Origin of the sequence: Serratia sp. CY83965 (assembly GCF_052166375.1) — a bacterium.
Classification (GTDB): Bacteria; Pseudomonadota; Gammaproteobacteria; order Enterobacterales; family Enterobacteriaceae; genus Serratia; species Serratia marcescens.
This window is the reverse complement of record NZ_JBJNOV010000001.1, coordinates 166,088-1,075,497: the sequence shown is the minus strand read 5'-3', so window position 1 is coordinate 1,075,497 and position 909,410 is coordinate 166,088. Positions and strand designations below refer to the sequence as shown.

General features: G+C 59.6%; 871 protein-coding genes, 19 tRNA genes, 3 other RNA genes, 4 pseudogenes, 2 riboswitches and 2 other annotated features (2 of these 901 running past the window's edge). Of the genes and pseudogenes, 427 read left to right on the top strand and 470 right to left on the bottom strand.

Translation table 11 applies throughout. The features are described from left to right. The 9 genes from pabC to yceD all read right to left on the bottom strand — a co-directional run. Window positions 1–430: the 5' portion of an aminodeoxychorismate lyase gene (gene pabC / locus ACJ8PL_RS05350; RefSeq protein ID WP_197784514.1), read on the bottom strand. Its footprint begins 368 nt before the window's first position; only the first 430 of its 798 coding nucleotides appear in the window; it begins with the start codon at window positions 428–430; its stop codon lies beyond the left edge, outside the window. A 145-nt stretch (window positions 431–575) separates the two neighbouring features. Beyond that, a complete protein-coding gene (fabF, locus tag ACJ8PL_RS05345; protein WP_004928734.1) occupies window positions 576–1,817 on the bottom strand; it encodes a beta-ketoacyl-ACP synthase II in 1,242 nt (413 codons plus the stop codon). Between the two features lie 82 nt (window positions 1,818–1,899). Then, window positions 1,900–2,136 carry an acyl carrier protein gene (gene acpP / locus ACJ8PL_RS05340; protein ID WP_004719003.1) on the bottom strand — a complete coding sequence of 79 codons (237 nt, stop codon included), beginning with the start codon at window positions 2,134–2,136 and terminating at the stop codon, window positions 1,900–1,902. A 154-nt stretch (window positions 2,137–2,290) separates the two neighbouring features. Further along, complete coding sequence (fabG, locus tag ACJ8PL_RS05335; RefSeq protein WP_016928193.1) at window positions 2,291–3,025, bottom strand: 3-oxoacyl-ACP reductase FabG; 735 nt, start codon at window positions 3,023–3,025, stop codon at window positions 2,291–2,293. Window positions 3,026–3,036: 11 nt separating this feature from the next. Continuing rightward, window positions 3,037–3,966 carry an ACP S-malonyltransferase gene (gene fabD / locus ACJ8PL_RS05330; protein ID WP_015377451.1) on the bottom strand — a complete coding sequence of 310 codons (930 nt, stop codon included), beginning with the start codon at window positions 3,964–3,966 and terminating at the stop codon, window positions 3,037–3,039. Window positions 3,967–3,984: 18 nt separating this feature from the next. Next, window positions 3,985–4,938 carry a beta-ketoacyl-ACP synthase III gene (locus ACJ8PL_RS05325; protein WP_028128023.1) on the bottom strand — a complete coding sequence of 318 codons (954 nt, stop codon included), beginning with the start codon at window positions 4,936–4,938 and terminating at the stop codon, window positions 3,985–3,987. Window positions 4,939–4,944: 6 nt separating this feature from the next. Next, window positions 4,945–5,979, bottom strand: coding sequence for a phosphate acyltransferase PlsX (gene plsX / locus ACJ8PL_RS05320; protein WP_004928717.1), 1,035 nt, complete (start codon window positions 5,977–5,979; stop codon window positions 4,945–4,947). Window positions 5,980–5,990: 11 nt separating this feature from the next. Further along, on the bottom strand, window positions 5,991–6,158 hold the full coding sequence (rpmF, locus tag ACJ8PL_RS05315) for a 50S ribosomal protein L32 (protein ID WP_004927778.1): 168 nt from the start codon (window positions 6,156–6,158) through the stop codon (window positions 5,991–5,993). A gap of 16 nt (window positions 6,159–6,174) precedes the next feature. Then, window positions 6,175–6,696 carry a 23S rRNA accumulation protein YceD gene (gene yceD, locus ACJ8PL_RS05310; RefSeq protein ID WP_442530885.1) on the bottom strand — a complete coding sequence of 174 codons (522 nt, stop codon included), beginning with the start codon at window positions 6,694–6,696 and terminating at the stop codon, window positions 6,175–6,177. Window positions 6,697–6,837: 141 nt separating this feature from the next. Here yceD and ACJ8PL_RS05305 point away from each other — a divergent pair, with 141 nt between their 5' ends. Continuing rightward, on the top strand, window positions 6,838–7,419 hold the full coding sequence (locus ACJ8PL_RS05305) for a Maf family protein (RefSeq protein WP_442530884.1): 582 nt from the start codon (window positions 6,838–6,840) through the stop codon (window positions 7,417–7,419). Window positions 7,420–7,425: 6 nt separating this feature from the next. Here ACJ8PL_RS05305 and rluC read toward each other — a convergent pair whose 3' ends face one another. Then, window positions 7,426–8,385 (bottom strand): 23S rRNA pseudouridine(955/2504/2580) synthase RluC, encoded by a 960-nt coding sequence (rluC, locus tag ACJ8PL_RS05300; RefSeq protein WP_015377448.1) that lies wholly within the window; start codon window positions 8,383–8,385, stop codon window positions 7,426–7,428. 552 nt (window positions 8,386–8,937) lie between these two features. On the opposite strand from rluC, the gene rne reads away from it, so the two are divergent. Then, a complete protein-coding gene (gene rne, locus ACJ8PL_RS05295; protein WP_079451365.1) occupies window positions 8,938–12,309 on the top strand; it encodes a ribonuclease E in 3,372 nt (1,123 codons plus the stop codon). Between the two features lie 60 nt (window positions 12,310–12,369). Here rne and ACJ8PL_RS05290 read toward each other — a convergent pair whose 3' ends face one another. Continuing rightward, entirely contained in the window at window positions 12,370–12,657 is a 288-nt protein-coding gene (locus ACJ8PL_RS05290; RefSeq protein WP_015377446.1) for a putative quinol monooxygenase, read from the bottom strand. Between the two features lie 213 nt (window positions 12,658–12,870). On the opposite strand from ACJ8PL_RS05290, the gene pyrC reads away from it, so the two are divergent. The 8 genes from pyrC to ACJ8PL_RS05250 all read left to right on the top strand — a co-directional run bounded on the left by pyrC (window position 12,871) and on the right by ACJ8PL_RS05250 (window position 18,442). Then, window positions 12,871–13,917 (top strand): dihydroorotase, encoded by a 1,047-nt coding sequence (gene pyrC, locus ACJ8PL_RS05285; protein WP_033640751.1) that lies wholly within the window; start codon window positions 12,871–12,873, stop codon window positions 13,915–13,917. Between the two features lie 75 nt (window positions 13,918–13,992). Beyond that, entirely contained in the window at window positions 13,993–14,232 is a 240-nt protein-coding gene (dinI, locus tag ACJ8PL_RS05280) for a DNA damage-inducible protein I (RefSeq protein ID WP_015377444.1), read from the top strand. Window positions 14,233–14,362: 130 nt separating this feature from the next. After that, window positions 14,363–14,641, top strand: a complete 279-nt coding sequence (locus tag ACJ8PL_RS05275) for a hypothetical protein (RefSeq protein WP_004927809.1) — start codon at window positions 14,363–14,365, stop codon at window positions 14,639–14,641. A 201-nt stretch (window positions 14,642–14,842) separates the two neighbouring features. Continuing rightward, the gene (gene bssS / locus ACJ8PL_RS05270) at window positions 14,843–15,097 is read left to right on the top strand and encodes a biofilm formation regulator BssS (RefSeq protein ID WP_004927812.1); all 255 of its coding nucleotides are present in this window, start codon (window positions 14,843–14,845) and stop codon (window positions 15,095–15,097) included. 139 nt (window positions 15,098–15,236) lie between these two features. Further along, the gene (gene solA / locus ACJ8PL_RS05265; RefSeq protein ID WP_028128020.1) at window positions 15,237–16,352 is read left to right on the top strand and encodes an N-methyl-L-tryptophan oxidase; all 1,116 of its coding nucleotides are present in this window, start codon (window positions 15,237–15,239) and stop codon (window positions 16,350–16,352) included. Window positions 16,353–16,568: 216 nt separating this feature from the next. After that, on the top strand, window positions 16,569–17,195 hold the full coding sequence (locus ACJ8PL_RS05260; protein ID WP_028128019.1) for a LuxR C-terminal-related transcriptional regulator: 627 nt from the start codon (window positions 16,569–16,571) through the stop codon (window positions 17,193–17,195). 122 nt (window positions 17,196–17,317) lie between these two features. Beyond that, on the top strand, window positions 17,318–17,434 hold the full coding sequence (locus ACJ8PL_RS05255; protein WP_004927822.1) for a DUF2770 family protein: 117 nt from the start codon (window positions 17,318–17,320) through the stop codon (window positions 17,432–17,434). A gap of 3 nt (window positions 17,435–17,437) precedes the next feature. Beyond that, the gene (locus tag ACJ8PL_RS05250) at window positions 17,438–18,442 is read left to right on the top strand and encodes a zinc-dependent alcohol dehydrogenase family protein (protein WP_442530883.1); all 1,005 of its coding nucleotides are present in this window, start codon (window positions 17,438–17,440) and stop codon (window positions 18,440–18,442) included. On the opposite strand, the gene ACJ8PL_RS05245 is transcribed toward ACJ8PL_RS05250, so the two are convergent. Beyond that, the gene (locus ACJ8PL_RS05245) at window positions 18,390–19,448 is read right to left on the bottom strand and encodes an AI-2E family transporter (protein WP_089191506.1); all 1,059 of its coding nucleotides are present in this window, start codon (window positions 19,446–19,448) and stop codon (window positions 18,390–18,392) included. The two genes, ACJ8PL_RS05250 and ACJ8PL_RS05245, sit on opposite strands and share 53 nt — an antisense overlap. Before the next feature lie 442 nt (window positions 19,449–19,890). Here ACJ8PL_RS05245 and ACJ8PL_RS05240 point away from each other — a divergent pair, with 442 nt between their 5' ends. Both ACJ8PL_RS05240 and ACJ8PL_RS05235 read left to right on the top strand, forming a co-directional pair. Further along, window positions 19,891–20,445, top strand: a complete 555-nt coding sequence (locus ACJ8PL_RS05240) for a cytochrome b (RefSeq protein WP_016928207.1) — start codon at window positions 19,891–19,893, stop codon at window positions 20,443–20,445. A 23-nt stretch (window positions 20,446–20,468) separates the two neighbouring features. Then, the gene (locus ACJ8PL_RS05235) at window positions 20,469–21,047 is read left to right on the top strand and encodes a YceI family protein (RefSeq protein ID WP_016928208.1); all 579 of its coding nucleotides are present in this window, start codon (window positions 20,469–20,471) and stop codon (window positions 21,045–21,047) included. Between the two features lie 43 nt (window positions 21,048–21,090). Here the strand turns inward: ACJ8PL_RS05235 and trhO are convergent, their stop codons facing one another. Both trhO and ACJ8PL_RS05225 read right to left on the bottom strand, forming a co-directional pair. Next, window positions 21,091–22,158: an oxygen-dependent tRNA uridine(34) hydroxylase TrhO gene (gene trhO / locus ACJ8PL_RS05230; RefSeq protein WP_016928209.1), complete on the bottom strand. Its 1,068-nt coding sequence runs from the start codon at window positions 22,156–22,158 to the stop codon at window positions 21,091–21,093. 119 nt (window positions 22,159–22,277) lie between these two features. After that, a complete protein-coding gene (locus tag ACJ8PL_RS05225) occupies window positions 22,278–22,436 on the bottom strand; it encodes a histidine kinase (RefSeq protein WP_261105402.1) in 159 nt (52 codons plus the stop codon). A 261-nt stretch (window positions 22,437–22,697) separates the two neighbouring features. Here ACJ8PL_RS05225 and ACJ8PL_RS05220 point away from each other — a divergent pair, with 261 nt between their 5' ends. The 4 genes from ACJ8PL_RS05220 to ACJ8PL_RS05205 all read left to right on the top strand — a co-directional run bounded on the left by ACJ8PL_RS05220 (window position 22,698) and on the right by ACJ8PL_RS05205 (window position 27,474). Next, window positions 22,698–23,618, top strand: coding sequence for a Kdo(2)-lipid IV(A) acyltransferase (locus ACJ8PL_RS05220; protein WP_015377426.1), 921 nt, complete (start codon window positions 22,698–22,700; stop codon window positions 23,616–23,618). A gap of 102 nt (window positions 23,619–23,720) precedes the next feature. After that, on the top strand, window positions 23,721–24,005 hold the full coding sequence (locus ACJ8PL_RS05215) for a YciI family protein (protein ID WP_016928212.1): 285 nt from the start codon (window positions 23,721–23,723) through the stop codon (window positions 24,003–24,005). A gap of 201 nt (window positions 24,006–24,206) precedes the next feature. Then, a complete protein-coding gene (gene mdtG / locus ACJ8PL_RS05210; protein ID WP_049300566.1) occupies window positions 24,207–25,445 on the top strand; it encodes a multidrug efflux MFS transporter MdtG in 1,239 nt (412 codons plus the stop codon). A 475-nt stretch (window positions 25,446–25,920) separates the two neighbouring features. Next, window positions 25,921–27,474: a peptide MFS transporter gene (locus ACJ8PL_RS05205; RefSeq protein ID WP_097102367.1), complete on the top strand. Its 1,554-nt coding sequence runs from the start codon at window positions 25,921–25,923 to the stop codon at window positions 27,472–27,474. A gap of 50 nt (window positions 27,475–27,524) precedes the next feature. Here the strand turns inward: ACJ8PL_RS05205 and ACJ8PL_RS05200 are convergent, their stop codons facing one another. The 4 genes from ACJ8PL_RS05200 to ACJ8PL_RS05185 are packed head-to-tail and all read right to left on the bottom strand — an operon-like array spanning window position 27,525 to window position 29,086. Next, on the bottom strand, window positions 27,525–27,923 hold the full coding sequence (locus ACJ8PL_RS05200; protein WP_016928215.1) for a VOC family protein: 399 nt from the start codon (window positions 27,921–27,923) through the stop codon (window positions 27,525–27,527). Continuing rightward, window positions 27,914–28,342 carry a DUF6691 family protein gene (locus ACJ8PL_RS05195; protein WP_079451369.1) on the bottom strand — a complete coding sequence of 143 codons (429 nt, stop codon included), beginning with the start codon at window positions 28,340–28,342 and terminating at the stop codon, window positions 27,914–27,916. Before ACJ8PL_RS05195 ends, ACJ8PL_RS05200 begins: the two co-directional genes overlap by 10 nt. A 2-nt stretch (window positions 28,343–28,344) precedes the next feature. Then, window positions 28,345–28,779, bottom strand: a complete 435-nt coding sequence (locus ACJ8PL_RS05190; RefSeq protein WP_261459527.1) for a YeeE/YedE family protein — start codon at window positions 28,777–28,779, stop codon at window positions 28,345–28,347. After that, a complete protein-coding gene (locus tag ACJ8PL_RS05185; RefSeq protein WP_197788407.1) occupies window positions 28,769–29,086 on the bottom strand; it encodes an ArsR/SmtB family transcription factor in 318 nt (105 codons plus the stop codon). Before ACJ8PL_RS05185 ends, ACJ8PL_RS05190 begins: the two co-directional genes overlap by 11 nt. 135 nt (window positions 29,087–29,221) lie before the next feature. On the opposite strand from ACJ8PL_RS05185, the gene ACJ8PL_RS05180 reads away from it, so the two are divergent. After that, complete coding sequence (locus ACJ8PL_RS05180; RefSeq protein ID WP_016928219.1) at window positions 29,222–30,022, top strand: AraC family transcriptional regulator; 801 nt, start codon at window positions 29,222–29,224, stop codon at window positions 30,020–30,022. Here ACJ8PL_RS05180 and leuA read toward each other — a convergent pair. Next, window positions 29,973–31,661, bottom strand: coding sequence for a 2-isopropylmalate synthase (leuA, locus tag ACJ8PL_RS05175; RefSeq protein ID WP_197754706.1), 1,689 nt, complete (start codon window positions 31,659–31,661; stop codon window positions 29,973–29,975). The two genes, ACJ8PL_RS05180 and leuA, sit on opposite strands and share 50 nt — an antisense overlap. A gap of 208 nt (window positions 31,662–31,869) precedes the next feature. Here leuA and ACJ8PL_RS05170 point away from each other — a divergent pair, with 208 nt between their 5' ends. Together ACJ8PL_RS05170 and ACJ8PL_RS05165 are read left to right on the top strand one after the other, a co-directional pair. Next, entirely contained in the window at window positions 31,870–32,247 is a 378-nt protein-coding gene (locus ACJ8PL_RS05170) for a MysB family protein (RefSeq protein WP_004927872.1), read from the top strand. Window positions 32,248–32,280: 33 nt separating this feature from the next. Further along, complete coding sequence (locus tag ACJ8PL_RS05165) at window positions 32,281–32,826, top strand: GNAT family N-acetyltransferase (RefSeq protein ID WP_079451372.1); 546 nt, start codon at window positions 32,281–32,283, stop codon at window positions 32,824–32,826. 6 nt (window positions 32,827–32,832) lie between these two features. Here ACJ8PL_RS05165 and ACJ8PL_RS05160 read toward each other — a convergent pair whose 3' ends face one another. The 3 genes from ACJ8PL_RS05160 to mdoG form a co-directional block, all read right to left on the bottom strand. Further along, window positions 32,833–33,078 (bottom strand): YceK/YidQ family lipoprotein, encoded by a 246-nt coding sequence (locus tag ACJ8PL_RS05160; protein ID WP_015377417.1) that lies wholly within the window; start codon window positions 33,076–33,078, stop codon window positions 32,833–32,835. Window positions 33,079–33,241: 163 nt separating this feature from the next. Next, entirely contained in the window at window positions 33,242–35,800 is a 2,559-nt protein-coding gene (gene mdoH, locus ACJ8PL_RS05155) for a glucans biosynthesis glucosyltransferase MdoH (protein WP_016928223.1), read from the bottom strand. Continuing rightward, complete coding sequence (gene mdoG / locus ACJ8PL_RS05150) at window positions 35,793–37,361, bottom strand: glucans biosynthesis protein MdoG (RefSeq protein ID WP_025302384.1); 1,569 nt, start codon at window positions 37,359–37,361, stop codon at window positions 35,793–35,795. The genes mdoH and mdoG overlap by 8 nt, the downstream gene beginning before the upstream one ends. A 259-nt stretch (window positions 37,362–37,620) precedes the next feature. On the opposite strand from mdoG, the gene mdoC reads away from it, so the two are divergent. The 5 genes from mdoC to ACJ8PL_RS05125 all read left to right on the top strand — a co-directional run bounded on the left by mdoC (window position 37,621) and on the right by ACJ8PL_RS05125 (window position 42,892). Next, on the top strand, window positions 37,621–38,751 hold the full coding sequence (mdoC, locus tag ACJ8PL_RS05145) for a glucans biosynthesis protein MdoC (protein ID WP_016928225.1): 1,131 nt from the start codon (window positions 37,621–37,623) through the stop codon (window positions 38,749–38,751). A 216-nt stretch (window positions 38,752–38,967) separates the two neighbouring features. Then, window positions 38,968–39,984 carry an acyltransferase family protein gene (locus ACJ8PL_RS05140; RefSeq protein ID WP_442530881.1) on the top strand — a complete coding sequence of 339 codons (1,017 nt, stop codon included), beginning with the start codon at window positions 38,968–38,970 and terminating at the stop codon, window positions 39,982–39,984. A 304-nt stretch (window positions 39,985–40,288) separates the two neighbouring features. Beyond that, window positions 40,289–40,513 carry a hypothetical protein gene (locus ACJ8PL_RS05135; RefSeq protein WP_016928227.1) on the top strand — a complete coding sequence of 75 codons (225 nt, stop codon included), beginning with the start codon at window positions 40,289–40,291 and terminating at the stop codon, window positions 40,511–40,513. A gap of 282 nt (window positions 40,514–40,795) precedes the next feature. After that, on the top strand, window positions 40,796–42,517 hold the full coding sequence (locus ACJ8PL_RS05130) for a potassium/proton antiporter (protein ID WP_015377414.1): 1,722 nt from the start codon (window positions 40,796–40,798) through the stop codon (window positions 42,515–42,517). A gap of 246 nt (window positions 42,518–42,763) precedes the next feature. After that, complete coding sequence (locus ACJ8PL_RS05125) at window positions 42,764–42,892, top strand: hypothetical protein (RefSeq protein ID WP_016928228.1); 129 nt, start codon at window positions 42,764–42,766, stop codon at window positions 42,890–42,892. Window positions 42,893–42,957: 65 nt separating this feature from the next. On the opposite strand, the gene ACJ8PL_RS05120 is transcribed toward ACJ8PL_RS05125, so the two are convergent. The 5 genes from ACJ8PL_RS05120 to cho form a co-directional block, all read right to left on the bottom strand. Further along, window positions 42,958–43,089 (bottom strand): hypothetical protein, encoded by a 132-nt coding sequence (locus ACJ8PL_RS05120; protein ID WP_015377413.1) that lies wholly within the window; start codon window positions 43,087–43,089, stop codon window positions 42,958–42,960. Between the two features lie 69 nt (window positions 43,090–43,158). After that, window positions 43,159–43,662, bottom strand: coding sequence for a YlaC family protein (locus tag ACJ8PL_RS05115; RefSeq protein ID WP_016928229.1), 504 nt, complete (start codon window positions 43,660–43,662; stop codon window positions 43,159–43,161). 123 nt (window positions 43,663–43,785) lie between these two features. Then, window positions 43,786–44,085 carry a sigma-S stabilization anti-adapter protein IraP gene (locus ACJ8PL_RS05110; RefSeq protein WP_016928230.1) on the bottom strand — a complete coding sequence of 100 codons (300 nt, stop codon included), beginning with the start codon at window positions 44,083–44,085 and terminating at the stop codon, window positions 43,786–43,788. Between the two features lie 185 nt (window positions 44,086–44,270). Continuing rightward, window positions 44,271–44,367, bottom strand: a tRNA-OTHER gene (locus ACJ8PL_RS05105). A 112-nt stretch (window positions 44,368–44,479) separates the two neighbouring features. Continuing rightward, entirely contained in the window at window positions 44,480–45,328 is an 849-nt protein-coding gene (gene cho / locus ACJ8PL_RS05100; protein WP_442530879.1) for an excinuclease Cho, read from the bottom strand. 240 nt (window positions 45,329–45,568) lie between these two features. On the opposite strand from cho, the gene ACJ8PL_RS05095 reads away from it, so the two are divergent. The 6 genes from ACJ8PL_RS05095 (at window position 45,569) to ACJ8PL_RS05070 (ending at window position 52,618) form a co-directional block, all read left to right on the top strand. Then, window positions 45,569–46,750, top strand: coding sequence for an efflux RND transporter periplasmic adaptor subunit (locus tag ACJ8PL_RS05095; protein ID WP_442531039.1), 1,182 nt, complete (start codon window positions 45,569–45,571; stop codon window positions 46,748–46,750). Beyond that, the gene (locus tag ACJ8PL_RS05090; RefSeq protein ID WP_442530878.1) at window positions 46,747–48,684 is read left to right on the top strand and encodes a MacB family efflux pump subunit; all 1,938 of its coding nucleotides are present in this window, start codon (window positions 46,747–46,749) and stop codon (window positions 48,682–48,684) included. Before ACJ8PL_RS05095 ends, ACJ8PL_RS05090 begins: the two co-directional genes overlap by 4 nt. A gap of 3 nt (window positions 48,685–48,687) precedes the next feature. Next, on the top strand, window positions 48,688–50,055 hold the full coding sequence (locus tag ACJ8PL_RS05085) for a TolC family protein (RefSeq protein WP_442530877.1): 1,368 nt from the start codon (window positions 48,688–48,690) through the stop codon (window positions 50,053–50,055). Between the two features lie 414 nt (window positions 50,056–50,469). Then, a complete protein-coding gene (proP, locus tag ACJ8PL_RS05080) occupies window positions 50,470–51,972 on the top strand; it encodes a glycine betaine/L-proline transporter ProP (RefSeq protein ID WP_004927916.1) in 1,503 nt (500 codons plus the stop codon). Window positions 51,973–52,114: 142 nt separating this feature from the next. Then, window positions 52,115–52,252, top strand: a complete 138-nt coding sequence (locus ACJ8PL_RS05075; protein ID WP_162531381.1) for a hypothetical protein — start codon at window positions 52,115–52,117, stop codon at window positions 52,250–52,252. Between the two features lie 96 nt (window positions 52,253–52,348). Further along, window positions 52,349–52,618 carry a hypothetical protein gene (locus ACJ8PL_RS05070; RefSeq protein ID WP_016928237.1) on the top strand — a complete coding sequence of 90 codons (270 nt, stop codon included), beginning with the start codon at window positions 52,349–52,351 and terminating at the stop codon, window positions 52,616–52,618. A gap of 57 nt (window positions 52,619–52,675) precedes the next feature. Here ACJ8PL_RS05070 and ACJ8PL_RS05065 read toward each other — a convergent pair whose 3' ends face one another. The 3 genes from ACJ8PL_RS05065 to ACJ8PL_RS05055 all read right to left on the bottom strand — a co-directional run bounded on the left by ACJ8PL_RS05065 (window position 52,676) and on the right by ACJ8PL_RS05055 (window position 54,185). Next, window positions 52,676–53,227, bottom strand: coding sequence for a hypothetical protein (locus ACJ8PL_RS05065; RefSeq protein WP_004927924.1), 552 nt, complete (start codon window positions 53,225–53,227; stop codon window positions 52,676–52,678). After that, complete coding sequence (locus tag ACJ8PL_RS05060) at window positions 53,193–53,474, bottom strand: hypothetical protein (RefSeq protein ID WP_016928239.1); 282 nt, start codon at window positions 53,472–53,474, stop codon at window positions 53,193–53,195. Before ACJ8PL_RS05060 ends, ACJ8PL_RS05065 begins: the two co-directional genes overlap by 35 nt. A gap of 141 nt (window positions 53,475–53,615) precedes the next feature. After that, the gene (locus tag ACJ8PL_RS05055; protein WP_232036920.1) at window positions 53,616–54,185 is read right to left on the bottom strand and encodes a PaaI family thioesterase; all 570 of its coding nucleotides are present in this window, start codon (window positions 54,183–54,185) and stop codon (window positions 53,616–53,618) included. 119 nt (window positions 54,186–54,304) lie between these two features. Here ACJ8PL_RS05055 and ACJ8PL_RS05050 point away from each other — a divergent pair, with 119 nt between their 5' ends. Continuing rightward, window positions 54,305–55,645 (top strand): anaerobic C4-dicarboxylate transporter, encoded by a 1,341-nt coding sequence (locus tag ACJ8PL_RS05050; RefSeq protein ID WP_004927934.1) that lies wholly within the window; start codon window positions 54,305–54,307, stop codon window positions 55,643–55,645. Between the two features lie 447 nt (window positions 55,646–56,092). Here the strand turns inward: ACJ8PL_RS05050 and ACJ8PL_RS05045 are convergent, their stop codons facing one another. From ACJ8PL_RS05045 to ACJ8PL_RS05010, 8 genes are all read right to left on the bottom strand, one after another. Continuing rightward, window positions 56,093–56,491, bottom strand: a complete 399-nt coding sequence (locus tag ACJ8PL_RS05045) for a HumD family translesion DNA polymerase (protein WP_350428542.1) — start codon at window positions 56,489–56,491, stop codon at window positions 56,093–56,095. A gap of 117 nt (window positions 56,492–56,608) precedes the next feature. Next, window positions 56,609–56,866 carry a hypothetical protein gene (locus tag ACJ8PL_RS05040; RefSeq protein ID WP_079451962.1) on the bottom strand — a complete coding sequence of 86 codons (258 nt, stop codon included), beginning with the start codon at window positions 56,864–56,866 and terminating at the stop codon, window positions 56,609–56,611. Beyond that, window positions 56,863–57,237, bottom strand: a complete 375-nt coding sequence (locus ACJ8PL_RS05035; RefSeq protein ID WP_442530876.1) for a hypothetical protein — start codon at window positions 57,235–57,237, stop codon at window positions 56,863–56,865. Before ACJ8PL_RS05035 ends, ACJ8PL_RS05040 begins: the two co-directional genes overlap by 4 nt. Next, the gene (locus ACJ8PL_RS05030) at window positions 57,222–57,728 is read right to left on the bottom strand and encodes a lysozyme (RefSeq protein WP_442531038.1); all 507 of its coding nucleotides are present in this window, start codon (window positions 57,726–57,728) and stop codon (window positions 57,222–57,224) included. Before ACJ8PL_RS05030 ends, ACJ8PL_RS05035 begins: the two co-directional genes overlap by 16 nt. Before the next feature lie 5 nt (window positions 57,729–57,733). Next, complete coding sequence (locus tag ACJ8PL_RS05025; protein WP_442530874.1) at window positions 57,734–58,042, bottom strand: hypothetical protein; 309 nt, start codon at window positions 58,040–58,042, stop codon at window positions 57,734–57,736. Window positions 58,043–58,073: 31 nt separating this feature from the next. Continuing rightward, window positions 58,074–60,650, bottom strand: a complete 2,577-nt coding sequence (locus tag ACJ8PL_RS05020; protein ID WP_442530872.1) for a phage tail fiber domain-containing protein — start codon at window positions 60,648–60,650, stop codon at window positions 58,074–58,076. A gap of 13 nt (window positions 60,651–60,663) precedes the next feature. Continuing rightward, a complete protein-coding gene (gene terL, locus ACJ8PL_RS05015) occupies window positions 60,664–62,274 on the bottom strand; it encodes a phage terminase large subunit (protein WP_274985349.1) in 1,611 nt (536 codons plus the stop codon). Continuing rightward, window positions 62,271–62,612, bottom strand: a complete 342-nt coding sequence (locus ACJ8PL_RS05010; protein ID WP_041034540.1) for a hypothetical protein — start codon at window positions 62,610–62,612, stop codon at window positions 62,271–62,273. Before ACJ8PL_RS05010 ends, terL begins: the two co-directional genes overlap by 4 nt. Window positions 62,613–62,740: 128 nt before the next feature. Here ACJ8PL_RS05010 and ACJ8PL_RS05005 point away from each other — a divergent pair, with 128 nt between their 5' ends. Beyond that, entirely contained in the window at window positions 62,741–63,394 is a 654-nt protein-coding gene (locus ACJ8PL_RS05005) for a hypothetical protein (protein WP_060431595.1), read from the top strand. 217 nt (window positions 63,395–63,611) lie between these two features. On the opposite strand, the gene ACJ8PL_RS05000 is transcribed toward ACJ8PL_RS05005, so the two are convergent. From ACJ8PL_RS05000 to ACJ8PL_RS04965, 8 genes and pseudogenes are all read right to left on the bottom strand, one after another. Then, window positions 63,612–66,086, bottom strand: a complete 2,475-nt coding sequence (locus ACJ8PL_RS05000) for a hypothetical protein (RefSeq protein ID WP_274985348.1) — start codon at window positions 66,084–66,086, stop codon at window positions 63,612–63,614. A 4-nt stretch (window positions 66,087–66,090) separates the two neighbouring features. After that, window positions 66,091–67,560, bottom strand: coding sequence for a hypothetical protein (locus ACJ8PL_RS04995; protein WP_442530871.1), 1,470 nt, complete (start codon window positions 67,558–67,560; stop codon window positions 66,091–66,093). Next, on the bottom strand, window positions 67,557–70,394 hold the full coding sequence (locus ACJ8PL_RS04990; RefSeq protein ID WP_442530870.1) for a hypothetical protein: 2,838 nt from the start codon (window positions 70,392–70,394) through the stop codon (window positions 67,557–67,559). Before ACJ8PL_RS04990 ends, ACJ8PL_RS04995 begins: the two co-directional genes overlap by 4 nt. Beyond that, on the bottom strand, window positions 70,394–70,921 hold the full coding sequence (locus tag ACJ8PL_RS04985) for a hypothetical protein (RefSeq protein WP_274985345.1): 528 nt from the start codon (window positions 70,919–70,921) through the stop codon (window positions 70,394–70,396). The genes ACJ8PL_RS04990 and ACJ8PL_RS04985 overlap by 1 nt, the downstream gene beginning before the upstream one ends. Window positions 70,922–70,923: 2 nt before the next feature. After that, window positions 70,924–71,373 (bottom strand): GNAT family N-acetyltransferase, encoded by a 450-nt coding sequence (locus ACJ8PL_RS04980; protein WP_442530869.1) that lies wholly within the window; start codon window positions 71,371–71,373, stop codon window positions 70,924–70,926. 2 nt (window positions 71,374–71,375) lie between these two features. Further along, window positions 71,376–73,363 (bottom strand): annotated as a pseudogene (locus ACJ8PL_RS04975) (hypothetical protein). Window positions 73,364–73,365: 2 nt separating this feature from the next. Beyond that, entirely contained in the window at window positions 73,366–73,935 is a 570-nt protein-coding gene (locus tag ACJ8PL_RS04970) for a hypothetical protein (RefSeq protein WP_060426428.1), read from the bottom strand. A 54-nt stretch (window positions 73,936–73,989) separates the two neighbouring features. Then, the gene (locus ACJ8PL_RS04965) at window positions 73,990–74,901 is read right to left on the bottom strand and encodes a phage capsid protein (protein ID WP_428949657.1); all 912 of its coding nucleotides are present in this window, start codon (window positions 74,899–74,901) and stop codon (window positions 73,990–73,992) included. 211 nt (window positions 74,902–75,112) lie between these two features. On the opposite strand from ACJ8PL_RS04965, the gene ACJ8PL_RS04960 reads away from it, so the two are divergent. After that, a complete protein-coding gene (locus tag ACJ8PL_RS04960; RefSeq protein WP_274985340.1) occupies window positions 75,113–75,403 on the top strand; it encodes a hypothetical protein in 291 nt (96 codons plus the stop codon). Between the two features lie 22 nt (window positions 75,404–75,425). Here the strand turns inward: ACJ8PL_RS04960 and ACJ8PL_RS04955 are convergent, their stop codons facing one another. The 19 genes and pseudogenes from ACJ8PL_RS04955 to ACJ8PL_RS04865 form a co-directional block, all read right to left on the bottom strand. Then, window positions 75,426–76,250 (bottom strand): hypothetical protein, encoded by an 825-nt coding sequence (locus ACJ8PL_RS04955; protein ID WP_442530867.1) that lies wholly within the window; start codon window positions 76,248–76,250, stop codon window positions 75,426–75,428. Then, a complete protein-coding gene (locus tag ACJ8PL_RS04950) occupies window positions 76,237–76,470 on the bottom strand; it encodes a Bbp19 family protein (protein ID WP_342157456.1) in 234 nt (77 codons plus the stop codon). Before ACJ8PL_RS04950 ends, ACJ8PL_RS04955 begins: the two co-directional genes overlap by 14 nt. Then, window positions 76,470–78,092, bottom strand: a complete 1,623-nt coding sequence (locus ACJ8PL_RS04945; RefSeq protein ID WP_442530866.1) for a portal protein — start codon at window positions 78,090–78,092, stop codon at window positions 76,470–76,472. Before ACJ8PL_RS04945 ends, ACJ8PL_RS04950 begins: the two co-directional genes overlap by 1 nt. Window positions 78,093–78,095: 3 nt before the next feature. After that, window positions 78,096–78,314, bottom strand: a complete 219-nt coding sequence (locus tag ACJ8PL_RS04940; RefSeq protein WP_060426441.1) for a hypothetical protein — start codon at window positions 78,312–78,314, stop codon at window positions 78,096–78,098. Between the two features lie 10 nt (window positions 78,315–78,324). Next, window positions 78,325–78,804 (bottom strand): hypothetical protein, encoded by a 480-nt coding sequence (locus ACJ8PL_RS04935; protein ID WP_442530865.1) that lies wholly within the window; start codon window positions 78,802–78,804, stop codon window positions 78,325–78,327. A 28-nt stretch (window positions 78,805–78,832) separates the two neighbouring features. Further along, the gene (locus tag ACJ8PL_RS04930; protein WP_041034508.1) at window positions 78,833–79,129 is read right to left on the bottom strand and encodes a hypothetical protein; all 297 of its coding nucleotides are present in this window, start codon (window positions 79,127–79,129) and stop codon (window positions 78,833–78,835) included. 154 nt (window positions 79,130–79,283) lie between these two features. After that, window positions 79,284–79,589 (bottom strand): Ref family recombination enhancement nuclease, encoded by a 306-nt coding sequence (locus ACJ8PL_RS04925; RefSeq protein WP_072269391.1) that lies wholly within the window; start codon window positions 79,587–79,589, stop codon window positions 79,284–79,286. Window positions 79,590–79,597: 8 nt separating this feature from the next. Then, the gene (locus ACJ8PL_RS04920; protein WP_070559388.1) at window positions 79,598–80,194 is read right to left on the bottom strand and encodes a DUF1367 family protein; all 597 of its coding nucleotides are present in this window, start codon (window positions 80,192–80,194) and stop codon (window positions 79,598–79,600) included. Between the two features lie 441 nt (window positions 80,195–80,635). Further along, entirely contained in the window at window positions 80,636–81,190 is a 555-nt protein-coding gene (locus tag ACJ8PL_RS04915; RefSeq protein WP_154618217.1) for a hypothetical protein, read from the bottom strand. Between the two features lie 79 nt (window positions 81,191–81,269). Next, a pseudogene (locus tag ACJ8PL_RS04910) lies at window positions 81,270–81,473 on the bottom strand (DNA cytosine methyltransferase); the annotation flags it as partial. Next, a complete protein-coding gene (locus ACJ8PL_RS04905) occupies window positions 81,467–82,369 on the bottom strand; it encodes a hypothetical protein (RefSeq protein ID WP_442530864.1) in 903 nt (300 codons plus the stop codon). The gene ACJ8PL_RS04905 and the pseudogene ACJ8PL_RS04910, both read right to left, overlap by 7 nt. Before the next feature lie 255 nt (window positions 82,370–82,624). Then, window positions 82,625–82,909, bottom strand: coding sequence for a DNA adenine methylase (locus ACJ8PL_RS04900; protein ID WP_442530862.1), 285 nt, complete (start codon window positions 82,907–82,909; stop codon window positions 82,625–82,627). 109 nt (window positions 82,910–83,018) lie between these two features. Next, window positions 83,019–83,261, bottom strand: coding sequence for a hypothetical protein (locus tag ACJ8PL_RS04895; RefSeq protein WP_060431580.1), 243 nt, complete (start codon window positions 83,259–83,261; stop codon window positions 83,019–83,021). Window positions 83,262–83,264: 3 nt separating this feature from the next. Then, window positions 83,265–83,687: a hypothetical protein gene (locus tag ACJ8PL_RS04890; RefSeq protein ID WP_243811154.1), complete on the bottom strand. Its 423-nt coding sequence runs from the start codon at window positions 83,685–83,687 to the stop codon at window positions 83,265–83,267. A 44-nt stretch (window positions 83,688–83,731) separates the two neighbouring features. Continuing rightward, entirely contained in the window at window positions 83,732–85,147 is a 1,416-nt protein-coding gene (locus ACJ8PL_RS04885) for a DnaB-like helicase C-terminal domain-containing protein (RefSeq protein ID WP_442530860.1), read from the bottom strand. After that, window positions 85,137–85,940, bottom strand: coding sequence for a replication protein (locus ACJ8PL_RS04880; protein ID WP_442530858.1), 804 nt, complete (start codon window positions 85,938–85,940; stop codon window positions 85,137–85,139). The genes ACJ8PL_RS04885 and ACJ8PL_RS04880 overlap by 11 nt, the downstream gene beginning before the upstream one ends. Before the next feature lie 2 nt (window positions 85,941–85,942). Next, a complete protein-coding gene (locus tag ACJ8PL_RS04875) occupies window positions 85,943–86,167 on the bottom strand; it encodes a hypothetical protein (protein WP_079451884.1) in 225 nt (74 codons plus the stop codon). A gap of 24 nt (window positions 86,168–86,191) precedes the next feature. Further along, on the bottom strand, window positions 86,192–86,644 hold the full coding sequence (locus ACJ8PL_RS04870) for a toxin YdaT family protein (protein ID WP_442530857.1): 453 nt from the start codon (window positions 86,642–86,644) through the stop codon (window positions 86,192–86,194). Window positions 86,645–86,705: 61 nt separating this feature from the next. Continuing rightward, window positions 86,706–86,906 (bottom strand): Cro/CI family transcriptional regulator, encoded by a 201-nt coding sequence (locus ACJ8PL_RS04865; RefSeq protein ID WP_072269387.1) that lies wholly within the window; start codon window positions 86,904–86,906, stop codon window positions 86,706–86,708. Window positions 86,907–86,984: 78 nt separating this feature from the next. On the opposite strand from ACJ8PL_RS04865, the gene ACJ8PL_RS04860 reads away from it, so the two are divergent. Beyond that, complete coding sequence (locus tag ACJ8PL_RS04860; RefSeq protein ID WP_079451881.1) at window positions 86,985–87,386, top strand: helix-turn-helix domain-containing protein; 402 nt, start codon at window positions 86,985–86,987, stop codon at window positions 87,384–87,386. Between the two features lie 16 nt (window positions 87,387–87,402). On the opposite strand, the gene ACJ8PL_RS04855 is transcribed toward ACJ8PL_RS04860, so the two are convergent. After that, on the bottom strand, window positions 87,403–87,726 hold the full coding sequence (locus ACJ8PL_RS04855; RefSeq protein WP_442530856.1) for a hypothetical protein: 324 nt from the start codon (window positions 87,724–87,726) through the stop codon (window positions 87,403–87,405). A gap of 148 nt (window positions 87,727–87,874) precedes the next feature. Here ACJ8PL_RS04855 and ACJ8PL_RS04850 point away from each other — a divergent pair, with 148 nt between their 5' ends. The 8 genes from ACJ8PL_RS04850 to ACJ8PL_RS04815 are packed head-to-tail and all read left to right on the top strand — an operon-like array spanning window position 87,875 to window position 92,891. Further along, window positions 87,875–88,189, top strand: coding sequence for a hypothetical protein (locus ACJ8PL_RS04850; protein WP_060426478.1), 315 nt, complete (start codon window positions 87,875–87,877; stop codon window positions 88,187–88,189). Between the two features lie 10 nt (window positions 88,190–88,199). Beyond that, window positions 88,200–88,478 carry a hypothetical protein gene (locus ACJ8PL_RS04845; RefSeq protein ID WP_164050539.1) on the top strand — a complete coding sequence of 93 codons (279 nt, stop codon included), beginning with the start codon at window positions 88,200–88,202 and terminating at the stop codon, window positions 88,476–88,478. Window positions 88,479–88,528: 50 nt separating this feature from the next. Beyond that, window positions 88,529–90,718 (top strand): hypothetical protein, encoded by a 2,190-nt coding sequence (locus ACJ8PL_RS04840; RefSeq protein WP_442530854.1) that lies wholly within the window; start codon window positions 88,529–88,531, stop codon window positions 90,716–90,718. After that, window positions 90,715–91,215, top strand: a complete 501-nt coding sequence (locus ACJ8PL_RS04835) for a siphovirus Gp157 family protein (protein WP_060426487.1) — start codon at window positions 90,715–90,717, stop codon at window positions 91,213–91,215. Before ACJ8PL_RS04840 ends, ACJ8PL_RS04835 begins: the two co-directional genes overlap by 4 nt. Before the next feature lie 41 nt (window positions 91,216–91,256). Continuing rightward, a complete protein-coding gene (locus tag ACJ8PL_RS04830; protein WP_168166355.1) occupies window positions 91,257–91,433 on the top strand; it encodes a hypothetical protein in 177 nt (58 codons plus the stop codon). 50 nt (window positions 91,434–91,483) lie between these two features. Then, window positions 91,484–91,693, top strand: coding sequence for a hypothetical protein (locus ACJ8PL_RS04825; protein ID WP_072269386.1), 210 nt, complete (start codon window positions 91,484–91,486; stop codon window positions 91,691–91,693). Beyond that, the gene (locus tag ACJ8PL_RS04820) at window positions 91,650–91,874 is read left to right on the top strand and encodes a DUF4224 domain-containing protein (protein ID WP_060424873.1); all 225 of its coding nucleotides are present in this window, start codon (window positions 91,650–91,652) and stop codon (window positions 91,872–91,874) included. The genes ACJ8PL_RS04825 and ACJ8PL_RS04820 overlap by 44 nt, the downstream gene beginning before the upstream one ends. Then, a complete protein-coding gene (locus ACJ8PL_RS04815) occupies window positions 91,875–92,891 on the top strand; it encodes a tyrosine-type recombinase/integrase (RefSeq protein ID WP_274985326.1) in 1,017 nt (338 codons plus the stop codon). It begins immediately after the preceding gene. Between the two features lie 144 nt (window positions 92,892–93,035). Here the strand turns inward: ACJ8PL_RS04815 and ACJ8PL_RS04810 are convergent. The 6 genes from ACJ8PL_RS04810 to uvrY all read right to left on the bottom strand — a co-directional run bounded on the left by ACJ8PL_RS04810 (window position 93,036) and on the right by uvrY (window position 97,230). Further along, window positions 93,036–93,121 (bottom strand) — tRNA-Leu (locus ACJ8PL_RS04810). A gap of 10 nt (window positions 93,122–93,131) precedes the next feature. Beyond that, a tRNA-Cys gene (locus ACJ8PL_RS04805) sits at window positions 93,132–93,205 on the bottom strand. A gap of 716 nt (window positions 93,206–93,921) precedes the next feature. Continuing rightward, window positions 93,922–93,997 (bottom strand) — tRNA-Gly (locus ACJ8PL_RS04800). A 144-nt stretch (window positions 93,998–94,141) separates the two neighbouring features. Beyond that, entirely contained in the window at window positions 94,142–94,690 is a 549-nt protein-coding gene (gene pgsA, locus ACJ8PL_RS04795; protein WP_004927937.1) for a CDP-diacylglycerol--glycerol-3-phosphate 3-phosphatidyltransferase, read from the bottom strand. A 58-nt stretch (window positions 94,691–94,748) separates the two neighbouring features. Next, on the bottom strand, window positions 94,749–96,581 hold the full coding sequence (uvrC, locus tag ACJ8PL_RS04790) for an excinuclease ABC subunit UvrC (protein WP_004927940.1): 1,833 nt from the start codon (window positions 96,579–96,581) through the stop codon (window positions 94,749–94,751). Further along, window positions 96,574–97,230, bottom strand: a complete 657-nt coding sequence (gene uvrY, locus ACJ8PL_RS04785; protein WP_004927947.1) for a UvrY/SirA/GacA family response regulator transcription factor — start codon at window positions 97,228–97,230, stop codon at window positions 96,574–96,576. Before uvrY ends, uvrC begins: the two co-directional genes overlap by 8 nt. Window positions 97,231–97,934: 704 nt before the next feature. Between uvrY and ACJ8PL_RS04780 the strand changes: the two genes are divergently transcribed. Together ACJ8PL_RS04780 and ACJ8PL_RS04775 are read left to right on the top strand one after the other, a co-directional pair. Further along, window positions 97,935–98,159, top strand: coding sequence for a DUF2594 family protein (locus ACJ8PL_RS04780; protein ID WP_004927950.1), 225 nt, complete (start codon window positions 97,935–97,937; stop codon window positions 98,157–98,159). 123 nt (window positions 98,160–98,282) lie between these two features. Further along, window positions 98,283–98,624 (top strand): GlpM family protein, encoded by a 342-nt coding sequence (locus ACJ8PL_RS04775; protein WP_016928244.1) that lies wholly within the window; start codon window positions 98,283–98,285, stop codon window positions 98,622–98,624. 17 nt (window positions 98,625–98,641) lie between these two features. On the opposite strand, the gene ACJ8PL_RS04770 is transcribed toward ACJ8PL_RS04775, so the two are convergent. After that, window positions 98,642–99,073, bottom strand: a complete 432-nt coding sequence (locus ACJ8PL_RS04770; RefSeq protein WP_028128013.1) for a hypothetical protein — start codon at window positions 99,071–99,073, stop codon at window positions 98,642–98,644. 171 nt (window positions 99,074–99,244) lie between these two features. Then, entirely contained in the window at window positions 99,245–99,559 is a 315-nt protein-coding gene (locus ACJ8PL_RS04765; RefSeq protein ID WP_033633390.1) for a hypothetical protein, read from the bottom strand. A 544-nt stretch (window positions 99,560–100,103) separates the two neighbouring features. On the opposite strand from ACJ8PL_RS04765, the gene ACJ8PL_RS04760 reads away from it, so the two are divergent. Then, window positions 100,104–100,463 (top strand): hypothetical protein, encoded by a 360-nt coding sequence (locus ACJ8PL_RS04760; RefSeq protein WP_004927961.1) that lies wholly within the window; start codon window positions 100,104–100,106, stop codon window positions 100,461–100,463. Window positions 100,464–100,504: 41 nt separating this feature from the next. Here ACJ8PL_RS04760 and ACJ8PL_RS04755 read toward each other — a convergent pair whose 3' ends face one another. Genes ACJ8PL_RS04755 through ACJ8PL_RS04740 form a run of 4 tightly spaced genes read right to left on the bottom strand, consistent with a single transcriptional unit; the run spans window position 100,505 to window position 104,094 of the window. Next, on the bottom strand, window positions 100,505–101,773 hold the full coding sequence (locus tag ACJ8PL_RS04755) for an FAD-dependent oxidoreductase (protein WP_016928247.1): 1,269 nt from the start codon (window positions 101,771–101,773) through the stop codon (window positions 100,505–100,507). Continuing rightward, window positions 101,766–102,026, bottom strand: a complete 261-nt coding sequence (locus ACJ8PL_RS04750; RefSeq protein WP_071525942.1) for a (2Fe-2S)-binding protein — start codon at window positions 102,024–102,026, stop codon at window positions 101,766–101,768. Before ACJ8PL_RS04750 ends, ACJ8PL_RS04755 begins: the two co-directional genes overlap by 8 nt. Beyond that, window positions 102,023–103,147, bottom strand: a complete 1,125-nt coding sequence (locus ACJ8PL_RS04745) for an NAD(P)/FAD-dependent oxidoreductase (RefSeq protein ID WP_097102379.1) — start codon at window positions 103,145–103,147, stop codon at window positions 102,023–102,025. The genes ACJ8PL_RS04750 and ACJ8PL_RS04745 overlap by 4 nt, the downstream gene beginning before the upstream one ends. After that, window positions 103,147–104,094 (bottom strand): 4-hydroxyproline epimerase, encoded by a 948-nt coding sequence (locus tag ACJ8PL_RS04740; RefSeq protein WP_442530851.1) that lies wholly within the window; start codon window positions 104,092–104,094, stop codon window positions 103,147–103,149. Before ACJ8PL_RS04740 ends, ACJ8PL_RS04745 begins: the two co-directional genes overlap by 1 nt. Window positions 104,095–104,483: 389 nt before the next feature. Between ACJ8PL_RS04740 and ACJ8PL_RS04735 the strand changes: the two genes are divergently transcribed. Next, the gene (locus tag ACJ8PL_RS04735; RefSeq protein ID WP_031300114.1) at window positions 104,484–105,338 is read left to right on the top strand and encodes an AraC family transcriptional regulator; all 855 of its coding nucleotides are present in this window, start codon (window positions 104,484–104,486) and stop codon (window positions 105,336–105,338) included. 31 nt (window positions 105,339–105,369) lie between these two features. On the opposite strand, the gene ACJ8PL_RS04730 is transcribed toward ACJ8PL_RS04735, so the two are convergent. After that, window positions 105,370–105,516 carry a hypothetical protein gene (locus ACJ8PL_RS04730; RefSeq protein WP_153303148.1) on the bottom strand — a complete coding sequence of 49 codons (147 nt, stop codon included), beginning with the start codon at window positions 105,514–105,516 and terminating at the stop codon, window positions 105,370–105,372. 28 nt (window positions 105,517–105,544) lie between these two features. Here ACJ8PL_RS04730 and ACJ8PL_RS04725 point away from each other — a divergent pair, with 28 nt between their 5' ends. Genes ACJ8PL_RS04725 through ACJ8PL_RS04710 form a run of 4 tightly spaced genes read left to right on the top strand, consistent with a single transcriptional unit; the run spans window position 105,545 to window position 110,779 of the window. After that, the gene (locus ACJ8PL_RS04725) at window positions 105,545–106,465 is read left to right on the top strand and encodes a dihydrodipicolinate synthase family protein (protein ID WP_016928251.1); all 921 of its coding nucleotides are present in this window, start codon (window positions 105,545–105,547) and stop codon (window positions 106,463–106,465) included. Between the two features lie 54 nt (window positions 106,466–106,519). Beyond that, window positions 106,520–108,136, top strand: coding sequence for an aldehyde dehydrogenase (NADP(+)) (locus ACJ8PL_RS04720; RefSeq protein ID WP_079452457.1), 1,617 nt, complete (start codon window positions 106,520–106,522; stop codon window positions 108,134–108,136). A 44-nt stretch (window positions 108,137–108,180) separates the two neighbouring features. Further along, complete coding sequence (locus ACJ8PL_RS04715; RefSeq protein WP_079449421.1) at window positions 108,181–109,746, top strand: APC family permease; 1,566 nt, start codon at window positions 108,181–108,183, stop codon at window positions 109,744–109,746. 19 nt (window positions 109,747–109,765) lie between these two features. After that, a complete protein-coding gene (locus tag ACJ8PL_RS04710) occupies window positions 109,766–110,779 on the top strand; it encodes an Ldh family oxidoreductase (RefSeq protein WP_079452458.1) in 1,014 nt (337 codons plus the stop codon). 45 nt (window positions 110,780–110,824) lie between these two features. On the opposite strand, the gene ACJ8PL_RS04705 is transcribed toward ACJ8PL_RS04710, so the two are convergent. The 3 genes from ACJ8PL_RS04705 to ACJ8PL_RS04695 form a co-directional block, all read right to left on the bottom strand. Next, a complete protein-coding gene (locus tag ACJ8PL_RS04705) occupies window positions 110,825–111,505 on the bottom strand; it encodes a hypothetical protein (protein ID WP_079452459.1) in 681 nt (226 codons plus the stop codon). Window positions 111,506–111,682: 177 nt separating this feature from the next. Next, window positions 111,683–112,111: a universal stress protein gene (locus ACJ8PL_RS04700; protein WP_004927993.1), complete on the bottom strand. Its 429-nt coding sequence runs from the start codon at window positions 112,109–112,111 to the stop codon at window positions 111,683–111,685. Between the two features lie 180 nt (window positions 112,112–112,291). After that, window positions 112,292–113,008, bottom strand: a complete 717-nt coding sequence (locus ACJ8PL_RS04695) for a LuxR family transcriptional regulator (RefSeq protein ID WP_028128010.1) — start codon at window positions 113,006–113,008, stop codon at window positions 112,292–112,294. Window positions 113,009–113,343: 335 nt separating this feature from the next. Between ACJ8PL_RS04695 and ACJ8PL_RS04690 the strand changes: the two genes are divergently transcribed. The 7 genes from ACJ8PL_RS04690 to ACJ8PL_RS04660 all read left to right on the top strand — a co-directional run bounded on the left by ACJ8PL_RS04690 (window position 113,344) and on the right by ACJ8PL_RS04660 (window position 120,436). Beyond that, window positions 113,344–114,873 carry a 3-hydroxyacyl-CoA dehydrogenase NAD-binding domain-containing protein gene (locus tag ACJ8PL_RS04690; protein WP_028128009.1) on the top strand — a complete coding sequence of 510 codons (1,530 nt, stop codon included), beginning with the start codon at window positions 113,344–113,346 and terminating at the stop codon, window positions 114,871–114,873. 9 nt (window positions 114,874–114,882) lie between these two features. Further along, complete coding sequence (locus tag ACJ8PL_RS04685; protein WP_016928258.1) at window positions 114,883–116,094, top strand: acetyl-CoA C-acyltransferase; 1,212 nt, start codon at window positions 114,883–114,885, stop codon at window positions 116,092–116,094. 15 nt (window positions 116,095–116,109) lie between these two features. After that, on the top strand, window positions 116,110–117,321 hold the full coding sequence (gene hemA, locus ACJ8PL_RS04680; protein ID WP_015377390.1) for a 5-aminolevulinate synthase: 1,212 nt from the start codon (window positions 116,110–116,112) through the stop codon (window positions 117,319–117,321). After that, window positions 117,318–118,490 carry an MFS transporter gene (locus ACJ8PL_RS04675; RefSeq protein ID WP_015377389.1) on the top strand — a complete coding sequence of 391 codons (1,173 nt, stop codon included), beginning with the start codon at window positions 117,318–117,320 and terminating at the stop codon, window positions 118,488–118,490. The genes hemA and ACJ8PL_RS04675 overlap by 4 nt, the downstream gene beginning before the upstream one ends. Beyond that, window positions 118,483–119,202: an enoyl-CoA hydratase-related protein gene (locus ACJ8PL_RS04670; protein ID WP_442530849.1), complete on the top strand. Its 720-nt coding sequence runs from the start codon at window positions 118,483–118,485 to the stop codon at window positions 119,200–119,202. The genes ACJ8PL_RS04675 and ACJ8PL_RS04670 overlap by 8 nt, the downstream gene beginning before the upstream one ends. 123 nt (window positions 119,203–119,325) lie before the next feature. After that, window positions 119,326–119,892, top strand: coding sequence for a GNAT family N-acetyltransferase (locus tag ACJ8PL_RS04665; RefSeq protein ID WP_016928260.1), 567 nt, complete (start codon window positions 119,326–119,328; stop codon window positions 119,890–119,892). After that, window positions 119,876–120,436, top strand: coding sequence for a hypothetical protein (locus ACJ8PL_RS04660; protein WP_028128008.1), 561 nt, complete (start codon window positions 119,876–119,878; stop codon window positions 120,434–120,436). The genes ACJ8PL_RS04665 and ACJ8PL_RS04660 overlap by 17 nt, the downstream gene beginning before the upstream one ends. Before the next feature lie 117 nt (window positions 120,437–120,553). On the opposite strand, the gene ACJ8PL_RS04655 is transcribed toward ACJ8PL_RS04660, so the two are convergent. Further along, window positions 120,554–120,856 (bottom strand): putative quinol monooxygenase, encoded by a 303-nt coding sequence (locus ACJ8PL_RS04655; protein WP_028128007.1) that lies wholly within the window; start codon window positions 120,854–120,856, stop codon window positions 120,554–120,556. A gap of 451 nt (window positions 120,857–121,307) precedes the next feature. Between ACJ8PL_RS04655 and ACJ8PL_RS04650 the strand changes: the two genes are divergently transcribed. Both ACJ8PL_RS04650 and ACJ8PL_RS04645 read left to right on the top strand, forming a co-directional pair. After that, window positions 121,308–122,546, top strand: coding sequence for an MFS transporter (locus ACJ8PL_RS04650; protein ID WP_250648469.1), 1,239 nt, complete (start codon window positions 121,308–121,310; stop codon window positions 122,544–122,546). Window positions 122,547–122,620: 74 nt separating this feature from the next. Continuing rightward, window positions 122,621–123,130 (top strand): DedA family protein, encoded by a 510-nt coding sequence (locus tag ACJ8PL_RS04645; RefSeq protein ID WP_016928264.1) that lies wholly within the window; start codon window positions 122,621–122,623, stop codon window positions 123,128–123,130. 215 nt (window positions 123,131–123,345) lie between these two features. On the opposite strand, the gene ACJ8PL_RS04640 is transcribed toward ACJ8PL_RS04645, so the two are convergent. Next, window positions 123,346–123,421, bottom strand: a tRNA-Lys gene (locus ACJ8PL_RS04640). A 349-nt stretch (window positions 123,422–123,770) separates the two neighbouring features. Between ACJ8PL_RS04640 and cycA the strand changes: the two genes are divergently transcribed. Continuing rightward, the gene (gene cycA, locus ACJ8PL_RS04635; RefSeq protein WP_028128006.1) at window positions 123,771–125,171 is read left to right on the top strand and encodes a D-serine/D-alanine/glycine transporter; all 1,401 of its coding nucleotides are present in this window, start codon (window positions 123,771–123,773) and stop codon (window positions 125,169–125,171) included. A 48-nt stretch (window positions 125,172–125,219) separates the two neighbouring features. On the opposite strand, the gene ACJ8PL_RS04630 is transcribed toward cycA, so the two are convergent. Next, on the bottom strand, window positions 125,220–126,143 hold the full coding sequence (locus tag ACJ8PL_RS04630) for a DMT family transporter (RefSeq protein ID WP_016928266.1): 924 nt from the start codon (window positions 126,141–126,143) through the stop codon (window positions 125,220–125,222). A 67-nt stretch (window positions 126,144–126,210) separates the two neighbouring features. Here ACJ8PL_RS04630 and ACJ8PL_RS04625 point away from each other — a divergent pair, with 67 nt between their 5' ends. Together ACJ8PL_RS04625 and ACJ8PL_RS04620 are read left to right on the top strand one after the other, a co-directional pair. After that, window positions 126,211–126,786 carry a helix-turn-helix domain-containing protein gene (locus tag ACJ8PL_RS04625; protein WP_049300489.1) on the top strand — a complete coding sequence of 192 codons (576 nt, stop codon included), beginning with the start codon at window positions 126,211–126,213 and terminating at the stop codon, window positions 126,784–126,786. A gap of 117 nt (window positions 126,787–126,903) precedes the next feature. Further along, window positions 126,904–127,374, top strand: coding sequence for a helix-turn-helix domain-containing protein (locus ACJ8PL_RS04620; protein WP_016928267.1), 471 nt, complete (start codon window positions 126,904–126,906; stop codon window positions 127,372–127,374). On the opposite strand, the gene ACJ8PL_RS04615 is transcribed toward ACJ8PL_RS04620, so the two are convergent. Then, on the bottom strand, window positions 127,358–128,281 hold the full coding sequence (locus ACJ8PL_RS04615; RefSeq protein ID WP_110146860.1) for a LysR family transcriptional regulator: 924 nt from the start codon (window positions 128,279–128,281) through the stop codon (window positions 127,358–127,360). The two genes, ACJ8PL_RS04620 and ACJ8PL_RS04615, sit on opposite strands and share 17 nt — an antisense overlap. A 68-nt stretch (window positions 128,282–128,349) precedes the next feature. On the opposite strand from ACJ8PL_RS04615, the gene ACJ8PL_RS04610 reads away from it, so the two are divergent. The 4 genes from ACJ8PL_RS04610 (at window position 128,350) to ACJ8PL_RS04595 (ending at window position 131,185) form a co-directional block, all read left to right on the top strand. After that, window positions 128,350–128,967 (top strand): LysE family translocator, encoded by a 618-nt coding sequence (locus ACJ8PL_RS04610; protein ID WP_016928269.1) that lies wholly within the window; start codon window positions 128,350–128,352, stop codon window positions 128,965–128,967. 78 nt (window positions 128,968–129,045) lie between these two features. Then, on the top strand, window positions 129,046–129,645 hold the full coding sequence (gene wrbA / locus ACJ8PL_RS04605) for an NAD(P)H:quinone oxidoreductase (protein ID WP_004928045.1): 600 nt from the start codon (window positions 129,046–129,048) through the stop codon (window positions 129,643–129,645). Between the two features lie 235 nt (window positions 129,646–129,880). Further along, a complete protein-coding gene (locus tag ACJ8PL_RS04600; RefSeq protein WP_016928271.1) occupies window positions 129,881–130,195 on the top strand; it encodes a hypothetical protein in 315 nt (104 codons plus the stop codon). Window positions 130,196–130,384: 189 nt separating this feature from the next. Then, complete coding sequence (locus ACJ8PL_RS04595) at window positions 130,385–131,185, top strand: DNA/RNA non-specific endonuclease (RefSeq protein WP_060387549.1); 801 nt, start codon at window positions 130,385–130,387, stop codon at window positions 131,183–131,185. Window positions 131,186–131,234: 49 nt separating this feature from the next. Here ACJ8PL_RS04595 and ACJ8PL_RS04590 read toward each other — a convergent pair whose 3' ends face one another. Beyond that, window positions 131,235–134,315 (bottom strand): MexW/MexI family multidrug efflux RND transporter permease subunit, encoded by a 3,081-nt coding sequence (locus tag ACJ8PL_RS04590; protein ID WP_049300490.1) that lies wholly within the window; start codon window positions 134,313–134,315, stop codon window positions 131,235–131,237. Between the two features lie 10 nt (window positions 134,316–134,325). Further along, window positions 134,326–135,411: an efflux RND transporter periplasmic adaptor subunit gene (locus ACJ8PL_RS04585; RefSeq protein WP_049300491.1), complete on the bottom strand. Its 1,086-nt coding sequence runs from the start codon at window positions 135,409–135,411 to the stop codon at window positions 134,326–134,328. A gap of 145 nt (window positions 135,412–135,556) precedes the next feature. Here ACJ8PL_RS04585 and soxR point away from each other — a divergent pair, with 145 nt between their 5' ends. Next, window positions 135,557–136,030 carry a redox-sensitive transcriptional activator SoxR gene (soxR, locus tag ACJ8PL_RS04580; RefSeq protein ID WP_016928275.1) on the top strand — a complete coding sequence of 158 codons (474 nt, stop codon included), beginning with the start codon at window positions 135,557–135,559 and terminating at the stop codon, window positions 136,028–136,030. Between the two features lie 35 nt (window positions 136,031–136,065). Here soxR and ACJ8PL_RS04575 read toward each other — a convergent pair whose 3' ends face one another. The 5 genes from ACJ8PL_RS04575 to ACJ8PL_RS04555 form a co-directional block, all read right to left on the bottom strand. Next, complete coding sequence (locus ACJ8PL_RS04575) at window positions 136,066–137,136, bottom strand: fimbrial protein (protein ID WP_048795979.1); 1,071 nt, start codon at window positions 137,134–137,136, stop codon at window positions 136,066–136,068. A gap of 18 nt (window positions 137,137–137,154) precedes the next feature. Then, complete coding sequence (locus ACJ8PL_RS04570) at window positions 137,155–139,647, bottom strand: fimbria/pilus outer membrane usher protein (RefSeq protein ID WP_442530846.1); 2,493 nt, start codon at window positions 139,645–139,647, stop codon at window positions 137,155–137,157. 15 nt (window positions 139,648–139,662) lie between these two features. Beyond that, window positions 139,663–140,358 (bottom strand): fimbrial biogenesis chaperone, encoded by a 696-nt coding sequence (locus ACJ8PL_RS04565; protein WP_116403763.1) that lies wholly within the window; start codon window positions 140,356–140,358, stop codon window positions 139,663–139,665. Window positions 140,359–140,406: 48 nt separating this feature from the next. Next, complete coding sequence (locus ACJ8PL_RS04560) at window positions 140,407–140,991, bottom strand: fimbrial protein (RefSeq protein ID WP_080286924.1); 585 nt, start codon at window positions 140,989–140,991, stop codon at window positions 140,407–140,409. Between the two features lie 182 nt (window positions 140,992–141,173). After that, the gene (locus tag ACJ8PL_RS04555) at window positions 141,174–141,785 is read right to left on the bottom strand and encodes a response regulator transcription factor (RefSeq protein ID WP_033640788.1); all 612 of its coding nucleotides are present in this window, start codon (window positions 141,783–141,785) and stop codon (window positions 141,174–141,176) included. A gap of 619 nt (window positions 141,786–142,404) precedes the next feature. Here ACJ8PL_RS04555 and ACJ8PL_RS04550 point away from each other — a divergent pair. Both ACJ8PL_RS04550 and ACJ8PL_RS04545 read left to right on the top strand, forming a co-directional pair. Further along, a complete protein-coding gene (locus tag ACJ8PL_RS04550) occupies window positions 142,405–142,986 on the top strand; it encodes a hypothetical protein (protein ID WP_442530843.1) in 582 nt (193 codons plus the stop codon). Continuing rightward, the gene (locus tag ACJ8PL_RS04545; protein WP_033640789.1) at window positions 142,987–143,469 is read left to right on the top strand and encodes a hypothetical protein; all 483 of its coding nucleotides are present in this window, start codon (window positions 142,987–142,989) and stop codon (window positions 143,467–143,469) included. Between the two features lie 96 nt (window positions 143,470–143,565). On the opposite strand, the gene ACJ8PL_RS04540 is transcribed toward ACJ8PL_RS04545, so the two are convergent. The 3 genes from ACJ8PL_RS04540 to ACJ8PL_RS04530 form a co-directional block, all read right to left on the bottom strand. Next, on the bottom strand, window positions 143,566–143,781 hold the full coding sequence (locus ACJ8PL_RS04540; RefSeq protein WP_016928277.1) for a hypothetical protein: 216 nt from the start codon (window positions 143,779–143,781) through the stop codon (window positions 143,566–143,568). 228 nt (window positions 143,782–144,009) lie between these two features. Next, window positions 144,010–144,097 (bottom strand) — tRNA-Ser (locus ACJ8PL_RS04535). A gap of 53 nt (window positions 144,098–144,150) precedes the next feature. Beyond that, window positions 144,151–144,324 (bottom strand): hypothetical protein, encoded by a 174-nt coding sequence (locus ACJ8PL_RS04530; RefSeq protein ID WP_154213934.1) that lies wholly within the window; start codon window positions 144,322–144,324, stop codon window positions 144,151–144,153. 1 nt (window position 144,325) lies between these two features. On the opposite strand from ACJ8PL_RS04530, the gene yccA reads away from it, so the two are divergent. Both yccA and tusE read left to right on the top strand, forming a co-directional pair. Continuing rightward, window positions 144,326–144,985, top strand: a complete 660-nt coding sequence (yccA, locus tag ACJ8PL_RS04525; protein ID WP_004928091.1) for an FtsH protease modulator YccA — start codon at window positions 144,326–144,328, stop codon at window positions 144,983–144,985. Window positions 144,986–145,096: 111 nt separating this feature from the next. Continuing rightward, window positions 145,097–145,426, top strand: a complete 330-nt coding sequence (tusE, locus tag ACJ8PL_RS04520; protein WP_004928095.1) for a sulfurtransferase TusE — start codon at window positions 145,097–145,099, stop codon at window positions 145,424–145,426. Window positions 145,427–145,460: 34 nt separating this feature from the next. Here the strand turns inward: tusE and yccX are convergent, their stop codons facing one another. The 3 genes from yccX to ACJ8PL_RS04505 form a co-directional block, all read right to left on the bottom strand. Continuing rightward, window positions 145,461–145,739, bottom strand: coding sequence for an acylphosphatase (yccX, locus tag ACJ8PL_RS04515; RefSeq protein WP_028128004.1), 279 nt, complete (start codon window positions 145,737–145,739; stop codon window positions 145,461–145,463). 157 nt (window positions 145,740–145,896) lie between these two features. After that, window positions 145,897–146,859 carry an acyltransferase family protein gene (locus tag ACJ8PL_RS04510; protein ID WP_234214120.1) on the bottom strand — a complete coding sequence of 321 codons (963 nt, stop codon included), beginning with the start codon at window positions 146,857–146,859 and terminating at the stop codon, window positions 145,897–145,899. A gap of 378 nt (window positions 146,860–147,237) precedes the next feature. After that, window positions 147,238–147,615, bottom strand: coding sequence for a hypothetical protein (locus ACJ8PL_RS04505; protein WP_028128003.1), 378 nt, complete (start codon window positions 147,613–147,615; stop codon window positions 147,238–147,240). Between the two features lie 379 nt (window positions 147,616–147,994). Here ACJ8PL_RS04505 and rlmI point away from each other — a divergent pair, with 379 nt between their 5' ends. Together rlmI and hspQ are read left to right on the top strand one after the other, a co-directional pair. Further along, window positions 147,995–149,179 (top strand): 23S rRNA (cytosine(1962)-C(5))-methyltransferase RlmI, encoded by a 1,185-nt coding sequence (gene rlmI, locus ACJ8PL_RS04500; RefSeq protein WP_028128002.1) that lies wholly within the window; start codon window positions 147,995–147,997, stop codon window positions 149,177–149,179. Between the two features lie 60 nt (window positions 149,180–149,239). Beyond that, on the top strand, window positions 149,240–149,557 hold the full coding sequence (gene hspQ / locus ACJ8PL_RS04495) for a heat shock protein HspQ (RefSeq protein WP_004928104.1): 318 nt from the start codon (window positions 149,240–149,242) through the stop codon (window positions 149,555–149,557). A 59-nt stretch (window positions 149,558–149,616) separates the two neighbouring features. Here the strand turns inward: hspQ and ACJ8PL_RS04490 are convergent, their stop codons facing one another. Then, window positions 149,617–150,030, bottom strand: a complete 414-nt coding sequence (locus ACJ8PL_RS04490; protein ID WP_033640793.1) for a CoA-binding protein — start codon at window positions 150,028–150,030, stop codon at window positions 149,617–149,619. A 255-nt stretch (window positions 150,031–150,285) separates the two neighbouring features. On the opposite strand from ACJ8PL_RS04490, the gene ACJ8PL_RS04485 reads away from it, so the two are divergent. Beyond that, a complete protein-coding gene (locus ACJ8PL_RS04485) occupies window positions 150,286–150,951 on the top strand; it encodes a DUF2057 family protein (protein WP_016928283.1) in 666 nt (221 codons plus the stop codon). Between the two features lie 123 nt (window positions 150,952–151,074). Further along, complete coding sequence (locus ACJ8PL_RS04480) at window positions 151,075–151,533, top strand: methylglyoxal synthase (protein WP_016928284.1); 459 nt, start codon at window positions 151,075–151,077, stop codon at window positions 151,531–151,533. Between the two features lie 32 nt (window positions 151,534–151,565). Here ACJ8PL_RS04480 and helD read toward each other — a convergent pair whose 3' ends face one another. Then, window positions 151,566–153,620, bottom strand: a complete 2,055-nt coding sequence (gene helD / locus ACJ8PL_RS04475) for a DNA helicase IV (protein ID WP_016928285.1) — start codon at window positions 153,618–153,620, stop codon at window positions 151,566–151,568. Between the two features lie 166 nt (window positions 153,621–153,786). On the opposite strand from helD, the gene ACJ8PL_RS04470 reads away from it, so the two are divergent. Together ACJ8PL_RS04470 and yccS are read left to right on the top strand one after the other, a co-directional pair. Next, the gene (locus ACJ8PL_RS04470; RefSeq protein ID WP_004928120.1) at window positions 153,787–154,239 is read left to right on the top strand and encodes a YccF domain-containing protein; all 453 of its coding nucleotides are present in this window, start codon (window positions 153,787–153,789) and stop codon (window positions 154,237–154,239) included. Between the two features lie 26 nt (window positions 154,240–154,265). Beyond that, window positions 154,266–156,401, top strand: coding sequence for a YccS family putative transporter (gene yccS / locus ACJ8PL_RS04465; protein WP_079449429.1), 2,136 nt, complete (start codon window positions 154,266–154,268; stop codon window positions 156,399–156,401). Window positions 156,402–156,405: 4 nt separating this feature from the next. Here the strand turns inward: yccS and ACJ8PL_RS04460 are convergent, their stop codons facing one another. Continuing rightward, window positions 156,406–157,062 (bottom strand): TfoX/Sxy family DNA transformation protein, encoded by a 657-nt coding sequence (locus ACJ8PL_RS04460; RefSeq protein ID WP_028128001.1) that lies wholly within the window; start codon window positions 157,060–157,062, stop codon window positions 156,406–156,408. Window positions 157,063–157,291: 229 nt separating this feature from the next. Between ACJ8PL_RS04460 and sulA the strand changes: the two genes are divergently transcribed. Together sulA and ompA are read left to right on the top strand one after the other, a co-directional pair. Then, window positions 157,292–157,798: an SOS-induced cell division inhibitor SulA gene (sulA, locus tag ACJ8PL_RS04455; RefSeq protein WP_015377359.1), complete on the top strand. Its 507-nt coding sequence runs from the start codon at window positions 157,292–157,294 to the stop codon at window positions 157,796–157,798. 356 nt (window positions 157,799–158,154) lie between these two features. Then, complete coding sequence (gene ompA / locus ACJ8PL_RS04450; protein WP_004928134.1) at window positions 158,155–159,234, top strand: porin OmpA; 1,080 nt, start codon at window positions 158,155–158,157, stop codon at window positions 159,232–159,234. Window positions 159,235–159,336: 102 nt separating this feature from the next. On the opposite strand, the gene matP is transcribed toward ompA, so the two are convergent. Continuing rightward, on the bottom strand, window positions 159,337–159,795 hold the full coding sequence (gene matP / locus ACJ8PL_RS04445) for a macrodomain Ter protein MatP (RefSeq protein WP_004928138.1): 459 nt from the start codon (window positions 159,793–159,795) through the stop codon (window positions 159,337–159,339). A 210-nt stretch (window positions 159,796–160,005) separates the two neighbouring features. Here matP and ACJ8PL_RS04440 point away from each other — a divergent pair, with 210 nt between their 5' ends. From ACJ8PL_RS04440 to fabF (ACJ8PL_RS04425), 4 genes are all read left to right on the top strand, one after another. After that, on the top strand, window positions 160,006–161,754 hold the full coding sequence (locus ACJ8PL_RS04440; protein ID WP_442530842.1) for an AAA family ATPase: 1,749 nt from the start codon (window positions 160,006–160,008) through the stop codon (window positions 161,752–161,754). Window positions 161,755–161,822: 68 nt separating this feature from the next. Further along, complete coding sequence (gene fabA, locus ACJ8PL_RS04435) at window positions 161,823–162,341, top strand: bifunctional 3-hydroxydecanoyl-ACP dehydratase/trans-2-decenoyl-ACP isomerase (protein WP_004928144.1); 519 nt, start codon at window positions 161,823–161,825, stop codon at window positions 162,339–162,341. 316 nt (window positions 162,342–162,657) lie between these two features. Continuing rightward, window positions 162,658–163,185 carry a winged helix-turn-helix transcriptional regulator gene (locus tag ACJ8PL_RS04430; protein ID WP_028127999.1) on the top strand — a complete coding sequence of 176 codons (528 nt, stop codon included), beginning with the start codon at window positions 162,658–162,660 and terminating at the stop codon, window positions 163,183–163,185. Beyond that, window positions 163,182–164,459 carry a beta-ketoacyl-ACP synthase II gene (gene fabF / locus ACJ8PL_RS04425; protein WP_097102396.1) on the top strand — a complete coding sequence of 426 codons (1,278 nt, stop codon included), beginning with the start codon at window positions 163,182–163,184 and terminating at the stop codon, window positions 164,457–164,459. The genes ACJ8PL_RS04430 and fabF (ACJ8PL_RS04425) overlap by 4 nt, the downstream gene beginning before the upstream one ends. 64 nt (window positions 164,460–164,523) lie before the next feature. Here the strand turns inward: fabF (ACJ8PL_RS04425) and rmf are convergent, their stop codons facing one another. The 6 genes from rmf to rlmKL all read right to left on the bottom strand — a co-directional run bounded on the left by rmf (window position 164,524) and on the right by rlmKL (window position 172,581). Next, window positions 164,524–164,694 (bottom strand): ribosome modulation factor, encoded by a 171-nt coding sequence (rmf, locus tag ACJ8PL_RS04420; RefSeq protein WP_004928150.1) that lies wholly within the window; start codon window positions 164,692–164,694, stop codon window positions 164,524–164,526. A gap of 270 nt (window positions 164,695–164,964) precedes the next feature. Then, window positions 164,965–165,525, bottom strand: coding sequence for a membrane integrity-associated transporter subunit PqiC (pqiC, locus tag ACJ8PL_RS04415; RefSeq protein WP_016928294.1), 561 nt, complete (start codon window positions 165,523–165,525; stop codon window positions 164,965–164,967). Continuing rightward, entirely contained in the window at window positions 165,522–167,168 is a 1,647-nt protein-coding gene (pqiB, locus tag ACJ8PL_RS04410; RefSeq protein WP_016928295.1) for an intermembrane transport protein PqiB, read from the bottom strand. The genes pqiC and pqiB overlap by 4 nt, the downstream gene beginning before the upstream one ends. Next, window positions 167,155–168,468 (bottom strand): membrane integrity-associated transporter subunit PqiA, encoded by a 1,314-nt coding sequence (gene pqiA / locus ACJ8PL_RS04405; RefSeq protein ID WP_369825817.1) that lies wholly within the window; start codon window positions 168,466–168,468, stop codon window positions 167,155–167,157. The genes pqiB and pqiA overlap by 14 nt, the downstream gene beginning before the upstream one ends. Before the next feature lie 76 nt (window positions 168,469–168,544). Further along, entirely contained in the window at window positions 168,545–170,449 is a 1,905-nt protein-coding gene (locus ACJ8PL_RS04400) for an ABC transporter ATP-binding protein (protein ID WP_015377351.1), read from the bottom strand. Between the two features lie 5 nt (window positions 170,450–170,454). Then, window positions 170,455–172,581 (bottom strand): bifunctional 23S rRNA (guanine(2069)-N(7))-methyltransferase RlmK/23S rRNA (guanine(2445)-N(2))-methyltransferase RlmL, encoded by a 2,127-nt coding sequence (rlmKL, locus tag ACJ8PL_RS04395; RefSeq protein WP_028127997.1) that lies wholly within the window; start codon window positions 172,579–172,581, stop codon window positions 170,455–170,457. 103 nt (window positions 172,582–172,684) lie between these two features. Here rlmKL and ACJ8PL_RS04390 point away from each other — a divergent pair, with 103 nt between their 5' ends. Continuing rightward, a complete protein-coding gene (locus ACJ8PL_RS04390) occupies window positions 172,685–173,788 on the top strand; it encodes a YcbX family protein (protein ID WP_016928298.1) in 1,104 nt (367 codons plus the stop codon). 6 nt (window positions 173,789–173,794) lie between these two features. Here the strand turns inward: ACJ8PL_RS04390 and ACJ8PL_RS04385 are convergent, their stop codons facing one another. Beyond that, a complete protein-coding gene (locus tag ACJ8PL_RS04385; RefSeq protein ID WP_004928171.1) occupies window positions 173,795–174,343 on the bottom strand; it encodes a cell division protein ZapC in 549 nt (182 codons plus the stop codon). Window positions 174,344–174,519: 176 nt separating this feature from the next. Then, window positions 174,520–175,530: a quinone-dependent dihydroorotate dehydrogenase gene (pyrD, locus tag ACJ8PL_RS04380; RefSeq protein WP_015377348.1), complete on the bottom strand. Its 1,011-nt coding sequence runs from the start codon at window positions 175,528–175,530 to the stop codon at window positions 174,520–174,522. A 258-nt stretch (window positions 175,531–175,788) separates the two neighbouring features. Between pyrD and ssuE the strand changes: the two genes are divergently transcribed. The 5 genes from ssuE to ssuB are packed head-to-tail and all read left to right on the top strand — an operon-like array spanning window position 175,789 to window position 180,100. Then, a complete protein-coding gene (ssuE, locus tag ACJ8PL_RS04375) occupies window positions 175,789–176,367 on the top strand; it encodes an NADPH-dependent FMN reductase (protein WP_016928300.1) in 579 nt (192 codons plus the stop codon). A gap of 24 nt (window positions 176,368–176,391) precedes the next feature. After that, window positions 176,392–177,357: a sulfonate ABC transporter substrate-binding protein gene (locus ACJ8PL_RS04370; RefSeq protein WP_015377347.1), complete on the top strand. Its 966-nt coding sequence runs from the start codon at window positions 176,392–176,394 to the stop codon at window positions 177,355–177,357. Window positions 177,358–177,375: 18 nt separating this feature from the next. Further along, a complete protein-coding gene (ssuD, locus tag ACJ8PL_RS04365) occupies window positions 177,376–178,524 on the top strand; it encodes an FMNH2-dependent alkanesulfonate monooxygenase (protein WP_016928301.1) in 1,149 nt (382 codons plus the stop codon). Between the two features lie 11 nt (window positions 178,525–178,535). Beyond that, window positions 178,536–179,330, top strand: coding sequence for an aliphatic sulfonate ABC transporter permease SsuC (ssuC, locus tag ACJ8PL_RS04360; protein ID WP_033640803.1), 795 nt, complete (start codon window positions 178,536–178,538; stop codon window positions 179,328–179,330). Continuing rightward, window positions 179,327–180,100: an aliphatic sulfonates ABC transporter ATP-binding protein gene (gene ssuB, locus ACJ8PL_RS04355; RefSeq protein WP_016928303.1), complete on the top strand. Its 774-nt coding sequence runs from the start codon at window positions 179,327–179,329 to the stop codon at window positions 180,098–180,100. The genes ssuC and ssuB overlap by 4 nt, the downstream gene beginning before the upstream one ends. A gap of 57 nt (window positions 180,101–180,157) precedes the next feature. On the opposite strand, the gene pepN is transcribed toward ssuB, so the two are convergent. Further along, complete coding sequence (gene pepN / locus ACJ8PL_RS04350; protein ID WP_116403757.1) at window positions 180,158–182,776, bottom strand: aminopeptidase N; 2,619 nt, start codon at window positions 182,774–182,776, stop codon at window positions 180,158–180,160. 337 nt (window positions 182,777–183,113) lie between these two features. Here pepN and ACJ8PL_RS04345 point away from each other — a divergent pair, with 337 nt between their 5' ends. The 5 genes from ACJ8PL_RS04345 to ACJ8PL_RS04325 all read left to right on the top strand — a co-directional run bounded on the left by ACJ8PL_RS04345 (window position 183,114) and on the right by ACJ8PL_RS04325 (window position 190,755). After that, complete coding sequence (locus ACJ8PL_RS04345) at window positions 183,114–184,814, top strand: GGDEF domain-containing protein (RefSeq protein ID WP_033640805.1); 1,701 nt, start codon at window positions 183,114–183,116, stop codon at window positions 184,812–184,814. A 255-nt stretch (window positions 184,815–185,069) separates the two neighbouring features. Continuing rightward, window positions 185,070–186,275 (top strand): nicotinate phosphoribosyltransferase, encoded by a 1,206-nt coding sequence (pncB, locus tag ACJ8PL_RS04340; RefSeq protein ID WP_028127363.1) that lies wholly within the window; start codon window positions 185,070–185,072, stop codon window positions 186,273–186,275. A 214-nt stretch (window positions 186,276–186,489) separates the two neighbouring features. After that, window positions 186,490–187,890 (top strand): asparagine--tRNA ligase, encoded by a 1,401-nt coding sequence (asnS, locus tag ACJ8PL_RS04335; RefSeq protein ID WP_004928205.1) that lies wholly within the window; start codon window positions 186,490–186,492, stop codon window positions 187,888–187,890. A gap of 301 nt (window positions 187,891–188,191) precedes the next feature. Beyond that, on the top strand, window positions 188,192–189,319 hold the full coding sequence (gene ompC / locus ACJ8PL_RS04330) for a porin OmpC (protein WP_015377340.1): 1,128 nt from the start codon (window positions 188,192–188,194) through the stop codon (window positions 189,317–189,319). 245 nt (window positions 189,320–189,564) lie between these two features. Next, entirely contained in the window at window positions 189,565–190,755 is a 1,191-nt protein-coding gene (locus ACJ8PL_RS04325) for an amino acid aminotransferase (RefSeq protein ID WP_033640808.1), read from the top strand. 77 nt (window positions 190,756–190,832) lie between these two features. On the opposite strand, the gene ACJ8PL_RS04320 is transcribed toward ACJ8PL_RS04325, so the two are convergent. From ACJ8PL_RS04320 to cmoM, 7 genes are all read right to left on the bottom strand, one after another. After that, a complete protein-coding gene (locus ACJ8PL_RS04320) occupies window positions 190,833–191,480 on the bottom strand; it encodes an MBL fold metallo-hydrolase (RefSeq protein ID WP_048796528.1) in 648 nt (215 codons plus the stop codon). 64 nt (window positions 191,481–191,544) lie between these two features. After that, window positions 191,545–192,093: a YcbK family protein gene (locus ACJ8PL_RS04315; RefSeq protein ID WP_004928217.1), complete on the bottom strand. Its 549-nt coding sequence runs from the start codon at window positions 192,091–192,093 to the stop codon at window positions 191,545–191,547. A gap of 180 nt (window positions 192,094–192,273) precedes the next feature. Further along, complete coding sequence (gene ldtD / locus ACJ8PL_RS04310) at window positions 192,274–194,082, bottom strand: L,D-transpeptidase (RefSeq protein WP_028127364.1); 1,809 nt, start codon at window positions 194,080–194,082, stop codon at window positions 192,274–192,276. A gap of 221 nt (window positions 194,083–194,303) precedes the next feature. After that, window positions 194,304–198,752: a chromosome partition protein MukB gene (gene mukB / locus ACJ8PL_RS04305; RefSeq protein ID WP_016928310.1), complete on the bottom strand. Its 4,449-nt coding sequence runs from the start codon at window positions 198,750–198,752 to the stop codon at window positions 194,304–194,306. Continuing rightward, window positions 198,749–199,477: a chromosome partition protein MukE gene (mukE, locus tag ACJ8PL_RS04300; RefSeq protein ID WP_004928226.1), complete on the bottom strand. Its 729-nt coding sequence runs from the start codon at window positions 199,475–199,477 to the stop codon at window positions 198,749–198,751. Before mukE ends, mukB begins: the two co-directional genes overlap by 4 nt. Further along, window positions 199,458–200,780, bottom strand: coding sequence for a chromosome partition protein MukF (mukF, locus tag ACJ8PL_RS04295; protein ID WP_004928228.1), 1,323 nt, complete (start codon window positions 200,778–200,780; stop codon window positions 199,458–199,460). Before mukF ends, mukE begins: the two co-directional genes overlap by 20 nt. Continuing rightward, entirely contained in the window at window positions 200,777–201,562 is a 786-nt protein-coding gene (gene cmoM, locus ACJ8PL_RS04290) for a tRNA uridine 5-oxyacetic acid(34) methyltransferase CmoM (protein ID WP_016928312.1), read from the bottom strand. The genes mukF and cmoM overlap by 4 nt, the downstream gene beginning before the upstream one ends. A 152-nt stretch (window positions 201,563–201,714) precedes the next feature. Between cmoM and elyC the strand changes: the two genes are divergently transcribed. Further along, window positions 201,715–202,488, top strand: coding sequence for an envelope biogenesis factor ElyC (elyC, locus tag ACJ8PL_RS04285; RefSeq protein ID WP_015377333.1), 774 nt, complete (start codon window positions 201,715–201,717; stop codon window positions 202,486–202,488). A gap of 7 nt (window positions 202,489–202,495) precedes the next feature. Here elyC and ACJ8PL_RS04280 read toward each other — a convergent pair whose 3' ends face one another. The 6 genes from ACJ8PL_RS04280 to cspE (ACJ8PL_RS04255) form a co-directional block, all read right to left on the bottom strand. Next, window positions 202,496–203,392, bottom strand: a complete 897-nt coding sequence (locus tag ACJ8PL_RS04280; protein WP_016928313.1) for a YcbJ family phosphotransferase — start codon at window positions 203,390–203,392, stop codon at window positions 202,496–202,498. A gap of 150 nt (window positions 203,393–203,542) precedes the next feature. Next, the gene (gene kdsB, locus ACJ8PL_RS04275) at window positions 203,543–204,292 is read right to left on the bottom strand and encodes a 3-deoxy-manno-octulosonate cytidylyltransferase (protein WP_004928235.1); all 750 of its coding nucleotides are present in this window, start codon (window positions 204,290–204,292) and stop codon (window positions 203,543–203,545) included. Then, window positions 204,289–204,471, bottom strand: coding sequence for a Trm112 family protein (locus tag ACJ8PL_RS04270; protein WP_004928237.1), 183 nt, complete (start codon window positions 204,469–204,471; stop codon window positions 204,289–204,291). The genes kdsB and ACJ8PL_RS04270 overlap by 4 nt, the downstream gene beginning before the upstream one ends. A gap of 298 nt (window positions 204,472–204,769) precedes the next feature. Continuing rightward, window positions 204,770–205,996 carry a winged helix-turn-helix domain-containing protein gene (locus tag ACJ8PL_RS04265; protein WP_049300510.1) on the bottom strand — a complete coding sequence of 409 codons (1,227 nt, stop codon included), beginning with the start codon at window positions 205,994–205,996 and terminating at the stop codon, window positions 204,770–204,772. Window positions 205,997–206,109: 113 nt separating this feature from the next. Then, entirely contained in the window at window positions 206,110–206,331 is a 222-nt protein-coding gene (locus ACJ8PL_RS04260; protein WP_004928241.1) for a cold-shock protein, read from the bottom strand. A 223-nt stretch (window positions 206,332–206,554) separates the two neighbouring features. Further along, window positions 206,555–206,764, bottom strand: coding sequence for a transcription antiterminator/RNA stability regulator CspE (cspE, locus tag ACJ8PL_RS04255; protein ID WP_004928244.1), 210 nt, complete (start codon window positions 206,762–206,764; stop codon window positions 206,555–206,557). A gap of 525 nt (window positions 206,765–207,289) precedes the next feature. On the opposite strand from cspE (ACJ8PL_RS04255), the gene hglS reads away from it, so the two are divergent. Then, the gene (hglS, locus tag ACJ8PL_RS04250; RefSeq protein WP_442530840.1) at window positions 207,290–208,696 is read left to right on the top strand and encodes a 2-oxoadipate dioxygenase/decarboxylase HglS; all 1,407 of its coding nucleotides are present in this window, start codon (window positions 207,290–207,292) and stop codon (window positions 208,694–208,696) included. 2 nt (window positions 208,697–208,698) lie between these two features. Here the strand turns inward: hglS and lpxK are convergent, their stop codons facing one another. The 9 genes from lpxK to ansB all read right to left on the bottom strand — a co-directional run bounded on the left by lpxK (window position 208,699) and on the right by ansB (window position 221,001). After that, window positions 208,699–209,679, bottom strand: coding sequence for a tetraacyldisaccharide 4'-kinase (gene lpxK, locus ACJ8PL_RS04245; protein ID WP_116403752.1), 981 nt, complete (start codon window positions 209,677–209,679; stop codon window positions 208,699–208,701). Then, complete coding sequence (gene msbA / locus ACJ8PL_RS04240; protein WP_110146850.1) at window positions 209,679–211,427, bottom strand: lipid A ABC transporter ATP-binding protein/permease MsbA; 1,749 nt, start codon at window positions 211,425–211,427, stop codon at window positions 209,679–209,681. Before msbA ends, lpxK begins: the two co-directional genes overlap by 1 nt. 35 nt (window positions 211,428–211,462) lie before the next feature. Then, window positions 211,463–213,694 (bottom strand): ComEC family protein, encoded by a 2,232-nt coding sequence (locus ACJ8PL_RS04235; protein ID WP_423827189.1) that lies wholly within the window; start codon window positions 213,692–213,694, stop codon window positions 211,463–211,465. A 315-nt stretch (window positions 213,695–214,009) separates the two neighbouring features. Next, window positions 214,010–214,294: an integration host factor subunit beta gene (ihfB, locus tag ACJ8PL_RS04230; RefSeq protein ID WP_004928264.1), complete on the bottom strand. Its 285-nt coding sequence runs from the start codon at window positions 214,292–214,294 to the stop codon at window positions 214,010–214,012. 62 nt (window positions 214,295–214,356) lie between these two features. After that, a complete protein-coding gene (gene rpsA / locus ACJ8PL_RS04225; protein WP_004928267.1) occupies window positions 214,357–216,030 on the bottom strand; it encodes a 30S ribosomal protein S1 in 1,674 nt (557 codons plus the stop codon). Between the two features lie 184 nt (window positions 216,031–216,214). Further along, complete coding sequence (gene cmk / locus ACJ8PL_RS04220; RefSeq protein ID WP_028127992.1) at window positions 216,215–216,904, bottom strand: (d)CMP kinase; 690 nt, start codon at window positions 216,902–216,904, stop codon at window positions 216,215–216,217. A gap of 262 nt (window positions 216,905–217,166) precedes the next feature. Further along, entirely contained in the window at window positions 217,167–218,453 is a 1,287-nt protein-coding gene (aroA, locus tag ACJ8PL_RS04215; RefSeq protein WP_016928320.1) for a 3-phosphoshikimate 1-carboxyvinyltransferase, read from the bottom strand. 113 nt (window positions 218,454–218,566) lie between these two features. Then, on the bottom strand, window positions 218,567–219,652 hold the full coding sequence (gene serC / locus ACJ8PL_RS04210; protein ID WP_442530839.1) for a 3-phosphoserine/phosphohydroxythreonine transaminase: 1,086 nt from the start codon (window positions 219,650–219,652) through the stop codon (window positions 218,567–218,569). A 302-nt stretch (window positions 219,653–219,954) separates the two neighbouring features. Further along, entirely contained in the window at window positions 219,955–221,001 is a 1,047-nt protein-coding gene (gene ansB / locus ACJ8PL_RS04205) for an L-asparaginase 2 (RefSeq protein WP_143778795.1), read from the bottom strand. A 148-nt stretch (window positions 221,002–221,149) separates the two neighbouring features. On the opposite strand from ansB, the gene ycaO reads away from it, so the two are divergent. The 4 genes from ycaO to pflA all read left to right on the top strand — a co-directional run bounded on the left by ycaO (window position 221,150) and on the right by pflA (window position 227,594). Then, the gene (gene ycaO, locus ACJ8PL_RS04200) at window positions 221,150–222,913 is read left to right on the top strand and encodes a 30S ribosomal protein S12 methylthiotransferase accessory factor YcaO (protein WP_033640817.1); all 1,764 of its coding nucleotides are present in this window, start codon (window positions 221,150–221,152) and stop codon (window positions 222,911–222,913) included. A gap of 461 nt (window positions 222,914–223,374) precedes the next feature. Then, window positions 223,375–224,235: a formate transporter FocA gene (gene focA / locus ACJ8PL_RS04195; protein ID WP_004928284.1), complete on the top strand. Its 861-nt coding sequence runs from the start codon at window positions 223,375–223,377 to the stop codon at window positions 224,233–224,235. Between the two features lie 54 nt (window positions 224,236–224,289). Next, complete coding sequence (pflB, locus tag ACJ8PL_RS04190) at window positions 224,290–226,572, top strand: formate C-acetyltransferase (protein WP_016928324.1); 2,283 nt, start codon at window positions 224,290–224,292, stop codon at window positions 226,570–226,572. 281 nt (window positions 226,573–226,853) lie between these two features. Continuing rightward, window positions 226,854–227,594: a pyruvate formate lyase 1-activating protein gene (gene pflA, locus ACJ8PL_RS04185; protein ID WP_016928325.1), complete on the top strand. Its 741-nt coding sequence runs from the start codon at window positions 226,854–226,856 to the stop codon at window positions 227,592–227,594. A gap of 48 nt (window positions 227,595–227,642) precedes the next feature. Here the strand turns inward: pflA and ACJ8PL_RS04180 are convergent, their stop codons facing one another. Continuing rightward, window positions 227,643–228,794 carry an MFS transporter gene (locus ACJ8PL_RS04180; RefSeq protein ID WP_028127990.1) on the bottom strand — a complete coding sequence of 384 codons (1,152 nt, stop codon included), beginning with the start codon at window positions 228,792–228,794 and terminating at the stop codon, window positions 227,643–227,645. 163 nt (window positions 228,795–228,957) lie between these two features. Here ACJ8PL_RS04180 and ACJ8PL_RS04175 point away from each other — a divergent pair, with 163 nt between their 5' ends. Next, window positions 228,958–229,323, top strand: a complete 366-nt coding sequence (locus ACJ8PL_RS04175; protein WP_033640818.1) for a DUF1801 domain-containing protein — start codon at window positions 228,958–228,960, stop codon at window positions 229,321–229,323. A 53-nt stretch (window positions 229,324–229,376) separates the two neighbouring features. On the opposite strand, the gene serS is transcribed toward ACJ8PL_RS04175, so the two are convergent. From serS to lrp, 5 genes are all read right to left on the bottom strand, one after another. Further along, window positions 229,377–230,669: a serine--tRNA ligase gene (gene serS, locus ACJ8PL_RS04170; protein ID WP_016928328.1), complete on the bottom strand. Its 1,293-nt coding sequence runs from the start codon at window positions 230,667–230,669 to the stop codon at window positions 229,377–229,379. A gap of 109 nt (window positions 230,670–230,778) precedes the next feature. After that, on the bottom strand, window positions 230,779–232,065 hold the full coding sequence (locus tag ACJ8PL_RS04165) for a replication-associated recombination protein A (protein ID WP_167796704.1): 1,287 nt from the start codon (window positions 232,063–232,065) through the stop codon (window positions 230,779–230,781). A gap of 67 nt (window positions 232,066–232,132) precedes the next feature. Next, window positions 232,133–232,744, bottom strand: a complete 612-nt coding sequence (gene lolA, locus ACJ8PL_RS04160) for an outer membrane lipoprotein chaperone LolA (protein ID WP_015377319.1) — start codon at window positions 232,742–232,744, stop codon at window positions 232,133–232,135. Window positions 232,745–232,942: 198 nt separating this feature from the next. Then, window positions 232,943–236,692, bottom strand: a complete 3,750-nt coding sequence (locus ACJ8PL_RS04155) for a DNA translocase FtsK 4TM domain-containing protein (protein WP_442530838.1) — start codon at window positions 236,690–236,692, stop codon at window positions 232,943–232,945. 120 nt (window positions 236,693–236,812) lie between these two features. After that, entirely contained in the window at window positions 236,813–237,307 is a 495-nt protein-coding gene (lrp, locus tag ACJ8PL_RS04150) for a leucine-responsive transcriptional regulator Lrp (protein ID WP_004928318.1), read from the bottom strand. Window positions 237,308–237,961: 654 nt separating this feature from the next. Here lrp and trxB point away from each other — a divergent pair. The 5 genes from trxB to infA all read left to right on the top strand — a co-directional run bounded on the left by trxB (window position 237,962) and on the right by infA (window position 243,759). Beyond that, on the top strand, window positions 237,962–238,933 hold the full coding sequence (gene trxB, locus ACJ8PL_RS04145; protein ID WP_016928331.1) for a thioredoxin-disulfide reductase: 972 nt from the start codon (window positions 237,962–237,964) through the stop codon (window positions 238,931–238,933). Between the two features lie 238 nt (window positions 238,934–239,171). Continuing rightward, window positions 239,172–240,938, top strand: coding sequence for a heme ABC transporter permease/ATP-binding protein CydD (cydD, locus tag ACJ8PL_RS04140; protein WP_442530837.1), 1,767 nt, complete (start codon window positions 239,172–239,174; stop codon window positions 240,936–240,938). A gap of 2 nt (window positions 240,939–240,940) precedes the next feature. Further along, the gene (gene cydC / locus ACJ8PL_RS04135) at window positions 240,941–242,680 is read left to right on the top strand and encodes a heme ABC transporter ATP-binding protein/permease CydC (RefSeq protein ID WP_116403747.1); all 1,740 of its coding nucleotides are present in this window, start codon (window positions 240,941–240,943) and stop codon (window positions 242,678–242,680) included. A gap of 29 nt (window positions 242,681–242,709) precedes the next feature. Then, window positions 242,710–243,435 carry a leucyl/phenylalanyl-tRNA--protein transferase gene (gene aat / locus ACJ8PL_RS04130; RefSeq protein WP_079449447.1) on the top strand — a complete coding sequence of 242 codons (726 nt, stop codon included), beginning with the start codon at window positions 242,710–242,712 and terminating at the stop codon, window positions 243,433–243,435. Window positions 243,436–243,540: 105 nt separating this feature from the next. Continuing rightward, window positions 243,541–243,759 carry a translation initiation factor IF-1 gene (infA, locus tag ACJ8PL_RS04125; RefSeq protein WP_002211347.1) on the top strand — a complete coding sequence of 73 codons (219 nt, stop codon included), beginning with the start codon at window positions 243,541–243,543 and terminating at the stop codon, window positions 243,757–243,759. Between the two features lie 206 nt (window positions 243,760–243,965). On the opposite strand, the gene clpA is transcribed toward infA, so the two are convergent. Then, window positions 243,966–246,245: an ATP-dependent Clp protease ATP-binding subunit ClpA gene (gene clpA / locus ACJ8PL_RS04120; protein ID WP_004928343.1), complete on the bottom strand. Its 2,280-nt coding sequence runs from the start codon at window positions 246,243–246,245 to the stop codon at window positions 243,966–243,968. Between the two features lie 27 nt (window positions 246,246–246,272). Next, on the bottom strand, window positions 246,273–246,593 hold the full coding sequence (gene clpS, locus ACJ8PL_RS04115) for an ATP-dependent Clp protease adapter ClpS (RefSeq protein ID WP_004928347.1): 321 nt from the start codon (window positions 246,591–246,593) through the stop codon (window positions 246,273–246,275). A gap of 355 nt (window positions 246,594–246,948) precedes the next feature. Between clpS and cspD the strand changes: the two genes are divergently transcribed. After that, complete coding sequence (cspD, locus tag ACJ8PL_RS04110; RefSeq protein WP_004928349.1) at window positions 246,949–247,170, top strand: cold shock-like protein CspD; 222 nt, start codon at window positions 246,949–246,951, stop codon at window positions 247,168–247,170. Between the two features lie 87 nt (window positions 247,171–247,257). Here the strand turns inward: cspD and macB are convergent, their stop codons facing one another. Together macB and macA are read right to left on the bottom strand one after the other, a co-directional pair. Then, window positions 247,258–249,204 carry a macrolide ABC transporter ATP-binding protein/permease MacB gene (gene macB / locus ACJ8PL_RS04105; protein WP_079449448.1) on the bottom strand — a complete coding sequence of 649 codons (1,947 nt, stop codon included), beginning with the start codon at window positions 249,202–249,204 and terminating at the stop codon, window positions 247,258–247,260. Continuing rightward, window positions 249,204–250,319, bottom strand: coding sequence for a macrolide transporter subunit MacA (gene macA / locus ACJ8PL_RS04100; protein WP_028127988.1), 1,116 nt, complete (start codon window positions 250,317–250,319; stop codon window positions 249,204–249,206). The genes macB and macA overlap by 1 nt, the downstream gene beginning before the upstream one ends. Before the next feature lie 194 nt (window positions 250,320–250,513). On the opposite strand from macA, the gene ACJ8PL_RS04095 reads away from it, so the two are divergent. Further along, complete coding sequence (locus ACJ8PL_RS04095; protein ID WP_016928337.1) at window positions 250,514–251,467, top strand: VirK/YbjX family protein; 954 nt, start codon at window positions 250,514–250,516, stop codon at window positions 251,465–251,467. A 14-nt stretch (window positions 251,468–251,481) separates the two neighbouring features. Here the strand turns inward: ACJ8PL_RS04095 and ACJ8PL_RS04090 are convergent, their stop codons facing one another. Further along, window positions 251,482–253,140, bottom strand: a complete 1,659-nt coding sequence (locus ACJ8PL_RS04090) for an ATP-dependent endonuclease (RefSeq protein ID WP_016928338.1) — start codon at window positions 253,138–253,140, stop codon at window positions 251,482–251,484. Window positions 253,141–253,327: 187 nt separating this feature from the next. Here ACJ8PL_RS04090 and ACJ8PL_RS04085 point away from each other — a divergent pair, with 187 nt between their 5' ends. From ACJ8PL_RS04085 to ltaE, 5 genes are all read left to right on the top strand, one after another. Further along, on the top strand, window positions 253,328–254,224 hold the full coding sequence (locus ACJ8PL_RS04085; RefSeq protein WP_004928363.1) for a lysine exporter LysO family protein: 897 nt from the start codon (window positions 253,328–253,330) through the stop codon (window positions 254,222–254,224). A gap of 178 nt (window positions 254,225–254,402) precedes the next feature. Then, window positions 254,403–256,052, top strand: a complete 1,650-nt coding sequence (gene hcp, locus ACJ8PL_RS04080; RefSeq protein WP_079449449.1) for a hydroxylamine reductase — start codon at window positions 254,403–254,405, stop codon at window positions 256,050–256,052. A 56-nt stretch (window positions 256,053–256,108) separates the two neighbouring features. Further along, complete coding sequence (hcr, locus tag ACJ8PL_RS04075) at window positions 256,109–257,110, top strand: NADH oxidoreductase (RefSeq protein ID WP_079449450.1); 1,002 nt, start codon at window positions 256,109–256,111, stop codon at window positions 257,108–257,110. A 201-nt stretch (window positions 257,111–257,311) separates the two neighbouring features. Further along, entirely contained in the window at window positions 257,312–259,033 is a 1,722-nt protein-coding gene (gene poxB / locus ACJ8PL_RS04070) for a ubiquinone-dependent pyruvate dehydrogenase (protein ID WP_016928342.1), read from the top strand. 75 nt (window positions 259,034–259,108) lie between these two features. Continuing rightward, a complete protein-coding gene (gene ltaE, locus ACJ8PL_RS04065) occupies window positions 259,109–260,125 on the top strand; it encodes a low-specificity L-threonine aldolase (RefSeq protein ID WP_016928343.1) in 1,017 nt (338 codons plus the stop codon). Window positions 260,126–260,154: 29 nt separating this feature from the next. Here ltaE and ACJ8PL_RS04060 read toward each other — a convergent pair whose 3' ends face one another. Together ACJ8PL_RS04060 and ACJ8PL_RS04055 are read right to left on the bottom strand one after the other, a co-directional pair. Continuing rightward, window positions 260,155–260,850, bottom strand: a complete 696-nt coding sequence (locus tag ACJ8PL_RS04060) for an N-acetylmannosamine-6-phosphate 2-epimerase (RefSeq protein ID WP_116403741.1) — start codon at window positions 260,848–260,850, stop codon at window positions 260,155–260,157. Then, the gene (locus tag ACJ8PL_RS04055; protein ID WP_442530835.1) at window positions 260,847–262,403 is read right to left on the bottom strand and encodes a PTS transporter subunit EIIC; all 1,557 of its coding nucleotides are present in this window, start codon (window positions 262,401–262,403) and stop codon (window positions 260,847–260,849) included. The genes ACJ8PL_RS04060 and ACJ8PL_RS04055 overlap by 4 nt, the downstream gene beginning before the upstream one ends. Before the next feature lie 167 nt (window positions 262,404–262,570). On the opposite strand from ACJ8PL_RS04055, the gene ACJ8PL_RS04050 reads away from it, so the two are divergent. Then, window positions 262,571–263,398 (top strand): MurR/RpiR family transcriptional regulator, encoded by an 828-nt coding sequence (locus tag ACJ8PL_RS04050; RefSeq protein WP_028127982.1) that lies wholly within the window; start codon window positions 262,571–262,573, stop codon window positions 263,396–263,398. Here ACJ8PL_RS04050 and ACJ8PL_RS04045 read toward each other — a convergent pair whose 3' ends face one another. Further along, complete coding sequence (locus ACJ8PL_RS04045; protein WP_028127981.1) at window positions 263,399–263,746, bottom strand: DUF1294 domain-containing protein; 348 nt, start codon at window positions 263,744–263,746, stop codon at window positions 263,399–263,401. A 150-nt stretch (window positions 263,747–263,896) separates the two neighbouring features. Between ACJ8PL_RS04045 and ACJ8PL_RS04040 the strand changes: the two genes are divergently transcribed. Together ACJ8PL_RS04040 and ACJ8PL_RS04035 are read left to right on the top strand one after the other, a co-directional pair. Continuing rightward, on the top strand, window positions 263,897–265,336 hold the full coding sequence (locus tag ACJ8PL_RS04040) for a DUF2867 domain-containing protein (RefSeq protein WP_079449452.1): 1,440 nt from the start codon (window positions 263,897–263,899) through the stop codon (window positions 265,334–265,336). A gap of 158 nt (window positions 265,337–265,494) precedes the next feature. Further along, a complete protein-coding gene (locus tag ACJ8PL_RS04035) occupies window positions 265,495–266,505 on the top strand; it encodes an NAD-dependent epimerase/dehydratase family protein (RefSeq protein ID WP_004928393.1) in 1,011 nt (336 codons plus the stop codon). On the opposite strand, the gene ACJ8PL_RS04030 is transcribed toward ACJ8PL_RS04035, so the two are convergent. Further along, window positions 266,506–267,342: an N-acetylmuramoyl-L-alanine amidase gene (locus tag ACJ8PL_RS04030; RefSeq protein ID WP_016928349.1), complete on the bottom strand. Its 837-nt coding sequence runs from the start codon at window positions 267,340–267,342 to the stop codon at window positions 266,506–266,508. It abuts the gene before it with no gap. 187 nt (window positions 267,343–267,529) lie between these two features. On the opposite strand from ACJ8PL_RS04030, the gene ACJ8PL_RS04025 reads away from it, so the two are divergent. Next, window positions 267,530–269,011 (top strand): DUF3300 domain-containing protein, encoded by a 1,482-nt coding sequence (locus ACJ8PL_RS04025; protein WP_442530834.1) that lies wholly within the window; start codon window positions 267,530–267,532, stop codon window positions 269,009–269,011. Window positions 269,012–269,060: 49 nt separating this feature from the next. Here ACJ8PL_RS04025 and ACJ8PL_RS04020 read toward each other — a convergent pair whose 3' ends face one another. Then, window positions 269,061–269,384, bottom strand: coding sequence for a heavy metal-binding domain-containing protein (locus ACJ8PL_RS04020; RefSeq protein WP_004928400.1), 324 nt, complete (start codon window positions 269,382–269,384; stop codon window positions 269,061–269,063). A 159-nt stretch (window positions 269,385–269,543) separates the two neighbouring features. Between ACJ8PL_RS04020 and ACJ8PL_RS04015 the strand changes: the two genes are divergently transcribed. The 8 genes from ACJ8PL_RS04015 (at window position 269,544) to ACJ8PL_RS03980 (ending at window position 274,797) form a co-directional block, all read left to right on the top strand. Beyond that, window positions 269,544–270,086 carry a lipoprotein gene (locus tag ACJ8PL_RS04015; protein ID WP_028127978.1) on the top strand — a complete coding sequence of 181 codons (543 nt, stop codon included), beginning with the start codon at window positions 269,544–269,546 and terminating at the stop codon, window positions 270,084–270,086. Between the two features lie 263 nt (window positions 270,087–270,349). Next, window positions 270,350–271,078 carry an arginine ABC transporter ATP-binding protein ArtP gene (gene artP, locus ACJ8PL_RS04010; protein ID WP_110147567.1) on the top strand — a complete coding sequence of 243 codons (729 nt, stop codon included), beginning with the start codon at window positions 270,350–270,352 and terminating at the stop codon, window positions 271,076–271,078. A gap of 32 nt (window positions 271,079–271,110) precedes the next feature. Continuing rightward, complete coding sequence (gene artJ / locus ACJ8PL_RS04005) at window positions 271,111–271,842, top strand: arginine ABC transporter substrate-binding protein (RefSeq protein ID WP_004928409.1); 732 nt, start codon at window positions 271,111–271,113, stop codon at window positions 271,840–271,842. Between the two features lie 9 nt (window positions 271,843–271,851). Next, window positions 271,852–272,568 carry an arginine ABC transporter permease ArtQ gene (gene artQ / locus ACJ8PL_RS04000; RefSeq protein WP_442530832.1) on the top strand — a complete coding sequence of 239 codons (717 nt, stop codon included), beginning with the start codon at window positions 271,852–271,854 and terminating at the stop codon, window positions 272,566–272,568. Continuing rightward, window positions 272,568–273,236, top strand: coding sequence for an arginine ABC transporter permease ArtM (artM, locus tag ACJ8PL_RS03995; protein ID WP_442530831.1), 669 nt, complete (start codon window positions 272,568–272,570; stop codon window positions 273,234–273,236). Before artQ ends, artM begins: the two co-directional genes overlap by 1 nt. Window positions 273,237–273,435: 199 nt before the next feature. Continuing rightward, on the top strand, window positions 273,436–274,170 hold the full coding sequence (gene artJ / locus ACJ8PL_RS03990; protein WP_016928355.1) for an arginine ABC transporter substrate-binding protein: 735 nt from the start codon (window positions 273,436–273,438) through the stop codon (window positions 274,168–274,170). A 101-nt stretch (window positions 274,171–274,271) separates the two neighbouring features. Beyond that, window positions 274,272–274,523, top strand: a complete 252-nt coding sequence (locus ACJ8PL_RS03985; protein ID WP_016928356.1) for a type II toxin-antitoxin system Phd/YefM family antitoxin — start codon at window positions 274,272–274,274, stop codon at window positions 274,521–274,523. After that, complete coding sequence (locus ACJ8PL_RS03980) at window positions 274,513–274,797, top strand: type II toxin-antitoxin system RelE family toxin (RefSeq protein WP_016928357.1); 285 nt, start codon at window positions 274,513–274,515, stop codon at window positions 274,795–274,797. The genes ACJ8PL_RS03985 and ACJ8PL_RS03980 overlap by 11 nt, the downstream gene beginning before the upstream one ends. Here the strand turns inward: ACJ8PL_RS03980 and rlmC are convergent. From rlmC to ACJ8PL_RS03935, 9 genes are all read right to left on the bottom strand, one after another. Continuing rightward, entirely contained in the window at window positions 274,794–275,921 is a 1,128-nt protein-coding gene (rlmC, locus tag ACJ8PL_RS03975) for a 23S rRNA (uracil(747)-C(5))-methyltransferase RlmC (RefSeq protein WP_261419759.1), read from the bottom strand. The genes ACJ8PL_RS03980 and rlmC overlap by 4 nt on opposite strands. Before the next feature lie 69 nt (window positions 275,922–275,990). Further along, window positions 275,991–276,470, bottom strand: coding sequence for a YbjO family protein (locus ACJ8PL_RS03970; protein ID WP_028127974.1), 480 nt, complete (start codon window positions 276,468–276,470; stop codon window positions 275,991–275,993). Window positions 276,471–276,574: 104 nt separating this feature from the next. Continuing rightward, window positions 276,575–277,420 (bottom strand): putrescine ABC transporter permease PotI, encoded by an 846-nt coding sequence (potI, locus tag ACJ8PL_RS03965; RefSeq protein ID WP_016928360.1) that lies wholly within the window; start codon window positions 277,418–277,420, stop codon window positions 276,575–276,577. Then, window positions 277,417–278,379, bottom strand: coding sequence for a putrescine ABC transporter permease PotH (gene potH, locus ACJ8PL_RS03960; RefSeq protein WP_016928361.1), 963 nt, complete (start codon window positions 278,377–278,379; stop codon window positions 277,417–277,419). The genes potI and potH overlap by 4 nt, the downstream gene beginning before the upstream one ends. Before the next feature lie 24 nt (window positions 278,380–278,403). Further along, window positions 278,404–279,537, bottom strand: a complete 1,134-nt coding sequence (gene potG, locus ACJ8PL_RS03955; RefSeq protein ID WP_033640832.1) for a putrescine ABC transporter ATP-binding subunit PotG — start codon at window positions 279,535–279,537, stop codon at window positions 278,404–278,406. Between the two features lie 122 nt (window positions 279,538–279,659). After that, window positions 279,660–280,769, bottom strand: a complete 1,110-nt coding sequence (gene potF, locus ACJ8PL_RS03950) for a spermidine/putrescine ABC transporter substrate-binding protein PotF (protein ID WP_015377292.1) — start codon at window positions 280,767–280,769, stop codon at window positions 279,660–279,662. A 404-nt stretch (window positions 280,770–281,173) separates the two neighbouring features. Beyond that, the gene (locus ACJ8PL_RS03945) at window positions 281,174–281,653 is read right to left on the bottom strand and encodes a YbjN domain-containing protein (RefSeq protein WP_004938666.1); all 480 of its coding nucleotides are present in this window, start codon (window positions 281,651–281,653) and stop codon (window positions 281,174–281,176) included. A 136-nt stretch (window positions 281,654–281,789) separates the two neighbouring features. Next, the gene (gene rimK / locus ACJ8PL_RS03940; protein WP_016928363.1) at window positions 281,790–282,692 is read right to left on the bottom strand and encodes a 30S ribosomal protein S6--L-glutamate ligase; all 903 of its coding nucleotides are present in this window, start codon (window positions 282,690–282,692) and stop codon (window positions 281,790–281,792) included. Between the two features lie 54 nt (window positions 282,693–282,746). After that, complete coding sequence (locus ACJ8PL_RS03935; RefSeq protein WP_016928364.1) at window positions 282,747–283,061, bottom strand: YbjC family protein; 315 nt, start codon at window positions 283,059–283,061, stop codon at window positions 282,747–282,749. A 230-nt stretch (window positions 283,062–283,291) separates the two neighbouring features. Here ACJ8PL_RS03935 and ACJ8PL_RS03930 point away from each other — a divergent pair, with 230 nt between their 5' ends. Then, entirely contained in the window at window positions 283,292–283,555 is a 264-nt protein-coding gene (locus tag ACJ8PL_RS03930) for a GrxA family glutaredoxin (protein WP_004938676.1), read from the top strand. A gap of 39 nt (window positions 283,556–283,594) precedes the next feature. Here ACJ8PL_RS03930 and ACJ8PL_RS03925 read toward each other — a convergent pair whose 3' ends face one another. Next, window positions 283,595–283,984 (bottom strand): inner membrane protein YbjM, encoded by a 390-nt coding sequence (locus ACJ8PL_RS03925; RefSeq protein WP_004938679.1) that lies wholly within the window; start codon window positions 283,982–283,984, stop codon window positions 283,595–283,597. Between the two features lie 294 nt (window positions 283,985–284,278). Here ACJ8PL_RS03925 and ACJ8PL_RS03920 point away from each other — a divergent pair, with 294 nt between their 5' ends. Then, complete coding sequence (locus tag ACJ8PL_RS03920) at window positions 284,279–285,967, top strand: aspartate:alanine antiporter (protein ID WP_004938680.1); 1,689 nt, start codon at window positions 284,279–284,281, stop codon at window positions 285,965–285,967. A 477-nt stretch (window positions 285,968–286,444) separates the two neighbouring features. Here ACJ8PL_RS03920 and ACJ8PL_RS03915 read toward each other — a convergent pair whose 3' ends face one another. From ACJ8PL_RS03915 to eco, 3 genes are all read right to left on the bottom strand, one after another. Next, window positions 286,445–287,188 carry an ankyrin repeat domain-containing protein gene (locus ACJ8PL_RS03915; protein ID WP_097102455.1) on the bottom strand — a complete coding sequence of 248 codons (744 nt, stop codon included), beginning with the start codon at window positions 287,186–287,188 and terminating at the stop codon, window positions 286,445–286,447. After that, window positions 287,185–288,660, bottom strand: a complete 1,476-nt coding sequence (locus ACJ8PL_RS03910) for a phospholipase (RefSeq protein ID WP_097102457.1) — start codon at window positions 288,658–288,660, stop codon at window positions 287,185–287,187. Before ACJ8PL_RS03910 ends, ACJ8PL_RS03915 begins: the two co-directional genes overlap by 4 nt. Window positions 288,661–289,075: 415 nt before the next feature. After that, window positions 289,076–289,588, bottom strand: coding sequence for a serine protease inhibitor ecotin (gene eco, locus ACJ8PL_RS03905; RefSeq protein ID WP_048796780.1), 513 nt, complete (start codon window positions 289,586–289,588; stop codon window positions 289,076–289,078). Window positions 289,589–289,880: 292 nt separating this feature from the next. On the opposite strand from eco, the gene ACJ8PL_RS03900 reads away from it, so the two are divergent. Next, window positions 289,881–290,615 carry a phosphatase PAP2 family protein gene (locus tag ACJ8PL_RS03900; protein ID WP_033634209.1) on the top strand — a complete coding sequence of 245 codons (735 nt, stop codon included), beginning with the start codon at window positions 289,881–289,883 and terminating at the stop codon, window positions 290,613–290,615. 5 nt (window positions 290,616–290,620) lie between these two features. After that, window positions 290,621–291,226, top strand: coding sequence for an undecaprenyl-diphosphate phosphatase (gene ybjG, locus ACJ8PL_RS03895; RefSeq protein ID WP_028127970.1), 606 nt, complete (start codon window positions 290,621–290,623; stop codon window positions 291,224–291,226). 36 nt (window positions 291,227–291,262) lie between these two features. Here ybjG and ACJ8PL_RS03890 read toward each other — a convergent pair whose 3' ends face one another. Then, complete coding sequence (locus ACJ8PL_RS03890) at window positions 291,263–292,096, bottom strand: hypothetical protein (protein WP_442530829.1); 834 nt, start codon at window positions 292,094–292,096, stop codon at window positions 291,263–291,265. A 219-nt stretch (window positions 292,097–292,315) separates the two neighbouring features. On the opposite strand from ACJ8PL_RS03890, the gene deoC reads away from it, so the two are divergent. The 4 genes from deoC (at window position 292,316) to ACJ8PL_RS03870 (ending at window position 297,651) form a co-directional block, all read left to right on the top strand. Next, entirely contained in the window at window positions 292,316–292,996 is a 681-nt protein-coding gene (gene deoC / locus ACJ8PL_RS03885) for a deoxyribose-phosphate aldolase (protein ID WP_016928371.1), read from the top strand. Between the two features lie 151 nt (window positions 292,997–293,147). Next, window positions 293,148–293,912 carry a DNA-binding transcriptional repressor DeoR gene (gene deoR / locus ACJ8PL_RS03880; protein ID WP_016928372.1) on the top strand — a complete coding sequence of 255 codons (765 nt, stop codon included), beginning with the start codon at window positions 293,148–293,150 and terminating at the stop codon, window positions 293,910–293,912. A 979-nt stretch (window positions 293,913–294,891) separates the two neighbouring features. Next, a complete protein-coding gene (locus ACJ8PL_RS03875) occupies window positions 294,892–296,190 on the top strand; it encodes an HAAAP family serine/threonine permease (protein WP_004938697.1) in 1,299 nt (432 codons plus the stop codon). A gap of 93 nt (window positions 296,191–296,283) precedes the next feature. Further along, complete coding sequence (locus tag ACJ8PL_RS03870; RefSeq protein WP_442530828.1) at window positions 296,284–297,651, top strand: L-serine ammonia-lyase; 1,368 nt, start codon at window positions 296,284–296,286, stop codon at window positions 297,649–297,651. A 17-nt stretch (window positions 297,652–297,668) separates the two neighbouring features. Here ACJ8PL_RS03870 and ACJ8PL_RS03865 read toward each other — a convergent pair whose 3' ends face one another. The 9 genes from ACJ8PL_RS03865 to ACJ8PL_RS03825 form a co-directional block, all read right to left on the bottom strand. Beyond that, entirely contained in the window at window positions 297,669–298,370 is a 702-nt protein-coding gene (locus ACJ8PL_RS03865; RefSeq protein ID WP_110146835.1) for a helix-turn-helix domain-containing protein, read from the bottom strand. Further along, window positions 298,367–299,755: an FKBP-type peptidyl-prolyl cis-trans isomerase N-terminal domain-containing protein gene (locus tag ACJ8PL_RS03860; RefSeq protein ID WP_274870646.1), complete on the bottom strand. Its 1,389-nt coding sequence runs from the start codon at window positions 299,753–299,755 to the stop codon at window positions 298,367–298,369. The genes ACJ8PL_RS03865 and ACJ8PL_RS03860 overlap by 4 nt, the downstream gene beginning before the upstream one ends. Further along, window positions 299,752–300,174 carry a hypothetical protein gene (locus ACJ8PL_RS03855; RefSeq protein WP_016928377.1) on the bottom strand — a complete coding sequence of 141 codons (423 nt, stop codon included), beginning with the start codon at window positions 300,172–300,174 and terminating at the stop codon, window positions 299,752–299,754. The genes ACJ8PL_RS03860 and ACJ8PL_RS03855 overlap by 4 nt, the downstream gene beginning before the upstream one ends. 24 nt (window positions 300,175–300,198) lie before the next feature. Continuing rightward, window positions 300,199–300,753 carry a fimbrial protein gene (locus ACJ8PL_RS03850; protein ID WP_110146833.1) on the bottom strand — a complete coding sequence of 185 codons (555 nt, stop codon included), beginning with the start codon at window positions 300,751–300,753 and terminating at the stop codon, window positions 300,199–300,201. A 50-nt stretch (window positions 300,754–300,803) separates the two neighbouring features. After that, window positions 300,804–301,442: a fimbrial protein gene (locus tag ACJ8PL_RS03845; RefSeq protein WP_442531037.1), complete on the bottom strand. Its 639-nt coding sequence runs from the start codon at window positions 301,440–301,442 to the stop codon at window positions 300,804–300,806. A gap of 71 nt (window positions 301,443–301,513) precedes the next feature. After that, window positions 301,514–302,278 (bottom strand): fimbria/pilus periplasmic chaperone, encoded by a 765-nt coding sequence (locus ACJ8PL_RS03840; protein WP_016928380.1) that lies wholly within the window; start codon window positions 302,276–302,278, stop codon window positions 301,514–301,516. 81 nt (window positions 302,279–302,359) lie between these two features. Further along, on the bottom strand, window positions 302,360–304,894 hold the full coding sequence (locus ACJ8PL_RS03835; RefSeq protein ID WP_117286968.1) for an outer membrane usher protein: 2,535 nt from the start codon (window positions 304,892–304,894) through the stop codon (window positions 302,360–302,362). A 46-nt stretch (window positions 304,895–304,940) separates the two neighbouring features. Then, window positions 304,941–305,477 carry a fimbrial protein gene (locus ACJ8PL_RS03830; protein ID WP_016928382.1) on the bottom strand — a complete coding sequence of 179 codons (537 nt, stop codon included), beginning with the start codon at window positions 305,475–305,477 and terminating at the stop codon, window positions 304,941–304,943. 78 nt (window positions 305,478–305,555) lie between these two features. Beyond that, the gene (locus ACJ8PL_RS03825) at window positions 305,556–306,077 is read right to left on the bottom strand and encodes a fimbrial protein (RefSeq protein WP_004938731.1); all 522 of its coding nucleotides are present in this window, start codon (window positions 306,075–306,077) and stop codon (window positions 305,556–305,558) included. Window positions 306,078–306,741: 664 nt separating this feature from the next. Between ACJ8PL_RS03825 and ACJ8PL_RS03820 the strand changes: the two genes are divergently transcribed. From ACJ8PL_RS03820 to ACJ8PL_RS03810, 3 genes are all read left to right on the top strand, one after another. Beyond that, complete coding sequence (locus ACJ8PL_RS03820; RefSeq protein WP_016928383.1) at window positions 306,742–307,071, top strand: hypothetical protein; 330 nt, start codon at window positions 306,742–306,744, stop codon at window positions 307,069–307,071. 78 nt (window positions 307,072–307,149) lie between these two features. Further along, window positions 307,150–308,121 (top strand): fimbrial protein, encoded by a 972-nt coding sequence (locus ACJ8PL_RS03815; RefSeq protein ID WP_228009661.1) that lies wholly within the window; start codon window positions 307,150–307,152, stop codon window positions 308,119–308,121. 19 nt (window positions 308,122–308,140) lie between these two features. Continuing rightward, a complete protein-coding gene (locus ACJ8PL_RS03810) occupies window positions 308,141–308,632 on the top strand; it encodes a fimbrial protein (protein WP_228009660.1) in 492 nt (163 codons plus the stop codon). A 94-nt stretch (window positions 308,633–308,726) separates the two neighbouring features. On the opposite strand, the gene ACJ8PL_RS03805 is transcribed toward ACJ8PL_RS03810, so the two are convergent. After that, window positions 308,727–309,932 carry a serine hydrolase gene (locus ACJ8PL_RS03805; protein ID WP_015377270.1) on the bottom strand — a complete coding sequence of 402 codons (1,206 nt, stop codon included), beginning with the start codon at window positions 309,930–309,932 and terminating at the stop codon, window positions 308,727–308,729. 467 nt (window positions 309,933–310,399) lie between these two features. Here ACJ8PL_RS03805 and ACJ8PL_RS03800 point away from each other — a divergent pair, with 467 nt between their 5' ends. Together ACJ8PL_RS03800 and ACJ8PL_RS03795 are read left to right on the top strand one after the other, a co-directional pair. Next, window positions 310,400–311,767: a pyridoxal-phosphate dependent enzyme gene (locus ACJ8PL_RS03800; RefSeq protein WP_033640842.1), complete on the top strand. Its 1,368-nt coding sequence runs from the start codon at window positions 310,400–310,402 to the stop codon at window positions 311,765–311,767. Window positions 311,768–311,779: 12 nt separating this feature from the next. Then, on the top strand, window positions 311,780–312,925 hold the full coding sequence (locus ACJ8PL_RS03795) for a trans-sulfuration enzyme family protein (RefSeq protein ID WP_016928387.1): 1,146 nt from the start codon (window positions 311,780–311,782) through the stop codon (window positions 312,923–312,925). Between the two features lie 59 nt (window positions 312,926–312,984). On the opposite strand, the gene ACJ8PL_RS03790 is transcribed toward ACJ8PL_RS03795, so the two are convergent. Continuing rightward, window positions 312,985–314,007 carry an isopenicillin N synthase family dioxygenase gene (locus tag ACJ8PL_RS03790; RefSeq protein ID WP_240294079.1) on the bottom strand — a complete coding sequence of 341 codons (1,023 nt, stop codon included), beginning with the start codon at window positions 314,005–314,007 and terminating at the stop codon, window positions 312,985–312,987. Next, a complete protein-coding gene (locus ACJ8PL_RS03785; protein WP_100225598.1) occupies window positions 313,952–314,188 on the bottom strand; it encodes a hypothetical protein in 237 nt (78 codons plus the stop codon). The genes ACJ8PL_RS03790 and ACJ8PL_RS03785 overlap by 56 nt, the downstream gene beginning before the upstream one ends. Before the next feature lie 107 nt (window positions 314,189–314,295). Here ACJ8PL_RS03785 and ACJ8PL_RS03780 point away from each other — a divergent pair, with 107 nt between their 5' ends. Together ACJ8PL_RS03780 and ACJ8PL_RS03775 are read left to right on the top strand one after the other, a co-directional pair. After that, on the top strand, window positions 314,296–314,952 hold the full coding sequence (locus ACJ8PL_RS03780; protein WP_016928389.1) for an HAD family hydrolase: 657 nt from the start codon (window positions 314,296–314,298) through the stop codon (window positions 314,950–314,952). Between the two features lie 89 nt (window positions 314,953–315,041). Continuing rightward, a complete protein-coding gene (locus ACJ8PL_RS03775) occupies window positions 315,042–315,662 on the top strand; it encodes a glutathione S-transferase family protein (RefSeq protein WP_016928390.1) in 621 nt (206 codons plus the stop codon). Window positions 315,663–315,675: 13 nt separating this feature from the next. Here the strand turns inward: ACJ8PL_RS03775 and ACJ8PL_RS03770 are convergent, their stop codons facing one another. Next, window positions 315,676–316,776: a PQQ-dependent sugar dehydrogenase gene (locus tag ACJ8PL_RS03770; RefSeq protein ID WP_016928391.1), complete on the bottom strand. Its 1,101-nt coding sequence runs from the start codon at window positions 316,774–316,776 to the stop codon at window positions 315,676–315,678. A gap of 131 nt (window positions 316,777–316,907) precedes the next feature. Here ACJ8PL_RS03770 and ACJ8PL_RS03765 point away from each other — a divergent pair, with 131 nt between their 5' ends. Further along, entirely contained in the window at window positions 316,908–317,327 is a 420-nt protein-coding gene (locus tag ACJ8PL_RS03765; protein WP_016928392.1) for a GNAT family N-acetyltransferase, read from the top strand. Between the two features lie 11 nt (window positions 317,328–317,338). Further along, complete coding sequence (locus ACJ8PL_RS03760; RefSeq protein ID WP_015377262.1) at window positions 317,339–318,322, top strand: magnesium and cobalt transport protein CorA; 984 nt, start codon at window positions 317,339–317,341, stop codon at window positions 318,320–318,322. A gap of 74 nt (window positions 318,323–318,396) precedes the next feature. Here ACJ8PL_RS03760 and ACJ8PL_RS03755 read toward each other — a convergent pair whose 3' ends face one another. From ACJ8PL_RS03755 to speB, 4 genes are all read right to left on the bottom strand, one after another. After that, on the bottom strand, window positions 318,397–319,209 hold the full coding sequence (locus tag ACJ8PL_RS03755) for a nitrilase-related carbon-nitrogen hydrolase (protein ID WP_016928394.1): 813 nt from the start codon (window positions 319,207–319,209) through the stop codon (window positions 318,397–318,399). Beyond that, window positions 319,206–320,633, bottom strand: a complete 1,428-nt coding sequence (locus ACJ8PL_RS03750; RefSeq protein ID WP_240293971.1) for a purine-cytosine permease family protein — start codon at window positions 320,631–320,633, stop codon at window positions 319,206–319,208. Before ACJ8PL_RS03750 ends, ACJ8PL_RS03755 begins: the two co-directional genes overlap by 4 nt. Before the next feature lie 16 nt (window positions 320,634–320,649). Continuing rightward, entirely contained in the window at window positions 320,650–322,035 is a 1,386-nt protein-coding gene (locus tag ACJ8PL_RS03745; RefSeq protein WP_442530826.1) for a sodium:solute symporter, read from the bottom strand. Window positions 322,036–322,112: 77 nt separating this feature from the next. Continuing rightward, window positions 322,113–323,045, bottom strand: a complete 933-nt coding sequence (speB, locus tag ACJ8PL_RS03740; protein ID WP_197829205.1) for an agmatinase — start codon at window positions 323,043–323,045, stop codon at window positions 322,113–322,115. 249 nt (window positions 323,046–323,294) lie between these two features. On the opposite strand from speB, the gene ACJ8PL_RS03735 reads away from it, so the two are divergent. Next, on the top strand, window positions 323,295–324,200 hold the full coding sequence (locus ACJ8PL_RS03735; RefSeq protein ID WP_016928398.1) for a LysR family transcriptional regulator: 906 nt from the start codon (window positions 323,295–323,297) through the stop codon (window positions 324,198–324,200). Here ACJ8PL_RS03735 and ACJ8PL_RS03730 read toward each other — a convergent pair. Next, on the bottom strand, window positions 324,191–325,381 hold the full coding sequence (locus tag ACJ8PL_RS03730; RefSeq protein WP_028127964.1) for an MFS transporter: 1,191 nt from the start codon (window positions 325,379–325,381) through the stop codon (window positions 324,191–324,193). The two genes, ACJ8PL_RS03735 and ACJ8PL_RS03730, sit on opposite strands and share 10 nt — an antisense overlap. 137 nt (window positions 325,382–325,518) lie before the next feature. Between ACJ8PL_RS03730 and ACJ8PL_RS03725 the strand changes: the two genes are divergently transcribed. Beyond that, on the top strand, window positions 325,519–326,403 hold the full coding sequence (locus tag ACJ8PL_RS03725; protein ID WP_016928400.1) for a LysR family transcriptional regulator: 885 nt from the start codon (window positions 325,519–325,521) through the stop codon (window positions 326,401–326,403). Window positions 326,404–326,418: 15 nt separating this feature from the next. Here the strand turns inward: ACJ8PL_RS03725 and ACJ8PL_RS03720 are convergent, their stop codons facing one another. Then, window positions 326,419–327,243 (bottom strand): SDR family oxidoreductase, encoded by an 825-nt coding sequence (locus tag ACJ8PL_RS03720; RefSeq protein WP_016928401.1) that lies wholly within the window; start codon window positions 327,241–327,243, stop codon window positions 326,419–326,421. 229 nt (window positions 327,244–327,472) lie between these two features. Between ACJ8PL_RS03720 and hisL the strand changes: the two genes are divergently transcribed. From hisL to hisIE, 9 genes are all read left to right on the top strand, one after another. Beyond that, the gene (gene hisL, locus ACJ8PL_RS03715) at window positions 327,473–327,520 is read left to right on the top strand and encodes a his operon leader peptide (RefSeq protein WP_100396937.1); all 48 of its coding nucleotides are present in this window, start codon (window positions 327,473–327,475) and stop codon (window positions 327,518–327,520) included. Then, window positions 327,496–327,622 (top strand) — a sequence feature (His leader region). Its footprint overlaps the gene before it by 25 nt. Before the next feature lie 71 nt (window positions 327,623–327,693). Continuing rightward, a complete protein-coding gene (hisG, locus tag ACJ8PL_RS03710) occupies window positions 327,694–328,593 on the top strand; it encodes an ATP phosphoribosyltransferase (RefSeq protein WP_004938793.1) in 900 nt (299 codons plus the stop codon). A 4-nt stretch (window positions 328,594–328,597) separates the two neighbouring features. Next, window positions 328,598–329,905, top strand: a complete 1,308-nt coding sequence (gene hisD, locus ACJ8PL_RS03705) for a histidinol dehydrogenase (RefSeq protein ID WP_033640853.1) — start codon at window positions 328,598–328,600, stop codon at window positions 329,903–329,905. Next, on the top strand, window positions 329,902–330,990 hold the full coding sequence (hisC, locus tag ACJ8PL_RS03700) for a histidinol-phosphate transaminase (RefSeq protein WP_033640854.1): 1,089 nt from the start codon (window positions 329,902–329,904) through the stop codon (window positions 330,988–330,990). Before hisD ends, hisC begins: the two co-directional genes overlap by 4 nt. Next, on the top strand, window positions 330,987–332,054 hold the full coding sequence (gene hisB / locus ACJ8PL_RS03695) for a bifunctional histidinol-phosphatase/imidazoleglycerol-phosphate dehydratase HisB (RefSeq protein ID WP_016928404.1): 1,068 nt from the start codon (window positions 330,987–330,989) through the stop codon (window positions 332,052–332,054). Before hisC ends, hisB begins: the two co-directional genes overlap by 4 nt. After that, on the top strand, window positions 332,054–332,644 hold the full coding sequence (hisH, locus tag ACJ8PL_RS03690; RefSeq protein ID WP_004938803.1) for an imidazole glycerol phosphate synthase subunit HisH: 591 nt from the start codon (window positions 332,054–332,056) through the stop codon (window positions 332,642–332,644). The genes hisB and hisH overlap by 1 nt, the downstream gene beginning before the upstream one ends. A 5-nt stretch (window positions 332,645–332,649) precedes the next feature. Further along, a complete protein-coding gene (gene hisA / locus ACJ8PL_RS03685) occupies window positions 332,650–333,387 on the top strand; it encodes a 1-(5-phosphoribosyl)-5-[(5-phosphoribosylamino)methylideneamino]imidazole-4-carboxamide isomerase (RefSeq protein ID WP_016928405.1) in 738 nt (245 codons plus the stop codon). Then, window positions 333,369–334,145 (top strand): imidazole glycerol phosphate synthase subunit HisF, encoded by a 777-nt coding sequence (hisF, locus tag ACJ8PL_RS03680; protein WP_016928406.1) that lies wholly within the window; start codon window positions 333,369–333,371, stop codon window positions 334,143–334,145. The genes hisA and hisF overlap by 19 nt, the downstream gene beginning before the upstream one ends. After that, window positions 334,139–334,759 carry a bifunctional phosphoribosyl-AMP cyclohydrolase/phosphoribosyl-ATP diphosphatase HisIE gene (gene hisIE / locus ACJ8PL_RS03675; protein WP_397609462.1) on the top strand — a complete coding sequence of 207 codons (621 nt, stop codon included), beginning with the start codon at window positions 334,139–334,141 and terminating at the stop codon, window positions 334,757–334,759. Before hisF ends, hisIE begins: the two co-directional genes overlap by 7 nt. Before the next feature lie 74 nt (window positions 334,760–334,833). Here hisIE and gndA read toward each other — a convergent pair whose 3' ends face one another. Then, window positions 334,834–336,240: an NADP-dependent phosphogluconate dehydrogenase gene (gndA, locus tag ACJ8PL_RS03670; protein WP_004938815.1), complete on the bottom strand. Its 1,407-nt coding sequence runs from the start codon at window positions 336,238–336,240 to the stop codon at window positions 334,834–334,836. Window positions 336,241–336,506: 266 nt separating this feature from the next. Here gndA and ACJ8PL_RS03665 point away from each other — a divergent pair, with 266 nt between their 5' ends. The 5 genes from ACJ8PL_RS03665 to ACJ8PL_RS03645 are packed head-to-tail and all read left to right on the top strand — an operon-like array spanning window position 336,507 to window position 342,285. After that, complete coding sequence (locus ACJ8PL_RS03665) at window positions 336,507–337,823, top strand: hypothetical protein (RefSeq protein WP_232036918.1); 1,317 nt, start codon at window positions 336,507–336,509, stop codon at window positions 337,821–337,823. Next, window positions 337,804–339,075 (top strand): oligosaccharide flippase family protein, encoded by a 1,272-nt coding sequence (locus ACJ8PL_RS03660; protein WP_016928410.1) that lies wholly within the window; start codon window positions 337,804–337,806, stop codon window positions 339,073–339,075. Before ACJ8PL_RS03665 ends, ACJ8PL_RS03660 begins: the two co-directional genes overlap by 20 nt. Before the next feature lie 50 nt (window positions 339,076–339,125). Then, the gene (locus ACJ8PL_RS03655) at window positions 339,126–340,019 is read left to right on the top strand and encodes a glycosyltransferase family 2 protein (protein ID WP_161801398.1); all 894 of its coding nucleotides are present in this window, start codon (window positions 339,126–339,128) and stop codon (window positions 340,017–340,019) included. Between the two features lie 7 nt (window positions 340,020–340,026). Next, window positions 340,027–341,115, top strand: a complete 1,089-nt coding sequence (locus tag ACJ8PL_RS03650; protein WP_049299813.1) for a glycosyltransferase — start codon at window positions 340,027–340,029, stop codon at window positions 341,113–341,115. A gap of 30 nt (window positions 341,116–341,145) precedes the next feature. Next, window positions 341,146–342,285: a glycosyltransferase family 4 protein gene (locus tag ACJ8PL_RS03645; protein ID WP_028127962.1), complete on the top strand. Its 1,140-nt coding sequence runs from the start codon at window positions 341,146–341,148 to the stop codon at window positions 342,283–342,285. A 60-nt stretch (window positions 342,286–342,345) separates the two neighbouring features. Here the strand turns inward: ACJ8PL_RS03645 and galE are convergent, their stop codons facing one another. From galE to ACJ8PL_RS03625, 4 genes are all read right to left on the bottom strand, one after another. Further along, window positions 342,346–343,362, bottom strand: a complete 1,017-nt coding sequence (galE, locus tag ACJ8PL_RS03640; protein ID WP_028127961.1) for a UDP-glucose 4-epimerase GalE — start codon at window positions 343,360–343,362, stop codon at window positions 342,346–342,348. Between the two features lie 457 nt (window positions 343,363–343,819). Then, window positions 343,820–345,196 carry a TolC family outer membrane protein gene (locus ACJ8PL_RS03635; protein ID WP_016928415.1) on the bottom strand — a complete coding sequence of 459 codons (1,377 nt, stop codon included), beginning with the start codon at window positions 345,194–345,196 and terminating at the stop codon, window positions 343,820–343,822. A gap of 2 nt (window positions 345,197–345,198) precedes the next feature. Next, a complete protein-coding gene (locus ACJ8PL_RS03630; RefSeq protein ID WP_016928416.1) occupies window positions 345,199–346,530 on the bottom strand; it encodes an HlyD family type I secretion periplasmic adaptor subunit in 1,332 nt (443 codons plus the stop codon). Window positions 346,531–346,582: 52 nt separating this feature from the next. Continuing rightward, on the bottom strand, window positions 346,583–348,355 hold the full coding sequence (locus tag ACJ8PL_RS03625; protein WP_028127960.1) for a type I secretion system permease/ATPase: 1,773 nt from the start codon (window positions 348,353–348,355) through the stop codon (window positions 346,583–346,585). A gap of 641 nt (window positions 348,356–348,996) precedes the next feature. Here ACJ8PL_RS03625 and ACJ8PL_RS03620 point away from each other — a divergent pair. After that, on the top strand, window positions 348,997–351,987 hold the full coding sequence (locus ACJ8PL_RS03620) for a beta strand repeat-containing protein (protein WP_079449471.1): 2,991 nt from the start codon (window positions 348,997–348,999) through the stop codon (window positions 351,985–351,987). Window positions 351,988–352,206: 219 nt separating this feature from the next. Here the strand turns inward: ACJ8PL_RS03620 and ACJ8PL_RS03615 are convergent, their stop codons facing one another. The 18 genes from ACJ8PL_RS03615 to galU (ACJ8PL_RS03530) form a co-directional block, all read right to left on the bottom strand. After that, complete coding sequence (locus ACJ8PL_RS03615) at window positions 352,207–353,532, bottom strand: cellulase family glycosylhydrolase (protein WP_050487525.1); 1,326 nt, start codon at window positions 353,530–353,532, stop codon at window positions 352,207–352,209. Between the two features lie 92 nt (window positions 353,533–353,624). Further along, complete coding sequence (wcaJ, locus tag ACJ8PL_RS03610; protein ID WP_049299854.1) at window positions 353,625–355,019, bottom strand: undecaprenyl-phosphate glucose phosphotransferase; 1,395 nt, start codon at window positions 355,017–355,019, stop codon at window positions 353,625–353,627. A 128-nt stretch (window positions 355,020–355,147) separates the two neighbouring features. Next, window positions 355,148–356,521 (bottom strand): phosphomannomutase CpsG, encoded by a 1,374-nt coding sequence (gene cpsG / locus ACJ8PL_RS03605; protein ID WP_028127956.1) that lies wholly within the window; start codon window positions 356,519–356,521, stop codon window positions 355,148–355,150. Between the two features lie 63 nt (window positions 356,522–356,584). Next, on the bottom strand, window positions 356,585–358,000 hold the full coding sequence (locus tag ACJ8PL_RS03600; protein ID WP_028127955.1) for a mannose-1-phosphate guanylyltransferase/mannose-6-phosphate isomerase: 1,416 nt from the start codon (window positions 357,998–358,000) through the stop codon (window positions 356,585–356,587). 70 nt (window positions 358,001–358,070) lie between these two features. Beyond that, window positions 358,071–359,135: a glycosyltransferase family 4 protein gene (locus ACJ8PL_RS03595; RefSeq protein ID WP_016928422.1), complete on the bottom strand. Its 1,065-nt coding sequence runs from the start codon at window positions 359,133–359,135 to the stop codon at window positions 358,071–358,073. Next, the gene (locus ACJ8PL_RS03590) at window positions 359,135–360,193 is read right to left on the bottom strand and encodes a glycosyltransferase family 4 protein (RefSeq protein ID WP_240293965.1); all 1,059 of its coding nucleotides are present in this window, start codon (window positions 360,191–360,193) and stop codon (window positions 359,135–359,137) included. Before ACJ8PL_RS03590 ends, ACJ8PL_RS03595 begins: the two co-directional genes overlap by 1 nt. A gap of 31 nt (window positions 360,194–360,224) precedes the next feature. Beyond that, window positions 360,225–361,559: an O-antigen ligase family protein gene (locus ACJ8PL_RS03585; RefSeq protein ID WP_442530824.1), complete on the bottom strand. Its 1,335-nt coding sequence runs from the start codon at window positions 361,557–361,559 to the stop codon at window positions 360,225–360,227. Then, window positions 361,559–362,698 carry a glycosyltransferase family 4 protein gene (locus ACJ8PL_RS03580; protein ID WP_049299856.1) on the bottom strand — a complete coding sequence of 380 codons (1,140 nt, stop codon included), beginning with the start codon at window positions 362,696–362,698 and terminating at the stop codon, window positions 361,559–361,561. The genes ACJ8PL_RS03585 and ACJ8PL_RS03580 overlap by 1 nt, the downstream gene beginning before the upstream one ends. A 28-nt stretch (window positions 362,699–362,726) precedes the next feature. Next, the gene (locus tag ACJ8PL_RS03575; RefSeq protein ID WP_016928427.1) at window positions 362,727–363,743 is read right to left on the bottom strand and encodes a hypothetical protein; all 1,017 of its coding nucleotides are present in this window, start codon (window positions 363,741–363,743) and stop codon (window positions 362,727–362,729) included. Window positions 363,744–363,790: 47 nt separating this feature from the next. After that, entirely contained in the window at window positions 363,791–364,297 is a 507-nt protein-coding gene (locus ACJ8PL_RS03570; RefSeq protein WP_071525944.1) for an acyltransferase, read from the bottom strand. Next, entirely contained in the window at window positions 364,291–365,532 is a 1,242-nt protein-coding gene (locus ACJ8PL_RS03565; RefSeq protein ID WP_016928429.1) for an oligosaccharide flippase family protein, read from the bottom strand. The genes ACJ8PL_RS03570 and ACJ8PL_RS03565 overlap by 7 nt, the downstream gene beginning before the upstream one ends. Next, a complete protein-coding gene (locus ACJ8PL_RS03560; RefSeq protein ID WP_240293963.1) occupies window positions 365,533–367,773 on the bottom strand; it encodes an N-acetylneuraminate synthase family protein in 2,241 nt (746 codons plus the stop codon). 3 nt (window positions 367,774–367,776) lie between these two features. Beyond that, entirely contained in the window at window positions 367,777–368,466 is a 690-nt protein-coding gene (locus tag ACJ8PL_RS03555) for an acylneuraminate cytidylyltransferase family protein (RefSeq protein WP_016928431.1), read from the bottom strand. Between the two features lie 87 nt (window positions 368,467–368,553). Further along, entirely contained in the window at window positions 368,554–370,701 is a 2,148-nt protein-coding gene (gene wzc / locus ACJ8PL_RS03550) for a tyrosine-protein kinase Wzc (RefSeq protein WP_028127952.1), read from the bottom strand. Window positions 370,702–370,713: 12 nt separating this feature from the next. Beyond that, window positions 370,714–371,148, bottom strand: coding sequence for an arsenate reductase/protein-tyrosine-phosphatase family protein (locus ACJ8PL_RS03545; RefSeq protein ID WP_016928433.1), 435 nt, complete (start codon window positions 371,146–371,148; stop codon window positions 370,714–370,716). Window positions 371,149–371,162: 14 nt separating this feature from the next. Further along, on the bottom strand, window positions 371,163–372,299 hold the full coding sequence (locus tag ACJ8PL_RS03540; RefSeq protein WP_016928434.1) for a polysaccharide export protein: 1,137 nt from the start codon (window positions 372,297–372,299) through the stop codon (window positions 371,163–371,165). Between the two features lie 448 nt (window positions 372,300–372,747). Further along, the gene (galU, locus tag ACJ8PL_RS03535; protein ID WP_016928435.1) at window positions 372,748–373,641 is read right to left on the bottom strand and encodes a UTP--glucose-1-phosphate uridylyltransferase GalU; all 894 of its coding nucleotides are present in this window, start codon (window positions 373,639–373,641) and stop codon (window positions 372,748–372,750) included. A 53-nt stretch (window positions 373,642–373,694) separates the two neighbouring features. Continuing rightward, the gene (gene galU, locus ACJ8PL_RS03530) at window positions 373,695–374,591 is read right to left on the bottom strand and encodes a UTP--glucose-1-phosphate uridylyltransferase GalU (protein ID WP_028127951.1); all 897 of its coding nucleotides are present in this window, start codon (window positions 374,589–374,591) and stop codon (window positions 373,695–373,697) included. A 611-nt stretch (window positions 374,592–375,202) separates the two neighbouring features. Here galU (ACJ8PL_RS03530) and ACJ8PL_RS03525 point away from each other — a divergent pair. Then, the gene (locus ACJ8PL_RS03525; protein WP_016928437.1) at window positions 375,203–376,786 is read left to right on the top strand and encodes a TerC family protein; all 1,584 of its coding nucleotides are present in this window, start codon (window positions 375,203–375,205) and stop codon (window positions 376,784–376,786) included. 31 nt (window positions 376,787–376,817) lie between these two features. Here ACJ8PL_RS03525 and dcuC read toward each other — a convergent pair whose 3' ends face one another. The 4 genes from dcuC to udk all read right to left on the bottom strand — a co-directional run bounded on the left by dcuC (window position 376,818) and on the right by udk (window position 381,571). Further along, window positions 376,818–378,170 carry an anaerobic C4-dicarboxylate transporter DcuC gene (gene dcuC, locus ACJ8PL_RS03520; RefSeq protein WP_015377222.1) on the bottom strand — a complete coding sequence of 451 codons (1,353 nt, stop codon included), beginning with the start codon at window positions 378,168–378,170 and terminating at the stop codon, window positions 376,818–376,820. Between the two features lie 175 nt (window positions 378,171–378,345). After that, window positions 378,346–380,178 carry an outer membrane assembly protein AsmA gene (gene asmA / locus ACJ8PL_RS03515; protein ID WP_079449473.1) on the bottom strand — a complete coding sequence of 611 codons (1,833 nt, stop codon included), beginning with the start codon at window positions 380,176–380,178 and terminating at the stop codon, window positions 378,346–378,348. A gap of 44 nt (window positions 380,179–380,222) precedes the next feature. Next, the gene (dcd, locus tag ACJ8PL_RS03510; protein WP_004938917.1) at window positions 380,223–380,804 is read right to left on the bottom strand and encodes a dCTP deaminase; all 582 of its coding nucleotides are present in this window, start codon (window positions 380,802–380,804) and stop codon (window positions 380,223–380,225) included. A gap of 125 nt (window positions 380,805–380,929) precedes the next feature. Beyond that, window positions 380,930–381,571 carry a uridine kinase gene (udk, locus tag ACJ8PL_RS03505; RefSeq protein ID WP_004938922.1) on the bottom strand — a complete coding sequence of 214 codons (642 nt, stop codon included), beginning with the start codon at window positions 381,569–381,571 and terminating at the stop codon, window positions 380,930–380,932. Window positions 381,572–381,799: 228 nt separating this feature from the next. On the opposite strand from udk, the gene ACJ8PL_RS03500 reads away from it, so the two are divergent. Continuing rightward, entirely contained in the window at window positions 381,800–382,429 is a 630-nt protein-coding gene (locus ACJ8PL_RS03500) for a phosphatase PAP2 family protein (RefSeq protein WP_016928440.1), read from the top strand. A gap of 44 nt (window positions 382,430–382,473) precedes the next feature. Here ACJ8PL_RS03500 and apbC read toward each other — a convergent pair whose 3' ends face one another. Then, on the bottom strand, window positions 382,474–383,586 hold the full coding sequence (gene apbC / locus ACJ8PL_RS03495) for an iron-sulfur cluster carrier protein ApbC (RefSeq protein WP_016928441.1): 1,113 nt from the start codon (window positions 383,584–383,586) through the stop codon (window positions 382,474–382,476). A 159-nt stretch (window positions 383,587–383,745) separates the two neighbouring features. Here apbC and metG point away from each other — a divergent pair, with 159 nt between their 5' ends. The 8 genes from metG (at window position 383,746) to sanA (ending at window position 393,502) form a co-directional block, all read left to right on the top strand. Continuing rightward, window positions 383,746–385,773, top strand: coding sequence for a methionine--tRNA ligase (gene metG, locus ACJ8PL_RS03490; protein WP_028127949.1), 2,028 nt, complete (start codon window positions 383,746–383,748; stop codon window positions 385,771–385,773). A 223-nt stretch (window positions 385,774–385,996) separates the two neighbouring features. After that, complete coding sequence (locus tag ACJ8PL_RS03485; protein ID WP_016928443.1) at window positions 385,997–387,064, top strand: sugar ABC transporter substrate-binding protein; 1,068 nt, start codon at window positions 385,997–385,999, stop codon at window positions 387,062–387,064. Between the two features lie 131 nt (window positions 387,065–387,195). Continuing rightward, the gene (locus ACJ8PL_RS03480) at window positions 387,196–388,410 is read left to right on the top strand and encodes an MFS transporter (protein ID WP_234214024.1); all 1,215 of its coding nucleotides are present in this window, start codon (window positions 387,196–387,198) and stop codon (window positions 388,408–388,410) included. A gap of 138 nt (window positions 388,411–388,548) precedes the next feature. Then, window positions 388,549–388,956 carry a CidA/LrgA family protein gene (locus ACJ8PL_RS03475; protein ID WP_442530821.1) on the top strand — a complete coding sequence of 136 codons (408 nt, stop codon included), beginning with the start codon at window positions 388,549–388,551 and terminating at the stop codon, window positions 388,954–388,956. Next, on the top strand, window positions 388,953–389,648 hold the full coding sequence (locus ACJ8PL_RS03470) for a CidB/LrgB family autolysis modulator (protein ID WP_442530819.1): 696 nt from the start codon (window positions 388,953–388,955) through the stop codon (window positions 389,646–389,648). The genes ACJ8PL_RS03475 and ACJ8PL_RS03470 overlap by 4 nt, the downstream gene beginning before the upstream one ends. 137 nt (window positions 389,649–389,785) lie before the next feature. Next, window positions 389,786–390,670 (top strand): cytidine deaminase, encoded by an 885-nt coding sequence (gene cdd / locus ACJ8PL_RS03465; protein WP_016928447.1) that lies wholly within the window; start codon window positions 389,786–389,788, stop codon window positions 390,668–390,670. Between the two features lie 221 nt (window positions 390,671–390,891). Continuing rightward, complete coding sequence (locus ACJ8PL_RS03460) at window positions 390,892–392,589, top strand: NAD-dependent malic enzyme (RefSeq protein WP_004938945.1); 1,698 nt, start codon at window positions 390,892–390,894, stop codon at window positions 392,587–392,589. A gap of 169 nt (window positions 392,590–392,758) precedes the next feature. Then, the gene (gene sanA / locus ACJ8PL_RS03455; protein WP_016928448.1) at window positions 392,759–393,502 is read left to right on the top strand and encodes an outer membrane permeability protein SanA; all 744 of its coding nucleotides are present in this window, start codon (window positions 392,759–392,761) and stop codon (window positions 393,500–393,502) included. A 126-nt stretch (window positions 393,503–393,628) separates the two neighbouring features. On the opposite strand, the gene ACJ8PL_RS03450 is transcribed toward sanA, so the two are convergent. From ACJ8PL_RS03450 to ACJ8PL_RS03415, 8 genes are all read right to left on the bottom strand, one after another. After that, entirely contained in the window at window positions 393,629–394,021 is a 393-nt protein-coding gene (locus ACJ8PL_RS03450; RefSeq protein WP_240293961.1) for a tautomerase family protein, read from the bottom strand. 231 nt (window positions 394,022–394,252) lie between these two features. Further along, window positions 394,253–395,263, bottom strand: a complete 1,011-nt coding sequence (gene mglC, locus ACJ8PL_RS03445) for a galactose/methyl galactoside ABC transporter permease MglC (protein ID WP_004938953.1) — start codon at window positions 395,261–395,263, stop codon at window positions 394,253–394,255. An 11-nt stretch (window positions 395,264–395,274) separates the two neighbouring features. Further along, window positions 395,275–396,783, bottom strand: a complete 1,509-nt coding sequence (mglA, locus tag ACJ8PL_RS03440; protein WP_004938959.1) for a galactose/methyl galactoside ABC transporter ATP-binding protein MglA — start codon at window positions 396,781–396,783, stop codon at window positions 395,275–395,277. 99 nt (window positions 396,784–396,882) lie between these two features. Further along, on the bottom strand, window positions 396,883–397,875 hold the full coding sequence (gene mglB / locus ACJ8PL_RS03435; RefSeq protein WP_004938962.1) for a galactose/glucose ABC transporter substrate-binding protein MglB: 993 nt from the start codon (window positions 397,873–397,875) through the stop codon (window positions 396,883–396,885). 264 nt (window positions 397,876–398,139) lie between these two features. Then, window positions 398,140–399,177, bottom strand: coding sequence for an HTH-type transcriptional regulator GalS (galS, locus tag ACJ8PL_RS03430; RefSeq protein WP_016928450.1), 1,038 nt, complete (start codon window positions 399,175–399,177; stop codon window positions 398,140–398,142). A 127-nt stretch (window positions 399,178–399,304) separates the two neighbouring features. Then, window positions 399,305–400,477 (bottom strand): DUF418 domain-containing protein YeiB, encoded by a 1,173-nt coding sequence (gene yeiB, locus ACJ8PL_RS03425; RefSeq protein ID WP_016928451.1) that lies wholly within the window; start codon window positions 400,475–400,477, stop codon window positions 399,305–399,307. Window positions 400,478–400,556: 79 nt separating this feature from the next. Then, window positions 400,557–401,222 carry a GTP cyclohydrolase I FolE gene (folE, locus tag ACJ8PL_RS03420; RefSeq protein WP_004938969.1) on the bottom strand — a complete coding sequence of 222 codons (666 nt, stop codon included), beginning with the start codon at window positions 401,220–401,222 and terminating at the stop codon, window positions 400,557–400,559. A 244-nt stretch (window positions 401,223–401,466) separates the two neighbouring features. Then, a complete protein-coding gene (locus ACJ8PL_RS03415; protein ID WP_151254874.1) occupies window positions 401,467–402,624 on the bottom strand; it encodes a YbfB/YjiJ family MFS transporter in 1,158 nt (385 codons plus the stop codon). A gap of 105 nt (window positions 402,625–402,729) precedes the next feature. Between ACJ8PL_RS03415 and ptrR the strand changes: the two genes are divergently transcribed. The 3 genes from ptrR to fghA are packed head-to-tail and all read left to right on the top strand — an operon-like array spanning window position 402,730 to window position 405,661. Then, window positions 402,730–403,650, top strand: a complete 921-nt coding sequence (gene ptrR, locus ACJ8PL_RS03410) for a putrescine utilization regulator PtrR (RefSeq protein ID WP_442530818.1) — start codon at window positions 402,730–402,732, stop codon at window positions 403,648–403,650. Between the two features lie 29 nt (window positions 403,651–403,679). Next, on the top strand, window positions 403,680–404,804 hold the full coding sequence (locus tag ACJ8PL_RS03405) for an S-(hydroxymethyl)glutathione dehydrogenase/class III alcohol dehydrogenase (RefSeq protein WP_016928454.1): 1,125 nt from the start codon (window positions 403,680–403,682) through the stop codon (window positions 404,802–404,804). 14 nt (window positions 404,805–404,818) lie between these two features. Then, window positions 404,819–405,661, top strand: coding sequence for an S-formylglutathione hydrolase (gene fghA / locus ACJ8PL_RS03400; protein ID WP_015377214.1), 843 nt, complete (start codon window positions 404,819–404,821; stop codon window positions 405,659–405,661). A 35-nt stretch (window positions 405,662–405,696) separates the two neighbouring features. Here fghA and ACJ8PL_RS03395 read toward each other — a convergent pair whose 3' ends face one another. The 8 genes from ACJ8PL_RS03395 to ACJ8PL_RS03360 all read right to left on the bottom strand — a co-directional run bounded on the left by ACJ8PL_RS03395 (window position 405,697) and on the right by ACJ8PL_RS03360 (window position 413,526). Next, on the bottom strand, window positions 405,697–405,999 hold the full coding sequence (locus ACJ8PL_RS03395) for a CcdB family protein (protein WP_028127948.1): 303 nt from the start codon (window positions 405,997–405,999) through the stop codon (window positions 405,697–405,699). Between the two features lie 9 nt (window positions 406,000–406,008). Next, entirely contained in the window at window positions 406,009–406,251 is a 243-nt protein-coding gene (locus ACJ8PL_RS03390; RefSeq protein ID WP_079449478.1) for a type II toxin-antitoxin system CcdA family antitoxin, read from the bottom strand. Window positions 406,252–406,331: 80 nt separating this feature from the next. Next, window positions 406,332–407,240, bottom strand: coding sequence for a glutathione ABC transporter permease GsiD (gene gsiD / locus ACJ8PL_RS03385; protein WP_016928457.1), 909 nt, complete (start codon window positions 407,238–407,240; stop codon window positions 406,332–406,334). A 9-nt stretch (window positions 407,241–407,249) separates the two neighbouring features. Then, a complete protein-coding gene (gene gsiC / locus ACJ8PL_RS03380) occupies window positions 407,250–408,170 on the bottom strand; it encodes a glutathione ABC transporter permease GsiC (RefSeq protein WP_016928458.1) in 921 nt (306 codons plus the stop codon). A gap of 52 nt (window positions 408,171–408,222) precedes the next feature. Beyond that, entirely contained in the window at window positions 408,223–409,758 is a 1,536-nt protein-coding gene (gene gsiB, locus ACJ8PL_RS03375; RefSeq protein WP_016928459.1) for a glutathione ABC transporter substrate-binding protein GsiB, read from the bottom strand. Window positions 409,759–409,781: 23 nt separating this feature from the next. Next, the gene (locus tag ACJ8PL_RS03370; protein WP_016928460.1) at window positions 409,782–411,656 is read right to left on the bottom strand and encodes a dipeptide ABC transporter ATP-binding protein; all 1,875 of its coding nucleotides are present in this window, start codon (window positions 411,654–411,656) and stop codon (window positions 409,782–409,784) included. A 19-nt stretch (window positions 411,657–411,675) separates the two neighbouring features. Next, a complete protein-coding gene (locus ACJ8PL_RS03365; protein WP_016928461.1) occupies window positions 411,676–412,632 on the bottom strand; it encodes an isoaspartyl peptidase/L-asparaginase family protein in 957 nt (318 codons plus the stop codon). Window positions 412,633–412,989: 357 nt separating this feature from the next. Beyond that, window positions 412,990–413,526: a DUF924 family protein gene (locus ACJ8PL_RS03360; RefSeq protein WP_038629078.1), complete on the bottom strand. Its 537-nt coding sequence runs from the start codon at window positions 413,524–413,526 to the stop codon at window positions 412,990–412,992. 157 nt (window positions 413,527–413,683) lie between these two features. Here ACJ8PL_RS03360 and moeA point away from each other — a divergent pair, with 157 nt between their 5' ends. Both moeA and moeB read left to right on the top strand, forming a co-directional pair. After that, window positions 413,684–414,922 carry a molybdopterin molybdotransferase MoeA gene (moeA, locus tag ACJ8PL_RS03355; RefSeq protein ID WP_239441729.1) on the top strand — a complete coding sequence of 413 codons (1,239 nt, stop codon included), beginning with the start codon at window positions 413,684–413,686 and terminating at the stop codon, window positions 414,920–414,922. 2 nt (window positions 414,923–414,924) lie between these two features. Continuing rightward, complete coding sequence (moeB, locus tag ACJ8PL_RS03350; RefSeq protein WP_089184386.1) at window positions 414,925–415,680, top strand: molybdopterin-synthase adenylyltransferase MoeB; 756 nt, start codon at window positions 414,925–414,927, stop codon at window positions 415,678–415,680. Between the two features lie 51 nt (window positions 415,681–415,731). Here the strand turns inward: moeB and ACJ8PL_RS03345 are convergent, their stop codons facing one another. Together ACJ8PL_RS03345 and ACJ8PL_RS03340 are read right to left on the bottom strand one after the other, a co-directional pair. Beyond that, window positions 415,732–417,324 carry an ABC-F family ATPase gene (locus ACJ8PL_RS03345; RefSeq protein ID WP_028127944.1) on the bottom strand — a complete coding sequence of 531 codons (1,593 nt, stop codon included), beginning with the start codon at window positions 417,322–417,324 and terminating at the stop codon, window positions 415,732–415,734. Window positions 417,325–417,460: 136 nt separating this feature from the next. Further along, a complete protein-coding gene (locus ACJ8PL_RS03340) occupies window positions 417,461–417,688 on the bottom strand; it encodes a tautomerase family protein (protein ID WP_016928466.1) in 228 nt (75 codons plus the stop codon). Window positions 417,689–417,751: 63 nt separating this feature from the next. Here ACJ8PL_RS03340 and ACJ8PL_RS03335 point away from each other — a divergent pair, with 63 nt between their 5' ends. Together ACJ8PL_RS03335 and ACJ8PL_RS03330 are read left to right on the top strand one after the other, a co-directional pair. After that, the gene (locus ACJ8PL_RS03335; protein WP_049299832.1) at window positions 417,752–418,219 is read left to right on the top strand and encodes a winged helix-turn-helix transcriptional regulator; all 468 of its coding nucleotides are present in this window, start codon (window positions 417,752–417,754) and stop codon (window positions 418,217–418,219) included. 58 nt (window positions 418,220–418,277) lie between these two features. Then, window positions 418,278–418,709 (top strand): hypothetical protein, encoded by a 432-nt coding sequence (locus ACJ8PL_RS03330; RefSeq protein WP_049299833.1) that lies wholly within the window; start codon window positions 418,278–418,280, stop codon window positions 418,707–418,709. On the opposite strand, the gene cynR is transcribed toward ACJ8PL_RS03330, so the two are convergent. Beyond that, window positions 418,633–419,583, bottom strand: a complete 951-nt coding sequence (cynR, locus tag ACJ8PL_RS03325) for a transcriptional regulator CynR (RefSeq protein ID WP_240293958.1) — start codon at window positions 419,581–419,583, stop codon at window positions 418,633–418,635. The two genes, ACJ8PL_RS03330 and cynR, sit on opposite strands and share 77 nt — an antisense overlap. 114 nt (window positions 419,584–419,697) lie before the next feature. On the opposite strand from cynR, the gene ACJ8PL_RS03320 reads away from it, so the two are divergent. The 4 genes from ACJ8PL_RS03320 to ACJ8PL_RS03305 all read left to right on the top strand — a co-directional run bounded on the left by ACJ8PL_RS03320 (window position 419,698) and on the right by ACJ8PL_RS03305 (window position 421,901). Continuing rightward, the gene (locus ACJ8PL_RS03320; protein ID WP_016928470.1) at window positions 419,698–420,351 is read left to right on the top strand and encodes a carbonic anhydrase; all 654 of its coding nucleotides are present in this window, start codon (window positions 419,698–419,700) and stop codon (window positions 420,349–420,351) included. Between the two features lie 20 nt (window positions 420,352–420,371). Then, the gene (gene cynS / locus ACJ8PL_RS03315) at window positions 420,372–420,842 is read left to right on the top strand and encodes a cyanase (protein WP_004939029.1); all 471 of its coding nucleotides are present in this window, start codon (window positions 420,372–420,374) and stop codon (window positions 420,840–420,842) included. A 233-nt stretch (window positions 420,843–421,075) separates the two neighbouring features. Next, on the top strand, window positions 421,076–421,333 hold the full coding sequence (locus ACJ8PL_RS03310; protein WP_004939031.1) for a YjhX family toxin: 258 nt from the start codon (window positions 421,076–421,078) through the stop codon (window positions 421,331–421,333). Between the two features lie 61 nt (window positions 421,334–421,394). Then, a complete protein-coding gene (locus ACJ8PL_RS03305) occupies window positions 421,395–421,901 on the top strand; it encodes a GNAT family N-acetyltransferase (RefSeq protein ID WP_079449483.1) in 507 nt (168 codons plus the stop codon). 32 nt (window positions 421,902–421,933) lie between these two features. On the opposite strand, the gene ACJ8PL_RS03300 is transcribed toward ACJ8PL_RS03305, so the two are convergent. Both ACJ8PL_RS03300 and ACJ8PL_RS03295 read right to left on the bottom strand, forming a co-directional pair. Then, the gene (locus tag ACJ8PL_RS03300; protein ID WP_079449484.1) at window positions 421,934–422,431 is read right to left on the bottom strand and encodes an AAA family ATPase; all 498 of its coding nucleotides are present in this window, start codon (window positions 422,429–422,431) and stop codon (window positions 421,934–421,936) included. Between the two features lie 170 nt (window positions 422,432–422,601). Next, window positions 422,602–423,498: a LysR family transcriptional regulator gene (locus ACJ8PL_RS03295; RefSeq protein ID WP_239441728.1), complete on the bottom strand. Its 897-nt coding sequence runs from the start codon at window positions 423,496–423,498 to the stop codon at window positions 422,602–422,604. A gap of 132 nt (window positions 423,499–423,630) precedes the next feature. Between ACJ8PL_RS03295 and ACJ8PL_RS03290 the strand changes: the two genes are divergently transcribed. After that, complete coding sequence (locus ACJ8PL_RS03290; protein ID WP_048796067.1) at window positions 423,631–424,362, top strand: isochorismatase family protein; 732 nt, start codon at window positions 423,631–423,633, stop codon at window positions 424,360–424,362. 31 nt (window positions 424,363–424,393) lie between these two features. Here the strand turns inward: ACJ8PL_RS03290 and ACJ8PL_RS03285 are convergent, their stop codons facing one another. After that, complete coding sequence (locus tag ACJ8PL_RS03285) at window positions 424,394–424,741, bottom strand: antibiotic biosynthesis monooxygenase family protein (protein ID WP_110146814.1); 348 nt, start codon at window positions 424,739–424,741, stop codon at window positions 424,394–424,396. 175 nt (window positions 424,742–424,916) lie between these two features. Here ACJ8PL_RS03285 and ACJ8PL_RS03280 point away from each other — a divergent pair, with 175 nt between their 5' ends. From ACJ8PL_RS03280 to ACJ8PL_RS03260, 5 genes are all read left to right on the top strand, one after another. After that, entirely contained in the window at window positions 424,917–425,600 is a 684-nt protein-coding gene (locus tag ACJ8PL_RS03280; protein WP_049299839.1) for an ArsR/SmtB family transcription factor, read from the top strand. Window positions 425,601–425,674: 74 nt separating this feature from the next. Next, window positions 425,675–426,382, top strand: coding sequence for a glutathione S-transferase N-terminal domain-containing protein (locus tag ACJ8PL_RS03275; RefSeq protein ID WP_016928477.1), 708 nt, complete (start codon window positions 425,675–425,677; stop codon window positions 426,380–426,382). Between the two features lie 132 nt (window positions 426,383–426,514). Next, entirely contained in the window at window positions 426,515–427,942 is a 1,428-nt protein-coding gene (phoA, locus tag ACJ8PL_RS03270) for an alkaline phosphatase (protein WP_097102492.1), read from the top strand. Window positions 427,943–428,403: 461 nt separating this feature from the next. Further along, window positions 428,404–429,984 (top strand): malate dehydrogenase (quinone), encoded by a 1,581-nt coding sequence (mqo, locus tag ACJ8PL_RS03265; RefSeq protein ID WP_442530816.1) that lies wholly within the window; start codon window positions 428,404–428,406, stop codon window positions 429,982–429,984. 205 nt (window positions 429,985–430,189) lie between these two features. Continuing rightward, window positions 430,190–430,648: a helix-turn-helix domain-containing protein gene (locus ACJ8PL_RS03260; protein ID WP_004939075.1), complete on the top strand. Its 459-nt coding sequence runs from the start codon at window positions 430,190–430,192 to the stop codon at window positions 430,646–430,648. 76 nt (window positions 430,649–430,724) lie between these two features. Here the strand turns inward: ACJ8PL_RS03260 and ACJ8PL_RS03255 are convergent, their stop codons facing one another. The 4 genes from ACJ8PL_RS03255 to ACJ8PL_RS03240 form a co-directional block, all read right to left on the bottom strand. After that, window positions 430,725–431,765: a fimbrial protein gene (locus ACJ8PL_RS03255; protein ID WP_016928480.1), complete on the bottom strand. Its 1,041-nt coding sequence runs from the start codon at window positions 431,763–431,765 to the stop codon at window positions 430,725–430,727. An 11-nt stretch (window positions 431,766–431,776) separates the two neighbouring features. Continuing rightward, the gene (locus ACJ8PL_RS03250; RefSeq protein ID WP_028127938.1) at window positions 431,777–434,392 is read right to left on the bottom strand and encodes a fimbria/pilus outer membrane usher protein; all 2,616 of its coding nucleotides are present in this window, start codon (window positions 434,390–434,392) and stop codon (window positions 431,777–431,779) included. A gap of 27 nt (window positions 434,393–434,419) precedes the next feature. Beyond that, the gene (locus tag ACJ8PL_RS03245; RefSeq protein ID WP_016928482.1) at window positions 434,420–435,103 is read right to left on the bottom strand and encodes a fimbrial biogenesis chaperone; all 684 of its coding nucleotides are present in this window, start codon (window positions 435,101–435,103) and stop codon (window positions 434,420–434,422) included. A 66-nt stretch (window positions 435,104–435,169) separates the two neighbouring features. Then, window positions 435,170–435,697 carry a fimbrial protein gene (locus ACJ8PL_RS03240; protein WP_004939088.1) on the bottom strand — a complete coding sequence of 176 codons (528 nt, stop codon included), beginning with the start codon at window positions 435,695–435,697 and terminating at the stop codon, window positions 435,170–435,172. Window positions 435,698–436,211: 514 nt separating this feature from the next. On the opposite strand from ACJ8PL_RS03240, the gene ACJ8PL_RS03235 reads away from it, so the two are divergent. The 3 genes from ACJ8PL_RS03235 to ACJ8PL_RS03225 all read left to right on the top strand — a co-directional run bounded on the left by ACJ8PL_RS03235 (window position 436,212) and on the right by ACJ8PL_RS03225 (window position 439,346). Further along, on the top strand, window positions 436,212–436,928 hold the full coding sequence (locus ACJ8PL_RS03235; protein ID WP_016928483.1) for an EAL domain-containing protein: 717 nt from the start codon (window positions 436,212–436,214) through the stop codon (window positions 436,926–436,928). 21 nt (window positions 436,929–436,949) lie between these two features. Then, window positions 436,950–437,540 (top strand): LuxR family transcriptional regulator, encoded by a 591-nt coding sequence (locus ACJ8PL_RS03230; protein WP_004939094.1) that lies wholly within the window; start codon window positions 436,950–436,952, stop codon window positions 437,538–437,540. A 180-nt stretch (window positions 437,541–437,720) separates the two neighbouring features. Beyond that, a complete protein-coding gene (locus tag ACJ8PL_RS03225) occupies window positions 437,721–439,346 on the top strand; it encodes an FMN-binding glutamate synthase family protein (RefSeq protein ID WP_015377182.1) in 1,626 nt (541 codons plus the stop codon). A gap of 108 nt (window positions 439,347–439,454) precedes the next feature. Here ACJ8PL_RS03225 and betA read toward each other — a convergent pair whose 3' ends face one another. The 3 genes from betA to betI all read right to left on the bottom strand — a co-directional run bounded on the left by betA (window position 439,455) and on the right by betI (window position 443,437). After that, window positions 439,455–441,122 (bottom strand): choline dehydrogenase, encoded by a 1,668-nt coding sequence (betA, locus tag ACJ8PL_RS03220; protein WP_016928485.1) that lies wholly within the window; start codon window positions 441,120–441,122, stop codon window positions 439,455–439,457. Between the two features lie 225 nt (window positions 441,123–441,347). After that, entirely contained in the window at window positions 441,348–442,820 is a 1,473-nt protein-coding gene (gene betB / locus ACJ8PL_RS03215; protein WP_342097267.1) for a betaine-aldehyde dehydrogenase, read from the bottom strand. Window positions 442,821–442,834: 14 nt separating this feature from the next. Continuing rightward, complete coding sequence (gene betI, locus ACJ8PL_RS03210; protein ID WP_004939107.1) at window positions 442,835–443,437, bottom strand: transcriptional regulator BetI; 603 nt, start codon at window positions 443,435–443,437, stop codon at window positions 442,835–442,837. Between the two features lie 400 nt (window positions 443,438–443,837). Between betI and ACJ8PL_RS03205 the strand changes: the two genes are divergently transcribed. Next, on the top strand, window positions 443,838–445,877 hold the full coding sequence (locus tag ACJ8PL_RS03205; RefSeq protein ID WP_004939112.1) for a choline transporter: 2,040 nt from the start codon (window positions 443,838–443,840) through the stop codon (window positions 445,875–445,877). A 44-nt stretch (window positions 445,878–445,921) separates the two neighbouring features. On the opposite strand, the gene ACJ8PL_RS03200 is transcribed toward ACJ8PL_RS03205, so the two are convergent. From ACJ8PL_RS03200 to ACJ8PL_RS03185, 4 genes are all read right to left on the bottom strand, one after another. Beyond that, window positions 445,922–446,389, bottom strand: a complete 468-nt coding sequence (locus ACJ8PL_RS03200) for a YkgB family protein (protein ID WP_016928490.1) — start codon at window positions 446,387–446,389, stop codon at window positions 445,922–445,924. Between the two features lie 67 nt (window positions 446,390–446,456). Then, complete coding sequence (locus ACJ8PL_RS03195) at window positions 446,457–446,747, bottom strand: pentapeptide MXKDX repeat protein (protein WP_016928491.1); 291 nt, start codon at window positions 446,745–446,747, stop codon at window positions 446,457–446,459. 59 nt (window positions 446,748–446,806) lie between these two features. After that, window positions 446,807–447,583 (bottom strand): molybdopterin-dependent oxidoreductase, encoded by a 777-nt coding sequence (locus tag ACJ8PL_RS03190; protein ID WP_049299842.1) that lies wholly within the window; start codon window positions 447,581–447,583, stop codon window positions 446,807–446,809. A 10-nt stretch (window positions 447,584–447,593) separates the two neighbouring features. Further along, the gene (locus ACJ8PL_RS03185; protein ID WP_317006525.1) at window positions 447,594–448,205 is read right to left on the bottom strand and encodes a cytochrome b/b6 domain-containing protein; all 612 of its coding nucleotides are present in this window, start codon (window positions 448,203–448,205) and stop codon (window positions 447,594–447,596) included. A 150-nt stretch (window positions 448,206–448,355) separates the two neighbouring features. On the opposite strand from ACJ8PL_RS03185, the gene ACJ8PL_RS03180 reads away from it, so the two are divergent. Both ACJ8PL_RS03180 and ACJ8PL_RS03175 read left to right on the top strand, forming a co-directional pair. Next, complete coding sequence (locus ACJ8PL_RS03180; RefSeq protein WP_016928494.1) at window positions 448,356–449,069, top strand: response regulator transcription factor; 714 nt, start codon at window positions 448,356–448,358, stop codon at window positions 449,067–449,069. A gap of 3 nt (window positions 449,070–449,072) precedes the next feature. After that, a complete protein-coding gene (locus ACJ8PL_RS03175; RefSeq protein ID WP_079450974.1) occupies window positions 449,073–450,581 on the top strand; it encodes a sensor histidine kinase in 1,509 nt (502 codons plus the stop codon). On the opposite strand, the gene ACJ8PL_RS03170 is transcribed toward ACJ8PL_RS03175, so the two are convergent. Both ACJ8PL_RS03170 and ACJ8PL_RS03165 read right to left on the bottom strand, forming a co-directional pair. Then, window positions 450,553–451,971: a heavy metal sensor histidine kinase gene (locus tag ACJ8PL_RS03170; RefSeq protein WP_442530813.1), complete on the bottom strand. Its 1,419-nt coding sequence runs from the start codon at window positions 451,969–451,971 to the stop codon at window positions 450,553–450,555. The two genes, ACJ8PL_RS03175 and ACJ8PL_RS03170, sit on opposite strands and share 29 nt — an antisense overlap. After that, window positions 451,968–452,639 carry a heavy metal response regulator transcription factor gene (locus ACJ8PL_RS03165; protein WP_021504273.1) on the bottom strand — a complete coding sequence of 224 codons (672 nt, stop codon included), beginning with the start codon at window positions 452,637–452,639 and terminating at the stop codon, window positions 451,968–451,970. Before ACJ8PL_RS03165 ends, ACJ8PL_RS03170 begins: the two co-directional genes overlap by 4 nt. A 140-nt stretch (window positions 452,640–452,779) precedes the next feature. On the opposite strand from ACJ8PL_RS03165, the gene ACJ8PL_RS03160 reads away from it, so the two are divergent. From ACJ8PL_RS03160 to ACJ8PL_RS03145, 4 genes are all read left to right on the top strand, one after another. After that, window positions 452,780–453,406, top strand: a complete 627-nt coding sequence (locus ACJ8PL_RS03160) for a hypothetical protein (RefSeq protein WP_079450973.1) — start codon at window positions 452,780–452,782, stop codon at window positions 453,404–453,406. A 13-nt stretch (window positions 453,407–453,419) separates the two neighbouring features. Then, the gene (locus ACJ8PL_RS03155) at window positions 453,420–454,025 is read left to right on the top strand and encodes a cytochrome b/b6 domain-containing protein (RefSeq protein WP_048795952.1); all 606 of its coding nucleotides are present in this window, start codon (window positions 453,420–453,422) and stop codon (window positions 454,023–454,025) included. Then, window positions 454,018–454,785 carry a molybdopterin-dependent oxidoreductase gene (locus ACJ8PL_RS03150; RefSeq protein ID WP_033640918.1) on the top strand — a complete coding sequence of 256 codons (768 nt, stop codon included), beginning with the start codon at window positions 454,018–454,020 and terminating at the stop codon, window positions 454,783–454,785. The genes ACJ8PL_RS03155 and ACJ8PL_RS03150 overlap by 8 nt, the downstream gene beginning before the upstream one ends. Before the next feature lie 122 nt (window positions 454,786–454,907). Further along, a complete protein-coding gene (locus tag ACJ8PL_RS03145) occupies window positions 454,908–455,483 on the top strand; it encodes a hypothetical protein (protein WP_016928501.1) in 576 nt (191 codons plus the stop codon). A 101-nt stretch (window positions 455,484–455,584) separates the two neighbouring features. On the opposite strand, the gene ygbI is transcribed toward ACJ8PL_RS03145, so the two are convergent. Continuing rightward, the gene (gene ygbI, locus ACJ8PL_RS03140; protein WP_016928502.1) at window positions 455,585–456,355 is read right to left on the bottom strand and encodes a DNA-binding transcriptional repressor YgbI; all 771 of its coding nucleotides are present in this window, start codon (window positions 456,353–456,355) and stop codon (window positions 455,585–455,587) included. A gap of 283 nt (window positions 456,356–456,638) precedes the next feature. Between ygbI and ltnD the strand changes: the two genes are divergently transcribed. The 6 genes from ltnD (at window position 456,639) to ACJ8PL_RS03110 (ending at window position 462,292) form a co-directional block, all read left to right on the top strand. Continuing rightward, window positions 456,639–457,553, top strand: coding sequence for an L-threonate dehydrogenase (gene ltnD / locus ACJ8PL_RS03135; protein ID WP_028127935.1), 915 nt, complete (start codon window positions 456,639–456,641; stop codon window positions 457,551–457,553). Continuing rightward, window positions 457,553–458,812, top strand: coding sequence for a 3-oxo-tetronate kinase (gene otnK, locus ACJ8PL_RS03130; RefSeq protein WP_016928504.1), 1,260 nt, complete (start codon window positions 457,553–457,555; stop codon window positions 458,810–458,812). Before ltnD ends, otnK begins: the two co-directional genes overlap by 1 nt. Continuing rightward, complete coding sequence (gene otnC, locus ACJ8PL_RS03125; protein ID WP_016928505.1) at window positions 458,809–459,441, top strand: 3-oxo-tetronate 4-phosphate decarboxylase; 633 nt, start codon at window positions 458,809–458,811, stop codon at window positions 459,439–459,441. The genes otnK and otnC overlap by 4 nt, the downstream gene beginning before the upstream one ends. A gap of 3 nt (window positions 459,442–459,444) precedes the next feature. Next, complete coding sequence (otnI, locus tag ACJ8PL_RS03120) at window positions 459,445–460,221, top strand: 2-oxo-tetronate isomerase (RefSeq protein WP_442530811.1); 777 nt, start codon at window positions 459,445–459,447, stop codon at window positions 460,219–460,221. Between the two features lie 106 nt (window positions 460,222–460,327). Next, complete coding sequence (locus tag ACJ8PL_RS03115) at window positions 460,328–461,698, top strand: GntP family transporter (RefSeq protein WP_016928507.1); 1,371 nt, start codon at window positions 460,328–460,330, stop codon at window positions 461,696–461,698. Between the two features lie 63 nt (window positions 461,699–461,761). Beyond that, window positions 461,762–462,292, top strand: coding sequence for a GNAT family N-acetyltransferase (locus tag ACJ8PL_RS03110; protein ID WP_016928508.1), 531 nt, complete (start codon window positions 461,762–461,764; stop codon window positions 462,290–462,292). A gap of 4 nt (window positions 462,293–462,296) precedes the next feature. On the opposite strand, the gene ACJ8PL_RS03105 is transcribed toward ACJ8PL_RS03110, so the two are convergent. Beyond that, window positions 462,297–463,169: a LysR family transcriptional regulator gene (locus tag ACJ8PL_RS03105; protein WP_016928509.1), complete on the bottom strand. Its 873-nt coding sequence runs from the start codon at window positions 463,167–463,169 to the stop codon at window positions 462,297–462,299. A gap of 91 nt (window positions 463,170–463,260) precedes the next feature. Here ACJ8PL_RS03105 and ACJ8PL_RS03100 point away from each other — a divergent pair, with 91 nt between their 5' ends. After that, the gene (locus ACJ8PL_RS03100; protein WP_016928510.1) at window positions 463,261–464,241 is read left to right on the top strand and encodes a nitrilase family protein; all 981 of its coding nucleotides are present in this window, start codon (window positions 463,261–463,263) and stop codon (window positions 464,239–464,241) included. A 91-nt stretch (window positions 464,242–464,332) separates the two neighbouring features. Here ACJ8PL_RS03100 and ompX read toward each other — a convergent pair whose 3' ends face one another. Further along, on the bottom strand, window positions 464,333–464,851 hold the full coding sequence (gene ompX / locus ACJ8PL_RS03095; protein WP_004939201.1) for an outer membrane protein OmpX: 519 nt from the start codon (window positions 464,849–464,851) through the stop codon (window positions 464,333–464,335). A gap of 400 nt (window positions 464,852–465,251) precedes the next feature. Here ompX and rhtA point away from each other — a divergent pair, with 400 nt between their 5' ends. Both rhtA and nanQ read left to right on the top strand, forming a co-directional pair. Beyond that, window positions 465,252–466,139 carry a threonine/homoserine exporter RhtA gene (gene rhtA, locus ACJ8PL_RS03090; RefSeq protein ID WP_004939202.1) on the top strand — a complete coding sequence of 296 codons (888 nt, stop codon included), beginning with the start codon at window positions 465,252–465,254 and terminating at the stop codon, window positions 466,137–466,139. A gap of 132 nt (window positions 466,140–466,271) precedes the next feature. Further along, window positions 466,272–466,739, top strand: coding sequence for an N-acetylneuraminate anomerase (gene nanQ / locus ACJ8PL_RS03085; protein ID WP_016928512.1), 468 nt, complete (start codon window positions 466,272–466,274; stop codon window positions 466,737–466,739). On the opposite strand, the gene ACJ8PL_RS03080 is transcribed toward nanQ, so the two are convergent. After that, window positions 466,721–467,272 carry a shikimate kinase gene (locus ACJ8PL_RS03080; RefSeq protein WP_016928513.1) on the bottom strand — a complete coding sequence of 184 codons (552 nt, stop codon included), beginning with the start codon at window positions 467,270–467,272 and terminating at the stop codon, window positions 466,721–466,723. The two genes, nanQ and ACJ8PL_RS03080, sit on opposite strands and share 19 nt — an antisense overlap. Before the next feature lie 357 nt (window positions 467,273–467,629). Between ACJ8PL_RS03080 and dps the strand changes: the two genes are divergently transcribed. The 7 genes from dps (at window position 467,630) to ybiO (ending at window position 473,479) form a co-directional block, all read left to right on the top strand. Next, window positions 467,630–468,133: a DNA starvation/stationary phase protection protein Dps gene (gene dps / locus ACJ8PL_RS03075; protein WP_016928514.1), complete on the top strand. Its 504-nt coding sequence runs from the start codon at window positions 467,630–467,632 to the stop codon at window positions 468,131–468,133. Window positions 468,134–468,275: 142 nt separating this feature from the next. Then, entirely contained in the window at window positions 468,276–468,542 is a 267-nt protein-coding gene (locus ACJ8PL_RS03070) for a DksA/TraR family C4-type zinc finger protein (protein ID WP_016928515.1), read from the top strand. Window positions 468,543–468,881: 339 nt separating this feature from the next. Beyond that, window positions 468,882–469,625 carry a glutamine ABC transporter substrate-binding protein GlnH gene (gene glnH / locus ACJ8PL_RS03065; RefSeq protein WP_019454486.1) on the top strand — a complete coding sequence of 248 codons (744 nt, stop codon included), beginning with the start codon at window positions 468,882–468,884 and terminating at the stop codon, window positions 469,623–469,625. 102 nt (window positions 469,626–469,727) lie between these two features. Further along, window positions 469,728–470,387, top strand: a complete 660-nt coding sequence (glnP, locus tag ACJ8PL_RS03060; RefSeq protein ID WP_004939229.1) for a glutamine ABC transporter permease GlnP — start codon at window positions 469,728–469,730, stop codon at window positions 470,385–470,387. Further along, window positions 470,384–471,106, top strand: coding sequence for a glutamine ABC transporter ATP-binding protein GlnQ (gene glnQ / locus ACJ8PL_RS03055; protein WP_004939230.1), 723 nt, complete (start codon window positions 470,384–470,386; stop codon window positions 471,104–471,106). Before glnP ends, glnQ begins: the two co-directional genes overlap by 4 nt. Window positions 471,107–471,260: 154 nt before the next feature. Further along, window positions 471,261–471,692, top strand: coding sequence for a hypothetical protein (locus ACJ8PL_RS03050; RefSeq protein WP_442530808.1), 432 nt, complete (start codon window positions 471,261–471,263; stop codon window positions 471,690–471,692). Window positions 471,693–471,694: 2 nt separating this feature from the next. After that, window positions 471,695–473,479: a mechanosensitive channel protein gene (ybiO, locus tag ACJ8PL_RS03045; protein ID WP_442530806.1), complete on the top strand. Its 1,785-nt coding sequence runs from the start codon at window positions 471,695–471,697 to the stop codon at window positions 473,477–473,479. 2 nt (window positions 473,480–473,481) lie between these two features. On the opposite strand, the gene ACJ8PL_RS03040 is transcribed toward ybiO, so the two are convergent. The 6 genes from ACJ8PL_RS03040 to rlmF all read right to left on the bottom strand — a co-directional run bounded on the left by ACJ8PL_RS03040 (window position 473,482) and on the right by rlmF (window position 481,662). Next, window positions 473,482–474,492: an alpha/beta hydrolase family protein gene (locus tag ACJ8PL_RS03040; RefSeq protein WP_016928518.1), complete on the bottom strand. Its 1,011-nt coding sequence runs from the start codon at window positions 474,490–474,492 to the stop codon at window positions 473,482–473,484. Then, entirely contained in the window at window positions 474,480–475,118 is a 639-nt protein-coding gene (locus ACJ8PL_RS03035) for a GNAT family N-acetyltransferase (protein WP_442530805.1), read from the bottom strand. Before ACJ8PL_RS03035 ends, ACJ8PL_RS03040 begins: the two co-directional genes overlap by 13 nt. Window positions 475,119–475,129: 11 nt before the next feature. Next, complete coding sequence (locus tag ACJ8PL_RS03030) at window positions 475,130–475,699, bottom strand: TetR/AcrR family transcriptional regulator (RefSeq protein WP_049299523.1); 570 nt, start codon at window positions 475,697–475,699, stop codon at window positions 475,130–475,132. 174 nt (window positions 475,700–475,873) lie between these two features. After that, window positions 475,874–477,178, bottom strand: coding sequence for a methyl-accepting chemotaxis protein (locus tag ACJ8PL_RS03025; protein WP_048794719.1), 1,305 nt, complete (start codon window positions 477,176–477,178; stop codon window positions 475,874–475,876). Between the two features lie 308 nt (window positions 477,179–477,486). Further along, window positions 477,487–480,486, bottom strand: a complete 3,000-nt coding sequence (locus ACJ8PL_RS03020; protein WP_442530804.1) for a DUF4214 domain-containing protein — start codon at window positions 480,484–480,486, stop codon at window positions 477,487–477,489. Between the two features lie 210 nt (window positions 480,487–480,696). Further along, the gene (gene rlmF / locus ACJ8PL_RS03015) at window positions 480,697–481,662 is read right to left on the bottom strand and encodes a 23S rRNA (adenine(1618)-N(6))-methyltransferase RlmF (RefSeq protein ID WP_170913119.1); all 966 of its coding nucleotides are present in this window, start codon (window positions 481,660–481,662) and stop codon (window positions 480,697–480,699) included. 118 nt (window positions 481,663–481,780) lie between these two features. On the opposite strand from rlmF, the gene ACJ8PL_RS03010 reads away from it, so the two are divergent. Continuing rightward, a complete protein-coding gene (locus tag ACJ8PL_RS03010) occupies window positions 481,781–482,410 on the top strand; it encodes a flavin reductase family protein (RefSeq protein WP_016928524.1) in 630 nt (209 codons plus the stop codon). Between the two features lie 168 nt (window positions 482,411–482,578). Next, window positions 482,579–482,839: a multiple stress resistance protein BhsA gene (bhsA, locus tag ACJ8PL_RS03005; protein WP_004939265.1), complete on the top strand. Its 261-nt coding sequence runs from the start codon at window positions 482,579–482,581 to the stop codon at window positions 482,837–482,839. Window positions 482,840–482,907: 68 nt separating this feature from the next. On the opposite strand, the gene ACJ8PL_RS03000 is transcribed toward bhsA (ACJ8PL_RS03005), so the two are convergent. Then, complete coding sequence (locus tag ACJ8PL_RS03000; protein ID WP_048795879.1) at window positions 482,908–483,324, bottom strand: putative T6SS immunity periplasmic lipoprotein; 417 nt, start codon at window positions 483,322–483,324, stop codon at window positions 482,908–482,910. Between the two features lie 275 nt (window positions 483,325–483,599). Between ACJ8PL_RS03000 and ACJ8PL_RS02995 the strand changes: the two genes are divergently transcribed. Beyond that, window positions 483,600–484,235 carry a carbonic anhydrase gene (locus ACJ8PL_RS02995; protein WP_004939270.1) on the top strand — a complete coding sequence of 212 codons (636 nt, stop codon included), beginning with the start codon at window positions 483,600–483,602 and terminating at the stop codon, window positions 484,233–484,235. Window positions 484,236–484,298: 63 nt separating this feature from the next. Here the strand turns inward: ACJ8PL_RS02995 and ACJ8PL_RS02990 are convergent, their stop codons facing one another. From ACJ8PL_RS02990 to ACJ8PL_RS02975, 4 genes are read right to left on the bottom strand one after another with little or no spacing between them, the layout of a single operon-like run. Continuing rightward, on the bottom strand, window positions 484,299–486,155 hold the full coding sequence (locus ACJ8PL_RS02990; protein ID WP_282676618.1) for a M3 family metallopeptidase: 1,857 nt from the start codon (window positions 486,153–486,155) through the stop codon (window positions 484,299–484,301). A 46-nt stretch (window positions 486,156–486,201) separates the two neighbouring features. Next, window positions 486,202–487,161, bottom strand: coding sequence for a DNA-binding protein YbiB (gene ybiB, locus ACJ8PL_RS02985; RefSeq protein WP_016928528.1), 960 nt, complete (start codon window positions 487,159–487,161; stop codon window positions 486,202–486,204). Between the two features lie 38 nt (window positions 487,162–487,199). Then, a complete protein-coding gene (locus ACJ8PL_RS02980) occupies window positions 487,200–487,829 on the bottom strand; it encodes an FMN-binding negative transcriptional regulator (RefSeq protein ID WP_016928529.1) in 630 nt (209 codons plus the stop codon). Window positions 487,830–487,886: 57 nt separating this feature from the next. Next, window positions 487,887–489,311, bottom strand: coding sequence for an MFS transporter (locus tag ACJ8PL_RS02975; RefSeq protein WP_016928530.1), 1,425 nt, complete (start codon window positions 489,309–489,311; stop codon window positions 487,887–487,889). A gap of 99 nt (window positions 489,312–489,410) precedes the next feature. Between ACJ8PL_RS02975 and ACJ8PL_RS02970 the strand changes: the two genes are divergently transcribed. Further along, window positions 489,411–490,250 (top strand): helix-turn-helix transcriptional regulator, encoded by an 840-nt coding sequence (locus ACJ8PL_RS02970; protein ID WP_016928531.1) that lies wholly within the window; start codon window positions 489,411–489,413, stop codon window positions 490,248–490,250. On the opposite strand, the gene ACJ8PL_RS02965 is transcribed toward ACJ8PL_RS02970, so the two are convergent. The 4 genes from ACJ8PL_RS02965 to prpB all read right to left on the bottom strand — a co-directional run bounded on the left by ACJ8PL_RS02965 (window position 490,247) and on the right by prpB (window position 494,545). Continuing rightward, window positions 490,247–490,876 carry a LysE family translocator gene (locus ACJ8PL_RS02965; protein WP_046896927.1) on the bottom strand — a complete coding sequence of 210 codons (630 nt, stop codon included), beginning with the start codon at window positions 490,874–490,876 and terminating at the stop codon, window positions 490,247–490,249. The genes ACJ8PL_RS02970 and ACJ8PL_RS02965 overlap by 4 nt on opposite strands. 79 nt (window positions 490,877–490,955) lie before the next feature. Further along, window positions 490,956–492,407, bottom strand: a complete 1,452-nt coding sequence (locus ACJ8PL_RS02960; protein WP_110147565.1) for a bifunctional 2-methylcitrate dehydratase/aconitate hydratase — start codon at window positions 492,405–492,407, stop codon at window positions 490,956–490,958. Between the two features lie 50 nt (window positions 492,408–492,457). After that, a complete protein-coding gene (gene prpC, locus ACJ8PL_RS02955; RefSeq protein WP_016928534.1) occupies window positions 492,458–493,621 on the bottom strand; it encodes a bifunctional 2-methylcitrate synthase/citrate synthase in 1,164 nt (387 codons plus the stop codon). Between the two features lie 33 nt (window positions 493,622–493,654). After that, the gene (gene prpB / locus ACJ8PL_RS02950; protein WP_016928535.1) at window positions 493,655–494,545 is read right to left on the bottom strand and encodes a methylisocitrate lyase; all 891 of its coding nucleotides are present in this window, start codon (window positions 494,543–494,545) and stop codon (window positions 493,655–493,657) included. Window positions 494,546–494,789: 244 nt separating this feature from the next. On the opposite strand from prpB, the gene prpR reads away from it, so the two are divergent. After that, the gene (prpR, locus tag ACJ8PL_RS02945) at window positions 494,790–496,376 is read left to right on the top strand and encodes a propionate catabolism operon regulatory protein PrpR (RefSeq protein WP_079449505.1); all 1,587 of its coding nucleotides are present in this window, start codon (window positions 494,790–494,792) and stop codon (window positions 496,374–496,376) included. Between the two features lie 3 nt (window positions 496,377–496,379). Here prpR and ACJ8PL_RS02940 read toward each other — a convergent pair whose 3' ends face one another. Beyond that, window positions 496,380–497,288, bottom strand: a complete 909-nt coding sequence (locus ACJ8PL_RS02940; protein WP_442530802.1) for a DMT family transporter — start codon at window positions 497,286–497,288, stop codon at window positions 496,380–496,382. Window positions 497,289–497,424: 136 nt separating this feature from the next. Here ACJ8PL_RS02940 and ACJ8PL_RS02935 point away from each other — a divergent pair, with 136 nt between their 5' ends. Next, window positions 497,425–497,859, top strand: coding sequence for an Lrp/AsnC family transcriptional regulator (locus ACJ8PL_RS02935; protein WP_016928538.1), 435 nt, complete (start codon window positions 497,425–497,427; stop codon window positions 497,857–497,859). Here ACJ8PL_RS02935 and dinG read toward each other — a convergent pair whose 3' ends face one another. The 4 genes from dinG to ACJ8PL_RS02915 all read right to left on the bottom strand — a co-directional run bounded on the left by dinG (window position 497,860) and on the right by ACJ8PL_RS02915 (window position 501,620). Further along, window positions 497,860–500,058 carry an ATP-dependent DNA helicase DinG gene (dinG, locus tag ACJ8PL_RS02930; protein WP_015377137.1) on the bottom strand — a complete coding sequence of 733 codons (2,199 nt, stop codon included), beginning with the start codon at window positions 500,056–500,058 and terminating at the stop codon, window positions 497,860–497,862. A 66-nt stretch (window positions 500,059–500,124) separates the two neighbouring features. After that, complete coding sequence (locus ACJ8PL_RS02925; protein ID WP_016928540.1) at window positions 500,125–500,517, bottom strand: tautomerase family protein; 393 nt, start codon at window positions 500,515–500,517, stop codon at window positions 500,125–500,127. Next, window positions 500,507–500,839 carry a carboxymuconolactone decarboxylase family protein gene (locus ACJ8PL_RS02920; protein ID WP_033640942.1) on the bottom strand — a complete coding sequence of 111 codons (333 nt, stop codon included), beginning with the start codon at window positions 500,837–500,839 and terminating at the stop codon, window positions 500,507–500,509. Before ACJ8PL_RS02920 ends, ACJ8PL_RS02925 begins: the two co-directional genes overlap by 11 nt. A gap of 124 nt (window positions 500,840–500,963) precedes the next feature. Beyond that, window positions 500,964–501,620 (bottom strand): glutathione S-transferase family protein, encoded by a 657-nt coding sequence (locus ACJ8PL_RS02915; RefSeq protein ID WP_033640943.1) that lies wholly within the window; start codon window positions 501,618–501,620, stop codon window positions 500,964–500,966. Window positions 501,621–501,861: 241 nt separating this feature from the next. Between ACJ8PL_RS02915 and ompC (ACJ8PL_RS02910) the strand changes: the two genes are divergently transcribed. The 3 genes from ompC (ACJ8PL_RS02910) (at window position 501,862) to ACJ8PL_RS02900 (ending at window position 504,838) form a co-directional block, all read left to right on the top strand. Further along, window positions 501,862–502,959, top strand: a complete 1,098-nt coding sequence (gene ompC / locus ACJ8PL_RS02910; protein WP_004939326.1) for a porin OmpC — start codon at window positions 501,862–501,864, stop codon at window positions 502,957–502,959. Between the two features lie 179 nt (window positions 502,960–503,138). Further along, window positions 503,139–503,990, top strand: coding sequence for a GNAT family N-acetyltransferase (locus ACJ8PL_RS02905; RefSeq protein WP_097102526.1), 852 nt, complete (start codon window positions 503,139–503,141; stop codon window positions 503,988–503,990). Between the two features lie 17 nt (window positions 503,991–504,007). After that, entirely contained in the window at window positions 504,008–504,838 is an 831-nt protein-coding gene (locus tag ACJ8PL_RS02900) for a 5'-nucleotidase, lipoprotein e(P4) family (RefSeq protein WP_016928544.1), read from the top strand. A 3-nt stretch (window positions 504,839–504,841) separates the two neighbouring features. Here the strand turns inward: ACJ8PL_RS02900 and ACJ8PL_RS02895 are convergent, their stop codons facing one another. From ACJ8PL_RS02895 to ACJ8PL_RS02885, 3 genes are all read right to left on the bottom strand, one after another. After that, window positions 504,842–505,360: a GNAT family N-acetyltransferase gene (locus tag ACJ8PL_RS02895; RefSeq protein ID WP_016928545.1), complete on the bottom strand. Its 519-nt coding sequence runs from the start codon at window positions 505,358–505,360 to the stop codon at window positions 504,842–504,844. Between the two features lie 2 nt (window positions 505,361–505,362). Continuing rightward, window positions 505,363–505,932, bottom strand: a complete 570-nt coding sequence (locus ACJ8PL_RS02890; protein WP_016928546.1) for a helix-turn-helix domain-containing protein — start codon at window positions 505,930–505,932, stop codon at window positions 505,363–505,365. A 133-nt stretch (window positions 505,933–506,065) separates the two neighbouring features. Further along, window positions 506,066–507,520, bottom strand: coding sequence for an MFS transporter (locus ACJ8PL_RS02885; protein WP_079449509.1), 1,455 nt, complete (start codon window positions 507,518–507,520; stop codon window positions 506,066–506,068). 103 nt (window positions 507,521–507,623) lie between these two features. Between ACJ8PL_RS02885 and ACJ8PL_RS02880 the strand changes: the two genes are divergently transcribed. The 4 genes from ACJ8PL_RS02880 (at window position 507,624) to ACJ8PL_RS02865 (ending at window position 510,259) form a co-directional block, all read left to right on the top strand. Then, window positions 507,624–508,277, top strand: a complete 654-nt coding sequence (locus tag ACJ8PL_RS02880) for a helix-turn-helix transcriptional regulator (protein ID WP_049299510.1) — start codon at window positions 507,624–507,626, stop codon at window positions 508,275–508,277. Between the two features lie 175 nt (window positions 508,278–508,452). Next, window positions 508,453–508,947, top strand: coding sequence for a DUF2878 domain-containing protein (locus tag ACJ8PL_RS02875; RefSeq protein ID WP_015377128.1), 495 nt, complete (start codon window positions 508,453–508,455; stop codon window positions 508,945–508,947). Window positions 508,948–509,055: 108 nt separating this feature from the next. Beyond that, window positions 509,056–509,979, top strand: a complete 924-nt coding sequence (gene yedA / locus ACJ8PL_RS02870) for a drug/metabolite exporter YedA (RefSeq protein ID WP_028127923.1) — start codon at window positions 509,056–509,058, stop codon at window positions 509,977–509,979. Between the two features lie 103 nt (window positions 509,980–510,082). Next, window positions 510,083–510,259 (top strand): hypothetical protein, encoded by a 177-nt coding sequence (locus tag ACJ8PL_RS02865; protein WP_016928550.1) that lies wholly within the window; start codon window positions 510,083–510,085, stop codon window positions 510,257–510,259. Here the strand turns inward: ACJ8PL_RS02865 and ACJ8PL_RS02860 are convergent. Then, on the bottom strand, window positions 510,247–511,158 hold the full coding sequence (locus ACJ8PL_RS02860; RefSeq protein ID WP_049299508.1) for a LysR family transcriptional regulator: 912 nt from the start codon (window positions 511,156–511,158) through the stop codon (window positions 510,247–510,249). The two genes, ACJ8PL_RS02865 and ACJ8PL_RS02860, sit on opposite strands and share 13 nt — an antisense overlap. A 134-nt stretch (window positions 511,159–511,292) precedes the next feature. On the opposite strand from ACJ8PL_RS02860, the gene ACJ8PL_RS02855 reads away from it, so the two are divergent. Then, the gene (locus tag ACJ8PL_RS02855) at window positions 511,293–512,012 is read left to right on the top strand and encodes an SDR family oxidoreductase (protein WP_016928553.1); all 720 of its coding nucleotides are present in this window, start codon (window positions 511,293–511,295) and stop codon (window positions 512,010–512,012) included. Window positions 512,013–512,018: 6 nt separating this feature from the next. On the opposite strand, the gene ACJ8PL_RS02850 is transcribed toward ACJ8PL_RS02855, so the two are convergent. The 9 genes from ACJ8PL_RS02850 to ACJ8PL_RS02810 form a co-directional block, all read right to left on the bottom strand. Continuing rightward, complete coding sequence (locus ACJ8PL_RS02850) at window positions 512,019–512,780, bottom strand: phosphate/phosphite/phosphonate ABC transporter substrate-binding protein (protein WP_016928554.1); 762 nt, start codon at window positions 512,778–512,780, stop codon at window positions 512,019–512,021. 28 nt (window positions 512,781–512,808) lie between these two features. Next, window positions 512,809–513,582: an ABC transporter permease gene (locus ACJ8PL_RS02845; RefSeq protein WP_016928555.1), complete on the bottom strand. Its 774-nt coding sequence runs from the start codon at window positions 513,580–513,582 to the stop codon at window positions 512,809–512,811. Next, window positions 513,579–514,514: an ABC transporter ATP-binding protein gene (locus tag ACJ8PL_RS02840; protein ID WP_016928556.1), complete on the bottom strand. Its 936-nt coding sequence runs from the start codon at window positions 514,512–514,514 to the stop codon at window positions 513,579–513,581. Before ACJ8PL_RS02840 ends, ACJ8PL_RS02845 begins: the two co-directional genes overlap by 4 nt. Beyond that, on the bottom strand, window positions 514,511–515,671 hold the full coding sequence (locus ACJ8PL_RS02835) for an ABC transporter permease (RefSeq protein ID WP_016928557.1): 1,161 nt from the start codon (window positions 515,669–515,671) through the stop codon (window positions 514,511–514,513). Before ACJ8PL_RS02835 ends, ACJ8PL_RS02840 begins: the two co-directional genes overlap by 4 nt. A 61-nt stretch (window positions 515,672–515,732) precedes the next feature. Beyond that, window positions 515,733–516,662, bottom strand: a complete 930-nt coding sequence (osmF, locus tag ACJ8PL_RS02830) for a glycine betaine ABC transporter substrate-binding protein OsmF (RefSeq protein WP_016928558.1) — start codon at window positions 516,660–516,662, stop codon at window positions 515,733–515,735. A gap of 13 nt (window positions 516,663–516,675) precedes the next feature. Continuing rightward, a complete protein-coding gene (locus ACJ8PL_RS02825) occupies window positions 516,676–517,734 on the bottom strand; it encodes a fatty acid desaturase (protein WP_016928559.1) in 1,059 nt (352 codons plus the stop codon). A 90-nt stretch (window positions 517,735–517,824) separates the two neighbouring features. Beyond that, window positions 517,825–518,301 (bottom strand): OsmC family protein, encoded by a 477-nt coding sequence (locus ACJ8PL_RS02820; protein ID WP_016928560.1) that lies wholly within the window; start codon window positions 518,299–518,301, stop codon window positions 517,825–517,827. Between the two features lie 140 nt (window positions 518,302–518,441). Continuing rightward, window positions 518,442–518,810 (bottom strand): cell envelope integrity TolA C-terminal domain-containing protein, encoded by a 369-nt coding sequence (locus tag ACJ8PL_RS02815; RefSeq protein ID WP_016928561.1) that lies wholly within the window; start codon window positions 518,808–518,810, stop codon window positions 518,442–518,444. Between the two features lie 43 nt (window positions 518,811–518,853). After that, a complete protein-coding gene (locus ACJ8PL_RS02810) occupies window positions 518,854–519,765 on the bottom strand; it encodes a LysR substrate-binding domain-containing protein (RefSeq protein WP_079449514.1) in 912 nt (303 codons plus the stop codon). Window positions 519,766–519,905: 140 nt separating this feature from the next. Here ACJ8PL_RS02810 and ACJ8PL_RS02805 point away from each other — a divergent pair, with 140 nt between their 5' ends. The 3 genes from ACJ8PL_RS02805 to ACJ8PL_RS02795 are packed head-to-tail and all read left to right on the top strand — an operon-like array spanning window position 519,906 to window position 523,036. After that, window positions 519,906–520,550, top strand: coding sequence for a hydrolase (locus ACJ8PL_RS02805; protein ID WP_004939390.1), 645 nt, complete (start codon window positions 519,906–519,908; stop codon window positions 520,548–520,550). Window positions 520,551–520,597: 47 nt separating this feature from the next. Then, on the top strand, window positions 520,598–521,143 hold the full coding sequence (locus tag ACJ8PL_RS02800) for an antibiotic biosynthesis monooxygenase (RefSeq protein WP_033640957.1): 546 nt from the start codon (window positions 520,598–520,600) through the stop codon (window positions 521,141–521,143). A gap of 21 nt (window positions 521,144–521,164) precedes the next feature. Continuing rightward, window positions 521,165–523,036, top strand: coding sequence for an amidohydrolase (locus ACJ8PL_RS02795; protein ID WP_442530799.1), 1,872 nt, complete (start codon window positions 521,165–521,167; stop codon window positions 523,034–523,036). Window positions 523,037–523,138: 102 nt separating this feature from the next. Here ACJ8PL_RS02795 and ACJ8PL_RS02790 read toward each other — a convergent pair whose 3' ends face one another. The 3 genes from ACJ8PL_RS02790 to ACJ8PL_RS02780 all read right to left on the bottom strand — a co-directional run bounded on the left by ACJ8PL_RS02790 (window position 523,139) and on the right by ACJ8PL_RS02780 (window position 525,319). After that, the gene (locus tag ACJ8PL_RS02790; protein WP_016928565.1) at window positions 523,139–524,269 is read right to left on the bottom strand and encodes a Gfo/Idh/MocA family protein; all 1,131 of its coding nucleotides are present in this window, start codon (window positions 524,267–524,269) and stop codon (window positions 523,139–523,141) included. 228 nt (window positions 524,270–524,497) lie between these two features. Continuing rightward, window positions 524,498–525,121, bottom strand: a complete 624-nt coding sequence (locus tag ACJ8PL_RS02785; RefSeq protein WP_234213966.1) for a glutathione S-transferase family protein — start codon at window positions 525,119–525,121, stop codon at window positions 524,498–524,500. A 15-nt stretch (window positions 525,122–525,136) separates the two neighbouring features. Beyond that, window positions 525,137–525,319: a DUF1127 domain-containing protein gene (locus tag ACJ8PL_RS02780; protein WP_016928567.1), complete on the bottom strand. Its 183-nt coding sequence runs from the start codon at window positions 525,317–525,319 to the stop codon at window positions 525,137–525,139. Window positions 525,320–525,499: 180 nt separating this feature from the next. Between ACJ8PL_RS02780 and ACJ8PL_RS02775 the strand changes: the two genes are divergently transcribed. From ACJ8PL_RS02775 to ACJ8PL_RS02765, 3 genes are all read left to right on the top strand, one after another. Further along, window positions 525,500–526,936 (top strand): aminotransferase-like domain-containing protein, encoded by a 1,437-nt coding sequence (locus tag ACJ8PL_RS02775; RefSeq protein WP_442530798.1) that lies wholly within the window; start codon window positions 525,500–525,502, stop codon window positions 526,934–526,936. Window positions 526,937–527,017: 81 nt separating this feature from the next. Further along, the gene (locus ACJ8PL_RS02770; RefSeq protein WP_016928569.1) at window positions 527,018–528,043 is read left to right on the top strand and encodes an AraC family transcriptional regulator; all 1,026 of its coding nucleotides are present in this window, start codon (window positions 527,018–527,020) and stop codon (window positions 528,041–528,043) included. Beyond that, window positions 528,040–528,705, top strand: a complete 666-nt coding sequence (locus ACJ8PL_RS02765) for an epimerase (RefSeq protein WP_049299499.1) — start codon at window positions 528,040–528,042, stop codon at window positions 528,703–528,705. The genes ACJ8PL_RS02770 and ACJ8PL_RS02765 overlap by 4 nt, the downstream gene beginning before the upstream one ends. A gap of 7 nt (window positions 528,706–528,712) precedes the next feature. Here ACJ8PL_RS02765 and ACJ8PL_RS02760 read toward each other — a convergent pair whose 3' ends face one another. After that, window positions 528,713–529,138 (bottom strand): NUDIX hydrolase, encoded by a 426-nt coding sequence (locus ACJ8PL_RS02760; RefSeq protein ID WP_049299531.1) that lies wholly within the window; start codon window positions 529,136–529,138, stop codon window positions 528,713–528,715. 106 nt (window positions 529,139–529,244) lie between these two features. Between ACJ8PL_RS02760 and sseA the strand changes: the two genes are divergently transcribed. Next, window positions 529,245–530,090, top strand: a complete 846-nt coding sequence (sseA, locus tag ACJ8PL_RS02755) for a 3-mercaptopyruvate sulfurtransferase (RefSeq protein WP_033640962.1) — start codon at window positions 529,245–529,247, stop codon at window positions 530,088–530,090. Here the strand turns inward: sseA and ACJ8PL_RS02750 are convergent. Next, on the bottom strand, window positions 530,087–530,956 hold the full coding sequence (locus tag ACJ8PL_RS02750) for a LysR substrate-binding domain-containing protein (RefSeq protein ID WP_442530796.1): 870 nt from the start codon (window positions 530,954–530,956) through the stop codon (window positions 530,087–530,089). The genes sseA and ACJ8PL_RS02750 overlap by 4 nt on opposite strands. A 105-nt stretch (window positions 530,957–531,061) precedes the next feature. Here ACJ8PL_RS02750 and ACJ8PL_RS02745 point away from each other — a divergent pair, with 105 nt between their 5' ends. The 5 genes from ACJ8PL_RS02745 to ACJ8PL_RS02725 all read left to right on the top strand — a co-directional run bounded on the left by ACJ8PL_RS02745 (window position 531,062) and on the right by ACJ8PL_RS02725 (window position 534,116). Continuing rightward, window positions 531,062–531,631 (top strand): DUF4865 family protein, encoded by a 570-nt coding sequence (locus ACJ8PL_RS02745; RefSeq protein WP_016928574.1) that lies wholly within the window; start codon window positions 531,062–531,064, stop codon window positions 531,629–531,631. 76 nt (window positions 531,632–531,707) lie between these two features. Further along, complete coding sequence (locus ACJ8PL_RS02740) at window positions 531,708–532,943, top strand: FAD-dependent oxidoreductase (RefSeq protein WP_049208920.1); 1,236 nt, start codon at window positions 531,708–531,710, stop codon at window positions 532,941–532,943. Between the two features lie 68 nt (window positions 532,944–533,011). Then, window positions 533,012–533,272 (top strand): type II toxin-antitoxin system Phd/YefM family antitoxin, encoded by a 261-nt coding sequence (locus ACJ8PL_RS02735; protein WP_016928576.1) that lies wholly within the window; start codon window positions 533,012–533,014, stop codon window positions 533,270–533,272. Window position 533,273: 1 nt separating this feature from the next. Continuing rightward, window positions 533,274–533,579 carry a type II toxin-antitoxin system RelE/ParE family toxin gene (locus tag ACJ8PL_RS02730; protein ID WP_234213958.1) on the top strand — a complete coding sequence of 102 codons (306 nt, stop codon included), beginning with the start codon at window positions 533,274–533,276 and terminating at the stop codon, window positions 533,577–533,579. A 24-nt stretch (window positions 533,580–533,603) separates the two neighbouring features. Continuing rightward, window positions 533,604–534,116, top strand: a complete 513-nt coding sequence (locus ACJ8PL_RS02725) for a GNAT family N-acetyltransferase (RefSeq protein WP_016928578.1) — start codon at window positions 533,604–533,606, stop codon at window positions 534,114–534,116. Window positions 534,117–534,138: 22 nt separating this feature from the next. Here ACJ8PL_RS02725 and ACJ8PL_RS02720 read toward each other — a convergent pair whose 3' ends face one another. Beyond that, the gene (locus ACJ8PL_RS02720; protein WP_016928579.1) at window positions 534,139–534,651 is read right to left on the bottom strand and encodes a DUF2165 family protein; all 513 of its coding nucleotides are present in this window, start codon (window positions 534,649–534,651) and stop codon (window positions 534,139–534,141) included. A 134-nt stretch (window positions 534,652–534,785) separates the two neighbouring features. On the opposite strand from ACJ8PL_RS02720, the gene ACJ8PL_RS02715 reads away from it, so the two are divergent. Further along, window positions 534,786–535,049 (top strand): type II toxin-antitoxin system ParD family antitoxin, encoded by a 264-nt coding sequence (locus ACJ8PL_RS02715; protein ID WP_004939442.1) that lies wholly within the window; start codon window positions 534,786–534,788, stop codon window positions 535,047–535,049. Then, window positions 535,034–535,333, top strand: coding sequence for a type II toxin-antitoxin system RelE/ParE family toxin (locus tag ACJ8PL_RS02710; RefSeq protein ID WP_042783942.1), 300 nt, complete (start codon window positions 535,034–535,036; stop codon window positions 535,331–535,333). Before ACJ8PL_RS02715 ends, ACJ8PL_RS02710 begins: the two co-directional genes overlap by 16 nt. Before the next feature lie 7 nt (window positions 535,334–535,340). Here the strand turns inward: ACJ8PL_RS02710 and urtE are convergent, their stop codons facing one another. From urtE to trpS, 15 genes are all read right to left on the bottom strand, one after another. Next, window positions 535,341–536,039, bottom strand: a complete 699-nt coding sequence (gene urtE, locus ACJ8PL_RS02705) for an urea ABC transporter ATP-binding subunit UrtE (RefSeq protein ID WP_079449519.1) — start codon at window positions 536,037–536,039, stop codon at window positions 535,341–535,343. 12 nt (window positions 536,040–536,051) lie between these two features. Further along, entirely contained in the window at window positions 536,052–536,858 is an 807-nt protein-coding gene (urtD, locus tag ACJ8PL_RS02700; RefSeq protein ID WP_015377102.1) for an urea ABC transporter ATP-binding protein UrtD, read from the bottom strand. Then, entirely contained in the window at window positions 536,855–537,931 is a 1,077-nt protein-coding gene (gene urtC / locus ACJ8PL_RS02695; RefSeq protein ID WP_025302022.1) for an urea ABC transporter permease subunit UrtC, read from the bottom strand. Before urtC ends, urtD begins: the two co-directional genes overlap by 4 nt. Beyond that, the gene (gene urtB / locus ACJ8PL_RS02690) at window positions 537,931–539,511 is read right to left on the bottom strand and encodes an urea ABC transporter permease subunit UrtB (protein WP_016928583.1); all 1,581 of its coding nucleotides are present in this window, start codon (window positions 539,509–539,511) and stop codon (window positions 537,931–537,933) included. The genes urtC and urtB overlap by 1 nt, the downstream gene beginning before the upstream one ends. Window positions 539,512–539,567: 56 nt before the next feature. Further along, complete coding sequence (gene urtA / locus ACJ8PL_RS02685) at window positions 539,568–540,836, bottom strand: urea ABC transporter substrate-binding protein (protein WP_033640971.1); 1,269 nt, start codon at window positions 540,834–540,836, stop codon at window positions 539,568–539,570. A 26-nt stretch (window positions 540,837–540,862) separates the two neighbouring features. Continuing rightward, window positions 540,863–541,582 carry a GntR family transcriptional regulator gene (locus tag ACJ8PL_RS02680; protein WP_028128266.1) on the bottom strand — a complete coding sequence of 240 codons (720 nt, stop codon included), beginning with the start codon at window positions 541,580–541,582 and terminating at the stop codon, window positions 540,863–540,865. A 14-nt stretch (window positions 541,583–541,596) separates the two neighbouring features. Then, entirely contained in the window at window positions 541,597–545,217 is a 3,621-nt protein-coding gene (gene uca / locus ACJ8PL_RS02675) for an urea carboxylase (protein ID WP_442530794.1), read from the bottom strand. 2 nt (window positions 545,218–545,219) lie between these two features. After that, window positions 545,220–547,049: an allophanate hydrolase gene (gene atzF / locus ACJ8PL_RS02670; RefSeq protein WP_442530793.1), complete on the bottom strand. Its 1,830-nt coding sequence runs from the start codon at window positions 547,047–547,049 to the stop codon at window positions 545,220–545,222. Between the two features lie 221 nt (window positions 547,050–547,270). After that, a complete protein-coding gene (locus ACJ8PL_RS02665) occupies window positions 547,271–549,838 on the bottom strand; it encodes a putative mucin/carbohydrate-binding domain-containing protein (RefSeq protein WP_442530792.1) in 2,568 nt (855 codons plus the stop codon). 177 nt (window positions 549,839–550,015) lie between these two features. Next, entirely contained in the window at window positions 550,016–550,480 is a 465-nt protein-coding gene (locus tag ACJ8PL_RS02660; protein ID WP_016928588.1) for a DUF1456 family protein, read from the bottom strand. 229 nt (window positions 550,481–550,709) lie between these two features. After that, window positions 550,710–551,609 carry a phosphonate ABC transporter, permease protein PhnE gene (phnE, locus tag ACJ8PL_RS02655; RefSeq protein WP_025302015.1) on the bottom strand — a complete coding sequence of 300 codons (900 nt, stop codon included), beginning with the start codon at window positions 551,607–551,609 and terminating at the stop codon, window positions 550,710–550,712. Further along, the gene (gene phnE / locus ACJ8PL_RS02650; protein WP_442530791.1) at window positions 551,606–552,469 is read right to left on the bottom strand and encodes a phosphonate ABC transporter, permease protein PhnE; all 864 of its coding nucleotides are present in this window, start codon (window positions 552,467–552,469) and stop codon (window positions 551,606–551,608) included. The genes phnE (ACJ8PL_RS02655) and phnE (ACJ8PL_RS02650) overlap by 4 nt, the downstream gene beginning before the upstream one ends. A gap of 78 nt (window positions 552,470–552,547) precedes the next feature. Continuing rightward, on the bottom strand, window positions 552,548–553,480 hold the full coding sequence (phnD, locus tag ACJ8PL_RS02645; protein WP_004939482.1) for a phosphonate ABC transporter substrate-binding protein: 933 nt from the start codon (window positions 553,478–553,480) through the stop codon (window positions 552,548–552,550). Window positions 553,481–553,521: 41 nt separating this feature from the next. Then, window positions 553,522–554,355, bottom strand: coding sequence for a phosphonate ABC transporter ATP-binding protein (gene phnC / locus ACJ8PL_RS02640; protein ID WP_004939485.1), 834 nt, complete (start codon window positions 554,353–554,355; stop codon window positions 553,522–553,524). Between the two features lie 117 nt (window positions 554,356–554,472). Beyond that, entirely contained in the window at window positions 554,473–555,480 is a 1,008-nt protein-coding gene (gene trpS / locus ACJ8PL_RS02635) for a tryptophan--tRNA ligase (protein ID WP_239441702.1), read from the bottom strand. Window positions 555,481–555,770: 290 nt separating this feature from the next. On the opposite strand from trpS, the gene ACJ8PL_RS02630 reads away from it, so the two are divergent. Further along, a complete protein-coding gene (locus tag ACJ8PL_RS02630; RefSeq protein WP_079449524.1) occupies window positions 555,771–556,646 on the top strand; it encodes an NAD(P)-dependent oxidoreductase in 876 nt (291 codons plus the stop codon). Between the two features lie 32 nt (window positions 556,647–556,678). Here the strand turns inward: ACJ8PL_RS02630 and ACJ8PL_RS02625 are convergent, their stop codons facing one another. The 3 genes from ACJ8PL_RS02625 to ACJ8PL_RS02615 all read right to left on the bottom strand — a co-directional run bounded on the left by ACJ8PL_RS02625 (window position 556,679) and on the right by ACJ8PL_RS02615 (window position 559,374). Then, a complete protein-coding gene (locus tag ACJ8PL_RS02625) occupies window positions 556,679–557,206 on the bottom strand; it encodes a cysteine hydrolase family protein (protein ID WP_079449525.1) in 528 nt (175 codons plus the stop codon). Between the two features lie 29 nt (window positions 557,207–557,235). Beyond that, window positions 557,236–558,339, bottom strand: coding sequence for a suppressor of fused domain protein (locus ACJ8PL_RS02620; RefSeq protein WP_016928594.1), 1,104 nt, complete (start codon window positions 558,337–558,339; stop codon window positions 557,236–557,238). 162 nt (window positions 558,340–558,501) lie between these two features. After that, on the bottom strand, window positions 558,502–559,374 hold the full coding sequence (locus ACJ8PL_RS02615; protein WP_016928595.1) for an oxygenase MpaB family protein: 873 nt from the start codon (window positions 559,372–559,374) through the stop codon (window positions 558,502–558,504). Window positions 559,375–559,616: 242 nt separating this feature from the next. Here ACJ8PL_RS02615 and ACJ8PL_RS02610 point away from each other — a divergent pair, with 242 nt between their 5' ends. The 4 genes from ACJ8PL_RS02610 to ACJ8PL_RS02595 all read left to right on the top strand — a co-directional run bounded on the left by ACJ8PL_RS02610 (window position 559,617) and on the right by ACJ8PL_RS02595 (window position 562,821). After that, entirely contained in the window at window positions 559,617–560,060 is a 444-nt protein-coding gene (locus tag ACJ8PL_RS02610; RefSeq protein WP_016928596.1) for an acetyltransferase, read from the top strand. A 236-nt stretch (window positions 560,061–560,296) separates the two neighbouring features. Continuing rightward, on the top strand, window positions 560,297–561,322 hold the full coding sequence (locus ACJ8PL_RS02605; RefSeq protein ID WP_421085743.1) for a methionine ABC transporter ATP-binding protein: 1,026 nt from the start codon (window positions 560,297–560,299) through the stop codon (window positions 561,320–561,322). Next, a complete protein-coding gene (locus ACJ8PL_RS02600; protein ID WP_004939505.1) occupies window positions 561,315–561,983 on the top strand; it encodes a methionine ABC transporter permease in 669 nt (222 codons plus the stop codon). Before ACJ8PL_RS02605 ends, ACJ8PL_RS02600 begins: the two co-directional genes overlap by 8 nt. Before the next feature lie 19 nt (window positions 561,984–562,002). Then, a complete protein-coding gene (locus ACJ8PL_RS02595; RefSeq protein ID WP_016928598.1) occupies window positions 562,003–562,821 on the top strand; it encodes a MetQ/NlpA family ABC transporter substrate-binding protein in 819 nt (272 codons plus the stop codon). A 35-nt stretch (window positions 562,822–562,856) separates the two neighbouring features. On the opposite strand, the gene ACJ8PL_RS02590 is transcribed toward ACJ8PL_RS02595, so the two are convergent. Next, window positions 562,857–563,501 (bottom strand): TetR/AcrR family transcriptional regulator, encoded by a 645-nt coding sequence (locus ACJ8PL_RS02590; RefSeq protein ID WP_016928599.1) that lies wholly within the window; start codon window positions 563,499–563,501, stop codon window positions 562,857–562,859. Between the two features lie 176 nt (window positions 563,502–563,677). Here ACJ8PL_RS02590 and bhsA (ACJ8PL_RS02585) point away from each other — a divergent pair, with 176 nt between their 5' ends. The 3 genes from bhsA (ACJ8PL_RS02585) (at window position 563,678) to dapF (ending at window position 565,374) form a co-directional block, all read left to right on the top strand. Continuing rightward, entirely contained in the window at window positions 563,678–563,935 is a 258-nt protein-coding gene (gene bhsA / locus ACJ8PL_RS02585) for a multiple stress resistance protein BhsA (RefSeq protein ID WP_213928305.1), read from the top strand. Between the two features lie 192 nt (window positions 563,936–564,127). Then, a complete protein-coding gene (bhsA, locus tag ACJ8PL_RS02580) occupies window positions 564,128–564,385 on the top strand; it encodes a multiple stress resistance protein BhsA (protein ID WP_016928601.1) in 258 nt (85 codons plus the stop codon). 113 nt (window positions 564,386–564,498) lie between these two features. Beyond that, on the top strand, window positions 564,499–565,374 hold the full coding sequence (gene dapF / locus ACJ8PL_RS02575; RefSeq protein WP_016928602.1) for a diaminopimelate epimerase: 876 nt from the start codon (window positions 564,499–564,501) through the stop codon (window positions 565,372–565,374). Here dapF and ACJ8PL_RS02570 read toward each other — a convergent pair. Both ACJ8PL_RS02570 and ACJ8PL_RS02565 read right to left on the bottom strand, forming a co-directional pair. Beyond that, window positions 565,349–566,647: an SLC13 family permease gene (locus tag ACJ8PL_RS02570; protein WP_016928603.1), complete on the bottom strand. Its 1,299-nt coding sequence runs from the start codon at window positions 566,645–566,647 to the stop codon at window positions 565,349–565,351. The genes dapF and ACJ8PL_RS02570 overlap by 26 nt on opposite strands. A gap of 84 nt (window positions 566,648–566,731) precedes the next feature. Next, window positions 566,732–567,637: a bifunctional helix-turn-helix transcriptional regulator/GNAT family N-acetyltransferase gene (locus tag ACJ8PL_RS02565; protein WP_442531035.1), complete on the bottom strand. Its 906-nt coding sequence runs from the start codon at window positions 567,635–567,637 to the stop codon at window positions 566,732–566,734. Window positions 567,638–568,118: 481 nt separating this feature from the next. On the opposite strand from ACJ8PL_RS02565, the gene ACJ8PL_RS02560 reads away from it, so the two are divergent. The 5 genes from ACJ8PL_RS02560 (at window position 568,119) to ACJ8PL_RS02540 (ending at window position 572,391) form a co-directional block, all read left to right on the top strand. Next, a complete protein-coding gene (locus tag ACJ8PL_RS02560) occupies window positions 568,119–568,790 on the top strand; it encodes a CsgG/HfaB family protein (RefSeq protein WP_016928605.1) in 672 nt (223 codons plus the stop codon). Between the two features lie 20 nt (window positions 568,791–568,810). Beyond that, window positions 568,811–569,167, top strand: a complete 357-nt coding sequence (locus ACJ8PL_RS02555; protein WP_016928606.1) for a DUF4810 domain-containing protein — start codon at window positions 568,811–568,813, stop codon at window positions 569,165–569,167. Then, window positions 569,164–569,820, top strand: coding sequence for a DUF799 domain-containing protein (locus ACJ8PL_RS02550; protein ID WP_016928607.1), 657 nt, complete (start codon window positions 569,164–569,166; stop codon window positions 569,818–569,820). Before ACJ8PL_RS02555 ends, ACJ8PL_RS02550 begins: the two co-directional genes overlap by 4 nt. Window positions 569,821–569,931: 111 nt before the next feature. Continuing rightward, the gene (gene amyA, locus ACJ8PL_RS02545; protein WP_016928608.1) at window positions 569,932–571,422 is read left to right on the top strand and encodes an alpha-amylase; all 1,491 of its coding nucleotides are present in this window, start codon (window positions 569,932–569,934) and stop codon (window positions 571,420–571,422) included. Window positions 571,423–571,542: 120 nt separating this feature from the next. After that, a complete protein-coding gene (locus ACJ8PL_RS02540; RefSeq protein ID WP_016928609.1) occupies window positions 571,543–572,391 on the top strand; it encodes a PA4780 family RIO1-like protein kinase in 849 nt (282 codons plus the stop codon). A 9-nt stretch (window positions 572,392–572,400) separates the two neighbouring features. Here the strand turns inward: ACJ8PL_RS02540 and ACJ8PL_RS02535 are convergent, their stop codons facing one another. Beyond that, window positions 572,401–572,619, bottom strand: coding sequence for a DUF7661 family protein (locus ACJ8PL_RS02535; RefSeq protein WP_016928610.1), 219 nt, complete (start codon window positions 572,617–572,619; stop codon window positions 572,401–572,403). Between the two features lie 69 nt (window positions 572,620–572,688). On the opposite strand from ACJ8PL_RS02535, the gene ACJ8PL_RS02530 reads away from it, so the two are divergent. Further along, window positions 572,689–573,516, top strand: a complete 828-nt coding sequence (locus ACJ8PL_RS02530) for a helix-turn-helix transcriptional regulator (RefSeq protein ID WP_016928611.1) — start codon at window positions 572,689–572,691, stop codon at window positions 573,514–573,516. Here ACJ8PL_RS02530 and ACJ8PL_RS02525 read toward each other — a convergent pair. The 3 genes from ACJ8PL_RS02525 to lsrG form a co-directional block, all read right to left on the bottom strand. Further along, window positions 573,492–574,082, bottom strand: a complete 591-nt coding sequence (locus ACJ8PL_RS02525) for a LysE family translocator (protein WP_442530790.1) — start codon at window positions 574,080–574,082, stop codon at window positions 573,492–573,494. The two genes, ACJ8PL_RS02530 and ACJ8PL_RS02525, sit on opposite strands and share 25 nt — an antisense overlap. An 83-nt stretch (window positions 574,083–574,165) precedes the next feature. Beyond that, window positions 574,166–575,071, bottom strand: coding sequence for an O-acetylserine/cysteine exporter (locus ACJ8PL_RS02520; protein ID WP_004939557.1), 906 nt, complete (start codon window positions 575,069–575,071; stop codon window positions 574,166–574,168). Between the two features lie 87 nt (window positions 575,072–575,158). After that, entirely contained in the window at window positions 575,159–575,452 is a 294-nt protein-coding gene (gene lsrG / locus ACJ8PL_RS02515) for a (4S)-4-hydroxy-5-phosphonooxypentane-2,3-dione isomerase (protein WP_033640998.1), read from the bottom strand. Between the two features lie 193 nt (window positions 575,453–575,645). Between lsrG and lsrK the strand changes: the two genes are divergently transcribed. The 6 genes from lsrK to ACJ8PL_RS02485 all read left to right on the top strand — a co-directional run bounded on the left by lsrK (window position 575,646) and on the right by ACJ8PL_RS02485 (window position 581,201). Then, on the top strand, window positions 575,646–577,211 hold the full coding sequence (gene lsrK, locus ACJ8PL_RS02510; protein ID WP_016928615.1) for an autoinducer-2 kinase: 1,566 nt from the start codon (window positions 575,646–575,648) through the stop codon (window positions 577,209–577,211). 226 nt (window positions 577,212–577,437) lie between these two features. Next, complete coding sequence (locus ACJ8PL_RS02505) at window positions 577,438–578,622, top strand: MFS transporter (protein ID WP_016928616.1); 1,185 nt, start codon at window positions 577,438–577,440, stop codon at window positions 578,620–578,622. A gap of 59 nt (window positions 578,623–578,681) precedes the next feature. Further along, window positions 578,682–579,575, top strand: a complete 894-nt coding sequence (locus ACJ8PL_RS02500; protein WP_033641001.1) for a LysR family transcriptional regulator — start codon at window positions 578,682–578,684, stop codon at window positions 579,573–579,575. 79 nt (window positions 579,576–579,654) lie between these two features. Then, window positions 579,655–579,996 carry an HNH nuclease YajD gene (gene yajD / locus ACJ8PL_RS02495; protein ID WP_016928619.1) on the top strand — a complete coding sequence of 114 codons (342 nt, stop codon included), beginning with the start codon at window positions 579,655–579,657 and terminating at the stop codon, window positions 579,994–579,996. 270 nt (window positions 579,997–580,266) lie between these two features. Next, window positions 580,267–580,902, top strand: a complete 636-nt coding sequence (locus ACJ8PL_RS02490) for an AAA family ATPase (protein ID WP_033641002.1) — start codon at window positions 580,267–580,269, stop codon at window positions 580,900–580,902. Continuing rightward, window positions 580,899–581,201 (top strand): hypothetical protein, encoded by a 303-nt coding sequence (locus ACJ8PL_RS02485; protein ID WP_033641003.1) that lies wholly within the window; start codon window positions 580,899–580,901, stop codon window positions 581,199–581,201. Before ACJ8PL_RS02490 ends, ACJ8PL_RS02485 begins: the two co-directional genes overlap by 4 nt. Before the next feature lie 41 nt (window positions 581,202–581,242). On the opposite strand, the gene ACJ8PL_RS02480 is transcribed toward ACJ8PL_RS02485, so the two are convergent. Continuing rightward, window positions 581,243–582,004: a CDP-diacylglycerol diphosphatase gene (locus tag ACJ8PL_RS02480; RefSeq protein ID WP_442530789.1), complete on the bottom strand. Its 762-nt coding sequence runs from the start codon at window positions 582,002–582,004 to the stop codon at window positions 581,243–581,245. A gap of 237 nt (window positions 582,005–582,241) precedes the next feature. On the opposite strand from ACJ8PL_RS02480, the gene ACJ8PL_RS02475 reads away from it, so the two are divergent. Beyond that, window positions 582,242–583,042 (top strand): alpha/beta fold hydrolase, encoded by an 801-nt coding sequence (locus ACJ8PL_RS02475; protein WP_442531034.1) that lies wholly within the window; start codon window positions 582,242–582,244, stop codon window positions 583,040–583,042. Window positions 583,043–583,114: 72 nt separating this feature from the next. Here the strand turns inward: ACJ8PL_RS02475 and ACJ8PL_RS02470 are convergent, their stop codons facing one another. Beyond that, window positions 583,115–583,507, bottom strand: coding sequence for a hypothetical protein (locus tag ACJ8PL_RS02470; protein WP_016928624.1), 393 nt, complete (start codon window positions 583,505–583,507; stop codon window positions 583,115–583,117). A 353-nt stretch (window positions 583,508–583,860) separates the two neighbouring features. Between ACJ8PL_RS02470 and ACJ8PL_RS02465 the strand changes: the two genes are divergently transcribed. Next, complete coding sequence (locus tag ACJ8PL_RS02465) at window positions 583,861–584,889, top strand: methyltransferase (protein WP_016928625.1); 1,029 nt, start codon at window positions 583,861–583,863, stop codon at window positions 584,887–584,889. On the opposite strand, the gene ACJ8PL_RS02460 is transcribed toward ACJ8PL_RS02465, so the two are convergent. The 3 genes from ACJ8PL_RS02460 to ACJ8PL_RS02450 form a co-directional block, all read right to left on the bottom strand. Next, on the bottom strand, window positions 584,886–585,809 hold the full coding sequence (locus ACJ8PL_RS02460; protein WP_048795758.1) for a DUF7916 family protein: 924 nt from the start codon (window positions 585,807–585,809) through the stop codon (window positions 584,886–584,888). The genes ACJ8PL_RS02465 and ACJ8PL_RS02460 overlap by 4 nt on opposite strands. A gap of 73 nt (window positions 585,810–585,882) precedes the next feature. Further along, entirely contained in the window at window positions 585,883–588,180 is a 2,298-nt protein-coding gene (gene bglX / locus ACJ8PL_RS02455; protein ID WP_028127648.1) for a beta-glucosidase BglX, read from the bottom strand. 112 nt (window positions 588,181–588,292) lie between these two features. Beyond that, window positions 588,293–589,213, bottom strand: coding sequence for a LysR substrate-binding domain-containing protein (locus tag ACJ8PL_RS02450; protein ID WP_079449532.1), 921 nt, complete (start codon window positions 589,211–589,213; stop codon window positions 588,293–588,295). A 118-nt stretch (window positions 589,214–589,331) separates the two neighbouring features. Between ACJ8PL_RS02450 and ACJ8PL_RS02445 the strand changes: the two genes are divergently transcribed. Continuing rightward, entirely contained in the window at window positions 589,332–590,486 is a 1,155-nt protein-coding gene (locus ACJ8PL_RS02445; protein ID WP_021503974.1) for a methionine aminotransferase, read from the top strand. Between the two features lie 34 nt (window positions 590,487–590,520). Next, on the top strand, window positions 590,521–591,300 hold the full coding sequence (locus ACJ8PL_RS02440) for an ABC transporter substrate-binding protein (RefSeq protein ID WP_033641010.1): 780 nt from the start codon (window positions 590,521–590,523) through the stop codon (window positions 591,298–591,300). A 34-nt stretch (window positions 591,301–591,334) separates the two neighbouring features. On the opposite strand, the gene ddlA is transcribed toward ACJ8PL_RS02440, so the two are convergent. After that, window positions 591,335–592,438: a D-alanine--D-alanine ligase gene (ddlA, locus tag ACJ8PL_RS02435; protein WP_015377061.1), complete on the bottom strand. Its 1,104-nt coding sequence runs from the start codon at window positions 592,436–592,438 to the stop codon at window positions 591,335–591,337. 168 nt (window positions 592,439–592,606) lie between these two features. Between ddlA and ACJ8PL_RS02430 the strand changes: the two genes are divergently transcribed. The 3 genes from ACJ8PL_RS02430 (at window position 592,607) to dld (ending at window position 595,434) form a co-directional block, all read left to right on the top strand. After that, window positions 592,607–592,810 carry a ParD-like family protein gene (locus ACJ8PL_RS02430; protein WP_006324220.1) on the top strand — a complete coding sequence of 68 codons (204 nt, stop codon included), beginning with the start codon at window positions 592,607–592,609 and terminating at the stop codon, window positions 592,808–592,810. Further along, entirely contained in the window at window positions 592,807–593,601 is a 795-nt protein-coding gene (gene map, locus ACJ8PL_RS02425) for a type I methionyl aminopeptidase (RefSeq protein ID WP_016928632.1), read from the top strand. Before ACJ8PL_RS02430 ends, map begins: the two co-directional genes overlap by 4 nt. Window positions 593,602–593,727: 126 nt before the next feature. Further along, window positions 593,728–595,434 (top strand): D-lactate dehydrogenase, encoded by a 1,707-nt coding sequence (gene dld, locus ACJ8PL_RS02420; protein WP_442530786.1) that lies wholly within the window; start codon window positions 593,728–593,730, stop codon window positions 595,432–595,434. A gap of 63 nt (window positions 595,435–595,497) precedes the next feature. On the opposite strand, the gene ACJ8PL_RS02415 is transcribed toward dld, so the two are convergent. The 3 genes from ACJ8PL_RS02415 to ACJ8PL_RS02405 are packed head-to-tail and all read right to left on the bottom strand — an operon-like array spanning window position 595,498 to window position 598,191. After that, window positions 595,498–596,505 (bottom strand): FecCD family ABC transporter permease, encoded by a 1,008-nt coding sequence (locus ACJ8PL_RS02415; protein ID WP_442530785.1) that lies wholly within the window; start codon window positions 596,503–596,505, stop codon window positions 595,498–595,500. Beyond that, a complete protein-coding gene (locus ACJ8PL_RS02410; protein ID WP_442530784.1) occupies window positions 596,502–597,458 on the bottom strand; it encodes an ABC transporter substrate-binding protein in 957 nt (318 codons plus the stop codon). Before ACJ8PL_RS02410 ends, ACJ8PL_RS02415 begins: the two co-directional genes overlap by 4 nt. Window positions 597,459–597,474: 16 nt before the next feature. Next, window positions 597,475–598,191, bottom strand: a complete 717-nt coding sequence (locus ACJ8PL_RS02405) for an ABC transporter ATP-binding protein (RefSeq protein WP_239441835.1) — start codon at window positions 598,189–598,191, stop codon at window positions 597,475–597,477. A 600-nt stretch (window positions 598,192–598,791) separates the two neighbouring features. Here ACJ8PL_RS02405 and ACJ8PL_RS02400 point away from each other — a divergent pair. Then, a complete protein-coding gene (locus tag ACJ8PL_RS02400; protein ID WP_016928637.1) occupies window positions 598,792–599,643 on the top strand; it encodes a DMT family transporter in 852 nt (283 codons plus the stop codon). A 53-nt stretch (window positions 599,644–599,696) separates the two neighbouring features. On the opposite strand, the gene ACJ8PL_RS02395 is transcribed toward ACJ8PL_RS02400, so the two are convergent. Beyond that, the gene (locus tag ACJ8PL_RS02395) at window positions 599,697–600,287 is read right to left on the bottom strand and encodes a Yip1 family protein (protein WP_025301967.1); all 591 of its coding nucleotides are present in this window, start codon (window positions 600,285–600,287) and stop codon (window positions 599,697–599,699) included. A gap of 204 nt (window positions 600,288–600,491) precedes the next feature. On the opposite strand from ACJ8PL_RS02395, the gene ACJ8PL_RS02390 reads away from it, so the two are divergent. From ACJ8PL_RS02390 to ACJ8PL_RS02365, 6 genes are all read left to right on the top strand, one after another. After that, window positions 600,492–600,959 (top strand): acyltransferase, encoded by a 468-nt coding sequence (locus tag ACJ8PL_RS02390; RefSeq protein ID WP_117287021.1) that lies wholly within the window; start codon window positions 600,492–600,494, stop codon window positions 600,957–600,959. Then, complete coding sequence (locus tag ACJ8PL_RS02385; RefSeq protein ID WP_033641018.1) at window positions 600,959–601,501, top strand: GNAT family N-acetyltransferase; 543 nt, start codon at window positions 600,959–600,961, stop codon at window positions 601,499–601,501. The genes ACJ8PL_RS02390 and ACJ8PL_RS02385 overlap by 1 nt, the downstream gene beginning before the upstream one ends. A gap of 104 nt (window positions 601,502–601,605) precedes the next feature. Beyond that, window positions 601,606–602,457 carry a DUF1460 domain-containing protein gene (locus ACJ8PL_RS02380; protein WP_079449536.1) on the top strand — a complete coding sequence of 284 codons (852 nt, stop codon included), beginning with the start codon at window positions 601,606–601,608 and terminating at the stop codon, window positions 602,455–602,457. 130 nt (window positions 602,458–602,587) lie between these two features. Further along, window positions 602,588–603,400, top strand: coding sequence for a MetQ/NlpA family lipoprotein (locus ACJ8PL_RS02375; protein WP_442530783.1), 813 nt, complete (start codon window positions 602,588–602,590; stop codon window positions 603,398–603,400). 131 nt (window positions 603,401–603,531) lie between these two features. Next, window positions 603,532–604,074: a GNAT family N-acetyltransferase gene (locus ACJ8PL_RS02370; RefSeq protein ID WP_207516375.1), complete on the top strand. Its 543-nt coding sequence runs from the start codon at window positions 603,532–603,534 to the stop codon at window positions 604,072–604,074. Between the two features lie 103 nt (window positions 604,075–604,177). Then, on the top strand, window positions 604,178–604,261 hold the full coding sequence (locus tag ACJ8PL_RS02365; protein WP_016928643.1) for a membrane protein: 84 nt from the start codon (window positions 604,178–604,180) through the stop codon (window positions 604,259–604,261). Window positions 604,262–604,303: 42 nt separating this feature from the next. Here the strand turns inward: ACJ8PL_RS02365 and ACJ8PL_RS02360 are convergent, their stop codons facing one another. From ACJ8PL_RS02360 to ACJ8PL_RS02350, 3 genes are all read right to left on the bottom strand, one after another. Further along, window positions 604,304–605,224: a DUF808 domain-containing protein gene (locus ACJ8PL_RS02360; protein ID WP_028127651.1), complete on the bottom strand. Its 921-nt coding sequence runs from the start codon at window positions 605,222–605,224 to the stop codon at window positions 604,304–604,306. 102 nt (window positions 605,225–605,326) lie between these two features. After that, window positions 605,327–606,256, bottom strand: a complete 930-nt coding sequence (locus ACJ8PL_RS02355) for an alpha/beta fold hydrolase (protein WP_442530782.1) — start codon at window positions 606,254–606,256, stop codon at window positions 605,327–605,329. Between the two features lie 120 nt (window positions 606,257–606,376). Continuing rightward, a complete protein-coding gene (locus ACJ8PL_RS02350; RefSeq protein WP_016928646.1) occupies window positions 606,377–606,781 on the bottom strand; it encodes a VOC family protein in 405 nt (134 codons plus the stop codon). Between the two features lie 76 nt (window positions 606,782–606,857). Between ACJ8PL_RS02350 and ACJ8PL_RS02345 the strand changes: the two genes are divergently transcribed. Beyond that, on the top strand, window positions 606,858–607,313 hold the full coding sequence (locus ACJ8PL_RS02345; RefSeq protein WP_016928647.1) for a GNAT family N-acetyltransferase: 456 nt from the start codon (window positions 606,858–606,860) through the stop codon (window positions 607,311–607,313). A gap of 34 nt (window positions 607,314–607,347) precedes the next feature. On the opposite strand, the gene pbpG is transcribed toward ACJ8PL_RS02345, so the two are convergent. From pbpG to ACJ8PL_RS02330, 3 genes are all read right to left on the bottom strand, one after another. Further along, complete coding sequence (gene pbpG / locus ACJ8PL_RS02340) at window positions 607,348–608,277, bottom strand: D-alanyl-D-alanine endopeptidase (protein ID WP_028127653.1); 930 nt, start codon at window positions 608,275–608,277, stop codon at window positions 607,348–607,350. 151 nt (window positions 608,278–608,428) lie between these two features. Beyond that, complete coding sequence (locus ACJ8PL_RS02335; RefSeq protein WP_016928649.1) at window positions 608,429–609,532, bottom strand: adenosylhomocysteinase; 1,104 nt, start codon at window positions 609,530–609,532, stop codon at window positions 608,429–608,431. A gap of 44 nt (window positions 609,533–609,576) precedes the next feature. Then, complete coding sequence (locus ACJ8PL_RS02330) at window positions 609,577–610,521, bottom strand: GlxA family transcriptional regulator (RefSeq protein WP_016928650.1); 945 nt, start codon at window positions 610,519–610,521, stop codon at window positions 609,577–609,579. A gap of 91 nt (window positions 610,522–610,612) precedes the next feature. Between ACJ8PL_RS02330 and ACJ8PL_RS02325 the strand changes: the two genes are divergently transcribed. Continuing rightward, complete coding sequence (locus ACJ8PL_RS02325) at window positions 610,613–611,290, top strand: DJ-1/PfpI family protein (RefSeq protein WP_197758163.1); 678 nt, start codon at window positions 610,613–610,615, stop codon at window positions 611,288–611,290. A gap of 50 nt (window positions 611,291–611,340) precedes the next feature. Beyond that, window positions 611,341–611,904, top strand: coding sequence for a DedA family protein (locus ACJ8PL_RS02320; protein WP_442530781.1), 564 nt, complete (start codon window positions 611,341–611,343; stop codon window positions 611,902–611,904). A gap of 16 nt (window positions 611,905–611,920) precedes the next feature. On the opposite strand, the gene ACJ8PL_RS02315 is transcribed toward ACJ8PL_RS02320, so the two are convergent. After that, window positions 611,921–612,814, bottom strand: coding sequence for a LysR family transcriptional regulator (locus ACJ8PL_RS02315; protein WP_016928653.1), 894 nt, complete (start codon window positions 612,812–612,814; stop codon window positions 611,921–611,923). A 112-nt stretch (window positions 612,815–612,926) separates the two neighbouring features. Here ACJ8PL_RS02315 and ACJ8PL_RS02310 point away from each other — a divergent pair, with 112 nt between their 5' ends. Together ACJ8PL_RS02310 and ansP are read left to right on the top strand one after the other, a co-directional pair. After that, complete coding sequence (locus ACJ8PL_RS02310) at window positions 612,927–613,364, top strand: PACE efflux transporter (RefSeq protein WP_016928654.1); 438 nt, start codon at window positions 612,927–612,929, stop codon at window positions 613,362–613,364. Window positions 613,365–613,796: 432 nt separating this feature from the next. Next, window positions 613,797–615,263, top strand: a complete 1,467-nt coding sequence (gene ansP, locus ACJ8PL_RS02305) for an L-asparagine permease (protein WP_028127655.1) — start codon at window positions 613,797–613,799, stop codon at window positions 615,261–615,263. A gap of 37 nt (window positions 615,264–615,300) precedes the next feature. Here ansP and ACJ8PL_RS02300 read toward each other — a convergent pair whose 3' ends face one another. Then, window positions 615,301–616,080, bottom strand: a complete 780-nt coding sequence (locus ACJ8PL_RS02300; protein ID WP_049299458.1) for a HalD/BesD family halogenase — start codon at window positions 616,078–616,080, stop codon at window positions 615,301–615,303. 117 nt (window positions 616,081–616,197) lie between these two features. On the opposite strand from ACJ8PL_RS02300, the gene ACJ8PL_RS02295 reads away from it, so the two are divergent. Next, a complete protein-coding gene (locus tag ACJ8PL_RS02295; RefSeq protein WP_397609431.1) occupies window positions 616,198–617,094 on the top strand; it encodes a LysR substrate-binding domain-containing protein in 897 nt (298 codons plus the stop codon). Here ACJ8PL_RS02295 and ACJ8PL_RS02290 read toward each other — a convergent pair. Beyond that, the gene (locus tag ACJ8PL_RS02290; RefSeq protein ID WP_110146769.1) at window positions 617,079–617,831 is read right to left on the bottom strand and encodes an SDR family NAD(P)-dependent oxidoreductase; all 753 of its coding nucleotides are present in this window, start codon (window positions 617,829–617,831) and stop codon (window positions 617,079–617,081) included. The two genes, ACJ8PL_RS02295 and ACJ8PL_RS02290, sit on opposite strands and share 16 nt — an antisense overlap. A 304-nt stretch (window positions 617,832–618,135) precedes the next feature. Here ACJ8PL_RS02290 and pyk point away from each other — a divergent pair, with 304 nt between their 5' ends. From pyk to ACJ8PL_RS02275, 3 genes are read left to right on the top strand one after another with little or no spacing between them, the layout of a single operon-like run. Continuing rightward, on the top strand, window positions 618,136–619,569 hold the full coding sequence (pyk, locus tag ACJ8PL_RS02285) for a pyruvate kinase (protein WP_079449544.1): 1,434 nt from the start codon (window positions 618,136–618,138) through the stop codon (window positions 619,567–619,569). Next, window positions 619,569–620,303, top strand: a complete 735-nt coding sequence (locus tag ACJ8PL_RS02280; RefSeq protein WP_240293934.1) for a TSUP family transporter — start codon at window positions 619,569–619,571, stop codon at window positions 620,301–620,303. Before pyk ends, ACJ8PL_RS02280 begins: the two co-directional genes overlap by 1 nt. 7 nt (window positions 620,304–620,310) lie before the next feature. Beyond that, complete coding sequence (locus tag ACJ8PL_RS02275; RefSeq protein WP_240293933.1) at window positions 620,311–621,243, top strand: AEC family transporter; 933 nt, start codon at window positions 620,311–620,313, stop codon at window positions 621,241–621,243. Here ACJ8PL_RS02275 and ACJ8PL_RS02270 read toward each other — a convergent pair. Next, on the bottom strand, window positions 621,203–621,823 hold the full coding sequence (locus ACJ8PL_RS02270; protein ID WP_016928662.1) for an HD domain-containing protein: 621 nt from the start codon (window positions 621,821–621,823) through the stop codon (window positions 621,203–621,205). The two genes, ACJ8PL_RS02275 and ACJ8PL_RS02270, sit on opposite strands and share 41 nt — an antisense overlap. Window positions 621,824–621,981: 158 nt before the next feature. Between ACJ8PL_RS02270 and ACJ8PL_RS02265 the strand changes: the two genes are divergently transcribed. From ACJ8PL_RS02265 to ACJ8PL_RS02230, 8 genes are all read left to right on the top strand, one after another. Continuing rightward, a complete protein-coding gene (locus ACJ8PL_RS02265; RefSeq protein ID WP_240293932.1) occupies window positions 621,982–622,746 on the top strand; it encodes an arylamine N-acetyltransferase family protein in 765 nt (254 codons plus the stop codon). Between the two features lie 371 nt (window positions 622,747–623,117). Continuing rightward, the gene (locus tag ACJ8PL_RS02260; RefSeq protein ID WP_049299527.1) at window positions 623,118–623,747 is read left to right on the top strand and encodes a response regulator transcription factor; all 630 of its coding nucleotides are present in this window, start codon (window positions 623,118–623,120) and stop codon (window positions 623,745–623,747) included. Further along, entirely contained in the window at window positions 623,747–625,288 is a 1,542-nt protein-coding gene (locus ACJ8PL_RS02255; RefSeq protein WP_016928665.1) for an MASE1 domain-containing sensor histidine kinase, read from the top strand. Before ACJ8PL_RS02260 ends, ACJ8PL_RS02255 begins: the two co-directional genes overlap by 1 nt. A 60-nt stretch (window positions 625,289–625,348) precedes the next feature. Next, a complete protein-coding gene (uhpC, locus tag ACJ8PL_RS02250) occupies window positions 625,349–626,677 on the top strand; it encodes an MFS transporter family glucose-6-phosphate receptor UhpC (RefSeq protein ID WP_265182660.1) in 1,329 nt (442 codons plus the stop codon). After that, on the top strand, window positions 626,674–627,705 hold the full coding sequence (locus ACJ8PL_RS02245; RefSeq protein ID WP_016928667.1) for an ABC transporter substrate-binding protein: 1,032 nt from the start codon (window positions 626,674–626,676) through the stop codon (window positions 627,703–627,705). The genes uhpC and ACJ8PL_RS02245 overlap by 4 nt, the downstream gene beginning before the upstream one ends. Window positions 627,706–627,772: 67 nt before the next feature. Continuing rightward, window positions 627,773–629,851, top strand: coding sequence for an ABC transporter permease (locus ACJ8PL_RS02240; RefSeq protein ID WP_079450924.1), 2,079 nt, complete (start codon window positions 627,773–627,775; stop codon window positions 629,849–629,851). An 11-nt stretch (window positions 629,852–629,862) separates the two neighbouring features. Beyond that, entirely contained in the window at window positions 629,863–630,909 is a 1,047-nt protein-coding gene (gene fbpC, locus ACJ8PL_RS02235) for a ferric ABC transporter ATP-binding protein (RefSeq protein ID WP_079450923.1), read from the top strand. A gap of 246 nt (window positions 630,910–631,155) precedes the next feature. After that, window positions 631,156–631,422 (top strand): hypothetical protein, encoded by a 267-nt coding sequence (locus tag ACJ8PL_RS02230; RefSeq protein ID WP_004939738.1) that lies wholly within the window; start codon window positions 631,156–631,158, stop codon window positions 631,420–631,422. A gap of 41 nt (window positions 631,423–631,463) precedes the next feature. Here the strand turns inward: ACJ8PL_RS02230 and dusC are convergent, their stop codons facing one another. The 3 genes from dusC to rhlE form a co-directional block, all read right to left on the bottom strand. After that, window positions 631,464–632,396, bottom strand: coding sequence for a tRNA dihydrouridine(16) synthase DusC (dusC, locus tag ACJ8PL_RS02225; protein ID WP_028127658.1), 933 nt, complete (start codon window positions 632,394–632,396; stop codon window positions 631,464–631,466). 84 nt (window positions 632,397–632,480) lie between these two features. Continuing rightward, the gene (locus tag ACJ8PL_RS02220) at window positions 632,481–633,440 is read right to left on the bottom strand and encodes a D-2-hydroxyacid dehydrogenase family protein (protein WP_079449547.1); all 960 of its coding nucleotides are present in this window, start codon (window positions 633,438–633,440) and stop codon (window positions 632,481–632,483) included. A 113-nt stretch (window positions 633,441–633,553) separates the two neighbouring features. Next, window positions 633,554–634,933 (bottom strand): ATP-dependent RNA helicase RhlE, encoded by a 1,380-nt coding sequence (gene rhlE, locus ACJ8PL_RS02215; RefSeq protein ID WP_016928672.1) that lies wholly within the window; start codon window positions 634,931–634,933, stop codon window positions 633,554–633,556. Between the two features lie 297 nt (window positions 634,934–635,230). Between rhlE and cecR the strand changes: the two genes are divergently transcribed. From cecR to ACJ8PL_RS02190, 5 genes are read left to right on the top strand one after another with little or no spacing between them, the layout of a single operon-like run. Continuing rightward, entirely contained in the window at window positions 635,231–635,929 is a 699-nt protein-coding gene (cecR, locus tag ACJ8PL_RS02210) for a transcriptional regulator CecR (RefSeq protein ID WP_016928673.1), read from the top strand. An 18-nt stretch (window positions 635,930–635,947) separates the two neighbouring features. Next, the gene (hlyD, locus tag ACJ8PL_RS02205) at window positions 635,948–636,934 is read left to right on the top strand and encodes a secretion protein HlyD (protein WP_240293930.1); all 987 of its coding nucleotides are present in this window, start codon (window positions 635,948–635,950) and stop codon (window positions 636,932–636,934) included. A gap of 8 nt (window positions 636,935–636,942) precedes the next feature. After that, complete coding sequence (locus ACJ8PL_RS02200) at window positions 636,943–638,679, top strand: ATP-binding cassette domain-containing protein (protein WP_016928675.1); 1,737 nt, start codon at window positions 636,943–636,945, stop codon at window positions 638,677–638,679. Further along, entirely contained in the window at window positions 638,676–639,830 is a 1,155-nt protein-coding gene (locus ACJ8PL_RS02195) for an ABC transporter permease (RefSeq protein WP_442530778.1), read from the top strand. Before ACJ8PL_RS02200 ends, ACJ8PL_RS02195 begins: the two co-directional genes overlap by 4 nt. A 12-nt stretch (window positions 639,831–639,842) precedes the next feature. Then, window positions 639,843–640,949: an ABC transporter permease gene (locus tag ACJ8PL_RS02190; RefSeq protein ID WP_033641042.1), complete on the top strand. Its 1,107-nt coding sequence runs from the start codon at window positions 639,843–639,845 to the stop codon at window positions 640,947–640,949. Between the two features lie 75 nt (window positions 640,950–641,024). On the opposite strand, the gene ACJ8PL_RS02185 is transcribed toward ACJ8PL_RS02190, so the two are convergent. The 6 genes from ACJ8PL_RS02185 to moaA all read right to left on the bottom strand — a co-directional run bounded on the left by ACJ8PL_RS02185 (window position 641,025) and on the right by moaA (window position 644,587). Continuing rightward, window positions 641,025–641,735: a Bax inhibitor-1/YccA family protein gene (locus tag ACJ8PL_RS02185; RefSeq protein WP_004939761.1), complete on the bottom strand. Its 711-nt coding sequence runs from the start codon at window positions 641,733–641,735 to the stop codon at window positions 641,025–641,027. A gap of 130 nt (window positions 641,736–641,865) precedes the next feature. Then, window positions 641,866–642,333 (bottom strand): molybdopterin synthase catalytic subunit MoaE, encoded by a 468-nt coding sequence (gene moaE / locus ACJ8PL_RS02180; RefSeq protein WP_033642239.1) that lies wholly within the window; start codon window positions 642,331–642,333, stop codon window positions 641,866–641,868. Window positions 642,334–642,335: 2 nt separating this feature from the next. Then, window positions 642,336–642,581 carry a molybdopterin synthase sulfur carrier subunit gene (gene moaD / locus ACJ8PL_RS02175; RefSeq protein ID WP_274985273.1) on the bottom strand — a complete coding sequence of 82 codons (246 nt, stop codon included), beginning with the start codon at window positions 642,579–642,581 and terminating at the stop codon, window positions 642,336–642,338. After that, window positions 642,578–643,057: a cyclic pyranopterin monophosphate synthase MoaC gene (moaC, locus tag ACJ8PL_RS02170; protein WP_048794855.1), complete on the bottom strand. Its 480-nt coding sequence runs from the start codon at window positions 643,055–643,057 to the stop codon at window positions 642,578–642,580. The genes moaD and moaC overlap by 4 nt, the downstream gene beginning before the upstream one ends. A gap of 3 nt (window positions 643,058–643,060) precedes the next feature. Then, window positions 643,061–643,576 (bottom strand): molybdenum cofactor biosynthesis protein B, encoded by a 516-nt coding sequence (moaB, locus tag ACJ8PL_RS02165; protein ID WP_033633872.1) that lies wholly within the window; start codon window positions 643,574–643,576, stop codon window positions 643,061–643,063. A 24-nt stretch (window positions 643,577–643,600) separates the two neighbouring features. Further along, the gene (moaA, locus tag ACJ8PL_RS02160) at window positions 643,601–644,587 is read right to left on the bottom strand and encodes a GTP 3',8-cyclase MoaA (RefSeq protein ID WP_016928681.1); all 987 of its coding nucleotides are present in this window, start codon (window positions 644,585–644,587) and stop codon (window positions 643,601–643,603) included. Continuing rightward, window positions 644,574–644,718, bottom strand: a riboswitch (molybdenum cofactor riboswitch). Its footprint overlaps the gene before it by 14 nt. Window positions 644,719–644,978: 260 nt before the next feature. Here moaA and ACJ8PL_RS02155 point away from each other — a divergent pair. Then, window positions 644,979–645,896, top strand: a complete 918-nt coding sequence (locus tag ACJ8PL_RS02155) for a gluconeogenesis factor YvcK family protein (protein ID WP_049203797.1) — start codon at window positions 644,979–644,981, stop codon at window positions 645,894–645,896. Between the two features lie 6 nt (window positions 645,897–645,902). Here ACJ8PL_RS02155 and ACJ8PL_RS02150 read toward each other — a convergent pair whose 3' ends face one another. From ACJ8PL_RS02150 to ACJ8PL_RS02140, 3 genes are all read right to left on the bottom strand, one after another. Continuing rightward, window positions 645,903–646,169, bottom strand: a complete 267-nt coding sequence (locus ACJ8PL_RS02150; protein ID WP_004939783.1) for a VF530 family DNA-binding protein — start codon at window positions 646,167–646,169, stop codon at window positions 645,903–645,905. Window positions 646,170–646,269: 100 nt separating this feature from the next. After that, window positions 646,270–648,282: an excinuclease ABC subunit UvrB gene (uvrB, locus tag ACJ8PL_RS02145; RefSeq protein WP_016928683.1), complete on the bottom strand. Its 2,013-nt coding sequence runs from the start codon at window positions 648,280–648,282 to the stop codon at window positions 646,270–646,272. A 531-nt stretch (window positions 648,283–648,813) separates the two neighbouring features. Then, window positions 648,814–649,020 carry a hypothetical protein gene (locus ACJ8PL_RS02140; RefSeq protein WP_126186656.1) on the bottom strand — a complete coding sequence of 69 codons (207 nt, stop codon included), beginning with the start codon at window positions 649,018–649,020 and terminating at the stop codon, window positions 648,814–648,816. 369 nt (window positions 649,021–649,389) lie between these two features. On the opposite strand from ACJ8PL_RS02140, the gene ACJ8PL_RS02135 reads away from it, so the two are divergent. Further along, window positions 649,390–650,112 (top strand): ATP-binding cassette domain-containing protein, encoded by a 723-nt coding sequence (locus tag ACJ8PL_RS02135; protein WP_016928685.1) that lies wholly within the window; start codon window positions 649,390–649,392, stop codon window positions 650,110–650,112. A gap of 28 nt (window positions 650,113–650,140) precedes the next feature. Here ACJ8PL_RS02135 and bioD read toward each other — a convergent pair whose 3' ends face one another. From bioD to bioB, 4 genes are read right to left on the bottom strand one after another with little or no spacing between them, the layout of a single operon-like run. Next, entirely contained in the window at window positions 650,141–650,815 is a 675-nt protein-coding gene (gene bioD, locus ACJ8PL_RS02130; protein WP_033641046.1) for a dethiobiotin synthase, read from the bottom strand. After that, a complete protein-coding gene (bioC, locus tag ACJ8PL_RS02125) occupies window positions 650,808–651,575 on the bottom strand; it encodes a malonyl-ACP O-methyltransferase BioC (protein WP_028128263.1) in 768 nt (255 codons plus the stop codon). The genes bioD and bioC overlap by 8 nt, the downstream gene beginning before the upstream one ends. After that, the gene (gene bioF, locus ACJ8PL_RS02120) at window positions 651,559–652,710 is read right to left on the bottom strand and encodes an 8-amino-7-oxononanoate synthase (protein WP_442530776.1); all 1,152 of its coding nucleotides are present in this window, start codon (window positions 652,708–652,710) and stop codon (window positions 651,559–651,561) included. Before bioF ends, bioC begins: the two co-directional genes overlap by 17 nt. After that, on the bottom strand, window positions 652,710–653,747 hold the full coding sequence (gene bioB, locus ACJ8PL_RS02115; protein WP_028127661.1) for a biotin synthase BioB: 1,038 nt from the start codon (window positions 653,745–653,747) through the stop codon (window positions 652,710–652,712). The genes bioF and bioB overlap by 1 nt, the downstream gene beginning before the upstream one ends. A gap of 88 nt (window positions 653,748–653,835) precedes the next feature. On the opposite strand from bioB, the gene bioA reads away from it, so the two are divergent. Further along, entirely contained in the window at window positions 653,836–655,110 is a 1,275-nt protein-coding gene (bioA, locus tag ACJ8PL_RS02110) for an adenosylmethionine--8-amino-7-oxononanoate transaminase (RefSeq protein WP_016928690.1), read from the top strand. A 4-nt stretch (window positions 655,111–655,114) separates the two neighbouring features. Here bioA and ACJ8PL_RS02105 read toward each other — a convergent pair whose 3' ends face one another. Both ACJ8PL_RS02105 and ACJ8PL_RS02100 read right to left on the bottom strand, forming a co-directional pair. Further along, window positions 655,115–655,516 (bottom strand): YkvA family protein, encoded by a 402-nt coding sequence (locus tag ACJ8PL_RS02105; RefSeq protein ID WP_016928691.1) that lies wholly within the window; start codon window positions 655,514–655,516, stop codon window positions 655,115–655,117. Window positions 655,517–655,518: 2 nt separating this feature from the next. Then, window positions 655,519–655,794: a metal/formaldehyde-sensitive transcriptional repressor gene (locus ACJ8PL_RS02100; protein ID WP_004939805.1), complete on the bottom strand. Its 276-nt coding sequence runs from the start codon at window positions 655,792–655,794 to the stop codon at window positions 655,519–655,521. Window positions 655,795–655,872: 78 nt separating this feature from the next. Here ACJ8PL_RS02100 and dmeF point away from each other — a divergent pair, with 78 nt between their 5' ends. Beyond that, entirely contained in the window at window positions 655,873–656,841 is a 969-nt protein-coding gene (dmeF, locus tag ACJ8PL_RS02095) for a CDF family Co(II)/Ni(II) efflux transporter DmeF (RefSeq protein ID WP_284065152.1), read from the top strand. 32 nt (window positions 656,842–656,873) lie between these two features. Continuing rightward, complete coding sequence (locus tag ACJ8PL_RS02090) at window positions 656,874–657,356, top strand: kinase inhibitor (RefSeq protein ID WP_110146765.1); 483 nt, start codon at window positions 656,874–656,876, stop codon at window positions 657,354–657,356. 67 nt (window positions 657,357–657,423) lie between these two features. Here ACJ8PL_RS02090 and pgl read toward each other — a convergent pair whose 3' ends face one another. Then, window positions 657,424–658,419, bottom strand: a complete 996-nt coding sequence (gene pgl, locus ACJ8PL_RS02085; protein ID WP_016928695.1) for a 6-phosphogluconolactonase — start codon at window positions 658,417–658,419, stop codon at window positions 657,424–657,426. A gap of 178 nt (window positions 658,420–658,597) precedes the next feature. Here pgl and ACJ8PL_RS02080 point away from each other — a divergent pair, with 178 nt between their 5' ends. Continuing rightward, window positions 658,598–659,416 carry a pyridoxal phosphatase gene (locus ACJ8PL_RS02080; protein ID WP_197783528.1) on the top strand — a complete coding sequence of 273 codons (819 nt, stop codon included), beginning with the start codon at window positions 658,598–658,600 and terminating at the stop codon, window positions 659,414–659,416. A gap of 31 nt (window positions 659,417–659,447) precedes the next feature. On the opposite strand, the gene modC is transcribed toward ACJ8PL_RS02080, so the two are convergent. The 9 genes from modC to ACJ8PL_RS02035 all read right to left on the bottom strand — a co-directional run bounded on the left by modC (window position 659,448) and on the right by ACJ8PL_RS02035 (window position 668,158). Then, window positions 659,448–660,515: a molybdenum ABC transporter ATP-binding protein ModC gene (gene modC, locus ACJ8PL_RS02075; RefSeq protein WP_016928697.1), complete on the bottom strand. Its 1,068-nt coding sequence runs from the start codon at window positions 660,513–660,515 to the stop codon at window positions 659,448–659,450. Then, on the bottom strand, window positions 660,516–661,205 hold the full coding sequence (gene modB / locus ACJ8PL_RS02070; protein ID WP_016928698.1) for a molybdate ABC transporter permease subunit: 690 nt from the start codon (window positions 661,203–661,205) through the stop codon (window positions 660,516–660,518). Next, window positions 661,202–661,975: a molybdate ABC transporter substrate-binding protein gene (modA, locus tag ACJ8PL_RS02065; protein WP_097102587.1), complete on the bottom strand. Its 774-nt coding sequence runs from the start codon at window positions 661,973–661,975 to the stop codon at window positions 661,202–661,204. Before modA ends, modB begins: the two co-directional genes overlap by 4 nt. 158 nt (window positions 661,976–662,133) lie before the next feature. Then, window positions 662,134–662,283, bottom strand: a complete 150-nt coding sequence (locus ACJ8PL_RS02060) for an AcrZ family multidrug efflux pump-associated protein (protein ID WP_004939813.1) — start codon at window positions 662,281–662,283, stop codon at window positions 662,134–662,136. 146 nt (window positions 662,284–662,429) lie between these two features. Then, the gene (locus tag ACJ8PL_RS02055) at window positions 662,430–663,218 is read right to left on the bottom strand and encodes an ABC transporter ATP-binding protein (RefSeq protein WP_016928700.1); all 789 of its coding nucleotides are present in this window, start codon (window positions 663,216–663,218) and stop codon (window positions 662,430–662,432) included. Further along, window positions 663,215–664,240, bottom strand: a complete 1,026-nt coding sequence (locus ACJ8PL_RS02050; RefSeq protein WP_028130655.1) for a FecCD family ABC transporter permease — start codon at window positions 664,238–664,240, stop codon at window positions 663,215–663,217. Before ACJ8PL_RS02050 ends, ACJ8PL_RS02055 begins: the two co-directional genes overlap by 4 nt. A gap of 1 nt (window position 664,241) precedes the next feature. Beyond that, window positions 664,242–664,997: a class I SAM-dependent methyltransferase gene (locus ACJ8PL_RS02045; protein WP_442530775.1), complete on the bottom strand. Its 756-nt coding sequence runs from the start codon at window positions 664,995–664,997 to the stop codon at window positions 664,242–664,244. 1 nt (window position 664,998) lies between these two features. Continuing rightward, window positions 664,999–665,994 (bottom strand): ABC transporter substrate-binding protein, encoded by a 996-nt coding sequence (locus ACJ8PL_RS02040; protein WP_442530774.1) that lies wholly within the window; start codon window positions 665,992–665,994, stop codon window positions 664,999–665,001. Window positions 665,995–665,998: 4 nt separating this feature from the next. After that, window positions 665,999–668,158 carry a TonB-dependent receptor gene (locus ACJ8PL_RS02035; protein ID WP_442530773.1) on the bottom strand — a complete coding sequence of 720 codons (2,160 nt, stop codon included), beginning with the start codon at window positions 668,156–668,158 and terminating at the stop codon, window positions 665,999–666,001. Between the two features lie 188 nt (window positions 668,159–668,346). Here ACJ8PL_RS02035 and modE point away from each other — a divergent pair, with 188 nt between their 5' ends. The 9 genes from modE to gpmA all read left to right on the top strand — a co-directional run bounded on the left by modE (window position 668,347) and on the right by gpmA (window position 677,405). Continuing rightward, a complete protein-coding gene (gene modE / locus ACJ8PL_RS02030; RefSeq protein WP_305179207.1) occupies window positions 668,347–669,138 on the top strand; it encodes a molybdenum-dependent transcriptional regulator in 792 nt (263 codons plus the stop codon). Between the two features lie 90 nt (window positions 669,139–669,228). Further along, entirely contained in the window at window positions 669,229–670,716 is a 1,488-nt protein-coding gene (gene modF, locus ACJ8PL_RS02025; RefSeq protein WP_442530771.1) for a molybdate ABC transporter ATP-binding protein ModF, read from the top strand. Between the two features lie 94 nt (window positions 670,717–670,810). After that, on the top strand, window positions 670,811–671,383 hold the full coding sequence (locus tag ACJ8PL_RS02020) for a cysteine hydrolase family protein (RefSeq protein WP_442530770.1): 573 nt from the start codon (window positions 670,811–670,813) through the stop codon (window positions 671,381–671,383). 166 nt (window positions 671,384–671,549) lie between these two features. Further along, the gene (locus ACJ8PL_RS02015; RefSeq protein ID WP_110146762.1) at window positions 671,550–672,368 is read left to right on the top strand and encodes a CPBP family intramembrane glutamic endopeptidase; all 819 of its coding nucleotides are present in this window, start codon (window positions 671,550–671,552) and stop codon (window positions 672,366–672,368) included. A 285-nt stretch (window positions 672,369–672,653) separates the two neighbouring features. Next, the gene (gene galT / locus ACJ8PL_RS02010) at window positions 672,654–673,706 is read left to right on the top strand and encodes a galactose-1-phosphate uridylyltransferase (RefSeq protein ID WP_117287039.1); all 1,053 of its coding nucleotides are present in this window, start codon (window positions 672,654–672,656) and stop codon (window positions 673,704–673,706) included. Beyond that, window positions 673,703–674,854, top strand: a complete 1,152-nt coding sequence (gene galK / locus ACJ8PL_RS02005) for a galactokinase (RefSeq protein ID WP_079449565.1) — start codon at window positions 673,703–673,705, stop codon at window positions 674,852–674,854. Before galT ends, galK begins: the two co-directional genes overlap by 4 nt. Further along, window positions 674,848–675,891, top strand: a complete 1,044-nt coding sequence (gene galM / locus ACJ8PL_RS02000; protein ID WP_097102593.1) for a galactose-1-epimerase — start codon at window positions 674,848–674,850, stop codon at window positions 675,889–675,891. Before galK ends, galM begins: the two co-directional genes overlap by 7 nt. A gap of 197 nt (window positions 675,892–676,088) precedes the next feature. Then, window positions 676,089–676,436: a PsiF family protein gene (locus ACJ8PL_RS01995; RefSeq protein ID WP_033633898.1), complete on the top strand. Its 348-nt coding sequence runs from the start codon at window positions 676,089–676,091 to the stop codon at window positions 676,434–676,436. Between the two features lie 216 nt (window positions 676,437–676,652). Further along, entirely contained in the window at window positions 676,653–677,405 is a 753-nt protein-coding gene (gpmA, locus tag ACJ8PL_RS01990; RefSeq protein WP_016928714.1) for a 2,3-diphosphoglycerate-dependent phosphoglycerate mutase, read from the top strand. Between the two features lie 46 nt (window positions 677,406–677,451). On the opposite strand, the gene ACJ8PL_RS01985 is transcribed toward gpmA, so the two are convergent. The 3 genes from ACJ8PL_RS01985 to aroG all read right to left on the bottom strand — a co-directional run bounded on the left by ACJ8PL_RS01985 (window position 677,452) and on the right by aroG (window position 681,007). Then, the gene (locus ACJ8PL_RS01985; RefSeq protein ID WP_116403656.1) at window positions 677,452–678,489 is read right to left on the bottom strand and encodes a M48 family metallopeptidase; all 1,038 of its coding nucleotides are present in this window, start codon (window positions 678,487–678,489) and stop codon (window positions 677,452–677,454) included. 7 nt (window positions 678,490–678,496) lie between these two features. Further along, a complete protein-coding gene (locus ACJ8PL_RS01980; RefSeq protein ID WP_033633900.1) occupies window positions 678,497–679,687 on the bottom strand; it encodes a YjgN family protein in 1,191 nt (396 codons plus the stop codon). 267 nt (window positions 679,688–679,954) lie between these two features. Then, on the bottom strand, window positions 679,955–681,007 hold the full coding sequence (aroG, locus tag ACJ8PL_RS01975; protein WP_016928717.1) for a 3-deoxy-7-phosphoheptulonate synthase AroG: 1,053 nt from the start codon (window positions 681,005–681,007) through the stop codon (window positions 679,955–679,957). A 212-nt stretch (window positions 681,008–681,219) separates the two neighbouring features. Between aroG and ACJ8PL_RS01970 the strand changes: the two genes are divergently transcribed. Genes ACJ8PL_RS01970 through zitB form a run of 3 tightly spaced genes read left to right on the top strand, consistent with a single transcriptional unit; the run spans window position 681,220 to window position 685,984 of the window. After that, window positions 681,220–681,825, top strand: coding sequence for a response regulator (locus ACJ8PL_RS01970; RefSeq protein WP_028127666.1), 606 nt, complete (start codon window positions 681,220–681,222; stop codon window positions 681,823–681,825). Then, complete coding sequence (locus ACJ8PL_RS01965) at window positions 681,822–685,022, top strand: ATP-binding protein (RefSeq protein ID WP_442530769.1); 3,201 nt, start codon at window positions 681,822–681,824, stop codon at window positions 685,020–685,022. Before ACJ8PL_RS01970 ends, ACJ8PL_RS01965 begins: the two co-directional genes overlap by 4 nt. Next, a complete protein-coding gene (gene zitB, locus ACJ8PL_RS01960) occupies window positions 685,022–685,984 on the top strand; it encodes a CDF family zinc transporter ZitB (protein WP_261419991.1) in 963 nt (320 codons plus the stop codon). The genes ACJ8PL_RS01965 and zitB overlap by 1 nt, the downstream gene beginning before the upstream one ends. A 35-nt stretch (window positions 685,985–686,019) precedes the next feature. Here zitB and pnuC read toward each other — a convergent pair whose 3' ends face one another. From pnuC to cydA, 21 genes are all read right to left on the bottom strand, one after another. Then, on the bottom strand, window positions 686,020–686,745 hold the full coding sequence (gene pnuC / locus ACJ8PL_RS01955) for a nicotinamide riboside transporter PnuC (RefSeq protein WP_016928721.1): 726 nt from the start codon (window positions 686,743–686,745) through the stop codon (window positions 686,020–686,022). 20 nt (window positions 686,746–686,765) lie between these two features. Continuing rightward, window positions 686,766–687,827, bottom strand: coding sequence for a quinolinate synthase NadA (gene nadA, locus ACJ8PL_RS01950; RefSeq protein ID WP_015376982.1), 1,062 nt, complete (start codon window positions 687,825–687,827; stop codon window positions 686,766–686,768). 313 nt (window positions 687,828–688,140) lie between these two features. Beyond that, a non-coding RNA gene (locus ACJ8PL_RS01945) (RtT sRNA) lies at window positions 688,141–688,254 on the bottom strand. A gap of 74 nt (window positions 688,255–688,328) precedes the next feature. Continuing rightward, window positions 688,329–688,404, bottom strand: a tRNA-Lys gene (locus ACJ8PL_RS01940). A gap of 6 nt (window positions 688,405–688,410) precedes the next feature. Next, window positions 688,411–688,486, bottom strand: a tRNA-Val gene (locus ACJ8PL_RS01935). Window positions 688,487–688,525: 39 nt separating this feature from the next. Beyond that, window positions 688,526–688,648, bottom strand: a non-coding RNA gene (locus ACJ8PL_RS01930) — RtT sRNA. A 13-nt stretch (window positions 688,649–688,661) separates the two neighbouring features. Further along, window positions 688,662–688,737, bottom strand: a tRNA-Lys gene (locus ACJ8PL_RS01925). Between the two features lie 152 nt (window positions 688,738–688,889). Further along, window positions 688,890–688,965, bottom strand: a tRNA-Lys gene (locus ACJ8PL_RS01920). A 7-nt stretch (window positions 688,966–688,972) separates the two neighbouring features. After that, a tRNA-Val gene (locus ACJ8PL_RS01915) sits at window positions 688,973–689,048 on the bottom strand. Between the two features lie 131 nt (window positions 689,049–689,179). Then, window positions 689,180–689,255: transfer RNA gene (locus ACJ8PL_RS01910), tRNA-Lys, on the bottom strand. Between the two features lie 178 nt (window positions 689,256–689,433). Further along, the gene (cpoB, locus tag ACJ8PL_RS01905; RefSeq protein ID WP_004939852.1) at window positions 689,434–690,228 is read right to left on the bottom strand and encodes a cell division protein CpoB; all 795 of its coding nucleotides are present in this window, start codon (window positions 690,226–690,228) and stop codon (window positions 689,434–689,436) included. 9 nt (window positions 690,229–690,237) lie between these two features. Further along, window positions 690,238–690,753 (bottom strand): peptidoglycan-associated lipoprotein Pal, encoded by a 516-nt coding sequence (gene pal, locus ACJ8PL_RS01900; RefSeq protein ID WP_004939853.1) that lies wholly within the window; start codon window positions 690,751–690,753, stop codon window positions 690,238–690,240. A gap of 44 nt (window positions 690,754–690,797) precedes the next feature. Beyond that, on the bottom strand, window positions 690,798–692,090 hold the full coding sequence (gene tolB, locus ACJ8PL_RS01895) for a Tol-Pal system beta propeller repeat protein TolB (protein WP_004939856.1): 1,293 nt from the start codon (window positions 692,088–692,090) through the stop codon (window positions 690,798–690,800). A 133-nt stretch (window positions 692,091–692,223) separates the two neighbouring features. Then, window positions 692,224–693,447 carry a cell envelope integrity protein TolA gene (gene tolA / locus ACJ8PL_RS01890; protein ID WP_442530766.1) on the bottom strand — a complete coding sequence of 408 codons (1,224 nt, stop codon included), beginning with the start codon at window positions 693,445–693,447 and terminating at the stop codon, window positions 692,224–692,226. Window positions 693,448–693,528: 81 nt separating this feature from the next. Beyond that, window positions 693,529–693,957, bottom strand: coding sequence for a colicin uptake protein TolR (gene tolR, locus ACJ8PL_RS01885; RefSeq protein ID WP_004939859.1), 429 nt, complete (start codon window positions 693,955–693,957; stop codon window positions 693,529–693,531). A 12-nt stretch (window positions 693,958–693,969) separates the two neighbouring features. Then, window positions 693,970–694,653, bottom strand: a complete 684-nt coding sequence (gene tolQ, locus ACJ8PL_RS01880) for a Tol-Pal system protein TolQ (RefSeq protein WP_004939862.1) — start codon at window positions 694,651–694,653, stop codon at window positions 693,970–693,972. Then, complete coding sequence (ybgC, locus tag ACJ8PL_RS01875) at window positions 694,650–695,054, bottom strand: tol-pal system-associated acyl-CoA thioesterase (RefSeq protein WP_004939863.1); 405 nt, start codon at window positions 695,052–695,054, stop codon at window positions 694,650–694,652. The genes tolQ and ybgC overlap by 4 nt, the downstream gene beginning before the upstream one ends. A 130-nt stretch (window positions 695,055–695,184) precedes the next feature. Then, window positions 695,185–695,481, bottom strand: a complete 297-nt coding sequence (gene ybgE, locus ACJ8PL_RS01870; RefSeq protein ID WP_004939866.1) for a cyd operon protein YbgE — start codon at window positions 695,479–695,481, stop codon at window positions 695,185–695,187. Further along, entirely contained in the window at window positions 695,481–695,594 is a 114-nt protein-coding gene (gene cydX, locus ACJ8PL_RS01865; RefSeq protein ID WP_004939868.1) for a cytochrome bd-I oxidase subunit CydX, read from the bottom strand. The genes ybgE and cydX overlap by 1 nt, the downstream gene beginning before the upstream one ends. Window positions 695,595–695,611: 17 nt before the next feature. Next, the gene (gene cydB, locus ACJ8PL_RS01860) at window positions 695,612–696,751 is read right to left on the bottom strand and encodes a cytochrome d ubiquinol oxidase subunit II (RefSeq protein ID WP_016928727.1); all 1,140 of its coding nucleotides are present in this window, start codon (window positions 696,749–696,751) and stop codon (window positions 695,612–695,614) included. A gap of 14 nt (window positions 696,752–696,765) precedes the next feature. Further along, window positions 696,766–698,334, bottom strand: a complete 1,569-nt coding sequence (gene cydA, locus ACJ8PL_RS01855; RefSeq protein ID WP_049300326.1) for a cytochrome ubiquinol oxidase subunit I — start codon at window positions 698,332–698,334, stop codon at window positions 696,766–696,768. 682 nt (window positions 698,335–699,016) lie between these two features. On the opposite strand from cydA, the gene ACJ8PL_RS01850 reads away from it, so the two are divergent. Further along, window positions 699,017–700,915 (top strand): bifunctional metallophosphatase/5'-nucleotidase, encoded by a 1,899-nt coding sequence (locus ACJ8PL_RS01850; protein ID WP_416170441.1) that lies wholly within the window; start codon window positions 699,017–699,019, stop codon window positions 700,913–700,915. A 72-nt stretch (window positions 700,916–700,987) separates the two neighbouring features. Here ACJ8PL_RS01850 and sucD read toward each other — a convergent pair whose 3' ends face one another. The 8 genes from sucD to sdhC form a co-directional block, all read right to left on the bottom strand. Next, window positions 700,988–701,860: a succinate--CoA ligase subunit alpha gene (gene sucD / locus ACJ8PL_RS01845; RefSeq protein WP_004939878.1), complete on the bottom strand. Its 873-nt coding sequence runs from the start codon at window positions 701,858–701,860 to the stop codon at window positions 700,988–700,990. Then, window positions 701,860–703,026 (bottom strand): ADP-forming succinate--CoA ligase subunit beta, encoded by a 1,167-nt coding sequence (gene sucC / locus ACJ8PL_RS01840; RefSeq protein ID WP_015376978.1) that lies wholly within the window; start codon window positions 703,024–703,026, stop codon window positions 701,860–701,862. Before sucC ends, sucD begins: the two co-directional genes overlap by 1 nt. Window positions 703,027–703,148: 122 nt before the next feature. Further along, the gene (gene odhB / locus ACJ8PL_RS01835; protein ID WP_015376977.1) at window positions 703,149–704,366 is read right to left on the bottom strand and encodes a 2-oxoglutarate dehydrogenase complex dihydrolipoyllysine-residue succinyltransferase; all 1,218 of its coding nucleotides are present in this window, start codon (window positions 704,364–704,366) and stop codon (window positions 703,149–703,151) included. Window positions 704,367–704,430: 64 nt separating this feature from the next. Further along, window positions 704,431–707,238: a 2-oxoglutarate dehydrogenase E1 component gene (gene sucA, locus ACJ8PL_RS01830; RefSeq protein ID WP_025301881.1), complete on the bottom strand. Its 2,808-nt coding sequence runs from the start codon at window positions 707,236–707,238 to the stop codon at window positions 704,431–704,433. A 275-nt stretch (window positions 707,239–707,513) separates the two neighbouring features. Further along, window positions 707,514–708,230, bottom strand: a complete 717-nt coding sequence (locus ACJ8PL_RS01825; RefSeq protein WP_015376975.1) for a succinate dehydrogenase iron-sulfur subunit — start codon at window positions 708,228–708,230, stop codon at window positions 707,514–707,516. A gap of 16 nt (window positions 708,231–708,246) precedes the next feature. Further along, complete coding sequence (sdhA, locus tag ACJ8PL_RS01820) at window positions 708,247–710,013, bottom strand: succinate dehydrogenase flavoprotein subunit (RefSeq protein ID WP_015376974.1); 1,767 nt, start codon at window positions 710,011–710,013, stop codon at window positions 708,247–708,249. Next, on the bottom strand, window positions 710,014–710,361 hold the full coding sequence (sdhD, locus tag ACJ8PL_RS01815) for a succinate dehydrogenase membrane anchor subunit (protein ID WP_004939891.1): 348 nt from the start codon (window positions 710,359–710,361) through the stop codon (window positions 710,014–710,016). It lies immediately after the preceding gene. After that, complete coding sequence (gene sdhC / locus ACJ8PL_RS01810) at window positions 710,355–710,744, bottom strand: succinate dehydrogenase cytochrome b556 subunit (RefSeq protein WP_004939893.1); 390 nt, start codon at window positions 710,742–710,744, stop codon at window positions 710,355–710,357. Before sdhC ends, sdhD begins: the two co-directional genes overlap by 7 nt. Window positions 710,745–711,473: 729 nt before the next feature. Here sdhC and ACJ8PL_RS01805 point away from each other — a divergent pair. Continuing rightward, a complete protein-coding gene (locus ACJ8PL_RS01805) occupies window positions 711,474–712,766 on the top strand; it encodes a citrate synthase (RefSeq protein WP_016928730.1) in 1,293 nt (430 codons plus the stop codon). A 58-nt stretch (window positions 712,767–712,824) separates the two neighbouring features. Here ACJ8PL_RS01805 and nei read toward each other — a convergent pair whose 3' ends face one another. From nei to ACJ8PL_RS01745, 12 genes are all read right to left on the bottom strand, one after another. Continuing rightward, window positions 712,825–713,616: an endonuclease VIII gene (gene nei, locus ACJ8PL_RS01800; RefSeq protein WP_049300328.1), complete on the bottom strand. Its 792-nt coding sequence runs from the start codon at window positions 713,614–713,616 to the stop codon at window positions 712,825–712,827. A gap of 54 nt (window positions 713,617–713,670) precedes the next feature. Next, window positions 713,671–714,315, bottom strand: a complete 645-nt coding sequence (pcp, locus tag ACJ8PL_RS01795; RefSeq protein WP_442530764.1) for a pyroglutamyl-peptidase I — start codon at window positions 714,313–714,315, stop codon at window positions 713,671–713,673. A gap of 8 nt (window positions 714,316–714,323) precedes the next feature. Beyond that, window positions 714,324–715,343: a DUF979 domain-containing protein gene (locus ACJ8PL_RS01790; RefSeq protein ID WP_016928733.1), complete on the bottom strand. Its 1,020-nt coding sequence runs from the start codon at window positions 715,341–715,343 to the stop codon at window positions 714,324–714,326. Then, complete coding sequence (locus tag ACJ8PL_RS01785; protein WP_016928734.1) at window positions 715,340–716,071, bottom strand: DUF969 domain-containing protein; 732 nt, start codon at window positions 716,069–716,071, stop codon at window positions 715,340–715,342. The genes ACJ8PL_RS01790 and ACJ8PL_RS01785 overlap by 4 nt, the downstream gene beginning before the upstream one ends. Window positions 716,072–716,125: 54 nt before the next feature. Further along, window positions 716,126–716,866 carry a 5-oxoprolinase subunit PxpA gene (pxpA, locus tag ACJ8PL_RS01780; protein WP_016928735.1) on the bottom strand — a complete coding sequence of 247 codons (741 nt, stop codon included), beginning with the start codon at window positions 716,864–716,866 and terminating at the stop codon, window positions 716,126–716,128. Continuing rightward, window positions 716,856–717,788 carry a 5-oxoprolinase subunit PxpC gene (gene pxpC, locus ACJ8PL_RS01775; protein ID WP_079449572.1) on the bottom strand — a complete coding sequence of 311 codons (933 nt, stop codon included), beginning with the start codon at window positions 717,786–717,788 and terminating at the stop codon, window positions 716,856–716,858. The genes pxpA and pxpC overlap by 11 nt, the downstream gene beginning before the upstream one ends. Continuing rightward, window positions 717,782–718,438, bottom strand: a complete 657-nt coding sequence (pxpB, locus tag ACJ8PL_RS01770) for a 5-oxoprolinase subunit PxpB (protein WP_016928737.1) — start codon at window positions 718,436–718,438, stop codon at window positions 717,782–717,784. Before pxpB ends, pxpC begins: the two co-directional genes overlap by 7 nt. Before the next feature lie 159 nt (window positions 718,439–718,597). Then, the gene (locus ACJ8PL_RS01765) at window positions 718,598–719,341 is read right to left on the bottom strand and encodes a type 2 GTP cyclohydrolase I (protein ID WP_016928738.1); all 744 of its coding nucleotides are present in this window, start codon (window positions 719,339–719,341) and stop codon (window positions 718,598–718,600) included. 18 nt (window positions 719,342–719,359) lie between these two features. Beyond that, window positions 719,360–720,340 (bottom strand): MBL fold metallo-hydrolase, encoded by a 981-nt coding sequence (locus tag ACJ8PL_RS01760; RefSeq protein ID WP_016928739.1) that lies wholly within the window; start codon window positions 720,338–720,340, stop codon window positions 719,360–719,362. 22 nt (window positions 720,341–720,362) lie between these two features. After that, window positions 720,363–721,793 (bottom strand): deoxyribodipyrimidine photo-lyase, encoded by a 1,431-nt coding sequence (phrB, locus tag ACJ8PL_RS01755; protein ID WP_206195237.1) that lies wholly within the window; start codon window positions 721,791–721,793, stop codon window positions 720,363–720,365. 15 nt (window positions 721,794–721,808) lie between these two features. After that, window positions 721,809–722,765: a YbgA family protein gene (locus ACJ8PL_RS01750; protein WP_016928741.1), complete on the bottom strand. Its 957-nt coding sequence runs from the start codon at window positions 722,763–722,765 to the stop codon at window positions 721,809–721,811. 142 nt (window positions 722,766–722,907) lie between these two features. Continuing rightward, window positions 722,908–723,117, bottom strand: a complete 210-nt coding sequence (locus tag ACJ8PL_RS01745; RefSeq protein WP_004939916.1) for a YbfA family protein — start codon at window positions 723,115–723,117, stop codon at window positions 722,908–722,910. Window positions 723,118–723,558: 441 nt separating this feature from the next. Here ACJ8PL_RS01745 and ACJ8PL_RS01740 point away from each other — a divergent pair, with 441 nt between their 5' ends. The 6 genes from ACJ8PL_RS01740 (at window position 723,559) to kdpE (ending at window position 731,496) form a co-directional block, all read left to right on the top strand. Continuing rightward, the gene (locus tag ACJ8PL_RS01740) at window positions 723,559–723,648 is read left to right on the top strand and encodes a K(+)-transporting ATPase subunit F (protein ID WP_016928742.1); all 90 of its coding nucleotides are present in this window, start codon (window positions 723,559–723,561) and stop codon (window positions 723,646–723,648) included. Then, a complete protein-coding gene (kdpA, locus tag ACJ8PL_RS01735; protein WP_049300332.1) occupies window positions 723,648–725,336 on the top strand; it encodes a potassium-transporting ATPase subunit KdpA in 1,689 nt (562 codons plus the stop codon). Before ACJ8PL_RS01740 ends, kdpA begins: the two co-directional genes overlap by 1 nt. Before the next feature lie 26 nt (window positions 725,337–725,362). After that, window positions 725,363–727,432, top strand: coding sequence for a potassium-transporting ATPase subunit KdpB (gene kdpB / locus ACJ8PL_RS01730; RefSeq protein WP_161544482.1), 2,070 nt, complete (start codon window positions 725,363–725,365; stop codon window positions 727,430–727,432). Window positions 727,433–727,450: 18 nt separating this feature from the next. Further along, entirely contained in the window at window positions 727,451–728,020 is a 570-nt protein-coding gene (kdpC, locus tag ACJ8PL_RS01725) for a potassium-transporting ATPase subunit KdpC (protein WP_049300339.1), read from the top strand. Window positions 728,021–728,093: 73 nt separating this feature from the next. Continuing rightward, window positions 728,094–730,790 (top strand): two-component system sensor histidine kinase KdpD, encoded by a 2,697-nt coding sequence (gene kdpD, locus ACJ8PL_RS01720; protein ID WP_049300333.1) that lies wholly within the window; start codon window positions 728,094–728,096, stop codon window positions 730,788–730,790. Between the two features lie 16 nt (window positions 730,791–730,806). Further along, window positions 730,807–731,496, top strand: a complete 690-nt coding sequence (gene kdpE, locus ACJ8PL_RS01715; protein WP_016928747.1) for a two-component system response regulator KdpE — start codon at window positions 730,807–730,809, stop codon at window positions 731,494–731,496. Between the two features lie 27 nt (window positions 731,497–731,523). Here the strand turns inward: kdpE and ACJ8PL_RS01710 are convergent, their stop codons facing one another. The 4 genes from ACJ8PL_RS01710 to seqA form a co-directional block, all read right to left on the bottom strand. Next, on the bottom strand, window positions 731,524–731,823 hold the full coding sequence (locus ACJ8PL_RS01710) for a DUF3861 domain-containing protein (protein WP_004939927.1): 300 nt from the start codon (window positions 731,821–731,823) through the stop codon (window positions 731,524–731,526). Then, on the bottom strand, window positions 731,823–732,464 hold the full coding sequence (locus ACJ8PL_RS01705) for a PadR family transcriptional regulator (RefSeq protein ID WP_097102610.1): 642 nt from the start codon (window positions 732,462–732,464) through the stop codon (window positions 731,823–731,825). The genes ACJ8PL_RS01710 and ACJ8PL_RS01705 overlap by 1 nt, the downstream gene beginning before the upstream one ends. A gap of 191 nt (window positions 732,465–732,655) precedes the next feature. Continuing rightward, window positions 732,656–734,299 carry a phosphoglucomutase (alpha-D-glucose-1,6-bisphosphate-dependent) gene (gene pgm / locus ACJ8PL_RS01700; RefSeq protein WP_016928750.1) on the bottom strand — a complete coding sequence of 548 codons (1,644 nt, stop codon included), beginning with the start codon at window positions 734,297–734,299 and terminating at the stop codon, window positions 732,656–732,658. Between the two features lie 77 nt (window positions 734,300–734,376). Beyond that, window positions 734,377–734,919, bottom strand: coding sequence for a replication initiation negative regulator SeqA (seqA, locus tag ACJ8PL_RS01695; RefSeq protein WP_442530762.1), 543 nt, complete (start codon window positions 734,917–734,919; stop codon window positions 734,377–734,379). A gap of 224 nt (window positions 734,920–735,143) precedes the next feature. Between seqA and ybfF the strand changes: the two genes are divergently transcribed. The 4 genes from ybfF (at window position 735,144) to fur (ending at window position 738,032) form a co-directional block, all read left to right on the top strand. Continuing rightward, window positions 735,144–735,917, top strand: a complete 774-nt coding sequence (gene ybfF, locus ACJ8PL_RS01690) for an esterase (RefSeq protein WP_016928752.1) — start codon at window positions 735,144–735,146, stop codon at window positions 735,915–735,917. Between the two features lie 256 nt (window positions 735,918–736,173). Beyond that, entirely contained in the window at window positions 736,174–736,461 is a 288-nt protein-coding gene (ybfE, locus tag ACJ8PL_RS01685) for a LexA regulated protein (RefSeq protein ID WP_004939936.1), read from the top strand. A gap of 255 nt (window positions 736,462–736,716) precedes the next feature. Next, a complete protein-coding gene (gene fldA, locus ACJ8PL_RS01680) occupies window positions 736,717–737,256 on the top strand; it encodes a flavodoxin FldA (protein WP_004939938.1) in 540 nt (179 codons plus the stop codon). A gap of 329 nt (window positions 737,257–737,585) precedes the next feature. Beyond that, entirely contained in the window at window positions 737,586–738,032 is a 447-nt protein-coding gene (fur, locus tag ACJ8PL_RS01675; protein WP_004939939.1) for a ferric iron uptake transcriptional regulator, read from the top strand. Window positions 738,033–738,283: 251 nt separating this feature from the next. Here fur and ACJ8PL_RS01670 read toward each other — a convergent pair whose 3' ends face one another. The 5 genes from ACJ8PL_RS01670 to nagE form a co-directional block, all read right to left on the bottom strand. Further along, window positions 738,284–740,941: a beta-N-acetylhexosaminidase gene (locus tag ACJ8PL_RS01670; protein ID WP_115435698.1), complete on the bottom strand. Its 2,658-nt coding sequence runs from the start codon at window positions 740,939–740,941 to the stop codon at window positions 738,284–738,286. A gap of 13 nt (window positions 740,942–740,954) precedes the next feature. Continuing rightward, window positions 740,955–741,281, bottom strand: a complete 327-nt coding sequence (gene chiQ / locus ACJ8PL_RS01665; protein ID WP_016928754.1) for a ChiQ/YbfN family lipoprotein — start codon at window positions 741,279–741,281, stop codon at window positions 740,955–740,957. Window positions 741,282–741,327: 46 nt separating this feature from the next. After that, window positions 741,328–742,731, bottom strand: coding sequence for a chitoporin ChiP (gene chiP, locus ACJ8PL_RS01660; RefSeq protein WP_033641082.1), 1,404 nt, complete (start codon window positions 742,729–742,731; stop codon window positions 741,328–741,330). Window positions 742,732–743,309: 578 nt separating this feature from the next. Continuing rightward, window positions 743,310–744,974, bottom strand: coding sequence for a glutamine--tRNA ligase (gene glnS / locus ACJ8PL_RS01655; protein WP_033641083.1), 1,665 nt, complete (start codon window positions 744,972–744,974; stop codon window positions 743,310–743,312). A gap of 240 nt (window positions 744,975–745,214) precedes the next feature. After that, window positions 745,215–747,251, bottom strand: a complete 2,037-nt coding sequence (gene nagE, locus ACJ8PL_RS01650; RefSeq protein ID WP_115116089.1) for an N-acetylglucosamine-specific PTS transporter subunit IIBC — start codon at window positions 747,249–747,251, stop codon at window positions 745,215–745,217. Between the two features lie 334 nt (window positions 747,252–747,585). On the opposite strand from nagE, the gene nagB reads away from it, so the two are divergent. The 12 genes from nagB (at window position 747,586) to ACJ8PL_RS01590 (ending at window position 756,011) form a co-directional block, all read left to right on the top strand. Beyond that, window positions 747,586–748,386 carry a glucosamine-6-phosphate deaminase gene (gene nagB / locus ACJ8PL_RS01645; protein ID WP_016928758.1) on the top strand — a complete coding sequence of 267 codons (801 nt, stop codon included), beginning with the start codon at window positions 747,586–747,588 and terminating at the stop codon, window positions 748,384–748,386. Window positions 748,387–748,404: 18 nt separating this feature from the next. Further along, window positions 748,405–749,544, top strand: coding sequence for an N-acetylglucosamine-6-phosphate deacetylase (nagA, locus tag ACJ8PL_RS01640; RefSeq protein ID WP_442530760.1), 1,140 nt, complete (start codon window positions 748,405–748,407; stop codon window positions 749,542–749,544). Window positions 749,545–749,571: 27 nt separating this feature from the next. Beyond that, entirely contained in the window at window positions 749,572–750,792 is a 1,221-nt protein-coding gene (gene nagC / locus ACJ8PL_RS01635) for a DNA-binding transcriptional regulator NagC (protein ID WP_016928760.1), read from the top strand. A 67-nt stretch (window positions 750,793–750,859) separates the two neighbouring features. After that, on the top strand, window positions 750,860–751,612 hold the full coding sequence (locus ACJ8PL_RS01630) for an HAD-IIA family hydrolase (RefSeq protein WP_004939957.1): 753 nt from the start codon (window positions 750,860–750,862) through the stop codon (window positions 751,610–751,612). A 189-nt stretch (window positions 751,613–751,801) separates the two neighbouring features. Next, a complete protein-coding gene (locus ACJ8PL_RS01625; protein ID WP_079449577.1) occupies window positions 751,802–753,244 on the top strand; it encodes a carbohydrate-binding protein in 1,443 nt (480 codons plus the stop codon). Window positions 753,245–753,528: 284 nt separating this feature from the next. After that, complete coding sequence (asnB, locus tag ACJ8PL_RS01620) at window positions 753,529–755,193, top strand: asparagine synthase B (protein WP_048795479.1); 1,665 nt, start codon at window positions 753,529–753,531, stop codon at window positions 755,191–755,193. A gap of 219 nt (window positions 755,194–755,412) precedes the next feature. Beyond that, window positions 755,413–755,489 (top strand) — tRNA-Met (locus ACJ8PL_RS01615). 16 nt (window positions 755,490–755,505) lie between these two features. Then, window positions 755,506–755,590: transfer RNA gene (locus ACJ8PL_RS01610), tRNA-Leu, on the top strand. Window positions 755,591–755,620: 30 nt separating this feature from the next. After that, window positions 755,621–755,695, top strand: a tRNA-Gln gene (locus tag ACJ8PL_RS01605). A gap of 44 nt (window positions 755,696–755,739) precedes the next feature. Then, window positions 755,740–755,814 (top strand) — tRNA-Gln (locus ACJ8PL_RS01600). 41 nt (window positions 755,815–755,855) lie between these two features. Then, window positions 755,856–755,932 (top strand) — tRNA-Met (locus tag ACJ8PL_RS01595). Between the two features lie 4 nt (window positions 755,933–755,936). Next, window positions 755,937–756,011, top strand: a tRNA-Gln gene (locus tag ACJ8PL_RS01590). Between the two features lie 87 nt (window positions 756,012–756,098). On the opposite strand, the gene ubiF is transcribed toward ACJ8PL_RS01590, so the two are convergent. Next, entirely contained in the window at window positions 756,099–757,280 is a 1,182-nt protein-coding gene (gene ubiF / locus ACJ8PL_RS01585; protein ID WP_079449579.1) for a 3-demethoxyubiquinol 3-hydroxylase, read from the bottom strand. Between the two features lie 197 nt (window positions 757,281–757,477). Between ubiF and miaB the strand changes: the two genes are divergently transcribed. From miaB to ACJ8PL_RS01525, 12 genes are all read left to right on the top strand, one after another. Next, entirely contained in the window at window positions 757,478–758,902 is a 1,425-nt protein-coding gene (gene miaB, locus ACJ8PL_RS01580) for a tRNA (N6-isopentenyl adenosine(37)-C2)-methylthiotransferase MiaB (protein WP_004939964.1), read from the top strand. Window positions 758,903–759,021: 119 nt separating this feature from the next. Next, complete coding sequence (locus ACJ8PL_RS01575) at window positions 759,022–759,357, top strand: zinc ribbon domain-containing protein YjdM (RefSeq protein WP_016928764.1); 336 nt, start codon at window positions 759,022–759,024, stop codon at window positions 759,355–759,357. 234 nt (window positions 759,358–759,591) lie between these two features. After that, on the top strand, window positions 759,592–760,647 hold the full coding sequence (locus tag ACJ8PL_RS01570; protein ID WP_025301852.1) for a PhoH family protein: 1,056 nt from the start codon (window positions 759,592–759,594) through the stop codon (window positions 760,645–760,647). Then, window positions 760,644–761,117, top strand: a complete 474-nt coding sequence (gene ybeY, locus ACJ8PL_RS01565) for an rRNA maturation RNase YbeY (RefSeq protein WP_016928766.1) — start codon at window positions 760,644–760,646, stop codon at window positions 761,115–761,117. Before ACJ8PL_RS01570 ends, ybeY begins: the two co-directional genes overlap by 4 nt. 85 nt (window positions 761,118–761,202) lie before the next feature. Then, window positions 761,203–762,081: a CNNM family magnesium/cobalt transport protein CorC gene (gene corC / locus ACJ8PL_RS01560; protein WP_004939973.1), complete on the top strand. Its 879-nt coding sequence runs from the start codon at window positions 761,203–761,205 to the stop codon at window positions 762,079–762,081. A 7-nt stretch (window positions 762,082–762,088) separates the two neighbouring features. Beyond that, window positions 762,089–763,618 carry an apolipoprotein N-acyltransferase gene (lnt, locus tag ACJ8PL_RS01555; protein WP_016928767.1) on the top strand — a complete coding sequence of 510 codons (1,530 nt, stop codon included), beginning with the start codon at window positions 762,089–762,091 and terminating at the stop codon, window positions 763,616–763,618. Window positions 763,619–764,012: 394 nt separating this feature from the next. Beyond that, the gene (locus ACJ8PL_RS01550; RefSeq protein ID WP_004939976.1) at window positions 764,013–764,909 is read left to right on the top strand and encodes an amino acid ABC transporter substrate-binding protein; all 897 of its coding nucleotides are present in this window, start codon (window positions 764,013–764,015) and stop codon (window positions 764,907–764,909) included. A 213-nt stretch (window positions 764,910–765,122) separates the two neighbouring features. After that, window positions 765,123–765,863 (top strand): amino acid ABC transporter permease, encoded by a 741-nt coding sequence (locus tag ACJ8PL_RS01545; protein WP_004939979.1) that lies wholly within the window; start codon window positions 765,123–765,125, stop codon window positions 765,861–765,863. Further along, window positions 765,863–766,537 carry a glutamate/aspartate ABC transporter permease GltK gene (gene gltK, locus ACJ8PL_RS01540; RefSeq protein WP_015376945.1) on the top strand — a complete coding sequence of 225 codons (675 nt, stop codon included), beginning with the start codon at window positions 765,863–765,865 and terminating at the stop codon, window positions 766,535–766,537. Before ACJ8PL_RS01545 ends, gltK begins: the two co-directional genes overlap by 1 nt. Continuing rightward, a complete protein-coding gene (locus ACJ8PL_RS01535; RefSeq protein WP_004939983.1) occupies window positions 766,537–767,262 on the top strand; it encodes an amino acid ABC transporter ATP-binding protein in 726 nt (241 codons plus the stop codon). The genes gltK and ACJ8PL_RS01535 overlap by 1 nt, the downstream gene beginning before the upstream one ends. A gap of 113 nt (window positions 767,263–767,375) precedes the next feature. Next, window positions 767,376–768,308, top strand: coding sequence for a pyrimidine-specific ribonucleoside hydrolase RihA (gene rihA / locus ACJ8PL_RS01530; protein ID WP_442530759.1), 933 nt, complete (start codon window positions 767,376–767,378; stop codon window positions 768,306–768,308). Between the two features lie 148 nt (window positions 768,309–768,456). Beyond that, entirely contained in the window at window positions 768,457–769,161 is a 705-nt protein-coding gene (locus ACJ8PL_RS01525) for an FMN-dependent NADH-azoreductase (RefSeq protein WP_016928769.1), read from the top strand. Between the two features lie 40 nt (window positions 769,162–769,201). Here ACJ8PL_RS01525 and ACJ8PL_RS01520 read toward each other — a convergent pair whose 3' ends face one another. Beyond that, window positions 769,202–769,684 (bottom strand): zinc ribbon-containing protein, encoded by a 483-nt coding sequence (locus ACJ8PL_RS01520; protein ID WP_004939988.1) that lies wholly within the window; start codon window positions 769,682–769,684, stop codon window positions 769,202–769,204. 286 nt (window positions 769,685–769,970) lie between these two features. Here ACJ8PL_RS01520 and leuS point away from each other — a divergent pair, with 286 nt between their 5' ends. The 13 genes from leuS (at window position 769,971) to lipA (ending at window position 783,472) form a co-directional block, all read left to right on the top strand. After that, the gene (leuS, locus tag ACJ8PL_RS01515; RefSeq protein WP_079449580.1) at window positions 769,971–772,553 is read left to right on the top strand and encodes a leucine--tRNA ligase; all 2,583 of its coding nucleotides are present in this window, start codon (window positions 769,971–769,973) and stop codon (window positions 772,551–772,553) included. Window positions 772,554–772,567: 14 nt separating this feature from the next. Continuing rightward, window positions 772,568–773,128 carry an LPS assembly lipoprotein LptE gene (gene lptE, locus ACJ8PL_RS01510; RefSeq protein WP_016928771.1) on the top strand — a complete coding sequence of 187 codons (561 nt, stop codon included), beginning with the start codon at window positions 772,568–772,570 and terminating at the stop codon, window positions 773,126–773,128. Further along, window positions 773,125–774,159, top strand: coding sequence for a DNA polymerase III subunit delta (gene holA / locus ACJ8PL_RS01505; protein WP_016928772.1), 1,035 nt, complete (start codon window positions 773,125–773,127; stop codon window positions 774,157–774,159). The genes lptE and holA overlap by 4 nt, the downstream gene beginning before the upstream one ends. Then, window positions 774,149–774,811: a nicotinate-nucleotide adenylyltransferase gene (gene nadD / locus ACJ8PL_RS01500; RefSeq protein ID WP_015376938.1), complete on the top strand. Its 663-nt coding sequence runs from the start codon at window positions 774,149–774,151 to the stop codon at window positions 774,809–774,811. The genes holA and nadD overlap by 11 nt, the downstream gene beginning before the upstream one ends. A 194-nt stretch (window positions 774,812–775,005) precedes the next feature. Then, window positions 775,006–775,323, top strand: coding sequence for a ribosome silencing factor (gene rsfS, locus ACJ8PL_RS01495; protein ID WP_016928774.1), 318 nt, complete (start codon window positions 775,006–775,008; stop codon window positions 775,321–775,323). 3 nt (window positions 775,324–775,326) lie between these two features. Further along, on the top strand, window positions 775,327–775,797 hold the full coding sequence (gene rlmH / locus ACJ8PL_RS01490) for a 23S rRNA (pseudouridine(1915)-N(3))-methyltransferase RlmH (protein WP_004940002.1): 471 nt from the start codon (window positions 775,327–775,329) through the stop codon (window positions 775,795–775,797). Window positions 775,798–775,835: 38 nt separating this feature from the next. Continuing rightward, window positions 775,836–777,731: a peptidoglycan DD-transpeptidase MrdA gene (mrdA, locus tag ACJ8PL_RS01485; RefSeq protein WP_016928775.1), complete on the top strand. Its 1,896-nt coding sequence runs from the start codon at window positions 775,836–775,838 to the stop codon at window positions 777,729–777,731. 8 nt (window positions 777,732–777,739) lie between these two features. Next, complete coding sequence (gene mrdB, locus ACJ8PL_RS01480; RefSeq protein ID WP_004940006.1) at window positions 777,740–778,852, top strand: peptidoglycan glycosyltransferase MrdB; 1,113 nt, start codon at window positions 777,740–777,742, stop codon at window positions 778,850–778,852. Between the two features lie 10 nt (window positions 778,853–778,862). Continuing rightward, the gene (gene rlpA, locus ACJ8PL_RS01475; RefSeq protein ID WP_016928776.1) at window positions 778,863–779,948 is read left to right on the top strand and encodes an endolytic peptidoglycan transglycosylase RlpA; all 1,086 of its coding nucleotides are present in this window, start codon (window positions 778,863–778,865) and stop codon (window positions 779,946–779,948) included. 180 nt (window positions 779,949–780,128) lie between these two features. After that, the gene (dacA, locus tag ACJ8PL_RS01470; RefSeq protein ID WP_004940010.1) at window positions 780,129–781,340 is read left to right on the top strand and encodes a D-alanyl-D-alanine carboxypeptidase DacA; all 1,212 of its coding nucleotides are present in this window, start codon (window positions 780,129–780,131) and stop codon (window positions 781,338–781,340) included. Window positions 781,341–781,444: 104 nt separating this feature from the next. Further along, window positions 781,445–781,711 (top strand): DUF493 family protein YbeD, encoded by a 267-nt coding sequence (gene ybeD / locus ACJ8PL_RS01465; RefSeq protein ID WP_004940012.1) that lies wholly within the window; start codon window positions 781,445–781,447, stop codon window positions 781,709–781,711. Between the two features lie 134 nt (window positions 781,712–781,845). Beyond that, a complete protein-coding gene (gene lipB / locus ACJ8PL_RS01460; protein WP_015376934.1) occupies window positions 781,846–782,514 on the top strand; it encodes a lipoyl(octanoyl) transferase LipB in 669 nt (222 codons plus the stop codon). Further along, complete coding sequence (gene lipA / locus ACJ8PL_RS01455) at window positions 782,507–783,472, top strand: lipoyl synthase (RefSeq protein WP_004940018.1); 966 nt, start codon at window positions 782,507–782,509, stop codon at window positions 783,470–783,472. Before lipB ends, lipA begins: the two co-directional genes overlap by 8 nt. A 93-nt stretch (window positions 783,473–783,565) precedes the next feature. Here the strand turns inward: lipA and tatA are convergent, their stop codons facing one another. Continuing rightward, complete coding sequence (gene tatA, locus ACJ8PL_RS01450) at window positions 783,566–783,781, bottom strand: Sec-independent protein translocase subunit TatA (RefSeq protein ID WP_016928779.1); 216 nt, start codon at window positions 783,779–783,781, stop codon at window positions 783,566–783,568. A gap of 218 nt (window positions 783,782–783,999) precedes the next feature. On the opposite strand from tatA, the gene ACJ8PL_RS01445 reads away from it, so the two are divergent. After that, complete coding sequence (locus tag ACJ8PL_RS01445; protein WP_049299645.1) at window positions 784,000–785,067, top strand: diguanylate cyclase; 1,068 nt, start codon at window positions 784,000–784,002, stop codon at window positions 785,065–785,067. 1 nt (window position 785,068) lies between these two features. Here the strand turns inward: ACJ8PL_RS01445 and ACJ8PL_RS01440 are convergent, their stop codons facing one another. After that, on the bottom strand, window positions 785,069–785,497 hold the full coding sequence (locus tag ACJ8PL_RS01440; RefSeq protein ID WP_079449585.1) for a GNAT family N-acetyltransferase: 429 nt from the start codon (window positions 785,495–785,497) through the stop codon (window positions 785,069–785,071). Window positions 785,498–785,580: 83 nt separating this feature from the next. After that, window positions 785,581–785,643: riboswitch (Fluoride riboswitch) on the top strand. Window positions 785,644–785,722: 79 nt separating this feature from the next. Here ACJ8PL_RS01440 and crcB point away from each other — a divergent pair. From crcB to ACJ8PL_RS01425, 3 genes are all read left to right on the top strand, one after another. Continuing rightward, window positions 785,723–786,106 carry a fluoride efflux transporter CrcB gene (crcB, locus tag ACJ8PL_RS01435; RefSeq protein WP_016928782.1) on the top strand — a complete coding sequence of 128 codons (384 nt, stop codon included), beginning with the start codon at window positions 785,723–785,725 and terminating at the stop codon, window positions 786,104–786,106. A 289-nt stretch (window positions 786,107–786,395) separates the two neighbouring features. Beyond that, window positions 786,396–786,992, top strand: coding sequence for a TetR/AcrR family transcriptional regulator (locus ACJ8PL_RS01430; protein ID WP_016928784.1), 597 nt, complete (start codon window positions 786,396–786,398; stop codon window positions 786,990–786,992). A 6-nt stretch (window positions 786,993–786,998) separates the two neighbouring features. Continuing rightward, a complete protein-coding gene (locus ACJ8PL_RS01425) occupies window positions 786,999–788,189 on the top strand; it encodes a multidrug effflux MFS transporter (protein ID WP_016928785.1) in 1,191 nt (396 codons plus the stop codon). A 57-nt stretch (window positions 788,190–788,246) separates the two neighbouring features. On the opposite strand, the gene cspE (ACJ8PL_RS01420) is transcribed toward ACJ8PL_RS01425, so the two are convergent. Next, window positions 788,247–788,456, bottom strand: a complete 210-nt coding sequence (cspE, locus tag ACJ8PL_RS01420; RefSeq protein WP_004940030.1) for a transcription antiterminator/RNA stability regulator CspE — start codon at window positions 788,454–788,456, stop codon at window positions 788,247–788,249. A 346-nt stretch (window positions 788,457–788,802) separates the two neighbouring features. Here cspE (ACJ8PL_RS01420) and ACJ8PL_RS01415 point away from each other — a divergent pair, with 346 nt between their 5' ends. From ACJ8PL_RS01415 to ACJ8PL_RS01390, 6 genes and pseudogenes are all read left to right on the top strand, one after another. After that, on the top strand, window positions 788,803–789,966 hold the full coding sequence (locus ACJ8PL_RS01415; RefSeq protein WP_033641098.1) for a M20 peptidase aminoacylase family protein: 1,164 nt from the start codon (window positions 788,803–788,805) through the stop codon (window positions 789,964–789,966). A gap of 189 nt (window positions 789,967–790,155) precedes the next feature. Beyond that, a pseudogene (locus ACJ8PL_RS01410) lies at window positions 790,156–791,523 on the top strand (LLM class flavin-dependent oxidoreductase); the annotation flags it as partial. Continuing rightward, window positions 791,508–792,428, top strand: a complete 921-nt coding sequence (locus ACJ8PL_RS01405) for an ABC transporter substrate-binding protein (RefSeq protein ID WP_016928788.1) — start codon at window positions 791,508–791,510, stop codon at window positions 792,426–792,428. The pseudogene ACJ8PL_RS01410 and the gene ACJ8PL_RS01405, both read left to right, overlap by 16 nt. A gap of 9 nt (window positions 792,429–792,437) precedes the next feature. Then, on the top strand, window positions 792,438–792,965 hold the full coding sequence (locus ACJ8PL_RS01400; RefSeq protein ID WP_016928789.1) for a GNAT family N-acetyltransferase: 528 nt from the start codon (window positions 792,438–792,440) through the stop codon (window positions 792,963–792,965). A 31-nt stretch (window positions 792,966–792,996) separates the two neighbouring features. Further along, window positions 792,997–793,884, top strand: a complete 888-nt coding sequence (locus ACJ8PL_RS01395; RefSeq protein ID WP_004940038.1) for an amino acid ABC transporter permease — start codon at window positions 792,997–792,999, stop codon at window positions 793,882–793,884. A 9-nt stretch (window positions 793,885–793,893) separates the two neighbouring features. Continuing rightward, complete coding sequence (locus ACJ8PL_RS01390; protein ID WP_015376924.1) at window positions 793,894–794,721, top strand: amino acid ABC transporter ATP-binding protein; 828 nt, start codon at window positions 793,894–793,896, stop codon at window positions 794,719–794,721. A gap of 36 nt (window positions 794,722–794,757) precedes the next feature. Here the strand turns inward: ACJ8PL_RS01390 and ACJ8PL_RS01385 are convergent, their stop codons facing one another. Then, complete coding sequence (locus ACJ8PL_RS01385) at window positions 794,758–795,267, bottom strand: VOC family protein (RefSeq protein ID WP_016928790.1); 510 nt, start codon at window positions 795,265–795,267, stop codon at window positions 794,758–794,760. 166 nt (window positions 795,268–795,433) lie between these two features. Here ACJ8PL_RS01385 and ACJ8PL_RS01380 point away from each other — a divergent pair, with 166 nt between their 5' ends. Then, entirely contained in the window at window positions 795,434–795,913 is a 480-nt protein-coding gene (locus ACJ8PL_RS01380; RefSeq protein ID WP_016928791.1) for a cold-shock protein, read from the top strand. Window positions 795,914–795,937: 24 nt separating this feature from the next. On the opposite strand, the gene ACJ8PL_RS01375 is transcribed toward ACJ8PL_RS01380, so the two are convergent. From ACJ8PL_RS01375 to ACJ8PL_RS01360, 4 genes are all read right to left on the bottom strand, one after another. Beyond that, window positions 795,938–797,386 carry a sensor domain-containing diguanylate cyclase gene (locus ACJ8PL_RS01375; RefSeq protein WP_033634293.1) on the bottom strand — a complete coding sequence of 483 codons (1,449 nt, stop codon included), beginning with the start codon at window positions 797,384–797,386 and terminating at the stop codon, window positions 795,938–795,940. Window positions 797,387–798,016: 630 nt separating this feature from the next. Next, on the bottom strand, window positions 798,017–798,568 hold the full coding sequence (locus ACJ8PL_RS01370) for a flavodoxin family protein (RefSeq protein ID WP_004940045.1): 552 nt from the start codon (window positions 798,566–798,568) through the stop codon (window positions 798,017–798,019). A gap of 324 nt (window positions 798,569–798,892) precedes the next feature. Next, on the bottom strand, window positions 798,893–800,425 hold the full coding sequence (locus ACJ8PL_RS01365; protein WP_197758195.1) for a glycosyltransferase family 39 protein: 1,533 nt from the start codon (window positions 800,423–800,425) through the stop codon (window positions 798,893–798,895). A gap of 125 nt (window positions 800,426–800,550) precedes the next feature. Then, window positions 800,551–800,694: a hypothetical protein gene (locus tag ACJ8PL_RS01360; protein ID WP_016928795.1), complete on the bottom strand. Its 144-nt coding sequence runs from the start codon at window positions 800,692–800,694 to the stop codon at window positions 800,551–800,553. A gap of 356 nt (window positions 800,695–801,050) precedes the next feature. Here ACJ8PL_RS01360 and ACJ8PL_RS01355 point away from each other — a divergent pair, with 356 nt between their 5' ends. Both ACJ8PL_RS01355 and ACJ8PL_RS01350 read left to right on the top strand, forming a co-directional pair. After that, window positions 801,051–801,362 carry a MoaF-related domain-containing protein gene (locus ACJ8PL_RS01355; RefSeq protein ID WP_033641103.1) on the top strand — a complete coding sequence of 104 codons (312 nt, stop codon included), beginning with the start codon at window positions 801,051–801,053 and terminating at the stop codon, window positions 801,360–801,362. 120 nt (window positions 801,363–801,482) lie between these two features. After that, window positions 801,483–801,678, top strand: a pseudogene (locus tag ACJ8PL_RS01350) (tyrosine-type recombinase/integrase); the annotation flags it as partial. A gap of 24 nt (window positions 801,679–801,702) precedes the next feature. Here ACJ8PL_RS01350 and ACJ8PL_RS01345 read toward each other — a convergent pair. Both ACJ8PL_RS01345 and ACJ8PL_RS01340 read right to left on the bottom strand, forming a co-directional pair. Then, a tRNA-Arg gene (locus ACJ8PL_RS01345) sits at window positions 801,703–801,779 on the bottom strand. Window positions 801,780–802,191: 412 nt separating this feature from the next. Beyond that, window positions 802,192–802,401, bottom strand: a complete 210-nt coding sequence (locus ACJ8PL_RS01340; RefSeq protein WP_028128232.1) for a hypothetical protein — start codon at window positions 802,399–802,401, stop codon at window positions 802,192–802,194. A gap of 205 nt (window positions 802,402–802,606) precedes the next feature. Here ACJ8PL_RS01340 and folD point away from each other — a divergent pair, with 205 nt between their 5' ends. Beyond that, window positions 802,607–803,473, top strand: a complete 867-nt coding sequence (gene folD / locus ACJ8PL_RS01335) for a bifunctional methylenetetrahydrofolate dehydrogenase/methenyltetrahydrofolate cyclohydrolase FolD (protein ID WP_016928798.1) — start codon at window positions 802,607–802,609, stop codon at window positions 803,471–803,473. Between the two features lie 10 nt (window positions 803,474–803,483). After that, complete coding sequence (gene ybcJ / locus ACJ8PL_RS01330) at window positions 803,484–803,696, top strand: ribosome-associated protein YbcJ (protein ID WP_015376914.1); 213 nt, start codon at window positions 803,484–803,486, stop codon at window positions 803,694–803,696. 58 nt (window positions 803,697–803,754) lie between these two features. On the opposite strand, the gene cysS is transcribed toward ybcJ, so the two are convergent. Further along, window positions 803,755–805,140 carry a cysteine--tRNA ligase gene (cysS, locus tag ACJ8PL_RS01325; protein WP_016928799.1) on the bottom strand — a complete coding sequence of 462 codons (1,386 nt, stop codon included), beginning with the start codon at window positions 805,138–805,140 and terminating at the stop codon, window positions 803,755–803,757. 309 nt (window positions 805,141–805,449) lie between these two features. On the opposite strand from cysS, the gene ppiB reads away from it, so the two are divergent. The 4 genes from ppiB (at window position 805,450) to purK (ending at window position 808,415) form a co-directional block, all read left to right on the top strand. Next, on the top strand, window positions 805,450–805,944 hold the full coding sequence (gene ppiB, locus ACJ8PL_RS01320) for a peptidylprolyl isomerase B (RefSeq protein WP_016928800.1): 495 nt from the start codon (window positions 805,450–805,452) through the stop codon (window positions 805,942–805,944). A 10-nt stretch (window positions 805,945–805,954) separates the two neighbouring features. After that, window positions 805,955–806,677 (top strand): UDP-2,3-diacylglucosamine diphosphatase, encoded by a 723-nt coding sequence (locus tag ACJ8PL_RS01315; protein WP_306376643.1) that lies wholly within the window; start codon window positions 805,955–805,957, stop codon window positions 806,675–806,677. Window positions 806,678–806,826: 149 nt separating this feature from the next. Then, a complete protein-coding gene (gene purE / locus ACJ8PL_RS01310) occupies window positions 806,827–807,351 on the top strand; it encodes a 5-(carboxyamino)imidazole ribonucleotide mutase (RefSeq protein ID WP_016928802.1) in 525 nt (174 codons plus the stop codon). Continuing rightward, window positions 807,348–808,415 (top strand): 5-(carboxyamino)imidazole ribonucleotide synthase, encoded by a 1,068-nt coding sequence (gene purK, locus ACJ8PL_RS01305; protein WP_016928803.1) that lies wholly within the window; start codon window positions 807,348–807,350, stop codon window positions 808,413–808,415. Before purE ends, purK begins: the two co-directional genes overlap by 4 nt. A 78-nt stretch (window positions 808,416–808,493) precedes the next feature. On the opposite strand, the gene ACJ8PL_RS01300 is transcribed toward purK, so the two are convergent. The 3 genes from ACJ8PL_RS01300 to ybbA all read right to left on the bottom strand — a co-directional run bounded on the left by ACJ8PL_RS01300 (window position 808,494) and on the right by ybbA (window position 812,038). Beyond that, window positions 808,494–808,793: a hypothetical protein gene (locus ACJ8PL_RS01300; RefSeq protein ID WP_016928804.1), complete on the bottom strand. Its 300-nt coding sequence runs from the start codon at window positions 808,791–808,793 to the stop codon at window positions 808,494–808,496. A gap of 129 nt (window positions 808,794–808,922) precedes the next feature. Continuing rightward, on the bottom strand, window positions 808,923–811,355 hold the full coding sequence (gene ybbP, locus ACJ8PL_RS01295; RefSeq protein WP_097102628.1) for a putative ABC transporter permease subunit YbbP: 2,433 nt from the start codon (window positions 811,353–811,355) through the stop codon (window positions 808,923–808,925). Further along, window positions 811,352–812,038 carry a putative ABC transporter ATP-binding protein YbbA gene (ybbA, locus tag ACJ8PL_RS01290; RefSeq protein ID WP_004940192.1) on the bottom strand — a complete coding sequence of 229 codons (687 nt, stop codon included), beginning with the start codon at window positions 812,036–812,038 and terminating at the stop codon, window positions 811,352–811,354. The genes ybbP and ybbA overlap by 4 nt, the downstream gene beginning before the upstream one ends. Between ybbA and tesA the strand changes: the two genes are divergently transcribed. The 3 genes from tesA to ACJ8PL_RS01275 all read left to right on the top strand — a co-directional run bounded on the left by tesA (window position 812,009) and on the right by ACJ8PL_RS01275 (window position 814,382). Beyond that, entirely contained in the window at window positions 812,009–812,647 is a 639-nt protein-coding gene (tesA, locus tag ACJ8PL_RS01285; RefSeq protein WP_161545168.1) for a multifunctional acyl-CoA thioesterase I/protease I/lysophospholipase L1, read from the top strand. The genes ybbA and tesA overlap by 30 nt on opposite strands. A gap of 26 nt (window positions 812,648–812,673) precedes the next feature. Next, entirely contained in the window at window positions 812,674–813,450 is a 777-nt protein-coding gene (locus tag ACJ8PL_RS01280) for an SDR family oxidoreductase (protein WP_016928808.1), read from the top strand. A 77-nt stretch (window positions 813,451–813,527) separates the two neighbouring features. Next, window positions 813,528–814,382 (top strand): co-chaperone YbbN, encoded by an 855-nt coding sequence (locus ACJ8PL_RS01275; protein WP_442530757.1) that lies wholly within the window; start codon window positions 813,528–813,530, stop codon window positions 814,380–814,382. 114 nt (window positions 814,383–814,496) lie between these two features. On the opposite strand, the gene cfa is transcribed toward ACJ8PL_RS01275, so the two are convergent. Then, entirely contained in the window at window positions 814,497–815,648 is a 1,152-nt protein-coding gene (gene cfa / locus ACJ8PL_RS01270) for a cyclopropane fatty acyl phospholipid synthase (RefSeq protein ID WP_442530756.1), read from the bottom strand. Between the two features lie 325 nt (window positions 815,649–815,973). Here cfa and ACJ8PL_RS01265 point away from each other — a divergent pair, with 325 nt between their 5' ends. Continuing rightward, window positions 815,974–816,879 (top strand): SPFH domain-containing protein, encoded by a 906-nt coding sequence (locus ACJ8PL_RS01265; RefSeq protein WP_004940203.1) that lies wholly within the window; start codon window positions 815,974–815,976, stop codon window positions 816,877–816,879. 2 nt (window positions 816,880–816,881) lie between these two features. Next, the gene (locus ACJ8PL_RS01260; protein ID WP_016928811.1) at window positions 816,882–817,343 is read left to right on the top strand and encodes an NfeD family protein; all 462 of its coding nucleotides are present in this window, start codon (window positions 816,882–816,884) and stop codon (window positions 817,341–817,343) included. Here ACJ8PL_RS01260 and cueR read toward each other — a convergent pair. Beyond that, window positions 817,340–817,741 (bottom strand): Cu(I)-responsive transcriptional regulator, encoded by a 402-nt coding sequence (gene cueR / locus ACJ8PL_RS01255; protein WP_015376888.1) that lies wholly within the window; start codon window positions 817,739–817,741, stop codon window positions 817,340–817,342. The genes ACJ8PL_RS01260 and cueR overlap by 4 nt on opposite strands. Before the next feature lie 391 nt (window positions 817,742–818,132). Here cueR and ACJ8PL_RS01250 point away from each other — a divergent pair, with 391 nt between their 5' ends. The 17 genes from ACJ8PL_RS01250 to ybaK all read left to right on the top strand — a co-directional run bounded on the left by ACJ8PL_RS01250 (window position 818,133) and on the right by ybaK (window position 843,661). Further along, window positions 818,133–819,305 carry an acyl-CoA dehydrogenase family protein gene (locus tag ACJ8PL_RS01250; protein WP_228988481.1) on the top strand — a complete coding sequence of 391 codons (1,173 nt, stop codon included), beginning with the start codon at window positions 818,133–818,135 and terminating at the stop codon, window positions 819,303–819,305. After that, window positions 819,302–821,317, top strand: a complete 2,016-nt coding sequence (locus ACJ8PL_RS01245) for a DUF6041 domain-containing protein (protein WP_239441676.1) — start codon at window positions 819,302–819,304, stop codon at window positions 821,315–821,317. Before ACJ8PL_RS01250 ends, ACJ8PL_RS01245 begins: the two co-directional genes overlap by 4 nt. Beyond that, a complete protein-coding gene (locus ACJ8PL_RS01240; protein ID WP_016928814.1) occupies window positions 821,314–823,980 on the top strand; it encodes a PEP/pyruvate-binding domain-containing protein in 2,667 nt (888 codons plus the stop codon). The genes ACJ8PL_RS01245 and ACJ8PL_RS01240 overlap by 4 nt, the downstream gene beginning before the upstream one ends. A gap of 170 nt (window positions 823,981–824,150) precedes the next feature. Next, window positions 824,151–826,754 (top strand): biosynthesis protein PigD, encoded by a 2,604-nt coding sequence (locus ACJ8PL_RS01235; protein WP_079450882.1) that lies wholly within the window; start codon window positions 824,151–824,153, stop codon window positions 826,752–826,754. Further along, window positions 826,751–829,312, top strand: coding sequence for an aminotransferase class III-fold pyridoxal phosphate-dependent enzyme (locus ACJ8PL_RS01230; RefSeq protein WP_016928816.1), 2,562 nt, complete (start codon window positions 826,751–826,753; stop codon window positions 829,310–829,312). The genes ACJ8PL_RS01235 and ACJ8PL_RS01230 overlap by 4 nt, the downstream gene beginning before the upstream one ends. 10 nt (window positions 829,313–829,322) lie before the next feature. Further along, window positions 829,323–830,339, top strand: coding sequence for a methyltransferase (locus ACJ8PL_RS01225; RefSeq protein WP_004940222.1), 1,017 nt, complete (start codon window positions 829,323–829,325; stop codon window positions 830,337–830,339). Window positions 830,340–830,362: 23 nt separating this feature from the next. Then, entirely contained in the window at window positions 830,363–830,626 is a 264-nt protein-coding gene (locus ACJ8PL_RS01220) for an acyl carrier protein (protein ID WP_004940224.1), read from the top strand. Continuing rightward, complete coding sequence (locus tag ACJ8PL_RS01215) at window positions 830,623–832,569, top strand: aminotransferase class I/II-fold pyridoxal phosphate-dependent enzyme (protein ID WP_143778562.1); 1,947 nt, start codon at window positions 830,623–830,625, stop codon at window positions 832,567–832,569. The genes ACJ8PL_RS01220 and ACJ8PL_RS01215 overlap by 4 nt, the downstream gene beginning before the upstream one ends. Window positions 832,570–832,573: 4 nt before the next feature. Further along, a complete protein-coding gene (gene pigI / locus ACJ8PL_RS01210) occupies window positions 832,574–834,049 on the top strand; it encodes an L-proline--[L-prolyl-carrier protein] ligase PigI (RefSeq protein WP_028128229.1) in 1,476 nt (491 codons plus the stop codon). After that, window positions 834,046–836,334, top strand: coding sequence for a polyketide synthase (locus tag ACJ8PL_RS01205; protein WP_442530755.1), 2,289 nt, complete (start codon window positions 834,046–834,048; stop codon window positions 836,332–836,334). The genes pigI and ACJ8PL_RS01205 overlap by 4 nt, the downstream gene beginning before the upstream one ends. A 13-nt stretch (window positions 836,335–836,347) precedes the next feature. Continuing rightward, entirely contained in the window at window positions 836,348–836,662 is a 315-nt protein-coding gene (locus tag ACJ8PL_RS01200; protein WP_004940233.1) for a RedY-like protein, read from the top strand. After that, window positions 836,646–837,293 carry a 4'-phosphopantetheinyl transferase family protein gene (locus tag ACJ8PL_RS01195; protein ID WP_117287060.1) on the top strand — a complete coding sequence of 216 codons (648 nt, stop codon included), beginning with the start codon at window positions 836,646–836,648 and terminating at the stop codon, window positions 837,291–837,293. The genes ACJ8PL_RS01200 and ACJ8PL_RS01195 overlap by 17 nt, the downstream gene beginning before the upstream one ends. Continuing rightward, window positions 837,290–838,348, top strand: coding sequence for a prodigiosin biosynthesis protein PigM (locus ACJ8PL_RS01190; RefSeq protein ID WP_110146734.1), 1,059 nt, complete (start codon window positions 837,290–837,292; stop codon window positions 838,346–838,348). Before ACJ8PL_RS01195 ends, ACJ8PL_RS01190 begins: the two co-directional genes overlap by 4 nt. 18 nt (window positions 838,349–838,366) lie before the next feature. Next, window positions 838,367–839,095, top strand: a complete 729-nt coding sequence (locus tag ACJ8PL_RS01185) for a DUF1295 domain-containing protein (protein WP_016928822.1) — start codon at window positions 838,367–838,369, stop codon at window positions 839,093–839,095. A 206-nt stretch (window positions 839,096–839,301) separates the two neighbouring features. Further along, the gene (copA, locus tag ACJ8PL_RS01180) at window positions 839,302–842,013 is read left to right on the top strand and encodes a copper-exporting P-type ATPase CopA (RefSeq protein WP_442530754.1); all 2,712 of its coding nucleotides are present in this window, start codon (window positions 839,302–839,304) and stop codon (window positions 842,011–842,013) included. A 133-nt stretch (window positions 842,014–842,146) separates the two neighbouring features. Beyond that, window positions 842,147–842,953 (top strand): TraB/GumN family protein, encoded by an 807-nt coding sequence (locus ACJ8PL_RS01175; protein ID WP_240293912.1) that lies wholly within the window; start codon window positions 842,147–842,149, stop codon window positions 842,951–842,953. Between the two features lie 228 nt (window positions 842,954–843,181). After that, window positions 843,182–843,661 carry a Cys-tRNA(Pro)/Cys-tRNA(Cys) deacylase YbaK gene (gene ybaK, locus ACJ8PL_RS01170; RefSeq protein ID WP_016928825.1) on the top strand — a complete coding sequence of 160 codons (480 nt, stop codon included), beginning with the start codon at window positions 843,182–843,184 and terminating at the stop codon, window positions 843,659–843,661. A 10-nt stretch (window positions 843,662–843,671) separates the two neighbouring features. On the opposite strand, the gene dacB is transcribed toward ybaK, so the two are convergent. Next, a complete protein-coding gene (dacB, locus tag ACJ8PL_RS01165) occupies window positions 843,672–845,138 on the bottom strand; it encodes a D-alanyl-D-alanine carboxypeptidase/D-alanyl-D-alanine endopeptidase (RefSeq protein ID WP_097102644.1) in 1,467 nt (488 codons plus the stop codon). 149 nt (window positions 845,139–845,287) lie between these two features. Beyond that, entirely contained in the window at window positions 845,288–846,940 is a 1,653-nt protein-coding gene (gene ushA / locus ACJ8PL_RS01160) for a bifunctional UDP-sugar hydrolase/5'-nucleotidase UshA (protein WP_033641128.1), read from the bottom strand. A 178-nt stretch (window positions 846,941–847,118) separates the two neighbouring features. On the opposite strand from ushA, the gene ACJ8PL_RS01155 reads away from it, so the two are divergent. Beyond that, window positions 847,119–848,339 carry an MFS transporter gene (locus ACJ8PL_RS01155; protein ID WP_110146732.1) on the top strand — a complete coding sequence of 407 codons (1,221 nt, stop codon included), beginning with the start codon at window positions 847,119–847,121 and terminating at the stop codon, window positions 848,337–848,339. Between the two features lie 245 nt (window positions 848,340–848,584). Continuing rightward, window positions 848,585–850,276, top strand: coding sequence for a YbaL family putative K(+) efflux transporter (gene ybaL / locus ACJ8PL_RS01150; RefSeq protein WP_004940247.1), 1,692 nt, complete (start codon window positions 848,585–848,587; stop codon window positions 850,274–850,276). A 54-nt stretch (window positions 850,277–850,330) separates the two neighbouring features. Here ybaL and ACJ8PL_RS01145 read toward each other — a convergent pair whose 3' ends face one another. From ACJ8PL_RS01145 to ACJ8PL_RS01090, 12 genes are all read right to left on the bottom strand, one after another. Continuing rightward, on the bottom strand, window positions 850,331–851,635 hold the full coding sequence (locus ACJ8PL_RS01145) for an inosine/guanosine kinase (protein WP_004940249.1): 1,305 nt from the start codon (window positions 851,633–851,635) through the stop codon (window positions 850,331–850,333). Window positions 851,636–851,725: 90 nt separating this feature from the next. Then, window positions 851,726–852,688 (bottom strand): ferrochelatase, encoded by a 963-nt coding sequence (hemH, locus tag ACJ8PL_RS01140; protein WP_004940253.1) that lies wholly within the window; start codon window positions 852,686–852,688, stop codon window positions 851,726–851,728. Window positions 852,689–852,807: 119 nt separating this feature from the next. Then, the gene (locus ACJ8PL_RS01135; protein ID WP_016928830.1) at window positions 852,808–853,971 is read right to left on the bottom strand and encodes a glycerate kinase; all 1,164 of its coding nucleotides are present in this window, start codon (window positions 853,969–853,971) and stop codon (window positions 852,808–852,810) included. A 9-nt stretch (window positions 853,972–853,980) separates the two neighbouring features. Continuing rightward, window positions 853,981–855,246, bottom strand: coding sequence for a GntP family permease (locus ACJ8PL_RS01130; RefSeq protein ID WP_033641131.1), 1,266 nt, complete (start codon window positions 855,244–855,246; stop codon window positions 853,981–853,983). 119 nt (window positions 855,247–855,365) lie between these two features. Continuing rightward, the gene (locus ACJ8PL_RS01125) at window positions 855,366–856,499 is read right to left on the bottom strand and encodes a sugar diacid recognition domain-containing protein (RefSeq protein WP_442530753.1); all 1,134 of its coding nucleotides are present in this window, start codon (window positions 856,497–856,499) and stop codon (window positions 855,366–855,368) included. A gap of 165 nt (window positions 856,500–856,664) precedes the next feature. Then, window positions 856,665–857,309 (bottom strand): adenylate kinase, encoded by a 645-nt coding sequence (gene adk, locus ACJ8PL_RS01120; RefSeq protein WP_004940261.1) that lies wholly within the window; start codon window positions 857,307–857,309, stop codon window positions 856,665–856,667. Between the two features lie 202 nt (window positions 857,310–857,511). Next, window positions 857,512–859,377, bottom strand: coding sequence for a molecular chaperone HtpG (gene htpG, locus ACJ8PL_RS01115; protein WP_442530752.1), 1,866 nt, complete (start codon window positions 859,375–859,377; stop codon window positions 857,512–857,514). A 143-nt stretch (window positions 859,378–859,520) separates the two neighbouring features. Continuing rightward, window positions 859,521–860,126: a recombination mediator RecR gene (gene recR / locus ACJ8PL_RS01110; protein ID WP_004940263.1), complete on the bottom strand. Its 606-nt coding sequence runs from the start codon at window positions 860,124–860,126 to the stop codon at window positions 859,521–859,523. Continuing rightward, a complete protein-coding gene (locus ACJ8PL_RS01105; RefSeq protein WP_004940264.1) occupies window positions 860,126–860,455 on the bottom strand; it encodes a YbaB/EbfC family nucleoid-associated protein in 330 nt (109 codons plus the stop codon). Before ACJ8PL_RS01105 ends, recR begins: the two co-directional genes overlap by 1 nt. Window positions 860,456–860,496: 41 nt before the next feature. Then, the gene (gene dnaX / locus ACJ8PL_RS01100) at window positions 860,497–862,455 is read right to left on the bottom strand and encodes a DNA polymerase III subunit gamma/tau (RefSeq protein WP_016928834.1); all 1,959 of its coding nucleotides are present in this window, start codon (window positions 862,453–862,455) and stop codon (window positions 860,497–860,499) included. Beyond that, window positions 861,100–861,164, bottom strand: a sequence feature (DnaX frameshifting element). It overlaps the preceding gene by 65 nt. 92 nt (window positions 862,456–862,547) lie before the next feature. Continuing rightward, window positions 862,548–863,099 (bottom strand): adenine phosphoribosyltransferase, encoded by a 552-nt coding sequence (gene apt, locus ACJ8PL_RS01095; protein WP_015376864.1) that lies wholly within the window; start codon window positions 863,097–863,099, stop codon window positions 862,548–862,550. Between the two features lie 153 nt (window positions 863,100–863,252). Continuing rightward, window positions 863,253–863,633 carry a DUF454 family protein gene (locus ACJ8PL_RS01090; protein WP_004940275.1) on the bottom strand — a complete coding sequence of 127 codons (381 nt, stop codon included), beginning with the start codon at window positions 863,631–863,633 and terminating at the stop codon, window positions 863,253–863,255. Between the two features lie 134 nt (window positions 863,634–863,767). Here ACJ8PL_RS01090 and priC point away from each other — a divergent pair, with 134 nt between their 5' ends. Then, a complete protein-coding gene (priC, locus tag ACJ8PL_RS01085; RefSeq protein ID WP_033641136.1) occupies window positions 863,768–864,304 on the top strand; it encodes a primosomal replication protein PriC in 537 nt (178 codons plus the stop codon). Between the two features lie 106 nt (window positions 864,305–864,410). Next, entirely contained in the window at window positions 864,411–864,590 is a 180-nt protein-coding gene (gene rsmS, locus ACJ8PL_RS01080) for a pleiotropic regulatory protein RsmS (protein ID WP_016928837.1), read from the top strand. Between the two features lie 31 nt (window positions 864,591–864,621). Here the strand turns inward: rsmS and mscK are convergent, their stop codons facing one another. The 3 genes from mscK to acrR form a co-directional block, all read right to left on the bottom strand. Beyond that, the gene (mscK, locus tag ACJ8PL_RS01075; protein WP_442528588.1) at window positions 864,622–868,014 is read right to left on the bottom strand and encodes a mechanosensitive channel MscK; all 3,393 of its coding nucleotides are present in this window, start codon (window positions 868,012–868,014) and stop codon (window positions 864,622–864,624) included. A gap of 100 nt (window positions 868,015–868,114) precedes the next feature. Beyond that, window positions 868,115–868,468, bottom strand: a complete 354-nt coding sequence (locus tag ACJ8PL_RS01070; protein ID WP_016928839.1) for a DsrE/DsrF/TusD sulfur relay family protein — start codon at window positions 868,466–868,468, stop codon at window positions 868,115–868,117. A gap of 11 nt (window positions 868,469–868,479) precedes the next feature. Continuing rightward, a complete protein-coding gene (acrR, locus tag ACJ8PL_RS01065) occupies window positions 868,480–869,163 on the bottom strand; it encodes a multidrug efflux transporter transcriptional repressor AcrR (RefSeq protein ID WP_042705619.1) in 684 nt (227 codons plus the stop codon). Window positions 869,164–869,305: 142 nt separating this feature from the next. Here acrR and sdeX point away from each other — a divergent pair, with 142 nt between their 5' ends. The 4 genes from sdeX to ykgO all read left to right on the top strand — a co-directional run bounded on the left by sdeX (window position 869,306) and on the right by ykgO (window position 874,251). Beyond that, a complete protein-coding gene (gene sdeX, locus ACJ8PL_RS01060) occupies window positions 869,306–870,493 on the top strand; it encodes a multidrug efflux RND transporter periplasmic adaptor subunit SdeX (protein ID WP_004940290.1) in 1,188 nt (395 codons plus the stop codon). Window positions 870,494–870,510: 17 nt separating this feature from the next. Beyond that, a complete protein-coding gene (sdeY, locus tag ACJ8PL_RS01055) occupies window positions 870,511–873,657 on the top strand; it encodes a multidrug efflux RND transporter permease subunit SdeY (protein WP_016928842.1) in 3,147 nt (1,048 codons plus the stop codon). Between the two features lie 186 nt (window positions 873,658–873,843). Continuing rightward, complete coding sequence (locus tag ACJ8PL_RS01050) at window positions 873,844–874,098, top strand: type B 50S ribosomal protein L31 (RefSeq protein WP_004940303.1); 255 nt, start codon at window positions 873,844–873,846, stop codon at window positions 874,096–874,098. Between the two features lie 12 nt (window positions 874,099–874,110). Then, window positions 874,111–874,251 carry a type B 50S ribosomal protein L36 gene (gene ykgO, locus ACJ8PL_RS01045; RefSeq protein WP_004940304.1) on the top strand — a complete coding sequence of 47 codons (141 nt, stop codon included), beginning with the start codon at window positions 874,111–874,113 and terminating at the stop codon, window positions 874,249–874,251. 107 nt (window positions 874,252–874,358) lie between these two features. Here the strand turns inward: ykgO and ACJ8PL_RS01040 are convergent, their stop codons facing one another. Genes ACJ8PL_RS01040 through ACJ8PL_RS01030 form a run of 3 tightly spaced genes read right to left on the bottom strand, consistent with a single transcriptional unit; the run spans window position 874,359 to window position 876,830 of the window. Then, window positions 874,359–875,237, bottom strand: coding sequence for a metal ABC transporter substrate-binding protein (locus ACJ8PL_RS01040; protein WP_016928843.1), 879 nt, complete (start codon window positions 875,235–875,237; stop codon window positions 874,359–874,361). A 25-nt stretch (window positions 875,238–875,262) separates the two neighbouring features. Further along, window positions 875,263–876,120 carry a metal ABC transporter permease gene (locus ACJ8PL_RS01035; protein WP_004940309.1) on the bottom strand — a complete coding sequence of 286 codons (858 nt, stop codon included), beginning with the start codon at window positions 876,118–876,120 and terminating at the stop codon, window positions 875,263–875,265. Then, window positions 876,117–876,830 carry a metal ABC transporter ATP-binding protein gene (locus ACJ8PL_RS01030; RefSeq protein WP_049299731.1) on the bottom strand — a complete coding sequence of 238 codons (714 nt, stop codon included), beginning with the start codon at window positions 876,828–876,830 and terminating at the stop codon, window positions 876,117–876,119. Before ACJ8PL_RS01030 ends, ACJ8PL_RS01035 begins: the two co-directional genes overlap by 4 nt. Before the next feature lie 404 nt (window positions 876,831–877,234). On the opposite strand from ACJ8PL_RS01030, the gene ACJ8PL_RS01025 reads away from it, so the two are divergent. The 3 genes from ACJ8PL_RS01025 (at window position 877,235) to ACJ8PL_RS01015 (ending at window position 878,368) form a co-directional block, all read left to right on the top strand. Next, window positions 877,235–877,588 (top strand): hypothetical protein, encoded by a 354-nt coding sequence (locus ACJ8PL_RS01025; RefSeq protein WP_016928845.1) that lies wholly within the window; start codon window positions 877,235–877,237, stop codon window positions 877,586–877,588. Window positions 877,589–877,746: 158 nt separating this feature from the next. Further along, window positions 877,747–878,115, top strand: coding sequence for an Hha toxicity modulator TomB (tomB, locus tag ACJ8PL_RS01020; protein ID WP_004940312.1), 369 nt, complete (start codon window positions 877,747–877,749; stop codon window positions 878,113–878,115). A gap of 49 nt (window positions 878,116–878,164) precedes the next feature. Further along, window positions 878,165–878,368 (top strand): HHA domain-containing protein, encoded by a 204-nt coding sequence (locus ACJ8PL_RS01015; protein WP_004940313.1) that lies wholly within the window; start codon window positions 878,165–878,167, stop codon window positions 878,366–878,368. 329 nt (window positions 878,369–878,697) lie between these two features. On the opposite strand, the gene ffs is transcribed toward ACJ8PL_RS01015, so the two are convergent. Then, window positions 878,698–878,794, bottom strand: an RNA gene (gene ffs, locus ACJ8PL_RS01010) — signal recognition particle sRNA small type. A gap of 156 nt (window positions 878,795–878,950) precedes the next feature. Here ffs and ACJ8PL_RS01005 point away from each other — a divergent pair. Then, window positions 878,951–879,265, top strand: coding sequence for an MGMT family protein (locus ACJ8PL_RS01005; protein WP_004940317.1), 315 nt, complete (start codon window positions 878,951–878,953; stop codon window positions 879,263–879,265). A gap of 64 nt (window positions 879,266–879,329) precedes the next feature. Here the strand turns inward: ACJ8PL_RS01005 and ACJ8PL_RS01000 are convergent, their stop codons facing one another. After that, the gene (locus ACJ8PL_RS01000; protein ID WP_016928846.1) at window positions 879,330–879,821 is read right to left on the bottom strand and encodes a YbaY family lipoprotein; all 492 of its coding nucleotides are present in this window, start codon (window positions 879,819–879,821) and stop codon (window positions 879,330–879,332) included. A gap of 230 nt (window positions 879,822–880,051) precedes the next feature. Here ACJ8PL_RS01000 and tesB point away from each other — a divergent pair, with 230 nt between their 5' ends. Further along, window positions 880,052–880,915 carry an acyl-CoA thioesterase II gene (tesB, locus tag ACJ8PL_RS00995; RefSeq protein WP_016928847.1) on the top strand — a complete coding sequence of 288 codons (864 nt, stop codon included), beginning with the start codon at window positions 880,052–880,054 and terminating at the stop codon, window positions 880,913–880,915. 90 nt (window positions 880,916–881,005) lie between these two features. On the opposite strand, the gene amtB is transcribed toward tesB, so the two are convergent. The 5 genes from amtB to ACJ8PL_RS00970 all read right to left on the bottom strand — a co-directional run bounded on the left by amtB (window position 881,006) and on the right by ACJ8PL_RS00970 (window position 887,045). Beyond that, a complete protein-coding gene (gene amtB / locus ACJ8PL_RS00990) occupies window positions 881,006–882,292 on the bottom strand; it encodes an ammonium transporter AmtB (RefSeq protein ID WP_442530751.1) in 1,287 nt (428 codons plus the stop codon). Between the two features lie 35 nt (window positions 882,293–882,327). Further along, a complete protein-coding gene (glnK, locus tag ACJ8PL_RS00985; RefSeq protein WP_004940327.1) occupies window positions 882,328–882,666 on the bottom strand; it encodes a P-II family nitrogen regulator in 339 nt (112 codons plus the stop codon). A 278-nt stretch (window positions 882,667–882,944) separates the two neighbouring features. Next, window positions 882,945–884,723, bottom strand: a complete 1,779-nt coding sequence (gene smdB, locus ACJ8PL_RS00980; protein WP_197833085.1) for a multidrug efflux ABC transporter permease/ATP-binding subunit SmdB — start codon at window positions 884,721–884,723, stop codon at window positions 882,945–882,947. Beyond that, window positions 884,716–886,491 (bottom strand): multidrug efflux ABC transporter permease/ATP-binding subunit SmdA, encoded by a 1,776-nt coding sequence (gene smdA / locus ACJ8PL_RS00975; RefSeq protein ID WP_230490074.1) that lies wholly within the window; start codon window positions 886,489–886,491, stop codon window positions 884,716–884,718. The genes smdB and smdA overlap by 8 nt, the downstream gene beginning before the upstream one ends. A 92-nt stretch (window positions 886,492–886,583) precedes the next feature. Further along, window positions 886,584–887,045 carry an Lrp/AsnC family transcriptional regulator gene (locus ACJ8PL_RS00970; RefSeq protein ID WP_141970646.1) on the bottom strand — a complete coding sequence of 154 codons (462 nt, stop codon included), beginning with the start codon at window positions 887,043–887,045 and terminating at the stop codon, window positions 886,584–886,586. 122 nt (window positions 887,046–887,167) lie between these two features. Here ACJ8PL_RS00970 and ACJ8PL_RS00965 point away from each other — a divergent pair, with 122 nt between their 5' ends. Continuing rightward, complete coding sequence (locus ACJ8PL_RS00965) at window positions 887,168–888,208, top strand: PLP-dependent cysteine synthase family protein (RefSeq protein ID WP_442530750.1); 1,041 nt, start codon at window positions 887,168–887,170, stop codon at window positions 888,206–888,208. Between the two features lie 60 nt (window positions 888,209–888,268). Here ACJ8PL_RS00965 and cof read toward each other — a convergent pair whose 3' ends face one another. Then, window positions 888,269–889,093, bottom strand: a complete 825-nt coding sequence (cof, locus tag ACJ8PL_RS00960; protein WP_442530748.1) for an HMP-PP phosphatase — start codon at window positions 889,091–889,093, stop codon at window positions 888,269–888,271. A 104-nt stretch (window positions 889,094–889,197) separates the two neighbouring features. On the opposite strand from cof, the gene ACJ8PL_RS00955 reads away from it, so the two are divergent. Together ACJ8PL_RS00955 and queC are read left to right on the top strand one after the other, a co-directional pair. Continuing rightward, a complete protein-coding gene (locus tag ACJ8PL_RS00955) occupies window positions 889,198–890,913 on the top strand; it encodes an SgrR family transcriptional regulator (RefSeq protein WP_097102652.1) in 1,716 nt (571 codons plus the stop codon). Between the two features lie 115 nt (window positions 890,914–891,028). Further along, on the top strand, window positions 891,029–891,727 hold the full coding sequence (queC, locus tag ACJ8PL_RS00950) for a 7-cyano-7-deazaguanine synthase QueC (RefSeq protein WP_016928855.1): 699 nt from the start codon (window positions 891,029–891,031) through the stop codon (window positions 891,725–891,727). 36 nt (window positions 891,728–891,763) lie between these two features. Here the strand turns inward: queC and ACJ8PL_RS00945 are convergent, their stop codons facing one another. The 9 genes from ACJ8PL_RS00945 to bolA form a co-directional block, all read right to left on the bottom strand. After that, window positions 891,764–892,177, bottom strand: a complete 414-nt coding sequence (locus ACJ8PL_RS00945; RefSeq protein WP_004940344.1) for an acyl-CoA thioesterase — start codon at window positions 892,175–892,177, stop codon at window positions 891,764–891,766. A gap of 154 nt (window positions 892,178–892,331) precedes the next feature. Beyond that, a complete protein-coding gene (locus tag ACJ8PL_RS00940; protein ID WP_016928856.1) occupies window positions 892,332–892,706 on the bottom strand; it encodes a ComEA family DNA-binding protein in 375 nt (124 codons plus the stop codon). A gap of 138 nt (window positions 892,707–892,844) precedes the next feature. After that, on the bottom strand, window positions 892,845–894,728 hold the full coding sequence (ppiD, locus tag ACJ8PL_RS00935; protein ID WP_016928857.1) for a peptidylprolyl isomerase: 1,884 nt from the start codon (window positions 894,726–894,728) through the stop codon (window positions 892,845–892,847). A gap of 178 nt (window positions 894,729–894,906) precedes the next feature. Continuing rightward, complete coding sequence (gene hupB / locus ACJ8PL_RS00930) at window positions 894,907–895,179, bottom strand: nucleoid-associated protein HU-beta (protein WP_004940351.1); 273 nt, start codon at window positions 895,177–895,179, stop codon at window positions 894,907–894,909. A gap of 216 nt (window positions 895,180–895,395) precedes the next feature. Beyond that, complete coding sequence (gene lon, locus ACJ8PL_RS00925; protein ID WP_004940352.1) at window positions 895,396–897,750, bottom strand: endopeptidase La; 2,355 nt, start codon at window positions 897,748–897,750, stop codon at window positions 895,396–895,398. 194 nt (window positions 897,751–897,944) lie between these two features. After that, window positions 897,945–899,216 (bottom strand): ATP-dependent protease ATP-binding subunit ClpX, encoded by a 1,272-nt coding sequence (gene clpX, locus ACJ8PL_RS00920; RefSeq protein ID WP_004940354.1) that lies wholly within the window; start codon window positions 899,214–899,216, stop codon window positions 897,945–897,947. A 143-nt stretch (window positions 899,217–899,359) separates the two neighbouring features. Then, entirely contained in the window at window positions 899,360–899,983 is a 624-nt protein-coding gene (gene clpP, locus ACJ8PL_RS00915; protein ID WP_016928858.1) for an ATP-dependent Clp endopeptidase proteolytic subunit ClpP, read from the bottom strand. Between the two features lie 438 nt (window positions 899,984–900,421). Beyond that, window positions 900,422–901,726 (bottom strand): trigger factor, encoded by a 1,305-nt coding sequence (gene tig / locus ACJ8PL_RS00910; RefSeq protein ID WP_004940358.1) that lies wholly within the window; start codon window positions 901,724–901,726, stop codon window positions 900,422–900,424. Window positions 901,727–902,093: 367 nt separating this feature from the next. Then, window positions 902,094–902,408 carry a transcriptional regulator BolA gene (bolA, locus tag ACJ8PL_RS00905; RefSeq protein ID WP_004940361.1) on the bottom strand — a complete coding sequence of 105 codons (315 nt, stop codon included), beginning with the start codon at window positions 902,406–902,408 and terminating at the stop codon, window positions 902,094–902,096. 314 nt (window positions 902,409–902,722) lie between these two features. On the opposite strand from bolA, the gene ACJ8PL_RS00900 reads away from it, so the two are divergent. From ACJ8PL_RS00900 to cyoE, 7 genes are all read left to right on the top strand, one after another. Continuing rightward, window positions 902,723–903,301, top strand: a complete 579-nt coding sequence (locus tag ACJ8PL_RS00900; RefSeq protein ID WP_004940363.1) for a lipoprotein — start codon at window positions 902,723–902,725, stop codon at window positions 903,299–903,301. Window positions 903,302–903,352: 51 nt separating this feature from the next. Beyond that, window positions 903,353–904,831, top strand: a complete 1,479-nt coding sequence (gene ampG, locus ACJ8PL_RS00895; protein WP_048795897.1) for a muropeptide MFS transporter AmpG — start codon at window positions 903,353–903,355, stop codon at window positions 904,829–904,831. A gap of 440 nt (window positions 904,832–905,271) precedes the next feature. Beyond that, complete coding sequence (cyoA, locus tag ACJ8PL_RS00890) at window positions 905,272–906,222, top strand: cytochrome o ubiquinol oxidase subunit II (protein WP_004940365.1); 951 nt, start codon at window positions 905,272–905,274, stop codon at window positions 906,220–906,222. 3 nt (window positions 906,223–906,225) lie between these two features. Next, entirely contained in the window at window positions 906,226–908,217 is a 1,992-nt protein-coding gene (cyoB, locus tag ACJ8PL_RS00885) for a cytochrome o ubiquinol oxidase subunit I (RefSeq protein ID WP_004940366.1), read from the top strand. Further along, window positions 908,207–908,821, top strand: coding sequence for a cytochrome o ubiquinol oxidase subunit III (locus ACJ8PL_RS00880; RefSeq protein WP_004940367.1), 615 nt, complete (start codon window positions 908,207–908,209; stop codon window positions 908,819–908,821). The genes cyoB and ACJ8PL_RS00880 overlap by 11 nt, the downstream gene beginning before the upstream one ends. Further along, window positions 908,821–909,159 carry a cytochrome o ubiquinol oxidase subunit IV gene (locus ACJ8PL_RS00875; RefSeq protein WP_016928864.1) on the top strand — a complete coding sequence of 113 codons (339 nt, stop codon included), beginning with the start codon at window positions 908,821–908,823 and terminating at the stop codon, window positions 909,157–909,159. Before ACJ8PL_RS00880 ends, ACJ8PL_RS00875 begins: the two co-directional genes overlap by 1 nt. A 17-nt stretch (window positions 909,160–909,176) precedes the next feature. After that, window positions 909,177–909,410, top strand: partial view of a heme o synthase gene (cyoE, locus tag ACJ8PL_RS00870; RefSeq protein ID WP_015376842.1) — the start only. The gene runs 657 nt beyond the window's last position; only the first 234 of its 891 coding nucleotides appear in the window; it begins with the start codon at window positions 909,177–909,179; its stop codon lies off the right edge, out of view.

Genomic DNA, 909,410 nt, shown 5'->3' with positions numbered 1-909,410 from the left:
GGTTCAAATGCTTCAACCCCGCCAGCAGCGGATTGCGCGCCAGCGCCACCGGGCTGAGCGCAAGCGTAATGCCCTGCTCGCGCCACTGCAAATAGTGCGCAGGGTAGCTGCTGCGGGCCACGATGCGCGTCGGGTTTTCGCACCCGGTCGGGCTGTAACCCCGCCCGCCGCTGCCGCGCGTCAGTATCGCTTTGACCACGCCGAGCGGAATTGATTCGGCCGCCTGCGCCATCTCGCGCTCGAAAGCCGGCCAATCGGTGGCGGGCAGCATCAGCCGCTGCGCCGCTTGCTGCAGCCGCTCCAGATGCCAGGGCAGCAGCTCGATTTTACCGTCGATAACCCGGGCAGTCGTAAAACAGCCATCGCCGAACTGCAGGCCGCGATCGCTCGGCGCCAGCGCATCGTGGCGTTGTCCGTTAATCCAGTACATGCTTCCTCCTGTTGCCGGGTGATATCATTACGCTCGCAGAATAGCAGGCGGCGAGGCAATACGCAGCCCTGCTGACGGCCGGACGCCAGGCGTAAAAAAGCCCGGTTAAAAAACCGGGCTTTTCATCAGCGAACAATCGCGCGAGTTACACTCGGCGGAAGATCAGCGAGCCATTGGTGCCGCCGAAGCCGAAGGAGTTACACAGGGTGTACTCCATATCGCTGACCTGGCGCGCTTCGTGGGGCACGAAGTCCAGATCGCAACCTTCATCCGGGTTATCCAGGTTGATGGTTGGCGGTACCGCCTGATCGCGCAGCGCCAGCACGGTGAAGATGGACTCGATCGCGCCCGCCGCGCCCAACAGGTGGCCGGTCATCGATTTGGTCGAGCTCACCAGCACGCGCTCTGCATCGGCGCCGAACACGGATTTCACCGCCTGCGCTTCCGCCTGATCGCCCGCCGGCGTAGAGGTGCCGTGTGCGTTGATGTAACCGATTTGTGACGGGGTCACACCGGCGTCAAGCAGGGCATTTTCCATCGCCAACGCAGCGCCAGCGCCGTTTTCCGGTGGTGACGTCATGTGATAAGCGTCGCTGCTCATCCCAAAGCCAACCACTTCGGCGTAGATTTTCGCGCCGCGTTTTTTCGCGTGTTCGTACTCTTCCAGCACCATCATGCCGGCGCCGTCGCCCAGCACGAAGCCGTCGCGGTCTTTATCCCACGGACGGCTCGCCGCCTGCGGGTTGTCATTACGGGTGGACAGGGCGCGCGCTGCGCCAAAGCCGCCGACGCCCAATGGGGTGCTGGCTTTCTCTGCCCCACCGGCCAGCATCACGTCCGCATCATTGTAGGCAATGATACGCGCCGCATGGCCGATGTTGTGCACACCTGAAGTACAGGCGGTGGCGATGGAAATGCTTGGACCACGCATGCCGTACATGATTGTCAGGTGGCCTGCAATCATATTCACGATGGTGGATGGCACGAAGAACGGACTGATTTTCCGTGGGCCACCGTTAACCAGTGAACTGTGGTTTTCTTCGATCAAACCCAGGCCGCCGATGCCGGAACCGATCGCGGCTCCAATGCGGGTGGCGTTAGCCTCGGTGATGTCCAGGCCAGCATCCTGCATGGCTTGCATGCCGGCAGCGATACCGTACTGGATAAAGGCGTCCATCTTGCGCGCATCTTTGCGAGAGATGAAATCCTCAGAATTAAAATTCTTTACCAGGCCAGCAAACTTGGTCGCATAGGCAGTGGTATCGAAATGGTCGATCAGGCTGATGCCACTCTGACCGGCAAGAAGAGCGTTCCACGTGGACTCTACCGTATTGCCGACAGGAGACAACATGCCCAGTCCGGTCACAACTACTCGACGCTTAGACACGTTTGTCCTCCAGGGAGGGAAAAATATGACACTAGGGATAGAAAAAACTTAGGCGGTCGAACGACCGCCTAGATATGTTCTCTTACTGCTGGCTAGCGTTGATGAAATCAATAGCTGCCTGAACAGTAGTGATCTTCTCAGCTTCTTCGTCTGGAATCTCGGTGTCGAATTCTTCTTCCAGTGCCATTACCAGCTCAACGGTGTCAAGAGAATCAGCGCCCAGATCTTCAACGAAAGAAGCGTTGTTCAAAACTTCTTCCTGTTTAACACCCAGTTGCTCAACAATGATTTTCTTAACGCGTTCTTCGATAGTGCTCATACTCTTAAATTTCCTATCAAAACTCGCTTTCGCGATGGTTTTCGTAGTGTATAAAATGCTGAAAAAGATGCAACTAAATCCCGGCTGGTCAAACCACGATTTTACGCTATTTTGCGGTTTTTGCCTCAAATAACGCAAATGGTTTTCACATTTTTTAAATCATGTACATGCCGCCATTGACATGTAACGTTTCACCGGTGATATAGCCGGCCTCATCAGAGGCCAAAAATGCAACAGCGCTGGCGATTTCTTTAGCATCGCCCAGCCGGTTGGCTGGAACTGATGACAAAATGCCTGCGCGTTGATCATCTGTCAACGCCCGTGTCATGTCCGTCTCAATAAAGCCAGGTGCCACGACGTTGACCGTAATGCCACGCGAAGCAACTTCACGTGCCAAAGATTTGCTAAAACCAATCAGACCGGCTTTAGCCGCCGCGTAGTTCGCCTGCCCTGCGTTCCCCATGGTGCCGACAACGGAACCGATGGTGATGATACGGCCAAACCGCTTTTTCATCATAGCGCGCATTACCGCTTTTGACAGGCGGAATACGGAAGTCAGGTTAGTGTCGAGGATATCCTCCCACTCATCATCCTTCATACGCATCAGCAGGTTATCACGCGTGATGCCGGCATTATTCACTAAAATGTCGATTTCGCCAAATTCGGCGCGAATCGATGCCAGCACGCTGTCGATAGATTGCGCATCAACAACGTTCAACATAAACCCTTTGCCGTTTGCGCCCAGGTAGCTGCTGATCGCTTCAGCGCCGCTCTCGCTGGTTGCGGTGCCGATCACTTTGGCGCCGCGTGCCACAAACGTTTCTGCAATGGCTCGGCCAATACCGCGGCTCGCGCCGGTGACCAGAACGATTTTACCTTCGAAGCTCATCATTTTCCTCTTTATTGTTCAAGCGCCGCCGACAGGCTGGCGGTGTCGTTCACCGCCGCAGCCGTCAGGGTGTCAACAATACGTTTAGTGAGACCGGTCAGCACTTTGCCCGGCCCCACTTCCAGCAGCGACGTCACTCCCTGTGCTGCGATAAATTCTACGCTCTCGGTCCAACGCACCGGGCTGTACAGCTGACGCACCAGCGCACTGCGGATCGCTTCAGGATCGTTTTCGGTGCGCACGTCGACGTTGTTCACCACCGGCACCTGCGGCGCGTTGAAGGTGATGTCCTGCAGCGCCACGGCCAACTTGTCGGCGGCCGGCTTCATCAGCGCGCAGTGCGAAGGCACGCTCACCGGCAGCGGCAGTGCACGTTTGGCGCCCGCCGCTTTACAGGCGGCGCCTGCACGTTCAACCGCTTCTTTGTTGCCGGCGATGACCACCTGGCCCGGCGAGTTGAAGTTGACCGGAGAAACCACCTGCCCCTGTGCGGACTCTTCACACGCCTTGGCGATCGCGTCGTTGTCCAGACCGATGATGGCATACATCGCGCCGGTGCCTTCCGGCACCGCTTCCTGCATCAGCTTGCCGCGCAGCTCGACCAGACGAATCGCCGCCTTGAAGTCCAGCACGCCGGCGCAGACCAGCGCCGAGTACTCGCCCAGGCTGTGGCCAGCCATCAGCGCAGGCGCTTTACCGCCCTGCTGCTGCCACACGCGGAAAATCGCCACCGAAGCGGCCAACAGAGCCGGTTGTGTCTGCCAGGTTTTGTTCAGTTCTTCCGCCGGACCTTGCTGCACCAGCTGCCACAGGTCGTAACCCAGGGCGGAAGAAGCCTCGCCGAAGGTTTCTTCGACGATCGGGAACTGTGCGGCCAACTCGGCCAGCATGCCAACGGTCTGCGACCCCTGGCCCGGGAAAACAAAAGCAAATTGCGTCATTTTTTCTTCCTGTCCAAATCAGAAACGAACCAGCGCCGAGCCCCAGGTAAAGCCGCCGCCGAAGGCTTCCAACAGCACCAGTTGACCACGCTGAATTCGCCCGTCGCGCACGGCTTCGTCCAGTGCGGAAGGCACCGAGGCGGCAGAGGTGTTGCCGTGACGATCGAGCGTCACCACCACTTTGTCCATCCCCATGCCCAGTTTTTTCGCCGTTGCGCTGATGATGCGCAGGTTGGCCTGGTGCGGCACCAGCCAATCCAGCTCGCTGCGGTCCATGTTGTTGGCCTGCAACGTCTCGTCGACGATGCGCGCCAGTTCGGTGACCGCAACCTTGAAGACTTCGTTGCCCGCCATGGTGACATAGGCCGGCTTGTCTTGATTCTGGCGATCCTTGTACGGCAGCGTCAGCAGGTTGCCGTAGCTGCCGTCGGCATGCAGATGGGTAGACAGAATGCCCGGCTCTTCAGACGCCCCAAGCACCACCGCACCCGCGCCATCGCCAAACAGGATGATGGTGCCGCGATCTTCAGGATCGAGCGTGCGCGACAAGACGTCCGCGCCGATAACCAGCGCATGTTTGACCGCGCCGTTTTTCACGTACTGATCGGCCACGCTGAGCGCATAAGTAAAGCCGGCGCAGGCCGCAGCCAGATCGAACGCCGCGCAGTCTTTGATGCCCAGCATTTGCTGCACCAGGCACGCCGCGCTCGGGAACGCGTGAGTGGTCGTGGTAGTCGCCACGATGATAAGCCCAATGTCTTCTTTAGCCACACCTGCCATTTCCAGCGCGTTCTCAGCGGCCTGGAAGCTCATCGTCGCAACGGTTTCATCCGCAGCGGCGATGCGACGTTCGCGGATACCGGTACGCGTGACGATCCATTCGTCAGAGGTATCCACCATTTTTTCCAAATCAGCATTGGTGCGCACTTGTACGGGCAAATAACTCCCCGTACCGAGAATCTTTGTATACATGTACGATCAGTCACTCTTAGGTAATACAGCCTCAAGGCGCGCAGCAATCCTTTCCGGGACTTGCCGCTGCACCGCCTGCACAGCCTGTTCGATTGCGACTGCAAACGCGTGAGGGTTCGCAGCGCCGTGGCTCTTGACTACGGTGCTGCGCAATCCTAACAGACATGCGCCATTATACTGGTCGGGGTTCAGGTGGCCGAACCGCTTAACCACCCGTTTTTGCAACCAACGGCCCAACAATTTCAACCACCACGCTCGCTTGTTTCCGTCGCCGGACGATTTCAACAGCGATAAGAACACCCTGACCACCCCTTCCATGGTTTTCAGGGTGACGTTGCCCACGAAGCCATCGCAAACCAACACGTCGGTCTTGCCGGTGAGCAGTTCGTTTCCTTCCAGGTAACCAATATAGTTGATTGCCGGAGTATTTTTTAGCACAGCGGCCGCTTCGCGGATATTATCCAGGCCTTTGGTCTCTTCTTCGCCAATATTCAGCAGCGCCACCCGCGGTTGCGCAATGCCGATCACCTCTTCCGCCATCACCGCCCCCATCACGGCAAACTGCACCAGCATGGTGCTGTCGCACTCGACGTTGGCGCCGAGATCCAGCACCACGGTTTTGCTGCGTTGCTGATTCGGGATCGCCGTCATCAGCGCCGGGCGCTCGATGCCTTCCAGCGGCTTGACCAACAGCTTCGCCAATCCCATCAGCGCACCGGTATTGCCGGCGCTGACGCACCCCTGCGCGTTTCCGCTGCTGAGCTGCTCGAGCGCAATGCGCATCGACGTGCCGCGGCTGGCGCGTATCGCTTGTGAAGGTTTGGCGTCGCCGGCGATCACGGACTCGGCGGGCACGACTTGCAGACGCTCCAGAAGAACCGGATCGGCGTGGGCAAGCAAGGGAGAGATGACGTCGGGATTGCCGACCAGCAGGAGATGAAGCTGTAAATTAGAGGCCAGTGCCTGCAACGAAGCAGGCACTGTGACGCAGGGACCGAAGTCCCCGCCCATTGCATCTAACGCCAGGGTTAGACGAGTCAAGGTATCGCTACTTAGCCGATAACCTTGCGACCGCGGTAGAAACCGTCGGCAGTGATGTGGTGACGACGGTGAGTTTCACCGGATACTTTGTCTACAGACAGAGTAGTCGTGGTCAGAGCATCGTGAGAACGACGCATGCCACGCTTGGAACGGGTTGGTTTATTCTGTTGTACGGCCATGGACCTTACTCCTCAATTACTTACGCTTTAAACTGGCTAATACGGCAAACGGATTCGGTTTCTCCGCCTCAGGAGGCAGTTGGCCAAATACCATGTCCGCTTCGGACACTTCACAGTGTTCAGATTCATGTACCGGAACGACAGGCAGTGAAAGAATAATTTCGTCTTCAATCATTGCCAACAGATCGACTTCGCCAAACTCGTCAACTTCGATCGGTTCGTACGCTTCCGGTAATGCCTCAGCCTGCTCATCATTGACGACCGGGCTAAAACAATATGTTGTGTGAACCTGATGTTCGAACGGGACTCCACAGCGTTGGCACATCAACGTTACCGTGACGTCCGCATGCCCTGTTATCACCGCGAGGCGTTGATTGTCGATATTAAACGACAACGACACCTCGACATCACCGTCCACACTGACCACGGAGTCGGCAACACGAGTAACCTGCTCAGGCGCATAGACACCAGCATAGTCCAGGCGTTTCTGAGCGGTACGTACCGCATCAATGGTCAAGGGTAATTTTACCTTTTGCATAGGGCGCGCATATTAACTTTGTAACGACATAGAGTCAAAGAAAAAGGCCGTAAAACGGCTCCTTTCACCAATATTCGCTTCCACAGCGGCCGACAGTTTAAAATGCCGTACCCATTTACGCTACGGTTTGCGAAAAAAATTATGCAGAGATTGCTTTTAGCCTCCACCTCCCCCTATCGAAAAATACTGCTGGAGAAGCTGCAGCTGCCGTTCGACTGCGCCGCGCCGGAGGTGGATGAAACCCCCTTGCCCGGCGAAAGCGCGGAAGCGCTGGTGCTGCGCCTGGCGGCGGCGAAGGCTCAGGCGTTGGCCCTCGCCTATCCCGAGCATCTGATCATCGGTTCCGATCAGGTCTGCGTGATCGATGGCAGCATCACCGGCAAGCCCCATACCGAGGAAAACGCCCGGGAGCAGCTGCGCCAGGCCAGTGGCCAAGCCGTGACTTTCTATACCGGCCTGGCGCTGTACAACGGCCGCAGCAAGCAGCTGCAAGCTTTGTGCGAGCCGTTTCACGTGCATTTTCGCGCGCTGAGCGAAGCGGAGATCGCCGCCTATGTACGTCTGGAGCAACCGCTGAACTGCGCAGGCAGTTTCAAGAGCGAGGGATTGGGGATCGCGCTGTTCGACAGGCTGGAAGGCCGGGATCCGAACGCCCTGATCGGCCTGCCGTTGATCGCGCTGTTGGAGATGTTGCGGGCTGAAGGCATCAACCCGCTGGGGTGACGCAGATTACTTGGCCGCCTGCCGGCGCAGCACCTGCAGACAGTGGCGCAGCTCTTCGTCCATCGGCGCTTCGATGCGCATCGTTTCGCCGGTGGCCGGATGCTCGAAGCGCAGCGCAGCGGCGTGCAGGAATAGCCGCTTCAGGCCGGTACCCGCCAGTTGGCGATCGAACTCGCGGTCGCCATAGCGGTCGTCAAAGGCGATCGGGTGCCCGGCATGCAGAGTGTGCACGCGGATCTGGTGGGTACGCCCGGTGATTGGGCTAGCCTTCACCAGGGTGGCGAATTCGTAACGCTCTTCCACCTTGAAGCGGGTTTCCGAAGGCTTGCCTTCGCTGTTGACGCGCACGATGCGTTCACCGCTTTGCAAAATATTTTTCAGCAGCGGCGCCTGTACGGCCTTGCAGTGCGATTGCCATTGGCCGCGCACCAGCGCCAGATAATCTTTCTGCATGCCTTTCAGCCGCAGTTGCTCATGCAGCGAACGCAGCGCGGAACGCTTCTTGGCCACCAACAGCACGCCGGAGGTATCGCGATCGAGCCGGTGCACCAGTTCAAGGAAACGAGCCTCCGGGCGCAGCGCGCGCAGCCCTTCGATCACGCCGAAGCTCAGGCCGCTGCCGCCGTGCACTGCGGTGCCGGAAGGCTTGTTGAGGATCAGCAGGTGGTCGTCTTCATACAAAATACAGTCGGCCAGCGCGGCCACCTTATCCAGCTTGGCCGACACCGGCGTCTCTTCGCGCTCGGCCACCCGCACCGGCGGCACGCGCACCACGTCGCCAGCCGCCAATTTGTATTCAACCTTGATGCGCCCTTTATTGACCCGCACCTCGCCTTTACGCACGATGCGATAAATCATGCTCTTCGGCACGCCTTTCAGGCGAGCGAGCAGAAAGTTGTCGATTCTCTGACCGGCTTCGTCGTCGGAAATCGTGATGAATTGTACTGCTGGATTGTTCGTTTTCATGGTGCGGGATTCTAAATAGAGCGCGTGAATAGCGCCACATCTTTTTCTGTGCTTAACTGTCTCTCTGACGGCGGGCGAAACCCCAGCGGACAATAAGGCAGCAAGCCGATTTGAACGTTTGCGATTTCTTCCGCAGTTAAGGAAAAGTCACCTTGCTATAACGGCATCAGCAGTGGAATAATGCAGTCACTTTCCGCGTTGATTCTCGTTAAACAGGGAAAACGGTGGAATTATAAAATTTGTCTGATCGCGCAAAAACGCAGCAATGGCGTAAGACGTAATGCGAAATCAAACAATTAGCGGGCTGCGGGTTGCAGCTTGGCCGGCAAATGGAATCAGATCTGTCGACGTAAATCAGAGGCTATTCCCCTAGTAAAAGTGCTGTCTTTCACAAAGAAAAGCAGGCTTACCGAGATAATGCGCCCCTATGCAGGCGACAACCGTGAGGTTGACGACTTTGCGAGAAGACACGGGGCTTTCGGTTTAACTCCGGCCATGAGGTTATTTTGCCCGCAGCTTTGTCGATAATGTAAAAATAACGAGTAAGTTAAGATGAAAAGAATGTTGATTAACGCAACTCAGCAGGAAGAGTTGCGTGTTGCCCTCGTAGATGGACAGCGGCTGTATGATTTGGATATTGAAAGTCCGGGTCATGAGCAGAAAAAAGCGAATATTTACAAAGGCAAAATCACCCGCATTGAACCAAGTCTTGAAGCAGCGTTCGTGGACTACGGCGCAGAACGACATGGTTTCCTCCCCCTTAAAGAAATCGCCCGCGAATACTTCCCTAGCAATTACTCTTCCCATGGTCGCCCGAACATCAAAGATGTGCTGCGCGAAGGCCAGGAAGTCATCGTTCAGGTAGACAAAGAAGAACGTGGCAACAAAGGCGCCGCCTTGACCACCTTCATCAGTCTGGCGGGCAGTTATCTGGTGCTGATGCCGAACAACCCGCGCGCCGGCGGTATTTCTCGCCGCATCGAGGGCGACGATCGCACCGAGCTGAAAGAAGCGCTCTCTTCGCTGCAACTGCCGGACGGCATGGGCCTGATCGTTCGCACCGCGGGCGTAGGCAAATCCGCCGACGCGCTGCAGTGGGATCTCTCCTTCCGCCTGAAGCACTGGGAAGCGATTAAAAAAGCCGCCGAAGGCCGCTCTGCGCCGTTCCTGATCCACCAGGAAAGCAACGTTATCGTGCGCGCCTTCCGCGATTACCTGCGCCCGGACATCGGCGAAATCCTGATCGACAACCCGAAAATTCTCGATCTGGCCAAAGAGCACATCGCTGCGCTGGGCCGCCCGGATTTCAGCAGCAAAATCAAACTGTACAGCGGTGAAATTCCTCTGTTCAGCCACTATCAGATCGAATCGCAGATCGAATCCGCCTTCCAGCGCGAAGTGCGCCTGCCGTCCGGCGGCTCGATCGTCATCGACAGCACCGAAGCGCTGACCGCCATCGACATCAACTCCGCGCGTGCAACCCGCGGCGGCGACATCGAAGAGACGGCGTTCAACACCAACCTGGAAGCGGCGGACGAGATCGCTCGCCAGCTGCGCCTGCGCGACCTCGGCGGCCTGATCGTCATCGACTTCATCGACATGACGCCGGTTCGCCATCAGCGCGAAGTGGAAAACCGCCTGCGTGACGCCGTGCGCCAAGACCGCGCGCGCATCCAAATCGGCCGCATCTCCCGCTTCGGCCTGCTGGAAATGTCGCGTCAGCGCCTCAGCCCGTCGCTGGGCGAGTCCAGCCATCACGTGTGCCCACGCTGTAACGGCACCGGCACCATTCGCGACAACGAATCGCTGGCGCTGTCCATTCTGCGCCTGATCGAAGAAGAAGCGCTGAAGGAAAACACCAAAGAAGTTCACGCTATCGTGCCGGTTCAGGTCGCTTCGTACCTGTTGAACGAAAAGCGCGAATCGGTCAGCGCGATCGAAAAACGTCAGGGTGGCGTGAAAGCCGTCATCGTGCCGAACGATGAAATGCAAACCCCGCACTACTCGGTGCTGCGCGTGCGCAAGGGCGAGGAAACCTCTACCCTCAGCTACCTGCTGCCGAAGCTGCACGAAGAAGACATGGAGCGCCCGCTGGAAGACGCGCCGATGGAGCGCAAGCGTCCGGAGCAACCGGCCCTGGCTTCCTTCTCGCTGTCCGCCGATGCGCCGCCGCCGGCTGAAGAACCCGTCGCCGTGGCCAAGCCTGCCGCTGCAGCCGCCAAGGCGAAAGCCGCAGCGCCGGCCGCCGCCAAGCCGGGCTTCCTGGGTCGCCTGTTCGGTGGTCTGAAGAACTTGTTCGCCGGTGAAGAGCAACCTGCCGTCGAAGAAGCCAAACCAGCCGAAGCGCCGAAGGCGGAAAGCAACGGTGAAAACCGTCGTCAGGATCGTCGCGGTCAGCGCCGTCAAGGCACCGGCCGTAAAGAGCGCGGTGAGCGTAGCGACCGTGGCGATCGTCCGGAACGCGGCGAGCGTAAAGAGCGCGGTGAAGGCCGTGACAATCGCGAGCGCGACAACCGTGAACCGCGTGAGAACCGTGAAGGCCGTGAATCGCGTGAGTCCCGCGATGAGCAGCGCCGTAACCGCCGCAACCAGCAGCAGAACGCGCCGGTAGCGGAGGAAACCGCTTCAGAAGAAGGCGCTAAAGCGCCGCGCGAAGATCAGCAGCAACGCCGTGAGCAGCGCGCTGAACGCCAGCGTCGCCGTCAGGAAGAGAAACGTCAGGCTCAGCAGGAAGTGAAAGCGCTGGAAAGCGTTGAAGCGGTCGAGAGCACCGACGAAGAACAGGAAGAACGCCAGCAGCAGAACATGCAGCGCCGTCAGCGCCGCACGCTGACGCAGAAAGTGCGTATCCTGTCTGCCGAAGAAGAGCTGCAGCGCGCAGCGGAAGAGCTGTTGGCGCCGAAAGCGCCGGTAGCGAAAGCCGAAGACGCGCAGCCGACCGCCGACGACAGCGTCAAGCTGCTGCCGGAAACCGTTGCCGCACAGCCGGAAGACGATGCCCAGGGCGAAAGCCGCGGCAACGGCGAAGGCATGCCGCGCCGTTCCCGCCGTTCACCGCGCCACCTGCGCGTCAGTGGCCAGCGCCGCCGTCGTTACCGCGATGAACGTTACCCGCTGCAATCTCCAATGCCGCTGGCGGGCGCGTTCGCTTCGCCGGAAATGGCATCGGGCAAAGTCTGGGTAAGCTACCCGGTCGCTCAGGTTGAAGAAGCCGAAGTGCAGACCGAAGCCGTAGAACAGGCTGCGGCACCGGTTGTCGCTGCCGCGGTTGAACAGCACAACGTTGCCGTGGAAGAAACCCAGGTGGCGGCCAGCATCAACCCGCCTGCGCCAGAAGCCGCCGTTGAAACTGCTGCCGTTACCGTAACGGAAGAAGCTGCAGCCGTAGCGCCTGTCGTGGCTATCCCGGCCGAGGAAATCCCGGCGCCGGTGGAAACCGCCCCGGCAACTGTTGCAGTTGAACAGCCGAAAGCGGAAGAGACTGCCCCTGCAGTGGAAGCCGAGCCGGTAGCTGAAACCGTAGCTGTAGAGCCAGTGGTTGAACCTGCGCTAGCGGAAGACGAACCTGTGGTCGAAACTGCACCGGTGGTAGAAGCCACGCCAGCGGAAGAAACGCCAATGGTAGAAGTAGAAGCCGCACCTGCGGCGGCAGCCGTGGAAGCCGCTCCGGTGGAAAAAGCCCCTGCGCCAGTGGTTGCTCAGCAGCCGGCGCCGGTGAAAGCCGTGCAGGACGCGCTGTACAAACACATCGCCACTGCGCCGATGACCAAAGCGCCTGCGCCGGCCTATGTGCCGGAAGAACGCAAGCACAGCGACTGGCAGCGCCCTTCCTTCAACTTTGAAGGCAAAGGCTCCGCAGGCGGCCATTCGGCGGTGAGCCAGGCGACCGCGCCGGCCACCAAACCGCAGCCGGTTAACGAATAAGTTAATCTGCAACCTTAAAAAAACCCGCCATCGGCGGGTTTTTTCTTGCCTGTAACGTCCTCAGGCGATCTTCTTCAGTTTTTTGATGTCCAGAACATCCAACTTGCCGTCAAGCCGGCTGACGAACTGCTGAAAATGCGCCGTCTCATTATGCTTATCCAGCGCTTCGCTGCTGGCCCAACGCTCAAAGAACACGAAAACGCCCGGTTTTTCCAGATCGCGATGCAAGTCATATTGCAGGTTGCCCAACTCCTGGCGGCTCGGCTCGATAATGTCGTGCACCGCTTCGCTGACGGCGGCTTCAAATCCCGCTTTCGCTTGCAGGGTGGCGATAACGCGTACTTCCATTGCTTTCTCCCTTTCCACTTGATGAAGGTCGACGGTATTGGCGTCGGCATCGTTGAAATCCCGGTTACTATGCGCCCGCCGCGCTATTGATTTCAACTTGTCGCCAACAAACAGATGCATCTGCGGCACTTTCCGCTTATCCTTACACCCCGGCGTGAATAAACCCATTATTCGCTTTTCATTAGACGTATTTGACCGCCGGAGCCTAGCTAGATGACCGCACAACCTCAAGTTCTGAAAATCCGCCGCCCAGACGATTGGCATATCCACCTGCGTGACGATGAAATGCTGAAAACGGTGGTGCCCTATACCAGCCAGGTATTTGGCCGGGCGATCGTGATGCCGAACCTGGTTCCGCCCGTAACGACCGTGGCCGCCGCGCGCGCCTACCGCGATCGCATTCTGGCGGCGGTTCCGCAGGGTCACAATTTCACTCCGCTGATGACCTGCTACCTGACCAACTCCCTGGCGGCCAGTGAACTGGTCAACGGCTTCGAACAAGGGGTGTTTACTGCCGCCAAGCTGTATCCGGCCAACGCCACCACCAACTCCAGCCACGGCGTCAGCGACGTGACCGGTATTTACCCGCTGTTCGAGCAGATGCAAAAAATCGGCATGCCATTGCTGATCCACGGCGAAGTGACCGATCCTTCCGTCGATATCTTCGACCGCGAGGCGCGCTTTATCGAGCAGGTGATGGAACCGATTCGCCAACAGTTCCCTGAGCTGAAGATCGTCTTCGAGCACATCACCACCAAAGAAGCGGCGCAATACGTGCAGGCAGGCAATCGTTTCCTCGGCGCCACCATCACGCCGCAGCACCTGATGTTCAACCGCAACCACATGCTGGTCGGCGGCATTCGCCCGCACCTGTTCTGCCTGCCGATCCTCAAGCGCAATGTCCACCAGGAAGCGCTGCGTCAGGCGGTCGCCAGCGGCTCGGATCGCTTCTTCCTTGGCACCGACTCCGCGCCGCACCTCAAGCATCGCAAAGAGTCCAGCTGCGGTTGCGCCGGCTGTTTCAACGCGCCGAATGCCATCCCGGCTTACGCAGCGGTCTTCGAACAGCTAGGCGCACTGGAGCACTTCGAAGCCTTCTGCTCGCTCAACGGCCCGCGCTTCTATGGCCTGCCGCTCAACGAAGACTTCATCGAACTGCAGCGCGTGCCAACCACCCAGCCGGAAGAGATTACCCTCGGCAATGAATCCGTGATCCCCTTCCTGGCGGGTGAAACCCTGAACTGGTCGCTGAAAGACTGATATTTTTGCTTCGCCCTCTTGCCCCCGCACTCGGTTAACTGTATAAATAAACAGTAAATCGCTTCGGGGGCAATTATGCGTGTTGAAGTCACTATAGATAAAACCCGGCCGCTGCCGGCGGGCGCCATTGAGGCGCTGACCGGTGAACTGGGCAAGCGGGTCAACCGCCAGTTTCCAGACGCCGTCGTGCACGTACGTTATGCCGGCGCCAACGGGCTCTCCGTGCTGGGGGGCGCCAAAACCGACCGGGATCTGATCGAGGAAATCCTTCAGGAAACCTGGGAAAGCGCAGACGAATGGTTTAGCGCAGAATAACACTGCAATGCTGTTTTTGCCGGGGGTCGCTCTCCGGCTTTTTTGTTTCTGGCGCCCTGCCCATTCATCGCTTACCCTTACTCTGAAACAAAATCTGCCTCAGCGCTGTATTTAACGCAAAGGAGTAAGCATGGCCCCGGACAAGGTGAAATCCGAAGACGCAATGACGTTTGGCGAACTGCTGGCGCTGATTGCCGATCAGAAAAGGCGCTTGAACGTACTGGAAGTGGCTTTCTCTTATCTGGCCTTCAGCCTGGATGACAAAGCCAACCAACGGCTGATCCACAGCCTGAAGCTGGAATCGCACAGCCAGAATCGTGATGCCGAAACGCAAAAGCATTTCGCCCATTTGGCCGAAGAGCTGGAAAAATGTCTGCACGGCGCATCGCCACCTGCCGACGCGGAATAACGCGCTGCGCTTGACTCATCCACTGCTGCACATACAAATTTGTAGAATAATTGTTCAAATAAATATTTATTTTGCAAATTTCGGTGACAACCCCCTCCACCGATGAAAGCGGATGCGTATACTGTAATTGCTCTCATGATGATGAGCCGCATTGATCCTCGTTAGTCACTCACGGTAGTTACTACTCAATAAGGGGTCTTTATGGACAGAAATGATGAAGTAATTCAGACGCACCCGCTTGTCGGTTGGGATATCAGTACTGTCGACGTTTACGACGCCATGATGATACGCCTTCATTACCTGTCTTCACTAGACCAAACGCCCGAAGAAGCCCAAGTAGACCGAACGCTTTGGCTCACTACAGATGTCGCCCGTCAATTAATCAATATCTTAGAGGCCGGCATCGCCAAGATTGAAGCTACGGATTACCAGGATCTTGATCGCAGAAAACATTGATACATCGTCCCCTAACCCCTAAGGCGCCGTGATCGATCCCGGCGCCTTTTCTTCGCCTTTCGCCGTTCAATCAGTGCATTGCGCTCGCCAACCTTTTATCATGGGGCGATAAGAAATCGCTATCAGAGAGGGTGGGCACGTGGAATATGATTTGATTGTGGTGGGCAGCGGTTCAGTCGGCGCGGCGGCAGGGTATTACGCTACCCGGGCCGGCTTGAAAGCGCTGATGATCGACAGCGCCATTCCTCCACACCGCAACGGCAGCCATCACGGCGATACCCGCATCATTCGTCACGCTTACGGCGAAGGTGAAAAGTACGTGCCGCTGGTGCTGCGCGCACAGGCGCTGTGGAATGCGCTGATTCAACAATCCGGTGAAGAACTGTTCCAGTCGTGCGGCGTGCTCAACCTGGGGCCGCAGCACTCCGAATTCATTCGCAATGCTCAGCAGAGCGCGCAAAAGTTTCGCCTTAATGCGCAAACCCTCAGCGCCGAACAGATCGCTCAACGCTGGCCGGAATTCCGCGCGCCGGAAGGTTATGTCGGTGTCTTCGAGCCGGACGCCGGCTTCCTGCGCTCCGAACTGGCGGTTGCCAGCCTGATCAAACTGGCGAAAGAGGCCGGCTGCAGCCAGCTGTTCAACTGCCCGGTCAGCGCGGTGAACCCCATTGATGGCGGCGTTGAGGTCGTCACCGACGAAGGGCGTTTCACGGCGCGAAAAGCGGTGGTCACCGCAGGCACCTGGGTGAAGGCGCTGTTGCCGCAGCTGCCGATCGCGCCATTGCGCAAGGTATTCTCCTGGCATCAGGCGGACGGCCGCTACAGCGTGAACAATCGCTTCCCGGCCTTTACCGTCGAAGCGCAGGACGGCACGCACTATTACGGTTTCCCGGCGGATAACGATGGCCTGAAAGTGGGCAAACACGACGGCGGCCAGCCGATGGATGCCCCCGAGCAGCGCAAGCCCTTCGGCAGCTACGCCAGCGACGGCACGGAAGTTTTCTCCTTCCTGCGGCAATTTTTGCCGGGTGTAGGCGTATGTTTACACGGCGAAGCCTGCAGTTATGATATGAGCCCTGACGAAGACTTTATTATCGATACGCTGCCGGATTGCGATCGCCTGATGGTCATCAGCGGATTGAGCGGCCACGGCTTCAAGTTCGCCAGCGCTCTGGGCGAGATCGCCGCGCTGTTCGCGCAGGACAAAGCGCCGCCGGTTGACCTCTCCAGCTTTGGTCTGAAGCGATTTAGCTGAGCGGAGGATTTCGCTGTCCACGTTCCCGTCGAGCCCTGGACAGCGAAATCTGGCGGTTACAATTTCTTAACCTGCTAACTCTTTTAAATACCAAGTAAAAATTCTGATAACGGAAATTTCTTGCATTCAGCATTTGAATTTCCGAATTGAACACTTGCAGTGTAAGTCCTATTTTACAGAAGATATGCTCCATCGGCTTTCAACAAGGACGTCACCATGAAACTACTTGTCGTGGACGAATGCTGCTTCACCCGGGTCGGTATAGCCAGCTACTTTGCTGATAGTGGGATTACGACGATCAAGTGCTGCCACAGCATTGAGTACGCTACGCCACTGTTGTCCAGTTTTCAGCCAAGCCACATTCTGGTGAACCTCAGCAACCAATGCCGCTATAACGAAGCGGACGCACAGCTGCTGGCATTTATGGAAGCCAGCCAGTCTGCCTTGCTGTTTATCTATCTCGATACGCCTTACCCTTACAGCGAAGCGCCAATGCGCATCGCCGATAATGCCTTTCTGTTCAATAAAAGCATTCTGCCGCTCACCTTACGCACGCTGCGCGAAAATCCGCTGGCGCTGGCCGATGACGGCGAAGAGCGTTCCCTGTTCAGCCCGCAGGAACTGACGGTAATGAAATATTGGATGGCGGAGATGCCCAACTACCGCATCGCGAAAAAGCTGCAGATCAGCTCGCATACGGTGTACGTGCACAAGCGTCACATCACGGAGAAGATCAACGCGCGCAACCGGCTGGAGTTCTACTCGCTGTATAACGTGCTGCGCTATTTCTACCCGCCGAGCACGCCAACAAATTCGACGCCGCTGGCGCTGCTGGCGGTATAACATCAAGCCTGCGATAACGCAGGCTTTTTTATCGCCGCTCTTCCAGCGCACACGCGCGGCGCGCTGTAAAAGACGTCGAGAAAAGGACTATAATCAAGGATCCTTCTCTTCAGGCGGCTGAAATGTTAAACCGAATACTGGCGGCTATCGTCAACAATGTGCGTGAGCACCTGGTGCTTTACCTTTGCCTGTGGCTGGTGCTGCTGGCGTTGGATGTCTATTTCTTCTTCGTCATGTAATCCATGCCGCCGTTATTTCCCCGATTGAGCTTCAGCCGCTTCGGCGATCCCGCCCAGGTGCTGGAATTGCAGCAGATGAGCAGACCGCTGCTGCGCCCCGGACAGCAGTTATTGCAGATGCGCTATGCCCCGATCAACCCTTCCGATCTGATCCCGATCCACGGCCAATACGCGCACCGCATCGCCCTGCCGCAGGTGCCGGGATATGAAGGCGTGGGCGTCATCGTCAATCCGCAGAATGGGCATTCAACGGACCGACGCGCGCTGGCGGTAGCGGGTGACGGCAGTTGGCAAACCTTCGTCACGCTGCCTGAGGCTCGGGTGGTCTGGGTGCCGGATGACATTGACGACGCCTGCGCAGCGCAAATCTATATCAACCCGCTCACCTGCTGGGTGCTGTTGACGCAATGGCTGCCGCTCAACGCCGGCGACGTACTGCTGATCAACGGCGGCGGCTCCGCTGTCAGCCTGCTGCTGGCGCAGCTGACGGCGCTGCGCGGCATTCGTCTGGCGGTCGTGGTGCGCAACGCCGCTCATCGCCAGGCGTTACTGGCCGCCGGCGCCTGGCGCGTTATCGAAGCACCTCAGCTGGTGGAAATGACGAATTTTGGCGCCCGTGCGGCCATCGACTGCATCGGTGGGGAAGACGGATTGCAATTGGCGCGGGCGGTGCGCTCCGGCGGCGATTTTGTGGCGCTGGGCCTGCTGAGCGGCCGCCAGGTAGACTGGCGGCGCGTGGTGGACGAGTTAAAGCTGCGCGCTTCGCTGTTCCACCTGCGCAAATGGAACGCACAGGCGGCGCCGGCGCAGTGGCAGATGGCGTTTTATCAGCTATTCCAGCTGCTGCGGCGCGGCCAGCTGGCTTTGCGCCCACCCGCCGCGATTTATCCTTTGCATCAGTACGCAACGGCGCTGCAGCACGCCACGCAGCCCGGTGTGAACGGCAAGATCTTCCTCACTCCGGCGCCGCCGGAGGCTGACGCGGCGGGCGGCCGTCCCCCAGGATAACCGCCAGCCGATAGCCGCCCTCGGTAGTCTCCAGCGCGATGCGCGCCACGATCGTCAGCGGCACCGACAGCAACATGCCCACCGGGCCGAGCAGCCAGCCCCAAAAGATCAGCGACAGGAACACCACCAGCGTCGACAGCCCCAGCCCGCGCCCCATCACCCGTGGTTCGAGGATATTACCGATCACCATGTTGACAGCGATAAAACCGCCCGCCACCACCAGAGCATCGCCCAGCCCGTTGAACAACAGCGCCTGAATCAGCGGCGGAATGGCGGCCAATACCGAGCCAATGTTGGGAATGTAGTTGAGCAGAAACGCCAGCAGCCCCCAGATAAAAGCGAAGCGCACGCCGACCGCCGCCAGGAAGATCCAGACGATCACCCCGGTGGCCAGGCTGATGATGGTTTTAATCACCAGATAGCGCGTCACGCCGTCCAACGCCCGCCGCATCGCGGCGAGCCCCTCGTTCGGCTTATCCAGCGCCTGCTGCAGCTTATACGGCAGCAGCTGCACTTCAAACAGCATAAACACCACGGTCATCAGCAGCAGGAAGACGTTGGTCATGGCGCCAGACAGGTGCCCCAGCATGCGGGTGACCAAATTCATCGCCGCGCTCGGATCGACATACTGCAGCATCGCTTCGCTGGAGAGGCTGATATTGAAGCGATCGGCGTAATGCTGCAGCTCGCGCAACTTCTCGATCATCATGCCGCGGTACTGCGGCAGCGAGCGGGCGAACTCATTGAGCGAAGCGCCCAGCATGCCGATAAACAGCATCACGACCACGATCACCGCCGTCACCAGCAGCGTCACCCCGACGATACGCGGCACCCGCTTGCGTTCCAGCATCGCCACCAGCGGGTTCAACACCATGGCGAGAAATACCGCCAGCAAAAACGGCACCACGATGTCAGCGGCGGCTTTCACCCCGGCCAAAATGATCACCAACATCGCCAGCAGGACGGCCAGACGCAGGCTGCTGTCGGTCACGCGGGTTCGGCCCATGACGTTTCCTTGTTATTTCACTGGGTTAACCGGCCACCAAGAGCCGACTCTTGGCGCTAATGGTAGCAAAATCCACCGTCACGCCGCAGAGGATTTCGCCTAACCGTTCGAAAAAATTAATCTTTCCGCCCTGCTCTTTGCCGCAAGAAATAGGCATAACGTTTGCCAACAAATAATTCCACCGAGCAACTCATGGACGATTTACGTAAAATGACAAAAGCTGACATTAATAAATAATAAGCCTAATTTTCAACAACTAGCACAACCGCCCCGTGAGGGAAATAATATCATCTTCAACGATTTATCTGATGAATCCCGAACATCTCAAACAAATTCACTGACTAATATTTCTAAGAAGTAACATAGTTAAATTTATTATTGATTTTATGTTTCCTAAAGTTTAATTATTGCAGCCAGCCAATCGGTAATCGAAGGAAACAGGATGCTCTGGAAAAATACCGCCGATCGTTTCGGCCATGTGTCAGTGTTGATCCACTGGCTGGTGGCGCTGACGGTGTACGGCATGTTCGCACTTGGCCTGTGGATGGTCACGCTGGGCTATTACGACGTCTGGTACCATCAGGCGCCGGAGATCCACAAAAGCATCGGCACGCTGCTGTTCATCGTGATGGTGATCCGCGTGGTCTGGCGCTTTGTCTCGCCGCCGCCCAAACCTCTGGCCAGCTATGGCCGCCTCACTCGCGTCAGCGCTATTCTCGCGCATCTGGCGCTGTATGCCGTGCTGTTCGGCATTCTGATCAGCGGCTATCTGATCTCCACCGCCGACGGCCAACCGATCAGCGTATTCGGCTGGTTCGACGTGCCCGCCACCGTCACCGGCATGGCGGAACAGGCCGACACCGCCGGCGCCATACACCTTTACCTGGCCTGGGCCGTGGTAGTGCTTTCGGTACTGCACGGGCTGGCCGCGCTTAAACATCACTTTATCGATCGTGATGTCACTTTGAAACGGATGCTGGGTAGCAGCGCCGATTAACCTTTGGATTTATGGAGATTGCTATGTTGAAAAAGACCGTATTGGGCCTGACCGCAGGCGCCCTGCTGCTGAGCGCCGGTTCCGCACTGGCGGCGGACTACAAGATCGACAAACAGGGCCAGCACGCCTTTATCGAGTTCCGCATCCAGCACCTGGGCTACAGCTGGCTGTACGGCAGCTTTAAAGACTTCGACGGCGGCTTCACCTTCGACGAGAAAGATCCGTCCAAGGACAAGGTTAACGTGACCATCAATACCGCCAGCGTCGACACCAACCACGCCGAGCGCGACAAGCACCTGCGCAGCGCCGAGTTCCTCAACGTGGAGAAGAACAAACAGGCCAAGTTTGAATCCACAGAAGTGAAGAAAAGCGGCGACGGTTATGCGGTGGTCGGCAACCTGACGCTGAACGGCGTGACCAAGCCCGTCACGCTGGACGCCAAACTGATTGGCCAGGGCAACGATCCGTGGGGCGGCTACCGCGCCGGCTTTGAAGCCAACGGCAAGATCAAGCTGAAAGATTTCGGCATTACCACCGATCTGGGCCCGGCGTCGCAAGACGTTGAGCTGATCATCTCCGTAGAAGGCGTGCGCGAGAAATAAAAAAAAGCCCGGCTTGGCGGCCGGGCTTCTCATTTCCTCAGGCTCAGCGGGCTGGGCCTTCTTCTTCCGGTGCCGGAATGTGCATCGTGGTCTGCAGCAAGCCTTTCGACTTATTGAAGATCTTGACGCCATTTTCGCGGCCTGCACGGCGCGCGCGCTGCTCTTCGCGCGGCAGCTTCAGCTCTTCGCGGCAAATCTCGCTGCAGCATCCTTCAAACTTGGCGGCGCAGCTCGGGCACTGAATGAACAGCAGATGGCAGCCGTCGTTCTTGCAGTTGGTATGGGTATCGCACGGCGCGCCGCACTGGTGGCAGTTGGCGATCACATCGTCAGAGATGCGCTCGCCCATGCGCTCATCGAACACGAAGTTTTTGCCGATAAACTTCAGCGGCAACCCCTGTTCTTTCGCTTTGCGGGTGTACTCGATAATCCCGCCTTCCACGTGGTAGATGTTTTTAAAGCCGTTGTGCAGCATATAGGCGCTGGCTTTTTCACAGCGAATGCCGCCGGTGCAGTACATGACGATATTCTTGTCTTTGCTGTCCTGCAGCATCTCCACCGCCATCGGCAGCTGATCGCGGAAGGTATCCGACGGCACCTCGATGGCATTTTCGAAGTGGCCGACTTCGTACTCATAGTGGTTGCGCATATCGACAAATACCGTATTCGGATCGTCGATCATCTGATTGACGCGCTCGGCCTGCAGATACTCGCCGACGTTGCTCGGATCGAAGCTCTCGTCATCGATGCCGTCGGCCACGATGCGCTCACGCACCTTGAGGCGCAGCACCCAGAAGGATTTGCCGTCGTCTTCCAGCGCGATATTCAGGCGGACCTGATCCAACGCCGGGTGCGAGGCGAACAGCGCGGCTTTGAACGCGTCGAAGTGATGCTGCGGCACGCTGATCTGCGCGTTGATGCCCTCTTTCGCCACGTAGATGCGGCCGAACACCTTCAGTTTTTCGAACTGAATGTACAGGCTGTCGCGAAACGCCTTGGGATCGTCGATGGAGAAGTATTTGTAAAAAGAAACTGTGGTGCGCGGCTCGGTTTCCGCCAGCATGCGCGCCTTCAGTTCCTCATTAGAAATTCGGTTATGTAACACTGGCATGGTGTACTTTCCTGTCTTTCGGGAGGTGACTGATTACCGCGCGCAGCCAGCAGGCCCGCGCGCGGCGCACATCATACCCGAAAAACCGCCGCCGCGCAGCCCTGGCGCAAGCGCCCCGTTCAGCGTCCGCCGCCTTCGGTAAACGCGGAAGCCACCATACCGAGCGCCATCATCACGCCGGCAAGCGCCAATATCGCGTTCATCTGCAAATGTACGCCGACGCTGCCGACCGCCGCGCCCAACACCAGCAGCCCCGCACTGATCCATGGTGCCAACATATTTACCCTCTGAATAATTACCGACAATAATATCGCCATTATCTTTGGCAGGAAAGATTGTGGAAAAATTCGGCATTCGATGCATATTTAACGCCCCAAAAGGGATTTTAATGCGTTGTGTTTTCCCGGATCGCCAGAAAAATGCCACAATAGTCGCAAACAAACGGCAGAAACGAACCTTGCCGCCGAGTTCACCCGGCTGCCAGACCGTGCGATGACGCTGTCATTACACTTAAACAACCGTATTCAAACAGAGAACCCATGACTCAAGTTCCTACTTTCAATCGCTCCTTATTGCACCCGCGCTACTGGCTGACCTGGGTCGGCATCGGCTTGCTGTATCTGCTGGTGTTGCTGCCTTACCCCGTCATCTACTGGCTCGGCACCTCGATTGGGCGATTTTCCATGCGCTTTCTCAAGCGGCGCGTCGCTATCGCCCAGCGCAACCTCGAGCTCTGTTTTCCCGACATGCCGCAGGCCGAACGCGATGCGCTGGTGGTAAAGAATTTCGAATCGGTCGGCATGGGGCTGTTTGAAACCGGCATGGCGTGGTTCTGGCCCAACTGGCGCATCGAGCGCTGGTTCAAGGTCAGCGGCCTGGAGCATATCCAAAAAGCGCGCGACAACCAGCAGGGCGTGCTGCTGATTGGCCTGCACTTTTTGACGCTGGAGCTGGGCGCCCGCATCTTCGGCATTCACAACCCGGGCATCGGCGTTTACCGCCCGCACGACAACAAGCTGATGGACTGGCTGCAAACCTGGGGGCGCATGCGTTCCAACAAGTCGATGCTGGATCGCAAGGACGTCAAAGGCATGATCCGCGCCCTGAAACAGGGCGATATCATCTGGTATGCGCCGGATCACGACTACGGCCCGCGCAGCAGCGTTTTCGTGCCGCTGTTCGCAGTGGACAAAGCCGCCACCACCACCGGCAGCTATGTGCTGGTGCGAATGGGTAAACCGGCGATCATTCCGTTCACCCCGCGCCGCCTGCCGGACGGCAAAGGGTATGAGCTGATCATGCAGCCGGCGGTGGAAAACTTCCCGCTGGATAATGAACTCGACGCCGCCGCCTTCATGAACAAAGTGGTGGAAAAAGAGATCCTGATGGCGCCGGATCAATACATGTGGCTGCATCGCCGCTTCAAGACCCGCCCGGAAGGCGAACCTTCGCTTTACTGATAAAACCAACCCGCCGCCGGCGGGTTTTTTATTGCGTGCCTCTTGAGAATCGCCGGCGAGGGTGGGATGGTAATGCCTTTGCCGCCACCCCCTGGAGCCGCTATGTACATTGTCAGCCTGACCTACCATCGCCCGATCGCCGACGTCGACAGCCACCTTGACGGGCACATCGCCTGGCTTAAGAAATATTTTCAGGACGGCACCTTCGTCGCTTCCGGCCGCAAGAATCCCCGCACCGGCGGCGTGATCCTGGCCAAAGGCATTGAGCGTGCGCAACTGGACGCCATCCTGGCCGAAGATCCGTTCAACGCCGTGGCCCACTACGAGGTCACCGACTTTAGCGCCACCACCACCGCTGCCGGTTTCGAGGCGCTGGCCGGCTTATAAAACGCTGTAAATTCCGCGCGCCAAGCGCGGAATAAGGTTTAAACGTCATTTTTAAAACTTTATTTCATTTTTCGCCCAATCTTTGTCCCCTCATTTGCCGTCGCCGCGCTTGCGGCGCATACTTACCAGGCTAACTTTTCACGTTTTGCCCCTTCATCTTTGCCACCGGCAAAACGCGTCACCTTTCGGCAATGGACATTTATGGCTTCGGCAGCAGAACCCGTTAACTGGAAACGCAACCTTTTCGTCGCCTGGCTGGGATGCTTTCTCACCGGCGCCGCCTTCAGCCTGGTGATGCCGTTTCTGCCGCTGTACGTAGAGACGCTGGGCGTAACCGGCCATCAGGCGCTCAACATGTGGTCCGGTCTGCTGTTCAGCATTACCTTCCTGTTTTCCGCTATCGCCGCGCCGTTCTGGGGCGCCCTGGCCGACCGACGCGGCCGCAAACTGATGCTGCTGCGTTCGGCGCTCGGTATGGCGATCGTCATGGCGCTGATGGGCATGGCGCAAACGGTCTGGCAGTTTCTCGCGCTGCGTGCGGTGCTGGGGCTGCTCGGCGGGTTCATTCCCAACGCCAACGCGCTGATCGCCACCCAGGTGCCGCGCAACCGCAGCGGCTGGGCGCTCGGCACCCTGTCTACCGGCGGCGTCGGCGGCGCGCTGGTCGGCCCGCTGATCGGGGGGCTGCTGGCCGATTTATACGGCCTGCGCCCGGTGTTTTATATCACCGCCGCGGTGCTGTTCGTCTGCTTCGTGCTGACGTTGCTGTATGTCAAAGAACAATTCACCCCGGTGCAAAAGCGCGACATGTTGCATGCAAAACAGGTGTTCGCTTCGCTGAAAAACCCGAAGCTGGTGCTCAGCCTGTTCGTCACCACCATGATCATCCAGATCGCCACCGGCTCGATCGCGCCGATCCTGACGCTGTATGTGCGCGATTTGGCCGGCGCCACCCACAATCTGGCGTTTATCAGCGGGCTTATCGCCTCGGTGCCCGGCGTCGCGGCGTTGATGAGCGCCCCACGGCTGGGCAAGCTGGGCGATCGCATCGGCCCGGAACGCATACTGGTATTCATGCTGATCGTCTCGGTGCTATTGCTGATCCCGATGGCGTTCGTGCAAACGCCGTGGCAGCTCGGGGTGCTGCGTTTTCTGCTGGGGGCGGCCGACGGCGCGTTGCTGCCGGCGGTACAGACGTTGTTAATTTATAACTGCACCAATCAGGTGGCCGGCCGTATTTTCAGCTATAACCAGTCGTTCCGCGACGTCGGCAACGTCAGCGGTCCGCTGCTCGGCGCCGCAGTCTCCGCCGGTTACGGTTTTCGCGCGGTCTTCGCCGTCACCGCTTTAGTGGTGCTGTTCAACGCGGGGTATTCCTGGTGGTGTCTGCGGCGGCGGCCGGGCTATTTGCGGGAAGACACGCTGCAGGAAGAACAATAGCTGCATTTATCGCCAGCTTCCTCCGTTGGCCGGATCAACGGCGCATTTCCCCCACTTTTAATAATGCCTCCTTCGGGCCGGCGAATTTTCGTCCCACCCAGAACTTTCTTATCTCAACATTTTGTTTATCAACAAAAAAATAACTTTCAGCACATAAAACCCGCTGTCAATCATATTCCTGTCATAACCAACAGAAAAACCAGAAAAGGAGATGCTTGTCGACTTTTCGTCTAAAAAATGGGATACAGGTACTAGACAAAACCAACGACCAGTTATCAAATGGTTAAATAATATCACGCCAGATGTGAAACATCGGCCAAGTGAAGAAAAGGTCAGCACGCTTTCCACGGTTTATCAGCGTTGCAGCCGCGGTGTTTGTCGGGTAATCCGCATTGGGCGGATCGCCTTCATTAAATACACATACATACCACAGTACGGGCTGCAGCCTTGCAGCGCCTTTTATTGGGAAATCGTTATGCAATCCTCTGTCAATAAGTCAGAAAGCCGGACCTTCTTCGGCCATCCCTATCCGCTGGGTTCTCTGTTCTTCACCGAAATGTGGGAGCGTTTCTCGTTCTACGGCATCCGTCCGCTGCTGATCCTGTTTATGGCCGCCACCGTGTACGATGGCGGTCTGGGTCTCGCGCGCGAGAACGCGTCGGCGATCGTCGGCATCTTCGCCGGTAGCATGTACCTGGCGGCACTGCCGGGCGGCTGGTTGGCGGACAACTGGCTCGGCCAACGCAAGGCCGTCTGGTACGGTTCGATCCTGATCGCGCTCGGCCACCTGTCGATCGCCCTGTCCGCGGTGATGGGCACCAACCTGTTCTTCATCGGCCTGATGTTCATCGTGCTCGGTTCCGGCCTGTTCAAAACCTGTATCTCGGTGATGGTCGGTACGCTGTACAAAAAAGGCGATGCGCGTCGTGACGGCGGTTTCTCGCTGTTCTACATGGGCATCAACATCGGCTCGTTCATTGCCCCGCTGATCTCCGGCTGGTTGATCAAGTCACACGGCTGGCACTGGGGCTTCGGCATCGGCGGTATCGGGATGCTGGTGGCGCTGGTGATCTTCCGGGTATTCGCCGTACCGGCGATGAAACGTTATGACCACGAAGTGGGCCTGGACTCCACCTGGAACAGCCCGGTCGCGAAGAAAGAAGGCGTCGGCGTCTGGTTGCTGGCGCTGGCGGCCATCCTGGTGGCGGTCATCGTGCTGATCGCTCAGGGCACCATCGTCATCAATCCGGTCGAGGTGGCCAGCGTGCTGGTATACGTCATCGCCGCGTCGGTCACCCTGTACTTCATCTATCTGTTCGCCTTTGCCGGCCTGAGCCGCAAAGAGCGTGCGCGCCTGCTGGTGTGCTTCATCCTGCTGATCTCCGCTGCGTTCTTCTGGTCGGCGTTTGAACAGAAACCGACCTCGTTCAACCTGTTCGCCAACGATTACACCAATCGCATGATCGGCGACTTCGAGATCCCGGCGGTGTGGTTCCAGTCGATCAACGCCCTGTTCATCATCCTGCTGGCGCCAGTGTTCAGCTGGGCCTGGCCTGCGCTGGCACGCAATAACGTGCGTCCGAGCAGCATCACCAAGTTCGTGATCGGTATCCTGTGCGCCGCCGGCGGTTTCGGCCTGATGATGTTGGCCGCGCAGAATGTGCTGAGCAACGGCGGCGCCGGCGTATCGCCGATGTGGCTGGTGGGCAGTATCCTGATGCTGACGCTGGGTGAGCTGTGCCTGAGCCCGATCGGGCTGGCCACCATGACGCTGCTGGCGCCGGAGAGAATGCGCGGCCAAATGATGGGGCTGTGGTTCTGCGCCAGTGCGCTGGGCAACCTGGCGGCCGGTCTGATCGGCGGCCACGTCAAGGCCGACCAACTGGATATGCTGCCGAATCTGTTCGCTCGCTGTTCAGTCGCGTTGCTGATCTGCGCCGCCGTGCTTATCGTGCTGATCGTGCCGATTCGCCGCATGCTGGAAAATACCCAGTCCAAGAGCGCGCAAAAACCGGCGACCAACGTCTGACGGATAACCCGTTTTTCTCTCGCAAACCGGCGCTCGATGCGCCGGTTTTTTTATGCTTGCCAGGCCTGATGTTGTAAGACCACCCGGTAGCCGTCAGGATCTTCAAAGGTTTGCCCCGCGCGATCCCAATAGGGATTATAGGCGGCGACCGCCAAGAACCCCGCCGCCCGCATCCGCTCACACGCGGCCCGCCATTCGTTCTCATCCGGCAGATAAAATACCAGCAGATGATCCTGCGTCGGCGCCTGCCCGACCCGTACCCCGCGGTGCTGCGTGAACTCCAGATGGTAGGCATGCTGCGGATGCCCAATCATCATGCCATCGAACCCCTGATGATCGACAAACTCGCCCAGTTTTTCGAAACCCAGCCCGCGGCAATACAACGCGGCAATTTCCTGCAACCGATCGGTGGGGCGCCCGATGCGCAACACCGCTTTGGCTATCGACATGTACGCCTCCGTCTCATGATAATGTCATACAGCGCCATGCCCGCCAGCATCGCCAGCAGGAACGGCCATACCCGGCCTATCGCCACCCCGGCCAACACCCAGGCCGGGCCGGGGCAAATGCCTGCGATACCCCAGCCGATGCCGAACAGCGCGCTGCCGGCCAGCAAACGGCGATCCACACGCCCGGCGGCCGGGATCTGCAGCGGCTCGCCCAACAGGCTCCGCTCGCGTCGCCGCGCCCACAGGAAGGCCGGCGCTGCCACCGCGATCGCCCCTGCCATCACCAACGCCAGCGAGGGATCCCACATGCCGGTAACGTCGAGAAACGCCAACACCTTGGCCGGATTGGCCATGCCGGCGATAATTAACCCCAGACCGAAAATCACGCCGCTCAGCAGCGCCAACAGCGTTTTAAGCATTTTCAACCTCCCAACGTGTGGCGCATCAGCCACACGGTCATAAAGCCCAGCAGCATAAACACCGCCGTGGCGGCCAGTGAACGCGGCGCCAACCGCGCGACGCCGCACACACCGTGCCCGCTGGTGCAACCGCTGCCCAATCGAGTGCCCAAGCCCACCAACAGCCCTGCGGCCGCCAGCCAGCCGTTGCCAACCGAGATCTCACCGGGCGGCAACGCCGCAGCGGCAGCATACAGCCAGGGAGAGAGCAGCAACCCGCCAATAAATGCGGCGCGCCAGCCCCCCTCCCGGCCGCCCGCGCTCAATAAACCGCCGGTAATGCCGCTGATACCGGCGATCCGGCCATTGAACAGCAGCAGCAGCGCTACCGCGCCGCCGATAATGGCCCCGCCCGCCAACGCGGAATACGGCGTGAAGTGCTGCCAGTCAATGGTCATCGCGGTTCTCCGGCTGTGGGCAATACAGTTGATACAGGGTCGTGAGCAGCGCCAGCACTTTGGCATCGGCCACCGCATAGTAAATCTGCTTGCCGGCTCGCCGGGTGGAGACCAACCCCTCCTCGCGCAGCACGCCAAGCTGTTGGGACAGCGTCGGCTGGCGGATATCCAGCGCCTGCGCCAGCTCGCTCACCGCCATCTCGCCCTGACTGAGCCTGCACAGTAACAGCAGCCGATCTTCGTTGCCCAAGGTACGCAGCATCGCACCGGCCTGCGCCGCCGCCTTGCGCATCGCATCAATATCCATTGCCTCTCCATCAGTTTATAAAATTATATAATATAATTTTATAAACCATTTTACCGTGCCGCGCCACAGACTGGTGTGAAACAACGCCGCATGGCATGCTGTCTTCCCCCTTTTGCCGCGCGGAGCCTGCTTACGATGCTGTTGTTTCACGACGTTCTGCCGCCCGATCGGCCTGTACGGCCATTAGCCAGAGATTATCGCCACGGCGACAGCGAGCCGGACCACTACCATAACTGCGCGCAGCTGATTCACAGCCTGAGCGGCGTGGTGCAGGTCACGACCCGGCTCGGCAGTTGGGTGGTGCCGCCCGGCCGCGGCGTCTGGGTGCCGGCGAAAGTGGTGCACAGCCTGCGTATCACCGGCCAGGTGGCCGCCAGGACGTTGTTCGTCGATCCGTTGGCGCGCGCCGATCTGCCGGCCCAATGCCAGGTAGTGCAGGTTTCCCCGCTGCTGCGCGAGTTGATTATCTGTGCGATGGAAATTGCGCCCGGCTATCCAAGCGGCGGGCGCGATGAGCGCGTGATGGAACTGATTCTGGATGAGTTGCGAATGCTGCCGATTCTGCCGCTGCACCTGCCGGAACCTCGCGAAGCCTCGCTGCTCGCCCTGTGCCGCCATATCCAGGCCACGCTGGCGCAACCCTGGACGCTGGAACAGGCTGCCGCTCATCTCAGCGTCAGCGGACGCACTCTGTCGCGGCGCTTCCAGCGAGAAACCGGGCTGCATTTTAGCGATTGGGTGCGACGCGCCCGTTTGCTGGCGGCATTAAACGCGCTGGCGACCGGCCGCTCGGTGTTGGAAGTGGCGCTGGATCTCGGCTATGACAGCCCCAGCGCGTTCAGCGCCATGTTCCGCCGGCTGCTGGGAGTAGCGCCCAGCGACTATTTCAGCCGGACTGCGCCGACGTTGGCGCCAGATAGCGCCCGGCGACGTTGAACAGCGCCTGCAGCGAGGCGCTGGCGGAGTCGGCGTCGATGCCAACGCCGTAAGTCGCCTCACCTTGCGGCAGCGTACAGCGAATATAGGCCACCGCTCGGCTATCGCTCTGATGTCCCAACGTATGCTCGTGATAATCCTCGATCGCCAGCGACAAGCCGAAGCGCTGACGCAGCGCATCCACCGCGCTGGAAAGCAGACCGTTGCCGGCCCCCTGCAGGCGCAGTGGCTCTCCCTCGCAGGCAACTCGCGCGTTGAAGCTGTAGGCCTCTACCCCATGGCTTTCCGTTTGGTAGCTTAACAGCTGCAAACGCGGCTGCTCCACCAGCCCGTAAGTATCGCGGAATAAACGCCACAGCTGCGCGCCGCTCATTTCTTTGCCGCTGCCGTCGGTCGCGCGCTGCACCACTTGGCTGAAATCAATCTGCAAACCGCGCGGCAACGCCAACCCATGATTCTGTTCCAACAACCAGGCGGCGCCGCTTTTGCCGGACTGGCTGTTGACCCGGATCACCGCTTCATAGCTGCAACCGACATCGGCGGGATCGAGCGGCAGGTATGGCACCTGCCAGCGGTCATCTTGCCGCTGCCGTTGCGCGGCGAAACCTTTCTTGATCGCATCCTGATGCGAACCGGAAAAGGCGGTAAACACCAACTCGCCGGCATAAGGATGGCGAGGATGCACCGGCAGCTGATTGCACTGCTCCACCACCTCCACCACCTGCTTCAGGCGGCTGAAGTCCAGACCCGGCGCCACGCCCTGGGTATAGAGATTCAACGCCAGCGTGACCAGATCGACGTTGCCGGTGCGCTCTCCGTTGCCGAACAGGCAGCCTTCGACCCGATCGGCGCCGGCCAGCAAGGCCAGCTCCGCACAGGCCACGCCGGTGCCGCGATCGTTATGCGGATGCACGCTGATCGCCACATCGGCGCGACGGCTGAAGTGCCGGCAAAACCATTCGATCTGATCGGCATACACGTTGGGCGTGCTCACTTCCACCGTCGCCGGCAGGTTGATGATCATCGGCCGCTGCGGCCCCGGCTGCCAAACCTCCGCCACCGCTTCGCAGATCTCCAGCGCGAACTCTAACTCAGTAAAACAGAAGGTTTCCGGCGAATACTCGAAGCACCAGGCGGTATCGGGCTGTGCCTCGCACTGCCGGCGGATGCGCCGCGCGCCGTTCACCGCCAGCGCCACGGTGGCGGCCTTATCCTGGCGGAACACGATATCGCGAAACATCGGCGCCGTGGCGTTATACAGATGCACGATAGCCCGCGGCGCCCCCTGCAGCGCCTCGAAGGTGCGATCGATCAGATCGTCGCGCGACTGCGTCAGCACCTGGATCGTGACGTCGTCCGGGATCAGCCGCTCGTCGATCAGCGCGCGTACAAAGTCGAAATCCGTTTGCGACGCCGAAGGGAAAGCCACCTCGATCTCCTTGAAACCGCACTGCAACAACAATTGATAGAATTCGCGCTTGCGCGCGTTATCCATCGGCTCCGCCAGCGCCTGGTTGCCGTCGCGCAGATCGCTGGAGCACCAGCGCGGCGCCTGCCTCAGCGTACGCGCAGGCCATTGGCGGTCCGGCAACGCCACCGGCGGGAACGGTCGGTATTTGCTTGAAGGGTCGATTAACATGGGCTTCTCCTGACGCCAGAGTGAACGATGCGTCATTATTTCCCGCCATCGCCTCCTCTTCTCCCGCTTTGAGGACAACCATCGTCGCAAAGCGGACAACAAAAAAATTTGCATCCTGCGCCAGTGAGACAACAATTAGTTTTGACGTTTCCCCCACCGCACCGGCAGTGCGCCGGACGCTTTACTCTCATTGTCAACGGAGGCGAACATGAGCCTGTATGCAACCCTGGAAGAAGCCATCGAGGCCGCACGCGAAGAGTTTATCGACACCGCCGAAGGCGGCAGCGGTGACGAGCCGCCGGTGCCCCAGCAGTTCAATCTGCAAAAGTACGTGATGCAGGATGGCGACACGATGTGGCAGGCGGAGTTCTTCGAAGAAGAAGGAGAGGCGGTGGAATGCCTGACGCTGCGCAGCGGTGCGGCGGCGCAGGCGATCTTCGACGGTGACTACGACGAGGTGGAAATTACCGCCGAGTGGATAGATGAAAACACCCTGTACGAATGGGAAGAAGGCGACTTTCAGCTCGAACCGCCGCTGGATACCGAAGAAGGCCAGGCCGCAGCCGATGAGTGGGATGAACGTTAACCCGCGCCGCGCTTTCATCGCCAAGGAGGCCGCATGATTATTCGCCGGGCCCGCCCTACCGACTACCCCGCCATTTTGCAGCTACAGGGGGAAAACGTGCCGGAAGCGCTCGACGAGAGCCAAAAACGGCAGGGATTTATCGTATCGCGCATGAATGAGGCGCAGCTGGCGACGATCAACCGCGGCATCGGCATATGGGTGGCCGAACAGGAGAACCAACTGGCGGGGTTTGTTTGCCTGATGCCCGCCGACGCGCAACCGCGGCCGCCGGTGGTGGATGCGATGCTGGCGACGCTCGCCACGCAGTCCTTCGCCGGACGGCCGCTGAGTGAGCAGCGGGTGTTTCTCTACGGCCCCGTTTGCCTCGCCGCCGCCTGGCGCGGCAAAGGCGTGCTGAAGCGCCTCTACGCCGCGGTCAAAGCGCACACCCGCGATGATTACGACGTGGGCGCGTTGTTTATCGACGACGACAATCCGCATTCGTTGGCCGCTCACGTGCAAGGGCTGGGGATGACGGCGCTGGCGCCTTTCCATTGCGGGCAGAAAGGCTATCAGCTGGTGGTGTTCGCCACCCGCTGAACGAAATTACTCGTAGGGGCCATGCTGCGCATCAAACGGCAGCATAAAGGTGTCCACCACCATCGACAGCGGCACGTCTATCACCGTGACATAGCGCCAGGGCGTATCGCGCAGATCCCACTGCACGCCGGGATAATACTGGTGACCATGCCCGGCGCCGGGCACGGTGCGGCTGATAATGCTGCCGCAGCCGGTGAGTGCCATCACACCGGCCGCCACGCAGGCCAGCCGAAGGTAGGAAGAGAGCTTCACGACATTGACTCTGAGCAAGGGGTTGTTTCGCGAGTGAACAACGCATCGGCCGCAGTCTATCACAGTTCCCGTTCTCCACCGGCGTCGGCGCACGTAAGCAAAAGGTAAAAAAAACGGGGAATGCGCCATGCGCATTCCCCATCTGAGCGTTGCCGTTAAGCGATTAACGCCGGCCCGTAGGGTGCGCCAGCGGGTTGTGCGGCAACTGCTGATAGTGCTCACGCCAGGCGGCGCCTTCCGGCAACAGCCAGACGCGCTGATGCAAACGAGCCAGCGTGACCGGATCGCTCAGCAGCTCCAGACGTTTGCCCTTCACCAGCTTCTCAGGTCCCAACTGCAGCGCTTCGTTCACCCGCTCCTCACGGTTGCGATCGAGCGTCGCGCGCAGATGGTGACGCGCCGTCGCCAACGCCGTCGCCAGCGCGTTGAAGGATGGGTTGACCACCGCATGCATAAAGCCGTTGGTCAGCGCGCGGTTACGGTTGAGATGCAGATATTCTTCCGTCGCCAGCAGCTCACGCGGCGGATTGTACTCTTCCGGGATCAGGAACAGCTTGGCGCGTTTGCTTTTCATGCCCAGCGTTGCGCGGCTCGACAGCACCGACACGAACGGCGACAGGATCAACGAAAACACGATCGGCGCCAACCACCACAGGAAGCGCAGATCCAGCCACGCCATGCCGCCGGCCCACACCAGGCCCAGCAACATCTGCGAGCCATGGCGGCGGAACGCTTCGCCCCACGGCGTATCGTCATCGTCACGCTGCGGCGAATTCCACACCACTTCCCAACCGAGGAAGGCGCTCACCACGAATACGGTATGGAACAGCATGCGCACCGGCGCCAGCAGCACCGAGAACAGCATTTCCATCAGCATCGAAATGAACAGACGGAACGCCCCGCCGTACTCTTTCGCGCCCTTGGCCCAGATCAGCACAATACTGAGCAACTTCGGCAGGAACAGCAGCACCAGCGTGGTGGAGAACAGCGCTATCGCCAGCTCGGGCCGCCACTGCGGCCAGACCGGGAACAGCTGCCGTGGCTGCAGGAAGTATTGCGGCTCCATCAGCGTATGCACCACCTGCAATGCGGTGGAGAGCGCCAGGAACATAAACCACAGTGGCGCCGACAGGTAGGACATGACACCGGTCAGGAACACCGCGCGGTGCACCGGGTGCATGCCTTTCACCAGGAACAGGCGGAAGTTCATCAGGTTGCCGTGACACCAGCGACGGTCGCGCTTCAGCTCGTCCAGCAGGTTTGGCGGCAGCTCTTCATAACTGCCCGGCAGATCGTAAGCGATCCACACGCCCCAGCCGGCGCGGCGCATCAGCGCCGCTTCAACGAAGTCGTGCGACAGGATAGACCCGGCGAAAGAGCCCTCGCCCGGCAGCGGCGCCAGCGCACAGTGCTCGATAAACGGCTTCACGCGGATGATAGCGTTGTGCCCCCAGTAGTGCGACTCGCCCAGCTGCCAGAAATGCAGGCCGGCGGTGAACAACGGCCCGTAAACGCGGGTGGCGAACTGCTGCACGCGCGCATACAGGGTATCCATACCGGACGCCTTCGGCGCCGACTGGATGATGCCGGCGTTCGGGTTGGCTTCCATCAGACGCACCAGCCCGGTGAGGCATTCGCCGCTCATCACGCTGTCGGCATCCAGGATCACCATGTAGCTGTACTCACCGCCCCAGCGACGGCAGAAGTCGTCGATGTTGCCGCTCTTGCGTTTTACGCGGCGACGGCGGCGGCGATAGAAAATGCGGCCGTGGCCATCGACATCGCGGCACAGCTCCATCCACGCCTTTTGCTCGGCCACGCAGATGTCCGGATCGTAGCTGTCGCTCAGCACGTAGATATCGAAGTGTTCCAACTGACCGGTCGCGGCGACGGACTCATAGGTCGCACGCAGGCCGGCGAACACGCGTTCGACGTCTTCGTTGCAGATCGGCATGATCAGCGCAGTGCGGTGCGCCGGGTTGATCGGCTCATCGCCCTTGATGGTGGAGGAAATGCTGTATTTGTCCTTGCCGATCAGCAGCTGCAGGAAGCCCATCAGCGCGGTCCAAAAACCGGCCGAGACCCAGCAGAACAGCACGGCGAACAGGATCAGAATGCCGGTTTGCAGCACATACGGCAGCAGCTGCAGCACCGACTGCATCAGATCCTGATCCAGCATGGCGATAGGATCGATCAGCGCCCAGCCCTGATAAGGCAAGATGGTTTTCATATACCAGGTAGCGATGCCGGTTTGCACCAGCATCAGCACCAGCAGCACATAGCGGCGCATGGAGCCGACGGTACGCCAGCGGTTTTCAGCCTCGGCCTCCTCTTTGGTGGCGTGCCGATTGTGCGGCGAACGCCCCAGCAGAGAATCCCAGAAGCGCGCCACCGGGTTGGTGCGCCAGGCTTCCGGGAACATGGTGGTCCGTTTGATCGGCGGCGTCGCCTTCAGAATGGCGCGCCCTTCGGCGTCGGTGTCGAAGTCGTCATCGCTGACCGCATCCGGCCAGGCGTTTTCAATACGCGGTTTGACCGAGGCCAACGCCACGTCATCCGCCGACAGGCTATTGACGTTGGCGTCAGCGGCGCCCATCTGCCGATGGAGCGCCTCCAGTGCCTGAGCGTCATCCGCCGTTTGAGGGTTGAGCGCCTCCGACCGCTCGGCGGTCAGAGGCAGCGCCGCAAGATAATCCTGGGCGGGTTGAGTAGGCTTATTCATTGGCAGGTAGCTGATAGCTCCAGGTTTCCGACAGAGTCTTATCGCCATTGACCAGTGCCGCACGCATTTCTACCGGCTTCTTGTCGTCTTTCACTTTCAGACGCACCGTCAGGCGCCAGCCTTTGGTCACTGGGTTATAGCGGACGTTGTTTTCTACCATCTCACCGTTGTCGCCGATGCTGATCTGAGAGGCGACCGGAGTATTGGCATCCAGCCCTTTCAGCACCGGGCCAACGAAGTCGACCAGGAAGGCCACGCTGCCGTCTGGCTCGCGAATCAGGTTGGACTGCTTCACGTCGCCGGTCGAGCGCATGGTACGAGCCACATAGGCGATATCTTGCGAATGCAGTTTGTCTTCATCGCGGGTGAAGTTCAAACGGTAGCTCAGCGTCAGCGGCTTTTTGGCCTCCGGCAAGGTATCCGGCGTCCAGAACGCGACGATGTTGTCGTTGGTTTCATCCGCCGTCGGGATCTCCACCAGCTCGACCTTGCCTTTGCCCCAGTCGCCCTTCGGTTCGATCCAGGCGCTCGGACGCAGATCGTAACGATCGTCCAGATCTTCATATTCTTTGAAGTTGCGACCGCGCTGCAGCAGACCGAAGCCTTTCGGATTCTCGACGGTATAGGTGCTGACGGACAGGTGTTTAGGATTGTTCAGCGGACGCCAGATCCACTCGCCGTTGCCGGCATGGATAGACAGACCGTTGGAATCGTGCAACGCCGGGCGGTAGTTCAGCGTCGGCGACGGCTGGTTCGGCCCGAACAGGTACATGCTGGTCAACGGCGCCAAGCCCAGTTTGCCCACCTTGTCGCGCAGGAACACTTTGGACTCGACGTCCACGGTGGTGTCGCGGCCCGGGATCACCGTAAAACGGTAAGCGCCGGTGGCGCGCGGGGAATCCAGCAGCGCATAGATCACCAGGTGCTTGTCGCCCTGCTTCGGACGTTCAACCCAGAATTCGCGGAAACGCGGGAACTCTTCGCCGGACGGCAAAGCGGTATCGATAGCCAGGCCGCGAGCGGAAAGCCCGTAAACCTGCCCTTTACCCACCACGCGGAAATAGCTCGCGCCCAGCAGGCTCATGATCTCATCGTTTTTGTCGGCGCTGTTGATCGGGTAGAGCACCTTGAAGCCGGCAAAACCGAGATTTTTCACCGATTCAGGGTCGTGTTTGACCGAACCGAAGTTGAAGTAATCCGGGCTGTACTTGATCTGTTTTACGCTGGTGGAGGTGACTTCGTTGATTTTCACCGGCGTGTCGAAGTACATCCCCTGATGATAAAACTCAAGCTTGAAAGGGGTTTTCAGCTTGCTCCAATAGGCTTTATCGTGATTGAACTGAATCTGCTGATAGTCTGCGAACTTCATCTCGCGGAACTGAGAAGGAAGGTTGCTCTTCGGGGCTTCGAAACCTTTCGCCGCCAGATCCTGCGCCTGCTTGGCGACATCATCAATAGAAAAGGCCCAAGCCGGCGAACTGAACAGCGTGAACAATACGGTCGCACCTAACCAACGAACGCTCGCGGCGCGTGGTTGTCCGGATAATATATTAACTAGCACATCCCCCCCTATTCGTGTGCTCAAATCATTTAAATCCATATTAATGGATTACTCAGCTTTCCGACAACATGATAAATGGATGGTTCATGTTTACGGCTCATTGTTTAAGCAGCTGATGGAACACCAGCGTAGCAAGCCGCGCAACAAGACGCTATGGAAAAATGCGGGGGGCTATAGTAGGGTTCCGGATAACAATTTAACGTTTGACGACTTATTAAGCGTGTTAATGAACTCTCGATTAAATCACCAGCGGTAATCTATGACTAAAGGCAGCAAACAGCGCGAGTTTTTCCTCGACTCCATCAGAGCCTATTTGATGTTGCTCGGCATTCCGTTTCACCTCTCCCTGATTTATTCCAGCCACGCCTGGGCGGTGAACAGCGCGTCGCCCTCCTTCTCGCTCACGGTGCTGAACGACTTTATCCACGCCTTCCGCATGCAGGTGTTCTTCGTGATATCCGGCTACTTCTCCTACATGCTTTATGAGCGCTACGAGCGCCACCAGTGGCTGAAGGTCAGGCTGGAGCGGGTGGCGATCCCGCTGTTGAGCTCCATCCCGCTGATCACGGTGCCGCAGTTTTTCATGCTGAAATATTTCACCGATAAATTAAACGGCTGGGATGAATTTTCTCTCTATCAGAAAATAAATGTAACAGTTTGGGAATTGGTTTCTCATCTGTGGTTCTTATTGACGCTGTCATTGTTAACCTGCGCCTGTTTTTATCTGTTCCGTAAAATCAAGCGTCAACCCCGTGAACATATTCCAACTTTAATAAACAGAATGCGCGGATTAGGAAACATCTCACTGTATTTCTTTATTTATGCGGTATGCTATTCGGCCGCGCACCGTATTATTTTAATTTTCGCCCCGCAGCTATTATCCAACGGCCTGTTCAATTTCGTGGTGATGGAGACGATGTTCTACCTGCCGTTCTTCCTCCTCGGCGCCTATGCGTTTAAGTACGTGTGGCTTAAGGAGATTTTTCTGCGCCGCTCGCCGCTGGCGCTGCTCGGTTCGCTGCTGCTGTTTATCGCATATATGCTGAACCAAAAGATGTTGGCGCACAGCAGCTATATGTTCGAGCTAGAAGTGGTGATCAAAACCCTAATGGGGATCCTGATGACCAACGTAGTGTTCTCTTTCGGGCATAACCTGCTGAATTATCACTCGCCGCGCATCACCTATCTGGTCAACGCCTCGCTGTTTATATATCTGGTGCACCATCCGTTGACCCTGATATATGGCGCTTTCGTGACGCCGTATATCGGCAACAACCTGTTGGGATTCTTGCTGGGCCTGCTGTTTGTGTTCTCTCTGGCCTTCGCGCTATATGAACTGCACAAGCGCATTCCGGTGCTGCGCTTCCTGTTCTCCGGCAAGCCGCAATAGGCTTCCCACCCCATTTCTGGGTGATGATTTATCATCCAGAAATTAACCTCACCAATGATAAAGCGCCTCACTACCTCGGCGCAGCGATAGCTGCCCTGAGCATTTTCCTAATATTAATCCTAATCCCCGGGATACATTGCAAAACGGCAACTGCCTGTTACGCTCATTATTCATACTTATAAATCAGTTGCGTTACTTTCTGGGCTAGGTACACATATGAGAGAAGCATGGGTCGATTATGCCAAGGGAATCGGCATCATTCTCGTGGTTTTTGGCCACGTCAATCGGGGTCTATACAGCGCGGGCATTCAGCTTTCCGGTTCATCCTATCTACTGACAGACAGCATCCTCTACAGTTTTCATATGCCACTGTTTTTCTTCCTTTCCGGCCTGTTTTTTACGCAGTCCTTGGATAAAAAGGGAAAAACACGCTTTGTGATCAGCAAGATAGACACCATCGTTTATCCCTATGTCATCTGGTCGCTGCTGCAAGGCATGGTGGAAGTGCTGTTGTCGCGCTATACCAATAACCCTGCCAGCCTGGGCGATATCCTGTCGCTGTTTTCGCATCCGCGCGCGCAGTTTTGGTTCCTGTATGCCTTGTTCATGGTCTTTATTTTGGCCACCTTGCTGTATAGAAAAGAAACATACCGCTATCTCCTGCCGGTATTGATCGTTATCAGCGCGGGGCTGTATGTCTACCAAGACAGCCTCACCAAAGCCTTCCATTTTGATTACATTACCCGATTCTTGATCTTCTTCCTGCTGGGCGTTTTTGCCATTCGCTACGCTTCGCTCATCGCCCATCTGGGTTTCGGTTCGCTGCTGGCCTCCCTGATCGCGTTTATCGCGTTGCAGTGGGGATTCCACGGCTATTCAGGCTTGCTGTATACCGATACCGGAAGTTTCTCCCTATTACTGGCGATTGAAGCCATCTTCTTGATCGTCAACCTGTCGGTTCTGTTGGCCAAAACAAATCTTTCCTGGCTGCGCCGACTCGGCGAATTGAGCATGGTCATCTATTTGATGCATATCCTCGCGGCCAGCGGCTTACGCATCGTACTGACCAAGTTTATGCATATCAGCCATTGGCCAACACAAGCGATCGCCGGCACGCTGTTCGGGCTAATCGCCCCTGTTGTCGCCTATGCGCTGATACAACGCCTGCATCTTACTTTTCTGTTGGAGCGTCCTCGTTTCAATAGCCGTCTGCGAAAAGAAAAAATCTCCTGAAGGTGGTTCAACCGCCTTCACGTTTTCTCCCCGTCGCTATACTTGATGGCGCAACCTATCGGTTGCGTCATCTCTCTCTTGCCATGCAGAGCACACATTGCTCAGCCTGGCGTCGCCCGTTAGGGCAAAGTGATACGGCTGCATAGATAACCTAACCGTTATAACTGCAATGCATAAGTAGAAATCCGGATCCCTGCCTTACGGTAGTGATTGGGCTCAACACCCCCGAAGGGCTGCGCGATCGTTTAATTTATTCGATGGCGTTAGCTGCATCTCCCTTCCGTCACGACAGAGAGGATTTTGAATGACCGATAAGACCCCCCCGGCTCAAGAAGCCATAGCGGAAAACGCCACCCTGCTGAAGATCCTCGGCAGGTTGCTGTCCGCGCTGGACGCTTCGATCAGCGGCAAAGAACGCAGCGTTTTGGTCGCTGAGCTTTCCAACTTCAATCTCGACGGTATTTCTGAGGCGGAAAGCAAGCTGGCCACCGAACTGATCAAACGGGCGCTGGAATCGCTCGATCATTAATCCTACCGCGCCTGCAAACCATTAAGCCTGCCTGCGCGGGCTTAATGGTTTTTCCTCCGCCGAATGGGACATTATTGTCGAAACAGAAACACAGCAGCCTGATAATGTTAGATAAAAGGCAGAATTTCCCCTCTTCTCCTCACTTTCGTAGTTCAAACGTGCCAACAGGCAATAATTGATCGGTTGTTTTCACAATCAGCCTTGGCGTTTTACCCACTAAACACGTTATCATCGGCACACGCGCAGTGCCCCCCCTATTCCCAGCCTCAGGAGAGCAATATTTTGGATGCCAGCACCATTAACAGTTTGTTCGTCATCGGTGCCGTGCTGGTGGGGGCAAGCATTCTGCTCAGCTCATTTTCTTCCCGGCTCGGCATTCCGATCCTGGTGATCTTCCTGGCGATCGGCATGCTGGCCGGCGTCGATGGCCCCGGCGGCATCGTCTTCAGCAATTACCCGGTCGCTTATCTGGTCAGCAACCTCGCGTTGGCAGTGATCCTGCTCGACGGCGGCATGCGTACCCGGGTCAGCTCTTTCCGCGTCGCCCTGTGGCCGGCACTCTCTCTCGCCACCGTCGGTGTAGTGATCACCGCCGGTCTGACCGGCATGGCCGCCGCCTGGCTGTTCAATCTCGATCTGCTGCAGGGGCTGCTGATCGGCGCCATCATCGGTTCCACCGACGCCGCCGCGGTCTTCTCCCTTTTGGGGGGCAAAGGTTTGAACGAACGCGTCAGCGCCACGCTGGAGATCGAATCCGGCAGCAACGATCCGATGGCGGTGTTTCTCACCATCACGCTGATTGCGATGATCGCCGCCGGGGAAACCGCACTGAGTTGGACCTTCCCGCTGCATCTGATGCAGCAGTTCGGCATGGGCATCGTCTTCGGTCTGGGCGGCGGCTGGCTGCTGCTGACGCTGATCAACCACATCAAACTGGCGGACGGCCTCTATCCGCTGCTGGCGGTAAGCGGCGGTATTCTTATTTTCGCACTGACCACCGCGCTGGACGGCAGTGGCATTCTGGCGGTGTATTTGTGCGGCCTGCTGCTGGGCAACCGGCCGATCCGCAACCGTCACGGCATCGTACAAACCTTCGATGGCCTGGCCTGGCTCAGCCAGATCGGCATGTTCCTGGTGCTCGGGCTGCTGCTCAACCCGCACGAGCTGCTGCCGATCGCCATCCCTGCTCTGCTGCTGTCGCTGTGGATGATCCTGTTCGCCCGCCCGCTGTCGGTGTTTATCGGCCTGCTGCCGTTCCGCAGCTTTACCCTGCGCGAGCGCGGCTTTATTTCCTGGGTCGGCCTGCGCGGCGCGGTGCCGGTGATTCTGGCAGTGTTCCCGATGATGGCCGGGCTGCCCAACGCCCAGCTGTTCTTCAACGTGGCGTTCTTCGTGGTGCTGGTCTCCCTGCTGCTGCAGGGCACCACACTGTCGTTCGCCGCTAAAAAAGCCAAGGTGATCGTGCCGCCGGCGCTGACGCCGATCTCCCGCGTTGGGCTGGATGTACACCCGGAAAACCAGTGGGAACAGTTCGTGTATCAGCTTTCGGCGGAAAACTGGTGCGTCGGCGCGGCGCTGCGTGAGCTGAAAATGCCGCCCAATACCCGCATCGCCGCCCTGTTCCGCGGCAAAGAGCTGCTGCATCCTAGCGGCAGTACCCGGCTGCGGGAGAACGATATTCTGTGCGTCATCGGCCATGAGCACGATCTGCCGATCCTCGGCAAGCTGTTCAGCCAGGCGCCGGCCGTGACGCTCGACGAACGCTTCTTCGGCGACTTTATCCTGCAATCCGACGCCCGTTTAAGCGACATCTCGCAGGTTTATGGCCTCAATCTGCAAGACGACGTCGACGAGCAGCAGACGCTGGGGCAGTTCGTCATTCAGCTGATCGGCGGTGAACCGGTGATCGGCGACCAGGTGGAATGGGACGGCCTGACCTGGACCATAGCCGAAATGGACGGCAATCAAGTTAGTAAGATAGGCGTCCGAATCGTAACCGACTGACGCTACCGCGGGCGGCGTTACCCGATGAGGGAACTTCTGGCCTTAAGAACGTTCTTAATCACTATCATGATGCATGAAATAGAGCGTCGCTGAATGATATCCCTTTGATATAAAAACTAACAGCGGCGTCCACAGGGATTAAGGATGTGAACGGCAAGACTCGATTTCTTTCGGTGATGATGCTCATGGCGCTGGGCGTAGCGGCAGCCGATCTCAGCATCGCCGGTTTGGTCCATAGACTTTTAATTGGATAATTTCAACGTGACGCAGCAGGAACAAGAAAAAGACATTCTGGGGAAAATACTGGTGACGGTGTCCGCGCTTTGCCTGATTCTGGTGGCGGCGTTCCTGATCTGGGGATTCGTGCTGGATTGATAATACCCAGCGACGCTCAGACATAAAAAAAACCGCCGCGGCGGTTTTTTTTATGGGGCAGGCGATCAGATCTTGCAACCTTCGCAGTCCGCTTCGTCTTCGAGGAACTCGGGGACCTCTTTTACCTTCTGCGCCGCTTTTTCTTCGGCTTTCGCCAGTTCGGCATCGATATCAAAATCGAAAATATCATCACTCATCGCTTGGTCCTCATTCTGCTTCGCGTTCAAACGCTGAGTATAATCGACAAGCCGCCGGCCGGAAACCTTTCAGTTTGCCGCCGCCAACTGAGGTGTCTCATCCTGCGGCTTTTTTCCGTAGGCCATGTCGTACACGTCGTAGAAGTCGATTTCGCCCTTGTTGCCGATGATCACGCGCATCTTCTGTTTCAGCGCGGCGCCGATAGATGGCTCATCCAGCAGCTGCTGCACCGCATAAGGCGACAGCGCGCGGGTGAAGTACCACTCGCCGTTGTAGCAAACTCGCAGATCCAGCACCCCGATGTCCTCGAAGCGGTACACCGGCCGGATCTCGATCAGCAGCATGGCGAACATGAACAGCACGAAAGCGGTGAAGCCCAGGAAGGCATATATCCCCATGTACGGCACCTGATACATCACGGCGATCACCGCGAAATAACCGGCGAACATGGCAAGGCACAGATAGCGGTGAGTGCGGGCGAATTCGCTGTTGAAGCGCGGCTTGCCGTCCCGCCCTTCACGCCGATTGATCTGTTCAATCTCTTTAACCAAGATGCTTTTAATCGCGTCCATCGTTACAACCTTATGCTGGAAACAGCATTGCCATCAAATCTCACCGCTAAAAGTAACACAAGTACAGTTTCGCCGGGTAGATCAGTTAGCCAACTTAATGGCGGCAACTGTTATAGTTCGGCTTCAGCGCGGCTGGGCGGCCTTGCCCTGTGCAAACATGAACATACGCTGGGCCACATCGTCGGCCTGTTTGATCTTCTGCTTTTGCGGTTCGTTGCTGCGTTGAATGGCGCGGGCGTAAGCGATTTCATGAGCCTGATCGATCATCGCGATGATCCGGTCACGTTCGGTCTTCTCCATATTGCCCAACATGGTGGTGATAATCGCCTGATAAGCGTTGGACGCGGCGCTCAGCGCTTTCTCTCTCGCCTCGAGGGCGGCGACGCGTTGCAAGAGTTCCTGCAGTTGCTCGGAGTGAGACATATCGACCTCCTGTTGCCGGGCAGCAAGCCTGCCTGATTACAGTTTAGCAAAGGATCGAAAGAGAAAGAGGAAGGAAAGCCAGCGGTTACGGTAAAGCACACCCGAAAATCCCAACGAGGAGCCGATAGTGCAAATCAACCCGGGTGCGCTTTACGATAAGCGCGGTGAGATGAAGGAAAGAAAGCTGGCGCGCTATGCAGGACTCGAACCCGCGTCTATCAATTTTCAAGCCAAAACAAGCCATTATAAAACCAATCACTCTGCCAACTGAGTTAATAGCGCATTCCTTCGCTTCGGGGCGCCATTATCCATAACAACATTATGGACTCAAGCTTTTTTAGCATAATGCCCTGACTTTACGGATAAGTCTTAGGTTATCGATAGCGTTATGGCATTACGGCAGCTCAATAATCCGATAATCGCCGGCCATGAGTGGCTTGCACAAAATCTTGTAGCCATCGCTATCAAAATGGCTGGCCGCACTCTGGAGCCGCTGCGCCTGCGCCAGGCTGTTGACCGACCCCAGATAAAACCAATTGTGAATCACATGGTACTGACGCAGCGTCTCGCCCTGTTCTTCCAACGCCATTCGCCCGGCGAACGGCCAACAGGCGATGCTCAGCTGTTCAAGCGCCGCGCCGAGCCGCAGCGCATGCTCCTGCGCCGACTCAACGCCACAGCAGGCGCCCGCGCACTTGCGCAGGCTGTAGCGGAAACAGGCTCGCCCCGCCGGCAGCTTGTCGATCCCCAGCTTGCCGTAACATAAACGATGCTCGTCGGCGATGGCGCGCAGCTTTTCCAGCGCGGCGTGGCGATTGGCGAACAGCCCGTAGAGATGGGGCGTAACGGCGAAATCGATCTCTTTGGCGTGAGCAATCGTCACCGTGTCTGCCTGCACGCGCAGCGCGCACAGCTGCTTCGAGCGCCGCAGGCGCTTGTTGAACAGCGGCTGTTGTTGTTTGATCAATTGCGCCTCCAGCAGCAGTGCCCCCAACTCGCCGGCGGTCTCGATAAAGCTGATGCGTCGGGTTTGCCGCAGCATTTTAGCCTCGTCCTGCGCGCGGAAATGCGCCATCACCCGGCTGCGTATATTGACGCTTTTACCGATGTAAAGCGGCAGGCTCTCGCTTTGACCGTGAAACATATACACACCCGGCCCTTTGGGCAACGGCGCCAGGCAGGCGCGCAGGTGCTCCGGGTATTGATAAATGTCGAGTTCCGGCTCGAGGCGGTTTGGCATCATGGCGGCGGTGTTGTCCTGCTGATGAATGAATACTGGTTTTTTAGCCAGTATAACGCGCCCTGCAGCCGGTTGCACACCCGAAAGATAATAACTCGCCGTGATCTTTAGCGGGAAAGCCTTTACCATCCCCTTTCCAGCGGGAAAGCGCCTCACGTTTAGCGCCAGTTCAAGCTGGCGCTGCCATGATGGCAGACTGGAACCGCCGCTTTTATCGTTATGGAAAACCTGGGTATGTCATCACTGAAACTCCCCTCCCGCCGTCTGGCGTTGCTCGCCGCCATCGTTTTCATCGCCGTCGCCGTCGCGCTGGCCATCTACTGGCAACGCCCGCCGCAGCAGGATTACGTTACCGCGCCGGCCCGCCTGGGCGATATCGAAAACGCCGTGCTTGCCACCGGGCGGCTGGATGCCATCGAACGCGTCAACGTCGGCGCCCGCGTCTCCGGCGAAGTCAAATCGCTGAAGGTCAAGCTGGGCGATCGCGTCACCAAAGGGCAGCCGATCGCCGACATCGACGATCTGCAACAGCGCAACGATCTGCGCAACGCCGAAGCGGCGCTGAACGTAGTCAAAGCCAATATGTTAGCCAAACAGGCCTTGCTGAAACAGGCGGAGTCGCGTTTCAAACGCCAGCGCCGCATGCTGAACGACGAAGCCAGTTCGCGGGAAGACTTCGAGACCGCCGAAGCCTCGCTCGCCACCACTCGCGCCGATCTGCAGGCGCTCAATGCGCAGTTGGTGCAATCGCAGATCGAAGTCGAGAAGAAAAAAATCGATCTGGGCTATACCCGCGTGGTTGCGCCGATGGACGGCATTGTTATCGCCGTGGTCACGCAGCAGGGACAAACGGTCAACTCCAGCCAAAGTGCGCCGACCATCGTCAAGCTGGCGCGGCTGGATATGATGACCATCAAGGCGCAGATCTCCGAAGCCGACATCACCCGCATTTCGCCGGGACAAAAGGCTTACTTCACTATTTTCTCCGATCCGGATAAGCGCTACGACGCCACGCTGCGCACCATCGAGCTGGCACCGGAATCGGTGATGAAAGACGACTCGCTCGCCGGCACCAGCTCCGCTTCCGGCTCCGGCACCTCGAACGCCTCGGTCTATTACAACGCGCTGCTGGACGTGCCAAACCCGGAAAACCGCCTGCGCATCGCCATGACCGCGCAGGTGTCCTTGCTGCTCGGCGACGCGAAGAACACCCTGCTGGTGCCGATCCAGGCGGTGCATAAAACCGAAGGAAAAGTGCAGCAGGTGCAGGTGCTGACTCAGGATCAGCGGCTGGAAACGCGCGAAGTGACCACAGGCATCACCAACAACGTCGATATTCAGATCCTCAGCGGCCTGAAAGCCGGTGAAACCGTGGTGCTGTCGCAGCCCGCCGCCAAGTCGGCTGAGGATGGCATTTTCCTGTGAACGCGATCATCGAGCTAAAAGGCATCAGTCGAACCTACACCAACGGCGGTCAGACGCTGACGGTGTTGAAAGACATCGATTTGACCATCGCCGCCGGCGAGCTGGTGGCGATCATCGGCGCCTCCGGTTCCGGCAAATCGATGCTGATGAACATCATGGGCTGCCTCGACGTGCCGGATCGCGGCGACTACTACATCAGCGGCCAGAACGCCGCCCACCTGTCGCCGGACGAACTGGCCCGCCTGCGCCGCGAGCATATCGGCTTTATCTTCCAGCGTTACCACCTGATGCCCGATCTCAGCGCGCTGGGCAACGTCGAAATTCCGGCTATCTACGCCAACGCCCGGCGCGATCAGCGGCGGCGGCGAGCGGCGCAACTGCTGGCGCGGTTGGGCCTTGAGGGACGCGAAGACCACAAGCCCGGCCAGCTTTCCGGCGGCCAGCAGCAGCGCGTCAGCATCGCCCGCTCGCTGATCAACGGCGGCGAAATTATCCTGGCGGACGAACCGACCGGCGCACTGGACACCCAATCCGGCCAGGAAGTGCTGGCGATCCTGAGCGAATTGAATCAGCGCGGCCACACCGTGGTGATCGTGACCCACGATATGAACGTGGCGCAGCATGCGCACCGCGTCATCGAGCTGCGAGACGGCGAGATCATCGCTGACAGCGGCCGCAAGTCGGCGTCCGGCCCATCGCTGCCGCCGCCGAACCGCAGTCGGCAAAGCGGCTGGCAAAGCCTGATTGACCGCACCCGCGAATCGCTACATATGGCGCTGAAAGCAATGAACGCCCATCGCCTGCGCACCGCGCTGACCATGACCGGCATTATCTTCGGCATCGCCGCCGTGGTGACGGTGGTGGCGCTGGGCGAAGGCGCCAAGCAGCGCACGCTGGAGAATATCAAGGGGCTCGGCACCAACGTGGTGAGCATCTATCCGGGGCGCGACTTCTTCGACGACGCCATCGACAGCATCCGCACCCTGGTGCCGGCCGACGCCGACGCGCTGGCGCAGCAAAGCTTCGTCGACAGCGTCAGCCCGGAGGTCAGCGCGTCCGACAGCATCCGTTTTCGCAGCAAATCCGCCACCGCCTCGATCACCGGCGTCGGGCGCGACTATTTCCGCGTCAACGGCATCACGCTGGTGCAAGGCGCCACCTTCCGCGACGATCGCAACGCGCTGCAGGAAGTGATCATCGACGATAACGCGCGCCAGGCGCTGTTCGGCGATTTTGGCGTCGAGCCGCTCGGCCAGATCGTATTTCTCGGCTCGGTGCCGGCGCGGGTAGTCGGCGTCGCCAAAAGCGAACGCAACTATGCGCCTAACCGCATCAGCGTCTGGATGCCCTACAGCACGGTGATGTACCGTATGGTCGGCAAGACCACGCTCAGCGGCATCACCGTGCGCCTGAAGGACGACGTCGCCAGCGAAGCCGCCGTCAGCGCCATCACGCAGTTGCTGACCCAACGCCATGGCGTCAAGGATTTCATGACGTTCAACCGCGATCAGTTCCGTAAATCGATCGAACGCACCTCGATGACGCTCAGCCTGCTGATCCTGATGGTGGCCTCGATCTCGCTGGTGATCGGCAGCCTGGGCGTGATGAACATCATGCTGGTGTCGGTCACCGAGCGCACCCACGAGATCGGCGTGCGCATGGCGGTCGGCGCACGGCGCGGCGATATCATGCAACAGTTCATGATCGAGGCGGTGCTGGTCTGTCTGATCGGCGGCATTTTGGGCATTGCGCTGTCGTTCGCCGCCGGTTCGCTATTCACCTCGCTGGCGGGCGGCATGCTCACCGCCATCTATTCCTGGCAAGCCGCCGCGACGGCGTTTTTCTGTTCAACCTTAATCGGCATGATCTTCGGTTATCTCCCCGCCCGTAAAGCGGCAAGGATGGATCCGGTCGTTTCATTGGCCAGCGAGTAACCCATGAAAATTCTCTCGCCCCTGGCGTTAAGCCTCGCCGCTCTGCTCACCGCCGGCTGCGGCAACGCCCTGAAAAGCGACTACCGGGCGCCGCAGGTCAACTATCCTACGGGGTGGCAATACGCCGCCGAAAACGCCGCGCCGACGCCGTTCGACTGGCGTGATTTCCACGATCCTGAGCTCGATCGCTGGCTGCAACAGGTGATGGCGAGCAACAACGATCTGGCCGTCGCCGTGCTGCGCGTCTACCGCGCGCGGCTCGAGGCGGAACGCGTCGGCATCAGCACAGCGCCTGACGTCAGCGCCTCGTTAAGCAGCGGCATCAATCGCCCGTTGTCCGAGTCCTCCGCCTGGAATAAAACCAGCGGCGCGACTCTCTCTACGAGCTATGAAGTCGATCTGTGGGGCAAACTGGCGCGCCAGCGCGACGCCGCCGAGTGGGCCAGCCAGGCTTCCGAGCAGGATCTGCGAACGGCGCGGCTGACGCTGCTGGCCGACGCCGCCACCAACTACTGGCGCATCGGTTTTCTCAATCAGCAGATCGGCGTCAGCCAGGCGAGCATCGCGTATGCCAAAACGACGCTGCGGCTGGCCAACGCCCGTTATCAGGCCGGCAGCATCTCAGCGCTGGACGTGGTGAACGCGGAACAAAACCTATTGACGCAGGAAAGCCGGCTGTTGACGCTGCAACACGATCGTCAACAGGCGCTGAATGAACAGGCGGTGCTGCGGGGCGCGCCATCAGGCCAGGCCACTATCGCGCCCGCGCGTCTGCCGACGACGGCGATGCCGCAGATCAACACCGGCATTCCCGCCAGCGTCTTGAGCCGTCGTCCGGATCTCAACGCTAAAGAACTGCGGTTGCGCGCCGCCCTGGCCAACGTCGACGAGAAACGTCTGCAATACTATCCCGCGTTCAGCCTGACTGGCTCGCTGGGCGCCAGCAGCAGCGCGCTGCTGGAATTCCTGCGCAACCCGACGGGCAGCCTCGGCGCCGGCCTGACGATGCCGTTCCTGCAATGGCGACAAATGGGCGTGGAGATCAAGATCGCCCGCAACGACTATGAACAGCTGGAGCTGGAGTTCAGGCAGGCGCTGTACAAGGCGATGGGCGATGTGAACAACGCCCTGTCGCTGCGCGCGCAACTGCTGGCGCAAGAGACACAGCTGCAGGCCTCGCTGGCGCTGGCGCGCAAATCGGAACGGCTGAACGAAGTGCGTTACCGGCAGGGCGCCGTCACCATAACCGACTGGTTAAACGCGCAGGAGCAACGCCGTCAGGCGGAACTGGCAGTGGACGAAAACCGCTTCGCGCAGTACCAGAATCTGGCGAAAATCTATCTGGAGTTCGGCGGTTCGTCGGCGCCCTAATCCAAACTGCCTGGCCAGTGGGTCAGGCGTTTTTTTAGCGGCGAACACATCAATTTTTCCGGTTTTATCTCCCGCACTCTCTATACTTGAAACATCACCAATTAGACGAAAAATCGTCAAATCGCACATTTATTAGACCATTCTCGCACCAAATCGGTGCAAATACTTAAGTTAAACTGCTGGATTTGATCGCCGCAAGATATAACGTTAAGCTATAGATGCAAAATAATTAGTCACCTAAATGACATAACCTTGGCATAAATGACGGTATTTTGTGATCCACATCCCAACTTAAATGTGGATAATGAATCGTCTTGAACCGCGATTCGATTAGCCTATTTGATAACTCGAAAACAACAGTGAACGGAGATTACGCTTTCACGAACAACGAATAATTCATTAAGGGATGATTATATGAAGTTAAGAAAAAAACGACATAAACCGATGCACATTAACGACATCACCATCATCGATGACAGCAAACTCAAGAAGGCGATCACCGCAGCGGCCCTGGGCAATGCGATGGAGTGGTTCGACTTCGGCGTATACGGCTTTGTCGCCTACGCACTTGGCCAGGTCTTCTTCCCCGGCGCCTCGCCCGGCGTACAAATGATCGCCGCGCTGGCGACCTTCTCCGTGCCCTTCCTGGTGCGTCCGCTCGGCGGCCTGTTCTTCGGCGCCATGGGCGACAAGTTCGGCCGGCAAAAAGTCCTCTCGGTCACCATTATCATCATGGCGGTCAGCACCTTCTGTATCGGCCTGATCCCGTCCTATGCGTCGATCGGCATCTGGGCCCCGATCCTGCTGCTGCTGGCCAAACTGGCGCAGGGCTTCTCCGTCGGCGGTGAATATTCCGGCGCGGCGATCTTCGTCGCCGAATACTCGCCGGACCGCAAACGCGGCTTTATGGGGAGCTGGCTGGATTTCGGCTCCATTGCCGGCTTTGTGATGGGTGCAGGCGTTGTGGTGCTGATCTCCAGCATCGTCGGCGAAGCTAACTTCCTCGACTGGGGCTGGCGCATTCCGTTCTTCATCGCCGCACCGCTGGGCCTGATCGGTCTCTATTTGCGCCATGCGCTGGAAGAAACCCCGGCGTTCCAGCAGCACGTGGATAAGATGGAGAAAGAGGATCGCAACGCCATCGAAAATCCGCCGAAAACCTCGTTCAAAGAGATCGCGGCCAAACACTGGAAAAGTTTGCTGGTGTGCGTCGGTATCGTGATTTCCACCAACGTGACCTATTACATGCTGTTGACCTACATGCCGAGTTACCTGTCGCATAACCTGCACTACTCGGAGGATCACGGCGTTCTGATCATCATCGCCATCATGATCGGCATGCTGTTCGTGCAGCCGGTGATCGGCCTGACCAGCGACCGTATCGGCCGTAAGCCGTTCATCATCGGCGGCAGCATCGGCCTGTTGGCGCTGGCGATCCCGTGCTTCATTTTGATCAACAGCAACGTCATCGGCCTGATCTTCGTCGGTCTGCTGGTGCTGGCGGTGCTGCTCAACTCCTTCACCGGGGTGATGGCCTCGATTCTGCCGGCAATGTTCCCGACGCACATTCGCTACAGCGCGCTGGCGATTTCGTTCAACATTTCGGTACTGATCGCCGGTGCAACACCGACCGCCGCTGCCTGGCTGGTCGAAGCGACCGGCAACCTGTACATGCCGGCCTACTACCTGATGGTTGTGGCGGTGATCGGTCTTATCACCGGTCTGTACATGAAAGAGACCGCCAACAAGCCGCTGCGCGGAGCGACGCCGGCCGCTTCTGACCGTACCGAAGCGAAAGAACTGCTGCAGGAGACCTACGACAATATCGAACAGAAAGTCGAGGACATCAACGCGCAGATCGCCGAGCTGGAAAAGAAAAAGCAGATCCTGATAGACCAGCACCCCAAGCTGGACTGATCGCCGCTGAAAGACAAAAGCCACCCGTTTGGGTGGCTTTTTTACTTTGATTTCAAAAGAAATAATGCGCAGCGCATTTTTATGACAATCAGGATTGGTGGTACGCTTTGCCGCACACTCTTTATTGATGAAGAACATAATCATGAGCAAAATGGACCTTCCCATCATCATCGGCATCCTGGTGATGCTGACCCTGTGGCTCGGCGCGCTCTTCAACATTGGCGATATCACCTGCAGCATTTCACGTCTGTTTCACTGGATTGAAAGCCAACGCGGCTAACCCGACGCCGCCGCAGGCGGTGGAAAACTTCGGCTATGATTGATAGACGTTACGCTATTTTCCGAGACTGTCGCTCGCGATAAAGAGGACGGCATCATGACCGACTATGAGTTCTACAATCAGATCCTGACCCGGCTGGCCGCCAATCACCCCGGCACGCTGGATGAAAAAACCTACGAACTGTGGAAGCAGGACGCCACCAGCCCGCACGCCTTCGCCGATCCCTTCGCCTATCTCAAAACCAAGGGGCTGATACAAGCCTACGTGATGAGCGACATCGACGAGAACAACTATGATATCGATCCGCATCAAACGCGGATCACCACCGCCGGTCTTGAGTTCATGCGCAACGGCGGGTTTAAGTAAGCAAAAAAAACCGCCGGACGGCGGTTTTTTATCCTAAAAAGCCTGCGGACCGGTGGTTCAGGCGGGGAAAGGCCGATAAAAAATGCGCAGCACTTCGTTGTCGCCTTGGCGTAAAAAACCGCCTTCCGGCTGCCAGCGCAGATCGCGCGCCAGATTGAGATTTTCCCAACCGACCGCGCCCCCCACGCCGATGCAAAGATTTTTATTGCCCGCGGCAAATCCCGCGCCGGTGCCGATCATGGCATGCAGCAAACGGGGCGCCGCCGCGTCGCGCATGGAAAATATACCGATAAAACATCCCTGCGGCGCGCGCAGCATATCCGCCATGGTGCGGATCTCGGTATCATCAGGGCTGACGAAATGTTTGTATTGCTTATCGAACACCGTCAGCCACAGCTGCTTGTATTTCGCCTTGCTGAGCGCGCCTGAACGATGAGCGCAAAGCACCACCGCATCCCAGCACATCTCCCCGCTCAACGAAAGGTACTCTTCCGTATCGGCTTGCGGCTTGTCAGCGTAATGCCGCGCAAACTCAGCCGCATTCAAATGCGGCGGCACAGCCTGTTTGGCAACGTCACTCTTGTAGCGCTTGAAATTCAACCAATGCATGGGAAGTATCCTCTTCACCCGCGAGATTAATGAATCTGAAGCCGTGGATGAGACGAGCCATCAAATCCAGGGCGTCGTCGGCGATGGCGGTTTCGTCATCATCCAGCCCCTGCTCCACCGACCGCTCAATCGCGTTCATCACCGCCGGAGCGCTGGTTTCTTCCCCCTGCGCCACCACGTCTAATACGGCTTTGCCGATCGCCAGACAAAGCTCATGATCAAACTCAACCTCTTTATACGGCTGCATAATCACCCCGATAAATTTTCACCCAAGAATACTAGACCACAATGGCGTATCGCGCCTGCCATCGTAGCGCAGCAAGGTATGCAGCCAAAGATAAATGCATCAGGCTCCGGGTTGATAGCCCGAAGCCCGATAAAGAGCAGGTTATTGCGGTGCTTGTTCGGCGGGGCGAATAATAAAACAAGTGGCGGTTGCTGAAGCCAGCAGCTTCCCTTCCGCCGTTTTGAGCGTGCCTTCAGCGAAAGCGACGTTCTTCGCCGCATAGACCAGACGCCCCTCGGCGATCAGATCAGTTTCCTTAGGCACAGGGCGCAACATTTTAACCTGCAGATCGACGGTGCCATAGCCAATCCCCGCGCCCAGCGTACTGTGCACCGCGCAACCGGTCACCGAGTCCAAAACCGTGGCGGCGAAACCGCCATGTACGCCCCCCAGTGGATTCAGATGGCGCCCGTCGGCCCGCGCCGCGATGCGGATATACCCCTCTTCCACCGCGACCGGTTTCATGGGCACGGTTTCAGCGATCGAGGCCGGCGGGATCTTGCCAGCCATCGCAGCCTGTAATAACGCCAGCCCGGTCATTTTTGTCGGATCCATTGCTCTCTCCTCTGGTGGCAAACCGGTTATATAGGAGAGGTCTGACCTCTTGGCTTGTTTTTTCGTGCTGATGTCGTCAGCCGCCTGCTCTTCAGATTCTCTGAACGTGACCATCATCACTCTTTAGAGTCAATAACCACAATTTTTAAGAGCCTTTAGATTTAAAACAACTTTCTACTGTAAACACCGCCGGAAACTGAACGCAGTTAAGTTCAACATTTTAAGGCGTATCTATCATGGATTTCTTTCTGCAATTAGCGGTTATATTGGCATGCCTGCTGTATGGGGCGCGTAAGGGCGGCATTGCGCTGGGGTTACTGGGCGGCATCGGTTTGATGATCCTGGTGTTTGGCTTTCACCTGCAGCCCGGCAAACCGCCGGTAGACGTGATGCTGGTGATCATCGCGGTGGTGGCGGCCTCCGCCACCCTGCAGGCTTCAGGCGGGTTGGACGTCATGCTGCAGATCGCCGAGCGGATGCTGCGGCGCAACCCGCGTTATGTCTCGATCATCGCCCCCTTCGTCACCTGCATTCTCACTATCCTGTGCGGCACCGGCCATGTGGTGTACACCATCTTGCCGATCATCTATGACGTGGCGATCAAAAACAATATCCGCCCGGAACGGCCGATGGCGGCCAGTTCGATCGGCGCGCAGATGGGCATTATCGCCAGCCCGGTGTCGGTGGCGGTGGTGTCACTGGTGGCGATGCTCAGCAGCTACACCTTCAATGGCCGCCATCTGGAATTCCTCGATCTGCTGTCTATCACCATCCCTTCGACGCTGTGCGGCATTCTGGCGATCGGCATCTTCAGCTGGTTCCGCGGCAAAGACCTGGACAAAGACCCGGAGTTCCAGAAGTTCATCTCGGTGCCGGAAAACCATCGCTACGTCTACGGCGACGCCGCTACCCTGCTGGACCGGGTATTGCCGCGCAGCAACTGGATCGCCATGTGGATTTTCCTCGCCACCATCGCCCTGGTGGCGGTGCTGGGAGCCTTTTCCGGCCTGCGGCCCAGCTTCGGCGGCAAGCCACTTTCCATGGTTCTGGTGATCCAGATGTGCATGCTGATGGCCGGGGCGTTGATCGTTATCATCACCCGCACCAACCCGGCGTCTATCTCTAAAAACGAGGTATTCCGTTCCGGCATGATCGCCATCGTGGCGGTGTATGGTGTTGCCTGGATGGCGGAAACCATGTTCGGCGCGCACCTGGCGCAGATCGAGGCCACACTGGGTGTGTTGGTGAAAGAGTACCCTTGGGCCTATGCGCTGATCCTGCTGCTGGTGTCGAAATTCGTCAACTCGCAGGCCGCCGCACTGGCGGCGCTGGTGCCGGTGGCGCTGGCGATCGGGGTTAACCCTGCCTATATCGTCGCTTCGGCGCCGGCCTGTTACGGTTATTACATTCTGCCAACCTACCCCAGCGATCTGGCGGCAATCCAGTTCGATCGCTCCGGCACCACCCGCATCGGCCGCTTCGTGATCAACCACAGCTTTATTCTGCCCGGCCTGATCGGCGTCAGCGTCTCCTGCGTCTTCGGCTGGATCCTCGCTGCGGCGTTCGGTTTCTTATGAGTTGTACTTTGGAGCCCTGCGGGGCTCCCTGCAAGCAGGATGACAATCCATGGGTATAAGGCATGACAAGACAGGGAGGAATGCAGGTGTGATGCGAATGACAGAAACAAAAAAACCGCCTCTCGGCGGTCTACGACATTACTACTTATTGCTTTGATTATTCGGTATTTTCGTTCCCTGGTACCCGGGGCGGGACTTGAACCCGCACAGCCATAAGCCGAGGGATTTTAAATTCAGCGTTAACATTCTTAAAAACAATGGGTTATTTAAAAATTCGGAACATGGATTAATAACTGTGCATTTAGAAATCATCTAGTTAGAGCATGACAAAACCCCATCTTCCGAACAATTACATGCATAACCGGCGGACGCCAAGTTACCTTTAATCCCTTATTGAATACACCCTTCATGCTGCAATACACCCCAAGATGAAAAAGTGACCATTCATCAAATAACCGGCAGATCATCCCACTCGCACGACCGCATATCATTCACGCAGTACATCACCACGCCGAACACCTCGATCCCTTCTTCCGAATCCTCGTTGCCGAGTTCAGTTTCGCGGCCAGATCCATCGAGAAACTCGAGCGCGCGATACGGATAGAGGCGCAGGCGCCGCAGCACATGCACACCCTCCTCAGCAGCAACGATAATGCTACCGTGCACCGGCGTCGCCGACGAATCGACAACCAGCAGCGCGTCAGCATGAATACCGACCGCCAGCGCCTGGCCGGCGGCGCGTAGCAGATAAGTGGCACTCGGTTTTGAAATGCAGATCTCATCAAGGCTCAAGCGGCGCTCAACGTAGTCTGCTGCCGGGCTGGCAAATTTTGGCATCATTCCCATGGTGTTTACCTCACAACAAAATACTGTATACACATACAGTGTAATCATTCATGGGAGAGATAGAAAAGCGCCGAGTCGTATACTGGCGCTATGGCTATGATGTCGCAGGAAAGAAAATTATTTGCAGGCTTCGTTCGCCGCCAGCAGTTCAAGCTCATAGCCGATGCGCTGATGGCGTTCAGCACGCAATGCCCGCATCTGCATGTCGATAGGTGCACCAATCGGCAACTGGTCAACAGCGAACGCCGGGCGCGCAACGTCTGCGGTTTTGCACGGCACCGAGATCGGAACTTTAACCTCGACATATGATGGCGCCGGCGGAGTTCTTGAGCAGCTTGCCAGTGCCAGAACAGAAACTACGATCAGCTTTTTCATTTGGCACGCTCCCGGCGCAGCTCTGCGTCAAACGCAGCAGACGCCGCCGCGCACACATCGCCTGTGGTTCGCTCTGCCATAACCTCGTTTGCTCTCTCATAGTCTCCCTGCGCCTCACTGCGGGCTTTTTCCTGCGCTACCTTTGCCTTGGCTTCTCGCTCAATATCAGCGCGTCGCTGCGCCTCAATGCCAGCGTTCTGGCTGGCGATCGTAGATGTCTGTTGCCTGCCGGTATCGCGGCATTGCGTCAGCGCCTCGTTGAGGCGGTCAATCGTTGGTTGGTAGTGCCGCGCGGCCAGCCAGGCGCCAGCGCCGACAACAGCCGCCAGCGCCAGCAGGATCACCACCGTAGATGTTATTTTGCCAGACATAGCGCGCGCTCCTTGTCACGGCGGACCACCAGGCCGTTGAGCTTTACGCCGCCGGCATACACCCAACGAGGGAATTGATCGCAAGCGGCCACAGTTTCCCCCTGGCGGAACAGCCTGAACATCGTCGATTTCTGCATCGTCGCGCAACCGGCATTAAACGTGATGCTCACCGCCGCATCGAAGGTACCCTGCTGCAGCTTGTCGCCGGCGGCATAGTTGGTAACGCACCGCTCAGCCGCCAGGATGTTCTTTTGCCAGTCGGCGGCGATCTGCTGATCTGTCTTGCGCACGCCTTGTTTAACGCCGTGCGTATTGCCTATGCCATCAGTCCACACATCAGCGGGGCATTTGTACGGGTCGCGGCTGCAGCCCTCGGCGTTGCCGATCAGCTCCAGTCCGGCGCGGCTGGTTTTTACCTCACCGTTCGATAGCACCAGGCCGATGATTACCACGACAGAACAGATTGCACCGGCGGCGCCTCCCTTTTTGATTGCACTCACATTTCACTCTCCCCGCCCGGCAAAGGCGTGTACTGATCCGCCTCATCTATAGACACCCCAGCTCTTCCGCTGCGACGCTCCAAATACCCTTCATAGAGCGCTGTTCTGCGCTCCTCCTGTTTGCGTTTAGCCCTTGCGTCTATGCGCCCCAGCACGAAGGACAGCACGGATACCAGTACACCGATTGCACCAAACGCGATGTAGATTAGGTCTTGTGTCGTTATCCCGGCTGCGGACGCAATCGCGGCCAACCAGGCAAAGAATTGCGTCACGATGTTTACGGGTTGTTGGTCGTTCATTTTCATGCTCCACCTCCGCCGCTGTCGGCGGCGTTGATTAAGCCGCTACGATCGAGTTGTCGTAATACACGCGCCAAACTGAACCGTCCCAATAAACGGGAACGCCGGTCCCAGCTCCGCCAGACTCACCAACCTTGCGGCCATTCGTAGCGTATGCATAGCGAGCGGTATCAGTACCTGTTCCTAACCCCGCAACAGTGGTTGTTTTATTCGGTACCAAAAACTCACCATCGTTATCTGAAGTCGGCGGCGTCATGCTGTGCTTCATGATGTTGTTTGTGCCGGAAACCCAGAGATAAATTTTCCCGCCGGACCCGCCGTCGAGCACCATCGGGTGCTGCCAGTTGCATGAAAGTGCGATGTAGCCTTCGGGTGTTAGACCGAAACCGCCGACGTTATTGGGGTTGCTGACGGTGACCGCTTTCGTATCTCGGTCGAGTTGAATAGAAGCGTAACCCTCCGGACCGCGACCGGCGCGCAGCCGTGCGTATCCCGAGTAGGCTGAAATGCTCACGTTAGTGCTGCTTGCCGCGACATCGATGTATGCCGGTGCCTGTCCGTTATTGAACACGTGCGATTTACTGCCGCCGGCAACAGTTGAGCCAAATCTCACTGCATCCGTTAGATCTTGAACAATGACCTGTCCATTCATTCGCAGTGTCGCGGAGGTATTGCCTAGGCTGACGATATTTACGCTGCCAAACCGATAGTTAGATGGGTAGTCAGTAGCTCGAGGCTTTTTAAATTCCCCCTCGCTGAGGAAGAATTTGTTTTGCCTAGGGGCACCTAGATCAATAGACACCGCGCAAACATCCGATTGGTCAACGTTGCTTCCAATATTTACCGAAAGGCAGACAACCAACTTGCTGCCGCGCACGCAAACATCCTGAACACCAGTGGCTGATGCGCCAACATCGTTGTAAATGCTCGGTACTGCTGCAATGGGGATTTCAACGAAGTTTTCCCAGAGCAGATTTAGCGCATCGTCATCATTGCCGACACGCATCGTCAACACCGGGCTATTTGTTAAGGCATTGCTTGAGTTCCCATCGCGATATCTGCCGCAGTAGAAAACATAGGTCTTGCCGTTATATGACGTAATCGACACCGGAGATTGGTTTGGCACGCCGTCGATCTCACGAATCTGAAACGTCTGGCAACTGTCATCGCTGTACCACATGACGGCCGGGCGTGTTGCATTGCTTTGGGTTCGCAGAAACCCAACAACTCGCGAACCGTAAACCTGCATAGTTGGCTCAACAAGCATTGGCGTGTTGTTCATTTCCTCGGCGGTGAAAATGACGGACTTTGTCATTTCGGCTAGGTTGTTGGGATTAAACTGAACGATCCCTACTTCGCCATCGTAGAAATGGTATCCGAACGCAATATTCCCGTTGGGAAGCAAGGCAAAAGAGTGCATGAGAACGGGTGCTTTACCGGTGGAATCATACAGAGGTACCGGGTCAAGAACCGGCGTATAGACCGAGCCATCATTGGCGCTTTTGTAAATTACGCACTTGCTTTGTGATTCGTCTGAAACGCGTCGGAAGCGAGCGGCCATCCAAATATTTACGCCGTCAGATCCGGCCCCCCATGCCGATACACCCTGCGGCCAAGTCGTTGCGTCAGAGTTCGAGAGCCTCGGCGCCGGCCGCGACCACTCGGTGCCGTTTTCAGAAATTTGCTGGTAGACGCTCAACGAGGCGTTGCTGTGGGTATCACCGACGTTATAGAGGCAGTACGCCTTGTTTTTGTGGCTGAATACCTTCCCCTGGGGCCAGGCACAGTACATCCCCGCGTCAGTGATAGGCTCAACGGTAACCGACGAAATCAGATTGAGGATCTCGGCAAGCGTTGTGCCCTTGTGCCCTATCATACCGGCGCCACCTGGATTGCCGCGTGAAGCAAGATCGGCGGCCAAGTCGGTGCGCGTCGCGTCGTCAAGATCGACCAGCTTTACCAACCCCTGCGAGTCAGTAACGAAAACCTTGTTTGCCGTATCTCCAGTCAAGATTGGCTGCGCGTACGGGAACCTGACAGTTTTCCCTAAAGCGACACCGGTTTCAGTACGGATGTCGATATCAGAAGCGATACGCTCGGCGCGTTCACGCGCCAAGGCATCCGCCCCGGCGGCGTCTGACTCAGCAATTTTTACCAGCACATAATTTTTTGTCGCAGCGTCTTGCTGATTTACAGGATCGGCTAAATTCTCGATGCGATAGCCGTGGGCATTGAATGGGCCACCGAGCAGCGGGCGCTGCAGGCACAAACCGAGATACAGGTAGGATTGCTGGATTGCCAGCCACAACCGATCAAAATCGTTGTTGACGGTGGCCGCGAGCAGATCACCGTTGTTCTGATAGTTTTGCAGACGCGTAGCCGGAATTTCGCGAAGATTCATCACTGTTACGCCAGCAGCTGGCGGCGTCAGGAAAATCACATCGCCGCCGTTCGTTGTGCCAACGCCGGTAATGCTAAAGCCCGAAGTAACGGGCTCGCCATTTATGGAAACTGTTAAATCACCTGCATCCAGAATTAAAAACTCATACGGGAATACCGTAGTTACGCCGTTGGCGGTGTAGATGTTGTAAGGGGTTTGGATTGGAACCGCCATCGGGGGAAGCCTCTTAGTAGTCCACGGCGACCTCGTGATCGCCATCTGATGGCTGCCAATCTTCCCGCCCCTGAGCGGTCGGTTTCCCGACCAATTTTCCGATGCGCACCGGCGTCTCGCTGATAGCACCCGCCCCAGAATCGATAAAGTCGTCCGGCTGGTTGGTTACCGCCGGGTTGAAATCTCGCATTTGATCGTAGGCCGGCCCGTCTAGCACGTCGCTATGCGCCCACAGGAAACGGGACGACAGAGGCGCCTCAAACGCATCGAGGATGCGTTTTTGCTTGTTGGTTATGGTGAACTCCTCACGGACGCCGCAGCCGGTACCTTTCAGCGCCTGGCGGAGCAGCTTGCCGGCGAAGCTACCGGGCCCGTTTACTTCAACCACAACCTGCGGTATCTGGTACCGGATCACCAGCTCGCGGATCTGTACCACCTGGCCGCCGGTAATTTTGTCGCGCTCGTCGAACTCGGCCAGATCGCCGATCAGCTCCTGGCACACATGCCAGTACAGGTGCCCGCGTGCGTCGGTCAGCACCAGCGAAAAGGCGCTGGCGTCCGATTTCGCTTTGCCGGTGGCCACGTCCCACCAGGCGACAGCGCCGACAATCTGCTGGCTGCCAAGCCACATCGACGCGGTACGGTTCGCGTACCGGATTTCCGGCTGCACGTTGTACTCGCGGATGCGTTCAGGGTCGAGGCGGGATTCGCCGATCGGTTTGCTGTGCAACTGGTACTGGCTATCCCATTCGTTTACCGTGCGCGTTTCCTGCCGGCGCTTCTCCATCTCGGCCGGCGTAAACCGTTCTGGCCATGCACATTCGGCGTAGCAGTCGACCGTCGTTCCCGGTGGCTCAGCGAAGGTGATCCCGGCAGTTGTCAGCTGATAGTCGACGCCCTCGGCGAGCAGGCGCGCGCCGATATGGATGCCGACAAAGACGTATTCCGGCCGGAACGGCAGCGCGTAGCTTCGCGCCGTCGCCTGTTTTTCATCGATACGGTGCTCTTTCTCGAAAAGCTTGATCGTCAGGCAGTCGGCGCCCATGGCTTCGACCTCATCGTATAGGCTGTCGTGGGTGTGCGGCGTACCGATGAACAACTTGCGGCCGCCGGGCACAAGGATGTGAGTTTGTTCGCCGAGCCGGTAGCGCAGTTTCTCGCGCGCCTCCGGCGTCTGGATGTTTCGTGGGACTTCGACGTCATCGTTTTGGCACTCGTCGGCGCGGGCCGAGGTGACGTTCGACAGGATGCCTTTTGCGTACATGCTGCCATTACGCATATCCAGCGATCCGTTAACCCACCATTGCTCAACGGTTCCCTGCCCGTCCGGCAGCATGCCGCGCGTCAGCGGGTGATTGCGCAGCACGTTCTGCGTGTCGCGGCTGGTCTTGTACGCCGTGCCGTCGGCCTCTGATTGGTGCAGGATCCGGTACTGGCGATTCTGGTAATAACGCCAGGCGTTATACACCGCCAGAATGGTGGATTTACCGAAGCCACGGAAACAGCGAAGCACCGCCAGATCGCCGCGGTGCTCGAGCCAGTGACAGGCGCGGTAATGGCAGTCGGGAACATCCCACCCCATCCGCTCAGCCCACATGATGAAAAAGGCGACGAACGAGATCATTTTTTCCGCTGCTGTAGGCGTTCAATAACTTCCTGCGCCGCGCGCTCAGCGGCGGATACCTGCTGCCCAAGGCGAAACGCCTCGTCGTCCGGCTCGTCGCCGTCTTTCGGTGTTCCGCCGCGCGTGTGCATGCCGATCAGCGAATGTACCTTCACCAGAAGCGTGAGCGACGCCGCCGCGTTCTTCTTGCACCAGTAGCGATCGCCGCGCTCCTGCTTCGTGTGTTTGTCGAGTGGTTTGTCGGCGCCCGGCCAGGTATCCGGATCGGCTTCCTCCAGCACGACGTCGGTTAACTTGTCGCTCAGCGCGGTCAGGCGGGTTCTGTAATCGTTGTGCATAAAAAAGCCCCATGGTTGTCATGGGGCTATGATGTGGCGAGTGGTTGGTCGGTTTCCTGACTATTGATTGATTGCCTAGTCAAGAACAATTACATTTATAAGAACGACTAAACTAGCTAGGAAGCAGTATGGAAATTTTTTTTATCGTGGTTGGCGTCGTGGCAGTAATAATTTTTATTATCAGCCAGAACCGCACCAAAGTCTCAGACAGAACCGTTGTCACCCACAACAGAACAATAAAAACCGACGATGGGGAGATCCGCGTACAGCGCACACAGGTTATGGATAGTACTTCCACTCAGTACCACAAGCCTGGGGCTGCAAGTGTAACCGACAAAACAGAATATGACCTGCAAGCTATTAATGATTACTACAAGCAGAAGGCCAGCATAGAAACACAGAAAAAAATTGTCGCAGATGAAAAACCCGTGATTGAGGTTCAACCAGTACTGGTCAATAAGCCAAAAGAAATTCCCAGTAATACTGATAGGTTTACGACAGAACGAGGCAAAGCTTCCAGCATTTCCGAAGATAAGAAGCAGTGTACAAGATGTAGAATAAACTTACCGTATAATAAATTCAGCAAATCTAGCAAACATCCCGACGGTTTAACAATATGGTGCACAGATTGTCTTAAGGGCGAAAAGAACACCAAGCACATGAAATGGTGCCCTATGTGTAAGGTTCGTCGGAAAAGAACTAGTTTCTACCCAAATAACTCAAATGCAGATGGTTTAATGGCGTGGTGTAAAACTTGTTGGGATAAGCATAAGGGAAGATAAAAATTAGCCCGCACGCAGCGGGCTATGATATTAGTCAGGAGAAAAATACATCAGTTTTCCAGTCGCAATGCTCCCGACTAGCAATATCGCGTGTATTATGAACACAAACCAACACAACGCTTTGGCCTGATCGTTCAGTATGTATTTAAAGCGATCCACAGCAAGTAGAACGCCAGATACAGCGAATATAACAATCAGCGTAATCAAGGTACCCCCATTACTGAGGCAGCCTATCCTGAGGTCGCCACCAGTAGGTTTGATTGAACTCTTTGCGTGAGCGTTTCTCCATCCTGCGCAAATAGCCAGGAGAGAAATACTCTTGCATTTGGTTGAATATCATATGATCCAAAACGGCTTTTGTGTACCACAGGTTTTGTCCAGGGATTAGACCTTTCACAAACTTCACGGTATCACCACCTGTCTGCTCTGGCTTTCCTTCGACGGCATTTAGCGGCACGCCCTGCGCCAACTTGATCGCATCATCAACCAATCCAGCCACCGGACCGAGCATGGAGGCCAGCGCACCGGATCCATATCGCGTGTGGTCAGATAGCAGAAAATCCCCATACAGCCCCAAACCACCACCTTTAAGCAGCGCGTTAAACCAAAATTGTGGTGCCTTTTCGCCAAAAGCTTCGCGGGGATTTTTACCTGCGATCATATCGCTGATTTGCTGAGACATTGCACCCAAGATCGTTGTGCTGGCCAGAAACGTCGCGAGGTATGCAGCCCGGCCGCCGGCTGATGGCATTCCCATCGCGCGCGACCAATGCCGCATCATCACCGAGATTGGGAATGATTTGAACAAGAAAAAGCTTCTCACCAATTCTCCTTTCCACTCCCCTCTTTGCATACCAGCGCCAGCGATCATTCGGTCACGCGCGCCGGGCGAGATCACCGCCATATCAACCTCTTCGGAAACGGCGGCTAGCAGTTTGCGCATCGCCTCAAACTTCACGCGCTCCGGGTTACCAAATGCCTCGAGTTTTTCATTCGGAATACGCATGATGCTTTCCGGGGTGAGCATGGTTGTATTACCGTTCCCCCAATCCTCTTGTTCGGCCAGGCGCCAAATGCTCCAGTCGTGTTCTGTAATCCCTTTGCTTTTGAGGATCCGGCCATCATCAGCAGCAATTTTCCCAAGGCTTCCATGCTGACGCACCAGATTACCCACGCCGCCCATCATGGTGACGCCATAGGCGCGTTTATGGGCATCCGACCAGGCAGACAAGCCGCTAGCGCGCATAACCGCGTTGGCCGTCCAGCGTGACGCCGACGGGCCCATGTTGTCGGTCGCCCAGCGGTTCACGCTGCCGATCAGCGTTTCCATCGATAGGCCGGCGCCGCGCGCAAGCCGTAGCTCTTCTTTGTTCGCCGGATTCATGGCTGCCAACTGGTTACGCAACAGCTGCGCCATGGGCAGATTGTTCACTTTGGCGGTAAGGTACATCGTGCCATTATCCGAAAGTGAAGAGATCAGCGCCGAACCGAGCCGTGTTGCAACAAGCCAGTTTCGGACGTTATCCGACCAGCGCGCAATATGTGGGTTCGCGATGGGTTGCGTTTTTCCGGCAACAAAATTGTAAAGGCTCTCGGTACTGTTACGCAGGCGATTAATACGCCCTGACCGCTGCGGGTTTGCCTTTGCTGTCTCGCTGGTCAGTTGATCCAACAGAGACCGGAATACGTGATCAGGGTTAGGCCCGTAGGTTTCCACCAGCGCGATATCCTTGCTCACGCCATCAATGTGATTTACCAAAATGTCCCACATCGATTTTTCGCCAAAGTGCTGCTGGTATTCGAGGTAGGTTTCGGCATCACGAAAATGAATCTGCCGTTCAGCACTCCCGCGATTTGCCCGGGCGCCGGAAACCCGCAGCCCGCTGTCGCCCAGCTTGTTCATGCCTCCAGTAGCGATAGTTTTGTAGGCGTTGCCCAGGAACGCGGCAAGTTCCGCATCATTCATCATCTCGCCGTTTTCTTTCACATATTTGTTGCGGTCGAGTTTCCCAACGACAAAGCCCACCCATTCATCCTGTGATGCTTTTCCCACCTTCTCCATGGAATGATGCTGCGGCAGCCCCCAATCCTCCAGGAACCCTACATCGCCGCCGGCATCGTTGAAGCGCTGGCGCAGCAGTTCTGCGACGCGGCGCCACGCTTCGGCGCCTTTTTTCGCCCGCTGATTTCCAGTTTCCTGCCCACGCATCTCGTAGACCAGATCGCGCACACCTTGATTGTCCTCAAACAGCTGGAAGAAGCGCGGATCGATAGCTTCGAAAAGCTCCTCCAACTGGCTCAGAGCATAATCGCGGGTCGCCTTGGTTCTCGACTCAACGGAAAGAAAATTAGCCTTGCCGTCCGCATGAAAAGCTATAGTGCGGTTTAGCGCCTCTAGCTTTCCATCCTTGCCCTGGTAGCTGTTGATGTAGTTATCAAGGCGCTGGCGCGCGGCAATGGTTAAGGCTACACGCCGCTTTTTCAGTGAGGCCTCTCGCTGCAATTCTTCGGCCGCCATCTGCCCGGCGCGCTGCATGCGTTCCGCTTCGCTAAGACTGCGCCATGAGGCTGGATCGTTACGCGCGAGGTTGCGCATATTTTTCACGATGCGATCTTCAATCCCTTTTATTTCTGCGGCGGTGAGTGGTCGCTGTGATGCAGAAGTGATCGCCTGAATGCACTCGTCTCTCATGAAATTATCTCCTCAGGAAGCAGCTCACGGCCACATCAAATAAATTTGCATCATGTTGGGCATTGGCCACATCGCGATCGGCCTCAGCCATCAGATCGGCTGCCCTTACCATCGTTGTGCTGTCATCTGGGTTTACGACGTGAACCTGCAGATCCGGGTTGTCGGAAATGGCGCGCTGCGCCTCCAGTGTGTCGGCCTCCGCTGCGCGGGAATCATCCCCGCGAATGGCGCGCTCAGCGCCCGCAACTTCATCTTGCTGGATCTGCTCTCGCGTTCTGGGTTTCGGTGTGGCGAGGTAATTGGCGCCGGCCACATCGTCGAAACGAACCGCGTCAGTATCGCGAATTACGGCATCAGGTAATCCCATCGCCTTACGCACCTCTTGCGATGCCAGATCGACACGCGGGCGGCGCTGAATAAACTCGGCTCCATCCATCAATGAACCGACGTCTACCGGGTGCCCAGCGAGCGCATCAGTCATGGCTTTATCCATGGCGCGGGCATGCGCATTGCGTGATAGGACGCTTACAGGAACACCAGGCGATGCCGTAACCTCATAGTTGAGGTGAGAGCTTGAAGTCAGCGCCGCGTCGATCTCTGCCGGCTCTGCGCTGCGTACCGCCACGCTTTCGCCCCGGCTATTGATAAATCGACCAAGCCCGCCGAAAGCTATGCCGAGCACGGCGTCGACCGCCAACGCCTGGTTATCGAAAACATCGTACTGGCGGGCCATATCCTCATAGCCACCGCGTCGTAGGATCTCCGCTGATAAACCCCTCTGTGCCATGCCCATCGCGACGTTGGTACCTGCGGAATAAAGCAGGTCAGGTACCGCCCGCGCAGCAGTACCGGCAGCAGCGCCTACAGCTGTACCGCCGGAAGTTAGAGCGGCGCCAACACCTTCAGCTACTGCACCACCGGCACGAAGGCCGAGAGACATAGGAAGAACTGCGCCAAGCGCCGCTGTCCCTCCAGTTACCAGCGCTTTTTCTACAGCGGTGCCATAATCCACACCGTCAGCGCGAGACTTCTCGTAATCTGAAAAGCCCTGCAGGCCGCCAACTGTTGCCGCGGCGCCAGGCAACCCACCCAACAACGTGCCAGCCGCCGCCTGCCCACCCACCTCCGCCAGAGAGAAAAGCACCTGCCCGGCGGTACCGGTGGTTCCGGCATCAGGCGTTAACGCCCGCACCTGCTGTTCCGCCAGCTTTCGCTGATTCTTGATGAAACTTTCAGAAGTGTCGTTTACCCCAAATGTGTCATTGACTGCCCGGGAGATCGGCGAAACAAAAGCATCCACGCCTGCCCAGGCAACTTGATCGGCCTGTGTAACCCCGGCGTAAAGCCCCTTGAAAGGGGCAGTGAATGCGCCTTCAAAAAAATCAGCATCAGAGCGGGCGGAGCCGATTGGGTTTTCTGCTGCCGCCGCCAGTTCCCTGTTTTGCTGCGCCTGGTTAAATCCGAAATAACTCACTGCGGTATCCCTCCGTTTCCGAGGCGAACGCGCTCAGCGTTGATGCGGAGCACGACCGGATTACCGTCCTTACCTAGCAGGTAGCCGGCGCCCAGCTTTATCAGGTATTGGCTGTCGCCAAAGCTTTGCAGCCCATATTGCCCAGGCGGCGCCTTGATGCCGGCATCAACGATCTGGGATTGCCACGCGGTGTCTACGGCAGAATCAAATTGCCCCTCTGACATTCCCCACGGTAGCAAAACCTCTCCCTGCCCGTTGTAATCGTAAACGCCACCCGTCGCGACGTTGATTGCCTGAGTCCATGCGTCACGGTCATATTCGCCAGAAACATCGCCCTTCTTGGCCATCAGCCCAGCGTAGTAGTCCTTGGCCACCTCATAGGCCTGTGACGCGCCGGCCGCATCTCCGGCAAAGGCATTCCCGACTGCATCAACGAAATCCGGGCGCAGATCGGAATCTTTCGGTATCTCGATTCCTTTCGTTTTGTTCTCCACCCCATTCACTTTGGTGGTGATCCCAGCCCGAGCATTCGCCCCTTCGATGATTGTTTTTGCCGCATCATCGGGGTTTACCATGGAGTCTGAGATCCATCCGGACTTACCGATCACATTACCGCTCTTACCCATAATCGCGCCCGCAACAGCAGCGGATGGGGCGTAACTGCTAACCTGCTGCAGCGCTGATGAATACTGCGCGCCTGTCCCTAACCCCTGGCGCATCGCATCCAGGTAGGCAACTGACTGCGACGCCGGCGCTGTACGCAGCATCTCGCCAATCTGCGATGCTTCTGCCTTTGAAAATACGGTTAACGGCGTTCCGTAGTGCCGGGCGATCTCTGGGGTGGCGCTGGCGCGGTTTGTCAGGCTGCTGCCGAACGCCTCAGGGGATTGCATATCCAGCGGGTTAACCTGCTGCTGGCCGGCGGCATAAAGGATGGGATCGGCTTCACGTACCTTGTTCACGTACGCCACGGCTTTTTGCAAGGTTTCGTATCGCTTAGACGATTCGGCGAACCCTTCGCCGGGTACCGGCTCGCGTGCGTTAAGCAGCGCCTGCTGACCGCCCGGAGATAGCTGTTGTACAACCGAAATGTCGCGGCTAAGTTGGCGCGTATCGAGGTAGCTGGCGTACTCTTTTTGTCCGGCGTCATATCCATAAGCGCGGACAAACTCGCCCTCGCTAAACTCGCGTGGATAGCTCTTGCCCTGGTAGGCTACGGCGTTGAAGTCTTTCAGCTCACTTTCCAGCCCGGCACGATATTCACGCTGCTGTTGGCTTAACTGCCCTTGCGCCATGCTACGCAGTTGCGCCAGCTGTACCGGGTCGAGCTGAGTAACCGCTGTTGCTGCGCCAGCCGCACGCAAATTTCCACCTTCTGGCTGGGGCAAGGCGGTCATACCCAACGCAGCCATAGCGCCGGTGGTGATCTGCTCTTGCGAATAGGGATTGCTGCCATTTTCGTGTTGGGTGATGCTGGCGCACAGCGCAGTAAGCGTGTTGATATCGGTCAAATCAAGACGTTTGTCAGCCGGTACGCCGAGCGCCTTGGATACCGCCGCCGTGTAGGCTGCAGTGTCGTTTTCGTTGGGTGGCGCCCACCGCCCGATAATTTGCTCAACCGTGGTGTAACCGCGTTTGTTGTAGGCCAGCAGATTTTTACATAGCGCGCGCAGCCCGTGTTCCGGTGTGGCGAACGACGCAAAACGACCATCGCCTTTTACTTCCCCGTCCCAGGTATTGGCAGTTTTAACCAGGTTACCGGGGTTGTTATTGCGAATGCCAAGTGGCTGCGAGCTGTTAGGTTTTACATAAAGCTTTTCCTGATCAGAATGCAGCCGCTCCGCGTATTTCGTTGCATCATCTGGATTGTCGAAGATGCCAAGGTGTTTACCTGTTTTTTCATAAACGGCAATCGCCTCATCATCGGAAAGAATTTTTCCATCATCACTAACCGTTGGGATAAGCACTTCGCCTTCATCGGTACCGATCGAAATCGTGCGAACGGTGCTGATCGTGCCATCTGAATTTTTAACCGTCGGTCGATGCAAGAGATCAATATTTCCCGACGCTACCATGCCCTGAGTATCATTTGGGGTTCCGCCAAATTGCTTCGTACCGCTGTAGCGTATTGCGCCGCCGGCATCAGATGGCTCTCCCATCAGGCGAACAGCAGTTGCCGCATCCGACGCAACCAAATTTTCCATGGTTTTATATGCGGTTGTTTTAACGTAATTATTTTGTTGTTCGGTTACTTGTTCCGGCGTCCAGCCGTGAGCCTTACCATACTCAGCGATCTGCTGCTGCGCGCTACCAACCTCTAACTGATAATTAACGTTGTCACCCCAATAGCTCTGGGCACGCGTGGAGCTGTTCGCTATGGTCGACTCAAAATTACCCTGCTCCACCTGGCGGCGCTGGCTCATCTCATGGGTTAACCCCGTGCGCTCGAGCTGAATGCGCTTTGCGATGGCCATTTGCTGGAACTGTGGACGCACTTCCTCTGGCAACCCTGCGACCAGCTTGTTAGCAAAATCCTCGTACTGGCTAGTGTAATTTTTGGTAGCACCTTCCGCATTTGTTCCCTGCTGTGCCAGTAAGCCATGGTCAGGATCGTTAACCAGCCCGTTGCTGAAATCATCAAGCTGTAGAGCCGATGCCTGCAGTTGGCTCTGGTTATCCTGGGCAATTCGTCGCTGCTGATCTTCGGCAACACCGATCCCGACAGTCGCTAGGTGCTGCAATGCATTTGCAGGAGCACCAACGTTCCCAACGTCAATGCGCGTACGCTGGGCCTCCGGCACCACATTGCCAAAATTTCCGGTAGGTATCCGCATCAGCGTACCCCCATATTCGAGAACATGTTATTCGACGCCGCGGTGCCGGTATTCGTCGTGGTTGTTGGATTGGCCTTTTTCCAGCCCGAATAACCGGCGCCGGCAGCAGACAGCAGCGAGCTGCCCGCGTTGATATATCCGGACGTCGCCGCATTGCGGCCGCTGAGTCGGTCGGCCTGCGCCTGTGCGTTGTACCGCGCGCCGGTGTTCATGCCGTTCAGGATCGTCGTGTAGGCGTCCTGCTCTGCGTCGCCAGTGATGCCTGAAGTGATACGCAGCGCCGTACCCTCGCCAGTTTCTACGCCAGACGCCGCCAGCGCCGCGTTTGCCTGTGCGGCCTGCTCACGCCCTGCCTTGCGTATCCTGTCGGCTTGTACGCGCGCTGATGCGCGTGCGGACTCAGCGTCGGCGTTTGCCTGGTCTGCCTGGTAGTTCGCCATTTTCTGCTGCTGAATACCGCTTGCAGCAGCGCCGCCGGCAGCCAGCACCGATGATGCGACAAGGGCTATTTCCACACCTGTGCACATAATCAAATCTCCCTCGAATACAACAGGCCAGTGCGCGACAGGCCAAAACGTTCATACATCGCCCCGGTGCGTTCTTCATGCACGCCGGTGGTGATGCCCATATTGATAACGGCGGCGCCATGGTCAGCGGCCCACGCAATAAAGGTTTTAGCCAGGCGCGGGCCAGCAGATCCGCCGCGGTGCTCCGGCGCTATAAACAGCCCGTACTCGAACGCCGCCAGTTTGCGCGAAAACCACTGCTCGGCGATGCCGCCTGCCAGCCAGCCGATCACCTGGCCATCGCGCTCGGCAACCAGCACGCACCCGCCATGAGCGGCGATCAGGTGCTGCGCCAGTTCGGCGCACTTCTGCTCGTCGAATGGGGAGTTTTCCGCGTAGCGCGATTCAAGGTACATGCGGGCGCCAAGTTCAATCAGTGCCGGGATATCCCCGGCGGTTGCGTTGCGGATCATTGTCAGCCCCCGTTGCTGGTGAAAGTGGTGATAATGGACAGGAGGTGGAACGGCAGCGGCTGGCGCTGCTGGATAAGCAACGTGTCCTCGCCTTTCTCCCAGCCCAATTTTCCAAAGTAGTGATCGCCGGTGAACAAAGGCGCTGGCTTATCGAGAATCGCGGGGCCGAAGGTGCGGAACGGGATGATCGTCCCGTTGCACTCGGCGCCCGTGGTTTCAAGAAATCGCATCGTCACTTCGCTGGTGCGCTTCTTGGCGCTCTGCGTGGTGCCCTCGGTGGTTCCCACCTCTGGCGTGAGCGTTTGAATCGTTGACTCGAAGTGCAGACCGATTTCCACGCGGTAGGCTTTTCTTGTCAGCGTGATCTGACCGCTGGAAACCACCTGTACAGGCATCACTGAGCCGTCAGCAACAATATCGACGGTCTGCCCCTCGAGATGATTTAACCCTGACCACGTCGTTGCGCCGGCCTCGCTGCTGCCGGTTACGGCGGCGTCGGTATACAGCGTGGAGTCGAACACCTCGACGTAACGAACCTGCTGGCCGCCGATCTCCCGACGCACCAGCGCGTAGACCACATCGTTACGGTCTGACGGAATAGATGCCACCGATTCAAAGCCGCCGGCGGTGATCTGCCGTGACCAGGCGATAACCTCCTGCGCCCGGTCGATTGCCATCGTCACCATCACGCCATCGGTGCGCACCAGCCAGATAAAGGCATCAGGTTGCTGCTGGTACGCCATATCGATCACCCCGCCAGCGGTGATGTGTTCCGCCAGCACCGTCATATCGTTGGCCGAATACGAAACAAAGCTGTCCGGGTCATAGGCCACGGCGTAAGTTTTCGGCCAGCGCGCTGCACGAACATGATTTCGGTACCCACGCGCACCGGGCAGATCCCGTTGCAGCCGTATGGGCTGGGGTTTTTCACCGAGATATTCGTCGGGGTGATCGCCGCATCGTTGCCGGCGGTGATCGTGAATTCTCCGCCGTACGTCAGAGCGATCAGCGTGTTCATCTGTGCCAGGTGCACAATAGGGTTGAGTTGGTCAGACGACAGCGTAAAGCTGATCGCCTTGTCGTCGTCAGTACCCAGCTCAAACGACAAATAAACGCTGGTTTCGCTGAACCAGATGGTTTGCGGGTACCGTATCGATCCGGCCAGAACGAGGCGCTGTTGGTACAGCGTCACGGCGCCGGGGTAACCAAATTCGTCCGTCCATACCGTATCCTCGCGCGTCCATGCACCCGGCGACGCTGCCTGTGTGGCGGTGAGGTCTGTGCGGATAACGCCCACGGCTTTTTGCGCGCTGGTCACGCTTTTAATCAGCACCAGCCCGCTGTTAATGCGGACGTATGAGCCGACATCCTCCGCCACCCAGCCATCGCCAGTAAGATCGCCGTCTCCATCCTCTGGCGGCTCGTCGTCGCTCAGTGTTAGCGTGATTTCTGAACCAACGAACTCTTTTACCGACGGCTTGCACCACTTTTCCGGCGTGTCGCGGATTTCGTCGAACGGCTCAACGATGAACGGGCATGGCTCGAGCACCCAATCAAGTTGCCCGCGTCGCTGCAGTCGGTGCGGTTTAACGCCCTGGTGCACCAGAAACATGGTGTCAGCCCCCTGAACGTAATTCACGGCCGGCAGCATGGCGGAGCTGTACGGGCTGGCGATTTCATACGGAGTGTTGTCGTCGTTTACCAGCTGCGCGCCATTCTGGAAAATCCGCATGTAGCCGTCGCCAAACTCCAGCACGTACGCCTGAGAGCGGTTGAAAACGTAAGGGATCAGCCGTGCGTTACGGTCGCCATATTTGGCCGCTGCTGCAAAGCGAGTGCCAGGGCGACGCATAACCCCACCCTGCACCACGCAAACCGCGTTTTCGATCTGCTTGGCGCCGTTGGCGTACCGCGAAATATCAACGCGGCCCATCAGGCGCGGTGAAATCTCGCCTGCCGTGAAATTGGTTTTTATCAGGTTAGCGCGCACGGTCAGAACCTCGATTCGTATGTGGGATAGCCGCCCAGCTCTTCCGGCGGATCTTCCTGGCCATCAATGGCTTTGGCCTGGCGCAGCAAATACGCCGCCTCTTGCGTCAGGCTGTCGCGCAGGCTGGCCGAGGCCGTGACAGCGTAGGCAAGCTTTGCCGCCATAGTGGCTTCGGCAAGGTTCACCAGCGCGGCGTCCCAGGTTGATTCATCCTCGTTGCGGAAGATGTAACGCAGCCGGATCACGCTCTGGTTTGCCAGCAGCTTCTTACCCTCGATTCGATACGGGATATCGTCCCAGGCTTCACCCACCGAAAGAATACGCAGCAGGTCACCCGGTAACGGGAACTGAAACGAAAATCCGAACGCCGGTGCGGTGCTGCTCGGTGAGAGCACAACGCGCTTTACTGCGCAATTCCACGGATGTTTTCGCAGCAGGTCGTTACGAACGGTGGGATAAATATTTGAGCAAAGGCGGGCGTGCTCGTTGTTCTCGTCAAAACTGTTGATTGGGTGCGCACCGAGGGCAAGCAGTGCATTTGAACAGATGCTGATCGCGAAGTTGTTAGCCATAGATCACCTGATAAAAAAGGCCGGGGTGTTACCCCCGGCAAGGGAGCGCTGGCATTAAGCGGTGAAGTCGATCGCGACAACCTTGTTTTCGGCTGCGCGGCCGGCGCCATAGGACGCATCGACAGAAATCTGAATGGTGTTGTTCTTGTCGCGGCGCGGGCCGATATCGGTGTTGTACTCTGCACCGGTACCGAAATGCACCGCGGACTTGCACCAGGCGGCGGCGGTCTTGGTGGTGACAGCCGGATCGCCAGCGCTGGCCGAGTCCAGTTTTTCGTATGCCAACCACTTGAAGCCCAACCAGTTACCAGACACCGCACCTTCCTGCAGCATTTTCACCGCCATAAAGTCGGCGCTGGTCAGGGTGGTGTCGCTCAGGATCTGCGTCAACATGTCGGCGTTGTACGTGATGAACAGCTCTTCGCCGTTCTGCTCGTCACACTCGTTGCGGCGAAACATGGCCTTGGCGGCGATCAGCTTGGCCTTGGTCATGCCGGTACCGCCGGCCACAATCTTCTGAGACGCCGGCAGCGCCACAGGAGCATAGGCGCCAGTGTTCGAGGTTTTGCGCAGGACGGTATCCAGCAACGCGCGATAAATCACGTCGTCCTTTTTGCGGTTCGCGGCCGCCAGGGTCAGCTGCAGATATGGCCCCTGCGGGTCGGCGATCAGTTTGCGCAGGTCGCGTTTCTCCACCGGCACGAACACGCCGTAATCCGCCATCAGTGCGTTACGGGTACCCGCTTCAGGAAGATCCCACACCGTATCGCCGAAGCGCTCGGTGATTGGGTTCATTTCGATGGTGCCCATATCGTTGATGGTGAACGACGCGCCGGTAATCATCCCGCGATCGTTTACGGCAGCCTGCAGGCGCGAGTCCTTCTGCTGCGATGCGATTTCGAAAGAATCATGGAACTGCTGCACAAAGGCGGCGGTGATCATGTTCTTGTTCGGATCAAAAGCCATTTTTATCACTCCAAAGATTATCGCCTGCGGGTTATCGGGTTACCGGCCCTGAATACACCAGGCGAGTGGCGCGTACGCCTGGCGGGAGATACCAGTTATCCGGCTACCACGCCGGGCTGTTGGAGTGATAATGTGTGAGGTGGGCGGTCGGAATCCCGACCAAATGGGTGGGGCACATCCTACTTGAGCCAATTTTCTTTTGGAGGAAGCAATGTTAAGCAATTCATCCAATTTGGCCATGATTAACATGGTTTGCTTTGGTTTTCCTCCCGGGAAGTATTTCGTGATTAATGGAGATAGACCTGGCGACGCCGTAGATCCGGAAGGTCGCGTGATTTTGATTGATGAGGGAGGAAATCGTTATGCTTGGTTTACTAAAACGCTACGTTGGAATTCTTTCAAAGATTACCCTGTAAAGAGTGTGATTAAAGCAAGCCAGTACACTCATAAATTGAGAGTCGGAATTGACCCGCCTTATGTGGGAATGTTGGAAAATGAATAGCCGGCTTTGAGCCGGCTTTTGTTTATGCAATAGCCTGGTCGCCGTAGGTTTTCTGGTAGAACGCGCGCACCTGGGCAGACACACGTTCGTGATCGGCGTGTTTCGGGTTGCTGTAAGCCTCGGACTTCATCAGGTCGCGGATGCTCTGTTGCTCTTCGAGATTGATTTGTCCATTTCCTACGGGGGTATCCTCGCCCATCTCCGCGCCGATTTTCGCCAGCATGCGGATCACCATCGGGTTGTTGCCGATTTCGTCCATCTTGCCTTGGTCGGCAGGGTCAGCCAGCGACATAAATGCGCGGTGCGCTAGCCCGATATTTTTCTGAAATTCCGCATCGGTTTTCCACGTACCGCGCAGCTCGGTAGCCGCCGCCTCTTGATCCAGTTCTGCAGCACCGCCCACCAGCGCCGGAGCACGGTTCATGTACTCACCAAGGATAAAGCCCATCTGATCGTTGGTGATGCCCTTGGCGTGAGCCGCCTTGAGGAATCCCTGCATCTCAGGGTCGGCCTTGAACTCGTCCCACTTGAAGCCCTCAACCTCAACAGTAGGCGCATACTCGTCTGCGGTTTTTGGTGCCGCACTGGTGCCGCGCTGCTTTTCCAGGTGCGTGTAGGACTCGGCCAGCTTACGCGCGGATCCTTCGATATTGAGTTTCCCGTCATCGCCCATGACGCGGAATTTCTCAGGCACCCAATCATCGCCACCTGGCTGATTCTGTGCGCCGGTGCTCAGCAAGGAAGTGCTGCCGCCATCGCCGGTACCTGGGTTGCCGCCGTCACCAGTACCGCCACCTTCCCCACCTTCGCCGGCTGCATTCATCAATAAGTGTTTAAGCTTCCACATCGTCGTTTACTCCGTCTGCCAGATTAAGCTGGCGCAAAATGAAATCGAGCACGTCACGTTGCCCGGCCTTAAAACAGGTTTGGCGGTCACCCTCTGGGCCGCCCTTCACAAAAATTGATCCACCGAATCGCCGGGTTAATTCGTCCAGCACCTCGGTGCCGCCGGCCGTCTCTTCAAACAGCCGTTTGTAATCCAGTGGTGAAACTTGCTTGATGCCCATCAGCCCCCCGCCAGTTGTTGGCCAATTGCTTCACCAGCGCTCTGTCCCGCAGCGCCTGCCGCCTGCTGGCCGGCCTGCATCAGCAGAGCCTGTTGCTGTTGTTGTTGCTGCGCCTTGGCGCGCTGGTCGCGCAGCGTGGACACGTCCGCCGACGAGCGAATAACCTTGGCCGGCACACCCAGCGCCTCGCCGACAACGCGGCTTGCTTCGTCGCTGTCCATGTTGTCGATAATGTCCGGGTAAACCTGCACCAGCTGCATAACGTTCTGGGCGTAACGCTCAATCGCCGTGACGTCCTCCAGCTTCTGTGCGCGCGCCAGCGGAGAGATATAACGCACGTTGAAGTTGGCGGCGTTCATGCTTTCCGGCGGCTCAGGGAACACGCCAGCGCGGAACGCGATACCGAAACAGCGCTCAACCAGCGGCTGCAGGTATTCCGCCTGGAATCGTCCGTATACCGGCCCCAGCAGCTGGCGGATCAGCGCGACGCGCACATGCACCTCGGTGGCTGTCATGGCCGGGCCGTCCTGCGGCTGCAGCTGGTCGGCCATCATGATCTTGCGGATTGACGCCTGCAGACGCTCCTCAGCGGTGAATGCGACGTTGAAGTCTGAGCCGGTCAGCAGCGGCTTCATGCTGTCTACGCTGTTGGCCACGATGATGCGACGCGGCCCCACTTTCACCGTGCGAGGGTTAAGCACGCCGTCATCCTCGGCGATCCACATGCCGGAAATCGCCAAGTCCTGCGCGGCTTTCTCCATGCGTTTGGTTTCGTTCAGCTCCTTGCAGTCCGGCAGCGCGTCATAAACCGGGCCGATGCCGTACGAACCGCCGGGGATTTTCATCCAGCGCGGCACGCAGCAGGGGAATTCGTGGTAGCCGGATTCGCGCACCACTTTTTTTGCGGTCACATCGATGTTGTACGACGCGAAGCGCAGGTTTTTAGCCAGGCGCGCGTTAACCATGTAATTCGTGCGCGGGAAAATCGCGTGCAGAAAATCAAATTTGTCGTCTGGCTTTTTCTTGGCGGCGTCGCGGATCTTCTCGCTTACAGCATCTTGGCCAAACTCGGCGATCGCCTGCTCGGCGGTCAGCTGATAGCAGCGGAAAATCGTATCGACAATGCCATCCTTGCGGGTCGATGCAACGTAGCACTGCGCCAGTGGCCACTGCTGGAATGAATAGCCGCCCTCGTCCCGGTCTTCATCGACGTACAGCACAAACCAACCAGCGCACACCACATCGAGATTTGCCTCGTAGCCCTCGGCGTCGAAGTTGGCAGCGTGGATGTTTTCCCACACCAGCGTTGCGCAGGTAGAAAGCCACGCCTTGGCATCGTCCGGCAGGGATTCGCTGTCGAGGTTCAGCCATTGCGCATTTGCCGGCGTCATGCCGGACATGAGAGCGGACGCCAGCATGCGCGAGCTATCGGTCGCCGTGCCGTCCAACAGCTTGGCCACCTTGTGCTTAGCGCTCTGAGCGTCCAGCACCTCAGACGAAAAGCCAGCGCCGCGCAGCGGGTACGTGTAGTCGTAGCACTCCCGCCAGACGCTTTCATGCATCTGCCGGGTGGCTTTGAGCGTGTTCACGCGTTTAATCAGCCTTGCGGCGGTGTCGTCCATCAATCACGCTCCCAGCGTTGGTTTGCCCTGCGCACCGCTTGCGAGCAGCGAGTCGCCGGAATCGGCCGCGCCCTGTGCGCCACTGGCCAGCAATGACGAGCCCTTTTTGCGCTTCTTACGGCTTGCCGCGTCGGCGTTTGAGGCTTTAGCCGCAGCGTCGGCTGCCGCGTCTGCCTCGGCCTGCGGGTCGCTCTGAACAACTTTCGGTGTCGATCCACACATCACGATTTCCTTAGCCTGGTACGTGCCAGCCGTGTTCGGTTAAAACAGGTTTGCCCGGTGCCGGCTGCTTCTTGCCCTCTTCGTTCGTCACCATCGGGCCAGCGCCGCCGGTAGCCACATCGGTGGCCTTCTTCACCAGAGTGATGAATTCAAGGTTGTCGGTCAGGCTGCGATCGTCAGCGTCAAGGAACTCCAGCGCCTCAAATCGAGCGATAACGGCGGCGCCCTGCTCGTTTAGCCCGGACAGAATCGTGTTGCGCTCTTCCAGTGCTGCGCCGTCGAGCAGTTTTGCGACGCGCTGCTGCACAATCGCCGATTTGTCATCGCCTGCGGTAATCACCGTGGCGCCAGCGGTGGCGTCGTTCAGCTGTTCAGGCGTGTTTGCTGGTTGTTGCACGACAGAATTCAACAGCACCGCGTCAGTGGCGTTTTCTTTCGGCTGTTGGTTTTCCTGTCCAGGCACCTCGAGATTTTTACGTGGTCGAGCCATTGCATTTACTCCTTGGGTTGTTGAGCGGTCATTGTCTGCCCTGCTTGCGGTCGGATTCCCGACCAATTACCGGGCGCTTAAACGTCCACCATTGCCGGTAAAGCACGGTCGGCAAGTTGCTACGGTCTGAGCCCGTAGCCTGGCACCAGAGAGCGATCAGCGCCTCCCCGTCGCCGTGACGCGGTTCAGATCCCGACTTCCAGCCGAGAACGGCAGATTTCGACACGCCCAATTCCTCGGCGATGCTCTGCGTTGCCATGCGTGTGCGGTTGATATCGGTAATCACGCGAAACCAGTCGGTGCGGAATGTTGCGACGAGAGGCATGATCAGCCCCCTAAACGCGCGCGTGCGCGAGCATAGAGAGAGACGAACACGCCGCCGGCCATTGCGAGAAGATGGACCAAACAGGATTTTGTTCTTTTCCACCGCTTGGCGCTCTGTGACTTTTCGCTATTTCCTGCTGGTCTTAGGGATAGGATTAAATTCTGCATTCGCGCAATTCCTCCACTTCCCGATTAACCTGATCGAGCAATTCCAGCTCAGTGCCGTAATTTTTCTCCCATGTTTTCCTTCCTGCGTGTACGGCTACACCGTGGCCGCCAGTGCGGTGATGCGGTGGGCATAATGGGAGGGTTTGCTTATGAGTGGCGCGCTGTGCTGTTCCCTGTCCTGTGCGGATATGGTGTATTTCTGCAGGGGATGATCCGTAACCCAGATTGCGGCAGACGACGCAGCCAAGATCTGCCACGTCGGATAACCATTGCTTTTCGTCTTTGGTCGCCATGGCTCCCCCTATGCCGTGTAGCTGAGCAGTTGGGAGGCGGCGTTTTCTGCAGCCTGCTGATTGGGGAACGAGCGGAACAGGATGAAATTCCAGAGCACGTCGATTGTGGCTTTGTAGAGCTGGGCGAACTCAATATCGTCCATCTTTGCGAACGATACGCTGCGGGGTTCTTTGCGCTCGCTGCCATCCGGCATCTGATATGCGGTGTAATGGCCAGATTGGATCGTTACCCAGGCGCGGAATGCCTCGAACGATTTTGCGGCAGAGATATTCCCGGCGCGCTTTTCTGCCACGTCTTGCAGATACTCGTCGGCGGCTGCCTGCAGCGTGCTTTCGTTCCCAGCGTAATACGCGAGGAATTTCACGTAACCTGTGATCAGCTCTTTGTCGGTCGGCGATATGGCGCCGCCTGTCGGTTCCCAATACTGGAAGCCGAGATTCAGCAGGGAGAAATATTTGCGGTGAAATGCCGGGTTGCGAGCCTGGCTAAAATCGGCATACAGGACGGCGCCGATCTTCACTTTGGTTTTCAGGAATTCGATCGCGTCCGGGGTGGCCGGCACTAACAAATTTCCTGCGGATTTTACAAACGAATACTGCGCCATTGGGTGCTCTCCAGTAGCGCAGCAGTTGTTCAGATTTATGGTGTGCTGGGTGTTCAGTCCAGCACACTAATTATAGCGCAATACCGTCAGGTGAAACAACCGAATAACCAGACCGTTTAGCTATATCAATCAACGCGTTAAGTGATGCTACATGCTCATTATCTCGAAGTTTTCGCGCGCTCGTTACTCGACCGCCCTCGCACCTCAGCAGCACGCGGCCGTCGTATGGTAAATTGTTTATAATGTCTTGTTCTATAATCACTCTTTGCTTACTCCCCGGCACAACAAATCTCACGGGAGGATTATGGCACAAAAAACACTGTTTATACGCACAGTGCTTTTGTGTGACGTGTGAGCAAAATCCACCACATCCAACAGTGGGTTCTAGAATGTGAAAAAACCACCGTATGAGGTGGTTTCTGGAGGAGGAAAAATCTCGTTTTATTGGGAAGCTTTCAAGTAGTTTTCTTCAATTTTATTCATGAGCGACTTACTTATCTCGAAGGTAAAACTTTCACCAGTTGTAACGCTCACCTCGCATCTAAAATCTTTGGTTTTTCCTCCCTGCTCTTTTAATCCTTTGGCTATTTTTTCTATCCATTCAGAATTGCCATCTAAATCTATCCAGAAAACTGCCTGCTCTCCGTAATCCAGTTTCTGTGGCAGTTGCATAGATCTAGGGGAGTTAAATGGCTGGAAAAACGAAATATCTTTTTTAAAGACCCAATTTATGGATGTAATTTTTACTGTATTCAAAGCTAGATTAGTAATAACAATAGATACGCCCTTCGTTTGATACGGACCAGTAAAAGTTACTGACTCTCCAACTCTACAACTGATGCGAGCTTTTGGTTTCTTTAATCCCAGATGAAGTGACACACACACGGCCAAAAATGTTGCCACCCCAGAAAACCAGGTTCCAATCATTGACAGAAAGGCCCAATCAGCTGTTTCTCTAGCGGCAACCAATGATTGATATGAAAGATACGAATCCACATTATCTCCTGTTATTTGTGTTGGCACGATATTACTTGAGTACACATCCTGTGGCACTCAGTAAGTACCACCGATGATATTAGGCTGCCATTTCCCTAACACAATATTTCGGTATATTCACCCTCGCTAGCGCCTCCGCGAACGGCGGCGGTACAGAGTTACCACAACGCGCAACCTGCTACAATTTAGGCCAGCGGGTGCCGTCAATATCCTGACCGATGATGTAGCTACGCGGGAAGTCATTTGCGTTATACAGCTCGCGCGGTTCAAGCTCGCTTATGCAAAATATTGAGCCACTTCCATTCGCATGTTTTCTAATAACTTCTTATTTTGAGGGCGATTGTAGAACACAGTAGCCGAATCACCATTAATCTTATCCGCGCCAATAAACCCCATTGCGTGTGCACGATCAAACCTTTCAATTATATTAACGAACTCATCAAATCTATTTCCAAGATTAGGCTCTCTGAACTGATAGAAGTATTTAGTGGTTGGTTTAAATTCGCGCTCACTTATAATTGATCCAAGGGAAGAATTATTCTTTACATACCCGATATTATTATCATTTTTAATAGCACTATTTAAAACCCTTTTTATCTCTTTAAGTTCCTCCAGGAAAATCTCGTTAACCCCCACCTCTTTTTCATCTAACTTCGCAACCTTGAATGTTCCAAAGTGTTTTAAGAATGTGGTGTATTCAGGATCGGTCGTAGCCCTTTTGTGGGTTTCTTGTATTTTCCCGGCTAGTTTTTCCTTAAAGTCATTTATAGCTTGATATCGTAAATCACTCGGATACTCGAGATGCTCTATAGATGAAATATCAAAGGAATACGGTGTTTTCTCATCTTTGACTATTACGGTAGGTTTATCAAATGCTAGTCTCATACCAAGTTCAAACATCACATTGGCATTGCGAGCGCTTATATCGCACACAACTATTGGATTATTATAAATATTTTGAACTATTCGCTTTTGAATTACACTTACATCATCATCAAAACTTACCATATTTGGTTCAAAACCAGCGCTACTAGCTGCTTCACTTAAAATATTATACACATCTGTCCAATGTCCTTTAGGATACGTCGGAGTATCCGCTATCGGCATAATTATCCCACAAACATTATTTTTGCTATCATCTTGTTCTGTGTTATCTATTTTCTTTGCCTTTGAACTCATAATGCCTCCATAGCGTTCGCATACAAATCATGATGCTGTAGATGCCCTCGAATTAATAAACCAACTAATAATTCACAAAGAAATTAATCCAAAAAATATCACGCTGAGTTTGGACTAATCCACAAGCATTCGGTTCTAGTTTTAGTACCTCTTCCAGCACTTATTCTCGCTGTTTTTTTTACCTTACGCCACCCTCTTAACAAGTCGTTATAAAGCTCGGAGTCGTAGCCAGAAATCAAAACCATTCCATTAATCTTAAGCGGCGTTGAACTCATCTCTGCTATAAGGGGTCAATGCGCAAAGTGCGTGTAAGCGAGCATTGTTGGCAGGATCGCGTAACACTTTGAATAAGTTCACCACATCCCCATCAATATCGTTGTAAACCTCTGAGTAACTGCGTTTTTTCCTCAGCAATACGCCAGCTGCGCCACCAAATGGTTCAACGTAACAGGTGTGGTCTGGCAAGTGCTCAATAATCCATGGTGCCAGGCGGAATTTAGCGCCATGATAACGCAACGCTGGTGATTTGATTTCCGTCATACCAGCACCACCAGCACGACCGTCGCCGCAACAACAACCCAGAAAATCGCGCATGCATAGAACAGCGCCGCCCACGGGTTGTTGATCGCCCAACCTTTAAAATGTGTCATTATCCCTTCCCCTCTCTGCGATCACGCCAGTAATTCAGGCGTGCTCTGAAATGTTCCCGGTATTGCTCCGGCGCCTCTTCAATCGCCACCAGCACCTTGGTGCGGGTGATCTTCCTCGCGAATAAGTCGCGTACCAGGCCACAGGCGCGCAGGTCGAACTGCTCTAAATCGCGTTGTTCCTGCGTCCAGGCGCCTCGATTGAATGGCAGGCCGGGCGGTAGATAGTCCGATTGCCCGGCCATGGTTTATGCCCTCGATTCGGCCGCCAGACGGCGCATGACGTCTTTTTCACGTGGGGGTAACCCACTTGCCACGCTTTTCTGTATTTCGCGGCGTACGGCCGTTAGAGGCTTCAGGATGTGCAGCACCTTATCGAGCGGCATGCGGAGCATCAGCGCGATACTTTCGGGGGAGCGTCCTAGGCGCTGCAGCTCATAGATGCCGGTCATCACCCGGCGGCCGTAGCTGATGCGATCGCCAATTTTGACGATCGGGCCGGATTCGGCTGCCGGCCGGGCGACGCGCTGGGGTTTCGGAGGTGGGCAGTACGGCGCGCGGGAACGGGCGCGGGCTGCCTGGTTGATGCGGTCGAGAATCGCCGGCGCGTGGTCGCAGCCGTCATCCATCACAAACCGCTTATCGCGGATCATTTCGTTGATAGTGCTCATGGTCTTTCCTCGTTTTGGTCGTTCAAGCGCTGGTCAGGCGCCGGTTAAAAACTCTTTGTCGCTTCGTTCTTGTCGGCGTAACGCCGCTCTCTCGTTTGCCCGGTTTGCGCCCGGCGCGCGGCCTCCTCGTCAGTTATGTCTCGGATATATCCGTTTTCCAGCAGCGCATACGCGGTGCCAGTAGCGCCCTCGCGGTTCAGGCGCAAAATCACTTCCATCAGCTGCGGGTCGGCGCCTTTGGTGTATACGGCGTCGCGGTACAGGCCGATCCACACGTCGCAATCCTGCTCGATCTGGCCGGTGTCCTTACTGTCGCTCGGCACCGGGCGCTTGTCGGCGCGGTCTTCGAGTTTGCGGTTCAGCTGGGTCAGCAGCAGCACCGGGCAATCCAATTCTTTGGCCAGATTTTTCAGGCCGGTGGTTATATCGCCATACGCAATATCGCGGCGCTCGGCTTCCTCGGCTTTCATCAGGGTCAGGTAGTCGATCGCCACCAGCCCCACCGTGCCGCGCTGGCGCTTCACTTTGCGGCACTCCGCCACGATGTGCGCCAGCGTTACGCCCGGCGTACTATCGATCATCAGATTTGACTCGGCCAGCTCGGTGGCCTTGGCCATGGCGCGCGCCATATCGCTGTCGTCGTGGGCGCCAACGTAGAAAATCTCCGATTTCACGCGGGCTTCCTGTGCGACCATTCGCTCGATGATCCCCCGGTCGGTCATTTCCAGGCTGAAAACGAGCGTCGGCAGTCGGTGGTTCAACGCAAAGTGCGCGCTGATTTTGTTGTACAGCGCGGTTTTGCCCATCTTCGGGCGGGCGCCCACCACAACCAGCGCGCCGCGCAGCACCTGTTTTGGGTACATCAGCCGGTCGAGGCTCTCGATCCCCAGCGTCAGGCCGGCGGCGCTGTCCGGGTCTTGGAATCGGCGATCCATCTCGTCCACCCATTCGCCGATCACGTCGCCCGCTGCGCGCAGGCCTCCGCGTTTGCCGGTCTTCGCGTGGTCGGATACGGCGGTGATCATCTGCTGCACGCTGGCCAGCTTGTTCGCCGCGTCCATGCCATTGTTGGCACCCACCAGCTCAACGCAGGCGTAAAGCTTCTCCAGCGCGAAGCGAAGAACGGCTTTCTCTCGCACGGCATGCGCATAACTGACCATCGCGGGAACGCTGGTATTCCTGCCGGTTTCAGCCAGGTACGCGAACCCACCTACCTGCTCCAGTACGCCCTTGTTCTCGAGCGAATCGCTCAGGGTGATCAGGTCAGTCGGTCGGCTGGCGTTCACCAGCGCGCGCAGCTCGGTGAAAATTATCCGGTGCGCCGCCAGGTAGAACGATTCCGGTTTCAACAGGCCGAACACTGCCGCCGCCCTGTCGTGCTCAGTGTTGTGCATCAGGCTGCCGAGAATGGCCTGCTCAAGGTCGATGTTGTACGGCGCGGCCGGCAGGTTATCGATCATCGGCGCGGCCCTCTTTCACGGCGACATAGCAGCGCTCGGTGATCAGGTAGTCGAAGTTTTTACGGCGCCACTGGCCACCACGGCCGTTCGGCCGGTCTTCCAGCATCCACCGGCAGTTCTCTGCGATAAACTGCAGGTATGCCTGCCAGCGGGTTTCGTTGAACTTGAATTTCTTCCAGAAGTTACGCAGCGTGCGCTTACGGGTATCCGTCAGGATCTGCACCGTCGCCATTTCCGGCAGCGTAGCGTGATAGGCATCGAGGATTTTTTGATAATCCATCCGATCGGCCTGCGGCTGTTCAGGGTGATCAGCGCCAGCTGATCCACCATCAGTAATCTCTGTAGTATTCTCTGTTGTATTCTCTTGTAACATTTGGTCATTTTGACCAGATGAAAACTGGTCATTCTGACCACATGCCATTTGGTCATTTTGACCATATGCATTTACGCAACTTAGCTTTTCCAATTGGTCATAATTTATCGTGTACCACTTGGTGCGGGTGTACGGATCATTCAGCAATTCGCGATGCAGTTTCGCCGACAAAATAAGCCCTGCAGATTCCAGACTGGCCAGCGTGCGCTTGATGGTGCTGTCAGACCAAAAGACTAATTCTTCTGACCACTCAGCCGCTGTTCTGTAAAACCAGACGCGTCCGCCGTGCCGGTGTTCAGAACGGCTTAACCAGTAGTGGATCTGCTGCAGCAAGATAGCTTCATTCAACCCAATCTTGGCCGCTAGCGACGGCATAACCAGCAGCGGCGGCTCGTTTATCAGAAGCTTGGAAGTGTTCATCGTCAGATCCCCAGCGCGTCCGCTATCTGTCGGCACGCGTCCTGGTACTGCTCCGGCGATAAATTGAGTTGGCGCAGCGCGGCCTTGCTCTGCTCGTATTGTTCCCAGACCGACAGCGCAGCAGCGCGCCGACCTTCAAAAATTGGCTCGATCTCTTCCCGGTGCGCTGGCGCGCCGTTCAGCTTGTAGCCGTTCCGCCAGGTGATGCGGTCGATTGAATTGAGCATTGGTCTTTCCTCGGTACAAAGTTTTTACGCGGCGCTGGTCAGGCGCTGGGTTTCCTGCAAGGCGATTAACGCCCCTGCTATTCGCTGCGGGGTGTCACAGGCGCCGAGCAGGATTGCGATAATCGCGGCGGCAAATTCACGGATGGCCACCGACAGCAAATACTGCTGAGTCGGGCCGGCCAGTCGGGCGCGACGTTCCGCCGGCAGAGCGGCGAGCATAGCGTCGGCCAGCTCCTGCACCTTCTCACGCGCGGCTTTCGACTCGCTGCGCATGTGGCGAAATATCGCCTGCCGGTTGGTGTTGATCGCTCGCCAGTCGGCGGCGCCGGTTTCATCCTCGATCGGATACAGACGAACCCGGCCACCGTCGGCGCCGAGCAGGAACCATGCGCGCGTGATCTCGATGGCAACGTGTTCCTGCCCCTGCTCCGCCGCCCAGCTCACGATCTCGTTTTTCAGTTTCTCGATGTTTTCCACTTCGCGTCTCCTGTCGCTCGAAAACCAATTTTGCTTAATCGGATTTCGGTGGGGTTGGTTGTTAAGCTGCATCCGTTGATTTCGGGTGCTGGTATGCCGCGGGGTCGTAAGACAGCTCACCATCAGTTAAGCGATCTAAACGAGCAGCGCGTCGTTCGGGAATTTGCTTCCCCCAACGCGATACTGAAGCCTGCGAAACACCCGCGGCTTCAGCGAGTTTGGTTTTATTTCCGAAGAATTTAACTGCGTCTTCAGTAAGCATTCTTGCCTCCCGTGATTAACATTTGTTTGAAAATTACAACTTAACAAAAGCTAAGTCAAATTAATTTATAGTAACTGGATGAAAATGACCTCATTAAGCGACCGCATGAAAATGCGCAGGACAGAACTGGACATTTCACAGCAGCGACTAGCTGACGCTGTGAAGGTTTCTCACGTCACAGTTTTTAAATGGGAGAACGGAGACACTGAACCGAAAGGCAAAAACCTTTTTCTGTTGTCTAAGGCTCTACGCTGTACTCCTACCTGGTTGCTTTACGGTGATGAAGATCAAACCCCACTCCCTGCCGATCAGCTGCCTGTAGAGCTTGACGAGCGACAAACAAAGCTCATCGAACTATTTGATTCTCTTCCTGAATCAGAGAAAGATCGTCACTTGGCTGATCTTGAGGCCAAGGTCAACGACTTCAATGCTCTTTTTGAAGAGCTTTTGACTGCAAGAAAAAACTCAAAGAAAAAATAATATAAATATCAGCCAGTTACTCCATGCGATGCAGAGACTTAACTTTTTGCAAGTAATTTTCATTGACCAACAACTTACCTTTAGTTAAGCCAAGTCCCATCAACAGCGCACTAACCCTGCAGCGGTTGTTCAGAAATGTTCCGCCAGCCGGGCGATACGCGGCAAAGGATTTAAACGTGGTGGTCGTAACCTCGGGGCGTTGTTCTCGGCCACCACAACCCGAAAGACATTGCTGTGTGTAGTCTTTAGCCCCGCGCGCCGGGGCAATTTTTTCACCCAGCAAATTGAGGAAAGACCAGCGGCCTGACCAGCCTGACAGCCGGGAAAGACCGGCAACCACCAGACGTAAAAAAACCCGCCGAAGCGGGTTCTTTTACCCCGGTGCCGACCAAAGCAACCGGGAATGATACAGGGGACCAACCCTGTATCGAGGAAAGACCAATAACCCATGGAGCTACTGATCAGCTCCGATTATATCAGGAGTCGCTATGAAAGCACTACAGATACCCGTCACGCTGTTTATCCATGCCACAACCTTCCCACTGACCGAAGGATTTGCGGTTAGCACCGCTGATATGACTTCATTCCGTGGTTATGTTCTGCTGGAAACCCGCCAAATCCACATCGACGTTAACCAGCCTGAGCCGATCGACATCATCGGGAAACAGGTTGAAGCGTTGCAGCTGGAAAAAGCCCGTCTGGCCGACGCCACTTACAAACGCATTGCCGAGATCGACGATCAGGTTCAGCAGCTGCTTTGCATTGAGCACTGCCCTATCGAAGCCGACGAACTCCCGTACTGAGGGCGCGGCCATGGATATCGAAATGGATAACCTGAAATCAGAGCTGGTGCTGTGGTATGGAGTCGATCCAGCAAGCCAGCGCGATCAGTTCGAAGCCGCGGCGACTCACGGCTATTCCGACGAGGCGATCGAGGTTTTCACCCACATCGACGGAAACGCCGCCGACACCCGTGACCGCCTGCTGATGGCCGTAATGATGGCGACGCCTGACACCCTGCAGCAGCGCCAGCGTGAGCTTTACAGCTGGTATTGCGACAACGTGAAAGCCGTAGCGCGCGAGAAGTTTTAACCCACCCCGGCGCCTGACCAGCGCCGTTTTTAACAGAGGAAAGACCAAAAATGCCTATCTACATTTCACTTTTTGAGCCTAAGAAAAAGGCTCAGGTTAACGGCGCCGTGCCGCTGGTGATCGCGTTGGAAGCGCCAAACAAGCGCGCGGCCGAAAGCATCGCCACCGGCAAACTGTATGAAGCCTACCCGGAGGGCGGCGACAACTTCTTCAATCCGAAAACTGTCGAAGACCAAACCGGCCACCCTCGCCCGGCTGTCGGTCAGTTCGATGAAAAGTTTGCTGCTGAGAACGTGTTCGACGGCAACGCGTGGACGCCAAAAGAGCCAGAGCCGGAATTGCCGGCCGGGCCTATCGACCTGATGGCGCAACCTGCCAACGTTCGGATCGCCGCCGTTGTGATGTACGGTGATGCTGAGATCGATAATAGCCAGTTATCGCTGGTTGTGGATTTGCTCAATGACGAGGAAACGCCAGATGATACCGGCATGCGCGCGGTGATCGACGGGCTAGTATCGGTTCCCGCTGTCGGCGCCATGTACCCCGCATCCGTCTATAAATTGGTTTCAGCGCTGTTCCAAAATACTACTGCCATGCCGACCGAAGAAGCCACCACCGCATTCGCGCAGGCCTGGGTCGACAAGCCTGACGATCGCGAAAACCTCACGCAGAACAGCACCAGCACCAGCACCAGCACCAGCACCAGCACCAGCACCAGCACCAGCACCAGCACCGACAATGCCGGCGGCGCGGCCGACTACAACACCCTGAGCATGCACACAGCGTTATCGATCATGGGCGTTAATCCTGCAGAGGCAAAAGCGGCCGACGTGAAGAACGCCAAAGAGATTATCGCCAACCGCGATAACGGTTGGCGCACGTGGGACAAAACGCTGCGGGTGATCGTCGGCATTCTCAACGTCGAAACAGACGTGCGCCACGGCATCATTTCTGACGGTCTGAAAAACCTCAAGCTGATCAGCGACGACGCCGAACGCCTGCACTTTGTGAAATCCCGTCTTGCTGGTCACCCTGCATGCGCCGAGCTGGCGGACTATGGCAAGGACGACGAGAAGCCGGTCGAGGTGGCCAACCTTGGCGGCGGCCGCTTTTCAATCGACGGCCTGATCGGCAGCGGTGAGCAGCAGCATGCGGAGCCAGACACAGCGCAATCTGCCGCCTCAAATCAAGGTGAAAAAACGGAAGTGGCGCAGCAGCAAGTTACCGACGCAGCGGCGGCGCAGGCCAAGCAGCAACTGGATCAGATGGGTTATGGCGTTTACGCCAACGCACCAGCGGAGAAATCCCCGCAACTGCAGCAGGCGGAAGAAAACGCCGAGCGTGCCGAAGCGCTGGCGCAGCAGCTTAAAGCCGATGATTTCCAGCAGCGCGCCGCGCAGGTTGCGCAGGTGATCGCCGAGCAGCCAGCGGAGGCGCAGCAGAATCTCGATATCTGGAAGCGCGTTATGCGCACAGATCCTCGATATACGAAGCCGATCGAGGGGGCTGGCTATGTAGGTACAAGCATCAACAGCGAATACATGTTTATGCGCGCAACCGAAATTTTTGGCCCTATCGGTACGGGCTGGGGCTTTGACATTGTAGAGGAGAAGATGATCGCCGGCGCACCAATGAGCGAGGCCGTATTCGAGGGCGGGAAAATTATTGGTAACCGCATTCTTCGCGATGCCGACGGCTCTATCTTGTTCGAGCAGAACCACAGCCTGCTGATCGAGTTTTGGTATGTCCTGAACGGTACCAAAGGCCGCGTTACAGCATATGGCGCCACGCCGTACATGTACAAAACGAAGCGCGGTTTTATGGCTGACGGTGAGGTGATGAAAAAGAGCCTCACCGATGCGATCAAAAAGTCGCTGTCCATGCTGGGCTTCTCCGCCGACGTGTTCCTGGGTTGGCACGACCTGCCGGAATATCGGGAAGAAAACGCCACTGAGTTTGCGATCAGAAATGCCAGTGACAAGGCCGAAGACGTAACGCGCCTGCGTGAAGAACTGGACGAGAAGCTGGCAAAAGTCGCCGACACCATCACATCTGCCGTAACGGTCAACGAGGCCAGCAAGGTTCACGCCTCCATCGCTCGCGAGGTAGAAACGCATCGCAAGGCCGCTGAGGAAAAAGGCGATGCCGATCATGCCAAGTACCTGGCCGGCCGCCTGCGCCGCCTCACCGCTCTGAAAGATGAACGCATCGCAGCATTGACCGAGGAGAAAGCATCATGAGCATTAACGCCATTGCATTAGCAGCTGATTACGCCAAGTTTCAGGAGCTGATCGAAACCTCCGACGATCTGACGCCGGAGATGATCGCCGACACGCTGGAGGGTATCGAGGGGGCGCTCGGCGACAAACTGGACGCAGCTTTTATCCACGTTCGTAATATCGAGGGGCAAGCCGACACGCTGGCGGCGGAAATCAAACGCCTGACCGACCGAAAAAAATCATTCGAGAACCGCTCCAAGTCGATCCGCAAATATGTGCTGGCGTGCCTGCTGGCCAGCGGCCAGGGCTCCATTAAAACCACTGCAAATACGTTCACGGCGCGCAAAGGCTCTGCCAACGTGGTGGTCGACAATGCCGACCTGCTACCGGATGAACTGGTGACTGTGCAAACGGTGGTAGCGCCGGACAAGAAAGCCATCAAAGAGGCGATCGAAAACGGCGTGGAGGTCAAAGGCGCGCATATCGAAATCGGCGAACCAACGCTGCAGGTACGGTAATCACCCGGCCCCGGCGACGGGGCCACTACTGAGGATTTCCCATGCTGAGAATGTACCTGGCCAAAGGCGATGCGGTGCACGTGACCTTCCCCGACGGCACCACCGGAATCATTGAGGCCGAGAGCCGCGGTGAGCTGGCTTTCCATTTCCCGCAGTCTGTACGCCTGACGCGCGAGAAAGAGGCCTTTAAAAAACCGATTACGCCAAATCAGAAATAGCCACTGCCGCCATGTTTGCATTGTTGGAAACCACACAACGGGGAACAGCAATGCAACCATGGCAATCAGGCGCCCGCCTACTCTCTGATTTCGATATCAAGATCGGCCGGCTGTCTGCCAGCGTCAGAAAAGCGACGCTGAGCGATGACGATATCACCCGGGCATGTCGTGTGACCGACGACGCAATAGCCTGGATGATTGAACCGAGGAAAGACCATGCGAAACGACCACGACATAATTACGAAAGAAGAGATGATTGAGTTGACCGGCCACCATTATAAGTCGAAACAATGTGACGCTCTCCGCCGGGCCGGGATATTTTTTATTGAACGCCCTGACGGTCACCCAAAAACAACATGGGGACATTTCCTTAACCCCGTAAAATACCGTAATGAACCGCCAAAACCTGTGGCGGAAGAACCAGATTTCGAGGCGATGTAAATGGCCGGCAAGCGCAAAAACCCCGCGGATAACTGGATGCCGTCTAGAGTATCACGCGGCCGATCCGCCTATGAATTCAAGCACCCGGATGGCAGAACTATAAGGCTCTGCCCTCTTGATGCGACACAGTCCACCGTCTGGGTGGCATACGAAGAATTTACCAGTCAAAAAGAGGATAAGGTAACGTTCAAAACTTTGGCTGATAGGTTCCTAAGCTCTGCTGAATTTACCGATTTAGCCTTCGACTCCCAGAAGGATTATCAGAAATATGCAAAAAAGGTGATGCCTGTGTTTGGGAATATGGATCCGAACAACATAAAGCCGGAGCACATAAGAAAATACATGGATAAGCGAGGGCTTAAAAGTAAGACCCAGGCTAACCGCGAAAAAACCTTCATGTCGCGGGTATTCGGTTGGAGCTACGAGCGCGGATATGTGAAAGGAAATCCCTGTAAAGGGGTGAGGCAATTTAAGGAGAAGTCTCGCGAGCGCTATATCACCGACGCTGAATACGATGCAGTCTATGTGGTCGCCCCTGATACTTTGAAAGTTGCAATGGAGATCGCCTATCTGTGCTGCGCCCGGCAGGCTGACGTACTTTCGTTAAGTCGTTCGCAGATCCTAGATCCTGGGATTTTTATCTGCCAGGGCAAGACCGGTGCCAAGCAGATCAAAGCCTGGTCAGACCGACTACGTGCTGCGGTAACGTTGGCCGACACGTTGCCAATCAAAGACGGAATTTCCAGCGTGTACGTGATCCACCAACGTAACGGCAACCGTTACACGCGCGATGGATTTAATAGCCAGTGGCGCAATGCAAAGCTGGCGGCAATTGCCGCAAATCCCGATATGGATTTCGACTTCACGTACCACGACCTAAAGGCGAAAGGTATTTCTGATCTGGACGGTTCTCTGACAGATAAGCAGGCGATATCAGGCCACAAAAACGCGAGCCAGACGGCAATTTACGATCGCAAAGTGAAGATAGTGCCAGTGGTTGGCAATCAGAAAGGATGAATAAGTATGCTGCTTTCGGGATTTATCTTCTGAAAGCATCTTCTGAAGATGTTCTGAATGGTGATTTAAAGCACAAAAAGACCGCCTCTCGGCGGTCTACGACATTACTACTTATTGCTTTGATTATTCGGTATTTTCGTTCCCTGGTACCCGGGGCGGGACTTGAACCCGCACAGCCATAAGCCGAGGGATTTTAAATCCCTTGTGTCTACCGATTTCACCACCCGGGCTCGGGAAAGTTGGAGGCGCGTTCCGGAGTCGAACCGGACTGGACGGATTTGCAATCCGCTACATAACCGCTTTGTTAACGCGCCTTTATTCTGTTTGCCTTTTCAGGCCAAAGCCGGTGATTCACCCACTTCGTTTTGTTCTTTTTAACCGCGATGTTGAAATCGCATATCTTAATCATCTGATTCTTAAGTAATTTATTTCGTTACCGCCGAATCGATGGACTGCATTATGGACTAAACCCCCCACCTTGGCAACCCCCCGAAATAGCAAAAAGTTCTCTAACGCTTTCAACTGCTTATTTTGTGGGCGCACTGTTCACAATGCCAACGGAAAGGCAAGCGGAATGTTGATTTTATATGCATCGGCTCGGGGATTCACGGGCAAATCGGATCTTTTTTCTCGACATGAATCGCTTACGCACCTCTCTCCGGCTTTTCACCTGCTTATGATGATGGGATATCATGCAAAACATCATCATGGGAGACATCGCGCAATCTCCGCCGCCCTGAACGGCCAACGTAACTGCAAAGCTGGAGACTGACGTCAGGTTTTCCAGCGCACGATGGGTCGGCATCAATCCCCCCACAAAGCACCGGCACGATGCCCAATCAAATGTGCCTGTTTTCGCCGTTCAACGGGGCATCCTACGGCAGGAAAACGACAGGAGAGATAGGGACAATAGTCGATGCAGGAAGATGCAGACAGGTTTCGCCGGACGGCAAAGGAATAAAAAACGAAAAAGGGGCCGAAGCCCCTTTCTCTTACCTGCCGAATCGCGGGGATTCAACAGGCCAATATTTGGAGCGGGAAACGAGGCTCGAACTCGCGACCTCAACCTTGGCAAGGTTGCGCTCTACCAACTGAGCTATTCCCGCATTACCAGAACTGACTGATTTCTTTGCCATCTTTCGGCAATTCATCGTTGTCGTCTGATGCGATGCATTCTACTTACCTGACGTGATGAGTCAATAAAATTGTTGGCTCACCACGATCGTTTGCCGATTTTTGCAGCGTATCGATCACGGTTCCAGCAGATCGTTGCGTGCCGCGTTCAAATATTGGAACATCGACCAGAAAGTCAGCACCGCTGCGATATACAATAAGCCAATCGCCACATACTCCACGGAGCGATCCGGCCGCCACAGCAAGCCCACCAGTGACATCATCTGCGCCATGGTTTTCACTTTGCCTATCCAGGACACCGCCACGCTGCTGCGTTTGCCAATTTCTGCCATCCACTCGCGCAGCGACGAAATGATGATTTCACGGGCGATCATGGTGGCCGCCGGCAGCGTGATCCACCAGCTGTGGTAATGTTCCGCCACCAGCACCAGCGCCACCGCCACCATCACTTTATCCGCGACCGGATCCAAAAACGCTCCGAAGCGCGTCGTTTGTTTCCAGCGACGTGCCAGGAAGCCGTCAAACCAGTCGGTGACGGCGGCAAACACAAAGATAACGGCGCAAACCATCGGAGCCCAGTTGAACGGCAGATAAAACGCCAGCACAAAGAATGGGATCAGAACTACGCGAAACAGGGTAAGCCAAGTCGGTATATTCAATTGCATAATGCTACGGTAACTATCTGGCTAGAGTGGAAATTAAGAGTATGTTGCTACATTGCCCTCAGTGTTTCAATGCATTGTAGATCTTTTCTGCCAATGCTTGTGAAATACCCGGCACTTTTGCAATTTCCTCCACGCTGGCGTTCAACAAAGGTTGCAGTCCGCCCATATACTTCAACAGCACCTGGCGCCGTTTCGGCCCTACGCCTTCAATCAGCTCCAATGCGCTGGTATTTCTGACTTTCGCCCTTCTCTGCCGGTGACCGGTAATGGCATGATTGTGCGAATCGTCGCGGATGTGTTGGATCACATGCAGCGCCGGCGAATCCGGCGGCAGAGAAATCCCTTCACCTTCCGGGACGAAGAACAACGTTTCCAACCCTGCCTTGCGGTCGGCACCTTTGGCGATGCCGATCAGCAGCGGCTTATTCTTGTCCCAGGTAACATTCAGCGATTTGAATACGTCGATCGCCATGCCGAGCTGCCCTTTACCGCCGTCGATAAAGATGACATCCGGGATCTTTTTCTCTTCCAGCGCTTTGCCGTAACGGCGCTTCAGCACCTGCGTCATCGCCGCGTAGTCATCGCCAGGAGTGATGCCGCTGATATTGTAACGCCGATACTCCGCTCGCACGGGGCCGTTTCCGTCGAACACCACGCACGAAGCCACGGTCTGCTCACCCATGGTATGGCTGATATCGAAGCACTCCATACGGTTGATTTCCGTCAGGTTCAGCACTTTGGCCAACTCCGCCAGCCGCTGATGGATCGTCGACTGTTGCGAAAGCTTGGTGGTCAACGCCGTTGCCGCGTTGGTGCGCGCCAGTTTCAGATAACGGGCACGATCGCCGCGCGGTTTGCTTTGGATTTGGATCTTGCGCCCCGCCAACTCGGAAAGCGATTCCGCAAGCAGGTCTTTTTCCGGCAGGCTGAAATCCAGCAGGATCTCGCCGGGCAGCGTACGCGCCTGGCTGCCTTGCAGATAGAACTGGCCGACAAAGGTCTGCACCACCTCGCCCATATCCGTGCCGCCCGGCACTTTAGGGAAATAGCTGCGGCTGCCCAGCACCTTGCCCTGACGGATGAACAGCACGTGCAGGCACGCCATACCGGCATCGAACGCCACGCCGATCACGTCCAGATCGTCGCTGTCGCCCGACACGAACTGCCGTTCGGTGACGCGGCGCACGGCCTGAATTTGATCGCGAATGCGCGCCGCCTCTTCGAAATTAAGCAGTTTGCTGGCTTCTTCCATACGCTCAATCAGCTGGTGCAATACCTGCTGATCTTTGCCAGAAAGAAACAGCCGCACGTAGTCCACCTGCTGCCGGTACTCTTCTTCGCTCACCAGGCCGGCAACACAAGGCCCCAGACAGCGGCCGATCTGATACTGCAGGCAAGGACGCGAACGGTTGCGATACACGCTGTTTTCGCACTGGCGGATTGGGAACAGCTTCTGCAGCAGCGCCAGCGTTTCGCGCACGGCGTAAGAGTTGGGGAAAGGCCCGAAGTATTCGCCTTTGGCGTGTTTGGCGCCGCGATGCACCGCCAAACGGGGATGGGTATCCGCACTGAGAAAAATCAGCGGATAAGATTTATCGTCTCGCAAAAGAACATTATATCGCGGTTGGTACAATTTAATGTAGTTATGTTCCAACAACAGCGCTTCTGTCTCAGTATGGGTAACCGTTACGTCTATTTGCGCGATATTTTTAACCAGCGTCTCGGTTTTACGGCTGCTGACCTGCTGCCGAAAATAGCTGGCGAGACGCTTTTTCAGGTCTTTGGCTTTACCGACGTAGATCACCGTACCCGTGGCGTCGTACATACGGTAGACGCCGGGCTGGCTGGTGACGGTACTCAGGAAGGCTTTGGCATCAAAACGGTCATTCACTGCTTAACAACGTCTCCGCATTGAACAATCCATGTCGGATGGCCAGGTGAGTCAATTCAACGTCGCCGCTGATATTCAGTTTGCTGAACATGCGGTAACGGTAGCTGTTCACCGTTTTCGGGCTGAGACTCAGTTGCTCCGAGATCTCATTCACTTTTTTGCCTTTGGTGATCATCAACATGATCTGTAACTCGCGTTCAGACAAGCAGCTGAACGGCGTTTCAGCCTGCGGTTCCAACTGACTCAGGGCCATCTGCTGGGCGATATCAGACGCGATATAGCGCTGCCCGGCATGCACGGAACGCAAGGCGTTAATCACTTCCTGCGGCGCGGCGCCCTTGCTCAGGTAACCGGCGGCACCCGCCTGCATCACCTTCGCGGGCAAAGGATTTTCAGTATGGATGGTCAACATGATGACTTTGACGTCGGGTGCATAACGCACAATCTTGCGCGTGGCTTCCAGCCCGCCAATGCCCGGCATATTCATGTCCATCAGCACGATATCGACAGCGTTGCCACGGCACCATTTTACGGCGTCTTCACCGCACTGAGCCTCACCGACAACTTTTATACCTTTGATATCTTCAAGAATGCGTCGTATCCCTGCGCGCACCAGTTCGTGGTCATCAACAAGAAGAACGCTAATCAAGGAAAAATCTCCAAAAAAAGGGAGTAACGCAATCGGCCTCTGTTTTCGCCAGAGATATTACTTGTTTTTCAGACAAGAATGAACACAGATTAATACATACTTCCGAATAACTTTGCGGAGCAGAGCTGATTTTTCAATTTTAGCCGTCTATGCCGCCGATAAATCGTCACGTCGGAAAAGATCGGGCGACGAAAATAATTTCGTCGCGCTGCGTCTGACACAGGATAGCGCGACAATCATGCCGCGAGGGAGAAATCTGTGTAAGCAATCACGACATGAATAATATTAACACGGCTGTTGGCTGTTTGTAATCATTTGATATTTAAAGGCGTAACAAAATCCGCGGCTGACGCGGGTCTGGCAACCCACGGTCGAAACTATTATTCCCGGCAAACGTCGGTAAAATCGGCGCCTCCGCCCCCAATAATTATAATAACCCCGATTGTTCAACAATAACGTACCGGAAAAATACTTGTTAACCACCTCGAAATAACTTGCCGAGAGTAGATGATTCAGACAGGCAATGAGCGAACGTTGCCCACCTGCGTGACCTGAGCAAGCCCGGTGCAGATGGCAGACTCATGCTATGCTATACTCCGCGCCCAGTTAAATTCGCCGCCGCGCCAGGGGCTAATTTTTAGCCCGCGCGCGGTGCGCCAAAGCAGCTTGTATCAGGCTACGGCCTCAGAAAATCAGGAGAGAAAATGAGCAACGTTGATTTCACTACGTCTGCAAACCCGGAAATCTTGGCGACCGAAGTTGCCTGCCTCAAAGCTACGCTGACGCTGATCTTGAAGTCGATCGGCCAGGCCGACGCCGGGAAAGTCATCATCAACATGGAACGTTTCATCGCGCAGATTGAAGATCCGACCCAGGCAGAAATCTTCAAGAACAGCATTCAGCAAATCAAGCACGCTTACCGTCAGTAAGCGTTGCGCCCCAGACCCGCACTTCTTGTGGGTCTGCTTTTCACCACGCTACGCCACACCCCATTGATCTTGCACGTGCTTTCGGGCAGTGTGTTGACTTTCTCCCCCACACCCGAGACCGTTATGGGCATCCTTGTCAAAGCGCTGATCGGCGCGCTGGTCGTGGTTCTGATCGGCCTGTTAGCCAAAACGCGCAACTATTATATCGCCGGTTTAGTCCCGCTCTTTCCCACTTTCGCCCTGATTGCGCATTACATTGTCGGCAGCGAACGTTCAATTGCGGCACTGAAAACGACGCTGATTTTCGGCATGTGGGCGGTATTGCCCTACCTGGTGTATTTGATTTCGCTGTATTTCCTGATTAACAGTCTGCGGCTGTCGTTAGCGCTGGGTGCGGCGGTACTGTGCTGGATTGCGGCGGCGTGGCTATTAATTACGCTGTGGGGATGGTGGCAAGGGCATTAACGCCCTTGCCTGAGCTGTTACGGCCGCCCTGCCTGCAACACGAAGCCTCGCTGCCGATCGCCGGCGATGCGCAGATAGCGGCTTTCACCGGCGCGCAGCGTCATCGGCACGCTGCCGCTGGTTTCACGCCAAATACATAGAGAGTTCTCGATCATATCTTGCCCGATACTGACCGAAATATTGCCTGGCGGCACGCGAAACTCTGCTTTTTCTTTCGCCTCGAGTGAAGCGGCAAACTCCCCATTCACATAGACGCCGGTACGGCAGCTGCCCGCCAGCATGCCGCTGTCGCGCACCACGACCACCGTAGCGTAAGGCGTATCCGGGATATTCTGATAGAGCATCAGACGGCTTGGGGGGGGCAACTCAGCCTGTTGCGGCGGTACGGCTTGAGTCGCACACCCCGTCAGCAGTGCAGAGGCAAATAACAACGCGGCGTAATGCTTCATCCTTGGCTCCTGAAGAAAATAATGCTTATCGTAACAAGAGAATAGCTGTCTCCAGTAGCATTCATACCGCAGAGACGAAAAAATCGGATAACTTCCCACTCCTCTCACGAACCTGCAGGGATAAGAAGATTCTGCATTAAAGCCATTGAAATAAAGGCGATTCTTGCAGATTTAAAACTTGATCATGCCACGTTGGATATCTGCCGCAAAAGCACCACTGACGTAACTGAAACCATCCTGCGTGACATAAACCCGGGTATGACCGGTCTCTGATAACACCGCCACCATATATCCCAGGCTGATCATTTCATGGGACGGAACGTTCATCGGGGTTAGAAAACCGCGCCCACGGCACCACTGATAAAAGCGGGTTCGCCCATATCCCAACACGGCGCCAACATCGGAGAGGTGCTTAAAAGTATCATAATCCTCTGATGGTGAAGGTAAACCGTCATGACTTTCAGGCGTTTTCTTTATCCCAGACAAAATAAACTCCTTTTTTGACTCTGTCGCCTACGGTTATCCTTCCTCTAAAATTAATTTAAAAAATCCAAATTTAAAATGCAAATGAATTCCCTGTAACTAAAAAGCCTTCCCCAGAAAAAACCTGAAAACAAAACCCCAATAAAAAAACAGAAATAAAAAAATAAGGTATTAATACCGAGAATTAAATCCTTGGCATGGGTAAATATCCTAAATAAAAATAATATTCATACCAGATAAGAAAATGCTTAGCTTGCATATTATTTCCCTCATCAAAACGATGCAGTTGCGGTCGGATCATTGCGGCATAAAGAGAATGAATAAAATCAATGCCACATCGTCCAGCCCTCGCCGTGATGTCGCGGATCCTTACAGACTGCCCTCAATGCGCCACATCCTCTCTCAACGCGGCACTTCCTCAATCATACCTAAACAATAACCATTATCATTTCCAATTGTTCCGCCAGTTTATTACACTTTCCTACCTCGTCAGTTAGGAACATTCCTAGGCTGCGAGCCTCAGGATAGAGAAAGAGTTAGGGACACCATGAAGAATTGCCGTTGTTTGATTGTTTTGCCGTTATTGATGTTGACCGCCTGCACCCAATGGGAGAGGCCTGGCGCGGTTGAGAGTACCCGGAACGCCGAATATGCCGAATGCCGCAGCCGCGGATACGATCGCTTCCCCCCGGACGTGGTGCGGGACGTGGAGTTCAGCTACGAAAACAAATACATTCCTTGCGAGAAGAATAAGAAAGACTGTCCATCGGGATACCGCTACGACAAGGAACCGTCGATTAAAACAGTGCAGACCGATCGCAATCAGTCCGCCCGAGACGCCACCATCGAAGCCTGTATGTACGGCAAAGGCTGGCGGGAGAAAACCTACTATTGGCCGCAATGGTGATGTGGCGGCGTTTGCCTGAGGCGAAATGCCCGCAAACCCATTCAACCGTCGTCATCACATCGGCTCAGCCCCAGCGCAACCAGCGTTTCCGTCCTGACCGGCGTTAAAGGCACACGCGGCGACGGTAAAGGCCAGCTCAAAAGCTGCCTCGCCGCCGTTGCGCAGACTTTACCCTGGCATGCCCCCATGCCACAGCGGCTGCTCATCTTTGCCGTGTTCCAATCCGGCTGATGGCGTACCTGTTCCAACGTAACGTCTTCGCAGCGGCACAGTAACGTTTGCGGATTGGCCAGCGAATTCAAGCGCTCATCGAGCGCAAAAGCGGCCGCTGTCGCCGTGGCGAAACGCCGCCACCGCCGCCGCTGCGCCGCCAGGCGCTCTGCCTTTTCCCGCTGCCCGGTGGCGGCATAACCGGCAATGGCGCCTTCGGTGAGCGCCAATTCACTGCCGCCGACGCCGGTACACTCCCCGGCGGCATAAATTTGCGCTTGGCAGGTTTGCTGCCAATGATTCACCGCCACGGCGTCATGTTCTATCCGACACCCCAGCAGCATCGCCAACTCAATGTTCGCCACCAGACCAAAACCGCAGGCCAACCTGTCGCAGGCGATCGTTCTTTCCCGCCCGCCGTTATTGACACGCACCGAGGTTAAACGGTCTTGCCCCAACGCCGCCAGCACCCTGCTGCCGGCACGATAACGATGCGGCATCAAAGAAAACGCCTGACGCAGTTTGGCCGGCCAGCGCCACAAGCCGCCGGCAAACGCCGCCAACCGCCAAAGCGGCGCCTGCTCCGCCAACATGACCACCTCTCCGCCGGCCTGTTTCACGCTGTCGGCCACCGCCAACAGCAGCGGACCACTGCCGGCTATCACCACTCGCTCGCCGCGGATCGCCAATCCCTGCTTGATTTGCGCCTGTAGCCCACCGGCACCGGTCACCCCCGGCAGCGTCCAGCCGGGAAACGGCAACAACAGTTCACGCGCGCCATTGCATAAAATCAGCTTTTGATAGCGAATCACGCCACAGCCTTCAGCGTCTTCATATGCCAATCGGTTAGCGCCACACTGCGCCACCAGCTTGCAGCCGGACTGCCGTGCAATATTTTCCCGCGCCGCCACCGCCTGCCGATAGCGGTTCGCCGTTTCAGGCAACGCCGCCTGCGGTCCATCGCGCCAGATTTGCCCGCCGGGATGCGGATTATCATCAATCATTCGCACCTGGCCACCACTTTCCGCAGCGGCCAGCGCCGCCGCCATGCCGGCCGGCCCAGCGCCGACGATCAGCACCTCACAGTCGAAGTTACTCATCATCGCTCCTCTCTATGCGCATGCCGGCTTGGCACAGCGTTTGGCACGCCAGGCGACGCAGACCGTTAATGGTCACCCGGCACTCCTGACAAACGCCCATGCCGCAAAAGGGAGCGCGCGGTTGGTGTGAAACAGATAACCGACAACGATCGTCGCCGCACAGGCTGAGCGCCGCAGCAACGCTGAGACCAACCGGCACCTGTCGGTGTTCTCCATCGATGCTCAACGCGATCGTATTTTGTCTTTCATTCATACAGGCAACTCCTCGGCGGCAAACGCCCGCGCAGCCAAATACGGGGAATCGTCAATCTCCGGCGTTTGCCGGCCAATCTGCGCAGTAATCAGCGCAGCGCTGCCGAGTGCAGTCGTGACGCCCAATCCCTCATGCCCCAGAGCCAGCCACAACCAGGAATGCCGCGGATGCACGCCCAACAGCGGCAGCCCGTCGGCAGAGGCGGCGCGCAACCCTGTCCAGCAGCGAATGATGTTCATCTGCGCCAGTGCAGGCAAGAAATGCTGCGCACGCGTAAGCATTGCCGCCAACAGCGGCATGTCCAACGCCGAATCGACGGCGTCGAACTGGCGGGAAGAGCCGATCAGCCATTGTCCGGTGGGCCGCGCCTGCACATTGAAAGCCACCGACGTGCCGTTGCTGGCATGCGCGCTGGCGCCATACCCCAGCTCCACCAGTTGATGCCGCACCCGCGGCGGGTAGCGATCGGTGATCGCCAGTTGGCCCTTCTTGGCGTGAAGCAAAGTCTGTGGCAATAGGTTATTGGCCCTAAGGCCGCAGGCCAGGACCACCACCGGCGCGACCAGACGTCTGCCGTCCGTCAGCCGCACGGCTTCCTCCTCCAACGCTGTCGCTTCACCATGCACCACGTCAATTGCCGCACCACCGTCGGCCAACAGCCAGCGAGCCGCGAGCGGCGCATACACAATGCCGTCGCCCGGCACCCGCAGTCCGCCGGCCAGGCCATGCCGCAGCATCGGCTCCATGACGGCGATCTGCTCCGCCGCCAGCAGTTCCGCGGCTACGCCCTGCTCCGCCAGCCGCGCCCGCTTTTGCTCGGCGATGGCCATTTCATCCGCTTGATCCGCCAACCACAGCGTACCGCAACCGCGCCAGGCGCAGGCTTCCGGCATGCGCCCCGTCACTTCGCGCCACAACCGCAGCGAATAAGCGCTTAACGCCAGCTCGGCAGGATTATCGTCCATGCAAACCAGGTGCCCCATACCGGCTGCGGTGGCGCCGGCGCGGCGGTCGTCCACCACCGAGACACGATACCCTTCCCGCGCCAGCCGCCAGGCGCAAGCGGCGCCGATGATACCGGCGCCGACCACGATGACATCGGCTCCCCGCTCGGCGCCCATCAGCGTATTCCCCAGACGAAGGGATCGCGTTCGTCGAGCAACAGTTGGCTATCGGCGCACACATAGGCCTGCCCGCGAATAAAGGGGGCAATGCGATCGCCGTTCCAACGATAATAGGCCTGGAATTCGCTGCCGATCACGCTGGCCTGCCGCCACTGCGTGTCCGGCGGCAGTTTGCCGTCCGCCGCCAGACACGCCAGTTTGGCGCTGGTGCCGGTACCGCACGGGGAACGGTCATAGGCTTTGCCGGGACACAGCACGAAGCTGCGGCTGTCGGCCTGCGGATCGTCACCGAACAGTTCGATATGGTCTATAACGCCGCCGTCTTCACCGCGGATGCCCGCCTGTTCCAACGTCTGCCGCACCGCCCAGGTGAACGCGGTCAACGCCTCCAGATTGTGTTTATCAATGAGCAACGGTGACTCGCCGATCAGGAAGAACCAGTTGCCCCCCCAGGCGATGTCGCCCGTCACCGGCCCGTGACCGGCAACCTCAATCCGCACCTGGCGGCGGTAACGATAAGCCGCCACATTCTCCACCGTGACGCTGCCGTCATCATGCAGCGTGGCGCTTACCGGGCCGACCGGGGTCTCGATCAGATGGCGCCCGGCGTGGATGCGCCCCAGATGAGCCAGCGAAGCGACCAGCCCGATGGTGCCGTGCCCGCACATGCCCAGATAGCCGCTGTTGTTAAAGAAGATCACCCCGGCGGTGGCCTGTGGCGAGCAGGGGCGGCACAGCAACGCCCCCACCAGCACGTCATTGCCACGCGGTTCGAGCATCACCGCGCAGCGCCAATCGTCATAATGTTGTGCGAAACGCGCCCGCCGTTCCGCCATGCTACCCTCGCCAAGATCGGGAAAACCTTCCACGATCAGGCGGGTCGGCTCTCCGCCGGTATGAGAATCGATCGCCCGCAAAGCGGTGATATGCGCAGAAAGTGCCATCGGCGTCTCCTGGGTTAATGAGATGTTACCAATAGCATTAGCCTGAACGAATGTGAGCATGACGGCTTGATGCGTTTCGGCGCAGCGAATGAAGAAATCAGCACAGTGACAAAAGTCGGGACTGACGCGCCGCGGGTATGAACTTAACGATTGTCATAATAATAACTTATTTATCATATTGTTATTTCCATGCTAAACCCTTGCCTAGCGAGAAACGCCGCAGTTTTCAAGCAACCGCCAAACACCGTCCGGCAAAAGTATGCGGCAATCCGCATATTTGGCAGCCCGCCGGAAATAGCGCTTGCTTCGTTACAAAAAAGTTAATATTGATGCGAAAGCGCCAACCTGGCCCGCCTGTTTTTCCGGCTAACGACCGAAAAGGGACTGCTATGCGATCCACTTCAGACTACCCGCCTCCGGTTTCTCTCTCGCCGCCTTCGCTTGTGGGGCTGCCGGAGCAGGAGGACGTTTTTGCCGTCGAACATCTGTCGCGCCTGTGCGACGGACTGGCGCAGCAGCGCCCGAACAATCTGCGCGATCTGCTGAATACGCTGGCGCTGATCGCGCCGTTGCTGAACGCGATTCCCAACGTCGTGTTCTTTATCAAAGACGCCCAGGCTCGCTACCTGCTGGCCAACCTGACGCTGGCCAGGCGCTGCGGTTTCAAAACCGTCACGCCGCTGCTGGGTAAAACCTCCGCCGACGTTTTTCCCGCTCAGCTCGGATCCGGCTATACCGAGCAGGATCTGCGGGTATTGCGCCACGGCGTGCTGATCCAGGATCAGCTGGAAATGCACCTGTACAACGGCCGAGAAACCGGCTGGTGTCTGACGCAAAAGCTGGCGCTGTATGACGCGCAGGGAAAAATCATCGGTATGGCGGGTATTTCTCACGATCTGCAGGAGGCCAGAGCCAATCACCCGGCCTACCAGCGGCTGGCGGCGATCGACGTGCATATCCGCCGCCACTACGCCCGACCGATCGCGCTTGAAGAGCTGACGGCGCTGACCGGGTTATCGGTGGCGCAGATCGAACGCTACTGCAAACGTATCTTCCACCTCACCCCGCGCCAGATGATCCACAAAGTGCGGCTGGAAAAGGCCACGGAACTCCTGGCCGGCGATCTGCCGATCACGGACATCGCGCTGCAGTGCGGCTATACCGATCACAGCGCCTTCAGCCGTCAGTTCAAAGCGATGACCGGCTCCACGCCACGCGATTTTCGCCTGACGCTTTCCGCTTAACGCGCTGATTTACCCCGTTAACCTTCTCTTCTCACGGCGTACCGACGCCCGATTTTTCACGCCCGTTTTCCGCCGCTATTGTGCCAATTTCGTCGCGGCAATCGGCGAAAAGCGTCAAGCCTCCCTGCGCAATACCGGTCAATCTGTCGGTGAGCCTTACCAAAGATTCACTTTTCATTAACACTTTCGGACGACAGGACAACACGATGAGCCATAAAACCATAAGCTGGAGCGGCGTATTCCCGGCGGTGACGACCCAATTTCGCAACGATTTCTCTCTGGATCTCGACGCCACCCATACGGTGATCAAAAACCTGGTGCGCGACGGCGTCTCCGGCCTGGTGGTGTGCGGCACCGTCGGTGAAAATACTTCGATGACGGTGCAGGAAAAACTGGCGGTGATCGAAGTGGCGAAAGACGCCGCCGACGGTAAAGTGCCGGTGATCGCCGGCATCGCCGAGTTCACCACCGCCTTCGCGCAGAACATGGCGCGTGAAGCGCAAAAGGCTGGCGTCGACGGGATTATGGTGATGCCGGCGCTGGTCTACTCCGCCAAACCGCACGAAACCGCCGCGCACTTCCGCAGCGTCGCTGGCGCGACCGATCTGCCGATAATGGTCTACAACAACCCTCCCATTTACAAAAATGACGTCACGCCCGACATTCTGACCTCGCTGGTCGACTGCGAGAACATCGTGTGCTTCAAAGACTCGTCGGGCGATACCCGCCGCTTTATCGACCTGCGCAATGAAGTCGGCGATCGCTTCGTGCTGTTCGCCGGGTTGGACGATGTGGTGCTGGAAAGCATCGCCGTCGGCGCGCAAGGCTGGATCTCCGGCATGTCCAATGCCTTCCCGCGCGAAGGGGAAACCCTGTTCCGGCTAGCGAAGGAAAAACGCTATGAGGAAGCGTTGGCGCTATACAGCTGGTTTATGCCGCTACTGCACCTCGATGCCCGCCCCGATCTGGTGCAGTGCATCAAACTCTGCGAACAGCGGGTCGGCCGCGGCAGCGCTGTCACTCGCCCTCCACGCCTGGCGCTGCAGGGAGAAACGCTCACCGAGATCAACGCCGTGATCGATAAAGCGCTGGCCACCCGCCCTGCGCTGCCGAACGTCGGCCTGTGACGCCTTCATCGCCCGGCCATGCCGGGCGTCATGCTTTATCTACCGGGGGAAACGATGCCCAACGATCGCTACGCCGCCATCAGCGGCCAACAATTTATCGGCGGCCAGCGCCGCGCCGAAGGGGAAGCGTCGCTGTTTAGCCTGCGCGCCGACGACGGTCAGCCAACCGGCTACCGCTTCCACCAGGCCACGGCGGCAGAAACCGCCGCCGCCGCAGAAGCCGCCGCCGCGGCCTTTGCGCCCTATTCGCAACTCAGTGCAGAACAACGCGCGAACTTTCTCGACGCCATCGCCGAAGAGTTAGACGCATTGGATGATGTTTTCTTCGCCTTCGCCATGCAGGAAACGGCTTTGCCGCCTGCGCGGTTGAGCGGCGAACGCGCCAGAACCAGCGGCCAGATGCGGCTGTTCGCCACGCTGCTGCGGCGCGGCGACGTCGAGGGGGTGCGCATCGACTGCGCGCTGCCGCAGCGTTCCCCCCTGCCGCGCCCCGATCTGCGTCAATACCGCACGGCGCTCGGCCCGGTGGCGGTATTCGGCGCCAGCAACTTCCCGCTGGCGTTTTCCACCGCGGGCGGTGATACCGCCGCCGCGCTCGCCGCCGGCTGCCCGGTCGTGTTCAAGGCGCACAGCGGCCATATGATCACCGCCGAGCTGACCGCTCAGGCGATCGAGCGCGCTCGGGAACGCACAAGGATGCCCGCCGGCGTCTTCAACATGATCTTCGGCAACCGCGTGGGGGCTGATTTGGTACAACATCCGGCGATTCAGGCAGTGGGATTCACCGGCTCGCTGCAAGGCGGCCGAGCGCTGTTCGATCTGGCAATGCAACGCCCTCAACCTATCCCGGTCTTTGCAGAAATGTCGAGCATCAATCCGGTAGTGATCCTGCCCAAGGCGTTGGCGCGGCGCGGACAGCACATTGCGCAGGAGCTGGTCTCTTCCTTCACACTCGGCTGCGGTCAGTTCTGCACCAAGCCCGGCGTGATCGTCGCGCTGCGCGGCGCCGCCTTGGATCGGTTAACCGAAACGATGAGTGCCCTGGTCAACGCCGCCGAGCCGCAGCCGATGCTGAATGCCGGCACCCTGGAGCACTACCGTCACGGGCTGGCGGCCCTTGATGCCCACCCGGGTATGCGGCGGCTGGCAGGCCGAAGCGAAACGCCCGCTCTTCGGGCGGCGGCGCAGCTTTATCAGGCGGAGGAGGCGCTGTTGCTGCAGGCTGACCCGCTGCTGCAACAGGAGGTCTTCGGCCCGGTCAGCATCCTGGTGGCGGTGGATAATGAAATGCAGCTGCATGCGGCGCTAACGGCATTGCAAGGCCAGTTGACCGCCACGCTGCTGGCGGACGACGACGATCTCGATGTGGCCGCCGGTTTGACGACACTGTTGGCGCGCAAAGCCGGTCGGGTGCTGTTCAACGGGTATCCGACCGGGGTGGAAGTGTGCGACGCCATGGTGCACGGCGGCCCTTACCCGGCGACCAGCGACGCACGCGGCACCTCGGTAGGCACTCTGGCCATCGAGCGTTTCCTGCGGCCGGTCTGTTTGCAAAACACCCCTGCGGCGCTGTTGCCGCCGGCGCTGCAGGACGCCAATCCGCTCAACCTGCTGCGACTGGTTAACGGCGTTTACACCCGAGATCCCCTGGTTTCACCTGCCCAACATTAGCTCGGCCGCATCTGCCTGCCACTCAATAACAAAAGGGTAATACCATGACAACCCAAGGCAAATTCAAGAAGCAGCTTACGCTCACCGATCTGACGTTCATCGGTCTGGGCGCCATCTTCGGCTCCGGTTGGCTGTTCGCCGCCAGCCATGTCTCCTCCATCGCCGGCCCGGCCGGTATTTATTCCTGGCTGATCGGCGGCCTGGCGGTGCTGCTGCTCGGCATCGTCTACTGCGAGCTGGGCGCCGCCCTGCCACGCGCCGGCGGCATCATTCGCTATCCGGTATTCTCGCACGGCGAACTGATGGGTTATCTGCTGGGGTTTATCACGCTGATCGCCTTCTCCAGCCTGATCGCCATCGAAGTCGTCGCCGCCCGGCAGTACGCCGCCGCCTGGTTCCCGTTCCTCAGCCAGCCGGGTTCCGGCGATCCAACAGCGATCGGCTGGCTGGTGCAGCTGGCGCTGCTGTGCTTTTTCTTCGCGCTCAACTATTACAGCGTCAAAACCTTCGCCAAATCCAATAACCTGATCAGCGTGCTGAAGTTTCTGGTGCCGCTGTTGGTGATCGTGGTGTTGTTCAGCTTTTTCAAACCGGAAAACCTGCACAGCCAGGGCTTTGCTCCCTTCGGTTCCGCCGGCGTTGAGGCCGCCATTTCCGCCGGCGGCATCATCTTCGCCTACCTCGGCTTGACACCGATCATTTCGGTCGCCAGCGAGGTGCAACGGCCGCAGCGCACCATTCCCATCGCGCTGATCCTGTCAGTAGTGCTGTCCACCATCATCTATGTGCTGCTGCAGATAGCGTTTCTCGGCAGTATCCCCAGCGAGATGCTGAGCGGCGGCTGGGCCGGCATCAGCCAACAGTTCTCCCTGCCGTTCCGCGACATCGCCATCACGCTGGGTATGGGGTGGCTGGCGTTTCTGGTGGTCAGCGACGCGATCGTTTCGCCGAGCGGCACCGGCAATATCTATATGAACGCCACGCCTCGCGTGATCTACGGCTGGGCGCGCGCCGGCACCTTCTTCAAACTGTTCACCCGGGTGGATGGCGAGTCCGGTATTCCCCGCCCGGCGCTGTGGCTGACCTTCGCTCTCTCGGTATTCTGGACGCTGCCGTTCCCATCCTGGGAAAAACTGATCGGCGTGGTATCCGCCGCACTGGTGCTGAGCTACGCCATCGCCCCGGTGACCGCCGCCGGGCTGCGGCGCAATGCGCCCGATATGCCGCGTCCGTTCCGGGTCCGCGGTTTCTGCGTGCTCGGCCCGCTGTCGTTTATCATTTCGGCGCTGATCGTCTTCTGGTCCGGCTGGGATACCGTCTCCTGGCTGCTCGGCTTGCAGATCTTGATGTTCTTCATCTATATCCTGTTCAAGAATCAGGTGCCAACCCACGCCGTTAGCCTCCGACAGCAAATTTGGTCCTCGCTGTGGCTGATCGTCTTCTATGCGCTGGTGATCGGGCTTTCCTACCTCAGCAGCTTCGGCGGCATCGGCGCTATTGCTCATCCATGGGACACCCTCACCATGTCGGTGATTGCGCTGGCGATTTACTACTGGGGCGCCTATACCTGTTTACCCCAGGCCAATTTTATCGGCGATGAAGAAGAATGACCCCAGGGAGGACATCGAAATGACATCCATGCATGTGCTGTCGCTGGAACAGGCTTATCAACTGGCGTTGCATACGCTGCGCAACAACGGTTTCAATCAGGCGCATGCCGAAGCGGTGGCGCAAAATGTCACTCAGGGCGAACGCGACGGCTGCGCTTCTCACGGGCTGTACCGGCTGTTGGGCTGCGTGCGATCGCTGCGGGCAGGCAAGGTTTCTGCCGATGCGATGCCCAGGTTGCTCGACCAGGCGCCAGCCATCTTGCGCGCCGACGCCGGCGGCGCGTTCTCCCTGCTGGCCTACCGCACCGCCCTGCCGGCCTTTATCGAGAAAGTGCGCGCCAACGGCCTCGCCGCGCTGGCGATCAACCGCTGCGTGCATTTCTCCGCGCTGTGGGCCGATATCGAACCGCTGACCGAGCAGGGGTTGGTGGCCTTGGCCTGCACGCCCAGCCACGCCTGGGTGACGCCGGCCGGCGGTTCGCGACCGCTCTTCGGCACCAACCCCATCGCCTTCGGCTGGCCGCGTCCGGATCGGCCGCCATTTTTGTTCGACATGGCCACCAGCGCGGCGGCGCGCGGCGAAATCGAATTACACCGCCGCGCTGGCACCCCGCTGCCTGAAGGCTGGGGCATTGATAAGGCAGGCAATCCGTCCACCGATGCCGCCAGCGTGTTGGAGGGCGCGATGCTGACCTTCGGCGGGCATAAGGGCTCGGCGCTGGCGGCGATGGTTGAATTGCTGGCAGGGCCGCTGATCGGCGATATGACCAGCAAGGAATCGCTGGCCTATGACGATGGCACCGGTTCGTCGCCTTACGGCGGTGAGCTGATCATCGCGTTGGATCCCGAGCGTTTTCTCGGTGCGGATAAGGCGAAATATTTCGCCGGAGCGGAGGCGATGTTTGCCGATATGCAGGCGCAAGGCGCCCGCATCCCCGGCGAACGCCGTTATCGGCAACGGCGCCAGAGCGAGCAATACGGCGTGGAAATCCCCAAGGCGTTGTACGACGACATAGTGGCGCTGTGCGATTAACGCTGGATTAATGCCCCGCGCCGGCAACCCGGCGCGGGGAGAGGCTTATCCAGCCTGAGCCAGGTCGCTGTGCAGGCGTTTGCGCCACACCGGTTTGGTGTCCCAGCGGGCGAAGTGTTTCGCCTCTTTACCCGGCTGCACCTGATGCCACATGTCTTCTTGCCACCGGATCGGTTCCTTTCCTCGCAACGTTGGGCGGGTCTGTTTAATCGTCCGTTGCAAGACATCTGCTTCTTCCGCAGTAATGGGCGGCGCCTGTCTGGCGGCGTCCAGCGCACGGCTTCCCAGCGGCGCCATCACCTGATACAACACGTTGACCTGCTGCAGCGTCGCTTGCTGATTAGTGCTCATGCCCTTACCCGACCAACCGTCGAAGTTTTCACCGGGATCGTCCCCCTGCGCGCGATACTCATTACCTGGCCCCTCGACGATATTCCATCCTTGCCAGGTCACCAGAGTGTGTAATCCATCGCGATCCTGCAGATTCTTATTTTGGATCTGTTTGAGCACCGCCGCGCGGTTTGGCACACCGATCAGGTTCATAAACTCGTCCAGCGCGTTCCAATGCTGCCCCGCCACCAGACCATTCCAGACATTACGCAAACAGTTCCAGGGAATGGTGTGATGCCAGGTCAGCGTGATAAGCGGTTTGGTTGACGCATGTTGCCAACGGCTCGGTTCACTGCCCCGATCGCCTCTGATAATCCCATCGACATCTAATGGCATAGCTGCCCCTCTTCTGGCTGAAATGAAAAATATGCGCAAGGCCGGTGGCCCGGTTGGCATAAAAACGTCAGCTAAAATCGTAGCAGTTCAGACTGGGATGGCAATAAAACGCAAAGCACGCTCTGCAGCCGGCCGGTAACCGCAGAACGTGCCCGAAAATGGTGAGTTTAAGATGGATTATCTGACCACCATCACCGAAATATTGGCATGGCGAACGATAGCGGCGGCGTTGGACCCCAGTAGATAGGTTTTCACGCTCGGGCGACGCGAACCGATGATGATCAGATCGGCGTCGATCTCTTCCGCCAGTTCCAACACCTGATCGCGTGCAGAACCGAAACTAACGGTGTAATTGAGGCGATCCAGCGGCAGATCGATTTCCGACATGATTTTCTTCAGTCTATCCACCGCCTTCACCTCCGCCTGATTCTCAAACTCCTTGAGACCGAACGAATAGGCAGTAACAAACGCCGAGGCATCCGGCAGCGCATGGAAGAAATGCACTTTAGCGCCGGACATCTTCGCCAAATATTCCACATGCTTCAGCGCATGCTCGGTCAACAGGTCCTCTTCAATATCGATCGGCACTAAAATAGTCTTGTACATATCACGTCCTTTCTATGTAAACCGGGTGCCAACAGAATACTGCCGCGCACGGGCGCGGTGAATCGCTTTATCACGCTTTTGTGATCGGGGGGTAAATACTGATAAGGATAGTTTTTAATTTAACAAAATATAAACATTACACCGATAACGGATAGGCGCTTAATTATTTATTACTCGAGATTAAATCAGCTGTAAATAAACCGCTTTGGCGGTAGCGGCGGTCTTATTGGCGACAGAAAGTTTTTTAATCGAGTTGCCGATGTGGAAATTGACCGTGCGCTCGCTCACCCCCATCAACAACGCGATCTCTTCCGCCGTTTTTCCTTCGCTGCACCAGCGTAAAATGTCTTTTTCGCGCAGCGTCAGCACATCTTTTATCGCGTCATCATTCACCGATATCAAGGCCTCCCGCAGCGTTTTATGGGCGGTTTGCGCCAGCCAAAGGAAAAAAGTTTCATTTGCCGCACGTACTTGCGGCGTTTGCTCGGGTAGCGCTTTACCGGCAAACGTCAGGATCCCCAACCTGCCATAGCAATCCTTGACCGACTGCGACCAACCGGCGCACAGGCCGAATTGCGCCATACGCCGCCAAAGCGTCGGCCGCTCATGATAAAAGCTTTCGTCCCACTGGAACTGCAGCGTGGAATGGTGAGCACGCTCAATAACCGGATCCTGCAAATACACCCGCTGCCGCCGATAATCTTCGAGATAGTTCGTTGAAATATTCCCTTCGATCAGCATCTTGGGGCTGCTGGCCGGATAACAGGAAAACACGATGTAAGAGAAATAATCAAACCCCAACGCCTCGGCGCAGGGTCCCAGCTGCGTCAGAAAGCATTCGCGATCGGCCAGGCTGCCAATCACCTCCGCCATGAGCCGTTGAGTGCGGGTATCCATAACGCAGGTTCTCCAGATAGCGATGTCGATTTATCGATAGGTCAGGTTCACTATAGAATATCGCCGCCCAGCGCCAGTAGCCGTTTCATATAATAAAAAATACCAACGCTATAACGAAAACAGCTATTCCCCTTAAAATAAGCCTTTTTATTGCGCCGAACAGGAAAACTACGCGAATAGCATACTCTCCTCGGCACGTAAACCTGTCATTTCTACCGTTAGACAGCCAGGACACCACCAATTACTTTCCAGACAGGCACCCAGTGCCGCCGTAAATCCAAAGAGATAATAAGCATTTGCGAATTTCGCATGGCATACAGTGACGGGGATTTTCTATGGCAGAAAGTAATGCGGCAATTCAATCGGCTGCGATTATCGGCGCGGGAACGATGGGCAGAGGCATCGCTTATCTTTTCGCGCAAAAAGGCATTCGCACGGTGCTTTATAATCGCAACGGCAATACCCTCAATCAGGCTCGCGAATATATCGCGCAAGACCTGAACAAGAAAGTCGAACAGGGCAAGATCGCGCTGCAGGATAAAGGCGCGGTGCTGGCTAATCTAATGTTCACTTCAGTATTTGAGGCCATCGCCGACAGCGAGCTGGTGATAGAAACCATCGCCGAGCAAGAACAAACCAAACTTGAGGTGCTGGCGGCCATCGCCGCGGTGGTCAAGCCCGACACGCTGATCGCCACCAATACCTCCTCACTGTCGCTTAACAAGCTGGCTACTGCGGTGACGCACAGCGAACGCTTTATCGGTTTGCATTTTTTCAACCCCGCGCCGCTGATGAAGCTGATTGAAATCATTCCGGCCTACTTTACCGCGCACGCCACCACCGAACGCTGCCGCCAACTGGTGGCGGCGTTGGGGAAACACGATGTCGTCTGCCAGGCCACGCCGGGGTTCATCGTCAATCGCATGGCCCGCCCCTACTACCTGGAAGGGTTCCGCCTGTTGGAAGAACACGTGGCGCGCGCGGCGCAGATCGACCGCGCCCTCAAGGCCGGCGGGCGCTTCCGCATGGGGCCGCTCGAGCTGACCGATTTTATCGGCCAAGACATCAACTATCAGGTCAGTCGGCAAATCTGGCAGGACATGCAATACGACCCGCGCTATACCCCCGGTCATCTGCAGCGTTCACTGGTCGATGCCGGTCTGTTGGGGAAAAAGAACGGCCGCTCCTATTTTGCCGCCGAAGAAACCGCCCCGCCGGTGACGGCCGCCAGCAATGCAGACGTCGAGACGCTGCGCGTTTACGGCGAGCACCCTTTTTTTACCCTGTTACAGCAGCGAGCCGCGCTTCAGTGGCCGCAGCTGCGCGTGGAACAACGGCCGGCATTACCGGGGCTGGGGTCGGCCGTCCAGATCAATGACGCTTTCACCGTCAGCATCACCGATGGCCGCACGGCGAGCCAACTGGCCGAGCAGACGGCAGCGGATGCCTTTGTGGTCGATGTCGCCCTGAACTACGCCGACACGACGTATCTGGCGGCGGCGCACAGCCGCCACGCCTCTGCGGCCAATAAGGCGCTGTTTTTACGCCTGCTGCACACGGCAATCCCGCAGGTTGAATTTATCAAGGACTCTCCGGCGCTTATCGTCGCCCGCGTCCTCAGCAGCCTGATCAATGAGTCGGTGATCATGGTGGAAAGCGGCGTCTGCAGCCGGGAAGACATCGATGTCGCCGCCGTCGCGGGCGTTAACTACGCCGGCGGCATTTTCGACTGGCTCGGCAAACTGGGGGAGAAAAACGTCAGGACAACGCTGAGCAATCTGGCTCAGCTGCTGCACGCGGCGCGCTATGCGCCGCATTACACCCTTCTGCACGCCGCGCAACCGGCGCTGACGACTACGCCTTAAGGATCCATGATGAGCATTAACGATGATGGCGTTTATCTGATCGACGGCACGCGCACGGCGATCGGCGCCTATGGCGGCAGCCTGGCGCATACCCGTCCCGACGACATGGCGGCGACGATCATTCGCGGCCTGCTGCAGCGCCATCCCGCGGCGGAAGCAGATCTGGACGAAGTGGTTCTGGGCTGCGCCAACCAGTCCGGCGAAGACAACCGCAACGTCGCCCGCATGGCGACGCTGCTTTCCGGGTTGGATCCGTCGGTGCCGGCCATCACCCTCAACCGCCTTTGCGCCTCCGGGTTGGATGCGGTGATCTACGCCGCGGCGAAAATCCGCAGCGGCCTCAGCGAACTGATTCTGGCCGGCGGTGTGGAAAGCATGAGCCGCGCGCCCTATGTGCTGAGCAAAGGCGAAACGCCGTTCGACAAGGGGGTAAAGCTGTACGACACCACGTTGGGGTGGCGCTTTGTTAACCCGCGGCTGGCGCAGCGCTACGGCAGCGATCCGCTGGGCATCACGGCGGAAAACGTGGCCCAACAGCAGGGTATCTCACGCGAGGAACAGGATCTGTTCGCGCTGGGCTCGCAGCAAAAAGCCCGCCGGGCGATCGACAGCGGCCGGCTGGCGCGGGAAATCACGCCCGTGGACGTGCCGGCGGATCGTAAAACTACCCGCACATTCGCGCAGGACGAATTCCCCCGGCTCAGCACGCTGCAACAGCTGCAGGCGCTGAAACCGGCGTTCTCCGTCGGCGGTTCGGTCACCGCAGGCAACGCTTCCGGCATCAACGACGGCGCCGCCGCGCTGCTATTAGCCTCCGGCCGCTACGTGAAACGCCAGGGGTGGCAACCGCTGGCGGAGATCGGCGACAGCGCGGCCGCCGGCGTTGAACCGGCGCTGATGGGGCTGGGGCCGATCGCCTCCACCGAGCGCTTGCTGCAGCGCGGCGGCTTCACCTTGAACGACTTCGACATCATCGAGATTAACGAAGCGTTCGCCTCACAGGTTCTGGCGGCGCTGAAACACTGGCGTATCGGCGCCAACGACGCGCGGGTCAACCCGAACGGCGGCGCCATCGCACTCGGTCATCCGCTGGGGATGTCCGGCGCGCGCCTGGTGCTGTCGGCGGCGCTGGAATTACGCGACCAACAGGCGAACAACGCATTGGTGACGATGTGCGTCGGCGTCGGTCAGGGGCTGTCATTAAACCTTAAAGCCGTTTAACACAAGGAACATACGATGAGCGTACTGAACATTCTTGAAGAAAAGCTGGCGGAAACCAAAAAACAGGGGCGTTTTCGCGAGTTCCTCAACCTTGAACGCGGCGTGCAGGACAAACCCTGGGCCACCAGCCACGGCCATCACGGTGAGCGCCGTCTCAACGTCTGGTGCTCGAACGACTATCTGGCGATGAGCCACCACCCCAAAGTGCTGCTGGCCACCACCGACGCGGTTAACCGGGTCGGGCTGGGCACCTGCGGCGCCCGCAGCATTTCCGGCACCTCGGTCTACCACAGCGAGCTGGAAACGCTGCTGGCCAGCGCCTACGGCAAAGAGTCGGCGCTGCTGTTCACCACCGGTTTCGGCGCTAACGACGCCACCTTGTCCACCCTGTGCGACGCCATTCCCGATCTGATCGTGTTCTCCGACGAGCTGAATCACGCCTCGATGATTTACGGGATACGCTACAGCAAGGCGGAGAAAAAAATCTTCCGCCATAACGACGTGGCGCACCTCGCCGAGCTGCTGCAGGCCGCCGATCCGGCGCGGCCAAAGCTGATCGCTTTCGAGTCGCTGTATTCCATGGACGGTGACTTCGCCCCCCTGGCGCAGATCGTGGCGCTGGCGGAGCAGTATCAGGCGCTGACCTATCTCGACGAGATCCACTCCGCCGGCGTCTATGGCGAACGGGGGCTGGGCTACGCCGAACAACTGGGCCTGCTGGATAAAATCACCATTATTCAGGGCGGGTTCGGCAAATCTTACGGTGCGGCGGGCGGCTATATCGCCGCGCCCCGCTCGGTGGTGGAGGCCGTGCGCAGTTGGGCCCCGGCATTCGTCTTCAGCACCTCGTCGCCGGCGCCGGTGGTGGCCGCCGCGCTGGCCAGTTTTAAATACAACCTCGAGCATGACACCCAACGCAAACACCTGCTGGCGATCGTCGATCACCTGAAAACCGGCCTGCGCGCCGCCGGCATCCCGCTGGTGTCGGCAGACAGCCATATCCTGCCGCTGCTGGTCGGCGATCCGCACCGCAACAAACACATCAGTAAAGTGCTGCTCGATGAGCACGATATTTACGTGCAACCGGTCAATGCCCCGACGGTGCCCGCAGGCAGCGAGCGGCTGCGGGTGACGCCGACCTCGGCGCACTCCCATGCCGACGTGGAGACCTTCCTGGCGGCGCTGGGGCGAGTCTGGGCGGCGAACGATCTGCGGAGGGCGGGATGAAGTTAGCGGATTATAACGGCCATCTGATCACGCTCTGTCTGATGGCGACCGGTACCTTCGCCATCGGCACCGACGCCTTTATCGTCGCCGGCGTGCTCAGCGACATTTCCGATACCTTTGCCGTCAGCCCCGCGCAAGCGGGGCAATTGATATCGGTATTCGCGCTGGCTTATATGCTGTTCGCCCCCCTCACCGCCTGGCTGCTGGGCAACGTCAACCGCAAGCATATCCTGCAGTTGGCGCTGGTGCTGTTCATCGCCGGCAACCTGGCCTGCGCCTGGGCCACCAGCTACCTGCAGATCTCGTTCGGCAGAGTGCTGGCGGCATTGGGGGCGGCCTGTTACACGCCGCAGGCCGCCGCCGCCGCGGTGGGGCTGGTGGCGGAAAAACGCCGCGGCCTGGCCATTTCCATCGTCTATGGGGGCATGACGTTGGCTATTGCGCTCGGTATTCCGTTCGGCACCTTTCTCGCCAAACTGATCGGCTGGCGTGAAATCTTCCTGTTCATCGCCCTGCTGGGGGCGATTGCGCTGCTGGGCCTGTCGCTGGCGCTGCGGGCCATTGCGCCTCCGGGCAAGCATTCGCTGAAAGAGCGGCTCGCCCCGCTGAGACAAAAGGCGGTGCTGACAACGCTGCTGATCACCTTTTTTGCCGTTTGCTCGGAACACATCGTCTATAGCTACGTCAGCGTGTTGCTGAAAAACACCCAGTTCGGCCCGCAGGCGATCCTGCCCCTCGCGCTGCTGGTGTTCGGCATTGGCGCGGTGATCGGCAATTTTGCCTCCGGCGCGTTAACCGATGCCCTCGGCAGCAAGTTCGTGCTGCTGTTTTCCGTGGCGATCCAGACGCTGTCCCTGTTTCTGCTGGCCTTCTATGTCACTTCCCCCTGGTGGGTGCTGGCCATCTTTCTGGTCTGGGGCATCACCGGCTGGATGTATCTGGTGCCGATCCAGCATCACCTGTTGTCGCTATCGAAACGCTTTGGCGCGCTGACCGTATCGCTCAACAGCTCGGTACTGTACGCCGGCATCGCGGCGGGCGGCATGCTGGGCGGCCTGGCGCTCTACGCGCTGCCGGCCTATTACCTGCCGCTGTTTTCGCTGCCGCTCGGCGCCATCGCCCTGCTGCTGACGCTGATCTTTTTCCGCGGGGAGGCCAGCGATGAGTGAATCACCGCCGGTGCTTTACGAACGTTATGGCGCGCAGGTTGCGGTCATCACCCTCAATCGGCCGGAGAAAAAAAACGCCATCAACCTGCAGATGGCCGAGCTGATCCGCACTTACCTGCGGCAGGCGGATAACGATGACTCGGTGCGAGCGATCGTCCTGGCTGGTCAACCGGCGGTATTTTCCGCCGGCATGGATATCAACGCCTTTCATCAGGGTGAACTGCCCATCGTCACGCCGGAGGGGTTTGGCGGGCTGATCCATGCACAGATCGCCAAGGTGATCATCGCCGCCGTTGACGGCATCGCGTTCGGGGGCGGATTTGAGCTGGCGCTGGCGTGCGATCTGATCGTCGCCGGCCAGAACGCGCGCTTCAGCTTCCCCGAAACCGGGCTCGGGTTAGTCGCCGCACAAGGCGGGTGCGCGCGCTTGCCGGCGCGTATTTCTCCCTATGCCGCGCTCGACTGGCTGCTGACAGGCAGAACCGTCGGCGCACAGGAGGCGTTGTCACACGGCGCCATTTCTCGCATCAGCGAGGGGGCGGCCCGGGAAGAGGCGCTGCGCATCGCCGAACAGATCGCCGGAAAAGATCTTGCCGCCAGCCAGGCGGTTAAGGCCATTGTGCGCCAGGGGCTGGCACGGCAAGAAGCCCCCTCATTCGATTTTCAACAAGGCCCGGTCGAGCGCCTGCGTCAGGCCGCCGCCCGCCGATAATGCCCCTGCCGGTTCGCCTGAACCGGCATTTCCCGTTTGTCCTCCACCGCTCATTTTACGCAGCCCGCCTCTCGGCGCTGGGCTACACTGCCGGTAGCCCTAATGCGCTGATAAGGAAAAACAATGCGCCACTTGCCTCTGCTGACCCCCAGACTGATCCTGCGCCCGTTCACCGCCGACGATCTGCCCCACTTTACCGCCTACCGCAGCCACCCTGACGTGGCGCGCTATCAAAGCTGGAGCGACTACAGCGTCGCCGAGGCACAGGCCTTTTTCGCACAGCAACGGCGGCTCGAATTCAACCGTGACGACAGCTGGTTTCAACTGGCGGTCGAACGCCGCGAGGACGGCGCGTTGCTCGGCGATATCGCGGTGCATTTCTTCGATGAGGGGCGCCAGGCTGAACTGGGCGTGACCTTCGCGCCCAGCCACCAGCGTCAAGGGCTGGCGCGCGAGGCGCTGAACGCCGTCATCGCTCTGCTGTTCGGGCCGCTGGCGAAGCACCGGATTACTGCGGTGGTGGACGCGCGTAATCTTGCCGCCGCCACGCTGTTCGGCAAACTGGGTTTTCGGCGCGAGGCCTATTGGCGGCAAAACGTGTTTTTCAAAGGCGCATGGGGCGACGAATTCGGTTTCGCCCTGCTGCAAAGTGAATGGCGGGAGAATGCAAGGCATGACGTTGCTGAATAAATACCTTGGGCAATACCAGTTCTCGGAACGGCATGCGATCGCCATCGCCGCGCCGCAGGCGCGGATCCTGACGGCCGTGGCCGCCTACGATCCCAAGCACGATCGTTTCTTCCGCAGCATGATAGCGCTGCGCGAATTGCCTGCGCGGCTGATGCCGCGCCGAACGCCCACCCCGCCGCCGTTTGGCCTGCATAACTTTTGCCTGCTTGAGCAGGATGACAGCGCGTTGGTCTATGGCCTGATCGGCCGCTTTTGGCAGGCTGAATACGGTCTGGAGCAGGTCGCTGACGGGGCGGGCTTTCTGGCCTTCGCTCAGCCCGGCGTCGCCAAACTGGCGCTGGGTTATGTTGTGAGTCCCCCCGAGGGCGGGCGTTGTCGTCTGGTGACGGAAACGCGCATCTTCTGCCCCGACGACGCCAGCCGGCGGCGGTTTACCCCCTATTGGTATGCTATTCGCCTGGTGAGCGGGTTGATACGGCGCCGTATGTTGCGCGCCATTAAAACCGCCAGCGAAAAGCAGGCGGTGAATCATTCACCAGATTGATTAATTTAAGAGCATTCTTAGAGAATGAAAATCATTATCAGCCTATTTTTTAATCACAACAAGATCAAGATAGTGTTGAGAAGCCATTAACCCCGCCCCCTGCGGGGATTTTTTCGCCTATTTATCACCTGTTTCAGGAAATGCCTCCATAAACAGGAAGGTGCAAGGCTTGCGTTGATACTGATTGATCTGCGGCACCAGCCGGGTGAAATGCTCGGTCTGACAATGCACGTCCAGGGCGGCGCGATCCGGCCAGCTTTCGATAAAAATAAAATGCCCGGGATCCTGCTGGTCGATGCACAGTTCATAACTGATGTTCAGCGGCTCTTGACGGGTTTTCTCCACCAGCTCGCGATACCACGGCATAACGGTGTCAATGTGTTCCGGGTGGATAAAATCTTCAGCGATGACCTTCAGCATGTTGCGCTCCTGCATTCTGTTTTGCCGTGCCTCACCTTATCGTCCTCACTCCCGAGATGAAAGCGCCATACTCCAGGTCTATCGCCGGGTTGCCAATTCGGTGATAGCGCACACAGATCTCGATCAAAGCGCTTGAACGCGCCCTGGCCCTGTGTGAACGTCTGATTAACAAAAAAGCAACACGCCATTCACCATGGTGATGTCTGCATCAACCTGCCGACCCGATATGCGGCATTTTTTTCACCCCTAAAGGCCTGACCATTAGACCTTTAAGGCTCGCGAAGAAAGTCCGCTGTTACCGTCGTGTTGAGGGCAACGGCGCCAGGACGGTCCTTATGACCGACGCTTGTCATTCTCAGAAGAGAGGTTACCGCCAGTGAATCACGCCACCTATGCCGTTCCTGCGCTCAACGCCGCCATTCGCAAAACCTGGCGCAGACTGGTGCCCTTGATGTTCGCCATGTACTTCATCGCGTTTATCGATAGGGTTAACGTCGGCTTTGCCAAGGACGCGATGGCCATCGATATCGCGCTGTCGCAATCCGCCTTTGCACTGGGCGCCGGAATATTTTTTGCCGCCTATGCGCTGTTTGGCATCCCGGCCAACCTGCTGATGAACCGCTGGGGAGCCAAACGCTGGCTCAGCGCCACCACCGCGCTGTGGGGGGCGCTGTCGGCCTGCACCGGGCTGGTGACCAATGAACAGCAATTTATCGTTCTGCGGTTTCTGCTGGGGATCGCCGAAGCCGGCTTTTACCCCGGCATCCTGCTGCTGGCGTCGATCTATTTTCCCAATAAGGTGCGCGCCTCGGTTATTGGCATTTTCGTGCTTGGCGTGCCGGCGGCCCTGACGCTCGGCTCACCGCTGTCGGGGGCATTGCTGGAGATGCACGGCGTGTTGGGTAAACCCGGTTGGTTCTGGATGTTCGTGCTGGAAGGGCTGCCGGCCGTCGCACTCGGCGTCTTCGCCTTTTTCTATCTCGACGATAACCCACGGCAGGCCCGCTTTCTGACCGAGGAAGAACGCACGGCGCTGGTGGCACAATTGGCCGATGAACAGCAGCAGACCGAAACCAGCAGCGTCAAAGCGGCGATGAGCAGCGGCACCGTTTGGCATCTGGCGTTGATCTACGGCACCCTGCAGATTGGCGTATACGGCCTGATGTTTTTCCTGCCGTCGCAGGTCGCTTCGCTGATGGGCACCCATCTCGGCTTCAAGGCCTCGCTGGTGGCCGCCATCCCCTGGGCGTTCTCCGCGCTGGGCGTCTATTTCCTGCCGCGCTATGCCGACAGAAACACCGCCAGAAGATTACCGATCGCCGTCGGGTGCATGGTCGCCGCAGCGCTGGGGTTGGTGGTGTCTTCCTATGCCGGCCCTCTGCTCGCCATCGTCGCCCTGAGCTGCTGCGCAGTCAGTTTCCTGGCGGTGCAGCCGATTTTCTGGACATTTCCCGCGCAGGTGCTCACCGGCCCGGCGCTGGCGGCCGGCATCGGTTTTTGCACCACGCTCGGCGCCGCATTCAGCTTTTTAGCCCCGCTGATCCGCACGGAGGCGGAACAGCGTTTTCACAGCCCGCATGCCGGGCCATTGGTGCTGGCCGCCTTTTCGCTGCTGTGCGCCACGCTGTTGTGGGCGCTCAGAAACCGGCGCGCCGACGTGAGCAAGCAAGACGCGGAGATTGCCGGATAGCGGCGCGTTATTTAACCCTTATTGAACCTGCGGATGGGACACTGGCACTCAGCCCTCTCGCCCGCAGGTATTAAATGGATAAATTGACGCACATTATCGCCAAATACAGTCCGGAACCGGGGATGTTGCTGCTGCTGATTTTCCTGTTCGCGCTGGGAAAATCCGTGATCGTGGTGTCTTCCACCCTGCCGCCCGCCTCGGTGACGCTGCTGATGGGCATCGTTGCAGGCAAGCACGCGCTGCCCTTCGGCGCGGTTTGGGCGGCCATCGCCCTCGGCGCCGCGTTGGGCTCGATCCTGTCTTTCCACTGTGGCGCACGGCTGCACGGCCGCGATCTTGGCCGCCGACTGCCGGCACGCTTTCACGCCCCGCTGCGCAAAGCGCAACGTTCCTTGCAAAAGCGCGGACTACCGCTGCTGTTCGCCTCGCGTTTTCTGGCGGTGATGCGTTACACCGTGCCGCTGATGGCCGGCATGCTGCAACTGCCGGCGCGGCGCGTCTATGCCACCGCCGCGCTCTCGGCCGGCGTCTGGGCACTGCTTTTGATGTCGGCGGCGCATTTATTCCCCCGCTTCTTGACCTGAAAGATTCTTGGGCAAATGGCTCGCCCCTGCGCCGACATTGCGCCAGCGCACAGCCTCTCTTGCCGTATAAACTGCAGTGCGACACCGCAGTTTGCGCCAGATCACCTTTCTGAACATCAGTCGAAAAATGCGAATTTTTTTGCAAAAAGCGCGCTTAAAACGGCGCAACGAGGGAACAAGCAGAGAAAAGCCTGAGCGTAACACGCTGATTTGGTTGGTGGGTGGTACAGGGTTCGAACCTGTGCCCCATTGATTAAGCGTCAACTGCTCTACCGACTGAGCTAACGACCCAACGCGGTAAGTTGCCCTCCTCGTCAGTGCTGCTGTCAAACGCTTCCACTCATTACTTTTTCTCATGCGAATTTTACAACCCTTTGTTTAATCAACGAGATAAGCCGCATAAGGTCTGTTAATCCCATCTTTTGAAGAGTAATCTTCCGCTCCCTGAACGTCCGATTTGCCTCCTCCGTGTAAAGATTGATCGACTTTTATCCCACGTATAAATGTTGTAAACATGTTGCACAAAGGTGGCGTTATTGCACTACCTTACTAAAGCCGGATCAACCGGATAAATGTATAAAAAAGAGCCACTTCAGAGCTCACGACTTCACTAATGACAGGTAAAACAGGACATCATCAGATGGTAGATCACTCTAAAATAGCGACTGACGCGACGCCCGCTTCAGAAGATCATCTACGGCGAAACCTCACTAACCGACATATTCAACTGATCGCCATCGGCGGCGCCATCGGCACCGGTCTGTTTATGGGCTCCGGTAAAACCATCAGCCTGGCCGGCCCTTCGATCATCTTCGTGTACATGATCATCGGCTTTATGCTGTTCTTCGTGATGCGCGCCATGGGCGAGCTGCTGCTGTCCAATCTGGAATACAAATCGTTCAGCGATTTCGCCGCGGATCTGCTCGGCCCGTGGGCCGGTTTCTTCACCGGCTGGACCTACTGGTTCTGCTGGGTGGTCACCGGCATCGCCGACGTCGTGGCGATCACCGCCTACGCCCAGTTCTGGTTCCCCGAGCTGTCGCAGTGGATCGCTTCACTGCTGTGCGTGCTGTTGCTGCTCGGCCTTAATCTGGCGACGGTGAAAATGTTCGGCGAAATGGAGTTTTGGTTTGCGATGATTAAAATCGTCGCCATCGTCGGGCTGATTGTCGCCGGGCTGGTGATGATCGCCATGCAGTTCCAGTCGCCGACCGGCACCGTGGCCTCATTCACCCATCTGTGGAATGACGGCGGCATGTTCCCGAAAGGCATCAGCGGCTTCTTCGCCGGCTTCCAGATCGCGGTATTCGCCTTCGTCGGCATTGAGCTGGTGGGCACCACCGCCGCGGAAACCAAGGATCCGGAGAAGTCGCTGCCGCGCGCCATCAACTCGATTCCGATCCGCATCATCATGTTCTACGTGTTCGCCCTGATCGTCATCATGTCGGTAACCCCGTGGAACTCCGTGGTGCCTGACAAGAGCCCGTTCGTTGAGCTGTTCGTGCTGATCGGCCTGCCGGCCGCGGCCAGCGTAATCAACTTCGTGGTGCTGACCTCCGCCGCCTCTTCCGCCAACAGCGGCGTGTTCTCCACCAGCCGCATGCTGTTCGGGCTGGCGCAGGAAGGCGACGCGCCGAAATCGTTCGCTAACCTGTCCAAGCGCGCGGTGCCGGCCAACGGCCTCACCTTCTCCTGCATCTGCCTGCTGGGTGGCGTGGTGTTGATTTACCTGATCCCGAACGTGATGACGGTCTTCACTCTGGTGACCACCGTATCGGCGATTCTGTTCATGTTCGTCTGGACCATCATCCTGTGCTCGTACCTGGTCTACCGTAAACGGCGCCCGGCGCTGCACCAGAAATCGATCTACAAGATGCCTGCCGGCAAACTGATGTGCTGGGTGTGCATGGCGTTCTTCGTGTTCGTGCTGGTGCTGCTGTCGCTGCGCGAAGACACCCGCCAGGCGTTGATCGTCACCCCGCTGTGGTTCATCGTGCTCGGCCTCTCTTACGTGTTCCTGCGCAAGAAGAAAACCGCGTGATGCAAAAAGGGGCGGATCTCTCCGCCCCTTTCTTTTTACGCCTCTGCGCTAATCCGCTTCCGTCGCCACCGCCGCTTTATCCTTGCGCCGCACGCGCAGCTCGCTGACCACCACCCCAATCACGATCAACGCGCCCCCCAATAACGCCACGCCCGGTAAACGCTCACCGGCGAGCCGCCCGACGATGCCCGCCCAGACCGGTTCACCGGCGTAGATCACCGTAGCGCGCGTGGGTGAAACGCTGCGCTGCGCCCAGTTCATGGTCAGTTGAATCAACGCGCTGGCCAGCCCCAGCCCTATGGCGCTGTACAGCAGGTAATCCGAATACGGCGGCGGCGACTCGCCGGTCGGCACCATCATCAAAAACGAGGCCAGCGAGGCGGTCGCCAGCTGTACTATGGTCACGCGGCGGATATTCACCTTGCCGGCGAAAGCGCCGATGAGGATGATCTCTGCCGCCATGCCCAGCGTGCCGGCCAGCGTCAGCATTTCGCCGAGGCTCAGCGTCATGTCGGTGCTGCTCGGCGCCGCCAGCAGCATCAGGCCGGTAAAGGCCAGCAGAATGCCGATCCACGACATGATGCCGGGGAAGCGCCCCAGCACCAGCCATTGCAACAGCGGCACGATCGGCACGTACATGGCGGTGATGAACGCCGATTGGCTGCTGCTAATCGTCTGCAGACCGACGGTTTGCATGCTGTAGCCGAACATGATCGCCAGCCCGATCAGGACGCCCGCCTTCAGTTCATACAGGGTCAGGCCGCGCAGCACGCGCAGCGAAAACAACGTCAACGCCAGCGTGGCGGTGGCGAAACGCAGGCCGACAAAAAAGAACGGCCCGCTGACTTGCATCGCGTGATGCACCGCCAAAAAGGTGCCGCCCCAGATCATCGTGATGAAAATCAACACCGCTTCCGGCAGCCTGATCTGCGGAACCACGGCGGAAATAAAGGATTTTTTTGCTGCTGACACCGGCTTGCCCTTCCTGCTGAGTGCAATATAATGCACAGATCCTGCCAGTATGAGATAAAGTCCGGCGATGAGCAATACGGCGCATAACGCGAAAACCGATCCCCCCAAAGTGCTGCAGTACCTGAGCAGCAATCTGCGCGGCTACCGCCAACAGGCGGGCCTGAGCCAGATGGCGCTGGCCGAGCTTTCCGGCGTCAGCCGCCGCATGCTGGCGGGCATCGAGGCCGGCGATCGCAACGTCAGCCTGGCGGTACTCGACAAGATCGCCGCCGCCCTGGCGATTTCCTTTACCGATCTGATTCAGGCACCGGAGGCTCGCGGCAACCATCTGGTGGGCGAGTTGGCCTGGCAAGGCGCACAGCCAGGCAGCCAGGCGCTGTTCGCCGCCAGCGTGCCGGCGCGCCAACGGGCCGAGCTGTGGGAATGGACGCTGATGCCGGGTGAGCGCTATGACTCGGCGCCGGACGCCGAAGGCTGGAGTGAAATGATCTACGTGATTGCCGGCACCCTGACATTGGAACTGGAACAAGGCACGCTGACGCTCAGCGCCGGCGCCGCGCAAACCTTCAACAGCGATCAACGTTACGCTTACGCCAACCACGGCGACCTCCCGCTGCGCTTTATCCGCAACGTCGCCTTCTGACTGCCCGCCGGCCCGCGCCGGCGGCGGATGTCGTGTCGCTGTCGTGCCGCTGTCGTGGCGCCGCCACCCCGCGCCTCCTACACTGGATGACAGTGACAGCGAACTCGGGAGTGCATCATGCAAAAGTACCGCATCAGGCCGTTACGTCTGGAGAAAGGCTGGTCGCAGGAACAGTTGGCGACCATCGCCGGCCTCAGCACCCGCACCGTACAGCGGATTGAAAACGGCGAACAGGCCAGCCTGGAAACCTTGACCGCGATCGCCGCCGCGCTGGGCGTGCAGGTCCGCGATCTCAACGCACAGCCGCAACAGACAATAGAGGAGGAGGCGCCTGACGAACAGCGCCTTCGTCGCCAGGTCGCGGCAGAAGGCAAACTGCTGAGCATGGCGGTGCGTTTCGCCGTGATTGGCGTGATGTTGTTCGCCATCAATTGGTTTACCCATCCGCACTATCTCTGGTCGCTGTGGGCGATCGGCGGCATGAGCCTCGCGCTGGTCATGCGGGCGGTGCGCACTCTGCTGCTGCGCAACGTCTTCAGCCGCTGGCAGGAACAGCGGCTGGCGCAAAAACTCAGGCGTCTGCCGTGAGCGTTAGCCACTCGGCCAGCCGGGCCAAGGCGCTGCCCGGCACGATCGCCTGCGGCGACAGCAGGTAATAGCCGCTGCCGTCGGGCGTAAAACCGAACGGCGCACTCAACAAACCGGCGGCCAGATCGTCTCGCACTTGCAACCACGGGCCGATCGCGATACCAAGACCGGCGACCGCCGCCTGCAGGCTGAAATAGAAATGATCAAAGCGCTGCTCCGAATGCCCTGCCAACGTCATCCCCTGCTGCTGCGCCCAGTGCCGCCAGGCATCCGGCCGGGTGGCAGAATGCAGCAGTTTAGTGCCGGGCCGCAAACTCCGCAGGCTGCCCTCGGCGCTCGTCATCCTTGCCAATGCCTCGGGTTGGCACACCGGCCCAACCTTTTCACTGAACAGCGCCAGGCTATGCACCTGCTTTCCCCAATCGAAGTCATTGCGCCTGATCGCCGCCGTAATGCCGTCATGGAACGAAAACGGCCCGCCACCGGCCACCAGTTGTAAGTTGATATCCGGGTGCGCCTGCTGAAAAGCCGGCAGACGCGGGATCAGCCAACGCATCAATAAGGTCGGTTCGCAGGACAAGACCAGCGGCGCGTCGAGCGCCTGCTGACGCAGTTCCAGCGCGGTATGATCCAGAATGCCGAAGGCCTGCTGCGTCGCCTGAAACAGCTTGCGGCCCGCCGCCGTGAGCAGTACCCGCCGGTGGCGGCGCTCAAACAACGCCACGCCCAGTTCCTCTTCCAGCGCCCGCACCGCCCGGCTGACGGCGCCATGCGTCAAATTCAGCCCCTGCGCCGCCTGCGTAAAACTTTCCAATCGCGCGGCGGCCTCGAAGCAGCGCAGCCCGCCCAACGGCAACGGCCTGCCGGTTTTGCGTGAGTTTTTCTCACCGATACTGTCACTATTCATCGTTTGTCACCGAGAAAAATTACTCTTATAAATCAGTCACTCTATTGATAAACACCGCAAGGATAACTATGACTGAACTCATCGCTGTCGTCACCATTACTTTACTCGCCGTGATAAGCCCGGGGCCAGACTTCGCCATGGTCTCGCGCAATAGCCTGTTGCTTTCGCGCCGCGCCGGCGTCTTGACCGCCTGCGGCATCGGCGCCGGGGTGCTGGTCCATGTCAGCTATACGCTGATTGGCGTCGGCGTGTTGATTCAACAGTCGCCCTGGTTGTTTAACCTGCTTAAAGCCATCGGCGCCGCCTACCTGATCTACCTCGGCGTTACGCTGCTGCGCAACGCGGCGCATCATGACGCAGTCCCCAGCACAGCGCCGGCCGCCATCAGCGATTTCGCCGCCTTGAAAACCGGTTTTTTCACCAACGCGTTAAACCCGAAAACCACCATCTTCATCGTCAGCCTGTTCATGCAGGTGGTTTCTCCGCACACCCCGCTCGGCGTGCAAATCGGCTATGGTCTTTTTATCGCCGCCGTCCATATCTTCTGGTTTGCCGCCGTCGCGCTGCTATTTTCCGCACCGGGCGTCAATGCGCGCTTTTTGCGTTTGCGCCGCGGCATCGACCGCACCTTTGGCGGGCTGCTGATCGCCTTTGGCGCCCTGCTGGCGATCGCCGGCATCAAGTAACGCCGTAACGCCAAGTTCGCCATTCGCTTCTATGCTTATCAGGGGTTTTTGTTAATCATCTGAGCGGGAGTACGGAACATGACGAAACTGTTGGTGCTTTATTACTCAATGTACGGCCACATCGAACGCCTGGCGCAGGCGGTGGCCGAAGGGGCGAATCGGGTCGATAACGTGGACGTGACGATTAAACGCGTGCCGGAAACCATGACGCCGGAGGCCTTCGCCAAGGCCGGGGGCAAACAACATCAACAGGCGCCGGTCGCCACCCCGCAAGAGCTGGCGGACTATGACGGCATCATCTTCGGTACGCCGACCCGCTTCGGCAATATGGCCGGGCAAATGCGCACCTTCCTCGATCAGACCGGCGGCCTGTGGGCTTCCGGCGCGCTGTACGGCAAGGTAGGCAGCGTCTTCTCCTCCACCGGCACCGGCGGTGGCCAGGAACAGACCATCAGTTCGACCTGGACCACGCTGGCGCACCACGGTTTCATCATCGTGCCGATCGGCTATGCGACGCAGGAGCTGTTTGACGTTTCACAGGTGCGCGGCGGCACCCCGTATGGCGCCACCACCATCGCCGGCGCCGACGGCTCGCGGCAGCCGAGCAACGAAGAGCTGACCATTGCCCGTTATCAGGGCGAACACGTGGCCAAAATCACCGCCAAGCTGAAAAGTTAAGCGCCCTCCAGCCTCGTGATCCAAAGGGCCGCGCATTCGCACGGCCCCATCTTGTTGCCGACCCGCCGCAAGGTTAGAATGCCCCTCCCCCGGCCATTCAGCGTCTGAAGGCCAGGCCCGAATTCGTTCTGCCCGTCGCTCATCCGCTTTCAGCCTGAGGACGGGCGTTCTGTTTTTTGCGCACAGCGAAGGGAATAAGTCAGTGTCTAAAGATTTTGATGAACTAATAAGAGACATGGATCTTATTATTGAAAATGTAGACAGCTTCAAGGCTCTGGCTCCGCGCGCGCCCGAGCCGGCTCCGGCCCCGCCGCCGCCGGTTCATCACTACGACTCGTTCTGCGAAAACATCGCGCTGAAAGTCGTCTTGAAGGTGCTGCTGTCTTCGGTGGACAAGATAGTCAAAGTGCAGATCGCCAACAAGGTCGAGCAGGAAATCGCCCAGATCGAACAGCAGGTGGTGCGCGCCGGCGGCGGCCCGGTATCACCGGACGATCTGGCGCAGATGACGCATTACGTTCGCCGCACGGTCAACGACCTGCTGGAATAATCCCCCCTTTGAAACGGCGTCTGTTGGACGCCGTTTTTATTTCCGCCGCATTTCACGTGCGGCGTGGCTGTACCATGACTGACACATTCACAACATGAATATGTTGCATTGTTGTATTCGTTTCACTGCGATAAGTTTAATTTACTGTAAATATATACAGTACTTTTTTAACTTATTGAGGATATGAATATGCGCTTTAACAACAAGATGTTGGCCCTGGTCGCCCTGCTGTTCGCCGCACAGGCGTCGGCCGACACGCTCGAATCCATCGACAACTGCGCGGTCGGCTGCCCGACCGGCGGCAGCAGCAACGTGTCTATCGTGCGTCATGCTTATACGTTGAACAACAACAGCACCACCAAGTTCGCCAACTGGGTGGCTTATCACATCACCAAAGACACACCGGCCAGCGGCAAGACGCGCAACTGGAAAACCGATCCGGCGCTCAACCCGGCGGACACGTTGGCGCCCGCCGATTACACTGGCGCCAACGCGGCGCTAAAGGTCGATCGCGGTCATCAGGCGCCGCTGGCCTCGCTGGCGGGCGTCTCCGACTGGGAATCGCTGAATTACCTGTCCAACATCACGCCGCAAAAGTCCGATCTTAACCAGGGCGCCTGGGCGCGGCTGGAAGATCAGGAACGCAAGCTGATCGATCGCGCCGATATCTCCTCGGTCTATACCGTGACCGGGCCGCTGTATGAACGCGATATGGGCAAACTGCCGGGCACCCAGAAAGCGCACACCATCCCCAGCGCCTACTGGAAGGTGATTTTCATCAACAACAGCCCGGCGGTGAACCACTATGCCGCTTTCCTGTTCGATCAGAACACGCCGAAGGGCGCCGATTTCTGCCAATTCCGCGTGACGGTGGACGAGATCGAGAAACGCACCGGCCTGATCATCTGGGCCGGTCTGCCGGACGACGTGCAGGCTTCGCTGAAGAGCAAACCCGGCGTCCTGCCGGAGTTGATGGGCTGCAAAAACTGACAAAAAAACCCGCCGAAGCGGGTTTATTTTTCACGCGGGCGCCGGCGGATTATTCCGTCAGCGCCTTTTGCGCGGCGGCCAACTCACGCTGACGGGGTGAGGCTACCGCGTGATCGCGCGCCAACAGCGTATACACCGTCGGCAACACAAACAGGGTAAACAGCGTGCCCACCAGCATGCCGGAGACGATCACCAGCCCCAGGCCGAAGCGGCTGGCAGCCCCGGCGCCGCTGGCGAACAGCAGCGGGATCAAACCGAACACCATCGCCCCGGTGGTCATCAGCACCGGCCGCAGACGAATTTGCGCCGCCTGCAAAATCGCGCCGCGCCGCGTCAGCCCCTGATGCATCTGCAGCTCATTGGCGAACTCCACCATCAGAATGCCGTGCTTGCTGATGAGCCCGATCAGGGTCACCAGCCCGACCTGGGTGTAGATATTCATCGTGGCGTAACCCAGCGCCAGCGGCAGCAAGGCGCCGCAGATCGACAGCGGCACGGTGATGAGGATAATCAGCGGATCTTTCAGGCTCTCGTACTGCGCCGCCAGCACCAGGTAAATGATCACCAAGGCCGCCAGGAACGCGAACGCCAGCGCGCTGCCCTCTTGGGTGTATTGGCGCGAATCCCCCTGCCAGTCGTGGCTAAATTCGGCCGGCAGCGCATTGGCCTGCCGTTCGAGGAAAGCCACCGCTTCGCCCATCGAAACGCCGGGCGCGGGAATGGCCTGCAGGGTGGCGGCGTTCTGCTGGTTGAACTGGGTCAGCTTGTTCGGTTCGACCTTAACGGCCACCGATACCACGGTGGAGAGCGGCACCAGCGTATTGTCCTGGGTGCGGACATATTGCCGCGCCAGCGCCTGCGGCGTCAGCCGTTGTTCGCGCAGGCTTTGCGGGATGACGTCATAAGCGCGCCCGTCCATGCCGAAGCGGTTGAGGTAGTTCTCTCCCACCAGCACCGCCAACGATTCACCGATGTCGCTCATGCGTATCCCCAGACTGTTGGCCTTGGCGCGATCGATGCGCACCTCCGCCAGCGGGTTGTTGTAGTCCAAATCGCTGTCCACCACCATAAACAGGCCGCTGTTTCTGGCGTTCTGCTTCACCTCCTCCAGGGTGCGGTACAGCTGCGGGTAGTCCTGCGGCGTACGCAGCACCATTTGCACCGGCAGCCCCCCGGTGGAGCCTGGCAAGGCGGGCAGTTGGAAGGCGAAAATGCTGGTGCCTTCAACATCGTTCACCGCCCGTTGCAGATCGGCCTGCACCGCCGACGCCGAGCGCTGGCGCGCCTGCCACAGCGTCAGGTTGATGCCGCCGATGCCGGACGCCGTGCCGTCGCTGCCGTTGATGATCCAGCGGCTTTCGGTTTCCGGCATGCGGTTGTAAACCTCATCCAGCTTGTAGGCAAAGCGTTCGACATAGTTCAGGTTAGCGTGCTGCGGCGCCTTGATGGCGGTCAGTACAATGGCCTGATCCTCGGTCGGCGCCAGCTCACGCTGCGGCATCAGGTACAATAGCGGCAGACTGATCATCACCAGCAACGCCAGCGTGCCGGTCACCCAACGGTGGTGCAGCGAGAAATCCAGCGCGCGCGCATAGCGCCGCGTCAGGCCGCCGAAGAACCACTCGGCGGCGTGCGCCACGCGCCCTTCGCTCTGTTTGGCCGGCAGCAGGAGCGAGCTCATCACCGGCGACAGCGTCAGCGCCACCACGCCGGACACCACTACCGCCCCGGCCAGCGTCAGTGCGAATTCGCGAAACAGCGCGCCGGTCAGCCCGCCCATCAGGCCGATCGGCGCATAGACCGCGGCCAGCGTCAGAGTCATGGCGATCACTGGCCCGGCCACCTCGCGTGCGCCGATCATCGCCGCCGCCAGCGGCGTTTTCCCCTCTTCGATATGGCGATGCACGTTCTCCACCACCACGATGGCGTCGTCCACCACCAAACCGATCGCCAGGACCATCGCCAGCAGCGTCAGCAAATTGACGCTGAAGCCAAAGGCCAACATCAGCCCGGCAGCGCCAAGTATCGACAGCGGAATGGTCACCACCGGGATCAACACGGTGCGCAGCGACCCCAGACACAGGTAGATCACCGCCACAACGATCGCCAGCGCTTCGAGCAGGGTATGCACCACTTCATCGATCGAGGCCTGAATAAAGCGCGCAGTTTCGAACGCCAGCGCCATCTTCACGCCCGGCGGCTGCATCTTGTCGATCGCCGGCATCAGGTGGCGAATGCCGTCAACGATCACCAGCGGGTTGCCGGTCGGCGTAGGGAAGACGCCGAGGAACACCGCCGGTTCGCCATCCATCAAGGCGCTGGTTTCCGTGGCTGCGGCGCCCAGCTCCACGGTGCCGACGTCTTTCAGGCGCACCAGACCGTTGCCGTCGTTGCGCACCACCAGATTGCGAAACTCCTCTACGCTGGTGAGATCGGTATTCACCCGCACGTTGGCAACCACATACTGCCCTTTCACCTTGCCCGGCGCCGCCTGGTAGTTGTTGCGCCGCACCGCATCGGCCACATCGGCAGCGGTCAGACCGCGGCCGGCCAGCCGATCGCTGTCCAGCCACAGGCGCATCGCCATTTTTTGCCCGCCGAACACTTCAACCTTGGCGACGCCGTCGATGGTGGTGAACATCGGTTCCACCACCCGCGTCAGGTATTCGCTCAGCGCCGGCGTGGACAGCGTTTTACTGGAAAAACCGACATAGGCCACAGCGGTGGCTTCACCGGCTGAGCGCTCAATCACCGGATCGTAAGCCTGTTCCGGCAGCTTATAGCGCACCTGGTTGACCTTGGCCATCACTTCGGTCAGCGCCTGGGTGGAGTCGCGGTTCAGCGCCATGCGCACCGTCACCACGCTGCGCCCCTGCACCGAGGAGGAAGAAAGGTAGTCAACGCCCTCGACGGAGGACACTGCCTGGGCGATCGGCTGCGTAACAAAGCCCTGCATCAGCTCGGACGACGCGCCGGGATAGTCGGTGCTGATGGTGATGGTAGAGTTTTCCAGCAGCGGGTATTGGCGGATCGGCAGTTTGCTGAGCGCCAGCGCGCCGAACAGCAGAATCAGGGTGCTGACCACCAGCGCCAGCACCGGCCGGCGCACGAACAGATCGGTAAATGTCATCAGCCTCTCCTCAGGAACCGGCCTGGGCGGCGTTCAGAGTATCCTGCGCCACCGGCTCGGCCGCCGTGCCGTCGCTCAGCTTGAGCTGGCCCGAAGTCACCACCCGGTCGCCTTCCTGCAGACCGCTGACGATCTCGACGCGCCCGTCGTTGCGCTCACCCACGGTGACTGAGACGCGCTTGACCGTCATGCCCTTTTCACCCTGCTGGGCCAGAAACACGGTATCGCCGTACGCCGTATAGGTCAGCGCCGTTTCCGGCACCGTCAGCACCGCCACGCGCTGCTGCTGCGTGACGCGAATGCCCGCGTACATACCGGCTTTCAGCAATCCTTGACGGTTGGCCAACGTCGCCTGCACCTGCACGGTGCGGGATTTGCCGATCATCGGGTCGATAGCGGTAATGGCGGCGGGGAAAGCGCGCTCGGGATAGGCCCCGACCTGCACCGACACCGCCTGCCCCAACGCCAGCCCGGCGCTGCTTTGTTCGTCCAGCGAGAAGTTGACGCGCAGCGTATCGGCGTCCACCAGGTTCGCCACCGCCTCGGCGGCGTTGAGGTATTGCCCTTCATGCACGCGACGAATGCCGATGGTGCCGGAGAACGGCGCGCGGATCGCCTTTTGTGCGATTTTGGCCTGCGTTTCCTGCACCGCCCCGAACGCCATATCCCGTTCGGCCAGCGCATCGTCCAGCTGTTGTCGCGCGGTGGCGTTGAGGTTCATCAGCTTGCGCATGCGCGCCAACAGCAGATCGGCATTGCGCAATTGTGCCTGCAGGCGCACCAGCTCAGCCTGCTCGACCGCATCGTTGAGCTGCACCAGCAGTTGCCCCTGCCGCACCGTTTGGCCGGATTCGAACAGGATGCGCGTGATGCGGCCGCTGGTCTCTGCCGCCACTTCCACCTGGCTGGCCGCCTCCAGCTCGCCCACGCCGGCGTAACTGCGCGCCGCCTGTTCACGCAGTGCGGGCGCCAGCGCCACTTTCACCGGCGGATAGGCCGGCGCGCCTTCGCTTTGCCGCGCGGTGGATCGCATCGCGACCGCAGCGACGGCGAGCGCCGCCAGCAGCGCGGCAATAATGAGGTATCGTTTCATCATGTAACGGTTTCTTCCTGATTTTACAGCCAAAGCCATCCTTCCCCCGACGCAGCGCAGGCAGGTGACGAGAGATGCCGGTTGCCAAGCCCGGCTGGCTGCACTATAAAACCTCAGGTTAACTTGAGGTCAAGCTGAGGAACGTGGAATGGCAAGAAATGAACCGATTAACACCTATCGGCTATTGACCGTTGGAGAAGTGGCGAAGCGCAGCGGCGTGGCGGTATCCGCGTTGCACTTTTACGAAAGCAAGGGGCTGATTCAGGCAACGCGCAACGCCGGTAACCAGCGCCGCTACACGCCGGTGGTGTTGCGCTACATCGCGGTGATCAAGATCGCGCAAAGCGCGGGCATTCCACTGGAGGAGATCCGCGCCACGCTGGGCCGCTTTCCCAGCGGCAGCAAACTGACCTCAGAACAATGGGGGCTTTTGTCCTCCGCCTGGCGCAAAACGCTGGATGAACGTATTCAACGGCTAACGGTGCTGCGCGACCATCTCGACAGCTGCATCGGCTGCGGCTGCCTGTCGCTCGCCGACTGCCCGCTGCGCAACCCAAACGATATTTTGGGCCAACAGGGCGCCGGCGCGCATATTTTCGAACACCCGACGGAACACCGGTGAGCGAAACAGGTTGCGCACCGGTTCTCCCGGGCCTCTCAAGGATAGATGATGTTCAACGTGGCCGAGGTGTTGATTTCCCCCTGCGTCACGCCATCGCGCTGATAAGGGTAATAATAAGCGCCCATGCCGATGATGAAGTGACTGTTCAGGCTGCCGCCGGCGGCGACATGAAACAGTGAAGTGGCGCTGCCGCGATCGACGTTGGAAGGCGACAATACCACCGGCGAGCTCGGCATGTCGCGCTTGACCAGGCGCAGCCCCACTCCTTGCGCGCCGCCCGCATTGGCATTGGTCAACACGCTGGCGTCGGAGGCCAGCAGGTTATTGCTGGACAGGAACATCTCAACGGCGCGATCGGCGATGCCTTCCTGCTGCATGTTCTGGCAGCTGATGTTCAGCGAGAACGGCGTGTAGCCGGGTTGATTGTTATTCAGCACCTGCGCCATGCCCATTTTGGGCAACCTGACCGTCAGGCCGGCGTTGTCGAAACGACAGGTGGTGGTTTTCGGCGCGTATTTGATGTTCATCGGCTGGCCGTACATGTCGCGATCGTCATAAGGCCAGTTGCCGGTAAGCAACCAGGTGAGCAATTTCCCCACTTGCTCCAACAGCCAGAACGGCAATTCCAGAATGCCAATGCCGGTCACATCGCTCACCAGTAAAACGTCATCGAGCATCAAGGTATCGCCCGGCACCACCCGCCCATCCTTGGGTTTTTGCACCAGCGAATAACGAATGGTCATCGGCGAGTTTAACTCTGACGCGGAGTGTTCCCCACGCCCCCTCAAAGTTCTGTCGCTTATCTTGTTGGTGATTTCCGCCCGGATCCACTGTTGACCGTTGTTAAAACCGAAAATCGCGGCCTGCGAATCTTTCGGCGAAAGCTTGATGGTGTAGGAAAAGTTGCTTTTGGACTTGCTGCAGTTAAATGTGCCGGTGTACTGGGTATTATATTGCGCCTCCCAGACCGGCATATTGGCGCTCAGCTTATCGGAGAGATCAACAAAAATCGGGGGCGCAAACTCCGCTCCTTTGCCATAGCAGGAAGCATGGCTATAGCCGCTGAACAGCCCGGACAGCAGCAGCAAAAAAATCAGCCTGATCATAGATTCGGTTATCCTGTATTAGCGGCAAACGCCGGGCGACGCATCCAGCGCCAGAGTCGGTTTGGCGATGCGGCAACTGCCGTCGCGCAATTGCACCGTCAACGCCGTTGGCGGCTGTTCAGCGCGCAGGTACAACACGCTGGCCTGGCCGACAAAACCTACCGGCCGAGCGTTTTCATCCATCACTTCGGCGCCGAACGGCAGCGGTGCACCATCGGCGCGCTGCGCCCGCAGCTGGAATGGCCGGCGTTGGTCGGTCTCGAATTTCAGGTAGCTGACCGCGCCGTAATAAGGCACATGGTTGGCGACGTTGCCGCTGATTTCCGCCCCGCTGCTGTGGCCGGTATCCGATAGCGTGACCGAGTTTTGCCGGTACGGCGTGGCGTAAGGCACCAGCGCCAACCCCTGCGCATTGGTCACGATGCTTTCGTCGCCGTTGACCATCAGCCCTTCGGCCTGCGGCGCCTCGACCACCGTCATGGTGTTGCCGATCTCGTTCGACGCCAGCAGATGCCAGGGGATCGCCACCAGGCTGCCGCGCGCGCTGAGGCCGCTCTGACGATAATCATCGCCTTCGCTGTAGGAGACGCCCAGCGTCGAGGCGCGCGCGCGATAGACCGCATTGACGCTGGCCATATTGTCGCCGCCGCTGCGATTGCTGCCGCTCAGCGAGTAGCTCAGGCGGTTGGATTCCAGCGCATTGCCGCTCAGGCTGACCGTGCTTTGCTGATAGTGAGAGTCCGTCGCAGACAGACCGGTGCTGAGGTAGGCGTTGTTATCGAACACCGACAGCGGCAGGCTGAACGACAGGTAATAGCGCGTCTCTTCCTCACGCTGGCTGTTGCGCACCCGGCTGGCGGAAACGGAGTAGCTGACGCGCCCCAGATTGTTGGAGTACCCCAGTTGGTATTCGCGGCTTTTCGCATTGGCCGTCCAGTAATCACGCTGGGAGCCGGAGAAGAACAGCGTGCCCCACCCTTCGTTAAGACGCTGGTTCAGGTTGAGCGTAAAGGTATTTTTCGGCCGAGCCGAACGCAGCGCATCCCAGGTGTTCATATCCAGTTCGGACACGCCCTCCTCGTCGCGCCAGCGATCAACCTGACGCTCCAGCTGGCGATAGCCGTCATTGGAGTAAATGGCGTCGGTAAAGCTGTAGTAACCGCGGGTGGAGTAGCGATAGGCAGCCAGCGTGAAGTTGGTCGCGGTGACATCGAGAAATTTACTGTAGGCGATACGGAAGCTCTGCCCGCTTTCACGGCGGTTTTTCAGGCGAGTATCGGCATGCGTCAGGTCAATGGACACTGCCCCTATCGGCAGGTTCCAGCCGCTGCCGAGCAGCCAGGCCTGATAATCGTCGCTTAAAATGCTGCCGGCATAACCCGTTACCAGATTGTTGAAACCGTACTGCAGGGTGCCCTGTACAAAGCCGGGGTCGTAATCGGTATTGTTTTCGTTTACCTTGCCGGCCAGTACGCTGTATTGGCTGACACCCTGTTTCAACATGTTGGGTACGGCTGAAAACGGCACGCTGAACGACTGCTCGCGCCCGTCAGCCTCTTTGACCGTCACCCACAGATCGCCCGCCGAACCGGTCGGCTGAATGCTGTCGAGGGTAAAGGCGCCCGGCGGCACGTTTTCCTGGTAGATCACGTTGCCGTTCTGCACCACTTTCACCAAGGCGTTGGATTGCGCCACGCCACGCACGATCGGTGAAAAACCCTGCTGCGAGTTGGGCCGCATGCTGATATCCGACGCCAGCGCCACCCCGCGAATGCGTACCGAGTCGAACAGCTCCCCCGGCGAATAAAAATCACCGGCGGTCAGGTTGGATTTGATGTCGGCGAAGCCGCGCTGCAGATAACGCGTGTTGTTTTGCCAATGGCTCCCCCGCCCGCTGCCGTGGCGAAAGCTGCTGCTGTCGCGAAATTGCCAGCCGGCCAGATTGATCCCGGATTCCAGCCCGGTATAAAAATCGTCATTGTTGCTGCGATTGCCTTCGCCGCGCGCCTCGGCGTGGTAGTAGGTCGCGTTGTAGGCCAGCGTCAACGCGGAGATGCCACGATTCCAGAAAGCCGGATCCACGTATCCTGCTTCCGATCGGTTGATCCGCGCCTGCGGTACCGTCAACCGCAGGCTCAGCGCGCCGACGTCCATATCGAACCGCCCGCCCTGTACCAGCGAGGCGATCGACAGCGTCGTCTGGGGCGCCTGAGGTGTCGGCAATTGACTCAGATCGATGCCCAACCGCTGCGCATCCTGGTAGCCAATTTGAATATCGTCGCGTTGCGTGCCAAACAGCAGCGCGTAGCGCCCTTTCCAGTCATGATTGACATACACATCGATCTCCTGCCGGCCGGCAGGCATGTCATTGTTGAGGTAAAAACGCGAAAGATCGGAATCGCGCGATTCGCCGGCCAACAGCGAAGTATCGAACGTCACCGCCCAGGCCGTATCCGGCAACAAGAATGAAGAGGCGGTCAGCAGCGAGAGGACTTTTTTATTCAGCTTCATTGTTGTTCTTTCAGGTTAGTGTGTGGTGATGGCTTTAGACTTGTAAGCCCCCAGATCGTCGATATACATCAGGTCATAACGCGCGTTCTTACTGACCGATCGTTTGCTGGCAGCAAACTGGGTGGAAAACGGCGCAACCATCAGCGAATCAACCAGCAGATGCTTGTCCTCACCCTGGCCGATATTCGCTACCGTGATGAAATACGGGCTGTTGTTGATGACGTTGAATCCCTTGCCATTGGCTTGCAGCGTCAGTGTTTCCAACGCGTTTTCTACGCCGCGGGTTAAGGCCTGCGGGCGGTAGAACAGCTTGATGCGCGATTTGATCGCCAACTGCAGCGTATTGGTACCCTGCAGGTTTTCCGGCGTCGGCGGGATATCCAGCACGTTGAGATAGAACACCGATTCGCGATCCGCCGCCAACGCGGCGCCGATTTTCTGAATGCGCAGCTGCTGCCCGCTGTTGCCGTTCACTTTCACCACCGGTGGCGATAGCAAAAACGGTACGTTGGCGGTTTCCGGGGTGGAATTGATGTCGCCGTCGTCGATCCAGGCCTGAACCAGTGAGGGATCGGCACCGTTATTTAGCAGCTGGACAATCACATCCTTGTTGTTTGCCGGGTAGATCACCCGCGTACCGTTAACCACCACATTGGCCTGCGCGCCAACGGAACCGAGCAACAGCGCCGCTATCATCATATATTTTTTCATCGTTCCCCCGGGTGGCCAGGCCCATCAAGGGCCTGGCTTTCAGCGCGATTACAGGTAAGAAATGGTGTAAGTCACGTTGGAGCTCAGAGCGCCCACTTTTGCCGCTTCGGCGTTGGTTTTGTAGTAGTACGCGTCCAGCGTCAGGGTTTCTGAATCCGGTGCCGCTTTATCGCCCATGATGTCGGTGACATAAGGCACGTTCAGCTGGATCGGGGTGGAAGAACCGGTTTCAGCCAGAGAGAAGCCCACGTTCTTCGCGACGGAAGCGTCGTTCTCGTTGACCGAGTTGTTCAGCAAATATTTGCCGTCGGTGGAGATGTTATCCGCGGAGGAGAAGTAGATTTTCAGCGGGGTGCCTGCAGTGCCGGCCGCCGGAGAACAGCCGGAGAAGGTCAGCGAGAAGGACTTCTTGTTCTTGGTGATTGGTCCAACGGTGTTACCCGCGTCGGTCACCGAGATCGGGCTCAGCGCAACGGTGAAATCCGCGCTTTTTCCGCCGTTAATCGTACAGGTGGTGTCGGTAATGGCGCCGGTAAAGTTAATGATGCCACCGGCGGAATTGTCTTCAGCAAAAGCCGTAGGGGCAGCGACCGCAGCCGCCATGATTGCAACAGAAAACATCTTCTTCATCATGAGATAAAACTCCATAACAGTTTGGTATAAGAGAATAAATAAAAATCAGCCGCTGCCGGCGGGATAAAACAATCCCTCCCCGTAATACAGAGGCAAAAAGATGAACACATTCCTGTTTTTATAAAATCAAGCAATGACGTTATTAATCACCCGACAATAGAAACGATGAAAATAACGAATATCTAGGAAACCTCCGAGAAACCGGATGATATTTCCAGTAAGTTGTGCACCCGATTCTTCAATCCCATTTTGCGTAATGCACTGCATTTCTGCGTACTGACCGTTTTTACGCTTTTATCAAGAATCTTGGAAACCTGAGTCACCGTATAGCCGAAGGAAAGCAAATGGAGTGTTTCCACTTCACTTTCCGTCAGACAACTTTTCGTATGGCGGCCCACTCCTCTCTCAACGCTTCCATTCAATGCAGGATGCTGCGAGATATTATCCATCAGAAAAGACAACTCTTTACTGATGCCGGGGACACTGCCTTTTTTATCGAGCACGACGATATCATGCGAGACAGAGCGAAATAACAGACGGCGCTTCTCTTCCGTCGTCAGAAAAATCTTTACACCATGAATAGCAGCCAATAACGCCACAGCCATACTGAAACGCAACATGCTTTTTACCGCATCATCGACGATCAGAATATCGTGACAATTTCGCCCCATAGCCAAAGGCAGATCGTCATAGTAGGCAATAACGTGATCTTTATGAAAAATCCTTGGCATCAATATTCTTTTTATCGCCTCTCTGAAGAAAATGTTTTCAGATACGATACCGATACTGAGCATACTTCCTCCATCCATGGTCAAAGACAACGTCGATACCTTGCACTAAATACCTGTCTTTTTCTTGGAAAACTCACATTGCCGTTCGGGAGCAAACAATAAGCGATTGGCACATAAACAAGCGCCGTAAACACTAAGATAATTCTGCATCAAATCATTAACGGCAGGAACATTATTTTTATTAACCTAAACTTTAATTATTATAATCTATGAAAGCTAGCTTTTTTAGAATTTAACACCAAAAATGACATAAAAAACGGCAACGAACTGCGTTTTCCGTTCGCCGACAAAATAAAAAAAAGCCCTTAATTATTTATGTTTCCCGCCCAGAACCTTGACCTACCCGAAGTTTCACTAAATACTAGCCGTGAACTGGAAGCCTATATCATTATAAAAACCTGAACACATGAAATATATTATCGACCTCTGCGTCATCTATGACGCAAACGCGTGTCGTCTCCAACTCATTGATAATGATGAGTCATCGATACGGATATCCAACCCGGCTTCGCGCCTGCTAATTGAAATGCTGACTCATCCCAATATCCCATTGAAACGCGAGATGTTGATAAAAAAGGTATGAGAAGAGTATGGTTTTTCAGGCTCATCGATCAGTCTAAATGTGGCCGTCAGTGAAATAAGGAAAGCATTCAAACTTCTGGGCAGAGAAACCTCCCCAATAAAGACCCTGGCAAAAGTCGGTTTTTGTTTCACCGCTATGATTGAAATTTATCCGCCACCGCAGGTAACCGTCAGCGAAACGCCGCCTTCTTATGCTTCAGAGCCACTTTCGCCTCTGGCTCCTGTTGCCGAACCACACAACGTGCCGCCGCAGAAAAAGGTAAAGGTTAGCGCTGTTGCCACTGTCTGCTGCGTATTTATTCCTCTATTGATCGCAGCGACGCTTTATCCTATCGAACCGGCTGATCAACCTCGGGAGAATTTAGTTGCGTTAGGAAAAAAAGAAAATTGCACCCTATATTCTCTGGATGCAGATAAACATATTGATGACGAACTGGAAAAACGCATGGTCAACCAGGCATTAGAAGGCAGCGGTGTGGATTGTCTAGCCAATAAGGCGGATATCTATTTTTCCTCCGAAAAACATACGTTGATTTATAACACCTTCCTCGGAGTGTGTTATCTCGGCTCGCAAGATCGATACACCCAGTGTGTTACCTACAAAATTCTCAATGGAAAATAAATGGCCGCATTGCGCAACCCAAAAACACTGATTATCGGATTTTTGGCAGTGATTCTCTTCATTGTCCTGCTTCGCGTTTTAACACCCGCCGCACCTGTACATATGAATTGCCAAGCCGATACGATCACAAAAAAACGATTAGCTTCAGGCGATGACCTGGAACTAAAAGTGACGGGCAGTTTATTCATCTATGACGAGCATCGCGCCATGATCGTTCAACGTGGGGACATTAGCGTGGGAGGAAAAACCTACAGCCTGGATAGGAAAATAAACTTTGATATAAAGAGGTTGGATCACGGATTTTACATGACCACCCACCGAGAAATCAGCAAAGCCCCCGACGATAACGCGCCGGATGAGTTGACCAAAGAAATCCCCATGATCTCTCTCGGCATTAAGAACGGCGTTTTTTCGATGCGTAAAGTTCGACAGGATGCGTACATCGTTCATGGCGTGCTTTTCCCGGTCACGTTATGCCGTTAACGTGGAAGCAGAATGCCATAAAGCGACAGCGAAGAAACACAAGGGGGCGTGCTCTTGGCAAACACGCCCCAGATAGCGGTTGGGGAGGCGGGAGGATTATTTTACCGACATATCCGTGCGGACGATGCCATGGTTTTTCATCACCTCTTCCATGGTGAGGTTCTCATCGTACGGCGTATCATCCACCACGACGTCTTGCGGGCGGACATAAGGTTTGGTCGCGCGTTTGAACATCCACCACCATACGAACACCAGAAAAGCGCCGGACTTCAAAAAGATCATCGTCCATAAGGCGACTTGATACCAGTTCATCTCTGTCTCCATAAGAGCATTAAGCGAAATTGATAAGGCGGCGTTGCTTGTCGCACCGGTAACGCCTGGCAACAGCAGGCATCCGAGCGGCCGACCTTGATGGGTGCATAATCTCACCGACGCATGGCCCTTATCAATAGCCGATCGCGTTTCCTGCAGAAGCGCCCCAGTTTATCCGCACGCAAAAGCAAAAAACCCCGTGCTCAGAGAGCACGGGGTCAGAATGTATGGCGGAGGAGCAGAGATTCGAACTCTGGAACGGTTTCCCGTCGACGGTTTTCAAGACCGTTGCCTTCAGCCACTCGGCCACCCCTCCGCAACGACGCGCACTATAAACAGACCTTATTCGCTTGTAAAGCCCAAACGCGTTCAACCGCGCGAAAAATCGCCGCAGGCAAAGCAAGCGGCGATCAAACGAACACCTTCCCCGTTGTTGCCATAATGATAACTAAGGGTAAAGATTGGTAAACAAACTTTAATCAAGCGCTTGCGCTGCCTATCATCGGGATTATTTTGTGATGGCCTGATAAGAGAGAGCATCATTATGGACCGCATTGTCGTCTCATCTTCTTCGCGCGACTCGCTGCTCAGCACGCATAAAGTCCTGCGCAACACCTATTTCCTGTTATCCCTGACCCTGGCTTTCTCAGCCCTGACCGCGACCGCCAGTACGATGTTGGGTCTGCCTGCGCCAGGCTTGCTGCTGATGCTGGTCGGTTTCTACGGCCTGATGTTCCTGACCCATAAACTGGCCAACAGCCCGGCGGGCATTCTGGCGGCTTTCGCGCTGACCGGTTTCATGGGATACGCCCTCGGCCCGATCCTCAGTTCGTTCCTGAACGCCGGCGCGGGCGATCTGATCATGCTGGCGCTGGGCGGCACCGCCGCGGTGTTCTTCTGCTGCTCGGCGTATGTGCTGACCACCCGTAAAGACATGTCGTTCCTGTCCGGCATGATGATGGCCGGTTTTGTGGTGCTGCTGGTGGCGGTGATCGCCAACCTGTTCCTGCAGATCCCTGCTCTGCACCTGGCTATCAGCGCGCTGTTCATCCTGTTCTCCGCCGGCGCGATCCTGTGGGAAACCAGCAACATCATTCACGGCGGCGAGACCAACTACATTCGCGCCACCGTTAGCCTGTACGTGTCGCTCTACAACATGTTCATCAGCCTGTTGAGCATTCTGGGCTTCGCCCGCAGCAACTGATCGCGCGTTACGCATGCCTTCCAGGCCCCGCTCCGGCGGGGCTTTGTTTTTTGCGGCCGAAAAAATTTGCTAAACTGGCGGCCGTTCCGAATTATCCGTTATCGAGGCAGTATGTTGGAGTTTGAAGGTCAGGTTATCGACACTGACGCGCAGGGCTATCTGAAAAACAGCGCCGACTGGCATGAAGGCCTGGCGCCGCTGCTGGCCGCGCAGGAAGAGATCGTGCTCACCGAAGCACACTGGGAAGTGGTGCGCTTCGTGCGCGACTTCTATCAGGAATTCAATACTTCGCCGGCTATTCGCATGCTGGTCAAAGCCATGGCGCAGAAATACGGCGAAGAAAAAGGCAACAGCCGCTATCTGTATCGCCTGTTTCCGAAAGGGCCGGCCAAACAAGCCACCAAAATCGCCGGCTTGCCGAAACCGGTGAAATGCATCTGACCGCTCAGCACGCAGCGCCGCTGCAGGCGAGCATTCAGTAGCGAATGCCAAACCCGGCGTAATCGGCCCCCCCCTGCGGCTCCACCAGCACGCGTTCGACGCGCGCGCTGCGCGGGCCGCCCTGTTTCAACCACTCCACCAGGTTATCCACCTGCGCCTGTGTGCCGCAGGCCACCACCTGAACGCTGCCGTCATCGAGATTGCGCGCATAGCCGGTCACCCCCAACGCCTCGGCCTGCCGCTGAGTGGAATAGCGGAACCCTACCCCCTGCACCACGCCATACACATACGCAGCAACGCAAACTTGTGACATAATCGCCCCCTGTTGTCTTGTCTAAAGAATAAGGATGTATTGAGTATAGAAACTCAATCAAAAGATAAAGAGACAGGGAGCCATAGGACAACAATTTGTCTAATGGAGGCTTACGTAAAAAGTAGACGGCCGAGTCCCCTCGGCCGGGACAGACGTTCTATTTTTCGGCGGGTAGCCAGTTGGCCCTTTCCCCGTAAAAGAAAGAATCGATAAATCTGCTTTTGCCACGCAAGCGGATAAATATGATGACCAGGGCGAAAATAATGGCCGTTACGCTGAGATAAAAACCTGACGAATCCTTATCGACCATTGCTCCGACAAGCAAAATGGGTAACACATGCCAAAGATAAATAGGCAGAGATACCTGCCCCATTTTGACCACTAAGCCCTCAATTCTTAGCTTCAGGCGCTTACACAAACTCAGCATCAACAACAACAGCGCAGCATTAAATGCAAACCATGAGGCGGCATCCAGCAGTGCCCCGCTCGGTTCATAATACCCTAATATACCTACGGCCAACGCGATAGCGAACAATGCCAGCGGATTACCGTAAAAATTCTTATCCCCCACCAGGAAGCCTAATAAAAAGAAGGAGTAGTAATAATAGAAACGCTTATCACCAATGAATTTCAGCCAGGCATATTGGTTTTCCAGCGTGTCGGCGTAACAGTACCAGACAATAGACAATATGGCGGAAGTGAACAGAAAGAAACCGAGTAAGAAATTACTCTTGTAAATGACCATAGTATATAGCACAAATATGATCACTGCTGGGATATACCAAAGATGATAGTAGGGGTAGAGAAATAGACCGATGAGTTGCTTTAAGCCTACTTCTTCTGAGAAGTAAAGAGAATAAACACTGTAAACAACGAACGCCAACACATAAGGAATTATCATTCGCCACTGATACTTTTTCAGCACGCTAATCACGCCGCCATCAAGAAAATAGCGCCGAACAAAGTAGCCCGTCACCCCTAGAAAAAGCGGCATATGGAAATAATATATTGCCCCACGCAAACCAACATCAGCACTGCCAGGCAATACATGTCCCACAATGACGAGCAAGATAAGCAACCCTTTCAAAAAATCAAACGATAAGCTTCTTTCTTTAGTCATTTAAGAAAAATCCCAACATCTAAATAATAAATATCAGGTGCTCAATAACAGATTAAGTTAAGATTTTTGTCAATGCGAAAAAACCTAAAAATCACAAAAAACTTACAAAGAACTTACAAACCGTCGCCCGGAGGATAGGCTTTCCTCCGTGAGGCAAACGACAGTCTGAAGTCAATTACTACGACAACAAAACGATAATAATCAATTAATTAACAAATTAATCGCCACCCCCCATTGAATGATAGGCTCTGCTTGCTCACAAGAAAGCGCACCGTCGACACGCCGTCGTTGTTACACTTACCGTCGGACAACCAAGCGGCAGCGCTATTCCTATTTCGAGTAAAGCCATCTGCTCCATTGACGATTATGTGAGAGGCGTCAATGATTTTTTTTCAAGTTATCGAGGGATGATGTAATATCAGAGAAATCAACCAACTTGCGAACGACTTTCGTTTTAAAACGATCATCATATTCAACCTGAGCATTTTTTACCTTTAATAACCTATCAATCATTCTGTCCGCTTGCTCGCCGTCGAATCCAAAATAACGGTTGCCGTAAAATCGCTCGCCGTTAATCAACACAGCACCTGAGTTTGGGTTCGCAGTGGGTGGAAATGAAATTTTATAATGCCCAGCCTGAACCGAAATCTTTAATACTCCATCACTTATAGTGTTTTCATCACCATGAAAAACCCACTCGTTAGCTAATACTGTGTTAGTCGTCATAAAAAAAATTAAAAACAAAAACATCCTCACTGGTGCACTCCCTTCAATTCATATCTTAAAAACAATCAGCAACACTCTTAATTAAAATAAAACATTACTATTCAGCCTTATTTCCTATGAAGCATAATGCCCCAGACGAATATCGGCGCCTACAGGTAACGAGGCGCCTTCACACGCTGATCGACGTGCGTTCATCTCTACCTCGCTATAATACACCTATTTAAGCTGTCATTTCTTCAGTTTGAAGGCTGCACTTTCTCTCTCTTCGGTGTGACGTCAGCAGAGATAACGCGATACAATCCGAGCCAACGCGGTAGTGAACACCGTAAGATTCAGCTATGATGACGAACTTATTTTGGCAATTCTTCAAAACCGCCAATTAACCCATTGAATAAAAAGTAGTTTAACCATGCGCTTACATCTCGCCAAAGGACGTGAAAAGTCCTTACTCCGTCGCCACCCTTGGGTGTTCTCCGGCGCCGTTCAACGCGTTGAGGGTAAAGCCCTCTCCGGTGAAACCATCGATATCCTCGACAGCCAGGGCAAGTGGCTGGCGCGCGGCGCCTATTCGCCCGAGTCGCAGATCCGCGCACGCGTCTGGACTTTCCAACAGGATGAAGAGATTAACATCGATTTCTTCATTCGCCGCCTGCAGCAAGCGCAAAGCTGGCGTGATTGGGTCGCGCAGCGTGACGGTCTGGACGGATACCGCCTGATCGCCGGCGAGTCCGACGGCCTGCCGGGCATCACTATCGATCGCTTCCAGAATTTCCTGGTGCTGCAGTTGCTGTCCGCCGGTGCCGAATACCAGCGCCCGGCCCTGCTTTCCGCCCTGCAGCATTGCTACCCGGAATGTTCGATTTACGATCGCTCCGACGTTGCGGTGCGTAAAAAAGAAGGCCTGCCGCTGGCGCAGGGCCCGGTGCTGGGCGATCTGCCGCCGGAACTGCTGCCTATTACCGAGCACGGCATGAAGCTGCTGGTGGACATTCAGCAAGGGCACAAGACCGGTTTCTACCTCGACCAGCGCGACAGTCGCCTGGCGGCGCGGAACTACTCTGCCGGCCGCCGGGTGCTGAACTGCTTCTCCTACACCGGCGCCTTCGCCGTTTCCGCTCTGATGGGCGGCTGCGAGCAAGTGATCAGCGTGGATACCTCACAGGCGGCGCTGGACATCGCAAAACAGAATGTCGAGCTCAACAAGCTGGACCTGAGCAAGGCGGAGTTCGTTCGCGATGACGTGTTCCAACTGCTGCGCAACTACCGCGCTCAAGGCGAAAAATTCGATCTGATCATCATGGATCCGCCTAAGTTCGTCGAGAACAAGAATCAGTTGGCCAGCGCCTGCCGCGGCTACAAAGACATCAACATGCTGGCGCTGCAGTTGCTGAATCCAGGCGGCATTCTGCTCAGCTTCTCCTGCTCCGGCCTGATGCCGACCGACCTGTTCCAGAAAATTTTGGCCGATGCCGCTGTAGATGCCGGACGTGATGTACAATTTATAGAGCAGTTCCGCCAGGCTGCCGATCACCCGGTGATCGCCACGTATCCTGAGGGGCTGTATCTGAAAGGCTTCGCTTGTCGGGTGATGTAACTTGAAATGCGCTGCCTTGCCCCCATATATGAGCAAGGCATTGTTTCTCAGGAGGTCATCATGATTGCCAGCAAATTCGGTATCGGACAACAGGTTAGGCATAAACTGCTGGGGTATTTGGGCGTCGTGATCGATATCGACCCGGAATACTCTTTAGAACAACCCAAAGCTGACGAGATAGCGGCGAACGACGAACTGCGTTCCGCCCCTTGGTACCACGTGGTGATGGAAGACGAGGAAGGCCAACCGGTGCACACCTATCTGGCGGAAGCGCAGCTGGATGGCGAGCCCCAGGAAGCGCACCCCGAGCAACCATCGCTGGATGAACTGGCGGAATCCATCCGTCACCAGTTACAGGCGCCACGTTTGCGCAATTGACCGCGCCCAGACCTGAGAAACCCCGAGAGGGCCCGGCATCGCGCCAGGCCCTTTTTTATTTAGCGCTCCAGCCCTAAACGCGGTATTTCTATTTTCGGGCAGCGATCCATCACCACGCGCAGCCCAGCCTGTTGCGCCAGCGCCGCCGCCTGATCGTTAATCACCCCTATCTGCAGCCACAGCGCCCTGGCGCCGATCGCTATCGCCTCTTGCGCCACGCCGTAAGCCGCCTCTGAATTGCGAAACACGTCAACCATATCCACCGGCTGTGGGATAGCGGCCAGCGTAGGGTAAACCGGCTGCCCCAGCAGCGTCTGCCCCGCCAGTTTTGGGCTGACCGGTATCACCTGATACCCTTGTGCCAACAGATACGCCATCACCCCATAGCTGGGCCGCGACGGGTTATCGCTGGCGCCGACCAGCGCGATAGTTTTCACTTGCTGCAACAGCTCAACAATCTCTTGATCTTGCATCTTCAACTCCCGTTTATCACTGCGTCACTTTCCATTTCGAGTGTAACCGATCGGCATTCGCTCGGTTAAACGCAACGCGAGGGAAACTTCACCGCAATCTTATGGTCAGAGGCTGTCGCGGTTCAGCTGCGCACGGTCGTGTCTAATCGCGATAAAATATGTAAAAATGTAAACAAAATGCCCGATTGAAAAATTTTGACACAACCTATGCCGTGTTCAACACTTAGAGCTACGTCACTTTATAAGGAGATAATGATGAAATTTGGTCTGGTGGTTGCGGCGTTGCTCAGCATCAGTATGCCTGCCGCGGCTACGACCCTGAAACTCTCCCCGGACATCGACCTGCTGGTGGTCGACGGCAAGAAAATGACAGGTTCGTTGTTAAAAGGTGCCGACAGCCTTGAACTGGACGGCGGGCAGCACCAGTTGCTGTTCAAAGTGACCAAAACCGTACGCTCCGGCCAGCATACACAGGCCTATACGTCCCTGCCGCTGGTTGCCACCTTCAATACGCAAAAGATCAGCCAAGTGGCGATCGAACTGCCGCGCATCGAGAACGATCGTGATGCGCAACGCTTTGACAGAACGTTAAATTATCTGGTGGTCGATAAAGACGGCAACGCCTTGCCATTCCGGCATGATGCGCTGCATCCCGACAGCGTCACCTTCAATACCGATTTGGAAAAGGTGATGACCGATTACAACCGCCAGAACCGCCCGGCCTCCGTTCCGGCCTTTGTGCAGGCGAACGCAGGCAATCCCTCAACCCTCGCGTTGGCCGGCGCGCCGCTGAATGCCCCGACGGTGACGTTGAAAGGTGAGAACGTGTCGGAACAGATGTTGCAATACTGGTTCCAACAGGCCGACAAGGAAACACAGAAGCGCTTTCTGCGCTGGGCCAATAAACAACCGATTCGCTGATCCCTCCCGGCGTCTTTCCCCGCAAAGGCGCCTTTTCTTCGCATTTTCAGGCGCAAACGCTAGGCAGTGAAAAACAGTTTCAGTAATCTGTCGCACATCCCCTGATTAGCGAAGGACACCGAGATGGAATTGACTACCCGCACTATCGCCGCGCGCAAACATATTGCGCTGGTGGCACACGATCACCGCAAACAGGCCCTGTTGGAGTGGGTAGAAAGCCACAAGACCATTCTTGCGCAGCATCAGCTTTACGCCACCGGCACGACCGGTAATCTGATCCAGCGCGCCAGCGGCATTCCCGTCACCAGCATGCTGAGTGGCCCGATGGGCGGCGATCAGCAGGTTGGCGCACTGATTGCGGAAGGCAAGATAGACATGCTGATCTTCTTCTGGGATCCGCTGAACGCGGTGCCGCACGATCCGGACGTGAAGGCGCTGCTACGGCTGGCGACCGTATGGAATATTCCGGTGGCCACCAACCGCTCGACCGCAGACTTTCTGATCGACTCTCCGCTGTTCAAAAACGAGGTGGAGATCGCTATTCCCGACTATCAGCGTTACCTGCAAGACCGCCTGAAATAGTCCTCACGGCCTGGCTGCCGCCAGGCCCGAGCTTACGGTTTTTTCTGCACCGGTACGCCAAGATCCTGCAGATGTTCAACGAATACCGAAGGGCGTTCACGATCCTGCAACAGCCATACCTGATGTTTAGCTCGAGTTAACGCGACATACAGCAGACGGCGTTCTTCGGCATCCGGGAAATCCTCCGGCTGCGGCAGTAGCACCTCTTCCAACACCGACTCGCGCGCCACGGCGGGGAAGCCGTCACGCCCCTCATGCAAACCGGCAATGATGACGTATTCCGCCTGCTGCCCCTTGCTGGCATGGATGGTCATAAACTCCAGATTCAGTTTAGGCCAACGGGTGGCCGCTTTCGCCAACGCTTCCGGTTTCAGATGGTGATAACGCGCCAGCACCAGGATGCGCTCATCCGGCTTGGCATAGCCGCTCAGTTTATCCAGCAAGGGCTCCAGTTGTTCGTGCGGCAGGATCGCCACCGACTTTTTATTGCCCTTGCTCAGGCTGTTGAGCGGTTTTTTCAGCTGGTGCGGGTTTTGCTGCACGAACCGGTTGGCCACCTCGCCGATACGTTCATTGAAGCGATAGGTGGTATCCAGCGCGCACTGCGCGCCTTCGCCAAAGTTCGTGGCGAAGGCCGTGGTTAACGTCAATTCTGCGCCGCTGAAGCGATAAATCGCCTGCCAGTCATCCCCCACCGCAAACAGGCAGGTCTGCTTGTTCTGTCGGCGCAATGCCGCCAGCAACAGTGCACGCTGCGGTGAGATATCCTGAAACTCGTCGACCAGAATATGTTTCCACGGGCTGACGAAGCGCCCCTTGTCGAGAATGTTGACTGCCTGATGGATCAGGCCGGAGAAGTCCACCGCCCCTTCCTCTTTCAAGGCGCTTTTCCAGGCTTTCAGCAGCGGCGCCATCAGCCGGATGCGTTTTGAAAACAGATCGCGGATTTCTTCATCCGCCTGCTCAATCATTTCCGCCTGGCTGCCGCCGTGCATGCGCATCAGCCCCAACCAGCGTTCCAACCGGCTTGCCAGGCGATCCGCCAGGCGCTTATCCTGCCAGAAGTCGCCTTCCGGCACTTCCCACTCCAGCTCTTCGGTCAACCATTGACGCCACCCCTTGGCCTGCGCTTTCTTCTCTGCGCACTGTTGGCGCCAATGGGTAATCAGCAGCTCTTTGCGCGCTTTGGCATCGGTTTCCAACCGGCTGATGGCCGGCGCTTTGCGGCTGCCTTGTTGAATGATTTGCAGCGCCAAGGCATGGAAGGTCTTGGCCTGAATGCCGACATCGCCCAAACGTTCTTTGATGCGGTCGTTCATCTCGCCGGCAGCCTGACGGCCGAACGCCAACAGCAAGATTTGCCCCGGTTCCGCCTCCTGACGGCGCAGCAGCCAGCCGGCGCGCGCCACCAGCACCGACGTTTTGCCGCTGCCGGCGCCGGCCAACACCAGCACGGAATCCTCGCCGTTGACCACCGCGCGGCTCTGGGCGTCGTTGAGCGGTGAGCTTTCGACGGTCTGGAAGAAGTCGTGATGTTGCTCCAGCATGCGATCGGTCCACTGCCGGTTGCGTTGTTCAACGCTGCGTTGCCCCTGCTGCAGCCATTGCAGACACAGATGGTAATCGGCCCGGCAGTTATCGAATTCATCCAGGCGCGCTACCGGCATCGGCAGCGCGGAGAAAGCCTCACGGATTTGCTGTTGCAGCTTGCCCAGCTCAGACTTTTTGAACCATTTATCTTGCTGTTCTATGCGCTGAATCTGTGCCACCTGCTGTTGCAACACGCCGGCGCTGACCTCACTCATTTCGGCGCTCCACTGCTGCCACGCCTGCTGCAGATAGTGATAAAAACGCTGCGTTTCCTGCCATTCGGTGCCGTGCAGCCGCACCACTTTTTCGTCCGGCAATTCAAATTCCAGCTCGCCCCAGACGATGCCGCGCTTGCACCTGACCTGAATCAGTTGATTGAAGGGGATCAGGTATTCATGTTTTTCCCCGCTCACCTCAACGCCGGCGTGCAGCAACCGCACGCGGTTATAAGGGTGCTGAGCCAGGTGTTTCCCCAGCGATGTCGCTTTAAGTTCCATATCGTCGCGCCATGACTATGTTGAGAGTAAATAACGGATATCTGCCAGTTTACCTGCGATAAGCAGTGGCACTCTAGCGCTAAAAAAAGGGTAGAATAGATTTTGCGTTTTTATCGTGAATACGCCCGCATCGCGGTTTGGCTATCATTAGAGCAGAATGACGTCTATGCGTACTGTACTGAATATTCTTAATTTTGTGTTGGGCGGTTTCTTCACCACGCTAGGCTGGCTTATTGCTACGGTGTTCAGCGTGCTGCTGGTCATCACACTGCCGCTTACCCGCTCCTGTTGGGAAATCACCAAGCTGTCGCTGGTGCCGTTCGGCAACGAAGCGATACACGTCGATGAACTGTATCCGGAAAAAAGCAATGCGCTGCTCTCCGCCGGCGGCTCGCTGCTCAACATTATTTGGCTGGTGCTGTTCGGCTGGTGGCTGTGCCTGTCGCACATCGCCGCCGGTATCGTGCAATGCGTTTCAATCATCGGCATTCCGGTCGGTATCGCCAATTTCAAAATAGCCGCCATCGCGCTGTGGCCGGTGGGGCGCCGCGTCGTCTCGGTCGAAATGGCTCAGCAAGCGCGTATTGAGAATGCTCGCCGCCACTATCATCAGCGTTAATTTTTTCTCCGTTTGAGGAGTTTTTCGTGCGCTCTTTTGCACCCGCAGTACGTCGTTATACCTACAACAGCAATCTGCTGTATCACCTGCGCATTCTTATTGCGCTGATCGGCACCACCGCCGTTCCCTGGTGGCTGGGCATTCCCAAGCTGACTATCCCGCTGACGCTGGGCGTGGTGGCAGCGGCACTGACCGATTTGGACGACCGCCTGGCCGGCAGGTTACGCAACCTGCTGATCACGCTGGTGTGCTTCTTTGTTGCCTCCGCGTCGATCGAGCTGCTGTTCCCTTATCCCTGGTTGTTCGCCCTCGGCTTAACCACGTCGACCTGCGGTTTTATCTTGCTGGGCGCCTTGGGGCAGCGTTACGCCACCATCGCCTTCGGCGCACTGCTGATCGCGGTTTACACCATGCTCGGCACCTCGATGTACGATGCCTGGTATCAGCAACCGCTGCTGCTGGTGATCGGCGCGCTGTGGTACAACTTGCTGACGCTGGCGGGCCACCTGCTGTTCCCTATCCGGCCGCTGCAAGAGAACCTGGCGCGCTGTTACGATCAACTGGCCAACTATCTGGATGCCAAGGCCAATCTGTTCGATCCCGACGCCGAACGCGCCGCCGACCTGCCATGGATGGATGTCGCGATGGCCAACAGCGCGTTGGTCGCGTTGCTGAACCAGACCAAAGCCTCGCTGCTGACGCGCCTGAAAGGCGACCGCGGCCAGCGCGGCACCCGCCGCACCTTGCACTACTATTTTGTCGCGCAGGATATCCACGAGCGCGCCAGCTCTTCCCACGTTCAGTACCACGCGCTCAGCCGGCAATTCCGTCACAGCGATATTTTATTCCGCTTCCAGCGTTTGCTGAGCATGCAGGCGCGCGCCTGCCGCCAGTTGGCACAATCGATCCTGCTGCGGCAAAAATACCAGCACAACCCGCGTTTTGAGCCAGCCTTCAGCCGCATTCAGGAGGCCTTGGCGCGCATAGCCGAAACCCAGGGCAATTCAGAGCAAACCAAAGCGCTGGCGCACCTGCTGAAAAACCTGCATGCGATCGATGCGCAGCTGGCCAATATCGAGTCAGAGCAGACGCTGGCCAGCGGGCAGGCGGAAGAGAACAGCCTGGCCGACGATCGCTTAACCGGCTGGAGCGACATCCGACTGCGCATCAGCCGCCATTTGACGCCGCAGTCGGCCCTGTTCCGCCATGCGATCCGCATGTCGGTAGTGCTGTGCGTGGGTTACGCCTTCATCCAGCTCACCGGCATGCAGCACGGTTACTGGATCCTGTTGACCAGCCTGTTTGTCTGCCAACCGAACTACAACGCGACCCGCCGGCGCCTGGCGCTGCGCATCATCGGCACCCTGGCCGGTATCCTGATCGGCCTGCCAATCCTCTATTTCGTGCCTTCAGTGGAAGGACAACTGGTGTTGATCGTCATCACCGGTGTCTTGTTCTTCGCTTTTCGCACCGTACAGTATGCCCATGCAACGATGTTCATCACGCTGCTTGTGTTGCTGTGCTTTAACCTGTTGGGTGAAGGTTTCGAAGTAGCAGCCCCGCGCGTTTACGATACCTTATTGGGTTGCGCCATCGCCTGGGCGGCGGTCAGCTTTATCTGGCCGGACTGGAAGTTCCGCCAACTGCCGGCGGTGGTGGATAAAACGCTGAATGCCAACTGTCGCTATCTGGACGCCATTCTGGTGCAATATCATCAGGGTAAGGATAACGGGCTCGCTTACCGCATCGCGCGGCGAGATGCCCACAACAGCGATGCCGAACTGGCTTCGGTCATCTCCAACATGTCCGCCGATCCCAAGGCCGACAAGGCGTTGCAGGAAGCCGCCTTCCGTCTGCTCTGCCTGAACCATACTCTCCTGAGTTATATCTCGGCGTTGGGGGCGCACCGCGAGCGGTTGAATACCCCTGCCACACTCGATCTGCTCAATGATGCCGTGTGTTACGTGGACGGCGCCTTGCATCAGGAAGAACGGAACAGCCAGCGCATTGCGCAAGCGCTGGAACAGCTGGCGGAGCGTATTCGCAAAGCCGTTCCAGAACCTGAAAGCAAAGAACAGTTGGTCTTGCAGCAGGTGGGGCTAATGCTCGAGCTGCTGCCGGAACTCACCGCACTCCATACCCAAATCAATAAGGCAACCTAATTATTCAGGGCCCGCTTGATGGGCCCTGAACTACTGGCTCATGGCCATGACGACGCATAGCCATCGTATGATCGAACCAGCGCACCAGTTCGTTGCGCAATTCGGTCGGCAACGCCGCCTGATGATAACCGGCTATCGCGCCGCCCAGCGACAGCAGCACGCGCAGACCCAGATTGGTCTGCTGTTGCAGCAGGCGAAGATAGCTACGTTTAGCGCCATGCAGCCGCAGGTCATAGGCATTGCGAATACCCGCTCGCCATAGCAAGCGCTCCATGTTGACATCTATATTTGGCAACGCCTTCAATCTGCCGTGATCGCCGGCCTTGAGCCGCTGTTCTCGGCGCGCTTCCCTGATAGCCTGCCAGGCCAGCCCTACCAGCTCATTGCGTTCCCGCCACAGCGACTCGTCAACCCAGTAATAGCGCAAGGTGATGGGCACACCGCGCTTGGAATAGACCATATTGACCATGCCCCGGGCGCGAAAGGCCGGTTCCATGCTCGCCGTAGCCCGCAAGTACAATTCACCTTCTGCTACCACTGCAAACATTACCCCTTCAGCCAGCAGCCCATAGCCGCCAAACTGTGATCGTGTGGTGATGGCGCCCAGCGCCGCAAAGCAATTTTTAGCCTGCGCGATTCTTCTCGTCGACATCCTTTTCATAGCGTTCCTCCTTTTTAGGTTCTGGCCGTATTATTTCTCTCATCAATGAAAAAAGTAACGTGAACAACTAATTAGGAAAATACGCACTATCCGCCCGCCTGCCAATCACAAAAATCGTCGGTACAAAAAATGATCGCAATTATGCGAGCCGCTACGAAAATTTGGGTTGATCTTATCCTAAATCAGGGATACTGTATAAACATACAGTAACACGACGGGCGGGAACTTTATGCGTACTCAATCACTCTACCAACCTCATTTCGGCCATGGCTCTTATACAACGCGCAATGTTGCGAAGAACACGGATATCGGCAAAGAGAATGGCTTGATCAGTGAACTTGTTTACAACGAGCGCCAGCCCGCAGTGGCTCAATTACTGTTGCCCCTGCTGCTGCAATTGGGCAAGCAGTCTCGCTGGCTTCTGTGGCTAACGCCGCAGCAAAAATTAAGCAAGCAATGGCTGCAGCAATCCGGCCTGCCTGTAGATAAAATGGTGCAATTGAGCCAGATCAGCCCGGTGAATACGGTTGAGGCGATGGAAAAAGCGCTGCAAACGGGAAATTACAGCGTGGTTCTCGGCTGGTTGCCCGAGCTAACGGAGGAGGATCGTCTAAAATTAAGACGTGCGGCAGAATTGGGTAATGCCTATGGGTTTATCATGCGCCCTCAACGTGACATTAGCCCGACTCACGGACACTGTTCCACCCTAAAAATTCACTCTTCTTTGTATCATTAAGTAAATTTAGGATTTTTCCCATCATTTTCGCACCCCCTAAGCGGAACCTTTGCGGGGGAAGGCAAAAAGCTAGTCCGGCTGCGGTTTGGCAGGCAAAAACGCGCGATGAATCGCCGTTTTTTTAGGCTAAGAATGTTAGCAAATATGTACGATTCCGCGTTTTTTTTTAGAGCCTTATCACATCACACTTGTAACTTTCGCGCCACGTTGTAGACTTTACATCGCCAAGGTTGCTCTATAACGTCAGAAAAACTGGCGAGTAACAAACGAGGGCTTAAACCTTGGCGAAGGAATTTAACCAAGGGCTTAAACAGCTTTAAAGCTCATTGCCTATTTGGATGATAACGAGGCGCAAAATGAAAAAGACAGCTATCGCATTAGCAGTGGCACTGGCAGGTTTCGCTACCGTAGCGCAAGCCGCTCCAAAAGATAACACCTGGTACACCGGTGCTAAACTGGGCTGGTCCCAGTACCATGACGTTGGCTTCTACGGCAACGGTTACCAGAACGGTATCGGCAACGGCCCAACCCATAAAGATCAGCTGGGTGCCGGCGCGTTCCTGGGCTACCAGGCAAACCAATACCTGGGCTTCGAGCTGGGCTATGACTGGCTCGGCCGCATGCCTTACAAAGGCAGCGTGAACAACGGTGCTTTCAAAGCGCAGGGCGTTCAACTGGCTGCTAAACTGAGCTACCCAATTGCTGACGATCTGGACATCTACACTCGTCTGGGTGGTATGGTATGGCGTGCAGACTCCAAAGCTAACTACGGCCGTACTGGTCAGCGTCTGAGCGACCACGACACCGGCGTTTCTCCGCTGGCTGCTGTTGGTGTTGAATACGCACTGACCAAAAACTGGGCTACCCGTCTGGATTACCAGTTCGTAAGCAACATCGGTGACGCAGGTACCGTTGGCGCACGTCCAGACAACACCATGCTGAGCCTGGGCGTTTCTTACCGCTTCGGTCAGGATGACGTAGTTGCTCCAGCACCAGCTCCGGCTCCAGCTCCAGTTGTTGAAACCAAGCGTTTCACTCTGAAGTCTGACGTGCTGTTCAACTTCAACAAATCTACTCTGAAAGCAGAAGGCCAGCAGGCTCTGGATCAGCTGTACACCCAGCTGAGCTCCATGGATCCTAAAGACGGCTCCGTAGTTGTTCTGGGTTACACCGACGCCGTTGGTTCTGACCAGTACAACCAGAAACTGTCTGAACAACGCGCACAGAGCGTTGTTGACTACCTGGTCTCCAAAGGCATCCCGTCAGACAAAATCTCTGCACGTGGTATGGGTGAAGCAGATGCAGTTACAGGCAACACCTGTGGCTACAAATCTGGCCGCGCTACCAAAGCTCAGATCGCTTGCCTGGCACCAGATCGTCGCGTAGAGATCGAAGTTAAAGGTATCAAAGACGTTGTAACTCAGCCTCAGGGCTAAGTTTACTCGCCTAATAAAAAACCCCGCCAATGCGGGGTTTTTTTTCGTCCTCTTGTTGCCAGAACATTCAATGCCTGGCGCCATAGAGGCGTTCTCACGCGCTTACTTGGGATCTTTGCCCAGAATCGCCTTCAAGTCTTCTTTCAACGACGACATCTGGTTCGCATACTTTTCTTTGCGTTCAGCGTCTTCGATAAGCTGCACGACGGTTTCCGACAGCGTAACGCCACGGCGGCGCGCCAGGGCAGCCAATCGTTGCCAAACCAAAAACTCCAGATCGATAGATTTTTTACGCGTATGCTGATGTTCTGCGTTAAAATGACGTTTGCGGCGGGCGCGGATCGTTTGTTTCATCCGGTTATCCAGTTCCGGATTCATATGAGCGGCAATCCATGCAAGTACCTTGACCGGCTCATTTTCCAGCTTCAGCAGCTCGTTAACCGCCTCTTGAGCAGCGCTGTTTTCAATGTAGCGGGTAATGAGTTCCCCTTCCCGGTGCTTCTTCACCAGGTACTTCCATTTCCAACCGCTCTCCAGATTTTCCAGTTGCTGATATTTCATCTTGAGCTCTTCAGTGACCGCGTAACTTCAAATAAGCATAACAGCTTTGCGCCGAATTTCCCCGGCAATTAAACCGTCTTTTAGACTGTTTTTTGCACAGTCACCGCGCGATGTCAAACTCCCTGATGCCAACTGGCACTCCGCATGTATCAAGCCGCCGTTATTCTTGTATAATCGCCCTTTCCCTTTTTAACGATTGCATCTAACACTTTGACCAATAACCGACTTGAATGGCAATCTTTATTGCCGGACGTAACGCCTTATCAGGCGATATTTGATACCGCCGCTCAGTTGGCACCCGTGCCCTTTTCCGCCATTCAGCCTCGGCTGGAAAATGCCCTGACGCTATTTTGCCACCCCCAATCGCCACCGCGTTTCATGCTGTTGAAAGCGCAAGAAACGCGTGAGTATCTGGAACTGATCGCTCACGCCGTCAAACCACTGCTGCCGAAAAATACGGCATGCCGCGGCAGCCACTATGTCATTCAGGATGGCAATGTCAGCGTCGAACCTGCCAGCCGTGGCGATGAACCTTTTGCCGCCGGCGGCGCTTGTCTGTTCCAGGAGTGGATTGAGCCGGAACAGCTGTTTGGCTGCGTACGGATCCACAATGGCGACATTACCCTGCAACCGGGTCTGGTGCACCAGGCCAACGGCGGCATTCTGATTCTGTCGGCGCGGGCGCTGCTTGCTCAGCCGTTGCTGTGGCTGCGGCTGAAACAGATGATCGGCCAGCGTCAGTTCCACTGGGTATCGCCAGACGAAACCCGCCCGCTGCCGGTAGCCATTCCACCGATGCCGCTGGATCTGCGGCTGATTGTAGTCGGCGACCGTCACGGCCTGGCCGATTTTCACGATATCGAGCCGGAACTGAGCGAACAAGCGATCTACGGTGAATTCGAAGACGATCTGCAGCTGACTGAAGTTGATGATATGGCGCAGTGGTGCGGTTACGTCAACGGCGTGATTGCCGACCAGCAGTTGCCGATGCTGGCGACTGACGCCTGGCCGCCGCTGATCGTCCAGGCTGTGCGTTACAGTGGCGATCAGGGCATTCTGCCACTCTCGCCGGTTTGGATTGGCCAGCAGCTATCCGAAGCCGCACTGTATGCCGAAGAAGATCGCATTACGGCCAAAGCGTTCGAGGCGGCGTTAAATGCCCGAGAATGGCGTGAAAGCTATCTGGCCGAGCGTATGCAGGATGAGATTGAGTTGGGTCAGATCCTGATTGAGACCGAGGGTGAAGTGGTCGGACAGATCAACGGTCTGTCAGTCCTGGATTATCCCGGTCATCCACGCAGCTTTGGCGAACCGTCGCGCATCAGTTGCGTTGTGCATCTCGGCGACGGCGAGTTCACCGACGTCGAGCGCAAAGCCGAACTGGGCGGCAACCTGCATGCTAAAGGCATGATGATCATGCAGGCGTTCCTGATCGCCGAACTGGATCTTGATCAGCAACTGCCCTTCTCCGCTTCCATCGTCTTTGAGCAATCTTACGGTGAAGTGGACGGTGACAGCGCCTCGCTGGCTGAGCTGTGCGCATTGATCAGCGCCCTGTCACAGCAACCGATCACCCAGCAGATCGCCGTCACCGGCTCCGTCGACCAATTCGGCAACGTACAGCCGATAGGTGGCGTTAACGAAAAGATCGAAGGTTTCTTCGAGGTTTGTGTACGCCGCGGTCTGACGGGCAAACAGGGCGTCATATTGCCCGCGACCAACGTGCGCCACCTGTGCCTGCGCCAGGATATCGTCGACGCGGTACGCGAAGGGCAATTCCATCTGTGGGCGGTAGAGAGCGCGGCGGAAGCCTTGCCTTTGCTCACAGGTTGCCTCTACTCTGACGAACAACAGCCGAATTTGTTGGCGGCCATTCAGGAACGGATTGCGCAGGTGAGCCTGCAGGAACGCCGTCGTCCGTGGCCGCTGCGCTGGCTCAACTGGTTCAACCACGGCTGATCGGACTTGTTCAGCGTACACGTGTTAGCTAACCTGCGTCCTTCATTAAAATAAGGCTTACTGAGAACATGGTAGATAAACGCGATTCCTATACGAAAGAAGACCTCGAAGCATCCGGCCGTGGCGAGCTGTTCGGCGCCGGTGGCCCACCGTTGCCGGCAGGTAACATGTTGATGATGGACCGCGTGGTCAAGATGACCGAAGACGGCGGGACTCACAACAAAGGTTATGTGGAAGCGGAGCTGGATATTAATCCGGACCTATGGTTCTTCGGTTGCCACTTTATCGGCGATCCGGTCATGCCAGGCTGTCTGGGCCTGGATGCGATGTGGCAGTTGGTCGGTTTCTACCTCGGTTGGCTGGGTGGCGAAGGCAAAGGCCGCGCGCTGGGCGTTGGTGAAGTCAAGTTTACCGGCCAGGTGCTGCCAACCGCGAAAAAAGTGACCTACCGTATTAACTTCAAACGCGTCATCACCCGTAAGCTGATCATGGGCGTCGCCGATGGCGAAGTGCTGGTTGACGGTGAAGTGATCTATACCGCCACCGATCTGAAAGTGGGTCTGTTCAAGGATACCACAGCCTTCTAATCACGCAGAAAAGAGGGCGGCCATCGTCTTCTTTGCTAATGCTCTTCGCATGCATGCCATCACGCCCAGCGTGATGGCATTTCTTTCTCTTACCGTTTAAAGACTACCCACCTCCTTTAATCGCCCGCTACCGAACCGGTTTATCCCGCATGTCTCTACCGAAACGGTCAAAGCCACAGGCCGGTTGAGCGCCCCCTCCCCACAGCCAGCTATCGACACGATAGCGGTTTTTGCGTCCGGTTATTTTCTTGCCCCTTAAAATCACCTAGTATAACCATCCACGTAACTACAATAAATGTACCGACAAAGAGCCGATATGCAAAAAACCCGCTTTAGCGATGCACCTTGCCCCGTCGCACGTTCATTAGATCGTGTCGGAGAATGGTGGAGCATCCTGATCCTGCGTGATGCCTTTCAGGGGTTGTCCAAGTTCGACGAATTCCAACAAAGCCTGGGGATGTCACCGACTCTCCTGGCCCGACGCCTGAAGGATTTGGTGGCCCACGGCATTCTGCATAAGCAACGTTATCAAACGCGGCCGGTCCGCTATCAGTATCTGCTCACCGAACGCGGCAACGATTTTCTCCCCGTGCTGGCAGCTCTCTCAGAATGGGGCAATCGCCATTTGATCGACGGTGACATTAGCGCCTTGTTAGTCGACAGCCGCACCGATCGGCCGATCCAGGTCCAGTTGGTCAATATCGATAGCCAACAACCGGTGCCGCCGCAGTTTATTACGCTGGCGCCAGGGCCTGCGGCAAATGAAGGCATACATCAACGCGCCGCACTAATGCGGCAACGGCGCCTCGCCGATTTATCCGAACTTACCAAGGAGTCGTCATGAGCAATCGTCGTATCGTTATTACCGGCATGGGTGCCGTTTCACCGTTAGGGTGCGGCGTGGAGACCATCTGGCAACGTTTGTTAAAAGGAGAGTCAGGCATTCGGGCTTTGCCTGACGAGATCGTTGCAGATTTACCGATCAAGGTCGGAGGTCAGGTTCCGGCGCTGGCGCAGGATGCTGAAGCGGGCTTCAACCCCGATGCTTCCGTCGCTCCCAAAGACCAAAAGAAAATGGATCGCTTTATCCTGTTTGCCATGGCGGCGGCGGATGAAGCCGTTCGTCAGGCCGGCTGGATAGCCGATACGGAGGAAAAACAAGAGCGCACCGCCACCGTCATCGCCTCGGGCATTGGCGGCTTTCCGGCGATTGCCCAGGCGGTGCGCACCACCGACAACCGCGGCGCCAAGCGCCTGTCGCCCTTCACCATCCCCTCTTTCCTGGTCAATCTGGCGGCCGGCCATGTTTCCATCAAGCATCGCTTCAAAGGCCCGATTGGCGCACCGGTCACCGCCTGTGCGGCCGGCGTGCAAGCCATTGGCGACGCCGTGCGTCTGATCCGCAATGATGAGGCCGATATCGCTCTGTGCGGCGGTACCGAAGCCGCTATCGACACCGTCAGCCTGGGCGGCTTCGCCGCCGCGCGCGCTATGTCCACCGCACCGGCCGAGTTGGCAAGGCAGGCTTCTCGGCCTTTTGACAGCGCGCGAGACGGATTTGTCATGGGGGAAGGTGCCGGCATGCTGGTGATTGAAACGCTGGAACACGCGCGGGCGCGCGGCGCCACACCGCTCGCGGAAATCGTCGGTTATGGCACCAGCGCCGACGCCTACCACATGACCTCCGGTGCCGAAGACGGCAACGGTGCTTATCGGGCGATGAAAACCGCGTTGAAGCAGGCGAACGTCGCCCCAGAAGAGGTTCAGCATTTAAACGCACACGCGACCTCAACGCCCGTGGGCGATCTGGGTGAAATCAATGCCATCAAACACCTGTTTGGCACGACAGGGAGCGTCGCGGTAACCTCGACAAAATCCGCCACCGGGCACCTGCTCGGCGCCGCCGGCGGGCTGGAAACCATCTTTACCGCCTTGGCTCTGCGCGACCAGATCGCCCCGGCGACGCTGAATCTGGACAATCCCGATCCGGCGGCGGCAGGTTTGCACCTGGTCGCGAAACGGGCTGAATCGATGAGCATAACCTACGCCTTATCGAACGGCTTCGGCTTTGGCGGCGTGAATGCGAGTATTCTACTGAAACGCTGGCAGGACGAATAAACGGCACAAACAAAAACCTCCGCCAAAGGGCGGAGGTTATTCCTTTTATTTGACAGGGAGCCGCTTAAGCGGTCACAGCCCTGTCTTCCATGGCTTCTCGCCAACCTCCCAGCCATTGAGACCGGGCGTCCACTGATGATTGGTAGGGACAATGTTCCCTGGAACGCCCTAAAATACCTGCCTGATACCCTCTCGAATGCGCCCTTTCCAGACGATCGCGTTTCTGTCTCTTCATGCCTCGTTTCCCTCATTTTGGTCTGGTGGAAAGAAAACAATGGCTGCTTTTTGCGCAGCCACGAGTAATCAATAGCGCTAAAAGAAGAGAAGATCAATGCGCAAAATTCACGCCAATGTCATATTTGTGAGCTACGCCCGAGGAAAATGCTAAGTGGCTGATCTGCCGGGAAAGGGTTTAACTGTTTGAAATGAAATATAAATCCCCGCCAGCGAGAAAAAACGGATTTTCACGCCGACAGGGATTAGACGATTTTAGACCAAATTATGACTAAATGCCGCCCATCTGTGCTGCGATAGCCTGAGCTTCCTGCTGCCATCCCTGCGCCAGGGTGCGCACCAGGGCATCATAGCCGTCTTCACCCTGTTTCAATTCCAGGCTGAAAGGCCGTTTGATCAGGCGCCCCTGGCGATTCAGCACCCACTCGCCGCGAATGATCGCCTTGCCGTCAAAACGGCCGTGGAAGCCGCTGATGGTCACGTTCAGTACATCCTGATCGCTGCTCATCGGCTGCGAAGAGACCACCCAGCCCGGCAGCGCGCTGCTCAGGTTGGTGACCAGCGTTTGCTGCAGCTGCTGGTCGAGCGGGCTGGCCCACAGGTTGTTCTGGGCTATCACATACTGTACGTCGTTGGTCTGATACACCACGCCGTTCTGCGCCAGATAATCCGCCACGCTCACGTGTTCCAGCCACAGCTGGCGCGTGGAAGCGCCGCTGCTGCTGGCTGCAGCAGGCGCACCCAGCGCCGGCAACTGATAGTAAGTCTTCTGTGGCGAACTGCTGCAGGCGCTGAGTAACAGCGCCAGGGCTACCGGGATCCATTTCATCATTTCGTGGCCTTCTTCGGCTGAGGGTCAGTGCTGCCGGCGGCTTCAAACACCAGCGCGTTGCTCTTCTCATTCAAGGTGCGCAGCACCGGTTGCAGCTCACGCAATACCTGATCGAGGCGCTGCATGTCGCCCACCATCTTGTTGTAAGCCGGTGAACCAGGCTGGAGCCCTTTCATGCTGCGGTTCAGCTCCAGCAGCGTTTTCTGCATGTCCTGCGGCAGCGCCTGCATCTCTTTGCTGGCGATGATGTCGTTCAGCGACTTCATGGTCTGCTGCGTCGACTTCATGGTTTTCTGACTTTCCGCCAGCGTCTTGGTCGCTTCGTTGATCATCGGATTGATCGGCATCGAATTAATCTTATCCAACGTCTGCATCAGTTTCTGCTGGATCTGCGCCAGACCGCCGCTGGTGGTCGGCATCAGCGGATAACCGAACAGCTCGCGCGGCCCTTTCCACGGTTTTTCCTGCGGATAGAAGTCAAGATCGATGTACAGCGAACCGGTCAGCAGGTTGGCGGACTTCATCGAGGCGCGCATGCCGCGAGACTCCGCATCTTTCAGGTGCCCTTCAATATCGAAGTTGCCGCCCAGCTGTTTCTGGAAGCGATCCGGCTCGATGCGGATCAGCACCGGAATGCGGTAATCGTTATCCAGACGCTGCGCCATGCCGTCTTTATAGAACGGCACCTGCGCCACCGTACCCAGACGGATGCCGCGGAACTCGACCGGCGCGCCCGGCTGCAGGCCGCGTACCGAGTCGGAGAAGAACAGCAGGTAATCCTTATGCACGGTATACAGTGAATCCTGCGTGCTGCGCTGGTTGTCGAACAGCTGGTACTCCGCCTTCTCTTTCGCCTGTTCGCCGCGATCCCAGCCGTCCGGCACGTCAAAACTGACCCCGCCGCTGAACAGCGTGGTCAACGAGCCCATCTCCACCCGCATGCCCTGCGCCGACATGTCAAACGCCACGCCGCTGTCTTTCCAGAAACGCACGTTGGTGGTGACCAACTGATCGTAAGGCGCGGTGATGAACAGCTGATAGCGCATAGCGCGTTCTTTAGGATCGAAGTAGCTGGTTTCCACCGACCCGACGCGATAACCGCGGAACAGCACCGGATCGCCGGCGTTGAGCTGGCCTGACTTCTCGCTGTCCAGCACGATGCGCAACCCTTTGGCATCCGGGGAGGCCAGCGGCGGCGCATCGAGCAGCTGATAGTTGTCTTTACCGTCTTTGCCTTTGTTGCCCGGCTGCAGTTCGATATAGGCGCCGGAGAGCAGCGTGCCCAGCCCGGAGACGCCTTCACGACCGATCTGCGGCTTCACCACCCAGAAAGCGGAATCCTGGCGCAGCAATTTTTCCATGCCGGAATTGAGGCGAGCCTGCACCATCACCTTGCTCAGGTCATCGCTCAACGTGACGGTTTCCACCACGCCGACGTCAACGCTGCGGCTTTTGATTTTGGTTTTACCCGCTTCCAGCCCTTCCGCCGTCGAGGTCACCAGCGTCACCACCGGCCCCTGATGGCTGAAGTGGTAAAACAGGATCCAGGCGCCGATCAGCGCGGTCACGATGGGAATGATCCACACCGGCGACCAGCGTTTGATCTTCTCGACGTCCGCGACGCTATGATTATTTTCCGTCACCTTGCGGCTCCTTGTTGATTGTTTCACTTGCGCGATCCCAGGTCAGCCGGGGATCAAATGTCATGGCGGCGAACATGGTGAGGATCACCACCAGCGCGAACAGCACGGCGCCCGTCGCGGGATAAATGCTCATCAACTGCCCCATTCGCACCAGCGCCGACAACACGGCGATCACAAACACGTCGATCATTGACCAACGGCCAACGAATTCGACCACTTCATAAATCAGATGCATACGCTCGCTGTCGGCGCGCGGTTTCTTCCTGCCGTTCGCATCCCAGCACAGCCAGCCGATCGCCAACATTTTCAGCGACGGCACCATGATACTGGCGATGAAAATCACCATCGCCACCGGATAAGAGCCGTCCCCCCACAGCAGGATCACCCCCGCCATGATGGTGGAGTTCATCTTGTTGCCCAACGCCTCGGTCACCATGATCGGCATCAGGTTGGCCGGAATATACAGCATGACAGAGGTCACCAGCAGCGCCAGCGTCCACTGCAGGCTGTGACGACGTCGCACGTAGCCCTTGGTGTGGCAGCGCGGACAGCGCACCTGATCGGCCGGCAAGATCGCCGTGCAGCACGCGCAAGAGCGCACGCCCTGGCGCATGCCGGTGCGCCCCACCGTCAGCGGGCGATTAAGTCGCGGTGCCGGTTCGATATCCTGCCACAACCAGCGCCGATCCACGCACTGGAAGGCGCGCACCTGCAGCAGGCAGAACAGGCAGTAAGGCACGAAGCTGCTGCCGATGCCGATATCGCCGTAGGCCATCAGCTTGACGAAGCTGACCAGCACCCCGGCGAGGAAAATCTCCACCATGCACCAGGTCTTGAACTGGAACAGCACCCGGGCCATCCATTCTTTGAGGCCCAGTGGCAAACGCACTCTGGCGCACAGCAGGATGATCGCCACCATGCAAAACGCCGGGATCAGCTGCACGAACACCATAAACAAGGTGGCCATGCTGGCGTAGTCTTCCGCCACCATGACTTCCGGGATTTGGATCAGCCGGATTTCGTTGCCGAGGCCGGCGACGCGCATGTTGATAAACGGGAAAATGTTGGCCAGCACCAGCATGAACAAGGCGCTGAGCGCGTAACCGATCGGCCGCTTGCGCGGCTCGTCCCAGCGGGCGCTGAGCGTGGTTTTGCAGCGCGGGCATACCGCTTTGCTGCCATAGGCCAGCGGCGGCAGCGCCACCAGCATGTCGCACTGCGGACACAGCATCAGGTTATCCTGTTGCGCCGCCGAGGGTGCGGAATGACTATGCTGCTGATGATTGTTGTGGGAACACACCATATTCCTCCTAAATAACGTTGCTCACCGGCACGTCGATGCCGCCCGCAGCAGCGCGCGGGCGGCATCGCAACGGTCAGCCGTTTTTCATCGCTTCCAGCTCTTCCCAACGGGCGAAAGCCTGTTCCAGCGCTTGCTCGGCATCAGCCAGCGCCGTCAGCACTTCTTGCGTTTCGCTGTGCGGCCGCGTGAAGAAATCCGCGTCACTCATCTGCGCCTGCAGCGCTTCGATTTCCGCTTCCAGCTGTTCGAGCCGCTGCGGCAACTGTTCCAGCTCACGCAGCAGGTTGTAACTCAGCTTGGCCGCCGTTTTCTTCGGCTGTTCGGCCTTTTTCTCCGCCGCCGGTTTGCTCGCGCTCGGCGCCGCCTGACGAATCGGTTTCGCCGTCGCGCGCTGGTGATGCGCATCGTAGTAACCGCCAACGAAGGCATTGATCACGCCGTTGCCTTCGAAGATCCAGCACTCGGTCACCGAGTTGTCGACGAACTGACGATCGTGGCTGACCAGCAGTACGGTGCCCTGATAGCCGTCGATCAGCTCTTCCAGCAACTCCAGCGTTTCGACGTCGAGATCGTTGGTTGGTTCATCGAGGATCAGCAGATTGCTCGGTTTAAGAAACAGCTTAGCCAACAGCAAGCGGTTACGCTCACCGCCCGACAGCGCCTTCACCGGCGTCATCGCGCGTTTCGGGTGGAACAGGAAGTCCTGCAGATAGCCCAATACGTGGCGAGGACGGCCGTTGACCATCACTTCCTGCTTGCCTTCCGCCAGATTGTCCATCACCGTGCGTTCCGGATCGAGATCGGCGCGGTGCTGGTCGAAATAGGCCACTTCCAGCTTGGTGCCGCAGTGCACACGGCCGCTGTCGGCTTTCAGCTGACCGAGCATCAGTTTCAGCAGCGTGGTTTTGCCGCAGCCGTTCGGCCCCACCAGCGCAATCTTGTCGCCGCGCTGCACCTGGGCGGAGAAACCGCGCACCAGCACTTTTTCGCCAACCTGATAATTGACGTCTTCCAGCTCGAATACGATTTTGCCGGAGCGGGTCGCCTCTTCCACTTGCATCTTGGCGGTGCCCATCACTTCGCGGCGCTGCGAGCGCTCGACGCGCAGCGCCTTCAGCGCGCGCACGCGGCCCTCATTGCGGGTGCGGCGCGCCTTGATGCCCTGACGGATCCAGACCTCTTCCTGCGCCAGCTTGCGGTCGAACTCGGCGTTTTGCAGCTCTTCCACCCGCAGCGCTTCTTCTTTGCTCTGCAGATACAGATCGTAGTTGCCCGGCCAGGAAACCAGCTTGCCGCGATCCAGATCGACGATGCGCGTCGCCATGTTGCGGATAAACGAACGGTCGTGCGAGATGAAGACGATGCTGCCGTCGAACTCTTTCAGGAAGCCCTCGAGCCAATCGATGGTTTCAATGTCCAGGTGGTTGGTCGGTTCGTCGAGCAACAACACGCGCGGTGAGCTCACCAGCGCGCGGCCCAGCGCCGCTTTACGCAGCCAACCGCCGGACAGTGAGGAAAGCTCGGCGTCGCCGTTCAGCCCCAGCTGCAGCAGCACTTCGCTGATGCGGCTGTCGAGCTGCCACAGCCCCTGGTGATCGAGGATCTCCATGATTTGCGCCATGCGCGCCAGGTTTTTCTCGCTTGGATCGCTTTCCACCAGGTGAGAGATCGCGTGATAGGCCTTCAGGTGTTCCGCCTGCTCCGCAACGCCTTCCGCTACGAAGTCGAATACGCTGCCACCGATATTGCGCGGCGGATCCTGTTGCAGACGTGCCACGATCAGATCTTGTTCGTAGATCACCCGGCCATCGTCCAGCGGGATCTCTTTGCCGAGGATCTTCAGCAGCGTGGATTTACCGGCGCCGTTGCGCCCGACCAGACACACGCGCTCGTTGTCTTCAATATGAATTTCGGTGTTGTCTAACAGTGGCGCATCGCTGAAAGAGAGCCAGGCGCCGGACATGCTGATTAACGACATAGTAATTATTTTCCTTCGCCGGCGTGAGTCACCAGCCAGCAGTTGTGGATCTGACGGTTACGGGCAAAATCCTGCGACAGCGTCTTGGCGGTGATCTCTTTCGCCTCCAGACCCAACGCGCTCAGCCCTGCCATATCCATTTGGAAACCGCGCTTGTTGTTCGAGAACATGATGGTCCCGTTGCGGCGCAGCAACCGTTTCAAATCTTTCATCAGCGCCAGATGATCGCGCTGCACGTCAAAGGTGTTCTCCATCCGCTTGGAGTTGGAGAACGTCGGCGGATCGATGAAAATCACGTCGAACTGTTCATTGGCGTTGCTCAGCCACGACAGGCAGTCGGCCTGGATCAGCCGATGCTGGCGGCCGGTCAGGCCGTTGGCGCGCAGGTTCTTCTCCGCCCATTCCAGGTAAGTACGCGACATGTCCACCGTGGTGGTGCTGCGCGCGCCGCCCAGCCCGGCGTGCACGCTGGCGGTGCCGGTGTAGGCGAACAGGTTGAGGAAATCCTTGCCGCCGCTCATCTCACCCAGCATACGGCGCGCGATGCGGTGATCAAGGAACAGACCGGTATCGAGATAGTCGGTCAGGTTGACCCACAGTTTGGCGTTATACTCTTCCACCAACAGGAACTCGCCCTTCTGCGCCAGTTTCTCGTACTGGTTTTTGCCCTTCTGCCGCTCGCGGGTTTTCAGGATCAGCTGATTCGACGGCAGCTCCAGCACCGCCAGCGTCGCGTTGATCACATCGAACAGACGCTGACGTGCTTTCTGCGCATCGACGGTTTTCGGTGGCGCATATTCCTGCACCACCACCTTGCTGCCGTAGCGATCCACCGCAACGTTGTATTCTGGCAGATCGGCATCGTACAGGCGGTAGCATTCAATGCCCTGCTGTTTCGCCCACTTGTCGAGCTTCTTCAAATTCTTGCGCAGACGGTTGGCGAAATCTTCCGCCACCTGCACGCCGCCGGTGGCGCTACCGGCCGGGCTTGCCGCCAGCTGATAATTTTTCTGCACGCACTCCAGCGGGCCGTTCTTCGCCTTGAACTGGCGCTCGGCGCGCAGCTGCAGGCAGCTCAACAGCTCCGGCGAGGCGCTGAACAGCGACAGTTGCCAACCGCCGAAGGCGCTTTTCATCACGCGGCCCAGCATGTTGTGCAGCGCGATCAGCGCCGGTTCGCTTTCCAGGCGTTCGCCGTACGGCGGGTTGCTGATCACCGTGCCTTGCGGACCTTCCGGCAGCGGGTTGGTCAAGCGCGCGACGTCGCCGACGTTGAAGGTGATCAGCTCGGCGACGCCGGCGCGGCGGGCGTTGCCGCGCGCCATTTCAATCACCCGGCGATCGATATCGGAACCGAAGAAGCGAGAGGCGGTTTCCTGCAGGCCGCGGCGCGCGCGCACCTGCGCTTCGGTGGTGACTTCACGCCACAGTTCGGCGTTGTGGCCATTCCAGGCGCTGAAGCCCCAGTGTTGACGGTGCAGGCCTGGCGCGCGATCGGCAGCGATCATCGCCGCTTCGATCAACAGCGTGCCGGAGCCGCACATCGGATCAAGCATCGGCGTGCCCGGCTGCCAGCCGGAACGCAGCACGATGGCGGCCGCCAGGTTTTCCTTCAGCGGCGCCTGGCCGGTGAGATCGCGGTAGCCGCGCTGATGCAGACCTTCGCCGCTCAGATCGAGCGCCACGCTGGCCATATCGCGCTGCAGGAAGACGTTAACGCGAATGTCCGGCTGCTGTTTGGCGACCGTCGGGCGTTGGTCGAGTTTGCGGGTGAAGCTGTCGACGATGGCGTCTTTCACCTTCAGCGCGCCATATTGGCTGTTGCGGATCTCTTCGTTCACGCCGCTGAAATGCACGGCAAAGGTTTTATCCACGCCAAAAATGCTCGGCCAGTCGATCGCCTGCACCCCGAGGTACAGATCCAGATCGCTGTGCACGCGGAATTCGTTCAGCGGCAACAGAATGCGCGAAGCCAGGCGGCTCCACAGCAAGCTTTGGTACAGAAGACGATCGTCACCCTGAAAATGTACCCCGCCCTGCACCACTTTGCAGTCGTGAGCGCCAAGCGCTTCCAGCTCGCTTTTTAACAGTTCTTCCAATCCACGCGCCGTGCTGGCAAACAGAGAGTTCATATCGTACTTATCACCAAAAAGAAAATTGTTGCGCATTATAGCTAATCCGCACCGCTTGTCATAAAGTTGCTCCCTTCTATTTAATCATCGCACGGAGATAAGGGTGATCACGCTTTCCAAACTCTACGTCCATCCGGTTAAATCACTGCGCGGCCTGCAGCTTTCTTACGCCCAGGTCGGCAGCAGCGGTCTGGCCTTCGACCGCAACTTTATGATCACCGAGCCGGACGGCACCTTTATTACCGCGCGCCAATATCCGCAGATGGTGCTGTTCACGCCGGCGCTGCTGCCGGACGGGCTGTTCCTGACCGCGCCGGACGGCGAAAGCGCCGCCATTCGCTTCAGCGACTTCGCGGCCGCGCCGCAGCCGACCGAGGTGTGGGGCAACCATTTCACCGCGCTGACTGCGCCGGATGAGATCAACCGCTGGCTGAGCGGCTACTTCCAGCGCGACGTGCAGCTGCGCTGGCTGGGGCCGGAGCTGACCCGCCGGGTCAAGAAACACCCTGAAATCCCGCTGACGTTTGCCGACGGCTACCCTTATCTGCTGATTAACCAGGCTTCGTTCAACGATCTGCAGCAGCGTTGCCCCGGCAGCATCAAGCTGGAACAGTTCCGCCCCAATCTGGTGGTGAGCGGCGCTACCGCCTGGGCTGAAGACGGCTGGCAGGTGATCCGCGTCGGCGACGTCATGTTCGATCTGGTGAAACCCTGCAGCCGCTGCGTGCTCACCACCGTCAGCACCGAGCGTGGCCGCAAGCACCCGAGCGGCGAACCGCTCAGCACGCTGCAAAAATTCCGCTCCGCCGACAACGGCGATATCGATTTCGGCCAGAATATGATCGCGCGCAACAGCGGCATCATCCGCGTGGGCGATACGGTGGAAGTGCTGTCGACCAAGCCGCCGCGCCCTTATGGCGCAGGCAAAGTGGTGGAGAGCGTGCAAGCGCCGCAAGACAGCGCGCACAGCGTCACGATCGAATATGAAGGAAAGGTGTTTACCGGCAACAACCAGCAGATTTTGCTCGAACAGCTGGAGCAGCAAGGCATCCGCGTGCCTTACTCGTGCCGCGCCGGGATTTGCGGCAGTTGCCGCATTACGTTGCTGAGCGGTGAAGTCGCGCCCCTGAAGAAAAGCGCGCTGGGCGACAACGGCACCATCCTGTGCTGCAGCTGCATCCCGAAAAGTGATTTGACCCTGGCGTAATCCGCCTTATACCGCCCTGTCGTAAGCCGGGGCGGCGCTTTCATCCTGCGCGCAGGGTTTCAGCCGATCGTGCATCACCTTGATGGCGTCGCCCAATACCATGGTACGGCCAGCGACCGTCAGCTGATTTTGCGCCAGCAGGCACAGGCTGGCGTTATCCCCGGCCTCCACCACCAGCAAGCGCGCTTCCGCGCCGCTCTCCATCACTTTCACCGCCGCCAGCTCGCCGTTTTTCGGCTGCAGCGGGTAGTGCTGCTGCGAGAAATGCCAGCTCTTCGGCATCAGCGGTTTCAGGAAGCGGTAGGCGACCAGCGCATTCAACACCAGCTCGGCGCGCTGTTCATGGCTCAGCTTGACCTGCTTGCACTGTTCTTCATAGGTGAAATAAAGGGCGGCGTCATCTACGCAAAAAGCGCATTCATCGAAGGCGTCCGGCGTTAACATTTTGGCCGGGAAACGTGAACGAAAGATCATACCATTAGCTAAATCCAGCATTAGCCGATCGTGTTCGGCATCAAAATACCAACGCCAATTATCGTCAGGTTTTATCTTCATTTCGTATCCTTCTCGCTGCCTATGCCAACGCCGCACTCACCCTAAAAGGCGATTTTATCACCGATAAAATAGCTTAAACATCGGATAATTCCGCGAACGATATTTATGCTAACGAACAAAATATAGACGAGCCGGGGGCAGAAATAAACCCCCGGAATAAAATGAGAGGAAAAATATTAGATATGGGTAACGATATCTTTAATCAAACGCGGGCCGTGATAGATAAATCCGGAATAAATTTGCAGCAGGCTCGCGCCGGCCTCCATTTTTTCGCGCGCCGCCGTCAGCGAATCGATGCCGCCTACGCCGATAATCGGCAGGCGCCCCTGCAGTTCGGTGGAGAGACGACGGATCACTTCGGTGCTGCGTGATTGCAACGGACGCCCGCTTAACCCGCCCGCTTGTTCGCAATAATTCAACCCCTGGATCAATTTTCGATCCAACGTGGTATTGGTGGCGATCACGCCATCGATATTATGCCGCACCAGGCTATCGGCAATTTGGATCAATTCTTCTTCTGAAAGATCCGGCGCGATCTTTACCGCCACCGGCACATATTTGTGATGACGCGCATGTAATTCCTGCTGCTTATTTTTAATCGCAGCCAAAAGATCGTCCAGCGCTTCGCCATACTGTAAGGATCGTAACCCCGGCGTATTCGGTGAAGAGATGTTAATCGCGATATATCCGGCATACGGATAAACTTTATCCATGCAGATCAAATAATCGTCTTTGCCCTGCTCGACCGGCGTGTCTTTATTCTTGCCGATATTGATCCCAAGAATGCCGCCGAAATGGGATTTCTTAACGTTTTCAACCAGATTGTCCACGCCATGGTTATTGAACCCCATGCGGTTAATCAGGCCTTCCGCCTCAACCACGCGGAACAAGCGCGGCTTGTCATTGCCCGGTTGCGGACGCGGCGTCACGGTGCCGACCTCCACATGGCCGAAGCCCATCGCGCCGAACGCATCGATGCATTCGCCGTTTTTATCCAGACCGGCGGCCAATCCCAGCGGGTTTTTAAACGACAGCCCCATGCAGTTGACCGGTTTGGTCGGCACGGACTGACGGACAAGAAACGCTAATGGGGTGCCGGTAATACGGCTGAGCTGACGAAAGGTCACTTCGTGCGCGCGCTCCGGATCGAGCTGGAACAACGCTTTCCTGATGAGGGGGTAGTACATGGACTCTCCTGATTTCCCGGTTGCAAACCGGGGGCGTATTATCCGGTATCCCCCGCCTAATTGGAATTGATTAAAGGCAAAAAAAGCCGTTTTTACGCAATCGTTTTCCCTCTTCGCCGCCAAATCGCTGCCAATCCGCTTTTGCGCATATCCAAATCAAAAAATGAGATTTAAAAAACGCGCCCGGTTGCTGGTAGGTTTAAAACACTTCCCATTGATTTTCTAATTAAACCTAACTTTTAGTTATAAGGAGTGGCAATGCGCGTTATATCACTGGCCGGTAGCCCACGCATCCCATCACGTTCCGCCGCGCTGCTCTCGCTGAGTCAGAACTGGCTGCGGCAGCAAGGGGTGGAAGTGACGGCCTATACCCTGCACGACTTTGACGCCGAAGATCTGCTGTACGCCAACTTCAACAGTCCGGCGATCAAGGCGTTTGCCGAGCAGCTGGCGCAGGCCGACGGCCTGCTGATTTCCACGCCGGTTTATAAAGCGTCGTTCTCCGGCGCGCTGAAAACCCTGCTGGATCTGCTGCCGGAACGCGCTCTGGATCATAAGGTGGTGTTGCCGCTGGCGACCGGGGGATCTGTCGGCCACATGCTGGCGGTGGACTATGCGTTGAAACCGGTGCTGGCGGCGCTGAAAGCGCAAGAGGTGCTGCACGGCGTGTTCGCCGACGACAGCCAGATCCAGTTGACCGAAGAAAGCGCCACGCTCACCGACGCCGTGGCCGCCCGGCTGGAAGAGGCACTGGCCAGTTTCTATCTGGCGCTTGGCCGCCGCAAACCGCCTGCGCTGCGCGTCGCCTCGCCACTGGCGGCGCGTCAAACCGCCTGAAACGCCTGGAAAAGGAGAGCCTGAATGAAACAACGCATCGCTTTGCGGCGTTGGCTGAGCGCCGCCGCCTTCACCGGCCTGCTGTCGCTGGTTTGGGCCAACGCCGCCGTCGCTCAGGATCCGGCGCAATTCCGCATCGGCTACCAAAAAGGATCGGTCAGTCTGGTGCTGGCGAAGAGCCACCGGCTGCTGGAGGAACGTTTCCCCGCCACCCGCATCAGTTGGATCGAGTTTCCCGCCGGCCCGCAGATGCTGGAGGCCTTGAACGTCGGCAGCATCGATCTGGGCAGCACCGGCGATATTCCGCCGATCTTCGCGCAGGCCGCCGGGGCGGATCTGCTGTATGTCGGCGTTGAGCCGCCCAAACCGAAGGCGGAAGTGATCCTGGTGCCGGAAAACAGCCCGATCAAAACCGTCGCCGATCTGAAAGGCCATAAGGTCGCGTTCCAGAAAGGATCCAGCTCACATAACCTGCTGCTGCGATCGCTGCAAAAAGCCGGACTGAAATTTACGGATATCCAGCCCGCCTATTTAACGCCCGCCGATGCGCGCGCTGCATTCCAGCAGGGCAACGTCGATGCCTGGGCGATCTGGGATCCTTATTATTCCGCCGCGCTGCTGCAGGGCGGCGTGCGGGTGCTTGGCGACGGCACCGATCTGAATCAGACCGGTTCCTTCTATCTGGCGGCGCGCCCCTATGTCGAAGCCAACGGTGCCTTTATCAGCCAGGTCTTGACGGTGCTGACCCAGGCCGATGCGCTCACCCGCAGCGACCGGGCGCAAAGCGTGACCCTGCTGGCCAACGCCATGGGGCTGCCGGAACCGGTGATCGCCAGCTATCTGGATCACCGCCCTCCGACCGCCATCACACCGCTCGATGCGCATACGATCGCCGCGCAGCAGCAAACCGCCGACCTGTTTTACGCCAACCGGTTGGTGCCGGTGAAGGTCGACATCTCGCAACGCATCTGGCGCCCAAGCGCGCAATAAATACGGGGAACATTGACGATGAGCCTGAACGTTTTCTGGTTTTTACCCACCCATGGCGACGGCCACTATCTTGGCAGCGCGCAGGGCGCTCGCAGCGTCGATCACGGTTACTTGCAGCAGATCGCCCAGGCGGCGGATCGGCTGGGATTCGGCGGTGTGCTGATCCCCACCGGTCGCTCTTGCGAAGACTCCTGGCTGGTGGCCGCCTCGCTGATCCCGGTCACCCAGCGGCTGAAATTTTTGGTCGCGTTGCGGCCGGGTATCATCTCCCCTACGCTGGCGGCACGTCAGGCGGCGACGCTGGATCGCCTGTCCAACGGGCGCGCGCTGTTCAATCTGGTCACCGGCGGCGATCCGGAAGAGCTGGCGGCGGAGGGGTTACATCTCAGTCATGAAGAGCGTTACGAGGCCTCGACCGAGTTCACTCATATCTGGCGCCGGGTGCTGGAAGGGGAAACCGTCGATTTCCACGGCAAGCATATTCAGGTGAAAGGTGCCAAGCTGCTGTTCCCGCCGGTGCAGCAGCCGCGCCCGCCGCTCTATTTCGGCGGATCCTCCGCCGCCGCGCAGGATCTGGCCGCCGAACAGGTAGAAATGTACCTCACCTGGGGAGAGCCGCCGGCGCAGGTCAAAGAGAAGATCGAGGAAGTACGCGCCAAAGCGGCGGCGAAGGGCCGACAGGTGCGTTTCGGCATCCGCCTGCACGTCATCGTGCGGGAAACCACCGAAGAGGCCTGGCGCGCCGCCGATCGGCTGATCGCGCACCTCGATGAGGAAACCATCGCCAACGCGCAGCAGGCCTTTGCGCGCTTCGACTCCGTCGGCCAACGGCGCATGGCGGCGCTGCACGGCGGCAAAAAGGATAACCTGGAGATCAGCCCGAACCTGTGGGCCGGCATCGGCCTGGTGCGCGGCGGCGCCGGCACCGCGCTGGTGGGCGATGGTCCGACGGTCGCGGCGCGCATGCAGGAATATGCCGATCTGGGCATCGACACCTTTATTCTCTCCGGCTATCCGCATCTGGAAGAGGCCTACCGCGTCGGCGAACTGCTGTTCCCACACCTCGATCTGGCGCAGGAGGAAACGCCCGCTCGCCTTCAACCGGTGCGCCCGCAGGGCGAAGTGGTGGCCAACATCTATGTTCCGCAAAAAGTATCGCAGAGCTGAGGAGCGCCCCGATGGCAAATAACGTACAACGCATCCTGTATCGGCTGGCTCCCTGGGCGCTGCCGTTGGCGCTGGTGATCATCTGGCAGATCGCCGTCGAAACCGGCTGGCTGTCCAACCGCATTTTGCCGGCGCCGAGTGCGGTGCTGGCCGCCTTCTGGCGCCTGAGCCAAAGCGGCGAACTGTGGCAGCACCTGAGCATCAGCAGCCAGCGCGCGTTGATCGGCTTTGGCATCGGCGGCAGCATCGGACTGATACTCGGCTTTATTACCGGGCTGTCACGCTGGGGTGAACGCCTGCTGGACAGCTCGGTGCAAATGATCCGCAACGTGCCTCATCTGGCGCTGATCCCGTTGGTGATCCTGTGGTTCGGCATCGATGAATCCGCCAAGATCTTTCTGGTGGCGCTCGGTACGCTGTTCCCGATTTATCTCAACACCTATCACGGCATCAAAAACATCGATCGCGGCCTGTTGGAGATGGCCCGCAGCTACGGCCTGAGCGGTTTCCGCCTGTTTACACAGGTGGTGCTGCCGGGCGCGCTGCCGTCGATTATGGTCGGCGTGCGTTTCGCTCTCGGCTTCATGTGGCTGACGCTGATCGTCGCCGAAACCATCTCGGCCAATTCGGGCATCGGCTACCTGGCGATGAACGCGCGTGAATTTCTGCAAACCGACGTGGTGGTGGTGGCGATCGTGCTGTACGCCCTGCTCGGCAAGCTGGCGGACGTGGGCGCGCAGCTGTTGGAGCGCGTCTGGTTGCGCTGGCATCCGGCCTATCAACTGAAACAGGGAGAAGCGCTATGACCCTTCCCGCTCGCCTTGCGCAAGGCACGCCGGTGACGCTGGAGTCCATCGGCAAACGTTACGGCAACCGCACGGTGCTGGACAATATTCAGCTGCGCATTTCCGCCGGGCAGTTCGTGGCGGTGGTCGGCCGCAGCGGCTGCGGCAAGAGCACCCTGCTGCGCCTGTTGGCCGGCCTGGAACAGGCCAGCAGCGGCGCGCTGCTCAGTGGCAACGCGCCGCTTGCCGCCGCTAAAGAGGATACCCGGTTGATGTTTCAGGATGCGCGCCTGTTGCCGTGGAAAACGGTGATCGACAACGTAGGTCTGGGGCTACGCGGCCAGTGGCGCGACGCGGCGCTGCAGGCGCTGGACGCGGTCGGTTTGGCGGATCGCGCCCACGATTGGCCGGCGGCGCTGTCCGGTGGACAAAAACAGCGGGTCGCCCTGGCGCGCGCGCTGATCCACCGCCCCCGCCTGCTGCTGCTGGACGAACCGCTCGGAGCGCTGGATGCCCTGACGCGCATCGAGATGCAAGGGCTGATAGAAACGCTGTGGCAACAACACGGTTTTACCGTACTGCTGGTCACACATGACGTCAGCGAAGCCATCGCGCTGGCGGATCGGGTGATCCTGATCGAAGAGGGGCATATCGGGCTGGATCTGGCCATCGATCTGCCGCGGCCGCGCCGCAAAGGCTCGGCCAGGCTGGCGGAACTGGAGGCCGAAGTGCTGGAACGGGTGTTATCGCCGCCGGCCGCAGCGGACAGTACCCGCCGGGCGGTGAACTGAACGGATAAAAAAAGGGACGGCGCAGGCCGTCCCCCTTATCTATTCAGCGCGAAAAGATCAGGCGTCGAGCGCCTTGCTGATCTTCTCGTACAGATCGCCGGACAGGTTTTCCAACCCTTTCAGCTGTTCCAACGCCTTGCGCATCAGCGCCTGACGGCCCGCGTCGTAACGCTTCAGGCGAATCAGCGGTTCAATCAGGCGCGCGGCGATCTGCGGGTTGCGCTGGTTGAGATCGCTGAGGATCTCCGCCAGGAACTGATAGCCGCTGCCGTCCGCGGCATGGAACGCCGCCGGGTTGCCGGAAGCGAAGCCGCCGATCAGCGAACGGGTGCGGTTCGGGTTGCTCAGGCTGAACGAACGGTGATGCAACAGTGCGCGCACCTTGCTCAACACATCTGCCGCCGGGCTGCTGCCCTGCAGCACGAACCACTTGTCCATCACCAGGCCATCCTGATACCAGCGCTCGTCGAACGCCGCCAGCAGCGCATCGCGGCACGGCAGCTGGGCCGCGACCGCAGCAGACAGCGCCGCCAGCGAGTCGGTCATGTTGTCCGCCTGGCGATACTGTTCGCTCACCAGCTGGTCCGCCAGCGCCACATCTTCGCCGAACGCCAGATAGCCCAGGCACACATTACGCAAGGCGCGCTTGGCGATCTCGGCATGCTCCACGCGGTAGCCGTCGGTCTTGTTGGCGTGATACACCGCCAGCCACTCATCGGCCAACTCCCGCGCCAGACAGCGTACGATCGCTTCGTGCACCGCGGCGATCGCTTCCGGATCGATAGTGGCGAACAGCTCGGCGATTTCGTTCTCCGACGGCAGCGTCAGGATCTGCGCCGCCAGCGCCGGATCCAGTTTTTCGTCCAGCAGCACCGCGCGGAACGCATCGGCCACGTGCAGCGGCAGCGACAGCGGCTGCTTCTGCTGGTGCCGCGCCACGTTCAGCTTGATATAGGTCGCCAGCAGGCTCTGTGCCGCATCCCAACGCGCAAATTCATTGCGTGCGTGCTGCATCAAGAAGGTCAGTTGCTGATCGCTGTACGGATAGTCCAGCTTCACCGGCGCGGAGAATTCGCGCAGCAGCGACGGCACCGGCTTGTGCGCCACGCCGTCGAACACGAAAGTTTGCTCCGCTTCGGTGACGTTCAGCACGTTGTTGACCGGCAGGCCGCCTTTTTGCAATGGAATGACATTGCCTTCGCTGTCGTACAGTTCGATATCCAGCGGAATATGCAGCGGCAACTTCTCCGGCTGATCGGCGGTCGGCGCGGTCTTCTGGCTGACATGCAGGCGATACTGTTGGGTTTCCGCGTCGTACTCGTCGCGCACCGTCAACAGCGGCGTGCCGGACTGGCTATACCAACGGCGGAAGCGCGACAGATCGACGTTAGACGCATCCTCCATCGCCTGAACGAAATCGTCGCAGGTAGCGGCGCTGCCGTCGTGGCGTTCGAAATAGAGCTGCATCCCTTTCTGGAAGTTCTCCTCCCCCAACAGGGTATGCATCATGCGGATCACCTCGGAACCCTTTTCATACACCGTAAGGGTGTAGAAGTTGTTCATCTCGATGACTTTGTCCGGGCGGATGGCGTGCGCCATCGGGCTGGCGTCTTCGGCAAATTGCGCGCCGCGCATCACGCGCACATTGTCGATGCGGTTGACTGAACGCGATCCCAGATCGGAACTGAATTCCTGATCGCGGAACACCGTCAGCCCCTCTTTCAGACTGAGCTGGAACCAGTCGCGGCAGGTCACGCGGTTACCGGTCCAATTGTGGAAGTATTCGTGGCCGATCACCGCTTCGATGTTCAGGTAATCCTTGTCGGTAGCGGTTTCCGCCTTCGCCAGCACATATTTGGAGTTAAAGATATTTAACCCTTTGTTCTCCATCGCGCCCATATTGAAGAAATCGACCGCCACAATCATATAAATGTCGAGATCGTATTCCAGGCCGAAGCGAGTCTCGTCCCACTTCATCGAGTTCTTCAGCGAAGTCATCGCCCAGTCGGCGCGATCCAGGTTGCCGCGATCGACGAACAGCTCCAGTGCGACCTTACGGCCGGAACGGGTGGTGAAGCTGTCGCGCAGCACGTCGAAGTCCCCCGCCACCAGCGCGAACAGGTAGCAAGGTTTCGGGAACGGATCCTGCCATTGCACCCAGTGGCGGCCATCAGCCAATTCGCCCTGGCCGATGCGGTTGCCGTTCGACAGCAGGAACGGATAGCGCGTCTTGTCGGCCACGATGCGGGTGGTAAAGCGCGCCAGCACGTCCGGGCGATCCTGGTAATAGGTAATGTGGTGGAAGCCTTCGGCTTCGCATTGCGTGCACAGCGCATCGCCGGACAGGTACAGCCCTTCCAGCGCGGTGTTCTTCGCCGGGTGAATATCGTTGACAATGGTAAGAGTGAATTGTGCCGGCAACTCTTCGATGATCAGCTGGTTATCCTGCTGACGGTAGGCGCTCCACGGTTGGCCGTCGACCTGAATGCTCACCAGCGTCAAATCTTCGCCATCCAGCACCAGCGGTGCACCGGCCGCCCCCTGACGTTTGATTTTACTGACGGCGGTCACGCGCGTGGTTTCCGCATCCAGACTGAAGTCCAAATCGATATCGGTCGTGGTGTAATCGGGCGCGCGATAATCGTGGCGGTATTTTGCCTGTGGCTGTTGTGTCATAAAAACCCTTAAACGTCTCAGTGAGTTATAGGTGCCAGGCTGCGCTTCTCCTTCGTACCGCAGCCGGTATGTTCCCCTGCGGCGCGCGGTGAGCCTGAATTGTGAATAAACTGTATCACAGCTGGCCGAAAAGCCCAGAGCCGCAGGGCGACCAAGAGAGAGAAATCAGAGGCAAATCATAAATCGGCCGGCAGGCGGCAGTGCGGGTGACCAATGGCTAAATAAAAATCAGCATTTAATGCTAAAAAGCCGCCATCGCGGCGCGCCGGCATAGTTGAGGCGACACAGGCGGCATGGTGGTATAATTGCGGCATCAGGCTCAGGGATGACTCGCACTATGAAAATTAAATACGCAATCTATTTTTTTACCCTGTGCCTGATGACTTCCTTCTCTCTGTTCATCGTCGATGAGCTGCTCGAAGCCCATACCGACTACCGCGACAACCAGCTGAACCTGTACAAAATCGATCGCGCCAAAGAAATTTCCGAAGCCTTTCAGGCTGCGCTGCTGGCTCATCGCCTCAAACGATTGAGCCTGATCGATCCGCAAATCACCCGTGCGCAATGTTTGGCCGCCGATCGGGTGGCACGCGAGAGAATCACCCGGATCCGCGAACATCTGGACGATGAGGTCGCCAGACAGCTCGGGGTTCGGCAAAAAATCGCCGCGCTGTCGATGATCGCGTTGATGGAGCAGCTGCTGGATAATGACAACCTGCAGCTTTCGCAGGTCAATAACACCAACGCCAATCTGTTCAACATCAACAGCGCCTATTACATCTCGCAAACCAGCAAGAGTTATTACCGTTACACCTACGATACCCGGATGGTGGATACCGACTCCTTTATGTTTCTCGAGGCCATCCGTCTCAATAACCGGTTAAATATGTCATTGACGGAATTGAGCGATCAGATTATCGACGTCAACGTCAGCCAGCTCGTTCGCAAAGACGCCTATCTAAAGTCCATTCAGCTTACCGGCGTGCTGAACGCACTGAGCACCCGATTGATCTTCATGAAGATCAACTACGACGATGGACAAATCACCAACATCGTCAATGCGTTGCTCGCCCAGGTGTCCGCTGAGCGCCTCCAGCAGATTACCAATGGGCTGTATACCGCTATCGATACCCATAAGCCCTACCCCACAGCGCTTATTTCTCGCTATGTCGACGATGTGAGCGGGCTTTCGCAGGCGCTGTATCAACGCAGTTTCGAATTGGAAACCCTCGCCTCGCGCCACAAGATTTACGACAGCCAGACGACCATTTACGGCATGATCGCACTCGCCGGCCTGGTGGTTTTGCTGTTCATTTTGCCGGCGTTGGTGTTCTGCACCAGCATCAACCGCTGGTTGACCAAGACCCACAACAATATCGTGCGGCTGTCGCGCGGTGAGATGAATATCGATCGTAACGATGCCTTCTACAGCCAGGAATTGATCGCCATCAGCGACGCCATTCAGCAGCTCAGGCAATACCAGCTGGACAAGGTCTCGCTGGAGAGCGAGAAACAACTGCTGATTAAAGAGCTCGAGGCCTCTTCCTTCCTCGATCCGCTCACCAATATCTACAACCGCCGTAAATTCTTCCTTGAATGTCAACTGCTGGGCAACGCCAGCTACCCGCAGGCCTTTTGCCTGATCGACATCGACAATTTCAAACAACTCAACGACAGCTACGGCCACGACGTGGGTGACCGGGCGCTGGTGGCATTCGGCCACCTGCTGCAACGCGCGTTCCGCGCCAGCGACATCTTCTGCCGCTATGGCGGCGAAGAGTTCGCGGTGCTGCTGGGCAACTGTTCGTTGGACAACGCGCGGGACATCATGGAGCAATTGCGCGCACGTACTCATCGCCTGACGCTAAATCTGGCCGACGGACGGCAAGTGCGTTTCACCACCAGCTGCGGCATCGCGCCGGTCAGCGCGTTCGCCGCGCTGCAGGCGGCGATTAAACAGGCGGACGAAGCGCTCTATTTTTGCAAAAAGAACGGCAAGGATCGGGTCAGCGTGCATACCCAGGCCGGCTTTATCTGATTCGTTGTTTAAAATAATTAACATTATAATTTTTATGACTAATTAGGCTAAGTCATTCACCTTACAGGCATATCTGGCTTTTTTTCCTCCCCGCCGCTATCCGGCTGCCATAAAGGCACGTTTAATCCTCGACCCGCTTCGGTGATTTATGGTGTGATGCAGCTTCAATAACAGGATAATCCGGGTATACTCCACCCCCACTTTTATGATTATCCGGATTTGGACACGCGCCTGACGAGGATGCTGTAACGCGCTATGACTCAATACGCTTCCCCGATTTTGACATCACTGCTTGATACCGATGCTTATAAGCTTCATATGCAGCAAGCAGTGTTCCATCGCTATCCCGCGATCAGCGTGGCGGCGGAATTCCGCTGCCGCGGCGACGAACTGCTGGGCGAATATGCCGACGAGATCCGCGCGCAGGTGGCGCTGATGAGCCGGCTGGCGCTAACCGACGCCGAATTCGCTTATCTTTCGGGCCTGCCCTTCTTCCGTCAAGATTACCTGAACTGGCTGCGCACGTTCCGCTACGATCCGCAGCAGGTCACCATCGACAACCGCGACGGCAAGCTGCACATCCGCATCGCCGGCCCCTGGCGTGAAGTGATCATGTGGGAAGTGCCGTTGCTGGCGGTGATCAGCGAAGTAGTGCACCGCCGGCGCTCGCCGCTGGCGACGCCGGAACAGGCGGTGGCGCATCTGCAAACCAAGCTGGCGCAGTTCAAGACGTTGGCGGGCGATCTGGATCTTTCACGCTTCAAGTTGATGGACTTCGGCACCCGCCGCCGTTTCTCTCAGGGCGTGCAACAGGCCATCGTCAGCACATTGCAGGCCGAATTCCCGTACCTGTCGGGCACCAGCAATTACGATCTGGCGCACCAGCTGGGTCTGGCGCCGGTCGGCACGCAGGCGCATGAGTGGTTCCAGGCGCATCAGCAGATAAGCCCGGTGCTGGCCAACAGCCAGCGCGCCGCATTGCAGGCCTGGCTGGATGAATATCCGGACCAGCTTGGCATAGCGCTCACCGACTGCATCACCATGGATGCCTTCCTGCGCGACTTCGGCCCGCAGTTCGCCGAGCGTTATCAGGGGCTTCGCCACGATTCGGGCGATCCCGTCGAGTGGGGTGAAAAGGCCATTGCCCACTATCAGAAACTGGGCATCGACCCACTGAGCAAAACGCTGGTGTTCTCGGACAACCTGGATCTGGAAAAAGCGCTGGCGCTCTATCGCCATTTCTACCAGCGCATTAATCTCGGCTTCGGCATCGGCACGCGCCTGACCTGCGATATTCCCGGCGTTAAGCCGTTAAATATCGTGATCAAGCTGGTCGAGTGCAAAGGCAAGCCGGTGGCCAAGCTCTCCGACAGCCCCGGCAAGACCATCTGCCAGGACCAGGCGTTCGTCAGGGCTCTGCGCAAGGCCTTCGATCTGCCGCTGGTGAAGAAAGCCAGCTGAGCCTTCTTTATATAAAGAGAGAAAGCCGGCCCGGTTCTCGCGCCGGCTTTTTGTTTTTATCCCGAACGCCCTCTTTTCAGTCAGCCGCGATAAATGTTGCGCCAATCCGATGATTTCTGCTTGTGCTCTGCACCGCGGCAAGTAACATAGCCATTACCCCCATATTCTTGGGTTGTAAGCTATTTCTAAACCAAATTATTAAAGAGAGAAATCTATGAGCGTAGTGCCTGTAGTCGACGTACTGCAAGGTCGTGCTGCGGTTGACAGTGAAGTCACCGTACGCGGCTGGGTACGTACCCGGAGAGATTCAAAAGCTGGTATCTCCTTCCTGGCCGTCTATGACGGTTCCTGCTTTGATCCGTTACAGGCCGTCGTTAATAATTCTCTGCCGAATTATCAAGATGAAGTGCTGCACCTGACCACCGGCTGTTCGGTCGAAGTTACCGGCAAGGTCGTCGCTTCACCGGGCGAAGGCCAGAGCTTCGAGCTGCAGGCCACCGCGATCAAAGTGGTCGGCTGGGTCGACGATCCGGACACTTACCCGATGGCGGCCAAACGTCACAGCATCGAATACCTGCGCGAAGTGGCCCACCTGCGCCCGCGCACCAACCTGATCGGCGCCGTGGCGCGCGTGCGTCATACGCTAGCGCAGGCGATCCACCGCTTCTTCCATGAAAATGGCTATTTCTGGGTGTCCACCCCGCTGATCACCGCCTCAGACACCGAAGGCGCCGGCGAGATGTTTCGCGTGTCCACGCTGGACCTGGAAAACCTGCCGCGCACCGACAAGGGCGCTGTCGACTTCAGCGAAGACTTCTTCGGTAAGGAAGCCTTCCTTACCGTTTCCGGCCAGCTGAACGGCGAAACCTACGCCTGCGCGCTGTCGAAGGTTTACACCTTCGGCCCAACCTTCCGCGCCGAAAACTCCAACACCAGCCGCCACCTGGCGGAATTCTGGATGATCGAGCCGGAAGTGGCCTTCGCGACGCTGGACGATGTCGCCGGCCTGGCCGAAAGCATGCTGAAGTATGTGTTCCAGGCGGTGCTGGATGAACGTGCAGACGATCTGAAATTCTTCGCCGAGCGCGTGGATAAAGACGCTATCGCGCGTCTGGAGCGCTTCGTCTCTTCCGATTTCGCCCAGGTAGACTACACCGACGCCATTGAGATCCTGCTGGCCTCGGGCCAAACCTTCGAAAACCCGGTCTCCTGGGGTATCGATCTCTCTTCCGAACATGAGCGTTATCTGGCGGAGAAACACTTCCAGGCGCCGGTGGTGGTGAAAAACTACCCGAAAGACATCAAGGCGTTCTACATGCGCATGAACGAAGACGGCAAAACCGTCGCGGCCATGGACGTGCTGGCGCCGGGCATCGGTGAAATCATCGGTGGTTCTCAGCGTGAAGAACGCCTCGACGTGCTCGATCAGCGTCTGGAAGAGATGGGCCTGAATAAGGAAGACTACTGGTGGTATCGCGATCTGCGTCGTTACGGCACCGTGCCGCATTCCGGTTTCGGCCTGGGCTTTGAACGTTTAATCGCCTATGTCACCGGCGTGCAAAACGTGCGCGATGTGATCCCGTTCCCACGCACACCACGTAACGCAAGCTTCTAATTCATACGATCACACGTTTTTTAAACGATTTCGTTACAAAACAAAGGCCAGCCTCGCTGGCCTTTCGCATTTTTTAATATTGACGCACGTCACAAAGTTCCCGAAAAATTACATTTAGTTACACATACTTTCCTTTTGCAACCTCATTGCGACATTGGTATCATTTTCGTCCTAGATTAACCCGCCTGTGAATGGAACACTGCGTTCAGACACAGGACGACACCAATCTATCTACAATAGTTCCCAAGGAATTATTGGCGGCAGTGGCAAAGGTGTCCGAATAACACCAATGAGGGTAATAATGATGAAGCGCAACATTCTTGCAGTGGTTATCCCGGCTCTGTTGGCTGCTGGTGCAGCAAACGCAGCTGAAATCTACAACAAAGACGGCAACAAGCTGGATCTGTACGGCAAAGTTGACGGTCTGCACTACTTCTCCGACGACAAAGGTAACGACGGCGATCAGACCTATGTTCGTTTCGGCTTCAAAGGTGAAACTCAGATTACTGACCAACTGACCGGTTACGGCCAGTGGGAATACAACGTCCAGGCTAACCACTCCGAATCTCAGGGCACCGAAGGCACCAAAACCCGTCTGGGCTTCGCGGGTCTGAAATTCGCTGACTACGGCTCCTTCGACTACGGCCGTAACTACGGCGTACTGTACGACGTGGAAGGCTGGACCGATATGCTGCCAGAGTTCGGTGGCGATACTTACACCTACACCGACAACTTCATGACCGGCCGTACCAACGGCGTTGCGACCTATCGTAACAACAACTTCTTCGGTCTGGTTGACGGTCTGAACTTCGCCGTTCAGTACCAGGGCAAAAACCAGAACGACGGCCGTAACGTCAAGAAACAAAACGGCGACGGCTGGGGCATCTCCTCTACTTATGACATCGGCGAAGGCGTAAGCTTCGGCGCTGCATACGCGTCTTCTAACCGTACCGACGACCAGAAACTGCGTTCCAACGAGCGTGGCGACAAGGCTGACGCATGGACCGTAGGTGCGAAATACGACGCCAACAACGTTTACCTGGCGGCGATGTACGCAGAAACCCGTAACATGACCCCGTTCGGCGGCGGTAACTTCGGTGCAGGCTGTGCAGCTACCGATGACAAGTGCGGCGGCTTCGCGAGCAAAACTCAGAACTTCGAAGTGACTGCTCAGTACCAGTTCGACTTCGGTCTGCGTCCAGAAGTATCTTACCTGCAATCTAAAGGTAAAAACCTGAACGTTCCTGGCGTGGGTTCTGACCAGGATCTGGTTAAATATGTTTCTGTTGGTACCACTTACTACTTCAACAAGAACATGTCCACCTACGTTGATTACAAAATCAACCTGCTGGATGACAACGAGTTCACCAAAGCAACCGGCACCGCTACCGACGATATCGTAGCTGTTGGTCTGGTATACCAGTTCTAAGTTGTCTCGCTTAACGGCGGTTCACCGTCGGCTAAGTTAAAAAAACAGGGCTTCGGCCCTGTTTTTATTTGTGTCTTCCGGTAACGTTTTATCCTGCAGATTTCCCCTTCCCCCTCATTTTTTCTGTCGAATCCTTCCCGTTCACAAGATCGCGGTGTTTTTATCGCAAACGGTTGGCAAAGCCGATAACTGGCGCTACCCTGATGCTTCTGTCTGCTTAACTCCGAGATTTGGAAGCACCTGACATGTTTGAAAAAATCACCGCCGCACCCGCCGACCCGATCCTGGGCCTGACCGACATTTTCCGCGCCGACGCCCGCCCGAATAAAATCAATTTAGGCATTGGCGTTTATAAAGACGAAACCGGCAAAACCCCGGTGCTGACCAGCGTAAAAAAAGCTGAACAGTATCTGCTGGAAAACGAGACCACCAAAAACTATCTCGGCATTGAAGGCATCCCGGCGTTTGCCAGCTGCACGCAAGAGCTGCTGTTCGGTAAAGAGAGCCCGATCGTCACCAATCGTCGCGCGCGCACCGCGCAGACGCCAGGCGGCACCGGCGGCCTGCGCGTGGCGGCAGACTTTATCGCCAACCAGACCAGCGCCAAGCGCATCTGGATCAGCAACCCAAGCTGGCCGAACCACAAGAACGTCTTTAGCGCCGTTGGCCTGGAAGTGCTGGAGTACGCCTACTACGACGCTGCCAACCACGCGCTGGATTTTGACGGCCTGCTGAACAGTCTGAAACAGGCTCAGGCCGGGGATGTCGTGTTGTTCCACGGCTGCTGCCATAACCCGACCGGTATCGATCCAACGGCGGAACAGTGGGCACAACTGGCTGAGCTTTCCGTCGCCAATGGCTGGCTGCCGCTGTTCGACTTCGCCTACCAGGGCTTCGCCAACGGTCTGGAAGAGGATGCGCAGGGTCTGCGTATTTTCGCCGCCAAACATCAAGAGCTGATCGTCGCCAGCTCCTACTCGAAAAACTTCGGCCTGTACAATGAGCGCGTCGGCGCTTGCACCATTGTAGCTGCCGATGCCGAAACCGCCGATCGCGCCTTCAGCCAAGTGAAGGCGGCCATTCGTGCCAACTACTCCAACCCGCCGTCACACGGCGCGGCCGTTGTCGCCACCATTCTGGGCAACGACGCCCTGCGCGCGATGTGGGAGCAGGAGCTGACCGACATGCGCCAGCGCATTCACCGCATGCGTCAGCTGTTCGTGAACACCCTGCAGGAGAAAGGCGCACAACAGGACTTCAGCTTCATCATCCAGCAGAACGGCATGTTCTCATTCAGCGGCCTGACCAAAGAACAGGTGCTGCGTCTGCGTGAAGAGTTCGGCGTATACGCCGTGAACTCGGGCCGGGTGAACGTGGCCGGCATGACCCCGGACAACATGGCGCCGCTGTGTGAAGCCATCGTCGCCGTGCTCTAAAAGCATCGACGCAGGTCATAAATCATAAAAAAAGGGCGCTCTATGCGCCCTTGATTATTTCGGCCGGGAAATAATCGTTACCACACCGCCGGCTCTTCGCGCAGGAACGGGTTGGTCTGGCGCTCGTGGCCAAAGGTCGACATCGGGCCGTGGCCGGGAATAAAGCGCATATCGTCGCCCAATGGCAGCAGCTTGGTGCGAATAGAGGCGATCAACGCCTGATGATCACCGCGCGGGAAGTCGCTGCGCCCCACGCCGCCGTTAAACAGCACGTCGCCGACCAGCGCCAAACGCGCCTGCTCATTGATAAAGACAATGTGGCCTGGTGTGTGCCCGGGGCAGTGCAGCACCTTGAGCGTCATTTCGCCCACCTGCATCTCATCGCCTTCCGACAGCCAACGAGTCGGGGTCAGCGGCGCACACTCCTCCAGCCCGAACATCCGGCTCTGCGCCGGCAAACCATCCAGCCAAAAAGCGTCCTCTTTATCCGGGCCGTAAATCGGCACCTGATAATGGTCCGCCAGCTCCGCCGCCGCGCCGACGTGATCCAAATGGCCGTGCGTCAGCAAAATCTGCGTGATTGTCACACCCTGCTTCGCCACTTCCGCTTTGATTTTTTCCGCTTCGCCGCCGGGATCAACCAACGCCGCCTGCTGTGTGTTTTCACACCAGATCAGGCTGCAGTTCTGGCTAAAGGCGGTAACGGGAATAAGATGGTATTTCATAAGGCTCCAACGACAATAACGCCGCCTCTGCAAGGAGCAGCGTTATTCACTGAGGGCACCGCGATTACCAGCTCCGAACCGGGCCGGTATCGATGTGCACGAAGTTGCTACGTGGGTAATATCCTACACCACCGGCGCGCATTTTTAACGCCGCTTTACGGATATTACTCAATTGGATACCTTCAATGTGGAAATCCATCGCCTGGCCCTTGGTATGGTAGCTGTGCTTGGCCACGCCGCGGCTGTGTGCGCGCAATTCGTTGTTGGTATCTACGGAGCGGTAACCGGAGATCAGCTGCACCGGCTTGCTGGTGCCCAGCAGCCCCTGCAGGCGATAGAGGTGATCAAACAAGCTGGGATCGATCGATTTAACCTTGTTGGCGCGATAATCGCGGAACAGATGATTTAGCCGAACCAACTCTTCTTTATTGTAGCCTTTGCCGTCAAAGAACTCGGCTTTAATAGATTCACCGGTATTCAGGTTATTCAGCACTAAAATACGCGGTCGAGCGGTGGAAAGACTGGCAAATGCCTGCCCTGGAAGCAGCGCTATGCCCATAGCGGCGCCACCTAGCGCCAGCCATTTACGGCGATGATGATCAATTTTGTCCATGACTCTGTTAAACCCGGCAAGAATGTCAAAATAAATGCACAAAGCAGCGCACTGTCCGAACCATAACCGCCTGCGTATGCTGAGTCAACCCGCGATACGCCTAGGTTTACAGGCCCCCGCCTACGAGGGCCTGCGGTATAGCCAAACATTCTGACCGTTATTTATTTATAATTACTGCATTTACTGCATTAATTTTTTGGCCTGAGCCAAAATTTGTGCGCCCGATCTCACCGTATTATCATAATTGTAAATATCTGTACGGAATTGCGGTTGGCCATCATCCGAAACCCAGGCGGTCAGATAATACAGTTTTACGGGAATACGCTGGCGAATATTCACATAAGTGGTATTGCCTTCTTTCAGCGTGGAGGAAACGCGGCTATTGTTCCAGCCGGCATCCTGCAGCAGCATATTCGCCAAATCGGAAGCCTTGTTCACCCGCACGCAGCCGGAGCTGAGCGCGCGGATGTCTTTCTGGAACAGGCTGTGGTTCGGGGTATCGTGCAGGTAAATGGCATCCGAGCTCGGCATATTGAACTTGAAACGCCCCAGCGAGTTGGTGGCGCCCGGCGCCTGGCGCACGCGATACGGGAAGTTGCGCGCAGAAACCATGCTCCAGTCGATCATCGCCGGGTTGATCACTTCCGCATCGTTGCTCCAGCCTGACAGCACGGTATAGCCGTGTTTCTGGAAATAGTTACCGTCGCGCATCGCCTTCGGCACGATATCCTCACGCACCAGCGTGGTCGGCACGTTCCAAGGCGGGTTGACCACCACGTTATTCAATGCGCTGCTCATCAACGGCGTCTTGCGGCTTGGCCGCCCGACGATAACGCGGGAGGACAACACTTCGTTGCCGTTCTGATAGTAGGTCAGCGAGTAGTTGGGAATGTTCACCATAATGCCGGTGCCGACATGCCCCGGCAAGATGCGCAAGCGCTGGATATTCAGCGCCAACAGCGCGGCGCGGGTTTTCGGTGACACGTTGAGCCACTCGCGGGTGCGCACGCCGATCACGCCGTCCGCCGTCAACCCCTGCCATTTCTGGAAACGCTTGACGCCCTCCACCAGCTCGTTGGTATAGAGGTTGTCGCTCACCACGCTGCCGATCTGCGGCGGCGTCTGTTCCGCGGTCAACTCCGTCACCGGCGCCGCCGATGGGCTGACCGTCACACGGCTTTTCTCTTCGTCTACCGTCAGCCCGCCGTCGTCGGGTTCATTGCTCTTCGCCGAAACCACCGCCGGTTCCGGCTCCGCTTCCGGCGCCGAGGCGGCCAGCATGCCGGTGCGCGTCAGGATCTCACGCAGCGCCGGGATATCGTTGCTCATTTGGCCAGGGCGCAGGCTCGGGCCACTGCCCACCTGCGGCCAGGGGCGGTTGTCCGCCAGCATGTCACGCAGCGCCTGATGCATCTTGGCATATTGCGGATGCTGCGGCGCGAGCGAATTTACGTAGCTCAGGGTTCGCGCCTGGCGCACCGCCAGCTGCCATTGATTGATCACCGCCGTGGGCGGCAAACCAAGCTTGTAGGGAATATTGCTGTACAGCCAGTTGTTGCCGTTGGCGCCGATGGCGGATACAAACTGCAAATAACCCAGCATCGCATCGGACAGCACCGCATCGCGGCCCGCTTCACTGAGCGCCGGATCGGTCAACATCTTCACCCACTGGGTGAACTGCGGCTGCACGCCGGACATCGCCAGTTCGGCCAGCTGCTGTTGAAACTGCTGAACGGCCTCGCGATCCTGCCACATCGGCTGCATATGATTCGCCGCATACAGCGGCGCCAGCGTGGAAAGGTAGTGCAGATCCATACCGCGCGGCAACGCGGCCAGCAGTTCAGAACGACTCTGCGCAACGGACATGCCTGCTGTTGCCACCGGTAACGCCGTTACGGTGGCCAAGGCGGAAAACGACGACACAAGACTACAGGCGATAGCGCCACTCAGCGCCAAACGTCGTAGAGAGTTTCCCTTTTTAAGCAACATCCCTTGCCCCCTGTATGCTCACAAAAAAAAACGTCAAAAATTGCATATAGTTTCAGTATACAAACAGAAAGGCCGTTTCGCCCTACGGGCGTCGAATAACTGTTTATCTGATTAAACTAACCGCTTTTCAACGGATAAAAAAGCAGGACTATCATCCACGCGCACAAAAAAATAGCCACCCTGCGGCGGCTATTTTCGGATTTTTAGGGCGTTTTTCTGCGTTATGGCGTTTCAACCGGCGCAGTGCCCAGCGCCGGCGGCTCGCCGGCGAAACCGCGCAGCCCCACCACGTGCACATGCTCGTGGTTCTGGAACACCTTACGCACCAGTTTATAGGTGGTGCCCTTCTCCGGACTGATGTTTTCCGGCGCCGCGATGATCAGCTGCATCTCCAGACGATCGCACAGTTCGAACAGCGTGGCGATCGACTTGGCATCCAGACGCGCCGCTTCATCGAGGAACAGCAGGCGACACGGCGAGATATCTTTACCGCGCAGGCGGCGGGATTCTTCTTCCCAGCTCTGCACCACCATCACCAGGATTGACATCCCGGTACCGATGGCTTCACCGGTAGACAACGCGCCGCTTTCCGCACGCAGCCAGCCGTCGGAACCACGGTACACCTCAACTTCCATTTCCAGGTAGTTGCGGTAGTCCAGCAACTCCTCGCCGATGGTCTGCGGCGTGCGCTGCCCCATGTCGATCTGCGGATTCAGGCGCTGATACAGCTTGGCCAGCGCTTCGGAGAAGGTCAGGCGGTTGCTGTTGAACAGATCCTGATGCTGTTCCTGCTGCTCGGAGAGCACATCCAGCAGAGTGGCATGCGCTTCGCGCACATTGACGTTCAGACGGACGCTCTTCACCTGGCCGAAGGCAACGGCCTGCAGCCCCTGGTTCAGCATGCGAATGCGGTTCTGTTCGCGCTGAATGGTTTTGCGAATGATGTTAGCCACGCTTTTCGAACTGATCGCCAGCTTCTGCTCGCGCGCTGTCAGCTCTTCGGTCAGACGGCCCAGCTCGATTTCCATCTGCTCGATGGCCTCGACCGGATCGTCGGTGCGGATGATGTCCTGACGGATACGCTCGCGCAGGTGTTGGTACACCGCGATATAGAACTGAATCTTACGCTCCGGCCGCTTCGGATCTTCCGACAGGCGCAGCACGTCGCGCAGGTGTTCGTTATCCGCCACCGCCAGACGCAGCGCGCCGAGCGCCTTATCCGACATCGAGCGCAGCTCGTCGCCATCCATATACGCCAGCTCGCGGCGGTGCAGGCGGCGTTCCACGCCGTTGTCTTTCACCAGGCGCATCACCGCGCACCACCCCGCCTTGGCGGTCACCACCTGCTCGCGCAGCTGATGATAGTCGCGTTCCAGCTTCCGCAGTTTCTTCTGCAGGCCGTCCATTTCGGCTTCGCAGAAGGTCAGCTGTTTCTCCAACTGATTGCGGCGAGCGCGGTTGTTGCTCAACGCCGCATGCAGCTCGTCGCGACGCGCGCGCGCGCGCGCTTCAGCGTTGGCGTCGGCCTGCACGCCGATATCCACCAGCTCCTGGCTCAGCTCTTTCAGCATGTCGCGCTTGGCGTCATACGAGCTTTTCAGCGAGGCCAGCACCTGGCTGTATTGGGTGAACTGGGTTTGATACTGACGCAGCTGCTCACGGGCGCGGGCGCGTTCGGCTTCCGCCTGCTCCAGACGCTGACGCAGCTTGTCGTTGAGATCGTTGTTGGCATTCTGCATGCCGGCGGAGTCGGTATAGCTGAAGTGCGCGCGACGCTGCACCACTTCTGTCAACGCGAACGCCTGCTGTTTAGCCTGACGCTGCACGCTTTGCGCCTGCGCATAGTCCTGCTGCAGCTGTTCATGCTGCTGCGGATCGCTCTGCAGCACTGACAGCAGCGGCTCCAGTTTGGTCAGTGACACCCCGTGCTGTTGAATGTGGCGCGCGGCGTCCTGCGCTTCTTCCAGCTCTTCGCGGATCTCATCGACGCGATCCTGCAGCGTTTCATCGTTCAGCAACGACACCAGCGGCATCAGGCGGTTGAGCGCGGAAATGCCCTCTTTGGCCTGGTCGTACTGCTGACGCTGCTGCTGATTCTGCGCTTCGTGATTGTTCAGCGCACGCTCGATCTCGCCACGACGGGCGTTCAGACCGCGGATCTCCGCTTCCGGATCGGCGTCGAACGCCACCGCCAGATGGGTGCCGATAAAGCGGCTGAAAGCCTGGTGCGAGCGCTGAGTTTTCTGCACGTCGAACGACAGCGTGGCGTAACGCTCCGCCAGCGTTTCACGCTCGGCATGCAGCACCTCCAGCCGGTTTTCGCGCGCCGCACGGCCGAACAACGGCACTTCCGGGTAGCGGGAATAACGCCACTGGCGATCGGCGATCTTCACCACCACCGCTTTGTCCTGTTCTTCGACGGCAAATACGCTGTCATCGAACGACTGCGGATCCCCTTCGATCAGGTAAAGATCTTCCGGGCAATCTTCCAGTCCTTCCAGCATCTCGCGCACCAGCGACAGATCCGGCACCACGATGGCGTGGCGCGAAGGGCCATACAGCGCCGAGAAGTAAGGTGCGTCATCAATAGTGACGTCATCGTAAATTTCCGACAGCAGCACGCCGCCGAAACGTTCGGCCAAGGTGACCAGGCGTTGATCTTCCGCGCCGCCCGGCTGGCTGAGGCGCTCGATCTGCGCTTCCACTTCGCGCTTGCGGGCCGCCACTTCGTCGCGCTCGACGGTAGTTTCACGCTCGCGCTCCAGCAGTTGCTGCATGTATTCGGTCACCTGCTGGCTGTTTTCCAGCGGCTCCCCGCTCTGATCGCTGAGCTGGCTCAGGGCATCCTGCGCCGCCAGCCACACTGGGGCGCGCGCCGTCAGCTCACGGATGCGCTGCTGGATCTGTTCCAGCTCCTGGCGCATCTCCATGCGGCGTTCGCCGGCTTCGCTGACGTTCTGCGACAGCGCTTCCAGGCGCTCTTCCAGCTCCTGCTGCAGCATGTCGAGATCGTCCGGCTGGTACTCTTGGCCATGGCGTTTGCAAAACTCTTGCAGCAGGCGCTCGGCGTCCTGCTGCGAGCGCAAGCGCTGCTCCAGTTCGCTCAGGCGCAGGCGCAGCGGCTGAACGCGCTCGGCTAAGTGCTGCTGCGAAGGCCAGTCGCGCAGCAATTCGCGCGCGCACTGCCAGGCTTCGCTGCGGCTGACCTGACCGGCGATTTTACCCACCAGCTGATAGGCCTGTTCGAACTGGCCGTGCGCGGCGTCGGCCACGCTCAGCTTCTGTTCCAGCATCAGCAGCGCTTCGGTCGCCTCCTGCTCGCGGGCCTGGAAGGTATCCAACCACTGTTCGGCATTATCGGCAGTCAGGTCCGGCAGTTGGCACAGCGCGCGCGCGCGCTCCAGTGCCTGCAGCGCCTGCTGGTACTGAATGGCGCGGGTCTGCTGCACATCGAGCGCCTGCTGGTAGTCGGCCAACTGGCTCTTCAGCTCATCCACTTCCAGCTCGGCCGCTTCGGCGCGCGCTTCGTTTTCGGCCTGTTGCTCGCTCGCCTCGGCTACCACTTCGTTCTGCTCTTCCAGACGGTAGGTCAGCTCTTCCAGATCGGCTTCATAGCGTTCGATCTTCTCCTGCTGACGCATGGCCGTCTGCACCAGATTCAAGTGGTCGCTGGCGGCCTGGTAATCGGTTTCCAGATCGGATTCAGCGCCGCTCTGTTCGCTCAGCTCGCGCGCCATTTCCACATGGCGATACTGTTCGGCGGCCAGCTGCTTGCGGCTGCCCAACAGATCGCTGCGCAGCGCCAGCGCGCCGTCCAGATGGATTCGGCGTTCGTTGGCATGACGCATATAGTCCGCCGCCACATAGGAGGTGGCCTCGGAGATCAGATGCTTGAACAGGTCGCGATCCGACTGGGTGACGCGGATCGCTTCCAGCGTCATGCGGTTTTCGCGCAGCGCCGCTTCCATGTCTTGGAACGCCTTGCGCACGCCGCTGTTTTCCGGCAGCAGGTAATCGCGCAGCGAGCGGGTGATGGCGCTGGAAATACCGCCGTACAGCGACGCCTCAATCAGACGGTAGAACTTGCTGCGATCGGCGGACGAACGCAGGCGTTTCGGGATCACGCCCAGATCGAACATCAGCGAGTGGTAATCGGTGATGGAGTTGAACTGCTTGAACTGCACGCCCTCCATCTCTTCCACGCGCTCTTTCAACTCTTGCAGCGACAGCACGCGCGCCTGGCGCTCACCCACGGTCTGGGTCAGCAATTCAGTCGGCTGTACCGCGGTCGGCAACCCCTGAATGGTGAACGGTTTGATATCGACCTTGCGATCGCGCCCCGCCACCTGCTGCAGACGCACGCCAACCACCACGCGCTGGTGGCGTGAGTTGACGACGTCAAGGGTGGAGTAACACACGCCGGCGCGCAGCTTGCCGTGCAGGCCTTTGTCGCGTGAGCCGCTGGTGGCGCCCGCTTCGGTGGTGTTACGGAAGTGCAGCAGCGTCAGGTCGGGGATCAGTGCGGTGACGAAGGCCGCCATGGTGGTGGATTTCCCCGCCCCGTTACCGCCGGACAGCGTGGTCACCAGCTCATCCAGATCAAAGGTGCGGGCGAAGAAGCCGTTCCAGTTAACCAGCGTCAACGAGCGAAATTTACCGCGTTCAATCATTCCTGTTCATCCTCTGCACCGTCAGGAGCGTTATCAACCTGCTGATCCTCAGCGTCATTCTCATCGTTCAGCGACAGGCTGGTTTCAACCGGCATCGCCTCGCCGTCGCGAATCATGCGCAGCTGCGCTTCACGCGGATCGTCGCCGCTGCGCACGTCGGCGCCGAAGCGGAACACCGCCTCGGTAATGCGGAACTTGCTGCTGTCATTGCCCATGAAATAGACCATGCCGAGGCGGCGCAGGCGGTTCAGGGAAGTGCGCACCTTTTCGTGCAGCTTCTGCCGATCGAGATCCGAACCGGTGGAGCGCTGGTTGACGAACTTCAGCAGCTTGTTCTCATCGGCCAGGCTCAGCAACTCGTCGTACAGCTCCTGATGACTGAAAATGCCTTCGTGCGCTAGGCGCTCGGGGCTGAGATACAGGTAGCACAAGATCTTACCCACCATCATATCCAGCTCGGACAGCACCGAACGCGGGATCAGCGTGGTGGAGCGCGGGCGCAAATAGAAGAAGCCTTCCGGCGCCCGAATCAGCTCGACGCTGTAACGGTTGTAAAATTCTTCCAGCTCATCCTGGAAATCCATTAAAAAGGCGTGGTTGTCCAGCTCATCGATACCGATGTGACGACCCGCGCGCAGTTGGCTGTCCAACGCCGGAAACAGCGAGTTGGACAGCGCCTTGGCCAGCTTGACTGGCATTACTTGTTCAATATTTGTCGATGACATGGGCCTGGACCTTGGCTCCGTAATCATTGATTGCCTGCCATTCCGCCGGCAACCCTGAGAAATCTGCTTCAGCCACACCGAGGCGAACAGCCTGGTCGACCACTAAACGTGCCACGTCGAAATGACGCGCACGCGGATATTGCGCCAGGTAATCGCGCATCACCGCCGCAAGGTTGAGCGGCATCTGCTGTTCCTGGTACACCTTCAGCGCCTCTTCGATCATCGCCGCCAGCTGTTCGCGAATCTCGCTGAACTCTTCGAATTCCAGATCCGGCGGCAGTTCCCCGGTCACTTCCTCGCTGCGCAGCGCCAGTTCTTCGTCGCGCATGTCCAGCAGACGATCGGCATTGGCATGGGTCAGCGCCCACGGGTGGTCGAAATAGGTTTGCACCGACTGACGCAGGCGCTGGGCGAACACGCGGTTTTTGTCCATATCGATAGCGGTACGGATAAATTTATGCACGTGGCGATCGTAGCCGATCCACAGGTCGATCGCCTGCTGGCCCCAGCTGATGATGCGATCCAGCTTGCTTTGCAGATCGAACACCAGCTTGTCGACGAAACCCAGCTCCACGTTGCCGAGGGTTGCGTCCTGGATGCGCAGCAGGTTGGCCTGCAGCTTATCGCCCGCCGCATCCAGCGTATCCTGCAGCTCGCGCAGGGTACCCGAGGTTTCCGACAACAGCATCTCGCAGCTGGAGATCGCCGCCCGCCAATCCTTGCTCAGCAGCGCCGCGATGTCGTTCTTCACGCTCTGCTGCTGCTCATCCATCACGCGTTGGGTCATGTCGATGCTGTCGAAGATTTCCGCCACCGAATATTTCAACGGCGCGAACACGTTGCGATGCCAATGGAAATCGTCGCCGCCCTCGTCGGCGGCATCAGCGGCGCGTTTGAGTTCCTGCGCCACGATCGACAGCTGCATCGACAAACGCAGCGTGGAGAATTCGCGTTGGCGAATATAGTAATCGGTAATGCCGATACCCAGCGGCGTCAGGCGGTAAATCGCGTTGCCGTCCGCCAGCTCGCTGGTAAAACGGTTCAACAGGCGCTGGCGCACCATGTCGTTAATCGCATTGTTGGCGCGCATCGCCACCGTTTCATGCGTCTGTTCAAAACCCTTGCTGACATGGCGAAATGCATCAACCAGCTCACCTTCGCTCATCTCGCCATCCAGTCGTTCGCCGTTCAGGGTGGCGATGGCGAGCAGAAATGCGAGACGCTCCGTAGGGAGCGAAATAGAGAAATCATTTTTCCGTGCCCAGGCGACCAGTTCGGGTACTGTCTGGGAAAATTCACTCATAGTTCGTCCTTCAGGTTTGGTTTATGCGCCATGACGTGAATATAGCGCCCCAAACTCACGTACGGCTCCTGCCGGCAATAGTGCTGTTCAAGCGCCAGTAACTCTTCAAATTTTTGTGTTTGCAGCTGTCTGCTCTGCAGATAGTCGTGGAACACCCGCACGCCGGTTTTGCCGCCGATGCGCATGCCCAGCAGTTCCAACCAACCGTAGACCAATAGCGGATCGTGCGGATATTGCGGCGACAGCGAACGCTTGCGGCGCCGTCTGACCTCGGGATCCACCAGTTGGAAATTACCCAACACCACGTTGCGCATCAAGAGGCCGTTGGCGTTGAAGAACATCAGCGACAGCGCGCCGCCCGGCGTCAGGCAGTCATACAACGCCTGCAGCGCCGCTTCGGGCTCGGCGATCCATTCAAGCACTGCATGAAACAATATCAGATCAACCGGCTGTTCCAAATGTTGAGCGATATCCTGCGCAGAACTTTGTACGAATTGCATGTTCTGGCTCACACCTTTCTGCTCCGCCAGCTGCGCGGCGCGCTGGATCATCTCACCAGAAAGATCGCACAACAACACCTGATGTCCTAATTCTGCCAGTTGGCAGGCCATATGGCCTTCACCGCCCCCGGCGTCGAGAATGCGCAGCGGCCGCTGCGGCAACTGCGCCAGCAGCCCGGTCAGATCCTGCCAAACCACCGCCTGGCGGATTTTTCCTTTCGTGGTGCCGTAAATATTACGCGCAAATTTTTCAGCAATATCGTCAAAATTACGATCCTGCATGGACAACGGCTCCGCTGATCTCAGTCTTGTCGGCGGCAAAGCGCACGCCCATTCAAACCTGCTATTTTGGCACAGACTGGCTTAGAATGTATCTTCTTGCGGCCTGTTTATACCTGGATGCCGATTTTTCACCCAAAAGGATCTGATTTTCGATGCTGTTCAACCTGAAAAAGTTCTTTGGCGCCCTGCTGATGCCACTGCCGCTGTTGATGCTGCTGATGGGGCTGGCGCTGCTGCTGCTGTGGTTCACCCGCTGGCAAAAAAGCGGTAAGACGATTTTCACGCTGAGCTGGCTGTTTTTACTGCTTTTCAGCCTGCAACCGGTGGCCGACCGGCTGCTGCGGCCGATCGAAGCCGAATACCAGACTTATCGCGGTAACGATCCGGTCAGCTACATCGTCGTGTTGGGCGGGGGCTATACCTACAATCCCGATTGGGCGCCCAGTTCAAACCTGCTCGGCAACAGTCTGCCGCGCGTCACGGAAGGCGTTCGGCTCTACCTTGCACATCCCGGCGCCAGGATGGTGTTCACCGGCGCGTCCGCCGGCCCCATGCAAAGCAACGCCGCCACTGCGGCGCTGGTGGCCGAAAGCCTGGGCGTGCCGCGCAGTGATATGGTGATCTTGGGGGAACCGCGCGATACCGAGCAAGAGGCCGCTCAGGTCGCCAAGTTGGTCGGCGAGCAGCCGTTCATTCTGGTGACCTCCGCCAACCATCTGCCGCGCGCCATGCGTTTCTTCAAGGCTAAGGGGCTGCATCCGATCCCGGCGCCGGCCAATCAGTTGGCTATCGACTCGCCGCTGAATATCTGGGATCGCGCCACACCGTCGTCAATGTTCCTCGGCCATACCGAGCGCGCCTGGTATGAAACGCTGGGTAGCCTGTGGCAATGGCTGAAGGGCGCAGATAGCGCCGGCGCAGAGTAAAGCCCGTTCAACCGGCCAGCCAGGGCAGCAGCTGTTGCGACGCATAGTCGAACGGCCGCCGCTCCAGCTTGCCGGTATGGATCAAACGCCCTACCGCTTCCCATACCGCATATAGCCAGCGCCGCGCCAGGAAAGCGTCGGCGACCGGCGCCCGCTGCAGATAGTTGAACAACAGCTGGCTGGGCATGCCCGCCTCGCAGAGGCGGAAAAGATCGTATTCGCGCGGCGCCCACAGCACTACGCCGGGGTTGAGCATCGCCAGCAGTTGATCGGTTTTGGGATCTTTCAACATGCTGCGCAGCGATAAGTTACCGTGCACCAGAACACAGGGATCATCGAAGCCGACGAAGAAATGGGTCAGCGTTTCACGCGTGCGGTACAGCAAACGCCGATCCGCCATGGTCAACTGCGGGGTGGTGAGATTGACCACCGTCGCCCACAACACTTCGACCCGCTGTTGATACCAGCAAAACCAGTCATTCTCCTGCGTGCTGTCAACGCTGCCGACGCTGCCGTGGCTGTCGATGCGGTGCCAGGCCAATATCCCGTCAACGATCTGCTCCATCAGCATATTCCAGCGATCCGGCGAGCGCGTCGGCGCCTCAGCCGACACGCCGCGCAGGCGCTCGAACAGCAGGATTTCCGTATACGGCGCCTGGTGGGTGCACACCACGCCATACACCGTAGGCAGGCGAATATCCCCGTCGCGCGCCAGCATCGACAGCTTGTACGCCTCCTGCTGGGCGATGCCCCGACAGATAAAGCTTTTCGCCATCAACGGGATCGCGTTGCCCTGCCGATCGTACAGTGAATACATATGCGCATAAGGCTGTTCGCTCACCCGCTCCAGCCGGCTGATGGACTCACCCAGCACAATGCTCAGTTCGGCGCGTAACTGCTCCATAAGGCATTCACCTCAGGCTAATTAGGGGGGATACGTAACATCATCAAACGGCGAGCGGAAAAATTCTTCAACGCAGATCAACAAAACGGGGATCAATAATGGGGGTGTTGCATCGTCGGCGCGTTGCGCGGCGCGCCGACGAAATCAGGCTCAAGGTTGAATGCTGTCGCGCACGCGCTGGAGGTCTTCCGGCGTATCGACCCCCACGCTCGGGATCGCTTTCGCGACCGCCACGTGGATCTTTTCACCGTACCACAGCACGCGCAGCTGTTCCAACAGCTCGATCTGCTCCAGCTGGCTCGGCGCCCAGCTGACGTAGCGGCGCACGAAGCCCGCGCGGTACGCGTAGATGCCGATATGACGCAGCAGGCTGTCGCCGATGCTCTCTTTCGACGCGGCGAAACGCTCGCGATCCCACGGAATCGTGGCGCGTGAGAAATAGAGCGCGTAGCCCTGCGCGTCCATCACAACCTTCACCGCGTTGGGGTTGAAAGCCTCTTCGGCGCTCTCGATCGGCACCGCCAGCGTCGCCATGCCGGCCTGGCTGCCCGCCAGGTTCTCCGCCACCTGCCGCACGATCACCGGTGGGATCAGCGGTTCGTCGCCCTGCACGTTAACGATGATCTGATCGTCGGCAAAGCCGTAGTGCGCGATCACTTCCGCCAGACGCTCGGTGCCGGAATGGTGATCCGGGCTGGTCATGCACACTTCGCCGCCGGCGGCTTCCACCGCTTTGGCGACTTCAGGATGATCGGTCGCCACGATGACGCGGCTGGCGCCGGACTCACGGGCACGCTCCATCACGTGCACCACCATCGGCTTGCCGTGAATATCGGCCAGCGGTTTGCCCGGCAAACGGGTTGAGGCGTAGCGGGCGGGAATAATGGCGATAAAACTCATGCGTGCTTCTCATCCAGCGACAGCGCACGCGCTTCATTTTCCAACAGTACCGGAATGCCGTCACGCAGCGGGTAAGCCAACCCGTCCGCTTTGCACACCAGCTCCTGGTTTTCTTTATTGAAATAGAGTTTGCCGTTGCATACCGGGCAGGCAACGATTTCGAGTAAACGGTGGTCCATGCATCCTCCGCTAGGGGATAGGTCATCTGGGAAAGGCAGTGAGGATAGCATAATGCCCGGCCTCAGGTTAATCATCGGCAGCGCCAACCCGCCGATATTTCCTCACTGCGTCAGCGTGACAGCTTGAACTGCGGCGCATCCCGGCGTAGAATTTTGTGATGAAAATCACAAAAGAAAGCAGTGATACATGATCAAACGTCTGCATAAAATCATCGCTCTGTTCGCTAACTTTAGCCACTGAGCCCCTTTGTAACGAGCGACGCTTCACTTCGTTTTACCCCACCGACGGCGTCGCTCGTTATCCCACTTCCCAGCCGGCGCCCCATTCAGCGGCTAACGCGGCCGGAATGTCGCCCAGCGCGACGCGTTGCGCACCGTGCCATTTGGCCGTGCGCGCGATGGCCTGCCGGATATCCTGCGTTCGCTGTTTGCCGAAGCGCACCTGCGGCTCCGCATGGAAACTGATGATCTCGAAGATGCCCTGGCGACGGTGCGCCTTGGCGTCAATCCGCCCCACCAGCTCGCCCCGATGCAGCACCGGCAACGTGAAGTAACCGTAGCGGCGTTTTTCTTTCGGCGTGTAACACTCCAGCCGATAGTCAAAGTTGAACAGTTCGAGCGCCCGGCGGCGATCCCACACCACCGGATCAAAAGGCGACAGCAGGCTGGTGACCGTCGATTTCAATTTGCCCTGCTCCGCCAGCGGCAGCAGTTCCGCCAGTGATTCATGCACATAGAACTGCCCTTCCAGCCCCTCTACCTGCACCGGCGAAATTTCCCCCTGCGCCTGCAGCTCTGCCAGCAAGGCTTTTGGCGCCACGCGTTTCAGCCGATAATAATCCGCCAACCATTCGGCGCGAAAAATGCCCAGATAGCGGCAGGTGCGATGCAGCATCTGCCGGCGCGCCCGCTCCGCAGGCAGCGCATGACGCGCATCGTCCCAGGCCGGCAGCAGCCTTTCGGTCAGATCGTAAACCCGGTGGAAGTTGCGACGCTCGGCCACCATCAGCTTGCCGGCGGTAAACAGGATCTCCAGGTGCCGTTTCTCCGGTTTCCAGTCCCACCACCCGCTGTTGCCTTTCTTCTCGGCGCTGAAATCGGCGGAACGCACCGGCCCCTGTTGTTCGATGTGCCGCAGCAGGTTGTCCATCGCGGCCTGGTGCTGCTGCACCCAGTCGGCCGAGTATTTCCAGCCCATATCATGCGGCGCCAGCATGCGGTGGCGCAGCAGACCAAAATCTTCGATCGGCAGGAAACAGGCCTCGTGCGCCCAATACTCGAACAGCTTGCGGCCGGCGAGCGCCTGCTCAAGCCACTCCGGCTGATAGGTTCCCAAACGGCTGAACAGCACCAGATACGGGCTGCGAGCGACGACGCTAATGGTATCGATTTGTAACAGCCCCATGCGCTGGATCGCGCTCACGACGTCATCGGGCCGAGCCTGGCGTTTAAGCGGAGAAAGCAGCCCCTGGGCGGCAAGGTGCAACGCGCGAGCGGCGGTAAGGGAAATGGTCGGGGTGGTCATCCTGATATCCGTGGCGAGTAGGCAATGGCCTGATAATAGTGGATATCGCGGGATTTATCTTCGCCAGTGCTTGCGGGTGGCGACACCGGCACTGGCGAGGAAGGAGGATGCGATCAGAACGCGATAACGTCTGCCGCGGACAGCCCATGCGAGCTGCGATAGATCGAGAACTCAACGTTCTGACCTTCGTTCAACGACTTATTTTTGGTGTTGGCGATAGCGTTGCGGTTGACATAGATTTCGTCGCTGCCATCTACCGGTGAAATAAAACCATAGCCTTCGGCCTGATTAAACCATTTCACACGACCCATTTTTAACACAGTATTTTTAAACATAACTTATATCCTTTTACTTGAGCATCCTTGACAACGTCATTTTTTATATTGTCTGGACGCTACCAGCCCATCCTAAAGTTTTTCGTAACAAACCTCTCGTGAGCAAAAAAATAAAAAACCCGCACTAAGGCGGGCTTGTTGAACTTAATATCTTCCGCATGACTCAGCGCTGAAGCGTCACCATGGTTGTATTAAGATCTCTTTATACGCGTTCCCTGTCTTCTTACAGAGCAACTACGTTGGCGGCAGCCGGCCCGCGCGGGCTGTCCTGGATGGTGTACTCGACACGCTGGCCTTCAGCCAGGGTCTTGAAACCGTCGGTCATGATTGCGGAGAAGTGTACAAATACATCTTTGCCGCCGTCGTGCTGCTCAATGAAACCAAAACCTTTGCTTTCGTTGAACCACTTAACTTGACCAGTCTTCTTAGACATTACTTTTACCTTTAAATATATTTACAAAACCTGCCATAAGAGGCAATTGCGGCCATTTCAGAAACATTACTTATGGGAGGTACTTAGAAGGTTCGTCTTTGAAGCGGAATCGGATGATAACGTTTTTGGAGGAACTGCTTAACTCTAAACTCGAACATAAATAGGTCTGGATTACAGGCCGACTTGCATTTACTCATAAAAATGGTGAATGCACAAGAGGTTTATTGCAATAAATTCATCATTACGCCGAATTTATTTTTATCCCTCTGAATATACATGACTTAATTTAACGCTCGCCGCGGCCGATCCACCGCGTTCCTCTCCTCACCGGAGCATCATTTGCCCGTCTGAGCGCTGCAAATGAGAGCTAACGCATAAAACTCTAATATGCTTGACGCTGCTATAACAAATCCCAAATCAGATGGCTAAACTTGAGGGGAAAACAAGGCAGACGGCTTTTTCGCCAGCACTTTTGCCGCTAAAAACACGATTTTTCAGATTATGCTGAATCAAGGAGCTATGCGCATGACCGCCCAGCAGTTCGTTTCACCTAATGAAATCCGCGCCAGATTCTCTCACGCGATGTCGGACATGTATCAAAAAGAGGTACCGCTGTACGGCGATCTGCTGGAGCTGGTGGCGGAAACCAACCGACAGGTTCTGCGCGAAGATGCCGCACTGGCTCATCAACTGCAAATCACCGGCGAGATCGAACGCCTGGCCATGGAGCGCCACGGCGCGATCCGGGTCGGTACGGCGGACGAACTGGCCATCCTGCGCCGCCTGTTCCGGGTGATGGGCATGGCGCCGGTCGGTTACTATGATCTATCGGTGGCGGGCGTTCCGGTGCACTCCACCGCTTTTCGCGCCATACACGAAGACGCGCTGCAGATCAGTCCTTTCCGCGTGTTCACCTCCCTGCTGCGCCTGGAACTGATAGAAGATCCCGCGCTGCGTGCGCTGGCCGAGCGCTTGCTGGCGCGCCGCCGTATCTTTACCGATCGCGCGCTGGAGCTGATCGCGCTGCAGGAAGCGCAAGGCGGGCTGAATGAAGTGCAGGCGCAAGAATTTGTCGAACAAGCGCTGGAAACCTTCCGCTGGCACAACCAGGCGACGGTCAGCGCCGAAGAATACCGGCAGCTGCACGATCAGCATCGCCTGATCGCCGACGTGGTGGCGTTTAAAGGGCCGCATATCAACCACCTGACACCACGCACGCTGGATATCGATCGCGTTCAGCAAGCGATGCCCGGCCGCGGTATTACGCCCAAAGCGGTCATCGAGGGCCCGCCGCGCCGCCGCCGCGCGATCCTGCTCCGCCAAACCAGCTTCAAAGCGCTGGAAGAAAGCGTCGATTTCGTTGAGCACGACGGGCACGCCGTCGCCGGTCACCATACCGCGCGCTTCGGCGAGATCGAACAACGCGGCGTGGCGCTAACGCCTAAAGGACGCGAACTTTACGACCGTTTGCTGCAGGCGACCAACGATGCGTTGCAGGCGCCGCCGAGCGAGAAGAATGCCGAGCGCTACTATCAACTGCTGGAGGAAAACTTCCGGGCGTTTCCGGATGATTACGCCACGCTGCGTGAGCAACAGCTGGCCTGGTTCCGCTATTTCCCGACCGAATGCGGCCTGGCGGCCAAAGAGTCGCTGGATAAGCACAGCACCCTGGAACAACTGATCGAGAAAGAACACGTTCGCTTCCAGCCTCTGGTGTATGAAGATTTTCTGCCGGTCAGCGCGGCGGGGATTTTCCAGTCAAACCTGGGCGACAGCCGCCACACGCAGTACAACGCCGCTTCCAGCCGGGCAGCGTTTGAACAAGCGTTGGGCAGTGAGGTGATCGACGAGCTGGCGCTGTATCAGCAAACCCAGCAGCGTTCGCTGGAAGCCTGCGCGCAAGCCTTGGGACTTGCCACGCTGGCATCCTGAGATTACTTAGTCAGCAGAGATTCGATATCCTGCAGCAATTGCTCAGCCTGAGCGGAAGGTAGCACCGCATCAACCGGCAAATACCACCAATTAGGCTGGGCAAAGGCGCGACACTTCACCGCGTCCTTCTCCGTCATCAACAGCGTTTGATCGGCTGCAACCAGCGCCGCCAGCTGTTCCTGCTGATATTCCTGATGATCGGCAAACGCCACTTCCTGTACGACTTCGACGTTCAACTTTTCCAACGTCGCGAAGAAACGCGGCGGATGGCCGATGCCGGCCATCGCCACCACGCGCGGCAGCTCAGCCGCCGGGCGACGTTCACCGCTCAGCAGGTTCACCGCATCACGCGCCTGCAGGCGCATGGCAATTTCCCCGGCCTGCGCCACGCCGCCATTGGCGACGCGCGCATCGACGCTGCCAAGCCGCGCGGCACGCTCGCGCATCGGCCCGGCCGGCAACCACCAGCCGTTGCCGAAACGACGCACGCCGTCGATGACCACGAGCTCGAAGTCACGCTGTAAAGCGTAGTGCTGCAAACCGTCGTCGGTGATGATCACATCCAGCTGCTGTTGTTGCAGCAGGGCCTGCACCGCCTCAGCTCGCTTGGGCGCGATCGCCACAGGCGCACCGGTACGTTGATAAATCAGCACCGGCTCATCGCCCGCCTCACGGGTCGATGTATTCTGACCGAGCACCAGCGGATAAACCGCCGATTTGCCGCCGTAGCCGCGTGACACCACGCCAACGCGATAGCCCCGCTGTTGCAGGTGTTCCACCAGCCAAATCACCATCGGCGTTTTGCCGTTGCCGCCGGCGGTGAGGTTACCCACCACCACTACCGGCACCGGCGAACGCCAACTTTTACGCAGGCCGCAGCGGTAACTGAGACGGATCAGCCAACTGAACAAACCATAGAGCCACGAGAGCGGCAATAGCGCCAGATAAAGCAACGAACCGCCGGACCAGATACGCTCAATCATTATTGACCAAACTGCATGCGGTGCAGCTGCGCATAGGCGCCTTGGCGCTCAAGCAACTCGGCGTGTTCACCGCGTTCGACGATGCGGCCGTCCTCCACCACCAAGATCTCGTCCGCCTTCTCAATGGTCGACAGACGGTGCGCGATCACCAGCGAAGTGCGGTCTTTCTGCAGCTCGTCCAGCGCGGCCTGAATGGCACGCTCGGACTCGGTATCCAGCGCAGACGTCGCCTCATCCAGGATCAGGATCGGGCAATCGCGCAGCAAAGCACGCGCGATGGCAATGCGCTGGCGCTGGCCGCCGGACAGCATCACGCCATTTTCACCGATCACCGTATCCAGGCCGTTTTCCATCTTGTTGATGAAGTCCATCGCGTACGCCATTTCCGCCGCTTTCTCAATCTGCTCGCGGCTGTATTCGCTCTCGCGCGCATAGGCGATGTTGTTGGCGATAGTGTCGTTGAACAGGTGCACGTTTTGCGAGACCAAGGCCACCTGATTGCGCAGCGAGGCCAGGGTATATTCACGCAGATCGTGACCATCCATCAGGATTTCACCTTCCTGAATATCGTAGAAGCGCGTCAACAGGTTGGCGATGGTGGATTTACCCGAACCGGAACGGCCCACCAGCGCGACGGTCTTGCCTTCAGCGATTTTCAGGTTGATATCACGCAGCGCCGGCGTGTCTTTGGCCGGGTAGTAGAAGGTGACGTTACGGAATTCGATGTCGCCTTTCGCACGCTTCACTTCGCGGGTGCCGGTGTCTTTTTCCTGTTCCATATCCAAAATGGAGAACAGCGTCTGACAGGCCGCCATCCCTCGCTGGAACTGGGCATTGACGTTGGTCAGCGACTTCAGCGGACGCATCAGCGCGATCATCGACGAGAACACCACGGTAATGGTACCGGCGGTCAGGGTTTCCATCACGCTTGGGAAGCTGGCGGCAAACAGCACGAACGCCAGGGCCAGCGAAGCAATCAGTTGAATGATCGGATCGGAAATGGAAGACGCGGAAACCAGTTTCATGCCCTGTTGGCGCATGCGGTTGCTCACCGAGTTAAAACGCTCGGTTTCTACCTGCTGGCCACCGAAAATCAGCACTTCTTTATGGCCTTTCAGCATCTGTTCGGCACTGGTGGTCACCTGCCCCATGGTGTTCTGCATGTTCTTGCTGATGTTGCGGAAACGCTTGGACACCAGGCGAATGGCGATGGAGACGATCGGTGCCAGCACGATCAGGATCACCGACAGCTGCCAGCTGTAATAGAACATCATGATGAACAGGCCAATGATCGAAGCCCCTTCGCGCACCACGGTCACCAGCGCGCTGGAAGAGGAGGAAGCCACCTGTTCGGAATCATAGGTAATGCGCGACAACAGGGTCCCGGTGGACTGTTGATCGAAGAAAGCCACCGGCATTCTCATCATATGGCCAAACAGGCGGCGGCGCATTTGCATCACCACCATGCCGGAAACCCAGGAAATGCAGTAGCTTGAAACAAAGCTGGTCACGCCGCGCATCAGCATCAGCGCAATCACCGCCAGCGGCATCCACACCAGCACGCTGCTGTCGGTTTTTCCAAACCCATCGTCCAATAACGGTTTAAGCAGAGACAGCATCAGCGTGTCCCCCGCTGCGTTCATAATCAACGCAATGGCGGCCACAATCAGCCCGGTCTTAAAAGGAGTGATCATCGGCCAGAGTCGACGGAACGTCTGCCAGGTCGAGAGATCTTTATCATTCATCATGCAAATACCAGCATCGGAAGAAATAGCGGCCTATTTTACTCATTATCACCCTCTACGCCAAACCGCTGATGGTACCAACGGGGCATTAATTGTTCGCGAAAGCCTTTAATTTGCCAATCGTTGTCGAAAAAAAGTACCGATAACTGACCGGAGCGCGTCGTATCGCGCCATTGAATGTCATTTGCCCGGTATCTGGCGACCACTTTCCGCGCCGGCAATCGCCATTTGTTGTAACGCGATGCGGACGCCAGCGCCGCTTCGGGATTGACCGCGCGCAGAAACGGCGGCGTAGAAGACGTCTTGCTGCCGTGATGCCCCACCTGCAACACCGTGGCAGCCAAACGATCGCGCCGCAACCGTAACAGCTGCTCCTCCGCCTTCTTTTCCGCATCACCGGTGAGCAGCAAACTGTATTGCCCATCGTCGATGCGGATCACGCAGGAGTCCTCATTGACCGGCCTTTTGCGCGTTTTCGGTGGCCACAGCACCTCGAATTGCAGCGATTGCCAGCGCCAACGCTCACCGGCGACGCAGGGCAAGTGTCCTTCCCCGCGTATCGGGCTGCGCACCGTCGCCTGAGGAAATGCCCGCCGCATCACCGGCAGCCCGCCGATATGATCGAGGTGAATATGGCTGATAATGATCTGCTCCAGTTCAATATTCCGCCAGTTCAGCATCGGTAAGATATGCCGTTCGGCGGCGCTGCCCGCGGGCCAACGATCGCCGGTATCGTACAGTATCCCCTTGCCGTTTTGCTCGATAACCACCGCCAACCCGTGCCCGACATCAAGCATATCGACGCGCCAGCGATAGTCCGGCGCTTTGCCACGCCACAGCACACAGCATATCGCTATCGTCGCCAGCCCCGGTGCATAACGCCACCACCAATGAAAGCGCCAACAGACGACGATGAGCCACCCAGCCGCGCTGGCCAGCAGCGAGGCAGCCCCCAGATCCACCCAACCGCGTTGCAGGTAATGCAGCGGCACAAACACCCAGTACAGCGTGAAGTCCGCCAGCCACCATAGCCCGTAGCTTAACGGGGGAAAGAAGCCAAATATCACCGCCAGCAAAATCAGCGGCACCGTCACCAATGAGACAATAGGTACCGCCCACAGATTGGCGGGTAGCGAGGTCAACGTCAGGCCCAGAAACAGCGCGGCCTGCATCGGCACCAGCAGCAGCGTCATGCCGAGCTGAATATGCAGCCAGCGCGCCGGCGCCCAATACCAGGCCGACCGGAATCGCTCACCGAGCGGCGCCCATTCAAACCAAAAAATCAAACACCCCACCGCCAGCACCGACAGCCAGAAACTGTCTGACAATACCGCCAGCGGATCGCACAGCAAAATCAGCCCGATACACCATAGCCACACCTGCCAGGAAGAACAATGAACGCCGCGCAAGCGCAGCAGCATCCACAGCGTCATCGCCAACGCGGTACGCACCGCCGGCGGCTGGGCGCCCACCAACCAAACATAGATCAGCGTCGCCACCCAGCCTGCGACCAATGGAAAGCGATAGCCAATCAAATGGGCGGGCAGGAAAAACTGCAGCGCGCGCAACGCGGCCCAGAACAAAATGGCGACCATCGCCACATGCAACCCTGAAATGGCCATCAGGTGAGCGATGCCGGTCTTCAGCATCAGCGTGCGCAAAGCCTGCTCCAGCGCGGTTCGTTCCCCAAACGCCAGCGCCAGCAATACCGCCTTGTAACGCAATTCACCGATGTTGGTTTCCGCATGGCTGATGATGCGCTGGCGCAGCCCGCAATCGCCATCCAGCAAACGAGCCTGCCTGACCCGCCCCGTCAACGGCTGACGCTGGGCGACCGCCCAACGTTGGCTGTCAAATCCGCCTTGATTGAGCTTGCCATGTACCGGCCGCAGGCGCAGTTTCAATTGCCAACGCTGCCCGGCGCATAGCCGCTGCTGTTCGGGAGCCCACGTCGTGGTAAACGCCAGCGCAGGCGCCAACCAATGACCGTCGACCCGCTCGATGCGCATCAGCGTCTGTTTACTGGCGGCGGGTTCCAGCGCGACGCTGCTCACCTGCACCACCGCCGTCACGTCCGGCATGCGAGTTAAGCGATCCATTTGCCCGATCAGGCTGCCGGCGTTGAAAACCGCCCATATGAATCCCAATCCCAGGCAGGCCAAATAGCGGCAGAATGGCCTGCGCGTGCGCAGCAGTAAACAGACAACAAGCACGAGTGGCCACAGCTGCCATTGCTCAGGCAACTGCGGTAAAACCAACAGCGGCAGGATGCCGCAGATAACGGCGAGTATCGCCAGATCCAGCGAAATTTTGATCGCTCTTCTCCCATCGGCTCCGCCATGAGCAAAAGCGCATCACGGCAAGCAAGCAGGATCATTCAGGCGACATGTCACCGCCAGCGGGCTTTAACGAAGATGCGGTGAACATGGCAGGATAAGAGAGATCTATGCAGGAGCCACATCGTAAATGCGGCGTAGTACGCAACTCGCGAGCATATCGCGGAGAATTGCAGGCGAAAAAAAACGGCGCCTTACAGGCACCGTTTTATATTCTTTTCAAGCAACAACGCTATGATCAGTCAGCGACTAGCCATAGATATTGGCGCGGTCACGCAACTCTTTGCCTGGCTTGAAGTGAGGAACGTATTTACCGTCCAGCTCTACTTTGTCACCGGTTTTCGGGTTGCGGCCTACACGCGGGGCACGGTAGTGAAGAGAAAAACTGCCGAATCCGCGGATCTCAATGCGTTCGCCCTCGGCCAGCGTTGCGGCCATGTGCTCAAGCATCTCTTTCACTGCATCCTCAACGGCCTTCGCCGGAATATGAGATTGCTGGCCAGCAAGTCTTTCAATAAGTTCAGACTTGGTCATAGTACCTCCAAGCTTTGCAGCTAAACTACCGTATCGGGGCGGTCAGCGACCGCCCCCCGTCATTACTCGCCTTTAGCCGCTTTGAAAGCTTCAGCCATTGCGTTAGAGAAGTTGCCTTCTTCCTGTTTGTTGTTAACAGTTGCGATGGCGTCTTTCTCGTCAGCTTCGTCCTTAGCACGTACGGACAGGCTTACAACGCGGTTCTTACGGTCAACGCCGGTGAATTTAGCTTCAACTTCGTCACCTACGTTCAGAACCAGAGTTGCATCTTCAATGCGGTCGCGAGAGGCTTCAGATGCACGCAGGTAACCTTCTACGCCGCCTGCCAATTCAACTGTAGCACCTTTGGCGTCAACTGCAGTGACTTTACCAGTAACAATAGCACCTTTCTTGTTCATAGACAGGTAGTTATTGAACGGGTCTTCAGCCAGTTGCTTCACGCCCAGGGAGATACGCTCGCGCTCTGCGTCAACTTGCAGAACAACCGCAGCGATTTCGTCGCCTTTCTTGTATTCACGTACTGCTTCTTCGCCTGCAACGTTCCAGGAGATGTCAGACAGGTGAACCAGGCCGTCGATGCCGCCGTCCAGGCCGATGAAGATACCGAAGTCAGTGATAGACTTGATTTTACCTTCAACGCGGTCGCCCTTGTTGTGGGTTTCTGCGAACTGCTGCCATGGGTTGGATTTGCACTGCTTCAGGCCCAGGGAGATACGACGACGTTCTTCATCGATGTCCAGAACCATCACTTCCACTACGTCGCCCACGTTAACAACTTTGGACGGATGGATGTTTTTGTTGGTCCAATCCATTTCAGAAACGTGTACCAGACCTTCAACGCCTTCTTCGATTTCTACGAAGCAGCCGTAATCAGTCAGGTTGGTTACACGGCCAGTCAGCTTGGTGCCTTCTGGGTAACGTTTCGCGATAGCAACCCATGGATCTTCGCCCAGCTGTTTCAGGCCCAGGGATACACGAGTACGCTCGCGGTCGAACTTCAGCACTTTAACAGTGATTTCATCGCCAACATTGACGATTTCGCTTGGGTGCTTAACGCGTTTCCAAGCCATGTCAGTGATGTGCAGCAGGCCGTCTACGCCGCCCAGATCAACGAATGCACCGTAGTCAGTGAGGTTCTTAACGATACCTTTAACTTCCATGCCTTCCTGCAGGTTTTCCAGCAGTTGATCGCGCTCAGCGCTGTTTTCGGATTCGATAACCGCACGGCGAGAAACGACAACGTTGTTGCGCTTCTGATCCAGCTTGATGACTTTGAACTCAAGCTCTTTGCCTTCCAGGTGCAGAGTGTCACGTACCGGACGCACGTCAACCAGGGAACCTGGCAGGAACGCGCGGATGCCGTTCAGCTCGACGGTGAAGCCACCCTTCACTTTGCCGTTGATAACACCGGTTACAGTCTCAGCTTCTTCGTAGGCTTTTTCCAGCGTGATCCAAGCTTCGTGACGCTTAGCTTTCTCACGGGACAGCAGGGTTTCACCGAAGCCGTCTTCAACAGCATCCAGAGCAACGTCAACTTCGTCACCAACCTGGATTTCCAGCTCGCCCTGGGCGTTTTTGAATTGCTCAGCCGGGATGGCAGACTCAGATTTCAGACCGGCGTCAACCAGTACAATATCTTTGTCGATAGCAACAACGACGCCACGAACGATGGAACCCGGGCGGGTTTCGATTTCTTTTAAGGATTCTTCAAAGAGTTGAGCGAAAGATTCAGTCATGTTGTTAATCTTCAGGGTTCTTTAGTTTAACGTCCATTTAGCATCCCGCCGAATGGGGTTGTTTCACATACCCCGCCATTGGCTCCATGCCGACAGGGTTTAAGGTTACAGGGGTAAAATTTTACCCGATATATTGCGATACCGCTATGACAAATATGACAAAAAGCCAATAGCGCCGCCGCGCTTATTGCTGCGGCAACGCCAACACTTTCTGTGCATACGTCAACGCCTGCTGGATCACTTCCTCTATCGACATGCTGGTAGAATCCAGCACGAGGGCGTCAGAAGCGGGCACCAGAGGCGCGATAGGCCGATTACGGTCACGGTCGTCCCGTTCCTTTATCTCGGCTAAAAGACGTTCAAAGTTAACATTAAAGCCCTTCTCCTGCAACTGCAGCATGCGGCGGTGCGCGCGCTCCTCCGAGCTGGCGTCGAGGAAAATCTTGACCGGCGCGTCCGGGAACACCACCGTGCCCATGTCGCGGCCATCGGCAATCAGGCCGGGCGCCTCGCGAAACGCGCGCTGGCGGCGCAGCAACGCCTCGCGCACGCGCGGAAACGCCGCCGCTTGCGACGCGGTGTTGCCGACGGTTTCGGTGCGGATCTCATTGCTGACGTCCTCACCTTCCAAAATCACCTGCAGCTTGCCGTCCTGGGCAACGAAGCGAACATCGAGATGTGCGGCCAGCGGAACCAGCGCTTCCTCAGAAGTGATATCCACCTGATGATGCAACGCCGCCAGCGCCAGCACGCGGTAGATCGCGCCAGAATCCAGCAAACGCCAACCAAGGGACTCGGCCAACGCTTTACACAGCGTGCCTTTGCCTGCGCCACTTGGTCCATCAACGGTTATCACCGGGGCTGTAGCCGTCATTTCTCTCTCCTTCAGGTAGAAAACCTCACAGAGACACGGCGCGCTTCGACTCGAAGCCCGTGCGCTCTGCCACCTGCCCAATCAGGGGCAAATACGGTGGCGTATTATACGCTGCCCTACGGCAATCTGTTACCCTGGAACTGTCCGGTTGTTGAAAATAAGCGCACAACCGCGAAAAAGTATAGAAGAAACGCCGGTCGCCGAAGGTTAAAAACGATAAAGGCCCACAAAGGGGCCTTAAAAGAAACGATTTGACGGGTTACTACGCCGGCTGGCTGATGCGCGCCAACTGCTCGAAATAATCCGGGAAGGTTTTCGCGGTGCATTTCGGATCGAGAATGGTGACCGGGGTATCCGACAGCGCCACCAGCGAGAAGCACATCGCCATGCGGTGATCGTTGTAGGTACCGATCTCGGCGAACTGCAGTTTGGCCGGCGGCACGACGTGAATGTAGTCTTCGCCTTCGTCCACTTCCGCCCCCACTTTACGCAACTCGGTGGCCATCGCCGCCAGACGGTCGGTCTCCTTCACCCGCCAGTTGTAGATATTGCGGATGGTGGTCGGCCCCTCGGCGAACAACGCCGCGGTGGCGATGGTCATCGCCGCGTCCGGAATGTGGTTCATGTCCATGTCGATGCCGCGCAGTTCACCGCGGCTGCACTCGATGAAATCGTCGCCCCAGGTGATGCGCGCGCCCATTTTCTCCAGCACGTCGGCGAACTTGGTGTCGCCCTGCACGCTTTTGCGGCCGATGCCGGTCACGCGCACGGTGCCGCCCTTGATCGCCGCCGCCGCCAGGAAGTAAGAGGCGGAAGAAGCGTCGCCCTCAACCAGGTAGTCGCCCGGCGCGATATACGTCTGGCGCCCCTGGATATGGAATACCCGGTAGTTGTCGTGGCTCACCGATACGCCGAAGGTGCGCATCAGATGCAGCGTGATGTCGATGTAGGGCTTGGAAACCAGCTCGCCCTTGATGTGGATCTGCGTATCCTGCGGCGCCAGGGGCGCGGTCATCAGCAACGCGGTCAGGAACTGGCTGGAGACGCTGCCGTCAACGGTGACGTCGCCGCCCTGGAAACCGCCGCGCAGGCGAATCGGCGGGTAATCGGTCTGCTCGAGGTAATCAATCTGCGCCCCGCCCTGGCGCAACGCGTCCACCAGATGACCGATCGGGCGTTCTTTCATGCGGGGTTCCCCGGTCAGCACCACATCACCTTCACCAAGGCACAGCGCCGCCGCCAGTGGGCGCATCGCGGTGCCGGCATTGCCGAGAAACAGTTCCAGCGGTTGGTTGGCCACCAACGGCCCGGCCACGCCGGTCACTTCACACACGGTGCGGTCGGCGGAAAGCCGGTAGTTCACGCCCAACGCCTGCAGCGCATTCAGCATATGACGCACATCGTCGCTGTCCAGCAGGTTGGTCAGCCGGGTCGTTCCCTCCGCCAGCGCCGCCAGCAGCAGAGCGCGGTTAGAAACGCTCTTCGAGCCGGGTAAGTTGACGGTGCCATTGACCAGGGCGACCGGTTGTAACGTCAGGGAATCCACCATGTGAACAAAACTCTCCAATTCTGATAAACGAAACGGCTCCGGAATAATGCCGGAGCCGCTTTAATGCAAAAGGACAACAGCCTGAGCAGCCCGCGCCTGGCGGGCTGACGGAATCAACCGTGACGACGTTCGAAGTCGGTCATGAAGTCGGTCAGCGCCTGCACGCCGGCCAGCGGCATGGCATTGTAAATAGAAGCACGCATGCCGCCAACTACCCGGTGGCCTTTCAGCGCCTGCAGGCCGATGGCCTCGGCTTCGCTGAGGAATACCTTGTCCAGCGCCGCATCGGCCAGCTGGAACGGCACGTTCATCCAGGAACGGTTGGCGATCGCCACCTGGCTGCGGTAGAAGTCGGATTTATCGATGGTCGCGTACAGCAGCTCGGCCTTGGCCTGATTGCGTTTTTGCATCTCCACCAGGCCGCCCTGCTCTTTCAGCCATTTGAACACCAGCCCGGACAAGTACCAGGCGAAGGTTGGCGGGGTGTTGAACATCGAGTCGTTCTCGGCCAGCACGGTGTAATCGAGGATAGACGGCACTTCTTTGCGCGCCTTGCCCAGCAGATCGTCGCGCACGATCACCAGCGTCAGGCCGGCCGGGCCGATATTTTTCTGCGCGCCGGCGTAAATCACGCCGAAGCGGCTGACGTCGAGCGGGCGGGACAGAATGGTCGAGGAGTAATCGCCGATCACCACTTTGTCGCCGAAGTCCGGCGTTTCATCGATGGCCACGCCGTCGATGGTTTCATTCGGGCAATAATGCACGTAAGCAGCGTCGTTGCTCAGTTGCCACTCTTTCACCGGCTTGATGCCGCTCAGGCCGTCGATGCGGGTTTTCACGTCGATGACGTTCGGGGTGCAATACTTTTCCGCTTCCTTGATGGCGCTGTGCGCCCAATAACCACCGTCGATATAGTCGGCGGTGGCCTTGTCGCCCAGCAGGTTCAGCGGCAGCGCGGCGAATTGTGCGCGGGCGCCGCCGTGGCAAAACAGCACTTTATAGTTGGAGGGGACTTTCAGCAGATCGCGCAGATCCTGTTCCGCCTGCTCGGCAACGGCGATGAATTCTTTGCTGCGGTGACTGATCTCCATCACTGACGTGCCCAGGCCGTGCCAATTGCACAGTTCCTGTTCCGCACGACGCAACACTTCCACCGGCAGCATCGCCGGGCCAGAGCTAAAATTATAAACCTGAGTCATTTCCCCTCACCACATTCACTGTTCGCCGCAGAAAAGCGACCTGTCGAAAAGATGCCCGAAGCTAACGCTCGCGTTAACCAACCCATCGGTTTTATCACTCACGCCCCATGGCTGCAACGCTTATTCGCCCGTCGGCGGCAAACGGTCGCGCCGGGTGATGACAGGCTCTGCGGCCGTCGCGATTGTTTGGACGATAAAACCCTGCGACATGGGGAAATTCAGCGGGTTAACGCGGTGTTTTATGCTGTATTCAGCCGAGATGGCTGCGGGAGCCCGGACGGCCCCCGCAGGAGAGAAAACGATCAGTACTGATTGAACATCTGCTGGATCTGCTTCGCGTCTTTGGTTTGCGTCAGCGCCAGCTGCAGCAGAATGCGCGCTTTTTGCGGATTCAGCGTGCCGGCGGCCACGAAGCCGTATTTGGCGTCGTCCACTTCCGCATCCTCGGTGGTCGCGCCGGTTGGCACGCGCGAAGAACGCACCACCGCCACGCCGTTGTGCGCCGCCGTCGCCAAGGTGTCGAACACGGTTTTATACAGGTTACCGTTGCCGACCCCGGCGCTGACGATGCCCTGATATCCTTCGGCGATCAGCGCCTTGGCCGGCGCATCGGAGGCGTTGGCGTAGTTGTAGATGATGCCGACCTTCGGCAGCTCGTTCAGCTTGCTGACGTCGAACGGCGTCTCCCGGGTATGCTTGCGCTGCGGCGAACGCTGGTAATCGATCTTGCCGTTGTGGATGTACCCCAGCGGGCCGAAGTTCGGCGACTGGAAGGTCTGCACGGCGGTGGTATTGGTCTTGGTGACGTCGCGCGCGTCCAGCACGGTGTCGTTCATCGCCACCAGCACCCCGCGGTTGGCCGATTGCGGATCCGCCGCCGTCACCACCGCGTTATACAGGTTGAACGGGCCGTCGGCGCTCATCGCCGTCGCCGGCCGCATCGCCCCGACCAGCACCACCGGCTTGTCGCACTTCACCGTCAGATCGAGGAAATAGGCCGTCTCTTCCAGCGTATCGGTACCGTGGGTGATGACGAAGCCGTCGGTTTTGCCGCAGTCGGCGTCAATTTTCTTCGCCAGCGTCAGCCAGACCTGATCGTTCATGTCCTGCGAGCCGATGTTCACCACCTGCTCCCCCCGCACGTTGGCGATGTTTTTCAGCGCCGGCACCGCATCGACCAGCGCCTCGACGCCCAGCTTGCCCGCGGTATAGTTGGATTTCGTCGCCGAATCGCCGCCGCCGGCGATGGTGCCGCCGGTCGCCAGCAGGGTGATGTTGGGCAGCGCCAGCGCCGAAGCGCTGACGCCGGTCAACAAGAGGGTTAACACGCTGAGTTTCACTGATTTCATTAGATTTCTCCGTGACAGATAACTCGCTGAATTATGGCCTTTATCCTTAAAAAAACTGTGACTTTGCCACCGCTTTAGGAATACGTGGAGCTCCAGCGTAAAACCCCGTATCATTGCGCGTTTTTAGTACGCGCAAAAAGTGAAGACAATGACGCAAACTTTTATCCCCGGTAAAGACGCCGCCCTGGAAGACTCCATCGCCCGTTTCCAGCAGAAACTGAGCGACCTCGGTTTCAACATCGAAGAAGCCTCCTGGCTGAACCCGGTGCCGCACGTGTGGTCGGTGCACATTCGCGATCGCGATTGCCCGCTGTGCTTCACCAACGGCAAAGGCGCCAGCAAAAAAGCCGCGCTGGCCTCCGCGCTGGGTGAATATTTCGAGCGCCTGTCCACCAACTACTTCTTTGCCGATTTCTATCTGGGCCGGCAGATCGCCGAAGGCGACTTCGTGCACTACCCGAATGAGAAATGGTTCCCGATCCCTGAAGACGACGCGCTGCCGGCCGGCATCCTCGACGAACGCCTGCACGCCTTCTACGATCCGCAGCAAGAGCTGAGCGCCAGCGATCTGGTCGATCTGCAATCCGGCAACGCCGATCGCGGCGTGTGCGCGCTGCCGTTTACCCGTCAGTCCGACCAGCAAACCGTGTACATCCCGATGAATATCATCGGCAACCTGTATGTTTCCAACGGTATGTCCGCCGGCAACACCGCCAACGAAGCGCGCGTGCAGGGTCTGTCGGAAGTGTTCGAGCGTTATGTGAAAAACCGCATCATCGCCGAATCCATCAGCCTGCCGGCGATCCCGGACGAAGTGCTGAACCGCTACCCGGGCGTGGTGGAAGCCATCGCCAAGTTGGAAGAGGAAGGTTTCCCGATCCTCTCCTATGACGCCTCGCTGGGCGGCAACTACCCGGTGATCTGCGTGGTGCTGTTCAACCCGACCAACGGCACCTGCTTCGCTTCATTCGGCGCGCATCCGGACTTCGGCGTGGCGCTGGAGCGCACGGTAACCGAACTGCTGCAGGGCCGCAGCCTGAAAGATCTCGACGTGTTCACCGCGCCGACCTTCGATGACGAAGAAGTGGCGGAACACACCAACCTGGAAACGCACTTCATCGACTCCAGCGGCCTGATCTCCTGGGATCTGTTCAAACAGGATGCCGATTACCCGTTCGTTGACTGGAACTTCAGCGGCAGCACGCAGGAAGAGTTCGCCACCCTGATGAGCATCTTCGACAAGGAAGACGCGGAAGTGTACATCGCCGACTACGAGCACCTGGGCGTCTACGCTTGCCGCATCATCGTGCCGGGCATGTCCGATATCTACCCGGCGGAAGACCTGCTGCTGGCCAACAACAGCATGGGCGCGCACCTGCGCGATACGCTGCTGGCGCTGCCGGGCAGCGAGTGGGAGCCGGAAGAATACCTGGCGCTGATCGAGCAACTGGACGACGAAGGGCTGGACGATTTCACCCGCGTACGCGAACTGCTGGGCATTGCCAGCGGCAAAGACAACGCCTGGCATACCCTGCGCGTGGGCGAGCTGAAGTCGATGCTGGCGCTGGCGGGCGGCGATCTGGATCAGGCGCTGATCTGGACCGAATGGACGCAGGACTTCAACGCCTCGGTGCTGAGCCCGGCGCGCAGCAACTACTACCGCTGCCTGCAAACGCTGCTGCTGCTGGCGCAGGAGCCTGAACGCGAAGCGGCGCAATACTATACCGCGTTCGTGAAAATGTACGGCCAGGAAGCGGTCGACGCCGCCTCCGCCGCCATCAGCGGTGAAGAGCGCTTCAACGGGCTGTTCGCCGTCGATGCCGATCTGAAGGCGCTGCCGGCGCATCAGGCGCTGCTGGCGGCTTACGAGAAGCTGCAGGCGGCCAAACGCCGCCACTGGGCCAAGGCCTAAGCATCATCAGGGGGTGCCACCACTTTGGGAGTACCCCTGTTGCCAAACGCCGCACTCCGTTGCGGCGTTTTCATTTTTGCGGTTTATTTCAACGCATTTGGTTTTATTTTTTCGCCGGGAAATAGGCGGTTAAACGGCCATAAAAATAAATAAACCGTCAATTGTTGCCGGACGGTGAAATAATAATTAACCGATAATTAAACTTTCAGCGCCGCACGGCGACAAAACGCCTAAAAATTTAACTTTACTCTACGCCGACCATTCGGTGTATTCAAAAAAATTTGCAAACATTAAAAAAATGTTTTTCATTAAAAATCAATAAATTAAACATAAAAACCACACAAAAAACACGCCATTTCGCCGCTCTACTTCCCCGCCTTATGATCCAAATCAAATTTTCCCCTATACTGCTTTGCTAGTATCTCATTGCGTTGTTTTAACCCTTAAGAGCGAGAGTTAGTTTGAAAACTGACAGCCCCTTCGATCTGATTTTACCTGCAGCAACGGCGAAAATCGCTGAAGATGCCGGCGTGTATAAAGCCACCAAACATCCGCTGAAAACGTTTTATTTGGCGATCACCGCCGGTGTCTTCATTTCCATCGCCTTCGTCTTCTACATCACGGCGACCACCGGCACCGCCGGCGTGCCTTTCGGGCTGGCGAAACTGGTCGGCGGCATCTGCTTCTCTCTCGGGTTAATGCTGGTGGTGGTGTCGGGCGCCGACCTGTTCACTTCTACCGTACTTATCGTCATCGCCAAGGCCAGCGGCCGCATCAGTTGGGGCCAGCTGGGCGCCAACTGGCTGAACGTTTATCTCGGCAACCTGGTCGGCGCGCTGTTCTTCGTGGCGCTGATCTGGTTCTCCGGCGAGTATATGGTCGCCAACGGCCAGTGGGGCCTGAATGTTCTGCAAACCGCGGACCACAAGCTGCATCACACCTTTATCGAAGCCGTCTGCCTCGGCATTCTGGCTAACCTGATGGTCTGCCTGGCGGTCTGGATGAGCTACTCCGGCCGTACCCTGACCGACAAGATGCTCGCCATGGTGCTGCCGGTCGGTATGTTTGTCGCCAGCGGCTTCGAACACAGCATCGCCAACATGTTTATGATCCCTATGGGCATCGTGGTCAAACACTTCGCCACGCCGGAATTCTGGCAAGCCGTAGGGGCGGTACCTGAGCAATTCGCTCATCTGACAGTAAGCAACTTCATCATCGACAACCTGATTCCGGTCACCCTCGGTAACATCATCGGCGGCGGTCTGCTGGTTGGGTTGACTTACTGGGTAATTTATCTGCGCGGGGGCCGCGAACAGCACTAAGCTGTGAGTTACCGCGCGCAGAGTTAGAAATCCACAATCAAAGGTAGGTGTACAATGACCGAACTTAACGAGAAATTAGCCAACGCTTGGGAAGGTTTCAGCAAGGGTGACTGGCAGAATGAAGTCAACGTTCGTGACTTCATCCAGAAAAACTACACGCCTTATGAAGGTGACGAATCCTTCCTGGCTGGCGCAACTCAAGCCACCACCACCTTGTGGGACAAGGTTATGGAAGGGATCAAACTGGAAAACCGCACTCATGCGCCGGTTGATTTCGACACCAACGTTGCTTCAACCATCATTTCTCACGACGCGGGTTACATCGCCAAAGAGCTGGAAACCATCGTGGGTCTGCAGACCGACGCCCCTCTGAAACGCGCGCTGATCCCGTTCGGCGGCATCAAAATGGTCGAAGGTTCGTGCAAAGTGTACGGCCGCGAGCTGGATCCGCAGCTGAAAAAAGTGTTCACCGAATACCGTAAAACCCACAACCAGGGCGTATTCGACGTTTACACCAAAGACATCCTGAACTGCCGTAAATCCGGCGTGCTGACCGGTCTGCCAGACGCCTACGGCCGCGGCCGCATCATCGGCGACTACCGCCGCGTGGCGCTGTACGGCATCGACTTCCTGATGGCCGACAAACTGAACCAGTTCAAATCGCTGCAGGAAAAACTGGAAAACGGCGAAGACCTGGAAATGACCATCCAGCTGCGCGAAGAGATCGCTGAACAGCACCGCGCTCTGGCTCAGATCAAAGAGATGGCCGCCAAATACGGCTACGACATCTCCGGCCCGGCCACCAGCGCGCAAGAAGCGGTGCAGTGGACCTACTTCGGCTACCTGGCCGCGGTGAAATCCCAGAACGGCGCCGCCATGTCCTTCGGCCGCGTGTCCACCTTCCTCGACGTGTTCATCGAACGCGACATCAAGGCGGGCAAACTGACCGAAGAACAAGCGCAGGAACTGATCGACCACCTGGTGATGAAACTGCGTATGGTGCGCTTCCTGCGTACCCCTGAGTACGATGAGCTGTTCTCCGGCGACCCAATCTGGGCGACTGAGTCCCTGGCCGGTATGGGCGTCGACGGCCGTACCCTGGTCACCAAAAACAGCTTCCGCTTCCTGAACACCCTGTACACCATGGGGCCGTCGCCGGAGCCGAACATGACCATCCTGTGGTCTGAGAAGCTGCCGCTGAACTTCAAGAAATTCGCGGCGAAAGTGTCCATCGACACCTCTTCCGTTCAGTACGAAAACGACGACCTGATGCGTCCTGACTTCAACAACGATGACTATGCCATCGCTTGCTGCGTCAGCCCGATGATCGTCGGCAAACAAATGCAGTTCTTCGGCGCCCGCGCCAACCTGGCGAAAACCATGCTGTACGCCATCAACGGCGGCGTTGACGAAAAACTGAAAATGCAGGTCGGCCCGAAAGAAGCGCCGATGATGGACGAAGTGCTGGACTATGACAAAGTCATGGCGCGCATGGACCACTTTATGGATTGGCTGGCCAAGCAGTACGTGACCGCGCTGAACATCATTCACTACATGCACGACAAGTACAGCTACGAAGCTGCGCTGATGGCGCTGCATGACCGTGACGTTTATCGCACCATGGCTTGCGGCATCGCCGGTCTGTCCGTTGCGGCCGACTCCCTGTCCGCCATCAAGTACGCGAAAGTCACCACCATTCGCGACGAAGACGGCCTGGCTATCGACTTCAAAGTGGAAGGCGAGTATCCGCAGTTCGGTAACAACGACGCCCGCGTCGATGACATCGCCTGCGACCTGGTGGAACGTTTCATGAAGAAAATTCAGAAACTGCGCACCTACCGCAACGCGGTACCGACTCAGTCCGTACTGACCATCACCTCCAACGTGGTGTACGGCAAGAAAACCGGTAACACCCCGGATGGCCGCCGCGCCGGCGCACCGTTCGGCCCAGGCGCCAACCCGATGCACGGCCGCGACCAGAAAGGCGCAGTAGCCTCCCTGACCTCGGTAGCCAAACTGCCGTTTGCCTACGCGAAAGACGGGATCTCCTACACCTTCTCCATCGTGCCTAACGCGCTGGGTAAAGACGACGACGTGCGTAAAGCCAACCTGGCGGGCCTGATGGATGGTTACTTCCACCATGAAGCCTCCATCGAAGGCGGCCAGCACCTGAACGTCAACGTAATGAACCGCGAAATGCTGCTGGACGCGATGGAAAACCCTGAGAAATACCCTCAGCTGACCATCCGCGTCTCCGGTTACGCCGTGCGCTTCAACTCGCTGACCAAAGAGCAACAGCAGGACGTCATTACTCGTACCTTCACTCAAACGATGTAATAACGCCGACCGGGCGGGAAACCGCCCGGTGCCAACGTCAGGGCCGGTTCTGCCGGCCCTTTTCTCCCACCGCTCTCCCCTGACTCTGTACGAGTCTGTTTTGCCGGACATCTATACTTAAATGGATAGCCGGCAAAACAGTTATCCGGCAACTGACCGGCCGACAGGCATCATTACCCCCGGTGGCGGATCCCCCGCCGCTGCATCGCAGATACCTGGCCGGCGGCCACGCGCCTATTTTTAGACTGCGTTTGACAGTCCATATTGGAGAAAACCCCGCAATGTCAGTAACTGGTCGCATCCACTCCTTCGAATCCTGCGGCACCGTCGATGGGCCCGGGATCCGCTTTATCGTCTTCTTCCAGGGCTGCCTGATGCGCTGCCTCTATTGCCATAACCGTGACACCTGGGACACCCACGGCGGCAAAGAAGTGACCGTCGAAGAGCTGATGAAAGACGCGGTGGCCTACCGCCACTTCATGAACGCTTCCGGCGGTGGCGTGACCGCGTCCGGCGGCGAGGCGATCCTGCAGGCTGAATTCGTGCGCGACTGGTTCCGCGCCTGCCATGCCGAAGGCATCAACACCTGCCTGGACACCAATGGCTTCGTGCGCCGCTACGATCCGGTGATCGACGAATTGCTGGACACCACCGATCTGGTGATGCTGGATCTGAAACAGATGAACGACGATATCCACCAGAATCTGGTCGGCGTCTCCAACCACCGCACGTTGGAATTCGCCCGCTATCTGGCGAAACGCAACCAGCGCACCTGGATCCGTTACGTGGTGGTGCCGGGCTGGTCAGACGACGATAAATCGGCGCACCTGCTGGGCGAGTTCACCAAAGACATGACCAACATCGAGAAAATCGAGCTGCTGCCTTACCACGAGCTGGGCAAGCACAAATGGATAGCGATGGGGGAAGAGTACAAACTGGACGGCGTACATCCGCCGAAGGCCGAGACCATGGATCGCGTCAAAGGCATCCTGGAAAGCTACGGCCACAAAGTGATTTACTGATTGGCGCACGCCAAAAGAAAAACCGGCTCATGGCCGGTTTTTTTATGCTCAGGCGGCGGCGAACGGCGTGTGATGGCGATCCGGCTTCTGCTTTTTCAGCAGCATCAGCAGGTAAACCAGCGCCACGGCGGCGATCATCACAAACAGCACGCGATCGGAATAGTTCTGCATCAGCAGCGCCGTCATCGATGGGCCCAGCAGGCTGCCGATGGTGTAACTCATCAGCAGCGCCTGGTTCATCGCCACCAGTTCGTGCGGCATTGCCTTCTCACAGGCCCAGGACATCGCCACCGGATACAGGGTAAAGCCGGCGCAGCCGAGGATGAACAGCGAAGGCGCCATGGCGTAGTTGCCGAGCATCGCCACGCTGGCGAGGATCACCACGAACACCTGAATGCGCAGCACCAGCAGGCGCCCGTAACGATCGGCCAGGCGCCCGACCGGCCATTGCCCGACGATGCCGGAGCTGACCAGCAGCGCCATCCAGTAACCCACGTTGGCGTCACTCATGCCCTGATGGGAGAGATACAGCGGCATCAGGCCATACAGCGAACCGAGCACGATGCCGGAGATGATGCAGCCGTTGATGCCGAGGCGCGCGCTGCGGCGTCTCAACATTGTCCATACTGCCGCCTGCTGCGGCTCGTCTTCATGGCGGTTGACCCGCGCGAACAGCATTGGCAACATCGCGCTGATCACAATGGCGGTCACCCACGGCACCACGTGCAGCAATTCGGTCGAGGTCATGCTCAACAGCAATTGGCCGGTCACCGTACCGAGGTAATAGACAATCATATAGGCCGCCAGCAGCTGGCCACGGTTGCTCAGGTTACCGCTGCGCAACAGCGCGCTCTCCACGATCACCCAGATCCAGGCGCAACCGACGCCGGCGAAGAAGCGCCAGCCCAGCCAGCTCCAGAAATCGATCGACAGCACCATGCCGGCGGTCGCCGCGGCGAACACCAGACAAGAAAGATGATAGCTGCGGGTAAAGCCGACGCGCTGGATCAGTCTGCCCGCCACCAACGTGCCCAACAGGTTGCCGCTGAAATAAGAGGAGCTGACCATGCCTACCTGCCAGGTTGACAGCTGGGCATGGGTTAACCAAAGCGGCACTAACGTATTCAAAACGGCAATGGATACCGTGAGCAGCAAAAGGCCGCAGAGCAATAGGAGCACTGGGCGGGAGTATGCGGACATAGTGAAATTGTGACCGAACGCGCAATGAGAGTGCGCGCATCATGCCACTGGCGATAAAAAAGTCAATCGCCTCTTATCATTCCAGCGCACGATTTGTTTCCGGCTAAGCGGCTGAAAAAGCGCTATGCTCAGCGCAGAGCGGATTTAACGACGGAGAAGCGAGATGAGTCAGGCAAATAATGCGGCGGTCGAGACCTTGCTGGCGGACATCGGCAGCACGCACGGCGAGCTGCTGGAGATCGTACAACAGGTGCGCCGGGTCGCCACGGCGAGCGGCAGTGGCGTCACCGAATCGGTCAAATACGGCGGCATCATGTTCTCGCATACTCAATTTTTCTGCGGCGTTTTCGCCTACCGCAGTCACGTCACGGTGGAATTCGGCCAAGGGCACCGACTGGAAGATCGCTATCAGCAACTTGAAGGCAACGGCCAATATCGGCGGCACATCAAGCTCCACTCGCTCGCCGAGGTGAAAAGCAAGCATCTGGCGGACTACATTAAACAGGCCTACGCGCTGGCGACAGACTGAATTCTCGACATAAAAAAAGCGCCCGCAGGCGCTTTTTTCTCGTAGCTTGCCGTTTAGCCGATGTATTCCAGGCCGCCCATATAAGGACGCAGCACTTCAGGCACCTGAATGCGACCGTCGGCCTGCTGGTAGTTTTCCAGCACCGCCACCAGCGTACGGCCGACCGCCAGGCCGGAGCCGTTCAGCGTGTGAACCAGACGCGGCTTCTTGTCGGCCTTGCTGCGGCAACGCGCCTGCATGCGACGCGCCTGGAAGTCCCACATGTTGGAGCAGGACGAGATCTCGCGGTAGGTGTTCTGCGCCGGCAGCCACACTTCCAGATCGTAGGTCTTGCATGCGCCGAAGCCCATATCGCCGGTGCACAGCAGCACCTTGCGGTAAGGCAGGTTCAGCAGCTGCAGCACTTTTTCCGCGTGGCCGGTCAGCTCTTCCAGGGCATCCATCGAATCTTCCGGACGGACGATCTGCACCATCTCGACCTTGTCGAACTGGTGCATGCGGATCAAACCGCGGGTATCGCGACCGTAAGAACCGGCTTCCGCACGGAAGCATGGCGTGTGCGCGGTCATCTTCAGCGGCAGAGTTTCCTCTTCCACGATCTCGTCGCGCACCAGGTTGGTCAGCGGCACTTCCGCCGTTGGGATCAGCGCGTAGTTGCTGCTGTCGGCTTCTTCTTCCAGCGGGCGGGTATGGAACAGATCTTCGCCGAACTTCGGCAGTTGGCCGGTGCCATACAGCGTGGCGTGGTTGACCAGATAAGGTACGTAGGCCTCCAGGTAGCCGTGCTGCTCGGTGTGCAGATCCAGCATGAACTGGGACAGCGCGCGGTGCATGCGGGCGATTTGCCCTTTCATGACCACGAAACGCGAACCGGTCAGCTTAACCGCGGCGGCAAAATCCAGCCCGCCGGCCATTTCGCCCAGATCGACGTGATCGCGCACCGCGAAGTCGTACTGGCGCGGTTCGCCCCAGCGGGTGACTTCCAGGTTTTCGCTGTCGTCTTTACCATCCGGCACCGCGTCGTCCGGCAGGTTAGGCAGCGTCAGAGCGTAATCGCGGATCTCGCTTTGCAGCGCATCCAGCGCCGCCTTGGCGGCATCCAGCTTGTCACCCAGCTCGTTCACTTCGCGACGCAGCGGCTCGATGTCTTCCCCACGCGCTTTGGCCGCGCCGATGGATTTCGATCGGGAGTTGCGTTCCGCTTGCAGCGTTTCAGTTTCTACCTGCAGAACTTTGCGGCGTTCTTCCTGCGAACGCAGCAGATCCAGATCGAGTTTAAAGCCTCGGCGAGCCAGTTTGACGGCGACTGCGTCTAGCTCATTACGCAGCAGATTGGGATCGAGCATGCTAATCCTGTGCTTGTTGTTATTGAAAGAAGTGTTGTTGTTCTATGCGGCTGATTTATAGCCGCATAAAAGAAGAGTGATACCCGCTAACCTTACCGCAACGGCCACGCTAGCGGTAGCGTTTTGTCGGGCTATTTTGATCCTGCTCAGCCAGCCATGCCAACTTTTCGCCGATTTTCCCTTCCAGCCCGCGCGAGGTCGGTTGATAGTAGCGCGTATGGGCCATTTCGGGCGGGAAATAGTTCTCACCAGCGGCGTAGGCGTTGGGTTCGTCGTGGGCGTAACGGTATTCCGCCCCCAGCCCCATCTCCTTCATCAGCTTGGTCGGCGCGTTGCGCAGGTGCTCCGGCACGTCATAATCGGCCTGCTCTTTGGCATCGCGCATGGCGGCCTTGAACGCGGTGTAAACCGCATTGCTTTTCGGCGCGCAGGCCAGGTAAACAATCGCCTGCGCGATGGCGCGTTCGCCCTCGGCCGGCCCCACGCGGGTGAAGCAATCCCAGGCGGCGATCGCCACCTGCATGCCGCGCGGATCGGCGTTGCCCACATCTTCAGAGGCAATCGCCAACAGACGGCGCGCCACATAGAGCGGATCGCCGCCGGCGGTAATGATGCGCGCATACCAGTACAGCGCGGCGTCCGGCGCCGAACCGCGCACTGATTTATGCAGCGCGGAAATCAGGTCGTAATAACGATCGCCCTTGTTGTCGAAGCGCGCGCTGCGCTCGCCCGACACCTCTTTCAGCAACTCCGGCGTCAGCACCCGCACGCCTTTGGCATCGATCTCCGCCATGTCCGCCATCATTTCCAGGCTGTTCAGCGCCCGGCGCGCATCGCCGCCCACCAACTCCGACAGCAGGCGGCGCGTTTCCGCGGGCAGCTCGATGTTCTGATTGCCAAAGCCGCGCGCCTTGTCGCTCATCGCCTGATCCAGCACCTGGCCGATATCTTCGGCGGTCAGCGCCTTCAGCAGGTAAACGCGGGCGCGGGACAACAGCGCCGAGTTCAGTTCGAACGACGGGTTTTCGGTGGTGGCGCCGATAAAGGTGATGGTGCCGTCTTCGATATGCGGCAGGAAAGCGTCCTGCTGGCTTTTGTTAAAGCGGTGCACTTCGTCGACGAACAGGATGGTGCGGCGGCCGGCATCGCGGTTTTGCCGCGCCCGCTCAATCGCCTCGCGGATCTCCTTGATGCCGGAGGTCACGGCAGAGATCCGTTCGACATCCGCCTGGCCATAACGGCCGATCAGCTCTGCCAACGTCGTCTTCCCTGTGCCCGGCGGCCCCCATAAAATCATCGAGTGCAGTTGCCCGGCCTCAATGGCGCGCGGCAGCGGCTTGCCGGCGGCCAGCAGGTGTTGCTGGCCGATATACTGCGCCAGCGTGGTCGGCCGCATGCGCGCGGCCAACGGCTGGAACTCGTTCTGGGAAAAATCGAGCGACAGATTATTACTCACTTGCACCTCACTGGCGCTGGTCGTCCAGCGTCACCCCCTTCGGCGGGGTAAATTTGAATTTGGCCGGATCGGCGGCGACGTTCTGCTGGCTTTTCAGCGTATAAGCACTACGCTGGCCATCCTGCTCCACCGCGGCGAAGCTGCGGATGGTGCCGCTGTTGGTCACGCTGATGGCGAATTGCTTCAGGTTGCCGCTGGCGGATTTCGGCGTTAACTCAAAATCATCGCCCTTTTGCTTCACGTTGTACTGTTTCCAGTCGCTGGCATTATTGCGGGTAATCAGCATAAACGGCGTATTGCCGGTGGCGTTCTTCAACCAGGTCGCCGTCACCTGCTCGACGAACGGGTTGTAAAACCACAGGGTTTGACCATCGGAGACCAGCACGCTCTCATCGGGTGACGTCATGTGCCAGTTGAACAGGTTCGGCCGCTTCACCCACAGCTCGCCTTCACCCTGTTGCACCGCGGCGCCTTCGGCGCTGGTCACGGTTTGCGAGAAGCTGGCGTGGAAACTGTTCACCTTCGCCAGGCGACTTTGCAGATCCTGTGCGGCGTCGGCCAGCACGGAGGTAGAAGCGAATCCCGAAAGCAGACAGCAGGCAACTAACAGTTTTTTCATTATTCCAGATACCTTATGAAATGCGTTAACCGCAGGGCGACGCCGTGCGGGTCAATCAACCCTTTACTCCCGTTACTTTACCTGAAGCCGGCGATCGGCCGGTAGGCCAATGTTCCGAGAAGAAACGGGTTTACGCTTCTTTGCACAAGGGCCGCTTAAGCGGCCCTTTCTTATTAAATTGCAATGGCTAAGCGACCATCAATCGTGCCGCGGCGGCGCCAGCACCTCGCGGTTGCCGTTATGCCCCTGCTCGCTGACGATGCCCTGCGCCTCCATCTGTTCGATGATGCGCGCCGCGCGGTTATAGCCGATGCGGAACTGGCGCTGTACGCCGGAGATGGAGGCGCGGCGTTTATCCACCACGAAATCCACCGCCTGGTCAAACAACGGATCCAGCTCTTCGTCGCCGTCCATCCCGCCACCGGCACCGCCCTCGCCGTCTTCGCCGCCGCTGAGAATGCCCTCTTTATATTGGGGCCGCTCGCGCGCTTTCCAATCCTTGACCACCGCGTGCACTTCCTGATCGCGCACGAATGCGCCATGCACGCGCACCGGGATCGAGGAGTTCGGCGCCAGATAGAGCATGTCACCCATGCCCAGCAAGGACTCGGCGCCCCCCTGATCGAGGATGGTGCGGGAGTCGATCTTGCTCGACACGGTAAAGGCGATGCGCGTCGGAATGTTGGCTTTGATCAGGCCGGTGATCACATCCACCGACGGGCGCTGGGTCGCCAGCACCAGATGGATGCCCGCCGCACGCGCTTTCTGCGCCAGGCGAGCGATCAGCTCTTCGACCTTCTTGCCGACCGTCATGATCAGATCGGCGAATTCGTCGACCATCACCACGATGTACGGCTCTTTCTCCAACACTGGCGGCGTGATGTCCATGCTGTCGGTCGGCTTCCAGAATGGATCCGGGATCGGACGCCCCATCGCTTCGGCCTGATCGACGCGCTCGTTGTAGCCGGCCAGGTTACGCACGCCCAGGGCAGACATCAGCTTGTAGCGGCGTTCCATTTCACCCACGCACCAGCGCAGCGCGTTGGCGGCGTCTTTCATGTCGGTGACCACGTCGGTCAACAGGTGTGGAATGCCTTCGTAAACCGACAGTTCCAGCATTTTCGGGTCAATCATGATAAAGCGCACTTCTTTCGGCGTGGCCTTATACAAGATGCTCAGGATCATGGCGTTGACCCCGACCGACTTACCGGAACCGGTGGTACCGGCGACCAGCAAGTGCGGCATTTTGCCCAGATCGGCCACGACCGGTTCGCCGGAGATGTCTTTACCCAATACGATGGACAGCGGCGACGGATTGTCACGGAAAGCCGGGCAATCCAGCACTTCACGCAGATACACCGTTTGCCGTTTGGCGTTCGGCAGCTCCAGACCGACATAAGGCTTGCCGGGGATCACTTCCACCACGCGCACCGCCGAAGTCGACAGCGAGCGCGCCAGATCGCGCGACAGGTTGGAAATGCGCGCCGCTTTAACGCCCGGCGCCAGATCCAGCTCGAAGCGGGTGATGACCGGCCCCGGCAAGATGTCCACCACGTCGGCTTTCACGCGGTAATCGGCCAGGCTGGCCTCCACCAGGCGCGCCTTCTGTTCCAGCGCGAAGGAATCGACCGGCTCCACCTCTTTCGGCGCCTCGGTCAACAGATCCAGCGTCGGCAGCGGCGTGGTCGGCTTCTGCAGCGGCTGATCGTTGCGCATCAGGAACGGGTGAATCAGACTGTCCATCGCAGGATGTTGCTCTGCCTGAGCTTGCTGAGGCTGCTGCTGCGCCGGTTGCTGTGGCTGCTGATATTGCTGCTGCGACGGCTGTTGATACTGCTGTTGCTGCGGCTGCTGGTATTGCTGCTGCGACGGCTGTTGATACTGCTGTTGCTGCGGCTGCTGGTATTGCTGCTGCGACGGCTGTTGATGCTGCTGTTGCTGCGGCTGCTGGTATTGTTGAGGCTGCGGGTGCGATTGCTGAGGTTGGGCAGCCGGCGCCGCCGGCTCAAACTGACCGAACGGCACATCGTCCTCTTGCTCGCTTTGCTGTTCAATGCGCTCTTCAAGCTGCGGGGACAGCGTGAACATCGGCTCGCTCGGGCCATCGTCCACCAGATCCGCCATCGGCGAGAAGCTGAAAGCATTGCGGGTATCGATCGGGCTGGCGGCCGGCGCCTGCGGAGCAGATGCTTGCTGGCCGTAGCGCGCCTGCTGCTGCTCGGCAAACGCCTGGCGCAGCGCGGCCTCTTGCTGCGCCTCTTCGTCGTCCTGTTGATAGCCTTCGCCGTAGCGTTGGTGCTGCTGCTCGGCAAACGCCTTGCTCAGCACGGCTTCCTGCAATGCGCTCTCGTCATCTTGTTGCTCAGGCGCGTAGCTTTCGCCATAGCGCTGGCTTTGCTGCTCGGCAAACGCCTGACGCAGCGCGGCTTCCTGTAGCGCCTCTTCGTCCTGCGGGTTCACCGCCGCCGGCTGCTGAGGCTCCGCCTCTGTCTGGCGCTGTTCCTGTTCGGCCGCACGCTGTGAAGGCAGCTTGATGCCGTAGGAAGCCAGTTCGCGACGGGTCGGGATGCGCACCGGATTCGGCCGCGGCAGCTCAGGGCCGATGCCCTGCTTAACCTGCGGATTGCCGTCACTGGTCGCCGTGAAGGCCGGCATAAAGGTCGCCGCTGCGACGCCCGCAGCAGCGGCTGCCGCCGTATCCGGCTGCGGTTTGGCGCCGGTGGCGCTGAAACCGCTCGAACTGCCGATGTCGACGCTGTCACGCTGTGCGGCGGTAAAATCAAAGGGAGAACGCGCCGGCGGCTGCGGCGCGGCCGGCTCTTGCCAGTTGCCGAGGCGCGGCTCATCGTCATCCTGATAAGGATCGACAGGACGCGTCGCCTTAGGCGCAGGCGTTTCTTCCGGGATCTCGAAGGAATACAGCGGCGGCGTAGCGTCTTGCGCCGGGGCGCTCACCGGGTGCTGATTGACCGAGGCCGGCGCGGCCGGCGCCACCGTTACCGACGGCGCCTGAGCGGCGATCGGCGCAGCAACGGGCTCGTGGATCTCTGCCTTCACCGCCGGTGCAGGCGAAGCCGCCGGCGCGATCGGTGCGGCTTCTGCTTCAAGCTCGTCATCGTCGGCGCGCAGGCCGCTGAGCAACGGATCGGCGGCGTCTTCCGCCGCCGCTTTGGCGCTTTCGGTGACCGAAGGCGCGGAGAACAGCACGTCGTCATCGGCGGCCGCGGCTCCGGCGGCGGTCGCGGCAACCGCTGCGGCGGCGCCCTTCCCTGACTGCTCAGGCTCGTCGTCAACGTAACGCTCGTCATCCTCAAAATAGCGCTCTTCACGACGTGAGCGATTGGTCATCACCGTCGCGACGCCCAGCACCGCACCGCCGATCTTCTCGGCGATCACCAGCCAGGACCAGCCGGTAAACAGCGTCAACCCCGCCGCCCATACGCACAACAGCGCCAGCGTAGCGCCGATGCCGTTGAACCACGGCAACATGGCGTTGCTCAGCAGGCTGCCGATCACGCCGCCGGAAGCGAAGTAATAGAGATCGTCGACGTTCAGCGCCGCCAGCCCGCAGGAGGTGAGCACTAACGCCAGGGTGCCGATCAGGCGCAGGGAAAGCGCGAAATAGTCGATGTAGTCTCTGTTGCTGCGTTGGCGATAAGCCGCCCAGCACAAGACCAGCATGATCGGCGGTATCGCGTAGGCGAGCACCCCGAAGGTGAAGAACAGCGTATCGGCCAACCAGGCCCCGACACCGCCGCCCAGATTGTGAATCGGCTCATGCCACGCGGTCTGCGACCAGCTTGGGTCAGACGGGTTGAAACTGACCAGCGCAGCCATGAGGTAAACGGCAAAAATCGCTACCACGATAAGCACAGCTTCCAGCAAACGCCGGCCACTGCTGAGTCTTTTCAGGGTAACTTCTTTATCTTCTGTATATTCCTGGCTCAAGAAAGGCTCTCCAGGTTCCTGTTAGCTGACATAGCAACAGCGCCGAGAAACTGCCCCGGCGCCGAAACTGTATGAATAAACAGGAGTGTAACCAATTTAATCAGGTTTTGCACCTGCACCTTACCGTGTTTTGATAACCAGACGGTTACTCTGTTTCACTTCTTCCATCACTACGTAGGTACGGGTGTCGTTAACCCCCGGCAAACGCAGCAAGGTTTCGCCCAGCAATTTGCGGTAAGCCGACATGTCCGGTACGCGGGTTTTCAACAGGTAGTCGAAATCGCCGGAAACCAGATGACACTCCTGAATCTCTTCAAGCTTCTGCACTGCCGAGTTGAATTGCTCAAACACATCCGGCGCGCCGCGGTTCAGCGTGATCTCCACGAAAACCAGCAGGGACGCATCCAGATAATGCGGGTTAAGCAATGCGGTATAGCCATGAATGAAACCCTGGCGCTCAAGACGGCGCACGCGTTCCAAACATGGTGTCGGGGATAACCCCACGCGCTTCGAAAGCTCGACGTTCGAAATACGCCCATCCTTCTGCAGCTCATTCAGGATGTTGCGGTCGATACGGTCAAGATCTTTACCCGGGCGTTTCTTGTTGTCTGCCATTATTATTGTCTCTCTTATTTTCTTCCGTGCACTTGCCACACCCTAGCCAACGTCAATGTGTAAGGGTTCGTTCCAAGCGAAGACCCGATGCCTGTCATATGCTTCTTCACTACCATCATTCCACGCCGCGCAGCCTGTCTGTCCAACCCCGCGCGACGCAGGTAACGACGTTTAGGTCGAGAAAAAATCAGCAAACGCTTGCGCGCTCTGCTCCGCCCACCCATCGCGCATTGCCGCCTCGCGGCGCAAATACGTACGATTTGCTGGTGTTACGGGGATAATTTCTTCTTCCTATGATGTTTTCGCAAATGCGCAGCGGATTGTCAAAGTAAAAGAAGCAAAATCAGAACAACGTACCGTCACGAAAAGTCTGCATCCCATTTTTGGTTATGAATCGCTGGCAGATAAACCCCGGCGGGGAGCGGCTGAAGCCGCAGAATGCGCCGTTTTTGCGCGGTTGGCGATTCGGCGGCCGAATGCGGCTTTGATAAGGTAAATTTCTGCGTTCGGCGTACGATTTGCCGACAGCGGGTGCATTAATAGGCGACAACTATCATACAAATCGTTAACAACGTCGCCCGGCGCTTTTTTTACTGCGCCATTTTCCCTACAATCGGCTTCATTGTCCGCCATTGTGGAATAAAGAGGTTATTCATGGGCACGGCTAAACATAGCAAATTACTGATTCTGGGCTCCGGCCCGGCCGGTTACACCGCCGCCGTCTACGCGGCGCGCGCCAACCTGAATCCGGTGCTGATCACCGGTCTGGAGCAAGGCGGCCAGCTGACCACCACCACCGAAGTGGAAAACTGGCCGGGCGACGCCGACGGCCTGACCGGTCCGGCGCTGATGGAGCGCATGCGCGAGCACGCGGAGAAGTTCCAAACTGAAATCGTCTTCGATCATATCAACAGCGTCGATCTGCAGCAGCGTCCGTTCCGCCTGTTCGGCGACAGCGGCGAATACAGCTGCGACGCGCTGATCATCGCGACCGGCGCCTCCGCCCGCTACCTTGGCCTGCCTTCCGAAGACGCCTTCAAGGGCAAAGGCGTTTCCGCCTGCGCGACCTGCGACGGTTTCTTCTACCGCAACCAGAAAGTCGCGGTGGTCGGCGGCGGCAACACCGCCGTTGAAGAAGCGCTGTACCTGTCCAACATCGCCGCCGAGGTTCACCTGATCCACCGTCGCGACAGCTTCCGCTCAGAGAAGATACTGATCGACCGGCTGATGGAAAAAGTGAAAAGCGGCAACATCGTGTTGCACACCGACCATACGCTGGACGAAGTGCTGGGCGATGAAATGGGCGTGACCGGCGTGCGCATCCGCAGCACCAAAGCGGAAAACGAAACCCGTGAACTGGAACTGGCCGGCGTGTTCATCGCTATCGGCCACAGCCCGAACACCGGCATCTTCGGCGGCCAGCTGGAGCTGGAAAACGGCTACATCAAGGTACAGTCCGGCATTCACGGCAATGCGACCCAGACCACTATCCCCGGCGTCTTCGCCGCAGGCGACGTGATGGATCACGTCTACCGCCAGGCGATCACTTCCGCCGGCACCGGCTGTATGGCGGCGCTGGACGCAGAACGTTACCTGGACGGCATCGCCGGCGCAGAAGTCTGCTAAGACGTTTTCATCATCGGCAAAAAGCGGCTCTCGAGCCGCTTTTTTTGTTTCCCCCCTCCGCCCCCCTTCTCGCGTCTGTTATAGCCACATTTGGCCGCTTTATTATTTTCAGTCTGCCGGGTGACGAGGTAACATGGGACCTCGCTTGTTTGTCGCCGATTGCGCCAAACACTATTATTTAACAGTACGTTAACCCAGCCCGTAACAAACGGGCGCCGGCGACGCAGACGCATATCTGATGAAAAAAACCAGACAGCAACAGTTAACCCGTTGGCTTAAAACCCAGAGTTCGTTGGCGCAGCGTTGGCTGCGCCTTTCCATGCTGTTGGGGCTGTTCAGCGGCCTGCTGATCGTGGCGCAGGCGTGGCTGCTGGCCAGCCTGCTGCACGCCCTGATCATCGAACATACCCCACGCGAACAGCTGCTCCCTTCGTTTATCTGGTTGGCCGCCGCGTTCGCATTGCGGGCGCTGTTGAGCTGGCTGCGGGAGCGGGTCGGTTTCCTGTGTGGCCAAGTGATCCGTCAGCGCATGCGCCAGCAGGTGCTGGATAAGCTGCAGCAGCTCGGCCCGGCCTGGATCCAGGGCAAACCGGCGGGCAGTTGGGCCAGCATCATCGTCGAGCAGATCGAGGATATGCAGGACTATTACTCGCGCTATCTGCCGCAGATGTATCTGGCGGTCTTCATCCCGCTGCTGATCCTGATCGCCGTCTTCCCGATCAATTGGGCCGCCGGTTTGATTCTGTTGGCTACCGCGCCGCTGATCCCGCTGTTCATGGCGCTGGTCGGTATGGGGGCCGCCGACGCCAACCGCCGCAACTTCGTGGCGCTGGCGCGATTGAGCGGCAACTTCCTCGACCGCCTGCGCGGCCTGGACACCCTGCGGCTGTTCGACCGCGCGCAGGCCGAAACCGCGCAGATCGCCAAATCCTCCGAAGACTTCCGCAGCCGCACCATGGAAGTGCTGCGCATGGCCTTCCTCTCTTCCGGCGTGCTGGAATTCTTCGCTTCGATTTCCATCGCCGTGGTGGCGGTGTACTTTGGCTTTTCTTACCTCGGCGAACTCAATTTCGGCAGCTACGGCCTCGGCGTAACGCTGTTTTCCGGTTTTCTGGTGCTGATTCTGGCGCCGGAGTTTTTCCAACCGCTGCGCGATCTCGGCACCTTCTACCATGCCAAAGCGCAGGCGGTCGGCGCGGCGGAAGCGCTGGAAACCTTCCTCAGCGCCGAAGGCGAGCAGATGGGCAACGGCACGCGGCAGCTGCCCGCCGATCAACCGCTGACGCTACAGGCGAACGAATTGGAAATTCTGTCGCCGAACGGCGTGTTGCTGGCCGGGCCGCTGAGTTTCACCCTGCAACCGCAGCAGCGCGTGGCGCTGGTCGGGCTGAGCGGCGCCGGCAAAAGTTCGCTGCTCAATCTGCTGCTCGGCTTCCTGCCCTACCGTGGATCGTTGACCGTCAACGGCATCGAACTGCGTGACCTGTCCGCAGAGAACTGGAGGCAGAAGCTGAGCTGGGTCGGGCAAAACCCGCACCTGCCGGCGCAAACCTTGCGCGCCAATATCCTGCTGGGCTGCCCGCAGGCCGATGAAACGCAGCTGCAGCAGGCGGTGGAACACGCCTACGTCAGCGAGCTGTTGCCGTATCTGCCGCAGGGGCTCGACACCGAAGTGGGCGATAACGCCGCCCGCCTGTCGGTCGGCCAGGCGCAGCGCGTGGCGGTCGCCCGGGCGCTGATCGGCCCGCGCCGCTTGCTGCTGCTGGATGAACCGGCCGCCAGCCTCGATGCCCATAGCGAACAACGGGTGATGCAGGCGTTGAATGCCGCTTCGCATCAGCAAACCACCCTGCTGGTGACGCACCAGTTGGAAGATACCGAAGACTACGATCAGATTTGGGTGATGGATAACGGGCGCATCGTGCAACAGGGCGATTACGCCACCCTCAGCGCCCAGCCGGGCCTGTTCGCCACTCTGATCGCCCACCGCCGCGGGGAGCTTTAATCATGCGCGTGTTGCTGCCGTTTTTGGCGTTGTATCGCCGCCATAGCCTGCTGATTAGCCTGGGCATCCTTTTGGCGATCGTCACTCTGCTGGCCAGCATCGGCCTGCTGGCGCTCTCCGGCTGGTTCCTGGCCGCCTCTTCGCTGGCCGGATTGGCGGGTCTGCTGACCTTCAACTACATGCTGCCCGCCGCCGGCGTGCGCGGCGCGGCGATCTTCCGCACCGCCGGGCGCTACGCCGAGCGCGTGGTCAGCCACGACGCCACCTTCCGCGTGCTGTCGCACCTGCGGGTGTTCACCTTCAGCAAGATCCTGCCGCTGACGCCGGGCGGCATCGCCCGTTTCCGCCAGGCCGACCTGCTCAACCGCCTGGTGGCGGACGTGGACACGCTGGATCATCTTTATCTGCGGGTGATCTCGCCGCTGATCAGCGCGGCGGTGGTGATCCTGGTCGTCACCTACGGTCTGAGCTGGCTGGATCCTGCGCTCGCCCTGACGCTGGGCGGCATTCTGTTGCTGCTGTTGCTGCTGGTGCCGCCGGTGTTCTATCGCGCCGGCAAACCGATCGGCGGGCAACTCACCGCCCTGCGCGGCCAATACCGCACCGACCTGACCGCCTGGCTGCAGGGGCAGGCGGAGCTGGTGGTGTTCGGCGCCGTCAACGACTTCCGCCAGACGCTGAATGCCACCGAACAGCTGTGGCAACGCCGCCAGTGGCAGCAAGCCTCGCTGAGCGGCAAGGCGCAGGCGCTGATGATCCTCGCCAGCGGGCTGACGGTGACGCTGCTGCTGTGGCTGACCGCCGCCGGCATCGGCGGCGATACCCAACCCGGCGCGCTGATCGCGCTGTTTGTCTTCGCCGCGCTGGCGTCGTTCGAAGCGCTGATGCCGGTGGCCGGCGCCTTCCAGCACCTCGGCCAGGTGATCGCCTCCGCCACGCGGGTCAAACAGATCATCGATCGCCAGCCGGAAGTCACCTTCCCCGCCGCCGGTCCGGCCGCCGCCGACCGAGCGCAGCTCAGCCTGCGGCAGCTGAGTTTCACCTACCCCGATCAGCCGCAGCCGGTGCTGCGCGACGTCACGCTCGAAGTCGCGGCCGGCGAACACATCGCCTTGCTCGGCCGCACCGGCTGCGGCAAGTCCACCCTGCTGCAGCTGCTGACCCGCGCCTGGCGCACCGACGGCGGAAAAATTCTGCTCAACGGCGAACCGCTGGAAGATTATGATGAAACCACACTGCGTCGAATGACCACGGTCGTCAGCCAGCGAGTGCATATCTTCAGCGATACGCTGCGGGAAAACCTGCGGCTGGCCGCACCGGATGCCGACGACGCTCATTTGAGTGACGTCCTGCAGCAGGTGGGGCTCGGCAAATTGCTGGCCGGCGACGGCGGGCTGAACGCCTGGCTCGGCGAAGGCGGCCGGCAGCTGTCCGGCGGCGAACAGCGCCGGCTGGGCATCGCCCGCGCGCTGCTGCATCCGGCCCCGCTGCTGTTGCTTGACGAACCGACCGAAGGGCTGGACGCCGAGACCGAGCAGCAGATCCTGGCGCTGCTGCGCCGGCATTGTCAGGGCAAGACGCTGATCCTGGTGACGCACCGCCTGTACGGCCTGGAGCATCTCGATCGCATTTGCGTAATGGATGACGGCCAAATTGTCGAACAGGGCGATCACGCCGCCCTAATGCGCCAGCAGGGCCGCTATGCCCGCTTTCGCAACCGTATCAGCAACCTGGCGCCGTAATCGGCCCGTAGAGGACGCAGAAACCCTGTATGCGCATCGTTAAGCTTTCCCCCCAGTCGCTGGCGTTTCCCTCGCCTGAGGGCGCTCTGCGCGATCCCAACGGCCTGCTGGCGATCGGCGGCGACCTGACGGCGCCGCGGCTGCTGGCAGCCTACGAGCGCGGCATCTTCCCCTGGTATTCGCCGGGAGAGGCCATACTGTGGTGGTCGCCCGACCCGCGTGCGGTGCTGTTCCCGGCCGAGTTTCATCTTAACCGCAGCCTGAAACGCTTTCTGCGCCACGATCCGTTTCGCATCACGCTTAATCACGACTTCGCCGCGGTGATCGCCGCCTGCGCCCACCGGCCGAATGAAGGCACCTGGATCGGCCCGGAGGTGCAGCGCGCCTATCAACATCTGCATCGCCTCGGCTACGCGCACTCTGTGGAGGTATGGCAGGATGATCAACTGGTCGGCGGCATGTACGGTGTGGCGCAGGGCGCGTTGTTCTGCGGCGAATCGATGTTCAGCCGCGTCACCAACGCCTCAAAATGCGCATTGATGGCCTTTTGCCGCCATTTTGCCGCTTATGGCGGGGAATTGATTGACTGCCAGGTGCTGAACGCTCACACTGCCCGCCTTGGCGCGCGTGAAATTCCGCGCCGTCAATTTTTGCAGCAGCTCAGCACCCTTCAACGGCGGCCTTTGGCACCGGCGTGCTGGGCGTCGCAAGTCATATCCCCACAGCCGGTTGAACCACCCTCCCCAGCAAACTAATTGGTGGAAACGGTGCAATGTTCACCGACACATCTTTACATAATGGGGGTTTTTCGGCATTATCTTGCCGGTTAAAAACTAAGGTAGTTAGACCTAGAGGATTCGATGGCCAAAGAAGACAATATTGAAATGCAGGGCACCGTTCTTGATACGCTGCCGAACACCATGTTCCGCGTTGAATTGGAAAACGGGCACGTGGTAACCGCACACATCTCCGGTAAAATGCGTAAAAACTATATCCGCATCCTGACGGGCGACAAAGTCACTGTAGAGCTGACCCCGTACGACCTGAGCAAAGGCCGCATTGTCTTCCGTAGCCGTTAATCGGCTCACCGCGCGCCACACGCTGGCGGCATCGAGGATGTAATCCCTCGGGAGCCCTTTCCGTTTACCCCCGCAGCGACGTTACACAACGGGTTGCAGGTGCGCAGGTAAACTGAGAGGGCTCACTCGTTTCTGTTGTACGGTGAATCTCACCCATAAAAAAAGCGATGCCGAAGCATCGCTTTTTTCTTTGCCTGAAGGCGGCCTTAGTGCACCGCGCCCTCGTCCGCTTTGCGCTTGGCGGCGCTGAGGAAGTGATAGGTCAGCTGTTTCTTGTCCTTGTCCAGCTCGACCTTCACGGAACCGCCGTCCACCAGCGAACCGAACAGCAACTCGTTGGCCAACGGTTTCTTCAGGTTTTCCTGCATGACGCGCGCCATCGGACGAGCGCCCATCGCACGGTCGTAACCCTTCACCGACAGCCAATCGCGCGCTTCGTCGCTCACTTCCAGCGAGACACCCTTCGCATCCAGCTGCGCCTGCAGTTCGACGATAAACTTGTCGACCACCTGCTGGATCACCTCGGTAGACAGATGGTTGAACCAGATGATGTTGTCCAGACGGTTGCGGAATTCCGGCGTAAACACCTTCTTGATCTCTTCCATCGCGTCGGTGCTGTTGTCCTGCTGCACCAGACCAATCGACTTGCGTTCGGTTTCCCGCACCCCGGCGTTGGTGGTCATCACCAGGATCACATTGCGGAAGTCCGCCTTGCGGCCGTTGTTGTCGGTCAGCGTACCGTTATCCATCACCTGCAACAGCAGGTTGAACACGTCCGGGTGCGCCTTCTCGATCTCATCGAGCAGCACCACCGCATGCGGATGCTTGATCACCGCATCGGTCAGCAGCCCGCCCTGATCGTAACCGACGTAGCCCGGAGGCGCGCCGATCAGGCGGCTGACGGTATGCCGCTCCATGTACTCGGACATGTCGAAACGCAGCAGCTCGATATCCATCGCCTTGGCCAACTGAACGGTGACCTCGGTTTTCCCGACCCCGGTCGGCCCGGCGAACAGGAAGGAACCGACCGGCTTGCGCTCGTGGCCCAGACCGGCGCGGCTCATCTTGATCGCTTCGGTCAGCGCTTCGATCGCCTGATCCTGGCCGAATACCAGCATCTTCAAGCGATCGCCCAGGTTTCTCAGCACGTCGCGATCGCTGGCCGACACGGTTTTCTCTGGAATGCGCGCGATACGCGCCACCACGGATTCGATATCGGCCACGTTAACGGTTTTCTTGCGCTTGCTGGCCGGCATCAACCGGCTGCGGGCGCCCGCCTCGTCAATCACGTCGATCGCCTTGTCCGGCAGATGGCGATCGTTAATGTATTTCACCGACAGCTCCACCGCGGCGCGGATCGCCTTGGCGGTATAACGCACGTCGTGGTGCGCTTCATACTTGGCCTTCAGGCCGTTGATGATCTGAACGGTCTCTTCCGCCGTCGGTTCGGTGATATCGATCTTCTGGAAGCGGCGCGCCAAAGCGCGATCCTTTTCGAAGATGTTGCTGAACTCCTGGTAGGTGGTCGAGCCGATCACCCGGATCTTGCCGCTCGACAGCAGCGGTTTGATCAGGTTGGCGGCATCCACTTGCCCACCGGAAGCCGCACCGGCGCCGATGATGGTATGAATTTCATCGATGAACAGGATGCTGTTCTGATCCTGCTCCAGCTGCTTGAGCAGCGCCTTGAAGCGTTTCTCGAAGTCGCCGCGGTATTTGGTGCCGGCCAGCAGTGAACCGATATCCAGCGAATACAGCGTGCAGTCCGCCATCACTTCCGGCACGTCGCCCTGCACGATACGCCAGGCCAGACCTTCGGCGATGGCGGTCTTGCCCACGCCGGATTCGCCGACCAGCAACGGGTTGTTTTTACGACGGCGGCACAGCACCTGAATCGCGCGCTCCAGCTCACGATCGCGGCCGATCAGCGGATCGATGCCGCCCACACGGGCCAACTGATTGAGGTTGGTGGTGAAGTTTTCCATACGGTCTTCCCCTCCGGACTGCTCTTCGTTCACCGGGTTTTCCGCATTCGGCGCTTGGCCCGGCTCGTCTTTACGCGTGCCATGTGAAATGAAGTTCACCACGTCGAGACGGCTGACGTCGTGCTTGCGCAGCAGATAAGCCGCCTGCGACTCCTGCTCGCTGAAGATGGCCACCAACACGTTGGCGCCGGACACTTCGCTGCGGCCGGAAGATTGCACATGGAAGACCGCGCGCTGCAACACGCGCTGGAAGCTGAGCGTCGGCTGAGTGTCGCGCTCCTCTTCGCCGGCGGGCAGCGTCGGTGTGGTTTGTTCGATGAAGGCTTCCAGCTCCTGGCGCAACGCGGCCAGATCCACCGTACATGCCTCGAGCGCTTCTCGCGCGGCAGGGTTGCTCAGCAACGCCAGCAACAGGTGCTCCACGGTCATAAACTCGTGTCTGTGCTCACGCGCCCTGGCGAAAGCCATGTTGAGACTGAGTTCCAGTTCTTGATTGAGCATAAGCACCTCCCCAATAGATTGCCTTATTCAGGCTTTTTCCAGCGTACAAAGCAACGGATGCTCGTTCTCCCTTGCGTACCGGTTCACATGGACGACTTTGGTTTCCGCCACCTCGGCGGTAAAAACACCACAGATCGCCTTGCCTTGATAGTGGACCGTGAGCATCAGTTGCGTTGCGCGTTCAATATCATAAGAAAAGAACTTTTGCAGAACGTCAATCACAAATTCCATCGGTGTGTAATCGTCGTTGTTAAGTATAACTTTATACATAGACGGCGGTTTTACCGCATCGATTTGTTTTTCTTCGGCCAAGTGTTCAAAGTTTAGCCAGTCGTTGTTATTGCCCATCGCTGCTCATCTTCTCTGCTCTGCCCTCTGATATGGGGGCAGGTTTCGGTTATTCAAAGTGGGGATAGTTACTATTTTATCATCTTCGGCATCGTCCCGCCGCACTGTAACGTGCGCAAAAAAACGGGCCAATTGTGACTGAATCGTGGCAATAGCGTTACCTGCTTCAAACTTTGGTGAACTGCTCCCCGCCGACAAAAGCCGATCCCTTGACGCCCCGATCATTTGCTCTAGAGTGTAAATTCGTGGCTGGTGGTCTTTTAACCACCCCTTGTCCACCCTGCTACCCGCCCACGGCGGGTGCGAATTCAGTTATTCATCTCACTTAAAATAGCGTTGCGAGGGATGTAAAAGCATGGAGACGGGTACTGTTAAATGGTTTAACAACGCCAAAGGCTTTGGCTTCATCTGCCCAGCCGGCGGCGGCGAAGATATTTTCGCGCATTATTCCACCATCAAGATGGATGGTTACAGAACGTTGAAGGCGGGCCAGCAGGTCAGCTTCGACGTGCATCAAGGGCCGAAAGGGAACCATGCCAGTCTTATTGTGCCGGTGGAAAGCGAGGCGCTGTCCTGAACGCTTCCGGCAGCGTCGCGCTGCCTTGCCCCTGACTGCGATAAAAATGCCAGCCGCCGTGTGACTGGCATTTTTTATGCCCTTTACTTACTCGCGCGCCAGCGCATCGATCGGATTCAGCCGCGCGGCATTGCGCGCCGGCAGATAGCCGAACACCACGCCGATGCCGGTAGAACAGAGAAACGCGCTCAGCAACGCCGCCGGCGGGAAACTGATCTGCCAACCCGGCAACACCAACTGCACCGCCAGGCCGATGGCGAACGACAGCGTAATCCCCAGCGCGCCCCCCACCAGGCAGACCAATACCGCCTCGATCAGGAACTGCTGCAACACGTCGCCGGAACGCGCGCCCACCGCCATGCGGATGCCGATCTCGCGCGTGCGCTCGGTTACCGACACCAGCATGATGTTCATCACGCCGATGCCGCCGACCACCAGTGAGATCACCGCCACCAGCGTCAGGAACAGCTGCAGCGTGCGGGTGGTTTTCTCCGCGGTTTGCACCAGGCTGTCCATGTTATAGGTGAAGAAATCCTTTTTACCGTGGCGCAGCGTCAACAGGCGCGACAGCTGTTGTTCCGCTTCCTTGCTGTCGTAACCGTCACGGATGCGCACGGTGATCGAGTCGAAATAGCTGTTGCCCATCAGCCGGTTGGCCATGGTGCTGTACGGCACCCACACGTTCAGCGTCTTGCTGCTGCCGAACATCGACTGCTTCTCCTTGGCCACGCCAACCACCGTCGCCGGCATGTTGCCCACCAGGATAACTTCCCCCACCACGTTCTTCTGGTGCGGGAACAGCCGCCGTTGGGTATTGGCGTCGATCACCACCGTTTGCGCCTGCGACTGCACCTGCATCGGATCGATGCCGACGCCCTGGGTAAAGCTCATGCCGTACACGCGGAAGAACTGCTCGCTGACGCCGTTGACGTTGGCCGCCGCATCGACGTTGCCCAAGCGCAGCCGCATGCTGCTGCTGATGCTCGGCGACAGCGCGCTGATGTACGGCTGTTCGCGCAGCGCGTCGAGATCGCCGTATTTCAACGATTGCCGATAGGTCGGATCGTCGTCGCCGAAATCCTTGCCGGGATAAATATCGACAGTATTGGTGCCGATGGATTTGATGTCCGCCAGCACCATCTGCTTGGCGGCGTCGCCGATCACCAGGATCGACACCACCGAGGCGATGCCGATAATGATGCCGAGCATGGTCAGCGCGGTGCGCATCTTGTTGGCCGCCATCGCGCGCCAGGCCATGATCAGCGCCTCGCGGAAACGGCCGCCCATCTGCCGCCAGGAAGGCGCCGTTGCGGCCAGCGCCAGCGGATTGGCCTGCACACTCTCCGGCGGCGCCGGGCGCGAGTCGGCGATGATCTCGCCGTCGCGGATCTCGATGATTCGCTCCGCCTGGCGCGCCACCGCCGGATCGTGAGTCACCAGGATCACCGTGTGCCCCTGGGCGCACAGCTGTTTGAGGATCGCCATCACCTCTTCGCCGGAGTGGCTGTCCAGCGCGCCGGTCGGCTCATCCGCCAGGATCACCTGCCCGCCGTTCATCAACGCGCGGGCGATACTGACGCGCTGCTGCTGGCCGCCGGAAAGCTGGCTCGGCCGATAGTTGACGCGCTCCCCCAGCCCCAACCGCCGCAACAGCGCCTCCGCCCGTTCGCGCCGCGCCGCTTTGCCCAGCCCGGCGTACACCGCCGGCACCTCGACGTTGTGCGCCGCGCTCAGGTGCGGCAGCAGATGGTAGCGTTGAAAGATAAAGCCGAAATGCTCGCGCCGCAGCTGCGCCAACGCATCGTCGCTCAGCGTCGCCACATCTTGCCCGGCCACCCGATACACGCCGGCGCTCGGCTTGTCCAGACAGCCGAGAATGTTCATCAGCGTCGATTTGCCGGAGCCGGAAGCCCCCATGATCGCCACCATTTCACCGGCGTCGATGCTCAGACTGATCCCCTTCAGCACCTCGACCGTCTGCTCGCCGGAACGGTAGCTGCGGCGAATGCCGCTCAGCTGCAACAGCGCCGCCATCAGCCGGCCTCCACGCCGCCGCGGCTGACGATCACCTCATCGCCCGCCTCAAGCCCGCGGAGGATCTGCACGTCGATATTGTTGCGCAGGCCGATGGCCACCTCGCGCTTCTCTTCCTTGCCCTGTTTCAACACCGAGACGTGGTAGCGATTGTCGGCGATCTGATCGCCCAGCGCCGCCAGCGGGATCACCAGCGCCTGCTGGACGCCGGCCAGCTGAATATGCACCTGCGCCGTCATTTGCAAGCGCAGCAGCCTTTCCGGGTTGGGCACTTCGAAACGCGCATAATAGAAGATGGCGTTGTTGACCTTTTCCGGCGTCGGCTGAATGTCTTTCAGCACGCCGTCGAAGCGCCGGGTCGGATCGCCCAGCACCGTGAACCAGGCCTTCTGACCTGGCTTGAGGTTAATGACGTCGGCCTCCGACACCTGCGCCTTCACCAGCATGGTGCCGAGATCCGCCAGCGTCAGAATGTTCGGCGCCTGCTGCGCCGCGATCACCGTCTGGCCCTGCAGCGTGGTGATCTGCACCACGTCGCCATCCATCGGCGCTTCGATGCGGGTGTAGGCCAGGTTGATCTTGGCGGTGTCCAGGCTGGCCTGATTCCGCGCGATCTGCGCATTGATGGTGCCCACCTGCGCCTTCTTCACCGCCAACTGCGTCGCCGCCTGATCCAGATCCTGACGCGACACCGCCTGCAGCCTGGCCAGCGCCTGGTTGCGCTGCAGCGTGACCGCCGCCAGTTGCTGTTCGGCCTGCGCCTGCAGCAGTTGCGCATGCAGTTCGCGCAGCGTCGCCTCGCCTTCGCGAATGCTGTTCTGCGCCTGTTGCGGATCGATAACCCCCAGCAACTGGCCTTTTTTCACCTTGTCGCCGATCTCGACATACAGTTTTTCCAACTGCCCGCTGACCTGCGCGCCGACGTCAACCTTGCGCACCGCGTCCAGCTGGCCGGTCGCCAACACGTTCTGCTGCAGATCGCGTTTTGTGACCTTCACCGTTTTGAAATCGGTCGGCGCCGGATGGCGGAAGTGCCAAACGGCCGCCGCGGCAATCGCCGCAATCACCGCCAGAACGAGTATCCAGCGGCGTTTATGTCCTTTAAACCCTGTCAAAATGGACCTGCCTGTGCTTGTGAATATCAACCGCCCATTGCGGCGGCGGAGCTAAATTAGCATGCAACGTAGGGAATAACTAAACCTTAGCTCAACACAATGTGGAGACACGCCTGGTTACAGTTCAGCATTGAACTCCCGTTTAGTGAAACCTTGATGAAATAACGCCATTCAACACAGCCAAGGATTTCATCATGTCACAGCTCAGCTACCCACTCGCCTCCGCCCGGCCGCTTAACGGCTGGCAACTGATGACGGCGCTGATCAATGGCGAAAAGGCACCGAGCAACGCCTGGAAAAAAACCTCGTTTCGCCTGAAGTTTCTCGGCCGTTCGCTGCTCAACTGGCGCACCACCAGCGGCCTGCTCAGCACCCTGGCCAGCAACCCGCTGCGGGAGGAGATCCTGAGCGCGCAGCCGAACCTGCCGTGCAAGCTGCATCGCCCCTACCTGGCGGCCAACATGAGCAAGATCGAATGCCTGTTCGCCCTGCGCGATCATTACGATCTCATCGTGCAGCGCATGCCGCTGAAGATGCGTCTCGGCCACCTCGGCCCACAGCCTTTCGTGCTGGCCCGCGCGATGGGCAAAAACGAAGCGCCGATCGCGCTGGAACTGGCGGCGATCGACAAACTGAATAAGGAAGGGGAAGCCACGCTGCTGCTGCGCAACGCCAACGGCGTGATGCTGGCGGAAATCACCTTTGCGCTGATGCATTATCAGCAGCAGCCGACGCTGTTCATCGGCGGCCTGCAGGGCGCGAACCATGAGGTGCCGCACGCCGAGATCCAGCACACCACCAAGGAGTGTCACGGTCTGTTCCCTAAACGGCTGGTGCTGGAAGGCATTTGCACGCTGGCGCGGCATCTCGGCATCCGCCAGATTGTAGCCGTCGGCAATGCCACCCATATCTATCAAAACTGGCGTTACCAGAGTAAGAAGAAGGGCCAACTGCACGCCGATTACGATCAGTTCTGGCTGTCGATGGGCGCCAAACCGCTCGACAGCGGCTATTTCCTGCTGCCCGAGCGCATCGCCCGCAAACCTATCGAAGAGATTGCCAGCAAGAAGCGCGCCGAGTATCGCCGTCGCTATCAGCTGCTGGACGCGCTGGAACAGGAATTGGCGGCGCATTTCTGCGCCCGATGACGCCCGGCGGGCTGTCAGTCCGCCCGGCCGCGCGCCAGCCAGATTACCCGTGAGAACATTTTCTTCAGCAGCGGCGGCACCGAGTCCGTGCCCCATTCGCCGGCCTGCATCGCGACCTCAATCGCCAGATCCGGTTTCGACGAATGGTGAACCGCTTTCAGGATCACCTTGCGCACCGGCATCTGCGCGTTGAGCGGCACCGACGCCATTCGGTGATAAACCGGGCCGAACCCTTCGCGGAACATGAAGTGCTCCATGTCCGGCGCCGGCAGCGCGGTCAGCCGATCGCGTTCGTTGTCTTCATGATTGTCCAGCAGGCTGCGCACGGTATTGGCGTACTTTTTGCCTGCCTCGTCGCCGTCCACCAGCGCATGCCACTCGATGCCCATGCGGCGGGCGAAGCGCAGCAGCGGCTTCAGGCCGCACTGGGCGAATTCGATGACCCTCACCCCTTCCGCCTCGAAATGATAGCCGCACTGGCGCGCCAGCTCGTTCAGCAGCCACACTTCGGTCTCGCCTTCCACCAGCAGCCAGCAGCGGGCGAACAGCGACGACGGCCGGTTGAAACGGATGTGAAACGCGATGCGCCGCCCGTCTTCGGCGCTCAGCCCGCGCGGCCCGAGACGGTAGGTCGCAACCCGCCCCGACTCGCGCACTAGCCGGCAGACGTGCTCCACCGGCACCAGCGACACCAGTTCGCTGGAGTTGGTGGTGGTGATGCGCTGCAGCGGCAGCTGATTGAGCAGCCCCCAGGCCACCGACAGCATGATCGGGTGCAGGCGAGTTTCCGGGTCCTCCACCAGCAACAGCGGCCGGGCATGGGGATCCAGCTTGACGTCGCCCTTGGCCTGCAGCAGGGTGGAAAACATCCCCAGCAGGATCAGGCGCATGCTGCGGCTGTTCGGCTCGGCCACCATGCGGTTGATGCCGTCCAGCGCGCGCCAGGCGTCCTGCTCCGGTTCACCGCCGCGGCGGCGCGGCCGCGTCACCTGCGAACTCTGCTCGGCGAAATAGTGCTCCAGCAGTTGCTGCATCGCCGCCAGCCCCTGGCGCAGCTCACCGTTGGTCAGCTTCTGCGGATTGCGCACCAGCTCGCGCGTCAGTTGATCCAACTGCTGCGCCAGCGCCTGGGTATCGGGTTTGCGTTCATCGCCGAGGCTGCTGGGGCGCAGACGACGAATAAAGCGCGCGTCGCGCAGGCGCAATACCGGATGGATCCGGATAATGGCGTGGGCCAGTTGTTCGATATGGTGCAGTTGAAAGGCGTTGCCGTCGGCGTCGAGAAAACCGCGCCAGGTGCACACCGTGCCGTCGTCGGCCAGCTCGCCCTCGCAGCGGTAATGAATGCGGCTCAGGCCATCTTCGCCCTTGACCCACAGCGGCGTCAGGTGGCGATAGCGCGGCAGGTGCGCATGGCCGATGTCTTTTTCGCAGAAGGTGAACACCACCTGCAGGTGGCGCTCTTTGGCTGACTCTTCACCGGGGGGGAAATGGAAATCGTGCGCCTCAAACCGATACAGCTTCTGCTCCGGCGCCAGCAGCAGCGTCAGCGCATCCAGCAGGCTGGATTTACCCCAGGCGTTTTCGCCGAGCAACAGCGTGTTGTCGTCCAGCATCAGCGACAGCCGATTAATGCCGCGAAAACCTACAATTTCGATACGCTCCAAGAACATCCGCCGCCTCCCGTGCGCGCCGTCGCCTCTTCAATGAGGCGACCTTCACAGAGCATGGTCAAAAAACCCCTTGCAGGTCAAGCGGACAGCGTCAAATCTGCAGCTTTACTCCGGCCGGGCTTTTGGTTAGCGTGTGCTCCTCGCCGCCGTTCGGCGCGCCTCAAAACTCAAGGACACAAGCTGCACCATGTACTCAGGACTGTTGATTATTCTGTTACCGCTGATTGTCGGTTACCTCATTCCCTTACGCCATCGCCCGCTGCTGGTGCTGATCAACCGGCTGCTCAGTTGGATGGTGTACGTGATCCTGTTTTTCATGGGCATCAGCCTGGCGTTTATGGAAGATCTCAGCAGCAACCTGGTGCTGATCTTCCAGTACAGCGCGGTGTTCTTCTTCTGCATTCTCTGCGCCAATCTGCTGTTGCTGGCGCTGCTGGAGCGGCGCATGCCGTGGCGCAGCAGCCATAAACAGGAAAAGCTGCCTTCGCGCGTGCACATGGCGCTGGAGTCGCTCAAGCTGTGCGGCGTGGTGCTCGGCGGCTTCCTGCTCGGCCTGACGCAGTGGCAATGGCTGCAGTTCGCCCATAAAGGCAGCGAATATGCGCTGATCTTCCTGCTGTTGCTGGTCGGCATTCAGCTGCGCAACAGCGGCATGACGCTGCGCCAGATCGTGCTCAACCGCCGCGGCACGCTGGTGGCGTTGGTGGTGACCGTCGCGTCGCTGGCCGGCGGCGCGCTGGCGGCGCAGCTGCTGGGGCTGCCGGTCAAGGCCGGGCTGGCGATGGCCTCCGGCTTCGGCTGGTACTCGCTGTCCGGCATTCTGATCACCGACGCCTATGGCCCGGTGATGGGCAGCGCCGCGTTCTTCAACGATCTGGCGCGCGAGCTGGTGGCGATCATGCTGATCCCGACGCTGGTGCGCCGCAGCCGCTCCACCGCCCTCGGCCTGTGCGGCGCCACCTCGATGGACTTCACCTTGCCGGTGCTGCAGCGCAGCGGCGGACTGGACATGGTGCCCCCCGCCATCGTCCACGGCTTCCTGCTGAGCCTGCTGGCGCCGGTGCTGATCGCCCTGTTCTCCTGATCCTTTCCCTTGGGGGCCCCCGGCCCCCAAAGCGTAATAATTCCCATCCGCACGGCAAAATTGCGCTAAATCAAACTTGCCCGCAGTAGTCGCACAAAAGCCTTTTGCAACCCCGATCGCCGATCTATGCTTTTAAATAAGCATTACAAATGCAACTTTAAAATAAAAGGAAGCGACTATGTTCTGTGTGCAATGTGAACAAACCATCCGTACCCCGGCAGGCAACGGCTGCGCGTATGCTCAGGGCATGTGCGGCAAAACGGCGGAAACCTCCGACCTGCAGGATCTGCTGGTGGCGGCGCTGCAGGGCCTCTCCGCCTGGGCGTTGCAGGCGCGTTCGCTGGGCATCGTCGACCACGAGATCGACAGCTTCGCCCCGCGCGCCTTCTTCTCCACCCTGACCAACGTCAACTTCGATTCCCAGCGCATCATCGGCTACGCGCGGGAAACTCTGCTGCTGCGCGACTCGCTGGCCGCCCGTTGCCGGTTGCTGGATGCCGGCGTGCGCGTCGATCACCCGATGGCGGCGCTGCAGTTGGCCGGCGACGATATGCCTGCGCTGCTGCAACAGGCGGCGCAGTTTGCCCTCGACAGCGACAAGGCCGAGGTCGGCGACGACGTACACGGTTTGCGCCTGCTGTGCCTGTATGGCCTGAAAGGCGCGGCGGCCTATATGGAACACGCACACGTGCTCGGCCAGTTCGACGAGCAACTCTATGCCGACTACCACGCCTTTATGGCCTGGCTCGGCACCCGGCCGCGCGACGTCGACACCCTGCTGAACAACGCCATGGGCATCGGCAAGATGAACTTCAACGTGATGGCGATCCTCGATCGCGGTGAAACCCAGGCCTACGGCGATCCGCAGCCCAGCGCGGTCAACGTGCGCCCGGTGGCCGGGAAAGCCATCCTGATTTCCGGGCACGATCTGAAAGATCTGCGCATGCTGCTCGAGCAAACCGAAGGACAAAACGTCAACGTCTACACCCACGGTGAAATGCTGCCGGCGCACGGCTATCCGGAACTGAAAAAATTCAAGCATCTGGTGGGCAACTACGGCAGCGGCTGGCAGAACCAGCAGACGGAATTCGCCAAATTCCCCGGCCCGATCGTGATGACCTCCAACTGCATCATCGATCCTAACGTCGGCAACTACGGCGATCGCATCTGGACCCGCAGCATCGTCGGCTGGCCGGGTGTCAATCATCTGGAAGGCGACGACTTCGGCGCCGTGATCCGCCAGGCCCAGGGCATGAACGGTTTCCCTTATACCGAGATCGAGCACCTGATCACCGTCGGCTTCGGCCGCCAGACGCTGCTGAACGCCGCCGATACGGTGATCGATCTGGTGTCGCAGAAAAAACTGCGCCACGTCTTCCTGGTCGGCGGCTGCGACGGCAGCCGCGACGAGCGCAGCTACTTCACCGACTTCGCCCGCACCGTGCCGCAAGACTGCCTGATCATGACGCTGGCCTGCGGCAAGTACCGTTTCAACAAGCTGGACTTCGGCACGCTGGAGGGGTTGCCGCGCCTGCTGGACGTCGGCCAGTGCAACGACGCCTACTCCGCCATCATGCTGGCGGTCAAGCTGGCGGACACGCTCGGCTGCAGCGTCAACGAGCTGCCGCTGAGTCTGGTGCTGTCGTGGTTTGAACAGAAGGCGATCGTCATTCTGCTGACGCTGCTGTCGCTGGGGGTGAAAAACATCGTCACCGGCCCGACCGCGCCGGGCTTCCTGACCGACAATCTGATGGCGATCCTCAACGAGAAATTCGGCCTGCGTCCGATCACCACCGTCGAGCAGGATATCGCAGCGCTGCTCGCCTGATGCCGTTACGTTATGGGGCCGCCTGCGCCGGCCCCTTTGTTTTTTGAGGTGCCCCGATGACTCAACCCACTCCGCTTTGCCCGAACCGCATGCAGGTGCATTCCATCCAGCGTGAAACCGCCGACGTCTGGACGCTGAACCTGATCTGCGACGTTTTCTATCCTTACCAGGCCGGCCAGTTCGCGCTGGTCAGCATCCGCAACAGCGAGGAGACGCTGCGCGCCTATACGCTCTCCTCCTCGCCCGGCCAGAGCCGCTTTCTCAGCATCAGCGTGCGCTGCCTGCCGGACGGCGTCGGATCGCGCTGGCTGACGCAAGAGGTCAAGCCCGGCAACACGCTGTGGCTGTCCGACGCGCAGGGCGAATTCAGCTGCGAGCGCCACCCGGCCGATCGTTATCTGATGCTGGCCGCCGGCTGCGGCGTGACGCCGATCGTCTCGATGTGCCGCTGGCTGACCGCCAACCGCCCGGCCTGCGATATCGCCGCGATCGTTAACGTGCGCACCCCCGCCGACACGATTTTCGCCGCTCAATGGCGCGCGCTGTGCGCCGCCCATCCGCAGCTGCGCCTGACGCTGATGGCCGAGCAGGATCTGCAACCCGGCTACCTCAGCGGCCGCATCAATGAGCAGACGCTGCGGCAGGCGGCGCCGGATATCGCCGAACGCACGGTGATGACCTGCGGCCCCGCGCCCTACATGGATCAGGTGGAGCTGCTTTGCCGCCGGCTCGGCGTGCCGGCCGAGCGTTTCCATAAAGAGCTGTTCCACACGCCGACGGCGCAGGCCAACGCCACCGAAGGGCTGACGCTGCGCGCCGCCCGCCCGCTGCGCGAATTCCGCGTGCCGGTCGGCAGCACGCTGCTGGCGGCGATGGAGGCCCATGCCCTGCCGGTCAACGCCGCCTGCCGCGCCGGGGTGTGCGGCTCGTGCAAAACCCGCATCCTCGAGGGCGACTACACCACCACCAGCACCATGACGCTGAGCGCGGAAGAAATCGCGCAGGGCTACGTGCTGGCCTGCAGTTGCCGGCTGCAGGGCGACGTCACATTGGCGTGATCCCCTATAGCCCCATCACCGCGATGGGGCATTTATCGGCAAGCTCCCCGCGGCCGGCCCGGTTACACTTTTCCCCGTCCTACGCTCTTTACCCTTCCTGACCGCATCTCGTCCACCGCCGGTAAGCTATGCTTGCAGTTGTTCTGCTGCCACTCACCGGATCGAGTACACATCGTTTTTCAAACCTTGTTTGGGGGAACCATGAAGCAAACCGTAGCCACACTGATCGCCAAAACGCTGGATCAAGCCGGCGTAAAACGCATTTGGGGCGTGACCGGCGATTCGCTCAACGGCCTGAGCGACAGCCTGCACCGCATGGGCACCATCGAATGGCTGGGCACCCGCCATGAAGAGGTGGCCGCCTTCGCCGCCGGCGCCGAAGCCCAGCTTACCGGCCAGTTGGCGGTGTGCGCCGGTTCCTGCGGCCCCGGCAACCTGCACCTGATCAACGGCCTGTTCGACTGCCACCGCAACCATGTGCCGGTGCTGGCGATCGCCGCGCATATCCCTTCCAGCGAAATCGGCAGCGGCTACTTCCAGGAAACCCATCCGCAGGAGCTGTTCCGCGAATGCAGCCACTATTGCGAACTGGTTTCCAACCCGGAACAGCTGCCGCGCGTGCTGGAGATCGCCATGCGCAAGGCGATCCTCAATCGCGGCGTCTCGGTGGTGGTCTTGCCGGGCGACGTGGCGCTGCGCATGGCGCCGGAAGACGCGACCCTGACCTGGCATACCCCGGCGCTGCCGCTGGTGCAACCGCCGATGAGCGAGCTGAACAAGCTGGCGGAAACGCTGAACAAGGCGAAGAACATCACCCTGATGTGCGGCAGCGGCTGCGCCGGCGCGCACGATGAAGTGGTCAAGCTGGCCGAGCTGCTGCAGGCGCCGGTGGTGCACGCGCTGCGCGGTAAAGAGCATATCGAATGGGACAACCCCTACAGCGTCGGCATGACCGGGCTGATCGGTTTCTCTTCCGGCTACCACGCGATGATGAACGCCGACACGCTGGTGCTGCTCGGCACCCAGTTCCCCTATCGCGCGTTCTACCCCACCAACGCCAACATCATTCAGATCGACATCAACCCCGGCAGCATCGGCGCGCACTGCCCGGTCAATATGGCGCTGGTGGGCGATATCCACACCACCCTCACCGCCCTGCTGCCGCAGCTGGAACCGAAGCGTGACCGGGCGTTCCTCGACAAGGCGCTGGAGCATTACCGCAACGCGCGCAAGGATCTCGACGGGCTGGCGACCGCCAACGACGACCAGCCGATCCACCCGCAATATCTGGCGCAGCAGCTCAGCCACTATGCCAGCGACGACGCCATCTTCACCTGCGACGTCGGCACGCCGACGGTGTGGGCCGCCCGCTACGTGAAAATGAACGGCAAGCGCCGCCTGCTCGGTTCGTTCAACCACGGTTCGATGGCCAACGCCATGCCGCAGGCGATCGGCGCTCAGGCCACCGCGCCGGATAAACAGGTGATCGCCATGTGCGGCGACGGCGGCTTCACCATGCTGATGGGGGATTTCCTGTCGCTGGCGCAGCTCAAATTGCCGGTGAAAATCGTGGTGTTCAACAACAGCGTGCTGGGGTTCGTGGCGATGGAGATGAAGGCCGGCGGCTACCTGACCGACGGCACCGATCTGCATAATCCGGACTTCGCGGCGATCGCCAACGCCGCCGGCATCAAGGGCATCCGCGTGGAAAAAGCCTCCGATCTGGACGGCGCGCTGCAGGAGATGTTGGCGCACCCCGGCCCGGCGCTGCTGGACGTGGTCACCGCCAAGCAAGAGCTGGCGATGCCGCCGCAGATCAAGTTCGAACAGGCGAAAGGCTTCAGCCTGTACATGCTGCGCGCCATCATCAACGGCCGCGGCGACGAAGTGGTCGAACTGGCGAAAACCAACTGGCTGCGCTAAGCAAGCTGCCCCGGTGAAATAAAGGGTATATGATGCCATGTACCCTTTTCCTCTCCCTTATATTCCAGGAACCCTATGCTTATCGATCTACGCAGCGACACCGTTACCCGCCCCAGCGCCGCCATGCGCCAGGCGATGGCTCAGGCAGAGGTCGGCGACGACGTCTACGGCGATGACCCGACGGTCAACGCGCTGGAGGCCGAGGCGGTGCGCCTGTCAGGCAAAGAAGCGGCATTGTTTCTGCCCAGCGGCACCCAGGCCAACCTGGTGGCGCTGCTGAGCCACTGCCAGCGCGGCGATGAATACCTGGTCGGCCAGCAGGCGCACAACTACAAATACGAAGCCGGCGGCGCAGCGGTGCTGGGCAGCATTCAGCCGCAGCCGATCGAGGCCGACGCCGACGGCACGCTGCCGCTGGACAAGCTCGCCGCCGCCATCAAACCCGACGATATCCACTTCGCCCGCACCCGGCTGCTGAGCCTGGAAAACACCATCAGCGGCCGAGTCCTGCCGCAGGCCTACCTGCAGCAGGCGTGGCAGTTTACCCGCGAGCGGCAGCTGGCGCTGCATATCGACGGCGCGCGCATCTTCAACGCCGCCGTGGCGCTGAACCTGCCGCTGAAAGAGATCGTGCAATACTGCGACACCTTCACCATTTGCCTGTCGAAAGGGTTGGGCGCGCCGGTCGGATCGCTGCTGTGCGGCAGCGAGGCCTTCATTCAGCGCGCGCTGCGCTGGCGCAAGATGACCGGCGGCGGGCTGCGTCAGGCCGGCATCCTGGCGGCGGCCGGCCTCTACGCGCTGGAGCATAACGTTGCGCGGCTGCGCGAAGACCATGACAACGCGGTCTGGCTGGAGCAACAGCTGCGGCAGATCGGCGTGGAGATCGCCGCTCCCGGCGCGCAGACCAACGTGCTGTACCTGCGCCAACCGCCGGCGCTGGCGGCCAAATTCGGTCCGTGGATGCGCGAACGCGGCGTGCTGATCAGCAGTGGCCCGCTGACGCGCATTCTGACCCACCTCGACGTCAGCCGTCAGGATCTGCAGCGGGTGGTCGAACTGTGGCGGGAGTTTCTTCAGCAGCACGCCTGATTTCCCCTCCCGGTGCGCCGGGAAGTCTCTTATCGCCCGCCGATGGCGTCGACAAAGCGGCGGGTGATCTGTTGCGGGCGGGTAATGGCGCCCCCTACCACCACCGCATGCGCCCCCAGCGACAGACAGCGCGCGGCCATCGCCGGCGTTTCGACATTGCCTTCAGCGATGACCGGCACCGATACCGCCGCCAGTACCGCACGCAGAAAGCCGAAATCGTTATCCGCCAGTCGGGCGCCCCGGCTTTCAGCGGTATAGCCGTACAGCGTGGTGCCCACACAGTCGAAGCCCAGCCTGGCGGCCTCTTGCGCCTCCTCCAGGGTGGCGATGTCCGCCATCAGCAACAGCCGGGGATACCTGGCGCGGATCGCGGCGACCAACGCGGCCAGCTGCAACTCCCCCGGCCGCGGGTGGCCGGTGGCGTCCAGCGCGATCATCTGCGGCGCCGCCGCCATCAACGCATCGATTTCGCGCAGGGTCGGCGTGATATACACGTCGCTGCCCGCATAATCGCGCTTTATGATGCCGATGACCGGCAGCGCCACCGTGCGCATGATAGCTTTAACGTCTTCGACGCCGTTGGCGCGGATCGCCGCCGCGCCGCCTTGCTCGGCCGCCAGCGCCATGCGCGACATGATAAAATCGCTGTGCAGCGGCTCGTCGTCCAGCGCCTGGCAAGACACCACCAGGCGCCCCTCAATCTGCTGTAAAATGGAAAGCGTCATAAATCCAACAACTCCTCGACTTCGTTTCTAATGATGGTGACTTGCGGGCCGTAGATCACCTGAACACCGTTGCCGCGAACGATAACCGCCCGTGCGCCGCTGGCTTTCAGCCCGCTTTCGTCCAGCAGCCGGCTCTGTTTCACCGTCACGCGCAATCGCGTGGCGCAACAATCCAGTTCGACGATATTCTCTTTGCCGCCCAGCGCTGCCAGCACCTGTTGCGAGCGTTCGGTGCCCGTCATCACCGCTTCCGGCGCAGCTTCCGCCTCGCGCCCCGGCGTTTTAAAGTTGAAGCGCAGGATCAGGAAACGGAACGTGAAGTAGTACAGTAAGAACCAAGGCACACCGACCAGCGGGACGTACATCCAGTGGGTTTTCGCTTCGCCCTGCAGCACGCCGAACAGCATGAAATCGATAAAGCCGCCGGAGAACGTCTGGCCGATGGTGATATGCAGGATGTGAGCGATCATGAACGCCAGGCCGTCGAACAGCGCGTGCACCACGTACAGCGCCGGTGCGACAAACAGGAACGAGAATTCGATAGGTTCGGTGATGCCGGTCAGAAACGAAGTCAGCGCAGCCGACAGCAACAGTCCGCCGACGCGTTTGCGGTTCTCGGGACGCGCACTCTGGTACATCGCCAGGCAGGCACCGACCAGGCCGAACATCATGGTGATAAAACGGCCGGACATGAAACGCGCCGTGCCAATGTAGAACTGCTGTGTATTCGGGTCGGCCAACTGGGCGAAAAAAATGCGCTGTGTGCCTTCCACCAGCTGTCCGTTGATCACTTCGCTGCCGCCAAGCGCGGTGGTCCAAAACGGTAGATAGAAGATGTGATGCAGGCCGAACGGCCCGAGCATGCGCAATACGAAGCCGTAGATAAAGGTACCGAGATAGCCGCTGGCGTCTACCAGCCCGCCCATGCCGAAGATCAACTGTTGGAAATGCGGCCACACCACCGTCATCAGGGCACCGACCGCCATCGCCGCCAGTGAGCTGACGATCGGCACAAAGCGCGAGCCGCCAAAAAAACCCAGGAACGGTGGCAGCGCTATCTTGTTATAGCGGCCGTGCAGATACCAGGTCACCAAACCGATGACCACCCCGCCGAACACCCCAGTCTCCAGCGTCTGGATCCCGAGAATCGTTCCCTGCCCCACCGCGCCCGCGTTCTGCGTGGCCAGCGTGCCGTTGATTTTCAACAGCGCATTGATGGTGGCGTTCATTACCAGATAGGCGATCAGCGAGGCCAGCCCCGCCGTGCCCTTGTCGCTTTTGGCCAGCCCCACCGCCACGCCGACCGCGAACAAGACCGCCAGGTTGGCGAACACAATAGCACCGGCACTGGCCATCACGGTAAATATGCTTTGCAACCAGCCGACATCGAGGAAGGGATACGCCTCGACGGTATTGGGATCGGATAGCGCACCGCCGATCCCCAACAGCAGACCAGCCGCCGGCAGCACGGCGATCGGCAGCATGAACGATTTGCCGAACAGCTGGGCTTTTTCGAACCAGCCGCCGGAGCGCGGCAATTCTGGTGTTGACATAAATTTTCCCCCGATATCATTTTTATGATGAAAATTTTTACCACAAAATAATATTTTTAATGAAAAATTTATTCATAACGATGATCGGCTTCACAATCCGTCGATTTCACTGGCGAGCCGCGGCGTCTTTCCGCCACAATAGAAACGGGAATACTCAGAAAGGTAACGTGATGAATACAGGCAACTTGTTATTGCGGCTGCGGCAGGATTTGGCAGGGTACAGCCCCACGCTGCAAAAGCTCGGCAACTATCTTCTTGCGGAGCCCTCCCGCGCCGTTTACCTGACCATCACCGAACTGGCGCGTGAAAGCGCCACCAGCGAAGCCAGCGTCACGCGGCTGTGCCGCCATCTCGGCTGCAAAGGCTATACCGAATTTAAAATGGCGCTGGCCCTCAGCTTGCAACAAAGCCAGCCGGAAGCGGCGACGCGCCAAAGCGCGGCGGAAAATTTGGTGGAAGAGAGCGTACAGGCGCTGCGGGATACCGGCGCGCTGTTGGATCCGCAGGCGCTGCAACAGGCGGCGGACAGCTTGCAACGTTGCGCTTCGGTGCAGATTTACGGCGTCGCCGCCAGCGCCATCATCGGCGACTTCCTGCACTACAAGCTGTTGCGCCTCGGCAAACCGGCGCAGCTGTTCAGCGACATGCACCGGGCGGCGATGAATGCAGCCTCGCTGAGTGAGCGGGATCTGCTGATCGTCATCTCCAGCTCCGGCTCAACCAAAGACGTGCTGCATGCGGTGACGTTGGCCAAAGGGCGCGGCGCACGCGTGATCGCCGTCAGCAATACCCAACGCAGCCCGCTGGCCAAGATGGCGGATACGCTGCTGGTGGCGGCCAAACCGGAAGGGCCGCTGACCGCTGGCGCCCTGCCGGCCAAGGTCGGCGCCATGCTGCTGGTGGAGTTGATGATCGCCGAACTGACTCAGCGCGATCCCGCCTACGCTCAGGCGATGCAGACCACCGCCAGCGCGACTCTGCCGCTGCTGCTGTAATCAGAAGATCCAGCGGCCGTAAACCCAGTACCACAGCCCCAGCACCGCCGCCAGATTGAGCGCCACGCTGAGGATGAACCAGGTTTTAAACGGCTGTTTCTGGGTTTTGTGGCGAAACAGCTGCTGCGCCAGCAGCGCGCCCAACCACCCGCCCAGCGCGCCGAACAGCAACAGCGTCGCCTCCGGCACTCGTCGCCATCCCTTGCGCGCCGCCAGCTTATCGCCGCCGTAGATCAGAAACGTCAGCAGGTTCGCCAGCAGCAACCCCATCCACACCGGATGCGGCGAGAAAAAACTGGCGATCAGCGCCAGGCCCAGCAGGGCGTAACAAATCACATTGAGCTTCATGGCATTCGTTTTTTCGTGCGATAAGGGGCGCGTAGTGTGAACCTGCGCCGCGGCGGATGCAACCGGCTTATACCCATACAAAATGTGCATTTAAACCCTGAATTTGGCATCCTGTCGTTCTGCGATTCTTTCACCGCACAAGGCGGCCCGATGACACCCCAACGCGTACTGGTTCTTGGAGCCAGCGGCTATATAGGCCAGAACCTGATCCCGCACCTGATCGAACAGGGGCACCAGATTACCGCCGCCGCGCGGCGCATCGAGTGGCTGCAGGCGCAGAACTGGCCGCAGGTCAACTGCCTGTATGTCGATCTGCACCGCCCGGACACCCTGAGCGCGGCGCTGTGGGAGATAGATACGCTGTACTATCTGGTGCACGCGATGGGCGACGGCGACGACTTTATCGAGAAGGAGCGCCAGGCGGCGGAAAATCTGCGCGACGCGCTGCGCAATGCCGGCGTCAAGCAGGTGATCTTTCTCGGCGCGCTGCAGCCGAACGACGACAGTTCGCCGCACCTGGAGGCCCGCCGCCTGACCGGCGAGATCTTGCGCCAGAGCGGCGTGCCGGTGACCGAGCTGCGCGCCGGCATCATCGTCGGCCCCGGCTCGGCGGCGTTCGAAGTGATGCGCGACATGGTCTATAACCTGCCGGTGCTGACGCCGCCGCGCTGGGTGCGCTCGAAGTCGTCGCCGGTGGCGCTGGAGAACCTGCTGGTTTACCTGGCCGATCTGCTGGCGCACCCGGCGGAGGAACACCGCATCTTCGACGTCGCCGGGCCGGAATACCTCAGCTATCAGGACATGTTCCAACGCTTTATCGCCATCAGCGGCAAACGGCGCTGGCTGATCCCGATCCCCTTGCCGACGCGGCTGATTTCGGTGTGGTTCATCAGCCTGATCACCTCGGTGCCAACGCCGATCGCCCGCGCGCTGATCCAGGGGCTGAAGCACGATCTGCCCGCCGACGGCCGGCCGCTGCAAGCCTTGATCCCGCAGCGTCTGCACACTTTTGATCAGGCGGTCACCGCCACGCTGCAGCGCGAACTGGAGGTGGTCGATTCCGCCGACTGGGGCTACGATCCGGCGGCGCGGGCCCGCTGGCGCCCCGGCTACGGCTACTACCCGAAACAGGCCGGTTGCGCGCTGAATACCGCCGCCAGCAGCCAGGCGCTGTGGCAAACGGTGCAGCAACTGGGAGGTGAAGAAGGCTATTTCTACGCCAATATCCTGTGGCGGATCCGCGCCCGCATGGACGACATGATCGGCAACGGCGTGGTCTATGGCCGCCCGGCGCGCGCGACCCTGGCGCTGGGTGACGAAATCGACGGCTGGAAAGTCATCACGCTGAAACCGCTGCGGCAACTGGCGCTGCTGTTCGGCATGAAGGCGCCAGGGCTGGGGCGGTTGAGCTTCACCATTACCGATCGCGGCGATCGCCGCACGCTGGACGTGCGCGCCTGGTGGCATCCGGCCGGCTTCAGCGGGCTGCTGTATTGGTTCGCCATGATGCCCGCGCATCTGTTCATTTTCCGCGGCATGGCGAAGCGCATCGCCGAGCTTGCCGAGAACCTGGACCGCCAACAGCGCTGAACGCCGTTCATTTGTCGATCAACCGCACAGTTTGCCGCTGTGCTTCGGGGCTTTCCGATTGCATAGCGCACGAAATCACGGAAGAATGGCATCTTATTTGCTGGGAGCGCCGCAAGCGCCCGCCGGTATTCCGATTTTGGGTGAGAATAGAGTCCGTTATGAAGGTATTGGTCACCGGTGCCACCAGTGGGTTAGGCCGTAACGCCGTTGAATATCTGCGCCGTCAGGGCATCAAAGTGCGCGCCACCGGCCGCAACCAGGCGATGGGCGGCCTGCTGGAAAAAATGGGCGCGGAGTTCATTCATGCCGATCTCACCAACCTGATCTCTTCGCAGGCCAAGGCGATGCTGGCGGACGTCGACGTGCTGTGGCACTGTTCCAGCTTTACCTCGCCCTGGGGCACCGAAGAAGCCTTCGAACTGGCCAACGTCCGCGCCACCCGCCGCCTCGGCGAATGGGCGGCGGCCTATGGCGTGGCGCAGTTCATTCACATCTCTTCCCCGGCGATCTATTTCGATTACCACCATCACCGCAACGTAACCGAAGACTTCCGCCCGCAGCGCTACGCCAATGAGTTCGCGCGCAGCAAGGCCGCCGGCGAGCAGGTGATCCAGCAGTTGGCGCTGTCCAATCCGCAGACCCATTTCACCATTCTGCGCCCGCAGGGATTGTTCGGGCCGCACGACAAGGTGATGCTGCCGCGGCTGCTGCAAATGATCAAACGCTACGGCAACCTGCTGCTGCCGCGCGGCGGCGCGGCGATGGTGGACATGACTTACCTGGAGAACGCGGTGCACGCCATGTGGCTGGCGACGCTAAAAGAAGACACGCCGTCCGGCCGCGCCTACAACATCACCAACCAGCAGCCGCGTCCGCTTCGCACCGTGGTGCAGCAGCTGATCGACGATTTGGGCATGAAGTGTCGCATCCGCTCCGTCCCCTACCCGATGCTCGACATGATGGCGCGCGGCATGGAGCGCCTGGGCAGCAAAAGCGAAAAGGAGCCGGTGTTGACCCACTACGGCGTCGCCAAACTCAACTTCGACCTCACGCTCGATACCACTCGCGCGCAGCAAGAGCTGGGCTATCAGCCGATCGTCTCGCTGGAAGAAGGCATCGCGCGCACCGCCCGCTGGCTGAAAGATCACGGCAAACTGCACGGCCTGTAATCAACGCCACGCGCCGTACTTCACCAGCAGCGCATCGATAATCGCCTCACTCTCTGCATCCGGCTCACCGCGCACATCGTCGGGCCGGAAATGCATCTGAAACGCCGCCAGCACATTGCGCTGCTGCCGCGCATCCCATGACGCATCAACCGCGTAGCCGTAACGCGCCAGCTTATCGAGCAGCGGCGTCATCGGCACCGGCGCATGGCGATCGCGCCCCGCCAGCAAACGCTGCACGTCTCGTTCGTCCGGCCAGGCGCCGATGCCGGCCTGCGCCAGCTGCCGCCAGGGGAACAGCGGGCCGGGATCCTGTTTGCGCTGCGGCGCGATGTCGCTGTGCCCCACCACGTCCTGCGGCTGGATGCCATAGCGTTGGATGATGTCACGGCTCAGCGGGATCAGCACGGCGATCTGCTCCGCCGTATAAGGCTGCCAATGGGTGAACAGCATGCTGCGGGTGAACCCCTTGTTGACGATTTCGATGCCGATCGAGGTGTCGTTGAGGTTGCTGCGGCCGCGCCAGGCGCTGGCGCCGGCATGCCAGGCGCGCATCGCTTCCGGCACCAACCGGTACACCGTCGGTTTGCCGTGTTCGCGCTGCGGATGAGCCGGCAACAGGTAGTGCGCGCTGACGTGTTCATCGGTCAGCGTTTTCAGTGATGAATGAAAGTCTTCCGCCGTATAGTGCATCACCAAAAAGCGAATGCGCCGATCGGCGCCCTGCGCCTGGTGCAGCGTCTCGAGCTGGTAAGCGCCGCGATCGACGAGCGTGTCCTGCTGCGGATTTTGGCACCCCGCCAACAGCGCGGCGGCGATGATCCCTGGCCAAATTTTCACTTATCCTCCTGATTGGCGTCCGTGAGAGATGTAACGCGACGCGATTGACCTGTATCCAATCATCACGTTCGTCGAGAAATAATGACAGACAACGCCGATGTGCAAGCGAGTGTTGCTCCCGACTGGCGGCCTTTCCCGCCCATGATAGTCTCAAAGTATCATCTGCGCCGAAAGAGCGGAGTCGAACATGTTCACGCCACGCTATCTGTCCTGGTTGCTCTGTGCCGCCATGCTGCCGCTCAGCGGCTGCGATCGGCAAAAAGTCGCCGATGCGATGGGCGGGAGCGCGCCGCCCTCGGCTGCATCCGCCGCCAATGTGAGCGCGCCGGCCTATACGCCGCTGACCGCCGACCAGCTGTACCAGTTGGTCAGCCCGGTGGCGCTGTTCCCCGACAAGCTGCTGGCGCAGGTGTTGGCCGGCGCGGGTTATCCTGACCAAATCAGCGCCGCGGATGCCTGGCTGGCGCAAAACCGCGGGTTGCAACCGGCGGCGCTCAGCTCCGCGGCCGACGCTCAGCCTTGGGATCCCAGCGTGCGCGGCCTGGTGCAATTCCCCGACGTGCTCGATCAAATGGCGAAAAACATCCCCTGGACCACCGCCCTGGGCAGCGCCTACCTGAACGATCCCACCGACGTGATGAACGCCATTCAGGTGATGCGTCAACGGGCGGCCAGCCAAGGCACGCTGAAAAACACCCCGCAGCAGCGCATCGTCGTGGCCCCCACCACCCGTTACGTTGAGCAGCAGCCCTATCGCCAGCGCGTGGTGGCGGCGCCGGGCGAAACCATCGTCATCGAACCCAGCCAGCCGGATACGGTTTACGTCCCGCATTACGATCCCTGGGTGGCCTACGGCACGCCGATCCCAGCTTATCCGAGCTATCGGTATCAACCTTCAGGCTACAGCGGCGGCGACATGTTGGCGGCCGGCATGATCAGCTTCGGTGTCGGCATTGCGGTCGCCTCATTGTTCAATCAGCACAACAGCGGCTGGCACAGCTGGGATATGCGCTGGGACGATCGACGCCAACCGGTGGTCTACCGCGATGCGCCCTACGTATCGCATTCCACCACCGTGGTGAATCGCGTCACCAACATCAACCAATATAACAACGTGAACAATGTGAATCGCAGCATCCATACAGTGAATAACTACAACAATACGACCGCCGCACCGACGCCGCATTTCAACCCGCCGACGCCTAACGCGCAGCCGCGTGTCGCGCCTGCGGCCCATGCGCCGATGACCCTGCCGACCTTTGCGCACACCCAGCCGGTAGCGGCCGCGCCGCACGTGCAACAGTCGGTCAACGCGCCCCATGTGCAACAACCGAGGAGCATGCCGACGTTCACGCATACCGCGCCGGCGGCGCCCCACGCGCAGGAGCCGATGGCCGTGCATGCTGCGCCGCTGCATCCATCCGCCGTGCCCCCCCAGGTTCAGATAGTGCCGCACGTCGTTCAGCCGGGGGCGCTCGAACCGGCCGCAACGCTGCATCCGGCGTTAGTGCGCCCGGCACCGGTGCCGCAAGCGCGCATCATGCCGCATCCTGCCCCGGCGCCGCAGATCCACCAGCCGTCCGTTCAGCCAATGCCGCATCGCCAAGCGCCGGCGCCGGTGAAACCGCAGGAACACCGCCCGATCGCCGAGCAGCACAAGGTGGGATGAACCTACAGGATGTCGCCCCGGCGAAACGGCCGGGGCGCGGGGAATGGCGTTAGCGGCTGACTTTCACCGCGGTGCCGCTGACGGTCACCATCAGCATGCTGCCGTCTTTGCCAACGGTTTCATAATCGATATCAATGCCGACCACCGCGTTGGCGCCCAGCTCTTTCGCCTGATCTTCCAATTCTTCGAACGCGATCAAGCGCGCCTTGCGCAGCTCTTTCTCATAAGCGCCCGAGCGGCCGCCGACGATATCGCGCACGCCGGCGAAGAAATCACGAAAAATGTTGGCGCCGAGGATCGCTTCGCCGGTGACGACGCCGCAGTATTCGGTGATGGTGAACCCTTCCAGGGTCGGGGTAGTTGAAAGCTGCATCAGAATTCCTTGTTTGATTAATTCAACGTATCTATGACCAGAAGATTGGCGTTATGTTCGCTTAATCAATGGCACGCAGTACGAATGCAAGGCAAAAAAACGCATTTATACTGTAAGCTATCGGTCTTCATGGTAGAGACTTTCACATAAGGTAATAAGATGAAAACAAAAACGATTGCGGCTGTTTTACCCTTAGCGCTGTTGCTGAGTGCCTGTACCACGGTGGAACCGGCATACAAGGATATCGGCACCCGCAGCGGCAGCTGTGTGGAAGGCGGCCCGGATACGGTCGCGCAAAAGTTCTATGACCTGCGCATCCAGCAGGGCGCCGGCCTGCCGGACAGCAACCGCCTGGCGCAGCTGCAGCCCTATCTGAGCAAAGTGCTGTATCAGGATCTGGTCAGCGCCGCTCAAAACCCGGGCAAGCACCGGATAACCGGCGATCTGTTCTCCGGCAATGCGCAAGGGCCAAGCAACGCCTCCGTCGCCAGCGCCTCGACCATTCCTAACACCGATGCGAAGAACATCCCGCTGCGCGTTGATCTGAGCTACCAGAAAGACGCCAACAGCACCGTGAACTGGCAAGACGAAGTGCTGATGGTGCGCGAAGGCACCTGCTGGGTGGTTGATGATATTCGCTACCTGAATGTTCCAGCGCACGCCACCAACGGCAGCGTGCGCCAGGTGCTGGAAAACCAGTAACCCGCCTTCCCCGGCCGACGCGGGCTTGCCGCGTCGGTCATCCCCGCCGCCCGCTAGTTGCTCAAATTTCATCCAATAGAAAAAATTTCGCTACCGATATCACAGCCTGCGCCACAAATCCCCTCCCTCGGCTTGAGTCGCGGTATCTTGTGCTAATCTTTTACTGTCCCGCCGCACACTCATAAATTTTAACGCACAAAGATTGCATAAGTATTCTGCGGAAGTTAACATTTGCGGCATCAATGTCTATTCAATTCTGGCGCATGAGTATTCAACTTAACGGTATCAATTGCTATTACGGCGCTCACCAGGCGCTGTTTGACATCACGCTGGATTGTCCAGCCGGGGAAACCCTGGTGCTGCTTGGCCCAAGCGGCGCCGGGAAAAGCTCATTGCTGCGGGTGCTGAACCTGCTGGAAATGCCGCGTTCGGGCCAACTGCAGATCGCCGGCAACCAATTCGACTTCAAACAGGCGCCGGGCGAGAAAGCCATTCGCGAACTGCGTCAAAACGTCGGCATGGTCTTCCAGCAATACAACCTGTGGCCTCACCTCACCGTGGTTCAGAACCTCATCGAGGCGCCTTGCCGCGTGCTAGGTCTGACCAAGGCTCAGGCGATGGCGCGCGCCGACAAGCTGCTCAAGCGTCTGCGCCTGACCGACTTCGCCGATCGCTTCCCGCTGCACCTTTCCGGCGGCCAGCAGCAGCGCGTGGCGATCGCCCGCGCCCTGATGATGGAACCCCAGGTGCTGCTGTTCGATGAACCGACCGCGGCGCTGGATCCGGAAATCACCGCTCAGATCGTCAGCATCATTCGCGAACTGGCCGGCACCGGCATCACGCAGGTGATCGTCACCCACGAAGTGGAAGTGGCGCGCAAGACCGCCAGCCGCGTGGTGTACATGGAAAACGGCCACGTGGTGGAGCAAGGCGACAGCAGCCACTTTGCGCAGCCACGGACCACCGAGTTTGCCAACTACTTATCACACTAACAATTAACTTGCTGTAATTTGGGGATTTTGCGATGAAAAAACTAATAATCGCCGCCGTTCTGGCCGGCATCAGCGTTTCCGCCTCCGCAGCCGAAACCATCCGTTTCGCTACCGAAGCCTCCTATCCTCCATTTGAATTTATTGACGCCGGCAACAAAATTCAGGGTTTTGATGTCGATCTGGCCAACGCGCTGTGCAAAGAGATGCAGGCCGAGTGCACCTTCACCAACCAGGCGTTCGACAGCCTGATCCCGAGCCTGAAGTTCAAGCGTTTCGATGCGGTGATGGCCGGCATGGACATTACGCCGGAGCGTGAGAAGCAGGTGCTGTTCACCAAGCCTTACTACGATAACTCGGCGCTGTTCATCGCGCAGAAAGGAAAAATCGCCGACGTGGCGGCGCTGAAAGGCAAGAAAGTGGGCGTGCAAAACGGCACCACCCACCAAAAATACCTGACCGACAAGCACCCGGAAATCACCACCGTGCCTTACGACAGCTACCAGAACGCCATTTTGGATCTGAAGAACGGCCGCGTTGATGCTGTGTTCGGCGATACCGCGGTGGTCAACGAGTGGCTGAAGCAGAATGACGCGCTGGCGGCAGTGGGCGCCAAAGTGACCGACAAAGACTACTTCGGCACCGGCCTCGGCATCGCGGTGCGCCAGAAGAATACCGATCTGCAGGGCAAGTTCAACGCCGCTCTGGACAAGATCAAGCAGGATGGGACCTATGAAACCATCTACAAAAAATGGTTCCAGCAGTAATACGCCCAAATGAATGAATTACAATCTTTAGCAAGCGCCGCCGGCATGACCGTCGGCCTTGCCGTTTGCGCCCTGATCCTCGGGCTGATTCTGGCGATGCTGTTCGCCGTATGGGAATCGTCCCGCTGGAAAGCGGTCAGCTGGCTCGGCACCGCTTGGGTGACCGTGTTGCGCGGCCTGCCGGAAATCCTGGTGGTGCTGTTTATCTATTTCGGCTCGTCGCAGCTGCTGCTGATGCTCTCCGACGGCTTTACCCTCAACCTCGGTCTGTTCCAGCTGCCGATTCAGCTGGCGATCGACAATTTCGAAGTCAGCCCGTTCCTGTGCGGGGTGATCGCCCTGGCCTTGCTCTATTCCGCCTACGCCTCGCAGACGCTGCGCGGCGCGCTCAAAGCGGTGCCGCAGGGGCAGTGGGAATCCGGTCAAGCGCTTGGACTGAGTAAGGCGGCGATCTTCTTTCGCCTGATCATGCCGCAGATGTGGCGCCACGCCCTGCCCGGCCTCGGCAATCAGTGGCTGGTGTTGTTGAAAGACACCGCGCTGGTGTCGCTGATCAGCGTGAACGATCTGATGTTGCAAACCAAGAGCATCGCCACCCGCACCCAGGAGCCTTTTACCTGGTATGTGATCGCGGCGGCCATCTACCTGCTGGTGACGCTGTTCAGCCAATACGTCATCAAACGCATTGAGCTGCGCGCCACGCGCTTTGAGCGGGGGCCGGTCTGATGATTGAGTATTTGCCGGAAATCCTCAAAGGGCTGCATACCAGCCTGACGCTGACCGTCGCCGCGCTGATCGTCGCGCTGGTGCTGTCGCTGCTGCTGACGGTGATCCTGACGCTGAAAACGCCAATCCTGACGCCGCTGGTCAAGATCTACGTGACGCTGTTCACCGGCACGCCGCTGCTGGTGCAGATCTTCCTGATCTACTACGGCCCCGGTCAGTTTCCGGCGATCCGCGACTATCCGTGGCTGTGGAACCTGCTGTCGCAGCCCTGGCTGTGCGCGATGATAGCGCTGGCGCTGAACAGCGCGGCCTACACCACGCAGCTGTTCTACGGCGCGGTGCGCGCCATTCCCGCCGGGCAATGGCAGTCGTGCGAAGCGCTGGGTATGTCGCGCCGGCAGACGCTGCTCATCCTGCTGCCGTTCGCCTTCAAACGCGCGCTGTCGTCTTATTCCAACGAAGTGGTGCTGGTGTTCAAAAGCACCTCGCTGGCCTATACCATCACGCTGATGGAAGTGATGGGCTACAGCCAGCTGATGTATGGCCGCACCTACGACGTGATGGTGTTCGGCGCCGCCGGCCTGGTGTACCTGTGCGTCAATGGCCTGCTGACGCTGCTGATGCGACTGGTGGAGCGCCGCGCGCTGGCGTTTGAGCGCCGCAACTGAGGCCGCTGCCCCCATGAGCCCCGCCATTGTGCGGGGCTTTTTTTACCCCTCAAAGCAATACTTAATCATTTATATTGCATTTTAATTCACTCAGTGGCAGGGTTAACAACAGGCATTCGCACAAAAACCTCTGGCGATTACCAGTAAAAACAAACGATAGCGAATAATCACTTTCAGGATCCAGACAGGAGCTCTACGCATGAAAAAACTGCTGCTTGCCGCGACGATGTTGGCCGGGATGACCTTTAACGCCGCCGCGGCCGAGACTATCCGCTTCGCCGCCTCCGCCACCTACCCGCCGTTCGAATCGCTCGACGCCAACAACCAGATCGTCGGTTTCGATATCGATCTGGCCAACGCGCTGTGCAAGCAGATGCAGGCGCAGTGCACCTTCACCAACCAGGCGTTCGACAGCCTGATCGCCGCGCTGAAATTCAAAAAATACGATGCGGTGATTTCCGGGATGGATATCACGCCGGAGCGCAGCAAACAGGTCGCCTTCACCCAACCTTACTACGCCAACTCGGCGATTGTGATCGCGCAAAAAGGCAAGTTCAGCTCGCTGGCGGATCTGAAAGGCAAAAAGCTCGGCATGGAAAACGGCACCACCCACCAGAAATACATGCAGGACAAGCACCCGGAGATTAACACCGTTTCTTACGACAGCTACCAGAACGCCATTCTGGAGCTGAAAAACGGCCGTATCGACGGCGTGTTCGGCGACACCGCCGTGGTGAACGAGTGGCTGAAAACCAACCCGCAGCTGGCGCCGGTCGGCGAGCACATCACCGATGCGCAATACTTCGGCACCGGTCTCGGCATCGCGGTGCGCCCGGATAACCAGGCGCTGCTGGCCAAGCTGAACGCCGCGCTGGACGCCATCAAGGCCGACGGCACCTACAAAGCCATCAACGACAAGTGGTTCCCGCAGTAAGTCCGCATGTGGAGTCGCCCTCCTTCGGCGGCTCCATCGGATTGCTACCGCATCCGGTTAGTGCTAAATTTGATACTGAATTTAGCATCAAGGATAACATCATGACGGTTCAACCCATTCTCGCCGACTCCGCAGTCAGCATCAGCGATTTTAAAAAATCGCCCAACGCCGCCCTTAAAGAGGCACAAGGGCAACCAGTCGCCGTCCTGACCAACGGTAAGATTTCGGGATATTACGTCTCTCCGGAAACCTGGGAGGCGATCGCGGAGTACCTGGAAGATCTCGAACTCGCTGAAATCGTTCGTTCACGGATGAACGGCAAACGCATTAAGGTCAATTTGGATGACTTATAAGCTTGAATTCGAAGAACACGCACTGAAGGAATTTAAAAAACTGTCCCCGGCGATCCGGGAACAGTTCAAAAAAAAGCTGGCATCCGTGTTGGTTAATCCCCACGTCCCCGCCAACAAACTCGCCGGTTTGCCTGATTGCTACAAAATCAAACTCAGAGCCTCAGGCTTTCGTTTGGTGTATCGCATCATGGAGACGGAGATCGTGGTTCTGGTCCTTTCTGTGGGCAAACGCGAACGTTCAGCGGCTTACACGGCTGCCAAAAAGCGCCTTTAATGCCGCACCAACAGCGTCAACACTTCGTAGTGCGCGGTATGCGGGAACATGTCGAACAGCTGCACCCGTTCGATGCGGTATCCCGGCAACATCTCGATATCTTTCGCCATGCTCTCGGCGTTGCAGCTGGAATACAGAATGTAATCCGGCGCCATCCGGCTCAAATAATCGCACAGCGCCTGGCCGATGCCGCGCCGCGGCGGATTGACCAGCACCAGCTGCGGCACCTGGCCTTCGGCGGTGGCGAAGCGGGTGGAGTCGAGCGCCTGAAAATCGACCTGCAACAACCCTAACCGCTGCGCTGACTGGCGCGCGCAGGCGATCGCTTCCGCGCTGATTTCGATGCCGGTCAACCGCGTTTGCGGCTGCGCGCAGTGCAGGCCGAAACCGCCGACGCCGCAGAACAGATCCCACATGCTGTCGATACCCAGCGCGCGCACCCAGTCGCGGGCGGTGGCATACAGTTCGGCGGCCACCTGCGGGTTGGTCTGGAAGAAGCTTTGCGGGCGGATGAACAGCGGCACCTGATTGAACTGTTCCTCCAGCGCCTGCTGTTCGGTCAGCGCGATCTCGCGCTCCCCTTCCATGATCGCCATATGCACCGGCTGAATATTGGCGGAGATCACCTTGAGCTGCGGCAGCTGCTGCTGCAGCCACGGCAGCGCGGCGCGCAGCTGCGCCAGCTTGGTTTCCGAGCGCAGCACGAAGCGCAGCATCACGCCGCCGTCGAGCGTGCTTTCGGTCAGCAGCAGGTATTTCAGCTCGCCGCGTTTGCGCGCCACGTTATACGGCGTCAGGCCGGCGCGGGCGATGAAGCTTTTCAGCACCGCAAACATCGGCGAAAAGCCGGCGGGATACAGCGGGCAATCGCTCAGGTCGACCGGCGTGCCGTCGCGGTGCAGCATGCCGAGCAGCGGGCGCTCCACGCTGCCGCTGACCACCATCTTGGCTTTATTGCGAAATGCGCTCAGTTCCCCCGCCGCCGGCTGCAGCCACTGCGCGACGTCGCGCCCGGCCAACAGCGAGTGCAGGTGATGCTGTTTGTCGGCCAGTTGCTGCGGATAGGGCTTTTCCAGCCACTGACAGGAACGGCAGGTGCCCGCCGTATACAAAGCGCAATGCATGAAGATTACCGTGAAGTTCAGGATGACGAATTAAGGGCGCAGAGTTTACCACTCCGCGCGCCTAAAATCTCACTTGCGCGCGGTGAAGAAGCGGCGGCTGGCGGCAGGAACGAACAGCAACGCCAGGATCACCGCGTCGGGGATCTTTTGCAGGATCAGAACGTGCAGGATTTGGCCGCTGGTTTCCCCCTCCACGGTGAACACCTCGGGGAAGACGCTGCCGATGGTGGCCAACAGCAGGTAAAGCACCACGATGCACTGGCAGGCCACATAGCCCCAGCGCCCCCAATTGCGGCCGCGCATCACCGCAAAGCCGCAGCTGATTTGCAGGCACAGCAGCATCAGGCCAGCCAGAAAGATAAAGGTGGAATCCCACGCCTGCGCGCTGGTGTTGACGAATTCCTGCGCGCCGTCGACGCCCAGCTCGCCCAGCAGCAGCACCACGCTGATACACTTGATCGCCACCATGGCGGTGCCCGCCACCATCACCGGCACCGGCGCATCCGAAGTCGATCCCATTCCCTGCCCGCTTTTCAGCATGTCTGACATATCCGTGTTCCGCTACGACGCGCCACCTATACAGGTGGCGCATGTAAAGTCAGGTAGTTAGTTGCAATACTTATTGATTGCAAAAATAGCAGGTTTGTTACGATTCAGCTACGGGCCGCCCGCTGCAATTCACGCGATCGTTGTTTTTCCGAGCGCGCCATAAACCACCAGGCGATCAGGCCGAGGATGCCCACCACCAGCAGGATCAGACTGGCCAGCGCATTGATTTCCGGATTCACCCCCATGCGCACGCTGGAGAACACCAGCATCGGCAACGTGGTGGCGCCCGGGCCGGAGACGAAACTGGCGATCACCAGATCGTCCAGCGACAGGGTAAACGCCAGCATCCAGCCGGAGATCAGCGCCGGCGCAATCATCGGCAAGGTGATGACGAAGAACACCTTCAGCGGCGGCGCCCCCAGATCCATTGCCGCCTCTTCAATCGAGCGATCCACCTCGCGCAGACGTGAGCTGATGACCACCGCCACATAAGCGGTACAGAAGGTGACATGCGCCAGCCAGATGGTAAACATGCCGCGCTCCGACGGCCAGCCGAAGGCATGCCCCATCGCCACGAACAACAGCAGCAGCGACAGGCCGGTGATCACGTCCGGCATCACCAGCGGCGCGGTCAGCATAAACGCGAAGCCGGTCGAACCGCGAAAGCGGCCGAATCGCACCATCACCACGGCGGCGATGGCCCCCAGTACCACCGCGGCGGTGGCGGAGGCGGCAGCGATGGTCAGGCTGAGCCCCACCGCGCTGATCATCGCCGAATCGTGGAACAGTTCGGTATACCAGCGCGTGGACCAACCGGCCCACACCGTCACCAGCTTGGAGCTGTTGAAGGAGTAGATCACCAGCATCAGCATCGGCGCATACAGGAAGGTAAAACCGATCGTCAGGATGGCGATGCGCCACGGTGAACGCACTACCGGCAAGTTGTTCATTCCTGCCCCCCTATTTCCTTGTTCTGGTGTTTGTGGAACCACAAAATTGGCACGATCAGCAACAGCAGCATGATGGTGGCGACCGCCGAGGCCACCGGCCAGTCGCGGTTATTGAAGAACTCCTGCCACAGCACGCGGCCGATCATGATGCTGTCCGGCCCACCGAGCAGTTCCGGGATCACGAACTCCCCCACCGCCGGAATGAATACCAGCATCGAACCGGCGATGATGCCGCCGCGCGTCAACGGCACGATCACGCTGAAGAAGGTTTTCAGCGGCCGCGCCCCCAGATCCAGCGACGCCTCCACCAGCGAGTAATCCAGCCGGATCAGCGCCGTGTAAATCGGCAACACCATAAACGGCAGATAGGAATAAACGATGCCGATATACACCGCCAGGTTGGTGTGCAGGATCACCAGCGGTTGGTCGATCACCCCTAGCCACATCAGAAAGTTATTCAGCGTGCCGTTGTTTTTCAGGATCCCCATCCAGGCGTAAACGCGGATCAGGAACGAAGTCCAGGAAGGCAGGATCACCAGCAACAGCAGAATGTTGCGGGTCGACGCTTTGCTGTGCGCCACCGCCCAGGCCAGCGGATAGCCGATGATCAGGCAGCACAGCGTCGAGACCGCCGCCACGCGCAGCGACTGCAGGTAGGCATCGATATACAACGGATCGTCGGTCAGCTGCAGATAGTTGGCGAAGTTGAGCGCAATGTTCAGCTTACCGTCCACCCAGCTCATCAGCTCGGTGTAAGGCGGCACCGCCAACGCCAGCTCCGCCAGGCTGATCTTGAACACGATCAGGAACGGCAGCATAAACAGCAGCGTCAGCCATAAATACGGCAATGCGATTACCAGCTTGCGGCCGTGAGCCATCAGCAGGCGATGGAACAAGGCCTTGAGGGTGGCCGGCGTTTTGGCCGGCGGTTCCGGCGTGCGTTCAGAAAGCAGGGACATACGGGTTACTCCTCACCAGCTCCACTACACCGTCAACACGACACAGCTGTCGGTTTCCCAACATAGACGCACTTCATCGCCCCAGGTGGGCATCCCCTTGCGGAAACGATGGCCGTTTTGCAGCTGGGCGCTGATGATCTGCCCGCTGTGCAGCTTCACGTGGTAGATGGACAGATCGCCCAGATAGGAAATGTGCGCCACTTCCCCCACCGCGAAGTTGCAGCCGTCTTCCGGCACTTGTTCGCACAGCAGGATCTTTTCCGGCCGCAGCGCGACCTGGATCGGCACGCCGTCCACCACCGAGGCGTCCGGATCCACCTTGATCGCATGGCGCAGCCCCGGGCTTTGCAGGATCAGCGCATCGTCGTGGCGCTCTTGCAGCACGCAGTCGAAGACGTTGACCGAACCGATAAATTCGGCGCTGAAGCGGCTATTCGGATGCTCGTAGATCTCTTCCGGCTCGCCGATCTGCACGAACTTGCCGCGGTTCATGATGGCGATGCGCCCCGCCATGGTCATCGCCTCCTCCTGATCGTGCGTCACCATCACGCAGGTCACGCCGACGCGCTCGAGAATGTCGGTCACTTCCAGCTGCATGCGATCGCGCAGCTTCTTGTCCAGCGCGCCCATCGGTTCATCCAGCAGCAACAGCTTCGGCCGCTTGGCCAGGCTGCGCGCCAGCGCCACCCGCTGCCGCTGGCCGCCGGAAAGCTGGTGCGGTTTGCGTTTGGCGAACTCCTGCATGTGCACCAGCGCCAGCATTTCCGCCACCCGTTCGGCGATCTCCGCCCGCGGCATTTTGTCCTGCTTCAGGCCGAACGCGATGTTTTGCTCCACGGTCATGTGCGGGAACAGCGCGTACGACTGAAACATCATGTTGATCGGCCGCTGGTACGGCGGCACATGCGACATATCCTGCCCGTCGAGCACGATCTGCCCTTCCGTCGGCTGTTCAAAGCCGGCCAGCATGCGCAGCAAGGTGGACTTGCCGCAGCCGGACGGGCCAAGCAGCGCAAAGATCTCGCCCTTGTAGATGGTGAGGCTGACGTCTTCGACCGCATTCTGCCCGTCGAAGGTTTTGGTGAGGTTACGGATTTCCAGCAGAGGGGTGAAGACCTTCTGCGACTTGGCTTGAGGACGAGGGATGGCGTCGTTCAATCGGGGTGCTCTCCGGCGTAAAGCGGCACAAAACCACGGCGAGCGCCGTGGCCCAAAACGGCAATGCAGGCGGGGAGCGCCCGCCTGCCGGTTTACCGACGATGGGGGTATCCCCCCCATCATCACTTCCCGCTTTTAACTTTAGTCCATGCGCGGGTAATGACACGGTCCAGCTTCGGCGACTGCACGTTGAGCGTGAACAGCTTGGCGCGCAGATCGGCCGGCGGATAGACATTCGGGTTCTCGCGCACTTCGGCGTTCACCAGCGGCGTGGAATCTTTCACCGCATTGGCGTAATAGACATAGTTGCTGATGCCCGCCATCACGTCAGGTTTCATCAGGAAGTTCAGGAACTGGTACGCGGCGTCTTTGTTCTTGGCGTCCGCCGGCATGGCGAACATGTCAAAGTAGGTCAGCGCCCCCTCTTTCGGGATCGCGTAGGCCACGTTCACGCCGTTCTTCGCCTCTTTGGCGCGGTTGGCCGCCTGCATCACGTCGCCGGACCAGCCGATCGCCACGCAGATATCACCGTTAGCCAGATCGTTGATGTACTGAGAAGAGTGGAAGTAACGAATGTTCGGCCGCAGTTTCAGCAGCAGATCGTTAGCCGCGCCGGTGTAGTCCGCCGCATTGGTGCTGTTGGGATCCTTGCCCAGGTAGTGCAGCACGGTGGCGTAAACCTCGCTCGGCGCATCGAGGAAGGAGACACCGCAGCTTTTCAGCTTCTCGAGGTTTTCCGGCTTGAGGATCAGATCCCAACTGTCGACAGGCGCGTCTTTGCCCAATGCCGCCTTCACCTTGTCGACGTTATAGCCGATGCCGGTGGTCACCATCAGGTATGGGATGCCGTATTTGTTGTCTTTGTCATTGTGTGCAACCAGCTTCAGCATCTCGGGATCGAGATTCTTGTAGTTGGGCATTTTGCTCTTGTCGAGCGGTTCGAAGATGCCGGCCTGAGACTGGCGCTCGAGGAAGTTGGATGAAGGAACCACCAGATCATAACCGGTGCTGCCCGCCATCAGTTTGCCTTCCAACACTTCGTTGGAGTCAAAGACGTCGTACACCACTTTGATGCCGGTTTCTTTCTGGAAATTAGCCAAAGTGTCCGGCGCGATATAATCGGACCAGTTATACACGTGCAGCGTTTTCTCTTCGGCTGACGCATTGACGGACGCGGCCATCAACAGGCCGGCAACCACACCCGATAACCACTTTTTACGTTGGGTGACCATCCGTAACTTCCTCCAAAACAGGGTGAATCATAGAATTGAACTTGTATCTGCAGCGATACAAAACCTTTCCTGATTGAGCGCAATCGTTGCAACCGCGAACTGAATGGCTATGCATATGATTGCATGCGCCTTTTTCACTGCCCTGCTCGCGTGGTCACAAGGGGAATCGCAAGCCCTTTGCAGAATCAGCAGCATAGCCGCTGCCATCGCAACCCGCCAGCCCCCAGGGTAAAAAACGCCTTTTATCGATTTTTTATGCAGTTTTCTCTATGTGATACGCCATTAACGGCGCAAAAGGCGAGAAAGATCGGGCGGCAAAGGCCAAAGTGCAGAATATTTTATTGCGGAGAGGCGTCACGGCAGCATGCCGCCGGAGCGACGGCATGCTTAAGGTATGGCGAGGATCAGTGCAGCATCGGTTGACGCACGGCGCCAGCGGGGATCTCTTCTTCGTCACCCATAAACAGCAGATCGTTCGCCCGCGCCTCAAGGATCACCATCGAGACCTGCTCTTCGCCCTGCTGCATGAAGTGGGTGAACTGCTCGTAGGTGATGCCGACCGCCACGCTCAGCGACTGGCAGACGATCAGCTTCGGCAGGTTGTCGTCCTGAATATCGACAAACGCCTTGATGGTCAGCGAGCTGGCGTTGATCTGGCTCAGGTCCGCCACCAGCGGGATCAGCGCGGTCGGCTTCACTTCGGCCAGCGCGGAGAACAGAATGACGTTGTCCACCAGATCTATCTTGGCGTCGAACACGCCGTCGAAGTTCTGCATGTGCGGCAGGTGCAGCGCCTGGCAGGAATCGCACTCAAAGAAAGAAATGCCCGACTGATCCAGCCAGCGCCGCAACAGCGCCAAATCGGGGACAATGAGTGAATCCATAATAACCAGCCTCACAATATTCAATACGCGAAAAGGCGCATAGCTTACGGAATATTCACCCGATACGCCACGATCAATGCGGCTTAATTCACTAATTCAGATATTGCACGGCGGGAAATGCGCTCAGCCCACTCCGTTAACCGCCGGACTTCAGGCGGAAGCCCGGCCGGCCGCGCTGCTCAATGTATTCGATCATCATGCCGGCGATGTCCAGCCCGGTGGTGGTTTCCACCCCTTCCAGCCCCGGCGACGCGTTGACCTCCATCACCAGCGGGCCGCGCTCGGCGCGCAGGATATCCACCCCGGCGACGTCCAGCCCCAGCGTGCTCGCCGCTTTCACCGCGATCGCCCGCTCCCTGGCGGTGATGGTCACTTTGCGGGCGGTGCCGCCACGGTGCAGGTTGGAACGAAACTCGCCGGGCTTGGCCTGCCGCTCGATGGCGGCCACCACCCGGCCGCCCACCACCAGGCAGCGCACGTCGCGGCCCTGCGCTTCGCGCACGTACTCCTGCACCAGAATATGGGCGTTCAGGCCGCGAAAGGCGTCGATCACGCTTTCCGCCGCCTGGCGAGTTTCCGCCAGTACCACCCCGATGCCCTGCGTGCCTTCCACCAGCTTGACCACCAGCGGCGCGCCGCCGACCAGTTCGATCAGATCGCCAGTGTCGTCCGGTGAATGGGCGAAACCGGTGATCGGCAGATCGATACCCTGCCGGGCCAGCAGTTGCAGCGAACGCAGCTTGTCGCGGGCGCGGGTAATGGCCACGGATTCGTTTAGCGGGTAGCTGCCGAGCAGCTCGAACTGGCGTAGCACCGCCGTGCCGTAAAAGGTGATGGCGGAGCCGATGCGCGGGATCACCGCATCGTAACGTTCCAACTGACGGCCGCGATAATGAATGGTCGGCGCCGCCGGATTGATGTTCATATAGCAGGAGAGCGGATCGATGATATCGATGCTGTGCCCGCGATCTTCCGCCGCTTCACGCAGCCGCTTACATGAATAGAGCGATCCGTCGCGAGAAAGAATGGCAATTTTCACTCGTCACCCCAAAAGCCAACGCCTGCCCGGCAGGCGGGTTAGCGGCCGCGGCGCTCAGGCGCGCGGATCGCGATCCTGATTATCTTTCGATGCGTCTGCATCTTGCGGTTTGCGGCGATCGTTTTCCGGCGGCAACCCGCCGCGCATCAGCGGCCCGAAGCCCTGCACCACGCGCCATACCAGAAACGCCGCCGCCGGCACCATCAGCGCCACGCCGAGGAAAATCATGCCGACCGCCGCCTGCTGCGACGCCAGCCAACCCGGCAGTTGCAGGTGGCCGTGAATGCTGAGGTAGGCCAGCACCAGCATCACGATGCCCACCCCTTCCAACACCAGCACCGGGCGCGGTAAGTCACCGAATGAACGCATATTTTTCCTCTCCAGAAGGTCTGCCCCCAGTGTAGTGAATTCCCGTCGACGGCGACAGCCCCGGCTGACTAATTGGTTACATGAATCAGATTAACAGGTAATTCCTGCTTTTTTTTCACCGCCTCAACGGGCATAGTAGGCGCCATCTGACGCAGGTAATGACTTTTTCGGTGACGGGATGTCGTTGCAATCGCGAATAATTTATCGAAAATCCAATTAAGGAGCGTTGCATGTTTGCAGTAATCTTCGGGCGTCCTGGCTGTCCTTATTGTGTCCGCGCTAAAGAACTGGCGGAAAAACTGACTGAAGAACGCGACGATTTCAACTTCCGTTACGTTGACATCCACGCGGAAGGCATCACCAAGGCCGATCTGGAAAAAACCGTCGGTAAACCGGTTGAAACCGTGCCGCAGATCTTCCTGGACGAGAAGCACATCGGCGGTTGCACCGATTTCGAAGCTTACGCTAAAGAACACCTGAACCTGTTCCAGTAAGTTTTTGAACGACAAAAAAGGCGCTTAACGCGCCTTTTTTTATTGCCGCTGCCGCCGGTGCAGCTGCTGCAGCGTGTGCAACAGACCGAGGGCGAACAGCATCAGCATCGCGCCGAACACGCACCAAAACACCGCGCTGGTGGCGTAAGCCAATTCCTGCCAAAACGAATAGGACGGCGTCAGCCAGAAGTGGCGGATCAGCAGGCACAGCGGCAATGCATACAGCGCGCCAAGCAACGGGCAAAGCAGCCGCTTGCGGCTCGACAAATAGCTGGCGATTGCGCCGGGGATCACAAACAGCAGCAGGCCGGTTTCACCGTGGTGCTCATGATCCGTGCTGCCGAACAGGCCGGTTTGCTGGCCGAGAAACACCAGGCTGAACAACAGAAAACAGCTGAGAATGCCCAGCCAATATCGATAACTCGTCATGCGAATTCTCCCCCGCCCAATTACCGCATCAATAGAAATCGGCCCGGTCACCCGTGCGGTGACGCTGAACCGAATTTTTTCCTTGGTCAAAAGAGAGTTAAATGCGCCCGGCGGCGCAGGAAATCAGCTTTCTGTGCTGGCTGTCATCGGTCATAGCGTCTAGAATGAACGCCGCCGAACGATGGTTCGCTTCGCTTTCTGCTGGTGGTGATTTATGACGTCGTTTTAAGGCTGAATTTATCTCTTATAGTTATCTATATCAAGCACTTACTGGTAAACAATAAGTTATCCTCCGTGAACATAAACGTCGCTAGTTTGTTAAACGGTAACTACATTCTGTTACTGTTCGTGGTACTCGCGCTGGGGCTGTGCCTCGGTAAACTCCGTCTGGGCTCCGTCCAACTCGGTAATTCCATTGGCGTTTTAGTGGTTTCTCTGCTGCTCGGCCAGCAACACTTCGCCATTAACACCGAGGCGCTGAATCTTGGCTTCATGCTGTTTATTTTCTGCGTCGGGGTGGAAGCCGGGCCTAACTTTTTCTCGATTTTCTTCCGCGACGGCAAGAATTACCTGATGCTGGCGCTGGTGATGGTCGGTTCGGCAATGGTGATCGCCATCGGCCTCGGCAAGCTGTTCCACTGGGACATCGGCCTGACCGCCGGCATGCTGGCCGGCTCGATGACCTCGACGCCGGTGCTGGTGGGCGCCGGCGATACGCTGCGCAACACCATCGTCAACGGCCCGGCGCTGCTGGCGGCGCAGGATCATCTGAGCCTCGGCTACGCCCTCACCTACCTGATCGGCTTGGTCAGCCTGATTTTCGGCGCGCGCTACCTGCCGAAGCTGCAGCACCAGGATCTGTCCACCTCCGCCCAGCAGATCGCCCGCGAACGCGGCCTGGACACCGACAGCCAGCGCAAGGTCTACCTGCCGGTGATCCGCGCCTATCGCGTCGGCCCCGAGCTGGTGGCCTGGGCCGACGGCAAGAACCTGCGCGAGCTGGGCATCTATCGCCAGACCGGCTGCTACATTGAACGCATCCGCCGCAACGGCATTCTGGCCAACCCGGACGGTGACGCGGTGCTGCAGGTGGGCGACGAGATCTCGCTGGTCGGTTATCCGGACGCCCACGCGCGGCTGGATCCGAGCTTCCGCAACGGTAAGGAAGTGTTCGACCGCGATCTGCTCGACATGCGCATCGTGACCGAAGAGATCGTGGTGAAGAACAGCAACGCGGTGAACAAACGCCTGAGCCAGCTGAAGCTGACCGACCACGGTTGCTTCCTCAACCGCGTGATCCGCAGCCAGATCGAAATGCCAATCGACGACAGCATCGTGCTCAACAAGGGCGACGTGCTGCAGGTGAGCGGCGACGCGCGCCGGGTGAAAAGCGTGGCGGAGAAGATTGGCTTTATCTCGATCCACAGCCAGGTGACCGATCTGCTGGCGTTCTGCGCCTTCTTCATCATCGGCCTGCTGATCGGCCAGATCACCATTCAGTTCAGCAACTTCTCGTTCGGCATCGGCAACGCCGCCGGCCTGTTGATGTCCGGCATCATGCTCGGCTTCCTGCGCGCCAACCACCCGACCTTCGGTTATATTCCGCAGGGCGCGCTGAACATGGTGAAAGAATTCGGCCTGATGGTGTTTATGGCGGGCGTGGGCCTGAGCGCCGGCGCCGGCATCGGCCACAGCCTGGGCGCGGTCGGCGGCCAGATGCTGATCGCCGGGCTTATCGTCAGCCTGGTGCCGGTGATTATCTGCTTCCTGTTCGGCGCCTACGTGCTGCGCATGAACCGCGCCCTGCTGTTCGGCGCCATCATGGGCGCCCGCACCTGCGCGCCGGCGATGGAGATCATCAGCGACACCGCGCGCAGCAACATCCCGGCGCTGGGCTACGCCGGCACCTACGCCATCGCTAACGTGCTGTTAACGCTGGCGGGTTCTCTCATCGTGGTGCTATGGCCGGGCATACTCGGCTGATCGATTAGCGGGAGAGATGGATCGGCGATAAAAATATTTTGATTTTTTTGTCGCCGGCCAGAACTTTCGTTGGGGGCCGCAGTCTGAATTAGTGCCACTGCTTTTCTTTGATGTCCCCATTTTGTGGAGCCCGATAATCCCGCCTTTTAGGTTCAAGATTATCGGGTTTTTTGTTGCCTGAAGCAGCCCGCAACACCCGCTGTCGCGGCCTCGTCGTCAGGCATAAAGCATCCTATCTCTGAGCGTCGCTTACGCCAGCATCCCTATCAATGTGCAGGTTTCAACATAGAAACGCTACTTGTGGATTCGCCGCTTTTCAAAGAGATGGCGTCACAAACGGGACTTAACAACAGCACTCTCGTCGCCGTCGGCTGGGTGCTCTTTGGTGGCTCATTCCTTCATCTTCCTGTATATCATAACGTCATGTTACCGCACTGGAAGAAGACCAGCATTGTCCCCCATGATAGTCGAGACTATCTAATTCACCTGTTTTATTTTTTCTTTAATTTTAATTAGCTTTTTTATATACGCATTGCTCTTATCCCCTTGAGCTATTTCCGCAGAAATCAGCGAGAGGAAGCTGTCATTAAAATCATCTTTGGCTAATGGGTTAGCCCCATGAGCCAAAAGAACCTCAATGTGTTCTGGGCAACTGTTATACAGCGCATTAATTAATGGCGTTCTGTTCATAGCCCCTTTGATATTAACATCAACTTTATAGTCAATAAGTACCTTCAATGTCTCGGTATTCTTCGCTTCAAAACTTTCAAATATAATAGGTTGATTATGAACCTTATCCCTAGCATTTGGAGAGAGTCCGCCCTCTAACATAGCCTGTATCCAGATGCCTTTATCCGCTTTCATAACAAATTCAGCGGGACTACCCGGCGTGTTAGGTTGAGGCTGTAAAGGGTCTGCACCGGCTTTTACCAAGTCAGTGATAATTTTCAGCCTTTCAGGTGTGGTTTTATCATAGATGGCATTGTTTATTGCCCAGAACAATAAGGTCATTTTTTCCTTAGCTGGACGATTTAAGATCTCTTTGTTTACTGATGACAACAGTTTATCCAACTGCGATCTATCACCATCATAAATGGCTTTGGCAATGTCCAATTGCTGACCGTCAAAATAATCCTGTGGTTGTAAATCCATACCTTGTTTGCACCCCTGCATGATGAGCATAGACACTAGCATCGTGATAATGAGTATGATTTTTTTCATATTCGTCCCTTGATTGTGGCAATGTCATCGTCTTTTTCATTTTCAATGCATTGTATCGCCTGGTCTATACCGTGCTTATCCAGTAGTGAACCTGTTCCACCGAGAAGCGTGTGCTTTACTCCCACGGCGTCAGGCGCCAACATGGACAGCCGCTCTTTCGCCATCACCGCCGGGGGATAAAATTTAAGGTCTTTGGCATCCTCCCACAAATCAACCTCCTGCAGCTTGGTCAACAGCTCCCCTTTTACGCGATATGCCTGAATATTATCGGCTCTGCCTATTATCGAGCCACTGTATTTTTCGACGGTTCCCGCGTTCAGGCCTGCTGCATTAAACGTCCAAGCCGGTTTGCCACTGGCCATGGAGGCCGCAGATGCCATGCCCCCACCCAGCGAATGGCCAGATATCCCAACATCGCCTTTAATTGCTTTACCTATATTAACCGCTCTTTTGTAGTATTCAGAATTAAGCCCTATTCCCTGAGCACCATTATTTGTCCAATCGCTCAGGTTTTTAATCCCTGACAAATCGCCGTTCAATAACGCTTTCTGAGCAGCCTTGCTTATTCCCTCCGGGAACTCGGGCGCACGCGATCCGCGGAACACCACCGTCGGACTCATCGCTTTACCAAAGACACTCTCGTCTGGCTGATAAACTCGGGCTAAAAAATCAGGATTCATTGGTTTGTCATAAAGCATTTTACTATCCAGACCAAGCCTATTTAAAGCTCGCTCGTCATTACTGATATCTTTCCAGCCCTCTGGTACTCCAGGTAGTTCGCCAAGTGAATCGGTGGTCTTGTAAACATTCTCAGCCAACTTCGCCTTTTCGACCGCGACGTTGTTCTCCGCCAGGCGCTGTGCCGCCATGCGCGCATCTGGGTAAATGCTGCGGTTGCCTCGCCCTATCAGGTACTGGCGTTCTTGCCAGCGTTCTGCCTTGGTCAGTGGACGGATGGCCTGCACCGTGGCGGCAACGGTTGCCACTGCGGTCGCGATGGCTTGTTGCAGAGGGGGATTCCGGGTCGTATTCTGCCTCGCCGGCAGCACCGTCGGTTTTGCCCGGTGGCCATAGCGGCTGACCATTTCTTCATAGCGGGCGATCACGCGCCCGGTAGGATAAAAGGCGGGAAGAGAGCTGCCTGGGTAGCGCTGTAATCGGCCTTCCGCGTCGATGTAAAAGGCATATTTCGTCGGCGTCCAGGTGCCCATTCCCTGTTCAATCGCCAGCAAGCCGCCCCGGTTGATCTCATCGAGTACGCTGCGCTTCATAGCCACGTCCTCACGATAACCGGTGACGCCAATCCCGGATTGAGTATTGCGGGTGATCGGATACCGGCTGCTTATCGATATGCCGGCTGCGCCGCCGAACAAATAATGCCGTTCCAGCTCATGCCGCGCTGCTGTCGGGTTGAGTATCCTGGAAAAGCTTTCCGGCGCCGTGTGTTCAGAGGAGAAATGAATCAGTTTCATACGGTGCCTGCCCACTCGCAGGGTTCCGTGGTCGGCACAGGCGCACCATCATCAAGCAACTCGCCAGGTGTGCGGCTGTTACGGGGCTCGTCGAGCGTTAGCGAACGATAACGCATTGGATATCCTTATCTTCTGTGTCATTCCATTAATAGGGCATGCGCAAAATTATCACACTTCAGTAAAGATTTCTTTGCTCTATTTCTATGCGCACGCATCCTCTTCCATCCATGCAGCTGCGAGCTTCCTGTGCACTTGTGAAGAGGTATTGACTTGCGTATTTCGTTGCCATGTCGCGCCTAAAAGCCACGTCCGAAAGCAATCAGTCGAGTGTCAAAGATGCGGGAATGATAAGGAGACAGGAAGGAGAAAGGCTCCGCCAACCGGGAATGGCCAGCGGAGCGGCGTCAGGCGGCGGTTATTTCTGCTCAGCCTGGCTTACGGTATCTTCGGCTTTCCAGATGCGGTATTTCACTTCCGCGTCTTTCGGCGCATACACCACGATCGGCAGGCGGCTGTTGTAACGCTGCATCGCGGCGTCGCCCAGGTTGGCGGCGATGAATTGCTTGGTCTTGGTGTTGTCCGGGCAGGCCATCATGGTCGAGGCCGGTTCAGACAGCTTCTCCAGCACCAGGTAGTCGTAACCCCAGCCGGACAGGGTTTTGGTCTCCAGCGTGCCGCCGATCATATGGCGGTTGCAGTCCACTTCCAGCGTCTTGCCGATCAGCAGCTCTACCTTGTAGTTCTCTTCGTGTTCTTGCTTCGGCAGGTAGATCACCTGGCGATTCATGCCCTTCTCGGCTTTCGGGTAAGGCGCGACTTTTTCCAGCGGCTGTTTGCTCATGTCTGCGTCATCGCCAGAGGTCGCCGCCATAGCGCCGGCGGAAACGGCCATCAGCAGGCCGGAAAATACAACGGATGCCTTGTTCATGTTTTATCCCTACACTTTTTGTCAAATAATCCGCTTATAAACTAATACACTACCGCCACGCTCGCCACAAGTTTAATCTTCTTTACAATAGGAGATAAATAGTGACAATCGCCTAATACCACCCATTAACCGGAGCAATACCCCAAAAAACCGCCGGTTAATACGAGAAAAACACGCACTGACCGGCGCCCAAGCGGGTGCATCAGATAGGGTTCTCTTGCCGCAGGACTAAGGTTTTCTTAAGACAGAATTATTACAGTGGCGCTATTCAATCCTGTCACCGAGCCTGCGCGTGAATCCAGAATCGTCATTAAATCAATCCTCAACGGCACAGCAAATTAAGACAACCGCCCTTTACTCCCTGCCGACATCCTTTTACCGTTGGCAAGTTTTTGGCCTGCTGATCAGCGGTTTGGTATTCCTGTGGCTCTCCCGCAACGAACAGCTGGACTGGGCGATCAGCAATTATTGGTACGATGCCGCCAGCGGGCATTTCCCGTGGCAAAACAATTATTGGCTGGATCTGATCAATCACCGTCTGTTGAAGCAGATAGTGATCGTGGGAGCGGTGCTCACGCTGTTTTGGGGCATCTATCGCCGCAGCGCGCGCCTGATTGTCAGCATGCTGCTTCTCGGCATCGGCCCGCTGGTGGTGGGCATTCTCAAGGCCACCAGCGCGCACTCCTGTCCGTGGGATCTGATCGAGTACGGCGGCAAGGCGATGTCCTTCCCTTTATTCGGCGCGGTACCGGCGCTGCCGGGCCCCGGTCGCTGTTTCCCCGGCGGGCACGCCTCGAGCGGTTTCGCGGTCATGGCGTTGTTTTTCCTGTTTTATCCGCAGCGCCCGCGCCTGGCCTGGTGCTGCTGGTGTGGCGGCATTGCGCTCGGCATGTTGATGGGCTTTGGTCAGATCATGCGCGGCGCACATTTTCTTACCCATAACCTGTGGGCGGGTTGGTGGGTTTGGTTAAGCCAGTTGGCTATTTATTGGATGATTAGCGGCTATTGGCGCCGCAAGATGAGGTAACGGTTATGGAGCAGTTAAACCATGTTCTTTTCGCCTGGATCAATGCGACCCCGGCATCTCCCGAATGGATGATCGATTTCGCCACCTTTTTGGCGCGCGATCTTATCATTATCGTGCCGCTACTGATCGTCGGCCTGTGGCTGTGGGGGCCGCGAAGCCAGCTGGTTTCACAGCGCGAAGTGGTGGCGAAAACCACGATCGCGCTGCTGTTCGCCATGCTTGCCGCCTCCGCTATCGGCGCGCTGCTGCCGCATGAGCGTCCGTTCGTCGCCGGCGTGGGTTATACCTTCCTGGCGCACGCGCCGGACAGCTCGTTCCCCAGCGATCACGGCACCGCCATCTTTACCTTTGCACTGGCGTTCCTGTTCTGGCACCGGGTCTGGTCCGGCGCGCTGCTGATGATTGTCGCCGTCGGCATCGCCTGGTCACGCGTTTACCTCGGCGTGCACTGGCCGCTGGATATGGTCGGCGGTTTCCTGCTCGGCCTGGTCGGCTGCCTGTTCGCTCAGCTGGTATGGAATCTGTTCGGTGATGTCCTCGCCGACAAGCTGTCGCGTCTGTATCGCTTCCTGTTTGCCTTCGCCATTCGCCGCGGCTGGGTGAAAGAATAACCGCATAACATGACAGGGGCGTTACCGCCCCTGCTTTCACACCACGCCGGTGGTCACGCAAAACGCCCGCGTTTTTCCCGCTCCCAGCATCACCCCCTCACCCTCTGGCGCATTCGGGCGGCAGTTTGCCGGCTGGATAAAAGCAAGCAGCCGCCTGTGGCCCTGGACAGCGATGCGCCGCAGGCCATAGTTGAATTGCCCGGTGGCAAAACGCGTCACATAGCGCCGGCCTTGCGGCGCCAGCATAAAGAACTCGGCCTGATCCACGTAGCGCGTCAGATCGTCGGAGCACAGCAGTTCCTGCCCGATCGTATCCCCTGACAAAGCCGGCGTCGGCAGGTTCTGGCGGAATACCGCGTCGGGAATGCAATCATAGTTGAGGCGGCAAACATAGCGCAGCGGCTGCGGCCGCTCGCCCAGGTTGGTAATCTTCATCTCTATGGCGAACTGCGCGCTCTGGGCCGCCAGACGCAGCGCCGGGCCGACGCGCCAACGCTCGCCCAACCGCTCGCCTTCACCGTGCAACGTCAGCTCATCGCCCGCCAGCTGCAGCCACACGCGTTGCATCTGGATCGGCGCGCCGTCGTGACCCGGCCAGGCGGGACAGAACGCGGCGTCGTCAGCACGCTTTCTTCCGGCGCCCCGCGCGCTGCGGCGGCCCGATTTCAGCGAATGACCGTCAAACTCAGCGTCCCAGATCGCGAGGCCCTGATACGGTAAAACCCTCAGCGCGCCACGGCAATTCGCCAGCGTCAGCATCAGCCCGCGTTCTGCGCAGCGATGCGCGCTCACCGCGAAATCCGCGTTGCGGAACAGTTCCTGCCGATGCGTCCCGAAAGCTTCAGGAGCCAGATCGATGTTGATCTCCATCTTTTTTCCCCTCGACGTTTCGCCCGTGCAGGCCGCGAGCAGCCACTGAAAATGTTATTAAAATAACAAATAATCCTCCCCTAAGTTATACAGATAACAGTGAAGTAACTATGATCTCGTCGACATTTTTCAAATCCCGCTAGGTTTATCGATGTTGAAATGTTATTATTTTCACATTACCTATCCATGCTATTTTCTCAACTTCACTAAGGAACCGCGATGACCACCGAAAGCATCGATTACGCCAGCTATGTTGACCACACCCTGCTGGCCATGGACGCCACCGAAATGCAGATCGCCAAACTGTGCGAAGAAGCGCAGCAGCACAACTTCTATGCGGTATGTGTCAACTCCGGCTATGTGCCGCTGGCGGCCCAGCTGCTGCAGGAAAGCACCGTGAAAGTCTGCTCGGTGATCGGTTTCCCGCTGGGCGCCGGCCTGACCGTCGCCAAAGCCTTTGAAGCCAAAGCGGCGATCGCCGCCGGCGCGCAAGAGATCGACATGGTGATCAACGTCGGCTGGTTGAAAAGCGGCCTGCTGGACGAAGTGAAAGCCGACATCGCCGCCGTGCGCGAGGTTTGCGCGGCGATCCCGTTGAAGGTAATATTGGAAACCTGCCTGCTCAGCGATGCGCAGATCGTCCAGGTTTGTGAAATGTGTCGCGAACTCGATGTCGCCTTCGTGAAAACCTCCACCGGCTTCAGCACCGGCGGCGCTCGGGAAGAGCACGTCAAACTGATGCGCGAGACCGTGGGCAGCGAAATGGGCGTGAAAGCTTCCGGCGCCGTGCGCGATCGCGCCACCGCCGAGAAGATGATTAAAGCCGGCGCCACGCGTATCGGCACCAGCTCCGGCGTCGCCATCGTCTCCGGTGCCCAGCCGGCGGCGGGCAGTTACTGATCGTCGGCTTGCCCTGACGGGCATGGCCATACACTCCGATGCGGGACAATACGGGCGGTTGATGCGGCCCGATATTGCCCCGCATCGTTGTGTTTAGCGTCGGAAATGCCGGCTCGCCTTTTATCTCTATTACCTGTGGGAAGACGGATCTATGGAAACGCGGCGCGAAGAACGTATCAACCGGTTAGTTCAGGCGTTAAAACGCGCTGACAAGATCCACCTGAAAGAAGCCGCCGCGCTGCTGGGGGTCTCGGAGATGACCATTCGCCGCGATCTGAGCGCCGAACCGGCGGCCGTGGTGTTGCTCGGCGGCTACGTGGTGACCGATCCGCGCAGCAACGGCGTGACCAACTACTTCGTTTCCGATCAAAAAGCCAAACAGGTCACGGAGAAACGGCGCATCGGACTGCTGGCAGCGCCGCTGATCAATGAAAACGACACGGTGTTTTTTGACTGCGGCACCACCACCCCGGCGATCATCGACGCCATCGCCGACGAGCTGGCTTTCACCGCCGTGTGTCATTCGCTGAACACCTTCCTGGCGCTGCAGGACAAACCGAACTGCAAGGTGGTTCTGTGCGGCGGCGAGTTCAAGCCGAACAACTACATCTTTTCCAGCGTCGGCGGCCGCAACGAGCTCGATCACATCTGCCCGAACATCGCCTTTATCTCCGCCGCCGGCCTCAGCCTGCAGCACGGCGCCACCTGCTTCAACTTCGACGAGCTGGAGATGAAGCATCGCGCCATGGCGATGGCGCAGCAAAAGATCCTGGTGGCAGACCACAGCAAGTTCGGCAAAACCAAGCCGGCCTGCATCGGCCCGCTGACGCAGTTCGATCGGGTGATCACCGATCGCCAGCCGGGCGCCGACTTCCTGGCGTTCTTCAACGACAACGCCATCGCTATCCGCTATTAATCCGCCTTCAGCGCCGTCATAACCGACGGCGCACCGCGTCGATATCCCTCTTTCCCCGCCGAAAAATGAACAAATAATGCGCAATAAATTCACGTTTTTCGCTTATCCGCACGCAACATCAGGTTAATAAAATGCAACAGCTCACCCGAGTGATTATTTTTTCGCAGGCTAAACACGCGGTCGGCTGGGTGAATTAACGGCTATTTATGGCTTTTATATGATAAATCGTGCCAAAGGCCAGGAAGTTTAAATAAACGGCGGTTTACGCGATTGCAGCAAATCTCACCAATACCTGTTAGGTATCTGTTATTTATATGATGAATGGTTACGCATTTTTATCCGCTAACCACGTAAGTAATTTCCCTTCGTTACTAGCGGTGAATTTTAAATAAAAACGATTAAAAACAAAAATATAAACTCAATTTACCTTAAAAACACAATGTGATCCACATCACTAAAACTGCTTAATCCGGGTTTTTAGCTAGATCCAAAACCACGCATAAAATATATTGCTCGGCTTGCTGCTGAGCACAGCGCTTTATCCGGCTAATTATTGTACAAGCCACATAATCGCAGAAATTTTTATGAGAGCGTTCTCAGCACAAAATCTTACACAAATGTGCAACAAATGCGCGAAAAATCGATGAAAAAGCAGATAACTGCACATATTACGCATTTGAGAGCAGGATCACGGTTGTTTCTACTGTAAATCGTTATCTTGCCGCCAACAAAAATCGACAGGCAATGACCTGTCGGCAGCGGTAACAACTTTTATCACCCGTGAAGGTGAAAAGTCTTTAGTGAATTACCCGGCGCTGTGCCTTGGTAATGAACGCAATAAACAACCAGGGGGACGCCAAAACATCCCCGCAAGCAACACCTGATTCTTACCGCAAGCGTTGCCTGAATAGGACGTTTGACGGTTTAACCTTAAGTTTTGCCTTTTAATTTTAAATTCGTGTTCACTTCGGAGATATTTATGGACACTACACAGACCGGCACAATTGCCTCTGCGGCCTCGGGCTCCAGCAGTACCTGGCGTAAAACGGATACCATGTGGATGTTGGGCCTGTACGGCACCGCCATCGGCGCAGGCGTCCTGTTCTTGCCCATCAACGCCGGCATCGGCGGTTTGATTCCTCTGATCATCATGGCCATCATCGCTTTCCCGATGACCTTCTTTGCCCACCGCGGACTGTGCCGTTTCGTTCTGTCCGGCAAAAATCCCGGTGAAGACATCACCGCCGTGGTGGAAGAGCACTTCGGCATCACCGCCGGCAAACTGATCACTCTGCTGTACTTCTTCGCCATCTACCCGATTCTGTTGGTTTACAGCGTGGCGATCACCAACACCGTCGACAGCTTCATTACCCACCAGTTGGGCATGACGTCGCCGCCGCGCGCCATCCTGTCGCTGATCCTGATCGTCGGCCTGATGACCATCGTGCGCTTCGGTGAGCAGGCCATCGTGAAAACCATGAGCATCCTGGTCTTCCCGTTCGTGGCGGTGCTGATGCTGCTGGCGGTATACCTGATCCCTAACTGGACCGGCGCCATCTTCGAAAACGTGTCGCTGTCCGGCAGCGGTACCGGCATGGGTCACGGCCTGATCATGACCCTGTGGCTGGCAATCCCGGTGATGGTGTTCTCCTTCAACCACTCGCCGATCATCTCCGCCTTCGCCGTCGCCAAACGCGAAGAGTACGGCGCGGACGCCGAGAAGAAATGCTCCCGCATTCTGGCTTACGCACACATCATGATGGTGCTGACCGTGATGTTCTTCGTGTTCAGCTGCGTGCTGAGCCTGACGCCGGAAAACCTGGCGGAAGCCAAGGCGCAGAACATCTCGATTCTGTCTTACCTGGCCAACCACTTTAACAACCCGATGATCGAGTACATCGCGCCGGTTATCGCCTTCGTCGCCATCACCAAATCGTTCCTGGGCCACTACCTGGGCGCCCGTGAAGGCTTCAACGGCCTGGTTGCCAAGTCGATGAAGAGCCGCGGCAAAACCGTCAGCACCGCCAAGCTGAACCGCATGACCGCTATCTTCATGCTGGTGACCACCTGGATCGTCGCCACCCTGAACCCGAGCATCCTGGGCATGATCGAAACCCTGGGTGGCCCAATCATCGCCATGCTGCTGTTCCTGATGCCGATGTACGCCATCCGTAAAGTGCCTGCCATGCGCAAGTACAGCGGCCACATCAGCAACGTATTTGTGGTTGTGATGGGTCTGATCGCCATCTCTGCTATCGTGTTCAGCCTGCTCGGCTAATCACGTCCGGCCGGCGCCGCTGCGCGCCGGCCCTCCCGCACTGCCCCCATTTCCCGTATTCACCGCCTGAAACCTGAAGAAGGAGGCGAGACCATGGTCAGCGTTTTCGATATTTTCAAAATTGGCATTGGCCCATCCAGTTCTCACACCGTTGGTCCGATGAAAGCCGGCAAACAGTTCATTGACGATCTGATCGCCCACCAGCAGTTGCAGGACACCACCCGGGTGGTGGTCGACGTGTACGGTTCGCTGTCGTTGACCGGTAAAGGCCACCATACCGATATCGCCATCATCATGGGCCTGGCAGGCAGCCTGCCGCACGACGTGGACATCGACAGCATTCCGGGCTTTATCCGCGACGTCGAACAGCGCGGCCGCCTGCCGCTGGCCAACGGCCACCACGAGGTGGATTTCCCGCAGCATGGCGGCATGAATTTCCACGGCGATAACCTGCCGCTGCACGAAAACGGCATGCGCATCCGCGCCTTCGCCGGTGAACGCTTGCTGCACAGCAAAACCTATTACTCGATCGGCGGCGGTTTCATCGTCGACGAAGAGCACTTCCGCCAGTCCGCCGAGGGCACCACGCCGGTGCCCTATCCGTTCAAATCGGCGCACGATCTGCAGCAGCATTGCAAAGAGACCGGGCTGTCGTTGTCCGGCCTGGTGATGCAGAACGAGCTGGCGCTGCGCAGCAAAGCGGATATCGACGCGCACTTCGCCGACGTCTGGCAGGTGATGAGCGCCGGTATTGAGCGCGGCATCAACACCGAAGGCCTGCTGCCCGGCCCGATGAAGGTGCCGCGCCGCGCCGCCGCGCTGCGCCGCATTCTGGTGACCGGAGACAAGAACAATATCGACCCGATGAACGTGGTCGATTGGATCAACATGTTCGCGCTAGCGGTCAACGAAGAGAACGCCGCCGGTGGCCGCGTGGTGACCGCCCCGACCAACGGCGCCTGCGGCATCATCCCTGCGGTGCTGGCCTACTACGACAAGTTCATCCGCCCGGTGAACGCCAATTCCTACACCCGCTACTTCCTGGCGTCCGGCGTGATTGGCGCGCTGTACAAGATGAACGCCTCGATCTCCGGCGCCGAAGTGGGTTGCCAGGGGGAAGTGGGCGTCGCCTGCTCGATGGCGGCGGCCGGGTTGACCGAGCTGCTGGGCGGCAGCCCGGCGCAGGTGTGCATCGCGGCGGAGATCGCCATGGAGCACCATTTGGGACTGACCTGCGATCCGCTCGCCGGCCAGGTTCAGGTGCCTTGCATCGAACGCAACGCCATTTCCGCCGTCAAGGCAGTCAATGCCGCGCGCATGGCGATGCGCCGCACCAGCGAACCGCGGGTTTGTCTGGATAAGGTAATCGAAACCATGTACGAAACCGGCAAAGACATGAACGCCAAATACCGCGAAACCTCACAGGGCGGGCTGGCGATCAAGGTCGTGGCCTGCAACTGATCGCCACGGCAAGGCACTTAAGGCGCCGGCCGGTCCGATTTGGCCGGCGCCGTCTCAATGCCGTTCCTTCCCTGCCGCAACGCCCGGCTGAATGCCGGTTCGAGCCCCATGGCGCCGGGACGGGCGCTGTGTCGCAGCCACCCATAAAGCTCGGCATTACGCCGGAATCCCATCTTGCGCATAACGCTCATCTTGTGGTTGCTGACGGTTTTCACGCTGATGTCCAGCATCCGTGCGATTTGCGTCACCCCCATCTCCCGCGTCATACAGCGCATGATCTCCTGTTCACGCAGCGTCAGGCCGCGGTGCTGGCATATGCAGTTCCTGCCACAACCCGGCCTGCCCGGCCATTTGCTGCGCCGCTCCAGCTCGGCGCTCACCTGATACAGCGCCGAGACCAACGGCGTATCGTGGTAGATAACACCGGCCTCCAGCGCGCAACGGTTCCCAACGGTGCGCTTATGCCGCCCCTCCGGCGTTCGCAACGAGAAATACAGCGTTTTGCGCCCCGCGGTCTGCGTCTCAAAGAAGTGACAAAAACAGCTTTGCACGCCGGGAGGAAAATAGCAGAACACCAGATCGGCTTCGTGAACCTGCGGCGCATCTAGTAACAGCGTGCGCTTGCCGTAAGTGCTGAAGTGCAGCGCCAGAGCCTCCTGCCAGCCGGCGCTGAAGTAACGGTTTTCATCAAATAGCGCGATTTTTATCATCGTGTTCATCCCTGCCCTCCCGCCGTTCCGGCTTCCCGTTTAACCGCCTGGGCGCCCTTTGCCGGCGCCTGACTGTTGTCGATGCGTAATTCATAAATCATGGTGGCGTTAGGTGGCACTTTCGGCGGATAGCCGGTTTCGCCGTAGGCCAGCGCCGGCGGCACGACCATCGTCAGCGAACCGTGGTTGTGCAGATGGCTTATCGCCTCCCTGAACAGCGGCGGATACTCGGACAGCGGTTGCGACAGCACCTTGCCGCTCAGTTCCATATCCTGGATCACCGTACCGTCGGTCAACTTCTCCTTCACGACCACATCGACCACCGCCGTTGGCGCCAGCGCGCCCTCCCCGGCGTAATCCACCCGATACCAAAAGCCCATCGCCGACTGCTTTACGCCCTTTTGTTGACTGAATCGCGCCAGGTAATCTTCATCACGCCGCCGCTGTTCGTTAACGCGTTTCTCACGCGCGGCCACGGCGGCGGCATCCGCCTGCGCCGTCAGCGCATCCAGTTCATCCGGCGGCAGCCGCAAACGCCCCGAGACGCTATCGATGACGCCCGCCAACAGGCTGTCGCGGTCAACCGGTACGCCCCAGCTTTGACGCGCCGCCACTACCCCCTGAATGTCCCGCCCCAGCGCACTGCCCGCCGCATAGGACAAACGCTTGCGTTCATCCTTCAACTGCTCCGGCGTCACTTCCCATTGCAGCCGCTTATGCAGCGCCAATAGCGCTTCGCGCGTCTGCTGGGTCACTTTCTGCTCACCGGCCCGCTTCTGCTCGCTCTCTTCCAACGCGGCGCGCAGAGCGTGCAACGCCTCCTGGTGCTCGCGTTGACGTAGTGCAAGCGTCTGTGCCGATGCCTGCGCGGCAGATTCCAGCTCGGTAACGCGCCGTTCGGCCTGCGCCGCCGCCGCTCTGCTTTTGGCGGTTTCCTGCGTCGCCTGACGCAACAGCGCCTCGGCGCGCTGCGCATCGGGCGAACCGCGCCAGGCGGCGCCCAGCCCGGCGATCCACTGCTGAAGCGTTGACGAGTCCGGCAACGTCGCGACGGGTGGCGTCGCTTTCTCCGCCCGCAACGCGGCGAGTTCCTGGCGCAACATCGTCAGTTCCATTCGCTGACGCGCCAGCTGTTGGTCACGCGCCAATAATTCCTGGGTCAGCGTAAAAGCTTTGGCCGATGAAGCAGGCTGGTTGGCGCCCGACGTGCGCTTTGCCGGCTCAGGCCTTTTTTGTCCCGCCCCGCGGTCGGCTGGCGCCGCTTTTTCGTTCGTCGGCACGGTGTTTTGCCGTTGATACTGCTCGGCAAACTGCAGCAGCGCCGGCACGCCGTCGTCCGCCAGCGCGACGCCGGAGAACAGCAGAGCGACGCAGCCCAGCAGGCGCAGCCTCATTTAATCTGCTCCCCGCGATCCGCCAAGCCGGTCAACACCGCCTGATTCACCCCGGCGCACAGATAGTTGACCTTATAGCGATACAGCGCATCCACCGTCGCCTGCGTGTCGCCGTTTACCCTGGCGCGCAGGCTGGCGTACTGCGAAGCGCCGCTCATCAGGCTGTCGAAGGCCTGCTTATAGCGCTGATACTGTTTCTCGTCGATCGCGCGCAATGCCCCCAGTTGCTGCTGGCACTGCTGCAGTTGCTCGGCCTCACGCTGCTTGCGCAAAGCCTCTTCTGACGGAGGTTGCACAACCTGATTTTTAGTGTTCACGGCGGGCTTGCCCGACTTTTGGCTTTGGCAAGCGGCGGCGCTCAACGCCAACAGGCACAGCAGCCCCATGCGCAGGGCGTGATTGACGTGCTTTCTCATCATTGCGTTTCTTGTCCTTGTAGACGCTTATTCGTATTCCAACGTAAAAGTGGCCACCGCGCTGAAGGTGCCGCGGCCGATGGACTTCGTCTGGATAGCCTCCGGCTCCCCTTGCACATAGGCCTGCAGCGTAAGCGTGGTGTTGCCGGCATTCAGGCGGAATTTATCGCTGGCGCGATTGAGCGGCAGCGCCTTGCCGCTGCTGTCCTCCAGCCCGATGCCGATCCCCGACGCCAGGCTACCGGCATCTAACGCCAACAGGCCGGGCAGTTTGGCGTTCTCGGTGCCGGTAAACGTGATAGCCACCGTATTGCCCAGGCTGAGATCGCACTCGGTCAGGTGCAACGCGAAGGTTTGGCTGTGGGAGCGGGTGTTCAGATACAGGTATTTGTCGACGATGGTGCCGAAATCCAGCGGAATGTCCTCATCCCCTGGCTGAATGACGCACGGCTCGGCCACCAGCGCGCCGTGAAAGCGCATGTTTTCCGCCGCAGTCGCCGACTGCGCCATTATGCCGGCCGCCATGACCATGCCAGCCCCCAACAGCGCGCTCCGGCGCCGGTTCGTCTCTGTCGCGCGCATGACGCCACTCCCTTTGGTTGCGCTTGCGCCGACCGGGCGCAAGCGGCGTATTAGTCGTAGTAAAGCCGGAAATCGATCGCCGCACGGTAAGCGCCGGCGCTCAGCGTCGCCGGGGTGCGCACCGGCGTCACCGTGTACATCAGGGTGTTTTGTCCCGGCGTCAGCAATACCGGTTTGTTACGCGCGCCGAGGCGCACAGGCAGGCCGGTGGCATCTGCCAACTGCAACCCCAATCCGGTAACGCCGGCGACCCTGACCAACCCCGGCGCGTCGTCATCCGTCGGCGCGGCAAACGCCACGGACACCGCAGGCTGGCTGCCGCTCCAGGCCAGCACTCCGGTCCAGGCGTCGCGGTTGCTCGCCGGCGCCCGCAGACAGTCTTTCAGCGTCAGCTCGAACGCCACCGGCGTGCCGCGATCGCCCGGGCGCTGGAAGTGCGCCGTTCCCGTCTCACCCAACCACACTTCCTGACGAGCGGTGGTCATTTCCAGGCTGCAGGCGCTTTCCGTCAACGCGCCGTAGACGTGGAGCGTGCCGTTCGCGCCCTCCACGTCCCAATTGTCTACCGCGAGGGCCGGCGGCATCAGCATCAGCATCGCGCCCGCCGTCAGCGGCACCATCAGCGCGGCCAATACCGTCAGGCCGATAGTGCGTCGCTGATGGCGCTCATAGGCCTTTCCCAACAGCATGGGGATCTTTCGTTGCATGATTCGTTCACTCCGCTGTGTTCACTCTGTCTTTCCTGCCTGCGCGCGGCTCGTCATTTGGCGGCCGGCACGGCCTGGCAGGCATTGCCGGCGCAGCGGAAGTTCAACTGCGGCCGCCCGCCGTAATCGTTGATGTACGCCAGCGACGGCGCGTTGCCGAGGCTCGCGGCGGAGACGTTCAGCGGGGCATTGGCCTTCGGCGCCACCATCAACGGTTCAAAGCCCGCCGCCCCTTTCCCGCCCTTGCCGGCGCTCGCCTCAACGATCGTCACGTAATACGGGGTCGGGTTGTTCACCACGTACGTGTCACCCTGCCGGGTCAGGGTCAGCTGCTCCTGCCACGGCGCCGCGTTCTTCTTCGGGGCGAGCGCCGCCGGGCGATAAAACATTTTGATGCGCGTCTGCAACGCTATCTGCAGCGTATTCGGCTTGTTGCTGCGCGGCGGGATTTCACGCAGGTTGAAGTAATACAGCGTCTCCCTGTCCTGCGGCAGCTGACGCGCGGCCGGCAGCGACTGGATCTTCACCTGGCTCGGTTTGCCCGGCTCCACCCGCTGCACCGGCGGTAACACGGTGAAAGGGCTTTGGATTTTGTTGCCGCGATCGTCTTCGATCCACCCCTGCGCCAGATACGGCAACTGTTTGTTCTGGTTACTGATGTTGAGACTGACCGTTTTCAGGTCGCCGTCGAAAATCACGCGCGTGCGATCCAGCGCGATAGCCGCATGAGCGGGCAGGCCAACCGCGCCGAGCGTCAATGCGGCGGCGAGCGGGCCCACAAGGGAAACGGTCTTTCTGGTCATAGTCAGATTCATCATGTCTTCACGGTTCCAGTCGGCCGAAGGCGGGCAATCCCGCCCCGGCGGTTTAGCGGCGGAGCGCACTCCGCCGGGTGTAAGTCAGCTGGCGTCAGCCGCCGGCTTGTTGCCGGCAAGAGGACGGCAAGGCAGCAGCAGCGTGTTCATCAGCATTTCGGCCGGCAACGGCGCCGGCAGCTGGATTTCACACTGCGCCGCGCCGTTCCAATGCACGCTCATGCGCTCGCCGGGGTTGAGGCCGGACAGGTAAACGCTGCCGCCGTCATTGATGATGCCGGTCTCCTGTTTACGGGCATTCAACACCGTGGCGCCGAATGGAGGCTCGCTGCCGTCCGCCAGTTTGACGATCGCCATCGCCTTCTCGCCGGCAATCACCTCAAACTTGCGGTAGCCGATGGCTCCCTCGGTCAACGTGGCCTGCACCACGGAACGCGTCGCCTCGACGTTGTCGCTCAGGCTGTTGAGATCAATGCTGGCCTTATTGCGGTAGTAGCTGTTTACATCCGCCACCACCGCTTTGCCGTAACGGTTGGTCAGCACCGTACTGCCGTAGCCGCGTACCGGCACGCCGGCGACGCCTTCGGTATCGAGCAGCAAGCGTGTGCCGCCCGGCGTATTGACACGGTGCAGCACCGCCCCTTCCGCCGCCATCGTCAGGCCGCCCTGCGCGCCGATGCCGACGGCGCTATAGCGGCCGGCCTGGTAGCTGGCGTTGGCGTTGATCTGCGCCATATCGCCCTGATGGCTGTAATAGCCGCTGGCCGTCGCCCCGCTGCGTGCGGCGCCGGCGCTGATCTGATAGTTGTTGTGTTCATCGACCCGGTTGTAGTAACCGACCCGGTGGGCGTTCTCTTCGCGATCGAGCGTCATGTTGTAACTGAGCGTGCCCGCGCTGCCCCAGGGCAGCGACAGCGACAGATACATCCCGTCGTCATTGCGTTCGTTATAGCGGTTGCGGTAGGCCGACAGCGACACGCTGACGCTTTTGAAATCGCCGATATCGAAGTAGCGCGATACCATCAGGTTGTAACGATCGTTCGGCGCCCGATCCCAGTAGGTTTGGTGGCTGTAGTTGAGATAGGTGCTCAACCCCAGATCGCGGAACTGTTTGTTGAAGGTGATGGTGTACATTTCCTTGCTCTTGCCGCTGCGTCCTCCTTCGTAACGCGCATCGAGGTAGTCCCCCATGCTCATGAAGTCCTCCTGGGAGAAGCGGTAGCCGGCGAAGGTGATCTGGCTGTCGTACTGGTCGAAGTTCTTCGAATAGCTCAACCGGTACGAACCGCCGGTCAGAGCGCCCTCCTGCGGCAAGCGCGCACGCGACTGCGTGGCATCGAACGACAACGCCCCCAGCGCCATCAGATCGCGCCCGATCCCCAGCGACAGCGCGTTGTAATCGCCGCCGGCGATGCCCCCGCCGTACAGCGACCAGCCGTTGCTGATGCCCCAGGAGAACTCACCGGTGCCGAACATCGGCCCGCGCAGGTGATGCCCCCATTCCGACGGCTTGCCCGTCGCCAGCTTGTAACGCACCGTACCCGGCCGCGTCAGATAAGGGATGTTGGCGGTGTTCATCTTGAACTCCTGCACGCTGCCGTCTTGCTCTTCGACGCGTACGTCCAGCTCGCCGGAAACCGCGTCGTTGATGTCCTGAATGCGGAATGGCCCCGCCGCCACCTGCGTCTCATACAGCACGCGCCCCTGTTGGCTGACCACCACCTTGGCGTTGGTTTTCGCCACGCCCGTCACTTCCGGCGCATAGCCGCGCAGGTTGGGCGGCAACATGCTGTCGTCGGATCGCAGACTGACGCCGGTAAAACGCAGGCTGTCGAAAATGTCGGAGTTCAGATAATCCTCCCCCATCGTCAGCCGCGAGCGCAGCGCCGGAATAGCCCGATAGGCGTAATAGCGGCTCCAGTCGAACTGTTTGTCGGTCGACTGAGAAGAACCGGTCTGATGGTTGAGATTAGCCTGCCAATCGGCGCGTAGACGCCAGGCGCCCAGATTGGCGCCGCCGGTGCCGTTGCCGCTCAGGCTGTAACTGCTGCCGCCTTTCTGATGTTTTTGCGTTTGAGCATTGACGTTATAGTCAAACAGCAGCCCGGGAATACCGTCATCCCAGCGCGAAGGCGGATCCCAGTTTTCCGAGCTGTATTCCAGATAGGCCTGAGGAATATTGAGGTACAGCGAGGAGCTGGCAAGATCGCCGCGGGCTTCCATCCCAGCCAGGCTGGAGGCGTTAAGGCAACGGCCGCCGTGCGTCCAGTTCAACGTGCTCAACAGTTTTTCTTTCAGCCCCAGTTGGTTGACCAACTCCGGCGAAAGACAGGCTTCGCTGCCTTTAGGATCGTTCTCGGGCGCCATAAACGTCACCGGCTGTTCCGGCAGGTCGTTCTTATTGACGTGCACCACCATGGTATAAACACCCGGCATGATGTAGCCGCTGCGCGTAAACTGGCTCAGATCGATATTTTTACGATCGTTGATGTCCAAGACGTCAGTATTGAATTGAATAACGTCGGCGGCATAAACCAACGCGATCGGATTTCCCAGAGAAAGGGCGACACAGAGCCCCAAGGCCTGAAGACGAAATAACTTCCCTGCCGGTGAAAGCATAATAAAGTCCTTTCAATAACGAATTAACCGTCAGTACGAGAAAAAATCAAAAATAATCCAGCTTAAAACGCACTGTGGAAAAATACGCTCCCACCTTCAACGGCTGGTGATTCGGCATTAACGTCATGGAATAATTCAGCACTCGGCTCCCCGGTATTATTCCCTCCATCGGCAACGGCTCCCCTGGAATAACCGGCCTGCCGCGGCTGTCTTTTATCTTCAATGCGATGCCGCGCGCATCGCCCTGTACGCCAAACAAAACGCCTTCCGCCAAACCGTCAAACGTGACCTGAAAGAATTTCCAATCAGGCTTGTTTTCCGGACGTTCCAAAATGCAATTAACCAATTCAATACTGAAAGGTTTAGTCATCCCCTGGCCGTCACGAATGATCTGTCCGATAGGAAGAGTGTCCATATCGATAGTCTGATCGCGGCTGCCGGCGGCAATGGCGCAGGCAGTGTCGATAATGGCGCCGTGCATACTGACTTTGCCCCACCCCTGTGCGGCGGAAATTGCACTGCCGGGCGCAAACGCCAACGACGCCAAAAGAACGGCACCCGCTCGATTCCTTGAAAAAAACATCGCGACATTCCTTTGACACAGAGAGTCACCAGGCATGCGGCGTACCCCATGCCTGGTTGATTAAGCCTGCTGTCTCACTTACTGATAAGCCAGAGTGAAGTCGGCTACGGCGGTGAAATCGCCCGGAACGATGGCTGCGGAAGCGCCTTCACCCTGCAGGTAAGCGGCGAAGTTCAGGCTGTTGTTGCCAGTATTCAGCGTCTGTGCCGCAGTCGCCTGACCCAGTTTGATCGGCTGGCCGCCATAAGTGATTGCTACGCCGGCGCCGCTGGCGGTCCCCGCGATACCCAACAGATCCTTGTTGGTTGACGATGCAATGCCGCTGAAGGTGGTTTTAACGGTTTTCAGCGTAGTGGTATCACACTGCTCCAGTTTGATTTCAAACGGACGCGGGTTGGATTTGCCGCCGTTTTTCAACGCCACGTTAGAAACCTGGCCCAGATCTACGGTCTGATCGATAGACTCGGGTGCAATAGAGCATGGCGCATCAATAATAGAACCCGTGAAGGTCACTTTACCGTGTCCCTGATCGGCTGCCTGTGCAAAAGAACTTGCGCCAAATGCAATCACTGCAGCCATCATGATTTTGTTAAGTTTCATAGAACCTATATTCCTTATAAGAAAAAATGCATATTCCAATCAAGAAAAAGAGCAACAGGAAATCTGCTCGCGCTTATATATGCGCAGCCCTGATTCTTTAGCATCTTGCTGGTTGGTTAACTGCCAAAACCCAAAAATACCGACAATAAACACGTCGATAACGGCAAGTCTGCAGCGGCCTGCCCATTAATGAACTCGTCATATAAAAATAAACGAAATCACAACAAGCAGAGACCAATACTTTCTAACCCGCCCTTCTTGTCTGGCGATGAATATTCTGGCAAATGCCCACCAGCAAAAAAAGTCTTTTTTTGATCAAGACGAACATTCGCAATTTATTTCCTAATTAAAGTTAATTTAGTGTTATTTTTAGGCTCATAGATCGTAAAAAATACTTTTATAGTGCAATATCCTGTTTTTCTCTGTTTCACAATTAATCAGATCGCAAAGCAGCTCTTTGTGAATATAATAAACCAAAACTTTAGGTTTCTGCGTGACACTCCCCCAGCCTGCAAACAGGTAAGAACGGAGTGGGAAACCCCTTTTTTTCAATCCTGATAAATAGATAGGATTTTTCTTGATTCGCGATTTACCTCGTTATTGGTAGGCAGTGAAACTTTGTTTTTTCTTAGGAATACAGCAATCGAAATACAGAGGAAGTGCTATGGAAGCGTTATCTCCAAAACAAAAGGAAATACGGCAATTGCAGCACGATCTGCTGCAAACATTATTCGCGCAGTCGCCCCGTCAATGTCCCGACACCGGACTGCCACCTCAGCATCTGTGGTTGTCTACCCGGCAACTGGCCAACGCCGTCAACGTCGGTGTTTACCGCGCCCGGCTACTGCTGTTGGAGCTCGTCGCCAAACAAGAAGTGCTCGTAACGGACGGCTCCATCAACAACTCGTTGAGGTGGTACCCCACTGCCCTACTGCCAGCTGGCAACAAGGAAATACCAGGAATAGATGCGCCTTATTCTCGTTTAACGGAATAACGCCGGCACAGTCAGCCTAATTAGCCCTATTTCATGGCGGCACCTAACCAAATGACACTATATAATCGGGATATTATTGTGAGAAAAACAACCATCCTATTTTTACAACACTGCCTGGCATTATCTTTCTTCGTACTCATTGGTAACGCCAATGCATTTACCTGTAAAACCTCCGACGGCGGGAGCATTGGTCAGGGTGGTTCAATGACGCCGGTCGACGTCAGGGTAAAGATAGGCCCTGAATTGTCCATCGGGAAAAATGAAATCGTCAACGTCAGTCAGGTGACCTGTAAAAACGACGTCGCCAGCTGGAAAGATATTTTACTCACCGGCAGCCCGGCGTTGTCGATGAACACCGCCATTTTCGGTACGCTTGCCAACGGCATGACAATCAACGGCACCGACTACTTATCCCCGATCCAATCAGGTATCCAGGTGATGACGATTACCGGCCTAAACAGTGCCAGCATTTCCATCAGGGTTTACATCGTGCTCAACCGTTCGCCGACGCAGGATATCAAGGTGAACAAGGGCGACGTCATCGGCCAAATCAACTTTGAACAAAAAAATGACCAGTCAGGTTGCCCAAAGTGTGGGCCTTACCGGTGGCGCCTGATCGCCGACAACGACGCCTACTTCGTCACCACCAGTTGCACTATCAACAACGGCCAGCAGATTAACGTCGACTTTGGGCAGATCCGTCAGGACTTCCTCACGCAGAGCGCCAGCGACGCCCAACTCAAACAGGACAAGGCGCTCAGCTACCGGTGTGACGATCAGAGCGCGACACAAGACATTTTGGTTCGCATGGTCAGCGATGCCAGCGGCTTCTCCAGCGATTTCATCAAGACCTCCAATCCTAATGTCGGCGTAGCCATGGTGCACAATGGCGCGGTGGTGAAACCCAACAATACGTTCAGAACGCGCATCGTCAACGGGCTGGGCAACGACACCGTCACCTTTGTGCCAGTGAAGAACAATGTGCCTTACACCAGTATTGCCACCGGTCCGATGTCAGGCTCGGCCACGCTGATCTTCAGCGCACCTTGAGACGGGAACCCAAATGAACATGATGAGGAAAACGCGCTGCGCTCTGCTGTTTACGCTGGGTGTGATCAGCGCCGCCCCCCAGGCCGCCGACCAGGGCACCAAGGTCAGTATCACCGCCACCGTGGTGGCGCCTCCGCCTTGCGTGATCAACGACGGGCGTACCATCGATATCGACTTCGGCAAGGTCGGCATCAAACGTATCGACGGTAATCGCTATATGCAACGCATCGATTACAGCATCAAGTGTGAGTTTCTGGATAACAGCCGCCAGTTGAAAATGAAGATCATGGGCAGCGCGGCGGCCTTTGACAGCAGCGTGTTGAACAGCAGCGTCAATGGGCTGGGCATCAAACTGCTGGCCAACGGCAAGGCTTTCGCCATCAATACGCCGCTGAACATCGACTACGCCAATCCGCCGACGCTTGATGCGGTGCCGGTGAAAAACAGCGCCGTCACCCTGGCGGAAGGTGACTTCTCCAGCGGAGCCACCATGCTGGTGGACTATTTCTGAAACGCCATGGATGCTGAAAATGAAAAAGCCGCAACGGAAGGTTGCGGCTTTTTCAGGAACCGCACGCGACGATGCGGCAGCGGTGTCAGGGCATTCAGCCGAAGATCCCGCCGAACCACTGGCTCAGCTTCATCATCACCATATCCCAGATGCGGCTGAAGAAGTTGCCCTCTTTCACCTCTTGCATCGCCACCAGCGGGTGCTGCTCGATGGTCTTGCCGTCCAGCTGGAAATCGATGGTGCCGACCACCTGGTTTTTCGCCAGCGGTGCCTCCAGCGTCGGTTGGGTCAGCTTGTAGCTGGCCTTCAGATTTTTCATCTGCCCTTTCGGAATGGTGACCGAAGCGTCTTTCGCCACGCCGAGCGGCACTTCGCTGACGTCGCCGAACCACACTTTCTGGGTGACGAACGGCTTATCGGCCTTGATCGGCGTCGCGGTTTCATAGAAGCGGAAGCCCCAGGTCAGCAGCTTTTCGCTCTCGCTAAAGCGCACGCGATCGCTCGGCGCGCCTAAAACTACCGAGATCAGACGCATCGGGCCGTCGGTGGCGGACGCCACCAGGTTGTGGCCGGCGCCGCTGGTGTAACCGGTCTTGATGCCGTCGACGTTCAGGTTGCTGCTCCACAGCAGACGGTTGCGGTTAATCTGGCGGATCTTGTTAAAGGTGAACTCTTTCTCTTTATGCAGCGCGTATTCGTCCGGCACGTCGCGGATCAGCGCCTGACTCAACAGCGCCATGTCGCGCGCGGTGCTGTACTGCCCTTCCGCATCCAGACCATGCACCGTCAGGAAGTGGGTATTCTGCAGCCCCAGAGATTTGGCGTAGTTGTTCATCAGGCCGACGAACGAATCCTGGCTGCCCGCCACGTAGTCCGCCAGCGCGATGCTGGCGTCGTTGCCAGACTGGATCACGATGCCTTTATTCAGTTCCAGCACCGGCACCTGATCGCCGGGCTTGATAAACATCAGCGAAGAACCGCGCAGCGCCGGGTTACCCGGCGCCCAGGCATCTTTGCCGACGGTGACCATGTCTTCCGGCTTGATCTTGCCGGCCTTGATCGCCTGGCCGATCACGTAGCTGGACATGATCTTGGTCAGGCTGGCGGGATCGAGACGGGTGTCGGCATTGCCTTCGGTCAGCACCTTGCCGCTGTTGTAGTCCATCAGAATGAAGGCCTTGGCGTCTACCTGCGGCGGCGCCGGCGGCTCAGCCGCGTGCACGGCCGGGGCGGCCAGCAACAGGATGCCTACGCTGAAGGTCAGTTTTTTCAGGGAAGTGGATAAGTTTTTTTTCATCATGACGTCGCCAGAGTGTCCATTCAAAACCATTGAAATAGCGTTAACTTTCAAACATGTTCACGTTTTAAGCCAACCAGCGAGAGTGGCCCGGTGCGCGCGTGCCGGCCGCAACCCCTTGCGGCGCCCGTAGCGGGTAACACAACGCACCGAAAATGCCCTTGCTGTGAGTTTATGTGATTTATCTTATTTTTGCAGGGTTTAGCGTGAATTTTCAGCATTTTTACATAACTGTACGCAGCCCCCCGCTTATCGTTCAAAAAAGCATCGCGACGCGCATTTTTGCATCCGCCCACGGCTACACGGCCAAGCATCTGCACCGCTAAACATCTGCGCATCCATACGTCTAAAAAAGATTAATATATTCCATAATGGCATATAGAACCGTTATTTGTTCTTTTTAAAGCGCTTATCCTCAGCGCTATCATCCGCACAAAGACTTTTATACCGAATAATCCTGGAGATGAGTCATGGCAATCCCCCATTCCGTCATCGAGATGATTGGCAATACCCCGATGCTGGAACTGACCCAGTTCGATACCGGCCCATGCCGGCTGTTCGTCAAGCTGGAGAACCAGAATCCCGGCGGTTCGATCAAAGACCGCGTGGCGCTGTCGATGATCGAACAGGCCGAGCGCGACGGCAAACTGCAGCCGGGCGGCACCATCATCGAAGCCACCGCCGGCAATACCGGCCTGGGGTTGGCGCTGGTGGCGGCGCTGAAAGGCTATAAGCTGCTGCTGGTGGTGCCAGACAAGATGAGCCGCGAGAAGATCTTCCACCTGCGCGCGCTGGGCGTGGAAGTGCTGCTGACCCGCTCGGACGTCGGCAAAGGGCATCCGGCTTACTATCAGGATTACGCCAAACGTCTGGCCGGGGAGATCCCCGGCGCCTTTTATATCGATCAGTTCAACAACCCGGCCAATCCGGCGGCCCATACCACCACCACCGCGCCCGAACTGTGGCGGCAAATGGAGCATGACGTGGACGCCATCGTGGTCGGCGTCGGCTCCGGCGGCACGCTGGGCGGGCTGAGCCACTATTTCGCCGAGGTTTCGCCGCAGACGGAATTCGTGCTGGCCGACCCTGCGGGTTCAATACTGGCGGACTATCTCGACAACGGCCACATCGGCGAAGCGGGCAGCTGGCTGGTGGAAGGCATCGGCGAAGACTTCGTCCCGCCGCTCAGCGACTTTGACCAGGTCCGCAATGCTTACCGCATCGGCGACGCCGAAGCCTTCACCACCGCGCGCGAGCTGCTGCGTAAGGAAGGCGTGCTAGCGGGCTCCTCCACCGGCACCCTGCTGGCCGCCGCCCTGCGTTATTGCCGCGCGCAAACCGAACCCAAGCGGGTGGTGACCTTCGTCTGCGACAGCGGCAACAAATACCTGTCTAAAATGTATAACGACCACTGGATGCTGGAACAGGGTCTGCTGAGCAAACCGCAGCACGGCGATCTGCGCGATCTGATCGCCTACCGCCACGACGAAGGCGCCGCCGTTTCCGCCGCGCCGGACGATACGTTGGCGATCGTGCACGCCCGCATGCGGCTGTACGACATCTCTCAGCTGCCGGTGCTGGAAGGCGATCGGGTGGTCGGTCTGATCGATGAGTGGGATCTGCTGAACGCCGTCCAGGCCGACGCCACCCACTTCAGCCTGACGGCCGGCAGCGCGATGACCAAACAGGTCCATACGCTGCAAAAGGAAGCCGGCTACGAGGAATTACAGGCCACCTTCAACCATGGCCACGTCGCGGTGGTGCTCGACGGCGAGCGCTTCCTCGGCCTGATTACCCGCACAGACGTGCTTAACGCCTGGCGCCAAAAATTACGTTAATAAGGACCCATTATGGCCAAGTTTGATACGTTGACCGTTCACGCCGGTTACACCCCGGACGCGACCGGCGCAGTGATGCCGGCGATTTACGCCACCTCCACCTACGCCCAACCGGCGCCGGGCGAACATACCGGCTATGAATATTCCCGCAGCGCCAACCCGACGCGCACCGCGCTGGAAAGCGCCATCGCCGAACTGGAAGGCGGCAGCCGCGGTTACGCCTTCGCCTCCGGCCTGGCGGCCTGCTCCACGGTGCTGGAACTGCTCGATAAAGACAGCCACCTGATCGCGGTGGACGACCTGTACGGCGGCACCTATCGCCTGCTGGAAAAAGTGCGCAGCCGCACCGCCGGCCTGCGCGTCACCTACGTGGCGCCGGCGGATCTCGCCCGATTGGAACAGGCGATCGAACCGGATACCAAAATGATCTGGGTGGAAACCCCGACCAACCCCTTGCTGAAACTGGCGGATCTGAGCGCCATCGCCGCGATCGCTAAAAAGCATCAGCTTATCAGCGTGGCGGACAATACCTTCGCTTCGCCGTATCTGCAGCGTCCGCTGGATCTGGGCTTTGACGTGGTGGTGCACTCCGCCACCAAATACCTCAACGGCCACTCCGACGTGGTGGCCGGCGTCGCGGCGGTGGGGGATAACCCGGCGCTGGCGGAACAGCTCGGTTTCCTGCAAAACGCCGTCGGCGGCATTCTCGATCCGTTCAGCAGCTTCCTGACGCTGCGCGGCATTCGCACTCTGGCCCTGCGCATGCAGCGCCACAGCGACAGCGCGCTGCGCATCGCCCAGTGGCTGGAGAGCCAGCCGCAGGTGGAAAACGTCTACTACCCCGGCCTGCCGAGCCATCCGCAGCATGCGCTGGCGGCACGCCAGATGACGCGCTTCGGCGGCATGATCTCGGTACGGTTGAAAGGCGACGACGCCTATGCGCGCCGGGTCATCCAGCGTTCGCGCCTGTTCACCCTGGCGGAAAGCCTGGGCGGCGTGGAAAGCCTGATCAGCCAGCCGTTCAGCATGACGCACGCCTCCATTCCGCTGGAACAGCGCCTGGCAACCGGCATCACGCCGCAGCTGGTGCGCCTGTCGGTGGGGATAGAGGATGTGGAAGATCTGATCGCCGATCTGCAGCAGGCGCTGGCGGAATAATCGCCGCATCAGCGCACGATCAGCCCGGCCGACGCGCCGGGCTTTTTTACGCCCGTCGTTCAGACGCCGATGACGTCCTGATAAAAACGGTGCGCCACATCGGGATGGGAGCGGATGCGGCCTTTCAGGTAGTTATACCCCACGTCGCGCAGCAACGGGTTGAGCGGATCGCTGGCCGGGCCGCGCGCCTGCGCCGCCAACTGCGGCGGCAATTGATACAGCGGCACCACCGCATCCAGCCGTGCGCCGAGGAAGAACGCGATCGACAGCCTGTCGCACCCCGCCGGCGGCGTTTCCACCCGGTGCACCGTGGCGCGCAGATAGCCGTTGGTCGCCAGTTCCAGCAGCTCGCCGATGTTCACCACGAAAGTGTCTTCACGCGGTTGGGCGTCGATCCACCGCCCTTCACTCACCTCCACCTGCAGCCCTTTTTGCGCGTCCTGCAGCAGGAAGCTGAGAAACCCGGAGTCCTTGTGCGCGCCGACACCCTGTGCGCTGCCGGTGGCGTCCCGCCCCGGATAGCGGATCAGTTTGATGTGCTCGTTGGGCTTCTCGCCGTACAAGCGATCGAACGCCTGCTCCGGCAGCGACAGCGCCAAAGCGAAAGCGCGCAGCAGCCGCAGCGACATGGCGGTCATCGCCTGTTGCCACTCCAGCAGCAGCGGTTTCAGCGCCGGCAGCGCCGCCGGCCACTGATTTGGCCCCTGCAGACGCGCCCAGCGCGGCGTGTCATCAGACAGCGTCAGCGCCGGGCGTTCGGCGCCGATATCGAACTGTTCGCGCCAGTCAGGCTGCCCGCGCGTGAGCTCCGCCGCCGCCCGGTTGTAACCGCGAAAGTGCGGCGAATGCACCATCTGCACCGCCAGCTTGTCGGCTTCCGGCAGGGCGAAAAATTGCCGCGCGGCGTGCTGCAGTCGCGCATTCAACGCGCCGTCCACGCCGTGCCCGCGCAGATAGAAAAAACCGACGTCGCGGGCCGCCGCGCGCAAATCGTCGAGAAAGGCGCGCCGCTGGCGCGCATCGCCGTCAAGCTGCGAAAGATCCAGCAGCGGCAACGTCTTCAGCGTCGTCAGGTGCGTCATCATGCGGTTCCTCTTCTTCCCCGATCACGATCGGGCTGCCGTACAGGCGAATAATCAACATTGTCACTCCCTGGCGGGTAGCTGCATTTGCCCCATAGTTACCATCGCGCTCGCCGGGACGGCCAATATTGTTGCGTTCTAAGTTATGCAAACGTTCAACAAACTGTCGCAAAACCGTCATCAATGTTTCTTATGCTCTGCGCAATTTCGCCGACGCCGCTGGCTGGCGACGTGCGCTATCCGCTATCCTGTAAACGACCTCATACCCTGCCTGCCGGAGAAATACTGATGGATTTAGCCTTATTCGACCTGGATGAAACCCTGATTGACGATGACAGCGCCAGCCTGTGGATCCGCTGGCTGGTCGGCCAGGGCTTCGCGCCGGCGGAGCTGGAACTGCAGGAGCAGCAGCTGATGCAGCTCTATTATCAGGGCAAGCTGTCGATGGAGGACTACATGCAGGCCACGCTGGCGCCGCTGACCGGCCTGAGCGTGCAAACCGTGGCCGGCTGGGTGCAACGCTACATCCGGCGCGACATCCTGCCGCGCGTCTATCCCGCCGCCCGTGAACGCCTGCAGTGGCACCGCGAACGCGGCGACTGCATCCTGGTGATCTCCGCCACCGGCGAACACCTGGTGGCGCCGATCGCCGAACAGCTCGGCGCCGACGATGCGCTGGCGATCGGCGTGGAAATCAGCGACGGCCGCTTCACCGGCCACACCTACGGCACCATGACCTACCAACAGGGCAAGGTGATCCGCCTGCAGCACTGGCTGGCGCAGCATCCGCACCTGAAGTTCGAGCACAGCCACGGCTACAGCGACTCCCTCAACGACAAGGCGATGCTGCAATTCGTCGACAGCGCCACGGTGATCAACCCCGACAGCGAGTTGAGCGCGCTGGCGGCGGAGCGCGGCTGGGAAGTGTGCCGCTGGGAGCGTTGATCGGCAGACAAAAAATGCCCTGCGGTGTGACAAAAAGCGCATTGTGGCGTAGGTATTAAGGGTCTTTAATCCGCTAACGGAGTTATCCCATGCTGACCATTTGGGGTCGTGAGAATTCGAACAACGTCAGGAAGGTGCTGTGGTGCGCCGCCGAACTGGGGCTGAGCTATACCCACATCAACGCCGGCGGCGCGTTCGGCAAGGTCAACGAAGAGAGTTACCGCGCGTTGAACCCGAACGGCCTGGTGCCGCTGCTGCAGGACGATGACTTCGTGCTGTGGGAGTCCAACACCATCGTGCGCTACCTGGCGGCGAAATTCGGCGACGCGGCGTTCTATCCGCAAGATCTGCAGGTGCGCGCCGCCGCCGAGAAATGGATGGACTGGACCACCTCGACCATCGTTCCGGCCTTCACCATCGTCTTTTGGGGCCTGATCCGCACCGCGCCGGAGCAACGCGACATGGCGAAAATCGAAGCGGCGATCGCCACGCTGGAAAAACACTTCGACGTCATTGAACAGACGCTGGCGCACCAGCCTTACCTCTCCGGCGACGCATTCGGCTTCGGCGATATCCCGCTCGGCAGCTTCGCCTACGGCTGGTTCGAGATGCCGATCGCCCGCCGCCCGCGGCCGAACATGGAGCGCTGGTATCAGCAGCTGCGCGCTCGCCCGGCCTATCAGCGCGGCGTGATGAGCGAGCTCACCTGACGCGTTCGGGGCGTTACGACGCCCCGACCTTCAGCAGCTTGCCGTCCCGTTCGTCCGTCAGCAGATACAAATAGCCATCCGGCCCGCTGCGCACCTCGCGGATGCGTTCGCCGCGATCGCCCAGCAGCCGCTCTTCCGCCACCACTTTGTCACCCTCCAGCGTCAGGCGAATCAGTGCCTTTTGCGCCAGCGCGCCGATGAACAGCGAGTGACGCCAGGCGGGGAAACGCTGCCCGTCATAGAACGCCATGCCGCTGAGGCCGGGCGAGACTCGCCAATAGTGCAGCGGTTGTTCGGTGCCGGGCACCCGTTCTCCTTTGGCCTCCGGGATCGGCTGGCCGGAATAGTTGATGCCGTAGGTGGCCAGCGGCCAGCCGTAGTTTTTACCCGGCAGCGGGATATTGAGCTCATCGCCGCCGCGCGGGCCGTGCTCGTGTTCCCAGATCGCGCCGCTCCACGGGTTCAACGCCAGCCCTTGCGGATTGCGGTGGCCGTAAGACCAGACCTCCGGGCGTTTACCTGCCTGGCCGACCCAGGGATTATCCGGTGGTATCGCGCCCTCGGCGGTCAGCCGCACCAGCTTGCCCTGCAGCTTGTCGGTCTCCTGCGCCGTCGGCCGCTGGTTGTTTTCGCCCAGCGCGATAAACAGGTAGCCCTGCCGATCGAACGCCAGCTTGCCGCCAAAGTGATTGCCGACCGACAGCTTGGGCTGCTGACGGAAGATCACCTTAAAGTTTTCCAGCCGCGCGCCGTCGTCACTCAGGCGGCCATAGCCGACCGCCGTGCCGGCTTTGCCGCCCTCGCCCGATTCGGCGAAGCTCAGGTACACCCGGCGGCTGGCAGCGAAGTCGGGCGCCGGCAACACCTCCAGCAGGCCGCCCTGTCCTTCGGCGTAGACCTGCGGCACGCCGGCGATCGGCGGCGACAGGCCTTTGCCTTGCTGCCACAGCCGCAGCCGGCCGGGCCGTTCGGTGATAAGCAGGCCTTGTTCCGCCGGCAAGAAGGCCAGCGACCACGGGTGTTCCAGGCCGTCCTGCAATTGGCTGACCGTCGGCGCGGCGTGCAGCAGGCCGCTGCACAGCAGCAAACCGGCCAGCAGAGTCAATCGGGGCATGGCGTCCTCCTGAAGATGAAATGACCCGTTTAGTGTAGTCCAGCCCATCGGAATGGGTGTTTACATTACATTTCAACGGGTTGCCTTTTAGCCGCAGTGTGCTTAAGTTAATCCATAACCCAGGAGGAAAAATGGACATTACCGTTACCGACGCGATTGACGAACATACCCTCGATGCGATCAGGCAAGGCCTGCGCGCTTACAACCTGCCGCATATCGACGCCAGCCACCGCAAGCCGCTCAGCGTCTATGCGCGCGACGAAGCCGGCACGGTGATCGGCGGCCTGACCGCCGAAACCTGGGGCAACTGGCTGAGCGTCGAGTGGCTGTGGGTGGCGGATACCCAGCGCGGCAGCGGCCTCGGTGGCCGGCTGATGCGCGCCGCCGAGCACGAGGCGCAGGCGCGCGGCTGCCGCTACGCCCGTCTCGACACCTTCAGCTTCCAGGCGCGGCCGTTCTACGAAAAGCTCGGCTATCAGCTGCAAATGACGCTGAAAGAGTATCCGGTGGAACACGAGTGCTATTTTCTTACCAAAACCCTGACTGATTGATGGATGGACAGATGGACAGCAAAAGCATGGTGGTGAACTGTGTGGCGTACAAAGCCGGCCAACGGCTGGGCGAAGTGACCATCGACGATATCAGCGAGGTGGTCAAACAGCCGGACACCTTCGTCTGGCTGGGGTTGCGGCAGCCGGAGCCGGCGTTTATGCGCAAGGTGCAGGAGGAGTTCGGACTGCACGATTTGGCGATCGAAGACGCGCTGTGCGCGCACCAGCGGCCGAAGCTGGAGACCTACGGCGACTCGCTGTTCATCGTGGTGAAAACCGCGCAGTGGGGCGAGCACGACGAAATCGAATACGGCGAAACCCACTTCTTCGTCGGCAAAAACTTTCTGGTGACGGTGCGCCACGGCGCCTCGCCCAGTTACGCGCCGATCCGCGCCAAAGCGGAAGAGAACCACAAGCAGATGTGCCGCGGGCCGGGCTTCGCCCTCTATTCGGTGTTGGACTTCGTGGTGGATAACTACCGCAGCGTGGTGACGCGCTTCGAGAGCACCATCGAGAACATCGAAGCCAACATGTTCCAGTCGGAGTTCGATCAGGCGGCGATCGAGAACGTCTATACCCTGCGCCGCCACCTGCTGGCGCTGCGCAACGCCGCGCTGCCGATGGATGAAATCTGCAACCAGCTGATTCGCCTGCACGAAGAGGTGATCCCGAAAGAGCTGCGCGCCTACGTGCGCGACGTGCAGGATCACGCGCATCAGGTGGTCAGCAACATCGACGACATGCGCGAAATGCTGACCAACGCCATGCACGTCAATCTGGCGCTGGTGACGGTCAAACAAAACGAAGTGGTGAAACGGCTGGCGGGTTGGGGGGCGATTTTGGCTATCCCGACGGTGATCTTCAGCCTGTACGGCATGAACTTCGCCGACATGCCGGAGTTGAAATTCCCGTGGGCCTATCACGCCACGCTGGGGGCGACCGCCGTCGGCTGTATTTTCCTGTATCAGAAGCTGAAGAAGTCAGGCTGGCTGTAAGCGCCAAAACGGCGGATTTTCCCGCCGGAGAAACGATCGGCGGGGCAGCCGGATCCGCCGACCGCCCCGCCGCTTCAATACAGCATCGGCCGCCGATCGCGATGCACATGATTGTGGCGGCCGATGTGTTTGTCATCGGCCGCGCCGATATCCATCGATGCCAGCACCATGCCTTCGCCTGTCAGGCTCTGCGTCAACGGATAGCCATCGGCGTCGACGATCACCGATCCGCCGATCCACGCAACGCCGCGTTCCGTTTCGCAACGATCGCACACCGCGATGAACAGCCGATTGACGGCGGCGTTGGCCTGCGCCTTCACCATCTCCGCCGGCCGTTCGCCCTGCGGGCGCGGCGCCAGCGGCCAGTTGACCGGTGCGCACAGCAGCTGAGCGCCGGCCAGCGCCGGCAGCCGCACCCATTCGGGGAATTCAAGATCGTAGCAGATCATCACCGCCAACCGGCCAAAGCGCGTCTCGACGACCGGCGGCGGCCGATCGCCGGGGGTAAAGATCGTGCTCTCCTCATGCCACAGGTGGGCCTTGCGGTAAATCGCCCTCACGCCCTGCGCATCGATCAACGCCGCGCTGTTGGCCACCCCGCCATCGGGCAGCCGCTCGCAGAAACCGGCGACGATCGCCACATCCAACTCGCGCGCCAGGGTCCCCCACAGGCTGAGGCTAGGCCCGTCCTCGGCTTCGGCCAACGCCAGCGCCTCCGCCTTATCGCGCAGCACGTAGCCGCTGTTCACCAACTCCGGCAACACGATGACGTTGGCGCCGCGCTGCGCCGCCCGGCGGATAGCCTGGGCGGACAGCGCCCGATTGTGATCCGCTTCCCCTACCCGCAACGCTAACTGGCAGCATGCGACGCTGATTTTTTCCTTCACTCCTGTTCTCCTTCCAATAACCCCTCGCAGCGCAACGCCACCCGCCGTTCGGCTTCGAGATCGAGCTTCCGGCACATTACGACATAAACGCTCCCGGCCACCAGCAGGCCGATCAGAAAAGCGATATCCGCGCCGCCCAGTAAAACAGCAAAGGGGCCAGTGTAAAAGCCCAACGTCATGAACGGCACCATCGCCAGCAGGCCGATCGCGTAGGCCGTCAGACCGGAGCCGCCCCATCGGCCGTAGATCCCCGCCGGGTTGAAGATTTCACCAATCGCGTAATGCCCGCCGCGCACCACGTAAAAGTCCATCAGGTTCACCGCCGTCCAGGGCACCAGGAAATACAGCATCAGCAGCACGAAGGTATTGAAGCTGGCGAGATAGCTCGCCGGGATGGCCAACGCCACCGCAAACACCGTCAGAGCGACGACGCCAATGCCGGTCATGCGTAATTTCAACGTCGGCGTCACTTTACGGAACGCGTCAATCGCGCTGAGGCTGGTCAGCATCGCGCCATAACAGTTGACCGCCATGATACCGACCAGCGAGGGCACGGCGATCAACACGGCCAACGTGCCAAACCCAGGATAGACGGCATTCCCCACCGCCTGTACGCTGCCGATCGCATCGGGGGCCGGTAAGGCTGAAGCCAGAAACGCCCCCAGCGACATCAGCCAAAGCGCCGATCCGGCCGCCCCCAGATAAGTCCAAAAGATCACGTTGGCAGACGGCGTTTCATGCGGCAAATAGCGCGAATAGTCGGAGACGTACACCGCGTAGCTGATTTGATAGCCGGCGGCCGCCGACAGCTGAATCAAAAAGGCCGCCCACGAAAAATGCCCGGCGCCGACGACGGCGTCCATCCGCAGCGACAGCACGGCACCGACCGCCAGCACGCCGAACACCGCCATCATCACATAGGTCAGCCAGCGCTGCACCGCATGCAGCATATCGTGGCCGACGATCGCCAACAGCACGGCCACCGCGATCAGCAACGCATACCAAGGCAGACGGTGACCCGGCAATACCGTGTTGATCGCATCAGTCGCGAGAATAACGTTGAACACGTTGAAACCGATGTAAACAAACACCACGGCGGCAAAGGGAACGATGGCGCCACGCAGGCCGAATTGGGCCCGCGACTGGATCATCTGTGGCAGCCCCATGCGCGGCCCCTGATTGGCATGACACGCCATGAAGAACGTGCCGAACCCCACGCCGACGACAATGGCCAGCATCGAATAAAGCGCGCCCAACCCCAACGCCGGGCCGGTGAAACCGACCACCATCGTCGTCAAAACGAAATTACCGGTGAACCAAAACGGCGCTTGATGCCAAACCTTGCCATGCCGCTCGTGACGGGGCACATAGTCTATCGAGCGCACTTCAATTTTTGGGCGTGGCGCCACATTGCGGTTGTTCATGTCCCACCTCATCGTTTCAACGCTCGGTTTGGGTCTGCAACTGCGGCGCCGGGCGGCTCAGCAGGCTGCCCAACACGAAGGCGACGCCGCCGCCCAGCAGACCGCCGTAGATCGGGCTGTTGGCGTCGATGCCGTGCCAGATCATCAGCCCCACCACGCACAGGCTGCCGGTCAGCATACTGGCGATGGCCCCAACGCTGGTGGCGCGCGGCCAGAAGATCGCCCCCACCAGCGGGATCAGCATGCCGCCCACCAACAGGTTGTAAGCCAGCGTCAGCGCCGCCAGTACGTCGCGCACCACAAACGCCAGCCCCAGCATGACCGCGCCCATGAAAAGCGTGGTGAAGCGCCCGGCGGCCAGCCCGCCGGAAGGTTTACGGCGGATGGCCGGCAGCACGTCCTCCAGCGCGATGGTCGAAGACGCCAACAGGCAGGCGCTGGCGGTGGACATCAGCGCCGCCAAGGCCGCGGCGGCCACCAGCCCGCTGACGCCAACCGGCAACACCGCTTGCGCGATGGCGGCGAAGGCGCCGTCGGTGTTGTTGAGCGACGGCAGCACGATCTTGCCGGCCATGCCGATCAGCGCGCCGGTCACGCCGTACAGCACGCAATAGACGCCCGCCCCCAGCCCGGCGAAGCGCGCCACATTGGCGCTACGGGCGGTGAACACCCGCTGCCAGATGTCCTGGCCGATCAGAATGCCGAAGAAGTAAATCAGGAAGAACACCAGAATGGTGTCCAGCCCGATCGACGACAGTTGGTAGTAACCGGCGGGCAGCAGGCTGGTGAACGCCTCCCAGCCGCCGGCCTTGACGATGCTCATCGGCATCAGCACCAGCATCATGCCGACGGTCATGATGATGCACTGAATGATGTCGGTCAGCGTCAGCGACCACATGCCGCCCAGCGTCGAATACAGCACTACCAGCCCGCCGCCGAGCAGGATGGATGCGCTGAACGACAGGCCGAACATCACCTGCATCACGCTGCCGATGGCGATGATCGAGGTCACCGCCACCATCAGGTCATACGCCAGCATGATCGCGCCGCTGGTGACCCGCGCCGCCGGGTGATAGCGCCGCGACAGCACCTGGCTGACGGTATACAGCTTCAGTTTGAGCAGCGGTTTGGCCAGCACCAGACTCAGCACCACAATGCCCAGCCCGAGCGCGCCGCACAGCCAGACGCCGGAGATGCCGTAGGTGTAGCCGAGCTTGACACTGCCGATGGTCGACGCGCCGCCGAGCACCACCGCCGACAGCGTGCCCAGATACAGCCCCGGCCCCAGGTTGCGCCCGGCCACCAGATACGCCTCTTTGGAGTTGGCGCGGCGAATGCCCATCCACCCCACCGCGCCTATCACCAGAAAGTAAAACACCACGACCAGCAGATCGAGATTCATGGGTACCTCCACTCCGTAGTTATTGTTATCAGGGGCCCCGACGCAACCGCTCCGCCGGTAGAGTCAGTGCGCCGGCCTCAACGGGCCGGCAGCACGCACAACATTTCAAACAACAGGTTGGCGGCCAGCAGCGCGGTGTTGCCGGAGCGATCGTAAGGCGGCGACACTTCCACCACGTCGCCGCCGACCAGGTTCAACCCACGGCAGCCGCGCACGATCTCCAGACCTTGCCAAACCGACAGCCCGCCGACCTCCGGCGTGCCGGTGCCCGGTGCGAAGGCCGGATCCAGCCCGTCGATATCGAAACTGAGATAAACCGGCGCTTCGCCCATCTGCTCGCGGATCTCCGCCATCAGCGGCGTCAGCGACCGGTGCCAGCAGGCCTCTGCCGGCACCACGCGGAAGCCCTGGCGGCGTGACCAGTCGAAGTCGTCCGCCGCATAGCCACTGCCGCGCAGGCCAATCTGCACCACCTTTTCCGGCGCCAGCAGCCCCTCCTCGAACGCGCGGCGGAAAGTGGTGCCGTGCGCCAGTTGTTCGCCGAACATCTCCTCGTTGGTATCGGAATGCGCATCGACGTGGATCAGCCCGACCGGACCATGACGACGGGCGACGGCGCGCAGCACCGGCAGCGTCAGGGTGTGATCGCCGCCGAGCGTCAACGGCGTGCAACCGTGCGCCAGGATCTCGCGGTAAGCCGCCTCGATGCGCTGCACGCTGTCCGCCAGGCTGTAGGGGTTGATGGCGACATCCCCCAGATCGGCCACCTGCAGCCGTTCGAACGGCGCAGAGCCGGTACCCATGTTGTAGGGGCGGATCATCACCGATTCCTGGCGGATCTGGCGCGGGCCATAGCGAGTGCCGCTGCGGTTGGAGGTGCCGATATCGAGCGGAACGCCGACGAAGGCGGCATCCAGACCGCGCGCCTGTTCGGCCGCGGGCAGGCGCATCATGGTGGGGAGGCCGGCAAAGCGCGGCATATCGTTACCGCTTTGGGGTTGGTTCAGCATGGCGTTTCCTTGTCTTTATCTGCGATGGATTGAAACATTTGAGCAACATTCGCAGGCTACCCCGTTGGCCACCTCGGCTACCATTCCCGCTTTTGCATGTAAACATCGAAAAACGCGATGCAACTAACTTATTGAAGTATTGATTTTTATTTAAAATTCATGCCATAAGGAAGGCCATATCTTCAGCGCCGCACCTATTTCTTCGATGTTAAAAATGGGTTAACCGGCCGACGTTCTGCGGAGGGGGCGATGCTCACCAACCTAAGCGATATCGATCTGAAACTGCTGCGGGTGTTCGTCGCAGTGGCGGAAGCCCAGGGTGTCAGCGCCGCGCAGGAAGCGCTGCTGATGAACCAATCCACCATCAGCACCCATCTGGCCTCGTTGGAAACCCGGCTGGGTTTTCGCCTGTGTCAGCGCGGGCGCTCCGGCTTCCGGCTGACGCCCAAGGGCGAACGCATGCTGATCGCCTGCCGCTCGCTGTTCAACGCCGCCCGCGACTTCACCCGGGTCAGCCAGTCGCTGAACGGCCTGCTGACCGGCGATCTGCAAATCGGTCTGGTGGATAACCTGGTTTCGCTGCCGGGCAATCCGTTCAGCCAGGCCATCAAACACTTCCAGCGCCGACATCAGGACGTGCAATTGCAGTGCCGCATCTGTTCGCCGAACGAGATTGAGCAAGGGCTGCTGCACCGGCAGCTCGATCTGGGCATCGGCTACTTCGGCCAACAGCTGGAAGCGTTGCGTTATCAGCCGTGGCTGGAGGAGACGCAGGCGATCTATTGCAGTGAGGATCACCCGCTGTTCGCGGTGGAAGAACCGGAGCGCGAGCAGATTGAAAACGCGCGCTGGGTCAAGCGCGGCTACCTGCTGGCGCAGCAGCTGTGCCCGATCGCGCCGCCACATCTGGCGGCGGTGGCTCACCATATGGAAAGCGTCGCCCATCTGGTGCTGAGCGGCACCTGTCTTGGCTATCTGCCCACCCACTACGCGGCGCGCTGGGTGGAACAGGGGCTGCTGCGGCAGTTGGGCGGCGCAGCGCTCTCTTACCGCGCCACGCTCAGCCTGGTCAGCCGCCCCGTCCAGCCCGACGAGGCGTTGAACGCGCTGCTGGAGGATTTGGCGCGCGCCGCACGCCCATCACCTCATCGCTGAGAGGCCAGCGCCCGATTCATGGCAAACAGCGTGCCGGTTAAAGACAGGACGAGGAACCCGATGATGGCCCAGGCGAAAGAGGCCGTCCCGCCCCTGTCGAGCACCATGCCGCCGACCGCGCCACCGGCGGCCACAGCGGTATTCCAGCCCGTCGTATACATGGACTGCGCCACGTCGGCCGCGCGGCCGGAAAGCCGTGACAATGCCGTCTGCGTGAGGGTGGCGAAACCGCCGAAAGCCACGCCCCACAATGCGACGGAGAGATAGACAATCGGGGCCGCCCGTCCCCCACTCCCCAGCAGCACGGCGGCGAAGGAAAAGATAACGATACTCGTCACCGTAAGAGATTGGACTCGCCGATCGACCAGCATCCCGGCAATGCCTAATCCGGCAATCGCGCCCAGCCCGAAGATAAACAGAACGATATCGACCCGCTCGGATAACCCCGACGGCTTGAGGAAAGGCTCCAGGTAGATATACAGAATGTTGTGGGCAACGATGAAGGTGAACACCACGAACAGCACGGCGCGGATCCCGCACTGCAAGAAGACGCCGCTCAGAGACGGGCGATGCGCCTTAGCCTGGCCGGGGAAATCCGGCACAATGGCGATGATCCACGCCACGAGCGCGAGCGCCATCAACGTCATCAGGCCAAAGGCGCCCTGCCAACCGATGGCTCGACCAAGCAACGTGCCAAGCGGTACGCCGAGCACCAACGCCAGAGTGGCGCCGGCGCCGGAGATCGCAATAGCGCGGCCGCCAAGATGAGCCGGTGACATGCGCACGGCGTAACCGGCCAGCAAAGACCAAACGATGCCGCCGAAAACGCCGGCGAAGAAACGCGTCGCCAATGAGACATGGTAATCATGCGACAGCGCCGTGACGAGGTTGACGATGGCAAAACCGCAGATCGCGCTCAACAGCAAGGGGCGGCGCCGCATGCCTTGCGTTAATGCGGTCAGCGGAATGGCGGCGACCAACGCGCCCACCGCATAGGCGGTGATGAATTGCCCCGCCAGGCTTTCAGACACGTTCAAATCGCCCGCGATCGAAGAAAGCACGCCCGCCGGCATGATCTCGGTCAGCAGCGTGATGAAAGCGGCCATCGCCAATGCCAGTAAGCCCCCCAGCGGCAACCGCTCGATGCTCCCGGCAGGCGCAGATATCGTCGTTTGATTCATCAATCACTCCCCATTCAAAGATGTTTCCGCCCATCGCGGATGACGGTTGCATCATGCTGCCCACTCGCCGATAAAAGAAAAATAGGCTAAAGTGAACAACACTCATGACTAATAAGTCATCAATAGAATGGAAGCCTATGGAAAGCTTGGGTTCTCTCGACGTTTTCGTCCGGGTCAGTGAAAGCCGCAGTTTCACGGCGGCCGGGCAACAGCTGGGGATCTCCGCCTCGGCGGTCAGCAAAACCATCGCCCGGCTGGAGGAACGGCTCAGCGTGCGCCTGTTTCACCGTTCCACCCGCACGGTCAACCTGACGCCGGAAGGGGCCTTGTTCCTGGAAAGGTGTCGGCGCATTTTGAGTGAGGTGAAAGAGGCGGAAGCCGAGCTGTTGCAAACGCGGGGAACGCCTCAGGGCAAGCTGCGCATCAGCCTCCCGTCGCTGGGCACGCTCTTCATGCCAAAACTGGGAGACTTCAAGCGCCGCTATCCTGAGATCGAGCTGGATATTGATTATTCGGATCGGCTGGTTGACGTGATTGAGGAAGGTTTCGATGCCGTTATCCGCAGCGGAACCCCGAGTGACTCACGGCTGGTTGCCCGCCGGCTGGGTACCTGCCGCAAGGTTTTCGTTGGCGCGCCGGGTTATTTCAGCAAAGCGGGTATGCCGCGCAAGCCAGAGGATCTGACAAGCCATGCCCGTTTGCATTATCGCTTTCCCAGCACCGGCAAACTGGATATCTGGCCGCTGGGGGACAAGACGGAGATGCTCCCCGAACGGCCAGCCAGCATGGTGACAAATACCCTCGATCCGCAGGTGTGCTTCGCGGAACAAGGGCTGGGCATTGCTTATTTGCCGGAGATCGCCGTGCGCAGACAGCTGGAACAGGGCAGCCTGGTGACGGTTTTGGATGAATACCACCGCGAGAACATGGTCTTTCATGTCCTCTGGCCGTCGGGCCGCCACCTGTCAGTCAAAATCAGGCTGTTCGTCGACTTTGTGACGAGCCATCTGTTCCCGCTTTAAACGACATATACCGTCTTAACTGACCGGCATGCGCGCCGGATCGGGATGCTGGTACTCGAAACCCAGCTCGTTGCAGATGCGGTTGCCGTCCACCAGTCGCTCATCCTGCTCCGCCTCGTCGGCGAACTGCGGCGGCTCCAGGTGCAACTGCTCGGCCAGCGCCGGATAAAATTCGCGTTTGGCCGGATGACGCGGCGCGCACAGGTTGTACACGTGGCCCCCCTTCGGCAGCTTCAGCAACAGTTGGATGGCGGCGATGACGTCGTCCTGGTGCACCAGATTTACCCCCTGCGAACCGCCCTTCACGTCGAGTTTTCCCGCCAGGAAGCGGCCGGGGTGACGATCGGCGCCCACCAGCCCCGCCAGGCGCAGAATGTCCACCGAGGTATTCGGCAATTCATGCAGCCAACGTTCGAGCTCGGCCAACACCCGGCCCGACGGCGAGACCGGCCGCAGCGGCGACTCTTCGCGCAGCGTGCCGGCGGTTTCGCCGTACACCGAGGTGGAACTGGTGAAGATCACCCGCGGCACGCCAAAGGCCATCGCGCTGTCCACCAGCATGCGCACCGCATTGAAATAGTTTTCGCTGCCTTCGACGGTGCGGCGAGCGGGCAGTGTCACCACCAGCGCATCCACGCGCAGCAGCGATTCCAGATCGTCCGGATCGCACACCAGCTCCGGCGTCAGCTCCAGTTGGTAACATTCGATGCCGCTCATGCGCGCGGCCTCGACGCCGTCCGGCGTGGTTTTGCTGCCGACCACGTCATACCCGCGCCCCATCAGCGACAGCGCCAACGGCATGCCCAGCCAACCCAAACCAATAATGGCTACCTTTTTCATCCTCTTCCTCTCCTGAAGATCGCAGCGCCCTACCCCTAAGGCTACGCCACTGCGCACGGCGATACAATCTGCCCGGCTTAAGGTCAGGTAAAGCCGTCTGTGGCTAATAACCTAACCTGTTTCAATAAATTAAATTTATGACGTTAAAAAAGGGTTGCGCGGTGGACAGCGGATAGTTTAGCTTAATTGGCATACGGTTTTTACCGGCTTTTGATTAGAGAAAAACACCATGACACGCGTTCAGTTCAACCACCATCATCACCATCACCCTGACTAGTCTTTCAGGCGATGAGTGCTGGAAGACGGTTTGTTAATCTTCCAGTGGCGCGCAGAACGCAAGAGAGAGCCCTCGGAAGATTTCTTCCGAGGGTTTTTTTTTGGCTCCGGACAGACAGAAAAGAATAGTTTTTACAATAAATTCATAAAATTACAGATTAAACAGAGGTTACCATGCTGGACAAGACACGTTTACGGATCGCAATGCAGAAGTCGGGCCGCCTGAGCGATGAATCCCAGGAACTGCTGGCGCGCTGCGGCATCAAGATCAACCTGCAGCAACAGCGTCTGATCGCCTTCGCGGAAAACATGCCGATCGATATCCTGCGCGTGCGCGACGACGATATTCCGGGCCTGGTGATGGACGGCGTGGTCGATCTCGGCATCATCGGCGAAAACGTGCTGGAAGAAGAGCTGCTCAGCCGCCGCGCCCAGGGCGAAGACCCGCGTTACTTCACCCTGCGCCGCCTCGATTTCGGCGGCTGCCGCCTGTCGCTGGCCACCCCGCTCGACGCCGAATACACCGGCCCGCAAAGCCTGCAGGACGCCCGCATCGCCACCTCTTACCCGCACCTGCTGAAGCAATACCTCGACAAGCAGGGCGTGCGCTTCAAATCTTGCCTGCTGAACGGCTCGGTGGAAGTGGCGCCGCGCGCCGGCCTGGCCGACGCCATCTGCGATCTGGTCTCTACCGGCGCCACGCTGGAGGCCAACGGCCTGCGCGAAGTGGAGGTGATCTACCGCTCCAAGGCCTGCCTGATCCAGCGCGACGGCGAAATGCCGGAAGCCAAACAGCAGCTGATCGATCGCCTGATGACCCGCATTCAGGGCGTGATCCAGGCGCGTGAATCCAAATACATCATGCTGCACGCGCCGAGCGAGAAACTGGACGAGATCGTCGCGCTGCTGCCGGGCGCCGAGCGCCCGACCATTCTGCCGCTGGCCGGCGCGCAGAACCGCGTGGCGATGCACATGGTGAGCAGCGAAACCCTGTTCTGGGAAACCATGGAAAAACTGAAAGCGCTCGGCGCCAGCTCGATTCTGGTGCTGCCGATTGAAAAGATGATGGAGTAACGCCATGTCGACCTTCAACACGCCGATCGATTGGGCGACCAGCAGCGCCGAACGCCAGACCGAGCTGCTGATGCGCCCGGCAATCGCCGCCTCCGACAGCATCACCCGCACGGTGAGCGAAATCCTCGACAACGTGAAGGCCAACGGCGATCGGGCGCTGCGCGACTACAGCGCCCGTTTCGACAAGGCGGAAGTCTCGGCGCTGCGCGTCAGCGCCGAGCAGATCGCCGCCGCCGCCGCGCGGTTGGGCGACGACATCAAACAGGCGATGGCGGTGGCCGTCGCCAACGTGGAAACCTTCCACAACGCGCAGCGACTGCCGCCGGTGGACGTCGAAACGCAACCGGGCGTGCGCTGCCAACAGGTGACCCGCCCTATCGACTCGGTGGGTCTGTATATTCCCGGCGGATCGGCGCCGCTGTTCTCCACCGTGCTGATGCTGGCGACGCCGGCGCGCATCGCCGGCTGCCGCCGGGTGGTGCTGTGCTCGCCGCCGCCGATCGCCGATGAGATCCTGTATGCGGCGCAGCTGTGCGGCGTGCAGGAAGTGTTTCAGGTCGGGGGCGCGCAGGCGATCGCCGCCCTGGCGTTCGGCACCGAGAGCGTGCCGCGCGTGGCGAAGATCTTCGGGCCGGGCAACGCCTTCGTGACCGAAGCCAAGCGGCAGGTCAGCCAGCGCCTCGACGGCGCGGCCATCGACATGCCTGCCGGCCCTTCGGAGGTGCTGGTGATCGCCGACGCCGGCGCCACCCCGGCATTCGTCGCTTCCGATCTGCTGTCGCAGGCCGAACACGGCCCGGATTCGCAGGTGATCCTGCTGACGCCGGACGCGGCGATGGCGCAGGCGGTGGCCGACGCGGTGGAAAGCCAGCTGGCCGAGCTGCCGCGTGCCGAGACCGCCCGTCAGGCGCTGGCGAGCAGCCGCCTGATCGTAGCGCGCGATCTGTCCGAGTGCGTGGCGATCAGCAACCGCTACGGCCCGGAGCACCTGATTATTCAGACCCGCAATGCGCGTGAACTGGTGGACGGCATCACCAGCGCCGGTTCGGTGTTCCTCGGCGACTGGTCGCCGGAGTCCGCCGGCGATTACGCCTCCGGCACCAACCACGTGCTGCCGACCTACGGCTACACCGCCACCTGCTCCAGCCTGGGGCTGGCCGATTTTCAAAAACGCATGACGGTGCAGGAACTGACGCCGCAGGGCTTCAGCAACCTGGCCGCCACCATCGAGACGCTGGCTGCCGCCGAGCAGTTGATCGCCCACAAGAATGCCGTGACCCTGCGCGTCGCCGCCCTGAAGGAGCAAGCATGAGCATCGAAAAACTGGCGCGCGCCAACGTTCGCGAGCTGACCCCTTATCAATCGGCGCGCCGCCTCGGCGGCAAGGGCGACGTATGGCTGAACGCCAACGAATACCCGATCGCCCCGGAATTCCAGCTGACCGCGCAAACCTTCAACCGCTATCCGGAGTGCCAGCCGGCGCAGGTGATCGAACGCTACGCCGCCTATGCCGGGGTGAAGAAAGAGCAGGTGCTGGTCAGCCGCGGCGCCGATGAAGGCATCGAGCTGCTGATCCGCGCCTTCTGCGAGCCGGGCAAAGACGCCATTCTGTTCTGCCCGCCGACCTACGGCATGTACGCCGTCAGCGCCGAAACCTTCGGCGTGGAGCGCCGCACCGTGGCCGCCAAAGAAGACTGGCAGCTGGATCTGCCGGCCATCGCGGACAGCCTGGACAACGTAAAGCTGATCTACGTCTGCAGCCCGAACAACCCAACCGGCAACCTGATCGATCCGGACGATCTACGCAGCCTGCTGGAGCTGGCCAAAGGCAAGGCGATCGTTGCGGTGGACGAAGCCTATATCGAGTTTTGCCCGCAGGCTTCGGTGGCCGGCTGGCTGAGTGACTATCCGCACCTGGCTATTCTGCGCACGCTGTCGAAGGCCTTTGCGCTGGCCGGCCTGCGCTGCGGCTTTACGCTCGCCAATGAAGATCTGATTGCCCTGCTGCTGAAGGTGATCGCGCCTTACCCGCTCTCGACGCCGGTGGCGGATATCGCCGCGCAGGCGCTGAGCGAGGAAGGTATCCGCACCATGCGCCAGCGCGTCACCGACATCGCAGCCACCCGCAGCTGGCTGCAGCAACAGCTGGAGAAATGCGCCTGCGTCGAGCAGGTTTTCGCCAGCGACAGCAATTACCTGCTGGCTCGCTTCACCGCCTCAAGTAATGTGTTTAAAAGCTTGTGGGATCAGGGCATTATCTTACGAGACCAAAACAAACAGCCCGGGTTGTCCGGCTGCCTGCGCATCACCATAGGCACCCGCGACGAATGTCAACGCGTGGTGGACGCCTTGTCCGCCCTGCCCGGCGCCAACCAGACTCGCCAGGAGCCAATGTGAGCCAAAAAATCCTCTTTATCGATCGTGACGGCACGCTGATCGCCGAGCCACCGGAAGATTTCCAGGTTGACCGCCTGGACAAGCTGGCGCTCGAGCCAGACGTGATCCCTTCCCTGCTGGCGCTGCAACAGGCGGGGTATCAGCTGGTGATGATCACCAATCAGGATGGGCTCGGCACCGCCAGTTTCCCGCAGGAGACCTTCGATCCGCCGCACAACCTGATGATGCAGATCCTCAGCTCCCAGGGCATTCAGTTCACCGATGTGCTGATCTGCCCGCACCTGCCGGCGGACAACTGCGACTGCCGCAAGCCGAAAACCGCGCTGGTGAAGGGCTACCTGGAACCCGGCGTGCTCGATACCGCACACAGCTACGTGATCGGCGATCGGCCGACCGATGTGCAGCTGGCGGAAAATATGGGCATCCAGGGGCTGCGTTACCAGCGCGGCGTGCTGGGTTGGAAAGAGATCGTGCGCCAGCTGACCCTGCGTGACCGTCACGCGCGGGTTAACCGCGTGACCAAAGAGACGCAGATCGACGTCAACGTGTGGCTGGATCGCGAAGGCGGCAGCAAAATCAAAACCGGCGTCGGCTTCTTCGACCACATGCTGGATCAGATCGCCACCCACGGCGGCTTCCGCATGGAGATCGACGTCAAAGGCGACCTGTATATCGACGATCACCACACGGTGGAAGACACCGGCCTGGCGCTGGGTGAAGCGCTGAACAAGGCATTGGGCGACAAGCGCGGCATCGCCCGCTTCGGCTTCGTGTTACCGATGGACGAATGCCTGGCTCGCTGCGCGCTGGATATCTCCGGCCGCCCGCACCTGGAGTACAAAGCCGAGTTCAACTATCAGCGCGTCGGCGATCTCAGCACCGAAATGGTCGAGCACTTCTTCCGTTCGCTCTCTTACACCATGGGCTGCACGCTTCACCTGAAGACCAAGGGCAAAAACGACCACCACCGGGTCGAGAGCCTGTTCAAAGTGTTTGGCCGCACGCTGCGCCAGGCGATCCGCGTCGAGGGCAATACCCTGCCGAGTTCGAAAGGAGTGCTGTGATGAACGTGGTGATTTTGGATACCGGCTGCGCCAACCTGGCCTCCGTCACCTACGCGGTGCGGCGCCTGGGCTATCAGCCGGAGGTGAGCCGCGATCCGGAGATCGTGCTGCGCGCCGACAAGCTGTTCCTGCCGGGCGTCGGCACCGCGCAGGCGGCGATGGATCAGCTGCGCGAGCGCGATTTGATCGAACTGATCAGGGCCTGCACGCAGCCGGTGCTGGGCATTTGCCTCGGCATGCAGCTGCTGGCGGCCAGCAGCGAAGAGAACGGCGGTGTGACCACGCTCGGCCTCATCGATACGCCGGTGAAGCAGATGACCGACTTCGGCCTGCCGCTGCCGCACATGGGCTGGAACCAGGTGTCCGCGCAGGCGGGCCACCATCTGTTCCGCGGCATCGATGACGGCGCCTACTTCTATTTCGTACACAGCTATGCGATGCCGATATGCCCCAGCACCATCGCCCAGGCGAACTACGGCGAGCCCTTCACCGCCGCCGTGCAAAAAGACAATTTCTTCGGCGTGCAGTTTCATCCAGAACGATCTGGAGCGGCCGGCGCGCAACTGTTGAAAAACTTTCTGGAGATGTAGGCAGCATGATTATTCCGGCTTTGGATTTGATCGACGGCAACGTGGTGCGTTTGCATCAGGGCGATTACGGCCAGCAGCGCGACTACGGCAACGATCCGCTGCTGCGTCTGCAGGACTATCAACAACAGGGCGCGCAGGTGCTGCATCTGGTCGATCTGACCGGCGCCAAGGATCCGGCGGCGCGCCAGATCCCGCTGCTGCGCAAGCTGCTGGCGGGGGTTGACGTGCCGGTGCAGGTCGGCGGCGGCATCCGCAACGAACAAGACGTCAGCGCCCTGCTGGAGGCCGGCGCCACGCGCGTGGTGATCGGCTCCACCGCGGTGAAACAGCCGCAGTTGGTGCAGAGCTGGTTCGAGCGCTACGGCGCCGACGCGCTGGTGCTGGCGCTGGACGTGCGCATCGACGCACAGGGCGTAAAACGCGTGGCCATCAGCGGCTGGCAGGAAGATTCCGACGCCACGCTGGAACAGGTGGTGGAGCAGTTCCTGCCCTACGGGCTCAAGCACGTGCTGTGCACCGATATTTCGCGCGACGGCACGCTGGCCGGTTCCAACGTGGCGCTGTATCAGGCGATCAGCCGCCGTTATCCGCAGGTGGCCTTCCAGGCCTCGGGCGGCATCGGCAATCTGGACGACATCGCCCAGCTGCGCGGCAGCGGCGTTGCCGGCGTGATCGTGGGGCGCGCCCTGCTGGAAGGTAAATTTAGCGTTGAGGAGGCGATCGCATGCTGGCAAAACGGATAATCCCGTGCCTGGATGTTAAAGACGGGCAAGTGGTGAAAGGCGTGCAGTTCCGCAACCACGAAATCATCGGCGACATCGTGCCGCTGGCGCAGCGCTATGCGCAAGAAGGCGCGGACGAGCTGGTGTTTTACGATATCACCGCCTCGAGCGATGGCCGGGTGGTGGACAAAAGCTGGGTGTCGCGCGTGGCGGAGGTGATTGATATTCCGTTCTGCGTCGCCGGCGGCATTAAAAGCGCCGAGGACGCCAGCCAGATCCTGTCTTTCGGCGCCGACAAGATTTCGATCAACTCGCCGGCGCTGGCCGATCCTGAGCTGATTAGCCGCCTGGCTGAACGCTTTGGCGTGCAGTGCATCGTGGTGGGCATCGACACCTGGTTCGACAGTGAAACCGGCAAGTATCATGTCAACCAATATACCGGCGACGAGAGCCGCACCCGAATCACCCAGTGGGAAACCCTCGACTGGGTGCAGGAAGTGCAGCGCCGCGGCGCCGGTGAGATCGTGCTGAACATGATGAACCAGGACGGCGTGCGCAACGGTTACGATCTGCAGCAGCTGCGCCGGGTGCGCGAGGCCTGCAAGGTGCCGCTGATCGCCTCCGGCGGCGCGGGCACCATGGCGCACTTCCTGGAAGCGTTCCGCGATGCGGACGTCGACGGCGCGCTGGCGGCATCGGTGTTCCACAAACAAATCATCAATATCGGCGAACTGAAAAGGTTCCTGGTCGAACAAGGCGTGGAGATTCGCGTGTGCTGACAGAACAACAGAGAAACCAGCTGGACTGGGAAAAAACCGACGGCCTGATGCCGGCCATCGTTCAGCACGCCGTTTCCGGCGAAGTGCTGATGCTGGGTTACATGACGCCGGAAGCGCTGGCGACCACCGAGCAAAGCGGCAACGTCACCTTCTTCTCGCGCACCAAGCAGCGCCTGTGGACCAAGGGTGAAAGCTCCGGCCACTTCCTCAAGGTGGCCAGCATCACGCCGGACTGCGATAACGACACGCTGCTGATATTGGCCACCCCGATCGGCCCGACCTGCCACCTCGGCAACAGCAGCTGCTTCCACCCGGCCGCCAGCGACTGGACGTTCCTCTATCAGTTGGAACAGCTGTTGGCGGAGCGCAAGCACGCCAGCCCGGACAGCTCGTACACCGCCAGCCTGTACGCCAGCGGCACCAAGCGCATCGCGCAGAAGGTCGGGGAGGAAGGCGTGGAAACCGCGCTGGCCGCCACGGTCAACGATCGCGAAGAGCTGACCAACGAAGCTTCGGACCTGATCTATCACCTGCTGGTGCTGCTGCAGGACCAGGATTTGGATATGAGCGCGGTGATCGGCCGGCTGCGCGAAAGGCATCAGAAAAAAGCGTGACGTTAAATCACGCGCAATAAAAAAGCCGCCGGGCGTTAACCTCGGCGGCTTTTTTTATCGCTCAACGGGCGGGATTATTCCATCCATTCGGTATGGAACACGCCTTCCTTGTCGATACGTTTATAGGTGTGCGCACCAAAGTAGTCGCGCTGCGCCTGAATCAGGTTCGCCGGCAGCACCGCAGAACGGTAGCTGTCGTAGTAGGCGATCGCGGCGGAGAAGGTTGGCGTAGGAATGCCGTTCTGCACGGCGTAAGCCACCACGTCACGCAGCGCCTGCTGGTACTCGTCGGCGATTTGCTTGAAGTATGGCGCCAGCAGCAGGTTGGCGATATCGGCGTCCGCCGCGTAAGCGTCGGTGATCTTCTGCAGGAACTGGGCGCGGATGATGCAGCCGGCGCGGAAGATCTTGGCGATTTCGCCGTAGTGCAGATCCCAGTTGTTTTCTTTAGACGCGGCTTTCAGCTGAGAGAAGCCCTGCGCGTAGGACACGATCTTGCCCAGATACAGCGCGCGACGCACTTTCTCGATGAATTCAGCTTTGTCGCCGGTGAACGGCGCCACTTTCGGGCCGGTCAGCACTTTAGACGCGGCAACGCGCTGATCTTTCAGCGAGGACAGGTAGCGCGCGAACACCGATTCGGTGATCAGCGACAGCGGTTCGCCCAGATCCAGCGAGCTCTGGCTGGTCCACTTGCCGGTGCCTTTGTTGGCAGCTTCGTCCAGGATCACATCGACCAGGTATTTACCCTCTTCGTCTTTCTTGGTGAAGATGTCTTTGGTGATGTCGATCAGGTAGCTGTTCAGTTCGCCCTTGTTCCACTCGGCGAAGGTTTCGGCCAGCTGCTCGTTGCTCAGATTCAGCGCCTGTTTCAGCAGAGAATAGGCTTCGGCAATCAGCTGCATGTCGCCGTATTCGATGCCGTTGTGCACCATCTTCACATAGTGGCCGGCACCGTCTGCGCCAATGTAGGTCACGCAAGGCTCGCCTTCCGCAACCGCAGCGATTTTCTCCAGGATCGGCGCCACCAGCTCGTAAGCTTCTTTCTGGCCGCCAGGCATGATGGAAGGCCCTTTCAGCGCGCCCTCTTCACCGCCGGAAACGCCGGTACCGATGAAATTGAAGCCCTGGTCGGACAGTTCGCGGTTACGGCGGATGGTGTCCTGATAGTAGGTGTTGCCGCCGTCGATCAAGATATCGCCCTTGTCCAGGTGCGGAGTCAGCGAGGCAATGGTTTTATCCGTTGCTTCGCCCGCTTTCACCATCAGCAGGATGCGGCGCGGTTTTTCCAGCGATTCGACAAACTCTTCAACGGTGTAATACGGCGCCAGGTTTTTGCCCGGGTTCTCAGCGATCACTTCGTCAGTTTTGTCGCCAGAACGGTTGAAAATGGAAACGGTGTAACCACGGCTCTCGATGTTCAGCGCGAGGTTGCGGCCCATTACCGCCATGCCGACAACGCCGATTTGTTGCTTGGACATTTAGGAACTCCTGTCTGAGGATGACCCTGCAGGCAACGTCGGCCAGCAGGTTTTGTGATGTGGCACACATGTTAACTCAGGATTGCCTCGTGTGGGTAGTGATTGGTGCGATAGACGGTTGACAAAGAATGCTGCTAAAACAGTCAAGCACAGCGACTGAAGTCACTAAAAAAATGCAGGAAGATTGCGTGTTAAAGGTGAAGGTTTATTGATGACGAGCACGGATCCTGTACAATCTCGCAGTTAAATCACAGTTGGGGTCAAAAGTGCGCGTACTTTCCTGCATTTTCTCTATTATTTTCATCGTGTTCTCAATGTTGGGAACGATTAAGATTTATATTGGCGGCAATTTTAATTGGCTCATCCAGTTGATGTTGCTGTCCGCTGCGGCTGCCACCTCATTGATGGCCTCACCTCTTTCGCCGGCGCAAACGGTTCGCGCACGACTGCGCAACCTGCGCAACTACAAGCCCATGATGATAGGCTGGCTGCTGTTTATGGCAGGCATAGCTATAGCGGCGGTGATGAATCACGGCACAGGGCTGTATACGTTGGCGAAATACGTCGCTTTCATGTTTGCACTTCTCTGCCTGTTGCTAATTTCCCCGCTCTCATCCGCTTTGCTTGAAAAAGCGCTTAGCATCACACTCGTCATTTCATTGGTGCCGCTGATACTTTTGGCGCTCTTCCGCCAACTTGACGCGATGGTGATTTTAGGCGATGGACGCATGGGGTGGCTCGCCAGTTGGCCCGGTGTCATTTGGAAAATCGGCGCCTTTGTATGGCCTTTTGCTGTTTGGCGCTGCTTAAAAAAAACCAATTTTATCAATGTGCTGTTAGCATTCGGCGCAGTGCTGGTCATGGCGCTTGACGGTAGCCGTACCTCTATGCTGTGGCTGGCGTTAGTATGGGGAGCCTTGGCAATCATTGCCTTCTTTGCTCGCGTGCAAACCCAGCCTGTGCGCGGTCATTTTAGCCTGATAGTCGTGACCTTGCTGTCGTTCTCACTTATTCAGCCCGTACTCTTGGGCTGGGTTTCAGGAGATTATGACAAACTGCTTGTTCAATTGATGGAGAAGCGCACGAGCAATCATGCCGATACGGCCAACCTCAGTATTAGTCATACTCTCGAAGAAACTTTGGCCGCGCCAAAAGAAACGACGGCAGACCGTTTGGTCAAAGGCGACAACAGTATACGTTTGCAAATGCTGCACACCGGGTGGCAGCAAACCGTAGATAAATTCCCTTGGGGAGGCGGTTTTGGCAGCACTCGGGTCGATGATTTTGGCGCCGACAGCGTGATTCACATGACCTATCTTCAGTTATTGGCTGATGAGGGCGTTTTATCGTTCATCGGCTACCTGCTGTTTATTTTGACTCCTCTCTATTACGGTCTGAAATTCGTCTTCGAAAAGCGGGAGCTTTTTGTCGAACGCTTCGAGTCTATGTTGAGTCCCTTATCGGTGCTGGCTCTGTTCTTGTTCATGGGATGTTTCCACCCCCTCAGCAATGAGTTAACCGAATGGGCCATCGTTTTAACCGCAATTTCTATTGTGATATGCCATGTCCCGCGTCGCGACTAATACCTTTTGGTTAATGCTGGCACAAATAGGCGGGTTGTTCATTCCGCTTATCGAATTGCCCGTACTGGCTCGCGCTCTAGGCCAACAAAACTACGGGCAAGTGCTTTATGCGCTAGGCATCGCTCTGACAGCCTCGGTATTTGTTGAATTCGGCTTCAATTTCAGCGCCGCACGTGCCGTTGTCAAGATCAGAGAAAACAAGCAACAGCTGGCTCAGTTGGTAAGCAATGTGTTGTTTGCCAAACTGCTGCTCAGTATGGCCGTTGGTGTCGCCGTAGCCGTCCTGATCCTGACAGGCTCCGGTGCCACGACGATCCCTCATCATTGGTTCGTGTGGATATCGCTATTCATTCTGGCGTTCGGTTTTACACCACTATGGTACTACGTCGGGATCGAAAAACTGGTTTTGCCGGCATTACTGGATTTAGGCTTACGCAGCACGGGGCTTTTATTTACCATTTTGCTGGTGTCCTCACCACAACACGCTCAACGTGTACTCATGATTCAAGCCACTGTGGGCATCATTAATACCCTACTTCCAACCTTGCTGATGATGCGCTCCACTGGTTTAGGTCGCATCAGCTTTCGCGGTGCCGTTACCGTTCTGCGTGAAAGCTGGGAACTCTTTTTATACAAAGGGGCTCAAAGCATCATGGGGTCGATCGCGTCTACACTACTGGGATTATTGGGCGGAGCTCGTACGGTTGGCGCCTTTGTGCCCGCCGAAAAACTGGTTCGAGCTGCGAGCGGTTTAGCTGCCCCCGTTCTGAATGCTGCGTTTCCCCATCTGGTCAGACTGCAATCCGACTCGACGCATACCGCAAAACGGGTTGTTACCCTCGCGCTGGGAGCGTTGTTCACCGTAACGATCGCCTTCGCTCTGCTGACCGTTTGGCTAGCCGGTTGGCTGGTGAATACCATCTTCGGCCCCGGCTATCAGGATGCCATTGAGCTATTAAGCATTTTGGTATGGGTTGTCCCTTTACGCATTTGCAGCATGGCGTTGGCCATATTGTGGTTTATTCCTGGCGGTAAAGAGCAAGTTGCCAGCCGGGTCATGATGATCAATATAGCGATAATCTGCCTGCTTGCCTTCCTCCTGGTTCCCACATTAGGCGGATTAGGCATGACTATCGCCTTCTTGGTTGCAGAGATAACCATGTTTTCCTTATTGCTTTTTTTATTCTGTCGAAAACCGTCAGGTGTCGCGCCACAAACACCTACACTTGCCCGATTGCGGCACCGACAGTAACAGGATAGTCATGAGTCATTGCTTTATTCTCGATTGTGAAGGAAGCCAGTTTGAGTAACTTTGCCCTAAGCGTGGTTATAACTACCTATAACCGCCCAGATCTGCTCGCGCGCGCAGTGGATTCCGTTGTGACCGAAAGGAGTAGGCACAACAAGATACAAATCATAGTGGTTGACGACGCGTCCACGACAGCGCAGCCGGAACTTGCTATAGACGACCTGATCTTTCATCGCATGCCCGTCAACGGCGGCCCTGGTCCCGCTCGCATGCAAGGCTTAGCGTTGGCTAGCTCCCCCTGGGTCTTGATGCTTGACGATGACGATACGCTCGAACCCGGTACAGCTGAGTATTTGGCCGCACGTCTACCCGAACCTGAAACGTCGATGTATCCGGTGTATCAATTTGCCGTCAGCAAGAAAAATCAGAAAGAAGAATTTCGTCTGATCACTTTCGATGACTACGTGAACAAAACCATTACCGGCGATTTCACGCCCGTTTTTGATCGTGAACAATTTTTAGGCACCGGCTTACGCTATCCTGAAAATCGCGCCGGTGGCGAACACCTGCTGTGGTGGAAAGTTGCGGAGAAATTCGGTATTCCTTCGTATGATCGGCCGTTGGTGCGGGTTTCCAACGATGCCACAGTGCGCTTGACGCATTTTTCATCGCAAATCAGCAAGGCCGCCTACCACCAGCAACTGGCTGAAATGGCGCTGGCCGATTTCGGCGAGCGGCTGCAGCGCGATCATCCCGAGGAGTTTCGCCGGATACGTTTGGCGCATATTACCTATAGCTTGCTTAACCGACAGTGTGCGACGGCACGCCAATCGTTAAAAAATGCTCCGCTCGGCGACAAGTTAAAAATGGCTTTATGGACGATCAGTTGGTTACCGCATTCTCTGATCAAGAAGTTATTCATTTCTTATCGTCAGCGCCAAGGGTAAAACAGCGATGCGTATAGACTACGTGATCACCGGTCTTGAGATCGGCGGCGCCGAATATCAAGTTGTCACGCTGCTCGAGAAATTGGCCGAGCGCGGCCATCAAGTGCGCCTGATCTCATTGATACCACCGACATCTGCAGTATTTGTCGATCGATTGGCCACCGCCGGCGTCCCACTCCACGATCTGGGCATGCGTTCAGGTAAAGACTTGCCGCTCGCACTGCTCCGCTTGCGCAAGGAACTGTTGCGCAATCGGCCGGATGTCGTACACAGCCATATGGTGCACGCGAACCTGTTGGCTCGCCTGGTGCGGTTGTTCACGCCTTCTTTGAAATTAGTTTGCACGGCGCACAACACTCATGAAGGCGGAAAAATTCGCGATTGGGCATATCGCCTGACCAACCCGCTCAGCCAGTTGAACACAACGATCAGCGAAGCGGCCACACGCCGGTTTATTGGCGAACGCGTTTTCAAGGCACGCAATACTCGTACCATTCCCAATGGAATTGATACTGCCAAGTTCAGCCCAGGGAAAGAACACAGCGCCTCTTTAGAGCGCCCTTTCCGCTGGTTGGCCGTCGGGCGTCTGGTCGAACAGAAAGATTACCCGACGCTGATTGCGGCCTTTGGCAAACTCTCAGACAGCCAACTACTGATCGCCGGCCAAGGCCCATTGTTTGAAACTTTACAACGACAGGTTGAGCAGGCTGGATTGGAAAAACGCATTGAATTTCTTGGCGTTCGTAATGATATTGAGCAACTGTATCGCCAGGTCGATGGTTTTGTCTTGTCATCGGAATGGGAAGGATATGGCTTGGTCGTCGCTGAAGCGATGGCTTCTGAACTTCCTGTCGTCGTCACCAATAGCGGCGGCCCCGGAGAAATCATCGGCAATACGGGCGAGAATGGTTTGCTGGTTCCGATCAAAGACCCTGAAGCGCTCGCCAATGCCATGGCTTCGATAGAAAGGATGTCCTTGCAAGATAGACGACATTTAGGTCAGCATGCTCGACGTCGTGTCAAAGAAAAATACGCTTTAGATGAAATAGTTACACAGTGGGAATGTATTTATACAGAGCTAAAAAACAATAATTAATGGCTTTGGCGGTATATTGATAAGGTTTTTATGAAAATAGCACTAATAGGTACAGCAGCAAATTGTGTGGTTGGCTTTAGAGCCGATCTGATAAAGTCATTGCACCAGCAGGGGCATACGGTTTACGCCCTGGCTCTGGATTATGATGACAACACCCGCATGCAGGTTACAAATCTGGGAGCGATACCGGTTGACTATAAATTCAGCCGGACAGGCCTCAATCCGCTAAAAGATTTCCTGGATACCTATGCGCTTAGCAAACAGTTAAAGCGTTTAGCTCCCGACCTGGTTTTTTCCTACTTTTCTAAACCCAGCATCTTTGGCACTTTGGCGGCAGTCATGGCGGGCGTTAAAAAACGTTACGCGATGCTGGAAGGCTTGGGCTACCTATTTACTGAACAGCCGCAAGGTGTGAGCAGGAAAGTAAGGCTTTTAAAAAAGATTCAGGTCATGCTCTACCGTTGTATCTTCCCAAGCCTTGATGCGCTCATTCTTCTGAATCCTGACGATCGTCATGATCTGCTGGTTAACTGCAAAATCAACGTCAAGCAGGCACATGTCTTAGGCGGTATCGGTTTGAATCTGGCTGACTATCCTTTCACGCCCCCTCCGACGTCCCCCGTTTCCTTCATCTTTATCGCCCGTTTGTTGGCCGAAAAAGGGGTTCACGAATACGTCGCCGCCGCAAAAATAGTTAAAGCTAAATACCCAGAAACTCGCTTCTATATGTTAGGCGCGATAGATACGCAAAACCCAGGTAGCTTAACAGTAAAATGCCTGAATAATTTAATTGAAGACGATATCATCATCGCTCCAGGCCATGTTTCAAACGTGGCGGAATGGATTGCGAAGTCCAGCGTTTTCGTTTTACCTTCCTACTATCGCGAAGGGATCCCGCGTAGTACTCAGGAAGCAATGGCCATGGGACGTGCCGTTTTAAGCACGGATGTGCCGGGTTGTCGGGAAACAGTAGTTCAAGGCGTTAACGGTTATTTAGTCAAACGCTGGTCACATGCTGAGCTAGCGGAAAAGATGTGCGAATTGATCGAAAACCCACAAAAGATAACGGATATGGGACTTGCCAGTTATCAATTGGCCCAAGAAAGATTTGACGCAGACAAAGTCAATAATCGCCTATTGGAATTGCTGGAGATTCCTCAAACTCGGTGATGTCAAGCCAAACCTGAATGATGCCGGTCGGCATCATTCAGGTCGTGATACCGAAGACAATCAGTCACGGTACCCTTTAGGGTTTTTCTTCTGCCAGTTCCAGGTATCGCGCATCATGTCATCGATACCCCGACTCACTTTCCACCCCAGCTCCTGATAAGCCAGATCGGCGTTCGCCCAGAAGGCAGGCAGATCGCCTTCGCGACGCGGTAATATTTGGTAAGGGATCGTGACCCCCGACGCTTTTTCGAATGCCTGCACCATCGCCAGTACCGAGTGCCCTACACCAGCCCCAAGGTTATAGGCCTTAAATCCGCGGAGCTTCGGCAGATGATCCATCGCTTTCAGGTGGCCTTCGGCCAGATCCATGACATGGATGTAGTCGCGCTCTCCCGTCCCATCGGTCGTCGGATAATCCCCGCCGAAAATACCCAGCTTTTCCAGTTTGCCGATGGCCACCTGCGAGATGTAGGGCAACAGGTTATTGGGAATACCGTTAGGATCCTCACCGATCAACCCCGACTCATGGGCGCCTACCGGATTAAAGTAGCGCAAGGCAATAATCGAAAATTGCGGCTCAGCCTTGGCGACATCTTGCAGGATCTGCTCCACCATCAGCTTCGACGTGCCATAAGGGCTTGTCGTGCCGCCGATCGGTGTCGTCTCGACATAAGGCACCGGTGAATGGGCACCATAAACGGTAGCGGACGAACTAAAGATAAACGCATACACGCCGGCGCGACGCATAGCCTCCAGTAACACCAACGTTCCGGTGACATTATTCTGGTAGTATTCCAGCGGCTTACGCGTAGATTCCCCTACTGCCTTAAGACCGGCGAAGTGGATCACGCCGGTAATCGAGTGCGCTTCAAAGATGCGATGCAAGCATTCCGCATCCTGAACATCACCTTGGTAAAACACGGCGGCTTTTCCCGTCAGTTTCTCTACGCGGTGTAAAGACTCCGCTGACGAGTTCGACAGATTATCCAATACCACCACCTCTTCACCGCGCTCCAACAGCATCAAAACTGTATGTGAACCGATGTAGCCGGCTCCGCCAGTAACTAAAACCGCCATACAAACCCCTCACTCGCGCCCAACGCGCTCAAGAAAAACAGCCGTCTAAAGCCATAGGCTTATTTTAAATAAAACGTAGAATCACGCATCCTTTTCGATCATCAAAGGTTTACGGCTCATCGACCGTAAAGCACCATAAACGGCAACGGTCGCTCTCTCTCGTCGCGTCATGACTCTGGCACCTGAGAGCCGTTCAGGCCGAACTCAGCCATCACTGCGTGCTGAAAAACACGGATTAAAACCGCTAGCACGCCGCGCTCTCTGCGTTATCACACAGCTTAACTGCGCCGGAGGCAGCGATTGAATACAACCGGTTGATACAGTGCCATCGCCCCTCTGGCAAACGAACGAAAATCAGGCCTGCGGCCACCGACCGATAACATAACGCAACAAAACAAAAAGAGCAGCTTAACGCTGCTCCCTTTCAGATAAATACTCGCCTCATCGCAAAACCGGACTAGCGACTGCGGGCAAAATACTGCGCGACCCGCATAACATCTTTTTCATCCAACGTACCGGAATCGCTCAGCAAGGTGATCCATGATTTGATGTAGGCGTACTTGGCGGAAGCCAGATCGCGCTGGGCGCTATAGAGCTGCTGTTCGGCGTTGAGCACATCGACGTTGACGCGTTGCCCGGCCAGTACGCTCTGCCGAGTCGCCGTCACCTGTGTCGTAGCCGATTGTACCGCCAACTCATAGGCCGCCACCTTGGCGCGGCTGCTGATGCACAAATTGTATTGCTTGCGCAGATCGTTGAGCGTGGTGCCCGTCTGTGCATCCATTTCATACATCGCCTGGCCATAGCGCGCCGCCGCCTGCCGGGTCGACGCCGAAACGCCGCCGCCGGAATAAATAGGCATGCTGACCTGCACGCCGATGCTGTCGGTACGGTATTTCTGGTTAACCGTATTATCGCTGCTGGAGTCGTTTTCCGAATGCGAAGCATACAGCTGAACCTGAGGCATAAAGCCCGCACGATTCCTTTCGACATCATACTTGGCGGCGTCCACGCCATGACGCGACGCGGCCAACACCGGGTTGTTCTCCAGCGCGATCTTTTGCCACTCTTCGAACTTGGACGGGATCAGCGGCGCCACCTTAAACTTGCCCGGACGCAAAACCTGCAATTCATCCAGTTGGTTCAGCGGCATGCCGATAATCACTTCCAATTCGCGCTGGGCGGCGTCCAGCGCATCGCGCGCTTCGATTACCTGCGCTTCGGCCAGGCTGTAGCGCGCCTGGGTTTCCGATACGTCGGTAATGGTGCCTTCACCGGCGCTCATCAGGCGATCGTTCAAGGTCAACTGTTCCTTGTAAGCCGCCTTTTGCGCTTCGGCCAACGCGATTTGATCCTTGGAATAGGCCACTTCGACATAGGCATTAATCACCCTAACCGCAAGATCCAGCAATTTGCCGCGATAGCGCTCGTCCGACATCATCGTCTGCGCCACGCCGGCTTTGTAGCGCGCGTACGCTTCATAGTCGAACAGCGGCTGCGTCAGCGTGATCGAACTGGAATAACTGCGATATTGCTGCCGCCGGGTGACCTCCGAAACATTGCCGAAAAAGTCGCTCTGCGGATATTTTTGCGTCTGCCAATTGCGCGGTGAATTCTGATAGTTCAACGACACCTTCGGCAGCAGCCCCGCCCTACCGATGTTTTCGTTCTCATCTCCCGCTTCTTTCTCTTTTATAGCCGCCCGGAAGGTCGGGTCCTTTTCTAATGCCAGCGAATATGCGTCTAAAATCCCTATCGAATAAACCGGCGCAGATATCGCAAACAAAAGGGTGCCGATAACCAGACCGGCAGCCTGTCGTTTTGATTGAATCAAAATTATTCCTCGGTTAATGAAGTATGAGCGCGATCCAAAATAGGTTTAAACAGATAGCTCAGCAGCGAGCGCGAGCCCGTTTTCACGAACACCTCGACCGGCATCCCCGGCTTGATGTCCTCGCCACTGAGCATCTTCATGCCCTCCGGCGAGACCGTGACCTGCATCTGGTAGTAAGGTTCTCCATTGGATTTGTCGACCAGGCGGTCGGCGGAAACCAACGTGACCGTCCCCGGAATTTTCGGGGTTTTGTTTTGGTTGAAGGCGGTAAACATCAGATCCACCGGCAACCCGTTGTACACCTTGTCGATCAAATCGACTTTCAGGCGAGAATCCACCACCAGCGTCGCCTGGCTGGGCACAACGTCCATCAGGTGGTCACCCGCTCCCACGACGCCCCCCTGAGTGAAAATATTCAATCCGACCACGGTGCCATCCACCGGTGAGATGATGGCGGTATTGCCCAGATCGAAGTCGGCCATTTGCAGTTTGTTGCGGAACTCGCTGGCGTCCATTTGGGTTTGCGCCAGTTGCGTCCTGACCTCGCGCTGATAGTCGGCGAAGCGTTGATCGATGCGCTGCTGAGATTCCTGCAGCTGTTTTTGCAATTGACCAATCCGCCCGATGGTTTCATCGATGCTGCTGTTCACCTCAGCGAACTGGCGCTGGACTTCCAGATAACGATTGCGCGGCAAATAACCGTCCGCCGCCAGTTGCTTCATGCTGTTCATCTGCTCACGCAGGCTGGAAAGTTGGATCTGCTTGTTGGCGCGCGAATCCTGCAGGCCTTTCAACTGGAAGCGGATCCCATCCATCGACTGCTTATAACCATCAATTTCACTTTGCAGCCCCTGGCGGCGAGAGGCGAACAGCTGCGTTTGCAACGCGATGATTTCGGCCACGCGCGGCTGATCCTTAACCTGGGTGAAAACAGGGGAAAAAGTGACCTTGCTCAGACCATCGCGTTCAGCCAGTAAACGCCCTTCGGTGGCCAGCGTGGTGTAGTACTGATCGCGCAGCGAATCAACCTGAGCCTGCGCCTGCACCTGGCTCAATTGCACCAGAACCTCACCGGCTTTCACCTTGTCGCCATCTTTCACCGCGATATTCTTGATGATGCCGCTGGCCGGGGCCTGCACCGTTTTGCGGTTGCCGGAAACGGTTACCGATCCCGGTGATGCCACCCCTTTATCCAGAGGCGCGAACGCTGCCCAGGCCAAAAATCCGAACAGACCAATTCCCACTACCAGCCAGCCCATCCGGGTAAACCGCCGTTCATCCTGCGGGATCTCTTCAATATACGAGTCTTGCGGCTCGCCAATATGCGTCGACATACCAACTCCTTTACACTGCGGACGGCAATGAAGCCATCAGGCAATTCACGGCTTAATTAATTTGCGTTTTTGGGATGTTGCCTTCATCCGGCTCAGAATTTACCGCCCTCACCGCTTGCTGAGGCTGTTGCGTCTGCGCTTTTTGCGCATTGGCCAACGCCTGAAGCACTTGTTGAGTCGGGCCGAACGCGTTGACGTTGCCATTCACCAACAGCAACAACTTGCTGGTCATCGACAGCAAATTGGTGCGATGGGTAATCAGAACCACCGTTTTATTACGTTGCTTGAGGAACATAATGGCCTGGTTCAACGCTTTCTCGCCCGCATCATCCAGATTGGAGTTAGGCTCATCCAATACCACCAGCGAAGGGTCGCCGTACAATGCGCGCGCCAGGCCGATACGCTGTTTCTGTCCACCGGACAACCCAGCGCCACCGTTGCCGAGCACCGAATCGTAGCCGTTAGGGAAACGCAGGATCAGTTCGTGCACACCGGCCAGCTTAGCGGCTTCAATGACTTTCTCTGAATCGATATCGTTAAAGCGAGCGATATTCTCGGCGATAGTCCCGGCAAACAGCTCAATGTCCTGCGGCAGATAGCCGATATACGGCCCCAATTCATCCTTGTTCCACTGATAGATGTCGGCATTATCCAACCGAACAATCCCTTCACTGACCGGCCAAATGCCGACCAGCAAACGCGCCAGCGTCGATTTCCCCGACGCGCTCGGGCCAATGATCCCCAGCACGTCACCGGGCTGGATGGCAAAAGTCACGTTATGCAATACCGCATCGCCTTTGGAGCCCGGCGGCGTGGCGGTGACGCCTTCTACTGCGAGTACCCCTTCCGGACGCGGCAAGGACATACCGGTGCCACGTTGCGGGTGCGTTTCCAGCAGCTTGACCAACCGGCCATAAGAAAGCTTTGCCGCGCTGTAGCTCTTCCAGACGTTAATAACCTGCTCAATCGGAGCCAGCGTTCGCCCCATCAGAATGGAGCCGGCGATCATCATACCGGGCGTGATGTGCCCATCGATCGCCAGCCAGCCCCCCAGCCCCAGCACCAGCGATTGCAGCGACATGCGTACAAACTTGGTGATCGATGTGACCCGCGATGCGCGTTCGCTGGCGATGCGCTGACTGTTCAAAAACCGCTGGTGCAGACCGAACCACCGGCGTTTCAGGTTAGGCAACATCCCCAAAGCCTCGATCACTTCGGCATTTCGCAGATTGGTGCTGGCCAGCGTACCGGACATAATCGACAGCTTGCTGGCCTCCGCCAGCGGCTTTTTCGACACCATTTCGTTGATCACCGCCAATGCGATCAGCAACAGCGCACCGACCAGGGCGAAAAGCCCCAACCAAGGATTAAACAGGAATATCACCAACAGATAGATCGGAAACCACGGCGCATCAAAGAAGGCGAACAGCGCGCTGCCGGTGAGGAATTGGCGCAGATTGGTCAAGTCGCTCAGCATCTGGCCGGCGTCGGAAGAACCGTTTTTCAGATTCGCTTCGTAGGCCGCAGTGTAGACTCGCGTGTTGAGACGCATATCCAGCTGACTGCCGATACGGATCACCACCATGCTGCGCACGTATTCCAACAGCGACATCATGCCGAACATGCCCAACATGATCAGCGTCAGCATCAACAGCGTGATTTCATTACGCGAAGGAAGCACCCGGTCGTAAACCTGGAGCATATAGATAGAAGGAACTAGCATTAATAAATTAATAAATGCGGTAAATATGCCAACGGTCCAAAAAACCTTACTGCGAGTCCGTATAACATCCGCAATTTCATTGCGCGGTATAAATTGATTCACTTTCTGCCCTTACATCATGTGCACTGTCAGTCCAATCCGCATTGATATTTATGAGATTAACCTCACAAAAAAAGCCCCAAACATGCTCAAGACTGCAGATGCTTTTTCATTAACTATAGATACATATATGGAATTCCAGCAAGGCTGGCAGATGAAAAAAACATGTGCCAAAAAGAACAAAAAAAAACAACACAAAGCAAAAAGTTAGCAAAGGCTAAACGAATATGGCATCACATCGCATCCGCCGTGCATCAACGAGGCCATTCCCGATGCCACGCCAGTTAAATCATTAGAAATCTAATAATCCCCAATGTTAAAAAGCCAAAGGTGATTATCTTAGACATAAAAACATTAATTTTACACAGCAAACCCACAGGATTAATTGAGATCACAATTGGTTATAGAAAAGCAAAAATCAAAAAAATAAAAAAAATCCTATAACCTTGACAAAAATCTCATCAGCTCCTTTGATTAAATCGTGAAAGCAACAATTGGCATTAGTGTGTCATTTTTATATGCCGTTGTTTTTACAAGATTTAATACTAAAAAATCTGACCAAACCTCTTCCTGGCACGGCTATGGGGGGCCGGTCACATCTTTCTTATGTCCGTAGAAAATGGGTACATCCAAAGGGGTAACGTATGGCCACATTAGTAGCACAGCAAAAAGCGGCTGCTTTTTTCCTTGCAATCTCTGGAAAGAATATTGACACCGCGGCGTTAGATTACTACTCGCAGAAAATTGAAACTTCTGCACTTTCTCTGGAACAAGTTGCGCAAAAATTCATTGCAGGCACCGCAAGCCTGAACGGTCTGACGGCTTCTCAGATCGTAACCAAAATATACACCGCAGTGAACGGCAGCGCCCCTAGCAGCAGCGTGCTCGCCGATCTTTTAGCGGGCAACCCCACCACGGCGTCCGTCGTCGCCAAGGTGATTAACGACGTACTCAGCTACAGCGGTTTTGATTCAACGCTGCTGACAGCACAGAGCAATTTCGAAGCCCAAGTCGAAAAAACCCTGTTCCCAGTCGCAACCGCCGCATCGTCGGCCGGCGCAGCTGACGTCCAGGGTGTTTTCCATGTCGTGGGCTTAACGCAAACTCAGGACGGCATTACCTACTGGGGAACCGTATTGGCGCAGGGCGGCAAAACGCTGGCGGCAGTCGCACAAACCTTCGTGAACAACAGCCCGCTGAAAACGTTAAGCGATAGCGATTTCATCAATGCCATCTTCCAAAATAGCTATGAACGCGCACCGACCTCGGCCGAAAGCAGCAGCTATCTTGCCTTGCTGAGTGGCGGTTCGACTCGCGGCGATGTCGTCGCTCAAGTGATCGCAGCACTGAAAGGCACCGTTGCCGCCGGCGATACCACGGCCCAACAACACTTCCAGGCGGCGACGCACGTGTGGCAACCGGGTGAACTGCCGGCCCTGAACTATCAAGAACAAGTCGCAGCCGCCTTCCTGGCAATACCGGGCCGTGGCGTCGATGCCAGCGGGCTGGACACCTGGAGCAAAGAACTGTTTGCCGGTAAGACTTATGCACAAGTCATCACTACCCTGATCAATTCCGCAGAGTCGCAAAAGAAAGGCGCTCAATTGACTGGCGATGATTTTGTTCAGCATATCTTTACCCTGGTGCATGGCACCGCCGCCACCGCTGCGCAATTAGCCAGCTATGGTGCGCTGGGGAGCAAAACGACCATCACGCAGGCCATTATCAACGACCTGCGCAACTCCATCGCCACTGACAGTGCCACCGTCACTCAGCAGCATGGCTTCGAATACGATATCGGTACCAGCCTGCTGTACAAAACCGCTGCGTCTCTGACGGCAACGGCCGCCGGCGGCAACGCGACGGGCACCGTCAACACCGGCGCATCTCACCAAATTAGCAATGCCGAAACGGCAGTGTTGACGGATGTGCAACTGAACGCCAATGCCGCCAGCATCGTGAACCTGAAGTTCGCCGACCATCTGGCGAATCTGACCATTAACGGCACCAGCGCAGCAACGGTCAACCTGTCTGACAACGGCGTTAATCCAGGCGTAGATATCACCGTCAATAACGGCAACGTCATCCTGAATGCCAGTTCGGGTGCGGATGACGTAGTCGTCACATCGGCGGCAAACATTGCGGCCGGCACGGCGCAGTTTAACCTTGGCGCCGGCAACGACAGCCTGCACTGGGCTGGGAACGGGGTTTCGGGCGGTGCGAACAGCGTGGCCAACACGGTTAAGGCTGACGGCGGCGCGGGTACGGACTCCATCTCCGCCAACTTCATTACCAAAACCGTGGTGACCAACCAGAACGCCCTGGGCGTTCGCACCAGCACAGTGACCAGCAACGCCAATAACTTCTCGAATTTCGAGAAGATCGACCTGACCGGCTACATCGGCAAGTCCGTTGGTACGCTGATTACGACACCGCTGATTGGTTCACCGACCACCACCAGCGTGACTACGCCAACCAACACCTTTGACTTTGGGCTGACCAACGGTACATCTACGGTTGAAGGCACTACCGGCGGCACGATTACGCAGAACGCGGCGGCCACTAATCTGGGCACGCAAGGATTTGTGATCTCCGGTCTGGCTAACGTCAACGTCATCAACGCCGCCGGCGGCAACGCCGCGCAGCTGGAAGTGAAAGGGGACGCGACCTCCGCCAGTACGCTGAATTTCACCTTCGTGCAGAACGCCACCGATCACTTCAACATCAACTTCGATGCTGTGAGCTCTGCCAACGTGAATGCCGGCGCCATCACCCTCAACAGCAGCAGCAGCGCCCTGTTAGGTACCGCGCTGAGCACGGTGAACGTGGCCTCAGGTGGTACCGGTAACTTCGATAACATTCTGTCCTTGGCCGGCACCAATGCGCAGGTTCAGACCATCAACGTGACCGGTGACCACGCGCTGGATCTGACGCTGGGCAGCGGTTTCAGCAACGTGCGTGATATCAATGCGTCCACCAACACCGCGGGTCTGAATCTCGACTCCAGCCATGGCGGTACCGGTGACGGTATCATCATTCAGTTGCTGAACATTCTGCCGCTGAGCGTCATTACCACCAACCTGTTGGCGCCGGTGTTGACGGCGTTGGGCCTGAACGGTTACCAAATGACCGTGGAAGGTTCCAGTGCTGCCGATACCCTGGGCGTGATTGGCAACACCACGCTGACCGGTGGCGCAGGTGCCAACACCTATGACATCAAGGCGAGTAACACCCAGGCGGGTGTGACCATCAAGGACTTTAGCAGCCTCAAAGACAAGATTGTCGATGTTAACCATGGCGGCCTGACTATCTCCAATGACGCCACCGGCACGGCGGTCGCGGACTACGGCACACGTTCCGCAGACACACTGGATGCGCTGTTGGGGACTCTGGTGGGCGGTTTGACCAACGGCGTTATCGGCCTGCTGGGCGGCATTCTCGGTCTGGACAGCAGCAACTCGCTGACGTCGAAAGTGGGTGTGGCATCCGTAGTATTCAGCGGTGGCGGTAATACTGCCAGCTCTTATGTGATTATCGACAACAACGATAACCATACGCTGGATCTCAACGATACCGTGGTATACCTGACCGGGCAGAACCACCAGCAATTGGTGGATACGCTGCACTACGCGTAAGCGTAGCGCCATCACCGAGCGAGCTGATTTTTATTCAGCGCCGCGAGGGGAAATGCAATACGTGTACTGATGCCAGCCGGCTATGCCGGCTGGCTTTTTATTGGCGTCAATGTCGGCGAGTGATGAAGAAGCGCGTCGCTTAATCCTGGATAAAAAAAAACCGCAAGCTTATTAAGCTTGCGGTTTTTTATTCACGGCGCGTACGGCGCTCTCGATAGCCTACCAAGGCGATGCTATAGGGGCACTGGAGCGCATCATTACCGGTACATCACCATCGGGTGCGGCCGTATTCCCCTGAACCTCTTTGAGCGGTGTGGCACTTTGGTTTTGCGGAGCTTCAGCAGACATAAAACTGCGCAGGCTTGAAGAAATGCCGCTTGCAGGTTGGCTCACCGGTTTTTCCTGCCAGAAAAGCATCGCATGCTGATTATTGCCTTTCAGGGCTATGGAGATTTTCCCGCCCGGCAGCACTTGATATTTTTCGACGGAATAGGATCGCGCAACATCTGCCACCTGACTTAAAGCCAGCATCGACGGCTTCGGTTGGCCGTTCCGCGTCAGCAACCCAAATCGATGTTCGTTGATTTTCGGGTTGTCGCCATCATCGAGCAAATCGTACCACCATACCCCCTTAATAAAGGGACGCGATTTGGCCAGGAAGGTATATTTCACCACATATTGCGCGGCCACATCTTTTGATAACCCGCCTTTACCGTCATAGGTTGGCACGCCAATTTCCGTGATATAAATCGGCACCGTCTTACCTGCTGCCTTTGCAAGCCGGGCCTCAAATTTATCCACGACGCCGAGGTTCCCCTCAGGGGCCCGTATAGCGTAATTATCGTTGCCATACGAGTAAGGGTGGATAGAGAAGCCATCAACGTAATTCAACACGCCGAGTTTAACGATGTTATCAACCCAGGAAGGATCGCGAGTGCCTGTTGGGTTAGCCGTTCCCGTAATGACAATTGCGTTGGGATCGGCTTTTCTCACCGCAGCCGCCGTTGCTTTCACCAGCGCGACGAAAACTTCCGGCGGCGGAGGCGTCCGCGGCTTTGGCTTAATTGCAGTGGCATTCGTCCATTCGTTCCAGATCTCGTAATACTTGATCTTGCCCTTGTATTTAGACGCTGTCCAATACGCATAATTGGCGAATGCCTGAATGGCCTCAGGGGTGGTTGGATAACCCGATGGATCGTAAAGCTTGTTACCGTACGCCAATACTAATAACCCATTCAGACCGAATTTCGCCTGAGCATCGTTAAACGCTTGGTCAGCCTTTTGCATATTGCCGGTTATGACATACTGCCCTTTTTGCTGTTCCAACCCGCTCCAGGGAAAATCCGCACGATACGACGTGAAACCGTATCGCTTGATCAGCTCCAAATATTTATCCGGATCGTTGGGATACCAGCGAAAATGCGCATGCACCCCGACTTCGAAAGCCAACGCATTCGCACTGATGAACATCAGCGGCAATGCGAGAGCCAGCGATGCGGCGGGTCCCTGGCGACGCATCCGTTTACGGCTTGATTTAGTCAACATCTGACCTCCAGTTTTAAAAGAAAAATGAATCGTCTCAATACCCCAGAGATCAGGAAATCCGCATTTCCCGGGCGCGACGCTCGGAGAAAACCTCAGTACGCCGCTTTATTAATGAATCCTTTGAAAATGGTCAGGAAGACGATTTTAATGTCCAACCAAACGCTCCAGTTACGGATATAGTCCAAATCGAACTCAACGCGCTTTTGCATTTTTTCCAACGTATCCGTCTCGCCACGCCAACCATTGATTTGGGCCCATCCCGTAATGCCTGGCTTCATTTTATGGCGCAGCATATAGCCGTTGATCAACTTTCTATACTGCTCATTATGTGCCACGGCATGCGGCCTTGGACCTACGATCGACATGTCGCCTTTCAATACATTGACAAACTGCGGCAGTTCATCCAGCGAGGTGCGTCGCAAGAAAGCGCCGACCGGTGTTAAACGCGAGTCCCCTTTTTTCGCTTGAACGACTTTATCGCCATCTTCCATCACGGTCATCGAACGGAACTTCCATACCTCGATAGCCTTACCATCCATGCCATAACGCCTTTGTTTGAAGATGATCGGGCCGGTAGAGGTAAACTTAACCATACCGGCGATCAGCAACAGAACCGGAGATATGAACAGCAGAATAAATATTGACAGAATGATGTCTTCAATACGCTTAATCACCTGATTAATCCCGCTCATCGGGGTATCAAACAATGAAACGACAGGGACGCCATTAATTTCTTCAGAACGCGACTGTAATATATTGAACGTAAAGATATCAGGAATCAGCATCACTGAGCAGGTCGTATCAGAAAGATCCGCAATCGTATCTTTGATCAATTTTTCCTGCTCCATCGACATTGCGATATATACCCGATCAATACGCCCACATTTTGCATCGCTGACGAGTTGAGACAAGTCGCCACAGCGCTCAATCTTGCTGTTCAATGGAGAATTATCATTGTCGTAAATGCCCAACACTTTAAATCCCATCCAGTGAGCATCACGCAAAGACTCTGCCAGGCGAATGCCGACGGGCATCGCCCCCATGATGGCCACATTACGGGTATTGAAACCAATATTGCGCATGTATCCCAAGAGCAGCCGGATCACGCTGCGCGTAATGATCAAACCGCAGCACACCAACAGATACCATTGGATATAAATGGAATATTCGTTGTTGAACACATTTATCAGCGCCACCGTGCCCGACGTCAACAGCAGGCTCAACGACCAGTTTTGCAAAATGAGCTGGATTTCCAGACCCGCACGCACACCACGCCATGATCGATAAAAATCAGTAATACCACCAATCATTTGGAAGATGACGATCGAAATTAATACCATAATCCAGTGCTGCATGCTGAATGCGGCACCGGAGATTAAGCAGGATAAGTACAATCCGCTAAAGATAACGAAAATATCAGAGAAGCGCTGAAGCATTGAAGTAAGAGACGCATTAGTATGCAACACACCCCGACGGAAACCGTTCATAGATAACTGCCTATTAACTATCATAGTATAGATGCCTTTTGTTAGTTTTCTCTGGTACCTATATCACTTCGCAATGCTGGGCCGTATACCGCCCGCCCAGCATTAGAATATAGCTTTAAAACCAGAGATCAGCTTCGAAGCAAGGCCAGTATTTCCTCTGTTTTCTTCTGCATCAGTGCAGGATTGGCTCGCGACTCGACGTTCAAACGCACCACCGGCTCAGTATTCGAGCTGCGTAAATTAAATCGCCAATCTGCAAATTCCAGACTAATGCCATCGGTCGTGTCAAATTCCAGCGCCGTAGGCCGATAGCGATTTAATACTCTTTCGATCGCGGCTTTTGGATTTTGCAGTTTGCTATTAATTTCACCCGATGCTGGATACGCGATCATACGATCCCCGACCAACTCCCCGAGCGTCTTGTTTTTAATGCACAGCAACTCCGCAACCAACAGCCATGGGATCATGCCGCTATCGCAATATGAAAAGTCGCGGAAGTAATGGTGGGCACTCATCTCGCCGCCGTATACGGCGTCTTCCAGGCGCATACGTTCTTTAATGAATGCATGGCCAGTTTTCGACATCACCGGCACTCCGCCCGCCTGCTTGACCACATCAATGGTGTTCCAGCTCAAGCGTGGGTCATGGATGATTTTCGCCCCGCCGTCTTTCTCCAGAAACGCCTCGGCCAGCAGGCCAACGATATAGTAACCTTCAATGAATCCACCGTTCTCATCGAACAAGAAGCAGCGATCGAAATCACCGTCAAACGCGATCCCCATATCCGCCTTATACTGGCGCACGGCTTGCGCCGTATCTTCCCGACATTCCGGCAGCAACGGGTTAGGGATCCCGTTGGGGAAATTGCCGTCAGGCTGGTGATGAACCTTGATAAACTCAACCGGCACCTGAAGCTGCTTGAAACGCGATTCGATAGCATCGATGACGTGACCGGCCGCGCCGTTACCGGAGTTGACCACCAGCTTCAACGGTTTGAAGTTAGCCGTATTCACATAGCCCAGCAGATGATCCACATACTCTTTTTCAATCGATATTTTTTCGTAGCTACCGCGCTTGGCCGGATCAACCGCAGCGAAGCTGTTATTTTCCGCCAGGCGCTGAATATCGCGCAAACCGGTATCACCGCTGATCGGCTTGGCTTGGCTGCGCACCAGCTTCATTCCATTGTAATTCATAGGATTATGGCTGGCCGTCACTTCGATGCCACCATCGAGACCTAAGTGGAAAGTGGCAAAATAGATTTCTTCAGTCCCACTGACGCCAATATCCAGAACATTAACCCCAGCATCGCGTAGCCCCTCAGCCAACGCGAGTTTTAGTTCCTCGCTGGTCAAACGAATGTCTCCCCCGACGACAACGCTTTGAGGTTGCAAAAACTCTCCATAGGCACGGCCGACACGATAGGCGATATCGCTGTTCAGTTCTTCACCTAGTTGCCCGCGAATGTCGTATGCTTTGAAACAAGTCAATGATTGAGACATATTGAGATCCTTACCAAATGTAAATACAGCGATGCGGCTCAAATATCCGCCGCACCAAAATTCTTAATTATGCTGAGCGGAATCGCCGATTCGCACGATATCGTCCTCGCCCAAATAGGCACCCGATTGAATCTCAATCAAATCCAACGGGATTTTTCCCGGGTTTTCGAGAGAATGTTCAACCCCAAGAGGGATATAAATGGATTCGTTTTCACTGATGAGTTGCATTTTTCCATTGGTATGCACTTTGGCGGTGCCTGACACCACTACCCAGTGTTCCGAGCGATGATGATGCATCTGCAAGGACAATTTCTCACCAGGCTTCACGGTAATGCGGCGAACCTGGAAGCGATCGCCTTGCGCAATCGCATCATGTTTGCCCCATGGACGATAAACCTCACGGTGCTGTTTGCTTTCGGAGCGCTTTTGCCGTTTCAGCTGATTGACGATTTCCTTCACGTCTTGCACTTTATCTTTATCGGCAATCAACACGGCGTCTTTGGTTTCAACCACAACCAGATTGTTCACCCCAACAGCGGCCACCAATTTATGCTCCGCGCGAATGTAGTTATTTGAACAGTTATGCTCAAGAACATCACCGAAAGTAGAGTTCCCTTTTGTGTCTTTTTCGCTGATTTCCCACAACGCAGACCATGATCCGACGTCATTCCACCCCGCGTCCAGAGGCACGACGACAGCATCTGCAGTCTGTTCCATCACGGCATAATCGACAGACTCATCCGGGCAGGCGATGAAAGCGTTTCGATCAACGCGGATAAAGTCCATATCAGGGGTCAGATGCGCGAGCGACAGCTTACACGCGTCCAAAATATCTGGGCGGAAGCGCCCCAATTCTTCCAGGTAACGGCTGGCTTTGAACAAGAACATACCGCTATTCCAGAGATATTCACCGCTGGTCAGATACTGCTGCGCAGTATCAAGATCAGGCTTTTCAACGAACCGCGAAACGCCGCAAATACTGGAACCGTCGATGCTGGTACCTTTTTGAATATACCCATAGCCCGTTTCCGGGCCCGTCGGTACTATGCCGAAAGTAGCCAGTTTACCCGCTTCAGCATAAGGAATAGCCTGATTCACCGCGTCGCGGAAAATCTCTTCGTCCTGAATGACGTGATCCGCGGCCAATACCAACATCAGCGGATCGTCACCGCTGGAAACGGCCTGCAAAGCGGCGAGCGCAATCGCCGGCGCGGTATTACGCCCTACCGGCTCCAGAATAATATTATGTGACAAACGCGTTATTTGTCGTAGCTGTTCAGCCACGATAAAACGATGCTCTTCGTTACATATAACAAGAGGATCAATAATGTCTAACCCTTTAAGCCGCATGACCGTTGTTTGCAACATGGAAAACTCGTTGCACAGTGCTAAAAACTGTTTGGGAAATAATTCACGAGAAAGCGGCCACAGGCGACTTCCTGTTCCCCCAGCCATAATAACAGGATAAAGGTTACTCATTTTTACTCTCACCGATTAAATATAATAGGAAAAAAATTTATTTTCATTCCAAAAAACGTGGATGTATCGATTATCTGTAAAGACGGTAGGTATTGGATACCATTTTTTCTGAAGTGAAATTAGCATTGTAGAAATCGACACAGTCTGCTTTCATTGCACCCCAATCGCGCTTGTCGCGAGTACTCAGTATTTCAGCGGCCTCATCAGCTGCATTGGTCGTAAACAGATAGCCCGTAACACCTTCATTCACCACCTCCGGCAATGAACTGCAGCGGCTGGCGACCACAGGCAACCCATAGCTCTCTGCCTCAACGGCGACAAGGCCGAACGATTCCCAGCGGCTTGGCATCAACAACACATCCGCATAAGTGAAATAAGGAGCCATCGCTGAAGGCGTCAACCAGCCTTTAAAGTCCATTCGGACATGAGGCGCGGGTTGTTCTTTCGCATGCACATTGCCGCCGACGATCGTGATTAAAAATCTGTCATCCAGTTTATCGGCAATCTGCTGAACCAAATCAAATCCTTTTTGGTAATCAAAGCGGCCAACAAACAATATATTAATTTTATCTTGATGATAAGGGTTAGTCTCATCGGGCAACGCGACAGGAGGCTCTACGCCGTTATAAACCACGGTCAAATTACCCGGATCCATTCCGGCCATCAGTGCCGTTCTTTTCTCATATTCGCTGGTACAGATGATCACATCGGTATTCTTTTGCAGTACTTTCTCTATCTTGGCATAGACCTTTTTTTTCTTTTCTGAAGTGTCCATCAGGAAAGAAAAAGCATGTGGGCAATAAATAATTTTGGGTTTGCACGTCATTCTTACCAATGGCGTTAACAACCGGCAAACAACCCCTGCAAAAGTACTGTGGACGTGAATGACATCCGGTTTTTCTTTACGCACTAACTGGATATAGTTAATAGCCAAAGAGATAAATGAAGGGATATTTCTCCCGGTGCGCGAAAATACCTTCATTTTTTCATCAGGGAAAGCCCCGATCTCGCGGTATTGGCTATCGGGCAACACACAGTAAAAATCAAATTCATCATTTTGCTGTACAAGTTGTCTAATTACCGTAGCGACGCCACCTTTCACTGTTTCGGCAACATGCAGCACTTTTTTTTTCATTACATAGCTCTCGTCATTATCTCGCTCAACGCTGCAGCCGAACGCATCCAATCGAAACGTTTGACATTCTCAAAACCCTCAGCGATTAAAGTTTGGCGCAACGCTTCATCCTGTATAATCCGCTCCAGTGCCTGTTGCATTTCCGGGATATTCTCTGGCTCAAAGTACAATGCACTCTGCAACAACACCTCGGGCAAAGAAGCGCGATTGGACGATACTACCGCGCAGCCACAGGCCTGTGCTTCTAACGGAGGAATGCCAAACCCTTCATATAAAGAAGGAAACACAAAGGCACGAGCATGAGAATAGAGTTCGACAAGCTGTTGATCGCTCACCCGCCCCAAAAACTGTATGTTATCGTTCGCCGCACCTTCTTTTGTCGAAAACCCCACATCCGCGAAGTTCTTATTGGCGGCTCCAATGATTTTCAGTGTTACATCCTGGCTGTTTGCCATTTTAGAGAAAGCGGCAATCAGACCATGAAAGTTTTTGTGATAATTTGGAGACGAAACAGCCAATAAATAGGGGCGCTCTGTATCGGATACTGGCGCAGCGGGTTTAAACTGCTCAGAGACCGCATTATAGATTACGTAAATATTGTTTAATGGGTAGTCAAACGCTTGGCTAATTTCTTTTTTAGAAAACTCACTAACCGTGATCAACGCCTTACTGTGACGTAGCATCAGAGGGACTAGATTATTATAAACAAAACGAAATTTTGCAGAGTAACTTTGCGGATAGCGTTTATATATAATGTCGTGATGAGTAACAATTTTATTACGATAAAAGATCGGTGCCGTATTACAAAGGTTAATGAGAAGCGGACTTTTCTTTTTCCTTAAAAAAGCAGGAAGCTCCAACTGCTCCCAAAAGTGGCCACTTTTCTTACCCACTACCTGAACATTCAATTGCGACGCGATATCGTGATGAATAATATTAGGTGGCGATACAAAAATGACATCATGCCTAATTTTACTCAGCGCAAGACATATTTCTTGAGCAAACCGCTGAACACCTGTCAAATCCTGCGTTAAAAATCGCGCATTGACATAGATCATTAATTACCTCGTAACTTTAAATAATATCGCGTCAATGTAGCGATTGAATATAGCCTACATTCTTCTTTGACCGACTCACGGCTCCCGTCTCGGGCGTTCTAATCGACAATAACAAGATTGAGATAACAATTGGGAATATGTAGCCTGGATAGTTTGTCAACGGATTATTATAAACAAAGTTCATCGATAGCGAGATCATCCAATATAGGTAAATACTGGGGTTAAGGCCAAGACGAGTACGTTGATAAAGAATGCCAAGAATAACCGACGCAACGATAACAAGAATAATAATGCCGACATTCCCGTAATTCGACAACATGTAGATATACATACTGTCAAGCGGGATTGAGTTCGTATTGTCATCACCAATCACTGCGTTGCCATTCACAGCATACCCAGCACCGATAAATGGCGAATATTCACTGTCAGCTCGCACGGCCTCTATATTGACTGTACGAAGTAAAATGCTGTTCTCCGCGTAAGCATTCTCCTTCGGAAATATCATCTCATAAATACTGTAATTGGTTGTCGTAATATAAAAGAACAGTGACAAGACCATCGTTACCATGGTAACTGAGTTCAGGCTAAAACGTTGAGAGAAAAAGCGTCTCAACATCAGGAACATGATATAAAGCAGCGCCATAATGATCGCCGTTTTCGATGTTGAAAATGCGATCCCTACCATAGTGAGAAGAATATACTTTTTGCGATGTTTTACGCTTACATAAGGCGATAACACCAGTGCAAAGAACAGATATTCACTGAGGCTGAATGGCCCGGTGAGCAAACCAAAAGCACGTAATTGACCTTGGATAGTGCGCAGCAGAAGACCATATTCTTTACCAAACTGTGTCAACTGCGGGCCTGGGTCAAAACCGATTAGCGCATAAAGCAGGCCTGCCAAGCTGGATTCGGCGACTGCAAAAAGCGCATTCAATACGGCAAAGAAAATATAGTACTTGATGATTTTATTAACAATTTCGACACGTTCATTATATTCAAAAAGAAGTAAAACGGCCGCGAAGAAAAAAGAACCGAATGTAAGCAACTCTAAGCGAAACTGAACTATAGAACGGAAGAAATCAAATCTTCCGGCAATCATACTAAAAAGAATATAAACTAACGAGAAGACTACCATTGACAAGAAAAAGACCAATACGCTTCTACACTGTTTTGACACGGTAGGATTACGCGCAAAAAGTAGTATTAGTACGAAAACTGGAACTGCCATGGCAAAAAAGTCTTTATATAACAAAAGTGCCCTGGTCGACATATACGCAGCGACGGTCACGACGCCGTTCAATGAGAGCAATGCCATGTACGTCAGCAAAAGAAAAACAACCAGCGACTTTGTCGATACTCTCATTATGACCCTCTATACACACTCTCATAGGCATCGGTTATTTTTTCCAGTTCAAAAAACGAACGACGCGATTTATTGTTATTTTCTCTAACGACGCTTACCACACTAGCGACAGAAAAATCTTTTAGCTCGAAAATGTTGTCGTAAAAAGCGGCGATTTCAGCCACTCCACCATTGAAAGACGTATACACAACCTTACCAGAGATGGCTGATTCCGCAACTGTCCGCCCAAAGGGTTCATTCCACCGCGTCGGTAGAACAACGGCGTCAATCTGCGCCATAAACTCTTCAATCTTGATAAAGCCAAGCAAATGAATGCCTGCTTCCAACGCCAACCCCTTCAACTTCTCGCCAGAAGCGTCACCGTTGAATCTGCCGGCGGCGTAGAATGCAACCTGGGGATCGCCGCTGGCCTGTTTTGCCAGAGCACAAAACTCATCGAACCCTTTGTCTTCGGTGAGACGACCGACAAAACCGATCCTGACCTTTTCGCTGACGGTCGGTACGTAGTCTATCGCCGCGACAGGGTTGTAGATATGCGTATGCACCGCGTTGCGAGCAAATCCATTTCCCTGATGCAAGGCGGAAATATATTTACTTATACCAACAAAAGCATCCACGCGCTGACTGGCTTTTTTCTTTAGATAAGAGGTGATGCGCACTGCAGGCGACTGTACATCCATATTTTGGCCATGTTTAAACAACGTGCCATTGGGGTGGAATAGATAATAATCGCGAGTCGTATGCACCACGCGCGCCCCCAACTTCTTGGCCACTCGCCACGCAGCAACGGAAAACCCGCTGAGGTTGTTGGTATGCACCACATCCGGAGAAAACTTGCGTAGCTCGTTGCGCATGGCTCGAGCCATAAATGGATTATAAGAATCGAGTAGGTGCCACACCGCTTTTTTTAATTTGCTTGCAGCTGATGCCTTGAACGGCCAGTACACATTCTTGAGAGGTAAATAGGCAATATGCACGCCATTAAGAGTGTCATACTTTACCTCATCAAGTTCATGAAGACAAAATACACCAACCTCATGCCCGGCCCGTTGCAAACTTTCAGCCAATAGTTGGACTGATACCTCAGCACCACCTATTTTATAAGGAGCATAAAGCGTGTTAATTAAAGCAATCTTCATTCCCATCACCAAAATATAATTTATAAGATTAAAGTTTGTTTTTAATCAGCGTAATGTCCGCGTTTTCATAACTCTCATAGTTTTTATAAATTGCGCCGACGAATCCGACCCACTCTGGCGACAAAACTTTCTCATCGAGAACATAAGCGGTTATTTTTATTTTTTCATCGTATATCTTTACAAGATTATCATACAATGATGAATAAAAACCGGCTATAGACCTGACGTTCTCCCCAGCCACAATCGGATAAACCTCAAAGGGAAAGTCCAAGCGACGAACCTCTACATGCTTTCTGATTTCCTCTATTTTCTCTTCACGTTCGCGGCGATGAGGAATATAAACCAGTTCGGCATCAGTCTGGTTTGACTTTAAATCGCTTATCATTTTAAGCGTCAAATCAATATCATCAACAGACGTTACCCCCGCCTCAAAAAGCGGCGTGCCTATAATGAAGACTCTGTTCTTGCCATCAGGAAGGCTGGCCAGTTTAGCCTTAAAGTTTTGGTAACTGTGTTTAATGACCACATCGCGTTTTGAAACATTGCCTTCAATGTCATACACAGAGAAAAAGGTTATTTTTTCGCGCTCATTATTGGTCATGCCAAGTGACTTAAGGAAAACCGACTTTACGATGCTCCGAGTAGTGACATTATTGTAACGTTTAATTCTGAGCGTTGCCGTACCGTCATCCAGTAGAACTACATCCCTTTTTGGGTACTTATGCGCCAAAATCCAAAAAACTCTGGCGCGGTACTCACCGGCGATCAAAGTGACAGTTTCCTTCGCACTCACTACTGAAGTCGCGCTCTTCAATTGCCGCTTAATGTCAAAAGCATTGCCCAAATTCCCCTCAGCATCAATGGTTTTCAAGGAGCGATGCTTAATCATCTTCAGCAGATACACGATCTGCCCATGATTCAACGCGGAATTGGCCGAGCGCTTATTGACAATCAGCAGATCGAGCATGATGTCATTCGCATCAAGATATTCAATGAGATTAAAAGCCTGAAGCGGTGACTCGATATACGCAATGTACTTACTCATATTTCTAATATCCGATTAAGCTACGGGCATGAATGTTTAGTTGCCGTTCAATGGAATTTGCCTTCAGCTTTAAGCTGCAGATAATGAGCAACATCACGTTGCGAAAAGGGTTTGGCAGGATGGCCACCGGCTATAGCGTAAGGCTCTATATTTTTAACCACCACGCTGCCGGCTTGGATAATCGCCCCCTCACCAATGCTGACGCCAGGAAGAACAATGACATTGATTCCTAACCACACATTATCTCCTATGTGCGTGTCCTTCAGCACATAAGTATTATCGTAGGGAATAGCGTTTCCATGATGATTATGATTTTCTGTAATTAGCACGCAGCCAAAACCACAATGGAAATTATCACCAATAACAACCCTGCCCTTGCCGACCACCGTCAAGCCATTAGAGTTGAAGTTGTTGCCAAGCCGGGTTTTGTTATTAACCACAGTTAAAAAATTGACTTTCGGATCGCGGCCGCAGCTTTCAGCCACTCTGATAACTTTTGAGCGATAACGCTGCTTACGTAAGTTTCGCAACCATCGTTTAAGACTTGCTAGCATCTTTTCCTCTCAATGCCGATCTGTCGCTTGCCACAATAAAAAGTCACTGCACATGCATAAAAACTGGAAATTGCATAAACCAGGCAGAAATACTCAACTTTTATTTCCGTCATGGTGATGACAAAGATACCAATCAAATGCGTAATCATCGAGCCCATAGTAATAATCGATATTAATTTATTTTTACGATAGTAAAACAGTGAGTGCGTAAAAATATAATAAATCGATAAAAATGCAGTTCCAGGCAAAAGTATGTTGAAGTAATAAATTGCGCTATTGAATTCAGCATTAAATAAATATGGAAAAGCAAACGGCAGAATGAAGAAATAAATAACACATGAGACAATAACCAGAGCCGTGTATCCATATTGAATAAGCTCCACGCCTCGAAAATCGTTCGCTTTAAGTTTGCGGTAAATAAATGGCTGGAACGCCTGATTGATTACACCAAAAAAAAGCATAACGATGGAGGTTAGCTGGAATGCCAAGCCATAAACCCCCACAACAGCAGTGCTCATGTAATGAGCGATAAAGAAACGATCTACCGATGACTTAATCCAATAACTACCGTGATGCGGTAATAAGGATACTCCATAGCTAATGATTTCCTTATAACGTTTACGCGACGGCTCGAGCTCGCTGCGTTTAACCGCTCTCTTCCGGTAGACAAAGAACTCATAGGCTAACTGAATGCTGAAAAATGATGCCGCGATCGCTATCAAACGTTGTCCTGGCGTCGCCGCTATCATTTCAAAAAGGGCGATCGTGAACAAAACATTGAATGCGGAAAGCAAAAATTGACCGATAGCCGCAACTTTATAGGTCTGACTAATGCGCAAATGCGATAAATTGATAAAGTTCAGCGCTTGTGCCAGAGACGCTAAAACAACCAGAAAACCATCACTGAAAGAAACTGAGATCTTGGTGACCAGTGTGACTATGTAGAATATAGCCACCAATAGCACGCTCGACGCGACAGCCAAGGTGATGTTATCTCTGCGGAACACCAGGGAGCTCCCTTCCCCCTCCTGCATATATTTGACCGGCAACAGACCTTGACCACTGAACGAAATGAAAATGATCAAGATCTGAATAACGGACAAATACAGAGTCAGCGCGCCGTACCCCGACGCGCCAAGGTGTGCTGTCAAATAAGGCAATATGATGAAGCCGATGACTTTGCCGAGAATATCCCCTATCGACAAAGCCGCAGCCCCCATAATGGCTTTACTCATTTACAGATACTTTTCCAGGAAGTTAAGCGCATGCCAGAACCCTTCCCCTTGGTTTTTGTGCCCCTGCCACACTTCCGGAATAAATTGCGCGCCCGGCGCATAGCGGCGTAGATCATCCGCCAGCTCGTCAAAGTTCACATCACCTTTACCGATCTGAACCCCTTCACCATCCACACCCAGTGCATCAACAATATGCATGTGCGCGGTATAAGGGCCGACTTTCTGGGTGAAGTCATGAAGATCCCATTGGTAATAATTGCAAGCCATCATGGAGTGCGACGTATCATAGCAAATACGATAGCCGTATTTTTCACAGAACGCTTTAATCTCGTCCGGATCGACAAAGAGGTTGTGGTAGCTCTGGCCACCAAAGTGCCATGGGAATGGAGGCATCGTTTGGATGATAATTTCAACGCCTTCTTGATCGATCTCCCCCAAAGCGGCACCAATACGTTCGTACATCGCCTGACGCGACTCTTTCGGCAAGAAACCGGTGGTATTGAAACCACCCGCATTCACCACGATGACCGGACGCTCAGTTTTCGGGAAATACTGCTTTAATGCGCGAGTCACATCACAGACACGCTGCAACTGTTTGATCGAATGGGCAAGATAAGCAGGATCATCCGTTGCCAAGTCCAAAATATGATCGTTGGCGAACAACTCTGGGCTATGTACCGCAAAACCGATATCTTCAGCGCCGGAGAAGAATTCGGTCAAATCCAGCTCCATGTCCTGATAGCTCAGGTGGAATTCGACGAAATCCAGGTTGGATTTATTCTTCAACTTGCCGTAATCGTGATAGCGCACAGGAATGCCGAACGGACGATTGAAGTCATAGTCCTTAGCCTCTATCGCTACATCATTCAGATCTGACTCGTAGAAGTAACCGCCTTTTTCGTGGTCACGATTGGCTTTCTTGCCGACCAATTGCTCCAGATACAGAGGCTGCAGACCCTGGCCCGGGCTCTTCACCTCTACCATCTCGCGGGTAATGATTTCGCCTTTTTTCAGATCGCGATTGATAATCAAACTCTTCGCCAGAGTTTCGCGATTGATCATTTCCCCTTGGGTGATAGTACGCTCGCCGGCATTGCCCATGGACTCTTCAACTTCGCGGATGCGCACAACCATCTCTTTGAACTCAGGTGGTAAAAGAGACACTTTATGGTCATTGCCTTCCATAGATTTGTCGATGGTGAAGTGTTTCTCGATCACGCGTGCGCCCAAGGCAGTAACGGCGATCGGCACGGAAATACCGCGCTCATGGCCGGAATAGCCCACCAGGCAACCCGTTACCTGCTGCAGACGCTTGATATAGGCCAGGTTGACGTCTTTAAACGGCGTCGGATACGTTGAGTTGCAATGCAGAATCACAAACTCGGCGCCTTTGGATTTCAAAAAATCAACCGAGCTTTTGATTTCCGCTTCGCTGCACATGCCGGTAGAACAAATCAGCGGTTTGCCTGTAGCAGCCAGCGCGGCCAACATTTCGTGGTTGGTGAAGTCGGCAGAAGCGACCTTATAACCTTCCATACCGTAGTTTTCCAGTATTTCAAGGCTCTTCAGATCCCAAGGGGTACAGAGCGGGGTCAACCCCTTCTCCTTGCAGTAATCGAACACTTCGATCAGTTCTTCATTGCTCAACTGGAATTTTCTTAGCAAATCCAGCGTGTACTGCGCGCCAAGATCGGCTGATTTGTCTTTATCGTTGCCGCCCTTATATAGCGAGCTCAGGTCACGCATTTGGAATTTAACGCAATCGGCCCCCGCGTCAACCGCCAGGTCAACCAGATGCTTAGCCAACTTGATGTCGCCATTATGGTTGTTGCCAATTTCAGCAATAATGTAAGTCGGCGAAGTTTCAGTGATGGTGTGCTTGCCGATCGTCAGGCCTTTTTCGCTTTGCAGCGCCACAGCGACCAGACGCCGATAGTCATCAACCAGCGGCAATACGTCAACGCCATTCGTAAACAGTGAGTCAATCTCGTTACGTGGCGCGTCCACTTTTTTATAGCGAACGTTCTGGTTCATCACTTCTGACATTTCGCGACTCAGATCGAAATCACCATTAGTGATCCAGCGGCGGAAATCACCGTCAGAAAAAGAGCCGCACAGCTTGCCGTCTTCAGTGACAACAAAAATGATTCGCTTTTTGTTCGAATTGATTTTTTCTAATGCTTTAATGATTGATTCTGTTTCAAACACTAAAAAATCAGATATCTTTTTCTGGATTAACATGAATTATCTCCCACTCCAATTTTTCAAAATTACTTCAACAACCGCCCAATCCAGCAGGGTGTCAATTTCAAAGCTTTCCTCTTCAGACATCTTATGCGCAATGACTTTACCGCCAAGACGATTACCGGTGCTGAGGAGAATGTCACTTCTCGTAACGTAAATAGAACCGTTTTCTTTGAGTTTGATATTTTCAGGCTTAATATCTTGCCGACGCGGACGGTTTAAATAATCGTAATAAGCTTTCGGATTGTCTTCGTTTTCCCACAGGAAATGCCAAAACTCACATACACTCAGTAATGAATCGGCTTTTTTTTCGATAATCTTTTTGATTGCAGAATCAATCGCATCATCTTTACGTACAGGAGAGGTTGCCTGCAGCAAGACGGTATAGTCTGGATGGTAATTCTCATGTTCAGCCAACCATTCCAGGGTATGCAAAAGTGCAGGTTCCGTCGCGGCGGTATCGTTCGCGAGATGAGCTGGGCGCATGAACGGCACTTCTGCGCCATATTCCCTGGCTACAGCAGCAATATCCTCACAATCTGTTGAAACAATAACGCGCTCAATACTCGAAGAATTTAGTGCCTGCTCTATGCTCCAGGCAATTAATGGTTTACCTGCAATTTCTTTAATATTTTTCTTGGGAATACCCTTAGACCCACCCCTTGCCGGAATAATTGCAAGATTACTCATTTATTCTCTCCGAAATTGGATTTTACTAATTACTTTGAATGAATCAGAAAGCTCCTCATTACGAGGAGCTTTTTCTTAGAAGGGGATTTATTTATACTCGTAAGCGTAGTAGCCGTAGGCGCTACCCGATTTATTTTCTACGGCGTTAAGGATAATACCTTTAATTTCCATGCCGTTTTGCTCGAAGCGACGAATACTCACTTCGATCTCTTTCAGCGAGTTCACGCCATAACGCGCGACCAACAAGGTAGTGCCTACATTGCGTGCGACAATCGCGGCATCCGTCACCGCCAGGATCGGCGGGGTATCGACCAGAACGATGTCATACTCTTTGCCCGCCCATTCCAGGAATTCCGTCAGGCGGTTGTGCATCAACAGCTCTGACGGGTTCGGTGGGATCTTGCCACGCGAGATAAAGCTAAGATTCTCAATCGAGGTCTTTTTGACTGCTTGCTGCGCTGTCGCTTGTCCTGACAATACATCAGACAGCCCTACGCCCAATTCACAGTTTAACAGTGAGTGGGCGTAGCCTTTACGCATATCGGCGTCCACGACCAGAATACGTTGCCCCGCCTGAGCGATAACGGCTGCCAAGTTGATACTGACAAACGTTTTACCGATGCTTGGGCTGGCGCCCGAAATCATTAGAACGTTATTTTTGGCCTCCAAGGAGGCAAAATGCAGGCTGGTACGCAGGCTTCTAACGGCTTCGATCGCCAGATCGGCCGGATTGCCCACGGCAAGCAGGGTGTAACTCCTGTTGCTATTGCGCTTGCCGGACAGCATGGTTTCGCGGTCGCTTTTTTGCTGCCATTCAGACAGCGGAATACTGGCGTAAACGTTGATCCCTTGCTGTTCCAGCTGTTCCGGGCTTTCGATGCCGCGATGCAGCATGGTTTTAAGCAACACAAAACCCGTCGAGAACAAGCCACCAAGCAACGTGACTATCAGTACGATAATGGTTTTTTGCGGTTTAACCGGACGAGGCTGCGTAACGGCAGGATCCACGATTCGCACGTTACCAACCGTGCTCGCTTTAGTAATCCCCAGCTCTTGCTGTTTATTCAGCAACTGCATGTAAATCTCTTGCCCGGCCTGCACATCACGGGTCAAGCGCAAAATTTCCTGCTGGGTTTTCGGCATGACGCTGACACGCTTGTTCAGCTTGTCTTTTTCTTGCTGCAGCGTAGCGCGTTTTTCCATCAGTGCACGATAAGCGGGGTGTTCTTTGGTATAAAGTTTGGAGATTTCCGCTTCTTTAAACGTTAGCTCATTCAGTTGAGCCTCAACCCCCACGATCGTATCAAGAACAGACTTCGCTTCAAGTGACAGATCGACAGAATCATTCGCCTGACGGAAACGGTTGAGCTTATCTTCGGCGCTATCCAGCGAGCTGCGAACTTCCGGCAGTTGTTCTTTCAAGAAATCCAGGCTTTTAGCGGCCTCTTCCGATTTACGCTCGACGTTCTGCAACAGATAATTTTTGCTGATGCTGTCAAGAATGTTTCGCACTAATATCGGATCGTCACCGGTCAAGCTCAACGCCAAAACGCCGGTATCTTTGCCTTTGTCTTCAACGGTCAATGCATCCAACAGATTATTGGTCGCAACCAGTCGCGCCAACTTGGCGACTTCAAATACGGTGCCAGGCTCCGCTGAAATATCGCTTACCAGCAAGGAAACCCCATGGCCGCTTTCCAGCGCACCGACTTTCCCTTTGATAATCTCGGTGCCGTTATTGCTCAACACATAGTTCTTTGCATCGATCACCGTCAATTCCAGCTCAAGATCGTCTGAGTTGGCTGGCACATTGAGGCGGGACAACGCAATTTTGGCAGGTTCGGTTCCCGTCAAGCGGGCCCAGCCGCGACCAAATACCGGGAAGTATTTTTGCTGCACCACCGTTTCAAGGTTCAGATCATCGACAGTCTTGCCCGTCACCATGCGTGACTTTATCAGCTCGATCTCCGTGGAAGAGCCCGGTTGACTGTTCGGCAGCATTTGGGATAGGTCGTTGACCAACGAGTTACCGACGTTTTGTTCAACCTGAACCATCGCGTCAGCTTGATATATCGGAGTCGCGAACAGTGAATAAATGATCCCGGCAACAGAGAATAACGCAGTAATCCCGATGATGAGCCAGCGGTGATCAATTAAAGTTCCCAACAAGCGACTTAGATCAATCTCATCATGATTATTGGCTGTTGATAAGCCTGGTTTCGTATTATCAGTCATTGTAATCTCTGGTTAACGATTTAATGCCTGGGCCCATTTTTGGGCTGCATCATCAAGAAGGCGGTAAACAAACTCAAACGCTTCAGCGCTCTTTCTGTAGGGATCGGGAATTTCTTTCTGTCCCAACCAATGGGCGAAAAGCATGGTTTTGCCTCTGACCTCCGGAGCCAAACGGCAAACGGCATCGATATGCCCTTTCTCCATAACCAGAATCAATGAATATTCCCGGCACATTTCTTTCGTCAACTGTCTGGCTTCATGGCCCTCTAACGACAGCTGATGTTTTTCCGCAATGGAAATAGCGCTCTTGTCCGCAGTTTTGCCAACCAAGGCGCCGATGCCTGCGGAAGCGATCTCTTTTTCCGGCAGATGCCGCTTCAAGAGACGCTCCCCCGTGGGGGAGCGGCAAATATTACCTACGCAGACAACCAAGATAGAATCAAACATGGCTAACCCCCCTACTACGGCCAGTTGCGGATACGCAGTGAGCCTTCCGTGAGATTGTTGAAGCTATCGATGGTTGGTGCCAACTGAACGATCAGACGGTTCCAACGCGCGATTGGCGCTGCCGTCACGTAAACAATGTCATACGGTTGCAGATGGAATTCAGCCCCCATCACCAATGCTGTCGCATCGGACATATTGAGCTGATAAATATTAGCCAGCTTGTCGCCCTGCGTTCCGTGCAATGGCCGGATAACGAACACGCCGGTCGCATCGGCCGCAGCTTGGCTTATCCCTTGAGAATTCCCCAACGCTTCCGTCAACGTCATGCCGCTGCGATCCATTTTAAGCGTCGCAGGGGTCTTAACTTCACCCATAACAAACACTTTAAGATCGTCGTTGCGCGGAATATACAGAATATCCCCAGGATAAAGCAGGCGGTTTTGGGTCAGATCGCCATTCTGCATCAGCTTTTGCAACGACAGACTCTGCTCTTTTCCATTGTGCGTGAGAACGATGTTGCGCCAGTCGGCATTTTCAGTCAGACCGCCAGCGGCGTTAATCGCATCCATCACAGTTAGAGGTACGTTGGTGATCGGCTGCTGTCCGGATTTGGTAACTTCGCCCGTCACGTAAGCTTTTTGCGAGCGGAAAGCGGCAATATTGACGTCAACCTGCGGGCTTTCGATGTACTGAGCCAAACGGGAGGCGATTTGATCGCGGATTTGGGTAACGGTTTTACCCACCACGTTTACCTTACCGATATAAGGATAGAAGATCGTGCCGTCGGAGTGTACCCAGTTGCCTGTGTCGCTGGCGCTGCGGTATTGCCCCGCAGGCGTGGTCAGCTCAGGGTGATCCCAGACGGTAACGTTAAGGACGTCGCCGATCCCGATCCGGTACTCATACGTACGCAACGATGCATCCAGCTGCGCATTCGACTGAGCAACCACCTGTGTCGGACGCATTGAGTCCAACAGCTTCGGTGTCATAGGGTAAATGTTGACCAGTTTATCGATATCGAAGTCAGCATCTTCTTGTTTTACGACGTCTTTTCCGCTGGTCGATAAATGGGTTCCAGGAAAAACAGTGCATCCACTGATTACGCTAATCGATATCAATAGTGATATCGCTTTCAATTGTCGTTTTGCCATCAAATTATCATCACTTTCAAGTAAATGTATCTGCAAAGCTACTATGCGCGCCAACCGTGGCAGCGTCTCTGTAACCTTATCAAACTGTCTGTCGCTTGCTGCGCCGTCTCAAAACATGGGCTCTGTTTGCAATTATCGAGAACGTTTATCTGCCGTTGATAAGAGCAAAGCTATTATGAGCAGGATAAATAAACTGTGATGCCCAGCACCGGTAAAAATCAGTGCGGAGGCGAGTTTAAACTTTAATTTTTTATTAATAACAGCGACTTGTCATAAGCACATGGCCATACCGCATAAAACTCTCTCGCCATAGCAACTCGGATAATCGCAGTAAAATGTATACTAATATAAAAAATGGGACAGTGAAATTCCCCAAAATTCAACAACTATTCTAGCTTCTCCCGCCATGATGGCAACGGCCCTCATCGAGAGAAGCGAGAAGTTTTACTCAAAGCGACAGCTGTTCAGCCCATTCACGGAAAGCTTTGCCTTGGGTTGGGTGACGCAACCCATAAGTGACAAAAGCGCGAAGGTAACCCAGTTTTTCACCGCAGTTGAACGATTCCCCCACCAGCTCCGTCGCCTCTACCGGTTTGTGTTTCAACAATTCTGCAATCGCATCGGTCAGTTGAATACGCCCCCAGGCTCCCGGTTCCGTGGTCTCCAGCAGCGGCCAAATATCGGCGGACAAGACATAGCGCCCTACCGCAGAGTAGTTGGATTCCAACTTGGTTTCCGGCGCCGGTTTTTCAATAATCGATGTGATACGAGCACTTTCACCCGGTTTCAGGTTGCTGGCCTCACACTCAACCACGGAATAATCATGCAGTACGTGTTCGTCTGCCTTTTGCACCAAAACCTGGCTCAGGCCGCTCTGCTCAAAGCGCGCAATCATGTGTGACAGGTTGTCTTTCTTCAAATCGGCTTTTGCGTCATCCAGCAAGATGTCCGGCAACAGAACGACAAATGGAGAATCACCGACTAACGGTTTAGCGCAGAGAACGGCATGTCCCAGTCCTTTTGGCTGCCCCTGGCGAATGTGCATCAGCGTCACGCCTTTTGGCGTTATCGACTGCACCTCATCCAGCAGTTGCCGTTTCACGCGTGCCTCCAGCATCGCCTCCAGCTCGAATGAGGTATCGAAATGGTTTTCAATGGCGTTCTTGGAAGAATGCGTCACCAGGATGATCTCTTTAATCCCCGCCGCGACGCATTCGTTGACAATGTATTGAATCAACGGTTTATCAACGATTGGCAACATCTCTTTCGGAATCGCTTTGGTCGCCGGCAGCATACGCATGCCCAATCCGGCAACGGGAATAACCGCTTTCAACTTCGTCATGGTAGACCTCATTCAATCTCGTGATCGCTTTCAGCCGCAGTGGCGACAGCCTGTTACTTTCCCAACGTCTGCTTCAGCCAGCGGCTGAAATTTTCACCTTCCGAACCGTGACGCAGACCGTACTGCACAAACGCCTTCATATAGCCAAACTTGTCGCCACAATCATGGGACTTACCGCTCATATGGAATGCTTCAACCGTTTGTTCATCCATCAGCATCGCAATCGCATCGGTCAGTTGAATCTCATCACCCGCGCCGGGAGGGGTTTTCTCAAGTAGCGGCCAAATATCGGCGGCAAGCACATACCGGCCGACGACGGCCAGATTGGAAGGGGCATCCTCGCGGGCCGGCTTCTCAACCACCGCCGTCATCGGTGCGCTTTCTCCCGCGGCGATCGTCGCGCCTGCGCAATCTACCACACCGTATTTGGACACATCTTGTTCCGGCACAGGTTCAACCATGATTTGGCTGTAACCCGTATCACCAAAACGTTGGATCATTTTAGCCAGATTTTCTTTGCGCAAATCCGCCGTAGAATCATCCAATAAAACATCGGGCAACAGCACAACGAAAGGAGCATCACCCACCATTGGTTTGGCGCACAGCACCGCATGCCCCAACCCTTTCGCCTGTCCTTGACGCACCTGCATCACGGTCACATCCGGGGGACAAATGCTTTGCACTTCACTCAGGAGTTGGCGCTTCACGCGCGCTTCGAGCATGGCCTCCAGCTCAAACGAAGTGTCAAAATGGTTTTCAATCGCGTTTTTCGATGAATGCGTGACCAATACGATATCTTTAATCCCCGCCGCCACGCATTCAGCAACAATGTACTGAATTAAGGGCTTATCGACCACGGGCAACATTTCTTTAGGGATAGCCTTGGTCGCCGGCAACATACGGGTTCCCAAGCCCGCAACGGGGATCACTGCCTTAAGTCTTGTTTGCATTTTCATTCCAATTCATCGTAGCGCTGCATTCATCTGTGCAGCGTGAACAAGGGGATCCAATCGGGCACGCTACCGCCCTTGGCTTGCAGCTACCAAAGTACTGTTAATGACGCATCCCCCCACGTCATTGCATGAGCCAGGCAATTTTTATGCAAAGCGGCACTCATTCTTCGTTTGAACTGTCATGCTGTTCACAAAAAAATAAAAAAACCGGTGCCTTTATAACCAAACAATGTTAGTTACTGCCGTTATATGACTAAGATTCTTATACTAATGTCTAAGTGATACAAGCCTTAGATCCCCCCAGTTAGCCGTTTTCAGAATAAGACTACTCGTGCCGCATACCGATAAGAATCATAGCCAAAGAAAATTGTTTTAATGTTTTGATTTAAATAAATTTAATAAGGCGTTTCTTTTCTGAGCGCATGGCATCACGGTAGATATTTGCTCCCCAGGCCCTTGATTCCTTTGGCCGCTCGGCGCCGATCGATGTTTACGGCAATCCTCCTGTTCTGAACCACATCCTCCCGATTAAAGTTGAATTTTGCCGCCTCAACGCCCATCATTCCCGTGCGGCATAAGCCGTAGAACTTACAGGTGAAATTGGGCGTATGGAATGGATCGCTGATCCAACAATTTGGGCCGGCCTGGCCACTTTGGTCGTGCTGGAAATCGTGCTGGGTATAGACAACCTTGTCTTCATCGCCATTCTGGCGGACAAATTACCAAAACAACAAAGAGATAAGGCCCGTGTCGTCGGTTTGTTGCTGGCGCTGGTCATGCGTCTGGCGCTGCTCGCCTCCATCTCGTGGCTGGCGACGCTGACCAAACCGATGTTCATCGTCGCGGAGCACCCCTTCAGCGGCCGCGATCTGATCATGCTGGTCGGCGGGATATTCCTGCTGTTCAAAGCCACCATGGAGCTCAATGAGCGGCTGGAAGGCAAGGACGAAGAGCAGCACGGCGCGCGCAAAGGCGCACGTTTCTGGCCGGTAGTGGCGCAGATCGTGGTGCTGGACGCCGTTTTCTCGCTCGACTCGGTGATCACCGCGGTGGGGATGGTCGATCACCTGGCGGTGATGATGATCGCGGTCTGTATCGCCATCGGCCTGATGCTGCTGGCCAGCAAACCGCTGACGCGCTTCGTCAACGCTCACCCGACTATCGTCATTCTGTGCCTGAGCTTCCTGCTGATGATCGGTTTTAGCCTGGTGGCGGAGGGCTTTGGCTATCACATTCCTAAAGGCTACCTCTACGCGGCGATCGGCTTCTCGGTCATGATCGAGGCGCTGAATCAGCTGGCGCAGTTCAACCGCCGTCGCTTCCTGTCGAAGGTACGGCCGCTGCGTGAACGCACCGCCGAAGCGGTGCTACGCATGCTGAGCGGCAAACATGAAGAAGCGGAAGTCGACAGCCATTCCGCCAACCTGCTGGCGGACAGCGACAGCGAAAACGGCGAGATCTTCAATCAGCAAGAGCGGCGCATGATCGAACGCGTACTCGGCATGGCGCAGCGCACGGTCAGTAGCATCATGACCTCGCGTCACGACGTCGAATACCTTGAGCTGAACGATCCGCAGGAAAAGCTGACGCAGTTGCTGGAACGTAATCAGCACACGCGCATCGTGGTGGTGGAAAGCAGCGCCAGCGACGAACCGCTGGGCGTGATCCACACCATCGACGTCCTCAAACAGCAACTGGCGCAGGCGCCGCTGGATCTGCGAGCGCTGATACGCCAACCGTTGATCTTCCCGGAGCAGCTCACGCTGTTAAGCGCCCTGGAGCAATTCCGCCAGGCGCAGACGCATTTTGCCTTTGTGGTCGATGAGTTCGGCTCCGTCGAAGGCGTCGTCACCCTGACGGACGTGATGGAAACCATCGCCGGCAACCTGCCGGAGGCCGGCGAAGAGGTGGACGCACGCCACGACATTCAGCAAAACGAGGACGGCAGCTGGACCGCCAACGGCTATATGCCGCTGGAAGATCTGGTGTTGTATCTGCCGATGCCGCTGGAAGAAAAGCGCGAATACCACACGCTGGCGGGGCTGTTGATGGAACACAGCCAGCGCGTGCCGCAAGAAGGAGAACAAATCAAGATCGGTGACTACCTGTTCGAACCATTGGAGGTCAACAGCCACCGCATCCTGAAAGTGAAGATCACCCCGCCGCCTCCACCGGAGGAGTACGAGGTTTAACATCGAGGCCGGGCATCGCCCGGCCTTCCTTTTACTGGGGAACCAGCAGCTCCGTCGCCACGATCACCACCACCAACCCGACAATTACCGGCACTGAAGTACGCTTCACCACATCAAACGGCGAGATTTTCGCCATGCCGGAGACCGCCACCACCACGCCGGAAACCGGCGACAGCGTACGGCCGAGATTAGAGGCCTGCAGCATCGGGATCACCAGATAGGCAGGATTCACGCCCATCTGTGCCGCCAGTTTCGGGATCAGTTCGACAAACGCATAGAACGGCGCATTGCCGGAGCCGGTGGTCATGGCCGCCAGCATGGTGATCACCACCAACACCAGCATCATGATCAAACCGCCGGTACCGAACGACTGCGCCAACCCGATCAACCCGCTGATAAAACCGACGGTGCTCAACCCTTGCGCGAAGACACCCGCGGCCACCAACAGCATCACCACGCTGGCGAATGCATCCGCCATACCGCGATACGCCACTTCCAGGCCGCTGAATACCTGTTTGGCGCTGAAGCTGCGCACGAACTCGATCGCAGCCGCCAACAGTATGCACCCTACCAACACGGTAATAATGTGCAGCTCCGGTCCCCATTTGCCGTCGAAGATCAGCACGCCGAGGATCGGCGTAAACGGCAATATCGCGTAGAACCCCGGCGCATGCGTTTTTATTTCACTGACGTCCATGATGTGGTGCTGTTCATCACTCTTCTTATCGAGATAACGCTGCCAGAAAAAGTGCGCCACGGCCATGCAGACGATGGCCGCAATCGAGATAGGCAGCGTGGTTTTGAACGCGAAGTCCACCAGCGGCATTTCCGCCGCCTTGGCTGCCAGCACCACGTCGCCGGAAGTCGGCGCCAGGATAATCGCCGCCGGCGAAGCGCAAATGGCCGCCGCGGCGCCGCGGCTAATGCCAACGTTCACCATCAATGGGAACAGCGTCGCCATCAGCAATACGCCGAGTCCAGTCGCGGAAGAAACCGCCAATGACATCAGGCAAGCGACAAAATAGGCCGCCACCATCAGCAGATAAGGCGAATTGATCATCTGCAATGGGCGCGAGGCCAGCTTGACGACCACGTCGTTGGCGCCGATATGCGTCATATAGGCAGCGAAACCGCACAGCATCATGATCATCATGCCCAGATCGCCGCCGCGGCTCATCAGCAAGATCTTGACGTACTCGATCATATCGGTCGCGCGCCAGCCGGTAGATGCGGCGCCGGACGGCAACAGCGTTTTCCCCATCAGGGCGCTGATGCCAAGCAGCAGCAGCCCTCCCACCATCAAGACGCCCGTGGCGGAATACCCTTTGATGATATAACGGCCCACGCCCGCCGCCACCGCCGCGCCAATAAGAAGCTCTATCATGTTTCCTCAACTCGTCATTTTTTCGCGCTCAGGCGCATAGTCATAGCAGAATGCGCCCTTACTCTGCACAAATTGATCGCGGGTCTTCATGACCTTCATCAAGGTAACGGAGGGAAATTATCGCGGGAAACGTCGATACTGACGCGGGCCGCAAAACGGCCCGCGTCAGGAGGGATTACAGCTTGTCGAGCAGCTTTTTCAAATCCTGACCCTCGCGCGAACCTTTGTTCTTTTCAGCCCACTTGTTCAGCGCATCCTTGGCCCGATCCTGCAGCGTTTTACGCAGCACCTGATCGACCTGCAGTTGATAATTCAGCTGTTGCCACGGCCCGTAGACCCGCAGCGGGATCGGCGTTTTTTGCAGCTGTTCGATCAGCTCGCCGCGCCCTTGCCAACCGCCGGTGACGCGCACGTTAAGCGCCATATCACACTGTTTGCCCGGCATATCGATGCTGCCGGCGCCGGTCAGCGCCAGCAAAGGCGAATCCGCCGTCAGGCCGCTGAGTTTGACCGTGCCCTGGTTCAGGGTAGCTTGCGCCGAAACATTTTTGACTTCGGTATAGCGCTGATAGCTGTCTTGACCGCGCACGCTGTTGTCATTGCGCGCCACGGCCTGTTGGATCAGTTGCTGGATGTTCAAACCGTGCAGTTGCGCATCCTGCATCGCCAGCTGCGCCGTACCGCGCCAGCGGTGCTCAAATGACTGTGAAGAGAGGCGATCGCCGGTCAGATCCCCTTTCATGCTGAACTTGCCGGTCAGCATCTGCGGCATGTCGAAAGCTTTGAGCACCGTGCCCAGCTCAATTTGGTTCAGCGTCGGTTGCACGCTGATGACCGGTTTATTGCCGCGTGCGTCGAGCGATCCCGGCAAGGAGAAATCACCGCCGGCCAAGTGCCCGGCAAGCTTATGCAGCGTCAGCAGGCCGCGTTGATTGTCCGCGGCAACGGCCAATTGGGTGACGTTCATACCGCGATAGGTCAACTGAGCCGCTTGCAGGTTCAACTGCGCATTGAAATCGCGCAGCGCTTCCAGGTTCTGCTGCCGATCGTCGACCTGGCTGGCGATCACCGGCGCGGCGGTCACGGCGGGCTGTTCGGCGGTATTGGTGCTGGATTGCCAGCCGGAAAGCGCGTCGAGATCGAGGTTAGCCGAATTGAGATTCACCACATAGCCCGGCACCGCCCCCAGCGTGGCGCTGATATCGCCGGCCAACTGGCTGTTGTTGGCGCTGACGTTCAGTTGGCTGACGGCAATCTGCGCCGGCGTCTGTTGATAGACTACCTGGGCATTGCCCTCGCCCTGAATGCCGCCGTTAAGAATGTCCGCCCCGGCCAGTTGATAATTGAACTGGGTCACTTTGGCGCCGATCTGGTGCGGGAACTGCTGCAAATCGATATCGGCCGTCATGCTGAAGGCCAGGTCGCGCTGATCGCGGTTGACCCGGCTGGACAGTTCAAGCTGCGCCTGCCGTTTCTCCGTTTGCTGCAGGGTAAGATTGATGTCCCGAACATTGATTTGCGCGTTGTCGGCACGCTGCCAAATCAGCAGGCTGTCCACGACGCGCAAGTTATCGATGTCGAACTTCCAGGCCGTGTCTGCCGCATCAGCGCCGCTGCCGGCCGGCGCAATCGGGGCGTCCACTTGCGAGTGCTCTTCACTGTCGGGCGTGAGACGAATGACGGCATTTTTCAACATCACCTGTTTCACAAACAGCTGATGTGACAGCAGCGGCAACAGTTTGACGTCAAGGCGCATGTTTTCCGCGCTCACCACCGGCGCCTTGGCGCCCGGCGCGGTCAGCGTCATGCGCCCGGCCAAAATACTGAGCTGCGGCCAGATATGCCAACGCAGGTCGCCTTCAAGCGTTAGCTGGTAGCCGCTCTTCTGCTCGACCTTTTTGACCATGTAACCGCGAAAATCATTCGGATTGACCAGCAGTACCAGCGCGGACATTCCCGCCACCACGACCACCAGTAAAATCGCCAATGTCGTCAGTAATCTTCTCATGCCACCCTCTTGTCAGCGCCACACCGACGGTGCATCCCGCGCCGTTAGTCCTTGTCGATTCGACTGGCTACTGCGCCCTGCTGATCGCGATATTTTGCGTCCTGCCGGCTGTTATATGGCCGGGCCGCCGGGCCGGACAACGGCTCAAAGCTCAAGGCGCCAATCAGCATCCCCGGCCGCAGCGCCAGCGGCAGCTTGCCGGAGTTGTAAAACTCCAGCACGATGCGCCCGTGCCAGCCCGGATCGATACGGTGCGCGGTCACGTGCACCATCAGCCCCAGACGCGCCAGAGAAGAACGGCCGTCGAGCCAACCCACGAGATCGTTCGGCAGCGTCACGGATTCGAACGTCACCGCCAGAGCCAGTTCGCCGGGATGAAGGAAGAACGCCTCGCCTTCCGGCAGGACAATCTCGTCGCTCATCACGCGATCCAGCGCGGCGCTGACTTCATCTTTCGGCCCGCTGAGATCGATAAACGGCGCGGTATGGCCGCGGAACACGCGGAACTGATTGCCCAAACGGACATCTACTGTGGCCCCGTTGATGCGTTCGAGCGGCGGGCGCGGCGAAATCACCAGTTTCTCGCTATCCAGCCAGGCTTCTATATCGCGGTCGCACAGTCTCATGTCTTTCTTCTCCATCAAAACGCGTAACTAAACAAAAATTGCCACACAACGGGCGAAAGGTCTACGCCGGGGTGCAAATAGTTGGCCGTCGGCCGGAAATGCGCATTTCCGGCCATTAAGCGGCATTATTCAAAGAATTGGCTGATTTTGGCTTTCAGAATATCGATCGCGATGCGGTTTTTGCCGCCGCGCGGAACGATGATATCGGCGTATTGTTTGGAAGGTTCGATAAACTGCAGGAACATCGGGCGCACGGTCTTCTGGTATTGCGCCATCACCGAATCCATCGAGCGACCGCGCTCGTTGACGTCGCGCTTCATACGGCGCATCAGGCAGATATCCAGCGGCGTGTCGACGAAGATCGAGAAGTTCATCTCCTGGCGCAAACGGATATCCGTCAGCAGCAAGATCCCTTCCAGAATGATCACTTTTTTAGGTTCCAGGTGGACGGTTTCTTTCTTGCGCGTGTGTTCGGTGTAGCTATACAGCGGCAGCTCGATCGCCTTACCGGCCTTCAACATCTGCAGATGCTGGAACAGCAGGTTATGATCCATGGCGCTCGGGTGGTCATAGTTGGTTTTGACCCGTTCTTCCATGGTCAGGTGAGTCTGGTCTTTATAGTAACTGTCTTCTGGAATAACGCCGATGTGCTCATCACCGACTTGCTCGCGGAGTTCGCGGTACAACGTGCTGGCGATAAGGCTTTTTCCGGAGGCAGATGCGCCAGCTATACCAATAATGACGCACTGATGCGGATTGTCAGTCATAAAATTAAAGACCTGATTTCATAGTGTGAAGGGGGGAACTAAAACGCGACAATTATAGGGAGTCGCCGGGGATTGCGCCACTGTATATTGCGCGGCGGCGGGTGAATTCGGGCTGCCACGCCACGGGCACGCGGCATTTTAAGAATCTCACGGCTAGGGCAATGCCCCGCAACAGGTTACACTCCTGCGCTGACTTAGGGACCCCGTAGTCTTTCATCGGAGAATGATGTGCTGGATTGGTATTTTTTGACTTTTTTCGGCGACAGCATGCTGCTGCTGCCCTGCGCGCTGATTCTGTTTTTATTGCTGCTCGCATCGCCCGCCACACGCGTTGCAGGTTGGCAATGGGCGCTGATTTTCGGTTTCACCGGCGGACTGGTCTGCCTGTCCAAGTTGGCCTTTATGGGCTGGGGCATTGGTAGCGCAAGTTATGATTTCACCGGATTCAGCGGCCATTCGGCCCTCGCGGCCAGCATCTGGCCGCCGCTGCTTTGGGCTTTAACCGGTCGATTTTCCCACCCGGTGCGCAGCATCGCGCTGGTGACCGGATGGATATTGCCTTTCACCATCGGCGTGTCGCGCCTGGAAATCCGCGTGCATTCGGTATCCGAGGTCATCAGCGGGCTGATGTTAGGCTACCTGGCCAGCGCGCTGTTTCTATGGCTGCAGCGAGGGAAAGCGCGACCACAGCTTGCCTGGTCGCATTTGGCCATCGCGCTGGCCTTGCCGTTGGCGCTGATGGGACAGCGGCAGCCGGCCCCCACCCAGGGATTGCTGGAACATATCGCCAAAACGCTGGCGCAGATCGAACGCCCTTATACCCGGGCAGATTTGCACAACCCTACCCGCATCCCATAAAAAAACCCGGCGCTTAAGCCGGGTTTTTCATCGCCATAGGCAGATTACAGCGCGCGGAAGGCAATCTCCGTCGGGATCGCTTCACCCTGCCAATACATCTGCGCGGCCACGCGGCCGGCCAGTTGACGATACATGTCGGCGAATTCGCTCTCCGGGCGGCTGATCACCGTCGGCGTACCGCGATCCAGATCTTCGCGCAGCGAGATGTGCAGCGGCATCTGCCCCAGCAGACGGCTGTTATATTTCTGCACCAGCTTCTCGGCGCCGCCGGTGCCAAAGATCGGCTCATGGTGGCCGCAGTGGCTGCAGATGTGCACGCTCATGTTTTCGACGATGCCCAGCACCGGCACATGCACTTTCTCGAACATCACGATGCCCTTGGCGGCATCCAGCAGGGCGATATCCTGCGGCGTGGTGACCACCAGCGCGCCGGTCACCGGAATGTTCTGCGACAGCGTCAGCTGAATGTCGCCGGTGCCCGGCGGCATGTCCAGCACCAGATAATCCAGATCCGGCCATAGCGTATCCTGCAGCAGCTGCATCAGCGCCTTGCTGGCCATCGGGCCGCGCCACACCATGGCGTTGTCGTCGGTCACCAGATAACCGATGGAGTTGGTCGCCAGGCCGTGCGCCATGATCGGCGCCATGTGCTGCCCGTCCGGCGAAGTCGGCCGCTCATGTTCGGTGCCCAGCATATTGGGGATCGACGGGCCGTAAATGTCGGCGTCCAGAATGCCGACCTTGGCGCCTTCGGCGGCCAGCGCCAGCGCCAGGTTGACGGCGGTGCTGGATTTCCCCACCCCGCCTTTGCCGGAGCTGACGGCGATGATGTTGCGCACGCCTTTGATCCCGGCTTGGCCGTTGGCGCGTTTCAGCGTCGTGATATCGTGTTTCAGCTTCCAGTCGATGGCGGCGGCGCCGGTCACGCGCAACAGCTCAGGGCCGACGCTCGCCTGCAGCGCTTCAAAACCGCTCTGCCAGGCAAACGGCATCGTCAGTTCGATATGCAGTACGTCGTCCAATAATGCGCAGTGATGAATAGCCTTCAGCGCGGTCAGGTTGTTTTTCAACGTCGGGTGTTCAAAGGCGGCCAGTACACCGGTCACCAGGGCGCGCAGAACTTCGGGGTTGGTCTGCTCAGGGGATTTTGCGTTCATCCCGGCTCCTTGATTTTGAATGAGTCGCTTCCGGCTAAGCATATCAGAACTGCCCGGTAGCTGGCGCGTATAACCTGTAAGAAACCGCCCTAGCAGCGAAGGGCGCGATCGGTTAACATCGAAGGCCCTTTTATTCATTACAGAAAGCAAGTTCTCACTATGGCTCAAGTCGCGAAAAAATTATTGGTGACGTGCGCGCTACCGTACGCAAATGGTTCCATCCATCTCGGCCACATGCTCGAGCACATCCAGGCGGATATCTGGGTGCGTTACCAACGAATGCGCGGCCACGAAGTGCATTTCATCTGCGCGGACGACGCGCACGGCACGCCGATCATGCTGAAAGCGCAGCAACTGGGTGTGAAACCGGAAGAAATGATCGCGGAGATGAGCCAGGAGCACCAACAGGATTTCGCCGGCTTTGGCATCAGCTATGACAACTACCATTCGACCCATAGCGATGAAAACCGTGAGCTGTCCACCCTGATTTACAGCCGCCTGAAAGAAAACGGTTTTATCAAGAACCGCACCATTTCTCAGCTGTACGATCCGGAGAAAGGCATGTTCCTGCCGGACCGTTTCGTGAAGGGCACCTGCCCTAAATGCAAATCGCCGGATCAGTACGGCGACAACTGCGAAGTGTGCGGCGCCACCTACAGCCCGACGGAACTGATCGATCCGAAGTCCGTAGTTTCCGGCGCGACGCCGGTGATGCGCGACTCGGAGCACTTCTTCTTCGATCTGCCGGCCTTCAGCGAAATGCTGCAGGCGTGGACGCGCTCCGGCGCGCTGCAAGAGCAGGTGGCGAACAAGATGCAGGAGTGGTTCGAATCCGGTCTGCAGCAGTGGGACATCTCCCGCGATGCGCCTTACTTCGGCTTCGAAATCCCGGATGCGCCGGGCAAATACTTCTACGTCTGGCTGGACGCGCCGATCGGCTACATGGGTTCCTTCAAGAACCTGTGCGACAAGCGCGGCGATCTGGACTTCGACGAGTTCTGGCGCAAAGACTCCACCACCGAGCTGTATCACTTTATCGGCAAGGACATCGTCTACTTCCACAGCCTGTTCTGGCCGGCGATGCTGGAAGGCAGCAATTTCCGCAAACCGACCAACCTGTTCGTGCACGGCTACGTGACGGTGAACGGCGCCAAGATGTCCAAATCGCGCGGCACCTTCATCAAGGCCGGCACCTACCTGCAGCATCTGGACGCCGACTGCCTGCGTTATTACTACGCCGCCAAGCTCTCTTCACGCATTGATGACATCGATCTCAATCTGGAAGACTTCGTGCAGCGCGTGAACGCCGACATCGTCAACAAGGTGGTGAACCTGGCGTCACGCAACGCCGGCTTTATCAACAAGCGCTTCGGCGGCAAGCTGGCCGACAGCCTGGCCGATCCGGCGCTGTACCAGACCTTCGTCGACGCGGCGCAGAGCATCGCCGAAGCCTACGCCGGCCGCGAGTTCAACCGCGCGATCCGCGAAATCATGGCGCTGGCCGATCTGGCCAACCGTTACGTGGATGAGCAGGCGCCGTGGGTGGTGGCGAAGGAAGAAGGCCGCGATGCCGATCTGCAGGCCATCTGCTCGATGGGCATTAACCTGTTCCGCGTGCTGATGACTTACCTGAAGCCGGTGCTGCCTTCGCTGACCGAACGCGCCGAAGCGTTCCTCAACGCCGAGCTCAGCTGGGACGCGATCCCGCAACCGCTGCTGGGCCATCAGGTGAACGCGTTCAAAGCGCTGTTCAACCGCATCGATCTGGACAAGGTCAGCGAAATGGTCAACGCCTCGAAGGAAGACATGGCCGCCGCCAAACCGGTGACCGGTCCATTGGCCGATGATCCCATTCAGGAAACCATCACCTTCGACGACTTCGCCAAGGTGGACATGCGCATCGCCCTGATCAAGAGCGCCGACTTTGTCGAAGGCTCCGACAAACTGCTGAAACTGCAGTTGGACCTGGGCGGTGAATCGCGCCAGATCTTCTCCGGCATCCGCTCCGCTTACCCGGATCCGAAAGCGCTGGAAGGCCGCCTGACCATCATGGTCGCCAACCTGGCACCGCGCAAAATGCGCTTCGGCATTTCAGAAGGCATGGTGATGGCGGCAGGCCCCGGTGGGAAAGAGATCTTCCTGCTGAGCCCGGACAGCGGCGCGCAGCCTGGCATGCAGGTCAAGTAACCGCGCCAGCGCGTAACATCGAGGGTCGAGCTTGCTCGGCCCTTTTTTATTGATCCGTCGCCAACGTTATAAACAGTAAGAAAAAGTCATAACCGCCCTGATTCCCTCGCACGCTGCATCCGGCTATGATGCTTCCACACAACGAATAGACGTCCAGACAGAAAGATTGCTATAACCACTCTTCACCGGGGTCGTTTCCCCTGCTTTTTTGGAGCCTATAATAATGAAAAACCTCACGACTTCGCTGCTCGCCCTCAGCCTGCTGGCCGCCCTGCCGCTGCAGGCGGCGGAAAACGCCGCCGTGCCGGCCGCCATCGCTCAACATCAAGGGCCGGTGCGCATCGCGGTGATCCGCAACCTCGGATCCGACGACAACACCACGCAATTTTTGGCGGGCGCCATTCAGGAAGGGCGCAAGCTGGGCTTCAAGGTGGACACCTTCCTCAGCAACGGCGACGATGCGCGCTTCCAGGACTTCGTCAACCAGGCTATCAGCCAGAAATATGACGGTATTATTCTCTCGCAGGGGCGAGCCCCCTATTCCACCGACCTGGTTAAACGCATCGCGGCGGCCGGCATCGCCGTCGCGGCGTTCGATACCGACGTCGGCGGCCACGTTCCCGGCGTCACCGTCTCGCAGCAGGACGACGCTTCGCTGGCTAACGCCTCGTTCGGCCAGTTGGTGAAGGATTTCAACGGCCAGGCCAACATCATCAAACTCTGGGTAGCAGGCTTCCCGCCGATGGAGCGCCGCCAGGCCGCCTATCAGCAGTTGCTGAAACAGCATCCGGGCATTCACGAGCTGGAATCGATTGGCGCGGTTTCATCCGACGTGCAGGGCGATACCGCCAATAAAGTGGGTGCGGTGCTGGCGAAATACCCGAAAGGCAAGATTGACGCCATCTGGGGCACCTGGGACGCTTTCACCCAGGGCGCTTACAAGGCGCTGAAAGAGAACGGCCGCACCGAAATCAAACTGTACAGCATCGATATCTCCAACCAGGACTTGCAGCTAATGCGCGAAGCCGGCAGCCCATGGCAGGTCAGCGTGGCGGTGGATCCGAAGCTGATCGGCGCGGTCAACCTGCGCCTGGTGGCTAACAAGATCGCCGGGGAAAGCACGCCGGACAGCTATCAATTCAAAGCGGCGGTCATTCCGCAGGCGTTGCTGCTGGCGCAGCCGGGGCCGGTCAACGTCGCCGGGCTGGCGAAGATCATCCCCGGCTGGGGCACCAGCAGCGATTTCGTTCAGCCGTGGTTCGCCACGCTGCAGGCCGAACACGGTAAATAATGCTGTTTTTGATGAGGCTGCCGACGCAGCCTCTGTTTTTAAACTAATTATCGGCTTTCCCCTTCCGTCCTCGCCAAAATACGCTATGTTATCTGCATCGCCCAATAACTGTATGCATAAACAGGCCTCAAATGAAGGGATTCCCCTCGCTGATCAACGTACTGCTGGCCAGTTCGCTGGTGTTGACCATCGGCCGCGGCGTTACGCTGCCGTTCATCACCATCTACCTCACCGAACATTTCCATCTGCTGCCGAAGAGCGTGGGCGTGATTCTGGGCGTCAGCCTCACCCTCGGCATCCTTGCCAGCCTGTACGGCGGCTATCTGGTGGACAAATTCAGCAAAAACCGCCTGATCCTGCTGTCGATTGTATTGTTTGCGCTGAGCTTTTTCGCCATTCCCTGGATCCCGCGCCCCGGCGGCGTGATCGTGGTGCTGGCCATCTTGCATACCTGTTATTCGGTGCTAAGCATCACCATTAAGGCCTGTTTCGCCGACGGGTTGCCGGTCGAGCAGCGCATCAAGGCTTTTTCCATCAACTACACGCTGGTCAACGTCGGCTGGGCGATCGGCTCTGCGCTCGGCGTCCTGGTGGCCGGGCTTAGCCCGTTGCTGCCGTTTTATCTGTCGGGCGGATTGGCGCTGGCGACGGTGGCGGCACTGAGCCTGCGCTTGCGCGGCCGGGAACAGCGCGCAACGCCTGCTGCCGCTGTACCGGCCGCGCTCCCCAACTTCCGTCAGACGCTGACCATCTTGCGAAGCGATCGGCGGCTTATCTACTTCACCCTCGGCAGCACCCTGGGCGCCGTGGTGTTCGGTCAGTTCACCGGCTATCTGTCGCAGTACCTGATCACCGTCTCCAGCGCCGAGTTCGCCTACAAAATCATTGGGTTGGTGATGATCGTCAACGCCAGCATCGTCATCGCCCTGCAATACCTGCTCAGCCGCGGCATGCGCCAGGAAAACATGCTGCGCTGGCTGGTGCTGGGCACGCTGTTTTTCATCGTCGGGCTGCTCGGTTTCATGGCGGCCGGCCAGGCGGTCTGGCTATGGCTGGCGGCGATGGCGGTGTTTACCCTCGGCGAAATCATCGTTATCCCGGTGGAATACATGTTTATCGACTTTATCGCGCCGCCGCACCTGAAAGGCAGCTACTATGGCGTACAGAACCTCAGCGCATTGGGCGGCGCCATCAACCCGGTGCTGTGCGGGGTCATGCTCAGCTACGCCGCGCCGCCGCTGATGTTCGTGATGCTGATCGTCGCCGCGCTGCTCAGCCTGCTGTTTTTCTTCCTCGGCCATCGTTTGGCGGAACGTTCTGCGGCAACGGCCGAAGACGCGCGCTGACCCTGCCTGCAACTCTCAAAGCAGGATGTCAACCCGCCGATCGCGCATGGCAGGCATAGCGAGAATTCATAGTGCGATCTGTGGCGTGGCTCACAGTTTAATTGTATGATGAATACGTCAGTTAAACGGGAAAAGACAATGGCCAACGAGCTCACACTGTGCTGGAAATACCTCAGGGCCCTGCTCCTCATCTACCTGTGTCTGTTCGTCGGCAACGCAGTGGCGGCGCTGCTGCCTTTCGCCATTCCCGGCAGCATCATCGGCATGCTCTTGCTGTTCGCGCTGCTCTCCACCCAGATCCTGCCGGCCAAATGGGTTAAACCCGGCTGTCATTTGCTGATCCGCTACATGGTGCTGCTGTTCGTGCCGATCGGCGTCGGCGTGATGAAATATTACGACCAGATCGTTGCGCATCTGGGCCCGCTGGTCATTTCTTGCCTGATCAGCACGCTGATGGTGCTGGTGGTAGTCGGCTATACCTCACACTATTTTCATCGCGAGCGGCGCATTGCCGGCAAGCCCGACGACACGGAGGGCAACTCATGATCCATGAAATCTGGTGGTCGCTGCCGCTGACGCTGGCGGTCTATTTTGGCGCGCGCTGGCTGGCGCGCAAGCTGAATATGCCGCTGCTCAACCCGCTGCTGGTGTCCATGGCGGTGATCATCCCGCTGCTGCTGCTCACCGGCATTCCCTATGAGCGCTACTTTCAGGGCAGCAAAATCCTCAACGATCTGCTGCAGCCGGCGGTCGTCGCGCTGGCCTTCCCGCTCTATGAGCAGCTGCACCAAATCCGCGCACGCTGGAAGTCGATTATCACGGTGTGCTTCATCGGCAGCCTGACCGCCATGATCAGCGGCGGCGCCATTGCCCTGTGGTTGGGCGCCACGCCGGAAATCGCCGCCTCTATCTTGCCGAAATCGGTCACTACGCCGATCGCGATGGCCGTCGCGGACTCGCTCGGCGGCATTCCGGCGATCAGCGCGGTTTGCGTCATTTTCGTCGGCATCCTCGGCGCCGTGTTCGGCCACGCGCTGTTCAACCTGTTGAAAATCACCACCCCCTCGGCGCGTGGCCTGGCGATGGGCACGGCTTCCCACGCGCTGGGCACCGCGCGCTGCGCGGAGATGGACTATCAGGAGGGCGCCTTCGGCTCGCTGGCGTTGGTCATCTGCGGCATCATCACCTCGCTGCTGGCGCCGTTTGTGTTTCCGGTGCTGCTGCATCTGTTCGGTTGATCAGGGTGAAACTTGCGATACATCTCGCATTTATGTATTCCATTGCATTAATTTCATTAATTAAGAGACATTAATCACACTTTAATGTCTCTGGCCTGCCTAGAATGTTATCCCGTTAACCTGTAGAGAGACTTTCTATGCATCCGCGTTTTCACACCGCTTTCAGCGCACTGCCCGCGACACTGCAATCCGCCCTGCAGCCCTATCTGGACGCGTCCGACTTTCCGGCGATGTTCACGGCCGAGCAAGCGGCGGCGATCCGCTCAGGCTGCGGGTTGGACGATGACGCGCTGGCATTCGCGCTGCTGCCGCTGGCGGCGGCCTGCTCGTTAACCCCGATATCGCATTTCCACGTCGGCGCCATCGCGCGCGGGCAAAGCGGCAACCTCTATTTCGGCGCCAATATGGAATTCAGCGGCGCCCCGCTGCAGCAAACCGTGCATGCGGAACAGTGCGCGGTTACCCATGCCTGGTTGCGCGGTGAGCCAGCGCTGGCCTCGATCACCGTCAACTACACGCCGTGCGGCCATTGCCGCCAGTTTATGAATGAACTGAACAGCGGCGGCGAACTGCAGATCCGTCTGCCGGGCCGCGCACCGGCCACGCTGGCGGACTATCTGCCGGACGCCTTCGGCCCGAAAGATCTGGATATCGCTTCGCTGCTGATGGACAAGGTCGATCACGGCCACCGACTGGCGCTGGACGATGCGCTGACGCAGGCGGCGCTGGCGGCGGCCAATCAGAGCCATGCTCCGTACAGCAACGCCCACAGCGGCGTAGCGCTGGAAACGGAGGACGGCAGCCTTTACGCCGGCCGCTATGCGGAAAACGCCGCTTTTAACCCGAGCCTGCCGCCGCTGCAGGCCGCGCTGATCCTGCTGAACCTCTCCGGCGGCGACTGCCTGAACATCCGCCGCGCCGTACTGGTCGAGCCGCAGGAGGCGATCCTCAGCCAATGGGACGCCACCCGCGCCACCCTGGCGGCGCTGGGTTGCCAAAACGTCAGCCGCGCCGCCTTCTAAGCGCACAACGGCGGGGCCATCCGGTTCCGCCGCTAACAGCCCCGCCCGCCAAATACAATGCCCCGACGCCGCCAGAGAGACTTTCTTTAGTTAAAAAATCATTTGATTGTCGATAATTACGCCAACCTGGTTCATCATCGGGCAACAAATGCTGTACATCTTCTCTTTATCTTTTAGGATCGTCGGCAATACAGTTATCTGATACGTGAAGAGTAAAACTGATGGAACTAGAATACGAAAGCAAACGCCCGCTCTACATCCCTTACGCCGGCCCGATTCTGCTGGAATTTCCGCTGCTGAACAAAGGCAGCGCTTTCACCGAGGAAGAACGTAGCCACTTCAACCTGCACGGCCTGCTGCCGGAAGCGGTGGAGACCATCGAAGAACAGGTGGAACGCGCCTACCGTCAGTATCAGGATTTCAAGAACGATAACGATAAGCACATCTACCTGCGCAACATCCAGGACACCAACGAAACCCTGTTCTACCGTCTGCTGGACTCGCACCTGAGTGAGATGATGCCGATCATCTACACCCCGACCGTCGGCGAGGCCTGCGAACACTTCTCCGATATCTATCGCCGTGCGCGCGGGTTGTTCATCTCCTACCCGAACCGCGATCGCATCGATGACATGCTGCAAAACGCCACCAAGCAGAACGTTAAGGTGATCGTGGTCACCGACGGCGAGCGTATTCTCGGCCTGGGCGATCAGGGCATCGGCGGCATGGGCATCCCAATCGGCAAGCTGTCGCTTTACACCGCCTGCGGCGGCATCAGCCCGGCCTACACGCTGCCGGTGGTGCTGGACGTCGGCACCAACAACCCGCAGCGCCTCAACGATCCACTGTACATGGGCTGGCGCCATCCTCGCATCTCCGGCGAGGAGTACCACGCCTTCGTCGAAGAGTTTATTCAAGCGGTCAAACGCCGCTGGCCGAACGTCCTGCTGCAGTTCGAAGACTTCGCGCAGAACAACGCCACCCCGTTGTTGAACCGCTACCGCGACGAGATTTGCTGCTTCAACGACGACATTCAGGGCACCGCCGCGGTCACCCTCGGCAGCCTGATCGCCGCCAGCCGCGCCGCCGGCAGCCAGCTGCGCGATCAGACCGTCACCTTCCTCGGCGCCGGTTCCGCCGGCTGCGGCATCGCCGAGCAGATCATCGCGCAGATGAAGTCCGAAGGGTTGAGCGAAGACGAAGCGCGCGCCCGCGTGTTCATGGTTGACCGTTTCGGCCTGCTGACCGACAAACTGCCGAACCTGCTCGACTTCCAGAGCAAGCTGGTGCAGAAGAGCGACAATCTGGCCGGTTGGGAAACCGCCAGCGACGCCATCTCGCTGCTGGACGTAGTGCGCAACGCCAAGCCGACCATTCTGATCGGCGTGTCCGGCCAGCCGGGGCTGTTTACCGAAGAGCTGATCCGCGAGATGCACAAGCACTGCGAACGCCCTATCGTGATGCCGCTGTCCAACCCGACCTCGCGCGTGGAAGCCCGTCCGGAAGACATCATCAACTGGACCGACGGCGCCGCCCTGGTGGCGACCGGCAGCCCGTTCGCGCCGGTAAGCTATAAAGAGCAGCTGTACCCGATCGCCCAGTGCAATAACTCCTACATCTTCCCGGGAATTGGTCTGGGCGTGCTGGCCTCCGGCGCCACTCGCGTCACCGACGCCATGCTGATGGCCGCCAGCCGCGCGTTGGCGGACTGTTCGCCGCTGGCCACCGACGGCCACGGCGCGCTGCTGCCGAATATCGACGATATTCAGGGCGTGTCGAAGTGCATCGCCATGGAAGTGGGTAAAGCCGCCCAGCTGCAGGGCGTGGCGATCGTCACCTCCGAAGATGCGCTGTCGAAAGCCATCGAGCACAACTTCTGGCGGCCGCAGTACCGCAGCTACAAGCGCACCTCGTTCTGAATGGTGAGCTGAAATGACCCAGCCCGGCTCCGCCGGGCTTTTTTGTGCGGCAAAACCGCCGAAAAATGCGGCGGCGCGCGTGCTTCAGGCGGTTCGCGTCTTGCGTCGGTCGGTCAGGTAAAGTAGCCTTGATCCATCTTTTTCAGCCCGGCGCGCGTAAGGCAACAACATGTGGAAACGCCTGATCATCAGCCTGTTCATCATCATTGCGGTGTTGATGGGTTCGGCTATTGCGCTCGATCGCTGGATCAGTTGGAAAACCGCGCCTTACGTCTACGACGAACTGCAGGAATTGCCGCACCGCCAGGTCGGCGTGGTGCTCGGCACCGCCAAGTATTACCGCACCGGCGTGATCAACCAGTACTACCGTTACCGCATTCAGGGGGCGATCAACGCCTATAACAGCGGCAAGGTGAAATACCTGCTGCTGAGCGGCGACAACGCCCAGCAAAGCTATAACGAACCGATGACCATGCGGCGCGATCTGATCGCCGCCGGCGTGGCGCCGAGCGATATCGTGCTGGACTACGCCGGTTTCCGCACCCTGGACTCCATCGTGCGCACCCGCAAGGTGTTCGACACCAACGATTTCATCATCATCACCCAGCGCTTCCACTGCGAGCGCGCGCTATTCATCGCCCTGCACATGGGCATTCAGGCGCAGTGTTACGCGGTGCCGTCGCCGAAAGACATGATGACGGTGCGCGCCCGCGAGATCTTCGCTCGCTTGGGCGCGCTGACCGATCTGTACATCCTCAAGCGCGAACCGCGCTTCCTCGGCCCGCTGATCCCAATCTCCGCCATGCACACCGTGCCGGAAGACGCCCAGGGCTATCCCGCCGTGTCACCGGAACAGTTGGTTGAGCTGGAGCACAAGCTGAAAGAAGAGAAGCAGAGAGCCAAACAGCCTTAATCATCCGGCAGAGGGTTTGACACGCGCCTCGGCAATACGCTAAAAGGGCGTATTATCCGAGAGAAAACAAAGTGTTAACGAATACCGGATGATTTGCGTAAAGCGCTCTCTACGTACGCTGACAGCTTATTGCGGCATTAAAAGCGGGGATGCCCTTTTGCCACCGCCGAATGAACTATTCAAACGGTCCAATTCAATGAAGAGGACCATCAGATCATTGCTGTCCAGTCCAATCAGGGTGAGTTCCTGTACCAGTGATTGCAAGAGCAATTGTTTGCGGGCGTCAGGGGAACCAGAGGAAAGCATGGCTTCAATCAACACGAAGTTGGCGCTGCGGGGGGAATCCAGGTCAGGATAAGTGGGATCCACATATAAATCGTCTTCCTCAAGACGGATAAAGCGCTGGAATTGATCGTTCGCAGGATAGCCGGTTTTTACTACCGCCGCGTGAATAGCTGATGAAATTCTTTTCTTATCAAGCGTATTACGACTTTTCAGCGTAATGGTAAATACAGGCATAGTTTGCTCCCCGAAAACGGTAGGTGAAACAAGTTTACTGACTTCATACCGCGTTGGTAGCCCGAAAACTGTGTCACGCTGTAACCAATCCAGCCTAAGATCAGGCGATATCCCGAGATACCTCGCCAGCCATTGCCAAATAATGCCTTATTATTTTGCCTGGCACCGTACAGCGCCCCAACGTAACAAGGCCGGCAATAGGCCGGCCTTGTTGTCTGTACTGCGGTAAACCTACTTCTTCTTGGCGTATTTCAACGAGTCCAGCGCCACGGCGAAGATGATGATGCTGCCCTTGATGATGTACTGCCAGTACGGATTGATGCCGATATAGGTCAGGCCATAGTTGATGACGGTAAAGATGATCACCCCGGTCACCACGCCCCACACCGTACCCACCCCGCCGGCGAAGGAGACGCCCCCCACCACGCAGGCGGCGATGGCGTCCAGCTCATACATAAAGCCGAGGTTATTGGTGGCGCTGCCGATGCGTCCCGCTTCAAGCAAGCCGCCGAAGGCGTAGAACACGCCGGACAGCGCATAGATCATGATCAGGTTCAACGGCACGTTGACCCCGGACACCTTGGCCGCTTCCGGGTTGCCGCCGATGGCGAAGATGTTCTTGCCGAAACGGGTCTTGGTCCAAAGGATCCAGACGAATATGATGGCGATCAGCGCGTAAAAGGTGATGTAGGACAGCTTAAAGTCGCCGAAGCGCAAGAAGCCCTGGGCAAAGGTGGAAAACTTCGGATCAAAGCCCGCGACCGGCGACGCGCCGACCGAATCGTAATACAGCGAGTTGATGCCGTAGACGATGATCATGGTGCCCAAGGTGGTGATGAACGGCGTCACGTTGAGATAGGCGATAATCAGGCCGTTAACCAGGCCGATCACCGCGCCGACCGCGCACACCAGCAGGATGACCAGGGGAATCGACCAGGTTTCCATGTGCGGGAACACCTTGTTGACGTTATCCATCGATTGCAGCAGCGTGGCCGCCACCACCGCCGCCAACCCCACCTGCCGCCCGGCGGACAGGTCGGTGCCCTGGGTCACGATCAGCCCCGCCACGCCCAGCGCGATGATGATGCGCACCGAAGACTGCGTCAGGATGTTGCTCAGGTTCATCAGGCTGAGGAAGGTAGGATCCTGAATGATGATGATGGCCAACAACACCAGCAACACCACGTAAATGCCGCCTTCCTTGAAATAGGTAAATAAGGTTTTTTTATTTAGCGCGTTCATAATTCCGATCCTTAAAGGTGCAGGGAGGCGAGACGTAAGATTTCATTTTGCGAGGTCTGTTTGGTGTTAACGATGCCCGCAACCTGACCATTGCTCATCACCAAAATACGGTCGGTGATCCCCAAAAGCTCCGGCATTTCGGACGAGACGATAATGATCCCCTTGCCCTTCTTCGCCAGTTCGGTCATCAGCTGATAAATCTCGAACTTGGCGCCCACGTCGATGCCGCGCGTCGGTTCATCCAGCATCAGGATCTCCGGCTGCGTCAGCAGCCAGCGGCCGATGATCACCTTCTGCTGGTTGCCGCCGGACAGCGAGCCGATATGGGTGTGATGCCCCGGCGTTTTCACCCGCATGGCGTCGATCACCCACTGGGTGTCGCTCTTCATCCGCGCGTTATCCAGCAGGCCGAGCTTGTTTTTATAATTGCGAATGTTGGAGATCAGCGAGTTGAAGCCCACATCGAGGTAAGCGTAAATCCCGGTGGATCGGCGCTCTTCGGTCACCAGCGCAAAACCGTGGTTAATCGCTTCATTGGCGCTGTGGTTATCGATCGCTTTCCCGTGCAGCTTGATGGTGCCCGCCACCTTTTCGCGAATGCCGAACAGGGTCTCGACGATATCGGTGCGTTTGGCGCCCACCAGCCCGGCGATGCCGAGGATCTCCCCTTGATGCAGATCGAAGGACACATCGCGGATCGAAGGCTGGCGCAGCGACGTCAGGTTTTTCACCTCGAGGATCACCTCACCCGGCGTGTTTTGCCTGTCGGGGAAGCGCTGGCTCAGCGAGCGGCCGACCATCATGGCGATGATCTTGTCCATATCCAGCCCTTCCAGCGGCTGGGTGGCGATCCACTGGCCGTCGCGCAGCACCGTTATCTCGTCGCACAGCTGGAAGATCTCCTCCATCTTGTGCGAGATATAGACGATGCCGCAGCCGCGTTCTTTCAGCTTGCGGATGATGGTGAACAGGTGATTGACCTCTTTCTCCGTCAGCGAAGAGGTCGGTTCATCCATGATGACGATCTTGGCGTCGTAGGAAAACGCCTTGGCAATCTCGATCATCTGCATCTGCGACACCGACAGGTTGCCCACCTTTTCGCGCGGGTTGATGTCGATATCCAGCTCGTCGAAGATCGCCTGGGTGTCTTTGAACATCTTGTCCTGATCGACGAACAGGCCTTTGGTCGGGTAGCGTCCCAACCACATGTTGTCCATCACGGTGCGTTGCAGCACCAGGTTCAGCTCCTGATGCACCATCGAAACGCCGTGTTCCAGCGCTTCCTTCGAGCTCTTGAAATCGATTTCCCGGCCCTGAAATACAATGCTGCCGCTGTCTTTTTTGTAAATGCCGAACAGGCATTTCAACAACGTCGATTTCCCCGCGCCGTTCTCCCCCATCAGGGCGTGAATCGAGTGCGGACGGACGCGTAAATTGACATTGTCCAAGGCTTTGACGCCGGGAAATGACTTACAGATATCCGTCATTTCCAGCAAAAATTCGCGTGAGCTATCGGCCATAAATACACCTGGCTTAACGATCTTGCAGTCGTAAACATCCCCGCCGGCGGTATCCCTGGTGTTGGCGCCGCAGGCGGGGTCTTAGCGGGATCTCAATTCTTATTTAACAAACTGAGACAGGTTGTCTTTATCTACGCCGACGTAAGGAATACGCACGACTTTATTTTCGATTTTATATTGGGTGCCTTCGGTGGCCGGCTTGCCCGCCGCCAGGTTTTTCGCCAGCTCGAAGGTGGCCTTCGCCTGGTTGTCGGCGTCGTTCAGCACCGTGCCCGCCATCGCGCCGGATTTCACCAGCGCCAGCGCTTCAGGCAGCGCATCGACGCCGAACACCGGAATACTGGTCTTGTTGTGCGCTTTCAGCGCTTCCACCGCGCCCATCGCCATGGCGTCGTTGTTGGCGATCACCACTTCGATCTTGTTGGCGTTAGGGCCGGAGAGCCAGGCATCCATCTTGTCTTTCGCCTGCGCGGTATCCCACATCGCGGTATCCATCTGCAGCTGCTGGGTCTTGATGCCTTTTTCGTTCAGCGTTTTCACCACGTAGGTGGTGCGCGCTTCGGCATCCGGGTGGCCCGGCTCGCCTTTCAGCAACACGAACTGGATCTGGCCGTCTTTGTTCAGATCCCAGGCCGGGTTGGCTTGCCAGTGTTTGGCGATCAGTTCGCCCTGGATCACGCCGGACTCTTTGGAGTCGGTGCCGACGTAATATGCCTTGTCATAGCTGTCCAACGCCTTGCGGGAAGGTTCTTTGTTGTAGAACACCACCGGGATATCGTTTGCGCGCGCCTTATCGATAACCACCGGCGCCGCGGCCGGGTCGACCAGGTTGATCGCCAGCGCTTTCACGCCTTTGGCCAGCAGCACATCGATCTGATCGTTCTGCTTGGACTGGTCGTTCTGCGAGTCATTCATCAACAGGGTAACGTCCGGTGAAGCCTTGGCGTCTTTCTCGATCGCCTTGCGCACCACCGACATGAAGTTGTCGTCGTATTTGTAAATCGTGACGCCAATACGGGTGTCAGCATGGGCTGCGGCGCCAAACATCATGGCTGCGGCCATGGCGGCCAGGGTGAAAACCTTCTTATTCATTGTCAGTCTCCGGTTCTGTGTAGGGTATTACTCGTCTTTGAGCCAATGGTCACCGGCAGTGCGCACACCCCAGGCCTGGCGATTTCCACTCAACACCTGTCGTCCGTGGATCTTGTTATTTCCGAGAAATGCTGTGTCAGCGCGAGATAAAGGTTGCAGCGGCAAGGGCCTTTGCGCCGGAAAACGCCTAGAGCATAGACGGCGCGATGTTAATATTCTGTGAATTTTCTCACAGATTGAAAACGGTTACACAAGATTAAATCGTCAGAGAGTGACCGTCGCCTCACTTTGCCAGGGGGCGACAGAATGGCGCCGCACCAGCGTCGGCATGAACAGATGACCGGCCTGCGGCTCCGCCAGGCCTGCTGCGCCCTGCAATGCCAGCTCGGTGGCCAGCGTGGCCATCGAGACGATCGGGTAGCGCACCGTGGTGAGTTTGGGGCTGGTGTAACGCGCGATGGGGATGTCGTCGAAGCCGATCAGCGAGAAATGCTGCGGCACCGTGATACCGTTTTCTTTCAACACCGCCATAGCGCCGGCGGCCATGGCGTCGTTGTAGGCGAACACTGCGCTCAGCTGTAAGTTGCGCCCCAGCAGCTCCACCATCGCCGCCTCGCCGCCCTGCAGATCCGGCGAACCATAGGCACGCCAGTTGTCGGGCGTGGCCAGTCCGGCCGCGGCCATCGCCTGCGCATAGCCCTGCTGGCGCAGCGGCCCGTCTTCGATCGGGTGATTGGAGCCCAGATAGCCGATGCGCCGATGGCCCTGCGACAGCAAAAGACGCATCGCCATTTCTGCGCCGCAGACGTTATCCAGCCCGACGCAGCGCGGCTCATAGCCGGGGATAATCCGGTTGATCAGCACCATGCCCGGCACCTGCTCCAGAAAACCGATCAGCTCGGCGTCGCTCAGGGCTTTGGCGTGAACAATCAGGGCGTTACAGCGTTGGCGGATCAGCACTTCGATCGCGTGGCGCTCTTTGTCCGCCTGATGATAGCTGTTGCCGATCAGCAGATACTTGTGGTGTTTCTGCGCCACCGTGTCTACCGCTTTCACCAGCGCGCCGAAGAACGGATCGGAGACGTCCATCACCACCACGCCCAGGGTATCGCTGCTTTGGGTCGCCAACGCCTGCGCGTTGGCGTTGGGTCGATAGCCCAGATCCGCCACCGCCTGCAGCACCTGCTCGCGCGTCTCTTTGCTGGTCAGCGCGCTGTGGTTCAGCACGCGGGAGACGGTCGCCACGGAGACCCCGGCGCGTTTCGCCACGTCGCGAATGGTGATCGGATGAACTGGAGGCATGCGTGATCCTGAAATCGGGGTTGTGGCCGGTGGCGCTATCCTACCCCGATTGGCCCGCTGCTCTGCGTGAATTACGTCACAGGAAAGAAAACGTTTACATACATTTTTTTAACCTGCCGACGGGCGCTCACTTCAGCGTCCTGGGTTCCGCTGCGCCGGCGGCCAGCTGAGTCAGCTTGCGCCACAGCCATTCCATCGGCCCCTGCTCGAAGTAACGCAGCCACAGTGCGGAAAACGCCAGGTTGGTCAGCCAGACCAGCGGCACGAACGCCAACAGCTGCAGCCGGTCAAACTGCTCATAGAGGCCGAAACGATAAAATAGCGTGGTGCAGATCAGCGTTTGCAGCAGGTAGTTGCTCAACGCCATACGCCCCACCAGGGTCAGCCAGCGGGCGATGCGCAGGCGCGACAGTGCGGGCCAAAAACCGTAACACAGCGCCAGATAGCCCATCGCCTGCAGCGGTGCGCCCAGCTCACGCGGAACCTGCAGCAGGAAACCGCTCCAGCGATAGTCCCACTGCACCTGCCATTGCAGCGCCACCGCCGGCAGCTGGATCAGCACCGAAAGCGGCAGCAGCCACGCCGCCTGCCGCAGGTAATAGCCGGATGAGTAGCTGCCGCGCAGCCAGCCGCTGCGCATCAGCCCGGCGCCGAACAGCATCAGCCCCGCCAGCTCCCAGCCATACTGCGCGCCGATGGCCAGCAGGCTGGAGGAGAGCAAATCGGCGCGGCTGCGCCAGGCTTCGAAACCGCCCTGCAGCTTCCAGAACTTCTCGTACTGCAACTCCGCCACGCCCGGCTGCCAGAAGCTGCCCGGCTCACCGTGCGAGACGAAGCCGAGCAGCAGCAGCACCGCCACGCCAATCAAGTACAGCACCACGCCGGTTTTCAGCAGTTGGACGGTTTCTTTGGCTTCGCGGATCATGCGCCAGCACACCAGGCCGATCAGCCCGTAGGCCAGCAGAATGTCGCCGTCCCACAGGAAGATCGCGTGTGCGAGGCCGAACAGCACCAACCACGACAAGCGCGCGCGGATCCAGCTTTTGCCGCGCCGCAGCAGCATTTGCAGCCCGGCGCCGAACAGCAGCGCGAACATCGCCAGGAACTTGGCCTGGGCGAAGAGATCGAGCAGCGCCCAGGTCCAGGCGTCGCGCGATGACGGCATCCCCAAATAGGCCGGGTTGAGGTAGGCGGCCTTCGGCAAGCCGAAAGCGCTGATGTTCAGCAATAAAATGCCGAGGATGGCGATGCCGCGCACGCAGTCCAGCGTGGCGATGCGCGGCAGAGGATGACTGTTCATTTTTTATCGCTGTCTTCCGCTCATGAAAAAGGCGCCCGCAGGCGCCTGTTGTCGTCTTGCGGGTCGCCCCGCAACGCCATCACCCCTGGTGATGACGCACCGCACGCAGGAACTCCTGGCGGGTATTCTGGCTGGACTTGAACAGCCCCCCCAGCGAAGTGGTGGTGGTGGCGCTGGTCGCGTCACGAATGCCGCGCGCCTTGACACAATAATGGACCGCATCGATCGATACCGCCACGTTATTGGTGCCGAGCAGAGTCTGCAGCGCGACCAGGATCTGCTGGGTCAGGCGCTCTTGCACCTGCGGACGCTGGGAGAAGAACTGCACGATGCGGTTGATCTTCGACAGGCCGATCACCGAGTCTTTAGGGATATAGGCCACGGTAGCCTTACCGTCGATGGTCACGAAGTGGTGTTCACAGGTGCTGGTCAGCGTGATATCACGCACCGTCACCATCTCATCCACCTTCATCTTGTTCTCGATGACGGTGATTTTCGGGAAGTTGGCGTAGTCCAGCCCGGAGAAGATCTCGTCGACATACATTTTGGCGATGCGATGCGGCGTTTCCGCCAGGCTGTCATCGGACAGATCGAGATTCAGCAGCTGCATGATTTCGGTCATGTGCTCTTTGATGCGACGCTTGCGCGTTTCGCGATCCAGCACTTCCCCGCGCAGCGGCGTCTCCAGACCACGCTCTTCCAGTGCCGCATGCACCAGCGCGGCTTCTTTACTTAATGATGTCATGTATTTGTTCTCCTGCGGACGGAACCCGCCGGCGGCCTGGTAGGGCGTGCGGCCGGCGAATTGCTTGCTCTCGTGACGGCAGAGTTTTCGTGGTGGATAACGTGAACCCGGTCAAGATTTTGCCCCCACTGTAGATGAGAGCGCGGCGATTATCCAGCGATAGTACTTCATCCGCAGGTGAAATATTCGCATTTAGCACAATCGGGCCGGCTGCGGGTTTCCATGTTTTTTGTATGGATTTTAATCACCGAGTCGCCGTTTTTTGCGCCAACCGCCGCGCCGGGGTATTCACCACCAGCCCCCCGGCCGCCAACAGCGCCGCCACCGCCACATACAGCGCCGGCTCCAGTCGATGGGTCATGGCGGTCGACAGCGCCGACAACATCGGCCCGACCAGTTGGCCGATCGCATAACCGGTGGTCAACAGTCCGGCCATGTAACGCGCATGACGCGGCGCCAGCTCACGCCCGTGCTGAAGAGCAAGTTGCACCACGCAGAGGAAACCGCCGCCGGTCAGCAGCGCCCCGAGCGCCAGGCCGGCCACGCCCGGCACCACTTCGGCGCTCAGCACGCCCACCGCCTGTATCCACAGCGTGATCGCCAACCGGGTCTGGGTGGTCAGCCGATGGCGGGTCAGAATGCCGATGACAATCCCCAGCACCGCCGCACCGCCGAACACCGGCCAGACGAACTGCGCGAACAGGCTGGCGGGAAAGCGCGCCGCCGCCATCTGCGACAAAAAGGTCGCCGGCAGGATGTAGCCGAAGCCGGCCAGACTGTAGCTCCACACCAGGCGTTTGAGCGCCGGCGTCAGCAGCAGCGGCTCCGGGGCCACGTCCGGGCGATGCAGCTCGCCGCTGCGCGGCAGAAAGGCGCTAATCCCCCCGACCAGCACCAGCGCCAGCCCGCCATACACCAGCCAGGCCTGCGCCGCCGTCAGCCCCAGCGCGTTGATGCCCACCGCCAGCATGCCGCTGAGGAAGATGCCGGCGCCCGGCCCGGCGAATACCGCCGCGCTCAGCGCCGGCCGGCCGTAGTGCGCCAACCGCTCGTTGGTCCAGGCCGCCACCAGTACCATCGCCCAGCCGCTGGCCCAGCCGATGACGAAGCGCAGCGCGCCGTGCGTCCATTCATCCTGCGCCAGCGCCGACAGCAGCGTCAGCGCCATCGCGCCCCATACGCCCAGCCACAGGCGCCGCTCGACGTGGCGCGTGGTGCGCATCGCGTCGTAGGCGCCGCACAAGTAGCCCAAATAGTTGATCGCCGCCACCAGCCCGGCGCCGGTCAGGCTGAACTGATGTTCCGCGATCATCAGCGGCACCTGCGGGGTGAAAGCGAAGCGGCCAATGCCCATCGCAACGATCAGCGCGGCAAACCCGCTCAAGGCAATACGTAAAGCCATATCGGCATCCAAAAGGTTAAAAGAAAGTTGCCAGTATCATGCCGCAGTATTAAACTCACAAAAACTGAATAATACTAATCAAGTTCATCACAAAACGAGAATATTATGGATCTGACCCAGCTTCGCATGTTCTGCTGCGTAGCGGAAACCGGCTCGGTCGCCCGCGCCGCCGAGCAGCTGCACCGCGTGCCGTCGAATCTGACCACCCGGCTGCGCCAGCTCGAGCAGGAGCTGGGCGCCGATCTGTTTATCCGCGAAAAACAGCGCCTGCGCCTGTCGCCGATGGGCCATAACTTTCTGTGCTACGCCAATCGCATCCTGGCGCTGAGCGACGAGGCGATGAGCATCACCCACGCCGGCGAACCGGCGGGCAACTTCGCCCTCGGTTCGATGGAAAGCACCGCCGCCACCCGCCTGCCCTCGCTGTTGGCGGCTTACCACCAGCGCTTCTCGCAGGTTTCACTGTCGCTGACCACCGGCACCTCCGGCGAAATCGCCGATCGGGTGCGCGCCGGCACGTTGGCGGCCGCCCTGGTCGACGGGCCGGTGCCTTATGACGAGTTGAACGGCTGTATCGCCTATCCTGAACATATGGTGGTGATCTCCTGTCTCGATCACTCGCCGATCCACAGCGCCAAAGACGCCAACGGCGAAACGCTGTTCGCCTTTCGCGCCAGCTGCTCCTACCGCCTGCGGCTGGAAGCCTGGTTCAAGCGCGAAGGCGCGCGGCCGGGGCAGATCATGGAGATCCAGTCCTATCACGCCATGCTGGCCTGCGTCGCCAGCGGCGCCGGGCTGGCGATGATCCCGCATTCGGTGCTCAGCCTGCTGCCGGGCCATGAGCGGGTCCGGGTTCACGCCCTGCCGCCGGACGTGGCCGACACCGCCACCTGGCTGCTGTGGCGCCGCGACGCGTTCGGGCCGAACGTGCGCGCGCTGAAAGAATTGATTATTGAACAGACGGAAACCGCCGCTGTTGATGAAAGCACCCCCAACAATCTAACAGACGTTAGCGATATCGCCTGATTTAAAAGAAAACCACTGAGGAGACTATGATGGAGATGATCAAAACCCGCGCCGCCGTTGCCTGGGGCCCGAACCAGCCGCTGAAGATCGAAGAAGTCGAGCTGATGCCACCGCAAAAAGGCGAAGTGCTGGTGCGGATCGTCGCCACCGGCGTTTGTCACACCGACGCCTACACCCTGTCCGGCAAAGATCCGGAAGGCGTGTTCCCGGCGATCCTCGGCCACGAGGGCGGCGGCGTGGTGGAAGCGGTCGGTGAAGGCGTCACCAGCGTGGCGGTCGGCGATCACGTGATCCCGCTCTACACCCCGGAGTGCGGCGAGTGCAAATTCTGTAAATCCGGCAAGACCAACCTGTGCCAGGCGATCCGCGCCACCCAGGGCAAAGGGCTGATGCCGGACGGCACCACCCGCTTCTTCAAGGACGGCAAGCCGATCTTCCACTACATGGGCACCTCCACCTTCTCCGAATACACCGTGGTGCCGGAGATTTCACTGGCGAAAATCAACAAGGAAGCGCCGCTGGAAGAAGTGTGCCTGCTGGGCTGTGGCGTCACCACCGGCATGGGTGCGGTGATGAACACCGCCAAAGTGCAGCCGGGCGACACCGTGGCGATCTTCGGTCTGGGTGGCATCGGCCTGTCGGCGATCATCGGCGCGCAGATGGCCGGCGCGGGCCGCATCATCGGCATCGACATCAACACCAGCAAGTTCGATCTGGCGCGCAAGCTGGGCGCTACCGATCTGATCAACCCGAAAGACTATGACAAACCGATTCAGGAAGTGATCGTCGAGCTAACCGACGGCGGCGTCGACTTCTCCTTCGAGTGCATCGGCAACGTCAACGTGATGCGTTCCGCGCTGGAGTGCTGCCACAAGGGCTGGGGTGAATCGGTGATCATCGGCGTCGCGGGCGCCGGCGAAGAGATCTCGACCCGGCCGTTCCAGCTGGTCACCGGCCGCGTCTGGCGCGGTTCGGCATTCGGCGGCGTCAAGGGCCGTTCGCAGCTGCCGGGCATCGTCGAGCGCTATCTGGACGGCGAATTCGCGCTGAACGACTTTATCACCCACACCATGGGGCTGGAGCAGATCAACGAAGCGTTCGATTTGATGCACGAAGGCAAATCGATCCGTTCCGTCATCCACTTCGACAAATAAGCCAGGAGGCAGAGATGACGTTGTCATTGGAACTTCTCGAAGAGCACCGCATGTTCGGCGGCTGGCAACAGCGTTACCGCCACGCGGCGCAGAGCCTGAATTGCAACATGACATTCAGCATCTACCTGCCGCCGCCGCGCGATGACAACCCGCCGCCGGTGTTGTACTGGCTGTCGGGGCTGACCTGCAACGACGAGAACTTCACGTTGAAAGCCGGCGCGCAGCGCATCGCCGCCGAGCTGGGCCTGGTGCTGGTGATGCCGGACACCAGCCCGCGCGGCGACGAGGTGCCGAACGACGAAGGCTACGATCTGGGCCAGGGCGCCGGGTTCTACCTGAACGCCACCCAGGCACCGTGGGATCGTCACTTCCGCATGTACGACTACATCAGCGCCGAACTGCCGGCGCTGATCGAACAGCACTTCAGCGTCAGCGATCGTCAGTCGATCTTCGGCCACTCGATGGGCGGCCACGGCGCGCTGATGATGGCGTTTCGCAATCCGCAGCGCTTCCGCTCGGTATCGGCCTTCGCGCCGATCGTTAACCCGTGCCAGGTGCCGTGGGGCCGCAAGGCATTCACCGCATATCTGGGCAGCGACGAGAGCCAGTGGCTGCAGTACGACAGCTGCCATCTGCTGGCCAGCGGCGCGGAAAAAATGCCGGTCCTTATCGATCAGGGCGACGACGACCAGTTCCTGGCCGATCAGCTGCAGCCGGCGCGGCTGGCCGAGCTGGCGCGCCAGCGCGACTGGCCGCTGACGCTGCGCATTCAGCCGGGGTACGATCACAGCTACTTCACCATCGCCACCTTCGTGGAAGATCACCTGCGCTTCCACGCCGAGCACCTGTTCCGCTGATAAAAAATCCGGGCGGTTTAACCGCCCGGATTTCTTCAAAAGCCATCAATCAGAAAATCGATAGCGGCTTTAATTTGATTCCTGTGCTCATTGACATTACCAACGGCCTTCCCAATCTGCGAAATACGTACGGCAGCCATCTCATGCGTCATAACAAGAAACTTTTCGCCGTTGACCTCAATCTCCGGGCATAAACGTGCAGAAATTTTAACCCTGACGTTATCCAAAGCATAAAGAGGGATCATTAACCGGGTCGAGAGGACATCAATAAGATCGCTTTGAACGTCCAGTAAGTAGGGATAGGCTGATGCCGGATACGTATTGTCATATACGGTAATATTGCATGTTCAAAATGTCCGATATTCATCAGACAACAAACCATTTTCTTCAGTGATACGATTAAGTTCTTCTAACGCCGCGCGATTTTGCTCGCGCCACTGTTGAATCTCAATATCCCTGACGCGGACGCTCAATGCGTCTGTCAATACGGATGACACATTGACGCCCAGGGATTTTGCGCGCTGGAAAAGATCGCGATCGATGGTTACGTTGACTGTCTTTTTCGTCACATTGCTATTTGCCATATCCATACCTCATCCCTGTAATATACACGGGTCAAATTTTCATCAGTTATACTCGTAAACAGGGGTATGCCAATTCAGCGATGCCCTCACCCCTTCAATTTCGGATCGAGCGCGTCGCGCAATCCGTCGCCCAACAGGTTGAACGCCAGCACGGTGATGAATATCGCCAGGCTGGGGAAGATCGCCACGTGCGGCGCGATCACCATATCGGCGCGCGCTTCATTGAGCATCGCCCCCCACTCCGGCGTCGGCGGCTGGGCGCCCAGGCCCAAAAACGACAGGCTGGCGGCGGTGATGATCGAGGTGCCGATGCGCAGGGTGAAATAGACCACGATCGAAGACAGGGTGCCCGGCAGGATGTGCCGCAGGATGATGGTCCCGTCCGAGGCGCCGATGCTGCGCGCCGACTCGATATAGGTCAGGTGCTTCAGCACCAGCGTATTGCCACGCACCAGGCGGGCGAAGGCCGGAATGCTGAAGATCGCCACCGCGACGATCACGTTGGCCATGCCGCTGCCCATGATCGCCACCACGCCAATCGCCAGCAAAATGCCGGGAAACGCGAACAGCACGTCGCAGACGCGCATGGTGAGGCGATCCCACCAGCCCTCATAGTAGCCGGCCAGCAGCCCCAGCAGGGTGCCGATCGCCCCGCCCGCCAGCACCGAGAACACCCCGGCCGCCAGCGAAATGCGCGTGCCCATCAGGATGCGGCTGAAGATATCGCGCCCGAGGGAATCTACGCCCAGCCAGTGCACCAGCGAAGGCCCCTCATTCAGCCGGTCGTAATCGAAGTAATTTTCCGCATCGAACGGCGCCAGATAAGGCGCCAGCAGCGCCGCCGCAATCAGCAGCAGCACCAACAGGCCGGCGACCAGCGCCGCCCGCTGACGGCGAAAACGCCGCCAAAACTCACCCCACGGCGTGCGTACCGCGTTAGGGTCGATAAGCGGCATCGCCTTCAGTGCGGCGTTGCGCCGCCAATGCTTAATCATGCCGCATCCTCATTGGTAACGAATCGCCGGGTTGATCGCCGCGTACAGCATATCCACCAGCAGGTTGATCAGGATGAACTCCAGCGAGAACAGCAGCACCTCGGCCTGGATCACCGGGTAATCGCGCATCTCCACCGAATCCACCAGCAAGCGCCCCAACCCCGGCCAGTTGAATACCTTCTCCACCACGATCGAACCGCCGAGCAGGAAGCCGAACTGCAGCCCCATCATGGTCACTACCGGTATCATCGCGTTGCGCAGGCCATGCTTCATCACCACCACGCTTTCCCGCACGCCCTTGGCGCGCGCGGTGCGCATGTAGTCCTCCTGCAACACCTCGACGAACGAAGCGCGGGTGAAGCGCGCCATCACCGCCGCCACCGCCGCCCCCAGGGTGATCGAAGGCAGAATGTAGTGCCGCCAGCTGTCGGCGCCCACCGTCGGCAGCCACCCCAGCTCGACCGAGAACACCTGCATCAGCAGCATGCCGAGCGCAAAGGCCGGGAACGAGATCCCCGACACCGCCAGCGTCATGCCGAGGCGATCCGGCCAGCGGTTGCGCCACACCGCCGACACCACGCCAATCGCCAGACCGAACGCCACCGCCCACAGCATGCTGGCGACGGTCAGCCAGAAGGTCGGCATAAAGCGCGAGGCGATCTCTTCGCTCACCGGGCGCTTGGACACCATCGAGATGCCGAAGTCGCCCCGCAGCGCGTTGCCGAAGAAGTGCGCGAACTGCTGCGGCAGCGGCTTATCCAGCCCCAAATCCTTGCGCACCAGCTGCACCACCGCCTCGTCGGCCTCCGGCCCCGCCGCCAGCCGCGCCGGATCGCCCGGCAGCAGGTGGACGAACAGGAACACCAGCACCGCCACAATCAGCAGCGTCGGGATCAGACCCAGCAATCGTTTCAGAAAATAATTGAGCATCTCATTCCTTCCCCCGCCCGCCGCCGTCTGGCCGCAGGCGGGGATGGGCGCCTTATTTCAGATCGGCGTTATCAAAGTTGAACGAGGTATCCGGCATCACGTAAAAGCCGCTCAGCTGTTTGCTGTTGGCCGACAACAGACGTTCGGTCGCCAGGAAGATCCAGGGCGCGTCGGCCCAGATGCGATCCTGCGCGTCCTGATACAGTTTCTGCTTCTCGGCGCGATCGGTGGTCGCCAGCGCGTCGGTCAGATCCTTGTCCACCTGCGGATTGCTGTAGAACGCGGTGTTGAACTGCTTCGGCGGCGCCGCCTGGGTAGAGAACAGCGGCGACAGCGCCCAGTCCGCTTCCCCGGTCGAGGCCGACCAGCCGGTGTAGAACAGCCGCACGCCGGTGTCTTTCACCCCGACGCTCTCCACCTGCGCCGCGCGCTGCCCGGCGTCCATCGCCGTCACCGTCACTTTCACCCCCACCTGCGCCAGCTGCTGCTGGGTGAACTGCAGCACCTTCTGCGCGGTGCTGTGGTTGTGGGAAGACCACAGCGTGGTGGTGAAGCCGTTCGGGTAGCCGGCCTCTTTCAGCAGCTCGCGCGCCTTGGCCGGATCGTACGGCCACGGCTTATAGCGGGCGGCGAAATCGATCGCCGGCGGCACCGGTCCTTCCGCCGGCACCGCGTAGCCGGCGAACGCCACCTTGATCAGCGCATCCTTATTGATGGCGTAGTTCAGCGCCTGGCGCACCTTCGGGTTATCGAACGGCTTTTGGGTGACATTCATGCTGATGTAACGCTGCAGGATCGATGGCGCGGCCACCACGTCCAGCTTGGCGTTGCCTTCCAGCACCTTGGCCTGCTCGTAAGGGATCGGGAAGGCGAAGGTCGCCTCGCCGGTCTGCAGCATCGCCGCGCGGGTGTTGTTATCCACCACCGGGCGCCAGGTGATGCTGTCGAGCTTCGGCAGCCCCGGCTGCCAGTAGCCGTCGAACTTCTTCACCTTGACGAAATCGGTCTGGTTCCAGGTCACGAACTGATACGGCCCGGTGCCCACCGGGTGGAAACCGATTTCCTTGCCGTATTGCTTCAGCGCCGCCGGGGAGATGATCGCCGCCGCCGGGTGCGCCAGGTTGTTGACGAACGCCGAGAACGGCGCCTTCAGCACGATCTTCACCGTATTGGCGTCCACCGCTTCGGTTTTGTCGATCATCTTGAACAGGTTGTAGCGCTTGAGGTGGCTGTCCGGGTTGCTGGCGCGATCGAGGTTGATCTTCACCGCTTCGGCGTTGAACGCGGTGCCGTCGTGGAATTTGATGCCCTGGCGCAGTTTGACGGTGTAGGTCAGGCCGTCTTTGCTGACCTCATAGCTGTCCGCCAGCACGTTTACCAGCTTCATGTCCTTGTCGAAGCCGAACAGCCCCTGATAGAAAGACTTGGCCACCGCCTGCGACAGCGTGTCGTTGGCGTCGTAAGGATCGAGGGTGGTGAAGTTGGAGGCCACGGCGATCACCGCGTCCTTCGCCGCCCAGACCGGGCCGGTTCCCGCCGCCAGCAGTACGGCGGCCAACAGCGCATTGCGTTTGAATGTGTGCTTCATGTCGCTTGTCTCTCCTGAGGTCTTTAAAAAGCACCGGCGATCGGGTGGCGGGCGACAAAGTGCCCGGCGCCAACCTGCACCAGCGGTGCGGTAACGGGTTCATCGCCCAGTGCGCGCACCGGGCTGGGGATCTCATCGGCCGGCAGCGGCTGCCGTTTGTGAGCATGTGCGGGATCGGCCACCGGCACCGCCGCCATCAGCTTGCGGGTATAGGGGTGCTGCGGATTGTCGAACACTGCCTGCCGCGGGCCGATCTCGACGATCTGCCCGAGGTACATCACCGCCACCCGGTGGCTGATGCGCTCCACCACCGCCATGTCGTGTGAAATGAACAGAAAAGCGATGCCGAACTCGCGCTGCAGATCGAGCAGCAGATTGACGATCTGCGCCTGAATCGATACGTCCAGCGCCGAGACCGCCTCGTCGGCGATCACCACTTTCGGGTTCAGCGCCAACGCGCGCGCGATGCAGATGCGCTGACGCTGACCGCCGGAAAACTCGTGCGGATAGCGGCGCGCATGTTCCGGCAACAGGCCGACGCGTTCCAGCAGCCAGGCCACCCGCCGTTCCGCCTCGCGGCCGCGCATCACGTTATGCACCAACAGCGGCTCCATGATGGAAAAACCGACCGTCAGGCGCGGATCGAGCGAGGCGTAAGGATCTTGAAAGATGAACTGAATATCGCGCCGCAGGTGCTGCAGCGCCGATCCCTTCAACCGATCGATTCGCCGCCCGGCGAAGGTAATGGTGCCGCTTTGGCTGTCCACCAGCTTCAGCAAAGAGCGCCCGGTGGTGGACTTGCCGCAGCCGGACTCGCCCACCAGCCCCAGCGTCTCGCCGGGGTAAAGATCGAAACTGACGTTTTCCACCGCGTGCACCCGGCGAGTGACCCGATTGAACAGCCCGCCGCGCAGATCAAAACGCGTGACCAAATGCTCCACCCGCAGGATCGGCGCAGCGTCTGGCGGCACGGTATCCTGCGGCGCGGCATCGCCCTCGCCATCCGGCAGCGGAAACTTCGCCGGCAGCGGCCGATCGGCCATCGCCCCCAGCTTCGGCACCGCCGCCAGCAGCGCCCGGGTATAGGCCTGTTGCGGCGCGGCGAACAGCTCGCGCACCCGATTTTGCTCCACCTGCTCACCGCGGCGCATCACCAGCACCCGATCGGCGATCTCCGCCACCACGCCCATGTCGTGAGTGATGAAGATCACCCCCATCTGCATCTCCTGTTGCAGCACGCGGATCAGCTGCAGGATCTGCGCCTGAATGGTGACGTCGAGGGCGGTGGTGGGTTCATCGGCGATCAGCAACGCCGGCTTGCAGGAGAGCGCCATGGCGATCATCACCCGCTGGCGCATGCCGCCGGAAAGCTGATGCGGGTAGCGCCCCAGCACCTCTTTAGCCTCCGGAATGCGCACCAGGTCGAGCATGCGCAGCGCCTCCTGGCGCGCGCTGCGGTGGTCCATGCCCTGATGCAAACGCAGCGATTCGGCGATCTGCTCGCCGACCGGAAACACCGGGTTGAGCGAGGTCATCGGCTCCTGGAAGATCATCGCCATATCGGCGCCGCGCACCGTGCGCAGCGTGCGCTGCGAGGCGCGCGCCAGATCGAGCAACCCGCCGTCGCGCCGGCGCAGCGTCATAGCGCCGCCGACGATGCGCCCGCCACCCTGCTCCACAAGACGCATCAGCCCCAGTGAAGTCACCGATTTGCCGGAGCCGGACTCACCGACGATCGCCAGCGTCTCGCCGCGATCGAGATCGAACGACAGGTTGCGCACCGCGTCTACGGCGCCGTCCGCTTGAGGAAAGCTGATGCTCAGATCGCGCACCGTCAGCACCCGCTGCGGCGGCAATGACAGCCCGTCGCCGGCGGGCCGGAATGAAACGTCGGTCATACCCCCTCCCGGTGAACGCTTAGCGATAAATCCCGACGGACGGCGCATCGCCGACATAGCCAAAACCGCGGTACATCCCCTCGCTGTTGAACGGCAGCGCGATATTGCCGTGGCGATCGACGGCGATCATGCCGCCGCTGCCGCCCAGCGCCGGCAGCTTCTCCATCACCACCCGATCGCTGGCCTCTTGCAGGCTGAGCCCGCCGTATTCGATCAGGGCGGAGACGTCATAGGCCGCCACGCCGCGCATGAAGATTTCGCCGGTGCCGGTGCTGGAGACCGCCACGGTGGCGTTGTTGGCATAGCAACCGGCGCCGATGATCGGCGTGTCGCCCACCCGCCCGGCCTGCTTGTTGGTCATGCCGCCGGTGGAAGTGGCGGCGGCGAGGTTGCCCAGCGCATCCAGCGCCACCGCGCCGACGGTGCCGAATTTGCGATCGGGATCGAGCGGATCCCCGGCCTGCGCCGCGCCGTCGTGATCGAGCAAGACCCGCCCCTGCTCCGCCTGGGCGCGGTGCAGCTGATCAAAACGTTCCTGAGTAAAGAAGAAGTCGGGGGCGACCATTTCCAGGCCGTGGGCGGCGGCAAACTTCTCGGCGCCTTCGGCGGCAAACAGCACGTGTTCGCTGTTTTCCAGCACCGCGCGCGCCGCCAGCACCGGGTTGCGGATATGGCTGACGCCGGCGACAGCGCCGGCGTCGCAGGTGCGGCCGTCCATCACGCAGGCGTCCAGTTCGTGGGTGCCCTGATGGGTAAACACCGAGCCTTTGCCGGCGTTGAACAGCGGGCATTCCTCCAGCAGCCGCACCGCTTCGGTCACCGCGTCCAGCGCGCTGCCGCCCTGCGCCAATACCGCCTGCCCAGCGGCCACGATCTCGGACAGCGCCTGGATATACTGCCGTTCTTTTTCCGCACTCAGCGCCGCCCGGGTAATTGCGCCCGCGCCGCCATGAATGGCAATCACTGGTTTGCTCATTTGCCTGACACCCTGTGTTAATCCCGCCGTTGCGCAGCGAATAAGCTGAACGCGGTATCATTATTATTCAGTCTTTTTCGACTCTATTTAGTCCTACAGTGGAAGTACAGCATAACGTCCACGCCCCGCTTTTAGCGTAGCGCGCTTAGACCATTTCGCACCTTGAAATAGCTTATTGGAATAAAAACAGCAGGTTATAAAAAGCGGTAAACCGCTGACAGTGCGGCTGGGATTATTGGTAACTTCGCGAGAGGAAATAGCGGTAGAGCGTAATGAAATAAACGTTCGCGCTGAGTCACGCTTATTGCGGCGCCCGGCCTGCTGTTTTTGCCCGGCCGGGCGCAGATGATCCGACGATTAAAAACCCGATCCTGGCTGCTGTAAAAAGGCCTCTTCTTCCGGCGTGCTGGTGCGCCCCAATATCGCATTGCGATGCGGGTAGCGGCCGAAACGATCGATGATTGCCTTATGCCGCAGCTCGAACTCCAGCTGGTCGCCGTTATTGAGCTCGGTATATAACACCAGCGCCTGCTGGTGGATCAGCGGCGATTCCGAATGCATGAACGGCAGATAAAGGAAGCCGCGCTGCTCGCGGCTCAGCCGTTCGCACTCCCCGCTGCGGATCGCCTCCTGCGCCAGGACCAGCGCCATGCCGTCGCAGGCGAATGACTGCGGTGTGCCGCGAAACAGGTTGCGGCTGAACTGATCGAGCACGATCACCTCCGCCAGGCGCCCTTCGATGGTGTCGCGCCAGTGCGCCAGCTCCCCCGCCGCCGCCGCCCGCCAGATTTCGCCGAAACGGCTGTGCAGCAGACGATCGAAATCATCGTCCTTTTTGAACCACATCACCGGTTCGATCTCGTCGAACCAGAACTCGATAACCTGTTTATGCATCATGATCCTCCTCTGTTTTTCGCAGTTTATACCCGATCGCCCTGACGCCGCAGTGCGAAAGATGGCGGGCATAACCCGTTCTCCCCCCCGGCGTTCTCTGCCATAATACCCGCACTTTGTCGCTATCATTGCGCACCCTGATTACGGAGTTCCCCTTATGGATCATTGCCATACTTCCGATCTCATTTCCCTGGAGCAAGCGCTGGAAAAAATGCTCGGGCAGATCGCCCCGCTGCAACAGGCCGAATCCGTCGCGCTGACCGCCGCCGCCGGCCGCATCACCGCCGCGCCGGTGGTCTCGCCGCTCGACGTGCCGCCGTTCGCCAACTCGGCGATGGACGGCTATGCGGTGCGCCTCACCGATCTGGCGGCCAATGCGCCGCTGCCGGTCGCCGGGAAAGCCTTCGCCGGCGCGCCGTTCGACGGTGAATGGCCGGCCAACAGCTGCGTGCGCATCATGACCGGCGCGCCGATCCCGGCCGGGGCGGACGCGGTGATCATGCAGGAGCAGGCAGAAGTGAGCGAGCAGGGCGTGCGTTTTACCGCGCCGGCAGAAGCCGGCCAGAATATCCGTCTGGCGGGTGAAGACATTCGTCGAGGCGCCAGCGTGTTGCCGGCCGGCGTGAAGCTGGGTGCCGCGCAGTTGCCGCTGCTGGCTTCGCTCGGCGTCGCCGAAGTGCAGGTGATGCGTAAGCTGAAGGTCGCGGTGTTCTCCACCGGCGACGAGCTGCAGCCGGTCGGCCAGCCGCTGCAGGCGGGCCAGATCTACGACACTAACCGCTTCGCGGTGCGCCTGATGCTGGAGCAGATGGGCTGTGAAGTGCTCGATCTCGGCATTATCCGCGACGATCGCGATGCGCTGCGCGACGCCTTCACACAGGCGGACAGCCAAGCCGATGTGGTGATCAGCAGCGGCGGCGTCTCGGTCGGCGAAGCCGACTACACCAAACAGATGCTCGATGAACTGGGCCAGGTCAGCTTCTGGAAGCTGGCGATCAAACCCGGCAAACCGTTCGCCTTCGGCAAACTGGGCCACGCCTGGTTCTGCGGCCTGCCTGGCAACCCGGTTTCCGCCGCCCTGACCTTCTACCAACTGGTGCAACCGCTGCTGGCGAAGCTGGCCGGCCACAGCGATTGGCGCCTGCCGCCGCGCCTGCGCGCCCGCGCGCTGACGCCACTGAAGAAATCGCCGGGCCGCCTCGATTTTCAGCGCGGCGTGTTCAGCAGCAACGCCGCGGGCGAACTGGAGGTGAGCACCACCGGCCACCAGGGCTCGCACGTCTTCAGCTCCTACAGCCAGGGCAACTGTTTCATCGTGCTGGAGCGCGAACGCGGTTCGGTGGCGGCGGGTGAAACGGTGGAGATCGAGCCGTTCAACGCCCTGCTGAGGAGCTGAACATGTTGCCGGAATTGACCGACGCCGAAGCGCTGCGCTACAACCGCCAGATCGTGCTGCGCGGCTTTGACTTCGACGGCCAGGAGAAGCTGAAGGCCGCCCGCGTGCTGATCGCCGGGCTGGGCGGGCTGGGCTGCGCCGCCGCGCCATATCTGGCGGCGGCCGGGGTCGGCCATCTGGTGCTGGTGGATTTCGACACCGTCTCGCTCTCCAATCTGCAGCGCCAGATCCTGCACCGCGACGATCGCATCGGCCAGAGCAAAGTCGCCTCCGCCAGGCAGGAACTGAGCGCCATCAATCCGCATATCCGCATCGACGCCATCGACGGCCGTCTGGAAGATGACGCGGTCGCGGCAGAGATCGCCGCCTGCGATCTGGTGCTGGACTGCACCGACAACGTGGCGGCGCGCGACGCGCTGAACCGCCTGTGCCACGCGCAGCGCAAACCGCTGGTTTCCGGCGCGGCGATCCGCATGGAAGGCCAGCTCAGCGTGTTCACCTATCAGCCGGGCGAACCCTGCTACCGCTGCCTGAGCCGGCTGTTCGGCGACAGCGCCCTCACCTGCGTCGAAGCGGGCGTGATGGCGCCGCTGGTCGGCACCATCGGCACCCTGCAGGCGATGGAAGCCATCAAGCTGCTGGCCGACTATGGTCAGCCGCTGCGCGGCAAGTTGTTAATGTTCGATGCGATGAGCATGCAGTTCCGCGAAATGAAACTGCCGAAGGATCCGCACTGCGAAGTGTGCGGCCGGGAATGACGGATAAAAAAAGGGCGGGATAATTCCCGCCCTGATGCGTTGCCGCGAGGGTTATACGATGCCCTGGCTGCGCAGATAGTCTTCGTAGTTGCCGGTAAAGTCGATCACCTTGTTCGGGGTGATTTCCAGAATCCGCGTCGCCAGCGAGCTGACGAACTCACGGTCGTGGGAGACGAAGATCAGCGTGCCTTCGTACATCTCCAGCGCCATGTTCAGCGATTCGATGGATTCCATATCCAGGTGGTTGGTCGGTTCGTCCATCACCAGAATATTCGGGCGCTGCATCATCAGCTTGCCGAACAGCATGCGGCCCTTCTCGCCACCGGACAGCACCTTCACTTTCTTCTTGATGTCGTCCTGGCTGAACAGCAGACGGCCCAACACGCTGCGCACCGCTTGCTCGTCGTCTTTTTCCTGCTTCCACTGGCTCATCCAGTCGAACACGCTCAGGGTGTCGTCGAACTCGTATTCGTGATCCTGCGCGTAGTAACCGATACGGGCGTTTTCTGACCATTTCACGGTGCCACTGTCCGGCTGCGCGTCGCCCACCAGCGTTTTCAGCAGGGTGGTTTTACCGATGCCGTTGGCGCCCAGCACCGCGACCTTCTCGCCCACTTCCACCATCAGGTTCAGCTTGCTGAACAGCGGGCCATCATCGAAGCCCTTGGTGAGCGCTTCCACTTCCAGCGCATTACGGAACAGCTTCTTGTCCTGCTCGAAGCGGATGAACGGGTTCTGGCGGCTGGAGGCTTTCACCTCTTCCAGTTGGATCTTGTCGATCTGACGAGCGCGCGAGGTGGCCTGCTTGGATTTGGAGGCGTTGGCGCTGAAGCGGCTGACGAACGATTGCAGCTCATTGATCTGCGCCTTCTTCTTGGCGTTGTCCGCCAGCAGACGCTCACGCGCCTGGGTGGCGGCGGTCATGTATTCGTCGTAGTTGCCCGGATAAACGCGCAGTTCGCCATAGTCCAGATCCGCCATGTGGGTGCAGACCATGTTCAGGAAGTGACGGTCGTGCGAGATGATGATCATGGTGCTGTTGCGCTCGTTGAGCACGTTTTCCAGCCAGCGAATGGTGTCGATGTCCAGGTTGTTGGTCGGTTCGTCGAGCAGCAGGATTTCCGGATCGGAGAACAGCGCCTGCGCCAGCAACACGCGCAGCTTCCAGCCCGGCGCGATTTCGCTCATCGGGCCGTAGTGCTGCTCCACCGGAATGCCCACGCCGAGCAACAGTTCGCCGGCGCGCGCTTCGGCGCTGTAGCCGTCCATTTCGCCGTAGGCCACTTCCAGATCGGCCACTTTATAGCCGTCTTCTTCGCTCATCTCCGCCAATGCGTAGATGCGGTCGCGTTCTTCCTTCACCGCCCACAGTTCGGTGTGGCCCATGATCACGGTATCCAGCACGCTGTACTGCTCAAAGGCGAACTGATCCTGACGCAGTTTACCCAGGCGCTCGTTCGGATCGAGGAACACGTTGCCGCCGCTCGGCGCCAGATCGCCGCCGAGGATTTTCATAAAGGTGGACTTGCCGCAGCCGTTGGCGCCGATCAGGCCGTAACGGTTGCCGCCGCCGAATTTGACAGAGATGTTTTCAAACAACGGCTTGCTGCCGAACTGCATGGTGATGTTGTTAGTGCTTAACACAGCGCTCGCTCTTTATACATAGGGAATGTGATTTGGCGCGCATTATGCCACAACGGGGTGCAGAGATCGCGGGAAGTTTCGGTGACATTTTGAGCATCTGCGGCATCCGATCCTTTTCACAGGCAGCATGGCTGAATTAACGCGGCGGGAACTTCGCGGCAATCATCGCCGCCGTCGGCTGCACGCCGCCCAGGCTCCATTGTTCGGGCGCATGTTCATCGATTCGGACCCAAACCGACTGCCTGAACGCCGGATCGCCTCGCCCTTCTATCTCTACCAGCAGTTCGGTAATGCGGGACAGCAATTCGCTTTTTTGCCGTTCATCCAGCATGCCTTTCACCGTTTGCACATTAATAAATGGCATTATACTCTCCTTGAATATATATAAGTCTAAAAACAAGACTTAGACTAGCGAAGGAAAATGCCCATGTCAAAATCTCCCGATCTCCCTACCGTTTCTCTTGCCCTGTGCGGGCTGGCGCAGGCCGCGGATCTGCTTGGCGATCGCTGGACGTTGCTGATCCTGCGCGAATCATTCTACGGCGTTCGCCGTTTTGAAGAGCTGCGCGAGAATATCGGCGCTTCGCGCCAGGCGTTGAGCAACCGTCTGAATGTCATGGTAGAACAAGAACTGTTGGCCAAACGCGCTTACCGGGAGCCGGGCGAGCGTGAGCGACATGAATATGTCTTGACGGACAAGGGACGCAGCCTGGGACCCATCCTGGTTGCGCTGATGGCGTGGGGCCACCGGCATATTCTGCATGACACCCCCCACGTTCAACTGGTGGATAAACGCAGCGGGCTGCCGGTGCAGCTGGCATTTATCGATGCGCAGACCCGCGTGGTGCCTGAAGACGCGCTGCAAATGTCGGCCGTTGAGCGCCCCCCGGCCTGACTTACTCATTCTGGTCTACGCTTGATACCAGACTGATTTAGGACAAGGAAGCTGAACCATGCCACACCTCTATAACACCGCGCTGCTGATCGGCGCCGCGCTGAGCGCCATCGCCGCCCTGCTGCATATTTGGGTGATCGCCACCGGGCCGCGCGGCTATCGGCTGTGCGGCGCCGGCGATCGCTTCATTAAGGCGGCGGAAGCGGGTAAAAAGTTCCCGGCCGTCGTCACCGCCGGTATCGCGCTGGTGCTGTTTATTTGGGCGCTGTATGCGCTATCCGGCGCGGGCCTGATCGCGCCGCTGCCGCTGCTGCGGCCCGCGCTGTTTATCATCACCTTTATCTATCTGCTGCGCGGTGTCGCCGGCCCCTTCGCCCTGCGCGATACCGGCCGCAGCCAGCGTTTTATCGTCGTCAGCTCGCTGATTTGCCTCGGCTTCGGACTGGTGCATCTGCTGGGGATGACGCAGCGCTGGAGTGCGTTGGCGTAACGCCCTGTTGCAGCAGGACGGCGATAAACGCCTGCGCGGCGGCGCTGCGGTAAGCGTCTTTACGCTGCAGCAACACCGCCTGCCGAGCCGGCATGGCGTTGGCCAGCGCCACCTTTTTCAACTGCCGGTTCTCGCGCGCAATCGCGGCCGGCAGCAGCGTGGCGAGCTGCCCGCGCCGCACGATCTCGACAATGGCGCCCAGCGCATTGGCCTCCACCGCCACCTGCGGCCGAAATCCCAGCTGTGTGCAGTAGCGATCGATAAACTGCCGCGTGGCGAAGTCGCCGCTCAGCAAGGCCAGCGGCAGATGTTGCCACTCCGCCAGCGTCAGCGGCCGACGCCGCGCCGCCAGGGGATGATCGGCGCCGACCATCAGTTCCAGCGTCTCACTGAACAACGGCATGGCTTCTACCTCCGCCGACTGCGCCATCTCGAAGGCAATCCCCAGATCCAACCTATCCTGCGCCAGCAGCGCCTCGATCCGCTCCTGCGTCATCTCCTCAATGCTCAGCGTAATCCCCGGATAGCGGCGGTAGAACGCATCGATCGCCGGCCCCACCAGATAGGCGGTGAACGTCGGGGTCATCGCCAGCCGCAAATGGCCGCGCGCCAACGTCGCTACGTCATGGATCGCCCGCGCGCCGGCGTCCAGATCCTGCAGCGCCAGCCGCGCATAGCGCATCCAGGCCTCACCGGCGTCGGTCAGGCGCACGGCTCTGCCGCTGCGATCGAACAACGGCGCTCCCAGCGTATTCTCCAACTGTTTGATCTGTTGGGAGAGCGTCGGTTGCGAGACGTGCAGCGCTTCGGCGGCGCGGGTGAAGTTGCCCTGTTCGGCAACGGCCAGAAAATAACGGATGTGTCGCAGCAGCATAGCGCCCCAGCTATTAGTAAAACCTATAGCCGACATTATAAATGGGTCTTAGACCCTATAGCCAGAAGCGTTCATCATGCCGCCATTGCATAACGACACCCAATGGAGAAACGGATGAAAGAGGTGATTGAAGGCTTCCTGAAGTTCCAGCGCGAAGCCTTTGTTGAACGCACGGCGCTGTTTCAGCGGCTGGCGACCCGCCAAAACCCGCGCACCCTGTTTATCTCGTGTTCCGACAGCCGCCTGGTGCCGGAGCTGGTCACCCAGCGCGAGCCGGGCGATCTGTTTGTGATCCGCAACGCCGGTAACATCGTGCCTTCTTTCGGCCCCGAACCCGGCGGGGTGACCGCCTCGGTCGAGTACGCCGTCGCCGCACTGGGCGTGGAAGATATCGTGATCTGCGGCCACTCCGACTGCGGCGCGATGACCGCCATCGCCACCTGCCAGTGCCTGGATCACCTGCCGACGGTGGCCGGCTGGCTGCGTTACGCCGATTCCGCCAAGGCGGTCAATCAGGCTTATCCGCATGCCTCCGACGAGGCGCGGGTCGCGTCGATGGTGCGCGAGAACGTCATCGCCCAGCTCAACAACATCAAAACGCACCCTTCCGTCGCCCTGGCGCTGGATCAGGGCCGCCTGGCGCTGCACGGCTGGGTCTATGACATCGCCAGCGGCGCTATCGAGGCGCTGGACGGCGAAACCCGCCGCTTCGTGCCGCTCGCTACCCATCCCGAGGTGACCGCCACCCCGGCGATCGCCCGTTTTTAAGCCTACAATAAGGAGCTAACATGACACACTCTCTGCACAACGCCGCCCCGCGCGAAGCGCTCACCGACACCATCATGGCCGCCAAGATCCGCCATAACCTGACGTTCGAAGCGCTGGCCGAGGGCACCGGCCTCAGCCTGGCGTTTGTCACCGCCGCCCTGCTGGGGCAGCACGCGCTGCCGGAACCGGCGGCGCGCACGGTGGCGGCCAAGCTGGGGCTGGACGAAGAGGCGGTGCAGCTGCTGCAAACCATCCCGCTGCGCGGCAGCATTCCCGGCGGCGTGCCGACCGATCCGACCATTTATCGCTTCTATGAAATGCTGCAGGTCTACGGCTCCACGCTGAAAGCGCTGGTGCACGAGCAGTTTGGCGACGGCATCATCAGCGCCATCAACTTCAAGCTGGATATCAAGAAGGTCGCCGATCCGGACGGCGGCGAACGCGCAGTGATCACCCTGGACGGCAAATACCTGCCGACCAAGCCTTTCTGATTGGCCTTGCGCCGGCGGCCCGCGTCGCCGGCAAATTGACAGCCAACCGGCCATTGGCTACATTAACTGCGCTGAAACGCCGCCCTGGCGTTTTTCACTGCCCGAGGCCTGTATGTTGGAGATTGTAACCACCCGATAGTCGCTTCCTTGCCGTATGGCGAGGGACTCTGACGTATCCGACGCGCGTTTGCGCGGGGATGCGCGTATCTGGGGTTATTACAGGATCTCCCAACATGAACATTTCCAAAGCGGAACAACGCGTGCTGCACGTGTTGGCCAAAGGCGGCTATATCGCCTTCACCCGCAACGACGCCGGTCGCGTCACCCACGTCGAATGCTACACCCGCGAAGGGCTCGGCCTGGCCGACTGCTCGCTGGCCGTTTTCACCAAGCTCAAAACCAAACGCCTGATCCTCTCTCGCCAGGGGCGCCCTTATCGCGTCACCTTCGCCGGGCTCAAGGCCGTGCGGGCGCAGCTGGACAACCGTTAATCATCGATACCGGCCGGGCAGGCAGTCCGGTCGGTTCAGCGTTTTTAATCAGGATACAACCATGAACATCACGTTACGCCACGAAACGCCGGCCGACGTCGGCGCCATCACCACCCTGACCGCCGCCGCGTTCCTGCACGCCGAACACAGCAGCCACACCGAACAGTTTATCGTCAATGCGCTGCGCGCGGCGGGAGCCCTCACTCTGTCGCTGGTCGCCGAGCAAAATGGCACACCGATCGGGCACGCGTCCGTCTCGCCGGTCGTGCTCAGCAACGGCGCCGCCGGGTGGTACGGGCTGGCGCCGGTGTCGGTGCTGCCGGCCTGTCAGAACTTGGGGATCGGCAGCCGGCTGATCCGCCAGCTATTGGCCGAACTGCAAGAACGGCATGCCGCAGGCTGCGTGGTGCTGGGCGATCCGAACTATTACGGCCGTTTCGGCTTCCAGGCGCAAAGCGCGCTGACCCTGCCGGGCGTGCCGCAAGACTACTTCCGCGCCATCGCCTTCCAGGGCGCGCTGCCGTGCGCGGAGGTCGCCTTCCACAACGCGTTTAACGCCGAAGCCTAACCCTGTTGCCGGCGCCGTCATGGCGCCGGTTTTCAGTCCCGTTCGCCATAACGCAAGACGGTCATTCCTTCCTCTTCCGCCGGGGGAACAAAGTACTGCGCCAGGCGCTCAAACTCCGCTTCGCTCAGTGTAAACGGGTGCTCGCCGCGCGCGTTTCTCAGCGTTATCCGGCTCAGGCACTGCGCATGGCTGGCGTCGAGAAAGTGCAGGCAGTGCGCGACGCCGGCCTCCTCCGCCAAGGCTTTGGCCCAGCGCCGCCTGTCCGGCGTATTCATCGGGAAATCGAGCGCCACGGACCAACCGCCGCGCAGCAGCTGAACGAGGTGCCCGCCCAGCGCCCGCCGTAACCGTTCGGAACAGCGCACGTAGTCTTGCAGGCTGGCCATCTCCTGTTCATATAGCGTCGCCAGCCACGCATCTTCGCTCAGCAACAGCGTTTGCGGTTGCTGCGCCAAACGCTGCGCCAGCGTCGATTTGCCTGCGCCGGCCTTGCCGCACATCAGGTGTAAAACTGCAGGGTAGGTTTTCATGCCGTTCTCCGGTCATTGCCGGAAGGGGATAAAAAAACCCGCCTTGCCGGCGGGTTTTTTATTGGCGACACACGCGCTATCCCACCACACGAAGCATGGTGATAATAATTTGCGCGAATGGGCGATAGGATCTTTTCATAACTAAGGAATATGACAACCGTGCGCCGTTGTCAATTCGCCGTCATCAATCCCTGTTCTCGCACAAACTCGGTGAATAAACTCACTTTCTGCTGCAGATGCCGGCGCGTCGGGTAAACCGCGAAGACCTGATGCACGTCGGCAATCTGTTCAGGGAACAGCCGCACCAGTCTGCCGGCGGCGATTTCGGGATCCGCCACGAACGACGGCAGCGAACCGATGCCCAGTCCCGCCATCAGCATATCCCGCAGCATCAGGCTGTTGTTGGCGATCAGCCGGGGAGTGAACGTCACGCTCAGGCTCTCCTCGCCGGCGGTGAACTGCCACTGCCCCGGCTTTTCCGCCAGGGAATAGGCCAGACAGCTGTGTCGCGGCAATTCATTGGGCGTTTGCGGCACGCCGTGCTGCGCCAAATAGCCGGGCGCGGCGCAAATTCGCTGGTGCACGTCACCCAGCGCCCGGGCGCTGAGGGAAGAATCCGGCAGTCGGCGGCGAATGCGCAAGGAAATATCGAAACCGGCCGCCACCACGTCCAATACCCTGTCGTCCAGCGTCAGTTCCACCTGCAGCTGCGGGTAACGTTGCATAAACGGCGGCAGCAGCGGCGACAGCACCGTCAGGCCGAACGAGAGCGGCGCATTGACCCGCAGCGTGCCGGAGACCTGCTGCGCGCTGGCGGCAACCGTCTGCTCCAGCGCGTCGAACTCGCCAAGCAACCGGCAGGCTTCCTGATAATAGAGCTGCCCGGCTTCGGTCAGGCTCATGCTGCGGGTGGTGCGCACCAGCAATAGCGTCCCCAACCGACTTTCCAACTGCTTAATCTGCTTGCTCAACGCCGCCGGCGTGATCGCCAGATCCTCCGCCGCCTTATAGAAACTGTTGCGCTCAACCACGCGGCGAAAGGCGCGCATCGTCAGTAGCACGTCCATATTATGTCCTATAGGTTAATTATTAATTCAATAAAACACAGATTATTAACCTCAACAACCTCAGTAGACTTCATTCAACCGCTTCCCTGAGTGGGAAGTGAATTTAATCTAGTGATAATCATGGAGTTAATAATGAAAAAGACCCTGTTCGCCCTGATGCTCGGCCTGAGCGCCGCCACCGCCCCCGTCGCCGCGCTGGCGCAATCCCCCGCCGCCGACAGCCGCCAGGCGGGTTATGTGCAACCGCTGACCGCCGACAACAGCCTGTTGCTGCTGGTCGATCTGCAGGACATGTTCGGCATGACCATTTCCTCTATCGATCAAACCAATCTGGTGAATAACGCCGCCGGCATCGCCAAGGCCGCCAAGGTGTTCAACGTGCCGACCATTCTGGCCTCGGCCAACGCCAAAAGCTTCGCCGGGCCGGTATTCCAGCAGGTGACGCAGGCACGCCCGGACCTGCAGGTGTACGATCGCACCGCCATCAACGTCTGGCAGGATCGGCGCGTGGTCGATCTGATCAAACAATCCGGCCGCAAGAAAATCATCATCGGCGGATTGTGGACCGCCAGCTGCGTGATGCTGCCGGCGCTGTCTGCTCTGGGCGAGGGGTATGAGGTTTATATCCTGTCGGACGTCACCGGCGACATTACGCCAGACAGCCAAAACAACGCCATGCAGCGCCTGATACAGGCGGGCGCCACGCCCATCAACTGGGTGGCGTTGATGCTGGAATGGCAGCAGGACTGGAGCCGCAAAGCCACGGCGGGAGGCGTATTGCAGATCGCCCGCGACCACGGCGCCGCCTGGGGGATGGGCGCCAGCTACGCCGGGGCGATGAAGGTGGGCAGCGAAGCGAAATAACGGACGAAGAAAGCCCGCCGGCGGGCTTTTTTCAGGTGCGGTGATAGCCACGGCTATCCTGCGGCGCCTGTTCGCGGCTCTCCAGCCCGTAGTCCCGCACCACCTCCGCCACCCGCAGCCGGTACTGCGCCAGCACCTCGCCACGGCCGCGCGCCTGCGCCGCCCGGTGCTGTTCGAGATTGCGCCACTGCTGCACCGCCGCCTCGTCGCGCCAGAAGGAGAGCGACAGCAGGCGCGCGGGATCGGCCAGGCTTTGAAAACGCTCGATGGAAATGAATCCGTCGATCTGCGCCAGCAGCGGCTTCAGCGCCGCCGCCAACTCCAGGTAAGTCTCCCGCTGCCCGTCGGCGGCCTGCAGTTCAAAAATCACGGCGATCATCCTCGTCTCCTCTCAACGGTAAAATTCCGGCACGCGCGCATTGAACGAACGGCGCCACTGCACCGATTTCAACGCCCGCTCATCAATATCCAGCGAACGCAGACACACAGCTCCAGAATGCGATAGCCACAGGCTAGCGATGGACGCGCCGTCATACTTCGTCTAACCTCGAAGTATGCATAACATCGAGATAGAAGCTCGTTTAGCGGCGCTGAGCGCTGCCATCGCTGACCGCACCCGGGCGCGCATGCTGTGCCTGTTGATGGACGGGCGCGCCTACACCGCCACCGAGCTCAGCGCGGCGGTCGAGGTCGCCCCGTCTACCGCCAGCGCACACCTGGCGAAACTGCTGGAGCAGCGGCTGATTGCCTGCGTCAAACAGGGGCGCTACCGCTATTTCCGGCTGGCCGGGCAACCGGTGGCCGCAGCGCTGGAAGGCCTGATGGCGCTGGCGGGCGTGCCGCGCCCGTCGGTGAAGAGCAGCACGCCTACCTCGCTGCAGTATGCTCGCACCTGCTACGACCATATGGCGGGCGAGGTGGCGGTGAAGCTGCACGATCGGCTGCATGCGCTGAACTGGCTGACCGGCGAAGAAGACTACCGGTTAAGCGACGCCGGTCAGGCCGCGCTGACGCGGCTGGGCGTCGATTGCTCGCCCGCCCCCACCCGCCGCCGCTTCGCCTGCGGGTGCCTGGACTGGAGCGAACGCCGATCTCACCTCGGCGGCGCGCTGGGCGCAGCGCTGTTGGCCGTCTTTATCCAACGCGGCTGGATCCTTCGCCGGCTCGACAGCCGTGAGCTGCAGCTGACCCCCGCCGGTAAAAAAGCGCTGGCCGCACATTTTGACCTCACGGTGTAACCCGGCGACAGGGTAGTTTTACTGCAATACTCTAGGGGTACGCTTAAGCGACCCCGCCAACCCGAGGAGTTTCCATGCTCGATTCCACCCAATTCCCGATCGTCAAACGCTGGCCGGCTCAACATCCGGAACGGCTGCAGCTCTACTCTCTGCCGACGCCGAACGGCGTCAAAGTGTCCATCATGCTGGAAGAGATCGGCCTGCCTTATGAAGCGCACCTGATCGACATCGGCAACAACGAGACCTGGACGCCGGAATTCCTGGCGCTGAACCCGAACGGCAAGATCCCGGCGATCATCGATCCCGACGGCCCCGGCGGCCGGCCGCTGCCGCTGTTCGAATCCGGCGCCATTCTGCTCTACCTGGCGGAAAAGAGCGGCCGTTTCCTGCCGCAGGATCCGGCGCAGCGTTACGAAACCATTCAGTGGGTGTTCTTCCAGATGGCCGCCGTCGGCCCGATGTTCGGCCAGCTCGGTTTCTTCCATAAATTCGCCGGGCGCGAATATGAAGACAAGCGGCCGCTGGAGCGCTACAAAAACGAATCGAAACGCCTGCTCGGCGTGCTGGAAACGCGCCTGGAGGGCCGCGACTGGATCATGGGCGCGGAGTACACCATCGCCGATATCTCGCTGCTGGGCTGGGTGCGCAACCTGATCGGCTTCTATGAGGCGCGCGAACTGGTGGCGTTCGACAGTTTCCCCCGCGTCGCACAGTGGTTGGAGCGCGGTCTGGCGCGGCCGGCGGTGCAGCGCGGGCTGGCTATTCCGGCGCGCACGGCCTGAGACGCCAAACGGGGTGGCCGCCGGGCCATCCCGCCTTTCGCTGTCATAAAATTGTCATCCCTCTGCTCTACTCTTCTTACGTAACAATTTGATGTTATTTATATTGTTGTATTACGACAAGGAGCTTACCCCATGCAACCTGCTGTATCCCTGCTCGCCGGCGCCGTGCTGTCCGCCCTGCTCTGTTCCTCCGCCATCGCGGCGGAAACCTCGCCCAATGCTGATGGCCTGACCGAGCGCGCCGCGCGCGGCAACCTCGCCGAACCGGGCGGCGCCCGTCGTCTGGCCGGCGATCAGACCGCCGCGCTGAAGGCGTCACTGTCGGACAAAACGGCGAAAAACGTGATACTGCTGATCGGCGACGGCATGGGGGATTCCGAGATCACCGCCGCGCGCAACTACGCTGAAGGCGCAGGCGGTTACTTCAAGGGCATCGACGCCCTGCCGCTGACCGGGCAATACACCCACTACTCGCTGGACAAGAAAACCCACAAGCCGGATTACGTGACCGATTCCGCCGCCTCCGCCACCGCCTGGACCACCGGGGGGAAAACCTATAACGGCGCGCTCGGCGTGGACGTGAACGGCAAAGATCAGCCGACGCTGCTGGAGATCGCCAAGGCGGCCGGCAAGGCCACCGGCAACGTCTCCACCGCCGAGTTGCAAGACGCTACGCCGGCGGCGCTGGTGTCGCACGTCACCTCGCGCAAATGCTACGGCCCGGAGGAAACCAGCGAGAAATGCGCCACTAACGCACTGGAAAACGGCGGCCGCGGCTCCATTACCGAGCAGTTGCTGAAGACCCGCGCCGACGTCACGCTGGGCGGCGGCGCGAAGTCCTTCAACCAGCTGGCGAAAAGCGGCGAATGGCAAGGAAAATCGCTAAAAGATCAGGCGGCGGCGCAGGGTTACCAATGGGTGAGCAACGCGGATGAGCTGCAGGCCGTTACGTTGGCCAACCAGCAAAAACCGCTGCTGGGCCTGTTCGCCGACGGCAACATGCCGGTGCGCTGGTTGGGGCCGAAAGCCAGCTATCACGGCAACCTCGACAAGCCGGCGGTAACCTGCGAAAACAACCCGGCGCGCACCGCGGCCACGCCAACGCTGGCGGCGATGACCGAAAAAGCGATCGCGCTGTTGAAAGATAACCCGAACGGCTTCTTCCTGCAGGTCGAGGGCGCGTCGATAGATAAGCAGGATCACGCCGCCAACCCGTGCGGGCAGATTGGTGAAACCGTCGATCTGGACGAAGCGGTGCAAAAAGCGCTGGCCTTCGCCCGCGCCGACGGCAACACGTTGGTGATCGTCACCGCCGACCATGCGCACTCCAGCCAGATCGTCGCCGCCGGCGCCAAAGCGCCGGGCCTGACCCAGCTGCTGACCACCAAAGACGGCGCGCCGATGACCCTCAGCTACGGCAACTCGGAAGAAGAATCGCAGGGGCACACCGGCACCCAATTGCGCGTCGCGGCCTACGGTCCGCACGCCGCCAACGTGGTGGGATTGACCGATCAGACCGATCTATTCTTCACCATGCGCGATGCGATGGGCATCCAGTAACCGCCTTCCGCACGATGGCCGCCCGCAACGGCGGCCATTTATTATTGGTTACCGATAGGTATTTGCAATTTAACCGCAATTATTGTGTGATAACGAAATAACGTTTAATTGCGCGACAATTAACCCCCTAAAATAACGCGGTTATACGGCCTCTCCCCCCTCTTTGTTTATTACTGCGACAGCAACCGGCCTATTTTTGCTTATATTCATTTTTTTTAGTTACAAAAGTAGTTTTTAACATTCTCGCAAACAATAATACCCCGCCAGTAACGTGAACCGATCAATTTGCATCCGGACGGCCTGCAATAGTTCACTTTTCGTTAAATACCCTATTAACAAAAAGGCATTATCGCTGCCTATCGGCTCACGCCGGGCGGTCGGCTTCATTATTTTCCAGGGTAACTCCCGCTAAATTCTTTCACCTGCAATGAGTAGAATTTACACACAAGAGATTTAATTCAATGAGAAAATTACTCGTCCTGATTTTCAGTCTCAGCCTGTTTGGCGTTACGCAGCAGGCGGCGGCTGAAGAGAAGAATAAAACCGTCGACGTGGTGTTGATCGGCGGCGGCATCATGAGCGCCACCTTGGGTACCTATCTGCATGAGCTGGAGCCGACCTGGACCATCGACATGTATGAGCGCATGAACGGCGTGGCGGAAGAGAGCTCCAACGGCTGGAACAACGCCGGTACCGGCCACTCCGCCTTCAGCGAAATGAACTACACGCCGGAAAAAGCCGATGGCACCATCGACATCAGCAAGGCGGTGAAGGTCAACGAGTCTTTCGAAATCTCCCGTCAGTTCTGGTCTTATCAGGTGAAAAACAATGTCCTGAAAGATCCGAAATCCTTTATTAACAGCGTGCCGCACATGAGCTTCGTGTGGGGCGACGACAACGTCAACTTCCTGCGTAAACGCTACGCGGCGCTGCAGCACAGCACCCTGTTCCGCGGCATGGAATATTCCGAAGACCCTGAGCAAATCAAACAGTGGGCGCCACTGGTGATGAACGGCCGCGATCCGGCGCAGAAAATCGCCGCGACCCGCATGCCGCTGGGTACCGACGTTAACTTCGGCGTGATCACCCACCAGCTGGTTGACGCGCTGAGCGCCAGCGACAAGTTCAAGCTGAACCTGAGCCACGAAGTGCGCGACATCAAGCGCAACGCCGATCAGACCTGGAGCGTGACCGTTGCCGATCTGAACCGCGACGGCAAAGAAACCACCGTTAACGCCAAGTTCGTGTTCATCGGCGCAGGCGGCGCGTCCCTGACCCTGCTGCAGAAATCCGGCATCCCTGAAGCCGACGGCTACGGCGGCTTCCCGGTCGGCGGCCAGTTCCTGGTCACCACCAACCCGGCGATCGCCAACCAGCACCTGGCCAAAGTGTATGGCCTGGCCAGCGTAGGTTCGCCGCCGATGTCCGTGCCGCACCTGGATACCCGCATGCTGGACGGCAAGCGCGTGCTGCTGTTCGGGCCGTTCGCCACCTTCTCCAGCAAGTTCCTGAAGAACGGTTCGCTGTTCGATCTGATGCACTCGCTGAGCACCTCGAACCTGATGCCGATGACCCACGTCGGTCTGGATAACTTCGATCTGGTGAAATACCTGGTCGGCCAGCTGATGATGAACGACGACGATCGCTTCGCCGCGCTGAAAGAGTACTTCCCGGACGCCAAGCAGGCAGACTGGAAGCTGTGGACCGCAGGCCAGCGCGTACAGATCATCAAGAAAGACGCGGATAAAGGCGGCGTGCTGCAGTTCGGCACCGAAGTCGTCAGCTCTGAAGACGGCAGCATCGCCGCTCTGCTGGGCGCTTCGCCGGGCGCTTCCACCGCTGCGCCAATCATGCTGCACCTGATGGAAACCGTGTTCAAAGACAAAGTGGCAACGCCGGAATGGCAGAGCAAGCTGAAAGAGATCATCCCGTCCTACGGCCACACGCTGAACGGCGATATCGAGATGACCAACAAGATCCGCGGTTACACCAGCAGCGTACTGGGTCTGAACTACATTGAAGTGAAACCAGAAACTAACTGATTTTCCGTCACTTCCTACTGAAAAGGCCGCTTTATGCGGCCTTTCTTTTATCTCCCTGCCATTCAAAGAGCATTTTTGGCCACCTTTTTACCCCCGGTTTACCCTTGCGTAACGGCGCACTCACGCCTATTATCAAAGAATATACTTGGATAATTAAGCTAAGTCACTGTGACCTGAATGTCGTTTTTGCGGGAGAACTAAAACCATGGATCGCGTCAATATCATTCACGATTTACTAGACTGGATTGAAACTCATCTGGATCAGCCGCTGCTGCTGGATAACGTCGCCGCCAAGTCGGGCTACTCCAAATGGCACCTGCAGCGCATGTTCCGCAGCACCACCGGCCACGCGCTCGGCAGCTATATCCGCGAGCGGCGCCTGTCGCAGGCGGCGCAGGCGCTGCGCTCCACCCCACGCCCGATCCTGGATATCGCCCTGCAATACCATTTCGACTCTCAGCCTTCGTTCTCGCGCGCCTTCAAGAAACAGTTCGGCAAAACCCCAGCAGTGTATCGCCGCACCACCCGCTGGGACGTCGCAGAATGGCCGGCGCAGCCGATAGAAATGCAGGCCGAACCGCGCCATGATGCCCCTACGCTGCCCCGTTGGTACGCCGGCAAACCGCCGGAAGGCGTTTGCACCAGCTGGATGGGGCTGCGTTAATCAGCGCGGTATAAGGCACAAAAAAGGGTTCAGTTCGCGAGAACTGAACCCTTTCTTTTATTGACCAGGCACCGAATTATTTGAAGGTGACGTCAATATTCGCCGATGCGCTGAACGGCCCCACTTTCGGGTTGGTGCTCAACCATTTCAGGCTGGCCATAAAGTTCTTTTCAACGATGGTACCGTTGACCAGGCCCAGATCGACCGGGCTGTTCATCATGATCGGCGTATTTGGCGTCGCCGCCTGCGAGATCAAAATACCGAAGCCGCTGTCGCTGGTCGGCAGGATCACGCTGTTATCCTGCAGCGGATAAGTGCTGCTGAAGCTGGCCTGCAGCGTCTCCCCCTGGCAGTCCTGTCCGGTCGTCGGATCGGACATATTGGCGGCCACCGAGAACGGCACCTGCTTCTCGATTTTGCCCACCACCGCATTCTGACGCGGGATAGTGCCGAAGTTCACCGTCGAACCGTTGTTGGCCACCACGGTGATTTTCGGGTTGCAGGAAATAAACTGAATGTTGCCCAGCCCGGAAATGTAGGCGTTAAAGTTGCTGTTCGGCGTGCCGTTCAAGCCGCCGACGCCATCAACCTGAAATACCGAGTACGAGTTGTTGTCGTTGATCTTGCCGCCGGCCGGCGGTGCCTTGCCGGTTGCTTTAATATAGATGGCGTAAGACACGGTTACCGTCAGCGATCTGGCCGGAGACAAACAACGGCTGCCCGAACGGCGGCATTCCGTGCCGGGACCGACGTCCTGACGTGCGCCTTTAGTCGGTTTGACATCGATCCCCTGATAAGTGACACCCACTTCGATCGAATTATGGATCTGACTCATCCGGGACTGCGGATCCCAGTACAGGTAGGCATTTTCCCCTTTCGGGTTGTTCCAGTCATCCGTACATTGGAAGGTCGAGGTAAAAGTCTGCGAACGCCACAGCAACGCGCCCGGCGCGGTATTGGCGGTCGACACCTTGATGGCTTTATCCAGCACGATATCCTGGCGAATGCTGCCGTTCTGCTTACACGACAGCGCATAGCTGCTCTGCGAAAACGCGCCCAGCGTGACCAGCAGCCCAGCCGCCAACCCGAGATTCTTGTGCTTTAACAAAGAAGACATATCCTTTCCTTTTACGGTTTTCCGCAGGTCAGCGAAAGTTCCTGATAACCCATCAGCTGTTCGGTCGCCGCTTTCAATTCCGGCACCACCAGTGAGCAGCTTTCGCCCGCGTCGTTGCCCCATTTCACCAGCAGGCGATCCCCTGCGGAAGCCCCTGAAATATAAATATCGCCGTTGGTACCGACAGTACCGTTGTTCTTGCCGTCCGCACTGAAGACGTTGGCGCCAATCGGCGGTACGCTGCCGTCGGCCATCTTGCTGTGTACCAACAGGCTTTGGCCCGTGTGCGTTTCAAACTTCACGCGGGTGATTGCGCCGTAAGTCGGCACCACGTCTCTCGCCGCCATCGGGATATCCAGGCCGTTGCCGATATCTTCGGTGCGCAGCGCCACGCGGTTATGGCGGTATGGCGACGCAGAGGTCATCACCGCGTAACCGAAGCGGTCGATGGCGACACCCGGTTGGTTTTCGATACGAACGCCCTTGGCGTCTTTGGCTTCCACCAGCACAAACGTATTCTGCAGCGGCTGGGTCAACGTCACGCCGCCGGAGTGTGCGACGATGCCGCCCGCCACGCCCAACGAAGACTGCTGATAATCTTTGCTGTAGCTATAACCAGCATTGATGGTCCCCATGCTGCCCTGATAACCGACGTTGGCCGAGCTGGTTTGGCCCGAATAACGATCATGACCGCTTTGCACCGCATAGTTCAAGCGGTTGTCATCCAGCGCGGTGCCGCTCAGGCCGGCGCTGTAGGTATTGCCGCTCTGCTTGCTGTGGCCGGCGTTGAAGCTGGCGGTCATGTCCGACGAATCCTTGCTGAAGAAGCTGAACGGAATCGATACGGTCAGGTTGACGCTGCGGTCTTTATAGCCGTAGTTGCTGCGGCTGTCCTGATAGAAGACGCCATAGCTGATATTTTTATAGCTGCTGTTGAAACCGGTTTGTACGGTGCGGTCTTCGCCGGATCCGCCCCAGTAAGACTGGTTGCTGACGTTGGCGTACAGCGTCGAATTACCGGCGATGCGCTGGTTGACAGACAGCTCAACACGTTGGCGTTTGTTGTTGAAACGGCTGGTGTAATAGCTGCGACGGCGAGATTCCGCCCAGTCCGGCACGCCCAGGTTGCGATCGTTTTGATCGTAGTAATCGTTACGGTAATAACCGTTCTCATAGCGTTCGCGCTCGGCAACCGCATCGGAGAAATCATAATAGCCGGAGGTCGAGTAACGGTAACCGGCAATGCGGAATTCCGTCCCCCAATCGTTGAGCGACTTGGAATACAGGAAACGGAAACTCTCCCCCTGCTTGTCATCGCCGTTCACCAGGTTGGTGTCGGAATAGGACATATCAAAAGAGACAGCCCCCCAGTTCCCCAGGTTTTTACCGAGGCCCACGACCGCTGAACGGTAGTTTTCCGCCACCAGCACGCCACCGTAAGGCGTGATGTCATACGCCATACCGTGCGACAAGGTGCCTTGGACAAACTTGGGCTGATAGCGGCTGGTGCCATCGTGGTATTTACCGGCGGTCAGCTGATAGTTCCAAATCCCTTCGCGCAGCATGTTCGGCACCGAGGAGAACGGCACGACGAAAGAGGTTCTCGAACCGTTGGCTTCGATAACCGTCACGTCCAGGTTACCGCTCAGGGTGCTTGGGAAAATGTCCGTCAGCGCAAACGGCCCTGGCGGCACGTTGGTGCTGTAAATGGTATAGCCGTTCTGACGCACTTCAACGCGCGCGTTGGTCGTCGCCACACCGCGCACCACCGGCGCATAGCCGCGCTGGCTTTCCGGCAGCATGTCGTCGGCGCTGGACATCTGCACACCGCGGAACTGAATGCTGTCGAAAACATTGTTATTAGTGTTGGTCTGGCCGATCACCAGACGGCTGCGCAGAGAAACGATGTCCGTTTCCGCCCAGCTGGAAATGTTCTTCCAATGCGTACCGGCGCCCGACTGTTGGTTCAACGTCGAGTTGTTGCGCAGGCGCCAATCGCCAATATTGAGGCCATTATTAAGGCTCAGGAAGTAATAGTCGGAAGTCTTGTCGTTCTGGTTGTTGCCGTAGCGGTTATGAGTGCCGCTAAAGTTATAGTTAACAAAGCCGGCATTGATGCCGCGATCGTAAACTTTCGGCGAAATGGCGCCTTGCGGGCGCGGGATCAGAAACACCTGCGGCACTTCCAGATCCATACGCTGTACGGCGGCGTCATAGCTCAGCTTGGCGCCGGAGATCTGTTGTGGCAATGCGTAGCATTGCGCGGCACCGGCGGTGGTCAGATCGCCGGGCAGCTTTACGCCGTAATCCTGGTAGTCCACCGCCGTCAGGCACGGCGCTACCGGAGAGTCTTTGGATTCTTTCTTGAACTCGATTTCGCGGTGATCGATACGCTGCCCGTTGAGATAGATATCAAACGGATATTTACCCGGCAGAATATCATCCCCGCTGGCCAACGACGCCACCTGGGCGATATTGTCATCGCCATGGATGAAGGAGGTGTTGAACTGCTCCTCCGCCATGGCCATCTGTGAGAATGAAAAAGGCACAGCAGAAAAATAAATTACACCATTAATCAGCTTCACCAAACGTTTTGGCGCGAGGGTTGTTATTCTTTTGTGTGCCATTTCTTTCATTCCTTGAAGTGCTTCAAATCAATTCAGTGCGACGTTTTTAATCTCGGTGTGACCGCCATAGTCGTTGATATAGGTAAACGACATAGTGTTGGCTGATTGCGCCCCCTGAGGCAGGGAGATGCGCAGGCTGTCGTGTGGCTTGACCATGTCGGCGTTCACTTTCCAGCTCTTGCCGCCGCTCTTCAGGTTCAGCACGCCCAGCGTGACGAACAGCGGGCCATCGTTAGTCACGACTAAATTGCCGCCCTGGCGCTTCCACTTCAGCGCTTCCGCCTGCTGTTGCAGGTTGGTTTTCAACGAATCCGGGCGATAGAACAGTTTGATACGGGTACGGATCGCCACCTGCAGCACGTTATCTTGCTTAGGCGTTGGCGGAATTTCCTGTACGTTGACCCAGAGCAGAGATTCTCTGTCCTGCGGCAAACCGCTGCCGGAATAGATAAAACGCAAAATGGCGTCTTTCTTGGCAGCCAGCTTCAAAATGGGTGGCGTCACCACGATCGGCAAATTCTTAGGCATCTGGCTTGCATCGCCAGTATCCAGCCAGGTTTGCACCATGTAGGTATCGTCGCTGTCATTGCTGATTGAGAGCGATGCGGATTTACTTGCACTGTTATAGATGACACGCGTCGCATCAACCTGAATGCCGGCAAAGGCATTAACAGAGAATGCGAATAAAATACCAGTCAGAATTTTTTTCATCGGAATGTCTCAACTCTCAAAATTTAGCCATCCTTGGCCAATAACTCTATCTATCCTGCCAGCGAATTATTTGTATTCGATGGTGAAGGTAGCGTTAGAGTTTGCCTGACCGGCAGTTACCAGATCCTGGAAGGATTTGTAACGAGCGCGCAGGTTGAAAGTCGCAGCGCCTGGGTTATCGCCATCAGCAGCAACGGTTACGGTAGCTGGGGTAGCCACTTCCTGAGAGATTGGCAGAGTAGAACCGTTGTTATCCAGAATTTCAACGCCAACGCCAGTCGCGCCGCCAGTTACAGCCAACAGCTCTGGGTGGCCGGCTGGGGTGTTACCGTCGAAACGCAGGGTGTAGTTACCCGCTTCACATTTCTCCAGGCTGATATCGAAAGCTTTAGCACCGCTGGTAGAACCGGCAGTTGGGAAAGCGGTGGTAGGATATTTACCCAGGTAAACTTCTTTATTCTGGTCTTTATCAACAACTTTACAGGTGGACTGTACAATTTCACCGGTGAATTTAACGTTGCCGTTTGCTGCCATTGCGTTGGAAGCAGTTGCAGACAATACCAGGGCAGCCAAAGGCAATAATACTTTTTTCATTTCCAGCTCCATAGAACAATAAAATAATCGATTCAGTGGCGGGCTTATATATATATTGCCGCCACTGAGCATACACTCAGCGATAGCACTCCCTTGCTGAAAAGGAGCGTTGCCTCGATGAACTCATTGCCGGACGAAATATAGACTAAGCATATTCTTAATGTTAAATCGTTTAAAACATTCATAAGCCCCCTCTTGATAGGAATAAACTATCGGCGGATACCTATCGATCGATGTTGACGATTCATATGAATAGGAATAATCTGTGTTTGGGAAAGCTGCAGAGTTCAAGATTTTGCGTTAAGGCCTGAAAATCAGAATATTATCCCGAATATTTACACTTAGTAACATATTGCGACGTTTGGACTTTGGCACGAATTACGCGTTTAATGGTCTGTCGACACGTTTCGGCCATCCTGACGCTTTAAATAAGAAATTTACCAATAAACCTGGAGTAACTTTCTTTTTAACCATTAAAAATCAACAAGTTAAATATCAATCCAAGGATTGGGAAATGAGCGGTTCTTTCAGAGAGAAAAATAACGGCATTAATTATGTTTTTCAGCCAATGTTCGCGAAATCGGGACAATTGCTGGCCGTTGAATGTCTGTCTCGCTTTACGTTTAATAGCGAATACGCCCATTTTTCTCCTGAACAGTTCTTTCGTCACGCCGACAGCGCAACCCGGATTGAGATTTTGATGGATCAGATCAATCTGATCGATAAATACAAACACTGGTTTCATGAAAACCAAGTGATAGCCACTTTGAATGTTGACGATTATTCCCTGCAATCGCTGGCGAATACTCACTTTGCCGAAAGAATTAATGCCCTGCGCTGTATTCATTTTGAGATCAGCGAGAATTCAACCCGGCTGGTGAAAGATCGCGTGCACGGCGATCCGTCATTGAATAGTTATTCATTTTGGCTCGATGATTTTGGTTCTGGCTATGCGGGTTTTTCCGCGTTGTACAACAGCCAGTTCCGCTTCGTTAAGCTCGACCGTTTTTTGCTTTGGGACTTTATGAAAAAGTCCGGCGGCGAGGGCTTGATGCGCGCGTTACTGCGCTTCTTTTACCTTAATCATTACAAGGTAATTATCGAAGGAGTTGAAACTCCCGAACACAAGAAATGGCTGGATGAAATGCCATATTACGCACTGCAGGGAAAGCTGTGGAAGGAATCCAGCATCAAGGATTTGAACTCGCTTCTTACAGCTGAATACTTTTAACTCGGTATTGGTGTTTGCCCTATGTCTAAAAACAACGTTCTTGTGATTAGTGAGTGTAAGTACAGCTATGTTGGCCTGTCGGTGCTGCTGAAGAAACACTACGGCGCGTACGATATCCGCCTGTTTTCCGATTTCATGCATGGCGGCGCCAAAGCGGAGAAGATCACCAAGCACGATATCGCGCTGATTTTCACCTCGCAAAACCTGGAACAGAGCGTCAACGTGATAGAAAGCCTGGTGTCCCTGCATCAGCAATACAACAGCAAGACGCGCCTGCTGGTGTTCTATGACGACGAGCGCGTAGTGAAACTGCTGTCGATCCTGGGGATTTCCGTTGAGTTGGTTTCTACCCGCATTCCGCTTTATTCGCTGCAGGAAAAAATCCAGCGGCTGCTGGAAAGCAAGGAACCGGGCGGCATCCGGGTGCAGAAAACCCGCGAGCTCAGCCCGGCGGAAAGCGACGTGATCTTCAATCTGCTGCGCGGCGACAGCCTGCTGCACATTGCGGAAAAACGCGGCACGCACCCGAAAACCATCTTCTCGCAAAAATACAGCGCGATGAAAAAGCTGCGGCTGCGCAGCATGAGCACCATCTTCGTCGCCGGAAAATAAATATCTTGGCTTGTTGCGCGGCACGCCGCGCGGCAACCCCCTTCCGCCAGGTTAAATTAATGTAACAACCGGCGACAAAGCAGCAACAGACACACAACATCCTCTCCTGTTGGTTACGATTTGCACACGGATTATCCGTGAGTCATGTCGTGTGGATTAAAATAAACATCAGGAGATGTTATGAAGTCGTCCTTATTCAGCCGCTATACCTGCTTTGTGCTGAGCATCTTGCTCACCCTGGTTTTCTTGATCATGATGCACAACCATCCGTGGTTCTGGCTGCCGGCCCTGGCCTGCGGTTGCCTGATGGTGCTGGGTATCTACGATCTCACGCAGCAGCGCCACGCCATCTGCCGCAACTACCCGATCATCGGCCGCCTGCGCTTCTTCTTCGAGTTCATCCGCCCGGAACTGCGCCAGTATTTCCTCGAGCAGGATAATGAAGAGATCCCGTTTTCGCGCACCCAGCGCACGCTGGTGTATCGCCGTGCGAAAAATGAGATGGGTGACAAACCGTTCGGCACCCTGCTGGACGTCTACCAAACCGGCTATGAGTGCATCGGCCACTCCATGCGGCCGGTGGAAGCCGCCGACCCAACCAGTTTCCGCATCACCATCGGCGGCGCCGATTGCCGCCAGCCCTACTCCGCGTCGATCTTCAACATTTCGGCCATGAGCTTCGGCGCGCTCTCCGCCAACGCCATCCGCGCGCTCAACCTCGGCGCGGCCAAGGGCAACTTCTACCACGACACCGGTGAGGGCAGCATCAGCCGCTATCACCGCGAAAACAACGGCGATCTGGTGTGGGAGCTGGGCAGCGGCTATTTCGGCTGCCGCACCGCCGACGGCCATTTCGATCCGCGCCGCTTTGCCGAACAAGCGCAAAGCCCGCAGGTGAAAATGATTGAAATCAAGCTCAGCCAGGGCGCTAAACCCGGCCACGGCGGCATTCTGCCGGCGAAGAAGGTGGATGCGGAAATCGCTGCCACCCGCGGCGTGCCGGAAGGCGTGGATTGCATCTCGCCGGCTTCGCACAGCGCCTTCACCACCCCGCTGGAAATGATGCAGTTCATCCAACAGCTGCGCGAGCTGTCAGGCGGCAAGCCGGTCGGTTTCAAGCTGTGCATCGGCCACCCGTGGGAGTTCGTCGCCATCGTCAAGGCGATGCTGCACACCCGCATCCTGCCGGACTTCATCGTGGTGGACGGCAAGGAAGGCGGCACCGGCGCCGCGCCGCTCGAACTCTCCAACTATATGGGCATGCCGCTGCGCGAAGGGCTGCTGTTCGTGCATAACACGCTGGTGGGCTGCGGCCTACGCGACCAAATCAAGATTGGCGCCAGCGGCAAGATCATCAGCGCCTTTGACATCGCCAGCGTGCTGGTGCTCGGCGCCGACTGGGTGAACTCGGCGCGCGGCTTTATGTTCGCCGTCGGCTGCATCCAGTCGCAAAGCTGCCACACCAACCACTGCCCGACCGGCGTCGCGACGCAAGATCCGCTGCGGCAAAAGGCGCTGGTGGTGCCGAACAAGGCGGAACGCGTCTACCACTTCCATCAAAATACGGTGAAAGCGCTGGCGGACATGCTGGCGGCGGCCGGCGTCAGCCGCCCGGAGCAGCTGACCTCGCACCATATGCTGCGCCGCATCACGCCGACCGAGATCAAGGTGTACGCCGATATCTATTACTACCTGGAGCCCGGCGCGCTGCTGCAGCCGGAGATCAAAAGCGAGTTCTACGCCCGCATGTGGCGCATGGCGACGCCCACCAGTTTCGATCAGGCGATCTCGCTGCCGGCGGCATGATGGGATAAGGGATAAAAGAGAGTTGCCCCCTCGCCTTGGGGAAGAGCATATGGAGAGGGGTTGCTTGCTACGGCGGCCCTCCCCCTCAACGGCGAGAGGGCGTGTCGGTTACTGCTTGCGCACCGGCGCATCGCCGGCGACGTAGTAGTCGGCGGTGCTGCGCGGCAGCGGCGTGCGCTGGCGAATGCGATCGGCGATCTTCTCGGCGATCATGATGGTGGTGGCGTTCAGGTTGCCGGTGATGATCAGCGGCATGATTGACGCATCCACCACCCGCAATCCTTCCATGCCGTGCACCCGGCCCTGGCCGTCGACCACCGCCATTTCGTCTTCGCCCATCTTGCACGAGCAGGACGGGTGGAAGGCGGTTTCGGCGTGCTCGCGCACGAAGGCGTCCAACTGCTCGTCGGTCTGCACCTCCGGCCCTGGGCTAATCTCGCGGCCGCGGTATTCGTCCAAGGCCGGCTGCGCCATGATTTCGCGCGTGATGCGGATAGCGTCGCGGAACTCCTGCCAATCCTGTTCGGTCGCCATGTAGTTGAACAGAATGCTCGGATGCTGGCGCGGATCTTTCGATTTCACCTGCACCCGGCCGCGGCTCGGCGAACGCATCGAACCGACGTGCGCCTGGAAACCGTGCTCTTTCACCGCGTTGCTACCGTTGTAGTTAATCGCCACCGGCAGGAAGTGATACTGAATGTTCGGCCAGGCGAACTCTGCGCGGCTGCGAATGAAACCGCCGGCCTCGAACTGGTTGCTGGCGCCGATGCCGGTGCCGTTGAACAGCCACTCCGCACCGATCTTCGGCTGGTTAAACCATTGCAACGCCGGGTACAGCGACACCGGTTTCTTGCAGGCGTACTGCAGGTACATCTCCAGGTGATCCTGCAGGTTTTCCCCTACCCCCGGCAGATCGTGCACCACGTTGATGTCCAGACTTTTCAGCAGCGCCGCCGGGCCGACACCCGAACGCTGCAGAATTTGCGGCGAGGCGATGGCGCCGGCGCACAGCAGCACTTCGCGGCGCGCTTTGGCATGGGTCAGCTGATTGCTGTCGCCCTGCAGATAGTTGACGCCCACTGCGCGCTTGCCCTCGAACACGATATGGTCGGTCAGCGCATGGGTGACGATCTTCAGGTTCGGCCGTGAACGCGCCTGATCAAGATAACCGCGGGCGGTGCTGGCGCGGCGCCCTTTCGGCGTCACGGTGCGGTCCATCGGGCCGAATCCTTCCTGCTGGTAACCGTTCAGATCGTCGGTGCGCGGATAGCCCGCCTGTACGCCGGCTTCCACCATGGCGTGGAACAGTTCGTTGTTGCCGGCCTTCGGCGTGGTGACGCTCACCGGGCCATCACCGCCGTGGTAATCGTTCGGGCCGATATCGCGCGTTTCCGCCTTGCGGAAATACGGCAGACAGTCCAGATAGGTCCAGTCTTCCAGACCCGGCGCCTTGGCCCAGTTGTCGAAGTCCATCGCGTTGCCGCGAATGTAACACATGCCGTTGATCAGGGATGAACCGCCCAGCCCTTTGCCGCGGCCGCATTCCATCCGGCGGTTGTTCATGTGCGGCTCAGGATCGGTTTCATACGCCCAGTTATAGCGGCGGCCCTGCAGCGGAAACGCCAGCGCGGCCGGCATCTGGGTACGGAAATCCATCCGGTAATCCGGGCCGCCGGCTTCCAGCAGCAGGACGCTGACGTCGGCGTCTTCGGTCAATCGGGTGGCTAACACGTTGCCGGCGGAACCGGCACCGATAATGATGTAGTCAAATTCCATTCATTATCTCCTAAATATTCATATGCCTGAATGATGCGAATGGCTTGAATTCCGCATGCTGAATATATCAAGGCAGTTTTGGATGCAAAAAAGGATATATCCCCTATGGATTTCGAGTTACAGCTAGCCGGCAAGGGCGCAGAGCCCCAGGAGCTTACTCAAGTAAGTGACTGGGGTCTGCGCTCGCAGCCAACAACGCTGTAGCTGGAAAGACGACGGGGATAGTTAAAATACCGAGGCGTATTCGCCCAGCTCGACCTGCACCGATTTGATCTGGGTGTAGTGCTCCAGCGTGGTCAGGCCGTTTTCGCGGCCGACGCCGGACTGCTTATAGCCGCCGACCGGCATTTCCGCCGCCGACTCGCCCCAGGTGTTGATCCAGCAAATGCCGGCTTCCAGCTGGTGGATCACGCGGTGCGCGCGGGCCAGATCGTGGGTCACCACGCCCGCGGCCAGGCCGAAGGTGGTGTCGTTGGCGCGGCGCACCACTTCCTCTTCGCTCTGGTAGCTGAGGATGCTCATCACCGGTCCGAAGATCTCTTCGCGCACGATTTCCATGTCGTCGCGGCAGTCGCTGAATACCGTCGGCGCCACATAAGCGCCCTTGCCGAATTCGCCGTGGGTGACGCGTTCGCCGCCGCACAGCAGGCGCGCGCCGCTGTTTTTGCCGCTCTCGATAAAGCGCAGCACCGATTCCATATGCGCGAAGCTGACCAGCGGCCCGAAGTTGGTTTGCGGATCGGTCGGATCGCCGAGGCGAATGCGTTTCACGCGCTCGAGAATTTTCGCCTCAAACTGCACCTGCAGCGCCGCCGGCACGAAGACGCGGGTGCCGTTGGTGCACACCTGGCCGGAACTGTAGAAGTTGGCCATCATGGCGATATCGGCGGCGCGATCCAGATCGGCGTCGTCGAAGATAATCAGCGGCGACTTGCCGCCCAGTTCCATGGTGACTTCCTTCAGCGTCGAACCCGACGCGTTGGCCATCACCTTCTTGCCGGTTTTCACCCCGCCGGTGAAAGAGACTTTGGCGATGCCCGGATGGTCGGTCAGGTACTGCCCCACCTCCGCGCCGCTGCCGGTCACCACGTTGAACACGCCGTCCGGCAGGCCGGCTTCGGTGTAGATTTCCGCCAGCTTCAGCGCCGTCAGCGACGTGACTTCACTCGGTTTGAAAATCATCGCATTGCCCGCCGCCAGGGCCGGCGCGGACTTCCACAGCGCGATCTGAATCGGGTAGTTCCAGGCGCCGATGCCGGCCACCACGCCCAGCGGTTCGCGGCGTGTGTAGACGAACGAGGTATCGCGCAGCGGGATCTGCTCGCCTTCAATGGCCGGGATCAGGCCGGCGTAGTACTCCAGCACGTCGGCGCCGGTGACGATGTCCACCGCGGTGGTTTCCGACATCGCTTTACCGGTATCCAGCGTTTCCAGCGCCGCCAGCTCATCGTTGCGCTCGCGCAGAATATCCACCGCGCGACGCAGGATGCGCGAACGCGCCATCGCCGTCATCGCCGCCCACACCTTCTGCCCGCTGGCCGCGCTGGCCACCGCACGATCGACGTCTTCAGCGCCGGCGGACTGGACTTCAGCCAGAACTTCGCCGTTCGCCGGATTAATGGCGTTGAAGGTTTTTCCAGCGGTGCTGTCTACATAGGCGCCATGAATATAGAGCTTCTGCAAGCCAAAACGGGACATAGGATCTCCTTGAGTTAGCCTCCGGGCGGCGTTTGCCCCCGGAGTTGGAACGTGATGTATTCGGTCGTGAGCGCCAGCGCCTGCGCCTGATTGAACGCCGAACCGCGCAGCGCGCTGCGCAGCCACAGCCCATCGATCAGCGCCGCCAGCCCCTTGGCCGCCAACCGCGCCTGCGGCTGCGGCATGACGCGGCGAAACTCGGCGCACAGGTTGGAATAAAGCCGGCGGCCGTTCACCTGTTGCAGCCGGTTGAGCTGCGGCTGGTGCAGGCTGCTGGCCCAAAAGGCCAGCCAGGTCTTCATCGCCGCGCTGTTGATCTGGCTGTCGTCGAAGTTGCCGGCGACGATCGCCTGCAGCCGCGCCGCCGGGCTGTTATCGGTGAGCGCCTGCAAGCGCAATTTCACCGCCTCGCCCAGATGGCTGATCAGATAGCGCATCGTGGCTTCCAGCAGGCCGTTCTTGTCCTTGAAATAATGGCTGATGATGCCGTTGGAAACGCCGGCCCGCCGCGCAATCTGCGCGATGGTGGCGTCATGCATTCCCACTTCGTTTACCGCGGCGAGCGTGGCATCAATCAACTGCTGCCTTCTGATTGGCTGCATTCCTACCTTTGGCATATTTCGACTCTCACAAAACCGACTTCGGCCTTATCTCAGCGGGCAAATTTCACTGCCGTTTCGCCCGTGATTCAGGTCATCATGAGGACTATTAAACTTTTTTTTGATTGAACGTTCAATAAAAATTGCATATATTTTATTGCCGCCTGGTTAAAAATTTGTACTATCTGGTTGTGGAACTGGCTGATTTTTGTGAGGTAATTAACGAATCTGACCAAAATCAGTGGCTGTAAGCGGTTCCCGCCGCGAAGCGCTCCGGTGCTTCAGCAACAGGCGAAAGCGGCGTTACTCAGGCCATTCCCATGGGGATGGTCGCCGCCTTTATTCGCCCGTTTTCCGGCGGCGCCAACGCGCCCCGAAATGCGGAGCGGCACGATTTTACTCAGTTCAGAGGATGACGATGACAACACGCGAAACCTCCTCCAAACCGCAGCAGGACCGCCTCAACCCTGTGGTTTTCTTCACCTCGGCGGGGCTGATCCTAGCCTTCTCGCTGATGACCATCTTTTTCACCGACTTCTCCGGGCAGTGGATCACCCGCACGCTGAATTGGGTGTCGACCACCTTCGGTTGGTACTACCTGCTGGCGGCGACGCTGTACATCGTGTTCGTGGTGTTTATCGCCGCCTCGCGCTTCGGTTCCATCAAGCTCGGGCCGGAACAGTCCAAACCGGAGTTCAGCCTGATGAGTTGGGCGGCGATGCTGTTCGCCGCCGGCATCGGCATCGACCTGATGTTCTTCTCGGTCGCCGAGCCGGTGACCCAGTACATGATGCCGCCGGAAGGCGACGCGCAAACGCTGGAGGCCGCGCGCCAGGCGATGGTCTGGACGCTGTTCCACTACGGCCTGACCGGCTGGTCGATGTATGCGCTGATGGGCATCGCCCTCGGCTACTTCAGTTATCGCTACAATCTGCCGCTGACCATCCGCTCGGCGCTGTACCCGATCTTCGGTAAGCGCATCAACGGTCCGATCGGCCACAGCGTGGACATCGCCGCGGTGCTCGGCACCATCTTCGGCATCGCCACCACGCTGGGCATCGGCGTGGTGCAGCTCAACTACGGCCTCAAGGTATTGTTCGAGATCCCGGAAAACCTGACGGTGCAGGGCTCGCTGATTCTGCTGTCGGTGATCATGGCCACCATCTCGGTGACTTCCGGCGTCAATAAGGGCATCCGCATCCTGTCCGAGCTGAACGTGCTGCTGGCGCTGGGTCTGATCCTGTTCGTGTTGTTCTTCGGCGACACCGAGTTCCTGCTCAACGCGCTGGTGCTTAACGTCGGCGATTACGTCAACCGCTTTATGGGCATGACGCTCAACAGCTTCGCCTTCGATCGGCCGGTGGAATGGATGAACAACTGGACGCTGTTCTTCTGGGCCTGGTGGGTGGCGTGGTCGCCGTTCGTCGGCCTCTTCCTGGCGCGCATCTCGCGCGGGCGCACCATTCGTCAGTTCGTGGTCGGCACGCTGATCATACCGTTCGTGTTTACCCTGCTGTGGCTGTCTATCTTCGGCAACAGCGCACTGTACCAGATCATCCACGGCAACGCCGAGTTTGCTCAGGAAGTGATGCAGTTCCCGGAGCGCGGCTTCTACAGCCTGCTGGCGCAATACCCCGGCTTCACCTTCAGCGCCTCGGTGGCCACCATCACCGGCCTGCTGTTCTACGTCACCTCGGCGGACTCCGGCTCGCTGGTGTTGGGCAACTTCACCTCGCGCCTGGCCGACATCAATAATGATGCGCCGAACTGGCTGCGGATTTTCTGGTCGGTGGCCATCGGCCTGCTGACCATCGGCATGCTGATGACCGACGGCGTGCCGGCGCTGCAGAAAACCACGGTGATCATGGGCCTGCCGTTCAGCTTCGTGATCTTCTTCGTGATGGCCGGGCTGTATAAATCGCTGCGGGTGGAAGACTACCGCAAGGCCAGCGCGCTCAGCACCCTGGCGCCGGTGCCGGTCTCCAGCCACGACGTGCTCAACTGGAAACAGCGTCTGTCGCGGGTGATGAACTACCCGGGCACGCAGTACACGCAGAAAATGTTGGATAAGGTTTGCCGTCCGGCGATGCAGGACGTGGCGCGCGAGCTGGAGTTGCGCGGCGCGAAAGTGGAGTTCAGCGAAGTGCCGCCGACCGAAGACGAACGCCTGAACCACCTGGAGCTGCTGGTGCACCTGGGCGAGGAACAGAACTTTATCTATCAGATCTGGCCGATGCGCTACTCGGTGCCGGGCTTCACCTACCGCGCCCGCTCCGGCAAGTCGCACTACTACCGGCTGGAAACCTTCCTGATGGAAGGCACCCAGGGCAACGACCTGATGGACTACAGCAAGGAACAGGTGATTGGCGATATCCTCGACCAGTATGAGAAGCACCTGAACTTCCTGCACATTCATCGCGAAGCGCCGGGGGGCACCCTGACCTTCCCGGATATGTGACGGTCAATCAATAACGAGAGGGCGTAGCCAGGCTACGCCCTTTTTTATGCCTGCTCGGCCGGCAAATCGGCTTTCAACAGCACCAGGGAACCGGCCAGCAACACCAGATCCTTGATTAAAAAGCTGGTGGCGCCGGCCATGGCGGGAAAACCGCCGGCGGAGGGCTCCCAGGCGCCCGGCGTGGAAAAGATCAGCGTCAGCGTGGTCAGGTAGGTCACCGTCGATCCGATCGCCCCCAGCAACCCCAGCCGCCGCGACCAGAATCCCGCCAGCAGCAGCAAACCGAAGCTCCACTCGGCGACGCCCAGCGCATAGCTGGCGCCGCGGATGCCGAACGCCTGGTGCATCCAGCTCAGCAGCGGGCTGTTGCCGATCAGTGGCACCAGTCCCTGCGCTTCGTAATCAAACCACTTGGCGTAGCCGAAGGCGGCGAAGATCACCACCAGCGCCGCGCGCATAAAGATAACGTCCCCGTTCGAGCGCCGAAAGCGCCTCAGCCATGTCGCCAGCATCGTCCTCTCTCCTTATGTTGCCCGCGGCCGCCGCGGTTTGCCGCTTGCGGCCGCGGGGTACGGCGGCTTACTGCCCCATCGCGTCCTTTTTCATTTCGTCTTTCTTCATGCCGTCTTTGGCCATACCGTCTTTCGCCATGCCATCCTTTTTCATGGCGTCTTTCCCCATCTTGTCTTTCTTCATGCAGTCCTTGCCCATGCACTCTTTCTTCATCCCATCTTTCGCCATGCCGTCGTGCGACATCTGGCTCATGCCGTCCTTTTTCATCGCGTCTTTGCTCATGCCGTCCGCGGCGTTGGCGCCGGCCACGCCCAGCATCAGCGCGCTGCACATCATCATTGCGAATAACTTTTTCATGGTATTTCCTTCCGTCATGTCAAAGGCACCGGAGTGCCGGAGAATGGCCGGCGGCCGCCTCAGCTGCCGCCAAACCAGTTGTAACCCTGGTCTTCCCAGTAACCGCCCGGGAAGCGGTTGGTGACCTCGATCACCTGAATGTGCTTCGGATTCTTGTAGCCCAGCTTGGTCGGCATGCGCAGCTTCATCGGGTAGCCGTACTTGCGCGGCAAGATCTGGCCGTCGTAGGTCAGCGCGATAATCGTCTGCGGATGCAGCGCGGTGGCCATGTCGATACTGGTGTAGTAGTCGTCGGCGCATTTGAAGCTGACGTAGCGGGCGCTCAGATCCGCGCCGATCGCCTTGAGAAAGGTGGCGAACGGCACGCCGCCCCACTTGCCGATAGCGCTCCAACCCTCGACGCAAATATGACGCGTCACCTGGCTGACCTGCGCCATCCGATGCAGCTGCGGCAGGCTCCAGGCGCGCTTGTCCTGCACCAACCCCGCCACCTCCAGCCGATAGTCGTCGCCGTTGATGTCGGGCGCGTCCTCCTCGGCGTAAAAGGCGTTGAACGGGAATGGCCGGGTGATCATCGACTCCGGGTAGACCGGCGCCAAACGATCGCCGTTGAACAGCCAGCCCTGCACCCGATCGTTGAGGCGCGAAATACGGCTCAACGCCTGCTCGACGTTGGCGTTGCCGCTGAGATCGCAGCCGGTAAGCATGGCGATACCGCCCAACGTCAGGCCGTTGCGCAGAAAGCGGCGGCGGGATGACGCGGTCAACAAGCGCTGCGCTTCTTTGACGATCGCCTGCCCTTCAACGATCGTCATGATTTGTTTATCCTTTTCCATCATTCACTCCTTAGCGTCCGCGCAGCATGGCCAACAGCGTGCGGGGCACCAGCGCCACCATCACCAGATGGATCGCGACGAAGGCCACCAGCGCCGACATGGCGAAAAAGTGGATATAGCGCGCCGCTTCATAGCCGCCGAGCAGCGTGCGCAGCAGTGGAAACTGCACCGATTTCCACAGCACCAGTCCGGACAGCGCGCTCAGCACGCCAAGGAGCATCACCGACAGATAGGCCACGCGCTGCACCATGTTGTAGTGGCGCAGGTCGGCGTGCTGCAACCGGCCGCGCAACACCGCGCCGACATCGGCGAGAAACTGCTTCGGGCTGAGCGGCCAATATTTGCGTTTGAAACGCCCGCTGGTCAGGTTAAGCAGCAGGTAGCACAGCCCGTTGACGCCAAACAGCCACATGCCGGCGAAGTGCCACTGCAGCGCGCCGCCCAGCCAGCCGCCGAGCGTCAGCTCGTTGAAAAAGCTGAAGTTGAACAGCGGCGAGGCGTTGTAGATGCGCCAGCCGCTGGTCACCATGATCAGCATCGCCAGCGCATTCAGCCAATGCGTTAACCGCAGCCACAGCGGATGTACGGTCTGTCGTTGTTCCGGGGTGAGAGTGAGGCTCATAACGATTCCTGCCAGCTAACGATGCGATGAACCGAGTATTCCCCGGATTTGTTCCCCAAGACCTCACGCAGAGTTAAATAAAATGTGATAACTCCGCCGATGGCGGTTGTGTAGACTTCAGAGTGAATCGGGCAATCAGCGGTAATGAGAATGGACAAGCCAAAACGAATTTTGATCGTCGAAGACGACGGCGACATCGCCGAGCTGCTGCAGCTGCATCTGCGTGACGAGGGTTACGCCATCAGCCACGCCGCCGACGGCAATCAGGGCATGGCGATGCTGGAACAGGGCGGCTGGGACGCCTTGATCCTCGATCTGATGCTGCCGGGCGTGGACGGATTGGAGATTTGCCGCCGGGCGCGCACCATGACGCGCTACACGCCGATCATCATCACCAGCGCGCGCTCCAGCGAGGTGCACCGTGTGCTGGGGCTGGAGCTGGGCGCCGACGACTATCTGGCCAAACCCTTTTCCATGCTGGAGCTGGTGGCGCGGGTCAAGGCGCTGTTTCGCCGCCAGGAGGCGATGAGCCGCAACCTGCGCATGGATGCCGGCGCGCTCAGCTTCAACGATCTGACCATCGATCCTATCGCCCGCGAGGTGCGCCTGCACCAACAGCCGATCGAGCTGACGCCGCGCGAATTCGACCTGCTGTACTTTTTCGCCCGCCACCCGGGCCAGGTGTTCTCGCGCCTCAGCCTGTTGAATCAGGTCTGGGGCTATCAGCACGAAGGGTATGAGCACACCGTCAACACCCATATCAACCGGCTGCGCATCAAGATTGAGCGCAATCCGGCGGAACCCGAGCGCATCCTCACGGTGTGGGGCATGGGCTATAAATTCGCGGCCGCGCCGCAAGAGTGAGCCATGAAAAACCTTACGTTAGCGCAGCGCCTCACGCTGATCTTCGCGCTGCTGATCGTCATCGGCTGCGCCTTTTCCGGCTGGATGCAGGTGCGCAGCAATACCCAGTACAGTCAGGCGGTGATCCAGCGCCTGTCCGGCAACCTGGCGCAGCATATCGCCGACAGCAATCCGCTGCTGGGGGTGAACGGGCCGGATCCGCAGGCGGTGCACACCCTGTTCGACCAACTGATGGCGGTGAACCCCAGCGTGGAGGTTTATCTGCTCGACAAACAGGGCGCAATCATCGGCAACGCCGCGCCGGCCGGGCATCTGAAACGGCAGCGGGTCGCGCTGCCGCCGCTGCAGGCGCTGCTCGATGGCGCGCAGATGCCGGTGTACGGCGACGATCCGCGCAGCGCGGACGGGCGCAAGGTGTTCAGCGTTGCGCCGCTGAAGGTCGACGGCCGGGTCGAGGGCTATCTGTATGTGGTCTTGCTCGGTGAAGAGTACACGGCGCTGGCCAGCAACGCCCAGTTCAACTCGGCGGTCAGGATGGCGCTGTGGACCTCCGGGGTGATGGTGCTGTTCAGCCTGCTGGCCGGCGGTTTCGCGTTTTACTGGGTCACTCGCCCCATCCGGCGCCTGACCCGCCAGGTCAATGCGCTGGACAGCGGCGGCATCGAGGCTGTGCAGGCCTACGCAGCGCTGCCGGCGGCGCCGGCCGGGCGCGACGAGGTCAGTCAGTTGCAACAGGCCTTTCACCGCATGGCGCAGCGTCTCGCCGAACAGTGGCAAACGCTGGCGCAGCAGGATCGGCTGCGGCGCGAATTCATCGCCAACGTCTCGCACGATCTGCGCACCCCGCTCACCTCGCTGCACGGTTATCTGGAAACGCTGTCGGTCAAGGCCGCCACCCTGAGCGACACCGAACGGCGCCGCTATCTGGAGATCGCGCTGGCGCAGAGCCGCAAGGTGGGCAAGCTGGCGCAGGAGCTGTTCGAGCTGGCGCGGCTGGAGTACGGCGTGGTGAAACCGCAGAAAGAACCCTTCTCCCTCAGCGAACTGCTGCAAGACGTGTTCCAGAAGTTCGAGCTGGCGGCGGAGGCGCGCAATCAGCGGCTGCACGCCGACATCGCTCCCGGCATTCCACCGGTGTTCGCCGATCTCAGCATGATTGAGCGGGTGCTGACCAACCTGCTGGACAACGCCATTCGCCATACGCCGCCCGGCGGCGACATTGGCGTGCGGCTGTGGCGGCAGGAAGGTCGGGTGATGGTGCAGGTCAGCGACAGCGGCCCCGGCATTCCGCAGACGCTGCGCGCCGATCTGTTCGTGCGGCCGTCGATCCTGAGCGGCGCCCGACGCCCCGCCGGCGGGCTGGGGTTAATGATCGTGCGGCGCATTCTGCAACTGCACGACAGCGACATCCAACTGATTGAACAACCGCAAAGCGGCGCCTGCTTCCGCTTTGCCATTCCGCCGCGTGAGTCCGGCACAACGGTTATTGCGCGAGCGGGAACCGCAGGCTGAAAATGAGGCTGGCTGCAGACGCGCGCCCGGTACATTCGGCGCGCACCTCACCGCCGTGCAGCGTCATGATGGCGCGTACGATAGACAGCCCGAGGCCGCTGGCGTGGCTGCCGGCGCTGCGCGCGGGATCGGCGCGGTAGAAACGATCGAACAGTTTTTCCAGCTGTGCCGGCGCGATCGGCGGCCCCTGATTGATGACCTGCACCCACCAGGCATCGGCGCGCCGTTCAGCCCGCAGGACGATCAGGCTGTTTTCGTCGGCATAACGCACCGCGTTGGCCACCAGGTTGCTCAGCGCCCGCGGGAACAACATCGCGTCCGCCTTCAGCTCGCCTTCCCCCTCGCAGCTCAGCGCGATGCCGCGTTCTTCCGCCAGCCCTTCGAAGTAATCCGCCACCCGCCGCAGCTCTGCCGCCACATCCAGACGACTGTAGTCCAGCGCGGACTGCGCCTCACCGGCGCGCGCCAGAAACAGGATGTTTTCCACCATGCGCGAAATACGCTCCAGCTCATCCATATTGTTCGACAATAGGGTTTCGTACTCCTCCACGCTGCGGGGTTGATACAGCGCCACCTGACACTGGCCCATCAACGCGCCCACCGGGGTGCGGATCTCATGGGCCAGATCGGCGGAAAACTGCGTCAGCCGCTGATAACCTTCATTCAACCGATCGAGCATCGCATTGAACGAACGGGTCAGCTGCTGCAATTCCTTCGGCGCCCCCTGTTCGCTGAGGCGCGTCGACAATGTATTGGGCGCGATCTGCGACGCCTGCGCCGCCATGCGCCATAGCGGCTTCAATCCCCGGCGCATGACCCCATAGCCCAGCAGCGCAATCAGCAGGAAAGCCACAATGACCGCCGCGACAATGCGCCACAGGTAACGCGCCAGCATCTTCTGCTCGTTGACCATCACGTGCGCGGCGGAGATCTGCAGCAAACTGCCGTCTTCCAGGCGCACCATCGCCGACGCCGCGCGCAGCGGCACCCCCTGCGCCGTTTCCCCGCCGCGCACGGCGGCCAGCGTCTGCGCCTGTTCGGGCGGCGTCGGTGCGATCGGCGGCAGGGCCACCCTGGCCGGATTCACATTGATGAGCGGCTTTTGCCCCGGGATTTGGAAAATCAGCACGTCCTGTTCATTGCCCAGCATATTTTCGAACAGGCCGTTATTGGCGGTCAGACGCGCCAAAGGAAAGCGCTGCCCCAGTAAATGGCGGAAATACTCGATGCGCCCGGTCACCTGCAGATCGCTGCGGAGCGTCATTTCCTGACGCATGGCGCCGAACAGATACCAGCCCGCCCCGCTCACCACGCAGGCGGCCACCAGCGCGAACAGCATGGCGGTGCGCAGCGTCAGCGACACCGGCCGACGTGAAGCGCGGGCGTTCACGAGCGCGGCTCGCAAACATAGCCGATGCCGCGCACGCTGTGGATCAGCTTGACGTCGAACGGCCGATCTATCTTGGCGCGCAGGCGTTTGATCGCCACGTCAACCACATTGGTGTCGCTGTCGAAATTCATGTCCCACACCTGAGAGGCTATCTGCGTGCGCGACAGCACTTCGCCTTCGCGCCGCACCAGCAGATGCAGCAGCATGAACTCCTTGTTGGTCAACGGGATCACCTGATCCTGGCGCACCGCCCGGCGGCGCAATACGTCCAACTGCAGATCGGCGATGGCGTAATGATCGGCTTCGCGCGCCGGCCCACGGCGCAGTAAGGTGCGCAAACGCAGCACCAGCTCGGTAAAGGAAAACGGCTTGATAAGATAGTCGTCCGCGCCCAGCTCCAGACCGTGAATGCGATCCTGCACGCCATCGCGGGCGGTGAGAAACAGGATCGGCACGTCGCTTTTCTTGCGCAATACCTCGATGATCTGCCAGCCGTCCAGCCCCGGCAGCATCACGTCGAGCACGATCGCATCGTAATCCTGCTCCAACGCGCGAAACAGCCCATCGGTGCCGGTGCGCGCCAAATCGACGCCGTAGCCCGCCTCACCCAGCCCTTTCTTCAGGTAATCCCCTGTGCCGATATCGTCTTCAACAACCAGTATTCGCATGCTCGCCACCTCGTTACGTCTGCAAAAATACTAGCAGTTTCGGCGGACAAACTTGATGACATTAATGTCATCAAACGGCCATGGCGCTGACCCAGTAGGTCAACCATGCTTAACCGGCAAACTCATTTCAGGAGAACGTTATGATTACCCGTCATCGTATAGCCGGTTTATTGTTATCCACATTACTGCTGTCCAGCGGCTTGGCCGCCGCCGCCCAACCGCCGGGCAAGGTGATTGCGCCGCTGCGCGGCACCATCAGCCAGGTTGCCGACGGCAATCTGCAACTGACCGATCGCAAAGGCGAGACACTCAGCGTCAAGCTGAACGATCAGACCAAAGTGCTCAGCGTTTCCAAAGCCACGCTGGACGACATCAAACCGGACAGCTTTATCGGCACCGCCGCCGTGCCGCAGCCGGACGGCACGCTCAAAGCGCTGGAGGTGCACGTGTTCGCCGCCAGCCTGCGCGGCACCGGCGAAGGGCATTCGGCCTGGGAATCCGCCGACGGCAAAGTGGACACCATGACCAACGGCACCGTCGGTAAACTGCTCAAATCCAACGGCCGCACCCTGACCGTCACCTACGGCAACCAGCAGAAAACCGTCGTCGTGCCGGAAGACGTGCCGATCGTGACGCTGGATCCGGGCGATCTGAGCCTGCTGAAACCGGGCGTGCACATCGTGCTGTTCTCCGCCGCCGACGATAAGGGCCAGCGCGTCGCCACCCGCATTTCCGCCGGCAAAGACGGCACCGTGCCGCCGATGTAACCGGAGGAAAGCCATGAAAACCAACGCGTCGCGGCCGGTGCATCGCTGGCCGGTTCGAATCACTCATTGGATCAACCTGTTCGCCATGGTGTGCATGTTCATGAGCGGTTGGGAAATCTACAACGCCTCGCCGCTGTTCGATTTCCGCTTTCCGCCACAGATGACGCTGGGCGGTTGGCTGGGCGGCGCGATTGGTTGGCATTTGGCGGTGATGTGGCTATTGGCGCTCAACGCCGTCTGCTATCTGCTGTGGAGCCTGTTCAGCGGTCATTTTCGCCGCGATCTGTTGCCGCTTCGCATCGGCGCGCTGCGGCAGGATATCTGGCTGGCGTTGACGCTGCGCCTGCGCCACCGGCATGGCCACTATAACGCCATTCAGAAACTGATGTACCTCGGCGTACTGGCGCTGGGTCTATTGCTGGTGCTGTCCGGCCTGGCGATTTGGAAGCCGGTTCAGCTGCAGGGATTGGTCGCGCTGTTTGGCGGCTTCGATTTCGCACGCTACGTGCATTTTTTCGCCATGGCCGGCATCGGCCTGTTCGTGGCGATCCACGTCTTTATGGTGGCTGTCGTGCCCAAAACTCTGTGGGCGATGATAACGGGTGGCAAACATGAATGAGAAAAAACAGCGGGCAGCCGCGCCGACGCTGGAACCGGACCAAAAAAAGCAGTTGGTCAATCTGCAACGCCGGCTGATGTTGCGCTCCGGGCTGACGCTGGGCGGCATCGCCATGCTCACCGGTTGCAACCTGCAAGACGGCGATCGGGTGGATAAGGTGCTGTGGGCCATGTCGCGCTGGAACGACCGGGTGCAGGCCTGGCTGTTCAGCGGCCAGCGGTTGGCGCAAACTTACCGCCCCGATCAGATTACCCAGCCTTTCCCCTTCAACGCGTTTTACCCGGAATACAACGTCCCCGAGATCGATCTTGCCGGCTATCGGCTTGAGGTCGCGGGGAAAGTGGAGAAAAAAGCGCCCTGGACGCTGGAACAGCTGCAGCGGCTGCCACAGCAAAGTCAGATCACGCGTCTGATCTGCATTGAGGGCTGGAGCGCCATTGGTCAATGGGGCGGCGTGCCGCTGCGCACCTTTCTGCAGCACGTCGGCGCGGATCTGAATGCCGGTTACGTCGGCTTCAAATGCGCCGATCGTTACTACGCCAGCCTCGACATGGCCACCGCGCTGCACCCGCAGACCATCCTGGCGCTGGATTTCGGCGGCAAGGCGCTGCCGGCGGACTATGGCTACCCGCTGCGGCTGCGCGTGCCAACCAAACTGGGGTTCAAAAACGCCAAACATATCGCCGCGATCTTCGTCAGCGACGTCAATCCGGGCGGCTATTGGGAGGATCAGGGCTACAACTGGTTCAGCGGCATTTAGTTTTGCGCGGCGCTGCGCACAACCCTCATCGGCGGCTGGAGGATTGTCTCCGCCGCGATTAATAATCTGTTCGTCACAAAGGGGATAACTATAGGAAAAATAATAGTAAAAAGGATTTTATCATGGAGATTGATGTGAGGGAGATCAATGCACGACCTGTCACGGAGTATAGATACCGAATAACGGTTTATAAAAAAGCCAGCAGCGTTGCTGCGTATTACCTTGATTTTAAAAAAGCGACGTTAAGGATGCGTCAATGGCTTATTGGGGCTTATCCTGCCTCGGAAGTTTTGGACAATGCTTACGTCATGGAACTGTACGATGTAAGAGCATTGGAAAACCGCGCCGAAGTAACCAGATCCTTATTTGATACCTATACCAGGATGGCATACACCCGATATGAACGAGAACAACTCTTCATTAACGGCATCGGCCTGGCGATCGTCACTTTTGTGGCGCAATACCAAGCAAGATTGGTTTTCAGTGTACCGCTCAGGCCAGCGCTAGCCAGAATTTATGACTCGCTCTTGAAAAAACACGCGCATCGCGTACATTATTTGTACAACCAAGAGCTTATTGAGGACGGATTATATGTCATCGAAATCCCGCCTGTTGACGGCAGAATCTCACCCAACCCCTATGAGCATAAAGGAACAGCACCAAAAAGAGATGCGAGCCTTCCACGAAGAATGGGCTGAACAAAGGCGCCGCGAATGGCGTGAACGCGGCGGCATTGAAGCAAGTGAAGCGCCCGCACGTGGCATCGATACCGAGCTTTCATCCTGATTCCGGTTCGTTCTTATTCTTCTTCTCCCGCCGTCAGCAATGCAATCCCCGCTTGCTCAATGGCCTCCCGCGCGGCGGCGGGCAACCCTTCGTCGGTAATGACGGCGTCAAAGGCAGCGATCGGCAGCGCCAGGTAGGTCGCGACCTTGCCGTATTTGGACGTATCGCTGAGCAGAATGCGGCGGCGGCTGGCCTCGACGATAGCCTTCTTCACCATCACCTTGTCTTCGTTCGGCGTCGACAGGCCGCGCATGCTCCACGAAGAGGCGGAGATGAACGCCAGATCGATAAACAGACCGCGCAGCGCCTGTGCCGCCGCTTCGCCGACGCAGGAGCGGTTTTCCCGGCACACGGTGCCGCCGGTGTGGATGATTCTGCACTGGCTGTGTTCGATCAGGAAGCCGGCGATGACAAAGTCGTTGGTCACCACCGTCAAATCGTCACGTTCACCGATCTGTTTCGCCAGCGCCAGCGTGGTGGTGCCGGCATCCAGATAGATACAGCTGCCGGCGGGAATTTGCCGCGCCGCCAGCCGGCCAATGGCGAGTTTCTGCCGGCTGAACATCCCCTCTTTGGCCTGGTGCGAAGGTTCGCTCGCCACCCGCTCGGGCGCCTGCACGCCGCCCGAGACCGACTGCACCGCGCCCTGTTCCTCCAGCTTTTGCAAATCACGGCGGATCGTCATGTGCGACACCCCCAGCCGTTCGGTCAGCTCGGCAATGCTGACGACGCCGCGTTCGGATACCAGCGCAAGAATTTGTTGATGGCGTTCTACAGGTATCACGGTTCCCTCTCGTTGCTGCGGTGATAATAATTGTGATTTTACGTCAATTTTCGTTCGCCGATAGCCCTAATTTTTCGCGGCGTGACGACGCGCGCAGTTAGGCCAGGTAAACATAAACTTATTTAAAAACATAATAATAATGTTGATACGGGCCAGAAATCAGACGAAAAACTCGTTTCACACATTGTTAATTATTGTGATATCGATCGCGGATAAACCGTCGACAAGCGCTTACATTTAACACAACAAAACAAATTATCACTAAAATTAACAGGAGTGCAGTATGACACACCCAGGGAATTATGCCGTCTGCATCATCGGACTGGGCGCGATGGGCATGGGCGCGGCGCGTTCGTGCCTCCGCGCCGGATTGACCACCTACGGGGCGGACCTGAATCCGCAGGCGCTGGCGACGCTGCAGCAGGCTGGCGCGAAACAAGCGTCTACCAGCGCGTGCGACTTCGCGGCCGAGCTGGACGCCGTGCTGCTGCTGGTGGTGAATGCCGCCCAGGTGAAGCAGATCCTGTTCGGCGAACAAGGCCTGGCGCCAAAGCTCAAGCCAGGCACCGCGGTGATGGTCTCTTCGACCATTTCCGCCGATGACGCCAAACAGATCGAGCAACGGCTGCTGGACTACGGGCTACCGATGCTGGACGCGCCGGTTTCCGGCGGAGCGGCCAAGGCGGAGGAAGGCCAGATGACGGTGATGGCCGCCGGCGCCGACGCCACCTTCGAGCGTCTGCAACCCGTGTTGGACGCCATCGCCGGCAAGGTTTACCGCATCGGCGAGACGATCGGTCTGGGCGCGACGGTAAAAATCATCCATCAGCTGTTGGCCGGCGTGCACATCGCCGCCGGAGCGGAAGCCATGGCGCTGGCCGCCCGCGCCGGCATCCCGCTGGACGTGATGTACGACGTGGTCACCCACGCCGCCGGCAACTCCTGGATGTTCGAAAATCGCATGCGCCATGTGGTCGACGGCGACTATGCGCCCAAATCGGCGGTGGATATCTTCGTCAAGGATTTGGGGCTGGTGGCGGATACCGCCAAGGCGCTGCACTTCCCGCTGCCGCTGGCCTCTACCGCTTTCACCATGTTTACCGCCGCCAGCAACGCCGGTTACGGTAAAGAAGATGACAGTGCGGTAATCAAAATCTTTGCCGGCATCGATCTGCCGCAGAAAAAGGAGGCGCTCTGATGCTGCTTGGCGTAATCGCGGATGACTTTACCGGCGCGACCGACATCGCCAGTTTTCTGGTGCAAAACGGCCTGCCGACGGTGCAGCTGAACGGCGTGCCGCAAGACGAAACCCAGATCAATGCACAGGCGGCGGTCATCAGTCTGAAATCGCGCTCCTGCCCGGCAGAACAGGCGGTCGAACTGTCGTTGCAGGCGCTGGCCTGGTTGCAAAAACAGGGCTGCCGCCAGTTCTACTTCAAATACTGCTCCACTTTCGACAGCACCGCACAGGGCAATATCGGCCCGGTGACCGACGCCCTGCTCACCGCGCTGGGGGAAAATTTCACGGTTGTCTCACCGGCGTTGCCGGTAAACGGCCGCACGGTCTATCAGGGCCACCTGTTCGTCGGGGAACAGCTGCTGTCTGAATCCGGTATGCGTCATCACCCGGTCACGCCAATGACCGACAGCAACCTGCTGCGCCTGATGGAATCCCAGGCCGCCGGGCGCTGCGGGCTGGTGACGGCGGCGGAAATGGATCGCGGCGCCGAGGCGGTCAGCGAGAAGCTGCGCCAACTGGCCCAGGAAGGCGTGCGCTACGCGGTGCTGGATACGCTCAACGAGCGGCATCTGCTCATCCAGGGTGAAGCGTTGAAAACGATGAAGCTGGTGACCGGCGGTTCAGGCCTGGCGATCGGCCTGGCGCGGCAATGGGCGCAAAGCGGCGATCGTGCGGCAGAGGCGGCCGGCGCGCCGCAGGGGGAAAAGGCAGCAGTGCTGTCGGGCTCGTGTTCTGTGATGACTAACCGGCAGGTGGCGCACTATCGCGAGCGCGCTTCGGCGCAGGCCATCGATATCGACCGTTGCCTCGAACCGCAGGCACGCGCCGCCTACGCCGCCGAGTTGGCGCACTGGGCGCAGCATCACGCCGGGGAGGCGCTTGCCCCGCTGATCTACGCCACCGCGGCGCCGGAAGCGCTGCAGCAAACGCAACGGCAGCACGGTAGCGCCGCCAGCGAGGCGGTGGAGGCGTTGTTTGCCGAATTGGTGGTGCAACTGCGCCAGTTGGGATTCAGCCGCTTTATCGTCGCCGGCGGAGAAACCTCCGGCGTGGTCACGCAGGCGCTGGGCATTCGCGGCTTCCATATTGGCCCCAGTATTTCCCCCGGCGTTCCCTGGGTGCGCGCCAGCGATCGGGCGATTTCCCTGGCGCTGAAATCAGGCAATTTTGGCGATGAAGCCTTCTTCGCGCGCGCGCAAACGGAGTTTCCAGTATGACCATGACCATCGAACAACAGGCGCGCGAAGAGATGGTGCGCCTCGGCGCCTCGTTTTTTCAACGCGGTTACGCCACCGGTTCCGCCGGCAACCTCTCGCTGTTGCTGCCGGACGGCGCGCTGCTGGCGACGCCGACCGGCTCTTGCCTGGGCGAGCTGCAGGCCGATCGCCTGTCTAAAGTGAGCCTGAACGGCGACTGGCTCTCCGGCGACAAGCCGTCGAAAGAGATCAGCTTTCACCGAGCGCTGTATCTGAACAATCCTGAATGCAAAGCGGTGGTGCACCTGCATTGCACCTACCTCACGGCGCTCTCTTGCCTGCAGGGGCTGGACGTCGACAACGCCATCAAACCGTTCACCCCCTATGTGGTGATGCGCGTCGGCAAGGTGCCGGTGGTGCCCTACTATCGCCCCGGTGACGAAAGGTTGGCGCAGGATCTGGCTCGCCTGGCGCCGACCCACCGCGCCTTTTTGCTGGCCAACCACGGGCCGGTGGTGACCGGTAAAAACCTGCGAGCGGCGGCGGACAATGCCGAAGAGATGGAAGACGCGGCGCGGCTGATCTTCACCCTCGGCGATCGTCCGATCCGCTATTTGACCGATGATGAAATTGCCGAATTACGGAGCTGACCCATGCCTAAATTTGCCGCCAATTTATCGATGATGTTTACCGAGGTGCCGTTCCTCGATCGCTTCACCGCCGCTGCCGAACAAGGCTTCAGCGCGGTGGAATTCCTGTTCCCTTACGAACATCCCGCCGAGCTGTTGGCCGAAAAGCTGCGCGAACACGGCCTGCAACAGGTGCTGTTCAATACCGCGCCCGGCGATGTCGCCGCCGGCGAATGGGGGCTGGCGGCGCTGCCGGGCCGCGAGCAAGATGCGCGCGCTGATATCGATCGCGCGCTGGCCTACGCCATCGCCCTTTCCTGCCCCTGCGTGCACCTGATGGCCGGCGTGGTGCCCGCGGGCGCGGATCGGCAGCGTTATCTCGACACCTTTATCGCCAATGCGCGCTATGCCGCCGACGCCTTCGCCCCGCACGGCGTCAAGGTGCTGATCGAAGCGCTCAGCCCACCGGTCAAGCCCGACTACCTGTTCGCCAGTCAACATCAGGCGGCGGAAGCGGTGGCGGCGATCGAGAGACCGAACGTGTTCATCCAGTTCGACTTTTTCCACGCGCAGTTAGTGGACGGCAATATCAGCGGGCTGCTGGGAACGCTGGCCGGGCGCTACGCGCATATCCAGATAGCCTCGGTGCCGGATCGTCATGAACCGGATGAGGGCGAACTGAATTACCCGTGGCTGTTCGACAAACTGGATGCGCTCGGCTATCAGGGCTGGATCGGTTGCGAATACCGCCCGCGTGGCGACACCGCCGCCGGACTCGGCTGGCTGAAGCCTTACCGCTAAAGCCGCACGCCGACACCAGGAAAACGATTTTATAACAATGAAACGCACCCGTATCGCCACGCGGCGATCGCGGTGCCCAACGCTTACCCAACGAAAGGCTTTTTTCATGTCTACCTCTCTGCTGTTGCTGATTGCCGTACTCGGCGTGGTGCTGCTGTTATTGATGGTGATCAAGGCGAAGGTGCAACCCTTTGTCGCGCTGTTGGTGGTCAGTCTGCTGGTGGCGTTGGCCAGCGGCATTCCGACCGGTGAAGTGATGAAAGTGATGACCGCCGGGATGGGCGGCGTGCTTGGCTCGGTGACCATCATCATCGGTCTGGGGGCGATGCTCGGGCGCATGATCGAACACTCGGGCGGCGCCGAGTCGCTGGCGCAACGCTTCAGCCAGGGGCTGGGGCCGAAACATACCGTCGCCGCGCTGACCCTCGCCGCATTTATCCTCGGCATTCCGGTCTTCTTCGACGTCGGCTTTATCATTCTGGCGCCGATTATTTACGGCTTCGCCAAGGTCGCCAAAGTGTCGCCGCTGAAGTTCGGCCTGCCGATGGCCGGCGTGATGTTAACGGTACACGTCGCGCTGCCGCCGCACCCCGGCCCGGTCGCCGCCGCCGGCCTGCTCAACGCCGACATCGGTTGGCTGACCATCATCGGCCTCGCGATCTGTATTCCGGTCGGCGTGATCGGCTATTTCGCCGCCAACTACCTCAACCGCAAAACCTATCCGTTATCGATAGAGGTGCTGGAACAACTGCAGCTGGCGGCGCCGGAGCCGCGGCCGGAAGATCACGCGCCGCTCAGCGATCGCATCAACCCGCCCGGCGCCGGCCTGGTGGCGGCGCTGATCGTCATCCCGATCGCCATCATCATGCTCGGCACCGTCTCCGCCACGCTGTTGCCGGCAGGCTCGGCGCTGCGCGATGCGCTGTCTCTGCTGGGGTCGCCGGCGGTGGCGCTGATGATAGCCCTGCTGCTGGCCTTCTACTTCCTGGCGCTGCGCCGCGGCTGGAGTCTGCAACACGCCAGCGACGTGATGGGCGCCGCGCTGCCGACCGCCGCGGTGGTGATCCTGGTGACCGGCGCGGGCGGCGTGTTCGGCAAGGTGTTGGTGGAATCCGGTGTCGGCAAGGCGCTGGCGGAAGTGCTGACGGCCATCGGCCTGCCGCTGGTGCCCGCCGCGTTTATCATTTCTCTGGCGCTGCGCGCTTCGCAGGGTTCCGCCACCGTGGCGATCCTGACCACCGGCGGCCTGTTGTCGGAAGCGGTCAGCGGGTTGAATCAGCTGCAGCTGGTACTGGTGACGCTGGCGACCTGTTTCGGCGGACTGGGGCTTTCCCACGTCAACGACTCCGGTTTTTGGATCGTCACGCGCTATCTGGGGCTGTCGGTGGCCGATGGCCTGAAGACCTGGACGGTGCTGACCACCCTGCTCGGCCTGAGCGGCTTTCTGTTCACCTGGCTGTTGTGGCTGGCGGTGTGATTTCTCTGGCATACTGAACGCCGTTGTTTTTCATCGCCTTTCACCCTGTGCAGGAGCAGCAACATGACCGTAATCAACACCGCGCCAACGCTTATCACCGAACGCCTGCGGCTGGACGCGCACACGCTGGACGACTTCGACTCGCTGGCCGCGCTGTGGGCCGATCCGCTGGTGGTGCGCTATATCGGCGGCACGCCGCGCGACCGGGAAGACTCCTGGGGGCGCCTGATGCGCTACGTCGGCCACTGGGCGCTGCTGGGATACGGGTATTGGGCGGTGCGTGACAAACAAAGCGGCGAGTATCTCGGCAGCATCGGCTTCTCCAACTTCCTGCGCGACATCACCCCGGCGCTCGACGCGCCGGAAATGGGCTGGACGCTGGTGAGCTCGGCGCACGGCAAAGGCTACGCCACCGAGGCGCTGCGGGCGGCGCTGGCCTGGGGTAAGACGCATCTGCCGGGCGCGCAAACCGTCTGCATCATCTCGCCGGAAAACCAGGCCTCGCTGGCGCTGGCGAAAAAAGTCGGCTTTAGCGAAAGCCACCGCAGCGAGTATCACCAGAGCCCGATCGTCGTGATGCATTGCCCGCTTTGAATGCCTAAGCGCGTTGCACCGTCAACGCCGTCTGAATGAAGTTGTCCCGCAGCGCGTCGGCGCGCTGCGGATCCCAGGCGATACCGACCTGCCACTCCGTCTCCTCGCCGCTCAGCGGTAAAATGTCGATACCGGCCGGCGCGATATGCGTGATGCTGTGCGGCAGCAGCGCGACACCGACGCCGGCGGCAACCAACGCCAACAACGTTTGGATATCACCGGCCTGCTGCACCACATTCGGCACCAACCGGTGAGCGGCGATAAACCGCAGCGACTGATCGCTCAGCCCGCGCCCGCGTTTGGGCGTCAGCTGCAACAGCGGCAACTGATTGAAACGCGCCATCAGATCGTCGGCGCGCAGCGCCAGCGCGCCCGGCGCGGCCAGCACCAACCGATCGCTCAGCAATGCCACGCCGCACAGCGGCGTATTGACCGGCAAACGCACGAACCCCGCCTGCAACTCTCCCTGCAGCAACAGCTGATACTGGCGTTCCGACGGCAAGTCCTCCAGGCCGATCGCCACCTCGGGGAACCGTTGGCGAAAGGCCGCCACCAGCTGCGGCGCCAGATGAAAGCTGGAAAGGCCAAATCCCAGCGACAGCCGCCCCGCTTCCCCGAGGGCCACCCGCCGCGCGCGCCGCTGAAACTGCTGGTACTGCGCCACCAGCGCCTGCGCCTCCGGGTAGAGCCGCTGCCCGCCGGCGGTGAGCACCGCCCCCTGTCGGCCACGCTCGAACAATCGAATGCCGAGCTGGGTTTCCAGCGCCTGAATTTGCTTGCTCAGCGCCGGTTGGCTGATGCATAGCCGGCTCGCCGCCTGACGATAGTTGCCCTGTTCGGCCAGCGCCACCAGGGCGCGCAGTTGTTTTATATCCATTCCATTAAGTTATCGAATAGGGAATTTAATTGATTATACAGTAATCAATCCACCTGCTGTAATCAACGCAGACCCTAACCGGAGAGACCCCATGACCATCTCATTGCGCGCCGCCACGGTGCAATTCCAGCATCGCGCCAACGATAAAAATTACAACCTGTCGACCATCGAGCGCTTTATCGCTCAGGCGGCCGAGCAGCAGGTACAGCTGCTGGCCTTCCCGGAAATGTGCATCACCGGCTATTGGCACGTACGCCATCTGTCCGACGCCGAAGTGCGGGCGCTGGCGGAACCGATCGCGGCCAGCCCTTCGCTGGCGCGCATTCGCCCGCTGGCGGAGCGTTACAACATGGCGATCGGCGTCGGGCTGATCGAGCTGGGCGATGACGGCCGTTGCTACAACGCCTACGCCGTATGCCTGCCGGACGGCGCGCTGCATGTGCACCGTAAACTGCACGCCTTCGAACATCCGGCTCTCGCCAGCGGCGATCGCTATACGGTGTTCGACACCCCCTGGGGCGTGCGCGTGGGCGTATTGATCTGTTGGGACAACAATCTGGTGGAGAATGCACGCGCGACGGCGCTGCTGGGCGCGGAGGTGTTGATGGCCCCGCACCAGACCGGCGGCACCCATTCGCGCAGCCCGCACGGTATGAAGCCGATCCCACAGGCGCTGTGGCAGCGGCGAGCGGAAGATCCGCAGGCGATAGAAGCCGCCTTTCGCGGCGAACACGGCCGCGGCTGGCTGATGCGCTGGCTGCCCTCGCGCGCTCATGACAACGGGCTGTTTTTGCTGTTCAGCAACGGCGTGGGCCGCGATGACGATGAGGTACGCACCGGCAATGCGATGATCCTCGATCCCTACGGCCGCATCGTGGCGGAGACCTGGGCGGCGGAGGACCGGCTGGTCAGCGCCGATCTCGATCTGACGCTGATCCCGCTCAGCACCGGCCGCCGCTGGATTTACGGACGCCGCCCCGAGCTGTACGGTTTACTGACCGAACCGCAAGGCTATGAGCGCGATGCCCGCAGCGCGCGCTTTTCGACGCAGCCGACGGGGCGCGGCAGCTAATGACAGATAAAAAAAAATCCGCCCGAAGGCGGATTTTTTATCCGCGCGGCAACCTGTGCCGCGCATTCACGCCCGCAGGCATGAAGAAATCTTAGAAGCGGTAGCCTACGCCAACGTTCCAGCTGCCAACGTCCACGCTGCGGATGCGGCTCTGCTCGTAGCCAACGTCGAGGGCAACGTTTTCGATTGGGTTGAACTGCAGACCGGCACCGTAGGTGAAGCCGTAGTCGCTGTTGCCACCTTTGTTACCGCCAGCCTGGGCGTTGTCGATGTTTTTGCCGTAGCCAACACCGATCACACCGTAGATGCTCGCCCAGTCGTTGAAGCGGTAAGCTGGACCTGCGGTGATGGAATCGTACTGAGATTTCTTGTAGAAACCGCTTTCAGAACGATTTTTTTCCAGGTGGGTGAAGGAGCCGATCACACCCAGTGGGTTGTTGTCGAACTCGTAACGGTATTTCAGGTTGAAACCGTTGGCCTTGTTAGCAACGCCTTGGAGATCACCCTGCGCATAGCCAGCGGATACGGTGCTCTGACCAGCGAATGCGGTACCTGCGCTAACTGCTAATACGCAAGCTGCTACTGCGGAAAGACATGCAATTTTTTTCATAACCACCTCAAACGCGTTTTATTATTAAGTACATCCATTTGTTCATGCTTTGAAAATATAACAAAAATTAGCGTGAAACTCTGCCTTGAAATGAGTGTCTAATGCTTTATATCGTGTAACAGAAGATTTCAAGAACAGTGTATCTGCTTCTTTTCGCTCTATTTTCGGCCGTATTCTACGGCTTTCTGTGACAAAAATCACCAATTTAATATCCAGATAATTCTTAAGAAAAAGCGCACTTTTTGACCAAATTCGCCACATCTCATCCGAGGATCGGCGGATTTCACCGCGATGTGCGCTTTTCTCAGACAGATTTTCGCCATTTCATTTACACTGCTCGCATCCCCGTTTCGACCGTTTTCTCAAGGCTGAGGAACGGCGCAAAAAAGGCCCGTTAAGGATGTCGTTATCTACTTCCGGCAGAGCGCCCTCCGCGCTGCTGCCCATCTGTCTGTTAATCATCGCCATGGTGTCTATCCAAAGCGGTGCCTCGTTGGCCAAAAGCCTGTTCCCGATCGTGGGCGCGGAAGGCATTACGACGCTGCGTCTTTTCATCGGCACCCTGATTCTGTTCATTATCTTCCGCCCGTGGCGTATGCGCATCGTCGCCGGCAGCCGCTTGCCGCTGCTGATTTACGGCCTGTCGCTCGGCGCGATGAACTACCTGTTCTACCTGTCGCTGCGCACCGTGCCGCTCGGCATCGCCGTGGCGTTGGAGTTTACCGGCCCGTTGGCGGTGGCCATGTTCTCGTCGCGGCGGCCGATCGACTTTCTCTGGGTGGCGCTGGCGATCGCCGGGTTGTGGTTCCTGTTGCCGCTCGGCCACGGCGTAGGTGGGATCGATCCGTTCGGCGCCGCCTGTGCGCTCGGCGCCGGCGCCTGCTGGGCGGTCTATATCATTTTCGGCCAAAAGGCCGGCGGCGATCACGGCCCCGGCACGGTGGCGCTCGGTTCGTTGATCGCCGCGCTGGTGTTCTGCCCGATCGGCGCCTGGCAAACCGGCAGCGTGCTGTTCAACCTCGATATTCTGCCGGTCGCTCTGGCGGTGGCGATCCTCTCCACCGCGCTGCCTTATTCGCTGGAGATCATCGCGCTGCCCAAAATTCCGGCGCGCACTTTCGGCACCTTAATGAGCCTGGAGCCGGCGATGGCGGCGCTGTCCGGCATGCTGTTCCTCGGCGAACACCTGAGCGGCGTACAATGGTTGGCGCTGGCGGCGATCATCGCCGCCTCCATGGGTTCCGCCCTGACCATTCGCCCCAAACCGCGCCTCGAAAGCCTTTCCTGATCGCCTGACTCGCCTGCCGACCGCAACGCCGGAATGCAGGCGGGTTAACTGTTTTCCTCGTGACAAATCGGCATACTTCCCCTTAGCCTGTATCGCAGGCTCTTTGGACTTTCGCTCACATGGAGAATAACAGTGATTCATAACAGCCTGTTCAACCCACGCTTCGGCCGCGGACTCGCGCCAGCGCTGGTTTCAACCCTGACCGAGTTGCGCCGATGCGACCTGCCCGAACTGGCGCTGGGCCATCACCCGATCGACGGCGATAACATCTTTATGGACGTGATGACGCTGACCACCGTGCCGGCGGCGGAAAAGCGCGCCGAAATGCATCAGGAGTACATCGCGCTGCATCTGCTGATCAGCGGCGAAGAACGCATCGAATACGGCCTGGCGGGCGACTGGCATCGCGAACATCCGCATGCAGAAAATAGCGACCTGCTGCTGCTGGACATCAAACGCCACCCGCAAACGCTGCACATGACGCACGGTATGTTCGCGATCTTTTTCCAGATGGAACCGCATAAGACCGGCTGCCTGTGGCAGCAGCCGCAGCACGTCAAGAAAGCGGTGGTGAGGATCCATCACCGCCTGCTGCTGTGAGCCTGCGGCAGCGTCCGTAGAAAATCGGCGGCCTGGCGGGGAGAGCGCAAGCGCACGAAACGGCGCCCTGCATCGGTACGGGCCATCTCCGCCAGGTATTTTCGCCGGTTCTTCGAGTAAGTGCGGATCGTCCACAGCACGATCGACTCGCGGCTAAAGAAAGAACGGCGGAAACTTTCCCGATTGCCGGTGCCCGGCCACAGCTCGCTTTTGCTGGCCGCGCGTCGGCACGCGCGCCGCACGGCTTGCCACAACGTGCGGCAGAAACCGTAGTCCAGCCACAGGATATAATCGACCTCGCGCCACTTGATCGGTTGCGTGCGGCTGTAGTTGCCGTCCAGCACCCAGCCTCCTCCCGCTTCGGCCAGCGTCTGCTCAAGCCGCGCCAGGAACGCACCATCGGGCGTCCCCTGCCACTCGGGCCGCCAATAGAGTCTGTCCATCTCGATATAGGGAACGTCAAGACGTTCCGCCAGTTGACGCGCCAGGGTGCTTTTACCGCTGCCGCTGGTGCCGACGACGTTAATTTTCATTATTCGCCTATAAAGAGAGAGGATAATTACCCTACTGTAGCGGCATCAATTACCGCTATCAATATGAATGGATGAGAAATTAACACCACGATAACAAAGCGGATATTTAGCCGAAACCCGCAGGCGAAAAAATAAAATAACCAAGGTAAATTTTCACAGCCATAAATAATAAATCAGTGAATGATAAATAATTATATTTTTCATGTTGTTGCATTAAATAAAAATTCAACCAGACCAATTATTCGTAGGCTAACCCTATTTGTGCAATAGCCATTTTCGTCCGGCAAAAATAAACAGCCCTGCTATAATTGTTCCCGTAACGAAATAGGACAACGACTAATCAAGAGGATATCTGATATGAGTACCGCTAAACTGGTGAAAACGAAATCTTCTGATCTGCTGTATACCCGTAACGATCTGGACGAAAAAATCAAACTGGCCGCCATCAAGGCGCTGAACCATCAGGTCGTGCAATTCATCGATCTCTCGTTGATCACCAAACAGGCGCACTGGAACATGCGTGGCGCGAACTTTATCGCGGTTCATGAAATGCTGGACGGCTTCCGCACCGCCATCATCGAGCACCAGGACACCTTCGCCGAGCGCGTGGTGCAGCTGGGCGGCGTGGCGCTGGGCACCGTACAGGTGGTGAACGATCGCACGCCGCTGAAAAGCTATCCAACCAATATCCACAGCGTGCAAGAACACCTGAAAGCGCTGGCCGATCGCTACGGCGCGGTGGCGAATGACATCCGCAAAGCCATTACCGAAGTGGAAGACGAAGACACCGCCGACATGTTCACCGCCGCCTCGCGCGATCTGGACAAGTTCCTGTGGTTCATCGAATCCAATATCGAATAACGCCGCAACGCGTTGCAGACCGCCCGTCGTGCCGGGCAGAACAGGCTGGGCTTCGCCCGGCCTGTTTTCTTTTGCGCGGTCGTTGAATTGTGCAAAAAACGGCCCATATTAAACGGTAGGTTTCCCTTATCAGGAGGTGATGATGGCCAGCGGCTGGGCGGCGGACGGCGCCGTACAAGATCAAATTGATTCTACCGTCGACGATGCGGTGCAGCGCGCGCGTGATGCGCTCGGGCATGGCGAGAGCGAACGCTATTGCCAGGAATGCGGAGAACCGATCCCCGAGGCGCGCCGCAAGGCGCTGAAGGGGGTGCGTTATTGCCTCGCCTGCCAGACCGAACAAGACAAAAAACACGCGGCCACCAGCCTGTACAACCGGCGCGGCAGCAAAGACAGCCAGTTGCGTTAGCATTATCTGCTCCCCTTTTTCTCCTCTCGCGGCCCCCGCTTGCACCGTCGGTGCATCATGAAAGTTAGAGTTAGTTATCAATATTGAAGCAAAAACGTTAAAGAACGGTTGTTTCACAGCCAAAATTTGGTTAATGATAGCCCCGTGCACCAAGATAATTCTTACGCACCATTTCGGTGCCTCATTGTGGTGCACAACCATAACAATTCGCCTTTCCGGCACAACATCACGAAGTAACTCTTTGTTTTTATAGTGGTTGAAAACATGGCACGATTTTTTCATGGCACCAACTGCAATATAAAAAATGGGTAATCCGCAACCTGTACAGGAATTCCTCTCATGAAGTCGATTTTTAAAGTCTCCCTGGCCGCACTCTCCCTGGCCTTTGCCGTAAGTTCCCACGCAGCAGACAAACTGGTGGTCGCCACCGACACCGCTTTCGTTCCTTTTGAGTTCAAGCAAGGCGACAAATACGTCGGCTTCGACATCGACCTGTGGGCCGCCGTCGCCAAAGAGCTGAAGCTGGACTACACCCTGAAACCGATGGACTTCGGCGGCATCATTCCGGCGCTGCAGACCAAAAACGTCGATCTGGCGCTGGCCGGCATCACCATCACCGATGAGCGCAAGAAAGCCATCGACTTCTCAGACGGTTACTACAAAAGCGGCCTGCTGGTGATGGTCAACGCTGACAACAACAGCGTGAAAAGCATCGACGATCTGAACGGCAAAGTGGTGGCGGTGAAGAGCGGCACCGGCTCGGTGGATTACGCCAAGCAGCACATCAAAACCAAGGATCTGCGTCAGTTCCCGAACATTGACAACGCCTATATGGAACTGGGTACCAAGCGCGCCGACGCGGTGCTGCACGACACGCCAAACATCCTATACTTCATTAAGACGGCTGGCGCCGGCAAGTTCAAAACCGTCGGCGATTCGCTGGAAGCGCAGCAGTATGGCATCGCCTTCCCTAAAGGCAGCGATGCGCTGCGCGAGAAGGTGAACGGCGCGCTGAAAACCCTGCGTGAGAACGGCACCTATAACGAAATCTACAAGAAGTGGTTCGGCACCGAACCTAAGTAAGCTGTGAATTTGGCACGCTATTAACTTAAGCACAGGGGGCGCTTAACCCCCTGCGCTTCGTTGTATCTGATACCCACGTTTGGGATCACCGGGAGAAATATCATGCAGTTCGACTGGAGCGCCATCTGGCCCGCCATTCCTATCTTGTTAGAGGGCGCCAAAATGACCCTGTGGATTTCGGTCCTCGGTCTGATTGGCGGCCTGATCATCGGCCTCGTCGCCGGCTTTGCCCGCACCTACGGCGGTTGGATCGCCAACCACATCGCGTTGGTGTTTATCGAAGTGATCCGCGGCACGCCGATCGTGGTGCAGGTGATGTTCATCTACTTCGCCCTGCCGATGGCGTTCACCGATTTGCGCATCGATCCGTTCACCGCGGCGGTGGTGACCATCATGATCAACTCCGGCGCCTACATCGCGGAAATCACCCGCGGCGCGGTGCTGTCTATCCATAACGGTTTCCGCGAGGCCGGCCTGGCGCTCGGCCTGTCGCGCCGCGAAACCATCCGCTACGTCATTATGCCGCTGGCGCTGCGCCGCATGCTGCCGCCGCTGGGCAACCAGTGGATCATCAGCATCAAAGACACCTCGCTGTTCATCGTGATCGGCGTGGCGGAGCTGACCCGTCAGGGTCAGGAAATTATTGCCGGTAACTTCCGCGCGCTGGAAATCTGGAGCGCCGTGGCGGTTATCTATCTGATTATTACCCTGGTGCTGAGCTTCGTGCTGCGTCGTCTGGAAAGAAGGATGAAAATCCTGTGATTGAATTTAAAAACGTCTCCAAGCATTTTGGCCAAACCCAGGTGCTGCACAACATCGATTTGAAGATCGACAAAGGCGAAGTGGTGGTGATCATCGGGCCGTCCGGCTCCGGCAAATCCACCCTGCTACGCTGCATCAACAAGCTGGAAGAAGTCACCAGCGGCGATCTGATCGTCGACGGCCTGAAAGCCAACGATCCGAAAGTGGACGATCGGTTGATCCGCCAGGAAGCCGGCATGGTGTTCCAGCAGTTCTATCTGTTCCCGCACCTGACGGCGCTGGAAAACGTCGCCTTCGGCCCGATCCGCGTACGCGGCGCGAAGAAGTCCGATGCGGAAAAGCTGGCGCGCGAGCTGCTGGCCAAGGTCGGTCTGGCGGAGCGCGCCCACCATTACCCGTCTGAACTGTCGGGCGGCCAGCAGCAGCGCGTGGCGATTGCCCGCGCGCTGGCGGTGAAGCCGAAAATGATGCTGTTCGACGAGCCGACCTCCGCGCTCGATCCGGAGCTGCGCCACGAAGTGCTGAAGGTCATGCAGGATCTGGCCGAAGAAGGGATGACAATGGTCATCGTCACTCATGAAGTCGGCTTTGCCGAAAAAGTGGCGTCGCGCCTGATCTTTATCGACAAGGGCCGGATTGCCGAAGACGGCAACCCGCACGATCTGATCAATCATCCGCCAAGCCCGCGTCTGCAGGAGTTCCTGCAGCACGTGTCCTGATCCAGGCGGTTTAACGGCGGGCGCGCCACGCGCCCGCCGCTTTCATTCCGCACGCTCTCCCACGCCCCGTCGCGCCACCTTTCCTACTATATTGATTGTTTTTCATCGTATTGCTTTTATATCCGCCGATCACAGAACGCCAAAGAGAGGAACCATGCCGCCAAACGCATACTCCCGACGAGGTTCTCATCTGCGAGAACACCTGCTTTTCCTGCTGCTGTTGCTGGCCCTGAACGTCTTCGCACCACCGGCGCTGGCGCAAAATGCGCCGCCCGCGCCCGCCGACAAGAGTGAGCAGCAGAAAGCCGCCTACGCCGCGCTGGCCGATCTGCTGCAAGACGACCAAGCGCGCGCGGAACTCATCAACCACCTGAAACAGACCGCCGGCGACGCCCCCGCCGCCGCGCCGGCAACGCCGGAAGAATCGACGCCCGCTACGCTGAGCGACAGCCTGAACTCGCTGGCGCAGGAAGGCATCGGCACCTTTAACCAAAAGCTCGGCGCGCTGCAAAAGCTGATCGACTCCGGCCCGAAGCGCGTTTTCAATCCCGCCGGCTTTTTCCGCGCGCTGGCTACTTTCTGCTGACGGTGGCGGTTACCTTTGCGCTGTTCCACCTGATCCGGCGCCTGATCGCGCCGCTGTACAAACGCATGGGCAGTTGGGGACACAATGCGCGGCTACAGCGCGGCCCGTGGTATAAACGCCCCGCCGCTATTCTCAGCGCTTTCGCCATCGATCTGCTGGTGCTGCTGCTGGCGCTGGCGGCAGGCAACCTGTTCGCCCGCCACGTCCACGCCGACAGCGCCACCATTCTGCGGCTGCAGACCCTGTTTCTCAGCGCCTTCGCGGTGATTGAATTTTTCAAGGCGGTGCTACGGCTGATTTTCGCCCCCAACTTCGACTATCTGCGCCCCTTCCCCTTCAGCGACCGGAGCGCGCACTACTGGAACACGCGCCTCGCCTGGCTCAGCGGCCTGATCGGCTACGGCCTGATGGTGGTGGTGCCAGTGGTGGCGGTACAAATAAGCTACCCGGCCGCCGCCACCGTCAACCTGGTGGTGATGCTGGCGCTGACGCTGTACGCCATTTGGCTGATCCTGCACAACCGCAAGCCGATACAGCAACAGATCAACCTGCTGGCCGAACGGTCGATGGCGTTTTTCAGCGTGATCCTGCGCGGCCTGGGGCATATCTGGCATCTGCTGGCGATCGCCTATTTTCTGGTGTTGTTCGTGCTGTCCCAGTTCGACATCGGCAACAGCCTGCGCTTTATGATGAGCGCCACGGTGAAAAGCCTGTTGGTGGTCGGCGTCGGCGCGCTGCTGTCCGGCATGCTGACCCGCTGGATTTTCCGCCGCATTTCACTGCCGACCGACGTCAATCTGCGCTACCCGATGCTCGAGCGGCGCATCAACTCCTACATCCCGAATGGGCTGAAGATACTGCGGGTGATGGTGGTGCTGGCGGTGACGCTGTTCCTGCTCGATGCCTGGCACCTGATCAACCTGTACCAGTGGGCGGGCAGCGAAAATGGCCAGCGGACGCTCGGCGGGCTGGTGCATATTCTGCTGATCCTGTTGATCGCCGTGTTCAGCTGGACGCTGATGGCCAGCATCATCGAGCACCGCCTGGCGCTGGAGCTGAGCAACGGCGTGCGGCCGAGCGCGCGCGAACGCACGCTGCTGACGCTGTTTCGCAACGTGTTGGCTATCGTTATCAGCACCATCACCGTGATGATCGTGCTGTCCCAGGTGGGATTGAACATCGCGCCGCTGCTGGCGGGCGCCGGCGCGCTGGGGCTGGCCATCAGCTTCGGCGCCCAGACGCTGGTGAAAGACGTGATCACCGGCGTGTTCATCCAGTTTGAAAACGGCATGAACACCGGTGAATACGTGACCGTCAGCGGCATCACCGGCACGGTGGAGCGCATGACCATCCGCTCGATCGGCCTGCGCGACGACTACGGCGTCTATCACATCGTGCCGTACTCTTCGATCACCACGCTGGCCAACTATGCGCGTGAGTTCGGGGTGTACCGCGCCAACTATACCGTCAGCCGCGACGAGGACATCGATCGGGTCAATGCGGTGCTGCATCAAGCCATCGAGGCGCTGAAGCAGGATGAACAGGTGAAGCATTTCCTGATTGGCGAGCCGGTCTTCAACGGCGTGGTGGCGCTGGGCGATCGCTCGTTCACCACCCGCGTGACGGTGCGCACGCAGGCGCTGAAACAGTGGGTGGTGCAATACGCCCTCGACCGGCTGGTGAAAATCCATTTCGATCGGGCCGGCATCGGCATGCCGCAGCAGGCGATGCAGATTTCCCGCGCGCCGCAGCCGCATGACGAGCAGGCGCCGCCCGCGGCGATCTGAGGTTAGCGCCCGCGCCCGCAGGGCTGAGCGGCCAGGAAGGCCGCCACGTCCTGCCGGTAGGCGTCGTATTGCACCGAACGCGGGGCAAACAGGCCCACCACGTTGGTCAGCCACGGATGGCGCGCGAACAGCGGCTTGACCATCACGTGATCGGCTTCGTCGATGCGCGTCACCGTCAGCAGCGAGGCCGGGATCGTTTGCCGGTAAACGCGCTCGGTTTCGTCCGCGTCCACGTTGACGTCGCGCCCGCCCAGGATCAGGTGCACCGGCGTGGTGAAATGCCGCAATCCCGCCGTCGCGTCGCTGGCCATGTTAGCGCGGATAAAGCGCCAGCGGTCGGCGCTCAATGCGGCGGCGGCGCCATACTCGCGGCGGTACTCCGCGTAGCCGTCCGATTGTTCGAGCAGCGTTTGGATATGGCGCCAATGCGCCTCGCGCGCCTGGATCTGCGCTTCATCATCCCCCGCCGCCGCCATCGCCGCCCGGGTGTTATAGCGCCCCTGTCGCAGCCAGTTGATCGCCGGCGCCACCGCCAGCGTAAACGCGATGTCGGGGCGCAAACGCGCCACCTCCGGCATCACCCACCCCGCCTGGCTGGTGCCCCACAGCCCCACGCAGCGCGCATCGAAGCGCCCGTCCCGCCGGACCCAGTCGATGATATCGACGGTTTCCCGCGCGCGATCCGCCATGGTCTGATGCAGCCAGTTGCCGCCGGAGCCGCCAACGCCCGGCTTATCGAAGGCTAAAACCGCATAGCCCTGCTGCGCCATCGCCTCCCAAATGCCGTAATAGCCTTCGTCGCGGCTGGCGTTGGCCGGCCCATCGCCGTGCACGAACACCACGACGCCGGGCTTGACCGGCGCATGCTCCGGCAGCACCAGCGTGCCGGTCAACCGATTGCCGCCGGCGGTCACCGCGACCGGTTCGGTGACAAAGCGAAAGTCGTTGACGTAAATCACCCAGCCAAGCGCCGCCAAAACCAGCGCCACGAGGCACAGCCCTATTTTGCGCACGTCGCCTCCCCGTTGCGTTTCTCCATCAATATCCAATCGGCCTGGCCGAACAGCAGCCCCAGCAAGGCGTAATGCTCTTCGCGACGCACCTGAAAGCCGCAGCGCCGGTACAGACGCTGCGCATTCACGTTGCGCCGGCTGACATGCAGGCTCAGACGTCGGCCTGCGCCTTGTTCGGCGGCGTAGCCGTTCATCCACTGCAGCAGCAGCCTGCCCACCCCTTTGCCGCGCTGATTCTCCGCCACCGCCAGGTAAGAGAGATACAGCTCATCGGCCGCCGGGGCATGCTGCAACACCGCCATTTGCAGATACATGCGCCAAACGTTCAGCCAGCCATAGCGGCGACACAGCCGCCAAATCGGCAATCCGCGCGGGCGCAACCCGCCGTCGCCCTCTGCCTCGGCCGCATGGAGGGCAAAGGCCGCCACCACCTGTTCATCCTGCTTCACCACGAAGCTGCGCTCCCGGCTGCCGCTTTGCCGCCAACACCACAGCCGATAGAACAGACGCCACTGAAGGCGGGCGCTCAGACGGCGCGCGCGCTGGAATTTGTCGCAGAACGCGGCGTAGATCAACGCCGCCGTTTGCAGCCGGTCAGCGTCGCGATAAGGCTCAATGTGCAACATATCAACCTCGACTAGGGATGCCGGTAGAGCAGTTGTTCCAACAGCCGCACCGGCGTGGTCCCTTCCGGCGCAGGCGACGCAAAGATCGCCTGCCGCCAGGCCTGGCTTTCGATCACGTCCAGCACCAGCTGCGCGAGCGGCAAGGGCGCTATCGCCGGCGCGATCTCGCCGATTTGCTGAGCCTCGGCGATCGTCGTCGCCAGCGCCTCAATCAACTGCCGCTGGTTGGCGCTGAACGGTTCGGCCAATGCCGGGTTACGCGCCACTTCAGCCACAATCTCCGCCGTCAGTTGCACATTGTCCGGTTCGGCGACAAAAGCGTGATAGGCGGTGAAAAAGGCCGACAGCGCCTCTTTCGGCCGCTTTTTCTCGGCCCGCAATGCGGCGGCGAACTCGGCGAATACGCCGTTTTCCAGCAGCGCGATCTCGCCGATCAGCGCCTCCTTGCCGGAAAAATGGTTATAGAGGTTGCCCACGCTGACGCCCGCCGCCTGGGCGATATCCCGCATGCTGGTCTGGTGAAATCCCTTATGGGTAAAGCTGTGCAGCGCAGCGTCGACAATCTTTTCTCGGTTTCCCATCGGCAGCTCCCGAAACGGTGAAGGGGGCGCCTGGCGCCATAAATTGACATGAACGAACGTTCGTTCATGTCAAGTCTAGCATAGACCGGTAAAATTGAACCGCAGCTCAACGGCGCAGAGATCGGTGGGAAGAGACAAACGCCGCCCCGCTTTCAGGGGCGGCGCCCGGCAGACTCAGTGCAACGCGTCGCCTTGTTTCACCGACGTAAACGCCTGCATCAGCTTCACGACGTCATGCATGCCGATATTGACCTGGTTGATCACTTCTCCGGCATCGTGGGTCAATGCCACACCGCCGCCGGCCTGTTCCACGCAGGTCGCCATGCCGGCGATCGCCGCCGCCACGCCTTGCTGGATAGACTTGGTCATGCGTTCGATCTCGGTCGCCGCCTTGCGCGACTGCTCCGCCAGCGTGCGCACTTCATTGGCCACCACCGCAAAACCGCGCCCGTGCTCACCGGCGTGAGCGGCTTCGATGGAGGCGTTAATCGCCAGCAGGTTGGTTTGGGCGGCGATTTTACGAATGGCTTCGACGATGGTGCCGATCTGCTGAGAGCACTTGCCGAGCTCGGTGACCACGCCCGACGTTTCGCGCGCCGCCGCTTCGACCTGCTGCATGCCTTTCACCGCCTGCTGCACGATGACCGCGCCCTGCGCCGCCTGCCGGTCGGTATCCAGCGACAGATGATGCGCGTTGCGCACCATCTCTTCTTCGTGCTGCTGCTGTTGCATTAGCCGGGTGATGTCCTGGGCAATCTTCACCACTTTCACCACCTGGCCTTCATTGTCGAGGATCGGGTTGTAACTGGCCTCCAGCCATACCCGTTCGCCGCGCCGGTTGACGCGCTCAAAACGCCCGGTGATGAACTCGCCGCGCGCCAGGCGCTGCCAATGCCGCCGATAATCGTCGGAAGCGGCGAACGCCGGCGGGCACAGCACCGCATGCGACTGCCCGCATGCCTCTTCCAGACGATAGCCCATCAGCGCCAGCATATTGTCGTTGGCGCTGACAATGGTGCCCTGCGGCGTGAAAGCGATCATCGCCATCGATCGATTCAGCGCCGCCAGCAGGCTGCGGTGTTCCTGCGCCTGGGTCACTCGCTCGGTCACTTCGCTGGCGATCTTGACGATTTCCACCACCTTACCCTGTTTATTCAGCACCGGCGCGTAGGTGCCCTGCAGCCACACCGCCTCGCCGTTTTTCGCGATGCGCTTTATCGTGTCCGTGATGGGCTGCCCCTTATTCAGCGTCTCCCAATGCTTGCGATATAACGGGCTGGCGACATAGTTCGGATCGCAGAAAATACGGTGATGCCGGCCAATCACGTCATCGCGTTGAAATCCCAGCGTGTTGAGGAAGAGATCGTTGACGCGCAAGACCGTGCCGTCGGGCGAGAATACGATCATGGGAACGGCGTGTTCTATCGCGCCCAGTTCGGCGCCTTTGTGGGTAGTTAACTGACTGAATCGTAACAGCATAAGGTGTAGTCCTTGTGGCAGATGATGGCGCTTTTCTTATTTTGTCTGGCCACATGCCGCGCCCACACGCAGACGTGCCATCGCGGAAGGAACGGGCAGTGCCGAACCTTCTGGTTATTGCTATTAACCGGATTAAATTTATTTATTCAGTAAAGTAATTATTCGAATTTAAATAAACCAACAACCTAAGATTTTTATTATTAAATGCGTAATGAGAATAACGTAAGTAATGAAAATTGAAAGGTAAAATGCGGATTTTTATCGGCGCCGGCAGGATAACCGGCGCCGTTGAGCTAACACATCGCCTCTTACGCGACCAGCGGCTCCGGCTCAGTCACCGTGCCGTTGAGCATGATTTCCGGCACATAGCGCAGTTCATTGAGCAAACTTTGATGGTCCTGCCCCAAGAGCAGGATGACGCTGTCCGCCGCATCCAGACGGTGGTCATCATTGTTATCGACAATGAGGTAACTGCTGTTTTGCTCGCCGAGAACGCTGCTGACCCCGACCTTGGCGCTCAACGCGCCAGGCTGACCGAGATCGAGCAACGCGGCCAACAGCTGGCTGGCGCTGCCGCCCTGCTCGGCCGTCAGGGCGCTGATTCTCGCCTCCATGCCTTGCGCATCGCTGACCCCATAATCCGCCAGCTTAGCGCCGGCGCCATGGGCAATCCGCAGGCCCGAAAGCACATCGTCGATGCTGCCCTGCGTCAGCGAAAAGTCTTTTAACGTCACGCCTGACGCCGCCGTGCTGCTCTGCAGCGTCACGTGGCTTTTCCCTGCGCCGGCGACGATCGTCGTGTCTCCCTGCACGTCAAATTGATCGCTGCCTCCTCCGCCTTTGACCAACAGCTGTTCGCCCTGTAGCCCAAGATCTTCCAGCAGCGGCGCCAATTTGGCCTGCGCGCCACCACTTAACGGCAGCAAGTCCAACATTTGAATGATCGTGCCGTCACCGCTGCCGCCATGAGAGGACGTCAGGGTGAACCCATTACCGGCGAAGGCCGAAGCGTCAACCTGGCGGACCTGAGTGTACCCCTCCGTTAGCGTCAGGTTGAAATTCGCGCCGCCGGACAACGTAATGTCTTGCACCTGATCATTTTGCCCCGTCAGCGTCAAGGCGCCATTTCCCCAGCCGCCGGTGTTAATGGCAACCAATGTCAATGGATTTTCATCGCCATGCGAGTCAAGCGCCAACGAGCCGGCATTACCGCGCCCGGAGAACAACAGATCGAAACGATCGGTGGCATTCTCAAGGAAGGCTATCTCCAGCCGGCTGTCCGCATGATCGCCGATACCGCTGATTTCAAGGCGCGCCGCATCGGCATTGGCGTTGATCACCTTGACGTTATCCGCCCGGCCGGACAACAACAATCCCTCACGGCCAAGCGCCTGCGCCGCCCGGCTCTGCACGACCGTCCCACCGTCCGTTCCCTCTACGGTGGCGTTGCCGCTCAGCACCCCGTAGTCAAACACATGAGCACTCGTCGCCAGCGCTTTCGTGCTGTAACCGTTCCAACCGATTTGCGTCAGCGTAGCTTCCGCCTGGCCGATGTAACCCGCCATATCTATCTGTTCGAAATGACTGAAATTGGCGGCATTGCTGCTCACCGTACTGATGCGCACGCCAAAGAGATCGAGCGTCGAGGTCATTTTGACGATCAGGTTGGCGGACAAAATATCGTGCCCGTCACCGCCATCGGCGCTGAATATCCATCCCACATGATTGGCGCCGCCATCGGCATTGCCTCCCCATAGCAGGCTGTCATTGCCGTTGTTCAGATAAAAGTGCCCTTGGGCGGCGGCGAGATCGGCCTGCGAAGTGAGCTGCACCCGATCGTCGCCATAGGTGCCATGCACTGTCACATTGGCATTGTTTACCGTTATGTCCACCCCATACCGAGCCGCAGGGTTATTGTGCAGCCAGATATCCGCCGCAGCGTCGCCATTGACGATCAGGTAAGAAAGCTGCGAGGCATAGCTCAGGTCAACCGTGACGTCCGTGTCAGCATCCAGGAACACCCTGAAAAGCACGGCGGTTTCCGCATTGCTCAGCGTATGGTGAGCATGCGTATTCACCGTACCCGACGCGTTGCCGCCGCCCTCGCTGGTGGCGAGAGACGCGGTCGTTTTATACGCCAGGCTGGCGCCGACATCGCGCGCGAACATCCACTGTTCATACTGAACATCACCTGTCGGCGGCGCATTGATCAGATCGGCGATCACCGCCTGCGTGACCAGGGCCTTGTCGCCGCCCAACGTCCGGTAGTGGTCCAACTGCTGTTCATTCGCCGCCCGGCCATGCACCGCCTGATAGACGTGCTGAATAAAGTCGTCCCCCTGTAAACCACCGATCTGCGCCTGAAATTCCGGCGTCGCCAGAAGGGCCGTGACCAATTCGGCATAGCTCAAGGTGCCGGAGGCCAGCGTCTTGCTCCAATTGTCCAGCGAGACGCTGTCCACCGCCCGCTCGGGCAATGCACGGAACAGCGCCGCTATCTGCTCCAGATACTCGGTCGCCGGCAGTTCGCCCGGCGAATATTCCTGGCCCGCCGCATTGAAATGCTGTTGAGCCGCCGCATCTTCCGGCGCCACCACCCCGCGCAACTGCGCGATCATATCCACCAGCAGATCGCCGCGCGTCGCGCCTTCCGCCAGCCGTTGCTGGTAAGCGGCCAGTTCAGTTGCCGTCGGTGGCCGTTCGAATCCCTGAGCGAACAGATGCAAAATGAAGTCATGATCGGAAAGATCGTTAAGCGGCAGGGTGGCAATCTTGCTCTGCGCCAACGCAGCCAGATCGCCCCCCTGATTGAGCAGCTTGCCGTCATGCGCAATTTCATCGGTCTGCCAGGGCGCTCGCAGCAGATAAAACATCGCCTGCGCGTCGCCGCTTCCGCCGGCGGCATCGGCGGCCGTGCCGGGATACAAACCTTCTGCAATGCGCTGATCGAGCGCATCACGCTGCGCCAGCATCACCGGATCGTCCCCCAGATAGTTAAAGAGGTCGATGACGACGCTGGCGACAGCGCTGTTGAAATGCCCCTGTTGCAGTAAGGCATTGATGTAATCCGGATCGGGAGCGCTATTGTAAACGGAGAAATAAACCTGGCTGAGAATGTCGTATTCGCTTTGGCCGCTCATCCAACCAGCATCGGGTTGGCTCATTAGAATACTGGCCATATAGGCGGGCGGCTGGCTGCCGATATCAAATGCGCTGTCGTAGTAATCGATTTCCGCCGCCGTCGGCAAACGCCCGAAAATGCCGATGATTAAGGCGCCGATCTCTTGTTGCGTAGCTAAAGGAATCATAATAAATCCCGTCAGTGTAATGGACTAAGTTCGCGGCATGGCTGTGCCGCGGCCTGTCTCCTACCTCGCGAAGAGAGACATTGCACACTGCCTGGAGGGGTTTTTATAGGTATGACTACAGTTAAGAAATGCTGATGCGATAAGTCAATAAAACGGGGAAAACCGATCCTCGGTATGGGACTTTGCTCCCATACCGAGGTACCTGAAGGCTTAACGCCAGCGTTCGGCTGCCCAGGCGGCCTGTTGCTCGGCGTCGTGGAAGGTCCAGGCGACGAAGCGGCTGATCTTCTGCCCTTGCGCCATCTCGATGGTGCGCACCTCGGCCGCGCCCGCCACCTTCAGCGCATGATAAATGGCCGGCAACGTGGTGTTTTTCGAGATGAGCGAGGTGAACCACAGGCAGTTGTTGGCCTTGCCGACGCTCTCCTCCACCATCTTGCGCACAAAGGCTTCTTCGCCGCCTTCGCACCACAGCTCATTGTTCTTGCCGCCGAAGTTTTGCACCGGCTTGGCGGCCACTTCCCCTTTGCCCAGTTTATGCAGCTTGCGGCGGGTGCTGGCGCGCGCTTCCTGCTCGGACGCATGGAACGGCGGGTTGCACAGGGTGGCGTCGAATTTCTCGGCCGCGCCGATAATGCCGTTAAAAATCAGCTCAGGCTGTTTTTGCAGCCGCAGGCGCACGCTGTTGCGCAGCGTCGGGTTCATCTCGACGATCATCTTGGCCGAGTTGAGCGACACCGGATCGATTTCGGAGCCGGTGAAACGCCAACCGTATTCGCGCAGGCCGACGATCGGGTAAATGCAGTTGGCGCCGACGCCGACGTCGAGGATCGCCACGCCCTTGCCGCGCGGGATCTCGCCGCCGTTGCTGGTCGCCAGCAGATCCGCCAGGTGATGCAGATAGTCGGCGCGGCCGGGGATCGGCGGGCACAGATAATCAGCCGGAATATCCCAGTGTTCGATGCCGTAAAAGTGTTGCAGCAACGCACGGTTGAGCATTTTCACCGCCGCCGGATCGGCGAAGTCCACCGAGACATCGCCCCAGGCGTTCGGTTTTACGAACGGCGCCAGCGCCGGGCAGCTGGCGATCAGCGCCGGGAAGTCGTAGCGCGAACGATGACGGTTGCGCGGATGCAAGCCGCTTTTCTGCTGCGGGAAGGTTTTCTTTTTTTCCACCGTGACGGGCTCTCTTGAAGGGATTTCCGGCGCGTAAGATAACACATCCGGCCCGCAATGGCGCAGCGGCGGGAAACCCGGCACAATGAAAACTTCATCGATTGCCGCAGGACGCCCCATGAACCGTGAATCTCGTTATTATTATGAACCCGCCGCCGGCCACGGCCTGCCGCACGATCCGCTGAACGCCATCGTCGGCCCGCGCCCCATCGGCTGGATCTCTTCCCGCAGCGCCGCCGGCTTGCGTAATCTGGCGCCCTACAGCTTTTTCAACTGCTTCAACTATCGCCCGCCCATCATCGGTTTCGCCAGCACCGGCTGGAAAGACAGCGTGGCGAATATCGTGGAAACCGGTGAGTTCGTTTGGAACCTGGCGACACGCCCGCTGGCGGAAGCGATGAACAACAGTTCCATCAACCTGCCGCGCGGCGAGGACGAATTCGCCTTCGCCGGCGTTACGCCGCTGCCCGGGCGCCGGGTTAAAGCCGAGCGCGTGGCCGAAAGCCCGGTGAACTTCGAATGCCGGCTGACCCAGTGCATTCAGCTGCAAACCGCCGCCGGGGAACAGGTGGAGACCTGGCTGATATTGGGCGAAGTGGTGGCGGTGCACCTCGATCCGGCGCTGCTGGACGAACACGGCGTCTACCAGACCGCCGCTGCCGAACCTATCCTGCGCGCCGGCGGCCCAACCGCCTACTACGGCATTTCCGAACAGCACCGTTTCGATCTGGCACGCCCGACGCGCTGATCGTCTCCCCCTGTTTATGCAGAAGATGAACGGGGGAATTAATAATCAAAAAATCTGAAAAAAACTGTCAACACTCTCCGATTTCATCCCGCCTGTCACTGCGCAATAATCTTCCCATCGAAAGGCAACCCCCTTTCTCCCTAATTCACTTTGACAGGAATGACGAACATGAAAACCATCAAAACTTTTGCTGCCGCTATCGCCCTGGCCACCGCTTCTTTCACCACTTTTGCCGCTGAACACGTCAGCGCCCAGGATGCCGCCCAATTCGAAAAAGCCGGCGTGATCGTCGCCAGCGGCGCAACCGACCTGAGCAGCCTGAAGTCTCAGTTGGCCGCCAAAGCCGATGCCGCAGGCGCCAAGGCTTTCACCATCACCTCTACCAGTGGCAATAACCTGATGCACGCGACCGCGGTTATCTACAAATAATCGCCGCCCCAGACGTCAAAAAGCCCGCCGGCTATCACCCCGGCGGGCTTTTTTTATGTTCGCGTACGTCAGCGCTGAATGGGTACGACAGCGAGTTTATTACCATCCGCTTTATCAGCAACCACTGTAAATTCAGTCCAATATTTGCGCGGCGCCTCATTTGACGCATTGCCGACCGTCGCAATCTCAACCGAATAGCTATGCCCAATCTGGAACCCGCCGAAAGCCTCCGTCAGGCATTCGCCTGGCATGACCGCTATCGGTTGCTGACCTGGCGCAACCGAAGTGGACCATTCCGCCTTCCCGCCGGCCCCCGGTTGATAAATTCCGATGCCTACCAGCTCGCGTTTTCCGGCAATATCGTCCGGCACGCTAACGCATACGCGATTATTTTTAACGCTGACGTTTGCCGGATAGAACCAGGGACGCTCCTGCACACAGCCGCTCAGTAATACCAGCGCCAATAAAAAAGTCAGTTTTTTCATTTCATTGCCTTAGGGTTACGCGGCTCTCGTAGGAACAACCGTAACACGGTTTCATAGCGAGTTTTAAATAGATACGACAGCTATTTGCCTATCGTCCGCTTCGTCAGCCCCCGCGCGCCAACGAGCCGGAAAACTCTGTCGCAAACAGGCAGAAACCCTGTATTCAATGGGGTTTGCGGGGGGCTTGCACACACATTTTTTTACCTGCCTATGGCTGGACTAACGGAAGAGGATGATTATCATGTTACGCAGACTACAGATGCAGAGAGCGTTGTATGCAACATATCATTGAAGGTTTCCTCAGTTTCCAGAAAGAGATTTTCCCACAGCGTAAGGAACTGTTTCGCAGCCTTGCCTCCAGCCAAAATCCTAAAGCGCTTTTCATCTCCTGTTCTGACAGCCGTCTGGTTCCCGAGCTGGTGACGCAGCAAGAACCTGGGCAACTGTTCGTTATCCGCAACGCCGGCAACATCGTTCCTTCCTTTGGCCCGGAGCCGGGTGGGGTTTCTGCGACCATCGAGTACGCAGTGGTGGCATTGGGTGTTACTGATATCGTGATTTGTGGCCACTCGAACTGTGGCGCCATGAAGGCTATCGCGTCCTGCCAGTGCCTCGACCCCATGCCTGCGGTAGCTCACTGGCTGCACTATGCGGATGCGGCAAAAGCGGTGGTCGAGAAGAAAACCTGGAATAGCGAAACAGACAAAGTTAACGCTATGGTGGAAGAGAACGTTATTGCTCAGCTAAATAATATCAAAACCCATCCTTCTGTGGCGGTGGGTCTGCGCAACAGCGGGCTACGCCTGCACGGCTGGGTGTACGACATCGAAAGCGGCGAAATTCGCACGCTGGATAGAAACACCAAGAGCTTCGTGTCTCTGGCCGATAATCCCGACGTCTATTTCGAATAAAATAACGCCTGGTTTTAACCATTAAATAAAATCCACGCTTCCGCGTGGATTTTATTGTCAGCCTTAAACCAAACGCGCCTCTATCGCCGCGGCGAAGTCGCGGCACATCCGCTCGTCACCCTCGGCGTTGTCCGCCAATACCGTCTCGCCATCCACTACCCGGATGTGCGCCTGCAAATCGAAATCTGCCGGCGGCTGCTGGCGCTTGGCCGCGGCGGCCATCGTCTGCTGCGCCTCATGCCACGCCTGCGCCACCGTCTGGTTGCAGGCCTGCGCCAGATAGTCCGGATTAAACCCTTCGCCGGTCAGGCTGCGCAGCGTGTCGTCATGGCTGACGCTGTTGCCCGGCAACCAGTAGTGTTGCGCCAGATCCGGGCCAATGGCCGGGTTGTCCGTCAGATAACCGTCGCGCTGCAGGAAGAAGTGGCGGGTTTGTTCCACCGCCATCATCGCCAGCAGGTAGCCCTGATAAGAACAGGCGGACTCCAGCGACAGCAGATGCGGGATCGCCAGCGTCGGGCGCGGGCTGCCGCTGATGCCGAGGATCTTCTGCTCAACCTCGCGCGCCAGCGCGGTGATGGCTTCCGGCGTGCGCTGCCCGTCATCCCACTGATACAGCGCCCACTCGAAGTACGGCACCAGCAGGATATGGCGTTCGTTGAACGCGCGCATCGGCTGGCGCGCCGCGATGCCTGCTTCGATCAGCGCATCGGGCACCGCCTCACCTGCGGCGTTTTTCGCATAGCGTTTCAGCCAATCGGCGTCGTCCAGCAGGCTGTCGCAGAACATCGACTGGGTTTCGGCATAGGCCATCGAAGTCGGCGGGAACTCCTGCGAGAAGCACGGCGCATTCTGGCGAATGTTGGCGAAATGCGCCGCATGGCCGCCTTCGTGGAACAGCGTGTTAAGCCCGTAAGCCCCGCTGCCCACCTGCCCCGGCTGCGCCAGACTGGTGAAGTTGATGCGCGCCGGCACCCATTCCCCCTGGCGTACAAACGGCGGCACCGGGCCGTGCATGAAGCCGTTCTCATACTTGCCTTTGCGCACCAGCAGATCGAGGTTCATCTCCGCGCCGCCAAAACCGATGTGCAGGCGTTTGAAGCTGTCGACCCAGCGTTCCAGCGAACGGGAAAACGGGAAATAAGGATCCAGTTGGCGGGTGACGTCGCCGGCGCTGGCGAAGCGGACGTTCCATGGCTCCAGCGCCTGGCTGCCCTTCTCGGCCGCCAGCTGTTGCAGACTGCGCGCGTTGGCCTCGCGGGTTTCCCGCTCGAAGCGATCCAGAATGGCGAACAGCTGCTCCGGCGTCATGCGCTCGGTCTTGTTCACCTTGTAGTCGAAATAGTTGCGATAGCCCATTTGGCGCGCAAAGCGGTTGCGCAGGCCGATCAGCTCCGGCAGGCCGTTATGCAGCAGCCATTGCTCCAGATCGCGCAGCGCCTGCTGCGAGCTGCGGCGGTAGTCTTCGTTCGGGTTGGTCGCCTGGTTGGTCAACAGCTCGCCGAGCGAAGCCGCCACGCGCCGGCCATCGGCGTTCAGATGGGTGACCTGATAGCTCTTGCGGCGCGAGTAGAGATCGGATTCGGCGTGGATGATCTGATCCAACAGCGCCTGCGCCTGCGGGTCTTCAATGGCGTTGCAGTCGAAAAAGCGCAGCCAACCTTGCAGACCGTGGATCAGCGCATCGCGCTGCGCCTCCTGCGGCAACGCGTCCAATCCGGCCAGCAGATTGCGGATCTCGGCCAGCCGGCGCGGTTCGGCGATAAAGCGCTTATAGGCGCTTTCCGCGGCGGAAAAGCGCGCCGAGACGTCTTCGCCGCCGGTGCCCATGTAGTTTTGCCAGAACAGCTCTTCTTTGGCGCGGTGTACGTCGAGGTAATCCTGGTTCAATTGATTGAAGTAATCGAGAGCCTGTTGCATAACCGTCCTTCTCAGCCGATGAGGAAATATCCCAGTATAGTCGCGCTCAGGCCTGATGCAGGCGTTTCAGCCCCTGCTCCAGCGTCTCGCTCTCGCCGGCGGCCACCAGGCAACAGGCGACCTGCCGCTGGATGGCCTGCGGGATCGCCACCTCGCCCGCCAGGCAGCGCTCGGTCCAGCGCGCGGTGGTTGCCGCGTCTTTCGCCGCCGGCAACGCCGGCGTTTCATCCTGCAAGGTGCGCTCCAGCAATATGCGCTGTTCGCCGCCGACGATATGGTGAATCTGCGGGCAGCGCAGCGGATTGGCGTAGGCTTCGCCTTCGGTGCCGTGCATCAACAACCCGCGGGCGCCGATCTGACGGAAAAACGACGCCACTCGGCCGACATACTCCGGGTGTGAGACGCTGGCGAGACGCAGCGCATCCTGTTCGCCGAACGGCGTCGCCAGCTTGGCCAACGTATGGGCGCTGTTGCGCACCCCCATGCGCCAACGCAGCCCGAGCTGCCGCGCCAGCGGCGCCGACAGCGCGGAAACCGGCATGAATACCGCCTCGCCGTTATCGAGACGCTGTTGGGCGTGAGCGGCCTGTTCCGACCACGGCAGCCCAAGCGCGCGGAAAATCTCGGCGCTGGTCACGCGGGTGCTGTCGTCCAGCACGCCGTGCACCACCACCGGCAGGCCCACTTTCGCGAGCAGCAGCGCCAGCAGCGGCGTCAGATTGGCCTGCTTGCGCGCGCCGTTATAGCTCGGCAGCACCACCGGCAATGGCCGCCCCTGCGGCGCCTGCAGCGGCAAGACCTGCTGCTGCATCGCCTGATAGAACCCCAGCATCTCCTCTTCGGCTTCGCCCTTGATGCGCAGCGCGATCAGAATGCCGCCCAACTCCAGCTCGGGGACCTCCCCGGCCAGCATCGCCTGATACAGCTCAAAGGCGGTCTGTCGATCCAGATCGCGCGCATGGTTTTTGCCGCGGCCTATTTCTTTGATAATTTTGGTGTAATCCATCCGAAGGTTCCCTCAGCTCACTCTTCGGTTAGCATACCCTATCCGCGCCGCCGCTCAACCTCCGCCGCCAGCCGCCGCTGCGCTTCATCGCCATCGCGCAGCCCGGCGATCACCCCGCCGGCATCGTCGGCGCTGCGGTTTTGGCTCATTTTCCATTTGCCTTCGCGCCGGGTGACGGCGATCTCGATACCGACGATGCCTTTAAGCTGTGCGGCGATGTAGTTGGCCGGCGCATCCTCGATCCGCCAGGGTTCAGGACGCCGCCCTTCCTGCTGCGCGGTGAAATCGATCAGTTGGCGGCGCAGCCAGGCCGGGTCGTCCGTCACCGTCGGCACGCCATGCAGCTGCACCACGCTGTAGTTCCAGGTCGGCACCACCTTGCCGGTCTGGCGCTTGCTCGGGTACCAGCCGGGCGATACATAGCCCTCCTGGCCCTGAAAAATTACCAGACATTCCGCCGCCTGTTGCAACCGTCGCCAGTGCTCGTTGGCGCGCGACAGGTGCGCCCGCAGCCGGATCTGCCCCTGTTCGACATCGGCCAGAAACGGCAGCGGATCGGCCGTCAATCCCTGCTCGCCGTGGCTGACCAACAGCCCCAGTGGGTGGGCGCGCACCAACGCCAGTTGGGCATCCAGATCGTCTTCGCGAAATGCGGCGGGTTGAAACATCAGTGTGGCTCCTTATCGCTCTCTCATGATGTCGACAGTAAAGCACCTGCCGGCGGCCTACTTAAGATCCGCTTTCTGAGTATTTCGAGTGATCCGGTTTAACAAGATCAGGGCGACGCCCATCGCCACCAAATTACAGAGCATCGCGCCGGCAAAGGCCTGCGCATAGCGTTCCGCCGCGCCGCCGCTCGCCAACAGCGGCACAAAACCGACGCCGCTGACCACGATGCCCAACGCGCCTCCCACCTGCTGCACGGTGGCCACCAGACCCGCCGCCATCCCCGCCTGCCGCTCCTGCGCCAAACCCAGCACCAGATTCAGCAGCGGCGTCATGCTCAGCGCCTGACCGAACCCCAGCACCACCAACCCCGGCAGCAACCGCAGCGGATGCGCCAGCGCCTCACCCCACAGCGCCTGCGCCATCAATAGCGCCAACCCGGCGGCGTAAATCGCCACGCCCACGCTCAGCACGCCGTTGCCCCACCGCTGCGCCAACCGGGGCGCCAGCATCGAGGCCAACATAAAGGCCGCGCTGGCCGGGGCGAACAGGCTGCCCGCCTGAAAAGGCGTCAGCCCCGCCCCCGCCTGCAGCAGCAGCGCGAAACACAAGAAAAACGAGGAAGCGGTGGCATAAATCGCGAGCACCACCGCCATACCCGGCGCGAAACCCGCCTGGCGGAACAGCGCCGGATCGAGCACCGCATCGTCACCGCGCTGCGCCAGACGCCGCTCCCAACGCAGGAAGCCCCACAGCGTCAGCATCGCCAACGCCAACATCGGCGCTATCCACCACGGCCAGCCGCGCGCCGGCCCTTCCAGCAGCGGCAGCAGCAACAGCGACAGGCCGGTCGCCGCCAGCCACAGGCCAACGCCGTCCAGCCGCTGCGCCTGCGCCACCCGCGATTCGGGAATGCGCCGCGCCGCCCACAGCGCCAGTGCGCCGATCGGCAAATTGATCAAAAAGATCATGCGCCAGCCGCTGCCGAACAGGTTGGCCTCAATGATAAATCCGCCGAGGATCTGGCCGAAGATCGCCGCCAACCCCAGCGTCATGCCCAGCCAGGCGAAGGCGCGCCGCCGCTGTTGCGGCGCGTACAGCACCCGCATCAAGGCGTAAATTTGCGGGAACAACAGCGCCGCCGTCGCCCCCTGCAGAATACGCGCGGCGATCAGCAGGCCGAGCGATCCCGCCAGCCCGCACAGCAGGGAGCTCAACGTGAATCCCAGCATGCCGAGGCTGAACAAGCGCCGACGCCCGAAGCGATCGCCCAGACGCCCACCGGCGATCAACAGCACCCCAAACGCCAGCTCGTAACCGGCGACGATCAAACCGACCCCGGTGAAATCGGCGGCGAACTGCCGCTGGATCACCGGCGCTGCCACGTTGACCACGAACAGATCGAACACCGTGACGAAACCGCCCAACAGCAGCACCGGCAGGCCGGGCAGCCCTCGCCGCTCACCAGATAATGAATGTTCCATACCACCTCCAGAGATTATGATGGCCGCAGTATGGAACAAGGTTTAAACTGTTACTATATAGCCATTTATACTATTACTGACAGCAACAGGACGGCCGACATGCCCCCACGCACCCTCGAACGCACCCGCCACGAACTGGGGGATTTTCTGCGGCAAAAGCGAGAACAACTGTCGCCAGAGGCGGTCGGCTTGCCGAGCGGCAGCCGCCGCCGCACGCCGGGATTGCGGCGCGAGGAGGTGGCGGCGCTGGCCGGCGTCGGCCTCACCTGGTACACCTGGCTGGAGCAAGGCAGGGAAATCAATGCGTCGGTGACGTTTTTGGAAAATCTGGCGCGGGTGCTGCAGCTCGACGCCGCCGGCCGCTACCACCTGTTCTTATTGGCGCATCAGCGCCCGCCGGTGCCGGTTGGGCATCAGTGGTGCCAGGTTTCGCCGTTGGTGCGGCGTCTGCTGGACGATTTGGCGCTGCGGCCGGCCTACGTCATGAACCTGAGTTGGGACATCATCGCCTGGAATCCGGCGGCGCAGCGGCTGTTCGCCATCGGCGATCGCCCGGCGCAAGAGCGCAACATGTTGTGGATGCTGTTTGCCGATCCGCAGCTCAATGAGCGCCTGCTGGAGTGGCAAGCGCAGGCGCCGCAAATCCTGGCCAGCTTCCGCCGCGACTACGCCCGCGCGCCGGAGGATGAGGTGATGCGCCAACGGGTGCAGGCGCTGGAGCGGGTGTCGCCGCCGTTCCGCCGGCTCTGGCGGCAGCATGACATTCACGGACGCTGTCAGGGGCGGCGCAGCTTCGTCGTCCCGGAGATCGGCCCGGTCACCTTTGACCATGCCTCTTTCATCGTCGACGAAGAGAACCATCTGCGGCTGGTGATGTACAGCGCGCTGCCGGACGAACCGGCCAGCACGGCGTTTGAAGCGCTGCTGCGCGAGGATTAACGACGGCTGTCGAAAATGAGTTTGCAGGCCAGCCCGGCGAACACGCCGCTCAGCAGGTAGTTCGGCCAGCGGGCGCTGAAACGGCGGCCGGCGAAACGGCTTTTCATGCCGCTGACCGCCAGGATCACCCCGCCGTTAATCAGCAAGCCGACCAGATTCAGCACCGTCGCCAACGCCAGCATCTGCACCACCACCGAGCCGGCGCGCGGATCGATAAACTGCGGAAACAGCGCCAGCACGAACAGCGCCATCTTCGGGTTGAGGATGTTGGTCAGCAGCCCCTGTCGGAAAATGCGCGCCGTCGGCACCGCCTGCAACCCGGCGGAAGCCTGCAGACTGCTGCCGGATCGCAGCGTTTTCCAGGCCAGATAAAGCAGATAGGCTGCGCCCAACATTCTCACCGCGTCGTAAGCCAGCGGCACCGCAACGAACAGTTGCGACAACCCCAGCGCCGCCGCCAGCGCATGGCAGTAAGTGCCGAGTTGAATACCCGCCAGCGAAGCGAAACCGGCCCGCCGCCCCTGGCTGACGCTGCGCGAAGCGATCAGCAGCATATCCGGGCCGGGGGTCAGCGCCAGCGCCACGCAGGCACCGGAAAACAACAACAGCGTTGCGGCATCAATCATGAATCACCTGATAAGAAGACGGACGGGGATGGAGCGTCCATCATAGCGACGCCGACCTGGCTTGTCAGCGCCGCTCGCGTCAGATCACCCACAAATCGAGATACTCGTTGACCGGCATCTGCGCCAGCCGCTGCCGGTCCAGCGACACCTCAAGAATGCGCTGCTGCTGCAGGGCCGGGAACTGGCGCGCCAGGTTGGTTTTGAACTTCTCGATCAGCAGCGGGATGCCCGCTTCACGCCGCCGCGCATGGCCGATAGGGTACTCCACCACCACCTCATCCAGACGGCTGCCGTCGGCGAACTCCACCGTCAGCGCATTGGCGATCGAGCGTTTTTCCGGATCGTGATAATCGCGCGTGAAGACGGGATCTTCATGGCAGAGGATCTTGCCGCGCAATGCGTCGATGCGCGGATCCTCGGCCACCCGATCCTCGTAATCGGCCGCCGTCAGCCGCCCGAACAGCAGCGGGATCGCCACCATATACTGAATGCAGTGATCGCGATCCGCCGGGTTATCCAGCGGTCCCTGCTTGTCGATAATGCGCAGGCAGGCCTCATGGGTGCGGATGCTCACCCTGGCGATATCGGCGGCGGTTTTGCCGGCGGCCTGCATCTGGCGGTGCAGCGTCATGGCCGCCTCCACGGCTGTCTGGGCATGGAACTCCGCCGGGAACGAAATTTTAAACAGCACGTTCTCCATCACGTACGCGCCGTACGGCCGCTGGAAGCGGAAAGGTTTGCCGTCGAACGAGACGTCGTAGAATCCCCAGGTCGGCGCCGTCAGCGCCGAGGGATAGCCCATCTCGCCGGTGGCGGCCATCAGCGCCAGCCGCACCGCGCGGGCGGTCGCATCCCCCGCCGCCCAGGATTTGCGGGTGCCGGCGTTCGGCGCATGGCGATAAGTACGCAGCGATTGCCCGTCCACCCACGCCAGCGACACCGCGTTCAGGATCGCCTCGCGGCTCAGGCCGAGCAGCTGCGCCACCACTGCGGTGGACGCCACCTTCACCAGCAGCACGTGATCCAGCCCCACCCGGTTGAAGGCGTTTTCCAGCGCCAGGCAGCCTTGGATCTCATGCGCCTTGATCATGGCGATCAGCACCTGCCGCATGGTCAGCGGCGCTTTGCCCGCCGCCACCGCCTGGCGCGAGAGCCAGTCGGCCACCGCCAGGATCCCGCCCAGGTTGTCCGACGGGTGGCCCCACTCCGCCGCCAGCCAGGTGTCGTTGAAGTCGAGCCAGCGGATCATGGCGCCGATATTGAACGCCGCCTGCACCGGATCCAGCTGGAAACGGGTGCCCGGCACCCGGCTGCCGTTCAGCACCTCGGCGCCCGGCACCACCGGCCCCATCAGTTTCTTGCAGGCGGGGTAGCTCAGCGCCTCCAGTCCGCAGCCGAGGGTATCGAGCAGGCAATAGTGAGCGGTGCGGTACGCCGCCGGGGTATCGACGGCCTCTTTCATTACATAATCGACGATATCGACCATTTCGCGATCGAACGGCGGACGGCCGGTGTTGGCAGACTCAAGCATCATGATTCCCAAAGGCTCCATAGTGAAAACGACACGATAACGATCGGCGCTCAGCGCTGATCCAGCGGCACGAACGCCCGCGCTTCCGGCCCGGTATAGTTGGCGGACGGGCGAATGATTTTGTTGTCCTGCCGTTGCTCGATGATGTGCGCCGACCAGCCGCTCACCCGCGCCATGACGAACAGCGGCGTGAACATTTCGGTGGGCACCCCCAGCTGGTGGTAAGACACCGCCGAGAACCAGTCGAGGTTGGGGAACATGTTTTTGGTGTCGCGCATCACGCTTTCCAGCCGGTCGGCGATGTCATACAGCTTCATCGCGCCCGCGTCCTGCGACAGGCGCAGCGCGATCTCTTTGATCACCTGATGGCGCGGATCGGAGACGGTGTACACCGGGTGCCCGAAGCCGATCACCACCTCTTTGTTATCGATGCGGCGGCGAATGTCGGCTTCCGCTTCGTCCGGCGTTTCATAGCGTTGCTGGATCTCCAGCGACACCTCGTTGGCGCCGCCGTGCTTTGGCCCGCGCAGCGCGCCAATGGCGCCGACGATCGCCGAATAGACATCGGATCCGGTGCCGGCGATCACCCGGCCGGCGAAGGTCGAGGCGTTGAACTCATGCTCGGCGTACAGGATCAGCGACGCATGCATGGCCTGTTCCCAGCTGGCAGAAGGCGCTGCACCGTGCAGCAGGTGCAGGAAGTGGCCGCCGATGGAATCGTCGTCGGTCTCAGGCTGAATGCGCTCGCCGTTGTGGCTGTAGTGATACCAATAGAGCAGCATCGATCCCAACGACGCCAGCAGCCGATCGGCGATGTCGCGCGCGCCGGCCGCGCCGTGCTGCTCTTTTTCCGGCAGCGTGCAGCCGAGGGCCGAAACGCCGGTGCGCATCACGTCCATCGGGTGAGACGCCGCCGGCAGCGCCTCCAGCACCGTGCGCACGCTGGCGGGCAGGCCGCGCAGCGCTTTGAGACGGTGTTTATAGGCCTGCAGCTCGTCGCGGTTGGGCAACTTGCCGTGGATCAGCAGATGGGCGACCTCTTCAAACTCGCAGTGGCGCGCGAGATCGAGAATGTCGTAACCGCGGTAGTGCAGATCATTGCCGCTGCGCCCTACGGAACACAGCGCGGTATTCCCGGCGGGCACGCCGGATAACGCCACGGATTTTTTCGGCTTAACGCCAGTCGGGCTTTGCGGGGGGATCGCTTGGCTCATACTGTCCTCATTTGGCTTCTGCGTGAATGGCGCTTATTCGTCGCGCTGGCGAGCGAACAAAGCGTCGAGTTTCTCTTCGAACAAATAGTAGTTGATGCTTTCGTACAGCTCGTTGCGGGTCTGCATGGTGTCGATGACGCTTTTCTGCGTGCCCTCCTCGCGCAGGGCGCGGTACACCCGCTCCGCCGCCCGGTTCATCGCCCGAAAGGCCGACAGCGGATACAGCGCCATATCCACCCGAGCGCTGCGCAGCTCGTCGGTGGTGAACAGCGGCGTCGCGCCGAATTCAGTGATGTTGGCGAGGATCGGCACCTGCGTCGCTTCGGCGAAACGGCGGTACATGCCCAGTTCGGTGATCGCTTCCGGGAACAGCATGTCGGCCCCGGCCGCCACGTAAGCCTGAGCGCGCTCGATGGCCGCCTCCAGCCCCTCCACCGCCAGCGCGTCAGTGCGCGCCATGATCACGAAGTCCGGATCGCTGCGCGCATCCACCGCCGCCTTGATGCGATCCACCATCTCTTCGGTGGAAACGATGGCCTTATTGGGCCGATGGCCGCAGCGCTTGGCGCCAACCTGATCTTCGATATGCAGCGCCGCCGCCCCGGCCTTGCTCACCGAGCGCACCGTGCGGGCGACGTTGAACGCCGATGCGCCGAAACCGCTGTCGACATCCACCAGCAGCGGCAGCGGGCAGACGTCGGTGATGCGGCGAATATCGGTCAACACATCGTCCAGCGTCGAAATGCCCAGGTCCGGCAGCCCCAGCGAACCGGCCGCCACGCCGCCGCCGGAAAGATAGATGGCCTGGAACCCCGCCCGCTGGGCCAGCAGGGCATGGTTGGCGTTGATCGCGCCGGCGATTTGCAGGGGTTTCTCTTTACTCAGGGCCTGACGAAAGGCGAGCCCGGGTGAGCGCAGCGTCATGACGTTCTCTCCGATTAGCTAGATGGAACAGACAGAGCAAGGGGCGGGCCAGGTTGCACTTTGGCGAGGAAAAAATTAAAAGCGATAAAAATAAGTGAGTTATAAAATTCGCGTCGCCATTGGGCAGACCAAGCGATAAAAAACGTTTCAGTTAACGTTTCAATCGCGGTTTCAATCGGCATATTTGAAACATGACTGAAACAAGGCTACACCTAATGCAGCCACTTTCATTCGGTAACCCACCATGAGCGATCACATCACGCCGTCCCGCACGCCAGACAAACCGGTGATCTGGACCGTCTCCATCACCCGCCTGTTCGATCTGTTCCGGGATATCAGCCTCGAGTTCGACCATCTGGCGATCATCACCCCGATCCGCCTCGGCTTTGAGGAGGCGGTGCAGCATATCCGCGCTCGCCTGGCGACCGAGCCTTGCGACGCCATCATCGCCGCCGGCTCCAACGGCGCCTACCTGAAAAGTCGCCTGTCGGTGCCGGTCATTTTGGTCAAACCCGGCGGCTTCGATCTGCTGCAGGCGCTGAGCAAGGCGCGCAGAACCGCCGATCGGATCGGCGTCATCACCTACAAAACGCCCCTGCCCGCGCTGCTGGAGTTCCAGCAAACCTTCGATCTGCCGCTGGAGCAGCGCAGCTACGTCACCGAAGAGGACGCGCGCGGCCAGATCGCCGAGCTGAAAGCCGCCGGCATTCAGGCGGTGGTCGGCGCCGGCCTCATCAGCGATCTGGCGGAAGAGGCCGGGCTCACCGCCATTTTTCTCTATTCCGCCGCCACCCTGCGCGCCGCCTTCAGCGACGCGCTGGACGTGACGCGCCTGATGCTGGGCGGCGCCAAACGCGGCGGCGATTACGCCGCACGCAATACCCTGCAGCCGCGCTATGGGCTGAGCGATTTACAGGGCGATTCCCCGCAGATGGAACAGACGCGACGCACCATCATGCTGTACGCCCGATCGCCGGCGGCGGTGTTGATCGAAGGCGAAACCGGCACCGGCAAAGAGCTGGCGGCGCAGGCGATCCACCGCGAATACTTTTCCCGGCGCGGCGCGACGCCGCCGTTCGTCGCCATCAACTGCGGCGCCATCGCCGAATCGCTGCTGGAGGCGGAACTGTTCGGCTATGAGGAAGGCGCCTTTACCGGCTCACGGCGCGGCGGCCGACGCGGGCTGTTGGAAACCGCCAACGGCGGCACCCTGTTTCTGGATGAGATCGGCGAAATGCCGCTGCACCTGCAAACCCGGCTGCTGCGGGCGCTGGAAGAAAAAACCATCACCCGGGTGGGCGGGCAACAGCCGGTAAAGGTCGATTTTCGCGTTATCAGCGCCACCCACACCCGCCTGGAGCAGGCGATTCAACAGGGCGATTTTCGCGCCGATCTGTTCTACCGCCTGAGCGCCCTACGGCTGCAGCTGCCGCCGTTGCGGGCGCGCGGCGACGATATTGCGATGCTGGCGGAACACTTTCTGAAACAGTCGCTGGCGGCGCTCGACGTGCCGCTGACGGAGCCGCTGCGCACCGCCCTGGCCGGGTGTTACACCGCGCTAAGTCATTACGCCTGGCCCGGCAACTTGCGCGAACTGCGCAACATGATGGAACGGGTGGCGCTGATGCTGAGCACCGGCGCTGCGCCGAGCGGCGAAACGCTGCAGTGGCTGCTGCCGGAGCTGGCGGCGGTCTCGCCGCCCGAGACGCCGGCGGCGCCCGTCTCCGCCCACGAAGCCCTGGCGCGGTGCGGGGGCGAGCACGCCGCCGCCGCCCGGTTGCTCGGGATCAGCCGCACCACTTTATGGCGTCGGCTGAAAAAACCGAACTGAGCATCAGCCGGCGCGCCGGCCGTCCGAGGCCGGCAGCAGCCGCGCTCGCCGATCGCCCAGCAGGTTCATGCCCGCCGCCGCCAGCAGGATGATCGCCGCGCCCAGCAGCTGCCACGCAGACAGCCGGTGGCCAAACGCCAGGCGATCCACCAGCATGGCGGCGATCGGATAGATGAATGACAGCGAGCCGATCAGGTGGGTCGGCAGCCTCTGCAACGCGCCGTACATCAGCACGTACATCAGGCCAGTATGCAACACGCCGAGCGTCGCCAGCATCCCCCACTGGCCAACGCTGGCCGACGCATGAAAATCCACCAGCGGCAGCAGCATCACCGCCCCCACCGTCACCTGGATCAGCGCAATAAGATGCGGCGGCGTGCCCTTCAGCCGCTTGGCCGCCAGCGCCATCAGGGCGTAGAAAAACGCCGCGCCGAGCGCCAGCGCGATGCCGGCCAGATAATGGTTCTGCTCCCCCGCCTGCCGCGGCTGCGCCAGCACCACCAGCATCATGCCGCCGAACGCCAGCCCCAGCCACAGCAGCTTGCGGGCGGTCAGCCGTTCCCCCAGAAACAGCGCCCCCAGCCCCACCAGCATAAACGGCTGGGTGTTGTACACCGCGGTGGCGATGGAGATAGACGCATAGGAATAGGCGGCGAACAGCAGCAGCCAGTTGATCACCAGCGCGACGCCGCCGGCGATCGCCAGCAGCAGCGTGGCGCGCGTCAGCGCATCGCGTCGCAGCTGACCCAATACGCCGCACACCGCCAGCAGCACCAGCGCGCCTACCACGCAGCGCCAAAACACCACGTTGATAACCGGCTGGCCGGACATCAACACAAACCAGCCGATAGAGCCGGAAATCAACATCGCCGCCGCCATCTCCAGCGATCCGCGTTTTATCTCTGCATTCATTCTGCGTTCCTCGAAGTTTGCCCAGAGACATAGCTTGCGGCCTCGCAGGGCGGCTTTCCATAGCATAAAAAAGGCAAATATGCTTAACTGCCTTTTTCTCGAAGCTATAATAAATAAAATACCTAACGGAGGCGTTATGGATGATATCGATCGCCAAATCCTGACCATTCTGGCGGAAGATGCGCGCGCGTCGTTGAAGACGCTGAGCGCGCAGGTGGGGCTGTCGTCGCCAAGCACGTCGGAAAGACTGCGGCGGCTGGAAGAAAGCGGCGTGATCCAGGGCTATACCCTGAACGTCAATCTGCAGGCGGTGGGCTACGCCTTCGAGTCGCTGGTGCGCATCAAGCCGCTGCCGGGCATGCTGAAGAAGGTCGAGCAGCTGATTCAGGCGATCCCGGAAGTGGTCGAATGCGATAAGGTGACCGGCGAAGACTGCTTTATCGTGCGGCTGGTGGCGCACTCGATGGCGCAGCTCGACCACACTCTCGATCGGCTGGCCGAGCATGCGCAGAGCAACACCTCGATCGTGAAAACCACGCCGGTCAAGCGCCGCCTGCCGCCGCTGCTCTGATTAACGCCGCCGCTTGCGGGCGAACGGGTTGCCGCGCTTCTTCTCTTTTTTGGCCGCATCGGCGGCGGATTTCAGAGCCGCCAGATGCGCCTTGTCGGCCTCCGGCACCGCGCGCTGCTCGATCGGGAACACCGGCAGCGACGCCAACAGCCGCGAACCGTAATTTTTGGTCAGCAACCGGCGATCGTAGATCACGATCTCGCCGTAGCATTGGTTGCTGCGGATCAGACGGCCGACCTGCTGGATCAGGTTGAACGAGGCGCTCGGCAGGCTCTGCACTTCGAACGGATAGCGCTTCAGCGATTTCAGCCACTCACCTTCGGTGATGATCACCGGGCTGTCGATCGGCGGAAACGCGATTTTGTGAATATGCACCTGGGTCAGCAGTTCGCCTTTCAGATCCAGCCCTTCGGCGAACGATTGCAGCCCCACCAGCACGCTGGCGACGCCCTTCTCCACCCGCTTGCGGTGCTCTTCCACCAGCCGGTAGCGCGGCTGGTCGCCCTGCACCAGCAGCATCAGCCGCAGATCGGTCACGTAGCTGAGGAAAGTCTGCATCGCCCGGTGGCTGCTGAACAGGATCAGCATGCCTTTGTGCTTGCCGCTCGCCTGCTCGGCGCGGAAAAACCGCGCCATTTCCTCGAGGTGCTCCGCCTCGTTGGCGAGCGCCGGTTCATAGCGCATCTGCGGAATGACAATCTTGCCCTGTTCGACGTGATTGAACGGCGAAGAGAGCGTTTCGAAGCGGTCGCCGGCCTTCTCGCTCAGCCCGCTCATCTCCTGCAAACGCGCGAAGCTGTTCAGTGAACGCAGCGTGGCCGAGGTGACCACCACATGCGGCACCTTGCGCCACAGCAGCTTCTCCAGCTGATCGCTGACGCGGATGCCGACGCAGTGCAAATACAGATGGGTGACGTTATCGCGCAGTTCGCGCGTGACCCATTTGGAGATCGGCGCGTTGGACGACTTGTCGAGCGCCGCCAGCCGCCACAGCTTGCTCATCGCCTCCAGATAGCCCAGCGTGCGGCTCATCTGCAAGATGGCGCGGTGCAGGCGCATGATGTCGTGCTTGCCGGTCTGCTCGGTAAGATCGTTAAGCACGAACTCCGCCAGCCCGCGCAATGCATCGGTCAGTTTAAACAGCCGCGCGCAGCTCTCCACCATCTCCGCAGGCAGCTCGCCCATTTCAAAACGGTGCTCGGCCGCCACGCTGTCGCCGGGCAGATAGGCGCTGACCTGATGCTCGAAGATTTGCACCAGCTCACGCAGCTCCTCGCAATGGTTCTTCAGCCGTTCGCTGTTGGCCAGCCCCGGCGGATTCTTCGGCCGGTACTGCGTCATGCACTGCTCGACCTGGCGGACGATCATGTCCAGCTGCAGGTTGGTCGACAGCGCGGTGATTTCCCCGTCGATCTCCAGCGCATCGCGCGCCACCTCCGGCAAATGGTGGCCTTCGTCCAGCACCAGCAGCAATTCTTTCGGGTTCGGCAGCACCGATTCCGTCTCCAGCGCCGCCATCACCAGCGCGTGGTTGGCCACCACCACGTCGGCGCTCTCGATCTCTTTGCGGGCGATATAAAACGGGCATTCACGGATGTAATGGCAGTTGCGACCCAGGCAGTTGGCCTTGTCGGTGCTCAGCTTGGCCCACAGCGGATCGTCGATGCTCTGCTGATAGTGATCGCGCAGCCCGTCCCACTCGAAGCGGGCCAACGCCTTGGTCAGTTTCTGGCACAGCGCCTGCTCTTCGCCGCTGGACGGCGCCAGTTCGTCGTCGAGGAACAGCGTCAGATCGCCCTGTTGGCTAACGTCGGTGCTCATCGCCGCCAGGTTGCGCGGGCAGACGTAACGCCCGCGGCCAAAGGCGCCGGTAAATTTCAGATCGGGGATAATCTTCTTCAGCAGCGGCAAATCTTTGCTGTAGATCTGGTCCTGCAGCGCCACGTTGGCGGTGCTCACCACCAGCGGCTTGCTCTCCGCCCGTCCGACGGCGATGCCCGGGATCAGGTAAGACAGCGTTTTGCCGACGCCGGTCGGCGCCTCGATCGCCAGATGGCGCGGGTAGTCGCCGGCCAGCGTCTTCGCCACTTCGGCGATCATCTGGCGCTGGGGCGCGCGGGAAATAAAATCCGGTATTTGCTGCTGCAGGGCTTTGTACCACTGGCCAATCTGATCTTTAACTGCGGAGGAGAGCGCCATTCAACTCTTATCTAAACGAAATGATGGCGCTATTGTCCCACAGACCGCCGGCGACGTCAGCCCGAGTTACGCCTGCGGATCGATCATTGAGGCGCGCCCGCCGCCGAACGACCACTCGTCCAACTGGGTGGTGGCGATCACCACCATCACATCCTCGGGGTTCAGCCGCAGCTTTTCCGCCAGCAGCGCCGCCAGCCGTCGGTAGAAACGCCGCTTGGTGTCGCTGTCGCGCGGCCGCCCGGCGGTGATGTAAAACAGCACGAAATCCGCGCTGCGCGGCCCGCCGAGATAGTCGCGATCGTAGATAAGCTCGCCGGGGCGGTATTGATCGATCACCTGAAACCTGTCCGTCGGCGGCACCTCGAAGGCCTCCACCAGCGCCTGATGCAGGCTGTCGGACAAGGTTTGCAGATAGTCGGCAGACTTGCCCTGATGCAGGGCGATGCGGCTAAACGGCATGGGGCGCCTCCGGTTCCAGCTCGCGCAGGCGCGCCACGGCCGACGCCGCCGCGGGCCAGCCGGCATAGAACGCCAGGTGGGTGATGAGCTCAGCCAGCTGCTGATGCGCCACGCCGTTGCGCTGAGCCAGTTGCAGGTGAAACGGCAGTTGTTCCACGCGGTTAAGCGCCACCAGCGCGGCGACGGTGATCAGGCTGCGTTCGCGCGGGCTCAGCGCCGGCCGCTGCCAGACATCGTCAAACAAGACGCTGTCGCTGAGCTGCGCCAGCTTGGGGGCGATATCGCCGAACGCCTGTTGCCCGGCCTGGGATTTTGATGGCATCACACTCTCCTGTCAGTTGCGGATAGCCTTACGCTACCCGCCAGCGAGGCGAGTGAAAATCGGGATTTTCGGCAGTCTCAGTTCAGAAAAACGGGAGGGTTCCCCGCCGGGCGGCGGGGCGATGTCACGGTTCCAGCGGGGCAACGCCGTCGAAATGGGCGCTCAGCAGCGCATTCAGCTCCGGCCGCTGTTCCACCCGTTCGGCAATGGCGTACAGTCGCGGGCAGTGTTGCCGGAACCACGCGCGGCCCGGCCGCCAGTTGCACATTACCGCCAGGTACAGATCCAGCGCGCTGAAGCTCTTGCCGAGAAACCACGGGCCAGACGCTCCTGCGGCGGCGTTCAACTGCCGCAATAAACGCTCGCGATAATCCATTACCGCGTTTTTCAGCTGTTCCGCCCCTGCCGCCTGCGGCTGCCAGCGCTGCGGATGGTCGGCATAGGTGAAGGTGGGGTAAATCTCCGCGTTGATGAACAGCAGCCAGCGCAGAAAACGCGGCAACAGCGGCGAACCGCCGGGCGGCGCCAGTTCGGCATGCGGTGCGCGATCGTGCAGCAGCAGGATAATCGCCGCGCTCTCCGTCATCACTTCGTCATTGGGCAGCACTAAGGTGGGCACCTGGCCCAGCGGGTTCAGCGCCAGCAGGCGATCGCGCTCCGGGCCGTCCTGCGTGTAATCCACCTCCTCATAGCCCCAGGGGAAAGCGGTCAACGCCAACGCGGCGGCCACGATGGTCGAGCCGCAGCCCTGCGTACCGAACAAAGTATAAGTATCGTGCATGATTCCTCCCGCAGCGGAACAAGGTATCGGTAACTGTAGACCAGCCGCCGACCATCGGCTGAAGAAAAAATTCACCCTTTGCGCGACTTTTTTAATCGTTCGACATGAAAATGAATTTTTTGTCATAAATAGATCACATTACTACGGTAAAAATTCTCCGCCGCCAACAATCAGGCGGCACAGTAAAACAGCAATGCAACTGATGATAAGCGTCTTTCAATCGAATAAAGCAGGGTAACCCATGAAACGTAATCTTCTGGCCGTTATTATTCCGGCACTTTTACTTGCGCAAGCGGCACAGGCAGCAGAAATCTACAATAAAGACGGCAACAAGCTCGATTTTTACGGTCGTGTGAAAGCCCTGCATTATTTCTCTGATGATGCCGGCAACGATGGTGATAAAACCTACGTCCGTATCGGCTTTAAAGGCGCGACTCAGATTAACGATATGCTGACCGGCTATGGCCAGTGGGAATATCAGATCGCCGCCAACCATTCTGAATCCGACGGCACCAAAGACACCAAAACGCGTCTGGGCTTCGCCGGTCTGAAATATAAGGATCTCGGCTCCTTCGACTACGGTCGCAACTACGGCATCATTTACGACGTTGGCGCCTGGACGGATATGATCCCTGAATTCGGCGATGATGCTTATATCAAGACCGACAACTTTATGAACGGCCGTACCAATGGCGTCGCCACCTACCGTAATAACAACTTCTTCGGTCTGGTTGACGGCCTGAAATTTGCCGTGCAGTACCAGGGCAAGAACGAAAACGACGGCCGCTCCGCCAGCAAGGCGAACGGCGACGGCTGGGGTCTCTCCTCCAGCTATGAAATCATCGACGGTCTGAGCGTGGGCGCCGCCTATGCCTCTTCCAACCGCACCGCCACGCAAAAGGCGGGCACCTTCGGTAAAGGCGACAAGGCCGATATCTGGGCCGGCGGTCTGAAATACGACAACAACAATGTCTACCTGGCCGCGACTTATTCGCAGAGCCGCAATATCGCGCCTATTTCCGGCACCGCCACCATCAATAATAACTCGACCTCCGTTAGCGGCTTCGCCAATAAAGCGGAAGGGATTGAATTGGTCGCGCAATATCAGTTCGACTTCGGTCTGCGCCCATCGCTGGGTTACGTTCAGCAGAAAGGCAAAGATATTGAAGGCATCGGCGACGTCGATCTGGTGAAATATTTCGACGTAGCGGCGACCTATTACTTCAACAAAAACATGTCCACTTATGTCGAATATAAAATCAACCAGCTTGATGACGACAACAAACTGGGTCTGAAAAACGACGACGTCGTTGTTGTCGCCCTGACCTACCAGTTCTGATGTGATGAATGAATAACCACCACTGCAAACTTTAGCGTCACTTGATACCCAGAGTTTTATTTCGCCGGGCGGCTGCGTCCGGCTTTTTTGTTTTTATTTTCCCCGCCAGCGAATCCCCCCGCTTGCCTTGCAAAACAAACGGGTCTACATGTATAGCTTTCCCCCGAGCGGAATCAGCCATGCATAACGACGGACGCTTCGACTACCACAACGCCTTGCGCTACAGCAGCGACGAACTGGCCAACATCCTCAACCACTGTTTTGAAAACTACATCGTGCGTTTCGTGCTCGACGGATCGACCTTCGCCGCCCGCTTCGGCGCCGAAGATCTCAGCCTGAACGACAGCCTGATCGTCACCCACTGCCATGAACCGGTGGCGGTGGCGCTGATCGCCCGCCGTGGCCGTCACAGCCGGGTTGCGGCTTTTTCCGTGCGCCCGGAGATGCGCGGCCAGGGGCTGGGCAAGGCGCTGATGCAGCGGCTGGTGGCGGATGCCCGCCAACGCGGCGACCATCGGCTGTCGCTGGAAGTGATCGAAGGCAACGACGCCGCGCTGGCGCTATACCACCGCGCCGGGCTGCGCATCGTGCGCACCCTGACCGGCCATCAGGCGCCGGCGGAAGTGCCGCCAGGCACGGCGGCGCTGCAGGCGGTCGATCCGCTGACCGTCAGCCACCGCCTGACGGCGGAAGGCGCCACCGACCTGCCCTGGCTGATTGCCCCCGAATCGCTGTTCAAGCTGCCGGGCACACCGCGAGCCTATACGCTCAATCGTCAGGCCTACGCCGTGGTGATGCCCGGCACCGAGCACTGCTGGCTGCGCCTGATCTACGTGCCGCCGCAGCACCGCGGCCAGGGGCATGCCCGCGCCTTGCTGGCCGCCCTGCAAGCGCAGTTCGCCCCTTTGCCGCTGACCGCCAACGTTTTTGTGCCCGAGGTGGCCGCCCCCTTCTTTACGCATCTTGGCTGGCGGCAGGATCCCCTGCGCCAGTTCGAGATGGATATGCTGCTGGACAGCCCACAAAAATAAAACCGAGAGAGATAACGATGGCAGGAAAACAGGCAAGGAAACTCACCCTCGGCGCGGCGGTTGGCGTCGCGCTGCTGACGTTGGCCGGTTGTGCGCAGCCGCCGCACACCGACGCCCAGGCCCAGCAGCGGCTGGCGGATCAGTCGGTGCTGGCGGTGAACTGGTTCCAACAGTCCGGCGAATACCAGGCGCTGGCGCATCAGGCGTTCAACAGCGCGCAACGCGCCTTCGATCAGGCCAAGACCGCGCCGGGCCGCAAAAAGGCGGTGGTGGTCGATCTGGATGAAACCCTGTTGGACAACAGCGCCTACTCCGGCTGGCAGGCGCAGCACGGCCAGCCGTACGACGGCGCCACCTGGGCCCAATGGACGCAGGCCGAACAGGCCGGCGCGGTGCCGGGCGCAGTGTCGTTTGCCCGCTACGTTAACGCCCACCAGGGGACGATGTTCTACGTCTCGAACCGCAAGCAGAGCGAATACGCCGCCACGGTGGCCAACATGCAGAAGCTCGGATTCACCGGCATGTCGGAAAAAACCGTGCTGCTCAGCACCGATACCTCCAATAAGCAGGCGCGCTTCGACGCCATCAAACAAGCCGGCTATGACATCGTGGTGTACGCAGGCGACAACCTGAACGACTTCGGCGCCGCGACTTACCACCAGGACAATGCGCAGCGCCGGGCGTTCGTCAGCGAGAATCAGGGCAAGTTCGGCACCGAATTCATCGTGCTGCCCAACCCGCTGTACGGCGATTGGGAAAGCGGCCTGGCTCGCGACTACAACAAGCTGACGCCGCAACAGAAGCTGCAGGTGCGCCAACAGGCGATCAAGGCCTGGCGCGGGCGCTAAGCCTCACAGCAGTTTGTACATATAGCAGGTGGCCTCCAACGCCCCGCCGTCGCTGGCGCGGGCGTATTGCGGGATGTCGCCCGCCGCCTCGAACCCCAATTGACGGTACAGCCCCTGCGCCGCGCTGCCGCTCAGGGTATCCAGCACCAACAGGCTGCGGCGATGACGCGCCGCCAGCGCCTGCACTTCCTGCATCAACAGCCGGGCGACGCCCTGCCGCCGCGCCTGCGGGTGCACCATCAGCTTGACCACTTCCGCGCGGTGGCGGCCGTTGTCCGGCATCGCCAGTAACAGCTGCACGGTGCCGACCGGCCGGCCGTTCGCGAGCGCCACCAGCATCGCACGCTCTCCCCGCGCGATGGCCGGCAGCAACCCCTGCCAAAACGCCTGCGCCTGCGTCAGCGTAAAGGGCATGACAAAACCGATGCTGGCGCCGTGCGCCACGCTGGCGTGCAGCATCTCGGCCAAGTCGACAATGGCGCTTTGCGCCGCGCCGGCGTCCCACTGTTGCAATTCAATCATGGCTATGGCCTGCAGATAACGAGGGTGTAATGGGCCGGCTCATCGCCGGGGACATGGAAACGGGAGGCGCCGAACAGGCGGTAGCGCAGGCAGTCGCCGGCCGACAGCCGGAAAACGCGCCCTTCCAGGGTCAATTCCAACTGCCCGGACAGCAACCAAAGGTGATGTTCCAGCGCCGGAATCGACGGCAGGTCGTAATCGATCTGCGCCCCGGCATCAAGCCGGGCTTCGATAAACTCGGCCTTATACAGCGCGGCAGGCGGGGAAACGGAGCGACGGTGAAAACCGCTGGCGCGATCGACCCACACCGGCTGTTGCGGCGGCCGCAGCAGCTCCGGCGGCTCGTCTTCGATTTCGCTCAACAGGCGCGACATGGTTAACCCGTAGGCGGCGCACAGCCGGTTCAGCAACGATGCCGTCGGGCTGGTCTCGGCGCGCTCCACCCGCGAGAGCGTCGCCCGGCTAAGGCCGGTGCGCTGCGCCAACTCCTCCAGCGACCACGCCCGTTGCTGGCGCAAATCCGCCAGCCGCTGCGCCAACCTCAGGTCGGCCGTCTCCAAACCGTTATCCATCGTTCATACTCCGCTTAAAAATCCCATATAAGAGAAATAATCTCAAATTAGAGATATAGCAAGCGGATTTTAAAATGTCGCGCAGGAATAACGCCTGGATCACCGCAAACATCACCAGGTGAGGAGAAGCGTTCTAGCTCTCGCGCGAGGGCGGGGTTTGTACAAAATTGCCCGTTTCGGCCCCCGGCGGCGCGATCGCCGCGCAGCGCCAGGCGCTGAATACCGCCAGCAGCGGCGCCAGCGCGAATGCCAGGAACAGCCAACGCGCCGCCGATGCCGCGCCCGTCGCGCCGCCCGGATCGTTCAGCCCCGCCAGATTGGCGATCATCCCGGCCAGCGCCGCGCCGAATGCGGTGGCGAACAGCTGCACCGTGGTAATTGAAGCGCCGGCGATATCTTTGTCCGCTTCAGGCGCCACCTGCAAAATGCGCGTCAGCAGGTGCGGCCAACCGAAGCCGATGCCGAATCCCACCAGCAATAGCGCAATGACGATCGGCGCCAGCGCCTGCCAGTGGCCGCCGGACGGCGTCGGCATCAGGATCGCCAGCGCCAGCAGGCCTACCAGCACAAACAGCGGCCCGCTGACGATCGCCCGGCGAATGCCCGCCCCACGCCAGCCGGAGCTGAGGATCTCGGACAGCGTCCAGCCGGCGGCCATGGCGGCGGCGATATAGCCGGAGATCAGCGGCGACTGGCCGTGCAGCAGCTGCAGGAAATAGGGCACGAAGATTTCGCTGGTCATGCCGATCACCAGCAACGCGGTCGTGATGTACAACGCCGCCAGCGATGAGCCGCGCCGCAATGCGCCATGCGGCAACAGGCGGGCGCGCGCGTGCGCTTCACGCTTCATCAGCCAGGCCATCAGCACCAGCGAAAGCGCGATGCCCGCCAGGTTGATCCAGGCGCTGTGCGCCAGGCTGCCGGCGGACACCACCAGCACCGCCACGGTCAGCAACAGCAGTTGCGCAGTCGGCAACGGCGCGGCCGCCTGCTGCGCCTTGCCCTTGGGCAGGATCAGGAAGGTAAACGCAGCGTACAGCGCCATGATCGGCAGCAGAATGCCGAAGGCCCAACGCCAGGCGTGCAGCTCGGCGAAAATGCCGCCCACCGCCGGCCCCACCAGGGTGGCGATGCCCCACATCGCCGAGATAAGCGCCATGGCGCGCGGCCACAATCGCTGCTCGAACACCAGGTTGATCATCGCGTAGGAGAGCGCAAAGATCAGCCCGCCGCCGAAGCCCTGCACCGTGCGGCCGATCAGCATCACCGGCATGCTCGGCGCCAGCGCGCACAGCGCCGCCCCGGCGATAAAGAACAGCGAAGCCACCAGATAGGCGCTGCGTGCGCCATAGCCGCTGAGCAACCGGGCCGACAGCGCGGAGCCGAGGATCGACGCCACCACGAACAGCGTGGTGTTCCAGGCATAGAGATCCAGCCCGCCGATATCCTGCACCACCGAGGGCAGAATGGTGGTGGCGACCAGAATATTGATGGCATGCAGCGCCACGCCAAGCGAGAGCGCGATCGCACTGGCCGCATTTTTGCCGGAGAAAAGGTCACTCCAGCGGCTATCGTCATGGGTTATCACGGTTGTCGTCCTGTTTTCAGAGGAATGGCATTGAGTTGGTCATAAGATTGCGTTAAATTTAACAAGAGTTATCTTGGAATAAGTTAGGGCGAGGCGGAGAAATATGTCAAGAATAAACTTGGAAAATAGCGGCAGCACCGCACAATCGGTCAGTGACCGCTTGCTGACGTTATTGAAAACCCGCGGCCCGCAGCTAGCTTCTGACGCAGGAAAGGTGCTCGGCACCACCGGTGAGGCGGCCCGCCAGCAGTTCGTCAAGCTGGCGAAAGAGGGGTTGGTCGAAGCGGTGGCGGAAACGCGCGGCGTGGGCCGCCCGGTGCAGCTGTGGCATTTGACCTCGGCCGGCAACGCGCGCTTTCCCGATACCCATGCGGATCTGACGGTGCAGCTGCTGCGCACCGTGCGCGACAAGCTGGGCGAACAGGCGATCGACGTGCTGATCGAGAGCCGCGAGCAGGAAAACCGCATCAACTACAAGCAGGCGATGATCGGCGCCACCGAACTGCGCGAACGCGTGGCGCGCCTGACCGAGATCCGCTGCCGCGAAGGGTATATGGCCGAATGGCGCCAGGAGGAGGACGGTTCCTATCTGCTGGTGGAAAACCACTGCCCGATCTGCGCCGCCGCCACCGTCTGCCAGGGCTTCTGCCGGGCGGAATTAAGCATCTTCACCGAAGTGCTGCAGGCGCAGGTGGAGCGCGCCGAACACATTTTGGCCGGCTCGCGCCGCTGCGCCTACCGGATTTCACGCCTGTAACACCGGTTTTTGCCCACGTTTTCAACCGGTACAGATTATTCTGCTTGTGCACCCCGCACCTTCCCTTCTAAGGTTGAACTAACGAACATTCAGGCAAACAGCGGGCCTCGCGCCCGCTCTGGCAAATCCGTCGGCGCTTAGCGCAGCGGCAGAGTAACCCCACGGGAGTTGAACGATGAAGAAGCCGCATGCCGGATTCTGGCTGGCGACGCTGGGACTGGGCGTTTGCTGGCTGCTGGCGCTGCTGACTCGCGATCGGCTCAACGGCATACTGCTGGCCGGCGCGGCGCTGGCGCTGATCTTTACCCCTGCCGCCCGCCGCAAAGGCGCGGCCCTGGCCGCCCTGGGCGGTATCGGCATGGATGGGCTGTGGAGCTACAGCGGCGTGCTGCACTACAGCGGGCAACACGGCCTGCCGCTCTGGACCATCGCGCTGTGGATCGGCTTCGGCTGCTGGTGGTATTGGTTGCTGGACGTCGTCAGAGCGGCCCCCTGGCCGCTGGCGGTGTTGGGCGCCGCCGTCGGCCCCTTCGCCTACGCCGTGTCCTGGAAGCTGGACGCCTTGTTGCCCGGCGTGCCGCCCGAGTTCATGCTGCTGCTGCTGGCCGTCGGCTGGTCGATTTACCTGCCGGCCGTCAGCTGGCTGCAGTGGAAACAGCAAGGCCATTGAACGGCTTTCAGCCGCCGGAAAAATAATGCCGAAGGCCATTGCTTATCGGTTGCCCGATCGGGTTTACTGAGCGTTCTAATAATAATCACTCCCGCAAAATACAATCCTATGCTTAGCCAACAAAGCCGTAGCGTCCTGCCGTTGATCGGGGCGTTGTTCACGTTATATATCGTTTGGGGTTCCACCTATTTCGTCATTCGCCTCGGCGTCGCGCAGTGGCCGCCGCTGATGATGGCCGGCATTCGTTTTCTGATCGCCGGTATCGTGCTGTTCAGTTTCCTGGCCTGGCGCGGCCACGCGCTGCCGACGCTGAAGCAGTGGCTGGCCGCCGGCGCCATCGGCATTCTGCTGCTGGCGGTGGGCAACGGCCTGGTGACGGTGGCGGAACACCAACATGTGCCGTCCGGCATCGCCGCGGTGATGGTGGCGACGGTGCCGCTGTTCACCCTCTGCTTCAGCCTGCTGTGGGGCATGCGCAACACCAAACTGGAATGGGCCGGCATCGCGCTCGGATTGGTGGGCATCGTGCTGCTCAACACCGGCAACAACCTGGTGGGCAACCCGACCGGCGCGCTGCTGATTTTGTTGGCGTCGGCCAGCTGGGCCTTTGGGTCGGTCTTGGGATCGCGCATCTCGCTGCCGGCCGGGCCGATGGCCGGCGCGGCGGAGATGCTGGTCGCCGGCGTGGTGTTATTGGCAGCCAGCCAGCTGAGCGGCGAGCGCCTCACTCAGATGCCGAGCACCGGCGGCTTTCTGGCGCTGGGCTATCTGATCGTCTTTGGTTCGATGCTGGCGATCAGCGCCTATATGTTCTTGTTGAAGAACGTGCGCCCGGCGGTCGCCACCAGCTACGCCTACGTCAACCCGGTGGTGGCGGTGCTGCTCGGCATCGGTTTTGCCGGCGAATCGCTGGCGCCGCGCGAGTGGCTGGCGCTGGTGATCATCGTGGCGGCGGTGGTGCTGGTGACGCTGGGAAAATACCTGTTCGCCCGTCCGGCCAACGTGCAGGCCATCGACTGCGAACGGCGATGATCACAAAGGGCGGTCTGCGGGCCGCCGTTAAAAACGATTCTTGTTTCACCCGGCGAAGGGGCTATAATTCCCGCTGTTCCAAGCAACCTGCGAAATTATTCCTATGCTGAAAAAAGCGTTCGTCATCGTCATCGCCCTGTGCGCCTTCGGTTCTCTGGGCGGCGTATTCCTCGCCGGGCTGAACATCTACACCCGTTCCACCACCCCGCACGAAGAAAGCGCGCCTGCCGGGGATGCCGCCGCTACGCCGGCGCAAACCGAAACCCTTCAGGCCAAGTGATCGTCCATCCAGCGCTGGCAGCGCTGCTGTAAAAAGCGCTGCAGCTGCCTGACGCGCTCCGACACCTGCGAACGATGCGGGCAGACCAGATTGATCGGCACCGCGTCGCTGCGCCATTCCGGCAACAGCTGCACCAACCGCCCGGCGCGAATATCCGCCGCCACGTCGATCGCCGACTTGCGCACCACGCCGTGCCCGGCCAGCGCCCAGCGCCGCGCTACCTCGCCGTCATCGGTAAAATAGCTGCCGTTCAGCGGCAGCTCGACCAGCTCCTCACCGCGCCACAGTCGCCATTCCACCTGCCGTTTGCCGCTGGGCTGATACACCAGAATGCTGTGCCGAAGCAGATCGGCCGGCGTTTGCGGCGCGCCGTGCCGCCGCAGATAATCCGGGCTGGCGCAGATCAACCGCCGATGCTGCGGCAAGATCGGCAGCGCCACCAGCGAAGAGTCGGCCAGCGGCCCGAAGCGCAACGCCACGTCCACCGGTTCGCGGAACAGGTCGGCCTGCCGATCGTTGATCAGAAGCTGCAGCTGAATATGCGGATGCTGCAAGCGGAACTCATCCAGCCAGCCGAGCAGCAAATTGCGGCCAAAATCCGACGGCGCGGAAATCTGCAGCACCCCGGACAGCCCCTGATGCTTCTCGCGGATCGCCTGCTCTCCTTCGGCTAATGCGCCCAGCGCCAGGCGCGCGCTGTCGAGATAGCGAGCCCCCTCCTCCGTTAACCTCAGGCTGCGGGTGGAACGCACCAACAGCCGCGCGCCCAGCTGCTGCTCCAGCCTTTTCACCGCGATGCTGGCCGCCGCCGGCGTCATGTCCAGCGCGCGCGCCGCGGCGGAAAAACTGCCGCCGTCTACCGTGCGGACAAACACCTCGAGATCGACAAATGAGGTCATCTGCTCCCTCTCTTTTTAGCCCAATCAATTATTAATATTAATTTACAAGTGTTTGCTATTAGGCGGGCTTTTTTCCTCATTTTCAATCAGGAAAGATAGATCCCGTTGAAACTTACCTAAAAAGAGGCCTTAACATGACGATTCCCGACTCCCCCCTGAAACAACAAAAGCTGGTGATCCTGGGCGGCACCAGCGGCATTGGTGCCGCGGTGGCCTACGCGGCGGCGGCGCGCGGCGCTGAAGTGGTGCTGGCTTCGCGTCGTCTCCCTCACGCCGGGGAGAAGAACGACGCGCTGCGCCTGATGCAGGCCGATCTGACCGATGACGCGTCGCTGCATGCGCTGTTCGCCGCCGTCGGCGCTTTCGACCATTTGGTGATCACCGCCGGGCCATTGGTGGACGCGAAGCCGCTGGCGGAGACTGCCCTTGAACAGGCGCAGGCCGACTTCAACGTCAAATTCTGGGGCAGTTTGCGCGCGGTGCAGGCGGCGCTGCCGACGTTGGCGCCGCAGGGCTCGATCACCCTGACCTCCGGCCAGCTGTCGCGTAAATACCTCAACGGTCAGTTGGTCAAAACCGCCATCAACGCCGCGCTGGAAGCGGTCGGCAAACAGCTGGCGAAGGAGCTGGCGCCGCGGCGGGTGAACGTGGTCAGCCCCGGCATCACCGCCACCGAAGCCTACGACGGCATGAGCGCCGCACAGCGTCAGGCGCTGTTCGAGCGCGTAAGCGTCAGCCTGCCGGTCGGCAGGGTCGGCCAGGCGGCCGACGTCGCGGCGGGTTATCTGCTGGCGATGGAGAACGGCTTCGTCACCGGCAGCGTGATCGACATCGACGGCGGCGGCCTGCTGTAACGGCGGCTAGAGCGCCGTCACGCCCTGTGCGGCGGCCTGCTGTTCCAGCACGGTGATAATCTGGTAGGCGGAACGCGGCACCAGGCTGAAATCGCCGATCAGCAGGCGGTCGCTGACCGCCTCATCCAGCATCGCGCGAGCGCCGGCGCGCAGGATTTCCACCTGTTCCGGCGGCGTGCCGGCTGCGGTGATCAACGGCAGGCCCGGCACCGCCGCCGTGCGGCCGATGATTTTCAGCCCCTCCAGCGCCTGCGGCTGCGCGCGGCGCAGCAGTTCCATGCTGATCGAATCGATGGCGGCGATATCCGCCTGCCCGCTGCGGATCAGCTTCAGCGACTGATAATGCGCGCCGGAGGCGATAGCCGCCCCGAAGAATTTCCCGTCCAGCGACAGCGGCGCGATCAGCGCGCGCAGTCCGTTGTAGCCGGACTGGGAATCGGTGCTGTTATACGCCGCCGTTCGGCCGCGAAAATCCGCCAGCCGCTCGCCGGGATCGTCCGCGCGCACCACCAGCCAGCTGCGGTAATTCGGCCCGTCGCACCCTTCCACCCGGTAGTGGTAGGTGCCGATTAGCTGCACCTGCGGCAAAGTGCTGACCAACGGATAACCGCAGGTTTGGCTGAGCAGAAGATCCTCGCGCCGCCAGTGCTGCGCCAGATCGTCCGGCCAACTGAGCCGTTCCGGCGCCGCCGGCAACCCCAGCCGCAGCAGCTTGTCGCGCAACACCTGCCAGAAGGATTCGGCCTGCTCCCGGCCAACGCCGTACATCGGTAGAGACACCTGCATCATTTCCCCCTTACCCCGCCGAAGTGGCCGCCAGCGTCTGCTGACGCCAGGCGGTGAGATAACGCACCCAACGTTCGAACAGCATATCGGTGATAATAGCCAACAGCGCCACGACCGCCGCGCCCTGGATCACATAGGCGGTGTTAAACCCGCTCAGGCCGATGATGATCGGCGAGCCGAGCGTCTTGGTGCCGACGGTGGAAGCGATGGCCGCCGTGCCGATGTTGATGATTACCGAGGTGCGGATCCCGGCGACAATCACCGGCGCCGCCAGCGGCAGTTCAACCCGCCACAGTATTTGCCAGGCGCTCATCCCCACGCCGCGGGCGATCTCGCGTGTGGCGGGCGGCACCGATTCGATGCCCGCCAGCGTGCCCTGCAGGATCGGCAGCAGGCCGTACAGCACCAGCGCGATGATCGCCGGCTGTTCGCTGAAGCCCATCACCGGCACCGCCACCGCCAACACCGCCACCGGCGGGAAGGTCTGCCCCACCGCCACCACCGTTTCCACCAGCGAACGAAATTCCCGGCCGCTGCGTCGGGTCACAGCCACGCCCGCCGCCACGCCGATCGCCACCGCGATCAGGCTGGAGATCGCCACCAGCGACAGGTGCGCCCCCACCAGCGCGATAAAGCTGTCCTGCTGATAAATGGGCCGCTCCAGATCGGGGAACCAGGCGGCGAACAAGCCGCGCAGATGATCCATGCCGAACACCAGCGCCAACAGCAGCGCCAGCGTCCAGGGCAACGGATCGCGCAGCAGGCGCCCGATGCGCCCGCTCATGACAGCGCCTGCCCGGCGATCAGATCGTTGAAATGCAACACCCCCAACGCTTCGCCCCGTTCATCCACCACCGGCAGGCAGTCGCTACCGCGCGCCACAAACACCGACAGCGCCTCGCGCAGACTCATGGCGGCGGCGATCGGCTCGCCCCCGGCGACGCCGGGCCGCACCCGCTCCGCCACCGTACCCAGCGACAGCAGCTTGATGCCGCGATCGCTGCGCCCGAAGAAATCGCGCACGAAGTCGTTGGCCGGTGCAGTCAACAGCGTCAGCGGCGTGCCCTGTTGCACCACCCGCCCCTGATCGAGCAACACCAGGCGATCCGCCAAGCCCAACGCCTCGTCGATGTCGTGCGTCACCAGCACAATGGTGCGGCCGGAGAGCTGATGGATGCGCGCGATCTCCGCCTGCAGCGCCGCTCGGGTGACCGGATCCAGCGCGCCGAACGGTTCGTCCATCAGCAACACCTCGGGATCGGCCGCCAGCGCGCGCGCCACCCCCACCCGCTGCTGCTGCCCGCCGGACAGCTGGTGCGGATAGCGGCGGCGAAACAGATCCGGCTCCAGATGCAGCAGCTCCAACAGTTCGGTAACCCGATCGCGAATGCGCGCGCGCGGCCATTTCAGCAACTGCGGCACGGTGGCGATGTTCTCCTCCACCGTCCAGTGCGGGAACAGACCGATCGATTGGATCGCATAGCCCATGCGCCGCCGCAGATCCTGCGGTTTGAACGACTGGATCTCTTCACCGGCAAAGAGGATCTTGCCCCGATCGTGTTCGATCAGGCGATTGATCATTTTTAACGTCGTGGACTTGCCGGAACCCGAGGTGCCGATCAACACGGTGAATTCACCCTCGGCGATGTGCAGCGTGAGATCGTCGACCGCCGGCTTGCCCTGAAAAATTTTACTGACTTGCTCAAAGTGAATCATCGGCGCGATACGTCCAGGATTGAAACCCAAAATTTAAACAGCGAATCGACGATGACCGCCATCATGACCACCGGGATCACCCCCAGCAGAACCAGATCCAGCGCGCTGCTGAGCAACCCCTGAAAAACGATGGCGCCAAAACCGCCGGCGCCGATCAGCGCCGCCACCACCGCCATGCCGACGGTCTGCACCGCCAGAATGCGCACGCCGGTCAGGAATAGCGGCAGCGCCAACGGCAGCTGCACGCGCAGGAAGATCTGCCCGCGCGTCAACCCCATGCCGGTGGCGGACTCAATCACGCCGGCCGGCACGCTTTGCAGCCCCGCCACCACGCTGCGCACCAGCGGCAACAGCGCGTACAACACCAGGGCCACGATCGCCGGCGCCATGCCGATACCGCTGACGCCGTGCTCCGCCAGCCAGGGCACCGCCGTCGCCAGCCCCGCCAGCGGCGCGATCAGCAGGCCGAACAGCGCGATGGACGGCACAGTCTGGATAATGTTCAGCGCGGAGAAAATCGGCCGCTGCCAGCGTTCGGAACGAAAGCACAGCACCCCGAGCGGCACGCCGATCGCCAGCGCCGGGGCCATCGTCGCCAGCAGAATGGTCAGATGCTGGAACAACGCGGCGTCAAACACCTCCTGCCGATTATGGTACTCCTTCAGCAGCGACAGCTGATCGAGCTGATGGCCGAACAGCAGCAGCGCCGGCGGCACCAGCACCAGCGCGTTGCCCAGCATCCGCCGCAGATGCGACGCGGTGAGGCGCGTCATGGCGTCGGCGGCGATCAGCAGGCTCAGCGCCATCGTCAGCCAGCAGCCGCTGCCCCAGGAGGTGCGCGCCAGGCGCGATCCCTCCTGCGCCAGACGCCCGGCGGCCTGCCCGCTGATCCAGAACGCCAGCGTCAGCACCCCGCAGGCGGCCAGCGCCGTCAGCAGCGCCCGTCCCCGCGTCGGCGGCAACAGGCTGAGGATCGCCAACGCCGCCAGCGGCAACAGCAGCCACAGCGCCGGGCCGTGCAACAGGGAGAATAAGGACAGGCTTTTACCCGACAGCAGACGATTGGGGGCATAACTGAGGAACGGCAGGCCGAAGGCGGCCAGCAGCAACAGCACGAACAGCGTTAACAAGACGCGATGTTTTACGGCGATAGTCAAAGAAACTCTCCGGCGCCATCGGTTTTCCCCCTCTTCCGTAGCAAGAGGGGGCACCTCGGCGTTATCCCTTAACAAATCCTTTCTCTTTCAGGTAAGCGGCCGCCACCTGTTTGGCGTCCTGGCCTTCCACAGCGATCTGCGCGTTGAGTTTTTGCAGCGTCGGCCCGTCCAGCGAGGCGAATACCGGCTTCAGCAGCTCAGGCAGATTGGCGTGCGCCTTCAGCGCCGCTTCGCGCACGATCGGCGCCGGCGCGTAGATCGGCTGTACGCCTTTCGGGTCCGCCAGCGTCTGCAGCCCCAGCGCCGCCACCGGGCCATCGGTGCCGTAGGCCATCGCCGCATTGACGCCGGAGGTCTGCTCCGCCGCCGCCTTGATGGTCACCGCCGTGTCGCCGCCGGCCAGGGACAGCAGCTGATCCTGATTCAGTTTGAAGCCGTAGGCGTTCTGGAACGCCGGCAGCGCATCCGGCCGTTCGATAAATTCCGCCGAGGCCGCCAGCTTGAACTTGCCGCCGCCGTTGATCCACTTGCCGAGATCCGCCAGCGTTTTGAGATGGTTGGCGTCCGCCACGTCCTGACGAATGGCGATGGTCCAGGTGTTGTTGGCCGGCGCGGCGTCCAACCAGACGATTTTGTTTTTGTCGTAGTCGAGCTGCTTCACCTTCTCGAAGCCGGCCTGGGCGTTCTTCCACGCCGGATCTTTCTCATCGGAGAAGAAAAATGCGCCGTTGCCGGTGTATTCCGGGTAGATGTCGATCTCGCCGGAGGTGATGGCGCCGCGCAGCACCTTGGTGGTGCCGAGCTGCAGCTTGTTGGTGGTTTTAATGCCGTTGGCTTCCAGTACCTGCACGATGATGTTGCCGAGCAGCGAACCTTCGGTATCGATCTTGGAGCCGACGCGCACCGAGTCGGCCGCCTGCGCCAGACCGCTGGCGGCCAGCAGAGCCAGCGCGACGGCAAAGGAACGTCCGCGTGATAAGGTGATTGCCATACTTTTCCTCTGGTTATATGTTTTCCGGCTCATGGGCCAGTTCGGTTGGAAAATCCTGAGAAACGCGCTTCCAGCGCGCAATAAATTTTTTCTTCGGCCGGGCACCGCGTTCCTCCCGCCGTTCGCCGGCGCTCAGCGGATGCACGCCGACGTCGATCGGCGTCAGCGCGTAATCGCGCAGCCACTCGCCATAACCCTGCGCGACGAATCCCTGGCTGCGGCGCTGATACGCCTCGCGTTCCGCCAGGTAGACTTCGCGCAGGCCATACCAGGGCAGGCCGGGCAAATCGTGATGCACTAAATGGTAGTTCAGATTGAGAAACAGCAGCCGCCACGGCCAGCCCGCCTCATTAATAATAGAACGTGCCTGCGGTGCGTCCACGGCGCGATGCTCAAAAAACGATCTTACCTTGGTCAGCGCCAGCGCCGGGTAGCTGATGGCCAACAGGTAAAACGCCGCGCCGATGCCCTGCATCTGCAGCCAGTACAGCAGCACCGCCAACAGCGACAGGTGCGCCAGCCACATCGCCCAGGCGCGCAGATCGCCCGCTGCAAGCGTCTTCACTGCGCCGAACAGCGTGGTGACGATATCCAGCGCCGGGCCGAGGAGCACCCGGCCGATCAGCGTATTGCGCACCGCGGCCAACAGCGGCAGCAGGCGGGGATAACGCCGCCACTGCGCGGCGCTGAAGTAGTAACTTTCGGGATCTTCATGCGGATCGGTCAGGTGATCGTTGCGGTGATGGCGCAGATGCGAATCCCGATACAGCCCGTAGGGATACCACACCGCCAGCGGCAACAGGCCGAACAGCTGATTGACGCGCGGCCAGCGCGTCGGATGGCCGTGGATCAGCTCGTGTTGCAGCGACATATACCCGGTGGTCAGCAGGATCAGCAGCGGTGCGCCAAGCCACGGACCCAGCGCCTGCCAATAATGCGCCACGCCGAACCAGCCGCCGTACACTGCCGCCATAATCCCCCAGGTGGGCAGTTCCAGCCGCCAGTGCCAACGCTGATAAAGCCGCCGGATGCGGTCGCGTTGTTCGGGGTGCAAATAGTGGGCGTGGGACATGCTGCGGCTCGCGGTTGGGGAGTTTCCCCCCAGTATCCGTGAGCCGTAACGACGTTCAAAATAACGAAAATGGCAAAGCTAAGTGAAAATTCAGCGGGTTGCGTACGCGGCATGCGGCTCACACGCCACCGGGAAATTCACCGAGTTGGCGATAAAGCACAGGTGATGCGCCTTCTCGTGAAGCTGTTGCGCCAGCTGCAGATCGTCGCCATCGCGCACTGTGACCTGCGGCCGCAGCGTCACCGAGGTAAAAAAGCCGCCGCGCGCGGCGTCTTCGCGCATCACCCCCACGGCATCGTCCTGATAGGCCAGCACCGAAATCCCCGAGGTGGCACACAGATGCAGATACCATAATTTGTGACAGGCGCTGAGCGATGCCACCAGCAAATCTTCCGGATTCCAGCGCGTCGCGTCACCGCGGAAGGCCGGATCGGCTGAGCCGGCGATGTCTGCCTTGCCCGCGGCGCCGATCAGGTGATCGCGCCCATAGGCGCGGTAATCTTCCGTGCCTGCCCCCAGGTTCCCTTGCCAGGTGACCGCCACCTGATAATGATGCTCGCCTTTCATGCCTTTTTCTCCCGTTGGCCGGCCAATGAAAAATCATCTTAATGCATGCCCGGAAAACACTATTGGCAGAAAAGCGTGAATACGCAAACGGCGAGACGAGAAAAAACGGGCCGCGCAAGCGGCCCGTCGGTCACATCCCTTTAGGGAACGAAATCGAGCACCACGGCGTTGAACAGCGCGTACTCGGTGGCGTTGGCCATCGGCGGAAACTGCGCGTGCTGCACCGCCGCGCTGGCCGCCGCGCACAGGGGCGCATCGCCCCTCACGATCTTGCTGCTCGCCAGCTTGCCGTCCGGCCGCAGCCGTATGCTGATGGTGCAGCGTTGGCCGCGCGCGTGCTCCGGCGAGCGCAGCTCGCGGCTCACCGCGTTATGCACCCGCTCCGGGTAACTGAGCTGCGTTGCGGCCAGTGCCGGGGTCTGCGGCAACGGGGTGCCGGTCTGATGGCCGGCCCCGGCGCCACAGCCGCTCAGCAGCAACAACGCCAACAGGCTTAGTGTCTTTTTCATTCCCTATGTCCTTATTGGGGGATTTATCCTTATCGAGCGGCCCTCACTGCGCCGCTGGGTAAGCCTCACCGTCATCCGCGTAACGCTGCAGCCGCTCGCGCCACCACTTGGCCGCCAGGCCGCTGGCGCTTTCCCGCCAGCCGAAATAGGCAATGTCGCTGCACCGTTCCGATTCGACGCGTTTCGCCACCAGTTCGCCGCTGTTCAGGTAAGGTTCCGCCAAGGCGCGCGGCAGATAGCCGCAGCCCAGCCCGGCCAGCTGCGCCTGCAGTTTGGCGTCGAAACCGAAGACCGTCAGCGTATCCTGCTCTTCCAGCAGATTCAGGCTCTGCGGCGCGTTGACGCGCGAAGTGTCGCGCACCACCACCGCCCGGTGCTGACGGATTTCGTCCTTCGGCAACGGTTCCGGCAATGCCGCCAGCGGATGCTGCGGCGCGACGGCGAACACGTAATCCAGCTGCCCCAGCCTGCTGAACGCATAGCCTACCCGTGACGGCGGCTCGCAGATGGCGCCGATGATAATGTCGGCGCAACCGTAAACCAGCGACTCCCAGGAACCGGCCAGCACCTCGTGGCTGAAACGCAGCCGGGTATGGTGATGCTGCCGATAAAACTCGTCGATCAGCGGCAACAGGCGGGCAAACGGGAAGGAGGCGTCGATCCCAAGCGTAATCTCGCTTTCCCAGCCGTTCTCCACATAGCGCGCCTGCTGTTCCAGATCCTGCGCCGCGCGCAGCAGCACCCGCCCTTTTTCCAGCATCAGCTTGCCGGTATCGGTGAACTTCGCCCGATGGCCGGAGCGATCCAGCAGGGTGATGTCGAGATCGTTCTCGAGCTTTTGCACCATATAGCTCAGTGCCGAAGGGGTTTTAAACAGTGCGGCGGCCGCGGCGGCGAAAGATCCGTGCCGGTCCAGCGCGTCCAAAATCAGCAGCGCTTCCAGGTTTAATCTCATGCTTTCTCCCGTGTATAAAAAAACTCAACAAGTCGGCAAAAATTCTGCGGTATCTTTGAAATCGCCCTCTGCCTACCATGGGTTTTATCGGCGTTACACTCATCAGATGTTCAACCGAAATATCACTGGGAAGGTAAATTATGTCCAAGTTTCAACTGCTTGATAAAGACAATTCCGCACTGATTTTTATCGACCATCAACCGCAAATGGCCTTCGGCGTGGCTAATATTGATCGTCAGCAACTGAAAAACAACGTTGTTGGTTTGGCGAAGGCAGGCAAGATTTTCAACGTCCCTACCCTTTTCACCTCGGTCGAAACCGAAAGCTTCAGCGGCTATATCTGGCCGGAACTGCTGGCGGTGCACCCTGAAATCACCCCGATTGAACGCACCTCGATGAACTCCTGGGAAGACGCGGCCTTCGTCAAAGCCGTGGAAGCCACCGGCCGCAAAAAGCTGGTGATCTCCGCACTGTGGACCGAAGTCTGCCTGACCTTCCCGGCGCTGATGGCGCTGGAAGCCGGCTATGAAGTGTATGTGGTGACCGACACCTCCGGCGGCACCTCCGTCGATGCGCACGAACGTTCGATCGACCGCATGGTGCAAGCCGGCGCCGTACCGGTGACCTGGCAGCAGGTGCTGCTGGAGTACCAACGCGACTGGGCGCGCAAAGACACCTACGACGCGGTGATGGCGCTGGTGCGCGAACACAGCGGCGCGTACGGCATGGGCGTCGACTACGCTTACACCATGGTGCACCACGCACCGGCCCGCACGGTGAAATAATTCCCCTGCCCCGGCCCCGCGCCGGGGTATTTTCAGGAGTCGGTTTTATGGCCCATCCGCAGCATGTCACGCTGGTGATCACCCACCGTTTGGCGCCGGGGAACGAGCAGGCCTATGAGGCCTGGCTGAACCGCATCATGCCGGACGCCGCGGGCTTCACCGGCCATCTGGGCGTCAACGTCATCCGCCCATCCGACAGCGAACAGGCCTATACGGTGCTGGTCCGCTTCGACAATCTCGACAATCTCTACCGCTGGCTCAACTCGCCGCTGCGCAAGCAATACATCGAAGAAGTCACTCCGCTGTTGCTGGAGAACGACCATATCGAGATCCGCCCCGGCGCGGAGTTCTGGTTTACCCCGCCCAACCCCGGCGTGCGCCAGCCGCCCCAGTGGAAGCAGTTCATCATCACCCTGCTGGTGATCTTCCCTTCCACCAATCTGGTGCCCTGGTTTTGGGGACTGGCGCTGCCGCAGCTGGACGGCACGCTGCTCGGCCATTTTCTCAATGACGCCACCGTGGTCGCCCTGGTGGTGTACCTGTGGATGCCTATCGTGACTCGCGTTTTTCATCAATGGCTGACCCGCCGCTAGGCGGTTCGCCGGGAGAATGTTATGAACCACCACGCTTCATTGATCATCACCAACGGCAAGTTTCACACCGTCGATCGCCAAAATCCTACCGCACAGGCGGTCGCCATCCGCGACGGCAAGTTTCTGGCGGTCGGCAGCGAAAGCGAAGTCATGCAGCACGCCGGGCCGGAGACCCAGGTGATCGATCTGCACGGCCACACCGCCATTCCGGGCCTGAACGACTCACACCTGCACCTGATCCGCGGCGGCCTGAACTATAACCTGGAGCTGCGCTGGGAAGGCGTGCCCTCGCTGGCCGACGCGCTGCGCATGTTGAAAGAACAGGCGCTGCGCACCCCGAGCCCGCAATGGGTGCGGGTGGTCGGCGGCTGGACCGAGTTCCAGTTTGCCGAACGCCGCATGCCGACGCTGGACGAAATCAACCAGGCGGCGCCGGACACGCCGGTATTTATTCTGCATCTCTACGATCGCGCGCTGCTCAACCGCGCGGCGCTGAAGGTAGTCGGCTACACCAAAGACACGCCGAACCCGCCGGGCGGGGAGATCCAGCGCGACGCCAACGGCAACCCGACCGGCATGCTGATCGCCAAACCCAACGCCATGATCCTGTACGCCACGCTGGCGAAAGGGCCGAAGCTGCCGCTGGAACAGCAGGTCAACTCCACCCGCCAGTTTATGCGTGAGCTGAACCGCCTCGGCCTCACCAGCGCCATCGACGCCGGCGGCGGTTTCCAGAACTACCCGGAGGATTATCAGGTGATCGCCGAGCTGCACGAGAAAAAGCAGCTGACCATCCGCATCGCCTATAACCTGTTCACCCAGCGGCCGAAGCAGGAACTGGAAGACTTCGAGCTGTGGACCGACATGCTCAAGCCGGGCCAGGGCACCGACTTCTATCGCCACAACGGCGCCGGCGAGATGCTGGTGTTTTCCGCCGCCGACTTCGAAGACTTCCTGCAGCCGCGCCCGGATCTGCCGCCGGGCACCGAAGACGAACTGGAGCGGGTGGTGCGCCATCTGGTGGAGCACCGCTGGCCGTTCCGGCTGCACGCCACCTATGACGAATCCATCAGCCGCATGCTGGACGTGTTCGAGAAGGTGAACCGCGATATTCCGTTCAACGGCCTGCACTGGCTGTTCGACCACGCCGAAACCATTACCGAGCGCAATATCGAGCGCGTCAAGGCGCTGGGCGGCGGCATTGCGGTCCAGCACCGCATGGCGTTCCAGGGTGAGTATTTCGCCGACCGCTACGGCATCGAAGCCACCAAACATACGCCGCCGGTGGCGAAAATGCTGGCGGCCGAGCTGCCGGTCGGGCTGGGCACCGACGCCACCCGCGTCGCCAGCTACAACCCGTGGACGGCGCTGTACTGGCTGGTCTCCGGCCGCACCGTCGGCGGCATGGCGATGTACGACGACAGCGCCCGGCTGGATCGCGAAACGGTGCTGATGCTGTGGACGCAAGGCAGCGCCTGGTTCTCCACCGAGCAGGGCAAAAAAGGCCAGATCAAGGTCGGCCAACTGGCGGATTTGGCGGTGCTGTCGCAGGACTATTTCAGCGTGCCTGAAGAGCAGATCAAAGGCATCGAGTCGGTGATGACGGTGGTGGACGGCAAAGTGGTCTACGCCGCCGGCAGCTTCTCGCCGCTGGCGCCGCCGCCGCTGCCGGTGCTGCCGGACTGGTCGCCGGTCACCCAGGTGCCGGGCCATTACCGCTCCGCGCCGCCGTCGGCGGCGGCCCGCGTCGGGGTCGTGAGCCAGGCGCATCAATGCTGCGGCCCGTGCGGCGTGCACGCGCACCAGCATGACATCGCGCGCCGCTCCAGCATCCCGGTGTCGGATGAGAATGCCTTCTGGGGCGCGTTCGGCTGTTCGTGCTTCTCGTTCTAAGTTATCAAGCCAATAACTTATTATAAAATTAATTTAATAAGCTATTAAGCTAGCAACACAATAAATTAATGGCGCTGTCCGCGGGAGAGCGCCATTTCCTTTTCAATCGAGGTTGATCTCCAGCCAGCGCCGCTGTTCGGCGGAGGCGGCTATCGCATCCAGCACGCAAGACACTTTCCAGCCTTCTTCAAAGTCCGGCCACATGCGATCGCCCGCGGCGATGCCATTGACCAGGTCGCGGATCTCCACCGTCTTCTGATCGTTAAAGCCGATGCCGTGCCCGGCGCTGATGCAAAACGCCGCGTAGTCCGGGTGCTTTGGCCCCACCAGCAGCGTCTTGAACCCCTGCCGCTCCGCCGGTTCATCGTGCCGATACAGTTTCAGCTCCGCCATCCGCTCCTGGGTATAGCTCAGCGTGCCTTTGGTGCCGGTGACCACATAGGTCAACCCCATCTTGCGCCCGCAGGCGATGCGCGAGGTTTCGATAGTGCCCATCGCCCCGCCGGCGAAACGCAGCAGCGCGCTGGCCTGATCTTCGTTTTCCACCGGGTGCAGCCGCGTCGGGTCCTGCGGATCCGGGCGCTGTTTGATCACGGTCTGCATATCGCCGGAAACCGCCACAATATCGCCCACCAGGTAGTGCGCCATATTGACGATGTGCGCCGCCAGATCCCCCAGCGCGCCTAACCCGGCGCTGGCGCGGCGGCAGTGCCAGTCGATCGGCGTGCGCGGATCGGCCAGATAATCCTCATTGTGGGTGCCGTAAAAATGCACCACCTCGCCGATTTCGCCGTTGGCGATAATTTCGCGCGCCAGTTGGCTGGTGGGGTTTTTCATGTAGTTAAAACCGACCAGCGTTTTCACCCCCTTGGCGCGCGCGGCCTGCACCATCTCCGCCGCATCGGCGGCGTCCAGCGCCAGCGGCTTTTCCGAATACACGTGCTTGCCGTGACGGATCGCCGCCAGCGCCATCTCTTTGTGCAAGAAGTTGGGGGCGCAGATGTCCACCACATCGATCGCCGGATCGGCCACCAACTGCCGCCAGTCGCCGGTCGAACGCGCAAAGCCGAATTCGGCCGCGCGCTGCGCCGCCAGCTCGGGCGTCACCTCCGCCAGCATCTCCAGCACCAGTTCCCCTTTCAGAGGAAAGACCGTGGCGGCCTGCGCATAGGCGATAGCGTGACAACGCCCGATATAACCGGTGCCGATTAACCCAACGCGTACCTGTTTCATCATTTTCTCCCGTGACCGAAATTCTGTGTAGAACCAGGCGTCGCTCAATGAAACACGCCGGTTGATAACGGGTTTATATGGAATATAAATTTCAATAACAAGCACACAGGAAAATAAAGTTCATATTCGTGATGCCGTTCATGAAACATTGACGGGATGATGCAACGAGGAAAGTTCGGACACGACGGGACGTATCCGGACAAGATAAAATGAACCGTTTATTTCATATCACGGTAAACCGTTGGCGCCGTGCTGCACGTAGCCAGGGCGTTGCAGCAGGCGCTGCTGATAGGCCGCCAGCGCCGCATAATTCGGCCGCTCGAACGGCGTCATCAGCCAGCGGTTCAGCGACAGCCCCAGCACCACGTCCGCCAACGTGAAGGCGGCGCCGGCGGCATAAGGGCCGTGCTGCGCCAAATGTGCGTCCAACAGGCCCATCAGCCGGTTCCATTCGCGCTCGGCGGCGGCCAGGCTAGCGGCATCCTGATAATCCGCATGCCCACGCACCCGCGACATGAACACGTAGCGCCAGGCGCCGTTCAGATCGGTGGCCTGCCAGTCCATCCACATCTCCACCGCCGCGCGCGCGCCGGGTTCCTGCGGCAGCAGATCGCGGCGCCCCTCCCGCCCCGCCAGATAGCGGCAAATGGTATTCGACTCCCACAGCACCCGATCGCCGTCGATCAGCACCGGCACCAGGCCATTGGGATTCAGCGCCAGAAACGCCGGCTCCTGCGTGGAGCGATAACCGCTGCCCCAGTCTTCCCGTTCCAGCGTCAGCCCCAGCTCCTGACAGGTCCATAACACCTTGCGCACGTTGATTGATGAAGCCTTGCCCAAGACTCTCAGCATCGGTTTTCCTCTTATCTATTCTTTCCAGAAAGGTTTACATCCTTCACGCAGCGCTTCTGCACGCGACAAACCAATATCGATCAGCCGCGCATCGTCCAGCAATAATAATTCTTTTCGCGTCCTGTAGCGTTGCAGATACAGACGCCAGCGTGACCCGCCGAATGAGCGCCGCCGCGGCGCGCCAGTAAACAGAGCCATCTTGTTATTCCCCCTGATGTTTTCGCCTGGTAGTGATGATGCGCGCCAGGCAAAAAACAATACAGATTCACGCTGGTGCTATTTTTTTCATACAGCTGCGCCAAAAAACCCGCTGAATGGTTTATTTTGAAAGTATCTGTACCGGTTTTTTAATCCTTACCCCCGATGAGAGGCCTCTGTATGACACGCTACGCCACGCTGGCCGCCATTCTCAGCCAACGCATTCAGCAAGGGTTGTATCCGGCCGGCCATCGCCTGCCTTCGGTGCGCGCATTGAGCCAGGAGCACGGCGTCAGCATCAGCACGGTGCAGCAAGCCTACCGGCTGCTCGAGGAACAGCGCCTGGTGGAAGCGCGGCCGAAGTCGGGGTACTTCGTGCATACGCGGCGCGCGCAGGCCGAGCTGCCCGCCATGACGGCGCCGGTGCAGCGGCCGGTGGACATATCGCAATGGGAGCAGGTGCTGGAACTGGTGCGCAGCCGGCCGCGCGAAGGCCTGATCCAGCTGGGGCGCGGCATGCCGGATATCGCCGAACCGACGATGAAACCGCTGATCGTCGCCCTGCGCAACGCCGCCCGCCACGGCGACCTGCGCAGCCTGTATTACGACAGCATTCAGGGCGTGGCCGCGCTGCGCGAACAGGTCGCCCGTCTGCTGCTGGACTCCGGCTGCCAAATCGGCCCCGATCAGTTGCTGATCACCACCGGCTGTCAGGAAGCAATCTCCGCCGGGCTGCGCGCCGTTTGCCAACCCGGCGACATCGTTGCGGTCGATTCGCCCTGCTTCCACGGCACCATGCAAACGCTGAAGGGTCTGGGCATCAAGGCGCTGGAAATCCCCACCGATCCGCTCACCGGCGTCAGCCTGGCGGCGCTGGAGATGGCGCTGGAACAGTGGCCGGTCAAGGGCATCCTGCTGACGCCCAACTGCAATAATCCGCTGGGCTACATCATGCCCGACGCCCACAAACAGCGGCTGCTGACGCTGGCGCAGCGCCACGACGCGGCGATCATCGAAGACGATGTCTACGGCGACATCGCCTATCACTACCCGCGGCCGCGCACCATCAAGTCATTCGACGACGACGGCCGCGTGCTGCTGTGCAGTTCGTTTTCCAAAACGCTGGCGCCGGGGCTGCGCGTGGGCTGGATCGCGCCCGGCCGCTACCTGGAGCGGGTGCTGCACATGAAGTTCATCGGCTCCGGCGCCACCGCCACCCAGCCGCAGCTGGCGATCGCCGAATTCATCCGCGGGGGGCACTATCTGCAGCACCTGCGGCGCATGCGCGCCCGCTACCAGCAGAACCGCGACCGCATGACCGATCTGATCCTGAAATACTTCCCGGCCGGCACCCGCGTCAGCCGGCCGCGCGGCGGTTTTATGCTGTGGATCGAACTGGACGAAGCGTTCGACACCCTGCGGCTGAACCGCCATCTTGAACAGCAAGGCGTACAAATCGCCGTCGGCAGCATTTTTTCCGCCGCCGGCAAGTATCGCAACTGCCTGCGCATCAACTATGCGCCGACGCTGACGACGGAGATCGAACAGGCGGTACAGCGGGTCGGCGCCACCATCCAGGCGCTGATGCCGGCCGACAGTTTGGCGCAATCAGATTAAATCTTGACGCGATCGGATTATCGGCGCACGGACAGGCTGTTTTAGAGTAATGCCTTCTCTTACCACTGGCAGGCAACAACCATGAGCAGCGATCAAATTCCGGTTTCCAGCGCGCTGGCGGTGCGCCTCGCGGCGCTAGGTGTCGATCTCGAACGGGTCGGTCAGTTGGCCGGCTTGCCCGCCGGGCTGCTCAGCGAGCGGCGCATAAAAGTGCGGCTGACCACCCACCAGTTCTTCGCCGTCTGGCGCGCCCTCGCCCAACTGAGCGACGATCCCGCCTTTGGTCTGCGGCTGGGCGGCGACGTCGCGCCGGAGCATTACGATATCGCGTCAGTCGCCGCACTGCACTCCGCCACGATGGGCGAAGCGCTGCGCAAAGTCGCGCGCTACAAACGGTTGGTGTGCCCGGAAGAACTGATGCTGGAGGAAGACGGCGACAGTATACGGCTGCATACGCGCTGGACGATGATCGAAGACCATACGCCGGAATTATTGATCGATACAATGTTCGCTTCTATCACCGCCCTGTGCCGCCGTGGCACCGGCTTGCCGCTGCAGCCCAAAGCGCTTGAGGTGACACGCCGTCACGATCCCCACTCGCCGCTGTTGCGCCACTTCGGCTGCCCGGTGCGATTCGATGCGCCGCAGGACGTGCTGGTGTTCGATCGCGCGCTGATGCGGCAGCCGCTCATCACTTATGATCAGGACATGTTGGCGCAGCTGCTGCCGGAGCTGGAGGCCGAGTTGGCCGAGGTGCGCGCCGAGCAAAACTTACCGATGCAGGTGATGGCGATCCTCGGCCGCAGCATGCGCGGCCAGCGCCCCAGCGTCAACAGCGTGGCCGCTGAACTCTATCTCAGCCCGCGCACGCTGCAGCGCCGCTTGCAACAGCACGGCTACAGCTACCAGCAATTGTTGGACAAAACCCGGCACCGCACCGCCTGCCGATTGCTGGCGGAAACCGACCTTGAACCGGGCGAAATCGCCTTTGTGCTGGGATTCGAAGAGCTGAATTCGTTCAGCCGCGCCTTTATTCAGTGGGAAGCGCTGACGCCCAGCCGCTGGCGCACGCAGCGCGCCGCCGGCCAGTGGGAGAACAGAGCATGAAAGTGATTATTTTCGGCGCCAGCGGCATGGTGGGTCAGGGCGCGCTGCGAGAATGCCTGCGCGATCCGCGAGTCAGCGAAGTGCTCAGCATCGGCCGTCGCCCGCTGGCGCAAAGCCACGCCAAACTGCGCCAGCTCTCCCTGCCCGATCTGCGTGATCTGTCGGCGCTGGCGCCGCAGCTCGCCGGCTACGACGCCTGTTTCTTCTGCCTGGGGATTTCGTCCTCCGGCCTGAGTGAAGCTGAATATCGCGCGGTGACTTACGATCTGACGCTGGCCGCCGCCCGCCCGCTGGCGACGCTGAATCCGTCGATGGTCTTCGTCTACGTCTCCGGCCTCGGCACCGACAGCAGCGAACGCGGCCGCAGCATGTGGGCCAGGGTCAAAGGCGCCACCGAAAACGCGCTGCTGGCGCTGCCGTTCCACGCGGTGATGTTCCGTCCCGGCGCCATTGTGCCGCTGCACGGCATTCGCTCCAAAACCCGCCTCTACGATCTGGCCTATCGGCTGTTCAAGCCGCTGTGGCGCGGCGCATTGCGGCTGTTTCCCGCCCGGGTAAGCAGCACCGAACGAATCGGGCGGGCGATGCTCGCGGTGGCGCGACGGGAAAGCGCGCTGCGCATCATCGAACCGGCGCAGATCAACCGGCTGGCGACGCGGTGAAATACCGTCATCCACCGCCCCGCCGCCAATACTCCGCCACCCGGCGACGCAGATGGTCGATGCCCTGCGGATGATGAATGAACTGATCCACCGGCATCATCCGCCAGCGCTGTCCCTCGTCGCCGAAACGTATGGCGGCGATCTGCGCGGGGGCGATCTCGCCGGCCATGAACCAGGTCGGGGGATAGCCGGGCAGAATGCCGTCGTAGCGCCGCCGCCAGACAACCTGACGTTCGGCGATCGCCACGCCGAATTCTTCCTGCGTCTCCCGCTGCACGCACTGCAGCGGCGTTTCGCCGTTTTCCCGCCCGCCGCCGGGCAGATCCCACAGGCCGGGCCACGGAATGTCCGGTTTGTCGTCCCGTTGGTAAACCAACAAGAGATCGCCGCACAACAGTGCGATCTTGGCCCCGCCAAACGCCCAATCCGTCATGATTTCTTCGCTCCCGGCCCATTGCCTTTGACTGAACATCATACTTCATCCCCGCGCGGCCTGGTGTATAGTGAAAATCCGTTTTCACAACAGGCGAACAATAACGATGAACTCTCCGTTTCTGGTGACCCCTCAATGGCTTGCGCAACATATCAACGATGAAAATCTGGTGGTGATCGACGTCCGGATGTCGCCGGTGGGGCTAACGCCGAAAAAGGACATGCTTGCTGAGTTCGAACGCGGCCATATCCCCGGCGCGGTCTATTTCGACATCGACGACGTGGCGGACAAAAACACCGCGCTGCCGCATATGCTGCCGACGGCGGCGGAGTTTGGCGAGGCGGTGGGCAAGCTGGGCATCAGCGAGCGCGATACCCTGGTGATTTACGATGAGGGTAACCAGTTCTCCGCGCCGCGCGGCTGGTGGACCTTCCGCAATTTCGGCGCCCAGCATGTTTACGTACTGGACGAAGGGCTCAACGGCTGGACCGCGCAAGGCCAGGCGCTGGCAACCGGCCCGGCGCAGCCTGAACCGCAGACGTTCAACGCCCGGTTCAACGCCGACGCGGTGGTGGATATGCGGCAAGTGGAACAGGCGTTAGGCACACCGGTGCAAATTCTCGACGCGCGCGCCGCGCCGCGTTTCCATGCCGAAGCGCCGGAGCCGCGCCCCGGCCTGCACCGTGGCCACATTCCCGGCAGCATCAACATTCCGTACGGCGAGCTGCTGGAAAACGGCCGCTTCAAATCGCTGGAGGCGCTGCGCCAAACCTTCAGCGACAAGGGGGTGGACATCAACGGCCCGATCATCACCAGCTGCGGCTCCGGCGTGACGGCGGCGGTGCTGGCGTTTGGCCTGCTGTCGCTCGGCGCGCCGCAGGTCAAGTTGTATGACGGCGCCTGGAGCGAATGGGGCCAGCTGAGCGGCAAGCAGCCGATCGCCCAAGATTAGGTTTCGATCCGCTCGACCACGATCTGCGCCAGCCGCTGCACGGCGGCCGAAGGTTGATCCTCGGCGCGGTGCAGCACCACGCCGAGCTGGCCGAGAACGGGCAGCAGATCGGGGGCCAGCGGCGACAGGCCGGGCGGCAAACCCGCCGCCGTGCGCACCGTGACGCCCAACCCGGCGCTCACCGCCGCCCACACGCCGTTCAGGCTGCGGCTGGTAAAGGCGATGCGCCAGGGAATGCCGGCGCGATCCAGCGCCTGCGTCGCCGCGCTGCGCATCAGACAGGGTGCGTCGAACATCACCAACGGCAACGGCTCATCCCCTTCTCGCCACGGCGCCAGCGCGAAGCCTGGCGACGCGATCCAGCGCAACTGCCGCTGCCCCAGCGCCTGATGAAACGGCGTGCTCAGACCGCCATCCCACGCCAGCGACAGATCCAGCTGGCCTTTCAGCACCCAGTCGATCAGCTCGGCATTGCGCGCGATGCGCGCCTCGATCCTCACCTTTGGATTGGCGCGCGCGAAGCTGCCCAACACCTGCGGCAGAAACGTCTCGCCGAAATCCTCCTGCAGCCCCAGCCGCACCGTGCCCTGCAGATCCAACCCGCGCACCGCGGCGGCGGCTTCGTCATTGAGCTCCAGCAGGCGGCGCGCGTAACCGAGCAGGGTCTCCCCCGCCTCGGTCATCACCATGCCGCGTCCGGCCTTGCGCAGGATCGGCGCGCCGACCTGCTGCTCCAGCTTTTTCAGGTGGGCGCTGACCGCCGACGTCGAACGCCCCAGCCGTTCAGCCGCCTTCGCGAAGCTGCCCAGCTCGACGCCGGTGACGAAGCTGCGTAAATCCTCGAGATCGAACGTGATTCGCCCCATGCTGACCATCCTGATTTTCTGAACTATCAATCAAAATAATACCGATTTTACTAATAAAGATGGCGTGTCACGCTCTCCCGGTCAATGTCTTTCAGGAGAATCCTTATGCTCGCGATGCAATACCGTTTCACCCTGCCCGCCGATTACGACATGGCGATCGTCCGCCGCCGCATCGCCGATGTCGGCCACCGGCTCGACGCCTGCCCGCAGCTGATCGTCAAAGCCTATCTGTACGCGCAGCGCAGCGAAGGCAGCGCCGAGAATCTCTACGCTCCCTTCTACCTGTGGAACAGCGGCGCCGGCATGAGCGACTTCCTGATCGGCGAGGGTTTCAGGGGCCTCAGCCAGGCGTTCGGCTGGCCGCGCGTCAATCACTGGCTGCCGTGGCTGGCGCATTTCGATCGTCCTCATCTGGCCGAGGCCGCCTGGGCGACCTGTCAGGAAAGGGCCATCGCCCCCTACAGCGATCTGCCTGCGCTGCGTCGGCAACAGCAGGCGGCACCCGGCGCGCTGGCCTCCATCGTGGCGTTCGATCCCGCCGAGTGGCGGTTAGTGCGGCTGGATGTCTGGCGTGAACCGCCGCAGGCGCGGCCGCAAAACGGTCAACTGTTCCGCGTCGGCCATCTGTCCGCGCCCTTTGACCACACTGCGCCGCGGGTTGACAGTCAAACTTGATATTGATAATCATTATCAAAATTGCATATTCATTTGCGGCTCGCGGGATGCGGGCCGCTATCCGGGGTCAACCGTCATGTCGTCATCACCAATCACACCTTACGCCACCACCTGCTGCATCGTGGGAGGCGGCCCCGCCGGGCTGATGCTCGGCTATCTGCTGGCGCGGGCGGGGATCGATGTGACGGTGCTGGAGAAGCACGCCGACTTCCTGCGCGATTTTCGCGGTGACACCATTCACCCGTCGACGCTGGAAGTCATGCACCAGCTGGGCCTGCTCGACGAACTGCTGACGTTGCCGCACCAGCGTGCGGAGTCCCTGCACGCCGAAGTCGCCGGGCGCGACATCAAGCTGGCGGATTTCACCCGCCTGCCGACGCGCTGCAAATTTATCGCCTTTATGCCGCAGTGGGAGTTCCTCAACTTTTTGGCCCAGCAGGCCGCCGCCTTCCCCAACTTCAGGCTGCTGACCTCGACGCAAGTTCACCAGCTGCTGTACGACCGCGGCCAGGTGTGCGGCGTGCTGGCCGACACGCCGGAAGGCCCGATCCGCGTGCGCAGCCAGTTGGTGGTCGGCACCGACGGCCGCAACTCGGTGGTGCGCGAACAGGCGGCGCTCAGCAGCCGATCCTTCGGCGCGCCGCGCGACGTAGTGTGGATGAAGCTCAGCAAGCAGCCGGGCGATCCGGCCTGGTCAATGGGCCACACCGGGCCGAAACAGAACTTCATCATGATCGATCGCGGCGACTACTGGCAGTGCGGTTACTCGATCGACAAAGGCAGCTTCGACGCGATCCGCCGCAGCGGGCTGGAGAAATTTTTGCTGCACCTCGCCGAGGTGGCGCCATTTCAGGACGATCGCCTGCAGGAGATCGTCGAGTGGGATCAGGTAAAACTGCTGAGCATTCGCATCGATCGTCTGGATCGCTGGGCCAAACCGGGGGTGCTGTGCATCGGCGACGCCGCGCACGCCATGTCGCCGATCGGCGGCGTGGGCGTCAACCTGGCGATTCAGGACGCGGTGGCCGCCGCCAACGCTCTGATCCCGCCGCTGCGCCAGCATCGGCTGCAGCTGAAGCATCTGCTGAGCGTGCAGCGCCGGCGTGAATTTCCCACCCGGGCCATCCAGTTTCTGCAGATCAAAATGAGCCAGCGCAAACCGGGCGAACGCCGCGCGGCGGGCGGCTCGCGCCTGATCGCTCGCGTCGGCAACAGCCGCTGGCTGCCGCGCCTGTTCGGCCGCATCATCGGCCTCGGTTTTCGCCGTGAAACGCCGCGGCATCTGTCCAACGAAACCTGCCCGCCGGAATAGCATTGGTGATTTTTTCATCGCGCCGTATAATGGTTAAATCGAACGATTTAATTAACTGGAGCGATTAAATGTACGCACTCACCGCGAACGAGGCCAAAACCCAATTCGGCGATTTGCTGCTCAAGGCGCAGCGTGAACCGGTGCAAATCAATCGCAACGGCAAACCGGTCGCCGTCGTCATGTCTGTAGAAGATTACCAGGCGCTGGAAGATCTCAAATTAAGCGCACTGCAGCAAAAAATCGCGCAGGCTACCGCCGAGGAAGACGCCGGTAAGGCGGTAGACGGCGATGCCTTCTTCAACCGTCTGCTCACCGATGAAACAGACTGAGATGCCCGCGTTTCGCCTCACCCCGCAGGCCCAACAAGATCTGCTGGCTATTCGTCATTTCACCATCGAGCACTGGGGCCAAGCGCAATCTCGCCGCTATCTTGAGCAGTTGAGAGAGGTCATGCATCATTTGGCAGATATGCCGGAAGCGGGTAAAGCTCACTTCCACGATCTGGGCGAAGAGATACACAGTTTTCCTTACGCCAGCCATAGGATCTACTACCGCAACCGCCCTGCCGGCATCACCGTTCTCACCATTCTGCATCAGGCGATGGTGCCTCACCGGCATCTGGAACAACGGCTGTAATTTTTCTTACTCAAAGGGGCACTGATGTTCACCGTTCGTCAGGCATTGCTGGAAGATTTAACCCTGGTGCGCGATATCGGCATCCGCACCTATCGCGCCCACTTCGGTGAGCTGTGGCGCTACCCGCACGAGCTGGAGGCCTTTCTGGCGGAGGATTTTTCCGTCTCCGCACTGGAACGGACGCTGCGCGATCCCGACGTGTGCTGGCTGTTGGCCTATGAGAATGACGCCCTCGTCGGCTATGCGCGGCTCAACGTCGACAGCCTGCTGGCGCCAACGCAAACCCGCGGCGCAGAGCTGCAGAAAATCTATTTTCTGCCGGGCCATGCCGGCAACGGCTATGGCCAGCGCCTGTACGAACAGGTGCAGCTGCGGGCCATCGAGCGCCGGCAAAAAACGCTGTGGCTGGAAGTGCTGCAACGCAACACCCGCGCCCAACGTTTTTATCAGCGTCAGGGATTGAGCATTTGTGGCGAGACCTGCTACACCAGCGCCCAGGGCTCGATAGGCATCTGGTATATGAGCAAGGCGCTGTAACCGCGCCCCGCTCCGCCGTCGTTTAGCGCGGCTCCCGCTGCAGCATCAGGAACAGCAAGGCAAACGCATTGGGCGCCAGGTAGATCAGCGCCCCCAGCTGCACCGCCAGCGGATCCTTCTTGGCCTGCCAGGCCATGAACCAGTCGCCGGCGACCACCATAAAACCGACGCCCCACACCGCAATTGCGCAAAGCGCCCCCAGCATCGCCCAGGCTTTGCCCTTGGCGAAGGCGGCATAAGGGCCTTTCAATCGCCCGATCATCAGCGCCACGCCCGCGGCCGCGAATAGGCCGGCCAGCGCTTCCAGCGTAGTGATGACCGCCAACCCCAACATGCAGGCCCAGTCGGCGCGGATCGCGCGCCACATCAGCCCCGGCGTTTGATAAGTATCCTGCATGGCGAGCAGCGGCCCCACCGCATTGCGCGCGGTGCCGGCGAAATCCGCCGTATTGTTCAACAGGCTAAACAGCCCCCACAGGGCCGGAAACAGAGACAGGACGATGCAACCGAGGCGTGACACAGTGATTTCGTTCATGGTTATCCTTAATGAATAAACGGGTGGCTCCCGTCCTCATGACGGGACCGCTATTGAGATCCTGATAGTTTGACGTGCACAATGTAAGAACTAATCTTACAATGACGCAGCATAGCCGAAAGTGAGGAGGAACAATGGGCAGAACACTAACGGTAGATCTGGGTGACGAACTGCGTAGCTTCGTCGAAGACCTGGTGGCCAGCGGCGATTACCGAACGCCCAGCGAAGTCATCCGCGAATCCGTGCGCACTTTGCGCGAACGTACCGCCGCCTCAAAACTGGAAGAGCTTAGGCGCTTGATCGCCGAAGGAGAGAACAGCGGCGAAGCCGTCGAATGGGATCGTGATGTGTTCATGGAAAGAATACGGAGCAAAGCAAAAGGATGCGCAGGAGAGTAACCGTTCGTCCAAAAGCGTTGGACGATATGGAAGAGATCTATTTTTACGGGTTGGCGCACTTTGGCTTGCAGGTGGCCGAAGATTATCTGCGCCGCCTGCATCAGGCTTTCGATAACCTTAGCCACCACCAACTCGGCAAAAACATCGATGCAATCGGCCCCGGCCTATGGGTATTGCCCGTCGCCAACCACCTGATTTATTTTCGACAGCACAGGCGGGAGGTGAATATCATCAGAGTGCTGCATCATTCCCGCGATCCGCTCAGCCAATCCTTTTTCAGCTGACCCAACGTTAAATCGCCACCAGCCCGCGGACGCCGTCCTGTTCCATATTGCTGCCGGCGCCGCGCTGCACGATGCTGCCGCGCGACATCACCAGATAGCTGTCCGCCAGATCGGCGGCGAAGTCATAGAACTGCTCCACCAGCAGGATCGCCATATCGCCCCGCGCCGCCAGCTGTTTGATCACCGCGCCGATCTCCTTGATCACCGAAGGCTGGATCCCTTCCGTCGGTTCGTCGAGGATCAACAGCTGCGGCCGGCAGGCCAGCGCCCGGCCGATCGCCAGCTGCTGTTGCTGCCCGCCAGAGAGATCGCCGCCGCGCCGATCCTTCATTTGCCGCAGCACCGGAAACAGTTCATAGATCGGATCCGGCACCGCGCGCGCGTCGGCGCCGGAAAAACGCGCCAGCCCCATCAGCAGATTTTCCTCCACCGTCAGGCGCGGAAAAATCTCCCGCCCCTGCGGCACATAGGCGATACCCGCCTGCACCCGCTGATGCGGCTTTTTACCGGTGATGGCTTCGCCCCGCCAACGGACGCTGCCGCTGCGCGCCGGGATCAGCCCCATCAGGCATTTCAGCAGCGTGGTCTTGCCCACGCCGTTGCGCCCCAGCAGGCAGGTCACCTCGCCGATGCGCGCCTCGAACGACAGGCCGCGCAGAATGTGGCTGCCGCCGTAATATTGATTCAATTCCTCTACCTGCAGCATGATTACGCCTCCTCAGCGCCCCAGATATACCTCAATAACTCGCTCATCGGCCTGCACCTGCGCCAGCGATCCTTCCGCCAGCACCTGCCCCTGATGCAGCACCGTCACGCGATCGGCGATGGTCTCCACAAACCCCATATCGTGCTCCACCACCATCAGCGAATGCTTGCCCGCCAGCTCGCGGAACAGTTCGGCGGTGTAGTCGGTTTCAGCGTCGGTCATGCCGGCCGCCGGCTCGTCGAGCAACAGCAGGTGCGGTTCCTGCACCAGCAGCATGCCGATCTCGAGAAACTGTTTCTGCCCGTGGGACAGCAGCCCGGCGGGCCGGTGGCGCTCATGCCCCAGCCGCAGGGTCTTCAGCATCTCGTCGATGCGGTCGCGCTGTTCGCTGCTTAAACGGGCGCGCAGGCAGGCCCATACCGACTTGCGGGTTTTTTGGGCGATCTCCAGATTTTCGAACACCGTCAGCGCCTCGAACACCGTCGGTTTTTGAAACTTGCGGCCGATGCCGGCATGGGCGATCTGCATCGGCGCCAGCCGGGTCAGATCGACGGTCTGGTCGTAAAACACCCTGCCGCTGTCCGGCCGGGTCTTACCGGTGATCACATCCATCAGCGTGGTCTTGCCGGCGCCGTTGGGGCCGATCACGCAGCGCAGTTCGCCGACGCCAATGCGCAGCGACAGATCGGTCAGCGCGCGAAAACCGTCGAAGCTGACGTTGACATTGTCGAGCTGCAGCACCGGATCGGTTTGCTGCCGGTATTTATCCGCCGGCAGCGGGTGGGTAAACAGTTCGTCGGTCACTTGCATCGCCTTCATGAGCTTTTCCTCCGGCGCAGCAGGCCAATCACTCCTTTCGGGAGAAACAGCGTGACGACGATAAACATCAGACCGAGGAAGAACTGCCAGTATTCGGGAATGGCCATGGTGAACCAGCTCTTGGCGCCGTTGACGATGCCGGCGCCGAGCAGCGGCCCCACCAGGGTGCCGCGCCCGCCGAGCGCCACCCAGATGGCGGCCTCGATCGAGTTGGTCGGCGACATTTCGCCGGGATTGATGATGCCGACCTGCGGCACATAGAGCGCGCCGGCCAGCCCGCACAGCACCGCCGACAGCGTCCAGACGAACAGCTTGAAGCCCTTCGGATCGTAGCCGCAGAAGGTCAGCCGGTTTTCCGCATCGCGCACCGCGGTCAGCACCCGGCCGAACTTGCTGCGCGCCAGCGCAAAGCCGATGGCCAGGCTGGCGGCCAGCAGCAGCACCGTCGCCAGGAACAGCGCCACCCGCGTGCCAGCGGCGGTGATGGGAAAGCCGAGCAGCGTGGTGAAACCGGTAAAGCCGTTATTGCCGCCGAAGCCGGTTTCGTTGCGAAAGAACAGCAGCATGCCGGCATAGGTCAGCGCCTGGGTCATGATCGAGAAATACACCCCTTTGATTTTCGAGCGGAAGGCGAAGTAGCCGAACAGGAAGGCCAGCAGGCCCGGCACCAGCACGATCAGGCACAGCGCCCAGGCGAAATGCTGGGTGCCGCTCCAGAACCACGGCAGCTCATTCCAGGAGAGGAACGCCATAAACGCCGGCAGCCCGTCGCCCGCCGCCTGCCGCATCAGGTACATGCCCATGGCGTAGCCGCCGAGCGCGAAGAATAGCCCGTGGCCGAGCGACAGCAGCCCGGCATAGCCCCACACCAGATCGAGCGCCACCGCCACCACCGCGTAGCACAGGATCTTGCCCGCCAGCGTCAGGGTATAGGTGGACACCGCCAGCGGATGATCCGCCGGCAACAGCGTCATGAACGGCATCACCAGCAGCGCCAGCAACGCCAACCCGCCGATGCTCAACGCCAGCCGGGGCGCTTTCTGCACGCCGGTTACGGTCAATGGTTGGCTCATCAGTCAATCACCCTGCCCTTAAGGGCGAACAGCCCCTGCGGACGCTTTTGAATAAACAGAACGATCAGCACCAGGATCAGGATCTTGCCCAGCACGGCGCCGATCTGCGGTTCGAGGATCTTGTTGACGATGCCGAGACCGAAGGCCGCCGCCACCGTCCCCGCCAGTTGGCCGACGCCGCCGAGCACCACCACCAGGAACGAGTCGATAATGTAACCTTGCCCCAGCTCCGGCCCGACGTTGCCCAACTGCGACAGCGCCACCCCGCCAAGCCCGGCGATGCCGGATCCCAGCCCGAAGGCCAGCATGTCCACCCGGCCGGTGGGCACGCCGCAACAGGCCGCCATCGCGCGGTTTTGCGTCACCGCGCGCACGTTCATGCCGAGCCGGGTCTTGTTCAGCAACAGCCAGGTCAACGCCAGCACCAGCAGCACGAACGCGATCACCGCGATGCGGTTCCACGGCAACACCAGATTCGGCAACAGCTGCACGCCGCCCGACAGCCACGCCGGGTTGGCGACCTCGACGTTCTGCGCGCCGAACAGCACCCGCACCAGTTGGATCAGCACCAGGCTGATGCCCCAGGTGGCCAGCAGGGTTTCCAGCGGCCGGCCGTACAGGTGGCGGATCACCGTACGCTCAAGCGCCATGCCGATCCCGGCGGTGATGGCGAACGCCACCGGCAGCGCCGCCAGCGGATAGAGCGCCAGCCACTGCGGCGCAAATTGCTGAAACACCCCCTGCACCAGATAGGCCGAATAGGCGCCGAGCATCAGCATTTCGCCGTGCGCCATATTGATGACGCCGAGCAGGCCGTAGGTGATCGCCAGGCCGAGCGCCGCCAGCAGCAGGATCGAACCGAGCGACAGGCCGCTGAACGCCTGGCCGAGCAGATCGCCGATCATCAGGCGGTGCTGCACGCGCTGCAGGCTGCGTTGCGCCTCGGCGCGCACCGCGGCGTCCGGCTCATTGGCCGCGTCGGTCAACGCCTGCAGCCGCGCGCGGGTTTCCGGCTCGCCCGATTCCCCCAGCAGCCGCACCGCATTGAAGCGCACCTGCGGGCTGGCGTCGGCCAATTGCAGGTTCGCCAGCGCAATGCTCAGCGCGTCGCGCACCTGCGGGTCTTTCTCCTGCGCCAGCCGCCGGGTCAACAGCGGCAACTGCTCGGCCTGCGCCTCGCGCTGCAGCGCGGTCGCCGCCTGCAGCCGCACCGCCGCGTCCGCGCTGACCAGCCGCTGCGCCGACAACGCATTGGCGATCAGAATGCGCAGCCGGTTGTTCAGCCACACCTTCTTCGGCTCGCCAACCGGGGCCGCCTCACCTTCAAGCGGCAGATAGCGGTCGCCCTGGCGGATAAAGGCGCGTTTCGCCCCGTCGATCGACACGGTTTCCTGCTGCAGCCCCTGCAGCAACGGCAGGCGCGCAGGATCCGGCTCGGCCGCCCACGCCTGCAGCAGTTTGGCCTGCTGCGCGCGATTGGCCGCCGCGAACTCATCGGCCGGCCCGGCCTGCGCCAGCAGGGGCCAGGCGCACAACAGCCACAGCCCGGCGCGCAGAGAGGATAAAAACGGAGATTGCATCAGCTGCCTCTTCTGTTGGGCCGGCGCGCGTCGAGCCGCGCCGGCGCTGAGTGACGTTACTTGCCGCCTTTCACCGGGTAATCCGGTTTTTTGTCGTTGCCGGCGATATAGGGACTCCACGGCTGCGCGCGCACCGGCGCTTCGGTCTGCCACACCACGTTGAACTGCCCGTTGCCCTCGATTTCGCCAATCATCACCGGTTTGTGCAGGTGGTGATTGGTCTTGTCCATGGTCAGCGTGAAGCCCGACGGCGCGGCGAAGGTTTGCCCGGCCATCGCGGCACGCACCTTATCGACGTCGGTAGTGCCGGCTTTTTCCACCGCCTGCGCCCACATGTGGAGGCCGACGTAGGTGGCTTCCATCGGATCGTTGGTCACCGCGGTGGCGTAATTCGGCAGATTGTGCGCCTTGGCGTAGGCTTTCCACTGGCTGACAAACTGTTTGTTGGTCGGGTTATCCAGCGATTCGAAGTAGTTCCAGGCCGCCAGGTTGCCCACCAGCGGTTTGGTGTCGATGCCGCGCAGCTCTTCCTCGCCGACCGAGAAGGCGATCACCGGCACGTCGGTGGCCTTGACGCCCTGGTTGGCGAGTTCTTTGTAGAACGGCACGTTGGAATCGCCGTTGATGGTGGAGATCACCGCGGTGTTGCCGCCGGCGGCGAATTTCTTGATGTTGGCGACGATGGTCTGGTAATCGCTGTAGCCGAACGGCGTATAGACCTCTTCGATATCCTTGTCCTGCACGCCTTTGCTGTGCAGGAAGGCGCGCAGGATCTTGTTGGTGGTGCGCGGATAGACGTAATCGGTGCCCAGCAGGAAGAAGCGCTTGGCGCCGCCGCCGTCCTCGCTCAGCAGGTATTCCACCGCCGGGATCGCCTGCTGGTTCGGCGCCGCGCCGGTGTAGAACACGTTCGGCGACATCTCTTCGCCTTCGTATTGCACCGGGTAGAACAGCAGTCCGTTCAGCTCCTCAAACACCGGCAGCACCGACTTGCGCGACACCGAGGTCCAGCAGCCGAACACCGCCGCCACCTTGTCCTGGCTCAGCAGCTGGCGCGCCTTTTCGGCGAACAGCGGCCAGTTGGAGGCCGGATCCACCACCACCGGCTCCAGCTTTTTGCCGAGCACCCCGCCTTTGGCGTTGATCTCGTCGATGGTCATCAGCGCCACATCCTTCAGCGGCGTCTCGGAAATCGCCATGGTGCCGGAGAGCGAACTCAGAATGCCGACCTTGATGGTGTCGGCGGCCTGCGCGCTCCAGGCCAGGCCCATGCCGATCGCGGCGGCGGACAGTGCAAAAGCTTTGATAAAACGACGACGTTGCATAGTTCAAACTCCCGATGTGTGTGAAATCAAAATTGTTGCGCCGAGCGCGCAGGCTGCTGAGCCCGCGCCTGGTGCAACATGTGCAGCGTTATTTTTCGTACCTCTGCCTTGCTGACGGCGATGTGCTCGCCGAGCAGCGTTTGCGCCGCCCCGCTTTGCCGCCGCAGGATCGCCTGCAAAATGGCGGCGTGCTCGCGGTAGGTGGCGTCCACCCGCGCCTGCTGGGTGAAATCCAGCCGGCGAATGATGCGGATCTTTTCTGTCAGCTCGCGGTGAATGCGCGCCATTTCGCCGTTGCCCGCCGCGGCCACCAACGCCTGATGAAACTGCTCATCGTGCTGCGACACCGCCTTGCCGTCCGCCAGGCGCGGCGCTGCGGTCCAAAAATGGCTCAGCGCCGCCAGCGCGTCCGGCGTTTCCCCGGCCGGGCGTTCGCACAGCCGTTTCACCGCCTCTTGTTCCAGCACGATGCGCAGGTCGTACAGCTCTTCGAAGTAGGCGAAGTCGAACGGCCGCACCTGCCAGCCGCTGCGAAACAGCACCTCGACATAGCCTTCGCGCTCCAGCCGAAACAGCGCCTGACGCACCGGCGTGCGGCTGGCCGCCATGCGCTGCGCCACGTCGCTTTCGCTGAAGCGATCGCCCGGCAGCAGGCGAAACTCGAAGATGTCGGCCTTGAGCTGCAGATAAATGCGCTCCGCCAGCCCCTCCGGGCGCGCCTTGTGCTCTCCGTTGGTGATTTGCATCATCGCTCCTCCGTTCAGACCGCCTTTTCCAGCCACAGCAGGGCGTCGCCCGGCCCGACCGGCCGCCCCTGCCGGCAGCTGATGCGTTTAACGATCCCGGCGCGCGGCGCGGTGACCGCCAGCTCCATTTTCATCGCCTCGACCACGATCAGCGGCTGCCCGGCCGCCACCGCCTGCCCCGGTTCCACCAGGATCTTCCACACGCTGCCGTTCAGATCGGCGCTGACCAGATCGCCGTCGATGGCGTCTTCTTCCTCCGGCGGCAACAGCTGCGCCTCGGCCTCGTCGTCATCGCTGCGCCAGCGCGCCACTTCGGCGCTGAACGCCTGTTGCTGGCGATGCTGGAAGTCGGCGATCGCCTCGGCGTTGTCGGCCAGGAAACGGGTGTAGGCGGCGAAGTCGAACTCGCTCTCTTCGATGCGCACCTGCATGCGCCCTTCACGGAACGCTTCGCGCTGCTCGTCCAACTCTTGCTCGCTGACCGGATAGAAGCGCACCTGATCGAAGAAGCGCAGCAGCCAGGGTTCACCGGCGGTGAACTGCGGGTTTTTGAGAAACTTGTTCCAGATCGGCAGCGTGCGCCCGACCAGCTGGTAACCGCCCGGCGAGTCCATGCCGTAGATGCACATGTACATGCCGCCGATGCCGACCGTCCCTTCGGCGGTGTGGGTGCGCGCCGGGTTATATTTGGAGCTCAGCAGGCGATGGCGCGGATCGAGCGGCACCGCGCAGGGCGCGCCGAGGTAGACGTCTCCCAGCCCGAGGATCAGGTAGCTGGCGTCGAACAGAATGTCGCGCACCTGCTCGCGTTGGCTCAGACCGTTGATGCGCTGAATGAAATCGACGTTGTTCGGCAGCCAGGGCGCCGAGGCGCGCACCGTCTGCTGATAGCGATCCACCGCCCCCAGCGTGGCCGAATCCTCGAACGCCATCGGCAGCCAGACGGTGCGCGTCGGCACCTTCAGGCGGCTGACGTCCCCCAGCGCCCGTTCGCGCGCCAGCAGGCGCTGCAGCAGGTCGGCCTGGCTTATCAGTCGGCTGTCGTAGCGGATCTGCAGCGAACGCACGCCCGGCGCCAGCTCCGCCACGCCCGGGATCGCCTCCTGCCGCAGCGACTGCATCAGCAGATGTATGCGCAGCCGCAGCGCCAGATCGAGCACATTGTCGCCGTACTCCATCAGGATGTAGCCGTCCCCCGCCTGGCGATACGCCACCGCCGGGCGCCCGTCCGCCGCCGGCAGCGCCGCCAGCACCGCGGCGGAAACGGTCTCCGCCGGGGCCAGATCCGGCGGCGGCAGGGTGATGGCCTTCACCGCCGCCAGCGCTTCGATGCTGCCGAGCTGCGCCTGCTCCAGCGACTGCGCCTGCCGGAAGCCGATCGGATGGAACCGGATGCGGTCGCCCGGCTTCACCTGCCCCACTTTCCACAGTTCGGCCTTGGCGATGGTCACCGGGCAGACGAAGCCGCCAAGGCTCGGCCCGTCGCGGGTCAGGATCACCGGGAAGTCGCCGGTGAAGTTGATGGCGCCGATGGCGTACTCGCAGTCGTGCACGTTGGAAGGATGCAAACCGGCCTCGCCGCCGTCCTCCCGCGCCCACTCGGGCTTCGGCCCCGCCAGGCGCACGCCGAGGCGGTTGGAGTTGTAATGCACCTGCCAGTCGGTGGCGAAGAAGGCCTCTATCGATTCAGCGGTGAAAAAGTCCGGCGCGCCGTGCGGCCCGTACAGCACGCCGATGTGCCACTGGTCGCCGTAGTGCGGGATCAGGCTGTCGTCCATCGCCTGCGGCGCGGCGATCGGCGCCGGTGTGGTGCTGGCCGCCAGCGCCGGTTGGGCGATCGCCAGCATGTCCGCCACGCGCAAGGTGCGCCCGGCGTGGCCGCCGAACTGGCCCAGCGCGAAGGTGGAGCGGCTGCCGAGATACACCGGCACGTCAAAGCCGTTGCGTACCGCCAGATAGGTGCGGCAGCCTTGCGTAGCACGCCCCAGCGTCAATACCTGCCCGGCCCGCACCGCGATCGGCCGCCAGTAGGCGACCGCCTCGCCATCCAGTTCGGCCGGGCAGCTCGCGCCCGTCAGCGCGATGGTGGCGTCGCAGTGAAAGCGCAGCGTCGGCCCCTGCAGGGTAAACTCCAGCCCGGCCGCCGCCGGGTGGTTGCCGACGATGCGGTTGGCCAGTCGAAACGCGAAGTCGTCCATCGGGCCGGACGGCGGCACGCCGATGTCCCAATAGCCGAGGCGGCCGGGATAATCCTGCACGCTGCTGTAGGTGCCGGGTTGCAGCACTTCGAGGCAGTGCGGCTGGAAACGCACATCGTCCAGCAGGCGCGTCCAGACGTCGCCGCGCTGAAATTGCGGCGTGGCGATCACCTGTCGCAGATAGTCGAGGTTGGTGGCGATGCCGTGCAAACGGGTCGCCGCCAGCGCCACGCGCAGTTTTTCCAGCGCCTGCGCCCGATCGGCGCCGTGCACGATCAGCTTGGCGATCATTGGGTCGTAAAACGCCGACACTTCGCTGCCGGTCGCCACCCAACCGTCGAGGCGCACGTCGTCAGGGAAATGCACCTCGGTCAGCACGCCAGGGCTGGGCTGGAAGTTTTTCAGCGGATCTTCGGCATAGAGACGCACTTCGATCGCCGCGCCCTGCGGCGCGCGTTGCAGCGCCGCCCAATCCAGCGCGTCGCCCGCCGCCACCTGCAGCATGCATGCGATCAGATCCAGGCCGGTGACCATTTCGGTGACCGGGTGCTCGACCTGTAAGCGGGTGTTCACTTCCAGAAAGTAAAACTCGTCGCGCGCGGCGTCATAGATAAACTCTACGGTGCCGGCGCTGCGGTAATTCACCGACTCGCCCAGCGCCACCGCCGCCCGGTGCAGCGCCTGGCGGGTCGCCGCCGGCAGATGCGGCGCCGGGGTTTCCTCCACCACCTTTTGGTTGCGCCGCTGCAGCGAACAGTCGCGCTCGCCGAGCGCCGCCACCCGCCCCTGGCCGTCGCCGAAAATCTGCACCTCGACGTGGCGCGCCCGATCGACGAAGCGTTCGATAAAGGCGCCGGCGTCGCGGAAGAACTGCTCTCCCAGCCGTTTGACGCTGTCGTACGCGTCGCGCAGCGCCGCCTCGTCGTCACAGCGCGTCAGACCGATGCCGCCGCCGCCGGCGGTGCTTTTCAGCATCACCGGGTAGCCGATGCGCGCGGCGGCCGAGACCGCCTGCTCAACGCTCTCCAGCAAGCCGGTGCCCGGCGTCATCGGCACCCCGGCCAACGCCGCCAGCTCGCGCGCCCGGTGCTTGAGGCCGAACTCGCGCATCTGCGCCGCCGTCGGGCCGATAAAGACTATGCCCGCCGCTTCGCAGGCATCGGCAAACTCGGCGCTCTCGGACAAAAAGCCGTAGCCGGGGTAGATCGCCTGTGCGCCGGTGGCGGCGGCCGCCGCGAGGATCTTGTCGATGCGCAGATAACTGTCGGCGGCCTTGTCGCCGCCGAGCGCCACCGCCCTGTCGGCTTCGGTGACGTGCGGCGCATTGCGGTCGGCGTCGGAGTAAACCGCCACGCTGGTGACGCCCAGGCGTTTCAGGGTGCGAATGGCGCGGCAGGCGATTTCGCCGCGGTTAGCGATCAGTACGGTAGTAAACATGTTCATGCCCCCTCAACGCTGGCGAGATAATCACGCCAGCCGCCAAACTCAGTGATATCCGTGGCGCCTTCCAGCGCCCAGGCTTCGCAGATGAACCCCTTCACCCGTCGGCCGTCCGCCAGCAGCAGCGTGCCGATGCCCAATGGCGCCGGGATTTCCGCCACAAACTCGCCGAAACGGGCCAGCGGGATGTCCCACAGCTCAACGCGGATCGCCGCCCCCTGCGCCGCGCGCGCCAGCCCCGGCTTCGGCGGCTCGGTATCGGCCAACGCGTACAGGCGGTAACAGGGAGCGGTGACGGTTTGTTCCACCCGCACCGCATCGCGCTGCGTCAGTTGGACGTTGAGCGGCATGCCGCTAAGGTGAGCGCCCACTACCGCCAGACGCACGTGTCCCGAAGACGAGGCCGGCGCCGGCTGCGGCGGCAATGCACGGCCGATAGCGCCGAGCGGCAAGGCGCATTGCCATTGCCAGCGCAGGCCAAACGCCGCCAGCGCCCGGTCATGCCAGGCGGGCGCAATCAGGGTGATGCCCGCCGGCAGGCCGTCTTCGCGCAGCGGCCCCGGCAGCGCCAGCGCGCTCAGATCGGCCAGGTTGGTGAAATTGGTGTAAGTGCCGAATTGCGAATTGAACAGCACCGGCTCCTGCGCCATCTCCGCCAGGGTGCGGATAGTGGGCGCGGTCGGCACCACCAGCGCGTCGAACGGCGCCAGCCGCTGGGCGATTTGCCGTGCCAGCTCGGCGCGCAGGTATTCCGCCTTGTAGGCGTCGCAGGCGCTGTAGCCGAGGCCGTTGCCGACGATGCCGCGCACCACCGGATCGATGGCCTGCGGGCTCGCTTCCAGCACCTGCTCAATGGCCACGGTGCGCTCCGCCACCCAGGGGCCGTAATACAGCTGTTCCGCCAGAGTGCGAAACGGCGCGAAATCGAGGGATTCCAGCGTGGCGCCGCCCGCCTGCAGCTGCGCCAGCGCTCGGTGAAACGCCCGCTCGGCCTGAACGTCGCCGAAAAACTCCAGCTGGGCGGGAACGGCGAAACGCGGCGCGGCGGGGATATCCGCCGGCGCGGTATGCGGATCGGGGCGGGAATACGGGTCTGCCGCGTCAAAGCCGCTCGCCAGTTCCGCCACCAGCGCGGCATCGGCCACCGTCAGCGCGAAAACCGACACCGTATCGTTCAACCGGCAGGCCGGCACCACGCCGCGGTTGGACAACCGCCCCTTGGTCGGCTTCAGCCCGACGATGTTGTTGAACCCGGCGGGCACACGCCCCGAACCGGCGGTGTCGGTGCCGAGCGCGAACGGCACCAGGCCGCGCGCCACCACCGAGGCGGAGCCGGAACTGGAACCGCCGCTGACGTAGCGGCTGTCGAAGCTGTTGACCACCGCGCCATAAGGTGAGCGGGTGCCCACCAACCCGGTAGCGAACTGGTCGAGGTTGGTTTTACCAAGGGCAATCGCCCCGGCGGCGCGCAGGTGGGCGACCACGGTAGCGTCCGCCGCGGCCTGGTAGGTGAACGCCGGGCAGGCGGCGCTGGTCGGCCAGCCGCCGACGTCGATATTGTCTTTGATGGCGAAGGGCACGCCGAACAGCGGCAGGCGGCTGAGATCGCCGGCGACCGCCGCCAGCCGTTGCGCCAGCTGTTGATACTGCTGCTCGCGCTGCGCCGGCGTGGCGAGATACAGCCAGGCGTTATCGTCCGGGTTCAGGCCGGCGACCAACGTTTCGATCGTCGCACTGACGCAGGCGAGGCGCTCGCTCGCCGGGCGGGTTTGATAATGGTGCTGCCATTCACTGAGGGTAAAACCGCACGCTTCAACAGGTTCGCTCATCGACTGAATTCCATCTGGTACACAAGATGGGATTCAACAGAGCAACCGGCGTGCCAGTTTTTAATCTCATGATTTCAATGAATTATAATTAAAACTTATGACGACGGCGGCGAACGGGCTGCACCAGCGGCGCGCAGCGGGGAACAAAAAGAGTGCAATGGCGGGATGGCGCAGAGAAAAAACCGGGGCGACGACACTCGCCGCCCCGAGGCCGATGTGGCTCAGTCGTTGATGCGTTTCAAACCGACCGGCGTAATGCAGTAGGTCTGTTGCTTGCCCTTCTCCGCCAACCGCAGGTGCTGCATTTCGTTGACGATCGCCAGACGGTTGTCCGGCTCTTCATGCCGCAGATGGATCACCTCACCGCCGTAGCCTGACAACGGCAACACCCAAGTTTTCGCCGGTTGATTCTGGCTGCCGATGACGTCGTAACTGAGCAAGACGTTGCCGTCCGCATCCGTCACGCTGAGGAAGGCATAGCTGTCGGTGAAGTAGTGGTGAGCAATCCCCGCCGCCAGCGTCACAGTCACGGTTTTTTTCATCAGATCGACGGCGCAGGTCAGAAACTGGCGATCGCCAATCCCTTTGCACGCCACGGTAAACGCATTGCCGACGTGAGCGCCCGGCGGCGTATTGTCGGCCGGCAGGCAATCCCGATAGGTCGCCAACAATGACTCGCGCTGCGGCTCGGCAAAGGCGCCGATCGCCAGATAAATATCATCCTTGAACGACGACGACGGCGCGTAGTAAGCCGGCAGCAGGTGGCGCAAACGCTGCGCCGCCTGTTCCAGGCGCGCCAGCAGCGCTTGCTCGGGATCGCCGGGCAACGCCGGATTTTTCAGCCCGCGGGTTTCGATACGCAGTACGTTGGTTTTGTTTTTGTTATCGATGACGCCGGCCGCCGGCGGATTCAAACGCACCCGGCTCGGCTCTACATGGTAAATCTCGATGTCATCGCCCTCGGCAAACGGCAGCTCGTCATGACTTAACGTAGCCTGAGTGCCCTGAATCTCCTTGCTGAAGCGCACCGCGCCCTGCCGATCGCGCAGCGTCACCCGGGCATAGGTTTCACCGGGGAAGTAGGCGTGCGGCGTGGTGCTGGTCACGTCAACCACCAGCGCCCCTTTGGCACGATCGACGACCACGGTGGCGAAGACCGCATCGCTCAGGCCCAACAGGTTGATCTCCTGCGAAACGATCGGCGAAGCGGCTTTGCGCTCGAAACGAAGCGTCACCGCGTTTTTCCCCTGCTTCACCGTCAGGTAACCCGCCGTCGGCCGATATTTGCGATCTTTGCCGGTCGGCAACCGCAAGGTATACACGCCGATCGGCAGCGCAGTCAGGGCCAGGGTCGGCGCGTCGATACGGATTTTGTGGGCATAGCGCGCCCCTTCCATCAGGATCAGGTCTTCACCGTAGATCTGCGCAAAGTCATCGATATCCAGACTCAGGGTGACGTCGCCTTTCAGCCCGCTGGCCTTGAGCTGGCAGGAATCGACCAGCCGCAGCGAGGAATCCAGTTTCAGCTGCGCCTGCAGCGCCGGCAAACTCTGCGCGTCCACCAGTTGATACAGCGGATACACCGCCTTGGCGTGGCTGAACGCGTTGCGATCGCGCTGCGCTTGGGTGATCACGCCGCCGGTCAGCTCGACGAAAGGCGTCACGTCGATCTGCTCACCGGCCGCGGCGAAGCTTGCCGACAGCAGGTCCAGCAAGGCATGTTCCGACGGCACGAAGCCCGGCGTATTGCAGCTTTGACGATATTGCTGATTAAAGTGCGTGAAGGCGTTCTTGCCTGCCTTGTCGACCATCAGCATCGCAAAGAACAGCTTGGAGCGCAGATCCCACTGGTTGAGCGGCGTACCCTGAGCGATCAAATCGATGATTTTCTTCTCGACGCCGGCCGCGTTGCCGTAATTATACAGCCACCCCTCCTGGTATTTGCGTTCCCCCAGCATCACGTCCTGATAGCAAGCGGCATAAATATTGTTCCACATCTCCCCGGTGGAGAAATATTTGTCGCCCATAAAGTGCCCCTGATAGCCGTGCGCGATCTCATGCAGGCTGCCCCAGTTGCTGTCTTTCGGCGTCAGCCAGAAGCTGCTGACCGAGTTGCTGGTTTCCGCCGTCCAGCGGCCGCCGTAATACGCGGCGCCGGCGCCGTGCTTATCGGCCTTCATAAAGTAGCGGTTGCGAATATTGCGATCGGATTCGTGTTCAGCCTCGAACGAAACGCCGGTCAGCGCATTATAGAAAGTGAAAATGCGATCGTAGTAGGCGATCAGCCCGTCGATGTTTTTCGCTTCGCCCAGCGACTTCAGCGCCGGTTTACTGATTTTCGGCACCAGCAACACAGCGTACTCCGCATCGACCAGGGCAAACTCGGCGTCCCGCTCGTCCCAGCGGGCAAAGAACGCGGTTTCGTTTTCGCCACGGCGATAAACCGGCAGCGCTTTTGCCGTGTCCGGATACTCGAACTCCAGCGCCGGCTCGCCCTGCCCATACGGCGTATCGATGAACGGCACCGAGACGGCATTGATCTGGGCCTCGACCCAGCTCGCGCCGACGCTGAATTCCGCCTCCGTTTTGCTGTCGTCATTCAGCAAGCGCAGCGTGAGCTTGCCGGTAAACGCCGCGTTGGTCTGGCGTACTCGCAGCACCTGCCCGGCGGCGAGAATGATGCCCAGATGCTGGCGATCGTGATCGATGCCCTTGCTCATGCCCGCCGCATCCAGCCAGACCGGCCGGGTCAAGGTGTAAAGTGATTGGGTTTTCGTGATGGTTGGCATCCTGCTTTCCTCATGGTTTGGGTGACTGAATTGACCATGAGAAAGTAACCGGACGGGCGGCACGCCCACCATCAATGGCGGATGGCTGAGGGCCAGTACAACAACGGCGGGCGGGAGAGGGGCAATAAAAAAGGCGCAACCTTGCGATTGCGCCTGATGTTCGGTGAACGCTGCGCGTTACTCGCCGCGAATGCGCTGCGCCAGCCCTTTGAGGAAGTAGCGCAGCATCTGATCGCCGCACGGGCGGTAGTTCTTGGTGCCCTCTTTGCGGAACAGCGCGCTCAGCTCCGGCTTGGAGATGCGGAAGTCCACCGCGGTGAAAATCTGGTGCATGTCGGTGTCTTTCAGCTCGAACGCCACGCGCAGCTTTTTCAGCACCAGGTTGTTGGTGATCGGCAGTTCAACCGCCGGCGCCGGGAACTTGTCGTCCTTGCCGCGCTTGAAGAACACCAGGCCGTTGAGGAAGTGCGCCATCACTTCGTCCGGGCACTTCTCGTAGCCCGGCTCGCCTTCTTTGATCACGTAAGCGTCCATCGCCGACACCGCCACCTCAAAATCGTCCAGTTTGATAATCTCGACCATTTTGGCGTTGTTAATGCTCAGCATATAGCGCACGCTGCGCAGCACGTCGTTGTTCATCATGGGATTGCATTGCCTTATTTGTCTAACGGGGACGTGCGCATTGTAAAAAATGCCCCATACCCAAAATAATTGGAGTTGCATCGCGGCGGCAAATTTGTAAGCCCCCGGAGCATAGTTAGCTATGTGACCGGGGCGCGCAAATGCAGCCAACAAAGAGGCAGCTCCAAGTATGACGGGTATGGCCGCACACCTTGAATGTGCGGCAGTATAGGGATCGGAAAGGGGTTTCTCAATCGATTTGGCTTTTTTGCTGATACAGCGGGATGTCTTCGCCGATGATGTACTTGTTGCGCAGCATTGACGAGACCTTGTCCATGATCATCACCACCACCACCAGGATCAGCGTGATGAACATCACCACGTCCCAGTTCCACAGCCGCATGTTCTCCGCGTACACCAGGCCGATGCCGCCGGCGCCGACGAAGCCCAGCACCGCCGCAGAGCGGGTGTTGGACTCGATCTGATACAGGCTGAGCGCCAGGAAGGTGGGGAACGACTGGGTGAAAATGCCGTAGCGGTGCTTCTGCAACCCGTTGGCGCCCACCGCCGTCAGGCCGCGGCTGGGGGACTTGTCCACCGCCTCATGGCCTTCGGCGTACAGTTTGCCCAACAGCCCGACGTCCTGCATCACGATAGCCAACACCCCGGCGAGCGGCCCCATGCCGACGGCGCGCACGAAGATCAGCCCCCAGATCGCCATGTCGATGCCGCGCAGCACGTCCAGCAAGCGGCGCACCAGCACCGAAATCGGCCGCAGCAGCGGCGTCGACATCACGTTGCGCGCGGCGAAGAACGACAGCGGCAGCGCGATCAGCGACGCGGTGATGGTGCCGGCGAACACGATGGCGATGGTGATGCCGATCTGCTGGAAGTAGTACATGAACGGCCAGTTGGCGAAGTCGTGCCAGACGAACATGCGCAGGAAATAGCGCCCCAGCTGCTGGCAGCCGTTGATAAACTGCGGCCAGCTAATGCCGAAGACCAAGAAGAAGAACACGTAGTACAGTACGATCGCCAAGGCGATCAGGCCGACGGTGCGCAGGTAGCGCCCCTGCTGCGCGAAGATCGCCGGATGCTGCTGTTTTAGCTGGCGCAGCGTTTCCGCCGATGCCGGAGTGCCCGCTATCATTTTGCCCCCTCCACCACGCGCTTGCGCAGCTCGCCCGACACGTAGTCGAGCACGGAAACCACCACGATGATCAGCAGCAGCGTCATGCTGACCTGATCGTAACGGTCGAGTTTGATGTTGGTCATCAGTTCCTGGCCGATGCCGCCCGCCCCCACCAGCCCCAAAATGGTCGACTGGCGGAAGTTGATCTCCAGCCGCATGAAGCTGTAGGAGAGAAACACCGGCTTCACCTGCGGCCACAGGCCGAAGCGCATGCGCTGCAGCGGCGTGGCGCCGCAGGCCGCCAGCCCGCGCACCGGCTTGTTGGAGGCGGTTTCGATCGATTCGTAGAACAGCTTGGTCAGGCTGCCGATGGTGTGCAGCGCCAGCGCCAGGAAGCCGGGAATGGCGCCGATGCCGAACGCCATCACGAACATCACCGCCCACGCCAACTCCGGCATGGTGCGCAAGAACGCCACCAGCGTGCGGATCGCGAGCCGCACCGAGGCCGGAGTATAGGTATTGCCGGCCGCCAGAAATGCCAGCACGGTCGCCACCAGCACCGAGAGAATGGTCGCCGCCAGCGCCAACTGCAGGGTCTCCCAGATCAGCGGCAGTTGGATGTTCAGGCGATAGCCCCAGTAAGCCAGCGAGCCTTCGGTGCGCCCGTCGGCGAACAGCAGGTTCCAGTGCAGCGTCGGCACGGTTTCGGCCAGATAGTCGAAGAAGTGCGGAATAGACACCCAGACGGTGTGCAGGTTGAACTCGGCGAGGTTGCCGGCGCCCAGGTACAACACCACCAGCCCGAGCGACCACAGCAGCGCTTCGCGCTTTTGCTTGCTGCGGATCCGTTGGTAATAGTGTGCGAAATCGGTATTCAAAGCAGGTCTTCCATCTTGATGGAACAAGGGGTTCAGCATGCTGAACCCCTTCATTCGAACGGCCGAGGCAGCCGGGAATTAACGGTCGCCTTTGGTCAGCTCGCGCTTCATATCGATGATGGTCTGGTATTCCGCCAGGGTTGTGTCGCCGATGTGCTGTTTGCCGCCCATCGCTTTGATAAAGCACGCGTGATCGTCTTTATCCAGCTTCTTGATGGCGGTAACCACTTTGGCCTTGAAGTCGGCCGGCAGCGAGTTGCTCACCAGGATCGGGCCGTTCGGGATCAGCGGCGACTGCCAGATGATGCGGATCTGTTTCATCAGGTCCGGGTGATCCATGCGGATCATGCGGGTGAACGCGCCGCTGGTGTAGCCGGTGTTGTAGTCGCCGATCATCGACGCCCAGGTCACCGCGCCTTCGAACTGGCCGTTCAGCACGCCGAGGATGTCCTGCTCGTGGCCGCCGGAGAAGGTGACGCTGGAGAAGGTGTTGTTGTATTTGTTGTCGACCGTGCCGCCGAACAGCTTTTTAAACGCCTGGTTCGGGATCAGGAAGCCGGAGGTCGAATCCGGATCGGCGAAGCCGATGGCCTTGCCTTTGAGGTCTTCCAGTTTCTGGTACGGGCTGCCGGCCTTCACCACCACCACTGAGTGGTAGCCGCGTGACTGGTCAACGTCGTCGACCGCGATGCCGACGATGTCCACCGCTTTCGGATCCTTGATGTAGACCGAGGCGAACGACGACGGCGACATGCTCAGCACCAGGTCAATCTTGCCGCCCAGCAGGCCCTGGATCACGCCGGAATAGTCGGACGAGTTGCGCAGCTTGGTATCGACGTTCAACTCTTTATCCAGGAACTGCTTCACGCACTGGTTATCGCCGATCTGCTGGGTGGCGTTCTGGCCGCCGAGAATGCCCAGGTTCAGCTCTTTCGGCGCATCCGCTGCGGCAGCATTAAATACCATCATCGCGCCGGCCATCAGGGTGGTCAGACTCAATACTTTTTTCATCAGGTGTGCCTTGTGTGTAAAGGGTAAAGGTCAAAAGTGCTTCAATGGATCTGATTGGCTTCCTCGCCATACAGCTGGTGCAGGATCCGTTCGTTCAGTTGCGAAGGATGCCCGTCAAACACGATCTTCCCGTGGGCGATGCCGATCACCCGCGAGCAATACTCTTTCACCAGTTCGACCGAGTGCAGGTTCACCATCACCGCGATGCCGTCTTCGCTGATTTTCTGCAGCGCGTCCATGATGCGGCGGGTGTTTTTCGGATCGAGCGACGCCACCGGCTCATCGGCCAGCAGGATTTGCGGGTTTTGCATCAGCGCGCGGCAGATAGCGACGCGCTGCATCTGACCGCCGGAAAGGTGCTCGGCGCGCTGCAGCGCGTGCGGCAGCATGTTGAGCCACTGCAACAGCTCGATGGCGCGAGCGCGGTCGGCGTCATCGAACAGTTTGAAGAAGGATTTCAGGGTGGAGGTGTGGCTCAGGCGCCCCAGCAGCACGTTGGTCATCACGTCCAGCCGCGGCACCAGGCAGAAGTCCTGGAAGATCATGCCGCAGCGCGCGCGCCACTGGCGCATCTGGCGGCCGGCAAGCTGGGCGATATCCTGCGCCACGCCATCGTCTTCGAAGTGCAGCATCTCGCCGCAGCTGGAAGGAATGGTGCCGTTGAGGGTATGCAACAGCGTGGACTTGCCCGCGCCGGAGCGGCCGATCACCGCCACGAATTCGCCGGCGTGCAGATCGAAATTGATGTCATCCAGCACGCGCTGCTGCGCTTTGTAAGCTTTGCCGAGCCCCTTTACCGATAACACTTTGCGGGATGCGGCGGCGTGCTGCCCTGGGAACTCGTGCTGCGCCAATTTTAACAGTGCCTGAGCCATATGATTTCTCTGGTTTCAGTGGCTAATCATTATGGGCACCTATTAACGGATAAGTTTATGACAGTGGGATGATGGTTTTATGGCCGGGGCGTGACGCGTGCCGCCCCGGTGTACGCCTCACGCCAGGGTGAAGAAGTCCAGCCCCAGCGCCGCCTTGACCTGCTGCAGCGTCCGCTGGCTGACCTGATGCGCGCGGAGGGTGCCGTGCTGCAGGATGCGCGTCAGCTCGCCTTTATCGGCGATGAATTCGGCGCGGCGGGTGCGGATCGGTTCGAGCAGGCTCTGCAGACAATCCTCCAGCAGCCGTTTGATCTTCACGTCCCCCAACCCGCCGCGGCGGTAGTGCGCCTTCAGTTCCGCCACCAGCGCGGCGTCTTCGCAAAAGGCGTCCAGATAGGTGAACACCATGTTGCCCTCCACCCGGCCGGGATCGCTGACGTTGAGATGGCCGGGATCGGTGAACATGCTCATCACCGCCTTGTGCACCTCGTCGGCGCCGGCGCCAAGCGGGATGGCGTTGCCGCGCGATTTCGACATTTTGCCCTGCCCGTCCAGCCCCGGCAGACGCCCGACGTTGCTTAACAGCGGCTGGCACTCCGTTAATATCGGTTGGCCGACGATGTGGTTGAAGCGCCGCACGATCTCGTTGGTTTGCTCCAGCATCGGCAGTTGATCCTCGCCGACCGGCACGTGGGTGGCGCCGAAGGCGGTGATGTCCGCCGCCTGGCTGACCGGATAGATCAGAAAACCGGCCGGCAGGCTGCGGGCGAAATCCTTCTCGGCGATTTCGCTTTTCACCGTCGGGTTGCGTTCCAGCCGCGCCACGCTGACCAGGTTGAGGTAGTACATCGTCAGCTCGGCCAACGCCGGCAGCGCCGACTGCAGGCAGATCGTGGTCTTGTGCGGATCGATGCCAACCGCCAGATAGTCGGCCACGACGTTGAGCACGTTGGCGCTGATTTTTTGCGGGTTGTTGCCGTTGTCGGTCAGGCCCTGCAGATCCGCCACCATCACCGTTTGGTTATGCTGGTGCTGCAGTGCGACGCGCTGGCGCAGCGAGCCGACGAAGTGGCCTAAATGCAGTGGGCCGGTGGCGCGATCGCCGGTAAGAATGGTGTAGCTCATGACAGTGCTCCTGAAGGTCTGTAGACCGCCGGATCAACGCCACAAAAAATAATGCCGCCAAACCGGCGGCATTAAAAAGAGATGTGAATACTCGTGCCGCCTCAGAAGAGGCGCCACCATGACTGATTGTGGGTGGAGTGCATCGATATATTCATGCCATCAAGGTATACCCGCCGCGGCAGCGCGTCAATAGCCCACCGCCGGCGCGTAAGACGGCGTTACACTCCGGCATTTGCGTTCCTGGCCTGGCGCGCTAGGGTAAAACCTTCAACCTGAAAAAGGAGCGCATGATGAAGATCGGATTTGCCGGACTGGGTGGGATGGGCAGCGCCATGGCGGCCAACCTGTTGCAGGCGGGCTTCGCCTTAACGGTATGGAACCGCTCGCCGCAGGCGGCGCAGCCGCTGGTGAGCGCCGGCGCGCGGCAGGCCGAACGGCCGGAACAGTTGGCCGATGCCGACGTGCTGATCACCATGCTGGCCGACGATGCCGCCACGCAGCAGGTGGTGGTGGACAGCGGATTGCTGCAACGGATGAAACCGGGCGCGCTGCATATCAATATGGCGACTATCTCGGTCGAACTCGCCAAACGTTTGACGACGCTGCATGAGGAGCACGGCATCGGTTATCTCGCCGCGCCGGTGCTGGGACGGGTCGATGTGGCGGCCGCCGGCAAACTGAATATTCTGGCGGCCGGCGATAGCGAGCGGCTGAAGCAAGCGCAGCCGCTGTTCGATGCCCTCGGCCAGAAAACCTGGCACTTCGGCGCCGATCCGGCGCAGGCCAACGTGGTCAAAATCGCCACCAACTTTACGCTGGCCAGCGCCATTGAAGCAATGGCGGAAGGCAGCGCGTTGGTGCGCAACTATGGCGTGTCCGGCACCGACTACCTGCAGATGCTGAGCGGCACCGTCTTCGCCGCCCCGGCCTATCAGGGCTATGGCGCGCTGATCGCCGCAGAGAAGTATTCACCCGCCGGATTCCGGCTGGCGCTGGGGTTGAAAGACGTCGGGCTGGCGCTGGCCGCCGGCGCCGACAGCCATACGCCGATGCCGTTCGCCGGGGTGCTGAAAGACAACTTCCTCGACGCGATGGCGCAGGGGGATGCGGATCTGGACTGGGCGGCGCTGGCCAAGGTGGCGGCGCGGCGGGCGGGCCTGAAATAACGAACGGGGGCGTTGGCCCCCGTTTTCCGTTCTCAGAACACGATGTCCGCCGCGGGCACGGCGCGGATCGGCACGCCGAAGCTGTCGATATTCGACAGCGTCTCGTTATGGTGGGTGCGGATCAGCAAACCGTCGGCATAGGATTTGTCGTGGCAGGTGTGCGCATCCGCCGCCAGCGTCACCGGATAGCCGCGCGCCGCGGCGCTGCGCACCGTGGTATCGATGCAAAACGGCGTGGAGTAGCCGCAAACCACCAGCTGCGATACGCCGTTGGCGATCAGCAACGCGCCGAGCGAGGTGCGCAGGAAGGAATCCGGCGTGGTTTTATCCACCCGATGGTCGCCCGGCGCCACCTTCAGCGCCGCGAGCACTTGCCAGGCGGCGCTGCCGTGCGGCAGTTCGTCGTCAGGCGTGTGGTGCTGAATCACGATCACCGGCACGCCCGCCCGGCGGGCGCGCTCGCTCAACTGATTGATGCGCGCAACGGTGCCCGCGGCATCCGCCGGCGGCGGCGTAAACAACCCTTCCTGCACATCGATAATCAACAGCGCGGTGGTCATGGCGGCTCCCGAAGAGAAGATAAATGGCGTCAGCACACCGGCTGGCGCGGGCGGAAAATGTGGTCAACGCCCTGCTCGCGCAGCCGGTTCACCAGATCGTGCCCGCCGTTCGGCGTGGCGTGCGCCAGCTGACGCTCGGCGGTAAACACCGGGCTGGCCCAAAACAGGTTCACCGGGTCGCCGTACTGCTGCGGCAACGCCAGGTGCGCGTGATGCGGATAGAAGGACGACGATAAAATATAGCCTTCGTAGCCCAACGGCGCCACGTCGGACTCCAGCGTGTGCCCTTCGCCGATCCAGGTCAACCGCGCCCACGGCGCGTGCGCGAAACCGGCCAGCGCGCTGGCCATCTGCACCGCGTTGTCTTCGGTCATGTATTGGCTGTCGATGGCGATCGCCATCTCCATGCGGCGATAGCGCGAAGCCTCGTCGTTGAACAGGATCTCCACCCACGGCATCGGCCGGATGCTGACCCCCATGGTGAGGAAGTAATAGATGCCGTCGCGCTCGTGCTGAGTGATGGCCATCGGCGGCCACTTGCCCTGATCGATGGCGTAATATTTTACCGAAGGGCCGAAATGCTGCTCATAGCGCGCCTGAAAATCGCGCTGCATCTTCGGCCACGGATTGCCCTCTTCACGCTGCCAGCTGCGCCAAAACTGCCGGGTGCTTTCCGCCTGCGCATATTGCGTGTTGGTCGAGGCCGAACCGAGCGGATAGGCCAGTGGGCTCTCCTTGATGCAGCTGGCCGAATAGCACACCGAATGGTCGATATACAGGCTCCAGCCGGGGATCACCGCCAGCAGTTGGCCGTAATACCACAGGGCCGCGCCGTCGTCGCTTTCGCTCCACACCACCATCAGCCCTTCCGGGTTCAGCGGCGCTTCCCCTTCCAGGTTGCGGCAAAACTCCGCCGCCAGCATCGGCGGCTGCCCTTGTTCCAACGCGGCGCGATCCTCCTGCAGCGGCGCGGCGGCCAGGTTGCGCAGCCAGCAGGCGCGCACCTGATAGCGATCGCTGTAGGCTTCGGCGGGATAGATGTAAAAATAGGCTGCCCGGTGATCTTGCTGAACCACCGCGACCAGCGTCTGGTTCTCATTGCTGACTTCAGCAAGTACGTATGACTCGTTCATATCACCTCAATAGGGTCAGGGCGCGGCAGAATCGGCTGCGCGCCAAAAATGGAATGTGGCTTTGCCCCAAGTGTAAAACGCATTACTGGCCGGATCACCCGTAAAAGTCTCAAAAACGGCCGTAAACGAAGATAAACAAAGGCTAATTATAGCGGCTGCGGCTCATGACGGCCGAGTGATGCGCCGCACCGCGCGCTGATAGGAACCGTTGCGCATCGACGCGCCCAGCACCTTGCCCAAACCGGCGGCGCCCGTTCGCACCAGCCGCCGCCGCAGCGCGCCCGGATGAAAACCGAACTGCCGCTGCGCCCAGTCGGGCAACAGATCGATGCCCGCCTGCATCACCACCCCGCCGAGCGGGCGCGCCAACGCGCTCGGCGCCGGCGCCTTCAGCAGAATGCGCGCCACCTCTTGGGTGCGTTCATCGCACACCAGCTGCGGCCGCATCGCCTGCAGGTATTCTTCGACCTCCGCGCAGGACTGAGGTATTGCAGTGGCTCCCAGCGCGGCGGCCACGCGCGCCGCTTCACGATAGTATTGATCCTGCAAATCGCGGGAAAGATGGGGGTTACGGTAGCGCAGGTGGCTGGCCAGAAAGCGGCTGCTCTCCGCCACGTGCACCCAGGTCAGCAGCGCCGGATCGCTGGCGGCATAAGGCGTGCCGTCGCCGCCGACGCCGGTTACCCGCAGATGGATGGCTTTGACTTTGGCGATCAGCCGCTCCGCCTCGGCGGTCGGGCCGAAGGTGGTGACCGACACGAACTGGCTGGTGCGGCGCAGGCGGCCGATCATATCGTCGCGAAAATTGGAGTGATCCCATACGCCGGCCAGCGCCAGCGGGTGCAGCATTTGCAGCAGCAAGGCGCTGACGCCGCCGCACAGCATCGGCGTGAAATCGCGATGTACCTGCCAGATGACAGACTGCGGGCCGAACAGCCCCGGATCGCCGGGCGGATTCTCAAAATCGACGCCGCCGAGCGCCAGCCCGGTCAGGCTGAGCACCTGTTTCTCTATCGCTGCGCGTACCGCTTCCATCCTGCCGCCCTCTTGCTCATTCAGCGGCCAGTGTAACACGCGGCGAGCGCCTCATTGCGCCCTGCGGCGGTTGAAAGCATTAACTTACTGAATTACAGTTGTTATACCGCTTGCAACAAAGCGGGCCTATTCGATCCACTGCAGAGGCGCTTTGCAGGGCGTTAACCCACGTTAATTCGGCACTAACCCCACAAAACCTCTATCTAGTTTCTTTTCCTTCAACTTAGATAGCAGAGAGTTCGATGATTACCATCAGAGCACGCGCGGCGGAAGACAACGCGCAATTGGCAGATATCTGGCTGCGTTCGGTGCGCGCCACCCACCATTTTTTAACCGAAGACAACATCGCGCAGCTGTTCCCGCTGGTGCTGAACGACTACCTGCCGGCGGTCAACGTTTGGGTGGCCGAAGAACGCCCGGGGCATCCCTGCGGCTTTATCGGCCTGAACGGCAACAAGGTAGAGATGCTGTTTATCGACGCGGATCAGCGCGGCAAAGGGGTGGGCAAAGCGCTGCTGACCCACGCGGAAACGCTGCACGATGAGCTGCAGCTGGACGTGAACGAGCAAAATCCGCAGGCCAGCGGCTTCTACCGCCACTACGGGTTTGTCATCACCGGCCGCTCGCCGCTCGACGGCCAGGGCAACCCGTTCCCGCTGCTGCACATGAAGCTGGAAAAACGCTAGCCCTCCGCCGGCCGCCCTGCGGCCGGTTTCTTCCCCCGCCTCCCCCGCAGCCTTATATATCAAATCAGAATAAGTAATAGATTTTACATTCTTCCTGTCACTATAAACCCTCGGTAGGATTGCCCGGTATTCACCCGCAACAGAGGTTCCGTCAGCCGAAAAGCCGAACGATCTCTGTCCGGCGCACCGCGCTCTGGACGGAATGCTGTGATGTATCGATAAGGATCCGCTTCGCTATGATCGTTCTTTCGAACGTTTGCAAAACTTTTGACAGCACACCGGGCCGCGTCGTGGCGGTAGACAACGTCAGCCTGGCGGTAGAGGCCGGGCAAATTTACGGCATCATCGGCTACAGCGGCGCCGGCAAAAGCACCCTCATCCGCCTGCTCAACGGCCTGGAAACGCCCACCAGCGGCCGCATTGACGTGGGCGGTTTTGATATCGCCCGCGCCAAAGGCAGCCATCTGCGCCAGGCGCGCCTGAAAATCAGCATGGTGTTTCAGCACTTCAACCTGCTGTGGTCGCGCACCGTCAGCCAGAACATCGCGTTTTCCATGCAGATCGCCGGCGTGCCCAAGGCGCAGATTGCGCCGCGCGTGGCGGAACTGATCGCGCTGGTCGGCCTGCAGGGGCGCGAAAACGCCTACCCGTCGCAGCTCAGCGGCGGCCAAAAGCAGCGCGTCGGCATCGCCCGCGCGCTGGCCAATAACCCGAGCGTGCTGCTGTGCGACGAGGCCACCTCGGCGCTCGATCCGCAGACCACCGACGCCATTCTCGACCTGCTGTTGGACATCAACCGTCAGCTGAAATTGACCATCGTGCTAATCACCCACGAGATGCACGTGGTGCGCAAAATCTGCCACCGCGTGGCGGTGATGGAAAACGGCCGCATCGTCGAAGAAGGCCCGGTGCTTGACGTGTTCACCCGGCCGCAGCAGCCGATCACCCGACAGTTCGTCAAACAGGTGTCGCAGTATGCGGACACCGAAGAGAGCTTCAACCCGCAGCTCACCGCCCACTTGCCGGGGGCGATTTTCAAGCTGACCTTCGTCGGCGTGCAAACCCATCAGGCGGTGATCTCTGAAGTGATCCGGCGCTACGCCCTGACCGTCAACATTCTGCACGGCAAGATCAGCCACACCCTCAACGGTTCGTTCGGCGAACTGTACATCCACGCCGAAGGCAATGAACAACAAGTCGCCGACATGCTCAACCTGCTGCACGAAAGAGACATCGCCGTCGAGGTTATCCAACATGATTGAATCCCTGTTCCCCCACCTGCGTCTGGACCAACTGTGGGACGCCACCTGGGAAACGCTGTACATGACCGGCATCGCCGGTTTGGCCACGCTGGTGCTGGGCATCGTGCTCGGCGTGCTGCTGTTTTTAACCTCGAAGGGCCAGCTGTTGCAGAACCGGGCGGTCTACTCGCTGATCTCCGTGTTGGTCAACGTCTTCCGCTCTATCCCGTTCATCATTCTGATCGTGCTGCTGATCCCATTCACCAAGTCGCTGATCGGCACCATTCTCGGCGCGGACGCGGCCCTGCCGGCGCTGATCGTCGGCGCGGCGCCGTTCTACGCCCGGCTGGTGGAGATCGCGCTGCGCGAAGTCGACAAAGGAGTGATCGAAGCGGCGCGCTCGATGGGCGCCAAAAACCGCACCCTGATTTTCCGCGTATTGCTGCCGGAAAGCTCGCCGGCGCTGGTTTCCGGCATCACCGTCACCCTGATCGCGCTGGTGAGCTACACCGCGATGGCCGGGGTGATCGGCGCCGGCGGCCTGGGCAATCTGGCCTATCTGGAAGGCTTCCAACGCAACCACAGTGACGTGACGCTGGTGGCGACGCTGACGATCCTGCTGATCGTTTTCGTCATTCAGTTCATTGGCGACACCCTGACAAGAACGCTCGATAAACGTTAATTAACCAAGGAAAACGATGATGAAAAAGCACCTACTGATGTTGGCTTTCGCCTCTGTCGCCACCCTCGCCTCTTACGGCGCCGCCGCGGCGACCAAGCTGGTGGTCGGCGCCTCCAACGTACCGCACGCCGAGATCCTCGAACAAGCCAAACCGATACTGGCGAAGGAAGGCATCGATCTGCAGATCAAGCGCTTCCAGGACTACATTCTGCCGAACACCGCCTTGGCCAGCCACGACATCGACGCCAACTACTTCCAGCACGTGCCTTACCTGAACTCGGTGCTGAAAGACCACGCCGACGACAAGAGCTACGACTTCGTCAGCGCCGGCGCGATCCATATTGAGCCTATCGGCATCTACTCGAAGAAGTACAAGAGCCTGAAAGATCTGCCGGAAAACGGCAAAATCATCATGCGCGACGCGGTGGCGGAAGAAGGCCGCATCCTGTCTATTTTTGAACGGGAAGGCGTGATCAAGCTGAAGCCGGGGGTGAGCAAGGTGGACGCGCGCATCACCGACGTGGTGGAAAACCCGAAACACCTGAAGTTCCAGGCCAACGTTGAAGGCGCGCTGCTGCCGCAGATGTATAACAACAACGAAGGCGACGCGGTGGTGATCAACGCCAACTACGCCATCGACGCCGGGCTGAATCCGACCAAGGATCCGATCGCGGTCGAAAGCGGCGAAAACAACCCGTACGCCAACATCATCACCGTGCACAAAGCCGACGTGAACAAGCCGGAGATCGTGGCGCTGGTCAAAGTGCTGCACTCCAAACCGATTCAGGACTTTATCCGCGAGAAGTACCAGGGCGCGGTGATCCCGGTCAATCAGTAATGGGTTAGACGGCCCGGTAAAAGCCGGGCCGGTTGTCACACCTTATTGCCAATCTGGCTGAGCCGCGGCCACACCAGCATCAACGCCTCCAGCAACCGCAGCAGATCGCCGCGGCTTGCCCCTTCGCGCGCCTGCACCGACATGCCTTCAATGGTGCAAATGACGTACTTCGCCAGCAGCGCGGTGTCAGTCTTCGCCAGCAGTTCACCCTGCTGCACCTTGCGATCGAAGCAGGCTTTCAGCGCCGCTTCCTGGGCATGATGTTTTTTGCGCAGCATCTGGGCGACGTCGTCGGACGCGGACGACAGCGCGGCGGAGGCGCACACCATAAAACAACCTGACGGCGTATCGGGGTCGGTAAACACTTCGACGGAAGAACGCACGTAGGCCTCGACGATCTCGGCCACCGGCAACGCCTGTTCCAACAGTTGGTTGGTGCAGGTGGTGTATTTTTGCAAATAGCGTTCCACCGCCGCGCGGAACATCCCTTCCTTGTTGCCGAATTCCGCATACAGCGTCGGCGCCTTGGCGCCGGTCACTTCCACCAGATCGGCCAGCGAGGTGGCTTCATAACCGTGCCGCCAGAACAGATCGAGCGCGCTTTCCAGCGCCCGATCGCGATCAAATTGTTTCGGTCTGCCGCGGCTTTTCTTGCCGCAGACCGCTTCATTGATGCTCATCGTTCCTCTCCTATCCCGCTCCACGGCAGGGTTAGCACAAATAACTTAACGATCATTATAAAAAAATATTGCGCGCTCGTCGAGAACCGATTAGCATTTAGTTATCGATCGTTAAGATAATTTAGCGAAGCGGATTCAACCCCTCTATTCACCGTTATCGGAAAGGAATTAACATTATGAAAAAATTAAAATTAACCTTAGCAGCCCTCACTCTGGCCAGCGTTTCCTTCGGCAGCTTCGCCGCTGATTTGGTTCAGAACCAACCGGCTGACCAGCAGAAAGTGGGCGTCATTACCGTCAGCGGCGCATCCGATCTGACCTCGCTGGAAAACAGCCTGGCCGCCAAAGCCGATCAGGCCGGTGCAAAATCCTTCCGCATCATCGGCGCCGGCGGTAACAACCAGCTGCACGGAACCGCAGAAATCTATCAATAACAAGGTATTAAACCAGCGGATCGCGATAATTTCGGCTCCCGACGCCAGGGCATAAAAAAAATTAATTAATGAGCATTAAAAAAATACTTGCAATCCGTCAAACCGGCATCTAACATTAAATTATCGATCGTTAATTAATTTAACGACCTTACAAAACAAACATCGTAAAGAACAAAGATAGGAAATAAGACCATGAAAAACCTGAAAATGACCATCGCAGCCATCGCACTGGCCTCCGTCTCTTTCGGCAGCTTCGCCGCCGATCTGGTTAACGCGCAACCCGCCGACCTGCAAAAAGCCGGCGTCGTCACCGTCAGCGGCGCGTCCGACCTGAGCAGCCTGGAAAACAAACTGGCGGCCAAAGCCGACGCGGCGGGCGCCAAATCTTTCCAGATCATCGCCACCACCGGTGACAACAAACTGCACGGCACCGCGATCATCTACAATTAATCGCCGGATCGGCAATCGTGCAAAAGGGCGGCTCAGGCCGCCTTTTGTTTGCTTTAACGCCAACGTTCTGTTGTAAGCTGTAGCGACCTTTTCCCGCTGAGCCGAGCAACGCCATGACTCCCCTGCTGTTCCACAAATATCACGGTCTGGGCAACGACTACCTGGTCTGCCACCGTTCGGTCGCCGAACGTCTGAGCCAGGAACAGATCCGCCTGCTGTGCCACCCGCATTACGGCATCGGTTCCGACGGCCTGCTGATCGACAGCGGCGACGCCGTCAATCCCACCCTGCGCATCATCAACCCGGACGGCTCCGAAGCGGAGAAAAGCGGCAACGGTCTGCGTATCTACGCGCGCTATCTGTTCGACAGCAAGCGCGTGGCGCATCAGCCGTTTCTGGTGCACACCGCCGGCGGCGACGTGCGTTGCCAGGTGGCGGAAGACGCGCATCAGATAACCGTGGAGATGGGGCGCGCCAATTTCAGCCCGGCGGCGCTGCCGGCGTTGATCGATCTGCCGGAGGCGCTGAACTATCCGCTGCCCCTGAGGGAGGCGACGTTAAGCGTTTCGCTGGTGTCGATGGGCAATCCGCACTGCGTGGTGCCGGTGGAAAAACTGGATCTGGCGCAGGTGCATCGGCTCGGACCGCAGATTGAACGCCATCCGCTGTTCCCGAAACGCACCAATGTACAACTGGTGGAAGTGGTCGATCGCCAGACGCTGCGCATCGGCATCTGGGAGCGCGGCGCCGGCTTTACCCTCGCCTCCGGCAGCAGCAGCTGCGCCGCCGCCAGCGTGATGCGCAAGTTGGGACGAGTCGACGATCGGGTTAGCGTGCGGATGCCGGGCGGCGAACTGCAGATCGCCTTCAGCGGCGATTTTCAGGTCAGCATGCGCGGACCGGTGCATAAAATCGCCACCCTGACGCTGGACGAAGATTGTTTTGCCGGCGGCGCGGAGCTGTTTACGGGATCCACCCCAGCAGCCTGAACCACAGATAGTCCAACGGCACCAGCAGCGCAAAGCTGAGCGCAGCCAACAGCAGGCACAGCTTCAACCCTTCACGCGCCGGCACTTTACCCATCCCCATCGCCACCACGATCGGCGAAGCCTGATACGGCAGCAGCGGCGTGGCATAGCCGATCACCTGGGTCATCAGCACCGTCAGCAGCGGCAGGCCGCTGCCCGCGGACAACGCCTGCGCCAGCGGAGTAAACAGCGCCGGCACGCCGTTGGCGGTCACCACGAAATTCAGCAACGCGGTGATCCCCACCAGCGAACCGAACGCAGCGAACGGTTTGCCATGCAGATCCGGCATCATCGCCAGCAGCGCACCGCCCAGCCGATCGCCGAGACCGGAGTGGCTGACCAGCGCGGTCAGCCCCAGGATCCCCGCCACGTAGATACAGGTGCGCACGTTAACCCCGGCGGCGAACTGCTCGCCGTTGAGAAAACCGATGCGCGGCAACAGGCAGAAGCAGGCTGCCGCCAACCCGATCCAGGCGGGGGCGATGCCGTGCCAGCTGTCGGTCATCCACAGCAGTACCGTAATGCCCAACAGTGCGATCAGCCGCCACTCGGCGGCGCTGAGCGGGGTTTGTGCCGCCTCAGCCGCCACCGGCTGCGGCCGCGCGCGGAACAGGCCGCAGATGCACAGCGTCAGCAGCGCGCCTTTGGCGATCCCGAGCACCGGGGCGTGCAACAACAGGTAAGAAAGATAAGCGAAGTGGCTGCCGTAGGCGCTTTCCGCCGCGCCGCTCATCACCAGATTGGGCACGTTGGCCGGCAGGATGCTGGCGGAGAGCTGGAAGGTGCCGAACCCCACCGCCAGCGCCAAACCGATGCGGCCGCGCGAGCCTTCCGCCAGGCCGGCGCGATTGGCCAACGCCATGACGATCGGCATCAGTAGCGTAATTCGCCCCATGTTGGAGGGCATGACAAACGCCAGCGCGTAGCTTATCGCCACCACGCCGCCCACCAGGCGGGGCCAGGAACCGGCCAGATGCGGCAAGAGTCGGTTGGCCAGGCGATCCGCCAAACCGGTGCTGCGGATGGCGGTGCCCAACACGAAGCCGCTGAGCACCAGCCAAAATGCGGAGGACGCGAAACCGGAAAAGGTCACCGCGGCGGGCGCCAGCTGCAATACCATCACCGCCGCAAAGAACAGCAGCGCGACCAAATACTCCGGCAGGCGGGCGCTGGCCCATAGCGCGATGACCACCAGCGTGACCAGCGCGGACAGCGCCATCGGATCCCCCAACATAGTTTCCTCCCTGATAAAACGTTGTGATTGTTATCAAACGGTTAACAGGGTGACACAAGGCGCGGGCGTTAACCTTGAAACCGCTCACATATCGTCGTTCTGCAGATTTTTCAGCATGCACACATTGCAGCCGTGGTGGCCGGTATTGCCGCGCCGTTCCGTCAACAGCGTGAACCCCAGCGCGTAGTACAACCCGATCGCCTCTTTCAACTGTTCGGTGGTTTCCAGGTAGCAGTAGCGATACCCCGCCGCCCGCGCCGCCTTCAGCACCTGCACCACCATATGGCGCGCCATGCCCAGCCCGCGCGCGCCGGGTTTGAAAAACAGTTTTTGCAACTCGCAATAGCCGGGCTCTTCGCCGGCCAGCGGCGCCATGCCGACGCCCCCCACCACCTGTCCGTCCCGCTCCAGCACCCAGTAGTGGCCGCCGTTGTCGCGATACAGACCGGTCAGCCGATCGAGATCCGGATCGTGCAGGCTGACCCCTTCCATTTTGTCCATGCCGTACTCGCGAAACACGTCGCGAATGATCGCCGCCATCGCCGCATCGTCGCGCTCGACGATCGGCCGCACCCGCAGGTTGGCGTCGCGCTGTTTGCGCGCGCTGCGCAGCGCCGCGGTCATCTTTTTCATCGCCGCGGTAGTGCTCGCCAGCTCATCGTCGTCCAACTGCGCCAGCGCCGCCTGCATAAAACCGTCGGCGTCGCTCTCGATGCCGGCCAGCGTCTTGCCGCCCTGTTTACTCAACCGATGCAGGTTGTGCCGCTTGTCATCAGGATGATCCACCGTTTCTATCACGCCGGCGGCCACCAGGCTGCGCAGCGCCCGGCTGGCGCTGGCCTTGTCGATGCACAGCCGGGCCGCCAGCTCGGTGACGCCCAGCGGCTGCTCGCTGACTTCGATCATCAGATGGATCTGCAGCGGCGAAAAGCGCGAGCCGTTGCTCTGCTTGTTCAACATGCCGAATTCTCTGACCAAACTGCGCGCCAATGCTCTGAAATCCCTGATGTTCACAATTGATATCCCCAATTAACTACCGATAAAAAATGAGATTTGGTTGATAGTGTTACCTAATTCTCACTACCTTAACGGATCATCAAGCCGCCATGAACCCCGGTATAACAGAGGAGCTGATGCAAAACGTTACATTACCCAATACAGTAAACTGATTAATTCAAAAAAATCAGAATAAAAATTCATTAATTTAATGTTGATAAAACAATAAACCAGTTAAAAAACATACAATCGTGAAAAAATCTGCGGTTAAGAGAAGAAATCGATATCAATCCATTGCATTACAATAGGTTACAACAATGTTAATAGCGGCATTAATGCCGATATCTTGTTGTAATTTGTTACATATTCATGGCAGGATCGCGACGCTTCCATAACGGCGACAACGCTCGTTATGGAAACATCGGGCGCGGGTTGCTCCCGCGCTGTTTTATGCTCATGGAGAGATCGCATGCCAATGAAAAAATCACTCGCCGTCTGTTCCGTCGCCCTTTCCGTCACTTTGCTGGCGGGCTGTGCGACCGAATCCTCCCGCTCTTTGGAAGTGCCGAAAGTGGCTTCCTACAACACCACTTATCAGGGCCCACGCAGCCCTATCGCCGTCGGTAAATTCGACAACCGCTCCAGCTACATGAATGGCATCTTCTCCGATGGCGTCGATCGGCTGGGCAATCAGTCCAAGACTATCCTGATCACGCATTTGCAGCAGACTGGCCGTTTCAACGTGCTGGACCGCGCCAACATGGAAGAGTTGAAAACTGAAGCCGGCATTAAAGGGAAAGCACAAACGCTGAAAGGCGCCAACTATGTGATTACCGGCGATGTCACCGAATTCGGCCGCAAAGAAGTCGGCGATCATCAGCTGTGGGGCATTTTGGGCCGTGGTAAATCACAGGTCGCTTACGCCAAAGTCAATCTGAACGTCGTGAACGTACAGACTTCAGAAGTCGTCTATTCCTCTCAGGGTGCCGGTGAATACGAACTGTCCAATCGCGAAATCATCGGTTTCGGGGGCACCGCCAGCTACGACTCCACCCTTAACGGCAAGGTGCTGGATCTGGCCGTGCGTGAAGCCGTCAATAACCTGGTTACCGGTATCGAAAACGGCGCATGGCGCCCTGCTAACTAACGGACTAGAAGCAGAGAAAGATGATAACTAAAAAAATGGGCGGGGCGCTGTTTGCAGCGACCCTGTTGGCCGGCTGCGCCGCGCCGAAAACGCTTTACAATTGGGATGGCTACCAAACTTCTCTTTATCAATACTACCAGCAGGATGGGCAAAGCCCTGAGCAGCAGATCGCTACGCTGAAAGAGATCGTCGAGAAATCCCGCGCCAAGGATAAAGCCGTACCGCCGGGGCTGCATGCGCAACTGGGGCTGCTGTACAGCAAAACCGGCAACGACGGACAAGCCATGAGTGAATTCAACACGGAAAAAACGCTGTTCCCGGAATCGGCACCGTTTATGAATTTCCTGATGGCAAAGGATAAGGGGAGCTTTAAATGAAGCGTGTACTCACTTTCCTCAGCGTTACCGCCATCCTGTTGCTGAGCGGCTGTGCCAAGCAAACGCCTTATGACTATGCGGCATTCCATGAGAGCAAGCCGAAGTCGATCCTGGTCTTGCCGCCGATGAATCAGTCGCCGGATGTCAAAGCCAGCCACAGCGTGCTCGCCAGTGCAACCTTACCGCTGGCCGAGGCCGGTTACTATGTGATGCCGGTCGCTGTAGTGGAGGAAACCTTCCTGCAAAACGGTCTAACCAACGCCAACGACATCCGCGCCGTCAGTCCGAAAAAACTGCACCAGATTTTCGGCGCCGACACCGTGCTGTACCTGGATGTCACGCAATACGGTACCAGCTACATGGTGATCAGCAGCGAAACTCGCGTTACCGTAGCCGCTCGCCTGGTTGACCTGCGCAACGGCAAACAGCTGTGGGCCGGCACCGCCACCGCATCCAGCAACGAAGGCAACAACAATTCCGGTGGCCTGCTGGGCATGGTGATCAGCGCCGCGATTTCACAAATCGCGGATACCATCAGCGATAAAGGGTTCGACATTGGTGCCATCGCCAACACTCGCCTCCTGTCGGCAACAGGTCAGAACGGCGCCATTCTTTATGGCCCGCGCTCGCCTCATTACGCCAGCCAGCGTTAAGCAGTCTCTCGGGCGGCCTTTCGGGCCGCCTATGCCAAACTTGTCCCTTTTGCCAAAAGTAGCCCATGCTTTAACTGCTCCTTTCCTTCTGGCTAACCGGGACGCTGGCTCATGACGAAAAAAACCACCCTGCTGCAATTCTTCCACTGGTACTACCCCGACGGCGGCAAACTGTGGCAGGAGGCCGCCGAGCGCGCCCCGCACCTGGCCGAACTGGGCATCACCGATCTGTGGCTGCCCCCCGCCTGCAAGGGCGCTTCCGGCGGCTACTCCGTCGGCTACGACACCTACGATCTGTTCGATCTGGGCGAATTTGACCAGAAAGGCAGCGTGGCCACCAAATACGGCGACAAGGCAGCGCTGGAACATGCCGCCACTACGCTGCGCGAACACGGCGTGGGGGTGATCTACGACGTGGTGTTCAACCACAAGCTCGGCGCGGACGAAAAAGAACGGGTACACGTGTTCAAGGTGGACGCCAACAACCGCAACGATATCGACGACCAGGGCTTCGACGCGCTGGCCTACACCCGCTTCACCTTTCCCGGTCGCCAGGGCGTGCATTCCGAGTTTATCTGGGATTACAAATGCTTCAGCGGCGTCGACTATGTTGAGCAGCCGGACGACAAAGGGGTGTTTAAAATCGCCAACGACTACGGCGACGACGGCTGGAACGATCAGGTCGACGACGAGAAAGGCAACTACGACTACCTGATGGGCGCCGACGTGGAGTTCCGCAACGCCGCGGTGACGGAGGAACTCAAATACTGGGCGCGCTGGCTGCTGGACACGCTGCCGTGCGACGGCTTCCGCCTTGACGCCGCCAAACACATTCCCGCTTGGTTCTTCAAAGAGTGGGCGGATCACGTGCGCGGCAGCGCGCAGCGCGACCTGTTTATCGTTGCCGAATACTGGTCGCACGATCTCGGCGCGCTGCAACAATATATCGAGTTGGTGGACGGCAAGGTGATGCTGTTCGACGTGGCGCTGCACCTGAAGTTTCATCAGGCGTCGAAACAGGGCGACGGCTTCGACATGGCGCAGATCTTCACCGATACCCTGACCGCCGCCGATCCGGCCCACGCGGTGACGCTGGTCGCCAACCACGATACCCAGCCGCTGCAATCGCTGGAAGCGCCGGTGGAACCCTGGTTCAAACCGCTGGCCTATGCGCTGATCCTGCTGCGCGAACAGGGCGTACCCTGCGTGTTTTACCCCGACCTGTATGGCGCCAGCTACCGCGACAAGGGGCGCGACGGCGGCGAATACCAGATCGACATGCCGGCGATCCCGGAGCTGGAGAAACTGATCGCCGCCCGCCAGCGCTTCGCCAACGGCCCGCAAACCGACTACTTCGACGACAGCCACTGCGTGGCCTTCAGCCGCGCCGGCACCGCCGAGGCCCCCGGCTGCGTGGTGGTGCTGACCAACGGCGGCGAGAGCGGCAAGACGGTCGCGCTGGGCGCCGATTTGGCGCACACCGCCTGGCGCGATTTCCTCGGTAACCGCCAGGAGGAAATCACCACCGACGACCAGGGCAGCGCCCATTTCCCGGTTAACGCCGGCAGCGTCAGCGTCTGGGTGCCGACAGGCAGCCTGTGAACGCCCGCCGCCGCGCAATGATGCCGCGGCGGCAAAACTAATGTTTGCCTTTCGGGTCTAACTTACGCTATCAACTGCGCAAGCCATTCACACCGGAGCCTAAATAGGGTACAAGGCTGCATGAAAATTCCAAAACGACTCCAGCCGCTGGTAGATGACGGGTTAATCGACGACGTCATCCGCCGGTTGAAAAGCGGCAAAGAAGCCGACGTGTTTATCGTGCGCTGCGGCGATGAGATCCGCTGCGCCAAAGTGTACAAAGAGGCCGAGAAGCGCAACTTCAAGCAGGCCGTTCACTATCAGGAAGGGCGCAAGGTGCGCAACAGCCGCGACGCGCGCGCCATGAGCAAAGGCTCCAAATTCGGCCGCCAGCAGCAGGAAGAAGCCTGGCAAAACACCGAAGTGGACGCGCTGTATCTGCTGGCCAAGGCCGGGGTGCGGGTGCCGCAGCCGGATATCTGCCTGGACGGCGTGCTGCTGATGGAGCTGATTACCGACGAAGAAGGTCTGGTGGCGCCGCGCCTGAGCGATGTCATCCTGACGCCGGAACAGGCGCGCGCCGATCACGCCCTGATGATGAATTACGCGGTGCGCATGCTGTGCGCCGGGCTGGTGCACGGTGACCTGTCGGAATTCAACGTGCTGATGGATAAAGACGGGCCGGTGATCATCGATCTGCCGCAGGTGGTGGACGCCGCCGCCAACAATCACGCCAAAAGCATGTTCGAGCGCGATATCAACAATTTGGCGGAATATTATGGCCAATTCGCGCCGGAACTGCGCGACAGCCAATACGCCAAAGAGATTTGGGCGCTGTATCAGGAAGGCAATCTGACGCCGGACAGCGCCCTCAGCGGCCGGTTCAGCGAAATCCAGAAGCGCGCCGATGTCGGCTCGGTGCTGGAAGAGATCCAGGCCGCCAGCGAGGAACACCAGCGCCGCCTCATGGCGCGCAACGCGGAAGAGTAACGCGCCGCGCTATTCGACGCGAAACACCTCCGGCCGCTGCGGCGTCGCCGCCTCGTGATAGATATCCCCCAGATAGCCGGCGATCTCCTCTTCGCGCAGATCGGCCGGCAACACGATATCGTGGCTGGGGGCATATTTGCGCTCCGGCAGCGTCACGCGGAACAGCCGCCATTCGTCCCCGATGCGCTTCACGCCCAGCAGGCGGCCGAACACGTTAAAAATCATCATCCGCCATTCCCCCTCTCGTCGCTTTCAGGCTATAACACTGTGATGCCGCCGCAGTGAAAAGGAAAGCGTATGAGTGAAAAAACGCCGCAGTTCTGGCGCGATCCGCAGTTGCCGTTCGTCGAAGCCCGCGCCATCGCGGATGGCCGCCAGGCGTGTTACAGCCTGCACAGCCACGAATTCTTTTCCATCGGCGCCATCACCGGCGGCGTCAGCACCTATGTCAACGGCGAGCGGCGCATGCAGGTTAGCGCCGGCGATCTGGTGATCATCAACCCGCAGCAGGCGCACGCCTGTAATCCGATCGCCGACCGCAATTGGTCGTACATCATGTTCTATCTCGATCTCGCCTGGATCGGCGCGCTGCAGCAGGAGCTGCTCGGCGGCGAAGGCGAGCGTTTTGTTCCGTTCAGTCAGCCGCTCAGTCGCGATCCGGCGCTGTTCCACGGCCTGAATCGCCTTTATGCGCTGCTGACGGATCCGCTGTGCAGCGCGCTGGAAAAACAGATCGCCATGGTGGAGTATTTCAGCGCCCTGCAGCTCGGGCTGGGCGATGTCCGCCAGCCGGAGACGCCGCCGCATAGCCGACTGGAAGCGGCGGCCACGTTTATCGACGCGCACTGCACCCAGCCGCTGACGCTGGACGACATTTGCCGCGCCGCCGCGCTCTCCCCTTCTTACCTGATCCGCGCCTTCCGCCAGCGTTACGGCATGACGCCGCACGCCTATCTGATCAACCGCCGCGTGCAGCACGGCCATCGGCTATTGAAAAGCGGCCTGCCGATCGCCGCGGCCGCCAGCGAAAGCGGCTTTGCCGATCAGGCGCACTTTCAGCGCACCTTCAAACAGCTGTTGGCCGCCACGCCCGGCCAGTATCAAAAACCCTCCGCCAACAGATAACAAGCGCTGGCCGCCAGCAACGCCGCCATCGCGCGATTAAAGCGTTGTACGTTGCGCGCCTGCCTGAGCAGGCCGCGCAGCATCGCGCCGACATAGGCCCAGCAGGCTACCGAGGCATAGCAAATCACGAAGTAGAGCCCGGCGAACTGCCATAGCAACAGCATGTCGCCATCGCCGACAAAGGCGCCGAGGCTGGCCACCGACGCCAGCCATGCCTTGGGATTCAGCCATTGCATCAGCGCGCCGTACCAGCAGGAAGGCGCCTGCGCCGCGCCGTTGCCCAGCCTGCCGTCGTCAAACGCCAGCCGATAGGCCATAAACAGCAGAAAAGCCACGCCGGCCCACTGGATCAAGCGGGTCAGCCCCGGCCACAGGAGCAGCAGCTGGTGCATGCCCAATCCCAGCAGCACCAGCAACAGGATAAACCCCAGCGTGGCGCCGAACACATGGCGTTGGGTCGCCCCAAAACCGAATTGCGCCCCGGCGCTTAATGCGACGATGTTGACCGGGCCAGGGGTGATGGAAGCCGCCAGCGCAAACGCGGCCATGGAAAGGTAGATATTCATGATGGACACCTGAGAAAATATTCACAGGCGCCAGAATGCCGACCGCCGCCGACACCGTATTGAACAGAATTACCCTGTTCGGTTTAGCGCACGGCGACGGCCCGGCGGCGCGGCAGCCCGAAGGTGTTGACCGCCATGCCGGCCAGCACCAGCAATGCGCCGCCGAACTGCGCCGGCGACAACGCTTCGTCCAGCAGCAGCCAGGCGGCGAACAGCCCGACCAGCGGCACCAGCAGCGTCAGCGGCGCAACGCGCCAGGTTTCATAGCGCCCCAGCAAGCTGCCCCACACCGAATAACCGAACAGCGTGGCGGCAAACGCCAGATAGGCAACCGCCAGCCAGGTGCCAACCTGCACATGACTCAGGCTGCTCAGCACCACCTCAGGGCCGTCGAACAGCCAGCTGCAGGCCAGGAACGGCACGACCGGGATCGGCGCGCTCCACACCACCAGCGATAAAATATTACGCTGCGGGAAACCGGCCAGGATCTTCTTGTTGGTCAGGTTACCCAGCGCCCAGGAAAACGCCGCCGCCAGCGTCAGCAGCAGGCCCGCCAGGGGGACCGCGCCGCTGCCCGGCTTATGCAGGCTGGCCTGCGCCAGCACCAGCATGCCGCCGCTGGCGATAGCGATGCCGACGAAATGGTTGACCCGCAGCTTTTCTCCCATCAGCACGACGCCCAACAGCAGGGTGAAGAACACCTGCGCCTGCAACACCAGCGAGGCCAGCCCCGCCGGCATGCCCACCTTGATGGCGACGAACAAAAACGCGAACTGCGCGAAGCTCATGGTCATGCCGTACAGCAGCAGCCATTTCCACGGGATCGTCGGGCGCGGGATAAAGAAGATCGCCGGCAACGCCACCAGCAAAAAACGCATCCCGGCCAGCAGAAACGGCGGCATGCCCTGTAAACCGAACTTGATCACGACAAAATTCACGCCCCAGATCACCACCACCAACAGCGCCAACAGCCGATCGCGCAATGTCATCCTCGCCCCGCTTATCCCATTGAAAATTCGCTTTGCCTTGCAGGTTACAACCAAACCGGGCGCATGGACACCGGCAAACGCCGGCGATTATTCAGGCATCAGGCCGATAAAGGTGGTCTTCTTGCGCGGGCCGGTCATCAGCGCTTCCAGCTTCGCCACGCACTGCAGGTAGTGCGGGGTCTGCTTGTGCGCCGCCACCGCCTGCTCGTCGCGATAGGCTTCGTAGATGTAAAACCGCGTCGGGATCTGTTCATCCTGCAGCACGTCGAAGCGCAGGTTGCCCGGCTCTTCGATCGCGCCCAGGTGATTGGCGCGGAAAACATCGATAAATTCGTCGATTTTGTCTTGTTTAACGTTGATCTCAACCAATGTGACGTGCATGGCAACTCCTTGTTTAAACGGCGCGCCGTAACATGGCGCTTTCCAACCATAGGTTTATTCCCGTCGATTGCCCTGCCGCAACGGCAATTTTGCCGCCTGGCTCACAAATCGCGTCGGCGACGCCCACTCCTCCCCCGGCGGGGTAAGGCGGCGGCATCTATAGTTAACACTCCTCCCCCTGAGAGCATAGGCTATGGATAACTACTTGATGGCGCTGGACGCAGGAACGGGCAGCATTCGCGCGGTGATCTTCGATCTGGCGGGTAACCAGATCGCGCACGGCCAGGCGGAGTGGCAACACCTGGCGGTGCCGGGCGTGCCCGGCTCGATGGAGTTTGACCTCAGCCGCAACTGGCAGCTGGCCTGCCAGTGCATCCGCCAGGCGATGCAACGCGCAGGCTTGAGCGCTCAGGCGATCCGCGCGGTGGCCTGCTGCTCGATGCGTGAAGGCATCGTTCTGTACGACCGCAACGGCGTGCCGATCTGGGCCTGCGCCAACGTCGACGCACGCGCCAGCCACGAAGTCAGCGAGCTGAAAGAGCTGCACAACCACGGCTTCGAACGCGAGGTGTACCAGCACTCCGGCCAGACGCTGGCACTGAGCGCCATGCCGCGCCTGCTGTGGCTGGCGCACCATCGGCCGGACATCTACCGCCAGGCGGCGACGCTGACCATGATCAGCGACTGGCTGGCCAACATGCTGAGCGGCGAACTGGCGGTCGATCCTTCCAACGCAGGCACCACCGGCATGCTGGATCTGACCAGCCGTGACTGGCGGCCGGCGTTGCTCGACTTGGCCGGCCTGCGCGCCGATATTCTGTCGCCGGTGAAAGAGACCGGCAGCGTGCTGGGGCGCGTCACCGAACAGGCGTCGCAGGAGAGCGGGCTGCTGCGCGGCACCCCGGTGGTGATGGGCGGCGGCGACGTGCAGCTCGGCAGCCTGGGGCTCGGCATCGTGCGCGCCGGGCAGACGGCGGTGCTCGGCGGCACCTTCTGGCAGCAAATCGTCAACCTGCCGGAGCCGGCCATCGATCCGGAGATGAACATCCGCATCAACCCCCACGTCATTCCCGGCATGGCGCAGGCGGAATCCATCAGCTTCTTTACCGGCCTGACCATGCGCTGGTTCCGCGACGCCTTCTGCGCGGAAGAAAAATTGCTGGCGGAGCGGCTGGGGATCGACGCCTACAGCCTGCTGGAAGAGATGGCGGCCAGAGTGCCGCCGGGCGCCTACGGCGTGATGCCGATTTTCTCCGACGCCATGCATTTCAAAACCTGGTATCACGCGGCGCCGTCGTTCATCAACATGTCGATCGACCCGGAGCGCTGCAACAAACAGACGCTGTTCCGCGCGCTGGAGGAGAATGCCGCCATCGTCTCCGCCTGCAATCTGGAACAGATCGCCGCCTTCTCCGGCGTGCAGGCCCGTTCGCTGGTGTTCGCCGGCGGCGGCGCCAAGGGCAAGCTGTGGAGCCAGATCCTCAGCGACGTCACCGGGCTGACGGTGCGGGTGCCGGTGGTGAAAGAGGCCACCGCGCTGGGCTGCGCGATCGCCGCCGGCGTCGGCGCCGGGCTGTACGAATCGCTGGCCGAAACCGGCGAGCGCCTGGTGCGCTGGGAGCGCGAGCATCAGCCGGACATGACCCACCACGCGCTGTATCAGGAACAGAAAGAAACCTGGCGGCGGGTCTACGCCGATCAGTTGACGCTGGTGGACAACGGCCTGACCACCTCGCTGTGGAAAGCGCCGGGGCTGTAAGCGCCACGCAGCATTCGGTCATAACCTTATGCCGTTTTATTCCTTTCCTCTCGGCGCGGCGCAAGCCGCGCTTTAACTCAAACTCACTGCCGCGATTGTTCCCCCTCAGAAACAGTGTAACCACCGCAGATGGATTTATCCGCGACTTGCACCTGCCGTAGATTGTGACTTCGGTCACACCGTGCCCCGCGCACGGCCTGCGCATTCACCTGAGACGAGCGGCATTATGCTGAATAATAAAGATAACCCTGCATCATCCCCGTGGCCGGCGATCTTCTCGCTGACGGTCGCCTGTTTTGTCATGGTCACCACCGAGTTTCTGCCGATCGGCCTGCTGACCAACATCGCCCCCTCGCTCGGCGTCAGCACCGGCACCGCCGGGCTGATGGTCACCATGCCCGGCATCGTGGCGGCGGTGGCCGCCCCCGCATTGAGCCTGATTTCCGGCCGTCTGGATCGGCGTTTACTGATGTTGGGGCTGTCGCTGTTGCTGATGGTGTCCAACCTGGTGGCGGCGCTGGCCGTCAACTTCCCGATGATGCTGCTGGGCCGCGTGCTGCTGGGCATCTGCGTCGGCGGTTTCTGGTCGTTCGCCGCCAACTACGGCCGCCATCTGGTGCCGGAAGCCAGCCAGGGCCGCGCCACCGCGCTGATCCTCAGCGGCATCTCGGTCGGCGCGGTGTGCGGCGTGCCGGCCGGGGCGCTGATCGGCGATCTGTTCGGCTGGCGCGCCGCCTTCTTCGGCGGTGCGGCATTGGCGGTCGGCGTACTGGCGGCGCAGCTGCGTTTGCTGACCTCGGTGCCGCCTTCCCGCCCGGTCACGCCGCGCGATCTGGTGCTGCCGCTGCGCCTGCCGATGGCGCGCATCGGCCTGATCGCCATCGTGCTGCTGTTCATCGGCCACTTCGCCGCCTACACCTACCTGCGGCCGCTGCTGCAACAGGTGTTCGTGCTCAGCCCGTCGGCGATCTCGCTGCAGCTGTTGGCCTATGGCGCCATCGGCCTGCTGGGCACTTTCCTCGGCGAGCGTCTGGGGGAATACAGCCTGCGCGCCACCTTTATTCTGATCGCCGCCATGCTGGCGGGCATTTTGATCGTTTCGCCGCTGCTCAGCGGCCTCGCCGGCGCCACGCTGATGGTGCTGGTGTGGGGGCTGGCCTTTGGCGCCGTCCCGGTGTGCGCCACCAACTGGATGTTCGCCGCCGTGCCGCAGGCGCCGGAAGCCGGACAGGCGCTGTTGGTGTGCGTCATCCAGATCGCGCTGGCCTCCGGCGCACTGCTGGGCGGTGAAGTGGTGGACTGGCAGGGCGTCAGCAGCGCGATGCTGTTCGGCGGCGCGCTGATCCTCTCCGCCACGCTGGTGTTCGGCCTCAGCTTGCGCTCCGGCGCGATTGGCGCTAAACAGTGTTAATCATTATCTATCTGCAGAAACATGCCCCGGCCACCGCCGGGGCATGGCGTTGAGAACCTATGGACCATCATTTGCTCGCTATCCGGGTATTTAACCGTGTGGTGGAAACCGGCGGCTTTACCCGCGCCGCCGATTCGCTGGGCATGCCGAAAGCGACGGTCACCAAGCTGATCCAAAATCTGGAGGATCACCTGCAGACCAAGCTGTTTCAGCGCACCACTCGCAGCGTGTCGGTCACCCGCGAAGGCGAATGCTATTACCAAAATACGGTGAAATGGCTGGCGGATTTGGAGCAGATGGAGGGCTGCCTGACCGAGTCGCAAAGTTCTCCGCAGGGCGTGCTGCGCATCGACACCGGCAGCGGCACCGCTCGCCAACTGCTGTTGCCGGCGCTGCCCGGCTTTTTGGAACGCTACCCGCAAATCCAAATCGATCTCAGCATCGGCGATCGCGTTATCGATCTGATCAGCGACAGCGCCGACTGCGTGATCCGCAGCGGCCCATTGGCCGACTCCAGCCTGATCGCCCGGCGTCTGTTCGATCTGGACTGGGTCAGCTGCGCCACCCCGGCTTATCTGGCGCGCCACGGCGCCCCGCGCCACCCGTGCGATCTGGAACAGGGTTTTCCGATGGTGCACTACCGCCATCCGGTCAACGACCGCATCCATCCGCAACGCTATGTCGAACGCGGCAAAGAGATCGCCATCCAGCAGCGCTACCCGGTCAGCATCAATGAAGGCAACGCGCTGCTGGCGGCGAGCCTGGCCGGATTAGGCATCATCCAGATTTATCGGTTTATGGCGCAGCCGCACCTCGAGCGCGGCGAACTGGTCAGCCTGCTGCACGACTGGCAGCCGCCGCCGGAGCAGATGTACGTGGTCTACCCGTCCAATCGCCACCTCAGCGGCAAGCTGCGGGCGTTCATCGACTGGGCGGTGGAGACGTTTCGCTAACGGCGAGATGAGCCGCACGCTGTAGCCGCGCGCAGTGTGGTATTATTTACCGCATAGTGATTCACCACGGACAACCACCATGGCCTATATCCCCAAAAACTATGCGAAGCTGGAAACCGGCTACCGCGAAAAAGCGCTGAAACTGTTCCCCTGGGTGTGTGGGCGCTGCTCACGCGAGTTCGTCTATTCCAACCTGCGCGAACTGACGGTGCACCACATTGATCACGATCACAGCAACAACCCGGAAGACGGCAGCAACTGGGAAATGTTGTGTCTGTATTGCCACGACCACGAGCACTCGAAATACACCGAGGCCGATCAATACGGTTCGACGGTAGTGGCCGGTGAAGACGCGCAGAAAGATGTCGGCGTCGCCACCCACAATCCGTTCGCCAACCTGAAAGCGATGATGAAGAAATAATGCCGCAAACAGCTTAATAGCCAATTAACTTATTAAGCTGTTAAATTAATAAACCCACCTCCGCATCGTCACTTCCCAGAGAATTCCTACTTACCCATCCGGTCCATTCACCGCAAAATAAGCTGCGCAGTTAACAACATACTGGCTTGGCAAGCCGCCGCAGTTGGTGCATATTGTTCGCGAGTTGTTCTTGTTAACCTGTTTGATTATCAACCTAATAAGCGCATTAACTTAATAAGTTACCCGCTTAATAACTTGAGAGATGGCAGCATGATTGTTCTGATTGGCTCGCAAAAAGGCGGCGTCGGCAAGTCGACGAAAGCGGTGAATATCGCCGGGTATCTGATTCTTAAGCAAGGCAAGACGGCGATCATCGTCGATGCCGACGACCAGAAATCAATCATGACCTGGTACAACGACCGTCAGAACGTCGAAGGGCTGCCGCACATTCCGGTGGTAGCCGCGTCGGGCAAAATCAAGGAAACGCTGCTAGAGCTGGATCGCCATTACGACTACGTGATCGTCGACACCGCCGGCCGCGACAGCGCCGAACTGCGCTCCGGCCTGCTGGCCGCCGATCTGTTCCTCTCGCCGCTGCGCCCTTCGCAGATGGACCTCGACACCATCGGCTATCTGTCGGAGATGTTCTCCACCGCGCAGGAATATAACGAGAAGGTCAAAGGCTACATCGTGCTGAACATGTGCCCGACCAACATCTTCATTAATGAAGCCAACGAAGCGGCGCAGGTGCTGAGCGAATACCCGGAGTTCACCCTGGTGAGCAACCGCCTGTGCGACCGCAAAATTTACCGCGACGCCTGGGGCGAAGCCATCACCGTGCATGAGGCGAACAATGAAAAGGCGCAGGCCGAGATCGAATGCCTGGTGAAAGAGGTGATCCTGTGAAGAAGCGCACCCCCACCCACCGCATGTCGGAAGACGAATTCATCAACAGCGCCACCTCGCACACGTTGCCGGTCGCGGCGCCCGCGCCGGAAACCAAGCCGGCCGGCCGCAAGCGCACCTATAAGGCGATTTCCGTCAGCCTGACGGACAACCACATCGAAGCCATCGATGAGGTGATCGTGCAGGCGGCGCGCAACGGCATCGTGCGCATCACCCGCTCCGACATCATCAAGCTCGCCATCGACGGGCTGGCGGAGAAAAGCGAAGCGCAGCTGCTGGAACTGCTGAAGAAGCTCTGACCGCACGGCAGCCGCCGGCTGACCCAGCCGGCGGGCCGTTATCATCTTGAGTTCCCCGCCACCTCGCACCGGTAGTCCTGAATTTCGCCGGCCGAGCCCAGGTTCAGATCGGTCAACGTCAAACGGTTCGCCAACAGCAGCATCTCGCCCTGCGGGCTGACCGCCAGCGCCAGGCCGTAATTGCCGATGCTGTCGCCCTGCTCGGCCACATAGTTTTGCAACAAGCGGAAAGGATCTTCCTGGGTTAAATCGGTGCCCGCCAATTTTCTGGCCAGGTAGTGGTGGCCGACCAATTTCACCGCCAGCGGTCGCCACTGTTGATCTAATTGCTCCGCCTGTTCCCCCAGCGCGTTATAGACATCCTGGCGCAAGCAGGCAACGTGAATATGCAGCTGATTCTGAGAACGGCCATATTTCGAATTGACCGCCAGAGAAAGCCACGCGTCTTTTAACGGTTTACCCAGCTCGCCGGATATATGTTCGCGGTTGTTCCAGGCCAGGGCGAAATAATGCGGCGTTCGCTCCGCTTGCAATATCGGGCTCTCGATGCCGCTGACCTTTTCGGTTGGCATCACCAGATCGTGATAGGGACCTTTGCTGTCTTTAAACAGGACATAACCCTCGGTTAAGCCAACCTTTACACAGGGCGCCGGATCGTGGTTCTGTTGCTGATTGGGCATGCACTGCTGGCTAACAATTTGCCATAACGCATTCGGATTGCCGCGCCCGAAGAACCACCACAGCACCGCCGCCAGCAGCAAAATAACAAGCAAAATAATTAATAGTCTGAAAAGTCTTTTCATCGCGACGCCCTGTTTAGCTATTCCATCTTGAAAGGATCGCCAGCATAAATCAAGGCTCCGGCCTCGACCAGAATATTATCCTTAATGCCACCTTTCATTGACCTCTTGTTAGCAAAGGATAATTACAAATATGTCGCCACCTGAGTAATTTAAGGTAAATTAATACCGCAGGTTGAATATGAGTATGATATAAGCAGCCGGACTCTCTTTATATAAGGAACCGATAAGATGCCAACGATGGGCAAATCCCTGCATTACCTCGACGTGGGTTCGGGCTTTCCGTTGCTGCTGGGCCACAGCTATCTGTTCGATCTGAATATGTGGGCGCCGCAGTTCGAAGCGCTGGCGAAACGCTACCGCCTGATCGTGCCGGATCTCTGGGGCCACGGCGATTCACCGGCGCTGCCGCCCGGGCGAAACAGCCTGTCGGATATCGCCGCCGATCATTTGGCGCTGATGGATCGTTTAGATATTGAAGAGTTCGGCATCATCGGCCTGTCCGTCGGCGGCATGTGGGGCGCCGAACTGGCGGCGCTGGCGCCGGAGCGGGTGAAAGTGCTGGCGCTGCTGGACAGCTACCTGGGCGACGAAACGCCGGAGGCGCGGCAGCGCTATATGGGCATGCTGGCCGCCGTGGAACAGGCCGGCGCCATCGCATCGCCGCTGCTGGAACATGTCGCGTCGCTGTTTTATTCCGATGATGTCCCCGACGCCTTATTGCAATCGCTGCTGTGCCAGCTCCAGAGCCTGCCCGCCGATCGCCTGCGCGAGAGCATCGTACCGCTGGGCCGGATGATCTTTGGCCGCCCCGACAAGCTGGCGCTGCTGGAAAACATCACCGCTGCCAGCATCGTCATCACCGGCGCGCAAGATAAGCCGCGCCCGCCGGCAGAAGGCCAGCGCATGGCGGATATTCTCGGCTGTCGGCATGTACTGATCCCTGACGCCGGGCATATCAGCAACAAGGAAAACCCGACGGCGGTCAACGACACGCTGCTGGCGTTTCTGGCTGAAAACACTACGCCACTGTTCTGGTAAGATGCTCCGGGCCGCTGGCCCGGAGATTCCCTTCAGACGAAGCCTTAAGGAGGGGGAGGCTAAATCCGGCGCTTATTGGCCGATAGACGTCAGCCCCTGGCGGATCCCTTCGTCAGCCTGCTGACACCACGCCTGCAGACCCTGCGGCGCTTCCTTCTCCAACGCAACCACGTTGCCGTCGTCGTTCAGCACATTGCCTTCACGGCCCATCGCTTCGCGCTTGTCGCCGTCGCGGGTGTCGACGCCGCCGGGGATCGCCGCCACGTAGGCCACCATTTTCTTGGCGTTGTCGATGCTGTCCGCTTTCAGGAAACCTTTATCGACACAGTAGGACATCAGCCCGGCGGTATTACGCGTGATGTCATAGACGTTTTTCAACGCGGCAGGATCCATCCCTTCGGCGTTGGCGGTGTTGAACAAGCCCAGAGTCGCGGCAATCATGCCGGTCAGAATGATCTTTTTCATTGTTATCTCGTTTTAATAATGAATTATTTAGCTTTGAATTATTCACAAAAATAATGTGAATGTCGGTACGGTATAACGGCGGCCCAGATTAACACAACCCTGATGCGTTAATAACTGTGATTAAGTTAACCTCCAATAAAATAAAAATGCATGATGGGGTTATTATTCCGCCCGGCGTCAGTTTTTTACGCGCGACATTAACCGCACCCAATTCAATTTAAAACAGTCTCACAGGGAATTATTTACAACGAAAAGCGTTGGTCTGCGGTCAATCGCGCCCCCGCCCTTTGCTAAAACCACAGGCGTGGCATAGCCTGTTAAGACGCGCCACGCCTTAGGGGAAGGAGAGCCGCATGAACCATTCCGTCCGGCCGCCGCAATGCGACGACAAAACCATTCTCGATATCACGATGAATTTATATCTCTATCCGGCGGCGCTTATTGCGCACCGCCTGGGCATCTTTGAGTTTATTGCTCTGCACCCCCGCAATCTGACCGATATATGCGCTCAGGCCAATGTGGAAAAACGCCCGGCGGAGACGCTGGTCATGGCGCTAGTGGCATTGAAATTGATCGCCAGAGACGGCGAAACATTCTCTCTGACGCCGGAAGCGGAAATCTTTTTGTTAAAAAACAACCCGCATTACTTCGGCTATTTTTGGGATTTGATGATTGAAAACAGCGAGATTTTCACGCTGCAAAACCTGGAAAGCGCCATCAGAAAGAATACTTCGCAGGTGTATGGCGAGCAGGAGCTGTTTGAAACGCATACGCTCGACGCCGACAGAATGCGGCGTTTTACCCACGCCATGCACAGCCTGAGCATGGGATCGGCCAGCGTTTGGCCTACGTTGCTGCCCCTCGGCGCCTGCCGCGCGGCGCTGGATATCGGCGGCGCCTCCGGCGCCCATGCCATCAGCCTGGCGGCCCACTGGCCGGCGCTCACGTGCACCGTGTTCGATCTGCCGGAGGTGTGCCCGCTCGCCGCCGACTACGCGCGCCATTACGGCCTCAGCCACCGCATCGGCACCCACAGCGGCGATATGTGGCGCGATCCCTACCCGGCGGCGGACCTGCACCTGTACTCCAATATTTTCCACGACTGGCCGATGGACAAGAACCGCTTCCTGGCGCAAAAGAGCTATGCGGCCCTCCCGCCCGGAGGCAGGATCGTGATCCACGAAGTGCTGTACAACGATGACGGCGACGGCCCGCCTGCCGCCGCGGGGTACAGCCTGATGATGATGGGATGGACGCAGGGCCGCCAATACTCCGGCAAGGAAATCGGCGGCCTGCTGCGCGACATCGGCTTCGGGCCCGCTCAGGTGCTGCCGTCGCTCGGCTATTTCAGCATCGTCACGGCGCAAAAACCCCTGACTTAACGGTTCACCGATCGCGCCATGCGGCTGTAGGTATGGCGCACGCCGCGAATCGCCACGCTGTAGGCGAAGATGTTTTCCGGCAGCGCCAACCCCAAATAGCCGGTATCGCCGATATGATGCAGATCGGCGCCGGCCATTTTGCTCATCAGCGCAATCTGCCGCACGGTCTGCACGTCGGCCCCCTCTTGCGAGGTGCCGATCGCCGTCATCGCCAGCGCGCCCTGCCGCTGGGCAAAGGCGATCAACGCCGCCACTTTCTCCTGCGACATGCCGGGAATGGTGCCCGGCGCCGGCAACAGCACGATGTCCGCGCCGTTTTCCACGAACAGCGCGATGTCCCGCTCGCCGATCAGCTGGCTGCCGCTTTCGCGCACAATGCCCGCGCCGTGCATTTTGCCGGTCACCAGCACCATCTCGTCGCCCACTTCATCGCGGATCGCTTTCAGCGCGGCGGCGATCGCCTGATTGCTGACACCGTTGTTCGGGTTGCCGGTCAGCACCAGCATGCGCGCGCCGAGTTGATACAGTTTACGGGCATTTTCGGCGGTGGCGGCGCGGCCCGCCGTCATCTGCCAGAAGTCGTTATGTTCGGTGGCGAAAGCCGGATCGACAGCCTCCAGGTTCACCCCGATCACCCGCCCGGTCAGGCGCTGCAGCGTGCGCAGCGCCTCCTGCGGCGGCACGTCGGCGGGCAGGCCCGCGATATGCGGACGATCGACGTCAAACAGGTTCAACAGCAACAGATCGGCGCCCTGACTGGCCGCCAGTTCGGCATTGGTGACGTTATTGAGCAGCGGCTGAGTGACCGCGATGGTTTCGCTGACCAAAATGCGCCCTTCGCTGGCGCGTATGGCGTAGAGCAGATCGGCTTTGCCGATATCGGCCAGATCGCTGGCGCTGCAGTCCAGATACCGTTTCATGAGGCAAGCTCCGGTGACATTAGCGGAAAGGATGGATCCCCCTCTCCCACCGCAGTGAAAGAGGGGGAAAAGGTTACTTCAGCGTAAAGCTTTGCGCCTGCACGTTGTCGGAATCCAGGCCGACGAACACGTTGAATTTGCCCGGCTCCGCCCCCCATTTCAGGCTGGCGTTGTAGAACTTCAGATCGTCTTCGCTAATCGGCAGTTCGACCTGCTGCGACTGACCGGCCTTCAGCATCACTTTCTTGAAGTTGCGCAGCTCCTTCACCGGCCGGCTGACCGAGGCGGTCACGTCCTGCAGATACAGCTGCACCACCGTGGCGCCGTCGTACTTGCCGGTATTCTTCAGCGTGGCGCTGGCGGTTAGCTTGCCGTTGCGCGCCATCGTCGGGCTGGATAATTTCAGATCCGACAGGCTGAAGGTGGTGTAGCTCAGGCCGTAACCGAACGGATACAGCGGGCCGTTCGGCGAATCGAAGTAGCGTGAGGTGTACTTGCCCGGATTCTCCTTGCCGAACGGACGGCCGGTGTTCAGGTGGTTGTAGTACATCGGGATCTGGCCGACCGAGCGCGGGAAGGTCATCGGCAGTTTGCCCGACGGGTTATAGTCGCCGAACAGCACGTCCGCCACCGCGTTGCCGCCCTCGGTGCCGCTGTACCAGGTTTCCAGCATCGCGTCCGCCTGCTCGCTCTCCCAGCTCAGCGCCAGCGGCCGGCCGTTCATCAGCACCAGCACCAGCGGCTTGCCGGTGGCTTTCAGCGCGGCGATCAAATCGCGTTGGCTCTGTGGGATCGTGATGTCGGCTCGACTGGAGGCCTCATGCGCCATGCCCTGCGATTCCCCCACCACCGCCACCACCACGTCGGCCTTGTTCGCCGCCTGCACCGCTTCGTCGATCATCTGCTGCGGCGAGCGGGTATCGAACGCCACCGCCGGCTCATACTCGTTCAGATAGTCGATGATGCCTTTATCCTGCGTGACGTTGGCGCCCTTGGCGTACAGAATGCGCGCCTTGTCGCCCACCGCCCGCTCCAGCCCTTCGCGCAGGGTGACCGACTGTTTGACCACCCCGGCGGCGGACCAACTGCCCATCACGTCGCGCTGGCTGTCGGCCATCGGCCCGACCAGCGCGATGGTCGCCTGCTTGCTCAGCGGCAGCGTCTGCTTATCGTTCTTCAGCAGCACCATCGTCTTGCGCGCCACCACCCGCGCTTCGGCGCGATGCAGACGGCTTTCGGCGTTGGTGTCCTGCGGATCGGAACCCGCCGGGCCCAGATGCACATACGGATCGGTGAACAACCCCATGTCATACTTGGTGTTCAGCACGTCGCGGCAGGCGCGGTCGATATCGCTTTCAGGCACCAGCCCGTCCTTCACCAGACCCGGCAGGTACTTGTCGTAGAACTCGTCGCTCATGCTCATGTCGACGCCGGAGGTGATCGCCAGCCGCACCGCGTCGCGCGCGTCGGCGGCCACGCCGTGTTTAATCAGCTCTTTGATCGCGCCGTGGTCGCTGATGGTGATGCCTTTAAAGCCCCACTGCTCGCGCAGCAGATCTTTCAGCAGCCACGGGTTGGCGGTGGCCGGCACGCCGTTGATCGCGTTGAGCGACACCATCACCCCGCCGCTGCCGGCGTCCACCGCCGCTTTATAAGGCGGCAGATAGTCCTGATGCATGCGCAGCGGGCTCATGTCGACAGTGTTGTAATCGCGGCCGCCTTCGACGGCGCCGTACAATGCAAAGTGCTTGACGCTGGCCATCACCGAACCGGGTTTGGCCGGATCGCCGTTCTGGAAACCGTCGACCATCACCTTGGCGATTTTCGATACCAGCCAGGTGTCTTCGCCGAAGCCTTCGGACACCCGGCCCCAGCGCGGATCGCGAGTGATATCGACCATCGGCGCGAAGGTCATGTTCAGGCCATCGTCGCTGGCCTCCTGCGCCGCCACGCGGGCGCTGAGCGCAATGGCCTCCAGATCGAAGCTGGCCGCCAGCCCCAGGCTGATCGGGAACACGGTGCGCTGGCCATGCACCACGTCATAGGCGAAGAACAACGGGATTTTGAGGCGGCTGAGCTGCATCGCCTGATCCTGCATCACCCGGATATCCGGCCGGGTAACGGTATTGAAGATGGCGCCGATCTGCCCTTTGCGGATCCCCTCGCGGATCGCTTCTTTCGGGTTATCCGGCCCGACGCTGATCAGCCGCAGCTGGCCGATCTTCTCTTCCAGCGTCATCTGCTTCATCAAATTGGACACGAAGGCGTCGCGCTGCTGGGCGTGAATGCCCTGCGTTATCGGCGTTTCCTGCGCAAAAGCCGGACTGAGGGCCAGACCGGACAACATACTCACCACACAAAGCCATTTCATCTTGTTTTATCTCAGGCGTGTTTCCGCCGCCAAAGCCGCGGGGTTTAATCGGAGTGAAGAAACAGTTTGCCACACTCTGTTTCATCGCCAAGGGAATTCGCATCGCTAATGTTTACAAAGCATTACAGGTTATCGGCAGGTAATTCTGCAGCCGGGCGCGGCTGTCGGCGGCCTCCGCCGACAGAAAATCGACCAGCGCGGTTAACGTCGGCGGCGCCACCGTGCGTTCAGGATAGACCAAATAATAGGCCGCGCCGCTGCTGACGCAGAGCGGGAACGGCGTCACGACGCGCCGCGCCTGAATATCCTCCTCCAACAGGCACAGATCGCCGATGGCGATGCCAAACCCTTGCAGCGCCGCGCTCATCGCCAGATCGAGGGTATCGAAATGCTGGGCCTTGCCGGACGGCAACGCATCGGCGCCCGCCGCCTTCAGCCAGCGCAGCCAGTCGCGCCGATCGCGCGTCGGGTGCAGCAGAGTTTTGTCCGTCAAGTCCGTCAGCCGAGGCGCCGGCGGCAGAAACGTCGGCGTGCAGACCGGCGTGAGGATTTCGTCGAACAGCAGGTGCGCGGTCAGCTTTTTGCCCGGCGGCCGGCCGAATAGCACCGCGGCGTCAAACTGCTCGGCGCTGAAATCCAGGCCGTGTGACACCGAGGCGGTCAGTTCGATGTGCATGTCCGGCCGTTCATTCTGCAGGCGAATGATGCGCGGCAGCACCCAGCGCATGGCGCAGGTCGGGCATTTGATGCGCAGCGCCCCCGGCGGGGCTGCGGCCCGCGTCAGGGCTTCATCCAACTGCCCCAGCGCCTGCTGCACCGGCGCCAGCAGCTGCGCGCCCTGCGGCGTCAGCGTCAGACCGCGCGCCTGGCGGCTGAACAGCGGATACCCCAGGCGCTGTTCCAGCCCAAGGATTTGCCGGCTGACCGCCCCCTGCGTCAGGTGCAGCTGCCGGGCGGCATGGGTAAAGTTAAGGCGTTGCGCCACCACCACGAAGGTTTTCAACACGTCGAGCGACGGCAGGGGTATCGGCATAGCGAGCCTCGATTAGGTATGATCGTAGTGCATGGCAAGTATGACAAACTTTCCCTTGTCCGCCTACGCCGGCTGATGCTTAATCGCTCAACACTTCCCTGTTTGCCTGGAGCCCATCATGCAGAGCGCTTGCTCATCCCGCTCGAAGCTGCCGGACGTCGGCACCACTATCTTCACCGTCATTGGCCAACTCAGCGCCGAACATCAGGCCCTCAATCTGTCGCAGGGCGCGCCCAATTTCGCCGGCGATCCGCAGTTGATCGAGGCAACGGCGCAAGCCATGCGTGCAGGTCATAACCAATACGCGCCGATGAGCGGCGTGGCGGCGTTACGTGCTGCTCTGGCGGAAAAAGCTGAACGATTGTATGGCGCGCGCTATGACGCCGACGAAGAAATCACGGTGATCGCCAGCGCCAGCGAAGGGCTGTACTCGGCGATCAGCGCGCTGGTGCATCCCGGCGACGAGGTGATCTATTTCGAACCGGCGTTCGACAGCTATGCGCCGATCGTGCGCCTGCAGGGCGCCACGCCGGTGGCGATCAAACTGTCGCTGCAGGATTTTCGCGTCGACTGGGACGAAGTGGCCGCCGCCATCAACGGCAAAACGCGCATGATCATCGTCAACACGCCGCACAACCCGACCGGCGCGGTGTTCGACGCGCAGGATATCGACCGCCTGACCGCCCTGACCCGCGACACCGACATCGTGATCCTGTCCGACGAGGTCTACGAGCACGTGGTGTTCGACGGCGATATTCACCACAGCATGGCGCGCTATCCGCAGTTGGCGGAACGCAGCGTGATCGTGTCGTCGTTCGGCAAAACCTACCACGTCACCGGCTGGCGCGTCGGCTATTGCCTGGCGCCGGCGGCGTTGATGGACGAAATCCGCAAGGTGCACCAGTTCATGGTGTTCTCCGCCGATACGCCGATGCAGCACGCCTTCGCCGCCGCGCTCGCCAACCCGCAGAGCTACCTGGGGCTGGCGGCGTTTTACCAACAAAAGCGCGATCTGCTGGCCAGCGCCCTGCAGGATTCGCGCTTTGAGCTGCTGCCCAGCCGCGGCAGCTTCTTCATGCTGGCCCGCTTTAGCGGCTTCAGTCACGAAAGCGACAATGATTTCGCCGTGCGCTTGATCCGCGAAGCGAAGGTGGCGACGATCCCGCTGTCGGCGTTCTACAGCGACGGCACCGATACCGGCCTTATTCGGCTGAGTTTTTCCAAAGATAACGAGACCCTGCTGGAAGGCGCGCGTCGCCTGAGCCAGGTGTAATTTTTTGTCCGACCATGGGAAAGGGGCACTGCCTATGAAAGCTTTGAAAACGCTGTTCGCCGCCGGATGCCTGCTGGCCGCCGGCTCTTCTCTGGCGGCGGAAAACAGCCTGCGCTTCGGTCTGGAAGCGCTGTATCCGCCGTTCGAATCCAAATCCGCCAGCGGCAAACTGGAAGGGTTCGACATCGAGTTGGGCGACGCGGTGTGCGCCGCCGCGCAGTTGCAATGCAGCTGGGTGGAAACCTCGTTCGACAGCCTGATCCCAGCGCTGCAGGCGCGCAAGTTCGACGCCATCAACTCGGCGATGAACGTGACCGAACAGCGGCGCCAGGCGATCGCCTTTACCGACGCCATCTATCAGGTGCCGAACCGCCTGATCGCCAAAGCCGGCAGCGGCCTGCTGCCGGACGCCAACGCGCTGGCGGGCAAACACGTGGGCGTACTGCAAGGCTCGATTCAGGAGATTTACGCCAAAACCCATTGGGCGCCGGCGGGCGTGGATGTGGTGTCTTACCAGGATCAGAATCAGGTGTATCTCGATCTGGCGGCCGGTCGGCTCGACGCCACGCTGGTGATGGCGCCCTCGGGGCAAAGCGGCTTCCTGTCACAGCCGGACGGCAAAGGCTTCGCCTTCGTCGGCGAAGCGGTGCGCGACGACAAAATCCTCGGTGAAGGCATCGCCTTCGGCCTGCGCAAAGGGGATGAGGCGCTGAAGAAGAAACTGGATGCCGCCATCGCCAAAGTGAAGCAGCAAGGCACGGTGGCGGCGCTGTCGAAGAAGTATTTCGGCGATATCGATGTGACGGTGAAGTGATGGACAGGGGCGGCACCGCCGCCCCCTGCCGCGTTTAGCGATCGAACACCGAACTGTTCAGCGCGCGATCCTGCTGGTGGCGCTCCAGCGCCAATTCGATCAGGCGCGTGATCAGCGCCTGGTAGCTGACGCCGCTGGCGGCCCACAGCTTGGGATACATGCTGATGTTGGTGAAGCCCGGCAGCGTGTTGATCTCGTTGATCACCACCTGGTTGTCCGGCGTCAGGAACACATCCACCCGCGCCAACCCGAAGCACTCCAGCGCGCGGAACGCCTTCAGCGCCACCTCGCGGATGTGGTCGCTCACTTCCGGCGCGATCGCCGCCGGCACCACCACCTGAGCGCCCTGCTCATTGATGTATTTGGTGTCGTAGGAGTAGAAGGCGTCGCTCAGCACGATCTCGCCGCACACGCTGGCCTGCGGATCGTCGTTCCCCAGCACCGCGCACTCGATCTCGCGGCCGACGATCGCCGACTCCACCAGCACCTTGTGATCGAAACTGAAGGCCAGTGCCACCGCCGCGTCAAACTCGGCGCGGTTTTCCACCTTGCTGACCCCGACCGACGAGCCCTGGTTAGCCGGCTTGACGAACAGCGGCAGGCCGAGGCGCTCGCTCAGTTGCTCAAACGTGAAGCCGGCGCGGTTGGCGCGCGTCAGGGTGACGAACGGCGCCACCGCCAGCCCGGCGTCGCGCAGCAGGCGTTTGGTCACGTCTTTATCCATGCTGACCGCCGAGCCGAGCACGCCGGCGCCGACGAACGGCATATTGGCCATGCGCAGCAGCCCCTGCAGCGAGCCGTCCTCCCCCAGCGTGCCGTGCACGATCGGGAAAATGACGTCGAGCTGGCCCAGCGCGCCGGCGCTGCCCGCTTCGATCAGCTGCTGTTTTTCCTGGCCCGGGATCAGCGCCACGTTCTTGTTCGAGCGGTTCAGCGCGATCAACGCCGGATTCTCGGCGTTGAGCAGGTAATTGGAGGCGTCGTTGATGTGCCACTGCCCCTGTTTGTCGATCCCCAGCAGCGTGACGTCAAACTTCTCTTTGTCGATTGCATCCACAATGTTTTTGGCCGACTGCAGCGACACCTCATGCTCCGCCGATTTACCGCCAAAAATCACCCCAACACGTAGTTTAGTCACGCCTTAAATCCTTCTGAAAAATCATGGCAAAAAAGTCGTTCATCACAATAAACGCATTGCCTGGCGGCGGCAATCGTTGTTGCCAGAATCTTCTTACGCCACAGAATGCCACATCGCGACCATCCCAAACGTATACACTTCGTATATTGTTCATTTATGGAGACGCCGATGGGCATCGTAAAAATTTCGGACGCGCTGCATGACGATCTGCGCCTCGCCAGCCTGACCATGACGCGTTCGATCAATGCGCAGGCCGAGTACTGGATCAAGATCGGCATGCTGGCGGAGTTCCATCCGGAACTGACCTATCCGCAGCTGGTAAAAAAAATGATGAAAGATAACGCGCTGACGCTGAAGGAGATTGTCGGGTGAAACAGATTGTGATTAAAACGCCGGAAGAGATTGCCAAAATGCGCCATTCCGGCGCTCTGCTGGCCAAAGTGTTTGCTATGCTCGATGAGGTCATCGTCGAAGGCATCTCCACCATGGAGATCAACGACCGCGCCGAGGCGTTTATCGTCGAAGAACTGAAGTCGCGCCCGGCCAGCAAGGGGCAGTATGATTTCCCCTATGTGCTCAATACCTCCGTGGACGATGTGGTGTGCCACGGCGTGCCGTCGGCCAGCAAGATCCTGCGTTCCGGCATGATCGTCAACGTGGATATCACGCTGGAAAACGGCGGCTATATCGCCGACTCCAGCAAGATGTACTGCATCGGCCAGGTGACGCCGCTGGCCAAACGGTTGGTGAACAACGTCTATGAATCGATGTGGCAGGGCATTCGCGCGGTCAAACCGGGCGCCACTCTGGGGGATATCGGCCACGCCATCCAGCGGCACGCCGAACAGGCCGGCTACAGCATCGTGCGGGAATATTGCGGCCACGGCATCGGCCGCGACATGCACGAAGAGCCGGCGGTGCTGCACTACGGTCAAGCCGGCAGCGGCATGGCGTTGCAGGAAGGCATGGTGTTCACCATCGAGCCGATGATCAACCAGGGCGACCGCCGCATCAAACAGAAGAAGGACGGTTGGACGGTGGTGACGCGCGACAAAAAACTGTCGGCGCAGTGGGAACACACCGTGGCGGTCACCGCCGACGGCGTGGAGATCCTGACGCTGCGCGACGAAGAGCGCCGAGCCGGTTACGCCGAGCGCTACTAAACCCGCAAGCCATTAGCCTACCAAGCTGATAGCTTAATAAGTTATTTAATTAATAACCTCTTAGCTTGTTGCGCGGCACCCCGGCGCCGCGGTTAAGGCGACGGGGATGACAGGGAGACAGGCAGCATGCAGTCAGGCAATCAGACGTTTATCAATCAGCTCAAGGACATCGTCGGCGGCCCGCAGCTGTTGACCGGCGATCGCAACACCGAGCGTTATCGCAAGGGCTTCCGCTCCGGCGAAGGCCAGGCGCTGGCGGTGGTATTCCCTACCAGCCTGCTGCAGCTGTGGCGCATTCTGCAGGCCTGCGTGGCCGCCGACAAAATCGTCATCATGCAAGCCGCCAACACCGGCCTGACCGAGGGCTCAACCCCCAGCGGCAACGACTATGATCGCGATATCGTCATCGTCAGCACCCTGCGCCTCGATCATATTCAGGTGCTGGACAACGGCAAGCAGGTGGTCGGCTTCCCCGGCAGCACCCTGCATCACCTCGAGAAATTGCTCAAACCCTACGGCCGCGAACCGCATTCGGTGATCGGCTCCTCCTGCATCGGCGCCTCGGTGATCGGCGGCGTATGCAACAACTCCGGCGGCTCGCTGGTGAAACGCGGCCCGGCCTATACCGAAATGGCGCTGTACGCCCAGTTAGGGGAAGACGGCCAGCTGCGCCTGGTGAACCATCTGGGCATCCGCCTCGGCGACACGCCGGAAGAGATCCTCACCCGGCTGGAAAAAGGCGACTATCGCCCGGAGGACGTCGAATACGGTGAGCTGCGCGCCTCGGATAACGAATACGCCAGCCGGGTGCGCGACGTCGATGCCGACACCCCTTCCCGCTTCAACGCCGACAAACGCCGCCTGTACGAAGCCTCCGGCTGCGCCGGCAAACTGGCGGTGTTCGCGGTGCGGCTCGACACCTTCGAGAAAGAGGGCAAAGAGCAGGTGTTCTATATCGGCGCCAACGACACCGCGATGCTGACCGAACTGCGCCGCCACATGCTGAGCAAATTCGAAAACCTGCCGGTGGCCGGTGAATACATGCACCGCGATATCTTCGACATCGCCGAGGTGTACGGCAAAGACACCTTCATGATGATCGACAAGCTCGGCACCGATCAGATGCCGCGCTTCTTCACTCTGAAGGGCCGCATGGATGCCAGCCTCAACAAGCTGCCGCTGCTGCCGCACAACCTGACCGATCGGCTGATGCAGGGCCTGAGCCATCTGGCGCCGAGCCACCTGCCGAAACGCATGAAGGAATACCGCGAACGTTTCGAACACCATCTGCTGCTGAAGATGGCCGGCCCCGGCGTGGAAGAGGCCCAGCGCTACCTGACCGACTATTTCGCCCAGGCCGAAGGCGCCTTCTTCGCCTGCACGCCTGACGAGGGCAAAAAGGCTTTCCTGCACCGCTTCGCCGCCGCCGGCGCCGCCGTGCGCTACCACGCGGTGCACGCCGACAAGGTGGAGGATATTCTGGCGCTGGACATCGCCCTGCGCCGCAACGACACCGACTGGTTCGAAACGCTGCCGCCGGAAATCGACAGTCAGTTGGTGCATAAGCTGTATTACGGCCACTTTATGTGCCACGTCTTCCACCAGGACTACGTGGTGAAAAAAGGCGTGGACAGCCATGCGCTGAAAGAAAAGATGCTCGAGATCCTCAACCGGCGCGGCGCCGAGTACCCGGCGGAGCATAACGTCGGCCACCTGTACCACGCCAAACCGGATCTGCAAGCGTTCTACCGCACCGCCGATCCGACCAACAGCTTCAACCCCGGCATCGGCAAAACCAGCAAACGCAAAGGCTGGGCCGAAGACCTCCGCTAAGACCGCCCGACCGGCCCGCCAACGCGGGCCGCCTCACCTTCCCGTTGGCCTTCAATGGCCCATTCAGCGTTCCGCGCGCAGCAGCAAGGAGACGATGAACGCGCCCCCCAGCCCGGCCGTAATGATGCCGATGGGCAGCTCCTGATTGGGGATCAGACTGCGGCTGAGCATGTCGCCGCCGGTCAGCAGCATCGCCCCCAGCAGGCCGCACATCGGCACGGCCAAACGGTGACGCACGCCCACCAGGCGCCGGGCCAGATAGGGCACCATCAGCCCGACAAACCCTATGACGCCCGTCAGCGACACGAGAAACGCCGTAGACAATGCGCAGCACAGAAAGGTCTCGGTGCGCAGGCGCGCCACATTGACCCCCATCGAATGGGCGGTGTGCTCGCCCGCCAGCAGCGCGTCCAGCGCCCGCCAACGCAGCGCCGTAAACCCGGCCAGCAGCACGAAACTCACCAACGGAATGAACAGATTATCCCAACGCGCCAACCCCAACCCGCCCAGCGACCAGAACAACACCGAACCGGCCGCCCGCTGATCGCCGGAAAACACCAGGTAGCTGGTGAGCGCGCTGAACAAAAACGAGACCGCCAGACCGCAGACGACTAGCTGCTCGGCGCGCCTGACCCGGCTGACGCGAAACAGGATCATCACCGCCATCGCGGACAAAATGCCGCCGGCGAAAGCGGACAGCGGCAGCGTCAGCGCGCCCAGCGCATCGCCAAAGCGCGTGATGACCAGCACCGCGCCGGCGGAGGCGCCGGAGGAGAGCCCAAACAAAAAAGGATCGGCCAGCTCATTGCGGGTGGTGGTCTGCAGCAGCGCGCCAGTCATCGCCAGCCCGGCGCCGGTCAAGGCCGCCAATAAGGCTCTGGGCACCCGCAGTTGCACGACGATGGTATCCAGCATGCCGGATAGGGGCGCCGATGAAAGCCCCAATGCCGCCATCATCTGCCGCCATGACAGCGCGACGCTGCCCAGCTGCAGGCTCCAGATCATTAGCCCGCACAACACTGACAGCGCCAGCGGCGCGAGCAGCATAAACCGCCGGATCGGCGAGTTCATTCAGCCTCCGGCGCGTACAGCGCCCGCGCCAGCTTTTCCACCGCGCCGATGTTGGCCGGCCCCGGCGTCAGCTCCGCATACTGCAGTTTCAGATAACGATGGTGCCGTACCGCGGGCGTCAACTTCATCAACGGGTGAGACTCGAGGAAGCGCCGCAGCGCATCGGCGCCTGACCCGGTCTGGTAATCCAGCAGAATAATGAAGTCGGGCTCGGCCGCCGCCACCGCCTCCCAGGACGCCGTCGTCCAGCTCGCCGGCAAACCGTCCATCACGTTGCGGCCGCCCGCCGCTTCGATGATCGCCGTCGGCATGGCGTATTTGCCGCTGGTGAAAGGCTTCTCCTCCCCCGAGTCATAGACGAACACTTTAAGCGGCGGCTGGCCCGCCGGCCTGGCGGGAAGCGCAGCCAACCGGCGCCGCCAGCCCTCAACCAGCGCGGCGGCCTCTTGCGGCTTGCCGAAAATCTTGCCGAGCTTCAGCTCATCGTCATACAGCAGGTTCATATCGGCCTTCTGCGGCCGCCTGCCGGCCTGTACGCAGCTCTCGCTCAGTACCAGCGTTTTGATGCCGAACGGGGCGAGCTTCTCCGGCGTGACGTCGCCGCCGATCTTCATGCCGTAATTCCAGCCGGCGAAGAAGAAGTCCGGCTGTGCCGCCAGCAGCGTTTCCAGAGCGGGATATTTCGGCGCCAGTTCGGGAATGGCGCCCATCGCGGCCTTGAAATCGGGCGTCAGTTTGTACCAGCCGGTGATGCCGGTCAGCCCGACAATGCGATCCTGCAGATGGAGCGCAAAGGCCATCTCGGCCATGTTGATGTCGTTGATGACGGCGCGTTGCGGCACCTGGTTGAAGGTGACCGGCGTACCGCAGCTTTCTACGGTGACGGGAAATTTTTCGGCCGCCGCCGCCCCGCCGGCCAGCAGCAGGAGCAGGGGGAATACGCGTGTGTTCATGTTTCTCTCTGGTTTATCAAGCGCAATGGGGAACGTCAAAAATACGCAGCGTTTTCCCGCTGACGGGGTGCGCCACCTTGAAGCTGTTCATGCCGAACACCGGCAAAATCACCGGGGTCTGCAACACCGCCTCGGGCGTGCCACAGGCCACCTGGCGGCTTTCGTTGAGCACCAGGATCCGATCGGCAAACGCCTCCGCCACGGGCAGATCGTGCAGCACCGCAATCACGGCGATATCTTTATTCTTCACTAGCGACAGCAGCGCCGAGCGCCCGGGCGGATCGAGGTGATTGGTCGGTTCATCCAGCAACAACAGGTCGGGAGACTGCGCCAACGCCCGAGCCAGCGCGGCGCGCTGACGCTGGCCGCCCGAGAGCCGCCCCAACGGATGGTGTCTGAGCGGCGCCAGCCCGGTTTCCCCGATGGCCTCGTCAACGATGCGCTTTCCCGTCGCAGAGCGTTCGCCATGCGGTAAACGGCCCAACGCCACGTAATCCTCGACCGACAGCCGCAAATCCGGCAGATCGTTTTGCGCCAGAAAGGCGATGCTTCTGGCGCGCTCCGCCGCCGGCCACGCGGACAAGGCTCGCCCCCGCCAGTAAATGCCGCCGCTGTCCGGCCGCGTTTCGCCGATCAGGGTGCGCAACAGGCTGGACTTGCCGCTGCCGTTGGGGCCGATCACCGCCAGCTTCTCACCGGCGCGGAGCGCGAAATGGATGGTGTCGAGTATCAATGCCCCGCCGTGGCCGGTCAGGCTAACTCCATCAACATGGAGGATGTCGTGAACTGAATTCATCATGCATTAATTGTTATATTATAACATACCAATATTTTTACCACGATTGCTCGCCTTCTGCAAAAGCGAATCGCAACGTCTTCTGCCGCACGCGCTGCGTGAAACAAGGCAAGGGGCAAGCCACGCCCTGCGTCAACACTGCGCGGCAAAAGCAACATAGCACACCTTTTAATTAATGATAATGATTTTCATTATCATTTAATCCATTGTGATTTCCGATTGCACGCCCCGCTGAACTTGGCTATGTTTGAAGCGATTCGTCTCATTCCCGGTTTGCAGGAACCCATATGACTCCGTTGGCGCACAGCACAGATCCGACAAACGCGACCGTTCCGGCCGTCGTTTTGCTGTGTGCTTCCTCCGCTCCACCCGCCGTTTTCTCTGTCGTTTCCGCGGTTGCCGCTTACCCGCCACGCATTGTGGTCGTGCGCTAAGCCACACCGACTTTTTACCTCCGGCTTATGTTGATTTGTTGCGTTCAGGCGTGGACCGCCGCGCGCGCCGGAGCCTGTAATTTTCACGACAGGTGAAATTGATATGCGATTCCCTTCTCTCTGGGCCAATGCCGGCCTGGCTACGCTGTTCGTCCTGCTCTGGAGCAGCGGCGCGATCTTCTCCCGTTGGGGGTTGGAGCACGCCTCCGCCTTCGCTTTTCTGTTCTTCCGCTGCGCCATCGCGCTGGCGGTGCTGTTGGCCATCGGCCTGTGGCGGCGCCAGTGCCTGCCCGCTCCCGGCACCCGCCGGCGCGTCGCGTTGATCGGCGTGCTGATGATCGGCAGCTATCAGATCTGCTATCTGCTGGCGTTGGAACAGGGCATTACGCCCGGCGTGCTGGCCACGTTGCTCGGCGTACAGCCGATCCTCACCCAGTTCATCACCGAGCGGCGCTGCGCCGGGCTGCGCGCATTCGGGCTGGCGCTGGCGATGGCCGGGCTGACGCTGGTGGTGTACCAAAGCCTGATGGTGGCTCATTTCTCGCCGAGCGGCATGCTGTTCGCCTTTATCGCATTGGGGAGCATGACCGCCGGCACCCTGCTGCAAAAGGGCATGACGCAGCCGCCGCTGGCGGTCTTGCCGCTGCAGTATGCCATCGGGCTGTTGATGTGTACGCTGGCGCTGCCGTTTGAGCCGCTGCGGGTCGACTGGCGGCCTGAGTTCGTGCTGCCGCTGCTGTGGATGGCGGTGGTGATCTCAGTGCTGGCGACCTTCTTGTTGTATCGCCTGATCCAGCGCGGCAATCTGGTGCAGGTCACCAGCCTGTTCTACCTGATCCCGGCGGTGACCGCCCTGCTGGATTACCTGCTGCTCGGCCACGCGCTGGCGGCGCTGAGCCTGCTGGGCATGGCGGGCATCGTGCTCGGCGTGATGCTGGTTTTCCGCCGCGTATAAAGCAAAAGCCCCCGCGCCGTTCCACCGGCGCGGGGGCAACAACAGCCGTTAACTCAGAACAACCAGGAACCGTACCCCCACAGCAGCACCGTCACCCCAAGCAGCAGCTCGAGCAACAGGATACCGATAGCGAAGGTCGAGCTGGAGAAGATGAACCCTTCCTTACTGTCGATATTCAGGAAGTGCGGGATCCCCAGATTCAGCAGATAGCCCGAATAGCACAGGCCGATAATGCCGACAAACAGACACAGCCAGACGACCGGATAAAGCGCCACAATCCCGCTGAGGAACATCGGGGTCGCCACGTAGCCGGCGAACACCATGCAGCGGTGCAGGCTGGGGCGCGATTCATAACGCCGCGCCATCCAGTGAATGACTTTCCCCATGGCCGCTACGCCTGCCAGCATCAGCAGGTAGAACGCCACGGCGGTATAAAACGCGGTAAACATGTCGAGCCTGATGGCATGTCCCTCGCCGGAGAGCCAGCCCAACTGGGTGGTGCCGATAAAGGCGCAGACCACCGGGATGGCTGCCAAGAGCAACACGTGATGGGTGTATAGGTGCGAGACGCTTTCATTCTCGCTTTTGATCTGTTCGAACTCGGCGCTGGGATGCGCCAGAAGTCCCCAAACATGACTGACCATGAGACACCTCCTATCTCGCCGTAGGCCGCGATCGGCGAACGAATTTCACACCTCCGACGGACTGCTACCCGTGCGAGGATTGCGGCCACGGGGCTCTCTCCCCTGTACTAATTATAGTCTTTTGGCGAAAAAACGTGCGGAAAGCGAAAGGCGCGGCGCTTTGTCTTATACTCCCCCCATTAAACCCAGGCTGCGAGGAAGGTTATGTCATCCGCTATCATCACCCGCCAGGCGGGGATCGTCGACGTCGACGCCGGGCGCAACGTCACCGTTGTAGAACCCTGCAATCTGTACGGCTGCCGGCTCGGCGACGATGTCTTCGTCGGCCCGTTTGTGGAGATCCAGCGCCACGTCAGCATCGGCGCGCGCAGTAAAATTCAGTCGCACAGCTTTATCTGCGAATACGTCACCCTCGGCGAAGCGTGCTTTATCGGCCACGGCGTCACCTTCGCCAACGATCTGTTCAAAGATGGCGCGCCCAACGCCGATCCGGCCAGCTGGGGGCGCACCTGCATCGGCGATCGAGTGTCCATCGGCTCCGGCGCCACGATCCTGGCGGTGAAGATCTGCAGCGACGCGGTGATCGGCGCCGGGGCGGTGGTGACCCGTGACATCACCCGCAAGGGGATTTATGCCGGCAACCCGGCGCGCCTGCTGCGGGAGCTGCCGTAATGACCCCGGCCATCCGCATCGCGGCCATTGAGGCGCTGCCCGATGATTATCTGACGCGCGGCGATTTCAGCTTCACCATCGCCTGTTACGCTCTGCCGCAGTTTGACAGCCCGGTCGACAGCTGGCCAACCCGCCCGGTGGCGCCGTTTCGCAAGCGGTATCCGCTGGCGCCGTTCGCCAACGAAGACAGCGTGACCTTCCTGGCGTATCGCCAGAATGACGCCGTTGGCCATATTACGCTGAGCAAAAACTGGAACGGTTACACCCTGATCGACGAGATCGCCGTCAGCGCTCACGCGCGTCGTCAGGGCATCGCCGGGGCGCTGCTGGACTGCGCCAAACAGTGGGCGCGGCAACAGGAAACCTCAGGTATGATGCTCGAAACGCAGAACAACAATCTGGCGGCCTGCCGCTGCTACCAGCATTACGGGTTTATTCTCGGCGGCATCGATCGTTTGCTGTACCGCGCCGAGCCGGAGATCGCCGATCACGAAATCGCGCTGTTCTGGTATTTGCCGTTCAATAGCGAAATCGGTTACTGATTTATCGAACGTCATTGAGGCTATGTTTACTTTTTAACCCCTACCATCGGATGAGAACTGTTATCACTTACTCTGATAAGCCAGCGACACCCAGGGAGGGCCGTATGAACCAGAACAAGGCTGTTTTACTGATGTTAGCTATCGCCATGAGCGGATGCGCCGAGCGCCCCGCCGCCGTCGCCCCCGCAACGCCGCCGACCGGCGTCACCGTTTCGCCGCCGGGCGTGCAGCCGGAGATGGACGCCAGCACCCGCAGCAAGCTGCGTGAGATCCTCGCACTGCGCGCCGGTTGGCCCGCCGCGCAGCCGCATGGCCGCAGCGTCGATTTGATTTCGCGTGAATTCCTCGGCACGCCCTACCTCGCCAACCGCCTGATCGGTGCGCAGAGCACGCCCGAGCGGCTGGTGATCGACTTCCGCGGGCTGGATTGCTTCACCTACATCGATTATGTGGAAGCACTCAGCACCGCCCGCAGTGAGGCCGAGTTCGTTCAGCGTCTGGTGGACATTCGCTACGTCGACGGCAAAATCGCCTTCCCGCAGCGCAAACACTTCTTCACCGACTGGGCGCAGCGGCCGCACAAGGTGGCCGAAGACATCACCGCGCAGCTCAGCCCGCACGCCGTCACCCTCGTGAAAACCCTCAATCAAAAGGCGGACGGCGGCAGCTACCTGCCCGGTTTGCCCAACGTACAACGCAGCGTGACCTATATCCCCAGCGACAACGTCGACGACACGGTGCTGGCCCAGCTGCGCACCGGCGATTACATCGGCATTTACACCAACCTCGCCGGGCTGGACGTGACCCATACCGGCATCTTCGTGATGACCGACAACGGCCCGGTGCTGCGCAACGCCTCATCGCGCAAAGCCAACATGCGGGTGGTCGATTCGCCCTTTATGGATTACGTGATGGCTACGCCGGGCATCGTGGTGCTGCGTTCGCTCAGCCGATAACTCCCCGCCGCATAACGGCTATAAGCTATAGCCGTTTATGCTGAGCGAGCGTTTGACTTCATCGGCGGTTCAGGCTTAGCTGTAAGAACAAAAAACAACTGATTTTATTGTTCTTTTCAGGGAGACTTCGATGACCTTACGCTGGCGTATCACCCCTCTGGCGGCGGCCTTCGCCGCCGTATTGGCGCTGCAGGGCTGCGATCAAAAAACCGACCAAAACCATATCAAAGTCGGCGTCATCAACGGCGCGGAACAAGACGTGGCGGAAGTCGCCAGGCAGGTGGCGAAAGAGAAATATGGGCTGGAGGTCGAGCTGGTCGGCTTCAGCGGCTCGCTGCTGCCGAACGACGCCACCGACAAGGGTGAACTGGACGCCAACGTGTTCCAGCACCGCCCGTTCCTCGAACAGCAAAACAAAGATCACGGCTATAAGCTGGTGGCGGTCGGCAATACCTTCGTCTTCCCGATGGCCGGCTACTCCAAAAAGATAAAATCGCTGAAAGAGCTGCCGGACGGCGCGGTGATCGCCATCCCACTCGATCCGACCAACCTGGGGCGCGCCCTGCTGCTGCTGGAAAAAACCGGGCTGATTAGCCTGAAGCCCGGCAAAGGGTTGCTGCCTACCGCCCTGGACATCAGCGCCAACCCGCATCGTTATCAGATCATGGAGCTGGAAGGCGCGCAGCTGCCGCACGTGCTGGACGATCCGAAAGTCACCGTCGCCGTCATCAGCACCACCTACATCAACCAGACCGGCCTGTCGCCGACCCAAGACGGCATCTTCATCGAGGATAAAGACTCGCCGTACACCAACATCATCGTCACCCGCGAAGACAACAAGGACGCGCCAAACGTGCAGAACTTCATCAAGGCCTATGAGTCGGACGAAGTGGCCAAGGCCGCCGAGAAAATCTTCAACGGCGGCGCGGTGAAAGGCTGGTAATCACAGGCAAAGAGCCCCTTCCCGCTCATCATCGGGTTTTCTTATCTCACCATAAGAAAACCCGATTTACCCCGGCGGCGAGCGGCGCGCATAATGGCGTTTATCCGCTGATTTTCAAGGTAAACAGACACGTGACAACGCTCTCCGCTCCCGTACTTAGCCTCCTTGACGCCACACCGGACGATATGGCCGCCGTGCTGCGCATTTACACCCACCACGTGCTGTACGGCGCGGCCTCGTTTGAAGAACAGCCGCCGACGCTGACGGAAATGCAGTTGCGCCTGAGCAAAGTGCGGGAAGCCGGGCTGCCCTGGCTGGTGGCGAAAAGCGAAGGCCGTATTGTCGGCTACTGCTATGCCACGCCGTATCGCCCCCGGCCGGCCTATCGCTTTACCGTGGAAGACTCGGTATATATCGCCGAAGGGCAACAGGGCAAAGGCGTCGGCAAGGCGCTGCTGAGCGCGCTGATCGCCCGCTGCGAGCAAGGTCCCTGGCGCCAGATGCTGGCGATCGTCGGCGATTCCGCCGCCAACCGCGGCTCGCTGGCACTGCACCAGTCACTCGGCTTCACCAGCGCAGGGACGTTAAAAGCGGTAGGGTTCAAGCTGGGGGAATGGCGCGACACGCAGATTATGCAGCGCGCGCTGGGCGCGGGCGACAATCGGCATCCTTGAAGGCATGGCGACGCACGATAGGGAGTTAGCGTCTATAGTGAAGAGTGATTTCATTGAGTTAGCGCCAACCGCGCGCCACCTGTAACCGGTAAGGGAGAATCAAATGAAAATTATTCTGTGGATAGTCGCCATCATCTTTATCGTGGGTTTGTTGACGATTACCGGCGTTCTCAAACTGATCTTTTAATTCATCTCATACGTCCCGCCCCTTCCGGGGCGAGACTTTTCATCATGCCTTGAAACGCGCGCGTACCGCGCCCAGCGCCGACACCGCCGCCAGCACCACGCCGCCGGCCACCAGCCCGAACGCCACGTTCAGCAGGGCCGGAACCACACCCTGCAAAAGATGGCCAAACGTCGGCACCACGGTGGTGTACGAGGCCCAGTCTTCGAACAGGTGATGCACCGGCGGCAAACCGTGGGTCAGAATACCGCCGCCGACCATAAACATGGCGACAGTGCCGACGATCGACAGCGTTTTCATCAGATAAGGCGCGGCGCGCACGATGCCGCTGCCGATGGCGCGCGCCAACGCGCTGCCTTTGCGGCTCAGATACAACCCCAGATCGTCCAGCCTGACGATGCCGGCGACAATGCCGTACACGCCGAGCGTCATCACGACGGCGATGCCGCACAAGACGATCACCTGCTGGCTGAAGGTGGCGCCGGCGACCGTGCCCAGCGTGATGGCGATAATCTCGGCGGACAGCACGAAATCGGTGCGTATCGCCCCTTTCACCTTGCGCTTCTCATAGGCCGCGGCGTCCTCATTGGCGCCGGGTCCGTCCGATTTTTCCTCCTGCGCCGCCTTGCCGTGGCTCAGGCTGTGAAACACCTTTTCGAACCCTTCGTAACACAGGTAGGCGCCGCCCACCATCAGCAGCGGCGTAATCGCCCAGGGCGCGAAGGCGCTGATCAGCAGCGCCAGCGGCACCAGGATCGCCTTGTTGATCAGCGAGCCTTTGGCGACGCTCCACACCACCGGCAGTTCGCGATCGGCTTTAACGCCGGTGACCTGCTGCGCGTTAAGCGCCAGATCGTCCCCCAGCACCCCGGCGGTTTTTTTCGCCGCCATCTTGCTCATTAAAGAGACGTCGTCCAGCAACGAGGCGATGTCGTCGATGAGGGTAAGTAAACTACTTCCTGCCAAAATGATTCATCCTTTTCATATTCACGGGCCATTCTATGTTTAGCATAGCGGTAAAGCGTCATAAAAGGATATGGGAGGATCTCGGAAAATGCCGGGCGGGCGTTAAGCCCCCTCGCCCGCCAGCCCCCCATCGGATTCGGTAGCGGCCACACGCGAGATATGTTGAAGGACAAAACGATGGGCCGCAAAGACGCACGATAAATGCGTACTGCCCTCAAGCAAGCCAAAGGCGGTTTGGGCGTTGCCATGCTGTTCGACGAAGCGCTGCAAGGATTGCGCGCTGAACAACTCGTCCTGCGCTGCCGCCAGCAGCAAGGTCGGCAATCGCAGCGCCGCCAGTTGCTTGGCCGGGGCGCGCGGCGTCAATGCATTAGCCATATTGACGCTGTATTGGCAGACAAAATCGGGGGCGGCGGCCAGCACCGCCGGGGGAAAATTCAGGCTGACCGCCCGGGCTTGCCCAAACCACCGCCCGCCGCTGAGCGCATTGGCGACAAACGGCCATTGACGCACCTGCGCAAAACGGGCCGTCGCCGCCAGATCGCGGGCCATCCCGGAAAATGGCCCCAGCTCGGGCGCCAGCAGGATCAGGCTGTCCGCCTGCTGCTCGCCAGGATAGCGGGTCAAGTAGTTGAGCAACATCCCAGCGCCGCTGGAATGACCCAGCAGGTGTCTGCGCGCCAACGGGAAACGGCGGCGCATTTCCGCCAGGATGACATCGACATCGCGCCAAATACGCTCAGGGCGCTCAACCGTTCCCCTCTCTCCCGCGGAATCGCCGTGCCCGCGGATATCCACCAGGCACACCGCGAGCGTTGGCACGGCGGCCAACTGGCGCGCAAGAACGTCATACCCGGCGGCGCTGTTAACCCCGCCGCCGTGATAAACCACGATCACGTCTTCGCTCTCGGCAGTGTGCCGATACAGACGATAGCTCAATCCCTCAACGCGACCGGACAGCATGTCCGCATGCCCGCCCGGCCACTCGCCGTAAGACTTCGCTTGCTCAACATAGCGGTCAAAATCAATCAAAGCGCACCTTTCCATGACGTTGTCGGTATTTCCTACGGCAAAATTCCCCGCCCTCACGATGATAAGCATATGAAATAACAGCAGGAACTACCATGCCTTTTACACGCTGAGCCCTTAGTATCAGGGCAGATCGCCCGCCGGCACATTGAGCTGCCAGGAAAGGCCGAAACGATCGTTGAGCCAACCGAAACGGGCGCTGAAGCCGTAGTCATCGAGCGGCATCAGCACCTTGCCGCCCTCCGCCAGCCGGTGGAACGCCCGCTCCAACGCTTCTTCGTTAGGCAGATTGATGAACAGCGACACCGCCGGGGTAAAGCTGAAGTCATGGCTGATCGGGCTATCGGTAAACACCAGGTTCTGTCGATCAAAATCGATGGCAGCATGCTTGATCAACCGCCGGCCGTCCGGCGTCGGGTCGTAATGCTGCACCTGCATGAGCCGAAAACGCTCGAACACCTGGCTGTAGAGATCGATCGCCTGCTGCGCCTCTCCCTGGAACATGACAAAGGTCGAAACCTGACTCATAACATCCCCTCCGGCAAACGTTGTGGTATTAATGGAGGATAGCGGATTACCGTTGAAGCGGCGGAAAGGAGCAACCATGAGCATCATTCATCGCCTGGCGCAGCCGGACGATCTCAACGGCCTGTTAGCCTTGTATCGCGAGCTGCGCCCGCAGGACGCGCCGCTGCGCGCCGACGACGCGCGCCGCACCCTGCAACGCCTGCTGGACGATCCGGCGATCCGCCTGGTGGTGGCGGCGGACGAGGAACAGCCGATCGCCACCTGCATGCTGGCGCTGATCCCGGGGCTGGCGCATCAGGCGCAACCGTTCGGCGTCATCGAACACGTGGTGACGGCGGAGCCCTACCGCGGCCACGGCGTAGCGCTCGCCATGATCGAATACGCGCTGCAGCTGGCCTGGCGTAAAGGCTGTTACAAGGTGATGCTGCTGTCGGGACAGCAACGCACCGGCGCGCACCAGCTTTATCTCAAAGCGGGTTTCGACGGCGATCGCGAGCGGGGATTTGTCATCAGACGGCCCGAGGGCCGATAGCGGCCTGCAGCAAACGGGCAGGCCGCCAGGCGGGTTATTCGCTGTCGTTTTTCGCCAGACGGGCGTCTTTTTGGCGGCGATAGTCACGGGCGGCGGCCGGGATCGGCGTCACCTTGCCGGTTTCAATCCAGCTGCGCAGCCGGTTGGCGTCGGCGAAGTGGGTGTATTTGCCGAAGGCGTCCAGCACCACCAGCGACACCGAGCGGTTACCGATCACGGTGCGCATCGCCAGGCAGTGGCCCGCCTGGTTGGTGAAGCCGGTCTTGGTCAGCTGAATGTTCCACTTCGGGTTGTACACCAGATGATTGGTGTTGCGGAACGGCAGCGTGTAGTTCGGATCCTTGAAGCTGGCCATGCGCTCGGTGGTGGTGCTGAGCTGGCCGATCAACGGGTATTGCTTGGTGGCGATCAGCAGCTTGGTCAGATCGCGCGCCGTCGATACGTTATGAATAGAGAGCCCGGTCGGTTCCACGTAATGGGTGTTGGTCATGCCAAGCGCCCTGGCCTTGGCGTTCATCGCTTTGATGAAGGCGTTGTAGCCCCCCGGATAGTGGTGCGCCAGGCTGGCGGCCGCGCGGTTTTCCGACGACATCAGCGCCAGCAGCAGCATATCCTTGCGGCTGATTTCGCTGTTCAGCCGCACCCGCGAATACACCCCTTTCATCTCCGGCGTCTGGCGGATGTCCACCGCCAGCATCTCATCGAGCGGCAGGTGCGCGTCCAACGTGACCATGGCGGTCATCAGCTTGGTGATCGAGGCGATCGGCACCACTTCATCCGGGTTGCGCGCATACATCACCTTATGGGTTTGCATATCGACGACCATCGCGCTGCCGGAGGCCAGCTCAGGCTGGGTGGCGTGCACGGCGGCGGCGTTGTCGCTGGCCAGCGCGCGCGGCGCAAAGCCTGCGCCCGCCTGCAAAGCGAGCAGGGTCAGAACCAAAACACGTATTTTCACAGGCATTACTCTGAAATGGGGGCTTGAACTCAGCGAATTATATGTGAGGGTTCAGCGCTTGGCACTGGGATTGTATGGCGGATTTGTGACAAATTCTGTCGGCCGAAAAACGACGCAGCCCGCGGGCGCTCTGGGATGAACGCCCGCGTAGAAAAAGTTACAGCGCCGGCTGCCAGGCCGACTGCGGCAGCAGATACAGCCCCGGCGTTTGCCGCGCTCCCGCGCCGACGATATGGCCGATGCCGGCCGCCATCACCGCCAGCGTGACGTCGAAGGCGTTGAGGCTGTCGCCGTAGCCGGCGGTCAGGTTGAACATCGACCCGTTGGCCAGCAAATAGACCGTCTTTTCATTCAGTTGGTAAGCATTCACATAAGGCATCGGCTCGTGGTGCGGCAAGCCCTTGAGGAAGCCGACGTCGATCTCTTCCGCCACGTGGCCGACGTTGAGGATAAACACGCCGTCCTGCGCCTGTTGCAGATGCTGCGCCGAAAGCACGTTTTTCGCGCCGGTCGCGGTGGCGATCACGTCCGCCTGCGCGACCCCGCTCGCCAGATCCACCACCTGCCAGCCGTCATAACGCGCCTGCAGCGCGCGCGCCGGATCGATTTCCGCCACCATCACCTGGCCGCCGTAGGCTCTGGCCGCGGCCGCCGTCCCCTGCCCGACGAGGCCGTATCCGATCACCAGCACGCGCTTTTCATGCAGCGTCAAGTGGGTGGTCTGGAAGAAAGTGTGCCAGGCGGTCAGCCCAACCATATGCCGATTGTGCAGCCCCTCTTTCACCGGCAGATCGTCCCAGTTGAAGATCGGGTAGCGCGGCGCCACGCCGTTCAACCGGTTGATGCCCGAGCCGGTGGCCTCCAGCCCGGCGACGATCTGCGGGCCGTTCGGCGATTGGTGCAAACGGGTGGTCAAATCCGCTCCCATTTCGCACAAATGAGTCGGCCGCCAGGCCAGCGCGCGGTCGAAGGATTCCGACCATTCGCCGGCGCTCATGTCACGCCAGGCATAGGCCTGCGCGCCTCGCCGCTCCAGCCAGCTCACCACATCGTCCTGCACCGTAGTGGGATTGCAGGTGGTCAGGAAGATCGCCGCGCCCTTGTCCAGCAGGCCGGCCACCAGCGGCGCCATTTTCAGATCCAGGTGCATGTTGCACGCCAGCCGCACCCCGTGCAGGTCCGGCAACGCCGCCACCGCGGCTCGGGTGCGCGGCATATGGCGCATCGCCCAGCTCAATTCGCTCTCAAAATCCTGATACATCCGTTGCTCCTCTGGTGTGCCCCGCCGCCAGGCGTGGCAAAAAATTATCCCGCGCGGCCGAGCCGGCGGATCGCCTGCGGCGACAGGCCAAAGACGCGGATAAACGCCCGCCTCATGCGCTCCGGATCGCTGAATCCCACCGAACGGGCGATCGCCTCCAGCGGCTCGGCGCTCTCTTCAATGCGTACCCTGGCCGCCTCCACCCGCAGCTGTTCGATCACCTTGGCCGGCGTCTGCCCGGTTTCGGCGCGGAACAGCCGGCCGAACTGACGCTCGCTCAGGCAGGCGGCGTCGGCCAGATCCGCCACCGACAGCGGCAGGTGCAAATGTTCGCGCGCGTACGACAGCGCGGCGCGCATGCGATCCGACGACGGGTTCAACGCCAGCAACAGCGAATACTGCGACTGCCCGCCGGGACGACGGTGATAGACCACCAGCTGCCGCGCCACGGCCGCCGCCAGGGTGGCGCCCAGATCGTCCTCGATCAGCGCCAACGCCAGATCGATGCCGGCGCTGATGCCGGCCGACGTCCAGATATCGCCATCGCGAATGAAAATGCGGTTGCTGTCGACGCGAATGCGCGGATAACTCTGCTGCAGCCGCGCCGCATGATACCAGTGGGTGGTGGCGCGTTTGCCGTCCAGCAGTCCGCAGGCCGCCAGAATAAACGCCCCGGTGCACACGCTGGCGATACGCCGCGCTCGCCGGCTTTGGTTGGCCAGGAACGCCGCCAGCGCCGGTGACTGCGCCGCCATCACGTTGCCGCTGCCGCCGGCCACCACCAACGTATCGAAACGCTCGTCGCCGCACGGTTGCGTGGCGATTTCCACCCCGGCCGAGCTGGCGACCATGCCGCCCTGCGGCGAGATCGCCACGCAGCGGTAGGCCGGCGGATCGGTAAACTGACTGACGTTATCGAACGCCGCCAGCGGGCCGGCAAAGTCCAGCAGGTTGAAACCGGGAAAAACCACAAAACCGATCGTTTTCATGATGGCGCTTTTTGAGGGTTATCTGTCATATCAGCCAAACACAGGGCGGCTATTATGGCCCAGGTCCAACGATAAAAATGAGGCGAATGTCATGTCTGAACCACTCGTGATTGTATTTCCCATCTATCAAGGTGTCACCCAACTCGACTTCACTGGCCCCTTGCAGTTCCTGCGCCGCATGCCGGGCGCGGAAATCATCGTCGCCTCGGTAGACGGCGCGGATGTCGAGTCGGAAGGCTTGCACTTCACCCAGTTGCGCCCGCTGCCGGAGATCCCGCGCTGCGACGTGCTGTGCGTGCCGGGCGGCAGCGGCTGCGCCCAGGCGCTGCAGGATAAAGCGTTCATGCAGCAAATCCGGCGGCTGGGGGCCGATGCCCGCTACCTGACCTCGGTATGCACCGGTTCGCTGATCCTGGCCGCCGCCGGTCTGCTGGCGGGCAAACGCGCCGCCTGCCACTGGTCGATGCGCGACAGCCTGAAGCTGTTCGGCGCCATACCCAGCGCTGCTCGCGTAGAACGCGACGGCAATGTGATCAGCGGCGGCGGCGTCACCGCCGGCATCGACTTTGCGCTGGCGCTGATCGCCGAACTGCACGGCGAAGACACCGCCCAAATGATCCAGCTTTATCTGGAATACGCCCCGGCGCCGCCGTTCGAGGGCGGCACGCCGGAACTGGCCCCGCCGCACATTTACGCCAGGGTACAGACGCAGATGGCGGAAAGCCTGGCGCGGCGCAGAGCGTTGGTGGCCCAAATCGCCCAAGGCTAGCGATCGGGCGTATACTTGCCCTTATGCGTCAGCCACATAAGGAGCAAGGAATGACCGATTTGGCCCACTATATTACGGACTACGGTTACTGGGCGTTGTTTATCGGCTGCCTGGCGGAAGGGGAAACCATCACGCTGCTGGGCGGCATCGCCGCCCATGAAGGCTTGCTGCACTGGCCGTGGGTGATCGCGGTGGTGGCGCTGGGCGGCATGATGGGAGACCAGCTGCTGTACTTCGCCGGCCGCCGGTTTGAAGGCCGCGTCATCTCGCGGCTCAAGGGGCAGGAAAAGCGCATTGCGCGCGCCAGAAGGCTGATCGCCCGCCACCCGATGCTGTTCGTTATCGGGGTGCGTTTCATGTACGGTTTCCGCATCATCGGCCCGGTGCTGATCGGCGCCAGCCGCCTGCCGCCGTCGCGCTTCGTGCCGCTCAATATCCTCGGCGCCATTCTCTGGGCGACGATCTTCGTCATGCTCGGCTATTTTGGCGGCCAGGCGATCGAACGCTTCGTTACCGGCTTCGACAAAAAGCTCTCCGGCCTGCTGTTTGTCGCGCTGGCGATCGCCGCCATCCTGCTGGTGCGTTTCTGGTGGCGTAAACGCCCCCCGGAGTAAGCAAACGCAGCGGGCGTCAGCTTTCCTGCGGCGCCGCGCGCATCAGCTCGACCAGTTCGCGCGCCGCCTTGTCCAGCGGGCGGTTCTTCAGCCAGATCAAATGCATCGGCAAGCGCAGCTCGTTCTTGGTGTTTTTGAATTTCAGCCGCACCAGCCTCCCCTGCGCCAGCAGCGGCTCGGCCAGCGACAGCGGGAAGTTGCCCCAGCCCAGGCCCGCCTCCACCATGTTCAGCGCCATCGGCAGGCTGTCGGTGCGCCAATACGCCTCCGCCACCTGCGGGCGCAGATCGCCGATCGGCAGATCGCGGCTGGCCACCATGATCTGCCGCACGTTGACCAGATCCTCGAGAAACAGCTCGCCCGCCGCGCCGTCCAGCGCCGGGTGCTGCGGCGACAGCATCGCCACCAGCGACTCCGCGCCGACGAAGTGGAACTGTTCTGCGCTGTTGATGTTCAGCCCGCCAAACGCCAGACAAACGCCGACGCGCTCCTGATGCAGCATATGCAGCACGTCGTCCTGCGGCGCGCTGAGCACTTCGATATTCAGCAGCGGATAACGCTGCGACAGCGTTTTCACCGCCGCCAGCAGGCCGGCGCCGTTGATATCCGACGCCACGCCGATCGAGAGCCGGCTCTCCAGCCCCTGAGACAGTTCGATGGCGTGCACCTGCAGTTGCTTGAGCTGCCCGGCGATCAGGCGGGCGTGCGGCGCCAGAGCCAGCGCCAGCGCGGTCGGCGTCGGTTCGCGGTGAGAACGGTCGAACAAGGCAAAACCGAGCTCCGCCTCCATGTTGGCGATAGCCATGCTGACGGCGGACGGCACGCGCCGCAGCGCGCGGGCGGCCGCGGAAAACGAGCCGCGATCGAGCACCGCCAAAAACAGTTCGATATTGTCGCTGGAGAAATTCATTATTTAACTTGTCAATAAAACTGACAGCTCCTGACTTTTTCTATCAATGTGATTGACGTTATCTTAGCCGCCGTCGCCACAGAGGCAACTAAAAACAGATCGGGAGAAAACGATGCAAGGCGTCAAACGCAAACTGGTGTATGTCACCGCTTATGAAATCATCGGCATGGCGATCTCGGCGCTGGGGCTAGCGCTGCTGTCAGGCCATGCGCCAAGCAGCACCGGGCCGCTGGCGGTGGTGATCACCACCATTGCGGTCAGCTGGAACTTTATTTACAACTATTTATTCGAGTGGTGGGAAAGCCGCCAGGCGTCGCGCACCCGCACGCTCAAACGCCGCATTTTGCACGCCGTCGGCTTTCAGCTGACGCTGGTGGTGTATCTGATCCCGCTGATCGCCTGGTGGATGGGCATCACGCTGTGGCAGGCGCTGCTGCTGGATATGGCGTTGATCGTCATCATTCCTTGCTACACCTTCCTGTTTAACTGGGCGTTCGACAAGCTGTTCGGCCTGCCCGCATCGGCCCTGCCGGCCGGTGAATCGGCCTAAGACTCGCTACGCACCCACCGACCCGCTGCTGATCCCATTTTCTGCGCGGGTCGCCATTTCCTTCCCCCTTAATTCTCACCGCGAAATATAAGAACAACACCCTGTAATTTGCACGGTAATTATTATTTTGTGATTTTAATCACTTTTTATTCTTCGATATTTCCGTCTTGATAAAACATCACATCTTTTTGAATAATATATCCTTTTATATTTGGATTAAAAAATAAACACAATTGTTCACGTTTTATGCGCAGTATTTTTTGCCACCATTACGGAGAAAAGGTAGCATGCTTCGCCGTTATTTTAATGATGGCTGTATACACAATAAACAGCGGAATGATGCCACGACCTCATTCTCATGACGATTGGTCATAGCAATCGTTTGCTCTCGTTAAGAGCAGGGTTAACATAGACAGGTAAACAGGACGGATAATGCACTCACAAAAAAAGTCGGCGGATGACAAACACGCCGCCAGAAGACGCTGGCTAGACTCTCATGAATCCGGTTATCACAAAAGCATGGGCAACCGGCAAATCCAAATGATCGCCATCGGCGGCTCCATCGGTACCGGCTTGTTCCTCGGTACCGGCGGCCGTCTCGAGTTGGCCGGGCCGGCGCTGGCGCTGGTCTACCTGGTGTGCGGGATCTTCTCTTTCTTCATCCTGCGCGCGCTGGGCGAACTGGTGCTACATCGCCCTTCCAGCGGCAGCTTCGTTTCTTACGCCCGCGAATTCCTCGGTGAGAAAGCCTCTTACGTCGCCGGCTGGATGTATTTCCTCAACTGGGCGATGACCGGCATCGTCGACATCACTGCCGTGGCGCTGTACATGCACTACTGGGGCACCTTCGCCGACGTGCCGCAGTGGCTGTTTGCCCTCGGCGCGCTCGGCATCGTCGCCACCATGAACATGATCGGCGTGAAGTGGTTCGCCGAAATGGAGTTCTGGTTCGCGCTGATCAAGGTCGTCGCCATCGCGCTGTTCCTGATTGTCGGCGTCGTCTTCCTCGGCACCGGCACCCCGGTCGCCGGCCACACCACCGGCATGCACCTGATCACCGAAAACGGCGGCATGTTCCCGCACGGCCTGCTGCCGGCGCTGGTGCTGGTGCAAGGGGTGATCTTCGCCTTCGCCGGCATCGAGCTTATCGGCACCGCCGCCGGCGAGTGTAAAGATCCGGCTAAAATGATGCCCAAAGCGATCAACAGCGTGATCTGGCGCATCGGTCTGTTCTACGTCGGCTCCGTGGTGCTGCTGGTGCTGCTGCTGCCGTGGAACGCCTATCAGGCCGGCCAAAGCCCGTTTGTCACCTTCTTCAGCAAGCTGGGCGTGCCTTACATCGGCACCATCATGAACATCGTGGTGTTGACCGCCGCGCTGTCCAGCCTCAACTCCGGCCTCTATTCCACCGGCCGCATCCTGCGTTCGCTGGCGATGGGCGGCTCCGCGCCGAAGCTGATGGCTAAAATGAGCAGCCAGCAGGTGCCTTACGCCGGCATCCTGGTTACCTGCGGCATCTACGTGATCGGCGTGGTGCTCAACTACCTGGTGCCGTCGCGGGTATTCGAGATCGTGCTGAACATCGCCTCACTGGGCATCATCGCCTCCTGGGCGTTTATCATCGTTTGCCAGATGCGCCTGCGCAAAGCCGTGCGCGAAGGCCGTGCGCAGCCGGTATCGTTCAGAATGCCGGGCGCGCCGTTCACCTCCTGGCTGACGCTGGCGTTCCTGCTGATCGTGGTGGTGATGATGGCGTTCGACTACCCGAACGGCACCTGGACCATCGCCACCATTCCGGTGCTGGCGGTGCTGCTGACGCTGGGCTGGTTCGGCCTGCGCAAGCGCGCGCAGGAAGTGAAGCTGGAGCAGCAGGCTCACGAAGAGCAGAACCCGCGCTGAATCGACAAACCGCCCTCCGGGGCGGTTTTTTTATCCGCTATAACCGGCCGTAAAAGGTCATTCTGGCGCTTTCCGACAGCATGACATCCGGCTGCGCATTGTAGGCCAGCACCACCAGCATGCGCGTGGTGTCGCCTTCGGTCGGCGTCACCCGGTGCATGGCGTTGCGCCCGCGAAACAGCACCAGATCCCCCTCCTCGATCGCCAACTGTTTGACCGCCCGCTCGCCGTCCAGCACCTGCGTGACCCCGGCATAGTTCATCTCGCCGCGATCGGCGTCGCGCAGGTTCTCAACGTATTCGAAACGGCCGCCCGCCTGCGGTTTCTGGATCAGCAGCGTGATGGCAAACGAGGAGTTGTCAAAATGCCAGCCCAGCTCCTGACCGGCGTGGGCGTAATGCAGGTTGATCGACGACAGCCGATCGGCGTAGGGATACAGCTGCGCCTCATCCAACACCGCGCAGAGAAACTCGCGAAACGCCGGGGCGTCATACAACGCGCGCAGCGGCGACTGCAGCGGAATATCCTCGTCGGTAATGCAGCCCTTGGACGACGACACCAGCCGGTTGCGCGCGTGATCGGCCGGCAGCGCGTCGTCCTGCGGGCGCAGATACACGTTGTGTTGGCTGGTGGCATAAAACGCCGCATGGTGCTGTTCGGCGCCCTCCAACCTTACCGTTGCCAGCGCGGCAGCGCGCAGAAATCCCGGCAGCACCAGCGCACCGGCGCGCGCCAGCGTTTGCTGGCAACGGGCGCGGAACGCGGCGTCGTCGATGGGATGGGCGGACAGATCGATAATATCGGCAAGTGACGGCATGACATTCCCCTCGTGTGCGAAAGCCGGATGCCTCTCACTGTAGCGAATGCCGCATTGCCGCCATAACAAAAATACGTTATGGATAAGCTAACGAATTCTTAGCGATAAGCCCTTCTCATGCACTCACCGTCCCGTGCGCGCTTGCCCAAGCTGAGCGCCATTCTGGCGTTCGAAACCGCCGCTCGCACCGGCAGCCTGGCTCGCGCGGCGGATGCGCTGGCGCTGACCGCCGCCGCCGTCAGCCAGCAGATCCGCCAGCTCGAACAACATCTGGGCATCACGCTGTTCATTCGCGCCAAAAGCGGCGTCACGCTGACCGAGCAGGGCGCGGACTACCTGGCCTACGTGCAGGAGGCGTTTGAAACGCTGCGCGTGGCGCAGCAGCACGTGGAACGCCAGCGCGGCAAGCAGACGCTGACGGTGTTCACCCTGCCGGCATTGGCCTCCAAATGGCTGAACCCGGCGCTGGGCGACTGGCTGGCGCAGTACCCCGACGGCGATCTGCGGCTGCACGCGACCCATGCGGCGGTCGATTTCGCCCATTCGGCGGCGGATTTCGCCCTGTGCTTCGGCGATCAGGATTACCCGCTGCTGGAAAAGGCGCGGCTGTTTCAGGATCGGGTGCAGCCGGTATGCAGCCCGGCGCTGCGCGATCGCGGCGACTGGACGCAGCTGCCGCTGATCCACGTCGACTGGGGCAAGGAGAGCCAGTTTTTGCCGGGCTGGCACGAGTGGTTCACCGCCGCCGATCGGTCGCCGCCGCCGCGGCGCGGGCTGACCTATAACCTGACCTCGCTGGCCATCGACGCCGCCGTGCAAGGGCACGGGGTGCTGCTCGGCCAGCGGCGGCTGATCGCCCGTGAACTGGCTGAGGGCCAACTGGTCACGCTGGCCGAACCGGCGCTGCCGCTCAGCAAACCCTACTACGTGGTTTACCCGCCGCGCACGCTGGAAAAACCCGGCGCAGCGGCGTTTCTCCGTTGGTTGCAGGCGCTGGCTCAGCGCGCGGTATAACCGCCGTCGATGCTGTAAAACGCGCCGGTGGTGAAACTGCTGTCGTCCGAAAGCAGGAAAGCCACCGTTTTCGCCACCTCTTCCCGCGTCGCCATCCTCCCCATCGGGTGCGAAGCGGCCATCTGCGCCCGCGCCGACGCCGGCAGTTCCCCCATCGCCGGCGTATCCACATAGCCCGGCCCGACGGCATTGACGCGCACGCCGCGCGTGGCGAATTCCAGCGCCGCCGAGCGCGTCAGGCCCAGCACGCCATGCTTGGCGGCGGTATAAGGTGCGATCCCGGCAATGCCCACCACGCCGTTGGCGGAAGAGAGGTTCACCACCGCCCCGCCGCCGCCGGCAACGATCGCCGGCAGGCCATACTTCATACCGAAAAACGTGCCGCTCAGGCAAGTGGCGATCACCTCATGCCACTCGTCGACCGCGTACCGATCGATATCCACCTCGTGCGGGCCGGTGATCCCGGCGTTGTTGACCAGCAGATGCAGCGCGCCGCAGCGCCGCACGGTCTCTTCAATACCCTGCTGTACCGACTGCGCATCGCGCACGTCCATCCGCAACGTCATCACCCGCCGGCCGTCGGGATCGAGCCGCGCGGCGGCGGCGGTGAGAGGCGCTGCGTGGCGGCCGGTCATCACCACCGTGGCTCCGCGCCGAAACAGCTCGGCGGCGATCGCTTCGCCAATGCCGGTGGACGCGCCGGTCACCAGCGCCACCCGATGTTTGAAATCTTGCATAGCCGTTCTCCTGCAACGTTGAACTCAGGGGAACAGGCTAGCGCCGGCAAGTGACAGTTTGCGGCAGCAGTGATGCCCAACACGGCGAGAAATAAAAGGAGTAATGCTTATCAATATTTTATCTATACGATGGAAGTAAATTGTATAACCATTTTATTTTCATCATTAAATGTATAAGGCGCACCCACTCTGACGCCAAAACTCATTATAACTTTTTATATATTAGTTAGATTAAACCCCTATTTTCCCCGCTGTCACAAAACTGTCATAGATAAATGCATCTTAACTTTTCGGAGCATTTATCATGGCAAAGACTCGCATTATCGCTACCATCGGCCCCGCCTCTCGCCACATCAACACGTTGGCAGCGCTGGAAAAAGCCGGCATGTCCGTCGCCCGGTTGAACGGTTCGCACAACACGCTCGACTGGCATGCGGAAACCATCGCTCTGCTGCGTAAAACGTTGCCGGATACGCCGGTGCTGTTGGACATTCCCGGTAGAAAAATCCGCACATTGCAACTGAAACACGAACCCTCATTCACTAAAGGGCAAACGCTGATCCTCACGACCGATACCTCGCATAACGGGGAGGAAAAAGTCCCGGTGGGGTACGGCCGGTTGCATGAACGGCTGACGGTGGGCGATAAGGTTTTCGCCGATGATGGCACCCTCTCGTTCCAGGTCGTTAACATCGTCGATCGGGACATCCACCTGCAGGCCGACATGGACGGCCAACTGAAAAGCCGCAAAGGCATCAATGTGCCTGGCATCGATCTCGGGCAGGCGCTGATAACGGAGAAAGATCGCGACATGATCGCCTTCGCCAAAGCACATCAAGTGGACTACATCGGCATAAGCTTCGTCGAAAGCGCGGCACACATCAACGCGATCAGAACGCTGATCGGAGGCGATACGCCCCGCATCGTGGCGAAAGTGGAAAACAGCGGCGGCATAGAGCATCTGGAGGAAGTCATCGCCGCCGCCGACGTTATCATGATCGATCGCGGCGATCTGGCGGTAGAAACCTCGATCGACCGCGTTTCTCTCTACCAAAAACAGATCCTCCTAGCCGCCTCCCATGCGGGCAAACCCACCATTGTAGCGACGGAATTGCTGCACAGCATGATAGAGAACCCGCTGCCAACCAAAGCGGAGGTCAGCGACATCACCAACGCGGTGCTGGATGGCGCCGCGGCGGTGATGCTCTCCGGTGAAACCGCCGTAGGCCGCTATCCTCTGGAGGCCGTTGCCCGTATCGCCAGCGTAGCCCATCAGGCGGAACAGCATTTAGCGCATGCGCCCCACTCATCCCCTCCTGCGCAGGTTGACGATATTCGACAGGCTGTCGGCGCCCTTATCCGCGCCTTGCCGATCTCCCGGGTGGTGGTGTTTTCTCGCACAGGTTACAGCGTGCGCATCGCCGCCATGGCCAACATCGGCATCCCGATCGTCGCATTCGGCAACGATGCGGCGACGGTGCGCAGCTGGAATATGCTGCCAGGCATCACCGGCCTGACATTGCCTCGGATCGATCTGACACAGCCGGAAACCGAACGTTTGGCTCTGAATGTCCTGTCAGACAATGGATTGATAAATCGGCACGATGTTTTGCTGCTGGTCAGCGCCCAGCAAGACAATCAGCATATCAGCGGGAATATCTTGCGCACGCTCAGCGCCGATGCCTACCTGCACTCTGACGCGGCGCGGGAACCTCACCGGAAAGAAGAGGTGGCCTGATGGATAATCATGCGTTGTTCTATCTGGTGATTGCACTATTTGCCGTGATCCAATCGGTTTTCGGCATGGGCATCTTGGTGTTCGGTACACCGACGCTATTAATGCTGGGCGTTGATTTCTCCTCCGTACTTGGGCTGCTGCTGCCGTCGTCGGTGCTGATCTCTCTGACGCAGACGCTTGGCACCCGCCGCATTGCTTTTCCCGCTCGCGAAAAGGTCAATATGCTTATTTGCGCCATTTTCGTCATTCTGGCGCTGAGCCTGGTCTTGCATTCGACGGTGAAAGTGAATGTCGATCTGCTGGTGGGCGCCATCCTGCTGTTTTCCGCCTTGATGCGCTTTCGTCTGTCACTGCAAGAAACATTGAAACGTTATCTCGGCAAACATCAGCGCGCTTATGTCGCAGTCATGGGTCTGATACATGGCGTCACCAACATGGGTGGCGCCTTGCTGGCACTCTACGCTGCCGCCAGCCATCGCGAGAAACTGGAGATAAGAACCACCGTCTCCCGTTACTACCTGATGTTCGGTTTAATTCAATTGGCCACGCTGGCCAGCATTAAATGGCAAGCCCTGAGCCTCGACGGTTTCACCGCGGCACCGCTGGCTCTACTGGTGTATCTGGTCGTCGGCAATCTGCTGTTCAAGAGAGCCAGCGCTCCCGTTTATGAAAAAATGGTGACCGGCTTTATTGCCTTCTATGGCGTGGTCGTTCTCACTAAAGGCTATTTATAGGCTCCCCATGACGACGACTCTCTTTTCTCTGATCCCGGTGATATTTTTAATCGCCATGGGATTCACACTACGGCACAAGAACCTGATCGATCGGGCTTTCTGGCTGCCCTGCGAAAAGCTGAATTACTTTTATCTCTTCCCGGCGCTGATGTTTATCCAGGTCGGCAAAGCCGACCTCAGCCAGTTTCCGGTGCGGCCGATTGCCCTGTCTGTACTGGGCGCTGTCCTGATTGGCGCCTTGTCGTTGTACCTCTGGCGAATCTGGCTAAAACAGCCCGGGCCGGTTTTTTCTTCGGTCATACAGGGCGCTCTGCGCCCCAATACCTACATCGGGGTTGCCGCAGCGGCGGCGACTTTCGGCCACACCGGCCTGACGGTGACCTCCATCAGCATCGCCGTCGCCATCCCGCTGTTGAACGTGGCCTCGATTGTCATACTGATGCATTACGGCCAGGGTACCCGCCCCGGCGGCAAACAGATCGCCAAAGCGCTGGGGAAAAACCCAGTGATCCTTTCGGTCTTGGCCGGTCTGGCCTTCAACGCCAGCGGCTGGTCGCTTGGCGCGGCGCTGGAGAACATTCTCACCATTCTCGGCGGCGCCTCTCTGCCATTGGGGTTGCTGGCGGTCGGCGCAGGGCTGGATATACAGGCGGCGCGTACGGCGCAGGGCCCCGTCCTACAATCGACCTTCGTCAAGTTACTGCTGGTACCGCTGTTGACGCTGGGAATCGGCATCACCCTGGGCATCTCCGGCCCGGTGCTGGCGACTATCGTCCTGTTTAACGCCTTACCCTGTACACCTTCCGCCTACATCATGGCGAGACTGCTGGGCGGCGATCATCGCTTGTCGGCCGGTATCATCACGATCCAAACGTTGCTGGCGGCGGTCACCATTCCTGTTATTTTGCTGCTGACCCAGTTTTCAGCTCATCCAGCTTAAGATGGGCCTCATACTTCCGCCACAACGCGTCGAACCAGCCGTCGTCTCCATGACGATCGTTGATGCGCTCGACCGCTTCCGCACACTGTCGGCGGGCCAAGGCCAACAGGCCGGCCTCGCCCGCCGATAAAACAGCCAATAAGCGCGCCATTTCCACCAGATAGTGACGGGCAAAGGAGACATCGTAATCGGTAATGTTCTTGCTGTTGTCAATCAAGTCGCACAGTTTGATGGTCTGCGCTTCCGCACAGGCCTGCGCGCTGTGCCGCAGATTGGCATTTTTACGGTGCAGACGCTCACCGCCGTAGCTGCGAGGCTGCACGTCGGTCAACATTTCCACATAACGCTCGACCGTCGGACCGAATTCTCGCCGGATATCCGCCAGGGTCACCGCCGTATCTTCTACCGTATCATGCAGCCAGGCAGCGGCGACCATTTCTGGCGTCGGCTTAGCCCGCTGCAGCAAATCCACCACCGCTGCAGGATGCACGATATACGGCTCCCCTGTGAACTTGCGTCGCTGATTGCAGGCATGATGAGCGTCATTGGCAAATCGCTGCGCTTTCAAGGTTAAATCCATACTTTCTCCTTATCCATATCGATTCAGTGTAACGGCAGCCATGCTGACATCTGAGTCGATTTGGTTATGAGTTATGCCGACAGCGCAGCACGTAATGCGCTCACAAACGCCGCAAAGCCCGCTATTTTATGCCTACTTTTTCTCATGCGAGACACCCTGTGGATACCCAACGCTACCTGCAGCATATCGGCTTTGCCGGCGCCGCCCGCCCTGATCTCCCCACGTTGCAACAGCTGCACCATCGCCACATGCTGAGCGTACCGTTCGAGAACCTGAGCATTATTTATCATCAGGGCATTCAGTTGACGCCCGAAGCGCTGTTCAGCAAGGTGGTGGAGCGTAACCGCGGCGGTTTCTGTTATGAGCTGAACACGCTGTTCGCCCTGCTGCTGCGGGAGATCGGTTTCAAGGTGAGCTTCATCTCCGGCGAGATCCGCGCGCGCGACGGCCATTTCGGCCCGCCCTACGACCATCTGGCGCTGCGGGTGGATCTGGCGGAGCAGGCCTGGCTGGTGGACGTCGGTTTCGGCGATTCCTTCCTGACGCCGCTGAAGATCGTCGCCGCCGAGCCGCAACCGCAGGCCAGCGGCACCTTCCACCTGGAGCGGGAAGGCGAGTATTACCTGCTGGAGCGCCGCAACGGCGACCAACGCTCGCATGCCAAAACGCTGTATCGCTTTACCGTTCAGCCGCGCGAGTTGCACGAGTTCGACGAGATGTGCCGGTTCCACAGCACCTCGTCGCAGTCGCATTTCACCCAACGCCTGGTGTGTTCACGGCCGACGGAACACGGCCGGGTGACCCTCAGCGACATGAAGCTGATCGTGACCGAAGATCACCAGCGCCACGAAACGACGCTGCATTCGGAAGAGGAACGCCGCGCCGCGCTGTGGCAGCATTTCGCCATCGATTTGGATCGTTGACGGCGCCGGCGGCGTAATACTGGTCAGTTAGCGTTTTTCTGAACGTATTTGTGCAGTTTTCGGTCGATAAAGATGAAATGCGCCATGAGGCTCCCACACCTCGACCGAGCCAGGGGCCGAAGGCGCGGCCTCTCCAATTGCCGTTCATTGTAGTAACAGAGAAATTCTGGGCATTTACGGCAATTCATCCTGCACGCCACGTACAGAGACTGGATAAAAAAATGCCAGTCAGGCTTAAGTGACCAGCATTACGCACAACGGTATCCTTTTATTACGATTCTGTTACATCGATTGCATAACCGCGCTTGGCTGATTGCCAGCACCGCGGCGGCAGGCATCATAGGGTCATGATTCGGCAACAGAGTGCGAAAATGATCCGTGTGATACTGGTGGATGACCATGTGGTGGTGCGCTCCGGCTTTGCGCAATTGCTCAGCCTCGAAGACGATCTCAACGTGGTGGGGCAATACAGCAGCGCGGCGGCAGCCTGGCCGGCATTGCTGCGCGACGACGTCAGCGTCGCGGTGATGGACATCGCCATGCCGGATGAAAACGGCCTGAGCCTGTTGAAACGCCTGCGGGCGCAGAAGCCGCAGTTCCGCGCGATCATCCTCAGTATCTATGACTCCCCGACCTTCGTGCAGAGCGCGCTGGATGCCGGCGCCAGCGGCTATCTGACCAAACGCTGCGGGCCGGAAGAACTGGTGCAGGCGGTGCGCTCCGTCGATATGGGCGGCCATTACCTGTGCGCCGACGCGCTGCGGGCGCTGCGCGGCGGCGAGCAGCCGGCCACGGCGCTGGAAGCGTTGACCCCGCGCGAGCGCGAGATCTTCGATCTGCTGGTCAAAGGCGACAGCGTAAAGGAGATCGCGTTCAAGCTCGATCTCAGCCATAAAACGGTGCACGTGCATCGCGCCAACGTCCTGGGCAAGCTGCAGTGCAACAGCACCATCGAGCTGGTGCATTTCGCCCTCGACCATCAGCTGCTGGCGGGGCATTGATGTCACCTCGCTTCCGGCCCTGGGTTATCTCGCTGTTTATCCTGTTGGCCTGGGGCAGCGGCTGGCTGATGCTGTGGACGCTCGGTTTCTATCTGACCCACAACGGCAATCAGGCGGCGCTGTTTCTGCCTCACGGCGTCTATCTCGCGCTGCTGATCCTGCTGGCGCGCCGCTATTGGCCCGCCCTGATGATACCGCCGGTGCTGCTGCTGTTCTGGCTGCACGGCGAACGCCTGCTGAGCGGCTACAGCCTGCTGGCCGCGCCGTTCATCACCCTGCTCCCGGCCGCGCTCGCGCAGCGGTTCTGGCGCCGTTTTCCGCTCTACTGGCAGCGGCTGACGCTGCTGCTGGCCGCCGTGACCGCCGCCTCGTTGCTCAATACCGCCCTGCTTGCGCCTTTCGCGCACAGCCCGGCGATGCTGCTCGGCCTGGCGTCGTTTACCGGCGGCGTCTTGCTGACCCCGTTCGTCTACCTGATCTTTGAATTTCTGCGCCAGCAGCACCGTTACCACCTGCTGGGGCTGGACACCACCAACCCGCCGCTGCGCGCCTCCTTAATCATCTGGTGCAGCCTGTTTTTCGTTATCGGCATCGGCACCCAGATGGTGCTGTCGCCGGAAATCGAACGCCTGCTGCTGATCGTGGTGTTTCTGCCGAACGTGGTGATGGCGTGGAAGTTCGGTTGGCAGGGCGGCGTGCTGTCCGGCCTGCTCGGCAGCATGATGATCACCCTCGCCCGGCAGGTCGGCGTGGGGTTCGGCAATCTGGTCGAGCTGGAAATCTTTCTGGCGACGCAGGCGCTGCTCGGCATCGGTTTGGGCATCGCCATCAGCCGCCAGCAACACCTGGCGCAAAACCTGCACCATTATCGCCGACGGCTGGAAGAAGAGCTGGCGGCGCGGCGGGCGCTGACCGAAAAACTGATCCACACCGAAGAAGACACGCGGAAAAACCTGGCGCGCGAGTTGCACGATGAAATCGGCCAGAACATCACCGCGATTCAAATTCAGTCGCAGCTGGTCAAGCGGGCGCGCGATCCGGCGCAAACCCAGGCCGCCGCGAACCAGATAGCCGATCTCGCCCGGCGCATTCATCACTCCACGCGCCAGCTGCTGCGCCAGCTTCGCCCGCCCGCACTGGACGAGCTGGCGTTCAAAGACGCGCTTCACCACCTGCTGAATGAATTCGCCTTCAGCGAACGAGGCATCCGTTGCCGTTTCGACTATCGACTCATCGACACGCCCGCCGGCGAGACGGTGCGCTTCACCCTCTACCGGCTGCTGCAAGAGCTGCTCAACAACGTGTGCAAACACGCCGAAGCCAGCGAAGTCGCCATCGTCTTGCATCAACAGGGTGAGCTTTTGCACCTCGAGGTGCGGGACAACGGCATCGGCATCCGTGCGGACAAGGTGCCCGGCTTCGGCATTCAGGGGATGCGCGAACGGGTCAGCGCGCTCGGCGGCGAACTGACGCTGGAAACGCAGCGCGGCACCCGAGTAATTGTTAACCTGCCCACAAATTTGCAACAAACCGCCGACTAACTAGGAAAAAGTCTTAGCCACTCCGGACTTTCTCTCATCCCCTTTCCCTTTCACCTTCTTATAGTCAGCACCAGGGAGGCGGCTATGCAAGCACGCTCGGCATCTGAAATCGATCATCGTTACCGCGCGCTGCGCCCGCGACTGCTGCTGTATATGGTCATCGGGTACGCCGCCTTTTACCTGACGCGCAAAAGCGTGAATTACGTGCTGCCGGCGCTGCAAACGGATTTGGGGCTGGATAAAGGGGACATCGGCCTGCTCGGCTCGCTGTTTTATCTGAGCTACGGCCTGTCGAAATTCGCCGCCGGGTTGTGGCACGACGGCCATGGGCAGCGCGGGTTTATGGGGATCGGCCTGTTCGCCACCGGAGTGCTGAACGTGGCGTTCGCCTTCGGCGAATCGCTGACGCTGCTGCTGGCGGTCTGGGCGCTGAACGGCTTCTTTCAGGGCTGGGGCTGGCCGCCCTGCGCGCGGCTGCTGACCCACTGGTATTCGCGCAACGAGCGCGGCTTCTGGTGGGGCTGCTGGAATATGTCGATCAACCTCGGCGGCGCGATCGTGCCGCTGATCAGCGCCTTCGCCGCCCAGCGCTGGGGCTGGCAGGCGGCGATGTTGATCCCGGGGGCCGTCAGCATGGTGCTGGGCCTCTGGCTGACGCGGCGGCTGACAGGCACGCCGCAGGAAGAAGGCCTGCCGTCGGTCGGCCGGTGGCGCCACGATCCGCTGGAGCTGCGCCAGGAACAGCAAAGCCCGCCGATGGGGCTGTGGCGGATGTTGCGCACCACGATGCTGAAGAACCCGATGATCTGGCTGCTGGGCGTCTCTTACGTGCTGGTCTACCTGATCCGCATTGCGTTGAACGATTGGGGCAACCTGTGGCTGACGGAAAGTCACGGCGTCAACCTGCTCAGCGCCAACGCGACGGTGATGCTGTTCGAGATAGGCGGCCTGCTCGGCGCGCTGTTCGCCGGCTGGGGCTCGGATATGCTGTTCGGCGGGCAGCGCGCACCGATGATTTTGCTGTTCACGCTTGGGCTGATGGTGTCCGTCGCCGCGCTGTGGCTGGCGCCGGTGCATCACTACGCGCTGCTGGCGGGCTGTTTCTTTGCGGTGGGCTTCTTTGTCTTCGGCCCACAGATGCTGATTGGCCTCGCCGCCGTGGAATGCGGGCACAAAGGCGCCGCGGGCTCCATCACCGGCTTTCTCGGCCTGTTCGCCTATCTGGGGGCGGCGCTGGCGGGCTGGCCGCTGTCGCGGGTCATCGAAGGCTATGGCTGGTCAGGCATGTTCAGTTTGCTGTCGATCGCCGCCGTTCTTATGGGTTTATTGCTGATGCCGCTGCTGATGGCGAGCGTTACCACCTCTACCGAGAGAAGGATAAAACAATGAAAAAAACGTGGGTCACTACCCTGATAGCGTCCGGCATCGCGCTGGCGACGCTGAGCGGCGCCGCGCACGCCAAGGGCCGCCTGGTGGTTTACTGCAGCGCCACCAATGAAATGTGCGAAGCGGAAACCAAAGCCTTCGGCGAGAAATATGACGTGAAAACCTCGTTCATCCGCAACGGTTCCGGCAGCACGCTGGCAAAAGTGGACGCCGAGAAAAAGAACCCGCAGGCAGACGTCTGGTATGGCGGCACGCTCGATCCGCAATCCCAGGCCGGTGAAATGGGGCTGCTGCAGCCGTACAAATCGCCGAACCTCGAACAGGTGATGACGCAATTCCGCGATCCGGCCAAGCTGAAAGGCAACTACTCCTCGGCGGTCTACGTCGGCATTCTCGGCTTTGGCGTCAATACCCAGCGCCTGAAAGAGAAAAACCTGCCGGTGCCCAAGTGCTGGAAAGACCTGACCAAGCCGGAATACAAGGGCGAGATTCAAATCGCCGATCCGCAAAGTTCCGGCACCGCCTACACCGCGCTGGCGACCTTCGCCCAGCTGTGGGGAGACGATCAGGCGTTCGATTACCTCAAGCAGCTGAACGCCAACGTTTCGCAGTACACCAAGTCCGGCATTGCCCCGGCGCGCAACGCCGCCCGCGGTGAAACGGCGATCGGCATCGGTTTCCTGCATGACTACTCGCTCGAAAAGGAACAGGGCGCGCCGCTTGAGCTGATCTCGCCGTGTGAAGGCACCGGCTACGAAATCGGCGGCGTCAGCATCCTCAAAGGCGCGCGCAACCTCGACAACGCCAAGCTGTTCGTGGATTGGGTGTTGTCGAAAGAGGCGCAGGAGCTGGCGTGGAAGAAAGGCAAGTCCTATCAGATCCTGACCAATACCACCGCCGACACCTCGCCGAACTCGCTGAAGCTCGACGACCTGAAGCTGATCAACTACGACATGGACAAGTACGGCTCGACCGAGGTCCGCAAGGCGCTGATCAACAAATGGGTCAGCGAAGTCAAGATGGGTAAATAAGCCCACATTCTGCGCCTGTTGCCGGGTAAGCCTCACGCCTTACCCGGCCTGAACATCCGGGAAACTTATGTCACATACACATGCACTCCATCTCGTGAAAAAACGAGATGCGATATTCCTTTGGGTTTTGCTTGGCTGGCTGGCGTTCGCCCTGCTGCCGAGCTGGAGCCTGGATTACGGCCTGCTGGAGTCCACCGGCGATGAAATCCTCGCGGCCTACGGCTGGTCACACCGCAATATCAGCTGGCTTTGGTGCCTGTTGCCGAGTCTGCTGCTGCTTCGCCCCTACGCCGCGGCAGGCGGTGAACGGCGGCGGCGGCACGCGTTCGACGCCGGCTGGGCGCTGCTGTGCATGGCCTTTATCGTCGTCAGCGCCACGGTGGCGGGACGCGGCTTAGGCTACGCCACCCTGGTGCAATTGACCGCGCTGGGCGCCATCATGACGCTGGCGCTGACCCGCCTCGAATGGCTGGGCGGCGACCGTTTCGTTATCGGCGCGCTGGTCACCATCGTGGCGCTGATCGGCGTCTTCATCGTCTGGCCGAGCATCGCGATTTTCATTCCGATGTTTACCGACCAGACGGGCGCGTTCGCGCCGCTGGCCTTTATGAACGTGCTGTCGCAGGCGCATATCGTTCAGGTGATCCTCAACTCCATCGCCCTGTCGATCGCGGTCGGCGCCGGCTGCACCTTCTTCGGCCTGGTGCTGGCGATTTACACCACCCGCATCGCCAAACGCAGCGCCATTATCGGCCGCATCTTCTCCATCCTGCCCATCGTCACGCCGCCGTTCGTCGTCGGCCTGGGCGTCACGCTGATGATGGGGCGCTCCGGCTACGTCACCGAGTGGATGGTGACCTGGTTCGGCCTGACCAACACCAACTGGCTGTATGGTTTTACCGGCATCTGGCTGGCGCAGGTGCTGGCGTTCACGCCGATGGCGTTCATGATCCTCGACGGCGCGATCAAGACCATTCATCCTTCGCTGGAAGAGGCCTCCTACACCCTGCGCGCCAGCCGTTGGCAAACCTTTAACGGCGTGTTCGTGCCGCTGCTGAAACCGGCGCTGGCCAACGCGTTTCTGATCGTGGTGGTGCAATCGCTGGCCGACTTCAGCAACCCGCTGGTGCTCGGCGGCAACTTCGACGTGCTGGCGACGCAAATCTATTTCTACATCACCGGCTCGCAGCTCGACTATCAGGCCGCCAGCACCCTCGGCGCCTTCCTGCTGCTGTTCTCGCTGCTGGTGTTCTGCATCCAGTACCTGTGGATCGGCAAGCGTTCCTACGTCACCGTGTCCGGCAAATCCTACCGCGGCGACGTGCAGCCGCTGCCGGTCACGCTGGTGTGGAGCGTGATCGCGCTGCTGGCGGTGTGGGTAGCCTTTAACGCCTTGCTCTACGGCAGCATTTTCTACGGCAGCTTCACCGTCAACTGGGGGGTGGATTACACGCTGACGCTGGATAACTTCATCAAGCTGTTCGGCCAGGGCATGAGCGACGGCGCGTGGCCTTCGCTGCTCGACACGCTGCTGTACGCCGGGATCGCCGCGCCGATCACCGCCGCGTTCGGTCTGCTGATCGCCTGGATCGTGGTGCGCCAGCAGTTCAAGGGCAAAAAGACCATCGAGTTCACCACCATGCTGTGCTTTGCGGTGCCGGGCACCGTGGCGGGCGTCTCTTACATTCTCGCCTTCAACAGCGCGCCGGTGTACCTCACCGGGACGGCCGCCATCGTGATTATCTCGATGGTGATGCGCAACGTGCCGGTGGGCATTCGCGCCGGGATCGCCGGGCTGGGCCAGATAGACAAATCGCTGGACGAAGCCTCGCTCAGCCTGCGCGCCGGCTCGCTGCGCACCATCACGCACATTCTGCTGCCGCTGCTGCGCCCGGCGATCCTGTCGGCGCTGATCTACAGCTTCGTGCGCGCCATCACCACCGTCAGCGCCATCGTCTTCCTGGTCACTCCCGATACCCGCGTGGCCACCGCCTACATCCTCAACCGCGTGGAAGACGGCGAATACGGCGTGGCGATCGCCTACGGTTCAATTCTGATCGTGGTGATGCTGGCGATTATTTTCCTCTTTGACTGGCTGATCGGTGAGGCACGCATCTCCCGTTCAAAAGCCAAAAACCAGGCGTAATGGAGCCCATGATGAGCCAGAAAAATTTCGTTGAACTGCGTAATGTCTCCAAACGGTTCGGCAGCAACACGGTAATCGATAACATCACGCTCACCATCCCACGGGGGCAAATGGTGACGCTGCTCGGCCCTTCCGGCTGCGGCAAGACCACCATTTTGCGCCTGGTCGCCGGGCTGGAGAAACCGAGCGACGGGCAGATATTCATTGATGGTGAAGACGTCACCCATCGTTCTATCCAGCAGCGTGATATCTGCATGGTATTCCAGTCTTATGCCCTGTTCCCGCACATGTCGCTGGGGGAGAACGTCGGCTATGGCCTGAAGATGCTCGGCATTCCGCGCGCCGAAGTGAAAGCGCGCGTGCAGGAAGCGCTGGCGATGGTGGATCTGGCGGGGTTCGACGATCGCTATGTCGATCAGATCTCCGGCGGCCAACAGCAGCGCGTGGCGCTGGCGCGCGCGCTGATCCTCAAGCCGAAAGTGCTGCTGTTCGACGAGCCGTTGAGCAATCTCGACGCCAACCTGCGCCGCAGCATGCGCGAAAAGATCCGCGAGCTGCAAAAGCAGTTTGATATCACGTCGCTGTACGTCACCCACGATCAGAGCGAGGCCTTTGCGGTCTCAGACACCGTGCTGGTGATGAACAAAGGGCATATCATGCAGATGGGTTCGCCGCAGGATCTCTATCGGCAGCCCGCTTCGCGCTTTATGGCGAGCTTTATGGGGGACGCCAACCTGTTCCCGGCCAGTTTCAGCGCGGAACATGTCGATATCAGCGGCTATCGCCTGCCGCGCCCCGCGCACTTTGCCGCCCAGGGCGCCGGCATGGTGGGCGTGCGCCCGGAGGCGATCACGCTGAGCGAGCATGGCGATGAAAGCCAGCGCTGCGTGATCGAACATGTCGCCTACATGGGGCCGCAGTATGAGGTGACGGTGGCATGGCACGGACAGCAGATTTTGCTGCAGGTTAACGCCACCCGCCTGCAGCCGAACGTCGGCGAGCAGTATTATCTGGAAATTCATCCCTACGGCATGTTTATGCTGGCGGATGCGGCATAATAAGCATCACTCTTAAGCGTTAGAATAACGGCCATCCCGAACGGGATGGCCGAAAATAATCGCCAAAAACACCGTATTTATCTATTTTTACAATTCCACCCAAGTCCTTGTTCAGCCGAAAAATAAACATAACCACACCCACTAAAAAATAACCGCCCAGTTCACTCAGGGTGATATTTTTATTTAAATAGGGTAAGCTTAATCCCGCAATCGAAATTATTTAACGGCCAACTCAAGGAGAAATTCATGAGCAACAATGCAAACGCACAGGCGCAGCTGGATAATTTACGCAACGTCGCTTCCCAGCTGAAGGAAATGCGCCACTATGCGCAGGCGAATACCGAGACGCTCTCCGCACACTGGCTGGCCTTCGATCAGGGGGAATGCAAAAATAAGGCATTCGCCGAAGCCATTAACGACCTGTTGAATAAACAGGGCGCCTGTCTGGAAGGACTGGAAAAAACCATTCAGGATATCGAGATAGAATTGAACCGTCTCGACAAAGCCGCCTGATAATACCATTTTAAATAAACCCGCCGCGCGCGGGTTTATTTTTAGCTGCGGCAGATGACGCGCGCAATATCCCCAGACGTCGTCAGCGCGCGTATTTCGCTGAACAGTTCGGTGGCTTCATCATATTCTTTACGCAAATAACCCAGCCACTGTTTGATGCGCGCCACGTGATACAGGCCGGTGTCGCCCTGCTTTTCCAGATGGACATATTTTTGCAGCAGCTCAACCACCTGCGGCCAGGGCATGCGCGGCTCGTTATACTTCACCACCCGGCTCAGGTTCGGCACGTTGAGCGCGCCGCGCCCCAGCATGACGGCGTCGCAGCCGGTCGCCTGCAGGCAATCCTGCGCGCTCTGGTGATCCCAGATCTCGCCGTTGGCGATCACCGGGATGCTCAGCCGCTGACGGATCTCGCCGATCGCCGCCCAATTGATGCGATCCGCCTTGTAGCCGTCCTCTTTGGTGCGGCCATGCACCGTCAGCTCGCTGGCGCCGGCCTGCTGCACCGCATCGGCGATTTCAAAGCTGCGGCTGGAGGAATCCCAGCCCAGACGCACCTTCACCGTGACCGGCAGATGGGCCGGCACCGCCGCGCGCATCGCCTTGGCGCCCTGGTAGATCAATTCCGGATCTTTGAGCAGCGTCGCCCCGCCGCCGCTGCCGTTCACCAGCTTGGACGGGCAGCCGCAGTTGAGATCGACGCCGTAAGAGCCCAGCTCCACCGCACGCGCGGCGTTCTCCGCCAGCCATTGCGGGTACTGCCCCAGCAGCTGTACCCGCACCAGCGTGCCCGATGGCGTGCGGCTGGCGTGACGCAGCTCCGGGCACAGCCGGTAGAACGACTTGGCCGGCAGCAGTTGATCGACCACGCGCAAAAATTCGGTGATGCACAGGTCGTAGTCGTTCACTTCGGTGAGCAACTCACGCACCAAAGAGTCGAGAACGCCCTCCATCGGAGCCAATAATACGCGCATGACCAATCCCAGCTAAAAAAAGACCCGCAATGATACGGGTGAATGCCCGCGCCAGACAAGCCTCTGCGGGCATTAAAAATGCCGTCAGCCCAGCCGGCGGATCGGTTGGCCAGCGAGGAACGCCGCAATGTCCTCGACCGCCTCGGTGAAGTAGGCGCGGTAGTTGTCGTCCGCCACATAACCCACATGCGGCGTCGCCAGCACGTTGGGCAGTTGGCGAAACACATCGTCGGCCGGCAGCGGCTCCGTCTCGAACACATCCAGCCCGGCGCCGGCGATCTTCCGCTGTTGCAGCACGTCCACCAACGCCGCCCGATCGACGATGCCCGCGCGCGAGGTGTTGATCAGGTAAGCGGTGGGCTTCATTACCGCCAATTCATCACGCCCCACCAACCCGCGGCTGCGGTCGCTCAGCACCAGGTGAATGGAGACAAAATCGCTCTGCTCAAACAGCGCCCGTTTGGATGACGCCAGCTCAGCGCCCTCCTGCGCCGCCCGTTCCGCCGTCAGGTTCTGGCTCCAGGCCAGCACCCGCATGCCGAACGCCTGCGCCACCCGGGCCATCTGGCCGCCGATCTTGCCTAACCCCAGCAGCCCCAGCGTTTTCCCCTGCAGCGTGACGCCTAAGCCCAGCTGCCACGGACCGTTGTTTTGCAGCCCGACGCTTTCCGGTACGATATGCTTCGCCAGCCCGAGCAGCAGCGCCCAGGTCAACTCCATCGGCGCCGCCGACCCGCTGCGGGTGCCGCACACGACTACGCCACGCTCGGCGGCGGCGGCCAAATCGATAGCGGCGTTGCGCATGCCGGAGGTGATCAGCAGCTTCAGCTTCGGCAGCCGCGCCAGCAGCGAGGCGGTCATCGGCGTGCGCTCGCGCATGATGACCAAAATGTCGCACTCCTGCAGATGCACCGCCAGTTCCGCTTCATCGGTAAAGTGCGCGCTGATGGCGGACACCTCCACCCGATCGGCCAGCGCCGACCAGTCCGCCATCTTGAGCGCCACCTGCTGGTAATCATCGAGAATTGCGCACTTCAATTTCATCTCCGTCTCCTGGAATTTAGGGGTAGCCACCGTCCAGCCTAGTACGAAAATGGCGTTCCGCCAGGCAAAAAAAAGCCGCCCGTATCGGCGGCTTACTCTTTGAGCAATCGGGCTTATTCAGCCGGTTTGCGATTGCGCGGGCGGCGCGAGGCCGGCGCGCCGGAACGGCGCTGGCCGTCACCCTGCGGGCGAGCGTTGCCGTTACCGTTGCCACGGTTTTCACGCTGGCCGCCGTTGGCGTTACCGCTGCGCTGACCGCCGCCGTTACCGGAACGCTGGCCGCCGCCGTTGCCGCGCGGCGCGCCGCGTCCGCCGCCCTGGCGGCCGTTGATGATCGGCTCGGCCTTGATGGTCGGATCCGGCTCGTAGCCCGGCAGCGCAATGCGCGGAATTTCACGCTTCAGCAGACGCTCGATGTCGCGCAGCAGCTTGTGTTCATCCACGCACACCAGCGAGATGGCTTCGCCGGTACGCTCCGCACGGCCGGTGCGGCCGATGCGGTGCACGTAGTCTTCCGGCACGTTAGGCAGCTCGTAGTTCACCACGTGCGGCAACTGGTCGATATCCAGACCGCGCGCCGCAATGTCGGTCGCCACCAGCACGCGGATGCGGCCGTCTTTAAAATCGGCCAGCGCACGGGTACGAGCGCCCTGGCTCTTGTTGCCGTGGATCGCCGCGGCGGTGATGCCGTCTTTGTTCAGCTGTTCCGCCAGGTGGTTGGCGCCGTGCTTGGTGCGGGTAAAGACCAGCACCTGTTTCCAGTCGCCTTCGCCGATCATCTGCGACAGCAGTTCCCGCTTACGCTTCTTGTCGACGAAGTGCACGCTCTGCTCAATCTGCTCGGACGCGGTATTGCGGCGCGCCACTTCCACCGAGGCCGGGTTATGCAGCAGTTTGTTGGCCAGCGCCTTGATGTCGTCGGAGAAGGTTGCGGAGAACAGCAGGTTCTGGCGCTTGGCCGGCAGCTTGGCCAGCACGCGGCGGATGTCGTGGATAAAGCCCATGTCCAGCATGCGGTCCGCTTCGTCCAACACCAGAATTTCGATTTTGGACAGGTCAACCGCGTTCTGATGTTCCAGATCCAGCAGACGGCCCGGCGTCGCCACCAGGATATCGACGCCGCCGCGCAGCTTCATCATCTGCGGGTTGATGCTCACGCCGCCAAACACCACCAGCGAACGCAGGCGCAGGTGTTTGCTGTAGGCTTCGACGTTTTCGCCGATCTGCGCCGCCAGCTCACGGGTTGGCGTCAGGATCAGCGCGCGCACCGGGCGACGGCCTTTGACCGGATGGTCATGCTTGCTCAGCAGCTGCAACAGCGGCAGGGTAAAACCGGCGGTTTTACCGGTGCCGGTCTGGGCGCTGGCCATCAGGTCACGACCTTCCAGCACGACAGGGATAGCCTGACGCTGGATTGGCGTCGGTTCGCGATAGCCCTGTTCTTCAACAGCGCGCACAATTTCAGCACTTAAGCCGAGGGTTTCAAATGACATAAAGAGAAAAACTCCAGATCCCCCCTAACCTAACGGTGTTCGGTGCAGTTTCCTGGGAGGATGATCAGACGGGGCATTAAGCATGACCACGAGGGATTGGCACAAACTGCAGTGCACCAGGCGCCGATTGTAACAGAAGTCGCGCAATAAAAAGCACTTTTACGCACCTAGAGCACAATCTGCCGTAAATTCAGCATTGTCTGAAGCCGATCATATAACTCATTGTGGTTAGCGGTTGCGTTTTAGACAATCTGGCATAAAGTTAATCATATGATTGATTAACTTCGAGCGTGACCCATGCCAGCTTCCGTCCCTCATCAGGCCGCCGGCCGGGCGCGCGGCGAGCAAACGCGCAGGCAGCTGCTCGCCGCGGCGACCGAACTGTTCGGTGAATTCGGCCTGCAGGGCGCCACCACGCGCGATATCGCCCAGCGCGCCGGCCAGAACATCGCCGCCATTACCTACTACTTCAGCTCCAAAGAGGGGCTGTATCTGGCCGTGGCGCAGTCGCTCGCCGATTTCATCCAGCAGGCGTTCGCCCCGTTGGCCGAAGAGGTCGATCGCTTTGGGCAAGAAGCGCCCGAACAACGCTCACCCGACGCGGCGCTACGCTTGCTGCAGCGTGGCCTGCTGGCCTTCAGCGAGCTGATGACCCAGCCGCACACGCTGAACCTGAGCAAAATCATGTCACGCGAACAGCTCGCCCCGACCGAGGCCTACCCGCTGATCCACCGCCAGGTAATCGCGCCGATGCACGAGCGGCTGTGCCGCCTGCTGTCGGCCGCCACCGGCATCGACGAACACGCTCCCCGCCTCGTATTGCATACCCATGCGCTGATCGGCGAGGTGCTGTCGTTCCGCGTGGCGCGCGAAACCATCCGCCGTCAGGCCGGCTGGCAAGAGATTGGCGAGGGCGAAGCGGCGCAAATCGCGGCGGTGCTGAGCGAACATATTGAAATTCTGGTTACTGGGCTGCGCCAACGTCATGGCGCGTAAATTCAGGCAGGGAGTGTTATGAACAAAAAACGCAGTGCCTTGATCGTGTTGTTAATTCTGCTGATCGCGGCCGCCGCTTACGGGGTCTGGCATTACCAACAGCAGCAGGATAAGCCGCTGACGCTGTACGGCAACGTCGATATCCGCACGGTCAACCTCGGCTTTCGCGTCGACGGCCGCCTGGCGTCGCTGACGGTGGATGAAGGCGATGCCGTTCAGCCGGGCCAGCTGCTCGGCAAGCTGGACGACGCCCCCTACCGCAACGCGCTGCAGCAGGCCGAAGCCAACGTCGGCAGCGCGCGCGCCAAACTGTCGCTGCTGCAGGCCGGCTATCGCACCGAAGAGATAGCCCAGGTGCAGTCAGAAATGGCGCAGCGCCAGTCCGCCTTCACCTATGCCGACAGCTTCCTGAAACGCCAGCAGGGGCTGTGGGCGAAAAACGCCACCTCCGCCGACGCGCTGGAGGATGCGCGCACCGCCCGCAATCAGGCGCAGGCCAATCTGCAGGCGGCAAAGGACAAGCTGTCGCAATACCGCAGCGGCAATCGCCCGCAAGAGATTGAACAGGCCAAGGCCGACGTGGCGCAAAGCGAAGCGGCGCTGGCGCAGGCGCAGTTGAACCTGCAAGACGCCACGCTGCTCTCCCCTTCCGCCGGCACGGTGCTGACCCGCGCGGTGGAGCCGGGCACCATGCTCGGCGCCGGCGGCACGGTATTCACCCTGTCGCTGACCCGGCCGGTGTGGGTACGCGCCTACGTCAACGAGACCAGCCTGAATCAGGCGGTGCCCGGCACCGAGTTGGAAATTTACACCGACGGCCGCCCCGGCAAGCCTTACCACGGCAAGATCGGTTTCGTCTCGCCGACCGCAGAGTTCACGCCGAAAAGCGTTGAAACGCCGGATCTGCGCACCGATCTGGTGTATCGCCTGCGGGTGATCGTCACCGACGCCGACGACGCACTGCGCCAGGGCATGCCGGTCACCCTGCACTTCGCCAAACCCTGAGGCCGGCCATGGAACAGGCGCACACCATCGAGCTGGAAGGGCTGGAAAAACGCTTCCCGTCGCTTGAGAAACCGGCGGTCGCCAGCCTGACCACCACCCTGCGCAGCGGCGCGGTGATCGGGCTGGTCGGCCCGGACGGCGCCGGCAAAACCACCCTGCTGCGCATGCTGGCCGGGCTGCTGCAGCCGAGCAGCGGCAAGCTGCGGGTCGCCGGGCTGGATCCGATCGGCCAGGATCGTCAACTGCACGCCATCCTCGGCTACATGCCGCAGAAGTTCGGACTGTATGAGGATCTGACGGTGATGGAGAACCTGACGCTGTACGCCGATCTGCGCGGCGTCACCGGCGATCTGCGGCGTCAGACCTTCGAACGGCTGCTGAAATTCACCGACCTGACCCGCTTCACCGAGCGCCTGGCGGGCAAGCTGTCCGGCGGCATGAAGCAAAAACTGGGACTGGCCTGCACGCTGGTGGGCGCCCCCCAGGTGCTGCTGCTGGATGAACCGGGCGTCGGCGTCGATCCTATCTCGCGCCGCGAACTGTGGCGCATGGTGCACGAGCTGGCCAACGACGGCATGTTGATCCTGTGGAGCACCTCTTATCTCGACGAAGCCGAGCAGTGCCGCGAAGTGCTGCTGCTCAACGAGGGCGAGCTGCTGTTCAGCGGTGCGCCGCAGGATCTGACTCGCCGTATGGCCGGGCGCACGGTGTTGATCGCCGCGCCGCCGGGCAGCCATCGATCGTTGCTGCAGCGGGCGATCTGCCTGCCGGCGGTCACCGACGGCGTGATCCAGGGCAAGTACCTGCGCCTGATCCTGAAAGAAGGCGAAGATCACCGGCAGCTGCTGCAGGCGCTGGATCTGCCGGACGCCGAACTGAACGAAGCGGATCCGCGCTTCGAGGATGCGTTTATCGATCTGCTCGGCGGCGGCCCCAACCATCGCTCGGCGCTGGCGGAGATCATGCCGACCGTCAACGGCGAAAGTGGCGAAACGGTGATCGAAGCGGTGCAGTTGACCAAGAAATTCGGCGATTTCGCCGCCACCGATCACGTCGATTTTCAGGTGCGGCGCGGCGAAATCTTCGGCCTGCTCGGCCCGAACGGCGCCGGCAAGTCCACCACCTTCAAAATGATGTGCGGCCTGCTGGTGCCGTCCGGCGGCAAGGCGCTGGTGCTGGGGATGGATCTGAAGACCAGTTCCGGCAAGGCGCGCCAACGCCTCGGCTACATGGCACAAAAATTCTCGCTGTACGGCAACCTGACGGTGGCGCAGAACCTGAAATTCTTCTCCGGCGTCTACGGCCTGAGCGGCAAGGCGCAGCGCGACAAAATCGACGAGATGTCGCGCGCCTTCAACTTCGCGCCGATCCTCGATCAGACGCCGGACGCGTTGCCGCTCGGCTTCAAACAGCGCCTGGCGCTGGCCTGCGCGCTGATGCACGAACCGGATATTCTGTTCCTCGACGAACCGACTTCCGGCGTCGATCCGCTGACGCGGCGCGAGTTCTGGCTGCACATCAACGGCATGGTCGACAAGGGCGTGACGGTGATGGTGACCACCCACTTTATGGACGAGGCGGAATACTGCGACCGCATCGGCCTGGTGTATCGCGGTAAGATCATCGCCGCCGGCACGCCGGACGATCTCAAACAGCAGGTGGCGCGCGACGACAATCCCAGCCCTTCGATGGAGCAGGCGTTTATTGAGTTGGTGCAAGGCTACGACGAGGAGGAAACGCGGTGAGCGATAACCGAACCCCAATCGACGAGAGCGGCTTCTCCTGGCGCCGGCTGCGCGCGCTGTGCCTGAAGGAAACGCGGCAGATACTGCGCGATCCCAGCAGCGGCCTGATCGCCTTCGTCATCCCGCTGATGCTGCTTTTCATCTTCGGCTACGGCATCAACCTGGACTCCAGCAAGCTGCATCTGGGCATTCTGATGGAGAAACAGAGCGAAGACGCGCGCGATCTGGCCCACGCCTTCGCCGGTTCGCCCTATATCGAACCGACCATCAGCGACAACCGCCAACAGCTGATCCAGCAGATGCAGGCCGGCACGATCCGCGGCCTGGTGGTGATCCCGGTGGATTTCGACCAGCGCATGGCGCGCCCGCACGACAGCGCCCCTATCCAGGTGATCACCGACGGCAGCGAGCCGAACACCGCCAACTTCGTGCAGGGCTATGCCCAGGGCGTATGGCAAATTTGGCAGCAGCAGCGCGCCGCCGATCGGGGGAACAACGACAAACCGCTGATTGACGTACAGATGCGCTACTGGTTCAACCCGGCGGCCATCAGCCGGCACTACATCATTCCCGGCGCCATCACCATCATCATGACGGTGATCGGCGCCATTCTCACCTCGCTGGTGATCGCCCGCGAATGGGAGCGCGGCACCATGGAGGCTCTGCTGTCCACCCAGGTGACGCGCAGCGAGCTGCTGCTCTCCAAACTGATCCCTTATTACTTCCTCGGCATGATCGCCATGGCGCTGTGCATGGCGGTGGCGGTGTGGGTGCTCGGCGTGCCCTATCGCGGTTCGCTGCCGATCCTGCTGCTGATCAGCAGCCTGTTCCTCGCCAGCACCCTCGGCATGGGCCTGCTGATCTCCACCCTCACCCGCAACCAGTTCAACGCGGCGATGGTGGCGCTGAACGCCGCCTTTCTGCCGTCGATCATGCTGTCCGGCTTCATTTTCCAGATCGACAGCATGCCGGCGATCGTGCGCGCGGTGACCTACATCATTCCGGCGCGTTACTTCGTCAGCACGCTGCAAACGCTGTTCCTGGCGGGCAACGTCGGCACCGTGCTGGCGATCAATCTGCTGTTCCTGATCGCTTCCGCCGTGGTGTTCATCGGCCTGACGGCCTGGAAAACCCAGCGTCGGCTGGATTAAGGAGAAAGAGCGATGTTTCACCGTCTGTTGACGCTCATCATCAAGGAAATGCAGGCGCTGCTGCGCGATCCGCAAACCCGCGCCATCCTGATCATGCCGGTGATCCTGCAGGTGCTGCTGTTCCCGTTCGCCGCGACGCTGGAGGTGACCAACGCCACCATCGCGGTCTACAGCGAGGACAGCGGCCAGGCTTCGGTGGAGCTGACCCAACGCTTCGCCAAGGCTAAAGCTTTCTCCCATGTGCTGCTGCTGCGCAACCCGCAGGAGATAAAGACCACCATTGATAACCAACGGGCGCTGCTGCTGATCCGCTTCCCGGCACAGTTCTCGCGCGATATCGCCGCCGGCAATACCGCGCCGCTGCAGCTGCTGCTCGACGGGCGCAACTCCAACAGCGCGCAGATCGCCGCCAACTACGTGCAGCAGATCGTGCAGGAATATCAGAACGAGCTGCTCGGCAACCGTGCCAAACCCAACAACAGCGAACTGGTGGTGCGCAACTGGTATAACCCGAATCTGGACTACAAATGGTTCGTGGTGCCGTCGCTGATCGCCATGATCACCACCATCGGCGTGCTGATCGTCACCTCGCTGTCGGTGGCACGCGAACGCGAACAGGGCACGCTGGAACAGCTGCTGGTCTCGCCGCTCACCACCTGGCAGATCTTTATCGGCAAGGCGGTGCCAGCGCTGATCGTCGCCAGTTTCCAGTCCAGCATCGTGCTGTTGATCGGCATCTTCCTGTACCAGATCCCGTTCGCCGGATCGCTGCTGCTGTTCTATGCCACCATGCTGATCTACGGGCTGTCGCTAGTCGGTTTCGGCCTGCTGATCTCGTCGCTGTGCGCCACTCAGCAGCAGGCGTTTATCGGCGTGTTCGTGTTCATGATGCCGGCGATCCTGCTCTCAGGTTACGTCTCGCCGGTGGAGAATATGCCGGTGTGGCTGCAGGATCTGACCTGGGTGAACCCGATACGCCACTTCACCGACATCACCAAGCAGATCTACCTGAAAGACGCCAGCTTCAGCATCATCTGGCGCAGCCTGTGGCCGCTGCTGGTGATCACCGCCACCACCGGCAGCGCCGCCTACGCGCTGTTTCGCCGCAAAATCGCATAAAAAAAGCTCTGCATGTCACATGCAGAGCCTGTTAAGTCCTTTGGATTTCAAGCGACTGCTTGAAAGACGACGGATTTAGCGGCGGTTGCCGAAGATACGCAGCAACATCAGGAACAGGTTGATGAAGTCGAGATACAGCGTCAGCGCACCGACGATGGCGTACTTGCGGAAGCCGTCTTTATCATCGGCGTTCAGCTGCTCACCCATCGCCTTGAGTTTTTGCGTGTCGTACGCGGTCAGACCGACGAACACCACCACCCCGATGTAGGTAATCGCCCACATCAGCGCGGTGCTTTTCAGCCAGATGTTCACCAACGAGGCCAGCACGATGCCGATCAGCGCCATGAACAGCATGCTGCCGAAGCCGCTCAGATCGCGCTTGGTGGTGTAGCCGTACAGGCTCATCGCGCCGAACATGCCGGCTGTGACCACAAAGGTGCTGGCGATCGAGCTGTAGGTATAAGCGATGAAGATGCTCGACAGCGTCAGCCCGGTCAGCGCCGAGTACAGCATGAACAGCGAGGTGGCCACCGCGCCGCTCAGGCGGTTGACCATGCCGGAAATCACGAACACCAGCGCCAACTGGGCGATGATCAGACCGAAGAAGGTGATCTGGCTGGAGAAGATGAAGTTGAGGATCGCGGGCGTATTGGCCGCATACCAGGAAACGAACGCCGTCAGCAGCAGACCGCAGGTCATCCAGCCGTAAACCTGCGCCATGTAGGCCTGAATGCCGCTGTTGGCACGTTCGACGATTGAACCATTAGAGCGTGGATATCGGTCCATGACGGTTACCTTTTGCGTTGTAAACAAGATTCCGAAGCCCCGCGAACGGGGCTTCGCCTGCTATAAGCGTACCACAGAATAGGCCGCGCGAAAGCGGCAAAGGTCTTGATTTGTTTCCGCTGTTGACGCGTTATTTAGCCGCGTCGTGCCAGCGCTGCGCGGCCTGACGATCGCTGTCGCGAGCGTCCACCCAACGATCGCCCTGGCCGGTCGCTTCGCGCTTCCAGAACGGCGCGCGAGTCTTCAGGTAGTCCATGATGAACTCGCTGGCGGCGAACGCCATGCCGCGGTGCGCACCGGTCACGCCGACGAACACGATCTCGTCGCCGGGATACAGCGCGCCGACGCGGTGGATCACCGTCACGCGCTGCAACGGCCAACGGCTGCGAGCCTCGGCCACGATCTCCGCCAGCGCCTTCTCGGTCATGCCGGGGTAGTGTTCCAGCGTCAGCGCGCTGACGTCGTCCCCGAGGTTATGGTTGCGCACCTTGCCGGTGAAGGTCACCACCGCGCCGTCGGCGTCGCACTGCGCCAGCCACTGATACTCGTCGCCGACGTTGAACGGCGCTTCGCCCACGCGAATGCGGGTGTTTTCCATGCTTACCCCCCGGTAACCGGCGGGAAGAAGGCCACTTCATCGCCGGCGCACAGCGGGTGATCCGCCGCCACCAGCGACTGATTGACCGCCGCCAGCAGCTTGCCGGACTCCAGCGCCAGCGCCCAGCGATCGCCGCGCGCACACAACGCCTGGCGCAGCGCCTCGACGGTCGGGTAATCCGCCGGCATCGACAGCGCGCCGGTGCCCACCAGTTCGCGCACCTGCGCGAAGAAAAGAATATCGATCATGCGTTCACCTTAAAATCGCCGGATTTGCCGCCGCTTTTCGCCAGCAGGCGTACCGGGCCGATCACCATATCTTTCTGTACCGCTTTGCACATATCATAGATGGTCAATGCCGCCACCGAGGCGGCGGTCAGCGCCTCCATCTCGACGCCGGTTTTGCCGGTCAGCCGGCAGCAGGTTTCGATGCGCACCCGGCTGTGCTGCGTCTGCGCCTCCAGCTGCACTTCGACTTTGCTCAGCATCAGCGGGTGGCACAGCGGGATCAGCTCCCAGGTGCGTTTGGCCGCCTGAATACCGGCGATGCGCGCCGTGGCGAACACGTCGCCCTTGTGATGGCTGCCGTCGACGATCATCGCCAACGTGGCGGGCAGCATCTCGACGAAGGCTTCGGCGCGCGCCTCGCGCACCGTTTCGGCCTTGGCGGAAACGTCGACCATATGGGCTTCGCCGGCGGCGTTAATGTGGGTTAGCTGTGTCATGACTCAGGGCTTCTTCAAATGGGGTTGGAAGTTGCACGGGCGATGGCGCGCGTCCAACTGCTCTTCGATAATCCGCTCCCAGGCGGTGCGGCAGGCGCGGGTGGAACCCGGCATGGCGAAAATCACCGTGCGGTTGGCCAAGCCGGCCAGCGCGCGCGACTGGATCGTCGCGGTGCCGATCTCTTCGTACGACACCATGCGGAACAGTTCGCCGAACCCTTCCACCTCTCTGTCGAACAGCGGCAACAGCGCTTCCGGCGTGTTGTCGCGCGCGGTAAATCCGGTGCCGCCGGTGATCAGCACCGCCTGCACGTTGTCATCGGCAATCCACGCGGAAACCCGCGCGCGGATCTGGTAAATGTCATCTTTGACGATGGCGCGATCCACCACCTGATGGCCGGCTTCCCGCGCCGCGTCCTGCAGATATTGGCCGGAGGTGTCTTCCGCCTCGCCGCGGCTGTCGGACACGGTCAGGATGGCGATATGCGCCGGAATAAACTCGCTGCTCGCATGGCTCATGATTCAATAAGCTCCTATTGGCTGTCAGCCGCCGATAAACGACAGGTTCTGGGTGATCCCGCTGTTGCCCTGATGCAGGAAATGGGTCTGCTTCTTGCTCAGCAGCCCGCTCTGAATGCGCGCCTTCAGCGCGTCGAGCTGGCCGTCGTCCGCCAGCAGATCGCGCAGGGGCACCCCCTGCTCGCCGAACAGGCACAGATGCAGATTGCCGATGGAAGAAACGCGCAGCCGGTTGCAGCTGGCGCAGAAGTCTTTTTCATACGGCATGATAAGACCCACCTCACCCTGGTAGTCCGGGTGGCTGAACACCTGCGCCGGGCCGTCGCTGCGGCCGCGCGCCTGGCGCTGCCAACCCTGCTGCTCCAGCTGCAGGCGAATCACTTCGCCGGAAACGTGGTGTTTGCGAAACAGTTCGCCCCCCTCGCCGGTTTCCATCAGTTCGATAAAACGCAGTTGGATCGGCCGATCCTTGATCCAGGCGAGAAACGCGCCGAGCTGCTGGTGATTGACGTCGCGCATCAGCACGGCGTTGACCTTGACCTTGCTGAAACCGGCGCTGAAGGCGGCGTCGATGCCGTCCATCACCTGGCGGAACTTGTCCTGACCGGTAATGGCGTGAAACTGACGGGGATCCAGGCTGTCGATGCTGACGTTGATCGCCGTCAGACCGGCGTCACGCCAGGCGGCGACGTCGCGCGCCAGACGGTAGCCGTTGGTGGTGACCGCCAGCGTGCGAATGGCCGGATTTTCCCGCACGGCGGCGATGATCTCGGTAAAATCACGGCGCAGCGAAGGCTCGCCGCCGGTCAGGCGCACCTTTTCGGTGCCCAGTTCGGCGAACGCGCGGCTGACGCGGCGGATTTCATCCAGCGACAGGAAGCTTTTCGGGCTGCCGCTCGGCTTGTAGCCGTCGGGCAGACAATAGGTGCAACGAAAGTTGCACACGTCGGTGATCGACAAGCGCAGGTAATAGAACTTGCGCTCATAAGCATCAATGAGTTGCGGTACCATAACACCTTTCCAAAGTCGGGAGATGCGAGCGTTTCCCCTCTGCACCCTGGTGGCTGACTTCGCCACGGCCCAGGCGCCATATCGTTCCGGATGAACAACGTAGGCGCAGGGGCTAGGAGTTTGATTTCTCTTCCCGCTACCTTGAGTAGCCGGAATGAAACCGTGGTTTTCAGCAGAATTCTAGCGCTAATCGGCAACGATAGCCAACGCGTTAATTCGCTATATAATTGTCTATACAGCGTTTTTAGACGCCGTCTATTCGGGTAAACCATGATAAACATCGCTTGCGTGGACGAATTGACCAGAATCACGCAAATGACACTCTTTATCGCGTTTTTATGCCGGATCCGCTACCTTATGCGGGCAGTTCAGCCCCTTTGTAAGGAAATTTATGCGTAATCGTACCCTGGCCGATCTCGACCGCGTGGTGGCGTTGGGCGGCGGACACGGCCTGGGCCGTGTGATGTCGGCCCTGTCGTCCTTAGGCTCCCGCCTGACCGGCATCGTCACCACCACCGACAACGGCGGTTCCACCGGCCGCATCCGCCGTTCGGAAGGCGGCATTGCCTGGGGCGATACCCGCAACTGTCTCAACCAGCTGATCACCGAACCGAGCGTCGCCTCGGCGATGTTCGAATACCGTTTCAGCGGCAACGGTGAGCTGGCCGGCCATAACCTGGGCAACCTGATGCTGAAAGCGCTGGATCACCTGAGCGTGCGCCCGCTGGAAGCGATCAATCTGGTGCGCAGCTTGCTGAAGGTGGATGCGGCGCTGATCCCGATGTCGGAGCAGCCGGTGGATTTGATGGCGCACGATCACGAAGGCAATCACGTTTACGGTGAAGTGAATGTCGATCAACTGGCCCACATGCCGCAGGAGCTGATGCTGTCGCCCCCGGTCAACGCCACGCGCGAAGCGCTGGACGCCATCGCGCAAGCCGACGTGATCCTGATCGGGCCGGGCAGCTTTCTCACCAGCCTGATGCCGCTGCTGCTGCTGGACGATCTCACCCAGGCGCTGCGCCGCAGCAGCGCCAGCATGATCTATATCGGCAACCTCGGCCGCGAGCTGAGCGTGGCCGCCGCGGCGCTGTCGTTAAAGGATAAGCTGACGCTGATGGAAGAGAAGATCGGCCGCCGGATGATCGATGCGCTGATCGTCGGCCCGGCGGTGGACGCCAGTGAAGTGCAGGATCGGGTGGTGATTCAACAGCCGCTGGAAGCGAGCGACATCCCCTACCGCCACGATCGCCAACTGCTGCGCCAGGCGCTGGATCACGCGCTGGTGGGGCTGGCCGCCCGCCGCTGACCGAATTTAACCGTCTCGCCCGCGCAGCCAGGGATTATCGCTGGCCGGGGCGGGATGGCTGACCATATCGATATACAGATCTTCCACCTCTTTGCGCGCCCAGGGCGTGCGACGCAAAAACTTCAGGCTGGACTTGATGCTCGGATCGCTGCGGAAGCAGTTGATGCGAATGCGCGCGCCCAGTTCGGACCAACCGTAGTGATCCACCAGTTTATTCAGCAGTTGCTCCAGCGTCACGCCGTGCAGCGGGTCTTTAGACTGGTGTTGGCTCATGTTCGGTACTCTTCGTGGTCAAATCGGGCCGCACACCATAACAGCTTTGGCGCGGCCGACAAGGAATTTTGACGCCCACGGCGCGGGCGCCGTCCAACGGTCAGGAAATCGCGATGAACTGCTCGCGCAGCTGGTGGATCTCGTCACGCAGCGCAGCCGCCTGCTCGAACTCCAGGTTTTGCGCGTGGGTGTACATCTGCGCTTCCAGATCGCGGATTTTCTGATCCAGCGCTTTCGGCGTGAGGTTCTGCAGCTGAGCGCCGCCGTCCACGGCCTTGCTCCTGCCTTTACCCTTGGCGCGGTTGACCGGCTGACCGATCTGCAGAATATCGCCGATCTTCTTGTTCAGCCCCTGCGGCACGATGCCGTTGGCTTCGTTATAGGCCTGCTGCTTGGCGCGGCGCCGCTCGGTTTCACCGATCGCCTTGGCCATCGAATCGGTGATGCGATCGCCATACAGGATCGCCTTGCCGTTCAGGTTACGCGCCGCGCGGCCGATGGTCTGGATCAGCGAACGTTCGGAACGCAGGAAGCCTTCCTTGTCGGCGTCCAGAATCGCCACCAGCGACACCTCAGGCATGTCGAGCCCCTCACGCAACAGGTTGATGCCCACCAGCACGTCGAACTCGCCCAGACGCAGGTCACGAATGATTTCGACCCGTTCCACGGTATCGATATCCGAGTGCAGGTAGCGCACGCGCTCGCCATGCTCTTCCAGGTATTCGGTCAGGTCTTCCGCCATGCGTTTGGTCAGGGTGGTCACCAGCACGCGCTCGTTGATCGCCGCGCGCTTGCGGATCTCGGAGAGCAGATCGTCCACCTGGGTGGCGACCGGCCGCACTTCCACGATCGGATCCAGCAACCCGGTCGGCCGCACCACCTGATCGATCAGATCGCCGCCGGATTTCTCCAGCTCATATTTGCCCGGCGTGGCGGAAACATAGATGGTCTGTGGCGCCAACGCCTCGAACTCCTCGAAGCGCAAGGGGCGGTTGTCCAGCGCCGACGGCAGACGAAAGCCGTACTCCACCAGCGTTTCCTTGCGCGCGCGGTCGCCCTTGAACATCGCGCCAATCTGCGGAATGGTCACGTGGGATTCGTCGACCACCAGCAGGCCGTCCGCCGGCAGGTAGTCGAACAGCGTCGGCGGCGGCTCGCCCTCGGCGCGCCCGGAAAGGTAGCGCGAGTAGTTTTCGATGCCCGAGCAGTAGCCCAGCTCGTTCATCATCTCCAGATCGAACTGGGTGCGCTGCGTCAGGCGCTGCTCTTCCAGCAGCTTGTTGTTGGCCAGCAGCACTTTGCGGCGGTCCGCCAGATCGACCTTGATCTCTTCCATCGCCTGCATGATCCGCTCGCGCGGCGTCACGTAGTGCGATTTCGGGTAGATGGTAAAACGCGGCACCACCTGTTCAATCTGGCCGGTCAGCGGATCGAACAGCGACAACCGCTCCACTTCTTCGTCGAACAGCTCGACGCGCAACGCCAGCTCGTCCGATTCCGCCGGGAAGATATCGATCACCTCACCGCGCACGCGGAAGGTGGCGCGCTGGAAAGCCTGATCGTTGCGGGAATACTGCAGCTCCGCCAGGCGGCGCAAAATGGAGCGCTGATCGATGATCATCCCCTGGGTCAGATGCAGCATCATCTTCAGGTAAAGATCCGGATCGCCCAGGCCGTAGATCGCCGACACCGACGCCACCACCACCACGTCGCGCCGCTCCAGCAGCGCCTTGGTGGCGGAAAGACGCATCTGCTCGATGTGCTCGTTCACCGAAGCGTCTTTTTCAATGAAGGTGTCGGAGCTGGGCACGTAGGCTTCCGGCTGGTAGTAGTCGTAGTAGGAGACGAAGTACTCCACCGCATTCTCCGGGAAAAACGCTTTCATCTCGCCGTACAGCTGCGCCGCCAGCGTCTTGTTCGGCGCCAGCACCATGGTCGGCCGATTCAGATCGGCTATCACGTTGGCGATGGTGAACGTCTTGCCCGAACCGGTGACCCCCAGCAGCGTCTGGTGCGCCAGGCCGTCTTCCAGCCCCTCTTCCAGCTTGCGGATGGCTTCCGGCTGATCGCCGGCCGGTTTGAACTCGGAATGCAGTTTGAAAAGTTTACTCATTGCTCGGCTACCCTGTGGAGATGCGCGCGCTCAGGCGGCCAGCCGGCTCTGCGCCGGACATGGCCCCTAATTATGGAAAGTGTCGGCGATTTGCGCCAGTGCCCATGATACTGGATATAAAACCAGCTTCAAGCGGATTCGTCGCCGCGCCCGGCACTGCGGCAATGCCGTTGCACCGTGACGTTACAGCGGGGTGACATTTTTATTGTCAATAACAGATTTATCCCCAGAACTTGCCGCGAATTAACTTATTGATAGTACCGCGTCGAAAAATCATACATAGAGGCCTGATCAATACCCCTGCGTCTTGATTTTAATTAATCTATTGATATATAAGATATTTAATAAAAAGACGAGAATGCGGGCAAAGCGAACAGAACCCGCGTCCGCTCTCGCTTTACAGCGTTTTTCTAAATCTAATGCACAAGGTTATCCACAGGAATAGTGGATAACTCTCACCGCCCCGCCCGGGGCGGGAGTTACAGAAAGAAAGCTTTTCGCCCTTTACACTCGCCAAAATGGCTTTTTTAGTTATTTTTTCATAAAAATATCGCTTTGTTTATGCCGATTAATACTAAAAATCCCCATTGCCAAAATCGCATCGGCCCCTTTCTCGCGGATCGCGCTTGACGGCGGCGCAATGCCTTGCACCATGCCCTCACCGAAGAGCACCACAAGAGTGCAAAAAACGTCCGGGTTAACTTCCCCGCGTATTTTCAGGCTGTCACGGCAGCGCACGTCAGGCCTGACCAGCGGTTAACAAGGCGATAACAATCCCCGTTTTCACCCGGCGGTAAAACTGGCCTGAGAGTTGCTTTATCTTCCTGCGTATAAATGCGGTTCGACAGCGTGATGCGCTGCCAGCCGCAGCGTGTCCCCCTCGCGGTGCTATCGCCTGTAAAAGCGCAAGAACGACACCAAGTCGTCACAAGCGTCGTTTTTAACGACATATTGACTGTCATTCCGTCCACCGCAGACCTTGCTCTGGCTCATTGGACGGACGGCATCTTGTTCCAGACATTGCCACACTCGGGAAATTCGCCGCGCATGCGGCCTTTGCTGTCCCCCGCCAACGAGTGAAACGAGCGTCTATGAGGAGAATGCCAAATGCTGAGCCTGAGATCGGTCAATCAATTCTACGGTCAAAACCACACCCTGTGGGACATCAACCTGGAGCTGCCGCGCGGCCAGTGCACCGTGCTGCTCGGGCGCAACGGCGTGGGCAAGACCACGCTGGTCAACTGCATCATGGGGCATTTGCCGGTGGTGAGCGGCAGCATGACCTGGCAGCCGGCGGATCAACCGCCGCAAAACCTGCTGCTGCAACCGATGGAGCGCCGCGCGGCACTGGGCATCAGCCACGTCCCGCAAGGGCGGCAACTCTTCTCGCAGCTGAGCGTGGAAGAGAATCTGCAGGTGGCGCAGATGGCCGTGCGCGGCGCCCCTCGCCGCATTCCGCCGCTGATCTACAGCCTGTTTCCCAATTTGCGCCAGATGCGTACCCGCCGCGCCGGCGATCTGTGCGAAGGCGCCCAGCGCCAGTTGGCGATCGGTCGTGCGCTGGCGCAGGAGCCGGCGCTGCTGATCCTCGACGAACCCACGGCGGGCGTGCCCCCCTCGATCGCCGCCGACATCGGCAACGTGATCCGCAGGCTCAACTATGAGTTGGGCATGACCATTTTGCTGGTAGAGCATCAGTTGCCGTTCGTGCGCCGGGTGGCGGACCGCTTTTGCCTGTTGGATAGCGGGCGCACCGTGGCGCACGGCGCGCTGGCGCAGCTGGATGAGGCGCTGATCGGCGCCGGGCTGGCGGGACAGGAAGGAAGATGAGGGGGAGTCCCCCTCATGGGGCGTTTGTTTATAGCAGGCTGATGTCCAGATACTGCCCCAACCGCGCCCGTTCGGCCTGCGGCAGGTGCGGGATTTCGCCCAGCAGCGGCGCCGGCAGCATGCGGCGCAGCGTGGCCAGGTATTCCTGATGCCGCCGCCCCGGCGGCGTCACGTCGTTGGCGATCCAACCGGCCAGCGTCAGCCCCGCCTGTTGCACCGCCTGCGCCGTCAGCACCGCGTGGTTGATGCACCCCAGTTTGATGCCCACCACCAGGATCACCGGCAGTTGCTCCTGCCGTACCCAGTCGGCGAAGGTGTACTCCGCCGACAGCGGAGTAAACCACCCGCCGGCGCCCTCGACCAGCACCCAGTCGGCGCGCTGCTCCAGCCGGCGCAGGCCGTCGGACAGCCGCGCCGCGTCGATCGGCCGGCCTTCATCGGCGCTGACGATATGCGGCGAGGTCGGTTCGGCAAAAACGTAAGGGTTCACTTCGTCGTAATCCAGCGCCACGCCGCTGTTGGCCTGCAGCGCCAGCGCGTCGCCGTTGCGCAGCCCCTCGGCGGTCATCTCGCTGCCGGAGGCCACCGGCTTATAGCCGGCGCTGCGGTAGCCCGCCCGGTTGGCGGCCTGCAGCAAGGCGCTGCTGGCGACGGTTTTCCCCACTTCGGTGTCGGTGCCGGTCACGAACCAACGTTTAATCACGATAAATCACTCCATAAGCCAGATGATAGCTGAGCGGGAACTGCCCCTGCCGGCACGGGTAAGCCGCCTGCAACGCGGCGAGACGGCCGCGCGACATCAGGCCGCCCTCGCGCCCCTGATGCAAATGCGTCGCCCCGATACCCTTGAGCGAACGCATCAGCGTCATCACGTCCGGGTAGTTCAGGGTGCGTAATTCCGTCACCAGCTCGTGTCGATAGGCAGCGCAGGCGGCGCGGATCTGCGTCAACGGCAAAAAGGCGTTCACGTGACGTTCGCCGTCCACCTGTTGCCAGGCGTCCCCCAATTCCTGCAGCGAGCCCGCCGCCAGCGTGGAAAACAGGATCACGCCGCCGGGCCGGGTCACGCGATACAGCTCCGCCAGCGCGGCGGGCAGATCGCTGCACCACTGCACTACCAGGCTGCTGAAACAGATGTCCATCGCCGCGTCGGGCAGTGGCACCTGTTCGATATCGCCCAGCAGATAATGGTGCGCCGCCTGTTGCTGACGGGCGAACGCCAACATCCCCGGCGCCAGATCGAGCGCGGTCACCTGCTTGCCGCGCTCACGCCACATACGGCTGAAATAGCCGGTGCCGCAGCCGGCGTCCAGCAGCCGTTCGCCCGGGTGGGAACTCCCCATCCCCAGTAAGCGCTCGCCAACGTCACGCTGCAGCGCGGCGGCGGCGTCGTAGCTGCCGGCCGCGCGGCTGAAGGCCGAGGCGACCGCCTGTTTGTTCACCCTGTCATTGGCTGACGTCATGCAATACCTCCAGCAGGCGATCGATGTCCTGCGGCTGGTGCGCCGCCGTCAGGGTAATGCGCAGCCGCGCGCCGCCCGGCGGCACCGTCGGCGGACGGATGGCGCTCACCCACATCCCCCGCTCGCGCAGGCGGGTCGCCAGATCGAGCGCGCGTTGATTGTCACCCACCAGCAGCGGCTGGATGGCGGTGTCGGAGTCCGTCAGGGTCAGCGCCAACGGCGCCGCGCCCTGGCGGAAACGGCGAATATTGTCCTGCAGCCGGGCGCGCAGTTCATCGCCCTCTTGAATGCAGGCCAGCGCCGCCTGCAGCGCGCAGGCCTGCGCCGGCGGCATCGCGGTGCTGTAAATCAGATGGCGGGCGAACTGCAGCAGATACTCGGCGGTCGCCTCATCGCACAGCACCGCCGCGCCGCTGACGCCGAACGCCTTGCCGAAGGTCGCCACCAGCAGTTCAGGGCGCACGCCCTGCTGCCAGCAGCTGCCGCGGCCTTGCTCGCCGCGCACGCCGACGCCGTGGGCATCGTCCACCATCAGCCAGGCGCCCGCCGCGCGGGTTAAGCGGTACAGTTCCGCCAATGGCGCGCCGTCGCCGTCCATGCTGAACACCCCTTCGGTCACCGCCAGCCGCTGCCCGTCGCAGGGTTTGGCCAGCAAATCCGCCAAAGCCTGCGGCTGATTGTGCTGGAACCGGCGCAGCTCGGCCGGCGACTGCGCCGCCGCCTCCAGCAGCGAAGCGTGGCTGAGGCGATCGGCCAAAATGCGATCGCCCTTCTGCATCAACGCCGCCAGCACCGCCTGGTTGGCGGCGTAACCGGAGATGAACAGCAGCGCGCGCGGATAGCCGAGCCACGCCGCCAGTTGCTCTTCCAGCGCCTGATGCGCCACGCTAAAGCCGGTGACGTGGCCCGAACCGCCGCTGCCGACGCCGTAACGCTGCGCGCCCTGCTGCCAGGCGGCGATCACCCGCGCATCCTGGCTCAGCCCCAGGTAGTCGTTACCGGAGAAGTTCAGATAGAGACGATCGCCGAGCCGGATCTGGCGGCCGTTGCCGCCCTCGGTGGTTTGTCGCCGGCGATAGGCGGCGTTCAGGCGCCGCTCCGCCAGCGCCTGCTCGATGCGTTGTGGCCAGCTCATCACGGCGCCGCGTTGTAAAACTCGGCGGTATCGGCGTTCAGCAGTTGCTTGGCCAGCACCTGCTGTTGCTGGTTGTCGCCGTGTTCGGTGGCGGTCTGCTGCGGGTTCAATCCCAGCTTGCGGAACAACTGCAGATCCTTATCTTCTTCCGGATTCGGCGTGGTCAGCAGCTTGCAACCGTAGAAGATGGAGTTGGCGCCGGCCATGAAGCACATCGCCTGCGTCTGTTCGTTCATCTGTTCACGGCCGGCGGAAAGGCGGACATAAGAGGATGGCATCATGATGCGCGCCACCGCGATGGTGCGGATGAAGTCAAACGGATCGACGTCGTCGTTATCCGCCAGCGGCGTGCCTTTCACCTTCACCAGCATGTTGATCGGCACGCTCTCCGGCGGTTTCGGCAGGTTGGCCAGCTGCACCAGCAGCCCGGCGCGGTCGCGCACCGTTTCACCCAGCCCGACGATGCCGCCGGAGCACACTTTGATGCCGGCGTCGCGCACCTTGTCGAGCGTATCCAGACGCTCCTGGTAGCTGCGGGTGGTGATGATGTTGCCGTAGAACTCCGGCGAGGTGTCGAGGTTATGGTTGTAGTAATCCAATCCGGCTTCCGCCAGCCGCTCGGCCTGAGTGCCGTCCAGCGTGCCCAGCGTCATGCAGGTTTCCATGCCCATCGCTTTCACGCCCTGCACCATCTGCTGCAAATAAGGCATATCGCGCTCGTGCGGGTTCTTCCAGGCCGCGCCCATGCAAAAACGGGTCGAGCCGTTCGCTTTGGCTTTGCGCGCCGATTCCAGCACCTGCTCGACCTGCATCAGTCGCTCCGACTCCAGGCCGGTCTTGTAGCGTGAGCTCTGCGGGCAGTATTTACAGTCTTCCGGGCAAGCGCCGGTTTTGATCGACAGCAGCGTGCTGACCTGCACCTGACGCGGGTCGAAGTGCCGGCGGTGTACGGTTTGCGCTTCGAACAGCAGTTCAAGCAGCGGTTTATCAAACAGGGCCTGGGCTTGCCCTACTGTCCAGTGAATGCGATCGGCCATCATGGCGTCTCCAAAACGAAAAAGTGTCGCCAGTTTAAATATTGTGGATATACTGTCAACCAATCTTAATTCAATTCGGTTTACAAGTATGTCTGTCACCGCTTCCGACCTGGCGTTTGACCAACGCCATATCTGGCACCCCTACACCTCCATGAGCCGCCCGTTGCCCTGTTACCCGATCGAGTCGGCCAGCGGCGTCGAGCTGCAGCTGGCGGATGGCCGGCGTCTGGTGGACGGCATGTCCTCCTGGTGGGCGGCGATCCACGGGTACAACCATCCGAGTCTGAATCAGGCCGCCAGTCAGCAACTGGAGAAGATGTCGCATGTGATGTTCGGCGGCATCACCCATCCGGCCGCCATCTCGCTGTGCCGTCGGCTGGTGGCGATGACGCCGGAAGCGCTGCAGTGCGTGTTCCTGGCGGATTCCGGTTCGGTGGCGGTGGAAGTGTCGCTGAAGATGGCGCTGCAGTATTGGCAGGCGCGCGGCGAGCGCCGGCAGCGCATCCTGACGCTGCGCCACGGCTATCACGGCGATACCTTCGGCGCGATGTCGGTCTGCGATCCGGACAACTCGATGCACAGCCTCTATCAGGGCTATCTGGCGCCGCACCTGTTCGCCACCGCGCCGCAGTGCCGCTTCGATGAGGAATGGCGCGAAGAGGACATTGCGCCGTTCGCCGCGCTGCTGGAGCAGCACGCCGGTGAAGTGGCGGCGGTGATCCTGGAACCGGTGGTGCAAGGCGCCGGCGGCATGCGCATCTACCACCCAACCTACCTCAAGCGGGTGCGCGAGCTGTGCGATCGCCATCAGGTGCTGCTGATCGCCGACGAGATCGCCACCGGCTTCGGCCGCACCGGCAAGCTGTTCGCCTGCGAACACGCGCAGGTGGTGCCGGACATTCTCTGCCTGGGCAAGGCGCTGACCGGCGGCTACATGACGCTGTCCGCTACCCTGACCACCCGCCACGTAGCGGAGACCATCAGCAACGGCGCGGCCGGCTGCTTTATGCACGGGCCGACCTTTATGGGCAACCCGCTGGCCTGTGCGGTGGCGGACGCCAGCCTGGCGCTGCTGGCGGAAAATCGCTGGCAGGCGCAGGTGAGCGCCATCGAAGCCCAGTTGAAGCGGGAACTACTGCCGTTGGCGGCGCTGCCGAAGGTGGCGGACGTGCGGGTGCTGGGGGCGATTGGGGTGGTGGAGATGCGCGAACCGGTGAATGTCGCCGAGCTGCAGCGCGGGTTCGTCGAGCGCGGGGTGTGGATCCGGCCATTCGGCAAACTGATTTACCTGATGCCGCCTTACATCATCGAAGCGGAACAGCTCAGCCGCCTGACCGCCGCCGTGGCCGCCGCCGCGCGTTAATGCCTTACCAATGCTGGTCCAGATAGCGGGCCAGCAATCCCAGACACAGTAGCCAGAGTAAAATGATCATCACCGCCGCCATGCGGCCGGTGGGGTTATCGACGCGCTTTTGCGCCTTCTCGCGCAGCTCGGCCATCAGCGGTTTGGGGATCAGGCGCACCGCCAGCATGATGCCCAACGGCACGATGATCACATCGTCCAGATAGCCCAGCACCGGAATGAAATCCGGGATCAAATCGATTGGCGAGATCGCATAGCCGGCCACCAGCAGCGCGATCAGCTTGGCGTACCACGGGGTGCGCTTATCACGGGCGGCCAGCCACAGCGCGTAGATATCGCGTTTGATGCCTTTGGCCCAACGGCGCAACCAGCCGAACCACGGCGTGCGTTTTTTCAGTGAAATCATGATTACTTCATATAAGAACGTAAAACGGTCATCAATTGCTCGATGTCCTGCTCACGCTGCTGCGGCGTAGCGTCCGCGGCAGCCAGATGTTCGCGCACATGCCCTTCCAGCACCTGCGCCATTAAACCGTTGACCGCGCCGCGCACCGCCGCGATCTGCTGCAGAACAGCAGAACATTCGCCGCCGCTCTCCAGCGCGCGCTCCAGCGCTTCGGCCTGCCCTTTAATGCGGCGCACCCGCGCCAACAGCTTCTTTTGATCTCTGAGGGTATGGCTCATTATTTTCGCCCGATTGTTATTTACTATACTGGGGTATAGTATATTACAGCACGCTACCTTTTGCTGAGGAACTTCACCATGACGTCTCACGCGCCCGCTTTGCACCGCGAGCACAGCCACGTTTTTGACGATGGTAACCCATTGGCCGAAAGAAACACCAGATGGGCGGTGATACTCACCGCCAGTATGATGGTCATCGAGATCGCCGGCGGTTGGCTGTTTAACTCGATGGCATTGCTGGCCGACGGCTGGCACATGAGCTCGCATGCGCTGGCTCTGGGCTTGTCGCTGCTGGCTTACGGCGCCGCACGCCGGTTGGCCAAGGATCGCCGCTTCAGCCTCGGCACCTGGAAGATCGAAGTGCTGGCCGGTTACACCAGCGCGGTGTTGTTGGTGCTGGTGGCGGCGCTGATGCTGTTCCAGTCCGCGCAGCGGCTGCTGAATCCCAGCCCGATTCATTACAACGAAGCCATCGCCATCGGTACGATCGGGCTGGCCGTCAATCTGCTTTGCGCCTGGCTGTTGCGCGGCGGCGGCCACCATCACCACCACGGGGATAACCACGATGCCCCTCATCATGACCTCAACCTGCGCTCCGCCTATATCCACGTCATCGCCGACGCCGCCACCTCGGTGTTGGCCCTCGTCGCGCTGTTTGGCGGCAAGCTTTGGGGCGCCGCTTGGCTCGATCCGTTGATGGGCATCGTCGGCGCGATGATGGTGGCCGCCTGGGCCTATAGCCTGATGCGCGATAGCGGGAAGATTTTGCTGGATGCCGAAATGGACGCCCCCGTGGCGCAAGAGATTCGTCAGACCCTGGCCACTTCCGGCCACCCACTCACGCTGACCGATTTGCACGTAGGCCGCATCGGTAAAGGAAAATATCATTGCGTCATCGCCCTGAGCAGCGCCGATCGCGCCCTCACCGCCGATCGGGTGCGCCAACTGTTGGCCGCGCATCCCGAACTGGTGCATGTCACCGTCGAGATCAACCGTCCGCCGTTGGCGCAAGGGGTTGTATTGTTCCACCGAAAAGATCTAGCTTAGGGGTCCGCGTTTATCGATAACTGGGAGTCATTATGGCTTTTCGTTTGTACAGCAACGATCTGCAGGACGGCAGCACAATGCCGCAGACGCAGGTCTTCAACGGCATGGGCTACCACGGCGATAACCTGTCGCCGCACCTGGCCTGGGACGGCGTGCCCGAGGGCACCAAGAGCTTCGTCGTCACCCTGTACGATCCCGACGCCCCAACCGGCTCCGGCTGGTGGCACTGGGTGGTGGCCAATATTCCGGCCGACGTGCGTGAGCTGCCGCAGGGCGCAGGCTCCGGCAAAGCGCCGCTGCCGAGCGCCGCGCTGCAAACCCGTACCGACTTCGGTTCGGCCGGTTACGGCGGCGCCGCGCCGCCGAATGGCGAAAGCCACCGCTATCAGTTCACCGTGCACGCGCTGGACGTGGAAAGCATTGAGGTGGATGAAGGGTCCAGCGGCGCACTGGTGGGCTTTAACGTGCATTTCCACAGCCTCGGCAGCGCCACGCTGACGGTGATGTTCAACTGATCCCCCGCCCATAAAAAAGCGCGGCTCAACCGAACCGCGCTTTTTCCATACTCCTCTGACCGACGAATTACTTCGCCAGCACGCTGACCCACATCGGGCCTTTCCCCACCGGATAACGCGCCAGCGTGGTCAGCTCGCCGCTGGCCTGGTCAATTTCATGCACCGCGATGTGATCGGACTTCTGGCCGGACGAAATCACGAAGCGGCCGCTGTGATCGATATTGAAACCGCGCGGCTGCGTTTCGGTCGGATAATAGCCGACCACGCTCAACGTGCCGCCGTCTTCGGAGACGCTGAAGAGGGTCAGAATACTGGCGGTGCGATCGCTGGTGTAGAGGAAACGGCCGTTCGGCGTGATATGAATGTCCGCCGCCCAGCGGGTGCCGTCGAAGTCGTCCGGCATGATATCCAGCGTTTGCGTCACGGTGTATTTGCCGCCGTTTTCCGAAATCGCCAGCACGTCCACCGTGCCGTTCAACTCATTGACGCAGTAGGCGAACTTGTCGTTATGGTGGAACGCCATATGGCGCGGGCCGGCGCCGGCGGCGATATCCACCGCCTCCTGCGCGTGCGGCGTCAGCTGGCCCGCCAGGCTCAGGTTGAACAGACGGATGCGGTCTTCTTTCAGACACGGCACCAGCACCAGCTGGTTGGTCGGATCGATGTTCGCCGAGTGCGGCGCGCTCAGGCCGTCGATCTGTTGGATCGGCGCCGTCACCACGCCGTCGTGGCCGATCGGGCTGATGCTGGCGCAGTTGCCGCTGTAGGAGGCGGAGAACAGGTAACGCCCCTGCAAATCGGTGGAGATATGGGTCGGGCTGCCCGGCAGCGGCGCCATGCCGGCCTGCTGCAGCGTGCCGTCCGCCTCGATGCGGTAGCTAACGATGCCGAACGCCGGACGCACGCCGACGTACAGGTGGGTCTTGTCCGGATGAAGGGTCATCGGCTGCACCTGGCCCGGCACGTCAACGGTTTGCAGCAGCGCCAGCGCGCCGGCGTCGTCCAACTGCCAGACGTGGATCTGCTGGCTCTCCGGGCTGGCGACATAAACGATTTGCTTCATGTGTTCTCCTTGCAAAGGGTAAAAGAGGAACCGGTTTCAGGCCGTTCGATTGCTCCTAGCTTACCGCACATCCGTCGCATGGCAACCCTGCTTAGCACCGGAAGCTCACGCGGTTTTCTCCATAGGCTATCCGGTGTACCATCGGATTAATTTTATGGCTAACGATAACGAGAACCCTATGAGCTACCGCGTCATCGCCCTCGATCTTGACGGCACCCTGCTGGACAATCAAAAACGCATCTTACCGCAGTCGCTGGAAGCGCTGGCGCAGGCGCGCGCCGCCGGCGTCCAGGTGGTGGTGGTCACCGGCCGCCATCACGTCGCCATCCATCCGTTTTACCAGGCGCTGCAGATAGATACCCCGGCCATCTGCTGCAACGGCACCTACCTGTATGATTTTCAGCAGAAAAAGGTGCTGGCCGCCGATCCCTTGGCGAAGGCGCAAGCCAAGCAGGTGCTGCAGATGCTCAAACAGACCGACATTCACGGGCTGATGTACGTTGACGATGCCATGCTGTATCAGGAGCCGAGCGGCCATGTGATTCGCTCGCTGGCCTGGGCCGAAACCCTGCCGGCGTCGCAGCGCCCGACGCTGCTGCAGGTCGGCAGCCTGACGCAGGCGGCCGACGACGCGCAGGCGATCTGGAAATTCGCCACCTCGCACGCCGATATTCCGGCGCTGCGCGAGTTTGCCGACACGGTGGAAAAAGAGCTGGGGTTGGCGTGCGAATGGTCCTGGCACGATCAGGTGGATATCGCCAAAGGCGGCAACAGCAAAGGCAAACGCCTGCGCCAATGGGTGGAGTCGCAGGGGCTGAGCATGGATCAGGTGGTGGCGTTCGGCGACAACTACAATGACATCAGCATGCTGGAAGCGGTCGGGTTGGGCGTGGCGATGGGCAACGCCGATGACGCGATCAAGGAACGCGCCGATCTGGTGATCGCCGATAACCTGCAGCCGGGCATCGCCGAGGTGATCCGCACCCGCATACTCTAGTTTTTTCGCCCTCCCGCCGGGAGGGCCTGCCTTAGCGGCTCTCGCGGCTGATCGACACGCTCTTCACCTGCGCGTACAGCCACTGCCCGGGGCGGATCGCCAGTTCATCGCGCGCCCACGGAGTGATCCGCGCCCACAGCACGTGTTCCCCGACCGCCAGCTTCACTTCCACCTGCCCGTCCACGTCCAGACACTCGCTGACCTTGGCCGGCAAGACGTTGCGAATGCTGCTGTTGACCGGCGGTTGCAGCACCAGCGAGACGTCGGCGGCGTTGATGCGAATGCGCAGTTGGGTGCCCAATTCGGCGTCGATGCCGCTGACCCACAGCCGTTGATCGCCGAGCGCCAGCGCAGTCATGGCATAGCGTTGATGATGCTCAATCACGCTGACGCGCAGCACGCTGCTCTGATCTTCACGCTGCAGCCACGGCCGCAGCGCGCTGCTGGCCCAGACGGCTTCCAGCCCGCCGAACGCGCGCACCTCACCGCGATCCAGCACCATCACCTGCTCGGCCAGCCGCAGGATCTCGTCCAGGCTATGACTGACGTAGAGGATAGGGATGTTCACGTCCTGCGCCAACCGCTCCAGATACGGCAGCAGCTCGCGTTTGCGCGGCAGATCGAGCGAGGCCAACGGTTCGTCCATCAGCAGCAGTTCCGGCGCCGTCAGCAGCGCGCGGCCGATCGCCACCCGCTGTTTTTCACCGCCGGAGAGCGTCAACGGCAGCCGATTAAGCAGCGGCCCGATGCCCAGCAGCTCGACAATGGTATTGAACTGCGCGCGCATGCCGGCCGCCATGCCGTACTGCAGGTTGCCGCGCACCCGATAATGCGGGAACAGCCGCGCATCCTGAAACACGTAGCCGATTCGGCGCTTTTCCGGCGGCAGGCAGAGGCCCGCGGCGGTATCCACCAGCGTGCGGCCATTGAGCGCGATGCGCCCCTGCTGTAAACGGGTCAGGCCGCCGATGGCGTTGATCAGGGAGGTTTTTCCCGCGCCGGACAGGCCGAAAATCGCGGTGATGCCCTGCGCCGGCAAATCGGCGCGGACGTTGAGATTAAGGTCGCCCAGCTGCTGCGAGAAGTCCAGCTCCAGCATTTACGCCCCCATCCGTTTGCGGCCCCAGCGGGCCAGCCATTCGGACACCATCAGCGAAGCCAGCGACAGCACGATGGCGATCGCGCACAGACGCGCGGCGGCGGCCTCCGCCCCCGGCGTTTCAATCAGCGTATACATCGCCAGCGGAATGGTGCGGGTTTCACCGGGAATGTTGGAGACGAAGGTGATGGTGGCGCCGAACTCCCCCAGCGAGCGGGCGAAGGCCAGTACCACGCCGACAATGACGCCGGGCAGCGACAGCGGCAGCGTGATGGTGAAAAACACCCGCCATGGGTTGGCGCCCAGCGTGCGCGCCGCCAGCTCCAGCCGAGTGTCCACCGCCTCCAGCGCCAGCCGGATAGCGCGCACCATCAGCGGAAACGCCACCACCGCCGACGCCAGCGCGGCGCCGCGCCAGCTAAAGCTGAAGCTGAAGCCAAACCAGTCGTACAGCCGCTCGCCGATGACGCCGCGCCGCCCCATGGCGATCAGCAGCAAATAGCCGACCACCACCGGCGGCAGCACCAGCGGCAGGTGAATGACGCCATCCAGCAGCGCCTTGCCGGGAAAACGGCAACGCACCAGCACCCAGGCCATCAGAATGCCGAACGGCAGGCTGCAGACCACCGCCAAACCGGAGACTTTCAGGCTCAGCTCAACCGCCTGCCACTCATACTCGCTCAGAATCATTTACGCGGGGTGAATCCATAATGTTCGAAAATAGCGGCCGCTTCCGGACTCTTCAGATAGGTATAGAAAGCGCTGACCGTCGGAGTTTGACGATCTTTCACTATCGCCATCGGATATTCAACCGGTTTGTGGCTGTCTTCCGGGAACACGCCCACCACTTTCACCTTGTCGCTGGCGACCGCATCGGAGCCGTAGACGATGCCGAGCGGCGCTTCACCGCGTTCCACCAACGCCATCGCGCTGCGCACGTTGTTGGCGCGCGCCAGCTTCGGCTCCAGCAGGCTCCAGGCGCCCAGATGCTCCAGCGCCTCTTTGGCGTAGATGCCGGCCGGCACGTGATCCGGATCGCCCACCGCCAGGCGGCCGCCGCTGAGCAGCTTGGCCCAGTCGGTCTGCTTGTCGATGGCAATCTTGTCGTGTTTATCGCTCTTGGCGGCGATCAGCACCAGTTCGTTGCCCAGCAGCGTGTAACGGGTGTCTTTCACCATCTGCTGCTTGTCGATGGCGTAATCCATCCACTGCTGATCGGCGGAGATAAACAGATCGGCCGGAGCGCCCTGCTCAATTTGGCGCGCCAGCGTCGAGGACGACGCAAAGGAGGAAACCACCTGCACGTCCTTGCCTTTTTGATATTGGGTGGCGATGTCCTGCAGCGCGTTGGTCAGCGACGCGGCGGCGAACACGGTGATCTTTTCCGCCGCCGAAGCCTGAGCCACCAGGCCCGATGCCAGAACGATCCCGCCAACCCATTTGGTCCATTGCTGTTTCATTGTTTTTCTCCGCAAGTTAACGTGCATTATCACTCTTCGTTATATAAAAAATAATATAACGTTGCGCGAAAGCTTGTCATGCGGTTTATCGGCAAAGCGTGAGATAACTTGAGGAATGCCCGCCGGGGGATGCCGGCGGGTATCGGGATGGGGAACGGTCAGTGCTGGGTGCGGTTTTCTTTCGAACGGCCCACTTTGGAGAAGACGTTGAACACTTCGCCAAAACCGTAGATCAGGCCGAGAATGAGCGCCATGACCACCGGCACCATCACCACGGCGAACAACAGACTTTTCAATAATTCCAACATGATAGCCTCGCTTAACTGCCCATTGAGCGGCAAATGCCTTTCACCGCATATCGGGTTATTCTAACCCAAAAAAATCGCTAAAACCGGAGTTATTTTAGCCAGCGAGGCGAAATTGTGATCGGCCAAACGTGCCCTTTCAGCCTCCCTCATCCCGGCGCGGGGTAATAGATCAACGGCGGTGCATAGCCGGCGGGCGCCGCCAGCTTGGCCTCCACACCATATACCGCGTGAATGTTCTCCGGCGTCAGCGCCTGCCGCGGCGCGCCTGCCGCACCGATCCCGCCCCGCTGCAGCAGCGCGATCCGATCGCAATAACAGGCCGCCAGATTCAGATCGTGCAGCGTCACCACCACGCTGAGTTTCAGCCGCCGCAGTAAGGCCATAAACTGCTGCTGATGGGCGATATCCAGATGATTGGCGGGTTCGTCCAGCAGCAGCCACGGCGTTTGCTGCGCCAGCGCGCGCGCCAGATGCACCCGCTGCCGTTCACCGCCGGACAGCCGCTGCCAATCGCGATCGGCCAGGTGGCTGATGCCCACTTGCTCCATCGCCTGCCCGGCGAGGCGGCGATCCTCGGAACCAAAACCACGCCAGCGGCCGACATGGGCCAGACGCCCCAACAATACCGCCTCCTTCACCGGCAGCGCGAAGGCGCCGGGGGCGGATTGCTCGAGAAAAGCGATGCGTCTGGCGCGTTCCCGTCCGGAAAATGCGGCGATTTCGCGCCCTTCCAGCCAAACGCGGCCGCCGGCGGCGGGCTGCAGCCCGGCCAGCAACTTAAGCAGCGTCGATTTACCGCTGCCGTTGACGCCGAGCACGCCGGTGATCTCACCGGGCAAGGCGCAGAAACTGAGATTTTCCAGCACCGTGCGCGCCCCCGCTCGCCAGCTCACCGCTTCGGCGCACAGGCCGGATCGCGCTTTTTCAATCGTCATGCATTGACCTTTCGATACAGCAACAACAGGAATATCGGCACCCCCAGCAGCGCCGTCAGCACGCCGACCGGCAGCTCGCGCGGCGCAAACAGCGTTCTGGCCAGCGTGTCCGCCGCCACGGCGAACAGGGCGCCGCACAACGCGCTGGCCGGCAACAGCAGCCGATGCCGCGAGCCCACCAGCCGCCGGGCGACATGCGGCACCGTCAGCCCGATAAACCCCACCGCGCCGCTGAACGCGACGATCGCCGCCGTCAGCGCGGTGGTCACCACATACAGCAGCAGCTTCAGCGGGGCCACCGCCACCCCCAGCGAAGCGGCGGTCACGCCGCCAAACGCCAGCGCGTCCAGTTCGCCCGCCCGCAGCCAGCAAAGCAGCAGCGTCGCCGCCAGCGCCAGCCCGCACAGCCCGACCTGCGGCCAGCGCGCGTCGCTGAACGATCCCAGCAGCCAGAACATCACGCCGCGCGTGGCGTTGGCGTCCGCCTGCCAAAGGGTGATCAGCGAAGTCAGCGCGGAGAGCAGCTGCGTCACCGCCACCCCGGCCAGAATAAACAGCGTGGACTCCCCCTCCAGCGAACGTCCGGCCAGCAGCATCACCAATGCAAACGCCGCCAGCGCGCCGATAAACGCCCCGCCGGACACCGACAACAGGCCGCCCCCCAGCCCCAACACCAACACCGTCACCGCCCCCACGCCGGCGCCGGAGGAGATCCCCAGCACCCAGGGATCGGCCAGCGGGTTGCGGGTCAGCGACTGCAGCACGGTGCCCGCCAGCGCCAGCCCGGCACCGGCCAGCGCCGCCAGCAGCGCGCGCGGCATCCGCAGCGACCAGATGATGCGCTGATACACCTCGGTATCGGTCTGCGCACCGCCGCTGACGCCGAGCACGATGCGCCAGGCGTCGTGCCACGCGATCGGCGCGGGCCCCGACAAGGTGGCGCCCAGCAGGGCCAGCGGCAGCGCCGCCGCCAGCAGCAACAACCCGCCGGCCTCACGGCCGGGCAGTAACCGCCGGCTCATGCTATTTCCAGCCTGCGATCACATAGTCGTCCAACAGTTGCCATACCGTCCCCGCCTCGCTGAAACCGGCTTGTCTGAGAGCCGCGAGCTGGAAATCCACCGGCGTCGGCGGCGATACCGGCCGACCGGCGAACAGCGCTTCGCGCTCGGCCTGATAAGCGGCCAAGGCCGGCGATTGCAGAGCGCCGGCGAACCAACGATCCCAATCCTCAACGCCGCTGTCCCAGGCGTGTTGTTGGGTCTGCTCGTCGTGCCGTTCGGCCAACGCTTTCAGCCGTGGCTGACGGTGGTCATAGCGCTGATGATCGGCATTGAGGAATACGCCGCCGGCGGCCAGCAGCCCGGCGACGTTACGGTACAACGCCAGCTGCTGCTCCGGCATCAGCCAGTGCAGCGCCGTGCTGGACACCGCCGCCTGCGGCGTGGGGCCGGACAGCACGGAAAAACAGGCAGGATCCGCCAGATCGGCCTGCAGAATGCGGATCCGATCGCCGTACGCCGCCAGCGCGCCGCGCGCCACCGCCAGCAGCAGCGGATCGAGATCGATGGCGGTCACCCTGGCCTGCGGAAAGCGCTGCAAAATACGCAGGCTCAGCGATCCCGGGCCACAGGCCAGATCCAGCACGTGAAAATCCTGGCCGACGGCCAGCGCCAGCACGTCCAGCTGGGCGTTAAAACGCGCTTCGCGTTCGGCGATGTAAGCCGCCTGCTGGCGATCCCAGGAGTCCAGCAGCGAAGAGAATGAAACGGCAGTCATATCAAGGTTCCTTGTTGGAAAGCGTCGGAGTCTGCGGCGGCAAGGCCGCCAGGCCCCGAATCAAACGGCCCAGCGCCGCCACGGTGCGGGCGGAAGGGTCCATGTCGTAACCGGGGAGGATCACGTAGCGCCGCTGACGTACGGCGCGCAGCGTAGCGGTCAGCGGGTGATGCTCCAGAAAGGCGATCTTGTCGGCCGCGCTGTCCCCGAAGCCACCGCGCGGCAGATCGCCAAGCACGATCGCATCCGGATCGCGGGCGGCGATAATCTCCCAGGATACCGTCGGCCACATCTCGGGCAGATCGCCGAACAGGTTCTCGCTGCCGACGCTGCGGCTCAGCAAACCTGGCGCGCCGCAGCAACCCGCCACGTAGGGCGTCTGCGTGCCGGCATACCACCACAGCAGACGCCGATGCGGCAATGGCGCGCGCTGCGGTTCGAGCGCCTTCAGCTGCTCGCGCAGCCGCGCGATCAGCGCTTCACCGGCGCGGCCAGCGTTAAAAATGCGCGCCAGCTCCCGCAGCTCGGTGAAAATGTCTTCGAACGTCAGCGCGGCGGCGATCGCGCTTTGCTGGCCGCTGCAGGCGCCGGGAGAGAGATAAGTGTCGATGCCCCATTCCGCCAACCGCGCCCGATCGGGCGTTTCCGGGCTGTGCAGCCAGTAATAGCTGGCCGAATAGACAAAATCCGGCCGCATCAGCAGCAACGCTTCCGCCGTGGGCGGCGCCGGGCCGGCGGGCGCCCGCAGCGTATCGGCCGACGCCGTCGGCGCGGGATCGCGCGTGCGGTCATACCCGACCACGCCGATCGCACGGCCAGCCAGCCCCAGCGCCAGCAGGTTTTCCAGCGCCGGATTGGCGTAGACCAGCACCCGCTGCGGCGGCTGCGGGTAATCGCGCATTGCCCCACAATTGTGCAGGCTGACGGCATTGGCGGGCAGCGAGACGCCCCACATCAAGCCCAGGGCATACAGCAGCGAGTAAAACGAATGTTTCACGCCGTCAGAACCTGACCGACACGAAGGTTTCATAGCTGCGCGGCGGCGCAATCAGCGCCTGATCCGGATAGGTGCGCTGATAGGCGTACAGCTGGTTGGTGGCGTTGCGAATGCGGAAACCGACATCGACGATCGGCGTCAGCTGATAGTCCGCCGCCAGATCAAGCGTGGTGTACGCGCGCATCTTGCGCCGGTTGGCATCGTCGTTGTAACTGCTGCCGACGTAGCGCAGCGAAGAAGCCAGCCCCAAACGTTCCGTCGCCTGATAATGCACGCTGAGGTTGGCGGTCCAGTCCGGGATATAGGCCGGGCGATTGCCGTTGTAGCTGCGCAGCGGGCTACCGCCGCGATAGTCGTCGTAGCGGGCGTGCGTGTAGGCGGCGTTGCCGGCCAGCTCCCAGCGCTCGTCGGGACGCAGCACCACGCCAAGCTCGATGCCGCGCGACGTCTGCCTGCCTACCGCGTTCAACGCATCCGGCCGCTGCGCGTCGGGCACAAACAGGTTGTCCTTGCGCAGTTCGTACAGCGCCAGCGTCGCCTCGCCCTTGTTACCCCAAAACTGCCCTTTGGCGCCGGCCTCCCACTGGCGCGCTCGCGTCAGCGGCAGATCGATCTGCGCCGGGCTGAGGAAGAACAGATCGTTGCCCGGCTCCTGGCCGGTGGTGTAGTTGGCGTAGAGCGTGAGGTTATCGGTCAATGCATAGCTGGGGCCCAGGCTCCAGGTGCTGAAAACGTAGGTGCGCGCGCGGCTCTCTTCCTGCGGCCCCTGGAAGCGCCAGTCCATATCCATATGGTTGTAGCGCAACTGGCCCAGCAACGCTAAACGCTCGGTCAGGCTGAAGCGATCTTCAAGAAAGGCGGCGTACTGATTCTGGGTGACGTGGCGCACCGGCGCGCGTTGGCGATCGGTGCCCTGCGCGAACGGCTCTCTGGGCGGCGCGCCGAGCGGCACGTCTTCGGAACCGGGGAAACCGTTGGAGTAGTACTGAAAATGCCGCTTGCTCAGGTCGAAGCCGACCAGCAACCGGTTATCGAAACCGGCAATGGCGCGATCGAACACCAGCGAACTGCGGTTGCCGATCAGATCGTCGTCGTGCGCCAGGGCGCCGAAAGAGTCGCGGTTGACGTCGCCGGGCCGGGCCGCCGCCGCGACGCGGAAACGCTCGACGTTGCGCCATTCGCGAAAGCCGCTGTAGTAATAGAATTGGTTATGCCACTCCACTTCGGGCGTCATAAACCAGTCCAGACTGGCCTGAAACGCGGTGGCGTTGCTCTGGATGCGGCTGTCGGTCAGGTTGTTGTAATTGATGTCGCGCAGCTCGCCGGCAATGCGCCCATTCAGCAGCGGCGTGCCGTAGTAAGGGTTGTTGGTGCGGTTGAGCATGCGGTCCAGGCTCAGCGTCAGCAACGCATCGTCCGTCAATTTAAACAGCAGCGAGCCGGAAACCCGCTTCTGCCGATCGCGTTCATACTGCACGTTGCTGCCGCTGTCGTTGCCACTGACGTCTAACCGGTACGCCACCGCATCGTCCACCAGCGCGCCGCCGGCCCCCAGATGCAGACGCTGGCTGCGGTAGCTGCCGAAGCCATAGTCGAGTTCAACCGGCTGGCGGCTGAAGGTCGGCCGCCGCGAGATCAGGTTGACGCTGCCGCCTGCGGCGCTCAGTCCGTTCAATGCCGACCCCGGCCCGCGCAGCACCTCGATGCTGTCGTAATGCGCCGGATCGCCCAGCTGCAGCGTGCTGCCGGGCATCTCTACGCCGTTATACAGCCAGGCGATCGGCCGAAAACCGCGCGCGGAAAAGTTGTTGGACAACGTTGGCGAAGCGACGCCGGACAGACCGGTGGCGCGCTCGACGGCGGCGGCCAGCGAGCGATCGCCCCGCTGTTGGATCGCCCGCGCGCGGATGATATCGACGCTGCGCGGCGTCTCCCGAGCGCTCAGCCCGAGCTGTGACGCGCTGCGGCTCAGGGCGTTCAACGCATCGTAACGCCCGGCGGAGGCCGCCGCCTCCACGGTGAGATGTTCTTCACATCCCGTGGCATTGCGGGCTTTATCGCAGTCGGCGGCGAAAGCCAGCGGCGCCGTCAGTGCGCCGCCGACCCAGGCGGCAAGGCATAAAGATTTTCTGGGCGTGCCAAGACGCCGGCGTGTCGTACTCATGTGGTGCATCCCTGTGGTGAAATAAAAACCGGCCGCAGCCGGCGTAAAGCCTTATTGTTTTTCTGTTATGTTATATTATAACAATAAAGCAATGCCAGTCTTTATTACCCCGCTCTCCAGCGCACTGCGTTTGGCGCTTTGTCGCCAAATCGGCGACAATAAGATTTTTGCCGCCGACAGGATGCGCTATGCAGGCCGAAATTCTTCTGACTCTCAAACTCCAGCAAAAGCTGTTCGCCGATCCGCGCCGCATCGCGCTGCTGAAACAGGTACAGCACACCGGCTCCATCAGCCAGGGCGCCAAACTGGCGGGCATCAGCTACAAAAGCGCCTGGGACGCCATCAATGAGATGAACCTACTGGCGGAACACACGGTGGTGGACCGCGCCACCGGCGGAAAAGGCGGCGGCGGCGCGCAGCTGACGCACTACGGCCAACGGCTGATCCAGCTGTATGACCTGCTGGGCCAGGTGCAGCAAAAGGCCTTCGATGTGTTGCAGCAGGACGATCTGCCGCTCGACAGTCTGCTGGCGGCCATCTCGCGCTTCTCGCTGCAAACCAGCGCGCGCAATCAATTTTTCGGCACCGTCATCGAGCGCGATCATCAGCAGGTGCAGCAGCATCTGGCGATCTTGTTGAACGACGGCAGCACTCGCCTGACGGCGGCCATCACCCAGCAAAGCGCCGACCGGCTGCAGCTGACGCCGGGCAAAGAGGTGCTGGCGCTGATCAAGGCGCCCTGGGTGCGGTTAAGCGTCGAGACGGCGGAACATGTCGACGCGGATAACGCGCTGGCGGGCGTGGTGGCCGGCATTCAGCCGGGCGCCGAACACAGCGAGGTGCTGGTGACGCTGGCGGGGGGCGAAACCCTGTGCGCCACGCTGACGACGGCGGAGTTGCAGCGCCTGCAGCTGAGCGTCGGCGCCGCCGTACACGCCCTGTTCAACGCCGACCACGTGATTGTCGCCACGTTGTGTTAAGCGCAACGTAACGTTGCATTTTTGTTGATTGACATCCCCCTGCAATACGCCTATTTCTAAGGCAAATAATTGCAAAAAAAGGAACAGGTGATGTCGTCGTTGCATATTTCGCAAGGTTCATTCCGCTTAAGCGATACCCGCACCCTGACGCTGGACGCGCTGGAAATCCAGGCCGGCGACAGCTGGGCCTTCGTCGGCGCCAACGGCAGCGGCAAATCCGCCCTGGCGCGCGCGCTGGCCGACGAACTGGTTCTGTTGAGCGGCGAGCGCCGCAGCGACTTTCAGCACGCGGTGCGCATCTCCTTCGAACAGCTGCAAAAAATGGTCAGCGACGAGTGGCAACGCAACAACACCGATCTGCTCAGCGCGGACGAAGACGACACCGGCCGCACCGCGGCGGAGATCATTCAGGAAGAGATGAAAGACGCCGCGCGCTGTGAGCGGCTGGCCGCGCAGTTCGGCATCACCGCCCTGCTGACGCGCCGCTTCAAATACCTCTCCACCGGCGAAACGCGCAAGACCCTGCTGTGCCGGGCGCTGATGCCCGAGCCCGACCTGCTGATCCTCGACGAACCCTTCGACGGGCTGGACGTGCACTCGCGCGCGCAGCTCGCCGCGTTGCTGAGCGAGCTTTCCGCCCAGGGCCAAACCGTGGTGCTGGTGCTCAACCGGTTCGACGAAATACCGGATTTTGTCCGCCAGGTGGGCGTGCTGGCGGACTGCACCCTGACCAGCCGCGGGCCGCGCAGCCAGGTAATGGCGGACGCGCTGGTGGCGCAGTTGGCGCACAGCGAAAACCTCAGCGGGCTGGCGCTGCCGGAAACCGAGGATCCGACGCAAAAAGTGGCCCTGCCGGCGGATCGGCCGCTGATCGTCCTGCGTGACGGCGTGGTCAGCTATAACGATCGGCCGATCCTCAATCATCTCGACTGGCAGGTTAACCCCGGCGAGCACTGGCAGATCGTCGGCCCGAACGGCGCCGGCAAATCCACGCTGCTCAGCTTGATCACCGGCGATCATCCACAGGGCTACAGCAACGATCTGACGCTGTTCGGCCGCCGCCGCGGCAGCGGGGAAACCATCTGGGAAATCAAACGCCATATCGGCTACGTCAGCAGCAGCCTGCATCTGGATTATCGCGTCAACACCAGCGTGCGCAACGTGGTGCTGTCAGGGTTCTTCGATTCGATCGGCATTTATCAGGCGGTCTCGGATCGTCAGCGGCAGCTGACAGAGCAATGGCTGGCGCTGCTCGGGCTCAACGGCGCGCGCGGTGACGCCCCGTTCCACAGCCTTTCCTGGGGCCAACAGCGGCTGGCGCTGATCGCCCGCGCGCTGGTGAAACACCCGGCGCTGCTGATCCTCGACGAGCCGCTGCAGGGGCTGGATCCGCTCAATCGCCAGCTGGTGCGCCGCTTTATCGACGTGCTGATCGGCCAGGGCGCCACCCAGTTGCTGTTCGTCTCGCACCATGCCGAAGATGCGCCGCAGTGCATCACTCACCGCCTCAGCTTCGTGCCCGACGGCGAAGGCGGCTATGGTTACCAACAGCAACGGCTGGAGGCGGCCTCAGCCTGAAACGCGGCGTAAACATATCCGGCAACACTTCACCGCAGCACATCACATTTGGCCTTTTATCATAGAAAGGAAGAAGGCCATTTTTGGAGACGCCATGTCCGCTGCGTTGATTATCATCGACCTGATCGAAGATCTGATCGGGCCCAAAGGGCGCGCCAACCACTGCCGCGAACAGGTGATGACGACCCACCTGCTTGCCAACGTCAATGCCGCCGCGGCCTATGCCCGGGTGCGAAAAATCCCGGTGATTTGGGTGCGGGTGGGATTCGCCGACGATTATCATGACATCCCGCCCCATTCGCCGCTGTTCAACCATCTCAAGCAGATCGGCGCGCTGCGGCTAAATGGCCCGGGCTGCCGCTGGATGCCCGAACTGCATCAGGAAGAGACCGATCTGCAGTTTGAAAAAACGGCAGTCAGCGCTTTCTCCGGTAACAATTTGTTAGCCTGGCTGCGGCAACATCGGTGCCACCACCTGCTGCTGGCGGGCAGCAGCACGCCGCTCGCCATCGAGAGCACCGCGCGGCAGGCGCACGACGCCGGCTTTCAGGTGACCGTGCTGCACGATCTGTGCGCGGCCCCCACGCAGGAGATCCACCAGCAGAGCCTGGATACCCTGCAAAACCTGGCCGAAATCACCCGTTCGCAGGCATGGATGAAAGGCTAACCCTCCTCGCCGCCGGTCGTGTGGGCCGGCATCATGCACAAATGCATCACTGCCCCGACCTTTAGCGTCATCCTGGTGTGCTACTATCCGCTCTAGCGCTCAATTTTGCCATCATCGCACGCCGCAAAGGCGCTGAGCGCCGTGTACATATTTAAAGGGACATATCATGTGGGGCGTACTGGCTGCTTCGTTATTTTTCTTGCCGTTTAATCGGCTGATAGCCTGGGTGATCCTGGCCGCCTCGGCGGGCATGGGGCTTTATCATGGGGTACTGACGCCGCTCAGCCTGAGTTATCTGCTGGCGATCGTAGCGCTGGCGGGGTTGCGCCACCATTTTCGCGCGCAGCGTAATCTGGCGATTGCGCTCGAAGGGCTGGTGGTCGCCGGCTGCGTGGCGCTGTTCTTGCACCTGGTGCCCGGCATCCACAATCAACTGATGATCGACGGCGAAAAAGCCGGTCCGCTCAGCGCGCCGTTCACCATGTATTACAACTTCGATAAGGCGATGGTGCCCTTCCTGCTGTTCGCCTGCTTGCCCACGCTGTTTTCCGCCGAACGCGGCGGCAACGCCAGCAGAGCGGGCTGGATTGCGCTGCTGCTGGCCGTGCCGGCGCTGTTGCTGCTGGCCGTCGCGCTGGGCGGCTTAAAAATTGAGTGGCATGCGCCCGCCTGGATCCTGCCTTTCGTGATGGCGAACCTGTTCTTTGTCTGCATGGCCGAGGAAGCGCTGTTTCGCGGCTACCTGCAACAGCGCCTCAGCCAGTGGCTGGGCGCCTGGCCGGCGCTGATCGTCGCCTCCCTGGTGTTCGGCGCCGCGCATCTGGCGGGCGGTACGCTGATGGTGATCTTCGCGACCCTCGCCGGGGTGATCTACGGCCTGGCGTGGATGTGGAGCGGCCGTCTGTGGGTGCCGATTCTGTTCCATTTCGGGCTTAATCTGACCCATCTGCTGTTCTTCACCTATCCGCTGTACCAGCATTCTTAACGGCTGAAGCCGGCAGAGAGCCCCTCTCTGCCGGCTGGTCGGGTGAAAACGCTATCACCGGCACTTCACCGCAATGCCCTCAATCACGTTGCCGCCTGCTTTTCTTCGCCCCTCCTGCGCTTTGCAATGAAGTGTAAACGATTCCATTTTTCGCGTTAGATCACCTTTTTACCGCCGCGGGCGTGCTATCTTTCTGCGCAACAGCCTCTCCCTGTTCAGCAACGGGCGTCTCAAGACGGTAATTGGAAGCGATTACACTTTCGTCGGCGCCAAGAAAGGAACCGTATGACGGAATTTAACCCTATCGATCATCCGCACCGCCGCTACAATCCGCTGAGCGGCCAGTGGGTGCTGGTCTCACCGCACCGCGCCAAGCGCCCCTGGCAGGGCCAGCAGGAGGCCGTCCCCACAGAAACGCTGCCGGCGCACGATCCCGACTGTTTCCTGTGCCCGGGCAACGCGCGCGTCACCGGCGATCGCAATCCGGATTATCGCGGTACCTATGTTTTCACCAACGATTTCGCCGCGCTGATGAGCGATACGCCGCCGGCGCCCGACAGCCAGGATCCGCTGATGCGCAGCCAGAGCGCGCGCGGCGTCAGCCGGGTGATCTGCTTCTCTCCCGATCACAGCAAGACCCTGCCCGAACTGACGCTGCCGGCGCTGGAGCAGGTGGTTGCCGCCTGGCAGGCGCAAACCGATGAGCTGGGCAAGCACTACCCCTGGGTACAGCTGTTCGAAAACAAAGGCGCGGCGATGGGCTGCTCCAACCCGCACCCGCACGGGCAGGTCTGGGCCAACAGCTTTCTGCCGAACGAGGCCGAACGCGAAGATCGCCTGCAGCACGACTATTTCCGGGAATATGCCTCCCCGCTGCTGCTGGATTATGCACAGCGCGAGCTGGCCGCAGGCGAACGCATCGTGGTGAACACCGAACACTGGCTGGCGGTGGTGCCCTACTGGGCCGCCTGGCCGTTTGAAACGCTGCTGCTGCCGAAAACGGCGGTGCAGCGCATCACCGAACTCGGCGCGGCGCAGAGCAGCGATCTGGCGCTGGCGCTGAAGAAGCTGACCAGCCGCTACGACAACCTGTTCCAGTGTTCCTTCCCCTATTCGATGGGATGGCACGGCGCGCCGTTCAACGGCGCCGACAACCAGCACTGGCAGCTGCACGCCCATTTCTATCCGCCGCTGCTGCGTTCAGCCAGCGTGCGCAAATTTATGGTCGGTTACGAGATGCTGGCGGAAACCCAGCGCGACCTGACCGCCGAACAGGCCGCAGAGCGTCTGCGCGCCGTCAGCGATATTCATTACCGTGAAGCCGGAGCCCAAGCATGAGCCTGAAACCGCTTACCCATTCCCTGTTTACCGAGCACTTCGGCTACGCGCCGGCGTTGACCATCCAGGCGCCGGGGCGGGTGAACCTGATCGGCGAGCATACCGATTACAACGACGGCTTCGTGCTGCCCTGCGCCATCGATTACCAAACCGTCATCGCCTGCGCCAAGCGCGACGACCGCCAGATCCGCGTGCTGGCCGCCGATTATCAGAATCAGCAGGATCAATTCTCGCTCGACGAGCCGATCGTCAGCCACCCCGATCAGCGCTGGTCCGACTATGTGCGCGGCGTGGTGAAACATCTTCAGCGCCGCAACGCCGACTTCGGCGGCGCGGATCTGGTGATCGCCGGCAATGTGCCGCAAGGGGCGGGGCTCAGCTCCTCCGCCGCGCTGGAGGTGGCGGTGGGCCAGGCGCTGCAGGCGCTCTATCAGCTGCCGCTGGACGGCGTGGCGCTGGCGCTGAACGGCCAGGAGGCGGAGAACCAGTTCGTCGGCTGCAACTGCGGCATCATGGACCAGTTGATCTCCGCGCTCGGCCGGCGCGACAGCGCTCTGCTGATCGACTGCCGCTCGCTGGAGACCCGTGCGGTGCCGATGCCGGACAGCGTCGCGGTGGTGATCATCAACTCCAATGTGCAGCGCGGGCTGGTGGACAGCGAGTACAACACCCGCCGCACACAGTGCGAAGAAGCGGCGCGGTTCTTCGGCGTCAAGGCGCTGCGCGACGTCAGCCCGGAACAGTTTGCAGCGCGTCAACATCAGTTGGATCCGTTGGTGGCCAAACGCGCGCGCCATGTCATCAGCGAGAACGCCCGCACGCTGGCGGCGGCCGACGCGCTGGCGGCAGGCGACCTGCAGCGCATGGGCCGGCTGATGGCGGAGTCCCACGCCTCGATGCGCGATGATTTTGAAATCACCGTGCCGCCGATCGATCGGTTGGTCGAGATCGTCAAAGCGACGATCGGCCCGCGCGGTGGCGTGCGCATGACCGGCGGCGGCTTTGGCGGCTGCATCGTCGCGCTGATGCCGCAGGATCTCGTGGAGTCGGTGCGTGCCGCCGTGGCGCACGAGTATCCGCGGCAAACCGGCGGATTGCAGGAAACCTTCTATGTCTGCCAGGCTTCGCAGGGGGCCGGTACATGCTGACGGCAACCACGGCAGCGGCGCCCGATGGGCAGCCTTACCAGCTGACACAGCTGCAAAACGCCGACGGCATGACGGTGACGCTGATGGACTGGGGCGCCACCTGGCTGTCCGCCGTCTTGCCGCTCAAATCCGGTGAAAAACGCGAACTGCTGCTCGGCTGCCGCAGCCCGGCGGACTACCCGCATCAAGGCGCCTATCTGGGCGCCACCGTCGGCCGTTACGCCAACCGCATCGCCAACGCCAGTTTGCCCATCGACGGGAAACCCCATGCGCTGGCCGCCAATCAGGGTGCCCACCAGCTGCACGGCGGCCCCGACGGTTTCCATGCCCGCCGCTGGCGCCGGGTACAGCACGAGGCGCAACAGGTTTGCTATGCGCTGCACTCGGCGGAGGGCGATCAGGGTTTCCCCGGCAATCTCGACGTGCAGGTTTGTTACCGCCTGACCTCGGATAATCGTCTGGAAATCAACTACCTGGCGCAGGTCGATCGCCCCTGCCCGGTCAATCTGACCAACCACGCCTATTTCAATCTCGACGGCGCCGGCACCGACGCCCGCGCCCAACGGCTGCAGCTGTTCGCCGATCGCTACCTGCCCGTCGACGCCGAGGGCATTCCCTGTGCCGATCTGACGGCGGTGGACGGCAGCGGCATGGATTTTCGTCAGCCGAAAACGTTGTTACAGGATTTCCTGCGCGATCGCGACCAGCAGCGGGTGAAAGGCTACGATCACGCCTTTCTGCTGCAGCGTACCTGTGGGGCGCTGGAGAGCCCGGCGGCGCATTTGTGGTCCGCCGACGGGCAAGTGCAAATGAGCGTGTTCACCGACGCGCCTGCGCTGCAGCTCTACAGCGGCAATTATCTGGCCGGCACGCCGGCGCGCGATGGCGGCAGCTACGCCAACCATGCCGGCGTGGCGCTGGAGAGCGAGTTTTTGCCGGACAGCCCGCACCATCCCGAGTGGCCGCAGCCGGACTGTTGGCTGCAACCGGGGAGCCGCTACCGCAGCGCCACGCATTATCAGTTTTATCCTATCTGACCCGCTACGCCCCTCGCCGTGCGGCCGGGGGCAATTTGTTATAAATGCTTACCTTTTAGCGCCATCCCCCCACCGGCGCCCACCTTCCCTTATTCCAAAGCGCGCACTACACTCAGGCTACCGTGATAAGCACAACGCCTTGTGCAACGTCACCATTTTCGGCCGATGGCGGCCAATCAATAGCTGAAGGAACACCTATGCGTCTGATTACTGCACTTCCATTGCTGGCGGGCTTAATGCTGAGCACCAATCTGATGGCGGCCGACGCGACGACGGCGACGAAAACGCCTTCGCCGGCGCAGGCGGCCCAACAGAAACGCATGACCGATTGCAACCAGCAGGCATCCACCAAGTCGCTGAAAGGCGCCGATCGCTCCACCTTTATGAGCACCTGCCTGAAGTCCGAAGGCACCGCTGCGTCCGGCAAAACCCTGACGCCGCAGCAGCAGAAAATGAAAAGCTGCAACGCCGACGCCAAGACCAAGGATCTGAAGGGCGACGCGCGTAAAACCTTCATGAGCAACTGCCTGAAAAAATCGGCCTGATTTTCCCTACGCCACGGCGCGTCCGGAGCGATTCCGACGTGCCGTTTCTCCCCCTTCCGCATCAGCCTGAACGATTCAGCTTTTTCCTTTCGCCAGCCCTTACTTTGCGGCAAGAAATTGGCTATGGTTAGACACTATCGATTGCCGAGCCCCGGCCCGCGGCAATATAATGATTTTCGTTATCATTGAAATGTCAGATTATTAAGGAGTTAAGCTATGGCTGTAACTAAGCTGGTTCTGGTGCGTCACGGCGAAAGCCAGTGGAACCAAGAAAACCGCTTCACCGGTTGGTATGATGTTGATCTGTCCGACAAGGGCCGCACCGAAGCGAAAGCAGCAGGCAAGCTGTTGAAAGAAGAAGGTTTCACTTTCGACTTCGCTTACACCTCCGTACTGAAGCGCGCGATCCACACCCTGTGGAACATCCTCGACGAGCTGGATCAAGCCTGGTTGCCAACCGAAAAATCCTGGAAGCTGAACGAACGTCACTACGGCGCGCTGCAGGGTCTGAACAAAGCGGAAACCGCGGAAAAATACGGCGACGAGCAGGTGAAACAATGGCGTCGCGGCTTCGCGGTGACCCCACCTGAGCTGACCAAAGAAGACGAACGTTACCCTGGCCACGATCCGCGCTACGCCTCGCTTAGCGAGCAAGAGCTGCCGCTGACCGAAAGCCTGGCGCTGACCATCGATCGCGTTATCCCTTACTGGGACGAAGAGATCCTGCCACGCATCAAGAGCGGCGAGCGCGTGATCGTTGCGGCGCACGGCAACTCCCTGCGCGCGCTGGTGAAATACCTGGATAACCTGAGCGAAGATGAAATCCTCGAGCTGAACATCCCAACCGGCGTGCCGTTGGTGTATGAGTTCGACGAGAACTTCAAACCAACCAAACGTTACTACCTGGGTAACGCCGACGAGATCGCAGCAAAAGCGGCGGCCGTAGCGAACCAAGGTAAAGCGAAGTAATTTCGCCCGTTCACGAAAAAGCCCCCGGTTTTCACCGGGGGCTTTTTTATTGCTGCTGCGCCATCGCCTCGTTCACCGCGTCCAGCCGTTCCTGCATCGCCGGATGGGTGCTGAGCCAGGCAGGCAGCGCCCAGTCATCGGCCTTTTCTCGTTCAGGCGCCTGCGCCAACGCGCGGTAGATCGCCGCCATTTCCGCCAACGAACGCCCCTGGCGCTGCATTTCCGCTATCGCAAACGCATCCGCCTCACGCTCCATCCCGCGAGAAAACTGCATCTCATTCACGAAGGATGCGGACTGCAGCAGCGTGTCGCCGATGCCGCTGACGTCACCCGTCATCCACATCAGCGTCAACGCCACCAGTGACGAACGCACCAACATGCGCATCGGGTGACGATGGGCGTGATGCCCCATCTCATGCAGCATCACCGCCGCCAAGCCATCGTCGTTTTTTGACAAGGTGACCAGGCTGTCGCTAAGCACCAGCGTGCCGTCCGGCAACATAAAGGCGTTCGGCGCACCGGGCGCCGCCATCAGCTTCAGCGAGAGCGGCGTGCGCTCCTGGCGCATCTCGGCCGGCATCACCTGCCGGAACAACTGCTGCAGCGCCCGTTGCCGTTCGGCCGGCAGTGCGGAGGGCGCGAAGCCGCTCTGGTCCAAAAACGTCTGCGTATGTTCGCCCAGCGTCTGTTCCACCGAGGTGGGGACGCGCATGGCGATCTCGCTGCTCGCCCACGGCAGCACCACGTAAACGTAAGCCACTACCGCCAGCAGCGTCATCAGCAGCGCCAGGGCGACGCCGCGTTTATGGCGTTCCAGGCGATGCACCCACCCCGGCGAACGGCGTTGATAGAACCAGCGGCGAAAGGCCGCGTCGTCGTCAGGCACAAAGCGCCCGCCGCCCTTGAAGGTGAGCGTCAGCGGAATATTGCCCAGCGCGGCAGAAACGGTGATGTCCGTCAGCGGGATGTAACGCTGTTCATCCTGCCGCTGCAACGTCACGCCTTCGCCGCTTTCGTTCACCAGCAGACGAGCCGCCTCACGTGCGGCCCGTCCCGGCAACTGATAAGCGCCTTCAAGGATCATCGGCGCCTCAGAAGTTGCCGCCCAGATCCAGCGCCTGCAGCGCTTCTTCGGCCACCGCGCTGTTGGCGCTTTCCTGATGCGCCGTAATGTCCAGCAGCGCCAGATCGCCTTCAACCGCCGTGCAGGCCGCTAGATAACGGGCATGACGCACTTCCGCCACCGGCGCCGCCAAACCGAGCGAGAACAGGGTAATCAGGGTATTGGTGATCAACAATCCCATATACGGCAGCGTTTTCATTGAGGAATGCAGCTTGATGTCGCCGTTCAGCCTTGCCTGGTTAAACAGATAGTTGCGCTGGGCAACGACCTGGTAGCTGCTGGCCACCAGCGCGCCGATCAACAGCACCACCATCATCAGCAGAAGGCTGCTGATATTGTCCAGCACCAGCACATCAATGGCTTCATTGGTCAACATGCCCATCAACACCATCTGATAGAGAGTAAAGAAGAACGAACCGATGCACACCAACGCGACCAACATGAATGGCAGGAATATGAGCAGGCCGATCAAGGCAAATTTGATAAAGGCCGATTTCTTCAGTTCGGCAATAAACGGTGTGCGCCCGAAGAACAGGTTATTAACGTACAAATCATGCTGCAGTGCGCTAATAATGCCGTTTACCGCCGCAAATGCCGGCACGGCCAAAATCAGCGTCAGCACCAGCATAAAAGCGATGGCGTTGATGCTGCCAAGACCGCTGCCAATGCCGAGCAAGATGATCAGACCGACATACAGCCCGATAATCAGCAATAACGGGCAGAACAGTAAAGCCCAATAGGCACGCCCGGTGCGGCAGACATAATTAAAACGCACGCCGCGATAGCTCGACATAATCGCATTGTAGCGCCAGCTGCGAATAACGATCCACGGCAGCAGGGCAAGCAACACCAGCAAAGCCAGCAGCCCCAACAGGGGCGTTATCGCCAGCAAGATATAAAACACGATGATGCCGCCGATCACCAACAGCCGCCCTTTCAGAATTTGCAGCGGTTGTGCATGGTAGTCGAAACGATCGCCGTCCAATTCCGTGTTGCCGTAAAAATAGCGGCGACGGCGCACCGTCGCCCAGGCGGAATAGATGCCCAGGGTCAAGGCGGTCAATAATGCATTGACTAACCAAATAGCGAAGTACTCACCACCTTTCCCATGGAATTTAATCCGGTGCAGCCCCAGCGGCTGCGAGGTATTGTTTGTCATAATTCTTTCATCCTGAAAGGAATAAGGTCATACCACTCCCCACTTATTAGGCCTGCGGGGTTTATGGAATAAAAAAAGCGTCTTATATAAGCACAATGCCGCGAGTAGTGACAATTATTCTTTTCTTAAATAGGAATAATGCGAAGAGGGCCGCTTAAGGACTTAATTGGCCTATTAACTGTAAGCCTTAAAGTCGTGGAATATAGAGAAGTGCAATGGCAAGGATAAAACAAGGGCCCGTTATCGGGCCCTTGTCATTGTTTGCGGTTATCCGCGGCGCGCTTTCACCGCCGCCGCCAGATCGCGCAGCACGGTTTCGGTGTCCTGCCAGCCGATGCAGCCGTCGGTGACGCTCTTGCCGTAAACCAGCGGTTCGCCGCTTTCGAGGTTCTGGTTGCCTTCCACCAGGTGACTTTCGATCATCACGCCGATGATCGCTTTTTCACCGCCGCTAATCTGCCCGCACACGTCCGCGCTCACGTCCATCTGCTTTTTGAACTGTTTGCTGCTGTTGGCATGGCTGAAGTCGATCATCACCTGCGCAGGCAGCCCGGCTTTGCTCAGGCCGGCTTTGACGTCCTTCACGTGCGCCGCGCTGTAGTTCGGCTCTTTGCCGCCGCGCAGAATAATGTGGCAGTCGCCGTTGCCGCTGGTATTAACGATCGCCGAGTGACCCCACTTGGTCACCGACAGGAAGCAGTGCGGCGCGCCGGCGGCGTTGATGGCGTCGATCGCCACCTTGATGGTGCCGTCGGTGCCATTCTTGAAACCGACCGGGCACGAGAGGCCGGAGGCCAGCTCGCGGTGCACCTGCGATTCCGTGGTGCGCGCGCCGATGGCGCCCCAGCTCATCAGATCCGCCAGGTACTGCGGCGTGATCATGTCGAGGAATTCGCCGGCGGCCGGCAGACCGCTGTCGTTGATCTCCACCAGCAGTTTGCGCGCCAGGCGCAGGCCGTCGTTGATGTTGAAGCTGTTGTCCATCTGCGGATCGTTGATCAGGCCTTTCCAGCCCACGGTGGTGCGCGGTTTTTCGAAGTATACGCGCATCACCACTTCCAGCTCGCCGCTCAGTTCTTCACGCAGCGCCAGCAGGCGCCCCGCGTATTCTTTGGCGGCTTGGGTATCGTGGATGGAGCAAGGGCCAATCACCACCAGCAGGCGATCGTCGCTGCCGCGGAGGATATTGTGAATCGCGCTGCGGGCCTGGGACACCGTCTTTGCCGCGCGTTCGGTAGCCGGGAATTTCTCCAGCAGAGCCACCGGCGGCAGGAGTTCCTTAATATCATTAATGCGTAAATCGTCGTTTTGGTAATTCATAGCTTTTCCATTCGGTATCGAGGGGTATTTCGCAGTGCGTAACGGTGTAGATCCCAACAATCTAGCCTGTGGGAATGGCGCTGTAAATCACCTTTGCCCCCCTCCGCTGGAACCGCCAAATTAACAGCAGATTGTGCTGTTTCATCAGGGGAGCGCAGAGCCTCCTTTTTCGCTATGCTAGCGATCGGAATATAAAGCGACCCGAGTTGAACATGCCTTCTCTGTTATTAGTTGATGACCACCCGGTGGTTCATGTCGCACTGGAAGCGGCGCTAATGAAATCATCCCGCCCCTACCGCCTGCAGGCGGCACAGGACGACGTCCAGGCGTTGGCTCTGCTGGCCGAGGCCGCTTTCGGTCTGGTGATCCTGGATATCGGCCTGCCGCAGGTCGATGGGCTGCAGCTGTTGAAAAAAATCCGCCGCCGCTACCCGCAACAAAAGATCCTGATCTATACCGCGCAAGAGGCCGATGTGTATGCGCGCATGGCGCATGCCGCCGGCGCCGACGGTTTCGTCAATAAAGGCAGCTCGCTGGCGGAGTTGGTGCTGGCGATCGAGCAGGTGCTGGACGGTGAAGCCAGTTTCCCCGCCGCCGCGCTGGCCGAAGAAGCGCCGACGGCGGACGGCGGGCTGCTCACGCCCAAGGAGCTCGAGGTGCTGGGTTTGCTGAGCCAGGGGCTGTCCAACCTGCAGATCGCCGACCGGCTGCACATCAGCAACAAGACCGTCAGCACGCATAAGAAAAACATCCAGCGCAAAACCGGCGCCGGTAATCTGCTGGAGCTGGTGGCGGTATTTAAAGAGCTGGCGCCATGATGCGCCGCGCCCTGCTGCTGCTGATCCTGTGGTGCGGCCTGGCGCAGGCGGGGGAGCCGGTGCGCTATCAGCTGGTCAGCAATCTGAATACCCCCGAGAACATGCTGATCGTCGGCGAGAAAAACCCCTGGCGCGACCGCACGCTGCGCGTCGGCATCATCAGTGAGAACACCAGCCCGTACAACATCATTGTGGATGACGATCTGTATGGGCTGAACGCCGACTACCTCGGCTATATCCAGCAGGTAACCGGCATTCGCTTCGCCATTTACGGCTTCGCCGATCTGACGCAGCTGGAGCAGGCGCTGCACGACGGCAAAATCGATCTGCTGTATGGCATCCCGCAAAGTGAAGCGCTGCACGGATTGGCGATCTCTCAGCCCTATTACGTCAGCAACCTGCGCGTATTGCGCGACCGCAGCAACGATCGGCCGGTGATGCTCAACTCCGCCAATGCCCGCGTCGCGATCGGCGCGCTGACCGACATGCAGTCTGGCGGCGCCCTGCAGGCGGTGGCGTCGCAGATCCAGCGCTACGACAACAACCTGCAGGCGGTCTATTCGCTGCTCAACGGCAGCAGCGACTACTTTATCGCCGACGAGGCCAGCGCCAGCTTTATCATCGACCAGTTGCAGCTCGGCCAGCTCTATCAGATTGAAAGCAACGAGAACCTGGGCAACCTGTCCTTCGTGTTCGCCGCCGCCGACCCGCGGCTGATAGATACGCTGGACACCGCCATCGCCGACGCGCCGATGGAGCTGATGAATGCCCTGCAGAGCCGCTGGAGCAAAAAGATCCCCAGCTACCTCGATACCGGCAATGCCGATCTGACGACGATGGAGAAGAATTGGGTGGCGAGCCACCGCGTGGTTTACTACGCCGCCATCGAGAACAATTTCCCGTTCGCCTACCGCGGCTCCGACGGCCAGCCGCGCGGCTACGCCATCGATATTCTCAACATCATCGCGCAAAACACCGGGCTGCGTTTCGCGCCGCTGTGGGCGCGCAACGCCGAGCAAGCCGATCAGCTGGTGCAATCCGGCCAGGCCAGCTTCCGCGCCGCCCTGCCGCTGGCGCGCGGCGTCAAGGCGCGCTACAGCGCCAGCATGCCGATCCACCGTTCGCTGTGGGGCGTTTACGTCGGCCAGTATGCCAACGGCGTCTCGACCTGGGGCGATCTGGCCGGCAAGCGCATCGGCGTGCTGCAGGGCGATTTGGCGCAGGGGCTGGTGCCGGAACAGGAACAGACCGTCAGCTTCGCCGACAGCAAGTCGATGTACGACGCGCTGGCCAACGGCCAGTTGGATGCGCTGGTGGATAACGTCATCTCCGCCAACTTTTTGGCGCTGTCGCGCTATTCCGGCGCCATCAAGCTGGCCTTCGCCGCCAACAACATCCCCTATCCGGTGGCTTTCGGCGTGCGCCGCGATCAGCCGCTGCTGCTGGCGATCCTCGATAAGAACCTGATGCAGATCCCGGCGGATACCCTGCAATCGCTGCGCGACGAGTGGATCGTCGATCGCAGCAACCTGATCGACGCGGTGAACGACAACCGCATGCCGCCGCAGACCACCTGGCTGCTGGCGCTGTTGGCCGCCGCTACCGTGCTGCTGTTGGCGCTGACTCTGCGCCGTTTCATGCTGCAGCGCCGTGAAAAACGCGAACGCGAAGAGCTCGAGCAGGCGCGCCGCCGCGCCGAAGCGGAAAATCGCATGAAGAGCAAATTCCTCGCCACCGTCAGCCATGAACTGCGCACGCCGATGCACGCCATCCTCGGCCTGCTGGAACTGGAGCTCAAACGCCAACCTGCGCCGGAAGGCCTGCCGGTGATTTACAGTTCGGCCTCATCGCTGCTCAACCTGCTCAACGACCTGCAGGATCACGCGCGGTTGGAAACCGGGTCGTTGACGTTGGCGCCAAAACCGGTGGCGCTGCGCCCCTGGGTCGCGCGCATCGACGCCCTTTACCGACCGCTGATCGGCGATCGGCCGTTGACGCTGAGCGTGGTGGCGGATCTGGCGCTGCCGGAGGCGGTGGTCATTGATGGTGAGCGTTTACTTCAGGTGGCTAACAACCTGATAAACAACGCGATAAAGTTCACGCCGCGCGGTGCCATTCAGGTCGAAGTCGGCTGGCGCGCGCAGGATGAACGGCAGGGGGAATTGCATCTGACGGTGAACGACAGCGGCTGCGGCATCGCCGCCGATGAGGTAGGCAAGCTGTTTCAACCGTTTTACCGCGCGCGCGGCGCGCAACGCATCTCGGTGCAAGGAACCGGTTTGGGCCTGTCGATCTGCAAAGAAATCGTCGAACAGATGGGCGGCCGCATCGCGTTGCACTCGCAGCCGGGCGTCGGTACACGCGTCGAGGTCGCGATACCGGTCGAGCTGAGCGGCGCGCCGCCGGCTGTCGCCCCGGCAGAGCGTAGCTTTGATCTGCCGTCTTCCGCCATGCGTACCGCGCTGATCGACGATCATCCCACCAATCTGTTGCTGCTGGAACGCCAGCTGCGCCACTTCGGGCTGCAGCCGGCCCGCTTTGAACAAGGCTATGCGCTGCTGCAGGCCCAGCGCCGGCAGCCGTTCGATCTGCTGTTTATCGACTATAACATGCCGCGCCCGGACGGACTGACGCTGGCCAGGCTGATCCGGCGCGACGAACAGCGGCTGCAGCGCCCGCCTTGCCGCATCGTGCTCTGCTCGGCAGACGTGCAGGAGTTTACCCGCATCCCGCCGGGCCTGGTGGCGATCGACCACTTCCTGACCAAGCCGATTTCACTGGCGGCAATCGGCCAGGTATTGACTCAGCAACCGCAGGCTCAGGAAGAAAAGTCAGTCCTTACTGACCTACGGCAAACGCTGGCTGAGATGGCGGGCGGCGATCGCGCCATGATGCAGCGGCTGGCGCAGACGCTCAACGACACGCTGCGGCAAGACCGGCAGCGGCTCGCGGATGCCGTCGCCGCGAGCGACTGGCCACGCCTGGAACAGGCGGCGCACCGCATCAAGGGCAGCCTGCTGATGCTGCAGTTGCCGGAAGCCGCGCGGCTGTGCCAGCAACTGGTGGAAACCGCACGTCGGGGCGAACTTGCCGCCGCCGCTTATACTAAATTAAAGGCGTCAGTGGCGCAGATAGAACCGGAGCTGGACGCTCTGCTCGCCGCCGCCCCCACTTTCGCTATGCATAAGGATGAATAATGTCGGACACTCCACACGTACACCTGCCGAAAGACAGTAATAGTAAACGCCTACTGACCGCTTTTTTAGTCACCGCCGTCTTTATGGTGGCCGAAGTGGCCGGCGGCCTATTGTCCGGCTCGCTGGCGCTGTTGGCCGACGCCGGGCACATGCTGACCGATGCCGCCGCGCTGTTGGTGGCGCTGATGGCGGTGCACTTTTCCCAGCGCAAGCCCAACGCGCGCCACACCTTCGGCTATCTGCGCCTGACCACCCTGGCGGCCTTCCTCAACGCCGCGGCGCTACTGGTGATCGTGGTATTCATCCTGTGGGAGGCGATACGGCGTTTCTTCGAACCACAGCCGGTGATGGGTACTCCGATGCTGATCATCGCCATAGCGGGGCTGCTGGCGAACCTGTTCGCCTTCTGGCTGCTGCATCGCGGCAGCGAAGAGAAAAATATCAACGTGAGGGCGGCCGCGCTGCATGTGTTGGGCGACCTGCTCGGCTCGGTGGGCGCCATCGTCGCCGCCATCGTCATTCTCGCCACCGGCTGGACGCCGATTGACCCGATCCTGTCGGTGCTGGTCTCCTGTCTGGTGCTGCGCAGCGCCTGGCGGCTGCTGAAGGAGAGCTTCCACGAGCTGCTGGAAGGCACGCCGCAGGAGGTCAACATCGCCAAGCTGCAAAAAGACCTGTGCCTGAACATCCCGGAAGTGCGCAATATCCACCACGTACACGTCTGGCAGATCGGCGAACAGAAGCTGATGACGCTGCATGCGCAGGTGATCCCGCCGCATGACCACGATGGGCTGTTGCAACGTATCCAGGCTTATCTGTTGGAACACTACAAGATCGGCCACGTGACCATCCAGATGGAGTACCGACACTGCGAGACGCCGGACTGCGGTATCAACCGGGCACCGGAGCCGAGTGAACACTCACATGCCGAAGCGCATTCCCATCTGGGGCATCACCACTAAGCCACGAGGGCGCCATCACGGCGCCCTCTGCGTTGTTACGGTGCGGAAGAGAGCGGATTGGAACGGTTGCGCCCGGCGCTCTTGATCCACAGCCAGGAGCCGTTCAGGGCGATCAGCGTCAGAATGACATACTCCAGCGCCATCGCGTACACGCCCTGGTAGGCGAAGATCGCCACGCTGATGACATCAATAACCACCCACAGCAGCCAGTTTTCCACGTACTTGCGCGTCATCAGGATCATCGCCACGATGGAGAGCACCATCATCGCCGAATCCCAGAACGGGAACGCGTCCGGCTGCAGCGTCGGCATCTGCACGTTCAGCCCCAGCCCTTGCATCACCGCCACCGCAATCTGCGTCAGCCAGGCGAACACGCGGTCGATGTTGAAGGTCATCAGGCCGATGCCGATGACGCAAACCGCCGCCCAGGCCAACGCTTTCGGCAGCGGCAGCCAGCGGATCTGCAGCTCGGCCTGATTATCCTGGGTTTGGCGGCTCCAGGCATACCAACCGTAAATATTGGCGCCGAAGAAAAACAGCTGCAGCAGCAGGCTGGCGTACAGCTGGATCTGGAAGAAAATCACCGCGAACAGCGTGACGTTGATCAGGCCGAACAGGTAGTTGATGATTTTTTCCTTGCTGGCGTACCAGATGCACAGCAACCCGAACAGTGTGCCGATGGCTTCGATCCACGACAGATCGTAACCGCCCGCGCCAAGCGGAATATGCACCAGAATATTGCTGGTACTGAAGAAGCTCATGAGGTCATCCTTTTAAACGGTTAAGCGTTGCCTTTAACCTGCATCTTAAGCTGAGCGGCGAAATCCAGCATGCGGTTCAGCGGCACCAGCGCCTTTTCACGCAGCGCGGCGTCCACGTGGATCTCATGCTGCGCGCCCCCCTGCTCCAGCCCTTCGGCAATCGCCTTCAGGCCATTCATCGCCATCCACGGGCAATGCGCGCAGCTGCGGCAGGTCGCGCCTTCCCCGGCGGTCGGCGCTTCGAACAGCTCCTTGTCCGGACAAGCCTGCTGCATCTTGTAAAAGATACCGCGATCGGTGGCGACGATCAGCTGTTGATGCGGCAATGTTTTCGCCGCCTGAATCAGTTGGCTGGTCGATCCCACCGCATCCGCCAGCTCGACCACCGCCTGAGGCGATTCGGGATGCACCAGGATGGCCGCCTGCGGATAGAGCGCCTTCATGCGCCGCAGCGCCTGGGTCTTAAACTCGTCATGGACAATGCAGGCGCCTTGCCAACACAACACGTCAGCGCCGGTCTGCTTCTGCACGTAGCTGCCGAGATGACGATCCGGCGCCCAGATAATTTTCTCGCCCAGGCTATCCAGATGCTCGATCAGTTCGACGGCGATGCTGGAGGTCACCACCCAGTCAGCGCGCGCTTTGACCGCCGCCGAGGTATTCGCATAGACCACCACGGTGCGATCGGGATGGCTGTCGCAAAACGCATGAAATTCCTCTTCCGGGCAGCCCAGATCCAGCGAACATTCGGCAAACAGCGTCGGCATCAGCACCTGCTTTTCCGGGCTGAGGATCTTGGCGGTTTCCCCCATGAAACGCACGCCGGCCACCAACAGCGTGGAAGCCGGATGCGCGCTGCCGAAGCGTGCCATTTCCAGCGAATCCGCCACGCAGCCGCCGGTTTCTTCCGCCAGCGCCTGGATTTCCGGATCGGTATAATAGTGGGCGACCATCACCGCGTTGCGCTGCTTGAGCAGGGTTTTGATCTTTTCGCGATAAAAGGCTTTTTCGGCTACGTCCAGCGGTACCGGTTTAGGCGGGAAGGGATACACCGCCGCATTGACATCAAACATTTCACTCATCGCTGCAATCTCATGCTAGGCTGGGCGCCTGCCGCTTGAATATTGCCTGCCGCAACGCCCTTCGTTTTATATACTAAACAAAATACCTAAATCAGCGCGAAAAGTCCGCTGATATTTTCAATTTTGCGCACCTATTGTTTAATAGATTAAAAACACAGGCATTGGCCGCGCAGTTCACAGCGGATAACCGCTTGGCGATAACGTATAGCCGTTCAGAAAAGCGCGGGATGACGATCGGTGTGTTGTTGAAACGAGAAAGCAGCGGATTCAGATTGCGGTGATGCGGATGCGATAAAAGGCGCTTTTTCTGAATGGGTGGGTCGTGCAGGATTGATTCGGCCTGTGGCCTCACCCTGCGGGCAACGCTGCGCGTTGTCGTATCTCTGAACCTGAGCGCAGGATCTCACCCGCACGACTCGGTGACCATGTTAGCGAGAAGATGAGGTCAGGTTTGGATGTTACAGAAACGAAAAAAGCGCCCAAAGGCGCTTTTTTCTGAATTGGTGGGTCGTGCAGGATTCGAACCTGCGACCAATTGATTAAAAGTCAACTGCTCTACCAACTGAGCTAACGACCCGCAGTGTGGTGGGTGATGACGGGCTCGAACCGCCGACCCCCTCCGTGTAAAGGAGATGCTCTACCAACTGAGCTAATCACCCACTGCTGTGGTACTGCTATTATCTTGTCCACTCAAAGCGTGGTGGGTCGTGCAGGATAACTCGGCCTTTGGCCTCGCCCTTCGGGCCATCACCGGAGTGATGTTGTCTCGCTTCGCGAGACTCGAACCTTTACGGTTCTCATCCTGACGATTTAACACCTTGCTCTATTAAAGAGTGGTGGGTCGTGCAGGATTCGAACCTGCGACCAATTGATTAAAAGTCAACTGCTCTACCAACTGAGCTAACGACCCACTGATGTGGTTTACTGCTGATGGCGAATAGGTTATTGGAACCGACTCGCGGAAAACAAGGATGGGGATGTTCAGGACAACTCGACGGGTACTCGACTCGGACCTTTACTTTGCCACATCAAACCGATTCTGAAGCTGCCATTCTTAAAGAATGGTGGGTCGTGCAGGATTCGAACCTGCGACCAATTGATTAAAAGTCAACTGCTCTACCAACTGAGCTAACGACCCATAACAGTGGTGGGTGATGACGGGCTCGAACCGCCGACCCCCTCCGTGTAAAGGAGATGCTCTACCAACTGAGCTAATCACCCACTGTTGTGGTTACTGCTACTTCAGAAATTGGTGGGTCGTGCAGGATGACTCGGCCTTTGGCCTCGCCCTGACGGGCCATCACTTCGTGATGTTATCCTTCCCGATTCCACTTCATTTCTTGCTTCAAAATTGGTGGGTCGTGCAGGATTCGAACCTGCGACCAATTGATTAAAAGTCAACTGCTCTACCAACTGAGCTAACGACCCAATTTCCCTGCCGCTTTAACATCTTGCAAGATGTCTTGGCAACGGCGGCATATATTACTAATTTATCTTGGCAGCGCAACCTAAATTTTTTACCGATGCGTTCAACTGCTTGTTCTTCACGCGAATGAGCCCAGAAATCGGTCAAATCGACTAACTTCTGGGCTCATTTTTCTAGCCGTTAACCGCCTACGCGACTTTTCGCCTGCTTGGCCGCCGCACTGGTTGGGTATTGTTTAATCACCTGCTGGAACACGGCCTTGGCTTTATCAGCCTGCCCTTTTTCCTGCATGATGATACCCACCTTGTACATGGCGTCCGGCGCCTTCGGTGATTTAGCATAATTCTTCACCACCACCGCAAAATAGTAGGCCGCATCGTCTTTTTTACCCTTGTTGTAGAACAACTGGCCCAGCCAATAGTTGGCATTGGGCTGGTAAGTAGACTTCGGGTACTGTTTTACGAAGGACTGAAAGGCGGAAATCGCCTGGTCATACTGTTTTTTTTCCAGCGCCAGAGAAACAGCGGCGTTGTAGTCGCTGTTCTCATCACCGCCGCTCGGCGTTGCAGAAGCGGCTGCAGGCGCGCTGCTGCCCGCATCGGAAGATGCGCCTGCGGCTGCCCCGCCGGCAGCGCCCGCTGCCGCAGAGGCGCTCTGAGCGCCGCCCTGGCTGAGGCTATCCATCTGTTGATAGATTTGCTTCTGGCGTTCAACGACCTGATTCAACTGATACTGGCTTTCCTGGATTTGCCCACGGAGAGAATCAATGTCGCGTTGATTGTCAGAGAGTTGCTGCTGGAGTTGGTTTAAAAGCTGGCCTTGAGCATTGCTGATGCGCTCAAGCGAGGTGACACGGTCTTCGACCGAGCCGGAGCCGACATTACTGATTGGCGCTTGGGCAGTAGCGGCCCAAGGGGCCGCTACGCCAACCAGTAACGACAGACTCAACAGATGACGTCTGAAGTTACTGTTCATGCGATTCTCTTAGTAAACCAGAACGGCACGACGGTTTTTAGCATAAGCCGCTTCGTCGTGGCCCAGTACTGCTGGTTTTTCTTTACCGTAAGAAACGATAGAGATCTGGTCAGCGGAAACGCCTTTACCCTGCAGGTACATTTTAACGGCGTTAGCACGACGCTCACCCAGAGCGATGTTGTATTCCGGCGTGCCGCGTTCGTCAGCGTGGCCTTCAACGGTCACTTTGTAAGACGGGTTGTTACGCAGGAATGCAGCGTGCGCGTCCAGCATCTGAGCGAATTCGGAGCTTACGTCATACTTGTCCAGGCCGAAGTAAACGATGTTGTTCTTCTGCAGTTCTTGCATCTGCAGACGAGCTTGTTCTTCGGAAGACAGGTTGCTGCTGCCGTTTTCCATACCAGTGCCGGCGCCAGCGCCCATACCAGATTGGTCGTTGTTCGCGCTTTTGTTAGAACTACAAGCTGCTACAGCCAGAACTGGCAGTGCCAGCAGAAGCCCTTTCAGCACTTTGTTCAGTTGCATTTCTTTGATCCTTTTATAGTTTGCCATACATATTTACACATGCATCACAGATACGGCGACCAGGCAGGGAATTTGACCTGTCCATCAGTTGCCGGAAGACGCGCTTTGAAACGCCCATCAGTTGACACTAACTGCAGCACGGAGCCCATACCTTGCGTGGAGCTATAGATCACCATGGTGCCGTTTGGCGCAATACTAGGCGTTTCATCCAGGAAGGTGCCGGTCAAAACCTGAACGGCGCCCGATCCAAGATCTTGTTTGGCGATGTGTTGTGCACCACTGTTGGTGCTGACCATCACCAGGAATTTACCGTCGGAGCTGACTTCAGAATCCTGGTTCTGAGAGCCTTCCCACGTCAGACGCTGTGCGGCACCGCCGCTGGCGCTGATTTTATAAATCTGCGGACGCCCGCCCTGGTCGGAGGTAAACGCCAGAGACTGGCCATCCGGGAACCAGGTCGGTTCGGTGTTGTTGTTGCGTCCATCGGTCAGCTGCGTGATCTGGCCGGAGCCGAGGTTCATCACGTACAGGTTCAGGCTGCCGCTCTTGGACAGCGCGAAGGCCAGCTTGCTGCCGTCCGGCGAGAACGCCGGCGCACCGTTGTGGCGCGGGAACGAAGCGATCTGGCGGATGGCGCCGTTAGCCAGGGTTTGCACCACCAGCGCGGAACGGCCGCTCTCGAAGGTCACGTAAGCCAGTTTACTGCCGTCCGGCGACCAGGCCGGCGACATCAGCGGCTCAGGCGAACGGTGCACCGTGAACTGGTTGTAACCGTCGTAATCCGCTACGCGCAGCTCGTACGGGAATTTCCCGCCGTTGGTCTGCACCACGTAGGCGATACGGGTGCGGAACGCGCCCTTGATGCCGGTCAGCTTCTCGAACACTTCGTCGCTGGCGGTATGGGCAGAATAACGCAACCACTGTTTGGTCACTTTATACTGGTTCTGCGCCAATACGGTACCCGGCGAACCCGAGGTGTCCACCAACTGGTAGGAGATCAGGTAGCTGCCGTCGGCGCCAGGTTGAACCTGACCGACCACTACGGCGTCGATGCCCAATGCAGTCCAGGCCGCCGGCGTCACTTCAGACGCGGAGGTGGGTTGCTGCGGCATGCGCGCCACGTCGATCGGGTTGAATTTGCCGCTGTTGCGCAGATCCGCGCCGACAATCTTGCCGATATCTTCCGGCGGCGTGCCTGGGCCCGCCCATTTAAACGGCACCACGCCAATCGGACGAGCGGAGTCGACCCCTTGGGTGATTTCAATGCGAACTTCCGCGTGCAACACGGACGCCCACAGAATTAAAAAACCTAGCGCTACTCGAAATGCCTGCTTCATCTCATCTCCCTTATCCAGGCGGGATGCCTGCGATAAATTAGCAGAATTTTAACAAACCAACTCACGTAAAACTACATAATCCCTGTTGGTTACCTTAGTACATCCCTGTGATCTTACTCAGCTCAAACAACCATTATTCCGGCCTGAACGTAAGGGGAGCATTCTTAAACACCTCATACACCGCCTGGCTTGGCGGTTTCGGGATCTTCGCCTGTTTCGCCGCGGCTATCGCCGCCTGACACAGTGCCGGATCGCCCCCTTCAGATTTAACGTCTACCAGAAAACCGTCCGGCGCCAGCTTGATTCGCAGGTCACATTTACGGCCCTTGTACAGATCCGCATCGTAGAACTTGCTTTGAATCGCAGCGGTAATCTGGCCAAGATAGCCATTGATTTCCGCCCCGCTGGCCCCAGCCGCTTTGGCATTGCCCTGGCCAGCCGGTTTACCGTCACCCTTCTGCTTGCCACCACCTTTCGGCGCGTTCTTGCCGTCCGCCAGGCCACCAAACAGGTCATCAACTTCCGCCGATTGCTTCGCAGCCTCGGCGGCGGCTTTTTTCTTCTCTGCAGCGGCTTTCTTGGCTGCCGCAGCTTTCTCAGCGGCGGCCGCTTTCTTCTCTGCCTCGGCGGCAGCCTTCTTCTCGGCTTCCGCTGCGGCTTTTTTCTCGGCTTCAGCAGCCGCTTTCTTCTCCGCGGCCTCTGCAGCTTTTTGCTCTGCGGCAGCGGCGGCGGCTTTCTTCGCCTCTTCCGCCTGTTTCTTGGCGGCGGCGGCAGCGGCCGCTTCTTTCTTGGCTTCCGCTTCGGCTTTCTTCTGCGCGTCCGCCTGCGCCTTGGCGACCTTGTCCGCTTCGGCCTTCGCCTTGGCGGCGGCGGCTTCGGCGACCTTCTGTTGCTCTTTGGCTTTCGCTGCAGCGGCCTCCGCCGCTTTTTGCTGCTCGGCGGCCTGCTTCTGCTGCTCCGCCGCCTTCTGCTGTTGCTCAGCCTGCGCTTTGGCGTCCTGCGCGGCTTTCTCCTGCGCCGCCAAACGCTCTTTCTCCAGCTCTTTCAGGCGCTGCTGTTGCTCCGCCTGCTTCTGCTGAAGCTCTTCGGCCTGTTGCTCCGCTTTTTTCTGGCGCTGCTTCTCGGCACGCTGCGCATCGTTGCTCTGCTGCTGCTGGCGGTTGTACTGCTCCACCACCGCGCCGGGATCGACCATTACCGCGCCCACTACAGAACCATCGCCGCCGCCGCCGGCGCTCATGTCGACCTTTTCCTGCAGCGATCCCCAAATCAGCAGGGCAATCAGTATGAAGTGCAGAACGACCGAAACAATAACGGCGCGGTTCAGCTTAACGTTTTGCTCAGTTGCCTTTACCAAAATAGATTCCCAAAAACTGGTGTTGCTTATACGGGGTTCCTGGGCCGCAGCGCAGGAACCGGGTTGCCGTTCGCCTTACGGTCAGATCGGCTGGGTCATCAGCCCCACGGAAGCTACGCCCGCCTGATGGAGAATATTCAATGCCTTGATAATCTCATCGTAAGGGACTTCCTTCGCACCGCCGATCAAAAAGACCGTTTTCGGGTTAGCCGCCAAACGCGACTTGGCTTCGGCCGCGACTTGTTCAGGCGGCAGCAGCTCCATACGGTTGTGATCCACCACCAGGGTGTATTGACCTACGCCGGAAACCTCAAGGATCACCGGCGGATTGTCATCGCTGGACACCGTTTTGGAATCGGTGGCGTCCGGCAGGTCAACCTCCACGCTCTGCGTGATGATTGGCGCAGTTGCCATAAAGATCAGCAGCAGCACCAGCAACACGTCGAGCAGCGGAACGATGTTAATTTCGGACTTCAGCTCGCGCCGACTACGTCCACGTACTCTCGCCATGCTACCTCCTACTTATTTGCTGTCGCTGGAGAAGGCCTGACGATGCAGAATAGCGGTGAACTCTTCCATAAAGTTGTCGTAATTCTGCTCAAGCTTGTTGACGCGCTGGTTGAGACGGTTATAGGCCATTACCGCCGGGATGGCGGCGAACAGACCGATCGCGGTGGCGATCAGCGCTTCGGCGATACCCGGCGCCACCATCTGCAGCGTGGCTTGCTTCACCGCGCCCAGCGCGATAAAGGCGTGCATGATCCCCCACACGGTGCCGAACAGACCGATGTACGGACTGATCGAACCGACGGTGCCGAGGAACGGAATATGGGTTTCCAGCGTTTCCAGCTCGCGGTTCATCGAAATGCGCATCGCGCGCGACGCCCCTTCGATCACCGACTCCGGCGCATGGTTGTTGGCGCGGTGCAGGCGGGCGAACTCTTTGAAACCGGAATGGAAGATCTGCTCGGAACCGGTCAGGCTATCGCGACGCGCCTGACTTTCCTGGTACAGACGGGAAAGCTCGATACCGGACCAGAATTTGTCTTCAAAGGCTTCGGCGTCGCGCGTCGCCGCATTGAGGATGCGGGTGCGCTGAATGATGATCGCCCAGGAGGCTACCGAGAAGCATATCAAAATCAACATGATAAGCTTAACCAGCAGGCTCGCCTTCAAGAATAAATCTAGGATGTTCATGTCAGTCACTGCTTAAACTCCGCGACAATAGACTTAGGAAGCGCTCTTGGCTTCATTTGGTGTGGATCAATACAGGCAATCAGGACATCTGCCTGGCTCAGTAGGGCCCCGTCAGAATTGACAATGCGTTGAGCAAACGTGAGAGAAGCCCCGCGCAGAGAGGTGATTTCACTCTGGACCTCCAGTTGCTCGTCGAGACGAGCCGGAGCCAGATAATCCACCGTCATGCGCCGGACGACAAAAGCGACTTGTTCACTGAGCAGCTGCTGTTGATGAAAGTTGTGCTGACGCAGCATCTCTGTGCGCGCTCTTTCAAAAAAGGCGACGTAGCGGGCGTGATAGACCACACCACTGGCATCGGTATCCTCGTAGTAAACGCGAACCGGCCATCGAAACAACGTATTACTCACTCTACTTCCCAGCAATGCAATTTAACGCTGCTACTATACGCAAGACGGATCGGGTTGGGAATGGGTTACAAGATGGGAATGAAAATAATTATGGGCCGTGAGGGCCCATAACGTGGGGACATCGGGGAGATTATAAAGAAACGTAAAGTAATCCTGCGCACAAGATCACAATTGCGGGAAGCGGCGCGAAAAAAGCGCGCCAGACGCTGCGCTGCGGGCGGAATCCGAAACCGTGGATCACCCCGGCGCATACGGCCCAAATCAGCAACAGCCCTTCCCAAATCTCCAGCGAGCTGGTTTTGGCGGCGAAACGCGTCGGATCCCAGAACACGCACCCCGCCAAAATCAACGCCAGCACCAGGGAAAGGGCCCGAACGGGGCCCTTGTCGGTGACAGCGTACAGCTTGTCAATCACGGACGAGCTCATCACTTACCGTCTTGCTGAGCTTTGGTCGCTTCGCTCTGCTCAAGCGCCAGCGCCGTGATGATGCCGAAGGCGCAGGCAAGAAGCGTTCCGAGAATCCAGGCAAAATACCACATGGTTTAGCTCCTTATCCTTAGTACAGCGAATGCTTGTTGTTTTCGATGTAATTCTTGTCGAGGCGACCGAACATTTTGTAGTACGACCAGCTGGTGTACGCCAAAACGATAGGCACGAAGATCGCCGCCACGACGGTCATCACTTTCAGCGTCAACAGGCTCGAGGTCGCGTCCCACATGGTCAGGCTGACGTTAGGCACGGTGCTGGACGGCATCACGAACGGGAACATGGTGACCCCGGCAGTGAGGATGACGCAGGCGATGGTCAGCGACGAGGTGACGAACGCCAGCGCGCCTTTCTCCAGACGCGAGAACAGGATGGTGAACAACGGCAGCACCACGCCCAGCGCAGGCAACGCCCACAGCAGCGGATACTTGTTGAAGTTGATCAGCCATGCGCCGGCCTGATGCGCCACTTCTTTACGCAGCGGGTTGGATTCCGCCATGGTGTCCAGCGCCGAAGTGATCACGTAGCCGTCGATGCCTTTCACCAGCCACACGCCCGCCAGCAGGAAGCATACCGCCATGATCAGCGTCGCGATCTGCGCTGCGGCGCGTGACCGCAGGTGGATCTCGCCGGTGGTGCGCATCTGCAGGTAAGTCGCGCCCTGAGTGACCAGCATGGTCAGACTGACCACGCCTGCCAACAGACCGAACGGATTCAGCAGTTGGAAGAAGTTGCCGGTGTAGAACAGACGCAGGTACTCGTCCACATGGAACGGCACGCCCTGCAGCAGGTTGCCGAACGCCACGCCGAACACCAATGCAGGCACGAAGGAACCGATGAAGATGCCCCAGTCCCACATGTTGCGCCAGCGGGTGCTCTCCAGCTTGGAACGGTAGTCAAAACCGACCGGGCGGAAGAACAAGGCCGCCAGCACCAGGATCATGGCGACGTAGAAGCCCGAGAAGGCCGCTGCGTAGACCATCGGCCAGGCGGCGAACAGCGCGCCGCCGGCGGTGATCAGCCACACCTGGTTACCGTCCCAGTGCGGGGCGATGGAGTTGATCATCACCCGGCGCTCGGTATCGGTTTTACCGATGATGCGCACCAGGATGCCGACGCCCATGTCGAAACCGTCGGTGACGGCGAAGCCGATCAGCAGTACGCCAACCAGCACCCACCAGATAAATCGCAGTACTTCATAGTCAAACATACGTGGACTCCTGTTTAGCGCGCTTCCTGCACGGCGGCAGTCGGTTGTTCAAAGTGGTAGCGGCCGGTTTTCAGGCTGCTTGGACCCAGACGCGCAAACTTGAACATCAGGTACATTTCAGCCACCAGGAACAGGGTGTACAAGCCGCAAATCAGCCCCATCGAGAACAGAATGTCGCCCGCGGTCAGCGAAGAGTTGGCGACTGCGGTCGGCAGCACCTCACCAATCGCCCACGGTTGACGGCCGTATTCCGCCACGAACCAGCCGGCTTCCACCGCGATCCACGGCAGCGGCAGGCCATACAGCGCCGCACGCAACAGCCATTTTTTCTGGCCGATGCGGCCGCGCACCACGCTCAGGAAGGACAGGCCGATAATCAGCAGCATCAGCACGCCACAGGCCACCATGATGCGGAAGGCGAAGTACAGCGGCGCCACGCGTGGAATGGAGTCCTTGGTCGCCTGCTGGATCTGCGCTTCCGTCGCGTCGCTGACGTTCGGGGTATAACGCTTCAGCAGCATGCCGTAGCCCAGGTCTTGCTTGGTTTTGTTGAATTCCGCACGCACCGCAGGATCGGTATTGCCGCCGCGCAGCTCTTCCAGCAGCTGGTAGGCTTTCATGCCGTTGCGGATGCGCACTTCATGTTGCGCCAGCAGATCTTTCAGGCCGGTGACCTGCGTGTCGGTGGAACGCGTGGCGATCAGGCCAAGCGCATACGGGATCTGAATAGAGAAGGAGTTTTCCATCTTGTCCTGATCGGGAATGCCGAACAGGGTGAAGGATGCCGGCGCCGGCTGGGTATCCCACTCCGCTTCAATGGCGGCCAGTTTGGTTTTCTGTACGTCGCCCATTTCGTAACCGGATTCGTCACCCAGCACGATCACCGACAGCACCGCAGCCATGCCGAAGCTGGCGGCGATGGCGAAGGAGCGCTTGGCGAAAGCGATGTCGCGGCCCTTCAGCAGATAGTAGGAGCTGATGCCCAGCACGAACATGGCGCCGGTGGTGTAACCTGCAGCCACGGTGTGAACGAATTTCACCTGCGCAACCGGGTTAAGCACCAGCTCGGAGAAGCTGACCATCTCCATGCGCATGGTTTCGAAGTTGAAATCCGACGCGATCGGGTTCTGCATCCAGCCGTTGGCGACCAGGATCCACAGCGCGGACAGGTTGGAGCCGAGGGCCACGAACCAGGTTACCGCCATGTGCTGCACCTTGCTCAGACGATCCCAGCCGAAGAAGAACAGGCCGACCAGCGTCGATTCAAGGAAGAACGCCATCAGACCTTCGATAGCCAGTGGGGCCCCGAAGATATCGCCGACGTAATGAGAGAAATACGACCAGTTGGTCCCGAACTGGAACTCCATGGTCAAACCGGTGGCCACACCCAGAGCAAAGTTAATCGCAAATAACTTTCCCCAGAATTTGGTCATGTCTTTATAGATTTGTTTGCCAGACAGGACATATACCGTTTCCATAATTGCCAGCAAGAACGCCATACCGAGCGTTAATGGGACAAATAAGAAATGGTACATCGCCGTTAAAGCAAACTGTAAGCGCGACAGTTCGACAATATCAAACATCTTGACTCCTTGCTCCTCGCAGGAAGACTCCGACACGCGGTTATCGGCATGCTTCTTTCAAAGCCGCCAGTAACGCCCCGCAGTGAATGCCCTTAAACACAACAAATTTGATCCAGCTTCTCCGCTTTCAACCGCACACTCGCCAATAGCCTCTCGGGCCGTCGACAAGCACGCCACTGAAAACCGACAACGGGTAACAAATGCAACAAGATCAACCATCCATAATCACAACATGGATGATACTCGCCCAATCCCACACAATAAATAGGTTTTTACGTGACGTGGGTTGGACTTTTGGTTACAGGTCAAATCTTAGCCGAAAGAGGTACTTCGGGCTAATTTGATCTGAGACAATTTAAGCCTATCCGCATATTATTTCCATATTCATCAGCACATTTCGCCTATTTTTCTTGAGGGCATGTTGCGCAATGGTTTAATTGTTTTTTAATGATATTTTTGTGTTAAATAAATGTAATTTAAAAGAGCCGCCATTGTATTATTACGCGCTTATTCTGCGACATAATTAACCTTTTATTTCCATTAAGCCGTGACAGTGATTGCAGTCACAAAACAACAAATCTCTCTCCAATATTAGTCTATTTCTCGCGATAGGATCGTAAAGGTTGCGATTTTGTAGCAAAATGACCGCTTATGTTAAAATTGCATTGAGTGACAATAAGTTATGAAAAAAATCATCTTTGCCTCTGTCTTGGGACTCTCGGGAAACGTCATGGCCGCCGAAACGGTAAATATCACCCTGCTGGGTACTTCCGATCTGCACGGCACCTTCGTGCCCTGGGACTACGCCAGCGACACGGAAAACCTGGCGGGCAGCCTGAGCCAGATAGCCACTCAGGTCAAAAAGGTACGCGCCGAGCAGCCTAACCTGATCCTGGTGGACGCCGGCGACACCATTCAGGGCAACTTCGTTGAAACCTTCAAGCATGAGGCCGTCAGCCCGATGATGTTGGGCCTCAACGCGCTCAACTACGACGTCTGGGTGATGGGCAATCACGAGTTCGACTTCGGCCTGCCGGTGCTGGGCACCCCGCTCAAGCAGTTCAAGGGCGCGGCGCTGGCGGGCAACATCGTCTGGGATAACGGCAAGCCTTATCTGCCGGCCTACACCATCCTCGAACGCCAGGGCGTGAAGATCGGCATTATCGGCATGGACACGCCGATGACCGCTGAATTCGCCAAGGGCACCGATCGTATCAAAGGACTGAACTTCACCGATCCGGTGCAGGCGGTGAAACAGGTCATCAAACAAATCGACGGCCAGGTCGATGCCATCGTGCTGGTGGCGCATATGGGCATCGACAACGAGAACCAGCGCCCCGGCACCGGCGTGGCCGACATCGCCAACGCCAACCCGGAGCTGGCGGCGATCGTCGCCGGCCACATGCATGTGAAGATCGACAAGGCGGTGGTCAACGGCGTCATCATCACCGAACCGGACAAATACGGCCGCGCGCTGTCACGCATCGATCTGCAATTTGAACGCCGCGATGGCAAATTCACGCTGATCGACAAAAACAGCTACACCTACCCGATCAAAGGGCTGACGCCGGACAGCGCCATGCAGGCTCTCTACCGGCCGTATCATGACATTTTGCGCGCCAACGCCAACCGGGTGGTGGCGAAGCTGAGCGGCAGCGATCTGGTGCCTGCAGACGAGTTCCGCGGCATTCCTCAGGTGCACGTGCAGGATACCGGCATCAGCGCGCTGTTCCAGCAGGCCGCCCGTCACTACGCACCGCTGGCGCAGGTGATCGCTCTGCAGATCGACAACGATCGCGCCAAACTGGACGTCGGCGACATCAAGGCCAAGGATATCGCCTTTAACTACCAATACGCCGGCGGCGAGATCACCGTTTATCAACTTAACGGTAAAGCGCTTAAACGCTATATGGAGTGGTCCGCCGGCTACTTCAATCAGCTGCAGCCGGGCGACGTCACCTACAGCTTTAACCCGGCGCGGCGTTCGTCCAAATATTCCACCAACGATTTCTTCGATGGCGTCACCTATACCATCGATCTGCGCCAACCCGCCGGTTCGCGCATCGTCGATCTGCGCCTGGCAGACGGCACGCCGGTCACCGACGACATGCCGATCCGTCTGGGCATGAACAGTTACCGCATGGGCCACCTGACGCAAAAGGGCGGCGCGCTGGAAGGGCAATCCTTCCCGGTGCTGTTCGACAGCAAAGCGCAATACGGTGAAGAAGAAGGCACCATTCGCCACCTGGCCCTGCGCTACCTGACGGAAGTGAAACACGGCCAATACCAGGGCGTGCCGCCGCAGCGCTGGAAACTGGTTGGCATGGAAGGATACGAACCGCAGCGGGCGATCGTCAAACGGCTGCTTAATGAAGGCGTTATCCAGGTACCGACCACCGACGACGGGCGCTACACCAACGTCGCCTCGATCAACGTCAAAGACGCGCTGTTCAGCAACGCCGACGATTACCGCGCCGCCCTCACCTCGCTGGATCAACAGCGGCAAACTGCCGTGGATCCGGTGCAGCAGCGCCGCCTGCAGGATCGGATCGCGCTGATCAAAGCACTCAACGATTTCTGATCTTCGCCCATAAAAAAGGCCACCCAATGGGTGGCCAAACATGTCGAGATATTATTATTTCGTACTAAGATCTTAGCGCTTCAGCACCGCTTTTACCGCGTCGCCGATGTCCGCCAGGCTGCGAACGGTTTTCACGCCCGCCGCTTCCAGCGCAGCAAACTTCTCGTCCGCCGTGCCCTTGCCGCCTGCGATGATGGCGCCCGCGTGGCCCATACGCTTGCCTTTCGGCGCGGTCACGCCGGCGATGTAACCGACAACCGGTTTGGTGACGTGTTCTTTGATGTAAGCTGCCGCTTCTTCTTCAGCGCTGCCGCCGATCTCACCGATCATCACGATCGCTTCGGTCTGCGGATCCTGCTGGAACATCTTCAGGATATCGATGAAGTTGGAGCCCGGGATCGGGTCGCCGCCGATGCCCACACAGGTGGACTGGCCCAGACCGGCATCGGTGGTTTGTTTCACCGCTTCATAGGTCAGGGTACCGGAGCGGGAAACGATGCCCACTTTGCCCGGCAGGTGGATGTGGCCAGGCATGATGCCGATTTTGCACTCGCCCGGGGTGATCACGCCAGGGCAGTTCGGCCCAATCATGCGCACGCCGGCTTCATCCAGCTTCACTTTCACGGTCAGCATGTCCAGGGTCGGGATGCCTTCGGTGATGGTGATGATCAATTTGATGCCGGCATCGATCGCTTCCAGAATGGAGTCTTTGCAGAACGGCGCTGGAACGTAAATGACGGAGGCCGTCGCGCCGGTCGCTTCAACCGCTTCGCGCACGGTGTTGAACACCGGCAGACCCAGGTGCTGAGTGCCGCCTTTGCCTGGGGTGACGCCACCAACCATTTTGGTGCCGTAAGCGATAGCTTGTTCGGAGTGGAAAGTCCCCTGGCTACCGGTGAAGCCCTGGCAAATTACTTTGGTGTTTTTATCGATTAAGATGGACATTATTTACCCTCCACTGCTGCAACAACTTGCTGAGCCGCATCAGTCAGGCTGGTCGCAGCAATGATATTCAGGCCGCTGTCCGCCAGTTTCTTGGCGCCCAGTTCGGCGTTGTTCCCTTCCAGGCGCACCACGACCGGGACGTTAACGCCCACTTCAGCCACTGCGCCGATGATGCCGTCGGCGATCAGATCGCAACGAACGATACCACCGAAGATGTTAACCAGAACCGCTTTCACCTTGTCGTCGGACAGGATGATTTTGAACGCTTCGGTCACGCGCTCTTTGGTCGCGCCGCCGCCTACGTCCAGGAAGTTGGCCGGCTCGCCGCCGTGCAGTTTAACGATGTCCATGGTGCCCATCGCCAGACCTGCGCCGTTCACCATGCAGCCGATGTTGCCGTCGAGGGCAACGTAGTTCAGCTCCCACTGGGCCGCACGGGATTCACGCTCATCTTCCTGAGAAGGGTCACGCATTTCACGCAGTTCAGGCTGACGGAACAGGGCGTTACCGTCGGCGCCCAGTTTGCCGTCCAGGCACACCAGATCGCCCTGCTTGGTGATCACCAGCGGGTTGATCTCAACCATCGCCAGGTCGCGCTCCAGGAACAGCGTCGCCAGGCCCATGAAGATCTTGGCGAACTGGCTGACTTGCTTGCCGGTCAGGCCCAGTTTGAAAGCCAGCTCACGGCCCTGATAAGGCTGTGGACCCGCCAGCGGATCGATGGTCATTTTGTGGATCAGTTCAGGGGTTTCTTCCGCCACTTTCTCGATTTCCACGCCGCCTTCGGTAGACGCCATGAATACGATGCGACGGGTCGCGCGGTCTACGACGGCGCCCAGGTACAGTTCTTTATCGATGTCGGTCGCCGCTTCAACCAGGATCTGGTTAACCGGCTGGCCCAGCGCGTCAGTCTGGTAAGTCACCAGACGCTTGCCCAACCAGGCTTCCGCGAAAGCACGGATATCTTCTTTGCTGTTGACGACTTTAACGCCGCCCGCTTTACCGCGGCCGCCAGCATGAACCTGACATTTCACCACCCACGGGCCGGAGCCGATTTTGGATGCGGCTTCTTCTGCTTCACGCGGAGTGGTACAGGCGTAACCGGTGGGTGCCGGCATGCCATACCGAGCAAACAGCTGTTTTGCCTGATATTCGTGTAAATTCATGATGTTCTATCCATTCAGTTCTGAAGGTTTTTAGCCGGACCATTATTACGCGGTAAACCGCATGGTTTTCCGGCCACATAGCACAGAGTGCGGGCGCGGCACGCCGCGCCCGGCAAGGGTTACTAGACGTCCAGCAGCAGACGAGCCGGATCTTCCAGCATCTCTTTGACCGTCACCAGATAACCGACGGATTCTTTACCGTCGATCAGGCGGTGGTCATAAGACAGCGCCAGATACATCATCGGCTGGATCACCACCTGACCATTGACCGCCATTGGGCGATCTTTGATGGCGTGCATGCCCAGGATGGCGCTCTGCGGCGGGTTGATGATCGGAGTGGACATCAGGGAGCCGAATACGCCGCCGTTGGTAATGGTGAAGTTACCGCCGGTCAGCTCTTCCACGGTCAGTTTGCCGTCGCGGCCCTTAACGGCCAGCTCTTTGATTTTCTTCTCGATGTCAGCCATGCTCATGGCGTCCACATCGCGCAGTACCGGCGTCACCAGGCCGCGCGGGGTAGAAACCGCGATGCTGATGTCGAAGTAGTTGTGGTAAACCACGTCGGAACCGTCGATCGACGCGTTCACTTCCGGGAAGCGCTTCAGCGCTTCAACCACCGCCTTGATGTAGAAGGACATGAAGCCCAGACGTACGCCGTGACGCTTCTCGAAGGCTTCGCCGTACTGCTTGCGCAGATCCATGATCGGCTGCATGTTGATTTCGTTGAAGGTGGTCAGCATCGCGGTGCTGTTCTTCGCTTCCAGCAGACGCTCAGCGACGCGTTTGCGCAGGCGAGTCATCGGCACGCGTTTTTCGCTACGGCCGGCCAGAGCAGGCTGCGGTGCGGCTTCAGCGGCGGCGGCCGGTTTGGCGGCGGCGCCGCCTTTGGCCAGGTGCGCTTCCACGTCTTCACGCGTGATGCGGCCACCCACGCCGGTGCCTTTGATGGCGCCGGCATCGAGGTCGTGTTCGGCGATCAGGCGGCGAATCGCCGGGCTGAGCGCGTCATTGCTTTCTTCTTCCAGGCTCGCGGTCGCGCGCTGTGCAGGCGTGGACTCTTTCTCCTGGCTCTTCTCGGCGGTCGGTTTGCCGGAGCTGTCGCCTGGGCGGATGCGGCCGAGCAGTTGGCGAGACAGTACGGTCGCGCCCTCTTCTTCCACGATAGCATCGAGAATGCCCGCTTCACTGGCCGGCACTTCCAACACAACTTTGTCGGTTTCGATTTCAACCAGGACTTCATCACGCTGCACGCTGTCGCCCGGCTTTTTGTGCCAGGTGGCTACGGTCGCATCGGCAACCGATTCAGGAAGGTCAGGAACCAGAATATCTACGCTACTCATTTAGCTTTCCCTTAAGTTTTTTATCATCTGCTTGCCGGCCCCACGGCCGGCAAGCGAGCGAACATTAGTCAATATTCAGCGCGTCGTTCACCAGAGCCTGCTGCTGCTTCTGGTGTACGGACATATAGCCCACCGCCGGAGAGGCGGAGGCCGGACGTCCTGCGTAACGTAAAGAAGCCCCGAACGGCACCACTTCACGGAAGTTGTGCTGGCTGCAGTACCAGGCGCCCTGGTTCAGCGGCTCTTCCTGACACCAGACGAAATCATGCACGTGCGAGTATTGCTCCAGCACGGCCTGCACGGCCTGATGCGGGAACGGATACAGCTGCTCGATGCGCACGATGGCCACGTCTTTCTGCTCGTTCTTGCGACGCTGTTCCAGCAGGTCGTAGTAGACCTTGCCGGAGCACAGCACGACGCGCTTGACCGCTTTCGGATCCAAGTCGTCGATCTCGCCGATCGCCGGCAGGAAGGTGCCGTTGGCCAGCTCGTCCAGCGAAGAAATCGCCAGCGGATGGCGCAGCAGCGACTTCGGCGACATCACCACCAACGGACGGCGCATACCGCGCAGCGCCTGACGACGCAGCATATGGTAAACCTGCGCCGGCGTAGACGGGACGCACACCTGCATGTTCTGCTCTGCGCACAGCTGCAGATAGCGTTCCAGACGCGCGGAAGAGTGCTCAGGGCCCTGGCCTTCATAGCCGTGCGGCAGCAGCATCACCAGGCCGCACATACGGCCCCATTTTTGCTCGCCGGAGCTGATGAACTGGTCGATAACGACCTGCGCGCCGTTGGCGAAGTCGCCGAACTGCGCTTCCCAGATGGTCAGCGTACGCGGTTCCGCCGTGGCGTAGCCGTATTCGAACGCCAGCACCGCTTCTTCAGACAGTACGGAGTCCCAAACCTTGAATTCGCCCTGGCCGCTGTGGATATTCGCCAGCGGAACGTAGACCGAACCGTTTTTCTGGTTGTGCACCACCGCGTGACGGTGGAAGAAGGTGCCGCGGCCGGCGTCTTCGCCGGAGATGCGGATTGGAATGCCTTCATCCGCCATGGTGGCGTAGGCCAGCGTTTCGGCGGCGCCCCAGTCGAACGGCTTGTTGCCTGCGGCCATCTCGGCGCGGTCAGCGTAGATTTTCGCCACGCGCGACTGCATTTCGATCGCTTCCGGCACGGTGCTGATGCGGCGTGCCAGCTCCTGCAGGCGCTTCATCTCAACCTTGCTCGGGTACTCTTCGTCCCACTCGTGGTTCAGGTACGGTGACCAGGTGAAGGAGTGCAGGTTCATCGGACGCCACTCTTCAACCACGCAATCGCCGCGGTCGAGCGCGTCGCGGTACAGGTTGACCATTTCCGTGGCATCTTCCAGGCTGGCCACTTTCTGCTCGGTCAGCACGTCAGCATAGATTTTGCGCGGCGTAGGGTGTTTCTTGATCTTCTGATACATCACCGGCTGGGTGGCGCTCGGCTCGTCGGCCTCGTTGTGCCCATGGCGACGGTAGCAGACCAGATCGATCATCACGTCACGCTTAAAGGTGTTACGGAAATCCAACGCCAGGCGGGTGACGAAGGCCACGGCCTCCGGATCGTCCGCATTAACGTGGAAGATCGGCGACTGAACCATTTTGGCGATGTCGGTGCAGTATTCGGTAGAGCGCGCATCCAGCGGGTTGGAGGTGGTGAAGCCAACCTGGTTGTTGATGACGATACGCACGGTGCCGCCCACTTCGTAGCCGCGGGCCTGAGACATGTTCAGGGTTTCCTGAACCACGCCCTGGCCGGTGATGGCGGCGTCGCCGTGGATGGTGATCGGCAGCACCATGTTGCTGCGCGCTTCGTCCAGACGATCGCGACGGGCGCGAACCGACCCCATGACCACCGGGCTGACGATCTCCAGGTGCGACGGGTTGAACGCCAGCGCCAAGTGAACCATGCCGCCTTCGGTTTCCACGTCGGAAGAGAAGCCCTGGTGATATTTCACGTCACCGGTGCCGAGGTGTTCTTTATGCTTGCCGGCGAATTCGTCGAACAGATCGGCCGGCTTTTTGCCCAGCACGTTGATCAGCACGTTCAGACGGCCGCGGTGGGCCATGCCCAACACCACTTCGCGCGTGCCGTTCTTGCCGGCGTGGCGCACCATCTCTTTCAGCATCGGCACCAGCGCGTCGCCGCCTTCCAGCGAGAAGCGTTTGGCGCCCGGGAATTTGGCGCCCAGGTAACGTTCCAGACCTTCCGCTGCGGTCAGCTCGTTCAGGAAACGGCGTTTTTCGTCGGCGGTAAAGCTGGCGCGCCCCACCACCGACTCGATACGCTGCTGGATCCAGCGTTTCTCTTCGGTGTTGGTGATGTGCATGTACTCAGCACCGATCGACCCGCAATAGGTCTGCTTCAGCGCGGCGTACAGATCGCCCAGCTTCATGGTTTCTTTGCCGATGGCGAAAGAGCCCACGTTGAAGGTTTCCTGGAAATCGGCTTCGGTCAGGTTGTGGTAAGCGGGATCAAGGTCAGGAACTTGCTCGCGCTGCCACAGGCCAAGCGGATCGAGGTTGGCATGCTGATGCCCGCGGAAGCGGAAGGCGTTGATCAGCTGCAGTACCTTGACCTGTTTGGCGTCGGTTTCCGGATCGGTGATGGTGGTGTTGTAGCGCGCGGAGTCTTTCGCCAAGCGGCGGAAGTAATCGCGCGTTTGAGAGTGAAGCTGATCGGGTTTGACACCCGCGGTTGGTAGCTGTTGAAAAATGGAACGCCAGCTATCTTCAACGGAACCCGGATCGGTTAAGAAGTCTTCATAGAGCTGCTCTATGTAAGACTGGTTCGCGCCCGCCAGATAGGAGGAATCCAGCCAGGCCTTCATTGCGCCGTTCTGCATCATGATCCCTTAAGCTTTGAAGCTTTAGTTTTCGCCGTGGTTAACATAATTACCGTGATGAATACGGTTTGCCGTAAAACGGTTCACTCGACGTACTTGCGGCCATGACGGCCCGATACGTTCTGTTATGGACCTTGCGGTCCCTTACAAGGAACCTCTAAAAACCGGCGGAAGAACCAGGCTGCATAGCGCCGCAGCCGCGGGTCAGTTTTTAGAGGTTCCCTCCCCTATGGGATGTGCGCCGGAAAAGAGCCCGGCGCAGCATCTCATTCCGTTTATGCGCCGCGTTGCAGCAGCATGGACTTGATATGCCCGATCGCACGCGTCGGGTTCAAGCCTTTAGGGCATACACTGACACAATTCATAATGCTATGGCAGCGGAAAACACTAAAAGCGTCGTCCAGATCATCTAAACGTTCTTGCGTTTCCGTGTCACGGCTGTCGATCAGGAAGCGATACGCCGCCAACAGACCGGCTGGGCCGATGAACTTGTCCGGGTTCCACCAGAACGATGGGCAAGAGGTTGAACAGCAGGCGCACAGGATGCACTCGTACAGACCGTCCAACTTGGCGCGCTGCTCCGGCGATTGCAGGTGCTCGCGCGCCGGCGGGTTCTTGCCGTCGTTCAGCAGGTATGGCTTGATCTTTTCATATTGGGTATAGAACTGGCCCATATCCACCACCAGATCGCGCACCACCGGCAGGCCCGGCAGCGGACGGATCACGATCTTGCCGTTGCCTTTGCGCAGCGACGAAACCGGAGTGATGCACGCGAGGCCGTTTTTACCGTTCATGTTCAGGCCGTCGGAACCGCACACGCCTTCGCGGCATGAGCGACGGAACGACAGGGTCGGGTCTTTTTCTTTCAGCTGGATCAACGCATCCAGCAGCATCATGTCGCGACCTTCTTCCGCTTCCAGGGTGTAATCCTGCATGTGCGGCGCGTCGTCGACATCCGGATTGTAGCGATAAATGGAAAATTCGAGTTTCATCTGTCGATCTCCGCAATTAGTAAGAACGCACTTTCGGCGGGAATGCCGGGCGCAGCTTCGGTTGCATGTTCACTTCACGACGCGTCATGCTTTCCGATTGCGGCAGATACAGCGAATGGCACAGCCAGTTGGCGTCATCGCGTTCCGGATAGTCGAAGCGGCTGTGCGCGCCACGGCTCTCGGTACGGAAGTTGGCCGACACGGCGGTGGAATACGCGGTCTCCATCAGGTTATCCAACTCCAGACATTCGATGCGCTGGGTGTTGAACTCGCTGGAGGTATCGTCCAGGCGTGCGTTCTTCAGACGTTCACGGATCACTTTCAGTTCTTCCAGGCCCTTGGCCATCGCATCGCCTTCGCGGAATACCGAGAAGTTGTGCTGCATGCAAGACTGCAGCGCTTTGCGAATTTCGACCGGGTCTTCGCCGGAACGGGTGTTGTTCCAACGATTCAGACGGTCCAGCGAGGCTTCCACGTCGGAGTCGCTGGCGTCACGGCTCACGCCCTGCTCTTCCAGCGATTCCTGCAGGTGCATGCCGGCGGAACGGCCGAACACCACCAGGTCGAGCAGCGAGTTGCCGCCCAGGCGGTTGGCGCCGTGCACCGATACGCAGGCGATTTCGCCCACGGCGAACAGCCCCGGGATCACCACGTCTTCGCCCTTCTCGTTCACGGTCAGCGCCTGGCCGGTCACCTTGGTCGGAATGCCGCCCATCATATAGTGACAGGTTGGGATAACCGGGATCGGCTCTTTCACCGGATCGACGTGCGCGAAGGTGCGGGACAGTTCCAGAATGCCCGGCAGACGGGATTCCAGCACCTCTTTGCCCAGGTGATCCAGCTTCAGCTTGGCGTGCGGGCCCCAAGGACCGTCGCAGCCGCGGCCTTCGCGGATTTCGATCATGATCGAACGGGCAACCACGTCGCGGCCCGCCAGATCTTTGGCGTTCGGCGCATAACGCTCCATGAAGCGCTCGCCGTGCTTGTTCAGCAGGTAACCGCCTTCGCCGCGGCAGCCTTCGGTCACCAGCACGCCCGCGCCGGCGATGCCGGTCGGGTGGAACTGCCACATTTCCATGTCCTGCACCGGCACGCCGGCGCGCAGCGCCATGCCGACACCGTCGCCGGTGTTGATGTGGGCGTTGGTGGTGGACTGGTAAATGCGGCCTGCGCCGCCGGTCGCCAGCACGGTGGCCTTGGCTTTGAAGTAAACCACTTCACCGGTTTCGATGCAGATAGCCGTGGTGCCGACCACCGCGCCGTCCTGGTTTTTCACCAGATCAAGCGCATACCACTCGGAGAAGATGGTGGTGTGGTTTTTCAGGTTCTGTTGGTACAGGGTGTGCAGCAGCGCATGGCCGGTACGGTCGGCTGCGGCTGCGGTACGCGCCGCCTGCTCGCCGCCGAAGTTCAGCGACTGGCCGCCGAACGGGCGCTGATAAATGCGGCCGTCGTCCAGACGAGAGAACGGCAGGCCCATGTGTTCCAGTTCCAGAATCGCTTCCGGGCCGGTTTTACACATATATTCGATGGCGTCCTGGTCACCGATATAGTCGGAACCTTTCACCGTGTCGTACATATGCCATTCCCAGTTGTCCTCGTGGCTGTTGCCAAGCGCGACGGTAATGCCGCCCTGTGCGGACACGGTATGGGAACGGGTCGGGAAAACTTTGGACAGCAGGGCACAGGTCGAGCCCGCTTGGGAAATTTGCAGCGCGGCACGCATGCCCGCACCGCCGGCGCCGATTACGACGGCATCAAACTCTCTGACTGGCAGTTTCATTTAAGCACCCCACACTACGATTGTTCCGTACAGTAAATAGACCAGCAACGCGACCACGACAGCCAGCTGCAACACCAGGCGAACCGCCAGCGGCTTGACGTAGTCCGTCAGCACCTGCCACAGCCCGATCCAGGCGTGCACCAGAATCGACAGCAAGGTCAGCAGAGTGAACACTTTCGTAATGGAAGTGGCGAAGAAACCGCGCCAGATGTCATAAGTGAGTTCCGGAGCCGTGACGAAAAAGCCCAGGATATACAGGACGTACAGGGTGATGATGATCGCGGAAGCACGCAGCAGCAGCCAATCGTGCACGCCGTTGCGCCCTAATGCAGAAACGTTGTTTACCATACGAGGACTCCAGCCAGAACTGACAGCACGACGGTCAGACCGATCGCCACCTGGGCGGAACGGGTACCGGCGGCCAAACTCTCTTCGATGTAGCCAAAATCCATTAACAAGTGACGGATGCCACCGCAAATGTGATAGGCCAGCGCCGTGAGGATGCCCCAGAATATGAATTTGACGATGAAGCTATTCATGATGGCGGCCGCCTGCAGGAACCCCTCTTGGGAAGAGAGTGACAGGCCCAGCAGCCAGAGGAGGATACCCACGGCAACGAAGGTAATTACGCCAGAGACTCGGTGTAAGATAGACGCTATCGCAGTTACGGGGAACCGGATCGTTTGCAGATCCAAGTTGACAGGTCGTTGTTTTTTCACGTATTTGCCCACACAGCTCTTATTATTTTCCTTCCTCCGGGCCTGGGCGGGGATCAGACAGCGTTAAGAGCCTAAAACCCTTACACGTCACGCGCTCAAACATCAACATCCTCTGTGCTCAAACGGCGCGCATTTATAACGCTGGGTGCTCCTACTTCAGGGTAATCCGGAGACCTGGCGGCAGTATAGGAGGATCACATTCTGATTACAATTCTCATACAACCGCTTTGATAACATTTCCCCCGAACAGTGATTCAGATCACGGATTTCACAATTAGTGCAAAATTAATTATCTGATTTGACAAGAGATCAACATTTCCATTACATATAGGGGCACAAACGGTCCTATGATGCGCTATGGGTCAGCAGATACACTTCCTCCCGGGTTCGAGTTATGCAACAGTGTATTTGGCGAACCTATCCCAATAGCCGTTGTTTCCCGCTCGAGTTTGCCGGCGTCAAAAGCAAATAAAGCACATAAAAAACAGATTATTGGGATAGGTTCACATCTCTTCGAACAGCTCATAGGTAAGATTAACAGACTATAACGAATTACTCTGAATCGTTAACAACTGGTCACCCGTCTCGTTCGCCTGGTCAGCACTCTGTACCCTACCCGCGCACAGTTGCGCAGTCGCTCACAGAGTTAGCGTCCGCACCATTTTTTGCGGGCAACCTGCAGAGATTTAAGGTATTTCAGTTGTTAGTGGTTTTTAAAATAAGGCGCTAAGGAGACAGTAAATGACTGATAAGAAAGCGACGCTAACCATTAACGACAGCGAAGCTCCGATCGAACTGGGCGTATTGACACCGACACTGGGCCCTGATGTCCTCGATGTCCGCGCCCTGGGTTCCAAAGGTTATTTCACATTTGATCCCGGCTTTACCTCCACCGCTTCTTGCGAATCCAAGATTACCTTCATCGACGGCGACAAAGGCGTGCTGCTGCACCGCGGCTTCCCTATCGAGCAGCTGGCGAAAGAATCTTCCTACCTGGAAGTGTGCTACATCCTGCTGTACGGCGAGACCCCAACGCCGGAAGAATTCGAAACCTTCAAGACCACCGTAACCCGCCATACCATGATCCACGACCAGATCACCCATCTGTTCCGTGGCTTCCGCCGCGACTCGCACCCGATGGCGGTGCTGTGCGGCGTGACCGGCGCGCTGGCGGCGTTCTACCACGATGCGCTGGACGTCAACAACGAGCGTCACCGTGAAATCACCGCGTTCCGCCTGCTGTCCAAAATGCCGACCGTGGCCGCGATGTGCTACAAATACTCCCTGGGCCAGCCGTTCGTTTATCCGCGCAACGATCTGTCCTACGCCGGCAACTTCCTGCACATGATGTTCGCCACTCCGTGCGAAGAATACGTGGTGAACCCGGTGCTGGAACGCGCCATGGACCGCATCCTGATCCTGCACGCCGACCATGAGCAGAACGCCTCTACCTCAACCGTGCGCACCGCCGGCTCTTCCGGCGCCAACCCGTTCGCCTGCATCGCGGCCGGCATCGCCTCCCTGTGGGGGCCGGCGCACGGCGGCGCCAACGAAGCGGCGCTGAAAATGCTGGAAGAGATCAAGACCGTCGAGCACATTCCGGAATTCATCAAGCGCGCCAAGGACAAGAACGACTCCTTCCGCCTGATGGGCTTCGGCCACCGCGTGTACAAGAACTACGATCCGCGCGCCACCGTGATGCGCGAAACCTGTCACGAAGTGCTGAAAGAGCTGAACAAGAAGGACGACAACCTGCTGCAGGTGGCGATGGAGCTGGAACACATCGCGCTGAACGACCCGTACTTCATCGAGAAGAAACTGTACCCGAACGTCGACTTCTACTCCGGCATCATCCTGAAGGCGATGGGCATTCCTTCTTCCATGTTCACCGTGATCTTCGCCATCGCGCGCACCATCGGCTGGATCGCCCACTGGAACGAAATGCACGACGAAGGCATCAAAATTGCCCGTCCGCGTCAGCTGTACACCGGCTATGCCGAGCGTGATTTCAAATCCCAGCTGAAAAACAAGTAAGCCACTTTCCTGGCTGAAACCGTACAGCGCCGCCCCTTCGGGCGGCGTTTTTTTTTGGTTATTTCTGGCAGCCCGGGCACCAATAAAACGGCCGCGACGACAGGTCCGTACGCACGATCATCCCACCGCAGCGTTCGCACGGCTCACCGCTGCGATGAAACACCTTGAAGCGAAACAGCGCGCCGTGATGCCGGTTGTCATCCGCCTGCCCGCGCGTCTGGTAGGAAAGGCGCGGCACCGCCAGCGACGCCTCCGCCAGGCGCCGCAGCGCCTCTGGCGCCAGATCCTGCGGTTTATGCTGCGGCGCCAACTCGGCCTGCCACAGGATTTCGGCGCGCAGATAGTTGCCCAATCCGGCAAGAAACGCCTGGTCGAGCAGCATGCCACCCAGCTGCCGGCGGCGAAAACGCGGCGTCAGCAAACGCTCCTGCACCTCATCCACCGTCAGCGACATGTCCAACACGTCGGGACCGATGCGTTGCAAAAACGGGTGTTGTTCTATTTCCTCGCGCGGCCCGAGGGTAATGTCGGAAGCGCTGTAGAGCAATATCGCGCTGCGAGCGGTTTCCAGCCGCACCCGCAGTTCGCGTTTGGTCTCCGGCGTCTCCCCCGCCGCCGCCACTTTCCACACGCCATACAGCTGGTTATGGCTGTACATCGTCAGCCCGTTGGAGAAATGGGTCAGCAGCGCCTTGCCGCGCGGCTCGATGGCGACGATGCGCTCGCCGAGCAAACGCTGGCGGTAGTGCTTCAACTGGGGAAAAGCGAAATCGACGGCGGTCAGCGGCTGATCGATCACCGCCGCCGCCAGTTTGTCCGCCGCCCGGCGGATCTCCGGTCCTTCCGGCATAGACCACTCCTTGCGTAGACCCGGCGCAACCCGGTGCGCCGGGAGTGTTCTTGATTAATGCGTCGCGCCGCCCACCACTTTCAGATCGTGTTCCACCTGCAAAGCGATGGAAACGGCCAGCTCCAGCGCAAACAGCACCGTCGAAGCCGCCATGCTCGGCGCGCCGGGGTGCGCCGCCGCCTGCTCAGGCAAATACGGGATATGGATAAAACCGCCCTTCACCTCGCGTTGGCCGCTCAAACGGTGCAGCAGCCCATACATCACATGGTTGCACACGTAAGTGCCGGCAGTCTGCGAAACGGCTGCCGGAATGCCGGCCTCGCGCATCGAACTCACCATCGCTTTGATCGGCAAGGTGCTGAAATAAGCCGCCGGACCGCCGGCGATGATCGGTTCGTCCACCGGCTGCTGCCCCTGATTGTCGGGGATACGCGCGTCGTCGACGTTGATCGCCACCCGTTCAATCGTGATGTCGGTGCGGCCGCCGGCCTGGCCGATAGCCAGTACCATCACCGGCTGCACCTCGTCGATCGCCGCGTTGAGCGCCTCCAGCGCCGCGCCGAACACGCACGGCAGCTGGCGCGCCACAATGCGCGTGCCGACCAGTTCCATATCGTTGAGCTGCTTCACCACTTCCCAGGAGGGATTGAGGCGCTCACCACCAAACGGCTCGAAGCCGGTGATCAATACTTTTTGCATCCTTACTCCTACAGGAACATCAGGAAATACAGCAGGAACACGTTAACCAACAGCAGCAGCACGCCGGTCGGCACCTGCGCCTTGATCACCGCATTCTTGTCCGGCAACTCCAGCAGCGCCGCCGGCACAATGTTGAAGTTCGCCGCCATCGGCGTCATCAGGGTGCCGCAATAGCCGGAGAACATGCCGATCGCCGCCATCACCGCCGGGTTGCCGCCGTGTTGCAGCACCAGGATCGGAATGCCGATGCCTGCGGTGACGATCGGGAACGCGGCGAAGGCGTTGCCCATCACCATGGTCAGCACCGCCATACCGATAGCGTAGACCGCCACGGCGATAAAGCGGTTATCCACCGCCAGATACTCCTGGGTCAAATGCGAGATTGCGGTGCCGACGCCGGCGACGGTAAACAGCAACCCCAGCGTGGCGAGGATCTGCGGCAGAATGAACGCCCAGCCGATCGAATCCAGCAGGCGCCGCGCTTCCTGTATCGGCTGCAGGGCCTTCTCATGGGTCATTTTCACCGCGATCGCCAGACCGATCAGGCAGCCGACGGTCATCGAGAACAGGGTGATCAGCGTCGCGTGGTTACCGCTGCCGAACACCGCGCTTTGCAACGCCGGCACGTTGTTGAACAGTAGCACGCCGATCACCGTCACGACCGGGATCGCCAACGCGGGGATAAACAGCTTGTTGCCCAAACGCTTGGCGCTGGCCTCGCGCTCCTGCGGCGTTCGCTGATGATAGCTGCCGAGGCGCACGCCGCCGAAGCCGGCGATCAGGGCCATCACCACCACCACCCCGCCAACGATGATATGCAGCATGCGTTTCTCGTTGCTGCCTTCGCCGAGCACATCGCCCAGCAGGCGGTAAGTCCAGTCGCCGACCAGGAATACCAGGCCGTACAGCCCCCAAAACAGCCCGGTGGTGATGCGGCGCGGGTTGGCGCGATCGCGGAAGGACATCACCGCCACAATCAGCAGCACCGCGCCGGCCAGCCAGTAGAGATATTGTTGCTGGAAGTTCATCGCGCCTCCCCCTTCGCCTGCAGCGCCGCCTGATTCAGCTGCGCCAGCTCGGCGCTCAGCTGTTTATCCATCCGATACAGCCGGAACGCGTGGATCAGGAAGGCGAAAATGGCGGTCGGAATGCCCCACAGCGCGATATGCAGCGGCTCGGTCTGAATGCCGCCGGACTCCAGCATAAAGTTATGCATGAAGATGATCGCGCCGAAGGCCACGAAAATATCCTCGCCGAAGAACAGCCCGACGTTGTCGGTCGCGGCCGACATGGCGCGCAGGCGGTGGCGGGTGCGCTCTGGCAGCTCGCCGTAGCGGTTTTCCGTCGCCCCTTCCGCCATCGGCGCCAGCAGCGGCCGCACCATCTGCGGGTGCCCACCCAGGCTGGTCAGCCCCATCGCCGCGGTGATCTCGCGCACGAACAGGTACACAATCAGCAAACGGCCGGCGGTGGCGCTTTTGATCTTGGCGATCCACGCCTGCGCCCGCTCTTTCAGCCCGTGTCGTTCCAGCAGGCCGATCACCGCCAGCGGCAACAGCAGGATCAGCGGCAGGTTGCGGGTATTGAGAAAGCCCTCGCCGAGCTTTTCCAGAATGACGTCCAGCGGCATTAGCGCCGCCAGACCGGTGATGATGCCGGCGGCGATCACCACCAGCACCGGATTGAAACGCAATACAAACCCGACCACGATCGCAGCGATGCCGATCAGTGGCCAGAGATTCACGGCCTGTTCCATAGTCTTCCCTCAATATTTTCTAATAGTTTTTTGCTTGTGATGTTGTGTCTTGCTTTATTGCTCCGCGCTGACGCGGATGCCCTGCTGAACAAAACTGTCCCGCAGCTTGCGCGCATACGCCAGCGCATGCTCGCCGTCCCCGTGCAGGCAGACGGTTTCCGCCTGTACGGCGGCCCAGACGCCATCCACGCTGCGAACCCGGTGATGGCGCACCATCTCCAGCGTTTGCGCCAGCGCCTGTTCGTCGTCCTCGATCAGCGCCCCCGGCAAACCGCGCGGCACCAGCGTGCCGTCGGCCTGATAGCCGCGATCGGCGAACACCTCTTGCCGGGTGGTCAAGCCAAGTTGTTCCCCGGCGCGGATCAGCGCGCTGCCGGCCAGCCCCACCAGCCGCAGCGCCGGATCGACCGCCTGCACCGCCCGAGCGATCGCTTCCGCCAGCGCCGGCTCAACCGCCGCCTGGTTGTACAGCATGCCGTGCGGCTTAACGTGCACCATCACTCCGCCCTCGGCGCGGGCGATGGCCGCCAGCGCCCCGAGCTGATACACCACCTGCGCGTAGACCGTTTCCGGCGGCAGCTGCATGCGGGTCCGGCCGAAGTTCTCCCGATCGGGAAAACTCGGGTGGGCGCCAATCGCCACGCCGTACTGCAATGCCCAGCGCACCGACTGACGCATGGTCTGCGCATCGCCGGCGTGGAAGCCGCAGGCGATGTTGGCCGAACTCACCAATTGCAGCAGCGCCTGGTCGTTGGCGCAGCCTTCGCCGAGATCGGCGTTCAAATCAACGATCATGTAACCCCCAGGCAATCTGTCGAAGGAAGAGATCCTGCTCGGCCTTGGCGCGCTGCGCCTCGGCCAATGAGCAGAGAACGAAGTGGATCGGTTCGCCGAGACGGACCTGCGCCAGATGGTAGAGATCGGCTTCGATCACGCAGGCGATGCGCGGGTAACCGCCGGTGGTTTGCGCATCAGCCATCAGCACGATCGGCTGGCCGTTGTGCGGCACCTGCACCACGCCGGGCATCAGGCCGTGCGACAGCATCTCTCTCTCAGTGGTGCGCGCCAGCGGCGTGCCGCCATGCAGGCGGTAGCCCATGCGGTTGCTCTGCGGGCTGAGCTGCCAGGCGGTGCGCCAGAACGTGTCCTGTGCCTCTTCGCTGAACTCGGCGTACTCCGGCCCCGGCAAAGCACGGATGCGGTTGGTGAACAGCAGCTGTTTCACGCCGCAGGAATGTTGCGGTTGAGCGGCAGAGTTGCCCAGCGGCAGCCGATCGCCGTCCTTCAGGTTACGGCCTTCGTGGCCGCCAAAGGCGGCTTTCATGTCGGTGCTGCACGATCCCAGCATTTCCGGCACGGCGATACCGCCCGAGATCGCCAGGTAGCTGCGCATGCCGCGTTTCGGCGTGCCCAGCGCCAGCCGCTGCCCCTTTTTCACCGGATAGCGCCAGCCGGTCCACAGCGGCTTGCCGTCCAGCTGCGCGTCGCAGCCGGCGCCGGTCAGGGCGATCCAGCCTGCACGGGTAAACTCGGCGCTGAACTGGCCGAGGGTGATCTCCAGCCCGGCGGCCTCCGGCGCATTGCCCACCAGCAGGTTGGCGATCTTCATCGCCGGTTGATCCAGCGCTCCACCGGTGCTGATGCCCAGACGGCGGAATCCCTCGCGGCCCAAATCCTGCACCGTGGTATAGATGCCGGCGCGCAGAATAATCAGCATACGCCCTCCTTCTGCGGCACAAAGCGTACGTTATCGCCCGGACGCAGCAGCGTCGGCGGCATTTCATGCGGATTGAACAACGCCAACGGCGTGCGGCCGATCAGCTGCCAGCCGCCGGGCGTCACCAGCGGATAGATGCCGGTCTGGCCGCCGCCGATGCCGACGGAGCCGGCCGCCACCGCCAGACGCGGTTCAGCGCGGCGCGGCGTCGCCAGTTGTTCCGGCATGCCGCCCAAATAGGAGAAGCCCGGCTGAAAGCCGAGAAAATAGACCACATAAGCTGCCGCCGCGTGACATTCCACCACCTGTTGCGGCGTCATGCCGGTATGGCGCGCCACCTCATCCAGGTCGGGGCCCTGTTCCCCGCCGTAGACAACCGGAATATCCACCTGGCGCGACTCCGGCGTCAGGCGCTCTTTGCTTTCCCAGCCCTGCTGCAGCAACGCCAGCATCGCTTCGGCGTCGGCCTGCGGCGTATGCAGCAACAGCGTCAGGTTGTTCATCCCCGGCACCACTTCCCGCACGTCGGGATGGTGATTCAGCTTTTCCGCCAGCGCCCAGATGCGCTGCTGGCTCGGCAACGTCACCGGCGGCGACAGTTCAAGCACTACCGCTCTTTCACCCAACAGGTAATAACGCGCTTGTTGCACCCTTATTCTCCTTATTATTATCGCGCTGAAAAACACACCAGTTATGCGTGACGCGGCCCCGGCTGTCAATAGAGCGCAACCATAAGGAAAATAAGGAAATAGCGCGATAAAAGGATTCAGCCGGCGCACAGGCCGGGCTGGATCCGGGGAAGAAAAAAATCAGGCGGGATTCGGGATATCGATAAAGGTCACATCAAAGCCGTGGTGCTGGGCCAGCCACTCACCCAACGCTTTCACGCCGCCGCGCTCGGTGGCATGGTGACCGGCGGCGAAGAAATGTACGCCCATTTCACGCGCGCTGTGAATGGTCTGCTCAGACACTTCACCGCTGATGAACGCATCGACGCCGAAACGCGCCGCGCTGTCGATAAAGCCCTGGCCGCCGCCGGTGCACCAGGCCACCCGGCGAATATGTTCAGGCGCGTTATCGCCGCAGTGCAGCACCGCGCGCCCCAGTCGGCTTTCGATACGCTGCTGCAGTGCTTCACCGGTCAGCGGCTGTTCAAATTCGCCGTGCGGCACCAGCGGCTCGACGTCGCCAATCACCCGGATGCCCAGCGCCTGCGCCAGCTGCGCGTTGTTGCCCAGCACCGGATGCGCGTCCAGCGGCAGGTGGTAGCCGTACAGATTGATATCGTGGGTCAGCAGCGTTTTCAGGCGATTGCGTTTCATGCCGCGCACCGCCGGCGCCTCGTTTTTCCAGAAATAGCCGTGGTGTACGATAATCGCGTCGGCCTGATGCGCCACCGCGGCGTCCAGCAGCGCCTGACAGGCGGTGACGCCGGTCACGATGCGCTGCACGTGCGGGCGGCCTTCTACCTGCAAACCGTTGGGGGCGTAGTCCTGAAACGCCGCGGCGTTCAGTTCCGTGTTGATCAGTTGTTCCAGATCGAGGTTACGCATTCTCTTCTCTCTTCATAGTCAAAATGTCTGCCGGTCGCCCTGCGCCATCAGGATGAATTTCACCCCCAGATCGTTGCCCTGCGTCAGCTGCTGCGCAATGGCGGCGCGCGCGTCTTCGCCCTGCTTCAGGCTGGGCTTGATGTGGCTGATGACCACCGGCAGACCCTTCAGCGAGCCTTCGCCGCCGCTGTACTGTGTCAGGTTCTTCAGCTCCTTCAGCAGCCAGGCCGGCGTCAAATGACCGTACAGATGTTTGTCCTCCATCCCGTTGGGGTAAGAGGTTTCGATAATCATGCCTTTGAGCTTTTTCTGCTCGACAAGCGGCCCCAGCGCGCGCCAGACGGTATCGAGATCGCGCGACTGCTCCACCTTATCCGGCCCGGTATCGCCGAAGTAGGCGAAGAACTCGTTACCGTTGGAAATCAGCAGCATCGACGACGGGTAGCGATCGTGACTGAGCGGGTACATCACGCCGGTCAACCCGGTCAGCCCGAGGGTAAACCGCTGCTGCGGCCGCACCGTTTGCAGCCGGTAGGTGCCCAGCCGCGCACCGTTGCCGGCGTCGGTAAAGTTCGGCCAGGCCTTCCAGTTAAAGTAGTGATTACGCAGGGTCAGCACGGTGTCCGCCTGGGCGTAAACGGTTTTTTTATTGTCCTCGGGCGAGCCGACGATCAGCCCCGCCACGTGGTCCAGATGGCCGTGGCTGATGAAATAGCCGCCGATCAACTGCCGGAACACATGGCCCTGCGGCGTGTAAGGCGCGGCCAACTCGGCGGTCACCTGCGGGAAGCTGCCCTTCTCCAGCCCTTTGGCGATGCCCGGCAGCAGCGAACCGGCGTCCAGCGCCACATACTGCGGCTGATTGTCGCTGCGGATCAGGTAGGAAGTCAGGTTGCCGTCGCTGACGCCGCCGTCGACGCCCAGCGCCACCACGTCAAAGCCGGCGATCGCCAGCGCGGAATAGCCGCTCAGGCACAGGGCCAACACCTTTTTCATCATTGCGTCGCTCCTTGCAGTTGCCTCAAGACTCTCCCCGTTTCGCCGCCTCGAACGCCGCCAGCGTCTCCAGGCGGGCTTGCTTATGATCGACGATCGGCAGCGGGTAATTCAGCACGCATGGCTGTTTTTCCGCCCAACGGTGAGGATGATGGATGTCATTGTCGGGCACATCCGCCAGTTCCGGCAACCATTTACGGATAAAAGTGCCTTGTGGATCAAAACGTTCACCCTGCGTCGTCGGGTTGAAGATGCGGAAATACGGCGCGGCGTCGGTGCCGGTGGACGCCGCCCACTGCCAGCCGCCGTTGTTGGCCGCCAGATCGCCGTCCAGCAGTTGCGACATGAAGTAGCGCTCCCCGGCCCGCCAGTCGATCAGCAGATCCTTCACCAGGAAACTGGCGCTGATCATGCGCAGCCGGTTATGCATCCAGCCGGTGGCGTTCAGTTGGCGCATGGCGGCATCGACGATCGGGTAGCCGGTCTCGCCCCGCTGCCAGGCCTGCAGCTTCGCCGCGTCATCGCGCCAGCGCACTTTGTCCGTCCAGGCGATAAACGGCCGATGGCGGCACAGCTCGGGATAGGCCACCAGCAGATGGCGGTAGAACTCGCGCCAAATCAGCTCGTTCAGCCAGGCGAAAGCGCCGCTCTCGCGATCTTCCAGCAACCGTGGGCATTCGGCGCGCAGGCGATTGAAGCACTGGCGCGGCGACAGCGCGCCAATCGCCAGATAGGGCGACAGGCTGCTGGTGCCGGCGATGGCGGGCAGATCGCGCTGGCGAAGGTAATCCTGCACCTGCTCACGACAAAAGGCGCGCAGCCGCTGCAGCGCGGCCTCCTCGCCGGCGGGATAGTCCCCCCCGATGTCCGCCGCGGGGTAATCGAACGCCGCCGGCGCCTCAGGCGCAGGCAACGCGCCACCGGCACGGGTTTTAGGCGCCGGCAGGCAGCTGAGATCGGACTCGGTCAGGCGCTGAATGAAAGCGTTGCGAAACGGCGTATAGACCTTGTACATCTCGCCGCCGCCGGTTTGCACGCTGCCCGGCGGCAACAGCAGGCTGTCATCGAAACCGCGGCACGCCACCCGGTCGCTCAATCGCTGTTCCAACCGCGCATCGCGGCGCCGTTCATTCAGTTCGTACTGGCGATTGTAAAACAGCGCATCTACCTGCTCTCGCTCGCAATAGTCCGCCAGCCAGTCGATCGACGAGGCAAAGTCCGTGCCAGCATGGCAATGCAGCGCAATGCCTTTTTGCGCCAACGCCTGCTGCACCGCCCGCAGGCTGGCGTGGATCAGCGCCGCCTGCCGCGGCGCCATCTCATGTTGCCGCCACTGCTGCGGGGTGGCGATAAACACCGCCAGCACCCGGGCTTCGGGATCGCTGCAGGCGGCGTGCAGCGCTTTGTTGTCGGTGATACGCAGATCGTTACGCAACCAGACCAGATGCGTGGTCATAAAACTCCTTGTCAATCAATGGCCGTAACGCAAACGCAGCGCCTCCGGGTAAGGTTCGAAATAACGTTGTTCCGCCAGATAGCGGTCGGGGTATTCCGCCATGTAATGCTTAAGCAGCGCGATCGGCGCCAGCAGCGGCTGCATGCCCTGCCGATAACGGTCGATCAGGTGCGCCAGTTCCTGACGCTGCGCCGCGCTGAGCTGACGGCGGAAGTAGCCCTGCACGTGCATCAGCACGTTGGTGTGGTTGCGCCGCGTTGCTTTGTGCGCCAACAGCGCCATCAGGCGGCTGCGGTATTCCACGGCGAAGGCCTCCAGCGAGTCCCAGCGGTGAATATCGGCGACGAAGCGCCCCAGCTCGCGATAAGCCGGCTGCGAATGCGCCAACAGTGAAAGCTTGTAGCGGCTGTGAAACGCGATCAACCCGCCGCGGGTCAGCCCCTGGCGCCACAGCATATTCAGCTCATACAGCGCGTACACCCGTTCAATGAAGTTTTCCCGCAATGCCGCATCCTGCAATCGTCCGTCTTCTTCCACCGGCAGCCACGGCATCTGACGCAGCAGTTCAGCGGTAAACAGCCCGACGCCGTTTTTACGCGAGTCTTTGCCGTTCTCGCTGTAGACCCGCACCCGCTCCAGTCCGCAGCTCGGCGACTTGGCGCAGACGATATAACCGCAGAGGTGCTGCAACGCGGCCACGCGCTGCGAGGAGAAACTGCGCATCTCCTCAGTCAGATCCACGCCGGCGTCGTTGCTGTAACGCATCGCCGGCCATGGCTGCGCCTGTTTCACCAGGCGCAGCGCCGGGCGCGGCGTAGGCAGACCAATCGCCATTTCCGGGCAAACGGGCTCAAAGCGCACATAGGGCGCCAACTGTTCCACCGCAAAGGCCAGCCGCTTGTGGCCACCGTCGAAACGCACCGCATCGCCCAGTAAACAGGCGCTGATGCCGATAGGGATCTTGTCACTCATACCGCTCTCCCGCGTTGTTAGCCGATTGAGGAAAGTGTAGAAGAATGGCTTGCCGAATACGACCTTGCGCTTGATAGGGGCGGCTATAGGCATAAAAAAACCCCCGCCACAGGGCGAGGGTTTTTCGTGAATCAGTAGTGGCTCAGTAGAAATCGCAGGACGCCAGTTCCGCCTGCTGCAGCCAGACCGGCTTATCGCTGGTTTTTGACCAGACGCGGTGCAGGTAGCTGTAAAAACGCCCGCGATCGCTGCGGAACAGCATCACCGGCAGGGCCAAAATGCCCGCGATCACCACTGCGCTGCGGCGCAGGAGAATCCGATGCAATGAATAAGCGTGATAGGTCGTAGACATGCGAACCTCCTTAAAAACGCCTGCCGTTGATTTGTCAGGGAAAACGGCGTGGGCGTATCAAATGAACAATCGGTAATTTGGTAACTGGACAAAATTTTAGCGCACTTGATGAAAGTTTACTACTCATCCGACCACTAAATCGCACAAAAAATCGCTAATCACCATGCTGATTCGTAATTTTGTTACAATAAAGTTAATTTTTAACTAAACATGGGTTACATTGTGGTTATTATTCGGTTCTTCATCCCACGCCTCAGCCCCTGCTTATTCACACATCAGGCGCAATCTCGCCGCAAGCAGGCTGCCTGAAATGGCCAATTTCCGCTGAAATTTCAGTCATTTTTATACTTTTTTTACACCCGCCCGCGCGATTTTTTCATCTTCTTTCTACCCCGCTCCCTACACTGCCTCTATCAAAAACAACACCTCTGGAGGTGTCCCGTGAGTTTCAGCGTTATTGGTGGTGCGCTGTTGGTTCTGCTGCTGTTGGCCTATCTGGTCTACGCCCTGTTTAACGCGGAGGATTTCTGATGGCGGCTTCAGCCTTTTTACTGATCGCCAGTTTCCTGCTGGTGCTTCTGCTGCTGGCACGGCCGCTGGGCGGTTTTATGGCGCGCCTGATCGAGGGTGAGCCGCTGCCTGCGCTGCGCGGGGTGGAAGCCGGGGTCTGGCGCGCCTGCGGCATCCGCGCCACCGAAATGAACTGGTGGCAGTACGCGCTAGCGATCCTGGCGTTTAACCTGCTCGGCCTGGCGCTGCTGTTCGCCCTGCTGATGACGCAGGGCTCGCTGCCGCTCAACCCGCAAGGCTTCCCGGGCCTCTCCTGGGATCTGGCGCTCAACACCGCCGTCAGCTTCGTCACCAACACCAACTGGCAGGCCTACAGCGGCGAAAGCGCCCTCAGCTATTTCAGCCAGATGGCCGGGCTGGCGGTGCAGAACTTCGTCTCCGCCTCCACCGGCATCGCCGTGGCCTTTGCGCTGATCCGCGCCTTCACCCGCCGCGCCGGCAAGACCGTCGGCAACGCCTGGGCCGATCTGTTCCGCATCACGCTGTATGTGCTGCTGCCGATCGCGCTGGCGATCGCCCTGTTCTTCGTCAGCCAGGGCACGCTGCAAAACTTCCTGCCTTACCTGCACGTCACCACGCTCGAAGGCGCGCAGCAGACGCTGCCGATGGGGCCGGTGGCCTCGCAGGAAGCGATCAAAATGCTCGGCACCAACGGCGGCGGCTTCTTCGGCGCCAACTCGGCGCACCCGTTCGAGAACCCAACCGTGCTGACCAACTTCGTACAAATGCTGGCCATCTTCCTGATCCCCTGCGCGCTGTGCTTCTCCTTCGGCCAGTTGGCCGGTGAAAACCGCCAGGGCCATGCGCTGATCTGGGCGATGGCGCTGATCTTCGTGGTGGCGGTGGTGGTGGTGATGGTCGCCGAGCTGGCGGGCAACCCGCACCTGAGCGCGCTGGGCGCCGACAGCAACATCAATATGGAAGGCAAAGAGTCGCGCTTCGGCATTCTCGCCACCAGCCTGTTCTCGGTGGTGACCACCGCCGCGTCCTGCGGGGCGGTCAACGCCATGCACGACTCTTTCACCGCGCTGGGCGGCATGGTGCCGATGTGGCTGATGCAGATCGGTGAAGTGGTGTTCGGCGGCGTCGGCTCCGGCCTGTACGGCATGCTGCTGTTCGTGCTGCTGACGGTGTTTATCGCCGGCCTGATGATCGGCCGCACCCCGGAATACCTGGGCAAGAAGATCGACGTTTACGACATGAAGATGACCGCGCTGGCGATCCTGGTCACGCCGACGCTGGTGTTGCTGGGCAGCGCGCTGGCCATCGGCACCGACGCGGGCCGCGCCGGCATCCTCAACCCGGGCGCCCACGGCTTCAGCGAAGTGCTGTACGCCCTGTCTTCCGCCGCCAACAACAACGGCAGCGCCTTCGCCGGGTTGAGCGTCAATACGCCGTTCTACAACCTGCTGCTGGCCTTCGCCATGTTCGTCGGCCGCTTCGGGGTGATCCTGCCGGTGCTGGCGATCGCCGGTTCGCTGAGCGCCAAGCAGCGTCAGCCGGCGGGCAACGGCACCCTGCCGACCTATGGGCCGCTGTTTATCGGCCTGCTGATCGGCACCGTGCTGCTGGTGGGTGCGCTGACCTTCGTGCCGGCGCTGGCGCTGGGCCCGGTGGCCGAGCATTTGCAGCTTTGGTTGGCAAACTAACCGACGTCACAGAGAGAGAATAAGAGATGACTCGCAAACAACGCGCGCTATTTGAACCGGCCCTGGTGCGCACCGCGCTGATCGATGCGGTGAAAAAACTGGACCCTCGCGTTCAATGGCGCAACCCGGTGATGTTCGTGGTGTATATCGGCAGCCTGCTGACCACCGCCATCTGGCTGGCGATCCTCGCCGGCCAAACCGACGGCGCCGCCGCCTTTACCGGCAGCGTCGCCCTGTGGCTGTGGTTCACCGTGCTGTTCGCCAACTTCGCCGAGGCGCTGGCCGAAGGGCGCAGCAAGGCCCAGGCGGAAAGCCTGAGGGGCACCAAGAAAACCAGCTGGGCGAAAAAGCTGGCCGGCCCGCGCCGCGACGGCGCCACGGAGAAAGTGGCCGCCGAAAGCCTGCGCAAAGGCGATATCGTGCTGGTGGAAGCCGGCGACACCATCCCGTGCGACGGCGAGGTGCTGGAAGGCGGCGCTTCGGTGGATGAAAGCGCCATCACCGGCGAATCCGCCCCGGTGATCCGCGAATCCGGCGGCGACTTCTCCTCGGTCACCGGCGGCACCCGCGTGCTGTCTGACTGGCTGGTGGTGCAGTGCAGCGTCAACCCGGGGGAAACCTTCCTCGATCGCATGATCGCCATGGTGGAAGGCGCCAAGCGCCGCAAAACGCCGAACGAGATCGCGCTGACCATCCTGCTGGTGGCGCTGACCATCGTGTTCGTGTTGGCCACCGCCACCCTGTTCCCGTTCTCGCAATACAGCGTCGAGGCGGCCGGCAGCGGCAGCGTGGTCACCATCACCGTGCTGGTCGCATTGCTGGTTTGCCTGATCCCCACCACCATCGGCGGCCTGCTGTCCGCCATCGGCGTGGCCGGGATGAGCCGCATGCTCGGCGCCAACGTGATCGCCACCAGCGGCCGCGCGGTGGAAGCCGCCGGCGACGTGGACGTGCTGCTGCTGGATAAAACCGGCACCATCACGCTGGGCAACCGCCAGGCGTCGGAGTTCCTGCCGGCGCCGGGCGTGAAAGAGCAAGAGCTGGCGGACGCCGCGCAGCTGGCCTCGCTGGCGGACGAAACGCCGGAAGGCCGCAGCATCGTGGTGTTGGCCAAACAGCGCTTTAACCTGCGCGAGCGCGATCTGCAGGCGCTGAACGCCACCTTCGTGCCCTTCTCCGCCCAGACCCGCATGAGCGGCGTCAACGTGCAGGAACGCATGATCCGCAAAGGCGCAGTGGATGCCATTCGCCGTCACGTCGAATCCAATCAGGGCCACTTCCCGCGGGCGGTGGACGACCTGGTGGAAAGCGTGGCGCGCACCGGCGGCACGCCGCTGGTGGTGGCGGAAGGCGCCCGGGTGCTGGGCGTGGTGGCGCTGAAGGATATCGTCAAAGGCGGCATCAAAGAGCGCTTCAATGAGCTGCGCAAGATGGGCATCAAAACGGTGATGATCACCGGCGATAACCCACTGACCGCGGCGGCGATCGCCGCCGAAGCCGGAGTGGACGACTTCCTGTCGGAAGCCACGCCGGAAGCCAAGCTGGCGCTGATCCGCCAGTATCAGGCGGAAGGCCGTCTGGTGGCGATGACCGGCGACGGCACCAACGACGCCCCGGCGCTGGCGCAGGCCGATGTGGCGGTGGCGATGAACTCCGGCACCCAGGCCGCCAAAGAGGCGGGCAACATGGTCGATCTGGATTCCAACCCGACCAAGCTGATCGAAGTGGTGCATATCGGCAAACAGATGCTGATGACGCGCGGCTCGCTGACCACCTTCAGCATCGCCAACGACGTGGCCAAATACTTCGCCATCATTCCGGCGGCGTTCGCGGCCACCTATCCGCAGCTGAACGCGCTGAACGTGATGCATCTGCATTCCCCGGCCTCCGCCATCATGTCGGCGGTGATCTTCAACGCCCTGGTGATCGTGTTCCTGATCCCGCTGGCGCTGAAAGGGGTGAGCTACAAACCGATGAGCGCCGCGGCCCTGCTGCGCCGCAACCTGTGGCTGTACGGAGTCGGCGGCCTGCTGGTGCCGTTCGTCGGCATCAAACTGATCGACCTGATCCTGGTCGCGCTGCACGTCGCCGGTTAACCATTGAGGGAAATGAACATGACGTATTTACGACCTGCGCTGGTGATGGTGATCCTGCTGACACTGATCACCGGCATCGCCTATCCGCTGCTGACCACCGGGCTGGCGCAGCTGCTGTTTTCGGGCTCGGCTAACGGTTCGCTGCTGTACCAGGGCGACAAGGCGGTCGGCTCCGCGCTGATCGGCCAAAACTTCACGCGCGCCGACTATTTCTGGGGCCGCCCGTCGGCCACCGGCGATTCGGCCTATAATCCACTGGCCTCCGCCGGCAGCAACCTGGCGGCCACCAACCCGGCGCTGGATAAGGCTATCGCCGAGCGCGCAGCGCAGCTGCGCCAGGCCAATCCTGCGATGCGCGGCCCGATCCCGGTGGATCTGCTGACCGCCTCCGGCAGCGGGCTGGATCCGCAGATCTCGATCGCCGCGGCGCGGTATCAGCTGGCGCGGGTCGCGGCGGCGCGTCATCTGCCGCCGGAACAGATCGCCAAACTGATCGAAGACAACACCGATCGGGCCACGCCCAACTTCATGGGCGAATCGGTGGTGAACGTGTTGAAGCTGAACCTGGCGCTGGATGCGTTGAAGTAACGCGCCGTATTCAGCATAGTGATAGGGTTCGGCGTGCCGAACCCCTTTTTGCTTGGTAACACAAGGAATTGCCATGGTCGAAGAAGAACAGCAGCGTCCCGATCCCGATAGCCTGCTGGCGCTGGCCAATGAAAAACCGCGCGGCCGGTTGAAGGTATTCTTCGGCGCCTGCGCCGGCGTGGGCAAAACCTACGCCATGCTGCAGGAAGCCCAGCGCTTGCGCGCTCAGGGGCTGGATGTGCTGGTCGGCGTGGTGGAAACCCACGGCCGCAACGAGACCGCCGCCCTGCTCGACGGCCTGGCGCTGCTGCCGCAAAAACGCATCCAGCACCGCGGGCGACTGGTGCATGAATTCGATCTCGACGCCGCGCTGGCGCGCCACCCGGCGCTGATCCTGATGGACGAACTGGCGCACAGCAACGCCCACGGTTCGCGCCACCCCAAACGCTGGCAGGATGTGGAAGAGCTGCTGGACGCCGGCATCGACGTGCTGACGACCGTCAACGTGCAACATCTGGAAAGTCTGAACGACGTGGTGGGCGGCGTGACCGGCGTGCGGGTGCGCGAAACGGTGCCCGACCACGTGTTTGACGAGGCCAGCGAAGTGGTGCTGGTCGATCTGCCGCCGGACGATCTGCGCCGACGGCTGCACGAAGGCAAAGTGTATATTCCCGGCCAGGCCGAGCGCGCCATCGAGCATTTTTTCCGTAAAGGCAACCTGATCGCTCTGCGCGAGTTGGCGCTGCGCCGCACCGCCGATCGGGTCGATGATCAGATGCGCGAGTTTCGCGACACCCAGGGGCGCGAGAAAGTGTGGCACACCCGCGACAGCATTCTGCTGTGCGTCGGCCACAGCAGTGGCAACGAAAAGCTGGTGCGCATCGCCGCCCGGCTGGCGGCGCGGCTTGGCTGCCATTGGCATGCAGTCTACGTGGAAACCCCCAAGCTGCACCGGCTGCCGGAAAACCAGCGCCGCGCCATTCTGCGCGCGCTGCGGCTGGCGCAGGAGCTGGGCGCCGAAACCGCCACCCTGGCCGATCCGTCCGAAGAGCGCGCGGTGCTGCGCTACGCCCGCGAGCATAACCTCGGCAAAATCATCATCGGCCGCCGCAGCGAGCAGCGCTGGAAACTGCGCGGCAGCTTCGCCGATCGCCTCGGCCGGCTGGGCCCGGATCTCGATCTGGTGATCGTGGCGCTGGACAGCGACGCCGCGCAGCCCCCGCCGGGCAAGGAGCACGACGGCCGCAGCTTCAATGAGAAATGGCGCATGCAACTGCGCGGCTGCGCGGTGGCGATAGCGCTGTGTGCGCTGATTACCCTGCTCTCGCAGTGGCTGCTGCCGGGCTTCGATCAGGCCAACCTGGTGATGGTCTACCTGCTCGGCGTGGCGATCGTCGCGCTGTTCTTCGGCCGCTGGCCGTCGGTGCTGGCGGCGGTGATCAACGTCGCCAGCTTCGATCTGTTCTTCGTCCAGCCCGAATGGTCGTTCGCCGTCAGCGATATGCAGTATCTGCTGACCTTCGGCGTGATGCTCGCCGTCGGCATCATCATCGGCAATCTGACCGCCGGGGTGCGTTATCAGGCCCGGGTGGCGCGCTATCGCGAGCAGCGGGCGCGCCATCTGTACGAAATGTCGCGCGGGCTGAGCCGCGCGCTGACCGTGGCCGACATCGCCAACACCAGCCGTCATTTCCTCTCCAGCAGCTTCCAGGCGAAAACCGTGCTGCTGCTGCCGCAGGAAGACGGCCGGCTGCAGCAAATGATCGGCGAGGAAGGCGGACTGCTGTCGGTAGACGAAGCCATCGCGCGCTGGAGTTTCGACAAAGGCTTGCCGGCCGGCGCGGGTACCGACACCCTGCCCGGCGTGCCTTACCAACTGCTGCCGCTCAATACCCCCAAACAGACCTTCGGCCTGTTGGCGATCGAACCCAACAACCTGCGCCAGCTGATGGTGCCGGAACAACAGCGGCTGCTGCAAACCTTCGCAGTGCTGATCGCCAGCGCGCTGGAACGGCTGCACCTGGCGCGCAGCGCCGAAGAAGCCAAGCTGGACGCCGAACGCGAACAGCTGCGCAACTCGCTGCTGGCGGCGCTGTCGCACGATCTGCGCACCCCGCTGACCGTGTTGTTCGGCCAGGCGGAAATTCTCACGCTGGACCTGGCGGCCGAAGGCTCCAATCACGCCACCCAGGCCAGCCAGATCCGCCAGCAGGTGCTGAGCACCACCCGGCTGGTGAACAACCTGCTGGATATGGCGCGCATCCAGTCCGGCGGTTTCAGCCTGCGTAAAGAGTGGCAGTCGCTGGAAGAGATCGTCGGCGCCTCGCTGCACATGCTGGAGCCGCTGCTCAGCCAGCATCCGATCGAGGTCGAGCTGCCGCCGGAACAGATCCTGGTCAACTGCGACGGCAGCCTGCTGGAACGGGTGTTCACCAACCTGTTGGAAAACGCCAATAAATACGCCGGCGCCGAGGCCACCATCGGCATTCGCGCCCGCACGCTGCCCGAGTGGCTGGAAGTCGAGGTCTGGGATAACGGCCCCGGCATCCCCGCCGATCAGCTGCAGCTGATTTTCGACAAGTTTTCACGCGGCAATAAAGAGTCGGCGATCCCCGGCGTAGGCTTGGGGTTAGCGATTTGTCGTGCCATTATTGAAGTGCATGACGGCCGCATCTGGGCGGAAAACGGCGCCAACGGCGGCGCCAGCTTCCGCTTCGTGCTGCCGCTGGAAAAACCGCCCGAGATCGACGGCGACGCCTTCGATCTGTAATCAACGCAGGGGAAACGTGAGCATAACGCCAACCAACATTCTGATTGTTGAAGATGAAAAAGAAATCCGCCGCTTCGTGCGCACCGCGCTGGAGAGCGAAGGCCTGCGGGTGTTTGAAAGTGAAACGCTGCAGCGCGGGCTGATTGAGGCCGGCACGCGCAAACCGGATCTGATCATCCTGGATTTGGGGTTGCCGGATGGCGACGGGCTGAGCTACATCCGCGATCTGCGGCAGTGGAGCGCCATTCCGGTGATCGTACTGTCGGCGCGCAACGCCGAAGAGGACAAAATCGCCGCGCTGGACGCCGGCGCCGACGACTATCTCAGCAAACCGTTCGGCATCGGTGAGCTGTTGGCGCGGGTGCGGGTCGCGCTGCGCCGCCACTCCGCCAACCAACAGGAAAGCCCGCTGGTGAGCTTTTCGGCGATCACCGTCGATCTGGTGAATCGCCGGGTGCTGCGCAACGACGAAGATCTGCACCTGACGCCGATAGAATTTCGCCTGTTGGCGGAGCTGCTGGCCAACGCCGGCAAGGTGATTACCCAACGCCAGCTGTTGAGCCACGTCTGGGGGCCGAACTACGTGGAACACAGCCACTACCTGCGCATCTACATGGGCCATTTGCGGCAGAAGCTCGAAGCCGATCCGGCCCGGCCCAAACACCTGCTGACCGAAACCGGCGTCGGCTACCGTTTCATGCCTTAACCCCGGCGAGCGCGGTGTGCCGCGCCTTTACGCCGCCGGGCCTTTCTTCAATCCGACCATAAATTCCTTAAACGCCTCGCGCAGCGGAGCGAACACCGGGTGTTTGCGGTTTTCGATCATCACTTCGGAGAACAGTTTCAACCCCACGGCGAAGGCCGCGCTCTGCTCGGGGCCGAAGTTCAGATCGTCACGCGCCCGAATGCGCTCGACGATCTCGAGAATATCGTCATGATTGGTCACCTCAAAACTCAGCGGTGCCTTCTCGACGGGGTTGCCCTGGCGGTCGCTCAGGGCTTCAACGGTAATGTTAAAACGGTGGCCGGGCATCAGTTATCCTCCTGCTGCGTGGGTTGAATGTGCATTTCACTTTCGATCGCCGCCACGGCGGTCAGCAACGCGGCGTTGATGCGCTCCACCTGCTGCGGCGTGAGATCGGCGCGCATCACGTTGCCGCGCAGCAGGCTGCGCAGACGGTTCATGGCGTCGTAAATGCCTTCCGCCAGGTTGCCGTGCCGATGATGCTCGCGGCCGGCGCCCGCCAGACGCGCCAGAATGATGTCAACCACCTGTTGATGCTTTTGCAGCTCGCCCTCACCCGCCGTGGTGATGCGGTAGCTTTTTCGGCCGTTGCCGGTGGTGAGCGGTTCGAGAAAATCCTGTTCTTCCAGCAGCGTCAGCGTGGGGTAAATCACCCCCGGGCTCGGCACATACAGGCCGGAAGAGGCTTCCTCGATCGCCTTGATCAATTCGTATCCGTGGCTGGGCTTGCGCGCCACCAGCGCCAGCAACACCAGGCGCAGATCGCCGTGTTCGAACAGACGATGACGCCCGCCCCGGCCGCCGCGCCCACCTCGGCCGTGCTCTTCGCCTTCGCCGCCGAAGTGATGACGCCCGCCGCGATGACGGCGCCCCTCTTCGCACGCATGAGGGTGGTGGTGATGCCGGTGTAAACCTAATCGATGAAACATAGGGTGATACCTCGCTTTAACAGTGAACATCAATACGAGGTTGTTTAGATATATCTAAACAGCGTCGATAACGCTAATCTAGATCGATATATCTAAATGCGCAAGCGCGTGCCGTGAAAAAGATATATCTAAATTGCAGGCATAAAAAAAGCGCTGTAAAAACAGCGCTTTTTATCCATCAAGAAAAGCGATTACTTGGCGGAAGCCAGCACTTCGCTGACGATCTCGACCGCTTCGTGCTCAATCTTCTCGCGGTGTTCCGCCCCGAGGAAGCTCTCGCAGTAGATCTTGTAAGCCTCTTCGGTGCCGGAAGGACGGGCCGCGAACCAGCCGTTGTCGGTCATGACTTTCAGGCCGCCGATCGACGCGCCGTTGCCCGGCGCCGCAGTCAGACGTGCGGTGATCGGATCCCCGCCCAGCGTACTGGCCTTGACCATCTCCGGCGACAGCTTGGACAGCGCCGCTTTCTGCGCATGGGTTGCCGGCGCCTGGATACGGTTGTAGCTCGGCGCGCCGAAGCGCTTGGCCAGATCGTCATAATGATGCTGCGGGTTCTCACCGGTTACCGCGGTGATTTCAGCCGCCAGCAGGCACATGATGATGCCGTCTTTGTCGGTCGACCACGGCTGGCCGTTGAAACGCAGGAACGAGGCCCCGGCGCTCTCTTCACCGCCGAAGCCCAGGCTGCCGTCGAACAGGCCGTCCACGAACCATTTGAAACCGACCGGCACTTCCACCAGCTTGCGACCCAGGTCAGCCACCACGCGGTCGATCATCGCGCTAGACACCAGCGTTTTACCTACCGCCACATCGGCGCCCCACTGCGGGCGATGTTGGAACAGGTAGTTGATGGCTACCGCCAGATAGTGGTTCGGGTTCATCAGGCCTTTCGGCGTGACGATGCCGTGGCGGTCATAATCCGGATCGTTGGCGAACGCCAGATCGAATTTGTCGCGCAGCGCCAGCAGGCCGGCCATCGCCGACTCGGACGAGCAATCCATGCGGATGATGCCGTCGTGGTCCAGGTGCATGAAGCGGAAGGTCTGATCGATGGAGTCGTTCACCAGCGTCAGATCCAGCTTGTAGTGTTCCGCTACCCGCTGCCAATAGGCGATGCCGGAGCCGCCGAGCGGATCCACGCCCAGCTTCAGGCCGGCGCGTTGAATGGCCGGCATGTCGACCACGTCAACCAGCCCTTCGACATAAGGCTGCACCAAATCTTTGGCGTGCAGGTGGCCGCTGTTCCAGGCCTTGTCCAGCGACTGGCGCTGAACGCCTTTCAGCTGCTGCGCCAGCAGTTCGTTGGCGCGCTTTTCGATCACCGACGTCAGGTTGGTGTCAGCCGGGCCGCCGTTCGGCGGGTTGTATTTGATGCCGCCGTCTTCCGGCGGGTTGTGGGACGGCGTAATGACGATGCCGTCAGCCTGCGCGCCGCCGCGGCGGTTGTGGCACAGAATGGCGTGCGATACCGCCGGCGTTGGCGTGAAGCCGTTGTTTTCCTGCACGATCACATCGACGCCGTTGGCGGTCAGCACTTCCAGCACGGAAATAAAGGCCGGCTCGGACAGCGCATGGGTGTCTTTGCCCACGTAGCACGGGCCGGTGGTGCCCTGCTGATGACGAACTTCGGCGATCGCCTGAGCGATGGCGAGGATGTGCGCCTCATTGAAGCTGTGGCGCTGCGCGCTGCCGCGGTGGCCGGAAGTGCCAAACTTCACCGCATGTGCGGCATTGCCGGCTTCCGGTTGCAGCACATAGTACTGCGACGTCAGCTGGGCTACGTTGATCAGATCGCTTTGACGGGCGGGCTGCCCGGCACGTGGATTATTCGCCATCGACATATCTCCCTCATCCCTGTCGGTGACCGGGCAAATACGTCGCGCACGGCCATCATGACGGGCTGTTCGCTAAATTAGACGGTACCGCAAACTTTCTCGATCAGTTCCGCCGGGAACTGCATCGCCTGCATGATGTGTTCGATCATGCTGCGCTTGCGGCCGGTATTGGTATTGGTGATCACCCAGTAAGGGGTGCCCGGCACATGCTTCGGCTTGGTGTGCGTGCCGTTGGCCAGCAGGGTCTGCTGATCGCCGGCGAAATAGGTGCGGGTGCGGCCGGTCAACGCCTCGGTGGCGGCGGCGAAACCGGCGGCATCGAGGGTGTACAGCGTGGACAGCACCAGCATGAAACGGTTGACCGCTTTGTTCTGCTCGGCGTATTCATCCGACAGCAGCAGTTCACGCACGGCGCGTACGCGATCGCGCGGGCGCTGAACCGGCGCCGCTTTTTCCAGTTCGACGGACGACGACGCACTGGCGGCAGGCAACACGCGCACCGGCTGACCGGCGGTGAATTTCAACATGCGGCGTAAAATATCGGACGCGCTTTCACCGATGTGTTGCGTGTGGCTGGCAATATAACGGTAAAGCTCTTCGTCGACTTCAATAGTTTTCATCTTTATCCAATACTGTTTTTTCTACTTAGAACCTGAAGCCAGATCCTGCATTCAAGCCATGGGATTATAAGGTTAAAAGCGCTGGGGCGAACACAACAATGTGCCTCCGGACGGCAAATGCAGACTAATACCTATAGCCGGCACTGCCAAGCCCGCGCCGCGAAAATTCCGCATGATTCATCGTGCGATTCAATCATGATACCCTAATCTGAATCTCTCTCAGTATGAACTTCGCCATGAAATTACATTATCAACTGCTGGCCGCCGAGTCAGACGCGCTGCCGGTGCTGCTGATCCACGGCCTGTTCGGCAATCTCGACAACCTGGGCGTGCTGGCGCGCGATCTCCATAAACAGCACAGTGTGATCAAGGTCGATCTGCGCAACCATGGCCTCTCCCCGCGCGCCGACGACATGAACTACCCCGCCATGGCGCAGGATCTGCTGGCGCTGCTCGACGAACTGCAGCTGGAGAAAGCGATCGTCATCGGCCACTCGATGGGCGGCAAAGCGGCGATGGCGCTGACCGCCATCGCGCCCGAGCGCATCGCCAAGCTGATCGTCATCGACGTCGCGCCGGTGGATTACCAGACCCGACGTCATGACGAGATCTTCACCGCGCTGAAGGCCGTCAGCGCCGCCGGCATCACCCAGCGCCAGGCGGCCGCCCAGTTGATGCGCGACTACCTGCAGGAAGAAGGCGTGATCCAGTTCCTGCTGAAGTCCTTCCATAACGGTGAATGGCGCTTCAACCTGCCGGTGCTGATCGAACGCTACGAAGACATCACCGGCTGGCAGGAAGTCCCGGCCTGGCCACACCCGACCCTGTTCATTCGCGGCGGCCTGTCGCCGTACGTGCAGGACAGCTACCGTGCAGACATCGCCCGCCAGTTCCCGCAGGCCCGCGCGCACGTCGTCGCCGGCACCGGCCATTGGGTGCACGCCGAAAAACCGGAAGCGGTGCTGCGCGCCATCCACCGTTTCCTCGGCGAAGCCTGAAAAATACGTTAATCTGGCGAAAAAACGCGCTAAAGATAACGGCTTAGCGCGTTTAGCCCGCAGTTAGGCATTGTCGCCGCTCCATCTGCTGGGGTAATATGGCGCGCTATAATTTTGCCGCCGCGCCAGCGCGTTCGCGAACGCCGGTTCGGGGGTAAATTTGGGTTAGGGTTTATTGGCCCGAAGTGTGTTAATCGATGCCTCCGGAAGCGTGCGAGCGCTTTTTGATGCAAACTCCCTTGCAGTACCGCTACCTATGGCAAAAGAACAAACGGATCGCACGACGCTGGATCTGTTCGCAGATGAACGCCGTCCGGGGCGCCCGAAAACCAACCCGCTTTCCCGCGATGAACAGCTTAGAATCAATAAGCGCAATCAGTTACGGCGCGATAAAGTGCGCGGATTGCGGCGCGTAGAGCTGAAAATCAACGCGGATGCGGTGGACGCCCTGAACAAACTGGCGGAACAGCGCAACATCAGCCGCAGCGAACTCATCGAGCAGATGCTGTTGGCGCAACTGGCGGAAGAACAGCCGGAACATTGATCTCTTCGGCCGCACGCGCGGCGCGGCGTTAAGGACAACGCCGGATCGACCACGCTTTTCTTCATCCTTCGGCATCGCATAAATGCGATAAAACCCCGGCGCCACTTTCTGGCATGATACGCATTTACCGGTAAGAGACTGCGCCTGTCGGCGCCCGCCACCGTGGCGAAAGGCTCTTGTCATGGCATCATTTTAATCGGCGGCAGTGCCGGCGCCGAGTAATGCAATTAATTGAATTTAAAGGTTATACGCGATATGGCTACTGTAGGCATTTTCTTTGGCAGCGACACTGGCAATACCGAAAACATTGCCAAAATGATCCAGAAAATTCTTCAGAAACAGTTTGGCGACGATGTCTCAGAAGTGCATGACATCGCCAAAAGCAGCAAAGAAGACCTGGAAGGGTTCGATATCCTGCTGCTGGGTATCCCGACCTGGTACTACGGTGAAGCGCAGTGTGACTGGGATGATTTCTTCCCGACGCTGGAAGAAGTCGATTTCAACGGCAAACTGGTGGCGCTGTTCGGCTGCGGCGACCAGGAAGACTACGCGGAATATTTCTGTGACGCGATGGGCACCATCCGCGACATCATCGAACCGCGCGGCGCGGCCATCGTGGGCCACTGGCCGACCAAAGGCTACCACTTCGAAGCATCCAAAGGCCTGGCGGACGACAACCACTTCATCGGTCTGGCGATCGACGAAGACCGTCAGCCGGAGCTGACCAATGAGCGCGTGGACGCCTGGGTCAAACAGATCGTCGAAGAGCTGAGCCTGGCCGATATCGTCGGCTAAACGCCGGTACTGGCGAAAGGTTGAACAAAGGCCCTGTAAAGTGCATAGTGTGCCGACAGGGCCGTCATCGGCAACAGGGATTGCTGCGATAGAAGCTACAGATTTGTAACTTCCCACCCCGTCACGGTAGACTGAGATATCGGTTTATCCCATCCATCAAGGCGTTGCATGCAAAACATGCAATAGTGCAATTATATCTTTGTTAACAACCGGCGGTTTCCATTTAGTACAACCGGTTCTATAATGAGACGCATTAACTCTTTGTGCCGACCGATGCCACAGGCGAGTACGCCTCAACTTGATTAGCATAGTAACAGGACTGAATTCGCATGACCGACAACAACATCGCATTGAAGAAGGCCGGCTTAAAAGTCACGCTTCCGCGACTCAAAATCCTGGAAGTACTGCAAAATCCGGAATGCCATCACGTCAGTGCGGAAGATTTGTACAAAAAACTGATTGATATGGGCGAAGAGATCGGCCTGGCGACGGTTTATCGCGTACTGAACCAGTTTGACGATGCGGGCATTGTGACACGTCACAATTTCGAAGGCGGCAAGTCCGTGTTCGAGCTGACCCAACAACATCACCACGATCACCTGATTTGCCTGGACTGCGGCAAAGTGATCGAATTCAGTGATGAATCCATCGAAGTGCGCCAGCGTGATATCGCCAAGCAGCACGGCATCAAGCTCACCAACCACAGTCTGTACCTGTACGGCCACTGTGAAACCGGTGACTGCCGCGAAGACGAATCGCTGCACGACAAGAAATAAGCCTGACCGGCTATGAAAAACCGCCTCACATTGGGGCGGTTTTTTTATGCCCGCCATACAACGGGCAAAAAAATCCCCGGACAAGCCGGGGGAAGATCATGTCATGAAATACTACCATTGCAGCGGCACTGCGACTCCACGTACTGCTCTCACTTCAACATCCGCCCCACGCCGGCACGCGCGGGGGCGAACGCATTCCCCCTTCATTATGATGCGGCCCGCCGCCAGAACCACGGGCCCCGGAGCCAGACCTAGACCTTCTCGGCGCGGCTGTAGCGTTTACCGTCCGGGCTGACCGAACGCACCTGCACTTCACCGGAGACCGCCGGCTTGGCCTTGGCGTCATAGCGCTGCCACTGCTTGCCGCCGTCGGTGGAATACTCGATGCCCAATCCCGGCAGCGCGATATTCGCTTCCAGCTTGCCGCCCGCCACGCGGGCGCCCGGCACCGGCAGACGATAAGCGACGCCGCCTTTGTCCAGCTTGGCCAGTTCACGTTGGCCCAGGATATTGGCGAAGCGCAGCCAGTCTTTCTCCAGCGCCTGGGTATCGACAAAGTGGGTTTCCCCGCCTTTGTATTCGCGGCCGGCGCGATAGTCCTGCTCCCAACCGGCGCGGTGCCAGGCGCGTTCCGCCACCGAAAGCGCGCGCGGGAAGATCATGTATTCCATCTGCGGATCGGTGCGCTGGGTTTCGCTCCACAGCTGAGCGGACAGACCGTAGGCGCCCGGCCACGGCTTGTCGCTTTTGGCGTTGAAGTGGTTGCCGTCGCGGTCGACCGAGGTTTCCGCGTTCTGCGGCATGTTGTCCGGCGCGAAGCTGAACACCTTGCGCTCGTCGCTGAAGCGGGTGCCCCAGTAGTAACCGCGCTCGTCCGGATTCACCTCGTAAGGGAAGTCCATGTAGACGTAGTCCGGGTTGGAAACCACCACTTCATACCCTTTATTGGCCCAGTCGTTAACGCTGTCGAAACCGCCCCAATACAGGGTGTCCCAGAAGTTGACGCCCACGCGCGAGGTGGCGAACGCCTTCGAACTTTCGGCGTCTTTCAGGCCGTCTTGCCAGGCCTGCATTCTGTCGATGCCGTGCGCCTTCACCAGCTTGCTGACCTCCTGGCCGAAGTAGCTCGGCAGGTGCTCCATGTCGGCTACTTTGCCCTCTTTGATCATCGTCTGGCACACCTGCGACTTGGCCCACGGCTTGTCTTCATTACTCTGGTCAATGATGCCTTTACCCGGTTCCGGTTTCGCCTTGTCGGTATAGCCGGCGCCCAGGCGGATGTTTTTCGCCTCATCGCCGCCAAAGTGCCAGGTCTTGATCGGCTGCCCGGCTTCTTTATGCATCTGGGCAATCTCGCCGATCACCTTGTCGACAAAGCGCTGGGAGGAATCCAGGCACGGGTTCAGGTAGCTCTGGCGGTTAAAGAACTGCACGGAGGTGGTGTTGGAGGTATCGGTCGGATCCACCAGACGGAATTCGTTGGCCTCCTGCTCTTTGCCGGCGGCATGCAGCTTTTTATAGCGCGCTTCCATCGAAACCACCGCGGCGCGGGCGTGCGCCGGCATGTCGATCTCCGGGATCACCTCAATCTGGCGCGCCTGGGCGTATTTGATGATGTCGATATAGTCCTGACGGCTGAAGAAGCCGCCGTAGACGTCCGGTCCCTGGCCGTACTGCGGCAGCAGGCAGGTGGTTTCGCTCAGATCGTGGCAGCGCTGGCCGCCGACTTCCGTCAACTCAGGCAAGCCGGGGATCTCGATGCGCCAGCCTTCGTCATCGCTCAGGTGGAAGTGGAATTTATTGAGCTTGTAAGCCGCCATCTGATCCAGCAGACGCAGCACCGCGTCCTTCTTATGGAAGTTGCGCGCCACGTCGAGGAAAATGCCGCGATACGGGAAGCGCGGCGCATCGCTGGCGTCCAGCGTGGCGATCTTGCCGCTGCCGTCGCTCGGCACTAACGACAGGATCGACTGCAGCCCGTAGAACACCCCGGCCTGATCGAAGCCGATCACTCGCGCCTCTTTCTTGCCGATTTTCAGCTCATAGGCGCCCGATACCGCCATCGCGCCTTTAAACTTGCCCGGCTGGATATCGGTCTTGATCGGATAACCGTTGGTCTGAACCGGCACGCCCAGCAGCGCGAAACGCTGGCTAACGACGTCCGCCGCCGGCTTGACCAGCGTGCTCAGATCCAGCGCCACCCCTTTGCGCAGGTCGGCGTCCTGTGCGTGGACCTTCACCTGCATCGGCGTCGGCACGATCTGGCCGCGCAGCGCGCCGGCGGGCAGCGTCTGCAGATCGGCATTGCTGACAAAGCGCGAAGCCGGCGTCATCAGAATGTTTTTGTCGTCCTTGGTGCGCTTCCACTGGTCGCCGGTGAACGGCGCCACAAACTGATCCAGGTTTTCGGTGTCGGTATTCGCCAGCATTTTCGGCTTGGCGTCGCCGGAGGTGGCATACCAACGCGGCAGAAAGTCGTTTCTGAACAGCTGCCAGTATTCGGCGACCACCGGGATTTCCACCGCCTTACCGGCCGGGAAACCGCTGAATTTGGCGGTCGGCTCCAGCTTGTACAGATCGCCGGTCAGATGCGCGATCTTGAACTGGTCGTTGTCCACCCGCAAGGTCTGCCGCGGGCTGTGGAAATAGATGACCCAGTCTTTGCCGTCGATCGCCTGGCCGTCGTTGCTGAGGGTGAACAACACCCGGTTGCAAGAAGCCCAGTCAGCGCCCAGCGCCGCGCAATCCACGCCGTTTTCGCCGGCGCGGTTATCCAGCATTTTCACGTTCAGCTTCAGCTGGCTCAGTTGATCCACCAGCTGTTGATCGGCCATGGCGCTCCCCATACCGCCCAGGAATCCCATCGTTGCCGTCAAGGCGGCAAGCGCGCTCAGTTTGAATGCGTTCATCTTCTCATCCTTCTTAATTATTGTTATCGCGAATTTCTTGCCACAGCTTGCCGCACTTGGCGTCATAAGCCTGACCGTTACCGCTGTGAACCGCCATAATGCAGTTCTGATAATCCATCACCCGCACCGTTTCCTGCTCAGCAAACTGCTGGTGCTGTTTTTCTTGTTTCAGCACGTTCAGCACCGACTTGCAGGGCTGCAGACGCTCCGGCGAACCTTCGGCGGTGTTGATGCAGGCGCTGTAAGCCTGCTTCAATTTGGCGTCTTCCGGCGGTGCGGCGGGTTGCGCACAGGCGCTCAAGGCCGCGGCGGCCGCCAACATCAGCATGATTTTTTTCATCGTTGAATTCCCTTAACTGCCCCCGGCGGCGAGGCCGGGGAACGCATCAGAAGATGGTGAATGGCGCGATGACCATGAACTTGACGTCTTTCTCGTCCTGGAAGATGTTGCCGTAACCGCCGCCCCAGCTCGGGATGTTGGTGTGGTTGTCATACTGGGTATAGTGCAGCTTGATCAGGGTGCCCTTGGCGCGCCCTTCCTGGATGGTGTACATCGCGTCCAGGCTCCAGGCGCTCTCTTTCAGGCGCTGGCTCTGATCGTAGATTGGGTTGGTGCTCGGCTTGGCGTCCCAGGCGTAAACGTAGGAGCCGCCGACCGCCATGCCCGGCAGGTTCCAGTTGCTGAGGTCGTACATCACGCCGGCGTACACCGCTTTCTCGCCGTTGGCGTTAAAGTCGGAGCGGTTGTCCCACCACACGTCCAGACGGCCGTTGGATGAGGCGTAGGTCGGGGTCATACGCTGCAGGAAGAAGCCCTGGTTGCCTTCCGCCTTGACCATGGTGCCTTCCAGACGCCAGTTGAACTGGCCGGTGGTGTAACCGAAGGTCAGCGCCTGCAGCCAGGCCAGGCCGTCGTAGATGCTGTTCGGATCGTTCTTGTCGCTGATGCGGTCTTCCGCGCCGTAGAACTGGTAACTGGTGGTCAGCGGGTTGCCCAGCAGATCGAATTTGTAAGACGCCTTGGTGAAGTACTGATTCACGTAACCCTGGGCTTGGCCGAAAGCGGCTTCCAGCACCAGATCGTTTTTGAAGTCGTACTTGGCGCCCAGCGAGTGCAGATAGGAGACGCGGGTTTTCTTATCATTCTGGCGGAAGTCGTCCACCTCGATATGCCACGGCGCCTTGTATTTGTCGGCCCACATGTAGGAGAAGCTCAACGCGCCGGCATCGCCGTAGTCGAACTTGGCGCCGGCCTCGGCGCCCTGATAGGTGCCCGGCATAAAGCTCCAGTGCGGCGCCAGCAGGGTTTGGCCGCTCGGCTGAATGTAGCCGGCGCGCGCCCAGACCGGGCCGTATTTGAATTTGGCGGCGGCTTTGTACAGGCTGATACCGCCTTTGTCACCGGAGTAGTCTTCGTCGTAGGTACGGTTCTTCGAGGAGAACGCAATTTCGTTCGGGTGACCGCTGGCGCTGGATTCAGCCAGTTCGATGGCGGTAAAGGCGCCGACGTCCAGACCGAACATGTCCCAGGCGTAGCCCGACGCGAAATCCAGGCTCAGGTTGGCGGTGGAATGCGACAGGTTGGTGGTGTATTGGTTGTAATCCTTGCTGTCCGGATTGAGATCTTTACGGTCACGCTCACGTTGCCAGTAATAGATGCCGCCGGTCAGCGTGGAATCATCGATAAACCCTGCGGCTTTCGCCTCAGGCGCCATGGCAAACCCTGTTCCCAACAGCGCGCCCGCGACTGCGAGCGCCAGCGTTTTACGCTGAGCACCGTGCGTACCCATAGTGAAATTCCTCTTTGACTTAACTTAAAAGTTGCAGCCGCCTGTGTTCACCACTGCCCTGCACGACTGCCAATAAAAAACCCGAACGGGTAAAAAAAATTGCCGACGAGATGTTATTCCCACAGCACTAATTGCTACAGACAGACTATTTTTCGCGACGCGAATTATCAAACAAAAAATGCGGGAGATTTGTCAAAGTATGACAAGCAGCACATATCAGTGATATTTTGTTACGCCGGTGTTCATGGAAGGTGTCGAATAAAAAATTCAATTAAATCAGAATAAATTGAGATACAAGGTCAACCAGAGACGATTAATGGTTTCAGCCTGGCCGAATTCGTCAGCCAGAAGATAAAATCTGAGAGCGCTCTCTAAATGAAATTAATTCGCATCACGAATATATAAGTAAAAATTAAGAATATTAAACCCAATATCAGAAAACTTATTGATTAACGCACCGCGGTTAATTAAACACGGCCCGGAATAACTCGGCAGGAATAGATGATTTGCTCAATGGCAGACATAAAAAAAGCGCGGTCAAAGCCGCGCTGATTCATTAATTTTCGAGGCGAATAAGATTAGCCTTCGATTTTCGCCCAGGTATCACGCAGGCCGACGGTGCGGTTAAACACCAGATGCTCGGCTGACGAGTAACGGTTGTCGGCGCAGAAGTAGCCTTCACGCTCGAACTGGTAGGCCTTCTCCGGCTGTGCGGCCGCCAGACTCGGCTCGACGAAGCCGTGCTTGATGACCAGCGATTCTGGGTTGATGGTGGAGAGGAAATCCTCCGCCGCGCCTGGGTTAGGCACGCTGAACAGGCGATCGTACAGGCGAATTTCCGCCGGCAGCGCGTGCGCCGCGGACACCCAGTGGATCACGCCCTTCACCTTGCGGCCGTCGGCAGGATCTTTGCTCAGCGTTTCCGCATCGTAGCTGCAGAAAATGGTGGTGATCTCGCCCGCTTCGTCCTTCTCGACGCGCTCGGCCTTGATCACGTACGCATTGCGCAGACGCACTTCCTTGCCCAGCACCAGACGCTTGTACTGCTTGTTGGCTTCTTCACGGAAGTCGGCGCGATCGATATAGATCTCGCGGCTGAACGGCACATCGCGGCTGCCCATTTCCGGCTTGTTCGGGTGGTTAGGCATGGTGACCATTTCCACCGCATCGCCCATGTTCTCGATGACGACTTTCACCGGATCCAGCACCGCCATGGCGCGCGGGGCGTTCTCGTTAAGATCGTCGCGAATGCAGGACTCCAGCGCCACCATCTCGACGTTGTTGTCTTGCTTGGTCACGCCGATGCGCAGGCAAAACTCGCGAATCGAGGCGGCGGTATAACCGCGACGGCGCAGGCCGGAGACGGTCGGCATGCGCGGGTCATCCCAACCTTCGACGATCTTCTCGGCCACCAGCTGGTGCAGCTTGCGCTTCGACATGATGGCGTATTCGAGGTTGAGACGCGAAAACTCGTACTGCCGCGGGTGGCAAGGAATGGTGATGTTATCCAGCACCCAGTCATACAGACGGCGGTTATCCTGGAATTCCAGAGTACACAGCGAATGGGTGATCCCTTCCAGCGCATCGGAAATGCAGTGGGTGAAATCGTACATCGGGTAGATGCACCATTTGTTGCCGGTCTGGTGGTGTTCGGCGAACTTGATGCGGTACAGCACCGGATCGCGCATCACGATAAACGGCGAAGCCATATCGATCTTGGCGCGCAGGCAGGCGGCGCCTTCGGCGAACTCGCCGTTGCGCATCTTCTCGAACAGCGCCAGGTTCTCTTCCACGCTGCGGTCGCGGTACGGGCTGTCTTTGCCCGGCGCGGTCAGGGTGCCGCGATATTCACGGATCTGCTCCGGCGACAGCTCATCGACGTAGGCCAGCCCCTTGGTGATCAGCTCAACCGCATACTGGTGCAGCTGATCGAAATAGTCTGAGGAGTAATGAACGTTGCCGCTCCACTCAAAGCCCAGCCACTCCACGTCGTGCTTGATTGACTCCACGAACTCGATGTCTTCTTTCACCGGGTTGGTGTCATCGAAACGCAGGTTGCACTGGCCCTGATAGTCCTTGGCGATGCCGAAGTTCAGGCAGATGGACTTGGCGTGGCCGATATGCAGATAGCCGTTAGGCTCCGGCGGGAAACGGGTATGTACCGACGTGTGTTTCCCCGACGCCAGATCTTCATCGACGATCTGACGGATAAAATTGGTTGGGCGGGCTTCAGCCTCACTCATTTCACTGTTCCTCAATGCAAAGCGCTACACATAACCGCCTATGATCCAACAAGCCACGTCTGGAAACAACCGTTTGTTTCACGAAAAATGCGGCATATTGCACCCTCGGCGCGCAGCGCGCCGCCGTGGCGCGAAACGGGATAAAAAAAGCGGGAAGAGATCGCTCTCTTCCCGCCAAGTCGGGGCAAACTCCGCCATGATGCGTGACCGGCCCCGGGTACTACTCAGGTAAAAACGGCCTTACTTTTGGATCTCGTACAGCTTGGTCTGACCGGCGACCACTGAGCCGCTGGCCAGCGCCGCCAGGCCGGCATAGTCGTCAGAGTTGCTGACCACCACCGGGCTGATCATCGAACGCGCATTGGCGTTCAGGTAATCCAAATCCAGTTCCAGAATCGGTTGACCGACTTTCACTTCCGCGCCCTCTTCCACCAGGCGTTTGAAGCCCTGGCCTTCCAGCGCGACGGTGTCAATCCCCATGTGCACCACAATCTCAGCGCCCTTGTCGGTTTCCAGGCAGAAGGCGTGGTTGGTATTGAAGATTTTCACCACGGTGCCGTCAGCCGGCGACACGACGATGTTGTCGGTCGGGCGAATCGCCAGGCCGTCGCCTACCGCCTTGCTGGCGAAGGCTTCGTCCGGCACCTGATCGAGCGCCACCACTTCACCGGTTACCGGCGCCACCAGCGTTTCAAACGCGGCTTTCGGTGCGTTCGGCACCGCCTGCGGTTTGGCTTCCGCAGCAGGAGCCGCCGCCGGAGCCGCCGCAGCCGCCACCGGGCCGGCCGCAATTACGTTGCGCATTGCGCTGGCAATCAGCTCGGCACGGGTGCCGACGATCACTTGCACGCTCTGCTTGTTCAGACGGATAACGCCCGACGCGCCGAGGCGCTTCGCCAATGCGTCGTTCACCAGCGCAGAGTCCTTCACGTTCAAACGCAGGCGAGTGATGCAGGCGTCGATGCCGGTCAGGTTGTCGGAACCGCCGATCGCGCCGACGTAGCGACGGGCCAGCGTGGTGGTTTCATTCTCGTCTTTACCGGCGCTGCTGTTGACGTTGACGTCATAACCGTCGGTTTCGTCACCGGCAACCGCCAGCTCGCGACCCGGGGTCATCAGGTTGAACTTGTTGATGGTGAAGCGGAACACCACATAGTAGATAACGAAGAACACCAGGCCCTGCGGGATCAGCATATACCAGTGGGTCGCCAGCGGGTTACGCACCCACAGCATCATATCCACCAGGCCGGCGCTGAAACCGAAACCTGAAATCCAATGCATGTTAGCGGCGATGAACACCGAGATACCGGTCAGTACGGCGTGGATCACGTACAGCACCGGCGCCACGAACATGAAGGAGAACTCCAGCGGTTCGGTGATGCCGGTAAAGAAGGCAGCGAATGCCCCCGCCATCATGATCCCCAGCACCTTCGCCTTATTCTCAGGACGCGCGCAGTGATAGATGGCCAGCGCCGCGCCCGGCAGACCGAACATCATGATCGGGAAGAAGCCCGCCTGATAACGGCCGGTGATGCCAACAACCGCTTTGCCCGCGTCGATCGACTGCTGGCCGCCGAGGAAGTTAGGGATATCGTTGATGCCGGCCACGTCGAACCAGAACACCGAGTTCAGCGCGTGGTGCAAGCCGACCGGGATCAGCAGGCGGTTGAAGAAGGCATAGATGCCCGCGCCGACGGAGCCCAATTTTTGGATGTGTTCGCCGAAGCTCACCAGAGCGCCAAACACGACCGGCCAGACGAACATCAGGATGTAAGCGACCAGGATCATCAGGAAGGAAATGAGGATCGGCACCAAACGGCGGCCGCTGAAGAACGACAGCGCCTTAGGCAGCTCAACGCCGCTGAAGCGGTTGTACACTTCGGCGGAGATGATACCCACCAGAATACCGACGAACTGGTTCTCAATCTTGCCGAACGCGGCAGGCACCTGATCGAGCGGGATCTTCTGAATCATCGACACGGCGGCCGGTGAACAGAGGGTAGTCAGCACCAGGAAACCGACGAAGCCGGTCAGTGCAGCAGAGCCGTCCTTGTCTTTGGACATGCCGTAGGCGACACCAACGGCGAACAACACCGCCATATGATCGATAATCGCAGAGCCAGACTTAATCAATAAGGCAGCGAAAGCGTTGTCGCCGCCCCAACCAACAGGGTCAATCCAGTACCCGACGCCCATCAAGATGGCGGCGGCGGGCAGCGTGGCGACCGGCACCATCAGCGCCCGTCCCACCTTTTGCAAATAACTAAGAATGTTCACCTTTTCCCCCTATGTTGTCCGCGGACGGACCCTATTAGTAGTTTATTTGAAGCTCTCACTACCTTTTTAGAAACAATGCTTGGCACGTATCACTCATGCCGAGTGTAAAAAATTTATTTTGTATCGCAAATTAAAACCTCCCTTTTTGTGATAAATATCACCAAAAAGTAGTCTTCACCTCCCAGATTGCTGGCCATCACACAAAACTTATTTTATCATTCAAAAAATCAACCGAACGGACGATTCACGCGAGAATCATAAAGCTGGGTTACGCTTAGGACTCCCGCAGGCCCGTACAGTATAGCTTTAGTTTACTTATCCCAAGAGGTGTTAGATGAGACTTATCCCACTGAAAGATACCGCACAAGTCGGCAAATGGGCCGCGCGTCATATCGTTCAACGCATCAACGCATTCAAGCCAACCGCAGAGCGCCCGTTTGTACTCGGCCTGCCTACCGGCGGCACGCCGCTGGAAGCCTACAAACATCTGATTGCGATGCACAAAGCAGGTGAAGTAAGCTTTAAGCATGTTGTGACTTTCAACATGGACGAGTACGTTGGCCTGCCGCAGGAACACCCGGAAAGCTACCACACCTTCATGTACCGCAACTTCTTTGACCACATTGATATTCCTCGTGAAAATATCAATCTGCTGAACGGCAACGCCGCGGATGTCGACGCAGAGTGCCGCCAGTACGAAGAGAAGATCAAGTCTTACGGCAAAATTAACCTGTTCATGGGCGGCGTGGGTATCGACGGCCATATCGCGTTCAACGAGCCGGCTTCGTCCCTGGCTTCGCGCACCCGCATCAAAACGCTGACCGAAGACACCCGCATCGCCAACTCGCGCTTCTTCGGCGGCGACGTCAGCCTGGTGCCGAAATATGCGCTGACCGTCGGCGTGGGTACGCTGCTGGACGCGGAAGAGGTGATGATCCTGGTGACCGGCCACGCCAAGGCGCAGGCGCTGGAAGCCGCTGTGGAAGGCAACATCAACCACATGTGGACCATCAGCTGCCTGCAGCTGCACGCCAAAGCGGTGGTGGTGTGCGACGAACCGGCCACCATGGAACTGAAAGTCAAAACCGTCAAATATTTCCGCGAGTTAGAAGCGGAAAGCGTGAAAAGTCTTTAATCTTTGCAGGGGGCTACGATGTTCGCTTTAACCCACGGCCGAATCTATACCGGCCACGACGTACTTGATGACCATGCAGTCATTATCGCTGATGGGCTGATTGAGAAAGTCTGCCCGGTGGCTGAATTGCCCGCCGGCATCGAAACGCGCGACCTGGGTGGCGCCATCCTGGCCCCCGGGCTTATCGACGTGCAGCTGAACGGCTGCGGCGGCGTCCAGTTCAACGATTCGCTGGAAGCCATCTCGGAAGAAACGCTGGAGATCATGCAGCGCGCCAACGAGAAATCCGGCTGCACCAGCTATCTGCCGACGCTGATCACCAGCAGCGACGAATTCATGAAGCACAGCGTCGACGTGATGCGCGCTTATCTGAGAAAGCACCAAAACCAGGCGTTGGGCCTGCACCTGGAAGGGCCGTACCTCAGCCCGGTGAAAAAAGGCACCCACAACCCGGCGTTCATTCGCAAGCCGTCCCAGGACATGATCGATTACCTGTGCGCCAACGCCGACGTGATCACCAAGGTGACGCTGGCGCCGGAAATGGTTGAGCCGCACTTTATCAAGCAGCTGACTGAGACCGGCATCGTGGTCTCCGCCGGCCACTCGAACGCCACCTACGATCAGGCGCGCACCGGCTTCGCCGCCGGCATCAGTTTCGCCACCCACCTGTACAACGCCATGCCGTATATCACCGGCCGCGAACCGGGGCTGATGGGGGCTATCTTCGATACGCCGGAGGTCTATACCGGCATCATCGCCGACGGCCATCACGTAGCCTGGGCGAGTATCCGTAACGCCAAACGCCTGAAAGGTGATAAATTGGTCTTGGTCACCGACGCGACCGCACCGGCGGGTGCAAATATTGACCAATTTATTTTCGCCGGTAAAACAATATACTATCGGGATGGGCTGTGCGTGGATGAGAACGGCACCCTGAGCGGTTCCGCGCTGACCATGATCGAAGCGGTGCAAAACAGCGTCGAGCATATCGGCATCGCGCTGGACGAAGCGCTGCGCATGGCGACGCTGTACCCGGCGCGCGCGATCGGCGTCGATCACCGTCTGGGCACCCTCGAAGCCGGCAAGGTGGCTAACCTGACCGCCTTCACCCGTGATTTCAAGATCACCAAAACGCTCGTTAACGGTAACGAGGTTTAATTCAATGAACAGCGAGTAACATTATTGATGAGCACTGGCGGACAAGCACAAATAGGGAACGTTGACTTAGTCAAACAACTTAACGGCGCGGCAGTTTATCGCCTGATCGACCAACAGGGCCCGATCTCGCGCATTCAAATCGCCGAACTCAGCCAGCTCGCCCCCGCCAGCGTCACTAAGATTACTCGCCAGCTGCTGGAGCGCGGGTTGATCAAAGAAGTCGATCAGCAAGCCTCCACCGGCGGCCGCCGCGCGATCTCCATCGTGTCGGAAACCCGTCATTTCCATACCGTCGCGGTGCGCCTCGGCCGCCACGACGCCACCATCACGCTGTATGACATGAGCGGTAAATCGCTCAGTGAAGAACACTATCCGCTGCCGGAACGCACCCAGGAAACGCTGGAGAATGCGCTGTTCGCCGCCATCACTCAATTCATCGAAGCGAACCAGCGCCGCCTGCGCGAGCTGATCGCCATCGCGGTGATCCTGCCCGGCCTGGTGGATCCGGCGCTGGGCGTGGTGCGCTATATGCCGCACATCAGCGTCAGCAACTGGGCGCTGGTGGACAACCTGCAGCAGCGCTTTAACGTCACCAGCTTCGTCGGCCACGATATCCGCAGCCTGGCGCTGGCGGAGCACTACTTCGGCGCCACCCGCGACTGTGAAGACTCGATTCTGGTGCGCCTGCACCGCGGCACCGGCGCCGGCATCATCGTCAACGGGCAGATTTTTCTCGGCAACAACGGCAACGTCGGCGAGATCGGCCATATCCAGATCGATCCGCTCGGCGAACGCTGCCACTGCGGCAACTTCGGCTGCCTGGAAACGGTGGCCGCCAACGCGGCGATCGAACAGCGCGTGCGCCAGCTGCTGAGCCAGGGCTACCCGAGCAAACTGACGCTGGAAGACTGCGGCATCAACGCCATCTGCAAGGCCGCCAACCGCGGCGATCTGCTGGCCAGCGAAGTGATCGAACACGTCGGCCGCTATCTGGGCAAGGCGGTGGCCATCGCCATCAACCTGTTCAATCCGCAGAAGGTGGTGATCGCCGGTGAGATCACCGAAGCGGACAAGGTGCTGCTGCCGGCGATCCAAAGCTGCATCAATACCCAGGTGCTGAAGGACTTCCGCAAAAATCTGCCGGTGGTGACCTCCGAACTCAATCATCGCTCGGCGATCGGCGCTTTCGCCCTGGCCAAACGCGCGATGCTCAACGGCGTGCTCTTGCAGCGATTGCTGGAAAGCTGATCCGCCGCTTCTGGCAGGTGTGTTATCGTCACTTCTTGCCTGCCGTAATCATGAGAAACAGCGACAAATGAAAATCAAAAACGTTATATGCGATATCGACGGCGTGCTGCTGCATGACAATACGCCGGTGCCCGGCGCCGATCTGTTCCTGGCGCGCATCCAGGAACAAGGCATGCCGCTGGTGGTGCTGACCAACTACCCGTCACAGACCGCACAGGATCTGGCGAACCGCTTCGCCGCCGCCGGGCTGGAAGTGCCGGAGAGCGCGTTCTATACCTCGGCGATGGCCACCGCCGACTTCCTGCGCCGTCAGGAAGGCAAAAAAGCCTATGTGGTCGGCGAAGGTGCGCTGATCCATGAGCTGTACAAAGCCGGTTTCACCATCACCGACATCAACCCGGATTTTGTGATCGTCGGTGAAACCCGCTCTTACAACTGGGACATGATGCACAAAGCCGCCTACTTCGTCAGTAACGGCGCGCGCTTTATCGCGACCAATCCGGATAGCCACGGCCACGGCTTCTCGCCGGCCTGCGGCGCCCTGTGCGCGCCCATCGAGAAGATCACCGGCCGCAAGCCGTTTTATGTCGGCAAGCCCAGCCCGTGGATCATTCGCGCCGCACTGAACAAAATGCAGGCGCACTCGGAAGAGACGGTGATCGTCGGCGACAACCTGCGCACCGACATTCTGGCGGGCTTCCAGGCCGGCCTGGAAACCGTGCTGGTGCTGTCCGGCGTCTCCACGCTGAGCGACATCGAAACCATGCCGTTCCGCCCGAGCTACGTCTACCCTTCCGTCGCCGATATCACCATCTTCTGATCCATCGATGGCGGCTGCCCGGCCGCCATTATTTCCCTCTTCCTGACCGCAGTTTGAATTTAATTCGTTCATGGCCGCAAAAGGTTTCAGCCTGCCTGCGCTAAAAATCCTCATTATAAGTTTACGCCCCGCCAATAGCTGATATTGCCGGCGAGCGAAAAACTCTCCCCCTTAATGAATGAGGCCACCATGAGCACAAATAACATTATTAATGCCGTCGCCGCCGATGACGCGGCCATTATGCCGTCTATTGCCAATAAAAAGATCCTGATGGGTTTCTGGCACAACTGGGCCGCCGGCGCCAGTGACGGTTATCAACAAGGCCAGTTCGCCAATATGAATCTGACCGACATTCCCGCCGAGTACAACGTAGTGGCCGTCGCCTTTATGAAAGGCCAAGGCATCCCGACCTTCAAACCTTACAACCTGTCCGACGCCGAGTTTCGCCGCCAGGTGGGCGTGCTGAACAGCCAGGGCCGCGCGGTGCTGATCTCCCTCGGCGGCGCAGACGCGCATATCGAGCTGAAGACCGGCGACGAAGACAAGCTGAAAGACGAGATTATTCGCCTGGTGGAAGTCTATGGCTTCGACGGCCTGGATATCGATCTGGAACAGGCGGCGATCGGCGCCGCCAATAATAAAACCGTCTTGCCTGCGGCATTGAAAAAAGTAAAAGACCATTACGCCGCGCAGGGGAAAAACTTTATTATCAGCATGGCGCCGGAATTCCCGTATTTGCGCACCAACGGCACCTATCTGGATTATATCAACGCCCTTGAAGGCTATTACGACTTTATTGCGCCGCAATATTACAACCAGGGCGGCGACGGTATTTGGGTGGATGAACTCAACGCCTGGATCACGCAGAATAACGACGCCATGAAAGAGGACTTCCTCTACTATCTGACGGAAAGCCTGGTCACCGGCACCCGCGGCTATGCGAAAATCCCGGCGGCGAAATTCGTCATCGGCCTGCCGAGCAACAACGATGCCGCCGCCACCGGCTACGTGATCGACAAACAGGCGGTGTATAACGCCTTCGCGCGTCTCGACGCCAAAAGCCTGTCGATCAAGGGCCTGATGACCTGGTCGATCAACTGGGACAACGGCAAGAGCAAAGCCGGCGTGGCCTACAACTGGGAATTCAAAACCCGCTATGCGCCGCTGATTCAGGGCGGCGTCACCCCGCCGCCGGGAAAGCCTAATGCGCCGACGGCGCTGACGGTCGCCGAGCTGGGCGCCACCTCGCTGAAACTGAGCTGGGCCGCCGCCACCGGCGCGTTACCGATCGCCAGCTACACCGTCTACCGCAACGGCAATCCGATCGGCCAGACCGCCGGCCTGTCGCTGACCGACAGCGGCCTGACCCCGGCCACCCAGTACAGCTACTTCGTTACCGCAACCGACAGCCAGGGCAATACCTCGCTGCCGAGCAGCGCGCTGGCGGTCAAAACCGCCAACGACGGCACGCCGCCCGATCCGGGTGCGCCCGAGTGGCAGAACAACCACAGCTACAAAGCCGGCGACGTGGTGAGCTATAAAGGCAAGAAATACACCTGTATCCAGGCGCACACTTCCAACGCCGGCTGGACGCCGGACGCCGCCTTCACCCTGTGGCAGCTCATCGCCTAATCGCTAATCGATTGCCGGTCAAACTGGCCGGCAATCTCGCCATCACGCTAAAAATTGCATAATCGATAATTTTTCACGCCGATAACTGAATATCCGTTAAAAACCGCACCTAAGCAAACAACTATTTCTCAACGCATGGCTAAAACGCTTGCATCTCCCGCAGCTTTTGGCGCATTTTCATAACCACAGCGCAGCAAAACCGGGTTATCGCTGATAAATCGGCAATGCTGCCCATAAGAGTAAAAAACAACATCACAGTCATAAAAGCCCGTTAGGAGAGTTGTATGTGTTCTATTTTCGGTGTGCTCGATCTGAAGTCCGATCCCGTTGAACTGCGTAAGAAAGCGCTGGAGCTGTCACGTCTGATGCGCCACCGCGGCCCGGATTGGTCCGGCGTTTACGCCAGCGACAAAGCCATTCTGGCTCACGAACGCCTGTCGATCGTCGACGTCAACAACGGCGCTCAACCGCTGTACAACGCTGCGCACACCCACGTTCTGGCGGTCAACGGCGAAATTTACAACCATCAGACGCTGCGCCAACAGCTGAGCGACCGCTATGCGTTCCAGACCGGTTCCGACTGTGAAGTGATCCTAGCGCTGTACCAGGAGAAAGGCCCGGACTTCCTCGACGATCTGCAAGGCATGTTCGCCTTCGCCCTGTATGACACCGAAAAAGACGCCTACCTGATCGGCCGCGATCACCTGGGCATCATTCCGCTGTACATGGGCCACGACGAGCACGGCAACCTGTACGTCGCCTCGGAAATGAAAGCGCTGGTGCCGGTGTGCCGCACCATCAAGGAATTCCCGGCCGGCAGCTATCTGTGGAGCCAGGACGGTGAGATCCGTGAATATTATCGCCGCGACTGGTTCGATTACGACAGCGTCAAGGACAACGTGACCGACGCCGCCGCCCTGCGCACCGCGCTGGAAGAGTCGGTGAAAAGCCACCTGATGTCCGACGTGCCCTACGGCGTGCTGCTGTCGGGCGGGCTGGATTCCTCGGTCATCTCGGCGATCACTAAGAAATACGCCGCGCGCCGCGTGGAGGATCAGGAACGCAGCGAGGCCTGGTGGCCGCAGTTGCACTCCTTCGCCGTCGGCCTGGAAGGCTCGCCGGATCTGCGCGCCGCGCAAGAGGTGGCCAACCATCTGGGCACCGTGCACCATGAAATCCACTTCACCGTGCAGGAAGGCCTGGACGCCATCCGCGACGTGATTTATCACATCGAAACCTACGACGTCACCACCATTCGCGCCTCGACGCCGATGTACCTGATGTCGCGCAAAATCAAGGCGATGGGCATCAAGATGGTGCTCTCCGGCGAAGGCGCGGACGAAGTGTTCGGCGGCTACCTGTACTTCCATAAGGCGCCGGACGCCCGCGAATTCCACGAAGAGACCGTGCGTAAACTGCTGGCGCTGCACATGTTCGACTGCGCGCGCGCCAACAAGGCGATGTCCGCCTGGGGCGTCGAAGCCCGCGTGCCGTTCCTGGACAAGAAATTCCTCGACGTGGCGATGCGCATCAACCCGAAAGATAAAATGTGCGGCAACGGCAAAATGGAAAAACACATCGTTCGCGAATGTTTCGAGTCCTATTTGCCGGCCAGCGTGGCCTGGCGCCAGAAAGAGCAGTTCTCCGACGGCGTTGGCTACAGTTGGATCGACACGCTAAAAGAGGTCGCTGCGCAGCAAATCAGCGATCAACAGCTCGAAACCGCGCGTTTCCGCTTCCCGTACAACACGCCGACCTCTAAAGAAGGCTACCTGTACCGCGAAATCTTCGAGGAGCTGTTCCCGCTGCCGAGCGCCGCCGAATGCGTGCCGGGCGGCCCGTCCGTCGCCTGCTCGTCCGCCAAGGCCATCGAATGGGACGAATCGTTCAAGAAGATGGACGATCCTTCCGGCCGCGCCGTCGGCGTGCATCAGGCCGCCTATAAATAATCGCGCGGCGTTTTCCCTTGGGGCGGGCCTTTTGGCCCGCCTTTTTGTTGCCTTTTTCCTCCGCCAACTGCCTGAATTGCCGATTTTATCGCCATAATGTTCACAACCCAGACAAACGGCGCTTCCGGGCGCTTTTTCGGGAAAAAACTTGTTGACGCAAATCGGTCATATACGCATAATGCGCCCCGCAACGCCGATGAAGGCAAAGCAAAAAAAGAGGGCTACGTAGCTCAGCTGGTTAGAGCACATCACTCATAATGATGGGGTCACAGGTTCGAATCCCGTCGTAGCCACCATCTCTTTTTTGCATTTGCGGGAGTGGCGAAATTGGTAGACGCACCAGATTTAGGTTCTGGCGCCGCAAGGTGTGCGAGTTCAAGTCTCGCCTCCCGCACCATTTCTCTTCATCGTCGGCGCAGTATGTTGATGGGGTATCGCCAAGCGGTAAGGCACCGGTTTTTGATACCGGCATTCCCTGGTTCGAATCCAGGTACCCCAGCCATATTCTTTCGGGAACGGGGTTTCAACATAAGATTTGTTTGCAGGTGGGGTATCGCCAAGCGGTAAGGCACCGGTTTTTGATACCGGCATTCCCTGGTTCGAATCCAGGTACCCCAGCCATAACAAACTGCTTGCAAATCAAAGAAGTAAAAAGTAACATCGGCTACGTAGCTCAGCTGGTTAGAGCACATCACTCATAATGATGGGGTCACAGGTTCAAATCCCGTCGTAGCCACCATAATTGGGGTGTCGCCAAGCGGTAAGGCTCTGGTTTCTGATACCAGCATACCCAGGTTCGAATCCTGGCACCCCAGCCATATTTAGAAAAGCCCGCTTCGGCGGGCTTTTTGCTGTCTGGCGTTCAGCCAATCCTAACGGGCCCAGCCGCCGCTGAGCCCTACCGGTTACAATCCCAACGCGTACTTCAACGCATGCTCTTTCAGCTTGCCCGCCCGCTGCGCGGCCATCAGCGCCAGATTGCGCGCCACGTTCAGCGGCGCCAGGTTATTGCTGAAGGCGGTATAAAACAGATCCATGCCGCTCTGCATCAGCAGATTGTCGGTGCGACGGCGACGCTGATAACGCAACAGCACCGCCTCGCTGCTCCAGTCCTCTCCCTGATCCCGCGCCTCGCTCAACACATTCAACAAGGCATCCACATCGCGATACCCCAGATTGACGCCCTGCCCGGCCAGCGGGTTGATGGTATGCGCGGCATCCCCCAGCAGCGCCAGCCCCGGCAGCACGTAACGCTGCGCATGACGCCGCGTCAACGGGAACGATCCGGCGGTGTGCACCTTGACCGGGCCCAGTCGCGCTGGAAAAGCGGCGGCGATCTCGCGCTCCAGCTGCGCCGGCGGCATCGCCTGCAGTTGGCGAATGCGCTGCGGGCTGTCATACCACACCAGCGATGCCCAACTGTCGTACAGCGGCAGGAAGGCGCGCGGCCCGGACGGGAAGAAGCGCTGCCAGGTCACATCCTGCTGCGGCGCGCCGGTATCGACGGTGATCAACATGCATGCCTGACGATACTGCCAACCGTTGGTGCCGATCGCCGCCAGCTTGCGCACCTGCGAGTTGGCACCATCGGCGCCGATAACCAGCCGCGCCTGCAGCGTTTCACCGCTGTCCAGCGTCAACTGCCAGGCCTTGTCCGCCCGCTGCAGCGATTGCAGCCTGGCGGGGCACAGCAACGTCAGATTGGCGCACTGCGCGAACTGCTGCCACAGCGCCAGCTGCAGAATACGGTTTTCCACCATAAAGCCCAGCTCCGGCAGCCCCAGGGACACCGCGTCGAACGCCACCCGCGACGATGCCCATTCCCAGGTCTCCAGCCGGCGATACGGCGCCGTGCGCATCGCCGTCACGGCCGGCCAGGCGCCGAGCTGTTTCAGCAGCCCCACCGAGGTGCAGCCGATAGCGGAAATGCGCAGGTCCGGCGGGCTTTGCGCCTCGAACGCCTGCGGCGCCTGATGTTCCAGCAACGCCACCGACCAGCCCGCCTGCGCCAGCCCGAGGGCCGCCGCCGCGCCGACCATGCCGCCGCCCACCACCACCGCGTCATACCGATTTTGAGATGTCTTCATATTGGCTATGTTTTCTGTGTGAATGCTCGCCATCCCACCCGGGATGGCGTTTTGCGCAGTGTACCGGATTTTCGCTTCGGCTTCAGGTTGCGTGCCATTTTCCCCCGCGCTGGTCACAACGGCGGCAAATGATTACAATACGCGCCCTGCATGTCGCGTAACGCAACTTTCGCTCCGCACTGAGTAATGGCAAGTCAATGACGAAAAAACTACATATCAAAACCTGGGGCTGCCAGATGAATGAGTACGATTCATCGAAAATGGCCGACCTGTTGAACAGCACGCACGGCTTCGAGTGGACCGACAACGCCGAAGAAGCGGACGTGCTGTTGCTGAACACCTGCTCGATCCGCGAAAAAGCGCAGGAGAAAGTTTTCGCCATGCTGGGGCGCTGGCGCTTGCTGAAAGAAAAGAACCCGTCTGTCATCATCGGGGTCGGCGGTTGCGTGGCCTCGCAAGAAGGGGAGCTTATCCGCAGCCGCGCGCCCTGCGTCGACGTGGTATTCGGCCCGCAGACCCTGCACCGCCTGCCGGAAATGATCAACCACGTTCAGGGCACCCGCAGCCCGGTGGTCGATATCAGCTTCCCGGAGATCGAAAAGTTCGACCGCCTGCCGGAGCCGCGCGCCGAAGGCCCGACCGCATTCGTGTCGATCATGGAAGGCTGCAACAAATACTGCACTTTCTGCGTGGTGCCTTACACCCGCGGCGAGGAAGTGAGCCGCCCGAGCGACGACGTGCTGTTCGAAATCGCCCAGTTGGCGGCGCAGGGCGTGCGCGAGGTCAACCTGCTCGGCCAAAACGTCAACGCTTATCGCGGCGCCACGCATGACGGCGATATCTGCTCGTTCGCCGAACTGCTGCGCCTGGTGGCCGCCATCGACGGCATCGATCGCATTCGCTTCACCACCAGCCACCCTATCGAGTTCACCGACGATATCATCGCGGTGTACGAAGACACGCCGGAGCTGGTCAGCTTCCTGCATCTGCCGGTGCAGAGCGGTTCGGATCGCATCCTGACCATGATGAAACGCGCGCACACCGCGCTGGAGTACAAGGCGATTATCCGCAAGCTGCGCAAGGCGCGCCCGAACATTCAGCTCAGCTCCGATTTCATCGTCGGTTTCCCGGGCGAGAGCCAGGCCGACTTCGAACAGACCATGAACCTGATCGCCGACGTCAACTTCGACGTCAGCTTCAGCTTCATCTATTCGTCGCGCCCCGGTACGCCGGCGGCGGACATGGTTGACGACGTCAGCGAAGAAGAGAAAAAGCAGCGGCTGTACATTCTGCAGGATCGCATCAACCAGCAGGCGCTGCAGTTCAGCCGCCGCATGCTCGGCACCGTCCAGCGTATTCTGGTGGAAGGCACCTCGCGCAAAAGCGTGATGGAACTGGCCGGGCGCACGGAATGCAACCGTGTGGTAAACTTCGAAGGCACGCCTGACATGATCGGCCAGTTTGTCGACGTGGAAATTACCGAGGTGCTGACCAACACCCTGCGTGGCGCAGTGGTGCGCACCGAACAGCAGATGGATCTGCGCGTACATGAATCCCCGCAGTCGGTGATCGCCCGTACCCGCAAAGAAAACGCGCTGGGCGTCGGCATTTACCAGCCCTGACGCCGCGGCGGCCGCCATATCGCCGCCCATTCACGCTATTCCTTACCGTTTCTCCGCCGGGCGTCCGCGCCCGGTGATGTTCTTTTTTCTATTTTTTATTGTTGAAGAGGCGACATAACATGCAACTCCCACACTGCCCGAAGTGCAACTCCGAATACACCTACCAGGACAATGCCCTGTTCATTTGCCCTGAGTGCGCCCACGAGTGGAGCGACAGCGCCCCGGCGGAAGATCAGGATGCGCTGATCGTCAAAGACGCCAACGGCAACCTGCTGGCAGACGGCGATGCGGTCACCGTGGTCAAAGACCTGAAGGTCAAAGGCAGCTCCTCGATGCTGAAGATCGGCACCAAGGTGAAAAACATTCGTCTGGTGGAAGGCGATCACAACATCGACTGCAAAATCGACGGTTTCGGCCCGATGAAACTGAAGTCCGAATTCGTGAAAAAGAACTGATTCCCAGCGGTCTTGTCCTGTGATGACGCGGCGGGCTTTGCGCCCCGCCGCGTTTTTTCCTGATCTTCCCTTGAATTCCGCCGACGGCGCACAGATAGATCAGCGGTAAACTTGCGCCGTTGCGGCGCACCATGAATAATTCAAGAAAGAGAGTATTCAGGCTCGCCCTGAACGCGCGCGTCCCGGACGCGCTATGTGACATCAACCAGGCCCGATGTGACCTAGAGGAATAGTTTGAACGTCGCAACACAAGAAATTTTGTTAGAGCCCGCAGACAACAAGCGTTTGCTCAGCCTGTGCGGCCCGTTTGATGACAACATCAAACAACTCGAGCGCCGATTGGGCATCGAAATCAATCGCCGCGACAACCGTTTCAAGCTGGTCGGCAAGAACCTGTGCGTGGTCGCCGCCGCCGATATCCTGCGCCATCTTTACGTGGATACCGCGCCGATTCGCGGCGTGATCCCGGATATCGATCCGGAGCAAATCCATCTGGCGATCAAAGAGAGCCGGGTGCTGGAACAGGTGGCCGACAGCGTGCCGGATTACGGCAAGGCGGTCACCATTAAAACCAAGCGCGGCATGGTGAAACCGCGCACGCCTAACCAGGCGCAGTACATCGCCAACATTCTCGATCACGACATCACCTTCGGCATCGGCCCGGCGGGCACCGGCAAAACCTACCTGGCGGTCGCCGCTGCGGTGGATGCGCTGGAACGCCAGGAAATTCGCCGCATACTGCTGACCCGCCCCGCGGTCGAAGCCGGCGAAAAGCTGGGCTTCCTGCCGGGCGATCTGAGCCAGAAGGTCGATCCTTATCTGCGCCCGTTGTACGACGCCCTGTTCGAAATGCTGGGCTTCGAGCGCGTGGAGAAGCTCATTGAGCGCAACGTGATCGAAGTCGCGCCGCTGGCCTATATGCGCGGCCGCACGCTGAACGACGCCTTTATCATCCTGGATGAGAGCCAGAACACCACCATCGAGCAGATGAAGATGTTCCTGACGCGCATCGGCTTCAACTCGAAGGCGGTCATCACCGGCGACGTCACCCAGATCGACCTGCCGCGCAACCAGAAATCCGGCCTGCGCCACGCGGTGGAAGTGCTGTCGGACGTGGAGGAGCTGAGCTTCAACTTCTTCCACAGCGAAGACGTAGTGCGCCACCCGGTGGTGGCCCGCGTGGTCATCGCCTATGAGGCCTGGGAAGCGGCCGAACAGAAACGCAAAGACGCGATTGCCGAACAACGTAAGCGCGAGGCGCTCGCCGCCTCCGAGCAGGAGACACCATGAGCCAGGTGATTTTGGATTTGCAGATTGCCTGTGAAAGCAGCGACGGCCTGCCGGACGAGGCCACCTTCCAGCGCTGGCTGGAAGGCGTGCTGCCGCAATTTCAGGAAGAGGCCGAGGTGACCGTGCGTCTGGTGGACGAAGCGGAAAGCCACGAGCTGAACCTGACCTACCGCGGCAAAGACAAGCCGACCAACGTGCTCTCTTTCCCGTTCGAAGCCCCGCCGGGCATCGAGCTGCCGCTGCTCGGCGATCTGATCATCTGCCGTCAGGTGGTTGAGCAGGAAGCGATTGAGCAAGGCAAAACGCTGGAGGCCCACTGGGCGCATATGGTTGTCCACGGCAGCCTCCATCTGCTAGGGTATGACCACATCGAAGACGATGAAGCCGAAGAAATGGAGTCTTTGGAAACCGAAATCATGCACGGACTGGGCTATCCTGATCCGTACCTGGCGGAAAAAGACCCCGTCTGACGTCAGCCGTTTACCCTACAGCCCCTTTGCGGGGCTGTCGCTGACGCCCCTTAACTCTGACATGAGTGACAGTAACGAAAACGCCATGAGCGACGACCATTCACAAAGCAATGACAGCCCCAGTCCCAAGAAGGGGTTCTTTACTCTTATCCTTAACCAGCTGTTCCACGGCGAGCCCAAAAACCGTGGCGATCTGGTCGAGCTGATCCGCGATTCCGAACAAAACGACCTGATCGATCCCGATACCCGCGACATGCTGGAAGGCGTGATGGATATCGCCGAACAGCGCGTGCGCGACATCATGATCCCCCGCTCCCAGATGGTGACGCTCAAGCGCAACCAGACGCTGGAAGAGTGCCTGGACGTGATTATCGACTCCGCACACTCGCGCTTCCCGGTGATCAGCGAAGACAAAGATCACATCGAAGGCATCCTGATGGCCAAGGATCTGCTGCCGTTCATGCGCGCAGACTCCGAGCCGTTCAGCATCGACAAGGTGCTGCGCACCGCAGTGGTGGTGCCGGAAAGCAAGCGCGTCGACCGGATGCTGAAAGAGTTCCGCTCCCAGCGCTATCACATGGCGATTGTCATTGACGAATTCGGCGGCGTGTCCGGCCTGGTCACCATCGAAGATATCCTGGAACTGATCGTCGGCGAGATCGAAGACGAATACGACGACGAAGACGATCTGGATATCCGTCAGCTCAGCCGCCACATGTACACCGTGCGCGCGCTGGCGCCGATCGAAGACTTCAACGAAGCCTTCGGCACCCACTTCAGCGACGACGAGGTCGATACCATCGGCGGTCTGGTGATGCAGGCCTTCGGCCACCTGCCGGCGCGCGGGGAAACCATTGAAATCGAAGGTTACCTATTTAAAGTTGCCATGGCCGACAGTCGACGTATCATCCAGGTTCATGTAAAAATTCCGGACGATTCTCCACCACCGAAACTGGAAGATTAAATCCAACATGGCTAAAGCCTCATTACTTGAACGCCAGCGGGTTCGCGCCCTGCTGGCGCTGTTGTCAGGTGCCGGCGGGACGCTGGCGTTCTCGCCCTACGACTTCTGGCCCGCGGCCATCGTTTCCCTGTTCGGCCTGCTGGCCGTTACCCTCAATCGCACCACCAAACAGTCCGCCCTGCTCGGCTTTGTCTGGGGCTTCGGGCTGTTCGGCAGCGGCATCAACTGGGTGTATGTCAGCATCGCCGATTTCGGCGGCATGCCCTTCGCCGTCAACGTCTTCCTGGTGGTACTGCTCGCCGCTTACCTGTCGCTGTATACCGGGCTGTTCGCCGGGCTGTTGACGCGCTTGTGGCCGGCCACCCGCTGGTGGCGGCTGGCCATCGCCGCGCCGGCGCTGTGGCAGGTGACCGAATTCCTGCGCGGCTGGGTGCTGACCGGCTTCCCGTGGCTGCAGTTCGGCTACAGCCAGATCAATGGCCCGCTGAAGGGCATCGCGCCACTGCTGGGCGTCGACGCCATCACCTTTGTGCTGATGGCCATCGCCGGCCTGCTGGTGTACGCCGTCAATCAGCGCCGTCTCTCGGCAGCCGTGATTGCCGCCGCGCTGCTGCTGTTGCCGTGGCCGCTGCGCCAGCTGCAGTGGTTTACCCCGCAGCCGGAGAAAGCGGTGAACGTCGCCATGGTGCAAGGCAACATTCCCCAGTCGATGAAGTGGGATCCGAGCATTCTGCTCAGCACGCTGCAAACCTATCTGGACGAAACCCGCCCCTACATGGGCAAAGCGCCGATCATCATCTGGCCGGAGTCCGCCATCCCTGACTTCGAGCCGCGTCAGAACGGCTTCCTGACCATGATGGATGACCTGATGCGGGCGAAGAACAGCAGCCTGATCACGGGGATCGTCGATGCGCGCGCCACCCCGCAAGGCGTGCAGGAATACAACAGCGCCATCGTGCTGGGCGAACCGACGCCGTACAGCTACCCGGCCAAGGATCGCTACAACAAGCACCACCTGGTGCCGTTCGGCGAGTTCGTGCCGCTGGGTGAACTGTTGCGCCCTATCGCGCCGTTCTTCAATCTGCCGATGTCCGGTTTCAGCCGCGGCGACTACGTGCAGCCGCAGCTCAGCGTACGCGGCTACAACCTGACGGCGGCCATCTGTTACGAAATCGTGCTGGGCCAGCAGGTGCGCGATAACTTCCGCCCGGACACCAACTTCCTGCTGACCATCTCCAACGATGCCTGGTTCGGTCACTCCATCGGCCCGTGGCAGCACTTCCAGATGGCGCGCATGCGGGCGCTGGAGCTCGGCCGGCCGCTGCTGCGCAGCACCAATAACGGTGTTACCGCCGCAGTGGATGCGAACGGCGAGGTGATCGCCGAGATCCCGCAGTTTACCCGCCAGGTGCTCGAAGTGAAGGTCACGCCGACCACCGGCGTCACGCCTTATGCGCGCTTCGGCGCCACACCTCTGTGGGTGATTACCCTGCTGCTGGGCGGCTGGGCGCTGATGTTGGGCCTGCGCCGCAAATAATCCTCTTCGACGGGGCGCGCCCGCCGCGCCCCGCGTTCCCGTCAATATCCCCACCTCAGTCAGAAAACGTCGTTAAATCAACGCGGCTGGCACACTCCTTGCTTTTATCTATGGCGACAACGCGCGCCGGTTTACTTTTGCTGACGTTTTGTCGCACCTGCGCACATTTTAGGTGCATTAAGCGCACCACGCGGGGGCGCCGACGTTTTGTTGCATTGATTTGGTGCGCGCGGCGTCTCAAAAAATGAAACATTTTAGTTTCAATGTGTTCACAATCGGTTATTTTTTAACAGCGTTCAGTTCATAAGACTATCTTTATAACTTGAGCAATAAACAGTCGATTTAACCTGACGCTCTTTAGTCAGAGCCACAACAACAGCAAAGGAGTTGGACCATGCAAATGCGTAAATTGGCGTTATCGTTACTGCTGCTCGGTGCGGCAGGTAGCGTGGCGCATGCGGAAGACCTGACCGGTACGCTGAAGAAAATCAAAGACAATGGCGTGATCGTTGTCGGCCACCGCGAATCGTCAGTGCCGTTCTCCTACTACGACAACCAACAAAAAGTTGTGGGCTACTCTCAGGACTACTCCAACCAAATCGTTGAAGCCGTTAAGAAAAAGCTGAATGCGCCGAATCTGCAGGTGAAAATGCTGCCGATTACCTCGCAGAACCGCATCCCGCTGCTGCAAAACGGCACCTATGATTTCGAGTGCGGCTCCACCACCAATAACCTCGAGCGCCAGAAACAGGCCGCCTTCTCCGACACCATTTTCGTGGTCGGCACCCGCTTGCTGGTGAAAAAAGGCTCCGACATCAAAGACTTTAAGGACCTGGCCGGCAAACCGGTGGTGGTCACCTCCGGCACCACCTCCGAAGTGCTGCTGAACAAGCTGAACGACAGCGACAAAATGAACATGCGCATCATCAGCGCCAAAGACCACGGCGACTCCTTCCGTACCCTGGAAAGCGGCCGCGCGGTGGCCTTCATGATGGACGACGCCCTGCTGGCGGGCGAACGCGCCAAGGCCAAGAAACCGGATCAGTGGGAAATCATCGGCACGCCGCAGTCGAAAGAAGCCTACGGCTGCATGCTGCGCAAAGACGATCCTGAGTTTAAAAAGCTGGTCGATGACACCATCGCCCAGGCGCAAACTTCCGGTGAAGCGGCCAAGTGGTTTGAGAAATGGTTCAAGCAGCCTATTCCACCGAAAAACCTCAACATGAACTTCGAACTGTCGGACGACATGAAGCAGCTGTTCAAAGAGCCTAACGACAAAGCGTTGAACTAAATAGAACAAAAGCCGGGGCGGCCGCCAGGCCAAACCGGCCCAGTTGATGACTGGGACAGACAGGAATGAGGGGGGCCGTTCCCCTCCCTCATTTTCCCCAAGGCGCATCACCGACACCCGTACACAACAAGCCAGCCAGACTGGCCGCGCGGCGATCGGCGCTCATCAAGTCATCAATCTTCGGCGCCCTGCGCCCGTTTATCGGAGTTTGTTATGTCAATAGATTGGAACTGGGGTATCTTCCTGCAGCAGGCCCCGTTTGGGAACACCACTTACCTCGGCTGGATCTGGTCCGGCTTTCAGGTCACGGTGGCCCTCTCCGTCTGTGCCTGGATTATCGCTTTCTTCGTCGGTTCACTGTTCGGTATCTTGCGTACCGTGCCCAACCGCTTTCTTTCCACCCTCGGCACCTGTTACGTCGAACTGTTCCGCAACGTGCCGCTGATCGTGCAATTCTTTACCTGGTATCTGGTGATCCCCGAGCTGCTGCCGGCCAATATCGGCACCTGGTTCAAAACCGAGCTGGATCCCAACGTGCAGTTCTTCGTCTCTTCCATGCTCTGCCTGGGGCTGTTTACCGCCGCCCGCGTTTGCGAACAGGTGCGCGCCGCCATTCAGTCCCTGCCGCGCGGCCAGAAAGCCGCCGGGTTGGCGATGGGCCTGACGCTGCCGCAAACCTACCGCTACGTGCTGCTGCCGAACGCCTACCGGGTGATCGTGCCGCCGATGACCTCGGAAATGCTCAACCTGGTCAAAAACTCCGCCATCGCCTCCACCATCGGGCTGGTGGACATGGCCGCGCAGGCCGGTAAGTTGTTGGATTACTCCGCACACGCCTATGAATCCTTTACCGCCATCACGCTGGCTTATATCGGCATCAACGCCGTTATCATGCTGTTTATGCGTCTGGTCGAAAAGAAAGTGCAGTTGCCTGGCAACCTGGGGAGTAAATAATGTACGAATTTGACTGGGCGTCGATCGTCCCAAGCTTCCCTTATCTGCTGCAGGGCATGGCGATCACGCTGAAGATCACCGTGACCGCCATCGTGGTCGGCATTCTGTGGGGCACCGTGCTGGCGGTGATGCGTCTGTCGCCGTTCAAGCCCATCAGCTGGTTCGCCACCCTGTACGTTAACCTGTTCCGCTCGGTGCCGCTGGTGATGGTGCTGCTGTGGTTCTATCTGGTGGTTCCAAGCTTATTACAACAGGTTCTAGGCCTGTCGCCGAAAACCGATATTCGCCTGATCTCGGCTATGGTAGCCTTTTCCCTGTTTGAAGCGGCCTATTACTCGGAAATCATCCGCGCCGGTATCATCAGCATCTCGCGCGGCCAATCCTCCGCCGCGTTGGCGCTGGGCATGACCCACTGGCAGTCCATGCGGCTGGTGATCCTGCCGCAGGCGTTCCGCGCCATGGTGCCGCTGCTGCTGACTCAGGGCATCGTACTGTTCCAGGATACCTCACTGGTTTACGTACTGAGCCTGGCCGACTTCTTCCGCACCGCGTCGACCATTGGCGAACGCGACGGCACCCAGGTTGAAATGATCCTGTTCGCCGGTTTTGTCTATTTTGTTATCAGCCTCGCCGCCTCGGCGCTGGTAAGCTATTTGAAGAAAAGGACTGTTTGATGATATCCCTGAAAAATGTTTCCAAGTGGTACGGTCACTTCCAAGTGTTGACCGATTGCACCACCGAAGTGAAAAAAGGCGAAGTGGTCGTCGTCTGCGGTCCTTCAGGTTCCGGCAAGTCCACCCTGATCAAAACCGTCAACGGCCTCGAGCCGATCCAGCAGGGAAGCATCCTGGTGAACGGCACGCCGGTCAACGACAAGAAAACCAACCTGGCGCAGCTGCGTGCCAAAGTCGGCATGGTGTTCCAACACTTTGAGCTGTTCCCGCACCTGTCTATCATCGACAACCTGACGCTGGCGCAGGTGAAAGTGCTCAAGCGCGATAAGACCGCCTCACGCGAGAAGGGCCTGAAGCTGCTTGAACGCGTCGGCCTCTCCGCCCATGCCAACAAGTTCCCCGGCCAGCTGTCCGGCGGCCAGCAGCAGCGCGTCGCCATCGCCCGCGCGCTGTGCATGGATCCTATCGCCATGCTGTTCGATGAACCGACCTCGGCGCTCGATCCGGAAATGATCAACGAAGTGCTGGACGTGATGGTCGAACTGGCGAACGAAGGCATGACCATGATGGTGGTAACCCACGAAATGGGCTTCGCCCGCAAGGTGGCGAATCGGGTGATCTTTATGGACGAAGGCAAAATCGTCGAAGACCGCAACAAAGACGATTTCTTCAACAACCCCGAGTCCGATCGCGCCAAGGACTTCCTGGCCAAGATCCTGCACTAAACTCTCTCGATGCGCCCCGCCAGGGGCGCATCTTTTCTCCCGGCACTAAAAGCGCTTGTTTCTCCCCGGTTTTGATCCGATGCTCGCTGGATAACAAACAGAGGAGAAAGAACATGCCCCGCCCTATTATCATCGATTGCGATCCCGGCCTCGACGACGCCATCGCGCTGGCCATGGCGCTGCGTTCGCCGGAGCTGGACGTCAAAGCCATTACCACCTCCGCCGGCAACCAGACGCCGGAGAAAACCCTGCATAACGCGCTGGGCCTGCTGACCCTGATGCAGCGCGAGGACATCCCGTTCGCCGCCGGCGCCGGCGGCCCGCTGATGCGCGAGCTGGTGATCGCCGACTATGTCCACGGCAAAACCGGCATGGGCAACACCCACCTGCCGACGCCGACCCTCAAACCCGATCCCCGCGGCGCCGTTGAGCTGATCGCCGACCTGCTGCGCGCCAGCCCGCAGCCGATCACCCTGGTGGTGACCGGCCCGATGACCAACATCGCCCTGCTGCTGGCCCAGCACGCCGAGCTGAAAAGCCGCATCGAGCGCATCGTATTCATGGGCGGCGGCATGAACGCCGGCAATACCACGCCGGTGGCGGAGTTCAACATCTTCGTCGATCCCGAAGCCGCCGAAATGGTGCTGAAATCCGGGGTGCCGCTGACCATGGCCGGGCTGAACGTCACCCATCAGGCGCTGGTGTTGCCGCAGGATATCGAGCGCATTCGCCAGATAGACAATCCGGTCGCGCAGGCGGTCGCGGAGATGCTCGATTTTTACCTGCCGCTGTACCTCAGCCATCCGCGCGGCTTGCCCGGCGCAGCGATGCACGATCCCTGCACCATCGCCTGGCTGCTGGCGCCGCAGCTGTTCACCGGCGTAGAACGCTGGGTCGGCGTGGAGACCAAAGGGGACTACACCGTCGGCATGACGGTGGTGGACTATTTCCAGCAAACCGGCAACGCGGCCAACGTGGAAGTGCTGACCGGCATCAACCGCGAGGGCTTTATCGATCTGCTGGCCGAGCGCGTAGCGCGTTATTGATCCTATCGGGGCGCGCTCGCGCCCCTCATTCAACTTTTTTGATTTAACTCAGCGAATTTTTGCGCTATCACTGTTCATGGCTTGCCTCTACCATGCGTTTACACCGACTGACATCGTTACCGATTAGCCTTCGCCTGGAGATAAGCCAATGAGCCGCGTACTGGTCCTGAAATCAAGCATTCTGGGTGAATATTCCCAGTCTGGAAAATTAGTCGATTTTTTTGTTGAACAATGGCGTGAAACTCACCCTGAAGACACGTTCACCGTGCGCGATTTGGCCAACCCAACGCTGCCGGAGCTGGATGGTGAAGTGATGGCCGGCTTTACCGCCGGCGACAAACCGCTGACGCCGCATCAGCAAAGCACCCTGGCGCTGTCCGATGAGCTGATTGCCGAGCTGAAGTCGCACGACACGCTGATCATCAGCGCCCCGATGTACAACTTCAACATCCCGACGCAGCTGAAGATCTACTTCGATCTGATCGCCCGCGCCGGTCAGACGTTCCGCTATACCTCCGCCGGCGCCGAAGGGCTGGTGACGGGCAAGAAAGCGATCGTCATCTCCAGCCGCGGCGGCGTCCACGCCGACACGCCGACGGATCTCATCACGCCGTACGTGAAGTTGTTCCTGGGCTTTATCGGCATCACCGACGTTGAATTCGTGCTGGCGGAAGGCTTCGCCTACGGCCCGGAAGCGGCGGAGAAAGCCGCCCAGGACAGCCGCATCGCGATCGCGCAGAAAATCCCGGCCGGCGTTGCCGTACCGGCCAGCGCACCGGCGCAGGCGGAAGTTGCCCCGGCAACCGTCAGCGGCGGTTTCCTGAGCAATCTGCTGAAGAAACTGTTCCGTTAAACGCCGGCCTTAGCGTTCCCCGCCCTGCCGGGGAACGTCATCACGGTTCAAACGGCCGGCGCTGGAACTGGTCGTGACCGCATTTCGGACAGAGCGGCAGCACCTCCGGCGTGTAAAACGCCAGATGGTAGTGACACTGCTCGCACACCAGGTTGCCCAGCCCCACCACTTCACCGCTGTGGTAAACGCCGTGGTGGCTGACATCCTTGAACACCTCGCGCCACTCCAGCTGGGTTTTGTCGGTGATATCCGCCAGTTCCTGCCACAGGCTCTCTTTGATCACGCGCATAAACACGCTGTCGGTAAACTCGTCCCGGCTCTCCTGATAGCTGCGCGCGAACTCTTCCAGATCGCGCCGCACCGCCTGCGTCACCTGCCGCACTTCGTCGCGGGTCAAATCTTCGGCCTCGTTCAAGCGCCGCTCCGCGCTGGCCACCAGTTCATCGATATCGCGTTCGCCGTTTTTCAGGCGTTCGCTCAACGATGCCACCAATTCGCGGTAATACTGAGCAACCTTGTTCATAGACTCTCCTCGATAAACGCTGCGCCGGACTTGGCTGTAGGGATCCCCCCTAAGCTACTTGTTCTTATTTTAGCCGTAAATGACTGATGCCACTTGGCAAGACGCGGGATCCGCAGGTTGTGAGCCGCGTCATGACGGCGTTTTTTTTAAATGCGCCGAGTCAGGCGCTTGGAGTTGTTGCCGGGAGGTCTTATCAGCTATGCTATGCGGATCTACGAATACTAAATGTTCATTGCGTTGCCTCTGACCGGGGCAACGGTTTACACCTACAGGACCACCGGCCGCCATGCAAGAGCAATACCGTCCAGAAGACATAGAATCGAACGTACAGCTTCACTGGCAAGAGAAGCAGACTTTCAAAGTTACCGAAGACGACAGCAAGGAAAAGTACTACTGCCTATCCATGCTGCCTTACCCGTCCGGCCGACTGCACATGGGCCACGTTCGTAACTACACTATCGGCGACGTGATCTCGCGCTATCAGCGCATGCTGGGCAAAAACGTACTGCAGCCGATCGGCTGGGATGCGTTCGGCCTGCCGGCGGAAGGCGCGGCGGTGAAAAACAACACCGCGCCGGCCCCGTGGACCTACGACAACATCGAATACATGAAGAACCAGTTGAAACTGCTGGGCTTCGGCTACGACTGGGATCGCGAAATCGCCACCTGCCAGCCGGAATACTATCGCTGGGAACAGTGGTTCTTCACCAAACTGTATGAAAAAGGCCTGGTCTACAAGAAGACTTCGGCGGTGAACTGGTGTCCGCACGATCTGACCGTGCTGGCCAACGAACAGGTTATCGACGGCTGCTGCTGGCGCTGCGACACCAAGGTCGAGCGTAAAGAGATCCCACAGTGGTTCATCAAAATCACCGCTTACGCCGATCAACTGCTGAACGATCTGGACACGCTGGAAAGCTGGCCGGAGCAGGTGAAAACCATGCAGCGCAACTGGATTGGCCGCTCCGAAGGCGTGGAAATCACCTTCGACGTGGCGGACAGCGAAGAGAAGTTGACGGTTTACACCACCCGCCCGGACACCTTCATGGGCGCCACCTACGTGGCGGTCGCCGCGGGCCACCCGCTGGCGCAACAGGGCGCGCGCAACAATCCGGCGCTGACCGAGTTCATCGACGAATGCCGCAACACCAAAGTTGCCGAAGCCGAAATGGCGACGATGGAGAAGAAAGGCATGCCGACCGGCCTGTTCGTTGTCCACCCGCTGAGCGGCCAGAAGCTGCCGGTGTGGGTCGCCAACTTCGTGCTGATGGAATACGGCACCGGCGCCGTGATGGCGGTACCGGCGCACGACCAGCGCGACTGGGAATTCGCCACCAAATATGATTTGCCGATCAAACCGGTGATCCTGAACCTCGACGGCAGCCAGCCTGACGTAAGCGCCGAAGCGATGACCGACAAAGGCGCGCTGTTCAACTCCGGCGAGTTCGACGGTCTGGACAATGAAGCCGGCTTCAACGCCATCGCCGACAAACTGGTCGCCAAAGGCGTCGGCCAACGCAAGGTCAACTACCGTCTGCGCGACTGGGGCGTTTCCCGCCAGCGTTACTGGGGCGCGCCAATCCCGATGGTGACGCTGGAAGACGGCACCGTGATGCCGACGCCGGAAGACCAACTGCCGGTGATCCTGCCGGAAGACGTGGTCATGGACGGCATCACCAGCCCGATCAAGGCCGACCCTGAGTGGGCGAAGACCACCGTCGACGGCCAGCCGGCGCTGCGCGAAACCGACACTTTCGACACCTTTATGGAGTCTTCCTGGTACTACGCGCGCTACACCTGCCCGCAGTATGACCAGGGCATGCTGGATCCGGCCGCCGCCAACTACTGGCTGCCGGTCGATCAATATATCGGCGGCATCGAACACGCCATCATGCACCTGATGTACTTCCGCTTCTTCCACAAGCTGATGCGCGATGCGGGCCTGGTGGATTCCGACGAGCCGGCCAAGCGCCTGCTGTGTCAGGGCATGGTGCTGGCCGACGCCTTCTACTACACCGGCAACAGCGGCGAACGCGTCTGGGTATCCCCGGTTGACGCCACCGTCGAGCGCGACGACAAAGGCCGCATCATTAAAGCCACCGATCCGCAAGGCCGTGAACTGGTCTATGCTGGCATGAGCAAAATGTCGAAGTCGAAGAACAACGGCATCGACCCGCAGGAGATGGTGGAAAAATACGGCGCGGACACCGTGCGTCTGTTCATGATGTTCGCTTCACCGGCAGAAATGACGCTGGAGTGGCAGGAATCCGGCGTGGAAGGGGCTAACCGCTTCCTGAAACGCGTGTGGAAACTGGCCTACGATCACGTGGAAAAAGGCGCGGTGCAGCCGCTGGACGTGGCGGCGCTGAACGAAGATCAGAAAGCGCTGCGCCGCGATCTGCACAAAACCATCGCTAAGGTGACCGACGATATCGGCCGCCGTCAGACCTTCAACACCGCGATCGCCGCCGTGATGGAGCTGATGAACAAGCTGGCCCGCGCGCCGCAGGAGAGCGAGCAGGATCGCGCGCTGCTGCAGGAAGCGCTGCTGGCCGTGGTTCGCATGCTGTATCCGTTCACCCCGCACGTGTGCTTCACCCTGTGGCAGGCGTTGGGTGGCGAAGGCGACGTGGACACCGCGCCATGGCCGGTTGCCGACGAGCAGGCGATGGTCGAGGACTCCAAGCTGGTGGTGGTGCAGGTGAACGGCAAGGTTCGCGCTAAAATCACCGTATCTGCCGATGCGACCGAAGAGCAAGTGCGCGCGCGCGCTGCCGAAGAGCATCTGGTGGCTAAATATCTGGACGGCGTCACGATTCGTAAAGTGATCTACGTTCCGGGCAAACTGCTTAACCTGGTTGTGGGTTAACACAAGGAGGAGTTGTGCGACAACGTATTCTGACGCTGTTGCTGGGGTTGGCGGTGCTGGTCACCGCCGGCTGCGGTTTTCACCTGCGTGGCACCACGCAGGTGCCTAATGAAATGAAAACGCTGATCCTCGACAGCGCCGACCCTTATGGTCCGTTGACGCGCGCGGTGCGTGAGCAGTTGCGTCTGAACGACGTGACCATCGTCAGCGATCCGAAGCGTAAAGACGTGCCTTCCCTGCGCATCATCGGCGCGACGGAAAGCCAGGATACCGCCTCGATCTTCCAGGACGGTAAAACCGCCGAGTACCAGCTGGTGCTGACCGTGCAGGCGCAGGTGCTGCTCCCGGGCCACGACCTGTATCCGCTGTCGGTGAAAGTGTTCCGTTCGTTCTTCGACAACCCGCTGACCGCGCTGGCCAAAGACTCCGAGCAGGAGATCATTCGCCAGGAAATGCGTGAGCAGGCGGCGCAGCAACTGGTGCGCAAACTGCTGACCGTGCATGCGGCGGAAGAAGAAAACCGGCAAAAAGCCGCTGCCGCCGGCGAACGAGCGGCAAGCCAAACCGCACAATGATCCGTATTTATCCGGAACAACTTGCCGCGCAGCTCCGAGAGGGGCTGCGCGCTTGTTATTTATTGAGCGGCAATGAACCGCTGCTGCTGCAGGAAAGCCAGGATCTGCTCCGGCAGGCTGCGCAACAGCAGCAGTTCAGCGAGCACTACAGCATTTCCCTCGACGCCCATACCGACTGGGACGCCATCTTCGGCATCTGCCAGGCGATGAGCCTGTTCGCCAGCCGCCAAACGCTGCTGCTGATCTTCCCGGAAAACGGCCCGACGGCGCCGATCGGCGAACAGCTGACCAAGCTGGCCACGCTGCTGCACGAGGATATTCTGCTGATCCTGCGCGGCCCACGCCTCACCAAAGCACAGGAAAACAGCGCCTGGTTCAAGGCGCTCAGCCCGCACGGCGCTCTCGTCAGCTGCCAGACGCCGGAACAGGCGCAGCTGCCGCGCTGGGTCGCCGCACGCGCCAAGGCGATGAAGCTGGAGTTGGACGACGCCGCCAACCAGTTGCTGTGCTACTGCTACGAAGGCAACCTGCTGGCGCTGTCGCAAGCACTGGAGCGGCTGTCGCTGCTGCATCCGGACGGCAAGCTCACCCTGCCGCGCGTCGAGCAGGCGGTGAACGACGCCGCCCACTTCACGCCGTTCCACTGGCTGGACGCCTTGCTGGCCGGCAAGAGCAAGCGCGCCTGGCATATCTTGCAGCAGCTGCAGCAAGAGGATGTCGAGCCGGTGATCCTGCTGCGCACCCTGCAGCGCGAACTGCTGCTGTTGCTGACGCTGCAGCGCCGCATGGCTTCCGCGCCGCTGCGCACGCTGTTCGACCAGCATAAGGTCTGGCAGAACCGCCGCCCGCTGGTGACCCAGGCGTTGCAACGCCTGTCCGGCCCCCAGCTGCAGCAGGCGGTGCAGCTGCTGACGCAAATCGAGCTGACGCTCAAGCAGGACTATGGTCAGTCGGTCTGGCCGGAACTGGAAACCCTGTCGATGCTGCTGTGCGGCAAACCCCTGGCCACGAGTTTTAGCGATGCCCACTAATCCGGAACACCCCACCGTATTGCACGCGCTGTTCGGCGGCACCTTTGACCCGATCCACTACGGCCACCTGCGGCCGGTGGAGGCGCTGGCCGCCGAAGTGGGCCTGAATCGCGTCACGCTGCTGCCTAACCACGTGCCGCCGCACCGCCCGCAGCCGGAGGCCAATGCGCAGCAGCGCCTGAAGATGGTCGAGCTGGCGATCGCCGGCAATCCGCTGTTTGCGGTCGACGATCGCGAACTGCACCGCACGACTCCCTCCTACACCATCGAGACGTTGGAAACGATTCGTAAAGAGCGTGGCGCCGCCCAGCCGCTGGCGTTTATTATTGGCCAGGACTCGCTGCTGACGCTGCATAAGTGGCACCGCTGGCAGGCGCTGTTGGACGTCTGCCACCTGCTGGTGCTGGCGCGCCCGGGCTATAACGATCGCATGGACACGCCGGAACTGCAGCAGTGGCTGGAACGCCATCGCACCGCCGACCCGGCGCTGCTCAGCCGTCGCCCGCACGGCCACATCTATTTGGCCGATACGCCGGAGCTGGAAATTTCCGCCACCGAGATCCGCCAGCGTCGCCATCAGGGCCTCAACTGCGACGACCTGCTGCCGCGCCCAGTGCAGCGCTATATCGAGTTGCAGGGTTTATATCGCTAGCGAAAGGTGCGTGATATACTGCGCCGCTATTTTTCAGGTATCCGCTGAAAACCCCGGAAACCTTAGCTGGCCGGGCAGTCACCAGTTAGCTGGCTTTCAGCGGCAGCCTGCCGAAACCATTATCCGGTTACGCCGCGGCGCGCGCATTTTGCCCGCCGCAGCCGACTGAACAGAACACACCCGAGGGGGAACCTTTGCAAGGTAAAGCGCTCCAAGATTTCGTCATCGATAAAATCGATGATCTGAAAGGCCAAGACATTATCGCTCTGGACGTTCAGGGCAAATCCAGCATCACCGATTGCATGATCATCTGCACCGGCACCTCGACACGCCACGTGATGTCGATCGCCAGCCACGTGGTGCAGGAATCCCGCGCCGCGGGCATGGAGCTGTACGGCATGAAAGGCCAGGAAGCCTCCGACTGGATCGTGGTCGATCTGGGCGAAGTGATCGTGCACGTGATGCAGGAAGAAAGCCGTCGCCTGTACGAGCTGGAAAAACTCTGGAGCTAAGCGGTGAAACTGCAATTGGTGGCGGTCGGCACCAAAATGCCAGACTGGGTGCAAACCGGCTTTATGGATTACCTGCACCGCTTTCCCAAAGATATGCCGTTTGAGCTGACCGAGATCCCGGCGGGCAAACGCGGCAAAAACGCCGACATCAAGCGCATTCTGGACAAGGAAGGCGAACAGATGCTGGCGGCGGTGGGCAAAGGCAACCGCATCGTTACGCTGGATATCCCAGGCACGCCGTGGGAAACGCCGCAGCTGGCGCAGCAGCTTGAGCGCTGGAAGCAGGATGGCCGCAACGTCAGCTTGCTGATCGGCGGCCCGGAAGGGCTGGCGCCCGCCTGCAAAGCCGCTGCCGAGCAGAGCTGGTCGCTTTCTCCGTTGACGCTGCCGCATCCTTTGGTGCGCGTCCTGGTGGCCGAAAGCCTCTACCGCGCCTGGAGTATTACAACAAATCATCCTTACCACCGGGAATAGCCGGTGGTGACCGTGACAGAGTGAAATAAAGCAGCGGGATGAAAATAGAACGTAACCCTTTTCGCGACTATACGGCTGAATCCGCCCTGTTTGTACGCCGCGCCCTGGTGGCGTTCCTGGTCATCCTGGTGCTGTCCGGCATCCTGATCGCCAACCTGTATAATCTGCAAGTGGTCCGCGTCGAGGATTACCGCACCCGCTCCAACGAAAACCGCATCAAGCTGGTGCCCATCGCGCCCAGCCGAGGCATTATCTACGATCGCAACGGCACCCCGCTGGCGCTCAACCGCACCATTTATCAGCTGGAGCTGATGCCGGAGAAGGTCGACGATCTCAAAGCCACGCTACAGGCGCTGCGCACGGTGGTCGATCTGACCGACGACGACATCGCCAATTTCGAAAAAGAGCGCAAGCGCTCACGCCGTTTCGTTTCCATTCCGGTGAAAACCGCGCTAACCGAGGTGCAGGTCGCCCGCTTTGCGGTCAATCAGTTCCGCTTCCCCGGCGTGGAAGTGAAAGGCTATCAACGCCGCTACTACCCCTATGGTTCCGCCCTTACCCACGTCACCGGCTATGTGTCGAAGATCAACGACCGCGACGTCGAACGTTTGGACAAAGACGGCAAGCTGGCCAACTACGCCGCCACCCACGATATCGGCAAGCTGGGCATCGAACGCTATTACGAAGACACGCTGCACGGCAAAACAGGCTATGAAGAGGTCGAGGTCAACAACCGCGGCCGGGTGATCCGCCAATTGCACGAGCAACCGCCTTCCGCCGGTCAGGACGTTTACCTGACGCTCGATCTTGATCTGCAGCGCTATATCGAGCAACTGCTGGTCGGCAGCCGCGCCGCGGTGGTGGTAAGTGATCCGCGCACCGGCGCCATCCTGGCGATGGTGTCCAACCCGAGTTACGACCCGAACCTGTTCGTGGACGGCATTTCCAGCAAGGACTATCAGGGCCTGCTGAACGATCCGAATCGCCCACTGATCAACCGCGCTACGCAGGGGGTCTATCCGCCCGCCTCAACGGTGAAGCCTTACATCGCGGTGTCGGCGCTGAGCGCCGGGGTGATCACCAAAAACACCGTGGTGTTCGATCCCGGCTGGTGGCAACTGCCCGGCTCGGAAAAACGCTTCCGCGACTGGAAAAAATGGGGCCACGGCCGCCTGAACGTCACCAAAGCGCTGGAAGAATCCGCGGATACCTACTTCTATCAGGTCGCCTATGACATGGGGATCGATCGGCTGTCGAGCTGGCTGACCAAATTCGGTTACGGCCAGTACACCGGCATCGATCTGTCCGAAGAACGATCCGGCCTGATGCCGACGCGCGAGTGGAAGCTGAAACGCTATAAAAAGCCGTGGTATCAGGGCGACACCATTCCGGTGGGCATCGGCCAGGGTTACTGGACCGCCACGCCGATCCAGATGGCCAAAGCGCTGAACACCCTGATCAACGACGGCACCGTCAAAACGCCGCACCTGCTGCAGAGCACCCGCGTCAACGGCGCGCTGGTGCCGTTCAAACAGGAAGAGAGCACGCAAATCGGCGATATTCACTCCGGCTTCTGGGAAATCGCCAAAGACGGCATGTATGGTGTGGCCAACCGTCCGAACGGGACGGCGCGCAAGTACTTTGCGGACGCACCTTATAAAGCCGCGGCGAAATCGGGTACCGCACAGGTATTCGGCTACGAAACCTACAACGCCCACAAACTGGCGGAGCACCTGCGCGATCACAAGCTGATGACCGCCTTCGCGCCGTTCAACAACCCGACGGTGTCGGTCGCCATCATTCTGGAAAACGGCGGCTCCGGTCCGGCGGTGGGCACCATCACCCGCCAGATCCTCGACCATATTCTGCTGGGCGACAACAATACGCAATTGCCAAGCGAGGCCCCGCTGCCGCCTGGCGTAGAAGGTGACTAAGGTAGAACATGACTGAAAGCCAACAAAAAGGCTCGATCTGGACCAAAATCCACATCGATCCGACGTTCCTGCTGCTGATCCTGGCCCTGCTGGTCTACAGCGCCTTCGTGATGTGGAGCGCCAGCGGCCAGGACATCGGCATGATGGAGCGCAAGATCGGGCAGATCGTCATGGGGCTGATCGTGATGGCCGTCATGGCGCAAATCCCGCCGCGCGTCTACGAAAGCTGGGCGCCCTATCTGTATATTTTCTGCGTGATTTTGCTGATCCTGGTGGACGCCTTCGGCCAGATCAGTAAAGGCGCGCAGCGCTGGCTGGATCTCGGCGTGGTGCGCTTCCAGCCGTCGGAAATCGCCAAGATCGCCGTGCCGCTGATGGTGGCGCGCTTTATGAACCGCGACGTTTGCCCGCCTTCGCTGAAAAACACCGCCATCGCGCTGGTGCTGATCTTCCTGCCGACGCTGCTGGTGGCCGCGCAGCCGGATCTCGGCACCTCAATCCTGATCGCCGCCTCCGGCCTGTTCGTGCTGTTCCTGTCGGGCATGAGCTGGAAGCTGATCGCCGTCGCCGCCGTCGCGCTGGCGGCCTTTATCCCGGTGCTGTGGTTCTTCCTGATGCACGGTTATCAACGCGACCGCGTGATGATGCTGCTCGATCCGGAAAGCGATCCGCTCGGCGCCGGTTATCACATCATTCAATCCAAGATCGCTATCGGCTCCGGCGGCCTGTCCGGCAAGGGCTGGCTGCACGGCACCCAGTCGCAGCTGGAGTTCCTGCCGGAGCGCCATACCGACTTTATCTTCGCCGTGTTGGCCGAAGAGCTGGGACTGATCGGGGTGTTGGTGCTGCTGGCGCTCTACCTGCTGGTGATCATTCGCGGGCTGATGATCGCCGCCAAGGCGCAAACCACCTTCGGCCGCGTGATGGTCGGCGGCTTGATGCTGATTTTGTTCGTTTATGTCTTTGTTAACATCGGTATGGTCAGTGGCATTTTGCCGGTAGTTGGCGTACCTTTGCCTCTGGTCAGTTACGGGGGTTCGGCGCTGATAGTGTTGATGGCCGGTTTCGGCATCATCATGTCGATCCACACGCATCGGAAAATGCTGTCTAAAAGTTTATAAGAGGTGAGTAATGCGTAAGGAATGGCTTTGGATCGGCGTCGCGGCGGTGTTGCTCTCCGCCTGTACCGCCCCGACCACGGAACAGCAAGCCCCTCCGCAGCCGTACAACGGCCCGGTGGTGGAAATCGGCGGCGTCGAGCCTCAATATGAACCCTATAACCCTAATAACATGCAGGATTATAAGGTTAATGGCGATACTTACCGCATCGTAAAAGATCCGCAGAACTTCTCTCAGACCGGCCTGGCGGCCTGGTATGGCGAAGAGGCCAACGGCAACACCACGGCGCTGGGCGAGCAGTTTGACCCCAACGGCCTGACGGCGGCGCACCCAACGCTGCCGATCCCAAGCTATGTGCGCGTCACCAACCTGGCCAACGGCCGTCAGCTGGTGGTGCGCGTCAACGATCGCGGGCCATACACCAAGGGCCGCATCATCGATCTGTCGAAAGCCGCCGCCGATCGCCTCAACCTGTCTAACAACACCAAGGTCAAGGTAGATTTCATCAATGTGGCGCCGGATGGCACGCTGAGCGGCCCCGGCACCATCGGCACCATCGTGGCGAAACAGAGCTACGCCCTGCCGGCGCGCCCGGATCTCGGCTCCAGCGGCATGGGCACCCCAATTCAACAGGACGTGCCGATCGCCAGCGGCGCGGCGGTGCGCCCGATCGATAACAGCACCCTGCGCACCGACGACAACAGCGCCCCTGCTGCCGGCGGCAATGCCGCCAACGGCCGCAGCGGTTTCCTCGGCGCGCCAAGCGCATTACCGGCCGGCGTGCTGGAAGGTTCCGAACCTGAAGTCGCAGCGGTGGCCGCACCGGTCGCGGCCGGCGCAGCGGCTGTCGGTACGGCTGCCGCCGCCTCTTCCGGCGGCTACGTGGTGCAGGTCGGCGCGCTGAGCAGCGCCGAACGCGCCCAGAGCTGGCAACAGAGCCTGAGCCAACAGTTTGGCGTCCCGGGCAAAGTAGCGGCCAACGGCAACGTTTATCGCGTTCAGCTCGGCCCGTTCAGCAGCCGTCAGCAGGCGGCTCAGCTGCAGCAACGCCTGGCGAGCGAAGCGCAACAACAGTCTTTCGTTACTGCTGCACCCTGAGCGTTAAGCCCGGCGGGCATTCACGGCCGATAAGCGGTTATTTAGCTGAAACATTTTCTTGCAGCTAAAAGGGCACTAACCGCAATTAGTCAGATGAATGGGTAATGCCTGCCGGGATCGCATCTGCTATAGTGTGGCTCGTTTTTTAACTTTACTTTCACGGATGTTGTAGTCCCGATCATGAAACAAGTAACTTCTTTTCGCTTAATCAAAAGCATCGCCCTCGGCACCGTTATCGCAATGAGCGCAGCCTCCGTTGCGCACGCCGATGACGTTAACATCAAAACCATGATCCCAGGTGTCCCGCAGATCGATGCGGAAGCGTACATCCTGATTGATTACAACTCCGGCAAGGTGCTGGCCGAGATGAACGCCGATGCGCGTCGCGATCCGGCCAGCCTGACCAAAATGATGACCAGCTACGTCATCGGCCAGGCGCTGAAAGCGGGTAAAATCGGCCAGGACGATCTGGTGACCGTCGGCCAGGACGCCTGGGCGACCGGCAACCCGGTGTTCAAAGGCTCCTCGCTGATGTTCCTGAAGCCGGGCGATCGCGTGCCGGTCTCCAAACTGACCCGCGGCATCAACCTGCAGTCCGGTAACGACGCCTGCGTGGCGATGGCCGACTACGTCGCCGGCAGCCAGGACGCATTCGTTAACCTGATGAACACCTACGTCAGCAAACTGGGCCTGCAGAACACTCACTTCCAGACGGTACACGGCCTGGATGCCCAGGGCCAGTACAGTTCGGCGCGCGACATGGCGCTGATCGGCCAGGCGCTGATCCGCGACGTGCCGGAAGAGTACGCGATCTATAAAGAAAAAGAGTTCACCTTCAACAATATCCGCCAGATGAACCGTAATGGTCTGCTGTGGGATAACAGCCTGAACGTCGACGGCATCAAAACCGGTCATACCGACGCAGCGGGTTACAACCTGGTGGCTTCGGCGACCGAAGGCCAGATGCGTCTGATCTCCGCCGTGATGGGCGGCCGCACCTACAAAGGCCGCGAAGCCGAGAGCAAGAAACTGCTGACCTGGGGCTTCCGCTTCTTCGAAACCGTGGCACCGCTGAAAGTCGGTAAAGAGTTCGCCTCCGAGCCGGTCTGGTTCGGCGATGCCGACCGCGTTGAGCTGGGCGTGGATAAAGACGTCTACCTGACCATCCCGCGCGGCCGCATGAAAGATCTGAAGGCCAGCTATGTGCTGAACACGCCGGAAATTCACGCGCCGCTGGCGAAAAACCAGGTGGTGGGCAGCATCAACTTCCAGCTGGACGGCAAAACCATCGACCAGCGTCCGCTGGTGGTGATGAACGAAGTGAAAGAAGGCGGTTTCTTCAGCCGCATCGTGGACTACATCAAACTGATGTTCCACCACTGGTTCGGTTAACGGTTGAAACGGGCGAAATTGCCCCCATATACTGAATAACATTAACTCCCGCCCCGGCGGGAGTTATAATTTATAGATTAGCTAGCACTCTGGAGCGCACGCACATGCAAAAAACTAAACTGAATGAACTGCTCGAATTCCCTTGCTCGTTTACCTACAAGGTGATGGGCCTGGCGCAGCCTGAGCTGGTTGACCAGGTAGTTGAAGTGGTGCAGCGCCATGCGCCGGGCGATTACAACCCGCAGGTTAAGCCGAGCAGCAAAGGCAACTACCACTCGGTTTCCATCACCATCAACGCCACTCACATCGAGCAGGTCGAAACCCTGTACGAAGAGTTGGGCAACATTGAAATTGTTCGCATGGTGCTGTAATTCCAGCATAAACCCCTGCTTATCAACCCGGGATGGCGCAGCGTCTTCCCGGGTTGCGCATTTTTGGTCAGCGAAAGGCTGGCCGCCAGCCGGAGCGCCCGGTATAATGGCTTTACCACTTCTGTAACCTGACGATGACTCTTTTGCAACCAGACAAGATCATTTTGCGTCAGCTGGGGTTGCAGCCCTACGCGCCTGTATCCCAAGCCATGCATAACTTCACCGACAGTCGTACCGAGACTACGCCGGACGAGCTGTGGCTGGTGCAGCATCACCCGGTATTCACCCAGGGCCAGGCCGGCAAAGCCGAACACGTGCTGATGCCCGGCGATATCCCGGTTGTCCAGAGCGATCGCGGCGGCCAGGTGACCTACCACGGGCCGGGCCAGCAGGTGATGTACGTGATGGTCGATCTGAAGCGCAACAAGGTCGGCGTACGCCAATTGGTCACGGCGATAGAAGATACGGTTATCAACACCCTCGCCCACTTCCGCCTCGCATCGCGCGCCCGTCCGGATGCGCCCGGTGTGTACGTGGGGGAGCAGAAAATCTGTTCGTTGGGTTTGCGGATCCGCAAAGGCAGCTCATTCCATGGCCTGGCCCTGAATGTGGCGATGGATCTCAGCCCCTTCCAACGCATCAACCCTTGCGGTTACGCCGGCATGCAGATGACGCAGGTCAGCGCGCTGGCGCCCGGCGTTGGCATTGAAGACATACACCCAATCCTGGTACAGGAATTTGTTCATTTACTCGGCTACCAGACGGTCGAGCTTCGTAACTGGAACCTGCACGATTATGAGTAAACCAATTCAGATGGAACGCGGCGTCAAATACCGCGATGCTGACAAAATGGCGCTGATCCCGGTCAAAACGGTGGTCACCGAACGGCAGGAGCTGTTGCGTAAACCCGAGTGGATGAAAATCAAACTGCCTGCCGACTCAACGCGCATTCAGGGCATCAAAGCCGCCATGCGCAAGAACGGTCTGCACTCCGTCTGTGAGGAAGCTTCGTGCCCTAACCTGTCCGAGTGTTTCAACCACGGTACCGCCACCTTTATGATCCTCGGTGCTATCTGCACCCGTCGTTGCCCGTTCTGCGACGTGGCCCACGGCCGCCCGATCGCGCCAGACGCCAACGAGCCGGAAAAGCTGGCGCAAACCATCGCCGACATGGCGCTGCGTTACGTGGTGATCACCTCGGTTGACCGTGACGACCTGCGCGACGGCGGTGCTCAACACTTTGCCGACTGCATCTCGGCCATCCGCGCCAAGAGCCCGAACATCAAAATTGAAACGCTGGTTCCGGACTTCCGCGGCCGTATGGATCGCGCGCTGGAGATCCTCACCGCCACGCCGCCGGACGTGTTCAACCACAACCTGGAAAACGTGCCGCGCGTCTACCGCCAGGTGCGTCCGGGCGCCAACTACGAGTGGTCGTTGAAGCTGCTGGAGCGCTTTAAAGAAGCGCACCCGGATATCCCGACCAAATCCGGCCTGATGGTTGGCCTGGGCGAAACCAACGCGGAAATCATTGAAGTGATGCGCGATCTGCGTCGCCACGGCGTGACCATGCTGACGCTGGGCCAGTACCTGCAGCCGAGCCGTCACCACCTACCGGTGCAGCGCTACGTCAGCCCGGCCGAGTTTGACGAGATGAAAGAAGAAGCGATGGCGATGGGCTTCACCCATGCCGCCTGCGGCCCGTTCGTGCGTTCGTCTTACCACGCCGATCTGCAGGCCAAAGGGATGGAAGTGAAATAACGCGTAATAGTTTGTTACGCTAAAGACGGCGGAAACGCCAAAAAACGGATGTCCGCAAGGCATCCGTTTTTTATTGCGCGCCATCAGACGGAATTAAACGTCTTTCTTTTCGACGCTCTGCTGAGCGGACTGGCTCTCGGCGCCATTGTTGCCGGCGGCCGGCGGCGTGCTGTCATCGCCCACCGCTTTTTTAAAGCCTTTCAGCGCCGCGCCAAGATCGGCGCCGAGCGTGCGCAGTTTGCTGGTGCCGAACAGTAAAATCACCAACACCGCAATCACCAGAAGTTTGGTAATGCTGATACCTTCCATACTCACCTTCTTATCATAGAGCGCTGCGTGAACAGCGAGAAAAACTGACCTTGCCTGCGAATATTTAGCGACTTTCCTTCGGCTCGCACAACCGCAACATGTAACAGAGTGAGATCCGTCGCAGGAATGCCACGCGCCCCCGCGGCGTGAATCCAAGACTATTCTTAGTTTATCACCCGCATGCTACGCTGCCGTGATGCCTATCAGGGAGATGCCGGATGTATATTGCTCCACCCATTTTCGATGCCCGAAAATCCGGCCTCAGCTTCGCCAAACGCACCTATCTGCCCCGCGTCGCCGGTCTGGGGCTCGGCTTTATCTGCGTTTGCGCCGCGCTCTACCCCTTGGCTCCGCCCACGGCGGTCTGGCTATTGCTGGCCTTTCACGGCTTTCTCTGGCCGCATCTCGCCTATCGGCTGGCCTGCCGCGCCAAAGAACCGTTCAAAGCCGAGATCCGCAACCTCTTGATCGACTCCGCCTTCGGCGGCTTCTGGGCGGCGATGATGGCGTTCAACGCGCTGCCCGCCATCGTCATCCTGTCGATGATGAGCATGAACAACATCGCTTCGGCCGGCAAAGCGCTGTTTGTGAAAGGATTGGCCATTCAACTGACCACGGCGATGCTCACCGCCGCGCTGCTCGGCTTCCCGTTTCACCCGCACAGCACGGCGCTGCAAATCTATCTGTGCCTGCCGATGATCTACCTGTATCCGACGCTGCTTGGGCTGGTGACCTACCGCACCGCCAAACGACTGGCGGAAAAGAAACAGGAGCTGCAACGCATCAGCACCCGCGATGGGCTGACCGGCTTATATAACCGCCGCCACTGGGAGCACCTGCTGCATCGCCAGTTCGACAGTTGCCGCCGCTACCAGGATAACGCCACGCTGATTCTGATGGATATCGATCGCTTCAAAACCATCAACGACACCTTCGGCCATGCTTTGGGGGATGAGGCCCTGGCGGCGTTGGCGGAAGAGTTGCTGATCGGCATGCGCAACGTGGATATCGTCGGGCGCTACGGCGGCGACGAGTTTGGCGCGGTGCTGCCGAACACTAACGCTGAACAGGCGGGAATCGTTCTGCGCCGCATCCAGCAGCGGCTGGACGCGGTCAGCTTCAAGGAGGCGCCGCAGCTGCGGCTGCAGATCAGCGCCGGTATCGCTGACTACCACCCCGCGCTGGGCGGCTATCTTGACTGGCTGAAAGCGGCCGACGGCGCGCTCTATCGGGCGAAGCAGAATGGCCGCAACCGGCTGGAAACGGCGGCGCCGCCAGGGAAGTAACTTACTGACTTAATAACTTGGCAAAATACTTCGGCGCTTCGACAAAGCCTTCGCGCCGGTAAAAAGCATGCGCCCGCTCGCGGCGGCTGTGGCAATGGACTTCCAGCCGATCGCAGCCGCGACGGTGCGCCAGCGCCTCGCCTGCCGCCAGCAGCCGCCGCCCTACGCCCGCGCCGCGCGCCCGATCGTCGACGCAAAAATAGCTGATGCGGCCAATGTCGCCGGCCAACGCCAGCTGCGGCAGGAAATGCAGCGACAACACGCCCAACACCTGCTCCCCGTCCGCCGCCACCAGCAGCGCCTCATCCGGATGCGCCAACAATTGCTGCATTCGCTGCGTCAGAAACGCCTCGGTGCCAGGATAATCCAGCGCCGTCATTAATTCAGCGATAGCGTGCCGGTCGCTCAGACGCGCCGTTCTGATTTCCATCCGTTTTACCTCGCAGAGTGTCGATACTACAAAATAGGCGGCGTTAGGTGTAACATCCACCGGGTGCGGCGAAAAAGGCCGTGCGGCACGCTGGAGATGACATTCCTCCCTAACCGCCTTCACAGGCTGATGATGTCTACGTAACCTCTCGGAGAGAGGCGCGTAGCGTTACGCCTGTCCCTTTCCGAGCCTCGTGAATTTCTCTGATTGAAAGGTAGTTGCCCCATGTTGAGCTCTTTACTGGCCGTATTTATCGGCGGCGGCGTCGGCAGCGTTTTGCGCTGGGCGGTAAGCATGAAAATGAATCCGCTGAACGCCCACATTCCGCTCGGTACGCTGATGGTCAATCTGATCGGCGGTTTTATCATCGGCCTGGCGATGGCGATTTTCACCCGCATGACGCATCTGGATCCCACCTGGAAATTACTGATCACCACCGGGTTCTGCGGCGGCCTGACCACCTTCTCCACCTTTTCGCTGGAGGTGGTATACCTGATGCAGGATGGCCGCTTCGGCTGGGCGCTGGCCAACATGCTGCTCAACCTGGCCGGCTCGCTGGCGATGACGCTGCTGGCCTTTATGCTGGTGATGTGGCTCAACGGGCGCTAAGCCCTTAATGTTTCCTTAATCTTGCATGCGCATAATCTCATCCAGTACCCCTGACTGGATGAGAAACCGCTATGTTTAGCCTGCCGAAAACCGCCGCCGAAGCGATTGCCGTTGCGCTGTGCGTCCTGATCGTCGCCGCCTTTATCAAATCCTACCTGTTCACATAAGCGCCTTTTCCCCGCAGCACGCGTTCATCTTGCGTCTTTCCGGCCGTTTACACTACAATTGAGAATGAACGTTCACACTCAAAAATGTGAACCCGGCTCACGCGTAGCAAAGGATCGGGCAGATGCTCCCCCCCAACGACAGTAAACAGGCCAAAGTGCAGGCTCGCCGCGATCAGATCGTCGAAGCGGCGAAAACCAGCTTTCGCCGCCACGGCTTCCACGCCGCCAGCATGGCGGAGATCGCCCAGGGCTCGCAGCTCAGCGTCGGGCAAATCTATCGCTATTTCGCCAATAAAGACGCGATTATCGAAGAGATCGTCAACCGCATCATCACCAACAAGATGCAGCGGCTGGAAAACCTTGGCGATCACATCAACCTGATCGCCGGCACGTTGGCGGCGCGCACGCTGTTTCAGCAGCCGGGCGAGAGCGAAACCGATCACATGCTGATGCTAGAAGTGACCGCCGAGGCCACGCGCAACCCGGTGGTGGCCAAAATGCTCAGCGATGCGGAAGCGCGGCTGTTTCGCCACGTGTGCCACAATCTGCAGCGGCTGTATCCCCATTTCAGCGCGGAGGAGATCGCCGCGCGGGTGGAGTTTATCGCCGTCATGAGCGAAGGCACCGGTTACCGTATCCTTACCACGCAAAAAGCCGATGCGTCCCTGCTGCGCGATCTGTATCAGCAGGCCATTTCTCACCTGTTCAGGAAATCTTAATCTCCCATGACCAAACACTTAGCCAGACAACGTCTGGTGTACGCCGTCGTGCTTGGCCTGCTGGCCGCGCTGGGGCCGCTGTGCACCGATCTCTATCTGCCCGCCCTGCCGGAAATGGCGGGCGAGCTGAATACCTCTACCGCCGCCGCGCAGCTCAGTCTGACCGCCGGGCTGCTCGGCCTGGGCGTCGGCCAGCTGATTTTTGGTCCTTACAGCGACAAGCTGGGCCGTATGCGCCCACTGTTGCTGTCGCTGATCCTGCTGCTCGGCGCTTCGCTGTGGTGCGCGCTGGCGCCCACCATCGACCAGCTGCTGATCGCCCGCCTGCTGCAGGGCATCGCCGGCGCCGGCGGCGCGGTGATTTCCCGCGCCATTGCCCGCGATCTGTACGCCGGCCATGAACTGACCCGCTTCTTCGCCCTGCTGATGCTGGTCAACGGCCTGGCGCCGATCGTCGCACCGGTGCTGGGCGGCGTCATGCTGCAGGTGATGAACTGGCGCGGTATCTTCGGCGTGCTGGCGGCCATCGCCGTACTGCTGTTCAGCCTGTCGGCGTTGAAGCTGCGCGAATCCCTGCCGGTCGAGCGCCGCAGCCAGGGCGGTATCCTGGCGATGCTGATGTCGCTCGGCGGGTTGCTGACCCAGCGCTATTTCATGGGCCTGTGCCTGACACAGGGCTTCGTGATGGCCGGCATGTTCGCCTATATCGGCGCTTCGCCTTTCGTCTTGCAGCAGATTTACGGCCTCAGCCCGCAGATGTTCAGCCTGTGCTTCGCCATTAACGGCGTCGGGCTGATCATTGCGGCGCAACTGGCCAGCCGTCTCAGTTCACGTTGGGGGGAACGCCGGGTATTGAGGGGCGGGTTAACGCTGGCGGCCGTCGCGTCGTTGTTGCTGCTGTTGGCCGCCGCGCTGCATGCGCCGCTGGCCGTGTTGCTGGTGCCGCTGTTCTTCTCGGTGGCGGTGATCGGCATCGTCGGCCCGACCGCCTCTTCACTGGCGATGCAAAGCCAGGGGGACAAAGCGGGCAGCGCCTCGGCCTTGATCGGCGTGTGCATGTTCGCCCTTGGCGCCTGCGCCGTGCCGCTCACCGGGCTGGGCGGCACTTCGGGCCTGTCGATGGCGCTGACCATCGTCGGCTGTTACGCCATCGCCATCCTGCTGTTCAACCTGTTGGCCCGCCGCAGCGACGCATAACGCGCCCAATAAAAAACCCGCTCAATGAGCGGGTTTTAAGAAATTCAGCTACGCAGCTTAGATAGCAGTAACGTTAGCGGCAGATGGGCCTTTGGCACCGTTCGTGATTTCAAACTCTACACGCTGGCCTTCAGCAAGCGTTTTGAAACCATTGCTAACGATGGCAGAAAAGTGAACGAAAACGTCCTTGCTACCATCTTCCGGAGTAATGAAACCGAAGCCTTTGGATTCATTAAACCACTTAACGCTACCTTTAATCTTAGACATCAAACTTACCTTTAACGTGAATGAAAGACACAAAACCTGTGTCGATTACAGTACAGCAAGCAGGCAGGATTTTGTCCACCACCGCGATCACAGAAATCCGATAAAGAGTGAAAAAATCCGTGTTGCCCGGTGTAAATGCATTGCACCGGTTGCGATACGTTACCGTTCCAGGCCAATCCTCTCCCTGCGCCGGCGAACAACGCGCGAACGCCCAAACCCGCCCGCTGACCCCAGCGTTGACGCCCCCATGCAGACGCAATCGCTATGAAATATAACCAGATGGTCTTTTTGCTTCTGCGCCCCCTGCACTAGGGTTAGGGTTTATTTCCCACTGTGAGCCAAGCCTATGACCAGCCAGTTGGCAGAAAAGATCATCGCCTATCGGCGTGAGCTGCACCAAAACCCGGAGCTTTCCAATCACGAATTCGCCACCACCGCCCGGCTGACCCGCTGGCTGCAAGAGGCGGGCATTCGTATTCTGCCGTTGGCGCTGAAAACCGGCGTCGTGGCGGAGATCGGCAGCGGCAAGGGGCCGATCATCGCCCTGCGCGGCGACATTGACGCCCTGCCGATCGACGAAATCGCCGACGTGCCCTTCAGCTCGCAAAACAGCGGCGTGATGCACGCCTGCGGCCACGACTTTCACACCTCGGTGATGCTCGGCGCCGCGCACCTGCTCAAAGCGCGTGAGGCCGAGCTGCCCGGCACGGTGCGCATCTTCTTCCAACCGGCGGAAGAGACCTTCAACGGCGCCCGGCACCTGATCGACGCCGGCGCGCTGGATAACGTCGCGGCGGTATTTGGCCTGCATAACGCGCCGGAGCTGCCCACCGGCACCTTCGCCACCCGCGCCGGGCCGTTCTATGCCAACGTCGATCGCTTCCAGATCAGCATCACCGGCAAAGGCGCCCACGCCGCCAAACCGGAACAGGGCGTCGATACCATCGTCACCGCCAGCCAGATCGTCGGCGCGCTGCAGACGCTGCCCAGCCGCAGCTTCAGCTCGCTGGAATCGCTGGTGGTGAGCGTGACGCGCATCGAAGGCGGCAATACCTGGAACGTGCTGCCGCAAACCGTCGAGCTTGAAGGCACGGTGCGCACCCACAGCGACGCGGTGCGCCGCCAGGTGCCGGACAAAATTCGCCAGGTGATCGACGGCGTTGCCGCCGCGCTGGGCGCGCAGGCAGAACTCCACTGGCAGCCGGGGCCGCCGGCGGTGATCAACGACGCCCATTGGGCGGCGTTCAGCAAAACCGTCGCCGCCGAGGCCGGCTACCGGGTCGAAGAGGCGGAGCTGCAAATGGGGGGTGAAGATTTCGCGCTGTATCTGCATCATGTGCCGGGCGTATTCGTCAGCATCGGCTCCGCCAGCGAATTCGGCCTGCATCATCCGCGTTTCAACCCCGATGAACGCGCCCTGTTCCCCGCCGCACAATATTTCACACTGCTGGCGGAACGCACGCTGCAACAGCTCACTACCGCGCCAGAAAAAGCCCTCAGCAACGCCTGAATAACGTGAAAGAGTATTTCCCCGACGCCGCAGAGGCCGCGCCGGGGATTATTATTTTCGCTCGCCGTGATATTTGCAGTTTTCAACATTTGAATATGCTGTTTTGTTGTTTTACATCCCGTTGCCGCTCATCAATAGTGGACACATCAGACACCGCGCGCCTTTGCGGCGCATGACAGGATAATCACGATGAGCGACAACGCGAATAATCAACGGCAATTACGGCTGGGCGCCATTCTGCACGGCGCATCGGGAAATATGTCCGCCTGGCGCCACCCGGATGCCACCGCCGACGCCAGCATCAACCTCGAATTTAATATCGCCTCGGCGAAAAAAGCCGAACAGGGGAAATTCGATTTCGTGTTTGTCGCCGATGGGTTATATATCAACGAAAAGTCCATCCCCCATTTTCTTAATCGTTTCGAACCGCTCACCCTGCTGGCCGCGCTGTCCGCCGCCACCGATAAAATCGGCCTGGTGGGCACCCTTTCCACCTCTTACAGCGATCCGTTCACCGTCGCCCGTCAGTTCGCCAGCCTCGACCACCTGAGCAACGGCCGAGCCGGCTGGAACGTGGTGACGTCGCCGCTGGAAGGCTCGGCCAAAAACTTCTCGCGCAAAGAACACCCAGAACACAGTCTGCGTTACCGCATTGCCGGTGAGTTTCTCGACGTCGCCAAAGGGCTGTGGGACTCCTGGGAAGACAATGCCTTCGTGCGCAATAAAGCCAGCGGCGAATTTTTCAGGGCCGGGAAGCTGCACACCCTCAATCACCAGGGGGAGTTCTTCTCGGTGCAGGGGCCGTTGAACATCGGTCGCACGCCGCAGGGCCGCCCGATCCTGTTCCAGGCCGGCGCCTCTGAAGACGGCAAACGGCTGGCGGCCCAACACGCCGATGCGATCTTCACCCATCACGACACGCTGGAGCAGGCGCAGGATTTTTATCAGGACGTGAAGCGGCAACTGGTGGAACAGGGGCGCGAGCCCGACGACCTGCGCATCTTCCAGGGCGTCAGCGTGATCGTCGGCGACGACGACGCGGACGTCGAGCGCCAATACCAGGAGACCGCCCGCCTGGTCAGCATTGAGAACGCCCTCAACTATCTTGGCCGCTACTTCGAACATTACGACTTTTCCCGCCACCCATTGGACGCCCCCTTCCCGGACATCGGCGATCTGGGGCAAAACAGCTTCCGCAGCACCACCGACGCAATCAAGCGCAATGCCCGCGAGCGGAACCTCACGCTGCGCCAGGTAGCGCTGGAAGCCGCTTCGCCGCGCCCGGCGTTCAGCGGCACGCCGGAAGCGGTGGCGGACGGCCTGCAACGCTGGTTCGACGGCGAAGCCGCCGACGGCTTCATCATCAGCGGCGGCACGCCCAACGCCTTCGGCCACTTCGTCGATCGGGTGGTGCCCATCCTGCAACAACGTGGCCTGTTCCGCCGGGCGTACCTTGGCGACACGCTGCGCGAGCACCTGGGCCTGACGCGCCCGTTGAACAGATTCACCCAATAATAAGAACGCTGTCAGGGATACCCGCTATGCAAAAAACCGTTACCGCCGCCCTCGTGGCGGCCTTGCTGAGCCTGACCGGCGCCGCGCAGGCGAGCACCGGCATCGATTTACAGGCCAATGAAACCCCGATCCACGCGCCGAAAAACCCGCAGGCGATCGCCAAATTGCCGGCCGATTTCCACTTCGTGAAGCCGGGCCAATTCACCGTTGCAATCGCCGCGCTCAACACGCCGCCGCTGGCGCTGTTCGCCGCCGACAACCGGCGGCTTATCGGCAGCGAAGTGGATATCGCGCAACTGGTGGCCGACAGCCTGGGCCTGGAGCTGAACGTAGTGCAAACCTCGTGGGAAGACTGGCCGCTGGGGGTAGTTTCCGGCAAGTATGACGCGGCCATCACCAACGTCACCGTGACCAAAGAACGCAAAACCCGCTTCGACTTCGCCACCTACCGCATCGACTCGCTCGGCTTTTACGTCAAAACCGGCGGCAAGATCGCAACGATCAAACAGCCTGCCGATATCGCCGGATTAAAGATCATCGTCGGCTCCGGCACCAATCAGGAAGCAATTTTGCTGGCGTGGGACAAACAGAATCGGCAACAGGGGCTCAAACCCTTCCAGCCGATCTACGTGACCGACGATGCGGCCGCCACGCTGGCGATCCAGTCCGGCCGGGCCGATGCCTACTTCGGGCCGAACGTGCTGGGCGCCTATAAGGCGGCGTTGAACGGCCGCACCCGACTGGCGGGCACAGTGGAAGGCGGCTGGCCCAAGGCGGCGCACATCGCCGTCACCACCCGTAAAGGCAATGGCCTGGTGCAGGCGGTGAATGAAGCGCTGAACGGCGCGATCCGCGGCGGGCAGTACGATCAGGTGCTCAACCGCTGGGGCGAGAGCGTCGAACGCCTTGCGCAGTCGGAAATCAACCCGCCCGGCCTGGGCGATTAGGAGCGTGCGATGACGCAAGACACTTTCATTCAGACGCTGCCGACCGATCCGCTGATCGCCCCGGTGATCGAGGGGCTGTTCGGCGAATATCGTCAGCGCTACGGCGACTATTTTGGTGACCAGGAACCGGAACCGCTGGACCTGTACGCGCCGCCGCAGGGCGCCTTCATCGTGCTGCTGCGCGCCGGTGCGCCGATCGCCATGGGCGCCTTCAAACGCTATGACGGGCAAACCGCCGAGCTGAAGCGCATCTGGACCCGGGGCGATCTGCGCCGCCAGGGCCTGGCGCAGCGGGTGTTGCAGCAGTTGGAAACGCTGGCGCTGGCGCAGGGGTATCGCCGGCTCTACCTGACCACCGGCTTTCGCCAGCCCGAAGCGGTGGGCCTGTACCTGAGCAACGGTTACCAGCCGCAGTTCGATCCCACCGTTGACAGCGAGGTTTACAGCCGCCCGCCCTACGATGGCCGCCTGCCGTTCCGCAAAAGCCTGATTGCAGAGGACGCGTGTTGTTGCGCGTCAGAAAGGAAAATCGCCTAAACCCCTTTTATCTGTAGTCAGGAGACATGACATGTCCAAACAAGAAGTCTTGAAAGTGGTGCCCGCCCGCTATCCGCTGCGGCTGATCGGCGCCCTGTTCTCGCTGTTTATTCTGGCCGCCATCGTGCAATCGGTGGCGGGCAACGCGCGCTGGGAATGGGGCGTGTTCGCCGAGTGGTTCTTCGCCCCGGCGGTGCTGGCGGGGCTGGGACAGACCCTGCTGCTGACGCTGCTCGGCACGTTGTTCAGCATCCTGTTCGGCACCCTGCTGGCGCTGGCGCGGCTGTCGCGCTCTTACCTGTTGGCGTCGCTGGCCTGGGGGTATATCTGGCTGTTTCGCTCGCTGCCGCTGATCCTGGTGCTGATCATCCTGTATAACTTTTCCTATCTGTACGACGCCATCTCGCTGGGCATTCCCTTTACCTCGGTGGTGTTCGCCAGTTACCCGACCATCGACATCCTCGGCCAGTTCGCCGTGGCGGTGCTGGGCCTGACGCTGGTGCAGTCCGCCTACACCGCCGAGATCATCCGCGGCGGTATTCTGGGCGTAGATTACGGCCAGCACGAGGCGGCGGCGGCGCTGGGCCTGCCGGGCTATCGCCGCACCTTCCGCATTATTCTGCCGCAGGCGCTGCGCTCCATTATTCCGACCGGCTTCAACGAGATCATCAGCCTGGCGAAAGGCACCTCGATCGTTTACGTGCTGGCGCTGCCGGAGCTGTTTTACACCATCCAGGTGATCTATAACCGCACTCAGCAGGTGATACCGCTGCTGATGGTCGCCACCGTCTGGTATCTGTTCATCACCACCGCGCTGTCGGTGATCCAATACTACATCGAGCGCTATTTTGCTCGGGGCGCGGTGCGCGAACTGCCGCCGACGCCCTGGCAGAAACTGGCCGGCTGGCTAAAACGTTAGGAGACCCGCATGTCTGAAGCCATTGATTATTACGCCTTGCCCGAACAGCCGGCGCGCAATCTCACCCCGGTGCCGGCGCGCGGCCTGATCGAAATCAGCAACGTCAGCAAGTTTTTCGGCAAACACAAGGCGCTGGACGACGTCAGCCTGACGCTGCAGCCGGGCACCGTAACCGTGATCCTCGGGCCTTCCGGCTCCGGCAAATCGACGCTGCTGCGGGCGATCAACCATCTGGAGCGCGTGGACGAAGGCTTTATCCGCATCGACGGCGACTACGTCGGTTACCGCCGCAAGGGCAACCGGCTGTACGAGCTGAAGGAAAAGGCCATTCTCCGGCAGCGCATCAACGTCGGCTACGTGTTCCAAAACTTCAACCTGTTCCCGCACCTGACGGTGCTGGAAAACATCATCGAAGCGCCGGTGGTGCACAAAATTCACTCCCGCGAACGGGCGAAGGCGGTGGCCTATGAACTTCTGGATACCGTCGGGCTGCGCCACAAGGCGGATGCCTACCCGCGCCACCTCTCCGGTGGCCAGCAGCAGCGCATCGCCATCGCGCGCGCGCTGGCGCTGAACCCGAAGGTGATCCTGTTCGATGAGCCGACCTCCGCGCTCGATCCCGAGCTGGTCGGCGAAGTGCTGGACGTGATTAAGGGATTGGCGGATCTGGGCGTCACGCTGGTGGTAGTCACGCATGAAATCGGCTTTGCGCGCGAAGCGGCGGATCGGGTGGTGTTTATGGTCGACGGGCAGATCGTCGAACAGGGCGACGCCAGGCAGGTGCTGGCTCAGCCGCAGCACCCGCGCACCGTTAACTTCCTCAACAAAGTGCTGTGATCGTCGGGGCGCCGCGGCGCCCCGCACCTGATCCGCTTACAGGCCGGCGAAACGCCGCTTCTCGGCGGCGAAATCCAGCGGGCGAATTCCCTGCCGGTTTTTATCCTCTTCGGTCAGCAGCGCCGGCGGAATAAACCAGGTCACCTCAAACAGCAGTCCGTCCGGATCGTGGCCATAAATGCTTTTGTGTACGCCGTGATCCTCTTCCAGCCCGAGAATGCCGCGTTCGGCCAGCTGGTGACGAATGCGCTCCAGCTCTTCCAGACTGTCCACTTCCCAGGCCAGATGGTACAGCCCGGCCGGTGGCTCATGCTCTGCCGGCGGCTCGTTGTTGGCGCGAAACACCCCGGCGCGCTGCTGGCCCAGATTCTTGCTGAACAGCGCCAAATCGTGATCGTTGTCCGAATCGGCGGCCTGGGTAAATACCGCCCGGTCGGGGCTGTCGGACGGCTTCAGCTTGAAGCCCAAGACCTGATGATAAAAGTCGGCGCTCTGCCGCACGTCGCTGACATACAGCACGGCGTGATTGAGACGTTTGATGCCCATCGATATTCCTTTTTCGCATTGAATGAAGTCAGCATGAACATAGCATGTGGGGGGAAAGCCGCTAAATGCCGTTATCGCATGACTAAATGCCGCCCGCGCAATCTGTCGCTGCAAGGCATTCCGCGCTATCATAAGCGCTGTATTGATCCCTTTTGTGAGAATAGCGATGAACGGCAAGATAACGACTTTTTTTGAAGACAAAGGCTTCGGCTTTATTACCGACGAGAACGGAGAAAATCGTTATTTTCACGTGATTAAAGTGCAGAATCCGGAGCTGATTAAGAAAAACGCGGCGGTGACCTTCGAACCGACCAATAACACCAAAGGTCCGTCGGCTTATGCGGTCAAAGTGTTGGCGCCCAGCAAATACATCATCATCGCCAATGAAAGAATCAAGATCACCAGCATCAAGTCTTTCAATACCTTCACCAAGGAAGTGCCGGTCAAAGCCGATGTGGATAAAGAGAACACCGTGCTGTCGGTCGGCCTGCTGATGAATCGCATTCGCCCGCAGTCAGAAGAGCAGGCACAGGCCATGCAAACGCTGCGCATGCTGACCATCACCACTTTCCAGAACACCACCCATACCTTCTCCGAGCACGAGATCGACATGGATGAAACCATCAAGGCGCTGAAAAGCCTGTAAGCAACGGTTGCCCGGCGTCGAGCCCTAACGGAACAGGATATGCTCGACGCTGTTGCCGTTCACCACGTTGAACGACTCCACCCGATTACGCCCCTGCGATTTGGCGCGATACAGCGCGATATCCGCCATGTTCATCAGTTGCTCCAGCGATTTCACTTCGTTCATCGCCAGGCTGGCGACGCCGACGCTGATGGTGATTTTCAACGTCTGCTTGCCTTCCACCTGCAGCGCCGTCTGCTCCACCAGCCGGCGCAAATGTTCCCCCAACGCCACGCCCTGCGCCGCCAACGCGCGCGGCAGCATGATGGCGAACTCTTCCCCGCCCAGGCGGCCGAACAGCTGATCGTGCCGCAGCTCGCGCCGCACGATGTGCGCAAACGACGCCAAAACCTGATCGCCGGCGCTGTGGCCGTGCGTATCGTTGATCTGCTTGAAATGATCAATGTCGATCAGCAACAGCGATACCGCCTCTTTGGAGCGATGTTTATGCTCCAGCAGCTCGCCCGCTTTACGCGTCATCGCGCTGCGCGCCAGCACGCCGGTCAAAAAATCGTGGTTGGCGCTGTGCTCCAGACGCCGCATCAGCTTGCGGTTGGCGGCGATAGAGCTGGCGAGGATCAGCGGCCCCATCACCAGCATGGCGATGCCCAGTCGGGCGGACATCAGCGTATCGAGGAAGGCGTTGTGGTTGTTCGGCGTTTCATACAGCATCAGGTTGGCGGAAATGCTGCTGATCTCGGTCATGCCGGTCAATAGCGTCAGCAACGTCACGGGGAACAGCTGGTAGCGCACCGCGCACCACAGCAGCGCCGGGATCGGGAAGGCGATAGCACCCGGCCCGCCGATATAGACGCTGAACACCAGCGACAGCAGCAGCGCCAGCAGCGGCAGGCAACCTTGCAAACGCCAACGCACCTGCATGCGCAACAGTTGCTTCAGCCGCGGCGCCGCCATCAGCACCGGCAACAGCAGCAAGGTCGTCGAGAACTGCTCACTGAACCAGGCCAGCCAGGCGATCACCACCGTGTTGTTATAGAGGCTGTCATTACGCAGCACCGACAGCGTCGACGCCACCGCCGCGCCGGCCAAACTGGCGCTGAACATATAGAGTATCGCCTGGGGCTTGCCCATGCGCCGTTGAGATTGGGGCAGCATCAGCATGATGCCGTAACCGACGGCGATCAGCGACATGTTGCAGGCGTTCAGCCACAGCGCCAGGGACCAGCCTTCGCCGGTAATGAGATCGGCGACTATCATGCCCAGATAGGTGGTAAGCCAGCCGAGCGGCGTGGCGTAAATGGGTTTGCGCAGCAGCAGACCGAGCAGAATCGCATTCACCGGCCAAAATAAGGAAAGCGAGCCAATTGGCCGGCTAAGAATACCCACCAGGGAAAGTAAAAAGGCCAGCATGAAAAGATTGATCAGCTGAACCGTTAGCGGCAGGCCATGCCTGGCGTTTATTCTGGCGTTCATCGCCTCGCCCATATTTTGCTAATAACCAGAATAATAATGTGCATACTCGCTCGCCCGGCCAGTGAGGGATAGTCAATCCGAATTTCAACCAAAAAAGCCAGACAAATCAATAATAAAAAACATTAACATTTAATTAACAGACTTTTCTTAGCCTGAGGCGGCCGCGGCGGGAACCCCCCGCATAGCGTCAGCAAATAATACCTACTCTGCTGTCAGCATAGCGCATGGCGTAATAGGCCGCCGACAGCGTTAATTACATTAATAAGTTTATGGTTATTGGTCATTAAATGATGTTTGAATCACTGCGCGATTATTTTCCTGCAACTGGGCCGCCTGTGCAATAACAACCCAAAAAAAGCCCGCATGAAGCGGGCTTGCTTGAACAACAGCAAATCGACAGTTACGACACGGCCATGCATTGCATGACCATGCTGACGCGCAGTATAGCGGCGAAAGCTTAAGCAGACCTTAGCAACAAAAAACCCGGCCTAGGAACCGGGAATATTTGTACGAAATGCAGTGTTAGCCCAAGCAGGCTAATAACATTTCGCAGATTACACGCCAATTGTGCAGAGAAAATGAACGCGGCATCCGTTCAACCGCACCGCCGTCCCATCTACGCGATAGGTATTACGCCAGTTTGGCGGCAAAGCCCGCCACGCGCTGACCATAGAGCTTGGCGGTCGCCAGATCGCCCGACAGCATCTCATCCACGCCGGCATCCGCCGGGGTCTGCACCAGCAGCCCCACCGAACCGCCCAGGTTATTGACGTCGGTGCGCTGCGCCGATTTGGTGTTGGCCGGCAGCAGCCCCAGGCTGACCCACAGGCCGCCATGTTGCGAAGCCAGCGTCTGCAGCGCGATCAGCGTCACCTGCTTGTCGCCGTTCAGGCTGGCGCTGTTGGTAAAGCCGCCAAACACTTTGTCTTGCCACTTGCGGCCGAACCAGGCTTTGGAGCTGGCGTCGGCGAATTTCTTGAACTGCCAGGATGGGCCGCCCATATAGGTCGGCGAGCCAAAGATGATGGCGTCCGCCTCATCCAGCGTCTGCCAGGCTTCGTCGCTGATATCGCCGTTCTGATCGATGGCGATCAATTCCGCCCCGGCGCCTTCCGCCACCACTTTCGCCAAACGCTCGGTATGGCCGTAGCCGGAATGAAACACCACTACTGTCTTCGCCATAGAAATTCTCCACTCATTGCACAAAGGCGCCGACGGCGCCCCTCTCGCGTTCAATCTAATCAAGCGCGCAGCGACTGAATACCGAATAAAACTGACGGTGTTATTCAAAAAAATCGCGTTACCCCGCCAGGCATGCGCAGATAAAAAAAATCCCGCACAAGGCGGGATAAACTTAACAGGGATGGGGTAATACACTACAGGGAATGGATAACACACAACATCATCGGGTAGAGCTACAGTACCAATCTCAATGTATAGAACTGTCATCCCCGCGTAAGTTTGCTCGGCCAGATGTAACGCCGAATGGGAAATATGACATTTTACTCAACGCACCACGAACAGGCGCGACTCAAAACCGCCGCTCTTGAAGGTAGCGGTGTTGACCCAACCCGGCGGCGAACGGCCGAAGTCCTGGTTGAAATCGCCGCCGCTGACCAGCCAAATCCGGCGATGGCCTTTCGATAAGGCGCTGAGCTTATCGACGTAGGTCTGCGCCGCCCGATCGTGGAAAAAGGTACCGAAACCATAGGCATTGGGCTTACCCGAGATGCCGTTGGGCCTGGCCGGCGTGTACAGCAAGGCGCGATAGCCCTTCTTGTTGTAATACACATAACTCAGGTAGTTGAACATGTTGCTGACCACCACCGCATCGTTGAGCTGATAGTGGCTGTTGATGTAGTGCACCATCACCTTGAACTCATCTTTCTCGACCGGGTAATCGTTACGCACACCGCAACCGAACAACAAACTGAAGAACAGCAGCAAAGAGATCCCGCGCACTCGGCTTTTCGTTCTGGCGATCAGCACACCCAACACCAACGGGATGCCGAGCGCGGCCGAATAGAGGTAGCGATCGACAAACAGCGGCGAGCGCCAGGAAATGGCGAAGACCAGCGTCACCGGGATCAGAATCCCGCCAAGCAACAACAGAGAGAATGTTCTCGGCGTCTCCCGCCGCCACAGCAGCAATGAACACAACGCGACAAACATCGCCGGCAACAGCCAGAGAATGGCCATGGGATAGTTGCTGCCATCATGCCCAGTGAGAAAACGCCAATACATCGCGGGCAGATCGCCCCAGGAAACCCGAGGGATCCAACCGACGTCGCCGCCGACCCGCAGTTCGGCGATATGCGCCAGCAGATTGAACAGCGCCAGCAGCCAGGGAATGTAGGCCATCCCGATCGCCGCATTGGCCAACCACCACGCCGGCCGTTTGATGTAACGTTCGCCTTCGCGGCGGCACGACAGCGCCAGCAGCACCATCCAGTGAGCGATCAGCGTGAAAATCGTGAAGTAATGGGTATAAAAGCTTAGCGTCATCACTAACGCATACAGCGCCAGATAACGGCGGTTATCCGGCGTTTTCAGCCACTTCGCCAACGCCATGGCGGCGGCGATCGCCAGCAGCCCCATCAGCGCATACATGCGCGCCTCCTGGCTGTAGCGCACCGCCATCGGCATGATCGCCATCAGCCATCCCGCGATCAGCGCCGCCCGCTCATTGGCCAGCCAACGGGTAAAGCGCATCGCCAGCGCCACCGTCATCACGCCGAACACCAGACTCAGCGAGCGGGCCGCCAGAATGCCGTCGCCAAACAGCGCCATCCAGCCATGCAGCAGCAGGTAATAAAACGGCGGGTGAACATCGAAGGAAGCGTGATAGAGCAAAGCGCCCACATCGTAACGGCTGGTCAGCACGCTGGAGGCTTCATCGCACCAAAAATACCTGTCCGTTAAGGAAATAGACCGTACGAGCGCCGAAAACGCCACGATCGCCAACGCATAATGTTTGTAACCGATGCCCTTTAAGCCGTTGTTGCTCAAAGAAACATTCGATACCTGCTGCAGTGACATAACCGCATTCCGCCCAAAAGAACCACACAATGTGGAGACGCAGCGTCATCATTGCCGACGGCGGGTAAATGGCGGGTAAATCAGTGCGAAAAAATCGGCGCAGTCCCCTTCAGGCCGCACGGCCCTCAGCGAATTTCAACGCTGATATCCGGGTAGGCCTTCTCGCCGTCGCTGAGGTAATGCCCCAGTGCCCGATATGCCATAACGTACAGCACGGCAGCGGCGCACAGGCACAGCAAGGTCACGAGCAGGAATCTGGATTTGCGCACGATAGGCTCCATGGGGAAATTTTCGCCTATTGTAGCGCGACAAACTAAACGAAGGTTCAATGCCGCTTGCCGTTTCCTGTGACCGCGTTCGGTGCCAGGCAAAGACCCGTCACTTAAACCCCACTGTCCCCGCAGTGAACAGTAACCAGCCGCCCGTCCTCTTTATGAACAAAAAGAGAAAAGTGAATTGCCCGCCGGTCCCTTTTTCCACCGATGCGCCCTCTCTACTATGGCCCTATCCAGCCGCTTAACGCTCAGCTGGCTGACCTCACTCCCGTCTTAGGCACGAGTGATTCGGGATAGCAGCGTGCTTCACCGCCGCTTTTCAGATACGACACATTAAAGGAGTTGCGACAATGGCTGTAAAATTTCCTTATGCCGGTCAATCTTTTACCATCAAGATGGACAATGGTCTCGAAGTTAAAAACGCCTACCATGCCAGTGAAAACACCATTACCGTTGAGTTTCTAAACGGAGAACTTCGCGGAACCATTATGAATGTGCCTTTCCAGTGGCGTTCATTGGCTGACGGCTATTTCATGATTTCCTGGCAAGAGTCCGATAAAAATACCGTTGTTCACTGCGATAATTTCGAAAAAAACATTTCTTATGCTTACTACACAACGATGAGTGGAGATTTTTACGTGATGGAAGGGAAAATTCTTTAAGTTACTTCAGCGCCTTTAATCCTTTACGCATATTAATTGCCGCTCTACCAAATAGCCTATCCTTTAGCGTGGCCATTTTTATGACTTTCTCATATCGCTCCCACATGACGCAAAAAACAGCGGCATACGTGGGCAAGCAAATTGCTTCAGACCGGTGTGCCACTTTCGGTACTGCAAGAAATGGGCGACTGGGAGAGCATAGGAATGGTACAGCGATACGCTCACCTTGCACACTGAGCATGCGAGGCAAATTGATGCGATTTTCGAAGGTTTAGTCCCAAATCTGTCCTATGATGAAATTGGAAAGACGGGATGAAATGCGTAACTCATTGATACTTAATGGCACGCCCTATAGGATTCGAACCTATGACCTACGGCTTAGAAGGCCGTTGCTCTATCCAACTGAGCTAAGGGCGCATTGAGATGCGGCAACCTGCGGCTGCGGGTTGGGATTATACGGTCAGAGGTTAGCGAGTCAATGCCTTTTCATGACGTTACGACGGCGGCCGTGCTTTATGGCGTTTTTTCCGCCAGCGCCCGCGCGGCGAGGGTTCTCGTCAACCGGCACCGTTATGCTGAACCAGGCCAACGCCTACGTAAATCGGCGTGCGCTCAGCCTCTTGCCGCCCACCGCCCCGCCGCAGACAAAGGCGCGTAGACTGCACCACTGCGGCAATGTCCCCCCAATCGGCATGCTCAATCACCCGTGTGTTGCAAGTCGCCGTCACGCTTTCAACCCATGCGGCGTCAGGGCGCGCGCTGTTTAAAGAAGCCTGGCTCCATGGCGCCCAAAGCAGCCATAGCATGCAGCCTACCCATGCGCAGCCGTTCATGCGCACAGCTTCCGCCACAGCGCGCTCAGGCGTACCCGCCACGACGGCGCCGCTTCGCGCCGGCCGAGCTGATGCAACGCTGTCAGCTGCGCGCCGTCCGCCGGGTGCAGCGAAGAATCGAACACCGTTTCGCCAACGTGCTTAGGCTGCGCCGGTTGCTGATCAGGCTGATGATGCAACGGATAAAGCCGGGTTATCGCTCTCATGATCCTGCCCTCTTTCGCCCTGTGTATGGCCCCAGCGTATGCAAATGCCGGTAAAAATGGCGTAGAGGTTCCTGAAGTCGGCATAAAAAAAGCGTAAATCGGTCTCGCTAACGGCGGCGAGGGTGATTCTGCGCCTGACAGCGCGCTCAGCTTCTGACAGAATAGCGGCATCCCCGCTTTTCTTAATTGATGGATTTCCACACTGATGTCAGCAAAGATTATTGATGGTAAAACGATTGCGCAGCAGGTTAGAAACGAAGTGGCTGAGCAAGTGAAACAACGTCTGGCGGCCGGCAAGCGCGCCCCAGGGCTGGCGGTTGTGCTGGTCGGCGAGAATCCGGCTTCGCAAATTTACGTCGCCAGCAAGCGCCGCGCCTGCGATGAAGTCGGCTTCCTCTCCCGCTCCTACGACCTGCCCGCTGCCACCAGTGAAGCCGAGCTGTTGGCGTTGATCGACCAGCTGAACGCCGACGCGGAAATCGACGGCATTCTGGTGCAGCTGCCGCTGCCGGCCGGCATCGATAACGTCAAGGTGCTGGAACGCATCCATCCGGACAAAGACGTCGATGGCTTCCACCCCTACAACGTCGGTCGCCTGTGCCAACGCGCGCCCAAGCTGCGCCCGTGCACGCCGCGCGGCATCGTCACCCTGCTGGAGCGTTATAACATCGATACCTACGGCCTGAACGCTGTGGTGGTCGGCGCCTCCAACATCGTCGGCCGCCCGATGAGCATGGAGCTGCTGCTGGCCGGTTGCACCACCACCGTCACCCACCGTTTCACCAAAAATCTGCGTCACCACGTCGAGAACGCCGATCTGCTGGTGGTGGCGGTTGGCAAACCGGGCTTCATCCCGGGCGACTGGATCAAACCGGGCGCCATCGTAGTGGACGTCGGCATCAACCGTCTGGAAAGCGGTAAAGTGGTGGGCGATGTCGACTTCGACGCCGCCAGCGAGCGCGCCGCCTACATCACCCCGGTGCCGGGTGGCGTTGGCCCGATGACCGTGGCTACACTGATCCAAAATACCTTGCAGGCCTGCGAGGAATATCACGACGTTCAACCTAAATAAGTAAGGCAGTATGGAAATTTTCAATCTGGACAATCATCCCCATGTCGAACTGTGCGATCTGCTGAAGTTCCAGGGCTGGTGTGAAAGCGGCGGCGCCGCCAAAGAAGTCATCGCCGAAGGGCTGGTGAAAGTCGACGGCAAGGTCGAAACCCGCAAGCGCTGCAAGATCGTCGCCGATCAGGTGGTGGAGTTCAACGGCGGCAAGGTCATGGTTAAACCCTAACCCGCAGCCATAGAAAAAGGCGCTGAATTCAGCGCCTTTTTTGTTTCCTTCTGTCGGCTTACTTACGGCGCCAGGTGGTGCCCTGCGGGCCGTCTTCCAGCACGATGTTCATCTCGTTCAACCGATCGCGAGCGGCATCCGCCAGCGCCCAGTCCTTGGCGGCGCGCGCTTCGTTACGCTGTTTGATCAGCGCTTCAATCTCCGCCACTTCGCCGTCGTCAACCTGTGCGCCCCCTTGCAGGAACTGCTCCGGCTCCTGCTGCAGCAGGCCGAGCACTTTCGCCAGCTTGCGCAGTTCCGCCGCCATGCCATTGGCCGCCGCCATGTCTTCGCTCTTCAGGCGGTTAACCTCACGGGCCAGATCGAACAGCGCCGAGTAGGCTTCCGGAGTGTTGAAGTCGTCGTCCATCGCTTCGCGGAAGCGGGCTTCGAACGCTTCGCCGCCGGCCGGCACGGCATCGGCGTCGGTGCCACGCAGCGCGGTATAGAGGCGCTCCAGCGCGGTGCGCGCCTGCTTGAGGTTCTCTTCGCTGTAGTTCAGCTGGCTGCGATAGTGGCCGGACATCAGGAAGTAACGCACCGTCTCCGCATCGTAATGGCCGAGCACGTCGCGGATGGTGAAGAAGTTATCGAGCGATTTGGACATCTTCTCTTTGTCGATCATCACCATGCCGGAGTGCATCCAGTAATTGACGTACGGGCCATCGTGGGCGCAGCTCGACTGCGCGATCTCGTTCTCGTGGTGCGGGAACATTAGATCGGAACCGCCGCCGTGGATGTCGAAGTGGGTGCCCAGCTGTTTGCAGTTCATGGCGGAGCATTCGATGTGCCAGCCCGGACGGCCCGGCCCCCACGGCGACTGCCAGCTCGGCTCGCCCGGCTTGGACATTTTCCACAGCACGAAGTCCATCGGGTTGCGCTTCACGTCGTCGATCTCCACGCGCGCGCCGGCCTGCAGCTGATCCAGATCCTGACGCGACAGCAGGCCGTATTGCGGATCGCTGTCGATGGAGAACATCACGTCGCCGTTGCTGGCCACGTAAGCGTGATCGCGATCGATAAGACGCTGCGTGATCTCGATGATCTCGGCGATGTGCTGGGTCGCGCGCGGCTCTTGATCCGGACGATCGATCAGCAGCGCGTCGAAGTCGGCGTGCATTTCCGCCAGCATGCGTTCGGTCAGCTGGTCGCAAGTCTCATGATTTTCCGCCGCGCGGCGAATGATTTTGTCGTCTACGTCGGTGACGTTGCGCACGTAGTTCAGCGAATAGCCGAGATAGCGCAGATAACGCGCCACCACGTCGAAAGCGACAAAGGTACGACCGTGGCCGATGTGACACAGGTCATAGATGGTTACCCCGCACACGTACATGCCCACTTTCCCGGCATGAATGGGTTTGAATTCCTCTTTTTGACGACTCAGGGTATTAAAAATCTTTAGCATCGGGAGATTCCGTGGTGTGCGTGATAACAAAAAAGATAACCGGGCTTCAGGTTTTACGCCCGGTAGCGTATTGAAACCTGAAGCCTGATCTATTGCAAGGTTAAGGCCAAGCTTTGCTGATTTCACGCGAAGAAAACGCGTAAAATCCGGCCGTCGGCATTATTGTTATAATATAACAATAAAACAATTACCACAGACAGTGCGCGGTTGACCCGCTGCTGACTCGCCGGGGCGGATATGTTATAAGGGCGGTCTGAATGTTCACTCGCTTTACGTGGCGTCTCACTTCATCTTGTTAGGATTAAAACTATGGTTACTTTCCACACCAATCACGGCGATATCGTCATCAAGACCTTTGCTGACAAAGCGCCGGTTACCGTTGAAAACTTCCTGAACTACTGCCGCGCCGGTTTCTACGACAACACCATCTTCCACCGTGTGATCAACGGCTTCATGATCCAGGGCGGCGGTTTCGAGCCGGGCATGAACCAGAAAGCGACCAATGCGGCTATCAAGAACGAAGCCAACAACGGTCTGAAAAACACCATCGGCACCCTGGCAATGGCGCGTACCAACGATCCGCACTCCGCCACCGCACAGTTCTTCATCAACGTGGCTGACAACGACTTCCTGAACTTCCGCGGCGAAAACGTGCAGGGCTGGGGCTACTGCGTGTTCGCTGAAGTGGTTGAAGGCATGGACGTGGTCAACAAGATCAAAGGCGTGAAAACCGGCCGCAGCGGCATGCACCAGGACGTACCGGTAGAAGACGTCGTCATCAACAGCGTGACCGTCAGCGAGTAATCGCGGCTGCATGAGTACGCTGTTCATCGCAGATCTGCACTTGTGCGCACAGGAACCGGCAATCACTGCCGGTTTTCTGCGTTTTTTACGGCGCGAAGCGATGCACGCCGACGCGCTGTACATCCTCGGCGACCTGTTTGAGGCCTGGATCGGCGACGACGATCCCGAGCCGCTGCACGCGGAGATCGCCGCGGCGCTGAAAGCGCTGCAACAGGCCGGCGTGCCCTGCTATTTCATCCACGGCAACCGCGATTTTCTGCTCGGCAAGCGCTTCGCCCACGCCAGCGGCATGCAGCTGCTGCCGGAAGAAAAAGTGCTGGAGCTGTACGGCCGCAGGATCCTGATCCTGCACGGCGACACCCTGTGCACCGACGATCAAGCCTATCAGCAATTCCGCCGTAAAGTGCACAACCCGCTGATTCAAAAACTGTTCCTCGCGATGCCGCTGCGCTGGCGACTGAAAATCGCCGCCAAGATGCGCGCCCGCAGCCAGCAATCCAACCAAGGCAAGTCGGACGCCATCATGGACGTCAACCCGCAGGCGGTCGAACAAACCATGCTGCGCCACGACGTGCACTGGATGATCCACGGCCATACCCATCGCCCGGCGGTGCACCGACTGGCGCTGAGCAATGGCGAAGCCCATCGTGCGGTGCTGGGTGCCTGGCACGTCGAAGGATCGATGATCAAAGTCAGCGCCGACGCCGTCGAGCTGATCTCATTCCCATTCTGAATTCCGCACTGGCGCGAGAGTGAAAATTCGCGCTTTCGACGGTGAAAACCGGCGACGCAACCGTTTTCCTCGCCGTGCGCTCATGGTATGCTCTACGCCCTCATTCGGCCCTCAGCCGACGCCAGACAAATCACAGGAGCCTTACACCCATGGGAGCCAACGCCGCTTCAGCCGCCAATACCGGGGCGAAAATCGCAATTGTAATGGGATCGAAAAGTGACTGGGCCACCATGCAGTTCGCTGCCGAAGTCCTGACCCAGCTCGACGTCCCCTTCCATGTCGAAGTCGTTTCCGCTCACCGCACGCCGGACAAGCTGTTCAGCTTCGCCGAGCAGGCTGCCGCCAACGGCTTTGACGTGATCATCGCCGGCGCCGGCGGTGCGGCGCATCTGCCGGGCATGCTGGCGGCGAAAACCCTGGTGCCGGTGTTGGGCGTGCCGGTGCAAAGCGCCGCGCTGAGCGGCGTGGACAGCCTCTACTCCATCGTGCAGATGCCGCGCGGCATTCCGGTGGGCACGCTGGCGATCGGCAAAGCCGGCGCCGCCAACGCCGGGTTGCTGGCGATGCAGATCCTGGCGCTGCACGACGCCGCGCTGGCGCAGCGTTTGGCGGACTGGCGTCAGGCGCAGACCGAAGACGTCTTGAACCACCCCGACCCGCGGGAGGACGCATGAAGCCGGTTTGCGTACTGGGCAACGGCCAACTGGGGCGCATGCTGCGCCAGGCCGGCGAACCGCTGGGCATCGCCGTCTACCCTGTCGGCATCGATGCCGAACCTGAAGCGGTGCCGTATCAGAACAGCGTCATTACCGCCGAGATAGAACGCTGGCCGGAAACCGCGCTGACGCGCGAGCTGGCGACCCACAGCGCCTTCGTCAACCGCGACATCTTCCCGCGTCTGGCGGATCGCCTGACGCAAAAACAGCTGCTCGACCAGCTCGGCCTGGCGACCGCGCCGTGGCAGCTGCTGGCGAGCGCCGCCGAATGGCCGCAGGTATTCGCTGCGCTGGGCGAACTGGCGATCGTCAAACGCCGGGTCGGCGGCTATGACGGCCGCGGCCAGTGGCGCTTGCGTCCGGGCCAGGAAGCCGAACTGCCGGCCGACGCCTATGGCGAGTGCATCGTCGAGCAAGGCATCAATTTCTCCGGCGAAGTGTCGCTGGTGGGCGCGCGCGGCCACGACGGCCGTTCGGTATTCTACCCGCTGACCCATAACCTGCATGAAGACGGCATCCTGCGCGCCAGCGTGGCGCTGCCGCAGCCCAATCCAGCGCTGCAGCAACAGGCCGAGCAGATGCTGGCGGCGATCCTGAACGAGCTGAACTATGTCGGCGTGATGGCGATGGAGTGCTTTATCGTCGGCGATCGGCTGCTGATCAACGAACTGGCGCCGCGCGTGCACAACAGCGGCCACTGGACGCAAAACGGCGCCTCCATCAGCCAGTTCGAGCTGCACCTGCGCGCCATCCTCGGCCTGCCGCTGCCGCAGCCGGTGGTGAGCACGCCGTCGGTGATGGTCAACCTGATCGGCACCGCCGTCAACGAACAGTGGCTGTCGCTGCCGCTGGTGCATCTGCACTGGTATGAGAAAGAGGTGCGCCCGGGCCGCAAGGTCGGCCACCTCAATCTGAACGACCCGAGCGCCGCCGATCTGCGCCAGGCGCTGCAGGCGCTGGCGCCGCTGCTGCCGGGCGAATACCAAAGCGGGCTGGCCTGGGCGCAGCAGAAGCTGGCCTAAGGCTCACGCCGCCGAAAGTAAAAGGGGTTAGCCCAAGGCTAACCCCTTTTTTATGACGACAATTTTAAACCGCTGCGCTTAATCAGAAAAAATATTCTTATTTTTCCTTAGCATACTTCTTATCATCAGATTCACACCCAAAAAACCGCTGATGCCATATCCAAGCGCTGTGACGATATGATTGCGCAAGAAAGGGTAATTAAGGGTCAGATCGTTAGCGATAAGAATCGAAAACCACGGCAACAATGCAACCAGCAATATGCCCGTTCCGTTAAAGAATCCCGCTGAAGCAAGGCCACGCTGCCAACGTCCGAGACGTTCGCGCAAAGGCAAATTTTTTAATTCCGGGATACTTTTAAGTGACCAGTAGATTTTCATTCCCTTCGTTCCTGGTGGTAACCCGCAGATCACACATTATAAAACACGAAAATAATACAGTTTAAAGACGACGCCTCTCTTTTCTGCCAAGCCGGGTGCTTATCACATCCGGCGTTATAAATAGCCGCATCAACCCTCATAACTGCGGAACAGCGCCTTGCCGCGCAGCAGGCGCACGCCCAGCCAGCCGCCGCACAGCGACAGCAGCAGCGCGCTGGCCAGCGGCAGCGCCCACCACAGCACCGGCGTCGGCGTCCACGGGAAGTCAAACACCCGGCTCTGCAGTAGCCACAGCGCCGCCTCGGCGCCCACCGCCGCCGCGATGCCCGCCACCAGCCCCAGCAAAGCAAACTCGCACCACAGCGTGCGGCGCAGCAGCCGTTTGCCGGCGCCCAGCGTGCGATAGACCACCAGCTCCTGCCGCCGCTGACGCATGCCGACCTGCACCTGCGCCAGCAGCAGCAGGCCGCCGCACAGCACCACCAGCACCACCATCACCTCCAGCGCGCGGCTGACCTGTTGCAGCACGCCGCCGACCTGTTTCAGGATCGCGCCGATGTCCAGCAGGCTGAGCGTCGGGAACTGGCGATTGAGCTGAGTCAGCATCTGGCCGTCGCCGTCGTAGCGAAAGCTGGTGAGCCAGGTCTGCGGCTGGTCGTCCAGCGCGCCCGGCGGGAAGATAAAGTAAAAGTTCGGCTTCAGACTTTCCCAATCCACCTGGCGCAGGCTGGTGACTTTGGCGCTGAACGCCTGGGTATCGCCGCTGAAGGTCAGCGTATCGCCCAGCGTGATCTTCAGCCGCCCGGCGATGCCTTCGTCCATCGAGACTTCGCCGGTTTTCGGCGGCCAATTGCCCGCCACCAGCGGATTGTGATCCGGCAGATCGGCCAACCAGGTCAGGTTCAGCTCGCGGTTCACCGCCTCGCCGCCCGGATCGTCTTCATGCACCCGCTCGGTCGCCAGCTGCTGGTTTATCTCGGTCAGGCGCACCCGGACGATCGGATAATAGGTTTCCGGCTTGATCTGGTGCTGCTGCAGGAAGGCTTTCACCTGCGGCACCTGTGCCTCGGTCATGTTGAGCAAGAAATAGTTCGGGCTGTCCGGCGGCAGCTGTTGCTGCCAGCGTTCGAGCAGATCGCCGCGCAGCACCAACAGCAGCGCCAGCAGCATGAACGACAGCGAAAACGCCGCCAGTTGGCTGATGGTCACCCAGGGCTGGTGCAGCAGGCGGTTGACCGCCAGCCGCAGCGCCAGGCTCTTGAGCGTGATGCGGCGCAGCAACAGCAAGCTGCCCCAGCCGATGCCGCCCAGCAGCAGCGCCAGCACCGCCATGCCAGCCAGGATCGCCCACAGCAGCGTGCTGGCCCCCATCAGCGCCACCAACAGCGCCACCACGATCGCCGCCGTCACCGGCAGGAAGTAGCGCAGCGGCCAGACGTTGGCCGTCACGTCGCGGCGCAGCACCCGCAGCGGCTGGGTGGCCAGCAGCTGGCGATACGGCCGCAGCCCGACCAGCAGCGAGATCAGCACCAGCGCGCCGAGCGCCCACAGCCACGGCCAGGCGCCGGCGGCAGGCAACGCAGCCGGTAATACCGGCTTCAGCAGGCGGATCAGCAACGCTTCAAACGCCAGCCCGATCGCCCCGCCGCACGCCGCCGCCAGCGCCATCACCGCCAGCCACTGGCCGACGATCAATTTACGCAGCGCGCCACGCCCGGCGCCGAGGGTTTTCAGCACCGCGATCAGATCGTAACGGCTGCGGCAATAGTGGCTCATCGCCACCGCCACGGCGGCGATCGACAACAGCAGCGTCAGCAGAGCCGACAGCAGCAGGAACTGTTGGGATCGCTGCAGCGACTTGCCGAGCGCGCTGCCGGATTCCTGCAGCCCGAACCAGCGCTGATCCGGCGTCAACTGCGGCGCCAGCCGCTCCTCATAACGCTGAATATCCGGCTCGGCGCCGGCGAACATGTAGCGGTAGGTCAGGCGGCTGCCCGGCTGCACCGCACCGGTCTTCTCGACGTCCGCCAGGTTGATCATGATGCGCGGCGCGGTCTGGAATGGATTGAAGCCGGCGTCCGGCTCCTGAATGATTTCACCGGCGATACGCAGCGTAGTGTCGCCCACCTCCAGCGAATCCCCCACTTTCACGTTCAGCAGCGCCAGCAAACGCGGCGCCACCAGCACGCTGCCCGGTTCGGGCTTGATGTTGGCCGGGCGCGTTTCCAGCTTGCCGTACAGCGGATAGGTCAGATCGGTGGCTTTCACGTCCGCCAGCTGCGGCCGCTCGCCGGCATAGGTCATGGTGGTGAACGACAGCTGGCGGCTCACCTTCAGCCCCTGCTGCTGCGCGTCCAATAGCCAGCCTTCCGGCACCGAATGCGCGCTGCGCAGCACCCGATCGCCGGCGATAAAATCGCGGCTCTGCTGGCTGAGCCCTTTGTCCATGCGATCGCTGATGCTGCCCAGCGCCAGCACGCAGGCGACAGAGAGCGTCAGCGCCAGCCACACGATCAGCAGCGACGGCGAGCGCCATTCGCGCCAGAACCAGCGCCAGATCATGCTTCCTCCCACAGCTTGCCTTCACGCAGCCGCAACCGCCGCTGGCAGCGCGCCGCCAGGGTTTCGTCATGGGTCACCAGGATCAGGGTGGTGTCAAAATCGCGGTTGAGAGAGAACAGCAGGTCGGCGATGCGATCGCCGGTCTGACGATCGAGGTTGCCGGTCGGTTCATCGGCGAACAGCACCCGCGGCCGGCCGCTGAAGGCGCGCGCCAGCGCCACGCGCTGCTGCTCGCCGCCGGACAGCTGCGCCGGCAGGTGATCGAGACGTTTGCCCAGTCCCAGCTGTTCCAGTAACTGCACCGCCTGCTCGCGACTCTGCCTGTCGCTCTCGCCGCGCAGCAGCGCCGGCAGTTGCACGTTCTCCAGCGCGTTCAGCGTCGGCACCAACATGAACGACTGAAACACGAAACCGACGTTCCTGGCGCGCAGCGCGGCGCGGCCTTCTTCGTCCAACGCGGTCAGCGACTCGCCGAGCAAACGCACCTCGCCCTCGCTGCCGTCGTCCAGCCCGGCCAAAATGCCCAGCAAGGTCGATTTCCCCGATCCGGATTCGCCGATCAGGGCGATCGTCTGCGCGGGTTTGACAAGCAGCTCGACTCCGGTAAGGATGGTGAGCTGATGCTCACCCTGACCAACGTGTTTACTAAGATGATGAACTTCAAGAACGTTTTCCGCTGGCATCTTCCCTTCCTTTTGCTGTTGGGATTATTCAGTTTACGCGCTGCCGCCGCCGATACCTTATTGATTTTGGGCGACAGTTTAAGCGCCGGCTACCGCCTGCCGATCGAGCGGGCCTGGCCGACGCTGTTGGCCGAACAGTGGCAGAAAAAACCGGGCGCGCCGCAGCTGGTCAACGCCAGCATCAGCGGCGACACCGCCGCGCAGGGGCTGGCGCGTCTGCCCGCGCTGCTGAAACAGCATCAGCCGCGCTGGGTGCTGATCGAGCTGGGCGCCAACGACGGCCTGCGCGGCTTCCCGGCGCAGGACGTACAGCGCGATCTCGGCCAAATCATCACGCGGGTGCAGCAGGCCGGCGCGCAGCCGCTGCTGATGCAGATCCGCATCCCGCCGAACTACGGCCGCCGCTACACCGAGGCGTTCAGCGCCGTCTACCCGGCGCTGGCCAAGCAGTTCAACATTCCGCTGCTGCCGTTCTATATGGAACAGGTGGTGGTGAAGCCGGAATGGATGCAGGATGACGGATTGCACCCCAATGGGGACGCTCAGCCGTTTATCGCCACCTGGATGGCGGAGCGCCTGGAACCGCTAGTAAAGCATGAGTCTCACTAAATTAGGGTCGTACACTAGGTAAAGTTATGCAAAAAGCGGTATTGATAACCGGCTGTTCCAGCGGGATTGGATTGATTGCGGCGCAGGATCTGCGCAACCGCGGCTACCGGGTGCTGGCCGCCTGCCGTAAGCCGCAGGACGTGGAAAACATGCGCCAGCTGGGGCTGGAAGGCATTGAGCTGGATCTGGACGACAGCGCCAGCGTCGAGCGCGCCGCCGCCGAGGTGATCGCGCTGACCGACGGCCGCCTGTACGGCCTGTTCAATAACGGGGGATTCGGCGTTTACGGCCCGCTTAGCCGCATTTCGCGCAGCCAGCTGGAGCGGCAGTTCGCCACCAACCTGTTCGGCACCCACCAACTGACCCAGCTGCTGTTGCCGGCGATGTTGCCGCACGGCGAAGGGCGCATCATTCAGACCAGCTCGGTGATGGGGCTGGTCTCCAGCGCCGGGCGCGGCGCCTACGCCGCCAGCAAGTTCGCGCTGGAAGCCTGGTCGGACGCGCTGCGCATGGAGCTGCACGGCAGCGGCATTCAGGTCAGCCTGATCGAACCGGGGCCGATCGCCACCCACTTTAGCCAGAACGTCAACCAGGCGCAGAGCGACAAGCCGGTGCACAATCCCGGCATCGCCAAGCGCCTGACGCTGCCGCCGGAGGCCATCCTGCCCAAACTGCGCCACGCGCTGGAAAGCCCGCGCGCCAAACTGCGCTATCCGGTCACCCTGCTGGCGCACGCGATGAGCGTGCTGCGCCGCATTTTGCCGGGCCGCTGTCTGGATTGGCTGCTGCGCAGCAACGCTTAATTCGCCCGACGGGGTTGAAGAATGGCGGCGCGCCCCCATTTACACCCCATGGCTCCGCACGATCAGAGAGAAAAAAGATGCTAGCTCAAGCTGTTGTTGATATTAACGAAACTAACCTGCACCAGACGCTGGAACAGTCGATGTCCATTCCGGTGCTGTTCTACTTCTGGTCCGAGCGCAGCCAACACTGCCTGCAGCTCACGCCGGTGCTGGACAAGCTGGCGGCGGAATACGCCGGTCAGTTCATTCTGGCCAAGGTGGACTGCGACGCCGAACAGATGATCGCCTCCCAATTCGGGCTGCGTTCCATTCCGACGGTCTACCTGTTTAAAGACGGCCAACCGGTCGACGGCTTCCAGGGCCCGCAGCCGGAAGAAGCGATCCGCGACTTGCTGCAGCGTTTCCTGCCGAAGGAAGAAGATCTGAAACTGGCGCAGGCGCAAGAATTGCTGGCCGCCGGCAACGCCGCCGAAGCGCTGCCGCTGCTGAAAGACGCCTGGCAGAGCAGCCAGCAGCGCAGCGACATCGGCCTGACGCTGGCCGAAACGCAGATCGCCCTCAGCCGCAGCGAAGATGCCGAAGCGGTGCTGGCGACCATCCCGTTGCAGGATCGTGATACGCGCTATCAAGGCCTGGTGGCGCAGATTGAACTGTTGAAACAGGCGGCGGACACGCCGGAAATCCAACAGCTGCAACAGCAGGTGCAGCAGCAGCCGGACAACGTCGAGCTGGCGGTGCAGCTGGCGCTGCAGCTGCATCAGGTCGGGCGTAACGAAGAAGCGCTGGAACTGCTGATGGGGCATCTGAAGAAGGATCTGGCCGCCGCCAACGGCAACGGGCGCAAGACGCTGATGGACATTCTGGCCGCACTCGGCACCGGCGACGCGCTGGCCGCTAAATATCGCCGCCAGCTGTACTCACTGCTGTACTGATACTCGTCATGCTTGAAGCTGCATCCAGGCGGCAAAGGTGAGAAGCCCTGGGAGCTTAGATAACTAAGCGACCAGGGCTCGAACGTGCAGTCAGCTTGAAATATGGCGGGGATATCAGCGATAGACCCGCACCCCGCCCTCCACGCCCGCCGGGCTGAACAACACCTGCCACAGCTGAATGTTGCGCGAACGGAACGCGCCGGCGCAGGCGTTCAGGTAATAAGTGAACATGCGTTCGAAGCGCTCGGAATAACCGTCCGCCAATTCCGGCCACGCCCGTTTGAAATTCTCCAGCCAGGCCATCAGCGTGCGATCGTAATCGGCGCCGAAGTTGTGCCAATCCTCCATCACGAAACGCCCTTCGCTGGCCTCGGCGATATGCCGCACCGAAGGCAGGCAGCCGTTGGGGAAGATGTATTTGTCTATCCAGGCATCGACGTTAAGGTCGGTTTGATTGGAACCGATGGTGTGCAGCAAAAACAGGCCGTCCGGCTTCAGGTTGCGTGCCGCGACGCTGAAATAGGTCTCGTAGTTTTTCGGCCCGACGTGCTCGAACATGCCGACCGACACGATGCGATCGAACTGACGATCCAGATCGCGGTAATCCTGCAGCAAGATCTCGACGTCCAGCCCGGCGCAGCGTGCCTGCGCCAGCTTCTGCTGCTCGGCCGAAATGGTCACGCCGTGCACCGCGACGCCGTAGTTTTGCGCCGCAAACTGCGCCAGCCCGCCCCAGCCGCAGCCGATATCCAGCAGCGTCATGCCCGGTTTCAGCTGCAGCTTCTCGCAGATCATCCGCAGCTTGGCCTGCTGCGCCTGATCCAGCGTCTGCGCCTCTTTCCAGTAGCCGCAGGAGTATTGCATGTAAGGATCGAGCATCGCCCGGAACAGGTCGTTGCCGATGTCGTAATGCTCTTTGCCCACCTGCCAGGCGCGCTTGCGCGATTGGCGGTTGAACAGCCGGGCATAGGCGATGCGCGCGATGTCGCTCAGGCTTTTCGGCAGGCGCTCATCGACGCCGGCCTGCAGAATGCGGGTAAACAGCATGTCCAGCCGTTCGCATTCCCACCAGCCGTCCATATAGCTCTCGCCGAAGCCGAGCGAGCCTTCCTGCAAAATGCGTTTGAACAGGGCCGGGTTGTGCACCCGAATATCCCAGGCGCGCGGGCCGTTGATGGCGACGCCGGCTTCGGCCAGCATCTCCTCTACAATGCGATACCAGCGGTCTTTCTTCTGGGCGAGTTCATCAACACTGAGCGAATCCATAACAATCCTTGGCCGAAATGTCATTTCAAAAAGCATAGTCGCAAATAAAAATGACAAATTTTTGACGGTAAACACGGGGGTGTTTTTACTCTAGCCAAGGCGAGCAACATCATGAAATGAATAAAAATTATTGAAATCATGCCATTTAGGCATACTTATCCGCCAACTGTGCCAGACTTATTTCAATAACGTTTTTCTCCCTGTTCGGAACAGCGGTTCCGCTTATGACGGAGTCGCCAATGTCCTGGATTAAGTCGCGGTATCGGTAGGCATTTTTCCGGCGCTGACGTAATATCTGTTTACATATGTCTGACAGGAGGTTTGCATGCTTACTTTTATTCCCATCGTGATCGTCGTCGCGCTGATTGTGGTGTTCGCCGGCGTCAAAATTGTGCCGCAGGGGTTCCAATGGACGGTAGAACGCTTCGGCCGCTATACCAAGACGCTGATGCCGGGCCTGAACCTGGTGGTGCCGTTCATGGACCGCATCGGCCGCAAAATCAACATGATGGAGCAGGTGCTGGATATCCCCTCGCAGGAAGTGATTTCCCGCGATAACGCCAACGTCGCCATCGACGCGGTGTGCTTTATCCAGGTGGTCGACCCGGCGCGCGCCGCCTACGAGGTCAGCAACCTCGAACAGGCGATCGTCAACCTGACCATGACCAACTTCCGCACCGTGCTCGGCTCGATGGAGCTGGACGAAATGCTGTCGCAGCGCGACAGCATCAACAGCCGCTTGTTGCACATCGTCGATGAAGCGACCAACCCTTGGGGGGTGAAGATCACCCGTATCGAGATCCGCGACGTGCGGCCGCCGGCGGAGCTGATCGCCTCGATGAACGCCCAGATGAAGGCTGAGCGCACCAAGCGCGCCGACATCCTGGAGGCGGAAGGGGTGCGCCAGGCGGCCATTCTGCGCGCCGAGGGTGAGAAACAATCGCAGATCCTGAAGGCTGAGGGCGAACGCCAGTCGGCGTTCCTGCAGGCGGAAGCGCGTGAACGCGCCGCCGAGGCCGAGGCGCGCGCCACCCAGTTGGTGTCCGACGCCATCGCCAGCGGCAACATTCAGGCGGTGAACTACTTCGTGGCGCAGAAATACACCGACGCGCTGCAGAAGATCGGTTCCTCCAACAACAGCAAAGTGGTGATGATGCCGCTGGACGCCAGCAGCCTGCTCGGCTCGATCGGCGGCATTACCGAACTGCTGAAAGAAAGCAAAGGCAAATAATCATGCTCGAACTGATCGCGGCGAATCCGCTGTGGTTTTGGCTCTCCCTCGGGGGCGTGTTGCTGGCGGCGGAAATGCTCGGCGCCGGCGGCTACCTGCTGTGGAGCGGCGTGGCGGCGCTGTTGGTCGGCGTCCTGATCTGGCTGCTTCCGCAACTTTCCTGGGCGTGGCAAGGCGCGATCTTCGCCGTCCTGACCGTCGTCGTCGCTTACCTGTGGTGGTACTGGCTGCGCCGGCGCCCGGCGGCCGCATCCGGCGGGTCGCCGGTGCTCAACCAGCGCAACCGCCAGCTGATCGGCACCCGCGCCACGCTGACGGAACCTATGCACAACGGCATGGGCCGCATCAATATCGGCGACAGCAGCTGGCGCGCGCAGGCGGCGGAAGATCTGCCTGCCGGCACTGAAGTGGAAGTGGTGGCGGTGGAAGGGGTCACGCTGGTGATCCGCGCCATCAGCCGTTAATTCGAACGACAGCATCCCGCCAGATTATTGATGATGGGGCACTCCGCCCCCTCGTCGCCCGGACATTGTTCCGCCAGCGTCAACAGGCGTTGGCGCATTTCTCCCAGTTCGCTGATGTGCCTTTCGATCTCCGCCACCTTCTGCAGCGTGCGCGCCTTCACGTCGGCGCTGTGGCGGGCCGGATCGTTGAATAACGCCACCAGCTCACGGCACTCGTCCAGGTTGAAGCCCACCTGCCGCGCCTGGCGCAGCAGCGTCAGCTCTTCAACGTGCCTGGCGGAATAATGGCGATAACCGTTATCGCTGCGGATCGGGGCGGTAATCAGCGCTTTCTCCTCGTAAAAACGAATCGTCTTGCTGGTTAACCCGGTCTTTTTCGCGACGTCGCTAATATTCATTTTTTCCTCCGGAATGCTCCTGCTCATCTCCTATCTTAAGCCGCTTTCCGCCACTCACCAAGCCTCAACGCCCTACCGTCGATATCGATGAGAAACCGATAGCCACAGTCAAAAGATAGATACTTCACCTGCAAAGTATTCACCAAAAAACAATAGACAATCTAACCTATTAAAATTTGATCAAATTAAGATTTTTATTATATGTAAATTTTTGTGTATAAATAACACAAAATAAAACACAATTAAAACAACAAAATAAAAACACAAATTAACATAATTGTAATAATAGACCACACAAATAAACATTTATTTACATTTGCCATTACTTTACCTGTTTGAGTTTTGGCCACCTCCAAACTAGAAATATTAGCTAATTTAATCTCTCAACCCAATGGCGGAGTTCGTCATGGATTTTAACTTATCAAGTGAGCAGCAGGCTCTAAGCGAATCCGCTCAGCGTTTTGCCCGCGAGGTGCTGGATCAGGATGCGCATGCTCGGCTTTCACGGCAGGTATTAAGCCTGGATTTGTGGCGACAAGCCGCCGCCTATGGTTTTACCCGAGCCCCCGTGACGACCGCGTTCGGCGGATTGGGCATGAATGCGCTCGATACTGCACTGATGATTGAGGCGCTGGGTAAAGGCAGCCGCGACATCGGCATGTCCTTCTCGCTCTGCGCCCATCTGTGCGCCTGCGTGATCCCGCTTTCCCGCTTCGGTTCCGAGGCATTAAAAGCGCGCTATCTCGAAGCGTTGGCGGCCGGAAAACTGATCGCGGCGAATGCGGCGACGGAGCCGGACGCCGGTTCCGATATTTATGCCATGAAATCAACCGCTCAACCCTGTGAAGGCGGCTACCGGCTCAACGGAAACAAAATTTTCATCACCAACGCGCCGATTGCCGACATCTTCATCGTCTATGCGAAAACCCATCCCGAACATGGCTTTATGGGCGTGTCCGCATTTGTGCTCGAAAAAGGGATGCCAGGCTTAAACGTAGGCGCCGTCAGCCCGAAAGATTGCCTCTCCAACTGCCCGTGGAGCGAACTGACCTTCAACGACGTCTTCATTCCAGAGGCCCAACGGCTCGGTATGCCGGGCGCCGGCGGCGCCATCTTCCACGATTCAATGATCTGGGAAAAGGGCTGCCTGTCGGCTCTGTTTATCGGCGCAATGGAGCGCGTGTTCGACAGCGCGCTGGACTATGCCAAACAACGCCGACAATTCGGCAAAGCGATCGGCCAATTTCAGTCCGTCTCCAACCGCATCATCGAGATGAAACTGCGTCTGGAACAGTGTCGGCTAATGCTCTACCGCGCCTGTTGGAAACACGATCGGGGCCAGGATGCCGAGATCGACATCGCCATGAGCAAACTGTTGATTTCCGAATATGCCGTGCAGTCCGCGCTGGACGCGATTCAAATCTTCGGCGGAGCCGGCATGGATCAAGAACTCGGTCTGGTGCGCCACTTACTGAACGTGATCCCCAGCCGGATCTTCTCCGGCACCAACGAGATACAAAAAGAAATTGTCGCCCGCAAGCTGGGTCTGCGGGGAGGCGCATGATGATCGTTCAACGCGTTTTTGCTGTGCTCTATATGTTGGCCGGCCTGGCGAAAGCCTTCCCTCAGTTGGAAAACGTCGCCGATATTCTGCAGCAGGCGGCCGTGGCGAACCAGGGCACCTGGTACGCCGGGGCGACGGCTTGGTTGGCGGCGCAGGGTACAGTGGTTAACGCGCTGATCGGCGTGGCGCTGTTTGCCTCCGGTGCGGTCTTGATGTTCAACCCGCGTTGGACGCCATTGATCATCTACTGCCAGCTGCTGATGATGGCGGGATTTGTCACGATCCTGCACCGCGCCCAGCCGCAGGTCATGTTGCTCGATGCGATTTTCGCGCTGGCGGCGCTGTACATGCTGCGTCAGCAGCACCACCGCAAACCCAAGCCGCGCACGTTCCCCACGCGCGACTTTTCCACGCCCACGCCGGCGGCAGGCGGCCCGGTAACCCCCGCGCTGGACGGCGAGTATGACGTGGTGATCATCGGCGGCGGCGTCTCCGGTTTGGCCGCGGCCAGCGAACTGACCGATCGCCGGGTTTTGGTGCTGGAAAAAAGCGCCTCCTTCGGCGGCAACGCCCGCTACAGTACGGTGAACCGCCTGAAATTTCCTATCGCCGGCGTCTGCTTCCAGGAACCGCTGCCGAATTCTTTCATGGCGCAACTGCTGAAGAAAATCGGTCTGAGCGGCGTATATAAATCCAATGAAAAGGACACGCTGGTATTTTTCGACACCGTCTTGCTGCTCCGCTGCCTGGGTGAAGTCGTCGTCGGTTTTATCAAACAACCGGTCTACCTGCTTAAACCGGCCGTCTGGCGCCTGACGGGACAACTATTCCTGCATGCCTTGATCGGTAAACCTTATGTTATCGCGGCAAAACAGCTGGGCGATCCGATCTTTGCCGATCTGTACGCCTTCCTGGATACCTTCTCGCCGCGCGGCGAGCGGTATCCCAGCCTGCCCTGGACGCCGCAGAGCGCCTGGAGCAAAACGAATATGGCGCTGCTCGACACTATCCCGCTGTACACTTATCTGTTCGAACCGCACAAACTGGATCAGATACCGACGGATCTGCGGCCACCGAGAAAATTCGGCAGGCTGGTAGAGAATGCCGTCAGCACCACGCTGCGCGTGGAATGTCTCGATATTCGCGAAGTCTCCGCCTATGTCGGATTGCACTTCCTGGTGGGGTATTTACGCGGCAATCTGGTCACGCTGCCGGGCGGTAACGGCAGCATCAGCGCCGGGCTGCTCGACTATCTTGAGGAGCAAAACAACGTCAGGCTGCAAAGCCGCGTACAGCTTCAAAGCATCACGCCCGGCGGCGACGAAACGGTGATCCGGTTCAGCGTCAATGGCGCGGCCAGCGAAATCAGAGCCAAACAAGTGATCTGGGCCGCCCCCAAAACGCATGTGCCCACCTGGTTGCCCACCCTGCCCAAAGAGCAATTGGCGGCGATCCGCCAGATCCGCCATGAAGATTACTACCTGGCGAACGTGCTGTTGAAAAAACCGATCCTCGAACGCTCGTTCGGCGGCTATCTGATCGAGCCGGAAAACACCCGCACACCTTACTATTGGAGCAAAGCCGGCACCTGCCTGGTCGCCAATTGGATGGACAATCACCTCAGCGCGGAAGCCGGGGTATTAACCCTGCTCAAACCAACCACTCGTCCAGAGCGGCAAGGTCGCACCGCGCAAAACGAGTTCCTGGCGCTGCAGCAACAGACCTATGTCGAAATCGCCAAAGTGCTGGGCAACATGGGCATTGACGCCGACATCATTGAAGACATTCAAATCTGGTTCTGGCCCGCGGGTCTGGTGACCTCGGTCGCCGGGCAACAGGCCCAGGGCGTGTTTCACCAGGCCAGCAGGCCGTTTGAGAATATTCACTTCGCCAATCAGGACAGCGTGGGCATCGGTAATATCGAAAGCGCGGTGTTAGCCGGACTGAACGCCGCCAAAGCGGTGAGAGAACGCCTCGCAATGCCCGTTACGCCTGCGGAGGTGATGTCATGAATCCTACCCTGGTGGTTGAACTTTCCGGCGATAAAACGCTGGAACCCCATCGCCTGGGCGGCAAAGCCCATTCGTTGAATCATTTGATTCAGGCGGGCTTGCCGGTGCCGCCGGCGTTTTGCATCACCGCGCAGGCTTACCGACAGTTTATCGAATTCGCCGTGCCGGGAGCGCTGCTCGACACGGGCGCACCGGGCAACGTGCGCGATATGATTTTGAGCGCCGCTATCCCCGCCCCGCTCGATCTGGCGATCCGTCACGCCTGCAAACAGTTGGGCGACGGCGCCTCGCTCGCCGTGCGCTCTTCGGCGCTGGAAGAAGACGGCCTGACCCACTCTTTCGCCGGGCAATACGACACTTACCTGCACGTGCGCGGGGATGACGAGGTGGTGCGCAAGGTGCAATCCTGCTGGGCGTCGCTCTGGGCGGAACGCGCCGCCCAGTATAGCCGGACATCGGCGGCGCAGAGCGATATCGCCGTCGTCTTGCAAATCATGGTGGATGCAGACGCCGCCGGCGTCATGTTTACCCAAGATCCGCTGACAGGCGATGCCAACCACATCGTCATCGACAGCTGCTGGGGGCTGGGGGAAGGCGTGGTATCCGGACAAGTCACCACCGACAGCTTCATTTTGGATAAGGCGAGCGGCGAGATCCGCGAGCGGCAAATTCGTCACAAACCGCACTATTGCCAACGCGATCCGCAGGGACGGGTCACGCTGCTGCAAACGCCCGAAGCCAGGCGAGACGCCCCCAGCTTAACCCCGGAACAGCTGCAACAGCTTGCCAGGCTGGCCCGGCAAACGCGGATGATTTACGGCACGGAACTGGATATCGAATGGGCGGTGAAAGACGATCGCGTGTGGCTCCTGCAGGCGCGGCCGATCACCACGCAGGCCAAACCGGTTCAGATGCTTTACGCCAACCCGTGGGAAAGCGATCCGACGATCAAGGAACGGGCCTTTTTCTCCCGAATGGACACCGGCGAGATCGTCACCGGCTTGATGACGCCGCTGGGGCTGTCGTTTTGCCAGTTCTACCAAAAGCATATTCATGGCCCGGCGATCAAAACCATGGGGCTGGCGGATATCGGCGATTGGCAGATTTATATGGGGTATTTGCAAGGCTACGTCTATCTGAATATCTCCGGATCGGCCTACATGCTCCGCCAATGCCCGCCCACCCGCGACGAAATGAAGTTCACGACCCGCTACGCCACCGCCGATATCGATTTCAGCGGGTACAAAAACCCCTATGGCCCCGGCGTACAGGGATGGGCTTATCTCAAGAGCGCCTGGCATTGGCTGAAACAGCAGAGGCATAACCTGCGCAGCGCCGGCGCGACCGTCGATGCCATGATCGCCCTGCGCCAGCGCGAGACGCGCCGCTTTCTGGCGCTGGATCTGACGACCATGACACATCAGGAACTGGAGCGAGAACTCAGCCGCATCGACGGTTACTTCCTCGACAGCTGCGCCGCCTATATGCCCTTCTTCCTTCAGTCGTTCGCGCTCTACGATGCGCTGGCGCTGACCTGCGAACGTTATCTCAAAGGCCGCGGCAACGGATTGCAAAATCGCATCAAGGCGTCGATGAACAACCTGCGCACCATCGAAGTCACGCTGGGCATTCTCAGCCTGGTGGAAACGGTCAATCGTCAACCGGCGTTGAAGGCCCTGTTCGAGCGACACAGCGCACAGGAACTGGTCACCGTCCTGCCCACCGCTCCCGAATCGCGCGCCTTCTGGCAAAGCGACTTCAGCGCCTTCCTGTTCGAGTTCGGCGCCCGTGGCCGCCAGGAGTTCGAATTGAGTCTTCCGCGCTGGAACGACGATCCCAGCTACCTGCTGCAAGTGATGAAAATGTATCTGCAACATCCGGTGGATCTGCACACGAAACTGCGGGAAACAGAGCGGCTGCGCCATGAAGACAGCGCGACGCTGCTTAAAGCGATGCCCTGGTTTGGCCGGATGAAGCTGAAGTTCATCACCAAACTGTATGGCGTGATGGCCGAACGCCGCGAAGCGACCCGGCCAACCTTCGTCACCGAAACCTGGTTCTACCGCCGCATCATGCTGGAAGTGCTGCGGCGCCTGGAGGCGCAAGGCCTGGTCAAACCGGCCGATCTGCCCTATGTGGACTTCGAGCGCTTCCGCGCGTTTATGGCGGGGGAACAGTCGGCGCAGGAAGCGTTCGCCGCCGATCTGATCGAGCGCAATCGCCACCAGCATCTGCTGAACCTGCATGCGGAAGAGCCGCCGATGGCGATCGTCGGGGGGTATCAGCCCAGGATGAAAGCCCCCACGGCGGAAAACGCCGCCGGCATGCTGTCCGGCCTGGCGGCCAGCCCCGGCAAAGTGGTGGCGAAAGCGCGCGTCATCACCGACCTGCTGGCGCAGGCCGGCGAGCTGCAGCCCAACGAAATCCTGGTGGCGCGCTTTACCGACGCCAGCTGGACCCCGCTCTTCGCGCTGGCGGCGGGCATCGTCACCGATATCGGCTCTGCGCTGTCCCACAGCTGCATCGTCGCACGCGAATTCGGCATCCCCGCGGCGGTCAATCTCAAGAACGCCACCCAGTTGATCAACAGCGGCGACACCTTGATTCTCGACGGCGACAGCGGGACGGTCATTATTCAACGCGGAGAACGTGCCGATGGCTAGTCAGCACCACATCCGGCGAAGGTAAACCATCCGCCTGAACACAGCACAATTCAACGAAGGTGATGCGCGCGGCAACCGCCGCCTGCAGAGACCGTCGCGGGCTTTGTCGTGCCGAATTTGCCCGCCTGGCTGAAGCCGTCACTCCATTTTGGCTGCACAAGGAACTCATCATGACGACCCTGACAGGACAAGCAAGACTCACCAACTCCGCCGCCTACGAGCAAGTGTGGCAAGCGGAGCGCCAAGCCTGCCGCACCGACGCGGATCCCGACACCCTGACGGTCGGCGTGGTGGTGGTGACGCGCAACCCGGCGTTTTTCCAAACCGGGCTTAGCGTACTGAACGATATCCGCGATTATGTTTTCAACCGCGTGCATATCCAGTCCGAGATGCCGCTGAAACTGTTGGATCTGGCGGCGGACTCGCTTTATCTGGCCGCGCGCGAAAAGGCGCTGCACTTTCTCAAAGGCCAAAACAAGGCTATCAACGTTCGCATCATCCAATGCGCCAGCCTGGCCGAGGCCACCGGCAAGATCATCTATACGCATGCGCTGGAACAGCGTCCCGAATTTCATTTGGGCATGCTGTTCTACGATCAGACCACGCCGGCCGGCGTCGATGACAGCATCGAACAGATCGATCGCGATCTGGACGCCTTTTACAGCGCCTTGCAGCGCAGCGGCATTCCCGCGTTTTACACCACCTTCTCCACCGTTGCGTTCATTCGCCAGCTGCGATCGCCCTTCCGCTACCTGCCGCAGCAATACCGCGAAATCGTGCGCAGCGAAGATCCGGCGATCTTCCAAACCGAGCTGTTGTGCCTGTGGATGGACTTCTTCGAGATGAACTACACCAACCGCCGGGTCAAGCCGATCGGCGCGCTGGCGCTGCACAACACGCTGGGTGAGCAGCTGATTCAATTTTTCGAGCGTACCGCCGCCGAACGCTGGCTGGTGTCCTATTACACCGGGTCGATCATCTCCAATCTGATCGGCTATCTGGATCGGCATGCGGAGGCGCGCGGCGCGCTGATCCTGCGCGGCCCTAACGAACACGCCATCGCCTGCGGCGCCATGGCCAACTGGCAGCTGTATCGCATGCCGTTCCTCGGCGTAGTGACCTCCGGGATGATGGATGAATTCAAGGGTACGCTGGCCAACCTCAAGGAAACCGCCGCCCAGGGCATCATCGTCGCGGCGGAAAACCGCGGCAATCAATGGTACAGCTTCCAGGGAACGCTGACGCCGACGGAGGACATGCGCGAAGTGCTTATCGCCCGCCGCATCCCGTTCGTTTATATCGATGACGTCGAAATGATCGGCGCCGGTTTGACGGAAGCCTTCCGCCTTTATCATCAAGGCCAGGGGCCGGTGGTGATTCTGGCGACGCAAAACGTGCTGGAGTCGACCCTGTCGCTGGAGGGCGCCGTCTGCGATCCCTCGCCGATCCCGGTTCTGTCGGCGGACGATCCGCTGCCGATGAGCGAAAGCCTGGCACAGGCGATAGCGCTGATCAACCGCGGGCCGGAACGGCTGGTGTGGCAGTTGGGCCCGGTCAGCGACGACGAATACGCCCTGATCCATGACATCGCCGACGCCGCCGGCATCGCCCTGGTGGACTCGTTGGCCCATCCCGGCTCGGCGCCGAAATATTATCAGGGCCGGCGCAATCCCCACTACCTGGGCACCCTGGCGATTTACGGCTATAGCCCGCGCGTCTACAACTTCCTGCACACCAATGACAAGCTCAACGCCATGAGCGAGCAGAGCCTGTTTATGATCAAAAGCCGCGTCGCTCAGATCACCACCCCCTTCTCCGACGGCAGGCTGGAGCGCAAGGTTCATCTGGTGCAGCTCACGCACGATGATCGCCATCTGTCGCCCTATGCCGATCTGCACCTGCACATGAACTGTCTGGCGTTCCTGCGCACGGTGAAAGCGCATCTCGACGTCGATCCGGCATTGCGGGAAAGACGCCGCGCGTTGATCGCCGCCTATCTCGATTCGCCTTCCGACGTGGTCAGCCAGCTTCCCAGTCTGCCCATGTCGGCCAACTACTTCTTCTGCCAGTTGAACCGAGTGATTGAAGATTTGATCGAAACGGAGGGCTTCGATTTTACCGGCGTATATGACGTCGGCCGGTGCGGCATCTCCGCCGCGCGCAACGTCGCCAAAACGCGCCGCGGCTTTTCCGGCTGGTATGGCCGCGCCCTGATGGGCGACGCTCTGCTGGCCACCGGCTACCTGGCTTACACCAGCCCAAGCCACGTGATGGCGTTTATCGGCGACGGCGCTAAAGGGATCGTACCGGACATCCTGCCGGCTTTTATCGACAACATTCTCACCCATCCGCAGTTGCTGAATAAAAGCATCACCGTCTTCTATTTATGCAACGGCGGTCTGTCCGTCATCAATACCTATCAGGAACGCATTCTGTTCAATCGCACCTCGCGGCAAATGCGGTTGGTGAACGTCGAACAGCCGGACGTCGAACAAACGGTCAATAACTTCCATATCCAGAGCAAAACGCTTACGCATTTCGACGAAGACGTCATTCGCCAGGCGCTGACCACCCCGCACCGACTCAATCTGTTCTCCGTGGTGCTGGGGCACAACAATGAAGGCGACGGTATCTCGCTGGCCACCGCCAAAGGCTGGCAGCGCGATCCGAGCGACCACGACGCCCTGCAGGAGCGCAAAGCCTGGGCAGCCCAACAGCCCGAATCGACCAGCACCGCCTTCGACCAAGATCCTACACAGGAAGCCACCTCATGAAATTCGGATTCATCGCTCATCCCACCTCGCTGGGGTTGAAACGTTACGTCAAAATGCTCGATCTGCTGCAACGCAACTCGACCGAGCAGCACAGCGGCTATACGCGTGAACTGTGGGAACGACAAAACCTGGTTCCCTTTATGAACTTCGCCAGGATCACCTCGGCGACCGGCGCCACTTGCGAAGGGGTGATCAAATACATGCCGCTGGTGGCGGATGAGATGCTGGCCGACGCACGCGGTATCGCCGCCAGGGTGGTCCAAGGCATCGAAGAGCTGGCCGGCGATGGCGCCGAACTGGTCGGTCTCGGCGGTTTTACCTCTATCGTTGGGCGACGCGGCGAAGCCACCGCGGAAAAGTCACCGGTGCCGGTCACCTCCGGCAACTCGCTGACCACCTACGCCGGCTACAAGGCCTTGATGCAGATCCAGTCCTGGCTGGAAATTCGCCCGGAGGAGGAACCCGTCGCCATCGTCGGCTATCCGGGGTCGATCTGCCTGGCGCTAAGCCGTCTGCTGCTGGCGCACGGTTTCTCTCTCCATTTGCTGCACCGCGCCGGCAACCATGATCGCAGCGAACTGCTCAGCCATTTGCCCGAGGAGTATCACTCGCGCGTCACCCTGACCAGCGATCCCGAAGATCTCTACCCGCGCTGCAAACTGTTTGCCGCCGCGACCTCCGCCGGCGGCGTGATCGACCCCGCCAGACTGCAACCCGGTTCGATCTTCATCGACGTGGCGCTGCCGCGCGATATCGCTTCGGAAACGCGCCCGGCGCGGGATGACATTCTGATCATCGACGGCGGCTGCGTCACCGCCACCGATGCGGTCAAGTTGGGTGGAGAATCGCTCAACGTCACCATCAAGCAACAATTGAACGGCTGCATGGCGGAAACCATTGTGCTGGCGCTGGAAAACCGGCGGGAAAACTTTTCGCTGGGCCGCTATCTGGCGCCGGAAAAAGTGCTGGAGATCGGTGAAATCGCCGAGCGCCACGGGTTCTTCGCCTATCCGCTGGCCTCGTACGGCGAGCGCATCGATCGGCAGAGCGTGACCAATCTCAAGCGCTACTACCACCATGACATCTATGCCGGGGAACCGGCTGATGCGGCGCTGCCCGCATCGCGCCTGGCGTTTATCGATGCGGTCATCGCCCAAACGCCGGCCAGGGAAGACACCCTCGACCGCTATCATCAATACATCAACCCCATGATGGTGGACTTCCTCAAGTTGCAGCGCTGCGACAACGTTTTCCGCAGCGCCGCCGGCACCCAGTTGTATGACGATGCGGGCGAGGCTTTCCTGGACATGGTGGCGGGCTACGGGTGCCTAAACCTGGGCCACAACCCGCAGCCAGTGGTCAACGCGCTGAAAAACTACCTCGACGCTCAAGGCCCCAACTTCATTCAATACATTTCCATTCCCGAACAGACCGCCAAGCTGGCCGAAGTGCTCTGTCGTCTGGCGCCGGGCAACATGGGCCGGGTGTTCTTCAGCAACTCCGGCACCGAAGCCGTCGAGGCCGCGATGAAGATCGCCAAGGCCTCGACGGGCAAGCCGGGCATCGCCTATCTGCGCAACAGTTACCACGGTAAAACGCTGGGCGCGTTGTCCATCACCGGACGAGACAAACACCGCCGCTATTTCACACCGCTGCTGGACGCGATGGTGGAAGTGCCGTTCGGCGATCTCGCCGCGCTGCGGGAAGCGCTGAACCGTGAAGACGTCGGCGCGCTGATGATCGAACCGATCCAGGGCGAAGGCGGCGTACATATCCCGCCCGCCGGTTACCTGCAGGCGGTGCAGCAGCTCTGCCGCGAGACCGGCGTGCTGCTGATGGTGGACGAAGTGCAAACCGGGCTTGGGCGCACCGGCAAACTTTTCGCCTGCGAATGGGACGGTATCGAGCCGGACGTGCTGATGCTGTCGAAATCCCTGTCCGGCGGCCTGATCCCCATCGGCGCCACGCTGTGCCGAACCGATCTTTGGCAAAAAGCCTATGGCACGGCGGACCGCTTCCTGGTGCACAGCTCCACCTACGGCGGCGGCAACCTCGCCTCGGTCGTCGCCCTCAGCGCGCTGCGCGAGATCCTGGCGCAGGATTTGGTCGGCCATGCCGAACGGATGGGCGCCTACTTTAAGCAGGCACTGAGCGAGATCGCCGCCCGCTATCCGTTCGTCAGCGAAGTGCGCGGCCGCGGCCTGATGCTGGGGATCCAGTTCGATCAGGCGTTCACCGGCGCGGTCAACGCCTCCGCCCGCGAATTCGCCACCCGGCTGCCGGGCGATTGGCACACCACCTGGAAATTCTTGCCCGATCCGGTGCAAGCCCATCTGCGGGCGGCGATGGATCGCATGGAACAGGCGCTCGGCGAAATGTTCTGCATGAAATTCGTCACCAAGCTGTGCCAGGACCACAAGATCCTGACCTTCATTACCGCCAACAGCTCGACGGTGATCCGTATTCAACCCCCGCTCATCATCAGCAAAGCCGAGATCGACCGTTTCGTCGGCGCCTTTGCCACGGTGTGCGAGGAACTCTCCACCTTTTTAGACTAGGGAGCCAGCAATGCCTTTAACCAAGCAAGATGCCGTCAATCAGATGATGGGCTTTTTCCAGGCCAAGGCGCTGACCGCCGCGCTGGCGCTGAAGCTGTTCGATCAGCTGCGCGATCGGGACGCCGACGCGGCGCACATCGCCGCGCGGCTTGACTGCCCGGCGCGTTCCACCGAGCAGTTGCTCATCGCGCTGCGGGCCATGGGGTATCTCGACCAACGAGACGGCCTTTATCATTTGCCCGCCGCCCACCGGGCTTTTCTGTTGAGCGACGAACCCCAGTGGCTGGGATGGCTGGGCCGCCACATCGATACCTTCCTGTATCCGCTGTGGGGCGAGCTGAAAACGGCGGTGCGAAACGATGCCCACCAGCGCCGCACGGTCTTCGGCGATGACCGCAGTTGGTTCGACATCCTGTACCAAAATCCGGACGACGTGGCGGACTTCCAGGAATTTCTCGGTAAATTCGCCGCGCCCTTTATCGCAGGCTTTGTTCGCGATTACGACTTCTCGCAACACCGTGCGTTTTTGGACATCGGCAGCGGGATCGGCAGCCTGCCGATGGCGATCGCCGACGCTTATCCGGGGATCGCACTCGCGATCTGCGAACTGCCGCAGGCCTCGGCGTTCTTGCGCGACAAGCTGACGCTGCAAGGCTATGGCGAACGCATTGACGTCGTGGAGGGCGATGTCATCAGCGGCGATCTGCCGATCGGCGGCTATGACCTGATCCACCTGGGATGGATGCTGCACGACTACGCCCCGGAAACCCAACTGACCATCCTGCGCAACATCTATCGGGCGATGCCGGCCGGCGGCCGCTTCATCGCTTCCGAAACACCGCTGAACGAAGACAAATCAGGGCCGGAATTTACCGCCCTGCTGTCGCTGAACATGCTGGTCTCCACCGACGGCGGCATAGAGAGCAGCGCGCAGGAATACCTGGACAGATTCCGTCTGGCGGGATTCAGCAACGCGCGCATCATGAAAATAGCCGGCCCACGCACCCTGATCGTCGGCGAAAAATAACCAGTTAGCAACGGGAGCTCGCAATGTTAGAAAGCAAATTGATCCAGCATATCGCCACCCAGTATCTGGATGGCGATCACGACGGCCTGAATGCTCAAACCCCGCTGTTTGAACTGAACGTCGTCGATTCCGCCTCCATTTTCGATCTGGTGGATTTTCTGCGTCAGGAGTCTCATGTCGCCATCGGCATGCATGAGATCCATCCGGCGAACTTCGCCTCGGTGCAGGCGATGGTCGCGCTGGTGCAACGGTTGCAAGCGCAAGTCGCCGCAGGGGGTGTCGCATGAGCGTTCACGCCGTCGATAGCGCAGCAAACGCGCATGAAGCCGTCCGGCAGTCGGTGCTGCACACCTTCGCCCGGCTGACCGAGTATGAACCGTCGGCACTGGCCCTGACCAGCCATCTGGAAAACGATTTGGGCGTCGACTCCATCGCGCTGGCGGAAATTGCCATGGTGCTGAACCGTCAGTTCCAATTAAATACGCCGCTGGCGATCCAGGAGATCAAAACCATTCAGGATGCGCTCGACGGTATTTTGCAGCGCGGTTTCACGCTGCCGACGCCGAACGCCGCCGCGCAACCTGCCCCCGAGACGCCTCAGGCCTGGTTGAGCGCTCTCGTACGCCAGGTGTTCGCCACCCACAGCGGATATGAAGTGCGTGATCTGTCCCCCGACGCCGCCATCGAAGGCGACCTGGGCATCGACTCCGTAGCGGTGGTGATGGCGCGCAACGAGTTGCTCAAAACGCTGGGCCTGGACGATAACGCAGCGCTGGCGGAGTGCCGCACGCTGGCTGAGCTGGAGCACAACCTGGCGGCGCGGCTGGTTCAGGAACAGGGCGAAGCGTGGTTCAGCCGCTTTGGCCAGCACACCGCCGCGTCCGCCGCGCCGCAGCCCACCAAGGCGCCCGCATCGCCGGACGCGCGCGATGAGCTCGGCGATCCGCGCACCATGCGGGACTTCGTCGGCATCGAGCACCCGGATTTGTTCCATAAAACGCGTGAATTCGGCGCTTTTTATCGCGATAAAAAACAGCGTCAGCTTTACTGGTACGGCATGCCGCTTGAAACGCCGTGCAAAAACCGCGCGGTCATGTTCGACGAGGTCACCGGCAAAAGCCGCGAATTTCTGATGTTCGGCTCCAACAGCTATCTGGGATTGTCGAACCATCCGGAAGTGATCCACGCCATCCAGGACGCCGCTGGCCTGTACGGCGCCACCAACACCGGGTGCCGCATCATCGCCGGCAGCAACGTGCTGCATCTGGAATTGGAGCGCAAACTGGCCAAGCTCAAAGGGCGCGAAGACTGCATCGTCTATCCGTCCGGCTACTCGGCCAACCTGGGATGCATCTCGGCTCTGACCAGCCGACACGACCTGGTGTTCACCGACGCCATCAACCACATGAGCATCCAGGACGGCTGCAAGTTGGCGGGCGCGCAGCGGAAAATTTATGACCACTCTTTGACCAGCCTTGAGAAATCGCTGGCCAAATACGCCGATCACCCCGGCGGCAAGCTGATCGTCACCGATGGCGTTTTCAGCATGCACGGCGATATCGTCGATCTGCCGCGCCTGATGAAGCTGGCCGAACGCTACGGCGCACGCGTATTGGTCGACGACGCGCACGCGACCGGCGTCTTGGGCAAAACCGGCTCGGGCACGGCGGAACACTTCAATATGAAAGGCCAGGTGGATCTCGAACTGGGCACCATGAGCAAGGCGCTGTCGGGGTTAGGCGGCTTCGTTTGCGCCGATGGCGAAGTGGTCGAATACCTGCGTTTCTACTCCAACTCCTATGTTTTCGCCGCCACCATCCCCGCCGCAGTCGCCGCCGGCGTGATCGCCTCCATCGACGTGATGCTGCGTGAACCCGAGCGACTGACCAAGCTGTGGGACAACATCTACTACTTCCGCACGCTGCTGCTTAACGCCGGTTTTGACCTTGAGCATTCCGACTCGGCCATCATTCCGGTGGTGGTGGGCGACGACGCCAAAACGCTGCTGTTCGGCCGCGCCGTCCGGGCGCGCGGGCTATTCTGCCAGACCGTGGTCTTCCCGGGCGTCAGCGTGGGTGACGCCCGCTTACGCATCAGCGTGACCAGTGAACACACGCGTGAAGATCTGGATGAAGCCTACGCCATTTTGGTGGCGGCGGCGCTGGAGACCGGCGTGCCGGTCAACGGCGATGTCCGACGGGAAGAGCGCGCACGCGCCGCCGAGGTCTGACATCATGGCAACCTTCATTTCACCGATACTGGAGGCCCTGTTCCGGCACGCCCGCCAAGCGCCGGAAAGCACCGCTCTGCTGTGCGGCGATCGGCGCTGGAGCTATCGTCGCCTGGCCGATCGCGCCTGCATGATGGCGGCGGCGCTGCGACATGCCGGGTTGAAGCAGCAGGCCGTGCTGCTCAACCTGCAGAAAGGGCCCGACGCCGTCGCCGCCATGTACGCGTGTTGGCTGAGCGGCAACCACTATGTCCCTATCGATTTCAGCCAACCGACGGCGCGCATCGAACGCATTATCGCCGCCGCCTCACCCGCGCTGATCGTCGATGAGGGCTGGTTGAGCGCGCTCGATGACCGCACCGATCTCGATGGCGCCTGGCCGGAAGCGATCGCCGCGCTCGGCTCTCCCCTCGCCGCCATTCTCTATACTTCAGGCTCCACAGGCACCCCGAAAGGGGTGCAAATCACCCATGACATGCTGACGTTTTTCATCGGCTGGGCCGTCAGCGATACACAACTGACGGCGCGCGACGTGCTGGCCAACCATGCCAGTTTCGCCTTTGATCTGAGCACCTTCGATCTGTTCGCCGGCGTTTGTGCCGGCGCCGCGACCTGGATCGTGCGCGAAGATGAACAGAAAGATTGCCAGGCTCTCGTTCGCGGATTGCAAACGCACGGCGTCACCCTGTGGTATAGCGTGCCTTCGATTTTAGCCATGCTGGAAAAGAGCGCGTTGCTGGCGCCGTCGACGGTGAAAACGCTGCGCCAGGTCACGTTCGCCGGAGAACCTTATCCGGCCGCCGCGCTGAGGCGCCTGGTTGCGCATCTGCCGGCTCGCTGCCGCGTCAGCAATTGGTATGGCCCGACGGAAACCAATGTCTGCACCGCCTACGCGCTGGATCGAACGCAGTTGGCGACGCTGGAGCAGATCCCCATCGGCCATCCGCTGCCCGGCTTGACGGCGCAGTTGGTCGATGAGCAGGGGCGTCTGCAGCCGATTGACGGTACGCCGGGCCGACGCGGAGAATTGCTGATCGGCGGGCGGTGCGTTACCCCCGGCTACAGCAACGTCGCCTCATCGCGGCAAGCGCAATGGCATCCGCGCCAATGCCACGCGACCGGCGACTGGGTGGAGACGACGGCGAATGGGCTGGTCTACCGCGGCCGGCTGGACGACATGGTGAAAATCAACGGCTACCGGGTGGAATTGGGGGAGATAGAATCGATCCTTCATCACCATCCCTCGGTCTGCCAGGCCGCACTGTATGTCGAGCTCGGCGAGCTGAAGCAAAAACTGATCGCCGTGATCACCCTCCATCCCGGCGCGCTCCGCCCTAACCTGCTGGAGCTCAAGCAGTTCCTGCAGCCCAGGCTGCCCGCCTATATGCTCCCCAGCCAACTGGTGGTCGCCGACAGCCTGCCCACCAACGCGAACGGCAAGGTGGACAGAGGACGTTTGTCCGAGGTGAATGCGCGATGAACCAGGAAATTCATGCCGCGCCGCTGGCGCTGGTCGGCATCGGCTGCGCACTGCCCGGCATCGATCGTATCGATCTGTCCAACGGCGCCGCCTGGTCGGCGCTGTTCGACGCCCCGCCGCCGATGCCGTGGAGCGATGCGGCCGCGCCGATCCGCGGCCGCCAGATCGACGACGCCGCGTTTGATTTCAAAAAATTCGCCATCCCGCCGCTGTTTCGACTGGCGGTCAGCCGCGAGACCCGCCTGGCGCTGCAGGCCGCCTCCGCCGCCATGCAGCATCTGACGTTATCCGACGCGTTGCGCGACCGCTGCGATCAATTTTGCGCCACCCATTTGGGCAGTGATGCGGCCTATCGCAACGCCACCAAAATCGGCGCGCTGCGCAGGCTGGCCGAACGGCTTGACGTTCAGGGTCTCTCACCGGCGGCGGTCATGCGCCGGATTGACGATTACAAACAGCCGCTGGCCCAGGCGTTCGGCAGTTCATCCCACGATCGCGTGGGGGAAATGGCCTCCAGCATTCCCGCGCGCATCGCCCATTTCGCCCGCACGCGCGGTAAATGCCAAACCCTCGACGGCGCCGATCTGGGCGGCCTGCGCTTGCTGCAGCTGGCGCAAGACTGTTTTCGCCATGCCGACAGCCGCATGGCGGTGCTGACCGCCGTACAATGCTTCCACCATCAACCTCAGGCGGACATGCTGTTGGCGCAGGGCGTTTCCTCTTCGGCCTGTTGGCTGGAGGGCGCGATCAGCCTGGTCGTTTGCCCGCTGGACGTCGCTCAGGAACAGGGATGGCCAGCGATCGCACATTTGTCGACCCTGATCGCCGAACGGCAGGATGCCGCGCCGAGCGCCGGCTATTTTGCCGGCGCCAATCAGGTTTTCTGCCATCTCCTCGACATGCTGTTGCAACGGCAACAGGCGTGCGCCGGGCACTCGTTCACCGGCTACCGCTGGCGGATCGACGCGGCGTCTCCCCCCTCATTAAAACCGACGGCTTCGCCACGCATCAGCATCATCGACTATCAGCCCATCACCGCGCAGGGGCTGGATAAAGCGCGTTTCTGGCAGGCCTTGCGCAACGGGGAGGACGCCCTGCGCGATCACAGCCCCGAGCAGCTGCACCCCGGCGCCTTCGTGCGACCCACGCCGCAAAAGCTCAGCGCCTACACCGCTCACGCCATGTGCTTCCCAACGCACGATCCGGTGCGGCTTGAGCTGACGCGGCCTATGATGCCGGCCAAAAAACAGCGCCTCGACGTCACACAACTGCACGCCCTCAACGGCTGCGCGGCGTGGCCCGACAGCCTGCGACGCTTTGAACGCATCGCCATTATCGTCGCCAGCAACCTGTCTTTGAGCGCCGATCGACAACAGGCCATGCGCGCCCTGTGGCCGGCGTTGCCTCCCGCCGGCGTCGCCCTTTCGCCACCGCCCCAACCCGCGATCAACCGCTGGAGCTGGCATGGCGCCTGCGGCCTCGGCACCGCGCAGCTGTTGGCGCAACAGCTCGGCGTCGAGGCGGACTGCTACGCGGTCGAGGCGGCCTGCGCCAGTTCGCTGGCCGCCTTGCACAATGCGGTCAGGGCGTTACAGGCCGGCCGTTACGATGCGGTGCTCGTCGGCGGCATAGAAACGGCGACGCTCGAACGCGATATGGTGCTGTGCAGCGCGCAGATGATGCTTTCCGCTTCGCGTATGCGACCTTTCGCCCGACAAGCCGACGGTTTTACTCCCGGCGACGGTGGCGGCTTCTTCATTCTGACCGGCCAGGCGACATCGCGGGCCATCGCCACCATCGAAGCGATATCGGGATCTTGCGACAGCTATTCCATGACCGCGCCCGATCCCGAGGGCCAGGCGTTGGCAATCGAAAAAACCCAGAGCCTGAGCGCCGTCGAAGCGCGCCAGATACAGTATCTCGAAGCGCACGGCACCGGCACCGAACTGGGTGATCGGGCAGAAGTCGCGTCATTGCATCAGGGGTATCGCCGCGCCGCGCGCGCCCCTTTGTACATCGGTTCGGTGAAGTACAACTTCGGCCACTGTTTCGCCGGCGCCGGCGCGCTCAGCCTGTGCAAAGTGCTGAGCGCTTTCGAACACGGTCAAATCCCGCCCACGCCGGTGGCGACATTGAATGCCGAACTGCCGCTGGCGGCGATCCCGGCCGAAATCCCGCAAGTCGCGCTCGACTGGCCACACGGTGAAGGCGGACGTCGGGCGGCGATCAACGGCTTTGGCACCGGTGGCATCAATTACCATTTGCTTATCCATCAACCCGTTTAAAAAGGCCGCCCAGATGCACATTATCGTCCATAAGATTCGGCTAAAAGACATCGCCCACCGCGCCGCGTTTCGCGACTGGGTGGAGACGACCGATTACCAGGCTTGCCGCCACCTCGACGCGGTACGCGCCTTCGATGTCATCGAAGTCAGCCCTTCGGCGGAGGCGCCGTTTCACTTTATCGAAATCATTCAGCTGAACTCGCTGAAAATGTTCGAGCGCGAGATGCAAACCCCGCTGTTTCAAAGCCTGGTTGAACGCTTTAATCAGTTGGCGGAAGTCGTTGACGAAATCAGCGGAGAACGCATCGCCGATGGTTATCGAGCTTAGCGTGGCGCCGCGTATCGTCATCGCCCTGGGCGGCACCCACCGCTGCGCCGCCGTTCGGGGATTGCGGCATCTGTCGGCGGTGAAAAACCTCGCGCGGGCGCAGGCCGTCGCGCTGCTGAACCGGACATGGTGCCAGGGGCACGCGACCGGCTTTACGCTGCGCCATGAGGCGAGTGGACAACCGTTCGGCGAACACCTCCTGCTGGGACGCCGCCACGTTTCCCTCAGCCATTCGCATGCCTGGTACGCCAGCGCCACCGGCGATATCCCGCTCGGCATCGATCTGCAGCATTATCGCCCCTTCTCCGGCGCGGCGCTGCGCTGGGCCTTTAGCGAGGCGGAGCAGCGATTGGGACGCATACAGGCCTGCGCCGTCTGGGCCATTCGCGAAGCATTTTTAAAAAGCCACGGCTGCGGTCTGCCCTACGAATTGCGGACGATCGGCATCGACTGGCGCACCGGGTTGGTCTCAAGCGCCGACGGCAGTTTGGCGAGCAGACGCTTCTGGCTGTGGCGCAGCCTGGACTGGGCATGCGCACTCTGCTTTCCGGCGGAGGAGAGCATGTCGTTCAGAGCGAACGTTACCGTATTTTCACTGCCCGCCCCTTCCGCTTTCGGAGCCTTATCATGACCCAAGACCTTTTCGCCGCGGCGCTGCAACAGGCCGTGGACATCGCGCGGCAGGCGCCCTCTTCACACAACTGTCAACCCTGGTCTCTCCACTATGACGCCGACGCCCGATGTGGCCGGTTGGCTATCGACCGCCGTCGCGCCTTGCAGAGCCTGCCTTCGCTGGAACGCGAGATGCTGATGAGCTGCGGGATTTTCTTCGAGTACCTCAGCGCGCTGCTCAACTGTGCAGGCTCGCCTCTCGCCTGGCGTTGGGAGAATGGCCCCACGCATTTACTGAGCTTTGCTCCCGCCGCGCCTGCCGCGCCCGATCGCGCCGCCCATCGCCAATTGGCGCAGCTGATCGGCGAGCGGCATACCGCACGGGCGGCCTATCAGCCTACGCCAATCAATGAAGCGCAGCGGATGCAGCTGCAGACCTTGTTCGACGGAACGGCAAGTTCACTCAGTATCGCAGGTGACGAACGCGCTCGCAGTCGGGTCGCGCAGCTCACCGCTCGTCACGCCGCGCTCGATTTCTCGGATCGCCAAGCCTGGCGGGAAACCTATCAATACATCCGCTTCAACGAACGGCAGCCTACCGACGACGGTTTTCACCTGCACCACCTGTTTGGCCCGGTATCCCCAGCATTCAAGCGCTTCTTTCAAGTGGCGTTTCATCCTCGCTTAAGCCGGCTGGCGACCGGGCTGCGCCTGCCGGCTTATATGGCGCAAGGGCTGGCGCAACGCGTCGCGGAAGGCCCGCAATACCTGGCGCTGTGTCTGAACGACGAAAGTGCCGAGCACCTGTTCGCCACCGGCATGCGGCTTGGGCGTCTGTGGCTCACGCTGCAACACTGGGGTTGGGGATTGCATCCGATCAGCGTTCTGGTGCAACACGCCGAGGCACGTCGCGAGCTCGCAGCAACCCTGGCGCTCAGCGCTCCCCCGGTGTTTTTTGCCCGCTTCGGCCACCTGCAACAATGGGGCAGCGCAGCGCCCAGACGCAGTTGGCAAAGCATTTTGACCGCGCCGCCATCCGGCGAATGCGCGCACCCGGGGAACGATTCCCCCTAATCCGCTGAGGAGAACACAATGAATGTATGGATTGCTTTGGCCGTTGTTTTGTTGATCCTTGCCCTGCTGGCGTTTATTACCAGCCGCGGCGCCCAGGACACTCGCCCGATGTTCCTGTGGGGGTTCAACGCCATGGGGCCGGTTACCCTGGTCTATTGCTATTTCGGCGAGGGCGATCTGAGCCACAAAGCCCTGATCCTTCTCATGGTCGGCCTGTACCTGCTGCGCATGAACATCGTGCTGACACGTTGGTACGGCAACACCGCCGCGGCCAAACTCAAGGACGTGATGCCCACGCAGCAGGTGCCCTGGCTGGCGGTGATGATGGTCATGATCTTCGGCGGCCTGTACTGCCTGCCCTTTTACTGGGCCAGCCAACTGCAGGGGACGTGGGGCGCGCTGCAATGGCTGGCCATTGGGGTCTACCTGATAGGCACGCTGTTCCACTTCGGCAGCGATTATCAAAAACGGCGCTTCAAACAGGATCCGAACAATAAAGGCCGGTTGCTGAACAGTGGCTTTTGGGGATTGGCGCGCCATCCGAATTATTTCGGCGACTTTCTTATTTTCGTCAGCTTCGGGCTGCTTGCCGGCAACCTGTTTGGCCTGATCGCACCGCTGACTAACCTGGTGCAGTATTTCGCCGACGCCATTCCCAAAAGCGAGAAAATGGCCGAGAAGCGCTACGGCGAGGTCTGGCGCAACTATAAACGTCAGGTTAAGTGTTTCATTCCTTTCGTGCTGTAACCCCAACGCGGCAGCGCGGTTCGGGTAAGCCGACCGCGCTGCCGCCGATAAAACGCCTTGTCATACAACACAAAACGACCGTCACGCCCGCGCAAGTAAAAACCGCCTTGACCTTACCCTTGCTGGAAGGTTTAAGCTCCCTTCTTAGTGAAAACAGGTCAGGCGGTCAACCTTTAAACACCGCCTTCTAAGCAAGGAGTCCAATCATGTCACACACCACTATGCTGGCATTGCAGGGGCTGTCCTGCATGAACTGCGCGCAGCGGGTGAAAAAAGCCCTGGAAAGCCGCAGCGATGTCGAACAGGCGGACGTTAACGTGCATTACGCCAAAGTGACCGGCGACGCACCGGACAGCGCGCTGATCGACAGCGTGATCGCCGCCGGTTATCAGGCCGAAGTCGCGCCGCACGCCGATACCGAACTGCAGCTGAGCGGCCTGAGCTGCATGCACTGCGTCGGCACCACCCGCAAGGCGCTGGAAGCGGTGCCGGGCGTGTTCGCCGCCGAGGTCGAGATCGACAGCGCGAAAGTGTATGGCGATGCCGATCCGCAGGCGCTGATCGCTGCGGTGGAAGATGCCGGTTATCACGCCAGCGTAGCGGGTGCCGCCGCCCCAAAAACTGAGCCGTTGGCTGACGCAACACCTTCGTTGCCGGACGTTCAGCCAGCGGCGCAATCTCCCCTTCCGGCAACCGACAGCGCGGACGACAGCGTACAGCTGCTGCTCAGCGGCATGACCTGCGCCAGCTGCGTCAATAAAGTGCAGCAGGCGCTGCAAAGCGTACCCGGCGTAGAACACGCGCGCGTCAACCTGGCGGAACGCAGCGCGCTGGTGACCGGCGCCGCCGATGCGCAAGCGCTGGTGGCGGCGGTGGAAAAAGCCGGCTACGGCGCCGAGATGATTCAGGACGAGACCGAACGCCGCGAGCGCCAGCAGCAGACCGCACGCGCCAACATGAAGCGCTTTAGCTGGCAGGCGGCGCTGGGGCTGGCGTTGGGTATCCCGCTGATGGCCTGGGGGCTGTTCGGCGGCAGCATGACGCTAACGCCGGAAACCCAGCGCCCCTGGCTGCTGGTCGGCGTCATCACCCTGGCGGTGATGGTGTTCGCCGGCGGGCACTTCTACCGCAACGCCTGGCGCGCGCTGATGAACGGCAGCGCTACCATGGACACCCTGGTGGCGCTCGGCACCGGCGCCGCCTGGCTTTACTCGATCGCCGTCAACATTTGGCCCGATTTCTTCCCGATGGCGGCGCGCCACCTCTATTACGAGGCCAGCGCGATGATCATCGGTTTGATCAACCTCGGCCATGCGCTGGAGCAGCGCGCCCGTCAGCGTTCTTCACAGGCGCTGGAGCGGCTGCTGGATCTGACGCCGCCCACCGCGCGCCTGGTGACCGACGACGGCGAGCGCGATATCCCGCTGGCGGAGGTGCAGCTCGGCATGACGCTGCGGCTAACCACCGGCGATCGCGTGCCGGTCGACGGTGAAATCGAGCAGGGCGAAGTCTGGCTCGATGAAGCGATGCTGACCGGCGAAGCGGTGCCGCAGCAGAAAGGCCCCGGCGATACGGTGCATGCCGGGACGGTGGTCGACGACGGCAGCGTGCTGTTCCGCGCCGCCGCCATCGGCAGCCAAACCACGCTGGCGCGCATCATCAAACTGGTGCGTCAGGCGCAGAGCAGTAAACCGGCGATCGGCCAACTGGCCGACCGCGTCTCGGCGGTGTTCGTGCCGGCGGTGGTGGCGATCGCGCTGTTCAGCGCGGCGATGTGGTACTTCTTCGGCCCGCAGCCGCAGCTGGTCTATACGCTGGTGATCGCCACCACGGTGCTGATCATCGCCTGCCCGTGCGCATTGGGCCTGGCAACGCCGATGTCGATCATCTCCGGCGTCGGCCGCGCGGCAGAGTTCGGCGTGCTGGTGCGCGACGCCGACGCCCTGCAGCAGGCCAGCCAGCTGGACACCCTGGTGTTCGACAAAACCGGCACCCTGACCGAAGGGAAACCGCAGGTGGTGGAGATCCTCACCTTCAATCAGGTCAGCGAACAGCAGGCGATCGGCTGGGCCGCCGCGCTGGAACAAGGCTCCAACCACCCGCTGGCGCGCGCCATCATGGAACGCGCCGCCGGGCAAACGCTGCCGCAGGTAGCGCAGTTCCGCACCCTGCGCGGCGCCGGCGTCAGCGGGGAGATCGACGGCGTGCAGGTGCTGTTGGGCAACGCCGCGCTGCTGGAGCAGCATCAGGTCGCGACCGCCGAACTGGAAGCGCCGATGCGCGCCCAGGCCGAACGCGGCGTGACGCCGGTGCTGCTGGCCGTGGACGGTAAACCGGCCGCGCTGTTCGCCATTCGCGATCCGCTGCGCGAGGACAGCGTCGCGGCGCTGCAGCGCCTGCACCAACAGGGGTATCAGTTGGTGATGCTGACCGGCGACAACCCGGTAACCGCCAACGCCATCGCCAAAGAGGCCGGTATCGATCGGGTGATTGCCGGCGTGCTGCCGGACGGCAAAGCGGCGGCGATCAAGCAGTTGCAGGCGCAGGGCCAGCGCGTGGCGATGGTCGGCGACGGCATCAACGACGCCCCGGCGCTGGCGCAGGCCGACGTGGGCATCGCGATGGGCGGCGGCAGCGACATCGCCATCGAGACCGCCGCCATCACCCTGATGCGCCACAGCCTGCACGGCGTGGCGGATGCGGTGGAACTGTCGAAGGCTACGCTGCGCAACATGAAGCAGAACCTGTTCGGCGCCTTTATCTACAATACGCTGGGCATCCCAATCGCCGCCGGCGTGCTCTACCCGCTGACCGGTACGCTGCTCAGCCCGGTGGTGGCGGGCGCGGCGATGGCGCTGTCGTCCATTACCGTGGTCAGCAACGCCAACCGGCTGCTGCGTTTTAAACCCAGGAAGTAAGCTCCGGGGCGCCGTCAAGGCGCCCCGCCGTTTTCCGGGCTTTCCTGCGCGGCGGATAGCGTTTAGCATGAATGACGATTTCCCCTCGCCTTTCATGCTGAAACGCGCACCCGTTATTCAGGAGCCACGCCGTATGGGTCAACTGTTACGCCGCCTCGCCGCCTTTCTCGGCCTGATTTCCCCCAAACGTTACGCTTATCCGGCGCTGGACATCACTCTGCCAGGCGATCGTCGGCTGCATCTGGTGGGCAGCATCCATATGGGCACCGTCGATATGTCGCCGTTGCCGCCCCGGCTGGCCGCCCGGCTGCAGCAGGCCGACGCGCTGATCGTCGAAGCCGATATCACCGGCGCCGCCTCCCCTTTCGACCACGCAGAGCAACAGCCGGAGCTGGAACAGCGCCTGTCCGCCGAAGAATATCAACAGCTGCTGGCGCTGTGCCACGAACTGGGCGCCGATCCGCACGCCTTCGCCACCCTGCCCGGCTGGCAGGTGGCGCTGATGATGCAGGCGCGGCAGGCTCAGCGTCTGGGGCTGCGCGCAGAGTACGGCGTAGATTATCAGCTGCTGCAGGCCGCCAGAGCGCAGGACAAACCGGTGATCGAACTCGAGGGGGCGCAGCAGCAGTTGGCGCTGCTGGAACAGCTGCCGGAAGGCGGCATCGCGCTGCTGCGCGATACGCTGGAGCATTGGCATACCAACGCGCGGCTGCTGCAAACCATGGTGAGCTGGTGGCTGGACGCCAAACCGCGCGGTACGCTGGACACGCTGCCGGCCACCTTCAGCGCCGGGCTGTACGACGTGCTGATGCATCAGCGCAATCGAGACTGGCGGCGTCAGTTGGAGGCGCTGCCGGCCGGTGACTATGTGGTGGCGGTTGGCGCATTGCACCTGTACGGCGAGGATAACCTGCCGGCGATGCTGCAGCCGCAGGGGTAAAAAAGTGGCCAATATCGCTATTGGCCAGTCAAAGAGGAATTTCTTGTATTCTAGTTATACGCATAGCAACCGTGTTAACGGTTACAGTAAACAGGGTAGCAACCCGGTGAATATCTTGGCAACCCGCTTTATGTAACAGCCGCTCAGGTTGCCGGGCAGGTTGGATTTTTGTATTTTTAAGGCTGGTTATCACCCTTTCCCCGCTGGGGACATTTTGGACAACACATCATGACGCCCGCAGTCGTTCTGCTTGAGAAACAAAAGGTCGCCTTCACCCTTCATCCTTATCACCACGACAGTGACGAAACCAACTTCGGTGACGAAGCGGTGAAAAAGCTGGGGCTGGATGCCGATCGGGTTTACAAAACCTTGCTGGTGGCGCTGAACGGCGACGCCAAACACCTGGCGGTGGCGGTCACGCCGGTCGCAACCCAGTTGGATCTGAAAAAGGTCGCCCGCGCCCTCGGCGCCAAAAAGGCCGAGATGGCCGATCCGCAGCTGGCGCAGCGCGTCACCGGGTATCTGGTGGGCGGCATCAGCCCGCTGGGGCAGAAAAAACGGCTGCCGACGGTGATCGACAGCCCGGCGCAAGCGTTCACCACCATCTATGTTTCCGGCGGCAAACGCGGGCTGGACATCGAGTTGGCCGCCGCCGATCTGTGCCGCCTGCTGGCCGGCAGCTTCGCCGACATCGCCAAACGCGACTGACGCCGCGCGCTCAGCGGCACGCCACCGTGGCGTCACAGGCCGCCAGCGTTTCCACCAGGCGGTCCTCCAGCGCCTTCACCTTCGCGCCGGGCACCAAATAGTTATTGCTGATGATGGCGAATGCCAGCGGCCGACCGGTCGCCGAATCGACATAGCCGCTGAGCGACGATACGCCGGTCATGGAACCGCTCTTGGCGTGGGCGCGCCCTGCCGCCGCGCTGTTCACCATGCGGTTACGCAGCGTGCCGCCCACCAGCAATCCCGGCTCGCCCGCAATGGGCAAGGCGTGATACCAGTCGGCGAACCACGGCTGTTTTCTGGCCGCCAGCAGCAGCGTCGTCAGCTGTTGCGGCGTGATCTGGTTCATGCGCGACAGCCCTGAACCGTCCACCTGGCGATAGGCGTCGGCCGCGACGCCCTGACTTTGCACAAATCCGTTTATCGCCTGAAGGCCGGCGGCCCAATCCCCTTTACCCTGCGTCTTGCGGCCCATCGCCTTGGTCAATATCTCGCCGTAGCCGTTATTGGAGACTTTCAGGAAGGTGACGACCAGGCGGGAGAGCGGCGGCGAGGTTTTTTCCGCCAGCAGCTGTGCGCCGGCCGGCGTCACGCCCTCGTCAACCTTGCCGCGCAGGGTGATGCCGTGCGCGCGCAGGGCATGTTGCAATAAGGCGCCGACGACGAGGGACGGTTGATCGACGGTAATCAATCGCGAGCTGGCCTCCGCCTGCGCGGCGATGGTGCCGCTGACCACGATCCGGTTGCTGCCCGGCCGGCGCTCGTACGTCAGCGCGGTGTCACTGCCGGTGGTGGTGCGGTTGACCAGCGTCACCGCGTCATTGGCGGGATAGAAGCTCGCCCGTCCCGGCGCGCCGGCGCGGGCGCCCGGCCGCACCGCCACCTGCACCACGTTGATATCGCCGCCGGGAGTAAAGGCGTAGTTCAGCGCCGAGATCGGCGCAGCGAAGGCGAAAGGTTCATCGTCCCAGCTCCAACCGGCGCCGAATGGCGTCTGATCGAAGGCGCCGGCATCCAGCAACAACCGCCCCTGTATATGACGGACGCCGCGCTGCGCCAGCGCCGCGGCGAAGGTGTCGAGATCGTCCGGATGCAGCGTCGGATCGCCGCTGCCCTGCAGATAGAGATCCCCTTGCAAGGTGTCGCCGCGCTGTTTACCGGCGGTCAGCAGCCGGGTTTCAAAGCGGTAATCGGCCCCCAGCACGCCGAACGCCGCCAGAGAGGTGAACATCTTCATGTTGGAAGCCGGCGCCAAACGCTGATCCGCGTGCGCCTGATACAGCACCTTGCCGCTGTTGGCGTCGCGCACCATCACGCCGCTCGACGCCCCGGCCAACGCCTTGTCCTGGCCGATGGCCGCCAGCGCCTGGCTGAGGGTTTGTTCGTGACGTGGGCCGGATGACGAACACCCCGCCAGCGCCACGATGGCGGGCAGCAGCCAGCCTGCGGTTTTCAACATGTCATCTTCCTGTTTGCGTTATCAAAACCAAATTGTCGCTCAGGCTATCATTGGAAGGCGGCGGCGGCGACTTTTGCGTGCGTTTGAGGCGGGGTTTTCGGCAGGAAAACAGGCGGCCCGCCCATGGGGGCAGGCCGCGGCGGTGGCGATTAGCGATAAACGATTTCGCCCTTCGGTTCGTAAGCCGCCGCATCCAGCGGCGAGTGTTTCTCGATGTATTGCTTCAGCACCTCGGCGTCGATAAAGCCGGTGTTGACATAGCTCGGCAGCCCGTCCAGCTTCGGATAGCCGTCGCCGCCCAGCGCGTTGAAGTTCAGCGTCGCCATGCGGTAAGTTTTATCCGCCTGCAGCGGCTGGCCATTGATCTTCACCTCGCTGACGCCCTTGCCGTCCGCCACCAGGCTGACGTTGGCGAACTGGGCGTAGGCGCCGGAATCCGGCTTCATGTTGGCCACCACCGCCAGGTACTGCTCAACCTCGCGGCCTTTCATATCGACATGCACCAGGGTGTTGCCGAACGGCTGCACCTTGAGCACATTCTTGTAGGTGATATCGCCGCTTTCAATTGAATCGCGCACCCCGCCGCCGCTCATCACGGCGAAGTCGGCGTCGGCGCGCTCCCTCTGCGCGGCCAGCATCACCCGCGCCAGGTTGGTCTGCACGAAGCGCACCTTGCTGCGGTCGCCTTCAAGCTTGCCGTTGACGCTGCCGATCTTCACTTCCAACTGCGCCTTGCCCTTATCCTGGAATGGCGTCAGCAGCTTCATCATGGTCGGATCTTCCGCAATCTGCTGGGTGTAGTACACCCGCTCGCTGGTGCCGTCCGCTTTCTCCACTTTCTTCTTCAGGTTCACCGGAATCAGCTGATAATGCACCAGCTTCAGCTCGCCGTTGCGGAATTCGAAATCGGCGCGCCCGACGTATTTGCCCCACTCGTGCGCCTGCACGATCCAGGTGCCGTTCTGGCGATCCGGCGAGCACGGCGTGCCCGGCACATAATCCGCCTGCTTGCGGTTGTCGCCGGCCATGCACACCGGATCCTGCGAGTGGCCGCCGACGATCATGTCGAGATATCCGGCCGGCAGGCTGCGCGCCATCTCCACGTCGCCCGGCGCGTTCGAGCCGTGTTCGCCGTTGTCATAGTGCCCCATGTGGGTGGCGGCGATAATCACGTCCGGCTTCTCGTCCTTACGCAGTTGCTCCACCACCTGCTTCGCTTCCTGCGCCGGCACGCGGAATTCCATGTCGGTGAAGTACTCCGGGTTGCCGATCTTGGCGGTGTCGTCGGTCGTCAGGCCGATCACGGCAATCTTGATGCCCTGCTTGTCGAACAAGGCATAAGGCTTGAACAGGCGCTGGCCGGTGCTTTTCTGATAGATATTGGCGGACAGCAGCGGGAAGGTCGCCCACTTCTCCTGCTGGCGCAGCACGCTCAGCGGGTTGTCGAATTCGTGGTTGCCGATCGCCATCGCGTCGTAACCCACCAGGTTCATGCCGCGGAAGTCCGGCTCGGCGTCCTGCAGATCCGATTCTGGCACGCCGGTGTTGATATCGCCGCCGGACAACAACAGCAAGCTGCCGCCCTGCGCCGCCACTTCCTGACGAATGCCGTCCACCAGCGTTTTCTGCGCGCCCAGGCCATATTCACCGTGATCGTTCTGCCAGAAGTGACCGTGATGATCGTTGGTGTGCAGAATGGTAATGGCGTAGGTCTTATCCTTTTCCCAGGCACTGGCGGCCCCCGACAGCAACGTCAGGGAAACGGCCAACGCGCATGCGGTGGTTTTCAGCGAAAAACGCATGGCGGATCTCCGTGTATTAAATGGCTTTTATGATGAGGCCGAAATTGTAGCGCGAATTAATGACAGCTGATTTCAAATTTTTGCGATGTGAGTCTGATTATTTCAGATATGGTAAAAATTGAACGTCCTGCCTAAGATGTCATCTCTGTGCTCAACAACTTATCAGGCTAATAATAATATGACCGACAGTAGCCAAAGCGCGATGCCGCCCGCCAAGGGCAGTGCGGTGAAGGGAACCGCCTTCTCCATCCTTGGCGCCATCAGCGTGTCTCACCTGCTCAACGATATGATCCAGTCGCTGATCCTGGCGATTTACCCGATCCTGCAAGCCGATTTCCACCTCAGCTTCGTGCAGATCGGCATGATTACCCTGACCTATCAGCTAACGGCCTCGCTGCTGCAACCATTGATCGGGTATTACACCGATAAACACCCGCAGCCTTACTCGCTGCCGATCGGCATGGGCTTTACCCTGTCCGGCCTGCTGCTGCTGTCGGTGGCGAGCACCTTCCCGCTGGTGCTGCTGGCGGCGGCGCTGGTGGGCACCGGCTCATCGGTCTTCCACCCGGAATCCTCGCGCGTGGCGCGCATGGCCTCCGGCGGGCGGCACGGCCTGGCGCAGTCGCTGTTCCAGGTCGGCGGCAACTTCGGCAGCTCGCTCGGCCCGCTGCTGGCGGCGCTGATCATCGCGCCTTATGGCAAGGGCAACGTCGCCTGGTTCTCGCTGGCGGCGCTGCTGGCGATCGTGGTGTTGCTGCAGGTCAGCAAGTGGTATCAACATCAGCATCGGGCAGCTAAAGGGCAGCCGAAAAGCCCGTCGATGCTGAAACCGCTGCCAAAACGTACCGTCGCCTACTCGCTGGGCATCCTGCTGGTGCTGATTTTCTCCAAATACTTCTATCTGGCCAGCATCAGCAGCTATTACACCTTTTATCTGATACATAAGTTCGGCGTTTCGGTGCAGAATGCCCAAATTCATCTGTTCGCTTTCCTGTTCGCGGTAGCGGCTGGCACCATTATCGGCGGGCCTCTTGGCGACAAGATAGGACGTAAATACGTGATTTGGGGCTCTATTCTCGGTGCTGCGCCGTTTACCCTTGTTTTACCCTATGCATCCCTCTATTGGACCGGCATTTTAACGGTGATCATCGGGGTTATTCTCGCCTCGGCGTTCTCCGCCATTCTGGTCTACGCTCAGGAGCTGATCCCCGGTAAAGTGGGCATGGTTTCCGGCTTATTCTTCGGTTTTGCTTTCGGTATGGGCGGGTTAGGTGCGGCAGTTCTTGGTTATGTCGCCGATTTGACCAGTATCGAACTGGTCTACCAAATCTGTGCTTTCCTGCCGCTGATCGGCATTATCACCGCATTACTGCCCAATATGGAGCATAAACCGCAATAACCCCGCGAACCGCCCGGATGAAATTATTTATTCATCCGGGTTATCCTACGGATAAATCAATGTTATTTGATTTATCTGGCCCAAAACCCCCTCATTGCCGCGCCTTAAGTGAGATCCTCTGTTTTTTTACAGAAAAGGCCAAATTAGCCAAGCAAGCCGCGAACAAATGCAATAAACTAAATGTATCTTTTCGTAACTTTGTTGCGATTCTCCCGTGCCGCGATGCATAGCCAGAAGGAGTATGGATGCATAATTCAACACCGCTCATCACCACCATCGTCGGAGGGTTAGTACTCGCCTTCCTCCTCGGCATGCTGGCGAACCGCCTGCGCATTTCCCCTCTGGTGGGGTATCTGGCCGCAGGGGTGCTCGCCGGCCCGTTCACCCCCGGTTTCGTCGCCGACACCTCACTGGCGCCGGAACTGGCGGAAATCGGCGTTATCCTGTTGATGTTCGGTGTTGGCCTGCACTTCTCTTTGAAAGACCTCCTCGCAGTAAAATCTATCGCCATTCCCGGCGCCGTGGCGCAGATAGCCGTCGCTACCCTGCTCGGCATGGGGCTGTCCAAGCTGCTCGGCTGGGATCTGATCTCCGGTCTGGTGTTCGGCCTCTGCCTCTCCACCGCCAGCACCGTGGTGCTGCTGCGCGCCCTGGAGGAACGGCAACTGATCGACAGCCAGCGCGGGCAAATCGCCATCGGCTGGCTGATCGTCGAAGATTTGGCGATGGTGCTGACGCTGGTATTGCTGCCGGCCTTCGGCAATATGCTGGGCAACGATAACGCCAGCAGCAGCCAGCTGCTGATGGAGCTGGCGCTGACCATCGGTAAAGTCATCGCCTTCATCGCGCTGATGATCGTGGTCGGCCGCCGCCTGGTGCCATGGATCCTGTCGAAAACCGCCAGCACCGGCTCGCGCGAGCTGTTCACCCTGGCGGTATTGGCGCTGGCGCTCGGCATCGCCTACGGCGCGGTGAAGCTGTTCGACGTCTCCTTCGCGCTGGGCGCCTTCTTTGCCGGCATGGTGCTGAACGAGTCCGAACTGAGCCACCGCGCGGCGCACGACACCCTGCCGCTGCGCGATGCGTTCGCGGTGCTGTTCTTCGTCTCGGTCGGCATGCTGTTCGATCCGATGATCGTGATTAACGAACCGCTGGCGGTGCTGGCGACGCTGGCGATCATCGTGTTCGGCAAATCCGCCGCCGCGTTCCTGCTGGTGAAAATGTTCGGTCACTCCAAGCGCACCGCGCTGACCATTTCCGCCAGCCTGGCGCAGATCGGCGAGTTCGCCTTTATTCTGGCGGGCCTCGGCATCGCGCTCGGCATGATGTCGGAGCACGGCCGCAATCTGGTGCTGGCCGGCGCCATCCTGTCCATCATGCTCAACCCGCTGTTGTTCACCCTGTTGGAACGCTATCTGGCCAAAACCGAAACCATCGAAGAGCAAATCCTCGAAGAGGCGGTGGAAGAAGAGAAACAGATCCCGGTGGATATGTGCAATCACGCGCTGGTGGTCGGCTACGGCCGCGTCGGCAGCCTGCTGGGCGGCAAACTGGCCGAGGCGGGCATTCCGCTGGTGGTGATCGAGAATTCCCGCCCGCGGGTGGAAGCGCTGCGCGAACAGGGTATCAAGACGGTGCTGGGCAACGCCGCCAATCCGGAAGTGATGGATCTGGCGCGGCTCGACTGCGCGCGCTGGCTGCTGCTGACCATCCCGAATGGCTACGAGGCCGGCGAAATCGTCGCCTCAGCGCGCGCCAAGCGGCCGAACATCGAGATCATCGCCCGCGCCCACTACGACGACGAGGTGGCCTACATCACCGATCGCGGCGCCAATCAGGTGGTGATGGGCGAACGGGAGATCGCTAACAGCATGCTGAACATCCTGCAGCTGGACACCCTGAGCGAAGAAGAAAAAATGGGGGGCTGCCCGATCTGAGGCACCGCGCATAAAAAAAGGTCCGGCATGCCGGACCTTTTCTTTTTCAGCGGGTTAACGCTCCCAATAGGACTCTTCCAGGCTGTCTTCGCGCTCCGGCAGGCCGCGAGTGAGACGCGGCGAATGCTGGTTCAACACCTGGTAGCTGACGCGGTTGGCGTATTTGCACACCTGCGCCAACGAAGAGTATGTCAGGTAACTGCGCACGTGCTTGCTGGAGTTCGGCACGTTATGGCGGTGATAACCGTTGGCGGCGATATCGTGCAGCAACGCCGACAGCGCGCCGTCGCCGGCGCCGTTGGTGTTCATGATCTTCTCCGGCCCGCCCATATACGGCGCGATGTGCGAATAAACGCGCAGCGGATTTTCACAGTGCTCGCGGCGCATGGCGCGGCTGAACTCGTAGCGGTTGAACTCGGCGATATGCCCCGGCAACAGCGGGTGCTGGGTCTGGCGCTTATTGGCTTCTTCGGTGTAGCCCGCCATATACAGGCCATTCGGCCCGGCGGTGCACAGCACCAGATCCACCCACTCCAGCGCCATGTCCGACGCGGTCAGCGGATCGCTCAGCCCGGTCAGCTCCAGCGCTTCGTCTTCGTTCATCGCCAGAATCGTCACATTTTCCTTCAGGAAGTCGCGCCACCACTGCGGGTTGTCGGCGATCACGTACTTGGTGCCCAGCGTCAGCACCACCGGCACATCGTGTTTCTTGGCGTACTCGATCGCCTGCAGGGTCGCGTCCTTTATCGGCTCCCCTTCCTTGCAGCGCACCAGATAAGAGCTCAGCACCAGCGCCGACGCGCCGGCGATCACCTCTTCAGGAATGCTTTCCGGGCGCAGCTGGTTCATCTGGCCAGGGTTGATGGCGAAGGTGCGCTCGCCGCTTTCGCCGATCAGCGTGAAACAGCGGCCGATGGCGCCATCAACACCCTGCAAATAGTTAAGATCGGTGCGGCTGGAGGTATTGCACAGATAACGGTAGGCGTAGCTGCCGATTTTCACGTTGCTGCACATCACGCCGAGCAGTACCGAACGATCGTCCGCCAGCACCGAATAGTTGTGCATGGTATTGCCGATGGTGCCGCCGGCGAACTGATGGGTGACCAGGTTGTTTTCATTCAGTTCCTGATACAGCGCCTCGGCGACGTCGTCTTCGATCACCAGAGAGTGGCCCAGGCTCAGGCCGTAGCGCTGGACAAAAGCGTCGTCCACTTTCGCCTCGATATCCACCAGCGTCTGGTCGATGCCGACGATATACGAGGTGCTGATTTCACTTTCGGGCTGGGCCTGCTGCAGAAGCGGATCGCGGGCGCTCACCGGGAAATAGTGTTTGGACTTGCGTTTACCAGGAAATTTCATGTGATTGGTGGTGGTGGCGGTTTAACAAGCGGAGAATGTTAACACATCCCCGCCCGATCACGATGCATCTAATAGACAGATTATGGATGATTACAGACGCTGCGCCACCAGTTGCTGCATCATGTCAATATGCGCCGGCTCGTCGTTCAACGCAGAGATGTATTCAAATTTCTCGCCGCCGGCCTTAAGGAAGATCTCGCGGTTCTGCTCTTTGATCTCTTCCAGCGTTTCCAGGCAGTCTGCCGAGAAGCCGGGGCAAATCAGTTGAATGTGCTTCACGCCCTGCGCCGGCAACCCCTTCAGGGTTTCATCGGTGTACGGCGTCAGCCAAGGCTCGCGGCCGAAGCGCGATTGGTACGTCATCATCACTCGCTCCGGCGCCAGCGGCAGCGTGGCGCTCAGCGCACGCAGCGTATCCTCGCAGCGTTGCGGGTAGTCGTCGCCCAGCCGCGCATAACGTTTGGGGATGCCGTGGAAAGACAGCACCAGCCGGTCCGGCTGGCCGTGCTCGGCGAACGAGCGCTCCACGCTTTGTTGCAGCGCGGCGATATAGGCCGGGTGTTCGGCGTAATCGCGAATGAAGGCCACAGAAGGCAAGCGGCGATAGCCTTTCAGCACCCGCGCCACGCCATCCCATACCGCCGCGCTGGTGGAACAGGAATATTGCGGATAGAGCGGCAGCACCACCAGGTTGGTCACGCCCTGCGCCAGCAGCTTGTCGATGGCTTCCGCCAGGCTCGGCGAACCGTAGCTCATGCCCAGCTCCACCGGCGTATTCGGCATGCGCGCCGCCAGCGCCCGCTGTTGGCGGCGGCTGTACACCAGCAGCGGCGAGCCTTCTTCCATCCACACCGACTGATAGAGTTTCGCCACGCGCGGCGAACGGATCGGCAAGATCGCGCCGTTGAGGATCGGCCACCAGATCAGCGGCGCCGTGTCGACCACGCGATCGTCACTGAGGAATTCCTTCAGATAGCGTTTGACCGCCGACGAGGTCGGCGCATCTGGCGTGCCCAGGTTCACCAGCAATACGCCGTGTTTCTCTTGCTTCATCTCAGTTCCCCTCATTTCCTTTCCGGCCGGCATTCCGTTCTGGGTCGGGATGTCAGCAGCCATTAATGCCGGCTATTGTAACGGAAAAGTCCTGCATCGAAACCGATAACAGCAACAGGCTATGCCTGTGGGCTTCTTCCTTGCGCCAGCTGCCATACCGCCGCCACGTTGCGCGCCGTCACCTGCAGATTGCGATCGGCGCCCGCCAGCGCTTCTTCCAGCGTCACAATGCGATCGAGCACCGAAAACGCCGCATCGATGCCGTGTTGATGCACCACCGAATAATCCGGCGTCAGGCTGCCGGCGATGGCGATCACCGGCACGCCGTAACGCTTGGCCACCCGCGCCACGCCGATCGGCGTTTTGCCGTGAATCGACTGGCTGTCCAGCCGCCCTTCGCCGGTGATCACCAGATCGGCATCGCGCACCGCCTCATCCAGGCGCAGGGTTTCAGTGACGATCTCGATGCCCGGCCGCAAGCGCGCGTCGAGCATGCCGAGCAGCGCCGCCCCCATGCCGCCCGCCGCGCCCGCCCCTGGCTGGGCCAGCACGGCGCGGCCGGTTTCCCGTTCCAGCAGTTCGCCATAGTGATGCAGCGCCGCATCGAGCTGCGCCACCATCTCCGGCGTAGCCCCCTTCTGCGGCCCGAATACCGCCGACGCGCCCTTTTCGCCGCACAGCGGGTTATCGACGTCGCAGGCGGCGGTCACGCTCACCCGTTGCCAACGCGCATCCAGCCCGGCGAGATCGAGGTGCGCCAGCTGCGCCAGCGCCGCGCCGCCCACCGGCAGCGGGCGACCATCCTTATCCAGCAATTTAACGCCCAGCGCCTGCATCATCCCGGCGCCGCCGTCGTTGGTGGCGCTGCCGCCGATGCCGAGAATGATCGCCTTCACGCCGCGTTCCAGCGCCGCCAGCATCAGTTCGCCGGTGCCGTAACTGGTGGTGATGCGCGGATCGCGCCGGTTGGGCGGCGCCAAATGCAGTCCGGAGGCGGCGGCCATTTCAATCACCGCGGTTTCGCCGTCGCCCAGCAGACCATAGAATCCCTGTACCGGCTCCCCCAGCGGCCCGGTGACCGTTACCTGGACGATCTCGCCGCCGGTGGCCGCCACCATCGACTCCACCGTGCCTTCGCCGCCGTCCGCCATCGGCAGCTTCACGTAGTGCGCCTGCGGATAAATCTGACGGAATCCCCGTTCGATGGCGTCGGCGACGCCGAGCGCGCTCAGGCTCTCTTTGAAAGAATCCGGAGCAATAACCACTTTTTTCAGCGCTTTCATCACTGTTCCTTATCCCGCCAGGTTAAATACGCCAAACATCAGCGCCGAGATTGCCGCGATGGTGAACCCCACCAACGTTTCATACGGCAGCAGCTTGAGCCGCTCGTGCACCGCCATATTGACGCTGCCGCCGGTGGCGTGGAAGAAACTGCCATGCGGCAGGTGATCCAGCACCGTGGCGCCCGCGTGGATCATCGCCGCGCCGGCCAACCCGCTCACCCCCAGTTCCAGCAGCGTGGAGCTGAACACCCCGGAGGCGACGGCGGTGCCGGCGGTGGTCGAGGCGGTCGCCATCGACATCAGCGCACCGGACAGCGGCGCCAGCAGCCAGGCCGGCAGCCCGGTGTGCGTTAAGCCGTTAATCAAGACATCCTTCAGCGCCGAATTGGCGATGATGCCCGCCAATGTGCCGGTGCCGAGCAGCATGATCGCCACCGGCGCCATGCGCGACAGGCCGGAAACCATAAACTGATTGCACTGACGAATGCGCCCCATCAGCAGCGCACCCGCCAACCCGCCGACCGGCAGCGCGATCAGCGGATCGACGGCGATCCCGGCGATCGGCCGCAGCGACAGCAGCAGGATCGCCACCAGCGGCGCGCTGATCGCCGCAGCAAAACCCGGCCGCGCTCCTTCGGCATGCTGAGTCAGCTCTTCGGCCATCACCCTGCTGCCTTTATCGCTCAGACGACGCGCCAGCAGATAGGCCACCACCAGGCCGCACAGGCCCGGCACGATGCCGGCCATCATCACCGAAGTGAGCGGCACATGGAAGTTGTCCGCCGCCGCAATGGTGTTCGGGTTAGGCGACATCACGTTGCCGGCCTTGCCGCCGCCGATCATCGCCAGCAGGATCGCCGCGCGTGAAATGCCGGCCTTCTGGGCGATCGACAGCGCGATCGGCGCGACGGTGATCACCGCCACATCGATAAACACCCCCACCGCCGTCAGGATAAGTGTAGCCACCGCCAGCGCCAGCAACGCGCGGGTTTCGCCCACCTTGCGCACGATGGTTTCGGCGATGGTGTGCGCCGCGCCGGATTCGATCAGCACCCCGGCCAATACCCCCGCCGCCAAAATGCGCATCACGGCGTTGGTGATGCCCTGCGCCCCGCCGATCATCAGCGTCACGGTCTGCACCAGGTCGGCGCCGCCGCACAGCCCGCCCGCCAGCGCGCCGGCGATCATGCCGTAAGCCGGCGGCACCTTGCGTAGAATCAGGACGATGGCGACGGCTAACGCCACCAGCGCCCCCAGAGTGGATACGGTTGTCATTGTTGTTTTCTCCGTGGTTGATGTGCAGGCCAACATATCGCGCGCGTCCGGCGTTGACCTGAGGGGAAACAACAAAAAAGCGCCGGGGGAACGGCGCGGAATTTGTGGGTTGGCACAACTCAGTCGTGCATCAGCATGCCGATAAACAACCGCAGAGAGTCAGTTAATTGATTGATTTTCATGCCGGTTATCGCTTCAATGCGCTGCAGGCGATAACGCAGGGTATTGACGTGAATATGCAGCTGCGCGGCGGTCTGCGTCTGATCACAATTCTGCGAAAAATAGTGGCGCAGCGTACTGCGCAGCACGCCTTTTTCATCCTGTTCGCCCAGCGTCCGCCAGGGGCGCCCCAGCTCTTGCGCGCGCCAGTCCTCTCCCAGATCGCACAGCAGCGACGGCAACGGATAGTCGTGGTAGAACAGCGTGGCGTGACGCAGTTTCAGGCGCTGCGCCATTGCCTGGGTGGCGCGCGCCGTCAGGCTGGAACGGTAGGCGCTTTGCGGATCGTCATAAAAACCGCCGACGATCAGCCGCACCCGAAAGCGGTGTTTAAGCTGATTTTGCAAACGCTGCGCCTGCTGGCGCTCCAGCTTCAAACTCCATTCGCCCTGAGCCATGCAGGCCGGGCGCAACAGGGTCATTTCATTGAAGCCGGTAATGGCGATCAACGCGTCGCGCTGGGTGGCCTCCAACTCCGCCAACAGCTCGCGCAACAGGTGCGGCTGCGCCTCTTGCAGCTCGACGATCCACACGATGCGCGTCTGGCGCAGCTCCAATCCCAGATACGCCGCCATCGCTTCCAGCGACGCCGTGTTCGGCTGCGGCTGCAACAGCTGGTTCGCCAGCTCTTCCCGGTAGCGCTTTTCCCACTGGTGCTGATCCAGCAGCGCCGCCTGCTCTACCATCATCTCCGCCGCCATCTTGACCAACTCGGCGTAGGCGCGCACCTCGGCCGGTTCGCCGGAAATGCCAATCACCCCCACCCGCTGGTTACGAAAGCTGAACGGCAGGTTGATGCCGGGCCGCACGCCCTTCAGGTGCTCGGCGGTGGCGCGGTCGATTTCCACCACCCGATTCTCCGCCAGCGCCAGCACCGCGCCTTCATGGCGCTGGAACAGGCGCTGCGGGTTGCCGGAGGCGATGATCACGCCGTTGCTGTCCATCACGTTGACGGAATGGCTGATGATGCCCATCGCCCGCTGGACGATCTGGCGCGCGGTGGCTTCCGCCAGAAGATTGGTTTGTCTGAGCATGCCCGGCTCCCTGCTGAGGGTGAAAACGCAGGCTTGTTATACGCCATTTGGCGTGGGCGATTAACGGGCACGGTTGCAACAAGCCGCCGCGATCACAATTTGGCGGCAAAACGGCAAAAAAAACGCCGGGCCACGGGCCCGGCGTCATGCACAATGCGCTTGCGATCAACCGAGGATGGTCGCCAGCTCTGCGCTCACTTCGGCCACCTTGCGGGTGCCGTCGATTTTGCGGTATTGGGTGTTGCCCGCTGCCGCTTCTTTGCTGTAGTAAGAGATCAGCGGCGCGGTCATCTGATGGTATTCCACCAGACGCTTGCGTACGGTCTCTTCCTGATCGTCCTTGCGCGTGGTCAGCTCTTCGCCGGTCACGTCGTCTTTGCCTTCCACCTGCGGCGGATTGAACTTCACGTGGTATACGCGGCCAGACGGCGCGTGCACGCGGCGGCCAACGATGCGGTCAACGATCAGCTCGTCCGGCACGTCGAACTCCAGCACGAAGTCCACGTTGATGCCGGCTTCTTTCATCGCGTCAGCCTGCGGAATGGTGCGTGGGAAACCGTCCAGCAGGAAGCCCTTGCGGCAATCTTCCTGAGCGATGCGCTCTTTGACCAGCGCGATCACCAGCTCATCGGTCACCAGCTTGCCGGCGTCCATGATCTCTTTCGCCTGCTTGCCCAGTTCACTGCCGGCCTTCACGGCTGCGCGCAACATATCACCGGTGGAGATTTGCGGAATGCCGTATTTCTCCATGATGAATTGAGCCTGAGTACCTTTACCAGCGCCCGGAGCGCCCAGCAGAATGATACGCATTGCGTAAATCCCCTTGCTATGTAGTTTTTATAAAATTGCGAAAACGCTCAACGATACCATTTCAGGGGGGGCAGGCTCAAGGCGCGCGAAGGAAATCGATTGCGGAATGTGCAAAAAAACCGACGAACAAAAGGCGAGAAAAGGTGGGGAAAAACCGAAAATGCGCCCCTAACGGTGCCGTTAAGGGCGCATATCTTCAACTTTAGGCGGACAGCAACTTATTCATGCGGCGGATGAACAGGTTCGGATCCTCCAATGTGCCGCGTTCAGCCAACAGCGCCTGATCCAATAACAGGTCGAGCCATTCGGCAAAATGTTCGTTATCGCCCACGTCGGATGCGCGTTTGACCAGAGCATGTTCCGGATTAAGCTCGAAAATGTACTTCACTTCCGGCGCCTGCTGGCCGGCAGCGGCGAACAGCTTGGCCATCTGGGTGCTCATTTCGTCGGCGTCGGTCACGACGATCGCCGGCGTATCGGTCAGGCGGTGCGTCAGGCGCACATCCTTCACGCGATCGCCCAGCAGGGTTTTCACGCGTTCGATGAATGGTTCCAGTTGCTTCTCGGCGGCCTTCTGCTCTTCGGTTTCATCCGCCAGTTTATCCAGCGCTTCATCCGCCTTGCTGACCGACTGGAACGGCTTGCCGTCGAACTCGGTCAGGTAGCTCATCATCCACTCGTCGATGCGATCGGACAGCAGCAGCACTTCGATGCCTTTCTTGCGGAACAGCTCCAGGTGCGGGCTGCTCTTGGCCGCGGCGTAGCTGTCGGCGGTGATGTAGTAAATCTTCTCCTGGCCTTCCGCCATGCGGCCGACGTACTCTTCCAGCGATACGGTCTGCGCCGAGCTGTCGCCGTGGGTGGTCGCGAAGCGCAGCAATTTGGCGATCGCTTCCTGGTTGCCGTTGTCTTCCGCCGGGCCCTCTTTCAGCACCAGACCGAACTGCTGCCAGAATTTCTGGTAGCCTTCGGCGTCGTCTTTGGCCAGCTTATCCAGCATCTGCAGCACGCGCTTGGTCAGCGCGCCGCGCAGGTTCTGCGTCACGCGGCTGTCTTGCAGGATCTCGCGCGATACGTTCAGCGGCAGATCGTTGGAATCGATCAGGCCGCGCACGAAGCGCAGGTAGTTCGGCATGAACTGCTCGGCGTCGTCCATGATGAACACGCGCTGCACATACAGCTTCAGGCCGTGCTTGTGATCGCGGTTCCACATGTCCCACGGCGCCTGCGCCGGGATGTACAGCAGGCTGGTGTATTCCTGCTTGCCCTCCACCCGGTTGTGGCTCCAGCTCAGCGGATCGGTGAAGTCGTGGGCGATGTGTTTGTAGAACTCTTTGTACTCTTCGTCGGTCACGTCAGCCTTGCTGCGGGTCCACAGGGCCTGCGCCTTGTTGATCTTCTCCCAGGTGACGGTGTCGTCTTCTTCGTTTTTGCTTTCGATCTCCACCGGCAAGGCGATGTGATCGGAATATTTGCCGATCACCGAACGCAGGCGCCAGGCGTCGAGGTACTCATCTTCGCCTTCGCGCAGATGCAGGGTGATTTCGGTGCCGCGGGTCTCTTTGGTGATGTCGGCGATGGTGTAGTCGCCTTCGCCGGCGGACTCCCAGAACACGCCTTCGTCATCGGCGGCGCCGGCGGCGCGGGTGCGCACGGTCACTTTGTCCGCCACGATGAACGCCGAATAGAAACCGACGCCGAACTGACCGATCAATTGGCTGTCTTTCGCCTGATCGGAACCGATGGACTCCAGGAACGCTTTGGTGCCTGACTTGGCGATGGTGCCGAGGTTTTCAATCACTTCTTCGCGGCGCATGCCGATGCCGTTGTCGGCGATGGTCAGGGTGCGCTGCTCTTTATCGAAGGACAAACGTACGCGCAGTTCGCCGTCGCCGGCGTACAGCTCTGGCGCGGACAGGGCGCGGAAGCGCAGCTTGTCGGCGGCGTCAGAGGCGTTGGAAATCAGCTCGCGCAGGAAAATTTCTTTGTTGGAGTACAGCGAATGGATCATCAAATGAAGCAGCTGTTTTACTTCAGACTGGAACCCGCGGGTTTCTTGACCTTTCATACTCATTGATTACCTCAAAAGACAATGGCTACCAAAATCGAACAATGAGGATCAGATGAGGGTCAGGGTGTTGTTTTTCAAGCGGACAGCGGGAATTTTTTGGCAAAAAACGGTGGGGCCGGGCGGCCCCATCCGGGAAAACATCAGAACTTGATGGCGTGGCGCCCGGCCAGCGAATGCGACAGCGTGGTGCCGTCGACCATCTCCAGCTCGCCGCCCACCGGCACGCCGTGGGCGATGCGGCTGGCGAGCACGCCATACTGGCCGCACATCTCGGCGATGTAGTTGGCGGTCGCTTCCCCTTCCACCGTCGGGTTGGTGGCGAGGATCACTTCGGTGATGCTTTCCTTTTCCAGCCGTTGCTCCAGGCGATCCAGACCGATATCGCCCGGCCCGATGCCGTCCAGCGGCGACAGATGCCCCATCAGCACAAAGTAGCGCCCGGCGAACTGGCCGGTCTGCTCGATGGCGTGGATATCCGCCGGGCTTTCCACCACGCAAATCTGGCCGTTTTGCTGACGGCGCGGATTGGCGCAAATAGTGCAGACGTCCTGTTCGGTGAAGGTGCGGCAGTCGGCGCAGTGGCCGATCTCCGACATCGCGCGCGTCAACGCCTGCGCCAGGCGCATCCCGCCGCTGCGATCGCGCTGCAGCAGCTGAAACGCCATGCGCTGCGCCGATTTCGGGCCGACGCCCGGCAGGCAGCGCAACGCCTCCATCAGGGATTCAAGGAGCGGGCTGGTTTGCATCAGAACGGCATCTTGAAGCCAGGCGGCAACTGCATGCCGCTGGAGACGGAAGCCATTTTCTCTTTCTGAGTCTCTTCGATGCGGCGCGCGGCGTCGTTAAACGCAGCGGCGATCAGATCTTCCAGCATCTCTTTGTCGTCTTCCATCAGGCTAGGATCGATCTCCACGCGGCGGCAGTTGTGCGCGCCGTTGATGGTGACTTTCACCAGGCCCGCGCCGGATTCGCCGGTCACTTCCAATTTGGCGACTTCTTCCTGCATCTGCTGCATTTTTTCTTGCATTTGCTGGGCTTGCTTCATCAGGTTGCCCAGACCGCCTTTACCAAACATAGTCGTCTCTCGTCGCTAGGGCCGCGCACCTCGCGCGGCGTTTAAAGGGGACGAATACTCTCTTCATCCAGATCCGCGTCGAAGAATCGGCGCAGCGTCTGAATGTTGGTATCCGCTTCGATGGACTGGCGCGCCTGCGCCAGCTTTTCTTCATAGATGGCTTGTCGCCATTCCAGCGGGGTCCGCCCCGCCGGATTATCGTCCTCCACCACGGTCAGCTCAATCGGGCCGCCGTACAGCTCACCGAGCGCGTCGGCCAGCGTCTTCTGCGCCGAAGGCGAATTCAGATGGCGCTGCGAAGACCGCAGATGGAGGTTAATTTTGCCCGGCTCCGGCTGCTGCTTGAAGGCGTTCAACGCCAGCTGCTGCACCAATTTTGGGATCTTCAGCTTATCGATTTCCGCCGCCCAGGCGTCGCGCTCCAGCGACTCCACCACCAGCTTGGCGGCCAGCTCCGGCGTTTTCTCGTGCTCCAACGCCGTACGCAGCGCTTTCGGCGTCGCCAGCGGTTCCGGCGCCGCTTCCGGCTCGGTCTGCGCGCGCCAGCGATAGGCTTCCGGTTTCGCCGGTTTTTCCGGCACCTTCTTCTCCGCCAGGCGCTGCTGGCTGCGCTCGGTCACGGAAGCCAAACGCCCCAGCGCCGAGTTTGCCGGCCGCGCTATTCCTGGCGCCGCCGGCTCATTCTTTTTTGGTGTGGATGCTCCCTGCTGCCGTTGCAGCTGGGACCGCGCTTTCAACAGCTGGGCGGTGGCATCCGGTAAAGGGGCCGATGATTGTCGCTGTGGCGCGGCCGGCTGCCCTAGCGGCGGCGGCGCGTCCTGAAACTGCGGCGGCTGTTGTGAAGCGGCGGCCTGCGGCTGCGCCATCGGCGCCGGCGCGGTCTGCACCAACGCCACCGGCTCCGGGATCACCGCTTTCGGGTGAAACGCCAGCGCACGCAGCAGGGTCATCTCAACCCCCATGCGGCGATCCGGCGCATAGGCCAGCTCTTTGCGGCCCACCAACAGCGTCTGGTAGTAAAGTTGCACATCGGCCGGCGGCAGGGTTCGCGCCAGCTCGCGCAGCCGTTGCTCCACGGCGGCGTACTGGTTGTCGAGCATCGAAGGCAACAGCTGCACCATCGCAATGCGATGCAGCAGCGCCAACGTCTCCACCAGCAGATTTTCCCAGTCCACGCCGCGCGAAGCGGCCTGCGCGACCTGCGCCATCACCTTTTCGCCGTCGGCGCTGACCAGCGCTTCGAGGATCGCCAGCGGTTGCTCGTCATCGAGCGTGCCGAGCATCTGGCTGACGGTGGCGGCGGTCACCTGCCCCTGCCCCATGGCTATCGCCTGATCGGTCAGGCTCAGCGCGTCGCGCATGCTGCCGTCGGCGGCGCGCGCCAGAAGCTGCAGCGCACGCGCGTCGCTGGTGATCTGCTCCGCCGTCAGCACCGTTTCCAGCTGCTGACGGATCTGATCGACGTCCAGCGCTTTGAGGTGGAACTGCAGACAGCGCGAGAGAATGGTCACCGGCAGCTTTTGCGGATCGGTGGTGGCCAACAGGAATTTGACGTGCGGCGGCGGCTCTTCCAACGTCTTCAGCAACGCGTTGAAGCTGTGGCGCGAGAGCATGTGCACTTCGTCGATCAGGTAGACCTTGAAGCGGCCGCGCGCCGGCGCGTACTGGACGTTGTCCAGCAGATCGCGGGTATCTTCCACCTTGGTTCGGGAAGCGGCGTCGATCTCAATCAGATCGACGAAGCGCCCCTGCTCGATCTCGCGGCAGTTGTCGCATTGGCCGCACGGCGTGGCGGTGATGCCGGTTTCACAGTTCAGACCTTTGGCCAGCAAGCGGGCGATGGTGGTTTTCCCCACGCCGCGCGTGCCCGAGAACAGATAGGCGTGATGGATCCGCCCCAGTGAGAGGCCGTTGGCCAGCGCGGTCAGGACATGTTCCTGGCCGACCACGTCTGCGAACGTTTGAGGGCGCCACTTACGGGCGAGAACCTGATAGCTCATTAATACCGGAGAAGTCGAGGAATCTGGAGGGTCATGCTAACACAGCCCCGCGGCGATCCGCGAGGCCGTTGTGCCCAAGGGGCAATGCCGCATCAATGGCCGGCGAAGTCCACCAGGCAGTAGCAATCGATGCCCAGCTTGTTCAGACGCGCTTCCCCGCCCAGATCCGGCAGGTTGATGATGAACGCGGCGTCGTTCACTTCACCGCCCAGACGGCGGATCAGTTTGGTGGTCGCTTCGATGGTGCCGCCGGTCGCCAGCAGATCGTCCACCACCAGCACTTTGTCACCCGCAGTGATGGCGTCGGTGTGGATCTCCAGCTTGTCGGTGCCGTACTCCAGCTCATAGCTTTCGCTGAGCGTGGCGCGCGGCAGTTTGCCCGGTTTGCGCACCGGCACGAAACCGACGCCCAGCGCCAGCGCGACGGGCGCGCCGAACAGGAAACCGCGCGCTTCGGTACCCACCACCTTGGTCACGCCCGCTTCGCGATAGCGCTCAACCAGCAGCTCGATGCTGGCGGCGTAGGCCAACGGGTTTTCCAGCAGGCTGGTCACGTCGCGGAACAGGATGCCCGGCTTCGGATAATCCGGGATGGTTTTGATACTGTCTTTAATAAACTGAAGCTGCTGCGCAGTAGCGGTCATAATTGTTGCCTGATAAAACTGCCTGAAAACCGGCGCGCCGCTCACCCGCCGCCCCCGGGTGAAACACACCGGAGAAGAAATGGCAGGCGATCCGCGCACGAAAACGCCCAAATCTATGCAAACTGGCGGACAAATGCAACCAGCGGCGCACAATCAGCGCTGTTTTTGTTGCGGCAGGTCAATAACCGGCAGGCGCAGCATAAAGGTCAGCAAAATAGCCAGCATCAGCAGCAACAGCCCGCGCACCCACCAGATTTTCACCAGCCACAGCGAACAGGCGAAGGTAAGTACAATAACCAGCACCGCCTTCCACTTCGCCCCCGGCGGCAGCGCGCGATGCTGCTGCCAGTGGCGCAGATAAGGGCCGAACCAGGAGCGGTGCAGCAGCCAGTGATGAAAGCGCGGCGAAGAGCGGGCGAAACACCAGGCGGCCAACAGCAGGAACGGCGTGGTCGGCAGCAATGGCAGCACCACGCCCAACGTCGCCAGCACCACCGCCAGCCAACCCAAAATGATCAATAACCCACGCGTCATGCGGCTCTTCGCTCCTCAATCGGTTGCCGCCTACTGTAGCATCGGCGCCGCGCCGGCGGAATATGCGTACAGCGCTTGTTTCATGGCAGGATCGCGGGCAAGCTTACGCCTGTTGAAATCAAGAGGGAGCTTATGTGAGCACTCAGCGTCTATTACAGGTGTTGGCACAGCAGATCGCGGCGCTGGCGGCCGAAGTGACCCCGCGCGGCGACGTTCCGATCCCGCAGGCGCGCTTCGACGCCGCCCTGTTCGCCAATCGCGGCACGCGGCTGCGCGACTACCTGGCCGAAGTGGAGAAAAATTTCGCCCAATTGCAAAGCGCCGCCAACGACAACCGCACCAGCCAGGTGGCCTTTCTGGCCGAAAAACTGGTGGCTCAAATCTCTGCCCTGCAGCGCGAGCTGGCAACCCAGGCGCTGCGGCGCAAGAACCAGCCGAAAGAAGCCCCCGAGGCCGATCTGTACCACAAACTGGCCGAACATCAGGACTACGAACGCCGGCTGATCGCCATGATTCAGGATCGGGAAAGCCTGCTGGGGCGCCAGACCACGCTGGCGGCGCAGCAAAAGCTGCAGCACGAGCTGGCGGCGCTGGAGGGGAGACTGATGCGCTGCCGTCAGGCGCTGGCGCGCATCGAGCGCAATATCGAGCGCAAAGAAAACGGTTTTTGAAGATTTATCACAATATTTTAATGATTATTCCCGGTTGCGCGCCGGGTTCACTATACTCTGCCGAGACACGAGTTTTTCATCCCATTAATTAATAAGCGCAGGTGCTATGTCTCTGGAAAACGCCTCACCCGAACTGCAGCTGGCGGTAGACTTGATTTACCTGCTGGAATGCAACGAGATCGATCCGGCTACCGCGCTGGCGGCGCTGGATATCGTCAAACGGGATTATCAGGAAAAGCTGCAGCGCGCCGGCGTCACCTCGCCCTATCTGCCCGCCGGACAGTAACCGGGGACAGCGCCGCTGTCCCTTTCGCCTCTCATTGCTTATCCGCCGCCGTCTGGCCGCCGTCGTCCGGCGACAGCGTTCTTTTCACTTCCTGCACTTCGTTGCCCTGCTGGTTATGCAGATACACCTCCAGCTGGTTGAAAGCGATGTCGATGTCGTTTTCCCGGCACAAGCGGTCGATTGAGCGATTCAGTTCATCCACCGTGTAGCTGCGATCGCGCAGTTCGCGCACATAGAGCCGCAGTTCGTGATCCAGCGTGCTGGCGCCGAAGTTGAGGAAGAACACCTGCGGTTCGGGATCGGTCATCACCCGCGGGTTGTCGTGCGCCGCCTGCAGCAGCACCTTTTTCACCTTGTCGAGATCGGAGCCGTAGGCCACGCCGACCTTGATCAGCACGCGGGTGATGGTATCGGACAACGACCAGTTGATCAGCCGCTCGGTGACGAACGCCTTGTTCGGAATGATCACCTCTTTGCGGTCGAAGTCGGTAATGGTGGTGGCGCGAATGCGGATCTTGCTGACCGAACCGGAGAAGGTGCCGATGGTGATGGTATCGCCGATGCGGATCGGGCGTTCGAACAGAATGATCAGACCGGAGACGAAATTGGCGAAGATCTCCTGCAGGCCGAAGCCCAGCCCGACCGTCAGACCGGCGGCCAGCCATTGCAGTTTGTCCCAGGATACGCCGAGCGATCCCAGCGCAACCACGGCGCCCACGGCGGTAATCAGGTAAGTGAGCACGGTGGTGATGGCATAGGATGCCCCCTGCCGCAGCTGCAGCCGCGACAGCACCACCACCTCCAACAAACCGGGCAGGTTGCGGGTGAGCACGTAGGCGACGATCACCGCGGCGATCGCCACCATCATGTTGCCCAGCGTCACCGCCTGCGCCACGCTGCTGCCCGCCACGGTGCTGGTGTAATGCCACAGCGTGATGCTGTCCAGGTAAGCGATGACCGTCACCAGATCCGACCAAATGGCGTAGAAGGCGCTGGCGAAGATGGCGAACAGCACCAGGGTGGTCAGGCGCAGCGACTGTTGGTTGATCTGATCGAGCGCCAGCGGCGGCTCTTCCACCACCGGTTCACCGCCTTCGGCCCCCTCTTTCGCCACGTTTTGCCGCCGCGCCAACGCGCGCCGGTAGGCCAGACGCCGCGCCGCCACGCTCAGGCCGCGCAGGGCAGTCAGGTACACAATATTCCACAGGAAAAACAGATACAGGCTGTCTATCCAGCGGCTGGCCAGCCGCAGCGTGGTATAAAAGTAGCCGGCGAACATCAGCCCCAGCAGGATCAGCGGCGTGGCGGCCAGCGCAGTGACCATCACCAGCCGCACGGCGTGCGAGCCCTTTTCACGCCAGCTGTCGCGACACAGCGGGAACACCAGCACCGTGAGCAGCGCCAGCGTCAACATCACCACGATCTGGCCGATAACGTCTTCCACCAGGCGCAGCGGCGCTTTTTCGCCCAATACCGACCAGAAGATCAGCGGCTGCAGCGCCAGCCCCAGCCGCAGCGTCTGGCGGCGGTAATGCGCGCACAGGTTGGCGCCGAAGTTGAAATGCCGCTCGGCGATGCCGCCCGGTTTCAGCATGCGGTAACTGAAAGCGAATACCAGCCATGACAGCGCCAGCTGCTGCGACAATGCCCAGATAAAGTCGCTGATGCCAAAATCTGCGCGATACATCCAGAAACCGACGCCAAGGAGCAACGCGGCGCCGGGCAACACCTTCAGCAAGGTCAGCGCGATGGCCTTCGGCGTATGCAGTTGGCCGTCGCGCTTCAGTTGCCCCACATCGTTGGCCAGCTTTTGTAAATGGCCGTCGATCAGCCGGTAGCGCCAACGCAATACCCCGACCGCCAACAGCAGCGGGATCAGGAACACCAGCGCATTCACCCCGCCCTGCAATAGCTTGCCGCCGTCGAATTTGAGATCGAGCCCGGCAATCTGATTGCGCACCGCCTCCGGCATCGCCTTCAGCCACGCCAGATCGACCGGCTTGTTGCTGTTGACCCAGAAAATCTGCTGGGTCAGCGTATCCTGCAGCGAGCCGTAGACGCTGGTGAGCTGCTGTTGGTTAATCTGCAGGTTGATCGACAGCGACAGCTGGTTGCTGAGCTGCTTGTTCAACTGATCCAGCAGTTCGCGGCGCATGTCGACGATCTCGTTCAACGCGTCGATCACTTCCGGGCCGGCCTTTTCCTTGCTCTCGGTCACCAGCTGGTTGATGTAATCTTCGCCCTTGAACAGATCGTCGCGTTGCTGATTGATATCGAACTGCTCCAGCCGCAGATCGGCGATGCGCGTATCCATATCCGCCAGCAGCGTGCCCTGCGGCAGGCTTTGCTGCTGCTGATACAGAATGCGCGACAGCACCAGGCTGCCTTTCAGCACCTGGATCTGCTCTTTCAGGTTACGCTCCGCCTGCAGCCCGCGGTCGAGCCAGTTCTTGACCCGAATGTTCTGCTGGAACAGGGTGTTGCTCTCTTCGGTGGCGGCGATCAGCCGCTGGCTCAGTTGGCGGTTGACGTCCAGCTGCTTGCTGACCAGCTGATCGTGCTGAATATCGGTGGCGTCTTCCGGGTTCTGCGCCTCTTTGGCGGTCTTTTCGGACAGCGTCAACCGCTTGCTGTTGACGATCTCCTGCAGCAGTTGCACCGACCGATCGAGCGCATCGATATGCGCGGTGGTGTAATCGCGCTGCTTTTGCAGCAGATCCTGCAGCGTGGTATTGGCCTCCAGGCTTTTACGCTGCAGCTCCAGCTGCGCATTGAGCAGCGCCTGCTCGGTGCTCAGCATCACCTGCTGACTGTTGCGCAGCGAATCTTGCCCCGGCGTCTGGCCGCTGAGCTGGCTGCGGATCTCCTGCAGGCGCTGCGAGGCGGCGTACATGGTGCTTTGTACCCGCTCGGGCTGGGTTTGCAGCGACACCAGTTGGCTGTTGTAGGTGGAGAGGCTCTCCTGCGCGCTTTGCAGCTCGTCGAGCGTTTGATACAGCCGGCTTTCCAACTGACGCAGCGACAGCGGCAACAGCGCAGCGCGCGCCGCCGCATTGTCTACCGGCTGCTTCAGCGCATCCAATTCGGCGGTGACCTGACTGAGTTTCGCCGGCGCCTGCTGCACCTGCTGTTTAAGCTGCGCGGCGTCTTGCCGGTTGCGCTCAAGGGCATCCAGCAGCTCCAGCGTGCGGGTCAAATCCTGCTGGGAGAGCTTTTCGACCGGCGTCAGGGCTTTTTGCTTGTTCAGCATTTCCAGCTGGCTTTGCACTTCGCTGCGCTGCGGCAGATCGCCGCTCAGCGCCGCCTGCGCCGGCGAGCTGAACGCGTAAATAAGGAAAAGGAGAGTCGCGGCGGCGATGCGCCGCCGGCATGCGCCGACAAACATGAGCGGCGCCAGAGAAGGCAGAGTCAACCAGCGATGCATGATTTAGCTTCGGATCGGTTAAGAAGCCTGAAGATTATCACGATCGCCGGCAGGCAACGAACAACAAAAGCGTTGCCGGTGATGTCCCATTGTCGCGAAATCAGAAAGTCAGCACTTTCTCCGCCGCCAGCGTCCACTGCGCCAGCTCGACCAAGGTGCCGATCGCCACGCCGTCCGCCAGCGGCAAGCGGCTGACGCCGCGCGCGTCGGCGCAGGTCTTGCACAGCTTGACCGGCACCTGCTGCGCGGTGAGGATTTCCAGCATCTGCTGCAGGTGGTACCCCTCGTGCGGCTGCTGCCCGGCCAACCCGGCCACCACCGCATCGGACATCAGAAACAGCCGCAGATCGAGATCGCTCTGCTGCTCTTTCATGGCGATGGCCAACCGCAGCGCATTGAACAAGGATTCGTGGCCATAGGCGGCGCCATTGGCGATGAGAACGACTGATGACATGAAATCTCTCCTTATAAAGGCAGGGAGCCGGCGTTGGACGGTGCAGCCGTCGGCATATCGGATTTGAGGCGCAAGGTGGGGCAAAACTGCAGCATCTCCAAAAACGCATCCACCAGCGCTTCGGCTTCAGCCCGCAAATCGAAACTTTCCGGCATAAACAGCCAGTTTTCCAGCAGGCCGGTGATATAACCGCGCAGGATGATCGCCGCGCGACGAGTGTGCAGATCGGCCGGCAATTGCCCGTGGTGAATGCAGTTGCACAGCACCGCCTCGATGCGTTCGTAACCGGCGAGGTACAGCACCTTGCGCGAATCCAGCAGCGGCATCATTTCACCGACAAACTCGCATTTGTGGAATATAATTTCCATCAACGCCCGCCTGCGGCCGTCTTCAACCGTAGACGTCAGAATGTAAATCAGAATTTCTCGGATAACCCGCAGTGGATTATCGGGAAACTTTGCCTGATACTCTGTTTCGAGCTGGTCAATTTTCGGCTCGGTAGATTCCCAAACTTCATTAAACAGGTCTACCTTATTCTTGAAGTGCCAGTAAATGGCTCCACGCGTAACCCCAGCAGCGGTGGCAATATCTGTCAGTGACGTTGCAGCAACGCCACGTTCAGAGAACTCTCTCACCGCAGCATCGAGGATTTGCTGTCGGGTTTCTTGCGCCTGCTGTTTGGTTTTTCGTGCCATGGCATTGTTATTTAGGGGGAGTGTGATTTACATACATTCGCGAATGTATGTACCATAGCACGCACATATAATTAACGCAGCAATGGGTTTTAAAGCTTGTGATCCATTGATCATTTTGAAATCGGACACTTGAGGTTTTTCTATGAACAAAAACAGAGGGTTAACGCCTCTGGCGGCCGTTCTGATGCTTTCAGGCAGCTTAGTGCTAACAGGATGTAACGATAAAGAAACCCAACAGCAAGGTGCCCAACAACAGGCACCTGAAGTGGGCGTAGTCACCTTGAAGGCCGAGCCTCTCAACATCACTACCGATCTTCCTGGCCGCACCGCTGCGTATCGTATCGCCGAAGTTCGCCCTCAGGTCAGCGGCATCATCCTGAAGCGCAACTTCGTCGAAGGCAGCGATATCAAGGCCGGGACGTCTCTGTACCAAATCGATCCCGCAACCTATCAAGCCAGCTACGACAGCGCGAAAGGCGATTTGGCCAAAGCACAGGCCAGCGCTTCCATCGCACGCGTGACGGTAAACCGCTACAAGCCATTGCTGGGTACCAGCTATATCAGTAAGCAGGACTACGACAACGCCGTCTCCACGCTGCAGCAAGCGGATGCCGCCGTCGTGGCCGCCAAGGCCGCCGTCGAAACCGCGCGCATTAATCTGGCGTACACCAAAGTGACCTCCCCGATCTCCGGTCGCATCGGCAAATCCGCCGTGACCGAAGGCGCGCTGGTCAGCAACGGCCAGGCGACCGCCCTGTCCACCGTGCAGCAGTTGGATCCGATGTATGTCGACGTCACCCAGTCGAGCACCGACTTCCTGCGCCTGAAGCAAGAACTGGCCAGCGGCGCGCTGAAGCAGGAAAACGGCAAGGCCAAGGTGAAACTGATGCTGGAAAACGGCACCGAATATGCGCAGGAAGGCACGCTGGAATTCTCTGACGTCACCGTCGATGAGACCACCGGTTCCATTACCATTCGCGCCCTGTTCCCTAACCCGAACGATACGCTGTTGCCTGGCATGTTCGTGCGCGCCCGTCTGGACGAAGGCGTGCGCAGCGATGCGCTGCTGGTGCCGCAGCAAGGCGTCACCCGCAACCCGCGTGGTGAAGCGACGGCGTTAGTGGTCGGTGCAGACGATAAAGTTGAGCTGCGCACGCTGAAGGCGGATCAGGCGATTGGCGACAAATGGCTGGTTACCGATGGCCTGAAAGCCGGCGATCGCGTGATCGTCTCCGGCCTGATGAAAGTGCATCCAGGCGCGCAGGTAAAGGTGCAGGAAGTTGACACTCAGGCGCAAAAACAGCCGCAGTCTGAAGCGCAGAAGTCATAAAAAGGAGCCTGTAATACATGGCTAAGTTCTTTATAGACCGCCCAATTTTCGCCTGGGTAATCGCCATCATCGTCATGTTGGCGGGGGTGCTTGCAATAATGAAACTGCCGATCGCGCAGTATCCCACTATTGCACCGCCGGCGGTGAGTATTTCCGCCACCTACCCGGGCGCAGATGCCAAAACGGTGCAGGATACCGTCACGCAGATTATCGAACAGAACATGAACGGTATCGATAACCTGATGTACATGTCCTCCACCAGTGATTCCTCTGGTAGCGTCACCATTACCCTGACGTTTGATTCCGGCACCGATCCTGACATCGCGCAGGTTCAGGTTCAGAACAAACTGTCGTTGGCCACCCCATTGCTGCCGCAAGAAGTTCAGCAACAGGGCCTGAAAGTAGAAAAATCCAGCAGCAGCTTCCTGATGGTGGCCGGCTTCGTTTCCGACGATCCGAACATGACGCAGGACGATATTGCGGACTACGTGGCGTCCAACATCAAGGATCCGATCAGCCGTTCGTCCGGCGTGGGCGAGGTGCAGCTGTTCGGTGCCCAGTATGCGATGCGTATCTGGCTGGATCCGAACAAGCTGAACAACTACCAGCTGACGACTACGGACGTGACCTCCGCCATCACCGAGCAGAACAACCAGATCGCCGCAGGCCAGCTGGGCGGCCTGCCGCCGGTGCCGGGGCAGCAGTTGAACGCCTCGATCATCGCGCAGACCCGTCTGACTTCGCCGGAAGAGTTCGGCAAGATCCTGCTGAAGGTGAATACCGACGGTTCCCAGGTGCGCCTGCGCGACGTCGCTCACATCGAGCGCGGCGCGGAAAGCTATGCCGTTACCGCGCGTTATAACGGCAAGCCTGCCGCCGGCCTGGGTATCAAACTGGCAACCGGCGCCAACGCCTTGAACACCGCCAAAGGTGTGAAAGACGAGCTGGCCAAGATGGCGCCATTCTTCCCGCAAGGGATGAAAGTGGTTTATCCGTACGACACCACCCCGTTCGTTAAAATCTCCATCAACGAAGTGGTGAAAACGCTGATCGAAGCCATCATCCTGGTGTTCCTGGTGATGTATCTGTTCCTGCAGAACTTCCGCGCGACGCTGATCCCAACCATCGCGGTGCCGGTAGTACTGCTGGGGACCTTTGCGATACTCGCGGCGTTCGGCTTCTCGATAAACACCCTGACGATGTTCGGCATGGTGTTGGCGATCGGCCTGCTGGTGGATGACGCCATCGTGGTGGTGGAAAACGTCGAGCGCGTCATGTCCGAAGAGGGGCTGCCGCCGAAAGAAGCCACCCGTAAATCGATGGGCCAGATCCAGGGCGCGCTGGTGGGCATCGCCATGGTGCTGTCGGCGGTATTCGTGCCGATGGCGTTCTTTGGCGGCTCAACCGGCGCCATCTATCGCCAGTTCTCGATCACCATCGTGTCCGCGATGGCGCTGTCGGTGCTGGTGGCCTTGATCCTGACGCCGGCGCTGTGCGCCACCATGCTCAAACCGATCCCGAAAGGCGATCACGGGGTTAAAACAGGCTTCTTCGGCTGGTTTAACCGCATGTTCGAGAAGAGCACGCATCACTATACCGACAGCGTGGGCAACATCCTGCGCAGCACCGGCCGCTATCTGATCATCTACCTGCTGATCGTGGTTGGCATGGGCCTGCTGTTCCTGCGCCTGCCTTCCTCGTTCCTGCCGGACGAAGATCAGGGCATCCTGTTGACCATGGTGCAGTTGCCTGCCGGCGCCACCGAGTCCCGCACCAACAAAGTGCTGGAAGAAGTCTCCGACTACTTCCTGAACAAGGAAAAGGACAACGTGGTTTCGGTGTTTACCGTCGCGGGCTTCGGCTTCAACGGTAACGGCCAGAACAACGGCCTGGCATTCGTCAGCCTGAAAGACTGGGGCGAGCGTCCGGGGGCCGGGAACAAGGTCGAAGCGATCGCGGGTCGCGCCATGGGCGCCTTCTCGCAGATTAAAGAAGGCCTGGTGTTCCCGTTCAACCTGCCGGCGATCATCGAACTCGGTACCGCAACCGGCTTCGACTTCGAGCTGATTGACCAGGGCGGCCTGGGGCACGAAAAACTGACCGAAGCGCGTAACCAGCTGTTGGGCATGGTTGCTCAGCATCCGGACGTGCTGGTGGGCGTGCGCCCGAACGGCCTGGAAGATACGCCGCAGTTCAAACTGATCGTCGATCAGGAGAAAGCCAAGGCGCTGGGCGTGAGCATCACCACCATCAACAGCACGCTGAGCACTGCACTGGGTGGTTCGTACGTCAACGACTTCATCGACCGCGGTCGTGTGAAGAAGGTGTACGTACAGGCCGAAGCGCCGTTCCGCATGCTGCCGGAAGACATCAACAAGTGGTACGTGCGCGGTACCAGCGGCCAGATGGTGCCATTCTCCGCCTTCTCTTCGGCGAAATGGGAATACGGCTCACCGCGTCTGGAACGCTATAACGGCTTGCCGTCGATGGAAATTCTGGGCCAGGCCGCACCGGGCAAGAGTACCGGTGAAGCGATGAACCTGATGGAGCAACTGGCGTCCAAACTGCCAAGCGGCATCGGTTACGACTGGACCGGCATGTCCTATCAGGAACGTCTGTCGGGCAACCAGGCGCCGGCGCTGTACGCCATCTCGATTCTGGTGGTGTTCCTGTGTCTGGCGGCGCTGTATGAAAGCTGGTCCGTGCCGTTCTCGGTCATGCTGGTATTGCCGCTGGGGGTTATCGGTGCGTTGTTGGCCGCGACGATGCGCGGCATGAACAACGACGTGTACTTCCAGGTGGGGCTGCTGACCACCATCGGTCTATCGGCGAAGAACGCCATCCTGATCGTGGAGTTCGCCAAAGACCTGATGGAAAAAGAAGGCAAAGGCCTGATCGAAGCGACATTGGAAGCGGTGCGTATGCGTCTGCGTCCAATCCTGATGACGTCCCTGGCCTTCATCCTCGGGGTTCTGCCGCTGGTTATCAGCAGCGGTGCGGGCTCCGGCGCACAGAACGCGGTTGGTACCGGCGTAATGGGCGGGATGATCACCGCTACCGTCTTGGCGATCTTCTTCGTACCGGTGTTCTTCGTGGTGGTTCGCCGCCGCTTCAGCAAGAAGAACGAAGACCTGGAACACAGCCATCCGGTAGAGCACCACTGATCGCTCAGTGATGTGAGCTCCACCTGATAATCGAAAAGGCCGCGCATGCGGCCTTTTTATTTTGTTTCAGTTACTTAATGCAAACCATTCTCATTAATTCACTTTTGTGTGCAATTTGCGCTTGATCGCGATGCCAGGTCGGCGCATAATTATTGTTATAGTATAACATTACACGAGAGAGCCATTATGAAACCCGGCATCCACCCCGATTACCGCACCGTGGTGTTCCACGACGTCAGCGCCAATGCCTACTTCAAAGTGGGATCGACCATCAAAACCGATCGCACTATCGAACTGGACGGCGAAAGCTGGCCGTATGTCACCCTCGACGTCTCTTCCGCTTCGCATCCGTATTACACCGGCAAGCAGAAAGACTATTCCAAAGAAGGCAGCACGGCGCGCTTCCAGCAGCGCTTTGGCCGCTTTATCGGCAATAAGTAACAAGGAAACCCCATGCAGGTATTGAGTTCATTGCGTTCGGCGAAAAACCGCCACCCGGATTGCAAAGTCGTGCGTCGTCGTGGCCGCATCTATGTGATCTGTAAAAGCAATCCGCGATTCAAAGCGGTACAGGGACGTAAGAAAAAGCGTTAACTCCCAAGTGTCATCTGTCGCAAAGCCCCGTTGCTGCTCAACGGGGCTTTTTTTATGGCGAGAAAGTGCCTGCAAGCTGTCCCCCACCCGCGGGCGGGGGGCAGAGATTACTTCATGCTGCTCAGCAGCGTGTCGACATTGTGTTTGAACGCCTGCTCATAGGTGGCCGCCGGGCCGCCGGCGCGGGAGAGCGCTTCAGGGTACAGCTCGCCGCCCGCCTTGGCGCCGGTGGCGGCGGCAATCTGTTTCACCAGCCGCGGATCGGTCTGGTTTTCGATAAAGTAAGCGTTAACCTTCTCCTGTTTAATCTGCTTAATCAGGTTCGCCACGTCGCTGGCGCTGGCTTCCGCTTCGGTGGAAAATCCGACCGGGGCAAGGAAGGTGACGCCATACTCTTGCCCAAAGTAGCCAAAAGCATCATGGCTGGTCAGCACCTTACGTTTCTGCGGCGGCACTGCGGCGAACTGGGTTTTGGCCCACAGATCCAACTTTTGCAGCTGCTGAATGTAGTCGGCGCCGCGCTGGCGAAAATAGTTGGCATCCTCAGGATCGGCGGCGATCAGGGCGTTCATCACGTTGGTGGCGTACTGCACGCCGTTTTTCATGCTGTTCCAGGCGTGAGGATCGGTAATCGGTTTGCCATCCTCTTCCATCTGGCGGGTGTTGATGCCCTGTGAAGCGGTGATCACCTGCCCTTTATAACCCGAAGCGCTGACCAGGCGATCGATCCACCCTTCCAGCCCCAGGCCGCTGACGAAGACCACATCAGCCTGAGCCAGCTTCTTGCCGTCCTGCGGCGAAGGCTCGAAACTGTGCGGATCGCCATCCGGCCCCACCAGCGTGCTGACCTTGACGTGATCGCCGCCCACCTGCTTGACGATATCTCCCAGAATGGAAAAGCTGGCGACGGCGTCGACGGTCTTCGCCATCGCCAATGGGCTGGCCAGCAGAGCAGCAACCGCCAGCGATATAGGTAAACGTTTCATACTTTCTCCTTGCAAATGGCACTTCTCAACGGCGCGCAAAGGCGTAAATGCCTCCGCGCGTTCCAAACAGGATTGAGACAAAAAAGAGGATGCTGGCGCTGAGCACGATCGCCGGGCCGGCGGGCAGCGAAGCGTGATAGGACCACACCAGCCCAATCAGACTGGAAAGCGCGCCGATGCCCATCGCCGTCGCCAGCGTCTGCGGCAGATTGCGCGCCCAGAAGCGCGCGCTGGCGGCGGGCAACATCATTAACCCAACCGACATCAGGGTGCCGAGGATCTGGAATCCCGCCACCAGATTGACCACCACCAGCGCCAAAAACAGGCCGTGGATCAGCGCCAACCGGCGCGGCGCGTTAACGCGCAGGAAAGTGACGTCGAAGGATTCGATCACCAGCGCGCGGTACAGCGCCGCCAGCGCCAGCAGCGAAACCGAGGCGATCGCACCGACCATCAGCATCGCCTGCGCATCCACCGCCAGGATCGAACCGAACAACACGTGCAGCAGATCCACGCTGGAACCGCGCAGCGAGACCAGCGTGACCCCCAGCGCCAGTGAACCCAGATAGAATCCGGCGAAGCTGGCGTCCTCTTTCAGCGGCGTGCGGCGGCTCACCAGGCCGGACAACATCGCCACCGCCAGCCCGGCGATAAAGCCGCCTACGCCCATCGCCACCAGCGACATGCCGGAGATCAGATAGCCGATCGCCGCGCCCGGCAACACCGCGTGGGACAAGGCATCCCCGACCAGACTCATGCGGCGCAGCAGCAGAAACACGCCCAGCGGGGCGGCGCTGAGCGACAACGCCAGGCAAGCCATCAGCGCGCGACGCATAAAACCGAAAGAGAGAAAAGGATCGATAAGCCCATGCAACAGCATCATGGCGCCACCGCCCGCAGATCCGGCAGCCGTTCGGCGGCGTGATGCCTCGGCACCTGCTCCAGCACTTGCTCGGCCGCGCCCCAGTGGCAAGCCTGCGGCGTCAGCAACAGCGCCTGCGGAAAATGCTCGGCGACCATCGACATATCGTGCAGCACGGCGATCACCGTTTTCCCCTGCCGGTGCAGTTGCGCGATCGCCTGCAGCAGGATCTGCGTGGTGGCGCTGTCGATACCGGTGAAAGGTTCATCCAGCAAAATCAGCGGCGCTTGTTGGACCAGCAGGCGCGCAAACAACACCCGCTGCAGCTGACCGCCGGACAGCTCGCCCACCGGGTTGCGCACCAGCGCGCTCATGCCAACGCTCGCCAACGCCTCATTGACCTGGCTCGCCGCACGCTTGTTCATGCCTCCGAACATGCCGCTTTGCGGCCAACAGCCCATCGCCACCAGATCGCTCACCGCGATCGGGAATTGCCGATCCAATTCCGCCTGCTGCGGCAAATAAGCTCTGCGCGGCGGCTTTCCGCCGCTAAAATTCAGGCTGCCGCTCATCGGCGGCAGCAAACCGGCGAGCGTTTTCAGCAATGTCGATTTTCCGGCCCCATTGACGCCCACCACCGCGGTCAACGAGCCGGCGGTAAACTGCCCGCTCAGCGGCGGAAAAAGCGGCGTGGTGCCATAGCCCAGCACCAACTGGCGCAGGGTGATCATGGCAGCGATACCGCCCAAAAGATGCCGAGCCACAGCAGAGCCAGCAGCACAGCGGCACCCGCACAACGCGCGGCAGCGGAGGTGGTGAACAACGAATTCAGTGACGACGCGGCGCCATGTTGCGAAGTGGGAATCAATGTGGTGACCAAAATGACGGGTTAATGGTTATAATATAACATCACAACAACTACCGTATCTCAAGCTATGGCGCGACAATAATGCAACGGAACGTAACAATCCCTCGCACAGCGGATCTTCCCCCGTCCCCCTTACAAAACTCAGGGCTATTTCCATTCGGTTGGAATGTTGGCGTAAGGTAAAGAACAGCGGTAAATCGAAAAATTTACCGACGAGGGCGGAAAAGGAGTAAGATAAGCAGATAACATTGTTGTTGGCCGAGATTAATGCTTGTTACCCTTGCCTGTAACCTGGAAGTCAACGCACTTTCTGTTAAAAAATTAAAGAAAGTGATTAATGACAATAGCGCGGAGTTAGTGCCGGCGCTGACCAGCGGACTCAGCTTTTATTCTGAAAGCGCACGCTATGCCGAAGATTCATTAGAAATACTTGATATAGTGCAGCAAGGTGGCGGCGATTATTCAATGAGTTATCGTTATAAGTGGGGCATTTTTAATGCCTGCCTGGATATCAACAGCGAAGATATCATCAACGACAGCGTCCGGTTTCAAGTGACGTCACGGGGTTTAATCTTCGACATCATTGATAACTCACGCCCATCAACTGCGGATGAATTGTAAGTTTACGTAATAACTACAGGCCAAACGCGAAAAAATGATTTATATTCATTTTACGGGAAGTTTATTTAACCACCGTTAAGCTGCCTCCGTTCATGATGTAAATCAGCTTACTCACATAGTGTTATCACACCGCAATTAAGACTTACGGAGGGGATGATATGGATGAGTATTCGCCTAAGCGGCACGACATTGCTCAGCTCAAATTCTTGTGCGAAAATTTGTATGATGAAGGTATCGCTACCCTGGGAGACAGTCATCATGGGTGGGTCAACGATCCGACGTCCTCCGTCAACCTGCAGCTTAATGAGTTGATCGAACATATCGCTTCGTTTGTGATGAGTTATAAAATTAAATACATGGACGAATCTGACCTGTCGGAGTTAGTCGAAGAATATCTCGACGATACCTATACGCTGTTCAGCAGCTATGGTATCAATGATTCCGACCTGCGCCGCTGGCAAAAAACCAAGGCGAGATTATTCAGAATGTTCTCAGGAGAGGACATCTGTACGACAATGAAAACTTAGGGGATAATTATTCCCAAGCTATTTTACGGTTATTAAACTAAAGGCCACCATGACTAAAACCGACTATCTGATGCGTTTACGTAAATGCACCACGATTGATACTCTCGAACGTGTTATTGAGAAAAATAAGTACGAGCTTTCCGATGATGAACTGGAGCTGTTTTACTCAGCGGCCGATCACCGTCTGGCAGAGCTCACCATGAACAAACTGTATGACAAAATCCCCACCTCCGTTTGGAAATATGTCAGATAATCAGCCCCCCAACGCGTTGAGCCGATGCTTTTATCGGCCTCAATGTTCAAGTTAAATACGTACTTTTCCTATTGACAGTAAAACTTCATTTACGTTCCCTCTTTCGATAATAATATTTCCGGAAACAATTTTCTTTTTTTATCGAGACAGGTTACCTCATCGCCCGCCTCACTATGCCTGCCCCCAGCACCGCTAATTCATTATCCAAAAGAATTGAGGACGGGAAGAAAAGAAATGCGTGTCGCTCTGCCTGATGACAGAAATGGATAATAGATACGTGGAAGAGAGGTGACAAAAGCGCGGATTGGCGAAGCCCAAATGGGTGGGGACCCTGCCAGCTACATCCCGGCACACACGTCACCTGCTGCGGCTGCTTCCTTCCGGACCTGACCGAGTTCACAAGTTAGTGTTGCGGGAGAACCAACAGGGCCCCCATTGACGGCTTCTGTACTCTGAAGCGGTGGGCATTATCGGCGATGCCCCACCAAATAGCAAGCCAACCGGGGCCAACCGCTGTTTTCTTACCCACCTGCGCTGTGGCACACTCTTCACCTGGGTTTTGACTCGTGCAGGAACAGCAATATGCAACCAGAAGACGCCTCTTTCAGCCAGCGGGTTTTCCATATCGTGGCCGCCATCCCGTTCGGCAAAGTCACCACTTACGGTGAAGTCGCCCGGCTGGCCGGCTCGCCGCGCGCCGCGCGTCAGGTTGGCGGCGTGCTGCGGCGTTTGCCCGAAGGCAGCACGCTGCCCTGGCACCGGGTGATCAACCGGCACGGACAGATCTCGCAGCAGGGGGAGGATTTTCAACGGCAACGGCAGGCACTGCTGGCGGAGGGGATAATTTTCGGCCCACACAGCACGGTCGATTTCGAACGCTACGGCTGGCGCTGGTAAAACAAAACAGCCTTTGGCCGAAGCGCAAAGGCTGTTGATTTCATCTTGCTGTACCGCAGTAAGTTTACTGCATGGCGGTTGGCGCAGCCTGAATCGGCACACCCTGAACCGGAACCAGCAGCAGATCGGCGCGGGTGCCGTTGCGGTTAACCACTTCCTGGATGGTGTCGGTAATGAACATCAGGCGCCCGTTGACCGTCACCGCCGCGCTCAGAATGATGCGCGCATTCGGTTGGATGTCGGACGGGTTGTACGGCAGCGTAAAGCTGAATGGCGCCTGCTGCCCTTCAGTACGTACCGCGCGCTGTGCAATCACTTTGGACGGCGCATCTGCCAGCGAAGCGTCAGAGAGGGTGACCGTCAGTACGGCGTCCGGCGGCAGCGCAATGCGCTGACGTATATTAACCGAACCTGTCACCGCCGGGCCCTGAATCTGCGTTTGCGCAGCCGCCGGGTTACCGGCCGCCTGTGTAGGCACATCGGCACTCTTTTGCGCGCATCCTGCCAGCGTGATCGTCAGTGCCGCGGCACCGCCTACGATTTGCCAGAGTTTCATGGATCGGTCTCCTTTTTTATTATCAACATGTTGGTGGCTTTCACCACCTCACCTATTAAACCTAGCACAAAACACTGATAAATCCACTTTACCCCGTCTATTAATCACTTAAACAACCCAAGGCGTCCATGATTAAGAGCATTCTCATCGGCCCTTAACGCAAAATGTTGACGCCGCGCCGTGATATTCCGCACACTGCGCAAAATGATTATTAGAAAGGTAACAACTTTATGAGCCAGGCATTGCAAAACCTCCTCGATCTGCTGGATCTGGAGAAAATCGAAGAAGGATTGTTCCGCGGTCAGAGTGAAGATCTGGGGCTGCGCCAGGTGTTCGGCGGGCAGGTGGTCGGCCAGGCGTTGTACGCCGCCAAACAGACGGTGCCGGACGAGCGCAGCGTGCATTCGTTCCACAGCTACTTCCTGCGCCCGGGCGACAGCAGCAAACCTATCGTTTACGACGTGGAAACCCTGCGCGACGGCAACAGCTTCAGCGCGCGCCGCGTCAGCGCCATCCAGCACGGCAAACCTATCTTCTATATGACCGCCTCCTTCCAAAGTCCGGAAACGGGCTTCGAGCATCAGAACCTGATGCCGGACGTGCCGCCGCCGGAAGGGCTGCTGTCTGAATCAGAGATCGCCCAGAAGCTGGCGCATATGCTGCCGGAAAAAGTGCGCGAAAAATTTATCGGCCAGAAGCCGATCGAAATGCGCCCGGTGAAATTCCATAACCCGCTGAAAGGCAGCGTGGAAGAACCGCATCGCTATGTGTGGTTCCGCGCCAACGGCAGCATGCCGGACGATCAGCGCATCCACCAATATCTGCTGGGCTACGCGTCGGACTTTAATTTCCTGCCGACGGCGCTGCAGCCGCACGGCGTCGGTTTCCTCGAGCCGGGCATGCAGGTGGCCACCATTGACCACTCAATGTGGTTCCACCGCCCGTTCCGCATGGATGACTGGCTGCTGTACGCGGTGGAGAGCTCCTCCGCCTCCGGCGCACGGGGCTTTGTGCGCGGCCAGATTTATACCCGCGACGGCGTACTGGTCGCCACCACCGTGCAGGAAGGGGTGATTCGCCAACGCGACGCCTGATCCGCAGCATAAAGAAAGGGGCGATGTTTCCATCGCCCCTTTTGGCTTCATCATTATTTTAGTCTTTAGCGCACTGCCCTGCTTTGAGCCTTACTGGTTGTAGGCGCTCTCGCCGTGGCTGTTGACGTCCAGCCCCTCGCGTTCCTGCTCCTCCGTCACTCTCAATCCAACCATGGCGCCCGCGATCTTGAAGGCGATAAAGGCGGCGACGCTCGACCACACCAGCGTGATCAGCACGCTCACCAGTTGGATCCAGACCTGATGGCCCATCGTCACCCCTTCGGCGTAACCGGTGCCGCCCAGTGAAGAGGCGGTGAACACCCCGGTCAACAGGCAGCCGACGATGCCGCACACCCCGTGCACACCGAACACGTCACAGGTGTCGTCCACTTTCAGCCATTTTTTCAGCGTCACGACGCCCCACAGGCCGGCGACGCCGCCCACCAGGCCGATGATCAACGCCCCGCCCACCCCCACGGTGCCCGCCGCCGGCGTCACTGCAACCAGCCCGGCGATCATGCCGGAGCAGGCGCCCAGCAATGAAGGCTTGCCGCGCAGCACCCACTCGGCGAAGGTCCAGGAGAGAATGGCGCCCGCAGTGGCAACCACGGTATTGAGGAATGCCAAGGCCGCAATGCCGTTGGCCGCACTGGCGGAACCGGCATTGAAGCCGAACCAGCCGATATACAGGATGGACGCCCCGGTAAACACCATCGGCAGGTTGTGCGGTTTGAAGGCCTCTTTACCGAAGCCGGCGCGTTTGCCAATCAGGTAGGCGCCGATCAACCCGGCGCTGGCGGCGTTGATGTGCACCACGGTGCCGCCGGCGAAGTCCAATGCGCCGTCGGCGGCCAGGTAGCCTCCGCCCCACACCATGTGCGCGATCGGCAGATAAGACAGCGTGAACCACAGGATCGCGAAGATCAGCACCGCCGAGAAACGAATGCGTTCGGCGAAGCCGCCCACCACCAACGCCACGGTGATACAGGCGAAAGAGGCCTGGAAAGCGACGTGGATCATCTGGCTGATGCTGCCGGTGACGCTGTCGATGCCGATGCCTTTCAACATCGCCGTCTCGAATCCGCCGAACACCGCATTGCCTTCGCTGAACGCCAGGCTGTAGCCATACAGCACCCACAGCACGCAGACCAACGCGAAGGTGACGGTGACCTGCGTCAGCATCGACAGCACGTTTTTACCGCGCAGCAGACCGCCGTAAAACAGCGCGATGCCCGGCAGCGTCATGAACAGCACCAACGCGGTGCAGATCATCATAAAGGCGTTGTCGGCCTTATCGGCGACCGCCGGGGCGGCCAGGGCCAAAGAAGGAACCAGGGTTACCGAACTCAGGCCCAACATGGATAACAGTCTTTTCATTATCAATCATCCCCATCACTTAACTGAGTTCGCGGTTACAGTGCCGATTCGTCGGTTTCACCGGTGCGAATGCGGATCACGCGTTGCAATTCGGCAACGAAAATTTTGCCGTCGCCGATTTTGCCGGTGTAGGCGGCTTTGCTAATCACATCAACCACTTCATCCAACTGATCGTCGGCGATGGCGATATCGATTTTGACCTTGGGCAGGAAGTTGACGTTATATTCGGCGCCGCGATACAGCTCGGCGTGCCCCTTCTGGCGGCCAAAGCCCTTCACTTCGGTTACGGTCAACCCCTGAATGCCCACGGAGGACAAGGCCTCGCGCACGTCCTCCAGCTTGAACGGTTTGATTACCACGGTCACCAGCTTCATATTGCCCCTCCACGAATTAAGCCCAAACTCACCCCTGGTACGCGTCATATGTAGCAAGGGCTGTGCCAAATTTAATTTTGCAGGGCGATTCAGCGGATTGGCGGGCTCGCGGGCGCAGCCGCGAGGCAGCACGGCACCAATACCTTGAATAGGTTAAATAATGCGCACCGATTTGGTGCGCATCGCGTCGAAAAAGTGCAGAAAGGGGGCGTGGCCCAGATGGTTTGCCTGCTTATGGTGCGTTGGAAAGAAAGAAGGGCCGCGAGCGCGGCCCATGTTCAGGCGGGTTGGCTCTCCTCGCGCACCGCTTCCGCCAGTTGTTCGCCCGCCAGCTGCAGCTGATACATCTGGTAGTAGCGCCCCTGCTGCGCCAGCAGCTGTTGATGGTTGCCCTGCTCCACCGCCTGGCCGCGATGCAGCACCAGGATGGAGTCGGCATCGACGATGGTCGACAGTCGGTGGGCGATCACCACCAGCGTGGTGTGCTCGCGGATCGCACGCAGCGCGCGCTGGATCGCCTGTTCGGTGCCCGAGTCGATATTGGCAGTCGCCTCGTCGAGGATCAGAATCTGCGGCGCCTGCACCAAGACCCGCGCCATCGCCAGCAGCTGTTTCTGCCCGACCGACAGGTTATTGCCCTGCTCCCCCAACCGGGTGTGAATACCCTGCGGGAAGCCGCGCACCAGATCCGCCAGCTGCACCGTTTCCAGCGCCCGCCAAACGGCGTCTTCCTCGATGTTACGCCCCAGCGTGACGTTGGCCAGTACCGAATCGGCGATCACCACCGGATCTTGCTGCACCATCGCTACGCCCTGACGCAGCGTGCGGTGCGACAGGCTGGAGATCGGGCGTCCATCGAGACGCACTTCCCCCTCGCTGACCGGGTAATAGCCCATCAGCAGGTTGGCCAAGGTGCTCTTGCCGCTGCCGGTATGCCCGACCAGCGCCACGAAGCCGCGTGATGGCACCGCCAGCGAAATATGCTGCAGCACCTTTTTGTCCGCACGGTAAGCGAAGCTCAGATCGGTGATGTCGATGCGGCCACCGGCCAACGGACGATCGTCAATACCGTAACTCTGCTGGCTGCGATCCATCAGCTCGAAAATGCGTTCGCCGGCCACCACCGCCTGCTGCAGGATCGATTGCTGTGACGTCAGCTCGATCAACGGTTCATTCAGGCGCCCCAGGTAGTTGATGAAGGCGTAGAGGACGCCGACGCCAATCACGCCCTCGCCGCTGAAGCCGAACAGCATCAACAGGCCGCACAGCACCAGCGCCGAAAACAGGCTGAGCAGCGGCCGCAGCAGAAAACCGTCGAGCCGTAGGGTCTGCATACGCGCAAGATAATGCGACTGGCTGGCGGCGCTCATGCGCTCGCCGAAGCGCACCTGCTGGCGGAACTGCTGAATCACGCCCATGCCGTTGATCACTTCGTTGAAACCGTCGTTGATGTCCGCCAGATAGCTCCGCACCCGGCGCACGATCGGCGTGCTGTAGTATTGATAGATGCCCATCACCACGAACACCGCCGGGAAGATGCAGACCGCCACCAGCGCCATGCGCCAGTCGAGGCTGAACATCGCCACCAGCATGGTGCCGATCAGCGCGGCGCTTTTCAGCACCGTGGAGACCACCATTACGTACAGATCCTTGATCACCTCGGTGTCGTTGGTAACGCGCGAGATCAATTGCCCGACCGGCTGCGTGTCGAAGGCGCTGAGCGGCTGGCGCAGCGCGGCGTCCATCACGTCAGTACGCAGCCGCTGCACCACCCCCACCGCCGCTTGGTTGAACAGCAGCGCCTGGAAGTAGTGCAGCGCCGCCGCCAGCAGCTCCAGCAGAATGTAAGCCGCCGCCAGCCCGCCGACGATCGTCAGCGGCAGTTGCCCTTTGGCGACGTAGTTATCGATAAAATAGCTCACCAGGATCGGCCCGGCGACTTCCGCCGCCGCCGCGATCCACAGCATCAGCACCGCCAGCCCCAGCGGTTTGCGGTACGGCGAGCCATAGGCCAGCAGCCGCTTCAGCGTCGGCCACAGCTTTTGCACTTTATTCATCGGCCAACGCCTCCTCGCCGTTTTCCGGCGCTTCGTCCAGCGCCGCTTCCAGCTGCTGATAACGGTACATATCGCGATACCAGCCCGGCTGCGCCGCCAGCGCCGCCGGGTCGCCGCGTTGCGCTACGCCGCCGTGCTGCATCACCAGGATCTCGCTGGCTTCGGTCAATGCCGACAGCCGGTGCGCACTGATGATCACCGTACGATCTTGCCCCCAGCTGCGCAGGTTGTGCAGGATTTGGTGTTCGGTACGGCCATCCACCGCCGACAGCGCGTCGTCGAGGATCAGGATCTCCGCATCCAGCAGCAGCGCACGCGCAATGGAGATGCGCTGTTTCTGCCCGCCCGACAGCATCACGCCGCGTTCGCCCACTTCGGTGTCATAGCCCTGCGGCAGCCGCAGAATGTCCTCATGAACGCTGGCCAACCGCGCCGCCTGTTCGATCTGCGCCTGCGTCGCCCCCGGATGGCCCAGCGCGATGTTGTTCGCCACGGTATCGGAGAACAGGAACGGCGTCTGGCTCACCACCGACAGCCGCGAACGCCAGTCGTCGAGTTTGACCTGCGGCAACGGCAAGCCGTGATAGCGGATCTGCCCTTGGTCGACGTCGAACTGGCGCTGGATTAGCGACAAGAGCGTCGACTTGCCGGCGCCGGTCGGCCCGCACAGCCCCAGCATCTGCCCCGGCTTCAGCGTCAGCGCCACGTCATGCAGCGCCGGATGTGGGTTTTCCGGGTAGTGGAACGCGCGGATATCCACGTCCAGCACGCCGCGCCCTGGCGGCAACGCCTGCGGGCCATCCTGCACCGCCGGCGCCTCGTCGAGCAGGCTGCGGATGCGGCTGTAGGCCGCGCTGCCGCGCTCGACGATGTTAAACATCCAGGCCAGCGCCAGCATCGGCCAGATCATCAGGCCGAGATACATCACAAAGCTGGTCAGCTGCCCGAGCGTCAGCGACCCGTTCACCACCATCCAGCTGCCGCCGCCGATGGCCAGCAGGTTAGAGGCGCCGATGGCGATATAAATGGTCGGATCGAAACGCGCATCCACCCGCGCCACATGCATGTTTTTGGCCCCGGTCTGCGCCGCCACCTCGGCAAAGCGATTGGATTGGTGATCTTCCAGCCCAAAGGCCTTGATCATGCGGATGCTGGTCATGCTTTCCTGCGCCTGATCGTTCAGGCTGGAAAACGCCGCCTGCGCCGATTTAAAACGCTGGTGCAGCTGGTCGCCGTAATATTTGATGGCGATCGCCATCAGCGGCATCGGGATTAACGCCAGCACCGTCAGCTGCCAGCTGATTTGGGTGCTCATCACCACCAGCACCACCAACCCCATCACCAGCGAATCCACCAGCGTCAGCACGCCTTCACCGGCGGCGAACACCACGCGGTCCACGTCGTTGGTGGCGCGCGCCATCAGATCGCCGGTGCGGTGGCGCAGGTAGAACGCCGGGTTTTGCCGGCTTAGCTGGCGGTAAAAGTTTTCGCGCAGCTCGACCGCCAACTGGTAGGACGCGCCAAACAGCAACACCCGCCACACATAGCGCAGCAGGTAAACGACGATCGCGGTGCCGATCATCAGCCCGAGCCAGGCCATCAGCACACCGGTGGACATCTGTTTTTCGGTGATACCGTCCACGATGATGCCGACCAGCTTAGGCGGCAGCAGTTGCAGGATGGCGATGACGATCAGCAGCACCACCGCCCCGAGGTAGCGGCGCCACTCCCGGCGGAAGTACCAGCCAATTTGAGCAAATAATCTCACGCAGTTTGATTCCAGGGTTTTATGGGATTTGTCTCTTTTTCTGCTTCAGCAGAGCAGGATACCACCGTTAAGCCGCCCGTCCGGTGAACTTTTCACTCTGGTACCGGCAGCGCGGTGGTGTATTTGATTTTTTCCATGGCAAAGCTTGAGGTGACATCGATGAGGCCCGGTACGCCGTTCACCAGGCGCTTATAAAAGCCGTCGTAGCTTTTCATGTCCGCCACTTCGACCTGCATCAGGTAGTCGTACTCCCCCGCCATGCGGTAGAACGCCAGCACCTCGGGCATCTGGCTGGTCAACTGCACAAACGCCTGATACCACTCGCTGCTGTGCTGCTGGGTCTTGATCAGCACGAACGCCGTCAGCCCCAGGCCGAGCTTTTCGTTATCCAGCAAGGCCACCCGGCCGCGGATATAGCCCTCGTCCTCCAGGCGCTTCAGCCGTTTCCAGCACGGCGTCGAGGTCAAATTGACCGCATCGGCCAGCGTCTGCAGCGACTGGGTGCAATCTTGCTGCAGCATGCACAGCAGCTTACGGTCTGTTTTATCTAACATATCGACCACCAGGAGAAAAATTTTCTCTCATTAGGCGATTAAACAGGAAAAATGGCAACCCTTTTTTCCTGCCGACAGGCTATGCTACGCCATAAACCAGCCCCCTATTCTGAGGCCAAATCATGACAAACTCTTGGGTAAAATATGCTATCGGTGAAATAGAAGCGGATTTTCAGCGCTCCGCCGATACGCACCTGATCCGCCTGAACCTGCCGGCGTTTCCCGGCATCTGCCTGTATCTGAAGGATGAGAGCACCCACCCGACCGGCAGCCTGAAACACCGTCTGGCGCGTTCACTGTTCCTCTATGGCCTATGCAACGGCTGGATCACCGAGAACACCACCATCATCGAGTCCTCTTCCGGCAGCACCGCGGTGTCCGAAGCCTACTTCGCTCGTCTGATCGGCCTGCCGTTCATCGCGGTGATGCCGTCCTGCACCGCGCGCCGCAAGGTGGAGCAGATCGCCTTTTACGGCGGCCGCTGCCACTTCGTCGATCATGCCGCTCAGATCTACGCCGCCTCCGAACAGCTGGCGCAAGAGCTGAAAGGCCACTATATGGATCAGTTCACCTACGCCGAACGCGCCACCGACTGGCGCGGCAACAACAATATCGCCGACAGCATCTTCCGCCAGATGGCGCGCGAACCCTTCCCGGTGCCGAAACACATCGTGATGAGCGCCGGCACCGGCGGCACCTCCGCCACGCTGGGGCGCTATATCCGCTATCAGGGGCACGACACCCAATTGACGGTGGTCGATCCCGAAAACTCGGTGTTCTATGACTGCTTCCACCACGGCGATCGCACCCTGATCGGCAGCTGCGGCAGCCGTATCGAAGGCATCGGCCGCCCGCGCGCCGAACCGTCGTTCATCCCGTCGGTGGTCGACAGCATGCTGCGGGTGCCGGATGCCGCCAGCGTCGCCACCATTCACTGGCTGGAAGGCGTGCTCGGCCGCAAGGTTGGCGCCTCCACCGGCACCAATGTCTGGGGTGCGCTGCAGCTGGCGAAACAGATGCGGGAAAACGGCGAGCAAGGGTCGATCGTCACCCTGCTGTGCGACAGCGGCGAGCGTTACCTGGATACCTATTACAACCCGGAATGGGTCAGCAACAACATCGGCGATCTGCAGCCGTATCTGGCGCAGCTGGCGGATTTGTAACGCCAGGCGTTAGGTAAAAAAAAGCCGGGTAGTCATACCCGGCCGGCTGTAAGGAGAACCTCATTCTTCGGGGGAATAGGTGAGGCAAGGTGAACGCAGCCAATGTTGTAAATAGTGGGCCACCGCCTGCTGTTGGCAATGGCCGATAACCGGTAGCTGCGGCAGCAGGGATTTCAACTGCGGCAGGGCGTTGCCCATCACCACGCCGTGTCCCACCGCCCCCAGCATCTCTTTGTCGTTCATCGCGTCGCCGAACGCCATGCAGTCGGCCATCGTCAGCCCCAGATGGCGGCTCAGCCGGTCCAGCGCCGTGCCCTTGTTGCAACCGAGCGGCAGCACCTCCAGACAGTCGTAGGCGGAAAAGCACAGGTCTGCCTCGTCGCCCAACTGCGCCCGCAGCTGCACCTGCAACGCCAGCAACTCTTCATGCGGCGCGACAAAGCACACCTTGCTGTTGCCGAACGCCGGCAGACGGCGCACATCGGCCAGTTGAAAACGAAAGCCGCTCAGGTGGTGCGCCCGCAGCATCTCTTCCGGCACGGGAAACTCGGTCAGCCAACCTTCGTCGCGGAATACATGCATGCTGGCGCGGGTGCGCCAATGATGATGCAGCACCTCTTCGGCAATCTCCGCCGGCAGGTCGGTGGCGTGCAGCTGTTGGCCGCGGTTGTCATATACCCGCGTGCCGTTGCCGGTGATCAGGTAACCGTGCAGCCCCAGTTGCGCCATGATCGGTTGCGCATCGAGGTAGTGCCGCCCGGTGGCGAACGTCACCACCATCTCCCGCTCCACCAGTTGGTTCAGCACCGCCAGCGTTTCCGGACCAACCCGGTGATCCGGCATCAACAGCGTGCCGTCCATATCGAAAGCTGCCAGGCGATACATAAAGACCTCTTGAATGTGAACGCGATTACAATCACTGCAGTATGGGATGGCATTTGCGGAAGTAATAGTGAACAATTTGAGAAAACTGTTCCGGATTTCTGCCCATGCGCCTGGTTCACCGTCTCAGCCAATATCAACGCCTGTACCATCAGCTCGGCAGCGCGCCGGTCGCCGTGACCATCGGCGAGCTGGCGGCGATGTTCTACTGCAGCGAACGCCATGCCCGCACGCTGGTGCAACAGCTGCAGGATCAAGGCTGGCTGAGCTGGCATTCGCAGCCCGGCCGCGGCAAACGCGCTCGCCTGCACTGCCTGAAAACCCCGGATGAACTGCGCGCGCAGCTGTTGCAGCAGCTGTTGCAACAGGGCAATCATCAGGGGGCGCTGGAGATGGCGCAGCTCGATCCGCAGCACCTGCAGGATCTGCTCAGCCCGCACCTCGGCGGACAATGGCAGGCCGGCAGCCCGACGCTGCGCATTCCCTATTACCGCACGCTGGAGGCGCTCGACCCGCTCACGCTGACCGGCCGCGCCGAACAACATCTGGTGTCGACCCTGCACGCCGGACTGACGCGCCTGATGACCGGTAACCCGGAACCGCAACCCGATCTGGCGCACCATTGGCAGATTAGCGATCGCGGCCTGCGCTGGCGCTTCTTTCTGCGCAGCCAGCTACGCTGGCACAACGGCGAACCGTTGACCGGCCACCAGCTGCTGCAAACGCTGGAAAAACTGCAGCGCCATCCGCGCAGCCAACCGAGCCTGACTAACGTCGCGCGCATCAGCCTGCCGCATCCGCTGTGCATTCAGTTCGATCTGCAGTTGCCGGACTATTGGCTGGCCCACCGGCTGGCGGAGCTGCCTTGTCTGATGACCCATCCGGAGCTGCCGGCCATCGGCGCCGGCCCGTTCAAGCTGACGTTGAATGAACCGCAGCTGGTGCGGCTGGAACAGCACGCCGGTTATCATCTGCAGCATCCGTATCTGGACACCATCGAATACTGGATCACCCCCGATTTACCTACCGCCGGCGCCGACACCAGCTGCCAGCATCCGGTACGCATCACCATAGGCCAGCAAGACGATTTGGCGCAGGCCCGGCCAGTGCAGCGCAGCATGAGCTTGGGCTGGTGCTATTTGGCTCTGAACCTGCGCCACGGCGTGCTGAGCGAAGCCCAGGGGCAAAAGCTGCTGATGCTGATCCAGCAGTCCGGCCTGCTGAACCATCTGCCAATCCCCAACAGCGTGATCACCCCCAGCCATGAAATGCTGCCCGGCTGGCGCATTCCGCACCAACAGGTCGAAGAGGACGTCGCCCTGCCCGCCCGGCTGACGCTGCTGTATCGGCCGCCGGTCGAGCTGGAAACGGTGACGGCAGCGCTACAGCGGTTGCTCGCGCAGCACGGCTGCGAGCTGGAAGTGCGCTACTACGCCGGCAAGCGCTGGCAAAGCGAGGAACAGATCGCCCAGGCCGATCTGCTGCTGGCGGACAACCTGATCGGCGAAGCGCCGGAGGCGACGCTGGAGAGTTGGCTGCGGCAGGATACGCTGTGGCGCGGCATCCTCACGGAAAGCCGCTGGCAGCAGCAACAGGATATGCTGCGGCAGATCCAGCAGCTGCAGGCGCAGCAACCGCGCTTCGAACAACTGCAGGCCTATTATCAACAGCTGATGGCCGCTGCCATCATCACGCCGCTGTTCCACTACCAGTATCAGATCAGCGCGCCGCCGCGCATGCATGGCGTGACGCTGACCGCGCACGGCTGGTTCGATTTTTGCCAGGCGTGGCTGCCGCCGCCGGTGGATGACGCACCGGCCTGAGCCGAACCGCCCTGCGCCTGGCGGCCCTTTCTGCTACTATTGTCGCCGCAACGCAATTTTTATCCTGCCGCCCGAATGTGTATCGGGAGAGGCCAAAGCCCAAAAAGGTGATTTTATGAAGCGCGCGGTTGTCGTTTTCAGCGGTGGACAAGACTCCACGACCTGCTTGATCCAGGCATTGCAACAGTATGACGAAGTTCACTGCGTCACGTTCGATTACGGCCAGCGCCATCGTGCCGAGATTGAAGTGGCTCAAGCGCTGTCGGTAGCCCTCGGCGCCAAGGCGCACAAGGTGCTGGACGTGACGCTGCTCAATGAGCTGGCCGTCAGCAGCCTGACGCGCGACAATATTCCGGTTCCCGCCTACGATCCCAACCAGAAAAATGCGCTGCCGAGCACCTTCGTGCCGGGCCGCAACATCCTGTTCCTGACGCTGGCGGCGATCTACGCCTACCAGGTCGAAGCGGAAGCGGTGATCACCGGCGTGTGTGAAACCGATTTCTCCGGCTACCCGGATTGCCGCGACGAGTTCGTTAAAGCGCTGAACAAGGCGGTGACGCTGGGTATCGCCCGCGATATCCGCTTCGAAACGCCGCTGATGTGGCTGAACAAGGCCGAGACCTGGGCGCTGGCGGATTATTACCACCAGCTGGATCGCGTACGCCAGGATACGCTGACCTGCTACAACGGCATCAAGGGTGACGGCTGCGGCGAGTGCGCCGCCTGCAACCTGCGCGCCAATGGCCTGACGCAGTACCGGGCCAACCAGGCAGAAGTGATGGCGGCGTTGAAACAGAAAGCCGGCCTGGCCTGAGGGCAGTGACGGCGGCAGCCTCTGCCGCCCGTGAGCTTACTGCGGATTATCCTTCAGCGTGAGCGCCTCCAGGTGCTCGCGCAATTCGCCTTCGATCGGCAGCGCCCGCTGCGTTTTCAGATCGACGCACACGAAAGTCAGCAGCGCGTCTGCCACCGGCGTCCCCGCCGGATCCTGCGTCACCTTTTGGCTCAGCACCCCGCTCTTGCCGTTGAGCTGCACCATCTGGCTGTCGATACGCAGCTTATCCCCCAATACCGCCGGGCTGCGGTAATTGATATTGATGTTCACCACGATGAAAGCGATGTTGTTTTCCGTCATCCAGCGGAACCCGGCTTCGTTCTCCAACCACTCCCAACGCGCCTCTTCCAGAAACTCCAGATAGCGGGCGTTGTTAACGTGCTGGTAAACATCAAGGTGATAACCGCGAACTTTGATAAAGGTTTGCATAGGGAACGATCGCTCCTGCCTGGTGATTACAGAAAGAGGGAGCCACGCTGGCTCCCTCGCCCGTTTGGTCAACGCGCCAAACTGGTAAGACCTGTAAAATGTAGCAGAGGAGTCACGGCCTCAGCGGCATTTTGCCACGCAGCCGCGACCGGGATCACATTTTCAGCCGGGTGCGGTTCTTCTCAAACAGCGCTGGCCCGATGCCCGGCACCTCCTGCAACTGCTCAACCTGGGTGAACGGCCCGTTCTGTTCGCGATAGCGCACGATGCCTTCCGCCTTCTTCAGACCGACGCCGCTCAAGGCGGCGGCCAGCTGTTCGGCGGTGGCCTGATTGATGCTGACCGCCGCCTCTTCGGTTGCCTTGGTCATCACCGATTGCCCGCCATTGCCCACCGGTGTTGAGAGCATGGGCGCCTCGTTTTTTTCCACCGCGGCGGCCGGCCCGGCCAGGCATAACAACAGCGCGGTCAGCGCGGCGTTAACGTGACGACGGTAACCGAAAAACGCTTTTTTCTCTGAATATTGCATGCTGTATCCTCCTTGTGTGTGACAGCACGGCTACCTTGCCGCGGCGGCGGATATTCAGCAATCGACGGATGTCAGATATGGAAAAGGCCGCGAAAGCGGCCTTTGTTTGTTGCACTGCGTTGCAGAAAAATGCGGCGATTACTGAGGCTGTTGCTCAGCGGCGCCCATTTTGATCTTGGCTTCTTTACGCAGGCTCGCCAGCAGCGAATCGAAGGAGACGCCGGTCGCGCCCTCTTCCATCTTGCCGACGAAGGTTTTCATTTCGTCTTCCGGCAGCGTGCCCGGCTTCACCGCATCAAGCGCAATCAGCACCACGTTGTCCTGGCGATCCTGCGACATGCCGTACACCGGTTTGCCGTCCTGCGGGTGCGGCAGCGCGAACACGCTCTCCACCAGCTGGCTGTCTTCCGGCGCGCGCGCCATCTTCTGCACGGCGCCAAAGCTCAGGCCGGCGGCTTTCATCGCTTCGTCGCCCTTGCCCTGCTTCAGCTCAACCAACAGCTTCTCGCCCTGCAGCTTCGCTGCCTGCAGCGCCTTGTTGCGTTTCACCAGTTCCGCCACGCGGTCTTTTACCTGGTCGAACGGTTCGATGCCTTCCGGCTTGTGGCCGCTCACGCGCACCACGAAGGCGCGGTCGCCGTCTACGGTGATCACGTCGGAGTTGCTGCCCGGCGCGCCGTTCTCGCCGATCAGCGAGCCGTCGAAGATCGCCTGCACCACCGGCTTGAAGTTCAGCGCGGCAGGAATGTTGTCACGGGTGAACCAGTCGCTTTGCGCCGCTTTCACGCCGGCCGCTTCTTCAGCCGAGGCCAGAGATTCGTTGTCGCTGGTCGCCGCTTCGCTCACCTTCTGCTGCAGCGCGTAATACGCGTCTACCGCTTTCTCCTGCTGCACCTGCTTGGCGATAGCGTCATGCACGTCGCTCAGCGGTTTCAGTTTCTCAGGTTCGATGTCGTTCAAACGCACGATCAGGAAGCCGACAGAGGATTTCACCACGCCGGACAGCTGCCCTTTCTCGGTCAGGTTAGCCTGCTTCAGCTCATCGGCGGTGGTTTCCGGCTCCAGCCACCCCAGTTCGCCGCCGGTGCGGCGCGAGATGATGTCGGTGGATTTCTCTTTCGCCAGCGTGGCGAAATCGGCGCCCTTCTTCAGCTCGTCCAGCGCCGCGTTGGCTTCCGCCTCGGTTTTCAACTGGATCACGCTGTAGTTTTTACGCTCAGGCTGGCCGTAGCTGCTCTTGTGCTGGTCGTAGTAAGCGCTGATGTCCTCTTCGCTCACTTTCACCTTGTCCTGCATGGACGCGGCGTCCAGCGGGATATAGCTCACCTTCACCTGCTCCGGGGCGATGAAGCTGTTCTTGTTCTGATCGTAATACGCCTTCAGTTCGTCGTCGCCGGCGCTTTGTTTCGCCTGCAGCGCTTTCAAATCGATGGTCGCCAGGCGCACGTCGCGCTCCTGCAGCACCAGCGCCGCCATGGCTTGCGATTCAGACGGCAGCACGAAACCGGACTCGCCGAAGGCCTGGATCACCTGCTGATTGACCAACTGCTGACGCATCGACTGCGCGAAGTTGTCGGCGGTGTAACCCATGCGGCCGATCAGATCGAGATATTTGGCGTTATCGAACTGGCCGTTGGTCTGGAAGTAAGGCGCCTTGCGGATGGCGTCCTTGATCTGATCGTCGCTGACCGCCAGGCCCAGCTTTTTGGCGTACTGGTCGAGCAGCATGTTGTCGATCAACTGGGACAACACCTGACGGCGCATCTGCTGCATGTAGCCTTCGTTGCCGGCCAGCGCAGAGAACTGGTCACCCAGCTGCTGCTGCATGCGGCTGCGCTCGCTTTGGAAAGCCTGTTCCAGCTGAGCGCGTTCGATCGTCTGACCATTTACTTTCGCAGCATAATCGCCGGAGCCGCCGATCAGGTAGTTACCCACCCCGGTCAGAACGAATGACAGGATGATCAGGGCCAGGATGATTTTGAGCACGACGTGATTGGCAGCCGCGCGTAAATTGTCCATCATAGTGTGACAACACTCCGCTGTGATGTGGATTAACAACCCTTGCGCAGGCGCGTTCCCTGCGACAAAAATAAAAAAAGCGCATCAGTCCGATGCGCCTTGTATCTTACCTTACCAGCACCGCTGCGTCAGGTGATTGTTTATTACAAAACCCTGTTACGCTAAACGGTTAGACGCTAAATCAGTTTACAGCGTCTTTCAGCGCTTTCCCTGCACGGAAGGCAGGTACTTTGGCTGCCGCGATCTTGATCTCTTTACCGGTCTGCGGGTTGCGGCCGGTACGGGCCGAACGTTCACGCACGGTAAAGGAACCGAAACCTACCAGAGCCACGTCATCCCCTGCTTTCAGGGAGTCGGTAACGGAAGCGATTACTGCGTCTAAAGCACGTCCCGCTGCCGCTTTGGAAATATCAGCACCTGCGGCAATCTTGTCGATCAGTTGTGACTTATTCACTCTATCATCCCCTCTAGAATTCTATCGTCGCACCGAAAAATCCCTACGGTTGCGACAGCGCAGCTGTTATATCAATCCCATCGAACCTTGGCAAGCCACCGACTGGGTGACAAAACGCGGGCCGACAGAGATCTAACTTAGCGGTACAAAAAAATACTGGCAAGTCCGAAATGGCTTGCCAGTATAAGTTTTATCAATGGTTTTTGCGATTCGTCACTATTTTGCCGCTACCGGCAGTGCGCCGAAGGCCGGGTTTTGCAACGCAATGTTCAAAACTTCATCGATTCGCTGCACCGGATGAATCTCCAGATCGGCGATAACATTGTCCGGAATCTCTTCCAGATCGCGCTTGTTCTCGTAAGGGATCAGCACGGTTTTGATGCCGCCACGATGCGCCGCCAGCAGCTTCTCTTTCAGGCCGCCGATCGGCAACACCTGACCGCGCAGCGTGATCTCGCCGGTCATCGCCACATCGGCGCGTACCGGGTTGCCGGTCAGGCAGGAGACCAGCGCGGTGCACATCGCGATACCGGCGCTCGGGCCGTCTTTCGGCGTCGCCCCTTCCGGCACGTGCACGTGGATGTCGCGTTTCTCGTAGAAATCGGCGTTGATGCCCAATTTCTCCGCGCGCGCGCGCACCACGGTCAGCGCCGCCTGAATCGATTCCTGCATCACTTCACCCAGAGAACCGGTGTAGGTCAGCTTGCCTTTGCCCGGCACGCAGGCGGTTTCGATGGTCAGCAGATCGCCGCCCACTTCCGTCCACGCCAGCCCGGTGACTTCGCCCACGCGGTTTTCGGTATCCGCACGGCCGTAATCGACGCGCTGCACGCCCAGGTAATCCTTCAGGTTGTCGCCGTTGATCTCGATATGCTTGCGCTTCTTGTCCATCAGCAACGTTTTCACCGCTTTACGGCACAGCTTGGAGATTTCACGCTCCAGGCTACGCACCCCGGCTTCGCGGGTGTAGAAGCGAATGATGCCGATGATGGCGCTGTCGTCGACCGTCAGTTCGCCTTTTTTCAGCGCATTGCGCTCAAGCTGCTTCGGCAGCAGGTGCTGTTTGGCGATGTTGAGCTTCTCGTCCTCGGTATAACCCGACAGGCGGATCACTTCCATACGGTCCAGCAGCGGCGCAGGAATGTTCATCGAGTTCGAGGTGGCGACGAACATCACGTCGGACAGATCGTAATCCACTTCCAGATAGTGGTCGTTGAACGCCACGTTCTGTTCCGGATCCAGCACCTCCAGCAGAGCGGAAGCCGGATCGCCGCGCATGTCGGAAGACATCTTGTCGATCTCATCCAGCAGGAACAGCGGGTTCTTCACCCCAACCTTGGCCATCTTCTGGATCAGTTTGCCCGGCATCGAACCGATGTAGGTACGACGGTGACCGCGGATTTCCGCTTCGTCACGCACGCCGCCCAGCGCCATGCGCACGTACTGGCGACCGGTCGCTTTGGCGATCGACTGCCCCAGCGAGGTTTTACCCACGCCCGGCGGCCCCACCAGACACAGGATCGGCCCCTTGATTTTGCTGACGCGACTCTGCACCGCGAGGTACTCGAGGATGCGATCCTTGACGCGCTCCAGGCCGTAGTGATCGGTATCGAGCACTTCCTGCGCCTTGTTCAGGTCTTTTTTCACCTTGCTGCGCGCATTCCACGGCACCTGCAGCATCCAGTCGATGTAGCCGCGCACCACGGTCGCTTCCGCCGACATCGGCGACATCATCTTCAGCTTTTGCAGTTCCGCTTCGGTTTTTTCGCGCGCCTCTTTCGGCATTTTCGCCGCATCGATCTTTCGCTTCAGCGCTTCGTGCTCGTCCGGCGCGTCGTCCATCTCGCCCAGTTCTTTCTGAATCGCCTTCATCTGCTCATTCAGATAGTACTCGCGCTGGCTCTTCTCCATCTGCTTCTTGACGCGGTTACGGATGCGTTTCTCAACCTGCAGCAGGTCGATCTCCGATTCCATCATCGCCATCAGGTATTCCAGACGCTCGGTGATGTCGGACATCTCGAGCACCGACTGCTTATCGCTGAGTTTCAGCGGCATATGGGCGGCGATGGTGTCCGCCAGGCGCGCGGCGTCGTCGATGCTGTTGAGTGAAGTCAGCACCTCCGGCGGGATTTTTTTGTTCAGTTTGATATAGCCTTCAAACTGATTGATCGCGGTACGCACCAGCACTTCCTGCTCGCGCTCGTCGATAGCCGGCGACTCAAGGTATTCCGCCTGCGCGGCGAAATGCTCACCGCTGTCGGACAGCGTAGTGATGCGTGCGCGCTGCAGCCCCTCGACCAGCACTTTTACCGTGCCGTCCGGCAGCTTCAGCATCTGCAGGATCGACGCTACGGTGCCGACCGAGAACAAGTCGTTAATGCCAGGTTCATCCGTTGAGGCCTCTTTCTGTGCCACCAGCATGATCTTCTTATCGTGATCCATTGCGGCTTCGAGGCACCGAATCGATTTTTCCCGGCCAACAAATAACGGGATCACCATGTGCGGATAAACCACCACGTCGCGCAATGGCAAAACGGGGATTTCAATGCGTTCGGAACGCTCAGGGTTCATAGAGCTCTCTCTTAGTTTAATTTCCGCCAGGTTGAGGGGGAATCTCATGAGACGCAAGCATCTAACGTTTCATAAAATCTGGTTAATGAGTATATGGGGATGAATCTCTTACATTCAACGGCAAGAATGCAGGAAAAAGAAATGGGGGATGAAATCCCCCATTTTGCTGATAACGCGCTGGTTTAACTGGCTAATTATTCGCCAGACGCCTGGGCTTCAGGCTTGCCGTAAATCAGCAGCGGTTTGGATTGGCCGGCGATCACCGACTCGTCGATCACCACTTTGTCTACGCTGTCCATCGACGGCAGATCGTACATGGTGTCGAGCAGCGCGCCTTCCACGATGGAACGCAGGCCGCGGGCGCCGGTTTTGCGCGCCATGGCTTTCTTGGCGATGGCGTTCAGCGCTTCGTCGCGGAACTCCAGCTCCACGCCTTCCAGATTGAACAGCGCCTGATACTGCTTGGTCAGGGCGTTCTTCGGCTCTTTCAGGATCTGAATCAGCGCGTCTTCGCTCAGCTCGCTCAGGGTCGCCACCACCGGCAGACGGCCGATGAACTCAGGGATCAGACCAAACTTGATCAAATCTTCCGGTTCGGCCTGCAGCAGCAGTTCGCCTTCGGTGGCCTTCTCGGACTCGCCCTTGACGGTCGCGCCGAAGCCGATGCCGGAGCCGGTGTTGACGCGTTGACCGATCACCTTATCCAGGCCGGCGAATGCGCCGCCGCAGATAAACAGGATCTTGGAAGTATCGACCTGCAGGAATTCCTGTTGCGGATGCTTGCGCCCGCCCTGCGGCGGAACCGCGGCGATGGTGCCTTCAATCAGCTTCAGCAGCGCCTGCTGCACGCCTTCACCCGAGACGTCACGCGTGATCGACGGGTTGTCGGACTTACGGGAAATCTTATCGATTTCATCGATATAAACGATGCCGCGCTGCGCTTTCTGCACGTCATAGTCGCATTTTTGCAACAGCTTCTGGATAATATTTTCCACGTCCTCGCCCACATAACCGGCTTCGGTCAGCGTGGTGGCGTCGGCCATGGTGAACGGCACGTCCAGGAAGCGCGCCAGCGTTTCCGCCAGCAGAGTTTTGCCGCTGCCGGTCGGGCCGATCAGCAAGATGTTGCTCTTGCCCAACTCGATACCGTTGCTGGTATCGCCGTTGCGCAGGCGTTTGTAGTGGTTGTACACCGCAACCGCCAGCACTTTCTTCGCCTGCTCCTGGCCGATGACGTAGTCATCCAGGTGGTGGCGGATCTCGTGCGGCGTCGGCAGCGCACTGCGCTCACGATGCGGGGCAACTTCTTTAATCTCTTCGCGAATAATGTCGTTACACAGATCGACACATTCATCGCAGATATACACTGACGGCCCGGCAATCAGCTTACGCACTTCATGCTGGCTTTTGCCGCAAAAAGAGCAGTACAGCAGCTTTCCTGAACCGTCTTTGCGCTTATCTGTCATCAGTCAAACCTCTTCTTTAGTCTTGTCCCGCAGGAAAATCACGGCGGCAGTGCGCCCAAACTCATATCGGGAACGCCGAGGGGCTACAACAGAGCGAGCCCCTGCCCACTCTGATTACTATAGTCCATCGGCGCCGCGTGGTTCTAGCTGCGGTGTGTCAGAATGCCGTCAACCAGGCCGTATTCCACGGCTTCTTCCGCGGTCATAAAGCGATCGCGCTCGGTGTCGCGCTCGATCTGCTCCAGCGGCTGGCCGGTATGCTCGGCCATCAGTTCGTTCATCCGCGCTTTCACCTTGAGGATTTCACGCGCGTGGATTTCGATGTCCGTCGCCTGGCCCTGGTAGCCGCCCAGCGGCTGGTGAATCATCACGCGCGAGTTCGGCAGGCAGAAACGTTTGCCTTTGGCGCCCGCGGTCAGCAGGAAGGAGCCCATCGAGCACGCCTGGCCCATACAGATGGTGCTGACGTCCGGCTTGATGAACTTCATGGTGTCGTAAATCGACATGCCCGCGGTGATCACCCCACCCGGCGAGTTGATGTAGAGGAAAATGTCTTTTTCCGGGCTTTCCGCTTCGAGGAACAGCATTTGCGCCACGATCAGGTTGGCCATGTGATCTTCCACCTGGCCGGTCAGGAAAATGATGCGCTCTTTCAGCAGGCGGGAATAAATGTCGTAAGAACGCTCCCCGCGTGAAGTCTGCTCTACCACCATCGGCACCAGCGCCATGTTCGGTGCAAATTGATCTCGTTCGCCACTGTATGACATTACCGTCTCCTAATAGAAATTGCCTTGGCGGCCAGGGTGTCACCCTAATACGCCGATTCTACTTGAGAACGGCCATGATGACTATGCTCAAGCATTCGACCCGCGCCGCACGTACCCGACGGTTAGTTTATCCCGCGCACTTTGGCAAACAGCCCCAGAATCATTCTTTACAGATTGGGGGATCCCGGCGCAATTTCAAGCCCAGGGGCCGATTTTCTCCGCGCGCCGAAAACGATGCCGTTAATCTGACCGTTATCATGCCAGCCAGTTCCCCAGGCAACAGGGTAAATATAGTGCATATTAACCCGCTTAACCTGAGATTAATCAGCAACGTGGCAAAAAGAAAAGCCCGCAACCTGAGGTTGCGGGCTTTTTCATCGTGCGCCGGTTCGCCAGGCGAAACCGGGGGCGCCGTTCATCGCGCCCGGCACGCCGGCATTACGCCTGTTGAGTCTGGTTCATCAGCTCGCTGAAAGTAGTGGCTTTTTCAGTCACTTTCGCTTTTGCCAGCAGGGCTTCAACCGCTTGCTCTTCCAGAGCCACGTTGCGCATGTTGTTCATCAGCTCTTTGTTTTTGCTGTAGAACTCGATGACTTCGCTTGGATCTTCGTAGGCAGAAGCCATTTCTTCGATCAGCGTCTTCACGCGGTCTTCGTCAGCTTTCAGATCGTTGGTGCTGATCACTTCGCCCAGCAGCAGGCCAACCACTACGCGGCGTTTCGCTTGCTCTTCGAACAGTTCGCGTGGCAGTTCCAGCGCTTGCTTCTCGTTGCCGCCGAAACGCTGTGCAGCCTGACGACGCAGCACGTCGATTTCGCCGTCGATCAGGGCAGCAGGCACGTCGATTTCGTTCGCGCTCACCAGGCCGTCGATCGCCTGAGACTTGATACGGTTACGCACGGCGCCTTTCAGCTCGCGCTCCATGTTCTTGCGAACTTCGGTGCGCAGGCCGGCAACGGAACCGTCCGCCACGCCGAAACGCTTGATGAACTCTTCGGTCAGTTCCGGCAGCTCGCGCTCTTCAACTTTCTTCAGCACGATAGCGAATTTGGCCGCTTTGCCCTTCAGGTTTTCCGCGTGGTAGTCTTCCGGGAAGTTCACGTCGATGGAGAACTCTTCGCCCGCTTTGTGACCAACCAGACCTTCTTCGAAGCCTGGGATCATGCGGCCCTGGCCCATTGCCAGCACGAAGTCGGACGCTTTGCCGCCTTCGAACTCTTCACCGTCGATAGAACCGGTGAAGTCAACGGTCACGCGATCTTCAGCTTCCGCTGCGCGATCGGTTTCTTTCCAGGTTGCCTGCTGCTTGCGCAGGGTATCCAGCATCGCGTCGACGTCTTCGTCGTTCACTTCAACCACGGGTTTTTCAACTTCGATGTTTTCCAGGCCTTTCAGCTCAACTTCTGGATACACTTCGAACTCAACGGCGAAAGTGAAGTCTTCACCTTCTTTGTACTCGCCCGGCACGTAGTTTGGTGCGCCGGCCGGATTAATCTTTTCTTTGATGATCGCGTCAACGAAGCTGCGCTGCATCGCTTCGCCCAGCACGTCCTGACGAACAGAGGCGCCGTAACGCTGTTCCACGATGTTCATCGGCACTTTGCCTTTGCGGAAGCCGTCGATACGCACGCTTTTCGCTGCGTTGATCAGCTCTTTCTTCACCGCCTGCTTGATAGTATCAGCCGGTACAGTAATAGAGAGACGGCGCCCAAGGCCTTGAGTGGTTTCTACTGAAACTTGCATCTTGTTACCTCAAAAAAATCACAGTGCTCGGTCAACTCCGTTCCAAGAACCAGGACGGCTACAGATAAGAACCGAGTTCCCTGATGACAGAAGCGTCCCGAAACCATTCCGGAAAAATAAGACGCGACATTATAGCGGCGCATGCGTGGCGAGTCGAGGAAAGCTAGGCGGCGCAGGCGCGCTAAAACTCACACTTTTGCCGATTCGATCGCCAAAAGGCCGCCAAAACAGACCGAACGTTGGCCACATTGCGCGTCGGCCGTGTCGTCGTCAAAAACAGAAACGGCCCGCAGGCCGTTTCAAAATTCGTCAGTAGTAATACCCTAATTCAAGGGCAAAGTTCCACTGATACCTGAAAATTTCCCCCTCAGGCCAGCGTGCCCGCGCCGCGGCACGGCGGCGAGGCCGGCACGGTATCCTGCAGACCTTCCCACTCTTTGAGCGTATAGGTATGCAGCGCCAGCGCGTGTACGCCGTCCGCCAGCTCCTCCGACAATACGCCGTAGATGGAGCGGTGGCGCGTCAAAAAACGTTCGCCGACGAAGCGATCGCTGACCAATACCACTTTGAAATGGCTTTCTGAACCCGCCGGAACGTTATGACGATAGCTTTCATCAACGACTTCCAGATACGCGGGCTCAAACGCCGCCCTTAACTTTGCTTCTATTTGCTCGCGAATCATAGGATCTCCTTACAACACCGGCAGAGGACCGTGCCCATCTAGTTCAATATTAGCCGGTTTTCCCCCGTTTAGACCATCGCCGGGACAAATTTCTCTTTTCTGCGGTCAAATGATGAGCGCCATCCCCGCCGCTTGGGGGATTATCCGATTGAGCGGGCCAAAAAAGCGTGTTTTTATCAACGGCAGGTAAAAATTTGTCACTCAGGCGCCTTCCGCGCTTCCACCGCACGGCGGCGATGCTATGATGTCGGCAATTTGTTGTCGGCTATCCCGCTCTGATTATTGCTAAATCCATCGAGAATGAGACAGAAAACATGTTAAAGAAACTTTGTCTTCCTTTGCTGGCCGCCCTGCTGCTGGCCGGCTGCGCGACCAGCAGCAACACCCTGAACGTCACGCCGAAAATCGTTCTGCCGCAGCAGGATCCTACCCTGCAGGGCATCACTGTCAGCATCAACGGCGCGGATCAGCGCACCGACCAGGCGCTGGCCAAGGTGAACCGCGACGGCCAGCTGGTCACGCTGACGCCATCGCGCGATCTGCGTTTCCTGCTGCAGGAAGTGCTGGAGAAACAGATGGGCGCACGTGGCTACATGATCGGCGCCGACGGCCCGGTGGCGCTGCAAATCGTCGTCAATAATCTGTACGCGGACGTCGCCGAAGGTAACCTGCGCTACAACATCACCACCAAAGCCGACATCTCGATCATCGCCCAGGCGAAGAACGGCAACAAGCAGGTGAAGAATTACCGCTCGACCTATAACGTGCAGGGCGCCTTCACGGCGACCAACGAGAAGATCACCGACGCCGTCAACTCCGTGCTGGGCGACGTGATCGCCGACATGGCTCAGGACACCAGCGTCAACGATTTCATCAAGCAAAACGCGCGTTAATCGCCGCGCCTTGTGCCGCCCGGCGGATCGGGCGGCGCAGACAGGGAACTCATGTCGAAACACTATTTGAACATCTTCACCCAGCGTAACTCCGCCATTCTGCTGCTGCTGGGCTTCGCGTCGGGTCTGCCGCTGGCATTGACCTCCGGCACGCTGCAAGCCTGGATGACCGTCGAAAATATCGATCTGAAAACCATCGGCATCTTCTCGCTGGTGGGCCAGGCCTACGTCTTCAAATTCCTCTGGTCGCCGTTCATGGACCGCTATACCCCGCCGTTTCTCGGGCGGCGGCGCGGTTGGCTGCTGATCAGCCAGCTGTTGCTGGTGGCGGCGATTGTGGCGATGGGCTTTATGCAGCCCGCGCAGCACCTGTGGTGGCTGGCGGCGTTGGCAGTGCTGGTGGCGTTCTGCTCCGCCTCGCAAGATATCGTGTTCGACGCCTATAAAACCGACCTGCTGAAAGCCGAAGAACGGGGCACGGGCGCAGCGATCTCGGTGCTGGGTTATCGGCTGGCGATGCTGGTTTCCGGCGGCCTGGCGCTGTGGTTGGCGGATCGCTATTTCGGCTGGCAAGCCACCTACTGGCTGATGGCCGGGTTGATGCTGATCGGCGTGGCCGCCACGCTGCTGGCGCCGGAGCCGGACGAAAACATCCCGGCGCCGCGCACCATGGAACAGGCGGTCGTCGCGCCGCTGCGCGATTTCTTCGGCCGCAACAACGCCTGGCTGATCCTGCTGCTGATCGTGATGTACAAAATGGGCGACGCTTTCGCCGGCAGCCTGAGCACCACCTTCCTGATCCGCGGCGTAGGGTTCGACGCCGGTGAAGTCGGGCTGGTGAACAAAACCCTCGGCCTGTTCGCGACCATCGTCGGCGCCCTGTTCGGCGGCGTGCTGATGCAGCGTCTCAGCCTGTTCCGCGCGCTGATGCTGTTCGGCGTCCTGCAGGCGGTCTCCAATCTCGGGTATTGGATCCTGGCGGTGACCGACAAGAGCCTGCTCACCATGGGCAGCGCCATCTTCCTCGAAAATCTGTGTGGCGGCATGGGCACCGCGGCCTTCGTGGCGTTGCTGATGACGCTGTGCAACCGGTCGTTCTCCGCCACCCAGTTCGCGCTGCTGTCGGCGCTGTCCGCCGTAGGGCGTGTCTATGTCGGCCCGATCGCCGGCTGGTTCGTCGAAGCCCACGGTTGGCCGTTGTTCTACCTGTTCTCTATCGCCGCTGCCCTGCCCGGCTTGCTGCTGCTCGGTATCTGTCGTCAGACGCTGGAGCACACCCAGCAGCATGGCAATTTTATGCCGCGCACCGAGTTTTCAGAATCTTACCGTTGGGCACTGCGCTTGCTGACGCTAGGCTGTTCGCTGTTGGGCCTGTGGTTGCTGTTGCTTATCGCCAATGCGCTGGATTGGACGCAGGCCCCGCAGTTGGCCGATCGGCTGCTGCAGGTCGGCGCCGCGCTGAGCCTGCTCGGCGTCGCAATGGGCAGTACGTTGGATTACCTCGCCCTGCGCCGCACCCGTTTGGCATAATCTGAACGGCCGGTGATTTCGCCGGCCGAAAAAAAAGCGATCCGGGGGTATATTTATTTCGGTAAAAAAAGATAATCGGCGCGGAAATTATTTTTTTATCCGACTGCCGCGCTCGGAAATAAAATTAAATTCACCTTTAAGACACAATTATTTTACATTAAATAAACCTTTTCTGCGTATTTCCCCGCCGCGCATTTCTTCGCCAAATTCATCATACCTTTAGTTTTCCTTAACATACGGGCTGCTCGTCACGATTCAGCGTGCCAACGCGTTGTTGTCATTGGTAAATTGTCACGCAGGGTTACATCTGTGACCCCCTTAACAGAAAGTGTCAACAAGCCGCTGACACTCCCTTAAGCATGTTTACAGTACTGCAACCTTCCCGTAAAATGCCCGCACACATGAAACGACAATTGAGCCTTTGTTATTGAGGTCGTTAGATGAGACTTAAGAAATACAATAAAAGTATTGGGATGCTGTCATTAATCGCAGGCACTGTATTGCTCAGTGGCTGCGATATGGTTTTGATGAATCCCAAAGGAGCAATTGGTGTTGAGCAACGGACACTGATTATCACTGCAATCGCGTTGATGTTGATCGTAGTGGTGCCAGTTATCTTCATGGCGTTCGCCTTTGCCTGGAAGTATCGCGCTTCCAACAAAGACGCCAAGTACAGTCCGAACTGGGCCCACTCCAACAAGATCGAAGCGGTCGTCTGGACCATTCCTATCATTATCATCGCCATCCTTGGCACCATTACCTGGAAGACCACCCACGAACTCGATCCGTTCAAGCCGATTGTCACTGACAAGAAGCCGATGACGATCGAAGTGGTGTCGCTCGACTGGAAATGGCTGTTCATCTACCCGGAACAAGGCATTGCGACCGTTAATGAGCTGGCTTTCCCGAAAGATGTTCCAGTCGAATTCAAGATCACCTCTAACTCGGTAATGAACTCGTTCTTTATCCCGCAGTTGGGTGGACAGATTTATGCGATGGCCGGCATGCAGACCAAACTGCACCTGATCGGCAACGAAGCCGGTGCCTACAAAGGCATCTCCAGCAGCTACAGCGGCGCAGGCTTCTCCGGTATGAAATTCACCGCGATCGTTACCCCGACCGAAGGCGACTTCGATCAGTGGGTGGCCAAGGTGAAGGCATCGTCTAAAAACCTGAACACCACCGACGACTTTAACAAACTGGCAGAGCCGAGTGAAAACAACCCGGTTGAGTACTTTGCCGCTGTCAAACCGAATTTGTTCAAAGAAACAATTGCCAAATTCATGGGCGACATGGATATGCACAAGGGCGCTGGCGCGCACGAAGGCATGGACATGAGCCAAGGTATGGACATGGGTGAACATGCTGCTCACGCCGGAGCCGAGGAATAACTGATGTTGGGAAAATTAACACTTGATGCGGTTCCGTACCACGAACCGATCATCATGGTCACCGTAGCCGCAATTATTGTCGGGGGCCTGGCAGTGCTGGCGCTGCTGACGTATTTCGGCAAATGGAAGTGGCTGTGGAGCGAATGGCTGACTTCGGTCGACCATAAAAAAATTGGTATCATGTACATCATCGTGGCGATGGTCATGCTGCTGCGCGGCTTCGCCGACGCCATCATGATGCGTAGCCAGCAGGCGTTGGCGTCCGCCGGCGAAGCCGGATTCCTGCCGCCGCACCACTACGACCAGATCTTCACCGCGCACGGCGTTATCATGATCTTCTTCATGGCGATGCCTTTCGTGGTCGGCCTGATGAACGTCGTGGTGCCGCTGCAAATCGGTGCGCGCGACGTCGCCTTCCCGTTCCTGAACTCCCTGAGCTTCTGGTTCTTCGTGGTAGGCGTTGTGCTGATCAACATCTCCCTGGGGGTCGGTGAATTCGCTCAGACCGGTTGGCTGGCGTATCCGCCGCTGTCGGGTAAAGAGTACAGTCCTGGCGTCGGGGTCGATTACTGGATCTGGAGTCTGCAGATTTCCGGTCTGGGTACCCTGCTGACCGGCGTGAACTTCTTCGCCACCATTCTGAAGATGCGTGCCCCTGGCATGCCTATGATGAAGATGCCGGTGTTCACCTGGGCGGCGCTGTGTACCAACGTCCTGATCATCGTTTCTTTCCCAATTCTGACCGTCACCATCGCGCTGCTGACCCTGGATCGCTATCTGGGCACCCATTTCTTCACCAATGATATGGGCGGCAACATGATGATGTACATCAACCTGATTTGGGCCTGGGGTCACCCAGAGGTGTATATCCTGGTTCTGCCGGTGTTCGGCGTGTTCTCCGAAGTCACCGCGACCTTCTCCAGAAAACGCCTGTTCGGCTATACCTCACTGGTATGGGCAACCATCGCGATCACCGTTCTGTCGTTCATCGTCTGGCTGCACCACTTCTTCACCATGGGGTCCGGCGCGAACGTTAACGCCTTCTTCGGTATCGCCACCATGATCATTTCCATCCCGACCGGGGTGAAAATCTTCAACTGGCTGTTCACCATGTATCAGGGCCGTATCAAGCTCAACTCCGCGATGCTGTGGACCGTTGGCTTCATCATCACCTTCTCCGTGGGTGGTATGACCGGCGTTCTGCTGGCGGTGCCGGGCGCGAACTTCGTGCTGCACAACAGCCTGTTCCTGATCGCTCACTTCCACAACGTCATCATCGGCGGCGTGGTGTTCGGTTGCTTCGCGGGCCTGACCTACTGGTTCCCGAAATCCTTCGGCTTCACGCTGAACGAAAAATGGGGCATCCGCGCGTTCTGGTTCTGGATCATCGGCTTCTTCACCGCCTTCATGCCGCTGTACGCATTGGGCTTTATGGGCATGACCCGTCGTATCAGCCAGAACATCAACCCTGAGTTCCACCCTCTGCTGCTGGTTGCAGCCGGCGGTGCGGCGCTGATCGCCTGCGGCATCCTGTGCCAGCTGACCCAGATCTTCGTCAGTATCCGTGACCGCGAACAGAACCGCGATCTGACCGGTGACCCATGGGGTGCTCGTACTCTGGAGTGGTCAACCTCGTCTCCACCGCCGTTCTATAACTTTGCCGTAGTGCCGCAGATTCATGACCGTGATGAATTCTGGGACATGAAAGAAAAAGGCGAAGCGTATAAGAAACCGGCTAAATACGAACCGATTCATATGCCTAAGAACACCGGCGCCGGCGTTATCATCGCCTTCTTCAGCCTGGTATTCGGTTTCGCAATGATTTGGGAAATCTGGTGGATGGCTCTGGCCGGCTTCATCGGTATGATCGTTGTCTGGATCGGCAAGAGCTTCGATCACGATGTTGACTACTATGTGCAGGTTGATGAAATCGAGCGCATTGAGAACCAACACTACGAACAAATCCGTAAAGCAGGCGTGAACCATGTCAACTGAAACTCTGACCAATCATAACGCAGCCCATGCAGAGCATGGGCACCATGACGCGGGAGAGACCAAAGTCTTCGGATTCTGGATCTACCTGATGAGCGACTGTATTTTGTTTGCGAGCTTGTTCGCGACTTATGCAGTCCTGGTGAACGGGACCGCTGGCGGTCCCTCAGGCAAAGACATCTTCGACCTGAAGTTTGTCCTGGTCGAAACTTTCCTGCTGCTGTTCAGCTCCATCACCTACGGCATGGCGATGATCGCCATGAACAAAGGTAAAGTTGGCGGTGTAAACACCTGGTTGTTCCTGACCTTCCTGTTTGGTCTGGGCTTCGTGGCGATGGAAATCTATGAATTCCATCACCTGATCGCCGAAGGCTTCGGTCCGGATCGCAGCGCGTTCCTGTCCAGCTTCTTCGCGCTGGTCGGCACCCACGGTCTGCACGTGACTTCCGGCCTGATTTGGATCATCGTGCTGATGATTCAGGTGAGCAAGTTCGGCCTGACCGCGACCAACAAAACCCGCCTGATGTGCCTGAGCCTGTTCTGGCACTTCCTGGACGTGGTCTGGATCTGCGTATTTACCGTTGTCTACCTGCTGGGGGTTATGTAATGAGCCATTCATCCCATGAAACCTCTCACGGCGGCGCAAGCCACGGCAGCGTGAAGTCATACCTGATCGGCTTTATCCTGTCGATCATCCTGACGGTAATTCCATTTGCGATGGTAATGAACGGCTCCGCCTCTCATTCCACCATCCTGGCGGTTGTTGTCGGTATGGCGGTTATCCAGGTGATTGTTCACCTGGTTTACTTCCTGCACATGAACACCTCATCGGAAGAGCGCTGGAACCTGGTGGCATTGCTGTTCACCGCTATGATCATCGGTATCGTTGTTGTAGGTTCACTCTGGATTATGTACAACCTCAACATCAATATGATGGTCGATTAAGAGCTGAGCTGCACGTGATGATTAAGCAATACCTGCAAGTCACTAAACCAGGAATTATTTTCGGCAATTTAATTTCTGTCGTTGGGGGATTCCTGCTCGCTTCCAAAGGGAGCATCGACTATCCCCTGTTTCTCGCCACCCTGGTGGGTGTCTCGTTGGTGGTCGCGTCGGGCTGTGTGTTTAACAACTACATCGACCGCGACATCGACAAGAAAATGGAGAGAACGAAGAATCGGGTGCTGGTAAAAGGC

Bases quoted from the DNA above. Each gene is read 5' to 3' on its own strand.
- trxB (WP_016928331.1), top strand. From the start codon at position 237,962: ATGGGCACGGCTAAACATAGCAAATTACTGATTCTGGGCTCCGGCCCG.
- ACJ8PL_RS03360 (WP_038629078.1), bottom strand. From the start codon at position 413,526: ATGCATAAACAGGTTATCGAGTTCTGGTTCGACGAGATCGAACCGGTG.
- ACJ8PL_RS05205 (WP_097102367.1), top strand. From the start codon at position 25,921: ATGCAATCCTCTGTCAATAAGTCAGAAAGCCGGACCTTCTTCGGCCAT.
- ybbP (WP_097102628.1), bottom strand. From the start codon at position 811,355: ATGATCTGGCGCTGGTTCTGGCGCGAATGGCGCTCGCCGTCGCTGCTG.
- ACJ8PL_RS04965 (WP_428949657.1), bottom strand. From the start codon at position 74,901: ATGGCTTTTGATCCGAACAAGAACATGATCACCGCCGCCTTTGTGCAG.
- ACJ8PL_RS03050 (WP_442530808.1), top strand. From the start codon at position 471,261: ATGCCGCCAAACGCATACTCCCGACGAGGTTCTCATCTGCGAGAACAC.
- hspQ (WP_004928104.1), top strand. From the start codon at position 149,240: ATGATTGCCAGCAAATTCGGTATCGGACAACAGGTTAGGCATAAACTG.
- ACJ8PL_RS02780 (WP_016928567.1), bottom strand. From the start codon at position 525,319: ATGGCTCTGTTTACTGGCGCGCCGCGGCGGCGCTCATTCGGCGGGTCA.
- ACJ8PL_RS03300 (WP_079449484.1), bottom strand. From the start codon at position 422,431: ATGAAAACCTACCCTGCAGTTTTACACCTGATGTGCGGCAAGGCCGGC.
- ACJ8PL_RS01545 (WP_004939979.1), top strand. From the start codon at position 765,123: ATGTCAATAGATTGGAACTGGGGTATCTTCCTGCAGCAGGCCCCGTTT.
- betB (WP_342097267.1), bottom strand. From the start codon at position 442,820: ATGTCCCGTTTTGGCTTGCAGAAGCTCTATATTCATGGCGCCTATGTA.
- poxB (WP_016928342.1), top strand. From the start codon at position 257,312: ATGAAGCAAACCGTAGCCACACTGATCGCCAAAACGCTGGATCAAGCC.
- ACJ8PL_RS04650 (WP_250648469.1), top strand. From the start codon at position 121,308: ATGTTCGCCATGTACTTCATCGCGTTTATCGATAGGGTTAACGTCGGC.
- ltaE (WP_016928343.1), top strand. From the start codon at position 259,109: ATGCTTATCGATCTACGCAGCGACACCGTTACCCGCCCCAGCGCCGCC.
- moaE (WP_033642239.1), bottom strand. From the start codon at position 642,333: ATGGAAAACACCCGCATTCGCGTGGGCGAAGCGCCGTTCAACGTCGGC.
- ybiB (WP_016928528.1), bottom strand. From the start codon at position 487,161: ATGGATTACACCAAAATTATCAAAGAAATAGGCCGCGGCAAAAACCAT.
- modF (WP_442530771.1), top strand. From the start codon at position 669,229: ATGTCGTCGTTGCATATTTCGCAAGGTTCATTCCGCTTAAGCGATACC.
- serC (WP_442530839.1), bottom strand. From the start codon at position 219,652: ATGACTCAGGTTTATAATTTTAGCTCTGGCCCGGCGATGCTGCCGGTG.
- ACJ8PL_RS03275 (WP_016928477.1), top strand. From the start codon at position 425,675: ATGCTCGATTCCACCCAATTCCCGATCGTCAAACGCTGGCCGGCTCAA.
- glnH (WP_019454486.1), top strand. From the start codon at position 468,882: ATGAAGTCGATTTTTAAAGTCTCCCTGGCCGCACTCTCCCTGGCCTTT.
- ACJ8PL_RS01050 (WP_004940303.1), top strand. From the start codon at position 873,844: ATGAAACCCGGCATCCACCCCGATTACCGCACCGTGGTGTTCCACGAC.
- ACJ8PL_RS02400 (WP_016928637.1), top strand. From the start codon at position 598,792: ATGCGATTCCCTTCTCTCTGGGCCAATGCCGGCCTGGCTACGCTGTTC.
- ACJ8PL_RS04610 (WP_016928269.1), top strand. From the start codon at position 128,350: ATGACTGAACTCATCGCTGTCGTCACCATTACTTTACTCGCCGTGATA.
- hisA (WP_016928405.1), top strand. From the start codon at position 332,650: ATGATTATTCCGGCTTTGGATTTGATCGACGGCAACGTGGTGCGTTTG.
- ACJ8PL_RS02770 (WP_016928569.1), top strand. From the start codon at position 527,018: ATGAGCAGCGATCAAATTCCGGTTTCCAGCGCGCTGGCGGTGCGCCTC.
- ACJ8PL_RS04095 (WP_016928337.1), top strand. From the start codon at position 250,514: ATGTCACAGCTCAGCTACCCACTCGCCTCCGCCCGGCCGCTTAACGGC.
- ACJ8PL_RS02840 (WP_016928556.1), bottom strand. From the start codon at position 514,514: ATGATTCACTTTGAGCAAGTCAGTAAAATTTTTCAGGGCAAGCCGGCG.
- ACJ8PL_RS02960 (WP_110147565.1), bottom strand. From the start codon at position 492,407: ATGCTTGAGTCTGCCAACACCGGCCGTCCGCCGTTCGATCGCGAAATG.
- sdhA (WP_015376974.1), bottom strand. From the start codon at position 710,013: ATGAAACTGCCAGTCAGAGAGTTTGATGCCGTCGTAATCGGCGCCGGC.
- ACJ8PL_RS01125 (WP_442530753.1), bottom strand. From the start codon at position 856,499: ATGCTCAGACAAACCAATCTTCTGGCGGAAGCCACCGCGCGCCAGATC.
- rpsA (WP_004928267.1), bottom strand. From the start codon at position 216,030: ATGACTGAATCTTTCGCTCAACTCTTTGAAGAATCCTTAAAAGAAATC.
- artJ (WP_016928355.1), top strand. From the start codon at position 273,436: ATGAAAAAACTGCTGCTTGCCGCGACGATGTTGGCCGGGATGACCTTT.
- ssuB (WP_016928303.1), top strand. From the start codon at position 179,327: ATGACCCTTCCCGCTCGCCTTGCGCAAGGCACGCCGGTGACGCTGGAG.
- ACJ8PL_RS04665 (WP_016928260.1), top strand. From the start codon at position 119,326: ATGCGCCACTTGCCTCTGCTGACCCCCAGACTGATCCTGCGCCCGTTC.
- ACJ8PL_RS04845 (WP_164050539.1), top strand. From the start codon at position 88,200: ATGGATATCGAAATGGATAACCTGAAATCAGAGCTGGTGCTGTGGTAT.
- ACJ8PL_RS01185 (WP_016928822.1), top strand. From the start codon at position 838,367: ATGAATGTATGGATTGCTTTGGCCGTTGTTTTGTTGATCCTTGCCCTG.
- ACJ8PL_RS05235 (WP_016928208.1), top strand. From the start codon at position 20,469: ATGTTGAAAAAGACCGTATTGGGCCTGACCGCAGGCGCCCTGCTGCTG.
- dinG (WP_015377137.1), bottom strand. From the start codon at position 500,058: ATGGCGCTCTCCTCCGCAGTTAAAGATCAGATTGGCCAGTGGTACAAA.
- glnS (WP_033641083.1), bottom strand. From the start codon at position 744,974: ATGAGTGAGGCTGAAGCCCGCCCAACCAATTTTATCCGTCAGATCGTC.
- ACJ8PL_RS01365 (WP_197758195.1), bottom strand. From the start codon at position 800,425: ATGTCACTGCAGCAGGTATCGAATGTTTCTTTGAGCAACAACGGCTTA.
- apbC (WP_016928441.1), bottom strand. From the start codon at position 383,586: ATGAACGCAAAATCCCCTGAGCAGACCAACCCCGAAGTTCTGCGCGCC.
- ACJ8PL_RS01520 (WP_004939988.1), bottom strand. From the start codon at position 769,684: ATGAACAAGGTTGCTCAGTATTACCGCGAATTGGTGGCATCGTTGAGC.
- ACJ8PL_RS03915 (WP_097102455.1), bottom strand. From the start codon at position 287,188: ATGAAAAAAATCATACTCATTATCACGATGCTAGTGTCTATGCTCATC.
- ACJ8PL_RS05140 (WP_442530881.1), top strand. From the start codon at position 38,968: ATGAGAGAAGCATGGGTCGATTATGCCAAGGGAATCGGCATCATTCTC.
- cydD (WP_442530837.1), top strand. From the start codon at position 239,172: ATGAAAAAAACCAGACAGCAACAGTTAACCCGTTGGCTTAAAACCCAG.
- queC (WP_016928855.1), top strand. From the start codon at position 891,029: ATGAAGCGCGCGGTTGTCGTTTTCAGCGGTGGACAAGACTCCACGACC.
- ACJ8PL_RS02410 (WP_442530784.1), bottom strand. From the start codon at position 597,458: ATGAACACACGCGTATTCCCCCTGCTCCTGCTGCTGGCCGGCGGGGCG.
- dps (WP_016928514.1), top strand. From the start codon at position 467,630: ATGAGTACCGCTAAACTGGTGAAAACGAAATCTTCTGATCTGCTGTAT.
- chiP (WP_033641082.1), bottom strand. From the start codon at position 742,731: ATGGGTACGCACGGTGCTCAGCGTAAAACGCTGGCGCTCGCAGTCGCG.
- lsrG (WP_033640998.1), bottom strand. From the start codon at position 575,452: ATGCACGTCACATTGGTTGAGATCAACGTTAAACAAGACAAAATCGAC.
- ACJ8PL_RS03830 (WP_016928382.1), bottom strand. From the start codon at position 305,477: ATGTTTTTTTCAAGGAATCGAGCGGGTGCCGTTCTTTTGGCGTCGTTG.
- fur (WP_004939939.1), top strand. From the start codon at position 737,586: ATGACCGACAACAACATCGCATTGAAGAAGGCCGGCTTAAAAGTCACG.
- ACJ8PL_RS04585 (WP_049300491.1), bottom strand. From the start codon at position 135,411: ATGATGAAACGATACCTCATTATTGCCGCGCTGCTGGCGGCGCTCGCC.
- cho (WP_442530879.1), bottom strand. From the start codon at position 45,328: ATGATGCCAAACCGCCTCGAGCCGGAACTCGACATTTATCAATACCCG.
- bioC (WP_028128263.1), bottom strand. From the start codon at position 651,575: ATGACGTCAGCCAATGACAGGGTGAACAAACAGGCGGTCGCCTCGGCC.
- moaB (WP_033633872.1), bottom strand. From the start codon at position 643,576: ATGAGCCATGCGAGCAGCGAGTTTATTCCGGCGCATATCGCCATCCTG.
- otnC (WP_016928505.1), top strand. From the start codon at position 458,809: ATGACCATGACCATCGAACAACAGGCGCGCGAAGAGATGGTGCGCCTC.
- dcuC (WP_015377222.1), bottom strand. From the start codon at position 378,170: ATGATAGAGCTTCTTATTGGCGCGGCGGTGGCGGCGGGCGTGGGCCGT.
- ACJ8PL_RS04490 (WP_033640793.1), bottom strand. From the start codon at position 150,030: ATGCAAGATCAAGAGATTGTTGAGCTGTTGCAGCAAGTGAAAACTATC.
- ACJ8PL_RS02430 (WP_006324220.1), top strand. From the start codon at position 592,607: ATGGGCATCGTAAAAATTTCGGACGCGCTGCATGACGATCTGCGCCTC.
- ACJ8PL_RS01205 (WP_442530755.1), top strand. From the start codon at position 834,046: ATGAACCAGGAAATTCATGCCGCGCCGCTGGCGCTGGTCGGCATCGGC.
- ACJ8PL_RS02480 (WP_442530789.1), bottom strand. From the start codon at position 582,004: ATGAAAAGACTTTTCAGACTATTAATTATTTTGCTTGTTATTTTGCTG.
- ACJ8PL_RS01355 (WP_033641103.1), top strand. From the start codon at position 801,051: ATGGCTGTAAAATTTCCTTATGCCGGTCAATCTTTTACCATCAAGATG.
- ACJ8PL_RS05165 (WP_079451372.1), top strand. From the start codon at position 32,281: ATGATTATTCGCCGGGCCCGCCCTACCGACTACCCCGCCATTTTGCAG.
- ACJ8PL_RS04270 (WP_004928237.1), bottom strand. From the start codon at position 204,471: ATGGACCACCGTTTACTCGAAATCGTTGCCTGCCCGGTATGCAACGGC.
- ACJ8PL_RS04385 (WP_004928171.1), bottom strand. From the start codon at position 174,343: ATGAAGATAAAACCTGACGATAATTGGCGTTGGTATTTTGATGCCGAA.
- ACJ8PL_RS03850 (WP_110146833.1), bottom strand. From the start codon at position 300,753: ATGCGCGCGACAGAGACGAACCGGCGCCGGAGCGCGCTGTTGGGGGCT.
- cspE (WP_004928244.1), bottom strand. From the start codon at position 206,764: ATGTCTAAGAAGACTGGTCAAGTTAAGTGGTTCAACGAAAGCAAAGGT.
- ompC (WP_015377340.1), top strand. From the start codon at position 188,192: ATGATGAAGCGCAACATTCTTGCAGTGGTTATCCCGGCTCTGTTGGCT.
- ACJ8PL_RS03565 (WP_016928429.1), bottom strand. From the start codon at position 365,532: ATGAGTAAAGCCATTATGGGGGCTGCGGCTTTGTCGATAGGGGATATT.
- urtC (WP_025302022.1), bottom strand. From the start codon at position 537,931: ATGAGCCAACCATTGACCGTAACCGGCGTGCAGAAAGCGCCCCGGCTG.
- galU (WP_028127951.1), bottom strand. From the start codon at position 374,591: ATGCAAACAAGACTTAAGGCAGTGATCCCCGTTGCGGGCTTGGGAACC.
- ACJ8PL_RS02940 (WP_442530802.1), bottom strand. From the start codon at position 497,288: ATGAATGCAGAGATAAAACGCGGATCGCTGGAGATGGCGGCGGCGATG.
- hemA (WP_015377390.1), top strand. From the start codon at position 116,110: ATGAGCGTACTGAACATTCTTGAAGAAAAGCTGGCGGAAACCAAAAAA.
- sanA (WP_016928448.1), top strand. From the start codon at position 392,759: ATGTGGAAACGCCTGATCATCAGCCTGTTCATCATCATTGCGGTGTTG.
- ACJ8PL_RS01390 (WP_015376924.1), top strand. From the start codon at position 793,894: ATGTCTGAAGCCATTGATTATTACGCCTTGCCCGAACAGCCGGCGCGC.
- ACJ8PL_RS02365 (WP_016928643.1), top strand. From the start codon at position 604,178: ATGAAAATTATTCTGTGGATAGTCGCCATCATCTTTATCGTGGGTTTG.
- ACJ8PL_RS01130 (WP_033641131.1), bottom strand. From the start codon at position 855,246: ATGACAACCGTATCCACTCTGGGGGCGCTGGTGGCGTTAGCCGTCGCC.
- ACJ8PL_RS01980 (WP_033633900.1), bottom strand. From the start codon at position 679,687: ATGACAAACAATACCTCGCAGCCGCTGGGGCTGCACCGGATTAAATTC.
- ACJ8PL_RS02470 (WP_016928624.1), bottom strand. From the start codon at position 583,507: ATGAAAAAGATCATTCTGACCGGCATGATTGCCGCGACTCTGGGCTTG.
- elyC (WP_015377333.1), top strand. From the start codon at position 201,715: ATGCTGTTCAACCTGAAAAAGTTCTTTGGCGCCCTGCTGATGCCACTG.
- ACJ8PL_RS02230 (WP_004939738.1), top strand. From the start codon at position 631,156: ATGAGCAACAATGCAAACGCACAGGCGCAGCTGGATAATTTACGCAAC.
- ACJ8PL_RS02720 (WP_016928579.1), bottom strand. From the start codon at position 534,651: ATGAACGAAATCACTGTGTCACGCCTCGGTTGCATCGTCCTGTCTCTG.
- ACJ8PL_RS05325 (WP_028128023.1), bottom strand. From the start codon at position 4,938: ATGTATACAAAGATTCTCGGTACGGGGAGTTATTTGCCCGTACAAGTG.
- cspD (WP_004928349.1), top strand. From the start codon at position 246,949: ATGGAGACGGGTACTGTTAAATGGTTTAACAACGCCAAAGGCTTTGGC.
- ACJ8PL_RS01280 (WP_016928808.1), top strand. From the start codon at position 812,674: ATGCAAAAAGCGGTATTGATAACCGGCTGTTCCAGCGGGATTGGATTG.
- ACJ8PL_RS03080 (WP_016928513.1), bottom strand. From the start codon at position 467,272: ATGAAAATTAACGTCGTCGGCACCAGCGGCAGCGGTAAAAGCACCCTG.
- mqo (WP_442530816.1), top strand. From the start codon at position 428,404: ATGAGAAAATTACTCGTCCTGATTTTCAGTCTCAGCCTGTTTGGCGTT.
- ACJ8PL_RS04040 (WP_079449452.1), top strand. From the start codon at position 263,897: ATGACACCCCAACGCGTACTGGTTCTTGGAGCCAGCGGCTATATAGGC.
- ACJ8PL_RS03070 (WP_016928515.1), top strand. From the start codon at position 468,276: ATGGCCAGCGGCTGGGCGGCGGACGGCGCCGTACAAGATCAAATTGAT.
- bhsA (WP_213928305.1), top strand. From the start codon at position 563,678: ATGAAAAAATTAAAATTAACCTTAGCAGCCCTCACTCTGGCCAGCGTT.
- ACJ8PL_RS02200 (WP_016928675.1), top strand. From the start codon at position 636,943: ATGGAACAGGCGCACACCATCGAGCTGGAAGGGCTGGAAAAACGCTTC.
- ACJ8PL_RS03560 (WP_240293963.1), bottom strand. From the start codon at position 367,773: ATGTTAATCCAGAAAAAGATATCTGATTTTTTAGTGTTTGAAACAGAA.
- ACJ8PL_RS01260 (WP_016928811.1), top strand. From the start codon at position 816,882: ATGCTCGAACTGATCGCGGCGAATCCGCTGTGGTTTTGGCTCTCCCTC.
- otnK (WP_016928504.1), top strand. From the start codon at position 457,553: ATGCTGCTTGGCGTAATCGCGGATGACTTTACCGGCGCGACCGACATC.
- ACJ8PL_RS03225 (WP_015377182.1), top strand. From the start codon at position 437,721: ATGAAGTCGTCCTTATTCAGCCGCTATACCTGCTTTGTGCTGAGCATC.
- ACJ8PL_RS03630 (WP_016928416.1), bottom strand. From the start codon at position 346,530: ATGTCGACGCATATTGGCGAGCCGCAAGACTCGTATATTGAAGAGATC.
- trhO (WP_016928209.1), bottom strand. From the start codon at position 22,158: ATGCCAGTGTTACATAACCGAATTTCTAATGAGGAACTGAAGGCGCGC.
- ACJ8PL_RS02865 (WP_016928550.1), top strand. From the start codon at position 510,083: ATGCTGAAAAAAGCGTTCGTCATCGTCATCGCCCTGTGCGCCTTCGGT.
- cynR (WP_240293958.1), bottom strand. From the start codon at position 419,583: ATGCTGCTGCGACACATCCGTTATTTTCTGGCCGTTGCCGAACAGGGC.
- fldA (WP_004939938.1), top strand. From the start codon at position 736,717: ATGGCTACTGTAGGCATTTTCTTTGGCAGCGACACTGGCAATACCGAA.
- ACJ8PL_RS01225 (WP_004940222.1), top strand. From the start codon at position 829,323: ATGCCTTTAACCAAGCAAGATGCCGTCAATCAGATGATGGGCTTTTTC.
- ACJ8PL_RS03145 (WP_016928501.1), top strand. From the start codon at position 454,908: ATGGAGATTGATGTGAGGGAGATCAATGCACGACCTGTCACGGAGTAT.
- ACJ8PL_RS02155 (WP_049203797.1), top strand. From the start codon at position 644,979: ATGCGTAATCGTACCCTGGCCGATCTCGACCGCGTGGTGGCGTTGGGC.
- ACJ8PL_RS03820 (WP_016928383.1), top strand. From the start codon at position 306,742: ATGGAAGCGTTATCTCCAAAACAAAAGGAAATACGGCAATTGCAGCAC.
- ACJ8PL_RS05085 (WP_442530877.1), top strand. From the start codon at position 48,688: ATGAAAATTCTCTCGCCCCTGGCGTTAAGCCTCGCCGCTCTGCTCACC.
- ACJ8PL_RS01235 (WP_079450882.1), top strand. From the start codon at position 824,151: ATGACGACCCTGACAGGACAAGCAAGACTCACCAACTCCGCCGCCTAC.
- ACJ8PL_RS02035 (WP_442530773.1), bottom strand. From the start codon at position 668,158: ATGAGTACGACACGCCGGCGTCTTGGCACGCCCAGAAAATCTTTATGC.
- folD (WP_016928798.1), top strand. From the start codon at position 802,607: ATGTCAGCAAAGATTATTGATGGTAAAACGATTGCGCAGCAGGTTAGA.
- seqA (WP_442530762.1), bottom strand. From the start codon at position 734,919: ATGAAAACTATTGAAGTCGACGAAGAGCTTTACCGTTATATTGCCAGC.
- yeiB (WP_016928451.1), bottom strand. From the start codon at position 400,477: ATGAACAGTCATCCTCTGCCGCGCATCGCCACGCTGGACTGCGTGCGC.
- ACJ8PL_RS03970 (WP_028127974.1), bottom strand. From the start codon at position 276,470: ATGTCAGACATGCTGAAAAGCGGGCAGGGAATGGGATCGACTTCGGAT.
- ACJ8PL_RS02735 (WP_016928576.1), top strand. From the start codon at position 533,012: ATGTACGCACTCACCGCGAACGAGGCCAAAACCCAATTCGGCGATTTG.
- ACJ8PL_RS02595 (WP_016928598.1), top strand. From the start codon at position 562,003: ATGAAAAAGCACCTACTGATGTTGGCTTTCGCCTCTGTCGCCACCCTC.
- mukB (WP_016928310.1), bottom strand. From the start codon at position 198,752: ATGATTGAACGCGGTAAATTTCGCTCGTTGACGCTGGTTAACTGGAAC.
- leuA (WP_197754706.1), bottom strand. From the start codon at position 31,661: ATGTTAATCGACCCTTCAAGCAAATACCGACCGTTCCCGCCGGTGGCG.
- ACJ8PL_RS04885 (WP_442530860.1), bottom strand. From the start codon at position 85,147: ATGATCGATAACCTGCCGGCCGCGCCGTACAACATCGACCTTGAGCAG.
- artQ (WP_442530832.1), top strand. From the start codon at position 271,852: ATGAATGAATTACAATCTTTAGCAAGCGCCGCCGGCATGACCGTCGGC.
- ACJ8PL_RS03485 (WP_016928443.1), top strand. From the start codon at position 385,997: ATGAAAAACCTCACGACTTCGCTGCTCGCCCTCAGCCTGCTGGCCGCC.
- ACJ8PL_RS04700 (WP_004927993.1), bottom strand. From the start codon at position 112,111: ATGTACAAGACTATTTTAGTGCCGATCGATATTGAAGAGGACCTGTTG.
- ACJ8PL_RS04320 (WP_048796528.1), bottom strand. From the start codon at position 191,480: ATGAAATACCATCTTATTCCCGTTACCGCCTTTAGCCAGAACTGCAGC.
- yajD (WP_016928619.1), top strand. From the start codon at position 579,655: ATGGCCTATATCCCCAAAAACTATGCGAAGCTGGAAACCGGCTACCGC.
- ACJ8PL_RS01400 (WP_016928789.1), top strand. From the start codon at position 792,438: ATGACGCAAGACACTTTCATTCAGACGCTGCCGACCGATCCGCTGATC.
- modB (WP_016928698.1), bottom strand. From the start codon at position 661,205: ATGATTCTGAGCGAGTATGAGTGGCAGGCGGTTGAGCTGAGCCTGAAA.
- ACJ8PL_RS04430 (WP_028127999.1), top strand. From the start codon at position 162,658: ATGCAAAAAACCCGCTTTAGCGATGCACCTTGCCCCGTCGCACGTTCA.
- ACJ8PL_RS03415 (WP_151254874.1), bottom strand. From the start codon at position 402,624: ATGGCTTTACGTATTGCCTTGAGCGGGTTTGCCGCGCTGATCGTTGCG.
- ACJ8PL_RS03735 (WP_016928398.1), top strand. From the start codon at position 323,295: ATGCTCACCAACCTAAGCGATATCGATCTGAAACTGCTGCGGGTGTTC.
- ACJ8PL_RS02605 (WP_421085743.1), top strand. From the start codon at position 560,297: ATGATCGTTCTTTCGAACGTTTGCAAAACTTTTGACAGCACACCGGGC.
- mdoH (WP_016928223.1), bottom strand. From the start codon at position 35,800: ATGAATAAGCCTACTCAACCCGCCCAGGATTATCTTGCGGCGCTGCCT.
- mukF (WP_004928228.1), bottom strand. From the start codon at position 200,780: ATGAGTGAATTTTCCCAGACAGTACCCGAACTGGTCGCCTGGGCACGG.
- proP (WP_004927916.1), top strand. From the start codon at position 50,470: ATGAAGTTAAGAAAAAAACGACATAAACCGATGCACATTAACGACATC.
- ACJ8PL_RS04660 (WP_028128008.1), top strand. From the start codon at position 119,876: ATGACGTTGCTGAATAAATACCTTGGGCAATACCAGTTCTCGGAACGG.
- ACJ8PL_RS04880 (WP_442530858.1), bottom strand. From the start codon at position 85,940: ATGAACACTTCCAAGCTTCTGATAAACGAGCCGCCGCTGCTGGTTATG.
- ACJ8PL_RS02100 (WP_004939805.1), bottom strand. From the start codon at position 655,794: ATGAGCCATACCCTCAGAGATCAAAAGAAGCTGTTGGCGCGGGTGCGC.
- ACJ8PL_RS02330 (WP_016928650.1), bottom strand. From the start codon at position 610,521: ATGAAAACGATCGGTTTTGTGGTTTTTCCCGGTTTCAACCTGCTGGAC.
- ACJ8PL_RS03310 (WP_004939031.1), top strand. From the start codon at position 421,076: ATGAACATTTCCAAAGCGGAACAACGCGTGCTGCACGTGTTGGCCAAA.
- ACJ8PL_RS03030 (WP_049299523.1), bottom strand. From the start codon at position 475,699: ATGGGAAACCGAGAAAAGATTGTCGACGCTGCGCTGCACAGCTTTACC.
- ACJ8PL_RS02375 (WP_442530783.1), top strand. From the start codon at position 602,588: ATGACCTTACGCTGGCGTATCACCCCTCTGGCGGCGGCCTTCGCCGCC.
- galS (WP_016928450.1), bottom strand. From the start codon at position 399,177: ATGCCTCCAGTTCATCCGATCACCATTCGCGACGTGGCGAAACGCGCC.
- nagB (WP_016928758.1), top strand. From the start codon at position 747,586: ATGAGACTTATCCCACTGAAAGATACCGCACAAGTCGGCAAATGGGCC.
- deoR (WP_016928372.1), top strand. From the start codon at position 293,148: ATGGAAACGCGGCGCGAAGAACGTATCAACCGGTTAGTTCAGGCGTTA.
- asnS (WP_004928205.1), top strand. From the start codon at position 186,490: ATGAGCGTAGTGCCTGTAGTCGACGTACTGCAAGGTCGTGCTGCGGTT.
- pgsA (WP_004927937.1), bottom strand. From the start codon at position 94,690: ATGCAATTGAATATACCGACTTGGCTTACCCTGTTTCGCGTAGTTCTG.
- ACJ8PL_RS05225 (WP_261105402.1), bottom strand. From the start codon at position 22,436: ATGTTGGCACCATGGATCAGTGCGGGGCTGCTGGTGTTGGGCGCGGCG.
- soxR (WP_016928275.1), top strand. From the start codon at position 135,557: ATGGCAAGAAATGAACCGATTAACACCTATCGGCTATTGACCGTTGGA.
- ACJ8PL_RS05250 (WP_442530883.1), top strand. From the start codon at position 17,438: ATGCCGCCGTTATTTCCCCGATTGAGCTTCAGCCGCTTCGGCGATCCC.
- ACJ8PL_RS03930 (WP_004938676.1), top strand. From the start codon at position 283,292: ATGTTTGCAGTAATCTTCGGGCGTCCTGGCTGTCCTTATTGTGTCCGC.
- ACJ8PL_RS03390 (WP_079449478.1), bottom strand. From the start codon at position 406,251: ATGGATATGGCAAATAGCAATGTGACGAAAAAGACAGTCAACGTAACC.
- ACJ8PL_RS01445 (WP_049299645.1), top strand. From the start codon at position 784,000: ATGTATATTGCTCCACCCATTTTCGATGCCCGAAAATCCGGCCTCAGC.
- ACJ8PL_RS01030 (WP_049299731.1), bottom strand. From the start codon at position 876,830: ATGATCACCCTGCGCCAGTTGGTGCTGGGCTATGGCACCACGCCGCTT.
- helD (WP_016928285.1), bottom strand. From the start codon at position 153,620: ATGGAACTTAAAGCGACATCGCTGGGGAAACACCTGGCTCAGCACCCT.
- ssuE (WP_016928300.1), top strand. From the start codon at position 175,789: ATGCGCGTTATATCACTGGCCGGTAGCCCACGCATCCCATCACGTTCC.
- crcB (WP_016928782.1), top strand. From the start codon at position 785,723: ATGTTGAGCTCTTTACTGGCCGTATTTATCGGCGGCGGCGTCGGCAGC.
- ACJ8PL_RS03910 (WP_097102457.1), bottom strand. From the start codon at position 288,660: ATGAAACTGATTCATTTCTCCTCTGAACACACGGCGCCGGAAAGCTTT.
- ACJ8PL_RS01405 (WP_016928788.1), top strand. From the start codon at position 791,508: ATGCAAAAAACCGTTACCGCCGCCCTCGTGGCGGCCTTGCTGAGCCTG.
- ACJ8PL_RS01230 (WP_016928816.1), top strand. From the start codon at position 826,751: ATGAAATTCGGATTCATCGCTCATCCCACCTCGCTGGGGTTGAAACGT.
- ACJ8PL_RS01005 (WP_004940317.1), top strand. From the start codon at position 878,951: ATGCAACCAGAAGACGCCTCTTTCAGCCAGCGGGTTTTCCATATCGTG.
- ACJ8PL_RS03615 (WP_050487525.1), bottom strand. From the start codon at position 353,532: ATGTTGACTAAATCAAGCCGTAAACGGATGCGTCGCCAGGGACCCGCC.
- clpX (WP_004940354.1), bottom strand. From the start codon at position 899,216: ATGACAGATAAGCGCAAAGACGGTTCAGGAAAGCTGCTGTACTGCTCT.
- ACJ8PL_RS03570 (WP_071525944.1), bottom strand. From the start codon at position 364,297: ATGCTAGCAAGTCTTAAACGATGGTTGCGAAACTTACGTAAGCAGCGT.
- ACJ8PL_RS02665 (WP_442530792.1), bottom strand. From the start codon at position 549,838: ATGCCAACCATCACGAAAACCCAATCACTTTACACCTTGACCCGGCCG.
- ACJ8PL_RS03780 (WP_016928389.1), top strand. From the start codon at position 314,296: ATGGATTTAGCCTTATTCGACCTGGATGAAACCCTGATTGACGATGAC.
- ACJ8PL_RS04315 (WP_004928217.1), bottom strand. From the start codon at position 192,093: ATGGACAAAATTGATCATCATCGCCGTAAATGGCTGGCGCTAGGTGGC.
- ACJ8PL_RS01790 (WP_016928733.1), bottom strand. From the start codon at position 715,343: ATGAACTTCCAGCAACAATATCTCTACTGGCTGGCCGGCGCGGTGCTG.
- ACJ8PL_RS01525 (WP_016928769.1), top strand. From the start codon at position 768,457: ATGAGCCGCGTACTGGTCCTGAAATCAAGCATTCTGGGTGAATATTCC.
- ACJ8PL_RS03800 (WP_033640842.1), top strand. From the start codon at position 310,400: ATGGCAATCCCCCATTCCGTCATCGAGATGATTGGCAATACCCCGATG.
- ACJ8PL_RS03890 (WP_442530829.1), bottom strand. From the start codon at position 292,096: ATGGAGATCAACATCGATCTGGCTCCTGAAGCTTTCGGGACGCATCGG.
- yceD (WP_442530885.1), bottom strand. From the start codon at position 6,696: ATGCAAAAGGTAAAATTACCCTTGACCATTGATGCGGTACGTACCGCT.
- gsiC (WP_016928458.1), bottom strand. From the start codon at position 408,170: ATGCTCAATTATTTTCTGAAACGATTGCTGGGTCTGATCCCGACGCTG.
- ACJ8PL_RS03340 (WP_016928466.1), bottom strand. From the start codon at position 417,688: ATGCCATTTATTAATGTGCAAACGGTGAAAGGCATGCTGGATGAACGG.
- amyA (WP_016928608.1), top strand. From the start codon at position 569,932: ATGACGAAAAAAACCACCCTGCTGCAATTCTTCCACTGGTACTACCCC.
- ACJ8PL_RS03650 (WP_049299813.1), top strand. From the start codon at position 340,027: ATGCGTATAGACTACGTGATCACCGGTCTTGAGATCGGCGGCGCCGAA.
- bglX (WP_028127648.1), bottom strand. From the start codon at position 588,180: ATGAAATGGCTTTGTGTGGTGAGTATGTTGTCCGGTCTGGCCCTCAGT.
- ACJ8PL_RS03020 (WP_442530804.1), bottom strand. From the start codon at position 480,486: ATGATTCCTTTAGCTACGCAACAAGAGATCGGCGCCTTAATCATCGGC.
- ACJ8PL_RS01245 (WP_239441676.1), top strand. From the start codon at position 819,302: ATGATGATCGTTCAACGCGTTTTTGCTGTGCTCTATATGTTGGCCGGC.
- ACJ8PL_RS04905 (WP_442530864.1), bottom strand. From the start codon at position 82,369: ATGAGTTCAAAGGCAAAGAAAATAGATAACACAGAACAAGATGATAGC.
- ACJ8PL_RS04600 (WP_016928271.1), top strand. From the start codon at position 129,881: ATGGATCTTATTATTGAAAATGTAGACAGCTTCAAGGCTCTGGCTCCG.
- betA (WP_016928485.1), bottom strand. From the start codon at position 441,122: ATGGAATTTGACTACATCATTATCGGTGCCGGTTCCGCCGGCAACGTG.
- ACJ8PL_RS02895 (WP_016928545.1), bottom strand. From the start codon at position 505,360: ATGATTGAATTGCAACAGTGGGACGCCGGCGCGGCGCAAAGCGCCATT.
- dacA (WP_004940010.1), top strand. From the start codon at position 780,129: ATGAAACAAGTAACTTCTTTTCGCTTAATCAAAAGCATCGCCCTCGGC.
- rlpA (WP_016928776.1), top strand. From the start codon at position 778,863: ATGCGTAAGGAATGGCTTTGGATCGGCGTCGCGGCGGTGTTGCTCTCC.
- cdd (WP_016928447.1), top strand. From the start codon at position 389,786: ATGCATCCGCGTTTTCACACCGCTTTCAGCGCACTGCCCGCGACACTG.
- pepN (WP_116403757.1), bottom strand. From the start codon at position 182,776: ATGACACAACAGCCACAGGCAAAATACCGCCACGATTATCGCGCGCCC.
- ACJ8PL_RS01200 (WP_004940233.1), top strand. From the start codon at position 836,348: ATGCACATTATCGTCCATAAGATTCGGCTAAAAGACATCGCCCACCGC.
- ACJ8PL_RS01395 (WP_004940038.1), top strand. From the start codon at position 792,997: ATGTCCAAACAAGAAGTCTTGAAAGTGGTGCCCGCCCGCTATCCGCTG.
- ACJ8PL_RS05180 (WP_016928219.1), top strand. From the start codon at position 29,222: ATGCTGTTGTTTCACGACGTTCTGCCGCCCGATCGGCCTGTACGGCCA.
- lolA (WP_015377319.1), bottom strand. From the start codon at position 232,744: ATGAAAAAACTGTTAGTTGCCTGCTGTCTGCTTTCGGGATTCGCTTCT.
- galM (WP_097102593.1), top strand. From the start codon at position 674,848: ATGCTGACGGCAACCACGGCAGCGGCGCCCGATGGGCAGCCTTACCAG.
- ssuC (WP_033640803.1), top strand. From the start codon at position 178,536: ATGGCAAATAACGTACAACGCATCCTGTATCGGCTGGCTCCCTGGGCG.
- ACJ8PL_RS02185 (WP_004939761.1), bottom strand. From the start codon at position 641,735: ATGGACCGATATCCACGCTCTAATGGTTCAATCGTCGAACGTGCCAAC.
- ACJ8PL_RS02750 (WP_442530796.1), bottom strand. From the start codon at position 530,956: ATGGGGCGAATCACGTTCGATCTCGAGGATTTACGCAGCTTCGTCACC.
- urtD (WP_015377102.1), bottom strand. From the start codon at position 536,858: ATGAAGGCGATGCAAGTGACCGACGAACTGTTTACCCACCCGCTGCCG.
- ACJ8PL_RS02535 (WP_016928610.1), bottom strand. From the start codon at position 572,619: ATGATGATTTTTAACGTGTTCGGCCGCCTGCTGGGCGTGAAGCGCATC.
- ACJ8PL_RS02255 (WP_016928665.1), top strand. From the start codon at position 623,747: ATGTCACCTCGCTTCCGGCCCTGGGTTATCTCGCTGTTTATCCTGTTG.
- ACJ8PL_RS02925 (WP_016928540.1), bottom strand. From the start codon at position 500,517: ATGCCGTTTAGCCGCATCGCCCTGCATCAGGGCAAGTCTGCCGACTAT.
- tatA (WP_016928779.1), bottom strand. From the start codon at position 783,781: ATGGAAGGTATCAGCATTACCAAACTTCTGGTGATTGCGGTGTTGGTG.
- ybeD (WP_004940012.1), top strand. From the start codon at position 781,445: ATGCAAAAAACTAAACTGAATGAACTGCTCGAATTCCCTTGCTCGTTT.
- ACJ8PL_RS02890 (WP_016928546.1), bottom strand. From the start codon at position 505,932: ATGGATAACGGTTTGGAGACGGCCGACCTGAGGTTGGCGCAGCGGCTG.
- ACJ8PL_RS05275 (WP_004927809.1), top strand. From the start codon at position 14,363: ATGGCCCCGGACAAGGTGAAATCCGAAGACGCAATGACGTTTGGCGAA.
- ACJ8PL_RS05020 (WP_442530872.1), bottom strand. From the start codon at position 60,650: ATGGCGGTTCCAATCCAAACCCCTTACAACATCTACACCGCCAACGGC.
- ACJ8PL_RS04835 (WP_060426487.1), top strand. From the start codon at position 90,715: ATGAGCATTAACGCCATTGCATTAGCAGCTGATTACGCCAAGTTTCAG.
- ACJ8PL_RS02810 (WP_079449514.1), bottom strand. From the start codon at position 519,765: ATGAGATTAAACCTGGAAGCGCTGCTGATTTTGGACGCGCTGGACCGG.
- ACJ8PL_RS04045 (WP_028127981.1), bottom strand. From the start codon at position 263,746: ATGAAGCTCAATGTGATTTGTTACGCCCTGCTGGGCCTGGCGCTGATC.
- rlmI (WP_028128002.1), top strand. From the start codon at position 147,995: ATGCGCTTACATCTCGCCAAAGGACGTGAAAAGTCCTTACTCCGTCGC.
- eco (WP_048796780.1), bottom strand. From the start codon at position 289,588: ATGAACAAGGCATCCGTTGTATTTTCCGGCCTGCTGATGGCCGTTTCC.
- ACJ8PL_RS02060 (WP_004939813.1), bottom strand. From the start codon at position 662,283: ATGTTGGAATTATTGAAAAGTCTGTTGTTCGCCGTGGTGATGGTGCCG.
- ACJ8PL_RS01745 (WP_004939916.1), bottom strand. From the start codon at position 723,117: ATGTCTACGACCTATCACGCTTATTCATTGCATCGGATTCTCCTGCGC.
- ACJ8PL_RS02610 (WP_016928596.1), top strand. From the start codon at position 559,617: ATGATTACCATCAGAGCACGCGCGGCGGAAGACAACGCGCAATTGGCA.
- ACJ8PL_RS03305 (WP_079449483.1), top strand. From the start codon at position 421,395: ATGAACATCACGTTACGCCACGAAACGCCGGCCGACGTCGGCGCCATC.
- kdpD (WP_049300333.1), top strand. From the start codon at position 728,094: ATGGTCGAAGAAGAACAGCAGCGTCCCGATCCCGATAGCCTGCTGGCG.
- rpmF (WP_004927778.1), bottom strand. From the start codon at position 6,158: ATGGCCGTACAACAGAATAAACCAACCCGTTCCAAGCGTGGCATGCGT.
- bssS (WP_004927812.1), top strand. From the start codon at position 14,843: ATGGACAGAAATGATGAAGTAATTCAGACGCACCCGCTTGTCGGTTGG.
- rsmS (WP_016928837.1), top strand. From the start codon at position 864,411: ATGTCTCTGGAAAACGCCTCACCCGAACTGCAGCTGGCGGTAGACTTG.
- ssuD (WP_016928301.1), top strand. From the start codon at position 177,376: ATGAGCCTGAACGTTTTCTGGTTTTTACCCACCCATGGCGACGGCCAC.
- artM (WP_442530831.1), top strand. From the start codon at position 272,568: ATGATTGAGTATTTGCCGGAAATCCTCAAAGGGCTGCATACCAGCCTG.
- ACJ8PL_RS02855 (WP_016928553.1), top strand. From the start codon at position 511,293: ATGACGATTCCCGACTCCCCCCTGAAACAACAAAAGCTGGTGATCCTG.
- ACJ8PL_RS04085 (WP_004928363.1), top strand. From the start codon at position 253,328: ATGTACTCAGGACTGTTGATTATTCTGTTACCGCTGATTGTCGGTTAC.
- ACJ8PL_RS02555 (WP_016928606.1), top strand. From the start codon at position 568,811: ATGATAACTAAAAAAATGGGCGGGGCGCTGTTTGCAGCGACCCTGTTG.
- ACJ8PL_RS01000 (WP_016928846.1), bottom strand. From the start codon at position 879,821: ATGAAACTCTGGCAAATCGTAGGCGGTGCCGCGGCACTGACGATCACG.
- ACJ8PL_RS02490 (WP_033641002.1), top strand. From the start codon at position 580,267: ATGATTGTTCTGATTGGCTCGCAAAAAGGCGGCGTCGGCAAGTCGACG.
- ACJ8PL_RS01425 (WP_016928785.1), top strand. From the start codon at position 786,999: ATGACCAAACACTTAGCCAGACAACGTCTGGTGTACGCCGTCGTGCTT.
- ACJ8PL_RS04280 (WP_016928313.1), bottom strand. From the start codon at position 203,392: ATGGAGCAGTTACGCGCCGAACTGAGCATTGTGCTGGGTGAGTCCATC.
- ACJ8PL_RS03405 (WP_016928454.1), top strand. From the start codon at position 403,680: ATGGAGATGATCAAAACCCGCGCCGCCGTTGCCTGGGGCCCGAACCAG.
- corC (WP_004939973.1), top strand. From the start codon at position 761,203: ATGAGCGACGACCATTCACAAAGCAATGACAGCCCCAGTCCCAAGAAG.
- mglA (WP_004938959.1), bottom strand. From the start codon at position 396,783: ATGGCCGATAGCTCACGCGAATTTTTGCTGGAAATGACGGATATCTGT.
- ACJ8PL_RS04695 (WP_028128010.1), bottom strand. From the start codon at position 113,008: ATGGATACCCGCACTCAACGGCTCATGGCGGAGGTGATTGGCAGCCTG.
- ACJ8PL_RS04825 (WP_072269386.1), top strand. From the start codon at position 91,484: ATGCAACCATGGCAATCAGGCGCCCGCCTACTCTCTGATTTCGATATC.
- hisC (WP_033640854.1), top strand. From the start codon at position 329,902: ATGAGCATCGAAAAACTGGCGCGCGCCAACGTTCGCGAGCTGACCCCT.
- sucC (WP_015376978.1), bottom strand. From the start codon at position 703,026: ATGAATTTACACGAATATCAGGCAAAACAGCTGTTTGCTCGGTATGGC.
- ACJ8PL_RS01850 (WP_416170441.1), top strand. From the start codon at position 699,017: ATGAAAAAAATCATCTTTGCCTCTGTCTTGGGACTCTCGGGAAACGTC.
- mscK (WP_442528588.1), bottom strand. From the start codon at position 868,014: ATGCATCGCTGGTTGACTCTGCCTTCTCTGGCGCCGCTCATGTTTGTC.
- ACJ8PL_RS03540 (WP_016928434.1), bottom strand. From the start codon at position 372,299: ATGGCAAAACGACAATTGAAAGCGATATCACTATTGATATCGATTAGC.
- moaA (WP_016928681.1), bottom strand. From the start codon at position 644,587: ATGGTACCGCAACTCATTGATGCTTATGAGCGCAAGTTCTATTACCTG.
- folE (WP_004938969.1), bottom strand. From the start codon at position 401,222: ATGACATCATTAAGTAAAGAAGCCGCGCTGGTGCATGCGGCACTGGAA.
- ACJ8PL_RS04935 (WP_442530865.1), bottom strand. From the start codon at position 78,804: ATGGCTCGACCACGTAAAAATCTCGAGGTGCCTGGACAGGAAAACCAA.
- ACJ8PL_RS01670 (WP_115435698.1), bottom strand. From the start codon at position 740,941: ATGAACGCATTCAAACTGAGCGCGCTTGCCGCCTTGACGGCAACGATG.
- ACJ8PL_RS04175 (WP_033640818.1), top strand. From the start codon at position 228,958: ATGAGTCAGGCAAATAATGCGGCGGTCGAGACCTTGCTGGCGGACATC.
- ACJ8PL_RS03645 (WP_028127962.1), top strand. From the start codon at position 341,146: ATGAAAATAGCACTAATAGGTACAGCAGCAAATTGTGTGGTTGGCTTT.
- ACJ8PL_RS01575 (WP_016928764.1), top strand. From the start codon at position 759,022: ATGCAACTCCCACACTGCCCGAAGTGCAACTCCGAATACACCTACCAG.
- cof (WP_442530748.1), bottom strand. From the start codon at position 889,093: ATGTATCGCCTGGCAGCTTTCGATATGGACGGCACGCTGTTGATGCCG.
- cyoB (WP_004940366.1), top strand. From the start codon at position 906,226: ATGTTGGGAAAATTAACACTTGATGCGGTTCCGTACCACGAACCGATC.
- ACJ8PL_RS02150 (WP_004939783.1), bottom strand. From the start codon at position 646,169: ATGAGCCAACACCAGTCTAAAGACCCGCTGCACGGCGTGACGCTGGAG.
- ACJ8PL_RS05060 (WP_016928239.1), bottom strand. From the start codon at position 53,474: ATGCAGCCGTATAAAGAGGTTGAGTTTGATCATGAGCTTTGTCTGGCG.
- ACJ8PL_RS01625 (WP_079449577.1), top strand. From the start codon at position 751,802: ATGAGCACAAATAACATTATTAATGCCGTCGCCGCCGATGACGCGGCC.
- ACJ8PL_RS04755 (WP_016928247.1), bottom strand. From the start codon at position 101,773: ATGAGTAACTTCGACTGTGAGGTGCTGATCGTCGGCGCTGGGCCGGCC.
- ACJ8PL_RS02500 (WP_033641001.1), top strand. From the start codon at position 578,682: ATGGACCATCATTTGCTCGCTATCCGGGTATTTAACCGTGTGGTGGAA.
- ACJ8PL_RS04985 (WP_274985345.1), bottom strand. From the start codon at position 70,921: ATGTGCACAGGTGTGGAAATAGCCCTTGTCGCATCATCGGTGCTGGCT.
- ACJ8PL_RS02460 (WP_048795758.1), bottom strand. From the start codon at position 585,809: ATGAAACGGTATCTGGACTGCAGCGCCAGCGATCTGGCCGATATCGGC.
- ACJ8PL_RS04055 (WP_442530835.1), bottom strand. From the start codon at position 262,403: ATGTCAACACCAGAATTGCCGCGCTCCGGCGGCTGGTTCGAAAAAGCC.
- deoC (WP_016928371.1), top strand. From the start codon at position 292,316: ATGACCACCGAAAGCATCGATTACGCCAGCTATGTTGACCACACCCTG.
- ppiD (WP_016928857.1), bottom strand. From the start codon at position 894,728: ATGATGGACAATTTACGCGCGGCTGCCAATCACGTCGTGCTCAAAATC.
- ACJ8PL_RS05305 (WP_442530884.1), top strand. From the start codon at position 6,838: ATGCAGAGATTGCTTTTAGCCTCCACCTCCCCCTATCGAAAAATACTG.
- ACJ8PL_RS03865 (WP_110146835.1), bottom strand. From the start codon at position 298,370: ATGAACACGATGATAAAAATCGCGCTATTTGATGAAAACCGTTACTTC.
- ACJ8PL_RS04565 (WP_116403763.1), bottom strand. From the start codon at position 140,358: ATGAAAAAATATATGATGATAGCGGCGCTGTTGCTCGGTTCCGTTGGC.
- ACJ8PL_RS05010 (WP_041034540.1), bottom strand. From the start codon at position 62,612: ATGCACAACGATTACAGAACCCGCCTGACCGCGCTGAGCGACAAGTTA.
- ACJ8PL_RS02440 (WP_033641010.1), top strand. From the start codon at position 590,521: ATGAAAGCTTTGAAAACGCTGTTCGCCGCCGGATGCCTGCTGGCCGCC.
- ACJ8PL_RS02915 (WP_033640943.1), bottom strand. From the start codon at position 501,620: ATGCACGATACTTATACTTTGTTCGGTACGCAGGGCTGCGGCTCGACC.
- rhlE (WP_016928672.1), bottom strand. From the start codon at position 634,933: ATGTCATTTGAAACCCTCGGCTTAAGTGCTGAAATTGTGCGCGCTGTT.
- ACJ8PL_RS02850 (WP_016928554.1), bottom strand. From the start codon at position 512,780: ATGTACGGCGTTGGCCGGGAGCAGGCCGAATCCTTCTGGCAGGTGTTG.
- ACJ8PL_RS03725 (WP_016928400.1), top strand. From the start codon at position 325,519: ATGGAAAGCTTGGGTTCTCTCGACGTTTTCGTCCGGGTCAGTGAAAGC.
- ACJ8PL_RS02570 (WP_016928603.1), bottom strand. From the start codon at position 566,647: ATGTTGGGGGATCCGATGGCGCTGTCCGCGCTGGTCACGCTGGTGGTC.
- ACJ8PL_RS03010 (WP_016928524.1), top strand. From the start codon at position 481,781: ATGAACCGTGAATCTCGTTATTATTATGAACCCGCCGCCGGCCACGGC.
- dmeF (WP_284065152.1), top strand. From the start codon at position 655,873: ATGACGTCTCACGCGCCCGCTTTGCACCGCGAGCACAGCCACGTTTTT.
- ACJ8PL_RS02080 (WP_197783528.1), top strand. From the start codon at position 658,598: ATGAGCTACCGCGTCATCGCCCTCGATCTTGACGGCACCCTGCTGGAC.
- ACJ8PL_RS01750 (WP_016928741.1), bottom strand. From the start codon at position 722,765: ATGAGTGACAAGATCCCTATCGGCATCAGCGCCTGTTTACTGGGCGAT.
- hcr (WP_079449450.1), top strand. From the start codon at position 256,109: ATGACTCAACCCACTCCGCTTTGCCCGAACCGCATGCAGGTGCATTCC.
- ACJ8PL_RS04165 (WP_167796704.1), bottom strand. From the start codon at position 232,065: ATGCGGCCGACCACGCTGGCGCAGTATATCGGCCAGCAACACCTGCTG.
- gsiD (WP_016928457.1), bottom strand. From the start codon at position 407,240: ATGATTAAGCATTGGCGGCGCAACGCCGCACTGAAGGCGATGCCGCTT.
- nagC (WP_016928760.1), top strand. From the start codon at position 749,572: ATGAGCACTGGCGGACAAGCACAAATAGGGAACGTTGACTTAGTCAAA.
- ACJ8PL_RS02290 (WP_110146769.1), bottom strand. From the start codon at position 617,831: ATGCAAGATTTCAAACATCGGGTGGCGCTGGTGACCGGCGCGTCCACC.
- pqiC (WP_016928294.1), bottom strand. From the start codon at position 165,525: ATGATGAAATGGATCCCGGTAGCCCTGGCGCTGTTACTCAGCGCCTGC.
- ACJ8PL_RS02090 (WP_110146765.1), top strand. From the start codon at position 656,874: ATGGCTTTTCGTTTGTACAGCAACGATCTGCAGGACGGCAGCACAATG.
- ACJ8PL_RS03185 (WP_317006525.1), bottom strand. From the start codon at position 448,205: ATGAGCCTCACTCTCACCCCGGAACAACGACAGACCGTACATCCGCTG.
- phoA (WP_097102492.1), top strand. From the start codon at position 426,515: ATGCAACCTGCTGTATCCCTGCTCGCCGGCGCCGTGCTGTCCGCCCTG.
- cysS (WP_016928799.1), bottom strand. From the start codon at position 805,140: ATGCTAAAGATTTTTAATACCCTGAGTCGTCAAAAAGAGGAATTCAAA.
- ACJ8PL_RS01705 (WP_097102610.1), bottom strand. From the start codon at position 732,464: ATGTTTCATCGATTAGGTTTACACCGGCATCACCACCACCCTCATGCG.
- ACJ8PL_RS03545 (WP_016928433.1), bottom strand. From the start codon at position 371,148: ATGTTTGATTCTATCTTGGTTGTCTGCGTAGGTAATATTTGCCGCTCC.
- ACJ8PL_RS04750 (WP_071525942.1), bottom strand. From the start codon at position 102,026: ATGAATGAAAGACAAAATACGATCGCGTTGAGCATCGATGGAGAACAC.
- ACJ8PL_RS00875 (WP_016928864.1), top strand. From the start codon at position 908,821: ATGAGCCATTCATCCCATGAAACCTCTCACGGCGGCGCAAGCCACGGC.
- ACJ8PL_RS03175 (WP_079450974.1), top strand. From the start codon at position 449,073: ATGAAAAACCTTACGTTAGCGCAGCGCCTCACGCTGATCTTCGCGCTG.
- galE (WP_028127961.1), bottom strand. From the start codon at position 343,362: ATGGCGGTTTTAGTTACTGGCGGAGCCGGCTACATCGGTTCACATACA.
- htpG (WP_442530752.1), bottom strand. From the start codon at position 859,377: ATGAAAGGTCAAGAAACCCGCGGGTTCCAGTCTGAAGTAAAACAGCTG.
- ACJ8PL_RS02045 (WP_442530775.1), bottom strand. From the start codon at position 664,997: ATGACTGCCGTTTCATTCTCTTCGCTGCTGGACTCCTGGGATCGCCAG.
- ACJ8PL_RS05290 (WP_015377446.1), bottom strand. From the start codon at position 12,657: ATGGAAGTACGCGTTATCGCCACCCTGCAAGCGAAAGCGGGATTTGAA.
- rihA (WP_442530759.1), top strand. From the start codon at position 767,376: ATGCCCCGCCCTATTATCATCGATTGCGATCCCGGCCTCGACGACGCC.
- ybgE (WP_004939866.1), bottom strand. From the start codon at position 695,481: ATGAGCTCGTCCGTGATTGACAAGCTGTACGCTGTCACCGACAAGGGC.
- ACJ8PL_RS02055 (WP_016928700.1), bottom strand. From the start codon at position 663,218: ATGACGATTGAAAAAGCGCGATCCGGCCTGTGCGCCGAAGCGGTGAGC.
- ACJ8PL_RS05260 (WP_028128019.1), top strand. From the start codon at position 16,569: ATGAAACTACTTGTCGTGGACGAATGCTGCTTCACCCGGGTCGGTATA.
- dinI (WP_015377444.1), top strand. From the start codon at position 13,993: ATGCGTGTTGAAGTCACTATAGATAAAACCCGGCCGCTGCCGGCGGGC.
- ACJ8PL_RS02380 (WP_079449536.1), top strand. From the start codon at position 601,606: ATGAACCAGAACAAGGCTGTTTTACTGATGTTAGCTATCGCCATGAGC.
- ACJ8PL_RS02785 (WP_234213966.1), bottom strand. From the start codon at position 525,121: ATGCTGAGAGTCTTGGGCAAGGCTTCATCAATCAACGTGCGCAAGGTG.
- cpoB (WP_004939852.1), bottom strand. From the start codon at position 690,228: ATGAACAGTAACTTCAGACGTCATCTGTTGAGTCTGTCGTTACTGGTT.
- ACJ8PL_RS04020 (WP_004928400.1), bottom strand. From the start codon at position 269,384: ATGCAGCTTTCAACTACCCCGACCCTGGAAGGGTTCACCATCACCGAA.
- tolB (WP_004939856.1), bottom strand. From the start codon at position 692,090: ATGAAGCAGGCATTTCGAGTAGCGCTAGGTTTTTTAATTCTGTGGGCG.
- ACJ8PL_RS02815 (WP_016928561.1), bottom strand. From the start codon at position 518,810: ATGAAAAAGACACTAAGCCTGTTGGCGTTGTTGCTGCTGAGCGGCTGT.
- rhtA (WP_004939202.1), top strand. From the start codon at position 465,252: ATGTCGTTATCTACTTCCGGCAGAGCGCCCTCCGCGCTGCTGCCCATC.
- ACJ8PL_RS03295 (WP_239441728.1), bottom strand. From the start codon at position 423,498: ATGGACGTGCTACTGACGATGCGCGCCTTTCGCCGCGTGGTTGAGCGC.
- dusC (WP_028127658.1), bottom strand. From the start codon at position 632,396: ATGCGCGTATTATTGGCTCCGATGGAGGGCGTTCTCGACTCTTTGGTG.
- ACJ8PL_RS05115 (WP_016928229.1), bottom strand. From the start codon at position 43,662: ATGGACGCGATTAAAAGCATCTTGGTTAAAGAGATTGAACAGATCAAT.
- ACJ8PL_RS00940 (WP_016928856.1), bottom strand. From the start codon at position 892,706: ATGCAATATTCAGAGAAAAAAGCGTTTTTCGGTTACCGTCGTCACGTT.
- ACJ8PL_RS01315 (WP_306376643.1), top strand. From the start codon at position 805,955: ATGAGTACGCTGTTCATCGCAGATCTGCACTTGTGCGCACAGGAACCG.
- ACJ8PL_RS03555 (WP_016928431.1), bottom strand. From the start codon at position 368,466: ATGAGTAATCTTGCAATTATTCCGGCAAGGGGTGGGTCTAAGGGTATT.
- ACJ8PL_RS01190 (WP_110146734.1), top strand. From the start codon at position 837,290: ATGACCCAAGACCTTTTCGCCGCGGCGCTGCAACAGGCCGTGGACATC.
- ACJ8PL_RS03160 (WP_079450973.1), top strand. From the start codon at position 452,780: ATGATTACCCGTCATCGTATAGCCGGTTTATTGTTATCCACATTACTG.
- cydA (WP_049300326.1), bottom strand. From the start codon at position 698,334: ATGTTTGATATTGTCGAACTGTCGCGCTTACAGTTTGCTTTAACGGCG.
- ACJ8PL_RS02560 (WP_016928605.1), top strand. From the start codon at position 568,119: ATGAAAAAATCACTCGCCGTCTGTTCCGTCGCCCTTTCCGTCACTTTG.
- infA (WP_002211347.1), top strand. From the start codon at position 243,541: ATGGCCAAAGAAGACAATATTGAAATGCAGGGCACCGTTCTTGATACG.
- ACJ8PL_RS04960 (WP_274985340.1), top strand. From the start codon at position 75,113: ATGTTAAGCAATTCATCCAATTTGGCCATGATTAACATGGTTTGCTTT.
- ACJ8PL_RS03365 (WP_016928461.1), bottom strand. From the start codon at position 412,632: ATGAGCAAACCAGTGATTGCCATTCATGGCGGCGCGGGCGCAATTACC.
- osmF (WP_016928558.1), bottom strand. From the start codon at position 516,662: ATGGCAATCACCTTATCACGCGGACGTTCCTTTGCCGTCGCGCTGGCT.
- ACJ8PL_RS03750 (WP_240293971.1), bottom strand. From the start codon at position 320,633: ATGAACAACCGCAATGTGGCGCCACGCCCAAAAATTGAAGTGCGCTCG.
- ACJ8PL_RS03730 (WP_028127964.1), bottom strand. From the start codon at position 325,381: ATGAATCAAACGACGATATCTGCGCCTGCCGGGAGCATCGAGCGGTTG.
- ACJ8PL_RS02445 (WP_021503974.1), top strand. From the start codon at position 589,332: ATGCAGAGCGCTTGCTCATCCCGCTCGAAGCTGCCGGACGTCGGCACC.
- ACJ8PL_RS03795 (WP_016928387.1), top strand. From the start codon at position 311,780: ATGGCCAAGTTTGATACGTTGACCGTTCACGCCGGTTACACCCCGGAC.
- ACJ8PL_RS03585 (WP_442530824.1), bottom strand. From the start codon at position 361,559: ATGAGAGTATCGACAAAGTCGCTGGTTGTTTTTCTTTTGCTGACGTAC.
- ACJ8PL_RS04180 (WP_028127990.1), bottom strand. From the start codon at position 228,794: ATGTCCGCATACTCCCGCCCAGTGCTCCTATTGCTCTGCGGCCTTTTG.
- ACJ8PL_RS01710 (WP_004939927.1), bottom strand. From the start codon at position 731,823: ATGCCCGGCCACCGTTTTAACATTACCGTTGAAGCCCTGAGCGACCGC.
- kdpC (WP_049300339.1), top strand. From the start codon at position 727,451: ATGACGTATTTACGACCTGCGCTGGTGATGGTGATCCTGCTGACACTG.
- ACJ8PL_RS04510 (WP_234214120.1), bottom strand. From the start codon at position 146,859: ATGACTAAAGAAAGAAGCTTATCGTTTGATTTTTTGAAAGGGTTGCTT.
- rlmC (WP_261419759.1), bottom strand. From the start codon at position 275,921: ATGCATTGCGCTTTGTATACGGCGGGCACCTGCCGTTCCTGTCAGTGG.
- pxpC (WP_079449572.1), bottom strand. From the start codon at position 717,788: ATGCTGATTATTCTGCGCGCCGGCATCTATACCACGGTGCAGGATTTG.
- ACJ8PL_RS04860 (WP_079451881.1), top strand. From the start codon at position 86,985: ATGAAAATGACCTCATTAAGCGACCGCATGAAAATGCGCAGGACAGAA.
- bhsA (WP_004939265.1), top strand. From the start codon at position 482,579: ATGAAAACCATCAAAACTTTTGCTGCCGCTATCGCCCTGGCCACCGCT.
- pnuC (WP_016928721.1), bottom strand. From the start codon at position 686,745: ATGAGCTTCTTCAGTACCAGCAATATTCTGGTGCATATTCCGCTTGGC.
- ACJ8PL_RS04480 (WP_016928284.1), top strand. From the start codon at position 151,075: ATGGAATTGACTACCCGCACTATCGCCGCGCGCAAACATATTGCGCTG.
- pncB (WP_028127363.1), top strand. From the start codon at position 185,070: ATGACTCAATACGCTTCCCCGATTTTGACATCACTGCTTGATACCGAT.
- ACJ8PL_RS04530 (WP_154213934.1), bottom strand. From the start codon at position 144,324: ATGATGCTCTCTCTTATCAGGCCATCACAAAATAATCCCGATGATAGG.
- ushA (WP_033641128.1), bottom strand. From the start codon at position 846,940: ATGCGTTTTTCGCTGAAAACCACCGCATGCGCGTTGGCCGTTTCCCTG.
- ACJ8PL_RS03320 (WP_016928470.1), top strand. From the start codon at position 419,698: ATGAAAGAGGTGATTGAAGGCTTCCTGAAGTTCCAGCGCGAAGCCTTT.
- clpP (WP_016928858.1), bottom strand. From the start codon at position 899,983: ATGTCATACAGTGGCGAACGAGATCAATTTGCACCGAACATGGCGCTG.
- hglS (WP_442530840.1), top strand. From the start codon at position 207,290: ATGACCGCCCAGCAGTTCGTTTCACCTAATGAAATCCGCGCCAGATTC.
- speB (WP_197829205.1), bottom strand. From the start codon at position 323,045: ATGCTGAACCAACCCCAAAGCGGTAACGATATGCCGCGCTTTGCCGGC.
- aroA (WP_016928320.1), bottom strand. From the start codon at position 218,453: ATGGTGGATTCCCTGACGTTACAACCGGTCGCCCTGGTCAATGGCACC.
- ACJ8PL_RS05135 (WP_016928227.1), top strand. From the start codon at position 40,289: ATGACCGATAAGACCCCCCCGGCTCAAGAAGCCATAGCGGAAAACGCC.
- ACJ8PL_RS03945 (WP_004938666.1), bottom strand. From the start codon at position 281,653: ATGGATTCACTCATTGTCCCCGATTTGGCGCTGTTGCGGCGCTGGCTG.
- dnaX (WP_016928834.1), bottom strand. From the start codon at position 862,455: ATGAGCTATCAGGTTCTCGCCCGTAAGTGGCGCCCTCAAACGTTCGCA.
- ACJ8PL_RS03745 (WP_442530826.1), bottom strand. From the start codon at position 322,035: ATGAATCTCGATCTGCTGGTCGTGGTGTTTTACTTTCTGGTGATAGGC.
- ACJ8PL_RS02715 (WP_004939442.1), top strand. From the start codon at position 534,786: ATGGGCAGAACACTAACGGTAGATCTGGGTGACGAACTGCGTAGCTTC.
- betI (WP_004939107.1), bottom strand. From the start codon at position 443,437: ATGCCAAAGGTAGGAATGCAGCCAATCAGAAGGCAGCAGTTGATTGAT.
- tesA (WP_161545168.1), top strand. From the start codon at position 812,009: ATGAACTTCAAGAACGTTTTCCGCTGGCATCTTCCCTTCCTTTTGCTG.
- modA (WP_097102587.1), bottom strand. From the start codon at position 661,975: ATGAAACAGCAATGGACCAAATGGGTTGGCGGGATCGTTCTGGCATCG.
- tomB (WP_004940312.1), top strand. From the start codon at position 877,747: ATGGATGAGTATTCGCCTAAGCGGCACGACATTGCTCAGCTCAAATTC.
- ACJ8PL_RS02135 (WP_016928685.1), top strand. From the start codon at position 649,390: ATGCTGAGCCTGAGATCGGTCAATCAATTCTACGGTCAAAACCACACC.
- ACJ8PL_RS02260 (WP_049299527.1), top strand. From the start codon at position 623,118: ATGATCCGTGTGATACTGGTGGATGACCATGTGGTGGTGCGCTCCGGC.
- holA (WP_016928772.1), top strand. From the start codon at position 773,125: ATGATCCGTATTTATCCGGAACAACTTGCCGCGCAGCTCCGAGAGGGG.
- ACJ8PL_RS03775 (WP_016928390.1), top strand. From the start codon at position 315,042: ATGCTGACCATTTGGGGTCGTGAGAATTCGAACAACGTCAGGAAGGTG.
- ACJ8PL_RS05215 (WP_016928212.1), top strand. From the start codon at position 23,721: ATGTACATTGTCAGCCTGACCTACCATCGCCCGATCGCCGACGTCGAC.
- wcaJ (WP_049299854.1), bottom strand. From the start codon at position 355,019: ATGAACGGTTTCCGTCGGGGTGTGTTGCATACTAATGCGTCTCTTACT.
- ACJ8PL_RS03480 (WP_234214024.1), top strand. From the start codon at position 387,196: ATGAAGGGATTCCCCTCGCTGATCAACGTACTGCTGGCCAGTTCGCTG.
- ACJ8PL_RS02995 (WP_004939270.1), top strand. From the start codon at position 483,600: ATGCAACATATCATTGAAGGTTTCCTCAGTTTCCAGAAAGAGATTTTC.
- ACJ8PL_RS04025 (WP_442530834.1), top strand. From the start codon at position 267,530: ATGTTCACGCCACGCTATCTGTCCTGGTTGCTCTGTGCCGCCATGCTG.
- ACJ8PL_RS03620 (WP_079449471.1), top strand. From the start codon at position 348,997: ATGGCCACATTAGTAGCACAGCAAAAAGCGGCTGCTTTTTTCCTTGCA.
- ACJ8PL_RS02520 (WP_004939557.1), bottom strand. From the start codon at position 575,071: ATGACATTGCGCGATCGGCTGTTGGCGCTGTTGGTGGTGGTGATCTGG.
- lsrK (WP_016928615.1), top strand. From the start codon at position 575,646: ATGGATAACTACTTGATGGCGCTGGACGCAGGAACGGGCAGCATTCGC.
- ACJ8PL_RS05040 (WP_079451962.1), bottom strand. From the start codon at position 56,866: ATGAAAAAGCTGATCGTAGTTTCTGTTCTGGCACTGGCAAGCTGCTCA.
- yccX (WP_028128004.1), bottom strand. From the start codon at position 145,739: ATGTCACAAGTTTGCGTTGCTGCGTATGTGTATGGCGTGGTGCAGGGG.
- ACJ8PL_RS01300 (WP_016928804.1), bottom strand. From the start codon at position 808,793: ATGAAAATCTACTGGTCACTTAAAAGTATCCCGGAATTAAAAAATTTG.
- udk (WP_004938922.1), bottom strand. From the start codon at position 381,571: ATGACTGACAATCCGCATCAGTGCGTCATTATTGGTATAGCTGGCGCA.
- ACJ8PL_RS04460 (WP_028128001.1), bottom strand. From the start codon at position 157,062: ATGAAAAGGATGTCGACGAGAAGAATCGCGCAGGCTAAAAATTGCTTT.
- ACJ8PL_RS03870 (WP_442530828.1), top strand. From the start codon at position 296,284: ATGGTCAGCGTTTTCGATATTTTCAAAATTGGCATTGGCCCATCCAGT.
- ACJ8PL_RS05045 (WP_350428542.1), bottom strand. From the start codon at position 56,491: ATGGGAATGATGCCAAAATTTGCCAGCCCGGCAGCAGACTACGTTGAG.
- ACJ8PL_RS03190 (WP_049299842.1), bottom strand. From the start codon at position 447,583: ATGGAAAAGGATAAACAAATCATGACGATCGTTGAAGGGCAGGCGATC.
- ACJ8PL_RS01415 (WP_033641098.1), top strand. From the start codon at position 788,803: ATGACCAGCCAGTTGGCAGAAAAGATCATCGCCTATCGGCGTGAGCTG.
- ACJ8PL_RS02620 (WP_016928594.1), bottom strand. From the start codon at position 558,339: ATGAACGAGTCATACGTACTTGCTGAAGTCAGCAATGAGAACCAGACG.
- ACJ8PL_RS02825 (WP_016928559.1), bottom strand. From the start codon at position 517,734: ATGTCCCACGCCCACTATTTGCACCCCGAACAACGCGACCGCATCCGG.
- ompX (WP_004939201.1), bottom strand. From the start codon at position 464,851: ATGAAAAAAATTGCATGTCTTTCCGCAGTAGCAGCTTGCGTATTAGCA.
- ltnD (WP_028127935.1), top strand. From the start codon at position 456,639: ATGACACACCCAGGGAATTATGCCGTCTGCATCATCGGACTGGGCGCG.
- ACJ8PL_RS04590 (WP_049300490.1), bottom strand. From the start codon at position 134,315: ATGACATTTACCGATCTGTTCGTGCGCCGGCCGGTGCTGGCGCTGGTG.
- ACJ8PL_RS03470 (WP_442530819.1), top strand. From the start codon at position 388,953: ATGATCCATGAAATCTGGTGGTCGCTGCCGCTGACGCTGGCGGTCTAT.
- ACJ8PL_RS03105 (WP_016928509.1), bottom strand. From the start codon at position 463,169: ATGGATATAAAACAACTGCGCGCCCTGGTGGCGCTGGCCGAACAGGGC.
- cydC (WP_116403747.1), top strand. From the start codon at position 240,941: ATGCGCGTGTTGCTGCCGTTTTTGGCGTTGTATCGCCGCCATAGCCTG.
- potH (WP_016928361.1), bottom strand. From the start codon at position 278,379: ATGTCCCTGCTTTCTGAACGCACGCCGGAACCGCCGGCCAAAACGCCG.
- dld (WP_442530786.1), top strand. From the start codon at position 593,728: ATGCAGTCAGGCAATCAGACGTTTATCAATCAGCTCAAGGACATCGTC.
- lipA (WP_004940018.1), top strand. From the start codon at position 782,507: ATGAGTAAACCAATTCAGATGGAACGCGGCGTCAAATACCGCGATGCT.
- nei (WP_049300328.1), bottom strand. From the start codon at position 713,616: ATGCCGGAAGGACCGGAGATCCGCCGGGCGGCGGACAAACTGGCGGCG.
- ACJ8PL_RS03760 (WP_015377262.1), top strand. From the start codon at position 317,339: ATGGACAGCAAAAGCATGGTGGTGAACTGTGTGGCGTACAAAGCCGGC.
- ACJ8PL_RS03935 (WP_016928364.1), bottom strand. From the start codon at position 283,061: ATGCGTTCATTCGGTGACTTACCGCGCCCGGTGCTGGTGTTGGAAGGG.
- ACJ8PL_RS03100 (WP_016928510.1), top strand. From the start codon at position 463,261: ATGACCATCTCATTGCGCGCCGCCACGGTGCAATTCCAGCATCGCGCC.
- pflA (WP_016928325.1), top strand. From the start codon at position 226,854: ATGTCAGTAACTGGTCGCATCCACTCCTTCGAATCCTGCGGCACCGTC.
- ACJ8PL_RS03770 (WP_016928391.1), bottom strand. From the start codon at position 316,776: ATGCCCCGATTGACTCTGCTGGCCGGTTTGCTGCTGTGCAGCGGCCTG.
- asmA (WP_079449473.1), bottom strand. From the start codon at position 380,178: ATGAGAAGATTACTGACGACATTGGCGATTTTACTGGTGGTCGTGGTG.
- hcp (WP_079449449.1), top strand. From the start codon at position 254,403: ATGTTCTGTGTGCAATGTGAACAAACCATCCGTACCCCGGCAGGCAAC.
- ACJ8PL_RS03810 (WP_228009660.1), top strand. From the start codon at position 308,141: ATGATGAGGAAAACGCGCTGCGCTCTGCTGTTTACGCTGGGTGTGATC.
- ACJ8PL_RS04955 (WP_442530867.1), bottom strand. From the start codon at position 76,250: ATGTGGAAGCTTAAACACTTATTGATGAATGCAGCCGGCGAAGGTGGG.
- ACJ8PL_RS05240 (WP_016928207.1), top strand. From the start codon at position 19,891: ATGCTCTGGAAAAATACCGCCGATCGTTTCGGCCATGTGTCAGTGTTG.
- urtA (WP_033640971.1), bottom strand. From the start codon at position 540,836: ATGCAACGTCGTCGTTTTATCAAAGCTTTTGCACTGTCCGCCGCCGCG.
- terL (WP_274985349.1), bottom strand. From the start codon at position 62,274: ATGATCTCGTTCGTCGCCTTTTTCATCATGTGGGCTGAGCGGATGGGG.
- ACJ8PL_RS02660 (WP_016928588.1), bottom strand. From the start codon at position 550,480: ATGATGAACAACGACGTGCTGCGCAGCGTGCGCTATATGCTGAGCATT.
- ppiB (WP_016928800.1), top strand. From the start codon at position 805,450: ATGGTTACTTTCCACACCAATCACGGCGATATCGTCATCAAGACCTTT.
- ACJ8PL_RS03370 (WP_016928460.1), bottom strand. From the start codon at position 411,656: ATGACCGACGTTTCATTCCGGCCCGCCGGCGACGGGCTGTCATTGCCG.
- ACJ8PL_RS03875 (WP_004938697.1), top strand. From the start codon at position 294,892: ATGGACACTACACAGACCGGCACAATTGCCTCTGCGGCCTCGGGCTCC.
- acrR (WP_042705619.1), bottom strand. From the start codon at position 869,163: ATGGCACGAAAAACCAAACAGCAGGCGCAAGAAACCCGACAGCAAATC.
- ACJ8PL_RS03155 (WP_048795952.1), top strand. From the start codon at position 453,420: ATGAAAACCAACGCGTCGCGGCCGGTGCATCGCTGGCCGGTTCGAATC.
- ACJ8PL_RS04575 (WP_048795979.1), bottom strand. From the start codon at position 137,136: ATGATCAGGCTGATTTTTTTGCTGCTGCTGTCCGGGCTGTTCAGCGGC.
- pcp (WP_442530764.1), bottom strand. From the start codon at position 714,315: ATGCAAAAAGTATTGATCACCGGCTTCGAGCCGTTTGGTGGTGAGCGC.
- ACJ8PL_RS04970 (WP_060426428.1), bottom strand. From the start codon at position 73,935: ATGGCTAACAACTTCGCGATCAGCATCTGTTCAAATGCACTGCTTGCC.
- ACJ8PL_RS02315 (WP_016928653.1), bottom strand. From the start codon at position 612,814: ATGAATTTCTCCAGCGACAATATCGAACTGTTTTTGGCGGTGCTCGAT.
- gltK (WP_015376945.1), top strand. From the start codon at position 765,863: ATGTACGAATTTGACTGGGCGTCGATCGTCCCAAGCTTCCCTTATCTG.
- rne (WP_079451365.1), top strand. From the start codon at position 8,938: ATGAAAAGAATGTTGATTAACGCAACTCAGCAGGAAGAGTTGCGTGTT.
- ACJ8PL_RS02760 (WP_049299531.1), bottom strand. From the start codon at position 529,138: ATGACGGATTGGGCGTTTGGCGGGGCCAAGATCGCACTGTTGTGCGGC.
- ACJ8PL_RS02350 (WP_016928646.1), bottom strand. From the start codon at position 606,781: ATGAGTCAGGTTTCGACCTTTGTCATGTTCCAGGGAGAGGCGCAGCAG.
- modC (WP_016928697.1), bottom strand. From the start codon at position 660,515: ATGCTGGAGCTGGACTTCTCGCAGCAGCTGGGCGACCTTAATCTCAAC.
- ACJ8PL_RS01015 (WP_004940313.1), top strand. From the start codon at position 878,165: ATGACTAAAACCGACTATCTGATGCGTTTACGTAAATGCACCACGATT.
- sulA (WP_015377359.1), top strand. From the start codon at position 157,292: ATGCGTACTCAATCACTCTACCAACCTCATTTCGGCCATGGCTCTTAT.
- fabA (WP_004928144.1), top strand. From the start codon at position 161,823: ATGGTAGATAAACGCGATTCCTATACGAAAGAAGACCTCGAAGCATCC.
- ybcJ (WP_015376914.1), top strand. From the start codon at position 803,484: ATGGAAATTTTCAATCTGGACAATCATCCCCATGTCGAACTGTGCGAT.
- kdpB (WP_161544482.1), top strand. From the start codon at position 725,363: ATGACTCGCAAACAACGCGCGCTATTTGAACCGGCCCTGGTGCGCACC.
- ACJ8PL_RS03765 (WP_016928392.1), top strand. From the start codon at position 316,908: ATGGACATTACCGTTACCGACGCGATTGACGAACATACCCTCGATGCG.
- ycaO (WP_033640817.1), top strand. From the start codon at position 221,150: ATGACGCAAACTTTTATCCCCGGTAAAGACGCCGCCCTGGAAGACTCC.
- tolR (WP_004939859.1), bottom strand. From the start codon at position 693,957: ATGGCGAGAGTACGTGGACGTAGTCGGCGCGAGCTGAAGTCCGAAATT.
- ACJ8PL_RS04570 (WP_442530846.1), bottom strand. From the start codon at position 139,647: ATGAAGCTGAATAAAAAAGTCCTCTCGCTGCTGACCGCCTCTTCATTC.
- ACJ8PL_RS05075 (WP_162531381.1), top strand. From the start codon at position 52,115: ATGAGCAAAATGGACCTTCCCATCATCATCGGCATCCTGGTGATGCTG.
- ACJ8PL_RS02845 (WP_016928555.1), bottom strand. From the start codon at position 513,582: ATGAGCGGGCGCATCGGGCGCCTGCTGCGCGATCCGTTGCCCTGGACG.
- ACJ8PL_RS03240 (WP_004939088.1), bottom strand. From the start codon at position 435,697: ATGAAAAAAGTATTATTGCCTTTGGCTGCCCTGGTATTGTCTGCAACT.
- ACJ8PL_RS01155 (WP_110146732.1), top strand. From the start codon at position 847,119: ATGACCGACAGTAGCCAAAGCGCGATGCCGCCCGCCAAGGGCAGTGCG.
- ACJ8PL_RS05120 (WP_015377413.1), bottom strand. From the start codon at position 43,089: ATGAGTGATGATATTTTCGATTTTGATATCGATGCCGAACTGGCGAAA.
- ACJ8PL_RS03290 (WP_048796067.1), top strand. From the start codon at position 423,631: ATGAAAAAGACCCTGTTCGCCCTGATGCTCGGCCTGAGCGCCGCCACC.
- ACJ8PL_RS04940 (WP_060426441.1), bottom strand. From the start codon at position 78,314: ATGTGTGGATCGACACCGAAAGTTGTTCAGAGCGACCCGCAGGCCGAG.
- ACJ8PL_RS02730 (WP_234213958.1), top strand. From the start codon at position 533,274: ATGCCCGCGTTTCGCCTCACCCCGCAGGCCCAACAAGATCTGCTGGCT.
- ACJ8PL_RS04670 (WP_442530849.1), top strand. From the start codon at position 118,483: ATGAGTGAATCACCGCCGGTGCTTTACGAACGTTATGGCGCGCAGGTT.
- ACJ8PL_RS01340 (WP_028128232.1), bottom strand. From the start codon at position 802,401: ATGAGAGCGATAACCCGGCTTTATCCGTTGCATCATCAGCCTGATCAG.
- ACJ8PL_RS05070 (WP_016928237.1), top strand. From the start codon at position 52,349: ATGACCGACTATGAGTTCTACAATCAGATCCTGACCCGGCTGGCCGCC.
- ACJ8PL_RS04715 (WP_079449421.1), top strand. From the start codon at position 108,181: ATGACAACCCAAGGCAAATTCAAGAAGCAGCTTACGCTCACCGATCTG.
- ACJ8PL_RS02385 (WP_033641018.1), top strand. From the start codon at position 600,959: ATGACCCCGGCCATCCGCATCGCGGCCATTGAGGCGCTGCCCGATGAT.
- metG (WP_028127949.1), top strand. From the start codon at position 383,746: ATGGCTCAAGTCGCGAAAAAATTATTGGTGACGTGCGCGCTACCGTAC.
- ACJ8PL_RS04555 (WP_033640788.1), bottom strand. From the start codon at position 141,785: ATGCTCAGTATCGGTATCGTATCTGAAAACATTTTCTTCAGAGAGGCG.
- ACJ8PL_RS02775 (WP_442530798.1), top strand. From the start codon at position 525,500: ATGACACGCTACGCCACGCTGGCCGCCATTCTCAGCCAACGCATTCAG.
- pyk (WP_079449544.1), top strand. From the start codon at position 618,136: ATGGCAAAGACTCGCATTATCGCTACCATCGGCCCCGCCTCTCGCCAC.
- ACJ8PL_RS04710 (WP_079452458.1), top strand. From the start codon at position 109,766: ATGACATCCATGCATGTGCTGTCGCTGGAACAGGCTTATCAACTGGCG.
- ACJ8PL_RS04770 (WP_028128013.1), bottom strand. From the start codon at position 99,073: ATGAAGCATTACGCCGCGTTGTTATTTGCCTCTGCACTGCTGACGGGG.
- ACJ8PL_RS03180 (WP_016928494.1), top strand. From the start codon at position 448,356: ATGGACAAGCCAAAACGAATTTTGATCGTCGAAGACGACGGCGACATC.
- ACJ8PL_RS03855 (WP_016928377.1), bottom strand. From the start codon at position 300,174: ATGATGAGAAAGCACGTCAATCACGCCCTGCGCATGGGGCTGCTGTGC.
- apt (WP_015376864.1), bottom strand. From the start codon at position 863,099: ATGACCGCTACTGCGCAGCAGCTTCAGTTTATTAAAGACAGTATCAAA.
- ACJ8PL_RS01805 (WP_016928730.1), top strand. From the start codon at position 711,474: ATGACTGATAAGAAAGCGACGCTAACCATTAACGACAGCGAAGCTCCG.
- ACJ8PL_RS00955 (WP_097102652.1), top strand. From the start codon at position 889,198: ATGCGCCTGGTTCACCGTCTCAGCCAATATCAACGCCTGTACCATCAG.
- nagA (WP_442530760.1), top strand. From the start codon at position 748,405: ATGTTCGCTTTAACCCACGGCCGAATCTATACCGGCCACGACGTACTT.
- ACJ8PL_RS02975 (WP_016928530.1), bottom strand. From the start codon at position 489,311: ATGGAACATTCATTATCTGGTGAGCGGCGAGGGCTGCCCGGCCTGCCG.
- macB (WP_079449448.1), bottom strand. From the start codon at position 249,204: ATGGCGGCGCTGTTGCAGCTGAGCGGCATTCGCCGCAGCTACCGTTCC.
- ACJ8PL_RS02725 (WP_016928578.1), top strand. From the start codon at position 533,604: ATGTTCACCGTTCGTCAGGCATTGCTGGAAGATTTAACCCTGGTGCGC.
- ACJ8PL_RS01630 (WP_004939957.1), top strand. From the start codon at position 750,860: ATGAAAATCAAAAACGTTATATGCGATATCGACGGCGTGCTGCTGCAT.
- ACJ8PL_RS03860 (WP_274870646.1), bottom strand. From the start codon at position 299,755: ATGAGGCTGCGCCTGCTGGGCTGCGTCGCTCTGCTGTTCTCCGGCGTC.
- ACJ8PL_RS04740 (WP_442530851.1), bottom strand. From the start codon at position 104,094: ATGGCACTTTCTGCGCATATCACCGCTTTGCGGGCGATCGATTCTCAT.
- mglB (WP_004938962.1), bottom strand. From the start codon at position 397,875: ATGAATAAGAAGGTTTTCACCCTGGCCGCCATGGCCGCAGCCATGATG.
- chiQ (WP_016928754.1), bottom strand. From the start codon at position 741,281: ATGAAAAAAATCATGCTGATGTTGGCGGCCGCCGCGGCCTTGAGCGCC.
- ACJ8PL_RS02540 (WP_016928609.1), top strand. From the start codon at position 571,543: ATGAAAATTCCAAAACGACTCCAGCCGCTGGTAGATGACGGGTTAATC.
- ACJ8PL_RS03195 (WP_016928491.1), bottom strand. From the start codon at position 446,747: ATGAAAAAGTTATTCGCAATGATGATGTGCAGCGCGCTGATGCTGGGC.
- asnB (WP_048795479.1), top strand. From the start codon at position 753,529: ATGTGTTCTATTTTCGGTGTGCTCGATCTGAAGTCCGATCCCGTTGAA.
- hlyD (WP_240293930.1), top strand. From the start codon at position 635,948: ATGAACAAAAAACGCAGTGCCTTGATCGTGTTGTTAATTCTGCTGATC.
- ACJ8PL_RS03980 (WP_016928357.1), top strand. From the start codon at position 274,513: ATGACTTATAAGCTTGAATTCGAAGAACACGCACTGAAGGAATTTAAA.
- ACJ8PL_RS01025 (WP_016928845.1), top strand. From the start codon at position 877,235: ATGCTTGTTACCCTTGCCTGTAACCTGGAAGTCAACGCACTTTCTGTT.
- ACJ8PL_RS02550 (WP_016928607.1), top strand. From the start codon at position 569,164: ATGAAGCGTGTACTCACTTTCCTCAGCGTTACCGCCATCCTGTTGCTG.
- ACJ8PL_RS03595 (WP_016928422.1), bottom strand. From the start codon at position 359,135: ATGAAAAAAAAAGTGCTGCATGTTGCCGAAACAGTGAAAGGTGGCGTC.
- ACJ8PL_RS05220 (WP_015377426.1), top strand. From the start codon at position 22,698: ATGACTCAAGTTCCTACTTTCAATCGCTCCTTATTGCACCCGCGCTAC.
- ACJ8PL_RS01220 (WP_004940224.1), top strand. From the start codon at position 830,363: ATGTTAGAAAGCAAATTGATCCAGCATATCGCCACCCAGTATCTGGAT.
- galU (WP_016928435.1), bottom strand. From the start codon at position 373,641: ATGACGAAGTTGAAAGCGGTTATTCCCGTTGCCGGATTGGGCATGCGT.
- purK (WP_016928803.1), top strand. From the start codon at position 807,348: ATGAAGCCGGTTTGCGTACTGGGCAACGGCCAACTGGGGCGCATGCTG.
- msbA (WP_110146850.1), bottom strand. From the start codon at position 211,427: ATGATGAATGATAAAGATCTCTCGACCTGGCAGACGTTCCGTCGACTC.
- ACJ8PL_RS03985 (WP_016928356.1), top strand. From the start codon at position 274,272: ATGACGGTTCAACCCATTCTCGCCGACTCCGCAGTCAGCATCAGCGAT.
- ACJ8PL_RS01215 (WP_143778562.1), top strand. From the start codon at position 830,623: ATGAGCGTTCACGCCGTCGATAGCGCAGCAAACGCGCATGAAGCCGTC.
- ACJ8PL_RS02980 (WP_016928529.1), bottom strand. From the start codon at position 487,829: ATGTTTCAACCCGCCGCATTTCGCGAAGACGATCTGGATGCCCAACTG.
- ACJ8PL_RS02270 (WP_016928662.1), bottom strand. From the start codon at position 621,823: ATGGATTTAACCTTGAAAGCGCAGCGATTTGCCAATGACGCTCATCAT.
- ACJ8PL_RS02710 (WP_042783942.1), top strand. From the start codon at position 535,034: ATGCGCAGGAGAGTAACCGTTCGTCCAAAAGCGTTGGACGATATGGAA.
- ACJ8PL_RS02240 (WP_079450924.1), top strand. From the start codon at position 627,773: ATGTCACATACACATGCACTCCATCTCGTGAAAAAACGAGATGCGATA.
- ACJ8PL_RS03165 (WP_021504273.1), bottom strand. From the start codon at position 452,639: ATGCGAATACTGGTTGTTGAAGACGATATCGGCACAGGGGATTACCTG.
- galK (WP_079449565.1), top strand. From the start codon at position 673,703: ATGAGCCTGAAACCGCTTACCCATTCCCTGTTTACCGAGCACTTCGGC.
- ACJ8PL_RS03845 (WP_442531037.1), bottom strand. From the start codon at position 301,442: ATGCTGTTGGGAAAGGCCTATGAGCGCCATCAGCGACGCACTATCGGC.
- recR (WP_004940263.1), bottom strand. From the start codon at position 860,126: ATGCAAACCAGCCCGCTCCTTGAATCCCTGATGGAGGCGTTGCGCTGC.
- ACJ8PL_RS01265 (WP_004940203.1), top strand. From the start codon at position 815,974: ATGCTTACTTTTATTCCCATCGTGATCGTCGTCGCGCTGATTGTGGTG.
- ptrR (WP_442530818.1), top strand. From the start codon at position 402,730: ATGGATCTGACCCAGCTTCGCATGTTCTGCTGCGTAGCGGAAACCGGC.
- mglC (WP_004938953.1), bottom strand. From the start codon at position 395,263: ATGAACGCGCTAAATAAAAAAACCTTATTTACCTATTTCAAGGAAGGC.
- ybfF (WP_016928752.1), top strand. From the start codon at position 735,144: ATGAACTTCGCCATGAAATTACATTATCAACTGCTGGCCGCCGAGTCA.
- ACJ8PL_RS02745 (WP_016928574.1), top strand. From the start codon at position 531,062: ATGCTCGCGATGCAATACCGTTTCACCCTGCCCGCCGATTACGACATG.
- ACJ8PL_RS03580 (WP_049299856.1), bottom strand. From the start codon at position 362,698: ATGAAGATTGCTTTAATTAACACGCTTTATGCTCCTTATAAAATAGGT.
- bhsA (WP_016928601.1), top strand. From the start codon at position 564,128: ATGAAAAACCTGAAAATGACCATCGCAGCCATCGCACTGGCCTCCGTC.
- trpS (WP_239441702.1), bottom strand. From the start codon at position 555,480: ATGAGCTACACCATTCTTACCGGCGATCGCGCCACCGGCCCACTGCAT.
- phrB (WP_206195237.1), bottom strand. From the start codon at position 721,793: ATGACCACGCATCTGGTCTGGTTGCGTAACGATCTGCGTATCACCGAC.
- ldtD (WP_028127364.1), bottom strand. From the start codon at position 194,082: ATGTTGCTTAAAAAGGGAAACTCTCTACGACGTTTGGCGCTGAGTGGC.
- yedA (WP_028127923.1), top strand. From the start codon at position 509,056: ATGCTTAGCCAACAAAGCCGTAGCGTCCTGCCGTTGATCGGGGCGTTG.
- ACJ8PL_RS05255 (WP_004927822.1), top strand. From the start codon at position 17,318: ATGTTAAACCGAATACTGGCGGCTATCGTCAACAATGTGCGTGAGCAC.
- ACJ8PL_RS03525 (WP_016928437.1), top strand. From the start codon at position 375,203: ATGGAATGGATCGCTGATCCAACAATTTGGGCCGGCCTGGCCACTTTG.
- ACJ8PL_RS04865 (WP_072269387.1), bottom strand. From the start codon at position 86,906: ATGCTTACTGAAGACGCAGTTAAATTCTTCGGAAATAAAACCAAACTC.
- ACJ8PL_RS02530 (WP_016928611.1), top strand. From the start codon at position 572,689: ATGAGTGAAAAAACGCCGCAGTTCTGGCGCGATCCGCAGTTGCCGTTC.
- gpmA (WP_016928714.1), top strand. From the start codon at position 676,653: ATGGCTGTAACTAAGCTGGTTCTGGTGCGTCACGGCGAAAGCCAGTGG.
- kdpA (WP_049300332.1), top strand. From the start codon at position 723,648: ATGGCGGCTTCAGCCTTTTTACTGATCGCCAGTTTCCTGCTGGTGCTT.
- gsiB (WP_016928459.1), bottom strand. From the start codon at position 409,758: ATGAAGCACACATTCAAACGCAATGCGCTGTTGGCCGCCGTACTGCTG.
- ACJ8PL_RS04540 (WP_016928277.1), bottom strand. From the start codon at position 143,781: ATGAACTGGTATCAAGTCGCCTTATGGACGATGATCTTTTTGAAGTCC.
- lnt (WP_016928767.1), top strand. From the start codon at position 762,089: ATGGCTAAAGCCTCATTACTTGAACGCCAGCGGGTTCGCGCCCTGCTG.
- ACJ8PL_RS04035 (WP_004928393.1), top strand. From the start codon at position 265,495: ATGAAGGTATTGGTCACCGGTGCCACCAGTGGGTTAGGCCGTAACGCC.
- ACJ8PL_RS01440 (WP_079449585.1), bottom strand. From the start codon at position 785,497: ATGGAAATCAGAACGGCGCGTCTGAGCGACCGGCACGCTATCGCTGAA.
- ACJ8PL_RS02525 (WP_442530790.1), bottom strand. From the start codon at position 574,082: ATGAATATCTACCTTTCCATGGCCGCGTTTGCGCTGGCGGCTTCCATC.
- ACJ8PL_RS04895 (WP_060431580.1), bottom strand. From the start codon at position 83,261: ATGGCCGGGCAATCGGACTATCTACCGCCCGGCCTGCCATTCAATCGA.
- ACJ8PL_RS02990 (WP_282676618.1), bottom strand. From the start codon at position 486,155: ATGCAACAGGCTCTCGATTACTTCAATCAATTGAACCAGGATTACCTC.
- ACJ8PL_RS01985 (WP_116403656.1), bottom strand. From the start codon at position 678,489: ATGATCCTTGAAGGCGCTTATCAGTTGCCGGGACGGGCCGCACGTGAG.
- ACJ8PL_RS04745 (WP_097102379.1), bottom strand. From the start codon at position 103,147: ATGGGCGCCGAGCGGGGAGCCGATGTCATCGTGGTCGGCGCCGGTATC.
- ACJ8PL_RS04735 (WP_031300114.1), top strand. From the start codon at position 104,484: ATGCGATCCACTTCAGACTACCCGCCTCCGGTTTCTCTCTCGCCGCCT.
- phnE (WP_025302015.1), bottom strand. From the start codon at position 551,609: ATGATAGCGGGCACTCCGGCATCGGCGGAAACGCTGCGCCAGCTAAAA.
- ACJ8PL_RS02020 (WP_442530770.1), top strand. From the start codon at position 670,811: ATGTCCGCTGCGTTGATTATCATCGACCTGATCGAAGATCTGATCGGG.
- ACJ8PL_RS02275 (WP_240293933.1), top strand. From the start codon at position 620,311: ATGACGACGACTCTCTTTTCTCTGATCCCGGTGATATTTTTAATCGCC.
- ACJ8PL_RS00900 (WP_004940363.1), top strand. From the start codon at position 902,723: ATGTTAAAGAAACTTTGTCTTCCTTTGCTGGCCGCCCTGCTGCTGGCC.
- ACJ8PL_RS02965 (WP_046896927.1), bottom strand. From the start codon at position 490,876: ATGATTGATGCCGCAACGCTGTTGTTGTTTTCCGGTGCCTGCGTGGCG.
- ACJ8PL_RS04920 (WP_070559388.1), bottom strand. From the start codon at position 80,194: ATGGCGCAGTATTCGTTTGTAAAATCCGCAGGAAATTTGTTAGTGCCG.
- moaC (WP_048794855.1), bottom strand. From the start codon at position 643,057: ATGACACAGCTAACCCACATTAACGCCGCCGGCGAAGCCCATATGGTC.
- ACJ8PL_RS02310 (WP_016928654.1), top strand. From the start codon at position 612,927: ATGCAAGGCGTCAAACGCAAACTGGTGTATGTCACCGCTTATGAAATC.
- ACJ8PL_RS04900 (WP_442530862.1), bottom strand. From the start codon at position 82,909: ATGACGGAAATCAAATCACCAGCGTTGCGTTATCATGGCGCTAAATTC.
- ACJ8PL_RS05170 (WP_004927872.1), top strand. From the start codon at position 31,870: ATGAGCCTGTATGCAACCCTGGAAGAAGCCATCGAGGCCGCACGCGAA.
- ACJ8PL_RS04820 (WP_060424873.1), top strand. From the start codon at position 91,650: ATGCGAAACGACCACGACATAATTACGAAAGAAGAGATGATTGAGTTG.
- ACJ8PL_RS04090 (WP_016928338.1), bottom strand. From the start codon at position 253,140: ATGTTCTTGGAGCGTATCGAAATTGTAGGTTTTCGCGGCATTAATCGG.
- ybaK (WP_016928825.1), top strand. From the start codon at position 843,182: ATGACGCCCGCAGTCGTTCTGCTTGAGAAACAAAAGGTCGCCTTCACC.
- mrdB (WP_004940006.1), top strand. From the start codon at position 777,740: ATGACTGAAAGCCAACAAAAAGGCTCGATCTGGACCAAAATCCACATC.
- ACJ8PL_RS03205 (WP_004939112.1), top strand. From the start codon at position 443,838: ATGACAACACGCGAAACCTCCTCCAAACCGCAGCAGGACCGCCTCAAC.
- ACJ8PL_RS03230 (WP_004939094.1), top strand. From the start codon at position 436,950: ATGTCTAAAAACAACGTTCTTGTGATTAGTGAGTGTAAGTACAGCTAT.
- ACJ8PL_RS05055 (WP_232036920.1), bottom strand. From the start codon at position 54,185: ATGATGGTCACGTTCAGAGAATCTGAAGAGCAGGCGGCTGACGACATC.
- wrbA (WP_004928045.1), top strand. From the start codon at position 129,046: ATGACGAAACTGTTGGTGCTTTATTACTCAATGTACGGCCACATCGAA.
- cmoM (WP_016928312.1), bottom strand. From the start codon at position 201,562: ATGCAGGATCGTAATTTTGACGATATTGCTGAAAAATTTGCGCGTAAT.
- lipB (WP_015376934.1), top strand. From the start codon at position 781,846: ATGACTCTTTTGCAACCAGACAAGATCATTTTGCGTCAGCTGGGGTTG.
- ACJ8PL_RS02280 (WP_240293934.1), top strand. From the start codon at position 619,569: ATGGATAATCATGCGTTGTTCTATCTGGTGATTGCACTATTTGCCGTG.
- ACJ8PL_RS03460 (WP_004938945.1), top strand. From the start codon at position 390,892: ATGGAACTAGAATACGAAAGCAAACGCCCGCTCTACATCCCTTACGCC.
- ACJ8PL_RS05245 (WP_089191506.1), bottom strand. From the start codon at position 19,448: ATGGGCCGAACCCGCGTGACCGACAGCAGCCTGCGTCTGGCCGTCCTG.
- moeA (WP_239441729.1), top strand. From the start codon at position 413,684: ATGGATCATTGCCATACTTCCGATCTCATTTCCCTGGAGCAAGCGCTG.
- glnK (WP_004940327.1), bottom strand. From the start codon at position 882,666: ATGAAGCTGGTGACCGTGGTAATCAAACCGTTCAAGCTGGAGGACGTG.
- ACJ8PL_RS02860 (WP_049299508.1), bottom strand. From the start codon at position 511,158: ATGACCTCATTTGTCGATCTCGAGGTGTTTGTCCGCACGGTAGACGGC.
- ACJ8PL_RS03840 (WP_016928380.1), bottom strand. From the start codon at position 302,278: ATGATGAATCTGACTATGACCAGAAAGACCGTTTCCCTTGTGGGCCCG.
- ACJ8PL_RS03925 (WP_004938679.1), bottom strand. From the start codon at position 283,984: ATGACGAGTTATCGATATTGGCTGGGCATTCTCAGCTGTTTTCTGTTG.
- clpS (WP_004928347.1), bottom strand. From the start codon at position 246,593: ATGGGCAATAACAACGACTGGCTAAACTTTGAACACTTGGCCGAAGAA.
- ACJ8PL_RS04930 (WP_041034508.1), bottom strand. From the start codon at position 79,129: ATGCCTCTCGTCGCAACATTCCGCACCGACTGGTTTCGCGTGATTACC.
- ACJ8PL_RS01090 (WP_004940275.1), bottom strand. From the start codon at position 863,633: ATGACGCGTGGGTTATTGATCATTTTGGGTTGGCTGGCGGTGGTGCTG.
- ACJ8PL_RS01145 (WP_004940249.1), bottom strand. From the start codon at position 851,635: ATGAAATTTCCTGGTAAACGCAAGTCCAAACACTATTTCCCGGTGAGC.
- ACJ8PL_RS05195 (WP_079451369.1), bottom strand. From the start codon at position 28,342: ATGCTTAAAACGCTGTTGGCGCTGCTGAGCGGCGTGATTTTCGGTCTG.
- ACJ8PL_RS02245 (WP_016928667.1), top strand. From the start codon at position 626,674: ATGAAAAAAACGTGGGTCACTACCCTGATAGCGTCCGGCATCGCGCTG.
- pgm (WP_016928750.1), bottom strand. From the start codon at position 734,299: ATGGCGAATAATCCACGTGCCGGGCAGCCCGCCCGTCAAAGCGATCTG.
- ACJ8PL_RS01105 (WP_004940264.1), bottom strand. From the start codon at position 860,455: ATGTTTGGTAAAGGCGGTCTGGGCAACCTGATGAAGCAAGCCCAGCAA.
- ACJ8PL_RS04400 (WP_015377351.1), bottom strand. From the start codon at position 170,449: ATGTCGTTAATCAGCATGTCCGGCGCCTGGCTCTCTTTCAGCGATGCG.
- ACJ8PL_RS02415 (WP_442530785.1), bottom strand. From the start codon at position 596,505: ATGAACTCGCCGATCCGGCGGTTTATGCTGCTCGCGCCGCTGGCGCTG.
- ACJ8PL_RS03235 (WP_016928483.1), top strand. From the start codon at position 436,212: ATGAGCGGTTCTTTCAGAGAGAAAAATAACGGCATTAATTATGTTTTT.
- mukE (WP_004928226.1), bottom strand. From the start codon at position 199,477: ATGTCATCGACAAATATTGAACAAGTAATGCCAGTCAAGCTGGCCAAG.
- ACJ8PL_RS01765 (WP_016928738.1), bottom strand. From the start codon at position 719,341: ATGCGTAACCTCGATCTGGAACAACTGATCAACACGGAACTGAACGCC.
- ACJ8PL_RS04370 (WP_015377347.1), top strand. From the start codon at position 176,392: ATGAAACAACGCATCGCTTTGCGGCGTTGGCTGAGCGCCGCCGCCTTC.
- ACJ8PL_RS03245 (WP_016928482.1), bottom strand. From the start codon at position 435,103: ATGAAAAAAATTCTGACTGGTATTTTATTCGCATTCTCTGTTAATGCC.
- ACJ8PL_RS03200 (WP_016928490.1), bottom strand. From the start codon at position 446,389: ATGCTGGCGACATGGCTGAGGCGCTTTCGGCGCTCGAACGGGGACGTT.
- pgl (WP_016928695.1), bottom strand. From the start codon at position 658,419: ATGAAGCAAATCGTTTATGTCGCCAGCCCGGAGAGCCAGCAGATCCAC.
- ACJ8PL_RS02390 (WP_117287021.1), top strand. From the start codon at position 600,492: ATGTCATCCGCTATCATCACCCGCCAGGCGGGGATCGTCGACGTCGAC.
- zitB (WP_261419991.1), top strand. From the start codon at position 685,022: ATGTCGGACACTCCACACGTACACCTGCCGAAAGACAGTAATAGTAAA.
- ACJ8PL_RS03475 (WP_442530821.1), top strand. From the start codon at position 388,549: ATGGCCAACGAGCTCACACTGTGCTGGAAATACCTCAGGGCCCTGCTC.
- ACJ8PL_RS02625 (WP_079449525.1), bottom strand. From the start codon at position 557,206: ATGACCACCGCGCTGTTGATTATCGATGTGCAGGAAGGGTTGTTTACG.
- ACJ8PL_RS04345 (WP_033640805.1), top strand. From the start codon at position 183,114: ATGAAAATTAAATACGCAATCTATTTTTTTACCCTGTGCCTGATGACT.
- ACJ8PL_RS02805 (WP_004939390.1), top strand. From the start codon at position 519,906: ATGTCCAAGTTTCAACTGCTTGATAAAGACAATTCCGCACTGATTTTT.
- ACJ8PL_RS03110 (WP_016928508.1), top strand. From the start codon at position 461,762: ATGACCGTAATCAACACCGCGCCAACGCTTATCACCGAACGCCTGCGG.
- ACJ8PL_RS01380 (WP_016928791.1), top strand. From the start codon at position 795,434: ATGAACGGCAAGATAACGACTTTTTTTGAAGACAAAGGCTTCGGCTTT.
- tesB (WP_016928847.1), top strand. From the start codon at position 880,052: ATGAGCCAGGCATTGCAAAACCTCCTCGATCTGCTGGATCTGGAGAAA.
- ACJ8PL_RS01250 (WP_228988481.1), top strand. From the start codon at position 818,133: ATGGCGGAGTTCGTCATGGATTTTAACTTATCAAGTGAGCAGCAGGCT.
- ACJ8PL_RS04545 (WP_033640789.1), top strand. From the start codon at position 142,987: ATGGCCGCATTGCGCAACCCAAAAACACTGATTATCGGATTTTTGGCA.
- ACJ8PL_RS04485 (WP_016928283.1), top strand. From the start codon at position 150,286: ATGAAATTTGGTCTGGTGGTTGCGGCGTTGCTCAGCATCAGTATGCCT.
- ACJ8PL_RS01385 (WP_016928790.1), bottom strand. From the start codon at position 795,267: ATGGGCATCAAACGTCTCAATCACGCCGTGCTGTATGTCAGCGACGTG.
- ACJ8PL_RS03825 (WP_004938731.1), bottom strand. From the start codon at position 306,077: ATGAAACTTAACAAAATCATGATGGCTGCAGTGATTGCATTTGGCGCA.
- bioA (WP_016928690.1), top strand. From the start codon at position 653,836: ATGTCTGTCACCGCTTCCGACCTGGCGTTTGACCAACGCCATATCTGG.
- dacB (WP_097102644.1), bottom strand. From the start codon at position 845,138: ATGTTGAAAACCGCAGGCTGGCTGCTGCCCGCCATCGTGGCGCTGGCG.
- ACJ8PL_RS02790 (WP_016928565.1), bottom strand. From the start codon at position 524,269: ATGAAACAGGTACGCGTTGGGTTAATCGGCACCGGTTATATCGGGCGT.
- ACJ8PL_RS02015 (WP_110146762.1), top strand. From the start codon at position 671,550: ATGTGGGGCGTACTGGCTGCTTCGTTATTTTTCTTGCCGTTTAATCGG.
- ACJ8PL_RS04890 (WP_243811154.1), bottom strand. From the start codon at position 83,687: ATGAGCACTATCAACGAAATGATCCGCGATAAGCGGTTTGTGATGGAT.
- cydX (WP_004939868.1), bottom strand. From the start codon at position 695,594: ATGTGGTATTTTGCCTGGATTCTCGGAACGCTTCTTGCCTGCGCCTTC.
- ACJ8PL_RS02970 (WP_016928531.1), top strand. From the start codon at position 489,411: ATGCCCCCACGCACCCTCGAACGCACCCGCCACGAACTGGGGGATTTT.
- tig (WP_004940358.1), bottom strand. From the start codon at position 901,726: ATGCAAGTTTCAGTAGAAACCACTCAAGGCCTTGGGCGCCGTCTCTCT.
- ACJ8PL_RS02335 (WP_016928649.1), bottom strand. From the start codon at position 609,532: ATGTATCAGGATTTTGAGAGCGAATTGAGCTGGGCGATGCGCCATATG.
- ACJ8PL_RS01275 (WP_442530757.1), top strand. From the start codon at position 813,528: ATGCTAGCTCAAGCTGTTGTTGATATTAACGAAACTAACCTGCACCAG.
- pxpA (WP_016928735.1), bottom strand. From the start codon at position 716,866: ATGATCGTTGATTTGAACGCCGATCTCGGCGAAGGCTGCGCCAACGAC.
- ubiF (WP_079449579.1), bottom strand. From the start codon at position 757,280: ATGAAGACATCTCAAAATCGGTATGACGCGGTGGTGGTGGGCGGCGGC.
- ACJ8PL_RS01760 (WP_016928739.1), bottom strand. From the start codon at position 720,340: ATGATGAAAAAGGTGTTGGCCCTGTGCCTGAGCGGCTATTCCGCGCTG.
- ACJ8PL_RS02820 (WP_016928560.1), bottom strand. From the start codon at position 518,301: ATGAAAGGCGAGCATCATTATCAGGTGGCGGTCACCTGGCAAGGGAAC.
- otnI (WP_442530811.1), top strand. From the start codon at position 459,445: ATGCCTAAATTTGCCGCCAATTTATCGATGATGTTTACCGAGGTGCCG.
- serS (WP_016928328.1), bottom strand. From the start codon at position 230,669: ATGCTCGATCCCAATCTGCTGCGTAATGAGCTAGACGCAGTCGCCGTC.
- ACJ8PL_RS04925 (WP_072269391.1), bottom strand. From the start codon at position 79,589: ATGGCGACCAAAGACGAAAAGCAATGGTTATCCGACGTGGCAGATCTT.
- ACJ8PL_RS04325 (WP_033640808.1), top strand. From the start codon at position 189,565: ATGTTTGAAAAAATCACCGCCGCACCCGCCGACCCGATCCTGGGCCTG.
- ACJ8PL_RS03720 (WP_016928401.1), bottom strand. From the start codon at position 327,243: ATGAAAAAGGTAGCCATTATTGGTTTGGGTTGGCTGGGCATGCCGTTG.
- prpR (WP_079449505.1), top strand. From the start codon at position 494,790: ATGAGCGATCACATCACGCCGTCCCGCACGCCAGACAAACCGGTGATC.
- pflB (WP_016928324.1), top strand. From the start codon at position 224,290: ATGACCGAACTTAACGAGAAATTAGCCAACGCTTGGGAAGGTTTCAGC.
- lrp (WP_004928318.1), bottom strand. From the start codon at position 237,307: ATGGCAGACAACAAGAAACGCCCGGGTAAAGATCTTGACCGTATCGAC.
- hisG (WP_004938793.1), top strand. From the start codon at position 327,694: ATGCTGGACAAGACACGTTTACGGATCGCAATGCAGAAGTCGGGCCGC.
- artP (WP_110147567.1), top strand. From the start codon at position 270,350: ATGAGTATTCAACTTAACGGTATCAATTGCTATTACGGCGCTCACCAG.
- ACJ8PL_RS03250 (WP_028127938.1), bottom strand. From the start codon at position 434,392: ATGGCACACAAAAGAATAACAACCCTCGCGCCAAAACGTTTGGTGAAG.
- ACJ8PL_RS02325 (WP_197758163.1), top strand. From the start codon at position 610,613: ATGTCTGAACCACTCGTGATTGTATTTCCCATCTATCAAGGTGTCACC.
- mdtG (WP_049300566.1), top strand. From the start codon at position 24,207: ATGGCTTCGGCAGCAGAACCCGTTAACTGGAAACGCAACCTTTTCGTC.
- ACJ8PL_RS04875 (WP_079451884.1), bottom strand. From the start codon at position 86,167: ATGCTCAATTCAATCGACCGCATCACCTGGCGGAACGGCTACAAGCTG.
- yccA (WP_004928091.1), top strand. From the start codon at position 144,326: ATGGACCGCATTGTCGTCTCATCTTCTTCGCGCGACTCGCTGCTCAGC.
- sdeY (WP_016928842.1), top strand. From the start codon at position 870,511: ATGGCTAAGTTCTTTATAGACCGCCCAATTTTCGCCTGGGTAATCGCC.
- ACJ8PL_RS04775 (WP_016928244.1), top strand. From the start codon at position 98,283: ATGGGCATCCTTGTCAAAGCGCTGATCGGCGCGCTGGTCGTGGTTCTG.
- sucD (WP_004939878.1), bottom strand. From the start codon at position 701,860: ATGTCCATCTTAATCGATAAAAACACCAAAGTAATTTGCCAGGGCTTC.
- ACJ8PL_RS02190 (WP_033641042.1), top strand. From the start codon at position 639,843: ATGTTTCACCGTCTGTTGACGCTCATCATCAAGGAAATGCAGGCGCTG.
- ybbA (WP_004940192.1), bottom strand. From the start codon at position 812,038: ATGCCAGCGGAAAACGTTCTTGAAGTTCATCATCTTAGTAAACACGTT.
- ybeY (WP_016928766.1), top strand. From the start codon at position 760,644: ATGAGCCAGGTGATTTTGGATTTGCAGATTGCCTGTGAAAGCAGCGAC.
- copA (WP_442530754.1), top strand. From the start codon at position 839,302: ATGTCACACACCACTATGCTGGCATTGCAGGGGCTGTCCTGCATGAAC.
- ACJ8PL_RS02450 (WP_079449532.1), bottom strand. From the start codon at position 589,213: ATGCCGATACCCCTGCCGTCGCTCGACGTGTTGAAAACCTTCGTGGTG.
- ACJ8PL_RS02765 (WP_049299499.1), top strand. From the start codon at position 528,040: ATGAAAGTGATTATTTTCGGCGCCAGCGGCATGGTGGGTCAGGGCGCG.
- matP (WP_004928138.1), bottom strand. From the start codon at position 159,795: ATGAAATATCAGCAACTGGAAAATCTGGAGAGCGGTTGGAAATGGAAG.
- ACJ8PL_RS03805 (WP_015377270.1), bottom strand. From the start codon at position 309,932: ATGATGAAAAAAAACTTATCCACTTCCCTGAAAAAACTGACCTTCAGC.
- fbpC (WP_079450923.1), top strand. From the start codon at position 629,863: ATGAGCCAGAAAAATTTCGTTGAACTGCGTAATGTCTCCAAACGGTTC.
- ACJ8PL_RS05005 (WP_060431595.1), top strand. From the start codon at position 62,741: ATGGAAATTTTTTTTATCGTGGTTGGCGTCGTGGCAGTAATAATTTTT.
- cynS (WP_004939029.1), top strand. From the start codon at position 420,372: ATGACACACTCTCTGCACAACGCCGCCCCGCGCGAAGCGCTCACCGAC.
- hisH (WP_004938803.1), top strand. From the start codon at position 332,054: ATGAACGTGGTGATTTTGGATACCGGCTGCGCCAACCTGGCCTCCGTC.
- ACJ8PL_RS03590 (WP_240293965.1), bottom strand. From the start codon at position 360,193: ATGATCTATGTCAATGCGCGATTTTTAACGCAGGATTTGACAGGTGTT.
- fabD (WP_015377451.1), bottom strand. From the start codon at position 3,966: ATGACGCAATTTGCTTTTGTTTTCCCGGGCCAGGGGTCGCAGACCGTT.
- ACJ8PL_RS02300 (WP_049299458.1), bottom strand. From the start codon at position 616,080: ATGCCGTCACTTGCCGATATTATCGATCTGTCCGCCCATCCCATCGAC.
- ACJ8PL_RS03575 (WP_016928427.1), bottom strand. From the start codon at position 363,743: ATGAGTAAGTACATTGCGTATATCGAGTCACCGCTTCAGGCTTTTAAT.
- galT (WP_117287039.1), top strand. From the start codon at position 672,654: ATGACGGAATTTAACCCTATCGATCATCCGCACCGCCGCTACAATCCG.
- ACJ8PL_RS03115 (WP_016928507.1), top strand. From the start codon at position 460,328: ATGTCTACCTCTCTGCTGTTGCTGATTGCCGTACTCGGCGTGGTGCTG.
- clpA (WP_004928343.1), bottom strand. From the start codon at position 246,245: ATGCTCAATCAAGAACTGGAACTCAGTCTCAACATGGCTTTCGCCAGG.
- ACJ8PL_RS02880 (WP_049299510.1), top strand. From the start codon at position 507,624: ATGTCAAGAATAAACTTGGAAAATAGCGGCAGCACCGCACAATCGGTC.
- ACJ8PL_RS02050 (WP_028130655.1), bottom strand. From the start codon at position 664,240: ATGAGCCGGCGGTTACTGCCCGGCCGTGAGGCCGGCGGGTTGTTGCTG.
- ACJ8PL_RS02905 (WP_097102526.1), top strand. From the start codon at position 503,139: ATGCATAACGACGGACGCTTCGACTACCACAACGCCTTGCGCTACAGC.
- lon (WP_004940352.1), bottom strand. From the start codon at position 897,750: ATGAACCCTGAGCGTTCCGAACGCATTGAAATCCCCGTTTTGCCATTG.
- pyrC (WP_033640751.1), top strand. From the start codon at position 12,871: ATGACCGCACAACCTCAAGTTCTGAAAATCCGCCGCCCAGACGATTGG.
- ACJ8PL_RS04830 (WP_168166355.1), top strand. From the start codon at position 91,257: ATGCTGAGAATGTACCTGGCCAAAGGCGATGCGGTGCACGTGACCTTC.
- pyrD (WP_015377348.1), bottom strand. From the start codon at position 175,530: ATGTACTACCCCCTCATCAGGAAAGCGTTGTTCCAGCTCGATCCGGAG.
- ACJ8PL_RS04840 (WP_442530854.1), top strand. From the start codon at position 88,529: ATGCCTATCTACATTTCACTTTTTGAGCCTAAGAAAAAGGCTCAGGTT.
- pigI (WP_028128229.1), top strand. From the start codon at position 832,574: ATGGCAACCTTCATTTCACCGATACTGGAGGCCCTGTTCCGGCACGCC.
- cfa (WP_442530756.1), bottom strand. From the start codon at position 815,648: ATGGATTCGCTCAGTGTTGATGAACTCGCCCAGAAGAAAGACCGCTGG.
- ACJ8PL_RS04950 (WP_342157456.1), bottom strand. From the start codon at position 76,470: ATGGGCATCAAGCAAGTTTCACCACTGGATTACAAACGGCTGTTTGAA.
- smdB (WP_197833085.1), bottom strand. From the start codon at position 884,723: ATGAATAAAGTGCAAAAGCTGTGGCCGACGCTGAAGCGGCTGCTGGCC.
- ACJ8PL_RS03150 (WP_033640918.1), top strand. From the start codon at position 454,018: ATGAATGAGAAAAAACAGCGGGCAGCCGCGCCGACGCTGGAACCGGAC.
- ACJ8PL_RS04265 (WP_049300510.1), bottom strand. From the start codon at position 205,996: ATGACCACCCCGACCATTTCCCTTACCGCCGCTCGCGCGTTGCACCTT.
- ACJ8PL_RS02630 (WP_079449524.1), top strand. From the start codon at position 555,771: ATGAAGATCGGATTTGCCGGACTGGGTGGGATGGGCAGCGCCATGGCG.
- hemH (WP_004940253.1), bottom strand. From the start codon at position 852,688: ATGAAGCAAGAGAAACACGGCGTATTGCTGGTGAACCTGGGCACGCCA.
- lpxK (WP_116403752.1), bottom strand. From the start codon at position 209,679: ATGATTGAGCGTATCTGGTCCGGCGGTTCGTTGCTTTATCTGGCGCTA.
- ACJ8PL_RS01535 (WP_004939983.1), top strand. From the start codon at position 766,537: ATGATATCCCTGAAAAATGTTTCCAAGTGGTACGGTCACTTCCAAGTG.
- rlmKL (WP_028127997.1), bottom strand. From the start codon at position 172,581: ATGAACTCTCTGTTTGCCAGCACGGCGCGTGGATTGGAAGAACTGTTA.
- ACJ8PL_RS01970 (WP_028127666.1), top strand. From the start codon at position 681,220: ATGCCTTCTCTGTTATTAGTTGATGACCACCCGGTGGTTCATGTCGCA.
- ACJ8PL_RS01995 (WP_033633898.1), top strand. From the start codon at position 676,089: ATGCGTCTGATTACTGCACTTCCATTGCTGGCGGGCTTAATGCTGAGC.
- ACJ8PL_RS01035 (WP_004940309.1), bottom strand. From the start codon at position 876,120: ATGATGCTGTTGCATGGGCTTATCGATCCTTTTCTCTCTTTCGGTTTT.
- ACJ8PL_RS03785 (WP_100225598.1), bottom strand. From the start codon at position 314,188: ATGACGGTTTTGCGACAGTTTGTTGAACGTTTGCATAACTTAGAACGC.
- phnC (WP_004939485.1), bottom strand. From the start codon at position 554,355: ATGGCTCAGGCACTGTTAAAATTGGCGCAGCACGAGTTCCCAGGGCAG.
- kdsB (WP_004928235.1), bottom strand. From the start codon at position 204,292: ATGAGTTTTATCGCCATTATTCCCGCCCGCTACGCCTCAACCCGTTTG.
- cecR (WP_016928673.1), top strand. From the start codon at position 635,231: ATGCCAGCTTCCGTCCCTCATCAGGCCGCCGGCCGGGCGCGCGGCGAG.
- ansB (WP_143778795.1), bottom strand. From the start codon at position 221,001: ATGAAATCAGTGAAACTCAGCGTGTTAACCCTCTTGTTGACCGGCGTC.
- ACJ8PL_RS04645 (WP_016928264.1), top strand. From the start codon at position 122,621: ATGGATAAATTGACGCACATTATCGCCAAATACAGTCCGGAACCGGGG.
- fghA (WP_015377214.1), top strand. From the start codon at position 404,819: ATGACGTTGTCATTGGAACTTCTCGAAGAGCACCGCATGTTCGGCGGC.
- modE (WP_305179207.1), top strand. From the start codon at position 668,347: ATGCAGGCCGAAATTCTTCTGACTCTCAAACTCCAGCAAAAGCTGTTC.
- ACJ8PL_RS02590 (WP_016928599.1), bottom strand. From the start codon at position 563,501: ATGAGCATCAATGAAGCGGTCTGCGGCAAGAAAAGCCGCGGCAGACCG.
- ACJ8PL_RS03285 (WP_110146814.1), bottom strand. From the start codon at position 424,741: ATGATCGCCGTGATTTTTGAACTGCAGGCCGCCGACGGGCAGCGGGAG.
- phnD (WP_004939482.1), bottom strand. From the start codon at position 553,480: ATGAAAAAAGTATTGAGTCTGACCACCCTGATGGCCGGCGCGATGATG.
- ACJ8PL_RS02935 (WP_016928538.1), top strand. From the start codon at position 497,425: ATGGATGATATCGATCGCCAAATCCTGACCATTCTGGCGGAAGATGCG.
- ACJ8PL_RS05110 (WP_016928230.1), bottom strand. From the start codon at position 44,085: ATGTCTCACTCCGAGCAACTGCAGGAACTCTTGCAACGCGTCGCCGCC.
- ACJ8PL_RS04760 (WP_004927961.1), top strand. From the start codon at position 100,104: ATGAAGAATTGCCGTTGTTTGATTGTTTTGCCGTTATTGATGTTGACC.
- leuS (WP_079449580.1), top strand. From the start codon at position 769,971: ATGCAAGAGCAATACCGTCCAGAAGACATAGAATCGAACGTACAGCTT.
- ACJ8PL_RS05025 (WP_442530874.1), bottom strand. From the start codon at position 58,042: ATGAAAATGAACGACCAACAACCCGTAAACATCGTGACGCAATTCTTT.
- uca (WP_442530794.1), bottom strand. From the start codon at position 545,217: ATGTTTACTACCGTACTGATCGCTAACCGCGGCGAAATCGCCTGCCGC.
- cycA (WP_028128006.1), top strand. From the start codon at position 123,771: ATGGTAGATCACTCTAAAATAGCGACTGACGCGACGCCCGCTTCAGAA.
- ybaL (WP_004940247.1), top strand. From the start codon at position 848,585: ATGCATAATTCAACACCGCTCATCACCACCATCGTCGGAGGGTTAGTA.
- ACJ8PL_RS00880 (WP_004940367.1), top strand. From the start codon at position 908,207: ATGTCAACTGAAACTCTGACCAATCATAACGCAGCCCATGCAGAGCAT.
- ACJ8PL_RS04720 (WP_079452457.1), top strand. From the start codon at position 106,520: ATGCCCAACGATCGCTACGCCGCCATCAGCGGCCAACAATTTATCGGC.
- ACJ8PL_RS02800 (WP_033640957.1), top strand. From the start codon at position 520,598: ATGGCCCATCCGCAGCATGTCACGCTGGTGATCACCCACCGTTTGGCG.
- bioF (WP_442530776.1), bottom strand. From the start codon at position 652,710: ATGAGCTGGCCACAACGCATCGAGCAGGCGCTGGCGGAGCGGCGCCTG.
- ACJ8PL_RS04615 (WP_110146860.1), bottom strand. From the start codon at position 128,281: ATGAATAGTGACAGTATCGGTGAGAAAAACTCACGCAAAACCGGCAGG.
- ACJ8PL_RS01240 (WP_016928814.1), top strand. From the start codon at position 821,314: ATGAATCCTACCCTGGTGGTTGAACTTTCCGGCGATAAAACGCTGGAA.
- ACJ8PL_RS02795 (WP_442530799.1), top strand. From the start codon at position 521,165: ATGAACCACCACGCTTCATTGATCATCACCAACGGCAAGTTTCACACC.
- dapF (WP_016928602.1), top strand. From the start codon at position 564,499: ATGACTCCCCTGCTGTTCCACAAATATCACGGTCTGGGCAACGACTAC.
- ACJ8PL_RS04675 (WP_015377389.1), top strand. From the start codon at position 117,318: ATGAAGTTAGCGGATTATAACGGCCATCTGATCACGCTCTGTCTGATG.
- cyoA (WP_004940365.1), top strand. From the start codon at position 905,272: ATGAGACTTAAGAAATACAATAAAAGTATTGGGATGCTGTCATTAATC.
- ybfE (WP_004939936.1), top strand. From the start codon at position 736,174: ATGGCAAAAGAACAAACGGATCGCACGACGCTGGATCTGTTCGCAGAT.
- ACJ8PL_RS04655 (WP_028128007.1), bottom strand. From the start codon at position 120,856: ATGCTGAAGGTCATCGCTGAAGATTTTATCCACCCGGAACACATTGAC.
- ACJ8PL_RS00970 (WP_141970646.1), bottom strand. From the start codon at position 887,045: ATGTTAGATAAAACAGACCGTAAGCTGCTGTGCATGCTGCAGCAAGAT.
- fabF (WP_097102396.1), top strand. From the start codon at position 163,182: ATGAGCAATCGTCGTATCGTTATTACCGGCATGGGTGCCGTTTCACCG.
- sdeX (WP_004940290.1), top strand. From the start codon at position 869,306: ATGAACAAAAACAGAGGGTTAACGCCTCTGGCGGCCGTTCTGATGCTT.
- artJ (WP_004928409.1), top strand. From the start codon at position 271,111: ATGAAAAAACTAATAATCGCCGCCGTTCTGGCCGGCATCAGCGTTTCC.
- ACJ8PL_RS02295 (WP_397609431.1), top strand. From the start codon at position 616,198: ATGCACTCACCGTCCCGTGCGCGCTTGCCCAAGCTGAGCGCCATTCTG.
- ACJ8PL_RS00965 (WP_442530750.1), top strand. From the start codon at position 887,168: ATGACAAACTCTTGGGTAAAATATGCTATCGGTGAAATAGAAGCGGAT.
- uvrB (WP_016928683.1), bottom strand. From the start codon at position 648,282: ATGAGTAAACTTTTCAAACTGCATTCCGAGTTCAAACCGGCCGGCGAT.
- ACJ8PL_RS03260 (WP_004939075.1), top strand. From the start codon at position 430,190: ATGGATCGCGTCAATATCATTCACGATTTACTAGACTGGATTGAAACT.
- ACJ8PL_RS01375 (WP_033634293.1), bottom strand. From the start codon at position 797,386: ATGAACGCCAGAATAAACGCCAGGCATGGCCTGCCGCTAACGGTTCAG.
- ACJ8PL_RS04015 (WP_028127978.1), top strand. From the start codon at position 269,544: ATGAAAACAAAAACGATTGCGGCTGTTTTACCCTTAGCGCTGTTGCTG.
- ACJ8PL_RS03335 (WP_049299832.1), top strand. From the start codon at position 417,752: ATGTCAAAATCTCCCGATCTCCCTACCGTTTCTCTTGCCCTGTGCGGG.
- ybjG (WP_028127970.1), top strand. From the start codon at position 290,621: ATGGAGCAGTTAAACCATGTTCTTTTCGCCTGGATCAATGCGACCCCG.
- ACJ8PL_RS01825 (WP_015376975.1), bottom strand. From the start codon at position 708,230: ATGAAACTCGAATTTTCCATTTATCGCTACAATCCGGATGTCGACGAC.
- ACJ8PL_RS04705 (WP_079452459.1), bottom strand. From the start codon at position 111,505: ATGCCATTAGATGTCGATGGGATTATCAGAGGCGATCGGGGCAGTGAA.
- ACJ8PL_RS01430 (WP_016928784.1), top strand. From the start codon at position 786,396: ATGCTCCCCCCCAACGACAGTAAACAGGCCAAAGTGCAGGCTCGCCGC.
- cueR (WP_015376888.1), bottom strand. From the start codon at position 817,741: ATGAATATTAGCGACGTCGCGAAAAAGACCGGGTTAACCAGCAAGACG.
- ACJ8PL_RS04060 (WP_116403741.1), bottom strand. From the start codon at position 260,850: ATGACGCTTTCCATTTTACAGCAGATTGAGGGGCGCCTGGTGGTGTCT.
- hisF (WP_016928406.1), top strand. From the start codon at position 333,369: ATGCTGGCAAAACGGATAATCCCGTGCCTGGATGTTAAAGACGGGCAA.
- ykgO (WP_004940304.1), top strand. From the start codon at position 874,111: ATGCAGGTATTGAGTTCATTGCGTTCGGCGAAAAACCGCCACCCGGAT.
- ACJ8PL_RS01135 (WP_016928830.1), bottom strand. From the start codon at position 853,971: ATGAAAGCGCTGAAAAAAGTGGTTATTGCTCCGGATTCTTTCAAAGAG.
- dcd (WP_004938917.1), bottom strand. From the start codon at position 380,804: ATGAGACTGTGCGACCGCGATATAGAAGCCTGGCTGGATAGCGAGAAA.
- ACJ8PL_RS02680 (WP_028128266.1), bottom strand. From the start codon at position 541,582: ATGCAAATCACCAACGGAGAGCACAAGGCGCGCCCGGAGGGGCTGGCG.
- ansP (WP_028127655.1), top strand. From the start codon at position 613,797: ATGCACTCACAAAAAAAGTCGGCGGATGACAAACACGCCGCCAGAAGA.
- ihfB (WP_004928264.1), bottom strand. From the start codon at position 214,294: ATGACCAAGTCTGAACTTATTGAAAGACTTGCTGGCCAGCAATCTCAT.
- ACJ8PL_RS03450 (WP_240293961.1), bottom strand. From the start codon at position 394,021: ATGCCTGTATTTACCATTACGCTGAAAAGTCGTAATACGCTTGATAAG.
- moaD (WP_274985273.1), bottom strand. From the start codon at position 642,581: ATGATCGATATTCTTTTCTTCGCGCAGGTGCGCGAACTGGTGGGCACC.
- ompC (WP_004939326.1), top strand. From the start codon at position 501,862: ATGAAACGTAATCTTCTGGCCGTTATTATTCCGGCACTTTTACTTGCG.
- cydB (WP_016928727.1), bottom strand. From the start codon at position 696,751: ATGTTTGACTATGAAGTACTGCGATTTATCTGGTGGGTGCTGGTTGGC.
- gndA (WP_004938815.1), bottom strand. From the start codon at position 336,240: ATGTCCAAGCAACAAATCGGCGTTGTCGGCATGGCGGTAATGGGCCGC.
- ACJ8PL_RS03025 (WP_048794719.1), bottom strand. From the start codon at position 477,178: ATGCTGTTACGATTCAGTCAGTTAACTACCCACAAAGGCGCCGAACTG.
- urtB (WP_016928583.1), bottom strand. From the start codon at position 539,511: ATGCAATCTCCGTTTTTATCCTCTCTGCGCGCCGGGCTGTGGCTGTTG.
- ACJ8PL_RS01175 (WP_240293912.1), top strand. From the start codon at position 842,147: ATGGGTCAACTGTTACGCCGCCTCGCCGCCTTTCTCGGCCTGATTTCC.
- ACJ8PL_RS04980 (WP_442530869.1), bottom strand. From the start codon at position 71,373: ATGATCCGCAACGCAACCGCCGGGGATATCCCGGCACTGATTGAACTT.
- ACJ8PL_RS02465 (WP_016928625.1), top strand. From the start codon at position 583,861: ATGAACCATTCCGTCCGGCCGCCGCAATGCGACGACAAAACCATTCTC.
- ACJ8PL_RS02740 (WP_049208920.1), top strand. From the start codon at position 531,708: ATGTCGTCATCACCAATCACACCTTACGCCACCACCTGCTGCATCGTG.
- ACJ8PL_RS01550 (WP_004939976.1), top strand. From the start codon at position 764,013: ATGCAAATGCGTAAATTGGCGTTATCGTTACTGCTGCTCGGTGCGGCA.
- ACJ8PL_RS05035 (WP_442530876.1), bottom strand. From the start codon at position 57,237: ATGTCTGGCAAAATAACATCTACGGTGGTGATCCTGCTGGCGCTGGCG.
- miaB (WP_004939964.1), top strand. From the start codon at position 757,478: ATGACGAAAAAACTACATATCAAAACCTGGGGCTGCCAGATGAATGAG.
- ACJ8PL_RS05190 (WP_261459527.1), bottom strand. From the start codon at position 28,779: ATGACCATTGACTGGCAGCACTTCACGCCGTATTCCGCGTTGGCGGGC.
- prpB (WP_016928535.1), bottom strand. From the start codon at position 494,545: ATGACGCTGCGCTCACCCGGGCTCGCCTTTCGTCAGGCCCTGAGTAAA.
- ACJ8PL_RS04620 (WP_016928267.1), top strand. From the start codon at position 126,904: ATGCAAAAGTACCGCATCAGGCCGTTACGTCTGGAGAAAGGCTGGTCG.
- bolA (WP_004940361.1), bottom strand. From the start codon at position 902,408: ATGATTCGCGAGCAAATAGAAGCAAAGTTAAGGGCGGCGTTTGAGCCC.
- ACJ8PL_RS04850 (WP_060426478.1), top strand. From the start codon at position 87,875: ATGAAAGCACTACAGATACCCGTCACGCTGTTTATCCATGCCACAACC.
- potF (WP_015377292.1), bottom strand. From the start codon at position 280,769: ATGGTCACCCAACGTAAAAAGTGGTTATCGGGTGTGGTTGCCGGCCTG.
- ACJ8PL_RS02920 (WP_033640942.1), bottom strand. From the start codon at position 500,839: ATGCCATCAAAATCCCAGGCCGGGCAACAGGCGTTCGGCGATATCGCC.
- ACJ8PL_RS04990 (WP_442530870.1), bottom strand. From the start codon at position 70,394: ATGCGGATACCTACCGGAAATTTTGGCAATGTGGTGCCGGAGGCCCAG.
- ACJ8PL_RS03330 (WP_049299833.1), top strand. From the start codon at position 418,278: ATGCCACACCTCTATAACACCGCGCTGCTGATCGGCGCCGCGCTGAGC.
- sseA (WP_033640962.1), top strand. From the start codon at position 529,245: ATGAACTCTCCGTTTCTGGTGACCCCTCAATGGCTTGCGCAACATATC.
- wzc (WP_028127952.1), bottom strand. From the start codon at position 370,701: ATGACTGATAATACGAAACCAGGCTTATCAACAGCCAATAATCATGAT.
- ACJ8PL_RS01785 (WP_016928734.1), bottom strand. From the start codon at position 716,071: ATGGAACAGGCCGTGAATCTCTGGCCACTGATCGGCATCGCTGCGATC.
- aroG (WP_016928717.1), bottom strand. From the start codon at position 681,007: ATGAATTACCAAAACGACGATTTACGCATTAATGATATTAAGGAACTC.
- ACJ8PL_RS04725 (WP_016928251.1), top strand. From the start codon at position 105,545: ATGAGCCATAAAACCATAAGCTGGAGCGGCGTATTCCCGGCGGTGACG.
- ACJ8PL_RS04690 (WP_028128009.1), top strand. From the start codon at position 113,344: ATGGCAGAAAGTAATGCGGCAATTCAATCGGCTGCGATTATCGGCGCG.
- ACJ8PL_RS05200 (WP_016928215.1), bottom strand. From the start codon at position 27,923: ATGTCGATAGCCAAAGCGGTGTTGCGCATCGGGCGCCCCACCGATCGG.
- nadA (WP_015376982.1), bottom strand. From the start codon at position 687,827: ATGAGTGAAATGTTTGATGTCAATGCGGCGGTGTATCCCTTCCCGCCT.
- ACJ8PL_RS01370 (WP_004940045.1), bottom strand. From the start codon at position 798,568: ATGGCGAAGACAGTAGTGGTGTTTCATTCCGGCTACGGCCATACCGAG.
- ACJ8PL_RS04470 (WP_004928120.1), top strand. From the start codon at position 153,787: ATGCGTACTGTACTGAATATTCTTAATTTTGTGTTGGGCGGTTTCTTC.
- ACJ8PL_RS05185 (WP_197788407.1), bottom strand. From the start codon at position 29,086: ATGGATATTGATGCGATGCGCAAGGCGGCGGCGCAGGCCGGTGCGATG.
- rmf (WP_004928150.1), bottom strand. From the start codon at position 164,694: ATGAAGAGACAGAAACGCGATCGTCTGGAAAGGGCGCATTCGAGAGGG.
- hisD (WP_033640853.1), top strand. From the start codon at position 328,598: ATGTCGACCTTCAACACGCCGATCGATTGGGCGACCAGCAGCGCCGAA.
- ACJ8PL_RS03035 (WP_442530805.1), bottom strand. From the start codon at position 475,118: ATGTTGCACATTGAGCCTTATCGCGACGCTGACCGGCTGCAAACGGCG.
- tusE (WP_004928095.1), top strand. From the start codon at position 145,097: ATGTTGGAGTTTGAAGGTCAGGTTATCGACACTGACGCGCAGGGCTAT.
- ACJ8PL_RS04780 (WP_004927950.1), top strand. From the start codon at position 97,935: ATGAGCAACGTTGATTTCACTACGTCTGCAAACCCGGAAATCTTGGCG.
- cspE (WP_004940030.1), bottom strand. From the start codon at position 788,456: ATGTCTAAGATTAAAGGTAGCGTTAAGTGGTTTAATGAATCCAAAGGC.
- ACJ8PL_RS02900 (WP_016928544.1), top strand. From the start codon at position 504,008: ATGGCAGGAAAACAGGCAAGGAAACTCACCCTCGGCGCGGCGGTTGGC.
- ACJ8PL_RS03600 (WP_028127955.1), bottom strand. From the start codon at position 358,000: ATGAGTAACCTTTATCCTGTTATTATGGCTGGGGGAACAGGAAGTCGC.
- acpP (WP_004719003.1), bottom strand. From the start codon at position 2,136: ATGAGCACTATCGAAGAACGCGTTAAGAAAATCATTGTTGAGCAACTG.
- mrdA (WP_016928775.1), top strand. From the start codon at position 775,836: ATGAAAATAGAACGTAACCCTTTTCGCGACTATACGGCTGAATCCGCC.
- ACJ8PL_RS02320 (WP_442530781.1), top strand. From the start codon at position 611,341: ATGACCGATTTGGCCCACTATATTACGGACTACGGTTACTGGGCGTTG.
- pbpG (WP_028127653.1), bottom strand. From the start codon at position 608,277: ATGCCTGTGAAAATACGTGTTTTGGTTCTGACCCTGCTCGCTTTGCAG.
- ACJ8PL_RS05000 (WP_274985348.1), bottom strand. From the start codon at position 66,086: ATGAGAGACGAGTGCATTCAGGCGATCACTTCTGCATCACAGCGACCA.
- atzF (WP_442530793.1), bottom strand. From the start codon at position 547,049: ATGAGCGAACCTGTTGAAGCGTGCGGTTTTACCCTCAGTGAATGGCAG.
- ACJ8PL_RS04815 (WP_274985326.1), top strand. From the start codon at position 91,875: ATGGCCGGCAAGCGCAAAAACCCCGCGGATAACTGGATGCCGTCTAGA.
- ampG (WP_048795897.1), top strand. From the start codon at position 903,353: ATGTCGAAACACTATTTGAACATCTTCACCCAGCGTAACTCCGCCATT.
- sdhD (WP_004939891.1), bottom strand. From the start codon at position 710,361: ATGGTAAACAACGTTTCTGCATTAGGGCGCAACGGCGTGCACGATTGG.
- ACJ8PL_RS04260 (WP_004928241.1), bottom strand. From the start codon at position 206,331: ATGTTTAAAAATACTGTGTTAAAAATGGGTCGTGTGAAATGGTTTAAT.
- ACJ8PL_RS04945 (WP_442530866.1), bottom strand. From the start codon at position 78,092: ATGGACGACACCGCCGCAAGGCTGATTAAACGCGTGAACACGCTCAAA.
- ACJ8PL_RS00945 (WP_004940344.1), bottom strand. From the start codon at position 892,177: ATGCAAACCTTTATCAAAGTTCGCGGTTATCACCTTGATGTTTACCAG.
- ACJ8PL_RS04730 (WP_153303148.1), bottom strand. From the start codon at position 105,516: ATGAAAAGTGAATCTTTGGTAAGGCTCACCGACAGATTGACCGGTATT.
- odhB (WP_015376977.1), bottom strand. From the start codon at position 704,366: ATGAGTAGCGTAGATATTCTGGTTCCTGACCTTCCTGAATCGGTTGCC.
- moeB (WP_089184386.1), top strand. From the start codon at position 414,925: ATGTTGCCGGAATTGACCGACGCCGAAGCGCTGCGCTACAACCGCCAG.
- ACJ8PL_RS04595 (WP_060387549.1), top strand. From the start codon at position 130,385: ATGCGCTTTAACAACAAGATGTTGGCCCTGGTCGCCCTGCTGTTCGCC.
- ACJ8PL_RS02475 (WP_442531034.1), top strand. From the start codon at position 582,242: ATGGGCAAATCCCTGCATTACCTCGACGTGGGTTCGGGCTTTCCGTTG.
- ACJ8PL_RS02875 (WP_015377128.1), top strand. From the start codon at position 508,453: ATGAAGAAGCCGCATGCCGGATTCTGGCTGGCGACGCTGGGACTGGGC.
- ACJ8PL_RS03000 (WP_048795879.1), bottom strand. From the start codon at position 483,324: ATGAAAAAACTGACTTTTTTATTGGCGCTGGTATTACTGAGCGGCTGT.
- ACJ8PL_RS01070 (WP_016928839.1), bottom strand. From the start codon at position 868,468: ATGTCATCAGTCGTTCTCATCGCCAATGGCGCCGCCTATGGCCACGAA.
- ACJ8PL_RS01040 (WP_016928843.1), bottom strand. From the start codon at position 875,237: ATGAAACGTTTACCTATATCGCTGGCGGTTGCTGCTCTGCTGGCCAGC.
- ACJ8PL_RS01195 (WP_117287060.1), top strand. From the start codon at position 836,646: ATGGTTATCGAGCTTAGCGTGGCGCCGCGTATCGTCATCGCCCTGGGC.
- ACJ8PL_RS02615 (WP_016928595.1), bottom strand. From the start codon at position 559,374: ATGGAAGCGGTACGCGCAGCGATAGAGAAACAGGTGCTCAGCCTGACC.
- ACJ8PL_RS03255 (WP_016928480.1), bottom strand. From the start codon at position 431,765: ATGTCTTCTTTGTTAAAGCACAAGAATCTCGGGTTGGCGGCTGGGCTG.
- ACJ8PL_RS04625 (WP_049300489.1), top strand. From the start codon at position 126,211: ATGAGCAATACGGCGCATAACGCGAAAACCGATCCCCCCAAAGTGCTG.
- ACJ8PL_RS05065 (WP_004927924.1), bottom strand. From the start codon at position 53,227: ATGCATTGGTTGAATTTCAAGCGCTACAAGAGTGACGTTGCCAAACAG.
- ACJ8PL_RS02105 (WP_016928691.1), bottom strand. From the start codon at position 655,516: ATGATTTCACTGAAAAAACGCACGCCGTGGTTCGGCTGGTTGCGCCGT.
- ACJ8PL_RS04560 (WP_080286924.1), bottom strand. From the start codon at position 140,991: ATGATGAAGAAGATGTTTTCTGTTGCAATCATGGCGGCTGCGGTCGCT.
- ACJ8PL_RS02600 (WP_004939505.1), top strand. From the start codon at position 561,315: ATGATTGAATCCCTGTTCCCCCACCTGCGTCTGGACCAACTGTGGGAC.
- ACJ8PL_RS04685 (WP_016928258.1), top strand. From the start codon at position 114,883: ATGAGCATTAACGATGATGGCGTTTATCTGATCGACGGCACGCGCACG.
- mdoC (WP_016928225.1), top strand. From the start codon at position 37,621: ATGACTAAAGGCAGCAAACAGCGCGAGTTTTTCCTCGACTCCATCAGA.
- purE (WP_016928802.1), top strand. From the start codon at position 806,827: ATGGGAGCCAACGCCGCTTCAGCCGCCAATACCGGGGCGAAAATCGCA.
- aat (WP_079449447.1), top strand. From the start codon at position 242,710: ATGCGCATCGTTAAGCTTTCCCCCCAGTCGCTGGCGTTTCCCTCGCCT.
- nadD (WP_015376938.1), top strand. From the start codon at position 774,149: ATGCCCACTAATCCGGAACACCCCACCGTATTGCACGCGCTGTTCGGC.
- ompA (WP_004928134.1), top strand. From the start codon at position 158,155: ATGAAAAAGACAGCTATCGCATTAGCAGTGGCACTGGCAGGTTTCGCT.
- ACJ8PL_RS03835 (WP_117286968.1), bottom strand. From the start codon at position 304,894: ATGCTTTCACCGGCAGGGAAGTTATTTCGTCTTCAGGCCTTGGGGCTC.
- adk (WP_004940261.1), bottom strand. From the start codon at position 857,309: ATGCGTATCATTCTGCTGGGCGCTCCGGGCGCTGGTAAAGGTACTCAG.
- ACJ8PL_RS03790 (WP_240294079.1), bottom strand. From the start codon at position 314,007: ATGACGCACCTGACGACGCTGAAGACGTTGCCGCTGCTGGATCTTTCG.
- ACJ8PL_RS02345 (WP_016928647.1), top strand. From the start codon at position 606,858: ATGAGCATCATTCATCGCCTGGCGCAGCCGGACGATCTCAACGGCCTG.
- cmk (WP_028127992.1), bottom strand. From the start codon at position 216,904: ATGACGGCTACAGCCCCGGTGATAACCGTTGATGGACCAAGTGGCGCA.
- rluC (WP_015377448.1), bottom strand. From the start codon at position 8,385: ATGAAAACGAACAATCCAGCAGTACAATTCATCACGATTTCCGACGAC.
- potI (WP_016928360.1), bottom strand. From the start codon at position 277,420: ATGAACAACTTGCCGGTAGTGCGTTCACCGTGGCGCATCGCCATCCTG.
- ACJ8PL_RS02505 (WP_016928616.1), top strand. From the start codon at position 577,438: ATGCTGAATAATAAAGATAACCCTGCATCATCCCCGTGGCCGGCGATC.
- urtE (WP_079449519.1), bottom strand. From the start codon at position 536,039: ATGCTGCAGGTAGAGGAATTGAATCAATATTACGGCGGCAGCCACATT.
- pal (WP_004939853.1), bottom strand. From the start codon at position 690,753: ATGCAACTGAACAAAGTGCTGAAAGGGCTTCTGCTGGCACTGCCAGTT.
- ACJ8PL_RS02220 (WP_079449547.1), bottom strand. From the start codon at position 633,440: ATGAAATTGAAGTGCGCAATTCTCGATGATTACCAGCAGGTGGCGCTC.
- ACJ8PL_RS03280 (WP_049299839.1), top strand. From the start codon at position 424,917: ATGCATAACATCGAGATAGAAGCTCGTTTAGCGGCGCTGAGCGCTGCC.
- amtB (WP_442530751.1), bottom strand. From the start codon at position 882,292: ATGAAAAGACTGTTATCCATGTTGGGCCTGAGTTCGGTAACCCTGGTT.
- glnP (WP_004939229.1), top strand. From the start codon at position 469,728: ATGCAGTTCGACTGGAGCGCCATCTGGCCCGCCATTCCTATCTTGTTA.
- ACJ8PL_RS03660 (WP_016928410.1), top strand. From the start codon at position 337,804: ATGTCCCGCGTCGCGACTAATACCTTTTGGTTAATGCTGGCACAAATA.
- ACJ8PL_RS01965 (WP_442530769.1), top strand. From the start codon at position 681,822: ATGATGCGCCGCGCCCTGCTGCTGCTGATCCTGTGGTGCGGCCTGGCG.
- fabG (WP_016928193.1), bottom strand. From the start codon at position 3,025: ATGAGCTTCGAAGGTAAAATCGTTCTGGTCACCGGCGCGAGCCGCGGT.
- prpC (WP_016928534.1), bottom strand. From the start codon at position 493,621: ATGAGCCAAGCGATCCCCCCGCAAAGCCCGACTGGCGTTAAGCCGAAA.
- ACJ8PL_RS05050 (WP_004927934.1), top strand. From the start codon at position 54,305: ATGGATTTCTTTCTGCAATTAGCGGTTATATTGGCATGCCTGCTGTAT.
- cpsG (WP_028127956.1), bottom strand. From the start codon at position 356,521: ATGTCTCAATCATTGACTTGTTTCAAAGCATACGACATTCGCGGGCAA.
- ACJ8PL_RS02395 (WP_025301967.1), bottom strand. From the start codon at position 600,287: ATGGTCAGTCATGTTTGGGGACTTCTGGCGCATCCCAGCGCCGAGTTC.
- bioB (WP_028127661.1), bottom strand. From the start codon at position 653,747: ATGGCCGATCGCATTCACTGGACAGTAGGGCAAGCCCAGGCCCTGTTT.
- sucA (WP_025301881.1), bottom strand. From the start codon at position 707,238: ATGCAGAACGGCGCAATGAAGGCCTGGCTGGATTCCTCCTATCTGGCG.